Origin of the sequence: Pararhizobium sp. IMCC3301 (genome assembly GCF_030758315.1) — a bacterium.
Lineage (GTDB): Bacteria > Pseudomonadota > Alphaproteobacteria > Rhizobiales.
In genome coordinates this window covers 749137-1671882 of the sequence record NZ_CP132336.1, presented here as the reverse complement: position 1 = coordinate 1671882, position 922746 = coordinate 749137, and the positions used below count along the sequence as shown (strand labels likewise).

Below are 922746 nucleotides of genomic sequence, written 5' to 3'. Positions count from 1 at the left end.
GATGACCCCGCCAATGGCGGCGTCAGTCAGCAAATTCAGTGCTCCGATCAGAAGGATGCCAACGATGATGACGCTGACCGATCCTCCGGTGTTGCGCTCATTCATGATCATGTAGCCAAGCCCGCGGTCGGCAGCGATCAACTCGGCCGCGACCAGAATCCCGAAGCTGAGACCCCAGCCGATGCGAATGCCGGTTGCCAGATCGGGCGACGCTGCGGGCACGATGACGCGCAGTAACAACCGCCAGCCGGACAGGCCAAATGTCTGTGCGGCCCGGATCAGGACCGGGTCGACCGACCGCACCCCCTGATAGGCCGCTGTCACCACCGGAAAGAATGCTCCCAGAAAGATGATGAACAATTTTGAAGGTTCTCCGAGGCCAAACCAGATGATGGCTAACGGGATCCAGGCCAGCGGCGGGATAGGACGCAGCAGCTCGATTATCGGGCGCACGATCAGACCGAAGCCGCGCGACCAACCGGCCATGATGCCGATGACGACGCCAGCGAACGCGCCTAACAGGAAACCCAGAAAGACACGCATCAGGCTCCAACCGATATGTTCGGCCACGCGATCGGCGGACATCAGCTTGATCGCCTGCGCAATCGCCATTGTCGGGCTGGGAAAAATTGTCGGATCAATGGCACCGCTGCGCGAAGCAAACTCCCAGGCGGAGATGACAAGCGCACTTCCGATCAGACCCAGCAGGACATTGCTTTGGCTCAGCTGTTTCATCGCTTCACCTCGTCAATGCTGGATGCCCAGGGCAGCATCACTCGCTCAAGTGCGGCCAGACCGGTTGAGATGAGGAAGCCAAGCACACCAATGACCAGCATGCCGACGATGGTGATCTCGCTTTTGTAAAAGGTGCGCGCTTCCATGATCAGGGCACCCAGCCCTTCGATGGTGCCGATCATTTCGGCCCCGACGATCACCATGAACCCGACGCCCAGTGCCATGCGGGCTCCTGCAAAGATGCGGGGCAGGGCCGCCGGCAGAACGACACTGCGGTAGAGTTCTATGCCGCTCAGACCAAAGGACCGGCCAGCGCGTATCAAAACAGGATCAACATATTTGACGCCCGCAATGACGTTCGACAGCATGACCCAGAAACACCCGTAGCCAATCAATACGATCTTGGTCAGTTCACCGGCGCCGAACCAGACGATGACAAGGGGCAGCAGGCTGAGCGTTGCAATCGAGCGGAAAAAGACGATGGCTGGAGCCAGCATTTTGTCCAGCACCGGAAAGGCCGCGATCACCAGCCCAGCCGGAATGGCCAGCGCGATGGCGGCGGTATAGCCCTGCACTATACGCCACACCGTTGTGAGAGTATGCGACCACAGGGTCACGCCTGTTGGGAAGCCAATTGTGGATATTTCAACAAACCCGCGGGCTATCTTGCTGGCAGGCGGAAACTGATATTCCTTCAGGTAGCCATACCGTACGCCCAATTCCCACAGCAGGATCAGGGCGGCGATGACCGCAAATGCGCTGACATATGGGAATACCCGGCGGATCATGATGACAGACCGCTCCAGACGTCCTGATACAATTCGTTAAAGCCGACACTGGTGCGCTGGCGGGGCCGGGACAGCTCGACGGTCAGATCCCGGGCGATCCGTCCGGGATGAGGTGCCAACAGGACCACGCGATCAGACAGGATCAGTGCCTCGTTGATCGAATGGGTGACGAAGACAACGGTCTTCTTGCGCACCTCCCAGATGCGCAGCAGCTCTTGCTGCATCTCGATCCTTGTCAGCTCATCCAATGCGCCGAACGGCTCGTCCATCAAGAGGATGTCGGGATCCAGTGCCAGCGCCCGTGCAATCGCGACGCGTTGCTGCATGCCACCGGACAGCTCGCGGGGGTATCTGTTTGATGCCTGCTCCAGACCGACCAGACTGAGCAGCTCTTCGGCCTGATCGCGCTGTTCCGCTTTGGACATGCGAGCGGTGCGAAAGCCGAATTCAACATTGGCCTGCGCGGTAAGCCAGGGAAACAGGGCATGCTGCTGAAACACGACGCCCTGCCCCTGCCCGGGACCTTTCACATCGCGGCCATTGATCTGAACAATCCCCGTCGACGGCGCTTCAAGCCCGGCGATGATATTCAGCAGGGTGGTTTTGCCGCAGCCGCTTCTGCCAACGAGCGAGACGAATTGATTTTCCGCAATATCCAGATCAATGCCTTCAAGCACTGTCACTCCGTCCGCTGCGGGTTCGCCAAATATCTTGGACAGTGAGCCGATGTGAATCACGGGCAGGGCACTTGCTGCACCTTCAGCCTCCGCGTTCAGAGTTGGCGCGGTCATAAAAGCGGGTCCTCCCGAACGCGATTTCAAGGTCTTTAAATACAATACTGATATATATTGTATTGTAAACTCATTTTGTATTTTTCCAGTGCTGAAAATTCAATTTGGCCGCTGTCCGCCGTAAAACAGCACTTGTCATATTGTATCTGGGAATGTATCTAAGGGAGAGAAAGAAGTGTCAATATGCAGTCCACAATTTCCAAGAACCTGTTGAACTCGCTGGAAGATTTGATTGAACGATCTGATCACGGCACACGCCTGCCAACTGTCAGGGAACTGATGCGCCAATATGGCGTGGGTCAGTCAACGGTGCAGGATGTGTTTTCGCTGCTCAAGGAAAAGGGTCAGATCTCGGCCCAGGTCGGGCGCGGTTCATATGTGGTGAAAGACGGCTCCGGCAAGGTGCCAGGCATATATGGCAGCCTCAATAATTCTGCATCTGACAGTTCAAGGAACATATTGATTCTTTCGAACTCAAGCATGAATGAAAGATGCGCGCGGGTGCAAAACGCGATCATGGCGCAAGTCAAAGCAAAACATGGTCATGTGATGCAGATCTCCTATCATGACACGGATCATCTGCTCGACATCCTCAAGTCGATTCCATCGTTTGACGGCGCCATTCTGCAATCTCATTACGAAGTCATTCCGGTGCGGCTCTTGGCGATGCTGCAAGCAAAGACCCGCGCTTTGGTCGTCGACGGACACACGGTTTCCGGTGTCGATGTGGATCGTATGGGCATCGACTGGGAAGAGGCTTTGTCACTGTCGCTGGATCATCTGGTTGATGCTGGCCGTCGGCGCATTGCACTGGTCTCGCTTGACAGTTCATCACAGCCGATCCTGAGCGTGCGTCGGTTTTTTCAACGGCAGCGAAACTGGGGCTCCGTACAAATCGAAACTGAACTGGTGACCCTCAAAGGCCTTCAGCATCCGACCCAGAACGTCAGCAGTGCGCTGCACAGTGCGCTTGATGATCTGACAGATGACACGGGCAGGCTGAAGGTCGAAGCGCTGATCTGCGTGGGAATTTCCGATGGCATGGGCATTGCGGAAGTTCTTCGTGAACGTGCGCTCATGCAGACCAATGAACTTGATGTCGTTGTGCTTGGCCATGTCGATGTGCCGACAGAGCATCTGGATCAATTCACAATTGCCGGCGGGCGCTATTCAGATGGCGCTGAAGCCCTTGTTGAAATCATCGAAAACAGGCTGGCAAAACCCGGTCTTGCGCCGCAGATCGTGTATCTGGATTGCGAAATCAACGTCAAATCAGCTGCTAAAACTCAAAGTCCGGCAGGCTGACAAACGCCTCGCGAAGGGCATCGCTCCAATTGTCGGAAATTGCCTTGTAATGCGGGTTCGTTTCGGTGATGCGGATCTGATGACCAATGACAAAGGAATCGGTTTCATACGTCATGACATCCAGTGGCAAACCAACCGAGAGATTCGATTTGATGGTGCTGTCATAGGATACCAGCAGCAGCTTGATGACCTCTTCAAAACCCATATCAGGATCATAGGCGCGCACCAGGATCGGCTTGCCGTATTTGGTTTCACCGATCTGAAAGAATGGTGTGTCCTCGCTGGCTTCGACAAAATTGCCTTCCGGATAGACCATAAAAATCCTTGGAGGCATGCCCTTGATCTGGCCGCCGACAATCAAGGTTGCATTGAAGGAGCTGTCGCTCTTCTGTCCGACATTGGCATTGGCCAGAATCGTATCTTTCAAGACCTCGCCGACAATGCCCGCAATCTGAAACATCGATGGCGCTTCGAGGACCGACGGATTGCGGTCTTCGGGCGCCTTGCGGCGTTCATCGAGCAGACTGATGACGGCCTGTGTGGTTGCCAGATTGCCCGCTGTCAGCAAGGTGATCACACGATCGCCGGGAACTTCCCAAGTGTGCATCTTCTTGAATGATGCAATATTATCGAGGCCCGCATTCGTGCGGGTATCTGACATAAAGACCAGGCCCCTATTCAGTTTCATACCGACGCAATAAGTCATTGCACTGACATTCTTTCATTGGCAGGAGAATCAAGGAGAGGAACTCTACTGTTCTACCCGAATGGAGACAACCAGAGTTTCATCAAGTTCACTCCCCAGGGGGCCGAAACGCACACCCTTTATGGGGGCGACTTCCTGGTAATCAAGACCGGTTGCAACACGCACATAACGTTCATCCGGTGAGATACCATTGGACACATCAAAGCCGACCCAGCCCAGATCGGGCAGATGGGCTTCGGCCCAGGCGTGGCTTGCGGTCTGGTCTGTCTGGCCGTCCATCATCAGATAGCCGCTGACGTAGCGGGCCGGTATACCGCTCAGCCGGCAGACCGAAATGAAGATATGCGTGTGGTCCTGACAGACGCCGGTCCTCAGTTTCATCGCCTGTTCGGCGGTGGTCGCAGAATGGGTTGTTTCGGTGACATATTCCACATTGTCGAGAATGGCCGCGGACAGCGCGTGCATCCCTGTAATGGTATTTTCCGGTCTGGAATCCTGCGCAAGTTTGCGGATCTGCGGTCCTGCCAAGGTGAGATCGGTGCTGCGCTCAAACATCCACAGCGGTGAGAAGCCGCCGTGGACACCGATAATGCCGGACGTATCGGAGGTTTCTACCTGTCCGGTGGAGCGAACTTCAACCCGGCTCACATCGGGCTCGATTTCCACCAGTTGGACGTGATTATTGTTCTGATCTTCATAAGACAGTTGCACCGCGCCGCCGCTGATCTGGGTGTCCCAGCTTTTGACGGTCTGGCCACCACGGGATTTAGGCGTCACCCGCAATTGCTGGAGCGCATAGGAAACCGGATCGCTGTACAGATATTCTGTCACATGAGAAATGGTAAGGAGCATGGCCTTCTAACTGCTGGTTGGCATCAGTGCCCGAAATCAGGCATCAACTGTTGAAACGATAGGCCTCGTCGATCAGATGACCGAGGCGGTTATTGTCGCGAATAAAATCCTGAATAAACTGGTGCAGGCCCTGATCGAAAATCTCCTGCACGTGCTTGCCTTTCAAACGTTCGCGAATGGCTTCGGCGTGGTCATGGCAGGGATGACGGGCACCGTAGTCAGATACCAGATAGCCCAGATTGGAGACAATCTTGTTGTAGCAGAATGCCAGGGACCGGGGCATGCGGGAATTCAGAATCATGAAATCCGCAATGGTCGCGGCATGGTAATCATCAGCATAAGCCCAGCGATACGAGCGGTGAGCCGAGACGGATCGCAGGATCGACTCCCACTGCACATTGTCCAACGACGAGCCGACATAGGCCAGTGATGGCAGCAGCACATAATATTTTACATCAAGAATGCGGGCGGTTGCGTCGGCGCGCTCCACAAAGGTGCCGAGCCGGCAGAAATTATACATGTCATTGCGCAGCATGGTGCCGTGCAGAGCGCCGCGCATGCGGGCACTTTGCTGGCGGATCGATTCCAGCAGTGCAGGCAGTTCACGGTCCCTGATTGCAGGCTTCAGTGTTGCATCCAGTTCCATCCACGCCTCGTTGACGGATTCCCAGACTTCCCGGGTCAGAGCGGTGCGCACTGTTCGGGCATTGTTGCGGGCACTTTCCAGCACAGAAATCACACTGGCGGGATTGGTCTTGTCGCGGAGCAGAAAATCGATCACTGAACTGCCCGACACTTTGTCATGTTTCAGATCATAACTGGCCTGGGCACCGGCGGTTGCCAGCACGGAAATCCATTCCTCTTCATTGCCTGACGACCGGGTCAATGCGATGCGCAGCCCGGTGTCGAGCAGCCGCGCGGTGTTTTCCGTGCGTTCAATATTGCGGAACAGCCAGAACAGGCCGTTTGCGGTTTTCCCCAGCATAGCTCTATTCCTGCAGCACCCAGGTATCCTTGGTGCCGCCTCCCTGACTTGAATTGACTACCAGGGACCCCGGTTTCAGCGCCACCCGGGTGAGGCCGCCGGGGATGATGTCGATCTTGTCCTTGGAGACCAGAACAAAGGGCCGCAAATCCACGTGGCGCGGTGCAAGACCCTTCTTGGTCAGGATCGGCACAGTGGACAGGGACAGAGTGGGCTGGGCGATATAATTCGAAGGTTTGGCACGCAATTTGGCTTCAAATAATGACAGTTCCTTGCGGCTGGCGGCGGGGCCGACAAGCATGCCATAGCCGCCGGACCCGTGAACCTCTTTGACCACCAGTTCCGGCAGATGTTCCAGAACATATTGCAGCGAGTCCGGTTCCGAGCAGCGCCATGTCGGCACATTCTTCAAAATGGCCGTTTCGCCGGTGTAGAACTCCACAATATCCGGCATGTAGGAATAGATCGCCTTGTCATCGGCCACGCCGGTTCCCGGCGCATTGGCAATCGTAACATTGCCGGCGCGATAGACATCCATGATACCGGGCACGCCGAGCATGGAATCGGGTCGGAATGTCAGCGGATCCAGATAGGAATCATCGATCCTGCGGTAAATGACATCAAGCGCCTTGTAGCCGGTGGTGGTGCGCATCTTGATTTTGCCGTCCATCACCCGCAGGTCATGCCCCTCTACCAGCTCGACTCCCATCTGGTCGGCCAGGAATGAATGTTCGAAATAGGCGGAATTGAATATGCCGGGTGTCAGCACGCCAACGGTCGGACGGTCGTCACAGCCCGGCGGGGCAACGCTGGCCAGACTGCGCCGCAGAAGCCGGGGATAATCGCTGACACTGCGTACCCGGTTGCGTGAAAACAGCTCCGGAAACATCTGCATCATGGTTTCCCGGTTTTCCAGCATGTAGGAAACGCCGGAGGGCGTTCGGGCATTATCCTCGAGCACATAAAACTCGTTGTCTCCGGTGCGCACAATGTCGGTCCCGACAATATGGGTATAGACATTGCCGGGCGGCGACATGCCGATCATGCTTGGCTCAAATGCATCATTGCGGGCAATCAGATGGGTGGGAACCCGGCCGGCTTTGAGAATTTCCTGACGATGATAGATATCATGCAGGAATGCATTGATGGCACGGACCCGCTGATCAATGCCGCGCGCTAGCCGGTTCCATTCCTGGGCCGATATGATGCGGGGAATAATATCAAACGGGATCAACCGTTCTGCGGCAGCATCGTCACCATAGACGTTGAAAGTGATGCCGGTCCGGCGGAACATGGTTTCCGCCTCGGTGGCCTTTGCATTGAGACGTTTGAGATCTTCATCACAAAACCAGGCGTTGAATGTTTCGTAAGGGGGGCGGCATGTATCGCCTGTCTGATCCGGATTTATAGCGTCGCTGTTCTGAATTTGGCCCTGACCTTGGCTTTGGCCCTGACTTTGCCCCTGTCTCTGTGCTCCAGCGCCGGCTTGACGGTGACCGAACATCTCGTCAAAGATCGTTTTTTCAGTGTTGTTCATGCTGTCAGCTTAAAGATCGTTTCGGTTAATGCAAGCGTGCATGGTGCACCGCATCACGCTGACGCAGCTTCAACTACGGGCTGTCAGAGGACGGATTTTTCCGTTTCGGTCGATATTTGTCGGCCGCAGGTGCTTGATGATAGCGGCAATGCGCCGTATGTATTTTTCATGTTTGACACCCTGAAAACCTTCCTGAACTCGCTCACCGGTGACGATGAGCAGCATTATTCCCAGACCGACCCGCGTCTGGCCGCGGCGGCTCTGCTGGTCCACACGATTTCGATCGATGGCGTTATCGCCGAAGAGGAGAAAACCGTGCTGCGCACAGTGCTCCAGAGCAAATATGCGCTGAGTGCGGAAGAAACCGACGAGTTGATCGAGGAAGCCGGGGCCGCAGACAAGGAAGCTGTCGATCTGTATGGCTTTACCAGCGTTCTGAAGCGCAGCCTCGACGAAGAAGAACGGCTCGATATCCTGGCAATGATCTGGGATCTTGTCTATGCCGACGGTGTCGTCCACGAGTTTGAGGACAATCTGGTGTGGCGGATCGCTGAACTGATGGGCATATCGTCGCGGGACCGGATGATTTTGAAAAAACGCGCCGGAAAGCTTGCCGAATGAACTCCGCGGCCGGGACCGAATCAGGCCGCAATCCGAATCATGGGCCGGGCGATAGTGCGGGCAGCATTGTCATAGTCCTGCATCAGGCCGGCTCCAGCGCGGGCCGTGTCGGACAATGGCTGGTGCGCCATGGTTACCGGCTGGATATCCGCAAACCGCCGCTCGGCGATCCTCTGCCCAAAGACCTGTCCGGATATGCGGGCGCCGTGGTGTTTGGTGGCCCGATGAGCGCCAATGATGACGAGCCTTATGTGCATCGGGAAATTGACTGGTGCGGCCATTGCCTGCAACAGGGCGTGCCGTTTCTGGGCATTTGTCTTGGTGCCCAGATGCTGGTGCGGGCGCTCGGCGGTATGGTGAATTCTCACCCAAAATGCCACGCTGAGATTGGCTATTACCCGCTATATGCCACCGAACAGGGCAATGCCCTGCTGCCGGGCTGGCCGGCAATGATCTATCAGTGGCACCGCGAGGGGTTCACCCTGCCCAACGGAGCGCAAATGCTTGCGACCGGCGATTTGTTCACTGAACAGGCGTTCAGTGTCGGGCCGTCCGCCTTCGGGGTGCAGTTTCATACCGAACTGACCGAGGTGATGATGCGGCGCTGGCTGGTGCGCGGACGGGAAAGGCTGGGACTGCCCAGCGCTCAACAAAGGCAGGCCCATATCGAAGGCCGGATGATGTATGACGCGCCGATCCGTGACTGGCTGGACCGGTTTTTAAAAGTGTGGTTAGCCAGCGATCAACGCCGGATGATGGATCTGAACGAGCGGAAAACTGCCTGAAGCGGCATGCCGGTCGGGTCTTGCAAATTGCAATTTTCAGCCAAAGTGCCTTGCAATTTGCACGATCTGTAAAATTAATTAATCGTAAATATTTCAATATCTTGATGGGATTCTTCCGGGACTGGCCATATGTGGAAATTCTCTCACTTGGCCGGACAATTGCACCTGAACCAGCAGGTTGGTATCAAGTATTGCGTTCCAACCAAATAATGACCGCGCCTGCACGCCGTATGCGTTGCAGGCGCGTTTCTTTGTGTTTTGCGCTTGCGGGCTCGCAATTCGGGCGCTACATCCCCAGTGATCCAACCAGTCAACGGGCAGAACAATGCGGGCTATTCTTGATGTAATCCTAGTGGTGCTTCAACTCTACGTATGGATTCTGATCATATCAGCCGTGTTCTCATGGCTGTTTGCGTTTAACGTGATCAACGGCAGAAACCAGTTTGTCGCCACCATCGGCAATGCCTTGCATCAGTTGACCGAGCCGGTGCTGTCGCGGGTGCGGCGGTTTGTTCCAACCTTCGGAACCATCGATGTTTCGCCGATTATCGTCATCCTGATTATCTTTCTGCTGCAGAACGTCATCAGATATTACATCTATCCGAACGTATTTTAGCGGCAAGAGCGGCGTGCCGGCCCTGACAGCGCAAGGCGGTGTTCGGCTGAAACGCCTGCTGCAAGGTTGCGCTGTATGGCTTTGTCTCGGTGCCGCCCCTGTGTATGGCCAGGATGCCATTATCTCCAGCTATATCCCGGATGAGGATTGTGTGGTCGCCACGGAGAGCGATGCACTGATCGAGTTTCGCTGCCCTGGGGTCTTCGGCGTCGATGTCTGGTTTTCCATCGGTGACGCGCGCTGGACCGTGTCATTTCATAAAGACCGCCCCACCGGTCTGGTGCTCAATCAGGGTTTCAACAGGGCGTATCATCCTGATCTGGAGGTGGAGTGGCGGTTTGACGGCAATCGCCCTATGGCCGCCCTGCAGCGCTGGCGGTTCTATGACGAAGATGGCGCGTTGGATGAGGGAGCCTGGGTTATCACCAGAATCGCCGGTGACGAAGTGTGTCACATGGGCTTTGTCGATGTTGTTGCCAATGACGAGCCTCTGGCCCTGGCGCGGCGGTTTGCAGATGCCAATGCCAAATCCTATTCCTGCGCGGATGATCCGCAATGGATCGGTAATCCAAGCGCGATTCCGGGTCATACTCACCGCAGTTTGCGCTGACCCGCCGCAGTTTTCGCCGAAAAGTCGCGCCTGCGGGCTGTGTCCGTCGCAACTGTAATTGACGCGCGGCGTGGTGAAGGCTACTCAACAGCCATATGAAATGTGTCCCGGCAGGGGCTGAAAGCGATCGTCGGTGCGGTTGACCCAATTGCGGAACCAAAACCGGCCATTTCAACACGGTGATGACCCTTCAACGGATCTCGCCATCCTGCCATGACACCTGATGGACAAGGCGGGAATATGAGCAAAGCAAGCCCAGACAAATTCGGTGTAATGGTGTGCGGACATGGCAGCCGCAACCGCAATGCGGTTGGCCAGTTTTCCGTGCTGGCCGAACGGCTGCGGCCGCATTTCCCTGACTGGCCGGTTGAGTATGGCTATCTGGAATTTGCCAATCCGATCATCGGTGATGGTCTGGACAGACTGCGCGATCAGGGCTGCAACCGCATTCTGGCGGTGCCCGGCATGCTGTTTGCCGCAGGCCATGCCAAGAATGATATTCCCTCGGTTCTGAATACCTATCAGGCGCAGCATCCGGGTGTCAGAATTGAGTATGGCAGAGAATTGGGGATCGATCCCAAAATGCTGAAAGCAGCTGGCGAGCGCATTCAGCAGTGTATCGACGGTGCTGCCGGCAGTGCGGAAAATCATGAAACCCTGCTGCTGGTGGTGGGACGCGGGGCGTCTGACCCTGATGCAAACGCAAATATCGCTAAAATCATGCGGCTGTTATGGGAAGGCTTCGGCTTCGGCTGGGGTGAAGTGGCTTATTCCGGTGTGACATTTCCGCTGGTTGAACCGGCGCTGGGGAATATCTCGAAAATGGGTTTCAAACGCGTCATCGTGTTTCCCTATTTCCTGTTCACCGGCGTTCTGGTGCGGCGGATTTACGATGGTGTCGACGCTGTCGCGGCAAGCCAGCCGGAGACGGAATTTCTGAAGGCCGGATTCTTGAACGATCATCCCCTGGTGATCGAGACTTTTGCTGAGCGTGTGCGCGAAATCATCGGCGGTGAAAATCTGATGAATTGTCAGATGTGCAAATACCGCACGCAGGTGCTGGGCTTTGAAAATCAGGTGGGGCTGGCGCAGGAAAGCCATCATCATCATGTCGAGGGCAAGAATGAACCCTGCAATCTATGTGATGCCAATGGCGAGTGCACCGGTGCCTGCGAACAGGAAATCCGGGCGCATATGGCAGATCATCACGCACATGACCATAGCCATGAGACTGGACACGGGCATGCCCACGATCATGCTCATGACCACGCCCATAATGGCGGACACAGCCATCACCCCTATCCTCATGCTGATCATCCCATGGGGCCGAAAACCCTGCTGGAGGACTAGAACAAATTTTATCAATGTCGAGCTTTCTGATCCGGATTCCCCGAGGGCGGGCAGACCCGGACAAATCGTTCAATGCAAACAGGAAACGGCCCAGGCGTCATGACCAGCTATCAGTATATCAGGGACCCGGCTGAGATTTACCGGCGGTCCTTTGAAATCATCGCCGGGGAAGTTGATTTTGCAGCTTTGCCTGTGGCTCTGCATCCTGTTGCGCGGCGGCTGATTCACACTGGCGGGATGGTGGATGTACTGGATGATCTGGTTTTTTCCCAAGGTGCTGCCGAGGCCGGAACAGCGGCGCTTGCGGCGGGTGCGCCGATTATCTGCGATGTCACCATGGTGGTGGCCGGCATTACCAAGCGGCTGCTGCCGGCCGCCAATGCGGTGCTGTGCGCCCTGGATGACACCAGAACCAATGTCATAGCTGCCAATCAACTGACCACCCGTTCCGCCGCTGCAATGGAGGTTCTGGCTGACAGATTTGATGGTGCCATCATTGCAATCGGCAATGCACCGACAGCTTTGTTCCGCGTGCTCGAGCTTGTCGCTGGCGGCGCGCCGAAACCTGCTATGGTGCTGGGCTTTCCGGTTGGCTTTGTCGGTGCCGTGGAATCAAAACTGGCGCTTTGCGGCAACTTGCTGGATCTGCCGTATATTGCCCTGAATGGCCGCAGGGGCGGATCGGCCTATGCCGCCGCTGCAGTGAATGCGCTGGCCCTGGGGGAGAAAACACATGGCTGAGCGAGGACCGGCTGAGCGAGGACTGGCTGATCCGTGGTTGTCTGTCATCGGCATGGGCGCTGACGGGCCGGACAGCCTGTCAGCAAAAGCAAAACAGAAACTCGATGAAGCCGAAATTCTGGTGTCTTCTCCGCGCCTGTTCGCGATGATTGCGCAGGATGATCGGCCGCGCATCACCTGGCAAAGCCCGTTTGCGGACACATTGAAGGCAATTGCAGCACAGCGCCCCCGAAAAGTCGCGGTGATTGCCACCGGTGACCCGCTTTGCTACGGCGTCGGCAACTGGCTGCTGGCCAGATTTTCGCTGGAGGAAATGGTGATTATTCCCGGCGTTTCCGCCTTTGCGCTGGCCTGTGCCCGCATGGGCTGGCCGCAACACAAGGTGACGCTGCACACGCTGCATGGCCGCGATGATACAAGCATTCGCAGCATATTTGCGCCGCAGCGGAAAATCATTGTCCTGTCGGAAGATGCCACGACACCGGGAACCGTCTGCGCTCATTTGGTGGAACTGGGTTACGAGGGCTCAAAAGTCAGTGTTCTGACGCATCTCGACGGCCAGCGGGAAAACCGGTTTGATGTGATCGCCAGCGATGGTGCAGAATTTTTCGATACCGAGTTTGAAGCCAATGAGGATTTCAACCTCAACACCCTGGCCATAGACTGTATTGCCAGCAGCAGTGCAAAAGTGGTTTCCCGCGCGCCCGGCCTGCCGGATGAGCTGTTTTCGCAATTCAGAAAAATGACCAAGCGGGAATTGCGGGCGCTGGCAATTTCAAGGCTGGCGCCGCTGCCCGATGACATCATGTGGGATGTTGGTGCAGGCTCGGCTTCCGTCGCCGTTGAATTTTTGCGGCTTGCACCGGGAGGCGCAGCCTATACATTCGATATTGATGCTGAAGCGCAGGCGCATCAGCGGGAAAATGCCAATCGCTTCGGGCTTTCCGGCCTTCATGCAGGATATCAGAGCGAAATGCCGCTGCAGCTTGGCGGTCTTGATTGTCCTCGCCCCAATGCAATTTTCATGGGCGGCGGCATCAGCCGCGACAAAATCGATGCAGCGCTGCAATTTCTGTTACCCGGAGGCCGGTTTGTCTGTCATGCAGTGACGATCGAATCGGAAGCTGATCTGTTTGCAGCGCAACGCCAGCATGGTGGCAGCCTATCCCGGATCAGCGTTGCCAGATTGCAATCGCTTGGCTCCGTGCACGGGTTCAAACCGGCTATGACCATTACCCAATGGGCGTGGCAGAAGGAAGATGAAGCATGAGTGGAACATTGTATGGCGTTGGCGTCGGGCCGGGTGACCCGGAACTGATGACCCTGAAGGCGGCCCGCCTGATCGGCAGTGCCGGGCTGATCGCCTATCCCGCACCTGAAAGCGGCGAAAGCTTTGCCCGGACAATTGCCGCAGCACACTTCATGCAGGGGGTCGATGAACTTGCCATTGAAGTGCCGATGCTGCCGGACAGTTTTCCCCATGAGATATATCAGGGCGCGGCCGCTAATATTGCCCGGCATCTGAAGGCCGGGAAAGATGTCGTGGTGCTGTGTGAAGGGGATCCGTTCTTCTATGGCTCCTTCATGTATCTGTATGATCTTCTGGCCGCCGATTTTTCCTGTGTGGTGGTTCCCGGCGTATCGTCGCTGACCGCCTGTGCGGCGGCTGCAGGACGCCCGCTTGCCGGCCGGAACAGCGTGTTGACGGTGATTCCCGGACCGCTGGATGATGCGGCCATCGCGGCGCAACTGCGGGCTTGCGATGCGGCGTCGATCATCAAGGTGGGGCGTCATTTCGGCCGCTTGCGCAAGCTGATTGAGGCAGAGGGGCTGACGCAGGCGGCAATCTATGTCGAGCGCGCCACGCTGGAACAGCAGCGCGTGTTGCCGCTGGCTGACGTGCCGGAAAATCGCGCGCCGTATTTCTCGATGATTCTGATTGATAAGGGCAGCCGTCCCGGGCCGGGGGCCGACTGATGAGCGATGGAGCGGTCATTGTGGTTCTGACGCAAGCGGGGCTGCCGCTCGCGCAATCGCTTGCGGGCCTTCTGCAGGCCGAGATTCACGGGGCTGCCGCTCGCCTGCAGGGCGTGACAGGTATTGCTGTGCTGTTTGACGACGCGCTGCCGCATATTGGCGGGCTTTTCAATTCCGGCAGACCGATTATCGGTGTCTGCGCCTCCGGGATCCTGATCCGCGCCGTCGCGCCTCATCTGTCTGACAAGCACCGGGAACCGCCAGTGCTTGCGATCAGCGACGACGGGCAGAGTATCGTACCGTTGCTGGGCGGGCATCATGGCGGCAATGCCATGGCGCGGGAGATTGCCAAATATCTGTCCGGTCATGCGGCGATTACCACGGCTGGAGATGTGCAATATGGAGTTGCTCTGGACGAGCCGCCAACGGGCTGGACGCTGGCTAACAGGGATGATGCCAAACCCTTCATGGCGGCTCTGCTGAATGGCGGTAAAATCAGGATTATCGGCGAATCGCCGTTTCCCGACGGCGATCTGCCGCTGGCGGAAGACGGCGATCTGGTTCTGGAAAGTACGTTGCAAACCCAGGCCGGAGCGAGTGATCATTTGGTGTATCACCCAAAGCGTCTCGTCATGGGCCTCGGGGCCATCCGCAATGCCGACCCCGACCGGCTGATCGAACTGGCCGAACAAAGCCTTGCCGAAGCGCATCTCAGCGGTATGGCCGTATCCTGCGTGTGTTCCCATGTGGTGAAGGCCGATGAAGCGGCGATCCATGCTGTCGCCGCGCATTTTGGCGTGCCAGCGCGGTTTCTGGACGCCGAAACACTGGAGGCGGAAACGCCGCGCCTCAAAAACCCGTCGGAAATCGTCTTTGCCGAAGTCGGCTGTCATGGCGTTGCTGAAGCGGCGGCGCTGGCCGCTGCCGGGGCGCAGGGCGAGTTGCTGGTCGAGAAAAGAAAATCGGATCAGGGCACTTGCGCCATAAGCGCAGCAGCGGAGATCGTCGACCCAGACCGGATTGGCCGCGCCCGTGGCCGCCTCGCCGTGGTGGGAACGGGGCCTGGGCAGAGCGACTGGCAGACCCCAGAAGCGACACGGCTGGTGGCGGAGGCCGATCATCTGGTCGGCTATACGCTGTATCTTGATCTGCTCGGCTCACAGGCCTGCGGGAAGATACGGCATGATTTTCCGCTGGGTGCAGAAGAAGACCGGGTGCGGCACGCGCTGTTGCTGGCGGGGCAGGGCCATTCAGTTGCATTGGTCTGCTCGGGTGATCCGGGGATTTACGCCATGGCGACGCTGGTCTGGGAGTGTCTGGATCAGACGGATGTGCCCGATGGCGCAAGGCGGGCAGAGATCATCACAACGCCCGGCATTTCGGCGCTGCAGGCCGCTTCCGCCCGCATAGGCGCGGTTCTGGGGCATGATTTCTGCACGATTTCCCTGTCTGATCTTCTGACGCCATGGCAGGCTATTCAGGCCCGTGTCGAGGCCGCTGCAGAAGCGGATTTCGTCATTGCATTCTACAATCCGGTCTCCAGACGCCGCCGCACCCAGCTGGCCTGGGCCAGAGACAGGCTGCTGCAACATCGTCCGGCGGATACGCCTGTTGTGCTGGGATCAAATCTTGGCCGCGCCGAAGAACATTTGCGGGTGGTCGATCTGCAGGATCTGGATGTCGATGATGTTGATATGCTGACTGTTGTGCTGGTTGGCTCCAGCGCGACACGCAAACTGTCATTTGATGGCGGAACACGGGTATACACGCCGCGCGGATATGCCAGAAAACGCGCGCAAGATAATCAGGAAGCAGCAGAATGACCGTTCATTTTATCGGGGCAGGCCCCGGCGATCCGGAACTCATTACGGTGCGCGGCCTGCGCCTCATCAAATCCTGTTCGCTTTGTCTTTATGCCGGATCGCTGGTGCCTCAGGCAGTGGTCGCCGAAGCGCCGGGCAGGGTGGTGGACACAGCCTCCATGACCCTCAATCAGATCATGGAAGAAATTACCAGCGCACATGGGCGCGGCGAGGATGTGGCGCGTGTGCATTCCGGCGATCCGTCGCTTTATGGTGCCATCGCCGAGCAGGTGCGGCGACTGCAGGCGGCTGATATTGCCTATGAAATCACCCCCGGTGTGCCGGCCTATGCGGCGGCGGCTGCAAAACTCGGCCGTGAACTGACAGTGCCCGAAATCAATCAGACGGTGATTCTGACGCGCACTGCAATGAAATCCTCAACGATGCCTCCTGGTGAGGATCTGGAGGTTCTGGGCCGCTCCGGAGCGACGCTGGTAATTCATCTGTCAGTGCGCAATCTGCGCGATATCGAACGCAAGCTGATCCCGCTTTACGGCGCGGATTGTCCGGTCATCATTGCCTATCGGGTGGGCTGGCCGGATGAGGCGTTTCTGCACGGCACTTTGAGCGATATTCGCGAACAGGCCCGGCAGGCGAAAATCACCCGCACCGCCCTGATTTTTGTTGGCCGTGCCCTCGCCGAACAGGGCGGGTTTCGCGACAGCGCACTTTATGACGGTGCCCACGCCCATATTCTGCGGCCCAAACGCAGCGCCTGAACTGAACCGGGACCACAATTCAACAGGACTGCTCAGATCAGGTGGATGAAGGAACCCATCACATTGCCACGGCGCTGGCCCGTGTTGCCGAAGGCATTGCCGGCAGCATCTTCCACCTCGAACAGGGGGTCGGCATCGCCGCTGCGGATGGTTGTTGCATAGTGGAATTCATGGCCGCGCAAGGGTGAGGCGAAGGGCGCGGGTTGAAGCGGTGTCAGTTTGCGGTAGCCCAGATGCAGCCGGCGTTCGGCGAAACTGGTTTGCAGCGGCAGCAGGCCAAGCATTTTGTGGCAGTATTTTTGATCGCAGATCAGCCAGTCGCCCAAAACCATGTAGCCGCCGCATTCGCCGTAAATGAGGGCGTTTGCAGCAGCGGCATTTTCCAGCCCTGCGCGGAAATTGTCGGCGTGGGCAAGGTGTCCGGCATGAAGTTCAGGATAGCCGCCGGGCAGAAACACAGCGTCGGCATCGGCAGCCGGTGCTTCGTCCTTTAAAGGTGAAAAGAAACTCAGGCTGGCGCCGGCATTCTGCCAGCCTGCCAGTTGGTGCGGATAGCAAAACGCAAAGGCTTCGTCGCGGGCAATGGCCATCGACTGGCCAAGCGGTTGCATTGCCGGCGGCATGGCCTGATCGGATTGCACGGGTGCGGCAGCACTGACAAGGCCGTGCAGATCAATATGGCGCGTGACGTGTTCTGCCGCCTGGTTCAGAAAGCTGTCGAGGGCGGCATGTTCTTGCGCCTGTACCAGACCGAGATGACGCGCCGGGAGCGCCAGTTGCGCGCTGGATCTGACATGGCCGAACACCGCCAGTCCGATTTCATCAAAACCACTTTTCAAAATATCAAAATGGCGTGGTGAGCTGACGCGATTGAGAATGACACCGGCGAGCCGCGTCGTGCTGCGGAAACCGGCAAAGCCGCTGGCAAGCGCTGCAACTGACTGGCCGACGCCGCGGCAATCGATAATCAGCACCACCGGCAGGCCGAGACTGCCGGCAATATCAGCCGTCGACGCCTCGCCGTTTGCTGCGCCGTCAAACAGACCCATGGCGCCTTCAACCAGCAGCAGATCAGCGTTGCGGGCAGCAATTGCGGCCCAATGCTGCAAATCCGGCGCCGTCATGGCAAATCCGTCGAGATTATAGCTGGGATGGCCACAGGCGGCTTCGTGAAAACGCGGGTCGATATAATCCGGACCGCTCTTTGCACCGGCGACATCCAGACCCTGATTTTTCAGGGCGCGCAGCAGCGCCAGAGTGATCAGGGTTTTGCCGCAACCGGAGCCGGGTGCGGACAGAACCAGACCACGCGGGGCCTTTTGCCCGGCCATCATCCGGCCTGGCTTTGACTGCGGCTGTTGAGTGGGTCTTTTTCCAGAATGCGCCCCTGTAGCGCCCCCAGCCAGTCCAGCGCGGCGCGCAAGCGAACCACCTCGCCCAGAACCACCATGGCAGGCGGCTCCATCTGCTGCGCTTCAGCGTCACGGACCGCCTCGCCCAGTGTGGTTTCCAGAACGCTTTGATGCGGCAGTGAGGCGTTACAGATAATTGCCATCGGTTCGCCTGGCTTGCGGCCCGCTTTGATGAGATTTTGGGTAATGGACCCCAGATGCTTCATCGCCATATACATTACAATCACCGGAGCGCCTTTGGCGACGCCGTTCCAGTCGATTGCAGCGGGTGTCAGGCCGGTCTGATCATGACCTGTCAAAAAGGTTACCGCCTGGTTAATGTCCCGGTGGGTCACCGGAATACCCGCATAGGCCAGACCGCCAATGCCTGCCGAGATACCGGGAATAATGCGAAACGGTACACTGGCTTCCACCAGCGCCAGGGCTTCTTCGCCGCCGCGGCCAAACACGAATGGATCGCCGCCCTTGAGGCGGCAGACGCGTTTGTCCTCACGGGCCAGTTCAATCAGACGCAGCGAAATATCACGTTGGCTGGGTGAGGGTTTGCCGCCGCGCTTGCCGGCATACTCCTTGATCGCGGAAGGCTTCGCATGGTCCAGAACCTGCTCGCCGACAAGGGCGTCATAAATGATGACATCGGCCTGTTGCAGGGCGTTCAGGGCGTGCAGCGTTAATAAGCCCGGGTCGCCGGGACCGGCACCCACAAGCCAGACCCAGCCAGGCTCGAAACGCGGCAGATTGAAGAGGGGAGTCGGATCAGATTCTCGGTTCATGGGTGTAAATTAGAGGAAAGCGAGACTGTTTGAAACCATGAAACGGTCTATAGATGAAGCATGAATGCTCGCAAGCCCACAGACCGGAATTTGCGCAGGGGCTGGACAACAGGTGCCTGTGCCACTGCTGCCACCAAAGCGGCGCTGACTGCGTTGTTCTCGGGCGGGTTTCCCGATCCGGTTGAAATCACCCTGCCGAAAGGCGAAAAGCCTTCATTTGCCTTGTGCCGTGAGCAGCTCGGCACGGATTATGCCATGGCCAGCATCATCAAGGATGCCGGTGATGATCCGGATGTCACCCATGGGGCGGAGATCATCGTGACACTGCGCCGTGGCGTGCCAGGCTGCGGCATCGTGTTCAGCGCCGGTCCTGGCGTTGGCATGGTGACACGGGCCGGTCTGCCGGTTCCACCGGGCGAGCCGGCGATCAATCCGGTGCCACGCAAGCTGATGCGTGAAGTGGTTGAAACCCTGTGCGACCAGTTTGCCCAGCGGCACGATATAATCATCGAAATTTCAGTAAAGGGAGGCGCAGAACTGGCATTGAAAACCTGGAATCCGCGCCTCGGCATTGTTGGTGGACTTTCCATTCTGGGCACGACCGGCATTGTCCACCCGTTTTCCTGCGCGGCGTGGATACACTCCATTCACCGCGGGGTGGATGTGGCGCGGGCTGCCGGACTTAGCCATATTGCGGGCTCCACCGGCTCGACTTCTGAAGCGGCGGTTCAGGCGCTTTACGATTTGCCGGATATCGGCCTGTTGGATATGGGCGATTTTGCCGGAGGGGTGCTGAAATATGTCCGCAGCCACCCGGTGCCGCGTCTCACCATTGCCGGAGGTTTCGCTAAATTGGTGAAACTGGCACAGGGCGCGCTGGATTTGCATTCCGGCCGCTCGCAGGTCGATTTCGACTGGTTGGCGCTGCGAATCGAGGCTCTGGGCGGGTCTCCCGGCCTTGTGGAAAAATCCCGGATTGCCAACACGGCTGCGGAAGTGCTTTCATTAGCCGTTGAGGAAGCGGGCACCATGGCTGATGCACTAACGCTGGACGTGGCTCGACAGGCGGAACAGACGGGCCGTGCGGCTCTGGAAAAGGGCGGTGCCGGCAGCGGAGTTGTGCTGGACATACTGATTGTGGGGCGCGATGGCCGGATACTGGCCAACACCGCTGATGATCAAGGGGCGATAGGAATTGGCAATCTTGGAAACGGAGCCAGTACGGATAATTGAGGGCGATGCGCCATCTGCAATGGCGCATTCGGTTTTGTTGTTGGGCGGCACAACCGAGGCTTTTCGTCTGGCACAGCTGTTTGCCAGCGAACCGGAACTCGACATCATCAGCTCGCTGGCAGGCCGGACCAGTTCACCGCGCCGCCCGGCCGGGCGGCTGCGCATTGGCGGCTTTGGCGGCGTTGAAGGGCTGACGCAATTCATTGCCAGCCAGAAGATTGAAGCGGTGATCGATGCAACGCACCCGTTTGCCGCGACCATCACCGATCATGCGGTCAGTGCCGCAAAGCAACTGGGTGTGCCGTATTTGCTGCTGGGCCGTTCGCCCTGGGAAAAGACCGAGCAGGATCACTGGCTGGAAGTGTCCGATATTGCTTCGGCAGTGGAGCAGGTGCCACGCCGAGCCCGCGTGCTTCTGGCGGTCGGCCGCCAGGAAGCGCCGGCCTTCGCCAGACGCATGGATTGCTGGTTTTTGAGCCGGATGATGGAAGAACCGGACCCCCCGATACCGCCCGGCAAGGTCATTCTGGAACGCCCGCGCGACACTGCCGATGATGAATGTGCGCTGATGTCGGATCACCGCATCAATTGCGTGGTGGCGAAAAATTCCGGCGGCCCCGGCTACGCTAAGATTGAAGCTGCGAGCTGGATGGGCCTGCCGGTGGTGATGGTGCAGCAACCGGCCAGGCCCGAGGCAAAATGTGTATCGATCGTTGGCGACGCCGCTGTCTGGTTGCGGCGCTTGTTCAGCCTTTGACAGCAGGTGTGCGTCGCTGCAGAGCCAGCACCGCAATCCCGGCCAGCAATCCCCAAAACGCGCCCGAAATTCCCAACAGGCTGATGCCGGAAGCGGTTGTCAGGAACGTCACCGCGGCAGCCTGTCGGGTTTCGCCTTGCTGGAAGGCGGCAAGGGCAGAGGCGCTGAAAGCACCGATCAGCGCCAGCCCGGCAACGGCCTCGATCAGAATGCCGGGGGCCAGACTGATAAAGGATGTCGCCACACCTGCCAGCAGCCCGAAGAAGATATAGACCGCGCCTGCAGTAATCGCTGACCAGTAGCGCCGCGCCGGGTCGGGATGGGCATCTTCGCTGGCGCACATTGCAGCGGTGATCGCCGCCAGATTGACCGCGTGGCCGCCAAACGGCGCGGACAGGAACGAAAATACGCCGCTGACCGCAAACAGCGGGCCGGGCTGCGGTTTGTAACCATGAACGCTGAGAACCGCAGCGCCGGGGATATTCTGGCTTGCCATGGTGACGATGAACAGCGGGATGGCAATGCCGATCAGGGCGGACAGTTTGAAGTTCGGCCAGATGAAAATCCAGGCCGGCACCAGCGCTTCGCCGAGTTCTGAACGCATATTGTCCGGCAGATCGACGGCAAACAGCAGCACGACAAAGAACGCTGCCAGGGCTGCCGGCACAGCGAGAAAGCGGTGAATCCGACCTCCGATCAGCCAGGCGATCAGGATCGGCAGGCCGAGAAGCGGATCAAATGCCACGGCCTTGAAGGGCGCAAAACAAAGCCCGATCAGAATGCCCGCGAGCATGGCATTCGCCAACGGTGCCGGAATAGCCTGAACGGCGCGGCCAAGCGGTTTCCAGATGCCGGCAAAAGCCAGCAGAACACCGGCGATGAGAAAGGCACCGACGGCCGTGGCAAAGCCGCCTTCCGGTACTGCAGCTGTCGCCAGCAAAGCTGCGCCCGGCGTCGACCAGGCGGCGCTGACCGGCATTTTGGTCCAGACGCTGAGGATAATTCCACAAATCCCCATGGAGATGGAAAGTGCCATGAGACCGGATGCGGCCTGCTGCTGGGTGGCACCGACAGCGTTCAAGCCTTGCAGGATGACAGCGAAGGAACTGGCGAATCCGACAAAGGCGACCAGCCAGCCCATGAAGAAGGCTTGCAGGGAGAAATCTTTCAACATGGTGGGATGCGACCTTGGATGCTGATAGCAGAGCCCTGTTTCTAGGCGACCTGACAGCCGTGCACAACATGGCGGAGAGAGGAATTAACACAGCCAGCGGCAAAGGAAGCTTTGCGAATTTGTGCGCTGCACGGTAAAAGAGCTCAGACGTTCTTCCAAACGGTTTTCAATCAGGACTTTCGACATCTATGGCCATTTCCAAAATTCTTGTCGCCAACCGCTCTGAAATTGCAATCCGGGTGTTTCGCGCCGCCAATGAGCTGGGTTTGAAAACCGTTGCCGTGTTTGCCGAAGAGGACAAGCTGGCGCTGCACCGTTTCAAATCCGATGAAGCCTACCAGATTGGCAAGGGACCCCATCTGGAGACCCAGATGGGGCCGATTGAGGCGTATCTTTCCATCGAGGAAATTTTGCGTGTGGCGAAGGAATCCGGCGCCGATGCAATTCATCCCGGCTATGGGTTCTTGTCCGAAAGCCCCGAATTTGTCGATGCCTGCAGTGCTGCCGGTGTGACCTTCATCGGGCCGACTGCGGACACAATGCGCTCGCTTGGCAACAAGGTTTCGGCGCGCAATCTTGCGGTTGAGGCCGGTGTGCCGGTTGTACCTGCCACAGAGCCGCTGCCCGATGATATGGATGCAGTGCACCGGCTTGCCGAAGAAGTCGGTTATCCTGTGATGCTGAAAGCCTCGTGGGGCGGCGGTGGCCGTGGCATGCGCTCGATCCGCTCGGCTGATGATTTGTCGCGTGAAGTGCTGGAAGGCAAGCGCGAGGCGCGGGCGGCCTTTGGCAAGGATGAGGTCTATCTGGAAAAACTGGTTGAGCGCGCGCGTCATGTAGAGGTTCAGTTGCTCGGCGATTCTCATGGCAATCTGGTGCATCTTTTTGAGCGCGACTGCTCGGTTCAGCGCCGCAATCAGAAGGTCGTGGAGCGAGCTCCCGCGCCCTATCTGTCGCAGAAACAAAGAGACGAATTGTGCGACTATGCCCTGAAAATCGGTCATGCAGCGTCGTATTGCGGTGCCGGAACCGTCGAATTTCTGATGGATGTGGACAGCGATAAATTCTACTTTATCGAAGTCAATCCACGGGTGCAGGTGGAACACACGGTTACAGAAGAAGTCACCGGAGTCGATATCGTCAAAGCGCAGATTCACATTGCTGAAGGGGCGATCATCGGCGAGGCGGCGTCCGGCGTTCCGGCGCAGGCGGATATGCGCCTCAACGGCCATGCGGTACAATGCCGCATCACCACGGAAGATCCGGAGCAGAATTTCATTCCCGATTATGGCCGCATCACCGCCTATCGCGGTGCGACCGGGTTCGGAATCCGGCTGGATGGTGGAACCGCCTATTCAGGCGCTGTGATCACCAGGTTCTACGATCCGCTGCTGGAAAAAGTCACTGCATGGGCGCCGACCGCGCTGGAGGCGATCCAGCGCATGCACCGGGCGTTGCGGGAATTCCGGATTCGCGGCGTGGCGACCAATCTGCTGTTTCTGGAAAACATCATTTCGCATCCCGACTTTCAGGAAAACCGCTATACGACACGGTTCATCGATACAACGCCAGAGCTGTTCAACACCTCGTCGCGCAAGGACCGGGCGACAAAGCTGCTGACCTACATTGCCGATGTCACGGTAAACGGCCATCCGGAAGCCAAGAACCGCCGCCGGCCCGACCCGGAGGCAGCAAAACCGGTGGTGCCGCGCTTTGAAGGCAGTCCGCGGCCAGGCACGAAACAGCGGCTTGATATGGACGGGCCGGAACAATTTGCCAAATGGATGCGGGCGGAAACACGTGCGTTGGTAACAGACACGACCATGCGTGACGGGCATCAGAGCCTTCTGGCGACACGGATGCGAACCTTTGACATGGTCAATGTGGCTGATGCCTATGCCACGGCCCTGCCCAATCTGCTGTCACTTGAATGCTGGGGTGGCGCAACCTTTGATGTGGCGATGCGGTTTCTTCAGGAAGATCCCTGGGAGCGACTTGCGAAAATTCGTGAGCGTGTGCCGAACCTGCTGCTGCAAATGCTGCTGCGCGGGTCGAACGGGGTCGGATACACCAATTACCCTGACAATGTAGTGCAGGATTTCGTCGCCAAGGCGGCATCGGGCGGGATTGATCTGTTTCGGGTATTTGACTGCCTCAACTGGGTTGAAAATATGCGCGTCTCAATGGACGCAGTGTGCGAAGCAAATAAACTGTGCGAAGGCGTGATTTGCTATACCGGCGATATTCTGGACCCGGACCGGGCCAAATACAGCCTCAAATACTATGTCAATCTGGCCAGGGAACTGGAAGCCGCCGGGGCCCATATTATAGGCCTGAAAGATATGGCAGGGCTGCTGAAACCGAATGCCGCCCGCGTCCTGATCAAGGCGCTGCGCGAGGAAACCGAGCTGCCGGTGCACTTCCACACCCATGATACGTCCGGCATTTCTGCGGCCTCAGTGCTGGCGGCCGTTGAAACCGGCGTTGATGCGGTGGATGCCGCCATGGACGCCTTCTCCGGCCTGACCTCGCAGCCTTGCCTTGGCTCTATCGTCGAGGCGCTGAAAGGATCGGAGCGCGATACCGGGCTTGATCCGAAGGCAATTCGCCGGATTTCATTCTACTGGGAGGCCGTGCGCAACAAATATGCCGCCTTTGAACCGGATTTGAAAGCCGGTGCGTCAGAAGTCTATCTGCACGAAATGCCGGGCGGCCAGTTTACCAATCTGAAAGAACAGGCGCGCTCGCTGGGACTGGAAAGCCGCTGGCATGAAGTGGCTCAGACCTATGCGGATGTAAACCAGATGTTCGGCGATATCGTAAAGGTCACGCCGTCCTCCAAAGTGGTTGGAGACATGGCGCTGATGATGGTGTCTTCAGGACTGTCGGTGGCCGATGTCGAAGACCCGGACAAGGATATCGCCTTCCCTGAGTCAGTTGTTCAACTCATGCATGGGGACCTCGGTCAACCGCCCAATGGCTGGCCAAAAGCGCTGCAGAAAAAGGTTCTGAAAGGGGAAAAGCCGATTGAAGTCGTGCCCGGTTCGCTGCTGCCGCCAACGGATATGCAGAAGGAACGCGAAACCATCGAGGCGGCGATTGAGCGTCCGGTCAGCGAGTACGAACTGGCTTCCTATCTGATGTATCCGAAAGTCTTTACCGATTATGCCAGAGCGCAGGCGGTGTACGGTCCGGTCAGCGTGTTGCCGACGCCGGTCTATTTCTATGGACTTGAAGCAGGTGACGAAATTCTGATCACGCTGGAAAAGGGAAAAACCCTTGTAGTGCGCTGTCAGGCGATCGGCGATGCGGATGAAAAAGGCATGGTGCGGGTATTTTTCGAGTTGAACGGGCAACCGCGTATCATCAAGGTGCCCGACCGCAACCGCGCTGATGCGGTAGTGGCGCGGCAGAAGGCGGATGCCGGCAATGCGTCTCATGTGGCTGCTCCGATGCCGGGTGTCATCTCGCAGATCAATGTCAAGGCCGGGCAAGATGTCACCGCAGGCGATGTGCTGCTGTCGATTGAAGCGATGAAAATGGAAACCGCGATTCATGCCGAGAGCGATGGTCAGGTGGCCGAGGTTCTGGTCAAGGCTGGCGACCAGATCGACGCCAAAGATTTGCTGGTGGTGCTGGAAGCTGGCTCGTAGCAGCCTTGCGGGAAGCGGCCACTGGGTCCTCGGGACGAGCCCAAGGACGACGGCATTTGCGGGCATGCGGCTGCTGGTTTGAAGATCAGCGCGGCTTTTCCGGATGATATGAATTCTTGAAACCGTCGTCCTCGGGCTTGTCCCGAGGATCCAGATCTGGCGCGGCGAAGGCTGGAAATGCTGGCGCTTCCGTGGACCGGTTCAGAACCCGGTCAGTTCGCCGCGCATGGTGTAGGCAATTTCCTCATTCAGCCGCAGGGTGGATGTCTTGCCGACATGCTGTTCGTTTTCATCGCACCATTCATGGGCGGCGTCGCGGCCCATATCCCGCAGATAGGTGAGGAATTTCCATTCCGCATTGACCTTGGAAGAAGCGGATAAGGGAGAGTCATCGTCCTCCAGCGCTATTCTGTGCATCCTTATGTCGGAATATTCATCCGGGGACAAAACGCCTTCTTTCAGCTTGCGCGAGACAAATTCGATGGCCCGCAATTCACGCAGCAGCGATGCATTGAAGGTGATTTCATTGACCCGGTTGAGGATTTCCCGCGCGGTTTTGGGGGTCTCACGGCGTTCAATCGGATTGATCTGAACCAGCAGAATATCATCGCTCAAGGTTTTTCTAAAAAACGGAAACAGCACCGGATTGCCCATATAGCCGCCATCCCAATAGGGAATGCCGTCAATTTCAACCGCCTGAAACATATAGGGCAGACAGGCCGAGGCCATCACGCTGTCGGCTGTAATCTCGGGAGTTTCAAAAACCCGCACCTTGCCGTTGAACACATTGGTGGCACCCAGAAACAAATTCATACCCTTGCAGCGTCGAACCCGTTCGAAATCGACAAGATCTTCCAAAATCTCGCGCAGGGGATTGAGATTGAGGGGATTGTAATCATAGGGCGAATAAAACCGGCTGATGATATCGCTCATCACATAGCCTGGCGACTTGTCCATCGACCAACTGCCGAACAGCATACCCAGAAGCGTGCGCTGGATTGGGGAAAAGCTTGAAGCCTTGCTGACCGAGCGCCAGAAATGCTCCAGATGCTGGCGAGCCCCGTCGATGCCGCCTTCCTCAAAGCCGTCAGCCAGCACCACCGCATTCATGGCCCCGGCGCTGGTGCCGGAAACGCCCTCAATGTTCAGCGTGCCGCGCTCCAGCAGCGCATCGAGGACACCCCAGGTGAAGGCGCCGTGAGACCCGCCGCCCTGAAGCGCCAGATTGATCGGCTTTCCGGTTGGATTTGGCATGATTACAGCGCCGTCCATCCGCCATCGACCGAAAGCGGCGTGCCGGTGATTTGAGTTGCTGCCTCGCTGCACAGAAAGGCAACAATATCCCCGATCTGCTCGACGGTTGCGAATTCCCTGGTGGGCTGGCGATCCAGCATGACCTCGCGAATGACGGTTTCTCGGTCCATGTTGTGGGCCTTCATCTGATCGGGTATCTGCGCTTCAACAAGCGGTGTCATGACGTAGCCCGGACAGACGGCATTGCAGGTGATATTCTGTTCCGCCAGTTCCAGCGCGACCGATTTGGTGAAGCCGACAAGACCGTGCTTTGCCGCCACATAGGCTGATTTAAAGGGAGAGGCGGTCAGGCCGTGCGCTGATGAAATATTGATGATGCGGCCCCAGCCAAATGCCTTCATGCCCGGAACTGCTGTTCTGGTGGTGTGAAACGCCGATGACAGGTTGATCGCCATAATGGCATCCCATTTTTCGGGCGGGAAGTCTTCAACCGGCGCGACAAACTGAATGCCGGCATTGTTGACAAGAATGGAGATAGGCCCGAGCTTTTCGGTCGCTCCTTCAACCAGAGCCACACAGGCGTCCGCATCCGACATGTCGGCGCTGAAATAGGCTGCCTTCACTTTATGGTCCTGCGCCAGTTTGTCGGCAATGGCATAGTCGTCCTCCCGATCCGTGAAAGAATTGATCACCACATTCACGCCCGCCTTTGCAAGCTGGGTGGCAATGCCAAGGCCAATTCCGGATGTGGAACCGGTGATGACTGCGTTTTTGCCCTGCAACATGAGATGTTCCTCTATTTCTGGAAAGTGAGCGACGTCAGGAATTGGGTGTGATTTCGCTGGTTGGACCCTATATAAGGATCGCACATTTTATTTTGCAATGCACAATTGACTTATTTGGCTGGTCTGGCTTTTTTCTGCCGGATAGCCAAAGCGTTGCCAGAAACGGATTTTCTGAATGGAATATCTTTCCAAACCCCTGTCACGGCGCGAAAGTGTCGGCGTCCGTGTTGGCGGTGTCATCGTTGGCGGTGGTGCGCCGATAGTCGTGCAGTCAATGACCAATACGGATACCGCCGATATTGACGCAACGGTGCAGCAGGTCGCAGCGCTGGCGCGCGCCGGGTCTGAGCTGGTGCGCATTACGGTCGACAGGGACGAGGCGGCGGCGGCGGTCCCGCACATTCGTGAACGGCTTGATGTGCTGGGTCTCGATGTCCCTCTGATCGGGGATTTTCACTATATCGGACACACTTTGCTGGCCGATCATCCGGCATGTGCCGAGGCACTGGCAAAATACCGCATCAATCCGGGAAATGTCGGCTTCGGCAACAAGAAGGACCGGCAATTCGGCCAGATCATCGAGACCGCAATCAAACGCAACAAGCCGGTGCGCATCGGCGTTAACTGGGGCTCGCTGGATCAGGGACTGCTGACCCGGCTGATGGATGAAAATGCGAAGTCCGACAGGCCGCTATCTGCTTCGCAGGTGATGTATGAGGCCATCATCCAGTCGGGATTGATTTCCGGCAAACTGGCAGAGGATATCGGCCTGCCGAGAGACAAGATCATCCTCTCGGCGAAGGTCAGTCAGGTACAGGATCTGATTGCGGTTTACACAAGGCTGGCGGATCGCTGCGACTACGCCCTGCATCTTGGCCTGACGGAAGCCGGCATGGGCTCAAAGGGCATCGTCGCTTCATCGGCTGCTCTCGGCATTCTGCTGCAACAGGGCATCGGAGATACGATCCGCATTTCCCTGACCCCGCCTCCCGGCGGCGACCGTACCCGCGAAGTACAGGTGGCACAGGAACTTCTGCAGACTATGGGATTCCGTTCATTCGTGCCGATTGTCGCGGCCTGTCCGGGCTGCGGGCGGACCACGTCGACCGTGTTTCAGGTACTGGCTGAGCGCATCCAGAGTGATCTTCGCAACAACATGCCGGTGTGGCGCGACAAATATCCCGGTGTCGAGGCTTTGCAGGTGGCGGTGATGGGCTGCATCGTCAACGGACCTGGCGAGAGCAAACACGCCGATATCGGAATTTCCCTGCCTGGCACCGGAGAAAGCCCGGCTGCGCCGGTGTTCATCGACGGCAAAAAAGCCGCTACACTGCGCGGTTCGTCGATTGCGGATGAGTTTCAGATCATGGTCGCTGACTATATCGAAAAGCGGTTTGGCGCCAGCAGCTGAAAATCATCACATGCGTCGTTTGCCACCCGCGACTTGCGGATATTCAGGCCGCTCCTGCATCACCAGTCTGATCTCCTCGAAGGAGACTGGACGATATGTCTGGCTGTCGACGCCGACATCGAGACTTTTGGAACGTGGTTGATGATCCAGTCTTCCATGGACATGGCCGAACAGATGCCATGATCCCCGCCAGGCCCTGTTCCATTCGCGCAACGGATAGTGGCACAAAAAGATCTGCTGGCTGTCCACTGAAATGGATTTCATCATATCAATCGAAGCAAAACTGGCGGCGCTGTCGCGTACAGTCCTGTCGTCGTGATTGCCCTGGATCAAATGGATGGTGCCGTTCAGCCGGGCGGCGAACGTGCTGGCGGGCTCGTCAGAACCGATGCTGAAATCCCCCAGATGCCAGACAGTATCGTGTTCGCGGACAACAGCGTTCCAATTGGCAATCAGAGCCTCATTCATGTCCGTCACCGTCTGAAATGGCCGTTTCGACAGACGAATGATGGATTCGTGGTCGAAATGAGTGTCTGAGGTGAAAAAAATATCTGGCATCAAACGTGTCAGGATGTCCGGTTGGCAATGAAACTGGCAGTCTGTTTCAAAGTCTCTGCAGCGCTTCCGTATTCCGCCAGAAGGGCATGAGCCTCTTCAATCTGGCGGTTCAGATGAATTTTTGCCGCATCCAGTCCCATGAAATCCACCAAAGTGGCCTTGCCTGCGGCGGCATCTTTGCCTGCACCCTTGCCGAGTGTGGCGGTGTCTGCGGTGCGGTCGAGAATATCGTCGGCCAGTTGAAAGGCCAGCCCGATGATATCGCCAAAACGGGCCAGAACACTCCTATCGCTTTCAGAACAATCCGCCAGATCGGCCCCGGCGATGCAGGCATAGCGCAACAGGGCTCCGGTTTTCATGGATTGCATGGATTTGATGCTGTGTTCGGTGGGTTGCGGCGGGGTGGCCCCGCGGCGGCCTTCAGCGCAAAGATCGAGCATCTGGCCGCCCACCATGCCACTGGCCCCTGCTGCTTTGGCGAGGCCGGACACCAGCTTCAGGCGGACCGCAGCATCGCGGTGAACCCGGTCATCGGCGATGAGTTCAAAAGCCAGTGTCTGCAGGGCGTCCCCGACCAGAATGGCGGTTTCCTCGTCAAAGGCAATGTGAGTGGTCTTCCGGCCGCGGCGCAAGTCATCATTATCAAGTGCCGGCAGATCATCATGGACAAGACTGTAGCTGTGAATACATTCCAGTGCGGCCCCGGCAAACAGAACGCCGTCATCGCGGCGGCCAAACAGGGCTGCTGTCTCGACCAGCAGAAAAGGCCGCAACCGCTTGCCACCGCCCAAAGCGGCATAGGCCATTGCGTCGAGCAGACGCTGCGGGGCGCCAGATGAAGCCTGGGCCGCCAGAATGGCTTCCAGCAAGGCGCTGATGCGCTGACCGTGTTGTGTCAATTTCTCGATCAGCTCGTGTGGCATCTGGTCTTGGGTCCTACCGGGGCAGCTTCCTTGAACCACATCGACGCATTTGAGGGCAAGAGCTAGATGACGCTGCGACTGATCCAACAAGAAGCCCGCAAACAGTGAATGACTTGCCTGCCTATTGATCAACTCAAGAACTATTGCCGGACAGAAAAAGCAATCCAGTGCCAGCGCGCATGTTGTAAGGATTTGCGCGCTATGGCAAACACAGCGGATCAGCTGTGGACGCGAATTTGGCCAGATCCGACAAATCATCAGACCAGAGTTCCGCGCGTCCTGCCGGGCGCGAGCGGACACGCTTGCGTAAATGGATGCGCAGGCTGCTGGTGGTGCTGGTCATTGTGCTGTTGGCACCGTTTATTCTGGTGCCTGCCTATATGGTGGTTCCGCCACCGATCTCCAGCCTGATGGTATGGCGGATGGCGCAGGGCTATGGAATCAACCGTTACTGGACACCAATTGAGCAGTTTTCGCCAAATCTTATCGATGCAGTCCTGTCCAGCGAAGACGGACGGTTCTGCCTGCATCAGGGTGTGGACTGGCAAGCGGTGGAAATTGTCCTGGACGATCTGATCGATGGGGGAAACCCGCGCGGTGCCAGCACGCTGACCATGCAGACCGTGAAAAATCTGTTTCTCTGGCCCAGCCGGTCCTATTTGCGCAAAGCCCTTGAAATACCGCTGGCGCTTTACGCGGATCTGTTCTGGTCAAAACGGCGGATCGTGGAAATCTATCTCAATGTGGCGGAGTGGGGGCCGGGTCTATACGGCGCTGAAGCCGCCGCGCGGCGCTATTTCGGCAAAACCGCTGCCCGGTTGTCGATGCGCGAGGCAAGTCTGCTGGCGACAGCACTGCCCAATCCACTGGCGCGCAATCCCCGACAACCCGGTGCGGCACATACCCGCCTTGCGCGGATATTGGAAGCCAGAGCGCGCAAATCCGCAGGCCTGTTTTCCTGCGTCGGCAATCGTTGAAAGCCGGCTCCACGGATTATGCGAAGATGCTTCAGCTACTCGCCGATGACAATACCTTCGCGGCGCGGATCAGCCCCGCCCCGCAGCTTGTCACCATCTATCAGAATTCCCTGCAATCCTGAATTCAGATCCCTGGCATCCACTTTGTAACCCAGCGCTTCCAGTGCCGGGCCAAGAGATTCTGCAGCCGTTCCCAGTTCCAGATCGTAAGTGCCGAACCGGTTGACGAGATTCGGCAGATTGATCGCCGCCTGCAGGCTGAGACCCCAGTCAATGTGGGCAATCAGCGTCTTCGCCACATAGCCGATGATACGGCTGCCGCCGGGGCTGCCAACGGCCAAATAGGGCACGCCGCTTTTCATCACGATTGTCGGTGACATGGAAGAGCGCGGCCGTTTACCGGGTTCCACACGGTTTGCAATCGGGTAGCCGTTTTGATGGGTCTTAAAGGAAAAATCGGTCAATTCATTGTTCAGCAGAAATCCACCGGCCATCAGTCTCGAGCCAAAACCGTTTTCAATGGTGGTCGTCATGGACACCACATTGCCGGCGCTGTCGCGGATCACGAAGTGGCTGGTTGACGGTAACTCAATCGATGCATCATCGGCCTGGTACAGCGCATGATCGAATGCAGGCTCGCCCGGAGTAACGTCTTCGAGCCGGTTTTCACGCAGCAGAACGCCGCGATTGGCAAGATAGCCGTCGGCTATCAGACCCTTGGTCGGCATGGGCACAAAATCGCTATCCGCCATATAGCGCCCGCGATCGGCAAAGGCCAACCGGGATGCATCACCGATCAAACGCCATGCCTGAGGGCTGTTCGGACCAAGCCCTTTGAGATCATAGGCCCGCAAGGTGCCGAGAATCTGCCCGACTGTCAGTGCGCCGGACGAGGGTGGCCCCATGCCGCAAACATCATACCCACGATAGTCAACGCAGACCGGTGCGCGTTCTTTAAGCCGGTAGGAAGCCAGATCACTCATCGACAGCACGCCGGGATTGCCCGGAGCGGACTGCACAACGTTGATAATTTCCTCGGCTATGCTGCCCTTATAGAAAATATCGGTTCCCTGTGTGGAAAGCATCCGCAGAGTTTCGGCATAGGCAGCATTTGTCCGGGCATCACCTGCCTGCAGTGGCATGCCGTCGTTACGGAAAAAATAGGCTTTGGTATCTTCAAATCGGGCAAGCCGCTCCTGATCGGCTGCAATCGAGGCGGCGAGGCGCGGCGACACTTTGAAACCGGCTTCGGCCAATGAGATGACGCTGTCGAAAAGCGTTGCCCATGGCAGAGAGCCATAGCGCCCATGCACCGCTTCGAGCAGAAGCGGGGTCCCCGGAACCCCCACGGAGCGACCGCCAACCACCGCATCAAAAAATTTCAAAGGCTGGCCGGTTTCATCCTGAAACAGGGTCGGGGTTGCGGCCATGGGTGCCGTTTCACGGCCATCAAACGTGGTCAGGCGCTTATTGGCGGCATCCCAGTAGAGCAGAAACGCACCACCACCCAACCCGGAGGATTGTGGTTCGACAAGCCCGAGCATCAGCTGAACCGCGACCATCGCGTCAATCGCATTGCCACCGCCGCGCAGAACCGCAGCACCCGCTTCGCTGGCCACCGGATTGGCAGTGGAAATCATCCAGTTACTGGATCTGATTTCCTCGACCTCTTCTGCGACAAGATTGACTTCCAGCGGCACCTGTGTGGTGGGCTCGGTGCCGGATTCCGGTGCTACACTATCTGCAGCCTGCTGGGCATTGGCCGGCAATGCCGCGACGTAAAGAGGCAGGACGGCCGCCAACACCAGAATGCGAAGAAAGCCAGCATGTTTCATAAATCAATCCATTTGATCATGTCGCAGGCCTCGATGAGAGCGAAACCAGAATCAGGTTCAGGACCCAGATCAATTGAAGCCTGCCCGCGAATTGCATGAAAGTCCATTCAATTGCCTCTATACAGCTGCGCAAGGATTGCCGCAAATGCCGTCCCGAGCCAGCTTGCAGCCTACCTCCAAAATTTTTGCGTCCCTTGTAGAATCAACCGCCTTATCAGGCTTTCAGTGTGCAGTTTCCACGGCCCGCTTTGCCATGACTTTTACCAGATTGGCGCGGTAGGCCGACGAGCCGTGGATATCGGACAGCATCTGTCCCGCATCGACAGAAATGCCGCTGATGGCATCGACAGACCAGTTGGCGGACAGGGCGGATTCCATCTCTTCATGGCGAAACACTCCGTCAGAGCCGGCTCCTGTGACTGCGACGCGGATGCTGTTGTCAGCGTGCCTGGCGATAAAGACGCCGGCCATGGCGTAGCGTGAGGCAGGGTTGGCAAATTTTGCGTAAGCGGCCTTTTGCGGAACCGTGAAACTGATTCGGGTGATCAATTCGCCGTCCTGAAGCGCAGTGTCAAACAGGCCGGTGAAAAAGTCCGAGGCCGACAGGGAGCGGGCATTGGTGTGGATTGTCGCCTCAAGTGCTACCACTGCTGCAGGATAATCTGCCGCAGGATCATTGTTGGCAACCGATCCGCCCAGCGTTCCCATCTGGCGCACATGCGGGTCGCCGATATGCGAAGCCAGTTCTGCCAAAGCCGGTATCGCCTGTCTGACATCGGTTGATGCGGCAACATCCGCGTGGGTCACCGCGGCACCGATGGACAGCTGGCCATCCGCCAGGCTGATTCCGGCCAGGGCTGCAATGTGCCGCAGGTCAATCACGTCGGAGGGAGCGGCCAGTCTTTGTTTCATGGTTGGCAGCAATGTCTGTCCGCCGGAGAGAAACTTTGCGTCCTGCGCCGTGCTGAACAACTGAATGGCATGTTCCACACTGGTGGGGCGATGATAGATGGTTTCGTACATGAAATGTCCCCTGACTATACCACAGCTTGCGCAGGCTCGGCTGCCCGGCTTGCCGGGCTTGCAGCGCTTGCCATCTCATCAGCAGCTGCTTTAATGGCTTTGACAATGTTGTGGTAACCGGTGCAACGGCAGATATTGCCCTCAAGTTCGGCACGAATGGTTGGTTCATCAAGCTTTGCGCCGTGACGGCGGATCATGTCGGCTGCTGCCATGATCATGCCCGGCGTGCAAAACCCGCATTGCAGGCCGTGATGTTCCTTAAACGCAGCCTGGACAGGGTGTAATACACCGTCTGCCGCCAGACCTTCGATGGTGGTGATGTCAGCGCCGTCCGCCTGTGCAGCGAGCATTGTACAGCTCTTGACCGCCTTGCCGTCAACATGAACCACGCAGGCCCCGCATTGTGACGTATCGCAGCCAATATGGGTGCCGGTCAGATTGAGATGATCGCGGATATAGGTCACCAGCAATGTCCGGTCTTCAACGTCGCGGGACACGCTGTGCCCATTCACATTCATCGATATTTTTGTCATATGTCTCTTCCGAATTCACAAAGCTGTTCTAGTTTGCAGAAACGCCTGTCCGGGCCTCTTGTGCGCCTTCAACGCCGCGATCTGTCTGATCTTGCAAATGCGCCTGATCCGGCAAATGCGCCTGATCCGGGCTTTCCTCACCAGTCTTCATCAGATTTCATTATTGTGGTGGCGAAATTACGGAGGGCGGCCCTGTCTGCTTCGCCTTTCGGATCTTGTCCACTTCAATATCAAAAAAGAGATGCTGGATTCCGGGTTGCCAGAGTTCAGGACAGCAGCAGCAGACCGGCAATGAGGATAGCCAGAGCGATGAAGCCCCACATCATTGGCCCGCCAAGAGTGCCTTTGCCAGCCTCCACTTCAAGGGTCTCTTCCGCGTCGTGAACGGCTTCGCCGATTTCCCTGGCAACATCGGAAATATTATCGTCGTGGCCCAGATCCCGGTCATCAATCGTGGCTTTGTCAGTGGTCTTTTTGACTGCAGGAGCGGGGATTTCAGCGGCCTGACTGACACTGACTGTCTCGGCCGCAGGACTGATACTGGCGGTTTCCACAACCGGTTTCACAGGAGCCGCCTCGGTGCCTGCGCCCAGTTTGGCAGAAAAATTGCCGAAAAACTCGTCTGCCATCTTCTTGGCAGTGCTGTCGATCAGGCGGGACCCCAATTGCGCCAGTTTGCCACCGACCTGTGCAGTGGCAGTATAGCGCAGAATTGTATCGGTACCATCCTCTTCCAGATTGACTTCTGCGCCACCCTTGGCGAAGCCCGCAACGCCGCCCTTGCCCTCGCCGGAAATTCTGTAGCCCTTGGGCGGATCAATGTCGGACAGTGTAACCGACCCCTTGAATTTGGCTTTGACCGGGCCGACTTTTGTCGTGACGGCCGCTGTCATTTCCGTATCGGAAGTCATTTCAAGGCTCTCGCAGCCGGGAATGCATTGTTTCAGAATTTCAGGATCGTTGAGGGCCGCCCAAACTGTTTCGCGCGGCGCTGGAATACGGTATTCGCCAGACATGTCCATGATGTGGGCTCCCTGTTAAGTGATTTTGGTGAAACTTGCACAGAGCGTGACCGTTCAGCAAGTGGCAGCAACGGATAGCAGCGAAATCTTTTCACGACATTTGATCAGTGCCACGGCTGAAACAGCCGCAGCCAATCATTGCTTGGGTCGGCAAGCGGTATTTGCTATAGCGCGCGCAACGTTTTTGCGGAGCCTGAATGACACACGACATCAAAATGCTCGAATCCTCAGGCTGGGCCGATTATGCACTGCTTGACAGCGGCGAGGGGCGCAAGCTGGAGCGCTACGGAGCTGTGATCGTCGACCGGCCTGATGCCCAGGCAATCTGGAAACGGTCCAGCCCGGATTTGTGGCTGGATGCCCAGGCGGTGTTCTCAGCAGATAAGGATGAAGAGGGTGCGGGACGCTGGAAACGCGCGCCTGGCCTTGACGATGACTGGACCATGTCATTTGACGACGTGCGCTTCATCTGCCGGTTTTCGGCTTTTCGTCATGTCGGCGTGTTTCCCGAACAGGCAGCGCATTGGGCCTGGTTTGCAAAGCGTATCAAAAATGCCGGAGCGGGCGGGCGCAGGCTGAAAATTCTCAATCTGTTCGGCTATACCGGAATTGCCTCTCTGGTGGCGGCTGCCTGCGGCGCCGAAGTCACCCATGTTGATGCTTCAAAAAAAGCCATCGCCTGGGCGCGGGAAAACCAGACTCTGTCGGGGCTTGATACAAAACCGATTCGCTGGATTTGCGACGACGCCGCCAAATTTGTTGCGCGGGAGGGCCGCCGCGGCAATTTCTATGACGGAATTATTCTTGATCCGCCGAAATACGGCCGGGGACCGAAAGGCGAGGTCTGGCAGGTGATGGAGGATCTGCCTGGTCTGATGGATGATTGCCATGCCATTCTGTCGCCCGATGCTGATTTCATGATTCTGACAGCCTATGCCATCCGCGCCAGTTTTTTCATGACTCATGAGCTGATGCGGGACCGGTTTGGCGGCAGGAGAGGCACCCTGACCAGCGGAGAACTGGTGCTGATGGAAAGTGGCGATCGGAATCCGGGGGATGTCCGGTCTGGTCTTGCCCCCGCCGTTTCCGCCGGTAGCACAGATGACAGTCGCAGGCTGTCGACGTCACTTTACAGCCGCTGGGAGGCGCAATCATGACACAAGACAATTCATCCGATGACAAATTGTCGGGAGACAAACTTTCGAAAGACCGGCCTGTCGCTGAAAAGCGGATTTCCGGCCAGGTTAAACAGATCACCAGCGTGTCGAACCCGATCATCAAGGATATTCGCGGGCTGGCTTTGCGCAAGAACCGCAACAAATCGAATCTGTTTCTTGGGGAAGGCCTGAAACTTGTCACCGATGCGCTGCAGAAAAAATGGCCTATTGCCGATATTATCTATGGCAAATCCTTCGCCGATCAGGACGCCGTTGCCCAGGCTGCGGCGAGGGTCCGCGCTGCTGGCGGCTCGGTGCTGGAAGTCTCCAACCAGGTGCTGGAAAAAATCTCCAGGAAAGACAATCCGCAGATGGTTCTGGGGGTCTTTGAACAGCGTTACCAGGCCTTGTCCAGCGTCCGCCCGGGGCGCGGCGATCTGTGGGTGGCGCTCGACCGGGTGCGCGATCCGGGAAATTTGGGCACCAGCCTGCGCACTGCGGATTGCGCCGGAGCGAAGGGCGTCATTCTTGTGGGAGACTGTACCGACCCTTATTCCGTGGAAGCGGTCCGTGCTTCGATGGGGTCGATTTTTCACGTGCCTCTTGCCAAGGCCTCGGAAGGCGAGTTTCTGCAATGGAAAGAGCGCAACCATGTTGCCGTGATCGGAACCCATCTTGCCGGTGCGGTGGATTACCGGACGGTTGACTACAGTGCTGCAGGTGTGATTTTGATGGGCAATGAGCAGCAGGGCCTGACGGATCAGCTGGCTGCGGCTTGTGATCAACTGGTGCTGATTCCAATGGCCGGAGAGGCCGACAGCCTCAATCTGGCGGTCTCGACCGGAATTGTTCTGTTTGAAGCCCGCAAGCCGGTGCTGACGCCGTGATTGACGCCGCCGCAATGCGTCGATCGTCTCTGTTATCGCTCAGGCTCTGACCAGTCGCTCGCGATCTGATTTCTCTGGCGAAGTTTCAGGGCCAGTCCAATGGCAACACCGGTTCCGATAGCAACCGTCAGATCAACCAGCACGGTGAGCACCAGGGTAATCAGAAGGAGCACACGGTCGCTTGCCGGTGCATTGACATGCGCCTTCCATTTGTGCGGTTCGGACATATTCCAGGCGGCAATAATCAACAGTGCCGCCAGTGACGGCATGGCCAGCAACCCGACAAGTGGTCCGGCCAGCATCATGACGAGGAGCACAGTCAGCGCATGAACGATGCCGGCGACGGGGGTTTTGCCGCCAGCGCTGATGTTGGCAGCGGTTCGCGCGATAGCCCCTGTCGCTGGCAGGCCGCCAAACAGGGCTGATCCAAAATTGGCAATACCCTGTGCTATCAATTCCGCATTGGGCCGGTGTTTCGATCCGATCATCCGGTCTGCAACCATTGCGGACAAAAGCGATTCAATACCTGCAAGAAATGCAATGATGATTGCCGAGGGCAGCAACTCGCTCAAGCGGGTGAATGAGATTTGCGGAATGACCGGATAGGGGAGCGTGTTGGACAAGGCCCCGAACCGCGAAAAAATAGTGTCGACCGGTGCTTGCATGTAAATCGCAACGAATGAACCGATTGCGACGGCCAGGATCAGGCCCGGCAATCGCGGGGCGAGACGCCGAAACAGCACAATCAGAACAAGCGTCAACAGGGCAACGGCAAGTGCCGAGATATTCAAACTGTCCTGTGCGGCCCACAGAGCAGATATTTTTTCAAGAAAATCCGCCGGCAGAGCGTCAATCGTCAGACCAAGGAAATCCTTGATCTGGCTGGTTGCGATGATCACTCCGATGCCGATGGTGAAACCCTGCACTACAGCTTCGGGTACCAGGGCGATCAGCCGTCCGGCTCTGAAATATCCTGCGACCAGCAGAATAATGCCAGCCATAAAGGTTGCCAACACGAGACCGTCATAGCCGTGTTCGGCAATGACACTGAAAACAACAACAATAAAGGCACCTGTCGGACCACCAATCTGAACGCGACTGCCACCGAACAGCGATATCAGAAATCCGCCGACAATGGCGGTAATCAGACCTTTTTCAGGGCCGGCACCAGAGGCAATCGCAATTGCCAGACTGAGCGGCAGCGCCACCATCGCAACTGAAATCCCTGCGATCAGATCAGCCATGAATGTCTGTCTGTCATACTCCTTCAGAGTTGTTAGAATTTTCGGTTGCCGCATATGCTAGAGCACGTTTCCGAAGAAAGATAATCTGTGATCCGGGCCGGTTTCTATCTGGGCTCGCAGATCGCAACTGTGATTGATCCGCATATGCTGGTGCCTGCCTATGTGCTGTCCGGTCGCTTTGCCGGTCATGCAATGCGCGCTACGGCCATGTCGCGCAGCACATTTATTTCCATTTCATCGTTTTCATGGATTTTTGCCAGAAGTGCGCGGATCCCAATCACGGCCACGGGGCGGCCATTCTCCATCGCAACCAGATGGCGGATTTTGTGCCGGCCCATCAGATAAATTGCGTGGCTCAGTTTGCAGTCAGACTCGCAGGTGATGACTTTTTCTGACATCCACCGGGAGATATTTTCCTCGCCGAGCTGACCGTCATTGTGTGCCAGCGCGCGCATGACGTCATGGTCTGTCAGGATGCCGGCCAATTCGGATTCCGAATTCAATGCCACCATAGCATTCTGTTGTTTGGCAACCATCAGTTTCACTGCTTGTTTGAGAAGCATTTCCGGCGTTCCACTCAACAATTGATGGGTTCCGGTATTGATCATTGATTGGACTGACATGGGATTCCCCTCCGGTCAAAGAAGCGCGCCCGCAGACGCATAAAGCTCAGATTCAAATTTTTGCAGAGTTAGAAGGGCTGTGGTGATGGTCAGAACAGCGCCGTGTTTGAGATTGGCTTTGAGTTTTCCAAGGACGGCATTCAATTGTCCGATCTGCTCCTCCTCGACATCGTGCAGCAGATCGTGCCGTAGCCGGGTTGCCGTTTCCTCAAGCTGGTCGAGCAGAAGCAGTGCGTCCGTGGTCACCATGAGGCGATAGGCGCGCCGGTCTTGCGGATTGTTTTCGCGTACCACAAAGCCGCGCTCGCCAAGCCGGTCTATCAACCGTCCGACAGCTGCATTTCCAAGCTCCATTTCCTCGGCGAGTTCAGCCTGGGTGAGATGCGGTCTTTTGGAAATAATGCCCAGGGCAAGCCATTTGACACGGGTCAGATTGTGCATTTTCAACCTGCGATCAATCTCATGGCGCAACAGATGTGCCACATCGTGGATCAGGGTGCCTAACAGGTCGTCTTGCTTGGTAATCATCGGTAAGCCTCAAAGCAGTGACAGCTAGTATATATGTCAGCATAAGATATGTATACATACTATTTACAGTGAAAGGTGCAGGCTACGCGCCAAAGAGGCGCGCGCTGGGCCAAAGCGGAAGTTTAAAACATGCTGTGTCTGCCGTAACCGCTCTCGGGCGGTATCCACTGACGCTGGGGTTCCGCGAACCTGAAATGCGAAAGCCGTCTGATCATAGGATCAGACGGCTTTTGTTGAACCAAGCGGCGGTATCATACCGGATACCAAGATACCGGATACCAAGGTCTCGCGGATATTCAGGGCCTTACGTAGCTGTAGCCCTGCTCCTGCAGTTCCATCAGCCGAACAACGCCGGACTGGACCATAGTGGCTTCGGAAAGAAGTTCGACCTTCTTGCCAGCCTTTTTTTCCATGCCTGCCAGCGTGTTACCGCAGGCCGCAAAAGTGAGGTTCTCGTGCTCCATTGACATCACCGAGATTCGGTCCTTGACCGGGCTGTCGGCGGTGTACATCTTCAGGCCAGGACCATACGCAACAATCTCGATCGTAACCGTCTCGCCCTTTTCGTCGTAGTAGGACTGCACATTCTTGGCATTGTTGAGCGCCAGATTCATCACCGCCGGATCATTCTGGTCAACGTGGATTGCAAGCCTATGGGCCTTTTCGTCCGCTAAAGCCGAACCGGCCAAAATGAGGCTGAGCGCAACGGCACTCAGAATTCTGGTAAAAAACGTCATGGTGTCCTCCCAAACATTTGAATTTATGAATGTGACAATACAGCAATCCGGGTACGGTGCAAGCTTTGGCAGGTCCCATTAATTGGCAGTGGTGCCATGCCGTCAACTTACGCGGCCACGCAATCAGTGAAGTAGCGCATCACCCCAACAGCACCAGCCTCCTGCACCACTCCATGGTCGTCGGTTTCTTTGAAGCCACATTCCATGATATCGCTCTGACGCAACGACACTGAAAATAATGCCTCCGAAAACACCGATACTGAAGGCTCCGGTCGGGCCGCCAATCTGGATACACCTACTCAAGATACAGAAGAGCGCACATCAATATGACACAAACGGCAGCAGAACTTTTCGTAAAATGTCTGGAGACGGAAGGCGTTGAGCGCATCTATGGCGTTCCCGGCGAGGAAAATGCCGATTTTGTTCTGGCACTCGACAAATCCTCGATAGATCTGATCCTCACCCGGCACGAACAGGGCGCGGCCTTCATGGCATCCACCTATGGCCGGCTTACCGGAAAGGTCGGCGTCTGCCTTGGCACACTGGGACCGGGTGCAACGAACCTGATGACCGGGGTCGCCGACGGAAATATGGACCGCGCGCCGCTGCTGGTGATCACCGGTCAGGGCGCGACGACGCGGCAGCACAAGGAAAGCCATCAGGTGATGAATGTGGTGGATATGTTCCGCCCCGTCACGAAATGGTCCCAGGCGGTTCAAAGCGCCGACAGCGTTCCCGAAATAGTCGCCAAAGCAATGAAACTGGCGCGCACCGAAAAACCCGGCGCCGTCCATATTGAACTTGCGGAAAACATCGCGGCTGAAAAAACCGGTGCCACTCCGTTGCGCCCTGCCAATCCACGCCGCGCTGTGCCTGATGAAACGATCATGGATCAGGTCTGGGAGCGTATCCGCCGTGCCAGATCGCCCCTCATCATTGCCGGCAACGGCACCATACGGACACGGGCCAGTCAGCAGCTGCGGCACTTCTGCGATGCGACCAATATCGGCGTGCTGATGTCGTTCATGGGCAAGGGCGCGGTTGATCTGGACGCGGAGTATTGCCTTTTTACCATCGGCATGGGGCAACGGGACTATCCGCTGCTGGCCGTTGAAGCCGCTGATCTGATCATCACACTGGGCTTTGATATGGTGGAGTATCCGCCCTCAAGCTGGAACGGAAATGGTGACACGGACATCATCCATATCGACTTTCTGCCAGCCGAGGTTGATGCGGATTATATGCCTGAGATCGAAGTGGTCGGCGATTTGGCACATGCGCTGTGGATGCTGAACCAGCGCATCAAAAGCGATGGAGCGCCGCAATTCGAACTGGCCAAACAAGCCTCGTTGCGGCAGACAATGCTGGCGGAATTTGCCGAACATGCGGATGATGATACGCACGGCTTGATACGGCCGCAAAAGGCAGTGGCCGACATCCGCAAAGTTCTGGGACCCGATGACATTCTTCTGTCCGGCGTTGGTGCCCATAAAATGTGGATCGCACGCCATTACCATTGTCACGAGCCGGGCACCTGTATCATATCCAACGGGTTTGCCTCAATGGGCATGCCATTGCCCGGTGCGATAGCTGCAGCCATCGCCTGTCCGGAGCGAAAAATTCTTGGGGTGGCCGGAGATGGCGATTTCCTGATGAATGTGCAGGAGATGGAGACAGCAAGACGGCTGAACAGCAACATCACCATGCTGATCTGGGAAGATGAATCCTATGGCCTGATCGAATGGAAGCAGCAACAGGAGTTCGGCACTCACACTGATCTCGGTTTCGGCAATCCGGACTGGATGCTGCTGGCGCAAAGTTTCGGCTGGCAGGGCGCGCGGTGCGAGAATGCAGCCGATCTGCTGCCAACGCTGCAAACAGCGCTGGATCACAAGGGCCCGTCACTGGTGGTTATCCCGATTGATTATCGCGAAAACATGAAGCTGAGCCAGCGGCTTGGCGAGATTGATTTCAGTTCCTGACGCTGCCCTGATCGACAGTTTCAAGGGCGTGTCCTGAGGACTTACAATTCCCGCGTCTTCTTGAACAGGATTTCCGGATATTCCTTGACCACCCGGTCGAGTTCCCACTGGCTTCTGGCCAGATAGACCGGGGCGCCATCGCGGTCTTCGGCAAAGGCCGTCTGGTTGATGCTGCGAAAGTCTTCAATCGCGGATTTGTCAGCGCTGGTCACCCAGCGCGCGGTGACGAAGGGGGCCGGTTCAAAGCTGATTTCCGCACCATATTCACCGCCGATGCGATCCACCATCACATCAAGCTGCAAAATGCCGACCACGCCGACAATCCATTGCGAGCCGAGAAATGGAATAAAAACCTGGGCGAGGCCCTCTTCGGCCAGATCCTGCAGGCCCTGTCGCAATTGCTTCGTCTTGCTGGTGTTCGACAATCTGACGCGGCGCAGGATTTCAGGAGCAAAGGCGGGAAGGCCGGTAAAACGCACCCCGTCCTTTTCGCTCAAAGTATCGCCGACCCGCAAGGTGCCATGATTGGGAATCCCGATCACGTCTCCCGGCCAGGCATCATCGGCCACCTGCCGGTCCTGGGCAAAGAACATCAGCGGCGAGTGAATATTGATGGCCTTGCCAGAACGCGCGTGTTTCAGCTTCATGCCGCGCTTGAAATGGCCAGACACCAGACGCAGAAAAGCAATCCGGTCACGGTGATTGGGGTCCATATTGGCCTGGACCTTGAAGACGAAGCCGGACACATGATCATCTGTCGGTCCGATCTCTCCGCCCTCGATGGTCAGCGGTCGGGGCGGCGGCGCGAATTCGGCAATGACATCAAGCAGTTCTTCCACCGCAAAACCACGCAGGGCACTGCCGAACAGGACAGGGCTCAAATGCCCTTCCAGAAAGCTGGCGGGATCAAATGCGCTGTAGCCGGCAGCAGCCAGTTCCACATTGTCGCGCGCTTCTGCCAGAACATTCGGATCGACCAGACCATCAAGCTTTTCATCCATAATACCGCTGGTCTGGATGCGTTCTGCCGGCTTTCCGGGGCCGGCATTATAAAGGAACAGGCCGCTCTTCAGATGAATACAGCCCTGAAAGGTCGAACCGGAGCCGAGCGGCCACATCAATGGTGAGGCGTCGAGCGCCAGCTCTTCCTGGACTTCATCAATCAGTTCAAACGGATCGCGGGCTTCGCGGTCGATCTTGTTCATGAAAGTCAGAATAGGAATGTCGCGCAGGCGGCAGACTTCGAACAGTTTACGGGTCTGCGGCTCGATGCCCTTTGCCGTGTCAATCACCATCACCGCTGCATCGACCGCCGTCAGGGTGCGGTAGGTATCTTCCGAAAAATCCTCGTGGCCCGGCGTGTCGAGCAGATTGAATGTCATGTCGCCGCGTTCAAAGGTCATGACGGTGGAAGATACTGAAATGCCGCGGTCCTGCTCGATTTTCATCCAATCGGAGCGGGTCCGGCGCCGCTCGCCGCGGGCGCGCACCTGTCCGGCCATGCGGATGGCACCGCCGCACAGCAGCAGCTTTTCAGTCAATGTGGTTTTACCGGCATCGGGATGCGAAATGATGGCGAAAGTTCTGCGGCGCAGATATTCGGGGCCGGTTGCGGCTTGCGGATCAGTTAGGCTCATATATTTGGTTCTTTACCCTGAAAGGCTTTCGTAAAACGACACCGGGATGCTGTCTGATTGCGTGGCCGGTTCGCTCTGCCAGATTTGGAGGCTATCCTGTCATTTTCAATGGAAGCCATGATTTGCGGTCCTGTGGACAATTCCAGCCTTGGCCAATGTGAAGCTTGTACTCAGCTTGTACGTTGGGCTTTGCCCCGATTTGACAGCTATTACCAGCCAAAGTGAAGTGACACGCAGATGCGCAGGAAACCGTTCGGTTTTCAAGCCTTTGTAACGGCGTGTGGCGCAAATAGCGTCTGGCCGCGAGATTGCCAAAGAGAAAGCCGGGCAGACGCGGTGCGGTTTTGCGCCGACCACCGGTCCAAGCCGGAAAGCGCCAGTTCAGCCCGGCCTTCCGTGAACTGCTCCGGATCACCAAATGCATCAACACAGTTGAAATCAGCACTGGTCGCGGTCTTTACGGCATGGCAAGTGTCGTGCATTGATTCATTTAAAAATGGGTTCGTCATCATGTCTGTTTTTGCAATACGCGTTGAAAACCGGGCCTTGCTGCATGTCGGCGGAGCAGAGGCGGAATCCTTTCTTCAGGGCCTGATTACGTTTGACATGGACCGGCTTAAAACGCGCAGCAGCGGGTTCGGTGCGTTGCTGACGCCGCAGGGCAAGGTTCTGTTCGACTTTTTCATTGTGCCCATGAATGATGGATTTCTGCTCGACACGCTGGCAGATGCGGGCGCGGATCTGCTGAAGCGGCTGTCGATGTACAAGCTGCGCGCGGATGTCGTTGTGGCAGACATCACCGGGGATCTGAGTGTCGTGGCGTTGATTGAGAGCGGTGATGGGAACGATCAACCGCATCTGCCGGGTGCCGTGGTGCCGGACCCACGTCATGTCAGCATGGGTCAGCGCGCCTACATTCCGAATGCCGGGGTCGGTGCGGCTCTGGCGGATAGTGCTCTGGTGCTCGATGAAACCGATGCCTATCTGGCACGGCGTATCGAACTTGGCGTTGCGGAGGCTCCAGTGGATTATGCATATGGCGAGGTGTTTCCCCATGATATCAATCTCGACCAGATCAATGCGGTCGGGTTTGAAAAAGGCTGTTTTGTCGGCCAGGAGGTTGTCTCGCGCATGCGGCACAGAGGCACGGCCCGGCGGCGGATTGTGCTGGTGTCTTCCACCGACGATCTGCCGGAACCGGGGACCGACATAAGTGTGGACAAAAAATCAATTGGAACGCTGGGCAGTGTCAGCACCCATGTCGGTCTTGCACAAGTCCGTCTTGACCGGGCCAATGAGGCGATGGAACAGGGCCATTTCATCAAAGCCGGCACCATCCAGGTGACCCTGGCGATACCGGACTGGGTTTCTTTCAAATGGGCTTAGGCGCGTCGCAAAAAGCAGAACGGCCGGCGCGCGCCTGGCAGCGCATGTTGTCGGGACGCCGGCTCGACCTGCTGGATCCATCGCCGCTGGATATCGAGATCGAGGATATCGCCCACGGGCTGGCACGGGTGGCGCGCTGGAACGGGCAGACGGTTGGCGAACACGCATTTTCCGTGGCGCAGCACTCGCTTCTGGTCGCACGGATCGGTGAAAAGCTGTTCGCCAAGTCCAAACCGCACTGGTATATGGCGCTGCTGCTTCACGACGCGCCGGAATATGTTGTGGGAGATATGATCTCGCCGTTCAAAGCAGTGATCGGCGGTGACTATAAAAGCTTGGAAAACCGTCTTCAGCAGGCAATTCATCTGCGGTTTTCATTGCCGCCGGAACTCAGCAAAGCGGAGTTGCGCGCCATCAAGTCCTGCGACCGCATGGCCGCTTTTTTTGAAGCAACGCGGCTGGCGGGTTTTTCCGATGCGGAAGCCGCCAGGTTTTTCAGCCGTCCGCGTGGTGTCACGGGGCAGGATGTGTCAGATTTACTCAAACCGCTGCCGGCGCATCAGGCGCAAGGCGCGTTTCTGGATGCATTTGGGCATTTGGCCAGCCGGCTGGCAATGGAGCCATAAGGAAGTTTAATGAGCGCCATATATGTTTGCTCTCTCGATAAGCTGGAAAATACCGCCCGTGAAAGCCGCGCCAGCCATGTGGCAACACTGATCAATAGCGATACCCTTGTTACGCGGCCGCCTTTGGTGCGGGCGGATGATCACTTATTTCTGGGGTTCAATGATATAATCGAACCTTTGTCAGGTATGACACTGGCCGGAGAAGATCACATCCGAAGCTTTATCCGCTTTGTTGAAAGATGGGACCAGAGGGCTCCGCTGATCGTGCATTGCTGGGCCGGGGTCAGCCGCTCCACGGCCGGTGCCATGATTGCGACCTGCCTGCTGCGGCCAGATATGGATGAAACCTCAATTGCAAAGACCATCCGGCAGCGCTCACCAGAGGCCACCCCGAACAAGCGACTTGTGGCACTTGCCGATGATATTCTGGGGCGCAACGGTCGGATGCTGGATGCGGTTACCGGCATTGGTCGTGGGGTCGATTGCTATGAAGGCAGCGTATTTCATCTGAAAATCAACGGTGCTGATGATGGCGCGCTCTGAGATTGCCCCCATTGCCATCGGTCTCAGTGCCGCAGTGGTGGGCCTGAAAGACCAGACCCCTCTCATTCTCACCTTGCGCGAAGTGGAAGGAACCGAGGGCAAGGATATGCTGCCGTCCGGTCCGTTTGATCCCTTGCGGCATCGCACGTTTGAATTGGGATTGCGGGCGTTTGTGGAAGCCCAGGCCGGGCTCCAGATCGGCCATGTCGAGCAACTTTACACCTTTGGTGACCGGGGGCGTCATGCGCGGCCCGATGATGAAGGTGACCATGTGGTGTCAGTGGGCTATCTGGCGCTGAGCCGGGGTGCCGCCCCGGAGGATGCAATCAGTGCACAGGCATTGAAACTGTCCGGAGCCTCGTTTCAGCCCTGGTATGTGTATTTTCCGTGGGAGGACTGGCGCACCGGACGTCCGGTTGTGCTCGACAGATATCTGCTGCCGGCGCTGTCGGAGTGGGCCGCTCAAGGTGATCCGACACAGGCGGAACGCCTGAAACTGGCCTTCGCGCTGGATGGTCTGGTCTGGGATGATGAGCGCGTGCTGGACCGCTATGAGCTGTTATACGAAGCCGGACTGATTGAAGAGGCTGCTGATGGCCGCGATACTGTTGTTGTCAGCGATCTGTTCGAACACACCGGGCGTGCCATGCGGTTCGATCATCGCCGCATTCTGGCTACCGCAATTTCGCGGCTGCGCGCCAAGCTGAAATACCGGCCGCTGGTGTTCGAACTGATGGGCGATGAATTCACCCTGACCGATCTGCAGAAAACCGTTGAGGCGCTGGCCGGTCGGCATCTGCACAAGCAGAATTTCCGCCGTCTGGTGGAAGCCAATGCACTGGTGGAACCGACCGGAACAAGCAGTGCGCAAACCGGCGGGCGTCCGGCGCAATTATTTCGCTTCCGCCGAGAGGTTCTGCTGGAACGTCCGGCATCGGGATTGCGCGTGTAAACCGAAGGGGTCGGGTTAAGCGGTGCCGGACTGAAGCCGCTGCACCGGTTTTTCCTGAATTGGCCAGTGCACAAGTGCGGCAAACCCGCTGAGCGCGATGGCGATGTACCAGACGCTGTCATAGGAGCCGGTGGCATCATACAGCCTGCCGCCAAGCCAGACACCGAAAAACGCACCCACCTGATGCGAGAAAAACACAAATCCGAACAGGGTTGCCATATAGCGCGGCCCGAACATGGTTGCCACCAGAGCAGAGGTTGGCGGCACGGTTGATAACCATAGCAGACCCATGGCGGCCGAGAAGAGGATGACGGTGACGGGCGTGACAGGAAAGGTGAGGAACAGGGCAATCGCGACACCGCGCGCCAGATAGATAAATGTCAGCAGGACGGGTTTGGACATGCGGCCGCCAATGACACCGGATGCCAGCGACCCGACAATGTTGAACAGCCCGATCAGAGCGATGGCCCAGCCGCCCCAGCGCGTTGCGATGCCCATATCAGACAGGAAGGGCGGCAGGTGAACCGTGATAAAGGCAACATGAAATCCACAGACAAAAAAACCGACTACCAGAAGATTATAACTGCGGTGGCCGAAAGCTTCCTTGAGAGCCTGCGTGATTGATTGCTGCGGCATGGAGAGCGGCCCTGTGTCGCCGATGGCTGTGCCGCGCAGAAAAACCGCCAACACCGGCGTGATCAGGACGATAAGACCAAGCGCAACAAGCGCATTCTGCCATCCGAACTGATTGATCAACTGGATTCCGCCGAGGCCGAAAACAAACTGGCCGAATGAACCTGCCGCAGTGCCGATGCCAAAAGCGATTGAACGTTTCTGCGGCGTCACGATACGGCCGAATGCCGAAAGCACCAGCGAGAACGATGCCGCTGACATGCCAAGCCCCACCATCACCCCGCCTGTCAGATGCAGCGCGAACGGTCCTTCAGCATAGGCCATCAGCACCAGGCCGAGCGCGTAGACAATGCCCCCGGCGGCTATGACTTTTGCTGTGCCGAAGCGATCGGCAACGGCCCCCGCCACTGGCTGACCGGCACCCCACATCAGATTCTGAAGCGCCAGAGCCAGGGCAAAAGTCTCTCTCGACCAGCCATTGGCACTGGTCATCGGTTCCAGAAACAATCCCAGAATGGAACGGGGGCCGAAGGATGCGATGACAATCAGGCAGCCGATAGCAATGACAAATGGAACGGAATTCCAGAAGGATGGGACGGATCTGATCCGGGACGTCATCACAATTCTCCCTGCAGGCTCCGCAACCTATCCTGTTGAGCAGCGTTGCGACAGAGGTTTCACAATACAGAGCGAACGACCGGTCCGAACGCCGGCTGACGAATATTCAGGCTTGCAAATCGTCTGTCTGCCTATATATACTCAAAGTGAGTATAAGTATGAAAGACCGTGATGATGCTCTGGCGGACCCTCTGTCCGGCGCATTTTTGAGGTCCTGACCAGTGGAGGGCGACATGTCCACAATACCTGCAGCACTCGGTGGCGATGATTCACAGCGATTATCTCCCCGGACCGGTTATAGCGCGACAGCACAGAGCGCGGCTGAGCGCTTCGGCATTCTGCCGATGCCGGACCTGACCTATACGGATGCCATAGCGAAGGCGACGGCACCGATTTATGACAAGGTCAAGGATCAGATTCCGGCGATCGAATGGCCGGTCTTTGCGCCGCTGATCTATCATATCAACAGACTGAAAAAGCAGCGCAACGCGGTGATTCTGGCGCATAATTATCAGACTCCCGAAATTTTCCACGGCGTTGCCGATTTTGTCGGCGACAGTCTGCAGCTGGCCATTGAGGCGGGCAAGGTGGATGCCGATATCATCGTCCAGTGCGGTGTGCATTTCATGGCGGAAACGTCCAAAATGCTGAACCCGCAGAAAACTGTTCTGATACCCGACAGCCGTGCCGGATGTTCGCTGGCATCGTCCATCAACGGGGCGGATGTGAGATTGCTGCGCGAGGCCTATCCGGGCGTTCCGGTGGTTGCCTATGTCAACACTACTGCCGAAGTGAAGGCCGAGGTGGACATCTGCTGCACCTCCTCCAATGCGGTGCAGATTGTGGAAAGCCTGGGTGTGCCCAAGGTGATTTTTCTGCCGGACCAGTATCTCGCCAGTTATGTTGCCAGCCAGACCGATGTTGAAATCATCTCGTGGAAGGGCGCTTGTGAAGTGCATGAGCGGTTCACCGGCGAAGAGCTGCGCAAATATCGCGAAAATGATCCTTCCATCAAAATTATCGCCCATCCGGAATGTCCACCCGATGTGATCGCGGAAGCGGATTTCACCGGATCAACGGCTCATATGATCAATTGGGTCAAAGACAAGCGCCCGGACAAGGTTGTGATGGTCACCGAGTGCTCGATGGCCAGCAATGTGGCGGCGGAAGTGCCGGAAGTGAATTTCATCAAACCCTGCAATCTGTGTCCACATATGAAGCGCATTACGCTGGCCAATATTCTGGATTGCCTGTTGACCATGGAAGAAGAGGTTCTGATTGATCCGGCAGTTGCGGAACGGGCCCGCAATTCTGTTGAGCGCATGATCAACTGGAAGAATTAATACATCATGGTTGAAGTTCTGACGCCTCATTCCAGTGACGGCATTGATGATGTGGTGATTGTCGGTGGTGGTCTTGCCGGACTGTTCTGCGCGCTTAAGCTGGCGCCCAGACCGGTCACTGTTCTGACATCGGCACCGATCGGCGAGGGTGCTTCATCGGCATGGGCACAGGGCGGAATTGCCGCTGCGATGTCGCCTGGTGACAGCGCCGAGGCCCATGTGGCCGATACGATTGCCGCCGGAGCGGGGCTGGTGGATGAGAAAATCGCCAGAGTGATGGCGTCGGAAGCTTCGGACCGGATTCACGATCTGCTGGCGTATGGCGTGCCGTTCGACACCGATCTGGAGGGCCATCTGAAACTGTCGCGTGAAGCGGCTCATTCACAACGCCGCATTGTCCGCGTGCGTGGTGATATGGCAGGTGCCGCGATCATGAGCGCGCTGATAGCGGCGGTGCGCAAACTGCCGTCGATCCGGGTGCTGGAAGGGTTTGTCGGCGAGCGTCTGCGCATGAATGGCAAGCAGGTCAGCGGTATTGTGGCGCAGGATCTGCGCGGCGGACTGACCAATCGCTTGCTGTTGCCGGCTCGCGCTGTGGTGCTGTCATCCGGCGGTGTCGGCGGGCTCTACGCGGTGACAACCAACCCGCAGCAGGCGCGCGGCGGTGGCATAGCCATGGCGGCCCACGCCGGCGCAATTCTGGCGGATCTGGAATTTGTCCAGTTTCATCCGACCGCGATCAATATCGGCCGCGATCCGGCTCCGCTTGCCACCGAAGCATTGCGCGGCGAAGGCGCCTATCTGATCGACAATGCCGGAAAGCGTTTCATGCTCGAGATTCATGAAGATGCGGAACTAGCCCCCCGGGATATCGTCGCCCGAGCGATTCATGCCCAGGTTCTGTCCGGGGAAGGCGCTTTTCTGGATTGCCGGCAAAGTGTCGGTGCCAAATTTCCCGAGCAGTTTCCAACGGTTTATGCCTCCTGCATGTCGGCAGGCATTGATCCAGTAACAGATCCGATCCCGGTGATTCCGGCCGAGCATTATCATATGGGCGGGGTGCATGTTGATGTAAGGGGCCGCACGTCGGTCGACGGGCTGTGGGCCTGCGGCGAGACCGCTTCAACCGGGGCCCATGGTGCCAACCGGCTGGCCTCCAACTCGCTGTTGGAAGCGGTGGTGTTTGCCACACGCATCGCCCAGGATCTTCAGGGCTCTTTGCCATCGCCACAACGCCATCGCTGGCCGGATGAGCCAATGCCTGAACTGACAGATCTCACGGAGGTGGATGAGGACGTTGTCGCGCTGATCCGCAAAACCATGTCCGATCACGTCGGCGTGGCGCGGGATGGCCCGGGTTTGCGCAAGGCGCTGGAAATCTTTGAGGGACTGAACAACCGGCCTTTAATGCCCCGACTGGCCAATATGGCCCTGGTTGCACGCTGCATCGCTGCGGCGGCCTTCGCCCGGGAGGAAAGCCGCGGCGGCCATATGCGGCTGGATTTCCCGGAGACTTCCGAGGTGTGGCATCACCGCACATTTCTCACCCTTGAAGATGTTGACGCGATTGTCGCATCGGCGCTGCTACGGGCCGCCTGACGGAGTGTTATGAGCGAACAGCAAACCTATAAGCCGGAATTGCCGCGCGTGATGGTGGATGATGCAGTGCGCGCGGCGCTGCAGGAAGATCTCGGCCGGGCTGGAGATATTACGACGCTGGCGACGATACCGCCGGATGCCATGGCGGATGTGGTCATCGCATCGCGCCAGCCTGGAGTGATCGCCGGTCTGCCGCTTGCCCGCGCTGCGTTCCGGGCGATCAATCCGCAGATCCGGTTTGAAACCCTGATTGATGACGGCGATCCGGTCACACCCGGAGCCGTTGTAGCGCAAATCAGCGGGCGCGCCCGCGATGTTCTGTCGGCGGAACGCGTGGCGCTGAATTATCTTGGCCATCTCAGCGGAATCGCAACCGCCACGGCCCAATTTGCTGCACAAATTGCCCATACCAAAGCCCGTGTCTGCTGTACCCGCAAGACCACTCCCGGTTTGCGCGCCTTTGAAAAATATGCGGTGCGCTGTGGCGGTGGCTCCAACCACCGTTTCGGACTTGATGATGCGGTGCTGATCAAGGACAACCACATAGCGGTTGTGGGCAGTGTTGCGGCAACAATCGAAGCGGCGCGCGCCTATGTTGGTCATCTTGTCAAGATTGAAGTCGAGGTTGATACGCTTGAGCAACTGGAGGAGGCGCTGTCTGCAAAGCCCGATGTTGTGTTGTTGGACAATATGAATGCAGCAATGCTGAAAAAAGCAGTGGCAATGGTGTTAAAAATGAGTCCCGTCACAAAAACAGAAGCTTCCGGTGGTGTAAAATTGGACACAATTGCCAGGATTGCTGAAGCTGGAGTTGACTATATTTCCACCGGCTGGATCACACATTCATCGCCCGTATTGGATTTAGGGCTGGATGCGCAAATTGGGTGAGGAAATATCGCGTTGGAGTTAGAGATATGATCAGGCGGCTGATCCCGGTTGGAGTTCGGAAAAACAAGATATTTTTTGTCGGTTTTAGCCATTGTGGAACAACTGCGCTGCATCATTTCTTGAAGAAGAATAGCGTTAGATCAATTCATTCTCATGACAATGGCCTATATGCTGCAACAATTATTGAGCAAAATGTAATTCGGCAACGGGACCCCTTGAGGTATCTTACGAAGTTTGAAGCCTTTTCAGACCTGCTGATTGCCTCCGACACGGCCTATACGGAAGCTAACAAGTATTACGAAGAATTTTACGAATATTACCCGGATTCATACTTTGTCTATAATGACAGGCCTTTGGATGACTGGATCAAATCCCGTTTCAATCATAGTGATTTTGCAGACCGCCAGGCGCGTTATTTCAAAGTCGACAAGAGTGAACTGGCTGATGTATGGCGGCAGATCAATGAAGCCCACAAGCGGGAAACGATGGAGTTTTTCCGCGACAAGCCGAGATTTATCCATTTCAATATCGACACGGATGACATCAGGAAACTGACGACATTTCTGAAGCCGGATTATCACTTCAGAAATTTCGATTTCAAGAAAGTCAATGTTACCAGGTAGCGGCTGTCTGATTTGTTGCAGGTTTCTGCCGCGGTCGGCTTATTGAACTCTCCCGGCGCGCCGGGAGATGGGCCAAGCCTGGCGAGCGAGGGATTTGCTGTCCAACAGGCGGTTCCAGGCGGCGATGCCGAAATCGTCCGACCCTCCGGCCAGAAGATAACGCGACAGAGACTTCCATTTTCCGGCATGGAGAAAGTGCCAGGCCGTCATGCGCTGAAAATAGCGTCTCAGCAGAGTTTTTCGGTCAATGACGCTGACATAGGTGCCCATGATAGGGGCGGCTTTCTGCAATCCATCGATGAAATCGCTGATCTTCTGCAATTGAACCGGGTCGTTCAATTTGTTGGTGGCAAATTCGACAATCACTGTTCCCTCGCGGAAGTGTTTTGCTTCCAAAGATTTCCAGTCAGTGCGGTGAAAAGGCAGCGGACAGGATGCTGGAAGCTCGAATTGGCCAGGTGCGTCAACAATGGTTTGGGCAATTGTTGTCTTGCCGCAACCAGCAGGTCCGCCAACCAGCAGCAGGGCCTCGACGCCATCCAGTGACTGCTCTAACATGGTTGCACGCTCCTTTTCAGATCATCCCCTTTTTGCATAAACAGCCACATGAGTCGTGCCCCGTGAGTCCTACCCGATGAAGCCTGTTGAAACCATCATGCTGGCACAGGCCATTGTCGGCGAGGCGCATGGTGGCGCGGAGCGGTTTTTTGTCAAGCTGGCAATCGCCCTGCATGAGGCCGGGTTGCGGCAGTCCCTGTTTATCGGGCGCGACCGGGAGCGATTTGAAGAATTGTCCGATGCTGGCCTTACCGTGCAGCAATTTGATTTCGGCAAGGGTATTTTGGGCTGGCAGGCCACCAGAACTTTTCGAAAGGCGCTGGCAGCAAAGCAGCCCGATGTCGTGCTGGCCTGGATGAACCGCGCTGCGCGGAGAATTCCAGCTGGGTCCTACAAGCGGGTTGCCAGGTTTGGTGGCTATTATCCATTGAAATATTATGCCGGTTTCGACTGGATCATCTGCAACACGCCAGATCTGGAACGGCATGTGATAGAACAGGGCTGGAATGAAACCAGGACCAGTACAATTTCCAATTTTGGCGAGTTGCCAGCGGCGCCACCGGTGCGCCGGGCGGATTTCGATACGGCCGAAGATGCATTTGTGGTTCTGGCCTGCGGCCGGCTGCATCCCTCAAAAGGATTTGATACCTTGATCCGGGCGATGGAAACCGTTCCGGATGCGGTGCTCTGGCTGGCCGGTGCCGGTGAGGAGGAAGGAGCGTTGCGGCAATTGGCCGGACAACTTGATGTTGCCTCGCGAATCCGTTTTCTGGGCTGGCGGCACGACCAGTCTTCGCTGCTGGAGCAGGCCGACCTTTGCGCGGTACCATCGCGCCATGAGCCCTTGTCGAATGTGGTGATTGAGGCGTGGTCGAAGAATGTGGCGGTGGTGGCCACCGCATCGGAAGGGCCAAGCTGGCTTTTGGGCGAGACGCATTCAGTCGGAACTCTTGTCGCGATAGACGATCATCAGGCTCTGGCCGCAGCCATCAGTGCGTTGGCGCAAGATGATGAGCGGCGCGCTGCAGTGGCCAAGGCCGGTTTCCTGAAATGGCAAAGCGGGTTTTCCAAACAGGCGATCATCAATCAGTATATAAGCTTTCTGCAGACCATCTGAAGCGCATCAGAACACATAATTGAACTGTTCGATTTCCCTTTGGCGGATGCGTGCAACAATGGCTCTGGTCTCATCTGTATAGTGAGCGCGATAATTGTCCGCAGCCTCCAGCCCGGCCTCTTGGGCGGTTGATTTGGCGTTTGGCGTCCAGCCATCCCAGTCAATGCTGAGCCAGGCAAAGGTGTCTGCCATATCCTGGCTCAGGTTCTCATAATAAAGGATCCTGTCAACGCTAACCGTGTTGTCGATGGTGTAGATATCCCAGTTCAAATTATATCGGTCGCTGTGTCCCACCTGCTCCTGGCGTTTTACAAAGTCGTCAAAGCCGGACTTGAAGGCTTTGCGTTTGAAACGCCATTTATATTCGCTCCACAACTGATCCCAGGGATTGCGGACAATGCAGATTTTTTTGTAGCGCTGCCATTCTTCCGGAAAGGCGGCCTTTACCGCTGCGGCGGAAGCATGTTCGGGTATAGCGCCCAGGCTTGAAACATAGTGTTGCTTGATACTGTCAGAGACAAAACTCCAATACGATCCGCGTGCCAGTTTAAACATTACCGAGGGCCAGTGAGGGTGACGATAGGCGGTCCGGACCATGCCTCGCGGCGGGCGGATACCATGCTGCAAACCGTCTTTCAGTCCGCCAATCACAAGATCGTCGGGTCCCAGATAACGCGAAGTGCTGATCTTGAAGGAACTGCCGGCGGATTTGCGGCAGTGAAGGAAGATGAATTTATGTCTGTGCGATATGATCATGTCATTTGCTGTGCGAGCGGACATAGGCATCCAGAAAGCCAAAGGCCTGCTGCCAGCGTTCGCTGCTGTAATTTGAGCGCCAGTTCAGCTTGTGAACAGGTGAGCCGGCCGATTGGATAAAGTCCTCGATTTCCGCCATATCTGTGCCGCCGCTGACAGCTTTGCGCAGATAGCTTGAGCAGGAGCGGAAATAGACCGGCGTGCGCTGCCATATCTGATCAGCTTCACCGCGCCTGTAGATGATCTTGTTGAAGGTGAAATGCATGTGAAAATATGGATACATCTTGAACGTCCGGCGAAGCCAGGGATGCACCCAGAATTGAGACAGATAGGTGTTGCGGTTGAGAACCAGTGAGAGCAGCTTGATGACAGGTTTATAGTAGGGTTTGTCCTGATTGGTATAAATCGTTTCTTCAAAATTCCGTCTGTATTCCGTCAGAAATGCTGCAGTCAAAGCATTCTCTGGCTGCGAAGCAAGAAACCATGTGCAGACATCCCGCGCTTTCTTTTCGTTCCGGAAGGCAAAAAATCCGCTGGTCAAATAGTCCGGAAGCCATTCATCCAGAGCCTGGTTGCAGAACAGCGTGGCGTCAGCCCAGATACCGCCATGCTCGTGAAGCACTGCGAGACGGATGAGATTCGCCCGCTTGACAACCGTAATATCGTCGCGAAACAGATCCAGCGAGCGCAATGCCGAAGTATGCTGCGCAAAGCTGTTTTTGTCCAATATACGGATGTCATAGCCGCTGTTCAGCTTTTTCCAGGAGGCAAAGCATGTTTTGACGACGTCAGGCGCACTGTCGGCCCCATCTTCCCAGTAACTCCAGATGATCTTGGGAATATTCATGAAACGTCCAATGCGGATGGTCTGTCTGATCTGCCCCGGATCGGATCGTGTGCCGGTTTCGAGGTTGCGCGCCCGGTCGTGAGAGGTTCATGCAACAGCCGGATAGCGCCGCAGATATAGCTTGGCATTGCCCGGAAGATCAATCAGAAAGGACGCGCTGACAGGCGCGGGTCTTCATACCGGATGCGCCAGATTTTGCTTGATGGGAATGGGTCCGCAACCTAATAAGGCGCCTGATCGCCGCCGCTGCAACCTATGAGGCCGGTCCGAGCGTTTTGATATCAATGCCCTGCAACCCGGGACCGGAATATTTTGAAACAGCATATTTTTTCATATTGGGACGGGCCGGTATCCTGGCTGGAGCGCCTCTCGGTTGCCTCCATCCTGGCTCATGGCCACAGTCTGACAGTGTATTCCTATTTTCCGGAGGAATTGGCAAAGCTTGATCTGCATATCGACATTCGCGACGCCCGTGAAATCATTCCCGAAAGCGACAATTCGTACCGTTACATTCCGGCCAAACGCTATACGCTGTTCACCAATATCTTCCGCCTCGTCGGGCAGATGCAATCGATCGGTCTATGGGTCGATCTGGATTGTATTTTCCTTAAACCCTACGAGTTGCAAGACGATTATGTGTTCGGCTGGCTGAGCGATGTGAAACTCAATGGGGCGGTGCTGAAGCTGCCGGCCGATGCAGACATGACACAGGATTATTACAACGGAATTTCGGCAGATCCGCTGAGAACACCGTGGTCGACATTGCGCCGCCGCGTCTATCGCGAATATGAAATTCGCATCGGACGCACAGAGCCGAGCCTGACGACCAGAACCAATATCGGGCCGCGCGCGCTGACTTACTATGCCACGCGCCACAATAAAATGTCCTGCGCCCAGGACAAGGCGGTTTTCTATCCGCTGCGCTCGGGAGAAGCACCGCATCTGACAACACGCGATGACAGTGTGGCAAAAGCATCGGTGCGGGAAAACACGATTTTGATGCATGCCTGGCAGGGAAAACTGAAGCGCGAGAATTGCCTTGTCAGTAAACCTGTGGCGTCGAGCTATCTGGGCCAGTTCTGCAAGATTTACGATATTTAGGTGTTGGTAGCCGGATTGTTATGGTTCAGAATTCTTAAAATGTGCACCGGGTCCTGAGGGGGAGGGCGGCTGATGGGCCAGATCATTGATGCGGCAGATATCGCACCGGATGCTCCGGCAATTGAGGCTGCAGAAGTTATCATCATCGGCAGCGGACCTGCCGGCGCTTTCACTGCCCTTCGATTGCTTGAGCGCGGACACAATGTGCTTTTGATTGAAGCCGGCAGAGACCTGCCTGATGTCGATGCATCACCCTATTTCCAGTTTCAAAGCCGGGGCAAGCAGGTCCCGGTCGAATTCGGTCTCAGCTGGCAGATTGGCGGTACTTCGAATCTGTGGTCAGGGCGTTGCGCACCGCTGGAAGAAACCGATATCACCGCCGCAAAGGGCTGGCCGTTTGAATATGAAGCGATTGCCGCTCATTACGAGGAAGCGGCGAGTATTCTGGGCCTGCTTCCAATTGCGGATCTTAAGAAAACTGAAACCGGCATAGCGGACGATGACGCTTGGGCTGCGCTTGAGTCATCGGGACAGATTTCGATCAAACGGTTCCAGTGGAACACGCCGCCATTCAACACCGGCACCTATTTGAAAGATAGCCTCCCGGATCATTCCAGCTTCAACATGCTGAGCGGCTGCCGGCTGCTTTCCTTTGAACGGCAGGACAGCACAGGGCAGGCCATATCCGCACGGTTCGCATGCGGCAACAACAAGACACTGGACATTTCCGGCAAGGTATTTGTGCTGTGTACCGGCGGCATTGAAACGCCGAGAATTCTTTTGAACTCGGATCAGGGTAGGGGGATTGGCAACGCTTCGGGACTGCTCGGCAGGTTCTTTTCAACCCACCCGAAAGGGACGCTGGGACGTCTTGCGCTGAACAGGCCGGTTTTGCTGGCTTCGCCGATGTTCTCGGATGCAAAGCTTAAAAATGCGAATCTGCGGCTTGGTCTCGGCCTGGCGCAATCGTCTGCCGGGAGTGGGCCCTTAAACCACTATGTGCAGTTCAGCGGAAAATTCGAGCGGATCGGAACTTACTTTCTTGAACAGGCACAAGCGGCTTTTGCCGCATTGCCCTCAGACCAAGCCTCGGGCCTGGCAAAACGCTTCCATCAAAGGCTCAACAAATTCGGTATCGCCTCGGGACGGGCCTTATTCAATTTTCTCGGGAAGGCGGGTCTGTGGAAGCACCGGGCCAACACGCTTTCGGTCAAGGCCTTTCTGGACCAGTATCCCAGCCGCGATTGCAAAGTCAGCCTGACCGGCGAACCGGACCTGTACGGAATGTCCTCAGCCAGGGTCGAGTGGCGTTTTTCCGACCAGGATATTGCCTCGATCAGAGAGTTGGCCGATGCGCTGAAAGACCTGTTTGAAACCTACGGCATCGGCAAATTCACATCTGCACTGAGCGCCAATCCGGAGGAATGGGATTTCACCGCAGTCCATTCGCATTTCCTGGGAACTGCGCGTATGGGTGCTGATCCGAAAAAATCGGTGGTCGATCAGTATGGCCGCCTGCACGACGCCAACATGATATATGTCTGTGGTTCGGCGGTCTTTCCATCATATGGCAATGCCAATCCGTTCTTGTCGATCGCCGCTTTTTCTCTGCGCACAGCGGAAAAAATTTCAGCGGATTTGAAGAATGGCAATCGGGAGACCCAAAATTATGACTGAGGAGATTTTGATTGCTGGTGGTGGCTGGCGAGTTCAAAGGTTCATTCTACCTGCACTGGAATTGGTTGGACTAACAGCAGCACACACAACAATTCTTCGCCGCAATGGTGAAGAGATACCGGATTTCAAAGATGTCAGCGTCATTTCAGATCTAGACAAATATGACAAGCAGCCGAACCGTGTGATCAACTGTTTGCCCGCTGATGTTATGTTGGCAAAGGGGACGGATTTGCTCAGTCTATTTCCAAATGCCATTCATTTTTGGGATACACCTACTTCCGCTTCTTTTACAAATCTCCTCAAGTCCTTACGAAACCCCGACTATGATAAAATCATTTCATTGGAAGATTTTGTGAAATTGCCGAATTTGGACTGCATGACGAAAGCAACCGGCGACAATACGTTCAAGCAGCTACATCATTTTGGAATTCCGGTTCACTTTTTGTCGGTTGTACGCATGTCATTGCGCAATGCAGGACGAAACACTGCTTTGGTTCGCAGGAAAGGGGCAAAAATTGTCGCGGGTCACGGTATCGGCATGAAGCCCAAAAAAAATCCCAAAAAGGCTGAAATTATCATCAAGGGCAGCAACGGGAGATGTTTGGATATTTTCGATTTGAAGACGCATAATGACACCCAAGTGAGGGATCAACTGACGCGAATTGTGTCTGACGGACAGTTGATCTACCAACTGAACGATGAAAACTTGAGCTCGTATGATCTGTCCCCGAGATTGGTCGCCGAGTTTTCAAAGCCTGTGACACGAACACAAGTCCATGAATTGGACAAGATACTGGCTCTGACCCGCATTCTCGGTGAATCAGGAAATCAATACCGCTTCAAGGACTCCATTGCAGATTGCCTCGGGCAGAAAATGATTAAAAAGGTGGGGTTTTTCATTCTGCGAAATTGACAGCCCCCAAGGCGGAAATCTTCCAAATAATGGAATTCTGTATTGCGCTGCAGCAATTTGCGCGTTAGGCCCTTGTGACGCAGCGTTAGGTGGGGGCAGGTGCCGCGGTGCTATGCCGATTTGCGTAACGGGCTTATTTCAGGGAGAGCATTGTGCACAAGTGGGTTTATCAATTTGGTGATGGCCGTGCTGAAGGCGCGGCGGAGATGCGTGATCTGCTGGGCGGCAAGGGTGCAAATCTGGCGGAAATGTCGTCACTCGGGCTGCCTGTGCCGCCGGGGTTTACGGTTAGCACCGAGGTCTGTTCGCATTATTATGGAAATGGCAAATGTTTCCCTGGTTCGCTGCAGCAGCAGGTGGAGGATGCCCTTGCCCGCATTGCAGAGCTGACCGGCCGCCAATTCGGCGATGATGCCAATCCATTGTTGATGTCGGTGCGCTCGGGAGCGCGCAGTTCCATGCCCGGCATGATGGATACTGTTCTCAATCTTGGTCTGAATGACAATTCGGTTGAGACCATTGCCAGGCAATCCGGCGATGCCCGCTTTGCCTATGACAGCTACCGGCGCTTCATCCAGATGTATGGCGATGTGGTGATGGGTCTCGACCATCATGCCTTTGAAGAGATTCTGGAAAATTTCAAAAATCGTGCCGGCTATGTGCTGGATACGGATCTGACAGCCGATGACTGGAAGCAGATCGTTTCGGACTACAAACATCTGGTCGAGCGTGAGCTGGAAACACCATTTCCGCAGGACCCGAAAGATCAGCTCTGGGGTGGGATCGGGGCGGTGTTTCAGTCCTGGATGGCACCGCGTGCCATCACCTACCGTGCCATCAACAACATTCCCTCCGACTGGGGAACGGCGGTCAATGTACAGGCCATGGTGTTCGGTAATATGGGCCGTAATTCAGCCACCGGCGTTGCCTTTACGCGCAATCCTTCGACCGGCGAGAAAGCGCTTTATGGCGAGTTTCTCATCAATGCCCAGGGCGAAGATGTCGTGGCTGGCATCCGCACGCCGCAAAACCTGACCGAAGCGGCACGTCTGGAGGCGGGCACGCAGGAGCCATCGCTTGAGGCGGAAATGCCGGAAGCCTTTGCGGAATTCTGCACAATCTGTAACCAGCTTGAAGCGCATTACAGCGATATGCAGGATCTGGAATTCACCATCCAGGAAGGCAAATTGTGGATGCTGCAAACCCGGTCCGGCAAGCGCACCACCAAGGCGGCTTTGAAGATTGCTACGGAGATGGCGGCCGAAGGCCTGATCAGCCGGAACGAAGCTGTGCTGCGCATTGAGCCGGCGGCGCTTGACCAGTTGCTGCATCCGACGATTGATCCGGCTGCAAAGCGAAACATTTTGACGAAAGGTCTGCCCGCTTCCCCAGGTGCTGCCAGTGGCGGGATCGTGTTCACATCCGATGATGCCCAGGATGCCAAGGCTCAGGGGCGCAACGTGATTCTGGTCAGGGTTGAAACCAGTCCGGAAGATATTCATGGCATGCATGCGGCCGAAGGTATTCTGACCGCCCGCGGTGGCATGACCAGCCATGCAGCAGTGGTCGCAAGAGGGATGGGCAAGCCCTGTGTATCGGGCGCCAGCAGCATCCGTATTGATCTGCGCAATGAAACTCTGAGTGTGGCCGGCAAGGTGTTTCAGCGCGGTGATGTCATCACCGTGGACGGGACCAGTGGTCAGGTGCTGGAAGGCGAAATTGCCATGCTGCAGCCTGAACTTTCGGAGGATTTTGCGACGCTGATGCAATGGGCCGATGAAGCCAGGACAATGGCAGTGCGGACCAATGCGGAAACCCCGGCCGATGCACGGATGGCGCTTAGTTTCGGCGCAGAAGGGATCGGTCTTTGCCGTACTGAACACATGTTCTTCGATGGCAGCCGGATCATGGCGATGCGCGAAATGATCCTGGCGGAAGATGCCGCCGGGCGGCGCCAGGCGCTTGATAAATTGCTGCCGATGCAGACGGCCGACTTTACCGAACTGTTCGACATTATGCGCGGCAAGCCGGTAACGATACGGTTGCTCGATCCGCCGCTGCATGAGTTTTTACCGCAATCAGAAGCCGATATGGAGGACGTTGCGAAGGCACTCGGCCTGCCGATGGACAAAGTCCGGCAGCGTACCCGTGCGCTGCATGAGTTTAACCCCATGCTGGGGCATCGCGGTTGCCGTCTGGCTGTGTCCTATCCGGAAATCGCGGATATGCAGGCCCGGGCCATTTTCGAGGCCGCAATTGAAGCAGCGCAGAAAACCGGTGCCCCGGTCACGCCTGAAATCATGGTGCCGCTGGTTTCCGTCAAACCCGAATTTGATCTCATCAAGGCGCGCATTGATGCGGTTGCCGAGATGGTCATGAAAGAGCGGAACATCCAGATCAGTTATCAGGTCGGAACCATGGTGGAGTTGCCTCGCGCGGCGCTGCAGGCTCACCGGATCGCAGAGACGGCGGAGTTTTTCTCCTTCGGGACCAATGATTTGACGCAAACAACTTTTGGAATCAGCCGCGATGATGCGGCCTCTTTCCTGGGGACTTATACGGCTCAGGGTCTGATCCAGCAGGACCCATTTGTCAGCCTTGATCAGGACGGTGTCGGCGAGTTGGTGCGTATTGGAACAGAGCGCGGGCGCGCGACGCGTCCCAATATCAAGCTGGGAATCTGCGGTGAACATGGTGGTGATCCGGCATCCATCAGTTTCTGCCAGTCGATCGGTCTCGATTATATTTCGTGTTCCCCCTACCGCGTGCCGATTGCACGGCTGGCTGCCGCACAGGCCGCGCTGAGACAGGAAAAATGAAGCTGAAAGCTGATCCAGACGAACTGTAACACATTGAAATATGACGTGCATCAAGGGTTGCGAGGAGGTTGAAACTCTGTATAAACTTATCATCACTACCGGTTAGGGCAGACGTTTGAATTTAATCAGGGGCAAGCCTTCTCAACGCCACATTTAAATAGTTTTACAGCGCGGTCGGCGCCTGTCTGTGACAATTTTGGTTTGACCAGCTGGATGTGTTGCTGAGTCCAGATGATAAGTTTCGGCACTCTTGGATAAGGTTCTCAGAAATTAAATTTATGGTTAACCAAATCCAAACACTTAGCTGCAATATTTTTGTGAAACGTTAACCGAAACTCAAGGTTAATCACTCCTAATGATAAATGATCGGTCCTTGAGGCCAAAAAGTTTGCACCAGGTTTCAGTCCTGTCTTCGGCTGTTGAGCCGGGCGATGCGCTAGAACCATCGGATTTCTTGATGGATGGCGATGACGCCGATGGCCAGGATTACGGTGCAAAAGGGCTCGCGTTGCGTTGGAGTACCCTTTGGATGGTTGTGTCACGTAAAGCCGCGCATGTTGCTGGGGGTCTCCCTGTGCCAGCATTGCGTCTTGATGAAAGCACTCTTTCGCCAGTGGCGAGGAAGCGCGCCGCAAGGCAAAGAAGGGTCATGCTGCTGGCCCGCGCCCGAGCCAACGAACGTGCCATAGTGGCCCGACGCCAGGCCCGGATGGCTGGGTTGGCTGTCTCGACTGCCCTTGGTGCCTTGTTGTTATTTGCAACGCCCTCTCAATCCAGTCTGCCTGAATTTATCGAATTGGCGGATGCGGATTCCTATATACTTCTGACGCCGATGCAACGGTCTGCCGTCCGTGCCACCAGTTCGCAAACCAACCAACAGATAGAATCGTCCGGCGTTCTGACTGCAAGCGTCGAAACCGGGTCGCCACCCAAAGTGTCGGCCAAAGATCCGGCCAATACGCCTTCGCAAAATGTCAACCGTGACGCAAAAGAAGATTTGCAGATGACACGCAGCCGTGCCATCGCCATTGAACCCAATACCGACCTGCCGCATTCTGGCAATCTGTTCGAATTGCGCGATCTGTTTTCAGCGGTCGATGAAGAAATGCTGCCGCGTTCTGCACTGGCGGCACCTGGCTGGCCAAGCAAAGACCAGATTGCTCTTGCAACCAATCAATTCAGCGTGCCGGGCACGTTGCGCCAGCGCTCGCGCAGCATGGTTGCCAATGCTCAAAAAGCAAAACCGGCTATTGCTGATACAACCGGAAAAGCTGATCCCCTGCAGGTGGCACTGGCCTATGCACCGGTTGACAATATGGAAGAGTTCAAGTCTCCGTTTTCCGCGATTCTGAACATGCCGAAACCGCCTGCTGTACGCACCCTGCCGGGTAGAGCCGCCGTTCCGCTTGGAACTCCGAAGATCAAACGGGGGGGGACGATACAAAGCGCTTCCCTGGCAGCAGCATCTCTGGATAAAGAAAAACGAACGGTTGCGCCTGAACCACAGATTTCCATTGCAGGCCGAATTCCCACTATCAGACCGGATATTTCCGAGATTGCGAAAAGCGACGGCATTGAAAATGTGGCTGTTGTCCGGCCGGAGATCGGTACGAAGGATCATGTCTGGGCTGCGAATAAACTGCCGCGGGCCTCATACTCTCGCCGCGAGCAGCGCTGCCTGGCAGCCGCGGTGTATTTTGAGGCGCGGGGCGAGCCGGTTTCAGGGCAGGCAGCTGTGGCTCAGGTTGTGCTCAACCGGGTGAAAGCACCAGCCTATCCGGCAAGCATTTGCGGCGTTGTCTATCAGAACAAGAAATGGCGTAACCGCTGCCAGTTCTCATTTGCTTGCGATGGTGCCCGCGACAAGGTGACAGATAAGAAATCCTACGCTCAGGCGCAAAAGGTGGCAAAAGAAGTGACCAATGGCAAACAATGGTCCCGTGCGGTCGGATCCGCCACCCATTATCATGCGACTTATGTGAGTCCACGCTGGGCCAAGAGCATGAAACGCATGACCAAGATCGGTCGTCATATATTTTATCAGACCTACAATGGCGGCTGGAGTTAAGACCTTCTCCTAACGGGCTGATGTGTCAGCAAGTGATGTTTTATCGTGACGCGCGCTCGTTTGCTGTTTCTGTTCCCCGCACTTTTTGTGCTGCTCTGGTCAACCGGCTGGATTGTTGCGAAATATGCCAGTCCCTACGCTGAACCGCTCAGTTTCCTGACCATCCGCTACGCGCTCGCCGGCCTGCTGCTGGCGGCGTTCTGCTTTGCCCTTCGCGCCACCTGGCCACGCCGGCAATTGCTGGTCCATGCGATCTTCTCCGGCGTATTTCTGCATGCAATATATCTTGGTGGCATCTGGTGGGTGCTGGATCAGCAAATGCCGTCCACCCTGTCCGGCATGATGGCCGCGCTGCAACCTCTGATAACCGCCGTTCTGGCGGGGATGATCGTCGGCGAGCAGATTAGCACCCGGCAATGGACTGGCTTTGCACTGGGATTTGCCGGACTGATGGTGGCACTGGCTCCCAGGCTTGCTGCCGATCTTTCTGGCGATCTTGCTGGCGATCTTGCGGGCACCGACGGCGTGCACGATGGTTGGATATTGCTCATCGGAGTGAATTTCGTTTCCATGATTTCTGTCGTGATCGGCACGCTGTATCAAAAGAAATTCCTGCAGAAAGGTGATTTGCGGACCATCACCACGCTGCAATATCTGGGTGCCTTTCTGGCGACATTGCCCGCCGCCCTGCTGCTGGAAGAGTTTCAGTTTTCCTGGACGCTGCAGCTTTATGGTGCCATGGCATGGTCGGTTCTTGGTCTGTCACTCGGCGCAGTCGGCCTTTTTGTCATTCTGATCCGCGAAGGCGAAGTCTCCAGAGCTGCCGCCCTGATTTATCTCATCCCTCCGACAATTGCGGTCCAGGCCTTTCTGGTGTTCGGGGAGCGCCTGACCCCACTGGAACTGGGAGGAATGGTGCTGACCGTATTTGGCGTCTATCTGGTATCGGGTAAGTGGCAGAAACTGCCCCGCACTCATTTGTAAGGTTTGGGTTATGGCCACACGACACAAAAGCATTCTGATCACCGGTTGCTCGTCCGGTATAGGGTATCACTGTGCTCACGCCATGCAGCAGCGCGGCTGGCAGGTCTTTGCCTGCGTGCGCAAGGCTGCCGATCAACAGCGGCTGGCAGATGAAGGTCTGCAGGTGCTGTATCTGGATTATACTGATCATGACAGTATCACCAAGTGTGTCGATGATGTTCTGGACAGCACCGATGGCAGACTTGAAGCGGTGTTCAACAATGGCGGCTACGGGCAGAGCGGTGCCCTGGAAGACTTGTCGGTTCATGCATTGCGTGACCAGTTCGAGACGAATGTCTTCGGCTGGCATGAATTGACGCGGTTGCTGATCCCGTCGATGCGACACAACAAATCCGGCCGAATTGTGCAGTGCTCATCCGTGCTTGGCCTGGTGTCAATGAAGTATCGCGGAGCATATTGTGCCTCCAAACATGCCGTTGAATCCCTGTCCGATACAATGCGTATGGAATTGATGGGAAGCGGGGTTCATGTCAGCCTGATTGAACCGGGGCCGATCGCGAGCCGTTTTGTCGAACACTCCCTTGAGGCGTTTCACCGTGAAATCAGGATTGATGCCTCTGTTCACAAGGAGGTTTACCACAAGCGGCTGGCGCGGATGCAGCGCGGCGGCGCGTCACGGTTCAAGCTGGGGCCGGAGGCTGTGCAAAAACGTCTTGTCCATGCACTGGAAAGTGACAGGCCGCGCCCCAGATATTATGTCACCGCCCCGAGCTATGCGATGGGGTTCCTGAAACGTGTGCTTAGCCATCGCGCGCTCAGCGCCTTGCTGGCGCGGAGCGCTGACCGAGAAACCTGACATATGACCAATTCTGTGTTCCTGCTTCCGCGAACTGCCAGATCCGCATTCGTGCTGGCAGGGTTCATTCTTCTTTGCCTGGCGGCCGGTGCCCTTGGGTCAGTGCTGACAACGCCTGGACTTGAGCCATGGTATGCCGGGCTTGCAAAGCCGTCTTTCAATCCACCCAACTGGATTTTCGCCCCGGTCTGGACCACGCTTTATGTTCTGATGGGTTACGCGCTGTGGCGAATATGGGCACAACCGGACTGGTCTGGCCAGCCGGCTCGGCGCAGAGCCTATCTGTTTTTTGCCGCTCAACTGGTGTTGAATGTGATTTGGTCAGCGGCCTTTTTCTTTCTGCAGAGCCCGGGTCTCGGACTGGCGGTCATTCTGGCGCTGCTAGTCGCAATCGTCGCGACGATGATTGTCTTTGCAAGACAGGACCGGTTGGCCGGTCTGTTATTGGTTCCCTATGTGGCCTGGGTTGGCTTTGCAGCGGTGCTGAATCTGTCGATTGCCCGGATGAATTAGATTGTTTCGAAGTGACCTTGAACCCTGCGGTGAGACAGAAGCCGCCGTGGAATGGGGGTGCACCGGCAGAGGCACGAACCCTGTGAAAAGATTGATTGCAACCATAAAAACTGCTTTAGGTGAAAAATGGAATTCTTGTCCAAGGGACTGATCGGTCTGGCGCTGGCTGCCGTGGCCATTGTGCTTCTGCTGGGCCTTTACAATATGATGCGGGGCGGTGATGCAAATCTGTCGCAAAAGCTGATGCGCTGGCGGGTGATCCTGCAATTCCTGGCAGTTGTGGTGCTGATGACTGTTCTGTATTTTACCTCGCGCTGAAACGTGTTTCATAGCTGTGAAACGTTTAAAATCAATCGTCAGGCGGCGCGCTGAATTGGGCAAGACACTCCAGACATAATCCAGAAAGGTGCTGTGATGGTTATTCTGAATAAAATCTATACCAAGACCGGTGACAACGGCACTACAGCGCTTGGCAATGGCGAACGCCGGGCCAAATATGATTTGCGGGTGGCTGCCTATGGAACTGTCGATGAAGCCAATGCAGCAATTGGCATTGCGCGCCTGCATACCAAAAACGCCTATGGTGATCTGGACCAGATGCTGAACCGGATCCAGAATGATTGTTTCGATCTGGGGGCCGATCTGGCGACGCCGGATACGGGCGAGGATTTGGGCTATGAGCCGCTGCGTATCATCGAAAGCCAGGTGCAGCGTCTTGAGCGCGACATTGACACATTGAATGCCGATCTGGAGCCGTTGCGCTCCTTTGTACTGCCGGCCGGCAGCGCCGCCTCTGCACATCTGCATCTTGCCCGTACCATTGCGCGGCGAGCCGAACGGGTGATGGTGGAACTGGCGGCTGATGAGGCTGAACCGGTCAATCCCTATGGCATCCAGTTTCTGAACCGCCTGTCGGATTTCCTGTTTGTTGCGGCGCGCTGGGTCAATGACAAGGGCCAGGCGGATGTGTTGTGGGTTCCGGGAAAAAACCGCTAGAACACGTTTTATGAATATTGAACGTTCCGGTTGAACCTTCGGATCCTTCGCGCAGCAAATGGTTCAACAATCGCAGAATGTACTTTAGGGTCGGAGCCGGTCCTTCAAATCCAGGTCGACGACCCCCATGTTTCTTCCTCTTTATGACAGCAATCCTCTGACCTACGTGACGCGGCCATATGTCAATTGGGCGCTGATCAGTATCACGATTTTAGTGTTTGTGGTGTTCCAGCTGCCCGCAGCAGAAGGCCAGCCGGACGTTCTGGCGGCGGCATTCGGCATCATTCCATCGGTTCTGTTCGAAACCCGCGTTCTACCGCCGGATCTGGCCTTCATTCCCGCGGATTTGACCCTGGTATCCTACGCCTTCTTTCATGGCAGCTGGATGCACCTGCTTGGCAACATGCTGTTTTTGTGGGTCTTCGGAGACAATATTGAAGATGCCCTTGGCCATATCAGATATTTGGTTTTCTATCTTCTCAGCGCTGCAGGTGGTGGCTACGCCCATGCGTTGTTCAATGCCACATCCGAAGCACCGCTGATTGGTGCCTCGGGCGCTGTGGCCGGTGTCGTGGCGGCTTATCTGATCCTGCATCCGCGCGTCAAAATCTGGATTCTGGCACTGGGCCGCATTCCGTTACGGCTATCGGCGATGTGGGTTCTGGGTGCCTGGGTCTTGATGCAGATCTACAATCTTGTAGTTGCCGTTGACAGTGAAGTTGCGTGGATGGCGCATATTGGTGGTCTCATCTCCGGTGCGGTTTTGGTGCTTCTCCTGAAGCGCCGGGACGTGGCTTTATTCGACCGGGGTCTGGACCTTTCCTGACGAGTGAATTTGCTACAAAATTGTGTTGTTCCCTGTCGTTGACAGGGTAAGAGGGCACCGATAGGTTCGCTACAAATTTTGCACATAAGCGCGCAATCTGGAGACAATCATGAAAATACTGGTGCCCGTTAAGCGGGTGGTTGACTACAATGTCAAAATCCGGGTTAGAACGGATGGATCGGGCGTTGAACTGGCCAATGTAAAAATGGCGATGAACCCGTTTGATGAAATTTCCGTCGAGGAAGCATTGCGGTTGCGCGAAGCCGGCAAAGCCAGTGAAATCGTTGTGGTTTCAATCGGTCCGCAGCAGGCTCAGGAAACCATCCGCACGGCACTGGCGATGGGGGCTGATCGCGGCATTCTGGTGCAGCATGACGACCTGGTCGAACCGCTGGCGGTGGCAAAAATTCTGCAAAAAATTGTCGATGAGGAAAAGCCCGATCTGGTGATTGCCGGAAAACAGGCGATTGATGATGATTGCAACCAGACCGGCCAGATGCTGGCAGCTCTTCTGGGCTGGTCCCAGGGCACTTTCGCCTCTGTGCTGTCGCTGGGCGAAGGGGATATGAATGTGACCCGCGAAGTTGATGGCGGGCTGCAGACAATCAAACTGAAACTTCCGGCGGTGGTGACCACCGATCTGCGTCTCAATGAACCGCGCTACGCGTCGCTGCCGAATATCATGAAGGCCAAGAAAAAGCCGATCGATATGAAAACGGCAGCGGATTACGGAGTTGATATGACGCCGCGCCTGAACGTTCTGAAGACCGTCGAGCCGCAGAAGCGGGAAGCCGGTGTCAAGGTTGCCAATGTGGCCGAACTGGTTGACAAATTACGCAACGAAGCCAACGTACTTTAAGGAAAGGCAGAGCCATGACAACTTTGCTGATAGCAGATCACGACGGAACTGTGCTCAACGACCCGACATTGCGCGCTATCACCGCGGCGGCAGATTTGGACGCACCCCTGCATGTGCTGGTTGCAGGCAGTGGCAGTGCCGAGGCGGCAGCGCATGCGGCCAGGATCAGCGGTGTGGAAAAGGTGCTGCATTGTGATGCCGCCGCCTATGACCATCTGCTGGCAGAGCCGATGGCGGCGCTGGTTGTCTCACTTGCCGGAGATTATACAGCACTTGTGGCTGCCAATACCACCAATGGAAAGAACATCATGCCGCGCGCGGCAGCGCTGCTGGATGTCATGCAGGTGTCTGACATCACTGCAATTATCAGCGCTGATACATTCGAGCGGCCGATCTATGCCGGCAATGCGATCCAGACGGTTCAGTCCCGCGATGCCATCAAGGTCATCACCATCCGGACGGCGGCCTTTGCCGTCGCTGAAGAGGGTGGCTCAGCTTCTGTCGAAAGCGTATCCGGTGATGAGGGGCCTGGCCTGTCATCCTATGTCGGAGAAGATGTGTCGAAGTCGGAACGTCCGGAATTGACGTCCGCCAGAATCATCATTTCCGGGGGCCGTGCCCTGGGTTCGTCAGAAAAATTCCAGGAGGTGATCATGCCGGTCGCCGACAAGCTTGGAGCGGCTGTCGGAGCCTCGCGGGCTGCGGTTGACGCCGGTTACGCGCCGAATGACTGGCAGGTCGGACAGACCGGCAAGGTGGTTGCGCCGGATCTTTATATAGCATGCGGCATATCGGGCGCGATTCAGCACCTGGCCGGCATGAAGGACAGCAAGGTCATCGTCGCCATCAACAAGGATGATGAAGCACCGATTTTTCAGGTTGCGGATTATGGGCTGGTCGCCGATCTGTTTGAAGTGCTTCCACAGCTGGTAGCAGAACTCGACAAGACCTCCTGAGCGCAATTTCGTCAGGCAAGTGGCCGATTCCTCAGGTGTGGCTCCGGCGGTTTGCGTTGGTCTGGTTGCCGCCACATGGCATGGCTTCCCGTAGCACACGCTTTTGGGTATCATGCTGCTGGAGCCGATAAAAAACCGATTGCAAATTCTGCTGCGGTGCAACACAGTCCTGTCCCTAGCTCCCACAAGACTAAGACCGGAAAGAACTATGACTGAAATAAAATCCATAGGCATTATCGGCGCAGGCCAGATGGGTTCGGGAATTGCCCATGTCAGTGCTCTGTCCGGTTATGATGTCTACATGTATGACGTCTCCGAAGACCGCATTGAAGAAGGCCTTGCGACCATCACGGGGAATCTGGGGCGGCAATTAAGCAAGGGGCAGATCAGCGAAAAAGAACGGGATACCGCAGTGGCAAAGCTGCATGCCTCGAAAGGCATGGAAGGTCTGGCCGAAGTCGATCTGGCGATTGAAGCTGCGACCGAAGATGAAACCGTCAAACGGAAAATCTTTGCGGCGCTCTGTCCGGTGCTGAAACCCGAAGCGATGATTGCATCCAATACATCATCCATTTCGATCACCCGGCTTGCGGCCGCAACGGACCGTCCGGAACGCTTCATGGGAATCCATTTCATGAATCCTGTTCCGATCATGAAGCTGGTGGAACTGGTGCGCGGCATTGCGACTGAAGACGAAACCTTTGAGGCAGCTAAAAAATATGTTCAGGGGATGGGGAAAACCATCACTGTGGCCGAAGATTTTCCGGCCTTTATCGTCAACCGCATTCTGATGCCGATGATCAATGAAGCGATTTATACGCTGTATGAAGGTGTGGGCTCCGTCGAGGCAATTGACACGGCTTTGAAGCTGGGTGCCAACCACCCCATGGGCCCGCTGCAACTGGCTGATTTCATTGGCCTTGATACCTGTCTGTCGATCATGCAGGTGCTTTATGAAGGCCTGGCAGACAGCAAATACCGGCCTTGTCCGCTGCTGGTGAAATATGTTGAGGCCGGTTGGCTTGGCCGAAAGACCAATCGCGGATTTTACGATTATCGCGGCGACGAACCTGTTCCGACGCGCTGACCGGTGATGAATCCCGATACTGCCTTATGCTTGACACAAACCGCGCCATCAATGGACCGGTCCGGCCTGTTAACCGGGCAGCGGGCGATCCGAAGCATCGCAGACTGTCGTGGAGCGATTTTTGGAGCCTGCTGACGAAACCCCCGAACGGTTCAACATAGCCGCATATGCACTTGGACGCATGGCCGCGTCCAAACCGGATAATGTCGCGCTGATGGTGTTCGACGGCACCAGCCGGGAACCATCTGATGTGTGGACCTACGCCTCATTGGAAGATGCGGTGCTGAGGACGACCACTGGCCTGCAATCGCTCGGCATCAAAATGGGGGATCGGGTGTTGTTGCGGATGGGAAACAGTGTCTGGTTTCCGATCATGTTTTTTGCCTGTTTGGCCGGAGGGTTTGTGCCGGTGCCGACATCTGACCGGCTGGGCACGCGCGAGCTTGACCATATTGCCAAGGACTGCAAACCCATCCTCATCGCTCATGACGGAGCCACCAGGCTGCCAACACCGGCCACAGACGTAAAAATTTTTGGGCCGGAAGATCTGCAGTTTCTGTCGCAAAGTCCGCTTGGCCTTTACGGGCGGACCTATTCCTATGACCCGGCCTATCTGGTTTATACCGATGGCACCTCTGCCGCGCCACGCGGGGTGCTGCACGCCCACAGGGCGTTGTGGGGCAGGCGGCAGTTGCAGACCGAGTGGCTTGGCCTGACCCAGAAAGACCGTATGCTGCATACCGGAGCGGATAATTGGGCACGCAGCATCGGGTACGGGCTGATGGATCCCTTGTGCCGCGGCGCAGCGGTGATCCTGCTTTCACCGCCGAAATTGCGCCGCGTGTTTGATCAGGCCCTGCCGATCCTGGTGGAACTGACCGGGGCCACTGTGGTTGCGGCCATGCCGGGGCAATACAGCACCGCCTTGAAAAGCGGGACAGTGAAAGCCGCCGCGATGCCGAGCCTGACCAGAGCTGTATCCAGTGGTGCAATTCTGCCAGCACATGTGTCGGAGGAATGGCTAAGTACGACCGGTCGGCCAATTTATGACGGCTATGAGCTGGCGGAAATTGCCAGCCCAATTTACAGCGGCGCGGACTGTGCGGTGAAGCCGGGTAAAATCGGAAAGCCAGCACCTGGCCGAAAACTGGCGATATTGGCACCGGATGCCGGTCTGAAGAATGTCTCCGTCAATCAGATCGGTGTTATTGCGACGCACCGCTCAGATCCAGCCCTGATGCTGGGTTATTGGAATGATGCTGCAACAACCAAGGCGGCGGTCCGCGGAGCATGGTTTTTGACCGGAGATCTGGCGCTGCGCGATCAGGATGGTTACATCCAGTATGAAGGCCGTTTGGCCTCTCTGGTCAATGTGGAAGGCTATCGGGCCAATCCGGAAGAGATCGAGACGATTATCGCCGCGCTTCCGAGCATCCGGGAAGTTGCTGTGGCCGAGGGGGTCGTTCCCGGGCGCGGCCGGGGCCTTGTGGCCTATGTTGTGCCACAAGCCGGAGAAACGCTGGCACCGAACGAGTTGAATCGAAGCCTGGCGCCACTGCTGGTGGATTACAAGCGGCCCAAAAAATGGATCGAGGTCGATGGCCTGCCAAAAACCGCGAGCGGCAAACTAGCCCGGTTTGCACTGGCAGAAGCGCTTGCCGTGTAAAGCAATCGGCTGAAACCAAAGCGTGGGCCCCAAGTTCTGGCAGCCGCGAAGAACACCCTCAAAGGAATCGAAACACTCGACGCCATCAAGCAGGGCCGCTTGGCAAACAACGAACCTGCCGGTCAGCTGCATGAACGCAACGGATACGCTCTCGGACCGAATGCCCGAGAGGTTGAATTGATGCGGTGGACGGCCCCGGGTTCACCCGCATCATAACGACACATTGCGGTAGTTTGGGGGTAGAGGCATCCATATTTCACTTCAGCGTAAAACGCACTGGCTGTGCCCCCTTCCACAGTACCCGTTCGCCAAGTGCGCGGAGATTTTCCAGCCCCGTATGGATGGTGATGAAGTGATTACCCGCCAGTTGCCCCATCTTCGATGAGAAATCCATGCCGCCGTAGCATAGAATGATTTCAGTCTCGCTGATGCCGCCTGGATAAAGCAGAAACTGACCTGGGGCGGGATGGCTTGTGTGGTTCTCATAGCCGACGCCGAAATCGTAGTCGCCAAGGGGCACCCAGACCCCTTCTCCCGACCAGCGGACATGCACCAATTCAGCCTCATAAGGCATCCGTGCCATGAAGGCGCGGCAGGTTTCGGGCGCGTCCTTTGTTTCAAACCGTGCGCCGAAAGTGAAGGGGCCTGCCTCGATGATAACTTCTGTCATGCTGTGTCCTGTCTTGTTAGCTGGTTTTAAATCGTTCTAGTGTGAAGGGGTGCAGTCGCGTCGGTAGGTCTCGACCAAGCGCCAGTGCTGCGGCCTCGCGGCCCATCAGCGGGCCCAGAGTATAGCCATTGGCCGTGGCCGCAACGACGACACGCGGATGCCCCGGTATTGCAGACAACAAAGGCGCGCCATCGATATCGATGTTCATGGCAGCCCAACTGCGCACCAGCTTGAAAGTGCTCAGTGCCGGCAGAGTATGCTGGGCCACCCAAAGGTTGCCTTCAATACTATCGGGCAGCACCCGCGCCTGTCCGGCGGGACCGGTTTCCGCAGGCCACGCCCCGCCAATGATAATGGTGCCGCTGTGGGATTGTTTCATCGTCAGATGCCGGTCTGCATGGGCCAGAAGGCATGGAACCAGTGGCGGCGCGGGCTCCGTCACCAGCATCTGGAGCGGTGCGCCCCGGATTGGCAGAGCAACGCCAAGATGACGCCCGATCTGAGCCGACCAGCCACCCGCAGCGATCACCAGCCGACGCGTGCGGATCTGACCGCGCCCGGTCTCGATCACATAGCCATTGCCGTCCTGCACGATGCCCGTCACCGAGGCCAGCTCTTCGATCAACGCGCCTGCTGCGCGGGCCGCAGCGGCGAGGCTTGCAGAGGCGGGCAGGGGGTTGATCTTGCCTTCACCCGGACACCATGCGGCCGCTACGATGCGGTCCGATAAATGAGGCGCGATCGCGCGGATGCGATCAGGACCGATTACTTCGGAATGGATATCAACGCTGGCCTCTGCGGAAACCTTGGCTTCCAGAAAGGCGATCTGGTCAGGGCTTTCCGCCACCATCATACCGCCAGTCACCGCCATCTCGAAATTGCCGCCAAGTTCGTCTTGCAGCTGAGACCAGAGCGCAATGCTTTCTTGTTGCAACGGTAACGTGCGCAGCGCAGCGGAGCCGCCGGCAAAGGCCTTGCTGCCAAAATCCCATGAAAGAAGCTGCAGATGTAGGCTTCCGGCATTGCCGCCCGAGGCCTCTGCATTCAGGCGTCCCTGGTCAAGACAGATAACCGAAGCTCCGGCCTGAGCGCCAAACAGTGCCGCTGCCAAACCAGTGACACCTGCACCGATGACCACCAGATCAGCGGTTTCACGGCCCAGCGGTGCTTTGTCCTTTGGCGCGGGGCGCGCGACGGGGCTGCTTTCACGGTGACCGGCCCATTCGGGTTTTTCAAGTGCCACTGCGCAAATGGACAGAGGACGTACGGGCAGTTGTGGTGCAAAGAGCGTATCTGCCCGGACCTCTGGACCGACATTCTGCAAAAGTGCGACCAAGGGCCGTGTGCAGTAACGCCCCTGGCAACGCCCCATGCCCAGGCGGGTCGCGCGCTTGACCGCACCCGCGTCTCGCGCCCCTGCGTCGATTGCTTGGCGCACCTGCCCCAACGATACGGATTCGCAACGGCAGATCAGTAAGTCGCCAGGGGCAGAGGTGATATCGGGTGACGGCGCCTTGTAAAGCTGCCAAAGCGCGGATTGAAACCTGCCAATCCGGGCCACGCGTGCCGTCATATTCGGGTCGATCATGACCGATTGCCCCAGCCGGGTCAATGCGGCCTGCGCGGCGGTTTTCCCTTGTTGCAGCGCTAGTTGTGCGCCACCGAGCCCTCCGGCATCGCCTGCCACAAAAAGGCCCGGAATGTCGGTTTCACATTGTGTGTCCCGGACTGGCCGTGGCACGCCGTCCCGCATTTCGAAGCTGCAGCCCAGAAGCCGCAACAGTTCGGCTTGGGGGGCAAAACCATCGCCCATACAGACTGCGTCGGCGCGCACCCGGCGCATACCGGATGCACCAATCTGTGACAGATCAACGTCGAGGGCGTCGCCGCTCGCGGCGATCCCGGTCACTTCCCAGCCATTCAACAGCGGCACCCGGTCGCGCCGCAGACGCAGCTGATAACCGACACCAGTAGCGACCAGACGGGGTGCTGCCAGCGCCGCCCGCAACATCGCGCCTCCCGGCCGCAACTGCGACCGCTCGGCAACCGCGACGACCTTTCCACCGATGGTCGTAAGTTCTGCCGCCAGTTGCAGGCCAAGCGGTCCATTGCCCGCGATCAGAGTCCGCGAACCTGGCGCCACACCATAGCGGCGTACCAGCGTTTGGCCTGCGCCGATCGTCATCACCCCCGGCAGCGTCCAGCCAGGCACTATGGCCGGCAGCTCATAGGCCCCAGTGGCCACAATCAGTGTCTTGCCGGAAAGGCGGCACCGCCCGCCGGTGCCGGTGGTGCGCAGCTCAAAACCGCCCATGTCCTTGGCAGCCTTGTCGTGGCGTGCATACCATACGGTATGGTGCTGCAATATGCGCACTCCAGCGGCGGTTGCCGCTGCCCTCAGCGCATTGCCTGCCCGGTGCTGGACATCTTGCGCATCTACATGCCGTGCACCCTCGCTGCGGGGTTTGAAATACTGCCCACCGGCAGCATCGCGCTCGTCCACCACGATCACGGTTGCCTCCATCCGGCAACACTCAAGCGCAGCCGTCAATCCTGCCGGCCCCGCCCCGACGATCAAGACATCCGCCGTCTCAAGCTGTTCGGGCAGGGCGGGCAGCGCTTCACGCAGCGCTCCCAAACGGGTGTCATCCTGACTGGAAACTTCCATCCCCTGTTCGACCTGCGTCATGCAGGCGCGGCGCGATCTCACGCCGTCCACTTCGACCAGACAATCGTTGCAGACGCCCATGCCACAGAACAGGCCCCGCTGCTCTCCTGATATCGTGCGGCGGAACCGGGCGATGCCCGATGCGGTCAAGGCCGCGGCAATACTATCTCCCTTGCGCGCGTCTATCTTTTGTCCATCGAAACGAAACCCGAAGCCGTCCATGTTGCTGGCTGCCGGGTCCGCTTCGGGGTGGTTATTTTGTGGCAAGATCAGACCGTCTGCTGTGGCGTGATCCCCGCCGCAATCAGCGCTGCGCGGACATTGTCAATCTCGGCATCGGGCGTAGGCAGTCGCGGCGCACGCGGCTTGCCGACCGCATGACCCAGCATCCCCAGCCCCGACTTGGTTGCGGCGACGTAGCGGTGACCGCCGACCAACCGGATCACCGGCAGGATCTGCCGATAAAGCGCACGCGCGGCGTCGATATCCTGTTCATCCACCGACAGTTCAAACAGGCGCGAGAATTCGCGCGGCATCAAATTCGAGCCGACGGCGATCCAACCCTCTGCCCCGTTCATGAAAGATTCATAGCCCATGATACCGCCAAACACCGTCATCCGGTCGCCGCACAGATCAAGGATGTCGCGCACGCGGGTCACATCCATCGTCGATTCCTTGATGTAATCGACCCTGGGAATGGTCGAAAGCCGAGCCACGATGGCGGGTGTCAAATCAATATTGGCCGTCGCGGGATTGTTGTAAAGCATGACAGGAATCGTGATTGCTTCGGCAATGCGGCGGAAATGTTCGAACAGTTCGTCCTCGGTCGGAGTTGAGTAGAAGGGTGGAATGATCATCACGCCATCGGCACCCAGCGCCTCGGCCTGCTGGGAATAGCGGATCACGTCATCGGTATATTCCGCGCCCGTGCCGATGAACACCGGCACCCGATCATTGACCGTATCAATCACGCATTTGGCGACATCGTGACGCTCGGCATCCGTCATCGACAGGAATTCGCCGGTCGAGCCCAGCGGTATCAACCCGTGGATGCCTTCTGCGACTTGCCATTCGGTAAAGGCCGCCATCGCTTTTAGATCGACGGCACCATTGCCATCGAATGCCGTCACCATCACTGAAAACGTGCCCCGGATCCTTTTGGTCATTAAATCACTCCTTGAGGGTAAGCAGTCGCAACGCCGTGTCGCGTACAAGATTTTGTATTGTCGCCGGATCGAATCCGAGGCGGCGCATGAGCGGCACGACATTGGTCAGAACATGCCCATAGCCATGCCCGCCCCAGTGCCGCAGCCTGGTGCGGGTACAGATGTCGTGGGAAATGACGATGCGGTCCCCATGACCCGCCGCGACCATCGCGTCGATCAGGCGCAGACGGCATCTGTCGGTAGGCAGTTCCACATCCCCCATCCAGTAATGGGACTGTTCGATGCCGAAAAAATCCCACTCCACGCAGATGCCCTGATCCAGAAGGGCGGCGACGCCAGTGCCATCGGGATAGGTGCGATCCATGTGGCACAGGACGACGCGTGACAGGTCTGCCCCAGCGGTGCCCAGAATGTCGATGATCTGCAGGCAGGCACCGGGGTCGCGGCCAGGATGAACGCTGATCGATGCGCCTGTCCTGTGCTGCGCGTCCACAGCCGCCAGAAGGGCGCGGTGTTCGACCGGCTCAAGCGGCCAGGAACAGCCGATCTCACCGATCAGGCCGGCGCGGACCTTTGTGTCATCCAGTCCGGTTTTGATCTCTGCTGTAAAGAGATCGGCCATCTCGGCGGTGGTCATAGCGATCTGTGCTGCGTCAAGAAAGGGCGCGGTATAGGTGCCCGCCGCGGCTACCACATGCACGCCGCTGGCGCGGGATGCTTCCGCCAGTCCGGCGGCATCGCGCGCCAGACCGGCAACCGACTGATCGACGATCAGGCTTCCGCCTGCAGCGGCAAAGGCACGCAGTTCCGCCGCCGCAATGGTCACATCGGTCTGATGTGCATTGGCCGGATTGACGTTCGAAAGATAGTCGGTCTGGAAGCGGTCCCATGGCAGGATTTCCGCCGCAGTGTCGCCGTTCGCACCAGGCGGCACGATATCGAAAAGGACATGCTCGTGAAACTGGATCAGTCCGACATCCCCGGCTGCCACATCCCCCAAGACTGTGCGTATCAATCCCACGTATCTGCCTCAATGCTGAAGTATCTTGGACAGGAAAAGCTGCGTGTGCTCGCTCTTGGGATTGTTGAAGAAAGTCTCGGGGTCTGCTTCCTCGACGATCTTGCCGGCATGCATCAACACGACGCGATCTGCGGCAGCCCGTGCAAAACCCATTTCATGGGTGACGACGATCATGGTCATGCCCTGCCGCGACAGGTCGACCATCACGTCCAGAACTTCTGAAATCATCTCGGGATCAAGCGCGGACGTCGGCTCGTCAAAGAGCATCACCTTGGGCTTCATGGCCAGAGCCCGCGCGATTGCGACACGTTGCTGTTGCCCACCGGAAAGCTGCGACGGATAGGCGTTGCCTTTCTCGGGCAACCCGACGCGGGCCAAAAGCTCTTTGGCTTCACGGACAGCGATGGCGCGATCCACCCCCATGATCTTCACCGGCCCCACGGTGATATTGTCCTGCACGCTGAGATGTGGAAACAGGTTGAAGCTTTGGAATACCATGCCTAAATCGCGGCGTTGGATCGCGATCTGCTTGTCTGACAGCGGCACCAGCTTGCCGCCCGGACCCTTGCGAAAGCCGATCAGATGCTCGCAGGCGACGATCGACCCGCCGTCGATCGTTTCAAGATGGTCGATGCAGCGCAGGAGCGTCGACTTGCCCGAACCCGAGCGTCCGGCGATCACGATGACTTCGCCCTGGCGGACCGTTAGAGATATGTCCTTCAACACCTCGATACCGTGAAAGGCCTTGGCCAGGTTCTTGATCTCTACGATCGGCTCTCCCAACTGGCGCGGTTTCTCGACGGGGGTGATCGTTGGCGTGTCGGCCATGTCAGTTCTCCTTAGAGGCGGCAGTAGAAGGCGGTGGTCAGATCTGGTCCGCGACGGGGTTTTTCAGCGGGTTCTTCAACGGCGAGTCCTCGCCACCATCTTTTGGATCTTCCGGTTTTCCGGCCGGACCGAAGGGTTTGTCGTAATGGTTTTCGAGTCGCTGTTGGATCTGTCCCCAGATCGTCGTCAGCAGAATGTACCAGCAGGCAGCAACCAGATAGACTTCGAGTACACGGAACTCGATCTGCGCAAGCTGCTGGGCGTGGCGCAACAGCTCTTCCATCGAGATGACCGAGGCCAGCGACGTGGTTTTAAGCATCAGGTTGAACTGGTTGCCCAAAGGGGGAATGATAACGCGGGTCGCCTGGGGAAGAATGACGATTCGCATACGTTGTGCCCATTTCATTCCCAGCGCACGTGAGGCGTCTTCTTGCCCCTTGTTTACCGACATGATGCCCGAGCGGACAATTTCAGCAAAATAGGCGCCCTCGTGCAGTGACAGGGCCAGAATTGCGGATTCGACCACCCCCAGCCTGATCCCCACCTGCGGCAGACCAGTATAGATGATGACCATCTGCACCAGCAGCGGTGTGCCGCGCCAGAGCCAGATATAGGTGTTGGCGATTGCGCGCAGGACGCGCGTCTGTGACATTTTCATAAAAGCCAGTACGACGCCCAGCGTGACGCCGATGATCATCGACACCACAGCCAGCCAAACCGTCGTCCAGACCCCTTCGACCATGTAGCCGCTGAAGAGATATTGGAAGAAGTATTCCCAGCTCCATTGCATTGTACACAGTCCTTATGTTGAGTTTGCCTTGCTTTGGGGAAGGCAATGGCTTGAAGTGGGCAGGGGGCCGATTGCCCTCCTGCCCACAGGGAGAAAACGGATTAGGAGTCGGGGTTGTAGTGATACTCGAACTTGCCTGACCACTTTGACCAAGCATCGACCTTGGTCGCGCCCGAATTTTCCATCAGCCGATCATAGGTGCCGTCCTCGAGCATCTCGTTAAGCGCGTCGACGATCGCCTGCGCCGTTGCCTCTTCGTCCACGGCCATCGTGGTTGCGGTGCCGGCCAAAAGACCAGTGGCCGCCATGGTGAACTGACCGCGTTTCTGGTAATAGGCGCCGGTGCTGTCGGCCGCGAAGATCGCGTCAACCTGGCCCGCGCTAAGCGCAAGGAAGGCATCGCCGTAGTTGTTGAACACGCGAATATCCATTGGCTCCATGCCGTTTGCGACCTGTTTGTCGTTCAGTGCGCGCAACTGCTTTTCCTCGGCACCGGCAATTTCGACACCGACGACGCGTCCCGCTAGATCCTCGGGGCTCTTCAGATTAAGCGGATTTCCACCCTGCGCGATCATCGCAAGCGCCACCACACGGACCGGAATAAGATGCATGATCTTGGTGCGGTCCTCTGTGTAGAACAACCCGGTGTTGATCATGTCCCAACGGTCTGAGGCAAGGCCGGGAATTTGGACCTCAAAGCTGACGTTGATATATTTGGGCTCGAGGCACATGCGCTTGGCGATCTCGTCACCCATGTCGCGATTGAGACCGACCAGTTCGCCGTTGTTGTCGATGTACTGAATTGGGGGCAGCGTGGCGTTGATTGACATGGTCAACTTGCCCGGCTCGATCAGCGGCAGGTTCTCGGGGCATTCCATTGCCATTAGTGGTTGGGCAAAAAAAGCCGCAAATGCGGCAGCCACCAGTGAAACTTGGGTTCTGGGGATGTTCATTTTCTTTCTACTCCTGTTGGTTGATTGCTTACCTGTTTTTCAGGCTCTCTTATTTGCCGCACCCGGCGTTGCGGGAACGTGCGCACCAGTTGGTGACGACTTCGGTGGTGGCCCTGACCATGCGATGGAAATCGGCCACGTCGACCCATTCGTCGCGTTTGTCATTCTGGGTCAGATCACCACAAAGACCGCCGAAGGCGACGGTCGGAATACCCTTTTCAACGGCCGGGTTGCGAATGTCGCTGGCCGCGTGAAGCGGGTTGACGAAGGGGATTTTACCGGTCACGTGCTGGACCGCGTTGCTGGCCACGCAGAAAAGCGGATGGTCATGCGGCACTTCGGCCCCGGTCGAACCCGACAGCCATTCCAGCGTGGGACTATGTTCCGCCAACCATGGATCGGCGTCGAAACAAGCCTTCAGCGCAGCCTCGATCTCGTCCTGAACCTCGCGCATTGTCTCATGGGGCGGGAATGAGATGGCGACACCCAGTTCGCACAGTTCGGGTACGCGGGAGAATCTGGCCGCGTTGCCGCTTTTGACATATGACACAAGAATATTGGTCGACCGGCCGACAAAGGCATCGATCATCGGATGGCTGATCTGCGCCACCCGAGCCTCGGCCAAAGTCTGCAACGCGGCAATGATCAATATCGCCTTGTCCACCGGATTGACCGCGCGGTGCGAAAACGCGGTGTGACTGGGTTCGTTCGTGTCCGGCAGACGACCGGGCACCACGATCTTCAGATCCAGATGGCCCGGCGTTACCGCCTTGATCTCCTGCATGCCAACGCCAGATTCGGCAGGGTGCAGGTAAAGGCTGGCGTCGGCCGAAAGGCCTTCGTGTAGCAGGGCCGCAACGCCACGGGCATTTTTCTTGCTCGGCGTACTGGCAAAGACGACGGTGCCCAGCGATGTGCCGACGCGCGCAGCCTCTTCGATGGCGAGAACGGCGGCTGCGCATCCGGCCAGATCGTCGGCCACGCCCCAGCCGTAGATGCGCCCCTTGTCGATGGTGCCGGCAAAGGGATCGCGCTCCCAACCGTGATCGGTCTGGAGTTTCTCGCCGTCAGGATGTGCAAAGACCAGCAGGCTGCATTTGCCCGGATCGCCTTTATAGGTGCCGACGACAGCCGTTCGCGCGCCCGACGCCTGTTTGGCACCGGTTCCAAAATCCCCGATCGCTGGAACAGTTGACGGGTCATAGGTGAGTTCGGAAATTTCGCAGCCCGCTGCGGTCAACCGCTCAACGATCACTTTCTGGACCGCAGATTCACCGTCAGCCTGCGCCGCGATCAAATCCCGCAGGAAAGAAATGGCACGTGCATCTGCGGCTTTGTCGGGGCTCTCGGCGGTCATTGAAATTACCTTTTGGGACACCGTTGGTATACGAAACATGCCAGTTTCTATTTTCAATGCAACTTTTTTCTGGAGGGATGTACGGCTTTTTTTCATGCTGCGTTGCAATATTTTGTCACGCGCAAAACCGTTTTTTTCTTGCATTCTGCGCCTCTCGGCGGGCATTGCATAGGTGGGGCATGTGATTTGACGATATACATACAGCGAAGAATTCCCTTATAAAATGTCAAAAAACGGTACGCATATATTCAGTGATTCCCGCATTTGGCGGGCGCAATCCGATAGGAACGGCTCGGTGAATCATCAAATTTCCAAGGCGAAACCCACCACGATTCTACACCGCCCGGCAGTCCGAAAACTGTCGGACATGGCGTATGAAACTCTGGCCGTGATGATACGCGAACGTAAGCTGAAAAGCGGCGAGGCCATTGTGGAGCAGCATCTCGCAGAGCACCTGGGGCTGTCCCGCACGCCCTTGCGTCAGGCGTTGCAGCGGCTTGAGATCGAGGGGCTTCTGGTCAAATCGGGCGGGCGGTCCTATCTCGTGCGAAAAGTCAATGTTGCTGAATATCTGCAAAGCCTGCGCGTGCGCGAGATCCTCGAACCCGAAGCCGCGTTTCTGTCGACCGACCGCGTTAGCCCCAGAGAGCTGCACGATGCGCGCACCGCACTCGACAGCCTCCGGGCGACACAACCCTATGATTATCTTGAACATTTGAAATGCGACGATCTGGTTCATGAACTCTTTATCCGCAATTGCAGCAACGAGGTGATGCAAGACACGCTCCGATCGCTGCGGATTACCACGCAATTGTTCGAAATCGACCGACTGACCGATCGACTGGATCCGGATTCACGCGAACATGATGCCATTCTTGACGCGCTGGAGCAGAAGGACGGCAAGCTGGTCCGCCGCACTGTGGTCGCTCACATCCGATCGTTGATCAGATCCGCCATTGCCGCCATTGCGTGACAACGGGATTAAATCGTACTGAATTGGTAGCTTTCAGTTCAGGTTCCCAAGACGGGACAGCCGTCGGGAGCAATTGTCAGATGAACTGGTTATTTTGGTGCTCCAGAATACAAAGGTCCGTTCGCTGAAACCAGCGGTTTGCATCTCTCGCTGGCGGCAAAGTTTAAACCCGGAATATCCCGGTGGGGGAGGCGGCCATACGCCTACCGAGGCAATTGCCTTTAACACCGGTGCCTGAGCGGTTTTGGAGGGGTTTGGTGCCCGAGCCAAATGGACACCGTCACCCGGCACTCCCTCAAGGTGGCTATCCCGCACCATGACCTTGCCGCGCAACATCACAGTGACCGGCCAACCGCGCAGCGTCAGCCCTTTATAAGGCGAATAATCTGCACCAACATGCTAACCCTTATGGCGCACCGTCAGCTCAAGTTCCGGATCCCAGATCGCATGCTTTGCTTCACTTGACACGATCGCTTCAGCATTTACCGGGATTGAACGTTCTAGCGCCGGTTGTGAATGCGGTAGTGCAGTTTGCAGATGATGTTTCCTGCGGTTTTCTCAAACAGACCAGGGATCAGCGCGTGAATCAGTGCAGCACAACCTGCGAGGCAGAGTTGTGCCGAAAACCCGCCGGCAAAGCGCATATGTTCAAAATAGGATTCATCGACCGAAGCAGGGTGATCGACAAAAAGGCGTCTGACGATTTGCATGTATTTTTCTCCGGTTCGGGTCAGGCAAAACCTACTGAATCCGGCGGAGGATGAAATCCCAAAATTCTTCCTAATTGGTATAAAAATGGGAAAATATCCCAAAAAATATCTATTAAATAAACTTAATATTCCAGATTTTCAGATTCCTTCACATCTACTGGTCCGGCGGGGCCAAGGGTCTATCTGGAGTTCAACCCGTGCAGCACCAGATCGATATGGGCAGCGAGAAAGTCGTCAACCGATAGCGGGTCCTGATTGTCGAAGGTCAGCCGCCACAGCGCTGCCATGAGCGCCGGCGCCATGATCAGTCTTGGTTCCCGGGCGGCAGCGCTGTCACGGAATTCACCGCGTTCCAGTCCGCGCTGGATGATATGGGTCAACATCGAGACGCCGCTGGAGATCACCTCATTGTAATACAGATCAACCAGGCCCGGAAAGCGCTGCCCTTCGGATATCAAAATGCGCATCAGCGCTGCAATATCGGTTCCGACAAATTCCTTGTAAATGCCGGTCAGAACCAGACGCAGCAAAGCGTCTGTCGGTCCTGGAAACTGCGTGATCATCCGGTTGAAATCATCCAGCGACAAAACGATGCGTGACCGAATCACGGCAATGAACAATTCTTCCTTGCTGTCGAAATAGCGGTAGATCGTTCCCTTGGCGATCCCGGCGCGGCGGGCAATATCTTCCAGGCGGGTCGCAGACAGGCCGTTTGTGGCAAATTCCTGTAGTGCGGCCTCCAGGATTTCCGACGGGCGGTCGGCTTTACGGCGCCGTCTCCTTGGTTCAGGCGTTTCATGGGTGGCCATGGGACGGTTTCCAGACGTGCCAGAAAATTAATGACTTTATAGTCATTATCTGATTTAACAGTGCCATGTCAATTTTGCACGCCTTTGTGTTGGGCAGGGTGCCAAAAATACAGCCGCCGGGGTCAGCATGAGTGTGGTGAAGATAGAAAATCCGGAACCGAAACCTGCCGATGAACCTTCCCGCCTGCCTTTGTGGGTGGTGGATCATAGCGCTGATGCGCGGATCACACGTCGCCGAAGCCGGTTCAGATTGCCTTCAAAGCTGTTTTTGCTGCCGCTGTTCCTGATTACGCTGTTTAGCGGCGGCATCATCGGCCTTTATTTTCAGCCTCCGGGGCTGAAAGCCTTCTTTCAATTCGTCGGTTTGCAGCCGGGTGCCGGCAGTAATTCCCCGATCGCCGTGCCGGTGTCGGTGCCAGACCGGTCAGTTGCGGCACCGCAGATCGTGGCCGGGCTTGGGCGGCTGTTACCAAAAGGCGATGTCGTCACAATAGCATTGCCGTTTGGCGCAGGTGATGCGCGGATCAGCGAAGTTCTGGTGAGCAACGGGCAGATTGTCGACAAGGGCGACACGATTGCCGTGCTCGACAGTCTTGGCCAACTCAAGGCCTCTCTGGAAACAGCGCAGGCCAATGTCGACGTGCGCGAGGCGAACCTGAACCAGACCCGTGAAGCTGTGCGTGCCAGCATTGCGGAAGCAGAAGCCACGCTGCAGCGTAGCCAGGCTGCTGCGGACGCCGCCCGGCAGGAGTTTGAGCGGGCAAAATCGCTGTTTGACCGCCGGGTGGTTGCCCGGGCAGCGCTTGATCAGGCCGTGTCGCTGAAACTCCAGAGCGAGCGTGATGTGGCGCGCGCTGCCGCGACTTTGTCACGTTTTACCAGCGATGGGATTGATGCGCAGGTTGATGTGGTGGTTGCGGCGCGCAATCTGGATGTGGCCAGAGCGGAACTGCGGCGCGCCGGCAATGATATTGCGAAGGCAATGGTGATGGCACCGATCAACGGCACAATCCTGAAGGTGCATGTGCGGGCCGGAGAAAAGCCGGGGCCGGATGGCGTTGCCGATATCGGCGATATTGAAAACATGACCGCCGAAGTGGATATTTTTCAAAACCAGATAGCCCTGATCCGGACCGGCCAGAGCGTTGAAATTGTCGCTGATGCCTTGCAGCAGAGCCTGAGGGGGGTGGTGTCAGAGATTGGGCTGGAAGTCGGGCGACAGACGGTCACCGCCGATGATCCGGCCGCCAATACGGATGCTCGCGTTATCAAAGTGACAGTGCTGCTTGACGAGCCCTCTTCTGCGCTGGCCGCGCGCTTTACCAATCTGGAAGTCGTGGCACGCATTGCGGTGGGAGAGGCGGGTTGACGGCGCTGCTGACGCGCCTTCTTGGCAGGCTGCCGATCGGCTGGCTGCAACTGGTGCACAATAAACCGCGGTTGGCCGCAGCTGTGGCCGGTATCGCCTTTGCCAATATTCTGGTGTTTGTCCAGCTTGGCATCATGTTCGCGCTGAATACAACGATCCTGCTGCCCTACAGTCTGTTTGAAGCCGATATCATTATTTCGGCCGCTGATACCAATACGCTGACAGATGGCAGCAATGTTCCGCGCCAGCGCGGCTTTGAAGCGCTGGCGGTACCAGAGGTGGAAAGCGCGCTGCCGCTGTTTGTCGGCACTGTTGACTGGACGCGGGAAGACAGCAATGCGCGGAGCCTGCAAGTGCTGGCAATAGACCCGTCGCAGGGTCGCTATGTCATACCGGAAATCCGCAATAATATTGCCAATCTGCTGTTAATCGACACAGCCTTGATCGATCGGAACACCCGTGGCGCTGATACAAAACAATTATCGCTGATAACGTCGGATGACCCGTTCAGATTTGAAACCAGGGGCCGCACCCTGACCGTGCCTGGTACAATCAACATTGGCGGCGGATTTGCTGCCGATGGCTATCTGATCACCTCCGACCAGACCTTCCTGCGCCTCTTCAATGCGCGCATCGCCGGCGCGCCGAACCATCTTCTGCTGAAAACCAGGGCCGGTTCCGATGTTAATGCTGTGATCGAGGAATTGCGCCAGCTGCTGCCTCAAGACAAGGTCAAAATCCGAACTCTGGCTGATGCTGCCAGAGCCGATCAGATCTATCAGACGACAGAGCGCCCGACGGGGCTGATCTTCGGTTTCGGCGTGGTGATGGGGATCATTGTCGGACTGGTGATTGTGTATCAGCTCCTGTCCACAGATGTGGCCGACCATCTGAAGGAATATGCCACCTTCAAAGCGATGGGCTACAGCCAGTCTTTCTTTCTCGGAATTATTTTTGAAGAAGCTCTGATACTGGCGGTGTTCGGCTTCATTCCCGGCTTTATCATTGCCAGTATTCTCTATCAGTTTCTCAATCAGGCAACCGGCCTTCCGGTGATGATGGATGCGGCCCGTCCAATTGCCGTGTTCCTCGGTACGATCGCCAGTTGTTCGCTTTCCGGTGCCATTGCCACCCGACGTCTTGCCAGCGCCGACCCGGCCGATTTGTTCTAGATCGTCTCATGGTAGATCAGCTCCCATACCCAATTGTGACACGGGGCCTGAATCACTGGTTTGGTGAAGGAGAGGCGCGCAAACAGGCGATATTTGATGTCAGCCTGTCGATTGAAGCGGGAAAGCTGACAATTCTGATGGGGCCTTCCGGATCCGGGAAAACCACATTGCTGACCCTGATCGGCTGTCTGCGCAATGTGCAGGATGGCAGTGCCAGACTGCTGGGTCAGGAACTCAACGGGGCAGCGGAAGATATTCTGGTGCAGGCCCGCAGGAGGTTGGGATTTATCTTTCAGGCGCACAATCTTCATGAAAGTCTGACGGCTATGCAGAATGTGCGTGTCGGACTGGAAGTCCATGATTTGCCGGCCGCTCGCCGCAGTGGCGAATTTGACCGGGCGGCGGCTCATCTGCTTGATCTGCTGGGACTGGGCGAGCGTCTGCACTATTTGCCGAGAAACCTGTCCGGCGGCCAGAAACAACGCGTCGCCATTGCCCGGGCGCTGGTTGGCAATCCGGAAATTGTCTTTGCAGATGAGCCGACTGCAGCTCTGGACAAGGACTCCGGGATGAATGTAGTGCGGCTCTTGAAGCAACTTGGCCAGCAGCGAGGAACAACGACGGTAATGGTCACTCACGATAACCGCATCCTTGACATGGCTGACCGGATTATCACTCTGGAAGAAGGCCGCGTCGTGGCTGACCGGACGTCTCGACATTGACAGAAGGCACCGGATGCGCTTCAGCAAATCCGCTCGCGAACTGAGACCGCCGGACTTTTGACGCCACCACTTTTGTAACCTCTGCTAATGAGATATAGCCGCAGTCATGACCGAAAAAATCGACCCTATCGACCGGGCCATCCTGCGTATCCTGCAAAGGGATGCCACAGTGGGCGTTGATGCCCTGGCTGAACAGGTGCATCTGTCGCGCAATGCCTGCTGGCGCCGGGTCAAACAATTGGAGGCGCGGAAAATCATCCGTGACCGGGTGGTGCTGCTCGACCCGGATAGCGTCGATCTGGGCCTGTCGGTGATTGTCCTGATCAAGACCAATTCGCACGATGCAGACTGGCTGAGAACATTTCGTGAGGCTGTTCTGGCCATGCCGGAGATTCTGGGCGCGCATCGCATGACAGGGGAACTGGATTATGTGCTCCGCGTCCGGGTTTCCAGCGTCAAAGCCTATGACCGGTTCTATCAAGAACTGATCCGGCGCATTGATATTTCCGATGTTTCAGCAAGCTTTGTCATGGAAGACATCAAGGATACCACGATCCTGCCGGTTTAGAGTTTCACTGCAAGCAGAAACGGGTTGAATGTCCTGTCCGCTCTGCGATCTGTGCGGGCGGCGGCGTGCCGGTTTACCTGATTTCGCCAAACCGGTGCGATTTTGGATCAGCCTGTCCCATCAGGCGGGCGATATTGGCGATAGCGTCGGTGCTGCCCGCAGGTTCCTTGCCGGGAGCGGTCACCATGATGATGAGACCACCAACCTCGCCTGAAGCCGTGTGCCAGGGGAAAACGACAGAGCCGAATATGGTGGAACTGGTTTTTCGTCCAGCCTGAAGTGCACTGGTGCGATGGATGACCTCACCCGTCAGGGCACGCTGATGCTCTGCCCGCCAGTCCTGGGGAATTTCCGGCAATGTTTCATAGTGTGATTTGCCGATAAATGACTTGGGATTGTCCAGATTGTGAAACTCGGCCCAGGCCGGGCTGATCTGGAGATAGCGCAGATTACGGTCCAGAATGACGATCGGAGAGGGGGAATTGGCAATAATCGAATTCACCAACTGGGCCCGGGTTTTGGAAATATTTTTTTGCGAAATTCGTTCGGTCACGTCACGGAAAATTCCGTATACAGTTTCTACGCTGCCGTCCTCATGGAGTTTGACAGAGGCAACGGACTGAACATATCGCATCTTGCCATCAATGCGGTTGAGCCGCAGCACGAAATTGAACCCCTTTTTATTGGTGATGGCATCGTTGACCAGGAATTCAACGGTCTGGGCATCTTTGGGATGGTATCTGGAAACCGCCTTGCCGATGTTGACCGAGCCGTCACCCGGTTCCATTCCGTGAATGTGATATACATTTTCCGACCACCAGACCTGTCCGGTTTGCACATCCAAACTCCAGAACCCGAACGCTTCCACCTGGAGCACCAACTGCATCAGCAAGTCGGGGTCCATCTTCAGATGTTGGGTTTTGAGACTTTTCGGATCAAACTGGTCAGACGTGATTGGATTCTTCAAGCGGTTCACCTGCTTAAATGGACTATTAGCCAGCATAATGATGTGCGAGGTTTAATATCGTGTAAAAATGGTAGTAGTTATAAAATAATACGCCCTAAAGTCTGCGCCCGGTTTCGGCGTTTTGGCTGTCAGGCGCATCCGTTTTGTTTATCATTACTCATATTGTGCCTGATGTACGTTGCCGAAATTCAGTTATAGTTGTGTAAAAGCACCTCTATAACCTAAGGATGTAGCCATTAATGCCGGTTTTCAGCTCTGTTTGCGGTCCATCAATACAGCGACAAGGGCCTTGGCATCGTCACTGTCCCACTCGGCCGGACCAGACAAATGGGCCACCTGGCAGCCATCCTTGTCGACAATCAGGGTCGTCGGCATGCCGAAGGCAAGCCCCTTTTGTTTTAGCGTGGTGAATATGTCGGTGCTCTGATCTGAATAAAGCGGCAGGTTTGCGACTTCTATATCGCTCAGAAAGGCGAGCGGTCGATCGGCTCCACTGGTGTCGATGTTAACGGCCACAACTTCAAAATCCTCGCCGCTGAACGCTGCCTGCAGGTTGGACAGGGCAGGCATCTCGGCGCGGCAGGGTGCGCACCAGGTGGCCCACAGGTTGAAAACCACTATCTTGCCGTTCCAGTCAGATAATGAGGCATCGTTGCCTTCCGGTGATTTGAAGGAGAGGTCTCCCATATAGGAGGGAGGGTCTGCCAGTTGCACGGCCGCCATTTCACCGCGGATGAAAGGGTCCAGCGCTGCAGCAACATCATTTCTGGCGCTGCAGGCCACTCCGGCATTGGCTACAACCGCCTCTCCATCATAGACATCACCACCCAGTTTCCCGTATAGGAGCAGCGATCCTGCGATCGCGCCCGCAGCAGCAGCAAGTAGCAGCACTTTCATGACAACATCCCGTTGTTGGTTCGCTCAACCCCGCACAGGGCCCGTACAGGAATTGTGCAGAATTCACGAAGGTCCTAATTCATGTCCAATGGTCCACATAAGCCGCAAGGCGAATCAGAACAAATTGATGGCTCATCCAACACCATGTGGGGTGGGCGCTTTTCTTCGGCGCCGGATGCCATCATGGAGGAAATTAACGCCTCAATCGATTTTGACAAGGCCATGTTCCGCCAGGATATTGCGGGTTCCAAGGCCCATGCGGCTATGCTGGAGGCCAAGGGCATCTTATCCCATGAAGATGTGGCAAAAATCGATCACGGTCTAGACACGATTTTGCGAGAAATTGAGACCGGCCAATTCGCCTTTTCCCGGCAGCTGGAAGATATTCACATGAATGTCGAAGCCCGGCTGCGGGATTTGATTGGCGATGCAGCCGGCCGGCTGCACACCGGACGCTCGCGCAATGATCAGGTTGCGACCGATTTCAAACTGTGGATGCGGGACACAATTGATGCTCTGGACGGCGCCCTGGCCGGCCTGCAGAAAACCCTGGCCCGGAAAGCTCTGGAGCATGCCGCCGTCATCATGCCCGGATTCACCCATCTGCAATCGGCACAACCGGTCACATTCGGCCACCATCTGATGGCCTATGTGGAAATGCTGGGCCGCGACAGGGGGCGGTTTGCAGATGCCCGCAAACGGTTGAATGAAAGCCCGTTGGGCGCTGCCGCTCTGGCCGGAACCTCATTCCCGATCGACCGGGAAATGACGGCAAAGGCGCTTGGCTTCGACCGGCCGACAGCCAATTCGCTCGACAGCGTGTCAGACCGCGATTTCGTGCTCGAAGCCCTGTCTGCGGCGACTATTTCCGCCATGCATCTGTCGCGGTTCGCCGAAGAACTGGTGATCTGGTCTTCGGCCCAGTTCCGCTTTGTGCATCTGTCCGACAAATTTACCACCGGCTCATCGATCATGCCGCAAAAACGCAATCCGGATGCCGCCGAACTGGTGCGCGCCAAGATCGGCCGTATTGCCGGGGCCTTCCAGGCACTGGTGATCGTCATGAAGGGTCTGCCGCTGGCCTATTCCAAAGATATGCAGGAAGACAAGGAACAGGCTTTTGACGCCTTCAACGCATTTTCTCTGGTGGTTGCAGCAACCGCCGGCATGGTGGCGGATCTGAAGCCTAATGAAAAAGTTCTGCTGAAGGCCGCCGGCAGCGGATTTTCCACGGCCACGGATCTGGCAGACTGGCTGGTACGTGTGCCCGGCCTGCCATTCCGCGATGCCCATCATGTCACCGGGCGCATTGTGGCTCGTGCCGAGGAGCTGAATTGCGAACTGCATAAAGTTCCGCTGGCCGACATGCAGGCGATAGAGCCGCGCATCAGCGAAGATGTGCTGGGCGTTCTGAGCGTGCGAAAATCGGTGATGAGCCGCGTCAGCTATGGCGGCACCGCTCCGGCCAATGTGCGCCGACAGGCCAAACGCTGGCTGCGGGCGCTGGAACGCTAGAGAGCCTGTCGAACTTCATATGTCGGGATGAACCACCTGGCCCGCTGTTGCAATCACCCGGCACTTGCGGCAAAGTTCTGTTAATTGTATTTGTGTATCCGATGCCAATGTGATTTCCGCTCAAAGGAGCCTTTCGTGACACCCAAACAGAAAATTGTCGCCAGCGTGATTGGCGTTTTGACCGTGAGCCTTGTGCTGGGCGCCTGTGGCCGTCGTGGGCCGCTGGAGGCACCTGATGCCAGTTATAGTGGCAGCAGTAGCGGCGGCAGCGGCAGCAGCGGCAGCAGCCCTGCCTATCGCGGCGGAGGCAGCGGTTCTCTGGAAGATGCGGTGATCGGCTATGATAGCAAAAAGCCTCAGCGTAAATTTATTCTCGATGGCCTCATCTAAGCTTTAACAGCAATGCCTGCAGGACGCTCCCGGCAGGCCCGGGAGACAGTCTTGCATCATTTTGCCTATCAGGGCGGGGTTCTCCACGCCGAAGACGTGTCTGTGGCGGCGATCGCTGCCGCAGTGGGCACGCCCTTTTACGTCTATTCCACAGCCACACTGACACGGCATCTGAAAGTGTTCAGCGAAGCGTTTGGCGCGCTGCAGCCTCTGGTGTGTTATGCCATGAAGGCGAATTCCAATCAGGCCGTTCTGACAACGCTGGCACAGGCCGGCTCAGGTGCCGATGTGGTGTCGGAGGGCGAGCTACGGCGGGCGTTGGCAGCGGGCATTCCGGCCCAAAAAATCATGTTTTCCGGAGTCGGCAAGACAGCGGCGGAAATGCGATTTGCTCTGGAAGCCGGTATTCTGTGTTTCAATGTGGAAAGCGAGCCGGAAATGGAGCGCCTCAACGAGGTGGCTCAGTCAATGGGAATGGTGGCACCGGTATCGCTGCGCATCAACCCGGATGTGGATGCCAGAACCCATGCGAAAATTTCGACCGGCAAAGCGGAAAACAAATTCGGAATAGCCTGGCAGCATGCACGTGCGGTGTATCAGCGGGCTGGAGCCCTGCCGTGTATCAAAGCCATCGGCATTGATATGCATATCGGGTCGCAGATTACCGAGCTGGCGCCGTTTGATGCGGCTTTCGCGCGTCTCGCCGAATTGATCGGCTTGCTGCGCGCCGACGGTCATGCCATCGAGCATGTCGATCTTGGGGGCGGGCTTGGCATTCCCTATCGCAATGACAACAATCCGCCGCCCCTGCCTGATGCCTATGCGGAAGTGGTGAAGAAACATGTCAGCGGACTGGATTGCCAGATCATTTTCGAACCGGGCCGGCTGATTGCCGGAAATGCCGGAATTCTTGTGACCGAAGTGATTTATCTGAAAGAGGGCGACGCCAAGAATTTCATCATCGCAGATGCTGCCATGAATGATCTGATCCGGCCGACTCTCTATGACGCTTATCACGAAATCTGGCCTGTGGTGGAGCCGGAAGAGGGCCGCCCGGAAATCACCGCCGATGTGGTTGGACCGGTGTGCGAAACCGGTGATTATCTGGCTCTGGGCAGAAAGCTGCCAAAGCCGGTTGCAGGCGATCTGCTGGCCCTGCTGTCAGCCGGTGCCTATGGTGCCGTGCAGGCTGGCACCTATAATTCCCGGCTGCTGATTCCCGAGGTTCTGGTCCATGGCGAGCGGTTTCATGTCATCCGTCCGCGCCGCACTTATGAGGAATTGCTTGGCCTCGACAGTGTCCCGGACTGGCTGGCCTAGAGTTTTTCGCAACCGCCGGCCTCAAAATGACCTTGCCAATTTGTCATGCAGTGTGATGGTTCCAGGGCTGGTCAAGCGCGCGGGCTGTGATAAACTTTGGCTGGACAGGATTTGAGTGCTCTTGCTTCAGGAATGCCATGCTGAAATTGACCATGAAATTCAGTGTCTTATGCCGTCCATTCCGATTCTGGAAAGGGTCGTAACCGCATGGCTGGTGAGCAAAACCCGTATCTGAGCAACAGGCCTGTCGCGGTGCCCGATGGATTTGCACGCCGGATTGCGGGCCTTGTTCTGCGCGCTCGGCTGGTGCTGTTCTGGGAAATATTGTGGCCGGCCATATTGCCGGCTCTCGGTGTTCTGGCGTTGTTTCTCATCGTTTCCTGGTTTGGTGTCTGGCTGGTTTTTCCGCCAATCGGACGCATGATCGGCCTCGCGATGTTTGTTCTGGCCGGGGTGATTGCACTGTGGCCGCTGGTGCGGCTGTCGTTCCCCGATAAAGACCAGGCTTTGAAGCGTATCGAACGGGTTTCCGGCACACGGCACCGTCCGCTTTCCAGTTTTGACGATCAACCTGCGGCGATGGCGGCAGATAATGTGCTTGGACAGCAATTGTGGCGGGCGCATCAGGCGCGCAATCTGGCGGCGCTGAAAGCGCTGCGAACCGGTGCCCCGCATCCGGCTGCGGAGCGGGTTGATCCTTATCAGTTGCGGGCTTTGATGGTGTTGCTGCTGGTGGTGGCATTCGCCTATGCCGGATCGGACAGAACCCGCCGTCTGGCTGCGCTGACAGACCCGGCAATCGCAGTCACACCGGCGCTGGCGCGGATAGATGCCTGGGTCACACCGCCTGATTACACACGGCGTGCACCGATTTTTCTGACCCGTGCCGCCGAACTGCAAAGCGCCACTTCCGTGACGGTCCCGACCGGCAGCATATTTTCGCTGCAAAGCGATGCCGCAGACGCTCTCACTGTGACGCTGCGACAGAATGGCAGGGAAGAAATTCTGGCCGCCGGAGAAGATGAGAGCCACGCGGAAATTGGTGGTGCGGCCTCGGCGCTGAGCCAGTTTCAGGCGACGCTGGAAGCGGATGCCGAGATTTCTGTCTCCAGCGGCTTTGGCGCGCCGCGAAGCTGGCAGTTTTCCGTAATTCCGGATGAGGTGCCGGAAATCGCGTTTGACGGGCCGCCGCAGATTGCGCGCAGTGGAGCGCTGGAACTGCGCTATACGCTGAAAGACGATTACGGAATTGTGTCCGCTGCCACACAATTTACGCCGGCAAAGGAGCAGAATCCCGAGGCAGAGCCGCTTTATGGCGCGCCTTTGATGGCGCTGTCGTTGCCGCGTTCGCGCATCCGTGAAGGCAGTGGACACACCATCAAAAACCTGACGGAACATCCCTGGGCCGGACTTGACGTGACAATGGTGCTGGTGGCTGTGGATGAAGCTACGCAGCAGGGATTGTCCTTGCCGGTTGACATGGTGTTGCCAATCCGGCCGTTTCGCGAACCTTTGGCCCGTGCTCTGGTCGAGCAGCGGCAGAATCTGGCACTTGATGCAAACCAGGCGGCGAAAGTGACCGTGGCAATGGATGCGCTGTTGTTCGCTCCGGAAAAATTCATCGACAATGTTTCGGTCTATCTGGCGCTGAATACCGCCAGACGCAGGCTCCTCATCGCTGCGGATCATGATGCCCTGCGCGCTGTTGCGGATTTGCTCTGGGACATTGCGCTGGCCATTGAAGATGGCGATCTGTCAGCCGTGGAGCGGGAGTTGCGAGCCGCCCAGGAAGCTTTGCGCGAGGCGCTGGAAAATGGCGCATCTGATGAAGAAATCGCGAGGCTGACACAGGAATTGCGCGATGCCATGAACCAGTACCTGGAGGCGCTTGCGCGCCAGATGCAGCAAAACCCTTCGGCTCAGCAGCAATTGCCGTTTGACCAGAACATGCAGATGGTGACGCCTCAGGATCTCGATCAGATGCTCGACCAGATCGAGAATCTGGCGCGCAGTGGTTCGCGCGATGCCGCCCGCGAGATGCTGGCGGAAATGCAGCGCATGCTGGAAAGCCTGCAAAATGGCCAGCCGCAAATGTCGCAGCAGCAACAGCAGATGCAACAGATGTTGCGCGACCTGGGTGATCTGATCGAGCGTCAGCAAAGTCTGATGGACCAGACGTTCCAGCAACAGCAACAGCAGTTGCGCCAGCAGCAATTGCAGGGTCAGGACGGCCAGCAGGGCCAGCAGGGCGAGATGTCTGATGCAGAGCGTGAGCGGGCGCTGGAAGAATTGCAGCGCGGCCAGGCGGCTTTGCAGGAAGGCCTGCAGCAACTGATGGAGCAGATGCAGCAAAACGGCCTTCAGCCCGGCGAGCAGATGGGCGAAGCCGATGGCGCCATGGGTGACGCGGAACAGGCTCTGGGAGAAGGTCAGAGCGGACCGGCCCTTGGTTCGCAGTCACAAGCGCTTCAGGCGCTGCGCGACGGTGCGCAGGAGTTGATGCAGCAATTTGCCCAGCAGGGCCAACCGGGTCAGCCCGGCGGCCAGCAGCAGGGACCGGGTCAGCAAGGCGCTCAAGGCCAGCAGCAGGGACGGCCTGGCGGCTTTCAAACCGGAACCGACCCGCTGGGACGGCCGCAGCGCAGCCGTGGCACTGATGATGGTGACAGTGTCAAAGTACCCGGCGAGATCGACATCCAGCGCGCACGCGAGATTCTGGATGCAATCCGCAAGCGTCTTGGCGATATGGAGCGTCCCGATCTGGAACTGGATTATCTGGAGCGCCTGCTGCCGCAGTAGATCGTTTCATGCCCGGATGGAATTACACTATTCTCACAACCGAAGGCGTGGCTGAACGTTCGGGTGCAAGGCAAGGTTTTGCCGATCTTCGTCAGTCGATGACTGCGTAGCGGTCGGCTTCCTCGAATACATCGATAACACGTGTCCCTGCCTTGATTCTCGCGCCATGTTCGACGCCAGAGGGAATAGTGTAGCTATCGCCAACACCATAAATCCTGGTTTCTCCGCCAATGGTAAATTCGATTTCGCCTTCGATCACTGTGCCCCATTGAGCCCCGTGCGAATGCGCGGGAAGTTCCATATCCTTGAGGAAGGTGAAGAAAGCCACCAAGCCCGCATCTGATCTCACCACGGCTGTTTGCACGACATCCTTTGGAAAAGGCACATCAATGCTGGGAAACGCTGTGATAAAGTTTGGGTAGGGCATAATGGCATCCTCTGTATCGCGGTCTGATTGCATCTGGTCGATTACGGGCAGCGGCAAGCCGGGTTGAGCTTTGCCGACGCCTGCGGGTCGTCTGGTGGATAATTGGATTCATTTGCTGCGCGTGTTGTGCCGGAAACTGTTACCTGTCACGCTGCCATCTTGTCGGCCAGGGCACCGCTGACGGCCGAGCGGATATCCGCCAGGGAGAACGGTTTGGTGACAATGTTAAGGACAATTGCCTCCAGCCCTCTGGCGCGTTCGCGCTGATCGGCATAGCCGGTCATAATCAGAATCGGCAGTGTCGGCCAATCCCGTGCGGCATGATGGGTCAAGGCGATGCCGTCCATAATCGGCATTTTCACATCGGTCAGAAGCAGATCAAATTCACCGCCTTCATTTTTCAGCACATTGAGCGCTTCTTCTCCGTCTTCGGCGGTTGTAACGTCATGGCCATCGAGTTGCAGAGCGCGGCTGACGAAAGTGCGCACGGCTGCGTCATCTTCTGTGAGTAAAATTCTTGCCATCAGTGTTTCTCCAAACGCACTACACTTAGAAACTGATAAGATCAGCAAAAGTTGCCTTGCCAGGTCAGTCGTCGGCAACCACCCCGACAAAGGGTAATTCACGAAACGCGTGGGCCACGTCCATACCGTAGCCCACAACAAAGTAATCCGGGCATTCAAAGCCCACATAATCAGCGTTGATGTCAGCCACCCGCTTGCCGGTCTTGTCCAGCAGAACCGCAATTTCGGCGGTGGCGGCACCGCGCTCCAGCATCAGTTTTCTGGCAAAGGAAATGGTGCGGCCGGATTCCAGAATGTCATCAATGAGCAGGACATTGCGGCCGCGCACATCGGATTCAATATCGCGCACAACACGGACAGTGCCGCTGGATGTTGTGTCGGTGCCATAGCTTGACAGCGTGATGAATTCGATCTCCGGCGCCAGCCCGGCCTTGTGCAGCGAGCGCACCAGATCTGCTGCGAAAATGAAGCTGCCTTTCAGGACGGCAATCACGAGCAGATTGTCATTTCCCCGCTGGGCGATCTCTTGCGCCAGAGCGTCATTGCGCTGTGCCAGGGTGTCTGCGTCGAACAGGGTGTTGATATTGCGGTTACGAATGAGGGCCAATGTTACGATCTTTCAAATTCTGGAAGTCTATAGTCGGTTGAGGCGCGGGTCACTGTTGAAAAAGCGGACATGCAACTCGTCGGCGACATCCGGCGGTGCCGCGAGAACGGTGCGGAACCTCACAGTACTTCCAGGCTCCAGCGGAGCCGGTGTGGCTTCATCCTGCCATGAATAGACTTCCCGCTCGCGGCCGCTGAGAATAAAGTGCAGACGTGGCACATCTTTAGATTGTTGGGATATGTTTCGCACCGCGCCCTCGACGATCAGCACGGCAACGCCATTTTCGGGTCGTCTGACAGTGCGTACATCTTCAAAAGCCAGACCATACAGATTTACCTCAACTCCGATGAGCCGGTACAGTCCGGCCAGATCCGGAACCTGCCGCACGACAAACTCCCGGCCCGCATAAAGCCCGGCCAGCATGTAAACGGGAATGGCCAGTGCGGACAAAACGATCAATTTCTCGCGAAAGCGCAAATGTGTCATCCAGGTTCCGAGCCGTGAAATCATCTGCCAGCTCGCGACAATGCTGCCGAAGGCTTTTGCACTTGTGCGACGCAGGCCGGACTTTCTTTTCTGCTTGTCGGCGATCTGATGCGATTGTGCTTTTGCAGCGGGCTTTTCCGGCACTTCCGCAGATCTGCTATTTTGAGCACTCCGCTCTTGCGCCAGATCCTCTTCCCAGCGCTCCGCATCGCTGGGGCCGATAGAGTGCGGCGGAGTGGCCGGATCAATGTCGATCTGCGTGCGCGGTTGGACTGCTGCCTGCTGCGAAGGGCGCAGAGCCTGTAATGACTGTCGTGCGGTGAGAGCGGGTGTCTCCGGCAAGGCCAGCCAGACAGCGGCACATTTGGCGCATTTCATCTTGCGGCCCTGGTCACCCAATGCTTCTTCACTGAGCGCATATCTGGTGTCACATCTGGGGCATGCAATTTTCATCTTGGCTTAACGGGTCCTGACCGCAATATGTTCAGTTGTAAGTATTCCTTTTTGCGCCAAGGGTGTTAACGGTGTGACAATGGGGTCTTGAAATTGGCCCGTCCTGTATGTTTTTTTGCGCTGAATCGCAAACAACGTTAATGAAGTGAAAAGCGAAGCGAGAGAGTGTGACTTCGTATCCAATGTACCCTGAAAGCCCGATGGAGCCTGAAAGCCCGATGGAGCCTGAAAGCAATGAGGCGGTCAATTGATCCGGTTTGAAAATGTCGGCCTGCGCTATGGTATGGGGCCGGAGGTCCTGCGCGACATCAGTTTCCAGATCGCACCGCGTTCGTTTCAGTTTCTGACCGGACCGTCCGGGGCGGGCAAGACTTCGCTGCTGCGCCTGCTGTTTCTGTCGATGCGCCCGTCGCGGGGGCTGATTTCCATCTTCGGCAAAGATGCGGTCAAGGTCGGCAATGACGAACTTCCGGAAATTCGGCGGCGCATCGGCATTGTCTTTCAGGATTTCCGCCTGCTTGACCATATGACAACCTATGAGAATGTTGCCCTGCCCCTGCGCGTCCAGGGCATGGACGAATCACGCTACCGCTCAGATGTGGTGGAACTGCTTGATTGGGTCGGACTGGGAGAGCGGATGCATGTATTGCCGCCGATCCTGTCCGGCGGCGAGAAGCAACGCGCCGCGATTGCCCGTGCCTTGATCGGCCGGCCGGATATTCTGCTGGCGGATGAACCGACCGGTAATGTGGACCCGCCGCTGGCCCGCCGGTTGCTGCGGTTGTTCATTGAGCTTAACAAGCTGGGGACAACTGTGGTCATCGCCACCCATGATCTGAACCTGATCGACCAGTTTGATACCAGACGATTTGTCTTGAAAGACGGGCGGTTGCAGATTTATGACTGAACGAAGTGCAGATCCGCAATTCAAGCCCGGATATATTGCCATGAACAGCGCCCGTACCGGAATTCGTGTGGTGTTCGCACCGATCCGCTATGCAGCACGCTGGATCGGCGGGCATCGCGAAATGAGACAGACACCGATTGTGCCACCGCAGTCTGTTGCCGGTACTGCGCTGGTTGCGGTGATCGCAATCATGAGTTTTCTCGCTTGTCTGACACTGGCTGCGGTGACAATGGTGTTCGAACAGGCACAGCTTTGGGAAAGCGATGTCAGCAGCGAACTGACCGTCCAGATACGGCCGACCGACGGGGTCGATATGGATTTCGAAATTGAGCGCGCCATCCGCATTACCGAACGCGAACCGGGTATCGGCCGGGTCAAGGCTCTGGAAGAATCCGAAGGCGCGGTTCTGCTGGAGCCATGGCTTGGTGCCGGGCTGGATCTTTCAGAACTGCCTGTTCCGCGACTGATTGTAGTTGATATCGACAATCCGGCGATGCTGGATGTGGGGCGGCTGCGGGCCAATCTGAGCGACAGCATCGCCGGGGTCAGTGTTGATGATCACGGCATCTGGATCGATCAGTTGAAGCGCATCGCCAATGTCACCATTGCCACCGGCATCGGTATTTTTCTACTGGTGCTCGTTGCCACCTGTCTCAGCGTTGTGTTTGCCACGCGTGGAGCAATGGCTGGCAATCAGGTGGTGATTTCAGTGCTGCATTTTGTCGGGGCACTGAACCGCTATATAGCGAGGGAATTCCAGGGCCGGTTTTTGTTTATCGGCCTGAAGGGCGGGTTGATCGGCTGCAGCGCCGCGGCTGCTTTTTTTATTGTCGGAGGCAGTGTCCTGGGCTTTCTGGAAGGCCCGTCCGGGGGCAGCCCGTTTCAAGCCCTGTTTGGTGGTTTCTCGCTGACACCGCTGGTCTTCACAGGATTTATATTTGTGCTAATTCTGGTCAGTGCGCTGACGGCGATGACAACGCGGATGACAGTGGAACGATATCTGGCCACTGTTCAGTAACCGTGCAAAGGATTTTGAGTGATCTATTTTCGTTCTCTGGTTTTCAACATCGCGTTTTACAGTTTCCTGATTCTGTTGATGGTTTTTGCGCTGCCGATCTTCCTGCTGCCGTGGAAATGGGTGTGGTGGGTGCCGACCACCTGGGCCAAAGCGTCACTGTGGATGCTGAGGGTGCTGGCAGGGATCAAGTTCGAACTCAGAGGCATTGAAAACAAACCTGAAGGCGGAAGCCTGATCGCCTCCAAACATCAGTCGCTGTGGGAAACATTTGTCCTTTTATACGTTGCTGAACGTCCGGCCTATCTGGCCAAACGGCAATTGTTTCTGATCCCGTTTTTTGGCTGGTATCTGTCACGCTTTCGACAGATTTCGGTTGACCGGTCACGCGGGTCCAGCGCCCTGAAATCTCTCATTCCGCAGGCCAGGGCTGCTGTGAAGGATGGCCGTGATGTGGTTGTTTTCCCGGAAGGCACGCGGCGCGCTCCGGGCGCACCACCGTCATACAAATTCGGCGTCACTGCGCTGTACCGCTCCGTGAAAGCGCCGGTTGTGCCGGTTGCTCTCAATGCCGGCGTATTCTGGCCGCGGCGCACATTTCTGCGCTATCCGGGTACCATTGTGATGGAAATTCTGCCACCCATCGAACCCGGTCTGAGCGATCAGGTGTTCAAGGCAACATTGATCGACAGAATCGAGACCGCCTCGGACCGGCTGGTGGCGGAAGCGAGAGCGGAACAGAAATTGCAAGGTTCCGCAATGTAGTTGACAATTGTCCGATTTGTTCTATGTTTGTTCCTATGAAGAATCATCGACCCATACCACGATTTGTCAGTTTAAAAAGCGGCGCAATCAGTTCGCGCTTCGCCAAATTGTGCGGCCGTTCAGGGCGCAGCTATATTGTCACCGAAGTGCCGGCCTCGGTTCTGATGGCCTATCATGACTGTATTGCCATAGCCGTGGTGCGAGAGCGCATTGCCGGGGTCTGGCTGGCTGGTGAAGGCTGGCAGCCGGATCAGGCGTTGTACGCTTCGCAGCAGAATGAGGGTTTTCCACGCAGCCATGTGCGGTGGTTTCTGCATTTCCTGTCGGGCTCAGACCCGCAGGCGGTTGAGGATTTGCGGCCGGTGCTGCCCGGTTCCGGCCTGGGCGATGGGATTCGTCACGAATGTCAAGAGCAACGCGCGGCCTGAGCAGAGTTTGCTGCCCGGCCTGCGGCAAGGTGTTTCATGAACCGCTTTGCAATTGCCGGGTCAGCCAGGACAGCGCCGGATCGTGGGTTCCGGTTTCCTTCAGATGAGCCTGGGTATTCATCACATAATCGGTGTTCGGCCCTGATTGTCCGTGACTGGCCTGGACCAGAGCGAGTTGCTCCTGCAGATCAAGCTTGCCGGCATATTGTTCGTGGTCACGATCGACCAGGTAGCTGAGGGCGGAAACTGATTCGCCACTTGCCAGCCGCACTGTCCGCGTGGCCTCCTTATAGACCATGGTTGCCTGCTCGCGTTTGCGCAGATAGGCCAGCGTTGCCTGCCAGTTCTCCGGTTCGACCGCAAACGCCAGTCCTTTGCAGGTGCCCCCCCGGTCAAGGCCCAGAACCAGGCCCGGCCGTTCCGGCGTGCCGCGATGAACATAGGAATAAACGCACAGGCTGCGATGTGCGCCATACAAAAGCGCGGTTTCACATCTTGCATAGGCAAAACCCGGGCGCCACATCAAAGAGCCGTAGCCAAAAACCCAAAAATGACGCATATGCTCTCCGCGTTTCCTGATGTCCTGTGGAACAGCTTGCAGATGCGTCGCTGACATGCGGGTTAAGGTACAGGATGGATGAGGCCCGTTGCAAGGTTATCCGGTGCAAGATTATCCGGTGGCAAGATTGTCCAGTTGGAAGGTTCTATGGCTCGTAAAGTTAAATGGCTGATTGGCGTAATTGTGGCCGTTATAGCGCTGTGGTCGGTGCTTTGGTATGGTGCCAGTGTGGCAGCCGGAAAGGTGCTCGACCGGGTTGAACGGCGCAGTGTGGAAATGGGCCGAGATGTCAGCTGTGAAAATCGCACTGTCTCGGGGTTTCCATTCCATATCGAAGTGAGCTGTGGCCAGGCTGGCCTTGACGCGCAGGATCAGGGCATCGCAGCCGATATTGATGCGGTGCGCAGCGTTGCTCTGCTGTATAATCCCGGTCTGGTGATTACCGAAGCCGATGGCCCGCTGACGATTAAATTATCTCCAGCGGCAGGTCTGACCGGCGAACTCACCGGGCGTTGGAAGACGGCGCGTTCCAGTGTTGCAGCTGGTCTGTCCGGGCTAAAGCGGGCTTCATTTGTGGCAGAGGACGTGACCCTCAGCACGACCGCCCGCTCCGGCATGGCCGGGTTGGAACAGGTAGCGCTGAAAGATGCGCAATTGCATCTGCGGCCGAATCCCGACGTGCCGGCGGATTTTGATGTCGCCCTGACGGTCAGCGATGTTCTGACCACACGTTTCGGCGGTGAGTTGCCGGCCATGGATCTGCGCCTGCTGGCGACTGCCGGAAATGTCGGGGAAGCACTTGGGTTTGACCCGGAAATGCTGATCCGCACCTGGCTTGACAATGGCGGTGCACTCGACGTTGCGTCAGCCCGTTTCAGCAGTCTTGGATTTTCCGCCAATGCATCAGGCCCGGTGACGATTTCCCAGGACGGGCTGGTCTCCGGCAAGGTCAGGCTGGAGATTTCCGGTATGGAGAAATTCCCTGAACTGGTGGCAGCGCTGGCGCCGCAGTATCGCGAAAACGCAGAACAGATTGCCGCAACGTTCAAAAATCTTTCGACCGACAATGCGGATGGCAATGTGGTGATTTCGCTGTTTCTGAGAAACGGCGTCGTCAGTGCCGGATTGCTGCCAGTCGGGCGGATTCCGAACCTATTTTAGGGCGTCGCGCTTTTCATCGCTGCCCGGCTTACCAGCCTGGCGTCCGAAATCCGGCAGATCGACTTCCTGTCCGGCATCGATAATGGCGCGGCGAATGCCTCTGGTATGGGTGAACAGGTCAAAAAGCTCATCGCCCTTGCTCCAGCGAATCGCCCGCTGAAGCGCTGACAAATCCTCGGAAAAGCGTGCCAGCATCTCCAGCAGCGCATCCTTGTTGTGCAGGCAGACATCGCGCCACATGGTCGGGTCGGATGCGGCCAGCCGAGTAAAATCGCGAAAGCCACCGGCGGAATATTTCATCACTTCCGACTGGGTCACGGTTTCCAGATCATTGGCCGTGCCGACGATATTATAGGCGATCAGATGCGGCAGATGGCTGGTGATAGCCAGCACCAGATCATGATGATCCGCATCCATCTGCTCCATATTGGCACCGCAGGCGGACCAGAAACGCGACAGTGTTTCAATCGCCTGCTGATCGGTTTCAGGCAGCGGGGTCAGAATACACCAGCGGTTGTCGAACAGGGTTTCAAAACCGGCATCAGGGCCGGATTTTTCAGTGCCGGCCACCGGATGGGCGGGTATGAAATGCACATTGTCGGGCAGATGCGGCTGAATCTGCTCGATCACGGCGCGTTTGACCGACCCGACATCGGAAACGATGGCGCCGGGTTTTAAATGCGGTGCAATCGCTCTGGCAATCTGCGTGCTGGCTCCGACCGGCACACAGATGATGATGCAATCCGCGTCGCGCGCAGCCTCCGCCGGATCTGTCGAATAGCTGTCGCCCAGCTGCAACTCCCCGGCACGGGCGATCGTTTCCGCGCTGCGCGAATAGATCGCAATGTGGCCAGCCAGATTTCTGGCGCGGGCGACGCGGGCAATCGACGAGCCGATCAGGCCAATGCCGATCAGAGCCAGTCTGCCAAAGACAGGGGTTTGCAGAGACTTCGTCATGCGGAGGTCAACTCACTTACTCAAAAATTCCTTGAAGGCGGCCAGAACTGCGAGATTGGCCTGCTCTGTGCCGATGGTAATGCGCAGCGCATTGGGCAGGCCGTAAGCGCTGACCCGGCGCACCACGCAGCCGCGCGCCTGGAGAAAATTATCAGCCTGTTCCGCCGAGTGTTGCGCGGTCTGCGGGAAATGCACCAGCACGAAATTTCCCACACTGGGTGTGACTTTCAAACCGAGTGCCTCGCAGCCCTTCGTCATCCGTTTGAGCCAGTCCTCATTGTGAATGACCGATCTGGCGACGTGGTCGGTATCGGTAATAGCGGCTTCACCGGCGGCCAGAGCAGCGCCATTGACATTGAACGGTCCGCGAATGCGGTTGATTGCGTCAATCACGCCTTCAGGGCCAAAGCACCAGCCGAGGCGCAGATTGGCCAGGCCGAAAATCTTCGAAAACGTCCGCGTCATCACGACATTTGCCGAGTTGGCGACCAGTTCCAGACCGGATTCGTAATCATTGCGCCGGACGTATTCCGCATAGGCGGCATCCAGCACCAGAAGAATGTCCGGGCGCAATGCCGCGTGCAGCCGTTTAACCTCGTCAAACGGGATGTAGGTGCCGGTTGGATTATTGGGGTTGGCGAGGAACACCACTTTGGTTTTCGCGGTAACGGCGGCAACAATGGCATCCACCTCGGCGGTATAGTCGCGCTCGGGCACCACAACCGGCTCGGCCCCTGCCGCCAGAATCGCAATCTTGTAGACCAGAAAGCCGTGCTCGCTGTAAATCGCTTCATCGCCCGGACCAAGATAGGCATAGGCCAGAAGCGAGAGAATCTCATCCGATCCGGAGCCGCAGACAATCCGCGCCGGGTTGAGACCATGTGCATTTGCTATGGCCTGACGCAGCCTGGTGGAACTGCCATCGGGATAGTCTTCCAGACGGGGGGCGTCCTGCAGCGCGGCAAGGGCGCGCGGACTTGGCCCCAGCGGATTTTCATTGGAGGACAGTTTGAAAACCTTGCCGCTTTTCGGATCGACACCGCTGGCCTGGCTTTTGCCCGGAACATAAGGCGCGATCTTCATCACGGACGCACGCGGTACCGGGCCTCTGTGAGACGTGTCTGGCATTGTTGCTTCCTCTTTGTCACCGCCGGATGGCGGGTCCCATCGATCCTGGTTACAGCCATTGCAATTGCATTGTCCAAGACGGGTCTTCATATGCGTGGTCGGGGCGAAAATCAAAGAAAACATTGACAGTCCACAAGTGCTGCCCGTAGCTATCCGGCGATCTCAAGCAAATATGAGCCTCCACCAGCACCATGTCGCAATCCAGTATCAGCAATGACCATCTTCCGGCGGCGTTGAAAGAAGCGCGCACGCCCAGTGGTCTGGTGGTGCGCTTTGGAACAGACGACGGCCTGCAGATGGCCGCAGGGGCGGAGCTGGCCCCGTTGCAGATCGCTTACCAGACCTATGGCACACTGAATGCCGACAAAACCAATGCGGTTCTGGTCTGCCATGCCCTGACTGGCGACCAGCATGTTGCCACGCAAAATCCGATTACCGGCAAGTCAGGCTGGTGGGATTCCCTGGTCGGTCCGGGCAAGCCTATCGACACCAACCGGTTTTATGTGATCTGCAGCAATGTCATTGGCGGCTGCATGGGATCAAGCGGCCCGGCCAGTGAGACAGCAGACGGCACCCCATACGGGCTTGGATTCCCGGTGGTGACGATCCGCGATATGGTCAATGCGCAGGCAAAACTGATAGATTATCTCGGCATTGACCGCCTGTTCGCCGTGATCGGCGGCTCGATGGGCGGCATGCAGGTGCTGCAATGGGCGGCGAGCTATCCGGAACGTGTGTTTGCCGCGGTACCCATCGCCACCGCGGCTCGCCACACCTCGCAGAATATCGCGTTTCATGAAGTCGGGCGGCAAGCGGTGATGGCCGATCCGAACTGGCATGGCGGCGATTATTACAGTTTCGGCATACGCCCGACAAAAGGGCTGGCTGTGGCGCGTATGGCCGCGCATATCACCTATTTGTCAGAAGGCGCTCTGCACCGTAAATTCGGCCGCAACCTGCAGGAACGTGAGGACGTCACTTTCGGTTTTGAAGCCGATTTTCAAATTGAATCCTATCTGCGCCACCAGGGCATGAGCTTCGTTGACCGGTTCGATGCCAACAGCTACCTCTATATGACGCGGGCGATGGATTATTTCGATCTGGCAGCGGAATTCGGCGGCAAGCTGGCGCATGCTTTCGATCAGACCCCGACCCGGTTCTGCTGTGTCTCCTTCACCAGCGACTGGTTGTTTCCGACCTCTGAAAACCGCGCTATTGTTCATGCCCTGAACGCGGCGGGGGCCAATGTCTCCTTTGTCGAGGTTGAAACCGACAAGGGGCATGATGCCTTCCTGCTGGAGCTGCCCGAATTGTTCGATACGGTTGGCGGCTTTATCCGGGCGGGGGCGGAAGAACTGGGGCTGGCGGCCGCAACATGAGCGATGACAAGGCCGGTCCAAGCATTGATCTGACAATGACGGCTGACCCGAACCGGGCCGACTACCGGATCATCACGCAACTGATACCCGATGGTGCGAAAGTGCTGGATGTCGGCAGCGGCGACGGAGCGCTGATCGCGCTGTTGAAGCAGCAGAAAAACATCAATGCCCGTGGCATTGAAATCAGCCAGAAGGGCGTCAGCGTGGCGGTGTCGAAGGGCATTGCCGTGGTCCAGGGTGATGCCGATACGGACCTTTTCCATTATCCTGACAAGGGTTTTGATTTTGTGGTTCTGTCGCAGACCATTCAGGCGACCCGCAGGCCGGAAGTCGTGTTGCGCGAGTTGCTGCGGATCGGCCGGCACGCCATCGTGTCATTTCCAAATTTCGGCTTCTGGCGCATGCGCGCGCATTTGCTGCTGAAAGGCGAAATGCCGGTGACCGAGGATCTGCCCTACACCTGGTATGACAGCCCCAACATTCATTTCTGCACGATCCGCGATTTTTTCGATCTGTGTGCGCAGGCCGATGCGCGCATCGACAAGTTTGTCGCGCTGGGCGGCGGCCGCCGGCCGCTGCCGGACAGCTGGCCGCTGGCGGTGAAAAACGTGATCGGCGAACAGGCGGTGTTTCTGCTGTCGCAGAAGGACGGGGCGTAGCGGGGGAGGCATCTGAGGCAAAACTGGCGGTATTTTTGTCTTCTCCCGCCTCACGCAGCCATAGCCATCCCTTCAAGCCGCCGGGTTTTGCGGAACAGGCTGCTGACGATGATCAGGTTGAGAATGCCGGCGAGGGCAGCGACGGCGTAGGCGGCGGTGTAGTTGCCGGTCAGATCGTAAAGCAAACCGCCCTGATAACCGCCAATGGCATGGCCGAACCAGCCGAACATGATGACGATGCCAATGGCTGAAGCGCGCCGGGAGGGCGGGGTCAGCATGCGGATCGAGACCAGCACGCCGGTCATGACGCCGGCATAGCCAAATCCGTAAATCACCGCATAGGCGTAGAATGATCCGATGTTCTGGACGTAAATGAAGCCAAATACCATCAGCGTCATCCAGGCTGTCGCAGTCATATAGGCGGGCAATGCGCCAATCCGGTCGGCCAGCATGCCGAAGGAGAGGCGGCCGATGATGGCCACCAGCAACATCACGAAAATTACGCTGCCGGCCTGTTCTGCGGAAAATCCGCGATCCTGAATGAGCGGCACGAGGTGCATCAGCGGGACGGACATGCAGATGCAGCACAAAGTTATGGCAGCGCTCATGCGCATGACAACGGTTCTGGTGGGAAGTCTGTTTTCTTCCTCGGCAGCATCACTTTGTTGCATCGCGGCGCTGCGCTGAGGCGGGTTTCGCAGCAGACAGGCCAGCGGCACAAGGGCCGCCAGCATGACTGCGCCGGTGATGCCAAAAGCGCCGCTGATGCCAAATGAGCCGATCAGGAGGGATGACACAAATGGCACGCCACCCTGGCCCAGCGCCTGCCCGGCCGAGGCAATGCCGATGGCCGTGCCGACACCGACTTGAAACCAGTTGCCAACGGCAGCCATCACCGGCGGGAAAATTGCGCCTGCGCCAAAAAAACCGCCAATGAAGAACAGAAGATAGAACTGCCACAGGGAGGTCACGACAGAGGCGGCCAGATAGCACAGGCCAAGCACAATGACACCGCCAAGCACGACAGGCCGCGTGCCCTTGCGGTCGGCCAGTGGCCCCATCACCAGTCCGCCGAACGCCAGGCCCATAATCCCGGAGAAATTGATCAGCGTAATGTCGCCGCGTTGCCAGCCGAAAGCATCCTGCATCGGCACAATAAAAGCCGACAGGCCGTTGACGGTGGCTCCCATCGAGACAGCCAGAATCAGCGCTGAGGCCGTCACAATCACCCAGCGATAGGTCGGTTGCCGGTCTGATTTATCCATGTCTGCGCTCTCTCCGTCTCAAGCGTCGTGGCATTGAGATGCCTGGATGCTGCGCCAGGCTGTGCCGGGCTTTGTAGCACAATTTGGCCCTTGCCGCGCACAAACAGAGAGCATTTGGTGTATAGCCGTCCAATGCGTTCTACGTGGCGACATTTTTGGAAGGACATATCATGAGCAAAATCATTCTCATCACCGGCGCTTCTTCGGGCATCGGAGCGGCCTGTGCGCGCCATTCGGCAAAGGCCGGGCACAAAGTCATTCTGGCAGCACGCTCTGCCGACAAGCTGGAAGGACTGGTCGCTGAACTGGGGGCGGAAAATGCCCTGGCGGTGACCTGCGATGTCACCGATGCGGATCAGCAGAAGGCGATGTTTGCTGCGGCCACCGACAGGTTCGGACGGCTGGATGTGGTGTTGGCCAATGCCGGTCTGGGCGCCAGCGCAATGGGCACAGAAAATGGCGATATCGACAATTTCAAAGAGATGGTGCTGGTGAATAATTTTGGTGTTGCCGTCACCGCAAAATTGGCCATTCCGCATCTGAAGGCCTCCAAAGGCCATCTGGTATTTGTCGGTTCGCGCGCAGGGCACGCGACCTTGCCGGGATCGGTTTACGGTGCGACGAAGTGGTTCATAAGGGGCTATGCGGAGAATGTCGCGGCCGAGTTGTCAGGCACTGGCGCAAGGGTCACCAATATCAATCCGGGCATGGTCGATACGCCGTTCTTCGATGAACCCAAACCCAACGCGCTGCGCCCCGATGATATTGCCCGCGCCTTCATCTATGCCATCGAGCAGCCCGAACATGTCATGATCCCGTCACTGCAAATCTATCCGCAGCCGCAATAATCCTGTCTCAACGCGGGAAATGCTGGGGCAAATGCAGCATGGTTCTTCTTTCACCGCATTGCAGGCTCGTGAGGGAGAAATCTCAGATCATTCGGCGGTCTGCATGCCGAAGCGGTGCAGGATGCGGCGTTCGGCGAGGACGACGAGCTGGTAAAGGATCACCGATACCAGCACCGATACGGCGGCGACACTCCAGATCATGCCGTAGTCGAGATAGCCACGGGACTGGTTGAGCAGATTGCCAAGGCCCTTTCCGGTGGCCAGCCATTCGGCAATCATGACCCCCAAAAGCGCGCGCGGGACGGTCAGGCGGGTGGCGGCGAACAGATAGGGCAGGGAGGCGGGTATGGTGACCATGCGCATTTCCAGCCACGGACTTGCGCCATAGGCGCGCGGCAGCTCCTGTGTGCCGCGCGGCACCAGCGCAATACCTTGGGCGAGCGTGACAAAAGCCGGAAAAAAGGTCACGGAAATCGTGACCCACAAGGTCAACGTTGTGCCGCGCCCGAAAATCAGCACCAGAAGCGGCGTCAAGGCCACCAGCGGCATCGTCTGGGTGACCAGAGCAACCGGCATGAAGGCGCGGATGGCCTGGGGAAACAGCCGTGAGCAGATCGCCAGCAGAAAGGCGAAACCGAGCCCCATCGCCATGCCGACAAAGGTGATGGGCAGGGTTTCCCCCAGTGCCTGAAGCAGCTTGGTCTGGGCCACCGGTGCGGTTTTGGCAAGGAACAGATAATCGATCACGCCCCATGGGGTTTTCGATATCAGCCCCGGCACACCGGACAGCTCGATATAGGCCCACCACAACAGCAATGGCAGTGCGATTGCGCCGATGGTCAGAAGCCCACGGCCGGTGGCAGAAGAGGCCGGTGCCGCTACATCAGGCGTTGCGGCATTCAAGGTTACCGCGCGGGTCGATCCGAGAAAGCGATCGGACAGGATGGCAAAGCCCAGATAGCTCAGCCCGGCAATGGCGGTTGCCGTCAGGCCGATGCCCCACAGCCGGTCAGGTTTGCCGCGGCCCAGCGAGCCGAGCAGATAGGAGCCCAGCCCCCAGCGGCCGCCCCCGCCGAACTCCGCCAGAATGGCGCCCAGCACCGCATTGGGTGCGGCGATGCGGAAGGCAGAGACGATGGTTGGCAACGCACCGCGAAACTGCACCAGACGCAGCACTGTCCAGCTGGAGCCGCCATAGGCCCTGATCAGATCGGTCGTGCGTTTGTCGGTCTGCGACAGGCCGATCACGGTGGCAGTCATGGTGACGAAATAGACACCTAGCGTGGCCAGCACGACGCGCGGGGCCATACCTGACAGAGTGAGCACCAGAATCGGCGCAATGGCGATGGGCGGCAGCGCAAAAATGGCAATGTTGACTCCGCGAAACAGCCGCAGCGTGGTGGGAGACAGGGCAAACACGACACCTGCGAAAATGCCAATCGCGTTGCCGATGATAAAGCCAAGCCCGGAGGCATACAGTGTCGCCAGAACATGCGGCGGATAGTCGGCGCGGTCGACCCAGAGACGCAGCAGAATTTCCGACAAGGATGGCAAAGCGCCGCCTGCTATCAGGTCCAGACGCCCGACAATTTCCCACACAGTGAGCAGCAGGGCAGCGTTGCGCAGGCCGGTGCCCGGTTTGCTGGCCGCTTCATCCGCCATGCAGAACCTCGGCAATATGGTCGCTGAGTTCATGAAAGGCGGGCGCGGAGAACAGCGAAGGCAGGCGCGGGCGGGCAAATGGCACTTCGATGACATCCACGATCTGGCCGGGATCTGCGTGCATCACCACGATCCGGTCAGCCAGAAACACCGCCTCGTCTATGCCATGGGTTACCAGCAGCGCGGTGGAGCCGATTTCCTGCCAGATGCGCTGCAATTCGACGTTCATCTGGCGGCGCAGGATCTGGTCAAGCGCGCCGAAAGGCTCGTCCATGAACAGCACCCTGGGTTCGGTCACCAGAGAGCGAGCGATTGCGACGCGCTGGCGCATGCCGCCGGACAACTCGCCGGGAAGCGAGTTTTCAAATCCTTTCAGGCCAACCAGATCAATCATCTCCTGAACGCGGTGCCTGTGGGCAGAAAGCTGGCGGCCGATGACCTCCAGCGGCACTTCGATGTTGCGGCTGACGTTGCGCCAGGGCAGCAATGCGGCATCCTGAAACGCGACGCCCGTATGACCGGTCCTGGTCGCAACAGCCGGGGTTTCACCATTAATGAGGACCGTGCCGCTGTCGGCGGTTTCCAGACCCAGGGCAATGCGCATGATGGTTGATTTACCACAGCCCGACGGACCGATGATAGCGGTGAACGATCCGGCAGGACAATTGAGGCTAACATCACGCAGCGCCTCAACCGTCTTGCCGCGTCCCTGAAAGGTCTTGTCGATCCCGAGAAGAGAAATTCCTTCGGGGGTAATCCCGGCAAGAGATATTCCGTCGGGAGAAATCCCGTCGGGGGATATCCCTTCCGGGGCAGGCATCAAATTTCTTCAAGAAGTGTGGTATCGAACATATCACGGTTGCCGACAATGCCGACTTCGCCAAGAGCACTCAGATTGGCCTCGATATCGTCTTCCGTCATGGAGAATATTCCAGCCGGGGTCTCGATAAGGGGCTTCTGGGCGGTGTTGAAGAAGACTTCATTGTCGATGGTGCGGCCTGTGCCCTTGAAATGCGTGTCGGCCCATTTGGCCGGCCACAGCGCAGGATCGGCCAGGTTTTCCTCCCAGCCCTTGCGGCTGGCGCGCAGCCAGGCAACCAGTTCAGGCCGCTTGGTCTTCAACACCTCTTCGGTCACGACCACTGTGTCATTGTAAATGGTGTAGCCGAAATCATACAGCAGAAACGAGGTAGCCTCGGCCCCTTGCTGGCTGATCGTGTAGGGCACGTTGGTGGTGAAATCCATGCTGGCATCAACCTCGCCGCGGATCAGCGGTGTTGGATCATAGGCATAGGGCACAATGTTCACAGAGCCGGGCTCAATGCCGTTGATCTTGAGCATTGCTTCAACCGAAATCACATTGACCGGCGGTACGGCGAGGGTTTTTCCCACCAGATCTGCCGGAGAATTAATGCCGCTGGCGACCAGAGAGACAATTCCGATCGGGTTCTTCTGATATTGCGCGCCGATGATCTTGAACGGCGCACCCTGATCGGCAATCGCTTTCAGTGTCGTATCGGGCGTGGTCAGCGCCAGATCGGCGCGTCCGGCGATGATGGTGCTTTCGGGAATGACGTCGGGACCGCCGGACAGATAGGTCAGATCGAGCTCCTCGGCAGCGTAATAGCCCTTGTCCATGGCAAGAAAATAGCCGGCAAATTCAGCATCGTTGATCCAGGCCGCCTGCATGGTCAGCGGCGTTGCCGCAAATGCGCTGCGCGGTACAAATGATGCTGCTGCAGCAGCAGCGGTTGCGGTGTAAAGAAAGTGACGGCGGCTCAGTGTGAGGGTCATGTGCATATCTCCCGTTTGGTTTTCAGGCAACGCCCTGAATGCGTTGAAGTTCTTGCAATGGCGGCGTTTGTTCAATCTGTTTGGGATCGAGCAGGGGCCATTTCACGCCGCTGGGCCGTTTTGCCCGGCGTTCGACGGTGTATAATTGTGTCGGGGTGGCGATCTTGTCGACCAGAATATCCGTTTCCGAAGGCTGCAACTGATCTTCAACCAGCTGCACATCATGCACCACCGCAATGACCGGGGTGGTTTCATCGACAAGTCCCAGATCGGTGAACATGCCCCATTCCAGATCGAAAAATCCGTGGCCCTTGCCAAACCGCACGCCGTTTACCGACACCGCAGAGGCACCGGTGACCATCAGATCGAACCGGCCGCGCCGGGCAATCTCGTCCAGCGTAGTTGGTCGGCCGAAATGTTCCATGCCGTCGAGCCATGATGCATAGAGCGCGGCGCCCTTTGGCACCATGTCGGGCTCCAGCAGGATAAAGCCGCGATAAATGCCATAGGTCGACATCACGAAGGTCTTGCCATCCTCAATCATGCGGCGGCGCAGCCCGGCCAGACAATTATCCGGCGTAATGAAGGCGAATTCAGACTGCTGATAGGCGGGTTCTGAAACGAGACGTTCGGTGGCCTCTTCCGAGCCCTCAAAATCCGGTATGACTTCGGCAAAATTGAGGTGGAACCTGGTGTCAGGTTTGGCCACGTCGCGGAGCTTTGTCCAAATTCTCTCGCGGATAATTTTTGAGGTCGACATGCACCCACCCTGTTCGGTTTCATTGTTTCATAGTATTGAAACTAATGTTTCATCGGTCAAGTTGAATCTGGATGAAAAAGCGGCTATTCGGTCATTATGGCTTCCAGACTCATCCTCAGAATTCACGAAAAACAGGCGCGTCTGACCGAAAGTGAGCGCAAGATTGCCCAGGTTCTGCTGGAGCATCAGGGCATTATTGAAACCCACAGCGCCACCGAACTGGCACGACTCGCCGGCGTTTCCAAGGCCACAGCAGCGCGGTTTTTCCGCAGTCTGGGCTATTCGGATTTTGAGGAGGTGCGGCTGCAGGCTCGCGAGGAGCGCAACCGGACACAGCCTTACCGCCAGGCCGAAACCTTCGCTGAACAGACCGTTCTGGGCCGCTCGATTGGCGATCATCTGGATCTGGAACTGCGCAATCTGACCCGGACATTTGAAGAGCTGCGCTCCGACCGCCTGTCGGAAAGTGCAAAAATCCTGTCAGCCGCGCCGCGCGTCTGGTTTCTCGGATTTGGCACTGAAGACGGGGTGGCTCGGGTCGGACGGTCGCTTTTTTCAAAGCTGCGCCATGGCGTGCATTATCTGAGCGGCACCGGGCAGGACTGGTCCGGGGATCTGGCAATGACCGGGCCGCATGATGCGCTGATTCTGCTCACGCTTGATCCGCGTCCGAAGCTATTGCGGTCAATCCTGGCCTATGCACGAACCTCGCGGATGCGCATCATCACGCTGACCGATCACGGCTTTCAGGCCCAGGCCGAACGATTTTCAGAAAGTGTTCTGCCGTGCCATGTGGCCAGCTACAGCGCTCTGCCCACCCATGCAACGCTGGTTTCCATGCTGCGGCTGCTGGCCATCACCTATATCGGCCAGAATTCAGAAGCTGTGAAACAGCGCTCCGAAAACCTCGACGCAATAGTTGAGGAACTGGATTTGCTTGAGTAACGTTCTGCCTGTTCAGACAAGCAAACACCAGATTCTCCGGCAGTCATGCGGCACTGCGTGTGCCGGGCTTTGGATTGAGGCAGGGCAATTTTGACAAAAACCGGCGCAAGCAGGCTGAGCCGATGGGGCTACCGTGCCGAAAGTTTCATTGACCGGTTCCGGCCGGCCAGGTCGTCCGATGACCTGATTGTAGATACCTATACCGGCTATGCGACGCCTGAGGGCGTCGTTGTGCGTGGCCGGGTGCTGACCCGGCGCCAGTTGCGGGCGACGCCGCTGAAACCCGGCCTGCTGACAAATCTTCGCGCCATGGTGGCGCTGTTTCTGACCCGGGAAGTCAGCGATGTGGAAGTTGATGTGGAGGGCATCATCGGGCACAGCGACGAAGAGGGCTATTTTTCAATTCGCGTGCCGGTGGCCGATCCGGCAACAACCTTTTTAAAGGTCACTTTGCCAAAATATGGCTATGAATGCCAGGCTCCAGTTGTGGTGCCCCTCCCGCAGGCGCGGATCTGCATCATCTCCGATATTGACGATACGGTTCTTCAGACCGGGGCCTGGAGCATTCTGCGAAATTTATGGACAACTCTGACAGGCGCAGTGGAAAGCCGGCAGATTTTCGCTGATACGGTCGCGCTTATCCAGCGCCGGCAAAATGGTGTAAATCCGGTGTTTTATGTCAGTTCCTCACCGTGGAATCTGCACAGTTTTCTCGATGCCGTGTTTCACCACAATGATGTGCCGTTCGGGCCGAAATTTCTGCGCGATCTCGGCATCAGCGAAACCCAGTTTATCAAAAGCTCTCACGGGTCCCATAAGGGGGATGCCATTGATTCCATTGTTGCGGCCAATCCGACGCTCAAATTTGTTCTGATTGGCGACACAGGCCAGCATGATGGAAAGGTTTATCTGGATGCCATTGCACGCCATGAGGGCCGGATAATCGAGGTGTGCCTGCGCGGTGCGGGGCCGCTGGACATAGTTGACGATCAATGGGCAGATGAAATCCGTGCCACCGGGGTAGCGTTTTTCTCGGGTCCGACCTTTGAACCGTTGCTGACAGAGAGACGCTGACGCCAGATCATCAGACCGCATCGTAAAACGCTGCATGGCCGAGCTCGGTTGGTCGCGATGGGTTCCTACAAGGCTGCGAACGGTCTTATCTTGTCCCAAAGGTTCGGGCCGGAGGCGAACAGGGGTGCTCCATTGGCATAGGCTTTTGCCGTCATATCTGTTGAAATTCGCCCGCCTGCCTCGCTCACGATCAGGGCCCCGGCGGCGTAGTCCCAGGGGTGGACGCGCTCTTCATAATAGGCATGGCAACACCCTTCCGCGATCTGGCTCAGATTAAAAATGCAGCAGTTGAACGCATAGATCACAGCCCCGCCGTCGAGAACACCGGTGGCAAAGGCAAGAGGATTGTCGGGCGCCATATCAGGCGAGCGTCCAAATATAACGCGGGAGCGGTCGAGAGAACTGATTTGTGATGCCGCAATAGGCTGACCATCGCGAAAGGCACCGGCATTCTTTGTCGCCTGATAGAAACTATCCAGCACGGGAAAAGCCAGAAAACCGATCCGGGTTTCGCCGTTTTGTACAAACGCCAAAGAAACCCCCCACAAAGGCAGGCCGGCGACGAAGTTTGATGTGCCGTCAATGGGATCTGCGACCCAGAGATTTTGGCTGGCATCGCCGCCGCTTTCTTCTCCCCAGAACCCGTCATCGGGAAATGCTGCTGCAAGCTCCGCCTTGATCTGCTGTTCGACGGCCCGGTCCGCTTCTGTCACCAGATCAAGCGGTGCAGCCTTGCTGCCCTGATCGAGGCTGTCGCGGCGCTGGAAATAGTCCAGTGCCAGCGCGGCCGCGCGTTTGACAATCTCACAGCCGACACGCTGGCGTTCTGCCAAATCACTCATCCACTTGCCTTACTGGTTGTGCCGTTTAAAGCATAGTCAACAGCTTGTTCGATATTGCGGGTCAGATCCGTTAACTCGGAACTGTTTTCAATTCGGTATTCGGCCATCTCGATCAAAATACCGTTCTGCTGAAACCCGGCTGTTGCGCTGCCCCTTGCACGTGCATCATCGGCATCAAATTTCGAGCGATCCAGCGGATCACCGGCGCGGCCGCGATTGACCACACGGGCAAACCGGTTGTCATCACTTGTAACAACCGCCATGAGGAAGAAATCCCGGCCGGATTTCCTGGTGGCTTCGGTGACGTAAGTCAGTTCGGCGCGATTTCGCAGCCCGTCAACAACAACGTTGCCCGGCGCATGGAAGGCCGGGTCATCAACCGCCACGCGGGCATAGTAATCATCACCCTCGACCACCTGGGTTTCCCGGGCAAGGTTTTGCACCTGGGACCTCGTCGGGACGCCAAATTTGGCAATGGCCGTGTCGCGTAGATGTTTGGACAGGGCGACCGGGGCAAAGCCCATTGTTTTCAGTATTGCGGTTGTGGTCGTTTTGCCCGCACCGGATTCCCCCACCAGTGCGAGGACCAAGCCTTTGTTGTTTACCGATTTACCCACCAGGGACTCCAAAATTGAATAAATGTGAAAGCGCTTTCAATTAATAACGACGAAAAAATTATTGGCAAGTATTTTCTTCAAAAACCATAATATCTGTTTAATAACAGAGCTATAAAGTGAAAATGAGGAATAATATCTGCACTTGACAGAGTTGGAAATTTGCGGAAATATGAAAGCGGTTTCATAATATGCTTATTCACTATTTCCCGGGAGGAAGTCATGACTGGATGTAATTCGTTCTTGCGATTAATCAGGGGGAGTGTCGCATGGGCCGCACTGGCGACCAGCCTGTCTGTGCCTTATGCGCTGGCTCAGCCGACAGAGGGTGAGCTGGTTGTGGCGGTCAGCCAGGAACCGCAAGATCTGGCGGCGCAGGGCGCTTACAAGGAAATCAATGCGGTCGGCATTCGCAATGTGCTTGAAACCCTGATCGCGCAAGATCCGGTGGCTGGCGAAATGCGCGGCGTGCTGGCACGCAATTGGGAGCGCATTGATGACAGCACACTGCGTTTTCAGCTGCGTGAAGGGGTGATGTTTCATGACGGTTCCGCCATGGATGCAGCGGCAGTTGCGGCATCCATAAACTGGGTCTGGAGCCTGGAAAATTCATTCACAATTCAGGAATATGCAGGGCCGGGAGAGATCACCGCCACGGCAGTCAGTGACGGAGTTGTCGAAGTGCGGTCCAGCAAGCCCGATCCGCTTCTGGAATTCCGCCTGTCATTGAACGGCATCTCGTCCGCAAAGCAATTGGAGGACGATCCCAAGGCACATTTTTCCGCGCCAGTGGGCACCGGACCCTACAAATTCAATGAATGGGCAGCGGGCCAATACTGGACCGCAGATTACAATCCTGAATGGTGGGGTCTGACAGCTGAGGATGCCTACGGCACCTCAAAGCCAATCTGGCAGAGCTTGCGGTTTGTGTTCCGTCCGGAAGACGCAGCGCGTGTCGCCATGATCCAGAGCGGCGAAGCGCAGATCGGGATGTTCCCGTCCGCCGATGAATGTGAGCGCGCAGAAGGCACTTCAGGATATTACTGTGTGACTGGTCCATCCACCACCTATCTTTATGGCAGGCTTGATCATTCACTTTATGGCGATGAACGGCTGAAGGATACTCGCATCCGCGAAGCCATTTTCAAGGCGGTCGACATTGAAGGTCTGGTGGATCTTTATGGCCTGGCGTCCGTGCCACCAGGACAGTTGGCACCCAAAGGAACCGTCGGTTACAATGCCGATGTCAGCGCCTATGAATACGACCCGGCAGGAGCAATGGCGCTTTTGGAAGAGGCCAAAGCTGATGGTGTCGATGTGGATAGTCTCTCTATAGAGATCGTGGGCCGCAGTTCAACGCCCCGGATCAAGCCAACCGTAGAGGCACTCGGTGCCATGCTGAATTCGGTCGGTATCGGCACTGAGGTTAAAGTGCAGACCCCGCAGGAATTCAATCCACGGGTCCGGATTGCCGGCTATGCCAACGAGCCTGGCCGACAGATGATGCAGGTTCACGTCAAGCAGAACCCGTCAAACGATTTCGGGCTTCTGCTGCTTTCCAACTACGCCTGCCCGAGTATGGATGATCCAACAGGTGCGTCCCGGTCATCGGTCTATTGCGACGAGGCTTTCGATGCAGAATTGGCGATAGCGCTGGCAAGCACCGGTGCAGAACGTGCCGAAAAGCTGAAACAGCTTGTCAAGACTGTGCATGATCGTCACCTGATCCTGCCATTGGCCCTGCTGGACCGCGCCTATCTCGTGAAAGATGGTATCGATTTCAAATTTGGCACCGACCACCGGTTTCAAGCGGTCTATGTGACAAAAAGCGATTGATGAGCTCCCAGAAGGCTGGTCCGCGCAAGCGCGGGCCGGCTTCCGGCCCGGTTTTCCAAAAGTGAAGGCAGCACTGCCATGGCCTATTTCACGAGGCGCATTTTTAATTCGCTGATTCTGCTTATTCTCACCATCAGTTTTGTTTTCTTTGCCGGGCGCGTGATTGGTGATCCGGCATTGAACATGCTTGGTCCTGGCGCAACGCCTGACGCGATTGAGAAATTGCGGGTGGTCGCCGGATTGAATGACCCGCTCTGGCTGCAATATCTGCGTTATCTTGCGGGTCTCTTCACGGGCGATTTCGGCGTCAGCTATCGCTTCGGTTTCTCTGTCCTGCCATCGCTCGATCTGGAGCAGATTGGCCAGCCTGTCATTGATATTGTGCTGGAAAGATTACCCGCGACCTTCCTTCTGGCAGGTGCGGCACTGGTGATTGCGGTGCCTTTGGGCGTGTTCATGGGTGTCACTGCCGCAGCGCGGCCGCGCTCCATCGCCGACCGCATTGTCACGGTTCTGTCGCTGGCGGGAATTTCGGTGGTACAATTCTGGCTGGGCCTGATGCTGATCGTGTTTTTTGCGGTGCAGCTGGGCTGGCTTCCGACCGGCGGGTATGGCGGCATTGAATATGTCATTTTACCGGCGATGACCCTGGCCGCGCGTCCTATCGGGCGAATTGCCCAGGTCACACGCAGCGCCATGCTGGATGAGCTGGAGAAGCCCTATGTGACGACGGCCCGTGCCAAGGGCGTTGAGGAATATCGGGTGATCTACCACCATGCGCTGAAAAACGCCTCGATCCCGATCATCACGATGATTGGTGACGAAACCTCGGCGCTGCTGACGGGTGCCATTCTGGTTGAAAAGATTTTTGCGTGGCCCGGCATAGGCCTGCTGATTATCGATTCCCTGTCGCGCAGCGACCTGCCGCTGATTCAGGCCAGCATTGCTGTTGTCGCGGCGCTGGTGATTACCGTCAATCTGCTTGTGGATTTCAGCTACCGCTTCTTCAAGCCCGAAATCGCCCTGGGACGGAAATGACGATGATGCGCGATGATGTTGCACTTGTTTCTGCCGACGATGGCGAAGAAAGCCGAAGTGCCCGGATCGGAATTGGCGATTATGTCCATGCAATCCTGCGGGATCACATCACCCTTGTGGCGATGATTTTCCTGCTGATTCTGGTGATCTTCACTCTTGGGGCCGAGTTTCTGGCACCGTATGAGCCGGTCGGACTGAACTTGCGTGACCGCTTGTTGCCACCCGGCACAACCGGTCGCAATGGTGATTTCTATCTTTTCGGCACCGATGAACTGGGACGCGATCTTTTCACCCGGTTGATCTACGGCGCACGGGTCTCGGTTTCCGTGGGTGTTCTGGGAGCGTTGCTTTCAAGTCTGGTTGGGGTCTCGGCGGGACTAATGGCCGGTTATCACGGCGGCCTGTTTGAAGATATCGTGATGCGCCTGGTTGATGGAATGCTGTCTTTGCCGTCGCTTTTGATCGCCTTGTTTGTGCTGTTTATTCTGGGCGGCGGATTTGGCAATCTCATTCTGGTTTTTCTGGTGCTTCACTGGATGGTGTTTGCGCGCATGGCGCGAGGCTTGGCGCTGAATGCCCGCAACGCAACCTATGTACAGGCCGCCCGGGCTCAGGGTTGCAAAAGCGGCCGCATCATCTTCCGGCATATTCTGCCAAATGTAATGGCACCCATTCTGGTGCTTTTCACACTGGAAATTGCAGTCCTGATCCTCTCTGAGGCATCGCTCAGCTTTCTGGGCTTTGGTGTGCAGCCGCCCGATGCATCCTGGGGCCTGATGATCGCAGATGGCCGCGCGCATATCCGCTCTGCCTGGTGGCTGGTGCTGTTTCCCGGGCTTGCCATTTTCCTGACTGCTCTCAGTCTCAACCTGATTGCCGGTTGGGCCCGCGCGGTGACCGATCCGGTGCAGCGCTGGCGCTGGCTTGCAAAACGCCCCAAAGCGGGAGCCACCACATGAGCCAGGACATCACAACACTACCCGGCTATGACGCTGCAGCGCCGCTGCTGGAGGTCCGCGATCTGTGCGTGACATTCGGGACGCATGAAGGCGACGTTCCGGCGGTGAGACATGTCAGTTTTACACTCCGACCCGGCGAGACCCTGTGTGTGCTGGGCGAGTCCGGATCGGGCAAAAGCGTCACACAGATGGCAGTGATGGGCCTGATCCCGACCCCGCCGGGCCGCGTCACCGGCAAGGCAAGTTTTCGCGGCATCAAGATGACCACAGCGTCAAAATCGACACAGCTGGCGTTGCGCGGCAGCGGGCTGGCGATGATCTTTCAGGATGCGATTGCGGCCTTGAACCCCGCTCTGACAGTTGGTTACCAGATCGCCGAAGTGTTTTGTGCCCGCAGTGGAGCCTCGCGTTCGGCCGGCCGCAAACGGGCAATTGAACTGATGGAGCAGGTCGCAATCCCGGCCGCAAAAGAACGTGTGGATGATTATCCGTTTCAATTTTCAGGAGGGATGTGCCAGCGAATCGTTATTGCCATGGCACTGGCGCTCGATCCAAAAGTGCTGATTGCCGACGAGCCGACAACTGCGCTTGACGTGACAGTGCAGCGCCAGGTGATGGCTTTGCTGAAGCGGCTCGGCAAGGAACTGGATCTGGCGCTGCTGCTGATCACCCATGATCTGGGCGTTGCCGCCGAGCAGGCTGACAGAATATTGGTGATGTATGCCGGCCAGGTTGTGGAAGAAGGGCCGACGGAACGGATTTTTGCCGCTCCGCACCATCCCTATACCGAGGCACTGCTGGCTTCCATGCCGGATATTGCCGGGGTTTCAGACAGGCTGGGCGTTATTGACGGATCGCCGCCGGTGCTGTCACGGCTGCCCGCAGGCTGCGCCTTTCATCCCAGATGCCGCTACGCCAAGGAGCAGTGCAAGGCCGAAAAGCCAGTGCTACAGGAAGCTGGTGATAACCGAACCTCAGCCTGTTTGAGAATGGCCGAAATATTCAGACCGGAGGCTGTCCATGTCTGAGCCGCTTCTTTCGGTCAGAGATCTGGCCAAGACCTTTCATGTGGCAGACAGAAGCAGCTTCTGGTCCCGCTCCCGCGAATTGCAGGCTGTGGCGGGCGTCAGTCTTGATGTTGCCGAGGGTGAAACCATTGGCATCGTCGGCGAGTCGGGCTGCGGTAAGTCGACGCTTGCCAAATGTCTTGCACGTCTGATCGAGCCCACCAGCGGATCGATTGATTTCCTGGGCCGGGATTTTCTGGCGCTGGCGGGTGAAGATTTGCGTCTGGCGCGGCGCGACATGCAATTTGTCTTTCAGGATCCCTATTCCTCGCTCAATCCGCGCATGACTGTCGGGCAGATCATAAGTGAAACCTGGCGGGTGCTGCCCGGCATTCTGCCACGGGCAAAATGGCGCGCCCGGGCCACGGAACTTGTCAGACTTGTCGGCCTCAATGCCGGTGATCTTGACCGTCATCCGCATCAGTTTTCGGGCGGTCAGAGACAGCGTATCGGTATCGCAAGGGCCCTTGCCAGTGAACCGCGTCTGTTGATCTGCGATGAAGCCGTTTCAGCCCTGGATGTCTCGGTGCAGGCTCAGGTGGTCAATCTGTTTCAGGACATTCAGGACAAAACCGGCGTCGCTCTGGTGTTCATCGCCCATGATCTGTCCGTCGTTCGCCACATCGCCGACCGCACGTTGGTCATGTATCTGGGCGAACTGGTGGAAGAAGGCCCCTCGGAGCAGCTATTCAATGCGCCGGCTCATCCCTATTCGCAGGCGTTGATTTCCGCCGTGCCGGTGGTTGATCCTGCGGTCCGGGCTGCGCGCAAGACCATCGAGGTTCCGGGAGAGCCGCCAAGTCCGCTGGATCGCCCGTCGGGTTGCCCGTTTCGCACAAGATGCTGGAAAGCCAGTGAAGTATGTGGCATTCGAAACCCGGAGTTGCAAAGTTTTGCCAAGGATCGCAAAACAGCTTGCCACCATGCCGAAGTGCAATTTGTGATGGGCAATTGATGAGGGATAATGAAAACTAGGAATTCGCGTCGTCCGACACATGGCAGGGTTACCGCACAGGACGTGGCGGACCGGGCGGGCGTGTCTCTGACAACTGTATCGCGTGCTTTCCGGCCTGACCTTCCGGTTTCCGAAAAAACCCGCGCGCTTGTTCAAAATGCCGCATCGGAACTGCAATATGCGCCGAATATGGCCGCCCGGGCGCTTGCCGGCCGGCGCTCGCATCTGATCGGCCTGCTGGTCAACAATTTTGATGACCCTGAAAATCTTGAACTGTTTCGCTTCGTCAGTGCTGAGGCCCAGAAGCGTGGCTATCACGCATTGCTCCTGAACATCGCACAGGAAGGTCAACAGGTTGAATCGGTCGATGCAGCTTTGCAATATCAGGTAGACGGCTTGCTGGTTTCGGCCTCGCGTCTGCCTGAATCTCTGGTGCAGCGCAGTGCTGAACTGGAAAAACCGATTGTAATCGTCGGGCGTCGTACGCGCCGAACGGAATACAGCGCTATCTATTGCGACAATTTCGCCGGCGCTGCCGCCGTGGCGGATTATCTGCATCAGGAAAATTACCTCCGCCCTGCATTCATCGGCGGCCGGGCCGATGCAACAGTAGTGAAGGAACGCGCCGCGGGGTTTGTCCGACAGATTGAAAAGCTTTATGGCTTTCAACCGCTTACACGTATGGCAGGCGCCAATGATTACGAAAACGGTCTGCGGGTGGTGAGTGAGCTTCTGGAACTGCCGAAGGCTCCGGACAGTTTTTTCTGTTCAAGCGATCTTCTGGCGATTGCCGCGAGCGATGCGATTTCACGTCACAGTTTTGAAGTTGTGCCGAAAGTTGTGGGATTTGGCGGCACGCTTCTGTCGCGGCTGGCGGCCTATAATTTTCCCACTGTGCGGATGCCGTTTGAAACAATGGTCAGCACTGCAACCTCACATCTTGTCGATCTTGTGGAGAATATCGAGACAGGGCCCAGAGAAATGGTGTTTCCCTGTGAGCTGGTGTTTGGCTTGAACAGGTGAGGGCCTGGAGCAGCTCATGTCAGTTCGGAAATGCTCTATCGCGTCTGCCGGGTGGATGCGGGAACCATTGTGGGGCGGAGCTGGCGTCCGGATTTTGATTTGCTGGTAACCGGCAGGCCCTGATACAGACGTTTGGTGGCTTCAGCCAGAATAACGCCGCAGAAGGCGGGCCAGAATTTCTGTCCTGCCTTTTCCAGGGCGACAGCGGAGCGCAACAGCACTTTTGAGTTTGATGGCGGCATATACAGTGCGCCGTGCCATTTTTCCGGTGAAAACAAAGCCTCGCGCAGCAGTTTTTGCAACTGGCCGCGGCTGAACGGACGGCCAAAGCCAAAGGGCGATGCGTCAAGGCGGGCCCACAGCCCGCCCCGCGAGGGAACCACGACGATGATGCGACCGCCCGGAGCCAGCACCCGCCAGGCTTCCTGAAGCGTGGCCAGTGGATCGTTGACCATTTCCAGCGTATGTACCATCAGCAGCCGGTCAATAGAGGAATCCGGCAATGGCAAAGCGGTTTCATCAACCAGCACAGCTGACCGGTTGCCCTCTTTCGGCCAGGCAAAAATGCCCTGGCCAGCAGGCATGAACGCAAACACCCGATCGCTGGCCGGTAAAAACGGTCCCAGAAAGGGTGTCGGAAAGCCAAGACCCAGAACCCGGTCCTGCTTGGTGTCGGGCCACATCATGGATAATTGACGGGACAGCACAGCCGCCGCCGCCTGGCCAAGCGGTGTTCGGTAAAAGTCCAGAAGGTCGACAACGTCCAATTGCATTGATTAGCGCACTTTTTGTTTATGTCGAACCATCTGGCAAGGCCTGACTGTCGCCTATCCGCCACCTGTCCCTCTGCCGGACCCGGTTCCATCCATTCGGGTTGATTCCAGCCGGTTTCAACACACTGTGGTGTTTACGGTCACAACTGGCGTATAGATTTCCCACGGGCTTACAAACCCGGTCAATTGCTTCAACAACAGTAAAAAGTGCTCTACATATATCTCACCCTGTCCACAAAGCGAACAAGAATGAGGAATTTATGTCCGATCTGGAGATTGAGCAATTCATGTGCCGAAGCGACAATTTTGGGGTTCTGGTGCATGATCCGGAAACCGGATTGACGGCCGCAATCGATGCGCCTGACGGCCAGCCCATTCTCGATGTACTGGCCCGCCGTGGCTGGAGCCTCAGCCATGTGTTTCTGACCCACCATCACGCCGACCACACTGCCGGCCTTGCGGTGCTGCAGGACAAGTTCCAACCACGCCTGATTGGCCCCAGACTGTCGATGGACAAGGTTCCCGGCATCGATCTTCCCGTGTCAGAAGGCAATGTCATCGAATGGTCGGGCCGTGACATCAATGTGCTGGAAACACCGGGACATACGCTGGATCATGTCGTCTACTGGTTCAGTGATGACCAGATTGTGTTTGCCGGCGACACCCTGTTTGCCCTTGGCTGCGGCCGGGTGTTCGAAGGTGATTATGCAATGATGTGGGAATCGCTGGAAAAACTCGGCGCCCTGCCTGATGCAACGCGGCTTTATTGCGGCCATGAATACACTTTGGCGAATGCGCGCTTTGCGCTGTCTGTCGATCCGGATAATGCGCAACTGAAACAGCGTGCTGAAGACGTCGCAAGGCTGCGCCGCGACGATCTGCCGACGTTGCCCAGCACAATCGGGCTTGAACGTCAGACAAATCCGTTTCTGCGTGCTTCGGAACAGGATCTGAAACAGGCCCTTGGCATGGAAAGCGAGAGCGCTGAAAGCGTCTTTACGCACTTGCGAAAAGCCAAAGACAAAGCCTGATTTACTGAGACCAGTCTGGCTGTGTCCCTGACGAAATTTGCCGCGAATCAGTCAGTCGAAAAACGCCGGGTTTTAAACCCGGCGTTGTCTGACTGGTATGTAGCTAATTGAGAAGCGGTTCGGTTCGAAGGCGCTCGATCTCCTCTTTCAGAAGAAGTTTTCGTCGCTTCATCTCTGAAAGTTCAAGGGAATCAAACGATGGATGCTGGTTTGCCTCGGATATTTTCTGTTCGAGTGTTGCATGACGTTCCTGCAATTTGGACAAATGTGCATCCATACTCATAGTCAATCTCCTCGGGTTTCTATTAACACGTGTATTGTTGCATAATGCGATGGTAGTGTCGAACCTGACATTTTGTGCGTTGCAATATCCTACGGGCATCTGCGAACCATCAAAATCAGGCTATTAGACCTCGCCATAGTGGCGCTGAATCAGATATGGTGACGCTGGTGTAAAAGACAACAGGTCTGCCGGGCGATGAGTGAAGAACAACACGATCTTGAGGAAATTCCGCAGCTGGAACAGCGCAGCCGGCTTGCACTTTTCCGCCAGGAACACCGTGATCTGGACGCTGCCATCGATGCGCTGTTGCAAAGCGGCCGCGGGGACGCGCTCCAGTTGCAGCGTCTGAAGAAAAAGAAACTGCTTCTGAAAGACCAGATTTCCCGGCTTGAAGACATTCTGCTGCCGGATATCATAGCCTGAGTTATGGTTTTTCAACGGCCACTAATCCTGAGGTCGAGCTGTCGAGAGGATGCCTTTCGCGCAAGGTAAACTTGCATTTCGGGCATTTGCCAGTTAGGCAGCGGGTTTTCAGGGGCAGGGCCCCGACCACGTTAAATTTACGGGTGATTTAGAATGGCAGCTTCTCCGCCAGAAACGCAGAATGGCGAACCGGATGTCATTCAACTGGAGGCCGCTCAGTCGGGCTCCTGTCCGGTGGCACTGATCATGGGCAGCCAGTCGGATTGGCCGACGATGAAATGCGCTGCCGAAATTCTGACCAAACTGGGCATTGGATACAAGGCCCTGATTGTTTCGGCCCATCGCACGCCCGACCGTTTGGTGGCTTTCTCGAAATCTGCTCGTGAACAAGGATATAAAGTAATCATCGCCGGAGCCGGCGGGGCGGCCCATCTGCCGGGTATGTGCGCTGCCATGACACCGCTTCCAGTGCTCGGAGTGCCGGTCAAATCGAGCACTCTGTCGGGTCAGGACAGTCTGCTGTCGATCGTTCAGATGCCTGCCGGTGTGCCGGTAGGAACTCTCGCCATCGGCGAGGCGGGGGCCAGGAATGCGGCGCTTCTTGCCGCTGGTATACTGGCACTGGCAGATGAAAGCCTGGCGGCACGGCTGGATGAGTGGCGGGCGCGGCAAACGGAAGAAGTCGGCGATGAACCGGTCGATACCATCTGATATGGCGGACCCGGTCAGTCCCTTGATCCCTTTGGCACCCGGCAGTCGGATTGGTATTCTGGGGGGCGGGCAATTGGGCGCAATGCTGGCAGGAGCAGCCAGCGAAATGGGCTTCGAGCCGCATATCTATGCGCCGGAAAGCGGCAGTCCGGCGTTTCAGCGCGCCGGGAATTACAGCTGCAAGGCTTATGAGGATCATGAGGCACTCAGCGATTTCGCCAAAGCAGTGGATATCGTCACTTATGAGTTTGAAAATGTACCGATTGAGCCGCTGCGCCGGATCGAACATCTTGTGCCGGTTCGGCCAGGGCTCATGGCACTGGAGACCGCGCAGGACCGTTTGAATGAAAAGCGCTTCCTGCAAGGCGTTGGTGTGCCTCTGGCGCGGTTCGAGGCGGTAAACTCGACGGAGGAACTAGCTGAAGCCGTTGAAAAAATTGGATTTCCCTGCGTTTTAAAAACGCGGCGCTTTGGCTATGACGGCAAAGGCCAGATCATTCTGCGCAATGAAGGTGATCAGCACACAGCCTTTGCAGATTTGGGTAATCAGCCCTGTGTGCTGGAAGCGTTTGTGGCTTTTTTTGCCGAAACTTCCCAGATTGCCGCCCGCAGCCTTGCTGGTGACGTGTCGTCCTATGAAATGGCGCTGAATACCCATCAAGACCATATATTGAAAACCACTGTGCTGCCGTCCGGCCTGCCACAACCGGTTCTGGCGCAAGCCTCGGCGGCTGCGGCAGCAATTCTGCACCAGCTAGACTATGTTGGCGTCATGGGCATTGAATTCTTCATCTCCGGTACGCCGGATCAACCGGCTCTGCTGGTCAATGAAATTGCGCCGCGGGTGCATAATTCCGGCCACTGGACCCAGGATGGGGCGCTGATCGATCAGTTCGAGCAGCATATCCGCGCGATTGCCGGCTGGCCGCTGGGCGATGGATCGCATCACAGCAACGTCACGATGACCAATCTCATCGGCGACGACGTCGACAATTGGCTACTTTTTGCGCGCGATCCGGCCTGCAGAGTGCATCTTTACGGCAAGGGCGAAACCCGTGCGGGCCGGAAAATGGGCCATATCAATACGGTTTCGGCGAAGTCCTAGGCCGTGTTTTATGAATGGCGATAGCCCATGGGTAAAACGGGGGTGAAACCGCCAGGACCTGCGTTTGTGCAGTGGACAAGGCGGGGAGGGTCTGCTATGGAGCCGGTTCATTCTGAACAGTCTCGGAATTTGTCATAAAGTGCTCGGCCGGTACTCAGGCTGCAGCTTTTTGTAATTTGACGGATTGCCGGTCGACGTTCGCCCGACTAAAAGCGGCTCAAATCATCCAGAGCCAACCGGAAACAGAAAGAGAGACGAGCTACGTGCTAGTATCCGTTCGTGACAACAATGTTGATCAGGCGCTGAAAGCGCTGAAGAAAAAGCTGCAGCGCGAAGGTGTGTTTCGTGAAATGAAGCTGCGCAGCCACTTTGAGAAACCATCGGAAAAGCGTGCACGCGAAAAGGCCGAAGCTGTGCGCCGTTCGCGCAAGCTGGCACGCAAGCGCGCCCAGCGCGAAGGCATTCTGCCCAAGAAAGCCCGCCGCTAAATCCAACGCTTGGCGTTTACATCGAAATTTGAGAAGCGGGCGGCACTTGCCGTGTCCGCTTCTTTTGCGTTTTGATTTGAGTTTGACCCGACCGGCTGCATCAAGCGACTTTCCAATATCAGGCCAATATCAGGCCAATATCAGGATTTCGGTGAGCCGGGCTGCTGTGGGTGCGGCATGTCCCAGCGGCGCAGTGCTGTTTCATCGCTTTCCTTGGCATCAACCCACGTGCCGGTGCGGCCACCCGCAAGATGTTCCTTTTTCCAGAACGGGGCTCTGGATTTCAGAAAATCCATGATGAAACCGGCACCGTCAAAAGCGGCATGGCGATGTGCGCTGGTGACAGCAACTAGGACGATGGTCTCACCGACGGGAATTTTCCCGGTCCGGTGAATGACAAGGGCACCAAACAGCGGCCATTTGGCAAAGGCTTCATCGACAATCCTGCCAATTTGAGCTTCCGCCATGCCCGGATAATGTTCCAGCTCCAGTGCTTCCAGCGTGTCATCGCTGCGGCAAATGCCGGAGAAGGAAACCAGCGCGCCGACGTCATCGCGCCCCCGGCTGAGCGCGTCTGTTTCCGCCTGAATGTCGAACTGTCCGCTCTGGATGGCGATTTTTACGAAACGTTCGGACATGGGGTCTAGCCGCCGGACATGGGCGGAAAGATTGCAATCTCGCGGGCTCCATTGAGCGGTGCCGTGGCCTCGACATGAGTCTGATCCAGCGCCACACGCAGGCAAGCGGCATCAGCCAGCGCATGTTCATAATGCTCGCCCCGGCTCGACAGCCATGTCAACATTTGTTCGACAGATGTCACTGAAGTTGGAATTTCCAGATCTTCACCGGCTGTGCCGATACGCTCGCGAACCCATGAAAAATAGAGAACTCTGGTCATTGTGAATCCGTATCTGCCCTAATGATCGCTTTCAATCAGATGGCGTATGCCTGCGCGGAAATAATCATATCCGGTATATAGGGTCAAAAGCGCGGCAACCCAAAGCAGTCCGATGCCGATTTCCGTATTGTATGGCAAAACCTTGTCACCGGCAGGGGCGGCCAGAAGAAACCCCAGAGCCACCATCTGGAAAGTGGTTTTCCATTTCGCAAGGTTCGTAACCGGCACACTGACCCGCAGTTCCGCCAGAAATTCGCGCAGGCCGGAGACGGAAATTTCCCGCATCAGAATAATGGCTGCGGGCCATAGCGAAAGCCCGGAAATCACCTGATTGGCGGTCAGCACAATCAGACAGGCCGATATCAGCAATTTGTCGGCAATCGGGTCGAGCATGCGGCCAAGGGCCGATTGCATGTGCCAGGCGCGCGCCAGATAGCCATCAAAGAAATCCGTGATGCTGGCGGCAATGAAAATCCCGAGACTGAGCCAGCGACCGAAATCGCCTGTCACAAACGCTGTCGCAACCACAGCGGGCACAGCAAGGATGCGGCCATAGGTGAGAATATTCGGCAGGCTGAGAACCGTGCTGCGGCCGTTTCTTTTCTGTGGGCTTTGTCTGGTTGTCATTTTTGCACTGCACCACGGGGTACTGTGTCCGTCAATGCAAAACAGTCCGACGCTGCTGCAAAAATGCCAAGTGGGTAAACCGATGATTGGAAGGCCAGCAGTTCCGCTGTTGCTGTGTCAATGCTGCTGTGAATTGACGCTTGTTTCCCTGAGCCTGGCAAAACTGGGCGCTGAAAACACAGATTGCTATCAGTGGGGCTTATCGATGGCGCATAAAAGATCATTTGAGTGTCGCGCCGGCACGTTATAAGGGGGCACCCCGTCCCTCACACTGAATGAACCTCCGTGACCCTGCCGTTTCAAACTTGGCGCACCCATATGATCCAGACTCTGAGCCTGGCTGTGCCGCTGGTCGGCATTCAGGTGGCGCAGGCTGCTATCGGCATTACCGACACCGTGATGGTTGGCCAACTGGGTGCAGAGGAACTGGCCGCGCTGGTCCTGGCGACTTCTTTCTATTTCGTGCTGTTTATCGTTGGTCTGGGATTGTGTCAGGCCGTGTTGCCGCTGGCAGCCCAGGCGCAGGGCGCCAACGACCATGTCCTGCTGCGCCGGACCATTCGCATGGGGTTCTGGGTGGCGACGGGCTATTCCGGCGCTGCGGTGATCATCCTGTTCAACACCGAAGCGATCCTGCTTCTGCTAGGCCAGAAGCCGCTGACGGCGGCCTATGCCGGTCGCTATATCACCATCGCGCAATGGGCGCTTTGGCCAATGCTGCTGTTCATGAATTTGCGGGCGTTTTATACGGTTCTGGACCGGGCCAACATCATGTTCGCCATCAACATTGTCGGTGTTTTGGCAAATATCGTGCTGAACTACGTCTTCATATTCGGCCATTTCGGATTTCCGGCGATGGGAATCGAGGGGGCTGCGGTGGCTACTGTTGGCACCAGCTTGCTGACCCTTGCGGGAATGGTGCTTCTATCCGTGCGGGACGCCAGAATGCGGACTTTCGATATTTACCGCAGGTTTTGGCGGGCTGACGGTGAAATTCTGCGAATCATCATCCGTCTCGGCGTGCCGATCAGCATGACGCTGCTGGCCGAAGTCGGTCTGTTTACCGCTGCCTCCATCATGATGGGTTGGATCGGCACGCTGGAGTTGGCAGCCCATGGCATCGTCATGCAACTGGCGTCGCTGACCTTCATGGTTCCGCTCGGCCTGTCCAATGTGGCAACGACACGCGTCGCATTGGCTTATGGCCGCAAAAATTCGGAAGATTTGCGGCGCGCGGCCTATACAAGTCTGGTTCTGGCGGTTGGCTTCATGGCCAGCGCAGCGCTGATATTCCTGATCTTCCCACAGCCGCTGATAGCGCTGTTTCTCGACGGCGCCGACGCGGATACTGCAGCTGTCGTCGCGCTGGCTGTGCCCTATCTGTTTCTGGCAGCGTTGTTCCAGCTGGCAGACGGTACCCAGGCAGTGGCGGTTGGGTCTTTGCGCGGGATGCAGGATACCCGCATGCCGATGGTCATCGCTGTATTCAGCTATTGGATTGCCGGGCTTGGCACCGGTTATCTGCTGGCCTTTCCGGCCGGTCTGGGCGGCGTTGGCATCTGGACCGGTCTGGCGGCCGGGCTGGCGCTGGCGGCGGTGCTGCTGCTGTCGCGCTTTATGATGCGCCAGCGGCTGCGCATCGGTCTGCTGGCTGCTTGACGATGATCTTACGAGCTACTCGCCGGTAGGTCGTTCCGTTTCATGGAAGAAATCGAAAATAATCCGCGCCATCTGTGCGGAAACGCCCGGCACTTTTTCCAGATCCGACAATCCCGCCTTGCTGGCTGCTTTTGCCGTGCCGAAATGATGCAGCAATGCTCGCTTGCGGGTCGGGCCAATTCCGGCAATCTCGTCGAGCGGGTTTTTGGTGATGTCGCGTTTTCGCCGCGCCCGGTGCGAGCCGATGGCAAAACGGTGGGCTTCATCGCGCAGGCGCTGGATGAAATACAGCACCGGATCACGCTCCGGCAGCATGAAGGGTTGGCGTCCCGGCACAATGAATTTCTCGCGGCCTGCATCCCGATCAGGTCCCTTGGCAATTCCGGCAATCGGCATGTCACCAAGGCCAAGCTCTTCCAGTACGCCGCGCACCGCATTGATCTGGCCGATGCCACCGTCGATGAGCAGCAGATCGGGCCAGGTCCCGGCATCGACCGTGTCATCGCTTTCAGCGTGTCTGGGGCCGTCGGTTTCCCGCAGAAGCCGGGAGAAGCGCCGCATCAGAACCTCGCGCATCATGCCATAATCATCGCCGGGCGTGATGTCTTCGGACTTGATGTTGAATTTGCGATACTGATTTTTCAAAAATCCGTCGACACCGGCGACGATCATGCCGCCAACCGCATTGGTGCCCATAATGTGGCTGTTGTCATAGACTTCGATGCGGGTTGGCATCTCCGGCAGATCAAATACCTGCTGCACACCGCGCAGCAGTTTTTGCTGCGAACCGGTTTCCGCCTGTTTGCGCCCCAACGCCTCACGGGCATTGGTCATGGCATGGTTCACCAGATCGCGTTTTTCGCCGCGTTGCGGTTTTGACAGCTGAACCTTGTGGCTCATGCGCTCACTCAGCGCCGCAGAAAGCAATTCATGCTCTTCGCCAAGATGGGACACCAGAATAAGTGACGGGGTGGGCTTGTCGTCATAAAACTGGGTGATGAACGCTTCCAGCACAAAACCCGGCTCAAGGCTTTCATCGGCCTTTGGAAAATACGCCCGGTTGCCCCAGTTCTGCCCGGTGCGAAAGAAGAATACCTGAATACAGGTCTGGCCGTCCTGCTGGTGCAGGGCAAACACGTCAGCTTCCCTGACGGTTTGCGGGTTGATGCCCTGCTGTGACTGAATGTGCGACAGGGCCGCCAGACGGTCGCGGTAGATCGCTGCCGTTTCAAAATCGAGGGCTGCAGAGGCGGTTTCCATTTTTGCCGCCAGTTCCTGCTGCACTTTCTGGCTTTTTCCCGACAGGAAGGCCTTCGCCTCACGCACCAGTTCGGCGTAATTCTGCGGCGAAATCTCGCCGGTGCAGGGCCCCGAACAGCGCTTGATCTGGAATTGCAGACAAGGGCGTGTCCGGTTTTCGTAAAAGGAATCGCTGCAATTGCGCAGCAAAAATGCCTTCTGCAATGCCGTGATGGTGCGATTGACAGCGCCGGCCGAGGCAAAGGGGCCGAAATAACTGCCTTTACCCTTGCGCGCACCGCGATGCTTCAGCAGTTGCGGTGCCTCATGGTCTTCGGCAATGTGGATATAGGGAAAGCTCTTATCATCGCGCAGCAGCACGTTATATTTTGGCCGGAACCGCTTGATGAGGTTGGCTTCCAGCAGCAGCGCCTCGGTTTCCGTGCGGGTGCTGACAAATTCCATGCCTGCGGTTTCGCTGATCATGCGGGCGATGCGGTTGGTCTGGCCCATCATGCGGGTATAATTGGTAACGCGCTTTTTCAGGCTGCGGGCTTTGCCGACATACAGAACGTCGCCCTTGGCGCCATACATGCGATAGACACCGGGGCTGTTCGGCAGCTTTTTGGCAAAATTCTGAATGATTTGCGGGCCGGTTGGCGCGGCGGGCTGCTTCACAGCTTCGTCAGGTACGGGGTCAGTGGGTACGGGGTCAGCGGGCTGGTCGGTCATTCAAAGCAGCCCACCACATCCGGCGTTTGCCATGCCAGATGCTGACCGCTGTCGAGCGCGATCATCTGGCCGGTCATTGATGGGGCCTGGCGGATAAAGTCGATGGCGGCGGCAAATTCCGACAATTGCGGCTGAACCTGCAGAATTGTGGCCTCAATCTGTGCCTGAAAATCGCCATCGGACTGGCGTGAGTTCGACAGGGTCGGGCCCGGCCCGATAGCATTGACGCGAATATCGGGCGCGAGTGCCTGTGCCAGTGTCTGGGTGGCACTCCAAAGTGCAGCTTTCGACAATGTATAGGACATGAAGCGCGGGGTCAGAGCCCAGACCCGCTGATCAATCAAATTGATAATCAGGCCTTTCTGTCCGGCAGGCAGACGTTTTGCAACCGCCTGGGAAAGAAATATGGGTGCCTGAAGATTGGGCTTCAAATGATGATCCCAGCTTTCCTGGGTGATCGACCCGATCTCGTCCATTTCAAAGGTCGAGGCGTTGTTGACCAGCAATGTCACCGGACCAAAGGCCGCTGCTGCCGCAGCCTCCAGAGCGGCAACGGCCTGCATGTCCGCCAGATCGGCCTGGATGGCGACCGCCTTGCCACCCATTTGGGTGATGTCGGCAACAACCTGCCGGGCTTCCGCTTCCGAGGTTTTGTAATGCACGCTGACGCAACAGCCACGCTTTGCCAGATGCAGAGCCAGAGCCTTGCCGATGCGCTTTGCCGCGCCTGTTACCAGTGCATGTTCAGTCATATCAATTCGTCAATCTGCATCAGAATCCATGGGTGTACAACACGCCGACCACATAGACGCTAAACAGCAGCACCATGAACGCCCCTATCGGCCGGGTAATGGGTTTGCAGAAGAATATAAAGGGCAGCAGGGCCAAAGATGTCAGTACCATGATCCACATATCGGGTACAAAAATTTCATCAGGCACTGCGAGGGGGAAAACCAGACTGGTTGTTCCCATAATGGCAAGCAGATTGAAAATGTTCGAGCCGATGACATTGCCAACAGCAACGGCACTTTGCCGCTGACAGGCTGCCATAATGGATGCCACCAGTTCAGGTAACGACGTTCCGATGGCGACAATCGTCAGGCCGATAGCTGTTTCGGACACACCCCAGCTTCTGGCAATTTCGGTGGCGCCAAAAATGGTCAGGTTAGCGCCAAGCGGCAGGCCGATCAGGCCAATAGCCAGGAATGCGCCCAGCAGGGCAGGCGGCTTGGTGCCGATATCGCCGAATTCGTCTTCCAGCGCGTCGCGTGCCTGCTGGCGGTGACGACGGGCGCTGCGGTAATTGTCATACAGAAAGACGCCGAGCAGGGAGATCATCACCACACCGTCAAGACGGCCCAGTTCACCGTCGCTTGCCAGAGCGATGAAACCAAGGGTGACGGCAACCATGAAGAGGGCGTTGCGCCGCGTGCCCGGACCGCTGCAGGCGGTTGCGAAGATCAGCGATGGCGCGCCCAAAACCAGCAGGATGTTGGCAATATTGGAGCCAACCACATTGCCGATTGCCAGCCCGAACGCGCCTGAGGCCGCTGCTTCCATGGAAACCACCAGTTCGGGCGCAGAGGTTCCGAAAGCCACAACGGTCAGACCGATAATCAGAGCCGGGATACCGAGACGTTCGGCTAGGCCAACAGCGCCGCGTACCAACAGATCACCAGCGACAACCAATATGACAAGACCGGCGATAAGAGCCAGATAGGTGATCATTACGAGGGAGCGTCCTTGATTTGCGGAGAGCACCCGGAATTGCGCCCGGCACCTGATTTTTTAGCGCGCACAGAGGCATGCCGGATCGGCAACCGCCAACCCCATGAGCCCCCTGTGCTGCTAGCCTATATAAGACAGAAAATCCGGATTTGAAGCGTCGGGCCCGAAATCGAGGCCAGTTGGCAGGGCCATAGACTGAGGTTATGAAGGCGTTTGTGTGTGGCGCAAAAACCATCAATTATGCCTGTGGCTGGAAGCTTCAAGCAACTAAGTGGAAATTGGCAAGAAGCGGCAATGCCGGACGAGGCTAGGATTTGATTATGAGCGATGAAGAAGATTTCAAATTTTTTGAGATGCGGAAGGAAGGGAAAACATATATTTCAAGGGTTTTTTCTTACGATGCGCACTCCACCGAACGACGTCGCCAAGTGCGTATAGTGCTTGAAGGTTCGGATAAGTTGCATCTTGGCGAGATTGAGGGGGCGATGTGTCTTCGACTAACTGGGAAGACACGGAAAACGCAAATTACGGCGTACGTGAGTCAAGACGACAAGCAGATCAAACGAGTCACGTTGCAGTCCTTCAAAAATCGGGCAGGTGATTGGATACAGTCTGTTGAAAAGGATGAATTCACGTTCCGAAGTGACGAATTTGAACGGTTGGTGTGCTTTCTAAAACAGATTGAATTCATCAACTTATCAAATGAGCAGAATTTTCAAATCGAGGATATTTCAACGCAAGCAGGCAAAAAGTCCATAGTCGATGCGTCCGATAGTGCGATCATCAAGCAATTTAAGGAAATGGAAGCAGGTGAGCGAGAGCAAATCATACGGGCGCTTCAAGGGGCTCTGACGAGCGAAGAAATCAACATTCTCTTGGGTAGGCGTAAAGGGTTGGAGGAGTTTGAAAAGCATATTTGCTTGGGTGACTGGGCTGAACCTGAATGGCAGGATTTCTTCGATCGTCAGCAATGGGTTTTTGGCTATGGGTTAGACTACCGCATAATGCGTCAGTTTGATCGTGAGATGGCAGTAGGCAGTGGTGGTTCTGATAACCAGAACAAGCCGTTTGTCGACTTCCTTATGAACTTCACGGATTACACCGTTCTCGTGGAGATCAAGCGTCCTGACACTCCAATATTTAGGTCAAGCCGAGGTGGTAGGGCTGGCACCTGGGAATTCAGCCCAGATTTCTTGAGCGCCGTTTCTCAAGTCATTGAACAAAAAGCAAGATGGTTGTCTTTCGCGCAGGTTGGCGACCATTTCAACAAAACTGGAACTCGCAAAATTGAAGCGAGAACGAGGAACGCCAAGACAGTCTTGGTAGTGGGCTTACGGAGCGAATTTAGTAGAGCGGACGATGAGAGGGCAGCTCAAATTAAGCATGACACATTTGAACTTTTTCGCCGAGAGAACCGGACCATAGAGATCGTGACGTTTGACGAGTTGCTTGAGCGGGCGCAATTCATCACTCGCGACGAGTGAGATCAATGTCTAAATTGTGTCGCAGAAACGAAGGTTTTTGCAACGGGTTTTCGCAGCCTGTGAATTCAACAGCTTAGGTGTCGTAAAACTTTGTCGCAAAAGTCTAGCGAGAATCTACTGCGCAAAGCGGTCATATGGGGAAGCTATTGCCCCTTCCGCCACATTCTACGCCGCTGCTTTACGCCTGACAGCGAAATATCAAATTTGTGAGCAATTTGCGTATTCGTGAGTTCTGATTGGGCGAATTCGGCATATAGCGCCGCGATTCCCGCCTCTGACATGCGTCCATCATTACGCTTGAGGCCATCTTCTGTTGCAGAAGGAGTGTCAGTTAATAAATGTGCCTTTAGCTCACTAAGGGCACGAAGACCTGCTGCCAAGTGTTGTTCGAGTTCGGTGATGGTTGCAATGGGATTGCTCATTTTCAGACCTTTCCAGCCAAAGAGTGCATATCGATAACCCAGGATTACACACGTGTCCTTTGATGTCAACATCAATCGTAACCATGGTGTAGATGCGTATCCTTTGTTTGGCATTCTAGGAATTGAGTGGAAATTTGTTGCCGTTGCAAAAAGGCGCGATTTTGCAACAGGCGGACGACAACTTGAATTTCTCAACGGACGTGCAAGTCCGGCAACCCGGACCTGCCGCGCATGCCAGTTGGCGCTACTGTATCTCACGGCATGGCCGGCTCATTGTCCATTTGCTTGCGAGCATATCTGCACCGGCTCGCAAGCGACCGTTGGCGTATTGCTGCTATTCCGGTCTGCGCGCAATGACAAACGCTGCGGCATCTTTGGCGGGTTGCCAGAAATGTTCGACGGTCAGACCCTGAGCGGTCATGGCTTGTGTCAGCATGTCGGGCGTCAGCATGAGAATTTTTGGTAATATGCCAATGGCGCCGAGGGGCGGCAGGATGGACCGGAGCAATGCACTCTGACTGCCAATGCACGCGGTTGAAGAAAACAACAGTCCGCCGGGTTTCAACGCCTGATACACCCGGCCGAGTGTGGCGTCCAGATCGGTGACGAGGTGCAGGATCGACATTGCCAGCACTGCATCATAGCCGTCGCCGTCCTCTGGTATGGGCCAGTCCTCGAGTTCAGCCACTTCGAACCTGACATTGGTGACATTTTGCTCGACGACTTTTTCGCGCGCGATCGCGATCATTTCGGACGAAAAGTCGATTGCGTCGATATGGGACACGCGCGCGGCATGGATCAGCGCTGTGGTTCCGGTGCCGCAGCCAAATTCCAGCAGCCGATCCTGAGGGGACAGGTATCGGGCGGTCATATCAAGCTTGTGTTGATAGGCTTCGAGGTTTTTGATCGGACTGCGGGCATAGCGACGGGCCATGAGGTTCCAGAAGGTTGTGGGTTGAAAAAGCATGTCAGGTTCCTTTTTTGTGACAGAAACACGAAGGGGCGGGAGGCTGTGCCGAACCGCGTCATTTTCGCCGGATCAGCCACTCGGCGAGGGTTATAAGGATGGGTCAGGCCAGACCATGGGTCGCTTCCATAAATTTTCGCCTTCCGGCTCAATTAGCTGCGCTAACTGGCGTCTTCGATGTTGAACACCTCTTCAAGCGGTTTGCCGAAAACACGGGAGATGAGAATCGCCAGTTCCAGCGTCGGCGAGTATTTGGCATTCTCAATGGCGACGATGGTCTGGCGTGTCACGCTGACTTTTTCGGCCAGGTCTTTTTGCGTCATTTCACCGGCGTCAAATCGCAGGCGTCTGATGTTGTTGGAAATTTTCAATTTCCCCATGGCTTAATAGCCCCGCCGGTAACTGATGAATTTGATGATATCGGCGGATAGTGAGCCAAGTGCCATGGCGAAAAAGATGATGTTGAATCCAATCAATGCCGACCAGCCATAGGCCAGCCCGACCAGCGCCAGCATGAAGCCAGCACCCGCACAGACCACGACAGCCGTGCTGCTGCGCCGGTCAAACAGGTGATCACGCTCATCGACCAGAAAGCTCGGTTTCGGGTTGCCGGTGACGATTGCGTAGCCAATGTTGAACAGGATTGTGCCGACGATGGTGACGCCAATCGAAATCGGGATCACCCAAACCACCATCCGCGCCCAGACATTGACGGCATCGGGCCCGTCGAACAGGCTCGCCTGGTTCATGTCGAACAGCCGAAACACGATGTAGAAATTCACGATCAGGGCCGTGATGATCGACACCACATTGTTGCGGTCCTTGTAAATCATGATGGTCTTCCTGTGTGGCGCAGCCGTTCGGCGCGAGTGGTCAAAATAACTGGACACGGAGTATGATATTTAATTCTCTATGTCAAATATATTTTACACGCACTGAATTGCCTCAGGTCAATGTTGGAAAACAGGGGCTACGCGAGACCACCGTGAGAACAGCACTGCCTTGGAGACGATGGATCAACTTTTATCAACCAAAAGCACAGCTCTGCGAGGCAGACAGCCTCGCCGCAAAATCCAAGGACAAACTTTTGACGTGAAATGAGCACAATTCGTCACAAAATCAACTGAATTTGCCCAATGCCAAGCCGCAATTGTCGCTGATAATGTGCCGATAAACTATTCCGTCATGTTGGTTACAAATGCTGGAAAGCGTCCGATATGGCGGTTGGCTTGAACCTGTAAGGAGTACATATAGCATGCACAAACTGCCCAAAAGTTTTTATCCGAAGAAACCAAAACACAGTCTCAGGGTCGCTGGAACGGCAGGCGTTGCCGTGCTGGCACTGACACTTGCTGCCAGCGCTGCCGATCCGGTGCAGGAACAGGTTTATGAGCCTCTGCCGGTTCAGGACACTTTGTATGACTGGTCAGGTGCCTATCTTGGCGCGATGCTGGGATATACCTGGGGCGAATACGAACCTGAATCGATGAGCAGCGTTGACGATGATGGCTATATTGCCGGCGGCTATGCGGGCCTGAATTTTCAGTCAGGTAGTCTGGTCTTCGGTATTGAAGGTGATTTTGCCGCGGCCGGTCTGGAAAAGAGCTACAGCGGTGGATCAGTTGAGACGGACATGATCGGCAATGTGCGTGGTCGCATAGGTTATGCATTCGATCGCGTACTTGCATATGGTGCCGGTGGTGCTGCCTTTGCCAATGTGAAGGCCAGCGATGGAGCGGTCAGCGATGAAAACTGGCAGACCGGTTATACGGTCGGTGCCGGTGTGGAAGCGGCGATGACCGACAATCTTCTCGCCCGAGTGGAATATATGTACACTGACTTTGGCAAAGAAACCTACGCTCTGACCACAGATACAGATATCGAGCTGAAGACACACACTGTGCGTGCAGGCCTGGCCTACAAATTCTGATTGCTGCCGCTACAAAGCTCAACACTGACTAAATTCAGCCGGGGTGACGTTTTGTCGCCCCGGCTGTTTTGCATGAAATGGCAGAAAACCGATAGATTTCAAATTATTAACCATGTCCCTTAAGCGTTGATTGTGGTTTCCAAGAGATAAACGACACAAGCCGGATTTTACCGGAATGTGTAATATTATCTGGAGTAAAAACCATGGTTTTGCGTTTGGCACTTCTTGCGGCCGGCTCCGCCGGTGCGCTTATTCTATCGTTTAATGCCGCAATGGCAGCGGATCCTTCCGACAATGGCATGTATCAGCAACCTGTCTACAATTCGGCACCTCCCGCCGACTGGACCGGATTGTATATGGGTCCAATGCTGGGTTATATCTGGGGAAATCTCGATCCCAATACGGGTGCAAAAGTCGATACTGACGGCCTGCTTCTAGGCGGGTTCGTGGGCTACAATTTCCAGATGGGCGCGCTGGTGTTCGGTGCCGAGGCCGATATTGCAATGACAAGTATGGATGGCAGTGAAAACGGAACCGATGGTGACGTTGACTGGACCGGAAGTGCGCGCGGCCGTCTTGGCTATACTTGGGACCGCCACATGATTTACGGAACCGCCGGCCTTGGATTCCTCAGCGCGGATATCGATCTTGGCGGTGCCAGTGACGAAAACACCCATGTCGGCCTTGTTGTAGGCGCCGGTTTGGAAACAATGGTCAATCAATCCTTCAGCGCCCGCGGAGAATATCTTTATTCCGGTTATGGTGAGAAGGATTACGGAGCCTTTGACGCGGATGCCAGCACCCATGCCATCCGGGCGGGCCTTGCCTATCAATTCTGATTGTCAGTCTATCAGCTTTATTACAGAAGGCCTCACACCCTGTGTGGGGCCTTTTTTGTCGAGCCGGCAGATGTAACCATAAAACGTTCGCTAAATCGGGAATGATCTGCTGCAGGGACATCACGCGAGGGACCCGGATCAGTTCAAGGTTGCAGCCGGGGATCCAACGCAAAGCGTTCCTGCCAGACATCATCATAGTCTGTGACGGTTTTGTCAGCATTGAAAATCAGGTTCCAGCTGTGGCGTGACACGGCGCTGGGGATGAGCACGAAGCGGTGTTCCTTGAGTAATTCGTCTCCGTATAATTGCTGGTTGGTGTTCGGAGTTCCGGGGGTCAGCCAGTTAGGGTTTGGAATATCGTCAGGTGTTACAACTGTGATCAGGGCAGGATCGTTTATTCTGCCGCAGATCAGGATGTGCGGCTGTGTATCAAGCACATTGAAACCTTTGTGAACCGCGACTTCAAGCACCGCTGTTGCCGGATCAAGGGACGCATAGATAGTGCGAACGCCGGATGAGTTCCAGCGTCCGCCGACCCTGAAGCTGCCTTCACCGCTCTGCCAGGTTGCAGCATGTCGTTGCGCATCGAGGCGCCAGAAACGGAGTTCTCCGGTTCCCAAAGGTGGCGGAAGCGGGGTCACGCATAGACCCCATATTCAATACGAGTGAGATAGTCCTCCACCGCTTCCAGTCCGATTGAGGTTGCAAGCAAGTCGATGGGTTTGCGTTGGTTCAATCCGATCGCAGGTCGGTTCATCCATGCCTCAGCGTCTTCTCTGGACCCGAAAATCTGTGTGGCACGGCCAAGTATCTCCGCGAATTTCCACGTGCGGTTACTTTGGTCAACGTCAAGCAGGGATCTATTGGCGGCCGCCTTTCGGCGTTGAAGCGTTCTTACGCTAATCCCGACCGCCTTTTCCAAAATCCCTCGGGAAGATGTCAGGAAACCAACCTCTTTCGTCAGATGCAGTAGCGCCGACGCAGGCAGCCCGGCGATGAGCAGGTCGTGGGCTTCCAGATTGTTTCTGACTGGTCTGCCGATGGTGGCCTGACCGCCCAGAAGCGCAATGGTGCGGGCAATATCGTCATGCTCTGCCAGTGTTGCTCCAGCCATGGGAACCTCCATTTTGTGACAGGTGTCACTTAAATATATGTCATCTGTCGTATCTGTTTTCAAGATCAGTGGCAAAATCGCATTTGGCAGACTGAGCTGTCCGGCCACAGGCTGGACAGAAACGCTTTTGTGCAAAACGTGCTCTAACAGCGTTCGATCCGGCGCTTAGGGGTCAATCCGTGTGGCGGAAAAGGAGGGAACGAATGCGCTGAAACCATCCAGCCATGCGACCAATGCGGGATAGGTGTCGCGCCACTTTCCAGCAAAGCGAAAATCCAGATAACCAAGTGCGCAGGCGAGCGCGACGTGGCCGATATGGATGTCATCGATGGTTTCCATGGTTGGCGGGCTGGTTTCAAGCGCCTGCAGGCCCCGCATCACTTTTTCGGCCTGATAGGACAACCAGTTTTCGGATTGCGATTGTTCGGGACGAAACCGTTTTTCATAGACCTGGATCAGTGCTGCTTCGATGATGCCATTGGCCAGCGCCTGAAGCGTGTAGGCTGGAAATCGAGCCTCACCCGAGGGCACCAGTTTCCCGCCTCCGGCCAACTCGTCGAGATAGTCCAGAATGACACGACTGTCATACAGCGCCGTGCCTTGCGTGGTGATCAGAATGGGAATCTTGCCAAGCGGGTTTTGCTGGCGCAGCGAGTCGTGCGGATCCGTGGTATCAGCTGCCTCAACGGTGATCTGATCCATCACGCCTAACAGATTTGCTGCAATCTTGATCTGGCGGCCAAAGGGTGATGGCGGGGAACTGCGCAAAATCATCATCAGACGGTCTCCTGTTTCAAACCGCAACATAGGGGCTATGTCGGTGCGATATTCAATTCAATTTTTCGATGAATCGCGAGGCGGCCTTTCTCGATCGGCATTGTCCTTCGAGCGGTAACATCACATGGTCTTGGCAGTGGTCGATTCCGCCAGCTTTCTTGTTTTCGCCGAGCGAAGCTGCAGCATAATGACCGGGGCCAGCAGAACCAGTCCGGCCGTCATTGTTTGCAATCCAGGTGCAATAAACAGGAATGACAGCAGCGCGGTCCACCATCTTTGCCAGGCCGGCAGCGGGGCGAGCATAAAGCCGGAAAACGCGGCACCCAGACAGGCAATTCCCAGCATAGCACCAACCAGGGTGACGGTGAAGGCAGCCCAGGTAAAGCCATCGGCAACCAGCAGCAATGCTGGAGAATAGACAAATACGAAAGGCACCAGCGCCTTGGCAATGCCAAGCCGGAACGCGGTGTTGCCGGTTTTGAATGGATTGCTGCCGGCAATTCCGGCCGCCGCATAAGCCGCCAGTGCTACCGGGGGCGTGATATCGGCCAGCACACCATAATAAAACACGAAGAAATGAGCCACCAACGGCTCGACCTGAAGCTGGGCCAGTGCCGGCGCGGCAACTGCAACCAGAATGATATAAGTTGCAGTTGTCGGAATGCCGGCCCCCATGATGATGCAGGCAATGGCAATCAGCAGCAACGAGAAAAACAGCGCCCACTGAGTGATGGTGAACACGGAAAGCGGCCAGATGGCACTGACAAAGCCGCCCAGATCGGTGGCGGTCTGAACCACCACATAGCCGAGCCGAAAGCCGACGCCTGTCAGCGTTACAACGCCAACCACGACACCGACCGATGCCGCGGCCGCGCCGACCGCCAGCGTATTCCTGGCACCGTCAGCCAGTGCGTTCCACAGATCCCTGATGGTCAGCCGGTTCACCGGGTTGAGAAAGCCGACGACGACACAGGCAATGATGCCGTAAACGGCGGCAAAATCCGGCGTGCGGCCGCTCAGGATCAGATAGACCAGGATTGCCAGCGGTATGATTGACAGCCAGTGCTGGCGCAGCACAATCCCGGCCTTCGGCAGTTCTTCGGGACGCAGGCCGCGCAGTCCCAGCTTTTTGGCTTCAAGATGAACCATGATGAAAATGCCGAAATAATGCAGCAGGGCGGGAAACAGAGCTGCCGCCAGAATATCACGCAGCGGAATTTCCAGATATTCGACCATGATAAAGGCCGCCGCACCAAGGATGGGCGGGGTGATCTGACCACCTGTGGAGGCCGTCGCCTCCACCGCACCGGCAAAATGGGCAGGATAGCCAACCCGTTTCATGGCGGGAATCGTCAGGGCGCCGGTGGTGACGGTGTTGGCAATCGATGAGCCGGAGATCGTGCCCATAAAGGCGGATGAGAAAATCGCGACCTTGGCAGGGCCGCCTGAATAGCGCCCGGCAATGACCATCGCCAGATCGATGAACAACTGGCCAAGGCCGATGCGGGTTGCCAATACGCCAAACAGAATGAACAGAAACACATATTGCGCCATCACTCCAATGGCGACGCCGTAAATGCCCTGATTGGTCATGTAGAGATGGTTGATGAGACCAAGCCAGCTGGTGCCACCATGTTTCAGCGCGCCGGGGGCCCAAGGGCCGAACAGGGCGAATAAAATAAACACGATGGCGATGCAGGGCAGGGTGGGACCGACCGACCGCCGGGTTGCTTCCAGTGTCAGGACCAGCAGGACCGTTCCCATAAACACGTCGAATTGAGATGGATTGCCAACGCGTTCGGAGAGGATTTCGGGCGGCAGGAGCGGCAGATACAACGCTGCGGCAACTGCCAGAACTGCGAAAATAATGTCGGGTATTGCAACCCGGTCAAACCGGAACCAGCTTTTTGATGGCAACTCAGCGGCGGTGGTCTTGCGTATGCCGAACAGCAGAAACACCAGTCCCAGCACAAAAGACAGATAAATACCGCGATGCAACAGCTCGCGGATCAGGCCGAAGCCGGAGGCGTAAAAATGATAAAGCGACATTGCCACAAGCGCGACGGAGACAATGGCGGCGATGATGGGGCCAGTGGGGCGGAAGGCCATTTCCGGGTCGTATTTGCGCTCGATCTCCTCAAGCATATCCGCGTTCAGCTGTTCTCCCGCCATCAGGTGATCCCCGCAATAGAAAGCAAAGCCCGGGCGCAATTGCGCCCGGGTTCAAAGTGTCGAAGCGGAATATTTATTCCTTCAGCAAACCGGCCTCTTTATAAAAGCGCTCGGCACCGGGATGAAGTGGCACACCAACCCCGTCGAGAGCTGTTTCCATGGTAATCGCCTTGCCCTTGGCATGGCCGACATTCAGCAATTCACGGGATTCCTCATTCCACAAGGCTTTGGTGATCTGGTAGATCAGTTCTTCATCTTCCTTGGCGGATGTGAACCATTGAGCACCGACAGCGACGGTTGCAGTGGCGTCGACACCCTCATAGGTGCCGGCAGGGATTTCACTGCGCGAGAAGAAGCCGTATTTGTCGGACAGCGCTTGTGCGCCTTCACCATCAATCGGCACCAGCTTGATGTCGGCCGCAGAGGCCAGTTCAACCAGCGAGCCGGTCGGGTAACCTGCGACAACAAAGAAAGCATCGATCTTGCCATTGCGCAGTGCTTCTGATGCCGCGCCGCCTTTCAGGGCCTCTGCGGTGACATCGTCGGAGCTTAGGCCATTGGCTTCCAGGATCAGTTTGGCATCGACAAAGGTGCCTGATCCAGGTTCATCGAGCGATACGCGCTTGCCTTTCAGATCGGCCACAGAATTGATGCCGCTGTCTTTCAGCGCGACAAGGTGAATATCCTCCTGGAATAGCGCGGCAATGGTGCGCAGACCTTCGGCAGGCTCCTTGCCTTCCATGGTTCCCGTGCCGGTATAGGCCCAGAAAGCGACGTCAGATTGGGCGAAGCCGGAATTGCGCAGGCCGGACATGATCGCATTGACATTGTCGACCGAACCGCGCGAGGACACGGCGGAGGCAATCAGATTGTCTACGCCGCAACTGCCGCCTTCACCGCATTCACGCGATCCGGGCGGTTTGGAAATGGCATTGGCGATGACGCCGCCAACCGGATAATAGGTATAGGAGGTGCCGCCGGTTCCAATGGTGAAAAACTTCAACTCCTGGGCAAAGGCTGACGCTGCAAAACTGCCGGTGACAATCGCGCCAATTGCGATGGTTTTTACAAGATTGTTAAATATGCTCATTCGGTAAGATCTCCCTGATCTAGACATTCATTAAGATGATCGATTGCGTTCTGTTATTGCCTTTTCGGCAAGAAATCGGATGGTTGCAGACGTAAATGGATTAAACAAGACGGAGCGGATGAATTTTTGGTCAGCTTGAGCACACCATTGCCTCGCCCGTGGCGAGTAGAGAGGACGGTGCCGCTTGAAGCGTTTGAGGCGCGCTTGCGCCTGGCCGGTTGATGCCGGACAACCAGTGATTGTCGATTTCCAGAAGATATTGCGGATTGAGTGTATCGGGTTCTGCCCAATAGGCACCGCCGGGCACAAACTGCTCGTAGGACAGCTCCAGAAATTTGGCCCGCTCGGTCGACAGTTTGTCCTGTCTTCGGCGGATTCTGTGCAGGCCTTCAGCATGGCTATGGTGATTGGTGGCGGCCAGCCCGGCAGCGGTGATGCGCGGAAATGTAAGACGGCTGTGCGGTAGCTCGGTTATGTTGACGCACAGGCAATCCTGCTCCGCTGCCAGCAGCAGGATGCGGTTGGATTTAGCTTCCAGGGATTGCAGAGTCGGATCTGCCCGCAGCGGATCGGCGGTGCCGGGTCCGTAAAAATGCGAAGGGCCGTTGGTCTGATCGTAAATCATGTCGCAGCCGCAAAACACCAGAAGGTCGGGTTTGAGCACGTGCAAAGCCCAATAGGCGGTCGAGAACGCCATTGTTCCACCTGCATAGACTATGCCACCATAGGCATTATTGGCTGGCACATAGGCTTCGTGAGACAGGCAGGTCTGACCGAGGGAGGGGACCGGCTTGCGGTTGTCGGGAAAATCTCCGGCATGGACCAGATGGGTCCAGTCATCGCGGATACGCCAGGCATTGTTGATCGCAACAATGGCGTTGAACTGTGTGCGGTTGAATATACGTGCCTGAACTGCGTTTGCGGCGCTGCCCAAAATCAGGACGGTTCTCAAATCTTCACTGCTCTTCTATACGTCAACGCCGTAAATGTGGCTATGGTCTGGCAAGTATGGCGCACATATCATTCGTCAAGGGCAATAATATTACGACACAGCTCTGTGCAGGGCATCATCGCACTGGCGGCATGATCAGCCGGCCGCGCTTGCAGCCGTTCAGATCGACATTCGGGCAATCGCGAAAACCCAGTTCAGGCGTCATGCACAGGCGGATTTCCATAATTTTGTTATCGGCGCAGGAGATAGCCATTTCCTCCGGATCGAGCCCGTCATTGAATTTTGCGAAAGCGGCCTCCAGCGCCAACGGATCGACCGCTACCTTGCGGTCGAGCGTGCGCAGCACCGGCGGAATGACAATCTTGTCGCGGGCCTGGCGCGCCAGTTCAAAATAGGATTGCTGATCCAGCCCCGAACAGACGCCATGCTTGCGCCATTGATTTCCGATGAGGCTGAAACCCGGCATGATGTCCAGCATCTGGCGGGCCAGTTGATCGGGCACACGCTGCGGCTTGTCACTGGCACAAAAGGCCGGCCAGTCGCCGCCCTTGAATTGTGGCCACAGACCATGAACAATAAAATTGAAGGATTTTCCGGCACCACATTGCTGGCGGTTTTGCGAAGCGGTCTGCTGATCCTCGCAAAAACTTGGCGACCATGACAGCGCCAACACATAGAAATCAAAGTCGCCGGATCGGGCACCACGTATTTCGCGGGCAAATCCCGGCGACAGCAACATGCCGGCAGCAAGAACAGCAATCAATGCAGCGGCCAATTGACGATAAACCATCTAGCGCAGCGTACGGCAACTGGCTCCGTAGACCCGCCAACGGTCATAGCCGGCGACACAGAACTGCACTTTCCAGGAAATCCCGGCAAATCCCATGCGTTCCTGGATCAGATAGTAGAGGCGGGGCTGTTTGCCGTTGGACAGGGTTGCGGTGCCGTCACAGTGGCGGTGGGTAATCAGCGATTTCGTCTGATTGAGCGAATAGCGCTGTTTGATGTTGCGAATTGAATTGATGCCGATTGCGGATTTGCGGTTGGAAATCTCTGACCATGTATTGCGGTCGGCCCATGCAAACTTACTCTGGACCTGACGCAGAACGCGCGGATCATCGCACAATGGAACGGCGCCGCGGCCGAATATCGCGGTGCGCGGATCGCGCCCCATTTCCGCCCTGCTGTCGTGGGCTGCAGCACCTGTAACGACAAAAGGACCCGCACCGGCCAGCAGAGGCAGTGCCAGCACCAGTGCCAAAATCATGCGGATGCCAAAATGGTTGGTGATCATCGGATGCGATTCCCTGTCTCAACAAACAACAGTCAGTTTGCGGTAGCTGCCCCGCATAGGCAAGCGCTATCAGGCTGGCCTTTACAGTAATTCAACCAGGGTTTTATGAAAGCGTTGGGTTGGTGCGGCCTGTTGAAGGACACGCTGCAGCACCGGCAGGCTGTCTTCCAGCGTGCGTTGCAGCGTGTAGGGCGGATTGATGATGTGCAGGCCGGTGCCGTTCAACTGATCGGCATTATCCGGTGGCCGCACATACAATTCGGCCCGCAAAATGGTTTCGACGCCAAGCAGTGGTTTGCGCTTTGCCATGGATTTCGCCCAGCGGTCTGCCAGATAGCGCGCCTTGATCGGGTACCACAGCATATAGATGCCCATCGGGAACCGCCTGACAGCCGTGCTGATAGCATCCAGAGCGCGTTCAAATTCATGGGGCTGTTCATAGGGCGGGTCCATGACAATCAGGCCGCGCTTCAGATCGGGTGGCACCAGGCCTTTCAATCCCGTCCAGCTGTCAATGTGACGGGTCAGAACCTGACGGTCTCCGGCAAACAGCTTTTCCAGCCGGGCAAATTCAGTGTCGCGCAATTCACAGGCGGTCAACCGGTCAGTGGGGCGCAGCAAATGTCTGGCGAGCAGGGGCGAGCCGGGAAAAACATCCAGCGCGGTGCCCGGATTCAACCGGCTGATAACCGACAGATAAGGCTGTAGCAGTTGGTCGAGATCGGGGCTGAGTGACACCGGCTTCAGCGGATTGCCATCCTCAAACAGACGGTTGATACCAGCTTCCGCCTCTCCGGTTGCCCGGGCTTCCCGGCCGGTCAGACTATATCGGCCGGAGCCGGCATGCATATCGATGATGCGGAACGGTGTTTCCTTGCGCTGCAGATAGGTGATGATCGCCACCATGGTGACATGTTTCACCACATCAGCGAAATTTCCGGCGTGATAGGCGTGAAGATAATTCATGGAGGCTGTCTACGTGCTGAACCGCCCCTGCGCAAGCCAGAGATATCAGCGGCTTCGGCCTTGACAGAACAGCTGAATTACAATGTTGCTTCCGCAGCATTGCAATTGAGGATTTTATGAACGGCGCGGAAACACTGGTGAAAACCCTGCTCGGCAATGGGGTGGATGTCTGTTTTGCCAATCCCGGCACATCGGAAATGCATTTTGTCGCGGCGCTGGATAAACATCCGCAAATGCGCTGCGTGCTGTGCCTGTTTGAAGGCGGCGCGACTGGAGCGGCTGACGGCTATTACCGGATGAAGCAGGATGTTGCCACGACATTGCTGCATCTTGGACCCGGACTGGGGAACGGTCTGGCCAATCTGCATAATGCCCGCAAGGCAGGCAGCGGTATTATCAACATTGTCGGGGATCATGCGGATTATCACCTGAAATATGACAGCCCGCTAAAGGGCAATCTGGATGGCATCAGCGAAGCGATTTCCCACTGGACGCGCAGGGCGGCGGATGCTGCGTCCGTTGCCATGGATGGTGCGGCAGCGGTGCAGGCGGCGCGCGCCAGCGGCGGACAGATTGCCACGCTGATTCTGCCGGCCAATACAGCCTGGGACGCGGCCGGTGAAGCCGTCGCTGCATTGCCACCCAAGCCGCTGAGGCGACCGGACAAGGACCAGATCGTCACTGCCGCAGGCACGCTCCGCGTGCCCGGCGCGACGCTGTTTATCGGCCAGACCGCGCTGCATGGCAGGCTTTCACGCCTGGCCGGCAGCATTGCCGCCAGAACCGGTTGCGAGTTGATGGCGGATTTTCTGGTGCCGAGAATTGAGCGCGGCGCGGGAGCAGTGGCCCTGACCCGGCTGAAATATCCGATTGATGACAATGTCGTTCTGCTCAAAAACACCAGACATCTGGTGCTGTGCGGGGCCAACCGGCCGGTGGCGTTTTTTGCCTATCCGGGCAAACCCGGAACGCCGGAGCCGGAGGGTTGCCGGATCACCGATTTATGCGCGCCGGATATGGATTATGGCTGGACCCTTGAGGCGCTTGCAGATGAGCTGGGTGTCAGCCCGGCAGACCATCCTTCGGTTGTGACCGCGGCTCTTCCCAATGTCCCGACCGGTAGCCTGACTCTTGAGAAAACCGGCGCGGCGCTGGCCGCGTTGTTGCCGGACAATGCGATCATCGTCGATGAATCGGTGACCAGCAGCAGCCCGATTGTGGCGGCGACACATTCCGGGCGGCGGCAGGAATGGCTGCATGTTGCAGGTGGTGCCATCGGCTACGGGCTTCCCTGTGCCGTGGGTGCTGCACTTGCCTGTCCCGACCGAATAACCGTCTGCCTGACCGGCGACGGCTCGGCGATGTATACGGTGCAGTCATTGTGGACGATGGCACGGGAAAATCTGGATGTCGTGACAATCGTGTTTGCCAATCGCGGCTATCAGATCTTGCATCTGGAACTGGCCAATGTCGGCGTCGATCAGGCCGGGCGCAATGCCGGCCGGATGTTCGATGTCGACAATCCGGCGCTGGATTGGGTTTCTCTGGCAAAAGGCCACGGCGTCGCCGCCGAGCGCGTCACTGACATGGACGGCTTTGTCGCCGCCCTGCGCAAAGGGCTGGCAACCCGCGATCCCTATCTGATCGAAGTCGTTTGCTAAAGTACGTCAAACGCCCGCTAAGGTTGCAGAACGTATAGACCCGGGGCTTCACAGATTTCGCCTGATCCTGCACGCGCCGTGCCCATCGCGGGCGCCGGCCTTGTACCGCTGCCTTTCGACACCAGCCATTGCACCCATTGCGGCCACCAGGACCCGTCCTTCACGTCCTGCTGCCGATGCCAGGCATCGGGGCCGACATAGAGTGCCCCGGCCGGGCGGTGCGCGATGCGGTAGTGCCGCCGCAGATGGCCGGGTTCGCTGAGGATGCCACCATTGTGGCCGCCTTTGCTCAGCACGAAGGTCAGGTCGCAATCGGTAAAGAGCTGGGTCTTGTAGACCGATCTCCAGGGCGCGACGTGATCGGTTTCCGTGCCGATCACGAACATCGGTGCGGCAATGTCCTTCAATGCGATGACCCGTCCCTCGACCGCAAAACGCCCGGCGGTCAGCCGGTTTTCCAAAAACAGGCCGCGCAGATATTCCGAATGCATCAGCGCAGGCATCCGGGTGGTGTCTGCGTTCCAGACGCCGATATCGAATGGCAAGTCCTCACGGCCAAGAAAATAGCGCCTTACCGCGCGGGTATATATCAGATCTTCCGACCGGATTGCGGCAAAGGCGCGCGCCATCTGCGGGCGATCGAGATAGCCCTGATCCCACATCAGATCCTCGATGAAGGCGATCTGGCTTTCATCGAGAAACAACAGCAACTCGCCGGCTTCAGCGAAATCGACCTGGGCCGCCATCAGCGTGATCGACGCCAGCCGCGTGTCGCCTTCGCGCGCCATCGTGGCTGCCGTGATCGCCAGCATTGTGCCGCCAAGACAGTAGCCCACGGCGTGCACCTGTTGCGCGACAACAATCGTGTTGATCTCATCCAGCGCGGCCATGACGCCTTTCTTGCGATAATCCTCCAGCGACAGCCCAGCTTGAGCCGCAGTCGGGTTGCACCACGAGATCATGAAGACGGTAAAGCCCTGTCCGACGAGGTAGTTTACCATCGAGTTGTGCGGCGAAAGATCAAGGATGTAGTATTTCATGATCCATGCCGGAACGATCAGAACCGGCTCGGCCTGTACCTCCTCGGATTGCGGTGCATACTGGATCAACTCGAACAGATCATTGCGAAACACGACCTTGCCCGGAGTGCAGGCCAGATCCTTGCCGATCTGATAGCCTTCGGGCGCCGGTTCATGCGCCTGCGTCGCGGTTTTCAGCCAGTCATGCCAAAAATGCGCGGCCCCTTCGCCCAGATTGCTGCCGCCGGTTTTTAGCGTCTCTTCAATGATTTCAGGATTTAGCCAGGGAAAATTCGACGGCGAGATGACATCGAGCATCTGCCGGGTCATGAACCGGGTCCGGTCGGCATCCTCCTGGCGCAGCCCACGCAACGGGTCAGTGGCGTAGTCCCACCAGTCCTGTGCTGCCAGAAATCCCTGCTGCCAAAGTTGAAAAGGCGACTTCTGCCATCCGGGATGGTTAAACCGTGTGTCATAGCTCTTCGGTGCAAAAGGCGGAGTTGCACTGGTTTTTTTTGTATCTGTCGCAAGATCTGTCAGCTTCAGCGCATTCGCCTGTGCATGTTCCGCCAGCTCAAGCATCCGCCCCGGGGAGCGAGCGAGATGCAGTGCCCAATCGTTCCAGGCCTCGATAAATGCATGCGGCGACACGCCACCGGACAGCCGCGCGATGCCGGCACGTGCAGCGCGGTCGATGTTCTGGTGCGGATGATTTTCCTTCGGCTTGACCACTGCCGGAAGTTGTGGCTTTGCAACCGCCGACATTGCGATTTTGGCCCTGGACGCCGGCCTGGGCGCGGATTTGTTCATTTTGACTGATCCAGGTCAAGGGTTTTGCTGCCCTTGCGCATCTTCACGAAAGGACGGATTATCTCGTTGGGTTCGAGGCAGCTTCTGATATCGTCAAGATCCAGTGCTTCCTCGTCCTCCAGCCGCGCCACCAACAGCATGACTTGTTCGCGATGTTGCTCGATCAACTGAGTCGCCTGCTTTTCGGCGGCGTGCAGCAGGTCCATCACAGCCTGGTCGACCCGCGCTGCTGTCTGGTCGGCAAAGGTGCGGGGCTGGGCGATCTGCTGGCCAAGGAACGGGTGATCCTCACTTTCGCGCAGATCGACCGGACCGATCTCCGGGTCCATCCCCCAGCGTGCCACCATCGAGCGCGCAAGCGCAGTGGCGCGCCTGATATCATCATCGGCTCCGGAACTGACCGAACCGAGCAGAAGCTTTTCCGCAGCGCGCCCGGCCAAATAGGTCGTCAGTTGCACCTGAAGATAAGCCTCGGGCAGTGTGTGACGCTCGTTTTCCGGCAGCATGTGCGTGCTGCCAAGGCTGTGGCCGCGCGGGATGATCGTCACCTTATAAAGTGGATCGGCACCGGGGCTGTAGTAGGCGGCCGCCGTATGCCCGGCCTCATGCACTGCCAGGCGGTGCTTTTCATCGGGCTGGATTGCCAGCGTGCGCACGGTGCCCATGATCACCTTGTCGCGCGCCTCGTCCAGATCGGCTGGTGTGATATCGCTGGCCGACCGACGCGCGGCGGTGATTGCCGCCTCATTCAGAAGGTTCTTCAGATCGGCCCCCGAAAAGCCCGGCGTCCCGGCCGCGACCTGATCGAGATCGGCATTGTGGCGTAGCGGCAGCCCTTTGACATGGACATCCAGGATCGCCCGGCGTGCAATCTTGTCCGGCAGCGACAGCGTGACGTGGCGGTCAAACCGGCCAGGGCGCAGCAAGGCCGGATCCAGCACATCGGGCCGGTTGGTCGCGGCCAACACCACCACTGCTTCGCGTGCGGTGAACCCATCCAATTCGGCGAGGATCTGGTTCAGCGTCTGTTCACGTTCGTCATGGCCACCGCCCAGGCCGGTGCCACGGGTGCGCCCGATGCTGTCCAGTTCGTCGATGAAAATGATCGCGGGTGCCTGTTTGCGCGCCTCCTCAAACATCTTGCGCACCCGGCCTGCTCCGACGCCGACAAATACTTCGATAAATTCGGACCCCGATGTGGAAAAGAACGGGACATCGGCCTCGCCCGCCAAGGCGCGTGCCAGCAGCGTCTTGCCGGTGCCCGGCGGGCCCATCAGCAAGACACCATGCGGCACCGTGGCGCCGACCTTTTTGAACCGTTCAGGGTCGCGCAGGAATTCGACCAGCTCGGAGACCTCGCGTTTGGCCGCGTCCTGGCCTGCGACATCCGCGAATGTGATCTTGCGTTCCGGTTTCGTGGGTTTGGAGGAACGGCCGCCCAAAAACTTACCGATTCCGCCCGGCAGCCCACCACTGACGCCACCGCCCATCATCCGACGGCTGATCCAGAGATAGAAGGCAAGGATCAGAATCCACGGCAGGAACGATAGCAGGATCGACGGGCTCGCGGGCTCTTCAGCCGTGATGATGACGCCCCTTTGTTCGAGCAGAGGCAGCAGGTCGGGATCGGCCTGCTGAGGGGTAATGGCACGAACCCGTTCAGCGCCATCCTCTGCCGAACTGCGCAACACGGCCACGACCGCATTGGCTTCAAGTGTTGCTTCGGTGACCTGGCCCTGACGGATCAGGTCCTTGATTTCGCTGTAGGTCACGACACGCGGCACGGATGGGTCGGTTGGAAACTGCAAAGAGAAAAGCGCGAAGACCATCAGCCCCACCATCAGCGGCCACACCAGCCACCTGGGTGACTGCGGGTCGGATGGCCGAGGCGGTGTGCTGTGATTTCCCATAAACAGTCTCCTCTGGGAGCAAAGGTCTGCCCCTGGGTTGGAACCCGCAGCCGGACAGACATCTCCGTAGTTCAGGTTGTATCGGATGGCGCCCTGGCGCCTTGATGCAGATCAACGATCCTGGAGCATCAAATCCAGCGCTAGGTATGAAACCTGCTGCAGGTCGGTAAATCATGTGGCCGCCTGTTATGCCGATATCTGCCATGCCAATATCTGCCATGCCGGTATCAGCCGGTTGACAGGTATGCTGTTTTATATAACTATATAGTTATGGAACAAAATGGTTATACAGAGGCGGCGACCGATCTTGATGCGTTGTTTGCTGCGCTGGCGGATCCGACCCGGCGGGCTATTCTGTCGCGGCTTGCACAGGGACAGGCCTCGGTCAATGAGATCGCAGCCCCGTTCAACATAAGCCAGCCGGCAGTGTCGCGGCATTTGAAGGTGCTGCAGCGCGCCGGGTTGATTGAACGGGACGTGGAACAGCAGCGCCGGCCGGCGCGGCTGAAAGCGCAAACCATGACGGCGGCTGTCGGCTGGCTTGCGGAGTTCAAAGCTTTCTGGGGCGGCAGCTTCGACCAGCTTGATGACATTTTGATGCAGATGAAACACACCGAGGGGAAGGATAGCAGAAATGATTGATGTACCTGAATACAGGCTGGAGCGGATCTTCAATGCCCCGCGCGCCCTGGTCTGGCGGAGCTGGACGGAGCCGGAATTGCTGGCACGCTGGTATGGCCCGGGGGTGGAAACGATCATCCATCGGTTTGATCTGAAACCCGGCGGGGAATGGCGCAACGAAATGAAGTGGGGCGAGAAATCCGATCTCAGCAAAATGGTGTTTCAGGAAGTTGTGCCGCCGGAAAGGCTGGTCTGGCAGCATTCGTCTGCGGATGCGGACTGGAACATCATTTCCAGTCAGATGATGCCGGGCTGGCCGCGGATTTTGCTGACCACCGTGACCTTTGAGGAGACCGGCGCGAAAACCAGGGTTTGCCTGACAATGGTGCCGCTCGATTCAACCGAAGCAGAAAACGCCTGTTTCGCTGCGGCGATGGCCGGCATGGATAATGGCTGGGGCAAAGGCTACGCTGTTCTCGATGAGTTGATTGACCAACTCAAAGTCGAATAACAAGGTAATCAAATCCACTTTCAGGCCCCGGTTTTATCCGGAGCCTGTCAGTTTTATTCAGCGGCCTCTTCCTGATCGATGCCACCCAGAAAGCCGCCCGACTGGCGTTGCCACAGGCTGGCGTAAAGCCCGTCATTGGCAATCAGCTCCTCATGCGGGCCGGTCTCCACGATACGGCCATCATCCATCACCACCAGACGATCCATGGTGGCAATCGTTGACAGGCGGTGGGCAATGGCAATCACCGTCTTGTCTTTCATCAAATTGAACAATTGCTCCTGGATCGCGGCCTCGACCTCGGAATCCAGCGCCGAGGTTGCCTCGTCCAGAATCAGGATCGGTGCATCTTTCAAAAGCACCCGCGCTATGGCGACGCGCTGGCGCTGGCCGCCGGACAGTTTCACCCCACGCTCGCCGACATGAGCATCAAAGCCATGGCGGCCTCTGGGGTCGGTCAACTCGGCAATGAATTCCATGGCCTCGGCCTGACGGGCGGCGCGGATCATATCCGCCTCGCTGGCATCGGGCCGGCCATACAGAATATTGTCGCGCACCGAGCGGTGCAGCAGGGAAGTGTCCTGTGTCACCATGGAAATCTGGCCGCGCAGCGAGTTCTGGGTGACCTTTGCAATATCATGCCCGTCAATGGTGATGCGGCCGCTTTCCACATCGTAGAGCCGCAGCAGCAGATTGACGAGGGTCGACTTGCCGGCACCGGAGCGCCCAACCAGGCCGATTTTCTCACCCGGTGCAATGTTCAAAGTGATGTCGTGCAAAACGCCCTTGGTCCAGCGGCGGCCTGCATCCGGCCCGGTTGTATCGCCATCTGCGGGCATGCTCATTGCCTTGTCAGGATTGTTGCCGGCAGGGCCGAACTTGCCATAGTGAAAACCGATATGATCAAAGCAGACCGCTCCGGCAACCGGCGGCAAAGAAGGGGCGGAAGGTGAATCCAGCAGATCCGGCACCTGTGACACAGTTTCCATGGAATCCTGAATGGTGCCGAGATCGCGAAACAGGCCGGAAATCTGGAACATCATCCAGCCCGACATGGTGTTGAGCCGCAGCACCAGCCCCAGCGCCACGGCAATGCCGCCGACGGTAATGCCGTCGGCCTGCCACATGATCAGACATAGATAGCCGGCAGCGGCCATGAAAAAACCGTTCAGCAAGGCAAGGGAAAAGCGCACCCGGGTGATGGCGCGGGTCAGTTCGCGGACGCTTGTCAGCATCCACAAAAGACCCTCCTCGGCAAAATCATCTTCCCGGCCACGGGTATCGAACAGTTTGATCGTATAGATGTTGGAATAGGCATCGACGATACGACCGTTGAATACAGAGCGCATATCGGTGGATTTTTTGGCGGCGCGGCGAATCGGCGGAACCAGCCACGCAGCGAGGCCGAAATAACTCACAAACCAGAGAAGGACGAGGCTGGCCAGACGCCAGTCGAGGCCGGAAAATACCCCGATGGTCGAAACGCCGATAATGATGAAGAACCAGATTCCCTGCATGATGTTAATGAGGAAATCGCCAACTGCCTGACCAGACTGCAACACTTTGGTGGCAATGCGGCCGGCAAAATCATTCTGGAAATATGTCAGCGACTGGCGGATGACCGAACGGTGGGCCTGCCAGCGCACCAGATTGAAGAAACCCGGAACAATGATCTGCTGTTCCAGCACGGCTGCCAGCATGAGAATGGCAAACCGCCCGACAATCACAATTGCGGCCATCATCAGAAAGGTTCCGCCATAGTCGGCAAACAGGGTTTCCCGGCTCGACTGTATCTGCGGGTCATTGAGCAGATCGATGATCCGGCCGATAAACTGGAACAGCAGCACTTCAACTCCGGCGACCAGAATGCCGGCGAACAGAAACAGAAGGAACGGCCATTTGGCCTGCCGCGCAAAATACCAGATAAAGCCGATGACGCTGTGGCGTGGTAGATTTTGCGCCGGGGAGGGGGCCAGCGGATCTATGATACGTTCAAACCGGCGCAGAATATGCTTTAACATAAGGCAGAACTCTCTGACGCCGGAACAGTGGAATTTCAGGTTGCATAAAAGGCAATAACTCTAAATGGCGCTCTCTCTTGTACTTTACCAGCCTGATATTGCACAGAACACCGCCACGCTGCTGCGCACAGGTGCCTGTCTGAATGTAGCGGTGCACGTGATTCTGCCGGCCGGGTTTGTGCTGAGCGACCGGAATTTCCGCCGCGCCGGGATGGATTATCTTGACCGGGCAACACTGGTTCAACATGCCGACTGGGCGGCGTTTCAGGATTATTGTCGCGGCTACAAAAGCCGCATTGTGCTGCTATCAACCAAAGCGGCAACACGGTATACGGATTTTTCCTTCCGCGATGATGACATGCTGATGCTGGGCCGGGAATCGGCCGGGGTGCCGGATGATGTGCATGCCGCCGCTACCGCCCGCATTGTAATCCCGATGCACAACGGAGCGCGGTCGCTGAATGTGGCCGTATCCGGTGCCATGGTTCTGGGCGAGGCTTTGCGGCAAGTCGGATCCCAGAACATTTCATAGCCAGATTTATCTGGATTCGGCGGGTGAAAATCTGCAAGACAGGCGGCAACAGGCGAAGCAGGCGATGGACACAGCAGTGACAGACAAAACAGCAGCACAGGCAAAACCAACTCCCGGCCCCGTACCAGCGGGAATCGAAGACAAGAAGCAGACCGCATCCGACTGGTTCCGCCAATTGCGCGACGATATCTGCGCCTCGTTTGAAGCGCTGGAAGACGCGTTGGAAGGTCCGCTGTCAGAGCGCGCACCCGGCCGCTTTGAACGCACCAAATGGGCGCGAACCGATCATAGCGGTGCCAAAGGCGGCGGCGGTGAAATGTCGCTGATGAGCGGACGCGTGTTCGAAAAGGTCGGGGTGCATATCTCCGCGGTTCATGGCGAGTTTGCACCGGAATTTCGCGGCCAGATACCGGGGGCTGATGCAGATCCGGCGTTCTGGGCGAGTGGAATTTCCCTCATCGCCCATCCGCAGAACCCCAATGTGCCGGCGGTGCACATGAACACCCGAATGGTGGTCACCTCAAAACAATGGTTTGGCGGCGGCGCCGATCTGACGCCGGTTCTGGAGGTAAGGCGCAGCCAGGACGACCCTGACACACAGGCCTTTCACGCGGCGATGCGCGCTCCCTGCGAGGCGCATGAAGTGGCGGATTATCCGCGCTACAAGGAGTGGTGCGACAGCTATTTCTATCTGCCGCACCGTCAGGAAATGCGCGGTGTCGGCGGTATTTTTTATGATTATCTGAATTCCGGCGACTGGGATGCGGATTTCGCCTTCACCCGCGATGTCGGTCGCGCTTTCCGCGATATCTATCCGCAACTGGTGCGCGCCAATATGCAGCAGAGCTGGGATGCTGCGGCGCGCGAGGAACAATTGATCCGCCGTGGCCGCTATGTGGAGTTCAACCTGCTCTATGACCGGGGCACGATTTTCGGGTTGAGAACCGGGGGGAATGTGGATTCAATCCTGTCCTCGATGCCTCCTGTGGTGAAATGGCCGTAGCGGTATTTCAGGACAAACAGAAGGGTTTGGGTGTCTTCCCGGCGGGAATGCCGTCAGGCGACGAGTTTCTTCTGTTTGGCAAACGGGCTCAGCCCCAGCCAGAGATGCATCGTTGAGGCGATGTCCCGCGAGCCAATCAGTTCCAGCTTGTCACTCTGGCTCTCAATTGTGCTCAACCCCATCCAGATAGCGGTCATCGTGCGAAGGTCTGTGGTGATGTAAAGATCAATCTCGAATCCGGGATCGGACCAGCACAGATCGACTTCACCATCGGGTTCAATGACAAGCCACCACTGGCTTTTCGAGACTGGAAGATCGGAATACAGAAACTGAACTACCGTGCGAGCTCTGGGCAATGGTGTGGGGTTGAGGTTTCGTCGCATGTCCCACATCAAAAGTGAGGGGTCCAGATTCTTCAGGGAAAGCGAGGATTCGATCCATTTCTGTCCCCACATTCCAAGGGCTTCGATAACCGGATACAAGTCCTTGCCCGCATTTGTGAGGTGATATTCGAAGACGCCCTTCTCGGAGCGCAGCGGTTTTCGTTCAAGAACTCCGGCCTCTTCAAGCTCCTTCAGTCGGGTCGACAACAACGCCGGAGACATCCTTGGGACGCCGCGTCGCAGATCGTTGAAACGGGTTGTCCCGACAACCATTTCGCGCAACAGGACCATGGTCCAGCGCGTGCACAATATTTCCGCGGCCATCGCGACCGGGCAGAATTGTTTATATCCAGCTTGTGCCATGCGATCCTCCAGGGTGTGGCCCCCACATTAGGTTTCCGCCTGGCGCGCGGCTAGTTCAGAAACTGAATCTTCCGGTTCAGTTTGGTGACTGGATGTGGAGCCTCAATGCGGCGCAGCTTCGATGGACGAACCCGGGAGATGGCTTCCGGGAAACCCAAGGAGAAATGCTGTGAGCGTCTTTCTAATAGCAGATATCAAGGTCACTGACGATGGCTGGGTTCCGGAATACGCCGCGAATGTTCATAATCTGATAGAGAAGCATGGTGGCAGATATCTGTCGCGTAGTGGCAATATCGAAACGCTGGAAGGGTCCGACAAGGACAGCACGCTGATCGCGATTATCGAATTTCCGACGCGGGCTGCGCTGCAGGGTATTCTGGAAGACCCCGAATATGCGCCATACGGCCAGGCCCGTCAGGCCGGCAGCGTAAGCAATTTTCACGTGATTGACGATACGGATATCGCCGGAGCGATCCCGTATCTGAAGGCGGGTTGAACGCAAAATCTGTTTGAAGAAAAGCCCGGAGGTTTGCTCCGGGCTTGGGTGTTTATAGTCTGAAACAATGAACTTGTGAGACCATCTGCATTGGCGAGCCGGTCGAGCTACGCCACGCCTTCCAGCTTGCGCGAGGCCTGCACCGAAGGGCGCTTTTTCATCCGTTCAAAATGCGCCTGGACGTTGGCAGGCACAGGCCAACCGGCGACTTCCACGGCCCAGTTTTCGACATAATAAAGCGCCGCATCGGCAATCGAGAAATCTCCAACCAGATAGTCCCGGTCCGCCAGTTGGGCATCGACCAGATCCAGTCCGGCAAGAACTGCCGATTTGCCGCGCTCGCGCAGTTGATCATGTTCGGCAGGGTTTTCGGAATACGCGTCCGGCCGGCGGAAAAGGCGCCAGGACAGCATGTGCAAGGTGCCAACCGCGAAATCCAGGGCTTCCAGCGTGCGTGCTATGCCTTCCGGGTCGGTGGGCAACAGCTTCTTGTCGGGATTGGTCATGGCCAGCCATGTTGCGATGGCTGCAAATTCGGTCAGAACCGAGCCATCATCACGCACCAGTGCCGGCACTTTACCCTTTGGATTCATCTTCTTGTATTCGGGTGTTTTCTGCTCGGCTTTCGAAAAATCGACGACCTTCACTTCATATGGTTTGCCGATTTCTTCAAGAATGACGTGAATGCCGATAGCACAGGTTTTCTTAGCGTAAAAAAGCGTGGTCATTGATGGTCTCCATTGGCCCGCATGCCGGACAATCCGGCGCGCCGGGCGGGAAGGTATGTGATTCAGCAGATATGAAACTGCTCTACCACACCTACCCGGCACGTCAACGTCCGGGCGCAATCGCCCACCCTCACAGGCTACGGAGATCTGGAAAGCTATTTGCCGACGCGCCCGGGAAGTTGGCACTGCCAGGGCCGGATGACGCAGAGGCGGTTCATTAAAATTTGATTCAAATTGCAACATCCGAATTTTCGAATGCGGGACAGCTTTATGTCAAATTGCGCCCGAAGATGATCGAACAATCAGGTGTAAAATTGAAAAATTCTTCCGCGACTGAATCCTCGGAGCCAAAGCCTGCGACCACGCGGCAGCGCCGCGCTGCGTCGCGTTTGGCGGACCCTCGAAACAGGGCAGGCCGGTCTGGCGGGCTGTGGACCACCATGGCCGGTCCCTTCCACAGATCAATCCATATCCGATTTCAATATGTATTCGGCGCTGCTATTTTTGGTCTGGTGTTCATGGCTCTGATTGCAGTCATTTCAAGCCGCACCCTGTTGAAGACCTATGAAGGCAGCGTGCAAGAGATGAGCCACGAGTTGTCGGCGATCGAACATCTGCAAACCTCGCTGCGCCAGGCCAATCAGCTGGTGTTTCTATATGCTTTTGAGGGTGATCAGTCGGCACTTGGGCGCTTCGATGCGATTGCTGAGGAAGTGCACACTCAACTCCACCTGCTGTCGCAAGCCGACGAACGGTTTCCATTGGTGAGTAAAAGCATTTCTGTGCCGGCCAGCCAGGGATTTACGACTGGGTGGCACGAGGCAGAAACGGCAGTGCGGGACGTTTTTCAGCGGACGCCGGGCACGGTGGAGATAATCAGCGCCGTGGCGCGGGTGGAAGCGTTGATTGAGCCGATTCACGACAAGTTTGCCGAATTCCGCAATCTCTCCTTGCTGGAAATGCAAACCCACCTGAACGAGGCTCAGTCGGCTGGTGTACAGGCCATACTCACTATTTTCGGCGGCATTTTTGCCGGGCTGGTTCTTCTGATTGTTCTGGGGATCGTCGTTGGGCGGTCCGTTCTTCAACCCATTGCGGAGTTGCAACTGGCGGCCGGCAAACTTGGCAGGAAAGACTTCTCGCACAGGGTCAATCTGGAAAACACCAGAGATGAGCTGGGACAACTCGGAAGAGCGTTCAATGTCGCGGCCACCGCTCTGCAGCGGCTTTACCGGGAGCTTGAACGGCGCTCAACGCATGATGGATTGACGGATGTGCTCAACCGGGCCGGTTTTGACGAGCGGTTGGCAGCGGAATGTGAAAGCGCTGTAGAGTTTGATCTGCCGCTGGCCTTGCTGCTGGTCGATGTCGACTTCTTTAAACAGGTGAATGACACTCACGGGCATCAGGTCGGTGACCGGGTCCTGCAGATCGTTGCCGGCCTGCTGGGCGAGACCATCAGGCCGGATGACGTCGTCGCCCGGTATGGCGGAGAAGAGTTTGCAATCATCCTTCCCGAAACAGATGAGCACAGCGCAATGGCGATTGCACAGCGGCTGCGCAGCAGCGTTGAGAATGCATCTATCAAGCAAGCGGACGGCGAGGACATCAGAGTGACCGTCAGTATCGGTTGTGTCAGCCATCAGGAACAAGGGATGTCACCGGAAGACTTCATCAAGAGTGCAGATGAAGCGCTTTACGAGGCGAAACAGACTGGACGGAACCGGGTTGTCTCGGAAGGTGATCGGCCAGAGCCGGATTATGCAAACTGGCACACTGATGCGGCCTGAAGGTGTCTTGAACGCGTCCTGAAACACAATCGCAGGATTTAATCCCGAGACGGTCTGACTTTGCAAAGCCGGGAGCAATTCTCCGGGCTTTGCAGCTTGATGAGTTTTGTGGGCAGTCTCAGGAAAAGAACTGTCCACCATTAGCGGAAATCGTCGATCCGGTGATGAAACCGGCATCATCGCTGGCCAGAAACACCACACAGCGGGCAATTTCTTCCGGCTCGCCCAGACGTCCGACGGGAATTTGCGGAATGATGCGCTTGTCCAGCACTTCCTGGGGGATGGCGCGGACCATTTCTGTGCCAATATAACCGGGGCAGATGGCGTTGACGGTAATCCCCTTGGCAGCGCCTTCCTGAGCCAATGCACGGGTAAAGCCGATATCGCCTGCCTTGGACGCAGAATAATTCACCTGGCCCATCTGACCCTTCTGGCCGTTGATCGATGAGATATTGATGACGCGGCCGAAGCCACGCTCGCGCATGCCTTCCCAGATCGGGCGGGTCATGTTGAAAAGACCGTTGAGATTGGTGTTGATGACGGCCTGCCACTGCTCATGTGACATTTTGTGGAACATGCCATCGCGGGTAATGCCAGCATTGTTGACAAGAACATCAATCGGCCCCAGATCCGCTTCAACCGTGTTGATGCCTTCAACACAGGAATCGTAATCGGACACATCCCATTTATAGACCGGGATGCCGGTTTTTTCCTTGAATTTACCGGCGGCATCATCATTGCCTGCATAGCATGCGGCCACTGTGTAGCCCGCCGCTTTCAGGGCGACGGAAATGGCGGCTCCGATGCCACGGCTTCCCCCGGTTACCAATGCTGTTTTACTCATATTCTTCCCCTCCTGATGCTTTGTTTTTTTGTATTATTGCGGGGTCCGGCCGGGGCCATTCCCGAATTGTAGTGGAACCGGGACGCGCTGCCCCGGCTCCGGTCGATGTCAGCGTTCGACAGTGAGAGCTACGCCCATGCCGCCGCCGATGCACAAGGTGGCAAGACCTTTTCTGGCGTCGCGTTTCTGCATTTCATGGAGCAGGGTCACCAGAATGCGGCAACCGGAAGCGCCGATCGGATGGCCGATGGCAATGGCGCCGCCATTGACATTCACAATTTTCGGGTCCCAGCCCATGTCCTTGTTGACGGCACAGGCCTGGGCGGCAAACGCCTCATTGGCTTCCACCAGATCCAGATCACCAACAGACCAGCCGGCACGTTCCAGTGCCTTGCGCGAGGCCGGGATCGGGCCACTGCCCATGATCGCCGGGTCAACGCCTGCAGTTGCCGAACTGGCAATGTGGGCCAGTGGCGTGAGGCCGCGCTTTTCGGCTTCCGCCGCGCTCATCAGCATGACGGCTGCCGCACCATCATTGAGGCCGGAAGCATTGGCGGCGGTGACCGTACCGTCCTTTTGAAATGCCGGGCGCACTTTGGTTACACTCTCCAGTGTTGCGCCGTGACGAATATATTCATCATCTTCGACAATGGTCTCGCCCTTGCGGGATTTCACAGTGAAGGGAATAATTTCGTCCTTGAATTTACCCGCCTTTTGCGCGGCTTCCGCCTTATTCTGCGAAGCAACTGCAAATTCATCCTGCTGGCTGCGGCTGATCTGCCATTTGCCGGCAACATTTTCTGCGGTGGTGCCCATGTGATAACCGTTAAAGGCGTCCCAGAGGCCGTCTTTGATCATGGTGTCGATCATGGTGTAGTCACCCATTTTGACGCCATTGCGCAAATGCTGCGCATGCGGCGACAGCGACATGTTTTCCTGACCGCCGGCAATGACAATGCTGGCATCACCAGATCTGATCTGCTGGGCACCCAGAGACACGGCACGCAATCCCGAACCGCAGACCTGATTGAGGCCCCATGCGGTGGTCTCATTTGGAAGGCCGGCATTGATCGACGCCTGGCGGGCCGGATTCTGGCCCTGGGCTGCCGTCAGAACCTGGCCGAGGATGACTTCGTTGATGTCTTCTGCACTCAGCCCGGCGCGGGACAGCAATCCCTGAATGACGGCGGCGCCCAGATCGTGGGCGGGGGTGTTAGCGAATGCACCACTGAATGATCCGACAGCAGTACGACCTGCGGCAACAATGACAATATCTTCTGATTTGGACATAAAGGCTCCCTTTTTAAACTCAACCTGTGTGTTGTTTCTACTATAGCGCTTTTCCGCTAAATGCTATCAACCCCTTTTTTGCAATTGCCGAAAGCATGGCAGAGCAGATGAGATTCTGCTTCGGAGTGCGGAATCGCACAAATGTGCGCCGTTGGACATGGTCTTTGCCGGCTCAATTGCAACAATCAACGAAAACTTGAGGGCCGTTTGTTGCAGATCGGACCGGGTGCGAAAAACCCAGGTTTGGCTCGCACGTGCAAAAAAGATGGATGTGCGCTGCAAAATTACATAGGGTGATTTAAAGATACGCCTATCGCCCGGCGTTGACCGCCGGGGCAGGTGTTTGCGACGAAAACAGGACGGGTCCGCCATGGCTAAAACCGACGAGCCGACGATCATCAAGAAATATGCCAATCGACGACTCTACAACACGGGTACTTCAACCTACGTGACACTGGAAGATCTTGCGGTCATGGTCAAAAAGGAAGAGGATTTCGTGGTTGTTGATGCCAAGTCCGGCGATGAGATAACCCGGTCCGTTCTGACCCAGATTATCTTCGACGAAGAGAACAAGGGCACCAATCTGCTGCCGATTTCGTTTCTGCGCCAGTTGATCCGGTTTTATGGTGATCAGATACAGGCGATTGTTCCCAGTTTTCTTGATGCCTCGATTTCCTCGCTGACCAGAGATCAGGACAAATTGCGCGAGCAGATGAGCGGCGGATTTGGAGTGCCCGGCTTTGAAATTGTGGAGGAACATACACGGCGCAACATGGAAATGTTCGAACAGGCGCTGAAAATGTTCAATCCGTTCGGTTTGCCGACAAAACCCGGCGGTTCTGCGGCATCGGCGGCAGAAGCACCAGCGGCCACCAAACAGGGCTCCGCACCCGGATCGGACGATCTGTCTGCATTGAAAGATCAAATTGCTGACATGCAACGCAAAGTCGAAGCCCTGTCTGTCAAAAAAAAATGACAGGGTAGCCTGACCCTCTTCAGGCAGAAGGTTTTGACCGGTTGAGGGGCGGCTGGATTTTTTTCACTCTGACCACTGGTCAAAAGCCATCCATATCTGTATAAGGCCGCATCTTAATTCCCGAATTTGCTGACTTCAGCTGGCTCGGTTGGGTTGTCCCGGCGGTGCGGTTATGATGTTTGCAGTACCAGACCCCTGTGTCCAGCCGTGAATTAGCCGGCTGGCGCGTTGATTGAATAATGGAAGGTTAGGCCAATGGCTGTACCAAAGAGTAAAATCTCCCGCATGAAACGCGGCTTTCGCCGTTCAGCGGACGCTTTGAAACAAAATGCATATGTCGAAGACAAGGATTCAGGCGAGTTGCGCCGTCCGCATCACATCGATCTGAAGACCGGCATGTATCGTGGTCGCCAGATTCTGGCCGCCAAGGACACCGCCTGATTTCGATTTCAGTTTCGTCTTGACAGATATTGCAAAAGGCCGGTTTTACCGGCCTTTTTTATATGGCAAAACTGTATATAAAGGAGTTGCTGAAGTGTTTTCAGCAAGTCCGACCGATCTGGAGGAACATGGCCGTGTTGAGCTTTCCGCTGATGTTAGTGCCTCTGGTGGTTTATAATCTGTTCGCGTTCGATCTTCTGGCAAATTATATGTCCGCGCGCTGGGACGCCGTGCTTTTCAGCCCGACGATGATTTCGGGCGCAGTTTTCGCTTTCACGCTGTCCGATCTGTTTATCGTGTCGGCACTGTTGCTGCTGTGTATCGAGGTTCTCAAGGCAACCCGCATCGGCAATTTATCAATTGTCGATCATATGCTGTCAATGGTGGTCTTTATCGCATTTCTGGTGGAGTTTCTGCTGGTTCGCGAGGCGGCAACGACGCTGTTTTTCATATTGATGGTGATTACCCTGATTGATGTGGTGGCCGGCTTTGCCATTTCGATCCGTTCGGCAACGCGCGATGTTGCTGTCGGTGGTTATTAGGGTGTTTCAATGATGGCCATGCAGGTTGGCTTCAGCCCGGGTCGGCGGTGAATTCGGCCGCTTCGATGCCGGCTACAGCGCAAATTTCATCATTGTCCGAGGTGTCGCCGGAAATGCCGACTGCGCCGATGATGTCGCCATCCTGATCGCGCACCAGCACACCGCCTGGCACAGGGATAATCCTGCCACCGGCAACACCATTCAAGCCTTCCAGAAAATGCGGTCGCTCGGCGGCCTGGGCGTTGAGCCATCGCGATCCGGCACCCACTGCCAGTGCGCCATAGGCTTTTCCGGCTGAAATCTGTGGCCGCAACATGGATGTTCCGTCCTGGGCCAGATAGGCGCGCAGATGGCCGCCTGCATCCAGAACCGAAATGCCAAGCGGTTTCAAACCAAGTTCAGAGGCTTTGGCAATGGCCGCATCGATCATGGTGCGTGCCTGCTGCATATTGATCTTCGTCATAAATTCTCCTTGCGCTCAGTGTTCCTGCAAACATGCCCGGATCGGGACGCATGTGGAAACTTATGCGTCACTGTCCTGCAGGTGCGACCTTTTTGCGCGGTATCCGCGCTGATCCGGGTCGTGTCCGCACAGGCTGGGACTTGTGCCAAAGAACCAGTTCTGTCAACACAATGTCAGAACAATGGCAGAAATTTTGGCACACTCCGTCTCCCGAGGATTTTAAAAATATGCGCAATTTCAGTCAGGCCGGGCGCTCGCCGGTTTACGCCGAAAACGGCATGGTCGCCACGTCTCACCCACTGGCCAGCGCCGCAGCGCTGGAGACGCTTAAATCCGGCGGCAATGCGGTTGATGCGGCGGTCACAGCTTCTGCGGTGCTGGCGGTGGTCGAGCCGCACATGACCGGTATTGGCGGTGACTGTTTCGCAATTGTGGCGCAGCCTGATGGCGTGTTGCACGGGTTTAACGGCTCGGGACGCAGCGCTGCGGGTGCTGAATTTGACTGGTATGCCGCGCAGGGCTGGAGCGAACTTGCCGACACGTCGCCCCATACAGTGACAGTCCCCGGCGCGATTGACGCCTGGGAACAATTGTTGTCCCGGCTCGGGCGCAAAGGTCTGGATGCAGCGCTGTTGCCGGCGATCAATTATGCGAAAAACGGTTTCCCTTTGGCGCCGCGAGTGGCTTTCGATCTGGCAGCGCTGACTGACAAGCTGAAACGAAACGAGGCAGCATCGCAGGCTTATCTGAACGCCGGCGCGGCGTATGCGGTGGGTGACCGCATCGTCTCGCCTGCTCTTGCTCAAAGCCTGGAAACAATTGCAGCCAAAGGCGGGCGGGCATTTTATGAAGGCGAAATCGCTGCCGATATTGCCACTACGGTGCAGGCTCTGGGCGGCTTTCTCGGCGAGGCGGATCTAGCCGCTCACAGGGGGTTTTTCAGCGCCCCGGTGTCAACCCAGTATCAGGGGCACGACATCTGTGAATTGCCGCCCAACGGTCAGGGCATTACAGCCTTGATCATCTTGAATATTCTCATGGCGCAGAGGCGCATCGCCGATCCGAAGTCGGCGGAACGCGTGCACAAGCAAATCGAGGCTGCCAAGCTTGGCTACAGTGTTCGCGACGCCTTCATCACCGATCCGGCCGCGATGACGAGCGCCGTCGCAGACCTGATCGATCCGGCCTATGGACGCCTTTTATCAGAACGAATCAGTTCGGCCGAAGTTCTGGACAAACCGGTCGTCGCGGTTCCCGGCGGAGATACGATTTATCTGAGCGTGGTTGACCGCGATGGCATGGCCTGCTCTTTGATCAATTCCCTGTATGGCGGATTTGGCAGCGGCATCATGACGCAAAATACCGGCATCATGCTGCAAAATCGTGGCGGGTGTTTCTCGCTGGAGGCAGGGCATCCCAATGCAATCGGTCCCGGCAAGCTGCCACTGCATACCATCATCCCCGGCATGGCCATGAAAGCGGGCAAACCATCGATCAGCTTTGGTGTGATGGGGGGGCATTATCAGGCCTGCGGGCACGCTCATGTGTTGCAGAATATGCTGGATTACGGTCTTGATCCGCAAGCTGCGCTGGATTTCCCACGCGCCTTCTGGGACGCAACTGGTGCGCTGGCACTGGAAGAGGGCTGGTCTCAGGCGGTTGCCAAGGCTCTGGCGGACAAAGGCCACCGGATTGTGCGCTCGGGGAAACCCCTGGGCGGCGGTCAGATCATAGTGATCGATCAGGAACGCGGTGTTCTTATCGGCGGATCAGACCCGCGCAAGGATGGTCTGGCGATCGGTTATTAGGCCCGGGGCAGGTAATTCCAGGGCATCGAACTGTATCAATCGGCTGAAATATCCGTCTGAAGCGGTTACGAGAAGATATTTTGATGAGTGAATCGTCGCAAATCGACGAATCTCGGGCGCGCGGGCGTTGACGTTTTGACGCTGCTGCGGGATATAACCCTCACACTGGGTGGTCTTGCGCGCTGTTGTTTCAAACAAAGCGCAGATCGCGTATAAAGATGTGAATCGACGCACCGCAGCGAATATTGCGGCGCGGCTTTGCTGCAAAGGATAAGGCCTTGTCGGATACGGCTCTTCAACACGAATCTTCAGCCTCCGGGGATGATGGCAATCGTCGGGATTTTCTTTACGTTGCAACCGGCGCATTTGGCGTTGTAGCGGCGGGTGCTGCTATCTGGCCTCTGGTGGATCAGATGAACCCGGATGCCTCGGCGCTGGCACTGGCGTCCACAGAAGTGGATATAGGTGCCGTCGAACTGGGCCAGAGCATCACCATCAAATGGCGTGGCAAGCCGATTTTCATCCGCAACCGCACAGATGCCGAAGTGGAAGCTGCCAAAGCGGTTCCCATGGATCAGTTGAAGGATCCGGCGCAGGACGTGGAACGTGCTGTTCCGGGCCGTGAAAACCTGTTGGTGATGATTGGCATCTGCACGCATCTTGGTTGCGTGCCGCTTGGAGATGCCGGCGATTTCGGTGGCTGGTTCTGCCCTTGTCACGGATCTCACTACGACACTGCCGGCCGCATTCGCAAAGGTCCGGCACCGCTGAATCTTGTCATCCCACCTTATGAATTCATGTCCGAAACGAAGCTCCGCATTGGCTAAGCGCTTTCATCGGTTTTTGAGAAATACGGAGACTTCGCAATGAGTGGACCTTCCTCCTACGATCCCCAGAATGGTGCGATGAAGTGGCTCGACAAACGTCTGCCGCTGCCGCGCCTGATGCACGATTCCTTCGTGTCCTATCCGGTGCCGCGCAATCTGAATTATTCCTATACATTTGGTGGCATGCTGTCGATCATGCTGGTGATTCAGATTATCACCGGCGTGGTACTGGCGATGCACTATATTGCCAGCACGGACGTTGCGTTCAACTCGGTTGAGAGCATCATGCGCAACGTGAATTATGGCTGGCTGCTGCGCTATGTGCATACCAACGGCGCGTCGATGTTCTTTGTTGCGGTCTATGTGCATATTTTCCGGGGACTGTATTACGGGTCCTACAAGGAGCCACGTGAAGTTCTGTGGATTCTCGGAGTTGTCATCTTCCTGCTGATGATGGCGACAGCGTTCATGGGATATGTGCTGCCCTGGGGACAGATGTCATTCTGGGGTGCGACTGTCATTACCAATCTTTTCTCTGCCATTCCTCTGGTCGGCGAAAGCGTTGTGACCTGGCTTTGGGGCGGGTTCTCGGTGGATCAGCCCACCTTGAACCGCTTCTTCTCGCTGCATTATCTTCTGCCATTCATGATTGTCGGTGTGGTTATCCTGCATGTCTGGGCGCTTCATGTTACCGGGCAGACCAACCCGACCGGCGTTGAAGTGAAACAGAAAAGCGACACGTTGCCGTTCACACCCTATGCCACCATCAAGGATGCTTTCGCCCTGGTGGTTTTCTTCGTGATCTTTGCCTGGTTCGTGTTCTATCTGCCGAACTATCTGGGTCATCCGGACAATTACATTCCGGCCAATCCGCTGGTGACGCCGGCCCACATTGTGCCTGAATGGTACTTCCTGCCATTCTACGCCATTCTGCGCGCCGTGCCTGACAAGCTGGGCGGTGTTGTGCTGATGTTCGGCTCAATTGCAGTGCTGTTTGTTCTGCCATGGCTCGATACATCGAAGGTGCGCTCAGCCTCTTTCCGACCAGCATATAGAGTGTTCTTCTGGCTGTTTGTGATTGTTGCCATCTTGCTTGGCTGGCTTGGTTCAAAGCCTGCTGAAGGCGGCTACGTGCTTGCGGCGCGGATATGCACTGCCTACTATTTCGCACATTTCCTCATCCTGATGCCGCTGCTGGGGATGTTTGAGAAAACCAAACCGCTGCCAAGTTCGATTACCGAATCGGTGCTGGGTGATGGCTCCGGAAAAGGTGGCTCCGGATTGCCGACCGGCGCTGCTGCATCGCCCGAGACCAAAGGTTGATCGGGGTCAGGTAATGAGGTTCAAGGACAACACAATGACGACTTTCCTTACGAAAACAATTGCTGCAGCCGTCATTCTCGGCATGGCATTTACCGGAGCAGCGACTGCTGAAGAAAAACAGCTTGAGGAACAGGATTGGAGTTTTGCCGGGCCGTTCGGCAAATTTGACCAGGCGCAACTGCAGCGCGGATTTCAGATTTACACCGAAAACTGCGCATCCTGCCACAGTCTGAACCTGGTATCTTTCCGCAACTTGATGCAATCCGGCGGACCGGGCTTCTCGGAAGCTGAGGTGCGGGCCATTGCCGCTGAAGTTTCAGTGATGGATGGCCCTGATGCGGATGGGGAAATGTTTGATCGTCCGGGCCGGCTGTCCGACCGGTTCCCTTCACCCTGGGCCAATGACGAACAGGCGCGTGCGTCAAACAATGGTGCTTTGCCACCCGATTTTTCGGTGCTTGCAAAAGCCCGCGGAGTGACACGCGGATTTCCGACCTTCGTATTTGATATTTTTACCCAATATCAGGAATCCGGGCCCGATTATATTTACAATCTGCTGACCGGTTATGAAGAGGATGTGCCGGAAGATATCGAAATGGGTTCGGGCATGTATTACAATCCGGTTTTCAAATCGGGTGTCCAGATTGCCATGGCACCGCCGCTTAGCGATGAACAGCATGAATTCTCCGATGGCTCGCCGGAAACCCAGGAACAGTATGCACGGGATGTTACATCCTTCATGATGTGGGCAGCGGAGCCGCATCTGGTTGAGCGCAAGACCATGGGGTTCCGGGTGATTATCTTCCTTCTGATTTTCGCCGGATTGCTGTATTTCTCCAAACGCAAAGTGTGGGCCGGTACAAAGCATTGATTGTGTTTTGCTGACCGATTCAGACATGCAGGCATGAACGATAAAAAAGAGTCCCTAAGGGGGCTCTTTTCGTTTATGGACAATGCTTTATCAGCGCCATCTGGAGCTCAAGAATATGTCTGATTCCGCTACGGGCCATCCAAAGCTGCTGGCTGCCATCCGCTCCATTCCCGACTATCCCAAGCCGGGTATCATGTTCCGCGATATCACCACATTACTGTCCGATGCGCGTGCCTTCCGCAAAGCTATTGACGAGTTGGTTCAGCCTTTCGCAGGCGAAAAAATAGATCAGGTCGCCGGGATCGAGGCACGTGGTTTCATTCTCGGTGGAGCTGTTGCTCATCAATTGTCATCGGGCTTCGTGCCGATCCGCAAAAAGGGTAAGCTGCCTCATGAAACGGTCAGCATCGCTTACTCGCTGGAATACGGTCTTGACGAGATGGAAATTCACAAGGACGCGGTGAAAGCCGGTGAAAAAGTTATTCTGGTGGATGATCTGATCGCAACGGGAGGTACTGCTGAAGGGGCGATCAAACTGTTGCAAGGGCTGGGTGCAAATGTAGTGGCAGCGTGCTTCATTGTTGATCTGCCGGACCTTGGCGGTGCCGATAAAATCAGAGCGCTGGACGTCCCGGTTCAGGCGTTGGTGTCCTATCCCGGGCATTAGAGCGGTTTACGATCAAACCTATTTCAGGAGTGCGGTGGTGCGATCTGCAATGTCTCGCTTAACGTGTCGAGAATTTCTGCCAGTTTTCTGTCGACTTCGTGCAGATAACGGGTCCAGTCGTCATAGTGGTCCAGATCTTCCCGTCCATCGGAAATTCCGCGCAGGCCAAGCAGTGGCAGATTGAACATCTTGCAGGCCCGCAACACCGCAAATGTCTCCATATCCACCATATCGGCATCAATTTGATCATAGGCTGCGCCGGAAACGACATTGCCCCCGGTGGACAGGCGCGCTTCTGCTACACCCTTAATGCGGGCTGGCAGCAGCACTTCTACCGCATGATCGACAAATGGCGTGACGCCCTTTTCAAAGCCGAGCGGGGAGGCATCCATGTCCCGGTAAGAAACCGAAACAGCCTGATAGATTTCCGTCTGCTCCAGGCGGGCGGACCCGGCCGAGCCGAGAGAAATGACCAGATCCGGCAGCGCATTGCAGGCGGCAAGGCCGCAGAGAATACGGGTGGTGTTGATGGCAGCCTCCACCGGGCCGACGCCAATGAACTGCGGATCTATGCGGGTTTTCAGAGCCTCGCCATATTCCGCCGGGGCGGCCATCAGAAACAGGATATCTTTGCCGAAATCCGTCTTTGTCGGCTGTTGATGGCTCATGGCGCGCGCGCCTCAGGTGTTGAACTTGAACAGCATCACATCGCCATCATGGGCGACATAATCCTTGCCTTCATCCCGGGCCTTGCCGGCTTCCTTGGCGCCGCTTTCGCCGCCAAGCGCCACATAATCATCATAGGCAATGGTCTGGGCGCGGATGAAACCGCGTTCAAAATCGGTATGAATAACGCCGGCAGCCTGCGGAGCCCTTGTGCCTCTGGTGATGGTCCAGGCCCGGGTTTCCTTGGGGCCGACAGTGAAGAAGGTGATGAGATCCAGCAACTGATAGCCGGCGCGGATGAGGCGGTCGAGACCGGGTTCTTCAAGCCCCATGCTTTCCAGATATTCAGCGGCTTCGGCTGCATCCAGCTGGGCGATCTCGGCCTCGATATTCGCCGAAATGACGACGGATTGCGTGCCTTCGCGTTGCGCCATCTGCGCGACCGCATCTGAATAGGCATTGCCCTTGTCGGCATCTTCTTCCAGCACGTTGCAGACATAAAGAACCGGTTTGGACGTGAGCAGGTTCAGCCCCTTGAATGCTTTATCGTCGTCGCGGTCGACATCCAGCATTCTGGCGGGTTTTCCATCTGTCAAAAGCGCGATTGCGCCCTCGACCAGCGGCAGCAACTGCCTGGCTTCCTTGTCATTGCCAGTGGCACGCTTGCGCAGATTGACGATGCGTTTTTCAAGGCTTTCCAGATCGGCCAGCATCAGTTCCGTCTCGACGGTTTCGGCATCTGCAACAGGATCAATGCGGCCATCCACATGGGTGATGTCCTCATCTTCAAAACAGCGCAGAACATGGGCGATAGCGTCGACTTCGCGAATGTTTGCAAGGAACTGGTTGCCAAGGCCTTCACCCTTTGAGGCGCCCCGCACAAGGCCTGCAATATCAACAAAGGTCAGCCGTGTTGCAATGATGTTGGCGGATTTTCCGGCAGTCGCCAGGATGCCCAGCCGGGTGTCGGGAACCGCAACATCGCCGGTATTTGGCTCGATGGTACAGAAGGGGTAATTGGCCGCCTGTGCCGCTGCCGTCCTGGTCAATGCATTGAACAGGGTGGATTTTCCGACATTCGGCAAGCCGACGATCCCGCATTTGAAACCCATAGGGTCAGTCCTTTCTGGTTTTGGGCAGGAGCGCTTTCAGAGCAGCTGCCATGGGCCCAACAGGTTTTTTTCCGGCATTCGTTCCGGTTTTTTTAACCAAAGCTGCAGCTTCGGTGGTCGCCTTGCTGGATTTTTTCTGAGCTGATTTCAGCCGGTCAGGTCTTTCGGTTTCCGGCTTTTGCCGCAGGACCAATTCATTCAAGAATCCGGCTGAACCGTCTTTCAGCAGTGTCGGCACCGCATCGGCGATGCTGCCGATCAGCAATTCCAGCCACTCCGCATCGGCTTTCGCAAAATCCGACAACACATAGCGGGACACCAGATTCTTGTGGCCGGGGTGGCCAATGCCGATACGTACGCGCTGATACTCGTTTCCTATATGGGCATCAATTGATCTGATGCCGTTATGGCCACCGGCACCACCGCCGGTCTTGACCCGGACCTTGGCTGGAGCCAGATCGAGTTCGTCGTAAAACACAATGAGATCATCGAGCGGTATCTTGAAATAACGCATTGCTTCGCCAACGGAGCGGCCGGATTCATTCATGTAGGTCGCCGGTTTCAGCAAAGTGGCTTTTTCGTCATTCAAAGTGCCGGTTGCAACCCACCCCTGAAAACGATCCCGCCACGGCGTGAAGCCGTGGCGGGACTGAATTTCGTCGACCGTGTGAAAGCCGATATTATGCCGGTTGCGGGCATATTGCAGTCCGGGGTTTCCCAGTCCAACGAGAAGTTTCATGGGTCGACCCGTTCGGCTTGTCTCGGTTTACTCTTCGGTGCTGTCGCCGTCTTCTGCAGCAGCGTCTTCGCTTTCGCCTTCGGCTGCTTCTTCAGCTGCCGCAGCTTCAGCTTCCTCGTCTTCTTCACTCTTAAGCGAAGCCGGCGCCGCGATCGTGGCGATCGTGAAATCACGATCGGTGATGGTGGGAACAACGCCCGGCGGAAGCTTGATTGCAGAAATATGCAGGCCATCGCCGATATCAAGACCGGTCAGATCACCTTCGAGGAATTCAGGAACCGCATTGCCCGGAACATCGCATTCCACTTCGTGGCGCACAATGTTCAGCACGCCGCCGCGTTCCAGACCCGGTGCAGCCTCTTCATTGATGAAGTGGACAGGCACGTTAACGGTCAGGATACTGCCCTTGCCAACGCGCAGAAAGTCGACATGGATGACGAAATCCTTGACAGGATCGCGTTGCACATCCTTGGCGATGACCGAATGGGTCTTGCCATCGACATCAAGGTTGATAACGCGGGCCATGAAGCTGTCGCTGTTGGCAGCAAGGGCTGTTTCTTTGGCAGGCAGGGCGATAGACAGTGGTGGTTTTTTGTCGCCATAAATGACGCCAGGTACAAGACCTTCACGACGCGTTGCCCGAGCGGCCCCCTTGCCAACTCGTTCCCGCGCCACCGCTTTGAGTTCATCACTCATTGGGAGCACTCCGATTTTCTCTGATGAGGGCGGGCCGCGTGATATGTGTTGCGAAAACCGCCCAGGTTATGCGGTCCCTCCAAGGGTGTGACCGCGTGGGGTGGCTTTTAGGTGACAGATGACAGAAACGCAAGGGGTTTATGGTGCTTTTGCCAGCACAGGCTGTTGTAATTTCCGCTCAGTCAAACAGGCTGGAAACCGATTTTTCCAGACTAGTCCGCGAGATCGCTTCACCGATCAGTGTCGAAATCGGTATGGCGCGGATATTGGAGGCTGATTCCACCGCACCGGTCGGCTGAATGGAATCGGTGATCACCAGTTCCTTCAGCTTGGAGGCGGTCACCCTGGCCACGGCACCTCCCGACAAAACCCCATGGGTTATATAGGCTCTGACCGAGGTTGCCCCCTGGTCAAGCAGCGCATCTGCGGCGTTGCACAATGTGCCGCCGGAATCGACAATGTCGTCGACCAGAATGCAGTCATGGCCTTCCACATCGCCGATAATGTTCATAACTTCCGACTCGCCTGGACGGTCACGCCGTTTGTCGACGATGGACAAAGGCGCATCGACGCGTTTTGCCACTGCGCGTGCCCGGACCACACCACCGACATCCGGTGAGACCACCATGATTTTCTCGCCGGGCATGCGTGCTTTGATGTCCCTGGCAAACAGGGGGGCGGAAAACAGATTGTCAGTGGGAATGTCAAAAAAGCCCTGAATCTGGCCGGCATGCAGATCCAGCGTCAAAACGCGGTCTGCGCCAGCTTCGGTGATCAGATTGGCCACCAGCTTTGCGGAAATCGGGGTTCTGGCCGAGGGTTTGCGATCCTGACGGGCGTAGCCGAAATAGGGCACCACCGCGGTGATGCGCCTGGCTGAGGAGCGGCGCGCCGCATCCATCAGTATAAGCAGTTCCATCAGATGGTCATTGGCCGGGTAGCTTGTCGATTGAAGGACGAAAACATCCTCGCCGCGAATGTTTTCCTGAATCTCGACGAAAATTTCCTGATCGGCAAAGCGCCGGACAGAACAATGTGCAAGTGGAATATCCAGATACGCCGCCACCGACTTTGCGAGGGCAGGATTGGAATTACCGGCAATAAGTTTCATTGGAAAGCATCCTGGGGCGTGGCCGAGATCGCGTATGGCGCTGCTTCTAACAAGCTGCAGCGCCCGGTGTAAAGCTGCCAAAAGGGCTAATTCAATGGTTTTGGCGGAATATGCAGGCAGATCGCCCACTACTTGAACGGGACGATGTTCCGATCATCAGGTCTGGGGCGACCCAACTGGTTGTTGAGCCAGGAAATTATCGCCTCCATTGACTGAACAGCCAGAATATCGAGCGCCTCGGAATCGATGCTGCTCCAGCTGGCACGGGCATTGGGTGCCAGCACCTGTCCGCTGATGCGGTGCGGCGGCGACCCGTTATTTGCGCTGATGTCCCAGATATAGACAATCACAGCACCAAGGGAATTGGAAGCCAGCGACAGATAACCGCGCACCAGGTGGCTTTGGGTCGAATCTCCATTGGGGACCAGAAACATATTGCGCCGGAAGGCGGTGCGGCGCAGAGATTCCGACAGCCGGGATTCAATATCCGGTGGAATGCCGTCAATCGGTGCAAATCCGAGCCGTGCCAAAGAAGCCAGGCCAGAGGCGCGTATGGTCGGCGCACCATCAATCGGCGCAATCTCTTCGCGGGTCACCGGCGGGTCATAGACCTGACCCTGGGCTTCGGTCTCGGCTTTATCCAGATTTTCTTCAATCGTACCAAGACAGGCGCTCAGGATGAGGCAGAGCAGCGCAACCAGAATTGCGCGGAATGGCAAGGGCACGAGATTCATCCCGGCCTACTAGCTCTTCACGGTTACAAGTTCAATCGGCAGGCGCGACAGGGGTTCCGGAGACCCCTCGGTAGTCAGATAGGTGCGGCCGAGCGTCATGGCGGTCTCGGTTTCACTGTCCATGATGATGATGTGCAGGAACAGGCTCATATTGGGCCGAATCTGGAAGGGATTCTTGCGGTAGAACATCGGTGTGTCCATCCACGATGGCGCAAAGCGGGCACCGAGTGAATAGCCGCAGGCATTGAGGCGGTGAGCGTGAAGGCCGCGTTCATCCAGAACACTGGCATGGGCTTCAAACACTTCGCCAAATGTATGGCCGGGCGTCATCAGTTCTTCGCAGGCCTGAAGTGCGGTCTGGGCAGCGTCGAACAGTTCGATATGACGCGGTGTCGGCTCCCCCAGGATGACTGTGCGCATTAATGCGCTGTGGTAATTTTTCGAGGTTCCGGCAAACTCCAGAGTTATCTGATCCTGTTCTTCCAGCGTGCGGCGCCCGGATTTGGTCCTGCACAACAGGGCATCCTTGCCCGACCCGATGATGAAGCCATTACCCGGATAACTGCCTCCGGCAGCGAATACCGAACCCTGCATGGCGGCCAGAATATCGGCGTCATTGGCTCCTGGCCGGATGACCGCAAGCCCCGCTTCAAAGGCATCATCGGCCATCTCCGCAGCTTCACGGATATAGGCGATCTCGGCAAAGCTCTTTTGCACGCGCAGGGCCGGAATGAGGGTCGATGCATCGGTCAGATTGCCGAAGCTTTTCAGCTTGTCGTCAATCTGTCGGCCATAAAAGGCGGTCAGTCCCTGGGTATCATATTCAACGCCGATATTGTTGCCGAGCATATCCAGATTGTCCATCAGATCGCGCAACTGATTGACCGGCCCGGCTTCTCCCCAATCCATCCAGACATGGATATCTTCAATGATGGACGTATGTCTGGCCTGGCGCAGATCCGGCATCCGCGTCAACAGGGACATCTCGCCGTTGGAGCGCACGATAAGACACTGGAAAAAACAAAATCCAAATGAGTCAAATCCGGTCAGCCAGTACATGCTTTCCTGGGAAAACAGCAGCATCGCATCCAGATTGTTTTCTTCCATTACCGCCAGCAAACGCTCGCGTCGATGATCATATTCCTCGCGGGAAAAATGCAGGGTCATGAGCTTTCTCGCTGTTGATCAGGTGATTGAAATTGCAGCCAATTGGCGGCCGTAATCCGGCTCTTTGCGGTGTGTTGTCCGGCGATAGCTGAAAAACGCCGTCTCCTCAAGATAGGTACATTGACCGGTCCATTCGGCGTTGGCAAGTCCGCAGCCGCGTAATCTGTTGACGATATAGGACGGAAGATCGAACTGAAAGTGTCCTTCGCGCGCGCCTTCGGTGAAACAAGCCGCATTGGAAGGGTCATGGTTCAAGAATGTCTCTTTGAACTCGGCACCGACTTCATAGGAGACCCGGGAAATCGCAGGTCCCAGCACCGCTGTAATGCGGTTGCGCCGGGCGCCGAGACCTTCCATCTGCGCAATCGTGCTTTCCAGCACGCCGCCAAGGGCACCTTTCCAGCCGGCGTGGGCCGCGCCAATAACGCCGCCTTCCGCGTCAGCAAACAGAACCGGACCGCAATCGGCAGATCCCACAGCCAACACTATTCCTGGCGTTGCCGTGACCACAGCATCGCATTTTTCAGGGGTCTCTGCCGGCCATGGCCCGGTGACAGCAACGCAGCGGCTGCTGTGAATCTGATAGGGCGTGATGAGCGGCACGTCCGAGTTGACAAGCGTGCGCGTCAGCAAGCGGCGATTATGCAGGACGTTTTCCCGCACATCGTCCGATCCCACCCCGCAATTCAAAGTGCTGTAGATGCCGCTAGAAACACCGCCCTTTCGGCCGAAGAAACCATGACGGATGCCCGGCCCGCCAAGGGCTGGATGGGTCGTGAACGGAACGGGTGCGAATGGCTTGTTCATGGCGACAAGTGACCGGATTGATGGAATAAAATCAAGCAGGATTATGAAATCCGGGCAGGGAAACTTCAAAACTGCTTGCTGCAAGCACCTTGAACAGGACACCCATTTCATCCGGTGAAACCAACCGGTTGACATCCTGTTGCAGCGTCTCGCGGGCCTCCTGATCGCGCTCCGCGCCCAAATGAGCCGCCCGCTGCACGAGGCCGAGATCAAGCAGAAAGTCCATCTGGCTGACCGGCCCACAGACATGCATGCCCTGTGAGCGGAACCCGTTTGCCAATGCGGTAAAATCCACCAGTGCGGTCAAATCCGCCTGACCTGGCTGGTCCAGCGGGTCAACCGGCTGATGCCGGACAAGAGCCTGAAAGGTTGCGCCGGTCCTGGGTTGAACAAAGCCATAATCAATCAGCAGTGCGGCCCCGCCATGTGCCGAGAGTTGCTTTGCCATTGCCGTCGCCATGTCGTTGCGCTGGGGAGACAGTTCGAACACCGTGCCTGGGGGGAGTTTTTCGGTCTGGGCAATGCGGACCGACTGGCTGGTTGGCAAATCTGCGAAGGCCAGCTGACCCTGGCTGCCTGCCACTATGTGGCGCTCGGCAAGGCCATCTGCAGTTTTGACCAGAATATGCACCGGTAAAGCATCGAAAAATTCATTTGCCACAATGAGAGTAGGCAAGGCGCTGTCCTGCAGTTCATCATGCCAGTGGATCGGGCAGGGGGCATGCATCAGGGTGCTTTGCTGGGCAGCTTTCAACACCGGGCTGATGTCGATCATCTCAACTTCAAGGCCCCGCAGCAGCGCGGGTTGCAGCGCCAGACTGCGCAGGCAGTCGGCCATCAGGGTGCCACGGCCCGGGCCGAATTCAACGAGCCGGGTCCGTGGCGGGCTGCCCAGAGCCTTCCAGGCTGACACAAGCCAGACGCCGATCAACTCGCCAAACATCTGGCTGATTTCCGGCGCCGTGGTAAAGTCGCCTTCTGCGCCAAACGGATCGCGGCGCATATAATAGCCGGCTTCCGGATCTCCCAGGCACAGGCTCATGTAACGTGGCAACGGCATTGGCCCGGTCAGCGCAATGTCTTCCAGAATGCGGTTTTTCAGGTCCGGCATCTGTCCCTACTGGTCAAAGCGTTCGCTTGCGCGATCCGGCAATATACCACAGTCCGATAACGATCATCGGCAGAGACAACAGCATACCCATGGTCAAGCCGCCGCTGAGAAATCCAATCTGGGCGTCGGGTTCGCGGAAAAATTCAACAATGAAGCGTGACACGCCGTATCCCGCCGCGAAGGTTCCGGCAATCAGGCCCGGCCTTTTGAAAGCATCAAACCGGTGCGCCAGTATCCATAATACTGTAAACAGAACGATGCCTTCCAGGGCGGCCTCGTATAACTGGCTGGGATGGCGTGGCTCGGGACCGGCGCCAGGAAACACCATGGCCCAAGGAACGTCGCTCGGGCGGCCCCACAATTCGGCGTTTATGAAGTTCGCAAGGCGGCCAAAAAACAGGCCGAATGGTGTGCACAGGGCACTGATATCGAGCAGCGACAACAGGCGTATTCCGCGGCGCCGGGCGAACAGAATAACCGCCAGGACAGAGCCTATGAAACCGCCGTGAAAGGACATGCCGCCCTGCCACAGTTTCAAAGCCTCGAGCGGGTTTTGCAGATAGACGTCAAAATTGTAGAACAGCACATAGCCGATGCGGCCGCCCAGAATGATGCCGAACGTTATCCACAACACGAAATCATCAACATCCTCAGGGGTCATCGCTGGCGAGCCCGGTGCCCAGAGGGCTTCCTTCGACACCAGCCGCCGGGCGTACCACCAGCCCAATAAAATGCCGGCAATATAGCCGAGCGCATACCATCTGATTGCAAGTGGGCCGATTTCGATCAGCACCGGGTCGATCATCGGGAAAGGCAGGACAAAAGTGGGCACGATTCAGCCAGTTCTGTTGCGGGTTTCATAGCTCTCAGGGCGCGGCTTATGACAAATCAGAAGTTTTGTCACCTTATCTTGAGTTTAGATTTGGAACACCGCATATAGAGGCAATAGCAAAGGAATAACCCATGACCAAACCATCTGGACGTCTGTTTGACGAAATTGCGAAACTGGCAACCGATGCAGCCGGTGTTGCACAGGGAATGCGGCGCGAAGTTGAAACGGCAGTGAAAGGCCAGTTTGAGCGCTTGTTATCTGACATGGATCTGGTGCAGCGCGAAGATTTCGAGGCGGTGCGCGATATGGCGGCCAAAGCCCGTGATGAAAACGACGCTTTGCGGGCGGATTTGAATGCGCTGCGCGAGGAAATGCAGAGCTCGAAAAGCAGCCGCCGCCCGGCTGCCCGCAAAACTGCGGCGAAAAAGCCGGCGGGCAGCTGATCAAGCCCTGTGATCGCAAGGCGTTTACGCCCGATTCGTCCACAGGAAACGGCCGGTCCCGGTATAAATGGTGTCGTCACAGGCTAACCACACTATATAGTGGGTTGAGAGGCGATTCTTGACCCTCACGTAATAGTAAGCAGCAGCGGGAGTATCCCATGAGCATGCTCGATGTCGAATTGGACCGCGACGCTAATCCGGTGGACTTCATAGAGCAACTGGCCGGCCTTAATGATTGGGTGTTTGAACGCTCAGGTGAAGATGAAATCACCATCACGGTTGTGGGCAGCTGGTGCGATTATCATGTGTCTTTTTCCTGGATGGAAGAGGTTGAAGCGCTGCATCTGGCCTGTGCTTTCGATGCCAAGGTTTCTGACAAACACCGCAACGAGATTATCCGTCTTCTCGCTCTCGTCAATGAACAGCTCTGGATGGGGCATTTTGACCTTTGGGCCGAGGAGGGTGTCGTGATGTTCCGCCAGGCGCTGCTTCTGTCCGGGGGTGCCGAGCCGACCCAGCAGCAGTTGGAGGCTTTGCTGTCCGGCGCAGTAGAGGCGTGTGAGCGCTACTATCAGGCTTTCCAGTTTATACTGTGGGCCGGTAAATCTGCACCCGACGCGCTGGCCGGAACCCTGTTTGAAACTGTTGGTGAGGCTTAAACTGGCTGATGTTTGCATTGACCCGTTTGACGATCAAAACTTATACCAATAGCCAACAGATGTGAAACCCCACCCAAATATTCCAGTCAAACCAAGAAGCGAGCCGAGCCGTTATGAGTGTCAATGTTAGCAAAGAGCGTCCACTGGTCCTGGTGGGAGCTGGCAAGATGGGCGGAGCGATGCTGCAGGGCTGGCTTGCAAAGGGTCTGCCGGATGGTGCCGTCCACGTCATTGATCCTGGTCTCGACGCAGCGCAGAGCGAGGCATTGCGCGGTCAGGGCGTTTCCGTCCATGGCGTGCCGGATGAGGTGCCAACCCCGGCGCTGCTGATGCTGGCAATCAAGCCGCAAATGATGGGAAAAGTGTTGCCGGGTCTGGCAGCGTTTGCAGCGCGTCCCGACGCTGCGGACATGATTGTCCTGTCCGTCGCTGCGGGAACCACCATCGAGACATTGTCCAGCACCTTCGGCAGCGATGCGCTGGTAATCCGCGCCATGCCCAACACGCCGGCTCTGGTCGGGCGTGGTGTCACAGCATTGTTTCCCGCACATCCGCTGTCTGACGAGCGCAAAAGCTTTATCGCCGATCTGATGGCAGCAATCGGGACAGTTGTCTGGGTTGACAGCGAAGCTGCGATCAATGCGGTCACAGCGGTTTCAGGAAGTGGTCCGGCCTATGTATTTCATCTGGTGGAAGCGATGGCGGCAGCCGGCCGAAAACTGGGTCTGCCCGACGATGTGGCGATGATTCTGGCGCGTGAAACCGTGTCCGGTGCTGGAGAATTGCTGCATCAATCCTCAGACAGCGCCGAAACATTGCGGGTGAATGTGACCTCGCCGAAAGGCACCACTGCCGCTGGTCTGGACGTGCTGATGGCGGAAGACGGGTTGCCTGCGCTGATCGAAAAGACAATTCGGGCGGCGCACCGCCGTGCAATCAAATTGGGTATGGAGAGCTGAGCGCAGGCCAGTTTTAAAAATCCGCCGCGGCAATGAGTGAATGGGAACGGCAGAATGCAGCGTAAGGACGAGATCAGTTTTGATGATTTTCTCAAGGTCGATATTCGCACAGGAACCATCATCGAAGCTGAACCCTATCCAGAAGCGCGTAAACCATCGATCAAAATGAAGATCGATTTTGGCGATATCATCGGCATCAAAAAGTCATCCGCGCAGATCACGGTTCATTATACAGCGCAGACGCTGGTCGGCCGCCGGGTGCTGGCCGTGGTCAATTTTCCACCACGCCAGATTGGCAAGTTCATGTCTGAAGTTCTGACCCTCGGATTTGAGGATGAAGCCGGCGCGATCGTGCTTGCCTCGGTGGACAGGGACGACGTGCATAATGGTCAGCCATTGATGTAGTGACGCCAGTCTGACGTTGGACCAGGCAGTCAGCCAAGAAGATTGAGAAATGTCTCGACCTCTGCCGGTTGCGTGGCAAAGCTGCAGACCAGCCGCATCAAATGTCTGTCCGGGTCCCGCAAATTCTCCGGAATGTCCTCATCCGGCCAGGGATAGAAGCTGGCGCCGGCCTGCTGCAGAGTGTCGATGTCAGCCTTGCTGAAATAGGCGAAAACCTCATTGGACTGCGGCAACAGGGGAATAGAGACCCTGTCGCTGGCTGCAAAAGCAGTGGCCAGAATTGCCGCCTGCTGATTGGCATGAGCCGCGTTTTTAAGCCACGTATCATCCTGCAACATAGCCAGTATCTGTGCCGCCATGAAGCGGGGTTTTGAAAAATAGTGGCCCATCTGCTTGCGGATATAGTCGGTTTCGTCGACGCCATCGCCGCCGAAAAAAACCAACAGATCCGCCGCCCAGGCGCCGTTTTTCGTAAAACCAAGGGACAGGCAATCGATGCCCGCTTTCCAGGTCAGATCTGCTGGCGGGCATTCCAGATGGGCCAGCGCATTGGCGAAACGCGCGCCATCCATATGAACACCTACGCCGATGTTCTTCACCGCGCCGCTGAGTTGGGCGATCTCCCTAGACGTATAGGCCTGACCCAGCTCGCTCGCCTGGGTGAGGGTGAGGCAGCTCAATCGGCCCTGGCGCGAGACACCACCGGGAAACGCTGCCAGAACGCCGGATAGCTCTTGCAGTGTAAGCTTGCTGGCATGGCCTTTCAGGCCAAGAATTTTCAGGCCGGGGCTGACGCGTTGCGGGCCGTTATATTCATCCACATTCACATGGGCATTTCTGTGGGCAAGGGTGATGCCTGCGGGTTTTGCGAAATGGGCAAGCCCGAGCGCATTGGCGGCCGATCCGGTTGCCACCATCAGGCTCTTCACCGGTGTTTGGAAAATCTCCGACAGTTTCTCATCGACAGCAGCTGTCAGATCATCTGCGCCATAGGCCGGCGCAGCTTCGGGGCCAAGCCGGGCAAGGGCCTGTTGAACCTGCGGACATGCACCTGCCCAATTGTCGCTTGCAAACATCATGGGGCAGGTCCGGTCAAATGATCCAATACAGAGCGTGCTGTAGCGGCTGGCAGCCGTCTTTTCAAGTCAGCGTGGCTCAGCGGCTGCGCACACGCATCAGGAGTTGGTCCAGTGACAGCGTGCCACCGCCCTTGATGACCAGAACGAGAAGCAAAAATACCCACAGCACCCGCTGATCGGAGATCAGAGAGGAAGGATTGCCGTCAAACCAGGCGCCGATCGTTGCCGGATCAACCGCGTGGCCAAAAATATCGACGAAGGTCATGACTGCGACAAAGCCGATAAAGGCCAGACTGGCAAGCCGGGTAAACAGGCCGGCGACAATCAACGCCGGGAGAATGAATTCCGCCCACATTCCCAATATGGCAATCAGCTGATGGTGCGCGCCCAGAGCGGAACTGGCATAGCCGGCGCTTTCAAAAGCTTTCGGGAAAATCTGGATATAGGCCCCATCTGAAGGGGAGAGAAAACCGAACACTCCATCGCCAAGTTTGGTTGCCGCGGATTTCCAGAAATAGATCAGCAAGGTGGCGGCAAACACCAGGCGTGCCGCAAGGCCGAGCAGCCAGTCCTGTGTCGCCGTTTCAATGGCGTTAAAGCCACGCAAGTGCATTTGTGTCAGCGAATTGATGAAATTGTTCATGTCAGCCCCTGATTGATTGTGCCAGTTTGAAATCCGTAAAGACGCCCGCCGATAAAGCGCCGGATAAAGTGGCGGCCAGGTCGAAGGCGGGACTGGATAACAGGCCAGCCTGCGCCGCAGCGCCCAGCATCTCACCGCTTTGAAGAGCCGTGAGAAAGTCGAATGCTCCTTCCGGCAGGCCGCGAACCTCAACTTCCATTGCCGGACGGCAGATCATGATTATTTGCGGTGTATCGACCGGCACGTCCAGTCCGATGCCCTGACTGTTGGCCTGCCAGATTGACAGGATGGCATAGTCGGAGGCGATCAGGGCCAGCGAAGCATGAGTGCTGAACGTCAGCCGTTCAAGCAGGTTTGGGGGGACCTGCTCAAGCCGTGTGGGGTCAAGAACCGGATCGTCGGCGGCATGGTAGGCAGACCGCCGGGCGCTCTCCAGCCGTGCAACATCGCCAAGATACGGCACTGAAGCGGCGGGGGGAAAAGTATCAAGAAAACCTGGAAATGCGGTGCCATAGGCCAGCATGACAGGTGATTGCGGTGGGTGATGGATAACAAATTCACGGGCGGCGGCCTGAAAAAACTCATCGCCGACCAAGGTTTTGATAACCGGATAGCGACTTGCCAGGGCATCGACAAGGCTGACAATCACATTGTTGCGGTAGACATCGAAACGTTTGGTTGCAGGAACGCCATCAGGATTGATGATGCCATCGGGTACCGGCGCGCCGGGCTGCAGAAGAGCCTCGGCGAACGAACCCAGACTGTTGCTAACCATGCCGGCTGCCAAGCAGCGGATTGCGTGCCATGATCGCCTCAGCCTGCCGGGCCTCGCCAAGAAGCGTCGCGAACACCGGCACATCATTGTCCCATTCAATCAGAGTGGGACGCGGTCCGCCCAGCATGATGGTGCGTTCATACAACGCCCATACCGCATTATCGACAGCCCGGTCATGGGCATCGATCAGCAGCGGAGCGCCGGTTTCATCCTGGTCCGGAGCATGGCCGCCCAGATGAATTTCGCCGACCATGTGCAGCGGAAACCGGGCGATGTATTTTGACGGATCATATTGCTGATTGGTAGCGCTTACATAGACATTGTTGACATCAAGCAGCAGCCCGCACCGGGTTTGATCGGCGACACGGGTGAGAAACTCGATTTCACCCATGGTGGACTGGTCGAAAGCCACATAGAGCGATGGATTTTCCAGCAGCATCTGGCGGCCGATGACCTGCTGCACTTGGTCTATATGCGCGACCACTCTGGCAAGCGTCTGTTCGGTGTAGGGGACCGGTAAAAGGTCATTGAGAAAATGACTCTCATGGCTTGACCATGCCAGATGCTCAGAAAAAAGCCCGGGCTGATAACGCTCATTCAGCTCTTTCAGACGGCGCAGGTGATCTGGATTGAGTTCGGCCTCTCCACCGATTGATAGACCGACCCCGTGCAAGGACAGCGGATAATTTTCGCGAATGCGTTCAAGATAATGATGCGGCGGCCCTCCGGCCCCCATATAGTTTTCGGGGTGAATCTCGAACCAGCCAAGATCCGGTTTCTGTTCCAGAATGTCTGCGTAATGCTGACCTTTCAGACCCACACCGGAGCGGTCCGGAACGCGCGCCTCGACCGGCGGTGCCATTGGTGCTGGAGCGTCGGCGTGGAGCATTTCAGATCTCAAATCTAGCAATTGGAAAGGCCAGCGGCCCGGACCGCTTGTACCACGATCCGGGCCGAAAGTGCTATTTTCAAAAAAATCAGGAGGGGATGTCGCGGGTCAACGCTGCCAGAGAGCCTTTGCGGGCGCCGTCAATTTCCATGGTTTCGCAAGTGCCTGCCGGAACCAGTTTCCAGGAATTTCCCTGGTAATCGACTTTCGATGTGCCTGCGCATGTTGTGCCGGGTCCGGCTGCACAATCATTCTTGCCTGCCAGTGCGATGCCGAAGCATTTTTCCTTGCTGTCTGATGCGGCTTCAGCGTTGCTGGAAATCGTGACAGAGGACAGTGCGGTTGCCATTGCGCCAGCGACCAGAGCGGCAGAAAGGGCGGTTTTTGTGAAAGCGGACATGAAGTTCTCCGTGAATTGACCGGTTAATTATTGACTGCAGACTTGCGGGCCATAAACGCCGTTTCTGTCTGACAGGGAGCAGATTGACCGAGTTTGAAGTCAATTGAAAATCAAACAGACGTGACAAACGCTCACATTTACATCACGGAGCTGTGAGCGGCCTTTGCTCACTGATGCGCAAGTTTTGCAAATTTATCGATGGAATAAAGGTGTTTCCTTTCAAGAACGGGCAGAAAAATGAAACTTGCGCGTATTTGCTGTGTGATTATGGGCTTGCTCTTTGTTATCATTTCTGGCATTTTCTGGAGTAATTGGACAGCATTGCTGTCCTAAATTGCCGGTGACGTCACTTAAGCGGGCGTCGTCGGTTGTCGGGCAGGATTCTCATTGACGAGCCGGGGGGCACTCGGTGGGGCCCTGCACAGTTTGGTAGCGACCAACCTGTTTGTCGGTGTATGTATCACCCTCGGACGGGTTCGCGTGCCAGAAGCGGCGGTGACCGCCGCGTGACCCAGAACATGAGCATCGGCGTCTGCCGGCCCGCTCGCCCGAGCCGCGTTCCCGACGACCGGGGAAGCGCGACCCGAATGAAGGCGTGCCGCTGGTTCGGGTTAGAAGTGACTATGACGGGACGCCTGCAGATGCAGTCCCCAATGTTGGAGTGTTGTCTATGACGCAAAGAAGGTTCTCTCTGCTCAACACCGTCGGCCTGGCCGGTACGGATGCGCGCACCCCTGCAACCAGGCGGCTGAAAGCCGGGTCTCGCCACAATGGCATTCCGGCAGCCCAGGGTCTGTATGACCCGGCCAAAGAACATGACGCCTGTGGCGTCGGCTTCATCGCCAATATGAAGAGCGGTGCCAGCCACAAAATCATTCAGGATGGTATCCAGATTCTGGAAAATCTGGAACATCGCGGCGCCGTTGGTGCCGATCCCCTGATGGGCGACGGGGCTGGTCTGCTCAGCCAGATGCCGCATGGCCTGTTCAAAGAAGTCTGTGATTTCGATCTGCCTGAACCAGGTGATTATGCCGTCGGCTTTCTGTTCATGCCGCAGGACGAGGTGACACGCGCGGATTTTGAACGCATCGTTGAAACTATCGTGACGAGTTGCCACCAGGTGGTGCTTGGCTGGCGGGATGTGCCGGTGAACAATGACGGTCTGTCTAGGCAGGTGCTTGCAACAGAACCATTTTCGAGACAGGTTTTCATTGGACGCGGGCCGGAAATTACCGATCAGGCCGCTTTTGAGCGCAAGCTGTTTTTGCTGCGTAAAATGATTTCAAACCAGATTTATGACGCGAATAACGGAGCTGAAGACACCGACTTCTATATTGTGTCCCTGTCATCGCGCACCATTGTCTATAAGGGCATGTTCCTGGCGGATCAGCTTGGCGCCTATTATCGGGATCTGAAAGACGAGCGCTTTGAATCGGCGCTGGCTCTGGTGCATCAGCGCTTTTCAACCAACACATTTCCGTCCTGGCGTCTTGCCCATCCCTACCGGATGGTGGCGCATAATGGCGAAATCAATACGTTGCGCGGCAATGTCAACTGGATGGCGGCGCGGCAGGCCTCTGTGGAATCGCCGCTGTTCGGTGACTCAATGCCGAAATTGTGGCCGATTTCCTATGAAGGCCAATCCGACACGGCTTGTTTTGACAATGCTTTGGAATTCCTCACCATGGGGGGGTATGAGCTTTCCCATGCGGCGATGATGCTGGTGCCGGAAGCCTGGGCGGGCAATCCGCTGATGGGTGAGGACCGCCGTGCATTTTACGAATATCACGCGGCCATGATGGAGCCCTGGGACGGTCCGGCGGCGATTGCCTTTACCGATGGACGGCAGATCGCCGCAACACTGGACCGTAACGGACTGCGCCCTGCGCGCTATGTGGTGACCGATGATGGCTGTGTCATCATGGCGTCCGAGGTGGGGGTTCTGCCAATCGAAGAGTCGAGAATTGTGCAGAAATGGCGGTTGCAGCCAGGTAAAATGCTGCTGATCGATCTTGAGGAAGGCCGCATTGTATCTGATGACGAGTTGAAAGCCCGCATTGCCAATGCAAATCCTTACCGCGAATGGCTTGCACGCACGCAGATTGTTCTGGAAGATCTGCCGCAAGTCGGCGCAAGGGCACCGCGCTCTCATGCCAGCCTTCTGGACCGGCAACAGGCCTTTGGCTACACGCAGGAAGATCTGAAGCTGTTGATGTCTCCGATGGCAACCACCGGGCAGGAAGCCCTGGGGTCAATGGGAACCGATACGCCGATTTCGGCGCTCAGCGCAAAATCCAAATTGCTCTACACTTATTTCAAGCAGAACTTCGCTCAGGTCACCAATCCGCCGATTGATCCGATTCGTGAAGAAATTGTCATGAGCCTGGTCTCCTTTATCGGACCCCGGCCAAATCTGTTTGATCTGGAAGGCCAGTCGGAGCGCAAACGGTTGGAAGTGCGCCAGCCAATTCTGGCCAATGATGATCTGGAGAAAATCCGCGCGATCGGCGATATCGGCGATAATCAGTTTCAAACCCAGACCCTCGACATAACTTATGGAGCCGAAAAGGGTGCCATCGGCATGGAAGCGGCGCTGGACCGGCTTGGCGAACGCGCCGAGCGGGCGGTGCAGACCGGCTATAATATCATCATCCTGTCGGATCGTCTGATCGGCGAGGAGCGGATTGCGATTCCGGCTTTGCTGGCTACGGCGGCGGTGCATCACCATCTCATCCGCAAAGGGCTTCGCACTTCGGTCGGCCTTGTGGTGGAAACCGGTGAAGCGCGCGAAGTGCATCATTTCTGCGTGCTGGCAGGCTATGGCGCTGAGGCGATCAACCCCTATCTGGCATTTGAAACTCTGTCGGATATGCATACACGCGGAGACTTTCCAGACGTTGTTGATGCCGGGGAAGTGGTCGCGCGCTATATCAAATCGATCGACAAGGGAATTTTGAAAGTGATGTCCAAAATGGGCATCTCAACCTATCAGTCCTATTGCGGCGCACAGATTTTCGATGCGGTCGGTCTGAGATCGACATTCGTCAAGCGGTTCTTCTTTGGCACTGCCACCCAGATCGAGGGGGTCGGGCTGAAAGAGGTTTCGGAAGAGACCATTTCCCGGCATCAGGGCGCCTTCAGTGATGATCCTGTGCTGCGCAGTTCGCTGGATGTCGGCGGTGAGTATATGTATCGCGTGCGCGGCGAGGCCCATGTCTGGACGCCGGACGCGGTGGCCAGACTGCAACATGCGGTGCGCGGCGAAAGCTGGGCTGACTACCAGGACTATGCGGCGACCGTGAATGATCAGTCCGAGGCCTTGATGACGTTGCGCGGCCTGTTCGATATCAAGCTGGCCGACGAGGCGATTTCAATTGACGAAGTGGAACCGGCTGCACAGATTGTGAAGCGCTTTTCCACAGGTGCCATGTCCTTTGGCTCAATCAGCGCTGAAGCCCATTCGACTCTGGCTATTGCAATGAACCGGATTGGCGGCAAGTCGAACACCGGCGAAGGCGGTGAAGAGCCGGAGCGCTTCAATCCGCTTCCCGATGGGCGGCCGAATCCGAAACGCTCTGCGATCAAGCAGGTTGCATCAGGCCGGTTTGGCGTCACAACGGAATATCTGGTGAACTCCGACATGATGCAGATCAAGGTCGCGCAGGGAGCCAAGCCGGGCGAAGGCGGACAGCTTCCCGGCCACAAGGTCGATGCCGTGATTGCCAAGGTGCGGCATTCCACTCCCGGTGTCGGACTGATTTCGCCGCCGCCGCATCATGATATCTACTCCATCGAGGATCTGGCACAGCTGATTTTCGATCTGAAGAATGTCAATCCGGCGGCTGATGTCTCTGTCAAGCTGGTCTCCGAAGTGGGCGTTGGCACGGTTGCTGCCGGCGTCGCCAAGGCGCGGGCTGATCACATCACCATTTCCGGGTTTGAAGGCGGTACCGGTGCGTCTCCGCTGACCTCGCTGAAACATGCCGGCAGCCCGTGGGAACTGGGGCTTGCGGAAACCCAACAAACGCTTGTCCTGAACGGTTTGCGTTCGCGAATTGCGCTGCAGGTCGATGGCGGTTTGCGAACCGGCCGCGATGTTGTGGTCGGCGCGCTGTTGGGGGCCGATGAGTTTGGTTTTGCCACCGCACCGCTGATTGCGGCCGGTTGTCTGATGATGCGCAAATGCCATCTCAACACCTGTCCTGTCGGCGTCGCCACGCAGGACCCGGTTCTGCGCAAGCGGTTCCGCGGCACACCTGAGCATGTGATCAATTTCTTCTTCTATGTGGCTGAAGAAGTGCGCCACCTTATGGCTTCCATGGGCCTGCGCAGGTTTGATGAACTGGTCGGACAGACTCAATGGCTGGAGCAGGACCGTGTTATCGCCCATGGCAAAAGTGAGGGACTGGAATTTGCCGGCCTGTTCTTCAAACCCGAGGCCGGGGCCGATGACATTCGCCACACCCAGCTGCAGAACCATCCGATCAATGATGTCCTGGACAGAAAACTGATTGCCGAAGCCATGCCCGCGCTGGAAAACAAGACACCGGTGACGATTACCTCGGAAATACGCAGTCTCAACCGGTCTGTTGGCGCGATGCTGAGCGGCGAAGTCGCCAAGCGTTACGGCATGAAGGGTCTCCCGGACGATACGATCTCGATCCGTTTTAAAGGGACGGCCGGCCAGTCTTTCGGGGCGTTTGTCTCGCGTGGTGTCTCTCTGGATCTGCAAGGGGACGCTAATGATTATGTCGGCAAAGGGTTGTGTGGAGGACGCATTGTCGTGCGGCCGTCTGAAAATGCCAGGATTGTTCCTGAGGAATCGATCATTGTCGGAAATACCGTGCTGTATGGCGCGGTGGAAGGGGAAGCCTATTTCCGCGGCATTGCCGGTGAGCGCTTTGCGGTGCGCAATTCCGGGGCGGTCGCGGTTGTTGAAGGCGTTGGTGATCACGGCTGTGAGTATATGACAGGCGGCGTGGTGGCAGTGCTGGGTCCGACAGGCCGCAATTTTGCTGCCGGTATGTCCGGCGGTGTTGCCTATGTGCTGGACGAGGACGGGACGTTTGCCGAGCGCTGCAATCTGTCGATGGTTGATCTTGAGCCAGTGCCGGAAGAAGACGATCTGTTGGAACAGTTGCACCATCATGGTGGCGATATTGAACATCATGGCCGGGTCGACGTGTCTTCAAACATGACCGTTCATGATGAAGAGCGGCTCTACACTCTGATTTCAAGCCATGTTCACTATACTGATTCCGGCCTTGGCCATAAAATACTGGCCGATTGGGACGCGTTCCGGCCGAAATTCGTAAAAGTGATGCCGGTTGATTACCGGCGTGCCTTGCTGGACATGGAAGAAAAGCGCAATTGCGGAATCATAAGAGCCCCGGTCTGAGGCCGGCAGAGGAGCCATCCGGCCTGCGGTTTGAGTTTGATCGCGCCGGCCAGCGAAACAAACCTGCTTCGGTTCTGACGGACCGGATAATAAAAACACAAGCCGACGACTCGCGCCAATCAGGCCGCGGCACGGCATGATGAGAATGGTGAGTTAATGGGAAAAGTAACAGGTTTTCTGGAAATCGACCGGCAGCAGCAGAAATTTCAGCCAGCGTCGGACCGGATCAGGCATTTTCGTGAATTCACCATTCCGCTTCCCGATCAGGAAGTGGTGCGTCAGGCGGCGCGCTGCATGGATTGCGGCATCCCTTATTGCCATGGATCGATGGGTTGCCCGGTTAACAACCAGATCCCCGACTGGAACGATCTGGTGTATAATAATGATTGGGAAGAAGCGGTGCGCAATTTGCACTCGACCAATAATTTCCCCGAATTCACCGGACGGATTTGTCCTGCCCCATGCGAGGAAGCCTGTACGCTGAACCTTGAAGATTCGCCGGTCAGTATCAAGACCATTGAGCAGGCGCTTGCCGACAAGGCCTATGAACTGGGTCTGATCGTTCCGGAAATCTATTCCGAAAAAACCGATAAAAAAATCGCTGTTGTCGGGTCGGGACCTGCCGGCATGGCGGCAGCGCAGCAATTGGCCCGCGTCGGCCATGATGTGCATCTGTTCGAGCGTTACGCTCATGCAGGAGGCCTGCTGCGCTATGGCATTCCTGATTTCAAAATGGAAAAACACTATATCGACCGCCGGGTTGAGCAGATGGAGGCGGAAGGCGTAACTTTCCATTTCAATGTCGATATTGGCGGCAACAAGCTGTTCGCTGATCTTCAAGACGCGTTTGATGCGATCCTGCTGACAGGCGGCGCGGAAACGCCAAGGGATCCGGGGCTGGAACGGCTGGATATGGAAGGTGTGCATTACGCCATGCCCTATCTGGTGCAGCAGAACAAACGCGTGGGCGGGGAAAGCCTTGCCGGCGAGCAGGAAATCTGGGCAGGCGGCAAACATGTCGTGGTTGTCGGCGGCGGTGATACGGCGTCTGACTGTGTGGGAACAGCATTCCGCCAGGGAGCGCTGGCGGTTACCCAACTGGATATTCGCCCGGTTCCGCCAATCCGGGAAGACAAATTGCTGGTATGGCCCTATTGGCCAACCAAGTTCCGCACGTCATCCTCGCAAGCCGAAGGTGCGGAACGGGAATTCCAGGCGGCAACACTTGGCTTTGTCGAGGAGGATGGTGTTCTCAGCCATGTGAAATGTATCCGCGTTGACGAGAAGCGGGAGCCGATCGCCGGAGAAGAATTCTTCATCAAAGCCGATCTCGCCTTTATCGCAATTGGCTTTTCCGGTCCCAAGGGGGAAGGTCTGCTGAGCGAAGCCGGAGAGGCTATCGCCCGTGATGCGCGGACAAATGTGCTGGCCGATGACAAAACCTACAAGACGTCGATGGATAAGGTCTACGCCGCTGGCGATATCCGCCGCGGACAATCGCTGGTGGTTTGGGCCATTCGCGAGGGCCGGCAGGCTGCTCACTCAATTGACAAGGATTTGATGGGCGACACCATTTTACCAAGATAAGACCGGATCGGTCCGGGATGGTTAACCCATTCCGGCCGCTCAATCGGGCTTTGGCGGGGCCTCAATCGGGTTGTGGCTGAGGCCATGAAAAATTGTCCGCGCGGGTTTCCGGCGCATCCAGGGCAACACCCCGGATCAGAACATTATACGCGTTTGACACCTCTTCCCACGGTCTGCCGGGATCCATTGGCGGGCCGATCAGCGGCACGCCGCCCTTTAATGAAATGGCATCTTCAAGGGCAAAGCCAGCGAGCGGAATGACGGGTCCATCCTCGGAGAAGACCACTCCGCCCGGCGTGCCTGCAACCGCGCCACTTCCGGCCAGATAACGGTCCAACTGGCGTTTGACGAAGAATGTGAGTTTCTCGCGGCCCGCTGTTGTCAGCCCGAAGCCGTCGCCACGACGCAGTTGGGTCTGCTGGCCGTTGATGTCAGGGCCGTTTTCATCATAGACACCTTTTTCATCGGCAAATGCATCCCAGATATCGACATAGCGGGCTCCGATTTCTTCAGCTTCCGATTTGAAGATGCCGGTCAGAACTGCCAGATGTGCAGAGGTTTTAGGTCCACGTACCGGAGGCATACCGACCCAGATCACAGGCAATCTTGTTTCGGCGAGCTTTTCGGCGAACGCATCCACATTGGCTTCATATTGTGAAAGCCAGGCCTTTGTGTCGAGGCCTATGCGCTCAGGTGCGCGAAAGAACTGGCGATCATTACCCCCCATCATCACAACGATCAGATCGGCTCTGCCGCCCAGATCCGAATCTGCCAGAACAGTCCTGAGATGAGCTTCCCAGTTGAAAGTATCGTAGCGAACAAAGCCGGAGGCGGCATTCGTCGATGAGTCGACAGCGACGGTCCGGTCCTGAGCAAAGCTTTCTGCCAGGCCTTGGGCCAGACTGATCGCAAAAAAATCTCCCAGCACCAGTATTCGCCGCGCATCGGTGTTTTTTTCCACCTGTTTGATTTCTGGTGCGGACTGTTCTGGTTGCGGTGTTTGCCTTTGTGGTTGCTGCGGCTGGCGCTGTGTACGGCGCGGCTGTGAGCGCTTCACCTGTGGAGCTGGCGCCGCGCGGTCAGGATTGCGCCTGAGCAGCCGTTGTGGCTGACGCTGGTTGCGGTTGCCGCGGAAAAGCCGCTGCAGAAAGCCGCCCTCCTGAATTTTCGTAACCGGCAGACTGCTGCCATAGGACAAGGCAGGTCTGGCAGCCGGTATGGCATCCACCGGCAGCGCTGTCAGATTGACTGCAAACATGACAAGCGCTGCAACGATAGGCCTGCTGACATGTTTCAATCCGTGAACTAGAGGCCGACCCTGCATTTGCTGACACTCATCCAGTGATATGCTGCGGTAGATTTTCACCCTGTATAGCATTTGCCCGGGCAAGCCAAAAGAGCCTGCGGGTGTTTTATCAGCAGGATGGAACAGGGATAAACCACTCCGGTAACGTCCGGTCTGGAGAGTTGGCTATTGCGCGCAGATTGGGGTGGCGGGGGTTACTTGTGAGGCTTCGCCATGCATGCCCGGTCTCAGCCGCCCTGCAGGCGACTGAGAATTTCTGTTGAGGCATAGCCATCGGGGATATGGCCGATCCGGTTTTGATATTTGCGGATTGCCGCCCGTGACCCGGCACCGATCTTGCCATCAATCTTGCCGGTGTAAAAACCTTTGGCCTGAAGCAGTTGCTGCAGCGCTTTGCGGTCCGTTGTGGTCAGCGGTTTTGCATTTCTTGGCCAGGTCTGGACAAATGTCTCACCGCCACGCAACCGGTCCGCCAGATGGCCCACTGCCAGAGCGTAGGCATCGGCATTGTTATAGCGTTTGATCACTTTGAAATTCTTCAGCAGCAGAAACGCTGGTCCCCGTGCGCCGCTAGGCATGAACAGCACGGCCTTGTCCTCTGGTCTCGGGAAGGTCCGACCGGTGGTGCGCCCGACGCCGAGGTTCTTCCACTGCGTCAGGCTTCTCTCGGTTTTTGCATCGGCATATTCAAAGTCAAAATTGCGCGGCAGGACAACTTCATAGCCCCAGGTTTCTCCGCCGCGCCAGCCCATTTTATTCAGATAGGCTGCCGTTGAACCAAGCGCGTCGGGAATTGACGTCCAGATGTTGCGGCGGCCATCGCCATCAAAATCGACCGCATAGGCCTGATAGGTGGTTGGAATAAACTGGGTGTGGCCCATTGCGCCGGCCCAGGAACCGGTCAATCCGGCGGGATCAATGTCCCCGCGCTCCAGAATTTTCAGGGCCGCGAGCAATTGCTGGCGGCCGAACTTTTTGCGCCTGCGATCCGCATAGGCAAGCGTTGCGAGGGACCGGATAACGCTTTTTACGATCTTGGGATTGTTCAGCACTTCACCGTAGGAGGATTCCATGCCCCAGATAGCCACGACAATATGCCGGTCAACGCCATAGCGTGCTTCAACGGCATCGAGAGTCTGACGATAGTCGATAAGTTTCTGTTGGCCGTTCGCCAGGCGCTTTTCAGAAATGGCACTGTCCAGATAACTCCAGATCGGCCGCACGAATTCGGCCTGGCTGCCTGCGCTTTTCAGGATGCTCTTGTCGGGAGTCACCCCGGCGAAAGCAGCCTTGTAGGTGCTGGAAGATATGCCTTCCGCGCGCGCCGTGGGCCAGAAATCGCGGACCCAGTCGTCAAAACTGTCAGCCTGGGCAATTGCCGGAAAGAACACCGCCAACGCAAAAAGCGCGCAGAGGAAACGTCGAAGGATATTGTCTGTAAAACGCGTCATAAGCTGGACCGTTGCTCGCAATCTGTTTAACACATTCGTAAGGTTAATGCTTTGTTACCAATAAAAGGTTAACGCATGTTTGATAACGTGATGGTCTTATTGCTAAGATCAACATGTGAAACAGGAGTTTGGCAATAAAATGTCGCAACGCATACGAAAAGCTGTTTTTCCGGTCGCCGGGCTTGGCACACGTTTTCTGCCTGCAACCAAGGCGATGCCAAAGGAAATGCTGACCGTGGTCGACCGGCCCGTCATCCAATATGCGGTGGACGAGGCGCGAGCAGCGGGCATCGAGCATTTCATATTCGTCACAGGCCGCAACAAGGGCGTGATCGAAGATCATTTCGACGTTCAGGTTGAACTTGAAGCGACGCTGCGCGAGCGTGGCAAGTTCGATATTCTCAATGAGCTTCAAAAAGACCTGCCTCCTGCGGGATCTTCCAGTTTCACCAGGCAGCAATCGCCGCTGGGACTGGGCCATGCGGTGTGGTGTGCCAGAGAGCTGGTTGGGAATGAACCGTTTGCCCTGCTGCTGCCCGATATGGTGATGAAAGCCGCAGTGCCCTGTCTTGCCAGCATGAGCAGCCTTTATGAACGCACCGGCGGAAATATTCTGTCGGTGGAGCAATGTGCGCCTGAAATGACGCACCGCTATGGCATTGTCGGTGTTGGAGAAGATGTTCCGGACGGCGAGGGCAGCGCATTCCAGATTTCGCAGATGGTGGAAAAGCCGGAGCCGGATGTGGCTCCCTCGAACCTGTTCATCAACGGGCGCTATATTCTGCAACCGGAAATTTTTGACATCCTGTCACGTCAGAAAGCCGGTGCCGGCGGCGAAATTCAGATTACCGATGCGATGGTTGAACTGATGCAAACCCAGTCGTTTTTCGGCCAGGAATTCCACGGCCAGACCTTCGACTGCGGTTCCAAGATAGGTTTCCTTGCCGCCAATGTGGCGTTTGCACTGGAGCGCGAAGATATCGAAGGCGATTTCCGCGCCGAATTGGAAATGATTCTGGGTCTCTAAAACTGAGCTCTTCCTGATTCCACCGGAAAAAAATGCGCTAGCGGCGCACCTGCAGGCGTACGGCGACACCATTGCTGCGCTCATCATCTTCGGCCTGATCCGCTCCGCTGCTGCGCGAACGTTCATGGGTAAAGCTGGCAAACAGGCTGCTTTGCGGCGTCAGTGCGTAGGTCAGACCGGTTTCGAACAGCATCGTCTGATCGGCACGGTCAATGCCGCTGTATGAGCCGTAACTGTAGCTCGCTCGGGCAAAACCATCGAGCCGGTAATTGAAATTTCGCTCTGCACGCAGTGCGATTCTGGTGTTGCGGATGCCGTTTGTCATGGTGCTGTCCGTCAGATCAGTCGTTTCGCTGAACTGCAAGCCGCCGGACGCATCAAGGGTGATTGTGGTCAGTCGCACGGGCGACCATGTCAGAGACGCCGCCCAGAGCAGGCCGTTTAAAGTATCGCGCCGCGAATCGCGCGTTCTGATCTGCCCGATGCCGGCGGAAACTTCTCCGGAAAACTTTTCACCGCGGTCGATCTGCACGCCGCCCCGCAGTTCCCACAGCGTGGCATCGCCGTCAAAACCGGTTACAGTTCCGGTCTTGCGGTCGGTCAGGACTGCCTGGACAAAGGGCGCCAGTATTGCACCCCTGTCATAGGCCAGGCGAAGTTCCGCTGCAGTTTCGCGATAGTCATTGCCGCTTTCAGATCCGGCAACCGGGTCACCAACCATCTGGTAGTCCAATGATCCGCGCAGCTTTACTTCCAGCGGACCCGGAGTGACCAGCACAGCGGCGGTTGCGCCATAATTGGTCTGGTCCTGTTCTTCCTCATCAGCAGTCATGGAATAGCGCAACTCGCCGGTTGCAGCCAGTCTTGCAGTGATATCCAGGCGGCCGTTGAGCACCGCGGCTGCGGTCCATTGTTCGACGTTCAGTCCGCGCCGGCTTGCAGTGTCGAATTTTGTTTCGAGCCGCAAATCGTTGCGGTTCCACTGGGACTGGACCACGACTTTGGCTCCCAGAGTTTTGTTGGTTTCGCCGCTTTTATGTGACACACCGATTTCCAGGGACGGGTCGATTTGAAAGCTGCCAAGACGCAGGCCGGCCTGTCGGGCAGCCGGAGCTGGCTCGGCAGCCACGCCGCGCAATCCCAGGGTCTCTGCGTCCGTGCCGGGCTGCTCCTGTGCCGAGGCAAAGGCCATCATCCACAAAGTGATCATTCCAGCATTGAAAATCGCACGGGTCAGCAGACGCGCCACATATCATCCCCTTCTGAGATACACATGTTTTGCGATTTTATGGTTAAGAAGCTCTTACCATCGGGCGGCCAATGGGAGATTTCTGAGGTCCATTCCGATCTTTTCAGGGGGCTAAAACATGCTACAAGCGGCGCCAATGAACCGATTTGACGGGATTGCCAGTGTCCAGTGTGATTGTCAGTGCGACCGAGCCTCGCGACCCGATAATTTCGGTTCGCAATAGTCTGCGGACCGGAGTGTGCGGTGTCGAAGCCGTCATCAGTGCCCTTGAGGGGCCGCTGGCCGGTGCCATTTTCGATGCCGTCAAGCTGATGCTCGGCATCAAGGGCCGTGTAATTGTTACCGGAATGGGCAAAAGTGGCCATGTCGGGGGCAAGCTGGCTGCTACCTTTGCCTCAACCGGAACACCGTCATTCTTTGTTCATCCTGCTGAAGCCAGCCATGGTGATCTGGGGATGATCACCGAACAGGATGCTGTGCTGGCCCTGTCCTGGTCCGGCGAAACCCCTGAACTGAGCAATCTGATCCAGTATTCCAGACGCTACAATGTGCCCCTGATCGCGATTACCTGCGGTGCGGACAGTGCCCTTGCCAGGGCGGCTGACATTGCGCTGGTACTGCCGCGGATTGAAGAGGCCTGTCCTCATGGTCTGGCGCCAACCACGTCGACCCTTTTGCAAATGGCAATCGGTGACGCGCTTGCGGTCGCACTGCTGGAAGCGCGCGGGTTCAGCGCCAATGATTTCGGCGTCTTTCACCCTGGCGGAAAACTTGGCGCGACATTGCGTTACGTCCGGGAAATCATGCATCAGGGCGATGCCATGCCGCTGATTGCAAGCCGGACATCGATGCGCGAAGCGCTGGTCCTGATGACAGCCAAGGGCTTCGGTGCGCTTGGGATTGAAGACGGCGAAGGCCGATTGATCGGGATCATCACCGATGGTGACCTGCGGCGTCATCTGGATGGTGATCTGCTGGCGCTGAGTGTCGATGATGTGATGACGCACAGCCCAAAATCGATTTCATCTGACATGCTGGCGGCGAAAGCACTTGAAGTGCTGAATGCATCTGCAATTACTGCTGTTTTCGTGGTCGATGATGGCAGGACCGTCGGTATCCTTCACCTGCATGATTTGCTGCGCATCGGCACCGCCTGATCTGAAGCTTCGACTGGCCCTGCGTTTACGGAACATCTCTGATCCGGCTGACATTATCAGTTTTTTAGCTTCATTCCCTTAAGCACATTGTGTCGAGTATCAGTAATTTTCAGACCGGAGCACCAGTCATATGGATCTGGCTTCCATTTTAGGCATCGTTTTCAGTTTTTCTGTTGTCGTTGTCGCGATGTTTCTGGGGGGCAATCTTTCCCAATTCGTAGACCTTCCCTCTGTGCTCATCGTGATCGGCGGCGGGCTTGCGGCAACGCTGATCCGGTTTCCGCTGGCCGGTCTGCTCGCAGCATTTGGAACCGGCGGCAAAGTTGCTTTCAAACACAAGAAATCAGACGCCCGCAGCATCATCGAAAAGATCGCCGAACTTGCAGACATCGTGCGCCGCAACGGACCGCTGGGACTTGAAGAGGTAGAACTGTCAGACCCCACTCTTGCCAAGGGCGTGCAATATGTGACCGATGGTTACGAAGCCGCCTTTATCCGCGACGCCATGGAGCGCGAGCGCGACCTTTATCTTGAACGACTTGAAGAAGGGCAGAGGGTTTTCAAGGCATTGGGCGATTCAGCGCCTGCCTTTGGAATGATCGGCACGCTGGTCGGGCTGGTTCAATTGCTGTCAAATATGGATGACCCCTCGGCGATCGGTCCGGCCATGGCAACCGCGTTGCTGACGACCCTGTATGGAGCGCTCATTGCCAACGTCATATGTATGCCCATTGCCGACAAGCTTGGTTCGAAATTCAAGACCGAGGAACTCAATCAGAGCCTGATTATCGATGGTGTGATGCAACTGCGGCAGAACAAGAGCCCTGATTCTGTCAAGGAGGCGCTCATTTCGTATCTGCCGGAACATGCGCGGGCCGGTTTCCAACCCGGTGAGGCCGCTTAAAATGGGCCGCAGAGCGCCGAAACCCGGCAATAGCGGAGCTCCGGAGTGGCTCGTTACATTCGCCGATCTGATGTCGCTGCTGGTGTGTTTCTTTGTACTGATCATCTCGTTTTCCATTCAGGACAAGGAAAAGTTGCAGGTTGTCGCCGGCTCGATGCGCGAGGCCTTCGGTGTGAGGAGTGACTCCCGCAAGTCCGGTATGATTGAAATTGAAGGCACTCCCGTGCGTGACTATGCACGACGTGTTGCTGCAGTGGAGCGCGATACCGATACAGATTATGCAGATATCCGGCATGATGAGAAGCGCAGTCAGGGGCCGGAAGCCAACACTCGGGATCTTGAAAAGGCAGACATTGACATTCCCAGACAGTTTGCGACAGCCGCCGCATCGTTGCGTCAGGCATGGCAGGAAATGCCGGAAATCGCAGAATTGTCCAAAAACATCATCATGGTCGAGACAGAAGACGGGCTGAACATTCAACTGGTTGACCAGGACGGGCGGGCGATGTTCGGCGAAGGGTCGAAATTTCCAGAGGAAACAGCGCGAAAACTGATCCGGGCCATGGCTCCTGTCATCCGCGATTTGCCGAACCGTGTCTCGATTACCGGACACACCACCGCATCAAGCGCGCTGTCCACTTCGTATTATACAACCTGGGAACTCTCGGCCGACCGGGCGAATGCGGTGCGCGGTCTTCTTGCGGAATACGGCATTCCCAATGACCGGTTTCATTCCGTCACCGGAAAGGCGGATCAGGAGCCGCTGTTTCCCAATGATCCCTTCCTTGCCGCCAACCGGCGCGTCAGCATTCTACTGATGGCGGAAAAGCCGCCATTGCCGGCAGGTTTCAAACCCTGACACAGCCAGCTTTTGACACTTCATATCAGCCCGCATCGGGATCGGTGAAAAGCTGAGGCGATGACGCCAGCGCCAGCGGAGAGAAAATCTCGCCGCCGGATCGTCAGCATCGGTTACATTTGGTTTTGGTTAACGATTGCTTGCTATTGTTGGTGTACATTTGGTTATCTTACGAACAAGCCCGTTGTGACGACACTGATCCCACCCTGGCTGTCTGCAAATCGAAGGAAGTTTTGTTGTGTTGAGCGTTATTAATTCATTTCAGAATCTCATTGTCAAAATGTTGACCAATCTGGCTTTCATCCTGGTTGCTCTCAGCTTGACTGTTTCGGCCAGCACCGCCAGCGAAGTGGAAACGGATTTCCTGGCACAGTTACAGGGTAACTGGAGTGGAACCGGCCGGGTCCTGGCCGGCCCTGACAAGGGCACCAGCTTCAAATGCTCTCTGAGTGGCACACCCAGCCGGACCGGCGTCAAGATTGCAATGGATGGGAAATGCTCCATTGGCCGGTTTTCGGCCCGAATGGGAGCCAGCATCAAATATTCAGAAGGTGTGCAGAAATATGTTGGACGTTTCATGGGCGGCGCCAAGGGCAATGGCCTGGACATTTACGGTGATCGCAACGGCGATGCGCTGAAATTGCGCCTCACCCGCGGCCGCACTCAGGGCAATATGGATCTGCTGCTGCAGCGGCAGGATCTGATGCGCGTCATCATTTCGATTACCGATACGGAACGCAACCGGGACATACCTGTTATTGCGATGGACCTGAACAAAACCCGCAATGCCGCCGGGCTCGAGCATTGAAAAATCTTTCCCGGCTATGATCCGGCCGGTCACATTTATGTGACGGCCCGCAGCAAAAACCTTCACGAAAAGGTTTCTTGATCACAAGCGCCCAAGTCCTGATACTGAGCAGATCGGTACACTGACTTGGGGGCACACGTGAAAAAAATTCTCCTGACTGCTTTCCTCGCCGGTTCCATTGGATTCGTCGTGGGCAACGCGTTCTGGTATCTGGCATCGCCATTGTGGATCGACACAGTGGTCTCCGAAGAGCTGCCAGCGGCGCTGCAGATGGATCAGGTGGCGCAGGGAAGCTTCCGTGATGCTGACAGCTCTCACAAGGGCGCAGGCAACGCTGCCATATTCAGAATAGCGACTGGAGCAAATGTGCTTCGTCTGACAGAATTTGAAACCACCAATGGTCCGGATCTTGTAGTCTGGCTGGTGAAAGCTTCCGATATTCAGTCCTCATCAGATGTCAGTGCCAGCGAATGGCTGTCTCTAGAGCGCTTCACGGTTACATTGAATCATTTGACCGGATTTGCTCGTTTGCCGGCTAGGCACACTTCGCGCCGTGGTCTTCATGACCACAAGGGGAGTGTAACGACGTCCGGCAGGCGTGCAAATCTGGCCTTCGGTGCTCCATATCAGCCCATCGGACAGCGTTAGCCAACTTGCCCGATGCCCTGCATCGCACTGCGTTGACTGCCTTGCCAATGAACTGATCTGGAGCATCAAATGGTTCAATGTAACCGTGAAACGCTCTAGGGTCGCTGAAAGGCAACATTGGCGATCAGACTTATATTATTCCGCAAGGTACAGATGTTTCAGCGTATAAATCGGTGGTGATATGGTGCGAACAGTTCGGCGTGCTTTTTTCTCCGGCAGATCTGTCCAGCTAAGGCTATCCGGCAAAACACTGATTTAACTTTTGCTTGCGCTTCCCAATTACCAGACCCATAGTAATGAGGCTCGGGTGGCAGCCATGCCCGAGGGATGATAGAGACGACCCGGCTTTTGCCTCGGGACAATAATAAGAACGGCAATACTTGGAGATAATCCTGAACTCATTGGGGGGAGAGAGGGATTACCGACAATGCGCCGTGAAAACATGATCCAGTTCCCTTTGAAACCATGCTGCTGAACGTGCGTTAAAGCCTATGCCACACCGGCATACGCAGTGTTAGACTAAGGGAAAAGGATTCCTCCCATGCGCCAAAGCGGCACAGTTAAGTTTTTCAACGGCTCCAAAGGATTCGGCTTCATCACACCTGATGATGGCGGCACCGATGTGTTCGTGCATATTTCAGCAGTCCAGGCGTCTGGTCTGCCGGAATTGCAGGACAATATGCGTGTTTCTTTTGAAACAGAACCTGACAAGCGCGGCAAAGGCCCGAAAGCTGTCGATCTGCAGATGGAAGGGTAATTCCCGGCCTTTGAAAGTTTTAGCCCGCCTCAATATTCTGGGGCGGGCTTTTCGTTGGCTTTATTCCGCCGCGATGTCGAGATTAGGCCGACCATTGACCAGCTTTTCGTAATCTTCCATCAGGGTGCGGGCGATTTCGCCGACCGTGAACTGGTAAGGCCCGATCTGCGAAACGGGCGTTACTTCCGCAGCCGTTCCCGTCAGGAAACATTGCTCGAACTCGGCCATTTCATCAGGCAGTATGGCGCGCTCGATAATCTGAAGCCCGCGGCGCTTTGCCAGGTCGATCACAGTGCGCCGTGTTATGCCATCGAGAAAACAATCCGGGGTTGGCGTATGAATGACGCCGTCCTTGACGAAAAACACATTCGCTCCTGTGGCTTCAGCAACCTGGCCGCGCCAGTCCAGCATCAAAGCGTCAGCGAAGCCCTTTTGCTCGGCGGCATGTTTTGAAAGGGTGCAGATCATGTAAAGCCCTGCCGCCTTGGAGCGGCACGGCGCCGTTCTTGGATCCGGTCTGCGATATTCCGCCATATCCAGGCGGATGCCCTTGAGGCGTTGCTCGGGATCAAAATAGGATGGCCATGGCCACGCAGCTATGGCCACATTTATGGTGTTGTTCTGCGCCGAAACACCCATCATTTCACTGCCGCGCCAGGCAATCGGGCGAATGTAAGCATCGACAAGATCTTGCCGCTGCAGCAATTCCACTGTCACCGCATTCAAGGTGTCGTCAGTGTACGGGATCTCAAAGCCGAGAATATGTGCCGAAGTGCGAAGGCGCGCGGTATGCTCTTCCAGTTTGAAGACCTTGCCGGAATAGGAGCGCTGGCCCTCGAACACCGCGCTGGCATAATGCAAACCATGGGTCAAAACGTGCAGCGTGGCATCTGCCCAGGGGACAAAACTGCCATTGTACCAGATTTCTCCCTGCAGTTGGTCAAACGGAACGCCAGCCATTTTCACTTATCCTGTTTGTTGTTACTCGGTGTCATGCAAAGTGTCATGCAAACTTGTTTCCACGCATCCTGGCCATACTATCGGCTGCAATTTGCGAAACACGCGAATTAGACCCTATAAAGCAATGGCAGCAGCTGTGCTGCCGAATCCGGTTTTGCAGTTTCATTGCCGTATTGTGCCACGTTACGCATAAATCTGTCTCAGGACGCTGGAATTCGGTAACAAACGAAAAGAAATATGTCAATAAGGCTGACATAAATTTATGAGTGAGATCGTGAAAAACCGTTTCGACGACCCCGACGCGGATGTCACTGTGTTCATCGAACTTCTGTTCTTTGCCTATCGCGATTTTGTCAGTGACCCAGATGCTTTGCTGCAGGAATACGGCTTTGGCAGAGCGCATCACCGGGTGGTGCATTTTGTGGCCCGCAATCCGGGAATTTCAGTGGCTGAGCTGCTGGAAATTCTGCAGATCACCAAGCAGAGTCTGGCACGGGTGCTGAAGCAGCTTGTGGAAACCGGCTTCATCCAGCAGCAACAGGGTGCGCTGGACCGGCGCCAGAGGTTGCTGTTTACAACTGAAAAGGGAGCAGCGCTGTTTAACCGGCTGCGTGAGCCACAGTCTCGCCGTATCCGCCATGCATTAGAAAGTCTGGATGCGCGGGATCGAGCTGGAGCGGAGCGCTTTCTGTCATATCTGATTAATGAAGATGAGCGGTCCCTGGCTCTGCGCATGTCCAATGCGGCGGAACTGTAGTGGGAAAATCGCAGCGAGGATTGCAGGATACCGGTTGGAAACAAAATCATGACTGCTACTGATATGGCTGACAAACCTGCTGCAAGCCAGGCACTTGAAGATGATGCACCGCATTTGCTGGTGGTGGATGACGACAGTCGCATCCGCTCCTTGTTGCTGCGATTTCTGTCGGAACACGGATTTCGGGTAACTCTGGCGGAGAATGCAGCATCGGCGCGCAATTACCTCAATAATTTCCACTTTGATCTGATGATTCTGGACGTGATGATGCCGGGTGAAAGTGGCATTGAACTGACAACATCGCTGCGCGAAACCAACAACATTGCTATTTTGATGCTGACGGCCCGAGCAGAAACACCGCACAGAATTTCGGGCCTGTCAGCCGGAGTTGACGATTATCTGCCGAAGCCGTTCGATCCCACGGAATTGCTGTTGCGGATCAACAGCATCCTGCGGCGCAGTGCTGTCCCGGCCACGCCGCTGGTCGAGTTTGTCTGTTTCGGACCCTATACATTTCACCTTGCCAGGGGCGAGTTGAAACGGGGGGAAACGATTGTGCGGCTGACAGATCGCGAAAAAGACATGTTGCGCAGTTTTGCTGAACGTGCCGGTGAGACGGTCCCGCGCCTTGAATTGTTGGGGAGCGAGGCTGACGCCAGTGAGCGCACCGTTGATGTGCAGATCAACCGGCTGCGCCGGAAAATAGAGGTGGATCCGTCAAATCCGCTATTCCTGCAAACCGTGCGTGGTATCGGCTACCGTCTCATGTCAGAATAGGGCTTAGAGGCCGCAATTCAGGAACAATTGTGACAGAGCGAACACTGAAGCCAAGGCTTCCTGAACTGACATCTCCGCCCGATGATGAGGCAAAGCCACGCGGCTTGTTCCGCGGTGTCAAACGTCTTTTGCCCACCAGCCTGTTCGGACGATCGCTGATTATTGTCGTTGCGCCCATGGTGCTGTTGCAATCGGTCGTTGCCTTTGTGTTTCTGGAGCGGCACTGGACGCTTGTGACGCAACGCATGTCGGAAGCCGTTGCCGGCGAGATTGCAGCTGTGGTGGATTTGCTGGAGACATATCCTGAACAGGATTTCGACAGGTTGATCAGAATTGCGTCTGAAAATCTGGGTCTTCGGGTCACAGTGCTGCCGGAAGCCCGGCTCCCGTCCCCTTCCAGAAAGCCGTTTTTCAATCTGCTTGATCGTACTCTGGCCCGGGAGATCAGCGAGGCCGTGGGCAAACCTTTCTGGATTGATACTGTGGGCAACACAGATGTCATCGAAGCCCGCATTCTGCTGGATAACAAGGTGGTGCGCATCTTCGCCCGGCGCAGCCAGGCCTATGCGACCAATTCGCATATCTTTCTGGTTTGGATGGTGGGCACGTCTCTTGTACTTATCTTCATTGCCGTGATCTTTCTGCGCAATCAGATCCGGCCGATACAGCGGCTTGCCAACGCCGCCGACAGGTTCGGCCGGGGTCAATCCATTTCCGATCTGTCGCATTCAGGTGCCAGAGAAGTGCGGCAGGCCTCGCTTGCTCTGGTGCAGATGAGCGAACGGATCGCGCGCCAGGTGGAACAACGTGCCACCATGCTGGCTGGCGTCAGTCATGATCTGCGGACAATTCTGACCCGATTTCGGCTGCAACTGGCGATGATGGATGCATCGGAAGACAATCGGGCTCTGATCCATGATGTGGACGACATGGAAAGCATGTTGAACGATTATATGTCTTTTGCCAGTGACAATACCCAGGAAGCTACGGCCGCAGTGGATTTGAATGAGGTGCTGACATCACTGTGTGAACATGCACGGCTCCACGATGTGCCTTGCACATTTACGATTGAAGGGGAGGCGGCGATTGATATCCGGCCAACTGCGTTCAAGCGTTGCCTGGGCAATCTGGTGAGCAATGCCTGCCGCTACGGCAGCCTGCTCGACATTTATGTCCACCATGGTGACGGCCAATTGTCGATTGCAGTGGAGGACAACGGCCCCGGCATTCCGGAAAGTGCAAGGGAAGATGTCTTCAAACCGTTTTTTCGTCTCGACGAGGCGCGCAATCAGGATGAAACCGGTACCGGACTTGGGCTGGCGATTGCGCGTGACATTGCTTTGGCCCATGGCGGAGACATCACGCTTGGCGACAGCAGATATGGCGGATTGCGGGCAGTCCTTCTGCTGCCTGTCTAAAGCGTCGAATGACTGGGGCCTTGCCGCCCGGAAACGCACACCGGACCGTCGTCCTTTGTGATGGGACGAGGGAAACGGTCTAGATCGCTTCATGGTTACATTGAATCATTTGACCGGTTTTGCTCGTTTGCTGGCGAGGCACACTTCGCGCCGTGGTCTTCATGACCACAAGTGGAGTGTAACGATGTCCGGCGGGCGTGCAAATCCGGCCTTCGGTGCTCCATATCAGCCCACCGGACATCGTTAGCCAACTTGCCCGATGCGCAGCATCGCGCCGCGTTGACTGCCTTGCCGATGAACTGATCTGGAGCATCAAATGGTTCAATGTAATCATGAAACGATCTAACGCTTGGGCCTGGCAAAACACCTGACCGGCCCAAGGCAAGCCAGGTGTTCCAGACCGGATGCGCGCCTGAACGTCCCGAGACGGACGATCAGGCGCGCCATGCGACCTTATCAGGCGGCGTTTGCTTCGATTTGTCTGGACGATGGATTGCTGTTTGCAATTTCAATCTTGCGCGGTTTCATGGCTTCGGGAAGCTCACGAACCAGATCGATATGGAGCAAGCCGTTTTCCAGCTTTGCACCGGTCACATTGACATAGTCAGCCAACTGAAAGCGACGCTCAAAACTGCGACCGGCGATTCCGCGATACAGCACATCTGCATTGTCTTCGTCGGAAACGCTTTTGTCACCTTTGACAGTCAGGCCGTTTTCGCGGCTTTCAATGCTGAGTTCTTCATCGCTGAAGCCAGCCACTGCCATGCTGATACGATAGGCATTGTCGCCCGTGCGTTCGATATTATAGGGCGGGTAGGTTGATCCGGGCGTGTCGGTGGTGGCCATGCCGTCCAGCAGTTTGAACAGGCGGTCGAAACCAACCGTGGATCGATATAGGGGGCTTACGTCGAAAGTACGCATATCTATTCTCCATTGAGCAACAGTTATGTTTGTCAGATCAGCAAATTGGACCCGTTTTACCGTATGATGCCGGTAATCAGAGGCGTCCGTTCTGCTGCGCAGACCCGTTATTGGCGTCTGCAGAAATTATGTAGGTACGCAATTTTTGCGATTCAAGAAGATTTTTTTTCGCAATCTGCGCGGGGAAAACGGCTGTTTTCTGCAATTCAAAAGATGCCTTCAGCAATATGAACCGAACCTGAATGAGACCTTCCGGTTTCGTTCAGCATAGCTCTGGCAATTTCGGCGTCATCGAAGTCCGGTCGCCAATTTAGTCGTCATCCGGATTCAGGAAACAGGAGAGATACCATGCTGAAGAAAACACTAATCGCAGTCTCCGCTTTGACAATGGCAACCTTTGCTGTTGCACCTGCTGCTCAGGCGGATGGATTCTATTTCGGCTTCTATGGAAATAGCGGCGGCAGCTATTCAAGCGGCGGCCACTACTCAGGCGGAAGCGGAAGTTATTACACCCCTCGTCACCAGCACGCGGCACCGCACCAGGTTCAACGCGCTATGACGCGTCAACAGATTCGTCAGGAGTTACGGCAACGCGGCTTCCGTGATTTCCGCAGGATCGAGCGGCGTGGCAGTTACTATGTTGTGGTTGCCGAGGCTCGTCGCGGGCAGGTTGTCCGGCTGCGTGTCAACGCCTTTAACGGGCGAATCGAGCGTCGCACCCGTATCAGCTAAGCCATTATCAGTTTGCAGGGTCGTTTAACGGCACCCCCCGATGGTTGTGGCAGCTCTAACCGGATGCCACACCAAGCCCTGCAAAGCCGGCGGCGCAAGAGCGTCGCCGGTTTTTTTTCTTGCCTTATCCGCCCATACCGGTACCAGTTTGAGCACATGTTTCGGGGTGGTTAATTGGGTCAGGCATTCGTTTTGGAAACTGCAGAACCGGCAGCGGGATTGGAGCCGGAAAATTCTCGTCCCGGTCTTGTCTCTGTCGCCGGCAATCCCACGCCTGCCGGCGCTACGCTGCAGTGGCTGGACAGTGCCGGCGTGCAATTGCGCTGTGCGCGGTGGCCGGCCTCGACAAAGGAAGTCAGAGGCACGGTCTGTCTTATCCAGGGTCGCACTGAGTATATTGAAAAATATTATGAGGTTATCACCGATCTGCGCGGACGCGGCTTTGCAGTCCTAGCTTTCGATTTTCGTGGCCAGGGCGGTTCAGACCGCCTGTTGCACCAGCCCGAACGCGGACATGTCGACACGCTTTCAGATTATGTATCGGATCTGGAAGCCGTGATGTCGGAAATTCTGCTGCCCGAATGTCCCGCTCCTTTCTATGCACTGGCCCATTCCATGGGCGCAGCTGTCATGCTGCACAGTCTGGACAAGGGCAGGCTGGTGTTTGACCGGGTTGTTCTCACTGCACCCATGATCGGGCTGGGGTTTAGACGACCCAGACAGAAAGTGGTGGCGCGAATGGCCCGGTTTCTGAATAGTTTTGGCCTGGGAGAACGGCGAATGCCGTTTGCCAGCCAGACCAATTACGAGACATTGAATATGGAGAGGAACATTCTGACGAGTGATCCGGACCGGTTTCAGAATTCTGTGAGGCTGTTGCGAAAGGCGCCGTTTCTGAAGATTGGCGCTCCTACCGTGGGCTGGGTCCATGCAGCCTGTCAGGCCATGGCGGAATTTCGCAATCCCGAATTCGCCTTTAACAACCGCACACCGGTGCTTGTGGTCGCATCCGGCAGTGATGAGGTCGTCTCACTTGAGGCAATCGAGAAACTTGCCTCCGTCATGCGTTCGCTGTGGCATATCGTGGTGCCGGGGGCACGACACGAGATACTGCAGGAGCGGGATATGTTTCGCGATCAGTTCTGGGCGGCATTTGATGCGTTTATTCCCGGCACCGATATCTGATGTGGTTGCGATCAGGATGTGGCCAGACCGCCACTGCCTAGCCCAGTATGGCAAGCGCTTCGTTGTGAAGCTGTGAATTTGCCGAGGCCAGAATCTGAAGACGGGAATGCTGCTCCAGACCCTCAACCGGTTTGCCCTGCCAGTTTGTCACCACGCCACCCGCCGCCTCGATCAGTGGAATCAGCGCAGCGATATCATAAATCTGCAAGCCTGCCTCCACAGTGAGATCGCCGAAGCCGGCGCTGACCATGGCATAGCCATAACAGTCGAGACCAAAACGGCGTATGCGGCAGCGCTGTTCCAGCGTGTCGTAACGCAGCCGTTCCGCCTCGGTGAAAAATCCAGGGTCGGTCGTGAACAAGGTGGCGTCGTTGAGCCGACCGTCCTGCCGGGCTTTGAGACTGCGGAGCGGGTGCGCGCCGCTGGTTGACGCGAACCAGGCTTTCTGCCCGGCACCAACATAAATTTCCGCCAGAAAAGGCTGGATCATTGCCCCCAGAACCGGGCGGCCCTGATGGCAAAGCGCAATCAGGGTGCCCCACAATGGCAGCCCTGAAACGAACGATCTGGTGCCGTCAATCGGGTCCAGCACCCAGACATACTCTGCCTGCAGATTTTCTGCGCCGTATTCCTCACCGAGAATGCCATGCCCGGGAAACCGCTGGTTAATCAGCCGCCGCAGAGCGGCTTCTGCGTTTTTGTCGGCGATTGTCACCGGATCAAATGCGCCATCTGCTTCGGCCTGTCCCTGCGCCAGTTTGTTTTCGACTTCCAGAGGGGTGCGAAAATGCGGAAGAATCGCATCAGCAGCCAAACCGGCCATCTCGAAAATAATGTCCGGGACGCCGAATTCCGTCGAAAATTCATGACGCATAGCTGATATGCATTCCTTGCATGGCTAAAGAGTAAGGTCTTCAGGATCGACAACGAGGTACAGATAAACGCTTGATGATACAACAAAAAATCATGAGCGGCGGGGCAGGTGCGTCATCGACAAGCGTAGCCGTTGCACCGAATGAGTAGAAAACCAATGAAAATTTTATAGAAAAAACGGCGGCTAACCTTGACTTTTGTGCGTCGCAACCTCATCTTCGCTGCATAGCAACATTCACTCCTCCCGAGTGTTGCTTCCGCCCCTAGTGGGCGTTTCCTCCCTAGACTTTAGGCCGCAGCTTCGTGCTGCGGCTTTTTTTTATGTCCAGATGGCGCGCAGCGGAGCGTTTCGGATCACTCCGCTGCGAGCGGTTTGACCATGCTGAAATCATCACAGCGAAGTGCGGGATGCTGCATCAGATTTCGCACAAAGATGTTGAGGTCCTGCTGCAGTTCATCGAAACCGGCATGGCATTTCAAAGTGGCTTCATCCATATACAGCCGCCGGTTAATCTCGATCTGGAAGGCATTGAGATGCTGTTGTGGGCGTCCGTAATGCTCGGTAATGAACCCGCCTGCATAAGGCCGGTTCTTGACCACCACATAGCCGGCCTGGCGAAGCAGAAACATCGCGTAATCAATCACATCATTTCGGCAGCTGGTGCCATATCGGTCTCCCAGGATCATATCAGGTCGCGCTTCGGTCTCGACGCCCGAACGGGGCGCGCCGTATTGTGAAGGCATGGAGTGGCAATCAATCAGCAATGCCTGGCCAAAACGGCCATGGGTGCGGGCCAGCAAATGCCGCAAACTGTCGTGATAGGGCCGGTAAATCAATTCGATCCGGGCCAGAGCATCGTCCGGATCGAGTTTGCTGGCATAAATGTCGCGGTTCTCAGCAACGATGCGCGCAACTGTTCCAAGGCCACCATTGACGCGCAGCGACCGCGTGTTCGCATAAGGCGGCAGGGGGGCAGAAAACATGCCCGAATCCAGTTCATAGGGCTCGCGATTCACATCCAGATAGGCCCGCGGGAAATTGGCGCGCTGCAGAACGGCACCAAATTCGGTGACACTCTGGAAAAGCTTGTGAACATCCATGTCTTCGGAGGCGCGTATGGTGTGTGGATCCAGCCGTGACAGGTCCAAAAACCGCTCCGGATAGATCGAGCCGCTATGGGGAGAGTTGAAAATCACCGGCATTGTCTGAGTGGGTTCGCCGAATACCTCGAAGGCGGGCGTCTCCATAAAATCACGGTAGGGTGTATTTGTTGGCAGGTCAGCCGATGCCCCGGACGTTGCGCTCTTGCCGTCGGGGCCGCCAGAATTTCTAATCCGGTTTGTAATCTGCTCTGTCATCAGTTCCATCGTGTCAGGATTTTGTGGTTCCGTCCAATGATGACACAAACATTTTGTGCCACAGATTCAATTTGGCCGTGCGCCCATGCATGGAGTTATAATTTTAGCTCTGATTCGAATTCTTTGCCATCAAGCGCATTGATATTCCGGCCCGCTGCCATACAATCCGGTTACGGGTCGTGTGCTGCTGGGGAAGTTGTGATCAACTTTTGCTTCAAACGTTTACCATATCATAGGCTTTTTGCCCGAGTAAGCTTATATGGGCGCTAGCAGTTCGCGTCAGGAGGGTAACCTCCGGCAGATTTTAGAAGTTCCGCAGACGAGCGTCCGACCGTCTGGTGTTCTGTCCGGACAGGCCCGCAAAGGCCGGCGACAAGGAAGAGAATGACATGGCCCATATTCTGCTGGCTGAAGATGATGACGACATGCGGCGGTTTCTGACAAAGGCGTTGCAGACCGCCGGTCATACGGTGGTGGATTTCGACAATGGCAGAAGCGCCTATGAGCGCATGCGGGAAGAGCCGTTTACTGTTCTGCTGACCGATATTGTCATGCCGGAAATGGACGGTATAGAGCTGGCCAGGAAGGCGACTGAACTCGACCCTGATCTGAAGGTGATGTTCATAACCGGCTTTGCAGCCGTGGCGCTGAACCCGGATTCCAACGCGCCAAAGGATGCCAGAGTGCTATCAAAGCCGTTTCATCTGCGTGAACTTGTCAGCGAAGTGGACCGGCTTTTGGCGGCCTGAACCCATCGTGGCGCGTTTTTCCTGATATCAGCCCTTGCGCCCGCGGCCTGGCTTTTGTATATCGCTTCATCTTCTCACGTCAGATCTGTGACGACGGTGTGACAGCGGGGCGCGTAGCTCAGCGGTAGAGCACTACATTGACATTGTAGGGGTCACTGGTTCAATCCCAGTCGTGCCCACCATTGTCTCACAGTGGATCAGACATTCGGCGTGGTAATATAGACTGGCAGTCACTCTCTTCAATTCGGCGCGACATATTGGCGCGGCAGTGGTTGAAGATAAAGCGTAACTTAATAGAGAATTTTTAGAGCAAACCGATGAAGATCAGAAATTCACTGCGTTCCCTTAAAGGCCGAGACCGCGACAATCGTCTCGTACGGCGGAAGGGTCGCGTCTATGTGATCAATAAGGTAAAGCGCCGTTTCAAGGCCCGTCAGGGCTAATTCAACGTGCCTGGCATCCGGCCCGGCAGATGAATACGGTTTGGGGCACGTGACATCGATCACGGGCCCTTTTTGTGTTTCCGACGTGACGCTTTCGTCATTTGCTTTTGCGGATTTGTATACTAGACTTCTGCCATGAAGTTTTCCGGGATCATCATCAGTCAGCTGCGATCTGTCAGCCTCGCCATTGTGCTGGCGGCGGCGACCGGCTCATCCGGCTTTGGCAAGGAAATTCCCCTCTCAGACCGGCTGGACCGGCTGTTCAGCGAACTGCAATCCTCACAAAGTGAACTGGAGGCGCGGCATCTGGCGGGACAAATCGATGATTTGTGGCGCGGCGCGCGCGGCGAAACGGCCCGGCTGTTGCTGTCCAGAGCTGATGACGCCATTGCTGATGATGATTTTGCTCTTGCGATTGATGTGCTGGATCAGCTGATCGCCCTGGAGCCGGACTTTGCGGAAGCGTGGAACCGGCGCGCGACTGTGTATTACCTGAAAGAAAATTACGGGCGGTCTCTTGCCGATATTGCAGTGACGTTGGCGCTGGAGCCACGCCACTTTGGAGCGCTGACCGGCCTTGGTCTTATGCTGGAGGACCTTGGCGAAGACAAGAAGGCCTATGATGCCCTGAAACGGGCACTGGAACTGAATCCCTTTCAGGAGGAAGTCCGGCAGGAACTTGAATCGCTGGAGCGCAGCGCTTTGGGTCAGCCGATTTAAAGCACGTTTTATCCCTGTCGAGACAAGAGAGTATCCGGGCCAAGAGACGATCAGGGTCAGGGCATCCGGCAAGGCAGGCAATGCTGCGCGATGCAAGGCATCAGATTTTTCATCAGCGATGCACCGCGAAGTTGCGTTGCTCAACCGGCTGCTACAGAGTCTTCAGCTGTTCGGTTAATAATAAAATTCCTCGCGTATGATTTTGCCGTTTGACACGGTGTAAACCGCAACCTCTTTCATGGATACGCGTTCGGAGGAATCCTTGTTGGTGGCGTCAATGCTGAAGATGACGGAAAATCTGTCATCGCCGTGCAGGAACGGCCCCTCGACTTCGCTGGAATGAACTTCAAACGTGTTTTTCCACCCTGCATGTTTAGCACGAATGCCATCGACGCCGGAGGTCTTCGGGCTGTCGCTACCGGGCATGGCGATGGCTTCAATTGACTCAGCATCAGGCGCATAAAGCTCTGTCAGGCCTTTTTCCTCGGTGCCGTTACGGCAGTGGCTGACCAACTGCTCGGCGGTTTCTTTCAATGTTTCACGGGACATGGTTTTTCTCCTGTTCATCGATGTGTGGCATCTTCGCAGACGGAATTTTTCAACTCCGCATTGGGCGCTCGTCAACCAGGACGAAACTATGGATGATGCTCATGACAGCATCCTGTCAGCATGATGCTACGGATTCCCGGTTTTTGCCTTTTCGCAACTGCCGGCATCCACATTGTGGCGCGAAAGAAAGACCTGCCTGATTGCCGATGGGTTCTGCCGATTGGCAGTTTCTCCAGCTTGGACGGCGTGCGCCTGCATATTCTATAGGGGGAAGTGACAAGCTTGCCGAACCGTCAGAGACCGCTGACGCCATCGCTGCCGACAAATGCAATGCGCAGCAGATTGGTCGCACCCGGGGTTCCGAAGGGCACGCCGGCAGAAATGATGAGACGTTCACCAGGTTTGGCGAAACCTTCCTCATAGGCGATCTGGCAGGCGCGATCCACCATGCTTCCCTCATCTTTGACATCATCGCTGACAACACAGTGCAGCCCCCAGACAATCGTCAGCCGGCGGGCCGTTTGTTTGATGGGTGACAAGGCAATGATGGGAGTTTCGGGGCGCTCGCGGGATGCTCTGATGCCGGTTGCACCGGAGGAGGTGTAACACACGATCACAGACAGTTTCAGAGTTTCCGCGATCTGACGAGAGGCAGCGGAAATGGCATCCGCGCCGGTTGGTTCCGGTTCTGCGCGTTGCGCATAAAGAACTTTTCTGTAATTCGGATCGCGTTCCACTTCTTCGGCAATGCGGTCCATGGTGGCAACGGCTTCCACCGGATAATCTCCAGCAGCTGATTCCGCTGACAGCATCACCGCGTCAGCGCCTTCAAACACAGCTGTTGCAACATCAGACACTTCCGCACGTGTCGGGACAGGCGCGGTAATCATCGATTCCAGCATCTGGGTCGCGACCACCACCGGTTTACCGGCGCGGCGGCCAGCGCGAATAAGCTGTTTTTGGATGCCGGGAACCTTTTCCACCGGCAATTCAACGCCCAGATCACCGCGCGCCACCATTATGGCATCCGACAATTCAATGATCTCGTCGATCTTTACCAGCGCCTGCGGTTTTTCGATCTTGGCCATAATGGCCACCTTGCCGCGTGAGATTTTGCGTACTTCAGCAATATCTTCCGGGCGCTGCACAAATGACAGGGCGATCCAGTCAATGTCTTCTTTCAGCGCAGCGTCAAGGTCAGACCGGTCCTTCGGCGTCAGAGCACTGGAGGCAATCAGAGTATCGGGCAGGCTGACGCCCTTCTTGTTCGACAGTTTGGTGCCGGAAATGACCTTTGTGACCGCGCTTTTGCCATCGACCGAAACGGTCTCCAGGCGCAGGCGCCCATCATCAAGCAAAATCGCATCGCCTGCTTTCAGCGCTTCCAGAATCTCAGGATGCGGCAGTTGGACGCGCTTTTGATTTCCGGGCGTGGGATCACTGTCGAGGGTAAAGCTCTGACCTTCTTTCAGAGTAACCGCGTCATTTTCAAACATGCCGACGCGCAGTTTCGGTCCTTGCAGATCAACCAGAATTGCGATCGGCCGTCCGACGTCCTCTTCGACACTCCGGATCGTGGCCACAAGCTCGCGCATGTGATCGTGGGACGCATGACTCATATTGATACGAAAAATATCAGCTCCGGCAGTGTGGAGCTTTTTGATCATTTCGGAATTTGATGAGGCTGGACCCAGGGTGGCGAGAATTTTTACTTTGCGATTACGCCTCATTTACCACCGGTTCCTCGTTGTGTCGGTTCTGTCAACTGAACTGTCCAACTTGTTTGTGTGCCGGTGTCAATTTCAAAAAAACCCGTGCGTTGAAACCCACGGGTCAGACAGTCTTCGATACCGTTAATTGTAAAAATCTTGTCAGCGGTGCACATGAAGGCGCTGCCAGCCCATTCACCGCCTTCGTCATAATCTACGGCGAACATATAATAATACTGAGACTTCAGAGCGCCAGGCAGAATAACTTCGCAGGATGTCGCCTCCAGGTTCCACCAGCCTTCGGTGGTCCAGCCCTTGTCATTGCGGTATCCGACAGAAATGCCCACACGGCTTCCGCTCTTGTTGCAGATGCGCAATTCGGCAGATGCCTGATCAGAACTGATGAAGCTCAAACCGCCATACATCGACAGCGAAAGCGCAAACAGAATTACGGCTTTCGTGACACGAGCCGAAAATGGTGCGAGAAAATGAGTCAGAGGCAAAATGCGCCTTGCGCTGGAGGACTGACTTTCAAAGCCACTGCCAGAATATCCGGATACCTGAATTTCGCTTTTTTTGCTCATGGTGAACGAACGCATCAAACCTGAGTAAACGCCGAATTAGTGGCGAGCTGAAACGATTTCATTATAATTTGTTTTGCGCAATCGTGGCCGTTTTGTCAATCAAACGCTTCCGAAACAATGCAATTTTGCGCATCTCTGGGGGCTTATAAACCTGTTTCGCCAGAAATCAACATCGCTGTCCCGTTGCGGCAAACCGGATTTGGCATGGGAGGCATGGACAATCGCGATTCAGATGCTTTTATGTGGGAAAACCGGATTAGGTGCCAATCCATATGGTATCAGCAGCCGGTGCGCACTATGTTTCATCTTCGCCGCTTTGCCAATCCGTGCAGAAATATTGCAAATCCCATGACCACTTCCGCCGCCACGGCCACCGCTGTTTCCAGTCCCGATCTGCCCGAAGGCGAGCGCGTGGCCTATGAAATTGTTGAAGGCAATTGGAATGGCGGGATTTTGCTGTTGTGTGATCACGCCAGAAACGCCATCCCGCCGCATTACGACAATCTGGGTCTGCCGGCGTGCGAGTTGAAACGGCACATTGCCTATGACATCGGGATGGACGCGCTCACACACCGGCTGGCAAGGCTGCTGGAGGCCCCTGCGGTGCTGTCGAGCTATTCGCGGCTGCTGATCGATCCCAATCGGGGGGAGGACGACCCGACCGTTCTGATGCGTCTGTCTGACGGGGCGGTTGTTCCGGGAAACCGCTTTGCGAATGAGGCTGAAAAAGAGCACCGTCTGGCGCTGTATCACCGGCCTTATCATAAGGCCATTGCCGCATCAATCGTGCACATGATGGCGACCGGACAGTCGCCTGTGCTGATTTCTCTGCACAGTTTTACGCCTATCTGGCGCGGATTCGCGCGTCCCTGGCACGCAGGCGTGTTGTGGGACAAAGATGACCGCGCCGCGAAACCACTGATCGCCGCCCTGAAGGAGGGCGGTGATCTGATCGTAGGTGACAACGAGCCGTATACGGGTGCGTTGACGGGCGACACCTTGAACCGGCACGGAACCCAGCGCGGTCTCAGTCATGCTCTTCTGGAACTGCGCCAGGATCTGGTGGACAGTGAGGCAGACATCGAACTTTGGGCTCAGCGGCTGGCTCCGATCCTTGAGCAACTTTTGACGGTGGAAGGTATTTGCGATGTCTTGCCTCCCCATAAACGCTGAATTGCGAGGAAGAACCTCATGACCGAAAACAATCAACAGACCGAAACCATGTCTGACAACCAGCGCGAGGCGCTGGAGGCTGCGGCTTTCCGCAAATTGGTGTCGCATCTCAGAGACCGGACTGATGTGCAGAATATCGATCTGATGAATCTGGCGGGCTTCTGCCGCAATTGTCTGTCCAACTGGTATCGCGAAGCCGCTGAGGAACGTGACCTGCCACTGTCGAAAGAACAAAGCCGCGAACTGATCTACGGAATCCCCTATGAAGAGTGGCGTTCGCGCCATCAGACCGAGGCGACAGCGGACCAGAAAGCCATGTTTGAGCAATCCAAACCGGATCATGAACAGCTCTAAACCGTTCAGTGATTCGCTAAAACCACAAAACGCTCCAACCAACCCATCGTGAGGAAGACTATTTATGAGTGACGTGTCCAGCGCGACAACCAGCATTGCCAAGGATCAACTGCGTTCAATTATCGAACGGATCGAGCGGCTGGAAGAAGAAAAGAAGACAATTGCCGACGACATCAAGGAAGTTTACGGCGAGGCTAAAGGCAACGGTTTCGATGTGAAAACTCTGAGGCAGGTTGTGCGGTTGCGCAAGCAGGACCGGGAAGAGCGCGCTGAACAGGAAGCCATGCTTGATTTGTACCTGCATGCGCTGGGTATGGCGATCGAGCCTGCAGAAGACCAGCAATAAGGTATCGCTGGATTAGAGCGTTTCATGGTTACATTGAACCATTTGATGCTCCAGATCAGTTCATCGGCAAGGCAGTCAACGCCGCTCCCATTACGACTTGGGGCGGCGCATCGGGCAAGTTGGCTAACGCTGTCCGGTGGGCTGATATGGAGCACCGAAGGCCGGATTTGCACGCCTGCCGGACGTCGTTACACTCCGCTTGTGGTCATGAAGACCACGGCGCGAAGTGTGCCTCGCCGGCAAACGAGCAACACCGGTCAAATGATTCAATGTAACCATGAACCGCTCTAGCGTCGCGTCAGAAGCGCTACTTTGGTGGCGACAATGGCGCGACCTGAAAATTTATCGGTCCTCAATGTGGTGCTGCTGGTTGAAAAGCCGTTGGCCACGATGCTTTGCGGGATCTGGAACACACCGCGAATTGCATAAGGATTCGGCAATTCAAGCCGGACAAATGCATTCGACCTTGTGGTCTGGGGAGTTGTCATCTTCGCCAGCACTGCCGCATCAGCTCCGTTAAACACCAATTGGCTGCCAGTCGGCTGTACGGCACCAGGCGGGACGCGTCCGCCTAGAGTTGTCGGCAGGGCGCTTGCGGTTGCCTGCCAGCTGCTATCCGGCGATTGTGCCGGGTTTACCGGCTCCCGGCGGGCAGGCTGTTCGGGCGAGGGCACGGCAGGTGTTACAGCGGCCAATTGCGTCCGTTCCGGGCGGATGCGCGGTGGAATTGCGGCAATGACCGGTTCATGAAAGGCTCTGGCACGGCGCACCGGCGGCAGATCTTCCGGCGTGGTGACGTGTGGTAAACGCGTGCTGTTTTTGGCGGTTCCCTGACCGTCAAGACCCATTGCTGCGTCGAAGTCCGCACGCGATCTGGGCGACGGATCTGAGGGCGCATACGCGGAAATGATAGTGTCATCAAACATACTGCGCTGGCTTGGGTCCGGTGTGCGACCCTGGGGCGACAGAATGGCCGCTGCAATGCTTGCGGCAGCAGAGGTGTGAGGGGTGGCAGCCTCCAAGGTGCGCGTATCAAGCGGCTGCAGAGCTGGTTTGTTACGGGTGTCGTCAAGCGCTGCCATCACAGCTTGTGCAACATCGGGCGCGCCTGCCCGAACCGGGCCGGCCGCCTTGGCGATGATAATTTCGGAAACATCTGTAGACCGGCTGTCGCCAACCCGGGCCCAGGTATCCTGAACAGACTTCTGCGTTTCAGCAGGAGTGGCCGGCTCTTTCGATACTATGGTCAAAGGCACGGGTTTGTCAGCCAAAGCTGCAGCACGCTGAGCGAACACATCCGCCGGCATCGGTCGCGGCGCGGGGATATCCGAAAGCGCCAGTTGCACGCTATTCTCCACCACAGGTTCAGGCAGTAATTGAGTGGGTACGCCGTCAGGTCTGAAGCGTGGCACAATTTTCAGGGCGGGCGCACTGGCACGCGTTTGCGCCTGAACCTGGGCAACCGTGGTCGAATCATTGCCGCTTGTCAGAGTCTGACCGGTGGTGGGAATTGTTGCCGGTTCCTGATTGCGCTTGAATACTTTTGCAAACAGGCCGCCGCCCCGCTGGTTGGGCGGTGAAATTTCGGCTGACGCTATGCGTTTCTGACGCGCTGCTGATTCTTCGTATCGCTTCTGCCGTTTGCCGTTGGAGGAAATCTGGGTGGTGTCACCGCGCGGAAATACCTTTGCCAGTTGCGCATCTGTCATTCGCGGCCAGTGGCGCACGCCACCGGTGTCCATATGAACGAAAGGGGAGCCGGAGGACGGATAGAAGCCGACGCCGCCCACTTCCATGCGTAGGCCCACTGCACGCAATTCCGCGAGATTTGTCCCGGGAATGAAAAAATCCATTGCTTTGCCACGTGTGTGCTGGCTGTTTTTGGCAACACCGCTGCTGCGGCTGCGCAGCAATGAATTGGTTTTTGGCGAACGGAACGCGGACACCACATTGATCGCTTCTCTGGTGTCCATCTGCTGATACACCGACCAGACCAGATCCAACAGGCGCGGATCAATCGTGGTAGATTGCTCGCGACGCCAGTCCCGGAGGAACCAGTTCAGTTTCTTCAGCGCCGCCGGAACATAACGGCCATTGCGCTTATAGACGATCTCAATGCGCTCTTTGGTATTCACAAAATATAGCTTCAGGCTGCGCTCTTCAGCGGCCTGGGCGGGCAATGCCATGGAAAGCAGCATCGTCAATGCGGTAAACAGCGCCGTGATCTTGCGCGTTACGCCGTGCTGAGCGGCAGATGGCTTTTTGTTTCGAAAGTTTCGCAAAGCGGTTCCGATACCTGGCCGTGAAGGGCCATTCCCAACGAAAAGTGTAATGAGTTTACTGTGTGGCTTCAGCGTATTGTACCCGTCACATTGCCCGATACCCAAAATCTTTTAAAGACATCAGGCCGGGTGATCAAGCAGTCCTGATTAAAAGTTTAACCAATCAAGGTTAAGACGATCTTGCCGAAATTGGTTAATTTGACAGTATTTTCAATCATTGATCAATTTTCAATTTCTGTCGTGAAATTGTGTCGCAAAAAAGCCGCCCAGCATATTTCAGCGGGGCGGCTTGCGCAGAAATTTTGAGTTGCGGCTCGATCAGAGACCGAGAAGCTTCACCATATTGCGGTCATGGCCGTATACATCTGGCAGATAACCCACCGCACCTTCATCGTTCTGAATCGCGGTGAAATAAACCAGATGTACCGGAATTTTCTTGTCCAGTTTCACCGTCACCTCTTTGCCACCGACCAATTTCTTGATGCGTGTAGAATTCCAGTCTTTCTGCTGTTCAAGGATCGCATCAGCAAATTCCATCGGATTCTGAATGCGGACACAGCCATGACTGTAGGCACGTGCATCCTTGTTGAAGAGGCTCTTGGATGGTGTGTCATGCATATAGATTGCATGCTTGTTGGGGAACATGAACTTGATCCGACCGAGAGCGTTGCTGTTCCCCGGCGGCTGGCGCACCGAAATCTGTGATGCAGTTACGCGTCTCCAATTGACCCGGGACGGGTCGACCTGGCGGGTGCGGCCGCGAATCTGTGCAAAGACCTGATACCCTTTGCGGGTGAAATAGCCTGGGCTTGAGCGGGCTGACGGCAGCATTTCATTTTTGATAATGGATTGCGGCACGCCCCAGGACGGGTTCACCACGAAGTGTTCCATCTCATCGGAAAAGGCCACGGTTTTGAATTCAGGCTTGCCGACGACAACCCTGGTGGTGTGAGTGACCTTGCCATCGCTTTTGACATAAACACGGTATTCGGGAATGTTCGCCATGATGTGGAACGCACCCAGTTCTTTAGGCATCCAGCGCCAGCGCTCCAGATTGACGATCAACTGGGCTTTGCGTTCAATCCCGGTCTCGCCATTGAGAACGCGCAATGTTGCCGGACCGATAATTCCATCCTGAGTCAGACGGCTTTTCTTCTGAAAGTCTTTCACGGCCGTGACGAGAGTTTCATCATAGAGATTTTCATCGACCGGCGTTGCCGCCACATCTTCACTCGCCGGCGTTGCCGCCACATCTTCACTCGCTGGCGTTGCCGCCACATCTTCACTCGCTGGCGTTGCCGCCACATCTTCACTCGCTGGCGTTGCCGCCACATCTTCACTCGCCGGTGTTGCCGCCGGGAGTTCCACTTTCAGGCGCGCGCGCAATTGCAGCACCCGTGGATCGCTCATGCCGGGGCGCAGCAATCTGCCGGCATCAACCACAATCGGTTTTTCGGCCTTGTTCTGCTCGATCGCCTGCAATTCCTTCAACAATGCCAGGTAGGCCTGGTGCTTTGGCTGATACTCATTGGCTTTTGCAACCGGATCGCCGGCATCGTTCAACTCCGTAAGCACGGCTTTTGCATCAGGGCGCTCCGGATTGATATCCAGTGACGCGCTGACAGACCGTGGCACCAGGCGTCCCGAGGCCAGGTGCCGGACATAGCGCACAGCAGCGAGGCTCATCTGAAGATCGATTTCAAATGCCGCAGTCTCCGACAAGACAGTTCCGTCAGCATCGTCCGACATTGGTAATGAATAATCAGCTGGATTCAGTCCAATCCGGTCTGCCTGTCTGATTTCAGCTATCAGCGCCTTTGCTTCCGGCCGCAATGCACCCTCTTTCATCCAGAGAGATTTGTACCCCCGGTCTTCATACAGCGCGGCAATGCCGGACCGGTCAGCGGCATCCAGCTTGTCGGCTGAGGCTCTGGCAAATGTCCGGATGGCTTCAGAGCGTGCTTCAGCTGCCGCATGCAACACTGGAGTTGCGGACTGCGATACAATGGCGGCCTCATCTGCCTGAGGCAGGTCGGTTGCATCAACAGAGGCAACATTGACGGTTTTTTCCTCAGAGACTGTCGCTTCTACAGCGATTGTCTTTTCTTCATTGATGGTCTGGCCAACAGCAAAGGATGACAGCAGCAGGCTTGGCAATACGATTGCCGACAACAGACAATGGCTTCTGAACAGTTTCGACCGGCTGGCATTTTTAGCATATTTCACGGGGAATGATCTCCGAATTGTGGGCAATACTTGCAATTTAATATAGAACTAAAGATGACTTTGTGTAGCAAAGGATTGGTTAATATCAAACCAATGCGGCAACCAGGCAGTGGCATTTTCCTGCAATGTGACATATTCATCCCGCATCGGCAGATATCACGCCGCGTGTTTACCCAATTCGACAGACGCTTCCCCGCCATCGTGTGGATTTTCGTGGACGAATGTGCCGGATTGTTCAGTGCGGCCTGCTGCCGCTGGCTCCGACAGACCAAGTTCCAGCAATTTACGGTAGAGCGTTGTGCGGCCAAGTTTCAGCGCTTTGGCAATTCGGCCGACACGTCCACCAAAATGCTCATAGGCAAACCGAAGAGCTTCGCTCTCCATTGCTTTCAGCGGGCGCAACTGTCCATGCCCGTCGAGCAGAGGCACCATGGCAAAATGCGGCTGAACTGCCAGTTCCTTGCGATTCTGATGGGCCGTTGCCGTGGCATCTGCTGGGCCAGAGCAGACAAAGGCCGGAGACAAGGGCGAATCATGATCCGCGACGGCGCTGAAAATGGCGCGCTTGAAACCAGTGAGATTATCGTAATATCGCGGCGGTACGGTCTTTGGCGTCCGTGTGAAATCGATGTGCTGAACGCTGGTGCCGAATGCCCCATTGGCCTGCTGCATCATCAGCGCAGTAAGGCGATCGCGGGCATGAGTGCGTTCATGCAAAGGCGCCAGCCACACCGGTACCGGACTGAGCAAATTATACAGCGCTGCGTCGATGCCACCGTCCCTGGCGTGATCCAGCAGCCTGCCGCGGGTCGTGCAGATGAGAGCGTGCGGTGTGGCACGAAAAAATTTCACCAATGCCTGTTGGGTTTCCAGTCCAGCTGCTTCGACCCGCCGCACAAGAATGCTGCAGTTTGATTTTTGCCGCGCGTCCTGCGTCAACACAGGGTTGTGTCGCCACTCTTCAAAATCATCCGTGCTGGCGTCAAATTCCACAAGGCTCTGGCCGGGCGCATAATGCGTGGCGAAGTGTCTGGCGAGGGTTGCTTTACCGGTGCCGGGTTCACCTTCAATGAGAAACGGAATCTGCATTTGCGCTGCTTTCTCAAATCGGCTTCTGGCAACCCGGTAGGCACCCGGGTCCGAATTGAAGAATACCTCCGGCACATAATCAGGCCCGTTGGTCCCGGCGTCTGCGCTGCTGTGGCGTGGTTGCAAACTGCTCAAAACGCAGGCCAGGCGCAGTTCGTGGACCGGCTTTTCGAGAAAATCACTTGCCCCCCAGCTGAGAGCTTCGCGGATGGAGGGATCGGCACCTTGTCTGGTCATCACTACAAGTCTGGACTGAGGCGCCCGGTCACGAAGGAGCTGAATGAATTGTCTCGTATCGCTGTCGGGCAATAAAAGATCCATCAGGATAATATCGGGAAAACTGCTTTGCAGAATTTTAAGGGCGCTGTCAGCGGTTTCAGCGACCCGGCAATTGTGGCCCAGACCCTGGATCATCCGGGTTAGATCGGGCCGCGTATCCGCATTGGTATCGATAATCAGTACATGCACGCTGACGCTGGTCTTTCATTTGTTGCAGGCGAATCAGACGCTGGAAGGTCTGGAACCGGAACTGTGTGACAGCAGGCATTAACAAGATGTTAGCCATGAAATCGCGCCTGGCCGGGAAACAGCGCTTGATCGGCGAGGGGAAAGCCCTCTATCTGTAGCCACTCCGCTGTTTGACAGGAAAATACATGACTCAGTTCCGCAACCTATCGGCTTCGACGATCCGGTGTTTGAATGATGCCAACAAGGATCAGGGAGCAGCTGAAGCGCTCGGACCGCTGCCGCAATGGGACCTGAGCGATCTCTACAGCGCGATGGATGGAGAGGACCTTGCGGCTGATCTGAAAAAAGGCGACCAGATGTGCCGGAGCTTTTCGCAGACCTACAAATCCCATCTGGCGGGACTGGCGAAATCAGACACTGGGAAACTGGCGTCCTGTCTTGTTGAATACGAACAGATTGAAGACCTTCTGGGCCGGATCATCTCTTATGCCGGACTTGTGTATGCCGGTGATACGACCGACGCCAAACGCGCTAAATTCTATGGCGATATTCAGGAAAAAATCACCAATGCCAGCACGCATTTACTGTTTTTCGGGCTGGAGCTGAACAAGATCGGTGACGCGGATTTTTCCGAGTTGCTGACATCGCCTGCCATTGCCCATTACCGGCCCTGGCTGGAAGATCTTCGCAAGGACAAGCCGTACCAGCTGGAGGACCGGGTTGAAGAATTGTTTCACGAAAAATCGATCACCGGGCGGGGTGCCTGGAACCGGTTGTTTGATGAGACAATGGCTGGGCTGCGGTTTGAAGTCGGTGACGATACGCTGCCGCTGGAGCCGACCCTCAACCGCTTGGTCGACAAAGATGGCGCGGTGCGCAAAGCCGCATCACAGGCGCTGGCCTCAACCTTCCGGGAAAATATTCGCACCTTCACGCTGATCACCAACACACTTGCCAAGGACAAGGAGATTTCTGATCGCTGGCGCGGTTTCAAGGATGTTGCCGACAGCCGCCATCTGGCCAACCGGGTTGAGGGCGAGGTGGTCAACGCGCTGGTGGAAACCGTGCAGGCCGCCTATCCACGGCTGTCGCACCGTTATTATGCTCTGAAAGCCAAATGGTTCGGTCAGGATGTTCTGGATTTCTGGGATCGCAATGCGCCTTTGCCGGAAAGTGCTGCCGACCCGATAGGCTGGGATGAGGCGCGCAGCATCGTACTCGATGCCTATGCCGGTTTTTCGCCGAAAATGGCCGATATCGCCCGCGATTTTTTCGACCGGAACTGGATTGACGCGCCAACCCGCCCCGGCAAGGCCCCCGGCGCGTTTGCCCATCCGACGGTACCCAGCGCGCATCCTTACGTGTTGTTGAATTATCAGGGCAAAACCCGCGACGTGATGACGCTCGCCCATGAACTGGGCCACGGTGTGCATCAGGTGCTGGCCGCCGGGCAGGGCGCTTTGATGGCGCCGACACCCCTGACACTTGCGGAAACAGCCAGCGTGTTCGGCGAAATGCTGACCTTCCGCTCTTTGCTGGAGCGCACCTCCACCAAGGCCGAGCGCAAGATCCTGCTGGCCGGCAAGGTGGAGGACATGATCAATACGGTGGTGCGCCAGATTGCGTTTTATGCCTATGAGCGCAAAGTCCATCTGGCCCGCAAGGACGGCGAACTGACATCCGAGCAATTATGCGATATCTGGATGAGTGTTCAGGCGGACAGTTTGGGGCCTGCCATTCGCCTGGGCGATGGCTATGAGACTTACTGGAGCTATATTCCGCATTTTATTCATTCGCCATTCTACGTGTATGCCTATGCGTTTGGTGATTGTCTGGTGAACTCGCTTTATGCGGTTTACCAGAATGGCAGCGCCGGTTTTGACGAAAAATATTTCGACATGCTGCGTGCCGGCGGCACCAAACACCACAGCGAGCTGCTGGCACCTTTCGGCCTTGACGCCAGCGATCCCGGGTTTTGGGAAAAGGGTGTTTCGGTGATTGAAGGTCTGATTGCTGAACTGGAAGCGCTGGAAACCGACGGTTGACCGGTGCGGTCAATTGCTTTCTGCTGCAACACGGCATTGCCGTGGGGAAAGCTGTGTTGTAACAGTGGGCACGAATTTGCTGGCCTTTTAAGGGGCGGGCGCATGATTGATGACTACAGGGGGCTCCAGAATGGCCGAGAAGACCGAAAATGCGATGGATTATGCGGAGCATGAATCCACCTATGATCTGTTTATCAAAATGACCAAATACGGCACCGTGGCGGCCGTCATTGTGCTGATTTTGATGGCTATATTCCTGTTGTAGGACAGACTCATCAACAATTCAGATCCAGAGCCGAGAGGCTGCAAACCGGCTGAAGCGGGTGTGCTTCAATTCAGGCGAGAAGCTGACAGGCTTCGATGTGGGGGACAAAATTTATGAAAATTGCCGTGTTGAGCGAAGCCAGCGCAGACGAATCTCGCGTTGCTGTCTCTGCCGCCATGATCAAACGCCTTGTTGATCGCGGTGCCAGCGTAGCGGTACAGGCTGGGGCAGGTGCAGGCTCGCGTGTTCCCGACAATATCTTCAAGGATGCCGGAGCAACCATCGGCAAGACCGCTCCGGCAACGCTGAAGGGCAGCGATGTGGTGCTGTGCGTTCGCAGGCCGAATGCAACACAGCTGAAAAGTATCCCCAAAGGTGCACTGGTGCTGGGCATGCTGGAGCCTTATGGCGACAAGTCGGATCTGGAAGCCATGGCAAATGCCGGTGTTTCGGCGTTTTCGATGGAATTGATGCCGCGCATCACCCGGGCACAAGTTATGGACGTGTTGTCGTCCCAGGCCAATCTGGCTGGCTATCAGGCCGTGATTGATGCCGCCGGGGAATTTGACCGCGCAATGCCGATGATGATGACTGCGGCGGGCACCATTCCAGCTGCCAGGGTGTTCGTGATGGGCGCTGGCGTGGCGGGGCTTCAGGCAATCGCGACGGCACGGCGTCTGGGAGCTGTGGTTTCAGCCACCGATGTGCGCCCGGCAGCGAAAGAACAGGTTGAGTCTCTGGGCGGCAAATTCATTGCTGTTGAAAATGACGAGTTCAAACAGGCCGAAACCGCCGGCGGCTACGCCAAAGAAATGTCCGACGATTACAAGAAGCAACAGGCTGAGCTTGTTCTGGCACATATGGCGAAACAGGACATTGTCATCACCACCGCTCTCATTCCGGGACGGCCAGCACCGCGCCTGATCACCAAGCAGATGATTGCCGCGATGCGTCCCGGCTCCGTTCTGATCGATCTTGCGGTGGAGCGCGGCGGCAATGTGGAAGGCTCGAAAGCCGGCCAGACAGTGGAAGTGGATGGCAAGAAAATCGTCGGCCACAAGAATGTTCCCGGCCGGATCGCTGCCACAGCCTCCGAACTTTATGCAAAAAATCTGGCATCGTTTCTGGAAACCATGATGGACAAGGAAAGCGGTGAGCTTGCTGTAAACTGGGACGACGAACTGGTGACAGCCACATTGCTGACGCGCGACGGCAAGGTCGTGCACCCGAATTTCACCGATAAAGCCTGAGCTTGAGCGAGGTCTGATATGACAACCCACGTTAACCAACTGGCAGAACGGGCCAAAGCGGCAGCCGAAGCTGCGCGCGCTGCGGCTGCCGAGGCCGATCAGGCAGCACAGGCGGCCTTTTCTGCGCTGGAGCAGGCCGGAGATGCCATTGGCGTCGCGGTTCAGGGCGCAACCGGCGGCGCCGTTGATCCCTTCGTCTTCCGGCTCGCGGTTTTCGTACTGGCAATTTTTGTCGGCTATTATGTTGTCTGGTCCGTGACCCCGGCCCTGCACACTCCGCTGATGTCGGTCACCAACGCTATTTCCTCGGTCATTGTGGTCGGCGCGCTGCTGGCGGTGGGGGTTGATCTGGCCTCCAGCGACGGTGCCGGACTGGCCCGGACATTCGGTTTCATCGCGCTGATACTGGCCAGCGTAAATATTTTTGGCGGCTTTCTTGTCACCCAGCGCATGCTGGCGATGTACAAAAAGAAGCAGCGGTAAGGGGCCGAACACATGTCAGCGAGTATTTCCGCACTTCTTTATCTTGTCGCAGCTGTGCTGTTCATTCTGGCTCTGCGTGGACTTTCCAACCCTGAATCGGCCCGTCAAGGCAACCGTTACGGCATGATCGGCATGGCGATCGCCATCATCACGACGCTGTTTCTGGCCGGTACATCCTTCGGCAGTATCGTGCTGATCGTGCTGGGTCTTGGCATTGGCGGCGGTGCCGGAGCGGTGATTGCCAAGCGCATACCGATGACGGCAATGCCGCAACTGGTGGCAGCGTTTCACTCTCTGGTCGGCCTTGCAGCGGTGTTTGTGGCAGCGGCGGCGCTGTATGCGCCCAGTGCCTTCGGCATCGGTGCAGTTGGCGAGATTCCGGGCTATGTGCTGATTGAAATGAGCTTTGGCGTTGCCATCGGCGCAATCACCTTTACCGGCTCTATCATCGCCTTTTTGAAGCTCGATGGACGCATGAGCGGCAAGCCGATCATTCTGCCGGGACGGCATCTCATCAATATCGCGATTGCCGCAGGCATCGTCATTCTGCTGATGGTGCTGATCGGCACGGAAAGCCATTTCGTGTTCTGGATGATTGTGCTGCTGTCGCTGGCGCTTGGCGTTCTCATCATCGTTCCTATTGGCGGCGCGGATATGCCCGTGGTGGTGTCGATGCTGAACTCCTATTCGGGCTGGGCCGCTGCCGGTATCGGCTTTACCCTGGGCAATCTGGCATTGATTATCGTTGGTGCTCTGGTCGGGTCCTCTGGTGCGATCCTGTCCTACATCATGTGCAAGGGTATGAACCGGTCTTTCATCTCGGTCATTCTTGGCGGCTTTGGCGGCGAATCCGCTGTTCCTGTCGGGGACGATGGTATTGAGCGGACGGTCAAGCAGGGCTCGGCGGAAGATGCAGCCTTCATCATGAAGAATGCTTCCAAGGTCATCATTGTGCCGGGTTACGGCATGGCCGTTGCCCAGGCGCAGCATGCTTTGCGGGAAATGGGCGACAAGCTGAAGGAGGAAGGCGTCGAGGTCAAATACGCCATCCATCCGGTCGCGGGCCGTATGCCGGGGCATATGAATGTGCTGCTGGCGGAAGCCAATGTGCCGTATGATGATGTGTTCGAACTGGAAGATATCAATTCCGAATTCGCCCAGGCCGATGTTGCCTTTGTCATCGGTGCCAATGATGTCACCAATCCGGCGGCGCGCGACGACAAAGCCTCACCGATTTACGGTATGCCAATTCTGGATGTGGACAAGGCCGGCACCTGCCTGTTCGTCAAACGCTCTCTGGGATCGGGCTATGCCGGCATCGACAACTCGCTGTTCTACAAGGACAACACGATGATGCTGCTGGCCGACGCCAAGAAAATGGTCGAGAGCATCGTCAAGTCGCTTGACTGAGGTTGCGCTGGCATAACGAGTGAAACGACCTAGCCAGGTTGTCTGGCACATTGCCAGTTGATCTCGTCCAGCGCCACGAACCGGGCGAAGCGGCTGAGTTCGGCGTCCAGCTTGGCGGCGCGGGCGGCGGTCCACCGGGTTTTTGGCTCCGACCATAAATTAAGCACGGTCAACTGGCCTTTGGCGCGGTCAGCTCTTGCTTCAATGCGGCCGACAAAGCGGTCGCCTTCAAGCAGCGGGAATACATAATAACCCCATTTACGGCTGGCTGCAGGGACGAATATCTCGATGCGGTAGTCAAAGCCGAACAGGCGTTTCAGCCGGGCGCGGTCGCGGATGACAGGGTCAAACGGATTGAGAATGCGCAGCCGCGACGTCGGCGCCGGAGCCGCCGCAAGACGATTTTCAATGTCGGGGAGCGCGAGTGCGGTGCTCCAGCTGCCATCTGCAGCCTGCAATTCAACCTGCAGCAATTCGCTGCTGTTTTGTGTGGCCCAGTGCCTGACTTCAGCGGCATCGGTGGCATCCCAGAAGCGCTGAATTTCCCCGGATGTTCCAAATCCAAGACGCTGCAAGGCGGCCTCGCAAAGCCAGTTGATCTGGGTCTCGTCAGTGTGGTTTGCGCCGCGAAACTGCGGCGGGATGACCTGATGGCTCAAATCATAGAATTTCTTGAAATTCTCGCGGTGCGAGGTCGCCAGCTCGCCGCAATACCACATATAATCCAGCGCCAGTTTGTGCGGCGGGCGGACCCACATCCCCTTTTGGCCTTCGACCCTGGTATCGAAGGCATGGGTCGACAAAGGCCCTTCCTGCGCAATGCGTTGCCGGATTGCGGCGCGGCCGTCTTCATCCGGCATGCTGGCATAATATCCGTTGCGGTCAATGCGCCGTTTCATGCGGGTGAACTGACGCTGCCACATGGGATAGAATTCCATCGGCAGAACCGAAGCATCATGGGTGAAATGCTCAAACAGCTGGCGTTGCCCTGCCAGTAATTCGTTCAGTATCGGTTCGCGGTAGTGCTGATTGCGGTTCCAGAGGATGTGATGGTGAGCGCGTGACACCACGCGGATAGTATCGAGCTGGACAAAGCCGAGCTGGCGGATGATCGACAGTGTATCTAACGGCCCGGTTGGTGCGCTGGACAGTCCCTGCGCTGCGAGCCAGAGGCGGCGGGCGTCACGATTTTCTATCCTGAATAAATTTGATGACGCCATACGATTTCAAGACTCAGCTGTGGTCAGGTTTGAGATGCTTGAACATATAGGTTGTGGCGTCAAATTTTTCGGCAAACGGGTCGCGGGCAAAGCCGGGCACGACTCCGGCAATCTCAAATCCGAGCGAGCCATAGAGCGGCTCGGCAGAATCCCCGGTTCTTGTATCCAGCACCAGCAGCGTGCGGTCGCGCCGAACAGCCTGATGTTCGAGCTCTGCCATCAACACTCTGGCAATGCCGCGGCGCCGGAACGCAGGATGCACAAGGAGCTTGGAGACATCGGCGCGGTGGTCCTGATTTGGCATCAAACCGCAATCAAGCTGTACGGTTCCGGCAAGCTTGTGGTCAATACGGGCAATCATCACGACGCGTTTGCCGGCGGCAAGCGACGGACGGATCCGCTTCAGCCAGAACCCTTCGGCATCGTCCGGGCTGAAGGGCAACACGAAGCCGATACTGGCACCGTCATGGACGCAGGCATGGAGCAATTCCGCCAGTTGCGGGAGGCAATTATCAAACTGCTGGAGCGAAAGGCACTGAACAGGGTGTGTCGCCAAAGGGGGTGTCATCCGGCGCATCACTCCTCACAGAATAAAAAAATAGTTGCTGCGCTCATTGTTCCAGCGATCAGTTCTGCTGGTGGCGCAGCTGTTTGAGCCAGACTGCAAGCGCCAAGGCAGCATTTTCGGGAGACGGCGTATATTCCATGTCAGAGAAAATATTTCAATTATGAGAAATTGCAAGACCAACAGAAAGACCGGTCGAGGGTCCGGGCCATGTTTTGCTTGATTGTTACGCTGGCAACCGCGACAAGTTCGTTTTTTGACGAGACCGGGGCCTGGAGAGAATGAGCGAAGTGACAGATGAAGCCGGGATATTCAGTGCGCAGTTGAACCGCACGGTAATGGGAGCCTGGTTGGCGGCAACACTGGTCTCGGTGTCGTTGGAGGCACTGGCGCTGATCATGGGTGTGGGCAGCAACATCGATTGGCTTTTGCTGATTGCGTTTGCCGGAATTTCCGCAGTGATTGCCATGCATGTGTTTGACAAGCGGCCGGTTCTGATTGTCTCGCCGCAGGGCGTTCATGACCGGCGCATTTCCAGCCGAATGATCCCGTGGGACGATATGCTCTGGCACCGGCTGGAGGTGCATGGCACGGCTCCGGTTCTCGGGGTCGGACTGACCGATAAAACCGCCAAAGAAGTGGGCGTGCATCCATGGGCGCTGTTGTTCAAAAACCAGCAGGCGCCGCTCGGCAAGACCAAAGGTTACCGGATCTGGGCTGTTCGCACCCGTGGTGAGAGCCACGACTTTGTTCGCGCGGTTCAGCGCTTTGCTCCCAACCGTCATGACAGTTAGGCAGGCTGATGGCGGTTGACCACAGTGCGCGCGCGGAAAAACCGCTCAGCACGGTTGAATTCATCGCCCTGTTCTCGCTCATCACTTCACTGACAGCTGCGGCGACTGACGCGATGTTGCCGGCCTTGGGCGAAATTGGCCGGACGCTCGCTGTGTCTGACGCGAAAAACACCCAATTGGTGATCTCACTGTTCGTTTTTGGAATGGTGTTTGGCGAGTTGCTGTTCGGTCCGCTGTCCGATGCCATCGGCCGCCGCAAGACCATTTTGCTGGGTCTGGCGATTTTCTGTGCCGGGACGATTCTGGCCATGACTGCATCGTCAATGGAGCAGATGCTGCTTGGACGGATCATTCAGGGTTTTGGCGTGTCCGGTCCCAAAATCGGCTCACGGGCGCTGATTCGGGACAAGTTCTCCGGCGATGAGATGGCCCGCATCATGTCGTATATCTACATGGTGTTTGTGCTGGTGCCGATGTTGGCACCTGCCTTCGGACAATTGGTGATGTCGGTCGCAGACTGGCGGGCGATATTTCTGGTCTATCTGGCCCTGGGGCTGATCGTGTCGCTGTGGCTGATGACGCGGCAACGTGAAACGCTTGCGGTTGAACGCCGGATTCCCCTGTCGCTGCGATTGCTGGCACGCAATAGCTGGCTGATTGTCAGACACCGGCGGGTGATGGCCTATGTCGTGGCGCTTGGCGCGGTTTTTGGCGGTAAACTGCTCTATCTGAGCACTGCACAATCGGTGTTTCAGGATATATATGGCGCGGGTAACATGTTTCCGCTTTATTTCGCCATGCTGGCCTCCGGTATCGGATTTGCGTCGTTTTTCAACAGTCTGCTGGTGATACGTTTCGGCATGGAGCGTCTGGCAGTGTTGGCGCTTGCGGCCATGGCCGGGCTGAGCGCTGGTCTGCTGGCGGTATCCCTGCTCTATGACGGTCAGCCGCCGTTTCTGCTGTTCATGCTGATCTGCGCAGCAGAGTTTTTCTGTTTTGCAATTCTGTTCAGCAATCTGAATGCGATGGCGATGCAGTTTCTGGGCCGGGTGGCCGGTCTGGGGGCCTCTTTGACCTCGGGTCTTTCCAGTCTGATTGCTGTCATCATCGCGGTGGTGCTGGGCCGGTTTTATGATCTGAGCGTGGTGCCCCTGTCCGTCGCCTTTCTGTTTGCCGGAATTGCCGGCTTCGCCCTTGTCCTGCTGGTCAGAAGCAGCAGTAGCGAGCTGGTCTAATAATGCCTTATTGCGAGAATCGGGTTGCTGCCAGTTGGCGCATCTGGTCCGCCCGCTCCGGCAGGGGAACCGCCTTGCGCAGATCAAGGTCCATCATCAGGCTGACAAGCTCACCATAGGCGACAATCCGCCCTGAACTGGTGAGCGTGTGGCGCAGCGTAAAAGTTGTGTTGCCGACTGCCAGAAATGCCGTTTCCAACGACACGATCGCGCCCGGCTTTGGCACAGCGCCATAAGTCAATTTCATTTCAACGGCGACCCGGCCGAACTTATTTTGCTGCAACCAGGCCGGTTCAATGCCGCCTGCCGCCCAGGCATGAGGTGCAGCATCGGTAAAACAGGAGATGACGGCACGGTCGAGCAGGTGTCCATCGGCAGCAAAATCCCGCGGATGCAACACACCGTGATAGGTTGCAATCCCGGACCGCGTTGAGGTGTCGCTGTCCTCGCCGGACGGGGCGATGTCCAGTCCGCGGGGCAGGGCGTTGGATATGTCGTCCCAATCGACTGTCGGCACTTGCAGCCTGGCGGATATCTGCGCAAGCGCATCGGGCTGATAGGTATCAAGCGCCGTCGCAATGACCGCATGGCCGGGCTCGCTGGTCATCTGATGACGCACCGCTGCCGGTTTGCCGTCGCGCTGCACTATGGCGGAGCGAACTTCGATCATGGCCGCCGCCGCCGCTTCCCGGTGATAGCGCACATGGCGGGTGAGGCGCATTGCGCGGCTCAGCGAGGGCAGGGCAAACCGGTCGCGGAATACGCGGTCGGCATCGTCAAATTTCGCAAAATAGAACTGCACATTCATATGCGCATTCTCATCGCACTGCCATGTGTTCACAGTGGAGCGAAGTGTAACCTCATTCACCTGTCGATTATCCTGTATGAAAGAGTTGAGCTTTAATCCGGCTCATCGTGTTGGCGGGATGCGGTTTTTGTCAATTCGCTGAAGATGCTTTTCAGGCTGGGTGGCTTGCCGGCCAGAAACGGCAGCGGCCTGCAGACGGTCATGGCCGCGCGTCCGACCCGCGCCGTCAGCATGCCATTGATGACGCCTTCACCAAGGCGGGCGGAGACTTTTGCAGCAAGGCCGTGGCCGAGCGCATTCTGGATGAGGCTGTCACCCGCCGATAAGCCGCCGGTAAGAGCCAGGTGGCCGATGACTTCGCGGGCCAGACGCCAGGAGCTGAAAAATCCCGGACGGCCGCCATAGAGTTGTGACAGGCGGCGGATCAGCCGCACGTTTTCGACAACGACGAACAGCACATCAATCAGCGCACGCGGACTGATGGCGGTGACGATGCTCGTCCGTTTCGCCGAGTTGAGAATGATGGCATTGGCTCTGGCGTCCATTGCACCAAGCAGATCCCGTTCAGCCAGTTTGACAAGATCGCGGCCATCCATGACATCATCCAACTGGTTTTTCAGTTGCCCACGGCTGCGCGCGGTGTCGGCGCGACCCTGATACAGCGACAGCAAATCGCCTACAACGATCCGTGTTTTTGGCAGGTCGTTTTCGGAATAGGCCGAGGCTGCGCGTTGCTGCAAGCGGTGCATGGTCTTGAGGCGGGCCAGCGCCGACAATTCGCGCAAAGCCAGCGCCAGCAGGGCAACGACCAGCAGCAGCGACAGCGCCATGGCTGCATAGCCAAGCCAGTCGGCGCGAGAGAACAGATCTGCAATCAACCCGTCCAGCCACAGGCCGAAGGCCAGACCTAGAAGGCCTGTCAGGCTGGTCCAGAACAGTTTTCCCAATGAAAATCTGCGCGCTTTAGGCTTAACTGGTGGTGCGGCCGCATTCGGCTCGGAGACGGCAGGCAACGAGGCTGGCGGCTCTACGAGCCGGGCTTCGCTGAGCAGTTGTGCACTTGGTTTGCGGGTCCGGGTCGGGCCGGTGTTGTCTGTCGGTCGGGTCATGCCAGTTTGTCTCCCAACAGAAATTCAAGAGCGCGATCCAGCCTTATGTGAGGCAGCGACAGGGTCAGACCTTCAGCCGTTTCCTCCAGTTTTGGCGGCTTGAAGCGCAGATAGCGCAGCGGATCTTCGTCCGGCGTGGTTCGAATTGCATAAATGGCTTGCGGATCATCCGGCAGATCGCCTGGAAACAGGGCAATCTCCTGGGTGCCGTCATAGGTGTCGCCATGAGCGGTTTCTCCGGCAAGCGGCGTGCCGAGAATGGCCGGGACGCGATCTCCGTCAACTTCCAGATGGGCTTCTCTGGTGGCCCGAACCGCAGAAATGGCAATGGTTTTTGTCTCGGCACCGGAGAATTTGACGCGTTTGGCTGCGTCCTGCAGCAAATGGTCGAGAATAGCTTCCAGCCGATCATGGTCACTGTGATGCACATGATCGGCCTTGGTGGCAGCAAACAACACCCGGTCGATCCGCTTGCCCAGAATGCCAGCCAGCCAGGAATTGCGGCCGGGCCGGAATGCGCGCAGCACATCTGCCAGGGTTTCTTCCAGATCGTGAATTGCATCCGGTCCTGCATTGAGGGCATTGAGCACGTCGACCAGAACAATCTGCCGGTCGAGCCGGGCAAAATGGTCTTTGAAGAACGGTTTTACAACCAGGCTCTTATAGGCCTCAAAGCGGCGCTCAAGCAGCGCATAGAGTTGTGGCGCGCCGGCTTTTGAGGCCACAGGCAGCGGGCAGAAGGTCAGTGCCGGTGAGCCTGCCATGTCGCCCGGCATCAAAAAGCGCCCCGGCGGCAGCATCGACAGGGCGCGATCCCCGGCGCGGCAGTCAGCGAGGTATTTTGTGAACAGCGCCGCACCGATCTGTGCGCTGGCTTCGGCATCGTCCGGTTCCTGGCTCAGAGTATTGAGATAAATCAGCCAGTCCTGAGCCAGATCCTGCCGGTCGGGTTTTTGTGTCAACCGCAATGCGCTCTTGGACCATGTGGCGAAATCCTTGTCGATCAGGGTCAGATCGAGAAGCCACTCGCCGGGATAGTCGACAATATCCAGATGTATCTGGCTGGCCTTGAAGATTCGCGTCCACAGGCTTTCGGATTCAAAAATCAGGGTCAGCCGGATTTCACTGATCTGCCGGGTCGAGGATGGCCAAAGGCGCTTGCTGACAAGGTCACGGACATGAGCGCGATAGTCGAATGTCGGTACACCATCATCGGGCTGTGGCCGCAGTGAGGCACTGGCGATGCGGCCTCTGGCCTGCGCGTCGAACAGCGCCAGCCGGCCGCCTTCGAGCAGATTGTGCAGAAGCGCTGTGATAAAGACGGTTTTTCCGGCTCGCGACAGGCCGGTGACACCCAGACGCACGGTCGGAGTTGTATAGTCATTCTTCAGCGTTTCTGCCTGGTCGCGGGTGGCGCGGGCAGCCTCATCCAGAATATCCAAAAGACTCAAGCTTGTTACTCCTGTGCGGGCTCTTTGGTCTGGACTTAAACGGGATTGCAGATTTGCGCTGCAGAGGCTTGAAAACCTGGCGATTTCCACAGCCATCGCGCTTTTACGCGGGGCAATATCATAGTCACCAATACACAGTCCTGATTAAGTCCAGACCCTACAGCATTTAGGCACGCGATGCGGCGGTTGCAAAATTGTTATGTGACTTATAGATCGCGGGGACGCAGAAACGCAGACAAAGTGCCGCTGCCCGGGGTGCAGTTTGCAAGACCTCGGGCGAAGTCCAGCACAGCGGCTGCTCCCGTGGGAAATTTTGATTTCAGATTTTTGTATTGCGGCGTATCGCAGTTTCCTGCCAGTGCCAGCGCAACATCCTGAATGGCAAAATTATGGCCGATCAGCATCAGAGTGCCTGGTGTGGTATCAGGCTGTCCGGCGCTTGCGCCAGCTGCCATAATGAGGCCCGGATAATGTTCTGATTGTGCCTCATAAAGAGCGCGCGACATGGTGAGGTGGACCGAGCCATTGAGCATTTGCAGCAGGGGCGCCAGTGTCTGGCGGGCACGCAGCGCGGTTGAACAGATGATTGCATCGGGGACATAGCCGCGCCGGACAAGTTCATCTGCCATTTGTTGCGCAGCGTGACGTCCGCGTTGATTGAGCGGCCGGTCATGATCGGGCAGGGACGGATCGCTCGAGGAGGATTTGGCGTGGCGCATCAGAATCAAACGGGTCATGCGAGTATATAGAGCGCAGAATACGATAGTTTCATGAAGGGTTCGAGCCTTTTGCATTGCCGACTTCGAATTCTACGCTGGTCGCCAGCTTCAGTTCCTCCAATTCATGCGCCGTCAACACATAAAGCTGATCCTTCGGTGTCTCCATGGCCTTGATCCAGAGCGCCGGATCGACGCCGAAATCGAGCAGAGCCTGCTGGGTCTGGGCGCTGATCCTCTGCGCATCATCCATGCCCTGCTGGATACTGCCGAAGGTGCTTGGCGGCGCATAGACCTGGTGCACGCCAATCCAAGCGGTTTCGTGGGCTTCGCGTTTTACGCCGCCGGCAAACACCAGAGGGCATGAGCTGGCGCAATAGCCATTGGCAATAATTCGTGTGTTCAACTCCTTGTCGCGGATCAGCCGCGCCATGCTCAGGGCATCCTGAACCGAGCCACCGGGGGAATGCAGCACAATCTCCGTGACGGGCTCCTTGAGGTCAAGCAGCGCGCGTTCGAAGATTTCAGCCGTGCCTGGCGTAATGGTGCCGAATGCCAGCAAAACGCCATTGCCATCGCGCCTGAACACCATCGGCTCTCTTTCCGGCATATCAGGTGAAATTTCGAACGGGCTGAGATCGGGTGCCTCCCGGCTGGGCCCGACCGGGCGCGAGCCGGGCACATAGGGCCGGATCTGATCGCTGGGACTGACCGGCATCATCGGCACTGGTTCGCGCGTGTCTTCAATACCGGCCAGGCGGTCTTCATATTGCAGGTAGCGGTAATCCAGCATCAGCACATAGCCAGCAGCAGAGATCATGGCGAGAAACACAAGCCAGAGCAGACCGTCCTGAATCCGTTCTGACGCGGTTTTGACGTGCGCATCGCTGGCCGGGTCTGTCTCGGTGTAACTCATCAATCAGCGCCGCCTTGGTCCGCGTTCATCAATCGGCTTGATCTGCGCGATCTTTGGATCATCGGGCTGCACCTCATCGGGGACAGGGTCTTCGCGGCTGCGATCACGGTCAAATTCAGAGCGCAGGCGATCGCGGCGGTGATCCTGCAGACGATCATACAGCGATAGTGCCTGCACCATATCCGCTGCGGTCATGGTATTTTCAAACGCATCCGGGTCTTCTTCGCGGCGAATTGCGGCGTGGACGATACACAGAATGAAAATCAACACGGCGGGCAAAAGATCGATCGAGATGGCACCGGCCCAACTGGGCAGGAAATCCCCGGCATAGCGCAGCACTGCTTCGGGTGCGGAGAGCGGCACAAAGCGCTTGGGCTTGACTGTTTCGCGGCTCAGAATTTCGTTGGCAGCCTGGGACAGCGCTTCGCCCTGACCGGCCACCGCATTTTGCACGCGGTCCACCACCTCATTCTGGCGCAGGGCCAGATCACGGGATCGGCCATCTGCCACAGGCGCAATAAAGGTGCGGGTCAGATCGTCAGCGGCTCGTCTGACCGCCGGTGCAATCGAAGTTTCCTGAAGCGCGGATATAACACCGGTCAGCGTAACCACTTCCTCCGAAAAGGCATCGCTGCGCGGGGCAATGGGTCCGGCGGCCGAGACCAGCCGGCGCATCCGGTTGAGCTGCTCGCCGCCCTGCTCGAACAATTGTTTTACCGGCGTGCGGGAAGCTTCAATCTCTCTGGCAAGACCCTCAAGCTGGGTCGACATCTGCCGCAGCAACTGCACCACGGTGCCGGAGCCGGATGTGCCGGTGAGCGCTCCTGACGCCTCTTCCTCGCGCGAGAGACGCTGAAATCGATCTGCCGCCAATTGGATATCCGGTAACAGGCTTTGTGCCGCCAGCGCATTATTATGCGCCTCGGTCAGATCCTGCTGGTAATCCTCGATGGTTACTGCCAGATGCTGTTCCAGCGCTGCACTGCCAGCAAGGGCGGCGGCATTCAGCCAGGATGACATGGCGATGATCATGACACTGCCAAGGCCAATGGCCGCGAACAGCAGGCCACGCCCGGAGGAGGTGCGCAGGTGAGGTGCAAAGCGAATAAGATAGGACCAGAAGGCATAAATCCCAACGGAGACCGCAACGGAATAAATCACCGCGCCGAAAAATACCAGATTGGCCGTGCCATCCAGCAAACCGCGCACACCAAGATAGGTGTAGATACCACTGGCCAACGCCAGAATGGCCAATGTGACCTTCGTCGTTGCCTCCAGCGCCGTTACGCCATTGCGCAGTGCTCTTGCCATTATTGCCTCTCAAAACCGGATCGTTACCATTCGTCCTTGCGATTAAGCCAAATTCGTGGCGAGTTGTCCTTAATTTTTATGCAACATGGCTAATTCGATGACTTATCCGGTGAGCTATTATTCAGAGCGTCTGCAGCCAAAGCCCGTACCGCTGCCGGCTTTGGAGGAGACTATAGAGAGCGACACCTGCATTATTGGCGCAGGGCTTGCCGGCCTCACTCTGGCGCTGCGCTTGGGCGAGCAGGGGCAAACTTGCGTCCTCGTGGAAGCTGAGCAAGCCGGCTGGGGCGCGTCCGGGCGCAATGGCGGATTTGTCTCGCCGGGATTTGCCCAATCGCTGGGTGTCCTGGACCGGAAGCTTGGCAGGGATCATGCCAAGGCGTTGTATGCAGAAAGCGTCAAGGGTGCCGAGTTCGTACGGGCACGGGCGACGGCGATGGACGGCGTCATTCAGGGCGAGGGCCGCCTGCAAGTGTTGCGCTACAACGCGCCGGACCAGCTGCAACGCCTGACCGAGTATATGAATAAGGTTCACGACAGGCGATATTTTGTGCTCTCTGGCGAACAACTTGCAGCAGAGTTGACCAGTGATACCTATCATCATGCATTGTTTGATCCTGATACGTTCACGATTGATCCGCTGGCCTATGCGCAGGGGCTGAAACAGCTGTTGGCGACGCAAGGCGATGTCACCCTGTTTGAAGAGACGCCAGCAGTTAAGCTGGAAAAATCCGGTGCCGGCTGGCTGGTTACTACGCCGCAGGGCAGCGTTGCCGCAAAGCAGGTGGTGCTGACCGGATCGGCCTATCTGGGACCGCTCTATCGACCGCTCGCCAGCGCCATTCTGCCGGTTGCAACCTATGTGGTCAGCAGCGTCGGGCTTGGTGCAGCGCTTGATGAGGCAATCCGGTTTCGTGGTGCCATATCCGACACAAGGCTGGCCAGCGATTATTATCGGCGTATCGAACAGGATTGCCTGCTTTGGGGCGGCCGCATCACCACGCAACAATCCCAGCCGCACCGGTTGGCAGAACTGCTGAAACGCCAGATCGTCGAGATTTATCCGCAATTGTCGCATCTGGAAATTCGCCACGCCTGGTCAGGGCTGATGGGTTATGCGGTTCACAAGATGCCGATTATCGGCGAGTTGGAACCTGGCCTGTGGTCCTGCACTGCGTTTGGCGGTCATGGCCTCAGCACGACCGCCATGGGGGCCGATATGGTTGCTGCTGCGTTGACCCATGGCGATGACCGCTGGCGGTTGTTTGAACCGTTCAAGGCGCGCTGGGGCGGTGGCCCGGCCGGACGGGCCGGAACGCAATTGATTTATTGGGGAATGCAGCTGAAAGATCGCTGGCAGGAACGCCGTGCGAAGTGAGCTGATGCGGTCTGCAGCCTCATGCAAATGACCGCAGCCACTGGCTTCAGCCTCCGGGCAAGCGGCAAAAATTGCAGGCCTGTGCGCAAAAATTGCAGGGTGATTTTTACCGTTTCATTGACCGGGTATATTTAAGGCATTGATTTAATAGACTAAAAAACTGGCACGACACTTGAAATACAAAAAGGATCAGCAGCCGATTGTCATCTTCGACATTCGTTGGAGGGCTGCCATCCATTTGGGTAAAGTAGAGGAACTGTCATGGGTATTTTTGGGGCTTTGAATACTGCGGTAAGCGGTTTGCGGGCACAGTCGTTTGCGCTGGAAAATATTTCGGGAAATATTGCGAATTCCCAGACCACGGCCTTCAAACGTCAGGATACGGCGTTTTCCGATCTGGTGACTGGTGGCTCAAACAGTCCGAAATACCAAACCGCCGGGTCGGTCTCGATGTTTTCGCGCTCCACGGCAACGGTGCAGGGCGATATTTCCGCCTCCTCGATCAACACTCACATGGCAATCGCCGGCGATGGTTATTTCCTGGTTCAGGAAAAGGTCAGCACCAGTGACAACAGAGCGTTGTTTTCAGGAACTGATGTCTATACCCGGCGCGGAGACTTTACGATCGATGCAGAAGGATATCTGGTCAATGGATCAGGTTACTATCTGAAAGGGCTGGAACTGGATCCAGCCACCGGGAATCCGGTCGGCAGCGTGCCTGATCTCATCCAGTTGTCGAACGACTTCCTGCCGGCCCGTGCCACCCAGGAAATCGAGTACCGCGCCAACCTTGCAAGTTTTCCGCTGACCGGCAATGCCAATGCGGATATTCCAAACAGCGAATTGCTGAATCCGATCAATTTTTCCGCTGATCCGAGAGCCTCCTCAACGGCGGCGAGCACGGTTACCGGAAACGGCGCCTTGCTGGCGCCAGATGCACAGGCTGCCGCGTCCGGCACAACGGATATTTCGGCCCTGTCTTCCAGCGGAGGCACGCTGGAATTGAACGGCAGCAGCATAACCATCAATTCGACCGACGATGCCGCGACCGTGCAGGCCTCGATCAATCTTCTCACTGGCACGACAGGCATCACGGCCAGCCTGGGCACGTCCGATGAACTCGTTCTTACTTCGGCGGATGCGGATACGAACATTGATATCGGCAGTGGGTCGACGACGGCGATCCTCAACGAACTCGGCCTTACGGCGGGTAGTACAGGAGCCACCAACCTGTTGTCACAAAATGCTGTGTCGCAGGGGCAGACACTGACAGTTGAAGTTGCCCAGGCCGGGGCGCAAACCATTACTTTTGGAACCGGTCCCGGCGAAGTCTCGACGCTGGACGAATTGAATTCCGCTCTTGCAGCCCTGTCCGGTGTGTCCGCAAGCGTTGACACTTTGACAGGGAATATTTCCATTGTCGCAATTTCGTCGACAGCATCGCTGGCCGTGGGTGGTACAGCGAATGCGAGTAAATTCGGCGTTGCAGCCGGTGATTATCTTCCGGCCGCCGGCGTGGTTGTAGCCAATGACAATTCTACCTTTATCAGCAGTTCGGTCAGTGGCGGGGCGATTACCGTATTTGATGAAAACGGATCCCCGGTGAATATGCAATTCCGCTGGGCAAAGGTGGACAGCAAGGATAATGGCGGAACCGAAACCTGGAACATGTTCTATCTGGAAAATCCGGCTGCCACGGGGACAGAGACCCAGTGGCGCAATATCGGCCAGGACTACACATTCGGTTCCAACGGAACTCTGGATCCCATCATCAGCCAGATTACACTCAGTGGCCTGGTGGTCGATGGCAACACCCTGGGCGACATCAATCTGGTTCACGGTGTCGGCGGACTGACCCAGTATGATGATCCGAACGGCAATGTGCAGGTCAATGATTTTTCACAGGATGGCCTGTCATCCGGCGAGCTGGTTGGCGTTCAGGTGGCCGATGGCGGCACAATTGTTGCGAATTATTCCAATGGTCTCAGCCTCAATATTGTGGATATCCCGCTGGTCTCATTCAATGCGGATAACGGTCTGCTGCGGCTGGATGGTGGTGCCTTTGAGGCAACTTCGGAATCCGGTCAGGCGATACTCGGTTCGACAGGCGCAATTGTCGGCCAGTCGGTGGAAAATTCAAACACCGATATTGCTGATGAATTTTCCAAGCTGATTGTCACCCAACAGGCCTACTCGGCAAATTCCCGGATCGTTTCAACTGCGGATGAAATGCTTCAGGAAGCGCTGAATATGGTGCGGTAGCAACAAATCGGAGCGGTGAAGGTGTGGACATGATCCCCATCAGGAGGCAATAGAAATGGGTCTGTCGTCAGCGCTTTCCATGGCCCTTTCCGGGCTGAACGCGAATCAGCGCGGACTTCAGCTTGCGGCAACCAATGTTGCCAATGCCGATACACCAGGCTACACCGCAAAGACGCTTGATCAGTCATCAATCGTTCAGAACGGCCGGGTTATCGGCCTTGAATCGACCCGTATACAGCGCTCTCTTGATGAGGCGATACAGGCACAGCTGCGCACGCAAAGTGCCAGCAGCACATATGCAGACCGGATCAGTTCCTACCAGTCACGGCTTGATGAACTGCTGGGAACACCGGGCAGCAGCAACGGGATTGATGCCCTGTTGAGCAATTTTACCGGTGCGTTGGAAGGACTATCCACAACTCCGGAGAGCTATGTGACCCGGGCGGAGGCTCTGACGTCCGGCCGGGTGCTTGCAAGCCAGCTCAACAGTCTGAGTGCCGATATCCAGGCGATGCGCCAGGAAAATGAGACTTTCATGCGCAATGGTGTGGATGAAATGAACGCTGCACTGCAGAATATCAAACGCATCAACGACCAGATCCTGACCAACTCCACCAGCGCGAGCGGCACTGCGGATCTTCAGGACCAGCGGGATATCTATATCGATCAGTTGTCGCACTATATGGATGTGCGCGTTGCGGAAAATGACCGGGGGGGCGTGCGGATCACCACGTCAGGAGGAGCCAGCCTGTTTGACGGTATACCTGTTGTCCTGGAATTTGACGGACGCAGCCAGATGACGCCGCAGGCCGGATACAGCATCAATCCGGATGAACGCAGCGTTGGCACAATCAGCATGACCAGCATCAGCGGATCCAAGGTGGATCTGTTGCAGCCGGGCCTGCTGCGCGGTGGCGCGATTGCCGCCGCACGCGATCTCAGAGATGGTATTCTGGTCGAAGCACAGGCACAACTGGATCAGTTTGCATCGGCGATGGCTTCGGCGATGGGCAACCGCAGCGAGCCGGGGAACGCAGTCACATCGGGAACACAAGCCGGATTCGATCTGGACCTGAGTGGGCTGCAGCCGGGAAATGTCGCAAGCTTCAGCTACACTGATGCTACCAGCGGCAAGACCAGTACGGTGAGCTTTGTGCGGGTCGATGACCCCGCGTCTCTGCCCCTGTCCGGCAGTTTCACCGGACGAACTGATGACAGCGTTGTCGGGCTGGATTTTTCTGGTGGCATGGGGTCTGTCGCAGCGCAGATGCAATCGGTGCTCGGAGGCCGGTTTCAGGTTTCCGATGAGGGTGGCAATACCATCAGAATACTTGATGACGGCGTGGTTAATGCGGTTGATATTGTCAGCGTTAATGCTGAAATCAGTACTGCATCCCTGACCGGTGAAGGGGTAGCGCTGCCGTTCTTTGTTGACAGCGGGGGCAAACCCTTCTCCAATTCCGTTGACGGGAGAGTGCAATTTACCGGATTTGCAAGCCGCATCACGGTGAACGCAAACCTGATCGAAGACAATTCACGGCTTGTCGTCTATGACACCAGCCCGGCGACGCTGGATGGCGATTCCACGCGCCCGCTGTTTATGTTCGATGCGCTCACCAGTTCTGTAAATTCCTTTACCGCTGATGGCGGTATAGGCACTACCTCCGCGCCGTTCACCGGAACGCTTGGATCATTCGTCAATCAGATCATTTCGGTTCGTGGTGCTGAGGCTGCGCAGGCTACGAGCAATGCGAACAGCCAGCGCAGCGTCGTCAATATTCTGGAAAACCGTTTCGCAGAGGGAACCGAAGTCTCAATTGATGCCGAGATGGCCCGACTGGTCGAATTGCAGACGTCCTATGCAGCAAATGCCCGTGTCATGCAGGTGGTTCAGGAACTGCTGGCCGCGGTCTTGAGGATATAACATGGTTGATCCACTTGTCGGTTCGCGCTCGTCCGGTGTTGTCCGGGAAATTATCCAGTTGCGCCGGGGCATGCAGGGGCTGGAGCAGCAGCTTGCAACGGGGCGGAAATCGCAAACTTATGCCGGCCTTGGCACGCAACGCAGCCTGTCTGTCGCGTTTCGCGGTGATCTGGCGCGGTTTGAATCCTATCACTCGAGCATAACGCTGGTGGAACTGCGGTTGAGCATTACCGACCAAGTCCTGACCCGTCTGGATGGCGTCGCCACCGAGGCGCGCGGCAGCATGGATCCCAATATTTACCAGCTACTGGGTGACGGCCGGACTCAGGGCCAGGCCACAGCCTATAATCTTCTTGGCGAAACCTTGTCGATGCTCAATTCCGAAGCCGGCGGGCGGCATCTGTTTGCCGGCAAGGATGTTACCGGCAAGCCGGTTGAAACCATCAATGCAATTATGGATGGTGAGGGCAATCGTGCCGGCTTTGTACAGCACCGCAATGAAAGATTGCTGGCCGATAGCGGTGACAGCGGCACCGGGCGACTTGACATCAGCCAGCCGGCAGCAAACCAGGTGCGACTGGCTGAAGATGGCGTGCATCCGTTCGGGTTGAAGATCGGCAGCGTCAACAATGGTCTCAGCAGTACGGTGGTTGCCGGGCCATCGGGAACACCATCCACATTCGACATCGATTTTACAGCTCAGCCTGGTGCGGGTCAGACATTGAAAATCAATCTGATCCTGCCGGACGGCACTTCCAAGAGCGTCGAGTTGGTCGCAGCCGGAGCGGGGCAGGGCGGCGATGGCAAATTTGAAATCGGAGCGAGCGCGGATGAGACGGCAGCGAATTTAGCAGCCGCACTGACGGACAGCCTGCGGAAAGTCAGCAGAATCGAGCTGGGTGCCGCCTCGGCGATGGCAGCGGGCACCGACTTTTTTGACACTGCAAATGGCGGCGCACCGCAACGCATCGACGGACCGCCTTTCGCGACAGCAACGGCGCTGCGCGCGGGCACCGAAAGCGATACGGTGTTCTGGTACAAGGGTGACAATGGGACCGATCCGGCGCGCAATACTGCAACCGCGCGGATTGATGACGGGCTGACCATATCCTATGGCGCGCGGGCAAATGAGGAAGCTTTCCGGGTGCTGGTGCAGAATCTGGCGGTGTTTTCCAGCGGCACCTATACGGAAGGTAACCAGGATGATGAAAACCGGTACAGCATTCTGGCGGGGAAAACGCTGCAAAGTACCTCCTATCCGGCGGGTGTGCAGAAGCTGGAGCAGATTGCCGGAGAGCTGGGTGCGGCGCGCAGTGCGGCGAACAATGCCAGCAATCGCCATACCGTGAAATCGGGAACGCTGCAGACCCTGATCGACGGCATTGAAAGCGCGGATCTGAGTGAAGTCTCGGTCAGTCTGCTGACCCAGCAAACCAGGCTGGAAGCCAGCTATCGCGCGACTTCAATTCTGTTCAACATGTCTCTGGTGAACTATATTTAGCCGGCCGCTGACCAAGCGAGGCAGGCCTGGCCATAGCTGCAATGGCCGTCATATCGCTGCAGTTCGATAGAGTTGAACCGGCTTGCTCGGGGCGCGCTTGATGACGCCTTTCGCCTCCAGATCGAGTTGAACCGCCTTCAGCCACCATCCAGCTGTTTCTCCCATCGGAAAAAGGTTCTCCGGCAAGTGGGGCAGAAGCGCGGATTTCGCGTCAGGTACTTTCAGTCCAGGCGTCTGGTCCGGAAGAACAGCTAAAAGCGCGTCACGCATTGCTGAGTATTTGGCGCGGTTGACATTCACTGTTCGTCCCGGTGTGTTGACGTTTTCAATTTCAATCTTGGCGTCAAGCATCACCTGTCTCCTCGATTTGGAACTTCGGTGGTCCGGTAAAACGGCGGGGAATGCGCGTCGCTGCGGAACGCGCAAACCCGGTGAAATGACCCGTTAAACAGGAAACGGTCTAGCTGCGCAAACCGCCAGCTATTTCGCGATTTATGGAAATCAGAGTGCTCAGAGCCAAGGTATCGGACCGGGCTTCGGCGACGCGGGTCTGCTTGAAAACGAAAATACCAAGATTGGCAATATTTTCGCGGATATTCTTTGGCAGGGGGCTGTCTTCCTCGGTGACTGCGGTGACAAACAGGGTCCAGATTTTTTTGTTGTAGGCGAGTGCCTCGCGCATGGTGTCGCGATCCAGTATTTCATTATTCTTCAGGTCTTCAAGCCGGTGTGCCGCCTTCAGCAAAAGGCGCGCCTCCAACTGGCGCGGGCTAACGGTTGCCTGCTGTGTCTTCTGGTAAATCTGCGCTGCCTGTTGCATATGCCAGCAACTCCCCCTCATACGCTATCAGAGCTTTAGTTGCCCTGATTGCTTTGTACAATTCATTGGTTAATATGAGGTTATTTATTGTCTCTATGTAGCCGATAGTGCTGGGTGCGGCAGCTACTATCTCATTGATTAGTTTAAAATAATCAGAGTGATGCTGTTCAGGTGTGTCAGACAGATACATGGTCTGCACAACAAGCGAGACGCATTTTGCCGGCGTATCGGCGTGTTCCGGCAGGACGATGTCCTTGGCCCTCAAAATGGGCGTGTTTCCGTCGATTGTCAGTTTGGTGCGCTGCTCGCCATTGGTGATGACGCTTTTGCCGATAATCATCTTTTCAAAAGGCTTTAATTCAACACGTAGTGACATTGACCGGTCCTTTCGCGCCTGTTTACAGCAAAATGGAACGCATACCAAAAAGGCAGGTGCCTGGGCACCTGCCTTTTCAATGTTAGCCGATTTGCGGAGTTTAGAGCAACCGCAACACGTTCTGATCAGCCTGCGAGGCCAGTGACAGCGCTGTGGATGACAGGGACTGACGGGTCTGAAGCGACAACAGGTTCGCGCCTTCTTCGTTCAGATCTGCCAGTGTCAGATTGGCAGCACCTGTTTCCAGAGTGTTGATGGTCTCTTTGGTGAAGTTTTCACGGGTTTCCACCACAGACAGGTTCGAACCGAATTTGGAGGCCTGGGTCCGCAAGGTTGAGGTTGCCGTGTCCAGAGAGGCCAGTGTCGCTTCGATTGCACTGTCTGCATCGAATGCACCGGTTGCCACCGCGCTCAATCCAAGTCCGGCGCTGTCGAAAGACACACCGCCGATGGTCATGGAACTGGAGCCATCTTCGTTGAAGATAACTTTCAGATCATCGCCATCCAGGAGGTTCTTACCGTTGAAGCCGGCATCGTTTTTCAACTGGTCAATCTGGACCAGGAGTTCGTTGAAATCGTTTTCCAGTGACTCACGGCGGTTTGTGCCGCCGGTGACAGTTGCAGCTGTGGTGCCATCCGTAGTGCCGAGAAGTGAGGAGTCCGATGTACCGCCCACAACGATCGAATCGCTGGCTGCTGCCGAAGCGGCCGTCAGGGACAGATTTCCGGAGCTATCAACACTTGCCGTAACATCCGTCAGAGCACCAAGAGCCGTGTCCAGTTCAGCAAGGGTCGACACCTCACCGATACCGGTACCAAACACGATGGACTGGGTTGAGCCGCTGCCGATTGTTATATCGAGTGTTTGGTTTTGGCTGAAGCCCTGAGATAGCAGATTTGTGGCCGATGTGGTCGCATCAGACGTTCCCAACAGTGCCGAGTTGGACGTACCGCCGATTGTGATGCTGTCTTCCGTGTTGGAACCCAGAACCGAGAGGTTGCCGTTGGCGTCGATGCTGGCAGTCGCACCGGTAATTCCGCCGAGAGCTGCAGTCAGTTCGGCCAGAGTTGATACTTCACCGGAACCACCATCGGTTCCGAAAGTGATTGTCTGGACGCTGCCGCTACCAACCGTGATTTGCAGTGTTTCGCCTTGCGCGAAACCCTGAGATAGAAGGTTGGTGGCTGTTGTGGTTGCATCCGTTGTGCCCAGCAATGCCGAGTTGGACGTGCCACCGACTGTGATGCTGTCTTCGTTGTTTGAGCCGACGACAGACAGGTTGCCGCTGGAATCAACGCTGGCTGTTGCGCCGGTAACGCTGCCCAGTGCTGTGTTGAGTTCGGCCAGTGTGGAAACTTGCCCGGCACCATTGCCGAATGTAATTGTCTGAAGGCTGCCGCTTCCAACAGTGAGTTCCAGTGTCTCGTTAGCCGAGAAACCCTGGGACAGAAGGTTGGTGGCAGCATTGTTGCCAGCTGACAGCCCGAGTTCTGTCAGGGTGCCGCCCGTGGAACCTGCGCCAATATCAACGTCCGTATCAGCGTCAGCCCCGGTCAGAACCAACTGGTTTGATCCATCGACTGTGGCCGTCACACCTGTGGTGCCGGTCTCGGCATTAATCGCCGACAGGATGGCAGCCTGATTCTCGGTGCCAGCGAAGGTGATTGTGGTGCCGTTGATGACCAGATCACCTGCCGTGGCAGTCAGAGCGGAGGTGTCAGCAGTGCCGGTTACAGTACCGGCAGCGTCAGGCAGCAAGGTTGCGCCCGTTCCAGCGACCGTAGCCGGTGCGTCTGCCAGAAGGGCTGCACCTGACCCGGCCACCGATGCCGCTGCATCCGCCAGAAGCGATGCACCAGTTCCGGCGAGGCTCGCAGCGACATCTGTACCGCCAGTGATGCCAGAGGCAGTCTGCAATGCCTGACGAGCGGTCGCCTGAGCTGCTTCAACCAGATCGGTAATGGCAGAAATACCATTGTCAGCTGCTTCCAGTGTCTGTGTTGCGTTACCAACAGAGTCCAGAAGACGGCTCAAATCACTTGCGCGGCTGTTCAAAGATGAAGCCGTGAAAAAGTTTGTCGGATTATCCAAAGCCGAATTCACCTTGAGGCCCGTGGAGAGGCGCTCCTGTGTCTTCGTCAATAGATCTGATGTGCTCTGCAGGGAAAGCAGGTTGCCGCGTACGGCTCTGGAGAGGGTAATATCTGACCCCATGGTAGTGTCCTTTCTTGGAACTCAACAAAAGCAGCCCGCTTCTGGGGCGCGGTGGAAAGATGCCAAGAAAGGTTCTAATGCCAAGTTAACGGGGTGCAAAAATGCCGCACTCTGGTTCTAATGCTTCACAAAATGCAACCGATAGAGTGTGTTCAGATCAGATTGTAACCCACCAGGCCGTCCCAGATGAGTTTCAGTGAAACCAGCAGCAGCGCCGTATAGACAATGCGGTAGAACGCCGTTTGGCTGACTACTTTCACCAGCCATATACCAAGCAGCGTTGAGACAAAGGCCAGAGGCATCAGTACAGCGGAGGTGGTCAGATTGGTTGTATCCAACTGACCAAGGGCAAAATAGGGGATCAGTTTTATCGCGTTCATTACTGCGAAAAACATGACCGCGGTGCCGGCGAACAGGCGTCGATCCATCTTCAGCGGCAGGGTATAAAGCTGATAGGGCGGCGAGCCGGCATGGCTGACAAAGCTGGTATAGCCGGCGGCGAACCCGGCGGCGACTGCTTTCACCGGATTTCTTGGCTGGGGCTTTCCGTCATCGCTCCAGAAAAAATATTTTGCTGTAAACAGAAGTGTAATGACGCCAAGTAAAAATCGCAGCATAGCGTCATCAACATAAAGTGCTGTCGCCCAGCCCACAGTGATCCCGGCGATGCCGGCCGGCAGCATGTCGATCAGCAACTGGCGGTCAAATACGCCCCAATATGAGCGGATCGCGACCACATCCATGACCAAAAGGATTGGCAGCATGATAGCTGCAGACTGAACCGGCGAAATGACGAGGGACATGATCGGCACGCCGAATAATGCAATTGCGCCAAGGCCGCCTTTTGAGATGCCCACAAACAGAACTGCCGGAATCGCAGCCAGGTAAAAAATCGGATCGGAAATCATTTGCCTTTCATGCCCGCAGACGAAATTGCGCGCAAGCCCTGAGATGCTGTTCAGGTTGAATTTTCACATCAATTTCAAAACTGATACGAATTGTATCAGCGCCAATGCGGACAGGACATGATGCGGTCCGGTTATGCGTGGCTGAACCGGGGACAGAATTGATAAACCAATCAGGCCAATGCCCTCCGGCAACCTGCACTTAAGCAGTGAGAAAATCGAATTAATCTGTTTTGAGTTAATTTTCATATTATAGGGTTATTGATGGTGGGTTAACTGAAATAGAGTTAAACTAAATTTTTATCAACTTTGCATGGCAGATCGATCGCAATCAGCCGGCATTTCGACATCGATCCATCCGGGTGCGTTTCCACCAAGGTTGAGTAGACAGGCGGCGGTTGCCCTCTTAGTGTCTCTGTCATATCGGACGCGCCGATACGGAGCCAATACGGGGGAGGGTTGAGCCTGTGAGCAGCCGCTATTTTGATGTCTATGACGCCTGGAAAACAGACCCGGAAGCTTTCTGGCTAGAGGCGGCGGAGGAGATCGACTGGTTCACTGCGCCCCGCACAGCTTTCGATAACACACTTGGTGTTTATGGCCACTGGTACCCTGATGCCGTGGCAAACACCTGTTATAATTGTGTTGACCGGCATGCAGATGGGGGAAGGTCCGGCCAGGCAGCGATCATCTATGACAGTGCAGTAACGAACAGCAAACGTGTCATCAGTTTTGCCGAATTGAAACAGGAAGTTTCGGCATTGGGAGCGGTTCTGCAGGAGCAGGGTGTTGCGCCAGGCGACCGTGTGGTGATCTACATGCCGATGGTTCCCGAAGCCGTGATTGCGATGCTGGCCTGCGCCCGGATTGGTGCCGTTCACTCGGTGGTGTTTGGCGGATTTGCTGCCAGCGAACTGGCAAAACGCATCAATGATTGCCAACCCAAAATCATCATCAGTGCATCTTGCGGGATCGAACCCAGCAGGATCATCGCCTATAAGCCGCTGCTCGATGAAGCCGTGGCGATGGCCGATCACAAGCCTGGCTGTTGCCTGATCCTGCAACGCGAGCAGCAGACTGCAAGCCTGATTGAGGGACGCGATCTGGATTATGACAGGGCGGTAACGGCGGCGAAAGCGCAAAACAAGACCAGCGACTGCGTCGCGCTGAAGGCGACAGATCCACTTTACATACTCTACACCTCCGGCACCACCGGCCAGCCGAAAGGTGTGGTCCGCGACAATGGCGGCCACATGGTTGCGATGAACTGGTCGATGTCGGCGATCTACGACATGGCCCCTGGTGATGTCTTCTGGGCAGCGTCGGATGTGGGCTGGGTGGTCGGGCATTCCTATATTGTCTATGCCCCGCTGCTGCGCGGCTGCACCACATTGCTGTTTGAGGGAAAGCCGGTTGGCACGCCCGATGCCGGGACATTCTGGCGCGTCATTGAAGAGCACAAGGTGGCGGCGCTGTTTACGGCTCCGACAGCATTCCGGGCCATCAAGAAGGAAGATCCGAAAGGCTTGCACCTGGAGCGTTATGACATTTCCAGCCTGCGCACCTTGTTCCTTGCCGGAGAACGCGCAGACCCGGATACGATCCAGTGGGCGCAGGATCATCTCGGTGTGCCTGTGATTGACCACTGGTGGCAGACGGAAACCGGTTGGGCGATAGCGGGTAATCCGGTTGGCCTCGGGGCGCTCCCGGTGAAGAAAGGCTCACCTTCAGTGCCGATGCCGGGCTATGATGTGCGGGTTCTGGACGATGAAGGCCATCCGGTCGAATGCGGGGTTCTGGGCAATATCGTGGTGAAGCTGCCGTTGCCTCCTTCCTGCCTGCCGACATTGTGGCACGCTGAAGAACGTTTCAGGCAGGCCTATCTGGATGATTTTCCGGGCTTTTATAAAACCGCCGATGCCGGTTTTGTCGATGAAGATGGCTACCTTTTCATCATGTCCCGAACCGACGACATCATCAATGTCGCAGGGCACAGATTGTCCACCGGCGGAATGGAAGAAGCCGTTGCCAACCATCCCGACGTTGCCGAATGCGCTGTGGTCGGCGTGAAGGACGCGTTGAAAGGCCAGTTGCCGATGGGGTTCCTGATCCTGAATTCCGGCGTCGACCGGCCAAGCGCTGACATCGAGGCGGAAGTGGTAAAACTGGTGCGGGACACAATCGGTCCGGTGGCTGCCTTCAAGAATGTGGTGACGGTCTCGCGGCTGCCGAAAACCCGGTCGGGCAAAATTCTGCGGGCGATTATGCAGAAACTTGCCGAGGGGGAGCCCTTTACCATTCCTGCGACCATTGACGACCCGGCCATCGTCGACGAAATCGCCGCCGTTCTTGCAAAAAGCTGAATGCGGACCGGCAAACCCGGTTCTTGAATTTACAAGCGGAAAACGGCATGGTCGCGCTTTGCTGTGCAGATATAGGATTTTTCATGATCTTGGATGACAAGACAGCCATCATAACCGGCGGCGCCAAAGGTATCGGGCGGGCCTGCGCCCGCCGCTTTCTGGAAATGGGTGCCTGTGTGGTCATCGCAGATGTCGATGAAAAGGCTGGCAATGCCGCCGAAAAGGCCATGTCGGAACTGGGTGATGTGCAATTTATCCTTTGTGATGTGGGAGACCGGCTGTCGGTGCGCAATCTGATGGCCGCTACGCTGGACAGGTTCAACGCTGTTGATATTCTGGTCAACAATGCCGGAATCATCCATGGCGACGATTTTCTGGATATTTCCGAAGAAGATTTCGACCGGGTGATGCGGGTCAATCTGAAAGGTGCCTTTCTGTGCGGGCAGGCAGCTGCTCGGCAGATGGTGGATCAGATTGAACAGGGCCGGGTGCCGGGTTCAATCATCAATATGTCCAGCATCAACGCACAGGTGGCGATCGCGACTCAGGTGCCATACTCGATTTCCAAAGGTGGCATTCAGCAACTGACAAAGGTGATGGCGCTATCGCTGGCTGCACACGGGATTCGCGTCAATGCGATTGGTCCAGGGTCCATCAACACCGATATACTGGCGGCCGTAAACGATGATGCCGCGGCGAAAACGCGTATCCTGTCACGAACTCCAATGGGGCGGATTGGGGAGGCGTCGGAAATCGCTTCCATCGCAGCCTTTCTGGCCTCCGATGATGCAAGTTATATCACCGGTCAAACGATTTACGCCGATGGTGGCCGGCTGGCGCTGAATTACACTGTCGAAGTGGACGAGACATAATCCGGCCACCCGGCTGGGCGCTGGATCGATATCCGCTCAACCTCCGTTTCAGGCTGCTGCGTGGCCGGGGGACCATATGTCAGTCTCCAAATTTGGAAATCTGAAAAGCGATCAACCTTGCATCAGGCGCGCTGGACCACGACACGACATCCACAGCGATTGTCCGGTCACGCTTCGGTCTAGGGTCTGTGCAGGTTCATTTGCCTATCTCATCATGCCGATTGTGAAAACAGTCGCGGCTGCCATTCAGACCGCTTGCGATTGTGCAGTGCAATATGCCATAGTGGCATTACTCAGTTTTGAAAGGCATATGCCATGACGGGAACCATCATTACCATTGCCCAGCAAAAGGGTGGCTCGGGAAAAACCACCCTGACGGCGCATATGGCTGCGGCCGCGCTGCTGTCAAAAAAAGGCGCTTCCGTTGCGCTGCTTGATATTGATCCGCAGGGCAGTCTGGGAGAATGGTTTGAAGCCCGCGAGGAAGCCCTGGGTGAACAGGGGGCCGGGTTCAGTTTCCGCACAGCCAGTGGCTGGGGCGCGCGGCGTGAAGCCCGGGCCATGGCGCGGGACCACGACTTTGTTTTTGCCGATACGCCGCCAAAATCGGACCGCGAGGCACAGCCTGCAATCGAGGCCGCATCTCTGGTTCTGGTTCCCATGCAACCCTCTCCGGTCGACCTTTGGGCCACTCAGCTGACACTCGATCTTGCCGCAAAAGAGCGGGTTCCGGCGCTGGTTGTTGTCAACCGGGTGCCGCCACGCGCAAAACTCACCGGCGAGGTTCTGGAGGTGCTGAACGGCTACGGTCCGACTGTCGCAAAGACGATGCTCGGTAACCGTACTGCCTATGCGGCGGCCATGGGAAAGGGTAGTTCTGTTCTGGAAAGCGGCAGTAACAAACTTGCCATTGAGGAAATTTGGGCCCTGTTCAAGGAAATCCAAAAAGCCTTGAAGGAATAAGCCGGAAGCCAGAAGCCAGAAGCTCCTCTTCGTTCGAAGAGGAGCGATCAAGGTGGCAGAGAGACCTACTTGCTGTCGTCGTCGCTTTTCAGGTTTTTCAACTTGGCAAAAACCGCATCGGCGTCAAGTTCTTTTTCCTCATCCGCAGCAGCTGGCATGGGCGCACCGCCGAACAGGGCGGCACCGGCTCTTTCCAAAGCGTCCAGCGAAGTGGTTTCTTCCGGAGACAACAATGTTGCGCCTTGTTCTTCCTCCGGTTTGGCCGGTGCGTCCTTGGAGGATTTGGTGACTTCCATATCCAGATCAATCTGGCTGCTCAGCCCGAGCGTTACCGGATCCATTGGCGTCAGATTGGCCGAATTCCAGTGGCTGCGGTCACGGATGGCTGCGATGGTGGGTTTGGTTGTGCCGACAAGCCGGATGATCTGGGAATCTTTCAATTCCGGATGGTTGCGCACCAGCCACAAGATGGCATTCGGCCGGTCCTGGCGGCGCGATACAGGTGTATAGCGCGGCGCGCGGCGCTTGCTTTCCGGCACGCGCACCTTTGGTGCGGACAAGACCAGCCGATAGGCCGGATCGTTCTGCGCCTTTTCAATTTCCTCGCGGGTCAGCTGGCCGGTCTGAATCGGATCCAGTCCCTTGATTCCCTGAGCGAATTCGCCATCGGCAATCGATTTTACTTCCAGCGGATGCAGCTTGCAGAACGCAGAAATCTGATCGAAAGAGAGTGCTGTATTGTCAACCAGCCAGACGGCGGTGGCTTTGGGCATCAAAAGAGTGTTGGCCATGGCATTTCCTCAGTTTTGTGATCGGTATAGCGGACAGGTTTATCCGCTCGCCGCCCCTCCCTTTCCAGGACCGGGGGCACCGCATCGAACAATCATGTTGATGGGAATTTTGCCCTGTATACGGCGGTTTTGCCTCGGGCGCAATGAGCCTGTGCCACCGGCAGCGGATTTTGTCACCCGCTGCCGGTTTCATTCCTGTTTGCCAATCATCCGGCTGCGGAGACGATCAGAACAATTTTTCCGATGTGATCGCCAGCTTCCATATGGGCATGGGCGGCGGCCGCTTCCTGCAATGCAAATGTTGCATCGATCTGTGGCATCACCCTGCCGCTGGCTATCAGTGGCCAGACTTCGCGTTCCAGTTCTTCCGCAATGCGGGTCTTCGCCTCAATCGATTGCGGCCGCAGTGTCGAGCCGGTATGTGTCAGGCGCTTGATCATGAGGCGGCGGAAATCAACTTCCGCAATCGCCCCGTTCAGAAAGGCGATCTGGACGATGCGGCCCTCAATGGCCGCAGCTTTGTAATTGCGGTCAATATAATCGCCGCCGACCATATCGAGAATGACATTGGCGCCGGAACCGCCGGTGATACTGTCAACGGCATCGACATAATCGGTGGTCTGATAATTGATCGCGTGGTCCGCACCAAGTGCCTTGCAGGCGGCGCATTTTTCGTCCGATCCGGCGGTGGCGATGACGCTCGCTCCGCGTGCCTTGGCAATCTGGATAGCGGTGGTTCCGATCCCGGAACTGCCGCCGTGAACCAGCAGGGTTTCGCCGCTTTGCAGATCGCCGCGTTTAAAGACATTGGTCCAGACGGTAAAAAATGTTTCCGGCAGGGCGGCGGCTTGCGTAAACCCCAGGCCCTGCGGAACAGGCAAGACATGGCCTTCGGCAACGGCGACATATTCGGCATAGCCACCGCCCGGACACAGCGCGCAGACCTTGTCGCCAATTGCGTAGCGGCTGGTGCCGCGGCCCAGTTTGACGATGGTGCCGGAGACTTCCAGGCCCGGCAGATCAGAGGCGCCTTTCGGGGCGGGATAGGCACCCTGGCGCTGCAGCACATCAGGCCGGTTCACGCCGGCTGCCGCGACTTTGATGAGAACTTCGCCCTCATGGGGTACTTCTATTCGCCGTTGTTCGGGTTTCAAAACTTCCGGCGGGCCGGGTTCCGAGATGGCGATGACGGTCATGATTTCCGGCAGAGCATCGGGCACAGATGATGACATTTCAGAATTCCTCGTTTTATGATGCGCCACAGTGTCAAAGCGATATCGGTGTGGTCAAGCGGGGAGAGGAATATGGCGCGTTATGATGAAGAGGGCCGCAGGATTAAAGCTCCGGTCCATGCAGTCGGCGAGGATCTGGCCGATTTGTCGGTGGAGGAATTGCAGGACCGCATTGCCGCGCTGAAACAGGAAATCGTCAGGACGGAAGAACTGATCAAGGGCAAGAGCGGCTCGATTGCCGCTGCCGAGGCGTTTTTCAAAAGTTGACTGCAGTCGGTCATCGCCGTTGTAACGCCGGTTCTGTATTCAGTTGCGGCGTCGCTTCGCGCTGCGTTGCTCCGAATCAGGGTTTGCCGCATAACAGGCAGCGCAACGAGAATTCAGGATGCAGATCATGATCGGCAAGCTTAAAGGCAGCATTGATTCCTATGGCGACGACTGGGTCATTATTGATGTCCACGGAGTCGGCTATCAGGTGCATGCTTCAACAACCACGCTCCAGGCGCTGCCGCAGGTTGGGGAGGCGGCTGTGCTGTTTATCGAAACCCATGTGCGTGAGACGGAAATCAAGCTGTTCGGATTTGCCAGCGGCACCGAGCGTGAGTGGTTTCGCCTGTTGATGACGGTGCAGGGGGTTGGTGCCAAGGTCGCGCTGGCGGTGCTCAGCACCTTGAGTGCCAGTGATCTGGCGTCGGCCATCGCCCTGCAGGACAAGGCGATGGTTTCACGGGCTCCGGGCGTCGGCCCGAAAGTGGCGCAACGTATTGTCGCCGAATTGAAAGACAAATCGCCGGCGCTGACAGGCGCGGTATCAGCCGAATTAAGTCTACAGAGCGATTTGGGAAAGGGTGTCGCCGCGGCTCCGGTTGCAGATGCCGTCTCTGCCCTGGTGAATCTGGGATATGCCCAGGCCCAGGCCAGCGCTGCGCTGGCGCGCATCGTGGCACGCGAGGGAGCGGCTGTGGATGCCCAGACTCTGATCCGGCTCGGGCTGAAGGAACTCAGTGGCGGATAGAGCTTCAGGTTGAGCGCACTGCTTTGCGTCCATCGTGCTTTGTATCTCGATCATCAAATAGTTCAGAATTGATGGAATGTGCTCTAAAAGCATTGCATGACTGATTCCTCCTCTTCAACAGACCGGGTCATCGCTCCTGATCCTCAAAACATGGACGATGCGGATTCCACCTTGCGGCCGCAGCGGCTGGCCGATTTTGTCGGTCAGGCTCAGGCGCGGTCAAACATGCAGGTGTTCATCGAGGCGGCGAAAACCCGCAATGAGCCGCTGGACCATGTGCTGTTTGTCGGACCACCCGGACTGGGCAAAACCACGCTGGCTCAGATTGTTTCCAGGGAATTGGGAGTGAATTTCCGGGCGACATCCGGCCCGGTGATCACCAAAGCCGGTGATCTGGCGGCGTTGCTGACTAATCTGGAAGAGCGCGACGTGCTGTTTATCGACGAAATCCATCGTCTCAGTCCGGCCGTGGAGGAAATTCTCTATCCGGCGATGGAGGATTTCCAACTGGATCTGATTATCGGGGAAGGGCCTGCCGCCCGTTCGGTACGGATTGATCTGGCGAAGTTTACGCTGGTTGCTGCGACGACGCGCATCGGTTTGCTGACAACACCCTTGCGCGACCGGTTCGGAATTCCGATCCGGCTGAATTTTTATACCGATGAAGAGCTGGAATATATTGTCACCCGTGGGGCGCGGCTGATGCAGGTTGCCATTTCCAAAGATGGCGCCGAGGAAATTGCCCGCCGCTCGCGCGGCACGCCGCGGATTGCTGGACGGCTGCTGCGCAGAGTGCGGGATTTTGCCATCGTGCAATCCGGCGGTGATATCACCCGGCAGGTTGCGGATGCGGCATTGCTGCAGCTGGAAGTTGATGCCGCCGGGATGGATGCGCTGGACCGGCGCTATATTGGAACCATTGCGGAAAATTTCGGCGGTGGGCCTGTCGGGATTGAGACGATCGCGGCCTCCCTGTCGGAACCGCGTGATGCAATTGAGGAAATCATCGAGCCTTATCTTATCCAGCAGGGCTATATTCAGCGCACGCCGCGCGGGCGGATGCTGACGCCAAAGGCCTTCCGGCATCTGGGCATGGCTGCGCCGCGGGAATTTGGCACACAACAGGCGGGCCTGTTTGAAGAGGGCAGATAAGTTTCTTGGCCAGCGAAATTCAAAATGAATTGAACCGTTGGAGCACCATTGATGGCACGATTGCCGACGGCGTGCATGAACGCGCAGTGCGAATTTATTTTGAGGACACAGATTTTTCCGGCGTGGTGTATCATGCCGCCTACCTGAAATTCATGGAGCGCGGGCGCAGCGATTTCATGCGCTGCCTCAAGCTCAGTCATGGCGCACTGGCGGAAAATGGCATGGCATTCGGGGTCGCCCATATGGACATCCGGTTTCGCGCCGGGGCCAGCATTGACGATCTGTTGCTTGTGCGCAGCGTAATCGTTGAGTTTTCCGGGGCACGGGCGGTGTTTCAACAATCCGTCCTGCGCGATGACATAACTCTTGTCGAGGCCAAAGTCACTGTGGCTCTGATCCGCGACGGCAGGCCACAAAGGCTGCCTGCGGACATTCAAACGCTTTTCAGAACTGTCTGCAGATCACAGTAATTTGGAACGGTGAACGGACCGGCGATGCTGTTCTTGGTCCGGTCGTTACGATAAATTAACCTTGATAAAGTCTTAATCAGCTTTGACCGGATGCGGAATCCTGTCGGAAGCGGTGCAGGCTTTTGTTGGCTTCCGGCGGTATTCGCGCCCTTATATTGACACAGTTTTTGAAGACACACGCTGGCTACGAATGCCCGACATTTGGAAGGCATCTGTTTGCCCGGTTGGAACGGCTTCTCAAGCACGCACTGAAGGAATACATAATCATGGAAGATCTTGGCCAGTCCGCGCTGAGTGCAGGGGCGAACATTTCGCTGTGGTCTCTGTTTATTCAGGCGCACCTGATCGTGAAAATTGTCATGATCGGGCTGATACTGGCATCGGTCTGGTGCTGGGCGATCATGATTGACAAAACAATCCTGTATCGCCGCGCAAAGGGCCAGATGGACAGGTTTGAACAGATTTTCTGGTCGGGCCAGTCGCTGGAAGAATTATACCGCACACTTTCGCAACGCAACAATACCGGGTCGGCAGCGCTGTTTGTCACCGCCATGCGCGAATGGAAACGCACTTATGAAGGCGGCGCACGGTCGATTGGCGGCCTGCAGATGCGTCTCGACAAGGTCATGGATGTTGCGATTGCGCAGCAGACCGAACGCTGGGAACAGCGATTGCTGATTTTGGCGACGGTCGGTTCGGCTGGCCCGTTCATCGGTCTGTTCGGTACCGTCTGGGGCATCATGACCAGTTTTCAGGCCATTGCCGCGGCGCAGACCACCAATCTGGCCGTAGTGGCACCGGGAATTGCCGAGGCGCTCCTGGCCACGGCACTTGGCCTGCTGGCAGCGATTCCAGCGGTTATCGCCTACAATAAATTCAGCAGCCAGCTAGGTCGCCTGACCACAAGGCTGGAAGGTTTTGCAGACGAATTCTCCGCCATTTTGTCGCGGCAAATGGATGAGAGGGCCTGATCGATGGGTGTCAACGTAAGTGGTGGCAGGCGATCAGGTGGGCGACGCCGGAACGGGCGTGGCCATCAGCCGCCGATGAGCGAAATCAACGTCACACCGATGGTCGATGTGATGCTGGTGCTGCTGATCATCTTCATGGTCGCAGCGCCGCTTCTGACCGTTGGTGTTCCGATTGATCTGCCGGAAACCAGGGCGCGGCAATTAAGTGGTGACACCGAACCGATCAGCATCTCGATCAATGCCGAGGGCGTTGTATTTCTTCAGGAAACTGAAATTCCGATTGACGAGATCGTCGAAAAGCTGACCGCGATTGCGAAGAACGGTTACGAGGAACGCATTTATGTGCGTGGCGACAGAAACACGGATTACGGTACAATCATGCAGTTAATGGGGACGATCAGCGCAGCCGGATTTACCCGGCTTGGCCTGGTCACCACTGAACGACAAGCGGGCAAGTAAGGCGATTTATACACTCTGATGAGAACCGGTCTGATCATTTCCAGTTTTGCCCATGTGGCCGTCCTGACCTGGGGGATGTTTGCCATGCCAGCGCCTGCGCGTCTGGAAGCACCGGATATTGACGCCCTGCCGATTGAAATTGTGCCGTTTGAAGAATTGTCACAAAAACGGGCAGGCGATCTGAAAGCCAAACCGGAAACGCCGCCGCCGGTCAAACCTGAACCGGTACCGCCGAAACCGGTAAAAACCGACAAGCCGGTGGAAAAACCGCAAGACCAGCCTGCGCCAAAGGTGGTTGAAGCAACGCCGCCACCAGCGCCAGCCCCTCCAGCGCCAGAGCCGGACCCTGTTGCTGAACCTGTTGAGCCGGAGCCTGCGCCGCCCGAACCGGTGGAAACCAAGCAGCCGGAAGTAGAGCCGGAACCTGCCAAGCAGTTGGCAAAAGCGCCGCCGCCGCGCAAAAAGCCCAAACCGCCGGCGCAGCCAACGCCTCCCAAACAGGAGGATTTCAGCAGTGACAAGATTGCTGCTCTGCTCAACAAACAGAAGCCGCAAGGCGCTGCACCGGAACCTGTACAACAGCAGCTTGGTGTCCAGGGTGGTGATAATTCAAATCAGCTCAGCCAGAATGAAATCGACTTTTTGCGCCGTCAGCTGGAAAGCTGCTGGAGTCTGCAGGCCGGTATGGAAGCGGCGGAAAGCATTGCAGTGCAGGTTCAGATGGTCCTCAATATTGACGGAAGCCTTGCCGGCGCGCCCCGGGTTATGAATTCCGGTCCGGGACTTTCGTTTCAGATCGCTGCGGAACGCGCCTTGCGTGCCGTCCAGGCCTGTGCACCCTATTCGTATATGCCACAGGAAAAATATGACACTTGGAGTGTGATCGAGTTCAACTTCGATCCTTCAAAAATGTTTCAGGGATGATGTTTATGCGCCACCAATATAAAGCCGTGATCGACTGCATTTTTGCCATGCCAATGCGGGCAATTCTGTTTGCCTTTGCACTTGCTTTTGCCTTTTCCACTTCGGCATCAGCGCAGCTCAAACTGGATATTACACGCGGTAATATCCAGCCGCTGCCGATTGCAGTTCCCAGCTTTGTCGGCGCATCGGGGCAGGCCGATCAACTCAGCCAGAATGTTTCTCAGGTGATTATCGATGATCTGGAACGATCTGCCCTGTTCCGGGCAATCGATCCTGCAACTTTTATCGACCAGACTGCGAGTCCCGATGCGGTGCCGCGCTTTCCCGACTGGCGGGTTCTGGACGCCCAGGCACTGGCAGTGGGGCGCATTACCCAGGAAGCCGATGGCCGGATCAGCGCTGAGTTCCGGCTTTGGGACGTGTTTGCCGGTAAACAGATTGCCGGCCAGCGCTTCTTTACGCAGCCCGACAATTGGCGACGCGTGGCTCATATCATTGCAGATGCTATCTATGAGCGCCTGACCGGTGAGAAAGGCTATTTTGACACACGCATCGTGTTCGTTGACGAGACCGGCCCCAAGGACAATCGCACCAAGCGTCTGGCGATCATGGATCAAGATGGCGCTTCTCTACAATATCTGACCAGTGGCGGCGAGCTGGTGCTGACACCGCGCTTCAGCCCAAGCCGTCAGGAAATCACCTACATGTCCTATGCGACAGGCAATCCGCAGGTGTTTTTGTTGAATATCGATACAGGCCAGCGCGAAGTGGTGGGCAATTTTCCCGGCATGACGTTTGCGCCGCGCTTCTCACCGGACGGTCAGCGAGTGGTGATGAGCCTGCAACAGGACGGCAACGCCAACATCTATGTCATGGATCTGCGCTCCAAGCGGACAACGCGGCTGACGAATTCGCCTTCGATCGACACATCGCCTTCCTTCTCACCGGATGGCGCGCGCATTGTGTTTGAATCGGACCGGGGCGGCTCACAACAGCTCTATGTGATGGGTGCCAATGGTGGTGAAGCAACGCGAATCAGTTTCGGTGAAGGGTCATATTCAACCCCTGTATGGTCTCCGCGTGGTGATCTGATTGCGTTTACGAAGCTCTATCAGGGACAGTTTCTGATTGGCGTGATGCAGACCGACGGTTCAGGCGAACGCATTCTGACGGCGGGATTTCACAATGAAGGACCGACCTGGGCTCCCAATGGCCGTGTTCTGATGTTCTTCCGCGAACAGCAGGGCGGAAATGCCGGGCCTGCATTGTGGTCCATTGACCTGACCGGCTATAATGAACGGAAGGTGCCGACACCGAATTTTGCTTCAGATCCCGCCTGGTCACCATTGCTGAATTAGGCCGGAAGGGGCGCGTTCGCGGATGACCGGGCAGAATGATTGATTTAACCATCTGTTTACCATGCTTGCGAACGGTGGCTTAACCATGGATAAACTAGACTGCGTTCTAACAGAAATGTTAAATTTGTCCGTAATTCAGTCGTAATCTGAATGAAGACAGGCGGAATGGCACAGTTTGAGGGTCCGGACGGATGAGTCGTCCTGAACTGACAAACGATTTTGAATTTAGGAGTTACCGGACATGTTCGCACAACAAGTGCTTCGTCCAATGGCACACACAATCCGTGCCAGCGTCGCAGTCAAAATGTTGGCTGTATTATTACTTGGCCTTGCCGTTGCAGGCTGTGCTGGAAAAAAATATGATGTGAATGCTTCCGGTGGGGCAAATGCAACACCTGGATCGGCGCAGGACTTTGCTGTCAATGTGGGGGACCGCGTGTTCTTTGAAACGGACAGCACTGATCTGACCGCCCGTGCCAGAACCACTCTGGATTTGCAGTCACAGTGGCTGGCAAGATATCCAACCTACAATTTCGTAGTTGAAGGTCACGCCGATGAACGCGGCACCAGGGAATACAATATTGCCCTTGGCGCACGGCGTGCCGCTGCGGTGCGTGCTTATCTGATTGCCCGCGGCGTGAATTCCGGCCGGATGAGTACAATTTCCTACGGCAAGGAGCGCCCCGTTGCCGTGTGTAACGATATTTCCTGCTGGTCTCAGAACCGCCGTTCAGTGACATCGCTGAAAGGCGCCGGCAGCTAGCCGGTCGCAGGCAAATGATGAAGGCCCGAACCTTGGTTCGGGCCTTTTTTTTGGCTAGGGTCTGGACTCAGTTGGGAGGTTGAATTGGTGAGTTTGATTTTGGTCAGAGTTAGGAGCGAAGGCGCAGGAAACCGTTTGGTTTTCAAGCCTTTGCGACGACATCCTGGCCAAAAGCAAGCTCATCGCAAAAGGACGCTGCCAGGAAAGCCCAACTGTTGTTTCACAGATTTTGGAAAGGCAACCAGCCTTACCTGCAATCCGTTCATAGCATTTGGGCTTTTCTGGCAGCGCCAATTCAATCTCCTAACTGAGTTCAGACCCTAATTGCCGCGTTGTCGCCGTCTTAATATTGTCGTAGTTGGGGGGCGAAACTTATGCCCACTGACCGCCTTTTCCAGGATTTAAAAGATGCCACTGGTAGCAAAACCCCTTTCCGTTCTTACGACGATGGCGCTGCTTGTTCTGTTTGCCCTGCCGGTAGCTGCGCAAAGCTCCAGGGATATGGCAGAGCTGTCCATGCGTGTGGACCGTCTTGAGGCACAAATTCGCGACCTGACTGGCCAGATTGAGAGGCTGACATATTCGCTTCAGAACGGCTCGTCTGGCGCTGTTGGCGGCGCTCAGCCACAAAACCAGACACGTGATGCTGTGCCCAGCCCCTCCGCACCGCTGGGTTCGGCAGTGCAACCGCAATCCAATTCCGGCCTTGGAGCACCACCGCGGAATCTCGGGACATTGTCTACCGCAGAGGGCGCTCCACTCGATCTGTCCGCTCTGATCGGCGCGACTGGCGGGCTTGGCGTTGAGCCTGTGCCGCCATCGTCCACACAAGGCGCACCGGCAACGGGTGCGTCGTTCGGAAATTCGCCGCGCGATGAATATGAACTTGCCTATGGCTATATTCTGCGCGGCGACTATGAGACGGCGGAAGCTTCTTTGCGGCAGTTCCTGATTGACAATCCCTCCGATCCGCTTGCCAGTGATGCTCGTTTCTGGCTTGGCGAAAGCCTGTTCGTGCGCGGCAATTACCGGGGCGCTGCAAATGAATTTCTCGAAGCCTATTCCAAATTTCCGGGCAGTGCGAAAGCACCTGACAGCCTCCTGAAACTTGGGATGTCGTTGCGTGAGCTGGGGGAAAAGGAAGCCGCCTGTGCCACCTTCGCTGAACTGGTGCGCAAATATCCAGCGGCCTCAACACCGGTGAAGGAACGTGTGCGGGATGAGCGAAGATCGGCCAGATGCATCTGAGGGAAGAGTTTCCCGACACTTTGCTTTCCGCATTCTCTGACTTTGTGCCGTGTCTGACGCTGCTGGACTGGCACCAGCGCGTCGCTGTGGCGGTTTCGGGCGGTGGCGACAGTATGGCTTTGCTGGCGAGTGTCCTTGAGGCCCGGCGGGTCAATGCCGTCTCGCAGCCTCTTCAGGTTTTGACCGTGGATCACAAATTGCGGGCCGCCTCGGCAGATGAAGCAGCTGGTGTGGCCAGTTTCTGCGCGCAACATAACGCAGGCCACACGATTCTGACCTGGACTGGCGACAGGCCGGCCTCCGGGATTGCCGAACGGGCCCGCATCATCCGCCGTGATTTGCTGCTGGCGGAATGCAGCAGACTGGGGATCCGGCAATTGCTGCTCGCGCATACAATGGATGATGTCGCTGAGACGCTTTTGATGCGTGTCCGGCGCGGCGGTCTGCGTGGCCATGCCTCCATCGCACCGCAGACCCGGTATTCGCAGATCAGAGTGCTGCGACCGTTTTTGTCGTTGCGCCGGGATGTCCTGCGCAAAGCGCTTGCTGACGCCGGCATCAGTTGGGTCGAGGACCCGAGCAACAGCAATTTGCGCTTCGAGCGGCCGCGGGTGCGCAGGACGCTGCAGATGTTGGATGAAGGAAGCTTCACCACAGAGCGAATCGTCGCCTATGCCGCCTTGATGGGCCGCTGGCGCACAATCATGGCGCGGCAAATAGCGGTGACGATTGAATCAGGATGCCGGCTGGATGGTGCGGATGTGCAACTGCAATCGCGGTCCCTGCGCTGCATTCCCAGATTAATTGCCGTGGAAACCCTGCGGGAGTTGGTCCGGTTTACCGGAGGCGATGCCTATATGATTGATTTTGCCCAGGCGACACAGGCGGTTGACAGAATTTTGAACACTGCAGGCAGTGTCAGGAGCTTTTCTGCCGGACGCTGTGTTATGTCCCGTGGATCAGACGGGGTCTGGACCTTGTCACGGGCGCTTCGTGATCTGCCGACAGTGTCGATTGCCGCAGGGCAGACACTCTGCTGGGATGGCAGGTTTGTCATCAAATTGTCCGAATCTGCGGATGAACCGGGCGAAATCCGACCGCACCGGACTGTGCCGGTTGGTTGCCCCGAGCATTTGCCATATGCGGTGAATTTCCGGCCACGCGTGCTGGACGGACCGGTTGCATGTACGGACGAGCCTGTTTTCGCGGCCCTTTCGGCACTTGTGCAGGCCTGATCGATATATGGCTGAGGTGCTCAAAACTGTTCAAACAGCCGGGAAAAGCATCGTTTTGCCCGATTTTGCATTCACCTTATCGAAAGAAAGCTGATTTCTTGCCGGAATGCGCCTTGGCATATGCCACCCATCTCCCTATTTTGTTGGCAGAGACAACTCCAGTCGCGCGTTTTAGAGCCGCTTCAACGGCCAAAGCAACTTTTAAGGACATAGAATGAACGGAAACTTCCGCAATTTTGCGCTTTGGATCATTATCGGCCTGCTGCTGATCGCGCTGTTTAACCTGTTTCAAAATCCAGGTCAGCAAAATCGCGGTGACTCGGTGCCGTACTCACAGTTCATCAGTGAAGTGGAGCAGGGGTCCGTGCGTAGTGTCACTATTGCAGGCTCTGAAATCAGTGGCGTTTACAACAATAATGGCCGTTTTCTGACCCGTGCGCCGGACAATGCCGACTTTGTCGACAAGCTGACCGAGCGTGGCGTAGCCGTAACGGCAGAGCCGCCGAACACTGAAGGCTTCAGCCTGATCGGCCTGCTGATCTCCTGGCTACCGATGATCCTCATTCTCGGTGTGTGGATATTCTTCATGCGCCAGATGCAGGGCGGTGGCCGTGGTGGAGCAATGGGTTTTGGCAAATCGAAAGCGAAACTTCTGACCGAAGAACATGGCCGAGTGACCTTTGACGATGTTGCCGGTGTGGACGAAGCCAAGGAAGATCTGGAAGAAATCGTCGAATTTCTGCGCGAACCGCAGAAGTTCCAGCGGCTCGGCGGACGCATTCCGCGCGGCGTGCTGCTGGTTGGACCTCCGGGCACCGGTAAAACCTTGCTGGCGCGGTCTGTTGCCGGGGAAGCCAACGTGCCGTTCTTCACGATTTCCGGATCTGACTTTGTGGAAATGTTTGTCGGCGTGGGTGCAAGCCGTGTGCGCGACATGTTCGAGCAGGCCAAGAAAAGTGCGCCCTGCATCATCTTCATCGATGAGATTGACGCTGTGGGACGGCACCGCGGTGCCGGTCTTGGTGGCGGCAATGACGAGCGCGAGCAGACGCTGAACCAGCTGCTGGTGGAAATGGACGGCTTTGAAGCCAATGAAGGCGTGATCATCATTGCTGCCACCAACCGGCCTGACGTGCTTGATCCTGCGCTGCTGCGCCCGGGCCGTTTTGACCGCGAAGTGGTGGTGCCGAATCCTGACGTGACGGGCCGAGAAAAAATCCTGAAGGTGCATGTGCGCAACGTGCCGCTGGCACCGGATGTCAATTTGAAAACGGTTGCGCGTGGAACACCGGGCTTTTCCGGAGCGGATCTGATGAACCTCGTCAACGAGTCTGCCTTGCTGGCGGCACGGCGCTCCAAGCGCATCGTCACCATGAATGAGTTTGAAGATGCCAAGGACAAAGTGATGATGGGCGCGGAACGACGTACCCTGGTGATGACTGAAGACGAGAAAAAACTCACGGCCTATCATGAAGCGGGCCATGCCATCGTGGCGATGAATGTGGCGAAGACTGATCCTGTTCACAAGGCAACTATCATTCCGCGCGGACGGGCGCTCGGTATGGTCATGCAATTGCCTGAGCGCGACCAGATTTCCATGAGCCTGACTGAAATGACGAGCCGTTTGGCTATCATGATGGGTGGCCGGGTTGCTGAAGAGCAGACCTTTGGCCCGGAGAATGTTACCTCCGGTGCATCTTCCGATATCGAGCAGGCCACACGACTGGCGCGTGCCATGGTGACCCGCTGGGGCTTTTCCGACAAGCTCGGCAAGGTTGCCTATGGCGACAATCAGGAAGAGGTTTTCCTGGGACATTCTGTGGCCCGGACCCAGAATGTATCGGAGGACACAGCGCAGATTATTGATGCGGAAGTGCGCCGGATTGTCGAAGATGGCTTTGATGAGGCGGAGAAAATTCTGACCGACAAGAAGAATGATCTTGAAATGCTGGCTCAGGCGTTGCTGGAATATGAAACTCTCAGCGGTGAGGAAATCAAGGAATTGCTGAAGGGTAATCCGCCGGTGCGTGAGGATGATGATACTCCATCGACACCACGTGGTTCGGCCGTGCCGAATGCAGGGGCGCCCAAGTCAAAGCCCTCCGAGCCGGACCCCGGCATGGAGCCACAACCGTCCTGACATGTGTCAAATGAATCAAAACCCGGCCTTTGTGCCGGGTTTTTTATTGCCTGCCGTTGCCGCGGCACCCCGAAACCTTTGCGCGTTTTGCATTTAAGCCGGATTTCGTTCCAACGCTCTGCTGATATGACAGGGCCATGGACACATGGCCTGACGCGGAAATTCAGGATCTGAATTCCGCATTGAGTGAACCGGCTTTCCTGCATTTAAAAATTCGGTACTGACAGCCAAATTGTCGGCAAAACAGATGAAAATTTCTACGGCCGGGAAGCTGGTGCGGCATTCTTATCACAGTGAAAATAATTTAATTGTTCAGAGCTTTATCGCAATTGATAGTTGATGAGAATTCATGCAACTTTAAATTTGAAGATGGTCATACGAAGAGTGTCTATCGGTTGCGCATAATCAGATTTGGATCTTTTTATTGTGTGAACTTTGATCTTTGAAAATGTAACTTTTGCATGGGAAATAACGAGAATGCTTTTCAAGAAAATATGTTTTGCGGGAACAGCGCTGATATTCTCAAGCGGTATGGCAATAGGCGCGGATTTCGCCCAGCCAGTGTATATTGAACCATTTGAGCCCGCACCGCTTCCGCCTGCCGGATTTTACGCCAGCCTTCATGCCGGCTATGTGATGCCGGAAGATGTAGATGGCGAGATCGAGCTTGGCGGCACGACCGGTATTGATGTCGAAGTTGAAGATGGCTACCGCATCGGTGGTTCGGTTGGCTATGATTTCAACAGCATGATCGGCGTTGAGGCAGAGGTCAGCTATTCTGCCACTGATGTTGATTCAATTTCCGGAGGAGGCGTTACTTTCAATACGAGTGGCGATGCCCGCATTCTGACCCTCATGGGTAATGTGATCGTTGGTAATCAATATGATCGCTGGCGCCCATATGTGGGTATTGGCGCAGGTGCGGCTCACGTAAATATTGATGTTACAGTACCTGTGATCGATGATCTCGACGACAGCGATTGGGCTTTTGCGGCCCAGGCCATGGCCGGAGTGGATTTCAGCTTGACTGATACTGTGTCACTGGGTGCCAGATATCGATATATCCATATCGGTTCAACCGATTATACGGATGGTGGCGATGATCCTGTTTCCATTGATTCATTCGGCACTCACAATATTGAAGCGGTGCTGAAGGTTAAATTTGGCGAATATTGAGACACGGCTTTTCTTCGAACAGGCAAGTTTGAGCCGCTTTCGAAAAAGATCTGTAAAATTGAAAAACCCGGCCTTGTGCCGGGTTTTTTATTGCATGGGATTGTGGTTTTTATCACCAGATAGGTTTGCGCTACATGCTCATCTGGCCACGGCAGAAAGGTCGTGCTACCGGCAAGACCAGCGTATAAGGGCGGGTTGCCGTGCCAAACATTCGTTCCATCATCATCGATACAGATCCGGGGCAGGATGACGCTCTGGCGATCCTGCTGGCGCTGGCAAGCCCGGAACTGAATGTGTTGGGCATTGTCGCAGTTGCCGGCAATGTGCCGCTTGCGCTGACGACCCGCAATATCCGTATAGTTTGTGAGCTGGCGGGGCGGCAGGACGTCCCGGTCTATGCCGGTGCTGACCGGCCGCTGAAGCGGGCGCTGGTAACGGCGGAACATGTCCATGGCAAGACCGGACTTGACGGGGTCGAGCTGCCGGAACCGACCATGGCGCTGCAGCGCCAGCGTGGCGCGGATTTCATTGTCGAGACGGTCATGAAACAACCGGAAGCCAGTGTCACGCTTTGCACGCTGGGACCTTTGACGAATGTCGCCATGGCGCTGCAGAAAGAACCGCGCATCGCCGCACGCCTGAAAGGTCTTGTGATGATTGGGGGAGGGTTTTTTGAAGGTGGCAACATCACTCCGGCGGCGGAATTCAATATTTTTGTCGATCCGGAAGCAGCTGCGATTGTGCTGGAGAGCGGTATTGCCACCACAATGATCCCGCTTGACTGTACCCATCAGGCACTGACCAGCGGCACGCGAATTGGCGGTTTTCGAACTCTTCGGTCCCGGGTCGGTGATGCCTGTGCCGGCTGGATGGAGTTCTTTGAACGCTTCGATGAGGATAAATACGGCACGGATGGCGGTCCTCTGCATGATCCGAATGTCATTGCCTATCTGCTGGAACCGGAAATCTATGCCTCCCGTTTCATCAATGTCACGGTGGAAACCGGGTCGGAACTGACACTGGGAATGACTGTCGCAGACTGGTGGCAGGTGTCCGCCCGACCGCCGAATGTCACCTATGTCCGTAATCTTGATGATGATGCATTTTACCGGTTGCTGCTGCAGCGCATTGCCCGGCTTTGAGGTGGCGTGACTTCGACGGGCGGACGCTGGATCTGGGTGAATGAGCTGCCATTGCCGCATTGCTGCCATGCTGGTCGGCAACCGTGTCATACGGCCTGCCCCATCAAGCAGAGTGTTTCTTTGTAATGAATTGTGTCTCCCCTGATCTCTTTGTTGGCCTTTATAACCCTGACAAATGACGCATGGGGCAAGGCTATTCAGTCTTTCTTGAGGCATTGGTAGTAAAGCTCTTAGTTGAACAGAATTTGAGGATAATCGCATGGGCGGTCGTTATTTTGGCACGGATGGCATTCGGGGCAAATCCAACAGTTTTCCGATGACCCCGGATATTGCCATGAAGGTTGGAATGGCTGCCGGCCTGACCTTTATGCGCGGCGACCATCGCCATCGGGTGGTGATCGGCAAGGATACAAGGTTATCCGGCTACATGATCGAGACCGCGCTGGTGGCCGGTTTTACCTCTGTCGGCATGGATGTGTTCCTGACCGGTCCAGTGCCAACTCCGGCGGTCGCACTGCTGACACGCTCGTTGCGGGCGGATATCGGTGTGATGATTTCCGCCAGCCACAACCCCTATTACGATAATGGCATCAAGCTGTTCGGCCCTGACGGCTACAAGCTGTCGGATGAAAAAGAGCAGGAAATCGAAGCCCTTCTGGACGCAGATCTTTCCGGAAGTCTGGCGATGCCCGATGAATTGGGCCGCGCCAAACGGGTGGACGGAGTGCTGGACCGCTATATCGAAACCGCCAAGCGAACTCTGCCGCGCAGCATGACGCTTGATGGGCTGCGGATCGTGGTTGATGGGGCCAATGGTGCCGCCTATAAAGCCGCTCCCGAAGCCCTGTGGGAACTGGGCGCAGAAGTTGTGCGCATTGGTGTCGAGCCGGACGGGTTCAACATCAATCGCGGCTGTGGGTCCACCGCGCCGCAATTGCTGATCGACAAGGTGCGTGAAGTGCGTGCCGATGTGGGGATTGCCCTGGATGGCGATGCCGACCGCGTGCTGATTGTCGATGAAAAAGGTGCCATTATCGATGGTGACCAGCTGATGGCAGTGGTCGCGGAATCCTGGAAAGAGCAAAACCGCCTGTCCGAGCCGGGCATTGTTGCCACCGTCATGTCGAACCTGGGTCTTGAGCGCTATCTGGCGTCACAGGATCTGACGCTGGCGCGCACCAATGTTGGTGACCGCTATGTGGTCGAACATATGCGTGCCCATGGCTACAATGTCGGTGGCGAGCAATCCGGTCACATGGTGTTATCGGATTATTCGACAACGGGCGATGGTCTGATCGCGGCATTGCAGATTTTGGCGGTGGTGCAGCAGAAGGGACAGCCGGTCAGTGAGGTCTGCCATCGGTTTGATCCGGTGCCGCAAGTACTGAAAAACGTGCGTTTTTCCGGACAATCGCCGCTCGACCGATCGGATGTTAAAGGTGCAATTCTGGATGCGGAAGCCTTGCTCGGCAAGAGCGGGCGGTTGCTGATCCGACCTTCCGGAACCGAACCGGTGATCCGGGTGATGGCGGAATCGGATGATTCAAGCCAAGTGACCAAAGTTGTCGATCAACTGGTTGATCTGATCTCGCATCCAGCGCCCTGAATGGCACACCATTCTTGAACCGTGTGTTCAGGGCATGGGCTGCACAACCGGTCTGCTGCGGCGTTCGGTGATGAAAATGCCGCCCAGAACCAGCGCCAGCCCGAGCCAGTCGCTCCATTGCAGCGATTCACCAAGCAGCATGACTCCGACCATCACCGCAAACACCGGCACCAGATAATTCGACAGCGCCAGAAACGAGGCGCCGGCTTCTTTCAGCAGGACAAACAGCAGGATTGTTGCAAAGGCTGTCGGAAAGATACCGAGTGTCAGAACAGCGACAAGGCTGGCCGGACTGGCCTGGTCGAGCCCCTCTGGCGACAGGATCATTGCCAGCGGCAGCGCTATGATGGCGCCGACCAGTAAAACCCCCGCGGATTTTGAAGCATTCGTCATATCAGGCATCAACCGGGCGGTGGTGCCGTTCAGCGCGTAGCACATCGCCGCGCCGGTAACGCCCAAAAGCGCCCAGAATTGAAGCGGGCCGTTGTCAAGCGCCAGACTGCCACCGACTCCGACCAGAATCGAAACGCCGATAAAACCCACCAGAAATCCGGCTGCCTTGCGCCGGGTCAATTGCTCATCGGCGAGCAAAAAATGCGCCAGAACGATAACTCCCAGCGGCACCGCTGCCATCAGAATTCCCGCCACACCGGAAGGGATATGCCTGACGCCCCAGGAAATCAGGGTGAAGGGCAGCACGGTGCCCAAAACAGCGAGCCAGAGAAACCACAGCCAATGCTGCAGCCTGCTGCTCAACCGATCGCGGCGATAGGCCAGATAGGCGAGCATCAGAACCGCGCCGATGCTGATTCGCAATGCAACAACCCACAGCGGGGAGATGGTTTCTACAGCGATTTTACTCGACGCAAACGAGGTGCCCCAAAGCACGACCAGCAGAGCCAGAATGTACCAGTGCCTGGGCATACGGGCTGTCAGAGCAACGACGGGCGGTGCGCGCATATTCCATTCCTGTATTTACTTATTATTAACCTTAAGTAAGCGTAAAGTTAATACATAAAATTATCTAATTAAGCACTTCTTAACCTTAACGAGTGAATATCGTTTCAGCTTTATATAACGATTTCATTGGGCAAGCTTTCTGGAGTGAGTATTGACATGATTACCACAGGCAACAGGGTTGTTAAAACATTCGCCGCAATTGCGGCGGTTACGACCATTCTGGCAGGGCCAGCCTTCGCGGCGGATCCGCAGCAATATTTTTATGATGAACCGGTCTATGACAAAGCCGGTGCCTGGTATCTGCGAGGCGACATCGGCTATGTCGTCACCAATGATTACGAAGTCACCTATAGCGGTTCGGCCGGCTCTCAAGAATTCCTTAATGAGGATTTCGACGATACCTGGCTGATTGGTGTTGGTATCGGTTACAAGTTCAACAGCTTCTTCCGCGCCGATCTGACGCTGGATTACCGCGCAACCTGGGAATTTGAGGCCAACACGGTCTGTATCGGGACCTGTGCGACGACCTATAATGAGGAATTTGGTTCCGCATCAATGACCGCCTTGCTGGCCAATATCTATCTGGATTGGGAAAACAGCTCTTCCTTCACGCCTTATGTCGGCGGTGGACTTGGCGTTGCCTACGTCAATCTGGGCAAGCATTTTGCACGAAATGTGAACGGGTCCTATTCCGGATTTGACGGCAATGGCAACTGGAATTTCGCCGCCGCAGCGACGGCCGGTGTGACCTTTGATGTGACCAAGAATTTCTCGATCGATGCCAATTACCGCTATCTCTGGGTTGGAGATGTCGAAAGCGGCGAATCGAACACACCGGGATTGACTGGCACGCTGACGTATAATGACATGGATCTGCATGAAATACGCCTTGGCGGACGCTACACCTTCTATTGAACGATCCCGCCAGACAAAGAGTTTGGCTTCAGCCTAAGCTGATCTGACTACCCAAACCCGCAGCAACGCCAAATTGGTCTTGCTGCGGGTTTTGCGTTTGTGGTTCCGTAGACCAGATTTCAGCTTGCAGAATTCCGCGCTTTCCCTTAATGCCGCAGGTGGGCCACCTCTCCCCACCGAGAGGCTATCTATCTGAGAGGGTAGCATGACACATGCAGATACTGGCCATTCGGCCGGGTTGCGCACACCTGACGTGCGTCCAGAAAACCCCCATTTTTCCTCCGGACCTTGCGCGAAACGACCTGACTGGTCGCTGAACGTGCTGTCTGATGCCGCGCTGGGGCGCTCGCACCGGGCCAAAATCGGCAAGGCCAAGCTGAAGCGGGCAATCGATCTGACCCGCGAGGTGCTGCAGGTGCCCGATGATTATCTCATCGGCATTGTGCCGGCCTCCGATACTGGCGCCTTTGAAATGGCGATGTGGTCGCTGCTGGGCGCACGCGGCGTCGATCTGCTGGCCTGGGAAAGCTTCGGCTCGGGCTGGGTGACAGATGCGGTCAAACAGCTCAAGCTCGACAATCAGCGCACACTGACTGCGGATTACGGCGCGCTTCCGGATCTGGCTTCGGTAAATTTCGCCAATGATGTGGTGTTCACCTGGAACGGCACAACATCGGGTGTCAGGGTGCCTGATGGCGCCTGGATTGCCTCCGACCGCGAGGGCCTGACCCTGTGCGATGCAACCTCTGCCGCCTTCGCTCAGGATCTGGCCTGGGACAAGCTCGATGTCGTAACCTATTCCTGGCAGAAAGTGCTGGGCGGGGAAGCGGCCCACGGCATGCTTATCCTGTCGCCACGCGCGGTAGAACGGCTGGAAAGCTATACGCCGTCCTGGCCGCTACCGAAGATTTTCCGTCTTACCAAGGGCGGCAAGCTGATCCGTGATATTTTCGACGGAGCAACCATCAACACGCCCTCCATGCTGTGTGTCGAAGACTATCTGGACGCGCTGGAATGGGCTCAGTCTGTTGGCGGACTGGACGGTCTGAAAGGCCGGGCGGATGCCAATGCCGGGGCTATCGCCGAATGGGTAGCCGCTACGCCCTGGGTGGATTTTCTGGCGCTCGATCCGGCGACGCGCTCCAATACATCAGTGTGCCTGAAAATCACCGATTCGGCTGTCACGGCCTTGTCCGACAGCGAGCAGGCGGCGTTTGCCAAAGCCATGGTGTCGGCCCTGGAAAAGCAAGGCGTTGCGTTTGATATCGGCGCTTATCGCGATGCTCCTCCGGGATTGCGCATCTGGGCCGGTGCGACGGTTGAGCATTCCGACATAGCGGCGCTTCTGCCGTGGCTGGATTGGGCATTTGCTGCCAGCAAAGCCGAACTGTCACAAGCCGCCTGAACCAACACTTTTCTGTTTTTTGGCCCGGTGCCCGCTGATGCGCACCGTTGATGCCTTCTGGAGACGAATATGACCAAGACAATGCCACGCGTTCTGATTTCCGATAAACTGTCGGCCACCGCTGTCCAGATTTTCAAGGATCGGGGCCTTGATGTCGATTTCCAGCCCGACCTTGGCAAGGACAAGGACAAGCTTGCCGCGATCATCGGCAATTACGAAGGGCTTGCGATCCGCTCTGCAACCAAGGTGACCGAAAAGATCATCGCTGCTGCCGGCAATCTGAAAGTCATCGGCCGCGCCGGTATCGGCGTCGACAATGTCGATATCGCTGCTGCCACGCAAAAGGGTATCATTGTGATGAATACGCCTTTCGGCAATTCCATCACCACCGCTGAACATGCCATTGCGATGATGTTTGCCGTGGCCCGTCAATTGCCTGAAGCCAATGCCTCGACCCAGGCAGGCAAGTGGGAAAAATCGAAATTCATGGGCGTTGAGCTGACGGCAAAAACCCTTGGTGTGATCGGCTGCGGAAATATCGGTTCAATTGCTGCGGATCGCGGCATCGGGCTGAAAATGCGGGTCATCGCATTTGATCCGTTCCTGTCGCCGGAACGCGCAATGGAACTGGGCGTGGAAAAAGTTGAACTGGATGAGTTGCTGAAGCGGGCGGATTTCATCACCCTGCACACGCCGCTGACCGACAAGACCCGCAACATCATCAATGCAGATGCCATTGCAAAAATGAAAAAGGGTGTGCGCATTATCAATTGCGCCCGCGGCGGACTGATTGATGAAGACGCTTTGGCAGCGGGTCTGAAATCGGGACAAGTCGGCGGTGCGGGCATTGATGTGTTTGCCACCGAACCTGCCAAGGACAGTGTGCTGTTTGATCTGCCGAATGTGGTGTGTACGCCACATCTGGGCGCGTCGACGACTGAGGCACAGGAAAATGTTGCCATTCAGGTGGCAGAACAAATGTCGGATTATTTGCTCAAGGGCGCTGTCACAAACGCCCTCAACATGCCCTCGATTTCGGCGGAAGAAGCGCCGCGTCTGACGCCTTTCGTCAAACTGGCGGAACTGCTGGGCTCGTTTGCCGGCCAACTCACCGAAACCGGGATTTCAGGTATTCGCCTCGAATATGAAGGCGATGTGGCGGAGATGAATGTGCGGGCACTGACGGCGGCAGCACTGACCGGGGTGCTGCAGCCGCAATTGCAGACCGTCAATATGGTTTCGGCACCGGCGATCGCCAAGGAACGCGGCATCCGGGTGGAAGAAGTGCGCCGCGCGCAGGAAGGCGTTTATGAAAACTATATCCGCCTGACGGTGATCACCGAGCGTCAGGAACGGTCCGTGGCCGGCACCGTGTTTGCCGATGGCAAGCCGCGTATCATTCAGATCAAAGGCATCAATATGGAGGCTGAACTGAAGCCGCGCATGCTGTATGTCACCAATAATGACAAGCCCGGCTTCATTGGCAAGATCGGAACCGTGCTCGGCGAGGCGGGTGTCAATATTGCCCATATGCAATTCGGCCGGGATTCAGAAGGCGGCAATGCCATTGCGCTGGTTGCGATCGATCAGGAGGTCAGCAAGGCGGCTATGGCCACCATCAATGCACTGGAGAATGTCCAGCAGGTCAAGCCGCTGAATTTCACGCTTTGACGGCATCGCCCCGGTAGCGCAGATTGACTGCATTGCCGGGGCGCAATATGCAACATGCAATTGCCTGAGCATTCATGGGGGGACTAATGAACGCTGCAGATACAGCCTGGATTCTAATGAGCACGGCCCTGGTCCTGCTCATGACATTGCCGGGCCTGGCGCTGTTTTACGGCGGCCTGGTTCAATCGAGAAACATCCTGTCGGTGCTGATGCAATGTATGGCGATTGCCTGCCTTGCCTCGGTACTCTGGCTGGCGGTGGCGTATTCTCTGGCCTTTGCAGAGGGCTCCAGCTGGCTTGGGGGGCTGCAGAAGGCGTTCCTCACCGGGATTGGCCGGGATACTGTGTTTCCCGGAACCGGACTGCCGGAAACTGTTTTCTTCAGCTTTCAGATGACCTTTGCCGTGATCACGCCAGCGCTGATGGTCGGTGCCTTTGTCGAGCGCATCAAGTTTTCCGCCGTCTTGCTGATCAGCGCAGCTTGGCTGCTGCTCGTCTATGCGCCGGTGGTGCACTGGGTCTGGGGTGGCGGCTGGCTGGCTGATCTGGGTGTCATGGATTTTGCCGGTGGCATTGTGGTTCATGTTACAGCCGGCTCGTCGGCAGCAGTGATTGCCGTCATTCTGGGTGCACGCGGCGGTTTTCCGAAAACCGTTCAGCCGCCTCATGCGCCATGGATGGTGATGGTTGGAGCGGCCCTGTTGTGGGTCGGCTGGTACGGCTTCAACGCAGGCAGTGCGCTGGGCGCAAATGCGGATGCCGGCATGGCCCTGCTGGTGACGCATATGTCTGCTGCAACGGCATCACTGGTCTGGATCGTGATTGAATGGATACGGTTCGGCAAACCATCCCTTGTCGGTATGGTGACAGGTACAATCGCCGGGCTTGCCACCGTCACGCCGGCATCCGGATTTGTCGGTCCGATGGCGGGTGTGTTACTGGGGCTTGTCGGCGGCGTGGTATGTTATATCGCTGTGGATCTGGTGAAGCACAGGTGGAAGATTGATGACTCGCTGGATGTTCTTGCCGTCCATGGTGTGGGCGGTGCGCTGGGCAGCCTGCTGGTGGCGTTTCTGGCCGGACTGCCGGGCGGCACCGGCCTTGGGGAAGCCAGTGCAGGCAGCCAGTTCGGCGTCCAGCTGCTGGGCGTTGGATCAGTGCTTGTCTGGTCGGTTATTGCGACTATCATCATTGTTTTGATCGTCAGGGCACTGGTAGGTCTGCGGGTCAACAAGGACGAAGAGATCGAAGGGCTTGATTTTTCCACCCATGGCGAAAGTGGATACAGGTTCTGAAGGCACAAGATCAGGAGTTTTTATGAAGTATGTCATTGCTATCATTCAGCCGCACAGGTTGGATCCTGTGCGTGAAGCGCTTTCGGAAATCGGGGTCAGCGGTCTGACCGTGACCGAGGTCAAGGGCTATGGACGTCAAAAGGGTCATACCGAGATCTATCGCGGTGCGGAATATGCGGTGCATTATCTGCCCAAGGTGAAGCTTGAGATTGCCGTGTCTGACGTGCACTGCGAGCGGGTCATGGAAGTGCTGGCCAATGAAGCGCGCACCGGCAATATTGGCGATGGCAAGATTTTTGTGCTGCCGCTGGAAAGCGCCTTGCGTATCCGCACCGGAGAAACCGGAGACAATGCGGTTTAAAAGATCGTCCGGTGCGGTTAAACCGCATCAGGCAGTAGTTTTCGTGGCGGCATTTCTCAATCCGGCCACATAAGTTGCAATGTCGTGCGGGTTGATTGCAGCCCGGCGGATCAAATCGTCAAAGTGACGAGTAAGGGCACGAATGTGCTCCGTGCTGTTGATCACCACATACATGTCGCCAATGTAAATCGCCGCCCGTTTCGGACCAAACACCGTATAGGGTGCCGAATATGCCATTCTCTGATCAAACAGAAACAGCCGGAAGGTGGGATAAAGCTCCTGCGCCAGTGTCTCGATCCGGAGCAATTGTTCCTCGCGGTCAAATTCGGTGAGATCAGCCCACATGCCGGTTCCCTGGGCCAGCGCCTCGAGGCGCTGAAATGGCATGCAGGCCTCCATATCGGTTTCCGGCATGCGGTTGTAATTCAGCCGGTTGATGGATTCCTTCAGCTGTTCGGCAATGCTCGGACCGGGGCGCATTCCCGAATACATCGCAATGGTCGCCGGAGTGCGTAGCACGTCGGGTATGGTGGCCGGCACATAGCGTATCTTGTAACCGGCAGCTTCCTTGTGCCAGCGGGCAAGACGGCTGTCATTTTCCTCATCGGCAATGCCTTCAATGGCAGTGGTATTCTCGATTTCCGTAGCAAGCGTTTCCGACTGGCTGAGGCCGAGCAGCCAGTCCAGGCTGACCTGATGGATTTCGGCGATGGCGCGCAGCGTTTCGGCGCGTGGCAGGCGGACAATGCGCGCCGACAAAAGCTGGCTGAGCGCGGAACGGTCAATTCCGATACCTCGCGCAAATTCCGCATGATTGCCTTCAAAACGCTGAATCAGCGTCAGCAGTCTTTCGCGGAAAATCTGCTCTAATGCGCGCTTGTCCATGTAAACTCTCAATCAATGTTGTTTAAACACAATCATAAATCTATTTGGTGCGCAAAAACAACATTTGCTGTGCATGGCCTCGTTGAGCAGGGGAAATAGTGCTGACACACTGCTGACATCCGACCGCTTCCCTCCACGACAGGATGTTTTGTGACTTCATTTTCAGACGCTATACTGTCCCGTGCATCAACAAGACGCAGCCGGAGCGTTGCCGAATGGCCGACCCTGGGATTACTGGCTCTGGTCTATTGTGGCTGGCTCGCGGCAGTGATGCTATTTGCCGTGGTGCCGGTATGGCTGCTGTTGCCCGCGCTGGTGTACCTGACCACTTTGCATGCCTCACTGCAGCACGAAGCGCTGCACGGCCATCCAACCCGTCATGCTCCGAGCAATGAAATTCTGGCAGGCTTGCCACTTGGGTTGTTTATACCTTACCGGCGCTTCAAACGGCTGCATTTGCGGCATCACTGCAATGAAAATCTGACCGACCCCTATGATGATCCGGAAAGCTTTTATCTGGCTCGTGGCGACTGGTCCCGGTTGACCGGCCCAATGCGCGTTCTGTTGCGTTTCAACAATACGCTGCTCGGACGCCTGATCATTGGGCCGGCGCTTGCCGTGACGGCATTTTACCGCAGTGAATGGGCGCGGCTTCACCGCGGGCGGGGCCAGGCGCGACGTATATTCTTGGCATGGGCGCTGCATTTTGCGGGTTTGGCAGTGGTCGTCGCAGCGTTGGTGTATTCGGGGTTTCCGCTCTGGCTTTATGGTCTTGGCGTTGCCTATCCGGCGATGTCGCTGCTGATGCTGCGTACTTATGCCGAACACCAGGCTTCGGAAACCGCCGATGCCCGGAGCGTTATAATTGAAGCCTCGCCGTTTTTTGCGTTGCTGTTTCTCAACAACAATCTGCATTTCGTGCATCATAAATTCCCGGCAGCCGCCTGGTACCAGCTTCCGGCGCTTTACCGCAGCGGTTTTGCGGGTGTTGGCGAACACGAAGGCTGCTACCGGATTTTCGGCTATGGCACGCTTTTCAGGCGGTATTTTTTGCGGCAGAAAGAAGCCGTTCCCCACCCTTACCGGCGCATTGCAGACACAGCACCTTATGCCGCGCCGAAGGTGCCAGGCTCAGCTCAGTACAGACCTGCGGTTGCGCTGGGCGGCGATCACTCCGATTACAATCAGGGCATAGCCGAAAGCGTGAAAAAGCGCCGGTTTTTCACCCAGAAACACAATTGCCATGATCGATCCGAACAACGGCATGAGGTGGAAAAACGGGCCGGCCCGATTGGCGCCGATCAACTCCACTCCGCGATTGAAACAGATGTATGCCAGCAGGCTTGCGAATAAAATGACATAGGCAAAGGCAGCCAGGTTCTGCAGTGACAGATCGGCCCGTGCACCGCTTTGCAGTTCCAGAAAAAAAGCCGGCAGCAACAGAACTGCGCCAAATACAATTGCAAACCAGAGAAAGCTGAGCCAGTGGATATCAGGCTTCTTTCGCAACATGGCGGAGTAAAATCCGTAAAACAGAAATGCCAGAAAAAACAGGATATCGCCGGCATTGAAGGCGAGTGACAGCAATGCCTGCAGTTGGCCGCGCGTGAGAATGGTCAACACTCCCAGCATGGAAACAAGTGTGCCGGCCAATTGGCGCCGGGTCAGAGCATCGCGAAACAGGACGAGTGACCAGAATCCGATGATCAGAGGTGCGGCAGACTGGATCAGCAGGCCGTTGATCGCCGTGGTGTATTGCAGACCCAGATAGGCAAGTGTGTTGTAGCTGGTGATCCCGGTGAAGGCCAACAGCAGCATCAGCGGCAAATGTCCCCGGACCCGGCCCCAGTCGCGCCGGACATGATGCCAGGCAAATGGCGTCAGCAGGAGGGCGGCTCCCATCCAGCGAATCTGCGCCAGCATCACCGGCGGGATTTCGCCGGCAACTGCCCGGCCGAGAACCACATTCCCCGACCAGCACAGCATGGTGATTGCCAGCAACAGAAAGGGTTGATTGAACCCCCAGTTGAGCGCCTTAGACAATCGTGACACAAGCAGACCTTCCATTGCGAACGAATTGGCATTCAGCCTCAATAGGGCCATAAAACACGCTAGCATTCACTCCAGTATTTTGAGTGGCAGTTTTGTGCAAGCCGCACAACCGGCCCTGCCGGAATCGGCAACCAAACCTGGATGTGCGCGCCGGACCTGCAACAAGTCAGGCGCGGTGGAGGAAAGTTGAAAGAATTTTGCTCTGAACAGGTGTTTCGCTGTCGGAAAATTTGCCAAGGCGCTTGGAATTGCGTATGCGCTGGAGCGCTGGGGCGCTGACTCCGGAAATTTTCAGATTTTAGAACGGGGCTTCAAATATGGCCAATGTGGTTGTCGTCGGCTCGCAATGGGGTGACGAAGGCAAGGGCAAAATTGTGGACTGGCTGTCGGAGCGTGCTGATCTGGTCGTGCGTTTCCAGGGCGGCCATAATGCCGGTCATACACTTGTCATAAACGGGGTCACCTACAAGCTCAGCCTGCTGCCCTCGGGCCTGGTTCGGGGCAAATTGTCGGTGATCGGAAATGGTGTGGTGATTGATCCGCACGCGCTAGTCGCCGAGATTGAACGGTTGCGGGCACAGGGTATTGTCATTGATCGCACTGTGTTGCGGATTGCCGATAATGCGACCTTGATCCTGTCGCTGCATCGCGAGCTTGATGCCGTGCGCGAAAATTCCAACACCGGAACCAAAATCGGCACCACCAAGCGGGGCATCGGCCCGGCCTATGAAGACAAGGTTGGCCGCCGTGCGATCCGGGTGATGGATCTGGCCAATCTGAAAACGCTGCCGGAAAAAATCGAGCGTCTGCTGAGCCATCACAATCCGTTGCGGCGCGGGCTGGGATATGATGAAATCGATCCGAAGACCTTGTTCGATGAACTGGATGCAGTTGCCGATCAGGTCCTGCCCTATATGGATACGGTTTGGAAGCTGCTGGATGATGAACGCCGCGCCGGCAAGCGAATCCTGTTTGAGGGCGCTCAGGGTGCGCTGCTGGATATTGACCACGGCACGTATCCCTTTGTGACATCCTCCAATACGACCGCCGGGCAGGCTGCCACTGGAAGTGGTCTTGGACCTGGTGCGATCGGTTATGTTCTGGGCATCACCAAAGCCTATACAACGCGGGTCGGCGAGGGGCCTTTTCCCACAGAGCAGTTGAATGAAACCGGCGAATATCTGGGAGAGCATGGCCATGAATGGGGCACCGTAACGGGCCGCAAACGGCGCTGCGGCTGGTTCGATGCGGTGCTGGTACGGCAGACTGTGTGTACCAGCGGCATGAATGGCATTGCGCTGACCAAGCTTGATGTTCTGGACGGGCTGGAAGAAATCAAGATATGTACCGGTTACAGACTTGATGGAGAAATGATCGACCATCTGCCCGCATCGCAGGGCGGGCAACGCCGCATCGAACCGATCTATGAGAGTTTTGAGGGCTGGAACGCCACGACAGCGGGTGCAACCAGCTGGGCTGAACTGCCGGCCCAGGCAATAAAATATGTTCGCAGGGTCGAGGAATTAATTGGCGCGCCGGTGGCACTGCTGTCAACCAGTCCGGAACGGGATCACACAATTCTTGTGCACGACCCGTTTCATGATTAATGTTCTGACAACTGCCGGGCGAGAACTATTGGATAAAGTGTAAGCGTATGGCTGATTTTTATAAAGTGTTGAGAAAAACGATTGAAGCACTTCCCGTGGCAACGGGTCAGGCGCGACGATCTGTCTATGATCGTGCCAGGACCGCGATAAGCCGGCAACTTGATGCCATGGACCCGGCTCTGCCGCCATCAGAAGTGTCGCGTCAGCGGCTTGAACTGGAAGACAGTATCCGTGTCGTTGAAGAGGATTATGTTTCCGGGAAGATCATCACCAACTCCGAGCGTGAAAACACGGCACGGCTGGCGCATCAGGAGGAGGAAGAGGCAAGCTTCCGGGCTCATCGTTCCTCGCGCCAAGTTCAGGATGAAGCCGAGAATATGCGGCGCTCGGCCAGCACGCCGGTTGCTGCCGATTTGCCTAATCCGTCCGAAGTTGCTCCTCAGCCGCGGCTGAGGTCCGAGCCAGTAGCTGCTCCGGTTGCTGGGGCTGAACCGGCTGCGGCGTCTGTGGCAGCGTTTGATGCTGCAGTTGCTTCCGCGCGTTCGCTGGGCGATGCTCCTTCCAGAGCAACATCCGCCCTGCGCGAGCCGGTGCGGCCGAAAGCAGAGTCGGCAATGCGCGAAACGGCACGCGCTCAGTCCGCCGAACCGGCACCTGAACGGGGCCAGCGCCCCGGACTTTCCCGGCGCAGCAGCCGCGACGAGTATTATGATGCCCCGGCGCTGGATGATCCATATATGGATGACGTTGCAGATGTCGCGGATGATCAGGACGATTATTTCGATGAAGAGCAAATGCAGCGCGAGCGTGCACAACCGCGCAATAACCGTTCTGGTCGTAGCGGGCGCAATGGACGCCGTGGAGAAGAAAGCGGCCGTGGTGGGGGCGGGCGCGAACGCGCTTACTCAGATGATTACTATGACGACGATCAGGACCGGGTGGTTGTCCGTCGGCGGCGCCGGGTCTGGCCATGGCTGCTGTTGATTTTCCTTATTGGACTGGGAGCCGCTGGCTGGTGGGCCTATCAAAACCAGGACACGGTGATGGCCAATTTCGAGAGCTGGCTCGACTATGGCAATGATGATGTCAATCCGCTGAAGCCGGCGATTGGCGAAAGTTCATCGGGCGATGGGCCACGACGGGTCAATGCCAATGATGCGGCAAATGGTGCAGCGCCGACAGTGGCTGCACCGGCCGAGTCGGTCAAAAATGACGGCCGCATCATCGATGATTCGGGGCAGATGAACCCGAATATCGAACGCGGCGACGTCAGCGCTGCAGTTGGCGAAGGTGTGCTGCCACAACGCGCCATCCTGTATGAAGAAGGGGCTACTGCGGATGAATCCCAGGCTGTCGGAGGCGGCACGACGTGGAGCTTGCGGGAAGAAGGCGGATCGCCTGTGATCGTGGGCCGTGTTGAAGTGCCGCAACGCAGACTGACCCTTGATATCATTATCCGCAAGAATGACGATCCATCGATGTCATCAGCCAGCCACCTCGTTGAAATTTCATATCAGGCTCCGCCCAGACAGGTTGGCGGTGGAATCGATGATATTCCGGCACTGTTGTTGAAATCCAGCGAAGAGGCGCAGGGCGAATTGCTGGCATCGGCCGGTGTCAAAGTGTCTGATACCCTGTTCTGGCTGGCGCTCTCTGCGACACCTGAGAATATTGCCAAAAACCTTGATCTGCTGCGCAAAGGCTCGTGGTTTGATCTGCCGGTTCGTTACAAAAATAACAAGCGGGCCATCATCACGCTGGAAAAAGGCCGCGAGGGTGACGTTGTATTTTCCCAGGCGCTGGACGCCTGGGAACAGGGCAACTAGACCCTATAATATGTGCCGTGCCTGCGGTTATGCCAACGCGGTCAAATGACTGGACATTGATAAGATGTCCATTAGACTGAATTTGTTTCGAGGGGTGTCCCGGCGTTAACGGGGCTGAGATGGAAGCAGGCTGTTGTTCCAAAGATGGAACGGGAGCACGCGTTTCCGGACCCTTTGAACCTGATCCGGATCATGCCGGCGAAGGGACGAAAAGCGCTGATGTCTGTTATGCGCACCTTTCCGCATGGTCCTCAACCTTGATGGGCCGAGCCGCGTGACGCGCCAGTTTTTCAATTTCAAAGTGAGGCAGACCGGCGTAAAGACCGGCGTGCAGGCTTGGGCTCAAAATGCCTTCGCGCGGCTGCTACGGGCCATCGCAATTGCAATTGTGCTGGTGGCGGCGTGGCAGGCAATCGTGTCTGTGTTTGATCTGCCGCCGTTTGTGCTGCCCGGGCCGTTCCAGGTCATGGCAAGTCTTTACAACAATTTTTCCTATCTGCTTGGCCACGCCGCCATTACGGCAAGTGAAATTCTCATAGGTCTAGTGCTCGGCCTTGTGCTGGGCGTTGTGACCGGTCTTGGCATGGCACTGTCTGCTTCCGCTGCGCGGCTGGTATTTCCGGTAGTGCTGGCAACCCAGGCGTTGCCGGTATTTGCCATCGCTCCGCTGCTGGTGCTGTGGTTCGGTTTTGGCCTGGCCTCCAAGATCATCATGGCAACACTGATTATCTATTTTCCCATCACCTCAGCGTTTTTCGATGGTCTGCGGCGCACGGACCCCGATTTGCTGGATCTGGGGCGAATTGCCGGGGCAAGCCCGCTGCAGAGCCTGCTCCATTTGCGGCTGCCATCCGCGTTGCCCTCGCTGTCCTCGGGCCTGCGTGTTGGTGCCAGTCTGGCGCCAATCGGCGCCGTTGTTGGCGAGTGGGTCGGGTCTTCCGCCGGTCTTGGATTTGTCATGCTGCACGCCAATGGGCGGATGCAGACAGATCTGATGTTTGCGGCGCTTTTCATACTTGCGGTGTTCGTTGTGGTGTTGCGCATCGGAACCGATCAACTGACACGGCGGCTGGTTTTCTGGATGCCGGAAAATCAACCAGGCGTTTTTACCTCCACCTGAACAGGATATGTCTCATGCGTTTTTTTCTCAGTGTTTTTATTGTTCTTGCCGGCATTGCCAGTGCGCAGGCTCAGGAAAAGTTGACCGTACTGCTCGACTGGTTCGTCAATCCGGATCATGCACCGCTGATCATTGCCCAGGAACTCGGACTGTTTGCGCGCGAAGGGCTGGATGTGACTTTAGTCGCCCCGGCTGATCCCTCAGCGCCGCCAAGGCTGGTGGCGGCCGGGCAGGGCGATATTGCAATTTCCTATCAGCCCAGCCTGCATCTGCAGATCAAGGAAGGACTGCCGGTGGCCTGGATCGGGACATTGGTGGAAACACCGCTGAATGCCCTGGTGGTGCTGGCAGACGGTCCCATCCAGTCGCTGTCGGATCTGAAGGGCAAAAAGGTCGGCTTTTCGGTCGGTGGCTTTGAAGATGCACTGCTCGGGGCGATGCTTCAGGGTGTCGGGCTCAGCCTTGATGATGTGGAATTGGTGAATGTGAATTTCTCCCTGTCACCTTCGCTGATCAGCGGCAATGTCGATGCGGTCATCGGTGCGTTTCGCAATTTTGAACTGAATCAAATGGATCTGGTTGAGCGGCCGGGCAGAGCGTTTTATCCCGAAGAACACGGTGTGCCGGTCTATGATGAACTGATCCTGATTGCCCATATGGACAAGACTGGCGATCCGCGTTTCCGCAAATTTATGAATGCTGTGGAGGCGGCCACGATCTATCTGACCAACCATCCGGAGGAGGCGCTGGCGCTGTTCGTCAAGGCCTATCCCGAGTTGGATGATGAGCTGAACCGCAGGGCCTGGTTCGATACGCTGCCGCGCTTTGCCAAGCGTCCGCTTGCGTTCGACAAGGCACGCTATGAACGCTTTGCAGCCTTCATGAAAGAGCGCGGCCTGATTGATGAAGTGCCGGATATGGCACGCATTGCCAGACCGCTGAACTGATCAGCGCCATTTGATGGAACACCCCATCGATGGCATTTGCTGCTGCGGCCCGTTGCCGGTCTTTGCAATCTGACGCATGGCGTTCAGCAATTCCGGCGTGCGGTTGCCGGAGTTGCCCATGCCGGTATCATCAAGGCGGCCGCGATATTGCAGTTCCGACTTGTTGTTGAAGCCGAAGAAATCCGGTGTGCAGACAGCGTCATAAGCGCGGCCGACGCTCTGGTCCTGATCCACCAGATAGGGAAATGTGAAATTGTGTTTTTCTGCAAACAGCTTCATTTGGGCCGGGCTGTCGGCGGGAACATGGCGATAGTCATTTGACATGATCGCGAGCACGCCGACGCTCTCCTGTTGCAGGGTCCGCGCATCTGCAACAAGCCGGTCGATCACGGCAAGGACATAAGGGCAATGATTGCAAATGAAGGCAATCAACAGCCCGTTTCCGCCCATCGCATTCGTCAATGAGTGGCTCTTGCCATCAGGGTCGGAAAGCGTGAAGTCGGGTGCCTTCCAGCCGAAATCGCATAGTGGTGTATCCAGCAGCATCTCATCGCTCCATTGGCAGTCTGATTCAGTGACAGGTGGCGGGCGCACAGGTACAAGCGCCCGCCATCCGAGCTGTAGCGTTTACAAGGGCGTCGTGTCTCAAATCAGCTGTACCAGCCGCCCAGTCTGACCTCTGCCGCAGCGCCGACGAGTTTGGCAAAATTCTCCGGATTCTGTGTGCCGCCGTCGCGTCCGCGATAATGGTAGGGATAGACATATTTTGGCTTGAATTCGGCAACTGCCGATGCTGCGGCCTCTGCATCCATGGTGAAGGGAAGATTCATGCAGACGAAAGCCACATCAATGTTTTCCAGTGCCCGCATTTCCGGGATATCCTCGGTATCACCGGAAATATAGATCCGGAACCCTTCAAATCCGAGAACATAACCATTGTCGCGTCCCTTGGGATGAAACTGAAGCCGATCTTGCGTGGTGTTATAGGCCGGAATCGCGTCAATGCTGAGGCTTTCGTAAGTTGTCGCCTCGCCATTCGCGATCTGAGTGGCTCTGCCCTTCAGATCATCGCTCAGCATGGCATAGACCGCCGGGTTGGTTATCAACTTCGTGTCGTCGCCGGTGAGGGCGGCCAGCGTGTCCGGCTTGTAATGGTCACCATGTTCATGGGTCAGCAGAATGAGATCGGCCGGCAGCAAATCGGCATAGATGGACGGCTCGCCGACAGGGTCGCAATAGATCACACCGACCGGCGTTTCCATGACAAAGGAAGCGTGATTGACGGGATGCACAGTAATATCACCTGCATCGGTGGCAAAAGCATCACTGGAGTGGCTTGCAGCGCGTGCGGCGTATGGCAGCAAAGTAATACCTGCCACGACTATTGCCGAGCTGGACAGAAATTCACGACGGGTTTGGGTCACTTGGTTCTCCTTTGTACCTGACTAGATGGTAGCGCTTATGGGCACAACTTCAAGAGGAGAGCGGCATCGTACAACCGGGTTACAAATGAGCTTGCAATTCTGACAAGTGCTTCACCACGATCACCGCATCGGGCAGGGGCGGCGTTTCTGCATCGGGAAAATAGGCGAAGACCTGCATACCGGCGGCCAGTCCACCATGAATTCCCGGCAGGCTGTCCTCTACAACAGCACAATCAGCCGGATGCACGCCCAGTGTTCTGGCGGCGCTGAGAAAAAGCTCCGGATCAGGCTTCCAGGCCTGAACGTCATAGGCGCTGAACAGACGGTCGCCAAAATAGGGTTGCAGACCGGTCAGGGAAAGGCTGAGACGGATTTTCTCAGGCGGCCCATTGGAGGCGATGCAGATTTGTGAACTGACGGAGCGTACCAGATCGACAGCACCATCAATCGGCTGGAGCTTTTCCTGAAATGCGAGCGCGGTTTTCTGCCGCAAATCGGGAATAAAATTGTCTGGCAGTTTGCAGGCGAAATAGGCCTCGACCTCGGCAATGCTCTCAGCCATTTTTCCGCCGCGGAACCGCTCAACCGCTTGCTGAAGCGAGAAGATCAGGCCGTGTTCGGCGAGTACCTCCACCAGCACCTGATTGGCCAGAACCTCGCTGTCCACAAGCGTTCCGTCAAGGTCGAAGAGTGTGAGTTTGGGCAAAGTCATGTTCCGGGAATTACAGATTTGTCTTGTTGGGGCAGCGTCGTTGTAGCGGGCTCAAACAAAACCCGCGCAAGGAATCCGGCGCGGGTCAGTTATTCCATTTCAGCCAGGCGCTAGATCAGAGAGGCGCTAGCTGGTATGCGCTTCAAGCTGTGCAGTGCGCCCACGAGCCGCTTCAAGGGCTGCCGTCTGCATCGACTTTTGAACTTTTTCGAAAGCGCGAACCTCGATCTGGCGCACCCGCTCACGGCTGACACCAAATTCGACGGACAGATCTTCAAGCGTGATCGGGTCTTCCGACAGGCGGCGCGCCTGAAAGATGCGGCGCTCACGGTCGTTGAGTGTTTCCATGGCTGATTTCAGCATGACGCGGCGCTGTTCCAGTTCCTGCTGGTCGGCAACGATGGATTCCTGACTGTCACTCTCATCGACGAGCCAATCCTGCCATTCGCCGGTTCCGTCATCCGCGCGCAGCGGCGAGTTCAGCGAAGCATCGCCCGACAGACGCCGGTTCATGGAATGGACTTCCTCAACCGACACGCCAAGCTTGGTGGCTATCTTCTGCACCTGTTCGTGGTTGAGATCGCCATCTTCCAGAGCCTGAATCTGGCTCTTCATCTTGCGCAGATTGAAAAACAGCCGTTTCTGATTGGCAGTGGTTCCCATCTTGACGAGGGACCAGGACCGCAAGACATATTCCTGGATTGAGGCTTTGATCCACCACATCGCATAGGTCGCAAGGCGGAAGCCGCGTTCGGGATCGAACTTCTTGACGGCTTGCATCAAGCCAACATTGCCTTCGGAAATCACTTCGCCAATCGGCAGGCCGTAACCGCGATAACCCATGGCGATTTTGGCAACCAGACGCAAATGGCTGGTGACCAGTTGCTCGGCCGCATCACGATCATCATGCTCCAGAAAGCGTTTCGCGAGCATGTATTCCTGATTAGGTTCCAGCATCGGGTATTTGCGGATATCCGCGAGATAACGCGACAATCCGCCTTCCGATGATGGTACAGACGGGACATTTCCTGTCGCTACAACAGCCCGGGCCATAAAGCACCCCTTTGTTTTCTTGTCTTCTTCTTTTGTCTTCCGGTTTCCGGCAAGACGTTGTGCGCTGCCCGGCAGTCCACCGTTAAGCACAGCGCTCCTTATGACTATATAGTCACATTAAGGCGAGAAAACATAACCTTTATCGTTAAATTACGATAAAGTCATGTTCGCGCTCGTGCCGGTGTTGACTCAAACTGGTTGAACGCCTTGATGAGGGCGGCAAAATCATTTGGCAGATCCGTCTCAAAGCGCAGAATCTCGCCGGTGACCGGGTGTTCAAATTGCAGCATCGCGGCAAACAGTGCCTGTCGGCGGAATCTATGAACAGCCTTTTCGGCGGCGTCCCCCAAAATGGCGGACTTGGTCTTGAAGCCTGATCCATACACATCATCCCCGACCAGCGGATGACCGATATGGGCCATGTGGACCCGGATCTGGTGGGTTCGCCCGGTTTCCAGACGGCATTCAACCAGGCAGGCTGTCGGGGCGCCATCCTGGGTGAAATAGCGTTTCATCACCTGGAAATGTGTAATCGCATCCTTGCCGCGTTCATCCGTTTCATCGCGACGTTTGACCACACCCATCTTGAGCCGGTTATTGTCGGAGCGTGCAATCGGGGCATCGACTGTCCCCTTGGCCGGCTCAAGAGCGCCCCAGACCAGCGCCTGATAGGCACGTTCCAGCTGGTTGGTGCGCCCGTGATCGGCGAATTGCCGGGTCAGGCCGAGATGCGCATCATCGGTTTTCGCCACCACCATAACGCCACTTGTGTCCTTGTCGAGCCGGTGAACAATTCCCGGTCGGCGCACACCGCCGATGCCGGAAAGACTGTCGCCGCAAAGATGGATCAGCGCATTGACGAGCGTTCCGTTCCAGTTTCCAGGGCCGGGGTGAACCACCAGTCCGGCGGGTTTGTCGATGACAATCAGATGATCATCTTCGAACAGGATTGACAGTGGAATATCCTCGCCCTTGGGCTCAGGGTCCTCGACCTGGGGCATGGCGATGGACAGAACGTCGCCTGCGTTGACACGGGCATTCGGCGCGTCTACCACTTGCCCGCTCACGCGCACGCAGCCTTGCTTGATCAGGGTCTTGAAGCGGCTTCGGGACAGGCGTCCCGCTTTCGCAGCAATGATCGCATCCAGCCTCTGTCCGGTTTCTGGCGCTTCAACTGTAAACTCAAGCCGCTCAGACGGTGCATTGGACATTTCTTCGGCCATGGCTCAAAACGATTCTTTTGACAGTGATGATGAGAAACCACTCGACCCGGCGGTCGAAAGGGTGCAGCGGAAGCTGCGGCGATTGCTGATGGGGTCCAGTCTCATAATGTTGCTTGGCTTTGTCGCTGTGATGGGAGCGCTGTATTACCGCATCACACAGACAAGCGAAAGCAATGATGCTGACCGGGCTGAAATCAGTACCGCGCTGCCGGATGTGGCAGCCAGTCTGGCGTTGCCGTCGGACCTCGGCGTGCTGATTGATGTCAGCCTGTCCCGCGGACAATTGGTAGCCAGTTTTGAAAACGGACCAGACAGCTACACTGTTCTGGTCATCAACCGGGCAGACGGCAGTATTGCCGAGCGGTTTGAAATGACGCGGACTGCAAATTAGACGACGTGTCGGTCAGTCGACCGGCAGTCCACTTGGGACGGCTTGCGGAATACCCAGACGCCCGGCCACTGACGCGGGATCTGTCAGGCTTTCAAGAAATGCGACCAGCGCGCCGATCTGCGCCTCATCGAGCCGGACCGGCTTCAGCACATTGGCCTTGAGAATGCGGCGGCGCTCGCGCCTGTCCTGCATGATGAAACCGTCTTCCCGGGACAGTTTGGGATGCGCTGGCAGGGAGATCAAACCGAGAGAATACTGGTTAAAACTGGCCGTCGGATCCAGATGGTGCCGGACAATGCCACCCAGCGTGGCAAATGCCCCGGAGTGGCCATAGGGAGCGGTCAGGGCGACATTGCGCAGGCTCGGAGTGCGAAATTTGTAACGATCCTCAATCCGGTTGGTCGCACCGGCGCGGCCCCGGTCATAGCGCAGGGCCTGTAGTCTGGGCACCTTTCCCGGTCCGATCTGCGGCATCGCAATGGCGTAGAACTTCTGATCAGTGAGAAACGGCCCGCTGTGACAGGCCGCGCAATTTGCGGTCCCGTAAAACAGCTCCAGTCCCTGTTGCTGCTGTGCTGACAGGGCTGAAGTCTGACCCGCCAGATAGCGGTCAAACGGACTTTCAACGCTGCGCCATTCCGCATTGACAAAATCCCCCACCGCATTGGCGTAATGCACAATGGAAATGTCTGCGGCCGTTTTGATGTCAGGATAGGCCGCCTGAAACAGGGGCAGATAGGTATCGATGCTGCGCAAGCGGTCCTCTACTTTTGCCCAGACGCTGTTCCACGGATTGCCGTAAATATCCTCCATTGCCCGACCGATATCATTTTCGGTGGCCTGTCCCGCCATTTCCGTTTGCGACGTCAGAGGAAACAGAGCCTGTGCGGCCAGGATGCCGTTCAGACCGAGCGGCGTATCCTCATCTGCCGGCGTGTCGAAGCCGGATGGGTCTTTGCTGTCCGCTTCCAAACGTCCATCGTAAAACAGAGCCGTGAATTCCGTTGCGCCCAGATTGAACAGTGCCGGCGAATTTCTTGGGACCCGGCGTCGGATCAGGTTGCCCCCGGTGCCGACGGTTCGCTTTGATCCGATACCCGAACCGCCCTCTCCGATCCCAAGGGGCAGGCCGTCGCCGCCCGCAGCCTCGGGGTTATGGCAGGTCGCGCAGGAAATATTGCGGTTGCCGGAGATAATCGGATCATAGAACAGCATCCGACCCAGCAAGGCCCGGGCCGGATCAAAAGGCCGAAACATGGTCTCAGTCACGGGAACCGGAAGTCGGGCGGTGGAATGCTCTTCCGCACCAGCGGAGACTATGGCGGCCAGAACACTCCCGATACCAAGCAGAAACACACAGAGACAGGAGGCGCATTTGTCGCTCATGTGGCCAACCCTTAGCGCTGAGGTCTTGCGCGGAATGCTCTTAAGAGGAGACAACCCTGGCTTTCACGTCACGGGCTTTTTCGTCGTGTTTAACGGTTTTTCTGGGATTTTGCGGTGCCTTGTCGGATTGTTGCGCTGTGGTCTCAGCCGCCAGCGTTGCCGCAGCAGGCAAGGCAGGCTCCGGTTTGCTGCCATTGGCATTTGTGCCAGGTTTGTTTTTTTCAGGGTTGGTTTTTTCCGGGCTGTTTTTACCGGAACTATCCGCGCCGGTATCCGCTGTGACGGGCTGGCCGGTGGTGGGCTTTTCTACCGCAGTTTGTGCATCGGGCTGTGGACCCGGTTTCAATTCCGCATTGTTTTTGGATTGAGGAGCAAACACCTGTTTGTTGTTTCCGGTAACGGCCGCGATGACACCTGAAGGCACTGGCTTTGCGGTGTTTTCAGACGGCGCGGCGGGGCGACTTTTGCTGTCGCCGTTGCCCATGTCTTTCTTGAAGGCTGCCTGCTGCGGTGCTGGTTTCACCTCAGGGATTTTATCAAGCGCATTGGTGACCGTCGTCTCCGACTTGGTCACACTTGATGCGGTGAGCGATTGCGGCTTTGCCGCCGTGCCACTTGGCGCTGCTCGCTGCGGGGCAGGGACAGCCGGACCACCTGTTTCCGTTTTGCTGCCGCTATACGCGCCCGCGCCCGGAATAGCAGGTGTCATCAGAGGAAATTTGGGCGGCGCCTTTACCAGCAGTGCTGAATCCGGACGGTCCGGCTTTGCTGCTGGCGAATTCGCGGAAGGTTGCTGTGATACGGGTTGAGCAGATACGGGCTTTGCCGGCACTGCAGCAGGGGGCGGTGCGCTGCGTATATATTGACTGACGTCCTCGGCAAGCGCCTTCAGCTCTTTGCGCAGGCTGAGTTCCTCCAGCGATGGCATATGCCGTTCCATTCCGGAAATTCTGGACTGCGCATTACTGAGTTCGGTCTGCAGGGACACGACGCGGACACTTGCTGTGCTTTTTTCGGCGCGCAACTGGTCGACTTCCTCTTCCAGAGCAAACAGCCGCTTTTTCTCCTGCCCGGTCATGGTTTTGAGGGCCGATTTTGCAATTTCCTTCTGCTTTTGCAAATTGAGCTCCGCGCCGCTGATCTTCTTCTTCACAGCGGCGTAGTCACGGGTCAGTTTTTCAAAATCAAGCTCGATGCGTTCCGCATAGGCCCGCCATTTTTCGGCATCGATAAGGTGTAGATGGGTTTCCGCCTGTAACTGGTCGCCGCGTTTTTCCTGGCGGTTCAGTTCAACCGCAAATCGGGCCCGCATCTGGTCTTTCTGGGCCGTGATTTCAGACAGCGAAACCGGGGCCTGGCGTTCCAGCTCATGAATCGCCAGACGCCGGGCCCGGCCGGAAACAATTGGCAGAATGGCAAACAGAAGCAGGCTGATGCTGAGCGCACCCAAAGCAAAATACAGCGCTGCCTCAATCATAATATGGTCCTAATAGATCAGATTCAAAACGCGCATGACTAAAACGGATTCCATGTCGCCTGGGGTGTGAATTTCAAATAGCCGATATTCAGCCCGAGCCGGGCGCCTATGCCCGCTCTCACTGGCACAATGATAATATTGTTATTGGCCAGCACGGTCATGCCAACGCCGCCAACAATATAGGCTGAACCGTTAACGCCCCCAAATCGCTGATAGGCATAATCCACCGTCGGCAAATTATACACCAGCATCATGACGCGGGAGGCATTGCCGCCAAAGTCCCAGCCTATGGAAGGGCCCTGAAAGAAGACTTTGTGGTTGCCGGCGCCCTTGGTGTACATCAGCCCTTCGCCATAGACGAGACCGCCAATTATGGCACCTGATCCTTCCTCGCCCAGAATATAGGCGTTTGGCAGGCCGTAATTCTGAAAGGCCCGTTCCACAACACTGGCCAGACCGCCTGACACGTCACCGAAAAACTGGTGACCGGCATTGACGATCTCGTTGGACGAATAGGTTTCCGACAATGGTGTGTTAGTTTGGGGCGTATTGGTCTGGGGCATATTGGTTTGGGCTTGTGCGGAAGACCCGCCCAGAGCCGCCGGCAGGAGGTAAAACGCTGATGCACTCAGAATTATGGCAGCCCAGACAGTTTGCAGAGCTTGCCTGGAGGGGAATTGAAAGCGCAGTTTCATGCGATGATCTCCGTTTTCGTTGACTTATTTATAAAACGATATGACGGGCCGCGATAGCCCAATGAATTCAGTCTTTGTGCGAAACTTTAAAATCCGCAGCTTGCGGCGTCTGATGATGTTGGAATCAACTTCCTGAATGGCTCTGTTTAACCACGAAAATTTTACCACGGACATGTGGCGAGCGTGGGGCGCAGTCATTGGCCGGATCCGCGGTTGTGAGCAGGGCACCAGGTCTGATCTGCAGGCTCCGTCATGCGGCAAAAAGAAGCGTCAGGTGCGCAGCTTCAGGCTCGTCTTAATATCCTGTTATGTGTCCCCCAATAGACTGTAAAAATGTTTAAAAGCCGGAAATCCGATTTTTGTCTTCAATTTTTGCCAGCCATCGCTCTGCTGGCCGGGCTTATTTTTTCCGTCCCGTCATTTTTCGGACGGGCCGCTGCACAGGAGGCGCTGCCATCCGGTCTGAATCGTGATTTTGGCTCGGCCGGATTTCTCTCCGATGTTATTGTGAAAGACCAGTTTACCGGACTGGCGCTTGGCGGTATCGATCCTCTGAGCTATTTCATCGATGGTGCTCCGGGTTTGGGCAAGCCGAAATATGATCTGACATTTGCAGGCGCCCTGTGGTGGTTTGCCAATATCGGCAACAGAGCGGCTTTTCTGGATGCGCCGGATATTTATAGGCCACAATTCGGTGGCTATGGAGCGATGGCGGTGGCCAGAGGACATCTGGCAGAAGGCCGCCCACAAATCTGGCTGTTGCAGGATGATCAAGTGTTTCTGTTTTACAGCCATGCCAATCGTGTCGCATGGCAGCAAAATCCGAAAGAGCTGGCTGAAGCAGCGCGGCGGCAATGGCCCCTGTTGAGCCGGCAGCTGGTCCCATGAAACGCGCTGTTGTTGATCTGCGGACTGCGGAAGCGCAAGTCTGACCTTCCTATCTGCCGGGGTATTGGCGCTTGCCCTGCGATGTCGCCCGTTTATAAATAACTCTATACAAATAACGGGAATCAATCAGCCCGATTGTCCTAACCAACAGCGAGTTCAGTTATGACCAACCTATCAGCTCTAGATCTGGCAGCCTTGCTGTGCAGCCGTGTTTGTCATGATGTGGTTGGTTCTGTCGGCGCAATCTCGAACGGGCTGGAGGTGCTGGATGAGGAAAAAGATGCGGAAATGCGGGAGATTGCAGGCAATCTGGTGCGCAAAAGCGCGGCACAGGCCTCAGCCAAACTGACCTTTTCGCGCATTGCATTCGGAGCTGCCGGATCGGCTGGCGCGGAAATCGATCTCGACGATGCCCGTGACAAGGCGGAATTGTTGCTGAGCTTCGAAAAGGCCAATCTGATCTGGGATATGCCGCGGGCCATGCGTCCGAAAAATGAAGTCAAGTTGTTGTTGAACCTTATCCTGGTGGGACTATCCGTCATTCCAAGGGGGGGCGACATGACCGTGACCGCGGAGGGCGAAAGGGGCCTCAAGCTTGTGTGCAACGGACGCGGCGCGCGCATTCCAGGTCATGCGGAATGGTTTGAAAACCTGCCGCAGACCCTCGACGATGTGGATGCGCATTCCGTACAGCCGATTTATGCAGCCCTGCTTGCCGATGCCTGCAACATGCAGGTGACCTTTTCCCTGGATGGAGAACGTGTCGATATAGTTGCGCAGTGATCTTTGAGACTGGCGTTCTCAAACAACGCCACTAATGGCTCTGCATGACAGAGACCTGCGATGCGTGCGCTTCCCGGAAATCTGAATCGATCAGAACCTTTAGCAGATATTAAGATTTTTACTGTCAATTATAGCCATGGTTCACGGACAAATTGTTCTGGAAAGTGGGATGGATGATCTCATTGCCGAATTCTTGACGGAAAGCAATGAAAGCCTCGATATGATCGATGCAGGGCTGGTCAAATTCGAGCACAATCCCGACAATGCGGAGTTGTTGCACAACATTTTCCGCCTTGTCCATACCCTAAAGGGAACCTGCGGATTTCTCGATTTGCCGAGACTGGAGGCGTTGAGTCACGCCGCCGAAACCCTGATGGAGGGACTGCGGGACGACATGCCCCCGGCCGCAGATCTGGTGACACTGATCCTGAAATCGGTTGATCGCATCAAGCTTTTGCTGGCACAGATCGAAGCCTCGGATGGCACCGAACCGGCCGGTGACGACAGTACGCTGATCGCCGAACTGGAACATAGGGCAGGGCGAAACGACCACGTTTCCGAAGGAGCTGACTGGTCTGAAGCCACCAGACAGGGCGAGGGCGGTGAGAGGCCCGCGACAGCGCTTGTCACGGCACCGCCGCATGCGCAAGCAAATGAGCGCCCATCGCCCCGCACAGTCAGAGTGAACGCTGAAACGCTCGAACATTTGAGACAGAGCACAGCGGAATTGTTCGCCTCGCGGGCCCAACTTCTGGAGATTGCGCGCAGATCCGATGATTATGAACTGAAACTGGCAGTTCAGCGTCTGGCTGATCTGGCCACCGGATTGCAGAAAACAGTTGTCGACACATTGATGCAGCCAGTTCGCACTGCATGGCAGTCATTGCCCCGGCTTGTTCGAGATCTGGAACTGAGGCTGGACAAGGACATTGAACTGGTTCTGCAGGGCGGAGACATGGAAGTGGACCGCCGGATTGTAGACCTGATCAGGGATCCCTTGCTCCACATGGTCCGGAACTGTGCAGATCACGGTCTGGAAACACGGGAAAACCGTATTGCCGCAGGAAAAGCGCCACTGGGTACAATCTGCCTGTCTGCCCGATGCGACGATGGCAATCTCGTTATTGAGGTTCTGGACGATGGTCAGGGTCTGAATTCAGCCAAAATCAGGCAGAAGACTGTTGGCGCGGGTCTGACAGCAGATGCAGAATTCAACGATATGACTGTAGCAGAGCGGGCCAATCTCATATTCCATTCCGGCTTTTCGACCGCGGATAGCGTTTCATCTGTTTCCGGCCGGGGCATCGGCCTGGATGTGGTGAGGCATGCCATTGAATCCGCAGGCGGCAGCATAGAGGTCCAATCGGCTCCTGGCGAAGGCACCATGTTCGTTATGCGCGTTCCGCTTCAACCAACAGCGTTTCAACCGGGCCCAATGACGCGTGAACACGGACCCGGCGAGAACAAAAACGAATTTCGTGATCGCTCAGGTAACAGCGTTCGCCCGCAAAGCAGCCATGTTCACACGTCCAGGGCGATGAACCTGTTGTTTGTTGGAGACAGCCGGTTTTTCAGCGACATGCTGGTTCCTGTCATGGAAGCGGCTGGCTATAACGTCACTGTCGCGCGAAACATTCCCCAGGCCGTGGCAAATCTGCGCGACGGTGTGCATTACCGGGGGATCGTTATGGACCTCAATATCCCGGAGAATGACAGAATTCAGTTTACGAAGATGGTGCAGGGCAGGCCGCACGCTGCCGGAATTGCCTGCATAGCGGTGTCGTCACTGGCAACACCCGAGATTGTCGCTGCGGCCCGCGCATCGGGGTTCGATGCATGCCTTGCCAAATCAGATCGCAAAGGCCTGCTGTCATGTCTTGACAGGATTGTAAAGGGGGCGGGCATCGCCGCCTGAAGCCAGCGGGATCGTCTGATTTTTTACATCAAACGATCCGAACGGTCGTGCTGTGGATCAGGCGCTTTCGCGGAGTTCTTCAACATCGGGTTCACGCAGCACGTAGCCACGACCCCAGACGGTCTCGATATAGTTTGCACCGCCTGTTGCGACGGACAATTTCTTGCGCAATTTACAGATGAACACGTCGATAATTTTCAGCTCCGGCTCATCCATGCCGCCATAAAGATGGTTGAGGAACATTTCCTTGGTCAGTGTGGTGCCCTTGCGCAGAGAGAGCAACTCGAGCATCTGGTATTCTTTTCCGGTGAGATGAACACGCTGACCGCCAGCTTCCACGGTCTTGGTGTCGAGATTGACCTTCAGTTCACCCGTTGTAATGATTGACTGGGCATGGCCTTTGGAGCGGCGGATGATGGCATGAATACGGGCGACCAATTCGTCCTTGTGAAAGGGTTTGGTCATATAATCATCGGCACCAAAGCCAAGCCCGCGGACCTTATCCTCAATTCCGGCCAGTCCGGAGAGTATCAAAATAGGTGTCTTGACCTTGGAGACCCGCAGCGTGCGAAGCACTTCATATCCGCTCATATCGGGAAGATTGAGGTCCAGCATGATCAGATCATAATCATACAGTTTGCCGAGATCGATGCCCTCTTCGCCCAGATCAGTTGTGTATACATTGAAGCTCTCCGATTTGAGCATCAATTCGATGCTTTGAGCGGTGGAACTATCATCTTCAATTAACAGAACGCGCATCGTGCACCCCTTCTAGGAACCCTGAAACCGCAATATCGCCACTGGCGGTTAAAAGTTTCGTTTCTCTTCCAAAACAGTGACGCCCTTCTGGACGCCTCGCATACCTGGATGATGTCACTCATCCGCTTTCGTCAGGCTCGGTTTTCCGGTTCAGGGGGTTGTGCCCCTCATCGTGCAATCCAGCCGCTTCTCAATTGTTAATGAACATACTAGTTCACAATGGTTAACAGAATCTGATTCTCCGAGGCAACCCTGTTGCGACAAACCAGAAAAATAAAGTCTAACTATGTTGTTTTTTAACACTTTTTTGACCGTAAATTAATTAATAAATTACTTTAGGAAAACGATTTAAGCGATTCAAATGAATCTGCTTTGCGGTCTCGCTTCGCAGGGTTCGGCCATAAGTGCCCCGACTTAAATGCCACTGGCTAATTTTTTTGGCAGATGTTTTCATGAGTTCTATTGTTAAGCGTTTTCGTAAATGATTCGTTACGATCGGCTTTTTTTGATGTGGTTTATTAAGGCCCTTTTCATCTTGTGCCTTCGCAATTTGCAACAAATGGGAATGGCAATCGCTTGCAATCGTTAATCCGGCAGCTGGAAAAACTGAAAATGACCCGCGCTTTCGGCCGGGTCGCATCGATCCGTGGACTGGTTGTCGAAGTGTCCGGTCCCATCAGCCATCTTGCGATCGGCGCCCAATTGGCGATCACAATGAAAGGCCAGGGCGACCAGCAGCTGATGTGCGAGGTGGTTGGTTTCAGGGACAGATATGCAGTGTGCCTGGCCTATGGCGCATTGACCGGTTTGAAACCGGGGGATGTTGCGGAATTCCTGGAAACCGAACCTGTGCTGCATCCCAGTGACGGATGGATCGGCCGGGTTCTCGATGGACTGGGCAATCCGATTGATGGCAAGGGCGCTTTGCCGCTGGGACCTGTGGCGCAGAGGCTGGCCGAACCGCCGCCGCCGCCGCATGAGCGCAATCTGGTCGAAATGCCGCTTGATCTGGGCGTCCGTGCATTCAACACCTTTCTGCCGTGTTGCGCCGGTCAGCGCATGGGCATTTTTGCCGGATCAGGTGTCGGTAAATCGATGCTGATGTCGATGCTGGCGAGAAACGGCAAGGCGGATGTTTCCGTGATCGGGCTGATCGGCGAACGCGGCCGCGAAGTTCAGGAATTTCTGGTGAAAACTCTCGGCAGCGAAGGGTTGAAAAATTCAGTGCTTGTGGTGGCGACGTCAGACGCCCCGGCTCTGATGCGCCGCCAGGCCGCGCACACCACTCTGGCGCTGGCCCAATATTTCAGCGCCCGTGGTCGCGAGGTTCTGTGTCTGATGGACAATCTGACCCGGTTCGCCCAGGCGCAGCGAGAAATTGGCCTGTCGGCCGGAGAGCCGCCGACCACAAGAGGCTATCCGCCCAGTGTGTTCAGTGAATTGCCGCGCCTGCTGGAACGGGCAGGGCCGGGCCGGCAGGGCCAGGGCAATATTACCGGGCTGTTCGCAGTGCTGGTGGAAGGTGACAACACCAATGAGCCGGTCTCCGACACGGTGCGCGGTATACTGGATGGTCATGTGGTTCTATCACGTGCCATTGCAGAGCGTGGCCGTTTCCCGGCGATAGACGTGCTGGCTTCGGTTTCGCGTACCTTCACCGAGGCGCTGAATGCTGAACAACAGGCGGTGGTGGCGCAGGCAAAACTTCTGATGGCGCGTTATCGTGACATGGAAGAGCTGATCAGGCTCGGAGCCTATAGAAGCGGCAGTGATGCTTTAACAGACGAAGCTGTCAATTTTATCCCCTATATTGAGAAATTCTTAAGTCAAAGCCAGCAAGATAGCAGTTCAATAGACGAAAGTTTTGCTGTGCTGCGGGATATCCTGTCCCAGGCGACGGTCAGCGCTGCAGAATTAGGTGCAGCCGGGACCGGGGCAGCAGATTAGGGCGCGACCTTGTAAAGTGTCGTGAGACTTTTAAGGGGTATTGAGTATGAAGTCTCGGGAAAGCTTGATTAAACTGAAACGTTTTCAGGTTGATGAAAAGCGCAAGCAGTTGAGCCAAATTGAAAGCATGATTACTGACTTTCAAGTGATGGCGGATGAGCTTGACGCGCAGGTGATTTCTGAACAGCAGCGCACTGGCATCGAAGACGTCACGCATTACGCCTATTCGACCTTTGCCAGAGCTGCCACTCAGCGCCGCGCCAATCTGATCACATCCATAGAAGACCTCGATAAGCAGCGTTCGGTGGCCCATGATGTTCTGTCGGAAGCGGTTGAAGATCTGAAAAAGGTCGAGCTACTGGCCGAGCGTGATCTTGCCAAGTCCAAACTGGAAGCCGAATGGGCGGACCAGGAAGATATGGACGAGATTGCCAATCAGCGTCATCGCGGCGGTTAATCACCCAGCCGGGTTTCGGCAAATTGCTTCGCAGATCCGCGCAGGCGGTCGGCGTTCGGGGCCGAAACCCAAAACATCCTTGAATCTTTCCGTTAAAGAGCGCATCTGGAACCCATGTTTGTGTGGTTGCTGGCTTTTTTTCTGATGTCGGGTGCCCTGTCCTTTGCGGCAGGCATTCTTTTGCCGCTTCTGGTTCTGGAAAAACTTTATTTTTTTTCCGAAACGCCATCCCTGATCCAGATTATTGGTGGCCTCTGGCAAAATAACGATATGTTTCTGGCGCTCCTCGTTGGGGCTTTTTCGCTGATATTTCCGGTGGCGAAACTGTTTGTGCTTTTTCTTGAAGCCATCGGCCAGTTTTCAAGAAACGGACATGCCTCCACTGCGTTCCGTCATATGTCGATGATCGGACGGTGGTCGATGATGGATGTGCTGCTGGTGGCGATTGTGATATTTGCTGCCAAGACCAGCGGATTTGCCACCGCAACCACCCAGCCCGGGCTCTGGTTTTACGCCTATGCCGTGCTGGCCAGCGCTGCATCTGCCGCTCTGATCCGGAAATCGGCGCAGCCCGTCTCCCCCTGATCCGGTTGCGAACATTTTTTCCTGAAGCTGTGCTGGCCGCCAAGCCTTGCCAGCCCGGACAGGTCCCCTGTGTCACTCCAGCAGTGGGATATGGGGCCCTGCGGTTTTTGGCAGAAGACCGGTCAGCCGTGGATCATCCATGATCTCCACGGCAAAGCCGGAGGGCTGGAAGCCGCATCGCTGGTAAAATTTCAATGCTGCCGGATGATCGAAGGTGCAGGTATGAAGCCATAATTTCTGCGTTGCCGGGGTCCAGGCCTGCTGCAGTGTCAGGTGCATCAGATCGCGGCCGATGCTACGGCCGGTGAAGTCCGGTTTCAGGCCGAAAAACGCCAGTTCAACAGTCTGCGGCGTGTTGCGGCGCAATTCCACCATCCCGGCAATTTGATCCTCGACAACCACTTCGAACAATTCCGTATCGGCATCATGAATGCGACGGCTCAGTTCGGCATCATCATATTTCAATCTGGAGCTCCACAGCCATTGATCGCCAATGGCGCGAAACAAGGCGCGATAGCGGTTCAGATCAAATTGATCGTCGCGCCGCAGTGTCAGCCCGTTTTGGCGGTCATGGGACTCAATCCAGTCCGGTCTGGCAACCATCTCAAGAAAGGTCACAACATTGGCTATTTTGCCCGGCGGGAGATTGATAAAGCCATCGTCAGCCATAAAGCACCTTTCTTACACTTGTAATCATGAAACGAACTGAAGACCAAGGTGCCCAGTCTGCCGGGCCGGCAGACATGATCAAATGCTTCAAGATAAATGAAATCTGCTTTAGCCGGAATGCCCTGTGGCAGTCAAACGGTGGAGCCCGATCAACTGCGGCGGACAATCACTGATCTGTTGTCATCCAGATCAATGGTTTTATTGCGCGCGATATAGTTTTCCACCACATCCCAGATAGCCGGACCTTCGGTGCCCTCATTGACACTGGCCCAGCCGGAAACCGTATAGATTTTTGACGGCTCGATTGCCGCACCGGTTTTCAGCATGGTCATATCGGAAATTCGATTGCCGATCGGCTTGTCGATGTCGATGGTGTAGCCCATGCCGCCAACACGGACCATATCGCCGCCCTGCTGATAATAGGGGTCCGGATTGAACAAATTGTCGGCAACGTCTTCCAGGATGTCCTTGAGCAGCTTGCCGTCCATCTCGCTGCGATAGGCGGCCGGGTAGGTCATGGCGGTGGCATTGTGAATATCCTCGACGGTGATGTCCTGTCCCGGCAACAGGCTTGGCCCCCAGCGGAAGCCGGGGGACAGCGCGATATCGGCTTCGCGCTCATCCAGAAGCGCCTGGCAGATGAGATCATCGAAGGTGCCGTTGAAATTGCCGCGCCTGTAAAGCAGGGATTGTGTTCTGCCAACCACGCGCGAGAGTTCCGGCTGGTAGGGCGCTCGGGTCTCGGCAATTTTTGCGGCCATGGCCGGATCGGCATCCAGAACATCGGAGAATATCGGAATCAACTTGTAGCGAAAGCCTTTGACCGCGCCATCGCTGACATCGAGATCAAGCCGGGAGACAAATTTTCCATTGGATCCGGAGGCCACCAGCAAAGTATCGCCGACCAGCACCGGCTCGGGCAGGGCGTCATGAGTATGGCCGGTGAGAATGACATCAATGCCGCTGACACGACCCGCCAGCTTCCTGTCGACGTCAAATCCATTATGGGACAGCAAAACCACAAGGTCCGCGCCTGCAGCGCGTGCGGCATCAACATTTTCCTGCAGCACTTCCTCGCGGATGCCGAAGGAAAGGGAGGGAAACAACCATCCCGGATTGGCAATCGGAAGATAGGGAAATGCCTGACCAACTACGGCGATCTTTATGCCGCCGCGTTCGCAGAATTTGGTGTGTTCATAGGCCGGTTCATCCCATTCCTTGTCGAAGATATTGGAGCCCAGCAGCGGGAAGGGCAGATTATCGACAATCTCCTTGACCCGGTCCTCGCCATAGGTGAATTCCCAATGGGCGGTCATCGCGTCAGGCTGAAGGACATTCATGATATCGACCATATCCTGGCCCGCTGTCTGGTTGGAGACATAAGAGCCCTGCCAGGTGTCGCCGCCATCCAGCAGCAGCATGTTGGCCTCACGTGCCGAGCGGATGGAATTGACCACCGTTGCGACCCGGTCGAGGCCGCCCATGCGGCCATAGGCTCTGGCAAGAGCGGTAAAATCCTCTGAGGTCAGCGCATAGGCCGAGGCGCTGCCGGCATCCACACCGAAACTTTTCAGGAAATCGGCACCGGTGATATGGGGCGGCAGGCCGGTAACGGCTCCGACGCCGATATTGGTGGAGGGTTCGCGAAAGAAGACCGGCATGGCCTGGGCGTGAATATCGGTGATGTGAACCAGAGTGACATTACCGAAATCGTCAAAATCGAGCAACTGTTCCTGGGTCAGGGCCTGAGTGGCTGCCAGTGCCGAAAAACGTCCAAAACCGGCGGGTCCCAAAAGCGCTGAGGCGGCCATTCCGGCCTGGAGAAAGTGACGGCGGGAAATCATGGCCATTTGACCTCACTTGTTTAAAATTGGGCTATCATCACTTATGCTCAACAGGGCGCATCTGCGATAACGCAGCCGTTGGAAACACAGTGCAACACGGCACAAATCAGGCAGCGCCGCGTTATGGGAATCAGGGAGCCGACTTTAAGGGTCGCCCCGGCATTTGAAGCCCAGGCGACCCTGTATTATCCTGATAAGCAGACGTCCGATCAGTTACGCACAGATGGCGCTTCCACAGACAACCCGTTTCCACGGGAGCCGACATACAGCTCCAGCGCGATAAATTCCGGTGAGCCTTCATTGAAGGTCTCCGCGCGCGTATCCCGAATACAGCCCTTGAAGCGGTTATGCGGTGTGATCAGATTGGCCTGTTTCAGGCGGTAGACCGGAAATCCGTTGATCTGACCCTGGGACAAATGATCGGCGCGAATATAATTGTCATAATTCTGTTCATGACAATTTGCACAGGACAATTCCAGCTGGCCATAACGGGTATAGTACATTTCCTTGCCCTTTTCCCATGTAGACTGGGCTGGGCCATCGATTTTGATGTTTACCGGCATTCCCCGCGACTGCAGGGCAATAAGCGCAGTCATATTCAGCATCGGCTGAGACTTCCAGCCCCAGGGCTTTGCCTGCATGCGCTCTTCGCGGCATTCATTGACATACATTTGCATGGTCCAGACGGCGCCGGCGTCCTCGTTCCACTTTGGCATTTCGGCCCGAAGACCTTTCATGCTTTCCGGACCATCGTGGCAGGAGGCGCAGGATTTTCCGGCTTCTCCTTCGACGGTTTCCCACGTATCGAGCGCCTGATCGATGAAAATCATGCCGGGATTTTCAAAATCATCCATTTGCAGGGACTGGGTTTCCTTGGTGCGGAATGTCCAGCCCGAGCGGACTTCATCCATATTTTCCAGATGGGCTGGTGCCTGGGTCCGGGTGACCATTTCCAGGTCTCCATTGATGACCAGTTCCGGCAGTTCTTCAGCGGTAGCGGCTACAATTCCAAATGCAGCGATTGCTGCAATGGAAGCTATAGCCCTAAGTGAAATCGATCGCATATGTTTCCTCCCCGTCATTCAATAGGTCGCGTCAGCCCACCGCGATGGCTTTGGTTTCTTCGTAGACTGAGCCGTCATCATCATACCAGGTGAATTTGAACTCACCTGCTTCAGGGACCTGTGCATCAAATTCGAAATACGGGTTTGTTGAAATCGCTGACTCAAGCTTAACGTCGATCACATTCTGACCGTTAAAATCGCAGGTAAAGCGATTGATGATTGATCTCGGGATCGGATTACCATCCGAATCCTTGCGTTGTCCTGACTCCATAATGTGACTGATGAGAGTCTTGATTGTGATCGTGTCGCCTGCTGAAGCAGATTTCGGCACTTTCACACGTGGTTTTACACCTTCTGCCATGGACCTGTCTCCTCGTCCTAGCCGCCGCAGCCGCCGATTGTTACTTTAACCTGATTGGATGCGCGCACGAATGTGCCATCCTGCATTTTTGCGATTGCCACAACATCCTGTGTCCCGGCCAGCCGCATTCTTGTAGAGGCACTTTGGGATGCCGCCAGCGGGCCGAAATTGAATGTGACAACTTCAGGATTCGGGTTGCCAGCGGCAAGAACCGTAATGGCCACGGCTCCGGGCGCATCAACTGAAATCGGCACAGTATTGCCGTTTTCCGCAATTTCCGGTGTGGTCAGTGTGAGGCCACCTTCGCCGACATCCGCTCCGCCTGTGAACGCTGCAATTGCGTCTTCAACGGCTGCGCTGGCCTGAGTGAAAGGCATAAATGCAAAAGCTGTTGCTCCAGCTCCCAGCATCAAAGCCCTGCGTCTTGTGAGTTCCATGAATCTATCTCCTAAATTACAGGCAGTTCTGCGGCCGGTTTATTCTTTGAGGGTTAAAAGATAGGCCACCACATCCTCGATCTGCTGTGCAGTCAGAAGCGGTGGCAGTTCCGGTGTTTTTGCCGCTTTCCCTGAGAAGGCGTCACCTGGCCGAATATAGCCATCCACCTTGTAGAAGGACGGCATCACGGAGCCTTCAAACGTCATTTTCGAGTTGGCGACGATGCCCCGCAATTGTGCTTCGCTCCAGCGGTCCGCTGCACCATCAAGCGTGGGGCCGACCTCGCCGTGAAATGCCACATCCTCAAGCGCAGTCACAGCATGGCAGGCGATGCAATTACCGAGGCCCCGGCTCGTCATTACCTTGCGACCGGCTTCAACATTTCCTGGCTGATCCGTCAGGGGTTCAGATACCATCCCGTCTGAATAAACCACCTGCTTTGGCGCAACTTCCGCTGCCGAAGCAAAACCGGTTAGTGCCGGGCTCAGCCCGATGGCCATCATCGTCAAGACAGTGGCGCGCAGATTCGCATTTCTCATAAAGTCCTCCCCTTAGCAGCCCTTACTGCTGCCTGCCAGATTGCATGACCGCTTTGAAAAAAGCAATCACAAATTCAAACTTATGAATAGGTTATTGTGCTGCATTGCAACAGTTTAGAGGCAAAATAGTACTTCGATTTATCTGTTCTCTTACTCGGCCAACTGACCGGCTGCGCGGGCCTCTTCGAGTTTTCGGGCATGATATTTCTGGAAATGCTCCTCGCCCTCATAACCTTTTTCCACGACCCATTTGAACATGTTGAGCGAGGTCCATTTGCCAAATGCGCCCGGCATTATTGATACGGCGGCATCTGCAGCGGTGCCTTCTTGCGGAACATCCTCCGGCAGGAACATGATGGTCGGCGTATAGACAATACGCCATTTGCGCGCAGCAGTCTTCTCGGTCAGTTGATCGCCATTGAGATCAATGACCTCTTCATCGCCGAACATGTTGTATTGCACCATAATATAGTTTTCCTGAATATAGGCAGCGACCTCAGGATCGGACAGAACCTCCTCATGGAGGCGCTTGCAATATATGCAGCCGCGCTGCTCAAAGATCAGAACCAGGCGCTTGCCTGCCGCTGTGGCCGTCTCGATATCTTCGGCGATATCGCGGAATGTTGTGGTGAACCATGGCTGTTTATGCAGTCCGTCGTCACCAAGTTTCACGGCTGTGGCCGGGCTGGCCAAAGCGAGAAATGCAGCTGTCAGAAGTCCTAAAAACGCTTTCATGATATCCTCCGTGGATGAAGTGCCGCTCTAGCCGATCTGCCCGAAGGCAGGGAACCATTCAAGCAGCAGGTAAGACAATGTTTGCATGGAGCCGGTGAGAAACAGCAATCCGGTGGCCACCAGCACGCCGCCCATGATTTTCTCGATCAGCGCCATGTGACTGCGAAAACGGCTCATGAAGCGCATGAAAGGGCCAGCAAAGAAAGCCGCCAGAATGAATGGGATACCAATACCGAGCGCATAGGCAAACAGCAATAGCGCACCGTCCCAGGCATTGCCGCCAGAGGCCGCGATCAGCAGTATTGTCGCCAGTACCGGACCGACACAGGGCGTCCAGCCGAATGCAAAGGCAAGGCCGATCACATAGGCGCCCAGAAACCCAAGCGGTTTGTTGCGGGGTTGAAAGCGGGCTTCGCGAAACAACAGGCCGATGCGGAACACGCCCAGAAAATGCAGTCCGAGAACGATGATGATGGCTCCGGCGACATAGCTCAGGATTGTCAGGTATTCGGTGACAAAAGCGCCGATCAGCGAGGCGCTGGCACCAAGGGCGACAAACACTGTGGCAAATCCGAACACAAAAAACAGCGAGGCAATGATGATCCGGCTGGCAAGCACCGGCGGGCGCTGCTCATCGGTCAATTCGTCGAGACTGACCCCGGCCAGAAAACACAAATAGGGCGGCACCAGCGGTAGCACGCAAGGCGATACGAAAGACAGCAGTCCGGCAGCCGCAGCTCCACTCAGCGATACTGTAAGCTCCATATTGCGTGTCCCGTGACATCCGGACCAGCCCGCAACGGGTCGGTTTTCCGATCATTCATATTCAGATATTACAATTTGTTTTTGTTTTCAGCAATCCGGAAAGCTGCTATGAAGAACCATATCAACGTCTTGGCACAGTTTGAGGGTGATAAGACCGGCCATGAAGATCAACACTATCACGCCGATGAAACTTGTTCTGGCCGTGCTGGCGGGTTTATGGGCTTTGCCTGTAAACGCCGCTGAACTGATCATGATGGAGCAGGATGGCTGCGTGTGGTGTCAACGCTGGCGCGCGGAACTTGGACCGATTTATCCCAAAACTGAAGAAGGCAAGCGCGCTCCCCTGCGCGTGATCAATATTTTCGATCCGGTCCCCGACGATCTGAGCCAGATCAGCATTGACCGCTTCACACCGACTTTTGTGCTAATTGACGGTGGTGTGGAACTTGGCCGCATTCGCGGTTATCCGGGTGAGGAGTTGTTTTGGTGGGTGTTGTCGGATCTTGTCAAGAAGCTTCCTGAACCCGCTGAAAGTCCGGCGGGCGAAACCGTACCGAAAACCTGACTGTTAGGCTTGAATATGTCTGTACCTGAATCCAGATCACAGTCCACCGGCACCGCGCTGGTCTTTGGCGATGTAAACTCGATGGACGCCATGATGGACAGCGCCAAGGCTGCCACCGACTTTCTGAAGGCGCTGGGCCATGAAGGCCGTCTGATGATCCTGTGCCGCTTGGTTGAGAGCGAGTGCTCGGTAACCGAGTTGGAAGATTTGTTGTCCGCGCGCCAGGCTGCCGTCTCGCAGCAACTCGCCCGGCTGCGGCTTGAAGGCCTGGTCAAGACCCGGCGCGAAGGCAAAGTGATGTATTATTCCCTTGCCGATGAACGCGTGGAGCGGATGATCGGCCTTGTCTACGATTTGTTCTGCAAAGAAGGCTGTTGAGGGTTGTGGTATGACTGGAGCCTTTACGGGTTCTAAGCCGGAATAATCGGAGGATTGGTTTGATTTGATTGCGAAACGATTGCATCTGTTTTATATTCAAAAAAACTAATATGTCGGGATGCTTGCAGCATGGAGGAGCTGTCACCAGGCGCGATTGCAGCCATTTGCGGGCTGCTGGGCGGTGCTGTTCTGGGTTTTTCAGCACGCTGGGGCCGATTTTGCACTCTGGGTGCGATTGAGGACAATGTGCTGGCCGGCAATACTCTGCGATTGCGGATGTGGGGACTGGCTATTGCTATTGGCACCATGGCGAGCTTCGCGCTTCATGGTGCCGGACTGATTGATCTGACCCGGACCTTCTATATTGCCACGCCAACCACACTCATTGCGACTTTTGTCGGCAGTGTCATTTTCGGACTTGGCATGTCGCTCGCCGGAACCTGCGGCTTCGGCACGCTGGCGCGCATTGGCGGCGGTGATCTGAAATCGATTGTCACATTTCTGGTGATGGGCATCACTGCCTATGCGACGTTGCGCGGCGCTGGCGCCTATCTGCGCCTTGGCCTGGGTGTTCCGGAGCGCACTGCAGAGCGTGAAGATGCCGGATTTGCCTTTGTGATTGAACGGATGACCGGCCTGTCAGCGACCGCAGCCGGGCTGATGATCGCTGTGGTTCTCGCTGTCTTCTGCCTGTCATCACACGCATTCCGGCGCAGTGGACGATTGCTGCTGACCGCGGCCGTCGTGGGGCTGACCATAGCTTTTGGCTGGTACGCCACCGGCGTGCTGGCGGCTGATCCGTTCGATCCCTATCCGCTGGAATCCTTCACCTTTTCAGCTCCTTTGGGGGAAGCCATCATCTATGTCATGACGATGACCGGAGCGAGCCTGAAATTCGGCATTGGTGCTGTGGCCGGTGTCATTCTCGGCGCGGCCGCGACAACGCTGGTGCAACGCCATTTTCGCTGGGAGGCCTGTGACGATGCGCGCGAGATGCGGCGCCAGATGCTGGGCGGACTGCTGATGGGCTTCGGCGGCGTGACCGCATTCGGCTGCACCGTGGGGCAGGGTCTGACGGCTGCCTCGGCGCTGGCATATTCGGCACCACTGGCCTTGTTGGGGATCTATGCCGGGGCATGGATCGGATTGCATGCGCTGGTGCATGGTTCGGTGATTGAACCGCTGAAGCAATTGTGGCCTTTGGGAAATCGGCCATGAATGCTTTGATCGCGGCGCTTGTCTGCCTCGTTTCTATCTCCGGGAGTATCGCCAGTGAAGGTGATGTCGCGTACGGGGCTTATCTGGCGGCTGAATGCGTCAGCTGTCACCGCTCCGGCGCTGATGCGGACGGGCCGATACCATTGATTGAAGGCTGGGATGAAGCGGCATTTGTTGCAGTGATGCAGTCGTTCAGGCGGCGCGCGCGCGACAATGTGACAATGCAGACCATTGCGGCTGCTCTGGATGATGAGCAGCTGGCAGCTTTGGCCGCCTATTTTGCGGCCCAAAAAACTGAATAGAGGGCAAACCGAATAGAGGGGGATCTTATGTCAAACCTGTCGAGACGCACATTCAACACGCTTCTGGGTGGCGCTTCAATGATGTCGCTGGCGGTGCCGAACATTGCCTTCGGGGCCAAGCCGAAAGCCGTGATCATTGGCGGCGGCGCCGGCGGCGCCACTGCTGCGCGCTATATTGCCAAGGATTCCAATGGCGAGATCGAGGTCACGCTGGTGGAGCCGAACAAGCGCTATTACACCTGCTTTTTTTCCAATCTCTATCTTGGCGGTCTGCGTGACTTTGCCTCCCTGGGACACGGTTATGACCGGCTCGTGACGCAACACGGGATCAATGTCATTCATGACTGGGCCATCGGCGTTGATGGTGCTGCCAAAACTGTAACCCTGGGATCGGGGGTGACACTTCCTTATGACAGGCTGGTCCTGTCACCTGGCATCGATATGAAATATGACAGTTTGCCAGGCTATTCGATTGCGGCGCAAAGCCGGGCTCCCCATGGCTGGAAGTCCGGCACTCAGGTGCAGATCATCAAGGCTCAGGTGGAAGGGCTGCGTCAGGGTGGAACGTTCATCATGGTGCCGCCGCCCGACCCATTTCGCTGCCCGCCGGGTCCCTATGAGCGGGTCTCGATGATTGCGCATATCCTGAAACAGATAAATCCTTCGGCGCGGATCATCATTCTGGATACCAAGCCCAAATTCTCCAAGCAGGGGCTGTTTGCCGAAGGCTGGGAAATTCATTATCCGGGGATGATTGAATGGATCGGGCCGGATATCCATGGCGGCATTCTCAACGTCAACACAGACGAAATGTCCGTGGAAACCGATTTTGACACGTTCAAGGCGGATGCCATGAGCATCATTCCAGCGCAAAAAGCGGGAGCCATTGCCATGCGTGCCGGTGTGACCGACGGCGACTGGGCACCGATCGTGCCAGCCACAATGCAGGCAAAAGCTGATGACAATATCTACGTGCTGGGAGATGCGTCGGCTGCCTCCGAGATGCCGAAATCAGGCTTTTCGGCCAACAGTCAAGCCAAGGTTGCAGCCAATCATGTTCGCGCCGAACTGACCGGCAGCCGTCTGTTTGAACCACGCTTCGTCAACACCTGCTGGAGCCTGATCGCGCCTGATGACGGGGTCAAGGTGGGAGCCCGCTACACGGCAGGGACGGACAAGATTGAAAGCGTTGAAAGCTTTATTTCGCAACCCGATGAAAGCGCCGATATGCGGCGCGCAACCTATCTGGAATCCGAAAGCTGGTATGCGGCCATGACCGATGATCTGTTTGGATGAAATGTGATCGGGCTATTCAGCGGGAATAAGCATCGCCGGCTCTGCCTCGGCCTCGCGTGAGGCCTGAAATTTCATGGTTGCAAAGCCACCGACCAGTATGGCTCCAAGCGCAATCAGCGAAGAGGGCGCTGCGGTGGACAGGCCGGACAGGCCCTGGCCCACTGTGCAGCCAAGCGCCGTGACACCGCCAAAGCCCATCAGCACGCCACCGGACAGATAGCGCAGGATCGAAATCTCGCTGACAAAGCCCTGAAAGCGGAAACGACCGGATAGCAGCGCACTGAAAAAAGCACCGGCCAGCACGCCGCCAACCATGGCAATGGAAAAGCGCACGGTGTCACCAGTGAAGATCATCAGATATTGCACGCTTTCGGCGACTGGAGCGACGAAGCTCAGCGAGGCCAGTTGCGTCGGTTCAAATTCATCATTGCCGACCACGCCGGTGATCACCCAGCCGAGCACAACCAGCGCACCAATGGCGAGGCCGGGCAGAATTGCGCGGCGAAGCCCATGGCGCCGGGCTGTCAACACGGCCGCAGCGGCCAGAACGGCAATGCCGACCGCGACAATTGCCGCCAGATTTGCATTGGCTTCGAACAGGTCGGCCGGGGTGATTTCGCTGGCGAACAGGTTTTCCAACTCAATCCGCGGCAGCGCCAGAATGCCGCGCAATGTGGCGTAGGCTGCAATTCCCGTTACCACAATGGTGACGAGGGCGCGGAAATTGCCGGAAGCAGCGAGAACCAGAAGGCGGCTGACGCAGCCGCCGGCCAGAACCATGCCGATGCCGAACAGCAGGCCGCCAACCAGCAGGGGCAGCGGACGGATGGCAACTGACCAGTAAATGCTGCCAGACAAATCAATCAGACCGGCATATTGCAACGCCTGCGTGCCGATAAGAGCGGCGAGAACTGCAAATCCGACCTGGGCTGTGCGGTTTCTGGACGCGGGTCCCGGCTGGCCCGGTGTCGCCCATTCTGCAATCGCGGCACGGGTACAGTAGCGGCTGATTTCTGCGATAACGCCGAACAGAATGCCAAGCCCGAAAGCCGCCACTACCACGAGGGTTGCGGTGTCGTAAGTTTCGCGCAGATTTTCCAGAAGCTCGAACATCCAAGACCCCAATTCTAAACAGAACTGGGTGGTACACGCGGAAATCCGGTTGGCACAGGCATGGCGTTGCGAAAGGCTCCGACAAAAGAAAATATATCTCTTTGAGTCGGCCGATCAGCGCAAAATGTCTATTTTGTCACGAAACGATAGGCTGTGTCGTTGCGTTCGGCGCGGCCAAAGCCGGGATAAGGAAGATGATAGCCCATCAGATCCATCTGCCTGGATGAGACAAAATCCAGCAGGCGCTTGCGCGTGATTATGGCGTGCTCAGCATCGACATCCTGTGCGAAAGGCCATTCGGGATGTTCAAAGGTGATGAAAGGATGGGCCAGCGCATCGCCAAGCACGAGTAACTGGTCTGTGCCGTTATTGAGTTCAAACGAACAATGGCCCGGCGTGTGGCCGGAGGTGTCATGGGCGTAAATGCCGCTGAGAATTTCACTTTCCGGCTGAAACAGCGTGATCCGGTCAGCCAGTGCTTCAAGCCTGCGTTTGCTGCCCACTGCCAGTCCCTGCTGGTCGTCACGGACATTGTTGACAGTTTCCGGGTCGGTCCAGAACTGCCATTCCGGCTCGGAAATATAATAATTCGCGTCGCTGAAAAACAACTCGTCAAAATCATCCAGCAGACCCCATAAATGGTCCGGATGGGCATGGGTGAAGATGATGTCGGTGACATCCTGCGGGGCAAGATCGATAGCGTCCAGCGCCTCGGGCAACTTTCCCGTCGTGGGGAGGAACTGGCTGCCGCCGCCGACGTCGAACAGCACGGTGCGCTCGCCACTCCTGAAAAGGGTCAGATTGCAGGGCGGCTCCATCCGGTCTGTCGGCAGATTGTGGCGGGCCAGCAAGGCGTCCAGTGTTTCATCAGCAACTGCCGGATACATGAAATTCGGCGGGAAACTCATATATCCGTCACTGAGGGCGGTAACACTGCCATCGCCCAGCGGTTTTTGCACTGCGGCAAATGCCGACCGGCCGGCACCGAATATGGAGCCCGCGGCCAATGCACAGGTTCCGGCCAGAAATTCGCGACGGTCGATGCTCATGTGGTGCTCCTGACATATCTATTTTTATGAATGTAACAGATCGCGTTTCACATCGCCAGCGCCTTGCGGGTGGCTGCCGCAAGGATCATGCTGTCTGACGCATGACATTTGCTGCTTGACCAATGGGTGCGGGATTTACAATCTGCCAGGAACAGGAAATGAGGCGTCGCAGGAGTTACAATGGCCGTTGTGAACAGGGACCTGGAGGAGGTGCAAAACTCCGGCAGGAAACATGTCGTCATCATTGGTGCCGGCATTGTTGGCGTATCGAGCGCTGTGTGGCTGCAGCGGGCCGGGCATGAAGTGACGCTGATTGACAAAGGCGGGCCTGCCAGCGGAACTTCCTATGGCAATGGCGGGGTGCTGACGACTATCGGAGTTGTGCCGGTCACCGTACCTGGGCTGCTCGGCAAAGTGCCGAAAATGCTGCTTGATCCGGATCAGCCGCTGTTTCTGCGCTGGTCCTATCTGCCCAGACTGCTGCCATGGCTGTTGCGTTACCTCTCCCATGCCACTGCTGGCGAAGTGGAGCGAATCTCGAAGGCGTTGGCACCTTTACTGCAGGACAGTGTGGAGCAGCACAAGGCCCTCTCAGCGCGCACAAAGGCGGCGCGCTTTGTGCATGACTGCGATTATGTCTACGCCTATGACAGCGCTGCCGCAGCCCGGGCCGATGCGTTTGGCTGGAACGTCAGATCCCGGCGTGGCTGCCGTTGGAGTGAGATGGATGCTGCTGCGTTCCAGGACTACGATCCGGTGTTTGCCGGGCAGGTCGGCTATGCTCATGTCTCGCCCGACAATGGACGGATTTCAGATCCGGGGGCCTATGTCGTTGCACTGGCGGATCATGTCGTCGAGCAGGGTGGCAGAGTGCTGCAAGCCGAAGCACTGGATCTGGAGATTTCCGGCGAGGCGGTGACAGCCGTCGAAACCTCCCAGGGCAGGATCGCCTGCGATGAATTGCTGCTCGCCGCCGGCGTCTGGTCAGGCCCGCTTGCGCGTAAACTCGGCGTCCAGCCGGATCTGGAAAGTGAGCGCGGCTACCATGTGGAGTTCATCAATCCCTCTGTCATGCCACGAGCGGCGATGATGATGGCGGCGGAAAAATTCGTCATCACGCCAATGGAGGGGCGATTGCGGGCGGCTGGCATCGTCGAGTTTGGCGGGCTGGAAAAGCCGCCGCAGCAGGCTGGATTCGATCTGCTGATCCGGCAGGTGAAACAGAAAATGCCGGGTCTGACCTGGGACCGGATTGATACCTGGATGGGACACCGGCCGGCAACCAGCGATTCCATTCCGCTGATCGGCAAGGGCGGGCCCTGCCGCAATGCCTGGTTCGGCTTTGGTCATCACCATGTCGGATTGACAGCCGGGCCAAAAACTGGTCGCATCCTTGCAGATTGCATATCCGGTGTGCCAACAAATGTTGATCTCGGCGTATACAACCCCGATCGGTTTTCGGGGAAGCCGGATCGGTTTTCGGGGAAGCCGGATCAGTTTTCGGGGAAGAAAGAATCATAACAGGGGATTACGGTCATGAGCTTAAAATCAAGATTAACTGTAAGCGCGGCTGCAATTGCGCTTGTTGGCGCATCGACAGCCGGCGCTTTTGCAGAAAAATGGGATATGCCGCTGGCCTATTCCGCTACAAATTATCATTCTGAAAACGGTGCCGTCTTTGCGGCCTGCGTAACAGATGCCACCGGCGGCGATCTGGAAATTGTCACGCATCCGGGCGGCTCCCTATACAAGGGTGACGAAATCAAGCGTGCAGTGCAGACCGGGCAGGCCCAGATTGGCGAACGGCTGTTGTCAGCGCATGCCAATGAAGATCCGCTGTTCGGGGTCGATTCGATTCCGTTCCTGGCAACTTCCTTTGAGGATTCCGCAGCGCTGTGGAAAGCCGCATCCGGTGCGGTGGAAGAAGCTCTTGCCAAGCAGAACCTGGTCTATGTCTATGCTGTTCCCTGGCCCCCGCAAGGGCTGTACTTCAACAAGGAAGTCAACAGCGTTGCCGATATGAAGGGCCTCAAATTCCGGGCCTATAATGCGGCAACTGCGCGGATCGCAGAACTTGCCGGCATGGTACCGGTGCAGATTGAAGCTGCGGAATTGTCACAGGCTCTTGCGACCGGCGTTGCAGAGGCCTTTATCTCCTCCGGTTCCACGGGCTATGACCGCAAAGTGTGGGAACAATTGACGCATTTTTATGATGTGCAGGCCTGGCTGCCGCGCAACACGGTGTTTGTCAACAAGGACGCCTGGGACGGTCTCAGCGATGCCAACAAGAGCGCAATCACACAGTGCGGCGCCAAAGCCGAAGCGGATGGCCTGGCAAAAGCCAAGGAACTCACCCAGTTCTATATTGACGGGTTGGCGGAAAACGGCATGATTGTTGCTGCACCCGGCGACGGGATAAAAGCCGAATTGCAGGAATTCGGTCAAACCATGACCCAGGAATGGCTGGATTCAGCTGGTGAGGCCGGAAAGGCTGCAGTTGAAGCCTACAAAGCAATGTAACAAGTCTGATCTGGAAACAGCGCCAGCTTATAACTCCCGGCGCAATGGTGCCGGGAGGGTGTCAGATTCCGGAATTGCAGGGAACCGATGGTTGCTTGGTAAATCTGCATGATTGATCAAACCCCACAGAGCAAGAGCCCCATCCGGGAAACCGATGATGGCGCGCGCGCACTTGGCAAAAGCCTTCTGGCCAATGCCAGATTTGCGGCGCTGGCCACGGTAGAACCGGAGACCGGCGATCCGCTGGCAAGTCGCATCGCATTTGGTCTTGATGCTGACGCTCAGCCGGTATCGCTGATGTCGAGGCTGGCGTTTCATACCAAGGCGTTGTTGAGCCAGCCGAGATGCTCTTTGCTGGTCGGCGAGCCGGGCAAGGGAGACCCGCTGGCCCATCCGCGCATCAGCCTGCAGGCCATTGCGTTGCCGATCGTGCGGACCTCGCCGGATCACGCTGCAATCCGGGCGCATTATCTGAAGCAGCATCCCAAGGCAGCGCTATATGTCGATTTCGGTGATTTCCTGTTTGTCCGCTTCCAGATCCGCTCGGCCTATCTGAATGGCGGGTTCGGAAAAGCCTATGTTCTGGAGGCGTCGGATCTGGCTGCCGGATGATTTGTGGCACCGAATCTGACGCCAGGGACCGGGGAATTGAGCTCGTCATATCAGCAAGTGCTGGCCCCCCCGGGACAAGCGCCGGCTGAAACAGAGACCTTTTCAGCAACCTGCTAAATCCTCGGCAAGTCTTGACGTCCCATAATCCGGATATTGCCGGACAGCAGATGTTGGAGACCGAAATTGAGACTGGAGACCGGATCGCAACTTCATTATAGGGTAGAGGCCGGCGAGAAAATTTGCCAAGAGAGGTATTCCTGTTTGTGGGCACTGGAGTTGATATGCAGATACTGACTGCGGAGATGCTGGAAAAGTCTGTTGACTGGCAAGCGTTGATGGATGGGCTGATCGCAGGCCACAAAATGCCGAAAGCCCATATCGGCGATACGCTTCTGGAGCAGGGCGGGCGCAAATTTCTGGCGCGGTCAGCCTGGATTGAAGGATTGGGTGCCTGCACCAAGGCGGTAACTATCTATCCGGACAATTCGCAGCAAAAGCCGGCGCTGCCTTCGGTACAGGGGCATCTGATCATGTTTGACGAGGCCACTGGCGCACCGCTGGCGCTGCTCGACGGCCCGGCCGAGACCCGGTTGAAAACCGCTGCTGACAGTGCCCTTGGCAGCGCTCTGCTGTCACGGCAGGATGCCGAATTGCTGCTGATGGTGGGAGCGGGCAATATGGCAGGCCCGCTGATAGAAGCGCATCTGGCGGCGCGTCCCTCGCTGCAGAAAGTTCTGATCTGGAACCGCACAGAAAAACGTGCGGCGCAGCTGGCCGCGGACATAAAACGCCTGACCGGAATTGATGCGGAAGCCATATCCGAGTTGGATGAGGCGATTCCCGAAGCCGACATCATTTGCAGTGCAACAATGAGCGAGAAGCCGGTCATCAAGGGTGCCCTGTTGTCAAAAGGGACACATCTTGATCTCGTCGGAGCCTATACGCCGACCATGCGCGAAGTGGATAACAAGGCGCTGGCGCGGGCGCGGCTGTTCGCCGACAGTTTCGACACAACGCTGGATCATATTGGCGAGTACAAAATTCCGCTGCAGCGCGGTGCTATTCAGCGCAGCGATGTTCTGGCAGACTTTTACGGCCTGGTCGACGGTGCCAAGGGGCGTCTTGATGACGACGACATTACCTTGTTTAAGAACGGTGGCGGCGCGCATCTTGATTTGATGATCGCACATCATTTTGCCAATCAGTAGGACAGGCTCATGAGTTTGAGACACGGCGGCCGGATTCTGGTCGATCAATTGCGTATTCAGGGTGTGGAGCGCATTTTCTGCATTCCCGGCGAGAGTTTTCTGGCCGCACTGGACGGGCTGCATGACAGCGATATTGAAACCATTGTCTGCCGCCAGGAAGGTGGTGTGGCGATGATGGCCGATGCCACGGCGCGACTGACCGGCAGACCCGGCATAGCATTTGTGACCCGAGGCCCCGGTGCGACAAATGCCTCTGCCGGCGTGCATATTGCGTTTCAGGATTCCGTGCCGATGATCCTGTTTATCGGCCAGGTTGCAAGTGATCAGAAGGACCGTGAGGCGTTTCAGGAAGTTGATTACCGGCAGATGTTCGGCCCCCTTGCCAAATGGGTCGCCGAGATTGAAAGCACGGACCGTATTCCGGAATATGTCTCGCACGCCTTTCATGTGGCCAGCAGCGGGCGGCCAGGACCGGTGGTTCTGGCACTGCCAGAGGATATGCTGTCAGCCAGTGCGGATGTCGCAGATGCGCCAGCAGCGACGGTGCAGGGCAACGGATTATCATTGCAGGCGGTGCAGCAGATACATGAAGCGCTGCAAAAGTCTGAAAAGCCGCTGATTATTGCCGGCGGCGGGGGATGGTCCACAAAGGCGGCGACAGATATTGCCCGGCTGGCCGAGCAGACCGGTGTGCCGGTGGCCACCAGTTTCCGCTGTCAGGACTATATGGACAACAGCCATGACCATTATGTCGGTGATGTCGGGATCAGCATCAATCCGGCATTGGCGGACCATATAAGGGCAAGCGATTGCCTGCTGGTGATTGGCGCCCGGCTGGGGGAAATGACCACCAGCGGCTATACGCTGCTGTCGATTCCAAAACCGGCACAGAGCCTGGTTCATATCTATCCTGATGCGGATGAACTGGGGCGGGTATACCGCCCGGATATGGGGTTCGTCGCCGGTTCGGCGGAAGCGTTGTCGGCGCTGGCTGGCTTCAAGGGGGAACCGGTAACGCGGCCCCGCCAGGTGACAATGGATTTGCGGGCCTCCTATGAGGATTGGCAGATCCCGGAAGAAACCCCGGGTGATCTGAAGCTGGAGCAGGTGATCAGCCACTTGCGGCAGGCCTTGCCGGAAGACGCCATCATCACCAACGGCGCGGGCAACTATGCCGGCTGGCTGCACCGCTACTACCGGTTTCGCCGCTACCGCACCCAGTTGGCACCTACGTCAGGCTCGATGGGGTTCGGCCTGCCAGCTTCTGTCGCTGCCAAACTGCAGTTCCCTGAGCGCACTGTGATCTGCTATGCGGGAGACGGCGATTTTCAGATGCATTGCCAGGAATTCGGCACGGCCTGCCAATATGGCGCGAATATTGTGGTGCTGATCTCCAATAATGGGCTTTACGGTACGATCCGCATGCATCAGGAGAAACATTATCCAGGTCGTGTCAGCGGGACAGGGCTGACCAACCCGGATTTCGCCAAATGGGCGGAAAGCTATGGTGGCTATGGCGAAACCGTTACCCGCGACGTGGATTTCCCGGCGGCGCTGGAGCGCGCCAGACAAGCTGGCAAACCGGCAATCCTCAACCTTCAAATCGATCCCCGCGCCCTCGCAACGCGAATGGTCCTGAAAGAAGTCTGAAACGGTTCAATTTTATTTGAAATCCATGAAGGGTGCTTCACTGCTTGTGGCGGAGTGCTTCATTAGTACAGAATCACTTTTCTGCAGGCTGTCCTGTCTATTGCGTTTCAACAACAGGCGCTCCTCACAGCCCGGCAATGACGAGCGTCGGTGGTATATCCGTAATCAGCGTGTTGCCGTGCGCTTGCTCCCACTCCACTTCGAGGGCGGAGTCACGGCCGTAGCCGTAGCCGCCAACCGGTTCGAAAAAGCCCAGTTCGCGATGATTCAGCATCTGATTCGGAGTTGCGCCGCTGAACCCCGGCTGGTTCTGCCAAGGTGTCGTCACCTCGGGCATTTCCTCGTCCGCTCCCACATATGGGGCCAACGGAGCCCTAGCGTCACTTTCAATCACGGTCGTATCATCATATTGCGATTTGCCTGCGTTGTTAATCTGCCAAATAGCCCAGAGCCGATCAATGTTGCAGTGGTGCAGGTAGAACAGCGGGTCACGGGGTGAATCGCCAACGCTCATAGTTCCCCCGACCCAGACGTGGGCATGTACGTGGCTGCCCATTCGGCTGCCATTGGCACCTTCCACCTTGCGATATTCCGCAAAAGTTGCGGCACTCAGTTCGGCCACCACATGAGAAAGGCTCGGAAGGTTCCAGCCGTCGCCGTCGCCGTTACGCAAATAGCTCCAACCGGAATCGAACTTGCCGCCGATATTGTCGCGACCGCCAAAGATGCTTTCCCAAGCGTTAACGTCGATGTCGTCGGAATCGCTCCTTGTCCAGTTCCAGTAGGGCAGCATCACAGAGCCGTCGAATTCTTGCAGCGCCAGCTCAAGTTTGCGCAGGAAATACCGATGCCATGGGAGAAATTGTGATCGCCAATGAATACCACTGTAGAAGTAGTTTTCGTGCGTGACGGCGTGGGTGTCGATGAGCCCGGTCGAGTTGACATGATTAAATGCTGCAGCAAACGTCTCGCGTTCGGCGGTGCTCAAATCGAGGAAGTTGCGGCGGATCATTGCGACTTCTCCGGCTGCGTGTCGACAAATTTGCGGGCCGCCTCCAGAAGCGTGTTCTCCGTGGGCATGTAATAAATGTTATATCCGTTGGAGTTCATGGTGAACGGCACCGGCTTGCCGTCGATAGTCAGCATCTGCCCAGCCGTCTCGCGAGCAGCCATGACGGACTCTTCGAACCAACTCTCTGGTGCAATTTCGTTGAAAGCGCTGGACGTAAAGTTTTCCTCAGAAATTACCTCAATCACATAGCCGCGACGGATTTCAGCCTGCGCCATAGTTGCAGTCCTCCTAAAAACCGCTTTTCGGAAATATTACCTTTTGTTGAAATTATACCATCTTGGGTTGTTTTTGCAATCAGAAAATCGTTTTTTGAAAGCATGTCTACCGTTCGTAACGCGGGCGAAGCGTAATTTGAACACTGGATGGCCACCGGATGCCGAGTGCGCAAATTTTCCTGTTGGCCGAGTGCAAGTCCTTCGAAGGACTGGTTCCGGTCCGAATGAATGTAGTGAAAACTATTGAGATTTTCGTAGAAATACACTGCCAATCAAGTACTCACGGTCCCCGCACTGCAGCGACCGAACTTGGTCGACAGTTCGACATGGTAAAGACAGGATGTAATTCCTGTCGCTTTAGTATGGGGGTCGTCTGCCATCAAATCTGTTTGGTGGTGGCTCGTCACACCGATAAAATCGAACTGACGGGTTTATTTGCCCAGCTTCAGCAGCATCTTGCGTAACTCGTCTCTGGAGACCGGTTTGCGCATCACGCGATCATCAGTTCCCACAAAGTCAATCTGATCCGGCTCATAGGCCGTGATATAGACATAGGGAATGTTTCGATCACTCAGAATCTTCGCGATCGGCGCAGAGGTCTTTCCGCGCCCCAGATTGACGTCCAGGCAGGCAACGTCAAAGTCCCCGACCTCTGCTAAAGTCAGTGCGTGTTCCAGATGCGTTGAGGGGCCGACAACTTCGAATCCCAGGTCCTCCAGTGCATCCGCCATCTCAAATGCGATGATGGTCTCATCCTCTACGATGAAAATTCTTTTTGGTTGATTTGGCATAAGTTCAACTCTCTTGCATTAACGGCACCTCTAGGCGCCATGTGAAACCGGTCTCCGGAAATTCCATCAAAACGCTGCCCGACGTTTCAGCTACCAATACGCGGTCGATAATTTTCGATCCAAAACCCTTACTCTGTACTTTAACGGGCGGGGGCCCACCTAGTTCCTTCCAATCTACCACCAGCGACTCTTTGTCGCCTTTCACTTCTTTCCAGGTCAAAATCACCGTGCCCTCCGGTACAGACAGGCTGCCATGCTTCACCGCATTTGTAGCCAGTTCATAAAACGCCATCGACAACGCCAATGCGTTCTTGGACGGCAATTGCACTGCAGGACCCTCCATCGAAATTCTGCCCTCGGCGATTCGCCCGATTGTATCATGAGCGATATCTGCCACCAGTGCCTGATCCCATCTGCTGCCGATCAATTGGGAATGAGCTGTGGCGTAAGCCTCAAGCCGGGCGTCGATGGTATCTCTGACATCGGACGTTGCTTCGGAACCACGCAGGGATTGGCTGACGATGGATTTCACCACGGTGAAAGCGTTCTTCACCCGGTGGTTGAGCTCCCCGATCAGAATTTCCTGCTGGCTCAAAAGATGGCGTTCATTATCGATGTCCAGCAGAGCAACCGCTGCCCCGATCCTTTTGCCCTCGTCGTCCAATACAGGTCTGCCGACAATGCGCATCCAGAATGTGCTGCCATCTCCGCGTTGATAATGAACGTCGAGCGCGGAATAGTCCTTGCCGTCGCGGATAATCTGCGAGAGCGGATATTCATGGCTCTCAACCCGCGTGCCGTCTTCATGATGAGAAATCCATTCACCATAGGAATCAACGTCGTTAGATTCCAGAATCGGATGACGCACCATTTCCACTGCACGTTCATTGCCCATGAGGATGCGGCCTGTCGGAGATTGTGCAATCACCACTCCGATAGGCATGGTTTCCAGCATCGCTTCGAGAAAGTTGGAGTGCCGCTTTGCCGCTCCTGCAGTCCGGGCATCTGCTGCTCTTGCTGCAATGGCTTCCGCGAGTTCACGCTTCAGGCGTTCGTTATCTGCACGGATTTCCGTGTTTGAAATGTCCACCAAAACATCCTTCTGTTTTAGATGATCGCCGCTATTGAGACGGCCTCATAATCCTGTATTTCAAACGACACCCGGCCCCCCTATAGCAGGAAGTTTCGGGGCGTGTCAGCAAAATGCAGTAATTTTTTCAGCTTTGTAAAACCGGATTATGTACTGACGGCATATTGCTTCATATGCGCGTAGATCGGCATCGCCGCATCGACAATCGATCGGTGGATATCCGGCACATCGGGCTCAGCTGGTTCCGGCGGGGCAAATCCGGTGGACTTAATGACACTGTCATACCAGTGTGATGCCCAGATACCATCGCTGCCTCGTGGTCCGGCGGGCCAGGACAGCATGTTTTGCGAAAACTCAAGGCTGAGCGCGGTGCACAGTGACCTCAATGCGGCTTCCGGGGTGCGACGGATATCCGTGGCATCCAGCACCGGTGGTGCCTTGCCGGTCAGATCGCAGACCAGATCAAACAGCGCTGCCTGCTCGGCAAAGCCGATATCGGCCAGAGTTATATCTCCGTGTTTGCGGCCGTAGCTGGCGACCACACGGGCCGGATCTCTGATCAGGAATGCATTGGAGAGCTGGCCAATCCATTTGCGGTCATAGGCCGGCAGCATGTGATGGGTCATGTGTTTTTGATACAGCACCGGAGCAGCAGTGTCTGGCTGAAGACAGGCCTTCACAACACTTGACCAGCTAGTATTACCGGCAGCCATGACCTGCGCCGCCATCGGATGCGGCAGGCCGGTGTCTTTCAGATAGGCCGGGTAAAACGGTTCGTCCCAGACTTGCGTGTCAGCCCGGTTTTCGAAGCTGCGCATCATTGCCGTTGACAGATTGCGCGGGCCGGACCACATGGCAATTATACGTGTTTCCGGTATACGTGTTTGTGGCATAGATCGGTTCCGGTTTCCTTTGAAGCATCTGACCGGATATGACGGCAAGGCACACTGTGCGCCTTGGTCATCGTGGCCTCATCTTGAGTGTAGCGATGCCCAAAAGGTGCGCAAGCCGGTTTTCGGTCTGCGCTGCAGTGATCGGCGTCATCAAATGCTTCAATGTGGGCGAGAAAGCATCTAGGGTAGCTTCACACCCGGCTGGCAATGCCGTCGTATCGGCCGAACAGACAGAACGTGCCGGACAGAGAAAATCAGACGATGAACGGAGTGGACATGGCAGGATTCTTTAAAAAACTGTTTGGCGGCGGTGAGGGCGGATCCGTTGCCCATGAAGCAGAACCCTATGAGGGCTGCATGATTGCACCGGCACCACAGAATGCCGGTGGCAGCTGGCGTGTGGCTGGAACGATTACAAAGGAACTTGATGGTGAGACTTATGAGCGGAGCTTCGTGCGTGCCGACACATTTACCGGCCAGGATGAGGCGGTCAAATTCACCCTGGTGAAGGGCCGTCAGATCATCGATCAGAACGGCAAGAGCCTGTTTTCCGATGGCGTAAAATCGCGTCCCGCCTGATGCGATTCACCTGACAGGGATGTCAGAACATGCGCTGGCGTCAGCGCTGACGCATGTTTTCCGGCAGCCATGTTGCAATGTCCGGGAAGAAAATCAGCACAAACACCATCACCACCATAATGCCGAACATCGGCAGGGCGGCTTTTGCAATATAGTTCATTTCGTGATGGGTCATGCCCTGCAGCACAAACAGGTTGAAGCCGATCGGCGGCGTGATCTGCGCCATTTCCACGACGACGACGATAAATATGCCGAACCAGATGACATCAATTCCGGCCTGGCGGATCATCGGTTCAACGACGGCAATGGTCAGCACCACGCTGGAAATGCCATCCAGAAAACAGCCGATGATAATGTAGAACACCAGTAGCGCCATCAGCAGTTCAAAGCGTGACAAATCCAGCGATGCGATGAAACTGGCAAGTGCGCGGGGCAGGCCGGTGAACCCCATCGATAGCGACAAAAAGGCAGCGCCGGCCAGAATCAGCGCGATCATCGCCGAGGTGCGGGTGGCACCCAGCAGGCTTTGGGTGAAACTCGTCCAGGTCAGCGAGCGCTGCAATGCAGCCAGTGCCATGGAGCCGACGACACCGAAAGCGGCCGCTTCCGTCGCGGTGGCGTAACCCAGATACATGGAGCCGATGACAATCAGAATAAGAACGATGACCGGGATCAGAAACCGCGAATTCTTGACCCGCTCCAACAAGCTCATCTCCGGCTCCGGCGTGGGCTTGTAATCTTTGGAAAATATGCCGTAAAGGCTGGCATAGGCCATGAACATCAGCGCCAGAACGAGGCCGGGCAGAATGCCGGCGATGAACAGTTTGGTGATCGATTCATTGATCGTGACGCCATAAACGATGAGGGTCAGTGAAGGCGGGATCATCAGACCCAGCGTGGCAGCGCCGGCCAGGGTGCCGATGATCATTTTTTCCGGGTAGTTACGGGCGCGCAACTCCGGGATCGACATCTTGCCGACGGTGGTCAGGGTGGCGGCGGATGAGCCGGACACGGCGGCAAACACAGTGCAGCCGACAATATTGGTGTGCAGCAGGCCGCCGGGCAGTTTCGCCATCCACGGTGACAGACCCTTGAACATGTCTTCTGAAAGGCGGGTGCGGAACAGGATTTCCCCCATCCAGATAAACATCGGTAATGCGGTCAGCGTCCAGGAAGATGAGGCCGACCAGATGGTGGTCATCATGGCATCGCCGGCGGGGCGGGAGGTGAACAGTTCCATGCCGACGAAGGCGACGCCAAGCAGGGCCAGACCAACCCAGACGCCGCTGCCGAGCAGCAAAAACAGAACAAACAGAAAAACGCCGGTTGCTGCAAATTCCATCAGATCTCATCACCAACCAGCGCTTCGGCACTTATATTATCGTTCCGCGTGAGGATCAGCGTCACCAGATTGTCAAGGAAGCAGACCGCCAGCAGGACGGCGCCCAGGGCGACTACGCTTTGCGGTATCCAAAGTGGCGTGGCATCCTGGCCCTGGCTGATATCGCTGAATTTGAGCGACAGGGTAACGCCTCGAATGGCGTAAAACGCCAGATAGGATGTGGTGGCGCTGGCAATCACCATGCACCATAATTCACCCCAGAAGCGATAGCGCCCAAGGGCGCCGAGAAACAGGCTGACGCGAATATGAGCCCCCCTGTTGAGGGCATAGGCAAAGGCCAGAAAGGAAGAGGCGGCCATAAAATAACCGGCATATTGCGACGAGCCGGGAAACGGGGTGCCGGTCCAGCGTGCAATCATCTGAGCGACAATGATCAGCAGGATCATCAACAGACAGAGCGCGGCAACAATGCCGGCCCCGGTATACAGGCTGTCGAGTACGCGCCGGATTGCCCGTGGCTTGTGTGTCATGTTGCCCCCCGTCCCCTGATCTGCATTGCCATCATGACGTTGTTTCAGTGTGTTTCGCAAGGGCCGGTAACGGCCTGGCCGCGCGCGATGGCGGGCGGATAGCGAAGAAGCCTCTTCACAGGCTTTGGATTTGTGGACTATGGTTTTGTCATAAAGCTTTGCTGATGCTGTGGCACAAGGTTGTGGTATCGGGGGCTGTGGTATCCGGGAGCCGATACAATTGCCGGTCTGATTTTCGGTCGATCTTGATTCTGTCCCATTGAAGGAGTGATTTGATGAAAACCCTATTCAGTCTCACAGCGGCCAGCGTGCTGGCCCTTAGCGGCATGGCGCAGGCGGAATTTTCCCTGACCGTGTTGCACACCAATGATATGCACTCCCGCGTTGAATCGATCAGCAAATATGATTCCGGCTGCAGCGCGGAAGACAATGATGAAGGTAAATGCTTTGGCAGCTATTCGCGCCTTGTAACTGCAGTGGAAAAAGCCCGCGGCATGAGTAACAACACCATTCTGGTGGATGGCGGTGACCAGTTCCAAGGCTCGCTGTTCTATACCTATTACAAGGGCAAAGTTGCCGCCGAAATGATGAACAAGCTCGGCTATGACGGCATGACTGTCGGCAACCACGAGTTTGATGACGGGCCGGAAACTTTGGCCGGTTTCATGGCAACAGTGGGATTTCCGGTCCTGATGTCGAATGCCGATGTCTCGGCTGAACCGGAATTGGCCGGCAAGCTGATGCCATCTACGGTAATTGAGCGCGGTGGCGAGAAAATCGGCCTGATCGGCCTGACGCCGGTTGATGCAGGCGAACTGTCCTCTCCGGGCAAGAATGTGAAGTTTGCCGATCCGGCCGCATCCGTCGCCCGCGAAGTGGCCGCGCTGGAAGCGCAGGGGGTGAACAAGATCATTGTCCTGTCCCATTCCGGTTATCTGGTGGATCAGGATGTGGCCAGCAAGGTGGCCGGAATTGACGTGATTGTTGGCGGTCATTCCCATACCTACCTGTCCAGCAGCTCAGATAAGGCCTCCGGCCCGTATCCGACCATGGTCACCGGTCCGGATGGCTCGCTGACAGCCGTGGTTCAGGCCTATGCCTATGGCAAATATCTTGGCGCACTGGATGTGACATTCGATGACAATGGCGTTGTCACAAAAGCCAGTGGCGAGCCAATTGTCATGGATGGTGAAGTTGTCGAGGACAGCGCTACCAAGCAGCGCATCGCAGAGCTTGCCAAGCCGCTGGAGGAAATCCGCAACAAGGTGGTGTCTGAAACCGTCGGCCTGATTGAAGGCGACCGGGCGGTGTGCCGTGTTGAAGAATGCGAGATGGGCAATCTGGTGGCCGATGCGATGCTTGGCCGGGTTGCCGATCAGGGCATTCAGATTGCGATTACCAATTCCGGCGGCCTGCGCGCGTCGATTGATGGTGGACCGGTAACGATGGGCGAAGTGCTGACCGTGCTGCCGTTCCAGAACACGCTGTCCACCTTCCAGCTGAAAGGCGCCGATGTGCTGGCGGCGCTGGAAAACGGTGTCAGTCAGGTGGAAGAAGTGAAAGGCCGCTTTCCTCAGGTGGCAGGTCTGAAATTCAGCTGGGATCCGTCCACGGCCCCGAATGAAGGCCGCATCAAATCGGTTGAAGTCATGGAAAACGGTGCGTGGACTGCGCTTGACCCGGACAAGACCTATGGCGTCGTGTCGAACAATTTCATGCGCAGCGGCGGTGACGGCTACAGCATTTTTGAAACTGCCGGCATGAAAGCCTATGATTTCGGCCCCGGCCTTGAAGATGTTCTGGCGGATTACCTGGCGGATAATCAGCCCTATACGCCCTACAAGGATGGCCGCATCAGCAAGGTGGCGACGAATTGAGGCATTGACGCATTCGCGTGACACAGCCGGTGGCCGGGGTGACCTGGCCATTGGCCTTTTGGGCTGGGCGATCATTCTTCATAGGTTTATTTACATTGCAGGGGAAGCGCCTTATTTTTCTCCCGGTGCCACTGATGGCGGATACCGATCCGCATTCTGACACCTGTTTTGACAATTGTGATTGTGCATGTCGGTGCTGCTTAAACTCATTCTGAGGCCTGCCGGTCCGGGCGATCTCTTACGTCTGGCTGAGATTGAATCCGGCGGTTTTGCTACGGACCGTATTTCCAACCGCTCGTTTCGTGCGCTGATTGCCAGCGAGACGGCTTATGTCATTGTCGCGGAGGCTGACGGTGAAATCCTCGGCTATGCCCTGGTTCTTTTCAGACGTAAAACCAGGGTTGCGCGGTTATATTCACTCGCCGTCGATCAGACCGCTATCGGCCTTGGACTGGGAAAAAGACTTCTGGCGGAAGCCGAAACTGAAACCCTGCGGCGGGGGCGCGTGATTTTACGTCTCGAAGTTCACGAAAAAAACGTTTTTGCGATAGCACTTTACAAAAATTGCGGATATCAGCCGATTGGCAGATACGAGCGTTATTATGGCGATGGCGGAACAGCACTGAGATTTGAAAAAAACATCCGGACAAATCCGCTGGCTGCACCGGTTCTGCCGTTGGTGGATGATACAAGCTCTGCAGCTTTGTGATTTCAAAACACTACAAAAAGCGAATCTGAGCGCGGAAATACCGCGTTTTTCCAGAAAGGAACTCGAGATTTAAATGTCCATCTGGGTTATTCTCGTCGGTCAGCATACCCACATTTCCAACACGGAAACTCCGCACAAGGTCATTACCACAAAGGAATATCTGGCGGCCCCGGATCTGTTCAGGAATACCAGACCGAACATCATCAATCTGTCGGCTTCATATGCCTATAAAAAGCGCGGCTATTACGCCTCACTGCTGGCCAATGCACGTGCGCACCGCATCATTCCCTCAGTCGAAACCATGATCGATCTGTCGGAGCGCCAGCTCTATGATCACGCCCTTCCTGAACTGGAAGATATGTTGAACAAGTGTCTGAGCGGCACGCAGGACCTGTCGGAAGACAGTCTCAGTTTTTTCTTTGGCGGTTCGAGCGATGAGCGTCTCGCGCGGTTCGGCAAATTGCTGTTCGACTGGTTTCGCGCCCCCATATTAAAGCTTGCAGTGAAACCCGGTAACCGGGTCTCGATTGCAAAAATCCAGATGGTGCCGTTTCACAAGCTGACGCCGCAGGAGCGGCCCCGCTTTCTGGCGGCGATGGATACTCACACTTCGCGCAACTGGAACGAAAGCAAACCGAAAACAGCCGCCAAATATTCAATTGCCACCCTGTGCGATCCTGATGAAGTTCTGCCGCCTTCTTCCATTGCCTCGCTGAAACACTGGGCGCGGATTGCTGCGAAAATGGGGGTTGAAGTGGAGCCGGTTTCGCGGCGCGATCTGCCTAAACTGGCGAATTACGATGCCCTGTTCATTCGCGAAACCACTTCCATCTCCAACCACACTTACCGGTTTGCGCGGCGTGCGCTTCAGGAGGGCATGCCGGTGATCGATGATCCGGTTTCGATGATCCGCTGCACCAACAAAGTGTATCTGCACGAATTGCTGGATGCAGCGTCGATTGCCATGCCGCAATCGATTATCGTATCGAGTTTTGATGAATGTCAGCGGGCCGCCGAGGTGATCGGCTTTCCCATGGTTGTGAAAATACCAGATGGTTCGTTTTCAAAAGGCGTTGAGAAGGCGGTCGACATAGCCGGGCTTCGCAAGCTGGCGACCAACTGGCTGAAGGATAGCGATCTTCTGATCTGCCAGACCTACATGCCGACCGATTTTGACTGGCGGGTCGGTGTGCTGGGTGGCCAACCACTGTTCGTGACACAGTATCTCATGGCGCCCAAACACTGGCAGATCGTCAAACATAATGGCAGCCATGCGCCGCTTGAAGGCGGCTACCGGCCGGTCTCGCTTGCATCGGCGCCATCGGAGTTGCTGGATGTAGCGACCAGGGCAACTCGGCTCATCGGCGATGGCTTCTATGGCGTGGATATCAAACAGGTTAAAGACCAGTTTTTCGTCATCGAAATCAATGATAATCCGAACCTCAATCATGGCTGTGAAGATGCCGATGAAAAGGACGAGGTCTGGATCAGACTGACCAACTGGTTCATCGAACGTATCGACGCGTGATGCATAGGGCGCAGGCGGAGCCGCATTGCAGTGACGTTTGCATTGAACAGCGCATCCGCACAGGGTGAACCTGCAATCCAACAAGCCAGACGGCTCTCTCCATCCCACTCACCGCGTCCTGTCCTGGAAGGTGCCGAACTCTCGCGAGCGGTGTAACCCGTCTGAGTAACGGCCGTAACCGGTCTGATCGGCGTAAAGTTTTGCGGCTTGATCTGGGTCAATGCCCCCTTGGCGTTTGCCGCTAGGGTGCACATCGTCGTAAGGTTCCGGCCGCAGAGCAGCCGGCGCGCAAAGCAATAATCCGGCCGATATCCCGGCCAGAATCTGATTGCGGACATCTTCCTGACCGCCTGACGGTCGAGCGAATGAGGAGATATTATGGGTATCATCGGTTTTACGAAGAGCCTGTCACTGGCTTCGGCCCTTGTGCTGACGGGCAGTGTGGCTTTTGCACAAACGGTTTTTGTGCCGGAAGGAAGCGCGAATTCCATCCTGATGGTGAATGCCACCACGGGTGACATGATCAACCGGATTGAGGGATTGGAAGCGGTACACGGTCTTGCCGGCGCGCCGGGCGTGCCTGTGCTGGTCGCGGGCAGCTATGCGGAGGTTGATCGTGAAGATATTGCCGAAACATCGCTACCCGAAGGCGTGACGGCGGATGAACATGCCGGGCATCATGCTCCGGCTGCCAAGCCAATGGGACCGGCAGGGGCTGGCTTGAGCCTGCTCAGCATTCTCGATGCCGAAACCGGCGAAATTCTGCGCCGCATCGAGGTGCCAGGTGCCGTGCACCACACTGCGGTGTCTCCGGATGGCCGGTTCGCAGTGGCGACGCATCCATCGGGTGATGGAATTTCTGTGATCGATCTGAAGACGATGGCGATGACCGGGTGGGTTGCGACCGGTTCAATGCCCAACTATGCTGTATTCGGCACAGATCCGGGCATAGTTTATGTCTCGAACGCAGGTAATGGCACCGTCAGCGAGGTTGATCTGGAACGGCAAATCGTGCGTCGTAATCTGTTCGCCGGCCTGGCACCGGAGCATCTGGTTCTCGATTCCGTGTCGGGAACGCTTTACGTCGCGGATTCCGATGACGGGCAGGTGCTTGAACTGGCGCTGGAAAGTGGTGAAACGAGCCGCAGTTTCGAGATTGGCGGCGAGATCCACGGGATCGAGCTGACAGAAGACCGCACTCAGCTGATTGTAGCTGGACGCGGCGAAGACAAGGTTGTGGTGATTGACCTTGCGGGGAGTTCCATTTCAACTGTCTCGCTTGCTCCGGAGCCCTATCACCTCACCAATGTGCCTGGAACAGGACGTCTGTTCGTCTCGTCGCGGGCGGAACCGAAAGTCTGGATTCTCGATGCATCAGACCTGAGTGTAATTGGCGAATTTGCCGTTGAAAGTGTAGGCCATCAGATGGTTGTCATGAACTGAAGCCGGACCGCCATAACCCTGCATATCACCACAACCCATATGGTGAGTGGCGATATGCAGCAAGCGAAGCAGTGCGGCGACCATCGTAGCGGGTGGAGATTTGACGCAAGGCACTCCAAATCCAAACCGAATACACATTAGGAGACCCCGATGAAAATACCGATGAAACTGATGATCTCTGCGCTCTTTGTTACAGTGGCAGTGCCGGTACTCGCACAGCAGCACAGTTCAGGGATGGGTGCGGACGACGCGATGATGGCCGAAGGTCTGATGATGCCGGAGATGGATGCTGCCAAAGGACGACAGCTGTTCGCATCCAAGGGCTGTGTTGTCTGTCATGCGATCAACGGTGTGGGTGGCGAGGACGCACCGAGCCTGGATGCCGAGCTTATGGATATGCCGATGAACCCGTTCGATTTTGCCGCACGTATGTGGCGCGGGGCCGGAGCCATGGTGGCCCTGCAGGAGGATGAAATGGGCGGGCAGATCGAGCTGGATGGCGAGGAACTGGCCGCTATTATCGCTTTCGTTCATGATGCTGATGAGCAAGCGAAATTCTCTGACGCGGATGTCCCAGATGCGATCAAGGGCATGATGCATCACGAAAGTGAGGAAGAGCATCATGAAGAAGGTGAGGATGATGATCACGGTTGACGGGCGGCGGGTTGGCTGTTCCGGTTGAGTGCCGACTTGCAAAGCTCCGCGATCTCAGTGTTGCGGGGTTTTGGTTTCAGGTATGGTCACAATGTCAGGCAAACGCCACAGTCTTGCCGTAGGATATATCGAATCCGGCATTGAATTTGCGCTTCGGACCCACAGTCACGTGCTTGTGAGAACTGTAAAGGAGAATGAATATGAACGGATTTGATATGGGATTTGGAATGGGATTTGGAGGGATCTGGATGATCCTGATCCTCGTGCTGGTTATTTTAGGAATCGCTGTGTTGTTCAAAACCCTGATGAAATAACGCAATAAAGAAGGATATCTGCCGATGAGTTACTCAATTGACCGAACTTTCAAAGATGCCACATTGGACGCCATCGAGGCCCGGACCCGCAGTGCTTTGGCCGACGCCGGCTTTGGCGTGCTGACGGAGATCGACGTCAAGGCAACGATGAAGAAGAAAATCGACAAGGACATGCCGGGATATCTCATCCTGGGCGCCTGTAATCCAAAGATGGCATGGGAGGCTATTGGCCTGGAGCCGAAAGTAGGCGCAATGTTGCCGTGCAATGTCATTCTGCGCGAGATTGACGCTGGCGTAGAAGTTTCCGCTATTGATCCGCAAGCCTCGATGATGGCGATTGACAATGCGGAACTGAAACGTGTTGCGGGCGAAGTTCGTGATCTGCTGCGCAAGGCCGTAGAAGCCATATGATCAGTGAGAGCGGTCGAAAGCGCCGCAACCTGATTGTTGCCGGAAGCGTCGCTTTGGGCCTCGTCGCACTGTTGAGCCTCGAGTTCTCGCTGACACCGAGGACCGACCGAGGCGATTGGCCGACGCAATTCCGAAGCAACGGCGAACAATTGTACTTCACCGGCATGAATTCAAACGGGGAGGCGATTCGCGCCACAGGCGGGGGCCATATGCAGATGATGGGTGGTGGCTCCTGCGCTGCCTGTCATGGAGTTGACCGTCAGGGCGGTCGATTGCGCCCGACTTACTGGACAGTGGCTCCGGCGATTACCGAAGCCGCCTTGACGGGTGAGCATGGCGATAGTGATGGTCACGACCATTCCTCATACACCCGCGAAAGTTTGGCTGAAGCAATCACCAAAGGGGTAAGGCCGGACGGCAGCGAAATTGGTTCGCGCATGCCACGCTGGCTAATGTCGGACGAAGATCTGTCCGATCTGGTCGCGTTTCTCTTGCCGGATGAAGGCAGTTAAATTTGCACTTGCAACGGTTTTCGAATTGTTCCGCGCCATTAAAACCAAGGCCATTGCGATACATGAAACCCTCTAAAGAGGCAGTTGCGAAACCGGAACTGTGATCTGGCCCTCCTGCCATTGTTCCGCGCAGGTCAGCCTGCCCTCTGAGATCTGCCGCACCAGATCAAGGATGGCCTGGGCAGTGTCACCATAGTCAGACTGGCCCGAAATAATCCCTGACACATCCAGATCTATACTGTCAGACCAGTCTGACAGGGTCTTCGGGTTGCCACAGATTTTCACTGTCGGCGCCAGGGGCAGGCCGGACGGATTGAAAACTCCGACAGCAAAAAGAGTGATTTGCGCGCCTGCCAGCACCATTCCGGTCAGCGATGTCGGGCTGAAAAATGGTGTGTGCATGAAGTAAAGCCCGGGCTCACCCGGCTTTTCGCCGAATTGTAATGCCCCGGAAAATTTGCTGGTGCCGATTTTGCAAATTGCCCCCATGGTTTTTTCTGTCAGCGTGCTCAGTCCGGCTTCAATGTTTTCCTGCGTTGGATTGACGCCGCGATAGTCAGTTCCATCGGCGTGCATCATTGCATCTTCGGCGCTCAGATGTGCCAGAATGGCCTGCGCAATCGCCGGGCTGTGAGACTGCGCGCGGATGACATCCTCACCGCCCAGGAATTCGGCGGTTTCCGATACGATCGCAGTGCCGCCTGCGGCAATCAGCTGATCCACGAAACGGCCGATTGACGGATTGGCACAAAGTGCGGAAGTTGCGTCGGAGCCGCCGCATTCCAGGGCGACCGTCAGATCGGACAGCTGCAGATCTGTTTTGGGACTTCCAGCCATGGCAGTCATCAGATCTTGCAGATGCAAGACCATGACATCCTGCGCCGCCTGCATGCCGCGCTGTGCCATGAGCGAAAGAACAACCACAGGCTTTTGCAATTCTGCACAGGCCGCGTGCAAGTGTGCAGCGGCCGCGCGGTCGTGGGTTACAACAAGGGCGGCACCGACATTGGGATGGGCGATGATTGCCTCAATCATGTCAGCCTGAAGCGTTGCATCGCAGCCGCGCACGCCACGCTGAAACCCGGGAGTAACCGGCAGAACGCCAGGCACCCGGGCTGCGGCCAGTGCGGTCACGCGGTCGGTGAGGGCGATGGTCGACAATGCAATCACATGGTTGCGTAGCCCGATGCGGCCATCCGGGCGTCGCCAGCCCATGCCGATCGTCTCATGCGATGTTGTGGACATGGACGTGTTCTCCCTGAAGAATGGCCGTTTTTGCATGTCCGATTACCACGCCGTATTTGACCACTTCGGCTCCTGCCGCAATGTCGCTCAGCGCCACTTTGTGACCGAAGGGAACGCCCTCGACAATCTCCATGCCGCTAACGATCCGGGTGCAATCCAGCCTGTCATCCAGCATGGTCGCCACATTATCCCCCGGATGGGTTTTCAGAGACAGGCGCGTACTGGATTTGCCTGCTTGTTCGGTGCCGCTCATGCCTGGGCTTTGCGATAAACCATGTGTTCCTGGGTGTAAAAATGCAGGGTCGAGTTGCCGTTTGAACCGCCGACGCCGAGTGAGGAGTTTTTGACACCGACGAAGGGTGTGTGATCTTCGGGAAAACTGCCGCAATTGACGTGGATCATGCCGCTTTCAGCCTCGGCAATGAAGCGATCCACCAGCGGTGTCTGCTCTGAATAGAGACACGCCGAGAGGCCGAACTCCACGTCATTGCAGATCGCAAGCGCCTCATCAGGCGTATCATAGGGGATCACGGCGAGCACCGGACCAAACACCTCGTCACGGGCGACTTCCATGTCTGGTGTCACGTTGGAAAGGATCGTCGGGGCGTAAAAATAGCCGCCATTCTGCTCAATGGTGGTACCGCCTGCGGCGGCGTGAGCGCCAGCCGCGAGACTGCGCTCGACAAAGCCAGCGACATCGTCCCGCGCCTTTTCACCCATCAGCGGACCGATGGTTGTGCCAGCGTCCAACCCGTCACCGATTTGCGCCGCCTTGGCGCGGCTGGCCAGTCCTTCGACCACTGCGGCCTCAAGCTCGCGGCGCACAAGAACCCGGCTGATAGCGGTGCAGCGCTGACCGCAAACGGCAAAGGCAGCGGCATAAATCTGGTTGAGGACGGCCTCAAGATCGCTGGCGTCATTCACAATTACCGGGTTCTTGCCACCCAGTTCAAGGCTGATCTCGGCCAGATTGGCCGCTGCCGCCTGCGCAACAATGCGGCCAATTTCAACCGAGCCGGTAAAGCTGATTGCGTCGACTCCGTCTGCAGATGTCAGGGCGCTGCCCAGACTTCCTGAGCCGTAAGCGATCTGAAACAGCCCTTCCGGCAGGGTCGCATCCGCCACTTCCTGCATGAGGAAAGCGGCACCCGGTGTGCTGATCGATGGTTTCAGCACCATTGCATTGCCGTAGAGCAGCGCCGGAATGGTTTTGCGGATTGGTGTGCTGAAGGGGAAATTCCAGGGGTTGATGCCGACGATCACACCGCGTGGGCGGCGGGTGGAATAACTCACCGTGTCAGGTCTTTGCGAGGGCAGAACTTCTCCGATAGCGGCAGAGGCACGGCATGTGGTAGCGCGGCCTTCGCCCAAAGCCTTGTTCACTTCGCCACGTGATTCACCGATAATCTTGCCCATTTCGCGGGTAATGGCAGTGGCGATGTCTTCGCGGCGCGCTTCAAGTCCGTCGAGAAAATTATTGACGATCCTGCCACGCTCAGGCTGCGGTATCTTTGCCCATGCCTGCTGGGCCGTGCGGGCAGTGGCCATCATGGCCGGCACATCATCGGGCGTTATGGTTGGAAAGGATGCAACCACTTCGCTCGGGTTCGCAGGATTACGGATTTCGACAGACATGGGATTACCTCAGGCTTCGCAGGGTTTCAGGCAGCCATAGGCTGAGCTGGGGGAAAAAGATCACGATCAGCATGGCGAACATCAAAGTGGCGACAAACGGCAGAATCGCAACGGCGACTTTCTCGAATTTTATATTGGCAATCTGACTGGCCACAAACAGATTTACGCCAAGTGGCGGCGTCAGAAATGCGATTTCAATTGTGACGATCAGAATGATGCCGAAGTGAACCGGATCAACGCCATAACTTTTCACCAATGGCACAAGAATCGGAGCCAGAATGATGATGGCGCTGATGGTTTCCATGAAGGTACCGATGACCACCAGAAGGGCGCAGATAATCAACAGGATGATGATGGCGCTGTCGGTGATTCCACTGAAGGCGGCGACAACATTCTGCGGGATGCGTTCCAGTGTGATGACTGTGGCAAAGAGCGTCGAGACGGCGACGATGATCATCAATGCGCCACCGAGTTTCACAGCATTCTCAAAGGCCGCCAACAGGCTGGCCCTGGTCAATTGGCGATAGACGGTGACACTGATGACAAGGGCATAGACGACGGCGCAGACCGAGGCTTCGACCGGGGTGAAGATACCTGAATAAATCCCGCCCAGAATGAGGATTGGTAGGAACAGGGCGAACTTGGCTTTCCAGATCAGCTTCCAGATACTTTGCCGCGGCGCGCCTGTGTCCTCTGTCATCACCGCACCGGCGCGGCGGGCAATGACATAGGCCACACCGGCCAGAAGGAACGCTGTCAGAATGCCGGGCACCATGCCGGCTGCAAACAAATCGGCAATCGATACATTGGCTATGATGCCATAGATGATTAGCGGGTTGCTTGGCGGGATCATGACACCCAGAGTACCGCCCGTGGCGGAAACCGATGCCGCATAGGCAGCCGGATAGCCGTATTTGATCATCGCCGGAATCATGATTGCGCCGATTGCTGCAACCGTGCCGGGACCGGAGCCGGAAATCGCTGCAAAAAACATGCAGGAGAAAATTGTCACCAGCCCGAGGCTGCCGGGGATATGGCCAAAGGCATGGCGGAAAATGCTGATGATATCTTCGGTGATGCCGCCCTTTTCCATGATGTTGCCGGCCAGAATAAAAGCGGGGATGGCGAGCAGCGGGAACTGGTCCAGACCGTTCAGGACATTCTGGGTGGCAAACACCATCGGCGCGTCGGTGATGTAACTGATGGTCAGCCCGACAATGCCGAGGCAGACATAGATCGGCAGTCCGAGGATCAGCAGCAGCGGAAAAACAACCGTGAGAACGAGAATGACCTCATTCATCGATCATGCCTCCGCGTATGAGAGTGAGCAGGTCCTGAAGATGCAACAGGAAAATCATGACAAAGCCGGCGCACATGGCGGCGAACAGGAAATTCTGGTTGAATCCAAGCGCCGGAGAGATGTTGGGATAGCGCAGGCCATCGGTAAAATTAAATGCGGAAAACACAACCATCACGGCGGCAAAGCCAAGCACGACAATGGTGTGAAAAAAGGCCATTGGCCGGGCGCCGATCCTGCTTGCAATCGCGTCGGAAAACACGGACACGCGAAGATGCGAACGGGTGAGCGTGCCGTAGGCTGCCGCGATAAAGACCATTGTGATGAAACTGAAACGGCCGGTTTCTTCGGTCCAGTCTACTGACCAGCGAAACTCACGCGCAATCACCTGCAGAAAAAGCGATGCAACCATAAAGGCCAACAGCGCGGAAGCGAGCAGCAAAAGCGATTTGCGCAGGGCGTTATGCATTATCGTTTCCTTCAGTGACGGCCCGCCCGCAGCACCCTGGCTGCGGGCGGGACTGGCATTATTTATCGCCAGGAAAGGCGGCCAGAATTTCCAGTGCCTTGTTGGCGACCATTTCACCATCTGGTCCGATGGCGTCGTAATAGTCTGGCCAGATGGCGCGGGCTTTTTCAAGCCATTCGGTTTCGTCTTCGATCGCGGTGATCTCGACTCCGGCCTCGCGGGCCTTATCCCACCAATTGGCTTCATCCAGCGGCTGCCACCAGCGAATGTAATCCGTGGCTTCTTTGCCAGCACGCAGGATCGCCGCCTGATGCTCTTCTGACAGGCCCTGGAACCAGCGCTCCGACACGACAATCGGGTGAGTCAGGATCGTATAATGGAACGTGGTCATGCGGTTGATGACCTCGTTAAACTTCATGCCGATCACGTCCGTGACCGGATTGTCACCACCTTCAACAACGCCCTGCTGCAAAGCGCTGTAAAGTTCGGCCCATGCGATGGGAGTCGGGTTGCCGCCCCATGCCTCGTATGAAGCAATCATGATTGGATTGGGTGGCACGCGCATTTTCAGCCCGGCCAAATCCGCAGGTTTCTCGATGGGTTTGTCAGATTTATAGAAAAACGCCCGCCATCCGGAGTTTTCCCAGCCAACGATGCGCACGCCGGCTTCCTCGATCACACGGGGCACCAGAAATGGGGTGATCTGATCCTGAAGATAATTGACCTGTTCGGTAGAGGTAGCCAGATACGGCAGGATGAAAACGTTCAAAGATGGCGCCAAGGCCGCAATGTTGTTGGTAGCGGGCAAGGTCACCTGAAGCGCGCCCTGGCGGGCCTGCTGAACCATCTCGCGTTCGCCGCCAAGCTGCGCTCCGGGGAAGATTTCCGGGCGGATTTCATTGCGTGTATAAATCGCCACCAACTCGGCAAAGCGTTTTAGCGTCGCCGTGTGTGAGGACCATTCCATATTGACTGAATGGCCGATTTTCATGGTGATCTGCCCGTCCATCTCAGGAACGGATTCCCAGCCGAGTGGATTCGGCTCCTGGGCTGTCGCCATGACCGGACCCAGGGCGAGTGCCCCGGCCAGCATTGCGATTTTCGTTATATGTTTCATGTCTGTTTCCTCCTTGTTGATGAATGTTCTCAGTGGCTGCTCTGGATGATGGAGGCAGCCTTTTCCGCAATCATGTAGGTTGCGGAATTCGTATTGGCGGATGTGATGCTTGGCATGATTGAGGCGTCGACGATGCGCAGTCCCTCGACCCCCTGGACGCGCAATTGCGGGTCAACGACAGCGCCGGCGTCGCTGCCCATGCGGCAGGTGCCAACCAGATGGTAGACCGTAGTCGCATTGCTGCGGATCGCATTCAGCATCTCTTCGTCAGTCCTGCAATCATCCCCGGGAATGACTTCGCGAGACCACAGGTCACGGAACGCTGGCTGGCGGTAAATGTCGCGCACAATTTTCAATCCCTCCAGCGTGACGTCCCGATCGCGCTGGGTGTTTAAGTAATTCATCCGGATCTTCGGGTCCCGGGCCGGGTCGGCTGAATCAATGTGAATGCTGCCGCGGCTTTCAGGATGGCACTGCCAGAATGACGTGGTGAATCCGGAATAGCGATGCAGCGGTTTGCCGGGCTTGTCGACCGACAAAGGCATGACAAACAGCTGAAGGTCAGGGCGGTTGTCCTCAGCGTATTTTGTGCACATGGCGCCGCCCACCTGGCCGGCACCCACCGAAAGCGGGCCAGCTCCATTGATGAGCCAATCCAGTCCCATCTGTGCCAGACGCAATGGGTTGCGGATGTGATCATTCAGCGACAGGCCGCGCCGCGACAATTCAACGATTGTGCGCATCTGAATGTGGTCCTGGAGGTTTTCACCGACCTCGGGTGCGTCGTGACGAACCTTGATACCATGCTGGCGCAGCAGGCTGGCGGGTCCGATGCCTGAAAGCTGCAAAAGCTGCGGGGTTTGAACCGAGCCGCCGCACAGGATCACTTCGCTTGCGCAGTTGACCTGGCAGTCCTGCCCGTTGTGGCGATAAGAGACGCCGCGCGCGCGCTTTCCGTCAAAAATCAGGCCGAATACCTGGGCATGAAGTTTTACTGTGAGATTTGGCCGGCCCATAGCCGGTTTCAGGAAAGCCGTTGCCGCGCTGTCACGCCAGCGCCCGCGAAGTGTCAGTTGATAAGAACCAACGCCATAACTCGACGCGCCGTTGAAGTCGGGATTGCGAGGCAATCCGGCTTCGCCGGCGGCTTCCATCCAGGCATCACATGCGGCATTTTTATTGCGCAGATCGCTGACCTGAAGCGGACCCTGCGCACCCCTGTATTGCGACGGCGTACCGGACGAGGTTTCAAGTTTGCGAAAGTAGGGCAGGACGCTGTTATAATCCCAGCCATCCGCTCCGCGCCGGGCCCAATCGTCAAAGTCTCCGTGCTGGCCGCGAATGAAGATCAATCCGTTGATCGAACTGGAGCCGCCGATGACACGTCCGCGCGGACAATCAATCTGCCGCCCGTTGATGCCATCATCAGGCTCCGAACGGTACAAATGTGAATAACTTGGATTGTAGATGGATTTGTAATATCCGACCGGCAGTTTCAGCCAGAAATTACGGTCGGATCCACCACCTTCGAGCACCAGAACCCGGCAATCCGGGTCCTCGGTCAGACGCGCAGCCAGTGTAGCTCCTGCGGTTCCCGATCCCACGATGATGTAGTCGTAATCTGGCATGCTGATCCGTTAAAAAACCTAAAGTCCTATATTTAGGTATAATCCAGATGCAGTATGTGAGCAAGCCAGTAATCCTAAAAATAGGACTTTAGAATTTTTCTAGCTAAACCTGTGAAAGCCGGATATTAACACACGTATGAAGAGTGAGAAATTTCGCCGCGACGGGACACCTTTATACCTCAAGGTTGCCGAGGTCATGCGCCAGAGAATCCTGCGTGACGTCTGGAAGACCGGGGATTTCCTTCCGACAATTGATGCGTTGATGGCGGAATTTCAGGTCGCGCGCATCACCGTTCGCGAGGCTGTCAAGATTCTCGAATCAGAGGGGTTGGTCGAGCCGAGGCGCGGCCGTGGCACCACGATTCTGCCGCATCTGCCTCCCAAACGCCCGCTGAGTGTTGTCACAAGTCTGTCGGAGCTTGTCGATCTGTATCGTGGCGATGTCCCCGACCTGGTCAGTCTGAATGATGCTGAAACCGATCTGCCGGATGGCGTGACAATCGGAAAACCGGCCGCTAAATATCATATGCTGAGACGTATTCATTCGCGGGACGGAGAGCGCTACTGTGTGATCACTCTCTATCTGGCCAAGGACATATTTGACAAACATGAAGCGGCTCTGCGGTCCCGTCTGGCCTTGCCGGTGCTGTTTGATGATCCGGATCTGCATGTCAGGATTGCGCGCCAGAGTCTGATTGTCAGCAAATGCGATATGGAGACAGCCACTCTTCTTGATCTGGTTGTCGGGGAACCCATGGCCGAAGTGCGCCGGGTGATGTGCGATGAAAATGATACAATCATCTACCTTGCCGATGTGATTTATCGCGGCGATTATATCCGGCTGGACATGGATCTTCTGGCATGACGCAGACAGTCCGTATCACGCGCATTGAAGGTTTTGCCTTCCGCAGTCCGCTCGCAAAGCCGGTGATGACGTCATTCGGCGTGATGCGTGACCGGCCCGCCGCGTTTCTGCGCATTGAGGATGAAGATGGCGCATTCGGCTGGGGGGAAATCTTCGCCAACTGGCCAGCCGCTGCTGCCGAGCACCGCATCAATCTGTTGGCCCAGGACATCGGGCCACTGGTTTTTGATCATCCAGTATCACAACCGGGCGCGCTGTTCGAAAGACTTACCCGGCAGACTCGCATTGTCGCGCTGCAAAGCGGCGAATGGGGTCCGTTCCGTCAGGTCATAGCCGGTCTGGACATCGCGCTTTGGGACCTGTTTTCGCGCAAATCCGGCCAGACCCTGCGGCACTTCATGAACAAGACGGCCGCCGACCATGTGCCCGCCTATGCCAGCGGCATCCATATCAAGGATGCCGAGAGCATGATCGGCGAGGCGCGGCTGATCGGGTTTACTGATTTCAAAGTGAAGGTCGGCTTTGATATGGATGATGACCTGACCCGATTATTTCAGATTTTTGAACGCAAATTGGCGGCCGAGACCATTGCTGCCGACGCCAATCAGGCCTGGGACCCTGAAACCGCACGAAGTTTCCTGGCGCAGACCGCACAAGTTCCGCTGACGTGGCTGGAAGAGCCTATTTGCGCAGATGCATCTGCGGCGGATTGGGCGGCGCTTCATGATGCAAGCCCCTATCCACTGGCCGGCGGCGAAAATCTGGTTGGTTACGATCAATTCGATGCGGCGATCACAGCGGCACATCTGGGTGTTTTTCAACCGGATATCATCAAATGGGGTGGATTGACCGGATGTCTTACGGTCGGCCGCAACGTGCTTGCTGCGGGCCTGCGCTATTGTCCGCATTTTCTTGGCGGCGGTGTCGGGCTGCAGGCGTCGGCAAATCTGCTGGCGGCCGTCGGTGGTGACGGACTGCTTGAGGTCGATGTCAATCCCAACCCGCTGCGCGATGTCTTCGGCCCGGTTGCATCGCGCATCTCGGAAAGGGGATGGGGCTGTAATGACGAGCCGGGCCTTGGTATCGATATGTTACCCGACGAACTGGCTCCATTTCAGACCCACAAGGCCGAAATTTTCTCGCAAGCACACCGGTAACCCGCCACTGGAGCGGGTCGGAAGAAGGGCCGCAGCGCACTGGTTTGGCACTCACCGCGCTGTGCCCGCCACTCTCATACTTTAGTTCCAATTCAGGTCATGCCGAGCGTGGGTTTCCAGATACGCGCCATCTGAAAAATGCGTATCATAAAAGTCGGTGTCCAACTGGTGGGCTTGCAGATACATCAGTGTGAAGATGGCCGGGACTGTCGCCGGAAAGCGGCCGAACGTGTAGAACACATAGTCTGCCATGGCGGAGACACAGTCGATGAATTCAGCGTCAATTGGAGCGGCCTTGCTGCGGATAGCTCCGGTTTCCTTGTAAGGGCCTTTGGTTTTGGCGTTGAAAGGACCGCCTTTGCCGAATTTGCGGGTAATGACAGCCTCCACAGCCGCGCGCATATTTGCAAAATGCGGCGGACAGTGACCTTCAAATACGCCTTCAAGCCCGGTGACATGAGGCAGCGGCTGGTCCTTGATCATATCAAAGCGGAAGCCGAGACCGGGTACGTCCGGGTCGCCGCTGGCACCCAGGATGCTGAAGGGGTTGATGCCCTCATACATCCAGCCGCCGAGGCCCATGGCCTGCAGCATCAGAGTTCCGGCATAGCAGGCACAGGACAGTTCCACCGTGACTTCGGTCAGGCTGAGTTGCTCGATATAGGACAGCGGAAACGGGTTTTCGATGTCGACCCGGTTTTTGAACTTCTCAAGGCCGGGAATCGGCCGGTTGTTGACATCATCATAAAGGCAGGCTCCGTTCTGGACGAGGTAGCACAGCGCCAGAATCATGTGCTGGGCAAGATCGGCGACGGGAATGATGAGCGTGCTGCCCGGCACATTGGCGCACCATTCATTGTGCATTTCCATATGTTCGGGTCTGGCCGGTGTGTGCAGTCTGCCATCGGCCAGTTTGACGATGCGCGATTTATGCTCGTCAAAACAGGCTTTCAGATCGGTGCTGCCATCGGGCTGTTTAGCCTGTGTTGCCGGCATGTCGCGGGTCTTGAACGCATAGACGCCATTGTCGTCAGTGAAGAAGAATTCACTGGTGTGGAACCCTGCAGCGGAGGGAAAGCTGCGGCCGCCTGCCGCGCCGGCATAATTGGGCATGTTCGGCAGATAATAGCGGTTATAGGGAATAAGGTTCGACCAGCCAGTATTGCCGGCCACTGTCGTCAGCAGCAGCATCTGCTCCAGCTCCGACAGGGCTGCAGGCTGGCGTTCTGAAGTGTAGGCCAGCGGACCATTGGGAATACTGGCACCCTTGGCAAAGCGGCGTGAACGACGGCCGTGAATGGCGTCGATCAGGGGAAAGGAAGCGGCTTCAATCAGTCCTTTGGGAAGGTCGGGAATGCGGTCGAGCATGATGTTTCCTCTGGTATTAAGAGCGGCGGCTTTTGCACCCGCGCCCAGTCCGTTCATAACAGCTCCGGCACCCAGCATGGATGCGCCAAGCAGTTTGCGTCGTGATGTGTCAAACATGGTTTTCTCCTGAATAAGCTTGAATTTGGTTGTGCGGGTCAGAGCGGCTGGTGGATCTGATCGTAGGCCCCGCTGCGGCAGCGCAGCGCCGCTACTTCAGCGCGGCTGAGGCCGATATCTGTCAGCATGCGGTCATCGAGCCGGTGCAGCCGGTGCCAGGCGAGGCGGTTTTCGCTGATCTGTACAAACGGGCCGAAGCCGTATTTTTTGAACAATCGGAGCACAATGCTCTCCTTTCTGAGGTTTGGCCGGGCCATGGACGGCCCCGTGAGCCTGCTCTTGCCAGATTTTAAAGCGCTGCAGTAAGTGATGGAATGGACAAAAACGGGTCAAATATGCCAGAATGGTAAAATGCCGTTATCGACTCATTCCAACCATCTTTCCGTCAGCCTTGTGGCGGTTCCCGAGACCTCGGCTTCGGTCCTGTACGGGCTGCATGAGGTGTTCTCCTGTGTTGGCACGGTGTGGGAAGGTCTGACCGGGGAGAAAACAGAAAGCCGACGCGTCATGCCGCGCATTGTCGGCAGCACAACAAAGCCTTTTCGCACCACCCTGGGGGCAACGTTGGTGGCGGATCATACTTTTGAAGAGGCGCTGCGGTCCGATGTGGTGATTGTCAGCGATCTGATGCTGGCACCGGAGACAGGACCGGTGGGGCGCTGGCCGGAAGCCACCAACTGGCTGGCGGAGCAGTACCACCGCGGTGCGATTGTGTGTTCGGTCTGTACCGGCTCGATGATGCTGGCCGAAGCCGGGCTGCTGGACAATCGCGAGGCAACAACCCATTGGGCGGCGCGTTCGGTATTCAGAGAATGCTATCCGCTGGTGCTGCTGCGGCCGGAGCGTTTGCTGGTGCCCTCCGGGCTGGAACACCGCATTGTCACCAGTGGCGGCTCGGCCTCTTGGTCTGAGCTTGCGCTCTATCTTGTGGCGCGGTTTTGCGGCAATGCCGAGGCGCGGCGCATCATCAAGATTTTCGTCTTTGGCGACAAGAGCGCGGGCCAGTTGCCGTTTTCAGCCATGGTGCGGCCAAAACAGCATGAGGATGCGGCGATTGCGTTATGCCAGGAGTGGATCGCGGAGCATTATGCGACGCCCAATCCGGTGATGGAAATGGCGGCGCGCTCCGGCCTTGCGCCGCGCACCTTCAAACGCCGCTTTGCCGCCGCCACGGGCTATGCGCCGCTGGATTATGTGCAGTCTCTGCGCATAGAAGAGGCCAAGCAAATGCTGGAAACCAGCGATGATGCCATCGACGATATCGCCGCGCAGGCAGGCTACGAAGACCCCAATTCCTTCCGCCGCCTGTTCAAACGCACAACCGGCATTACACCGCATCAATACCGGGTGCGATTTCAGACGGTCGGGGCGATTTGAGTTTTTTTCGTTATCCCGAGCGCACCAGAACCCTACTGCTTGACCTGATAGCCGGTTTTGAAAATCCACCAGACGATCGTGATGCATGCCGCCAGAAACAGGGCAATGACGCTGAGGCTGATGGTGACGTTGACGTCGGCGACTTCGTAAAAGCTCCAGCGAAAGCCGCTGACAAGATAGAGCACCGGGTTGAACAGGGTCACGGTCTGCCACACAGGGGGCAGCATGTTGACCGAATAGAAACTGCCGCCGAGAAACACCAGCGGGGTGATGACCAGAAGGGGCACGATCTGGAGTTTTTCAAAACTGTCCGCCCAGATGCCGATGATGAAGCCGAGCAGGCTGAAGGTGAGGGCGGTGAGTACCAGGAACAACAGCATGATGAGCGGATGGGCGATCTGCAGATCAACGAACAAATTGGCGGTTGCCAGAATGATCAGGCCGAGTATCAGTGATTTGGTCGCCGCTGCGCCGACATAACCCAGCACAATTTCAAATGAGGAAACCGGTGCGGACAGCAATTCGTAAATCGTGCCGGTGAATTTTGGGAAATAAATTCCGAAAGCGGCATTGGAGAGCGATTGGGTCAGCAGCGACAGCATGATAAGGCCCGGCACAATAAATGCGCCGTAGCTGATGCCATCGATTTCCTGAATGCGCGAGCCGATGGCCGAGCCGAAAACGACAAAATACAGCGATGTCGACAGAACCGGCGAGACGATGCTCTGGAACAGGGTGCGCCACATGCGGTTCATCTCAAAACTGTAAATGGCTTTGACAGCAAGATAATTCATTGTGTGTTTCCTGTCGTGCCGGACGCAGCCTGTTCAGTATCTACATCAGAGTTTTCCGCATCGGACCGGGCTGTGTCCTGATGTACCAGGGTGACGAAGATTTCTTCCAGCGAACTCTGTTTGGTGTTGAGATCCTTGAAACGGATGCCGGCATCAGACAGATCCCGCAGCAGTGACGTGATACCGGTGCGCTCGCGCTGGGTGTTGTAGGTGTAGACCAGCTGTTCGCCGTCGGCCGATTTTTCGAGGCCGTCGCGCTGAATGCTGTCCGGTATGGCATCAAGCGGTTCCTGCAAATCAAGCATCAGGGTCTTTTTGCCAAGTTTGGTCATCAGCTCGGATTTGTCTTCCACCAGAATGATCTCGCCATGGGCGATGACGCCAACCCGGTCGGCGATTTCCTCCGCTTCTTCAATGTAATGGGTGGTGAGAATAATGGTCACGCCACTGTCGCGCAATTCGCGCACGACCTGCCACATATCCTTGCGCAATTCGACATCCACCCCGGCAGTGGGCTCATCCAGAAACAGAATTTGCGGCTCATGGGCGAGCGCCTTGGCAATCAGCACCCGGCGCTTCATGCCGCCGGATAATTGCATGATCTTGTTGTCTTTCTTATCCCACAGCGACAGGCTTTTCAGCGTCTTTTCGACCAGAGCATCATCGCGCTTCTTGCCAAACAGACCCCTTGAAAAACTGACCGTCGCCCAGACGGTTTCAAAGGCATCAGTGGTCAGTTCCTGGGGCACCAATCCAATCAGGGCGCGGGTTTTGCGGTAGTCCTTGATGATGTCATGGCCAGCCACTGAAACACTGCCACTGGTGGGTGTGACAAGACCGCAAATAACGGAAATAAGCGTGGTCTTGCCGGCTCCATTGGGCCCGAGCAGGGCCAAAATCTCGCCCTGCCTTATGTCCAGTGAAACATTTTTCAGAGCCTGAAAACCGCTGTCATAGGTCTTTTCCAGGTTGGAGACGGAAATCAGCGGTGGGGCAACTGCAAGCATGGATTGTGAGCCGAAAATAGGAGGAAACGCATTGCGCTGGAAAGGCTTGTTTTGCGGCGGATATATGTCATAGGCTGTCACCATACAACCGCATGACCCTATCAGAGTTTTCAGGAGACATATCGATGAAACTATTCACAAGCCTGGCGCTGGCCGCCAGTGTCATGGCAGCAACCGCTTTTGCCGGCCATGCGGAAACCCGCGTGACCTACAAATCGGCTTCCTCCAGTTCGTCCTATTTCCAGATGGCGGTGCAGATTGCCGAAGCCATGAAGGCGGGTACGAATGGCGACATCATTGTCACTGTCGAGGAAAGCCAGGGTTCGGTGCAAAATGTCATGGAAGCGGCGGTGCGTCCGGGCAATTACGTGTTTACAACGCCGCCGGCGCTGGTCGCTTTGGCCCAGGGCGGCAAGGCGATGTTCGATGGCAAGGGCAACCCTAAATTCGATGACATCAGAGCGCTGTTTCCAATTCCCTCGCTGACCATGCATTTCGTTGTGCGCGATGATGCCGGAATTGCCAATTTCGCCGATATGAAAGGCAAGACGATCCTGATCGGCAAAGGCTCTTTCGGGGCCACTGAGGGCGAAAAATATCTGGGCCTGTTCGGGCTTGAAGGGCAGGTCAAACTGCCGGATGTGGAACTCTCCAATGCGGTTGCGGCGCTGAAAAACGGCCAGATTGACGGGTTTGTCACAGCTGGTTCCTGGCCCGCGCCGAATGTCATTGAAGCTGCGGCCAGTCTGGGCGTAACAGTGCTGTCGTTGGATGATGAGCAGATCGCTGCCACCAAACGCACAAGGCTGGTCATTCCTGCCGGCACCTATGCCGGCCAGGATGCCGATATCGTAACGACCTCATTGCCGGTGGTCGCCTATACCACCACCAATATGGATGACGACACAGCCTATGAGCTGACCAAAACCTACTGGCAGGAAAAGGCCAGGATGGGCGACGATGCCGCCTGGTGGAATGGAGTTGACAAGGGGCTCATGGAAAACATCACGGGTGCTATCCATCCCGGTGCACTGCGTTACTACACCGAAATGGATTTTCCGCTGACTGACGCGCAGAAGTGACAACTGGCTCTATTCTGACCACTTCGCAGGAAGGCGCGCTGCCGGTAACGGCGCGCCTTTTCTGGTGCACACTTGGCGCTGTCTCGATCAGCTTTCATATCTGGCTGATTTTCTCCGGCCTGGTGCCGAATCTGGTCAGCCGGCCGCTGCACATGGCGCTGGCGCTGCCCTGGGTACTGGTGTTCATGGCGAAAAGCCGGCAGCAGCGCATCAGTGGCACAGTTCTGTGCATTGTCGGCGTAGCCGCGACGCTCTGGGTTGCCCTCAATCAGGACGCTCTGGGCGATCAATACGGTTATTTGTCCGGTGGGTTTCAGACTTTTACGGCTATCCTGCTGCTGTTGGTGACACTTGAAATGGCACGCCGTGCCATTGGTTGGCCACTGCCGAGCGTCGCTGCGCTGGCGCTGGCCTATGGCCTGTTCGGCCAGTATATTCCCGGCGAATTCGGCTATGCCGGCATTCCTTTGCAGAGCTTTCTTGGCACGCTGACCATAGCCGAGGGAGGGCTGTGGGGCACTTTGACCGGTGTTTCGGTGAGCATTGTCGCGATTTTTGTCATTTTCGGAGCGATCCTGAATGCTGGCGAAGCCGGGCAGGGTTTCATGAATGTGGCCTCCGCTGCAGCCGGGCGTCTGCGCGGTGGTGCGGCCAAGGTGTCGGTGCTGTCGTCGGCGCTGTTCGGCTCGATTTCCGGCTCTGCCTCGGCCAATGTTGCCTCAACCGGTGCCATCACCCTGCCGGCGATGACACGCCTTGGTTATCCCAAACGCCTGGCCGCTGCCGTTGAAGCAGTGGCGTCTTCCGGGGGCCAGATCATGCCACCGCTGATGGGAGCCGGGGCGTTTGTGATGGTCGAGCTGACGGGCACACCCTATGAGCAGATCATCCTGGCGGCGCTGCTGCCGGCGCTGCTGTATTTCGCAGCGGTCTGGATTGGCATCGACATGTTTTCGCTGCGCTTTCCGCTGCGCGGCGTGCCGAAGGACGAGCAGCCTTCACTGCGCCAGGTTGCCATTACATCGGCGTTTTTCCTGGTGCCCTTCGCGGTGCTGCTGTGGGGCATGTTCGGCGCGAGGGTCACGCCGCAATATGCCGCGACGCTGGCGATGTTGGCCGGAGCCGTGCTGCTGCTGATCGATGGCCGTCTGTCATTTGATCTTGCCAGAACGCTGGCGCGTGTTGAAGCCGTGCTGATGAGCGCCGGGCGTCAGGTGGCCCTGATCGCCTCGATCATCCTGTGCGCATCAATCATTATCGGCGTGCTTGGCATGACCGGGCTGGGGGTCAAGATCACGTCGCTGATTTTGTCGGGCTCTGGCGGGCAATTATGGCCGGCGTTGCTGCTGACGGCGTTTGCCTGTCTTGTGCTGGGCATGGAGGTGCCGACGACAGCGGCTTATGTGATCAGTATTTCCGTGGCCGGTCCGGCGCTTATGGAACTGGGACTGGCACCGCTGCAGGCGCATTTGTTCGTGTTCTGGTTCGCCTTGTTGTCGACCATCACACCGCCGGTCTGTGGCGCAGTTTTCATTGCCGCCGGAATGGTGGAGGAAAACTGGTTGAAAGTGGCAACTTCGGCAATGGCGCTCGGCCTCGGGCTGTATTTCATTCCGCTGGGGATGATTGCAAACCCAAATCTCATCGCTCTTGGCACATCGCCGTTTCTGGCTCTGTTGGCGGCAGCCAAAGTTCTGGTGGCCCTGGCAGCCTTGTCATTTGCCGTTATTGCCCCGCGATCTATTTTGTGGCGACTGGCCGCTTTTGCAGTTGGACTTGTTGTGCTTTTTGTCTAAATCCAAATGTCCGAAACGATCTGAAGCTGATTGATTATATGTCTGAGTATTTCAAAAAACTTGCGGTGAAAAGCTGGGTGACCTTTGTCGATCTGTCAAAGGTGATGATCCCTGTTGTGATTCTGGTGCGCATTGCCGAAGTCTACGGGCTGGTCGATGCAATGGGTCCCGCTCTGGAACCGGTGATGGGGCTGATGGGGCTGCCTGCGGAAACCGGTATCGTCTGGGGCAGCGCGCTGCTTGTCGGTATCTATGCCGGCTTCGGGGCTCTGCCGGTTCTGGCCGGAGTGGACATGAACCTTGCCCAGCTCAGCATACTGGCATCGATCATGTTGATCGCCCATGCCCTGCCGATCGAACAGGCAATCGTTAAGCGCACCGGCGTGACCTTTATCGGAACCGTATTGTTGCGGTTTTTCGGCGCGGTGGTCTATGGCGCAATCGTGTTTTGGATCTGCGACTGGTTTTCACTGCTGCAGCAACCTGTGGATCTGTCGTTGTTTACCGCGGCAGGCGACAAGGACGCCACGCACTGGGAGTTTGCGGTTGCATCGGCCAAGACCATGCTGGTGGTTCTGGTGATCATTGTGGTGCTGTTTGTGGCGCTTGATATCAGCGAGAAAACCGGTTTCACCGACCTCTTCACCAGAGCCACCATTCCGCTGATCCGGCTGTCCGGACTGAACCGGGAAATCGCACCGCTGACGACCATTGGTGTGCTGCTTGGGCTGATGTATGGTGGCGGACTGATTATTGGCGAATCGCGCGAAAAGAATTTCTCGCTGCGGGCCAAGACATTGGCGCTGTGCTGGCTGTCGCTGTCGCACGGGCTGATTGAGGATACCGGGATCATGCTGGCGCTTGGTGCCAATATCTGGATCATTCTGGTGGGGCGGCTGATTTTTACCCTGATCGTGGTCAGGATTCTGGCGACCCTTTGGCCGCGCTCCGCTGAAGCCATTGCAAAAGAGGCCTCATCACGAGCGGGGTGAGATACATCGGCACCTGAAAGCAGCCGATAAATAACAGCCAGGGGGCTGTCACGCCGATGGGGAGCGCTGCCAGAAACAAAGCCATATTGCGGTTTCCCGATGGTATCGCGGGTGTCAGTTCCGAAGGGGTTGGTGCAACCCCTTTGGCCCGCGCCCGCAGGGTAATCAGGCCCGCATGGGCGATTTGCGCGCCCAGATTGGCAATACATGCAATGATCAGAACACCGAGCAGGCGCAGCGGATCACTCAGCAACACAGGCTGAATGGCATCCATCAGAGCGAGCACGAAAATCGCCAGAGCCAGCGTGTTAAGCCCGTTGAGAATCTGCGGTGCCCTGGCGCCGAGCGCAAACATCACCGGGCGTCTCAAGGTGAGGGCAGCAATGCCCGCCACGACAATCAGCACCAGTAGTTTCAGGGATACCAGCCAGAGCGCGGTCTGCGCTGCGACATTGGGCAGAAGCGACAGGATCGGGAACGAAGTCAGCGGCAGCAGCGCAGTGCCGAGGATCAGCAGGCGCATCGCCCGTGCACCGTCGAGCCCCATCAGAAAGGCAAAGGCAGGTGCGCCGGAAATCGATGCCCCGGCATAGACGACCGTCAGAACATCGCGCCAGACTTCCGGTACTGGCAGCGCGGTGAGAATCACATAGGCGAACAGCGGAACAGCGAGCTGCAGAACCAGCACCACGGTCAGATCGGCGGCAGCCTGGCGCCTTGTGACACGCAGTGCGGAAAGTTCAATGCGCAGTGCCGACACAAACAGAATTAACGCCACCATTTCAGGTATATAGGGACGCAGAACGCCGGCGGCGGCAGGGAAAGCGATGCCGGCGACCAACCCGGAGACCAGAACCCACTGGGCGTGTCGGGCAATAAACAAAAATGGCGTGGCAAGAAATCCAGGCACAAAACCCTATGATGCTGATGGCAAACTGACTGTGACGATGAGACCGCCTTCGTCCGCGTTTTGCAAGCTGATATCGCCGCCATGGCGGTGAATGATCGAACGGGCAATCGACAGCCCAAGTCCGGTGCCGCCAGTCTCGCGGTTGCGCGAGGTTTCGATCCGGGAAAACGGTTTGAACATTTCTTCCATGCGCTCTGGCGGAATGCCGGGGCCATGATCGCGGATTTCGAACGATACAGTCTGATCTGCTGACGCGACGCTGACATTGGCATGATCACCATAAAGGATGGCGTTTTCCATAAGATTGCTGATCGCCCGTTTCAGCGCCAGCGGACGCCCTCTCAGGACCGGGCTGGAAGTCGAGTTGATGTCAAATTCAATTTGTGCGCCCTGAGCTTTGTATATCGCAGCGCATTCCTCCAGCAGAGCCAGCAGGTCGACCTGCGAAATCGGTTCGCTGTCCGCATCGTCTCGGGCAAAGGCAAGCACGCTTTCGGTCATGCTCTGCATGTCATCAAGTGTGCGCACGATATTGGCTTTGGCGGTTTCATCATCCAGCAATTCCGCACGCAGCCGCAAGCTGGTGATGGGGGTGCGCAGATCATGGGAAATGGCGGCCAGCATCTGTGTGCGGTCCTTGACAAACCGTGTCAGCCGATCCTGCATGGCATTGAAAGCCGCCGTGGCGCGACGGATTTCCTGAGGCCCGGTTTCGGCGAGCATCGGGACATGCTCACCGCGCCCCAGCGCATCGGCTGCGCCTGCCAGATCCTTGATCGGACGGGTGACGCGGCGCAAAAACCAGATGGCAAGTCCACTGAGCGCCAGCGCCAGCGCCAGGTTGTAAAGCAGACTGGTGCGCAGCCAGCTCAGGTCCCGGCCCGGAAGCCGCAGGACAATATTCAGCCAGCGCTGCGGAGACAACTCCAGTGAGACCACAAGACGGTCGACAAGCCGGTTTCGGGACCGGCTCATTGCTTCATCCATGTCCCGATCCATCGGCATGGCATGTCTCGTATCGGAATCCCTGTCACGCCGGCGCGAAGCGGTCTGCTCCCTATCGTCGGAAATGTGCTGAAACCGCCTTTCAACGAAGCGCGCCTCCACCCGTGCGGTAAGACCGGATTCCGCCTGCAGCCGGGCGGCCAGCATATTTGTCATTGCCGAACGGTCAGAGGTGCCCGCGAGCGGTTCGGCATCTATGGTGACGCGGCGCTCGCGACTGCTCAGCACCCGAAGCAGGCGCTGTTCTGTCGGGCCATCACTGGTCTGCAGCAATTCCGCGGCGATGATGGTCTGTCCGATCAGGGGCCCGGCTGCGCCGCGCCGGAATGCATCAGCGCGTTCGCCGGCCACAAGCACAATATTGATGGCCTGCGAAATCAGGATGGTCAGAACAATGAGCAGAATGATCTGCCCGGTCAGGCCGCTTGGCCAGGCAAGGCGCCACCAGGGATTTCGGGGAGCGGTGTTCATGATTGCTCAACGGTTCCAGCGAATTTATAACCGCCGCCCCAGACGGTCTGGATGAGCAGGGGGTTCTTCGGATCTTCCTCGATTTTCTTGCGCAGACGACTGACCTGATTGTCTATGGCGCGATCAAAAGGTCCGGCATTGCGGCCACGGGTCAGATCGATCAGCTGATCGCGGGAGAGCACGATGTTGGGCCGGTCTACCAGAATCGACAGCAGGGAAAACTCTCCACTGCTAAGTCCGATATCGGGTCCATCGCCGTTGCGTAATTGCCGTGTCGTGGTGTCGAAGACCCAACCATTAAAGGTGTATCGGGTACCGTGACGCGGCTCGCGTTGTGGCGGCAGGCTTTGGGAGCGGCGCAGCACTGCCTTGATGCGGGCGAGCAATTCACGCGGGTTGAATGGTTTGGTGACATAGTCATCCGCACCCATTTCCAGGCCGACGATCTTGTCGGTTTCCTCACTGACGGCGGTCAGCAGAATAACTGGTGTGTGCGTTGTTTCACGCAGGAAGCGGCACAGGGTCAGCCCGTCCTCTCCCGGCATCATGATATCAAGAATGATAAGGTCAAAGGCATAGGCTTTGACCGCCTGGCGCAGCGCAGGCCCGCCATCGGCCGTCATCGCGCGAAAGCCGTTTTTCTTTAGATATTGTGCCAGCGGATCGCGAATATCGCGATGGTCATCGACAACCAGAATATGTGACGTCTGTGCTTCCATGGTTCTGTTCTAGACCGGATTCCGACCGTGAGGAAACGCTAGTTGTCGCAAAATGTATCACGTCACCAAGGCCACACACTTTGATGCAATCGAGCCCGCATCGCCGGATAGTTCTGCGACATTTCCTCCCCATGTAGAGCAGGTCACGATGAGACGTGGCATCTACACCCCAATACAAGTGGAGCTGAAAAATGACGAAGACAACAAACAAGAGAATGCTGAAAACAACCATCGCCGCAAGTGCCATAGTCCTGATTGGCGCTGTTGGCCTTACAGCTGGAGCACAGGCCACAGGTTCACACCGCGATGGCGGCAACCGTGGTGGCGGAATGGGTGGTTTCCCCCAGGAAATGATGCAGGGCCTGGATCAGGATGGCAATGGCACAGTGTCCGAAACGGAAGCTGAAGCACAATTGCTGAAACTGTTCGGCACGGTTGATGCTGACAGCAGTGGCGGCGTCACCAAGGAAGAAATGAAGGCAGCCCAGGATGCGCGCCGCGAAGCCCGCAATGATGACAGCGAAAACGCCCGGGACGGCAACACCGGAATGCGTGGCGAACGCCATGCTGACCGGGGCGACCGGGGCGACCGGGGTGAGCGCGGTGAGCGTGGCGGACACCGCAAAGGTGGCATGATGGGCAAAGGCATGGGCATGGGCGGCATGATGGGGCAGGGCATGGACCGCATGTTCGATCGTGCTGATGCAGACAGTGATGGCACCGTGACCGAAGCGGAATTCAAGTCGGCAATCGCGATCTTTACTGACAATATTGCGGCTCACGCCAACACTGCGCTTGAGCGTCAGGCGGAACGGTTCTCCGATCTTGACAGCAATAATGACGGCCAGATTTCCAAAGAGGAATTTCAGGCAGGCCGGGGCTCCAAACGAGGCGGTAACCGCTGAATCAGGTAACTGAATCAGGTCACTGAACCGGGGGTGCACAGACGCCGGGCAGGGTTTATCCTTGCCCGGCTTTGCTGTTTCAAAAGCGAATTGCTAATCGATTGATGCACCCGGACCCGGGGTCGCTCCGGGAGGACATTTTCCAAGAATAATCATGCCGAGCACTTCATCCTTGCTGACATCCTTGGTCGAAGCCGAGCCGACGACTTGACCGTTTTTCATCACCGACACCCTGTCCGCCAGATCAAACACGTCATGAATGTCATGGCTGATCAGAAAGATACCAATCCCGTCTTTTTTCAACTGTTTGATCAACTGGCCGACCTGCTCTGTTTCCTGAGGGCCGAGTGCCGCCGTCGGCTCGTCCATGATCAGGATGCGGGCATTGAAATGAATCGCCCGAGCAATCGCCACGGACTGGCGCTGACCACCCGACAGGGATTTCACCGGATCCTTGAACTTCTTGAAGTTCGGGTTGAGCCGTCCCATAACCCTGCGGGTTTCATCCTCCATGGCCGCATCATCCAGCGTGCCCCATCTTGTCAGCAGTTCACGGCCGAGAAACAGGTTTGCCGCAGCGTCCACATTATCCGCCAGAGCAAGGGTCTGGTAGATGGTCTCAATGCCATAATCCTTGGCATGACGCGGATTGGAAATGTTGGCTTCTTCGCCACGCACGAAGATCTGACCGGTATCGCGGCCATAGGCACCGGACAGAATTTTGATCAGAGTGGACTTGCCGGCTCCATTGTGGCCCAGGAGCCCGACGACTTCGCCGGGATACAGATCAATGGAGGCGTGATCCACCGCCTTGACGCCGCCAAAGGCAATGGAAATGTCACGCATTTCCACCAAAGGCGGGGCGGAGCGATCGGCTGGGTTGACTTGTGTTGTATCAGACATGATTTCTCCTCCCTCAGACCGAGCGTCTGCGGTAAATCGTATCCAGCCAGACGGCAAAGATCAGAACGCTTCCGACCACCATTTGCTGGACCGCCGAGTCAAAGCCGACAAGGACCATGCCAGATTGCAGCGACTGCATGACAAGAGCTCCGAGCATGGCACCGTAAATCGTGCCGATGCCGCCTGCAAAGGATGTGCCGCCAATCACTGCGGCCGCGATGACATATAATTCATCCAACTGGCCCAGAGAGTTGGTGGCCGCATTCAGTCGTGCGCTCGCGATCACTGCAGAAATGCCCACCAGGCCACCCATCAGCGAAAAGATCATCAGTGTCATGCGTTTGGTATTGATACCGGCCAGTTCAGCAGCTTCCGGGTTGCCGCCGATTGCGAACACATAGCGGCCAAACCGGGTGCGGGTGACGAGGAATGTCATGAAGATACCGACTGCAATGGCAATCAGAACCGGGATGGCAAAACCATGTGATATGGCTAATCCGCCCTCGGGAACGACAATGTTGTTGGCTTCGGCATAGCGTCTCACCACACCCGTCGGCCACAGATAGGAGTTCATGACCAGGACTGTGGCCAGCACCAGACCGGAACCGACCAGGCCCAGTGTCCATTCGGCCCACATCGGGCGCAACGGAAAGCCGAAACGGACCCGCTGCCTGCGGCCCAGCACCAGCATGGCGAAAATGCCGGCAATGGCGAGAATACCGACGATCCAGCTGCCGGTGGCACCGATGGTGCCAAATGGCCCGCCACCGAGCAGCGCAAAAGTGCTGTCAACCGGCGCAATCGTTTCGCCGCGGGCAACCCACCAGGCAGATCCGCGCCAGATCAGCAGACCGCCAAGGGTGACGATGAAGGCAGGTATGCCCATATAGGCGATGAGAAATCCGTGCAAAGCGCCGATCATTGCACCAAAGCAGATGCCGACCACGACGGTGATGATCCAGATCAGGGGATGGTTGAGACCAAGGATATCCGGTAGAACCCAGACCTGAACAACCCCCATTACCATGGCGGTGACACCAAGCAGGGAGCCGGCGGACAGATCGATATGGCGGGTGACAATGATCAACACCATTCCGGTTGCCATCACCGCAATCGATGACGTTTGAACAGACAGGTTCCACAGATTTCGCGATGTCAGAAAGGCACCAAATCCATTGAAAATCTGGCCGTAAAAATGAAAGCCGATCCAGATCAGCACCAGTGCGCCGATCATGCCGAGCATGCGTGTATCAACTTCGGTGGCGCGCAAAAAGCGGACAATCGCGCTGTCCTGTTTGTCGGCGCTGACCCCGGTTGTAAGTGTGTTATCTGACATGTTTCCCCCCAAGTCGTCGTCCGGCTGGCCTGCACTGATCTGTGTCAGCCATGCAAGTGACAACGGACATGATCAATAGCAGAAATTCCGGTACTTTGAAAAAGGCCGCACTGCCAATCCGGAAGTGCGGCCCAAATTCGGTCAGGTCACAGATGGACCTGGCAGACGGCTTAACAGCCGTTGATGGAACCCATGGTTACGCCGTTACAAGCTGTTTCCTTGTCGATCCAGCCTGCATCGATCACAACGTTGATATTGTCTTTTGTGATTGGTGTTGGTTCAAGCAGAATGGAATTCACCGTGACGCCACGCTTGCCACCAGAGAAGGGAGCAACGTTGGGAATATCGGTCATGGCTTTGCCATCGGCCAGCATCAGGGCTGCTTCAGCGGCGATTTTACCAAGCGCGCGGGAGTCTTTCCAAACCGATACCAGCTGGGTGCCGAGAGCAACCCGGTTGATTGCGGCAAGATCGCCATCCTGCCCGGTAACCGGAACCGAACCGGCCAGGCCCTGGGCTGCCAGGGCAGCAACAACGCCGCCTGCCATGCCGTCATTTTCAGAAATAACCGCATCGATCTTGTTGTCGTTTGCAGTCAGCATCTGTTCCATGTTGCGCTGAGCATTTTCCGGCTTCCAGCCATCGGTAAACGCTTCGCCGACATTCTTGATCTTGCCGGCATCGATGTTCGGTTTCAGCACTTCCATGATGCCTTCGAACAGGAAGGTCGCATTTGGATCGCCCTGGTCACCTTTGATGAAGGCAAAATTGCCGGAGTCTTTGACTTTCAGCATTTCCTGCGCCATCAGGCGGCCAACACCGACATTGTCGAAGGTGATGTAAAGTGAATCCGGATGTTCGATCTGAACGTCATAGGCGATCAGAGGAATGCCTTCATCAGCTGCCTTTTGCACGGCTGGCAGAATGGCTTCGCTGTCGAAAGGAACGATCAGCAGAACATCTGCACCCTGAGATATGAGCGACTCCACATCAGTCAGCTGCTTTCCGGCAGACCCTTGAGCGTCAGATGAAATGTAGGTATCGCCATTTGCTTCAACGATGCCTTTGATAACAGCTTCATCGCGCTTCCAGCGTTCTTCCTGGAAAATCTTCCAGGACACGCCAATCGTCTTGCCTTCTGCCATTGCGTTGCCGGCAAAGCCAGCAACAAGGGCAGCGCCCATAAGGGCGGCTGTAAATTTCTTCATGATTTTCTCCTCCACGTGCTGACCCATTAGCTGGGCCTGGCACAAAATTAACGGGCTGCTTCCCAAAGCCGCCCCGAACCCATATTTAATTCGAGGGTCGAAAAAAATAGTGACTTAAACGTTAAGCTGTGTCAACTTCAAAATTGCGGCGCTGAAAAAAACCAGCTTAAAACACATTGCACCGCTGATTTTATGGTGAAATGCAGCCGGTCAAGGAGCTGCGATCACAGGGTGGAACGCAAATCGTGACAATCGTTATACGCTCCAATGAGGTGCGTCGCAGAAACCGTGGTCTGGTCCTATCGGCCGTCCGCCGGGGCGGGCTGGTATCGCGCACCGATATCGGCCGGCAAACCGGGCTAAGCGCAGCGACGGTCTCGGCCATTACATCGGATCTGATTGCCGACGGGTTCCTGATCCAGCCGTCGCAGGTCCTGTCGAGCGGATTGGGACGCGGGCGTCCCAAGGTTGCGCTGACGGTCAATCCGACGGCCGCCCTGATCGGTGTCGTGATCTTTCAGTTGAATCTGGTGTCCGCTGCGATCGTCGATTATTCCGGCGCGACCATTTCGGAAAGTTCGCGTCAACTGACCAGTGCGGAGCTGACACCACAGGATATAAGGGACGCGCTGGTCGGGTGTCTGAAAGATGCGATCGTGCGGTCCGGGCATGAAAGCCGTATGCTGTTGCGCATTGCTGTCAGTGTTCAGGGTGTGACCGATGTTGCGGGCAGCGTATTGCTGTGGTCGCCGATAACCGAACATCGAAATTTGCCGCTGGCAGGCTGGATGCAGCGGGCGTTCAGCGTTCCCGCATCTGTTTCCAATGATTGTGACCTGATTGCGCGGGCGCTGAACCGCCGTGAACCGAAACGCTACAGCACCAGTTTTGCCTGCATCATGCTGTCCTATGGTGTTGGTATGGGGCTGTTTCTGCGCGGTACAATTGTCAACGGACTGAACACTTCAGGTACCGAGTTCGGTCATATGGTGTTTGAGCCGGGAGGGGCGTTGTGCCGCTGCGGACGGCGCGGATGCATCGAGGCCTATGCGGGGGATTATGCCATTCGCCGCGCTGCCCGTGGCGAGCCGGAAGATACAATGCCGCCTGCACCGGCAGATCACATTGACTTTCAGCAGATTGCCGATCTGGCTCATGCAGGAGACGCCAGGGCCATCCATGCGATTGAAGAGGCCGGCCGGGCAATTGGCACCGGTCTGTGCAGTCTGTTTGCGCTGGTCGATGCTTTTCCGATTGCCCTGATCGGTCGCGGCACAATGGTGTTTGATATTATGGAAGGGGCGCTCCGCAAAGCGTTGAAGGGTACGGTCGGGGGCGGGCATGCATGCGCCATAGATATTGACTGTTTTGCCGATGAAAGGCCGCTGGTGGCGGAAGGATGCGCCATGACCGCGCTGCTGGTGCTGGATGAGGAGATTGCCGATGCCTCGGTTGTTTAAAAACCGGCCGGCTGCCATTGCGCTGTATGCCGGTTTTGCCTGGCTGAGCCTGGCGCTGGCCGCCGCGGCGCAGGTAACAGCGGAGCTGGCAGCCGTGGAACCATGGGCTGAACGCGCGATTTTTCAGCATGTCGATCAATCGCGCTATCAGGGCCTTCTCAGCAAGCAAGAGCTGGAGGCGTTGATTGGTTTCGGCAGCACTTTGTTTGATGCGCCCTTTACTGCGCTTGACGGAGCGGGACGGCCAATGGCGACCCAGGCCATTATTCCCACCAAGCGCAAGCGGGCGGCACCCGATACCTTTCAGCGCCTGGCCGGGCTTGACGCGAATTCCTGCTCCAGTTGCCATAATGAACCGGTGATGGGCGGCGCTGGGGATTTTACCGTCAATGTGTTTGTCTCGGAAGGCTTTAACAATGCCGACTTTGACACTTCTGACCCGCAATTTTCCAATGAGCGCAACACCAACCATTTGTTTGGCATTGGCCTGGTGGAACTGCTGGCCCGGGAGATGAGTGCCGATCTGCAGAAAATCCGCCGGGAAGCGCTGAAAACAGCCCGCCGGAGCGGACAGGATTACCGCGTCTTGCTGGTGACCAAGGGCATCCGTTTTGGCTGGATTACGGCAAAACCGGATGGTCTGCTGGAGTTGAAGGAAATCGACGGAGTGGACACCGATCTGGTGATCCGGCCATTCAGTCAGAAGGGGGTGATGACCTCGCTGCGGCAATTCACCGTGAATGCCCTCAACCATCACACCGGCATGCAGTCTGCGGAGCGCTTCGGTGTCCGCTGGACCGGCGAGGCGGATTTCGACGAGGACGCCGCCGTTGACGAGCTGAGCGAGGGGGATGTGTCCGCTCTGGTTGCCTGGCAGGCCGCATTGCCGCCGCCTGGAACCAAAATTCCGGACAATGCGGAGTGGCAGGAGGCGGCGCAAAGCGGCGCACGGATTTTCCAGAGCATCGGCTGCGCCTCCTGTCACGTCCCGGCGCTGCCGCTCGACAGTCTGCTGTTTCAGGATCCCGGCCCGCTGGATGCAGCGGGAACTTTGCGCAGCACGGATTTGGAAAATCCGGCAGTTTATGATCTGGGTTTGCTGGATTGGGCCAAATCCCTCGTTCGAAATCAACAGGGGCAGGTCCTGGTACCGCTATTCGGCGATCTGAAACGTCATAAAATGACCGACCGCCAGATTGCCGGCTTCGGCAATGAGCTGCTGTCGCAGCGTTTCGTGGAACGTGATGTGTTCCAGACCACCGAATTGTGGGGCATCGGATCAACCGCACCCTATGGCCATCGCGGCGACATGACGACGCTGAATGAGGTGATTAGCGCCCATGGCGGGGCCGGCCGCGACGCGCGCGATGCCTATCTTGAACTTGAAGAGGCCGACCGCTCCGCCCTGATTGCCTATCTCAAAACTCTGGTGATTGAACCATGAAAACGATTGGCGGAACCCTGTTGATGCTGGGGCTATTCGGTGCTGTGTCGGGCGATCTGGAGGCGCAGGACAGGGCGCTTCCCGCGATGGATGTGCCGGTGATGCAAGAAATCGCGTTGGCGGCCGGAATCGACCATCAATATGCCGGTCCCTGGGAGTATTTTGTCGGGGGCGGTGTTGCCGTTTTCGATTGCAATGGTGACCGGTTGCCCGATGTGGCGATTGCCGGCGGCACCAACCCGGCGCAATTGTTCGTCAATACAAGCACGGCAGGGGGCGAACTGGCCTTCCGATCGGTTGAAAACGGCTTTCCTGACGGAAGCGCCACGGAAGTAACCGGGCTTTATCCGCTGGATATCGATAATGACGGCCAGACCGATCTGGCGGTGTTGCGGGTTGGCGAAAATGTGCTGTTGAAGGGTGGACCGGATTGCAGTTTTACCAAAGCCAACCGCGCATTTTCATTCGATGGTGGTCGGGCATGGACGACGGCTTTTGCCGCAACTTTCGAGCCGGGGCAGCCATTCCCCACCCTGGCATTCGGCAATTATGTCGACCGCGCGGCGCCAGGCTCGCCCTGGGGCACCTGCGAAAATAATGTATTGTTGCGTCCAGGTGCAGGCGACGTGCCGATCTATGCCGAGCCGGAAACCCTGACGCCGGGCTTTTGCGCCCTGTCGATGATTTTTACCGACTGGAACCGCTCTGGTGAACCGGCGCTGCGGATCACCAATGACCGGCAATATTACCGCGATGGCGAGGAGCAGCTTTGGCGCATCAGCCCCGGACGCCCAGCCAGAGCCTATCGCAAGGCCGATGGCTGGAAGACGGTGCGGATCTGGGGTATGGGCATTGCCGAGGCGGATCTGGATGCCGACGGACTGCCGGAATATGCCCTGACTTCGATGGGCGACACCAAGCTGCAGACCCTTGATGAGGAGGCCGATGAAGCCAGTCCAGTATACCGCGATGTGGCGGTGGCCAAAGGCGCCACTGCCCACCGGCCCTATAGAGGTGAGGATTTGAAACCTTCAACCGGCTGGCATGCCGAGTTTGACGACATCAATAATGACGGGCGGCTGGATTTGTTCATTGCCAAGGGCAATGTGGAATCGATGCCGGACTTTGCCGCCTATGATCCGGATAATCTACTGCTCGGCACATTTGACGGCAAATTTCTTGAGGCTGGCGATCTGGCCGGTATTGCGCTGGACCGACGCGGCCGCGGCGGTGCGGTGGCTGATCTGAACATGGATGGCATGCTGGATCTGATTGTGGTCAACCGGGAAGCGCCAGTCAGTGTGTTTCGCAATCGCGGTGCGCGAACGGATTTCGGGTCAAGGCCGATGGGTAACTGGCTGCAGATTGAATTGCAGCAGCGCGGCGCGAACCGCAATGCGGTTGGGGCAACGATCAATGTCAAATCCGGCAATGACACACGGGTGCGCAAGGTTCAGATCGGTGGTGGCCATGCCTCCGGGCAATCCGGCTTCATCCATGTCGGAACCGGGGTGGCAGAGCGGGCGGAAATCCGCATCAAATGGCCGGATGGGGAGTGGAGCGCGCCCTACCGCGTGTTTGCCAATAACTTTGTCGTCATTCAGAAAGGCTCGGAGATCGTGCAATACTGGTATCCGCCTGAATCGGAAGACAACAAGGGACTGAAATGATCCCAAATCGTCCACTGTTAACGGGATTCAACTTATGATCCTGCGATTTCGCAAAGCCCTATCGTTCGCAGAAGGGTTGCGGTAACACTGAGCCATCCGTACCACAACCGGTCCAGGCGAATTCTGATTGTATGACCCAGAAGCAAGACAGCTCATTTCTGTCTCATGTGCGAGCCACATTGCCGAAAATGCACCCTGCGGAAAGACGTCTTGGCGAATTCGTCTGCGACTTCCCGGGCGAACTTGCAAGTTATGACGCCCAGGAACTGGCAAAGCTGGCCAATGTTTCCAAGGCCACGGTTTCGCGATTTGTGCGGCGGCTTGGTTATGAAAATTATGACGAGGCGCGCAAACATGCGCGCGAGGAGCAGCAAACCGGCTCGCGCCTGTTTCTCAACATGCCAAAGATGGATGATGTCGAAGGCTCTTTGGCGGCAAACATCGTGCAGGGCAAAGCCAATCTGGACAGAACCTTTGCAGCCATCAATCAATCGGAGATTGATGCAGTTGCATCCTGTATCCTGGCTGCGCGCAAAACCTGGGTTATCGGGTTTCGGGCCGGGCACCCGATAGCCGATTATCTGCGTTGGCAGTTGCTTCAGGTCACCGAAAATATCGTTTCAGTTCCGGGCGCGGGCGAGACGCTGGGCGAGTCCACCGCCAGCATCCAGAAAGATGATTGTGTCATCATGATCGGTCTGCGCCGCCGCGTTGCTGTTATCGATACTTTGCTGACCCAGTTGACCGGCAAGAAAGCCAAGCTGCTTTATATCACCGATGAAGGTGTGGCGGCGGATTCAAGGCCGAGCTGGCATTTCAGGTGCTATACGGCCGCGAGCGGCCCCCTGTTCAACCACGTGTCGGTGATGGCGCTGTGCCATATGATCGTGCTGCGCGCGATCGAAATTTCCGGGGGCAGGGCGCGGGCCCGGCTGCGTTCAATTGAGCTTGCTAATGATCAGATGGACGAGCTTTAGGCTGGTTCACAGCTTTATCGACCGGTTGAACTGCCTGTATGCGTTGCATCTTCCGCCCCTCGCATTTTGTGGCCGTGAACACCACAATCATCAAACATGAATTGTCGTGGGGGTAGAGCGGCAACCACTCCATCTATTCAATCCGAAGTCGAGAGATAGTCTTTTTGATCATCGGCCCTAACAAAGCGAGGGCCGCCATGACGAAGAAAACGACCGCCAACGGTGAGGAGAATAACAACAACGCGTTGCCGTCGTAAATGACAAGCGATTGGCGCAGGGTCGTTTCAACCAGACCACCAAGAACAAGCCCAATAGCGAGTGCAATGGGCGAAAATCCATACCGCTTCATGAAAAATCCGATCACACCCGCTCCAAGCATGACCGCAACGTCGAACATCGACTGGCCAAAGGAGTAGATTCCGACGACAGAGATCACTGCGATGATCGGCCAAAGGATCGCCGCTGGGATCAATGTCACTTTCGCGAAGTGCCTTGCAAGGTAAAGGCCAAGGACGAAGAAACAGATATTGGCAAGCGCCATGGTGATGCCGATGCCGTAGAAGAACTCCGCCTGTTCAAGAAACAGCTGTGGACCGGGCCGCAGGCCGTGCATGACTAACGCGGCGAGAATGACCGCCGTCGTCCCGCCGCCCGGAATGCCGAGAGCCAGAGTGGGCACCATCGCGCCAGCCGTGGCCGCATTATTGGCGCTTTCAGCGGCGGCGATGCCGTTGATAGAGCCTTTCCCGAAATCCTCAGGCGTTTTTGACCAGCGGCGTTCTTCATTGTAGGACATGATCGCCGCTACGGTTCCGCCCTCAGCGGGCAGGATACCGACAAAGGTCCCTATGCCGGTGCCGCGCAAGATCGTTTTCCAGATTTGGCGGTAGTCGTCACGCGACGGTAGACGAATAGCGTCGAGTTTGATGGTCTCGCGCTTAATGCCGTGACGGGTGGACTGCAGCAGGAACTCGCTGATGGCGAATAGACCAACGAGCACCGGGACGAAGCTAAGTCCATCAGCGATGTGCGCGTTATTGAAAGTGAAACGCGCCACTCCTGTCATAATATCCAGACCTATGGTGGCGAGAAGGATACCGAACAAGCCCGAGATCATGCTTTTCAGCGGGTCACCGCCAATGGTCGTGAGCATACAAAGACCGAACACAGTCAGAGCGAAATATTCCGCCGGTCCGAACTGATAAGCTACTTTTGCCAGCGCTGGAGCTGACAGGATGAAAATCACCACTGCGACAAGCCCCCCGATGGCGCTTGAGACAGTTGCAATGCCAAGGGCCCGCCCGGCCTGTCCCTTCTGAGCCAGTGGATAACCGTCAAGCGCCGTGGCAACTGAGGCCGGTGTGCCAGGCGTGTTGATCAAGATTGCTGAGACAGACCCGCCATAGGTGCCCGCGCAATATATCGCCACGAGAAGAGTGATTGCGTCGAGCGGTTCCATACCTGCTGTAAACGGCAAAACAACAGCACAGGCGACCGTCGGCCCCATACCGGGGAGGACACCTATAACAATTCCAAAAAGCGTGCCAAGCACAACCAAAAACAGAGTCATCGGATCCAGGGTCGATGTCAAGATTTCTAGAAATTCCATGTCTCTACCCGTAAATGAGGTTGACGATCAGGCCGCGTGGAAATCGGATTCCCAAGACTTCGCTGAACAAGACAAACAAGACGATCGGCACAATTATTGCAGTCGCACCAATGAACACTGGTCGTCGTTCCCCCCAAAGCCACATGACAACGGCGATAAAGAAGAAAATAGAAAGCAATAAGTCGACACTCACACCGATCAGGAGCAAGCCTAGAAGGCAGGATACGCTAAAAGCAAACACTGGTGGAATTGTTTGCATCTTGCTGGCGTTGGTGGTTTTCGTCTCGCGCAAGAAAGAAAAAAGTGTCAGGATCGCGATCAACGCAAGGATAATGCGCGGGAAGGTTTCAGGTGACATCCCGCGGCGCAAGGGCGGCGGAACTGGCGCAAAGCTAAGTGTCAGCACAAATGCAGTGACACATACTCCCAGAATCAGCAGGTGAAAAACCGCCATCCCGGAAAGTATGCCGGCGGAGCGGGCACCAGGTGCCCGCTCCAGTCCGGTTTCATTGCTGTCTTGAGGCATCACAGCGCTTACTGGATGTAGCCAAGGGCCGTCATCGCGGCGCGCATGTCGCTAACCATCGTAGTGAACTCTTTCTCCCATTCAGCAGCCGTGCCGACGCTGGTGTCATAATCCAGCCCTTGGCTATCAAGGAATGCCCGGTATTCCTCTGAATCCATTGCTTCTGCAACGGCCTTTTCCAGAATCGCCACAATCTCAGGATCAGTGCCAGCCTTTACGGCAAAGCCGCGCACAGTGGACAGGGCCGCGTTGATACCAATATCGCGAGCTGTTGGCACATCAGGATAGCCAGAGAACCGTGCGGGTGCTACGACAACCGTTGGGCAAATCTCGCCGGTTCCAACCTGAACGGATGCCTCACCAGGGTTCAGGACGGCTACATCCACGTTCCCCGCGATTAAATTGGTGACCACCTCACCACCACTTTCAAACGGGACGGCACGGGGCGGCTGCATCCCGCCGCGCTCGGTGAACAGGAATGCAGTGATGTCATCTACACCGCCTACACTGGTGATGCCGTAGATGAGCGACTCATCTTTTTGCGCAGCGACGAAATCGGCGGCTGTATCAAAGCGACCACAGCTGGTATAGAGCACCTGCGGTTCAGAGGTTCCGCGCCCTAGATACACAAAGTCTGAGGTATCCATAGCAGCGGCGCCGCGTGCAATGGTTCCGGCATGGCCAATGGTGATCATGGACAATGTGTAACCATCGGCCTCAGTATCGGCCAGATATTCCATTGCCACTGCCCCCGCGCCGCCTTTACGGCTGATGACTGCGGTGTTGACTCCCAGAATCTTGCCCAACGGGGCAGCAAGAGCTCTGGCGTTCATATCCGTACCGCCGCCAGCGCCCGAATGAATCAAAACTTCAATCGTGCGCGAAGGATACTCCTGCGCCAGCGTTGGTCCAGCGATGAGGCCTAGCGTAGCGGCCATGACCAAAGTGAAATTTTTCATTTTCTTCTCCTCCTAGGGTTAATTATGTGGATTGCCCGACCCGAACTCCTCGGGTTTTGGCGGCATATCCATTTGGGGCGTTAACTGAATTCAGGAACTAACCTCTCGAGCATGTTCTGAAAGCAACCGGGGCGTAGAAAACGCCGGATGGACAGGGTGCCGACGGATGTGGCACCGTAATTGGTTGAGGCCGGGTAGGGGCCGCCATGGATCATCGCATCAGACACTACGAAGACGGTGGGGAAGCCTTTGACGAGAACACGACCAGCCTTACGCTCTAAGATATGCAGCAGCGCGCGCAGCTTGCTCGCAGCACGAGCGCCGCGCTGCCAAAGGTGCTGATGGCCAACCAAGGTGATATCGGCCGCGTCTAATATACCCGGTTCGTTCAACAGTTTCGCAGTCAGTTCAGGACCGATTCCAGCGAGACCGCCTGGTATGATCGCTATGCTTGGCTTGTCAGTCATATCAAGCATTCCTTCGGTTATCTTGGTCAGGCTCAACCAGGGTGCCACTGGGTTTTGTCTGCTGCCTGGACGAGGTAACTTTCCATCGCGCATAAAGTTCGGGCGGTGCATCATGCAGGTCCATCTCTCGGGCAATCAGCTGGCAAAAGCGCTCCTCGGTCCCTACATCGCGGAACGGCGCGGACTGCTCCCGATCTGTGGCCAGATCGAACAGCCGTGTTTCTGTGTCGTAGAACCCGCCTTGCCGCGGTGAGCGTTTGGCGTCAGGAACCGCCGGTATCTTCAGGACAGGCACATTTTTGGTAAAGCGGAAACCCGGGTGCAACTCGGCCGCCTCCAACTCACGCGGCTCGAACATATTGTAGTTGTGGACAGGCATAAGCGTGTATTCGTACATGCCCGTCGTTTCCATGTGATCTGGATAGCGGAAATAGGTGTGCTGCCCGTCAGTCGCATTCACGGCCCCCCCATAGATACCAAATATTGCGACATCCCGGATATTGTCAGTCTCGCCGCGCATGAGTGGCAGAATGGACCGCCCGGTAACGTCAGTGGGGATTGGCTGATCAAAGATCTCAAGCAGGGTCGGCATAATGTCGATGGTCTGCGTCAGCGCCGTTATCCGCGTCCCGGCACGATGTGCGGCATCGGGGTGGTAGATAATCAGCGGAATGTTTGCGATGTCGTTGAAGAACGGCATCTGGTTTTTACCCCACCAGCCATGCTCACCCAGCATGAAGCCGTGATCTGTGGTCATTACGATGGCGGTATCATCCCAGCGGTCATTGACGTCGAATTCGTCTAGAAGGCGACCAAGCTGTTCGTCGCAAAGCAGAATCAAGGCCGCATAATTGGCGCGAATCTCGTCGGTTTCTTCGGGCGTGGTGTCAGCGGCCTTGTAGCGCGGCCAATCCAGGATTGGGCCCTGGTATGAGGTTGGGAATTTGCTGCGATGCCGGGCGGGGGCCAAGAAAGGTTCATGCGGATCGAAAGTTTCCAGCTGCAGGAGCCAGTTTTTCTCGGCACCGTTGCCGCGCAAAAAGTTCAGTCCCGCATCGAATGTCCTGACACAGGGGAAATCTTCTTCTTTGACAATGCGCTCGCGGTTGATCAAGCCCTGCAGGCGATGGCCCTTTCGGGTTTCTTCAAACTGTAGGGCGTGGTAGTTATTGCGATATTCGGCTATTGGGGGTGCGACTTTGGGGACCCAAGCGTCACCTTCTTGCCCACGGATGAAATCATAAGTGGTATAGCGATTGTGGTAGGTCGATCCACCATCCTCGAAATAGTGATAATGGTCAGTTGACAGATGCGAATAAACGCCGCCCTTGGTCAGCAGCTCCGGAAAGCTGTCATCAAAAGGCTCTAACGGGCCCCAGCTGCGGTGCATAAATCCGAGTCGCCCGGTTTGCAGATCCCGCCGCGCGGGCATACAAGGCAAAGAACCAACATAGTGGGAGTCAAATGTTACCCCTTTGGCCGCCAACCTATCGAAGTTCGGTGTCGGGATCCTGCCACCATAACAGCCAAGGGCATCGCGGCAGAGGCTGTCAAAAAGTAAAAAAACCGCCTTCATTGCGTGGCCGTTACCAATGCGAGGATCGGAAGGCACCCTGCTACCGCGAAAGATGCGTCAGTTGCGCTTCCTATAGTGCTATAATCACAATAGAGCATCATCGGTTCTCAGCGTCTCGAAACAGCGGCCGCCGAAACTTGCACTTCGCGGGCTAATTTGGCATGCCATATGTTAATCTATGCGCTACCATTGTTTGGAATACCATCTACTGTCAACGCCTTTATGCAATAATACGGCACGCAATACGGGCCCAGAATTGGATGTTGTCAGAATGCAGTCCAGTAATGTATTGTAAAATAGAGATAAAAATATTATTCTGCCAACGCCGTTAGAAATAAGAATTGAGGGAACAATGCTCGTACGCATTAACCGTGAAGGAGTGAAAGCATATATGGTTTACCAAATTTTGGCATGCCATCCAAATTTGTCAGGTGCAAAATGACCATCGAGCACACGAACAAATCGCTCACCGGATGCGTCGCGGACCGCCTGCGTCAGATGATCGTGCTGGATGAAATACCTCCTGGCGAACGACTCAGAGAGCGCCATCTAGCTGCAGTCCTAAATGTATCTCGCACGCCGCTGAGCAAGGCATTCGCGATTCTGGCCGCCGAAGGGTTGGTTGATCTGTCACCTAATCGCGGCGCAACTGTATCCGGGTTCAGCAGCGAAGACGTGATCGAAAAATTGATGGTTCTGGCTGCGCTTGAGCGGCTGGCGGGGGAATTGGCCTGCGACAACGCCACCGATGACGAAATCGCGGAGATCCGTGCGCTGCACCATGAGATGTTAGCTGCCTTTAGTCGCAGCGATCGCAAGGCCTATTTTCAAGCGAACCAGGCAATCCACCTGGCCATAGCTGAGGCCAGTGGAAACAGCGCTCTCGTCGAGACCCATGGCCGCCTGAATACTCAGCTCTACCGAGTACGATACGTCTCGAACCTTAATAACGCCCTATGGCCGACAGCCGTGGAAGAACATGAACATATTCTTGAAGCGTTGGCCGCGCGCAACCGCGAAAAGCTTGGTGCGTTGTTGTTCGCACATCTTGGCAGCACGTCGATTAAATTCGAAGCAATCAAAGACCGCCTCGAGGTGCTGCCTGTGCCCGAAGACGGGATCGACTAACCTTACCGCGAAATCAAAGGATCCGGCCCCGGCCCCAATGACTGAGAATGGATAATACACTTGGGAATCCAAATGGATCAGGAGGGGTGAAATCTGCTGCGGCGTCGGCGCAAATGCAGCGTTCAGGCAAGAAGAGTTAAATCATCTAACCAGCACTATGAATGTGAATTGGACAATTGCCATCACATGCCCATGGATATCTATGTCCAATGCGGTTGGAGGACAGGGCCATGAAGGCGGAAATTAAACAGCCGCATCGCGATCTCCGGGTCGAACTTGCGCACACAGCGGTGGATCGCCAGCGCATCCCTTGTACAACTTCTCATTGATTGATCCAGAAGATGATCGTGCCGCGATGAATATGGTGGTCATGAAGGTGTGTGCGCATCGATCGTAGCGGGTGCGGCCGCGAGCGGTCCGCTGTTCAACCACGTGTCGGTGATGGCGCTGTGCCATATGATCGTGCTGCGCGCGATCGAAATTTCCAGGGGCAAGGCGCGGGCCCGGCTGCGTTCAATTGAGCTTGCTAATGATCAGATGGACGAGCTTTAGGCTGGTTCACTGCTTTATCGACCGGTTGAACTGCCTGTATGCGTTGCATCTGCTGTTCTTTGCTGCCCATCAATCGGGCGTGAATTCTCATCTATTTTTTTGAAACATTCTTCAAAAAATCATTTAAGTATTTGATACATAATTGGAATTACAGTTTCATGTACATATAACATGAAATCTGTATATCATTCAGTGCTGCTAGTTCTGCATTCAAGTGAACTATCTCAACGAAACCTGTCGCGTCATGTGGCGCATATATGGAAGGTAAACCAGATGTCATATCGAGTCCTGACTGCAACGTTGACAACCGCACTGCTGTTTTCCTCAGCTGCCTTGGCAGAGCCGACGACTTTCAAAGTGCTCGGGCAACCGGCCGGCTCCGGATTGATCGCGCAGAACAAGGAGAAACCGTTTTTTGAAGCCATGGGCGAGAGCACGGGTCTTGATGCCACAGCACAATATATTCCGGTGGATGTGGCTGGTGTCCCGGACTCCGACGGTCTGCGCGTCCTGAAATCCGGCTTGTTCGATATTGTCTCTATCCGTGGCCCACAGGTCAGCAGAGACGAGCCGAGCATTCTTGGTCTCGATCTGATAGGTCTGAACACCAGTTTTGAAGCCGGCAGGAAGCATATGGATGCGTTCGTTGGCACAGTGGATGCGCGGCTGCAGAAACAATTCAATGCAAAGCTTCTGGGCGTATGGCCAGCGGGTCCGCAGGTCGTGTTCTGCAAACCGGAAATCAACGGGCTTGAGGATCTGAAGGGCTTGAAAGTCCGTGTTGGTGACCAGAGCGCGGCAAATTTTGTATCCGGCCTTGGTGCAACAGGCGTGCCGATGCCGTTCGGAGAGGTTCAGCAATCCCTGACACGCGGTGTGGTTGATTGCGCAATCACCGGGCCGGCCTCTGCCAATTCTGCGGGCTGGCCGGAAGCGACTACCACGGTTCTGCCGATTGCGCTCCAGCTTGCCGTCAACGGATACGCCATCAATCTGGACAAATGGGAGACGCTGTCTTCTGAGGATCAGGAGAAACTGCAGGCATCCATCACCACTTTGACAGATGATATCTGGGCCTATTCGGAAGAACTTTTCATTGATGCGATGAATTGCAATACCGGTCAGGAACCTTGCGAGCTGGGTAAACCCTATAATCTGAAAGCTGCGCCAGTCACCGATGCTGACATTGCAACCGTGGCTGCAGCTGTCGGCAAGGTATCGCTGCCTGTCTGGGCCGAACAGTGCAATGCAGTGTTCCCGGAATGTGAAAAAATCTGGCGCGAGACCATCGGCGTACAGCTCGGTCTTTAGCGCGGCGGATCAGGGGGAAAGGCGATGGAAAGACTGTCACGGTTTTCAGGTATTGTGTTTGGCGTGAGCATGTTGCTGCTCTCGGTCCTCATATGTGCCGAAGTGCTGCTCAGAAAATTCTTTGCCTTTTCCCTTGGTGGGGTGGATGAACTTGGCGGCTATGCAGTCGCCATTGTCGCCCCTCTGGCCTTTGTGGTCGCAGCTGCAGACAGCGCTCATATCCGCATCAACCTGTTGCACACGCAGCTTCCCGTGCAGTTGCGTGCGCTTTTGAACCTGCTCGCCTTTGCCTCTCTGGCATTGCTGGCACTGTTTCTTCTGTATTTCACTGTGACGACTGTTCAGGACACGCTGAACTATCGCTCCATAGCGCAAACACCGTGGGCGACACCGTTGATTTATCCGCAATCGGTTTGGCTGCTCGCCATGGCCATTTTCGCGGCGGCAGCCCTCATCATGTTTCTTCGCGCGCTGAAGCTGGCAGTTGAGCGGGACTGGACCACGCTGGATCGGAAATATGGTCCCGGATCAGCTGACGAGGAAGTTGTCGCCGAGTTGGAAGATCTGAAAAAACGGCAGGAGATCTCACGATGAATATTGGGGTTGTCGGGCTGGGGTTCCTAGCCATGCTCTCGCTGATGTTTCTCAGCTTTCCCGTCGCCGTCGCCATCGTCGGGGTCGGCGCTTTTGGCGGATATCTCTTTTTCGGCACGCCGATGGTCGACATGATGGGCGGTGTTATCTGGACCAGTCTCAACAGTCCATCGATCCTGGCTATTCCACTGTTCATGATGCTTGGCGAGCTGATGCTGCGCGGCGGCATTGCGGACCGCATGTATGATGCTCTTGCAGTCTGGCTGAACCGTTTGCCGGGGGGACTGTTACACACCAATATTGCCACCTGCGCGCTGTTTTCCGCAACATCCGGATCGTCTGTTGCAACAGCTGCCACAGTGGGCACCATTGCGCTGCCGGCGCTGGAAGCGCGCGGGTATCGACCGGGACCTTCGCTGGGGTCGCTGGCGGCGGGTGGAACGCTGGGTATTCTTATTCCGCCGAGCATCAATCTGCTGGTCTACGGGTCTCTGGCAAATGTGTCGGTGGGTCAGCTTTTCGCAGCGGGTCTGGTTCCCGGTATTCTGCTGGCGTCGCTGTTTTCCGTCTACATCCTGCTGTTTCAGGGCCACAACAGTCAGGTCGAGAGCGATCCGGTGCCGCTGCGCGTCAAGCTCGCTTATTTGCGTTTTCTGTTTCCTCCGCTGCTGATTTTCGGCATCGTCATGGGTTCGATTTATGGCGGCTATGCAACGCCGACAGAATCTGCTGCCATCGGCGTTGTCGTTGCGCTGCTGATTATTGCCGCTAACCGGCGGCTGTCGCTTCAACTGTTGATCAATTGCTCAATGCAGGCGGCACGAACGACCGGAATGACGGTCATCGTGCTGGCCTGCGCGCTGCTGCTGAATGTCACAATTTCAATGCTTGGCGCGACCCAGGCTGTCACCCAGTGGGTCGCCACCTTTGATCTTGGCCAGGTCGGACTGATATGTGTCCTGATCATTTTCTATCTGTTACTCGGGATGTTCATGGATGCAATGTCGATGCTGGTGCTGACGGTTCCGATCACCGTGCCGCTGGTGGCGTCTGTCGGCGTCGATCCGATCTGGTTCGGCATTTTCATTGTACTGATGTGCGAACTGGCACTCATCACCCCGCCCGTGGGCATGAACTTGTTTGTCGTTCAGGGAATCCGGACAGATGGCGGCAATTTTTCCGATGTGATCAATGGCGCGTTTCCTTATGTGCTGATCATGATCGCGTTCACAATCCTGCTGTTGTTTGTCCCCCAGATCGCGTTGTGGCTGCCCCAGGCACTGACAGGCAACCCTTAGAATGAATTCGGAAAACACAGGCAGCCAGAGGCAGCGCGTGCTGGTGATCAACCCCAACACCAATGCGCAGATCACGCAGGAAATGAGTTTGCAAATTGCGGCGGAAACGGCCGGTAATCTGTGCGTGGAAGCGACCAATCCAGCCAATGGTCCATTTTCGGTCGAGACTGCGGCAGATCGCGCCTGGGCCGTTGAAACCGTCATGGAGCTGATCGCAGATTATCCGGATATGGACGCCTATGTTCTGGCGTGTTTTGACGACATTGCAGTTGATGAAGCGCGCAATCTGGTGACCGGACAGGTGTTCAGCATTGCCCAGTCCGCCATCCAGACAGCGGTTGAGACCGCTCGGCCCTATAGTGTTGTAACGACGGTGGAGGGCCAGATCCCGACCATCCGGAAGCTTTTGGCCAAATATGATCCTGCCGGGAGGGGAACTGTGAGGGCCTGCGGTGTGGGTGTGGCCGATGCATTTCAGCGGACGGACCATGCAGAGGCCCAGCTTGAATTGCAGATCACTTGCGCCATCAATGGGGATGGTGCGGAATGCATTATTCTGGGCTCTGGTGCCTATGCCGGACGGGGCCGGGAATTGAGCGATCGATATGGCGTGCGTTTCGTTGACGGGATGAGTTCGGCCCTGGCGTTTCTCTCCAGTCCCTGAGTGCTGCTCAAATATCCGTGGAAAAAAAGCGCCGGGTCTGTAACTGATTAGTCCGTGATTTTCAGTTGCGGGAGGCCAAATTATGCAGACCATCACCGAGCCGGAGCGCCGGACAGACGTCGTTCACAGAACCGAGGTTGTGGTGGTTGGCTCAGGCCCAGGTGGCCTGTCTGCCGCGCTGGCATCGGCCCGCGCCGGAGCACAGACCACGCTGGTCGAGCGCTTTGGCTGTTTTGGCGGCAACATCACCGTGGTCGGCGTTGAAGGCATGCACTGGTACCGCCACGAGCAGACAGTGGAAAGCAACGGCATCGTCCGCGAATTTGAGGACAGCGCCAAAGCCCATGGCGCCGCAGTGCCTGAAAGCCAGTCTCTCAGCTATGAAATCGACAGCGAAGGCTTCAAGCTGGTGGCCGACCGGCTGGTGGAGGAGGCTGGCATTTTTCCCATGCTGCACCGTCAATTCGTTGCCCCCATCATGGATGGCGCACGCATTACCGGCATCATCACCGAAAGCAAGGCAGGGCGCGAAGCGATCCTGGCCGACCGGGTAATCGATGCCACCGGTGATGCTGATGTGGCAGCGCGCGCTGGTGCGCCAACCACCAAACCGCCGCGGGAGCAGCTGATGGCGGCGTCGGTGATGTTTCATGTCGCCGGCATTGACAAACGTAAATTTCTCGAGGGCGTGAAAGCCGATCCACAGACCTATGCCGACTGGGCTGGCGGCGGCGAATGGAACCTTGAAACCTCCGGCAAAGAGGACGCAATGTTCTCGCCTTTTCTGAAAAAACCGTTTGACCTTGCCATCAAGGCCGGCCTGATCCCGCCCCATCTCAACACCATTGCCGGCACCTGGGGCGCGGTGCATGATACCGGCGAGATGACCTATATGAACCTTGTGCATCTGGACGGGGTGGATGGCACTGACCCGCATTCCCTGACCTGTTCCGAGATGGAAGGCCGCAAGCAGGCGATGCTGGCAATAGAGGCGTTGCGCGCCTATTCGCCGGGTTGTGAAGGCATAAGGCTGCGTAATTTCGGTATGTCGATCGGTATTCGCGACACCCGCAAGGTGGACTGCCTTTACAATATGCGCGAAGCGGATGTGCGCGAGGAAGCCCGCTTTGACGACAGTATTGGAATTTTCCCGGAATTCATCGATGGTTACGGACTGTTGATCCTGCCGACCACAGGGCGCTATTTTCACATCCCCTACCGCAATTTGTTGCCCAAAAGAATACAGAACCTGCTGATTGCAGGACGCTGCACTGGCGGCGACCGGATCAGTCATGCCGCCACCCGCAACATGGCCTGTTGCGCCGTTGGCGGGCAGGGCGCGGGAATTGCCGCCGCTCTGTCAGTGCGGAAGAATTGCGCGCCGGCCGATCTGCCGGTCGGCGCGATTCAAGCCGAATTGACACGTCAGGGTGCGCGCTGGCAGTGATTTCACGGTCCGAAATTGATGGCTCTGAATTGCCCTCTTGCCAATTGCAGCGGTTCTTGCATAGGTATTCAACATGTAGGTGAATCCGCAGGGCGGATGGTTCAGTTTCAGGTATCAGCAGGATAATATGGCACAGAACGGCGCGCGCCCAATTTCCCAATCCGGCAATCTTGCCAACAAGATGGCTATTCGCGATTTTCAGACGGCGATTGCCACCAGCAGCAAAACCGACGTTCTGCAGGCGCTGGGCAAGGCCTATCATGATGATGCCATCTGGCGCGGCTCGCATCCTTTGAATGAGATGCAGGGGCCGCAGGCGATGGCGGAAACCGTCTGGCAGCCGCTGCTGCACAGTTTTCCCGATCTGGAGCGGCGCGACGAAATTATCGTCGGCGGGCGCTACTGCGACCGTCATGGTGCTGAAAAGGATCTGGTTGCCTGTCTGGGCCATTATTGCGCGACCTTCCGGCAGGACTGGCTGGATATTCCCGCGACGGGCCAGCCGGTCTGGCTGCGCTATGGCGAAGTCCATGAAATTACCGATGGCCGGATTACCCGCTCGACCTGCCTGTGGGATATTCTCGATCTGATCCGCCAGGCCGGGTATTGGCCGCTGGCGCCAAGCCGTGGCAGGGAAGGGCGCTGGATGGGGCCGATCACATGTGACGGGCTGGTGTTCAGCGAACAGGATATGGAAGAGGGGCTTGGTTCAATTGCCCAGACCCTGGCGATGCACAAAACGCTGGCGGACTACAACGACCATGAGCACAAAGGCCGTGAAGGGCTGCTGGCGATGCCGCAGAAACAGCACTGGCACGAGAAGATGATGTGGTATGGCCCGTCCGGCATCGGCACCACGCGCGGCCTCGCCGGATTTGTCGATTTTCACCAATTGCCGTTCCGCCTTGCATTTCCCGGCCGCAAGGGCGGCCAGACTCTGACCCGGCTGGACGCCTATCCGGATGCCGGTCATTACATCCAGATCGGCGACGGCGCCTATTCCGTCACCGGCGGCTGGCCGAGCGTGGTGGCGACCCACAGCGGCGGCACTCTGTTCGGCACCGGCCCTACGGGCCGCGAAGTTGGCATGCGGGTGATGGATTTCTACCTCCACCATGAAGGCCGCATCCGCGAGAACTGGGTGCCGCTGGATGTGATCGATCTGCTGAAGCAGATGGGGGTGGATGTGATGGCACGGCTGCGCGAACAGGTTGGACGGAGTTAGCCGGCAGGCCGTGGCGCGGCGGTAGGGGGGAACTGAAAGCAGGCAGACAGTCCCATCCAGCATGAAAAATTGTAGAAATTAGCATTCGATCTATATAAGTATATCAATAACTCACAGGTACTTGGTTCTCCGGGTTTGATATGAAACAGAAAACAAAAACCACGCCGGTACATGGCGGCACCATAAAGCGAGAAGCTTCAACAGGCCGTTTCGTGGAAGTGACCACCTCAAATGGCGTTTCCAAAGCCAGCAACATGTCGCAATCTGCGGTGAAGAAAGCTTCAATCAAACGCAGCGCGGCATTGGAAAGGCTGGCCTATCGCTAGGCGGCACTATCGGGTGACACTTGCTGATGCGCTCACCGCTCACGATGAGGCTTTGAAATATGGTGGACGGGAGGGCGTCGCGAGCCTGCACCTTATTGAGTCTGCATTGGCCCGGCCATACTCTGGATATCATAGACCGATAGCTAACAAAGTTGCCGCGATCCTGCACAGCATGGTTGGCAATCACGGATTTGTTGATGGGAACAAACGGACTGCATGGCTTCTCGCAGAAATCCTGATTGAACGCAGCGGATACTATCTATGTGTTGATGATGATGAACCTGTAGACGATCTGGTGGTTGGAGTTGCTACGGCAGAAATCATTTTTGAAGATCTTGTAGTGTGGTTTGAGGACCGATTACTCTTCCAGCACGCTTAGAGTAAATTCATAAACCGTGCTCTAAATTCAACTTGCCGCGATCAGAAGATTGCTTCGACTCTAAAACTCAGACCCCAGACTGACTGTGTTGCGCTGTTCCAAACAGTCGAGAGCATCAGGCGGTCCTGACTCCAGTCGGTGGGTTTCTGGATGGCGAAGGCCATCAGGCCCGAGAAAGTGAACAGCACCGTGGCGACAGCCGTCACAGTGACGCGGGACTGGCGCTTGACATTGCCATCGAGCGCGGAGCGCACGCGGTTTGCAAGCAAGCGGACTTCTTGCTCAGCAGGCAAAGCGCTTATTCGGGAACCGCGCCGGCTATGTTCTGATCATAATCGACAATCGAGCCGGTCATGACGCCGGATTCCGGGCTGAGCATATAGGCCACCAGGGCCGCGAGTTGATCCGGCTTTACAAGCTGGCCCATGGGCAGGCTGGCTTCAGCTTTCTGCAACCAGTCTTTTTCCGCATCGTGCCAGATTTTCTGGATTTCCGCCTCGCCCGGTGTATCCATCCAGCCGGCATTGATACCGTTGCAGCGGATGCGGTTTGTCACATGCGCATTGGCGACGTTTTTCGTCAGGGTGGTGAGCGCCCCTTTGGAGGCGGAGTAGGGCGCAAGAAAACTCTGCCCGGCATAGCCGGACATGGACAGGATATTGACGATACTGCCGGGACGCTTTTCGGCGAGCAGATGATTGATGATGCCCTGCATAATGAAAAACGGCCCGCGCACATTGGTGTTGAAATGACTTTCAAACACATCGGGTGTTGTGTCGGTGATCGAACCCCGGCCGGTATTGGCGGCCGAGTTGACCAGTGCATTGACATGACCCAATGCCGCGATGCTCTGCTCAACCAGCTTGAAGCAATCTTCCAGCTTTGACACGTCCGCAGGGATGAAAATACACTGTGCACCCAGTTTGCAAAGCGCCTCGGCGGCGCGCTCGCCGCGTGCCATGTTGCGGCCGCTGATGACCAGCCGGTCGGCACCTTCTTCAATAAGGCGGCAGGCAATGGCATAGCCCAGACCCTGGGTGCCACCCGTGATCACTGCTCTGGTGTCCGCGTTGCGATGCTCCATCATGACGGCGTGTCCCATGTTGGTTTGCCGCTGACATCCAGTTCAATTGACCGGCCGGTCTGGCATGACAGGGTGGCAGCTTCGGCCAGATAACTGGCCATGAATCCGTCGACCGCATTGACCGGCGATTTACCGCCGCTCTGGATCATGTCAACGAAGGCTTCAATTTCGGCACGGTAGCTGCCGGTATAGCGGTCCATGAAGAAGGTCGCATAGGCATCCGGGGCGGCGAAATGACTGGCGTCGAAGCGTTTGACACTGGTCTCTGACGGGTTGTCGGAAATCAGCATTCCGGTGGCACCGAAAGCTTCGATGCGCTGATCATAGCCATATACCGCGCGGCGCGAATTGAGAATGACGATCTGTTTGCCGCTTGCGCTGACCATAGTCACAATAGCGGTATCAACATCGCCCAGCCGGCCGATTTCCGGGTCGACGGCGACACCGCCTTCCGCGCTGATTTTCACAATCTCTTCGCCCAGCATCCAGCGGGCAATATCGAAATCATGGATCATCATGTCGCGAAACAGGCCGCCTGAAACCGGGATATACTCAAGGGGCGGCGGATAGGGATCACGGCTGGTGATGGTCAATTGCTCAAGCGATCCGATTTCACCGCCTCTGACAGCGGCATTGAGCTTTGCATGAGAGCGGTCAAAACGCCGGTTGAAACCGATAAACACCTTGTCGACCCTGTCACCAAGCGTATCGATGCAGCGCCGCGCTTCGGCAAGACTTGGGGCGATCGGCTTTTCACACATGACCATCTTACCGGCATCTGCCGCGGCCAGTATGAGATCGACATGGGTGTCGGTGGAGGTTGCCACCAGCACACCGTCAACGCCGGGATGATTGATCGCCGCCTGGGCGCTGTCGCAGACAGTTGCGCCGGTCTTCTCGCCGAACGCTCTGGCCGCTTTTGGCATGACATCAAACACGCTGACCAGTTTTGCACCGGCTTGTGCGATGGCCTTTGCGTGAACCTGCCCGATACGACCTGCGCCAAGAAGCGCTATGCCGGTCATGAGGTCACCGCCAGGCCGAAATAACAGGTATCCATTGCTTGCAAATCCCAAAGCATAATCTGCAAAATCCTTTCGAAATTCATTGTAAAAAAATCTTATGCGAGAAGATCATTGACATAACCGGTGAACTTGATGGAAACCCATCAAATCCAGACAGTTTGCGCCGGATCGCAGCCAGTGCGCAGGAAACGTGAAAATGGGACAAAAACCGACATTGCAGCAGGTGGCAAAAGCCTGCGGGCTGAGCATAGCTACTGTTGACCGGGTGCTGAATCATCGTGGCGGGGTCAATCCGGAAAAAGAGCGCATGGTCATGGATTGGGCCCGCAAGCTGAAACTGGATCGCAATCTGGACCGCCGGCCAACCCGCATTTTGCGGGTGGCAGTGGTGACGCAGAATCCCAGCAATCCATTTTTTGAACGGGTGCGGCAAGGGGTTCTGCGGGCGAACCAGATTTTCTCGGTACACAATATTCAACTGTCCCTGCATTATTTCGATATTCTGACACCCAACAAGACTGCGGCACAAATCCGCAGACTGTGTGGCCAGGCCGATGCCCTTCTGATTTCCGTCAACGAGCATCCGCTGGTCAGGGAAGCGATTGACGTGGCTGCCGCCGCAGTGCCGGTGCTCAGTTTTGTAAGTGATGTCTCGACCAGCAAGCGGCTCGCCTATGTGGGCCCGGATAATTTTGCTGCCGGACGGGTGGCCGGCGACCTGATGGGACGCTTTCTGGGTGCTCGAGGCGGTGACATCGTTATTGTCGCAGGCAGCTATCAATTGATGGACCATCACGCCCGTCGCAATGGATTTTACGAGTTATTGAAGGAACGATATCCGGCCTGCCGCATTATAGAAGAGATACAGACTCAGGAAAAAATCGAGTCCCTTGCGACAGAAGTTGCACTGCTGCTGAGTGACAGGCCAGACATTCGCGGCATTTACAGCGTATCAGCAGGGAATCAGGGGATTGCGAAGGCTTTGGTGATGCAGAATTGCGAGCAGGATGTCACCTTCATCACTCATGAGATCACGCCAGAGCGGCGGGCCTTGCTGAGCAAGGGCATCATTGATGTCATTATCGATCAGGATCCTGAAGGAGAAATACTGGTTGCGGTTGAATTGCTTGCGGAAAAGTTCGGACGCTGGAACGGACCAGCAAGAGGGCCTTCGACACAATTTAATCTGTTTTTCAGAGAATCCGTATAGCTAATGAATTCTTATTTGTGCCACGTCTGATTTTGGATATATAGGCGGGCATGTTTGCGGGAAGGACCGTTTGGTGATTGACGAAGTAAAACATTACGCTTTTCAAAAAAGTGCGCCTGGTAAAACCACACGCAGAGCGTTTTTGCTCGGAGCTGCCGCTTTCGGGCTGGCCGGGTGTTCCGCGTCTGCCGGTCGGATGGCCAGCATTGAAGACAGCTCCCCGTCTTATATCAGCGCCTATGGGCCGATGCCGGACGAGATGTTTCCACTGCCTGGGATCGACATGAAACAGGTGCCGCCGCAATTCCAGCGCCAGATGGTAGCCTATAATGGTTCGGAGCCGGCGGGCACTCTTGTAGTGGATCCACAGAACAAGTTTTTGTACCTGGTTCGTGGCGATGGCGAGGCCCTGCGCTACGGTATCGGTGTCGGACGCCAGGGGTTTTCCTGGAACGGCAATGCCAAGATTGGTGCAAAAAAACAGTGGCCGACATGGACACCGCCAAGTGAGATGATCGAGCGCCAGCCGGAGCTGGAGCAGTATCGCAACGGTATGGAACCGGGCCTGCACAATCCGCTCGGCGCACGCGCGCTTTACCTCTACGATAATGGCCGCGACACGCTTTACCGGATTCACGGTACAAGTGAGCCATGGAGCATTGGCAAAGCGGTCTCCTCCGGGTGTATCCGCATGTTCAACCAGGATGTGGTTGACTTGTACAATCGGGTTAACACTGGCTCGAACGTCGTTGTTCTTTAACGTCTATTCGCAGTCAGAAGCACCTTGGCCAAAATCCGGGCCTGCTGCTTTCAGTCCAGTTGGCCTTTGCTATCGCGCTTGTCGCTCATAAACTGTGCTCCAGTCTGATAGTGACCATTCGCACACTTGTGTGGGTTGAAAACATTCACGACCAATGGCACGCGCCCATGGTGTTGCGTTTGCGCAAATTCCCGGTACCGAGCCGGTACCGAGATTGTCGCGGCGGTCGAGTGCAACCCGAACAATCTGCAGCGTTTCTGCACTGAATTCGGCGTCGAAAGCCGGTTTTCCAAATTTGCTGACGCATCGCCTGGCGCGATTGCTGATGCCGGCATGATCGGCATGATAAATCAGTCCTGTTGTTCACTCTGACCTGTCGCGAAACCGGTGCCAACCTTCACAGACAGGCATGGCAGCACATCCGGGCACCCCAGGTGAAGAACAGCCATTATGTCCGTTCTATCATGTTGCCAGAGCAGGGATCGGACCGATTCCGGACTTTGAGACAGGTGCACGTCTGCAACAGGTTTTGGACCTGTGGGCGAAATCGGATGCCGAGGGCCGCAGACTGTCTGTGTGATGCAGCGCCGCCCTGATGAAGAGAATTGGTTAATTGTTCATATTTTCAGGATAATTTAAACAAATCAGCACTGAATTCCGCGGAAGGCAGTACACCCATTTGAAAAGAAACAGTCCTTGCCATGGCGCAAAGTGATGCCGGGCTCATCAGCGGCAAAATACGCGAACTGACACGACTGATCCGCGAAACTCGTTTGGCGGAAACCCTATCTGCCGACCCTGAGCGGATGGAGTCTTCGCCAGAACATGCATCCGGCCCGGACGAGATGCTGGTGCATAAAATGCGCGCCCAGACACGTTTGGAAGCGCTGGCACAGAGCCTGCGCAGCGTTCATGCGGACATACCGAAGGTCGCACAAGCCCGGCAGGACGCTTTCACTTTTGCGCTTCTGCCCGGAAATCCGCCGCGTTTCTGGGTGGATCTCAGCAGTTTTGTGGTGATGAGTGATGGCGGCAAGACTTTCCACTTTCTGAAAGACACACAGAATGGCCGTATCAGCCTTTTCCGCAGCAACAGTCTTGAGGACACCGTTGATGCGGTGACTGATTATGTCGCCGAACGAATTGTGCGGCATCGGTCCGCTGCGCCAACGGATCAGCAGCAAAAGCCCGTGGCTTCAAAATCAACTGTGCCAGCAGATAAAGCCGAGAAGGAAACTCCGGCCGTTTCCCCCGTTGCCCGGCCGGCGGGACCCGAAGTTGCAATACAGCAGCCTGTTTTGCCGCCACCCATTATCATCCAGCCAGCCCCGCCGACAAATGACTGGGTAAAACTGTTTCTGGCCTTCACGCTTGGCCTGTTCGTGGGAGCGGTGTTGCTGTTCATCGCCGCATGGTTGCAGACACCGGCCGCGACTTAGAGCTTATTTTACGGTTACAGAACCAACGGTTCGCCAACCGGGCCGATTGTCCCCTGAGCGTCCAGAACACCACGTTTTTGCCAGTTTATCTGCCAATGGCCGGGCTCGCCTTTGATCGCAAACAGATTATAACAGCCCGCAGGGCTTTTATGGCCTGGTCCGTTGGAGGCGGATGGCACGCCGATGACCGGAATGTCGCCGCCGGGTCCGGCAATCTCGTTGTAACTGTGAATATGAGTGTGACCATGCAGCACAAGTTCGGCGCCGCAATCGGCGATCATTTCGCGAAATTTGGAAGCCCCGATCAACCGCTTGTGGAAGGGTGTTGCATTTGGAAATGGGGGGTGATGAATCAGAACAACCCGGAAGCTGTCCTGCGTTTGATGCAACAGCTGCGCTGTGGCTTCGGCTTGTGCTGCCAGAAACATGCCCGTCGCCATGAAAGGCAGTGTGGCGATTGCACTGGAACAGCCGATGATGGCCAGAGGGCCGCGGCGGCGCAGATAGGGAAATTCAGGATCGCCTGTTCCGCCGTCACTCAGCATATATGGCCGCCATTCATGCAGAGCCCGTTTTAAACCTGCACCGGTATAAGCGTCATGATTGCCCGGCACGAGGCTGATTTGCTCTGCCTTTCCAATGCGGCGCAACCAGACACCGGCAAGATGGGTCTCCTCGGGCAGAGCGATGTTCACCAGATCTCCGGTCAGTGCGACATGATCCGCCTGTTGCTCGTGAAGGTCGTGCATCAGCGCGTTTAAGAACAGATCCGAGAAGGTTTTGCCGCGGTTTCGCCGCCAGTTGACATAGCCGGTGATCCGCTTCGACATTAATTGCCAAGGCGAGGGTCTCGGAAGCGGTCCCAGATGAGGGTCGGAAAAATGTGCAAGACGATACATCGGTCCCGACTATCAATTTGCCGGACTAAAATCCAGTGGTCAGGTGCTGCCGGACCAAAAAATCGACGCTGCGGCGAAGGAAGTTCGGCTTCAACACAAATTTCAGCACATCCGCTATACACCGCCTGCTTATATGCTAGTCAGGAAAAGCATATCCGGTGAACCGTGAATGGAGCGATGGGCCGGAGCAATACGGGTTTACAGACCGGCTAATCCGGTCAATCGGGTACAAGACAGATTGCCGGCGGCCCGGATATCAGACCGGGCCTGAAGGCGGAGACGGATTTCATGAAGCTGACACGGCGTCAAAAATTTATGCAGACAGCATTTCTGACAGTATCACGCTTCAGCCGCGGCATGACGATGGGCGTAAGGGCGCTGGTGGTTGATGACAGCCAGAAGGTTCTTCTGGTGCGCCATACCTATGTCAATGGCTGGTATTTTCCGGGCGGGGCAATTGATCCCGGTGAGCATGCATTTGCTGCCGTGGAGCGGGAGTTGAGCGAAGAAGCCGGAATTGGCCTCACCGGGCCGCCGAGGCTTCTGAGCGTGTTTCAGAATGCTCATGCATCAGTGCGCGACCACGTCGTGCTGTTTCATTGTCCCGACTGGACACAGAAACGCGCCCCGGATGTTCCCAACAGGGAGATAGCCGAATTGGGCTTCTTTGCGCAGGATGATCTGCCGGCAGATATTTCTCCGGGTACGACACGACGGCTGGAGGAATGGCGCAGCCAGATTGATGTCCTGCCCGTGTGGTAACGGCGGAGAGGCCGGATTTATTGACGCGACGTTGTTTTACGCCGCGAACCGGCTATGCAACCTCACATTCGTTAATGAGAGGCGTCAGTGCGAAAGCTGTTGCCTCAGTCGAATCCGCCAGAGCCGCAGGCGGCGAGCAAGATGCTGAGGGAAGTGAGCAAAAGAAATATGCGTAATTTCATGATATGTGCCCCGGTTTAGAAGTGATAGTTGATGCCGATACGTCCGACATGATTACTGGACCCGCCGACCACTGTGGTGCTTCCAGCTGAAAAGCTGTCATCGGGCACGTCAACGTAAAGATATTCCAGTTTTGCCGACCAGCGATCGTTGAATTTTCCTTCAACACCGACACCGCCGGTGAAACCGGCAACAATATCGTCACCGCTTCCAAAGCCGGAAACAGATGCGTCGCGGCGGGTAAAGGCCACGCCTGCGGTGGCATAGACGAAGTAACGGCTGAACGTATAACCACCACGCAGGCGCACAGTAGACATCCAGTCTTCCTCAAAGCTGCCACTGGATGACTTGGCTTTGATATCCTGATATGAAATGTCGGCTTCAACACCGGCGGCCCAGCTTGAATTCAACTGGTAGTTATAACCGACCTGCGCACCAATGGTGAACCCGCCGGCATCACCGGTCGGGCCCGGATTGGCAGGGAGATTGTTGTCAAAATCAGCGGTCACGCCGCCGATGAGGCCACCAACATAGAAACCTGTCCAATTATAGACTGGCGCAGGATTGTACAGAACCGGTGCCGGATAGGCTATCGGATCGGCTGCAAAGCCTGCACCCGCAACGGCCACTAACAGCGTGGAACTCAGGAAAATCTGCTTAAACATGGTGGTCTCCAAAAAATATTGGCAAATTCTATGCGCAGACTGATTTGAGAGTCAAACAGCATGTGCAGACAGGCCGAAAACAATCACAAGCTGTTGCAAATAGATCATTACGAAGTTGTCCCGATCAGCAACAGAATTCCAGCCGTGATCAACAGAATGCCGATAATTTCATATGGCCGGAAGGTTTCCCTGAAAAACAGCAGACTGGCGGCAAATGAAAACACAACTTCAATCTGTCCGACCGCCTTCACCAGCACCGCCTTCTGCAGCGTCATTGCAGCGAACCAGCCGAAGGAGGCCAGGCCGCCGGCTATGCCGGCCAAAGCGCTGATCCGCCATGCGCTGAACAGGCGGCGGAGTTGTCCGGGCTCCCTCAGCGCCAGAAAGACACACATCAGCAAAGCCTGAAACAGAGTGACAAAGGACAGGGTGACGGCGGCCCGCATCAGGAAATCGCCGCCGGGCAGAGACAATGAGGCTGCCCGGTACGACACGGCTGCAATGGCAAAACAGGCTCCCGATGCAAGGCCCAGAAATGCAGTTTTGTCGATCCAGTTGCGGCGGCTGATGGCACCTGCCGGCAAAGATAAAAGGATCAACCCGATCAGGCTGACGCCGATGGCGAAGATGGCCCGGCCGGAAATCGTTTCGCTGAGCAGCACAAAGCCAAGTATTGCGCTTTGAACAGTTTCGGTTTTGGACAGGATTGTGCCAACAGCAAAATTTCGGAAGGAAAACAGATGCAGCAGCAGGGCAGTTGCGGCAATCTGAGCCAGTCCGCCGAGGCAGGCATAAGTGAAGAATATGAAATCCGGCGTGGGCGGAGCCGCGCCGCGCAGCACGCTGAGCCCGGCAACAATCAACGCCGCAAGCGGAGCCGCGAAGACAAAGCGTGCGGAGGTCGCGCCCCAGTTGCTCAACCGGGCCTTGAGATGTTTTTGCAGGACCGACCGCAGATTCTGCAGAAACGCAGCGGCGATTGATAGAATGACCCATAGCTCCATCAGCGTCATTCAGCACGCGGCATTCGCCTCGTCAAATCGATTTGGTGATGACACGTCCCGAACACATGCACGGAATGTGCGTCTGGCGCTTGCGTGGATCGACGGCCACTGCTATAGCCGCGCAGCTTTTGAACGAATTCGAGTGTCATGACACATCATTGCGTCACTGCCGGAAACCGACGACGACTGCTCGCATGCGCGTTGCGTGCATGCCTGATTGTGCGTCCTGCCGGTAATGGATCTTAAGGCCTGATCGGCCAACATCAAACCGCAGGGCATCTACCTGACTGATATGACAGCGGTTTGAATTATGCTTTCCACTCCTGATTATACAATCCACCTGCAGAGCCCGGCCGATGAGGCTGCAATTCTGACCCTTCATGAGCGCACATTCGGACCTGGCCGGTTTGCGCGCACCGCCTTTCGCATCCGGGAAACGGCGGGCACAGCCAGCGAGTTGTGTTTCATTGCCCGCAGCACGGCGAGCGGAAAAATGGTCGGCTCCGTCATTTTGAGCCATATCACCATTGGCGCCACACCGAGCCTGTTGCTGGGACCACTGACCGTAACACCGGAATACAAGAGCAGGGGCGCGGGGAAACTGTTGATGCGGCAGGCCGTCGACAGCGCCCGCGCCGGCGGATATCTATCGATTGTTCTGGTGGGTGACGAGCCCTATTACGGGCCCTTCGGCTTTCGCGTCATTCCCCATGGACAGGTAAAGTTGCCCGGTCCGGTGGACCCGGCCAGGTTGCTGGCCTGTGTGCTGACTGACGATGCGGAACTGTTGGCACGGGGCGATGTCAAAGGGGCACATCCCGGATAGAGCGTTTCACCGGCCTTCGCGGTACCACATGAGGGATAACAGGCCGAGCAGCAGCGCCAGGCCGAGCAGCCCGGCGAACAGTGGCAGCCGGTCAAGGCCGATCAGCCGGCTGGCATCATTCATCTGCAATCCCATCCAGCCGCTGCCGGACAATGCGCCGCCGCTGCGCACCGGCAACAGCCGGGGCAGGGCAACACTGTCGCTTCCGGCAGAGGCGAGCCGCACCACAGCGCCGCCAGTTAACGCGGCCAGCGGGGCCAGCGCCTGCGTTGTACTGAGCACGTCGCGAAATTCCCGTGGATTGTCCGGTCCGACCTGGACAAGCGTTTCCCGTGTGCCATCGCTGATGCGATACAGACCCAGATCCTCGACGGGAACGGCGGTTTGCCAGATTCCCGGTTCCTGAAGTGCAAGCTGAGTGCGCTGTAAGTCGCCACGCGGAGATTCGATCTCGATGGTGAGATCGGGGCTAGTATCTGACAATTCCTCCAATGTCTGACGTTCGATCACCAGACGGCCATTGTCGGCAATTGCGGTCAATCGCTCTTCTTCCAGATCAGGCTCTTTCATGAGCCAGTGGGCGAGGCGGCGCAAGAGCTGGACATGGGGCCCGCCGCCCTCAAATCCCCGAGCCCAGAGCCAGGCGTGATCTGACAACATCAGGGCCAGACGCCCTTCACCATAGCGCGACAGCATCAGCAAAGGCCGTTCGCCGGCGCCGGTCATGATGGTGTTGGTGCTGCCTTCAAACTCCGATGGTGTTACATCGACCAGCCGGAACCAACGACTCCAGGCGGGTGGCTCCTGTTCCGCGCCGGGAAGGCCGCGGGTGACAGGGTGCCGCTTGCCAATATCGCTGACGCGGGCATAGAACGGTTCTTCGACAACCGCACCGGTGGGCTGCGCCGCCAAAATGGATGAGAGCGGGGTCTGAAACAGCGAATCTTCGCTGGAATAGCCGGGGCCGGCGGCGAACATAACCGCGCCGCCACGGGCGACATACCCGGCAATATTGAAAAAATACACCTGGGACAGGACGCCGAGACGTTCGTAGCGATCAAAGATAATCAGATCAAACTCGTCAATGCGCTCGGAAAACAGTTCCCGTGTCGGAAAGGCGATCAGCGACAATTCATTGATCGGCGTGCCGTCCTGTTTTTCCGGTGGCCGCAAAATCGTGAAATGAACCAGATCCACCGAAGCATCAGACTTCAGCAGATTGCGCCAGGTGCGTTCGCCGGCATGGGGTTTTCCGGAAATCAGCAGCACACGCAGATTTTCCCGGATGCCCTCAACCTGCAGCAATGCGGTGTTGTTGATCTCGGTCAGTTCTCCCGGAATCGGTGCCAGCTGAAACTGAAACAGGTTCAACCCGCCATGGGTAATATCAATGGTCAACGGCACGGTAACGCCAACCGGGACAGAATAAGTGTCGATGATTTCGCCATCGCGGCTGACGATCAGCGGCATTTCCGGGCGTGGCCCAGAGCCTCCGGGTGCCCTGGTATCCTCAATGCGCAGACGCACGGTCTGGGTTTCATCGACAATGCCGAAACGCGGTGCGCTTTCCAGCACCACCCTTATGTCTCGCTCATTTTCGGTGCCAGTCACAAGGCCGTGGACCGGGCCGGACAGGCCAAGTGCGTTGGCATCGGCCGGAATATCGTGGATCTGGCCGTCGGTGATGAAGAATGTTCCGGCCAGACGTTCTGGCGGGACATCTCCCAATGCCTGTGTGAGGTTGGCAAACAAGGCCGTGCCGTCACTGCCGGCAGCGCGATGCTCGCCTGCTTCGACAACGCGCACTTCAACATTATCGAGAGCGGACAGTCGTTGCTTCAGATCCTGAAGAGCGGTTTCGGACTGTTCCGTACGATCATCAAGGCTCTGGCTTTCGCTGCGGTCGACGACAATGGCAGCGACATTGGTGAGACGCTCGCGTTCTTCGCGCTCCACCACAGGATTTGCCAGAGCCAGAACCAGGGCTACAAGTGCAAGGGCGCGAAGCGGTGCACCACGCAGCCGGAAAGCCAGAGCGGGCAGCGCCAGAACCAGCGCTGCGAGACTTGCAGCCAGCAGCGCCCAGAGCGGGATCATAGGTTCAAAGGCAAGCGACCAACTCATACTTATTGCCCGAGCCTTTCGAGCAGAGCAGGCAGATGCACCTGATCGGCTTTATAGTTTCCGGTCAGCGTATACATGGCAATGTTGACACCGGTGCGGAACGCCAATTCGCGCTGGCGTGGATCGTTCGGCACTGTCGGCAGCAAAGGCCGGCCATCCACGGATACTGCCCAGGCCGAGGCAAAATCATTGGCGGTTATAAGTATCGAGGAAACACCGTCTGCGGCGCGGCTTTCTGTGCTGCCATCCTGATTGCGTGCTTCCACCCAGAGCGGGCTACCAAGATAACGGCCGGGAAAGACCGACAGCAGAAAGAAGGATTTGGTCAGGACATGCCCCACCGGTACCGGCTCAAGAGGCGGTACATCCAGACTGGCCAGCATGCTGCGCAGTTTGAGGCTGGCCGGAGTTGCGCCAAAGCCGGTGCTGCCCGCAGCTGACAATTGATCGCGGGTGTCGAACAGCACCGAGCCGCCCTGTTTCATGAAGGCATCTATGCGCGCCATGGTTTCTTCACCAGGCAGTTCAGAGCCCGGGTCTATGGGCCAGTAAATCAGTGGATAGAAGGACAGCTCATCGGTTTCCGGGTTGAGGCCGCGCGGATAGGCCGGCTCCAGAGAGGTGCGGCTGGCCAGAAACTGGCTGAGGCCTGACAGACCCTGGCGGGAAATATCGTCAATCTCGGCATTGCCGGTGATGATGTAGGCCAGACGGGTTTCGTTGGCGTCTTCCATTGCGCGCTGCAGGGCGGCAGTTTCATCGGCCGGCACAGCATCCTGGGCGTAACCACGTTCGGCGGAGAGCAGACCGGCGATTGTCATGGCAACCAGCAATCCGCCTGCTGCATTGCGCATGCCGGGTTTGCCCCGGAACAGACGGCCCAATACGCCCTGCATCAGCAGCACCGCCAGCGCATCTGCCAGCAACAGCACCAGGGCAATGGTGAAGATGGCGGGCTTCAGATTGATGGTGCTGGCTGGTGCAAAATCCATCCGGGCCACGGTGGTAAGGTCGGTGGTATCAAACTCGGTCAGAGTGACGTCGCCTTCAAATACATTCAGGGCGCGGTATCGTTCCGGGACACCATAAAAGCCCGGCGGATTATCCGGTGTTGCCATGACAGCAGCGGATGCCGGTATGGCTTTTACCGAATTTCCGGGCGTGACGAGCAGGCCAGCGGCGCTCAGGGTCTGGAACGGCATGAATTGGGCATTCTGGGTCGCGTTGGACAATTCGACACTGCTGGCGGTCTCCTGAACCCGCGCCAGCGGAAGTGTCGCGCGGAGCATATCCACAAACAGACCAGACAATGGAAGATCCGACCAGTTTGTATCCGCCGTGACATGGAACAGCACCAGCCAGCCATTGCCCATTTTTTTGGCCGTTACAAGTGGCGTGCCGTCTTCCAGATAGGCCCAGGTACGGTCTGACAGGCCAGCATCCGGTTCGGCCAGAACCTGCTGGCGGACAGTGGTTTCGCCCTGTATCTGCTTGTTCAATGAAATGTCGGCAAACGGACTTTGTTCAGAAAAGCCGGCGAGTTGCTGCGGTGTTTCCCATGACAGGCTGCCACCGAGTATCCGGCCGCCGGAGCGTAATTCAACCGGCACAAGGCTGTCTTCAGCAGAGGCAAGGCGCGGGCCGGCAAAGCGGATCACCAGGCCACCGGAATTGATGAAACTTTGCAGTTGTTGTCCCGCATCGCCCAGCAAGGTTCCGACATCGGTCATGACAATGACCGAAACGCCCTCATTGATGAAAGCCTCGATCGAAGTGGCAATATTGGCTCCTGCTTCGGCCCGCAGATCAGCATAGGGGCCAAGGGCGCGACGCACATAATAGGCAGGCGACAGCAAGTGCTGGGCGGCTTCCGCACCTTCGCCGGAGAGTATGCCAACCACTTTTCGGCGAAATCTGTCATCGAGCAATTGAACGCCGGCAGCGGTGCCGCTGCCCGAAACTTCGATGCGCGCAATATCGTTGCGCAATTCCGTCGGCAAATCGAGAATTGCCTCAGCGCTCGCGCTGTCTTCCTCGAAGGTCAGTTCGGAGGTTGCAATGAGCCGGTTCTGCAGATCAAACGCCTGCACCAGTCTGCTGTCCTGGCCGGTGATATCCAAGCGGTTGGCAGAAACCGTCATATCGTCAACACCATTGACCGGCGGATTCAGCGCCAGCAACGGTTTGCTCTGCTGTAACAGGATCACCGGAAGATTGCTGTCGTTTAATGTGGTCAGGAATAATTGATCGCCCGGCGCGGCCAATCCGCTCTGCTGTGCTGTTGCCAACTTGTCGGAAATCCAGACAATCTGCGCTATATCGGCACCGGCCCTGCTGGCAAGAAAGGCATTGATATGGTCGGCCAGCCGCACTCTGTCCAACGGCAAAGCCTGTGGCTCCAGAGCCTGGGCCAGACTGCGGGCCTCGGCGGCGGAGCGCAGTTGCGGCGGCGGCGCGGTGGTGGCACCAATATAATCTCCTGCTGTTGCAATGGCAGGGACCAGGGCAATGAGGAAATCATTTTCAGCAGCGGCATCGATCAGCCGGTTCACCGCCGCCATGCGCGCTGTCCAGTCCGGCGCGGAGGCAAAGCCATTATCGACAATAATCAAACTGTGGCCTGCAAGCGGGGCGCGGTTTTCATCGGGCTGCCATAGCGGGCCTGCCAGTGCGACAATGATTGCGGCGGCCAGGGCAAGTCGAATGGCCGTCATCCACCAGGGACTATAAGCCGGCGTTTCATCTGGCTTGATAATATCCAGCAACAGACGGGTGGGTGGAAACCGCACATTGCGGGGTTTGGGCGGTGTCAGGCGCAAAAGCCACCAGATTGCGGGCAACAGCAGCAGCGCGGTGAGGATCAATGGGGTTGCAAAAGCAAGTGGCATTCAGATCCCCCCGCCGATCTGTTCCGCCGGCAGCGCATCAGCGGTGCCGTCATCGGTCAGGCGCGTGTAAAGCGCCATCAACGCCTCGCTGACGGGCCGGTCGGTGTGGTGAATGGCAAAGGTCCAGCCCATTTTTCGGCAGAATGCCTGCAAACGGGCGCGGCGTTCTGCCAGGCGTGCCTGATAGGCCGCGCGATAGACTTCTGCGCGCCCGGCCGTGAGTTTCAGACCGCTTTCCGCTTCGCTGAACTGAACGCGTCCGGTGAAGGGAAAGCTTTCTTCAATTGGATCGTTGATCTGCACCAGATGGCCACGCGCGCCCAGCGCTGCAAGCCGGGCAATGCCTGCACTGACATCCTCAACAGCATCCAGAAAATCACTGAACACGACCACATCGGTAAACCGTTTGGGCGCGGCGCCGACGGGCAGGGCGGTCGGATCTTTGAGGGTGCCGAGAATATCGGCAATGGCTTCCGCTGCCTTGCGGTCGGCGCGTGCCGGCATGGCCCCGAGCAGGCCGACCCGTTCCCCGCTGCGGGTCAGAACAATCGCGAGAGCCATGGTCAGCAACAGTGCCCGATCGCGTTTGGCAGTGTCGGACAGATGCGAGCAATAGGCCATTGATCCGGTCAAATCCGGCCACAGCCAGACGGTATGTGCAGCTTCCCACTCGCGCTCTCGTATTTGCAATTCTTCCTGACTGGCGGAGCGGCGCCAGTCAATCCGGGTTGCCGGCTCGCCATAAGTGTAAGGCCGGAACTGCCAGAAATCCTCGCCCGGACCCGATTTGCGCCGTCCGTGCAGCCCCAGCGCTATAGTGTTGGCAATGCGCTCGGCGGCGACCAGAATATCCGGCAGGACATCCGCAACCTGGCGCGCGGCGTGAATCTGCAAGTCAGCATCGGGTGGCGCGCCGGCTGGATCAGCTTGTCGGGATGTCGGCCACAACATGGGTCAGCACTCACCTGTCCTGATGGAAGAGCGAGCCTTTGCAAATACCTTGCCATGATGATGCAGCGCTCTCAAAGATGTGTCTCTACGAGATCTGCGATCAATTTGCGAACAGTAATGCCGTCCGCCCGTGCGGCAAAGGTTACCGCCATACGGTGCTGCAGAACCGGCCCGGCCAGTGCAACAATATCGTCCATCGAGGGCGCAAGGCGGCCATCAAGCAGGGCGCGGGCGCGGCAGGTCAGCATCAGCGCCTGTCCGGCGCGCGGTCCAGGGCCCCAGGCGATATGCCGGGTCAGGCCGTCTTCATCATTGCCCTCGGGGCGCGCGGCCCGCACCAGCGCCAGGATGGCGTCGACAATTTTTTCGCCAACCGGAATGCTGCGCACCAGCGCCTGCATGTCAAGCAGGCTTTCGGGCGATAGCACGGTCTCCGGCGTCGCGTCCTGTGAACCGGTGGTTTCAAGCAGGATCTGACGCTCGGCATCAAGTTCCGGATAGAGCACGTCAATCTGCATCAAAAACCGGTCAAGCTGTGCCTCCGGCAACGGATAGGTGCCCTCCTGCTCCAGCGGATTCTGGGTTGCCAATACATGAAACGGCGCGGGCAGATCGAACCGCTCTCCGGCGATGGTGACGTGATATTCCTGCATCGCCTGCAGCAATGCCGATTGCGTGCGCGGGCTGGCACGGTTGATTTCGTCAGCCATCAGCAACTGGCCGAAAATGGGCCCTTTGATAAAGCGGAAGTTGCGGCTGCCATCATTGCCCTGTTCCAGCACTTCAGAGCCAAGAATGTCGGACGGCATCAGATCGGGAGTGAATTGTATGCGCCTTGCATCGAGGCCGAGAACAATGCTCATTGTGTCGACGAGCTTGGTTTTGGCAAGGCCGGGCACGCCGACCAGCAGACCGTGGCCGCCGGCCAGAACCGTGGTCAATGCCTGCTCGACCACATCAGCCTGTCCGTAGATCACTTTGCCGATGGCGGTTTTGACCTGTTGCAGAAGTTCTGTTGCCTCGTCGGCCCGCACTACAATGTCCGATTGTCCGGCATCAGCCGGCGCTGTCGCTGTTTCGCTCATGGCATCCCCGTTGGCGCGCAGTATTGGCCTGCAATATTGGCCTTTATCTTGGGCGAAACCAAGACAGGCGTCGAGGCCTTAAATATTACAAATTGGCAGGAAATATGTTGCCTGTTTTGCATGTTTAGCCAAGGCTGCATAGATTGAGAGTGCTCAACAGGCGCGAAAGAGGATGCAGTGGCAGAAACAGGGAACATGGGGCAGGAAAAGTCCGAACGGCAGGCACGCTATGACAATATTCTGCGGGCGGCCAATCATCATGGCAAACGCGGCATGCCGCCAGTGGACAGTTGGAATCCGCCTTTTTGTGGTGATCTGGATATGAGCATTGCGCGCGATGGTACCTGGTTTTACATGGGCACGCCAATTGGACGGATGCCTCTGGTGAAACTGTTTTCATCGGTGTTGCGACATGATGAAGATGGCCGCTACCTGCTGGTCACACCGGTGGAAAAGGTTGGTCTTCAGGTTGAGGATGTTCCCTTCATCGGTGTTGAACTGGACAGGATAAGTCAGGATGACGGCACCGATGCGCTGGTTCTGCGCACAAATGTTGATGATGTGGTGGTGATTTCACAAGACCATCCGCTGCGCTTCGCGATTGATGCGGAAACCGGAGGGCTGACGCCTTATTGCCTGATCCGCGGACGGCTGGAAGCGCGGCTTGGCAGGCCATTACTGTATCAGTTGGCCGATTTTGGCGAAGAGGCCGAGATTGACGGGGAGTCCTGGTTTGGCGTTGCAAGTTGTGGCCGGTTTTTTGCCATGATGGCAATGGCGGATCTGGCCCGCGCTATGGAAAACAGCCCCTCGTGAGGGATAGGGCAACGCCATCCGCAGGCAACATGACGGACCCCGTGCTGGCGGAGTTTCGCAGGCGGTTCTCAGCGGCTTTCGGTCCCGGCAAGCCGCGGCTGGAAACCGGAGACCACATGCTTGATCTGCAGCGGCCACAGCCGCCGAAACTGCTCAAGCCCGCAGCCGTTCTGATTCCCATCGTGCAGCATGTGGACGGGGCGACAGTGCTGCTGACCCACCGCACCGAAACCCTGTCATCCCATGCCGGGCAGATCGCCTTTCCAGGTGGCAGAACGGATGCGACAGACGCATTCTCACCGATGACTGCGCTGCGTGAAGCGCAGGAGGAAATTGGGCTGGCACCACAAAGTGTTCATCTGCTGGGTAAAATGCACCCCTATGCAACCGGCAGTGGCTATGACATCACACCTGTGGTCGGTCTGGTAAAGCCGCCTTTGAAACTGTTTGCCAATCCTGATGAGGTGAATGCAATATTCGAAGTTCCGCTGGCTTTCCTGATGAGCGGCAGCAATTATCAAAAGCTGGAACTGGAATGGAAGGGGGCAATGCGACAGACTTATGCAATACCCTATGAGACACACTATATCTGGGGCGTTACCGCCGGAATTCTGAAAACTCTTTACGAGACCCTGTATCCATCATGACTCGATTTTATCTGACTTATGCAATTTTGTTCCTGGTGCCATTCGCGCTTTACGTATCCTATATTTATTTCAGCATGGGCCGGACGGCGATCCGTGAAAGCCTGACGGTCAAGGCACTTGGCTGGCTGTCAGTGATAGGGGCCGGTTTGACTGTGGTGGTTATTGTGGTGCTGACCAATTATACCGGCTTTTCCGCTGACGGGGTCTATCAGCCGGCCCGCTTTGAAGATGGCCAATTGCTGCCGGGCAATATCGTCGAACCGGAACCAACCACCCCGGAGTAGGTTGTGACCAGGTGTGACACCCACAAAGCCTTGTTCCAGGAAACATTTCTGCACGAAAAGCAGCTTTGCAGATTGATGCGGGCGCTGGGTGGCGGAGCGGATCAGGTGCGGGTTGTTGGCGGGGCGGTGCGCAACGCGCTGCGCGGCCTTGCCGTGAGTGATCTGGATCTGGCCTGTGTGCATCCCCCGAATGAGGTGATGAAGCGGGCCGCAGCGGCCGGTTTCAAGACCGTGCCGACCGGGATTGATCATGGGACTGTCACCGTCGTCGGCAATGGCACAAAATATGAAGTCACGACTTTGCGCGAGGACATCGAAACCGATGGCCGCCGCGCCATTGTGCGCTTTGGCACCGACTGGCAGCATGACATGGAGCGCCGGGATTTCACCATGAATGCGCTGAGCGTGGATCGTGACGGCGTGTTGTATGATCTGGTGGCGGGATTGGATGATTGTCTGCGCGGCCGAGTGCGTTTTATTGGAACCGCGCGTCAGCGCATTGCAGAAGATGCCCTGCGGATTTTGCGGTTTTTCCGCTTCTCCGCGCATTATGGAGAAGGCATGCCGGATGCAGAGGGGCTTGCCGCATCGCTGAACAATTTGCAATTGCTGGACCAGTTGTCGGCGGAGCGCATTCAGCGCGAGATCAAAAAACTGCTGTCTGCACCGCGGCCGGCGCAACTCAGCACGGTGATGAAAGCGGCAAATGCTGTGCTGACGCAGCTTCATCTGGGCGTAGAGGGTGCGGATTTTGCTGCTCTGGCAAAGTGTGACCGTGTCGACTGGTCCTTGCGTGCTGTAGTGTTGTGGAAACAGCAGAGGGACCGACTGTTGCAAACTGTCCGGGATTTGAAGTTCTCCAAAGCCGAGATTGGCAGGCTTGAAACCTTATTCGCAGCTCTGGAATTTCTGGAAAAATGCGGCTTTGACGATGCTTTTCAGATCCGGCTTGCGGCCTATCATTTCGGGCCGGATGTGGCCGATGAAGTGGCCTATCTGGCGAGCCGGCCGGTCGCTAATTGTGATGAGCAATATTCGGCCTGGGCAAAGCCGTTGAAAGACTGGCAGGTGCCGTTGTTTCCTGTGAAAGCCGCCGATCTGAAGCAACAGGGCCTGAAGCCCGGCCCAGAAATGGGCCGCTGCCTGAAGGCCCTGGAAACAATCTGGATCGAGGGTCTATTTGTGCCCTCGCGCGCCGCTTTGCTGGAGAAAATGGCGTTATCAATGAAAAAGGAGAGCCGTGATGGCTGATTTTGAAATTGTGTTCAGTGAGGGTGACAGTAAAGGAGTTTTCTCACTCTACGCGCCGAAGGACGGCCATGACGGACCAGTGAAATCCGGTGAAATGACCGTCTCCAAAGCCGGTGAAACGACCTGGATCATTGATCATACTGGCGTCGATGATGCGATGAAGGGGACCGGCGCTGCCGTTGCGCTGGTGAAGCGCGGTGTGGAACTGGCGCGCGAACGCGGGCTGAAAATCATTCCTCTCTGCTCCTATGCAAAAGTTCAGTTTCAAAGATACAGCGAATATCAGGATGTACTGAAGAGATGATCTGCGCTGCGGCAAAGGTTGCCTGCGGCTCTCGCCAATTAGCAAAGGGCAAAGTTGCATGATTGTTCGCGCGCCGCTTCTGGCGGAATGCGAAGCCCTTTTCGATTTGTGCCTACGCTCCAAAGCTCATTGGGGGTATGATGACGCCTTTCTTGCAGCTTGCCGGGAAGAGCTGACCGTCACCGGGGCGATGATGCAAAGCTCCGCGATGGCGGTGGCTGAATGTGATGGTGTGGTGTACGGGCTGGTCCAGTTGGACCTGACACCGTCCGAGGCGGTTCTGGAAAAAATATTTGTGGTGCCGGAGGCAATTGGCACGGGCATCGGCAAGGCCTTGTTTCGGTGGGCCGTGATGGCGGCGAAAGATACCGGTGCGGGTAGTTTTACCATTGACAGCGACCCAAATGCGGTTGCGTTTTACCGGCATATGGGGGCGGTTCTGATTGGCTCCTCGCCGTCCGGTTCAATAGCGGGACGCCTGTTGCCGAAATTGCGATATGTGATTGATCTGACGATCTGACACGGCCTGCGATTGCCGTCCTGTCGAAACGATCATTCAGGCAAAGGGCTATGGCCCTCATTAAGCGGCAACAGGGTTTCCGCGATCAGCTCGCGCAGCCATTTATGGGCCGGGTTGGCTGTCGAGCGTTTGTGCCAGATCATGTGAATCAGAGGCGGATCAATCGGCATTGGCGGCCGGTAAATCTGCAACCCCGCCTTTGGAGCAATGTAACTCGCCAGCTGTTCGGGGATGAGAGCGATCAGGTCGGATTCGCTGACGGCGCGGTAGACGCCTGAAAATACCGGCATGGTCATCTTCACCTGCCGGGTGCGGCCAACCCGGGCAAGGGCCTGATCTCCGAGTGCTGTCAATTTGCCTTCAGGCGAGAACAGCACATGACCAAGATCGCAGAAAAGATCGATCGGCACCACATCCCCCGGCGCCAGCCCAGCGCGGGCAATGCGCGGATTGGCGCTGCGTGCAACGACAGAAAAGTTGGACGAAAACACCGGCTGGTGCGCCACCCAGTCGGGGAATGGCGTGGCAGGTATAAGGGCGATGTCGACCTCATAGTGCTCCAGTGTTTCAACATAATTGTCGGGCACCAGATCAACCAGTTGCACCCGAATGCCCGGCGCTCGTTTCGACAGTTGATCGGCAAGTTTGGGCATCAGCATTTCGGCAAAAAAGTCACTGCCCGACAGTTTGAACGTATCTGTGGATAGGGCGGGGTCGAACGCTTCTGGACCCGATAGCAGATATTCGATCCGGTCGAGCGCCTCGCGCAGCGGGATGGCCAGCGTGCGGGCATAGTCGGTTGGCTCCAGTCCCTGTCCGCGGCGGATGAATAACTCATCGCGCAGTGCCAGCCGAAGCCGTCCCAAAGCGGCAGACACAGCTGGTTGCGACAGGCCGATCCGTGCGCCGGCCCTGACCGTGGACCCTTCGTGCAACAGAGCATCGAGGACGCGCAACAGATTCATGTCGAAGGATTTTATATTCACCACACGAATACCTCTCATCCAGATATACGATTTTTTATATTCGTAGCTTTAATCCATACTTATTCCGATCCAAAGCGCGCATTTGGTTGGCAGCGGGGCATGCCTATTTTCCAAGCGTACATCCGGAGCGGGCTGAATTGTCTGGCCATCGCCGGCGGATTGCAAAGGTTTACGGTATTGAGAAAGGAACGCGGGGGTGTTCCCTTGTGCCACGGGTCTCACTACGCCAGAAAAATGCCCAACTGATCTTTGATGATCTGGAAACATGGCTGCACGCGCAGCTGCCCAAAATCGCCGACAAGTCGCTGTCGGCTAAAGCCATCCGTCATGCGCTGAGCTGGATGCCAAAGACCCGGGCTTGTCTCGACAATGGCTTTCTGAAATTGGACAACACCAGTGCGGAATGCGCAATGAAACCTGCTAGGCTCGTCTGACGCCTTGCGAATGGAACCCTATTGAGTTCCCGCCTTCGAATTTGTTCCATTCCCGGTCGGCTAATAGTTCGGAAATAGACGCCGAGGGCAGTGGTTTGCTGAAGTAGAAACCCTGGACTTCCTTGCAGCCATGATTTCGCAAGAAGTTCGCTTGTTCGATGGTTTCCACACCTTCGGCATTGGAGGTCATTCCCATTGAGGCTCCAATTGCGATGATCGCTTCAATAATGCTGTCAGCCTCGAGAGACGATCCCAAATCTTTTGTGAATGATCGGTCGATCTTGATCTTGTCGAAGGGAAAACGACGCAGGTAGCTGAGGCTTGAATATCCGGTGCCAAAATCATCCATCGCAATCTTCACGCCCATTGCCTGCAAATCTGAGAGCACCGATATGGCTTCATCGGTGTGGCTCAACAGAACCCCTTCGGTGATTTCAATTTCCAAACGGGCAGGGTCAATACCCTCAACCTCAAGCGCGTTTCGGACCGTGTCAACCAAATTACCCTGCCGGAATTGAACAGGAGACACATTCACCGCGAAGGTCAATTCGGGCCATTCCTTGGCCTGACGGCACGCTTGACGTATGACCCAGTCGCCGATGGGGATAATAAGACCACACTCTTCTGCTATCGGGATGAATTCGTCGGGAGTGATCGGTCCGCCGGTGGTGCGGTTCCATCTCAGCAGCGCCTCCACGCTTTTGATCGAATTCGTCGCCAGATCTATCTGCGGCTGGTAAAACAGTTCGAGTTCATTTTTCTGGATTGCCGTCCTCAGGCCTGTCTCAATCTCTCTACGAGCGACCAGAGCTTGATTCATCTCTTCCTGAAAATATCGATAAGTACCTCGCCTTTCCCTTTTGGCTCCGTACAAGGCCATATCTGCCTGGCGCAACATCGCTTGCCCGTCGATTTCGTCGCTTTGGGTCCGTATCGATATGCCGACGCTGGCACCAATGATGATTTCATTGCCTTCCAAATCGAACGGTTCGGAGACTGCTGCGATCAACCGTTCGGCAAGGATTAATGATCCAGCGGGCTGGTCGACGTGCTTCTGGATAATTGCAAATTCATCGCCGCCGATACGTGCAAGAACATCATTGCTACGCAAAGAAGATGTCATTCGCTCTGTGGCTTGTTGCAATAACTCATCGCCAGCGGCGTGACCGAGAATATCATTGACCTCCTTAAATTTATCCAGATCGATGCAAAGAACAGCAAGAGCGGTTTTTTGGCGACCAACATCTTCAATGGAATGCAGAAGCCACTCGTTAAAAAGCGACCGGTTGGGCAAATTGGTCAGAGGATCGTGGCTTGCAAGAAACGATGCGCGTTCGCTTGCACGCCTGAGAAGGGTCAACGGAAATGTCCGCAGGAAGAAAAATGCCCCAAAGGCGACAATCGACGTCGCCAACAGCAGCAACACTGAAGTTTTTGCCACATCAAAAACACTGTGCGTAACAATGAGTGTGCCAACTTCGCGCCCGGCATCATGCAGCGGTTGACTGGTCGATACAAGCGGTGCGCGGAGATTATCGGGACCTGTCTGAGTGACTGTTTCAGCGTCAGCGTTCCTGACTTCTATTTTTTGTGGCAGCTTGTTAACAGCGATCAATTCATTGATGCGAAGGGTTTCAAACTCCCACATTGTCGGGTTGCGCCCGATGATCTGTGACAGGTTTCTGGCATGCAATTGCGATTCCGTTTCGGTATGGCCTTTTTCAATTTTTGCACCGTAGTAATAGTGCAGCAGAGGTGGAAAAATCGCGATGAATATTGCAATTGACAGTGCCATCAACGTGGAAAATCGAACCACTCCCGGCGCTATCGGCGATGTTATCTTCGGTGTTGGGTGTTTCATCTACGGGTCACCGCGCCGGCGTATGGTCGGTGGCGGCCAGGACGGATTGCGCTTCTTCGGAAAAAATAAATTCGAAAAATTGGGAAGCCATGTTTGACGGGTTCTGCGTTTTCACGATGTACAGGCTCTTGCTGAACGTCGCGTCCTGAGGGGCAACACCACCAGCTTCTGGCAGGACGCCATTGAGGATCAGAACCTTCAGGCGTCTGTTCTCGGTCGCAATCTGGCCCAAAGCTACGGCGCCGATGGAGCCTTCCAGTCGTTCGAGTGTTTCCGCGTTTTCCTGATCGTTTGTGGCTTTCAACAAGCCCGCTCTTTCATGCGCTGCTACGATTGCTTGCGACACCGCATCAGACAGGCTGCTCAAAATTTGTGTGTCTGTTTCGGAAACAGGACGCAGCACCAATCGTACTGGCTGACCGGATGGCCAATGAGTCATTTCCCCCGAGTACATCTGTGCGAGTTGTTGCGTTGTCACCGCATCCGCATCTGTGTCCAACGACGTGACAACAGCGAGCGGCGTTGTGGCGTAAAGTCTTGCCTGAGCCCCCTTTTCTTGTTCGGCCTCTTTCAACTCGCGCGATGCAACCGACAGATCAACGGCGCCGGCGAGCAAGGCTTTGATGCCTCCCGAACTTCCAAGGCTGGGAAGCACCTCCACCATTGTGCCCGGATGTTGTTTTTCAAAGGCAGAGCCAAGCAGAATCATACCGCCCAGCGCGACACCTGTTCCACCTATACGCAAGGTTTCCGCATGAGCCATACCGCTGGCGCTGACTATCAGGGATGAAACAATTCCGGCAACTAAGAATGGCAAACGCATTTTGAGCAAGGTGCTCCCATTGTCTGAATGTAACTGCTGCAGATATTGTCGATACAGGCGTAAAAATTTAGACAACAACGCAGAAGTTATTTGATGGAATGCAATCTCTGGTTTCCATTTTAACTTATGTCATGTGGTTTATTCGCAAATTGGACTACTCGCCAAATGCTGGAGGGGTTCGGGCATAAATTAAGCTGCTCCTGTCACATGTGCCGGGTTGGTCGGTCGGCTCCAGGCCCTGGCTGTGGCGAATGAACAAGTCATTGCGCTGCGCCAGCCGAAGCTGAACCAGAGCGGCAGACACAGCTGGTTGCGTCAGCCCGATCCGTGCGCCGGCCCTGACCGTGGACCCTTCGTGCAACTGAGCATCGAGGACGCGCAGCAGATTCATGTCGAAGGATTTTATATTCACCACACGAATACCTTTCATACAGATATACGATTTTTTATATTCGGAGCTTTAATCCATACTTATTCCGAACCAAAGCGCCTTGGTTTACCTGTTTTGTCCGATCTATGGAGGATGCGATGACGGATTCACTGCTTGGTGCTGATGCTGTTGAATGGCTCGGCACCCATTATACAACCCTGCTCAGTGCGGCCCAGAGCGACGGAAGCCTGTCGGTGATCGATAGCGTTGCACCGCCCAATTCAGGCCCACCCCGGCATATTCATCATGACGCTGACGAGACCTTTGTGACGCTCACAGGCGATGCTGAATTCTGGATCGAAGGCGATATTTTATCTGCGGCCCGGTGCCGCAGCCTTTGTGCCACGCGGCAAATCTTACACATTTCGCATCGTCAGCAATACGCCATCGCGCCATCTGGTGATTCTGACACCGGGTGGTTTTGAGGGATTTTTTGCGGAAAATGACCGCAGGTCAATTCCGCATACCGCAAGATATGGCGGCCATCGATGAAAGCGCGTCGCGATTCAATCTCAGCTTTACCGGACCGCCTCTGGCTGCGCACTAGAAAACAGGATTTGAGGAGAGATCTGATGAAGAATATCGCAACCTGGTTTTTCGTCACTGGTGCCAGTTTTGCCCTTATCGGCATGGCATGGGGAATCCAGATGTCAGCCACACAGAACCATACATTGTCGCCGGCCCATGGCCATCTCAATCTGATCGGCTTTGTGGCGATGTCGGTGTTCGGCACCTATTATGCCCTGACGCCGCAGGCCGCAGCTTCCAGGCTGGCAAAAATCCACTTTGCTCTCACTGTTGCGGCAGTGGTGATCTTGGTCCCCGGAATTGCCATGGCGATCAGCGGCAGCGGCGAGAGCCTAGCCAAAGGCGGGTCAGTTCTGGCGGTGCTGGCAATGGCGCTGTTCGTTTATACAGCGGCACGCAATGGCGTGGGGCAGGCGGAGAGGGCGGCCCTTGCACCGGGCAAGATCCATATGGAGCCAGCGGAGTAGCCCGACAGGCATTTTACAGCCGGGCAGGGCAGCGAGATTAGTTTCGCGGCCCTGTCATTTTGCTCCATTTCAGGAATTCGCAGAGTTTCCCGCCGCTATTTCCAGACACGGTTTTATCACGGGACTACACACAATGGTGAGGCTGATTGGCATTTCCGTGAGCTGGGAAATCGGCATCCGCAGAAGTCCGCCATTGTGTCGGAGCGCTCTCACGGCGCTGTGAATGTTCAGTCTGAGCGAACGGATTGTCCCTGTTTAAATTGCAAATACAGCGCCCTAAATCATCGTCATCGAGAGGCATTCACCACTCGCAACAAACCAAAATAACGAAAACCAATAACAAGGAATAAGAAAATGACTTTTCGTAAAATCGCAGCTCCTATCTTGATCCTCAGCTCTATCGTTCTTGGCGCTTCTGCTGCCAGTGCCGGTGTTTACAACCCGGCCAATGACAGCTCACCAGATGCCATGACCCCCGGCTTTACCGGCCTGGCCCTGGACCTGTCCGGCAAATAAGCGGATCAGCTGATCCCTTCCCCGAACCGGATGCCGATGGCTCTCGCCAGCTCTCCTCCCAAAGCTCTCCTCCCAAAGCTGATGAAGCCAGCGGCACCCGGTTCAAACCAGATTAAATGTCGACCAAAAACAAGGAATAAAACAATGACATTCTCAAAGATCGCAGCACCTATCCTGATCCTCAGTTCAATCGTTCTTGGCGCGTCTGCTGCCAGTGCCGGTGTTTACAACCCGGCCAATGACAGCTCGCCAGATGCCATGACACCCGGCTTTACCGGCCTGGCTCTGGACCTGTCCGGCAAATAAGCCGGAACAGCTGATCCCGTCCCCGAACCGGATGCCGGCGGCTCTCACCAGCTCTCCTCCCAAAGCTGATGAAGCCAGCGGCACCCGGTTCAAACCAGATTAAATGTCGACCAAAAACAAGGAATAAAACAATGACATTCTCAAAGATCGCAGCACCTATCCTGATCCTCAGTTCAATCGTTCTTGGCGCGTCTGCTGCCAGTGCCGGTGTTTACAACCCGGCCAATGACAGCTCGCCAGATGCCATGACCCCCGGCTTTACCGGCCTGGCCTTGGATCTGTCCGGCAAATAAGCCGGAACAGCGCAACAGCACGCTTGTTGCGGCAAGGATCTCGCCGCCCTCACATTGTTCGCCCCTAGAGTTTGCTCTTGGGCCGGGCGGCGGGATCTGAGCACCAAAACTGAATACGCAGTTGAGCAATCAGACGGACCAAGCCGCCAAGAACAATAATAATAATCGCGACATGCCAGAGCTGACCAGAGCTGACCAGAGCTGACCAGAACTGATCAGAGCTGATGCTCCACCTTTCAAAGCCCTCCGATCCAGTCGGCGGGCTTTCCTGTTTTGGACAGCCAGTCGCAGGTGTCAGGGGCCGAAATATTCCTTATGTGGGAAGACCGGACTCAACCACTGATTTGCAGGTCGTCTTCCATCAATTGCTCATCGATGGCGACCGCTGCAGCAGACAGATGCAGCCTCATTTTTTCCGCTGCCACTTCAGGCTTGCGGTTTTCCAGGGCCTCAATGATCTGCCGGTGCTCTACTTGTGAAGCTGCTCGGCGGTCGGCGGATTTGAATGGAACTCTCTGGAAAGGTGCAATTCGGACTCTGCAGAACTCGACAGAATCCTGGAGATCGGGATTGTGAGTGGCTGCGATAATCGCGCCATGGAACTTGCGATTTTCCAGAGCATAAGCGTCCGGGTCCTGCGCAATATGACTGGCCTCGCAAGCCTCATGAATTTTGTTCAGGCGCCCCAGTTCGACAGCTGTGATGCGACTGGCTGCTATGCGCGCGCAAAGAGTTTCCAACTCGATTGAAGCCTCGCAAAGCGAGCCCAGCCGTTGCCTGTCAATTTCCTGAACAATGGTCCCGGCATGGGGCTTGTTGGAGACAAGGCCGGCTGAAATCAGCTGTTTCAAAGCCTCACGGACCGGTGTGCGCGACACGCCATATTGTTCTGCCAGCCGACGCTCATCCAGACGGGTGCCGGGCTTGATGGCGTTCGCCAGAATCTCATCGGCAATCTTCCTGCGAAGGACGTTTGCCATGGTATCCCCTTTGTCGACTTTTAGCTGATGCGGGAGCTTCACGACACCTCCTGATTGGTTTCATCAATCTTTTTGGCATGGAACAATGAGGCAGACCAGTGCGCAAATTCAGGGTTGTACTCTGAATACAGTTTTGGTATGCCATATATGGTAATTGCATGCAAACTGGATCTTCCAGCCATTCTTCAAACTGTGGCTGAGATGTTTTTGCTATAACAAGGGAGGACACGTGATGAAACATACCAAATTCCAGATTTCTATCAGATCCGTCTGGGCTCTGATGCTTGCTCTGGGCATGATGACTACAATTTCGCAGGCCTGGGCAGCAGGATTTCCGGACAAACCGGTCACCCTGGTAGTCGGTTCGACACCGGGCTCGGCACCGGACACTATTGCCCGTATCGTCGCAAACAGAATGAGTGAATCTCTGGGCCAGCCGGTTGTTGTAGAAAACCGGCCCGGCGCGGCAGGGAGCATTGGCGCAAGTTCAGTGGCGCGGGCTGAGCCGGATGGCTACACGTTGATGATGATGACGGCAGTGCACTCGATTTCTCCATCCGTCAGAGATGATCTCACCTACAGTTTTGCCGATGATTTCCAGGCCGTTGGAATGGTGGCATCCGTGCCGCTGCTGTTTGTCGTCAATAATGACCTTGGCACAAAGGATATGGCGGCCTTTATCGAGCGGGCAAAGCAGGGCGACATTTTCTATTCCACGCCGGGAATCGGCACGATTCAACATCTGGCGACTGAGGACTTCGCAAAATCCGCAGGAATTAAGATGACGATCGTTCCCTATAAGGGAGGCGGCGCGGCAACCAAGGCCGTTATTGCCAATGAGGTGCAGCTGTTCTTTGCCGGAATTCCGCCAGCTCTGCCGCATGTGAAAAACGGTGCCCTGACTGCGCTGGGCATTTCAACACCGAAGCGATCGGCGGCAGCGCCGGATGTTCCGACCTTTCAGGAGCTGGGCTTTGAAGGATACGATGTCGACAACTGGCATGCGCTTTATGTCCCCGCCGGAACGCCTGCAGATGTGATCGGAAAATTGTCCAAAGCTCTGAATGATGCAATCGCATTGCCCGACACAGCTGAGAAGTTCCTCAGTGTCGGTGCGTCTCCGAACCCGAATACGCCGGAAATTCAGGATGCGTTCGGGATCAGTGAAATTGCACGGTGGAAAAATGTGATCGAGACCAATCAGATCGAACTCGGAAAGTAAGCGGTTCGCCATGAAGCCTGAGAATTTTCTGATTATCATGGTCGATGAAATGGCGGCAAAGGCAGTCGGGTGCTTCGGGCACCCGACTGTCAAGACGCCCAATATCGACCTTCTGGCTTCCCGTGGCGTGACATTTACCAACGCTTACGCAACCTCGCCGATCTGCATTCCGGCACGCGCAGCGATGGCAACCGGACAATATCCTCATAAGACCGGATACTGGGATAATGTGTTTGCCTATGACGGACGGGTCAAAAGCTGGGGGCACCGTCTCCAGGAAAACGGCCACCGCTTCACGACGATTGGCAAACTGCATTTCGAAGATGAAAATCTGCCGACCGGTATCGATGAACAAATCCTGCCGATGCATGTCTTTGGCGGCGGCGATATATTCGGGCTGGAAAGGGAAAACCCGCCAGAGCGGCCGCAAAGCGGCACTTTGGCGGCAGAGATCCGGGCAGGTGACAGCGGATACACCATATATGACCGGAAAATTACAACTTTGACACAAGACTGGTTTCGCAACAAAGCAGACCATCAGGGCAGCAAACCATGGGTGCTGTTCACGTCTTTCATCGCGCCGCATTTCCCGCTGACGGTGCCGCAGAAATATCTGGATCTGTATCGCGATGCGGACATCCAATTGTTGGGCAAGTCACTGGATATGGATGGCCCGCTTGCAGGCTGGTGGCGGAAATTCCGCAGCGGCTATAATTTCGATGATTATTTTGAAAATGACGATCACCGGCGCCAGGCGTTGCTGCATTATTTCGCTCTGTGCAGTTTTGCTGACGAAAATGTCGGCCAGGTGATCGAAGCGCTGGATCAGAGCGGGCAGGCTGACCATACCAGGATTCTGTTTCTGGCCGATCACGGCGATAATATGGGTGCGCGGGGGCTGTGGGGCAAATCGACGATGCATGAAGAATCCGCCAATGTGCCGATGATACTGGTCGGCTCCGGCATCCCGGCCGGAACTATATGCGACACTCCGGTCTCGCTTGTGGATGTCTTTCCAACCGTGCTGGACGCTGTTGGTGTTGAAGCGTCTGGTGAGGATCAGGAACTGCCCGGCACTTCGCTGTTTGATATTGCCGCAGCACCTTATGACAATACCCGCCAGGTGTTCTGCGAATATCATGGGTCTTGCGCACCGACCGGGCTGATGATGTTGCGAAAAGGCCGTTACAAATTTGTCTTTTACACCGATTACGGTGTGGAGCTTTTTGATCTGGAGGAAGATCCAGAAGAGATTTCAAATCTGGCGAGCGATGCAAGCCATGCCGGGATCGTGGCTGAATTCCAGTCTGCTCTGGCACGGCTGGTTGACCCGGACGCGACGGATGCACATGCGAAGCGCGATCAGCGCAAAAGACTGGCAGAACTTGGCGGCATGGATGCGATCATTGCACAGGGCGGCGTTCCGCATACACCCGCGCCGGGCGAAACCCCGAGTTTCATCGGATCATGAAACGATCTAGGGTGTGTGTTCCAAGGATGAGCGCGGTGAGATGATCTGCATGGACAAAGACCCAATCTCCATTGAGCCAAGTGCCCTTGAGCCGAGTGCCGCTGCTGAAAACACCGGCGCAATGACGTCGCGGAATCGCATCAGCGGCGGGGTGCTGGTGGTCGTCGGCCTATATGTGGTGATCGAAAGCCTGAGCTATGATCTGGGCACGCTGGCGCGTATGGGCCCGGGCTTTCTGCCTTTGGTTCTGGGAATCCTGATCCTTGTGTTCGGCTTGCTGATTGCATTGGTCAATGAAGACGGGGATGAACTGGCTTCCGGCATCGTCTGGCGACCGGTTGTTCTTGTACTTTCGGCGATGCTGGCGTTTGCTCTTCTTTTGGAGCCGGCCGGCCTGGCCGCGGCAACAGCCGCACTGGTTTTTGTATCCGGCATTTCCGACCCTGATCACAATTGGCGCAGCCTGCTGATGCTGTTTGTCGTACTGCTCGCTGCGGTCTGGGTGATTTTTGGCGTGGTTCTAGGCATACCTTTCCAGCTCATCACAGGAATTCTGTGATGGAAATCATCTCAAATCTCGCATTGGGTTTTGGCGAAATCCTTTCGATTCAAACACTGACGTACTGTTTTGTCGGAGTCACGGTGGGCATGCTGATTGGCGTCCTGCCCGGTATCGGCTCGATGGCTGCAATTTCCATGCTGCTGCCGGTGACTTATTATCTGGAGCCGACCCAGGCGCTGATCATGCTGTCCGGCATCTATTATGGGGCTCAATATGGTGGATCAATTGCGTCAATCCTGATGAATGTCCCGGGGACGCCGTCCGGCGCTGTGATCTGTCTTGACGGTTATCCGATGGCACAACAGGGTCGTGCCGGCCCGGCAATTTTCATCACAACCATTGCATCCTTTTTCGGGAGTTGTTTCGCCATTCTCAGCCTGGCCGCTTTCACCCCGGTGATTGCACAGTTTGCGCTGGATTTCGGGTCAGCGGAGTATTTCGCCCTGATGGTTTTCGGCCTAATCGCGGCCTCCGCAGTTGCACCCGGCTCGCAATTGAAGGGCCTAGCTATGGTGGTGGTTGGCCTCATCATCGGTCTGGTCGGGACAGATGTCACATCAGGCACGATGCGCTTTACATTTGGTCAGATCAATCTTGGCGACGGTCTCAGCCTTGTGGCCATAGCAATGGGCGTATTCGGCACAGCTGAGGTGATCGCAAATCTCAGCCGCAAGGGACATAATCGGGTTGTGACAAAGTCGGTGTCGTTTCGCGATTTAATGCCGACCCGCGCGGATATGAAGCGCACAATATTGCCGATGTTGCGCGGCGCACCGATCGGCACAATTCTGGGCGTCCTGCCCGGCGCGGGGGCGACAATCGCTTCTTTCGTGGCTTATGGCGTGGAAACCCGCGTCACCAACGATCGGGACAAATTCGGCAAAGGCGCGATTGAGGGCATTACCGCTCCCGAAGCGGCCAATAATGCAGCGGCGCAGGCAGGGTTCATTCCAACGCTGGCGCTTGGCATTCCCGGTGATGCCGTGATGGCTTTGATGCTGGGCGCATTGCTGATCCACGGTGTTGAACCGGGCCCGCAACTGATCAGCGAACGGCCCGAAATGTTCTGGGGTCTTCTCGCCAGTTTCTGGATCGGCAATCTGATGCTGCTGATCATGAACATTCCGCTGATCGGCATTTGGGTGAGAATACTGACCATTCCCTATAAATATCTGTATCCAGGCGTGTTGTTGCTGGTCAGTGTGGGCGTCTACAGTGTCAGCAACAACGCATTTGATCTGCTGATCGTTGTGGTGTTTTCTGCCATTGGTTACGCCATGTCGGTGGCCAAATTCTCGCCCGCACCGATGTTGCTCGGCATTGTGCTGGGACCGATGATGGAAGAAAATTTTCGCCGGGCACTGCTGTTGTCGCGGGGCGATCTGGGCGTGTTTTTTTACAGGCCAATCTGCATTGTACTGATCGCTGCCAGCGTGCTGCTGCTGTTTGCACCGGTTCTGATGCGGTTTTTGCGCAAGGCCGCAAAGCCTGCGCCGCAGAGCGACAGTGAAGTGAGGTCTTGATGAGCGATCCTGTGCAAAATCCCAATGTCCTGCTGATCATGGCCGATCAATGGTCCGGCAGCCGGCTTGGCCTGGAAGGGCATCCGACGGTGGAGACACCGACTTTGGATCAACTGGCACGCAATGGTGTCTGCTATTCCAAAGCCTATTCGGAAAGTCCGGCGTGTATACCGGCGCGCCGGTCGATCTATACCGGAACCACCGCACGCACTCATGGCGACCGGGTTTTCAGGAAATCCGGACGCATGCCGAAATTACCGACCCTGGCCCAGACCTTTCGCGATGCGGGCTATCAGGCCCATTGCGTCGGCAAGCTTCATGTCTATCCCGAGCGCGACCGGATCGGCTATGATGATGTGCTGCTGTCAGAGGAGGGCCGTCCTCATCTGGCGGTTGACGACCACTCGCTTTATCTCTCGGACCACGGTTTTACCGGTCAGGGATTCAGCCACGGAATGTCCAACAATAATTACATGCACCGGCCCTGGCATTTGCCGGAACACTGTCACGGCACCAATTGGGCGACGGCGCAAATGTGCCGCACAATCAAACGCAGAGATCCAACCCGGCCGGCATTCTGGACCCTGTCTTATGAAGCGCCGCACCCACCCCTGACACCGCTTTCCGCCTATATGAACCACTACCGGGGACGCGATGTGGAGCCTGCCCTGACCTGCGACTGGATGAGCGATGACCGGAATTTGCCGCACGCGCTTCGTTCCGTCAGAAATTACTGGCGTGATCTGCCTGAAACTGTGCTGGCTGATATGCGCCGGGCCTATTACGCGATGTGTACCCATGTCGACCACCAGATCAGAGTGGTGCTGGGCACGCTGCGCGAAGAACGTCAGCTCGACAATACCATCATAGTGTTTACCAGCGACCACGGTGATATGCTGGGTGATTTCGGCTTGTATGCCAAGCGCATGTTCTATGAGGGCTCTGCAAGAATTCCGCTGATCGTGATGGGGCTTGAGAGCGATCAGCGCCTGGAAAAGGGTGCAAGGGATCCAAGGCTGGTTGGGCTGCAGGATATCATGCCGACCCTGCTCGATCTGGCCGGCATTGCGATCCCTGTGTCCTGCGATGGCCTGTCGGCAGTGGGGCCTGAAAAGCGCGGATTTCTCTATGGCGAGATTCTGGAAAACAACGCGGCCACGCGGATGCTGCATGACGGGCGGCATAAGTTGATCTGGTATCCTGCCGGAAACTACATTCAGTTGTTCGATCTGCAGACGGATTCAGATGAGCAAACCGATCTTGCATCGCATCCGGACTATCAGTCGATACGGCAGACGCTGGAGGCAGAACTGGCATCGCGCTGCTACGGGATTGACGTTGAGAATGGCTGGGTACGCGAGGGAGCCCTGATCGGGTATGATCCGGGGCCTTACGTGGCCCGTCCCGATCGGAATTTTTCCGCTCAAAGAGGAATGCATTATCCTCAACCACCTGCCGGGGCGGTGGCCGATTCTGTTGGCTTTCCTGATTAGACTGGTTCCCAGATGATGGAATGGCTTTTTTCGCCGATTGACCCGTCCCGTGCACATTTAATCAGTGCCGGAATTTCCTGGCACGCACGCCTGATGCTGCTGGCATGGGGTATTCTCGCCCCCGCCGCGATCCTGGGTGCGCGGTTTTTCAAAATCACACCACGTCAGGACTGGCCCCGTGTTCTGGACAATCCGTTCTGGTGGCGTACCCATTGGATGACACAAAGCCTTGTGATCTTTCTGTCAGTTATCGGCCTGGCCATTATTATTCTCACAGCGCTGGCGCAGAGCGAGGCAGGTCTGCATCAGTGGCTGGGCTATACCGTGCTGGTGAGTGGAGTATTTCAAGGTCTGTCGGGCTATTTTCGAGGCAGCAAGGGCGGTCCGGCAAACCGCATTTCCGATGATGTCCGGTCCGGTGATCACTACAATATGACGCCATGGCGTCTGGCCTTCGAAACCGTTCACAAATCCATCGGCTATCTGGTTTTGCCGGTCGCTGCAGTGGCAATCATTTCCGGCCTCTGGTCGGTCAATGGCGCTGTCTGGATGTGGGTGACAATTTTCGGCTGGTGGGTGTTTCTGATCGTTGTATCGCTCCATCTGCAGGCCAGAGGCTATGCCGTTGACACCTACCAGGCGATTTGGGGTCCTGACCCACACCATCCGGGCAATCAGATGAAACCGCAGGGCTGGAAAGCCCGCCGCCGGAATGCACCGCCGCCGCGCGGTGGCGGCCAGGGTTCTTAGTTCGTTTGCGGAATCACCACAGCGTGGTGAATTTCATGATCGCCGGCGGTGTGAAAATCAGGCTTATGTCTCGCTCGGGGAGCGGGCATGGCTGTTGACAGCGGTTTACGCACAGGTTTTTGCAGGGCATTGCGCATTTCCGCCGATGTTTTGCGACGTTTGGTCATGGTTCTCTCCGTTTTCATCGACCATAATGGGTCATCAGCTGCTGCCAGCTGACAGGATGCCAATTAATCGCGGAGACATATGATGAGCACCATGAAACGATTTGAGGGACGCAACGCTGTGGTGACAGGGGGCGCGGCCGGAATTGGCTTTGCCGTCGCCCAGCGGCTGGCCAGCGAAGGCGCATCTGTGATGATCTGGGATGTCGATGCTGACAGCATCTCCAAGGTGAAAAAGGCGCATGATTCAATTGACGGCGTGGTTCTGGACCTGACCGACAATGACGCCGTTGAAAGGGCTGCGGCTGAAACTGCTGAAAAGCTTGGCGGCATCGATGTTCTGGTGTGCAGCGCCGGCATAACCGGCCCCAATACAAACACCTGGGAATATCCTGTTGATGCCTGGCGTGCGGTCTTCGACGTCAATGTCCATGGCCTGTTTTACTGCAATCGCGCCTGTGTGCCGCAGATGCTGAAAGGTGGTTACGGCCGAATCGTCAATATTGCCTCGGTTGCCGGCAAGGAAGGCAATCCCAACGCGTCGGCCTACAGTGCTTCGAAGGCGGCGGTGATCGGCCTCACCAAATCGCTTGGCAAGGAACTCGCCAAACACCCGGTGACGGTCAATTGCGTCACCCCGGCAGCTGTACGCACTGCAATTTTTGATCAGATGACCCAGGAACATATTGATTTCATGCTCTCCAAGATCCCCATCGGCCGTTTCGGCACAGTGGAAGAAGTGGCCGCTCTGGTCTGCTGGCTGGCAAGCGATGAATGTTCCTTCACCACCGGCGGCGTATTCGACGTTTCCGGCGGGCGGGCAACTTACTGAGTGCATTCATAAAAGTATTCCAGCGCTGAGGATCGCTACGGTAACTGCGCAGCGATGCCGGAACCAACAGCCCGATGCTGCTTGTTCGGAGCTGCTTTTGTTACTGCCCTTTCCCTGATCTGCGGCCTGCTCTATATAAACTCAGACATTTTGGAAATATCAGAAAGCGCTAAATGAACCTCCCTTCGATAGTGCAATCCCTTGTGCTGCATTTTGGTGAAATGGGCAGCTGCCGGGGCATCACAGCATGAGTGCGCTTGATCCGTTTGTTCTGGCGCGCATTCAGTTTGCCGCCAATATCTCGTTTCACATTCTGTTTCCCACCATCACCATCGCGCTGGGCTGGGTGCTGCTGTATCTGCGGCTGCGCTACAATCGCAGCGGTGACATGAAATGGATGGATATCTACCATTTCTGGGTCAAGGTGTTCGCCCTGTCTTTCGGCATGGGCGTGGTGTCCGGCATTACGATGAGCTTCCAGTTCGGCACCAACTGGCCCGGCTACATGGAACGTGTTGGCAATATTGCCGGTCCGTTGCTGGCCTATGAGGTGCTGACCGCGTTCTTTCTGGAAGCGGTGTTTCTGGGCATCATGCTGTTCGGCTTCAGCAAGGTCTCGGCCCGTGTTCATACGCTGGCGACTTTTCTGGTCACTGTCGGAACCAGTGTGTCAGCTTTCTGGATTATCGCACTGAATTCATGGATGCAAACGCCGCAGGGTTTCGAGTTGCGTGATGGTGTGGCCTTTGCAACGGACTGGTTTGCTATCGTTTTCAATCCCTCGATGCCCTACCGGCTCAGCCATATGCTGATCGCCTCCGGTCTGACCGTTGCGTTCCTGATCGCCGGGGTTTCGGCGCTGCGCTGGTTGCTGGGTCAGCGCACAGACGCGGTGAAAACCGCTTTGCGCCTGGGTGTCGCGGTTGCCGCTGTGCTGATCCCGGTTCAGATTGTGGTTGGCGATCTGCACGGCATCAATACGCTGAACTATCAGCCGGCGAAAGTTGCGGCCATGGAAGGCAATTGGGAAACCGGGGCCAATACGCCGCTGTTGCTGTTCGCCTGGCCTGACGAGACCGCACGCGAAAACCGGTTTGAAATCGGCATACCATCAGGTGCCAGTGTGATCCTGGAACACAGTCCGGATGGTATTGTGCCCGGCCTCAATGAGTTTGTCAGCGCCGATGGGGAGATTCTGCATCCGCCGGTGGCCCCGTTGTTTTTCGGTTTTCGCATCATGGTCGGCATCGGGATGCTGATGCTGCTGGTGGCCTGGGCCGCGGCGTGGCAGATGCGCAAAGGGCGCGAATTGAAGAAACCGATGGCGTTTGTGCTGGTGGGCATGATGTTCTCCGGTTGGGTGGCGACACTGGCCGGGTGGTATGTGACGGAAATCGGTCGCCAGCCCTGGCTTGTTACAGGGGTGCTGAAGACGCGCGAAGCGGTTGGCCCGATCGGGTCCGGCATGATCGCCTCCTCGCTGGCGGCCTATCTGATTGTCTACGCATTGCTGCTGACCGCCTATATCAGCGTCATCATTCATCTGGCGCGCAAGGGGGATGAAACGGAACGCAAGGATGAGGCAGATCTGGCAGGCGGCGGGTCGCTGCCGGCGGTTGATCCGGCGATGAGAGCGGAGTGACAACATGGACATGATAGACTGGACACATATTTTGCCTGTGGTGTTTGCCGGGCTGATGGGGTTGTCGATCCTGATCTATGTGGTGCTGGATGGCTATGACCTTGGAGTGGGCGTGCTGTCCGTCTTTGCCGAACCGGACGAAAAAGACCGGATGATCGCATCGATCGGCCCGTTCTGGGATGCCAATGAAACCTGGCTGGTGCTGGCCGTGGGGCTGTTGCTGGTGGCCTTTCCGGCGGCTCATGGCGTTATTCTGACGGCGCTTTATCTGCCGGTCGCGGCGATGCTGATCGGGCTGATTTTCCGCGGTGTGGCCTTTGAGTTCCGCGCCAAGGTGAAGCCGGGGCACAAGCGCTGGTGGAATTTGTCGTTTTTCTGCGGCTCGCTTATCACGACATTGTCGCAAGGCTATATGCTTGGCATTTATGTGCTGGGTCTCGACCAGTCCTGGACGTCGATGCTGTTTGCAGCCGGGGTCGCCGTCGCGCTGAGCGCAACTTATGCGTTTCTGGGGGCAGCCTGGCTGATTTACAAAACCGAAGGGGCGCTGCAGAAGAAGGCCGTGGCCTGGGCGCAGAGTCTGCTGGTTCTGATGGCCCTTGGCATGGGCGCGATTTCACTGGTAACGCCGCTGGCCAGCGAGCGGATCTTCGGCAAATGGTTCTCGTTTCCGGAAATTCTGCTGCTCGCACCTTTGCCTTTGTTGGCCGCTGCCCTGTTTGCCGGTCTGTGGCTGATGCTGCGCAGGATGCCGTTTCCCGGCGACCGGTATGCCTGGGCGCCGCTGGTAATGGCGGCCGCTACCATGGTCACCGGCTTTGCCGGGCTGGCCTATTCGTTCTATCCCTATGTGGTGCCGGACAGGCTGACGATCTATGAGGCGGCGAGTGCGACGGAGAGCCTTGGCATCATTCTGGTCGGGACCCTGTTCGTGCTGCCGATCATTCTGGGCTATACAATCTTTGCCTATACGGTGTTCCGCGGCAAGGCGACGGCGCTGTCCTACAAGTAAAGCTTCGCGCAACATTCTGTCCGTCGAGGGCCGCGAAAATTTTCTTGAACAGGCGGAAGAATTGACGGTGCCGTGCCTTGCGCGCCTTGCGTGGCGGGACTACTGTCGCCGCGTTTTGATTTCCCGTAATTCTGGAGCCGAATCCATGGCCTTGATCGCCGATGCCTTATCCCGTGTACAACCATCTGCCACAATCGCCGTGACCAACAAGGCACGGGAGTTGAAGGCGGCCGGCCGAGATGTCATTGGCCTGGGGGCAGGGGAGCCGGATTTCGATACGCCGGATAACATCAAACAGGCCGCCATTGACGCGATTAATCGCGGCGAGACCAAATACACCGCTGTCGATGGCATCCCGGAACTGAAGCAGGCCATTGCCGACAAGTTCAAGCGTGAAAATGGCCTCGACTACGAGCCGAGCCAGTGTTTCGTCGCGCCCGGCGGCAAGCCGATCATCTACAATGCCATGATTGCAACCCTGAATCCCGGTGATGAGGTGATCATTCCGGCTCCCTATTGGGTCAGCTATCCGGACATCGTGCTGCTCGCCGGCGGAACCCCGGTTTTTGTCGAGGCCAAGGCGGAAACAAACTACAAGATTACCGGTAAACAGCTTGAAGGGGCGATTACATCGCGGACCAAATGGGTGGTTTTCAACTCGCCTTCAAACCCGACCGGCGCAGCCTATTCGCGCGACGAATTGAAACAGCTGACCGATGTTCTGGTGAAGCACCCCCATGTCTGGATACTGACGGATGATATGTATGAACATCTCGTCTATGACGATTTTGAGTTCGTCACTCCGGTGCAGATCGAGCCTTCTTTGAAGGATCGCACTTTGACCATGAACGGGGTGTCAAAAGCCTATGCCATGACCGGCTGGCGCATTGGCTATGCGGCCGGTCCGCAGGAGCTGATGGCGGCGATGCGCAAGGTTCAGTCGCAGTCGACTTCCAATCCGACATCGATCTCGCAATGGGCGGCTGTCGAAGCCCTGAACGGCACTCAGGATTTTATTCCCGAACGCGCCGCAGTGTTCAAGGACCGCCGCGATCTGGTGGTGTCAATGCTGAATCAGTCCAAGGGCCTGTCCTGTCCCACACCGGAGGGCGCGTTTTACGTCTATCCCTCCTGTGCCGGTTGTATCGGCAAGACAAGTACAGGTGGACAGAAGATCGACAATGACGAAGACTTTGCCACGGCGCTTCTGGAAGAAGAAGGTGTTGCGGTGGTGCATGGTGCAGCCTTTGGCGGCTCTCCGGCATTTCGCATTTCCTATGCCACTTCGACGGATGCACTGACTGAGGCCTGTCAGCGTATCCAGCGCTTTTGCGCCGGTCTGCGCTGACAAATCACGCTCGCAGACAGGGTAGCCCACGGCAAGCATGGTTGATCGGCACTGGAGGAACTATAGCGGCAATGAGGGGGCTGATCAGCATCGGGTGCCTGCGGTGATCGATCTGACCTGCGACAGTTTGACCTGCGCCATAATACAATCTGTGGTATTTTTGCGACTATTTTCATCTTAGGCAGAAATGTGGCACGCAGCGGTTGGTTTTCTAAAAAACCGTATGATACAGGATTCAGGTAATTTCTTTCCCAACCTGTGAGTCGTCTATGCCCAATCGTAACTTGTTTCTCATGACAACAGCGCTCGTCAGCAGCGTTGGCCTGACTACTGCAGCACTGGCTGCCGATCCTGTCGTTGTGACAGGTTATCCGGTTGAACCGGTCGTTCTGCCGGCAGTTTCCGGAATTAATGGCAAGATTGCCTTTGAAGGCGGCATGTTCGATGAGGAAGAATTTGGTGTAGCTGCCTTTTCGCTGTCACTTCCGGTCGGCACCCGCTTCGGTTTCCAGGTGGATGGCATGGCTGGCATGCGTGACGAAGAATTCATTGGCGGCGGCGGCGGTCATCTGTTCTGGCGTAACCCGGCCTATGGCCTGTTGGGGGTTTACGGCTCCTATACCCAGCGTGACGATTTTGACGGCTCTGTCAGCCGGGTTGGTGTGGAAGGCGAATATTACTGGAGCAACTGGACCGCAAAAGCGCTGGTAGGCTGGGAATTCCTTGAAGCCGACACCAGCACTATCGTGCTTGATTCAGACGATAATTTCTTCGCCTTCAGCGACATTTCCTACTATGCGGCTGATAATCTGCAATTGTCGGTCGGCCATCGCTACACCAGTGAGCGCAATGCCCTGGCACTGGGCGTTGAATACCAGCTTGACCAGCAGGTTCTGGCCAGCGGCGTAGCGCTGTTTGCCGAGGGACGCATTGGCGAGGATGATTATCAGGCGGCCTGGGGCGGTGTGAAATTCTATCTGGGTGAAGATAAAAGCCTGATCAGGCGCCATCGCGAGGATGATCCGGATTTTATGCTTGATGAGGATCTGTTCGCATTTCAGGGATGTGTGCCGGACGCAAGGAGGCTGTCTGATGACGGTATCAACACTTGCACCGACAAGCCAAAATAATACAGAGACTGCAATCTGCTTTATGTCTTCGGATTGCCGGTTATGTGCGACCGGCTTGCTCAGACATCGACGTGGCTGATCCAGGTTTCGAATTTTCCCGACGCGGCCCGTGACAATTCGCTCACCCGCGTCAGCTCTACAATAATGTCACGGTGCAAGGTGTCCTGCAGCAGCGCGGTAAAGCCGGCCAGATCAACCGGACGCGAAACATCTTCAGCCACATAGCGCACTTCAAGGCGCGTCGGTGTGTGCTGGATCACCTGAAACTGTTTGGCCGACAGAAACGGCTCGTATTCTGCGCGGATCATGTTCGGCCATTTCCGGCTGCCGTCGGAGAAGGTGAACATGTTGCGTTCGCGGCCAAGGATGCGCTCGATTCTCGGGAGCGTTCGGCCACACGGACAAGGCAGAGCGGACAGATCAACCTGATCGCCGTTTCGGTAGCGTATCAATGGCATGGCATAATTATAGAACGGCGTGACAACTAGCTGGCCAAGACCTGATTCTATCACTCTCTCGCTATCTGGAGCCAATACCTCCATCAATGCGACTTCGCTGTATTGATGATGCCACGGACCTTCCGGACACTGCGCCGATATGGGCCCGACTTCCACACTGCCAAAGCGGTTGATCAGTTTCAGGCCGGCCGCCTCGATGACGTGGCGGGTATCGGGCTCCAGCACTTCACCATGAACAAGCACAGTGTGAAACGGGATGGACATCTCCTGCTGCAAAAACGCTTCTACTATGGCTTCGGCATTTCGGGGGTAGGTGCAGAGCAGGCCGGGTTGCCTGCGCATAAGCCATTCCACCTGTTGAGCCACGGTAGCGCCAACTGACAAATTATAACCCGGGGCCTCCGGATTTTTCAGGTTCCAGTTGTCTCCCGCTTGACCTTCCGGATAGGGAAACCTCAGTTTTTCATCAACGATGAAACAGATCGACGCATCAGGATCGATTGCATGCCAATCGAAAAACCGCTCATTGATAGACAGACCCATCAGGCCCATGAGGGCACTGCGGCGTGTGCGCAGCGGCATGCCGGTGGAACCCGATGTGGTCTCTTCACTATAAGCGCCGGTCTGTGCCGGGGTGTTTTTGGCAAACAGCGCGTTGCCTGCCTGCTGGGCGTCAGACCGGGTAAAGGCGGGGATATCGGACCATGCCTCCCAGCGAATTGTGTCATCGGCACCAAACAGCGGGTCCAGTCGTGTTGCGTAAAATGGAACTTCGGCTTTGGCGTGACGAACCAGCCGTTCCAGAAGTCGACGCTGGTAGGCCTGCATTTTTGCCGCCGGATAGGTTTCGGTATTGTGCAGTATCTCCGCAAAGCGGACAGCGTTGCGCAAGGTTGCATCGTCCAGTGCCATGAAAGCGTCTCCATTTTGCTCAAACCGCCAGTCTGATGGTCTTGGGCCTGATTGTCTTGGGCCAGATTGTGTGCCGCAAATCGGCCGCTGTGGTATTTCGGCGACAGATTTTTTCTTCGGCGGAAATGTGGCGAGATGTGGTTGTTTTTGCGGAAAGCCGTATGATACTGTTTTAAAACAAATTCCTTCCAACGCGCGAGTCCTCTATGCATAAACGTAACACTTTCCTCATCACAACTGCCCTGGTCAGCAGCATGGCACTTTCTTCGGTGGCACTTGCTGCAGATTTGTATGTGGAAGGTGAGCCGATCTTTCCGACGGTCCTGCCTGCTGTTTCCGGTATCAACGGCAAGATTGCCTTTCAAGGCGGCGAATTTGAAGATGAAGGGTTCAGAATTGTAACCGGATCGCTGTCGATTCCCATCGGCACGCGGTACGGATTTCAGGCTGACGGCCTGGCCGGCATGCGGGATGAAGATTTTGTCGGCGGCGGTGCCGGCCATCTGTTCTGGCGCGACCCATCCCTGGGTCTGCTCGGCATCTATGGATCCTACACTTTGCGGGAAGACATTGGTGGCGATGTGGCCCGGGTTGGCGTGGAAGGCGAATATTACTGGAATAACTGGACCGTGCGTTCTGTTGCGGGCGCGGAATTCCTGGATGCCGGAAATGCATTTGTCGAGCCTGATGACGGATTTTTCGCTTTCTCGGATATATCCTATTATATCGACGAAAATCTGGAATTGTCCGTTGGTCACCGCTACACCAATGAGCGCAATGCGCTGGCACTGGGCGCAGAATATCAATTGAGCCAGACGGTGTTTTCCAGTGGCGTATCGCTGTTTGCGGAAGGCCGCATCGGCGAAGATGATTACAATGCTGTCTGGGGCGGCGTACGGTTCTATCTGGGCGATGACAAAAGCCTGATGCGCAGGCACCGCGAAGACGATCCGACCCAATGGGGTGATGAGGATTTGTTTGACCTGGAGGCGAAAGCCGAAGGCGACGGCGGCTGCGAATTCTGCCAATAGAATTTTTGCATCAACGAATTTTGCGTCAAATAGTCGGAGCCGTATCAGAAACCTCTGGTATGGCTCTAAATTTTTGATACGAAATCTTCGAACTTTCCCCCCGACGAGCGGCTGATTTCTTCGCAGCGCCGGATTGTGATGCTCAGCGACGGATGCAGGGATTTTCGGAATACCGCCTGCAAGGCGTCGTGATCAATGTCACAGCCGGCAACACTTTCTACCATGTGAACCGTTAGATGATCGATCCGGTCCTGAACCACCTGCATCTGCCGGAACGGGTAGATTGATCGCAAATCCTTCATTTTCATATCCGGCCATTTCGTTGTGCCATCGATGAACCGGAACAGGTTTCTCTGGCGACCGGCAACGAATTTGAGCGTCCGGCTGGAGCGGCCGCAAAGACAGGGTGCTTCGGAAATCGCACCAAAATCGCCGAGGGCGTAGCGGATCAGAGGCATGGCGAAATTGTAAAACGATGTGGTCAGAATTCGGCCGGTCTGCCCAGGCGGCAGTGCGCGACCCTGCTCGTCAACCACTTCCAGAAAGCTGATCTCTTCATGAAGGTGAAGCCCGTCATGCTCCGGGCAGGTTGCGGCCAGTCGACCGGATTCGCTGGCCCCATACAAATTAATCACTGCACCGCCAAACGCCTGCGCAATGACCTCCCGGGTTTCAGCTTCCAGCACTTCGCCGCTCAGCATGATGGCCTCCAGAGGCGGCAATGCCTTTCCGGATTCTGCAGCTGTTTCGATCAATGCGCGGGCATTGTTGGGCGCGGTGGTGAGATAGGACACATCCTGTCGGCAAAGCCATTCCAACTGCTGGTCTGTGGTCGCAGTCATGATGTCCAATTGGAACGACTGGCCGTCTTCGCAACCGTGCCGCCATTGGCTGGCGGCAGACCCTTGCGGGTAAGGGGCCGGGTTGTTGTACGCTGTCGCGAGCACCGCCAGAGCTTTATTGCCGTCAATATCATGCTAGTTGTAAAGCCGGTCCAGAACCGCCTGATTGGCCGCATGCTGAAGGCGGCTACGGTGGTGAATGAGTGGCGTTCCGGTGGAGCCAGACGTGTGTTTGGTCTGCGCGGCACCCGCCTGTCGCGGTACGCTTGCAGCTCGCAATTCGCGTGATTCAAGCTGCACTTGCCCCCGGGTCAGCACAGGCACCTCTTCCCATCGGGAAAAATCGGGGTCAGCGCCGGTTTCGAACAGTGGCGACAATCGCTCGCGGTAGGCGGGCACATGATCGCGTGCGTGCTGGAGAAAGCGGTTCAGACCGCGCATCTGGAGAGCTTTCAGACGCGCGGCGGGAAAATGCTGGCTCTGACTGAGCAAAGACACATAGCGGTCGTAGCCGTCGTTCATTGGAGGTTCCAGCCTGGCATTGACGTCAAATTCCTGAATTGTATGAGCGCAAAACCCGATTACGGGTGTTTGTGCAATATGTGCTGCCTACCAGTCTACATGCTGCACGCCATCAATGTTGAAACGAAAAGGTTCCGTGACCGAGAAAGTGCCGTCAGGAGCTCAGTCCCGGCGTTGTCAGCAAGACTCAGACGAAGTTTTAATGCGGCAATATGACGCATAGTTGCAGATAAGTGACAACAGAGTAAAATTAATCAAGTCTACCTCAGGTAACTTGCAAGTTACCGGCAGACAGAAGAGTGTGGATGTTCATCTGATTTCTTGAGCAGGAAAGTTTTTATGTTTCGTATTGTCTGCCTTTCGTCCACCGCGCTGATCAGCTGCGTTGCCCTTTCCACCGCTTCGTTTGCAGCCGATCTTTATGTTGTCGGCGAGCCGGTTTATCCAACTGTTCTGCCAGCGGTCTCTGCGCTCAATGGCAAGATTTCGATTGAAGGCGGCGCTTTTGATGCAGAAGGTTTCGGCGCTGTGACAGGCTCTGTGTCCGTGCCGTTGGGGCAACGCTTCGGTCTGCAGCTGGATGGTACGGTCGGCGTGCTGGACGATGATTTCTACGGCGGCGTTGGCGGCCATCTGTTCTGGCGTGATCCGGCTTATGCGTTGCTGGGCATCTATGGCTCTTATACCTCAATCGAAGATATCGACGGCGAAATCTCGCGGATCGGTGTTGAGGGTGAATATTACTGGAACCAGTTCACAGTCAAAACAGTTCTTGGTGCCGAGTTTATCGATATTGATCCACCGGTAGATTTTGACGACACCAATTTCTTCGCCTTCACGGATCTGTCCTATTACGCGATGGATGATCTGGAACTGTCGGTCGGCCACCGCTATACCGGCGAGAAGCATGCGCTGGCGCTGGGCGTTGAATATCAGCTCAACCAGCAGGTCTTCTCCAGCGGCGTTGCGCTGTATGCGGAAGGCCGCATTGGCGAGGATGATTACAAAGGCGCCTGGGCCGGTGTGCGGATGTATCTGGGCGACAATAAATCCCTGATCCGCCGTCACCGTGAAGATGATCCGACGGATTGGTCGGAAGATAATCTGTTCGGTATCCTCAACAGCAATTCAGGCGGCTGTGTTCCCGACAAGGATAAATTAGAGGGCGATTATAATTCATTTGATTTTCCAGTTGAGGGCTTCAATACTTGCACTATGAAGCCTTTAGGTTCCTGGTCAGAAGAGGATTCAAAAGAGCCGAGCTGATCATCCGCGATCACTCTGTTTTTTTCAGCGACAGAGTTATGAAGATTGCTGTTCATGAACTATGCCCAGCATCCGCCAATCACAGACCGGAACAATGGATCACCGCACAAGCGTGATCCATTGTTCATATTTGCCTGATGCACTGCGCGGGATTTCCGGTGTTTCGAAGATGTCAATCGTGATCGACGGGTGCAGGCGCGTGCGCAGATATGTCTGCAGTCCTGGCTGATCGACCTGCTGTGAGCTGGCCTCATCGCGCACGAAACGGATTTCGACGTCGCGCAGGCTTTTCTGAATGCCCTGAATCTGTCGTGATGGTAGAAATGGTTGATATTCACCTTCCAGCATGGAAGGCCACGACCGGCTGCCATCGGCATAGGTAAAGACGTTTCTTTCGCGGCCGAGAATCTGTTGGATAGAGGGCAGTGTGCGGCCACAGATGCAGGCTTGTGATGTCAATTCAACCTGATCCTGATTTTCATAGCGGATGAGGGGCATCGCGTAATTGTAGAAGGGTGTCAGAATCAGCCGTCCGCGGCCATCAGTGATGGATTTGCCATCGTCGAAATCCAGCACTTCCATCAGGCCCGCTTCACAGAATTGATGGTGCAGGCTGCCGGCCGGGCATTGCGCCGCAATGGCGCCCAGTTCCGATGCGCCATAACGGTCAATGAGTTTCAAACCGTGCGTCCCGGCAAGATAGGTCTTGGCCGCATCGCTGAAGACTTCTCCCTGACCGACGAAAGTGTGAAACGGCAGAGCAATGCCGCGTTGTTCGGCAAGCTCGCCCAGGGCAACCGCAATCGAGGGATAACTGGTCACTGCTCCCGGCCGGGTTTTCAGTATCCATTCCAACTGGTTTTCAATGGTCTCGGTGACGGATAGCTGGCAGGCAGGTGCTTCTGGCTTGGTGATGTTCCATTGCCGGCCTGGCGCTCCGTCGGGAGCGGGATATCGGCCGCGAGAATCGGCAATGATAGCCATTTTCGCGGAGCAATCCACCGCGTGCCAATCGAAAATCCGTTGCGATGCAGCTGTGGCCATCAGCTGAGCCATGCCAGTGGTACGGAATTTCAACGGAGTTCCTGTCGAGCCGGAGGTCTGGCCTTCGGAAAAAGGTCCCATTTGCTCCGGATATGATTTTGCAAACAGCGCATCTCCGGCCTGTTGTGCGTCAGCTCGGGTGAACGTTGGAATATCATTCCAGGCCTCCCAGCGGATTGACTGGTCTGGAGCGAATAGCGGGTCCAGCCGTGTGGCATAGAACGGCACCTCGCGCCGGGCATGGTGCAGCAGCGGCTGCAGCAGCCGGCGCTGATAGGCCTGCATCCGATCGGGTGGATAATATTGGGTTTTCTCAAGCACCGTCACGAATTTCCGCGACGCTTCGAGTGAGACTGACATTAACGCTCCGGGCTTCATTTGAACTGGTTTGCGAACTGACAGAACACGCTCACCTCACCAACAGTTTATTTGATTTTCATGTGAGTTGTTCCAATTGTATCGGCAATGACAGCAAAAAGGGAACACCATGTTCATTAAACGCCCCAAAAGTTGGGAAATCCCGGAAAACAAGGCTTCAAGCGAAGCCACCTTTCTCAACCGCCGCACCCTGATCAAGGCCGCAGGCTTCAGCGGCATTGGCGTTGCGGCCGGATTGTCGTGGCCATCAGGAACGATGCAGGCGGCCGAAAATGACCCGACTGCTGATCTGTATCCGGCGACTGTGAACCCGGCCTATGCGGATGCCGGCAAGCCGATTACCCCGGAAGATGTAAATTCAAAATATAATAATTTCTACGAGTTCGGCTCCCATAAACGGATTTTCAATGAGGCGCAAAAGCTCAAGACCCGGCCCTGGTCCGTGACGTTTGATGGTCTCGTGGATAAGGAAATGACGGTGGACTTTGATACTCTGGTGCGCGCCATGCCACTGGAAGACCGGGTCTACCGTCATCGTTGCGTGGAAGCCTGGTCGATGGTGATTCCCTGGTCCGGCTTTCCCCTTAAAGCACTGGTGGACTACGCCCAGCCGCTGTCCTCGGCAAAATATGTCCGCTTCGAGACATTCAACGATTCCAAAATGGCCTCAGGTCAGCGTCAGATCTGGTATCCTTGGCCCTATATTGAAGGCCTGACGATGGCAGAGGCGACCAATGATCTGGCTTTCATTGCAACCGGTGCCTATGGCAAGCCCCTGGCTAAACAATTCGGCGCGCCATTGCGGTTGCACACACCCTGGAAATACGGCTTCAAATCCATCAAATCGATTGTCCGTGTCAGCTTTACCGAAGAGCGGCCGGTTTCGTTCTGGGAAGAAGTGAACAGCAAAGAATACGGATTTTACGCAAATGTGAATCCGAAGGTGCCGCATAAACGCTGGAGCCAGGCAACAGAAGAAGTTCTGGGCACTGGTGGTGAACGGGTGCCCACACAGCTTTATAATGGCTATGGCGAACAGGTCGCGAATCTTTACAGCGATGTCCCGGAAGAGCAGTTGTATTTCTAGCCGGAATTGTGGCGGCTTGAACTGGCAGCTCAGAGGCAAACACTGCTGAACCTCATCGCGCAGAACATGAGCGATTCTGGCATCAGAAAAAAATAAAACCGGGCATTGCCAAAAGCAACAGCCCGGTTTTTAAAATTCTGTTTCTGGGGGAGGAATCGAAACAGAAATTTTGAGGAAGTTACATGGGAAGCAATCGAGGGAGGAGAACGATTGCTTCGTAACTTACACAGTGAATGTACGCCGTTTCAGTGAATCTTCAAGCGCTGCATTTGCGTGGCTGCCATGCAAAGTCTGCATAGCTCCGGAACATCAAATGAATTCTGACTGTGCTGAAACGGATTAAAACCGCCAGCGCTGCGCCTGATCTATCAGGAAATCGCGAAATGCCTGAACCCGTGCTGATGAGCGCAATTCTGCGGGATAGGCAAAATAGGTGTCCAGAGAGGGCACATCCTCTTCGGGGAACAGCTGGATCAACTGGTTGTTCTCATCGAGCAGATAATCCGGCACCATGGCGATACCGGCGCCATTTTCCGCAGCTTCCTTGATGGCCACCACACTGTTGACCGTGAGTGTCGGCTTTCTGGGATCGTTAGGAGGACGCCCGGCGGTTCGCAGCCAGTTGATATCGCGCAGAAAATGCGGCACCGGCTCGCCGAATACGATGATTTGATGATTGTCGAGATCGGCCAGATTCTTCGGATGGCCGTATGTCTTGAGGTATTTGGCCGAGGCATAGACGTGAAAATGAACTGTGAACAGTTTGCGCTGAATGAGATCCGGCTCGGTGGGACGATGCAGGCGGATCGCAACGTCGGCCTCACGCATAGTGAGGTTCAAATCATTGTCCTCAAGACGGATCTGTAACTCAATTTCGGGGTAGAGTTCGACAAACCGGCGTATGCGGGCGGCCAGCCAAGTGGAGCCGAGGCCAACCGTGGTTGTGACCCGCAGAGTTCCGCTTGGTTTTTCCTTGCTGTCCTTCAGCCGGGTCTGAACCGCTTCAAGCTTCATCAGAACATCATGCGCAGTGCGAAACAGCAACTCACCCTGTTCGGTCAGAACCAGACCACGCGCATGGCGGTGGAACAATGAAATGCCGAGGTCCTGCTCAAGAGCGCTGATCTGGCGGCTGGCTGCCGACTGGCTGAGATGCAACACTTCTCCGGCATGGGTGAAGGACCCGGCCTGTGCGACCGCGTGAAATACTCTGAGTTTGTCCCAATCCATGAGCCGCTTTCAAATGTTGCCGTGTTTTTGTGGCGTCTTATTCGGCTGCTTCTCTGGCAAGTGCAAGCTCAGCAATGTATTTTTCCGCTTCCAGAGCCGCCATGCAGCCCATTCCCGCGGCAGTCACGGCCTGACGGTAAATATCGTCGGTGACGTCACCGGCGGCGAAGACGCCGGGAATACTGGTTCTGCTGCTGTCCGGTTCAGTCCAGACATAGCCATTGTTCTTCATCTTGACCTGTGTCTTGACGAGGTCTGCGGCGGGCGCATGACCAATGGCGACAAATATGCCGTCGACCGGAAAATCCGTCACATCGCCGGTTGTCATATGTTTCAGCCGAACGCCCTCTGCGGAGGGTGGAAAACCGTCCTTTCCGGTAATCTCGTCGACAAAGCTGTCCCAGATGACTTCGATATTCGGTTTGGCAAATAACCGCTTTTGCAGAATCTGCTCCGCACGGAAATGGTCGCGGCGATGAACCACGGTCACTTTTTTTGCGATATTCGCCAGATAAAGCGCCTCTTCGACGGCAGTGTTGCCACCGCCGACCACCAGCACATGTTTGTCACGATAGAAAAATCCATCGCAGGTGGCACAGGCGGAAACGCCGAAGCCCATAAATTTTTCTTCTGATGGCAGTCCAAGCCATTTGGCCTGTGCGCCTGTCGCCAGAACCAGTGCGTCGCAGGTGTAAAGCGTGCCGCCGTCGCCGGTCAGTTCAATGGGGTGTTTGGACAGATCAACCGATGTGATGTGATCGGAAACGATAGTGGTGCCGACATGCTCTGCCTGCGCCTTCATCTGTTCCATCAGCCAGGGCCCCTGAATGGTGTCGGCAAACCCCGGGTAGTTTTCCACATCTGTTGTTATGGTCAACTGTCCACCGGGCTGGATACCTGAAATGAGCATCGGCTCAAGCATGGCGCGGGCCGCATAAATGGCAGCAGTGTATCCTGCAGGACCTGAGCCGATAATGATCAGTTTTGCGTGCTGGGTCGACATTCTGTTTCCATTCATTGCGCATTTGGCGCGGCTTGGCGTGTTTTCAGGCGTTTGCGAATCTCTTCTGCAATGATTGCAGAGGAGTCTATCGGCTTCTGCGGCGTTAGTTCAAGCCTGTGCCGCGCCGTTTTGCCCATCGGCACCGCCAGATTATCTGCAAAAACCGATGTCACAAACGCTGCGAGCTTGGGCGACAGTTTTTCGGGGGCAAAAACATGAACGGGAACACCGGTGGCCAGCGCTTCACTGACCATATTGTGACTGTCGGCGGTGACAACAAGGGCATCGGCATGGCTGAGAAAGTCGAGATAGGGATTGGGTGTTGCTTTTTGCGGTGTCCAGACAAGGCCAGGCCGCCCGATCATGATTTTGTCGATGATCTCCATCCAGATCTCAGGCGTGCGCCTGGAGCCGGTCACCAGCAGGCTTGCGGCCTGATCGGCGAGCTGAGACAGGGCTGAGGCAAAGACTGCCAGATCGTTCTGCGAATAGACGGTCTTGCGCGCCGGGCCCCCCAGCACAACAGTAAGTCGCGGCTTTGGCAGATTTGAGATGTGCGCTGGCGGGTGGCCCCGCCGTTCTGCCAGTAATTGCGGGCTGATACGGTGAGGGGCCAGAGCCGAGACCAGCACATTGTCACCCCTCAGCCGGTCGTGGCCGGGTACCCAGACAAGATCGGCACCGTGACGGCTGGTTTTCGGATCCTTCAGGAATACGGTCAGGCAGCCGGGCGCGCGGTGTTTCAAGGCTCGCAGATAGGCGACTGCGCGCCGGCCGGAGGCAATCGCCACATCAGGAAAAGGCGGTCGCAGCGGATCATCCTGGGAGCCGCGCTTTGCAAATGGGCTGACCGGGCCATGGGGCATCAGCCACAGCCACGGAGGTTTGGGATCGACAACGCGCTGTTCGATGGTCACAGAGCCGGCATCAGCGGTCCAGATTGCACCAAGCCGTTCGGCCACGCCCAGACAGGATTGCAGATCGCCGGCTTTGCCATCGGTGAGCACCCAGATGTGCATAATGAACCTTTTTGTTGTCCGGCAGGACTGATTTGCTGTCTGCCCCTTGTCGAATCTTTCCAATCAGGGCAGTGAACTGTCAGATCATAACTCAGGTGCGTGCCGACCGATGGAAGGCCGAACAGTCCTGTTTGTAGCTATGAAACGGTGTGCATGAAAGACCGGCTGGACGTTATTGACTGGAAAATTCTGGCGGAGTTGCAGCGCGACGGCCGGATGACGAATGTTGAACTGGCGAAACGCGTCGGTATTTCAGCGCCGCCATGCCTGCGCCGGGTGCGTGCGTTGGAAGATAGTGGCATTATCGAAGGTTATAGAACCCTGCTCAATGAGCGCAGCCTTGGCTATCAGCTGACCGCCTTTGCTCTGGTTGGCCTGTCCGCACAGGGCGAGGCCGAATTACAGGCTTTTCAGCGGGCTGTCGGAAACTGGGATATTGTCCGCGAATGCTACATGCTGTCGGGAGACGTGGATTTCATCCTGAAATGCGTTGCCGTCGATCTGGATGCGTTCCAGAGCTTCATTGTCAATGATCTCACTGCGGCACCGCATGTGGAAAGCGTGCGGACCTCGCTGACAATCGGCAAGGTGAAGAATGACCCCACCGTGCCCCTCGACCCGCAGGCGGGCGTCGCCGCCAACTGACGGCGCAGTGGGTCTGTGACCTAGGGCATTGGGATGTCCGGCTGATTGCCGGGAACGTTGTACCCCTTTTGCACTGCCTCGCGGTCGGCAAGGCGCAGGTACCACGCCTTGACGGCCGGGTATTTGTTCAGATCCACCTCCTGCCATTCGAAGCGCGCCGCCCAGGGCCAGATGGCGATATCGGCAATGCTGTAATTTCCGACCAGATAATCTGCTTGTGAAAGCTGTTTTTCCAGAACGCTGTAGAGCCGCCTGGCTTCATTCCTGAACCGTTCTTCCGCGTATGGCGCCTTGCCCGAATTGTACCGCAGAAAATGATGAGCCTGACCGAGAATGGGTCCGAAACCGCCCATCTGCCACATCAGCCACTGTATCGTCTGCCAACGGATATTATCCTTTTTGCTTAGCAATTTTCCGGTTTTTTCAGCCAGATACAGCAAAATGGCACCGGATTCCATCATGCTGATGCCGGCTTCCTGATCGACAATGGCCGGTATTTTGTTGTTCGGTGAAATTTTCAGAAAATGCGGCTGAAACTGGTCATCTTCTCCGATATTGATCGGATGAACTGTATAGTCGAGGCCGAGTTCTTCCAACGCAATGGAGACTTTTCTGCCGTTTGGCGTGCTCCAAGTATAGAGATCGATCATGCATCTTGTCCTTCTTGTCAGCTCCGCACCGAACCGGGCAGGGCACGAAATGGTGGCGCTCAATCAATGCCGCCGGGTTATTTAGTCCAGTTCAGCGTCACAACAACCGGACGATGGTCTGAGCCAAGTTCCGGACCGGTTGTTACATCGCGCAGCGTTGCCTCCTCAGGCAGCAGAATCTGGTCAATGGGTAGAAACACCGGAAGTTTCAATGGTGATTTAAATCCCAAAATGGTGAAACGAAACCCTGGTACAACCCTGGAGCCGGTGATGTCCTCCATGGTTCTGACCGCATTGCTCCAAGGCGCCGCATTGAAATCACCGCCCAATATGATGGGGCGCTTTGAATCCAAGCCCGCCACTTCGCTGCGTATATTGTCAATCTGCCGCCACTGCAGCAAAGGCCATGGCCAGTGCAGATGAACTGATGCTACGCGCACAGGTTTTCCACTCAAAATCAGATCGATCCAGGCCACTTGACTCCTCGGCAGGCAACCTTGTGCCGAAGGTTTGGTCTTTGTCAGGACCATAGTGGCCATCGTCTGGTTCAGCGAGCAACTCTGGCGATAGGGATATTGCGGCAGCAAATCGAGCAGGGGTCTGTTTATCGGGGAAAGTTCCTGAAACATCAAAATATCCGGATCCTGCCGGGTGACATAGTCCGCAATGCGGTCGATCTGGTCATTGTGGTAGAGGAGATTGAAGGTGATGATTTTCACCCCATTGCCGGGTGCCGCCTGCAAAGCTGTCTGACCGGAAAGCGCAAACGGTCGGGCAGGACCCAGCAGCCAGACTGCAAACAGCAGCGAGACAAGAGCAATTGCAGCGGTCTTCCGCAGCTTCAAAAATCCGGCAACAATGGCCACAATGATGAAAGCAAGAACATAATAGTGCAGAAAATGCGAAAAACTGTCCAGCGGGCGGAGCCAGCGGCCACCGAATGCCAGTGCAGTGAACAATGCGGGAAAAACCAACCCGCCATAGACCGCCAGAACAGCGATCTTGCCAATCCAGCGCCGATTTTCAAACTTTTTTTTCATGGTGTCGAAGCTGATTGCCTGTTTTTAAATCGTAGCGCCAATCCGCATGGCGTGCCCTGGTTGGTTTCCAGCTCTCGGTCGATTTCGATGTAACCATGAAACGAATCGGGCTGCACGATGAAATTCTCACGAAAATTATCACAAATAGCGGCCTTCAGTCTAACACGCGGATCGGATCGTTCACCTCGATGCGGCCGCCGGAGATGATCTTGCACAACACTCCGAAATCACGGTGCCCGTAAGTCTTGAACAAATGAGATGGCATGTCGATGTCGCGCACGCCCGAGCATGTATTGGCGCTCGGCGCGGCGCAGCGCTCTATGCGTTCTGTCACCGCAAAGCGTGCAGAGCCGATGCTGATTTCCCGGCCAATCCAGGAGAATTCTCCCCAGGGGGCAACGCCGTCGCACCACAGATTGCTGCGCCAGCGCCGCGGCGAAAGGTCAAGTCCGCTGCTGGCTGATACGGCGTCGTGGGAGGCCCTGCTGTGCAGTGACAGAGTAGGAGTGTTGCGGTCGGCAAGGTTGCCGCCAGGGATATGAGCCAGTTCATAGGGGCCAGGTTGCATGCCACCGCCACAGGCTTCGACCAAGGCAGCAAAGCGGATGACATCGGCAGGGTTGGACAGATCGAACTGATGGTCAGTACCGGCTTCATTGCGCAGCGTGACGATGCCGCTGGTGTCATCATAGCTGGATGCAATGGTGGCCAGCTTCGGACTGAGCGCAACCACGACAAAATTGCTGCGCTTCAGCCAGACGGGATTGGCAGGGTCGTAGTTTGAAGCCCTGTGAGCAAGGGCGAATTTCCGGTCACCGGCGAGCGGCCGGTCCGGTATCATCTCCGCAGAAGGGAGTGATTCCGGCGCAAGCCCCTTTACCGGATAACGCAGAATACCGCTCAGCCGCACGGCGAAACAACCTGTCTGTGAGGGCCGCCCCTAAATGAATTTGACTTCCAGAATTTCATAACCGCGGGCTCCGCCAGGGGCTGCTACTTCGATGGAGTCGCCCACTGATTTGCCGATAAGCGCACGGGAGATGGGTGAGGAGATGGAAATCTTGCCTGCCTTCACATCAGACTCGGCGTCGCCGACAACCTGATAGGTGATTTCCTCGTCCGTATCCTCATCTGCCAGTTTCACCGTGGCCCCGAACTTGACCGTATCGCCGGACAATTTGGAAATGTCGATGATTTCGGCACGGGCGAGTTGATCTTCCAACTCCGCAATACGGCCCTCATTGTGGCTCTGGGCCTCTTTGGCGGCATGATATTCGGCATTTTCCGACAGATCGCCATGGGCGCGGGCTTCGGAAATGGCTGCAATAATGCGTGGACGCTGTTCCTGAGTTCGTCTTCTGAATTCGTCCTGCAGCGCATTGTTGCCACTGGCGGTCATAGGGATCTTATCCATCGATGTCCCTCTCTCCAAAAATTGGGTTCCTGCTGGTGCCATCGGCGTCAGTGCAAAGAGCCCGGACAAAAAGAAAAGCTGACCGCCCATTCCGGTAAGAATGGGCGGTCCAGCTCAAATACTTACATCAGCTAAAGTACGACTGAAGTGCACGAACTTCAAGCGTCCCGCGTGTAAAGGCTTCAATTCCATTGGTGGCAGCCATCGCTCCAGCCAGAGTGGTGTAATATGGAACCTTGTGAATCAGCGCCGCCTGGCGCAGAGAACGGCTGTCCGTCAGGGCCTGTGCGCCTTCCGTGGTGTTGAAAACCAATGCAATTTCATGGTTCTTGATGGCGTCAACAATGTGCGGACGGCCTTCCAGAACTTTGTTGATTTTGGTGCTGGGCACGCCTTGCTCATTCAGAAAACGCGCCGTACCGCCAGTTGCGACGATTGAAAACCCAAGATGCTCAAGCTTGCGAATCGTGTCGAGAATGCGTGGCTTGTCCTTGTCACGCACCGAAACGAAGACGGTGCCGCCGGTGGGAATTCTGGTTCCTGATCCAAGCTGACTTTTGGCAAAGGCAACAGGAAAGCTGGTGTCCAGTCCCATAACTTCGCCGGTGGACCGCATTTCCGGTCCAAGGACGGTATCGACGCCCGGGAAGCGGCCGAAGGGAAACACCGCTTCCTTGACAGCGATGTGATCGAAAACCGGTTTCTCCAGCTTCATTGAGGCAAGGCTTTCACCGGCCATCACCCGGGACGCAAGCTTGGCGACCGGCAACCCGATGGTCTTGGCGACAAACGGCACGGTGCGGCTGGCACGCGGGTTGACTTCCAGCACATAGATGGCATCGCCCTTGATGGCGTACTGCATGTTCATCAGGCCGACTACGCCGATCGCCAGGGCCATTTCCCGGGTCTGCTGTTCCAGCCGCTCGAGGATATCAGGACCGAGCGAGAATGGCGGCAGGGAACAGGCACTGTCGCCGGAATGAATGCCGGCTTCCTCGATATGTTCCATGATGCCGCAGACAAACACATCCGTGCCGTCGCACACGGCATCAACATCGACTTCAATGGCATCCGACAGATAGCTGTCGATGAGCACGGGAGAGGACCCGGAGACGACCACTGCTTCGGTGATATAACGCTCCAGATGGGCGGTATCACGGACGATTTCCATAGCCCGGCCACCCAGCACATAGGAGGGCCGGATAACCACCGGATAACCGATCCGTTCGGCTATCTTGCGGGCTTCTTCGCCGGAGCGGGCAATGCCGTTTTCCGGTTGCTTCTGTTTGACCTTGTCGAGCAATGCCTTGAAGCGGTCGCGGTCTTCGGCCAGATCGATGGCATCAGGCGGAGTGCCAAGAATCGGCACGCCTGCATCTTCCAGTGCCTGCGCCAGATTGAGTGGCGTCTGACCACCGAACTGAACAATCACACCATGCAATGTGCCGTTGGAGGTTTCGGTATGGACAATTTCCAGCACATCTTCCGCCGTCAGCGGTTCAAAATACAGCCGGTCCGATGTGTCATAATCGGTTGATACAGTTTCCGGGTTGCAATTCACCATGATGGTTTCATAGCCCGCATCATGCAGGGCAAAGGCGGCATGGCAGCAGCAATAATCGAACTCGATGCCCTGACCGATGCGGTTGGGCCCGCCACCCAGAATGATGATTTTCCTGGCATCTGTCGGCTCTGCCTCATCGACAGGCGCGTTGCCGAAAGGCGCTTCGTAAGTGGAATACATATAGGGTGTCGGCGAGGCGAATTCTGCGGCACAGGTGTCGATCTTCTTGAAGACCGGACGCACATTCAGCCGGTGGCGCAGGGCCGAGACATCAGCTTCTTCCAGAGCGGTCAGTTCGGCCAGCCGTTTATCTGAAAAGCCGGACGCTTTCAGCGCCCGCAATGCGCCGGGGGTCTGCGGCAGGCCATGGGCGCGCACACGCTGTTCCAGATTGATCAGGCCGCGCAACTGCTCGAGAAACCAGGGGTCAATTTTACAGGCGGCAAAAATCTCTTCGTCGCTGAGACCAAGCCGCATCGCCTGCGCTGCTTTCAAAAGACGGTCCGGAGTCGGCGTGCCAAGGGATGCCCGAATGGCATTTTTGTCATCATCCTGTCCAAGGCCTGGAATGTCGACTTCATTGAGGCCGGTGAGACCGGTTTCCAGTCCACGCAAAGCCTTCTGCAGGGATTCCTGGAAGGTCCGGCCAATCGCCATGACTTCGCCGACTGATTTCATGGCCGTGCCCAGAATCGGCTCAGCACCGGCGAATTTTTCAAAGGCAAAACGTGGGATCTTGGTCACGACATAATCGATTGTCGGTTCAAATGCCGCCGGTGTGGCTCCACCGGTGATGTCATTATCCAACTCGTCCAGAGTATAACCGACAGCCAGTTTTGCCGCGATCCTGGCAATCGGAAAACCGGTGGCTTTTGACGCCAGGGCCGATGAGCGCGAGACGCGCGGGTTCATTTCAATGACCACCAGCCGTCCATCATCGGGATTGACAGCAAACTGAACATTGGAGCCGCCGGTTTCAACACCGATTTCGCGCAACACCGCAATCGATGCGTTGCGCATGATCTGGTATTCCTTGTCGCTCAGCGTCAGGGCAGGGGCCACGGTGATGCTGTCACCGGTGTGCACGCCCATTGGATCGACATTCTCGATGGAGCAGATGATGATACAATTGTCATCCTTGTCGCGGACAACTTCCATTTCATATTCTTTCCAGCCGACAATGGATTCCTCGATGAGGATTTCCGACGTTGGCGAGGCATCCAGACCGCTTTCCACAATGGTCAGGAATTCTTCGCGGTTATAGGCAATGCCGCCGCCGGTGCCGCCCATTGTAAAGCTGGGCCGAATGATGGTCGGAAGACCAATTGCCTCGAGCGCGTCGATCGCCTCGGCGACCGTATGGGCAAGCCGCGAGCGGGGGCTTTCCAGACCAATCTTATCCATCGCCTTGCGAAACAGATCGCGGTCTTCCGCCTTGTCGATGGCCTCCGGCGTTGCGCCGATCATTTCCACACCGAATTTTTCGAGCACACCCATTTTGCGCAAGGACAGCGAACAGTTCAGCGCGGTCTGGCCACCCATCGTGGGCAGCAGCGCATCGGGGCGCTCCTTCTCGATGATCTTGGCGACAATCTCCGGCGTGATCGGCTCGATATAGGTGGCGTCGGCCAGGTCCGGGTCGGTCATGATGGTGGCCGGGTTGGAATTCACCAGAATGACGCGGTAACCCTCTTCCTTCAACGCCTTGCAGGCCTGGGTTCCGGAATAGTCAAACTCGCAGGCCTGGCCGATGATGATGGGCCCGGCTCCGATGATGAGAATGGACTGGATATCTGTGCGTTTTGGCATGGTTGATCTTCTGGACGTCTGTGGTTGCGGATGGCCGGATGCGACCTGTGCTGAAGCTGTCGGGATGTTTGACGCTGCTATAGGCGATTAGCCCGTGCTGTGGAAGGGCATCGCCCAAGATTTCTTGGTTGTCGAAGCGCCATGTTTGGGCCAATGTTGCGTTTCAAACTGCGCGTCACACGAACCAAGGATTGCCCATGCGCTGGAAAGGCCGCCGTAAAAGTTCAAATGTAGATGACCGGCGCGGATCGGGCGGGGGCGGCTTCCGCTTCCCAAGAGGCCGGACCTCATCACCCCGCTTGCGGTTTCCCTCCGGCAGGTCCAGCCGTGGCTTGCTCGGGTCGGGGAAAGGCATTCTGACACTGGTGGTGATCGGCGGCATCGCCTGGTTTGTGTTCGGCATCAACCCGATGCAGCTTCTTGGAAGTCTGACCGGCGGGGGCAGTGGCGGGGGAGTGCCGTTTGAACAAACTACGCCTGCCGGACCATCCGGAAGTTCGGCGCGCAATGATGAAATGACAGCCTTTATCTCCACGGTTCTGGCTGAAACGGAAGATACCTGGAACGCCATTTTTGCAGCCAGTGGCCGCGATTATGAAGAGCCGCGCCTGCAACTTTTTACCGGCCAGGTGCGCTCTGCCTGCGGCTTTGCCTCGGCAGCGTCGGGCCCGTTCTACTGTCCCGGCGACAAGCAGATTTATATCGATCTGTCGTTTTATGATGAATTGCGCAAACGTTTCGACGCGCCGGGCGATTTTGCCCAGGCCTATGTTCTGGCTCATGAAGTGGGTCACCATGTGCAAAATCTTCTCGGCGTATTGCCGCAGTTCAATGAAGCACGGCGCACAATGAGCGAAGCAGACGCCAATGCCATGTCGGTCAGAGTGGAACTGCAGGCCGATTGCTATGCCGGCGTGTGGGGGTTCAATGCAGCGAAGCAGGACCTTCTGGAAGAGGGCGATCTGGATGAGGCGCTGAATGCGGCCAGGCAGATCGGCGATGATGCCATCCAGAAACGCACCCAGGGTTATGTCGTCCCGGAAAGTTTCAATCACGGCACATCGGAGCAGCGCAAATACTGGTTCCGCCGCGGCTTTGAAGCCGGTGATACGTCGCAATGCAATACGTTTGAGAGTACGCGAATTTAAGCTCAGCGATGCGCGGAGTGCACTGATTGAGAAATTTGCTGCAAACCCGCTGGATACGTCCGGCTTGGCCGCTGGGCAGCTGCTGGTAATGAGACCGACTAAACGTCATTTCATCAGGTTTCCAAGGCGGGCATTGTGCCCGCCTTTTTTGTACCCTCACGTGATATCCGTCTGCACAGTCGCTGCTGCCGAAATTTCAACACACGCTTCAATTGGAATTCGCCTGCCAGTAAAGCGTTACTGACGCCAGCAGATGAAAGGTGATGCTTTTCAGCAACAGTAGCGGATTCTTACTGAAACCTTACATGGCGGTAATTGTTGAAACCGATTTCCCCGGTTAGACTTCAGACGGTAAAAAATAGTTCACTGGCAATGCGGTGGCCTGTTTTCCTGGTTTGGAGTGGCAACAGACATGATCGCGCAAACCGCGGTGCTTGATATTCGTTTTTTATTGGGCAGAGGCGCACACAGAAACTCATATCTGCATCCGCAGGATGCTTCGAAACTGGTCAAAATCGTGCATGAGCACGGCCAGATGCGCGCCCGTGACCGCAAGCGTTTCTGGGCTCTGGGTCGCCGGCTGAATATGGACGGCAATCAACGGGAATTGCGTTCTATCGAGTTGCTAAAGCGTATCGGCCTCTATGATACGCGATTTTTCCCAGCGTTTTTCGGCACCATCGAAACCAATCTCGGCCCTGGTCTGGTGTTTGAAAAACTCGGATCAGGTCCGCAGGATCAGATTTATGAGTTGCGCCGCCTAGAGGATAAGAAACTGGCATTGCAATTGCTGCCAAGAGAGCGGATTTTGCAACAATATGACGAATTGCAGCAATTTTTCGTCATGGCCGGCTTTCCCAGTGTTGGCCTCAGCATTGAAAATCTTGCAGTGCTGCAACGCGCAGGTGATGCTCCGCAACTTGTCTGTTTCGACATGAAATTCCTTGAAGATCGGCGTTTTCTCTCTGCGGCTGACTGGATTTCTCTGCTGTACCGGCGGCGCGTCAAACGCCTGCTGGCACGCAAGAAAATCAAATTCACCATCAAACTTGACCGCGACCTTTAATACGCTGACAGTCAGCCCGACGGATAGACCCCAATCGGCATGACGCCAGCACTTTGTCCCAGGCTTTTAAAAAAAGCCAGAATATCGCGGATATTATTTCATGACGAAAATCATTCTGGCTGGTGTTGCGCTGGTCTTGAGCGCGTCTGTCTCACTGGCCCAGGAGGTGACGCCGCAGACTGGCGACCGCTGGTATCAGGATGGCCAGAATACGCTGACAGAGAAACTGGCGCGGCAGCCGAACACCGGCAGAGCCAGAAACATCATCCTGATGATCTCGGACGGCAATGGTATCGCCACCAATTATGCGACGCGGCTTTTTCTGGGGCAGAAGAATGGCGGCTTTGGTGATGAAGCGGTTCTGCCACAGGAAAAGTTTCCTTATCTCGCTTTGGTCAAAACCTACAATGTCAACGCGCAGACTGCCGGTTCGGCAGGCTCGGGCACGGCGCTGCATTCCGGCGTCAAAACGTCGCTAGGTGTGGTCGGTGTCGGCGAGGGATTGAGGCGGGGAGATTGCAGCCAGGTTGAAGCCAACAAGGTGAAATCGATCGTTTCCATTCTGGACGAAATGGGAAAATCTGTGGGCGTCATTTCGACAGCCCGACTGACCGACGCGACGCCGGCCACTGCCTATGCCCATTCTGCAAACCGGACCTTTGAAGATGATTCAAAACTGCCGGAGAAGTGTGGCGTCAAGGATATAGCCGATCAACTGCTCGACGCGCTAAAAGCGGGTACTGTTGATATCGCGATGGGTGGCGGCCGCCGGCACTTCCTGCCGAAAGAGGTCACTGATTTTGAAGGCGAAGCCGGCCGACGGACGGATGGTCGCAATTTGATGGACGAGGCACGGGCTGCAGGTGCCAGGGTCGTGAGGGATGATGTGGAATTTGCAGCTTTGAGCGTGAGCGATTCAGCGCCGGTCCTCGGCCTGTTTGAATCGGATCATATGAAATATGAATATGACCGCAGGGCAGAGCCCTCATTGGCCGAAATGGTGGGCGCCTCGATCAAACGCCTGCAGGGCAACGAAAACGGTTTCTTTCTGTCGGTGGAATCCGGCCGTATCGACCATGCCAACCATGATGGCAATCTGTACCGGGCCCTGACCGACGGCGTGGCATTTGCCGATGCAGTCAGCAAAGCTGTCGAGCTGACCAGTGCGCAGGACACGCTGATCATCGTCACCGCAGATCACAGCAGTGCATTGGCCTTTAACGGCTATTGCGGGCGCGGCAGCCCAATTACAGGCCTGTGCTACAAGATCAACAAGACCGGCGTGAAGCATCTTGATACGCCCGCAAGGGCAAAAGACGGCAAGCCTTATACGGTGGCTGGATATCTGAACGGCAAAAGCTCGGTGCTGACAAAAGACGAGAATTTCAGCGGCTCGCGACCGGTCGTGACACAGCAACAGGCGAGCGATCCCGATTATCTGCAGCAGGCACTGATTCCGCTGTCAGCAGAAACCCATTCCGGTGCGGATGTGGCGGTTTATGCAAGAGGCCCATGGGCGCATTTGCTTGATGGCACAATTGAACAGAATTTTATTTTTCACGTAATGAAATATGCCGCTGAAGTGGAGTGATGCTGCATCGTGGCGGCAAGCCCAAGCTGTTCCCGGCAAAGGGCTCGACATTCCCGGAACGTGGTTTAAACTGAGGCAGTTGATATCGCTGCAGACTCACGCTCCCGATGCGATGCGATTTCAGCCAACAACAACCAAGAGCATATCTTATCATTGCCGGGTCAAATGACTCGACCTTAAATAAATCATGCTCTGACCTGACCACCGGACGTGCCGGCAGGATGAGCCCCGACAAGGAGACACGGTCATGTCTAATGACCCGATTGCAACTGGCGTGCCGACGCCGGATGTAAGAGAGGGCGACAGCGCGCTTGGTCTTGCCTATATGGCCGGCGGTATGTTCCTGTTTTCTGCGGTTGATACGCAGGCCAAATTTCTGACCGAAACGTTGCATCCGATCCAGATCGTCTGGTCGCGTCAATTCGGCCTGCTGCTCGGGGTGTTTGTGCTGCTGGCAATCCGCGGTCTGAAGGTTCTGCACACAACGCATCCGCGCCTGCAGATAGCGCGCGGTGCAGTGGCGGCGGTCTCGGCGACCTTGTTCGTGGTCGCTGTCAGCTATGTGCCGCTGGCGGATGCCGTGGCGGTAAGTTTTGTGGCGCCCTTCATTGTGACAATTCTGGGGGCGCTGGTTCTGAAGGAGCCGGTCGGCATCCGCCGCTGGAGTGCGGTTATTATCGGGTTTGCCGGTACGCTGATTGTTATCCGCCCGGGCCTGGGCGTCGTCCACCCGGCGGTGTTGCTGGTACTGGTTGCGGCGGTCTGCTTTGCCCTGCGCCAGGTAATGTCGCGGGCGCTGAGCCGGTCTGATCGTACTGAGACGACCGTCGCTTATACGGCGCTGGTCGGCAGTCTTGTTCTCACTGTGCCGCTGCCATTTGTCTGGCAATGGCCGACGGGAGGGCTGGAAATCACGCTGCTCGTCAGTATTGCGATCATGGCGGCGTTTGCCGAGTTACTGGTGATCAAGGCGCTGGAAGTGGCGCAGGCCGTGGTCGTGGCTCCGGTGCAATATACGCTGCTGATCTGGGGAACCATGTATGGCTATCTGGTGTTCGGACAATTGCCGGATGGCTGGACATGGGTCGGCACGGCGATCATTGTCGCAACAGGAATTTATACAGTGCACCGGGACAGCAAGGCGGCCCGTGCCCGGCGACGGTTGGCAGGCAAGATTTCCGCATCGTAAACCGGCCGTTCGTTCGCTGCTGTAAATCAACCTTATGTTGGGTGCCATGATGCGACGCAAATTTCCCAAATATCTGTCTCTATCCGGTGTTGCCGCGTTCTGGAACGGTGCTGCGCGGTTGGCTTCGGGCAAATCTGCAAACCCGTATTATTCCGGTCCGCCAGAGCGTAATTTCGACGGAACTTTGTTCTTCAATCCGGACGGGCAAGCACCGCGCGCTTTTGCCGACTTTCTGAAATGGCAGTTGTTTGAGCGCAGGGCGCGATGGCCCGAGACTTTTCCAAGTCCGTTTGAAGGCACTAAACCGGAGCACAGGCAGGAACAGCTGACGATCACGATGATCGGTCACGCTACACTTCTGATTCAGGTGTCGGGGCTCAATTTTCTGACAGACCCGGTGTTTTCAGACCGGGCCAGCCCGCTGTCGTTTGCCGGGCCAAAGCGGATTACAAAGCCGGGTGTGGCCTTGCAGGACCTGCCGCCGATTGATTTTGTTTTGTTGTCACACAATCACTATGACCATCTTGATCTTGCCTCGCTGCGGGCGCTGGTCGACGCGCATGATCCGCTGATCATAACACCGCACGGCAATGATACGATTGTCCGTAAAGCGATTCCCGATGCACATTTGGAAACCGGCAACTGGGACGATATTGTTGCAGTCAATGCCACTACGAGTGTGCATTTTGAGCCGGTGCATCACTGGTCGGCGCGCGGCACGCGCGACCGGCGTATGGCGTTGTGGGCGGGGTTTGTGATCGAGGCGCGTGCAGGCAAGATCTATGTGGTCGGCGATACCGGATTTCACGAGGGCATCAATTATCGCGCTGCCGCGCAAAAACATGGGGGGTTCGACGCCGCAATTCTACCGATTGGAGCTTATGATCCGAGCTGGTTCATGGAAGCACAACACCAGAACCCGGAAGAAGCGGTGAAGGGGCATCTATTGTGCCGGGCGAAGGTGTCGATTGCCCACCATTGGGGCACGTTTCAGCTGACCAATGAACCGCTGCAAGAACCGGTTGAGCGGCTCGCCAAAGCGCGCTCTGCCAACAATGTTGCGGAACATGCCTTCATAATCCTGCGCCCCGGCGAGGCCTGGAGCGATAAAACGCCTTCTAGGCCGCTTTCATCAACTCGACAAAGCGCTTGAACAGATAATGGCTGTCCTGTGGCCCGGGAGAGGCTTCCGGATGATGCTGGACCGAGAAAATCGGTCTGCCAGTGACCTGAATGCCGCTGTTTGAGCCATCAAACAGCGACGTGTGGGTCGGCTCAACGCCCTCGGGAAGGGTGGCTCCATCGACAGCAAAGCCGTGATTCATACTGGTGATTTCCACCTTGTCGGTGGTGTGATCCAGAACCGGGTGATTGGCGCCATGATGGCCCTGATGCATTTTGCTGGTTTTCGCCCCAAGCGCCAGAGCCAGCATCTGGTGACCCAGACAAATGCCAAAAATCGGCAGGCCGCTGGCAATCAACTCCTGAATGACGGGAACTGCATAGTGAGCGGTCGCGGCCGGATCTCCCGGACCATTCGACAGGAAGATGCCGTCGGGCTGATGGCCCAGAATGATCTCGGCAGTGGCTGTGCCAGGAACCACTGTCACCCTGCAGCCAAGACCGGCGAGAAGCCGTAAAATGTTGCGTTTTACGCCATAATCCACCGCGACGACGTGCAAATCGGGGTTGATCTGCTGGCCAAAACCCTTTTCCCAGGTCCAGGGTGTCTCGTCCCAGCGCACCATCTGCAAAGTGGTTACGTCTTTCGCCAGGTCGACACCTTCCATTGAGGGCAGGGCGGCGGCCATGGATTTCATCGCGGATTCGTCAAATTCGCCGGTCGAATTGTGCACGATCAGGCCGTTAATCAGGCCGCCCTCACGGATTTTTGTTGTCAGTGCGCGGGTGTCGATACCGCAGATGCCGACAATGCCCCGAGCCTTCAGCCAATGGTCAAAATGCTGTCCGGCGCGATAATTCGCCGGATCTGTAATCTCCGCCCGCATAACACAGCCGCGCGCGCCGTTGACCGAGGCCAGATTAAGGCTTTCAATATCCTCATCATTGCTGCCGACATTGCCGATATGAGGGAATGTAAAAGTTATGATCTGACCGGAGTAGGATGGATCGGTCAGGATTTCCTGATAGCCGGTCATAGAAGTGTTAAAGCACAATTCGCCAGCTGCTTCGCCTGTTGCGCCACAAGCCTTGCCGTACAGAACCTTGCCATCAGCCAGCACAAGAGCGGCTGTCGGGACCGGTTCCTGCCATGCCGGCAGGTCCGCACTGTTTGCGGTCTGGCTGATGGTTTGCATGAAAACACTCCGATATGTCAGCGGGGACGCTGCGGATGCGGCAAATCGTCGTTGGCCGCTTCTCGACAGAATTACATATGATTACGCCCGGATCGCACGTCTTTAGCGGAATTTCAAGCCTGTCCTGCACAGATCGCATAGGCTGAGCCTTGTCAAACCGTCACAAAAACTACACATAAAGGACATGATGAACGTCAGGGTTGCTTCAAATTCTGGCAAAAACTGGTATAGAGGTCGTCCCGGCAGGTTCTTGAAACAAAGAATCAGTTGGCAGGACCGACAGCGCCGTTGTGATATTGAGTGCAAAAAAGGGTCATAGATCTACATGCGCGAACAAATTGCTGAAGCTTTGAATGAAGCTGTGAAGGCGCAGGATAAAAAGCAGGTGTGTACCCTGCGGCTTATCAACGCTGCCATTAAAGATCGTGACATTGCGTTGCGCGGAACTGGTAAAGACAAGGTCAGCGACGAAGAAGTGCTGAATCTGCTGGGTAAAATGATCAAGCAGCGTGAGGATTCCTCGCGTCAATACGAGAACGCCGGACGGCTTGATCTGGCCGAGCAGGAGCGCAAGGAGATGGAAATCATCCGAACCTTCCTGCCTGCCCAGTTGCCGGATGACGAAGTGCGCAAGGCGGTCAAGGATGTCGTATCCGATATTGGTGCCAACAGCCTGCGCGACATGGGCAAGTGTATCAATACGCTGAAAAAGCGCTATCCGGGACAGATGGATTTCTGCCAAGCCAGTGGCGTAGTGAAAGAGCTGTTGCGGTAAGCCGCAACACGGCCGGGTTTTCCACAGACAGTTGCCATGGTCTGAGCACAATTTTTCAATTGTGTCCTGACCATGGAGATTTTTGCCAAGTGCCGGGTTATGCTGCCTGATATTTTTCGGTAGCCGTGTTCTTCCGCAGACATGTCCTTCCGCAACCGTGTTCTTCCGCAGCCGTGTTCTTCCGCAGCCATGTCCTATTGAACCTGAACAGAGCTCATGCGTTTTGATGACAGATTTCTCGATGACATCCGCGCCCGCCTGAATATTTCAGATGTGGTGGGCAGGCGGGTGACGTGGGACCGCAAGAAATCGCAGCCATCCAAGGGCGATTACTGGGCCTGCTGTCCGTTTCACAACGAAAAATCTCCCAGCTTTCATGCCGATGACCGCCGCGGCCGGTATCATTGTTTCGGATGTGGCCAGTCGGGTGATGTGTTTCGCTTTTTGAGCGAAACCGAAGGCGTTTCCTTTCCTGAAGCTGTGGAACGGCTGGCTGGAGAAGCCGGGCTGGCACTGCCGGAACGCAATCCGGAAGCGGAAAAGCGCGCCGAACGGCGCAGTTCGCTTTACGAGATCATGGAATTGGCCAGCGGATTTTTTCAGCAGGCATTGCAAAGCGCTGATGGCGCGGATGCGCGGCGGTATTTGCGTGACCGGGGCCTGTCGCTGGCCATCCAGCAGGAGTTCGGCATCGGCCATGCGCCGGACAGCCGTAACGCACTGAAACAACATCTCACGGCCAAAGGCGTTTCCCAGGATGATATGGTCGAGGCCGGGCTGTTGATTGCCGGGCCGGATATCGCGGTTTCCTATGACCGGTTTCGCAACCGGGTGATGTTTCCCATTGCCGACGCCAGGGGGCGTATCATTGCCTTTGGCGGACGCGCGCTTTCGGCAGATGTGCCGGCCAAATACCTCAACTCGCCGGAAACCCCGCTGTTTTCCAAAAGCTACCTTCTGTATAATCATCATCGCGCCCGGGAGCCGGTGCATCATGGTGCGCAGTTACTGGTGGTGGAAGGCTATATGGATGTCATTGCCTGCGCGGCCCATGGGCTGGACGGGTCGGTGGCTCCGATGGGTACGGCGCTGACGGAAGAACAATTGCAACTGCTGTGGCGGATGAATGACAGTCCTGTGCTGTGCTTTGACGGCGACAGCGCCGGCTTCAAGGCAGCTGGCCGTGCTGCAGATCTGGCGTTGACTCATCTGAAACCCGGCAAGACGGTGCGCTTTGCGCTGCTGCCTGACGGGCAGGACCCGGACGATCTGTTGCGCAGCGCCGGACGCGATGCGATGGACCGGTTCATCCGAAACGCCAGGCCACTGAGCGATATGGTGTGGTCGCGTGAGACTGAAGGCGCTGTGTTTGATACGCCGGAGCGCCGGGCCGAACTGGAAAACCGGATGCGCAGCCTGACGCGGATCATGACCAACGACACCATTCGCCGCCATTATGAACAAGAGTTCCGCGAACGGCTTCAGGCGTTTTTCGGCCAGTCCGGGGGAAAATCGTCGTCAAAGCGATCCGGCGGCTTTTCCGGCAAGGCCGGGAAAGGCCGGGCTGGTGGCCGTCATGCAGCTTTTTCCGTCAGTCGCAGCCTGTCCCAGAGCCCGCTGGTCTCCAGTTTCGCCGCTGGCGGCGGTGCCACCGCGATCTCGCCACGCAATGCGGTGCTGCTGATGACAATGATCAACCATCCGGTGCTGCTGGACCGCCACGATGAGGCCTTCTCGGCGCTGCAATTCAACCAGGGCGAGTTGAACCGGCTGCATCAGGCGCTGATCGGTATTCTGGCAGAGGATCCGGAGCAAACTGCGAGCGCCATCAAGGATGCACTGATACGGCGCGGCCATGAAACGCTGGTGCGGCGTCTGGAACATACGCTGGCCTCTGTCGGGCTGTGGCAGACCCGTGAGCAGGCCGATCCGATGGATGCAGAGGAGGGCTGGAGGCAGGCACTGGCGCTGCATGAAAAGGGGGCTGTGCTGCGCGATGAGCTGCGCGCCGCAGAGCGGGCGCTCAATGACGATGCGACCGAAGCCAATTTTGCCAGACTTGTCGAAATTCAGCATGATCTTGAAAGCAACGAGCATATTCATGCGCTGATTGAAGGGTTTGGAGCCTTGTCCGGGCAATAAGGCTCTAACGCGCCTCCATTGGCTGATCAAACACCATGGTTGTAATGCCGATCAGGCCGGAATTTCCTGCCAGTTCGGTCGAATCGACCAGGAGATCGCGGAATGGCCGCCGAGCACGGAACGCTGAATTGCCTGCCTCGCCCGCACGTTGGCCAAGAACCCCATTTGCAAGCAGCAGGTGTTACCAGACCCCGATCATGATACCCGATGAGCCTTCGCCGGCGCGGGTTTGCAAAACCTGTTCGTCCGTCATCGTGACCCGGTTCTTGCGGTCCGTAAGGCGTTCCAGCAGCAGGGTCTGCATTGTGGCCCGAATTTCGGCATGGTCCGGTGATGTGCCAAGATCATCAAATTCATCCGGGTCCGTCTGAAGGTCGAATAATTGCGGCGGGAAGCCTTTGTAATAAATGTATTTCCAGCGCTCGGTGCGCATCATGTAGGCTCTTGCCTTGCTGGCCGGCAGGTTCAGAGTTTCCCGTGCTGAGTAGAACGCATAATCAATTTCGCTGAATACGGCTTCGCGCCAATCGCCCGGGTTTTCGCCATGCAGCAGCGGTAGCAGCGAACGGCCTTCAAGCCGGTGATCCGCCACCTTCATGCCCAACGTGTCCATGAAGGTGGGCAACAGATCAATCGCCTCCACGAGACGTGTTTCAACCTCGCCGCGGGTGCTGTCAGCCGCTTCACTGGGGTCGTAAATGATCAGCGGCACGCGCACGCTGGCTTCATGAAACAATTCCTTTTCACCCATCCAGTGATCGCCAAGATAATCGCCGTGGTCGGAGGTGAAGACAATCATGGTGTCGTCCATGCGGCCGGTTTCCTCAAGATGGTCGAAGAGGCGGCCAAGATGATCATCGATCTGTTTGACGAGGCCCATATAACCGGCCATTACCCGTTCGCGGACCTCGCGCCTGGAGAAGGTTTCCGAAACATCCATCTTCACGAAGGCATCCAGTACCGGATGGGCGTTGTCGCGCTCGCGTTCCGAGCGGTGCACCGGCAGGAACTGGTTGTGATCATACATCGCATGATAGGGCGCTGGGGCGATATAGGGCCAATGCGGCTTGATGTAGGACAGATGCAGGCACCAGGGCTGATCGCCGGTTTCGGTGATGAAGTCGATCGCCCGGTCAGTCATGTAGGCGGTTTCTGAATGCGGCTCGGCTACGCGAGCGGGCAGATGTGAATTGCGCAAATGCCAGCCGCTGAGAATTTCTCCGTCCGGGCCCTCGGCGGAATTGGCCCAGGTGTGCCAGGGGTTTTCACCGTCATAACCCTTTTCACGCAGCCAGTCATTATAGGCCAGCTTGCCGCCGCGCGCGCGCAGCCCGGCATCCGGATGCAGGCCGTCATCGCGCTCATAAGGCTCAAAACCGGGTTCCGAGACAATCATGCCGAGTTCGGTGTCGGGCGTCAGGCCAAAGCGCTCCATTCCGTCCTTGTCCGGCGTCATGTGGGTTTTGCCGACAACGGCAGTGCGCAGGCCGGCCGGTGACAGATAATCGCTCATGGTCCATTCGCCGATCGGCAGCGGTACCCGGTTCCAGGTCGAGCCGTGGCTGAAAGTGGTGCGGCCGGTATAGGTGGAGGCACGCGAGGGGCCGCAGACCGGCGATTGCACATAGGCGCGGTCGAAGCGCACACCTTTTGCGGCAAGGCGGTCGATATTGGGGGTGTGCAAATTGGGATGGCCAGCGCAGGACAGATAGTCCCAGCGCAACTGGTCCGCCATGATGAAAAGGATGTTTTTGACTTTAGCCATTACTTTGTACCTGAAACATTGGACCCGGATTTATTGCATCAGCCGCTAACGCATCAGCCATCATCGCATAAGACTGGGCAGGATTGTGGCAATTGCCGGTATCAGCAGCACCAGTATAAGGGCCAGCACATCGGCAAAAATGAAGGGAGTGACGCCGCGGAAGATATCGCCGAGGCGGATATCCGGCATCACCGATTTGACGACAAAGACATTCATGCCAATGGGCGGGGTAATGAGGCCAAGCTCGGTGACCAGAACCACGACAATGCCGAACCACACCATATCGACGCCGGACTGCACCAAAGTGGGCAAAAAGACCGGCACCAGCAGCAGCAGAATACCGATGGACTCAAACACCATGCCCATGAACACGGCAATGATCGCGACCGCGATCACAAGACCGAGTGGCGAGAGGTCCAGTTCCTCGACGAAAAACACGATATCATAAGGCATGCCCGACAGATTGATGAATTGGGCAAAGACAAGCGCGCCGAAAATGACGATGAACAGCGAGGCCGTGGTTTTGGCCGCCTCGCCGAGCACGTCGATCCATTCCCTCGGCGTGCGCAGATGGCCGCGCATGACAGCAATGACCGCTGCACCGAATGCACCGATGCCGGAGGCTTCCGTCGGTGTGAAGATGCGCCCATAGATGCCACCCAGCACCAGCACAAACAGGCCGATAATCGGCCAGACCGCCTTGAAGGCGCGCTTTTTGTCCTGTTCTGACAGAGGCTCGCCTGCCGGCCCGGCGTCGGGATTGTAGCGCACCGTAATGGCAACGGCACCCATGAACAGCGAGACCAGCAGAATGCCCGGAAGAACACCGGCAATGAACAATTCGCCGATATCCTGCTCGGCCACCACTGCGTAAATCACCAGCGGCACGGAGGGCGGAATCATGATGCCAAGGGTGCCGCCGGCGGCAATGGTGCCGGAGGCCAGCGAATCGGAATAGCCATATTTGCGCATCGGCGGCATGGCGACTTTTGTCATGGTGGCGGCGGTCGCCAGAGACGAGCCGCAGACGGCGGAAAAGCCGGCGCAGGCGGCCACTGTCGACAGCGCGAGGCCGCCGCGGAAGCGGCCAAGTCCGGCATAGGCGGCATCATACAGATCGCGGCTGATTTCAGCGCGGTAGATGAAAACACCCATGAGAATGAACAGGGGAATGACGCTGAGATTGTAGCTCATGGCGTCTTCGATGACCTGTTGCCCGGTCATGGCGAAGGCAGCGGTCCAGCCGCGTTGTGTGGCAAAGCCGACCAGGCCGACAAGCAGCGTGGCATAGCCGACGCGGAAGCCAAAGAAACACAAAGCCAGCAATATGGCAAAGCCGATCAGAGCTGTTGTCATAGATCACCTGCGATGTCTTCGCCCGGCCCATGACGGGGCCGCTCGATCAGACCCAGAACCTGGGCGATAAGACTGAGGGCGGACAGGCCGGCAATGATGGCGGCAAGATAGGCCAGCGGCCATTCCAGAACGACGGTTATGCGGTTGTTCTGGGCCGCTTCGCCAGCGAATACGGCCAGCTGCCAGGCGATCACCGACATGCCGATCAGCGAGAATAGCTGGATGATGAAAGGCCTAAATCTGGGCAGCCAAGCCTGCAGCGGACCGTCAAACAGTTCTACGGAAATGTGCTCATCATAGGCATTGACAAGGCCCAGGCCGGCAAAGATCGACATGGCCAGAAGAAATTGGATCATTTCCGCCGCGCCAAAAATGGGCGCGCTGAACACATAGCGGCCAACCACGTCGAAGAAGGTCAGCATCATCATGATGAACAGCAGAGCGGCGGCGATGAAATTCATTGCCGGCAGCAGGAGCGCAAGCGCCCCTGCTGCCAGTTTTTTCACACCGGAAACCGGCTGTTGGTTCACTGAGACAGTTCCTTGACCCGTTTGACATAATAGTCATAGGCACCCTGACCATCGATGCCGGCCTCATTGGCCTTGGCAATCCAGTTTTCCGCGACGAAGGCTGAAGCTTCGTGCAAAGCCGCTTCAAAGGCCGGATCGGCATCGACGGTTTCAATGCCGGCTTCCTTGAACTCTTCCAATGCCGTCTTGTCGGCATCGACCCAGTGCTGCGCTGCCATGCGGGCAAATTTGACGCCGCTGATATTGGTGATGGCTTCGCGGTCCGCTTCGGAAATCTCGTTCCATTTATCCTTGTTGATGATCAGCGAGAAGCTGGTCGAATAAATGGAATCCTTGAAGCGGGTCATGGATTTGGTATAGGGGATGACGCGGAAATCGCGCACCGCTGTCGGGCTGAGGCCGATATGAGCATCGACCACACCGCGGGAGATGATTTCATTGGCCTGCACTGCCGGACCGGAGACAACGCCGGCGCCGATTTTCTTCATGGTAGCGGCCAGTGCGCCGGGCAGGGCCCAGATCTTGCGCGAGACCAGATCTTCCATGGAATTCAGCGGCGTATCGGTCTGGCTGAACAATTCCGCCGGGGTGATGACCCAGAGCGACAGCAAATGCACGGAGTCCATTTCATCGGGGAAGAATTTGTTGCGGGTTTCCCAAAGGGCTTCCGACATGGCGGGCGCATCCGTTGTGGCGATGAACGGGTTCATGGCCACCAGCGGGCCAGTGACACGGCCCTGAATGAGGCCGTTGAACTGAACCGCAACATCGGTAATGCCTTTTTCAACAGAGTTGAGCTGTTCGGGCGGGGCGGCGACCGATTTGGGCGGGATGATGCCGGTGACCCGGCCCTCGGTGACTTGTTTGACTTCTTCAATCCATTTGGGCAGGACCGACTGGCAGACATAATGTTGCGGTGCCCAGAAGCAATTGACCAGCAGCCGGGTTTGGGCGTTGGCAACGCCGGCAAGGCTGCTGAGCAGGCCTGCCAGAAGCAGTGTTCTGATTGTAAGACGCATAAGTTTCCTCCACATGCGTAACCGGCTGGTTAGGGCCATCTGCCGTTACGCGTTCTCCCTGAATTGGCCCCGTTCCAGTTCCAGACCGTGGGTTTGCACGGCCGTTTTCAGTTTGACGATCATCTGCATCAGCTGCTCGACTTCGTTGGGCGAAAACTCTGAAAAATAAGCGTCAAACAAGCTCATAATATCCGGTGCCGCCAGCGCGATCATGTCTCTGCCGGCGGGTGTCAGGCTGACGGCGGAGCGGCGGCGGTCAGCCCGGTCAACCCTGCGGGCAACAAAGCCGCGTTCCTCGGTTGTGTCAACAATCTTGCTCAGTGTCGAGCGGTCAAACCCGCCATAGGCGGCCAAATCATGGACCGATTGCGGCCCCTGTTCCTGAAGCATCACCAGAACGCGCCAGATGCGATGATCAATGCCATGACGGCGCAGCACGCGGGAAGAATTCAGCCGGTGTTGCCGTTCCAGCAAATTGAGATGGAACATCGGCAGTTTTGAAACCTGAAAATCGGCACCGCGCATATCAGCCAAGACTGTTAAAGGGTCATAGTCTGTGAATATTCACATAGTTTGCACTTTTATGCAATGGGGGTTTTTGAAAAGGCGAATTGTTTCGAAAATTGAGTGGCACTACGACGGCGTGCCTGAAACGCTTGGCGGCATTGTGACAGATCGCCGGGCGAGGGGAGTCATCGGGAGAGCACAACTTTTTCCGCGGGCGGATCAGCCCACGCCCCAGGTATCGTTGAGCCGGTAGCCCTGGGGCCAGGGGTCGTCCGGGTCGAGCATGTGCTGGTGGGTGCCGGTGATCCAGGCGCGGCCGGTGATCTGCGGGATGATCGCGGCGTGGGGGCCGATTTCGGTGAGGCCGACGATGCGCCCGTCAAAGCGGGAGTTGAGAATCGAGCGGGCCTCAAAAGTCTGGCCCTGCTGCATCTCGCCACGGGCATGCAGCACCGCCATGCGCGCTGACACGGCGGTGCCGGTGGGTGAGCGGTCGATCTTGCCGGGGGCGATGGAGACAGCGGAGCGGGCGGCAAAGCCGGTATCCGTGCGGCGCAAGGGGCCGGCAAACAGGCAGAAGGAAAACGAAGTCCAGTCGGGGTTTTCCGGATGGCTGAAGGTCAGCCGGGCGTTGGCGGCATCCAGTATGCGAATGCCGGTGCGGGCAATTTCTCTGGCCTCACCGGCGACAATCTCAAAGCCGAGGGCAGCGGCATCGACCATGACGAAACTGTCGCCGCCATAGGCGGTGTCAACGGTGAGGGTGCCGAGGCCCTCGACCGGCAGCGCAGCATCCAGCAGCTGAGCGAAGGAGGGAACATTCTGCACGCAGATGCGCTCGGCCTTGCCGTCTTTGCAATGGGCCTCAACGCGCACCAGCCCGCCGGGCGCTTCCAGCGTGAGATGTGTGACCGGCTCGCGCATCGGCAGAATGCCGCTGTCGAGCAGCACCGTGGCGACGCAAATCGAATTGGAGCCGGACATGGGCGGCGAAGCTTCCGGTTCCATGATGATGAAAGCGGCATCGGCTTCCGGGTGTTTGGGCGGCACCAGCAGATTGACATGGCGGAATACGCCGCCGCGCGGCTCGTTGAGGACGAAATTGCGCAAGGACTGATCGCGCTCCAGAAAGCTGCGCTGCTGCCATAAAGTCTCGCCGGGCGGCGGAGCCACACCGCCGACAATGACGTCGCCGACTTCGCCTTCGGCATGGCAGGAGATAATATGAATGGTTCTGGTGCTGCGCATTTACCGGCTCCAACTGGTTGTGCCACGACCATGCGATGGAAGCCGGGAAGGCGTCAATTGGTGGCAGATGCGGCTGGCGGCAGATGCGGCTGGCGGCAGATGCGGCGTCCCGGTTACATTTTCGCGGTGATAAACTGGCCCGGCCGGATTTCAAGTTCCGGGATGATGGCCGTAGCTCCGGTATCAAGCTCTGTGGTGGTCAGCCAGAACTCGCCGTCCATAGCTGCCAGTATTAAGGTATCTCTATTCCGCCCGGCGGTACCAGATGCAGACCGGTCCTGATATCCGGATATATCCATTGTGCCGCGTTGTGCCGGGTCGGTCGCCTGCCGATGAGCTGATCTGCGGTATCAAACGACTCGACATTCATTGAATGTACTCTAGGTTTTGCAACAGAACTGCAGTGCGGGAGTATTTCATTGTTAAGCAGCCGACTTGAATTTCTGGTCCGCCGTCTGCGCGAACGGCTCTGGGTCAAGCCGCTGGGCTATTGCCTGCTGGCGGTTCTGGGCGCTCTTGTCGCCCATGCGGCTGATTTCACCGAAATGGCGTCCTATATTCCGGAAATTACCACGGACACGGTCTCGACCTTGCTGTCGATCATTTCCAGCACCATGCTGGCCGTTGCCACTTTCGCGGTTGCGTCGATGATTTCGGCCTATGCCTCCGCCAGCGGTTCGGCGACACCGCGTGCCTTCACCCTGGTGGTTGCAGACGACATGTCGCAGGTGGCTCTGTCGGTTTTTGTCGGAGCTTTCATCTTCAGCATCGTTGCCACTATCGCGCTTCGCACCGGTTATTACGGCAAATCCGGCCGTTTCGTCTTATTCCTGCTGACCCTGCTGATATTTGCTGCCGTCATCCTGACCTTTGTGCGATGGGTCGACAGCATTGCCCGGCTGGGCCGGATGGGAACGACGATTGAAACGGTTGAAACTGCCGCAAGGGAGGCGTTGCAGAGACGGCGGTTGAACCCGACGCTTGGCGGCCGCACGGCGCATGAGCCGGGAACAGAGGGAACTCCGATTTATGCCAGCGATATCGGATACGTTCAGCACATAGATATGGAATCATTGCAGGGAATTGCCGAAGCTGTTGACGCCAGAATCACCGTTTTCTGCCTGCCAGGCGCATTCACCAGCCCTGGCAAACCGGTGGCCTTTCTGAACGGCGAAAGCGATGAGCTGACGGAAGAAGTGTGTAACAAGATATCCCATGCGTTCCTGATTGCAGATCAGCGCTCATTCGACGAGGATCCAAGGTTTGGCCTGATCGTGCTGTCGGAAATTGCCGCGCGTGCGCTGTCGCCCGGGGTCAATGATCCGGGTACTGCAATCGCCATCATCGGTACAATTGTGCGCCTGTTCGCCGGCTGGATATCACCTTTGAGCGATGAGGAACGCCCGGAAATCAAATTTGACAATGTCTATGTGCCGGAGCTCGCGCTGGAAGAATTGTTCACCGATGCCTTTACATCCATCGCCCGTGATGGGGCCGGTAATGTGGAAGTCGGCGTGCGGCTGCAAAAGGCTTTTGTTGGTCTGACACATCTGGAAAACAGAAGCTTGACCGACATCGCCCGGGCGCACTCAAAAACCGCACTTGCGCGCGCAAAGCAGACGCTGACACTTGATGCAGATTTTGAAGTTGTGGAGGCGATTGCGGCAAGGGTAGCGGCGCAGCGATGACATAAAGGGCTTAATTTGACCGAATCACCTGAGATTTGATGCGAATCGCAAAATAATGATTCTCCTTGAATCCTGACGTGATTCGCTGCAGTTACCGTCTGACCCGCGACATAATGGCTGAAAAATGCGGAGCCGGGCCACGAAACGCGACATATTTGTTGTGCAAGGCTTCAAAATGCTGGCTTTGTGCCTATCTTGTTAGGACGCTGCAGAAGTGTCTCAAACATGTCGGTAAAGCCGACAAAGGATTTTAGGGTTAATCGGCGATTAATATCCAAAATCTATGACTGGGATATGAAGGCGGAATTGGCCACCGGTTGGCCAAGCTCCCGTCTTTCAATTGTAGAATAGGGGAATTTCCGGCCGCAACGGGATGACGAAGTCTGCTGAAAGGTTTCGAAGTGCCAGGACCGGTAATACGTGAGTTAATGATTTTCGAAGTGGTGTCATCATAAGCTTGTCGCAGGCGCGCGTTTTTTTCGCTGCTGTGGCTCATAATTGATCCGCTTCATTCAATATATAACCGAGCAGCCGGGTCCGGGCCTCAGCCGACCCGGCGTTTCGTTTGGAGAGTTTGCATGTCCTTGGCAGGAAAAACAGCAGAAACCGCGCCTAAAAAAACCACACCGCCGCCAGCGGGCGGTGAAGGCAGCGATGGTCCATTGCTGGATCTGAACGACGCCGCCGTCAAAAAGATGATCAAGCTGGCGAAGAAACGCGGCTATGTGACCTATGAAGAGCTCAACGCTGTTCTGCCGTCTGCCGAAGTGACTTCCGAGCAGATCGAAGACACTATGTCGATGCTGTCTGATATGGGCATCAATGTGGTTGAGCAGGAAGAGGTCGACGAAGCCGAAGAGAGTGAAGGCGGCGATCTGGCTCAGGTGGAAAACAGCAATAAATCGGTTGCCAAAGCCACCACCGCCAAAGAACCGACCGACCGCACCGATGATCCGGTGCGCATGTATCTGCGCGAAATGGGTTCGGTCGAACTGTTGTCCCGCGAGGGCGAAATTGCCATTGCCAAACGCATTGAGGCCGGCCGCGAGGCGATGATTTCTGGCCTGTGCGAAAGCCCGTTGACATTCCAGGCGATTATCATCTGGCGCGATGAACTGGCCGAAGGCAATATTCTGCTGCGCGATATTATCGATCTGGAAGCCACCTATGCGGGCCCGGATGCAAAGAAATTGCAGGAAGATCACAGCGCCAAAACTCCCGAAGAACGCAAGGCTGAGGAAGAGCGCAAGGCCGCTGCAGCCAAAGAGGCAGAAGACCGGGCCGCCGAAGAGGATGATGACGAGGAAGACGAGGGCAATCTGTCACTCGCTGCCATGGAAGCAGAACTGAAGCCGCAAGTTGTCGAAATGTTCGACAAGATTGCCACCACCTATCAGGAAATGCGCAAGCTGCACGACAAATCGGTGGAGCTGCAACTGAAAAACAAGGCACTCTCCGACAAGGAAGAGCAAGCCTATGGTGAACTGACCCATTCGGTGATTGAAGATGTTAAATCGCTGGCACTCAACAATAACCGGATCGAGAGCCTGGTCGAACAACTCTACGATATCAACAAGCAGTTGATTTCGCGGGAAGGCCGGCTGATGCGCCTGGCGGTCAGTTATCGGGTGAAGCGCGATGAATTTCTGTCTGAATATCAGGGCCGCGAACTGGATCCGAAATGGGTCGAGCATATTTCCGGCCTGAAGAGCAAGCACTGGCACGCCTTCGCCGAAAAGGAAGAGCAAACCATCGGCCGCCTTCGCGAAGAAATTCAGGAATTGGCGACGGTTACCGGCCTCGATATCGGGGAATATCGCCGCATCGTATCCGGTGTGCAGAAGGGCGAGCGGGAAGCTGCTCTTGCCAAGAAGGAAATGGTGGAAGCCAATCTGCGCCTGGTGATTTCGATTGCCAAGAAATACACCAATCGCGGCCTGCAATTTCTCGACCTTATTCAGGAAGGCAATATCGGCTTGATGAAGGCGGTGGATAAATTTGAATACCGCCGCGGTTATAAATTCTCGACTTATGCGACATGGTGGATTCGACAGGCGATTACACGGTCGATTGCCGATCAGGCCCGCACCATTCGTATTCCGGTACATATGATCGAAACGATCAACAAGATTGTCCGCACATCACGCCAGATGCTGCACGAAATCGGCCGCGAGCCGACCCCGGAAGAATTGGCTGACAAGCTGCAGATGCCGCTGGAAAAAGTGCGCAAGGTTCTGAAAATCGCCAAAGAGCCGATTTCTCTGGAAACACCGATCGGTGATGAGGAAGACAGCCATCTGGGTGATTTCATCGAGGACAAGAACGCGATCCTGCCAATTGATGCGGCGATCCAGTCCAATCTGCGGGAAACCACCACACGTGTGCTGGCCTCACTGACACCGCGTGAAGAACGTGTGCTGCGTATGCGTTTCGGTATCGGTATGAACACTGACCACACTCTGGAGGAAGTCGGCCAGCAGTTCAGCGTCACCCGCGAACGTATCCGCCAGATCGAAGCAAAAGCTTTGCGCAAGCTGAAACATCCAAGCCGCTCGCGTAAACTGCGCAGTTTTCTGGACAGTTAGAGCGGTTCTTCTTTCCCGCGAAGCCGTGAAAAACGGGGCGTCCGGACAAGGCGTTCCCCGGATTTGATGGCCGGATTGCTGCTTGGCGCTGCAATATTTTGACCAAATCCATCGCCTTCACGAATTGTGTAGAAGCTGCCCAGTGCGGCGCACAACCTGTTGGTTCGAAATCATGGATGGCCCGCAAGACCGGCAATCAGGACGGGTCATCAGAGGCCGCAGTAACGACCTGATCTTAAAAAAATCCAACTATTACATTAACTTGACTGGCCTGCTTGATAGTCTGATTCAATGTTTGCTGCTGCATGCCAAGTGCCGTGGCGAGCCGCAAGAAACGCCTCACCAGCCAAGATCGCAATGCTCCCTCAGCCGGGAACGTTTTTCGCACTGCAGCGTTCACTCCCTGACTGCGGCGACCAATCCCTCTTGAAAGGACATATCATGACACTCAAAAAAGCGATCCTCTCGACGACCACTGCCGCCCTGTTGGCTGCATCAAGCTATATTCCCTCCGCGCTGGCCGATGAACACGGCGTTCAACTGGGTCAGTTGACCTGTGAAGTTGAAGGCGGTGTCGGCTTCATTTTCGGATCATCCAAAGATCTGATCTGCACATTCAATCCTGCCAATGATAGTTTGCCGGAAGAAATCTATACCGGTACCATCAACAAATACGGCATCGATATCGGCATTACCGGTGAATCGGTCATTCTGTGGACCGTTGTGGCGGCTGAAGACGACGTATATGCGCCGCGCGCTCTTGCCGGAACCTATACCGGTGCGACCGCATCGGCGGCATTTGCCGTGGGTCTGGGCGCCAATGTACTGGTGGGTGGCTCCTCTGAGTCATTTGCCCTGCAGCCGGTCAGCGTGTCCGGTTCAACCGGCATAAATGTTGCCGTCGGACTGGCACAGATCGAACTGTACTGATCGCGAAGCAAACCTGAGCAGCCCTGATCGGCGGCGCAAGCCGGAAGATCGGTAGCTGACTGACAAAACGATGGCCGCAGACCGGTTCCCAAGACGGTCTGCGGCCATCATTCGTTTTCGGCTTGGATATGGGCGTTTGGGACGGCACGGACTGCGAACCAGAGTGGCGGGTCAGCGGGCTGCCATTTTTGGTATTTCCCCATAATCGCGGCAAACCGGGCAGAAGAGGTAAACTGGTTCAACGCGCTGAGCAGGTGAAGCCAGGGTCCGGCATCGAACCAGGCTCTGTCGACATTGGCAAATTGCCGGATGAATGGCAGGATGGCAAAATCCGCAAGCGATGGCCGGCTGCCATAGAAAAACCCGACCTGTGGTGCCAGCAGATCATCCAGCCGGTGCAGAAACATTGCTGCCTTATCGCGCTGGTTGAGCGGATCAGCATCGTCATACCGATTGGCATATTTGTAGCGGTCGAGCGCGGTCTTGAACGGTCCGTCAAACTCGGCAATGAGCGCCAGCATATCCTCCTGCGTGGCATGCGGGGGTCGCAACAAATGTTCCGGGTCGTGCTGACCCAGCACATGCAGCATGATGTCGAGACTTTCCTCAATCACCGTGCCATCAGGCAGTACCAGCACCGGCACGGTTGCCTTGGGTGAGGCCGTGACAAAGTCTGCGGCCTTGTCGCGCAGCACAATCTCGCGCAGTTCAACGGTGAAGCCTGCGGAGGCGAGCGCCAGCCGCGCCCGCATCGCATAGGGACAGCGGCGGAAGGAATAGAGGATGGGATGACCGGAAGATACCATGCCACAGGAATAAGCACGCGTAGCCAAGTTGCAAGGGGCAGGTGGGCAAGCGTGCCGCCAAATTACCTCTGCCAGGATGGTCTCTGGTTTGCCGATGGGTCAAAATGGTGAGTCTGCAGAGAGGTTTACTGATGAATACTGAGGACCTGATTCAATGATTCAAGAGAGGTAGGGGGACCCCAAGAGAAGTCGGGGCGGCAAAGCAGGTGGCAGGGTCCGGGAAGTGGTACGGCTGAAGGCCATTTGGTTGTGTTTTGTTTTCACGTCCGAGAAGCCCGGCTATGGTGATGTAAAATCACAACCGGCGATCATATGACCCAGACTATTCTGACCCAGACCATTCTGATCCTGCCGACCGACGGGCCCGGCCTTTATGAGTTTACTGCTGCTGCGGAGGCTTTTGTGCGGGAAGCTGGCGTTGCGAGCGGCCTGTTAACATTGTTCTGCCAGCACACATCGTGCTCGCTGACGGTTCAGGAAAATGCCGATCCGGATGTTCAAGTTGATCTGCAGAACTTCTTCGCCCGGCTGGTCCCGGACGGGGATGCCGCCTCAATGCGCTGGATGATCCACACTGCCGAGGGACCAGATGACATGCCGGCGCATATCAAAACCGCATTGACGCAGACGCATCTGAGTGTGCCGGTGATGAAAAGCCGCTTGGCATTGGGTACATGGCAGGGCATCTATCTGTTTGAACACCGTACCCGTCCGCATCAAAGACGGGTGGTGCTGCATCTGAGCTGATGTCACTTCGAGCCTGAAAGGCGCTGCATGACCGAGATTTCCGCCGAGCCGCGCGGCACGCTGACCGTGCGCACCATGGCAATGCCAGCCGATACCAATGCCAATGGCGATATTTTTGGCGGCTGGGTGATGTCGCGAATGGATCAGGCTGGCGGCATTGCCGGTGTGGAACGCGCAATGGGCCGGGTGGTGACCGTAGCGGTGGAAAGCATGACCTTCATTCAGCCGGTCAGGGTGGGGGACGTGTTGTGCGTCTATTGCGAGATTGAGCAGGTCGGGCGCAGCTCGATGAAAATTCACGTCGAGGCTTTTGCCAAACGCTTCCTCACCGGCGAGCGTCACAAGGTGACGGATGCGACCTTTACCTTTGTCGCCATCGATGAAGACGGCAAGCCGCGTCCAGTACCGGATATAAGTGCGGCAGGCTGAGTATCCGACCAAGCCGATGTGACCGTGATATAGACTGAATATCCATGGTTTACAGGTGTTTGCATTGGCTGGTTCGGAAAGTGATTCCTCCGCACTCTTGGGTCCGTTAGAACGCGATTGAGAAAAAGCCAATCGCGGCAGCGGCTTCAACCGGGAATTTGAGTTATCGATTCATCTGTAGCGCCGGGATGCGCCTTTGACGGCGCTGACCAATCCTATTGCTGCAGCGCCCATTCCACCGCTACGGTCGCGCTGTAGCTGACCTCACCAGCTTCCACCGGCACCATTGCACTGTCAGCTGATTTGCGGCTCATCATGATGGCTTCCGGCCGCGGCTGGAAGCTGCCCTGTTCGGTGATCTGACGGATGGCACCGAGACTGATTCCTGCCGCGCCGGCATAATCCTCTGCCTTGGCAATGGCATCTGCCATCGCCATGCGCCGGGCCTCGGCTTCAAGGGCCGAGGGATCATCAACGGAAAATTGCGGCCCGCTGATGGAATTTGCGCCCAGGGTGACAGCCTCGTTCAAAACGCTGCCGATCAGTTTCAGATCACGCACGCGGACAGTGACCATATTGCGCACTGTATACCCGACAATGTTGGGGGTATTCGGCTGAGAGCCGGATTTGCTGGTTGGATAGACAAATTTCGGCTCAACCGAGAAATTGCTGGTCTGCAAATCCTGCGCGGCAATGCCGGCACTCTTGAGCGCGTTGATAAAGCCTGTTGTGCTGGCGGTATTCTTCTCCAGCGCGGTGACAGCATCCTCCGCTTCGCTGACCGTACCAATGGTGATGACCGCCATATCCGGATTGCCGGAAACCGTGCCGGTGCCGCTGAGCGACAGGGTTGGTGGTTTGATCTCATCCGCCCTGGCGGTGAGGGGTGCAAAGGCCAATATGGCAACAAGTGTGAGGGAGGCGAAAACCGGAACAGGACGCATGGACAGTCTCCATTTTTTTCATGATCTGCCAAATGGCTAATCGGCAATTGTGGTGGCATTTGGCCGATGCTCGTGGAAAGCGCTCTGCCGGCACGCCAAAGTCAGAAAGATGGCTCAAAACCAACTTGCCCAATGCGCCAAGATGCGATAGCCAAGCAGCGTGACGGCGCATCGCCATTTTGCGGCGTGCCCTGTAGGCCTGTAGCTCAATTGGTTAGAGCCAGCGGCTCATAACCGCTTGGTTGGGGGTTCGAGTCCCTCCAGGCCTACCAGTCACTCTTTGTCCGACCCGGAGACATAGGTAACAGTTTGTACCTAAGAGCCTGACCGAAAATTAAATTGAGTGATTTCAGTGGATTGTGATTCTCTGTGGTTTGCGAAGACTACGGAGGATCGGATGTCCTGGACTGAAATCACTCGGCGCCATTATGACAGGCGCGAACTGCGTTATGCAAGCGACTGCAGCGGTGGCGAATGGGAGGTCATAGCGCCCTTTGTGGAGCGTTCCGGCAAGGTGGGGCGGCCAAGCGTGCACGATTTGCGCGAAATATGGAATGCAATTCAGTATGTTGCGGCGGCGGGCTGTCAGTGGCGGCTTTTACCCAAGGATTTTCCGCCCTTCACGACGGTGCAATACCATTTCTACCGCTGGCGCGACGGTGGGCTGTTTACCCTGATCAACGAGGCGCTGGTCGTGGCAAGCCGCCTCATTGCGGGCCGAGAAGCGGAACCGACGGCCGCCATCATTGACAGCCAGTCAGTGAAGACGACCGAAAGCGGTGGCCCTCGTGGCTATGATGCGGGCAAGAAGATCAAGGGACGCAAGCGCCACATCATAACCGATACTGCAGGCAACATGCTGGAAGGGATCGTGCATGAAGCCAGTATTCAGGACCGCGACGGTGCTCCCGGCCTCATCGAAATCGTCGCAGAAGGGCATCCCACGCTGACAAGGCTGTTTGCCGATGGCGGATACGCAGGTGAGAAGCTGGAAACGGCTCTCGCTCACATTGAGGGCCTGGTTGTTGAAATCGTCAAGCGTTCCGATCAGGCCAAGGGGTTTGTAGTCTTGCCCAAACGCTGGATTGTGGAGCGGACTTTTGCATGGCTTTGCCGCTGCCGCCGTCTTGCCAAGGACTGGGAAGCTTCAATCGCCTCATCCGAAGCTTGGCTGTTCATTGCATCAATCCGCCGAATGGCGCGTTCAATCGCCCGGGCTTGAATATGTGAGGTATTAATTATGAGTCAGGCTCTCAGCTCGACTTTGTACATTATGCGGCGAAGCAGAGAGCCTCTGCCATACGCACGAGACGGTCGGGAGGGATTTTGTGTCTTTCCCGGTGCGGCGGGGAGTGTTGATAAATGTCTCCGACCCATAAGGCGAGCCTTACGGCGCCGATGGCATCGGTGAAGGTGAGATGGGTCTTACGATACCAGGCTGCGGCATAAGGAATGCTCGACTTGGACAACAGATCGCACGCCCACAAAGAGATAAGGCTGTAGAGACCAAGCAGCGCCGGCGTGGTGCGGGCGATAGCTTTGTCGGACCATTGCCGTTGGGTTTCGACGCCAAGATGGGCGCGGGTTTCGGCGAAGGTGACCTCGACCTGCCAGCGGCGGACGAACAGGGCGATGATGTCGGCAGGATCGAGCGTTGTATCGGTGCTGAAGAAAGCTTGCGGAGCGCGCCGGCCGTCAGGATCCCTGACGAGGACCCAGCGAATTGGCTTGGGCGGCGTACCAGGTCGGTACCACAATGCGGTGCTCGAGGTAATTTCGAGTGCCTTATGGTGCTTGCGCCCATACCAGGAGGACGCGGTGATCCTTTTCCAGGGCGTGGTCGGGTTTGAAAGCAGCGTTTTCAGCTTGGGCAAGGGTGGCCCCTTCTGCGCCGGGCGTCCGAGGGTGTGGCCGTCACGTTTTGGAGGGGCCGCGTAGAGATTGGCGTCGAGCCGCAGTCGGCTGATGAGGGTTGCTCGGCCGCCGATGGCGTACGCCAGTTCATGGACAGCGAAGCCGCTATCGCCCACGAAGACGATGTCGCGCTCTGGCATCCAGCGACAGAGCTGGAGCGCCCCTTGGCGGGCCCAGTCGGTCAGCAGCTTGTGCCTGCGTCCGCGCTGGTGGTCGGAGCGCTCCGAGGGGGCCAACAGGGTGAGCACCGGGAGGGCCTTCACAACACCTGCCCAAGGGACCGGCGTCAGCACCATGAAGCTCAACCAGCGCAGCCCGCTGGCTTTGACGAAGTGGCCATGGCTGGAGCGGACAGGATCGCGATAGATGCCGCGCGCAGTGATTTTGCGCCCCCATCGGCGCTCGATTGTATCGTCCATCCCGATGACCACGGGACCCTCCGGCACGAGGCGGTCGATGATCATGGCCAGCAGGCGCCGAGACATATCGCGAGACTCCCAGCGGGCGCGGTTAAGGAGCTGATGGTAGCTCGAAAAGTTTTTCGCCTCGGCGCGCCCGGTCATCCGCAGGCAGGCGCTGACGGTGCGCTTGCCCGGGGCCAGCACGGCCCCCATGACCAGGACGAGCATGTGCTCCCAACTGGGCGCCGTGAAGCACGGGCGCAGCGCCTGCAGCCAATCGCGCAGGATCTGGGGAACGGGATCGCCCGGAGACGGCGGCAAGAAGGGGGCATGATGTTTCATCCCATGTTTCGAATCCCTTGTCGCTGACCATGCAAGCAGGCAAACCTGCGGCAAAGTGAATCACGTGCCCTGAGGTGTTCCTATGTATGATCGGCACATGCAGCATGACGAAATCGCCGTTCGCATCGAAGCCTTCGACGACGCCAATGGTGGTGGCGTCGGTTTTTACAAAGACAAGGGTGCCTACCATCTCTACCTGCTGGAGACGGAGGCGCCGATTGCCCGGCTGAAGCCGACCGGCAACGGCAACGAAGTCCGGCTCGGATACTGGTCACACCGGCGCAAATGGGAGGATGTCGATGACATCGGCGGCGTCGTCATACCCCTCGACGAGGCGCTCGAGTTCATAGCGAACGAGGGCATCTTCTGGCTCTGGACCTGACCACAAAAACGTACAAAGTCGAGCTAAGACATGGGTGACATTTTCGTGCCGAACGGGTTGTCGATAGTTTGCAATGTTTTTTGCTCCAGGTCGATATATCCCAGATCATAGTGCATGAAGCTGATTAACCAGATTCCATCGTCCACCTCCTTGATGCCCAGCCTCTGATCGGCCCAGTGAGGTGACAGGTTAGCTATCCGTTGGTCGAGTGACGGCGTGTCGTATTGTAGAAGTGTTCGATATAGTCAAAGACGTCTGCGCGGGACTGAAGGGATGGTTTATGAAACTGAACCTTCGCAGGTTCCATTTGCGGACAAAAAACATTAATCGATAGAGGAAGAATGATTTTTCCAGCCCTGCGAGACACCCACATGCACATGCTGATAACGGTGAACGCGGCATGGAACATTTGGAATTTCCGCCAACGGCTTGTTGCAACGCTCCTTACAGATGGCCACCGTGTCACCATCCTGGCTCCTGCTGACGCCAGTGTTCCCGACCTGGAGAGATTGGGATGCCAGTTTGTGGATCTCGACATGAATGCGAAGGGGCTGGGTCCGCTTCAAAACCTCAGATTGATGCTGCGCTTTAGGCAACACTTCACCGCTCTGCGTCCCGACGTAATCCTGAGTTACACGGTCAAGAACAACATTTTTGGAGCAATAGCGGCGCGGCCCCTGAGGATTCCGTTCCTCCCCAATGTCACCGGACTTGGGACCGCGTTCCTGTCCGGCGGCCCGCTTCAGGCTTTGGCGGTGTTGCTTTACCGCCATTCCTTCCGGCCACTGAAGGTAATCTTTTTCCAGAATTCCGATGATCTTCAACTCTTTTTGAACCGCCGCATTGTGCACTCAGCTCAGGCGCGCCTGTTGCCCGGATCGGGGATCGACCTGAAACGTTTTGAAACAGCAGAATTTTCACCCCTGCCGGACCAACCTGTTTTCCTGATGATCGCGCGGCTTCTGCGCGACAAGGGCGTGCTGGAATTCGTTGAAGCTGCACGGAAGGTAAAGGCGCAGATTCCCGGAGCGCGGTTCAGCTTCTGGGTGCCACCGGGTCTGAGAGCCGCACAGCCATTGATGCCAGGACCGTAAAAACATGGAGCGACGAAGGTGTCATCGAGTATCTCGGCGCCACATTGGATGTGCGCCCGTTCATTGCGGCAGCAGATTGTGTCGTGCTGCCCTCCTACCGCGAAGGCGCACCGCGCACCTTGATTGAGGCAGCCGCCATGGCGCGACCGTTGATTGCGACAGATGTGCCGGGCTGCCGGTCCATCATCGATGATGGCGTGACTGGGTTTTTGTGCAAGGTCCGTGATGCCGACGCTCTGGCAAGCGCGTGTTTGCGTTTCCGGGACCTTTCACGGGACACGCAAATTGCGATGGGGCTGGCGGGACGCGCAAAGATGGAACGGGAATTCGGCGAGGCAATTGTCATCGCTGCCTATCGTGATGCTCTGGCCCAAGTGACAGCAGGAAATTGAGTCTTTACCGGAACCTTGATCATGTGGAGTGCCCCCTATTCAGCGGCATAATCAAACAGCGCGCAATTGTTCCGGATCGACGGCAACACGGGTTTTGCGCCCCATCAAATCCAGCAACAACCAGACCCGTTGATCAGGTGCAAGCCGTTCGATTGATGCCGCAAAGTCGGCGAATGGGCCATTGATCACCGTCACCCGGTCACCCGGCTGCAGGGTACGGGCCGGCAGCAATTTACCATCCGGGTCACAGCGCAGCATAAGATCAGAAACCAGACGTGCCGGCACTATGACCGGCGTTTCACCAACGCTGACAAGCCGCGTGACACCGAGTGTGGAGTTTACTGCACGCCAGCCGCCCTTCACACTATCAATGGCAACGAACAGATAACCGGGGAATAACGGACGCAATTTGGTCAAAAATTTTCCGCGCACACGCCGTGTTTCTTCCTGCATGGGAAGGAATATAGCGAATTCCTGCCGGCGCAAATTGCGTTCGGCGATACGATAGCTATTCGGCCTGATTTGTGCCAGCAGCCAGATTATTCCACTATCATTTTGCACCGCGATCTATTACAGCGGGTTAAGCTGCATCCTTGCAACCAGATAAAATTAAAGCCTTAAGGCAAAGTCAGCGTTAATAACAGCAGAAGTTTGACGGTTGGATGAAAGTTTGCGGGTCATCTTACCGGTGGCGCGCGCCGGGCAGTCAGAGCGCGCCCATTGCCCGCCCATGCAAATGCCCATGCGGTGACCCAAAAACCGGCGAGCGGCACTTTTGTGGGTTTCCCATAGAATCTCTGTGTGATAACGTTCAAATGTGAACGAATGTGATTTTCGACTGCAACAGTCCTATCTCCTGAGACCTCCGGAACGACATTGTGTCGCTTCTGGTGCGGTAGCCTGCAAATTTTACGCTCCGGACCAACGGGCGAACTGATGGCCGGACGCCGTAGCGAGTTGCAGGAGGATGTGCGGTTTCGAGTGCTGCGCCTTCTGAAGGAAAATCCTGAAATGTCGCAGCGTGACCTTGCAGACAGTGTCGGAATCAGCCTTGGCTCCATGCATTACTGTCTCAATGCGCTGGTTGACAAGGGGCTGGTGAAGCTTGGAAACTTCACAGCGGCTCAGGACAAGCGGCGCTATGCCTACATTTTGACACCAAAGGGAATTTCCGAAAAGGCCGCCCTGACGCGGCGCTTTCTGGGACGCAAGATGGCGGAATATGAATCGCTGAAGACCGAGATTGAGTCCTTGCAGCAGGAAATGCAGTCTGGTAGCGGGGATGAAACCCGGCCGGACCATGCGGGCAAACCCTGAGTGGCGCGATACGCTTTGATCATAGTGTGCCGGTTTGAGCGCTTGGAGGACTGCCATCGCGCAACAAAACTCAAATGAGAAACTTATTCCCATGAAGCGTGCCTTCATTACCGGCACTGCCGGATTTATCGGCTTTCATCTGGCTGAGATGCTGCTGCAGGCGGGCTGGCAGGTCGCTGGATTTGACGGGATGACTGATTACTACGATGTCAGCCTGAAGCAACGCCGTCACCAGATGTTGCGCCAGCATTCTGATTTTTCAGCTACCGAGGCGATGCTTGAAGACACAGAGGCACTGGACCGGGCAGTGGCGAATTTTGCCCCCGACGTGATCATTCATCTCGCCGCTCAGGCCGGTGTGCGCTACAGCCTTGAAAACCCCCGTGCCTATGTCGAGGCCAATATCGTCGGCACGTTCAATGTCATGGAATGCGCGCGCATCGCACAGGTTAAACACCTGCTGATGGCCTCGACCAGTTCCGTCTACGGCGCCAACACCCGGATGCCCTTTGACGAGCGGCAAAAGGCCGACACGCCTCTGACGATCTATGCCGCAACCAAGAAAGCAGGCGAATCGATGGGCCATTCCTATGCCCATATCTACGGCCTGCCGACCACAATGTTCCGTTTCTTCACCGTCTACGGACCCTGGGGCCGCCCCGACATGGCGCTTTTCAAATTCACCAAGGGGATTTTGGAGGGCACGCCGATCGACATCTACAATCATGGCGATATGTGGCGTGACTTCACCTATGTCACGGATCTGGTGCGCGGCATTTGCGGCCTGATCGATGCCGTTCCCGGCGCGCCTGGCACAGCTGTCGACGGCGATAATCTGTCGCTGGCGGCACCCTTCCGGGTGGTCAATATAGGCAATTCCGAAAAGGTGCGGCTGATGGATTTCATCGAGGCTATTGAGGACGAGCTGGGCAAAAAAGCTGTGCGCAACTATATGCCGATGCAGACCGGCGACGTACCCGCCACCTGGGCCAATGCGGACCTGTTGCAGCGCCTGACCGGCTACAAACCGCAGACCGGCTTTCGCGACGGCATCGCGCAGTTTGTCGGATGGTATAGAGACTATTACCAGAAATGACCGCTCAGCGCACAACGCTTCACGATGAAGGCGGCACCATTGCGGTGATCGGCCTTGGCTATGTCGGGCTTCCGCTGGCCGTGGAGTTTGGCAAGCACCGCCCGGTGATCGGCTTTGATATCAAGCCGGAGCGGATTGCCGACCTGCGGCAAGGGCTGGACCACACGGGCGAGGTTGAACCGGCTGAACTGAAGCTTGCTCAACACCTGAGCTTCACCGCTGATCCTGCCGATCTGGCTGCAGCTTCGATCTATATCGTGACGGTGCCAACCCCGATTGACGGGCACAAGCGACCGGATTTGACGCCATTGCTGAAGGCCTCGGAAACCGTAGGGCGGGTATTGCAGCGCGGCAATTTGGTGATCTACGAATCCACCGTTTATCACGGCGCGACCGAGGAAGATTGCGTTCCGGTGCTGGAACGGGTTTCGGGCCTTCGCTTCAATGAGGATTTCTTCTGCGGTTACAGCCCGGAACGCATTCGGGATCAGCGGCGGTGGGGCGCACTACGTGTTGAACGCATTGATTGAGAAAGGTTTCGTCAAGCTCGGCAACTTCACCGCCGCCGAAGACAAGCGGCGGTATGCCTTCGTCCTGACGCCAAAGGGTATTTAGGAAAAGGTGGCTATCACTCAGCGGTTTCTAGTGCGGAAAATGGAAAAGTACGAGGCTTTGACAGCCGAAATCGATGAACGCCAACACGAAGTGGAGCTTGAGAAGGGCCTGTCGCCCTCGCCAGTGCTCAGTCGATAGCTTGTCTTATTGGACCTCTGCGTCGCCAGGGCGCGATTATGCAACTCGGCGCAAGTCAACCTTTTACGTTATCGGGCGTTTGGCAACTGTGGTTTGCTAAATCGGTCAATCGCTGCGCGCGCTGGTCTGCGAACCTTCACCAACTGCAAGTTGGTGTTGAGCAGTCCGTTCCAAAGAGGCACTTGTACTCAATCTTGGAAAACCTGCAGTATCCGCGGGAAGTCGCGCAGAGGGCATGAAACGCGCCTTGGTTGCGAGCACGGCGGTCTTGTTGCCAAGTCCCTTCTCGGCGACGGTTTCTCCGAGCATGACTGAACTCCTCTGCGCAGAGTACCGCGCAGTTGAAACAGGCGGACAACAATCAAATTGTGAATTCCGTTTTTGAGCAATAACGCTATCTGGAAAGAAAGATAAAATGTCCGGCAATAATTCTGTCCTTGATAATTTGTTGAAAAAATTCTCAGACAAATCGGCGGCGATAGGCATTGTCGGAATGGGGTATGTGGGACAGCCTTTAACCCTGCGGTATAATGAAGCAGGCTTTAGAGTGGTAGGCTTCGACATCGACCACACCAAAGTGGTGGAGCTCAATGATGGTCATAGCAAAATCGAACACATCGATGATGCCAGGATTGCAGCGGCAAGGAACACTGGGTTCGAAGCCACGTCTGATTTTTCGCGTATCGCCGAGGTGGACGCAGTGCTGATTTGCGTGCCGACGCCTCTTAACCGTCACCGCGAACCCGATCTTAGTTTTGTTAAGATTACCTGTGACCAGATTGCGCCGCATTTACGGGCAGGCCAAGTTGTCGTGCTGGAAAGCACAACTTATCCAGGAACTACACGGGAAGTGGTTATCCCGCGGCTCGAAACTGGCGGGTTGAAGGTGGGCGAAACAATCTTTGCAGTATATTCGCCCGAACGCGAAGATCCCGCGAACCCGGATTTCAGCACCCAGACCATTCCCAAAGTTGTCGGTGGCCACACTGAAGCTTGCCTAAAGGCGGGTTTAGCCCTCTATGAAGGTGTAATAGACCAGCTGGTGCCGGTTAGCTCAACTGATACAGCAGAAATGACAAAGCTGCTAGAGAATATCCACCGTGCCGTGAATATTGGCTTGGTAAACGAAATGAAAATCGTGGCAGATCGGATGGGGATCGATATTTTTGAGGTCATCGACGCGGCCGCGACCAAGCCCTTTGGTTTTACCGCATACTACCCGGGGCCAGGCCTAGGCGGTCACTGCATTCCGATCGACCCTTTCTATCTCACCTGGAAGGCGCGGGAATATGGCCTTCACACCCGTTTAATCGAACTTGCTGGAGAGGTTAACCGGGCGATGCCCGACTACGTTTTTGGCAAGCTCGTAAACGCGCTGAATGCTGCAGGTAAGCCTGTGCAGGGCAGCAAGATTATGGTTTTGGGCATTGCCTACAAGAAGAATGTAGACGACATGCGGGAATCTCCTGCTGTGGAAATAATGGAAATGATCCGAGCTCATGGTGGGGTTCTATCCTACGCCGATCCACACGTTCCGGTCTTCCCCAAGATGCGCGAGCACAGTTTTGATCTAGCCGCGACTGAACTCACAACCGAGACGCTGACCTCGCAGGATGCGGTCGTCCTCGTAACGGACCACACCGCTTTTAACTACGAATTTATCAGAGAACATTCCCAGCTTATCGTGGATACTCGAGGGGTCTATCGCGACCCGGCGGAGAATATTGTTCGAGCCTAAGGAGATACTCCAAAATGAAACGTTTCGCGTTGATTGGTGCAGCTGGTTACATCGCACCGCGCCATATGAAAGCCATCAAGGAGACCGGCAACGATCTTGTCGCCGCATTGGACCCAAACGATTCCGTCGGGATAATCGATAGTCACTTCCCTGAAGCGAATTTTTTCACTGAATTTGAGCGCTTCGATCGACATCTCGACAAGTTGCATCGGAAAGCGGCCGGCAAGGTAGACTTCGTTTCCATCTGTTCTCCTAATTATCTGCATGACAGCCACATGCGGTTTGCTTTGCGCTCGGATGCAGATGCAATTTGCGAGAAACCGCTGGTTCTGAACCCATGGAACATCGACGGTCTTGCCGAGATGGAACAGTCGACAGGCCGCAAAATTAACACGGTTCTCCAGCTTCGAGTGCATCCTTCAATCATAGCCCTGCGCGAGAAGGTGCAGGCAGGACTGAAAGATCGCAAATACGAGGTCGACCTGTCCTATATCACATCGCGCGGGCGCTGGTACCTGCAAAGCTGGAAGGGCAACGAGAAAAAATCTGGCGGGATCGCCACAAATATCGGTGTTCATTTTTTTGATATGCTGCACTTCCTGTTCGGTCGCTTGCAAGACAATGTTGTGCATCTGCGCGAGGATACCAAAGCTGCCGGCTATCTGGAATACGAACATGCCCGCTGTCGCTGGTTCATGTCCCTGGATGTCAACGACGTACCAGAAAATGCACGCGCACAGGGTCAGCGAACGCACCGTTCAATAACTGTGGACGGCACAGAGATAGAGTTTTCTGGGGGGTTCTTTGACCTGCACACGCGCAGCTACGAGGAAATCCTAGCTGGGCGAGGGTTTGGTGTTGAGGAAAACCGTATGGCCATCGAGACAGTTGCAGCAATCCGCGAAGCTGGGCTTTCTACGTTAGGACAAGACGTCCATCCTTTTGCCTCATGAGCGGCTTCACTGTTCATCCTAGCGCAATTGTCGATGATGGCGCTGAAATTGGCGAAGGTTCACGTGTCTGGCATTTCGTTCATGTATGTAGCGGGGCCCGGATTGGTCGGAACGTTTCGCTTGGACAGGGTGTGTTTGTCGGCAACCGCGTGACTATCGGAGATAACTGCAAAATCCAGAACAATGTTTCCGTGTACGATAACGTTGCGTTGGAAGAGGGCGTATTTTGCGGGCCGAGCATGGTATTCACAAATGTTATCAATCCTCGCGCTCTGGTGGAGCGAAAAAGTGAATACCGCCATACTGTGGTGCGCAGGGGGGCGACTCTGGGTGCAAACTGCACGATTGTTTGCGGCGTAGAAATTGGAGAGTTTGCCTTTGTCGCAGCGGGTGCCGTTATCACGAAAGCCGTGCCAGACTTTGCTTTGATGGCAGGCGTTCCGGCGCAGCAGATAGGTTGGATGAGCGCCCATGGCGACCGATTAGACCTGCCGCTGTCTGGGAACGGCGAGATCGTTTGTGCGGCTACTGGCGACAATTACGTGCTTAATGGTTCGAGTATCACAAGGGAGACAGCACCTTGATTCCTTTCGTCGACCTTGCGGCCCAGCAGGCCCGAATCCGCGACCGTATTGATGTCGGGATAGCCCGTGTGCTGGCCCATGGTTCGTACGTCCTCGGCCCTGAAGTCTCCGAGCTCGAAGAGCGATTGGTCATCTATACAGAGGCTGCACACTGCATCACCTGCGCCAACGGCACTGACGCCCTTCAGATCGCACTGATGGGGCTCAACATCGGCCCAGGCGACGAGGTGATTATGCCGGGCTTTTCTTACATCGCAACGGCAGAGGCAGTGGCGGTGCTCGGCGCGCGGCCCGTATATGTAGATATCGATCCAATTACCTACAATGTGGCACCAGCTCTAATCGAGGCTGCGATCGGACCCGCGACCCGCGCTATCATCCCCGTCTCGCTCTACGGCCAGCCGGCGGATATTGCTGCTATCAATACCATCGCCGCCGGACACGGCCTGCCGGTAATCGAGGACGGCGCGCAGAGCTTTGGCGCTACGCTGGGAGGTAATCGCTCGGGCAACCTGTCGACAGTAGGGTGCACCAGTTTCTTTCCATCCAAGCCACTGGGCTGCTACGGTGACGGAGGCGCGATCTTCACCTCTGACGACGATCTGGCATTGCGCATGCGCCAAATCGCGCGGCATGGACAGGACCGGCGCTACCATCATGTCCGCTTAGGTGTGAATAGCCGTTTGGATACGCTGCAGGCGGCGGTTCTATTGGCCAAACTCGACGTTTTTGACGACGAGATCGCTGCACGTGATGCCGCCGCTGCGCGTTACGCCGATTTGCTTGCGCCGGCCGGCATCGCCGCTCCGGTTGTGGCCGCAGGTGCAACCAGCGTCTGGGCGCAATATACCGTGCGGGTACGCGACCGCGACGCGGTGCAGGCCCGCATGAAGGAGGCCGGTGTGCCCACCGCAGTGCATTATCCCGTAACGCTCAACCGCCAGCCGGCGGTGGCTGATCCGGCGGCCGATCTACCAGTCGGCGAGGCGGCAGCGGCCGAGGTTTTAAGCTTGCCGATGCATCCCTATTTGGACGCAGCCACACAGGAGAGAGTCGTGACTTCTCTGGCCAAAGCAGTAGCGCCGCAACACCTCTTCGAAACCTGAGGATACCGCAACATGCAGATCTATGCGTTTGTCTCCGACGCCTTCGGCGGTCACGGCGGGATCGCGGTCTTCAGCCGGGATATCCTTACGGCTTTCACGCTACATCCGAAGGTAGATCGGGTCATCGCGCTGCCCCGCGTCGTTAGCCGGGAACTGGGACCGCTGCCGGATAAGCTGGTCTATCGCGCCCAGGCTGCAAACAGTGCATTCGCCTATGGGGCAGCCCTCTTGAAAGACCTGCCTGGGATCGCCCGTAGCGATCTACTGTATTGCGGTCATCTGAATTTAGCACCCCTCGTCAAGGCGTTTGGCAGGGTCTTCAACATTCCCGTCCTAGGAGCGCTTTACGGGATCGAGGCATGGACCCCCAGCACCAATTCGCGGCGCAGCAGTGCTGCTGCGACGCTTGATCACTACTATTCGATCAGCGCCTACACGCGGGATCGGTTCTTGGACTGGTCCGGGGTGACCAAGGACCGGATTTCGATGTTGCCAAATGCGATCCATCTGGACCAGTACGCACCAGCTGAAGGATCTGCCGAGCTGGCCGCGCGCTACAGCGTCACGAATTGCAGGGTGCTGTTGACCTTCGGTCGACTGGTCTCGCGCGAACGTGCCAAGGGCTTCGACGAGGTGCTAGACGTCTTGCCTGCGCTGCTGCTGATACATCCCGATATCAAATACATCATCGCTGGCGACGGCCCCGACCGTCACCGGCTGGAAGAGCGGGTCGCGGTTGCCGGCTTGCAGGACCATGTGGTGTTCACCGGCTTCGTGGATGAGGCGGAAAAGTCCGCGCTTTATGGTCTGGCCGACCTCTACGTCATGCCCAGCCGTGGCGAGGGCTTCGGCTTCGTTTTTCTCGAGGCGATGGCTTGCGGTGTGCCGGTGGTCGCCAGTACGGTGGACGGCAGCCGGGATGCGGTGCGCGATGGTCTACTGGGTGCAATGGTTGATCCCGATGATCCTGGGGCCCTAGAATCTGCGATTATCGCGGGTCTCGACGCGCCAAAGACCGTACCGGAGGGACTTGCCTACTTCAGCTTTCCGAAGTTCGTGCAGCGCGTTCATGATATCGTAGATAGAGTGGTGAAACAGTGACCAATACCGCGCTCATTTGTGGTGTTTCTGGGCAGGACGGGGCTTACCTGGCTAAGCTATTGCTATCGAAAGGCTATTCGGTTGTAGGCACCTCACGGGACGCTACTACCCAACGCTTCGACAATCTTGTCCGGCTGGGAATTGCGGGCCAGTTCGAAACGCTGTCGATGGTGCAAACCGATTTCCGCAGCGTGGTACAAACGCTCAGCAGCGTGAAACCTGACGAGATTTACAACTTGTCCGGTCAGAGTTCGGTCGGCCTGTCCTTTCAGCAACCGCTCGAAACGATGGAAAGCATCGCGATCGGAGTCATCAATATGCTCGAGGCAATGCGGTTTCTCGAATTGCCAGCCCGGTTCTACAACGCAGGCTCGAGCGAGTGTTTCGGTGACACAAATGGGCAGGGGGCCGATGAAAAGACGCCGATCCACTCCAAAAGCCCCTATGCGACGGCCAAGGCGGCGGCGTTTTGGAGCGTGTCGAACTATCGTGAAGCCTATGGCCTGAAAGCCTGTACCGGGATCCTGTTCAATCATGAGTCACCGCTACGCCCGCGCCGGTTCGTGACGCAGAAGATTATTTCAAGCGCCGTCGCAATAGCGCGCGCGAAGAGTGGCGAACTGGAGCTCGGCAATCGAGACATCAGCCGCGACTGGGGCTGGGCACCGGAATATGTCGATGCCATGTGGCGCATGCTACAGCAGGAGACCGTTGACGATTTTGTCATCGCCACGGGAGAGAGCCACACGCTACGCGAGTTCTGCGATTTGGCCTTCGCAGCGGTGAACCTGAAGGCCCAGGACCACGTCCACTCCTCGAAAGCCTTTGAGCGCCCTTCGGACATTTCCTTTAGCCTCGGCAATCCATCTAAAGCTGCACGCTATCTGGGGTGGACGCCCAGCTACCGTTTGGCACAGGTGGTCGAGGCGATGATTAAAGCGGAATGGGATTTGAGTATTGCCTAGCTCTCTAGCACACCTAACGAACCATTTCGCCGCGTTGTCCAGCCTTGTGTTTCCTGCAGGTCTCAAAGCTGGGGATCCGTCGCACCCTCCGGGCGCCTTGACGGAGGTTGTTGAATGAAGGCCCCAGGTCGATCGCTGCGCGTGCTGATCCCGTATTTTGCGGGGGAGGACACTTTTCAGGATAATGTCGCCTACACTCTGCGGAAGATGGGGCACAACGTTATGACGGCGCCCCACCGCTTCAGGCGCAACAGGGGAAAGGTGCAGCGAATCGTGTCCGACTTGGCCGCATCGATCTATCCCCAACGCTGGGAAGAGTACGAAACATACACGGTGGCCACAGCCCGCAGCTTTAACCCTGACATGGTGTTGTGCCTGACGCAGGCGTTGCGCAGCGAGGTCCTTGACGAATTGCACCGTCTGGGCGTGGCGCGCTGCGTGGCCTGGTGGGGGGACTCCCCGGCCAACATGCGCGGCATGGGGCTGTTGGCCGATGGCTGGGACGCCATATTCATCAAAGATGCGGCGGCGGTCCATAAGATGCAGGCGGTGGGACTGAACGCCGCGCTTCTGCACGAGGCCATGAATCCAGATTGGCACGCCCCGCAAGGCGTCGCGCGTGACGGCACGCTCGCGGTTATTGGCAACTATTACGGTTATCGGCAGTTCCTGATCAAACGCCTGCTGGATGCGGGGGTCGAGCTTGGCCTTTACGGATATTCCCCGCCGCGATGGGGCGATCCGCGCATCAAGGCAATTCATAACGGCCGATATGTGACCCGTGCAGAGAAGAGCGCCGCGTTCGAAGGCGCTCTGGCTAGCCTCAACTGTACGGCCATGTCGGAAAATGATTCCCTAAACTGCCGCGCCTTCGAGATCTGCGGAGCCGGCGGGCTGCAATTGATTGAGGACAAGCCATCAATCGCGCAGTGCTTCGAGCCCGGTTCGGAGGTGCTGACTTACAGTTCGGTTGAAGATATTCTTGGCTATCTGGATAAGGCGAGCAACAATCCCGACTGGGCCAATGGCATCCGTGACGCAGGGCGACGTCGCGCTCATGCCGAGCATACCTATGCGCATCGTCTGACGCATATCCTGAAGGAGGTCGAGATCGAATGACGCAGAACGCACCTTTGCCTGTCCGATCGCAATGCGACGCGCTGGTCCGGGCGATTGTGAAGCGCGACGCCGCAGCAGTCCGCGCGGAGCTACAGCGGTTTATGGAGGACGTGTTGGTTGGCGGTCGACTGTTCGCGGCCGGGCTGCGTTACGTCCACCGATTTTTCTCGGCTAATGACAAAGGTACGGCAATTCTAGCAGAAGCGCGCTCATGAGCACTGACCTTTCCTTCTATTTCCTGCTACTCGGCATCGCTTGGGTTTTGCTCGTAGTGCGAACCATCCGCCATGTTCACGCTGTCGGCGGAGGGAGTGTCGGGTTGCCAGCGGCGATGCTGATGGCCATGAGTTTTCTCTACGGCGGCAGCTTCGTCTACGCAGTCCCAGGATACACCCATTTACGTGCCGGTGGTTCCTCCTACTTGCAAGGGTACAATTTTAGTGAATGGCTTGTGATGCAAGGGACATTTGCGTCACTGCTGGCCATTCTGGGTTTCGCCATCGGTTGTGGTGTCCTTATGCCGCGAAAACGTCGTGCAGCCATGGTGACAGGGCAACACCAGGTGCCACCTCGGGCCTATGAGCAGAAAATGGTGATCCTTCTGGGCAGCATTGGCTTGGTGAGTTTTGGTCTGCACTTTTTTCAGGTCAGCTTCCCAATGTCAGACTCACTAATCGAGGCCGGCCGCAACGTGGCGGTGGTAGCGTTGTGCCTTGGCGCTTACCTGGCAAAGCGCGACGGCAGGTCGATCATAATATGGGTCTCGCTTGCAGTGCTCGTACCGCTTTACTACCTACTTATTTTCGGATTCGTTTCTTATGGGTTCATATTTAGTACAATATTAGCCGCCTTTTGGATGGCTCAAATACGGCAAAAGAGAGTGGGGTTGGGCCGTTTTCGCATGGCGCTGCTGAGCGTTGGGGTGGTCTACCTTCTTTTGACGATGTTCGTCGGCTGGATGTCTTTCCGCGACGAGATCAGACTGTCCGCATGGGAGAATGTCGGCGGATCGGTGCTTTCAATTGTGCAGGACGCCATTTTGAATACCGAGCTGTTCTCACCTTGGAATTTTCAGGCTCTCGATCAGGTAAACACGCGTCTTAATCTTCCTATTTTCATAGGAAAGATGATCGAGCGCCACACACTTCATCCCGAACTCCAACAGTATGGGGCAACATTAATTATACTGCCGTTGGTTCTGTTGCCACGCTTTATCTGGTCTGGAAAGCCCGTTCGTGGCGGCAGTGATTTCATGGAAGAGCAAACCGGAATGATGCTTTCCGACTCCACTACATTCGGTACCGGCAGCGTTATGGAATTCTATTTAAATTTTGGCTATATCGGGGTTTTCTTGGGCTTCGTGGTGTTGGGCTGGATCATCCGGCGGATCGACCGGATGGCTGCCCGCTATTTGGTACAAGGAGATTATTTCAAATTCGCTCGGTTGTTCCTCGTTGGAATTGTCGCAATTGATCCTCTGTTGCGGCCTTTTTTCATTGTAAATGGGGCCGTCTTTGCCTGGATTTTCATGACCATTGTGGGACTTGCGATGAGCGGAAGGTTCAGGCGCGTAAAATACAAAAGCCGAAACGAGATAAGCGATTCCGTTCCTCGGCAGCGCTCACCTGGTAAGTCGCGATGAATCCTTCAACATTTATCCTTGTGTCGCCGGGTGCAGTTGATGGTTATCCCCCGGTGCAGTACCAGGCCCGCCTCCTAGCTGAGGCAGGCCATTCGGTCACGCTGGTCACCACTCCACGGCGGCAGGAACAGACAAGGCCAGCCTTTTGCCATCCCGGCGTCGCGATTCGCTGCATCTCCGGCCGCGCTGCCTTTGGCGGGCGCCTTTCGCGGATGTGGCAATTCGGCTGGGCTCTTCTGGCAGCCCGCCGCGCGGCGCCCCAAAACGTAATCGAGATCGCCTACGACCCGATTGGCCTATTCTACAGTGACCGCATTCCGCTGCGGCCGCGTCGGCGCATGGCGCATCTGCACGAGTTACTGCAATATCCTGAAAGTTTCCTGGAAAAGCGGCTACAGAACGCCATCCATTCCTATGATGCTGTGATCGTCCCAGATACCGATCGTGCGGCGCATACCCAAAGAATGCTGCGGCTGGCACAGTCGCCGCTGGTGATTGAAAATTACCCGCTGCGCGCACCTAAACCCCTGGTGGCATCGAAAGAGCCGGGCTCCCGGTTCGAGGTTATTTATTGCGGCTCTCTGGGGTTGCAACAGAAACTCGACACAGTGATCCGGAGCATCCCTGACTGGCCTGGCCATGCCAATCTGGTCCTGATTGGCAACGATGAGACCCGCACTGCGATTTTTCTGCGCAACTTGGTCGTCGACCTGGGGCTGCAGGATCGAGTGCAATTTTTGGGCTGGATGGAGACGCCCGAGGCTGAGCGCCGACTGGCGCAAGCAGATATCGGAATCGCGATTTTTGAGACGGATATCGAACAGTTGAGCACGGCACTTGGTGCCAGCAACAAGCGTTTTCAGTACATGAAGGCAGGCTTGCCGCAGATCGGCGACGGCAATCCCGGTATTGTGGCACTGATCGAGGGCAACAAGATCGGGAGTTGCGTCGCTATGGACGAACCCACCGAAATCGCGGCGTTGGTGTGCGCATATTCCGGCGATCATCAACGGTGTTGTGAAGAGGGTAAGCGCGCCTTTGCTCTGCACCAATCTCAGTTCAACTATGAGCGCGTATTTGCGCGCCTTCTCAAACAAATAGAGTGTTGGTGATGGAACCAATATTCGCGAAACAGACTCTGATGATCGTCGACCCAGGGCTCAGGCTCTGGGGCTCCGAACGGGCGCTGGCGGCAACATTGAAAGCGCTGACTGTGTCATGGGCGAGGGTAGTGCTGGTGGTGCCACGGGGGGCGGAACTGGCCGGGGAGATACGGGGTGACCCCGACACCTACGGCCCGGTCGAGATTGTCCACGCCCACATAGGCAATCTGCACAAGCGTGGCCGCGCGGCGCAGATTCACGCCCTCTTCGCGCTAGCCGTGTTGACGTGGAAGTTGCGGCCTGGACGGATCTACCTGAACCAGGCTGGCCTAGGCCGACTGCTCCTGCCTGTCGCGCGTTTGCTGGGCGTGCCATTGGCGTTGCATGTGCGCATTCTCGAGGATGTGCCCCGCGTCACTGCCTTGCGCGGTACAGCCCGCGCTCCGCTGGATCTCATATTTATCAGTGACGCCATGGAGGAGGCCGCAGGAGACGCGCCACTTCCAGCCCATACCCACCGACACAAGGCTTACGATGTATACCTATTGGCACCTCAGCCCGCACCCCTGCCCGAAGAGGCCCCTTTTGCCAGTGTAGGGCGACTGTCGCATGGAAAGGGGATGCATTTGTTGGTCGAGGCGCTCGGGCAAGCCGTGCTCATAGATTCGAGCGCGCATTTCTATGGCGCCGGAGTTGAAGGAGACGATTATGCAGTTCAGCTGAAGCAGCAGGCGCAGCCACTGGGAGACCGCATCCGTTTTATGGGCTTTCGCCGTGACGTGTCGCAGCGCTTGCCGGCCTACCGGTTTATGGTCTCGACTTCGCGCTACGAGTCGTTGGGCCGGGTAGTAATGGAAGCTTGGGAGGCCGGACTGGTTCCGATCGTCTATGGCGCCAGCGGCGGTGCGGTCGAGATCGTGCGCAAATCCGGAGGCGGGCTGATATTTGACGATTGGAGCGCCGAGGGGCTGGCTCGAACCTTGTATGCAGCGTTGAAGATGAGCGACGACGACCGCCGCGCCATGTCCGCGGCAGGCCGCACCTGGACTGAACGAAGGCTTGGTCTCAATGAATACAGGGCAGCTCTGTCGGGAGTTCTATTTTGAACGAATTTCACAGGAGTAATCAGATGCTACGATCAAAGACTGAGGTCCGAAGCGTTGCACGCAAGGTATTGCGGATACTGCCAAAACCTATGGCTGAACTTCTGCGCAGCGCCAAGCGCTGGGTTCTGAACCAGCGCTCGTGTCAAACTGTGTTCCGCCAGATTGCCCGGAACAACACCTGGGACGGCACCGAAAGCGTATCGGGGCCAGGTTCGACGATGGAGGCCACCTCGCTGCTGCGCGCCGCTCTACCAGATTTGCTGGAGAAATATGAAATCCGCAGCTTTCTCGACATCCCTTGTGGCGATGCCTACTGGATCAGCCAGGCACTGCCAGCGGGCATTGAATATGTGGGCGCCGACATCGTATCGGGACTGATTGAGCGCAACCGGGCGGAAAAGGGTGACTTTGGCCAGTTCAAGGTGCTGGATCTCGTAAACTCTGAGTTGCCGACCTGCGATCTAGTGATGGTGCGGGACTGCCTGATCCATCTCCCCAACAAGGCAGTCATACAGGCTTTGCAGAACATAAGGCGTTCCGGTGCACGCTATCTGCTGACGACTACCTACCCGGATTGGGCTCAGAACATCGACATCGAGTTCGGTGGCTTCCGTCCCGTCGATCTGGAGAAGGCCCCCTTCTGTCTGCCTCAACCGTTGGTGATGATCCTGGAAACGGAACACTCACAGAGCGGCAAGACCATGTGCCTCTGGACGGTGGCCGATCTTCCGGAATGTTTTTTGCCAACGTCAGCGGGTCGCAGGTCCGTCATGCGGCACGATTCAAAGGGACAGGTATTGCTCACAGGGCCCCCAGTCTTCGCATAATACGCTTCCAACAGGAGGGAAACTCAGATGAATCTTGCCACAAGATGCGCCCGCAACTTACGCTTCCTCTCCAACCTCCGCGGATGGCGGAGAGTAGCTCAGAAGCTGGCACCACGCGATCCACATAGCAGCTTTCGAGTGAAGAACCGGCATGGAGTCCATTCCGGCCGTATGTCTGATTACATCCAGCGGCAACTCTATTTGTTTGGCGGATACGAGCAGGATGAGATCGATGCCTTTCTTTCCAATATTCCACTGGAGCGTCACGGCGTGCTTCTTGACATCGGCGCCAATATCGGTGTCCATAGCATAGCTTTTTCCCGACATTTTGACAGGGTGATCGCGTTCGAACCCAATCCGACCCTTTGGGCGGATTTCGTACGTATGCGTGCGGACAACGAGGCGGACAACCTGGCGCTCGTAAAATGCGCGCTGGGATCGGAGAATGGTGAACTGCCATTCTTCTTGGTGGATAACTTCAACTTGGGCCTAGGCACACTGGTTCAGGATGAACAGTATGACCGTCCCTTGAAGAAGGCCCATGATGTACCGGTACGCATCGGAACGGAGGTCTTGGCGGAACAGGGCATCGGCAAGGTCGATGTGATCAAGATCGATGTGCAGGGCTTCGAACTGGAAGTCATGCGTGGCTTGGCTGACATTGTGGAGCGTAACAGGCCGATCATCTGGATGGAGTTCGCCGAGGCGCTGCACAATACGCCGAAAGATCAGCAGTTAATGCAGTTCCTTTTGCAGGGGCGCAATCTGTACCAGTTTCTCGTCAGAGGTTCGGTTCTCCGTCGCATCGAGCTCCGCAAGATCGACGGCATGCCCGTAACTACTGGGGACTACGTTATTATCTGATGCGTGTTCTCATTTTCGCTCCCAATTATCTGCCTGCCACGCGCTATGGTGGGCCGGTCCGTTCCACTCACGGGCTGGCGCGAGCGCTTGCGGCGTTGGGTTGCGAAGTCGAGGTTCTCACCACAGATGTAGACGGTCCAGATCGGCTTGACGTGCCGTTGGATCGGCCGGTCGAGATGGACGGGGTAGAGGTGCATTACTGCCCGATCACAACGCCGCGGCGACTCTATTTCAGCCCGGCTATGGCGCGGCTGGCCCATCGGCTGGTGCCGAAAGTGGATGCGGTACATGTTAACGGCATGTTCCTTTGGCCTGGCCCGCTCATCTCACGCGCGGCACTGCGTGCCGACGTGCCTCTCGTAATTTCGCCACGAGGGATGCTTATGCCCGAGATGGTAGCGGGAAAGTCGCGACTAGCCAAAACCGGCTGGATCCGCTTGCTAGAACGCGCGAACCTGGCCGCCGCACAGGCGATACACGTAACCTCTGAGAGCGAGGCCGCGGGGCTGCGCGCTATGGGGCTGGACCTTGCACCGTTAGCGGTGATCGGCAACGGCGTGGACGGGCCCGGCTTGGCCCCGACGCAGGCCGCGATCGACGCGGTCTGGGGCGACGTAGCGCCGGGGCGACGGGTTGCCTTCCTGGCGCGACTGGACTGGACAAAGGGGGTTGAGATGGCGATCTCCGCCGCGCGCGCGCATCCTGATGCAGTGATCCGCATCGCCGGGCACGACCAGATCGGACTGCGAGCCCAGCTAGAGCCGCAACTTATCCGCGACGACGGCAGTTCCTGTGGTGCCTTCCTGGGGCCGCTCGACGGCGAGGCTAAATGGGCTTTTCTGGCTGGGGCGGATGTGTTGCTCGTACCTTCGGTGCGCGAAAGCTTTGGCATGTCCGTAGCCGAGGCTTTGGCCGTGGGTGTCCCGGTCATCGCCACCGAGGGCGTGGGCGCGGCCGGTCTGTTGCGCCGGCTTGATCCGTCCTTGGTGGTGCCGCGCGACCAGAAGGCGCTTGACGCCGCGCTGACGGCGCTGCTGGCTGATGGCAACCGCCGCACTCGGATCGGGCTGGCGGCTCGCGAACTTGCAAAGACTGCTTTGTCCTGGAAAGGCATCGCGACAAAGATGGCGGCACTTTATGCCAACCAGACGACGGCGGATTGACTGGGCTTAGGATGATACTGAACGGTTACGTACGCTCGCCTTTCCTGCGCGCCGTCGCGACGCTTAGCAGCGGAAATGCGTTGGTGATGGCGGTGCCGATCCTGGCGGCGCCGCTGCTTGGGCGGCTCTATGTGCCAGCCGATTATGGCGCGCTCGCACAATACATGGCGCCAGCGGCGATCCTAGGAGTGCTGGTCAGCCTCCAGTTTCAGCACGCCATAATTGCCGAACGGAAGGAGCGTTCGGCAGGAGCCGCAGCATGGCTTTGTGGCTGTGCCACTGACTGTGGCCGGGCCGAGTCCCAAGACGGAGAATCACATCCTGATCTTTGCGCCCAACTATTTGCCAGCCACTGACTATGCTGGTTCGGAGCGTTCGGCTCTATGTCTTAATCTCGATCACTTGTGAAACGCCGCGCAAAACTTTTATCTAGCCATTGAAGTGTTTTTCGGAAAATTAATCATTGTTTTCATTGAGTACAATTATGAATATGGGGCGGACCCAGATAACTCAAAAAGGGAGTCATGCTGAGATCTCATACAGTTTTTTACGTTTTCGCAAGAGGTCACATGCGTAATATTCTACTAATTGCGGGTACTCGTCCCGAGGCAATTAAAATTGCCCCAATTGCGCTCGAAGCCGCCGAAAGGGACGGTATCAAATGCCTTATTGTTGATACCGGCCAGCACAAAGATTTACTTGGTCCCGCGCTTGGCGCATTTGGCCTCCAATCGCAAATCCGACTCGATCTCAAGCGTAGCACCGGCACTCTGTCCGAACTTGCATCTAGGCTTTTTGCCTCCTTCGAGAAGACATTTTCTGACCACGAAACTGATGCTGTAATCGTTCAGGGGGATACGCTTTCCGTAGGTGTTGCGGCCCAAGCTGCATTTCTCATGCAGTTATCTGTGTTTCACGTGGAAGCCGGGTTGCGTAGCCACGATCTCGAAAACCCGTTTCCGGAAGAAGGTATTCGACGGATCATTAGCCAAGTGGCCACGCGTCACTATTGTCCAACTAATCTGGCGCGAGAAAACCTTCTGACAGAGGGCATTGAAGATAATAAGATCCTCGTGACTGGCAACACGATCGTCGATTCAGTGCGGCTCCTAGCAAATACTTCAGACAAGATCGAGTTTCGCGATATTGAGGGATTAAAAGACCTGCCGCGTGAAACGGATGGTTTCACAATTCTTGTGACATGCCATCGTCGGGAAAATCTAGGCGATCCGCTCCGCAGGATTATGCGTGCTATCGAAACGATCCACAGTGAAATTAAAGAAGCGCAAATAATTTTTCCGTTGCACCCTAACCCGAAAGTGAGGTTATTTGTGGAGGAGCGTCTCAACCACTTAGACCGAGTGTATTTGACACCGCCACTCCCTTACCTACAAATGCTCAAAATTATTAAAAATACTCAGGTTATTCTTACAGACTCTGGCGGCATCCAGGAAGAGGCTCCATCTTTTGGGCCTGATCTATTAATTTTGAGAAAAAATACTGAACGGCCTGAAGTGTTGAACTATCCACTGGCTAAGCTGATTGGCACGAAAACTGATGATATTGTAAATGCGGTTTTCGAGTCTTTCAGTCGACGTCGGCTCGGTGTAATTTCCAAAACAATCGTCAACCCTTTCGGTGACGGATTCGCATCGAAGTACATTCTTGATGATCTTGAAGATTTCTTTCGTGCCTGACCGGAAGGTAAATATTTGAAAATCCTGTTATTTGTAGATGACTACCCGGACGAAACGAACCTGCCCGGAGACATGTTCGCGCATACTCGGGCTCGCCTCTACTCGGAAAGGGCCCAAGTTCTCGTTTTGCGACGAGCAAAAAAAAGTCGCCGACTCGCATACGAAAAAATTGCAATAAGGGATTACGTCACCAGTGATGAGGCGCTCGCCCAAGTCGTGGAATATCAACCCGACATTGCAGCAGTGCATTTTGCAAGCGAGCCATTCATTTCAGAGTTGAGCCCGTTTCTGGCATGTCCTCTAATTGTTTGGGTGCACGGTTTCGAAGCGCTCGCTTGGCACAGGCGCAGGTTTGACATGCAACTAAGCGATTGGTTGCCCAATCGTGTTTTGTTTCGGCACATGCGAAGTAGGCAGCGGTTAGGCAGTTTTGCGAAATTAATCGACCGCTCAAATGCTGGCAACCCTATTCATTTCGTTTTCGTATCAAACTGGATGAAAAAAGTGTGCGAGGCAGATACGCAACGACAGGTACGCTGTCACTCGACTATTCCAAACCCAATTGATGTCACCCGTTTTGTCAATTCCCCTTTTGGGCCTCGCAGGAGAAACCTACTCGTCATTCGATCTAGCAGAACGTTAAAGTATGCTCCGGACATTGTGGCTAATGTTGTGAGCAATGTCATCAAACAGGGTAACGGGAATTTTTCTTGCCGGATATTTAGCGATGGCGCCCTATTTGACAAGTATTTTGCGCCTTTATCGCGTATCGACCGTATCGAAGTACATCGGGGGTTTCTGTCGCAAGAAGAAATCATTGAACAACACAAATGGGGAGGTTTCTTCATTTGCCCGACCAGACAAGATGCACAGGGAGTGTCAATGTGCGAGGCAATGGCGAGTGGACTTATTGTAGCCACAATACCTGTGACCGCGATACCAGAATTTATTTCAGATGAAATAGCCGTCCTTTCCAAATCGGCTGCGGGTTTAGTGAAAGGCATCTTGGAAGTCGCCAAAGATGCCCAATTGGAGGCGAATATGAGCCAAGCTGCGGCGGCCCACATTTCTGCGACGCTGGACGCATCCACTATTGTTGAGCGAGAGCTTCGATTGATGAGACGTTATGCGTTCAACACGGCTGTATAAGCGCCTTTCCCACCACATTTGGCCTATGGCACAATTGTCAGGAAGTGCCAGCTTTGCAGCGCTGTTGCCGTTATTCTCTGCGCCGGTCAATACTCGTCTTTATACTCCGGGTTCATTTGGCCAACTGGCTATGGTGATGGCTATTACAAGCCTTTTGGTAATCCCATATGTAGCCGGGTTTTCGCGCGTAATCTTGTTGGCTAAAAGTGCCACTGATGCAGATAATAATTTTCGATCCTTGGTTTCAACTTTAACTCTCCCCTGCTTTTTGCTGACCGTTTTGGCTCCGATGAGCGCAATTTTTGGCAAAGAAATTCTGCTTCTTTCGGTCTTCTCGGTGATTTCCTTTGCATTGGCCTCCTTCTTGTCCCTGGGTACCTCGTGGCTCATCTTCAACTCGCGTTTCAAAGAGCTGTCGTCAATTCGTATTTCACAAGCGTTTTCAGCGGCTTTTTTTAGTATTACTCTAGGTTTCTTGGGCATGGGCGGACTTGGCATCCTATTCGGTCATATTCTTGGCCAATTCTTCGGTGTCGTTCTTCTTTGGAGGTTTGTTCCATCCTTCAATTTTCGTCTTAGAAGTGCGTTTCAGACGATTGCGTCCACAGTAAATTCGAATAAGTTATTTTTTGTCACTTCACTTCCTGCAGAAATTCTGAACACGGTTACACGAGTGATGCCAGCGTTCATGTTTTCAATATTTCTAGGGCCGACTTTCCTCGGTCATTTCAATATGGCAAGCCGATTACTGGATTTACCAGCAAGCTTGATCAGTTCTGCCTTCTCCCAGTACTTCCAAGGTCTTGCAATAAATCGCAACACGGCCGGTAAACCTCTATTGCCGCTCGTTCTGAGTTACTCCTTTGTGGTGTTTGTAGTCGGCGCACCTTTCTTCGTACTCGGGACGTCCTATGCCCCTAATCTGGCGGATTGGGTCTTGGGCGATGACTGGCGGGTGTCGGGAGAGATCGCCCAATATCTGAGTATTTATGTGTTTTTACGAATGGTCGTAAGCCCAGTGACATTTGTAATATTTCTAAATAAAGCGTTCATTGTTTCTCTGATAATGGATATTGTACTCGCTGTTGCAGTTTTTATAGGGCTTTTCGTGAGTCTCTACTTTTTCGAAAATTCTTGGTTAGCGGTATTGTGTTTCAGCGTCATTTATTCATTAAGTTATCTGGTTTCTTTCGGGCTAGTTTGTTATTTTGCCAATAAGCCAGCAATTCGTAAATAGGTTAAAAAGGCAGATCAGAACTTGGATTCTAGTGGATTGGATGAGACAAAAGCGTTCGAATTGGGATTCCATTTTGCGCTGTTATATGAGATTGTTTTTGAATGCGTACAAGAATTTTATTTACCGTTCTACGACCGATTGAAAACGGCTTGAGCTGATCATCAAGAACCCACAATCGCCGCAAAAGCATGTTTGGCGTTGTCTGATCATTCTTCGGAGGGTGTTGGTATCTCAGCCATCATGTCTGCTACAGGCAAAAACAAAAGCACGGTGTGGCGTTGGCAGGAGCGGTTCATGCAGGAAGGTGTTGACGGCCTTTTGCATGACAAGACACGCCCGCCGGGTACACCGCCGATCGCACCTCATCGTGTCGAGGAGATCATCGCGCTGACGCTCAAGCCGCCACCGCATGAAGCAACGCACTGGACGGTGCGGGCGATGGCCAGGGTGGCAGGTATTGCAGCCTCGAGGGTGCAGACGATCTGGAAGGCCCACGGTCTTGCTCCACACCGGTTTCGCCAGTTCAAACTGTCCAACGACCCGCGGTTTGTCGAAAAACTGCATGATATTGTTGGGCTTTACGTCTCCCCACCGGCCCATGCGGTGGTGCTGTCAATCGATGAGAAGTCGCAGATACAGGCTCTTGATCGCACCCAACCGGGATTGCCGATGAAGAAGGGGCGAGGTGCAACGATGACGCACGATTACAAACGCAATGGCACAACGACCCTGTTCGCCGCCCTCAACGTTTTGGATGGAACCATCATCGGGCAGAACATGCAGCGCCACCGGCATCAGGAGTTCATTCGGTTTCTCAACCAGATCGAACGGTCTGTCCCAAAGCAAAAGGAAATTCACGCCATCGTGGACAATTATGCGGCCCACAAGAAAGACAAGGTGCACCAATGGCTGCAACGCCATCCACGCTGGACCCTGCACTTCACCCCGACATCAAGCTCATGGCTCAACGCAGTTGAAGGTTTCTTTGCAAAGCTGACCCGCCGAAGGCTCAAGCATGGCGTGTTCTACACACTCGTCGACCTGCAAGCCGCGATCAACCGCTTCATCAAGGAATACAACGCCAACGACGCCAAACCATTCATATGGAAAGCAGACCCTGACAAGATCATCGCCGCTCGAAACCGAGGGTTCCAAACATTGGAATCAATCCACTAGGTGGTAATGCGGATTGTAAAAAACGGGCCATTTACCATGGTCGGTCACGGCGTGGTCGTGGCCAAATCCTTTCCCGAGAGCTATTGCGTTCTGGTCGGCGCGCCGGCCAGCTTCATGAGGACGCTCTATCCTGGCAATTACCCCAGACACAAAAGCCAAAACGAATGCCACGGATTCATCCCAAATCCCAAATTCCGAATTCGAGGCGTTTCGGCCAGCTGAAGGTCTAATACCATGATCGCAATCATCGACTACGGTGCAGGAAACGTCCGCTCAGTGATGAACATGCTCAGAGCGCTGAACGCAGAGGCGCGGATCGTTACCTCTGGCGATGAACTCGGAGGGGCGTCGCGCATCATCCTACCCGGTGTGGGCCATTTCGATCATGGCATGGCACTGTTGGCTGAACGTGGCTTCATCGAACCGCTAAACCACCTTGTTCTCAAGCAGCGCCTGCCTTTTTTGGGTATTTGTTTGGGTGCGCAGCTAATTGCACGCGGCAGCGAAGAGGGCGACCGGCCCGGGCTGGGTTGGGTGAACGCCGATGTGGTCGCCTTCGATCGGTCTAGGCTGCCTGCCAATTTGCGGGTGCCGCATATGGGTTGGGCCGAGACTTGGGCACCGGAGGCGGTAATCGCTGAAGGCACGCTGCCGCGGTGTTTCGCAGACACGTTCAACGCCAAAACGCGATTTTACTACGTTCATAGCTATCATCTACTGTGCGACGACCAGCACCAGGCGGCGCTGCGCTCATGGCACGGCTATGAGTTCGCGGCTGGCATCGTGGCGGACAACATATTGGGCATGCAGTTCCACCCCGAAAAAAGCCATGAGCATGGCAAGAAGATCTTTTCGGCATTCCTGACATGGCAGCCAGTGGCGTGAGCGAGTCCAAGATACCTCAACTTGGCCCGACCCCGGGCCGCCCTGCGCCTGGTCGGCGCGTGCGCGTGATCCCAACCCTACTTATCGACCGTGACGGACGGCTGGTGAAAACAGTAAAATTCGGTAAGCGCACCTATATCGGCGACCCAATCAACGCGGTACGTATCTTCAACACGAAGCAAGTTGACGAGTTGGTGCTGATCGACATCGATGCCAGCGCCGAAGGCCGCCCGCCAGCCTATGATTTGATCGCAGACATCGCCAGCGAAGCCTTTATGCCTGTGGCATATGGCGGGGGCCTCCAGACCGAGGACCAGTTGGCCCGGGCTTTCGATTGCGGTGTCGAGAAGGTGATCCTATCGGGTGCGCTGGCGCAGGGTACCGGCATGATCGAGGCGGGTGCGCGTCGCTGGGGGGGGCAATCAATCTCTGTCTGCCTGCCGGTGGCGCGCAACTGGCTGGGCAGAGAGCAGGTGCGGCTGAAACGAGGGCGCAAGGCGCTCAAGTCCGATCTGAACGCGATCGTGCGCCAGATAACCGAAGCAGGTGCCGGCGAAATCATCGTCTATTCTATCGACCGCGACGGAACTTGGGAGGGTTATGACACGGCGCTGCTGCGGAAGGTCGCTGATGCGACAACGTTGCCGGTCGTGGCTTGCGGCGGTGCCGGCAGCGCCGCCGATTTTCGTCCCGCCATTCTCGAGGCCGGCTGTGCTGCCGTCGCGGCCGGCAGCTTGTTTGTTTTCCAGCGTAAGGGCCGCGGCGTCCTGATAAGCTATCCTCAGCAAGACAAGCTTATGGCAGAGCTCTTTGTACACCTTAACTGATAGGACAGCTATGAACCAGCATCCGCCCCTGCACCACCAGGTCTGCAAGATAACTGTGATGGACACCACTGACCCAGACATCCGGTTCGACGAGAACGGCGTCTGCAACTATGTGGCCGAATTTGAGGCCTTTTCTCAAGCACAGCCAGATTCAAAGGAGCGACAGCGGCGGCTAAACGCGCTGATCAATAGTATCAAGTCCCAAGGACAGGGCCAGCAATACGACTGCCTATTGGGCGTGTCAGGCGGCGTCGATAGTTCCTACTTGGCCTATTTGGCCCATGAATGGGGGCTACGGCCGCTGATCGTGCATTTCGACAACGGCTGGAACTCGGAACTAGCGGTTAAGAACATCGAGGAGATGGTCACTCGGTTGGGGTTCGACCTCGAGACCTTCGTTGTCGACTGGGATGCCTTCCGTGAGTTACAGGCGGCTTACTTCCGTGCCTCAGTAGTCGATATCGAAATTCCCACCGACCACCTGATCTTTGCAGCGTTGAACCAGATCGCCGCGAAGCGAAACATCCGGGTGCTGCTGTCAGGCCACAACAACGCCACCGAATGGCTGCTGCCCAAACCTTGGTATTACAGCAAGTTCGACCTGCGCAATATGGTCGACATCAACCGCCAATACGGCCGCGGCAGCCTAGCCAAGCTGCCTAAGCTGGGGGTCTGGCAGCAGTTTTACTACTACCATTTCAAGAGAATCCGCATGGTCCAGCCGCTGCAGCTGATCGACTTCAATAAGGCGCGCGCCAAACGGTTCCTTATCGACGAGATGGGATGGCGCGATTATGGTGGCAAACACCATGAATCGATCTTTACTCGCTTCTACCAAGGTTACATGCTGCCTAATAAGTTTGGTATCGACAAACGCAAAGCACACTTATCGAACCTGATTCTGACGGGGCAAATCACCCGGCACGAAGCGTTGCGGGAACTTCAAATGCCTCCCTATGACGAAGATCAGCAGTTGGAGGATAAGCGCTATGTCGCTAAGAAACTAGGTTTCAGTGAGGAGGAGTTTGACCAAATCATGGTCGAGCCGGTGCGCGATCACCGCGAGTTCAGGACCGATGAAAAGGACCGTGAACTATATTTCAAGATTGCACGTGCTTATGGCCGCGTGCGCGCCGGTCTTCAGATAAAAAAACGCCCCTACCACTTTTGCTAAACGGTCAATGTAACATGGCTAAACTCAACATCGTCTCTGTCATCGGTGCGCGACCCCAATTTGTCAAAGCGGCTATCGTCTCTAAAGCGTTGCGAGAGGCTGGCATGCATGAGATTGTTGTGCATTCAGGACAGCATTACGACCATGCAATGAGCGGTCAATTTCTCGAGGATCTCGGGATCGAGATTGACGCTAATCTTGAGGTGGGCTCAGGGAGTCACGCCGTGCAGACCGCGCAAGTTATGACCAAGTTTGAGGCCTATCTCGAGGGCCTCGAGACGCCTGCCGATGCGGTAATAGTCTATGGCGACACCAATTCGACGATCGCCACGGCGCTGGTGGCAGCCAAAGTTCATATCCCCATTGTGCATGTCGAGGCAGGCTTGCGCAGCTATAACAAGGCGATGCCAGAAGAAGTGAATCGTGTGGTGACTGACCACCTGTCTCAAATCCTGTTCTGCTCATCCCAAGAAGGGCGCGCCAATCTCGCAAAGGAGGGTGTGACCGAAGGCGTGTTCGTCACCGGCGATGTAATGCTAGACGCTTTCCAGCACTTCTCGGGGCGGATACAGTACGGGGCTATAGCGGAGCGTGTCTTGGGCGCCCCGAGGACCGGCTTCATCCTGATGACGCTGCACCGACCGTCCAACACCGACGATCCTCGTGTCCTGCCTAGGCTTAAGATGTTTCTGGAGCGGGTCGACCACCCAGTGATCTGGCCAGTACATCCGCGTTTCCGCAAGGCGGTTGATGCGGCGGGTCTGCCGGAACATGTGCACCTGATCGACCCGGTGGGCTATTTCCAGATGCTGGACCTGCTGAACGGCTGCGATCACGTAATCACTGATTCTGGCGGGTTGCAAAAAGAGGCCTATTGGGCACGGCGCTCCTGCATAACGCTGCGTGAGGAGACTGAATGGGTCGAGACGCTTCAGGGCAACTGGAACGTGTTAGCCAATCTCGACGATGATGTGCCGGGCCTGCTGGAACGCACGCCCAGTACTAACTGGATTCCGCTGTACGGCCACGGCACTGCCTGCGCGACGATCACGAAGTTGCTGCTGGAAAATGTGAAGAGTCGGGCATGATCGACGTCCTGATGATCGCGCTACAATTCGCGCCAGTGCAATCGACCGGAGCGTTCCGCAGCATCGAGTTCGCCCGGCGTCTATCGGCCTTGGGTATTCGACCCACCGTGATCACGATCCACCCCGATCAGGCCGCTCGAATCTTTGGCGGCAAGGTAAACCCGGACCTGTCCGAAGGCTTGGTCGGGGTGGACATCCGCTACATTCGTGAAGACCAACTGCTTACAGACGAATCCCCGCTGAGGCAGCTGTGGAGGATGCTGACTACGCTAAACGACACGTTCGAGCGCCGCTTCGCCCCGGACCTTGCGCGCGTGCTGGCTCGACTGAAGACTGAACGCTCCTTCGCCGCGGTCTATGCCAGCGCGCCACCATTCGGCGCCACCGGACTTGGCGCCACTGCGGCGCGGGTGTTGGGGGCGCCCTATATTCTGGACATGCGCGACGCTTGGGCGCAGTGGTCACCAGCACCGCAGATCACACGTCTCCATTACGCGCGCAAGTTCCGGGACGAGGCCCAGGCGTTTGCTGCGGCAGATGCAATAGTTGGGGTCACGCGAGAATTGACCAATTTGTTCGCCAAGACCCATGCTGGTCTGCCCACCGATAAACTACACGTCATTCCCAACGGTATTGGTGGAGTAGAGGCGTTTCCCGACCACGCGGCTTGGTACGACACCGGTGACACCGTCGATATCGGCTACGTGGGCAGTTTTTATTATACTCCTCCCAAGCCGGCTTCGCTGAAGGCCCCGCACCGCTTCTTGCACTATGAACCCGGCACCGAGGACTGGAGTTACCGGTCACCGCTTTATTTCTTCAAAGCCTGGCAGGCACTTGAGCAGCGTGCGCCCGATTTTGCCCAGCGCATGCGCTTTCACCATGTCGGCCACACCCCCGACTGGCTTCCCAACATGGCGGCGACGTACTGCTTGGAGGATAAGTGCATTTTTCACGGCCCGCTCCCGCGGCAGGAGATGCCGGTTTTCCTCAAGGATATGTCGGGCCTTCTGGCCACCTCGATGAAACGGTTTGGGGGGCGGGACTACTGCCTAGCTTCGAAATCCTTCGAATATCTTGCTTCTGGAAAGCCGATCATTGCCTTTGTGTGCGAGGGTGCTCAAAAAAGCTTCTTTGAGCGCGTGGGCGGCGCATTGGTCTTCGATCCAGAAGATGCTCATGGCTCAGCCCAAAAGTTACAGGCCTTAGCCGGTCAGGGGCTGATGCTGCCAATCAACAAAGAACACTTGCAGGCCTACGACCTTGATCGTAACGCTGAGCAATTGGCAGCGCTGCTAAAGAAAACAGCGGACCGTCAAAGTGCTCTTTAACCTAAAGAGAATCAAAATTTGCCTTGACACTTTTCCTCGTGAAGGTCCGACTGCGTCGTCGGGGGGCTTCTAAGAGGCACTATTGCTGGCGGTCAACGTCACACTGCAGTCCTCTTGGTTGTCTGTGCCGATCTGGCAGCGCACACCTACGGTTGGGACAAAGCTTCAAGAGGCACTGCAGAAGATCTATCAATACCTGAAGGCAAGCAGGAAAAGGATTTGGCGATGGCTAAGCGTATTGATACTTCAGCGCATCGTAAAAACAGAAATTATGGCCCGTCAGTTTTTTTGCGCAGGGTACTTTGGGCGAGTGCTGCCGTGCTGTTTCGCCTGTCACACCGCCGCACCGGACCGCCACAAATTGGATATGTTGGAAATTTGGCTGCTGAATGGATCGACTGGCTCAACATTCGTGAAATGGTTCAGCGTCAACCGAGCGCCGAGTTTACCTTTTGGGGCCCTTTGCCGAAGGAGTATCAGTCGAAACCAAATTTGGCAGCCATTCTTGAAATGCCGAATTGCGTGTTTCCCGGGCTGACCTCTCCATCGGATATCATAGAAGCCTGCGCAGATATCGATGTCTGGCTGTTGTGTTTCAAAGCTAAGAGGGTCCTGGGCAGGCCCGTTAATTCTCCTAAAATGCTGGAATATCTTGCCACTGGCAAAACCGTGGTTGGAAGCTGGTTAGAGGCGTATCAAGACAGCGAATTGGTATCGCTGGCGGACGAGGGCAGGGCAGATAAAACTCCCGCACTCCTTGATCATGTTCTCGGACAACTCGACAAATTCAACTCGGTAGACTTAATGCGCAGGCGCAGGGAATTCGCCCTGGCACACAGCTATGATCGACATCTTGATCAAATTCTTTCCCTGATTGGATCTGCCCCGGGAAGAGACCCACTTCCCTAACACAGCAACAACTCGGCAATAGGTAGGTAACATGACCGCAATCTTGGGCTTGAACGCCTTTCACCCAGACTCCTCGGCTTGCCTTGTACTCGACGGCAAGCTTGTCGGTGCCGTCACCGAAGAGCGCCTGGGCGACCGGCGCAAGCACACGATGGAGTTTCCGGCGAACGCGATCCGTTGGCTATTGAAAGACGCAGGGCTGCGACTTCGAGACATAACGCACGTTGCTCTTGCGCGGCAGCCAGATGCCAATATTGCAGCAAAGGCAAAGTATGTCCTTTTCAATCCGTCTGTTGGTTTGGAGGCCGTGTCTCGGTTCACATCACGCCAGAGAGGGACAGCCAAGACACTGGATAATCTCTCAGAAATTTGCGGGGAAGACCCTAGCCAAGTGAGCTACAAACTCCACACTGTGGAGCACCATTTGGCGCACATCGCTAGTGCATATTTCATGTCCCCATTTGAAAAATTGACGGCAGGGTTCTCTTATGATGGGTCCGGAGATTTCGTTAGTGCAATGGCGGCGCGCTGCGAGGGCAACACGATTGAAGTTCTCGATAAGGTTGCGGTACCAAACAGTCTTGGGCATTTCTATACCGCGATGTGCCAATTCATCGGATTTGATTTATTTGGCGAAGAGTACAAGGTCATGGGGCTGGCTCCATACGGCGAGGATAAGTACGCCGAAGAGATGGAAAAAATCGTGAAATTGGAAGCCGGGAAATGGTTTCAACTCAACTCCAAGTACTTTTCGATCAGTCGGGGTCTCAGTGAAGCCCAGCTGTCCGACGATCGTCAGATGAAACTGGGACGTATCTTCTCTGACAAACTCATAGAACTGCTTGGTGATCCGAGAGAACGCACCTCCGAAATAACGCAACGCGAAATGGACATTGCTCGTTCAACGCAAGTGCGCTTCGAGCAGGCGGCGGCGCATTGCTTGAATACCCTGGCAACCTACGTTCCGATAGAGCGCCTCGCGATGGCAGGTGGATGCGCGCTGAATGGTGTCATGAATGCATGTATCTATCGCGATTTCCCGGTAGACAGAATGTATCTGCAATCTGCAGCATCAGACGACGGAACTGCCATTGGTGCGGCATATCATTGCTGGCATATGGGTTTGGGGCAGACGGAGCGTTTTGAAATGAAACATTCCTTCTGGGGCCCTGAATATCCCGAATCGCATGTACGCCATGCTGCGGAGGCGTCCGGCTATCCGGTCCATGAATGTCGACAAGAGGACGAAGTGATCAAGCTCGCCGCACAGCATATTGCCGACGGCGCCGTGGTGGGTTGGTATCAGGGCCGCAGCGAATGGGGTCCAAGGGCGCTGGGGAATAGGTCCATTCTGGCCAATCCAGCCATTAAAGACATGAAAGAAACGATCAACAAAAAGATCAAAAAGCGGGAATCCTTCCGCCCCTTTGCGCCATCCGTGCTTCGCGAGGAGATCGGTCGCTTTTTTGAACAGGACATCGAAAGCCCGTTCATGATGCATGTCGTTAAATTCAAACCGGAATGGCGTGACGTATTTCCGGCTGTGACGCACGTAGATGGAACAGGCCGTTTACAGAGCGTGGATGAGGAAAACAACCCTCGGTACTACAAATTGATAAAAGCTCTCAAAGAACGCACTGGGTATGGCATCGTTCTGAATACAAGCTTCAACGAAAATGAACCTGTCGTGGATACGCCGGAACAGGCGATTGCGTGTTTTGAGCGTACGGATATGGATGTTCTGATGCTTGGAAACTTTGTTCTTCTGAAGCCAGCCTAAAGGTCAATCCGCTTCAGGCCCGCCGCTTTGCGCAGGCTCAAGGCATACGGGTAAAAACCGATGCAGTGGATGCCCGGATGTTGGCTCGGATGGGCTCGGCTTTGGAACTGGTTCCCGACGCGCCTGCGGCTGAAGATCAAAATAATCTCAAAGAGTTGCAGATAGCCCGCACCGCGTTGGTAAAGGATCGCACCCGCCTCAAGAACCGTCTCAAGACACAAACCCTGGCCTTCACACGGCGTCAGATGCAAGCCCGCCTTGCCCAGATCGAGCGTCAACTCACCGCACTTCAAGGCGAAATGGAAAGACTGATCAATACGTGTCCAAAACGCACACGGGCCTATGCCATTCTGCGCTCAATTGGTGGAATAGACCAGGTGGCCGCTGCAGCGATTCTCATCGAGTGTCCTGAAATAGGCGCGCTGGGCAAAAAGCAGATCGCTCCCCTTGCCGGTCTGGCGCCAATGACCCGCCAATCCGGGACGTGGAAAGGCAAGGCCTTCATCCAGGGCGGACGCAAACATCTGCGCGATGCACTCTATATGCCCGCCCTCGTGGAATCCAGGTTCAATCCCGACATGCGAGACAAATACCTAGCCATGATCAAGGCGGGAAAACCTGCAAAGTTCGCACTCACCGCCATCATGCGAAAGCTCATTGAACTCGCAAACGCTTTGATCAAAGCCGATAGAAAATGGAAACCAAAACTCGCTTGACCAAGACGGATACTCTAAGTGAAGCAAACACCCGATGTCCACCGTTATCGGGTACTTGGGTCACGCCCAGACATTATGCTCGGCCACCTCCAGATACCGCCCCAGAATATTAATCGACTTCCATCCTCCTGCGCGCATGATTGCCGCTGCGTCATACCCCGCGCAGAGTAAATCCTGTGCCGCACCGACCCGCAACGAATGTCCGCTGAATGTGTCGATGATCTCTTGTTCGAGACCAGCGGCTTTGGCAGCAGATTTCACCAAACGTTTGACTGTCGTCGTACTCAAGTCCCGATCGACCGCCTTGCCCTGATAGATCGGACAGAACAGGTACGTGATGTCCGGACCTCGCCACGCCAGCCAGTCGAGCACAGCTTTTGAGGTAATCTTGGATGTAAACGCGATCCTGCCCTGACCGAAGGGGTCCGCCTTGCTACGCCTGATGATGACGCGTGATGTGCCGTCGCTTAAAAATTCCAGATCGCTTGTTGTCAGGGCAACAAGTTCAGAGCGCCGTGCGAGTAACTCATAGCCCAGAGACAACATGGCCCGGTTGCGTAGTCCCCATGGATTGTCGGGCTGGACGTCGAGGAACCTTTCCAGATACTCCCGCGTTAGGCCCTTTGCCTGTTTTGGACGCGTGTGCTTTGCGCGCCGGATACGGCGGAATGTCAGGTTGATGTCTTCGTCATAAGTGGGGTCCTCTAATTGCAGGAGTCGATGTACTTTCCGGATGGCGTAAAGTCGTCGCCGTACCGTCGACGGCGCTTTATTTGCACCCTGCTCTTGCAGGAAGCGACATACCGTATCCACAGATGCAGGAAAGGCGTCGCATTTATTTTCCTGACACCAAGTCTCGAACGCCTCGACATCCGCACGGTAACTGCGCATTGTTGCAGGTGCATAGGCGCCCTCTAGGCGCTGGAATTGGGAGCGCCAGTCGATAGCTGAATGAGGCACTTTATGGACCATAAATGGAACTTTATAGATCACTTTGGCTGGCGTCAATGATCATACCGCAGCAAATACGCATGGCTAGAGCTGGATTGCGCTGGACGATAGATGACCTCAGCCGAAAAAGTGGTGTCGGGTCGAGCACAATAAAACGCCTCGAAAGCGTAGATGATATTGTTTCGGCGAACATTAGCACTCTGTTCAGAATAGAAGCGTGCCTCGAAGCGGCCGGCATCGAATTCATCGGTGCGCCAGATGACGCCCCCGGCATTCGCATTCATCCCGGCAAAAACTGATCGCAGAGAGAAGATCCATTGGACACGGTCTTTCTTATCGCCAGCAAGACTGCCTGGCTGCTGATCCGGCCGGAGACACTGCTTGTATTTCTCTTTGCCCTGCCACTCGTATGTCTATGGCGCGGGCGCAATGTGGCAGCGACTAGGTCTCTTGTTTTTGCGTTGAGCATTACTATTGCTATCGGCGTGTTTCCCGTTGGCAATCTCGTCCTCAATCCCCTGGAGCGGTCATACCCCGCGAACCCAAAGATCGAGCAAGCAACCGGCATACTCGTTCTCGGCGGTGCAGAAGGTGATGCCCCGGAACACGCACCCAGCATGGCGCAGGTGAACCAAGCCGGGGACCGTCTGATTGCTGCCATGCACCTGGCACGGCGGTTTCCCGAAGCGCTTGTGCTTTATTCGGGCGGCAAAGTTGCGATCACGCCAGCCGCACAAGGCACTTTCGAAGTGGGTCCGGACATCCTGCGACAACTGGGGCTCCCGGAGGACAGGCTGATTGTCGAGGGACGCTCGCGAACGACGGCAGAGAACGCCGTCCTGTCCCGTGTCATGGCACCAGACGCCGCGGGCGCGTGGGTACTGGTCACCAGCGCTTATCACATGCCACGGGCGCTGGGGAGTTTCTGCGCTGCTGGGTGGCGTAACTTGCTTCCTTTCCCGACAGACTACCGCGTCCGTTGTTAAGAAGCCCACTTGCGCGCTGAGAACGGGTTGATTGTCACCAATATTGCGGCGATGATTTTGCACAATAGTTTCCTCAACCACTTGAGGATGATGCGCAGGTTGTAGCCTACGGCGCTCATGACGGCATTGATCTGATCGCCAAGGCGGCCCTTGAGGAAGTTGCGGCCGAGATGTCCGTCGGTTTTGCAATGACCGATGACGGCTTCGATGGCGGATCGCCGCCGGAGTTCCTTCTTGATCTGGCCGTGAACGCCGCGCTTTTGGCCCGATCTGAAGACCCGTCCCGGCTTGGGCGCATCGTGACCGACATAACCCTTATCAACATAGGCCCGCTCAATCTGGCGGCCGGTGAGCGTTTCGGTTTCCTCAATCACCTCCCTCAGGGTGTGACCATCATAGGGATTACCGGGCAGAGCTTTGGCGTGCAGGATGAACTGGCCGCCCTTGCAGCGTTTGTTGGTGGTGGTGAGCGAGACCTTGACGCCGAACTCGTAAGGGGCCCGCGCCTTGCCCTTGCCGATGCACTCAGTCTCCGGAGCGTGCCAGGAATAAAGCTTCCAACCGCGCTGGCGCTGCTTCTGCCCGCGGATTTGCATGGCTCTGGATAATGGCACAGCGAAGGTCTCTTGCAGCCTTTCGTCCCGGTCGATCTTGCGCCGGATGTCTGGGATGATCCGACCCAGCCGGGTGCGCAGGAACTTGATCTGCCGGTTCATGCGCTTGAACTGTTTGGCGTGGGCGTAGCGCCCGGCCATCATGGCCGCCCGTTTGGCAAGCCGGACGTAAGATTGTCTCAAATCAAAGCCGTGCTCCTTTGCCAGCTTGCCCAACTGGCAGATCGCCGTCTCCAGAAGCTTGGAATCAGTGGGAAAGGCAATGTTCTTGGGCTGCACCGTGGTGTCCACTGTGACCCGGGCCAGGTCACGCTTGTTCAAGGCACCGGTCTCATCGGCAATCCTCAGGCTCTCGGCCAACAAAATGTCCAGCCTGTCACCGATACGCTTGCGCCAGTGGCTCATGCCCGAGCGCTCATGCGGCAGTTCGTGCTGGAAGAATTCCTCGCCGGTGAAGTACTGGAAATAGGGATCGTGCACCCAGCGCTCCCAGACCTGCTCATCAGAAAGCGTATAGGTGTGCTTCAACAAAAGCATCCCGATCATGAAGCGCACCGGCTCCGCTGGCCGGCCTTGGTCGGAGAAACAATCCGCCAATTGCGCATCGAGCCAGGCCCAGTCGATCTTGTCCGCAAGGACGACAAGTTCATGCTTCATGTTGATGATCTGATCGAGGCGAGCACGGAACAGATCATCGTGCCGTGCCTTTTGCTGCTGTTTTGGTCGCATCCGATCCTCCAGGAATCATTCCCCTGAGAGAATCACAAACGGCCCAGAAAATGAATCCCAAAACGCAAGAAAACAACCGACAAAACCGGCCTTTCTTGCGAAAAACGTTGCTTCAAATCAGAGAAAAAACCATGCATATCAACAACATTCAGGTTCTTCACGGGGAACTACCGCGGCGGGACATTCCGGGATCAGATCGGCTGGGACCTCGCCGGAAACCTCGACGCGTTGAACATTTGGTTTCGACCGGATATTTGAAGCAATGCCCGACTTGGAGGATTCATCATGTCACGTAGTCCGTTCAAACATCATAGGTTTCCACCCAAAGTTATTCTGTGTGCGGTGCGCTGGTATTGCCGTTACGCGCTGTCATGCCGAGATGTACGAGATCTGTTGGCAGAGCGCGGCATCGCGGTCGACGCATCTACAATTCATCGTTGGGTACGCAAATTTGGCCCAGAGATCGCGAATCGCTCCTTCAAACACCGATCTTGGCGGGGTTTGAGCTGGCATGTGGACGAGACCTACATTCGGGTTGGTGGCAAGTGGCGTTACCTTTGGCGTGCGGTGGATCAGTGCGGCCAGCTCGTTGATTTTCGCATCACGGCGCGTCGAAATGCCAAAGCAGCAAGGGCCTTTCTGAAACAAACCTGCGAAAATGCCCGACTTTACCAGCCGCGTTCAATCACTACCGACAAGGCGCATAGCTATGCACTTGTGATAGGCGAAATGAACAGGTTTGAACTGCCAGGAGAGGGGATCATGCACATCAGTCGCAAGTGGGAAAACAACCGAATAGAAAGTGACCACGCTGCCCTCAAAAAGCTGATCACGCCAATGCGCGGTTTCAAATCCTTGTCATCAGCCAAAGCCACGCTTCGCGGCATCGAGACCATTCGTACAATCAAACACGGGCATGTCCATGGTAAGCAACCGGGAGTCACAGGCGAAATCCGTTTTGTTGAAGATCTCTTCGGTTTGGCCGCTTGATAGGCGACAGAAATAGGGGGTATTTCCGGACTTCGCAGACTAATGCATCAGACCCTTTAGGATGTAAGGTGAATACAGAGGACTTTTAGCGCATCGCGCTTTGAAGATGCAGGCCGAGGAAACAAAAGGCTTGCAATTATAGCGAAATGTATATACAATTGACTTTATATTCGAGAGCGGTTTTTGATGAAAATAGACGGATTTGAGTGGGATGACGGAAATTGGCCTAAATGCGCCAAACATGGCGTAGCGAAGGCCGAGATCGAGTTTGTGTTGATGAATACGCCAATGGTCATGCCAGACCGTTCGCCAGTGACGCAAGAAACCCGTTTTAACGCGGTCGGCGTCACGGAGCAGGGCAGGCACTTGTTTGTTGTCTTTACCCTGCGCCAGAGCACCACAGGCATGCTTCTAAGACCCATCAGCGCCCGATACATGCATGACAAGGAGGTCAAACGCTATGAGCAACGATAAAACCAAAGAGGCGGGCAAACAGTTCCCGCTTTTCAACACAGATGCCGAGGCCGAGCGCTTCGTCGATAAGGCCGACCTGTCAGAATATGATTTTTCAGGCTTCAAGCCGATGCGCTTTGAGTTCGAGAAAAAGACCAAGCAGATCAACCTGCGCATGCCCGAGAGCCTTGTCGATGCCCTCAAAGCCCGCGCCAAGCAGCGCAACATTCCCTATCAGCGGCTCATTCGCGAGGCGATCGAGAACGCGCTGCGGTAGCACGAACAGAAAGGCGTATTCCGTTTGATGGCTGCATAATGTCCATTATGGAACTATTTCCGCTTGCTCGCGGATGCCTTTGGAGTCGCGTCAATTACAATGATGTCAGAAGCGTTTTCGCCGAGGTCTAGCCGTAATTTCTGGATTGCCTTTATTTGAGCGAGCTTGTCACCGAGATCGCCATAATCCATGACGACAAAAATACCATATTGTGTCCGAGAGGCGTCTTTATAGATTTCGAGTTGTTTCTCGTATCCGTGGCGCACGGTGCCACTGGACCTTTTCATTTCGACCAAAACTCTGGCTTGGCCACATCCAGGGTGGGTCACTTTTAAATGCTGATGCCGGGTCGGCTTTAAACGCTCATTGACAGCCCTGTCCGCAGCACGATCTCCTTGACCGGAACGCCATCAGCGGCGAGGCCTGTGACGATAACGTTCGTTTCCTCGCGCCGCAGATAGCCCTCATATTGCAGGCGCTCGGCCGACGTTAGGAGTTTCGGATCGACGACAGTGGCGCCGAGAGCGATACGCATCGGCTTCATCGACTTCTTCACGGCATCGAGGAACGCAGCGCTGGCGTTTTCCATCAGATGCCAGCGATCGGCGACCTGAATGGCATTCGGCAGGGCCCGTGCCGTCGCCTCTCCATAGCCGCCACCGCGGTCGCGAGAAACAACGGTGATCTCAGGATGATCCGACAGCCAGGCCGCGACAGTCGCGATCTCCCGATCCGGCAAGAGCTTCACGATCTGTCGCCGCTCGAGATCGCAGACGATCGATCCGTAGCGGTGATTCCGGCGGCAGGCGAAGTCGTCGATGCCGACGACATTCAGGGGATCCCAACGAGGCTGTGCCCGTCGCCGGACCACGCGGAGCAGCGTGTCGTTGCCGACAGGCATCATCAGCCGTTTGGCAAAGCACGCCGCGGGTCGCCCGCCGAGAGCTGGTGGATCGAATCTAACGCTTGGTGCCCACGTCTGACTGCGGCGATGATTTTGTCGGGGTCTTTGGTCCAAACGAATGGTTTTGGGTTTTCATTGGTTTCCTTGATGAACCGGTTGATGGCGGCCTGGAGGTCAACGACCGAGTGGAAGACGCCGCGTTTGAGGCGGCGTTTGGTGAGCTTGGCGAAATATCCCTCCACAAGATTGAGCCAGGAACTGATGGACTTCCCCGTAAAAAGTGGAGAGGTTTTCTGATAGTTTTTTCAACTACAGGAGGGTCCCATGACCAAACAAGAACGACGAGTATTTACGGAAGAATTTAAGCTTGAGGCAGTTCGCTTGCTTGAAACAAGTGGCCGTACAATTGTGCAGATTGCGGATGATTTGGGCGTTGGATTATCGTCGCTCACCCGATGGAAACGCATTTATCGAGAGGCCAGCTCATCGTCAGAGCCACACGATGATGTCGCGAAAGAGCTGGCACGTTTGCGCAAGGAAAATTCCATTCTTCGCCAAGAACGTGAGATTTTGAAGCGTGCCGCAACTTTTTTCGCCAAGGAGGGAAATCAGTGAGATTCAAACTCATCGATCAGGCGAAGAAACAATTCCCCATCCATCGCCTTTGTCGTGTTCTCGGTGTTAGCGAAAGCGGATATTATGCCTGGAAACAGCGCGGTCCCAGCCAACGGCAGTTGGATGATATGGTGCTGCTGGCTCACATTCGATCTCAGTTTGAACTTTCTCATGAGACTTATGGCTCGCCGCGTATGCATGTTGAATTGAACGAAGACGGTGTGCCCGTTGGGCGGCGGCGCGTGGCCCGGCTGATGCGTGATAATGGGATCAAAGCCCTGCAGAAACGTCGTTACAAGAAAACAACGGATAGCGATCATGGTGGGCTCGTTGCTCCCAACCTTCTCGATCAGGACTTCTCATGTGATGGCTCCGACCAGAAGTGGGGCGTAGACATCAGTTATGTTTGGACCCGTGAAGGGTGGTTGTATCTCGCCATTGTTCTGGACCTATATTCCCGGCGTATTGTCGGATGGGAAACGAGTGATCGGTTGAAGAAGGATCTGGCCATCACAGCCCTGAAACGGGCCATTGTCACACGCCAACCACCACGGGGGTTGATCCATCATTCAGACCGCGGCAGTCAATATTGTTCCCATGACTACCACAAACTATTGATCGCCCATGGCATGCATTCATCGATGAGCGGCAAGGGAAATTGCTACGACAATTCCATGGTCGAAACCGTCTTCAAGACCATCAAATCGGAACTGGTGTGGAGAACCAGCTTCCAAACCCGACGGCAAGCCACGAATGCACTTGGTCGATATATCGAAGGGTTCTACAATCCCATTCGGCGACATTCGGCTTTAGCCTACAAATCGCCGACCAAATTCGAAGCCGCAGTGGCCGAGGTAGAGTGAAAACCTCTCTACTTTATCGGGGCAAATCCATGGTGCCACTTCGGCTTAAACTGTGGCTGGACAAGGTGTTGGCGCTGGGGCGCAACATCACCAACTTTGCCACCAGCACGCTGAAGGCCAAAAAGCGTACGCTTGAAAATACACTGGCTGACATACTGGCCACCAGTCCCGAATGCGAGATTGCTAAAACAATCCGCGCCAAACTGGCCAGAGCCAGTCCACGATTGCTGACCTTTCTTGATTATCCAGGTGAAGTTGAAATAACCAACAATGCTTGCGAACGCGCGCTACGACCGGCAGTCATCCAGCGCAAGGTAACCAACGGCTTCCGCTCAATGTGGGCAGCACAAGGTGATTGCGCCGTCAGAACTGTGGTCGACACCGGCAAACTCAGCGGACAAACGCCGTTCCAAACCCTGTTGACAACAATATCCTGAAATCAGGTCGAAAAATGTCCGATTGTTGGGCGTGAGTAATTACTATTTACCGAAACAAAGCCATTTGCTACCTATAGGTGAATATCACACAAATAACATCTAACCTACTGTTTTTATTTAATTTAATTGCGTCTATATTTTACTATTTAAAACGCACCCTATCCAAATGCCCTGTACCGCCTCAAAACCAACACCCGATATTGCATGTTATCGGGCATTTTATTTTCTGACTTTTGTAGGGCTTGCGGTTATTGTGGATTTTTGTGGCCTCTCCTCCACCAAAATCGGGCAAAGACCTGATCACTATTTGAAGACCTAAATCATTTGAAAATCAGCATCATCACAGCCGTCTTCAATCGCTACGAGACGATTGGTCAGGCCATGCAAAGCATACAAGGCCAGGGCTATCGGAGCGTCGAGCATATAGTCCAGGACGGTGGTTCGACGGACGGAACGCTGGATGTAGTGAGCGCTCTTTCCAACCCGCAAACACATATCGTAAGCGCGTCAGACAAGGGTATCTATGACGCAATAAACAAAGGCATTGCGCGCGCGTCTGGAGACGTCATCGGATTGATGCATTCAGATGATTATTTTGCAGGCCGTGACGTCCTCGAAAAAGTGGCGCAGGCTTTTTCCGACCCGCAAACGCAAGGCGTATACGGTGACCTGGATTATGTTTCGGCAGCAGACACCAGTCGTGTCGTGCGTCACTGGAAGTCGGGCGACTTCAACCCCGCCAAACTCAAGCGCGGCTGGATGCCGCCACATCCGACGCTCTACCTGCGCCGATCCGTTTTCGAGAACTTTGGCAACTACGATACGAGCTATACCATTTCCGCCGATTACGATGCGATCTTGCGGTGGCTCTGGACGGAGCAAATCAGACTGGCCTATATACCCGAAGTTCTCGTCAAGATGCGGGTTGGCGGTGAAAGTAATCAATCTTTGGAGCGTATTCTCAAGAAAAGTAGAGAAGATTACCGGGCTCTGCGCAGCAATCGGGTCGGGGGGCTGGGAACGTTACTTTTTAAGAATGCCGGCAAGATCGGACAGTTCATGCCGAACAGAAAGAAAGAAATATGACCAAACGCGCGCTTATCACCGGGATCACGGGTCAGGACGGATCTTATCTGGCCGAATTTCTACTGGATAAGGGGTACGAGGTGCACGGGATCAAGCGGCGCGCCTCGTCACTAAATACCCAGCGGATCGACCATATCTATCAGGATCTGCATGTCACCAACCCGCAGTTGCGGCTCCATTATGGCGATTTGACGGACTCCTCGAACCTCACGCGGATCATTCAGGAGGTGCAGCCCGACGAAGTCTACAACCTCGGTGCTCAAAGCCATGTCGCGGTGAGCTTTGAGGCACCCGAATATACCGCGGATGTGGACGCCATGGGAACGCTGCGCCTGCTGGAAGCGATCCGCTTTCTGGGCCTCGAGAAGACCTGCCGGTTCTATCAGGCTTCAACTTCCGAGCTTTACGGCTTGGTGCAGGAAACGCCCCAGCGCGAGACGACGCCCTTCCACCCCCGCTCACCCTACGCCGTGGCCAAGATGTATGCCTACTGGATCACCGTGAACTACCGCGAGGCCTTCGGCATGTATGCCTGCAACGGCATCCTCTTTAACCACGAGAGCGCGCGGCGCGGCGAGACCTTTGTCACCCGCAAAATCACCCGTGGTCTGGCCAATATCGCCCAAGGCCTCGAAGATTGCATCTATATGGGCAACATCGACGCCCTGCGCGACTGGGGCCATGCCAAGGATTACGTCCGCATGCAGTGGATGATGCTGCAACAAGAGGCACCTGACGACTTTGTCATCGCCACTGGCAAACAGTATTCCGTGCGCGAGTTCATCAAATGGTCGGCGGCAGAATTGGGCATCGCCCTGCGCTTTGCGGGCGAGGGTTTGCAGGAGACAGCCATCGTCGAGGCCGTTACCGGCGACGCGGCCCCTGCGATCAAACCGGGTGGCACGATCATGCGCATCGACCCGCGCTACTTCCGCCCCGCCGAGGTCGAGACCCTCCTGGGCGACTCCACAAAAGCCAAAGACCGCCTCGGCTGGGTGCCGCAGATCACCGCCCAGGAGATGTGTGCCGAGATGGTTGCAGAAGACCTCCGCGCGGCCAAACGCACGACCCTCTTACGCACGCACGGGCTGGAACTGCCCATGGCGCTGGAAAGCTGAAGAGATGAATATCTACCTCACAGGGCATCGCGGCATGGTCGGCGGCGCCATCGCGCGGCAGCTGGCCGCACGCGGTGCCGAGGTTATCACACGCAGCCACGTAGAACTGGATCTGACCGAGCAGGCTGCAGTGCGTGATTTCATGCAAAGCGAACGCCCTGATGTGGTGATCCTCGCCGCCGCGCGCGTCGGTGGCATCCATGCCAACAACACTTATCCGGCGGACTTTATCTACGACAACCTGATGATCGAGGCCAACGTCATTCATCAGGCCCATGCGGCGGATGTGCAGCGCCTTCTGTTCCTCGGCTCGTCCTGCATCTACCCCCGCCTCGCGCCACAACCAATGGCCGAAGACGCGCTTTTGACCGGCACGCTAGAGCCCACGAACGAGCCCTATGCCATCGCCAAGATCGCCGGCATCAAGCTGTGCGAGAGTTACAACCGTCAGCACGGTCGTGATTACCGCTCGGTCATGCCCACCAACCTTTACGGCCCCGGCGACAACTTTCACCCCGACAACAGCCACGTCCTGCCGGCCCTGATCCGGCGCTTTCACGAGGCGGCGCGGGACGGCGCGCCAGAGGTCGTGGTCTGGGGCACCGGCACACCACGGCGCGAGTTTCTGCATGTGGATGACATGGCTGCGGCATCGCTCTTTGTACTTGACCTGCCCAAAGACAAATATGATGCGCATACGCTTCCAATGCTGAGCCATATCAATGTGGGTTCGGGCACGGAAATCTCAATCCTTAAACTTGCGCAGATTGTAGCGCGCGTAACGGGCTTTCAGGGCAGGATCGCCACAGACCCAACCAAGCCTGACGGAACCATGCGCAAACTGATGGATGGGTCACGCCTGACAGCGATGGGCTGGCAAGCTGAGATCGGCCTGGAAGACGGGGTCGCCGGGATATATCGTTGGTTCCTCGATAACAAAGAGACCATCAGAGCTTAGAGAGATTTTCATGACAAATACGATCCACCCGGTTCTTCTTTGCGGCGGCTCGGGCACACGGCTTTGGCCGCTCTCGCGCAAATCCTACCCTAAGCAATTTGTCAAGCTTATCGGTGAGGAAAGCCTTTTCCAGGTCTCGGCGCGTCGCGTTGCAGGTGACGGTTTCGCAGCACCGACCTTGGTAACAACGTCTGATTTCCGCTTTGTCGTGATCGAGCAACTGGCTGCGTTGGAGATCGCCCCTGCCGACATCCTGATTGAGCCAACAGCGAAAAACACTGCTGCCGCGATCTGCGCCGCCGCTTTGGCGCTCGAGACCCGCGCGCCCGGTACCTTGATGCTCGTCGCGCCGTCCGACCATGTGATCCCCGACGCAGTCCGTTTTCGCGCCGCGGTGAAGGCGTCGATCCCCGCCGCTAAGGCTGGGCAGCTCGTGACCTTCGGCATCCGCCCCGACCGGCCTGAGACCGGCTATGGCTGGCTCGAACTCTCGCAGGCCCCGACCACCGACTTCGCGCCCGTCCTGCAGCCGCTGCGGAGCTTTGTTGAAAAACCGGACCTTGCCACCGCAGAACGCCTCTTGGCCGGCAATATGCACCTGTGGAACGCAGGCATCTTCCTCTATTCGACAACCGCGATTCTCGAGGCCTTCGCGACGCATGCGCCAGAGACGCTCGAGGTGACCCGCGCGGCCCTTACGTCGGTAGAGCAGGACCTCGCATTCACGCGCCTTGGGCCAGAGGCATGGGAGCGGCTGCCCAATATCTCTATCGACTATGCGGTAATGGAGCGGGCTGAGAATCTTGCGGTGATGCCATATGGCGGCGTCTGGTCGGATCTGGGCGACTGGCAGGCCGTCTGGCGCGAGAACACTCCTGATGCGACAGGTGTCGTAAGAGAGGGACAAGCCACCGCCATCGGCTGCATCGACACGTTGCTGCAGGCCACGAGTGAGGCACAGGTACTCGTGGGTATCGGCCTCAAAGACATCGTCGTCGTCGCCATGCCCGATGCTGTGCTTGTCGCGCACAAAGACCGCTCGCAAGAGGTCAAACAGGCAGTCACCGAACTCAAGGCACGCGGCGCAGTACAGGCAGAGACACTGCCTCGCGACTACCGCCCTTGGGGCTGGTACGAAAGCCTTGTGATCGGCGCCCGTTTTCAGGTGAAGCGTATAGTCGTGCATCCGGGCGCAGCACTCAGCCTGCAAAGCCACCACCACCGTTCCGAACACTGGATCGTCGTCGAAGGCACCGCCAAGGTAACGATCGACGATACCGTGACACTCGTGTCTGAGAACCAGTCCGTCTATATCCCCCTCGGCGCAGTGCACCGAATGGAAAATCCAGGAAGGGTGCCACTAACCCTCATCGAGGTGCAAACAGGCGCTTACCTCGGCGAAGATGACATCATCCGATTCGAGGATGTGTATGCCCGCGGTCAGGGAGCAAAGGGATGAGCCACCTTACCTGCTTCAAGACCTATGATATCCGTGGTCGCCTCGGCATCGATCTTGATGAGGGGATTGCCTATCGCATCGGCCGCGCTTTTGCGCAGGTTTTGGGAGCCAAAGTCGTTATGCTCGGACGAGATGTTCGAGCGTCTTCGGAAGCATTGGCTGCCAGTGTTGCGCGAGGCCTCGAGGATGAAGGGTGTGAGGTTCTGGATCTTGGGCTTTCCGGCACCGAAGAGATGTATTTCGCAACGACGCATTTTATGGCAGACGGTGGGATCTGTGTGACGGCGTCCCACAATCCGATGGACTACAACGGGATGAAGATGGTCGGAGCCGGCTCCGCTCCACTTGATACAAAAGCGGGCCTGGCCAAAATTAAGGAATTAGCCGAACGGGACGATTTCCGGGCATCTAGCAAAGTGGGCAAGACGAGCCATGTGGCGCAAGACGCACGCGCGGCTTATGTCGACAAAGTCGTCAATTTCGTCGATGTCGCAGCCATGAAATCACTGAAAATACTGGTCAACGCTGGTCATGGTACCGCTGGACCAACCTTCGACGCAATCGCTGAACGCCTCAAAGCAATTGGCGCCCCGCTGCAGTTCGAGACGCTCTTTCACGAACCTGATGGCACTTTTCCGCAGGGCATCCCAAACCCGCTTTTGTCCAAAAATAGAACCTCAACTTCCGAAGCAATCCAAACCACGGGTGCCGATTTCGGTGTGGCATGGGATGGTGATTTTGATCGGTGTTTCTTCTTTGACCACACAGGTGCGTTCATTGATGGCGAATATGTGGTCAGCCTTCTGGCGGAGGCTTTTTTGGCAAAAAATCCCTACGCAACTATCATTCACGATCCCCGCATCATTTGGAGCACACAAGACATCGTTTCAAAGGCTGGCGGTCGGGCGGTCCAAGCTCGCACCGGGCACGCCTTCATCAAGCAAGCAATGCGGGACGAAAATGCTGTCTACGGCGGTGAAATGTCGGCTCACCACTATTTTCGCGACTTCGTCTACTGCGACAGTGGCATGATCCCCTGGCTTCTCGTGGCCGAACTCGTCAGCCTCCATGGCCCGCTTGCTGAACTAGTCGCCAGTCGCAAGACAGCGTACCCATCTTCTGGTGAGATCAATTTTACATTGGACGATCCCAAAGCTGCAATCGCGCGCGTGGTTAAAGTTTTCAAGCAAGAAGCGAAAGCAATCGATACACTGGATGGCCTTGGGGTCGACCTCGGTGACTGGCGCTTTAATCTGCGGAGTTCCAACACAGAACCTCTGGTTCGCTTGAACGTGGAGGCCCGCGGCGACGCCGAACTCGTCGCTCAAGGTGTTGCATGCATCAAATCGCTATTGATGGGATGATGGTCGATTTCTCAGCGATCAAAAAAGATTCCATCACGGACAGCTCGCTCCGCGCAAACGGCACTGTCAAAACAAATTTGGTTGAAGCGGGCAGAGTGGCGAAGCAGCATTTTCGAATGCACGCCGCAGATCACGAAGGCGAGGTCCTGGAAACCTATGAAACCAAGCGCCGTGATCGCAAAGTGGCATTGAAATTCCCAAGAAAAACAATGAAACGCTTTGTAAATCCGAAAGTTATCGTGACGGACAGGCTGCGCTCCTACGGTGCCGCGATGAAGGTCATTGGTAACGCCGACAGACAAGAAACGGGCCGCTGGCTGAACAACCGGGCCAGCAATCCGAGTGAACCTGCCTTCGCCACAATCAGGCATCAAACCAAACCTTCAAAAGGCCTCCTGTTACACGATGGCATGCTGCACATGATGTTCAAGCCGGGGCAGAGTGGCGAAAAAAATTGGCGAAGGTTGCGCGGCTTTGACAATCGGGTCAAAGTCATCACAGGTGTGAAATTCAAAGACGGAATTGAAACCAAACACAACGACCAGATCGCAGCATGTTCCAAAAACTTCAAACACCAGATTTGACAATAGCTCCACTGTTCGATGTGCACATTAGATGAGACCTCAACAACAGGATAGATTGAGACCACCACAATTTTTCCTGCAGAGCAGATTTCAATTGATCGGCGCGCTCTTGCTATGTGTATTTTTACCCACAGTGATCAGGGATCATTCAATTCTGTTCGGGAGATATTCCGAAAGCACTGTGAATACAAGTTTTGCGGCAGCTTTTGCGGTGACCATCGCCTATGGCATCCTGCGCAGGATGAACAATTTTCCAGGCCTTCAATCAGGCTCGCGTATTCTGTTTATTGTGAGCGCTACATTTGCAGCGATGCTGATTGTATTTCTCCTAACACGTTTGAACTACAGCCGGTTCCTGTTTGCCTCCAGCTATTTGCTATCTGTTTTCTGGTTTGGCGGATATCATTTAATTTCCAAGAAATTTGAAAAGTTGAAGCTGGCATTGGTGCCCGGCGGACAGATTGATGAATTGACGAGGCTTGGTGGTGTCGAGTGCAGCTATTTGCAAGATCCCGACGATTCAATTTTGGAGTATTCAAGCGTTATCGCCGACTTGCGCAGCGATTTGCCAGACGAGTGGGAACGGTTTCTGGCTGATTGTACCTTGGCGGGAAAACCTGTCTATCATTTCAAGCAGGTTTTTGAATCACTTACGGGTCGGGTTCAAATCGAACACCTATCGGAAAATAATCTGGGTGCGTTGCTGCCGGGCATTGGCTCTTTGAAAATCAAGCATATGCTGGACTGGGTGGTTGCACTTCTTCTTTTTCCGTTTTTCATTCTACTATGCGCCGTCATTGCACCTGTGATCAAACTGACTTCCAAAGGGCCGGTTTTCTTCAGGCAGGTGCGAACGGGCTACCGAGGCAGATGTTTTGAGGTCTGGAAGTTCAGGACAATGGTGCACCGGGGGGCGCAGCCGGGTCCAAAAGGGCAGCAGGAACCCGAGCGAGAAGGCTTCATGACGAAGCATGATGACATGAGAATTACATCAATCGGACGGGTGTTACGCCGATACCGAATTGATGAGTTGCCGCAGATATTGAATATACTGTCAGGCGACATGAGCTGGATCGGGCCGCGCCCCGAGGCACTTAGCCTGTCGCAATGGTATGAGGCTGAACTGCCGTTTTACCGCTATCGTCATGTGGTGCGCCCTGGAATTTCCGGCTGGGCACAGATCAACCAAGGCCATGTGGCGGACCCAAAAGAGGTGCATGTAAAATTACAATATGACTTTTTCTACGTGAAATATCTCTCGCCCTGGCTGGATTTTCTGATCGCGCTGAGAACAATCCGTATCATATTGAGCGGCTTCGGCTCAAAATAGTCCCGATTTGATTTGGGGACATGACTCATTGGCATGATGCGCTTTATTGATCACCCAAGCCGACGCGACACGTCCTGATTTTGAAGAATAGCTTGTGGCGTATGAACCGTCATTTCGACGGCCTCTTTCTCACTCATTCGTAACGAAATACTGTCTCGCGCTTTTGAAAGCAGGGGAGGGCGCCTGATTGGGTGGTGCGTATCAGACGCAACAACATCAACAAGCCTGTCATCGAGCATACGCTCCGACCAATACTGGGCTCTGGAGCCAAATTTTCCGACGATAGACGCCGCCGTCAACTGTATCAGCGCGCCAGCGTTGCGCATATCAATCACAAGCTTGTACTGTTTTTCAATCCAGCGCAATCGTTCCGGATGAGTGACGATTGGGAAAAACCCTTTGCCAATCAGATTCTTGACCAGATTAAGCAATCCTGGTGGTGCGACGTCATGAGAGGGTTCAAAAAGGAAATAGCGCGACCCGTTCAGCGTCGGCAATTCACCTGCACTCAGCCGCATGGTAATATCGGGAGTTGCATGAATATCTGCCCCGACAAACAGTTGAAGAGGTATGTCTTCCTGCAAAAAACTTTCTTGAAGCGCCTCTACGGCTTGTGAAATTCCGGCAGTCGTATTGTTGTAGAGACCGGGCGTTACATGCGGTGTGCACGCCATTTGCTGAATACCATCCGCGACAGCAAGCCGAGCAATTTTCAGCGCAACCTCCAGATTGGCAGCACCGTCATCCAATCCGGGAAGAATATGGCTGTGAATATCTATCATGCAATGGGGCCAACGAGCGTTCCGAACAACCGGAACGCGCCCTAGATCGCACCAAATCGCGCAGTGTCGGGTCAGGCAGCGAATCCGAAAATCAAATTAAAAAAATCAAAGATTGAAGTTGTGCAAGGACTGTCGCCAAAATAGTCAGGGGCTAACGGGAACGGTGCCACCACCCAAAGCAAAACCACCGTCTCCGCCGCTACTGGCCAAAGCCGCGATACCGAGTGCTCCCGCAATACCAATTCCACCAAACACGAAAGGGTTGATCGAATCATCAGGTCTTAATGCCTGACGGCCGGTGCCCTCAACCTGGAGACAAATATCCGCGCCTGTATCAATCACAGTCAGCTCTGAGTTTGGGCCAACGCTCAGATTACAACTTCCAAAGACGACAATTGCAGAGGAATTCGGCCCAACTAGCACCTGAGAGCCGGACGCCAGGCCCGCACCAGTCTGTGCCGGTGTCAATCCCACCGGTTGCGATACAAGGACTTGTCCACTCACAGTCGTGAGCTGGCCCGTTGAACCGCCAAATGCAGGATATGGCGTCGTGCAAGCGCAACCCGCCGACTGCGCAAAGGCAGGGGCAGTACTGAACCCAACCGCCAAAATCAAAACAAATTTTGCCAAGTGAGAGAGCTGTTGCATATTCATCCTTTCCGAGTAATTCCTGTTAGCATACGCGTCAAACTTGAAGCAACTATAAATTATTGTAATATCGGTGAAATAAATTTGTGTTAAATGTGTGGCCCTTCCGTTTCGCACTTGGAAACAAATCCGGGGTTCAAACCCACTCCTGACCGGGTGAGCAATGATGAGCCAAAACAAGCCTTTTGGCCCAATACCCGTTTTATTGCGGCCTTGCTACCGTTGTGTGACAAAGCGCATCCTTTGTTTAGCGCGGGATCGGCTTGATCGCCAGGCCGGAAATCATTGTAAGTTCGCTTATCAAGAGTTGTATTTCCGCCATCATTGATCAATAATGAGAGCTTGCTTTATATAGTTTTGATAAATGTGTTCCACACTCCCCTAAGATGTGGGGCTTTGAGATTAAACACTTCTGTCGGGCATCTTCGAATTGCGCTTGGCTCATCCGGAATTTCGAACAGAACAGGTTGATACATTGAAGCGCATATTCTTTCCAGGATTGCTGATTCTGTTTCTCGCAGGCTGCTCGACGGCCGGGTTGGACTCCTCCTCCTCAGATTTTTCCAGTGGCCAGCAAACCAAAGATGGCAATCTCAGGCTTGTGTCTGCGCTGCCGCCTCCCAAGAATACGAATGAAGGAGCGGAACAGCCTTTGGCCGAGAATGATCTGCTGGAAGTCGATGTGTTTGAAGTTGATGAACTGGACCGCGAAGTCCGCATCGATCCAAATGGAAGAATATCATTGTCCCTGATCGGGTCAGTTCAGGCCAGTAAAAAAACCATTTCGCAGTTGGAAACTGATATCGAGCGGGCTTATGGCGAGAAGTACCTGCAGAACCCCGAAGTTTCAGTTTTCGTAAAAGAATCTGCAGGACAGAGGGTAACGGTGGATGGTGCCATTCAAAAACCCGGCATTTATCCTGTCTCCAGCACCTCCAGCCTGTTGCAGGTAGTGGCACAGGCAGGTGGCTTTAAGGAAATTGCGGATACTACCAAATTATACGTCTTTCGTGATTTTGACGGCGAAAAACTGGTGGCCAACTACAATGTCAAGGAAATCCGAAACGGTAAAAAAGCGGACCCCCGAATATTTGGTGGAGATGTCATCGTGTCATTTTCGTCCGGTTCCAAAATTGCTATGCGAGGCCTGCGCGAGGCGCTCGGACTTGCGGGAAGTGCGACGAGATTGGCGGTTTTTTGATTTGTCTTATCAATGAATGCAAACGGGTTACCATATGATCCGCTTATCCTGAGACACAACTGGACGTGAGACACAACTGGACCTGATTTGAACAAACACGAACCCAATCGCAATATCCAGGGAATAGAGGCAATTCCCGAGGGCCGGATGGTTTACAATCCGCAGACTGCTTATGGATATTATGCGCCGCCGGCCGAGGAGGAGGACAGTCTCGATCCTCTGAAACTGATATGGTACGCAATCCACTATCGGTGGCTTATTGCGGCTTTATTGACGGCTGGTCTGGTGATCGGCGTTCTTCACACCTATCTGCAAACGCCGTTTTACAGGGCATCAACAAAGGTTGAGATCGAGGCGCAAGGTGCCCGCGTCATTCAAGACCTTGAAGTCATGACGCAGTCAAGTGGCCTCAGAGCTTTTGAAACAGCGCGCGAAAAAATGCAAAGCCGCGATTTGGCAAGGCGGGTCGCCTTTGCGTTAAACCTGCCGCTGGATCAGCGATTTCTCGCTCCAACCCCCTCCTTCTCCCTGATCAATCTTGTCAACAGGGTAACCGGAGCAAGGCCAACGGCTGAACTTGAAAAGCTGAGTGCCGAGCAACGTGAAGCGCTTGCAATTTCCAAGATCAGAAGTGGATTGTCGGTTGAGCTTTTGAGAAACACATCAATCCTGTCGGTGTCCTACAGTCACGCCAATCCGATATATGCTGCCAAGGTTGCCAATCAGGTGGTGCGCAGCTTCACGGATCAGAATGTCGACAAAACTAGCGAGACTTCGGATCTGGCCCGCCAATTCATCCAGGAGCAGGTGCAGGAAACAAAGCAGCGCCTGCAGATATCGGAAAAGAGTCTGGTTGATTACGCCAAACAGGCTGGCATTACGCTTACCGGCAGCGACGCCTCCCTGATTTCCGAAAACATTTCGGAACTCAACCGTGCTCTCAGCGATGCGATGCAGGAACGCCTGGAAGCCAATCGCTATTTTGATCAGGTGCAAGCAGGCAATGCGGAGATTTTGCCAGATGTTTTTGCAAGCGAGTCAATCCAAAGCACCAAGCGAAAAATAATTGAATTAAATGCAACATACAAGGAAAAGCTGGGCACGCTGAAGCCGGACTTCCCGGAAATGAAGCGGATGCAAGCGCAGATCAACGAGTTGCAGAGAGAAATACAGAACGAAATCGGTGCCATCGCGCTATCAACCAAAATCAAGAATGAACAGGCGGAAGAAAAAGTCGCAGCGCTCAAACGGGAATTGGCGCTGCTTGAGGCGGCTCAGTCCGATTTCCAGGATAAAAACATTCAGTACACTATTTTAAAGCGCGAAGTTGATTCCAATCGCACCCAATATGAAACGCTGATTTCAAAATTGAATGAGGTCGGAGTAGGATCCGAACTCAAAACCGCCAATGCTTATATCATTGAAACTGCGGTGGCGCCGGGAGCCCCCTATTCGCCCAATTTGAAAAAAAGTCTTGCCTTTTCGCTTGCCCTGTTTGCAGCCGTCGCGGCAATGCTGATCTATGTGCTCGAACTGATGCGCAACACATTCACAAATCCGGATCAGATCAAGGATGAGTTGAACCTTCCGGTTCTCGGGATTCTTCCAAGTCAACCTGATGATGAGCAGTTGACCATAGCGATGGAGGACCCCAAATCCCCACTGTCAGAGGCTTACCGGTCACTCAGAACCTCTTTGCAGTTTACCGGGACAGGCGATGCCATGCAGACCCTCGTGGTCACGTCTTCTCAACAAGGTGAGGGCAAATCCACAACTGTCTATAAGCTCAGCCAGGATTTCGCCGCCCTTGGTCGCCGTGTCCTTGTTGTGGATGCGGATCTGCGCAAACCGCGCATGCATCATTTATTCAAGACCAACAATGCCGCTGGTTTGAGCAATATTTTGTCGAATGTGCTGCGTCAGGGTGACGTGTCTTCCATCCTGCAGAAAACTAAAAATCCGCTGATCACGCTGCTTCCAGCGGGAACCATACCGCCCAATCCGGTAGAGCTTTTGATGTCGCAGAAAATGGCCGACGCTCTGCGCCACATGGCCAACACCTATGACATTGTAATCATCGATTCTGCTCCGGTGCTTGGTCTGGCAGATGCCCCTGTTCTGTGCCGAATGGCCGACGCCACGCTGCTGGTTGTTGCCGCAAAGCAGGTAACCCGAAAAAGCGCAAAAAACGCTGTTGCAAGACTGCGTCATGCTGGCGGGAACGTGGTTGGCGCGGCCCTGAACAAATTCCTGATCGATAAATTCGACTATAATTACTCATACCGCTATATGGACTATAATTATTATGGCTATGAAAACGCCTCAATTGAGATAGAAAACCATGCAAGCTCAGAGCGCGGCAAAAAGAAAACCCTCACCTCTCGGCTGGCTCGTGGCGGTTCCGATATCGCTGATCATTTCCGCCGCCGTCTTGGTTAATGGGCTGAGCAGCCTCGCCGCATCCTCTGCACCACGTCTTGCTCTTCGTTTCAATCCGCTGCTGGCGGATGCGCGCGTTACTGAGGTGGTTGAACAACTTCAATCACAAAATGAATCCGAAACGCTTAAACCATTCATCCGCACCGGTTTAGAGCTTGCGCCTCTTGATGCGCGGTTTTATAGCCTGCTCGGAATTGCCGAGGAACGGTCTGGAAATCAGGACGTCGCCGAACGCCTCTACAGCCGTGCCCTGACCCTGCTGCCCACCGAGATACACGCGCTGACGCGAATGGCTTTTTTAGACGTACTGCAAACACGCCCTGTGGATGCTGCAAAAAGACTTGAAATTATTGCCCGTCGCTGGCCGAACCGCTGGAAAACTGTTGAACCTCTTCTGCCAGCCATCCTGTCCGACCCGCAAGCCTATGCGCTGCTAGTGGACCGTTTTGCCACGGAGAAATCGCTTCGCAACTTCCTGATTGCCAGCCTGATACAACAAAAGGAATGGATGGCGAGCGCATACACCGTTTTGCTGGAATGGCACGAAAGGGGCGTGCCCGAACTTGCAGATCTGATCAACCGGCTGACCACTGCCTTTATTGGCCAGCAGCTCTATGCCAACGCTTATCTGCTGTTTCTGCTGACCCGGGGCCAGGATACCGGTGCGGAAGTTGGTTATATCTACAATGGAGGTTTTCAACTTCCTTTATCGGGCAACCCGTTCGACTGGCGGATTCGCCCTCAGACTGGCGTCAGTTTCGAGTTGAACACCCTGGCCAATATTGCTGGAGAGAGCCTGGCGTCCACCCCGGAGCAGAGCCTGTCGATCAGATTTCTCGACACACCCATTCAGTTTAACAATATTGAACAACTCATCCGGCTTGCCCCGGGAAAGTACAATTTTACGGTTGATTATTCCGCACTCGATTTGAAGACGCCGAAACCACTGCAACTCGTCATGCGCTGTGTCGGCGATAATCGGTCACTTGCTTCAATGTCCTTTGAACAAGGGTCAATCGAAGAGCGGACTGACAGCATTCCGGTGCAGGTTCCAACCCAGGACTGTGCGTTGCAACGCATATTGGTCTTCAACGCCCAAATGGCGATGAGCTGGCGAAATCGCTACTCGGGAACGCTTCGACTCAAACAGGTGGCCGTGACGCGGGCGGTGGACTGAATGACCCGGCACCTGAACCGCTCCATGCCGGTTTACTACGCCGGTTTCGTTATTCTGACGGCGCTCATCATTGGCGGCGGAACGGACCAAGGACTTTGGACTGACCATCTTGTTGAATTCCTCTCACTGCCCGCTCTGATAGTCGGTGTTGCGGGATTCAGCAGCAATCGGCTAACGCTAACGGGACGTTTCATCGCAATTGCGGCCTTCGTTCTGGTCCTTATGCAGTTTATTCCAGTCCTGCGTTCGATACCGTACCCACTGGAACCCAGTGGCGCATCATCATGGTCCTTCTTCTCACCAGCGCCGCACCGAAGTCTGGAGTCCGGGCTGTTTGCACTCTGCGCAGTGGGGTTCTTCCTGTTTCTGGCCCGATTTTCCGATCATGATCTGAGACGGTGCCTGCCGGTTTTCTATATCGGCTTATTTGTCAACATGCTGGTGGGAATAGTTCAGCTTTCTTATGGAAAACAGATCGCAATTGACGGTCTGCTTCCGTTCACAATCCGCTCAGGTCTCTTTGCCAATGAAAATCACCTCTCCAGCCTGGTATTCATGATGATTCCACTCCTGGCCTTCACTCTGTTGGTGCGCCACCGCCACATTGTCCTCTTTGTATTTTTGGCGGTCCTGATTGTGGCGTTCCTTTTTGCAGTCGGATCGCGCGCCGGAATGGCTTTCGTGACGATTTTGAGCCTGGTTTCACTGCTCTGGTTCATGCGGCGCAAGCGGACGCGAGGCACTGCGGCGGGCGCCCTTGCGGCCGGCCTGTTGGGACTTGTCGCAGCAGCAGCCGGTTTTGGGGTCGATTCATCGCTCGACAGCGAGTTGCGTCCGGCGATATTTGCGACCACATGGAGTGCGATTAAAGACGTCTGGGTGACGGGCTCCGGACTCGGCACATTTCCACTTGTCTATCCGGCCTATGAGCAAACCTCGGATATCATAAACTCATACATCAACCATGCTCATAATGATTATCTGGAGTTTGTCCTTGAAACGGGAGTTGCAGGTGCCCTGTTGATCGCCGCTGTTCTGATCACTTGTGCCCGCCATATGACGCGCTCACCCCTGGCGGAAGCCGCATTCCTGTCGATGCTCGGAATCGCTCTGCACAGTCTGGTCGACTATCCACTTCGTACTATGGCTATTGCGGTTTCCCTCGCCTATCTGGCAGCCATTTTGTTGTCAAAATCCGACCCTGAAAACGATGGCCATGCGATAGGCCAATCGCAAAGGAAGGACAATGGCGATGCCCAGCACGTCGACGCTACCCGTCACCCACCGCGACGGTATAATTCAGCGCCAGGCGGCCGCAATCGGCATAAATGGTCTGGCCGGTGATATAGCTTGCATCATCCATACAGCCGAGCCTCAGGTCTCTTTAGTGGTTTTGCACAAACCACACTGCAAAGGAGACCGACAATGACCGATATCCTAATTGCACGGACCGCTCCCGTTCTGGTCGCCATTGATATTTCCAAGGAGCGCCACGAGGTGCTGATTGTTGAAAACAACCGTGACGCTGAAGACCACTGTGTGACAGATAGCGTTGATTGGTATTCCAACTTTAATCGGAGATAGGCGTCAGGCATCGTGTCTGATCCCGTCAAATCGGTTCCCTGATTCAATTCCTAAATGTCAAAATCGTACAGAATGGAGACAGGCATTCGCTGCTCTAACGATTTGTTGCCAGCCACCGCAATGGTTTCGGCCACAAGGCCATCGATCAAGCTGGGGAATTCGCCCTTTCCCTCTACCGCGTCGACCAGGGCATCGAGCTGGGCGGGGTAGGTACCCTGGATGCGTGAATACCAATCTGGATGCAGGCCACATTGTGTGATCTTGTCGCCATGGAAATGATGCACGTTAATCGGGATAGGAGGGCAGGCCTGCATCATGCCAGTTGATCCTGCAATCTCGACCCGCTCGTCATATCCATAGGCGGTGCGGCGGCTGAAATTCATTTGGCAAAGGGCACCGCTCTCCATTTCAATCGATATTGTCGCTGTATCCACGTCTCCATGTTCAGCAAATCGCTTGTCAATAAGGCAGCTGCCATGCACAAAAATCTCCTTTGGACGTTCACGCGTTAGCCAGCAAAGCATATCGAACCAGTGCGCGCCCTTGTCGCGAAGTTGCCCGCCCGATTTGGCGATATATTCCATTGGTGGAAGAGACTGGGTACGCGATGTCATCAGGATGATCTCGACCTTTCCCAGATCACCGCTGCCGATTGCCTCATGAAGTGCTTGATACTGGCCATCGAATCTGCGGTTCAATCCCATTCCAGCGAACACACCTGCCTCTGCGGCCAACCGGGCAGTGAGCATTGCGGATTGCAAATCAATATCGAGCGGCTTCTCGCAAAGGAATGGCGTCTTTTTCTTGATGCAGAGCCGAGCGATATCGCCATGGGTGTTCGTTGGCGTGCCGATGATGACCAAGTCAGCGTCGGCGATGGCGTCATCCAGTGACGTGGCATGCCTGGCTGAATATTTAACCGCGAGCAGCCCAGAGGCTTCTGCATTGGTGTCGAAAACGGCGGAAATGCGTGTGCGTGGATTTTCGTGGGTGCATTTTGAATGCACGTTTCCAATAAAACCCGCGCCGACCACAGCGATGCCCAAACCGTCACTCATAGTCAATCTCCTTGAATTTTGGTCCAGGCCGCGCCATTGCTGGAGGATGCGACTGCTGCCTCGATGAACGCCATGCCGAAGACTCCATCACGGGCATCGGGAATGACCGGCAGGGCATCCATACAGGCTGTGCTCTGGGTATCCAGGTGGCGGGCCACGTTACGATAAAGATTTGCGAAAGCGTCGACAAAGCCCTCTGGCTGCCCTGGCCGTCGACGTGCCATCGTGGCAGACACTGAATTGGTCACAATAGCGCGTCGACGCAATTCGGCGGTTCCATCCACATGCCGAATGGTCAGAATGTCTGGTGTTTCTTGCTCCCACGCTATCTGACCACTCTCTCCGAAAACTTTTATACCAAGTTCGTTTCCATTGCCGGCAGCGGCCATAGTGACCCACATCATTCCGCATGCGCCATTGTCGAACCGCAACAGGATTTCGGCCGTATCGTCGACGGTGCGGCCAGGAACTATCGAGGTCAGTTCGGCCGCGACTTCCGTGATCTCAAGTCCGGTAATGAATCGGGTAAGATGGTGGACATGGGTGCCAAGATCGCCAAGCACGCTTGACGGGCCGGCTTGTGCCGGGTCAGTCCGCCAGAGCGCTCCACGCTTTGCATCCTTGCCAATGGGAAGACTGGCCCATCCGGACGCATATTGAGCCTGGAGCATGACGACCCGACCGATGGCACCTTGTGCGACCAGCGCGCGAGCCTCGTGCACCATCGCATAGCCCGAATATGCATGTGCCAGTGCAAACACCAATCCCCGTTGGCCTGCAATTGAGCGAAGCTCCACAGCCTCGGCGCGAGATATGGCCATTGGTTTTTCGCACATGACATGGATTCCGCCCTCCATGAGCGTTCGCGCGGCAGGGGCGTGCAGGGCGTTAGGAGTAACGATCGTTGCGAGGCGGACCCCGTCCTTCCTGCCGGATTCGTGTTGCACCAGCTCCTGGACGGTTGCATAGCATCGCTGTGAAGCGACACCGACTGTTTCGCCAAACTCACGGCCGCGCTTTGGGTCTGACGAGAACACGCCTGCCTGAAGCTCGAAGACACCTCCCATCTGGGCCGCATCACGGTGACTGACACCGACTGCCGAACCAAAGCCGCCGCCGATCATAGCAAAAGGTATTCTGTGTGCTTTTCCGGCATAGTACTGGGTCATGGGAGATTGCCGCTTATTTTGAGGAAAGCCGAGTAAGCAGTTCCTGGACAATTGTTGTTGCAAACTGCGCCAGCGAGCCTGTCATTTTCGGCTCACCCAATTCATCATTTGGTGCGTCAAAGTTGAGCAGCGGTTTGTCTCGAGCGCTCCGCGAAAGGGTTTTTTGGCATCCTCAATCCAACCAGTCGCTGATTGCATTTATATCAAGATGTTGAAGCGCGTTTTCTCGTGTGATGACGTGTGTGGCGACTGCATGCCGACTGATCGGATTGCCGGACAATATCTCAGCGAGTGCCCGGTCCGCGATTTCCTGCATGCTCTGGTGGATGACGATATCGATCTCGGAGGCAAGCAGATGGGCACGGGTAACGTGGGTGAGATTGTGCGCGAAGATTTTTATTCGGTTGATTTGGTTGGCTGCCTTCACGGCTTCAACAATCGCTGACGGACCTGCACCGACGCAGTAGATGCCGGCCACAGATTTGTCACTCTCCAGTAGCTCCTGAATCAGACGGAAGTTTTCTTCAGGCTGGTCGTTGCCGCTGTTGATGTCTTTCACCATCATAGCAGGGAATTCGGCACGCATAAGGGCGCGAAATCCGGATTCCCGCTCCTCGTGAGCGCGCGAGAGCTGGCCACTCCAAACGATGGCGACTGAGCCGCTGCCGATGCAATAGTTGCCCATCAGAAGCGCCGCGGTACGCCCGGCCGCTCGGTTGTCCATGCCCACATAACCTACACCCTCGCCAGTCAAGTCGGAGACAATTGTCGTCAGCCGCATGCCTTCCGAGCGCAGCTTGGCAACTGCTTCGTGTACCAGCGGATGGTCCAGTGCCTGGAACGCAACGCCCTGTGGGCGGCGCTCCAAAGCCCCAAGCAGGGCTGCGCTTAACGCCGCTGGGTTCATCCGATCAACCCAGTTTACTTTTATCGCTACACCGCTTCGGTGGCCTGCAAGGCGAAAAAAGGCCCCTAGATAGCGCGTGGAATTGCCTGCATTTTCCGGAAGAATTACTTCGATCAAGTCAGTCAATGAAGAAACCGGGCTGACTTGTTGCTCGAGATCCGATCTGGCTTCCATTACCAACCGAACCGCCTTCGTACTTACGCGCCCGCGCCCATTAAGCACCCGATCCACTGTGGATGTGCTGAGCCCGGCTTTTAGCGCGATGTCAAGTGCGCGAGGTCTGTTGTTTTGTCCCATCAAAGAGCCTTCAAATCGGCGATCTGCAAGTGATTTTTATTTGTCACGACAAGGCATCAAGGACCGGTGAACTCCTGTAATTCAAGCGACCCTCCAGTTATCCCCTCCTGCGCGCAGGCAACAAATCGCTCTAGCAAGATGGAGGAATGATGTCAATGACGTGTATAAATAGTGCTCATTTGATGATAAATTGACAATATGATGAATCATAATTATACCCAAATCATCAAATAGGGCATTATTATAATTGGCAACGGAGATTTGCATGAAAAGAGTAGGCGTGGTGGGGCTCGGTGACATGGGCAGCGGTCTTGCAAAGAATCTGATCAAGAATGGTTTTGAGACAACGGGTCTGGATCTGGATGCTGCACGAATGGCAGCATTTATAGAGATGGGCGGCAAACCAGCGAACAGCGTTGCTCAGCTTGGTGCCGACAGCGAAGCGGTCTTCGTTATGGTCATGAATGGCAGTCAGGCCAAGGCTGTTATCCTTGGTCCGGAAGGGCTCGTCAGCCACATGCCAAGCGGCGGCGCGGTGATTCTGACCGCAACCATCAAGCCAAGTGAAGCGCGTGAACTAGGCGATGCAATCGAAGGTTCGGGCATCATATTGATCGACAGCCCTGTCTCGGGAGGGTTTCCTGGTGCACAGAACGGCTCGCTGACCATGATGGCGGCGGGCAAATCTGATGCCCTCGACGAGTTCAGACCGGTCATGGAAGCGGTCTCCAAGACTATCCATCGTGTGGGTGAACGCGCCGGCGATGGGCAGGTCATGAAGTCCTGCCTGCAATCCCTAATCGGCTCAATTTTTGGTGCAACATTCGAGGCTGCAGCACTGGCTGCAAAGGCGGGGGTCTCCGGTCAGAAACTGTTTGACGTGTTTTCCACCAGTGGCGCCGGATGCGGCGTTGCCAACACTGCACTGGCCAACATCATTGACCGCAAATTCGAGGGCACTGGTTCGGGCATCGGTACGATGCACAAGGACCTGACAATTTCACTTGGAATGGCTGAAGAACTTGGTGTGCCGATGTTCATGGCATCAACCGCAATGCAGATATTCCACCAGGGAAAGACCCGATATCCCCAGGGCGACAATTGGGTATGCACCAGGATCATGGAAGAAATCGTCGGCGCAGAACTGCACCGCTAAAGAGGAATATCGGAATGAAACTTGGCCTGATCTGCGACGGTGTAAGCCGCGATCTTTCCCATGCACTTAATGTGATGGATGAGTTTGGACTGGAATATGCCGAACTGCAATTTGTGGGCGACAAGGAGGTAGGCGATCACTCCAAGCAGGAGATATCCGACATAAAGTCCCTGCTCGAAAAGCATGACAAGCCGGTTTCCTGTCTATCACGCCATGTCTTTGCCGGCATGACTACAACGAACCGGCCCGGCGACGAACTTCACGTCAAACATATGGACGCCCTCAAACGGGTCATGGACATGGCGCATGAGTTAGGCTCGCCGCTAGTCCGGATCATGACCCAGAAAAAAGAGCAAATTCTTTGGGGCAGCAACGGAGCCGAAAAATGGAACATAGCTCACGGTGCCTGGGATACAATGCCGCCAATGATCGCACCTGCCGTCGAGTTGGCGCGGAGCGAAGGCTTGACGCTGGTTGTCGAGACCGGCAACGGCACAATGGTGAATTCCAACTACACTGCGCGCAAACTGATTGACGATCTGGATGCCAAAGACACGCTGAAAGTCCTCTGGGACCCGGCGAACAACTGCTGGTGTCACGAACGCGCCTTCCCCGATGGCTACGAAGAAGTAAGGGACGGATATCTGGGGCACATCCACATAAAGGATGTGAAGGTCGATACCCCGCGAGCGACCCTGGAAGTGCGGCGCATGGGCGAGGGACAGTTGGCAAACCAGTTCCAACCGTTGGCCAACGCATTGCGGTCCGACAACTACGACGGCGTCATTTCCTTCGAGAGTGTCTACCATCCTGGCAACGGAAATTTTGAGGATGGCTTCCGTCAGTCCATAGGCCTGTTCAAGCAGCTGTTTGAATGAACCGATGATGTCTCATCCGATTGCCAACAGCGAAAGCTCAGCTTCGGCCAACGAAGCAACGTACCGAGCAGATGACAACAGTTCATCGAAAGGACAAAGCGTTGTACAAACTGGACTTTAGCGTCGTCCTGACTCGCTGGACCGATCTGATGTATGGCGTCGGCTTCACGCTCGCATTGTCTACGGCAGCGATCTTTCTGGCGCTGTGTATCGGCATAGCCGGCGCGGCGCTGCAGCGCTCGTCACGACCTGTGTTTCGCGTGCCGGTTCGCATCTTCGTGGAGGCCATTCGCAACACACCATTTCTGGTGCAGATTTTCTTCTTGTTCTTTGCGCTGCCATTGCTTGGTTTTCGCATGAGCCCGACGACAACTGCACTCATCGCTCTTTCTATCAATGGCGGTGCGTACTCAATAGAAATTATCAGAGGCGGAGTGGAGTCGATTCCGCGCGGCCAGATTGAGGCCGGAGCGGCACTGGGTCTGTCCCAGCTTCAGATATTGCGCGATATCGTGATGATACCGGCGCTCCGCGCAATCTACCCGGCGCTGTCGTCGCAATTCATTCTGCTCACGCTAACGTCGTCGGTTTGCTCATCGATCTCAGCAAACGAGCTGACATATTATGCGCAAAGGATCGAGTCTGAAACCTTTCGAAGTTTCGAAGTGTATTTCACCATCACTGGCCTCTACCTGCTGATTTCCTGGCTGATCATGAGCATGCTCTCGATGCTGGGCCAGCGTCTTTTCAACTATCCCAATCAGTAAGGGGAAGCGATGCGCGAATTTGCCCTCCCCGAAATGTTTTTTCTGCTCCAGGGGCTGAAGTGGACGGTTCTGCTGACGCTCATCAGCTTTGTTGGCGGCGGTATCATTGGACTTGCCATCGCCCTTGCCCGGGTCAGCCCGATTGCCATCGTGCGACGGATCGCTGGGGCCTACATAGCCCTCTTCCAGGGCACGCCTTTGCTGATGCAACTCTTCGTTGTCTATTATGGCCTGGCATTGATGCAATTCAACATCGACGCGTGGGTGGCCGTATCTCTTGCCTATACCGCTCATGCCAGTGCCTTTCTGGGGGATATTTGGCGTGGGACGATCCAGTCAATTCCGCCAGGTCAGACCGAAGCCTCGAACGCGCTTGCCATTGGTTATGTTTCGCGCATGCGGGACGTCATTCTTCCGCAGGCGCTCAAGATCTCGCTGCCGGCGACGATTGGGTTTGCCGTGCAGCTGACCAAAGGAACGTCACTGGCTGCAATCGTGGGCTTCGTAGAACTGGCGCGTGCCGGGCAGATCGTTTCGAACCTGCTTTTTCAGCCGCTGCTGGTCTACGGCATCGTCGGTATCATCTACTTTTTCATTTGTTGGCCCATGTCGCTTTTTGGGAGCGCTATGGAGAGAAAACTAGCACTGGCTTCCAGAGCGACGGACTGAGAAACCGCGCTACACCCGATCCTGTTTGGGCTCCAAACAGTGAAACGCAGCAAAGGCTGCAGTCGATAACAAAACAGAGGAGACTAAAATGAGAATGTTCAATCTTTCGCGCCGTGCATTCGGCGCTTCGATGGCCACTTTAGCCATGTTGGGGCTGCTCGGGACAAGTCTGGCAAACGCCGACACGCTCGACAACGTCAAGGCCCGCGGCAAAATCATCATCGGCATCCAGGGAGACAATCCACCTTTCGGCTTCCTTGATTCCACCGGAAAGAACGATGGCTATGACGCCGATTTAGCACGTCTGTTTGCCAAACATCTTGGTGTTGATCTTGAACTGGTTGTCGTTACCAATCAGAACCGGATCGCCGGCTTGCAAACAGGCAAAGTCGACGCATTGTTTGCGACCCTTGGCATTAGTGCGGAACGCGCAAAGTCGTTGCAATACAGCATCCCTTACGCCGAAGACAGCATGCCTGTCATAGCGCCAATCGGAACAAGCATTGCGAGCTTCAAAGATCTCGAGGGATTGACTGTTGGCGTTCCCAAAGGCAGCACCCAGGAAAACACGCTGCCGAATGTTGCCGCCGGTGCCAACATGTTGAGTTTTGACGATGATTCGTCGACGATCCAGGCGCTGCTATCAGGCCAGGTCGACGCGATCGGAACCACCCAGTTCGCCATAGGTCGCATCGAAGAAACATCACCGGGCAAGTTCGAAGAAAAGATCGTACTGGCTACAAACTACAAGGGCGTTGGCACCATTCTTGGCGACAAGGAAATCAACGCTACGGTCAACGCCTTTCTGGAGGGCCTGAAAGCCGACGGTACAATAGAAGAGCTGTATCAGAAGTGGTTCAAACTGGGCCAGCCGAAGTTCGAGGCACCGGTCGAAGGCGTGTCCTTCACCGTCGAATAGCTCCGAACAGCAATAAATTGGAAGCCGCCATGTCCGCAAAATCTGACTTGCCTGTGTTCGAAGGCGAAGCGCTCATCGAACTCAAGAACATAGATAAATGGTATGGCAGCTTCCACGCGCTCAAGGACATAAGCCTTTCGGTCCGCAGCGGCGAAAGGATCGTCCTGTGCGGACCGTCCGGTTCAGGCAAATCGACGCTGATCCGCTGTATCAACCACCTTGAGAAGGCACAAGGCGGCACAGTCATCGTTGATGGCCGCGTCATAGACAACGCGGCCAGATCCGTCGAGGCAGTGCGTCGCGATGTCGGCATGGTATTCCAGAGCTTTAATTTGTTTCCACACCTGCGCATTATCGACAATTGTACGCTGGCGCTGCGCCGCGTCAAAAAAATGCCGCGGGTGGAAGCAGAGAAAATCGCGCGAAAATATCTCGACAGAGTCCACATACTCGAACAGGCAGAAAAATACCCAGCGCAGCTTTCCGGCGGCCAACAACAGCGCGTCGCCATTGCCCGTGCCTTGTGCATGGAACCAAAGGTTATGCTCTTTGATGAACCGACATCTGCCCTTGATCCTGAAATGGTAAAGGAAGTTCTCGACACAATGATCGAACTTGCGAAAGACGGAATGACGATGATCTGCGTTACCCACGAGATGGGATTTGCGCGCAAGGTTGCAGACCGTGTGTTGTTCATGGCCGACGGGGAAATCCTTGAGGAGGCGACGCCGCACGAGTTTTTCAGCAAGCCGAAACACAGCCGCGCCAAAGCGTTCCTGGGAGAGATTCTCGGGCATCAATAGCCACTCTCGAATTCCAACTCGCGTCAGGTTTGGTAAACTGAACAGCCCTCGGGATTGTGAAAAACTTGTTGCGTAAATGAGAACCGGAGTGATGATCGGCCCTGGCAAATCGGATGGTTTAAAGCTGGAATTCTTCCGTTAAATTCCCTTTGAATTGGGAAGCAGAGTTCCATCAAAGTATCGATGTTTCCCCAGGCGCGAGCCCTGGTTTGCGGGATGAATAACCGGGGCGGAACTGCAGAGACTGGTACGTTCCAGATTGCTGCCACTACCAGTCACTGATTTGTCCGACCCGTGTCCGGCTTGGTCCCTCAATCCAGTTCAGGAAATCCCGGATACCAGCCGGCATGATCGCCGGAATGGTTTGGCATGCCCGGTTTGGTCAGGCAGCCCTTCGGTTCGACATAGCTGTTGATGCTTGTTTTTGGATGTTCGTGCCAGGAAATATTGAAGGCGGCTTTGCGCGGGAAGAAATACAGCTGAGAGTAGGGAAGCCTGTCGTGAATCCACCAGGCGAGGGCGCGCCAATCTTCGCCGTTTTCGTATCGTTCGGCAAACCATGGGATAACGATGCAGGCCGTTGCCCCGGCATGGCCGTGCGCATCGCGCCTGTCCCAAATATGGCCGGCAAAACTGGCCTCGTTTGAGGCACATGTGTAGCCTTTCTTTTTGGCTTTTTGCTGTTGGTTGCAGAAGCCGTTGACTTCGCAAGAGCGCAATGCCGAGCGAATGACAATTTTACCGAAGGTGGCCTGCAGTGGCTCCAACAGCTCTTCGCAGAGATGCATGCCAACCTTGATTGCAAGGTCGGGATCGTCCGGGATGTTGGGAATACCGTGAAAGTTTGCGACCTCGCTATAAAGAAACTCCCGCATGATGAAGGACTTTGAAAGTTGGACCCGGCCAAGTTCGTCGAGCATGGATACGCTTGTTGGTGGCCTCATTTGCATTGTCTCCTCTCAGTGTTGCTGGAGTTTGGGTATTGTTTTCCTTCCATCTTTACAGCAGATCAGCGCAACGCATTGGCGTGAATTTTGTATTCCCGGACTTGTTCTGGGAATCCAGAAAGTAGATGGCCGCCATCTGATCGGTCCGGCCGGAATTGTCTCAAACCTGTCAGCGCGCAACAGTGATCAGACTGGCGGCCTTTTCAAAATTGTGCCGGGGCCGATGCGGTGGCGAGGCCTCTGTGGCGCGTGTTGACGAAGACCGACCGGCTCTGATCGTCCACCCGACGTCATGGGCGCCGAGACTTCCGGTGACATGCACAATGCGGGGTGCGATACAGGCATGTTGGCAGACCATGATTTACCAAGACAGAGACTCCAGCATTGAAAGGCAAATCAAGTCTTTCTGGCGGCTGTATCGGGGCCGTTTCGGGGCAGTGCATTTTTTGCTTGCGCCGCGGAAATTTAAGGATTATCGGCGATGTCGGAACAGATCGGGGGCTACTGCCGATAGCCTGTTCTGACCTTTTGGAGAATTTCAAAATGCATAAGCTGCTTGTGTCCCTAGCTGCTGCAGGCTTCAGCCTTGCCGCAAATTTCGCCTATGCTGAAACCACAGTGGGTGTTGTCGATTTCTACGACATAGAAGCTGGTATACTGGTTTTGCTCGATGGCGCCGAATTCGTGGTTCCAGCGGGCCTTGACCTGCCGGAAATGGAATATGAAGACGAAGTCACCATCGAATTCAGTGTGAATGAAGAAGAAAATGTCATCTCACGCGTGGTTGTCAAAAACTGAGACGTCAGCGGCCGGTCAACGAAACCGGCAGCTGTGACACCTGGCGCAAGATGGCAGAGGCGTTCGGCCGGTGCGTAACCCGGTTTATGCTGGCTCGCCTCCCCGTCTGGCTGCATTTCCGACAATGTCTATCAGACGCATGATGATCGGAAACTGCCGGGATGAATGCCTCAGATAGGCGCCCGCCACCTTGCGGCTGATCGGAGGATCGGGAATGACGATCCTGACCTTCGAAGTGTCCAGTATGGGTTTCAGCTGGACCGGCAGGATCATCGCATAATCGCTTTGCGCAACCACCTGAATTCCGAGCGAGAACGTGGATGTCTTCAGGACAATTTCAGGGGGCGGCAAGCCTTGCGCCTCCAAATAGCTGCGCATCATTTCCTCATTGTCCAGCCCGTCGCTGTAAAACACCCATTTTATAGCTGTCAGTTGCTCCGGATGCAGCGGACCATCGTGCAATGCGGGGTGGCCGACGCGTAGCAACAGGCCCTGTTCAACCGTGGTCAAAGGATGAAACATCACCTGATCGTCATCGGCAAGATGTTCAGTGGTGCCGAACATCACGTCCTGGCTTGCCTCCCTTATTCTTGGCAGATTCTGCGTGTTCAGATCAGCTGTCAGGCTGATGCGTGTGCTGGAAAATTCATGCATCAGCTGGCACAGCGCCGGTCCCAGATAACGCAGATGAAACAGGGGCCCCGCACCAATGCGCAATTCATCAAGATGACCTGATTCAAGCGAACGGATGGCTTCGCCGGCCTGGAGGAATTCGTGCTGGATGCGTCTGGCATAGGGCAGGAGCTGATCACCGGCCGGGGTCAACCGGACACCGCGCGGCAGCCGTTCCAGCAAACGGCAATCGTGCTGGGCTTCGAGTTGCTGCAGACGCTTGGTCAGCGTTGGCTGGGTGATGTGCAAGCGATCTGCAGCAGCCGTCATATTGCCGGTTTCGGCGATGGTCAGAAAGGTCAGTAAATTTCTATCCATTCAATTCTTCTATGGCGCGTTGTATAAATTTTCATTTTTTGAATTTCTCTGAATTGTCTAGTGTTTGCAAGCGGCATTTGCAATTGGGAGGACAAGTGGCCTATGCGGACAGTTTTTGTTCTGTTTGATTCCTTGAACAGGGCGGCGCTCGGCGCCTATGGCGGCAGCGCCATTGCGACGCCCAATTTTGATCGCTTCGCCAAACGTTCGATGACTTTTGACCGGCATTATACCGGTTCGCTTCCCTGTATGCCGGCGCGCCGTGACATGCATACCGGACGTCTTAATTTCATGCATCGTCCGTGGGGTCCGCTTGAGCCTTTCGACAATTCCTTTGCGCAATTGCTGAGCCAGAACGGTGTGTACAGCCATATTGTCTCCGATCATCTGCACTATTTTGAAAATGGCGGCACCGGCTATGTCAACGCGTTTGACAGTTGGGATTTCATCCGCGGTCAAGAATACGATCCGATCAAGGTGATGACCCAGCCGCCGGTGGAGCGTCTGCGCGAAAAATTTGACCAGCGGCACTATCCGATGGGCGATTTGCCGAGCGAAGGCAATGTGACCAGAGGCAATTCCGACGCGCAAGCATGGCGCCGCTCACGCCACGCCATCAACACACTGTTCATGGAAGATGAGCAGGACTACCCGACCGCCAAATGCTTCAAAAAAGCGTTTGAATTTCTCGATATCAACAACAACTCCGATGACTGGTTTCTACAACTGGAATGCTTTGATCCGCACGAACCATTTACAGCGCCTGCGCGGTTCCGGGCCGCTTATGACAGCGGTTACAACGGTAAAATTCTGGATTGGCCGATTTACGAAAAGGTTACGAATTCTGCTGAGGAAGTTGCAGAAATTCGCGCTAATTATGCCGCTCTTGTAGCGATGTGCGATGAGTATTTCGGGCAGTTGCTGGACTGGTTTGACCGGGAAGACGCATGGGCCGATACCGCACTGATCCTGACCACTGATCATGGCTATCTGCTGGGCGAGCATGAGTGGTGGGCAAAGAACAAGATGCCTTATTATGAGGAAATCTCACATATTCCCATGATGATCTGGCATCCTGGGATGGATGACAAGGCCGGCACACACTGCCAGAGCCTGACCCAGACACCGGATCTGATGCCGACGATCCTGGATTTTTATAATGTGGAGATTCCGAAGGAAGTTACAGCGCATTCGCTGAAACCGCTTTTGAATGGCGATAAGAACGGGCGCGAATCCGCGATACTGGGGATGTTTGCCGGTCCGATCTGCGCGACCGATGGCCGCTATACCTATTACCGGTTCCCTGATGAGCTGAATGGTGCACCGTTGCCTGCCTATACGGTGATGCCATCACATCTGGCGAGCGCGTTTTCGATCGAGGAATTGAAATCGGCAGAACTGGTGGCACCGTTTGATTTTACCAAGGGCGCGCCAGTGATGCGTTACACGCTGAACCCGGATATCGGCGAAACCGGCGTGGCGTGTGTTGCCAATTGGGGTGAGGGGTCCTGTCTGTTCGATCTGGAATCCGACCCGAAACAGGAAACTCCAATTGATGATCCGGCAATCATCGACCGGCTCAATCAATGCATCATCGACCATCTGACACAACACAATGCGCCGGAAGAGGTGTTTGCCCATTACGGGCTGGAGAAACTGCGTCTGGCGGCTTCGGCCTGAGACGCAGAAGAGACAGGAATACAACTGAAACGGCCGCAGATTGCGCGGCCATATTGAATGGGAGGACTACATGTTAAAGAAACTACTTATTGCCGGGGCCATCCTGGCCACGACGTTTGCTGCACAATCCGCCAGCGCGCAATTTCCGGAACGGACCGTGGAGAACATTTTTCCATGGTCGGCCGGGACAGCGCTTTCGGTCAGCCAGATCATCGCCAAGGCGATGGGAGAGGAACTGGGGGTTTCCATTCCGGTGATCTCCACGCCAGGTGCCGCGGGAACCAAAGCTTTCATTACCGCCATGAACCGGCCTGCGGATGGATACACCATCATGGACGGCTATGTGGCACCGTTGGTGCTGCAGCCGGTTCTGGGTAATGCGGACTGGACTTACAAGGATTTCAAACCGTTGCATTCTGCAGTGTCCAACGCGTTCTCAATCGGCAGCAAAAAGGGCGAAACCCGCTGGTCCAATTTTGAAGAAATGATGGCCTATGGCAAGGCCAATCCCGGTAAATTGCGTTACTCTTCGGGCTCGCGCAATAATCTGCCACACATGGTGATTGCCAAAGTCCTGCAGTCCTATGATGTGGTAGCGCAGAACATCCCCTACAAGACCGATGGCGATGCGCGCAAGGATCTGAAGTCCGGCGTGCTGGATTTCGTATTTGTCAATGTGGGTGCCTATCTTCAGGACAAAGAGGGGTTTGACATTCTTCTGGTGCTGTCGGAACTGCCAGGCGCCAAAGCCTCCTATGGTGGTGCGCCAAGCATTGACGATCTGAACATAGATCTTGGCCTTTCGGGGCTGGCGCCAATGGGCTGGACGTGGTGGCTTGTGCACAAGGACACGCCGGATGAGGTTGCCGATGTTTTGCGCGCGGCCATGAAAAAGGCTATGAATCGCGATGACGTGAAAGAGCAGATTGCCCGGGTCGGATTTGTGCCGCTGGAATGGGATCATACCCAGTATGACGAGATTGTCGGTCCGGTCGCAGGCCAGCTTGGTTCAATGACCAATGCGCTGGCCTGGGAAGAAGAGCAATTGAAGAAATTGCGCTAGAGGGCAACGACCGCAATGTTGGACAGAAAACTGATGAACTGGCTGGCCATCGTGTTCTTTGCCGCCGTGATTGCGGTCGTCTTCCAGCAGATTTATACGTCCATGACAGAACAGGGGATCGCCAGCGGCGGTCCCTATGACAATGCGGCCGCCTATCCGCGTGCCGTTGCACTGATCATCGCTCTGCTGCTGGCCATACAGGCGGCAATTATCTGGTTCAGGAAAATGCCACAAGTGTCAAAGGCTTCGGTCTCGCTTAGTGCGCTGTACCGGCCCGCAGCGCTGCTTGGTATTTTTGCGCTTTATCTCGGCCTTCTGGGCGTATTTGGCTATCATCTGACTACTACACCGATGATTGTTGCGCTGCTGGTGGTGTGCGGGCTGTCTTTATCGGTGCGCCCGGTGCTGATCGCGCTGGTGATTTCCTTTGGGCTGGCCTATTTTTTCGAAGCGCATTTGAAGGTTGTTTTGCCCGGCGGCATTTACGGCCTCAATATACCTTGGTGAACACGCCATGCTGGTAGAGTCGCTTGTATCCGGTTTCGGATTATTCATGAACCCGCTGGCGCTTGGGCTGACACTGCTGGGCGTCCTGTTCGGTCTGCTGGTGGGTGCGCTGCCCGGCCTTGGACCGTTGATGGGCATCATATTGCTGTTGCCTGTCGCCATTGGCCTGCCGCCTGTGGCGGCGATGGGGTTTCTGATCGCGATTTTTGTCGGAGGGTCTTGCGGCGGCTCCATTTCAGCCATTCTGCTGCGCATACCGGGGACGCCGCTGGCGGCTGCGACACTGTTTGACGGCTATCCGATGGCGCAAAAAGGGCGGGCGTCAGATGCCATCGGCATTGCCATTTCAGCCTCGGCCCTGGGGGGCCTGTTCGGCGGGCTGGTGCTGATTTTCGCGGCACCGGCGCTGGCCGGGGTGGCGAGCAATTTCGCGCCCCCCGAATATACTGCGCTGGCTCTGACAGGCCTTATTGCGATTGCAGTGATTTCCGATGGATCATTGCTGAAAGGGCTTATTTCCGGCGCTTTCGGATTGCTGCTGGCGACCATCGGCACGGATGAATTCTCCACCGGGTACCGCTTTACCTTCGGGTCCTACAATATGCTGAACGGCTTTCATATTGTAGCGGTTGTGGTGGGGTTGTTTGCAATTTCCGAAATGGCCTATCAGGCGATGGGCAATGACCTTCTGAACAAGCCGAAAATCGACATTGCGCGGCCCGGCTTCAAGTCAGTGCTGCTGACATTGCGGCACTGGAAAAACCTGCTGCGCTCGTCAACCATCGGTGCCTTTTTCGGGGCGCTGCCAGGTGCGGGCGGTGTGATCAGCTCATTTACCGCCTATGCGGTTGCCAAGGCGATGGCGCGGCCTGAAGAAAAATATGGTGAAGGCGCAGAAGGCGGTGTTGTGGCGACAGAAAGTTCCAATAACGCGACCGTCGGCGGGACACTGGTGCCGTCTCTGGCACTGGGCATTCCCGGCGATGCCTCCTCGGCGGTGCTGATCGGCGCGCTGCTGATTCTGGGCTATTTTCCGGGTCCGACTTTGTTTGAACAGCAGCCGGAGATCGTTGGCGGTATCTTTCTGGTCTATCTTGCTTCCAATGTGTTTCTGCTGATCGCTGGAATTCTGGCAACACCTCTATTTGTCTATGTGTTGCGGGTGCCGAAAGTCTATCTGATCCCGACAGTGCTGCTGCTGTGTTCAATTGGTACGTTTGCGCTGCAGGCGTCGGTGTTTGACCTGATGGTGATGCTGGGCTTCGGCTTTGTCGGCATCGTGCTGCGTGCCGCATCCTATCCGCTGGCCCCGGTGGTTATCGGCATTATTCTGGGACCATTGCTGGAGAACAATCTGCGCCGCTCCCTGCTGATTTCGCAGGACGGCTATTGGATATTCCTTGACCGGCCGGTTTCCGCACTGCTGCTGGGGATCAATATCCTGCTGATCGCAGGTGCGATCTGGTTTACGATTCGAAAGAGACCGCAGCCTGAAAAGGCAGCTGAAGAGTTAATCTAGGAATATGTCTGGCTAGGCTCAGGACCCATTAAATTGCTTGCGGGTTGGGCTGTGGACTGATTCACTTGTGTCAGGAGGATACTGGCATGAGTGATTTGATTTGGCTTACTGACAGGCAGATGAAACGAATTGAGCCGTATTTCCCGCTCTCTCACGGGATCCCGCGGGTTGATGACAGGCGGGTTCTCAGCGGCATCATCTTTGTCATCCGCAACGGCTTGCGCTGGCGAGATGCGCCATCCGATTACGGCCCGCACAAGACGATCTACAACCGGTTCATCCGGTGGAGCCGGCTTGGCGTGTTCAACAGGATACTCGCCGAGCTTTCTGGCATGGCCGGGACGCCCGATCAGGTGATGATTGATGCAACCCACCTCAAAGCGCATCGCACTGCTGCGAGCCTTTTAAAAAAGGGCCTGTTCCCCGACGTATCGGGCGCACCAAAGGCGGTTTGAATTCCAAGCTGCATGCGGTTTGCGATGGTGCGGGTCGTCCGCTGGTTTTGCTGCTCTCGGAGGGGCAAATGAGCGATTTCAAGGGCGCAGCTCTGATGTTTGACGCCATTCCGGATGCAAAAACCCTGCTGGGTGACAAGGGTTACGACGCAGACTGGTTCCGCCAAGCGCTCAAGGCGCGCGGCATAGAGCCCTGCATTCCGCCCAAATCAAATCGTAAAACCGAAATCCCGTTCGACAGGACACTCTACAAAAGCCGCCACAAAATCGAGAACATGTTCGGAAAACTCAAGGACTGGCGACGCATCCACACCCGCTACGACCGTTGCGCCCACGCCTTCATGTCAGCAATCACAATCGCGGTAACCGTCATTTTTTGGATCAATCAATGAGTCCTGAGCCTAGGAATAGCGCCGGCCAATGGCACGCAATTGCTGTTTCAGAAGTCGGGGATGCAACCCGGAACCGACGTTTTTCAGATACCAGTCCTCATGCACGCCGCTGATCGCCAAAGGGACCGGCTTTATGCCAAGGACCCGAGCAAAATAAAACCTGTGATCTCCTGACGCGGATTTATGGATGGATCCGTCTTTGCCGATCAGGGCAGTTCCATAGTCCTTGCCTTTGCCAACATCATAGCCTTCCTGCTCCAGGCTGGTTATGAGGCGCAGCACATAATACCAACATCAGCAAATTCTGACTCAGGTGGGATTCCCAAGGCTCTGATTTTGTGATTCATCATGGCAAAGGAGATTTGCCATGCCTACTGCCATACCGCTTCGCTGTGATTTTGATGCTCCTACTCTGCGCCGGCTTGCGCGTCGATGTCGTGACAACCGTCAGATACGCCGGTTGCTTGCGTTGGCCGCTGTGTACGAAGGTATGAACCGGACAGATGCGGCGCGGATTGGCGGGATGGATCGTCAAACGCTGCGCGATTGGGTGCATCGCTTCAACGAAGATGGCCCTGATGGATTGACCAACCGCTCAGGAGCCGGACGCCCTCGTTTGCTGAGCGATGAGCAAATGCTGGAACTGGCGCAGATTGTCGAAACGGGACCAGAGCGAAAGATAAATGGTGTTGTGCGGTGGCGGCGCATTGATCTGGTTCGGATGATCAGCGAACGGTTCGGGGTAATGTGCTCTCAAAGCGTCGTCTCCGATTATCTGGCTGAGCTCGGCTTTTCCCATATCTCAGGCCGTCCGCAGCATCCTGCTCAAAATCCGCAGGTGATCGAGGCTTTCAAAAAAACTTCGCCAATACGCTCGCAGCCCACATAGCCGACCTGCCGGAGGGCACTCCAGTTGAGGTGTGGTTCCAGGACGAAGCTCGTATTGGACAAAAGAACGGACGCGTCCGTATCTGGGCGAAGAAAGGAACTCGACCACGCCTGCCTGCCGACCAGCGTTACCAGAACACCTACCTGTTCGGTGCCATTTGTCCCAAGCGCGGAACAGGTGCGGCTTTGGTCCTGCCCTCCGCCAATACCGAAGCGATGCAATTGCACCTCGATGAGATCAGCAAATATGTCGCCCGCAAGGCCCATGCAGTGGTGCTGATGGATCGCGCAGGCTGGCACACGACAAGCAAACTCAACGTACCCAAAAACATCACCATCATCTTGCTGCCGTCAAAGTCGCCAGAGCTGAACCCGGTCGAAAACATCTGGCAATACCTTCGGGCAAACTGGCTCTCAAACTGCGTCTTCAAAGACTACACCGCTATCGTCGATGCAGCATGCGATGCATGGAACAATCTCATCCATCATCCAGAAGTCATCACATCAATCGGAATGAGAAACTGGGCTCATGTGGGTCAGTGATTTCTGACTTTGGTATAAGAAGTCATGAAATGATCGATTTCGCTTTCACTGCGCATGTAAATTTTCTTAGCTCGACTTTGTACGTTTTTGTGGTCAGGTCCAGAGCCAGAAGATGCCCTCGTTCGCTATGAACTCGAGCGCCTCGTCGAGGGGTATGACGACGCCGCCGATGTCATCGACATCCTCCCATTTGCGCCGGTGTGACCAGTATCCGAGCCGGACTTCGTTGCCGTTGCCGGTCGGCTTCAGCCGGGCAATCGGCGCCTCCGTCTCCAGCAGGTAGAGATGGTAGGCACCCTTGTCTTTGTAAAAACCGACGCCACCACCATTGGCGTCGTCGAAGGCTTCGATGCGAACGGCGATTTCGTCATGCTGCATGTGCCGATCATACATAGGAACACCTCAGGGCACGTGATTCACTTTGCCGCAGGTTTGCCTGCTTGCATGGTCAGCGACAAGGGATTCGAAACATGGGATGAAACATCATGCCCCCTTCTTGCCGCCGTCTCCGGGCGATCCCGTTCCCCAGATCCTGCGCGATTGGCTGCAGGCGCTGCGCCCGTGCTTCACGGCGCCCAGTTGGGAGCACATGCTCGTCCTGGTCATGGGGGCCGTGCTGGCCCCGGGCAAGCGCACCGTCAGCGCCTGCCTGCGGATGACCGGGCGCGCCGAGGCGAAAAACTTTTCGAGCTACCATCAGCTCCTTAACCGCGCCCGCTGGGAGTCTCGCGATATGTCTCGGCGCCTGCTGGCCATGATCATCGACCGCCTCGTGCCGGAGGGTCCCGTGGTCATCGGGATGGACGATACAATCGAGCGCCGATGGGGGCGCAAAATCACTGCGCGCGGCATCTATCGCGATCCTGTCCGCTCCAGCCATGGCCACTTCGTCAAAGCCAGCGGGCTGCGCTGGTTGAGCTTCATGGTGCTGACGCCGGTCCCTTGGGCAGGTGTTGTGAAGGCCCTCCCGGTGCTCACCCTGTTGGCCCCCTCGGAGCGCTCCGACCACCAGCGCGGACGCAGGCACAAGCTGCTGACCGACTGGGCCCGCCAAGGGGCGCTCCAGCTCTGTCGCTGGATGCCAGAGCGCGACATCGTCTTCGTGGGCGATAGCGGCTTCGCTGTCCATGAACTGGCGTACGCCATCGGCGGCCGAGCAACCCTCATCAGCCGACTGCGGCTCGACGCCAATCTCTACGCGGCCCCTCCAAAACGTGACGGCCACACCCTCGGACGCCCGGCGCAGAAGGGGCCACCCTTGCCCAAGCTGAAAACGCTGCTTTCAAACCCGACCACGCCCTGGAAAAGGATCACCGCGTCCTCCTGGTATGGGCGCAAGCACCATAAGGCACTCGAAATTACCTCGAGCACCGCATTGTGGTACCGACCTGGTACGCCGCCCAAGCCAATTCGCTGGGTCCTCGTCAGGGATCCTGACGGCCGGCGCGCTCCGCAAGCTTTCTTCAGCACCGATACAACGCTCGATCCTGCCGACATCATCGCCCTGTTCGTCCGCCGCTGGCAGGTCGAGGTCACCTTCGCCGAAACCCGCGCCCATCTTGGCGTCGAAACCCAACGGCAATGGTCCGACAAAGCTATCGCCCGCACCACGCCGGCGCTGCTTGGTCTCTACAGCCTTATCTCTTTGTGGGCGTGCGATCTGTTGTCCAAGTCGAGCATTCCTTATGCCGCAGCCTGGTATCGTAAGACCCATCTCACCTTCACCGATGCCATCGGCGCCGTAAGGCTCGCCTTATGGGTCGGAGACATTTATCAACACTCCCCGCCGCACCGGGAAAGACACAAAATCCCTCCCGACCGTCTCGTGCGTATGGCAGAGGCTCTCTGCTTCGCCGCATAATGTACAAAGTCGAGCTGAGAGCCTGACTCATAATTAATACCTCACATATTCAAGCCCGGGCGATTGAACGCGCCATTCGGCGGATTGATGCAATGAACAGCCAAGCTTCGGATGAGGCGATTGAAGCTTCCCAGTCCTTGGCAAGACGGCGGCAGCGGCAAAGCCATGCAAAAGTCCGCTCCACAATCCAGCGTTTGGGCAAGACTACAAACCCCTTGGCCTGATCGGAACGCTTGACGATTTCAACAACCAGGCCCTCAATGTGAGCGAGAGCCGTTTCCAGCTTCTCACCTGCGTATCCGCCATCGGCAAACAGCCTTGTCAGCGTGGGATGCCCTTCTGCGACGATTTCGATGAGGCCGGGAGCACCGTCGCGGTCCTGAATACTGGCTTCATGCACGATCCCTTCCAGCATGTTGCCTGCAGTATCGGTTATGATGTGGCGCTTGCGTCCCTTGATCTTCTTGCCCGCATCATAGCCACGAGGGCCACCGCTTTCGGTCGTCTTCACTGACTGGCTGTCAATGATGGCGGCCGTCGGTTCCGCTTCTCGGCCCGCAATGAGGCGGCTTGCCACGACCAGCGCCTCGTTGATCAGGGTAAACAGCCCACCGTCGCGCCAGCGGTAGAAATGGTATTGCACCGTCGTGAAGGGCGGAAAATCCTTGGGTAAAAGCCGCCACTGACAGCCCGCCGCCGCAACATACTGAATTGCATTCCATATTTCGCGCAAATCGTGCACGCTTGGCCGCCCCACCTTGCCGGAACGCTCCACAAAGGGCGCTATGACCTCCCATTCGCCACCGCTGCAGTCGCTTGCATAACGCAGTTCGCGCCTGTCATAATGGCGCCGAGTGATTTCAGTCCAGGACATCCGATCCTCCGTAGTCTTCGCAAACCACAGAGAATCACAATCCACTGAAATCACTCAATTTAATTTTCGGTCAGGCTCTTATGTTTCGCAAAGCCCTTTTCCTGCAGACTGGACACCAGATCCGAGTACCATATAGAATTTTTGAAATTGTTTCGATTTTGAACAATATCACTGACTTTTTTATACTTCCTTTCGGACGACAATGATTTTAAATTCTGATAAGTTTCGTCTTCAATAGTGAATGGTTCCAGGGCGTTGGTTAAACGCAAAACCGGTCGGCGGATCAGATCGGCGATTTTCTGGTTTGATTTCAAACCCCGGATATATTCCTTTACTTTAATATTGTTAGGTCTTCTGCTTCCGACGTGATGATTGATTTTTTCCGGGTCGATCCATAAAACAAGATCATCTTTTATCAATAGTTGTATAATTCTTTTTGATATATACATGAAGTAATTTACAAAACCTATATACTTATTATAACGTGTTTTCAGCAGAAACAATGTAATTACTCACCCCCTTGCCAACGGTCATAATCTGTGAATCCATGTGTGCATGGATCGAGATGATTTGGAAAAGCTGAGCAAGCAGGCGCTCGTTGATATGGTGCTGAAATTGCAGCGCCCTACAAAGACGTCTCGCACGTCCTCCAAACCGCCCTCTACCGATCGTAAAGCCCGCCGGGCGCATGCCAAACCGGGCGGTGCGAAGCCCGGTCATCAGGGCCATTCGCGTAGTTTGCATGAGAGCCCGGATGAGATTGTCGACCATCGGCCTGATGCGTGCCCACAATGCCATGGCCAACTTGGCGATGATCTGACGGGGAATGTGGTTGGTGAATATGATGCTATCGAGGTTCCCCCGATTGCACCGTTTGTTGTGCGCCACCGTCGGTTATGCGTGTCTTGCCCACATTGTTCATCGCGGGTGAAAGCGCCCTTGCCGGAAGCAGCGTGTAGTTCGCCGTTTGGGCTCCGGCTGCATGGGTTGGCGCTTTATCTGAAGACATTCCACGCGGTGTCCTTTGCCCGCCTTGAAGGTATGCTGGCTGATCTGTTCGGGGTCAAAGTCAGTCAGGGCGCACTGGCCAACATGCTGAAACGCTCCCATGTGCCGTTTGCAGCCCGCAAGACCGACATTGTCGCCGACCTGCGCCGCGCCGATGTGGTGGCCAGTGACGAGACAGGAATACGTATTGAGGGATTGAACGGCTATCATTGGGTGTTCATGAGCAGGCAAGCCATTGTGCATGAAGCCCAATTGTCACGGGCGGCTCAGGTCGTGCGTGATGTGATGGGCGACCATCGGCCCAAAGTCTGGTTGTCGGATGGCTATTCGGCTCAACGGGGTCATGGCGAACACCATCAGACCTGCCTCGCCCATCTAGCCCGCGATATCGCATATGCGGTGGAGGCAAGCGATGACATGGTTCCACTTCGCCTCAAGATGTGGCTGGACCGGGTGTTTCAATTGGCGTCCAATCTCACCAGCTTTGCGGCGAGCACGGTGAGAACCAAAAAACGGGTACTGGAAAATACTCTGGCCGACATTCTCGCCAGTAATCCCCAATGTGAGATTGCCGAAACCATCCGCGCCAAACTTGCCAGAGCCAGCCCACGTTTGTTGACGTTTCTCGATCATCCAGGTGTTGTCGAAGTCACCAACAACGGTTGTGAACGGGCGCTGCGACCGGCGGTGATACAACGCAAAGTCACCAACGGTTTCCGCTCCATGTGGGCAGCAGAAGGAGATTGCGCCGTAAGAACCGTCGTCGATACCCAAAAACTCAACGGATCATCCCCATTTAAAACCATTTTGACTTCGCTGGCTTGAAATCAGAACGTCATATCCGAAAAAGGTAGGGGTGAGTAATTACGAAACGATGCGATCGATTACATCATCCTGATTCCGCAGTCCAGTTCAAAAGCAGTTTGTAATGGGTGTGTTGTGTTTGCCAATGCGCCGGTTGGAGGCGCCGCTGGCTGAGACGATAGCGCGTTAAAACAGCGTCTCGATCACGAGCGGGTTTTTCCGTCACATGGATGATGTACTCCGGTCCCGCCGGACTGTTCGCTTCCCGGTGCTTGCAGAATGGTGCAATCGTCAATCGTGTGGCCAGAACCCGGACAGGCGGCTACAACCCGTTCAAGTCTGTCACTGATGCGTGCGAGTTCGCTGATTTTCGCGTTGATCTGCTTGATCTTCGCCACCGCCTGGTTCCGAACGTCACCGCAATCGGCGCTGTCCTGCGCCGATAGCGCCAACAGGTCCTGAATTTCACGAAGCGAGAAGCCCAGCGCCTGTGTTTTGCGGATAAATCGGATGCGCGCAATGGTCTCCGTGTTGTAGCGTCGATAGGCCTGGCCAGCGGATTTGTCTGGCCGCTCAATCAGGCCGCGCCGCTGGTAATAGCGGATGGTCTCGATATTCACGCCAGCAAGGCGGGCTGCCTGTCCGATCATTGGGTCCATGGGACATGATGATCGTGGATTGCGGCGCGAAGTCAAGAACCGAGTGGGTCGGAACGGGCACGCCAAGGCGCGCCGGCTACAATTCCGACTTCATGCCGCTACATGGAGCCAGTGTGCCATGCCTGCCGCATCGGCCAGTTCGCAGAGTTGCTGCCGGATGGCCGGCTCATGTTCGAGAAAAGTGCGCAATTCCAGTTCCAGCACTATCTGTGCGGCGGTGTCGGTTCTGGCGGGGAAAAATCCGTCCGTGCCTTCCGGGCTGGTCTGCTGGGTGTAAATCTGGCGGACGTAAAAGGCGTAAGAATCATCATCGGCTTCGACTTGAAAATCGGCTTCGCACCACAGAATGGTACCGAGATCCGGCACCATGATGTCTTCAAACGCCACCCGCTCCAGATAACCGATTGCGTCGAGGTGGTTCATGCGCAGTCTCCCACTTCCTGTCAACAGGATCAAGATAGGAATAATCCTATCAATTAGTCAATAGGCTAAAACCTATATGAAAGATGGGAACTGGATTTGAAAGCAGATCGCAGTGTGGCGGCGTCGTGTTGCAGATTAAAGTCGTTTGGCGGCCCATACGACGCGGCCAACTATCTGAACATCGTCGCCGGAAACTTCGTAACGTGTGTGCAGCGGATTGTCGGAAATCAGCACCAGCGTATCCTGTCCGGGGATCTTTTCCACTCGTTTGATGACGGTGCCGCCGCCATCATAAAGAATGAAGATGCCCGGTTGGGATGCCTGCCTGTCAGTCATGTGCACCATAACCCGGTCGCCGCTGGACAGGGTGGGCTCCATACTGTCGCCGCGCACTTCGATAATGGCGAGTTCACTGGTGGGAAGGCCGAGAAAATCACTGATATAGGCTGGATCGAAAGGCCATTCTGACCGGATATTCTCTTCCGATGTCAGGGCGCCACCGCCGGCGGAAGCGCGAATATCATATTCCGTGACAGTCTTGAACCGGGTCGAGGTATCGGAGGCCTGCGGCTGGGCGACAGGGCCACCCAGTTCACTTTCGGGAATGTCCAGCAGTTCGGCCAGCTTGCGCCGGTCATCCTCCTTCAACCGGGCGGGAATGCCGCGCGTTAAAAATTGCTGGACATAGGCGTGGTTCTTGCCGAGCGCCAGAGACAGCTGCTTCATATCCATCTGATGAGCTTCAATTTCGCGCAGCAGGCGTTTTCTGATTTTATCCATAGTTTTTTCATCACAATGGTTGACTTGCAACTAATAGGCAAACACCTATTGATAATAGGAAACGGACTATAGGATGCATATGACACATCTAGATCACTTCAACTTCCATGTCGAGGAATTTCTTTGCCTGGTTGGCTGCCGGATCGGGTGTGGCAGGGCATTGACGAGCAGGGAGAGTGCCGCGCCAAGCCCTCCGGAAGCCAGTTATGGCAGCGCAGATGCACAGCCATTGGCAGTGCGGTCTGCAGCACCGGGTCTTGCAGCGGGGAATGGGTCCCCGGGCGCATGATCGCTCTCCCGGCCTGACCTGTCCTCCCGGGTCAGGCCACGCAGCCGGTGCGGGTTATGCTTTTCCCGCACCGGCTTTTCAATCCGCAGAGCGGCATTGGCCGCACAATACCGAAAGGTTGGTCATGGCCGTTTCAGCCGTACAGCATTGCGCCTCGCGCGCCTTTACCGACAATGTCCTGTATTACTGGGCCTTTGGCATGGACAGCGCCGAGATTGCCGAAACTCTGTGCTGTTCCGAGGCGCTGATATACAATGTGCTGGCACTGTTGCGCGATGCCCGCCAGGGGCAAGTGCAATGAGCGGGCTGACAGAGCTGAGCTATGCCCGTCTTCTGCAACAGGCCCACAAGCAGCGGCTCTACCGTATGGGTGGCATGCCCTATGCCCGCAAGGCCGATGGCGCGCTGCATCTGCCTGATGGGGCGACTGGCGCAAAGTTGAAGCTGAAACCTGCGAAAATCCGCGCAAGGCGAGTCTATCATCGCGAGCCGGGGCCGAAAATGAAGGCCATCCTGTTTCCGGTCAGTATTGCAAGCCATCCAAAGGTGGCGCCAAAGAGTTTTGCGGGCGACCCGCGTGACGCGCTGAGTCTCGCGAAGATTATGGACGAGATCTGCGTTCGCTACGGGCTGGCGGCCGACGAGATACGTCAGGTCAAGGGCCGGCGCTATGTCAAGTTGGCCAAACATGAATTCTGCTGGCGGGCCTGGCACGAAACCGGCTGTGTGGTGACACGCATTGCCAAATTTCTTCGTTCAGAGAACCACGCTTTGGTGTCGCGCGGCATCTGCAGCCATCAGGCACGCCGTGACAGGGGCCTGTTGTGAGGGGTGTCACACTCGTGGTCCGCAGAGTTGCGGCCAATATTCTCGCGATAGTTTCTTTTAAAATCTCATAAACAGAACAGGCGGAGCTATGAAAACCAAAGCTGTAAAACGTGCCGGGCGCAAGCGCATTGTCCATATCCAGCGACAGCCCAATGGCCAGCCCTCCCGGGCGGGACAGGCGGACCGGGTGCGCCAGGTCGCGCTGGAAGCGCGTCAGCGCATGCACGGGGCCAGAAAGGCCAATGCGCAACGCCCGGAATGGGGGTTTGCCCTGGGCCGGGCACTGATGCGCGGCGAGTTGAGCCAGTTGCAGTTTCAGGCCGGTCTGATCGCCGCCGATGTCATTACCTTCTATTACCGGATGAAGGGCTATAAACGCCCGACACCTCAGGCATTCGACATGTTCCGCGTGGTCGGCCTGAGCCACGCAATTGCCAGGCCCGAAACAGTGGCCGCCGCCGAAACTGATTATATGCGCCTGCAAAAGGCCATGCGCGCTGCCGCCGAGAAAAGCCGCCATCCCTATGCCAGTGCCAGCAATACAATCCATATGGCCTGTGTCGAGGATAGTGAAATGGGTGTCTGGCCAGGCCACATGCTGCGCTATCTGAAAAACACACTCGACGCCATTGCGTTGGAATTTTCCGAACGAATGGTGGAATTACGGTGAGGGAGAAATGGTTTGCGGCGTCGGCGTCAGTTGCTCAATCCGGCCATCTTCGCAAAGTCGCAGCCGGGTGCCGCTGATGAAGGGTGGGGCGGAGAGGGTGGCGATGGGGATGGTGGGCCAGCCCATCTGCCGCGCGACCACCACTCCAACCGGCAGGATGGCATCGCGGCCTCCCAGTATCAGCGCCTTTGGGGCAATGCCATTATACAGCAGCTCCAGCAGCACGGCGGAAGAAGACGAAGAGCCAATCAGGCGCGGGATCACCAGTATTTTGCCTGCAATTATCTCGCCAAGCTGCGGGTGACCGGCCAGAGTGACTTCGGAGGTTTGCGGGCTGATGCCGCCCCAAAAGCTGACCGGCGCGTCAAACCGCAACACTTCGCCTTCCGCTGTTCCGGCGCACAGCATGTCTGCCTGCCAGCTCATCCCCATAGCCCGGCATCCCATACGACATGGCCGGTCCGGGCGCTGGCGACACAATCCGGAAGTGTGCCGAAAACCGGCGCATAGCCGGTGTTGCCGGAGGCATAATGGGCGAATTTGGCGGAGTTGGTCATCATCACGCCTGGCGTGGCGGGCAGAATCGGCGTGACCACAACGCAGGTATCCACCACCAAAGTTACGCCCAGGGCACGCAAAGCGTCGTCGGCACCATCAGTTTGTAACTGCGCCAAAGTGTGGCGTCCGAGACAGATATAGACCGGTACACGAAATGGTTGTCCTTCTGCCAGTTGCAGAAACCGCCGGCATTCGGCATTGGAAAAATGCGGGCTGCCGAGTGCCACACAGTCAATAGGGCCGGGTTTTGCCAGGCTGAGGCTGTTGCGGGCGGCGAGCACCATGGCCTGATCGACCGGAATTATCTCTTGCGGCGGCAGGCCGCCGAGAGCGGTTTCAGCGTCCGGCGCTTCCGGGGTGATGCCAGCCAGATGCACAAGCGCTACAGAACCGGTGGAAGCCGCCCCGGCGCACAGCGCCTTGAGCTGGTCATCGGTCGCGCCCGGCAGCAGGCCGTCCACCACCGCTATTGCCTCGCCAGCAAGACGGCCGATCATCGCGCCCAGAACCGGGAAAAATGCATCTTCCTGCAATAAGGGCCGCGCCAGACCGGACAGGTCAATCAACAGGCTGGCACGGCGGTTTTCGCCAAGATGGAGACCGTAATTGGGCGCGCGAGCGGAGACCGCACAGGCAATATCAAGAAAATCACCGTAACGATTGCTGCGCGCGCCAAGTACCGTATTGACGAAAGCCACTGCGTTGGATTCGCCCCAGGCGACCTGATCCCCGGGCTGCGGGCGCATGCCCGCCTGATAGGGCGCACAGGTCCAGCTTGAGGCGCAGCCCATCCTCTGGTGGGCGGTCATCAGCCGCAGAGCCATTTTGCGTTGCGCCGGGGGCAGGCGGGTCTGATTCGGGTTGAGCAGGTTTAGCGCGCCGACATTGGTGCTGGTCGGCACTTTGACGCGTGCGTCCCTGCGGGCCAGTTCCTCGCAGAACAGCGCGCCGGAATCGCCATGATAAAGGCAGCCGTCAATATGGCTGGATATAACCGGCACGAGGCTTTGCGCGCCCAGCATGGTGGCCGCCTCAACGACAATTTCCATGGCCATGCGGTCGCCTGTGGTGCCGGTTGTCCCGGCCAGAACGGCCTGTTCTTCAGCACTGAGCGACAGCATGAATATGTCCTGCAATTCCGGGAGGTGGTTTGGAATGACAGTGTTACTTCAGGAATGACAGCGGGTCTACAGGCTGGTAGATGAGAGCCGCAGCAAATCCGCATTTGCACTGCAACAGGCAGAGTTACGATCATCGCGATGATGACTGAACTGTCTATAACACCAAGCTACAGGTCACAGATATGCGGCTAAAGCACTTCCACATTGCCGCAAACGCTGATGGGCTGGCCGGATATGTTGGCGCCGAGCGGCGAGGCGAGATAGAGCGCCTGATTGGCGATGTCCTGCGCAGTGACCATGCGGCGCAGGGATATTTTCGAGATATATTCCTGTTCCATCTGCTGATGCGGCACGCCGGCGACTTCCGCCCGTGCAGCGATGACTTTGTCGATACGAGGGCCTTCCACAACGCCAGGCAGTATGGCGTTGACGCGAATGCCTTGCGGTCCCAGTTCAATGGCCAGACTTTTGACCATGCCGATAATCGCCCATTTGCTGGCGGCGTAGGGCGTGCGGAACGCATAACCAAGCCGACCGGCGACTGAGGAAAGACAGATAATGGAGGGATTTTCAGATTGCTGAAGCAGCGGCACAGCCAGCTTTGTGCAGTAGAACTGGCTGTTGAGATTGACATCAATGGTGCGCCGCCATTCCGGCCCGTCCATGGTGTGAATGCTGCCGGTTGGTCCGGCAATGCCAGCATTGTTGACCAGCACGTCGAGCCCGCCTAGATGGGCTTCGGCTTCCTGAAACAGACGTTCCACTTCAGCCTCGTCGGATACATCGCAAAGGCTTGTGCCCCAGTCCGGATGGGCAGCGGCACAGGCATCCAGCGTGGTTTTGTCAATATCGCAAACATGGAGCTTTGCGCCCGCTGCAGCAAAACTTGTGGCAATCGCATAGCCAATGCCGCTTGCCCCGGCCGTGACGAGGACTCTGGTTCCGGGCGGAAGGCCCATTGTTTCGCTCATGCTAAACTTCCGTATTGGTTCAAAACGCGACCTGATCGCCGCCCTTCAACTGTAACAGCTCGCGGGCTTCATCAGGAGTGGCGATTTCCAGCGACAGGCCCTCCAGTATTTGGCGGATTTTTGTAACCTGCTGGGCGTTGGACCGTGCCAGCTCGCCGGGCGCTATCCACAGCGAATCCTCCAGCCCGACACGCACATGGGCCCCTTGAGCAGCACCCATGCTAGCCAGTGGCATCTGGTTGCGACCGGCACCGAGTATGGACCATTGATAGCTCTCGCCGAACAGCCGGTCGGCGGTGCGTTTCATATGCATCAGATCTTCCGGATGGCCACCAATGCCGCCCAGCAGGCCGAATACCGACTGGATGAAAAGCGGCGTTTTCGCAAGGCCGCGATCAACGAAATGCGCCAGATTGTACAGATGGGAAATGTCGTAGCACTCAAACTCGAAACGGGTGCCGTTATCATTGCCGGCGCGCAGAATGTCCTCAATGTCCTGAAACGTGTTCTTGAACACCAGATCGCGCGAGGCTTCCAGATGGGTGCGTTCCCATTCATGCTGGAATTCGGAAAAACGGCCGAGCATCGGGTAGAGGCCGAAATTCATCGATCCCATATTCAGCGAGGCGACTTCAGGCTTGAATGTTGTGGCCGGAGCCATGCGCTCGGCAACGCTCATGAACGGACTGCCGCCGGTGGTGAGATTGATCACCGCATTGCAGCTTTGCTTGATGCGCGGCAGAAACTGCGCAAACACTGCCGGGTCCTGGGTGGGTTTGCCAGTGCCGGGATCGCGCGCATGAAGATGCAGGATCGACGCACCGGCTTCGGCAGCTTCAACGGCACTGGCGGCAATTTCACTGGGTGTCACCGGCAGATGCGGCGACATGGTGGGTGTGTGTATGGCACCGGTCACGGCACAGGTTATGATGACTTTACGTGGCGGCTTTGCCATTGGTGCTGTCTCCCGATGCCGGCATTATGCGAGCGTGTTTTCACGGGCACCTTAGCCAATGGCATGGGAGAGAGACAGAGCTTTGTTTTTGGCGAGTAACCCGCCAAACGAAAAACCCGCCCGGGGAGCGTAAATTCCTGTGACACAGAAAATTACGGTCCCGGAGCGGGTCTCGATCAGTTCAGATCAGACTGACCGCTTTGCGGTTAGACTCGGCCCATCAAAACAAGGACCAAAACGATCAGCAATACCAAGCCCAGTCCGCCGGAAGGAAAATATCCCCAGCTCCGGCTGTAGCCCCAGGATGGCAGCGCTCCGATGAGGAGAATTACCAGAATTATTACAAGTATTGTACCAAGACCCATGATTTATGCCCCTATTCAGTTGGCTGGTTCTACTTTGGGAACGTCTACGTTCACATCAATTGTTTTGTTGCCACCGCCAAAGAAGTCGCCACCTGTATAAAAGTAGCCGCCGATGATCAGTGCGACCACAACTGCACCAATGAGGAACCAGACAGCACCGCCGCCGCCTCCATCAGTAACTACAGTCGTCGTTTCGCGTTCTGTATGCGTAGGTCGGTCGGGATTAGACATTGCCGCTCTCCATGATTGTTACGTGCATAAAACGCGGTGGATCGGGATTGGTTCCAATGAGATTTACAGTTGAGCAAAATTAATTGAAGCCAACACTCCACCAAAACGCAAAAAGGCACCCGGTTTCGCCGGGTGCCTTTTAAATTCAGACGGATTTCGCCTATTTTGCCGTGCGGCGTCTCAGTGCGAGCGGGACCACCTCATGCACGGACAGGCCCTGGTCTCTGTGTTCTCCGCCTAACGTTGCGGAGAACCATGCAGCCGCCGCGCCAAGCAGAGCTCCGGCTGCACTGGCGAATGAAAATATCGCCGAGACATTTGCAGTCAAGCGCAACGTATTCTCAGGAATATCAGTTGCAGCTGCTGCCGCAGCAGCACCCAACGCCGATATTGCAGTCAGTGCGCCCATCACAACAGCCACACCAAGCGTTGCTACCGCCCAGACGACCAAACCATGTGCACCATCGCGAAATTCAACTTCCTCCACAGTGGAGTCTGCCCATTTCGATCTCATCCGCCCTGCGATATAGCCGCCGGCGGACGAACTTGCGATTGCGACGATGACGACGTAGAGACCCGCGACAAGTACGTTCCAGGACGCAGAGCCATCGGCAAGCGTTGCAGAGCCCATCGCAAGTCCTGTGCCGGCACCAAATTGCAGAAGGACAACAGAAATCCCCCCTGCAAGCACCGCACCACCCATGATGGCACCCCATTCCAGATAAGAAGACGAAGGCGCAACCGTGGCTGGACCTGTGTCGGTTAAAATTTGTTTTGCTGTGTTTGGCATGATGCGATCCTACCGCAATCCGAGAAGTGACAGGATAAACATGATGACAACAACGAGTCCGACGAGATAGACGATGGCGTTCATTGGAAAAGCTCCCCTTTTTTGCTGGATATGCCCGATAACGCACAGACCTGCCGAAAGGTTCCGGATTTTTGTGAACTGCAGGTTAGCCCCCCTTTTTACCTTTAGCCGGCCCTGGGAAGGACTGGATTGAATTCTGAGTCGCCCGGAACTCCTCAGCCTGTTGGCAGTTACCGTCGTGAGGCGGGGAAAATATTGTAGCGCTGGAAACGCGATGTTTCTCTGTGTAGATGTGTCTCTCTGTATAATACAGTGAACGAGATCCTAAATCGAAAGGGCGCGCGGCTCACAAAAGCTGCGAGCCGGACCAACGGCGGAAGGAATACGTGCAGTGGAAGGTTTGGCGCTTATCAATGGCGAAAGCGGGACTTTAAAGACCTGCGACATGGCATCTCTTGAATCTCATGTCAGATCGGAATTTGAAAAGGCCGGTCATAGAGTTACCATCATCCGAATTGACCAGACCGGGATGGCGGATGCGCTCGAACAGGCGAGAGCTTCACAGGCAGAACTGCTCATTGCTGCCGGTGGCGATGGTACCGTCTCGGCGCTCGCGGAGCTCGCCTGGCGAACCAACAGACTTCTCGGTGTGCTCCCTGGCGGCACCATGAATCTTTATGCCAGCACTCTCAGATCACCGGCAGATATTTTTGAGGCGGTTTCTGCACTGGCAAAGGGTAGGGAAGTGTTGGCCGACATTGCAACAGCCAATGGCGAACCCTTCATCAACCAATATTCGGTTGGTTTTCACCCGCGGGCCGTGAAATTGCGCAACAAGATGGATTATGCGTCTCGATTGGGGAAAATCACGGCGACCTTGCGGGCAATGTTCAGTGTCATAACTGATCCGCCTTCCTTTCCGGCGCATTTCACCGTGAACGCGACAAAGCCACACACTGAACGGATTACGGCTCTGTCTGTGTCGAACAATCTTCTGGGGGCCGGACACAATTTATTTGCTGACACATATAACGGGCACTGCCTGGGCGTTTACCGCACTCCAAAAGTGAATCCATTGGAAGCGGTAAAACTGATCCTGGATTTGATCGTCGGTACGTGGACGGAAAACAGGAATGTTACCATTGAAGAGACACAGAAGATGTCTGTTTCGTTCCCTCGCAAACGGAAGAATTCAAGCGCGTTGAAAGATGGGGAACTTGTGGATTTGCCTTCCCGGGTTGATTTCAAGATCGAAAAAGATGCTTTACGGGTATTGCTTCCGCATACTGGAGTTGCACAATGATGAGCCAGAGGACGTCCTCTAAAGCTATGCGCCGTGCCGCATATTCGACTTTGTCAATCGGGATCGTGGCATTTGCCGTTTTGGTGGCGGCGGTCCAACTCGGTCTGACGGAGAGTTTTGATCGCATTGTTGTCCTCTCCTTGCGCAATCCGGAAGATCTTTCCGACGCCTGGGGCCCAGTCTGGTTCCAGAAGACCGCCGCCGAGCTGACCGCCCTTGGCGGCTACCCAATAGTGGTCCTGGCGGTGGTGATTGTGCTGAGCGCTTTGCTGATTGCACGGAAAAACGCTGCAGCAGTGTTTCTCGCCCTGACCCTGATTTCCGGGAGTGTTGTATCTTCACTGCTGAAACTGTTTTTCAACCGCGCCCGGCCAGACCTTGTAGACCGTCTCGACCAGACCTTTACTTCCAGCTTTCCCAGTGCGCACGCGATGCTTTCGATGATCGCCTGGCTCACGCTTGCCGCGATAGCGATACGGTTTATCGAGATGCGCCGGCTCAGGATCTATGTTCTGGTCGCTGCGATGACGCTCGCACTGATCATCGGCAGCACACGCGTATATCTGGGTGTCCACTGGCCGAGTGACGTGATTGCGGGCTGGGCCATCGGTCTGGCATGGGCATCGGGCAGTTGGCTGGTTGCTGACAAAATTGCCCGCCGTCTGACAGGCGGTGCGGAACGAAACGAGGAGTTGGGGCGTTCCGGCTGAGGGAACACAATTCAAACAGTCTGGCAACACCATGAAATCTTCTCACACCTGGATCATTCCGCTTGCGCGCGCCGGCTATGCAGCACGCGGACTGGTTTACCTCATAATCGGTATATTCACAGTGCTGGCATCGTTTGGTGCCGGGGACGAAAAAGACAGCAAAGACGCGTTGAGAACACTTCTTGAGCAGCCCCTGGGGGACTTCATGGTGGGCTTGATGATTATCGGACTGGGCGGCTACGTCGTGTGGCGGTTGATCCAGTCCCTGCTTGACACGGACGATCATGGCTGGTCAGCGAAGGGTCTTGTTGTTCGGGCAGGACTGCTGGCCAGCGCTTTCACTTATGCTGCGCTTGCACTCTACGCGCTCTCCTTATTGGGATTGGTGTGGGGGTCCGGCAGCAGTGGCAGTTCAGGTGGATTTGCAGAATCTCTTTCCCGTTTCGTGAGCACGCAGTATATTTCGCTTGGGCTTGCCATCATCTTTTTTGGTGTGGCGGCTGCGCACTGGCGAAAGGCGGCTTTGCGAAAATACGAAGACCATCTGAAGGCCACTGAGGCTCAGATGACATACATTCATCCAATTTCAATTGCGGGTCTCATCGCTAGAGGGCTGGATTTTGCTCTGCTTGGCGTTCTGCTGACCTATCGATTTCTGAATGCAGGCGAGGACGCCAGCAAAGCTCCAACTACAGAAGATGCTCTGGAATTCCTGCAGGGGCTTCCTTTCGGACAATGGTTGCTGCTTGCGATGGGGGTAGGGCTTATTCTGTTTGCCGCCTATTCATTCACGGAAGCGATATGGCGTAACATTAATGTTGAGGATGCAAGCGTCAAAGAGCAGGTGTAGTGCCGGCTTATTGTGTCGCCCCCACCGGGTGGGTCGCTAAGTGCTTATCGGGGACACTTAGTATCCAGGATACTTTTTTTTTGGGGACATGCCGGAACCAATATCGCCGCTCGCCGTTAATACCCCAGAGACCAGGAAAGAGGCCCTCAAAATGGAAACTGCGCTTTATGTATTCGGCGTTCTTTTTGTTACGGGAGCCATCATGTCCTACGCAGGGCTTATCTGAGTCTAAGATTGATCTGCAGTTTGAAGTTTGAACTATACCAGCGGTGACCTCCAAAATACCCGCCAGAAACAACACCTCCGCTACTCGCGGGGGTGTTGTTGTATCAGGCCGAAGCAGCCAGATAGGTGCGCTCCAGAAAATCGAAGTTGAATGGTTTTGGTATAATTGGAGCATCGGGTGCGGACGCATCGTCGACAACAGCCTGGGGGCGTCCGGTTAGGTAGATGAACGGAATTTTTGCATCTACCAGAGCGTTGGCGATCGGGACGCTGGTTTCTTTTCCCAGATTATAATCCAGAATGGCAAAATCCGGCACCACCTGGGTGAGGGCGCGCGCGCCACTGGCCGGATCTGAAGCGATGATAACCTTGTAACCGCGGTCAGAAAATTCCCACTCCATGTCCATGGCGATAAAGGGATCATCTTCGACAATCAGCAATGTCCGTTGTTGTGCCATTTTTTTTCTTTCAGTTTGAATCAAATTTATCATGAATGGTCTTGGTGGCACGACAACGAACAAACTTTCACAACGGTTCCGGGGCGTCTTCAAAGATGGGTAATAAAGTGTGAACTCAAAAGCCAAGGCGAAAACGGTTTCAGATCAGCAATCGCCAATTAGCGCTCGGAGGAGTTTCGGGAAAAACCGACATGCGCGAACCGGCACTGCGTTCGAACTGCCTGTTTCATTTCCGGTTTGGATTCAAAGCTGTGGATTTGCCGGCATATTCAAAGATAATGCCTGGTTCAAAGACACTGCCTGGCCAGAGGCAAATTGCGCTCTGCGGTGGAAGGTTGTTCGCGCGCTGCCCAATAGAATGCACAGCCACTGCCTCCGAACCTCATTTGATATGCAGCCATACCACCGTTCAGACCCATGAACTCTACCAGTTCTTTTCTCGCTGTTCCGAAAACAGCAAATAAGCCCAAAACTTGCAAATGCTTTGGAACTTATTCGCGAGTCGTTTGTTCTGTTGGTAACGCCACGCACGATGTCGAACCCGGCGTGTAGTTATACAAAACGATACAACAAATGGAGAATGCCTCATGAAACGCATTATCGCAACAACTGCAATGACGCTCATGCTGTCCACATCAGCCTTTGCTGCAGCTCACACAACAGCACTGCAGCCTTATTCGGTTGAGCAGCAGGGCGATATTTACGCTTCTGAATTCATCGGAATGCGTGTCTATGCGGCTGAAAAAGATTTTGACAGCTTCAATGCCGAAACAATGCTGGAAGCAGATGCTGAACAGGAATGGGATGACATCGGCGAAATCAATGATGTGATCCTCAGCCGTGACGGCCAGGTGAAAGCTGTGATTATCGGTGTTGGTGGATTTATCGGCATCGGCGAAAAAGATGTTGCCGTGGAAATGTCCAGCATCAAGATGGTCAGCGAAAAAGATGACCCAGACGATTTCTTTTTGGTCGTAAACACCAACAAGCAGGGTCTGACCGATATGGAAACCTATGCCCGCGTTGCCGTGACGGACCGCGAGCAGGAAGTTGAAACCGACGTCGACGTCAAGAAAGAGCGGGTGATGTCTGAAGAAAAAACAGACGCCGATCGCATGATGGACGGCGAGCGTCGGATGCTTATGGCACCCGAAGTTACCCGTGAAGGCTACGGTGTTTCTTCGTTCGAAGAACTGACCACGGAAGATCTGACCGGCGCACGCGTTTACGGCGCGAAAGATGAAGATGTCGGCGAAATCGACAAACTGATCGTTGACGACAGCGGCCAGATCACGAAAGCGATCCTGGGTATCGGTGGCTTCCTTGGTATTGGCGAACGCAAGATTGCTGTCACGCTTGATGAATTGAGCATCCTGCGCGAAACCGATGGCTCGGCGTTCCGTGTCTATATCGATGCCAGCAAAGAACAGCTCGAAGCTCAGCCTGAATATGAAGGCTAATTCGACCTAAATTTGTCGTGTATGACGGCCGCTCCTCGGAGCGGCCGTTCTGCGTTCGGGGAGTGGCCCCACCCCTTTACTGGAAATCATTCGTCAAATCTGGATTCAATAACTCGCCACATGAAATCGATTTAACATTTGTGCATCGGCACAACGGCAATCCGGGTCGCGCAAAATCCTGATCGCGTCGGCGGTGGCGTCAAGATTATTATGGCCCGTTCCAAATTCATGCCGCCGGGGCCAAGGCGTCGGGGACCTCGAATTGAGATAACATGCTGAGCGGGCACAGGGTCTCTTGGAACTCGCGACATGAGTCTGCAGGCGATCCGGGCGCATTAATACCCTTTCAGGTTTGCCATCCGGTGTTTATTTCGCTTGGGGGCGCGCGGCAGCAAGATTGAATGGATGAGGCTATTTCCCACACGGTGCTCACTTGATGTGCCTCAGCTTGCACTGGCCTTGTGAAACACGCCAGTCCTGGCTGCTGAGGCAGCCTTCTCTATTGCGCTGTCAACGCGCAAATGCGCTGTATTGGTGGCGCCGGGTCACAGTGAAGCAAACTGAGGGTGTGGATCCGCGGCTCATTTTTATGAGAAAGGTATGGCAGTACGAGACGTTGTGAAGCTGTGACTTGTGCGCACGGGCTCGCGCGCCGAGGTCCTCTTCAATGCTAACGATACGATGCGGTGATGCGTATATGTTTGGCCGATGCTGTCCGGTGGGCCTGTAGGGGGAGGGGCACAACCGAAGGCCGTGTTTGCGCGCACGCCACATATGTCCGTTGAACTCCTCTCTTGTGGTTATCAGGACAGCGGCGCTAAGTTTGCCTCTGTGACCCACACGTAACCCCGGACTAAAAATTCTATCTACTCATGAAGTGCTGAAGGATATGGGCTTTGCTGAAATCTGCCCGATGCGCGTCACGAGGTGGGAAGCTGCCGCTTGGTTGCCCGGATTACCTGATCTTAATTGGGATCGTCAGGGATACTCTTGGACAAATAATTCCCAGGGAAATTTGTGCATGCACAAAAAAACCCCCGCCATGGCGGGGGTTTTTTTGTGGCTCGTAGGATCTGCTGCGTTGTGCGCAGGAAACGTGCCTGCGGTTCGGTATCAGCCTTTGTCCGGGCTCAGCATAGCCTGCTGAGAATTGGCAGCGTTCTGCTGGGCAGCGGGCGCAACTGCTTCGACAAAAAGGTTGCCGTCGTTGGCAAAGAACCATTTGAAATCAGGGTTGGCCAAGGCCATATCGGGTTGCACTTTGACGCATTTGCCGACTGCTACAGGAAGGGATTTCTCAAATTTCGAAACGGCATCGTCAAGGCGAGTATAAAGGCGTTCTTCGCATGTATTATAGTTAGCGAAAACCTGAACCGGCTCAGGAGACTCCTTGCACACGCCAAGCATATGAGAGCAACTTACAAGAAAGATGGCAAACAATTCGGTCATGGCAGTTCTCCAAAATGGCGTTTCATGGTGTTGTTGCAATGTTAACGGACGCAGCGCGCATTCGTTCCATGAATTGATAAAAAAATGAGGTCGGGAATAATTCCTCCTTTCAACTATCTTTATAGGTAGCAGCAGTGGAACTTTTCTCGATCAACCACGTTTCTATCTCCAAGAGCGCGCATATTTCGGCGCTGTGACTGCATTCCGCAGTCATTAAGAAAGGGACGTAATGAAAAAATCATTGTTCATCACAGGCATGCTGACCTCCTGTGCATATGTCCTTCTGGCGATGTCGCTGGCTATGGGTCAAACCCCCCTGACCCAGGATGCCATTGAAGCAGCAACGCCAGGACAAACTCTTCTGCTCAAACAAGAAGAGGGGTCAGCACCCAATTCAGAAACAGGGTCAGAAACAGGGTCAGAAGCAGGGCCAAAAGCAGAGCATGAAGGACCTTCAGCGCTGGTTGCCCGTGTGCAGATCGCATTGGACCGGGCCGGATTTTCGGTCGGTGTGATTGACGGTTTCGCAGGCGATAATTATGCGAGCGCGCTGGTCGGCTTTCAATCTGTCAATCAGCTTGAGGTAACCGGAACCGTCACACCAGAAACCTGGGAGTTGCTCGTTGCGAGTTTTGGCGACGCGGTGATGCAGACCTACACACTCACAGCGGAAGATCTGGCTATGGATTATATTGCCGAGGTGCCAAGTGATTACAGTGAGAAGGCGAAACTGAAGGCGCTCAGCTATACAAGTCCAGTCGAGATGCTGTCAGAGCGGTTCCATATGGATGAAAATTTCCTGCGCGCGCTCAATCCCTCGGCTACTTTTGCAAATGTCGGCGAGGTCCTGCTCGTCGCAAGTCCGATGCGGCCGATCGAGAACGCAAGCGTCAAACGCATTATTGTCGATGGGAAGAATGGCCGGGTTCAAGCCTATGATGCAGAAGGGCTGCTGGTAGCCATGTATCCGGCCACTGTGGGAAGCGAGAGTACCCCTAGCCCGTCGGGAACCCACGAGGTTGTCGCAGTCGCGGAAAACCCGACCTATACCTATAATCCGAAAATCAATTTCACCCAGGGTGATAATAAAGAGGTCCTGACCATTGCAGCAGGCCCGAATGGCCCGGTCGGCTCGATATGGATTGATCTGTCGAAACCGACCTATGGAATTCACGGCACGCCCGATCCGTCAAAGATTGCCAAAACACAGAGCAATGGTTGTGTGCGGCTGACGAACTGGGATGCCGCAGAACTGGCCAAACTCGTCTCTACCGGTACGATTGTAGAGTTTCTCGAAGGTTCCTGATGCGAAATGATCGCCTCAGTACACTTGTTCTGGTCGCGTTGCTGGTGGTTGCACCAATGCCCCTTGCTGCAACCGAAGCGGTGCCGCTCCCAACCAGCAAACCGCTAGCCGGCAACGCGCCAGACACCCTTCAGCCTCCAGTTTCAGTTGGCTCCATGAAACCGGTTTCCAAACCGCAGGTGGAGACAGATACAGAGCCAGAAGCAGAGACCGAGGCAGAAGCAGAGACCGAGGCAGAGGCAGAGGCAGAGGCAGAAACTGGATCAGAGGCAGAGACTGTGCCATCGGTTCAGGAGGAGAAACTGCCCTCAAATGCCCTGACACCGGCCTCAATTCTTGAGGCTGTGAAGACCGAAGCTGCCACCGCATCCGCCTGTCAAGCGGATCTGAAAGCATTGGGCGTGCAATTCACAGCGCTCGATCCGATCATTGCAGAAGGCGGTTGCGGAATTGCATATCCGGTCACCCTGACAGCGTTGCCTGGAGGCGTCACACTCAGCGAAACAGCGACCTTGTCCTGCCCGATGGCAGTCGCCCTTGCCAAATGGGTGAAACAGAGTGTTGCCCCGCTTTCAAAGCTCTATCTGCAGGAACCCTTGTCCGGGATCGGCATCAGCACGTCGTATCAGTGCCGCATGCGCAATGGAGTGACAGATTCCAAGCTCAGCGAACATGCGTTTGCCAATGGGCTGGACGTGCATTTCTTCGAAGCCGGAAAGGCCGGCCGCATTGCGGTGGTGGAACGCAATATCAATTACGACAAATCAGCTTCTTTTCAAGCCGCGATACGCGGGGCGGCCTGCGCTTATTTCACGACGGTTCTGGGGCCGATGACGAATGCTGCCCATGCCAATCACTTTCACCTCGACATGCGCGCGCGTAAAGGTGGCTTCCGGCTGTGTGAATAAAGCCCGAGGGTGCTTATCGCAGTACTCCGTTGGCGCGCATTTTCAAGGCGTAGAGCCACAGCACCAGTGCAATGACAAATATGAAGGCGGAAAAATAGATCGCTTCGGCTCCGACAACCTCCTGCATTTTTACCTCTGCCAGAACAAAATTGTGGAACGAAGTTACCATCATGGCAAAAAATGACAGTCCGAGCACCGGCGCTGCCCATCTGGTGCGAAACAGCAACAGCACTGAGCCAGCGACGCCGAACCATACTGCTACAGCCCAGCTGCCCTGTACCCAAACAGGAAAGCTCTGAAAATAAGTCAGCTGCTCCGGCGTAAACTGGGTGAGGTAGTCTGCATTTTTTGTCTGCGTCATAAAATAGTCAAACGCGCCCATCGCGTTCCATAGCAGGGTGGCGAGGCCGACAATCCATAAATGCCAAGGGGTCTTCATGGTGATGCTCCTTCGTGCGGCTGTTCTGCGTTGCAATCCGTTCGACGGGGATTTTTCAGCATAGCGGAACCCGGATCTGCTGAAATTATCAGCCGAATTTTTGATCCGATTCTATTTCTGCGCGCATTATAGCAAGCTCGGCGGTGAAATAAACGGGCCAAAGTTCACGGCCGGGCTGATCGGGGGCCTCGACACCAGCAAGAGGCCGGGGGAAGGAAGTTTTAAATCTCCAATTCAGCAACAAGGGCCGCCCAACTGGCACCGTGCATGTCGCGGTCATGAATCGAGCCCTGGACCTGGGGCCGGTCGAGGCTGAATTTTATGACATTCAGGGAGGGAATGTCGAAGCGTTGCAGCTTTGAGGGATCGGTCCGCAGCAGGGTGGCAATGCGTTCGGTGGACAGAGCCGATCCGACATGAGTGTATGCATCGCTCGAGCCGCAGAAAATATCGATGGTAAGCTTGAACGGTCCGGCGTTCTTGGAGCGGACTTTTTCCACTAAGTGTCCCAGTTCAGCCACGGCCAACCTCAAGCGTTTCCAGAGCAAATGCATCCATCGGATGATCAAGTTCCATGACATGGTTGAGACAGAATTCATAGACAGGCCCAACCGGAACTTCCGCCGGGGAAAACTGGAACGCAAAGGTGGGCTGTTCTTCTTCCCGTGTCAGCGGATGATGCAGCAGATAGGGATTGAGGATCTTGCCGATTTCCTGGGCCATTGCCATGGTGCTGGCAGTGACAAAGCCCATCACGCCAATTTCTGTGGGCCGGTAATTGGTGTTTTCCGGCTCCAGCGCGCCAAAGGTCGCGTTCTTGCCGATGAGGCGTAGTTCGATGGTAAAATCTTCCTCTGCAAGTCCCAGTCGGTCGATGGCCTTCTCCCGGCTTTTCTGAACGATATCATCAGCCCATTGTTGAGCCTGATCGACATAGCGTTTGTCGCGCAACAGGGCAAAAGCCATGATCTGATAGCCGGCGATGCGCGCACCTTCCAGCTTTACCGTATAGCGTTGTGAGGGAACCCATTGTGCCCCGGTGGCGCGCACGCTTTTGGTGTCAATTGCCTCGTAGTGCGCATTGGTGACATCGAGATGGCCACCTGGCTCATAAAGAATAAAGGGATCGGCATTTTCGTAGAGCATGTGGGCAGACACGGTGTGCGGGCTGGCATTCGCTCCGTCAGCGGTGGGCGTGATGGTAAAGCCATCGGTGTCGAAATCGATCAGCACTACGCCGGATTGCGGATTGCTGGCGCAGAGCGCGCCGCATTCGCCGATCTTGGCGCCGTGCCAGGCAGCGCCGGGATGACAGCCCTGCATCAGCGGCAAGGCGGCAATGATGGCGGTGTCGGTTGTGCGTCCTGCAATGATGATATCCGCGCCGGTGTTGATGGCGGCCTGGATCTGCTCCGCGCCGGCCAGTGCGACGATGTTGGTGAAGTTTTCAATGGCATCGGCCGACAGGTCGGGCGCCGGGCTGAGCGGATGCAGCTTTCCACTGTTAAAGGCGGTTGTCACAATGGCGGCCTGTTGCGAGGAGCGCAGAACCGCGATTTTCAAGCTCTGTCCCAGCTCCGCAGCAATATCTCTGGTGATTTCCAGCAGCCAGTCCACGGCACTGTCGGTGCCGCAGGTTCCCGCTGTGCCGATAACCAGCGGCACGCCCGCCTCGGCGCGCGCTTCCATGAGGCCCTTCCATTCCAGCCGTGTCGAGGCGCGGGAATATTTCGAGACGCCGCGGCCCAGATAGGATGGGCCGGAATCTGTCGAGCCGCCGTCGATGGCAATGAGGTCCGGCTTTGCGGCAATGGCCCGGGCCATCGCCTCCTTGTCATAGCCAAGACCAAGTGCACCGGAGGGGATGAGAATGCGTGTCATTTTTTCAATCCGTAATAGCCTGTGGTTTCTTCAATACTTTGCGCAGGAACATGGGAGCAACGAAGCCACCAATGGCTGCAACCCAGAGCCCGATTGCGATGGGCGTGGAAAACAGGAAACTCCAGTCGCCGTCTGACAACACCATCGCCCGGCGCAGGGAATCTTCCATCTGATTGCCCAGCAGAATGCCCAGAATCACCGGAACTGTCGGGATGTCCAGCTTGCGCAGAAAATAACCCAGAATACCAAAGCCGACCATCAGCAGCAAATCGAAATAGCTGCCGGACAAAGAGTAGATACCAACAAAGGAAATCATGGTGACACCTGGCAGCAGCACCCAGGCCGGCACCTGTAACACATAGACGAAGATCTTGACCAGCGGCACATTCATGACGAGCAGCACAACATTGGAGATGAGCAGTGAGGCGATCAGCCCCCAGACAACTTCCGGCCGGTCGGCAAACAGGGTTGGGCCGGGCGTGATGTTGAGGGTCATCAGCAGGGCCAGCAGCACTGCTGTTGTGCCGGAACCAGGGACGCCAAGCGTCAGCATCGGCACAAGAGCACCGCCTGCCGCGGCATTGTTGCCGGCTTCAGGCGCGGCAACACCGCGTGGATTGCCCTTGCCAAAAGAATCCGGGTCCTTGGAAACCGCCTTTTCCGCCATATAGGCCATGAAGCTGCCAAGCGAGGCACCGGCACCGGGCAGAACACCTGCGAAAAAACCGATAAAGGTGGAGCGGATCATGGTCCAGAAACTGTCCAGAATCATTTTGACGGGTATCGTCACCTTTTCAAGTTTGACGCCAATAGCTGTGTCCCTGCCGTGGCTTTCGATGAAAAAGAACACTTCGGCAATCGCAAACAGGCCGACAATGGCGACCAGAAAATCCACGCCATCCATAAGGTGGAGATTGCCATAGGTAAAGCGCGGCATGCCGGACGTATTGTCGAGGCCGATCATGGCAATGCCAAGCCCGAGACAGGCGGCAATTGCGGATTTCGCCTGATTGTTGGAGGCCATGCCGCCAAGTGTGCAAAAGGCGAGCAGATAAAGCGCGAAATACTCCGCCGGCCCAAACAGATAGGCGACGCGGGCAAGCAGCGGAGCAAGAATGATGAGGCCGATGGTTGCCAGAAATGCACCAACGAAAGAGGATACACCAGACAGTACAAGCGCATCCCCGGCCTTACCCTGCCTGGCCATCGGATAGCCATCCAGCGTTGTCATCAGCGCGGGCTCATCGCCGGGAATGTTGAGCAGGATCGAGGAAATACGCCCGCCATACATGGCGCCGTAATAGACGCTTGTCATCAGCACCAGCGCCGATGTGGCGTCCAGCCCCAGGGTGAAGGTGATGGGGATCAGAATGGCCACACCGTTAGACGGCCCCAGACCGGGCAGGGCACCGATAATGGTGCCCAGAAAGCAGCCGATAATGGCGAGCATCAGCGTAAAGGGCGTGAAGGCAACACTGAAACCCAGTGCAAGATTGGCGAGTGTTTCCATGAAAATTTATCCGAGAAAGCCTTTGGGAAAGGCAAACAGCCCGAGACCCAGCGCGTATTTGAACAGTATGAACAGACCAATCGACAAGCCAGCCCCGGTGAGCAGTGCAGGCACTGCGCGTGGGCTGATCTGATAGCTGAGAATGGCCGCGGCGATGAAAGTCGGGGCGATGAAACCCAGCGGCTTAAGCGCATAGGCATAGAAGATGAGGGTGAGAACCGCGATGCCGAGCAGAACAAAGGTGCGCGATGCCGGCCAATCGGGGTCCGGGTCGGGTTTTACAATCAGCACCAGGGCGCTGATCATTGTGACGGCGCCGATCAGGATCGGGAAAGATTTGGACCCGACCGGATCGGACAGAAAACTGGCCTGAATCTGAAAGGCGCTCGCAATATATGCGAGCGCCACTCCGAATATGACCAGACCAAAAATCCGGTCAGATGCCATTACTGAATGACCCCAATGTCTTTCGACAATTGCGCAACCTCAGAGACCAGGCCATCGACATAGCTCTGGAAGTCACCGCCGACTTTGGTGAAAGGTGCCAGGCCATTGTCAACCATCGCCTGCTTCCACTGATCGGATGCGGCCACCTTGGCCAGGCGGTCAGCCCAGGTATCGAAAACCTCGTCGCTGACGCCTTTGGGAATATAAAGGCCGCGCCAGTTGACGGCGACCACATCAAATCCCTGCTCCTTGGCTGTCGGAATATCCTCAAAGCCGGGCACACGTTCTTCGGTGAGAACGGCCAGTACACGCACTTCACCGGATTTCAGAAAGCCAACAATTTCCGACATATCGCCGGTCATCGCCTGAGTGAAACCGCCAATGGTCTGGGTGATGGCGTCTGCACCACCGTCAACACCGATATATTTGATTTTGGTGATGTCTGTGAAACCGGCACGCTGCAGGATCATAAGCGGTTTGAGATGATCAAAGCCGCCCACTGCCGAACCACCGGCAAAAGCAACGGAACCCGGATCTGCCTTGATGGCATCAACCAGATCACCAAGGCTTTGGAATTTTGAATCCGCGCTGACAACAATCACACCCGGATCAGCGCCAATGGCACCGACAAAACGGACCTGATCGGCGGTCGCGCCGCCATAGGCATTCTGTGCCAGCCGTGTGGTTGTCGCAGAGGATGCAGCGATAATCAGATCGGGATCGGTATTGCGCTCATTGACTACGGTGCTGTAGGCGAGGCCGCCACCGGCACCGGCCATGTTTGTCACCTGAATAGGTTCATCCACAGCCTTGATATCATACATGATTTTGCCGATCTGTCGGCAGGTGAAGTCCCAGCCGCCGCCGGGGTTGGCCGGAGCAATACATTCAGCCGCGAAAGCGGATGTAAGCATCCCGATGCTGAGGAATGCTCCTACAGCGGTTGATTTGATTATTTTCATAGTTCTCTCCCTGTTTCGACAAAACACCTGTTTTGTTGAACGGGGACCATGCCAGCACACCCAACGGACTTCAAGCAGGTTGTGAAAAGTTTTGCCGGGTGGAAATGCGTAGACGTTGCTGTATCCGTGGCTTTGAGAGGGTCGTGCCAACTGTCTCATGTGAATGGGCGGCCGCAATTGCATTGACCGTAGTGAAAGGCCGTTGGCAGGGAAATCTGTTGGGTATAGGACTTGGCGGAACAGATGTCGGGCGGTGCAAGTTTCCATGGAATTTTTCTATATTTTTCTCAGCTTCGCACTGGGCGGAATTCTGAAAGGGGCGACCGGGGCAGGGGCACCGATCGTGGCTGTGCCGATCATCACCCTGTTTTACGATGTGCCTACGGCGGTGACGATTTTCGTGATCCCAAACCTTCTGTCCAATCTGTGGCAGGTCTGGGCTTATCGCCGCGACCAGTTGCCGCCGGCGCTGAGTTACCGGCTTGCCGGAACCGGGCTGGTAGGCGCCGCTATCGGTACCGTTATGCTGGCCTATCTGCCGACAGATTTTCTGACCATGATGGTCGGGGTTCTGGTGGTCGCCTATATCGGATTCCGCCTCGCAAAACCGGACTGGAAGCTGGAATATGCCGCCGCCTTGCGGATTGTCCTGCCGGTTGGCACGGTGGCCGGCGTGTTGCAGGGCGCGGTGGGTATTTCCGCACCTGTTTCCCTGACGTTTTTGAATGCCATGAAGCCGGAGCGCAGGCAGTTCATCGCCACGATTTCGTTGTTTTTCATCTCCATGGCGGCGGCACAACTGCCGGTGATGATCGGTTTCGGGCTGATGACCATGGAACGGTTCTGGATCAGTTGTCTGGCGCTTGTTCCGCTGATGGCGTTCATGCCGCTTGGCGCGCTGATCGCGCGCTATGTTCCACGCGGTGTGTTTGACAAGATTATTCTGGTGATGCTGGGGTTTATTGCTGTGCAATTGATTGCAGATGTGATTGCCGGCGGCTGATCGCGTTTTAAAGGCCTAACGAATTTCATGAACACTCCCTTTCTGAAAGAGATTGTGTTGGCATTTCCCGGCACAGAAGCATGGCTGGATACTGAACTTCTGTCGGTCAGAGAGAGCGATCCACTGGCGGCGTGGTTTGCGGTTTCGGATCTGGCGGCGGCCAGTGTCGGCATGGCCGGATTGATGGTGGCTGGCCTGACAGGCACGCGCGGCGCGGTGCGGGTGGACCGGTTTCTGGCTTCCCTCTGGTTCGGCATGACGTTGCGGCCGCTGGGCTGGGACCTGCCGCCGGTGTGGGACCCGATTGCCGGCGATTATCAAACATCGGATGGCTGGATCAGGCTGCACACCAATGCGCCGCATCACAGGCGGGCAGCCCTTTCGGTGCTCGGCGAGGTGGAGAACCGGACCGCGCTTGCACCGCTTGTCGCCGAATGGAATGCAGAGGAACTGGAGGCTGCGGTGGTAGCTGCCGATGGTTGCGCTGCCACGATGCGCAGTATCGAGGCCTGGGCGAACCACCGGCAAGGGCAGGCTGTTGCCACAGAGTCGCTGGTGCACTGGCAGCAGAGTGGCGAGAGCGTGCCGAAGCCAGCTCCACTGGCCGGGCTTAAAGTGCTGGATCTGACCCGGGTTCTGGCAGGCCCCGTGGCAACGCGGTTTCTGGCCGGATACGGTGCCCGGGTGCTGCGCCTGGATCCGCCATTCTGGGAGGAAGGGGCCGTGGTGCCGGAGGTGACGCTTGGCAAACATTGCGCCGGACTGGACCTTGGTTCGGCCACAGACCGTGCAGTGTTTGATGCGCTGGTCAAATCCGCAGATGTGCTGGTGCATGGCTACCGGCCAGGGGCGCTGGAAGGGCTGGGCTATGAAAGTGAACGGCTGCGCACGCTCAATCCCGGTCTGATCGATGTTTCGCTGAATGCATATGGCTGGACCGGTCCATGGGCCGGCCGGCGCGGATTTGACAGTCTGGTGCAGATGAGCAGCGGCATTGCCGAATACGGCATGGCGCAAAGCGGTGCTGAAAAGCCGGTGCCTCTGCCGGTGCAGGCGCTGGATCACGCCACCGGTTATCTGATGGCGGCAAGTGTGCTTTATGCCCTGCAGGCGCGCAACACCACGGGCAGGGTTCTGTCAGCGCGCCTCTCGCTGGCGCGCACCGCGCATTTGCTGGCGCAAAGCAAACGCACAGAGCCCGGCGCGCCAGCGAGAGGCGAAGCGGACAGCGATCTGGCCGACGCGGTTGAACACACCGGATGGGGCTTGGCACGGCGGGTGCGTTTTCCGCTTTCCATTGACAGGCTGCCAGTGGCGTGGCGCATTCCCGCCGGTCAGTTGCGCCGTTCACCGCCGCAATGGGGATAGGCTTGGCGCTATCCAGAAGAGGGAACATGCCGCAGTATTTCAATGAATTCGGTCAACCGATAGGTGCGGAGATTGCTGGCTGGGCCGGCTGCAAGCCGCCGTCAGAAGTGGCGATGGAGGGGCGGTTCTGCCGCCTTGAGGCCCTGAATGCAGCGCGCCATGGCGGTGATCTGTTCAAAGCCTACCAGCAGGACAGCAATGGCAGTCTTTGGACCTATATGGCGTCAGGCCCGTTCGACACTGAAGTTGCGCTGACAGAATGGATTGCAGCACAGGCCCAAGGCAGAGACCCGCTGTTTTATGCCATCATCGAGCGCGCTAACGGCAAGGCGGTGGGCATGGCGAGCTACATGCGCATGATGCCGCGATCCGGTGTGATTGAAGTGGGTAACATTGCTTATTCACCGTTGCTGCAACGCACGGCGCTTGCCACAGAAGCCATGTTTTTGATGATGGTTCATATTTTTGATGACCTTGGATACCGCCGCTATGAGTGGAAATGCGACAGTCTGAACGGGCCTTCACGCCGTGCGGCTGAGCGTTATGGCTTTACCCATGAAGGGATATTCCGTCAGGCCCTGGTCTATAAGGGCCGCAACCGGGATACTGCCTGGTTCTCGGTTCTCGACCGGGAATGGCCGACACTCAAAAAGGCCTATACTTCCTGGCTTGACCCGGAGAATTTTAGCAGCAGCGGACAGCAGAAGAACAGGCTTGCCGATCTGATCGCTGCTCTGCGCCATAATGAGACGCCGGAGCGCTGAGCGGTAATGTTAACAGTGCCTGGTTTCGCTGTTGCGCAGGCGTTCCAGCCGTTGTGCATTGGGGCAAAAGGATGGTGGCCTTGCATCAATGTGGTCTGCGGCCAGCCATTTTCTGCAGTCAGATGTGGCCTGACAGCCAAGGCAGGCAGACATGGCGGCGCGCAAATCCTGTTCAGCGGCACGGGCGATATCCCCGCCGATGCCGACCGAAGTGCGTTCCATCATCTGTTCCAGCAATTCAAGCTTTTCTCCGGTTTTCCTGAAAAAATCCATTGTCTCCATCCCATTCGATTATGGGGTGCAGCTTACCTCGCTGAAGCGGGCGCGCCTTGACTTCGATCAATAGAAAATTAGCGGTAAGGTGGCGACATATCGGCCATGTTGTGGCGGCTGGTAAACAAGACAGCGGACGTTGTTTTCCACAAACCTTAAGGTGCATTTCCGATAAATTGACAGATTGTCGACAATCGACAATAGTTGAAATGTTCAATTTTACCCCTGTTACCTTTGACACGGAGACCTTCATGCTCAAATCAATCACAACAAAACTGGCCGCCTTTCTGGTTGCCGTTACTGCGCTGTTTGCCGCCGCTGGCGCTGGAACGGCTCAGGAAACATCCACATGGGACGCCATCAAGGAGCGCGGTAGCCTGCGCATTGGCGTCACTCAGGCACCGCCCTGGTTTTACAAGGAACTTGGCGCTGATGAATGGACCGGCCTTGGCTCGTCTGTCGGCAAGGCGATGGCCGCTGAACTGGGTGTCGAATTCGAACCGGTTGAAGTGACTTGGGGCACGGCAATTGCCGCATTGCAAGCCAACAAGATCGACATCATGTTCGTACTGGACGCGACCCCGACGCGGGCGCTTGCGATCGACTTTCCGGCCCAGCCACTGCTGTATTATGCGCTGGCGGTTCTGGCCGATGATGACATGAAAATCGAAACCTGGGCTGATCTCAACACGGACGACATGAAACTGGCCGTCACCCAGGGCACAACCATGGACACCTACGTCACCAAATATCTCGACAAGGCGGAGATTCTGCGCTTTCCCTCAAATGGGGAATCTGTTGCAGCGTTCCAGTCGGGCCGGGTGAAAGCAGTTTCGCTGTTCCATCCGCCGTTGATTGCAATGCGCAAGCAGATCGGCCGGGGCCAGATTGTGCTGCCATCGCCAGTGCGCCAGTCAGCCTCATCTGCCGGTGTACGCCGCGAAGCTGACAAGACATTTCGCGACTGGGTCAGCACTGCAATCGCGTATTACTACTCAACGGGCCAGACTCAAGTCTGGTACGAGGACTTCCTCACCGAATTCGGTGTTGATCCTTCGTCCGTGCCTGCCGTGCGCCGCGAAGAATGGTAAACCTGTAACCAACTGCAAGTCTGTCACCGGCAGGCGGAGCACGCTTCGCCTGCCGCTTTTCAACCCGAATATCAGGACCTGAACTTTGGGATATGAATGGGATTTTGGCATCGTCTTCAGGGATTTTGACCTGTTGATGCTGGGCCTCTTGAATACGCTCAAAGTCACCGGACTGGCGCTGCTGTTCGGTGTGCCCCTGGGCCTGTTTCTGGCGCTGTGCCGGCTTTATGGCGCAAAGCTGGTCAGTGTGCCTGTCGGGATACTGATCGAGTTTCTGCGCTCGACGCCGCCGATTGCACAATTGTTCTGGTTCTTCTTTGCGATGCCGATTCTGTTCGGTGTTGAAATCGATCCGTTCGAGGCGTCGGTGCTGACTTTCTCGCTGCAATCCTCAGCGTTTTTTGCCGAAGTGTTCCGCGGCGGCATCGTGTCGATCGATGACGGCCAGTGGGAAGCAGCGAAGGCCATCGGCATGGATCGCAACGCATCGCTGCGCCGCATCATTCTGCCGCAGGCGGTGAAGCGCATGATCCCGGCCTTTCTGGAACGCGCCATCGAATTGATGAAAACCACCACCCTGGTCAGCACCATCTCCTATGCGGATCTGCTGTATCAGGCGAATAGTATTGCCCAGTCCACCTACCGCTCGCTGGAGGTGTTCACGATTGCCGCCGGGATTTATTTCATCGTCATTTTTGCCTGTTCGATGGGCGTGCGCGTGCTTGAACACCGTCTTGGCAAAACCGGCGAAATGACGCAGGGATGAGGGCGGCCTGATGGAATATAATTGGGATTTCTCAGCGGTTTACACCAACTGGTATCTGTTGCTGATCGGTTTGAAGAACACCATTATTCTGGCCATTGTCTGCCTGGGTCTGGGGCTGTTTTTCGGTCTGTTTGTGGGGGCAGCGCGCTATTCGTCAAAGCGCATCTTCAACTGGCCTGCCACGGCCTTTGTCGAGGTTTTCCGCAACACGCCGGTGTTGGTCCAGATCATGTGGTTCTTCTTTGCGTTCCCCATTATCGCGCCGTTTGATATCAATGCCTTCACCGCTGCCGCACTTGGGCTGACACTGAACACGATTGCGTTTTCATCGGAGATTTACCGGGCGGGCATCCAGTCGATTCACAAGGGTCAGTGGGAGGCTGCAAAAGCGCTGGGAATGAATTATCTGCAGCAGATGCGGCGCGTCATTCTGCCGCAGGCAATCCGGCGCATGGTGCCGGCATTCATGAACCGGGCGGTGGAACTGATCAAGATGACGTCGCTGGCCTCGGTGATTGCCTATGGCGAGTTGATGCATCAGGCCAAGACGATTTCAACAATCGCCTTCAACCCGATTGAAATGTACACCAGCGTTGCCCTTATTTTCTTTGTCATGATCTATCCGCTGGCGCTTCTGGTGCGGCGCCTGGAAGTCAAGACAAAGGTCCGGAGTTAAGCCATGACCGAAGTGCTGAAGATTGAAAATCTGCAGAAGAATTTTGACGGTGTGACAGTGCTGGATGGCATCGATCTGAGCGTCAACAAGGGCGAGACCATTGTTGTGATAGGTGCCTCGGGTTCCGGAAAATCCACGATGCTGCGCTGTGTGAATTTCATGGAAATTCCGAGCGGCGGGCAGATCAGCCTGAATGGAACGCCTGTCGGCAAATCTTCAGGTGAGAGCGTCGCCTATTCGGAAAAAGAGCTGACCGGGCTGCGCGCCCGGGTCGGCATGGTGTTTCAGCATTTCAATCTGTTTCCGCATATGAGCGTTCGGGAAAATGTCATGGAAGGCCCGAAAACGGTGCTGAAATGCAGTGCCGAAGAATGCGCGCGGCGCGCCGACCAAAATCTTGAAAAGGTGGGGCTGGCGTGGAAAGCGGATGCTTATCCTTCGCAATTGTCCGGTGGACAGCAGCAGCGCGTCGCCATTGCCCGGGCGCTGGCCATGGAGCCGGAAATCATGCTGTTCGACGAGGCCACATCGGCGCTTGATCCCGAACTTGTCGGCGAAGTTTTGCAAACCATGAAAGAACTCGCCGATGACGGCATGACGATGCTGATTGTCACCCATGAGCTGGGCTTTGCCTACACCGTTGCCGACCGGGTGCTGTTCTTGTCGGGTGGCAAAATACTGGAACAGGGGGCACCGGAAGCGGTTCTCATCAATCCGACACAGGAAGGCACCAAAAACTTCCTGCGTGGTCATGGATCTTTTCGCCTGCCCGAACCGAATTTGGATTAGGAACAAACCTATGGATACTGCTTTGCCAATGTCTGAAAAACCGTCTGCTACAACTCACGATGCCGATGATGATGTGCGCAACCAGGACATCATGATATACATCAATGGCAACATCCTGCATCGCAGTGAGGCGAAGGTGTCGGTGTATGATGCCGGCTTCATGCTGGGCGATGGCATGTGGGAGGGTATGCGGCTCTATAACGGCACATGGGCGTTTTTCGATGAGCATATGGATCGCCTGTTCAACAGCTGCAAAGCGGTGTCGATCGACATTGGCATGGACCGGGCAGGCATCGCGGATGCGATGCGCCGCACGGCCGAGGCAAATAATATGCACACTGACGTGCATTGCCGGCTGATGGTGACGCGCGGGTTGAAGGCCAAGCCGTTTCAGCACCCCGGACTGTCGCGCTCCGGGCCAACCGTAGTGATTGTCATGGAGCATTCCAAACCGGTTGACCGCTTGCAAAGCCGGGGCATTCGTCTGGCCAGTGTTGCCCAGGTGCGCGGTCTGCCGCATTCGCAGGACGCCAAATTCAACTCCCACTCGAAGTTGAACTGCGTGATTGCCTGTCTGCAGGCCGAAGCTGCCGGAGCTGATGAGGCGCTGATGCTGGACCCGCATGGCTTCGTTAACACGACGAATGCCTGTAATTTCTTCATTGTCCGCAATGGACAGGTCTGGACCTCGACCGGAGACTATTGCATGAACGGCGTGACGCGCCAGAAGGTGATTGATCTGTGCCGTGCCAATGACATTCCGGTTTTTGAAAAAAACTATTCACTCTACGAGACCTATAGTGCGGACGAGGCATTTCTGACCGGTACGTTCGGTGCCCAAACGCCAGTTCGCGAAATTGACTGCAAGCGGATCGGCCGTGACGGGCAGGCCGAGGGTGCCGGGCCCATGACCCGCCGCATTCGTGATCTATATAAGCAACTGATTGCTGACCACACAGGATAAAACAGTGTCGGCCCTAGGGAATTTGGAACCAGTTGCTGATGAAACCAGACGCGGCCAGATTGTGCGTCGGCTGCGCCAGTTGATTGTCAATGGCAATGTTTCTCCCGGTGAACGGCTGACGGAAACCAGGCTGGCGACGCAGCTGGGGGTCAGCCGCGCGCCCCTGCGCGAGGCCATTCGCGAATTGGTGGAAAGCGGGCTGGTAGAAAGCACACCCTATAAGGGTCTGTTTGTCCGCAGCGTCACCCGGCGCGATCTGGAGGAATTATATTCCCTGCGTACTACTTTGGAGCAATTCGCAATCCAGCAATGCTGGACAAAACGTACGCCGCAGGCCCTGGCCGAACTGCAGCGACGCAACTTGGCGCTGCAGACGGAGATAGACCGCAATCGCAATAAGGGATGCGCGATTGAACTGGAACTTGCGCTGCACAGCTGGTGCTACGAATTATCGAACCATATGCTGTTGCAAAAGACCTGGGAGCAGATGAAGCCCAATCTGCAATTCTATTTCATGCTGCATCAAAAGGCACATAACCGACCGGGTCCTCAGCGTGGAGCCCATGATGTCTATGTGCGCTGCGCTACAGGCGACAACATGCAGGACATGCTGGACCATCTGGAAACCCATATGCGCCAAGGCATGGAAGTGACCAAGAAATATCTCCCGGTTGAGTGACACAGAGCGTATGTTCCGGCGGTCTGTCCAGTTCGGATCCTGGAATGCTGTTTTGTGACGCCGAACGTGTCCTGCAACCGGGTAGCTGTCAATCAGCAACGGAGCATTTCGAACAGGATGTGCTGGCAGCCTTGCAGCCGCCGAAGTGAAAAATACAATTTTTTTCGCGGCGATGTCGATTGCGGGCAGGTCTGTTCGTCTGTTCAATACAGGGGCAAGGTGTTTCTGTTTCGAACAAAGGAAAGATCCAATGCAATATATGTGTCTCATTTATTCCACCGAAGGGGCCGGGCCTCAGCCTGGAACAGCTGAATTCGGACCCTTTATGCAAGCCTATATGGATTTTACCGAGAAGGTGAAATCGGACGGAAAGTTTGTTGCCGGTGATGCGTTGCAGCCCACAGCGACGGCGACGACCGTCGCCATCCGCAATGGCAAGACAGAAACCATGGACGGCCCTTTTGCTGAAACCAAGGAGCAGTTGGGCGGATATTATCTTCTGGAATGCGCAGACCTGGATGAAGCGCTCAGCTATGCGGCGATGATCCCGAGCGCGGAAAACGGACGTATCGAGGTTCGGCCGCTGGTGGTCTGGGACAGTTAGCCAAATGCACGTTGCATGAATATCGAGCCATTTGATTTTCATAAAACGTGTTCTAGGCTGAGGTCCGTACTGCAGGAATGACCCCTATAGGCGAATGCCGCCCGCAACTCGAACCTGAGCCGAAGATGCTGCCTCCCCAGACGCTCCAGCAGACTATCGATACGACCGTCCGCGAGGAGTGGGGGCGCATACTGGCAGCTCTTGTAAAAACACTGGGCGATTTTCAACTGGCCGAGGACTGTCTGCAGGACGCCATTATCTCCGCCATGCAGCACTGGGGAAAAAACGGCCTGCCTGACAGTCCTGCAGCCTGGCTGATCACTGCGGCCCGGCGCAAAGCCATCGACCGGCTGCGCAGGGACAAGAATTTTGCCAGAAAACAAGCGGAAATCTCATTTCTGCTGGATCTGGACCTTCAGGGAGACGCTCGCAGCGAAGTTGACATGATCCCTGACAAGCGTCTGGAAATGATCTTTACGTGCTGCCATCCGGCCCTTGCGAAAAAAACCAGAATGGCGCTGACTTTGCGCACGCTGGGCGGATTGACGACCGAGGAAATTGCCGCCAGCTTTCTCGACAAGCCGGATGCCATGGCCCAGCGTCTGGTGCGCGCCAGGAAAAAAATCGCGCTTGCGGGAATACCCTATCAGGTGCCGGATGCGGCAGTGCTGCCGGAGCGGCTTTCATCGGTTCTCGGCGTCATCTATCTGATTTTCAACGCAGGCTATTCCGGTGTGCCGGGAGACGCGCTGATACGGACGGATTTGACAGAAGAAGCGCTGCGTCTTGCCCGTATTGTGCGTCATTTAATGCTGCAAGAGCCGGAAACGGGCGGTTTGCTGGCGCTTCTGCTGCTGCATGATTCCCGGCGCTTTGCCCGGACCGATGCAAATGGCGATATGGTTCCGCTTGAATTGCAGAACCGCAGCCGCTGGGATCGGGCCAAAATCGCCGAAGGAGCGGCTCTTCTGAAAACTGTTTTGCCACAACAACGCGTCGGCCCCTATCAGGTGCAGGCTGCCATCAGTGCGATCCATGCGCAAAGTCCATCGTGGAGCGCAACTGACTGGCCGCAGATTGAGGCGTTTTACCAATTGCTTTATGCCATGCAGCCATCGCCGGTGGTCGCTATCAACCGGGCCATTGCGATTTCCTATGCAAGCTCAGCCAAAGCCGCACTGGCGATGCTTGACGCGGCGGCATCCGAGGGGACGCTCGACCAGTACCAGCCTTATTATGCCGCCAGGGCCGATGTGCTGACCCGCGCCGGAAACAGAAGCGGTGCAAAAAACTGTTTTGAGACGGCCATCCGACTGTCGCAGAATGTCCGGGAGAAAAGATTTCTGGAAGGCAAGATGCGGCTTCTGGAACTGGATAGCTGAACCGTCAAGGCGCACAGCGAGCGCTACATGACGGGTTCGACCAGAGAACCCGATTTGTTGAGTGATATCAGTGGGACGTGATTCCGTCGGATTGTCAAAGATTCCATGGAGGCCACGATGCCCTGGACTGATATCACCCGTGTTGAACAAAACCGCAGTTTGGAGCGCTATCCAAGCCATATGACGGATGCCGAATGGATAGTGGTTGCACCGCTGGTTCCATCGGCCCGTACCGGCGGGCGAGCTAGAACTACCGATTTGCGCGAGGTTTGAACGCCATTCTCTATGTGGCCGGCGGCGGTATCCCATGACGGATGCCGCCGAAGGACTTCCCGCCGCTGTCCACGGTGCATGGCTACCTTTACGGCTGGCGTAACGATGGAACGCTTTCGCTGATGAACTATGCGCTGGTGCAGGTGGCGCGGGAACTGGAAGGCAAGGAACCCGTGCCATAGCGCCGGGATCATCGATAGCCAAAGCGTGAAGACCACCGAAAGGAGGGGAGTTTGCGAGTATGATGCAGGCAAGAAGATAAAGGGCCGCAAGCGTCATATCATCACCCACACCAATGGTTTCATGGTCGGTCTCGTCTTTCACAGCGCTGAGGTTCAGGACCGGGGTGGAGCCGCACCAACCCTGCAATCGATCCGCCGCTTTTACCCCTTCCTGCGCTACATCTATTCCGACGATGGCTACGCTAGAGACGAACTCAAGCACTCGCTCAATGGAAAGGGAGGCTGGACAATCGAGGTGATCCGGCGATGTGACATCATCAAAGGCTTCAAGGTACTGCCCCATCCTGGGTGGTCGAGCATACCTTTGCATGGCTTGGAAAATGCCACAGACTGTCGAAGGATTGGGAAACCTCGATCACTAGTTCAACCGCATGGATACTGATCGCCCATATCCGCATCATGATCAGCAGGCTGGCAAGACGGTGCTGTATCTGACAGAATATTGAATCAGACATTAAGTTGCGAATTCAAACGTTTCTTAAATGGGTATAAGTAGCGGGTAGAAATAATAACTCACAAATTGTGGTTAATTTTAAACAGCTTAGAATACTTGATATGATAAAATTTGAGCCTATTAGCAATGGGAAATTTTGGTCGGGAACAGACTGGTCAATCACTGATGAGGATGAACTGGCGAGGCTAATTGCGCGCGTAGCGATCGGGCAATATCGACACGTCTTGAAGGTTCTAAATGAAACGGATTGCATCGCCTATGCCCCCACAAGAAATGCGCTGGAGGGGGCAATTCGCGCGCTGACTGCTGAGAATGTGGAGCAGCCGTGGCATCGGGACGGATGGCTTTTTCAGGTAATTTCCTGGATTGCTGCCAATATCCAAAACCCTGAATCTCTCAAGTCGCCACCCCACATGATCCATGCAAACAAGGGATTTGACGGGCTTCATATCTGTCTGGATGAAACCGATGAGAATGTGGTGTCAGTTGTTATCTGTGAAGAAAAAGCGACAGATGGTCCACGCGGCAAAATTACCAGCCAGGTCTGGCCAGAGTTCAAGTCGTTGGAAGCCGGGTCGCGCGACAATGAGTTGGTTTCCGAAACAACCACACTACTAGCTCAAAACGACCACTTGGATCCAGATAAAGCAGTTCACGAAATTCTCTGGAAGCGGGCTCGTGCTTACCGCGTCTCAATCACCATAGGAGATAAGGAGCGCTCCCAAGACGGACGGAAGGCGCTCTTCAAGGGATACAAGAAAATAACGCCGGGCGACGTTGTAGGAAAGAGAAGGGCCGAAACCTTCCATCAAAGCAACCTACGTGACTGGATGAGCAGAATGGCGAATAAAGCCCTCGACGCTGCAAAAGAAATGGAGGCTGAGAATGTATGATCAGGATACAGCCGATTTAATTCGTGCAACACCTTCTCTGGTTGGCCTCGATCGCGAGGCTTTGCCTGATCTTCTAACCGAAACGTTTGCGCAGATCGCGGCAGCACGAATCCGGTTAAGAGAGCCGAACGCTGAAGAGCTAGATGAACTGGTGGCGCTTGTCGGAACAATACGTCGGCTTGCCTTCACCAATGAAGCTTTGGTTTCTATCTTGCCCGAACGTGAGGACAGAAGCGCCGCCGCATTTGTAGCCGCAACAGCACATCAGCTATGCCTCAATGCCGACCGCCTATTCAGCTCCGACCACCAGCAAACGTTCATAGATAGTAGGGCGATATCAAGCGATCTCGCTGCGATGCTGCTGTTTATTGTCGCCGAGGCAACAGCGGACGCAGGAGAAGTCTCAAAGGTTTTGAACTGGAAAACCGATGATCCAATTGAAAATTCTCTTATCCTGGCTCTTCGGGATTTGGCCTGTGGCCGACTTGTCTTGCTAACCGGGCGCGCTATCCCTGATCGAGAAACTGTGGCGTCTGCTGAGCCCGCACTATGCGCAACACGCGCGCTTTATCGCGCCATTCTTGAAGGTGTTCATGTTCTAGCCAATCTGATTCTATTAGGAGACGCGGCGGATGACCCTCGCGATCCAGTTCAGGTTTTCCGTCGTGTTTGTCAACTTAGTATAGGATCAAAACAACATGTAAGTGACGAATGGGAGGATTCCCCAACAAGCGCCTTTTCCGGCCCTCATCATCTGGCGTCGTTACTTGTTGCGGTTTCCAAAGACCTTTCTGATAGCGCTGTCACGAGAATTTCCGCACCACCGAATGTCGACCCGGTAAAGTGGGGCGGCAGCATGCAGCGCCTCGCAAAATCGCGCCCATTTCTCTGGCGCAATCATCGCGAGGCGATTGACCAAGGATATCTGCAACGGGGCACGTCAGCTGCAGTTGGGTTCCCTACCGGTGCTGGAAAATCCACACTAGCTGAACTAAAAATCAACACCGCACTCTTGGCTGAGAAAACAGTTATTTTTCTAGCGCCAACGCACGCACTGGTCGACCAGACGACACGCTCATTGGCGAGTTCATTTCCGACAGCATCCGTTCAGCGTGAGCGGCAAGATGAATTTGGAATCGTTACTGGTGACGAGGAACTACCCGAAATCCTCGTGATGACTCCTGAAGCCTGTTTGACACAGATGAGCATCGACGCCAGTGTTTTCGAGGATGTGGGGCTGTTTGTATTCGATGAGTGCCATTTGCTCCACGCAAGCGACAAACCTAATGATCGACGGGCAGTCGATGCTATGCTCTGTGTGCTGAACTTAGCAAATATTGCAGGTGAAGCCGATTTCCTTTTGCTCTCCGCAATGATGAAAAATACCGATGACATTGCAGGGTGGATCGCGGACTTGACTGATCGTCCTTGCCTCTCGCTTGCGCTGTCATGGAAACCAACGCGACAATTACGAGGAAGTGTCGTCTATCAACAAAACACGGTCACGGCCTTACAAAAGCGGCTGACATTTGCCCGGCAAACAAGAAAAACGAAATTCCCACCGGACGCCCTTAAAAGGATGCTTGATGTGACCCCCATGGCACTGTTCAGCATGAAACAGACCTGGGCCACCAATAAACGAACTGACTATGCGCTGCTGGGCTTGCTAGATGAACCGGTTCAGCTAGCAGCCAGCAAGTATTGGAAGCTGACGCCCAATGCTGTCAAAGTTTCGTCGGCCATCTCCGCTGCTGCTGTCGAGACCAATCTTAAGACGCTTGTGTTCTTTCAGACAATCAAAAACGCTGCGAGCGCTGCGAATGAAATCTCCAATCTCTTGGAACCGGTATCTATCAAGCTGAGGGATGATGAGGCCGGATGGCTTGAGATTGCCACATTGGAAATGGGTGCCGCCGCGCATCTATATCTTGAGGTGGATATGGGAAAAGTCGTGAAACCGGCGACGGTTCATCATGGATTGCTATTGCCTGAAGAACGGCACCTTTGCGAATCCCTGTACAAACGCGCCAACGGAATAAAGGTACTGACTGCAACTTCGACACTTGCGCAAGGGATGAACTTGCCAAGTGAATTGGTTATCATAGGAGAGGACAGCCGTTTCGATCAGGCCAAAGACAAGCGCGAGATCCTTGAGGCTCAAGAGTTACTCAACGCCGCTGGACGCGCTGGTCGTGCTGGCGAGAATGCCAGCGGCATTGTACTAGTTGTACCGGGCAAAGTCGTCGGTATTGACGTTGATGCATCAACAATCGGCGCGCACTGGACCGATCTGCGCGCAATTTTTGGGCAATCTGATCAATGCCTTGAAATTGATGACCCCCTCACAGCGGTCCTAGATCGTGTTCATGCCGGAACTGACCATACGGGTGAGATAGAGCGATATGCTATCGTGCGGCTCGTATCCGGTGCAAAGGGAGATACAGAGACAGAGGCACTTTCGAGCGCAATTAAGTCTTCCTTTGGCGCGTACCTTGCCAAAAAGAGGCAAGACGACGACTGGTTGCAAAGCCGAGTTGATACGGCAATTGCGTTCTTCAAGGGGCAGTCTCCGGAATCCAAACGTGAGTTGGTCGAAACGCAGGTAGCTGCGAGTCTTGGCCTTTCGCTTGAATTGGTTTCGCGGCTTTCAGCAGCTTTAGAGGAAAATGGCCCCGGAGCGGACGCGAAGGTACCCGAATGGCGGAGGTGGTTTTTCCGCTGGCTCTCGGAAAACCCCGAACTCCTCGAACAAGTATGTAGGCGGCAAAGCCTCATAGAGTTGTTCGGCAAGAAGCGATACGAAGCACTGAGAACCGATGACGAAAGAGCGGCTTTCGCGCTTCCGATTCTCAGTAAGCTCATTTGGCGCTGGATGCGGGGAGACCCGTTGAGTGAGCTCGAAATGGCATTGGGAACTGACCCCAAGAAACTTAAAACTTGCGATAAAGCACGAAGGTTCGCCCTCAGGATAATTCCGGAACTATCCTATCTGTTTGGCTTACCAGCCCTACTTCATGAACGCGGACAGGTAAATGCGGAAAACCCCATTCCCTTGTCTGCTGTTCTATCCCAACTGGGTCGCTGCGTGAGATTGGGTTTCAATTTTCATGAGAAAGCAGCTCTCCATCAAATCATGCGCAAAGCGCGATTTTCTCGTCGGCAACTTCATCAGCACTATGCGCTAATTAAGCCATATCTGGCGGGTGCAGCATCTAGTGAGACTTGGGAGCAGACGATCGCCAGAGTAGAACTGGCCTCGGACAAGGAATTAAATGCACGTGGCTTGGATTAATAGGCAGAGAATTGAACCTGCACAATAGCATTCAGCAAAATTGGAAAGGGCACAGTGTGTTAGGTGAAAAGTGGTGACGGGATTAATATCGATCTTATGCGATCAAGAAATTATTGAATATTGCTTGTTCCGACGTGATATCTGCTGGAGTTGGTGATGGCGAAGAATATTATAATTTGCTGCGATGGGACTGGAAATGAGATCAAGGAACATCAGTCCAACGTATTGAAATTCTATCGTATCCTGAAAAAGGATGCTTCTCAGATTGCCTTTTACGACCCCGGAATTGGAACCATAAGCGACAGCGGTGCATGGGCCGCCTTCAAGAACAAAGCAAAAGGTGTGTTTGGTCTTGCGACCGGTTATGGGATGGATTCCAATGTTCTGGATGCCTACAGGTTTTTGGTGCGGCAGTACCGACGCGGTGACAATGTCTACCTCTTCGGCTTCAGCAGAGGGGCCCACACCGCCAGAATTCTGGCAGGCTTTATTCATATGGTGGGGCTGTTAAAGCCGCATCAGGAACATTTGAGCGATTACGCATTCACGGCCTACAAGAAAACCGGTGTTGCAGATGATTTTGGAATTGCTTGGCGTGTTCAGGAGGTTCTGGAAACAGAAAGAATTATCATCAAATTTATGGGGTGCTGGGATACGGTCAATTCGGTGATCGTTCCACGCCCGGACCGATTTTACATACCTTCGCTGGAAAGCCTGCCATACACGAATGAAAATCCCAGCGTACAGGTGTTTTGCCATGCAATGGCTGTCGATGAACGCCGGCGGATGTTCAGAGTCAGCAAATGGCGGGAGCCGCAAAAATTCAAGACCAACCCCTTTGTCAAAGACGAGGATGCTCAGGGACAGTATATCAAGCAGGTCTGGTTTGCAGGGGTGCATTCGGATATTGGCGGTGGTTACGCCGAGCCGGAAAGCGGAGCCGCGAAAATTCCGCTGGCCTGGATGGTGGACGAGGCGGGCAAACACGGCCTGGTCTATCGCAAGGTCATGGCGAAGCGTCTTGTGATGGGGAAGAATCCCAAAAACAGCACCCGCAATTATGTTGAACCCAGTTCAACAGCAAAATTGCACGACTCAATGGGCTTTTTCTGGCGTCTGCTGGAGTGGATCCCCAAGCTAGTGCATCTGAAAGAGTGGCCTGATCGCAAATCATTTGCCGGTCTTTATCTGCCGAATTCGGAACCGCGCTACATTTCTGAAAGTGAAGCGGTTCACCCGTCCGTCTGGGAGCGCAGAGAGCAATCGGCGCATCCGGACGGCTACGATCCGGTCAATCTGCGTGGTCTCGGGCCATCCTATCAGACCGTCTCATAGTTGTATTGCACCATTCCACTGACCCTGCAACTTATCCCAGCGCTTCAATTTCCGTCAGAGCTGTTTCAACTTTTGCAATTGCGGCGTCGACATCGTGGAGTTTGTCGAGGCCGAAAAGGCCAAGGCGGAATGTGGAGAAATCGGCGGGCTCGTCGCACATCAGCGGTACGCCGGCTGCAATCTGCATGCCCTGCGCGGCAAATTTCTTGCCGTTTTGAATGGCCGGATCGCTGGTGTAGCTGACCACCACGCCGGGCGCTTCAAAGCCGGGCGCGGCAACGCTTTTGTAGCCATGGTCGGCAAGAACACGGCGCACACCGGTACCCAGTGCCAATTGCTCTTCACGCAGTTTTTCAAGACCATAGTCGCGGCTTTCCAGCATGGTGTCGCGAAAGCCGGTGAGCGCATCGGTCGGCATGGTGGAATGGTAGGCGTGGCCGCCGTTTTCATAGGCCTGCATGATCTGGTGCCATTTCGCCAGATCCACTGCGAAGCTGGAGCTTTTGCTGCCGGGCAGCACCTCCAGCGCGCGTTCGCTGAGCATCACCAGGCCGGAGGAGGGCGATGAACTCCAGCCCTTTTGCGGCGCGCTGATGAGCACATCGACGCCGCAGGCTTTCATATCCACCCACAAAGCGCCGGAGGCGATGCAGTCGAGCACAAACAGGGCGCCGACAGCGTGGGCGGCGTCGGTGACCGATTTAATGTAATCATCCGGCAGCAGGATGCCGGATGAGGTTTCCACATGGGGAGCAAAGATGACATCCGGTTTTTCTTCATGGATGGCCTTGACCACATCCTCAACCGGGTGGGGCGCGAAGGGAGCCGGATGTTGATTGCCGGTCTGGCGCGCTTTCAGCACCACCTGTTCAGCGGGAATGTCACCAGCCTCAAAAATCTGTGTCCAGCGATAGGAGAACCAGCCATTGCGCAGCACCATGGTTTTTTTGCCGCCAGCGAACTGCCGGGCCACTGCTTCCATGGCAAAGGTTCCGCCGCCGGGCACAATGATAGCAGCCTCGGCGTTGTAGACCTGTTTCAGTCCGGCTGAAATGTCTGTCATGACCTTTTGAAAGGTGCGCGACATATGGTTCAAAGAGCGGTCGGTAAAGACGACGGAAAATTCCATCAGGCCATCCGGGTCCACGGCAGAAGATGTGTTGCTCATTGGGTCAGGTCCTTTGACAGATCAGGGTGTTGAAACCAGCAGGTGAAGCGGTGCTTCAACGGGCTGGTTATCAGTAAGTGGTGTCGCACGGCAGTGCAATATGTTTGCGCCGGGTTCGGCCGGCGCGGGGCCTTTTTTTCAATGCTGTCACACTGTTACGGGAAACGTCGTTTTGATGCCAGCATTTCGTTTCTGCGCGGCAGAATTGATGATATGCATGCCAGGCGGTTACAATTGGTGCTGACTCGTTGCAGCGAATCCTCCAGAGCTACGATCATCCTTGTACCGAGCTATAGTGAGTTTTTATGCGCCTGAAAGACTGCCACAATTTTCATGATTTCCGCAGGCTTGCCGAAAAACGTCTGCCGGGACCGATCTTCAATTATATCGATGGGGCGGCTGACGACGAGACAACCTATCAGCGCAATACGGACGCCTTTGATGGGTGTGATCTGGTGCCGAATGTTCTGGCCGGTGTCAAAGATGTCGACATGTCTGTCACCGTCATGGGGCAGAAGCTGGCAATGCCTATTTACTGTTCGCCAACGGCATTGCAGCGCCTGTTTCACCATGATGGCGAGCTTGCGGTTGCGGCAGCAGCGGAAAAGTTCGGCACCATGTTCGGCGTGTCCTCGCTGGGGACCGTGAGCCTTGCTGAGGTGCGAAAGAAGCACAGCAATCCGCAGTGCTATCAGTTTTATTTCCACAAGGATCGCGGCTTGAACAAGGCGATGATGCAGTCGGCCAAAGAGGCGGGTGTGGAGGTGATGATGCTGACGGTGGATTCGATCACCGGCGGCAATCGTGAACGGGATTTGCGCACAGGATTCTCTATCCCGTTCCGGCTGTCCCTTAAGGGCATGGCACAATTTGCCCTGAAACCGATGTGGGGCATCAATTATGTCACCCATGAGAAATTTGCACTGCCGCAGCTGGATGATCATGTCGATATGAGCGCAGGGGCGCTTTCTATCGGACGCTATTTCACCGAAATGCTGGACCCTTCGATGACATGGGATGATGTAGCAAAAATGGTGCAGGAGTGGGATGGCCAGTTCTGCCTGAAAGGCGTGATGAGTGTGGCCGACGCCAAACGGGCTGTGGATATCGGCTGCACCGGCATTGTGCTGTCAAACCATGGCGGCCGGCAACTGGATGGATCACGGGCACCGTTCGACCAACTGGCCGAGATTGTGGATGCGGTGGGTGACAGGATTGACGTCATCATGGATAGCGGAGTGCAGCGCGGCACCCATGTGCTGAAAGCTCTGTCGCTGGGCGCAAAGGCGGTGGGTGGCGGACGGTTCTACCTTTATCCGCTTGCAGCAGCAGGGCAGGCGGGTGTGGAACGGGCATTGGGTCTGATGCGCAGCGAAATAGAACGTGATATGCGGCTGATGGGCTGCAAGTCGGTGTCCGAGTTGAACCGGGATAATTTGCGGTTCAGGACGTAGCACAAAGCTTAGAAAATGGAGACACAGACATGACAAATTCCGCCGAGCGGATGCGGGCCTGGCAAGGTCCCGCTATCCTGAGTTTTGGCTTCCGGCCGTTCTTTCTGATCGGTGCGCTATGGGCAGCTCTGGCGATGCTTTTGTGGACTTTCATGCTGACCGGACGCGAAATCCTGCCGACAGCTTTTGATGCTGTGTCCTGGCACGCCCATGAGATGCTGTTCGGCTATCTGGGAGCGGTGATGGCAGGGTTTTTGCTGACGGCAGTGCCAAACTGGACCGGACGATTGCCTGTCACCGGCTGGCCGCTGTTGGGGCTGGCGACACTGTGGGTTGTTGGCCGTGGCGCTGTGGCTGTGTCGGCCCTTCTGCCCTGGACGGTGGTGGCGCTAGCCGACCTTGCGCTGCCGCTGGCGCTGGCGGGATTTTTGGCGCGCGAGATCATCGCAGGGCGAAACTGGCGCAACCTGCCGGTGCTGGGACTGCTGACGCTGTGGACGCTGGCCAATGCAATTTATCATCTGGAGGCAGCACGTGGCGGCTATCCGGCAGGCGGGTTCGGGCTTCGGACCGGTCTGGCGACGGCAGTCATGATGATCGCACTGATCGGAGGGCGCGTGGTGCCGAGTTTCACCCGCAACTGGCTTGCAAAACGCGGCGCGGTTCGGCTGCCGACGCCTTTTGGCCGGGCCGACGGCCTGGTTCTGGCGCTGACATTCGCCGCTTTATCACTCTGGGTAATCTGGCCGGACCAGGGAGTGACTGCAATTGTCTGTGGCCTGGCAGGACTTGCAAATTTCTGGCGGATGGCACGCTGGCAGGGCATGCAGACCGGGGCTGAGGCGCTGGTCTGGGTGCTGCATGCAGGGTATGCGTTCGTGCCGCTGGGCTTTCTGGCAGTGATAGCAGGGTGGCTGTTTCCCGACATGGCAACTGCGGCACGGCATATCTGGCTGGCAGGTGCAACGGGGTTGATGACGCTGGCGATGATGACAAGGGCAAGCCTCGGCCATGCGGGGCGGCCACTCCATGCCGGGCCAAGCATAACAACACTCTATGTCGCGCTGATTGTCGCGGTTGCGGCACGGTTCGCCGCCGGGCTATGGCCTGACTGGAGTTGGCTTTTGCATCTGGCAGCGGCGGCATGGATTGTGGCCTTCGCGGGCTTTGCAATTCTCTACTGGCCGATGCTGGTGCGGCCGCGCGGGGCACTCCGTTCTGCAGATACAGGGCGGTGATGAGATGAATGGCTGGGGTGAATATATCGCGGCGTTCGGCTTGTTTCTGGCTAGCCATGCCATCCCGGTGCGGCCGCCGGTCAAGCCATGGCTTGTGGCACGGATCGGTAAAACCGCATTCGCGATGGCCTATTCGGTGCTTTCAGTCGCGGTTCTGGTCTGGCTGATTGTCGCCGCAGGACGGGCGCCCTATGTGGAACTGTGGCCGCGTGCGGAATGGCAGAATCTGGTTACACTTGCGGCTCTGGCAGTTGCCTGCCTGATCGTTGCACTGGCGGCGTTGCGGCCAAATCCGTTCTCCTTCGGCGGTTGGCGCGATGATACTTTCAATCCGGCCCGGCCCGGCATCATCGGTCTGGTCCGGCATCCCTATCTCGCGGCCATCGGGCTGTGGGCGCTGGGCCATCTGGCACCCAACGGAGATCTGGCACATGCGCTGCTGTTCGGCGGTTTTGCGGTGCTTGCTGTGGTGGGCATGCGGCTCATTGACCGCCGCCGCCGAAACGAGATCGGCCCGGCAGTCTGGCAGGCGCTGCTGGATGAATCCACCAAGGCGCGCGCGCTGCAACCATCATTGGATCTGGTTGTCAGACTTGTAGCGGGACTTGGTCTGCTGCTCCTTCTGATCCTGTTGCATCCCGCCGTAATCGGATTTGAAGCTGTGGATTTGCAGTATCTTTGGCGACGTTAGCGCAGGATTTCTGATGGCGGCAATCCTGCAGAAAGTGCTCTATGCGAGCACGACATCAAGGTTGGCCAGTTTCATTTTCTCAATGGCGGTTTTGCCAACCAGATCTGTCGTGATGACGCCGTCAATCTGATCGAAGGTCGCTGTGCTGACAAATGCCCCGGTGCGGAATTTTGTATGATCCGCCACAACGTATTTTTGGCGGGACACGCCGATAACCTCCTTTTGCACCTGGCTATAAGCATCAAGACCAATGCTGACCTGCTGGCGCTCAACGTCAACCGAGGAAACGCACAGAAAGGCAATGTCAAAAGATAGCGAGCGGACAGTTGAAATGGCAATCGAACCTGTAAAGGAGTCGTTGAGTTCCAGATAAGCTCCGCCAATGACGTAGAGGTAGGGAACTGAGCGCTTTTTCAGCTCATTGGCGATGCCGAGCGAACTGGTTACGTATCGGCAGCGGGTGTTTTCCTGGGCTTCGCAGGCAATCTGAAGTGCCGTCGTCCCGGCATCAAGAAACACGGTTTTCTCACCCGTAATGAGTTGTGCGGCGGCGATGCCAATCCTGACTTTTTCGTCGACGTTGGAAACCGCACGGCTCTCATTCGGCTCAACCTGAGACACCAGTAAATTCGTGACAGCACCGCCATGAGTGCGGACAATAACGCCTCTGGATTCCAGTGCTGCCAGGTCGCGTCGTATGGTTGCCTCCGAGACACCAAAATTTGCCCTCAGCTCAGCCAGCTTGGCAGACTGATTGCGGTTTATCAGATCTACGATCTGTTGCTGCCTGACGGCAGCAAGTTGAGTGTCTTCCGACATGAAATCACTCCGGGGGTTCCTGAACTTCTGTTGCAAAACTTGGGCATTGATCGTGTCGAAGTCAATCATTATCACTCAAAACCGCTCATTGGGACAGGAGATAACGCATCCTTTGCGCTCTCTGTCAGCAATTTATGCGGGAGAAACTGTTCGTCTCTCTGAGCGGTATGAATGAGAATGGAGCTATTATGGATTAATCGCTCAAAAACACGCATATGTTGCAGCTGTGCAAGTAAATGTGGCCACAAAGCGGAAGTCCGGAAGTCGCCATATTTGGAAGCTGGATTTTGCGGGTGCCATGTGTGGACAGATCGAATGCTTAGCTGAACGTGCCGGGCGCGTACTGCCTGCCAATATCGTTTAAAAATCCAATGAACACTTTGATTCTGGCTGTTTTCAGGAGAGGTATTGAGATTGTTGGCCAGCAAAAGTGGTCGACATTACTTTATATTTGGATGCGCGTATCGTCGCTGATTAAGTCAATAAAACAATGTGTTCCGGCCCTGTTATCGCACCTCTTTTAGTGAGTCATGATGAACGTTTTCGATTGTATATGAGCGTTTATGATTGACGTTTACCTTAAAGCCGCGTAAATTCATCAAACTATTGTCGGAGGGAGCGAATGCGAGACCATTTTCAATTGGTAGCAACGCGACAGAGTGAGTTGCTTGAATTGATAAATGCCAACGCTGCTGTTGATGTGAATGATTTATCCAACCTGTTCGGAGTTTCCGTCGCGACAATCAGGCGTGACCTGAGCGCTATGGAAACAAAGGGGCTGCTCGCGAGAACACATGGCGGAGCAGTCAGCATTGCGCTGGCGAACCGGAAATTGCCCAAAGAAGTGGGCGCGACCGTAAATATTGCGGAAAAGAACCGGATCGCTTCCGTCGCGTCCGGCATGTTGATGGGCAATGAAACAGTTTTCCTGGATGCGGGAACGACCGCTGTCCAACTGGCCGTCGCGCTTGCCAAAAGACAGGACTGCACCTTTGTCACCAGCAGCTTGAGCATCGCAAATGTTTTTGCCGCTCAAAAACACCAGAAATTCTACCTGACGGGTGGAAATTTCCTGAGGGTCAACGAAGCCTTCGGAGGCCGATTGGCGGCAAATGCACTGGGTGGGCTGACATTTGACATCGCTTTTTTATGCGCCTCGGCGATCGATGTTGATCGTCGCGCAATAAGCATGGTGCTGGAGCCTTACAGCGAGATTCAGCGGATGGCTCTGTCAGTGTCCCGCCGCGCTTATGTGATCGCGGATTATACCAAATTCAAAAGCAGTGCTTTTTCGATTACCGCCAATTTTGACGAGATCGACGGGGTCATCACAAACAGGGAATTAGACGCAGCAATGTTGGCAAAATGTTCAAACGCCGGCCTGGAGGTGATCCTGTCATGACAAAAACAGGCGTTGACCTTCAACTGATCAATCTCAAGAAAAGCTGGGGATCTGTCCAGGTTCTGCATGACATCAGCTTCAAGGTCGAGGCCGGTACGTTTCTGACGCTTCTGGGGCCTTCCGGCTGCGGGAAAAGCACAGCTTTGCGGCTTATGGCGGGCCTGGATACGGTGTCGGGCGGGCAAATTCTGATTGATGGAGTTGACGTTACCAAATTGCCGCCTGCCGAGCGCAATATTGGTATGGTGTTCCAGAATTATGCGCTGTTTCCGCATATGACGGTGCGCCAGAATATCCTCTACGGACTGCGCGTGCGGCGCACCCCGGTGGCGGAGCAAAATGCCAATTTGGAACGGGTAACCGAACTTATGGGCCTTGACCAGTTGCTGCAGCGCCATCCGGCCCAGCTGTCCGGGGGACAACAGCAGCGCGTCGCGCTGGCCAGAGTGCTTGTCGCAAATCGTCCACTGGTTTTGATGGATGAACCGCTGTCAAATCTCGACGCCAAATTACGGGTCGAAATACGCAGCGAAATTCGCGAGTTAAACCAGAAGCTTGGCATCACAATTGTGTATGTGACCCATGATCAAAGCGAAGCTTTGTCGATGTCTGACAAAGTCATGCTGATGGATGGCGGCAGAGCGTCGCAATTCGGCACACCTGAAGAAATCTATGTCCAGCCGAATAATATTTTCGCAGCCAGTTTTATCGGCACACCCCCGATGAACCTGATCAATGGCTCCGCTGTTGCGCCGGAAATTCTGGGAACCCATGCGGCAAGCGCAAGGGACTTCCTGATTGGAATTCGACCAGAGGATCTGGTGCTTTGCAGCCAACCTTCTGCGCTTGGCCTGAACGGAAAGATTGTCGGCGCGGAATATGAGGGCGTCCATACACTTGTCACCATCGAAATCGCCGACAAGGCACGAATTATCACGATCATCCCCAAAGCCGAGAGCTTTAGTCTGGGTCGTGAAGTGTTCCTGGACGCCGATCAGAATGCATTGCACCTGTTCAGGCATTCGGACGGGCAAAATGTACCGTTCCAGCCTGATGTTGAAGTGAACACCCGCTCGCAGGCAAATTAATAATAAACACCCAAGGAGGAGACTGACATGAGAATTTCTACAACACTGATGACATCCACAGCAGCAATGGTGCTGTATGCAGGTGCCGCGTTTTCTGCCGAACTGGAATTCTATTTTCCGGTTGGCGTGAATGCGCCAGCTGTTGCCACTATCCAGGAATTGACAGATGCTTGGGCAGCCAAGAATCCGCAACACAATGTGAAAGCGGTTTACGCCGGCAATTATGAAGAAACCACAACGAAAGCGCTGACGGCAGCAACTGCGGGCCAACCGCCGCATGTCGCTGTTTTGCTGGCCACTGATATCTTCACGCTGGTTGAAGAAGACGTTGTCATTCCGATCACCGATGTTGCCAGTTCAGCGGAAGACCAGGTCTGGCTTGACGGCTTCTACAAGGGTTTCATGAGAGACGCGATGCTGGACGGAAAAATCTACGGCGTTCCATTTCAGCGCTCAACGCCGGTTCTGTACTACAACAAAAAGGCATTTAAAGAGGCAGGTCTCGATCCGGAAACGCCCCCCAAGACCTGGGATGAAATGATCGAGATGGGCAAAAAACTCGTCAAAAAAGATTCCAATGGCAACGTGACCCAATGGGGCACACGTATCCCAACGCTCGGCCTTGGCGGGGCGTGGCTATATGGCGGACTGGTGATTTCGAACGGCAGTCAATTGTCAGCAGACAATGGCGTTGATGTTGCCATCGATACGCCCGAAGCGGTGGGTGCGCTGAAATTCCTGACCAGACTGTCTGAGGAGGGTGTCATGGCACCCGGCGGAATCAGCTGGGGCGACACGCCTAAGGCCTTTGTCGAGCAAAATGCTGCCACGATCTGGACTTCAACGGGCAATCTGGCATTCGTAAACGACAATGCTGAATTCGACTGGGGTGTCGGATTCCTGCCCGGCGGTAAAGGTCCGGGTGCTCCTGTCGGCGGCGGCAACTTCTACATCTTCAAAGAGACAACGAATGAGGAGCGGGAAGCCGCGCTTGATTTCATCAAGTTCATGACCGCACCTGAAAATGCAGCCAAATGGTCCATCGCTACCGGGTACATCGCACCGCGGGCTGATACGTGGGAAACTCCGGTGATGAAAGAATATGCCGCCAAACTTCCTCAGGCTCTGGTTGCACGTGACCAGATTCAATATGCCAATCGCGAATTCGCGACATTTCAGCGTGGCCGGGTGACTCAATTCCTGGTCGAGGCGATTGAATCGACGATTGACGGCAAGGCGGATCCTGCCGAGGCCCTCGCAGAAGCGCAGAAGAAGGCTGATGCGGTTCTGGATGCTTACAAATAAGCATCGTTCAAACTATCAAATGTGCATGCCGTGAAAGCGGCATGCACAAACAGGCGGGCATCAGATGAAACCACTCACATTCCGACTAGCGCTCATTCTTCTGGTGGTGCCCTGCAGCCTTCTGGCCGCGTTTACACACTATCCGGCGGTAAAATCCCTTCTTAATTCGTTCTGGAGTATGGGAACAATCCGCCGGCCGTCACAGTTCATCGGCCTTGGAAATTATGAGACGCTGCTCGCGGATGAAACGTTTCAACAGATTCTCTGGAACAGTGCGCTTTATGCTCTGTTCACAATACCAGCCGCAATTGCACTTTCCATCGGCATGGCGCTGCTGGTCAACGCGAAGCTGCCCGGCACAGCGCTGATGCGGTTGTCATTCTTCATGCCCACCATGCTGCCAATGATTGCGGTGGCAAACATCTGGTTGTTTTTCTATGCACCAGGCATTGGTCTGGCATCGCAGATTCTATCCGTTTTCGGACTCCCTCCGATTAATTTTCTTGGCAGTTCAAGCACCTCGCTGGGTTCGATGATGGTGGTTGCCATCTGGAAAGAATCCGGACTTTTCATGATTTTCTACCTTGCAGCGCTGCAAGCCGTTCCGACCAATCTGAAAGAGGCCGCACGATTGGAAGGTGCCGGCTCAACACGGATATTCTTCGATATCGTTCTGCCGCTTCTCAAACCAACGACCGTGTTTGTGGCGGTCAATGCGCTGATCAATTCCTTCAGACTGATCGACCACGTTGTCGTTATGACAAGGGGCGGGCCGAACAATTCCAGTTCGCTTCTGCTCTACTATATTTACGAAGTCACATTCCGCTACAGAGATTTTGCGTATGGCGCGACTCTGACGGTTTTCATGGTTTTTCTCCTCGGCCTGATTGCACTGGTCCAATTCAAAATTCTTGACAGAAGGACGCATTACCAATGAGAGCCGGTATCAACAGGATCGCGATCAGCACTCTGGCAATCGTGCTTGCGCTGATTTGGGGTGTTCCGTTCATTTATTCAGTCTGGACTGCCATCCATCCGGAGAAATATTCGGCAACCATTCAACTGGATGCGCCGATGACGCTGCAAAATTTCGTTGAAGCCTGGCAGGCAGCGCCGTTTGCGCTGTATTTCGCCAACACAGTTATTCTCACACTTATCATTCTGGTCGCTAATTTAATCCTGTGCACCCTGGTTGCCTACGCCTTTGTGCGTTACCGGTTTCCAGGTGCCGGATTGCTGTTCGCCTTGATTATGGTTCAACTGCTTATCACTCCCGAAATTCTGATCGTTGAGAACTACACAACACTGACCAAATTGGGTTTGACCGACACGATTTTCGGTATCGCTTTGCCCTATCTGACGTCTGCGTTCGGAATTTTCCTATTGCGACAGACTTTCAAGTCTGTTCCGATTTCGCTTGATGAAGCAGCTCAGGTTGAAGGTGCTTCAACCTGGCGCGTGCTCTGGAATGTCTATGTGCCTTTGGCCAAGCCAACCTATCTGGCCTATGCGCTGGTTTCCATCAGCTTTCACTGGAACAACTTCCTTTGGCCGTTGATCGTTACAAACTCCCCGGAGGCCCGGCCGGTGACAGTTGGCCTGAGCGTATTTGCGACGGTTGAAAGCGGCGTTGAATGGGCACTGGTGAATGCTGCCACGCTTCTTACGACCGCACCTTTGGTCGTTGGGTTCCTGATCTTCCAAAGGCAATTCGTCGCCAACTTCATGCGCGCTGGAATCAAGTAGGACAGAGACGATTTTGCCTGGTCATTGTGTGGCTCAGAATAATTTCTGTTGAAGAAATAGAGACTTTTAACCTGGAGCCATCATGCGATTTGCTCACATATCTGATTTACATCTGGCTGATGCCCCCCAGGATCACCCATTACTCAGAAATAATTTATACGACGCCCTGGAAATCCTGTTCGGTGATCTTCGCGAAATTCAAACCAATCTGGATTTTGTCGCGGTCACTGGTGACCTAGCAGAGAACGGCGATATCGGGTCCTATCTCAAAATAAAACAGTTTATGGATATGCTGGATATTCCGGTATTTGTCGTCCCCGGGAATCATGATTTGAGAGAACCGTTTCGAAGCGTGTTCGGATCATCGGGTCCTCTGCCAGAAGCCGGGCCACTTGATTTTTATGTCAATTCCGCTGAAGCGCAGATTATTGGATTGGACAGCCTTATTGAAGGCACCATGACAGGCCGGCTGACGGACAGGCAATTGGACCGTTTACAGACCAATCTGTTGTCGGCAACGGCTCCGCACACGATTATATTGTTGCACCACTCGCCATTTTCCACAGGTCTGGCCGAGTTTGATGAAATCACCACAATTGAAGGCGATCAAGTATTCGGTGAGTTGATCAGAAATGCCCGATCCAAGGTAACCCTTTTGTGCGGACATATTCATCGACCCTACCACGCGGTCTGGATGGGGGCGCAGTGTTACGTTGCCGGAAGTCCGGCATTTCAATTCGGCGGTGAGAGCCCTTTTGGGGATTGTGAACTGGGACTGGTCGATGAGCCTTTTGCCTATTTCATACACAGTCTGCGTCCCGCTGGAGATCATGTTGTCAGCACGCGCTATGTGGAGCTGGATAGTACCGGAGGCGAAAGCGCTTTGCGCCGGGACCGGTTGTCATGACAGCCGACAGTTTGAATATTGCAGGAACGCACGAGATAAAGCGCAAACAACAATTTGCGGAAGATCTGGCAGCTGAAGCTGCGGAGCTGGCGGTCACATATTTTCAGCAGTCGGAAACTTTGCGAATTGAGTCGAAAAATCCCAGAGATTTTGTGTCCGAAGCAGATCGCAACGTCGAAGACATGATCCGGCAGCGAATACGTGCACAATACCCTGAAGATGATATTGTCGGAGAAGAGGGCGGGGGTGTCGAAAGCGGTGCCTATTGGTGCGTTGATCCGATTGACGGAACTTCGAATTTTCTCGCAGGCATACCATTCTGGGGTGTCTCGATCGGCTATTGTGAGAACAGGTTACCCGTGATGGGGGCCATCTGTATTCCGCTGCTTGATATTCTGGTTTCGGCAAACAGTGCGACGCCGGGAATCCGGTACAACAGATCTGAAAAATCGGAATTTCAGCGATCAGAAATACCTTCGGTGGTCCTGGGGCAAAGCCCTTACTGGGGAACATCGTCTTTCAGACAGGCGCAGGATATTTTTCTGAATGCCGATCTGGAATGCATGAATCTTCGATGTTCAGTGGTTGGGACAGCATTTGCGGCACTTGGCATGACGCAGGGATATTACGAAGAGCAGACAAATATGTGGGATGTTGCCGCCGGCTACGTTGTTGCCGCGCAAGCCGGCCTTCACGCATCCATCCGGCGCAACGATCTGAACAACAAACTGACAATCTCTGTCTTGAGCCCGAACGTGTTTGAGCAGATTGGCGCGCAGCTTGCAGAGAGAAATCTTGAGCCTGCAGCCATGCAATGAGAGCGCTGCAGTGCCGGCGTTTATCTGATCCGGTTTGCGGTGCCGAAATGCTCGTCAGATCAGTGGATTATGCCAATTCGCATATGGCGCGATGCTGGCTGAGGAAGACTTTTCCTGAGAGGTGCTGCAGGAAATCTGTTCGCTGCAGGCGATCCATGACCGGGCCTTTAACTTCGCTCAAATGGAATTTAACACCCATGTCAGCAAGGCGCTGATTGATGGCTTCAAGGGATTCAAGTGCGCTCATATCAACGTCATTGACTGCCGTGCACATGAGAATGACATGTCGGAGTTCGGGTCGGTCCGTCACCATGGCGTACATGGCATCTTCCAAAAACCGTGCGTTGGCGAAATACAGGCTTTCATCCACGCGGAGCGTCAGGATGGTGTCATGAGTGATGACCTTGTGGCGCAGAATATTACGGTAATGTTCGCTTCCGGGAACCTGTCCGACGATTGCCATATGCGGACGGGACGACTTGTAAAGGTGGATCAGAAGCGACGTCAGGACACCGGCAACAACACCCCATTCCACGCCGAGAGCGAGGGTGATGAGCAAAGTGGTGAGAACAGCGGCAAAATCAGCTTTGGAATATATCCAGGTTTTCCGGAGGATTGAAAAGTCCACCAGCGACAGCACAGCCACGATGATGGTGGCCGCCAGAGTTGCTTTCGGCAGATGGTAAATCAGCGGTGTCAAAAACAGGGCCGCAAGGCCGAGGCCGATCGCTGTGTAGGCACCTGCTGCCGGCGTGCGGGCACCAGCGTCGAAATTGACGATTGATCGGGAAAATCCTCCTGTCACAGGAAAGCCGCCGGTGAACGCGGCCCCAAGATTTGCCGCGCCAAGGCCGATAAGTTCCTGATTGGGATCGACGCGTTGCCGTCGCTTGGCGGCGAGGGTCTGAGCCACCGAGATCGATTCAACGAAACCGATAATGGAAATCAGTATGGCGGATCCTGCAAGGTCGCGCCAAAGTTTGATCGAAAAAGAGGGCAGGGTCAGTGGTGGAAGTCCCTGAGGCACGTCGCCGACAAGGGCGACTCCTCTGGCACCCAGATCCAGGCCCCATGCCAAAAGAATGGTCCCAAGAATTGCGGCGACCGGGCCTGTTTTTGCAGCCATATCTGCCAGCCGCGAAGACACACCAATTCCTATCAGACGCTGCTTCAGTCCCTTGCGTATCCAGAACAACAACACGGTCACAGTCACACCAATTGCGAATGTGTAGGGATTGACGCTGCCGGCAGTGCGGCTGAGTGAGACAGCGAGCTCATACAGGGTGTCTCCCTCCGCGGATACGCCCAGGATATGCCTGAACTGGCTGGCGGCAATGAGAATTCCAGATGCAGTGATGAAGCCGGAGATCACCGGATGGGACAAAAAGTTGGCGAGAAATCCGAGGCGCAGGACGCCCAGCAGAACAAGGAACGCACCTGACAGAAATGCCAGCGTTATGGCGGCGGCCACAAATTCGGCGGAATCGGGTTGTGCGACTTTGGCGATTGCTGCCGCAGTCATCAAAGACACCACGGCAACCGGACCGACCGCCAGAGTACTGCTGGTGCCGAATACAGCATAGAGAATGATCGGGGCCATAGAGGCATAAATGCCCATTTGTGCCGGAAGGCCGGCCAGCAGAGCATAGGCAAGCGATTGTGGAATCAGCATGATGGTCACAATCACGGCGGCAATCATATCATCGGCAAATGTTTCCCGATTATAGGTTCTGCTCCATGTGAAAACAGGCAGATAGCGCTGCGCGAGCCCGGCCGCCTGCCGGAAGGAAGGTGCCCTCATTTGCATTTTCTAAGTCCTGGCGTTGGCCAGAAATGTGCGACCCGGCGCATCTCTTCCTGCCTTTTACGAGGGAGTTTTATTGCGATTTTCATGGAGTGAGCACAACATGGCTGAGCGCGTGCCTGTGCGGCAATAGGCCAAAACAGGCGCTGGTAAATCGCGCAGGGCAGCGCTGAATTCTGCAATGTCCTGATCTTGCAGCTGGCCGGATATGACGGGAAGGTAACGGATTTCCAGCCCGGCAGCATCTGCAGCCGCGGCAATTTCGGAAAAGCCTGGCTGATTGTCCGCTTCACCGTCCGGACGGTTGCAAATGATGGAGCAAAAGCCCTTTGCAGCGATAATTTCAATATCGTCTGTCGAAATCTGTGGACAGACAGACAGACTGTCATCGATTTTCCTGATGTTCACGGCTGGCCCTTCCTTCTGAGTTTGAAACGCTGCGCTGTCGAGCGCTAAATACGATTGAGTGGAACCTTCAGCATAAGACTGCCTTCGCTGTCCCGAGGCACTTCGCCTGCCCGCATATTAACCTGAAGTGAAGGCAGTATGAGCCGGGGCATGCCGAGGCTGGCATCGCGCGCGGTGCGGAATTTGATGAAATCTTCGCGGGTTTTGCCCTCGCCTGCGTGGATGTTGTGCAGCTTTTCCTCGCCGACGGTTGTTTCCCACTTGATATCCCGGCCGTTGGGGCCGTAATCGTGGCACATGAACAGGCGCATATCATCGGGAAGAGCCAAAACTTTTTGAATGCTGTCGTAAAGTGTTGCGGCATCTCCGCCTGGAAAGTCGGCGCGGGCGGAACCACCATCGGGCATGAATAATGTATCGCCGACAAAGGCCGCGTCACCGATGACGTGGACCATGCAGGCGGGGGTGTGACCCGGCGTAAAGATGGCAACGGCCTGCATGTTGCCGATCGTGTAGATATCTCCTTCTTTGAAAAGTGCATCAAACTGCGATCCGTCGCGCTGAAATTCGGTGCCTTCATTGAAGATTTTGCCGAACGTGTCCTGAACGACCATGATCTGATCACCGATGCCGATCCTGCCGCCAAGCTTTTGCTGAATATAGGGGGCCGCAGACAAGTGGTCCGCATGAACATGGGTTTCGATGATCCATTCAAGTGTGAGGCTGTTGTCGGTGATGAACGAGATGATTTTATCGGCATGATCGTAAGTCAGGCGTCCGGCCGCGTAGTCGATATCCATAACAGAATCGATCACTGCACAGGCGTTAGAGCCGGGGTCGTTGACCACATAGCTGATGGTATTGGTGGCATCATCAAAGAAAGCGGTCACTTCGGGACGAACTGACATATCGAGAGGATAAGAATTCATCGCATTCTCCTATTCATATTATTGAATATTATATTGATCGGATGGCCTGTCATTGCCTGCCTGCGCGGCCCGGTATCCGGTCGGGTTAAAAAAATCAGGCGATAATGGCGGTTCTTCGGAGCCAGTTATTTGCGGCGCGGGCAGTGGCAATACCAATGAGCATGGCTGCAACGAAGATGAGTGGTTCAGAAAACCCCAGGCCAAGTGCGGGGATGGCACCGCCAGGACAGAAGCCGGCAATGCCCCAACCAACACCAAAGGCTGCCGATCCGGCAACCAGCCGGGTATCGATTGTGCGGTTTTTCGGCACATCGAATGCGGAACCAAGAACCGGTTTTTGCTGGCGGGCAAAGACAATGCGATAGCCAATGGCGGTGGTGAGCAGGGCACCGCCCATGACAAGGGCAAGGCTTGGATCCCAGGTGCCGAACAGATCGAAGAAATTCAGAACCTTTGCCGGGTTTGCCATACCGGAAATCGCGATTCCAAGACCGAAAACGGCGCCGATAATCGCGGAAGATAATAGCCGGATCATACTACAGCCCCGGACCATGTCGGATAATGAAAACAGTGATGAATGTTGCGAGCATAAATATGCCGGTCGCGACAATTGAACGCGGTGACAGACGCGCCATGCCACATACACCATGGCCGCTGGTACAGCCCGAGCCGAAAAACACGCCAACGCCGACGATCAGTCCACCAATCACCAACGCAGTGTTACTTACAGGAACCGCAAAAGGCACAACGCCCCCCGATGCCAGGTAAATCAGCGGAGCAATAATTGCACCGACCAGGAATGCCAGTCGCCAGGCCCAGTCATTTCCCAAGGGCGGAATGACGCCGGAGAGGATTGCTGTCATCCCGGCAATGCGTCCGTGAACAGCCATCAGCAAGATGGCGGCTATGCCGATAAGGACACCGCCGCCAAGCGAAGCCCAGGGCGTGAATTGGGTGGCAGTTTCCATTTATAATTCAGCCTGTTTTGCAGGTGTTCATGCCAAGGATGCGATACAGCGGACAAAAGCGGAAAAGTGCCGTTGCAATCAGGACGATACCGATAAGCGGCACGAGCCAGCTCAGGACGGGGCCAGACCACAATGCAGATGCGAACACAAAGGGTCCGATAACCAGAATCGCTCCGACAACCAGCCGAATGATGCGATCTACAGAGCCGACATTTGCAGTTTTAAACATTGTGTTGATCCTCGCTTGAGTTTGTATCTATCGATATTTATATAAGCGTTTACCGATATACAAGGGTGAAATTTTTGATGGACATCAAAATTCAGGATCTGGAACCGAATATCAGGGAAGCGGCAGCGCTGATGGACATGCTATCGCAACCGGCGCGGCTGCGGATTCTGTGCATTCTGCTGGACGGCGAGCAAAGTGTGCTGTCACTGGCTGGTCTTGTTGATATGTCCCAACCCGCGATGTCGCATCACCTGAAAAAATTGCGCTCCGCAGGTCTGGTGCAAACACGGCGAGATGCGCAGACGATCTATTATTCGCTTAAAGGCAACGAGGTAGCTGTCGTATTGAAGACCCTGCATGGATTGTATTGCGCTTGACGGGGGGCGGTCAGCAGGCAAATGACGCACCAATGGGGCAGGGTCAGGCTGTCGCCCGCGTGGCAATACTTGCGCCCGCGTGGCAGTACTTGGCTATGGCGGCATTTCGCTGGGTCCGCCGAAGATCGGTTTTGCTGCGGAGGCCACATCAATTCACATGGATTTAAATTATTGGCTGTACCGGCGCTGACCATTGTCGCCTTGCCGGCATATTGAGGGGGCGCAATTCCAGCCAATGCTGTGCTCGGGCGCTGCAAGGACGTTAATTGCCACCGGAATGTCGTAATCAGACATCTGCGGGGCGCAGTATTCTTTTGAGACTGTTGCCAACCATGTTAGCGTTGCTGGCAAGCGTGGGGCTGAAACCAAATTCCACAACAAAACACTATTTCTTTGATACGGGGAGCGCAGTAATGACTGAGGCAACTGAGAGTTCAGACGATGCGGCACCGCATCCGGTCGATACCGATTTCGAAATCGGCCAGCACAATATCAATCCGTTCGGACTGGATATTCACAATCCGGTATTTTTGATCTCGGGTTTGGGTATCGTCGGATTTGTGCTGATCACACTGATGTTTCAGGAAGGCGCGACAGATTTTTTCGGCTGGCTGAGGCCATTCCTGACGTCGACGTTTGACTGGTTTTTTCTATCTGCGGCAAATATTTTCGTCATTTTAAGCCTGGTCCTGATGATCACGCCCCTGGGCGCTATTCGACTGGGTGGAGATGATGCCATACCAGATTATGGATATCTGGGTTGGTTCGCCATGTTGTTTGCAGCCGGAATGGGCATTGGCCTGATGTTTTTCGGCGTTTCGGAGCCGATGTCGCATTTTGCCTCGTCACTGGGCGGTGTTGCAGGTGAGGCTGGCGCGCGGACTGACTGGGCACCCCTGGGAGCGGCAGCTGGTGACATTGCGGCCGCCCGTGATCTGGGAATGGCAGCGACGGTTTTCCACTGGGCCCTTCATCCCTGGGCGATTTACGCTGTGGTAGGATTATCACTGGCGTTCTTTACCTATAATCGTGGCCTGCCTTTAACCCTGCGCTCGGCATTCTATCCGCTGTTAGGTGAGCGGGTCTGGGGCTGGTGGGGACACATCATCGATATCCTGGCGGTATTTGCCACTTTGTTCGGACTGGCCACATCACTTGGATTTGGCACAGAACAGGCACTTGCCGGTTTGAATTATCTATTCGGATGGGACACGGGCAACGGTGCCAAAGTCATCCTGATTGCGGTCATTACCGCTGTCGCACTGCTGTCGGTCCTGCGCGGTCTGGACGGTGGAGTGAAAATCCTGTCAGAAGTCAATATTGGGCTGGCAGCACTGTTGCTGGTGTTTGTATTGCTGGTAGGACCCACCGGAGATATTTTTGCCGCCATCGTTTCTGGCGGAACGGCCTATGTCACCAATCTGATTCCGCTGTCGATGCCATTCGGACGCGAGGATGTGAACTTTTCCCAAGGCTGGACCTCATTCTACTGGGCCTGGTGGATTTCCTGGTCACCTTTCGTCGGCATGTTCATTGCCCGTGTCTCAAGAGGCAGGACAGTACGCGAGTTCATCTTCTGTGTGATTGTCATTCCGACGCTTGTCAGCGTCGTCTGGATGGGCGTATTTGGCGGCACTGCGATTTCGCAAGTTGTTGCAGATGCTGCGGCTCCGGTGAAAGATGCCGCGCTGGAACTGAAACTCTTTGAAATGCTGAAACCGCTGCCATTCGCAGGGATCTCGTCATTTCTGGGGATTATTCTGGTGTTGATATTCTTTATCACCTCATCGGATTCAGGTTCTCTGGTGATTGATACAATTACCGCTGGCGGCAAGACAGATGCACCGGTTGCCCAGCGTGTGTTCTGGTGCACTTTTGAAGGTGTGGTCGCAGCAACCCTGTTGCTGGTTGGCGGATCGGGTGCGTTAACCGCGCTTCAGGCGATGGCGGTCAGTACCGGATTCCCGTTCACGATTGTGCTGCTCGCCATGTGTGTCAGTCTGGTGATCGGATTGAACCAGAGCCGAAAACTTTCAAAATAGCCGGCACATCCTATTTCCCCGCAGTCTGTGTGACTGCGGGGTTGTTGGGCGGCGCCGCCAAAGCATACGGCAAATCGGCAGGCATATTTCCAAATTGTAATGCGATCAGTCGGCCTGTTTGGTGGTCCAAGTGACATTCTGACGCGTATGATCTGTACAATTTGATCATATGGAAGTGGCCATGCGTGTTTTTCTGAAGGGCCTGGCAACCGCTGTACCGGCTTATGAGTTGCCGCAAAATCTTGTGCTTGAGAATGCCCGGCGCATTCTGGGCCCGCGTTATTCTCAATTCGAGCGCATGGCGAGCACATTTCAGACCTCAGGCGTGGAAAAACGCTATTCCTTTGCACCATTCGACTGGTTTGAAGAACCGAAAAACTGGCCAGAGCGCAACAGCCTGTTTCTGAAGGGTGCTAAACAACTTTTCACGGAAGCGGCGACAGCGGCACTGGACGATGCAAGGTTATCCGCAAGGCAGATTGACACGATTGTGACAATTTCTTCCACCGGTATTGCCACACCCACGATTGAGGCTCTGGCATGGAAGGATATGGGCTTTCGCACTGATGTTCGACGGATTCCGGTGTTTGGACTTGGGTGCGCCGGCGGCGTTTCGGGCCTTGCAATCGCCCAGGCTCAGGCGGCAGCGCAGCTCGGTTCGCATGTGCTGATAGTGGCGCTGGAGGCCTGTACCCTGTCGTTTCGGTCCGACCGACTGCAAAAGGCGGATATTATCGCGACCGTTCTTTTCGGCGATGGTGCGGCGGCTTGTGTGCTGTCGACGGAACCGGGAAAAGCGGGCGGGACCAGCGTTTCGCTTGGTATTGGCCAGGAAGAGCTCTGGCCCGATACTTTGTCGATAATGGGATGGGATGTGGACGAGGCGGGGCTCGGAGTGGTGTTTGACCGCTCGATACCTGTTTTTGCAGAAACCTATTTTGCCGAAGCCTGTGACAAGGCATTATCGCGCAGCGGACTGGCGAGGGACGACATCGTGCGCTTTGTCTGCCATCCCGGTGGTGCCAAAGTTGTGGAGGCGATTGAAACCGCACTGGACCTTGAGGCCGGATCGCTTGACGCCGAACGGTCGGTACTGCGCGATTATGGCAATATGTCTGCACCCACCGCATTGTTTGTATTGAAGCGGATTCTGGAGGCGAAAACGGAAGGGCAGATGATGATGTGTGCCCTGGGTCCGGGCTTTACGGCATCCTTCCTGCCCCTGGCTGTCGAACGCTGATGCCTGACTTTTCACTGCCAGCAGCCCTGTTTTTGAGCTTCATTGCGGTGCAGCGCCTCAGTGAATTGCTGATTGCAAGGCGCAATACCACGAAGCTTCTGCGACAGGGAGCCAGGGAAATTGGCGCAGGTCACTATTCGGTGATGGTTGTGCTGCATGCTGCATGGCTTCTGGCGCTGATCGGGTTTGGCTACAACCAGCCGGTTTCAACTGGCTGGCTGCTGGTGTTTGCCGGTCTGCAAATGTTCCGAATCTGGATCCTCGTCAGTTTGGGGGAACGCTGGACAACGCGCATTATCATACTCGATCAGCCCCTGGTGAAATCTGGTCCATTTGCCTATCTGAAGCACCCGAATTACTGCCTTGTCGTTGCTGAAATCCTTGTCGCACCGATGGTGCTGGACCTGTTCCAGGTGGCCGTCCTGTTCTCGGTGCTGAATGCAGCAATGCTGTATGTCCGCATCAGGGTTGAGGAACGTGGCCTGACACATCTGCGGAAATGATGATGGTGTTCGGCTTTTTGGGGATTGCCCGACTACGCTCCTATTTCAGAAACGGGAGAAAAGCGCTGGCAAGGCTGAGGACGAGAAAAAAACCCGCCATATCGGTGATGGTGGTGAGCAGAGGGCCACTGGCAACAGCCGGGTCCTGGCCGAAGCGACGTAACAGCAGCGGCACAACGCCGCCGATGGACACGGCGATGATGGTATTCAGGCACAACGCCAGACCGATCACCAGACCGAGATATATATTTCCTTTCCACGCCCAGGCGACGATGCCAATAAGAATGCCCAGAACGGTTCCATTGATCAGACCTACGGAGGCTTCCTTGAGCCAGACCCGCATTGCATCGACGGGTTTTACCAGACCGAGCGATAATTCGCGCATGGTGACCGCGACCGCTTGATTGCCGGAACAGCCGCTCATGTCCGAGACCATCGGCAGGAACACTGCGATGGCAATGACAGCGGTCAGCGTCTCTTCATATGCGGAAATGACACTGGCTGCGATGATGTTGAGGACGATATTGGTGGACAGCCATGCCAACCGTCGCCGCGAGCGGATGCCAAGAGGCATGGAACGGATTTCCTCTCCGACAACACCCTGCAATTTCAGGCTTTCAGTTTCCGCGCGCTCAAGTGCCGCCATGTCGACTGCCGAACGTGAGACCACACCGGCCAAGCGGCCGTTCTGCGCAACGACGGGGATGCCGAGGAAGGCATGCTTGTCGAAAATATCGCGCAGATCGTCGAGCGGGGTTTCAACCGTGACATACATCGGCTTGACCATGATCTCGGTCAGAGGCTCTGATTTCTTTGCTGTCAGAAGACTGCGCAGGGACACGACGCCAACAGGCCGTTTTCGGGAATCCAGCACATAAGGATGCTGACCGCGATAACGCTCAAAATCGGAATCCTCATCGACAAATTGTTTGAGCACCTGTCCGACAGTATTTTTCTTCGAGAAGGTGAACACTTCGGAAATCATCAGGCCACCGGCCGTGTCGTCATCATAAGCGGCCAGACGCCGCAGGTCCGCGGCTTCGCGCGCGCTCATTTCGCCAAGAATTGCGTCGGCATGTTCCTGGTCAAATTCACCGATGATATCAGCCTGAACATCGGAGGAAAGTTCACGCAGAATGAGGCTGGCCCGTTCCGCCTCGTGATTTTCCAGCAATTCAACCGCGATTTCGGTGGGGGCTTCCTCAATCAGGCTTGCCGCAAGCTCAACGGGGAGCAGAGCCAGAACGCTTTCGCGATCGGGTGCATTGAGATTGAGGATCTCGCGCAGTGCATCGCTCAGTGACATGGCCTCCAGGTGTGCGGCCAGCCCTTCGGAATCGCCAGCTTCGAGCAATTCCTGTGTGAGGCCGTGATCCGGCTCGTCAGCAGGCTGGACAATTTCTAGCTGGGCTTTGGACATGGTGGTTCCTTCCGGCGAAATGCTGTCAGAAATTATTAAAGGCTTGACAAGAAATTACAATAGGTAAAAAATAATTGCTATGGACAATAATAATTATACGATTTACCAATGACCGTACCGAAAAATGTTATGGTGCAGGTGGCCGATAAACTGGCTGATCTGTATACGCAGCCGTTTGGCGGGAAACCGAAGGGCAGATTTCGCATCGCAGCAAAGCTGGTGCGTCAACTTGCTGGCCGTCGACGGCTTTATGACGATGATGTTCGCGAATTGACCCGCGCGATGACCGAGCGTGGGTATGTGATGATTGATATGGACGGGTTTTTTGTCGTGATGAGTTCCAACACGTTCGTAAATTACCGCCGCGCCAATGAGGACTGCCTGAGGTGAAACTGGATCAAGCTACCCAGGCTCTGAAGTCTGACAAGGTGATCGGCTGGCGCGAACATGTCGGGCTGCCGGATCTGGGTATTGCGCTGCTGCAGGCCAAGATAGACACCGGCGCACGGACATCCGCTTTGCATGCGATTGATCTGCAGACTTTCAACAAGGAAGGCGAGCGCTGGATTTCGTTTCATGTGCCGCATCGCGGCCATCGCAAAGACCAGCGCCAGAGTGCGAAAGTTCTGGACGAGCGTGAAATCCGGAACACGAGCGGCGTTCCTGAAATGCGTTACGTGATCGCCACGAAACTGGCTCTGGGTCGCAGACACTGGCGCATTGAAGTGTCGTTGGCTGATCGTGAGCAGATGAAATTCGACCTGATTCTGGGACGGACCGCAATCAGACGACACAACATGCTGGTCGCGCCGGGCAAATCCTTTCTTGTCGGCATGCCTAAAAACTGATGGCGGATCTTTGGCCGCGAAAAGCCGAGACGAGCGCAAACAGCGTACGCGCCTGAATCTTATCAAGGAGAAATTGCATGAAAATCTGTATGATGGCCAGAAATCCGGGCTTGTATTCCCACAAACGGCTGAAAGAAGCTGCCGAGGCGCGTGGACATACACTGAACATCGTCAACACCTTGCGGTGTTACATGAACATCGCCTCGCGGCGTCCTGAAATCTATTATAATGGCGAGAAACTGACCGGATATGATGCCGTTATTCCGCGTATTGGTGCGTCTGTCACATTCTACGGGATGGCTGTGCTGCGGCAATTCGAGATGATGGGGGTCTATCCGCTGAATGAATCTGTTGCCATTGGCCGCTCACGTGACAAGTTGCGCTCCATGCAGTTGCTGGCGCGCGACGGGCTGGGTCTGCCAGTGACGACATTTGCTCATGATCCAAGTCAGACCGAGGAAGTGATCAAGCTCGCCGGAGGCGCCCCGCTGGTGATAAAATTGCTGGAAGGCACTCAGGGCGTGGGCGTGGTTCTGGCGGATACGGACCGGTCAGCCAAATCGGTCGTTGAAGCCTTCCGGGGCGCGAAAGTGAATATTCTGGTACAGGAGTTCATCAAAGAGGCGAATGGCAGTGATATTCGCGCGCTGGTGGTTGGCGGCAAAGTGATTGCGGCGATGCAACGCAAGGGAGCAGAAGGCGAGTTCCGGTCCAATCTGCACCGTGGCGGCAGCGCTGTTTCGGTCAAGATTTCTGCGCAGGAACGCCAAACGGCGACCCGTGCCGCCAAGGCGATGGGTTTGAATGTCTGCGGTGTCGACATGTTGCGTTCCGCGCGCGGGCCGGTGGTGATGGAAGTCAATTCCTCGCCAGGTCTGGAGGGCGTGGAAAAGGCCACGGGGATAGACATTGCCAGCCAGATTATCGAGTTTCTGGAAAAACGCGCAAAGCCAAACAAAACCAATACCAAAGGCAAAGGATAATGTCCGTTCAAACTGTGGAGAAAGTTGGCGCAAGACCAGCGTTTCACATCGGCACATTCAGGATTGAGCCGGGGGCACGCAAGACTGTCGATCTACCGGTCAGTGTGCTGTCTGATCACACGCCGGCGGCACTTTCGGTGCATGTGGTGCACGGCCGCAAGAATGGATCGACCCTGTTTGTCAGTGCCGCGATCCATGGCGATGAAGTTATCGGTGTGGAAATCGTGCGACGGTTGTTGCGCAGCTCCAGCCTGAAAAACATGAAGGGAACGCTGCTGGCAGTCCCGATTGTCAACTCTTTCGGGTTCATGAACCATTCGCGCTACCTTCCTGACAGACGCGATCTGAACCGGTCGTTTCCTGGCAGTGCAACCGGCTCGCTGGCGTCGCGCCTGGCTCATATTTTCATGAGTGAAGTAGTGAAGCGCGCCGATGTAGGTATCGACCTGCACTCGGCTGCAATTCACCGCACCAATCTGCCACAAATCAGATTGACGCCCTCCAAGCCGGAGACGCTGGAACTGGCGGAAGCATTTGCGGCACCGGTGACGCTGATCTCGAAAATCCGGCCCGGATCATTGCGGGAAGCCGCCCAGGAAAACGGAATTGACATTCTGCTTTACGAAGCAGGCGAGGGTTTGCGCTTCGATGAATTTGCTGTCCGCGCCGGGGTTTCTGGTGTGCTGCGTGTCATGCGACACTTGCAGATGATTCCACCCAAAGGGGTGAGCAATCCAAAATCGCGCACCATTCATGCCAGATCAAGCACCTGGCTGCGCGCACCTGCAGGTGGTTTGCTGCGCACCCACAAGGATATTGGAGAAGAGGTGGCCACAGGCGATCTGCTTGGTGTTATCTCAGATCCGTTCGGCGAGATTGAAACAGAGGTTCTGGCAGAGCAGAGCGGACTGCTGATCGGACGGACCCATCTGCCGATCGTGAATGAAGGAGACGGGTTGTTTCACATCGCTCATATTGATCGGAAAGTGGACGCTGCGGCCAGAATTGATGCCCTGACCGCAGATATGGAAGAAGATGCGTTGCTCGACGAAGACGAAATTATCTGACGTCCTGTGGTGAGGTTTATTCCGCGGCCTCAAGCTTGTCCTGTGTTCGGGTTTCAAAGTCGCTGGCATCGTGACGCTCATGCAGCTGTTCATCTTCTGGCCCCTGAAACCGGTTTACCATTCTGCCCCGTTTAACCGCTGCTCTCGCGCCTACCAATTCAGTCCATTTGCTGACATTTTTGTAAGATGCCGTGTCGAGGAATTCGGCCGCATCATAGAGTTTGTTGCGCATCAGGGCACCGTACCACGGCCAGATTGCAATATCGGCAATGGTGTAGTCATCGCCACACATATATTGTTTGTCGGCAAGATGGCGGTCCAGCACATCCAGCTGGCGCTTTACCTCCATGGCAAAACGGTCGATGCAGTATTCGATTTTGGTTGGGGCATAGACGTAAAAGTGGCCAAAGCCACCGCCAAGATAGGGCGCGCTGCCCATCTGCCAGAACAGCCATGACAGGCATTCTGTTCTGGCGGCATGTTCGGTGGGCAGAAACGCCCCGAATTTTTCTGCCAGATAGAGGAGAATTGCACCGGACTCAAACACGCGAGTTGGCGTTGGTGTGCCATGGTCCATGAGGGCCGGAATTTTCGAATTTGGATTAATATCAACAAAGCCGCTACCAAACTGGTCGCCGTCACCGATGCGGATGAGATGTGCGTCATATTCCGCGCCCTGACGTCCAAGAGCCAGTAGTTCCTCCAGCATGATGGTTACCTTGACGCCATTTGGCGTTGCCATTGAATAAAGCTGTAAGGGATGTTTCCCGACTGGCAGCCGTTTTTCGTGCGTTGGGCCTGCTATGGGGCGATTTGTCTTGGAGAATTCACCTCCATTTTCCGATTGCCATTTCCAGACTTTGGGAGGGATATAGTTCGATGAATCGGTCATATTTGATGTTCCAGTAATCAGGTTGGTACGAGCAGTGCAAAAGTGCCTGTGGTTTTGTCACACGGAGCACAATCGAAGCACCGGATGCGGGCGATGGATCAACTTCAAAACAGCGCCGATCTATGCAACACAGAGACATCAGGACGAGGCTGGCAAAGCAAATCCCGGTGAAGTGGCGTGAGAGGATTTATATGGGGCGGATTTTGGAAAAACCAAGGCAAGGCCGGTATGATGTGGTGATTGTCGGGGGGGCAATGTTAGGGTCGTCAGTTGCCTGGTTCCTGAGCGACAATCCGGACTTTGACGGGTCGATTCTGGTGGTTGAACGAGACCCAACTTATGAATTCTCCTCCACTGCCCACACAAATAGTTGTATGCGCCAGCAATTTTCAGCGAAGATCAACGTACGCATTTCCCAGTTTGCTGCTGATTTTGTGAAGAACTTTCAGAGCTATATGGGCGATGATCCGAGAGTACCCGAGCTTGTGCTGCAAAGTTACGGCTATATGTATCTGGCTGACAATCAGGCCTTTGCCGACCAATTGAAAGAGTTGCAGAAAATTCAGGCCGCCTGTGGTGCTGGAACAAAATATATGAGCCGGGCAGACATCGCACGCGATTATCCGTTTTACAGGCTCGATGATATTGTCGGTGCCAATCATAATCTTGTCGATGAAGGCTATTTTGACGGCAATTCGCTGTTTGACTGGTGGAAGCGGATGGCGCGGGAACGGGGTGCTGACTATGTCAGCAATGAAGTGGTTGCGATGACGCGGAATTCCGCCGGCAGCCGGGTCGAAAGCGTTACCCTGAAATCCGGTGAGGAGATTTCCTGCGGTACGGTGGTCAACGCTTCCGGGCCTCGGGCGGTGCTGACTTCGCGCATGGCAGGCATCGAAATACCCGTTGAGCCGCGCAAGCGATATACCTTCATTTTTGACGCTGCAAAACCGCTGGACAGGGATCTGCCGTTGACGATTGATCCGACAGGAATTCACATGCGCACTGACGGCACTTATTATCTGGCTGGCTGTGCGCCGGATGAGGATATGGCTGTCGACTATGAAGATTTCGTACAGGATCATTCGATATGGGAAGACAAGGTCTGGCCGGTCATCGCCAACCGCATTCCCCAGTTTGAGGCGATCAAGCTGATCAATTCCTGGGCAGGGCATTATGCCTATAATTCATTCGACCAGAATGCCATTTTGGGACCGCACACACAGGTTGAAAATTTCATTTTCGTTAACGGGTTTTCGGGTCATGGCTTCCAGCAGTCACCCGCCATGGGGCGAGGCACAGCCGAGCTGATTACCTATGGCGAGTTCCGGACACTTGACCTGTCGCCGTTTAATTATGAGCGGATTGAGAAAAACCAACCCTTTGTTGAAAAGGCCGTGATCTAGAATTGAGCCCAGTTGCGGGCCTTTTTGGAACCGTTCCGACACAGACCTGAAACAGTGAGAGAAATTTATGAACAAACTGGTTCTGACCGGCGCTGCCGGACGCCTCGGCTCGTATCTGCGTGAACCATTGAGCAGGCTGGCGGATCAATTGGTGTCCACAGACATAGTCGATGAAATCGGCAAGCTTTATGATGGTGAGCAGTATGTGCGGGCCGATCTTGCCAGCCTGGACGATATGATTTCCGTGCTGGAAGGGGCGGAAATGGTTGTCCATTTCGGCGCCTATGGCGATGAAGGGACATTTGACCAGATTCTGGGGCCCAATATCATTGGCGCCTATAATGTCTGGGAAGCGGCATACCGCAATAAAGTGCGGCGGGTGATTTATGCCAGTTCCATCCATGCTGTGGGCATGCATCCGCGAAATGTCTGCATCGGAACCGATGTGGCGCATAAGCCGGACACGTTTTACGGGCTTGCCAAGTGCTTTTCTGAAGATCTGGCCAGCCTGTACTGGGACAAGCGGCAGGTGGAATCGGTCTGTCTGCGCATTCTTTCCTGCGCGCAGGTGACAAATGCCCGCGCCCTTGGATCGTGGCTGTCATATGAGGATCTCATCCAACTTGTGGAGCGATCAATTGATACACCTACCACCGGCTTCAGCGTGGTTTACGGAGTGTCTGACAATGATCGCAGGCCGGTTGACAACAGCAATGCCGCATATCTTGGCTACCGGCCAAAGGACAATGCGGAGCAATTTGCAGCACAGATCCTTGCAACTGAGCCGGTGCAGGATCTGTCTGATCCGAAAAACCTGTATCATGGCGGCCCGTTTGCCGCTGTGTCACTGGGCGAAAGCGGCGTTGCAAGCATGAACATTATCGACGATACCAAAAAAATTGATGATTAAACCGTCAGGCGAATTGTGAGCCTAATGGCAGGACAGGAAAAACACCTTGCTATGGCTTTAGTCGCGCCATAATGCTGCCGCGGTTGCCGTTCAAACCCTGCGCCAATGTCGGAAGATCAAAATACGATGGGTTTCGTTGCTTCGACGCAGATTTAAGTCAGACCATTGTTACTCAATGGGACTGATGAAAACCTAATATTATCCTGAAGGATATTTAGCATCTTAAAGCGCTGGTGAGCGCAAAGATGCGCAGGTATCAGGTGGAATTTTCCGCCTGATTTGCTGCAAGGCTGCGCTTTGTGAACAGGTCCTGTTGTTGAAGATCGCCCGACTGACGAGAACCTTACTCTGTCTTTTGGTGTAGGACGATTTATGAGAATTCAGTTTCTGATACTACTTGCCTCTCTTGTGTTTGGTCCAACGGCAGCTTTTGCGCAACCGCAACTGCCGATGAAATGGATTGAAGCGATTTCCGAAATTTCCGGGTCGTTTGAAAGTGGTGGCAAAGACAAGGATGAGAAATTTGCTGCGGTTACGCGCGATTTTGATTGCCAGGGTCTTTCGCTGGGATATCTCAACTGGCCATTGGGGACCGGGTCTTTTTTCGAACTCCTGAGCGATGTTGACGATGCGCAGATCAAGGCAATCAGTGCCGCGGTGATGCCGACCTACGGATCGGCGTGGGTGAAGATGATTCAGCTTGGCAAACAGGGTGATGTTTCACAGGCCGTGTCGCTGGCAAGAGGCTGGCAGAAACCGGCTTTCTCGGCCGGAGAGTGCAGAGATGACAAAAGGGGAGGTGTTCGTTTTGCTGATCCGGCCCTTGTCACCGAAATCAAAGCATTTCTTCTCCATGACACAATCCGCGATGCGCAAATGCGCGGCCTGGAAGGACTGGCACAAGAGGCATTTGACAAGGCCGTGAAATGGGCTGAGATGCAACGTGGCACCAATTCCAGCCCACAATTCAACGAGTTTGCGGTGTTCTTTGATCTGCGCACCCAGAACGGGTTGAAATATGCCGACAGTCTGATGGCGCTGGTGAGTGAAACCAATGAATCCCAGAAGTGGAAACGGGCCTATAATCGCGCTGCCACGTCCTGGATACAGATCGATTGGGATCAGGTGAATCCAAAACATGTTGAGGACGGAAAGCAGAACGCCGAGCAGTGGCGCCTTGCTTTTGACAAAGGCGAAGTTTCAACCAGCGACAACCAGCTTCTGCTGCTGATTGCGATGCGCGGTATGCTGACCAAACAGCCATATACAACAGACACAATGAACCGCAAAGGTGTGATGGCCACCGGGTTCGGATGGGCACACACAACCTTCTTTGACAACCGCCCTGTTTACCGGAAAATGGACAGGCTGATCCGGTCCCTGGCAATGAAAGGCTCTTAAACGAGACCGCTTTACTGCGTTTGCCGGCTGGAGGCCGGTAAAATTGAGACCATCCGGATTGGCCGGTATAGAACGCTGGCTGCTATGGGGTTATCCGCTCTGGCGGAACCGCTGGCAATTCTTCCCGGTCCGTCTGTCTGTCGCCGGTGCCGGGTCAAATGTCTCGACATTCACTCAACGTCCTTTAGATTGATCGGCAAGTGCTGTCGGGATGGTTGGTGCCATGAGTTCGGAGGCCAGGATCACGTTGCGCGAAAATGGCGAGACGAAAGCTGAACGGTCCAGCGGCGGTTTGGGAGTTTATGGGCCTGATTCAGAATCACAGATCAGTGTGGAATCTTGTCCTGCTGCTGGTTGGCGTGCTGTCGAACTCGGCGATTGTCCCGTTCATGGGGGTCTATATTGTCGAGGGGCTTGGTAAAGAGCCGTGGATGATCAGCGTCTATTCTTCACTGACACTGTTGGTGGCGGTGACGATCAACCGCCGATTTGGCGAATGGATTGACGAGGGCCGGACGATTGCGCCGCTCGTGCTGCTATGTATCGCCGCCTTTGTGATAGCAAATTCCGCGATACTGATTGTGCAATCCTACTGGATCGTGGTGAGTGTCGCGAGCCTGTGTTTCGGAGTGTCGTCTGCCGCTCTTTCGGCGATGTACAGCTATGGCCGGCTCTATGCCGAGCGTGAAAGGCTGAACATTCAACGCTACAATTCATATTTGCGCTCCATGACGTCCTTGGGCTGGATGCTGTCTCCGGCGCTGGCGTTTTTCATTGCAGGGCAATTCGGCCATCTCGCGGTCTTCAAAATGGCGCTCATCGCTGCAGGTTTCTGGGCGCTGTTGTGGTATTTTGTGATGCCAAAAGATTTCACCGCAGCTGCACGGCCGGCGTTGCAGAACAAGGCATCGAACGGGCAGGAGAGTATTAACCGGCCACTGTGGCATGCTGGCCTGGCATGCTTCTTCTTTTCATTCGCGCATATTTTATGCAGCAGCGCGTTGCCGCTGTTTTACATACAGGAAGTGGGGCTTCCAACCTTTGCGCCCGGTCTGTCGTTTTCGGTCAAGACATTTGTTGAAATCGGCGCAATTTTGAGTGCGCCCTGGTTGATTGGGCGTGTCGGGGCACGCAATGCGCTGCTTGGCGCAGCACTTCTTGGAATCGTTGCCTTCATGGTTTTGGCGGCAGTTTCGAGCTTGCCGCAGATGATTGTCGGATCAGCTCTGGAGGGGCTTTATTATGGTATTTTTGCCGGGGTTGGTATCACCTTTGTGCAAAGCTTTGCTGCCGGCAGAATGGCGCGGGCAACTTCGCTTTACATGAATGGCCTGTTTCTGGGCGGTCTCATCGCCGGTTCGTCAATGGGCCTGATTGCCCAGATATTTGATTTCAGAACGGCGATCCAACTGGCTTCGCTGGGGGCAATTGCAGCCTTCGTCGTTTTAGTCGCGACCAGACGATCCGACGCCGCCAGTGTGCCGGTGTAGAACTGACCGGGCGTCGAAATCCGGTGCTGTTGATCGGCAGATTTTCCGGTGCGGATAGCGGCGTTGGCTGACCGGAATGACTTGTGCTGGAGCCAGGGCTGAGTGGTGAGTGTGTTCAAACTCACCCAGAGGAGCGAAAGCTGTATGGCGAAGACGCCATGGGACGTCATTATTGTAGGGCAGGGGCTGGCGGGAACGACGCTGGGTCTGCACTTGCGGGCAGCGGGACAAAAGGTGCTGCTGCTGGACCCGGGCAAACCGGTCAGCGCGTCGCGAATTGCTGCCGGTCTGATGACACCGATCACTGGCCAGAGGCTGACGGTGAGCTGGCGGGTGGATGAATTTCTGCCCTATGCAAGAGCGTTTTATTCCGGGGTTGAGCAACAGACCGGGCATTCATTCTTTCATGAGCGCACGGCGCTGCGCCTGTTCACCAGTTTAGCGGAGCGTGAGGTGTGGCAGAAGCGAGCGGGAGACCTGCAATTTTGCGCGCATCTTGACGAAGGGCCGGTAGAGCAATTTCTGCCCGCCGCTGTCGCTGATACCAGTGGCGGCGGGTTTGCCATGAAAGCCGCGCAGCTGGATGTGGCGGCGTTTCTGGATGCGGCCGCTGCATTGCTGACAATTGAGCCGGTGACGCTTGACTGGGCTAAAGATGTGTCTTTTGGCGATGCCACGGTGTCGGTGGCCGGCCATTCTGCCCGTTATGTGATTTCATGCGAGGGCTATGCCGCAGCGCAAAACCCGCATTTTGCATTTGTGCCATTCAATGCGGCAAAGGGCGATATTCTGACTTTGCGCTTTGAAGCCCCGTTACCTGCCCATAGTCTGCATCGGGGAATCTGGCTGGCACCGAGCGCAGACCCGATGGAGTTTCGTCTTGGAGCGAGTTATGATTGGGCAAATCTTGATGAAGTGCCGAATCCGGAGGCGCGGGCTGTACTGGAAGACAAGCTGAAGGCTTTCCTTCATGTGCCCTATCAAATTGTAGGGCACAGCGCGGCCGTACGGCCGATCATCAGAGAAAGCAAGGCTGTGATCGGCTTTCACCCGGTGCATCGCAGGCTTGGATTTTTCAACGGACTGGGGTCGAAAGGGTCTTTGCACGGGCCCTGGTTTGCAAAACAATTCAGTACCTGTCTGGTGGTCGGAACGGCTGTTCCGGCAGAGTTTGATGTGCAGCAATATGCCAATCGCAAGGCGGGTGTGTGATGTGGCGTGCCACTGAAATGGCGCATTTGATGCTGCGTCAAATATTGCAGCCGGGAGATGTGGTCGTTGATGCAACCGTCGGAAACGGTCATGACACATTGTTTCTCGCAGACGAAGTTGGCCCGACCGGGCGGGTGTTCGGGTTTGATGTGCAGGAAAGCGCGCTGCAACATGCTGCTGACAGACTGGGCGCCAGGCCCGAGGTAACGCTGCTGCATGCCGGGCATGAGACGCTGGCAAAATGCCTTGCAGATTGCGATGAGCCATCCGTTGCGGCCGTGGTGTTCAATCTGGGATATCTGCCTGGTGCCGACAAGACAATTATGACTCGCTCCGAGACGACACTGGCGGCCTTGCAGCAGGCGTTGGCACTGCTGAAACGAGGCGGGGCGGTGACCATGGTGCTGTATCCCGGACATACAGGTGGCGGACAGGAAGCCGTTGATCTGTTTGACTTTGCGCAGGCTCTGGCAGGTGATTTTTCGGTGAGCCACTATCAGCGATTGAATGCGTTGGGAGTTGCCCCGGAATTGCTCGTATTTGGAAAAACAAATTAATGTCTGCAACGGGGCGATACCGGCAGAATGCTTTGTTTTGTTTGCGCCGGAACAAAGAGCAGACCACACCCCCGTCCTAGGTTTCGTCATCGGAATAAACCAAGACCGTTGAAGGAGACGAACATGATCACACGCCGTACAGCCCTTATGGGAGCAGCATTTGCCGCCGCAGCGCCCAGCCTGGTGGCAACCCAAGTGGCGGCCTCTTCAGAAAGCATGACCCCGGTCGGGGCGAATGTGGATCTGAACAACATGCCACGCAGAAAAGTAAAACTCGTTGCGCCGCCCTTCGTGCATGAGCACGAACAGGTTGCAACGCTTCCGCCAAGCATTGTCGAATTCGAGATGACAATCGTTGAAAAGGAAATGGAGATCGATCAGGACGGCACCATGATGCAGGCGATGACCTTTGAAGGGTCCGTTCCTGGCCCGCTGATGGTGGTCCATGAAGGCGATTACGTCGAACTGACACTGATCAATCCAGAGGAAAGCTCCCTGCAGCACAATATCGATTTTCACGCAGCGACGGGTGGGCTGGGCGGCGGTGCGCTGACGCTGGTCAATCCAGGTGAATTGACGGTTTTGCGCTTCAAGGCGACTCGCCCTGGTACGTTTGTCTATCATTGCGCACCGGGCGGACCGATGATTCCGTGGCATGTCGTGTCGGGCATGAGCGGTGCCATCATGATCCTGCCGCGCGACGGGTTGAAAGATGACAAAAACCAGGCCGTTCGTTATGACAAGGTGTTCTATATCGGTGAGAATGACTTTTACGTGCCCAAAGATACTGACGGAGACTATCTCCGCTTTGAAGATCTGGGCAGTTCCTATGCCGATACGCTTGAAGTAATGAATGGTCTCGTTCCGTCCCATGTCGTGTTCAACGGCAAGGCAGGATCGCTGACCAATGACAACGCCTTGACTGCTACTGTCGGTGAAACTGTGTTGTTTGTGCATTCACAGGCCAACCGGGATACGCGCCCGCATCTGATCGGCGGACATGGCGATATTGTCTGGGAAACCGGAAGTTTCAACACACCTCCTGCCAGAGATCTGGAAACCTGGTTCATTCGGGGCGGCTCTGCAGGTGCGGCGATGTACAAGTTCCGTCAGCCCGGTGTCTACGCCTATGTGAACCACAACCTCATCGAAGCGGTGAATCTTGGAGCGACGGCCCATGTGGTTGTCGAAGGCGAATGGGATAATGATCTGATGGCGCAGGTGCAAGCACCAACCGCCTACGGCCAGGCCTACACCGGAAGGAAAGCCCTGCCATAAAGGTACTGACCAAGCCCGGTAAAAGCCAAAAAACAGGCCGCGACCTGCGGCCTGTCAGATTACTGACAAACCCCGTCTTTTTGAGGCGGGGTTTTGTTTTGGGGTGTGGCTGTTGACGGTTTTGGCTCAGGCACGATGAGGCAATTGGCTGATGAGAGCGTGGTTTGGACCTTCAAGCCATTGGATTTGCAATTTTCCTGATATTCAGTTCCGTTGCTTATTGATGGCTTTGCCCCACGGTCTTCAAAAATGCCCGGCTGTGGATTCTCGGATGTGACCCGCACATGGCAGGCAACTGCGCGTTGCGCCTTGACGTTTGTAGTGCAGGAAGCAAGTAGCCGACGGGTTTTGCAGATGGCCGGGCTGGATGTGTCATGACTATAGCCATTCCGGTCGGTGGTGGCATTGCCGGCATCAGGATCGGTGCGTGAGACGCTGGTTATCTTTAGGCCGCGCGCTTCTTCAGCGGCTACTCGCCCTGGGCCGCTTGATGTTGTCTGATGGTTGTAGCCAGATCATCGCATTGATGTGAGGCAGAAGATGATCTTCGGGATCAAGGCATCCAGCGTCATCATCAGCGCAATAGCGGCTGGTAGTGAAATCGGATTATTTCCATGATTCAATGAATCAAAAACCTCCGGCAGAAGCCGGAGGCCGGTCAGAGTCTGACAGGCCGCAACTTGCGGCCTGTCTTCATTTTAATACCTGATATCAATTTGTTGCGTCGTATTCCTCAAAGATTGAGTCAAAGCGCTTCTTGGCTTTGCCGCGATGCTTGACGGCGCGGGCAGTATCCTCGTTTTCTGAAGCACCCACGGCGATGACGGCCACCATGCCAAGTCCGTAATGGGGGGTGCATTTGACGCCGTAAAGTCCCTCTTCATCAACCGTCAGCTCGAAATCCTTGCTGATTTTGCTTTTGAATGGTTCGACACCTTCAGGAAGCATTCCCTCGATTGCTTCGGCGTTGTGACCCTTGTCGGATGACAGAAATTTAATGGTGTCACCTGGCATTGCCCTGATAAAATCGGGCTGGAATACCATGCCGCCTTTTTCGCCCTTGTTGAGCATCTGAATTTCGAATTCGGCAGCATTTGTCAGACCGGTGGTCAGCCCGAATGCCAGTCCGGCTCCGAAAAGTGTTGCTATGATGTGTGCTTTGCGCATTGTGTGCCCTTTCTGTTGCACTGGTTCGATGCCAGTGTGGTAACAGTGCCGGGCGCGGCCTACATTGCGCTGCATCAAACTCAGAAAGGTTTTCTGCAACGTGCTGGATGTTTCGCTGATTGCCAATTTGCCGCCCTTTGCGGATATTGCAAAGGACGCCCTGCAGGACCTATTAAAACAGGCCAAGCCGGTTCGCTTTAACCGCAATGATTACATATTTTCGGCCGGTGAACCGGCTGATTCGTTTTTTCTTCTGCTGGATGGATATATTCGTGTTGTACGGGTGACCCCTGACGGCGAGCAGGTGATTGCACGTTATATTTCGGCCGGTGAATTGTTCGGCGTTGCCCAGGCGCTGGGCCGCGATACTTACCCCGCCAATGCCGTCGCGGCGGCTGATTGCGTGGTGTTGCGATGGCCCGGAGATATCTGGCCTGAAGTGATTTCGCGATCTCCAACCTTTGCGACCAACACCTATCACATGGTGGGTGAACGTCTGCAGGATGCTCAAGACCGGATTGTGGAAATGGCCACGGAACGCGTGGAGCAGCGGGTTGCTCATGCGATTGTCAAGCTGGCCGATCAGACCGGGCGCAAAACCGACGATGGCATTGTGATTGATTTTCCGCTGTCGCGTCAGGATATCTCGGAGATGACTGGCACAACATTGCACACAGTCTCGCGACTGATGAGTGCCTGGGAACAGGCCGGCATGGTGAAAAGCGGGCGGCAGAAAATCACGGTGACGGAACATGACCGCCTGGTGACACTGGCCAACCATCCCAAGGAGTGACCGGCAGGCGCGGGCCGTTGTGCTGGGGCGCGAAAAAAACCGGATAAAACTGCTATCGGCCGGCGAAACAAATTGCGATACCGGAGTGCCTCTGCAATAAATAGAGCATCAGACGAGTTGATGATCGGAGCCGGTCATCCAATGCAGTTGGTACTTACAAATCAATATTCAGACCGTTGAATAAACATGCGACGGCGTGACCAGCCCGCGTGAAGTGCGGCTGCATTGTTTTTCCAGGCGGTGCAGGAGCGGCAGTTGGGGGCGCACAAAAAGCCGGAAAAAGCTGCCAGACAATGTTTCAAAAATCTTGTTGCTGTGAATGGAATATGCAAGAAATAGAGCATCGGGCGATGTGACGCTGTTGGCTTGTCCCGCCTGGTTTTCAGACATTTTTCCAGACACCAGTTTGATGTGATGTGAGGCAAGTGGCGTTTGCCGGTTGTGTCGCATTGTCGGGCAATTACTGGCAGGCCGCCCCCACTTGGAAATGTTCGGCCATATGTATCAGTAACACCAAATGACACATAGCAGATTCACCGCGTTTCAGCCAGTCTTACGGCATGGCAAATGGATACGAACTCACCCTTTCAGGGTTAATCAGAAAGCGCGCCGAACTGGCTGGCGATATAGAGCGCCTGCACAAAGAATTGCGCCAGATGGTATCGGATCTGGAAAATTTCGATGGAACGATTTTGTTGTTTTATCCGTCCTATGAAGATCGGATCATAAAGCCCAAGGCATTCCGCCCGCCTAATGATTGGGCCAACAGAGGCCAAATGGCCCACGCTGTATTGAGATATATTCAGACAAGCCACAGAACCGCTCACATCGCAGGATATAGCCTTGCAGATGATGAAAATGCGGGCATTGAACACAGACGACACAAAGCTGGTGAGGACTATGACAAAACGTTGCGGCGTTGCGTTAAGAGGCAAACGTGACAGAGGCGCTGCGCGGTTACAGCAGGGGCCGGCGCAGTACATGATTTGGGAACTAAGCAAATGACCTATGACCCGCCGCTAGATGCTGGAATTGTCGCCGCTGTGGCGGTATTGCAGAAGGCTGGAATAGAAACATTTGAATCGTGTGAGGGCGGCGACGGACATGCATACCCAGAACCTACAGTGCGATTTTATGGCGAGCGCGAGACAGGATTCAGGGCGCTCGCAGCGGCGATGGTAAATCAGCTCCCCGTCACTGCAATACGGAGGACATGGCCAGTGAATGACGGAGAGCCTACAGGTCCGTGGTGGGAGATTACATTTTCACCCAAATAGAAATTAGCTCAGTCGAGCGCATTCCTTACAAAGCGGCTTGCCGCCTGCGCCCTGCCTGAGATTTTCTTTTTCAATGTTGTTTCCCGTGTTGCATTCGGTGTTGTTATGATGAACCTGTTGTTTGGTTGAATGCCAAGGTGATTTTTTAGCCATGATAATCAATCCTTTCGTGATTGCAGCCGATACGGAATCTCTATGGTTGTAGTGATTCGGCTTTACTATAATAGGGCGAGTCATCCATGCGGGCAAATAAGGCTGGGCAGTATATGGTTTGGGAAGTGGTGCGCTAAGCCATTGATTGAATCTAATTTTTTCTTTTGAATCAATAACTTGCTGAATCAAAACCTTTCTGTTAACATTATAGCGCACTATATACGTCTACTAATTAGGAACTTAGTCATGCAATTCGATAGGGCAAAATATAAAACCATAATTTTGTACGTGTCCTCCAATTGTGACAGATCGCAGTTAGGGGCCGTCAAACTCCATAAGGTGCTTTATTTTCTCGACATGATGCACTACGCGCTTATTGGCGCGCCGGTGACAGGCTCGACATATAGAAAGCGCCCTCACGGGCCGACTTCTGACGAGTTACTGGTGACACTTCGGGATATGGAGTCAGAAGGAATTCTTAAAATTGAGGAGGGTGACTATTTCGGGTTTCGAAAGAAGGAGTATATCCCATTAGTCGAGCCAGAGATTGATCGCCTGAATAAGGTCGAGCGCCTAATGTTGGATGAAATGATTGAATTTGTGTGTCGCAACAACACGGCAAAGACAATTAGCCAGTTTAGCCATAATCGCGCTTGGGAAATAGCTGATTTTGGAGAAGAATTGCCCTATCATAGCGCTCTCCACATTTTTCCCAGTGAGGTATCGCCGGATGCCCTTGATTGGGCAGCAGGCGAGGCAGAGGAAATTGAGGCTGAGAGATCGAAAGCAGACTCCTTGGGTTTTACGGATTATGCCACTTTTCGAGCGCGCGTTTTACAAGAGAGCCACGCATAACGAAGGGCTTTGGGACGTCCTTGATAGTTTCGAAGCAGCAGTTTGCAAGGATCCTCGGATGGTGGGCGAGCCACATCTTGGTTTCCCCGGCGGAAAGGTTTGGGTTTATCAGTCGCCCTCACTGATCAGAATACCAGCAGTGAATATCTTGTATGAGATCAACGACAATGATGGTGTCGTGTTGTGTTGGAGTCTTCGTTTGGCAGTCTAACTAAGCCGCCCGTTGCCAATATCCAGCCCAATTCCGGCTGACCGGTTGATGCAAAGCCAACCCAAAAAGCCCAAAAGCATTTCCGCCATTTGAACGCCTGCGAATATCTTCACTCCATGCCGCGTGATGTGCGTACTGGTGCAGATATTGCGGTGACACACCATGATGTTGGCCCTGAACCATACGGCGAAGGCGCGAGAAATAGCTTTCAACCTGATTTGTGCAGATGCCTTCGAGCGAGTATGCCTCACTGTGATTGATGCGGCCAGTCTCCCAACCGTCGCGGAGCGCATCCCAATGGCTGGCTTCCTCGCGTTCTTCGCATCCATATTGCTGGCGCTGGACGTTGGCCAGGCCGCAAAGTCATGGGGTCTTTTTTCGACGGTCTTTTCGCAGCAGTATTTTTACATCTGGCATACGGTCTCAGTGGCAATCTGTGCGGTGCCGGTTATCAGCGTGTTCTCGGGCCGGTACGTGGTCAAAAGCGCAAAGGATTGCGCGAAGCATTGCCACAGCCAACTCACAACGGCAATGCAAGATCAAACTGCAGACGTGAAAGTCCCAGCCTAATAATCTTGGTGCGCGTGCTACATAAGGCCGGAAATGTGTCCAGCAGACAGACCGGGAATTCTATGACCGAAACAGGGCTGTGCAGCGCGCGCTTTGAACAGGCTTTTGCGCTGACGTCCGAGCAGGAAGCGTTTGCCGCTGCCTATGTAGCAAGCGGACATGCGCCGCAGGCCTTCCGGTTTGCATTCGCTGTGCCGAACGAGGTGGCGGATGAGATTGTCTGGCATGACGCCAGCGCAGCGCTGGCCAATCACGATGTGGTGCTGCGCATTATGGCGTTGCAGGAAGCCGGCAGCGATGACGTGCGTGGAGAGGCAATTTCCGCCTCACAAAGTGCGCACCGCACACAAGACGCCGATATTCGTGCTCTGACATGGGAACTGGAAAACGCCCGCGCCAAGGCGATGGCCGATGACAAGGGTGCCAGTACAGCCGTTTCGGCGACACTGGGCAAAGCCAGATTGCTGGGGCTGATGGCCGACAAGCGCGAACCGGCAGCCACGCTGAGTGTGGCGATAATCGATTTTGCAAAGATGAATGATGAGCCAGATAATCCTGCCGAATAACTGGACACCGCGCAGCTACCAGATACCGGTGATGGCCTATCTGGATGGTGGCGGCAAACGCGCCGTTTCGCTTTGGCACAGACGCGCCGGCAAGGATTCCGCCGGACTGAACTATGCCGCCAAGGAAATGTTCCGCCGCCCTGGAGTGTACTGGCATTTGCTGCCCTCGCAGCGCCAGGCGCGCAAGGTGGTGTGGAACAATGTCGACCGCGAGGGGCGGCGCATGATCGATCAGGCTTTTCCGGACGCATTACGTGCCCGCAAGCTGAGCGATGAAATGCTGATTGAATTCAAAAACGGTGCAGTGTGGCAACTCGCCGGAGCCGACAATTACGATGCGCTGGTGGGTGCCAACCCGGTAGGCGTGGTGTTTTCCGAATGGGCTCTGACAAACCCGCAATCATGGGATTTCATTCGTCCGATCCTGATGGAAAATGGCGGCTGGGCCTGGTTCAACACCACGCCGCGCGGGCGCAACCATGCTTACCGGATGGCCATCATGGCACAGAAAAATCCGGCCTGGTTTTTCGAGCGGCTGACCATTGAGGACACGCAGGTTCTGACGGCGGCGCATATACAGGAAGAACGTCTGTCGGGCATGTCGGAAGAAAAGATTCAGCAGGAATATTACTGCTCCTTTGAGGCCGCGGAGTCCGTGCAGTTCATCAGCTATGAACATATCGACCAGGCATTGGAGCGGACAATGGAAGACCCGCAGCGCCCGGTTATCCTGGGGCTGGATGTGGCGCGGTTTGGCGATGACCGGTCAGCGCTGGCCATCCGCCACGGCGACAAGTTGATGAAAATCATCACATGGCAGGGACTGGACACGATGCAGACTGCCTCCAAGGTGGCGGAAATCGCCGAGCGCGAGAGTCCGGACCGTATTTTTGTCGATGGTGTGGGCGTTGGCGGCGGTGTGGTGGACCGGCTGCGGCAATTGGGACTGAGGGCGGTGGATGTCAATGCGGGTGGTCGCGCCACAGAGCACACCAGATATTTCAACAAGCGTGCCGAATGCTGGGGGCGCATGCGCGACTGGTTGAAAAACCGTGGTGCCCTGACACCAAATCCCGAGCTGGAACTCGATCTGCAAGGCCCGGAATACAGTTATGACGCGAACAACCGCATTCAACTTGAGAAGAAAGACGACATGAAGAAACGCGGTATTCCATCGCCTGATCTGGGGGACGCGCTGGCACTGACATTTGCCGAACGAGTTGCAACGGCGATGGTTTCGGCTGCGGATTATGCCGATCAAACCTGCCATGCAGGGATGGCTGATCCGCTGGCAGGGTATTGAGGGTTCAGCATACCGCCCGCCGCGCGCAGATGCGATATATTATGGGCAGGTTGCCGTGTTCTGTACATGATGCGAAAAGGCAGATGTCCGATAATCCAGTCTGTTGCAGTGAACCTCCAATGGAAGATTGCGGGCAGGCCGGTGCCTTGCGAATGTCCGATCTGAAGGAGTGCTTTGATGACCGATAAAAGCATGTTTACTGAACTGGACCAGTATCAGTGGTTCAACGATATTGACGAGCTGGCAGATGCTTCCAATCTGGACCTGTCCACACGCTGTCTGGCCGACATTCCACCGGCGCCTTTAAGCCTTGTGCTGGCAATCATGCAGGAGACAGTCAGCCGGCCGGAGGTCGTTGCCGCCTGGAGCAGTGCGCCGCTGGATGGACAGATCGGGCCGGAAGAAAGCTTCCTGCTAAGGTGGTACAATGACTATCTGGATTACAAATACGGCAACGAGACAATGGCTGTCGATGAGGCCCGAGGCCATATGAGGCGCCTGGTACACGGTGTCTACAGCAGCGTGGACGACCCGAAGCTGCGGGCGGCGCTGCTGGCTGATGATGACATCTATGATGATGGGGAGACACCCGCCTAGGGCATTGCTGCCTGATGCACATGTGTATTTCATGAAGGAGCTCTGCCGTGACCGACAAAACCATGTTTACCGAAATGGACCAGTATCAGTGGTTCAATGATATTGACGAATTGAGTAAAGTTGCGAAACTTAACACGTCACGTCGTCTGATGTCTGAAATTCCACCGGCGCCACTGAGCCTTGTGCTGACTATCATCAAAGATATGACCAGCCGACCGGAGATCATGGCTGCTTACGGCAGCGCGCCGGTTAAAGGGCAGATCGAGCCGGAAGAAGGTTATCTCCTGATGTGGTTCAGTGACTATCTGACCTACAAATATGGCAATGAGACCCAAGCCGTCGATGAGGCGAAAAGCTATATGAGAGAGTTGGCAAATGGCGTCTATATCGGTCCGGACGATCCGAAGCTGCGGGCCGTGCTGATTGCCGATGACGACATTTACGATGATGGCGTGACACCCGCCTAGGGCTCTGCTGCCTGATGCAGATGTGTATGTCATGAAGGAGCTTTGCCATGACCGACAAAAGCATGTTTACTGAAATGGACCAGTATCAGTGGTTCAACGATATTGACGATCTGGAAAAGGTTGCGAAGGTCGATTATTCGGTTCGTCCGTGGACTGATATTCCACCGGCTCCACTGAGCCTCGTGCTGACCATCATCAAAGATATGACCAGCCGCCCGGAGATCATGGCGGCTTACGGCAGCGCGCCGGTCAATGGGCAGATCGAGCCGGAAGAAAGCTATCTCCTGTCTTGGTTCAGTGATTATCTGACCTACAAATATGGCAATGAGACCCGGGCCGTCGATGAGGCCAGAAGCTATATGAGAGAGTTGGCAAATGGTGTCTATAGCGGCCCGGACGATCCGAAGCTGCGGGCTGCTCTGATTGCCGATGACGACATTTACGATGATGGAGAGATACCCGCTCAGGGCGCGTAGCTTTCTTCCAGTTTCTCACAGATTTATTTTTATCCACACTTTTAGCCAAGTGAGTGCATTTCCATGGCCAATCGGAAACTGGCAACAAACGGCAGACTCTATGTTTATGCCGATACTAATTTTCTGCAGCAATTTTACGTCGCCGGCGGCAGAAAAGCCTGGGACCGGCTTATAAGCCGGGGTGAGCGTTTAATCGTCACGTCCGTAATTCTGGAGGAAATGGAAAAATCTAATTTCGGTAAGGAATTCGAGATTTGGATGAAGAAAAACAGATCTCAGATGGAGCCGTCGAAGATTACGTTCAAACAGCTCAATGACGCTGATCCGGATCGACAGACACCCTATACACGGGCCGGGGCTGGAGATGGGGCAGGTGATGCTTCTATCCGTTTAAGCGTGAAGAACATGCTGGAAAAACATCCTGACCGACAGGTCCAGCTCGTTTCCGGTGACCAAAGTTTGGTAAACTACTTCCGGCAAGAGAGCATGCGCCCCGGCAATAATATACTGCTGCCGCATCGGGGAATTTTCGGGTTTTTACGAACAGAACTGTTTGAAGGCCGCATCAAGAATGAGATTTATGATGCGTATACAAGCCGAATTCGCGCAAACTTCAAAGTCCTGGACTCTATTTCGCCTGATTTTCGAGACCAGGGAGAAACGGCGCAACAACTGAAGGCGTCTTCTCCAGAATGGCAGACCGGTGACTATCCTGATCCGCGCAACGAAGATCCGGAGTTCGCAAAAGAAAATCGCTCCAGAGTAGAAGCTGAAAAAGAAAAACGCCGGTTGAGTGATGCCGAGCGAGGTACGGGTGGGAAATCCAGTGGCAGCCCGGACGGATCGCTTAATCTGCTTGGCAGAACAAATGCGCGCAAGGTGCTGCGTGGTCTGGGCGTGGTTGGCGATGTTGCAGAATTTGTGCTTGTGGTCGAAGAGGCCGCTAATCTGATTCAGCAGGATAACTTGCCTGAGGCCGAACGCGTGCTGGGCAGTTTTATTGGTGGCCTTGGCGGTTCGGCAGTTGGTGCTGCCGCAGCGGGTTTAACTGCCGGGGCAGTTTTGTCGATGACCGGCGCAGGTAGCTTTGTTGGTGTGCCTGTGATGGTTGTCAGTGTCCTGGTTGGCGGATTTCTGGGAGACGTTGCAGGAAGGGAATTTGCCGGCTTTCTGGTTGAAGAGATTCAGTTACGGCAAGCCAAAGGTGAATCCCTTCTCTTGGATGATATTATTGAACTTTTTAAGGGATATTCGGAAAAGAACGGAATGGATGTCGAGGGATTGAACATTCCGTCGGCTGATACCGATGACCGGGCAATGTCAATTGACATCCCCGACGGCAGGGATGCTCAGGTGCTGATTGAGCGGAGCTGGGACATTGTGCAGCAAAGTGCTGACCGGGAGGCCGCGCAGAAATCGTTCGATACAGGGTTGAGCCAGGCCGATCTGGAGCTGATGCCGGAAGGTGTGAAGCAGGCAATGGAAATGCAGACTCTCAAGCGTGAAGTCACAGCCGCAGCTGCAGAGTTCGCAGCCGCCTCCGGGGCTGCCGGAGAGAATGCGGGTGCAATTGAAAACGGTGCGGTTAATGGAACAAACAATGAACAGGAACCGGTTGTGGTGCCAACGCCGCGGCCACGCCCGCAACTGACGCCGGTGAGGCAAGGTGTGTTGAAGGGCATGGCCGATGATGAGCGGCTGGTGCTGGCGGCGGAGTTTGTGGCGCACAAGGGGCGCACGGAGACGGATGCGGCCGAAGCATCGATGATCGAGCGCATGGAGGTGCAGCGCAAGATGGCGCAGGACCTCGCCGATCTGAAAGCGGGCAAGCTGTCGAGTGTGTGGAAAGAGGCGGGCTATCCCAAAGCTGTGCGTGATGTGCTTGGCGAAGAGGCCTATCAGAGTTTTGTCGATGAGCGGCTGGAAGCAGGCCTGCTTTCTAATGCAACAGCCGGTCTGCATCTGATGCAAAATGCCGATCTGCAGGGAATTGCTGATGGAACGGCAGAAATTAAAGCGCCACATGAGAAACTTGCAGAGTTGATGACGCCCAAAGTGCTGGCGGCAGCCGCCGCACGCGCTACAGATATTTTGCAGATGCGCCGGGCCAAGCCGTCTGACGCTGTGTTGCTGTCTGCCGACCTGGCGAAACGCAAAGCACAGTTTGATGCCAGCTTTGATACCGGGGCTGCTGTTGACGGGGAAGAGATGGCTGCGTTTCTGTTTTATCTGGACGCGGCGCAGCGCGAGATTGGCACGGCAGAAGCAAACATTGAACCGATCCCGCAAAGCTGGGCGAAACAGGTGGCGGCGCGGTTTGAAACGCCGCTTGCCAGCGGAGCCGCCACGCCGGACCGGCGCAGCCGTGAAACTGAGATCAAGCAGCATTATGCAGAGCTGCAGCAAAGCTTCGGGCCACGCACCGACGATGTGATTGCCTATAGTCTGGGCCGGTTTGCAAGTGATGCAAAACCGCCGGAAAGACAGGGCTTCGCCCGTTGAAATCCGGTTTACCTGGCTTGCGGGAATGGTTGGTATTTCCGGCAAATCGCGAGTTCAATGCACCCATAAAATCCAATCCAGCATGACGGATTTTTGACCTTTTTCTGACAGGACATAAAATGGCAAGACTACCGGATTACCGCGCGCAACGAGGACTGGATACCGGTTCGGCGCAACAGCTTTCCGTTGATACATCCGGTTTGCAGCGGCTTGATCAGTTCGGCCGGACGGTCGAGAAGGCCGGTCTGGCTGCGGCTCAATACGCGCAGCGAAATGCAGATTTGCAGAACAAACGGGAAAGCGTTGACGCGGAACAGCAATATAACCAGCTCAAACCGAAGCTCGAACAGGATCTGGCAACGGTGGTGGCACAGGTGCCGGAAAGCGGTAGCGGACTTCATGACCGCTTTATGGCCGTGGCCTTTGACGCCCGCGCCACAGAGCTGATCGATCTTGTGCCGGAGAACCAGCAGGCGCTGTTTGAGAAACGGCTCACGCAGGACCGGGAGCTGTGGTCGCAGCAGGTGGCGCGGCGCGAGCGTGACCAGACCTATGCGTATGCGACACAGGTGATCGCGGACAGCCAGAGCCAGATGCTGAACGACATCAGTTCTGCGGCGTTCGATGATCGCATGGAGCAATTGTTCGCGGTGGTTGAGGCAGCCCCCTTGCCGAAGGTGATGCAGGTTCAGATGAGACGTGAGATGGAGCAGTCATCGCGCTTTCAGACAGCCCGCAAGGAAGCTGATGCTGAAGCGGCCGACTGGTTGGGAGCCATACTGGAATAGAGCCCGGCCGAACGATCCGCTCAACTGAAAATGTCTACTCAATCGAAGGGTATATTCATGATTGATGACACGATTCCGGCTGTCCTGCCGGTGGCTGCCGCCGCACTGATTGCGCTGGCTCTGATTGTTCGGGACCATGCGGCGGCGTTCCGGCTTGTGCTGCCCCGATCTGGTGCGGACCGGCGGCGCCCTGCGTCCGCTGATGCCGACCGGAAGAGGGATTATCTGTGGTCTGCGACATCTTTGGCCTTTCCGCTGGCGGCGGTTACTGCGCTTGTCCGGTAAATTTGAGGTCGGGCCTGCCAATGTGCGCGATGTGTCGTACATAGCGGGCAATTTGCGAGCATGTGACCGGCAGGAGATTTTCTGCCAGTTGCCTGCGGGCACCAGGGCCGGGGATATCGGCTTTATCTGCACCCGACCCGGCACCAGTTTTGTCGCCTATCTGGATGGCAGGCCGGTGATGGTGTTTGGGTTTGACCCCATTACGCTTGCCGGAAACGCGCTGAATGCCTGGGCCTTTGGCACAGGGAACAGCCGCCATGTGGTGCGCCATGTGACCGGATGGGTGAAGGATAATCTGCTGCGCGAGTGGATCTGCAACGGGGTCACGCGGATTGAGGCGCGGTCCATTGCGCAGCATACATCCGCCCATCGCTGGCTGAAGGCGATTGGCGCAGTGGAAGAGGGGCCGATTGGCGGCCTTGGCCGGGACGGCGAGAATTTCATTTTATTTGCATGGCACCGCAACAGGTTGAAGCCGACGCTTCGCCTGCTGAGCCGCTTTATGGAGACCAGGAAACATGTGCATGTCGAAACCGAAAATTGCAACGCCGAAACCGCTGCCGACACCGCCAAAGCGCGATGAAGACGCAACATTGCTGCAGGATGCCCGCCGCCGGGCGCGCAATGCCCGAGGTGCTGCCGGATCGGTGTTCACCTCTGCGCTTGGGGATGCCGGTTTCGGGCGCTCTGTCAGCAGGGCGACGCTGCTGGGACAGAGCGCCTAGATGGGCGTCGTGGAAGACCTGCTGGACAGGCAGGCAGCGCTGGCAAAAGACCGTTACCAATGGGAACAACACTGGCTGGATGTTGCCAATTATGCGCTGCCCAATGTGGACCGGTTTGACAGGCTGTTCAACAATGGCACCAGCCAGATGGACAGTTGGGCGAGCGGCCCGAAAGGCGCGGACCGGGCGCGGGCGATATACGATACTACCAGCCTTTGGGCGGTGGACCGGGGCGTTGCCGGCTTCATGTCGCTGATCACGCCGCAATCGGAGACCTGGCACGGCATTGCCAGCCAGGATGCGCTGACAGACAGCAGTGACCAGGAAACCGATGAATGGTCGGAGAAGTTCGCAAACTATCTGCACAAGATGCGCAACAATCCGCAGACCGGATTCTGGATTTCACACAAATCGGCCCTGCGGGCGATGTGGGCGCTGGGCACCGGCATTCAGTTTGTCAGCGAAAACCTGCAGCGCGGCGCCGATGCGCCGATGTCGTATCGCTATGTGCAATTGTCGGAAAGCTACCTGGCAACCAATTATGAGGGCATTGTCGATACCAATTTCCGCTGTTTCACCAAGACGGCGGCGCAGTGCCTGGCCAAATGGGGCGATAAATGCTCCGCCGATGTACGCGCCAAAGCGGTTGATGCCAAGAGCAAGGACCAGATGGTGGACCTGGTTCATGCAGTGCTGCCGCGCGCGAAACGCGGTTCCGGGCTGAACACACGGCGCAACGCGCCCTGGGCGGAATTCTACTTTGAGCGCAAGACCAAACATGTGCTGCATGAAGGCGGCTATAACGCATTTCCCTATGTGGTCTACCACTGGAACCAGATGGGCAATGATGCCTATTCGGAAGGCCCGATGGCGCTGGCACTGGCGGAAGTCAAAAGCCTGAATGCCTTGTCGAAGGATGCGCTCAGGGCCTCACAGCAGGCAGTCAATCCGCCTACGGCCAGCATTGATGATGGGTTCGGGCGGGTGAACCTCAACCCCGGCAAGAACAATCCCGGCCTGGTGTCGGCAGACGGCCGGCTGCTGGTGCAGCCGATTGTCACGGCGCCGCGTCCGGATTTCGCCGAAAGCGTTCTGAATATCAAACGTGAGCAGATCAAGGAAAGCCTCTACGTCAATCTCTGGCAATTGCTGATCAATTCGCCGAACATGACCGCGACAGAGGCGCTGATCCGGGCAGAGGAAAAAGGGCAGCTGCTCGGGCCTGCCGCCGCTTCGCTTTATACGGGCATTGCCCGGCTGGTGGATGTGGAAACGCAATATCTGGTGGAACGCGGGGCGTTTGAGCCTGACCAGCCGCTGGCGCTGCCCCAAGCGATGCAGGGCAAAGAAATCGCTGTGCAGATGGACACACCGCTGGACAGGATGCGCCGCGCCAGCCAGGTGACCGGCATGCAGCGCACGCTGGAATTCGGTGCGACCCTTGCGCAGCTGAAACAGGACCCGGCGATTTTGAACAAATTCGATGAGGACACCATGCTGGATACGGCGCGCAAAGTGTTCGGAGCTCCTGCCAGTATGTTCAAGACGGCCGAAGAAGTGCAGCAAGCACGCGCCGAAACGGCGCAGATGGAACAGATGATGCAGGCCATTTCGATTGCCAAGGCCGGCGGCGCGGCCGCCAAGGCGGTCGGCGAGGGCGCACAGGCTGTGGAAAGCTCTCCGGCTTTGACCGGATTGGCCGCCGGGGCGGTGCCAATCCAGGGCCAGTGATTTGCTCATTCCAGAGCGTGCGGTAGATGTCAGGTGTTCAGGTCGTATTCAAACTGCATGCATATCTGAAAACCGACGCCATTTTGAACCGCGCCATTTTGTGGATGTGGTATCCATTCCGCGCTGCCTGATGCAGATTGTGTATTTCATGAAGGAGTTCTGCCATGACCGACAAAACCATGTTTACCGAACTGGACCAGTATCAGTGGTTCAACGATATTGACGAGCTGGCAGATGCTTCAAATCTGGACCTGTCCACACGCTGTCTGGCCGACATTCCACCGGCGCCTTTAAGTCTTGTGCTGACAATCATGCAGGAGACAGTCAGCCGGCCGGAGGTCGTTGCCGCCTGGAGCAGCGCACCGCTGGACGGACAGATCGGGCCGGAAGAAAGCTTCCTGTTAAGGTGGTACAATGACTATCTGGATTACAAATATGGCAACGAGACAATGGCCGTCGATGAGGCCCGAGGCCATATGAGACGCTTGGTACACGGTGTCTATAGCGGTGTGGACGACCCGAAGCTTCGGGCGGCGCTGCTTGCTGATATTGACGTCTATGATGACGGCGTGACATCGGCCTAAGGAATTGCTGCCTGATGCAGATGTGTATTTGACGAAGGGGTTCTGCCATGACCGACAAAAGCATGTTTACTGAAATGGACCAGTATCAGTGGTTCAACGATATTGACGATCTGGAAAAGGTTGCGAAGGTCGATTATTCGGTTCGTCCGTGGACTGATATTCCACCGGCTCCACTGAGCCTCGTGCTGACCATCATCAAAGATATGACCAGCCGCCCGGAGATCATGGCGGCTTACGGCAGCGCGCCGGTCAATGGGCAGATCGAGCCGGAAGAAAGCTATCTCCTGTCTTGGTTCAGTGATTATCTGACCTACAAATATGGCAATGAGACCCAAGCCGTCGATGAGGCCAAAAGCCGTATGAGAAAGCTGGCAAACGGTGTCTTTAGTGGCCCTGACGATCCGAAGTTGCGGGCTGCTCTGATTGCCGATGACGACATTTACGATGATGGAGAGCCAGCCGCCTAAGGCTCTGCTGCCTGATGCAGATCTGTATGTCATGAAGGAGCTTTGCCATGACCGATAAAACCATGTTTACCGAACTGGACCAGTATCAGTGGTTCAACCAGATTGATGATCTGGCAGATGCTTCCAATCTGGACCTGTCCACACGCTGTCTGGCCGACATTCCACCGGCACCTTTAAGTCTTGTGCTGACAATCATGCAGGAGATAGTCACCCGGCCGGAGGTCGTTGCCGCCTGGAGCAGCGCACCGCTGGACGGGCAGATCGGGCCGGAAGAAAGCTTCCTGTTAAGGTGGTACAATGACTATCTGGATTACAAATACGGCAACGAGACAATGGCCGTGGATGAAGCTACAAGCCATATGAGGCTCCTGGTAAATGGTGTCTATAGCGGTGTGGACGACCCGAAGCTTCGGGCGGCGCTGCTTGCTGATATTGACGTCTATGATGACGGCGTGACATCGGCCTAAGGAATTGCTGCCTGATGCAGATGTGTATTTGACGAAGGGGTTCTGCCATGACCGACAAAAGCATGTTTACCGAACTGGACCAGTATCAGTGGTTCAACGATATTGACGCGTTGGAAGAAGCTTCCAATCTGGACCTGTCCTCCCGCTTGCTGTCGGATACTCCACCGGCACCATTAAGCCTTGTGTTGACAATCATGCAGGAAATAGTCAGCCGGCCGGAGGTCGTTGCCGCCTGGAGCAGTGCGCCGATGGACGGGCAGATCGGGCCGGAAGAAAGCTTCCTGTTGATGTGGTACAGCAACTATCTGGATTACAAATACGGCAACGAGACAACGGCGGTCGATGAAGCCACAGGCCATATGAGACGCTTGGTACACGGTGTCTATAGCGGTGTCGATGACCCGAAGCTTCGAGCGGCGCTGCTTACTGAAGGCATCGTCTATGACGACGGGGAGACAGCCGCCTAGGTCGCATTCTTTCCCGATTTCCGCAAAATTCCGTTCTGTCCACACTTGACGACAAGTGAGCGCATTTTCATGGCCAATCACATCCCGGTGACGAGACGCAAAACCTATATTTATGCCGATACGAATTTTCTTCAGCAGATTTATGCCGGCGGCGGCCAAAGGGCGTGGGACCGACTTATCAGCCGGGGCGATACCTTGATCGTAACCACAATTATCCTGGAGGAAATGAAGAATTCGAAGTACGGCAATGAATTCAGGGCATGGAGGAAGAAAAACAGGTCTCGCATAGATACTCCCAAAATTACGGCTAGGGACCTAAATAAAGCGTACCCCAACAGGGATACGCCCTATACGAAAGCCGGAACCGGGGACGGGATTGGCGACGCGTCAATCAGGCTGCATCTGAAAAACATGTTGAAGCAGCATCCGGATCGTCAGGTTCAGCTTGCCTCCGGCGACCGTGGTCTGGTGAATTATTTCAGGGACGAGAGCATGCGCGCCGGTAACAACATTCTGTTGCCACATCGCGGTGTGTTCGGGTTCTTGCGAGCGGAATTGCTGGAAGGCCGCATCACCAACGAAAACTATAATGCTTATACATCGCGCATTCGGGCAAACCTTGATGTGATGGATTCTATTTCGGCTGAGTTTCGCGATAGAGGAGAAACCGCCCGTCAAGTGAAAGAATCCACCATTGTGTGGAAGACTGGAGATTATCCGGATCCGCGTAATGAGGATCCCGTTTTCCGAGAGGAAAATAAGGACCGGGTGAATGCGGAACGAGAGGCACGAAGAGCATCAAAAGCCGGGCAATCCGGACAAGCAGGCAATGGCCCGGATTCCGGGTCCGGTGGCCGCCAGAATTTTCTCGCCAGGCCAAATGCCGGTAATGTGTTGCGTGGAATCGGCATTATCGGCGATGTGGCAGAATTTACTCAAGTTGTCGAAAAAGCTGTTGATCTGATCAAGAACCACAAGGCCGATAAAGCCGAACTGCTGCTTGGCGAGTATATTGGCGGCATTGGTGGCTCCTCCGTGGGTGGTGCCGCAGCCGGACTGGCGGCCGGCGCAGCGATTTCCGCCACCGGAATTGGTGCTGTGATCGGGGTGCCGCTGGCAATAGTCAGCGTTTTTGTCGGCAGTTATCTGGGAGATGCGGCGGGCAGGGAATTCGCGTCCTATCTTGTCAGGGAAATCCAATCCCGGCAGGCAAATGGCGAAACGATTATCATCGACGATATCATTGAGTTCTTTGAAGACTATTCCGACGCAAATGACCTGAATGTTGAAGGTTTGGCCATTCCAAAAAGCAAGCTGGATTTAAGCCGGCTCAATTCGCAGACAGGGCCGTGGGGCTTTGTTGACAGGAATGGTGACTTTCAAGCCTTCGATATGGGCTCCTATTATGGGCAGACGAATGATGCGCCTCAGGCTGGGAGCGGGGCAGAGGATGGGTCTGATCAGATAAGGACCGGTTTGCAGGGGAGAACCGCATATGATCGCGTGAATGGAGCGCACACGCTGGTTGCAGCCCGCCACCGGAGTGCCGGCTTTGACAACACGTTAGGTCCGGACACAGACCTGCTGCCTGACGGTGTGCGCAGAAAACTGGAGGCGCAATCGTGGCTGGTTGAGCCCGTTATCGCTGGATCGATTGGAACGGCAAGTACAGGCGATGAAACCGTCATTGTTCAAAATGATAAGGTTAATGGAACAAACAACGAACAGGAACCTGTTGTAGTGCCGGTACCGCGGCCGCGGCCGCAGCTGACGCCGGTGAGGCAAGGTGTGTTGAAGGGTATGGCCGATGATGAGCGGCTGGTGCTGGCGGCGGAGTTTGTGGCGCACAAGGGCCGCAAGGAGACGGATGCGGCCGAAGCAGCGATGATCGAGCGCATGGAGGTGCAGCGCAAGATGGCGCAGGACCTTGCCGATCTGAAAGCGGGCAAGCTGTCGAGTGTGTGGAAAGAGGCGGGCTATCCCAAAGCTGTGCGTGATGTGCTTGGCGAAGAGGCCTATCAGAGTTTTGTCGATGAGCGGCTGGAAGCAGGCCTGCTTTCCCATGCAACAACCGGTCTGCATCTGATGCAAAATGCCGATCTGCAGGGGATTGCTGATGGAACGGCAGAAATTAAAGCGCCGCATGAGAAACTTGCAGAGTTGATAACGCCCAAAGTGCTGGCGGCCGCCGCCGCACGCGCCAGAGACATTTTGCAGATGCGCCGGACCAAGCCGTCTGACGCTGTGTTGCTGTCTGCCGACCTGGCGAAACGCAAAGCACAGTTTGATGCCAGCTTTGATACCAGCTTTGATGCCGGGGCTGCTGTTGACGGGGAAGAGATGGCTGCGTTTCTGTTTTATCTGGAGGCGGCGCAGCGCGAGATCGGCACGGCAGAAGCAAACATTGAGCCGATCCCGCAAAGCTGGGCGAAACAAGTAGCGGCGCGGTTTGAAACGCCGCTTGCCAGCGGAGCCGCCACGCCGGACCGGCGCAGCCGTGAAGCTGAAATCAGGCAGCATTATGCAGAGCTGCAGCAAAGCTTCGGGCCGCGCGCCGATGATGTGATTGCCTATAGTCTGGGCCGGTTCGGCGGCAGTCAGGTGACACCTTCAGGGCACAACAGGGCTGACTGACTTCAGGTTTGGCCGTATTTTTGCAATTTTTCCGACGGGATAAATCATGATCAGATTGCGTGCACTTTTTGCATGCGGCCTGCGCAGAAGCGCGGCTGCGCGGCTGTTGTTGGCCGGTGCCTATAAACGGGTTCTGGTGGCAGGCGGCGCGACCCAGATGGACCGGGATCTGGTTCTCACGGATCTGGCGAATTCGACAGGATATTACCGTGTTTCTCCGGCTGATACGCCGGAGGCGGAATTGAGATTTGCAGAGGGCAAGCGGTTCGTCATGGCGCGAATTCTGCACCATCTGCGGATGCCCCGTGAACTTCAGCAACAGCTGGAGGATGCGGCAAGGCAGGAACAACTCACCAACACAGAAGAGGGTGACTTATGATGGACGAAACAGCTTCCGGCGCGGCCGGGCAGGGCAGTTCTCCAAACAGCACAAGCGGTGACAACGGATCTGCGACCGCTGCAGGTGCTGCGCATCCATTCGACGGTCTTCACGATGAAGGCAGCCGCGAATGGATTGAAACAGCAGGAGTGAAAGATGTTGAAAGCCTGGTGAAGATGGCACGACATTCCGAAAGTATGATCGGGAAATCGTTTCAAAAACCCGGGCCGGACGCAAGTGAGACTGAACGGGACGCTTATTTTGAGCGTCTTGGCCGCCCGCAGGATGTGTCGGGCTATGAACTGACACCGCCAACCGACATGCCCGACGATCTGCCCTATGATGCAGCGTTTGCGGATGAATTCAAAGGCGTCGCGCATAAATACGGCATTACGGCTGAACAGGCCAAAGGTCTTCATGACTTTTATGTCGGCAAGACGGTTGATGGTTATCAGTCCGGACTGGACAGCCATATTGCCCAATTGGAAGAGCGCACAAGTGCTGCAACATCTCAGCTTGAAAAAGACTGGGGTGCCAAGCAGGGAACGCCACAATTCAATGAACAGGTGGCCCTGGCCGACAGGGCTATTCGCGAATTGGGTGGTGACACGCTTCTGGAAGGCTTTGAAACGGCCGGCATGCTGGGGCCGCAGGGCATTATTCTCAACCCGGCCATTGCCAAGGCGATGGCCAATGTGGGGCGGGAACTGTTCAACTCATCGGGCGGTCTGACAACAGGGGGGAGCGGCGCTGCCGATAACCCCTTTGCCAGGGAAAGCCAGAATCTCACAACACAATCTGAACTTCAGCGCAACGATCCAAGACGCGCAAAGGCTCTCATTCTGGCGGCGGGCAGAGACCCGGCCAATTGGGGCCTTTAATTGTGGAGACTTAAGACATGGCACAAACACAAATTGCCGACCTCATCACGCCTGAGGTCTATCTCAACTACATGCAGGAAGATTACCCGGAGCGAAATCGTTTGCTCCGCTCCGGTATTGTCGTCCCGCCCCCTGAGAATGTGCAGAGCCAGATGAATGCCGGTGGCACCATCATCAATATGCCGTTCTGGGATGATCTGGGACGCGGTGAGCCGGATATCATGTCCGACAATCCCGCCGTCAGCGCTACGCCGGACAAGGTGACGGCCGACAAGGATCAGGCCGTCAAGCACTTCTGGCACAAATCCTGGTCCAGCATGGATGTCGCCGGCATGATGGCGACCGGACGGGCGAAAGACCCGGTCCAGCAGATTCTGAGCCGGATGGCGACATGGTGGGAATCTGCCGAGCAGGGTGCCCTGATCGCTTCGACAAAGGGTGTGTTTGCCGACAATCTGACGAATGATGCCGATGATATGAGCTATCGCATCTATTCTGACGTGGTGGCCGGGTCCCTGACACCTGCCAACCGCATCTCCGGTGCGGCTGTGCGCCGGGCACGGGTGACGATGGGCGATTACATGGATGAATTTGCCGCGATTGCAGTTCATTCGGCGGTCTATGTGAATATGGCGGACAATGATGAGATTGATTTCATCAAGCCTTCCGAGTCGACGGAAATTGCCATGTTCCAGGGCATGGAAGTAATTGTTGATGACCGTATGCCGGTGACAGTGGGGGTCAATTCCCCGGCCTATACCTGCTATCTGTTCGGTCGGGGCGCGTTTGCCTTCACCGATGGTGCCGGAGCCGATCTGGTGGCGTTTGAAACCGACCGCGAACCGGCTGTCGGCAATGGCGGCGGACAGGACACAGTGCATACACGGCGTCACGCCCTGCTGCATCCGCGCGGGGTGAAATTCACCAATGTGGGCGTTGCTGCCCTGTCGCCAAGCTGGAGCGAACTGGAAGATGCGGCCAATTGGGACCGGGTCTACAACCGCAAGAACATCCGTATGGCGCAACTGGTTGTCAACGCCTGACGTCCATATACCAGCAGCCAGATGGCTGCGCCCGATTGATCGGGACCATCGGGGCCGGCACTTTTGCCGGCCCCTTTTTCATGGAGAAACGAAAATGGCCAAATCATCCACCTCCGGCCTTCCAAAAGCGGAGTTGACGAGCCTGATCGCGCGCGAAACCGATACCGCCCGCGCTGCCCATTTCCGACGCGTGGCTGAGGGCACCGCTGCGTTGCAGGACCTGACCGGCAAGACCGATTGGAAACGCGACCGACGCAACGCGCTGATCGCTGCCTTGCCGCCGATCAGAGCGGTGCTTGATGACGCTGCCGGTCCGAACCAACCGGCGCAGACCGGTTTTGCCGCTCTGCAGGCGCAGATCGACGATCTGCAGGGGCTGATTGCCGGAAAGGATGGCTAGCAGATGCCTACAAGTGTAGCTGAAATCGACATCTGGAACATGGCTCTGGACCTGCTTCACGAAGCACCTGTTTCCTCGCCTGTCGAGGATACAAGTGTGCGGTTGTGGTTCTCGCGCAATTTCGCACAGGTCCGGGACAGCGAATTGCGCAAATTCGCCTGGAACTTTGCGCTTGCGCGGGCGCAGATTGCGGCCAGCGCCCAGGCTCCGGCCTGGCGATGGGCGCATAAATACGAGTTGCCGGGTGATTGCCTGCGGATGCTGGCGCTGCGCCAGAACGGCGCGCTGAACGGCGCGCTGATTGCCTATGAGCTGGAAGCAGATGCCATTCTGTCGGATGCGGGCGCGCCTTTGAAATTGCGCTATATCAAACGGGTGACGACCACCGGCCTGTGGGATCCGCTGTTCGTTGACGTAGTGGTGGCCAGGCTGGCAGCAAAACTGGCGCACTGGCTGACCGGCAAGAGCTCACATGCCGAGATAGCGGACCGGATGTATCAGCAGACACTGCGCGAGGCGCGGCGGATCGATGCGCTTGAGCAATTCCAGGAAGATCTGGATCAGAACAATGTTATTCGGGTGCGCGGCTGATGATTAAGCCAAATCACACCGTCGGCGGATCGAGAAAAGCAAAAGTCCCTTTTCTACACGATCGGCCAGTGGAGGCTACATCCACCCGCCGTCATCTTTATAGCCGACATTGGGCCGACTAAATGGCTTCGCCACACCTATGCGTTGCTCATAACTACAATTATCACATTTAATAATTTCACCGCCAGAAGCTGAGGGTTTCCTATGGAGCAGAGATTTCTTTCTATCGTTATAGCAATTGGGGCATATATAATGTTCCGGCTCGCCGCCTTGCACAGGTTTCTTGAGCGCGTAAACAAGAACAGTCGGGGGGATTTGTTTAAGCTGATAGCGTGCCGCCTCTCGTTTCCAGTTTTCCACTTGCATACGCGCCTTTTCAAGTTCCTCTACCTGTGCCAAGAGCGCTCTGCGTTCCTCATATGCGGTAAGCATGATGCCTTGCGTTGCGAGTAATTTGGCGTTGATATCTTGAAGTGCTGCGTCGATTTTTGCCTTGTCCCTCAGCCCAATTACAGCTTTGACAGCCTCCGTAGTGGCTTTTATTGACGTAATAGCCAGATCAATACCGGCAACCATAACAAACTCCCAAAGATGATTGGGACGCAGGCTATTGCAGATTTTCGGTGAAGGGGAGTCCTGTGAATAAAACTTTCGAGGATCGCAATGACCGCATTTCGGAACGCCAAACATATTTGCCTCCATCACTGATTGAGTGCGGGCAAGATACGCGCAGCGCGCATTCCAAGGTGGAAACTCGTTTCCAACAAAAACTAAATACCCTATGTTCCTTCAGGGGGGGGGTGATTCATGGATTATAAAATAGTGCGCCTGCTAGACAGCGGCGACGGCCTGGTGCGCATCATGTCCGACTATCCAAAACACTCCCCCTATGAACGCAATCGGGAAGATCTGTTTGTGTTCGGCCGCTACCTTGCCCGCTGGACATCGTGACAGAACCGCGAAAGATTATGTCGCAGCGCCCTGTATCGGCTCGCCAGCAAGCGTCGCCCGCAGCGTATTACCTGAAATTAACCTTTTCTCAGTGTTAAGTTGACATATATGTCAATTAAGGATGTGATAAAGAGCGAGGTCAGACAAGGTCGTTTGGTGGTGTTCTGTCCGGAAGATCATTCAAAACGCACCCAGCGGCACATGTTTGTCCACGAAGAAATCGACAGGCGGCTGCGCGAGTCGCTCGACACGGATGATGCTGAAGGGCTCCGCTTCGGGTACTTGCGCGCCATCCTCGAAAACTACGTTCACGGCGGTTTAATCACAGTGGCCATGAACCCGTACCGGAAAAACAGGAGTGCCTTATGGGCAAAGACAGATCCCGCAGAAGACGAGATTTGGGACATCCGCGTCGTCGACCCCAATGCCAGCCTGCGCGTGCTTGGCGGCTTTGCCATGCCTGACGTGTTCATCGCCCTAGAATACGAATTCAGGGAGAATCTGGACACCGGCATCGACATGCCCTTGTGGAAGAAATTCATACAACGTGCCAAAACCAAGTGGCGCCTGTCATTCGACAGCTATTTAAGACATTCAGGAGAGCGTTCCAGTGACTACATTACCGAAAACACAGTTGATGTTTAACGAAAAGGGCCGGGTCAAACTTGGTCTCTTGGGCTACGCTCGCCAGAATCTGCGCAACCGGGCATTTAATCTGCTGCACAAGGAAATCCGCGCGGCGGAACTCTCGCAGGTTGAAATCTGCCGCCGCACCGGCAAGGACAAGTCGCAACTCTCTCGCATATTGGGCGCGCCAAACAACATCACCCTCGACACTCTGAGTGATCTGTTTCTGGCCATCACCGGAAAACAGCTCGATATACGCTTGTTCAGTGAGGACGAGGACCAAAAGGCAAATTTTGACACTCAAGCCTGGTTGCATGATGATGCCGAAACCAAATTCGTGTCGCACATGCTCGTCGAAGGGTTGCCGCAGCCCGGACACCACGAACCCCCGCGCCATTCACCCTCCACATCATCCGATCCGGCGCCAGCCCTGCACCGTCAGAGAGTGGAATTGGTGTCGGAGGGAACATAAATGGACTTTGGCGAAGGATACGCGGTGTTCTGTGATGAAGTCCGCCGCGAGGCCAATGGCAAGGATTTCTATATTGGGGTCTACACCGGAGGCGATTATATCATCCACAAAAAACCGGAAGATTTTCAGACTCCGTATTTTACCATCATTGCGACCGCCATGTTCGACCCCATCGACCCGCCGGACAAGGTCAGGGAACTACAGATATATTTTCCCGGTAAGGATGAGCCTGTTGTCACGTTTGATTTTGAGGTGCCGGAAGAAGCTTTCGGTAAAGCCGAGAAAGCCGACGACATGTCCCAGTTCCCCCATGCGCCGATGGTGGCAAGGGCTTCCATTGGGCTCTCGGATGTCAGGTTTAAAGAATCCGGCTTCGTCCGCGCTGTCATGCAATACGGCGACAAAAAATTCCTGCTAGGACGCCTGAAAATCAGCTTCACGCCACCGGAAGACGCCAGATCCGCAGTAGGCCACTCCGTCGCCGAACCCTGATCCTCACAACCGAAAACCAAACAGTTCACACTGTTCGAAGTTCGTTTTACCAAAACCAGCAATTGAATAGACGTAATTTACCAGGAAAAATTGACCATTAAGGCTCGCTTCGGCGGGCCTTTTTCTTTCATACATATTTCAAGGAAATACAGGCTGATGAGTGTTTATCCTATTCAGGCCAATTTCACCCGCGGCGAGCTTGGCCCCAGGCTACATGGCCGCACGGATCTGGATCACTATCGGGCCGGGCTTGTCCGTGCGCTGAACTGGCAGGTGTTGAAACAGGGCGGATTGCGGCGGCGCGTGGGCACGCTGTTTGCCGGGGCGGTCAAGGATCACAACAAACGGGTCCGCCTGCTGCCATTCGAGTTTTCCACCTCGCAAAGCTATGTTCTCGAGTTCGGCGAAACCTATATCCGGTTCTGGACCAATGGTGGACGGGTTGAAGTTGCAACGGTTCCTGTGGAGGTCGCGACACCCTATCTTGAGGCCGATCTGGCGAAAATCAGAGGTGTCAGCGCCGGAGATGAGCTTTATCTGGTGTGTGACGGCTATGCGCCGAAAATACTGCAACGCATGTCGGAGACGAACTGGGCTTTTGCGGACTATGTGGCGAAGGACGGTCCCTATCTTGATGCCCATGACGGCCAGACGGTGCTGACACCAAGCGGCCGAAATGTGTTATCCGCCGGAACCTACAGCTCGAGCGGGGCCGGTGAAAACAATCTGTTTGATCTTGATCCGAAGACGAAATGGAGCCAGGCCGGCGGCACGGTTTCAACCATCAAAATCGACCTGGGTATTGGCAATGCTGAAGTCAGCGATTCCTACAGCATTCAATCCACGGACGGAGCGCCGCAAAAGACGCCCAGCGAGTTCAAGCTGCACGGTTCAAACAATAATACAACATGGGTTGCGCTGGACAGCCGCTCGAATGAGACCGGATGGGGCCGCCATGAAATCCGGCATTATGATTTCGATAATTCGATTGCCTTCCGCTATTACCGAATAACGATTGTGGCGGCGGAGGCGGCCACCGACAAGGAATTTGCCGAATGGTTCATCAACCGGGCGGGTGACGACCAGACGCCGTTTGCAATTACCGCGTCCTCGGTGGACGGGATAAATGATGATACCGGATTTCAATCCAGCGATGCCGGGCGCACCCTTCAGGTGACCGGATCGGACGGGCTGAAACGCTGGTGCCGAATAACTTCCGTCGTGTCCACAACACAAATTCTGGTGCGCATGTATGGCCGTTGTCTGCCTGATACGGATTCCTTCAGCCGCTGGCGCTTGTCGCAATGGTCTGATGAATTGGGCTGGCCGCAGCAGATCGCGTTTTTCGAGGACCGGCTGACCTTTGCCGCATCATCGTCATTTCCGCGCACGCTTTGGTCCACCCAGATCGGCGACTATGACAATATGGGGGTAAGCTTCCCGGCGGAAGACACTGATGCGCTGAACATGACCATGAATGGCGGGCAGTTGAACCAGATCCAATGGGTCGCCGAAGGGTTTGATCTGCTGGTTGGTACCACCGGTGCGACACGCTCGATCCGCGCGAATGACGGCAACAGCGCGATTACCAATGAAAACAAGCGCCAGCGCCGTGAAACCCAGGAAAAATGTGCCAGTGTGGAGCCGGTCTTTGTGGGTGAGACGGCTTTTTTTGTCGAAGCGGCGCGAAAATCCATCCACGAGTTCTTCTATGATTTCAACGTCAATGGCTACCGCACGCCGGAACTGTCGATCCTGTCCAATCATCTGCTGAAATCCAAGATCAGCGAGATGAGTTGGCAGGCATCCCCGGAAGGTCTGCTTTATGCGTTGACCGAGGATGGTCAGCTTGCTGTCACAACCCTTGAAAAAGCGCAACAGGTAGCGGGCATGACCCCGTTCCGGATCGCCGGGGGTACGGCTGATGAATTTGGCGTGGTGGAATCTATCCAGACCATTTCGACCGAAACGGAGGATAAGACCTGGCTGGTGGTGCGCCGGACAATTGACGGCAATCCGGTGCGCTACATTGAATATTTCAGTAGCTGGGATGATGGCGACGCGGTGGAGACCGGGGTGTTTGCGGACAGTGCGCTGCGCTACAGCGGACCGGCCGTTTCGTCGGTTTCCGGACTTGATCATCTGGAGGGCGAGAGAATTGGGGTTCTTGCTGACGGGATTGATGTTGGCGACATTGCAGTGAGCGGAGGAACCCTGGTTCTGCCCGGCAGCGTGACAGCCTCCACAATTACTGCCGGCCTGCGCTACCGCTCTTCTGGGAAAACACTGCGAATGCCGCAGGCCGGCAATCAGGATGGCAGCGCACTTGGCCGACGCAAGACAATCAGTTCAGTAGGGCTGGATGTGTTTGAATCTGCGGCTTTGCGCGCTGGCACCGAAAGCCGCCTGGAAGATGTAACCGCGCGGACGATGACCACCAATCTGGACAGCGCGCAGCCGCTTAGCAGCGGGATTTTCGCCGTGCCCAGCCAGGACAGCTGGCGCAATGGCGGCGCCTGTCTTTTTGAAACGAATGCAATGTATCCGGCGACCATACGTGCTGTGTTGCTGGGTGTGGAAGGAGAACCTTAATGTGCGGACCTTTAGCAGCCATCGGCGCTGTGGCAACGCTGGCCGGGGGTGTCATGCAGGGTGTCTCAGGATACCAGCAGCAGCGCGCCATGGCGGCGCAATCCAGAGCCAATGCCGATTTGCTGAAACGGCAGGCGATGCTGGAACGTGACAAGACTTCATATGAAGGCATCCGGCATCAGCAACAAGCCGGGCGGCTTGCGGCCAAGCAGGTTGCATCTGCAAGCGCCAGCGGTTTTCAGCTGGGCGGATCGACTCTCGATTTTATTGAGGATACGGCGGCAGAAGAAGATCTGGATTTGCAGGCGATCCGCTATAGCGGACAGATTCAGGCCAATAATCTGGAATTGCAGGCGCGGCAGCAGCGGTATAATGCAAGAACCCAGTCAAGCGGCGCCGGGCTGGCATTGTTTTCGCCAATCATCGGATCCGCTGCCAGCCTTGGACGGGGATTTTCATGATGGCGGGTCAGCTTCAACTGACATGCGCAGCCCAAGGGCTTTCAAAACGCCGGTAAGTGTGGACATTCTAGGATCGCCTTTGCCTGATAGCGCTTTATATAGCGTATCACGGCTTACGCCCGCGCTCTGGGCAATGCTGGTCATACCACGGGCACGGGCGACAACGTTAAGGGCGTTTTTGATATATTCAGGGTCGCCGGTTGCCATGGCATCAGAGATTAGTTCGATCTGATCTGCATGCTCGCCAAGATGTTTTGCGGCATCAAATGGGACTGTTTCAATTGCCATCTTCAAGCTCCTTTGCCATTTCCCTGGCTTTGGTGATGTCCCGTTTCTGAGACTTCTTGTCGCCACCATTCAGCAAGACGATTATGAGGCTGCCCTGCTTAACGAAATAAACCCGGTATCCAGGGCCGTAATCTATTTTGAGTTCACCGATACCATCAAAGAATTTCACATCGCCTACAAGGCCGGACTGAACCCGAACAAGACGCTGAGAGATTTTTGCAGCGCCGCGTTTGTCTTTCAGACCGTCATGCCACTTGGCGAATGTCTTTGTTTGGACTATCTCGATCATTCGTATAATTTAATATACATAACGGGAATTGCAATAGTAAATTGAAAGAAATGCAATAGCGAATACAAGCAGAACCAGGCAGCCTATGGCGAGCCCGGATGGTGGAGGATTTGCAGGCGATCCGCTATAGCGGGCAGATTCCGGCCAACAATCTGGAACTGCAGTCGCGGCAGCAGCGATTCAATGCAAGAAGTCAGTCAAGCGGTGCCGGGCTGGCCTTGTTTTCACCAATTATCGGATCCGCTGCCAGCCTTGGACGCGGATTTTCATGATGGTTGCAGAAACCTATCAGCATCGTTGAAGGAGGCGCGGTGTTTCTGCTGAAACGCCTGCACATAGATCTGCAAACCATGGCTCGCTTGGACGGGCCTTTTTTTATGGGAAAGCCAATGACAGAGAATGTAGCCAAGAATTTTCAACAATGGGTCGGGGACGCGGTTTCGGTTGCCTTTGCCATGTCAAATGTGAATGTGCTGAATGCAGCCGATCTGGCGGTGTATCTGGATGACACGCCGCAGACCATTGCCACCGACTATTCGGTCTCGATTGCCGCACAGATTGCCACAGTGACCTTTCTGGCGGCACCTGCCGCCGGAGTTCGCGTGACCATCGTCCGCGAAGAACCGCTGGCGCAGAACACGGACCTGACCACCATCAACACCTTCAGGGCTGAGGGGTTTGAAGGCGCGCTCGATACGATTGTGCGGCAGATTTACCGGATCTGGCACAAGCTGACGCGCGCTCTGACCTTGCCCGACAGCGCTCTTGACGACTCCGGCCAGTTTGATGCCAGGTCAAACCGCATCGGCAATGTGGCTGATCCCACAGCAGCACAGGACGCGGTGACAAAGACCTATGCGGATGCAAGCTATATTGCGTCGGGAGCGAGCGTCGGCGACATGCTGAAATCCGCCTATGACAGCAATGCGGATGGCAAGGTGAATGCGGCAGACGCTGCCGACGTGGCGCCATGGACTGGCCTGACCGGTGTTCCAGCGTCTTTCCCGCCTTCTGTGCATACCCATACGGCCTCTGATGTCACGGATTTTGCCAGCGCAGCCGATGCCAGGATGACAGCATCGGCGCAATCGACAGGCGTTTGGGAAGCCGGTGTTGGCACAGCTGAAAGCGCGGTGAGCCCGGCAAAAGTCGCCGCGGCCGTTGCGGCGCTTGCATCGGGTGGCGGTGATATGCTGACGGTGACCTATGACCCGACATCTGTTGCCGGTAACGCCTTCGCTATGGACAATATGGTTGAGGGGGCAACCACCAGGATACTGACAGCCGCAGAGCGTACCAAGCTGACTGGCATTGAAACCGGTGCAACGGCTGACCAGACAGGGGCCCAGATAAAGGCGGCTTACGAAGCCGAAGCCAATGCGTTCACCGATGTGCAGTTTACCAAATTGGCCGGGATAGAAACGGCGGCAACTGCGGATCAGACAGGGGCGGAAATCAAAGCGTCCTATGAGGCAGAAGCAAACGCTTTCACGGATGCTCAATTTACGAAATTGTCGGGCGTTGCCAGCGGTGCTACGGCCAATTCCTCAGATGCTGCACTTGTTGCAAGGGCCAACCATACTGGCACGCAGGCCGCCTCAACGGTGTCAGATTTCAGCACGGCGGCTGATGCAAGGATCACAACGGCAGTCGGGGTTTCGGTGCAGGCCTATGATGCCGACACTGCAAAGACGGATATCGCTCAAACCTACTCCGCCCTGCAGTCGTCGAGCGTTGAAACACTGACAGATGGCGTAACGATCACCCCGACCGGCACGAAGAACGCCATGCAGGTGACGCTGGGCGGAAATCGGACGATCGCCAATATGACGACGATCACAGCCGGTGCGGCCTATCTGTTCGAGCTCAAGCAGGATGCCACAGGCGGACGTACCGCCGCTTGGGGGACGGCCTATCAGTTTGCCGGCGGCACAGCTCCCACGCTTTCGACTGCTGCGAACGCCGTGGATGTGATTTCCGGCTTCTCCTTCGATGGCACCACGATCAGAATGTTTGCACCAGGACAGGGGTACAGCTGATGTTTGCGGCGATTGGAGTGATGACGCAGCCAGTTGTAGGCGGCGTTACGGCTGTGAGCCTTGAAGTTAAATCAAAAACAGAAAACGCGTCAGACCTAGCAAACTATACGATTTCGTCGGCGGATATTGGTTCACCGTCCGCCAACCGATGGGTCGCTGTTGCTTATGCGTCTCACAGGAACGTTGCCACAACAACAGCGTTTACACTCGGAGGCGTTACTTACGACTATTTAACTGAAATTTCGACGCCTGACGCTAACGGCAATTCGTCTGGCGTCGGGTTTTGGAAGGTTCCTACCGGCTCAACTGCGAATGTATCGATTACATTTTCTACGTCAAGGCGCGGGTGCGCTTTGCAGGTTTTTGTCTTCCAGAGTTCTGCTGTAGACCCAAGGTCAGACACAAAAACCAGCAGCACAGGCTCCAGCGCATCCGTAGATGTACCATCGGGCGGCGGGGCCATGGCCGCAGCAGTAGCTAACGATGCAGGCGGGGCCGCATGGTCTGGTCTTACAGAAAGGGCGGCAGTGGATGCTAACACAAACGAATGGTGTTCAACCGCCGGCGATAATCTGACAGAAGAAACGGCACGCGCTATCTCATTCTTCACTGGGAATGGGCAATGCATAGCCGCAGTCGCGATCAAACCTAACTGATGCCAAACATATTTGCCTGTGTGATACCGGATGAGTAATCTTGTAGACAGCGCAATCAGGAATAGTAAAATGAGGCATGACAAATATCCTGCTTAAACTTCCAAATCGTTTGAAGGTCTACTCCGCGCATTATCGGGCAAAGAAAAGCCTTGATGGCCGTGTGGCGAATAGGCGGGCACTTCGGAAAATCGTCGTGAATACAGAGTTTGGGCTTTGCTATAACCGCATCCAGAAGAACGCCAATTCTACCACTGTTCTTTTGATGGATAGCATCAGCGGCGGCAATCACGATGCCAAGCAGGCGAAAAAGGCCGTGGCGTCAATCAGCGATCTTGGCCGGGTGGATATTGCCAGGTTGAACGATTTCTGGTTTTTCGTGGTCGTTCGCAATCCTTATTCGCGGACACTTTCAGCATTTCTGCAAAAGTTTGCGAATGAGGAGAACCGGCAACAGTATGGTGATTTTCCGCTAAACCCTGATGGCTTCCGGGACTTCGTTCGATGGCTCGACAATGGCGGGATGGCCAAAAACAGTCATTGGGATCTACAGCAAAAGCAGATGTGCTTTGAGGCCAGTGATTACGACACTGTTATCAGATTTGAGAACTACAACGCTGAAATGCGGGCCTTTCTAGAGCGCTCTGGTGTGCCGGCAAGTCGGATATATCTTGACGATTCCGCAGCTAAGGGGACGCATCACAAAACCGGTGCGTCTGACCGGCTGCGCCAGTTCTATGACGCTGAAACACAAAGCATCGTTCAGCGCCGCTTCATGAACGACTTTCTAAGCCTTGGATACGATCCAGACCGGCTCGACTAATACGAATTAAACCACCCTAAAATTTATGGATGCCCATATGATTGACCTTTTCAAAGGCGACACCCGCCTAATCATTGACGCGTGCCGGAAGCGGGATTTGTTGCGCAATCAGGTGGCCTATGTGCTGGCCACGGTCCAATGGGAAACCGCCTGGACGATGCAGCCAATCAATGAGGCTGGCGGGCCGGCCTATTTCAAACGGATGTATGACAAGGACGGCAACAGGCCGCACGTTGCAAGGCGGCTCGGCAATACAGTCAAGGGCGATGGCGTGCGCTTTCATGGCCGGGGCTACGTGCAGATTACCGGGCGCAGCAACTACCGCCGCGCTGGTGAGGAAATCGGTGTTGATCTTGTCGCACGTCCAGAGGATGCGCTGCAGCCGGAATATGCTGCCCCGATCCTTGTCACGGGCATGGTGGAAGGCTGGTTCACCGGCAGAAAGCTTTCGGACTATATCACGCTGAACCGCTCGGATTTCAAGGGCGCGCGCAGAATCATAAACGGGGCTGACCGTGATGACGAGATTGCTGCCATTGCCGCCGATTTTGATAAAACCCTGAAAGCCAAAGGATACGGCGTGAGCGCCAAAACACTGCCTCGTGCGCAGCCGCCCGGGAAGCCGCCAGGCGCCCCACCGGGCGTGGATCAATCATTCTGGCATTCATACCGGCAATCATTCTGGACCACCATAGCCGCCTTCATCGGGCGGCTTTTTCACAGGAGATAGACTATGAAATTCATGCCCAAGGGATTTCGCACGCTGATCGCCAATTCAGTAGTGATCGCACTGCCGGTGATCGGTGAAACGCTGGCCTTTCTGGATGTGTTCGACTGGAAGTCGGTCCTGCCACCCGACTATGCCGGCTGGTTCATTCTGGCTGTCGGCCTGCTGAACATCTGGCTGCGGTTCAACACTACCACACCGGTGGGAGAGAAATATTGATCGCCCGGATTATAGGCTGGATTACCGGCGGTGCACTGGAGCGCATCGGCGGTCAGCTAAAAGACGCCTATCTGGCAAAGAAGCAAGCGCAGACCGACGAACAGCGCCTTGAAGCCGATCTGCGCATCCGACAGTTCGAGGCGCAGCGGGATATCATCCTGGCCGAACAGCAGAGTGGCATCACACGCTGGATCAGACCGGCGATTGCCTTTCCCTTCGTCGCCTATCTCTGGAAGGTGGTGCTGTGGGACAAGGTGCTTGCACTTGGCACAACAGATCCGCTGTCGGCAGAACTGGGTGAAATCATGATGGTGATGATCGGGGCCTATTTCCTGACACGGCCATTTGAGAAACTGGTGCGGTCCCGGTCGCGCTAGCCGCGCACAAACCGGGGAGTCGTTATGGAACACAATAGACATGCGATTGATGGCGGTGCGCACGGATGACAGAGCAATCGATTGAAGTGCAATTGGCCCTGCTGTGCCAACAAATGCAAGCCATGATAGATGAGAGCCGGAGTTCCCGGGCGGATATGCGGGCAGAGATCAGAAGTCTGAAATCCGATATGGCTGACATCAAGACGCAGGCTGCAAAGTGGAAGGGTGCTTTTGGCGTGATGCTGGGTGCCGCTGCTTTTATCATTGGTCTGGTCACGGTGTGGGAAAAGATTGGCGCGGCTTTCAAGGGCTGATCGTAAGCGCTCATAAGAGCGCAATTTCTCTGCTGCTTATTCCGAAGGTGTATGCGGCCTGCGCGAGTTGCCGGGTGTTAGCACCGGCCGGATAAACCTAAAAACCTGTCCCATGCCGGTGCTGTCTGCTGGATCAACTGATACAGACGGACCCACTGAAGGCCAGTTTCTGCTGCGCCCGGCTGCCGGAGGATCACTTATCCTGGCAACGACCGGGCCAGTCCCGCCGGACTGGCACTTTCCCCAAACTAATCACGTATTGTGTTGCATCAATTCGCCTGGGAGCCGCTGCTCTGGAACAGCTTTGTCAGGATTTGCGCCGGTTTTCCTGAGCCTGCAACGCCTTGTTATAGCGTGCCACAGTCCAGCCCGCCTCAAGGGCTTGCAGGGTCAGCGCCTTTTGCGATTGCGGAGCAAGTCCGCCAACGGGAGGATCACTGTCCAAACTGGTTGGAAAGGAATAGCCATCGGCTGCAGACGTCACTGCATATTCAATTTCTTCAGCAGACAGGTGTTTGTTTTTGCGCGCTTTCTGCAAGACCGGATAAATGCGTTTGCACATTTCGGTCCGGTCGATGGTTTCCATCGGCTGGCCAAATGCCGAGGACACCTGCAACAAGTTGGCCATGCGCTCTGTATCGGTGGTTCTGTTCGCTCCGGCCGCATGATAAAGCGCAGGACTGAAAAACAGCAAATCTCCCTTATTCAAAGGAAGTTGCACGAATCTCTTCTCAAACTCGGCGCGGAAATCAGGGCGCGTATAAGCCACGTAGCCGGCGCCGTAACGCTGGGAGAATGGCAGAAGCTTTGTCGGACCGCTTTCAATCGACATATCACAATGGGCAACCGCTCCCTGCAGGGTCAAAGCTGCAGACATATGATGCAAATGCGGTGGATATTGCGCGGCGCGTTCGGAAGTCAGAAAGCCGAGATGATAATCCCGGTGGGCTTCCTGAGCATCTCCGCCCGGATGCACGAGATTGACCTGCGATGCCATTTTGTAGTTTGGCCCCAACCAGGCTTCACAGCCAAGGGCGATCATGTCATTGCCGTAATAACGGACAAACAGCGCCGGGTCTTCCTCGCAAAGTTTCTGCATCGAATTCCAGACGCGGTCATTTGCGCCTGCTTTTGCAAAGTGATCGCCACCACCACCGGAGTTTTTCTCACGCGCTATGATGCGGTTGAAGATGTCGCTTGCCGCATCAATCACGCTGGTATCGCGATAAGCGTTTTGAATTACGAATGTCCCGGCACCGTTCAGCAACACGCCGGCCATTTCAGCCAGTACGGATTTTCGTCCATCCTGCACCGCGAAGACTTCGCGAATGTCACTGGCGCGATAGATCGGGATGTTGTTCTGGATGTCGAAGGCATGTGGCACATCATCCGTGCGGGTTTCACCGTCAAGGGACTGCAGAAATTCCTCCGAATTGGCGTCCTGCTTGGTGTACCAGGCCGTCGGCCGGGGGGCATAGAAGTGTTTGGTGCGGTGGTCCGTCATCGTGTTCTCCCTTATCACAAGCTTTACACCTTACAGAATTTGCGCCATGTCATATTCATCAAAAGCCATCAAAAAACCATCAAAACGGATCGGCTTCGGGTGTGGACTCTCATAGATTGAAAGCCCGTGATCTGCCGGAAATCAAGAGCGCGATTCTGGCCCTGCGGCAGCACAATGGTCCAACGGTAGCTCTGGTCACCGATATTCCCGACAGTGGCCGCATTGATTATGCCGGCCTGGACAACGCTCAGGCCGGAGAAACAGCCTCCTATTTGAAGTCGCGATTTGTCGCTGCCAGAACCGGCACCATTCTTGTGACTGCCAGTCATGACGGTTTTCGCGGCGAGGAACTCTTCCCGATGGTAATTGAGCTTGCATTTGGCTCCCAAACACCTTGCCATTGCGACAAGCGCTAGCTGTACTATCCTGACAGCAACTATCGGGGATTCCTATGCATCCTGCTTTCGCACTTACTCTGAGCCTTGTTCTGACCGGCATTCTGGCGCCAGCCGCTGGCCAGGAGCCGGTCGATCTGCAACTGGTGCTGTCGGTCGATGCCTCGGGCAGCGTGGATGCAGATGAATATCTTTTGCAGCTTGGCGGGATTGCAGCGGGCTTTCGCGATCCGGTTGTTCAGCGGGCCATATCAGATGGCACGTTGGGACGTATCGCCGTGTCACTGGTGGTCTGGGCGGATGCCCTGCGGCCCAAGTCCGAGACCGCCTGGTTTGGGATTGCATCGCCGCAGGATGCAGAATTGTTTGCCCGCACAGTGGAAGCAATGCCGCGCACGGTTGTCGGGGCGACCGGCATCGGGGCAGGGCTTGCCTGGAGCATTCGCAAGTTCGAGCGCAATGGTTACGTCAGCGACAGAGTGGTTGTTGATGTGTCCGGAGACGGCCGCGAGACGGCACCGCGAGATTATACGGTGCTGATTGAACAGGCCACCGCGATGGCTGCCGCGCGAAATGTTGTGGTCAATGGGCTGGCTATTCTGTCGGACGAAAAAGATCTGGATCGCTGGTACGAGGAAAATGTCCGCGTAGGTCCCGGGAGCTTTGTCGTGGTCGCAGCCGATTTTGCCGCTTTTGCAAAGGCAATGCGACTGAAGCTTATCCGGGAAATCAGTCCATTGGAGAATTTGGCGCTGAGTGCGGGACTTGCCGAAATTGACCCCTGACGGCTTAATTCGACCATGGATTGAAGTGCTGTTTATGGCCTGAGATGCACGGATTCTGCAATGTTCGGGTTTTACCAAAGCGCTGTGAATGCGCGCCATTGTCGCATCATTATTTATGAAAAACGACAGATTTCATTGCATCATGTCGCAATCCAGATAGGGTGATGTCGTCGGCCTGGACCCGTACATAACTGCTAATCTGTTGAATTTGTTTTGTAAAATGGAAATATCTACCGATTCAGGGGCCGCTTAAAGTTTGCGCGGCTGGCTGTTGACTTTGTCTGGCAGGGTTGCACTTAATAGGGAGCAGGGGCGAGTGAACTGCCGAAAGAGTTTGAATCGAACCGCACCACTCCAGAGCCGGATCTGTTTGATCGGGCCATGAGTTTTGCTCAGAGGGATTTCTCGACAATCCTGTTTCGACATTTTTACGTGAGTCCGCCTGCCAGCGGTCTCTTTTTTTTGATCTATACGAAATCCGGAGAATATCTATGAGCGATACACATCTGCATCCAAAAGTAATGGAAGCGCAACACATGATGGAAGACGGTCGCATGGACCGTCGAGAATTTCTGCGCATTGCAACCCTGCTTGGCGTTTCGGCTGGTACGGCCTATGCAATGGCCGGGCTGCCAGATCCGGCAGAGGCTGCAACCGACGGCAATCTGCCGTTTCCCGCAGATGATCCGACTGCCAAGTCGGGAGGCATTCTGAAGGTCGCCATGGAAGTCCAGAAAATGGAAGATCCAGCAACCTTTTCCTGGGTGGAAATGTCTAACCAGGCGCGTCACATTGTTGAACATCTGTCCATGACCGGGCCGGATAATATCACTCGGCCGATGCTCGCTGAAAGCTGGGAAGCATCCGATGATCTGACAACATGGACATTCAACATTCGCAAAGGCGTCAAGTGGCACAATGGGGATGAGCTTGTTGCAGACCACATCAAGTTCAACTTCGAACGCTGGATGAACCCTGACCTTGGATCCTCCAATGTAGGACTGTCGTCTATTTCAGGCATGCTGGAAGAAGTCGACGGCAAGAAAAAGATGGTTGAGGGTTCCATCGAAGTGATCGACAGCCACACGATCCGCTTCAATCTGCAAAAGCCTGTGCTGTCGTTTCCAGAGGACATGTACAATTATCCGACAGCGATTGTGCATCCAAGCTTCAAGGCACCGTTTTCAGATAATGCAATCGGCACCGGCCCTTTCATGCTGTCAGAACTGGTTGTCGGCGAGAAATGCATTCTGAAGCGCGCTGATGGGGATTATTGGGGTGGCAAAGTCTATCTCGATGAAATTCACTATTATAATTTCTCCGACGAAAACGCTCTGCTTGCCTTCTCAAGTGGAGAAGTGGATACGATTTATGAATTCGGCGTGGAGCAGCTTGAATTTGCAAAAGCGGTCGAGGGCAACATTATTTCCGCACGCACAGCCCAGATGCTCGCCCTGCGAATGCAGGTTGATCAGGCGCCGTATGATGATATCCGCGTGCGCCGAGCCTTCCTGATGGCGATCGACAATGCTGCCGTAATGCCCTTTGTCTATCCGGAAGGTGGTGATGTGGGGGCGAATTTCCATGTTGCGCCGGTTCACCCGGAGTATTTTGAACTCCCAGCTCTGGTCCGTGATGTGGAAGGTGCGAAAACGCTTCTGGCAGAGGCCGGTCATGCTGACGGAATTGAGCTGACTATTGATGTCGGCAATACAGACGGACCTTGGCACCAGACGGTTGTTGAAGTTGTTCGCGATCAGGTCAAGGACGCAGGCATCGATCTGAAAATCAACGTCATGCCGGCTTCAAAATATTGGGAAATCTGGGACAAGACGCCTTTTGGCGCCACGGCCTGGACACATCGTCCTCTGGGCACGATGGTGTTGTCGCTGGGGTACCGTTCCGGTGTTCCCTGGAATGAAACGCACTTTTCCGATCCTGAATTTGATGCTGCCCTGGACGACGCGGAAGCAACGCTGGACGTGGCGGAACGGCGCAAAAAAATGGAAAAAGTGGAACAGATCATGCAGGATGCGGCGATCGCCTGCATTCCGTTTTACCGGCCGCTTTATTCCATCGTCAATGACAGCGTGAACGGACTGGAGCTGCATCCGACGAACTATCATCAGTTCAACAAGGTGTGGAAAGTCTAATATTGCTGTTACAATTGGGCCGCAAGCTTCTGCTTGCGGCCCTGTTTTTTTCGCAGCGCTCAGCAACGAACTATATCCGGGGCCAATATGATAAACCTGTTACTGAGACGCGTTCTGCAGATGATCCTCATCATGCTGACGGCGTCGCTTATTCTGTTTGTCATATTTGACACGCCGGAATTCAAGAAACGACTGGCAGTGCAGGAGCTTGGCGGTTTTGCCGTGAGTGCTTTGACAGAGGCAAGTTATCAGGACTGGCTGGAAAACAAGGGCCTCAATGTTCCGTTCTATGAGCGCTACGGAAACTGGATCGGGTCGGTGGTGCAGGGCGATCTTGGGTTTTCCTATGAGAAGAACCGGCCGGTCGGTCCCTTGCTGTTGGAGAAACTGAAGAATACGGGGATTCTGGCGTTCTGGGTGTTCGCCCTGATGGTGCCACTATCGCTTGTTCTGGGCGTCCTGGCGGGCATGAAGGAGGGGTCGGTGCAGGACCGGACGGTTTCCTTTATCTCAGTGTTTTTCACCAGTATTCCCGAAATTGCGACCGCAATCTTTCTGACGGTCTTCCTGGCCCTGGGCCTTGGACTGGTGCCGGCCAAATCATCCATGATCTCTGGCTTTGACTGGAGAGCCCTTGTTCTGCCGGTGCTCACCCTTGTGATTTACGATTTTGGCTATGTGGCCCGCATGACACGGGCATCCATGGCGGAGGTGATGACCTCGCAATATATCAGAACCGCTGTTCTGAAAGGGTTGCCCTACAGGCGTGTGATCATGAAACATGCGCTGAGAAATGCCCTGATCGCTCCTTTTACCATTATTGTGCTGCAGCTCAATTGGCTGCTGTCGGGCGTGGTCGTCGTTGAAGTGTTCTTTGAATATGACGGGTTTGGCAAACTGCTGCTGGAAGCCGCGCTGTTTCCTGATGTGGAAGTGGTACAGGCCTGTACCCTTGTTGCCGTTCTTGTGGCGGTCCTGTCGCAGATCATTTCAGATGTCGGCTACACGTTTTTGAACCCACGCATACGGTTTAGCTAGGAGCGCGATGATGGCTGTTACAGCGATACAACTCCCCCGCACAACGCTGATCGAAAGACTGGCGAAGCCCAAACCCATGCTGGTCCTGTTTGCAATCATGTGGGTTCCACTCACTCTTTATGTCATGTTCGATCTGAGTGATCTGATATTGTTGCCAGCGATCCCGGCGACTATTGCGCTGTATGTGGTCTGTCTGTGGGCGTTCCGAGAATCCACTGTTGCGCTGATCGGGCTGACGCTGGTGTTCTTCTGGCTGATCCTGGCTGTTTCTGCTCCCTATCTGCCATTGCTGGATCCTAACAAGCCAATTGCGCCCTTTGCTGCGCCCTGGTCTGAGAAAAAAGATACATTCTTCGTTCTTGGCAGTGATTTCAAAGGCCGGGACATGCTCTCCCGGGTGATCTGGGGTTGTCAGAGGGTTCTCATCTGGGGCGTGTCCGCAACAGCGGTTGCCTATGTGATCGGCACGTTGCTTGGCTTGATAGCGGGCTATTTATCGGGATGGTGGGATGAAGCCATTTCCTTCATCGGCAATGTGTTTCTGTCGTTTCCGGTGATGGTGCTGTTCATCGTCATCCTGAATTATCTTGGACCATCCGGCTTCAACATAGTGATTGCAGTGACGTTTGCTTCTGCGCCCGCCATCATGCGTATTGTCCGGGGACTGACACTTGACGTTAAGACCCGCGACTACGTCTATGCCGCGCAAACCAGAGGCGAACATCCGCTGTATATTATGGTTGTCGAATTGCTGCCCAATGTGCGCGGGCCGCTTATTGTCGATGCCTGCCTGCGGCTTGGATATACGACAGTTGCCATCACCACGCTGACCTTTCTCGGCCTTGGCCTTCAGCCGCCCGATCCGGACTGGGGGCTGATGATCCGGGAATCCGCGCGCGTCGCAATGCTGTGGAAATTTTCATACATGTTGCTGGTACCGGCCCTGTCAGTGTCGTCACTGATCCTCGGTTTCAATTTGATGGCCGACGGGCTGCGCGACATCAGTCTGAAAGACTAGGTTCAGGGACAGGATAAGATTATGAGTGACATTACTCCCGTCCTTGAATGCAAGGACCTTTCGATTTCCTATACGACACGGGCCGGTGAGATCCCCGCTGTCATCAATTTCAACCTCAAGCTGATGCCCAGTGAAGCGCATGGAATCGTCGGGGAATCCGGCTGTGGCAAGTCGACTGTTGCCCTCGCGATCATGCAATATATGGGCAACAATGGTTATATCAAAAGCGGAGAAATCCTCTTTAACGGCCGCGATATGACCACCATGAGTGAGGAGGAATTGCGCGACATTCGGGGCTCGCAGATCGCGATGGTTTATCAGGAGCCGATGGCGTCTCTGAACCCATCCATGAAAATCGCCGATCAACTGGCTGAAGTGCCGATGTATCATGATGGATTGAACGAAAAGGATGCCAAGGTAAAAGCCTTGCAGATGCTGGAAAAGGTGAAACTGCCGGATCCGCCACGTATCATGGACGCCTATCCGCATCAGATTTCCGGCGGGCAGCAACAGCGCGTCGTGATTGCCATGGCGCTGTTATCCAACCCCAAACTGCTGTTGCTTGATGAACCGACCACCGCACTTGATGTGACTGTGGAAGCCGGCATTGTGGAACTCATCCGAGAGATTGCCGATGAGTTTGGAACGTCACTGATTTTCATTTCTCATAATCTGGGTCTGATTCTGGAAACATGCGACCGCATCACTGTGATGTATTCCGGCCAGGCAGTTGAAATCGGCGATATTGGCGATGTATTCGATGAAATGCGCCATCCCTATACGCGTGGATTGTTCAACTCCATTCCGTTGCCGGGTGCAGACAAGACTACGAAGCCGCTTGTGCCTATTCGCGGACAATTGCCGCTGCCGCATGAACGCCCGGATGGTTGTTATTTCGGACCGCGCTGCGATTATTTTGAAGCGGGCCGATGTGATCAGGGCCTTGTTCCGCTTGAAGAAATTGCCGAGGACGCAAATCATTTCGCGCGCTGCGTCAAATTCCGCGAAATTGACTGGGAAGCCGAAAAAGCGGCGGTGGTCGTGCGTGAGGCTGTGCTCCCGGGCGATGTGGTTCTGGATATTCAGGATCTGCAGAAACATTACGAAGTCGATCGTGGCGGATTATTGTTTTTCGGCGGCGAAACAACCACTATCAAAGCCAATGAGGGCATTAATTTTCATGCCCGTGAAGCTGAGACCGTAGCGATTGTCGGAGAGTCCGGCTGCGGAAAATCCACCTTTGCAAAGGTTCTGATGGGGCTGGAGGAAGCGACCGCCGGAAAGGTGCAGTTTGGCGACGTTGAACTTGGTGATCTGAATGTCCAAGATCGCACGGCAGATACGATTGCCAATTTACAAATGGTATTCCAGAATCCTTTTGATACGTTGAACCCAAGTCACACGGTCGGCAGTCAGATCGCGCGTGTGATCCGCAAATTCGGTGTCGAAAGCGAGCCTGAGAAAATCCAGGCGCGGGTTCTTGAGCTTCTGGATATCGTCAAGCTTCCACGTGATTTCGCCAAACGCAGGCCACGGCAATTGTCAGGCGGACAGAAACAGCGCGTCGGTATTGCCCGCGCTTTCGCCGGCAACCCATCAATGGTGATTGCTGATGAACCGGTGTCAGCTCTGGACGTTTCGGTGCAGGCGGCGGTGACAGAACTGCTGATGGATATTCAGCGCGAACACCGCACCACCCTTTTGTTCATCAGTCACGATTTATCGGTTGTGCGCTATCTGGCCGACCGCATTGTTGTCATGTATCTCGGACAAATCATGGAGCAGGGCCGTACCGAGGAGATATTCGCTCCGCCTTATCATCCCTATACAGAGGCTCTTTTGTCGGCGGTGCCGATAGCGGACACATCCATTGAGAAGCGCAAGATTGTTCTGGACGGGGAAATGCCGTCCTCGCTCAATCCGCCGAAAGGGTGCCCGTTCTCAACGCGTTGTCAGCACAAGATCGAGGGTCTGTGTGAGACGGTGGTTCCACCCGTGCGGGTTTTCTCCGGAGAAGCTGGCAAACATGGCGGACATGAAATCATGTGTCATCTGAGCGAAGAAACGCTGACTGACATGCTTCCTGTTTTCCGTCAGAAAACTGCTGAGGAAATGGAACCGGCAGAATAAATCGTTCCGAACAGATCAAGCTGCAGCAGCGCTGCCGCGACAGATGCTGCTGCAGTTCAGCGGTCTGAATTCTCGTGATTGCGGCTCGATTTGGTTGCCAGTTTGAGGAATTGCGGTGACGTTCTGATGAGTGCGACAAACCGCCGGTCAGGCCGCGGCGACAATCCGGGCCGGGACAGGGAGCGGATGATTGTGAACACAACCAGCATGCCATGCATCAGACTTGTGTACATGAACATGGCCGGAGTGCCGAACTGCTCGGCGAAAACCGCTGCGAAGAATGGACCGCCAATCGCGCCTGCGGAAAAAAAGAACATAAGCCCGGCTGCAACCAACACATATTGGTCATCCTTGGCCTGATCATTGGCATGAGCTGCTGACAGTGCATAGAGCGGCATGGCAAAGGCACCGAATGCAAATATGCCGATCAGGCTTGCCGTCTGTGAATTGCCGCCCAGCAGGGACAGAGCAATCCCGGCCCCCATCGCGCCGATGGTGGCGATCAACAGTGAAACACGGCGGTTAAACCTGTCTGACAGCCAGCCCAATGGATATTGCGACAGGATGCCGCCGGCAATTCCAACACTCATGAACCATGCAATTCCGGTTTCGTCAAAGCCGATATCCTGGGCGTATAACGGGCCGATCATTCGAAATGCCGAATTGGTAAGCCCGATGGTGAAACATCCAAAACAGGCAAGTGGCGATATTGACCAGATCGCTTTGAGGTCAAACCGGAAATTTTCAGGCGGTTTCGGACTGGACCGGTCGGAAAGCGAAATGGGAACGATCGACAAACAATAGAGCATCGCCGCGACCGAAAAAATGGCAAAGCTCATGACGCCGAAAGCGGGAATCAGAAACTGACTGCTGGTAACGGCGAGCAAATCGATCATCCGGTACAGGGATAAAACGCGGCCGCGATTTTGTTTTTTGGCTTTGGAATTGATCCAGCTTTCAATTGTCGTGAACAGGCCGGAAAAGCAGAAGCCCATGATAAACCGCATCAAAATCCAGAAATTGGAATCGACCAGCATGACCATCAACAATGTGCTGACCGCAGAGACGGCCGCCAGTGCGGCAAAGGTTCTGATATGGCCAACAGACTGCAGCAGCCGCGGTGCGTAGACACAGGCCACCAGAAAGCCTGCCGAATAGCCGGCACCGATCAGCCCGATATCAAGCGGCGAGAATCCCTCTGCGGTGCCCCGCAAGGTGATCAGTGTGCCTTGAAGGCCGTTGCCTGCCAGCAGAATGCCGGCCGCGATAAGAAGGGGAATTAGGGCAAGGGGCATGGGTGCCGGAGACTCATCTGGCTTTTCTGGCATCAAGCGCCCGAAATGCCTGATTGTCCAGAGCAATAGGCAGTAAATTTCGGCGGTTCTGCAGCCTTTTTTTCAGATTGCCGGTAATCCTGGACCGCGTGGATTCAGGCCAGTATTGTGCGTTCCAGAAACCAGAATGCACCAATCGCGGCGATGATCAACGATCCGGGAATAATAATAAAAGGGCGGTACCAGGGCTTGTTGCGAAACCAGAAACCGACAGCCATAAAACACAGAAATATGACGCTGATCTGGCCAAGCTCGACGCCCACATTGAATGAAATCAGGCCGGTGATGAAATAAGACCGTGAAAGTCCGATCTCTGTCAGCACGCTGGCAAAGCCAAGTCCGTGCAACAGGCCGAAGCCGAAAATCACTATGGGCCGCCATTTTGTAAGATGGTCCAAGAACAGATTTTCAACGCAGATATAGACAATTGAGGCGGCAATCAGAGGTTCAACAATGGCGGCGGGAACGCTCACCAAACCCAACATGCCAAGGGCAAGTGTGATCGTGTGGGCCAAAGTGAAAGCCGTGACCTGCCACAACAGCGGTGACAGTTTTGTGCTCAGCAGGAACAGGCCGACCACAAACAGAATGTGGTCGAGCCCTTTGGGAATAATATGAGTAAAGCCGACCGTGACATAGTCGGAAATCACCTGCCAGACGCTTTGAGTGGTCTGACCCTGAATGGAAACCGGATCGCTTACAGTTCCGTTCTGCAAATAAGCTGAGTAGCCTTCTCCTGCCTCACTCAAGGGCCCACGCAGCACGACCGCTCCGAAAGAAGGTGCCCAGGAAAATGTCATGTTTTGTGCATCGGGGGGCAGATTGCCGCGCAGCACGATCCTCGATGCCCGTGCCACAGACAAATCACCGACATCCGGTATCGAGACGTTTTCAATGGTTTTCTCGAGGGCCACATCGTCGGCTGATATGAATATCTGAGACAAAAAGTTCTGTTGTACCTGGTACAGTCTGTCCCGTAGCTGTGCAGCCGAGAGGGCGCGCAGGGCATCGTATTCCTCGGCTTTAGGTGACTGGTCGGTATCCGCGTGCTCAGAACCCACACCGGCAAGGGCGGCTTCCAGATTCAACGCAATCTCAAGCTGGTAACCGGATTGATCTGGCGAAAAGACCAGATCTGCAATGGCTGGCTGAATTTCGTGAGCGCGGGCGGTAAAGCTCCATCCGATCAGTGAGGCAATTGTAATCAGGAAAACCAGTGGTAACGACCCTGCAGTGAATCCCGTCAGCGGTCTTTGACTGAAAATGCGTGCCAATATAAACCTCGATTTATGTCTCAATAGTCTTGTAGCGTGTTGGATCTGGAGACGTTATTGTCCCCGAATAGAAAATTATTGCTGAGCGCCATTGGAGTCAAAGTCATATGTCTTTCGTATCTCTTGTTGCAACCAAATTTCGATGTTTGACCTTATTCGGCGCGCTCGCGGCCCTGGCGCTCGCTATAACGGATACGAAAGCGCACGAGTTCTGGATCGAACCGAATGTGTCGCAGATAGAGACTGGAGATAAATTTTCAGCCACATTGAATGTGGGGCAGGACCTTGCTGGCAGTACCTATCCGTATCTGCCGCCGCGATTTGACAGATTCACAATGACAATTGGCGGCAACACCAAACCGGTTGAAGGCCGTATCGGTGATAATCCGGCGCTTCAGATGGAGGCAGCGCAAGAGGGCCTTCACATCATCGCCTATCAGTCGCGGGGAGACGTGCTGACTTATGTAGACCCAGCGAAGTTTCAGCAATTCCTTGATTATGAGGGATTGGACTGGGTGCTGGAAGCCCATCAAAAGCGCGGCTTGCCGACAGCGTATTTCAAGGAAATCTATACACGCTTCGCCAAATCTCTGGTGCAGGTTGGTCCCTATCAGGAGGACGATGCCGGGCAAAACCAGGCCGTTGGCCTGCCGATAGAGCTGGTGGCGCTGCAATCTCCCTATGCACCGCAAACCAGCCGTGTTGACGTTCTGCTGTTGCGCGAGGGAAAGCCGCTGGAAAATATTCAGGTTGCAACGTTTCAGCGCATGAACGACAGCACTGTCGCAAGGCGATTGACCCGCAGTAATGCTGAAGGCGTGGCCAACATCACTCTCGATGGCGGTGGGTTCTACCTCATCAGTGCTGTACAAATGGAGGAGACAGATCCTGCAAAATTCAAGGAAGACACAGCCGGGCGCAAACCGGTATGGCACAGTCTCTGGGCATCTTTGAGTTTCCGTCTTGAGGCTGACTGAGCGGGTCTACCACCGGCCCTGATCGCCAATGATATTTACTCTGTTACAGCCGGGCAAAACCTTCAATCCGGATTGAGTGTTGAATAAAAAGTGAAGCCGCCAGCGTTTTGAAACGCTGGCGGCATTTTTTGTTGTCCGGCGTTTGGTATTGCCGAACTGGTCTGTACGAGAGATGTAAGCCGGCGCGGCCTGAAGATGCCGCGTTTATTGCCAATGCGCCGAGAAAACTTCACAAATTGAGCTATCGGCAATTGCGAGCGGACCTTGATCTGTCGTAGAAGGTGCTGAATTTTCAAATGACATTGAAGGAATGACCAGCCCTATGGCGCGGCAATTTATCTATCATATGAGCGGGCTTTCAAAGACCTATTCCGGCGGCAAAAAGGTGCTCGATAATATTCATCTGTCGTTCTACCCGGACGCGAAAATCGGCGTGCTGGGTCCCAATGGAGCGGGTAAATCCACACTACTGCGCATTATGGCTGATCTCGACAAGGATTTTACCGGCGAAGCCTGGGCGGCAGATGGAGCCAGGATCGGATATCTGCCTCAGGAACCGCAATTGGACGGGTCGAAGGATGTGCTCGGCAATGTCATGGACGGTGTTGCTGAAAAGCAGGCGATCCTTGACCGCTATAATGAATTGATGATGAATTATTCTGACGAAACGGCCGAAGAGGGCGCTCAGCTCCAGGATGTTATCGATGCCCAGGATCTCTGGGATCTGGACAGCAAGGTTGAAATGGCGATGGAAGCGCTGCGCTGCCCGCCGGGAGATGCTTCGGTGGAAAATCTGTCCGGCGGCGAAAAGCGCCGGGTTGCGCTGTGTAAGTTGCTGTTGTCAGAGCCCGACCTGCTGTTGCTTGATGAGCCCACCAATCATCTTGACGCGGAGACGGTTGCCTGGCTGGAAAAGCATCTGGTTGCCTTCAAAGGCTCCGTTCTCATCATCACTCATGACCGCTATTTCCTCGATAATGTTACGGGGTGGATTCTGGAACTCGATCGGGGCAGCGGGATTCCCTATGAGGGCAATTATTCGGCCTATCTGGAAGCAAAATCCAAGCGGATGGCCCAGGAAGGCCGTGAGGATCAGGCTCGCCAACGGGCGCTGGACCGGGAGCGGGAATGGATTGCTGCCAGCCCGAGGGCGCGGCAGACCAAATCCAAAGCGCGTATCAACGCCTATGACGAACTGGTCGAGCGCAGCGCAGCGCGCAAGCCCGGGCAGGCGCAGATCCTGATTCCGCCCGGCGAACGGCTTGGCCAGGTGGTGATCGAAATGGAGGATGTCTCGAAAGGCTATGGCGAGCAACTGCTGATCGATGATCTGTCCTTCAAGCTGCCGCCCGGCGGCATTGTCGGTGTTATCGGGCCCAACGGAGCCGGCAAGACGACGCTGTTTCGCATGTTGACCGGCCAGGAGGAACCAGACGCCGGCTCGGTGCGTCTGGGAGAGACGGTCAAGCTTGGCTATGTCGATCAGTCCCGCGATTCACTGGATGCAAACAAGAATGTCTGGGAAGAAATTTCCGGAGGCGACGAGATCATCAAGCTCGGCAAGCATGAAATGAACAGCCGGGCTTATGTCGGCGCTTTCAACTTCAAAGGTGGGGATCAGCAACAGAAAGTCGGCTCGTTGTCAGGTGGCCAGCGCAACCGGGTTCATCTGGCAAAAATGCTGAAATCCGGCTCGAATGTCCTGCTGCTTGATGAACCGACCAACGATCTTGATACGGAAACTCTGGGTGCTCTGGAAGATGCGCTGGAGGATTTTGCCGGGTGTGCCGTGGTGATCTCCCATGACCGGATGTTTCTGGATCGCCTTGCCACACATATGCTGGCCTTCGAAGGGGACAGCCATGTGGAGTGGTTCGAGGGCAATTATGCCGATTATGAAGAAGACAAGAAACGCCGGCTTGGTGCGGATGCGGTGGAAAACCCGCGGCGGATCAAATACAAGCCGTTTACGCGTTAGGCCGGTTTGTCATCTGGCCGCTCCCGGGCGGCCAGATACAGCACCAGGACGAGACTGAGCACAACGACATAAAACCAGAACAATGTCTGAAACGCTACAATTGGCGTCTGCAGGATTGTCTCGTCACGAATGAGAGCCGCCGTTATCCACTGCATGACACCGACGCCGCCGACGGAAAAGAAATTCATCAGCGTGACGCCGCGCCCGACCAGGCGGGGCGGGAAAAACTGCCGCGCATGTGCCATCAGAATCGGGTAGTTCATCCCGGCGAAGCCGCACAGGACAAGCATGGCTGTTGTCAGGCCCAGGCTCGACGAAGGCCAGATGGCAAGCACCAGCATTGAACTGACAACAACAATACCACCGCCGAAATTAAGCCATTTGCGCGAAGGCACCAGCCGGTCCAGTGGGCCGTAGACAATGCTGCCGGCAATCATCGCTAAAGCCATCCAGAGAGTTGCGGTCCCGATGGCAGGCGTGTCAGCTCCGAAAACCTCAGACAGATAGGGTGCGGCCCAATAGCCGCGTATCCCGGCAGGCACAGCATAGGCCACAGCCATTAGTGGAAAAATCGGCCACAGCTGTTTCATTTTCAAAAGTGTCAGAAATGAACCGCCAGGAATGGCGTGGTCCTGTGCATTATCGTCAGTGGGCGGGTCTTTGACAAACAGCAGGATCGCCAGCCCGATGGCCAGTGTCATTACGAACAGCCCCAACATCACCGGCCGCCAGCCAAATTCAGTCGCCAGCACCGCAAGCGGTTTGGCACCAGCGACATTTCCCATGGTTCCAAATGCGACAATCCATGCAGAATACAGGCCGAAGCGAGCCGGCGGAAAGGCTTTGGCAAATATGAAAAATGACGCCATCAATACCGGAGCGCAGCCTATTCCGATCAGGCCCATGGCGATAATCAGATGCAGCGGTGTCGTGGCGAAGGCCATCAGCATGACACCGCCGCCAGCGCCGAACGTAAACAGCGCGGCTGTCATGCGTCTTGGCCCGTAGCGATCAAGCCACAGACCCACTGGAAACTGTGCCAGGGCGAATATGACAAACCAGGTGCCCGAAGCAATCGACAATTCTGTCGGAGTGGCGCCCAGATCCGTGGTTAAATCACCAGACAAGACTGCCAGAAATGCACGGTAAAACTGGCTCATCATGTAGCCAAGGGCGAGGACGGCAATGCCGGGAATCATCGAATGCTCGGATGTTGAGGTCAGGAACCCAGCTTATGGCACTGGCCGGACCTGCAAAGCAATTTCATAAATTGATGGCAGCAAGAGGTGGTCTGAAGCTGCGTCAGCCTGGTCTGGAATTTCGGAATCGGTCCAAACAGTTGGGCGTTCTTGCTGAGATTAAGATTCAAGGGGTGGGTGGCCGGAAAGCCGCGCCATTTCATGTCTGGTTGATGGTCGGACTATTTGCATATCCGATAGGTGCCACTCTTACCGTGCCTGGCAAGATCCAGATGAAAATGGTCCTGATGGTAGCGATCTGCTTTTGGCCCCAGAACGGTGGTAAAATAGCGGCAGGCGCCGGCATTGACGGCTCGCAGAAACTGGCGCTGGGCACCTGGCCCGTTCCAGCCCTTGGCCACAGTGACGGTTTTGCCGTTGGCAAGAGTGAAAGCACTGATGTCGATTGCATTGCCGTAGCCATGTTCGGAAAGTTTCGCGCCTTTAACACCGTTGCGCGCACGGCAGGCGAATGATGCAGCCACGCGCAGAGAGACAATGTCACTGCCAAAGACCTTTCTGGCTGAAGGTTGCACAACAGTTTCCACCCATTTGGCAGCGGCAAGACCAAGCGGTCTTTGAACGTTGGCCTGGGGCGATAATTTGACTGTTTGCGGTGTGCGCAGGCCGGTGAGGCCGACCAACTGGCGTTTCGGGCAGGAACTGCGTAGCGCCTTGCCTGAAACCTTTGCCAGTATCAGCGGGGCCGCTACGCGCTGCCTGTCGACGGATTTTGGCAACACAGGCCTTATGGCGGTAATTGCAGTGAGCGGTTTGCCAGGTCTGACCTGAGGCGGGGTCGGGACTGCGGCAACAGACGGTGCCGGCTTTCCAGCCAACGGCTGTGGGGCGCGCGGCTGGGCAAAGGCGAATATCGAAGTGCGCTCTGCGCTGCTGCCTGCTGCTGCATTGCTTTGCGCAACAAGGCGGGGGCGCGGACGCGGAACTGGTCCGGCTGCCCGAGCAATCGCCGGGCTGGCCGGTTTTGTCCTTGTCTGACGCTTTGTTCGGGTTTGAGGCGCTGTTTGCGGTGTCGTAGAGGGCTGCCCGCGAGCGCGGCGAATATCATTCTTCAAGCGGTTGAAAATCGTGACAACCGAGTTCCTCCGCTCGCCGGATTGCTGCGCTGAAGCGGTATTTATGCCGGTTATGGAATAACTTGACAGGGCCAGGGCTACGGTCAGAAAAATTTGTGGCCAAACAGACTTTTCAATCATACCTGCGTCATCCGCCTTCTCGCGTCTATCTACCGGCTCCCTGTGGCTTGTATTTGTGGCAAAAAGGCGTCTTGTTAGCGATAAATGAGTCCCTGTCGCAATCGTCAAATCAATAAGACGGCAACACCGAAACTCACAAAATTTCAGCCCAACAAAATCATTTCACTGGCGGCTCTTCTTTGAAAGCGTGGCGCGGAGGGTGTGTTTGCATCCGATATCCGTGAAATGATCGCCGCTGGCGAGGTGGCGTCAACCGAGATAAACGCTGGTAGCGTCACGTGCGTGGGTTGATTTTGCTGAATTGCGGGCCAGCGTTGATGTGATGGTCACGCGGTCTGCGCCTGGCACCGCACCGGCAACCCTGAAAAACACGGGCACTTCCATTTTCAACCGTTTTTGACGCTGATGCATGTGCCCTGCATTCACCTTCCAGCCTTTCAGAACGAATCAGGCTTGCCTATCGAGGTTCAGCTTGTTGGCAGGTAGGAGCAGGACAATAGGCTCCTGAGCCTGGCAAACCACCTCTGGACTGAGCTGTGATTCGGTTTTTCCGGCGTCTTATATAAGACGTAAGATGGTTTTCCCGGTTCGGAAAAATCCAAACAGGACAGAGCAATAGAGCTGACGGCCGGTATTGACGGGCTGCCTGTCTTGCGCTGCACCATGTTTTTTTCTTTCCAATACCACCTACATGGAAAAGACTCTGACTTACGCTTTATAGCGGAGGATTGAAAAATGATGAAAATGAATGCGTTGAGAGCGACGAATTTTGCTCTTCTTTGTGCTGCGTTTTTGTTTATCGGAGCTATTGTGCTGGGTGCCGTTTAGGCAACAATAGCTGCTCCGCAATGGGCCACTGTTAGGGTGGTGGCCGACCGTCTGGGTCAAGAAGGCCGGGCTTAAAGCCCGGCCTTTTCTATGAAAAATTCTTCGATTCAGACTGGTTTCAGCGTCAGGCAGCCAGATTTTCAATCGTATCACGGACGGCTGACAGCTTTTCCTCGCCCTGAAACAGCAACTGATCCGCGGCAATGATCTGGACATCGTCAATGCCGATGAAACCGAGGACATGCTTCATATAATTGGTGGCAAAATCCACATCTGAGCCGCTCTCCACACCACCTGAAGTGATAACCAAATAAGCGCGTTTTCCGGTCAAAAGACCCACCGGTCCGTGTTCCGTGTAGGAGAAAGTTTCACCGGCGCGACAGATCTGGTCAATCCAGGCCTTGAGACTGGCGGGAATGGCGAAATTGTAGATCGGAACGCCAATGACCAGCGTATCTGCCTGACGCACTTCCTCGATCAGAATGTCCGACATGCCAAGTGCCTTTGTGTGCCGGGCGGTACGGTCTGGTTTCGGTGTCTGGTTTGCTGACACCCAATCTTCGCTGACGAGTTCTATGCCGCTTGCCGTGTCACGACGGATGATCCGTGCTGTCGTATCGGCGCTTAGAGACTGCACCAGTTCAGTGACCAATTGCCTGCTGACAGACCCGGATTGACGGGCCGATGCATTAACTTCCAGAATTGTGCTGTTCATTGTTCTACTTTCATCGGTGAATTGCGATAAAAGCAAACTGGCGTCAGGCGGTCGGATTCGGAAGGCCTGTTATGGACAACAAACTGTCGTCTGTCATTGAACAATAATTTACTACTGTTTATGAAATAGCTTGTCCGGATTGACTTATTCGGGGGCGGCCGACGACCGGTCAGGCCGCGCGGTGATCGGTTTCGACCGTCTGCAGTTCAGGGCCGAGGCCCATCAGATGACAAACTGCAAAGACAATTTCAGATCTGTTCAGCGTGTAAAAATGCACATCTTCAAAACCGCGTTCCGCCAGATCGAACACCTGTTCGGCGAGAATGGCTGTGGAAACCAGCCTTTGGGTGTCCAGATCATCGTCCAGCCCGTTAAAAGCAAGCTCCAGCCAATATGGCACATCCGCGCCACAGCGTTTGGCAAAGGATCGGGTCTGGGCAAATTTATAAACAGGCAGCACACCGGGAATGATCGGAATTGAAATTCCGGTAGCACGGGCGCGCTCGACAAAGGCTTCAAACAGATCATTGTCAAAGAAGAACTGGGTGATGGCGCGGCTCGCACCGGCATCAACCTTGCGCTTCAGATTGTCCAGCTCATGGTCCCAGCTCGGACTGTCGGGATGGCGTTCCGGGTAGGCGGCAACAGATATGTCAAAACTGCCCCTGCGGGTAATTCCGGCAACCAGATCGGCCGCGTTCTGATAGCCCTGCGGATGAGGCGCAAATTGGGTTTCACCATTTTGAGCATCGCCGCGCAGGGCGACAATGTGTTTTACGCCAGCGGCAGCATAGCCATCCACAACCGCATCAACTTCATCTTTTGAGGCATCGACACAGGTCAGATGCGCAGCCGGCCGCATTGAGGCATTTTTCGCCAGTTCGGCGACGGTGCGGTGGGTACGCTCCCGTGTGCTGCCACCGGCGCCGTAGGTGACGGAAACAAAAGAGGGACCGAACAGGCTGAGACGGTTGATCGCAGACCAGACCTGTTGCTCACCGGCATCTGATTTGGGCGGAAAAAATTCGAACGAAATGCGCTTCGTGCGTTTCTGATGTTCCCGTAGATTGGCGATAATTGACATCACACTGTTTCCGAAGTGACGGTTGATCGGGTCTGCATCGTGTCGGCTGCAATCAGGATGCGCGGGTCCTGTGCCAGCCAGATATTGACGGTCAGCGCATCGGGCCGTGGTTTTTCAGGGGTCAGATGCGTAGTGGACAGAAGATCGAGCCCGGCGTCGTCGATCCAGCTGGCCATTTGGGCCTCATCAAATCCGAGCCGGCGATGGGCATGCTCATTGCGCAGAAATTCCAGCTGATGCGGTGCAAAATCGACAATCAGCAAACGTCCGCCGGGCCGCAGCGCCTGTGCCGTTTCCTTTATCGCACGTGCCGGGTCATCAAGGAAGTGCAGCACCTGATGAACCACTGCCACATCAAATGTGTTGCGTGCGACGGGCAGGTTGAATATATCGCCGAACCGTACCTGGGCATGGGTGGTTTTGCTGGCATCCAGATTGGCTCTGGCGAGCGCCAGCATTTCCAGGCTGGAATCGATGCCGACGGCGTCGGCATAATGGCCCTGCAACAATTCCAGCATGCGCCCGGTTCCGGTGCCGACATCCAGAAGTGTGCCGAACGGCTTGTCGCCGACCAATTCGAGCAGGGCCTTTTCGACAGCACGCTCGGAAATATGGTGGCTTCTGATCCGGTCCCAGTGCTGGGCGCTCTGGGCAAAGTAGCGGGCTGCGGTTTCGGCATTACGGGATTTTACTTCCGCAAGCCGCTCCTGATCGCGCTGCAGGATGCTGTCAGAGGGGTTGAGAGTGTTCAGCAAGGCCTGTGCTGTCAGGCCGACCGGGCTTTTTGACGGGCGGTAATACACCCATGATCCTTCCGGAAACCGCTCAATCAGCGCGGCTTCAACAAGCAGCTTCAAATGGCGTGACACGCGGGGCTGGGACTGGCCCAGAATCTGCGTCAGATCCTTGACCGTCAGATCGCCGCTCTGCAGTAAAGCGAGCAGGCGCAGACGCGTGGTTTCACCGGCGCCGCGCAAGGCTTCAACCAGCTGTTCCAGACCGATGGTCTTTTGTTCCCGCATTAAATTCCCGCATGATATAACAATATCTTTATATCTTTAGGTGATTTCAAATTCAGGCGCAAGCGGATTATTTGCTGTTTGATGCGGCAAACAGGCCAGAGTTGTTGAGATGTTGGATTTCCCTGAATCGGAGGCGTTTCAGCGCTGCCAGCGATCAGGTGCTAACGCTCGGCAGGGCGGCCGAATTGTTTCATGCCAGTGAATAATGGTTATCTATTCACATTCACAGTCACAGTCACGAGGGCGAGAGCGGTTGCTTCTGTCTATCGACCACGCGCGAGTGGTACGAAGGATGGGCATTCGACCCTGTTTGTCACACACCATTAAAGTGGTTTTCGCGCCACGAGGTCGATCAGTGCCGACATCCCGGAATGGCCCCGGCCTTCGTCAACCACTCGGTCGTAGGCTGCAAGAGTGAGAATCTCCATGTCGCTGAAGGCTGTGCGCAGCAGGTCCTCGCTGTACATGTTCTCGGCATGCGGTGGGCCACCGGTGCCGTATTCGATCTGTTCGGGCCGATAGCCATGCAGCAGGAGGGTGCCACCCGGTTTCAGGGTTTTCTTGATGCCTTCAAAGACCGCTTTCCGATCATCTGGAGGGGAGAACTGGATGAAGATCCCTGCCACAAGGTCGTAGACATTGGGTATCCAGTCCCAGTCCAGAATGTCGGCCACGTGGAAATCGACAGAGACGCCTTGCTCGGTAGCGAGCGCGCGGGCTTTTTCAACGGCCACAGGCGAGGCGTCCATGGCGGTTACCTGCAGGCCACATGCGGCGAGGAAGACGGAGTTGCGCCCTTCGCCGTCAGCGAGAGCCAGTGTCTGCGCACCTGGGACAAGGCAATCCCGGTGGTCATTCAGGAATTGACTCGGCGCAGTGCCGAACAAGTATCCTGGAGCGCCATAGCGCTCGTCCCACATGGACGGACGCACTGGCTGCGTATGGCCACTCCCACCGGTGTCTGCCTTGATATCGTCTTGAGCCATTTGCCTGCCTTTGAGAGTGGCTGCCGAAATTGAGCCGCGTCAGCCGCCTGCCGGATGTTTTTGCTTTGGCATGTCCATCATCTGGCACCGGTGTTCGAGTATGTGCCTTCTTGTCCGCTGCATTAAACATAGACGATCCTGCATTCGTGTCATCATCCCCTACAAAGCTCGTGAAGCCAATGACAAAGGTTCAACAAGCCGATCTATGCCCGGGAGTGTGGATTGTATGCGTCTCGGGGTGCCGATGCGGAAGGCCTTCACCTCAGCGCACTCCCCTTATTGACTCTATATTTATGAATGCATATATAAGCAAGTACGAATATAATCTAAGGAGACTTATCGTGACTTTAGATCGTGCCGTAATGCTATTCGCTGGCAGTGTCATACTGATCAGCCTCGGGCTCTCGCAGTTGCACCATCCGGCCTGGTTATGGCTAACTGCCTTTGTGGGCGCAAATCTGGCACAGGCGTCGTTCACCGGATTCTGTCCGCTGGCAATGTTCCTGAAGCGCCTCGGGGTCGCACCAGGAACGGCATTCAACTGAACCGGTGGTTCTGGTTAGTATCAAAACCGGGCCGCGATGACGATGTTGCCATTGTCGACCAGTTGGCCTAATGCGGCGTGGTGGTGGCCGCTGCGCCTGGTCAGAGATTAAAAAGTTGGGGATGCCATGAAATTCAGTCGTAGAGGAATCCTGGTCGGGGCGGCCGCCACTGGTGTTGGAGCGCTTGCGGTCAGCAGTATCTGGAATACTTCAGATGCTGCAGCCGAGCCGCAACCGCTCCGGATTCCACCGCTTCTGGATGCACGCAAACACGGAAACTCCGTCGCTCTTGACGTGCGCGCAGGCCAAACCGAATTCTATTCCGGACGCGCCAGCAACACTCTGGGATATAATGGCAGCTACCTGGGTCCGACGCTGCGTCTCTATCGTGGCGATGATGTCGAGCTCGCCGTCACCAATCAATTGCGCGAGGATACCACCGTCCACTGGCACGGGCTGCTCATTCCGGCGGAACTTGATGGTGGCCCGCACCAGAGAATTCCGCCCAATGCCACATGGCGACCGGTGCTGCCAGTTCGGCAGGCTGGAGCGACACTGTTCTATCACTCGCACGCTCACGGACAGACAGGAGCCCAGGTCTATTCCGGCTTGGCGGGTCTTCTGCTGATTGCTGACGATCAGGAAGAATCCCTTGGTCTTCCCACAGAATATGGTGTGGACGATCTTCCACTCGTCCTTCAGGATCGGCAATTCGAAAACGGTTATATGGTCGCGCCCGGTGGGATGATGTCGCGCATGGCGGGGTGGCGCGGCGACACCATTGTGGTGAACGGAACGCCGAATGCCGTGACGCGCGTGCCTGGCCAGCGGGTACGATTGCGGCTTTTGAACGGTTCGAACGCGCGCATCTTCAATCTCTCATTCTCCGACCGCAGAAGCTTCCACTGGATCGCCAGCGAGGGCGGTCTTCTCAATGCGCCTGTGTCGCTCAAATCAATCAGTCTTGCTCCCGGCGAACGCGCAGAAATTCTGGTTGATTTTTCGGATCGTAAAGTGGTGGCATTACAGACCGCGCCCGACACAAATCTGCCTATGATGATGGGCCCCTTGTCGCGAATACGGGAGTTCGGCGACGATCTGTTCGGTTCGAACGGAGAACGGATCTTGCAGTTCGAGCCGTTCCTGGGGGAAGAACCGTCAACCCCCCTTCCTGAACGCCTTGCATCGCGCCCACCGTTGAACACCTCGCGGATTGAGCGCCGTCGGCGGTTTGTTTTAGGCATGGGAGGCATGGGGGGAGGGATGATGGGTGGAATGGGCTCGACCGGCGGCATGACCATAAATGGTCGTGCTTTCGCCATGGATCGTGTTGATGAGCGGATAGAACTTGGTAGTACTGAAATTTGGGAAGTTTCCAGTGATATGATGTCCCATCCGTTCCACATTCATGGCGTACAGTTCGAAGTGATGAGCCGGAACGGAGGCAAGCCACTGGAACGGGATGCCGGGTCAAGAGACACTGTCGTGGTGCGCGAACCAGTGGAGCTGCTTGTCAGGTTCGAACAACCGGCCGTCGAGGCGCCGTTCATGTATCACTGTCACATTCTCGAGCATGAGGATGATGGCATGATGGGTCAGTTTGCGACTGTCTGACCCTGCGCGAGGGCTGCGGGCGCGCTGGTTTGGGCCCGGCAACACATCAAAGGTGGCCAGCAGTACCAGCAACGTTCCGGACGGCCGAATTTCTCAAGATCACTGAAGACACTCCAGACACTCCACGCCATCCATTGTTCGCCATGAACCGTTCTAGTTCTTGCCGAATCCCCCGCCTGTCGGCGTGACAATGGTTACGGTTTCTCCGGCTTTCAGAATGGTCTGGTCGCAACCTTTCAGCGTCTCGATCCGGCCATCAAGGCGGCGCACGAAGGTTTCGCCAAGTTCTCCGGGCTGGCCGCCTTCCAGGCCATGGGGCGGAACACTGCGGTGCGAGGAGAGTATGGCGCAGTCCATTTCCTGAAGAAAGCGAATGGTCCGTCTGGTGCCATCGCCTGCGGTCCATTTGCCTTTGCCGCCCGATCCCTTGCGGATGTGAAAATCTTCCAGCAGAACCGGAAATCTGAATTCCAGAATCTCCGGATCCGTAAGCCGTGAATTGGTCATATGGGTGTGCACGCCTGCCGTGCCGTTGAAGCCGCGCCCAGCCGGGGAGCCGGAGCAGATGGTTTCGTAATACTGGTAGGTATTGTTGCCAAAGGTGAGGTTGTTCATGGTGCCCTGCGAAGCGGCCATCACGCCAAGTGCGCCAAACAGCGCGTTTGTCACATGCTGGCTGGTTTCCACATTGCCGGCGACAACGGCTGCCGGATAGCTTGGCCGCAGCATGCAATCATCGGGAATGATAATGTTGATCGGCTTCAAACAACCGGCATTCATCGGAATGTCGCCATCCACCATGACGCGGAAGCAATACAGAACGGCGGCCCGCGTCACCGGTTCAGGGGCATTGAAATTGGTGTTCTGCACCGGGCTTGTACCAGTGAAATCCACTGTCGCTTCACGCTTTTCGCGATCAACAGTGATCTTCACCTTGATCACAGCGCCTTGATCCGTCGGATATTCAAAGCTGGAATCCTTCAGAACTTCGATGACACGGCGCACGCTTTCTTCAGCATTGTCCTGGACATGGCGCATATAGGCCTCAACCACTGGAAGGGTGAATTGCTCGACCATTCTGGCGAGTTCCTGCACGCCCTTTTCATTTGCCGCAATCTGGGCCTTCAGATCGGCAACATTTTGCACCACATTGCGCACCGGAAACGGGTGGTCCGTCATCAGCCTGACAAGGGCGTCTTCCTGAAACCGGCCCTGATCGACTAGTTTGAAATTGTCAAACAGCACGCCTTCTTCGTCGACATTGGTGGCCAAAGGGGTCATCGACCCCGGCGCCGAACCGCCGACATCTGCATGATGGCCACGGCTCGCCACCCAGAAGCGGATGAAACTGTCAGTTTCATCAAACACCGGTGTGCACACGGTGATATCCGGCAAATGGGTGCCGCCATTATAGGGCGCATTCAGCGCGAACACGTCACCAGGCTTGATGACGCCTTCATTCAACCGGATGATGGTTTCCACAGAGCGGTCCATGGAGCCAAGATGCACCGGCATGTGCGGCGCATTGGCGATCAGGCTGCCTGCACCGCTGAAAACGGCGCATGAGAAATCAAGCCGCTCCTTGATGTTGACGGAATAGGCGGTGTTCTGCAGCGTCACACCCATCTGTTCGGCGATTGACATGAAGAGATTGTTGAAAATTTCCAGCAGAACCGGGTCCGCGCCGCCATCGGCCGCTTCCGTGCCTATTGCATAGCCGCGATCAAGGGGTTCTGTGCGCGTCAGAATGACATGGTTCTTGATGTTGATTTCGGCTGTCCAGCCCGGCTCAACCATGATGGTCTGATGCGGTTCTATGATAAGCGCGGGTCCGGCGATCCGCTGCCCGTGACCAAGCTGGTCGCGCGGATAGATGCCGGTGCTGCGGCCCTCGCCGCCGCTAAAGACGTCAACCTGCCGGTCAGGCAGCGCCGGTTGATCGGTCGCGGTCATGTCGGCTTCATCGATCTCAGCACCGCCGCCGACGCCTTCAACTTCCAGAGATTCAACCACCAGCGCCTTGTCGTCAAAGATAAAGCCGAACTGCTTCTTGTGTGCGGTTTCAAATTCGCCGCGCATTGTATCTGTTGCGGTCAGCCGAATGGGGAGGGTGCTGTCGGTGCCATCGTAGCGGATATGGGCAAAGCTGTTGATGACGGTGTCCGCAGTTTCCACGCCCTGTTGCAGCAGTTCCTCACGGACCTGTTTTTCCAGTGCATTCTGTGCTGTCTCAAGTTCTGATTCAGAATCCACCGCCAGCTTCAAGGCAATGGTTTTATTGCGGTTTGTGCGAATGTCAGCGAGCCCCATTCCATAGGCGGACAGAATCCCGGAAAAGGGGTGCACAATGACGGTTTCCATACCCAGCGTGTCGGCGATGGCGCAGGCATGCTGGCCGCCGGCCCCGCCAAAACAGGTCAGCGCATAATCGGACACATCATAGCCGCGCTGCACCGAGATTTTCTTGATTGCATTGGCCATGTTCTCCACAGCGATCTGCAAGAACCCTTCGGCAATTTCCTCGCCACTGCGGCCATCGCCAATCTCGCCCGCCAGTGCGGCAAAGCCGCTGCGCACAGCATCGATATCCAGAGGCTGATCTGCTGTTTCGCCAAAGATGGCGGGAAAGAATTCCGGGCGCAATTTGCCGAGCATCACATTGGCATCGGTGACTGTCAGAGGGCCGCCGCGACGGTAGCAGGCCGGTCCGGGATTGGCGCCGGCACTGTCCGGGCCGACCTGAAAGCGGCCTTTGTCGAAATGCAGAATGGAGCCGCCACCGGCAGCGACCGTGTGAATCATCATCATCGGCGCGCGCATGCGCACGCCGGCCACTTCGGTTTCGAATGCCCGTTCCAACTGGCCGTCATAATGCGACACGTCGGTCGATGTGCCGCCCATGTCAAAGCCGATTACCTTGTGGTGTCCGGCAAGGGCAGAGGTTTCCACTGCGCCGACAACGCCGCCAGCGGGGCCGGATAGAATGGCATCCTTGCCCTGAAACAGATCAGCTGCAGTCAGTCCGCCTGAGGACTGCATGAACATCAGCCTCGTGTCACCGTCACCAACATTAAGTTCTTCAGCAATGCGTTCAACATAACGCCGCAGAATGGGCGACAGATAGGCGTCGACGACGGTCGTATCGCCGCGCCCGACCAGTTTCATCAGCGGTGAGACGTCGTGGCTGACTGATATTTGTGAAAACCCGATCTCAGCAGCGATGGCGGCCAGTTGCTTTTCATGCTCTGCAGCGCGCCAGGAATGCATCAGGACGATGGCGACCGAGCGGATGCCGGTCTCAAATGCGGCCTGCAGATCATTTCTGGCCTTGGCTTGGTCCAGCGGTGTTTCTACCGAACCGTCGGCATGAATGCGCTCATCGACCTCGACCACGGTTTCGTAAAGCAATTCCGGTTTGATGATCTCTCTGGCGAAAATCTTCGGACGGGCCTGATAGCCGATCTCCAGCGCGTCGCGAAAGCCCTTTGTTATCACCAGCAGGGTGCGTTCGCCCTTGCGCTCCAGCAGCGCGTTGGTGGCAACAGTGGTGCCCATCTTGACGGTTGCGATCCGGTCGGACGGAATGGGGTCGGATTTGGCAACACCCATCAATTCGCGAATGCCGTGGATCGCGGCATCTTTGTATTGCTCGGGATTTTCAGAGAGTAATTTGTAAGCCTGTAATGTAGCATCGGGCTTGCGGGCTACAATGTCGGTGAAGGTGCCTCCGCGATCAATCCAGAAATCCCATTTTCCAACTGTAATGTCGCTCATCACTGCCTCTTGCCGGTCTTGTTGCCTGCTATCGATTAGGCTTTTTCAGACGCGGCGGCAAGTATGGCCGGGCGTGGATCGTCTCCTGGTGAGTGAGGGGAATTTGCGCTTTGCGCAAACAGCCAGGAAATTATTCCTTGACCGCATCAATCAGGACGAAAGCAATCAGACATGGTTCGGTGCCGCGGTTCGACCAGGCATGATTGGTGCCCTGCTGGACCACCGTATCGCCGGCCTTCAACAGATATTCCTCTTCATCCATCATCATGTAGATCTCGCCGCTGAGCACGACGGTGTAGTCCAGCGAGTCGGTGCGGTGCATGAAGGGATGGCGGGCATTTTCGACAATATTTGCACCGGCACCCATTTCGGCAAAGGCGGATTTTCCATCAAGTTTCGCCAGAACCTCCGGATCTTCCGGGTCGAATTGCACAATCCGGAAAACAGAGCCGTTTTTCGGCGGATGCAGGATCAGCGGGCCGGTGACCGGATCGTCTGAGCGCTCCATGGCGGCAGGCGTTTTGTCGTTCAGCCACAGATTTGTCAGGGTGACGCCGGGCCTGTTGGGACGGCTTAATATGCAGCTGGCCTGTTCATCGGAGAGGATGGTGGCAACGCCGTTCACATCATGACCGGTCACAACGCGCCTGAATTTCCGGGACATAATCGGGATCCTTTCTAAGTGCTCAAAATTCTAGCCGGCCTGTTGAGTTTCCAGACCAGTGCAAAACCGGCAAGGCCGATGGCATCGGTGGCAAGGCCCTGATGCAGTGATGCAATTCCAGCCAGGCCGACAACAATCCGCATTGGCCAGGGCAGCGGCGCATGGAACTGTCCGACGACAAAAGCGGCGATACAGAACACGCCGATCCCACCGGAAATGACGGCCAGCGCAATCTCTGGCCAGGCTCCCTGCATCAGCAATGCCGGCCCGTAAAAGAACATGAAAGGCAGGATGTAGCAGGTTATGCCATAGGCAAAGGCCGTCCATCCCACCTTGTTGATATCTGCTTTGGCAATGCCCGCCGCCACATAGGATGCCAGCGCAACCGGCGGTGTGATGGTGGAGACGCAGCCGTAGAAAAACACGAACATATGGGCCGTCAGCAGGGGAACACCCATTTTCGAGAGGGCAGGGGCCACGACGGTCGCCAGTATGAGATAGGCGGCGGTGGTCGGCAGACCCATGCCCAGAATAATCGCCGTCACCATAGTAAACAGCAGGGCCAGGAAGGTGATGCCGCCGGAGGCGGTGATGATCAGCCCTGAAATTTTCGAGCCCAGGCCGGTTATGCCAAGTGTGCCGGCAATAATGCCGGCCGCAGCGCAGGCAATGGCAATGGGGATGACGCTTTTTGCCCCTTCAGTAATCGCAACCACCGATTTTTTGAAGATGCCCGTTGAGATGCGGCGCTGCCAGATAACATCAGCCGCCAGCAGAACCAGAATGGAATAAAACGACGCCTTGAACGGCGAATAACCATTCAGCATCATCGCAATCAATGTACCGAAGGGAATGATGTACTGGCCGCCCTTGAGAAGAATAAGCCAGATGGATTCATTATCATCAAGCGGTTGCTGGAGCGGCTGAATGTTGCTCTTGGCACCCCTCAGATGCACCACAAAGAACAGCGATGTGAAGAACAGCAGGGCAGGGATCAGGGCGACCTTCATGACATTGGCGTAAGGTGTGCCGACAATTTCCGCCATGATGAAAGCTGCCGCGCCCATTACCGGCGGCATGATCTGCCCGCCTGTGGAAACAACCGCTTCAATGGCACCGGCCTGATGCGGAGCGTATCCCTCCTTCTTCATCATCGGAATGGTCAGGGTTCCGGTTACGGCGACATTTCCTGCAGCAGATCCGGAGATCATGCCAAGCAGAGTGCTGAAAATTACTGCGGTTTTGGCTCCGGCAGCGCGCATGTTTTTCGTCAGTCGGTTGGCAATGCGGAAGAAGAAATCTCCGGCGCCGAACTCGCTGAGAAAGGCGCCGTAAATGGAAAACAGGATGATATAGGTTGCCGATACGCCAAGCGGGATGCCGTAGATACCCTGTGACGTGGTGGTCAGAAACTCCGAAATGCGGGTGACACTGTAACCGCGGCTGCTCAACGCGCCGGGCAGAAGTTCGCTGTAAAACGGATAGGTGAAGAAGGCGAGGCTGATAAGAGCCAGAACAAGGCCGACCCCGCGCCGTGCCCCTTCCAGCACCAGAGCAATCAGCAGCAGCCCGACCCAGGCGTCGAGCGCATCGGTCTCCCCGCCGCTCATGGCAATGTCTTTCCAGCGGGACATGATGTAAAGGCTTACCGCTGTGGCCAGCGCCACCAGAGCCAGACGCGTGATCCGGTCGGTCAGGGTATCCGCAATGCGCTGCAGGGTCGGCTTGGTCAGAAACAGCAGGACCAGCATCATCATCAGATGAAAAACCCGGATATCCCGTGTCGACAGCACGACAATGCCGGAGACATTCAGCAGATGAAATAATCCGACGATGAACGCCACGATGGCAACCGAGTGTCTGAACAGTCTGTCCATGGGGTGCTGCCTAAATCATCAGGAAATTCGGGGCATTGCGGAGGAAATTGAACGCCTCCGGCAATGCCCGTATTAGTCATTTCAGCTTTAGATCACTTTCCGAAGTATTTCGCCGCTCCCGGATGCAGTGGAATTTTCAAATCCAGTGAGGCTTCCGGGATGATCTGTTTGGCGTAGGCGTTTTCCGCCTGGAATTCGTCCAGATGGTCATAAATCGCCTGGGTGATCTTGAATGCCACATCGTCACTCATACCGGCGTCGACGATCAGCATATTATTGACACCGAGGACGATACCGTCCTGGTCGGTGCCATAGGTCGCTTTCGGCACGACGACCTTGTTGTAGTTGGGATATGTCGCCAGTGCTTCGGCCAACTGCTCATCGGTGATGGGTATGTATTTCAGCTTCTTGTTGGCCTGGGCCTGCATGACCGCTCCGGCTGGATAGCCGCTCAGCGCAAAGGCTGCATCAACATTGCCGTCGGCCAGCTGGCTGAATCCGTCACCATAGGACAGAAAGCTAGGGGTGATGTCATCCATTGACAGGCCGGCGATACCCAGCACCTGGCCGAGAAACGGAATGGTGCCGCCTCCGGCCGGACCAACGGCCACGCGTTTGCCCTTCAGATCTGCAATGCTGGCGATGTCAGACCCGTCGAGCGTCATCATATGCAGAATGCTGAAATGCAGAGAGCCGATGGCGCGCAGGTTCATTGCGCCGCTTTTGGCGTAAGGGCCGACACCCTTATTGGCCAGAACGGACAGATTATTATTGGTAATGGCAATATCAACTTCGCCATTATTGACAAGGCGGGGATTTTCGACTGATCCGGCCGTAACAATCGGCACCATGGTAAGATCATCAGCATAATTGTTGACCAGTGACGAGATGGCCTGACCGACCGGATAGAACGCGCCGCCCTGACTTGCGGTTCCGATACGCAGCTCAGCTGCCTGAGTTGCAGTCACAGCCACGGTCAGGCCGGCAGCGACAGTTACGATACGCAGAATTGATCCGAATTGCATAATTCATCCTCCCATTTGATGCGTCCACTACGTCGCTAAACTGCCGGGGGTGCAACCTGTAAAACTGAATGCAGAAGCAACGGTGCTGATTTTAGGGTATCTGCAGCCACCATGGGAATCAAGAAAAATCGACAATTTTATGATTTTACGAAAAATACCGTTTATTTACGAGGAGCTGAAGTCCCGCATCAGCGTCGCAGTCCCAGTGCCGTCATGATGGGGGCGAGTTCAAAATAGGGAGGGATGGCGGTGCTGAATGGAGTTCCAATTCAGGATTCGATTCAAATATCTAACGCGTTTTTTTCAGAAAGAAGATGATAAACACAATCACCGTCGCAACTCCCCATGCCTCGGCCCCGACTGTCTCGCCCAGCATGACTTGCGAAACCGCAAGTGTCACGAATATCTGCAACAATTGGGTCTGGCCGACCAGCGCGACGCCGCCGAGCGCCAGACCTGCATTCCAGAACACAAATGCGATAAACATTGAAAACAGGCTGACATAAGCAAACCCGATCCAGGCGGAAACGGATATCGTTTCCAGGCTGTCGGGAAAGGTCAGCCAACTGCCTATCAATGTAAGCGGCAGACACAGAACCAGCCCGCGACTGATCACTTCCCAACCGGGCATGATCCGTGACAGGCGGCCGGAAATTGCATAGCCGAGCGAGGCAAACAGTGCAGCCAGCAACAGCCAAAGGTCACCAAGTTCAAATCCGCTTGCGCCATCGCGCATCGCAAAGGCGACAATCAGGCCGCATCCGGCCAAACTCAAGAGCCAGAACATCCTGCCGGGTCGTTCGCCGTTCAGAACAGCGGAACATAAAGCGGTTGTCACCGGCAGAATACCCAGCACGATTCCGCCATGCGAGGCCGGTACGCTCTGCATCGCCAGCGCCGCGAACAGGGGAAAGCCGATGACAAGACACAGAGCAGCCAGGAAGAGAGGCAGTATTTCGGCCTTCAGTACGGGCTTGCGTCCCATGGCAAATAGAAGAATCAGCGCGCAGGCCGCTGCCACAACCGCCCGGCCATACGTTACGAAAGCGGGCGACATGTCGGCCACCGCCAGACGGGTAAAAGGCAGCGTTCCGCCAAAGAAAACAACGCCGATCACGCCAAGCAACAGGCCGAGACCCAGATTCTCGGTGGACTTTGTGGAGCGCATAGGAAGGCCGTTTTCGTTTGGAGGAAAATACTTTACATGGTGGGTATGGGTATTTTTCAAACACTGCAAGAGTGGCTGGAAAGCGGCGTCGATGTTGGCGGCGCATTTCTGGACCGCATCACAAAAGCAATTTCAGGTCTGACGGACCCGACAGCGCGCCGGCAGGCGGCATTCTCGATTGCAATGATCGCGCTCTCGGCAAAAATGGCCAAGGCTGACGGTATTGTCACGCTTGATGAGATCCACGCCTTTCGCGATCTGTTCGAGATACCTCAGGCGGAACAGACCAATGTTGCCCGGTTGTTCGACCTTGCCAAGCGGGACACGGCAGGCTTTGAAGCCTATGCCGCCCGCATTGCGCGGCTTCAAGAGGACGATATGCAAACTCTCGAAGATATCATGGACGGGTTGTTTCATATTGCCAAAGCGGATGGTGTCCTGCATGAAGGCGAACGCGCTTTCCTGTTGCAGGTCGCGCAGATTTTCGGCTTCACCGATACTGCCTATGAAGCCATCGAACTGCGCCATGTTGATCGTGGCAAAGCTGATCCCTATCGGATTCTCGGCCTGTCTCCTGATATGGATATGGAGGAAATGAAGCAGAATTATCGCAAAAAGGTTTCGGAATTTCATCCCGACCGTATGATCGCCCGCGGTGTGCCGCCGGAATTCATTGCCATTGCAAATGACCGGATGGCCGCAATTAATCATGCTTGGGAGCAGATCACCCGGATGCACAGATTGTGAGCAGAGCCGTCATTACCCGAGCCGACTATCCAGCGGCGGTTCTGGCACCATCGCCGAATTTCGGACCAAGGCCGGAGGATCAGCCAGTAGACATGCTGATCCTTCACTACACGGGCATGCCCGATGATGATCAGGCGCTGGCCTGGCTGCAAAATCCGAAATCACAGGTATCGAGTCATTATTTCGTGCATCAGGACGGCAAGGTGCTGCAACTCGTGGCGGAATTTGCGCGCGCCTGGCATGCCGGTGCGTCGAGCTGGCAAGGGGTGAGCGACAACAATTCCCGTTCCGTTGGTATCGAGCTTGCCAATCCGGGCCACAATCACGGCTATCACGCCTTTGCTGACGCGCAGCTTGATGCCGTCACCGATCTGTGTCGACACATCATCAAGCGGCACAGGATTATTCCCGAAAGAGTGCTGGCCCACTCCGATATTGCGCCGGAGCGCAAGGAGGATCCGGGAGAATTATTTCCCTGGGCGGATATGGCAGAAAAGGGAATTGGCCATTACGTTCGCCCGGAACCATTGGGAGACGGGCGGTTTTTCCAGGCTGGGGATCAGGGAGAGCCGGTGGCAGCTTTGCAGGCCATGTTCGGGCTATATGGCTATGGATGCCCGCAAAACGGACATTATTGTGATGTCACAGCGGCTGTGGTGCGTGCTTTCCAGCGTCACTTCAGACCAGCCCGTGTGGACGGTATTGCAGATCAGTCGACTATTGCCACCCTACATCGCCTGCTGGCGGTGCTGAAACCGCAAGCCTGACGTTTTGCCTCAGGCAATGCGGTTCACCGGCTGATGGATATTCTCCAGCTTATGGTCCGATCTATATCCCCGGTGCAGCACTAGCCGCAGAGCGAAATCGAAGTTTTAGTCTGCGGTTGTGCGCCATCATGCGACCCGCAATTCCATCTTTACACCCACTGGCTGACGAGGGATTTCTTATGCGCTCGAAGCCTGGGGGCAAATGGCGGATTCAGCTCCGTTGAGAACCAAAACAAAGCCTACAGGAACGGCGTTCACAATCGGCGGGGTGGAGATACCGAGGCGGGACAGGCCAGAGGAATCGACCGGAGGAGCCGGTCGAAGGAGCCGGGCCGCAGCAAAATGTCTCACCGGGCGCGTTGCTGTCGCCGCAATCCTCAGAGCATGACACAGTAGAGCGGTGAGCCACGCGGAAAGGTCAATCACCTGATGATCTGTCAGAGCTGCAATCCGCGCTTTGGGCAGCCATGAATGAACAGAGCTTCTGATGCGGCTCAAAGGACGTCTGCCGGAGCTGCAAGGCACAGGCGATGTCTGGCTCGATCCGATTCTCCGCAAAATCGATTCGCGGCTCCGCGTCGAACTCGCAATGTGTGGGCTTTAATCGATGGCCCGGCTTGATTAGACCTATAAATCCAATATAAATCAATACTTTAATAGAGAAAAAACTTAACGGGATTGTAAGCGTCAATCCTGTTGTTTCCGATAGGACCTGTAGGTATAGTCCGCCCAATCGGGGATTAGATTAAGGTCAAGCGAATGTCTGCAGTTGCTGATATTGATTATCGTCCGTCCGAGGACGAACCCTTCATGAATGAACGCCAGAAGGCGTATTTCCGACGCAAACTCCATGGCTGGAAGGAAGATATTCTTCGTGAAAGTCAGCTGACTCTGGAAACATTGCAGCAGGAAAACTCCAATCATCCAGACCTGGCGGACCGGGCATCTTCCGAAACCGACCGGGCTGTTGAATTGCGGGCCCGTGATCGCCAGAGGAAGCTGATTTCCAAGATCGATGCCGCGCTGATGCGAATCGAAGACGGCACCTACGGGTTTTGTGAAGAGACCGGCGAACCGATTTCTCTCAAGCGTCTGGATGCGCGTCCGATTGCGACGATGTCGCTGGAGGCCCAGGAACGCCACGAAAGGCGGGAACGGGTCTACCGCGACGATTGATTCAGGCCGCTTTTCAAAGCAGCAAGTGCCGTCGTGGCAAACCTCTCCATTTGCAAAGGTTTTTTGTAAGTGCCGGTGTCGGGGGCAATCACTTTCGGGCACGGGATTGCTTCTGCTCCACAAGCGGGGTGGTCAGGGATGGCATCATACTTCTGTGCATCGGAAAACCACGCTCCCAAACCTGCTGGCAGCAGCCGGTAGCGGTTTAATTTCGGACAGGACTATTCTGCTGCTATGCCTTTGTGATTCAGGCCGAATTTCAATGCAGCGGTCAATTCCTTTGCGGCACCGGTCAGAACATTCCTGTACATCTGAAAATTGGCCCTGGCGTCCTGTTTGGGGGCAATCAGGCACAGGGTGCTGAGACAGGTGCCGGAGCCGTCATAGACCGGAGCGGCGAAGCATTGCGTATAGGTATCGGCCAGACTGTCGAAGGAAAAAAACCCTTCTGCATGGGCTGATCGGATGCTGGCAATAAAAGCCTGTTTTTCCAGTCGCGATCCATCCGGCAGAACAAAATCCGCATCAGGAATGAAATCAAGAATCTCTGCATCCGTCATATGGCCCAGCAGCAATCGGCCTGAGGCCGTCCAGGGCAACGGGATGCTCTCTCCGATATCTGCACTGATGCGAAATTGCCGGTTGCCCTCATTCATCATCACAACGGCATATCTGTTGCCCTCCAGCATGCATAATTGTGAGGTTTCACGGGTCCGCTCGGTGATGAATTCAAGCATCGGCTGAGCCAACCTGGTCAGATCGAAATTCTCCAGATAACTCAACCCCCAATAGTGCAACTTTCGGCCCAGAAATACGCGCCCTTCGTCATCTGCCCGTTCCAGCACACCAAGTGCGGTCAGCAGTCCGACCAGTTCATAGACAGATGATTTGGGAGCATCCATGCCGACGGCAATCTCGATCGGGCGCTTCGGTTCTTTGCACAAATGAAGGAAGTCAATAATTGCGAAAGCACGCTCCAGACCTCTTGCCCGAGTTTTTTTAGGCACTGTTTCCGGGGCCTGCATCTGATGTCCTTGTCCGCCAAAATTTCACACAGTATAGGGTGTCAGTGTTAGCTTGTCTTGCGGTAAGCAATGCAATCCACCTCGACCTTGCAATCCACCACCATCGCTGACTGAACACAGGCGCGGGCCGGTGGGTGATCGCCAAAAAACTCTGCGAACACCTTGTTGAAACTCCAGAAATCCCGCGGATCATCGAGCCAGACCCCAATACGGACAACATCGGCAGTGGTGTACCCGGCATCCTCCAGAATGGTGACCATGTTGCTGATAGCCTGGGTCGCCTGTGGGACGATGCCGCCATCAATTATCTCGCCATCGACCATCGGCGTCTGCCCGGACACATAAAGCCATCCGTCTGCTTCTGTGGCCTTTGCAAATGGCAGCGGCTGCTGGCCGGCGGCTTTGGCCTCATTGATACCGTGTCTCTTGATCGTCATTATTGTCTCCTTGTCAGAATTTTGAATTTTTGAGGAATGCCGCGAGGCGTTCCGATTTGGGTTGCCGGAAGAGCTGTTCGGGCGCGCCTTCTTCAGCAATGGTTCCATCATGCATGAATATGACTTTGCTGGAGACATCATGGGCAAATTGCATCTCATGCGTCACCAGCAGCATGGTCATGCCATCTGTGGCAAGGTCCTTCACGACCGAGAGGACCTCGTTCACCAGCTCCGGGTCCAGCGCGGATGTGACTTCGTCAAACAGCATCAATTGCGGATTCATGGCAATCGCGCGGGCGATTGCCACCCTTTGCTGCTGGCCGCCGGATAATTGAGCTGGGTAATGGTCGCTCCAGGCAAGCAGGCCGACCCGTTCCAGCCACTTGCCGGCAACAGATCGAGCCTCATCCTTGTTCATGCCACGGGTTTTGACGAGCCCGAGCATGACATTGCGTATGGCTGACATATGCGGAAACAGGTTGAAATGCTGGAAGACCATGCCAGTCATGGCTCTCTGACGCGCTATATCCTTCTCCGTGCGCAGCACCGTTTTGCCGTTCTTCACGGTATAACCGATCTGTTCGCCTGCGACTGCGACGCTGCCTTCCTCATATAGTTCCAGCAGATTTACACAGCGCAACAGCGTGGTTTTGCCCGATCCGCTGGAACCGATGAGACTGACCACGTCGCCTTTGTGCATCGTCAGATCAATGCCCTTCAACACTTCCAACTGGCCGAAGCGTTTGTGCAGATTGGTGATTTCCAGGACCGGCGCCGTCATGTGAATACCTCAGATCGGAATGGCGACCTTGCGTTCGAAAAAACGGCCGGTTTTTTCGATTGCAAAGTTGATCAGGAAAAAGACAAACCCGGCAAAGAAATAAAGCTCGAGGCTGAAATAGGTGCGGGAAATCACCTGCTGCACCGACAGCAGCAGTTCGACAACGCCGATAATCGACAACAGCGTCGAAGCTTTGACGATTTCGGTCGCTGTGTTGACCCATGTGGGCAGAATCTGGCGCAGGGCCTGGGGCAGCAACACCGAGAAAAACGTCGTCGGAAATGTCAATCCGATTGATTTTGCCGCTTCGCTCTGCCCGTGTGGAATGGCGAGCAGGGCTCCGCGCACGATTTCTCCGACGTGAGAGCTGCAGAACAGGGTGAGGGCAAAAATGCCCGCTTCAAAAGCTGACAGTTGAATGCCGACCACCGACAGGATGTAGAAACACGCCAGAATCAGCACAAAGACCGGCGTGCCGCGCAGGAAATCGGTATAAATTCGAATGAAGAATATGACGATGCGGTTGCCGTAGGTTAGCAGCAACCCGACACCGACGCCCAAAAGTGTGCCGAACAAAATGGAAAGCGCCGAAATGAAAAGCGTATTTCCAATACCTTCCAGGATCGGCCAGCGCGCCGCCCAGATGGCTTCCAGAGCTTGAATTATTTCCATACTCTCAACCCTAACGCGGAATCGCCAGCTGTGCTTCGACCCGTCGCAACACGGCGGCAATGACATAACAGGCTGTGACATACAGCAAACTGGCCACCAGCCATGTTTCAATGACGCGAAACGTCTCCACATTGATTTTGCGCGCATAGAAAGTCAGTTCAGGAACAGCAATTGCCGAAGCCAGAGAGGTGTCCTTGAAAAGCGAGATGAAATTGTTGCTGAGCGAGGGCAAAACCGACCGGAACATCACGGGTATGACGAGGTAGAATCTGGTGCGCAGTTCGGTCAGGCCAATCGACAATCCGGCCTCCCGCAAGCCTGAGGGCAGGGAGACAAGACCGGAGCGGAACACCTCGGTCAGATAGGCACCGGAATAGACTGACAGGGTGATAATAAAGGATTCGATCTTGCCGAAGCGGATACCAAGTTGCGGCAGGGCGAAGAAGGTAAACAGGATCAACACCAGAATGGGCGTATTCCTGATGGCCGACACATAGGCTGTCGAAGCCCACCGTATCGGCCTGTTTTTCGATAACATTCCAAAGGCTGCCACCAAACCAATCAGACATCCGATTGCAATTGATATGACGGCGAGGACCAGTCCCAGGCCAAGGCCGGACATCAGCAGATCAAAGTCGCGCCATACTGCCGCAAAATTGAAATCATAGTCCATTGGCGGCCCTCGGAATGTTACTCGGTTGTTATTTGAATTCGACCGGGAATCCGATCTGCGGCGGTGATAATTCGGCACCGAACCACTGTTTGAAGGAAGCTGCATACGTGTTGAATTCAACCCCGGTCATGGCTTCGTGCAGAACCGAATTGACGAAGTTCAGCCAGCGCTGATCGCCGGGTTTGACGGCACAACTGTAGCTTTGCGGATTCCAGCCATATCCTGCATCGGAATACCGACCGGGATTTTGTGCCATGAACCAGCTCAGTGAGGACTGATCGGTCGCCGCTGCGTCCGAGCGTCCGGAATTCAGCGCCTGATAGATCAGGTCAACGCTGTCATATTGATCGACGGTTGCCTGCGGCAAAGCGGCGTGAACCATTTCTTCAGCGTAGACATTCTGCAGAACCGATATGGTGACATCACTGCCTGCGGCGGCAAGCTCATCATAATTGGCGTATTTGCCGTCGGCCATCAGCATAAGCCCAACGCCTTCGCGGTAATAGGGTACAGTGAATTCAACCTGCTGGGCGCGGCCTGCTGTGACCGTCATGAACTGGCAGGCGACATCCACCTTGTCAGTGGCAAGGTTGGGAATGCGCGCATCGCCCGACTGATTGACAAACTCGATCTTCGTCGGGTCATCGAACAGTCCTTTGGCAATCAGACGCAGCATGTCGATGTCAAAACCGACCAGTTCGTTGTTCTCGTCTTTGAAGTGCCACGGTGCGTTGGTGCTGCCGGAACCGGCAATCAGATAACCGCGGTCCAGAACGTCCTGCAGTTTGTCTGCAAGGGCGATACTGCCCGAAGTGCAAAGTATGGCCGCAGCCATTCCGTAAGTTGACAGGTGTTTCAGCATAACTTCCTCCTCGCTGTATATTCCAATATAATGGAATTAATATCTTTATTGTGGAATTGAAATTGACGATTCAAGATGCTTTTGTCAATACTAATTCAGGTTCTGGATAGCCTGCGGACACGCGCAAATCGCGCGTCACGGTCCTGCAGCTCAGATAAGGCAGGACGATTGCGGCAGCCGGACGGGTCTTCGCATCGGGCGGAAGGAAGCACAACATGACGAAATTATCGGTTGAGACGCCGGCTGTTCTGGTGGATATGGATGTCGCTGAAAGAAACATCCGCACCTATCAGGATTATTGCGACCGTCACAGCCTCAGGTTGCGACCCCATATCAAGACCCACAAGCTGCCGTTTCTGGCGGAATATCAGCTCGCACAGGGCGCCATCGGCATCACATGCCAGAAAATCAGCGAAGCCGAGGCAATGGTTGCCGGCGGTGACATGCGGGATATCCTCATTACATATAACATTCTGGGCACTGCAAAAATTTCCCGGCTGCGCGCGCTTTCCCAGCGCATTCCACTCTCGGTGGTTGCAGACAGCATTGCCGTTGTCGATGGCTTGAGCGACGGTTTCAAAAGCGCGAAAAAGCCTCTCCCGGTGCTGGTCGAATGCAACACCGGTGCCGACAGATGCGGTGTTTCCACACCGGCCGCAGCGGCCGAGCTGGCCGCTGTGCTGAATGCATCACCGGGCCTGCGATTTGCCGGTCTGATGAGCTATCCACCTGTTTCTTCCGCAGCAAAGGTGGCGGCGTGGCTGTCTGAAGCCAGGGACCTGATTGTGGCCGCCGGTACGAAGGTTCCGATCATTTCCTCCGGTGGCTCGCCGGACATGTGGCGCGCGCATGAAATGCCTCTGGCGACAGAATACAGAATCGGCACTTATGTCTATAATGACCGGTCGCTCGTCGCTCGGGAAACCTGCGCTTTTTCCGACTGCGCCTTGAGTGTCCTGGCGACTGTGGTTTCGGTGCCGTCCGGCAACAGAGCAATAATTGACGCGGGCTCCAAGGTTCTGACCTCCGATCTGCTGGGCTTGGACGGTTATGGTCATGTGCTTGGACGCCCGGATATCGTCATCGATCAACTCAGCGAAGAGCACGGTCGTCTTATCTGCGATGGGCCTGTGAATCTGGCCGTCGGCCAGCAGGTGCGGATCATTCCCAACCATGCCTGCGTGGTGTCAAACATGCTCGACGAGGTGATCCTGATGCGCGGCGACAGGATTGAAAATCCCGTCTGCGTGGCGGCGCGTGGCAAAGTTTGGTGAGGAAACGCACTTACGGCACAGGGATCTGAAAGCTCTCAACCAGAGAACCGGCCAGCAGGCTCCAGCCATCAACAAGCACGAAAAAAATCAGTTTGAACGGCAGCGAAATCACAACGGGCGGCAGCATCATCATGCCCATTGCCATCAGCACAGAGGCCACAACCAGATCAATAATGATGAACGGCATGTAGATCAGAAATCCAATTTCGAAAGCCCGCCTCAACTCACTGATCATGAAGGCGGGGACCAGAACCCGCAGGCTGATATCTTCGGGTGTTTCAGGCTGCTCTCCCTTGGTTAGATCGAGGAACAATTGCAGGTCCTTCTCGCGCACATGTGCCAGCATGAAGCTGCGGAACGGGGCAGCCGTCGCCTCAAACGCTTCGGGAAACTCCATTTGACCCTGAATAAGCGGATCAAGCCCATTATTATAGGCCGTTTCAAAAGTCGACGTCATAATGAAGGCAGTCAGAAACAGGGCAAGGCTGATCATGACCGCATTGGGAGGCGCAGTCTGCAATCCGATGGCGGACCGCAATAACGACAATACCACAACAATGCGGGTGAAGCTGGTGACCATGACAAGTATGGATGGAGCCAGGCTGAGGACGGTGATCAGCGCAACGATCTGAACGGCGCGTTCGCTGACCCCTGTTCCGTCACCAAATCCGATAGAGATTTCCTGCGCATAAGCACTGCCGGTCAGCATGCTCAGCACAACTGCCAGCGACCAGAGCGTTAAAACCCTGGCCGCACTGGAGAAGAACTGGCGATTGGTTATGCGCGGTTCGGTACCGCCAGTTCCTGAAGCAATCGGCTCATCTCGTCATCAACCCGGCCCGGATGCGTCGTATCGACAGGCCGTTCAGTGCCATCTGGGACTGATTCTGATGGTGTATATACGCTACTTTCAGTGCTGTCAGAAGCGTCTATATTCGGTTGCTCATCGTTCAGCATGCCGGCAATCGCATCTTCGAGGGCCAGATTGTCACGCTCCCGCTGAACCTCTGTATAGGCTGGCTGCTGCGGCGTTTCCGCTTCCTGGCTCATGACAGCAGCAAAGGCCGCTGTATTGTCGTCCTGTTGCTGTTCGGATGAATTCTGCCGCCCCCTGGGAGCGTCGTTATCCGGCCGTTGCGCGGAGTCCCGGTTGGCGGGAACAGACGTTTGTGGCTCCCGATCCGAATGCTGAGAATGAGTTGCCTGCAGCCGCTGTTGCATAGCAGGAGTTTGCTGATCGGAGTTATCTGCTTCCTGCATCTCCTGCCACAAGGCGTTCTCGAAGTCTGCTGCAAGATCGTATTGCGGAGCGTCCTCCGCCGGCGCTTCGTGCATTTCGATGTCGCGGCTGACGGTCTCGGATTTGGGCTGCGGACGAATCTCGGGCATGGAGGCGTGAACCGGCGCAGATATGTTGTGTTGCGGCACGACCGGCTGAACCGGACGAATCGGCGCCACTGATTCGGCCGATAGGGCCACCTTGGCCGGTCCTGTTTCTTGCCATTCGGCAGGCGCGGGTTCGGCTGCAACCGGGTTTGGCCGAATTTCTGCAGGTTCAATTTTATCGCTTATACGGTCCGGTTCCGCGGCAGCCTGGCGAGGCGGAGGTGGAGGCGGAGCAAGCGTGGCCTCAGGTCTGCTGACGGCTGTCAGACCGATGCTTTCTGCGACTTTGGCTGCCGATCCGCTGAGTGACATTGTGCGCAGCGGGCGTTGTGCGATAACCCGGCGTGCGATCTGATGGCCAGGCTTTTCACTGGATTCGGCTTCATCTTCCTCGTCATACGGATCGATATTGGCCTCTACAACGACGTCGCTGGGACCGCCGATCATAACCAGATGTTCCACATCGTCGCGGCGCACCAGCAACAGACTGCGGGTCTCGTCGATCTGTGCCCTGTCAAGAATCGCCAGCCGGTTCTGACGCTGCGGCGGGTTGCTCCGGCGCTTTCCGGTAATAAGGCGCAGAAACCATACGAACACGCCAAACAGAATCAATACAACAAGCAGTGCCAGAAGAAACTGTACGCCCATGGCTGCTTCTTCACTCATAAACTGCAACAAATACTCACGCATTCCGCTACCCTAACTCAAAAAATTCGTTCAATTGGTGGATTTGGTTCATATCAGGAACCTTTGCACCGACCTTCGAATCCAATTGCGGCAGAATGCAGCCATCATAGTTAGGAAATTGTTAAAGGGGTTAAGGTTTTGTTAACCAAATCACCGCCATTAATAATTAATCAACTATTTCAAGATTCTGACTTGGGTAATGCGCTGTGGGGGCCGGACGTGGGAATTGGTGATGCTGGCCTTCTGTCAGCGCTCAAATCTAAAATGTTCTGGCATGAATCCCGGCAGCGACTGCTGGCTGAAAATGTCGCGAACGCCGATACGCCGGGCTTTCGGGCGCGTGAGCTGGCAAAGCCCGATTTCGCGCAACTGGCCCGTGCCGCTTCGACGCGGGGACTGCAACTCACTCCAACAGCAATGACCACCAATTCCGCCTATATCTCCACAGCGCTGGCTCCGGCCCGGCGCGCGGAGATTAATGGATCGGAGGCTGGATATGAAGTGACGCCACAAGGCAATGCGGTGGTCCTTGAAGAAGAAATGATGAAAGTGACAGCCAATCAACTTGATTATCAGGCTGCCACATCGCTTTACAGCAAGACACTGGGCCTGTTCCGGATTGCCATAGGGCGATGATCACATCTGAAAGGACAACGCGATGGATTTCCTGACATCCATGAAACTGGCCGCCTCAGGATTGCGGGCGCAAAGTGGACGCATGCGTATCATTGCGGAAAACATTGCCAATGCAGACAGCACCGGAACAACAAAAGGTGCTGATCCATACCGACGGAAGATGCCGAGTTTTCAGGCGACACTGGATCGCGAAACAGGGGCGTCGGTTGTTGAACTGGGCCCGGTCAGAACAGACCGTTCTGATTTCAAGTCCCGCTTTGAGCCCGGCCATCCGGCTGCCGATGCAAACGGTTATGTCAAGCTTCCAAACGTCAACGCCTTGATCGAAACTGTCGATATGCGGCAGGCCCAGCGCAGCTATGAGGCCAATCTCAATGTCATACAGAGCACACGCACGATGATGCAGCGCACCCTCGATATCCTGAGAGGATAATCCGCCATGGCAATCAACACTGCTCTGGGTGCCTCAAACGCCTATTCAGCCATATCAAAAGCCACCAGCCAGTTGCCGGCAAAACCGGCGCAACAGGCGCAAGAACCCAACGCCAGCTTCGCATCAATGGTGTCCCAGGTGGCGACAGATGCTGTGGCAACCGGTCAGGGCGGCGAACAGGCGAGCATGGCTTTCGCAACCGGTCAGCCTACCGCCAATATGGTTGAAATGGTGACAGCTGTTGCGGAAACCGAGCTTGCATTGCAGACCATGGTCTCGGTGCGGGATCGCGTCATTTCGGCCTATGAAGAAATCATGCGAATGCCGATCTAGACCATCAAATGGTTCACTGTAATATGGTTCACTGTAATCATGAATCACTCTACGCTCCCGGAATGAGGATGGATTCGGGACGATTCTGCAAGCCAGTTGAGGGGATGACATGACTGGCCCGGAAGTGCTTGACTTTGCCCGGGACGGCATCACGACCTTGCTGGCCATCAGTGCACCGGTGATGCTGGTTGGTCTGGGCGTTGGTGTTCTCATTGCACTGCTTCAGGCTCTGACCCAGATTCAGGAGATGACACTGGTTTTCGTGCCCAAGATCATCGCCATTTTTGTCGCGATTCTGATTACGATGCCGTTCATGGGGCAAACGCTCAACAGCTTCATGGATCGCGTCGCCGATCACATCGTATCGGGGCGTTAGGTGGAAATCACGCTGGCACCGGATCTGGCGTATCGCTTCATGCTGGTATTCGCCCGGGTTGGTGTGCTCGTCATGCTGTTGCCGGGCTTCGGCCAGAACGGAATTCCAACCCGTGTGCGCCTTGCTTTCGCTTTATTGATGACGCTGCTGATGGTGCCTCTGGTGGAATTGCCGGCCTTCGCTTCGGTTTCATGGCCGCTGGGAGCTCTGCTGCCATTGATCAAGGAAATACTGATCGGCCTGTTTATCGGTCTGACCGTGCGCATGGTGCTGATGGCGACATCCGTTGCCGGCAGCACCATCGCTAATCAGATGGGGCTCGGACTGGCGCAGAGCGTCGATCCGACCCAGGGCATTCAGGGCGCGCTGTTTTCCAACTTTCTGGGTGTTCTTGCGCTCACTTTGGTGTTTGCCAATGATCTGCATCACCTCGTTATTGCGGCAATTCACGACAGTTACACATTGTTTGAGCCTGGCACGATTCCGGCCACCAGTGAAATGGCGATGGCTGCCGTCTTGTCGATGGCGGAAGCCTTTGCCCTGGGAGTTCGCATGTCAGCGCCATTTCTGGTGTTCGGCCTGATTTTCTATGTCGGCGTCGGCGTTCTCAGCCGCCTGATGCCGCAAGTTCAGATTTTCTTTATCGCGATGCCCGCCTCTATTCTGCTTGGCTTTGTCCTTCTGGCATTACTTCTGACAACGATCATGATGGTTTACCACGAGTACCTCTCAGGCCTTCTCGGCCGGTTTCTGGCATAGGGATAACAGGCTGTGGCTGACCAACCGGACAAGGCGGAAAAAACTGAAGACCCCACGGCGAAAAAGCTGGCCGACGCCCATAAACGGGGCGAGGTTGCCAAGAGCCAGGAAGTCAGTACCTGGTTTGTGCTGATGATGGTGACATTGCTGTTCGCCTTTCTCGCACCGCCCAGCGCGGCCGCATTGGGCGGCCTGTTGCGCGGATATCTGGCAAATGCGCATGCCCTGTCGCTGGATCGCGGTGCAATGGGTGCATTGTGGATGCAGACAGGTCGCGATCTTGCCGGCGCGCTGGCCATCCCATTTTTGCTTCTGGTGCTTGCGGCGGCTGCCGGAAATCTCATCCAGCACAAGCTGGTGCTGTCTGCCGATCCGCTCAAACCCAAACTGTCCAAGATTTCGCCGCTGGCCGGTGCAAAGCGGCTGTTTTCGACTGAGGCTCTGGTGAACTTTGTCAAGGGTATTGCCAAGCTCGGCCTCGTCGCTGCTCTTATCATGGCGGCGCTGTGGCCGGAACGCGACCGTCTTGAGGCGGTGCTGGTCAGTCCGCCAGGCGCCATTTTGCCATTGTTTCACGAAATGGCCGTCAAGTTGCTGATGACAACATTGGCGCTGATGACGATCATCGCCGGTCTGGATTTTCTGTGGCAGAAGCACCGTTTCTTTGAACGTCAGAAAATGACGCTGAAAGAGGTGCGCGATGAACACAAGGATTCAGATGGCGATCCGGCGGTTAAGGCCAAAATCCGCCAGATCCGGATGGAGCGCGGTCGTGCCCGTATGATGTCGCGTGTTCCCGATGCAACTGTGGTGATTGCGAACCCGACCCACTTTGCCGTGGCGCTGTCTTACGAAGAGGGTATGAATGCGCCGGTCTGTGTTGCCAAGGGCGTGGATGCGGTGGCCCTGAAAATCCGTGAAGTTGCCGAACACACCAAGGTTCCGGTGGTTGAGAATCCACCTTTGGCGCGTGCCCTTTACGCGACGGTGGAAATTGATGACCAGGTTCCTGAAGATCATTACAAGGCCGTTGCCGAGGTGATTGGTTTCGTGATGCGGCTGAAACGGCATTAAATCCCCGGCAATGCCAGCCAAACGCACAATTTTCGTGACAGGAAGGGCATCTGCAAATAAGTCTCTTAAGGGTTGCGATTCATTGCAAGCAGCCAATGAGCCTGGATAAATGCCTGCAAGACATATGAAGCCCGGATTGTTGTGACACCCACTCGCGTAAATAACCAACCTGACCACAAGCGCCAGGATGCCGCCTCAAACAGCGCCGGCAGCGGTTCTACACGTCTCATGCGCCTGGCAACAGTTGTTGTCGTGCTCATTGTCAGTGTGGGCGCTCTGCTTTACGCACCGCCGGCCTATGCCGACCAGCTGGTCATGGGCTTTCTTGGATTGTTCGCCACGATAGGCATTCTGTGCCTGTTTCTCTGGGCTCTTGGCGTCTTGAACGACACCGCCGACAGCAGTGACAACAAACTCTCCAGATTGTTTGTCGATACTTTGGCAGAGGGCATCTGTGTCACCGATCATGCCGGGCGCATCATCTATGCAAATCCGGCTTACAAGCGGCTGACAGGCGCCGATAACGACGCCGCTTTGCGCAGTGTGGAAACGATTTTCAGCCGCGACCCGGATGCCGCAGACGCGATTTTCCGGCTCGGGCAGATCATTCAGGCCAATCAGGCTGCTGATGAAGAGGTGCGTCTGCCGGTATCCCTGAGCGCAGCAAACGGCATGAATGACCGCCAGACATTGCCCGGAAGTTCAAATGGCTACTGGTATAATGTGCAGGTCCGGCCGCTTCCTGTCGATGATGCGGCCCTGCCGCTGCAGGTCTGGCGCGTCTCGGACATCAGCCAGAACCGCAAGACCCAGGAGCATATTTTCCAGGAGTTGCAAACCGCAATTGATTATCTTGATCATGCGCCGGTCGGTTTTCTGTCAATCAATCCCGACGGACGGCTGGCCTATCTCAATGCGACCCTGGCTGAATGGCTGCAACTTGATATTGCCGAAGTTCGACCCTCTGATCTGCATCTGTTTGATCTTGTCGACAATCAGGCCGCCGGACATCTGCTGGCGGCGAATGGAACTTTGATCAAACCGGCCAGCGAGACCATTGATCTGGACTTCATGGATTCCAGCGGTAAAAGCGTGCCGGTACGGCTGGTGCATCACGTGCCGCAGGATGCCGACGGAGAGATCGGTGCCTCGCGCAGCGTGGTCATCAACCGCGCCCGCAGCGGTGATGCGTCGGACGCCCTGCGCGCTGCCGAAGTACGGTTCTCGCGGTTTTTCAACAAAACGCCAATCGCCATTGCGTCCGTCACCAGGGACCGCCGTCTTGGCCGCTGCAATGCGCGGTTTGTCAGACTGTTCGGGCCTGATTTTGTCGAAGGCCGTCAGGTCGATCTGGTCAACAGTGTGGTTGAACGGGACCGGCCGAACCTGCGTGCTGCGCTGACCGCCGCCATTAATGGCCGCTCCGGAATTGAGCCGATCGATGTCACGCTGGAGGGCGATGAGGAGTATTCCGCGAAAATTTATGTCAGCGGTGTGGAAGCCAATGATGACAATGAAGCGGCGATTATCTTCGCGCTGGAAACGACCGAACAACGCACCCTTGAAGAGCAGTTTGCCCAAAGCCAGAAAATGCAGGCCATCGGCCAGCTGGCTGGCGGTGTCGCCCATGATTTCAACAATGTGCTGACCGCAATTATCGGCTTTTCCGATCTCCTTCTGAACACTCACAAACCCTCCGATCCGTCCTTCCAGGACATCATGAATATCAAGCAGAATGCCAACAGGGCTGCCGGCCTGGTGCGCCAGCTGCTGGCATTTTCGCGCCGCCAGACATTGCGCCCGCAAGTGCTGCAGCTCAGCGATGTGATGAGCGAAGTTTCGGTGATGCTGGATCGGCTGCTCGGTGAGAAGGTATCGCTGGAAGTGCGTCATGGCCGCGATTTGTGGCCGGTCAAGGCCGATCTGAACCAGTTTGAACAGGTCATCATGAACCTGGCAGTGAACGCCAGGGATGCCATGCCGGAAGGCGGAACGGTGAAGGTCAAAACCCGCAATATGTCAGCGGAAGAAGCCGCTGCTTTGTCGCGTGCCGAGGTTCCAGCGGCTGAATTTGTTCTTATCGAAGTCTCTGATACCGGCACCGGCATGCCGGTTGAGGTTCTGTCAAAGGTGTTCGAACCGTTCTTCACCACCAAGGATGTGGGGCAGGGCACCGGGCTTGGTTTGTCGACCGTGTATGGCATCATCAAGCAGACTGACGGCTTCATTTATGTCGACAGCGAGGTTGGAAAAGGAACGACATTCCGCATCATGCTGCCGCGCCATGTTGAAAAAGAGGGCGAAGAACAGGTTGCAGAAATCAAGAAAACGCCGGAACATACCGATCTGACGGGCTCCGCCCGAATTCTGCTGGTGGAAGACGAAGAGGCGGTGCGGGCATTTGCTGCACGGGCGCTGGCATCGCGCGGCTACAAGGTTCATGAGGCCTCGACCGGCACTGAGGCACTGGAACTGATCGATGAAATAGACGAGCAGATTGACCTGGTTATTTCCGATGTGATGATGCCCGAAATGGACGGCCCGACCCTGTTGAAGAAACTCCGGGAGACCCAGCCGGATCTGAAGATCATTTTTGTCTCGGGCTATGCAGAAGACGCATTTGCAAAAAATCTGGGTGAGAATGATAAATTCTCATTCCTGCCCAAGCCCTTCTCGCTGAAACAGTTGGCCACTGCCGTGAAGGAAGTGCTGGACGACACTTGAGCGGTTAGAGCGCTTCACGGTTACATTGAAGCATTTGACCGGATTTGCGCGTTTGCTGGCGAGGCACACTTCGCGCCGTGGTCTTCATGACCACAAGCGGAGTGTAACGACGTCCGGCGGGCGTGCAAACCCGGCCTTCGGTGCTCCATATCAGCCCACCGGACAGCGTTAGCCAACTTGCCCGATGCCCTGCATCGCACTGCGTTGACTGCCTTGCCGATGAACTGATCTGGAGCATCAAATGGTTCAATGTAACCGTGAAACGCTCTCTAGAGTTCGGCGGCGATCCTGGCCGCCAGAACTGCATTATTCAGGACCAGCGCGATATTCGTTTCCAGGCTGCGGCCTTCGGTCAACTCGAAAATCCGCTGCAGCAGAAAGGGTGTCACCGCCTTGCCGCCGATACCGGCCGCGCGGGCCTCTTTCAGAGCGCGGGAAATCAAAGGCTCCAAAATCTGTTTGTCTATTTCGGCTGCTTCTGGCACCGGGTTGGCGACAATCACCCCACCGCTCTGTCCGAGCTGTTTTCTGATGCGCATGAAATCGGCGATCTGCTGCGGATGATCGAGCCGCAACGGTGATGCCAGACCGCTGTCGCGTGACCAGAAAGCGGGAAATCTGTCCGTGCCATAAGACAACACCGGAATGCCGAGCGTTTCCAGCACTTCCAGAGTTTTCGGAATATCAAGTATGGCCTTGGCACCGGCGCAGACAACCACAATTTCGGATTTCTGAAATTCACCAAGATCGGCGGATATGTCCATGCTCTCGGTTGCGCCGCGATGAACGCCGCCAAGCCCGCCGGTGGCGAAAACCTGAATACCGGCAAGCTGAGCGCAGATCATGGTTGCCGCCACGGTTGTTGATCCGGCTTCGCCCAGAACAAGCGCGTGGGCAAGGTCTGCCCGCGACAGTTTACGCACCTGTTTCAGATGCGCCAGTCGGTCAAGTTCTTCTGCCGACAGGCCGATCCGTATCGCGCCATCGAGAACGGCAATCGTCGCAGGTACGGCTCCGGCGTCCATTACGGTCTGCTCCACGGCATGTGCGGTCTCAAGATTTTGAGGCCAGGGCATGCCGTGGGTTATGATGGTCGATTCCAGAGCCACAACCGGCTGGCCTGCCGCCAGAGCTGTGGCAACCGGCCTGGATATTTTCAGGAGTCCTGACAGGGTCTGTTTCGGTGTGGACATGGACGTGATCTAGCTTTCTGCTGCTGTTTCATCAATGCTCTGCCAACTCAGCGCCGGACAGGTGTCTTCGGCTGCGATTGCAAGGCGGGCGGCGGCGTGGCCATAGTTCAAAATGTCGTCAGCGCTGGTATCCGGCCAGGTGCAGAGCGCGTAGAGGCAGGCGGCGGCATAGCTGTCGCCGGCCCCAGTCAAGCGCACCGCATGCCGGTCTGATCCGCCAGAGCTGCCAGAACTGCCAGAGCTGCCAGAATAGGGCAGCGGTTTTTGTCGCACAATCTGCAGGTTCTGGTCCGCCTTGCGCCGGGCCAGCGCGCTGCTGTTTGCGCCATCACTGATGATACAGAGCCGTAAGCCGGCATGGGCAAGTCCGGCAGCGGCATCCGGCGCGTCAGCATAGGCTGTTCCAGTCAGCGCCTGCGCCTCTTGCCTGTTGCAGATCAGGCCATCAATTTCTGGCAAAAGATCGGCAATTTTTGCCATTTTAGCGGGCGATACAGCCACGATATAAAGCGGGTTGCCTTGTTTCAATTCTGTCAGAAGTGTCAGCGCCTCCGGCGGTAAATTCGTGTCGGCAACCCAGTGCGAGCTGTACGCTGCCGCTGCCGCCATTTTCCGCACCCAACTGGCGTTCATATGCTCATGAAGTGCCATGTCGGCGAGGCCGGCAATGACATTGCCACCGGTGTCATGCATGACTGTATAAGTCGGGGTCACGCCATCTGGAATGACACTGCCGGAAATGATCGACAGGCCGTCCTGTGTCAGCCGCTGCCGCACGGTTTCAGCAGCGGCATCCTGAGCGAAGACAGATGCGAATTTTACACTTGCGCCGAAGGCGGCAAGATGCCGCGCGACATTTGATGCCACGCCGCCGACAGTCTGCTGCCAGTCGCCTGGATGAGACTGGCCTGGGTGAAACTGCGTCCTGAAGGTTCCGACACGGTCTATCAGGGCGCCGCCGAATACACAGAATGAAGCCGACAACGGGGCTTTTCCTGGATTGTTGGAAGTGGCCATGAACGGTTTCTAGCGCCAGCCGGAGCCCTTCAGCCGTTTCAGCCGGCGTTCCAGTATCGTCACATTTTCTTCCGCAGACCCGTTTGCAGACAAGGTGTTGTGAACTGCAGTCCAGAATTCATTGATGACCTCGTTGTAATTCTGCATGGTTGTGGCCGATGGCAACGGCACTGCATTTTCCAGAATGCTTTTCCAACGCCGGATGCCGGGTTGCACCGTGGTCACGTCAGGATCATTATACAGGGCAGTAATGGTTGGCAGCTTGCCCTGCTGGATTGCAAGTTGCTCCTGAACATCACTTGACGCAAGGAACAGGGCCAGTTCGGTCGCTTCTTGCGGATGCGGTGTATAGCGTGACACCGCCACATTCCAGCCGCCAAGGGTTGCAGCCGGGCTTGAACCGCCTTCGCCGATCGGCAGACTGGTCATTTCAACACGGTCCTTCAGCGCGGAATCATCGGCTCTACTGCGGCTGAATTCATCTGAATCTGCCCGCAGGAACACAGCATTTCCCGCATCCCAGACCTGTCTTGCTGCAGCTTCATCATAGTCAACAACTTCCAGAGGCACGACATCGCCAATCCAGGCCAGCACTTTCTTCAATGCTTCCGCTGCGCGTGTATTATTGATGGAGATGGTTCCGTCCGGTTCAACAATCTGGCCGCCGCCATGAGATTTGATCCACTCCAGGGCATTTGCCGCCAGGTCTTCTCCCGGGGCTCCGGCAAATACAAAGCCGACCATGTTCCTGTTGCCGCCGGCCCGCTCGGCTTCCTGGATGTTTCTGGCTGTGTCCACCATTTCCGTCCAACTGGCCGGCACGAAGGCGACGTGCTTTTCCAGAAGGTCCTTGCGATAATACAGCGCAGCCGCCTTGGCGAACATCGGCAGCGCGACCAACCTGCCATTGGCGGTTTGGGATTCGATGGTGGCTGGAAAATGCAATTGTATGATGTCTGCTGCTGGCTCGGCCAGATCAAGAAAATGCTCTGCCAGTTGCGGTGCCCAAGTAGTATCCGTCAGATAGACATCAATGTCCTCATTCTGGGCTGTCAGCCACAATGAATAGCGCTCGAACTGATCGTTGGTGTAGCGCGGCAGGGGAACGATGGTAACCGTATTGCCGGTGCGGTCTTCGAAAACTGCCAAATTGGACTTCAGGATTTGAAGATCACGGTCCTCAAACCCGGTCACAATCGACAGTTCAGCTGCCTGAGCCGACACGGATGCCAAGGTAAACGCGGATGCCAGGGTAAAAACAGATGCCAGGGTCAACACGGGGGCTGTAACAGTGGCAAAAACATAGGTGGCCGCCTGCATTGCAATGCGTAATCTCATCCACATTTCCTCTCGATTGTAGCTCTGCGGCTGCATGATTGCGTGTCCACTGGTATTTGCCAGGTCTCGTTGGCGTTCTCTATACAATGGTCTTCAGCCAATTGGGAGATTGTATTGCAGCTTTCTTTGCGCAAGGAGCCGGAGGTGGCCGTTGCATCATTGCTGGTGACAAGCCGAATATCTGCAAAATTGAGGCCACTGCTTTTAAAGCGCTTTGGCCATACTGTGGCATTTGCTGCCATTTTGCAGTATAACGGCTGGATTGCAGACAACCTCTTGTCCGTAAAACAAGCTGCGGATATTGCTCCGCAGTACATTTTGGCTGTTGATGGATTGCTCCAGGTCTTTTTCACTGGTAAATTGAAAGCGCTTTGGGCGATTATTACCGGCAGTCGGCGAGTCCGCCTGCACAAGCCCATCAGAACCTGAATATGTGAGCCCATGAATCTACGCGAATTGGCCGATCATCTAGGTCTGTCCCAGACGACAGTCAGCCGGGCCCTGAATGGCTATCCCGAGGTCAAGGAAGCCACACGTCTGCGGGTGGCAAAGGCCGCGAGCGACTTTGGCTACAGCGCCAACGCCAGTGCCAGACGGCTGGCAACCGGCCGCGCAGGCACCATTGGAATGCTGCTTACGGCCGATCAGAATTTGTTGCTGGATCCGCATTTTGTTGAATTTCTCGCCGGGGTGGGGCAGCATCTGGGCACCATGGATATCGATCTTCTGATTTCGGTCACGACCCAGGAAAAGGAACGGGAAGCCTATCGCCGGATTGTCCGGGACGGGCGGGTGGACGGCATCATTCTGTCGTCGCCGCGGATCCAGGATCACAGAGTGCAGGATCTGCTGGAAATGCAGTTTCCCTTTGTGCTGCATGGCCGTTCAGATGTGGAAGGGACTTATGGCTTTCTCGATATCGACAATGAGGGTGCATTTACCAGGGCGACAGGCTATCTGCTCGATCTTGGCCACCGCCGTATCGCTTTGCTGAACTACAGCCCCAAAGCCATGATGTTCGCCCGCCATCGCGAGCATGGCTACCGCAGGGCGCTGTCTGACCGGGGCGTGGAATTTGATGCTGCTCTGCTCTGTGACGGCCATATGAGCGAGGAAAACGGTTTCAGTTTCACCCGCGCCTTGCTCGATCTGCCCGAGCCGCCAACCGCGATTTTGTGTTCCAGCACCCTGATGGCGCTCGGCGCATCCCGCGCGGTTGAAAGCAGGGATATGCGGGTCGGCGAGGATGTGTCGCTGATTGCCCATGATGATGTGCTGCCGTTTCTCAAGGCGGACCACATGCGCCCGGCGCTGACCACGACACGATCCTCGATCCGTCTGGCCGGAACTGAAATCAGCAAAATGCTGTTGCAGCATGTGCGAAAACCGCAGGACAGACCGCAGCGCACAGTCTGGCCGGTGGAACTGGTGGTGCGGGATTCAACCGGACCGGCCCGGGGACTTGGGCACACCCGCTGACAGCGCAGTGGCCTGCCGTTTCGCCCGACAGGGCTGATTCCCTGTTCACAATCGAATTGAACCAGCGTTCGCACAACCGGAATGGGCAAAACCATTTTGGACAAAAATAGAACAAATCTGGAAAGTCAGTGTTTTGCCAATAAGATAATTGATTGTTGCCAAACCGGAACAAAACGTGTACGTATTTCAGAATTGCAACAACAGCGCGCGCATGAAACAAAGAAGGTTCCTATGATTAATTCGCTTAGAGTCGTCGACGGAGACGGAATGGAAAGTAAGACAAAAGCATTGGATGCCGCGCTCGGCCAGATAGAACGCGCATTCGGCAAAGGCTCAATCATGCGGTTGGGGCAGGATAATGTGGTGGAGATTGAAACAATCTCGACAGGCTGCTTGGGGCTGGATATTGCGCTGGGTGTCGGTGGTTTGCCGCGCGGACGTATCGTCGAGATTTATGGTCCGGAATCCTCGGGCAAAACTACCATGGCGCTTCATACCATTGCAGAAGCTCAGAAAATCGGCGGCGTCTGTGCCTTTATCGATGCCGAGCATGCTCTTGATCCTATCTATGCGCGCAAGCTGGGGATCAATCTGGACGATCTGCTGATCTCCCAGCCCGATGCCGGGGAGCAGGCACTGGAAATTGCCGATACGCTGGTGCGGTCTGGTGCGGTTGACGTGCTGGTGATCGATTCCGTTGCCGCTCTTACACCGCGCGCCGAACTGGAAGGCGAAATGGGCGATTCGCTGCCCGGCCTGCAGGCCCGCCTGATGAGCCAGGCATTGCGCAAGCTGACAGCCTCCATCTCCAAATCGAACACAATGGTTATCTTTATCAACCAGATCCGCATGAAGATCGGGGTGATGTTCGGCAGTCCGGAAACCACGACCGGCGGTAATGCACTGAAGTTTTATGCCTCGGTTCGCCTGGATATCCGCCGCATCGGAGCGATCAAGGACCGCGATGAGGTTGTCGGCAATCAGACACGTATCAAAGTGGTCAAGAACAAGCTCGCGCCGCCCTTCAAGCAGGTCGAATTTGACATCATGTATGGGTCCGGCGTGTCAAAAACCGGAGAATTGCTCGATCTCGGGGTGAAAGCGGGCATTGTCGAGAAATCCGGTGCCTGGTTCTCCTATGACAGCCAGCGTCTGGGGCAGGGTCGCGAAAACTCAAAACAGTTTCTTGCCGAAAATCCGGATATGGCCCAGGAAATTGAAACCGCAATCCGGCAGAATGCCGGGCTGATAGCGGGAAAGCTTCTGGATGATAAATCAGCCGACGATGATGAGGATGACAAGGGCGGTGCGTTAAGCGCTTAGCTTCCGGATTCAGTCTTCCAGTGAGGCTGGCAAAGCGGCGTGATGCGGTGCAGCAGGCGCGCTAACCCGGTCAACTAATCAGAATCATCATGAAACGATCTGAACGCCGCCCTTGAGGGGCGGCGTTTTCGTATTTTGCGCACCGCTCTGGCTGTCAGTCATCGCCTATGGACACATATTCACCTGATCGCTAAAACACCCGTCGATCTGAACTATCCTTGATCATGAGAAGGATGTGCCGAACCGGGCACGGTGCCGCAAGGCTGATCCGGCCGGTTTGCGCGCATCTTCGCAGTAAATGAAAGAAGTCCCATGGCTGGCGTCAATGAAATCCGCTCGGCATTCCTCAATTTTTTTGAGAAAAACGGTCATAAGATATTGCCGTCAAGTCCACTTGTGCCGCTCAACGACCCGACCCTGATGTTCACCAATGCGGGCATGGTTCAGTTCAAGGATTATTTTACCGGTGCTGCGAAATCTGATGTGCCACGGGCTGTTACCTCACAGAAATGCGTGCGCGCAGGCGGCAAGCACAATGATCTGGACAATGTTGGCTATACCGCACGCCACCACACATTTTTCGAGATGCTGGGCAATTTTTCATTCGGCGACTATTTCAAGGAAAAGGCGATCCATTATGCCTGGACGCTGATCACCGAGGAGTTCGGCCTGCCCAAGGACAAATTGCTGGTCACCGTCTATCACGAGGATGATGAGGCGTTCGATCTGTGGAAGAAGATCGCCGGGCTGCCCGATGACAGGATCATCCGAATTGCCACCCATGACAATTTCTGGGCCATGGGCGATACCGGACCCTGCGGCCCGTGTTCGGAAATCTTCTATGATCATGGCGAGGAGATCTGGGGCGGACCTCCCGGCAGCCCCGATGAAAACGGCGACCGGTTTATCGAGATCTGGAACCTGGTGTTCATGCAGTATGAACAGACAACTGCGGAGCAGCGCGTCGATCTTCCCAAACCCTCGATCGATACCGGGATGGGACTGGAGCGCATTGCCGCAGTATTGCAGGGTGTGCACAACAATTATGATATTGACCTGTTCAAAGCCCTGATTGCCGCCAGCGTTGAAGCAACGGGCGTTGCGGCGGATGACGCCCATCAATCCAGTCACCGGGTGATTGCAGACCATTTGCGGGCCACCAGTTTCCTGCTGGCCGACGGGGTCATGCCCTCCAATGAAGGACGCGGCTATGTGCTGCGCCGGATCATGCGGCGGGCCATGCGTCATGCCAGTCTGCTGGGGGCAGAAGACCCGTTGATTTACAAGCTGGTTCCGACCCTGGTGCGGGAAATGGGTCAGGCATTTCCCGAATTGCGGCGCGCCGAAGCGATGATTACCGAAACTCTGCGCATGGAAGAAGTGCGGTTCCGCACAACCCTGTCGCGCGGCCTGTCACTGCTGGATGATGCCAGCCGCACTCTCACTGCCGGCGACACATTTGACGGGCGCACCGCCTTTACGCTTTATGACACCTTCGGCTTTCCACTTGATCTGACCCAGGATGCGTTGCGGGCGCGGGAAATCAGCGTCGATACGGATGCATTCGATACCGCGATGGCGGAACAGAAAAGCCTCGCCCGGGCGAACTGGGCAGGCTCAGGGGATGCGGCCACCGAAAAGGTCTGGCTGGAGCTGGCGGATGAGCTGCCGCCGACCGAGTTTTTAGGCTATGAACAGGAAAAGGCCGAGGGGCAGCTGCTGGCGATTGTCAAGGATGGCCAGCGCGTCCAGAGCGCTGGCAGTGGCGACACGGTTCAGCTTGTGTTCAACCAGACACCATTTTACGCCGAATCAGGTGGTCAGGTCGGCGATCAGGGCGAAATCCTGATGGAAGGCCATAGCCGGATTCGCGTCAGCGATGTGCAGAAGAAGGCCGGCGGTCTGTTTGTCCATGAAGGCCGGATTAGCGATGGCGATCTGATTTCAACCGGCGACACCGGAGCGCTGCGCGTCGACACGGGGCGGCGTGCCGATATCCGCAAGAACCATTCTGCGACCCATCTGGTGCATGAAGCCCTGCGGCGCGTACTTGGGCCCCATGTCGCCCAGAAAGGGTCTCGTGTTGCCCCGGACGGTCTGCGGTTCGATTTTTCCCACCAAAAGGGTGTGTCGAAGCAGGAAATGTCAGAAATTGAGGCAATTGCGAATGACATTATTTTGCAAAGTGCACCGGTCTCGACACGGCTGATGGCGGTTGACGATGCCATTGCTGCCGGCGCAATGGCGCTGTTCGGAGAAAAATACGGCGATGAAGTGCGCGTCGTATCGATGGGCCGCAACACCGATCCCCAGGCAGATCAGGATATCTATTCTCAGGAACTGTGCGGTGGCACCCATGTTGCCAATACCGGCGAAATCGGGCTGGTGGTCGTAACTTCCGAAGGAGCCGTGGCTTCCGGTATAAGGCGCGTTGAAGCACTCACCGGAGCGGCAGCGCGGACCCATTTGAAACAGCAGGAACAGCGTCTGCAGGAGGTGGCCGAGGTCTTGAAATCGACCCCAGCCGACGCAGCCGCACGGGTTGAAGCTCTGATGGCAGAGCGCAAGCGGCTGGAAAAGGAACTGGCCGACGCTCGCGCCAAGCTTGCTTTGACCGGCCTGTCGGAAGCTGCGATCAACAAGGATGGTTTCAAATATGTCGGCCGGGTTGTCGATGGCGTCTCGCCCAAGGATTTGCGCGGCCTGGTCGATCAGGCGCGCCACAAGCTTGGCAGTTCGGTTGTTGTTCTGATCGCGCTGGCGGAGGATGGCAAGGCGGCAGCTGCGGTCGGCGTCTCGAAGGACATGACCGAGCGCTACAGCGCGGTGAATCTCGTCAAAATTGTGGCAGGTGCGCTGGGCGGACAGGGCGGCGGCGGTAAATCCGATCTTGCCCAGGCGGGCGGTCCGAACGGTTCTGATGCCCCTCAGGCTCTCGCGGCCGTTGAAGCCGCATTGGGTTAAGCTGGGTTAAAACTGTCAGTCTGCTCCGGTACCAGAACGGTGCAAACCGATAGAGAAGGGCAGATTTCCGGCACATTCAGATGATTGCTGATGTCGGCAGTGCAGTCATCCGGCCGCATTGTTTATAGCCGAGAAGAGCCGATGCGAGTGGGTTTGGTCGAGTATTCAGATCTCAGACTATCGCTCGTTAACTGTGCTTGACCGGAAAAACACTTTAAACAAAAATCAACTTTCAATTTTGTTCAATCTAAGTTTGAATGTGGGCCAGATGAGACATTTGTCTTTATCTTTCAAGGGAAGATTTTGTTCCTAAAGGAGTCTTGGAATGAAGAAATCATTTTTGACGGGCGTAGCGCTCGTTGCCGGTTTGTCTTTGGCCTCTGCGGTAAATGCACAGATTACAATCGCCACTGCCGGTCCGATGACGGGGCAATATGCATCCTTCGGTGAGCAGATGCGTACCGGTGCCGAGCAGGCCGTTGCTGATATCAACGCAGCAGGCGGTGTTCTTGGAGAACAGCTGGTTCTGGAAATCGGCGATGACGCCTGCGATCCGAAGCAGGCTGTGGCCGTTGCCAACCAGATGGCAGGCTCTGGCGTGGTGTTCATGGCAGGCCATTTCTGCTCAGGTTCGTCAATACCAGCCTCCGCGGTTTATTCTGAAGAAAGCATCATCCAGATTTCGCCAGCTTCGACAAATCCGAAGCTGACCGATGAGCGCCCCGGTGGTGCTGATGGCGGCATATATCGCGTGTGCGGCCGTGATGACCAGCAGGGTGCAACGGCCGGTGCCTATCTGAATGCCAACTTTGCTGGCAAGAAAGTGGCGTTTGTTCACGACAAGACCGCTTATGGCAAAGGTCTGGCCGATGCCACCAAAGCTGCGTATGAAGCCGGTGGCGGAACATCTGCACTTTACGAAGCCTATACTGCAGGAGAAAAGGACTACACAGCTCTGGTCACCAAGCTGAAACAGGAAGGCGTTGATGTGCTTTATGTCGGCGGCTACCACACGGAAGCCGGTCTGATGGTGCGTCAGATGCGCGATCAGGGCATGGATACGGTTCTGATGTCCGGCGACGCACTGGTCACAAACGAGTATTGGGCAATCACCGGTGATGCCGGCGAAGGCACTTTGATGACCTTCTCGCCAAATCCTGAAAACAATCCTGAAGCTGTCGAAGTTGTGAAATCGCTCAAAGATGCGGGCAAAACAACTGAAGGCTATGTGCTGTACACCTATGCTGCGATTCAGTCTTGGGCTCAGGCTGTCGAAACTGCCGGTTCAACAGATTACGACGCTGTCCGTGAAGCTCTGAATGCGGGAGATTTCAATACGGTTCTGGGCAGCTTGGCATTCGATGGAAAAGGCGACGTTTCCCTGCCGGGTTACGTGTTCTACGAATGGTCGAATGGTGAATACAATCAGATCAACTAATTCTGATCTGAATGTTTGAGAAAGGCCCGGTTGCAAAACCGGGCCTTTTTTGTGATTGAATGACTTTATGAAATCAGCTCTCGACACACTTCTGATCGGACACGCGGATGACAGTGCCATCCGCAGCGGTGTAACAGTCCTGCTGTGCCAGCGGCCAATGCTGGCCGCTGTCCATGTCATGGGTGCCGCGCCAGGCACGCGTGAAACCGAATTACTTGCGCCGGAAAATACTGTCAGCCACATAGATGCGATTGTGTTGTCGGGCGGTTCGGCATTCGGGCTGGACGCGGCCGGCGGTGTGGTCGAAGTGTTGCGCCAGCAAGGGCGGGGTTTCCGAGCGGGCGATCAGACCATCCCGATTGTCCCGGCAGCCATTCTGTTTGATCTTGGTAATGGCGGCAAAAAGGACTGGCACGGTCCGTCTCCCTATACAGCGCTGGGACGCGCGGCGATCAACTCGGCGGCAGAGACGTTTCAGATCGGCGGTGTCGGAGCCGGATTTGGTGCCACCACGGCTAATCTGCGCGGCGGGTTCGGCTATACTGAAACCCGCCTTGCCGACGGCGTCTTGGTATGCGCCTTTGTTGCAGTCAATGCTGTCGGTCAGGTCACGATGGGAGAGGGGCCGCATTTCTGGGCAGCGCCGTTTGAGCGTGACAGTGAATTTGGTGGTCGGGGCGCGCCAAATTTGACTCCGGACATCGCGAACGTCCGGGTCAAGACGCTACAAAAACGTGCACTCACCGCAGTTGAAAATACCACAATTGGGGTAATTGCCACAAACGCGACACTTACCAAAGGGCAGGCCAAGCGCCTCGCCATCAGTGCCCATGACGGCTATGCTCGCGCCATCTGGCCCTGCCACACGCCGATGGACGGTGATGTGGTGTTCGCTCTGTCGAGTGAGGAGCGGCCCGCGACGGACCAGTTGCTCCTCAACGCGGCTTCCGCCAGCACCATGGCGCGCGCCATCGCCATTGCCGTATACGCAACGGCTCCCCGCAAAGACGACACATTGCCAAGCTGGCAGGCAAAGTTTGGGGCCTGAGATGGCATCACATTGTCTGTTGCGAGTTGCTGTGTTACGCCGCCTCCATGCTGTTTTCGACACAATGTCACCCAGGATTGCCTCATGCCCCGTCCCGTATTGATTGCGCCTTCCATTCTTGCTGCTGATTTTTCCCGATTGGGCGAGGAGGTACGGGCCATTGACGAGGCGGGCTGCGACTGGGTGCATGTCGATGTGATGGATGGTCATTTTGTGCCGAACATTTCGTTTGGCGCGATTGCGGTTGAGGCTGTCCGGCCGGTCACCAAAAAAGTGCTGGATGTGCATCTCATGATCGCACCGTGCGATCCCTATCTGGAACAGTTTGCAAAAGCGGGCGCCGATATCATCACCGTTCATGCCGAAGCCGGGCCGCATCTTGACCGGTCCTTGCAGGCAATTCGCGATCTTGGAAAAAAGGCCGGCGTATCACTCAATCCGGGCACACCGGAAAGTGTGCTGGACTATGTGCTGGACCGGCTCGACCTCATACTGGTGATGAGCGTCAATCCAGGCTTTGGCGGGCAGGCCTTTATCCCAGCGGTGGCCGACAAGGTGCGTCGCATAAAAGCCATGATTGGAGACCGGAATATTGATCTGGAGGTGGACGGTGGAATGACGCCGCAAACCGCCCCGCTGATGGCTGCCGCCGGTGCCAATGTATTCGTTGCCGGTTCCGCAGTTTACACGGGAGAGGGAGTTGCTGGCTATCGCAGCAACATCACTGCCATCCGCGACGCTGCGGAGGCTGCACAAAAGGACTGACTGCATGAGTTCCATCAAGAGTTTGTTCAATAGTGTTCTTGCCATTGTGGCCGCATCGTTTGTTTCTGCCGCATATGCAGGCACGTTGGCGGAACTCGGATCCACCGGTTTTTCCGATGATGGCGCCTATTTTGCGTTCGAGCAGTATGGCATTCAGGATGGCTCCGGCTTTGCCTTCGCCAGCATCACCATAGTGGATGTGAAAACCGATTCCTGGGTACCAGGGACACCGGTCAAGGTCCGGCTCGATGATGAAACCCTGTCGCCCGGTCAGGCGCGCAGCGCCGTGCAGAAACAGGCATCTGGTCTGTTGGCGAAATATGGCGTGAAATCTTCCAATGGCGTTCTTGTCGTGCATAATCCGGCGAGCGAATTGTCGGCGGATCCGGAAAATGTTCGGTTTCTGCCGGTGAAATCCACCATGCAAAGCGGAGCGCCGATTGAGGTTCAGCTGGATACATTCAAAATGTCTGCCGGCGCGGACTGCGAGGTTCACGGACAGACTTTCGGCTTCCGGCTGCTATTGTCGGTCCCCGGCAAAGTTCGGATACTGCATGAAGATTCCAGAATTCCGAAAAGCCGTGGCTGTCCGCTGGCCTATCGCATCGACCAGGTCTATACGCACAGGCTTCAGAATGGAGATTTTGTTCTCGCCATTATGCTGGTCATGAACACACCGGGTTTTGAAGGGCCGGATGGCAATTATCTTGCCTTCACCACACCGATGAGCTGGTAAATACTGGCATCCGGATTGATATCGGCTTTTCAGGCAAGCCGACAGCCGCCCGGCGGAGTCGAATTGCCTGAAGAAGCTATTTTATAGCATTGGTCGTAAACAGATAATCGTCTTCTGCGGCATGGCAGGCAATACAGCCGGCTGTGTCGTTGCCTTTGACCACACGGCCTGCCAGTTGCATGCCCGCTGGATTTTTGTCGAGTGATCCGTCCGGCAGATATTTCGCCCAGAACCAGTTCTTGTTTTCTGCATCATAGCCATCTTCACGTTTGAACATCACGGTGATCGCGGCCAGATGTTCGACGCCGTTTTCCTGGGCCTGTTCAACCGATACGCCTTCGGGGCCATAATTGCGCTTGATCACGAGGTCGCCGGTGTGACCGTCGATGGTGGCTTTCGTATAGAAGGTTTCAAGAACAAATCCGTGGGGCTCGATACCCTTATAGGGAAGCGTGCGAATGGCGCCATCGCCCGCCATATTGGCATCCACCATTGCGGTCCAGAGTGAGGCAGCATAGCTGGTGTCTTCCTCATTGCCAAACGGTGCCATCTGACCGACAGAAAGGGTCGCCGTTAAGCCCACGCCCAATGCAAGGGCAATTCCGGTGGCGGTCATTCCAAATGTCTTCAGCTTCATGTTCTTTCTCCCTATTGCGGCGGAATACGCCATGGTGAGACACTAGCGATCAAGCGAACACGGTATAATTCAAACATTCTCACATTCGTGTGTTGTGCCGCCCGTTGCATTGAAAACAGCGGATGTTCAACGCATGCTTGGGTCAGCAAAACAGGTTTTCAGGAATTGTTGTCATGCGCTGGTTGCTCTTGTTCATCGCCGCTCTTATTGCCGGTCCGGCTATGTATCTTCTGTATCTGTATGTTTTTCCGCTGCAGGGGGCCACTTTCTCCGCGTCGCGGATCTGCGTCACGAATCAGAGCGGGCAGGCTCTGATTGTCTCGGCCGGGGCAGATGCCGGTGCCGAAAATTCCGCCCGACTGGAAGATGGCGAGCGGCTCTGCGCGCCGTCGACGACTGAAAACGACACGGGCACTGTCAGGGTGTTTGAAAGCGAAGATGCTGTGGAAGGCTGCTCCCGGCTTGCCAAGGCCGGACAGGAGGAGCGCCTGCTACGCTACAGCTCTTTTGATAATTGTGAATGGGCCGATGGCTGAAAGACTCCTGTGTTTAGGAATTGAGGCGGACCGCAGGCTCTGTTAGGAAACTCCGAGACTTTGCTAATGACAGGACCTTTCCATGATTCCCCGCTATTCCCGACCTGAAATGGTTGCAATCTGGTCGCCGGAAACCAAATTCCGCATCTGGTTTGAAATTGAAGCGCATGCTTGCGACGCGCTGGCCGGGTTGGGAGTGATCCCGCAAAGCGCCGCCCGCACGATTTGGGAAAAGGGCGGTTCGGCGACGTTTGACGTTGCAAGGATTGACGAGATCGAGCGGGAAACCAAGCATGACGTTATCGCATTCCTGACCCATCTGGCGGAAATTATCGGCCCAGATGCGCGCTTTGTCCATCAGGGCATGACGTCTTCCGATGTGCTGGACACCTGCTTCAGTGTGCAACTGACACGGGCAGCCGATCTGCTGCTGGCGGATATGGACGGCCTGCTGGATGCTCTCAAGAAGCGTGCCTTCGAGCACAGGATGACGGTCTGCATCGGTCGCTCTCATGGCATTCACGCGGAACCTGTGACCTTCGGGCTGAAGCTGGCCGGCGCTTATGCCGAGTTTGCCCGCTGCCGGGACCGGCTGGTGGCAGCCCGGGCGGAGATTGCGACATGTGCCATTTCCGGAGCCGTTGGAACCTTTGCTCATATTGAACCGGCGGTCGAAGAACATGTGGCGCAGGCCATGGGTCTGACGCCAGAGCCGGTCTCAACCCAGGTGATCCCGCGTGACCGCCATGCCATGTTCTTTGCTACGCTTGGAGTGATCGCCTCGTCGGTTGAACGGCTGTCCACGGAAATCCGGCATCTGCAGCGCACCGAAGTTCTGGAAGCCGAGGAGTTCTTTGCACCGGGCCAGAAGGGCTCATCCGCGATGCCGCATAAACGGAACCCGGTCCTGACCGAGAACCTCACCGGGCTTGCCCGCATGGTACGAAGCTATGCCCTGCCGGCCATGGAAAATGTGGCGCTCTGGCATGAGCGCGATATCTCGCATTCTTCGGTGGAACGGATGATCGGTCCCGACGCGACCATTACTCTGGACTTTGCGCTTGCCCGCCTCACCGGCGTTGTCAACAAGCTGCTGGTCTATCCGGAACGCATGCTGGCCAATGCGGAAGCTATGGGAGGCCTGATCTTTTCACAACGCATCCTGCTGGCGCTGACACAGGCCGGCATGTCGCGGGAGGATTCTTATCGCCTGGTGCAGCGAAATGCGATGAAGGTCTGGGATACCTATCAAGCCCGCAAACCGGTCGCCGCCGATCAGTTTATGCAGGAATTGAAACGAGATGAAGAAGTGCGCCAGGCGCTCAGTGCGGATCAGATTGAAAGCGAATTCAACATGCAGACCCACACCCGCCATGTCGATACGATTTTCGGCCGTGTCTTCGGGCAGGGCGCATGAAAACCAGTGATCTCGATATTCTGATCCTTCCAGGTCTTGGTGGCGGGACCGAAAATCACTGGTATCACCGCTGGAACGGCAAACTTAAAACAGCGCGCATTGTCGACCAGAGCGAGTGGCACAAGCCAGACAAGGACCGCTGGGTCGACACCATAGTCAGCGCGACAAAGTCAGCCGACAGGCCGGTGTTCATCATCGCTCATGGCCTTGGCGCAATTGCGCTTGCCCATGCGACTACCCAATTGTCCAAGGCGAATGTGGTCGGGGCATTTCTGGTGGCGGTTCCGGACCTTATATCGGTGCAGCATCTGATCCCTGAAACGTCTCAATTTCTGCCGGTTCCAAACGCGCCATTGCCATTTCCCTCGCTGATGGTAGCGAGCCGGAATGACCCCTACAGCACATATGAGAAGGCGGAAGGCACGGCGCTGGATCTTGGTTCGTTGCTGGTTGATGCGGGCGAACATGGCCATATCAATGACGAGAGTGGTCACGGACCATGGCCAGAGGGCCTTATGGCGCTGTCAAAATTCCTCAACCGGATTTGAAGGCTGATCAGTCGGCAATCTCGGCAAGCAACGCTGTCGCGCCGCGTGCAATGATGTTGCTGTCCATATTCAGCGCGAACATGCGGTAACCCATGGACCGGGCCAGCTTCAGCTGTTCCGGCAGAAAAGTGAAAATACAGGGAATTTTACCGGCGGCAATCGTGCGCTCGGCAATCTCCTTGATGACATCGATGGTCCTGTCGCCAAACTGTCTGATCTCTTCTCCGTTGGTGAAGGTTACCGACACATCGGATGGCCCGACAAAGATGCCGTCAATCCCGTCGACAGCAAGAATGGCGTCCAGATTGTCAAGGGCTTCGCGGGTTTCGATCATGGCGATCGCGAGGGATTCATTATTTGCCTTTGGCAGGTAGCTGTCCGGGCCGGAGTGGCCTGAAATCAGTATGGCCCGTGCAGGCCCCCAGCTGCGTCCACCCACCGGCGGGAATTTCGTGGCAGCGGCGAAGGCCTTGGCATCTTCTGGCGTATTGATCATGGGGGCGATCACAGCGGCAGCGCCCATATCCATCACCCGGCTGGCAGTACCCCATTCTCCGACGGGAATGCGAACTATGGCGCGTTTGCCCAGCATCTTGCAGGCTGTCACCGTGGCCAGAATACTGGCAATGTCGTGGAACCCGTGCTGCATATCCAATGTCACGGTCGGATAGCCGGCATTCAGCAGTGCTTCGCTCACGAGGGGATGGGGAATACCGCTCCACGCTGTGATGATTTCCTTGCCGGATTTAAGATCAGATACGAAATCATGTGTCATAAATAACATGCCAATGCTTTAATGTGTCGATACTTCTGATTTTGAGCGAGTGTTATTTGGCATCTTCGATCTGTTTGATAGCTTCGCCCATAAGCATCAGCATTTTCTCCCGCAGTTCCTGGTCCGACAGGGTCACTCCGGCTTCATCGAAATCAGCCCGTACTTTGCGGAAAACGTCCTCGTCGCCCGGCTCGTCAAAATCCGACGCGACAACTGCATTGGCGTATTGAGCGGCCTTTTCTTCGGCAAACCCGAGTTTTTCTGCAGCCCAAAGGCCAAGCAGCTTGTTTCTGCGCGCTTCTGATCTGAATCGAAGCTCTTCATCGTGGGCAAATTTGTTTTCATATGCGTCTTTGCGACGGTCAAAAGTGGTCATATCGATTCTCTCCGCGGCAGTAATTCCGGTGCGATCGCTGAATTATCTGTCCTGCATATCGTTGCCGGACCGTTGTCCGCAAGAGACAATGATCGAATTCCCAGCAAAAGTTTGAAAATACTGCCTCTTCGCATCGGCCATTTGCGGCTCGGCGATTGTCACTGGCCGGTGTTTCCTCTAGTGTCGCGGCAAATCATTGAAGCGGATATCGTTGCGATGGCCGCCCTTTTTTCCTTACAGGCTACAATCATATGAACCGTCGACGCCGTATTTACGAAGGCAAGGCAAAAATCCTCTATGAGGGCCCGGAACCGGGAACTCTGATTCAGCATTTCAAAGATGATGCGACCGCGTTCAATGCCAAAAAACACGAAGTGATTGATGGCAAAGGTGTGCTGAACAACCGGATTTCCGAGCATATTTTCGAAAACCTCAACCAGATTGGCATTCCGACGCATTTTATCAAACGGCTCAATATGCGCGAGCAACTGATACGTGAAGTGGAAATCATTCCGCTGGAAGTTGTGGTGCGCAATGTGGCGGCCGGTTCAATCGCCACCCGTCTGGGTCTGGAAGAGGGCACGGCGCTGCCGCGTTCGATCATTGAGTTTTATTACAAGAATGATGAGTTGAATGACCCTTTGGTCTCAGAGGAGCATATCACCGCCTTCGGCTGGGCGGCGCCGCCTGAAATCGATGACATCATGTCGATGGCCATCCGCATTAATGATTTTCTGGCCGGCCTGTTCATGGGCGCCGGTATCCAGTTGATTGATTTCAAGATTGAATTCGGCCGGCTATGGGAAGGCGAGATGATGCGTATCATTCTGGCCGACGAGATTTCGCCCGATTCCTGTCGCCTTTGGGATGCAAAAACCAAAGACAAGATGGACAAGGACCGGTTTCGCCGCGATATGGGCGGCATGCTGGAAGCCTATCAGACCGTGGCCCGCAGGCTTGGAATCCTCAATGATAATGAACGTCCCCATGGCTCCGGCCCGGTTCTGGTGAAATAGGTCGGATTTATGAAAGCTCGCATTTTTGTCACGCTGAAAAATGGCGTGCTGGATCCCCAGGGCCACGCTATTGAGGGCGCACTTGATGCACTGTCGTTTCAGGGCGTCCGCTCGGTGCGCCAGGGCAAGGTGTTTGATGTCGAACTCGACACTGACAATGCTGATGCAGCCCGTGCCGAACTGACTGCGATTTGTGAAAAGCTGCTCGCCAACCCTGTTATCGAGGACTTCGAAATCAACCTATGAAATCAGCGGTTATTATATTCCCCGGGTCCAATCGTGACCGGGATATGATCAAGGCACTGGAAGATATCAGCGGGCAGAAGCCAGCATGGGTGTGGCATCAGGAAACCACTATTCCGGATGTCGACCTGATTGTCTTGCCGGGCGGATTTTCCTATGGCGATTACCTGCGGGCCGGTGCAATTGCCGCCCGTGCGCCGGTGTTGCGGGATTTGCAGCGGCACGCTGCACGCGGAACCCGGATTCTGGGGGTCTGCAATGGTTTTCAGATTCTGACCGAGGCCGGATTTCTGCCTGGCGCGCTGATGCGCAATGCCGGGCTCAATTTTGTCTGCCGAACCGTTCAACTGGTGGCAACCAACACCGCCACGGTGTTTTCGCAACACTATCGGCAGGGCGAGAGTTTTCCCTGTCCGGTGGCCCATCATGACGGAAATTATTTTGCCGATGCGCGCACGCTGGACGAACTGGAAAGCAATAATCGGGTGGTTTTCCGCTATGCGGACGGAACCAATCCGAACGGATCACTGAACGATATTGCCGGCATCATCAATGCAGATGGCACGGTCATGGGCCTGATGCCCCACCCGGAAAATCTGATTGAAAATCTTCATGGCGGCGTCTCCGGACGCGGCATTTTCACCAGCCTGCTGGAGGCAGCATGACACGAGTAGCGTTTTCCCTGTCCGCCCCGTTATTGGCCCTGTTGCTGGGGGGATGCATTCAAACGCAGACCTCTCAACCGGAATCGGGACCCAAATATGAACTTGCGACGCTGGTAAGCGGACAGATCCGTAAATGCTGGTTTGGTGCCGGCGGTTCCGGCTTCTCCGCCTATGCGGCCGAGAGTGATATCAATCCGCAATTCAAGCGCGCCAGAATTCTGCTGCTGCCAAAGGACGATCTGGAGGCAAAACCACTTCTCGTCATTGAAGCTGTCAACAAGAATGCCAGCCGCGCCACCATTTCCGCCTACGGTCCCATGATGCAGGGCGCTCAGGGCAACCGGATTACTGCGGATTTGAATCGTTGGACCAGCGGATCACAGGCCTGCAGCTGATGTCGAAATCATTTGACAACAACGCTCCCATCTCATCGGAGCTGGTGGAGAGCCATGGCCTGAATTCAGAGGAATATGACCGTATTCTGGAACTCACCGGCCGCACGCCGACACTGACGGAACTGGGCATTTTTTCGGCGATGTGGAATGAGCACTGCTCTTACAAATCTTCGAAAAAATGGCTGAAAACCCTGCCGACGACCGGGCCTTGCGTGGTGTATGGCCCTGGTGAAAACGCCGGTGTGGTCGATATCGGTGACGGTCAGGTTGCGGTGTTCAAGATGGAAAGCCACAATCATCCCTCATTCATTGAGCCCTATCAAGGTGCGGCCACTGGTGTGGGCGGCATTCTGCGCGATGTCTTTACCATGGGTGCGCGGCCGATTGCTGCGATGAATGCCTTGCGGTTTGGTGCGCCGGAACACGCAAAAACACGCCATCTTGTGGCCGGTGTGGTGTCCGGAATTGGCGGCTACGGGAATTGCTTCGGTGTTCCGACCGTGGGTGGGGAAGTGAATTTCCATGCGCGCTATAATGGCAATATTCTGGTCAACGCCTTTGCTCTGGGCGTTGCCCGCCGCGATGGGATATTCACCTCGCAGGCGGAAGGGGTCGGTCTGCCGGTGGTTTATCTGGGAGCAAAAACCGGACGCGATGGCGTTGGCGGCGCGACCATGGCATCCGCTGAATTCGATGACCAGATCGACGAAAAACGGCCGACTGTGCAGGTTGGCGATCCGTTCACCGAAAAATGTCTCCTGGAAGCCTGCCTTGAGTTGATGGCGAGCGGCGCGGTGATTGCCATTCAGGACATGGGTGCCGCCGGTCTGACCTGTTCTGCGGTTGAAATGGGTGCCAGTGGCAATCTCGGCATTTCGCTCGATCTCGACAAAGTTCCCTGCCGCGAAGAGCACATGAGCGCTTATGAGATGATGCTGTCGGAAAGCCAGGAACGCATGTTGATGGTTCTGGAACCCGACAAACAGGCGGTAGCCGAAGCTATTTTCACCAAATGGGGTCTGGATTTCGCAATTGTCGGCCAGACCACCGATGATCTGCGCTTCAAAATCCACCATCACGGGGAATTGGTCGCCGATCTGCCGATCAAGCAACTCGGCGACGAGGCACCGGAATATGACCGGCCCTGGGTTGTGCCGCGGGTCCAGGCGCCTTTGTCGGTGATACCCGTTCTGGAAGATCCGATTGCAGCCCTGTTAACGATGATCGGCTCGCCGGATATGGCGTCCAAACGCTGGATCATAGAACAATATGACTGCCTCATTCAGGCCAACACCGCCCAATTGCCGGGCGGAGATGCCGGTGTGGTCCGGGTGGAGGGCACCCGCAAAGCTCTGGCCATGACCAGTGACGTGACACCGCGCTATTGCGAAGCAGACCCCTATGAGGGCGGAAAACAGGCTGTCGCTGAAGCCTGGCGCAATTTGACCGCAGTGGGGGCAACGCCGCTGGCGATTACCGACAATCTCAACTTCGGCAATCCCCAGCGCCCGGAAATCATGGGCCAGTTCGTGCGTGCGATCGAAGGTATCGGCGAGGCCTGCAGAGTACTGGAGTTCCCGGTGGTTTCGGGTAATGTGTCGTTGTATAATGAGACCAACGGACAAGGCATTCTACCAACACCGACCATTGGCGGTGTCGGTCTTCTGGCGGACTGGACGAGTATGGCGCGGCTTGCCTTTGCCGGTGATGGGGATGCCATTTTGCTGATCGGTAAAACGGGCGGCCATCTGGGTCAGTCGATCTATCTGCGCGAAGTGCACGGCCTTGAACTGGGTCCGGCTCCAACGGTCGATCTGGAGTGCGAACGCCGGAACGGCGATTTTGTCCGCTCGCAAATTCAGCAGGGCCAGATTTCTGCATGTCATGATATTTCCGATGGCGGTCTGCTGGTTGCACTGGCGGAAATGGCCATGGCTGGTGGCAAAGGGGCGGCCCTCACGGGTCTGGAAGCTGACAGCGCCGATATGCTGTTCAGTGAAGATCAGGCGCGCTATATCATGACTGCCCGCCCGGAGCATGTGGAGACTATCCTTTCGGGCGCGGCTAAAGCGGGCGTTCCAGCCATTCAGATCGGGATTGTCGGCGGGAATGAATTGAAACTCGACGACAAGCACTCCATATCTGTACAATCGCTGAAGCAGACACATGAAAGCTGGTTGCCGGATTATATGTCTGGAACAGGAGTTTGATGTTTTGCATCACGGGTGAAAGGTGTCCTGCAAATGCCAATGAATGCCAATGATATTGAAGTCATGATCAAGGCCGCGTTACCGGATGCGGCAATCACGATCCGGGATCTCGCCGGCGATGGTGATCATTATGCCGCCGAAATTGTATCAGAGAGTTTTCGCGGCAAAACCCGGGTACAACAACATCAGATGGTTTATCAGGCCCTGCAGGGAAATATGGGCGGCGCATTGCATGCGCTGGCGCTGCAGACCAGTGCGCCAGAATAAAAACAGAAATCAGGAGCTTTTCAATGAGTGATATAAACAGCTGGATAGACAGCGAAGTGAAATCCAGCGATGTGGTGCTCTTCATGAAGGGCACTCCGAATTTTCCGCAATGCGGTTTTTCCGGCCAGCTTGTGCAAATTTTGGATTATCTGGGGGTCGACTACAAGGGCATCAATGTTCTGGAAAACGAAGATCTGCGTCAGGGCATCAAGGATTATGCCCAGTGGCCGACCATTCCCCAGCTCTATGTCAAGGGCGAATTTGTCGGCGGCTGCGACATTGTCCGGGAAATGTTTCAGGCCAAGGAACTTCAGACCCATATGAAAGATGCCGGAATCGTGGTGCGCGAAAGCGCATAAGCGGATTCAGTGCAGTTCTATAAATCTGAAGGCCGCAGTCAGGTACGATCCGGGCTGCGGTTTTTCGTATTCTCTGAAAGGCGCGAAACTAAAAACCCCGCCGCAAGACAGAATCTTACGACGGGGCTTTGAGAATTCAGTGCAACAGATGCTTAGCGTGAGTAAAACTCGACCACCAGGTTTGGCTCCATGACAACCGGGAACGGAACATCAGCGAGCTGCGGAATGCGGGTATACTGCGCGGCCATCTTGCCGTAATCCACAGTCAGATATTCAGGTACGTCACGTTCTGCCAGATCAGTTGCTTCCAGCACCATCACCATTTCGCGTGACTTTTCGCGAATCTCCACAACATCACCTGTTTTGACACGATAGCTTGGAATGTTGACGCGCTGGCCGTTAACCTTGATATGGCCGTGATTGATGAACTGACGGGCAGCAAATACGGTCGGCACAAACTTGGCACGGTAAACAATCGCATCAAGGCGGCTTTCCAGAAGACCAATCAGATTTTCCGACGTATCACCGCGCAGACGTGTCGCTTCAGCATAGATGCGGCGGAACTGCTTCTCTGTGATATTGCCGTAATAGCCTTTCAGCTTCTGCTTGGCGCGCAGCTGGATACCGAAATCGGACGGTTTGCCCTTACGGCGCTGACCGTGCTGTCCGGGGCCATAATCGCGGCGGTTTACCGGGCTCTTCGGACGACCCCAGATGTTTTCGCCCATGCGGCGATCAATTTTATATTTAGACGAATTGCGCTTGCTCATCGTGTTTCCCAATAAAAGTGTTTCAAGGAAACGCGCCTTCCTTTGCAGGGTTTTGGCCGTGCCGACAGGGAGAAACAGCGAAGCGCTCACTTCTCCCACAGGTGCGTAACAAAAATACGGGGCCGAAGACCCCGCATTTGCAGGCGTTGTGTAGTCATTCAGCCCGGAGCTGTCAAGGCGGAACTCAGCCTGCCGAGTGCAGCTTTTTCCAGACTGTGTCGACACGCTCTGCCCCAAGCGGCGCAGAACTGATTATGTCAAACCTTCCCGGTGTGGCGGCGTTGGCTTTTGCGCCCAGAACATGGCCGGCCTGCCGGGCAATGGCGGGGCTGGGGTCTATCCAGCTCACCGGCCATGGCGCAAGCTCTTGCAGAACATCTTTCAGAAGCGGAAAATGCGTGCAGGCAAGCACAACACAATCTGTCTGCTTGCCATTGGGTTCGCGCTGGAAGCAGGGCTCTAACTCGGCTCTGATGGCATCGCGTAAATCCGGCGAAGGACCGCTGACAAACCATTGTTCCACCAGTGCGGCCAGATTTGCGCTGCCGATCAGCGCCACATTCATATCGGAAGCGAATTCGGTCAGAAGTGCGCGGGTGTAGTCCCGCGCCACCGTCCCCGGTGTTGCCAGAACACTGACCAGCCTGCTGCGGCTGAGGGAAGCTGCCGGTTTGATAGCCGGAACCGTGCCGACAACAGGAATGTCGAAAGCGGCCCGCAGGCGTGGCAATATCAGCGTTGAAGCAGTGTTGCAGGCGATGACCACCGCATCGGGCTGATGGGCACCGATCCAGTCTGAAATCTGCGTGAACAGATGATCCTGCAAGGCGCTTTCGGCCCAGTCTCCATAGGGAAAAGCGGCATAGTCGGCGGCGTAAATCATCGACACAAAGGGCAGTTCATGCCGGATGGCACGGGCCACTGACAGACCGCCCAGACCGGAATCCACCACAAGCAGACGGGCATTGCTCATTCTGGCGGGGCCGCTTTGGCTTCGGCGGCCTGGCGGCGCGGCGTATTGCGGGTTCTGCGTCCTTCCAGAGCCCCGACCACACCGCGCAGAATGGTAATGTCACGCTGGCTGTAGCCGCCCTTGTGAAACAGCGCCCGCAAAGTGCTGACCATGTGGTTTTTCTTTTCCGGCGGACGGAAGAAATTGGCGGCCTGCAATGCGCCTTCCAGATGCTGGAACAGCCCGATCAGTTCTTCCTTGCGGGCAGGGGGCTCCTGCGGTGTCTGAAAGTGGGCAGTGTCGGTTTCACTGTTGGCTCGCATCCATTCGTAGGACATTAACAGCACCGCCTGGGCGATGTTCAGCGAGGCAAAGGCGGGATTGACCGGAAAGGTCACGATTTCGCCGGCCAGCGCAATTTCCTCATTGGTCAGCCCGGTGCGCTCGCGGCCGAACAGCACACCGCAAGACTGCCCGGTGGCAATATGCGCCCTGGCTTTTTGCATGGCTGCCTGCGGCCCGTGGACGGGAACAAACATATCGCGCGGGCGCGCCGTGGTGGCATAGACCAGATTGAGGCCGCTCAGCGCTTCCTCAAGCGTGGCGAAGAGCCGGGCGTTGTCGATGACATGATCCGCTTTTGCCGAAGCATTCTTTGCCCGTTGATTTGGCCATCCGTCCCTGGGATTGACCAGGCGCAGTTCGGACAGGCCGAAATTGGCCATTGCCCGCGCCGCAGTGCCGATGTTTTCGCCAAGCTGCGGCTCGACAAGAATGATTGCCGGCCCGCCCGTGATCAGTTCGGCTTTCGAATTCGTGCCAGCCATTTGTGTTTCCGTCGTTCCGGGGGTGAGGAGTTTGGATTTGCTAGCTGTAAGCAGCATTTTTGGCAAGAGGATGAGTGAATAACGAATTCCACTTTCGCGGCCCTTTCGGCCAGAGAAAGACGATGCTATAGCAACCCGAGCATTCACACATTCTATGATGCAAGACCGTTTTTTCCGAATGACGGCTCTGGCATTTGGCCCAAAAGCTGAGGAAAATCACATATGGCTAAAATCAAAGTTGCCAATCCGGTCGTTGAACTGGATGGGGACGAGATGACCCGTATCATCTGGCAGTTCATCAAAGACAAACTCATACATCCTTATCTGGACATCGATCTGAAATATTTTGATCTGGGTATGGAGTATCGCGATGAAACCGATGACCAGGTTACCATAGATGCGGCGAATGCCATCAGGGAATACGGCGTTGGTGTGAAATGCGCGACGATCACGCCTGATGAAGATCGTGTCGAGGAATTCGGCCTGAAAAAAATGTGGCGTTCGCCAAATGGCACAATCCGCAATATTCTCGGCGGTGTTGTGTTCCGTGAGCCGATCATCTGTGAAAATGTGCCACGTCTGGTGCCGGGCTGGACTCAGCCATTGGTCATCGGCCGTCATGCCTTTGGCGATCAATACCGTGCAACTGACTTTCAGGTGCCCGGCAAAGGCAAGCTTTCGATGAAGTTTGAAGGCGAAGATGGCAAAATTATCGAACATGAAGTGTTCAACTTTCCATCTGCCGGCATTGCCATGGGGATGTACAATCTGGATGATTCGATCCGCGATTTTGCCCGCGCTTCCCTGAATTACGGTCTGACCCGCGGATGGCCGGTTTATCTGTCGACCAAGAATACAATTCTCAAAGTCTATGACGGGCGCTTCAAGGATCTGTTCGAAGAAGTGTTCCAAGCGGAATTTGCCGAGGCATTTGCCGAAAAGAAAATCACCTATGAACACCGTCTCATCGACGACATGGTGGCCTCAGCACTGAAATGGTCGGGTGGCTTTGTCTGGGCCTGTAAAAACTATGATGGTGACGTTCAGTCCGACACAGTGGCCCAGGGCTTTGGATCACTCGGTCTGATGACGTCCGTGCTGATGTCCCCGGACGGCAAAACCGTAGAATCGGAAGCTGCCCATGGTACTGTTACGCGCCATTACCGCCTGCATCAGCAGGGCAAGGAAACCTCGACCAATTCCATCGCATCGATTTTCGCATGGACACGCGGTCTGGCGCATCGCGCCAAGCTGGACGACAATCAGGCATTGGCCGATTTTGCCCTGACGCTGGAAAAGGTCTGTGTGGACACCGTGGAAAGCGGCTTCATGACCAAGGATCTGGCCTTGCTGGTGGGACCGGAACAAAAATGGCTCTCGACCACCGGCTTCCTCGACAAGATTGACGAAAATCTGCAGAAAGCCATGAGCTGATCCCAACCGGTGTTGTGGTGCTGCATCGCGGAAAATGATGCCCAGAAACTGGATCCCCGGACACCAGTGGACTTTTTCCGGAGATCTATCACCTGACCGAAATACCAACAAAAAGCCGCGGTCTCCAAGAGCCGCGGCTTTTTTGTGTAACAGCACTCGCGCTGACTATCAGGCTTTTTCGCGCCACGAAAATGGCCCGGCCTTTTTGTAGATCCAGCTGTATTGCGTGACCATCTGGTTGGTACGGGTGACGCGGAACCCGATATAGGTCATCGCCAGCAACACCACAAAATCGACGATGAAGTATTGCAAGGTAAGCAATGTGCCGTCGAACAGCGCAAAGTGGATGAAGCGGATGAATAATGTCAGCAGAAATGTGAACCATACCAAGGTCCAGAGCGGGCGCCAGGTTATGGCAATGGCGCGTCCGGTCAGATAGGCACCAAGTCCACCGAGAATGAGGGTGACAAAAATAAAGACCGACAGGGAAACTTCATAGAAAATACCCATCAGTGAGCTCCTCCTTCCAGATAGGCCGCGCGGACCTCCTCCTTTTGCAGCAGTTCCTTGCCGGTGCCCGACATGGTAATGTTGCCATTCACCATGACATAGCCCCGATGGGCAAGTTTCAGAGCGTGATAGGCATTCTGTTCGACCAGAAATACAGTCAGGCCTTCATTGCGGTTCAGTTCCTTGATGACTTCGAAAATCTGCCTCACGATCAGCGGGGCAAGGCCCAGTGATGGTTCGTCAAGCAACAGCAGGTCCGGCCGGCTCATCAGTGCGCGGGCGATTGCCAGCATCTGTTGCTCGCCGCCCGACAGTGTTCCGCCCCGCTGGCTCTGCCGCTTCTGCAGAATTGGAAACAGCTCGAAGGCTTTTTTCAGATCCTCATCGAAATGGGAATAATCGGTGATGGCAGCGCCCATCTGCAGGTTTTCCAGAACCGTCATGCGCGGGAAAATCCGCCTGCCTTCGGGAGATTGAGCAATATTCTTGGCCATGATCTCATGGGTCGGCATACGGGTAATGTCTTCGCCGCGGAAAATAATCTGGCCTTCACTGGCCTGCGGCGAGCCGCAAATGGTCATCATCAGCGTTGATTTACCGGCACCGTTCGCACCGATCAGAGTAACAATTTCGCCGTCATTGACTTCGACGTCGACGCCACGCAAAGCAACGATTTTGCCGTAATGAGTGACCACGTTTTTGATCGACAGCATGTGGGTCGAAGAGTTCGCAGCATCGCTCACAGGCCCACCTCCGCTTCGACCAGTTCAACTTCTGTATCCTCAACGCCAAGATAGGCTGCGATCACCTTGGGATCGTTGCGCACTTCCTCTGCGGTGCCATCAGAAATCTTCACGCCATAGTCGAGCACGATAATATGGTCAGAAATCTCCATCACCACGCCCATATCGTGTTCGATCAGCAGAACCGATGTTCTGTGTTCGCTGCGGATTCGTTGCAGCAATTTATTCAAATCACCGGTTTCTCTAGGGTTCAGGCCGGCTGCCGGTTCATCCAGACACAACAGATCCGGGTCGGTGCACATGGCCCGCGCGATTTCCAACCTGCGCTGGTCGCCATAGGGCAGATCGGCTGCCGGATCATCTGCACGGTCCAGAAGGTCGATTACCTCAAGCCATTTGACCGCCTTATCGATAGCCATTTTATGAGCTTTCGTATAACCGGGCAGGGCAAACAGACCGCCGATGGTGAAATTGGAAGCCAGCATCAGTCTGTTGTGCTGCGCGACGAGAAGATTCTCAAGAACCGTCATGCCGCCGAACAGGCGAATGTTCTGGAAGGTGCGGGCGACACCGGCCAGTTCCGAGATTTTAAAGTCCGGCATGCGTTCCAGCAGATATTCGCTGCCGGATTTCCGCTTCATTGTCAGCCGGCCTTCAGTGGGCTTGTAAAAGCCGGTGGCGCAATTGAAAACAGTGGTTTTGCCAGCGCCATTCGGGCCTATCAGCGCGGTAATATCGCCGCGACCAACAGAGAATGACAGATCATCCACCGCCACAAGGCCGCCAAAGCGCATCGTCAGATGTTCAACACTGAGAACCGGATTTTCATCCCAGGCGCGTGAGGTCTTATCCATCAGTGACCCTCCCCCTGGGCTACCATATCCGCGCCGATTGCTTTTCGCTTGCTGTAGACCGCCGAAGGGTTGCGGGTGGTGATCAGGCCGCGCGGTTTCCAGACCATGATGACTACCATCGCAAGACCGAAAATCAGCATGCGGTAGTCAGAGAATTCGCGGAACACCTCAAACCCTCCGATCAGCACCACCGCGGCGATGACCACGCCGATCTGGCTGCCCAGTCCACCCAGCACGACAATGGCAAGAATGATGGCGGATTCGATGAAGGTGAAACTCTCGGGAGAAATGAAGCCTTGCCGGGTGGCGAAGAACGAACCGGCAAATCCGGCAAACATCGCCCCGATGGCAAAAGCCGTCAGCTTGGTGTTGGTGGTGTTTATGCCAAGGGAGCGGCAGGCTATTTCATCTTCGCGCAGTGCCTCCCAGGCTCGCCCGATCGGTAGCCGCCGCAGCCGCATGGTGACAAAGTTGGTCAGCAACGCCAGCGCCAGAATGACATAATATAGAAAGATGATGCGGTGGATTGGCGAATAGTCCAAACCGAATGTCTCGGCAAACCCGCCTTCGCCGCGGGTAAAATCAATTCCAAAAAAAGTCGGTCGGGGAATGCCGGAAATTCCATCCGGACCGCCAGTAAACTGATACCAGTTCAACAGCACGACGCGAACGATTTCACCGAACGCCAGAGTGACAATCGCCAGGTAATCACCGCGCAGGCGCAATACTGGAAAGCCCAGGATAATGCCCCAGAAAGCTGCCAGAATGCCGGCCAGCGGCAGACAAATCCAGAACCCCAGATCAAATGTCTGGGCGAGCAGTGCGAAGGAATAGGCCCCGACAGCGTAAAACGCCACATAACCAAGATCGAGCAGTCCGGCAAGGCCGACCACAATGTTCAGCCCCCAGCCGAGCATGACGTAGGTCGTGATCAGGACTGCCAGATCGAGATATTGCCGAGAGCCGCTCGCGCCTTTCAGTTCGAGCAGCGCGAAAGGCAAGGCAACGGCAGCCGCAAACAGCAGTGGGCCAATGATTTTCGCCGACGGCATTGGCACTTTGGGCATGGTGAAAGACCGCCCGCGACCCTGACCGGCTCCCGGCCGCCGCCAAACAAAATAATTCAGCAGGAACCGTCCGGCAAACACCACTGCCACAGCAACTGCAACGGCGAGCCAGCGCTGTTCAAGCACGAGGCCACCCGGCGCGATGCTGGTTTTAATCCCTATCAGGAAAAAGGACAGGGCCAGCGTCAGAACACCGGCCACAAGGGAATCTTTCAGCGAGGCCGCGAGCCGGCTGTCTTGATCTGCTAATGGTGCCATTGATCAGACCTTCTCTACTTCGGGTTTGCCAAGCAAGCCGGAAGGCAGGAAGATCAGGACAATCGCCAGGATCGAAAACGCGGCCACATCCTTGTACTCAACGCTGAAATAACCCGACCAGAAGACTTCGATCAGGCCGATCAGCAGACCGCCCAGCATGGCACCTGGCAGCGAACCGATGCCGCCGAGAACCGCTGCCGTGAAGGCTTTAACGCCGGCCACGAAGCCAATGTAAAAATCAATCACACCGTAATACAGCAGGAACAGAAGCCCTGCGACCGCCGCCAACGCGGCACCCATCACGAAAGTCAGGGAAATCGTCCGGTCAACATTGATCCCCAGCAATGATGCCATTTTACGGTCTTGCTCGCAGGCGCGCTGCGAGCGGCCAAGCGAGGTTTTGGAAATCAGCAGGGAAAAACCGATCATGAGAATGATTGTGGTCAGCACAATCAGGATTTGCATGTTGGAGAGCTGAACGGCAAATGTGCCGTTTGCGGTTTCCGCTTCCATCAATGTGTAGCCGCCCGGTACAAGCGGCTCGAGCGGTTTCACCCGTGCGCCTTGTGAAATCTGGACGAAATTCTGCAGCGCGATGGACATGCCAATGGCTGTAATCAGCGGAGCCAGCCGGAACGATCCGCGCAATGGCCGATATGCAAGTCGCTCCACGGTCCAGCCCCAGATTGACGTGAAAACCATGGAGACCAGCAAAACGAGGATCAGGGCCAGGATCAGGACCCAGAAGCCGGTTGCCGCCGTTAGCCCGAGCACGATGATGCAGATCAGCGAAATGAAAGCGCCGATCATGAAAATATCACCATGGGCAAAGTTGATCATGCCGATGATGCCATACACCATGGTGTATCCAATGGCGATCAGGCCATAGATCGAGCCGAGTGTGACGCCGTTAATCAATTGCTGCAGAAAATATTCCACGTCAGCCAATCTCCCTGTCTGTGTCGGCTGTATTGACAACCTGTGATCCGTCTGGTGCGGATTTACTAGCATCGTGCCATATCAGTGCCATAACGGCAAAACAACTGCCAGCGCATTCTGCAGCCGATTTTTGTACATTTTGCTGAGGTCAGTCAGCCTTTGCGGTTCCGCAGCAACAATGGTGTCTGGCAGTTGTCAAATGGTCGCAGGCCGAAACGCCACTACAGGGCACCGCTGATAGAAGTATGGTGTTTAGAGTAATTCTGCCATACATGCAGGGAGCAACATTTCCGAGGCTGCCTTGACTGTTTCCACGCAAATCCGCTCTTCGCAGAGCGACAGTGTTTCCAAAGACCAGTTTCGCGATGCCATGAGCCGCGTCGGTTCTGCGGTTCATATTGTCACGTCGGGCGGGATTGCCGGCCAGGCCGGTCTGACAGTCACGGCATTCAGCGCAGTGTCCGATGCACCGCCGATTGTGCTGGTCTGCGTCAACCGGGCGTCGCGCAGCAACGAGATCATCAAAAAGAACGGCATCTTCTGCGTCAACATTCTATCCGCCGGAGAGCGCCATATGGCGGATTTGTTTGCCGGCCGGAATGTCGCTCATCCGGAAGCCAACCGGTTTGAAGGTCTGCAGATCAGCAAAACTGTTTCCGGCGCGCCGGTGCTGCCGGGATGTCTGGCATCGATGGATTGCGCACTGGAACGGATTGTCGAAATGGGCACTCATTCGGTGTTGTTTGGCCATGTGCAGGCAATTGTGCCGGGGCAACTTGGCCCAGGACTGATCTACCGCGACCGGGATTATCACGCTTTATAGGCGCAGATCCGAGCGTCGCGGGCGCCGGCAGCGCGGCTGTCGATTGCCGGATGCGTGCCGATCAGCCATAACACAGCCTGCTGGTACGACAAGGATTTGTTGAGTCATGAATCACCCCTATCCGCGCTCGATTGATGACACCCATGCTTTGCTGGGGCGGGCGGGCTATGTTGCGGACCGCTCACTTGCAACCGTGCTGTATCTGTCGCTGAAAATGCAACGCCCGCTGTTTCTGGAAGGCGAGGCGGGGGTGGGAAAAACCGAGATCGCAAAGGTTCTGTCCGCGCAATTGGGGCGGCCGCTGATACGGCTGCAATGCTATGAAGGTCTCGACATCGCCTCTGCCGTCTATGAGTGGAATTATGCGGCCCAGATGCTGGAAATCCGCATGGCGGAAGCGCTCGGAAGTTCCGACAAGACGGGCCTGGCAAAAAGCGTGTTCGATGAAAAATTTCTGTTGAAACGTCCGCTCCTGCAGGCACTGGATGCGCCGGATGGCGCAGCGCCGGTGCTGCTGATCGATGAGTTGGACCGTGCAGACGAGGCGTTTGAAGCGTATTTGCTGGAAGTACTGTCTGAGTTTCAGATCACCATCCCTGAATTGGGCACGATCAAAGCCAAACAGCCGCCGATTGTCATTATTACCACAAACCGCACCCGGGAAATCCATGATGCGCTGAAGCGGCGCTGCCTGTATCACTGGGTGGATTACCCGAACGCGGAGCGGGAATTGCAGATTGTCGCCAACAAGGTGCCGGGTGCCAGCGCCCGGCTGTCTGCGGAGATTGTCGGTTTCGTGCAGAAATTGCGCAGCGACGCGGATTTGTTCAAAAATCCCGGCGTCGCAGAAACCATCGACTGGGCCACTGCGCTGACCGAACTTGACCGCACTGCGCTTGATCCGCAAACCGTGTTGGAGACACTTGGTGTGCTGCTGAAATATCAGGATGACATTCAGGCGGTTCAGGGCGGGCGTGCCGATCAGGTTCTGAGCGCTATCAAAGTGGAACTGACGGGTGCCGGACATGGCGAATGAAGACGGGCCAGGGCATTTCGCCGATAATATTGTGCATTTCGCCCGTGTGCTGCGCGCCGCAGGCCTGCCGGTACGCCCGTCACGGGTCGTCGATGCAGTGCGCGCCGTCGAGGTGGCAGGACTTCAAAGCCGGGATGATCTGTATTGGACGCTGAGCTCGGTGTTTATCAGCAAACGCGAGCACCACGCTGTTTTTACAGCCGGTTTTGACATGTTCTGGCGACCGGCACACCGTCTGGAAACAATGCTGGCAGCCGTATCTGCGCAGGCAAATGCGCCTTTGGCAGGTGAGAAGCCAAAAGCGGCTGCGGCCCGGGTGGCGCAGGCGATGCTGCAGCAGATTGCGCAACGGCCCCACGACATGCAGCCTGACATGGACATCGAGGCGGCAGATACGGTTTCCGGCCAGGAGATCCTGCAAGCGAAGGATTTTGCACAGATGAACGCAGAGGAACTGGCCGAGGCCAAGCGCGCCATGCAAACCTTGGCCCTGCCGGTCGCCAGGGTCAGGACACGGCGCTTTCAATCCGGTCATTCCGGGTCCCGGCTGGATATGCGCCGCACCATGCGCGCCAGTCTGGCGACCGGTGGCGAATGGGTGTCGCCGGTGTTGCGGCGGCGGCGTGAAATGGCGCCGCCGATTGTCGCGCTTTGCGATATTTCCGGCTCGATGAGCCAGTATTCCCGGTTGTTTCTGCATTTTCTCCATGCGCTGGCGGAAAGCCGGAGCCGGGTGCACAGTTTCGTCTTCGGCACCCGACTTACCAATATCAGCCGCGCTTTGGCGCGCAAGGACCCGGACGAGGCTCTGGATGCCTGTGCTGCCCTGGTGGCCGACTGGTCCGGCGGCACCCGTATCGCAACTGCGCTGCATGATTTCAACAAGCACTGGTCGCGCCGGGTTCTGGGGCAGGGCGCCATTGTCCTGCTGATGACCGATGGGCTGGAGCGTGACAGTGATGAGGATCTGGGGTTTGAAATGGAACGACTGCAAAAATCCTGCCGCCAGTTGATTTGGCTCAATCCGCTTCTCAGATATGATGGGTTCGAGGCGCGGGCCAGCGGCGTGCGCGCCATGTTGCCATTTGTCGATCAGTTTCGGGCCGTGCATTCGCTTGATGCAATATCGGATTTGTGTCTGTCTCTGACGCAGCCGGTGACGCGCGTTGCGGATCTATCAGGGTACCGGCGGACACAGGCTGCATAGGAGTCATATTATGAATCGTGATATTCTGCAGACTGCCGAGAGCTGGATTTCACAAGGCCGCCGCATCGCGCTGGCTACAGTGGTGGATACATGGGGATCTGCGCCGCGAGCGGCGGGCAGTCATCTGGTGATTGACGCGGAGGGGAATTTTGAAGGGTCGGTCTCGGGCGGCTGCGTTGAAGGCGAGGTGATTGCGGAAGCGCTGGATGTGATTGAGAGCGGGCAGCCGAAAATGCTGGAATTCGGTGTTGCCGATGAAACCGCGTGGCGGGTCGGTCTGTCCTGCGGCGGCAAAATCCGCATTTTTGTTGATCGGGTGCTGTAGACATGAAAAAGGTTCTGTTGCCGAAACTCAATGCCGCCCGCGCCAACAGGCGCGCTGTCATTCTCGTGCGCCATCTGGGCAGCGGTGAAGGCCGGCTGATTTTTCGTGATACCCTGACTGAGGACGATCCGCTTGCTGATGCTTCGAAAGCCCGGTTTCGGTCCGGTAAATCCGGGCGCGAAACAATTGGCGGGGAAGACTTCTTTCTTAATGTGGAACTGCCGGCACCGCGCATCGTGGTTATCGGTGCAGTGCATATATCTCAGGCGCTGGTGCCAATGGTGCGGGAATGCGGGTTTGATCTGATGATCATCGATCCGCGTACCGCCTTTGCTACAGCGGAGCGGTTTCCTTCGGTCAATCTGCTGGCTGAGTGGCCCCAGGATGTGCTGAATGATGCTCTGGTCGACGGCTACACGGCGCTTGCGGCCGTCACCCATGATCCCAAAATCGACGATTTTGCCCTGGAAATCGCGCTGAAAAACCAGTGTTTCTATATTGGCGCTCTGGGCAGCCGCAAAACCCACAGCGCCCGGCTGGAGCGGTTACGGGCCGGTGGCTTTTCAGACGCTCAACTGGCCCGGATCGATGCGCCGATCGGGCTTGATATCGGGGCAGCCACTCCGGCCGAAATTGCTGTCGCCATTCTGGGACAGATCATCGCCGCATTGCGCAAGGACCGGCCTGTTGAAACTGCTTGATCTTCCGCCAGCCGATGCAACCGGCACCCTGCTGGCCCATTCCCAGGATGGCGAGCTGGACGGCAAGAAAGTGCGTCTGAAAAAAGGCACTCTGCTGTCGGCGCAGGACATTGCCGCCTTGCAGGCGAGGGGCCATGCCAGCATCACAGTGGCGCAACTGGATGCGCAGGACGTTCATGAAGATGAAGCCGCGCTGCGTCTGGCGCGGGCGGTGTGCGGACCGCATATGCGGGTCGATCAGCCCTTTACCGGCCGGGCCAATCTGTTTGCGCAAAAAGCCGGGCTGTTTCTGGCGGACGCTGATCTGGTGGACCGGATCAACCGCTGTGACCCTTCAATGACCCTGGCAACCCTGCCGCCCTATACAGCGGTCGAGGCCGGGCGCATGGTGGCCACGGTGAAAATCATTCCCTTTGCGGTGCCCGGTGCCGTGCTGCAGTCCTGCATCGGGGCCGCCTCTGATGGCGCGCTGTCAGTTGCCGGATTTCGGGCGGCCAGGGTTGGTCTGGTTGCAACCCGTCTGCCGACGCTGCGGGAAAAAATCATGGACAAGACCCGCAAGGTTCTGGCCGGCCGTCTGGAAGCCAGCGGCTCTACTGTGTTCGAGGAAATCCGCACGCCACACGAAACCGCGGCGGTGGCGAATGCCATAAGCCTGCTGGCCGACAAGAACGCTGATCTTATTGTACTGGTCGGCGCATCGGCGATGATTGATGCAGATGACGTGCTGCCACAGGCTTTGCGGCGCGCCGGCGGCACAGTGCTCCATGTCGGCATGCCGGTGGACCCTGGAAACCTGTTGTTTCTGGGCGAGTTGGCAGGTCGGCCCGTGATCGGCGCTCCGGGCTGTGCCCGCTCGCCGGTGGAAAACGGGTTTGACTGGGTGCTGAACCGAATTCTGGCCGGTATACCGGTCAGGGCAGAGGATATTTCGGCGATGGGTGTCGGGGGGCTGCTGATGGAAATCGTCAGCCGGCCGCAGCCCCGTGAACTGGAGCTGAGCCAGTATACTGGATCACCCAGAATCGCCGCGCTGCTGCTCGCCGCAGGCCAGAGCAAGCGCATGGGCGCCAATAACAAGCTGATTGCCGAGCTGGATGGAATGCCGCTGGTACGCCACGTTGCCGAAGCGGTGCGCAACGCGCTTGGTGCCGATCTGACCGTCGTCACCGGGGCGCAACCAGAGCAGATTGAGGCGGCGCTTGAGGGCATCGAAAAGCAGATCGTGTTCAATCCGGAGTTCGACCGGGGCCTGTCGACATCTTTGCGCACCGGCATACAGGCTTTGGCAAGCCGGACATCGCCGCCGGATGGCGTTGTCGTTCTGCTCGGCGACATGCCGCTTATATCGCAGGATGTCATTTTGAAACTGATCGCCGGTTTTGATCCGGCGCAGGGCCGGGAAATCATCGTCCCGACCGATCGCGGTAAACGCGGCAATCCGGTACTCTGGTCAGCGCGGTTTCTGAATGCCCTGTCCGGTATACAGGGCGATACGGGCGGGCGTCATCTGATCGGCGAATTCGCTGAATTCGTCCACGAGGTTGAAATTGGTCCGGCGGCCTCGTTTGATCTGGATACGCCTGAACAGATGCAGCGCGTCGGGGGCCGGTTTCAGGATTAAACGGCTTCATTCGCCGGCCGCATGGCATCCATGCAATCATTGCACGTCTCTTTGCGCTTGCGTGATCTATATAGAAGGTCATGAAAGGAGAGCAAACATGTCTCTTAGAACATCTTTAGCGCGTATTGGATCGGCCTTCCGGCCTGTCGACCGGCAGACCGTGATCCGCAACTATCTCAACGATTCTGTCTCGATCCATGATCTGGAACGGCGTCAGCACGAAATTGAAACCGGAAAATTCAAAACGTTCTGAGGCGCATCTGCGCCTCAGGCCCCCTTGGCATCACACCGGCTACAAGCCGGTCCCCTTGACGCCACACCGGATGGCCGCATCCGAGATCCCCAAACCCAGCCCTGCAGCGGATTTTCAGTCGGAATTCTGGATCCCCGGAACAAGTCCGAGGAAGACGGGTTGGGATGAATTCGCCTTTCCGGTTTGGGCCGCTGGTCTCCAATCGAAATCTCCCGTTATGACGAGAGTGGCGTAAATTCGCCGCTCCGGTTTCCCCAACCTTCCTCCCATCGTCGTCCCCGGACTTGTTCCAGGGATCCAGAAAGACCTGGTCGCTTGACGTTTACCGGGCGTCACGCGATGCCACGTCTCCGCGTGCCGAATTCCCGGAAACGTACAGGGATGACGGATCGGAGTGAATCCGGCTTCCTGTGTTTTGCCCGTCATCTTCGTCTCCCGAGCCTGTCCAGTTGAGTTCATTTTGGAGCTCGAATGTTATGATTTCTCCGGTCTATCAGAGCCGCCGGCAGGCCTTGGGTGTGACCTCGGCAAAAATTGATTGACTCTGCGCATAGCTGTATACACTACTGTCTTCAGATCGTGCAGGCGAAGACAATTGCAGCAGGTTTCAGGAAGGCGAGTGACGATGTTGACCCAAAAAGGTGGCAAGACAATTTACGGTGCAAGCCTTGGAATTTTAATGCTCGAAACACAGTTTCCGCGCATTCCAGGTGACATCGGCAACGCAACGACATGGCCTTTTCCAGTCCAGTATCGCGTTGTGCGGAGTGCGACGCCTGAACTGGTCGTGCGCAATGACGCCCGCCTGCTGGTTGACAAATTCATCGATGCTGCCAGGGACCTTGTTGCAAGCGGTTGCGATGGAATCACCACCAATTGCGGGTTCCTGTCGATTGTACAAGATCAATTGGCAGAAGCTGTAGCGGTACCGGTTGCCACCTCTTCGCTGATGCAGATGCAGATGGTGCAAGCGATGCTGCCAGCAGGCAAACGCGCAGGCATTCTGACCATTTCGAAAGAAACGCTGACGGCAGCACATTTGACGGCAGCCAATGTGCCTTTGGATACGCCCATCGTCGGCACCGAAAATGGCCGGGTGTTTACGCGCGACATCCTTGGAGACGCGGCTGAAATTGATTTCGAGGCTTGCCGGCAGGACATGTGTGACGCCGCAAGGCAATTGGTGACGGAACACGCGGACTTAGGTGCCATCATTCTGGAATGCACCAACATGACACCTTATGCGGCAGAGGTTCGCAAGCTGACCGGATTGCCGGTGTTCTCGATTTACAGCTTTATTCATTGGTTTCAGCAAGCCCTGGTCCCGGATCGGTTTTCCGTGCATCTGGACGACCCTTTGCTCGGCCTTGCCGGCAGACCCGCAAATCCGGTCAAATGATTTGATCTGACGATGAAACGCACTAGGCGCCGGGAACGTAGAGCTGAGAATATGCCATGCGGACCAGTTCCACCGTCTGCTCGCTGCGACGTTCTATATGATCTCTCATAGCTGTAATCGCGCGATCCGTGTCGCGAGCCTTGACCGCACTAAGAATAACGCGATGGGCGGACAGCGACGTTTCATCATCTGCTGAAATCCCCCTTCGGTCACGCAACTGGCGAAGGTTGATGATCCTGACATACCGGATCCGTTCGTTGATATTGCTCAGGAATTTCAGGAGTTCCTGGTTGCCTGAAAGCGCAGCGAGCTTCATGTGGAACTCCTCGTCCATTCTCAAAAGCTCATTCAGATCGGTACAAACCGCATATGATTTTTCGACCTCGTCCAGATATGTGACGACATGGTGGATCTCGTTGTCGCTCGCTGTTTCGATGGTCCGGATTACCGCTTCGGTTTCAAGGGCGCACCGCAACTGATAGAGCTCCAGAATTTTTTCAGGACTCAGCGGCCTGCAGAAAAAACCCTTGCCCAGAACGAATGTCAGGAAACCTTCTGCCACCAGACGGTTGAGCGCCTCGCGAAGTGGCGTGCGGCTGACCATCAGCGTGCTCGTCAGCGCTGTCTCGTTCAAACGCTCGCCAGGTTTGAATTCGAAGTCCGTGGCCTTCTGGCGAAGTGTCAAATAGGCCCGGTCGACGCTGCTCTCTGACTTGCTCATTCGTTCCTCAATGCTCCTGTTTCAAGCATTGTTATCCAAAAAAACAGCATAAGGAAACATTTGTCTTTAACTCTGCATACAGTTCTGTATATATATTGGCATGCGGATTATCTGGCTGAACCATTTTGTGGATTGGGCGCACCATGTCAAAACCTGACCCTCAACATGTGGTCGTTGTCGGCGCCGGCATTGTCGGCGTGTCGGCGGCGATCTGGTTGTTGCGGAAGGGCGTTGACGTCACCATTGTCGATGCCCAGGCACCAGGCAGCGAAAAAGCCGCATCTTTCGGAAATGCCGGAATCCTTGCGGCATGTTCAGTGGCTCCGGTGACAGCTCCGGGAATGGTCAGAAAAAGCCCGAAGATGCTGCTCGACCCCAACTTCCCGCTGTTCTTGCGCTGGTCCTATCTGCCACGTCTTGCACCATGGCTGTTGAAATACCTTTCAAATGCCAACGACAACGACACCCGTCGGATCGCGCGCGGGATCGCGCCAATTACGTATGACTCCATGGAACAGCACCGAGCCCTGACAAAGGGAACAGCTGCGGCGCAATGGTTGACGTCTTCTGATTACAGTTTTGTCTACCCAAATCGGGCGGCATTCGAGGCGGATCAGTACACCTGGATGTTGCGGAAATCCGCAGGATTTGAACCGGAATTGATCGAAGGATCTGCTGTTCGGGAATTTGAGCCCAACCTTTCCCCGGACCTGAAGCTTTTGGCCGTCATGCGGGATCACGGCTATATCCGGGACCCGGGTTCATACATCGCCGCACTGGCGCGCGCGGCGGAAGATCTCGGCGCAAAGTTCCTCAAGGCCGATGTGTCCGATTTTACGTTTGAAGATGGCCGTGTCAGCGCGGTGGTCACCAGGGACGAAACGCTGAGCTGTTCCCACGTGATCCTCGCGGCCGGTGTCTGGTCGGGGGCTTTGGCAAAAAAGCTTGGCCTCTCGGTGCCTCTGGAAACCGAGCGGGGCTATCACATCGAGTTCAGCGCGCCGGTCAACGGGCCGCGCACACCGCTGATGCTGACGACCGGAAAATTCGTCGCCACTCCCATGGAAAACGGTCTGCGGTGTGCCGGGATCGTCGAATTCGGCGGCCTGCAGGCCGGTTCGTCGAAGGCACCACTGGCGCTGTTGCGACGCAAAGTGAAAGAGAGCTTTCCTGCCTTTTCATTTGAGGGCGAGAAACCATGGCTCGGTCACCGACCCGCGCCATCCGACAGCTTGCCGTTGATCGGCGAAATCAACAACACAGGTATAATTGCGGGCTTTGGTCATCACCATATCGGTTTGACCGCCGGCCCCAAAACCGGTCGAATTCTGGCCGGTATTGTCACTGGGCAATGGGAGAATATCGATCTGGCCGCTTATGACCCAATGCGGTTCCAGACCCATTTCCAGAACCGAATTCCTGCACGCAGGGATAACCACCAAGCTAAAAAGGGAGCCTGAAAAATGTCAAAAACCACCATAACGGTGGCGACCAGTTTTGCTGTCGCCGCCATGTCCGCCTCGGATGCGCGACAGTATGGCGATGAGCTTCTCGATTGCCAATCCCGACTTTGACGCAGACCTTAATGACATTGCGGCAATGTGGGAAGACGGTGTTCGAATCTTCAAGTTCAAGACCGGATTTGCCGGGCACCGCTTTGACCTGATGCGGTGTGCAAAACTGCGCAAAATCTATGGTGACGAGGTCGACATTCGCATCGACTACAATCAGGGTTTGCCAGCCTATGACGCTGTGCGGTGCATCCGCGATATCGAGGCGTTTCGCCCTACCTTCATTGAGCAACCTGTGAAGATGCATGAGCGCGAGGCGCTGGCACATATTACCCATGTCATCGATACGCCGATTATGGCCGACGAAAGCGTTTTTGACCCGAAAGGCGCATTGTATGGCGTGCAAAATCGCATCGCCGACATCTTTTCGCTGAAAATAATGAAATCAGGCGGAATTCGCCGGGCGCTGGAGGTTGCTGCGATTGCCCGTGCTGGCGGGATCGAGGTTTATGGCGGGTGCATGTTCGAGACCGGATTGGCCCACGCCGCAGGGGCGCATCTCATGGCTGCTGTTCCCGATTTGCTGCTGCAATGCGAATTCTACATGGCGAATTATTATGCGCAGGAGGATATTCTGACGCAGCCTTTCCCTGTCAGGAACGGACGGGTGCATGTGCCCACCGGACCTGGCCTGGGCGTCGAGGTTGATCCGGCCATGCTGGCGAAATACGCCGTGGAAGATCCGCTGCTCTAGCAGCTGCACTAAAGTAAACTCAAAAATTTCTGCATGCAGTTCTGCATGCAAGTGAAGTGTTTCGGAAAGGGACCGTAAAGTGAGCAATTCAGAATCCAAACGGATGAACGGGGCGCAGATCATTCTGAAAATGCTGGAGCTGCATGGCGTCAAGCATGTGTTCGGGCTGCCGGGCGAGACGACAATCGGCTGGTACAAGGAGTGGCGCAAACACAGTGACATTGAATTTGTTCTGACCCGTGACGAGAGGACCGCGTCTTATGCGGCCGAGGCTTATGCCAAGATCACGGGCCGTCCCTCTGTGCTCGAGGCCCCAAGCCCAGGCGTGACGCATTGCACACCGGGAATGGCCGAAGCTTATCTCAGTTCGGTTCCGATCATCTATTTCAGCTCGGACATTCCAATCAACCAGGACAAGAAGCATGGTCTGACTGGCATTGATCAGACGAAATTGTATGACAGTATTTCAAAGGAATCCTTCGTCCTGACGAATGCAAAGGAAATTCCGTTTCTGATGCGCCGCGCGTTCCGCGTGGCAACGTCCGGGCGTCCGGCGCCAGTCCATATCCGGGTCCCCATCAACATCTATGGTGAAGAAGCGGAGATAAACGATCTGTATGCGGAACCCGAATACAGTGCATATCCCGCGCATCGCCCGGTTGCGGATCACAGCAAGATCCGCGCTGCCATTGAGGTTCTCCTGAAGGCGAAGAAACCGGTGATTGTTTGCGGGCAAGGGGGCCTTATTTCAAAGGCTTCCGATATTATACTCGAACTTGCCGAACTGCTTCAGATTCCGGTTGGCACGACCACGCCGGGCAAAGGCACCATTGCCGAAAATCATCCTCTTGCGCTGCGTGTCATCGGCGGCCGCGGCGGTATGGAATATTCCAACCAGTATGTCTTCGATGCGGATACCATTTTCTTTGTCGGCTCCAACACGGACAGCGCGGCGACGGATCACTGGAGCCTTTATGGAGATCCCAATTCCAAGACCTTCCTGCACCTGGATATTGCCGAAGCTCATGTTGGCAACAACTTCCCGCTCAAGGTCGGGATGGTTGGAGACGCCCGCGCCAGCCTGGAATACATGGTCGAACTGATCAAGGCCGAGCACCCTAATTTGAAAAGACCGCCGGTTGACCTCAATCCGGTCAAGAAAACCGCTCTCGACAGAGTGTTCAACTCCAATATCCCCATGCCCGAGGGAACGATTTCTCCTGTCAAGCTGTCTCAGGCACTGGACAAAATCCTGCCAGCGAATGCCATCGTCACCTCCGAACCTGGCGTAAGCGCCATTTACCCGTCTGCGCTTCTGACAATCAAAGAGCCCGGCCGGCGCTATATCACCAACTATTCCATGGGTGCGTTGGGATACTCCGTTCCCGCTGCCATCGGAGCCTCCTATGCCTCTGATGGCCCGGTTATTTCGTTCACAGGTGACGGTTCGTTCGGTTTTGTCATTGGCGACATGGAAACCATCAAACGCAGCAACAAGAATGTCACCATCATCCTGACGCGCAATGACACATTTGGCTGGATTCGCGGTGAAGCCATCCTGCTGGATGATGTGGACGAACCCTGGTCAACAGATTTTGGCAGCGTTGACTACGTGAAGGTCGCAGAAGCCTTTGGTTTCAAGACCGCGCGGATTACAACTGAAGATGAAATCGAAGCGGTTTTGTCCGAAGCAATTCAAAATCCAGGCGCAAATTTCATCGAAATCATGGTGCCGTCTCAGGACAAGATTGTACCCTTTGTGCCGTCATGGGTGAGAGCTGCCAAGGCAAAAAACCTGCCATATTTTTACTGATGCGGGGATCCAGCAACCAGCGGGCACTACAGCAGGTTCATCGCCTTGAAACTGGCATGGCCGTGTTTGCCGATGATGATGTGATCGTGCAGCAGAATGTTGAGCGGGGTCAGGATCTCCGCAATTCTGCCGGTCATATCGATATCGGCCTGTGAGGGGGCCGGGTCGCCCGAGGGGTGATTGTGCACCAGAATCAGCGCTGTGGCGGACAGCTCCAGCGCACGTTTTACCACTTCCCTTGGATAGACCGGCGTGTGATCCACCGTGCCCTGCTGCTGCACCTCATCGGCGATCAGCCGGTTTTTGCGGTCGAGAAACAGCACGCGGAACTGTTCGCGTTCCTCATAGGCCATGGTGGTGCGGCAGTAATCCAGCACCGAATTCCACGATGACAGCAACGGTTTTTGCTGCAATTCATGCTTGCCGAGCCGCGCCGCCAGTGCCTGAAACAGTTTCAGCTCGCTGGCAACGCTCTGTCCGATGCCGTCAATTTCAGTGAGGCGTTTTGCTGATGCGCCGAACACGCCGCTGAGCGAGCCGAACCGTGTCAGCAGAGCTTTGGCAACTGGTTTGGTGTCGCGCCGGGGCAGGGCGCGAAACAGCAGCAATTCGAGAATTTCATAATCCGCCAGTGCCTCCGGCCCGGCCTCGCGAAAGCGCGCACGCAGGCGGTCGCGATGCCCGGCATAATGCGGCTTCCCGGCTTGTTTGCGGGTCGTGTCCCCGGATATATCCTGATGCTCCGACGGCTCTGTCATGCCGTCACTGTGCTATGCAAATACCGGTTTGTGAAGGCCCGAAGGCGAGGTTGTGAAAATCTCACAGCCGCTTTCCGTAATGCCGACACTGTGCTCGAACTGGGCACTGAGAGAGCGATCGCGGGTAACGGCAGTCCAGCCATCGGACAGGACTTTGACATGGGGGCGGCCAAGATTGATCATCGGCTCGATGGTGAACAGCATGCCGGGCCGCAATTCAACGCCTTCGCCGGGCCGGCCATAATGCAGAATATTCGGCTCGTCATGGAACAACTGCCCCAGGCCATGGCCGCAAAAATCGCGCACAACCGAACAGCGCTGGCCCTCGGCATAGGCCTGAATGGCGTGGCCGATATCGCCGGTGGTGTTGCCGGGCAGAGCAGCGGAAATGCCGCGCATCAATGATTCATAGGTCACATCGATCAGCCGTTCGGCGGCACGCTTGGAGTTTCCGGCAACATACATGCGGCTGGAATCGCCGTGCCAGCCATCGACAATCAGCGTTACATCGATGTTGAGAATATCACCGTCTTTCAGCGCCTTGCCGCCGGGAATGCCGTGACAGACCACATGGTTGAGCGAGATACAGCTGGAATGAGTATAGCCGCGATAGTTCAGCGTTGCCGCAATGGAGCCATTATCCAGCGCAAACTGGAAAATGAAATCATCCAGCTCCTGGGTGGTGACACCGGGCTTGACCAACTCGCCGACACGGTCAAGGCATTGCGCGGTCAACTGGCCGGCGGCGCGCATCCCGGCAAATCCGCTTTCATCATAAAGCCGGATCTGGCCGCTTTTGCGCAGCGGCACTTCATTGGCATCTACATAGATCGTCATCGTCTCGCTCTGCTTTCAGGCTGGTCTGCTGTTAGCTGTTCCATGGCATAAAATTCGCGACGCTGCAAAATTGCAGGTCAATGGAAACATGCCAAAAATGTATATGATGGCGGCGCAATTCAAGCCTCGGGCACATCCACCGGCACCTGCCGGTAGGCTTCGATGCTGTCCGGGGTAAGTCTGCAGACATAGGCCAAAGCTTCGACGCCAGCCCGGTGCGCGCTGGCTAAGGCGGCAGCATAGGCCGGGTCGATCTCGCCGGCAAAGCGCAGCCGGTCGCCATCATCGCGCTGGATCAGATAGAGCATCACCGCGCGGTGCCCTTCTGCCGCCATATCGGCGAGTTCGGCCAGATGTTTGGTTCCGCGCGCGGTGACCGAATCGGGAAATTCATAAAGCCGCTTCGTGCGCAGCATGTGGACATTCTTGACTTCGACATAACAGTTGGCTCGGGCGCTGCCGGACAGCAGAATATCGATGCGGCTGTTCTTTCCGTATCTGACTTCCCGTTTCAAGGTGTCATAGCCCTGCAATTCGCTGATCGTGCCATTATGAATGGCCTCTTCCACCAGGGCGTTCGGCCGCGCCGTGTTGATGCCGACAATCGTATTGTCAGCCTCGGTCAGCTCCCAGGAATAGGCCAGCTTGCGCTTTGGATTATCGGATTTCGACAGCCACACCTTTTGTCCCGGCTGTTTGAGCCCAAGCATCGCCCCCGGATTGGCGCAATGGGCGGTGATCTCGGTGCCGTCCGGCAGCCTTATATCGGCGAGGAAGCGTTTGTAACGCCGGATCAGAATGCCTTCTGTCAGCGGGCTGTCAAATTTCATACTTAGCAAAACCTTGTCCGAATTTCCTCTGTGAGATAGACAGCGCCAGCACATATTGTCAAAGCCGCAGCAAAACAGGTACCCCATGGCCGAAGGCGAGATTTCCACTGCAGCAGTTCTGGTGATTGGCGACGAAATTCTGTCGGGCCGCACCAAGGACCGTAATATCGGCTATATCGCCGACCGGCTGACAGACGCCGGGATTGATCTGAAGGAAGTGCGCATTGTCAGCGATGTGCGGGCCGACATTGTCGACGCGCTCAATGCGTTGCGCGCGCGCTATACCTATGTTTTTACCACCGGCGGCATCGGCCCGACCCATGATGACATCACCGCCGACAGTGTCGCCGCCGCTTTCGATGTGCCGATTGATGTCGATGAGCGCGCTGTCAAAACCATGCTGGAGCGCTATGAAAAGGCCGATCTGACCGAAGCCCGGCTGCGCATGGCGCGGATTCCGCAAGGCGCGGAGCTGATTGCCAATCCGGTGTCCAAGGCACCGGGTTTCCATATCGGCAATGTGTTCGTCATGGCCGGTGTGCCGGCGATCATGCAGGCGATGATGGATGATGTGGTACCGCACCTCAAAGGTGGCCAGACCATGCATTTGCAGAGCATTGAGGCAGGCATGGGCGAGGGCGCGGTGGCGCAGCCGCTTTCAGCGCTGCAGGATGCCTTCCCGGATGTCTCGATCGGCAGTTACCCCTATCAGCGCGACGGCAAATTTCACACCAGCCTTGTGCTGCGCAGCCGCGATACGGTGCGCCTCGACGAGGCGGCACGCCAGCTTCACACCATTCTTGCCGATATCCGCAACGGCAAACCCGACTAAAGGACCAGACTATGAGCAGCCCGCATTCCGACAAGGCCTTCCCGGTTTCCTGGGACCAGTTTCACCGCGATGCCCGCGCCCTGGCGTGGCGGCTGGCGGCCAAGGGGGAGTGGAAAGCCATTGTCTGCATCACCCGTGGCGGCCTGGTGCCGGCGGCGATCATCTGCCGCGAGCTGGATATCAGGATGATCGAAACCGTCTGCGTTGCCTCCTATCACGACTACAGGAACCAGTCGGATCTGCAGGTGCTGAAAGGCGTTTCCCAAACGGTGATCGATCTGGAGGCGGGCGATGGCTCAAGCGTTCTGGTGATCGACGATCTGACCGATACCGGCAAAACGGCGCAGGTGGTGCGCGGCATGCTGCCCAAGGCGCATTTCGCCACCGTCTATGCCAAGCCCGCCGGACGTCCGCTGATCGATACCTTTGTTACCGAGGTTTCGCAGGACACCTGGATCTATTTCCCCTGGGACATGGGCTATACTTTCCAGCCGCCGATTGCCACAGGGCCGGTTGGATAATGGGGTTCAACCTAAGACTCTTGAATTGCAGCGTCAGCCGGTTTACGGCTTGCGCCATGCGGGCGTGATGGAATGGTAGACATACCGGACTTAAAATCCGGAGGCCCTAGGCCGTGGGGGTTCGACTCCCCCCGCCCGCACCATCGAAATATATAGATGATACTTATAAAACAGTGCTTTAAGTATAATTATTAAATCGGCATCCCCCAATTTGTCACATCGTGCAGCATTTTGTTTCCCAGATGACCGCAGTACGAAAGATTTGGACTTTTGGTTTTGGTTGGCCCAATGGGACGCCTAGCCCAATTTTGCCCTTGGTATGAGGCCTGGCGATAGGCTGCTCAGTCGAGTTACTGGCTGTTGCCAAGGAGCCTATCTCTTGCTTCGGTAATCTGGGCCGCAAGGGCGGCTGAACCACCTATGTCAGGATGAACCCGCTTGATGAGTCGGTGATATGCCTTTCGAATATCCTCTTCACTGCATCCCGCCTCAAGACCCAGCAACTGGTACGCTTCATCCCGGCTCAACTGTCTCGAAAGCGGCGATTTCTCCTCGCCGTGAGCTGCGTTCTCGTCCTCTTGATCGCGCCAGTCCGGATGGGCGCTGTCAAGGAAAGTTTCGAAAAGCTTTACCGATTCCTCATCTATCTGAATTTCGGCGTGATACTTTAGCAGTTCGTGCAGCGCGAGATTTGACAGGATATGACCTTGGCGTGTCCCGGTTATTATCCGTCCGTCAATAGTTCCGGTCTCGTGGTCGAGGGTCATTTCCAGATGTGCTGAACGCACCTTGGATGTTTGCGTCGTCGATCCTCTGGGCTTTCCTCCATTGTTCCGCAAAAGCAATACAGTGCCAAGGATCATCAGTGGAATTGCAACCGTGACCGCGCGGAAAAATAACAGCAAGATACCGGCTGCGATCAGCACAGCACCCAGTGAATTCTGAGCTTTTGTGCGAAAAATTGAGCGCAGAACGCTGCGAACAGCCCAAAGAGCAATTGCAAAACTGACAGCACTTGCGACGACAATCAGTATCGGTTGCATCAGCGCATATCCGCAAGTAACCGCCTCGCCGTCGCGTTGTCGGCCGCTTCCAGTGCCTTTCGACCGCCTGCCGCATACGTAGCTACAGCAACGAGCAGCGCCTTCAATTCCGCGGCCGAGTTTCTGTCAAATGGCAAATAGGCGCCGCCTGTCAACCGCGCGATCTCGCGAAATGCAGTTTCAGCATGCTTGTCCCGGCCATCGTGGAATACAAACGCCTTGACGCCGCGCAGGCCCAGTTCACCGGCGAGTTTGCACAATTCATCAATGTTTTCTTCCATTGAATCCCCGACGTAGACCAAAGCCGCCAAAGGTTGTTTCTCGGATTCCCGCTTGGCATGCGAAAGGACTCTTGCGATTTGCGTCAGCCCGCCCCTGCATTCGATTTTTTCCATCAGAACGCGTAGGCTTTCTGCGTTGTTTACCCAGCGAGACGTCCGGGATTCCCGCAGGCCGCGGAAGTAAACCAACTTCACCGAGAGGTCGCCCACGGATGCAGCAGCCGAGAACATCTCACCTTGAAGAGCACAAGCCATGTCCCATGTCGGCTGTCGGCTCATGGTCGCATCAAGGGCAAACATCATCCGCCCACGTGCGGCATCCGGCACCGGCGCAAGCTGTTTGGCCCGCTTCAAAAATGCATCAATTTCTGATCCGCTTGATTTCGGGCGAGCCGAAAGATCGGATTTGCCTTGTCGTAAAAGTTCGGTCTTTTTCATAGCGATACGATACTTTCATTGAGAGAGACGGGCGCTGTCATCGGAAATCAGCCGAACCATTCGCACGATTTAAATCGACGCCGCGTAAGGTAGCAAGCCCCGTCCGACCGGCCATCTGTCTTGATTTTGGCGCAGTCTGCACTTTAGCGGCAACATGAACGTTCCTGAAATCTGAATTTTTCAACCGACATTCCCCAAGCGGAATGCCTTTTCCTGCATCTTGTTGCTGTTTTGTGCCCCAATTAAGTCTATTGGACCCGCTTCGCCGTGATACGGGCATCTGACGCGCGCCCTCAACGCGAATTCTGGTCTCAAAGGCGGGATTGATCGGGGTTTGGGTCTGATCAGGGCCCGTTTGGGCGAAACTGGCCTGTCGCTTTTGTTCAGATTTCATCGCTAACGCGGTCGTGCGGCAGCAGGGCTGCGAGCGAGGCGAGGGCGGTGAAACAGGCCGAATAGGCCGACAGGGGGTCATCGGGCAAGTGACGGGTACTCTGAAAGCCACAGCAGCGTTGAGATGGACTGTCCAAGGATTGCGGACCCGGCGATCTCAACGGCAAACTCTGTTTGCAGCATCAGCTGGTCATTACGAAGCTTTGGATTTACCGTTCCGGGATCAGGCCTTTTGGCGCAAAGCGCAGGGCGAGTATCAATATAAGGCCCATGAGAACGGGACGAAGATGAGGTGCTGCTTCAACAAGCCTGCCACGCATGGGACTGTCTTCTGCAAACAGGCCGGACAAACCATCCATCAGGGCAAAGCCTGCGGATTCGGACTGAACCCAGACGAACCAGATGAGGAAGCCACCGAGGACCGACCCCATATTGTTTCCCGATCCGCCAACAATCACCATCACCCAGATGAGGAAAGTGAAGCGCAGTGGCAGATAGGAACCGGGCGTAAACTGGCCATCGAGCGTAACCAGCATCGCCCCTGCAATACCGCAAATGGCTGAGCCAAGAATAAAGACCTGCAAGTGCTGAAAGGCGTTTCCCAGGCGGTGATCGATCTGGAGGCGGGCGATGGCTCAAGCGTTCTGGTGATTGACGATCTGACCGATACGGGCAAGACGGCGCAGGTGGTGCGCGGCATGCTGCCCAAGGCGCATTTCGCCACCGTCTATGCAAAGCCCGCCGGGCGGCCTCTGGTCGATACCTTTGTCACCGAGGTCTCGCAGGGCACCTGGATCTATTTCCCCTGGGACATGGGCTATTCTTTCCAGCCGCCGATTGCCACAGGGCCGGTTGGATAGATCCGAGACTCCTGAATTGCTGCGTCAGCCGGTTTACGGCTTGCGCCATGCGGGCGTGATGGAATGGTAGACATACCGGACTTAAAATCCGGAGGCCCCAGGCCGTGGGGGTTCGACTCCCCCCGCCCGCACCAGATTCGACCTCCCGGCAGTTTGCTGCGCGCATGGCTCCGATGGGGCGGCGCATAAGCGCAGGACGCTTGGTCGAGCGCCCCGGCTGAAATTTGAATCCGGGCCTCTCAACTGCGCCAGTTCTCTCCTTTTGAACCACCCAAACCCTCGTGTCCGGCGACGCTTTTTCCACGGCTCCAGCTACGGCGGCGGATGGTTCAATCTGGCTTCATTTTGGCAGTGGTTTCTCCTCCCAATGAGCAAGAAATGGACCAAATGGAGGTGCAGTCTGCCTTCATTTTGGCAGTGGTCTCTCCTGATGTGAGCATAAAAGACTGATAAACAGAAGCTTTTTCACAGTTATCGCTGTAAAATCCGATTGAAAATCTTAAAAATAGCCCTTGACGCTCTACTTTTTCACCCTCCAGGTCCACTGTTCTTTGTCAACGCCGAGCCACCGAACAGTACAGTAGTGATGTCCTTCAATTCGGGCGTGACGGTCGGTTCCACATTCCGGCTGGAGCTTAACAAGTCTCGAATTCGCTTGGCTCGTTTGATCTGTTTTTTCTCTCTCTTATTGTAATATTTGATGATCTCGTGAGGTTTGAGTTCCTTGTGCCCCACGGTCTCGAGATGACGAATGGTCTTTTTATCTATTTGAGTCAGTTTCAGGCCGTGAACACTGCATTCGGAGCGATCTTGCCCGTTGTTGGCGTCGATCTCCCAGGTCAGATAAAGACCCTCGCGCTGTACCAGATCGGCAATTGCTTTTGAGACAGCATTTTTCAGTTTGCGGTCATAGCGCATCAGATGCCGTGTTTCATTGATCCGTTGCGTCAGATCAATAGGGATGTCCGGTTTCAGAAAGTTGAAATGGGCAATATTGTTGCGGATATTTCTTGTTTCTCTATCGCAAGGGAAATAGGTCAAGAGTTCTTCCCGAAAATTCGCCTTGAGACGACGCGTCGCAACTCTGCCTTGGGAAAAGCCGTCAATCGCCCGTGCGTTATCCCCATCTGTCAGAATTTCCCCAAATGTTTGTTGTTTTTCCTCCAGCATGGCCAGGGTGATAAAATAAAGGTCCCGCTCCCAGGTCCCGGCAAAATCCACCAGCCGTCCTGACACTCGCATCAGGATGGCGTGAGCCCTGGTGAAATTTGTCAGGCGGACACTGGCGGCACAGCGGCGATGCGCAGCAATCTTCCTGACAAGATCCAGATAAAGCTCCACCTCATCACTGGAAAGTGAGCCATTTCCGGTGGCCTTCTCATGCAGGTCTTCGCGCTGTTTCTGTTGTTCTGCAATCGTCGAGAGACCCTGCGCAGTCAACTTTTCTGCTTCCAGAAATGCTTTCACATCCGCGTTGCAGATTTTATGCTTCCGGAAAACCGGTTGCAGCACTGTCATGTCGCCGAAACGGAGAATTTCACGCAGGCCCCGCCGGGTGGATTGCATCGCTGCATCGTCCGCACCGAACATAACGTCAAAATCATCGGTATTTTCAAACAACGCCCGGACATCGTCCGTCTTGAGCAGGGTTTTCGCGCCGTCCATCTTGTCGCTCTGCATGTCGATACACAGCGAAAGCAGATAGCGCATTCTGTCTTCATCTGTCGTCGCAGCCTTGGTCCTGTTTGCCACAGGCGCTTTGCTGGCACTGGACAGCATATGCCATTTGCGGAACTGCTGCATCAGCAGGGACAGATCATCGACCGGTATCAGATGCAGCAGAAAGTAGAAGACCGGCTCCCAGGGCTGAAAATCGCTCTGCATTTCGCCTGGCACCGGCAGCTCTGAAAGCGGGCGGTCCGGAAGCGGTGTCTGCGGCTCGATTGCGGTGACCCAGCCCAGGCCTTCATCGCTGAGATAGCCGAGAAACAGGGAGCAGATGAGTTCGCGCTGGAAATTGACGATATATTCCGATTTTTGCCGAGCGGCTTCCGGGTCCGGATTGTAGCCTTTCTGGACCCGCATAACAGTCGCCATTTCCGCATCGAGACGGTCAAAATAGCTGGCGATGCCATCCCCGTTCGGACGCGGCAAACCGCCTGCCTTGGATTCGATCAGATCCTTGTGAACCCGGCTGGCATTGGCCTTTCTGGCCCGCGCGGCACCGCGCTTTAATATCTCCTTGATGCAGGCATCAATCCGCTTTGCAGTGGCAGTCTGAAGATGGCGCCGGAACGGCCCTTCAAACAGATATTTCAATGTCGCGTAGCGGCACAGCGTCGCCGGATCTTCCAGCGCTCTTGCGTTGGGCTTTGGCGGCAGTGCCAGATCCCGGAACTGCCCGCACTGGATGAATTTGCCCGTCCTGCCCAGATTCTCCATGTGCCCCAACACATTATGGAACTTCGGCAGCACGATATCGGTGTCAGTCTCCTGGTTGAGTTGCGACCAGATTTTGCTCATCTGCTGTGGCCCGGCAAAGCAGTGCAGATGCACAGCTTCCAGATTGTCGATCAGTCTGCGTGCGCGGTTGCGGACATCATTGTTCAACACTTTGCGGAAAATCTCTGCGATCTGGTCCGGCATATTTTCGGAAGGATCGCCATCTTTGCTACCGCTCGCGATCAATTGATTTTTCAGAACATCGACGAAGCCCTGCCGGGTGCTGAAATGAAAAGTGCCATGGCGGCATTGTGCGAAGGACCGCATCGTCTGCTCCAGCAGCTCTGCCAGTTGATCGGGGTTACTCTGCGGCTGCGGGAAGCTGTCGGCCGCCCGGCCGAAAATCAGGCGGAATTTTGCAAAAGTGTGACGGGAATCGAAATAGGGAACTTTCCGGCCGCCGCGCTCGTTTCGAAGACTTTCTATGGAGGATTGGTCGGTGATATCTTTGATATAATCCGGGGCCTTTGCCAGCGAGCGCAAGGTGCGCGCGCCTTGCGAAATGGCCGACCGCCAGACCCGGACAAAGGCCTCGGAACGTTTGATCTCCGCCTGTCCGGCGCTGCTTTTCCAGTAGTTCAGCCGGCCGGGGTCAACCCTGCCGGCACCGCCCCGGTAATTGCAATAATATAGCAGGCGGCCCTTGCGTATCATCCGGTTGGTGTTGCTGTTGTCGTGTCGCTGCTTCAGTAACGCGAACAGCTGTTTCGTTGTCTGCGGCAAGGCCGCTGACAGAAGTTGACGACGCGATCCGGCGTTCTTGCGAATTCTGGCGCTCTCGCTGTCCTTGGGAATTTGAGTGCCCTTCAAGCTCATCTTGATCTTGCGCTTGTAAAACGCCTGCACTGCGCGGTGAAGCGCCAGCAAACCGGCATTACCTTTCTGCGCTTCCAGTTCAAGGCGCGGCGGCGGGCGGTGGCCATCACCGAAAATGCTGGCATATCCGTCAAACAGAATTATCCCGGCATCCCGCGGCTTCAACCTCGCCGGGCGTTTGTTTGCCCTGCGATCCTCGCGTTCCGCCTCTTTTGCCGCCTTGATAATGGCTTCGGCTGGCCGAAATTTGCAGAGATAGCGCTCTTCATCCTCTGCGCTCCAGTCAACGCTGCGTGTGCCGGTTGCGTCGAGCGGCAGGCTTTTTTCAATGGAATCCGCCTGATAGGCGATCAGGCCCTGGTTACGTGCTCCGCCGGCCTCATTGTCCCACCGCGCGGCATGCTCGAACAAGTGACGGTCAATGGCCGCAGCGCAGCCGCTATGATCAGGCAGGCCCTTATCATCAACCGGCATCAGCGTTTCGTACCAGTTTCCCTTTACGTTTTCATGCTCTCGAGGTTTGGCGAAATTTAGCTTTTTGGATCGCCCGCCGCGCTCTGATTGATATTCCGCATAGGGATGCAGCCGTTCGCGCCACCTGTTGAGAAATTCATCAGCGTTGTTTCCGGCTTGCCCGATACGCTGCCTGACAAGGGGCCAGCACGCATTTCCGAGCCCGTCGCGCAGATCAAAAAGCTTTTTGGTGGCCGGGCCGTTGCCGGGCTTGCGGTAGATTTTATCAATGGTGGATATGAAGGCTGCGATCAGCGCGCGGGGATCGCGATTGAGAAAATCGGCATATTCATAGCCATCTGCAGAGGGATAGGTTTTCGATCTGGGATTGAGTTTTCGTTTCTGTGCCGGATAGTCCGTAAAACTTCTGCCGAATGAATTTGATTTCATCTCAGTTCAACCTGGCTCGTCCATCAATCGTTCCTACCACAACAGGTTGTTGTGAGGAAGGCCGGTTTCCTTCTGAAAGTTGCAGTAATCCAGCCCTGAAACGGCACTGGAAAAACGAGGCGCAGGCGGATCATGATGCGGTTCCTTCTAGGCGGGCGATGCGGCGCAGCAGGATGATCTGGCACAGGGCGGCAATGAGGGCGGCGATGAACACCGCCTCAATCGATATCAGCGAGATCAGGCCGGCACCGGCCAGCGGCAGCAGTGCTGCAGGTGAGGCGAGGGCGTTGAAATAGGCCGAATAGGCCGGTCGCCGGTCATCGGGCGAGATTTCCATCAGATAGCCGAGATAGCCGATGGTGACACCATTCATCATCGCTCCGATGACGAAAAACAGCGCGGCAAAGCCGAACAGTCCGGCCCCGGCGGGCAACAGCGCCAGAACCGCCAGCGGCGGTGCCATCCTTGTGATTGCAACGGCCTGCAAAAGCCGTAATTTGCCCGCCCGGTCGCCGATCCGGCCCCATAGCGGGTTCGATGCCAGTGCGCCGATGGTCTGCGCCCCCAGCAGCACGCCGACATCGCTGGTGGCAACGCCATTCTGCCCGGCTGCAACGATATAGAAGGGCAGGGCCATCAGCGTTGCGCCGCCGAGCCATTGCGAGCCGAGAAACAGCCGGAAGCGGCCATCCTGCCGCAAAGTGTCAAACCCGCCGCGCAGAAAGCTTGCCATGGGCTGGCGCTGCGCTGCCGGTGGCACGCTGAGCGGCGGTTCCCCGGCTGACACGAACAAAGATGAGGAGGCCAGCATCAGCACCGAGGCAAGTGCAAACACTGCGGCATAGGCCAGCAGAACCGGCATCACATCCAGCGCCCAACCGATGAACAGTGCGACGAGCAGAGCAATCAGCCCGCCGCCGAAAAACCGCCAGGCCAGCATGGTGCTGCGCGATTGCGACGGGATCGAACGCCCGACAATATCGTTGTAAGGCACGGCGACAACGCCGCTGACGAAGGCATACAATGTCCATAGCAGCAGAAAACCGGCGGCCAGCGGCACGGGCTGCCAGCCGGATTGCAACAAGTCAGATTTCACTAAGTCCGGCCCCCACCACAACAGCAGGGCAATCAGCATAAGGCAGAGCGCCCGCCCGTAAGCGCCGAACACATAGTAAGGCATCCGGCGCTGCGCACGCTGGGCGAGATAGCCGACAATCAGTTGCGGCAGCAGCCAGCCGAGCCGCAATATGGCGCTGGCGGCACCGACAGCAAACGCGCTGCCGGTGAGATAATAAACCAGGCTGGCCACCACGGTGGCGGAATCCACCGCCGCCGCGCCGCCCTGAAAGGCGGCCCCGGCCCCGGCGATGCGCCAGAAGCGGGCACGCTGGCCGGGTAGCTCTGCCATGTCAGGAGCGGACATCAGGTGTCTCCGCTGCGTGGCGGGCACGGCGGATGTCGATGCCGGATTGCCACAGCACAATCAGCCCGCCGCCGACCACGACGATGATCGACATCACAAAGTTGAACAGGATCATCGCCAGCGCCTGTTCCTCAGGCACGCCGAGCAGCCTGAAGGCAAAAGCCGAGCCGATGACAAAGCCGCCCGGCACCCTCACAAACCGCGACAGCACCAGCGAGAAGCCGGCGAACACCATCAGGAACAGATAATCGAACGGTGCCAGCACCACACCGACGGCCAGTCCGGCCCAAAGATAATGCGTGGCGGCGATGAGTTTCGCCGCGATGGCGCCGAGCAGCACATAGAGCCGGTGCCGCCGCGCCCGTGGCCAGACCACGCCATCGCACAGCGACCCGCGCAGTATCGCGCCATTGGCGCGGAACCATTTTGCCACCCAGTCAAACAGGCGGCAGATCAGCGGGCCATCCTGCGAGAACAGAATGCGGAAACGGAACAGCGCCCAGAGCGCGGTCGCGAACAGCACAAAGTTCAACGCCCCGGCAATGATCAGGCCGATTTCCAGATTACCCTCGACCTGCGGCACCTGGCCGGCCATTGCAACCAGGCCGGCAAACAGCGCGAAGATCACACCGTCGATGAAACGGGCAATGATGGTGGTGGTCAGAACTGTGGCCATCTTCAGATCTTCCATCCGGGCGATGAGCCAGGACCGCACCAGCGGGCTGATGCCCAGCGGCACCAGCACATTGGCGCCATATCCGGCCAGCAGCGCGCCGGTCAGCCGCAGGGTCGGCACCGGTTTCAGATCATGCAGGATCTGACGCCATTTCCAGCCATTGGCGAGTTGTTCCAGCAGGATGGTTACGGCCAGAACCGCAATCCAGGCCGCATTGGCAGACATCAGAGCCGTGCTGAAACGGGCGAAATCGAGATCGCGATAGAGGTAGAAGATCAGGGTGATGGCCAGGGCGGCACCTGCCAGCGGCGGCAGCCAGCGGCGGACGAGCCGACCGTATGAGTGGTTTGAGGGCATAGGGTTGATACTGCACTCCGCTTGTGGCCGACAGGGCAGCCGGCATTCTGTTGCGTTCCATCTGTGACGCAAATGATAGCCTGCGTACCATGGTACGGTGTCAACAGACGAGAAAGGCAAATCTGCGCCAGCTGGCCAGAGAGGCCGATTCAGTCCGTGCAACCGAACATTACTGTCCCCGGAAAATGCACTTTTACTGATTAGCATTGTTCAAACAGGCATTTGCTGCTATAGATCGAACAAATGCCCATTTAAAGAGCAATTATTCAATATCATCTGCGGAGGCGGATACGACATCAGCAGCGGGCTGGCCTTGTAAACCCCGGGTTTCATCAGAAACTGTGGGCGTTTTTCTGCGGCTGCGCTATATGACCTGATCCAGAGTTGCCTTTTGCCCGGTGCGCAGAGCCGTGCCACAGGAGTTCCGGTCAGCCATTTCTGACGATCCAGATTTTCATCCCTTTTCCGCTGCCAACCGGCGCAGACATTCGAGTACATCCATGAACATTAAAAATACCATGCCTCTTGATGCCACGATCTTTCGCGCAGAAATCCTGCGCCATCTCAAATATTCCCTTGGCAAGGATGAAAGCCACGCTTCGCTGTATGACTGGCGCATGTCGCTGTCGCTGGCGTTGCGCGATCTGGTGGTCGATCCGTGGTTTGAAAGCACGCGCACAACCTATGAAGCCAAGGGCAAGCGGGTCTATTACCTGTCGATGGAGTTTCTGATCGGACGCCTCATCGAAGACGTCGCGGTCAATCTGAGGGTCGATGAATGCGCCGAAGAGGCAATGCAATCGCTGGGCCAGAACTACAGTTCCGTCGTCGCTGATGAACCGGATGCAGCGCTTGGCAATGGCGGGCTTGGCCGGCTGGCGGCGTGTTTTCTCGACAGTCTGTCAACGCTCGGTATCCCGGCCTATGGCTATGGTATCCGCTATGAGCACGGTCTGTTTGAACAGCATTTTGAAGATGGCAGGCAGATTGAAACCGCCGAAGGCTGGCTTGCCCAGCGCCACGCCTGGGAATTCGAGCGCCCCGAAGTCAGTTATCCGATCGGGTTTTCCGGAACTGTCAGCGAGAGCGGCGGACAGGTGGTGTGGAGCCCCGGTGAAACCGTGCTGGCCTCCGCCTATGATACGCCGGTCGTCGGCTGGAAGGGCAAATGGGCCAACACGCTGCGGCTATGGGCGGCCAAGCCGACGCGTCTGTTCGATCTGGAAAGCTTCAATCAGGGCGAATATCTGGCGGCAACCGAGCCGGAAGCTCTGGCGCGCACCATTTCGCGGGTGCTGTATCCCGATGACACCACGGAAACCGGCAAGGAACTGCGTCTGAAGCAGGAATATTTCTTCACCGCTGCCTCAATCCAGGATCTGCTGCGCCGCTTTCTGTCGGAAGGCCATGATCTGCGCCAATTGGCCAACAAGGTGGCGATCCAGCTCAATGATACGCATCCGGCTGTGGCAGGGGCCGAACTGGTGCGGTTGCTGGTTGACGAAAATGGCTTGGCCATGGCCGACGCCATCGAGATTGCGCGCAATTGTCTGGGTTATACCAATCACACCCTGCTTCCCGAAGCGCTGGAGCGCTGGGATGAAGAGCTGTTCGCCCGCGTGCTGCCGCGGCATCACCGGATTATCCAGCTGATTGAAGAGGCGCATCTGAATGCCACAGACGGCACGGTGCGGATCATCGAGGATGGCGCTGTCAAAATGGGCGAACTGGCCTTCATCATGGCGCACAAGGTCAATGGGGTTTCGGCGCTGCACAGCGAATTGGTCAAACAAACCGTGTTTTCCGATCTGCATCAAGCCTATCCGGACCGTATCACCAACATGACCAATGGCGTGACGCCACGGCGCTGGCTGTATTCCTGCAATCCGCCTTTGCGCGCGCTGATCAATCGCAGCATCGGCACGGAATGGCCCGATGATCTGGAGCGCTTGCAGGGCCTGGAGAAATTTGCCGGTGATGCCGGCTTTCAGGCCGATTTCAGAGCGGCCAAAATGCACAACAAGGAGCGCTTGTCCGACTGGCTGAAGCAGCGCGACGGGCTGTCGATAGACCCGGCGGCAATGTTCGATGTGCAGATCAAACGGATTCACGAATATAAGCGGCAATTGATGAACCTGCTGGAAACCGTGGCACTGTGGAATGACATTCGCGATAATCCCGATATGAGCTGGACGCCCCGGATCAAGATTTTCGGCGGCAAGGCCGCGCCGGGCTATGTGGTTGCCAAGGAAATCATTCATCTCATCAATAATGTCGCCGCCACCATCAACAAGGATCCGGTGAACCGCGAATTTCTGCAGATCGTCTATCCGGAAAATTACAACGTCACGATGGCGGAAGTTCTGATCCCGGCAACGGATGTGTCTGAGCAGATATCGACTGCGGGCAAGGAAGCCTCGGGCACAGGTAATATGAAGTTTGCTCTCAATGGCGCGCTGACCATCGGAACGCTGGACGGAGCCAACGTGGAAATCCGCGAACGGGTCGGGGCAGAGAACTTCTATCTGTTCGGCCTGACGGCGGCAGAAGTCGTGGCACGGCGTGAAGAGGACGGCTTTGCCCGCAGCGCAATCGAAGCCAGCCCGCGCCTTGCCCGTGTCCTCGAGCAGATTGCCACCGGGCGGTTCTCACCGGATGAGCCGGACCGCTTTGCCGCGCTGGTCAGCCGGCTTTATGAGCACGACTACTTCCTGGTGAGCTGTGATTTCGACAGTTATTTTGCCACCCAGCGGCAGATTGACACCGATTTCAACGACACGGCTGTCTGGACGCAGAAGGCAATCCTCAACACGGCCCGGATGGGATGGTTCTCGTCAGACAGGACAATATCGGGTTATGCTGATGAAATATGGGATGTGCATTCCGCAATGCGGACCTGAATATGGCCGTACATGGATGCTTATTTTGGGGGGGGTATGACTGAATTAAGCTCTGAAACAGCACACGCGATCACCATGGGAACCCATGGTGATCTGTTCTCGGTTCTCGGGCTGCACAAAAGCGGCGAAACGCTGGTTATCCGTGTGTTCATGCCCGGCCTGGACGGTGTCGATCTGCTGGATGCCAAAACCGGCAAGAAGATCGTATCGCTGACGCCAAGAGACGATACCGAAGGCGTATTCACAGCTGTGGTGCCAAAACGCAAGAAAGCCTTCCCCTATCGCTTGCGTATCCGCAATTCAGATGATGACTGGGTCATAGACGACCCGTACCGCTTCAGCCCGGTTCTGGGCGAACAGGATGCCTATTTCATCAATGAGGGCAGCCATAAAAGGCTGTGGCAGGTGCTGGGCGCGCATGTTCTCACCCATGAAAAGGTCGAGGGGACCCATTTTGCCGTCTGGGCTCCGAATGCAAGCCGGGTTTCGGTGGTCGGCAATTTCAACGGATGGAATGGCAGGACACACGTTCTGCGGCGCTGCGGAAACAGCGGTGTCTGGGAAATCTTCGTACCCGGCATCCGTGAGGGCGAGCCCTATAAATATGAACTGCTGGACAGCGATGGCCAGCTTTTACCGCAAAAGTCCGATCCGTTCGGATTTGGCGCTGAACATCCGCCGAAAACCGCCTCGGTTGTGCGCAAGCTGGACGGCTATGACTGGGGTGACAAAGCATGGATCTCAAAACGTGCCTTGCGGCATGCAATCGATCAGCCGATTTCGATCTATGAAGTCCATCTGGGCTCGTGGCGGCGGGTTCCGGAAGACGGCAACAGGCCGCTGTCCTATCTGGAGCACGCCGAGCAGCTGGTCGACTACGTCAAAACCATGGGCTTCAGCCATATCGAGCTGATGCCGATCACCGAATTTCCATTTGACGGTTCGTGGGGTTATCAGCCGGTCGGGCTTTATGCGCCCACCATTCGCCACGGCACGCTGGCAGAATTCCGCGCCTTCGTTGACGCCTGCCACCGCGCCGATATCGGGCTGATCCTGGATTGGGTGCCGGGACATTTCCCCGAAGATGAGCACGGGCTTGGCCAGTTCGACGGCACGCCGCTGTTCGAACATGGCGACCGCCGTGAGGGGTTTCATCCGGACTGGAACACGCTGTTGTTCAATTACGGACGGCTTGAGGTCAGAAATTATCTCGTCGCCAATGCTGTCTACTGGCTGCGGGAGCATCATATCGACGGCTTGCGGGTCGATGCGGTGGCCTCGATGCTGTACCGCGATTATTCCCGCAATGATGGCGAATGGGTGCCAAATGTCCATGGCGGCCGCGAAAACCTTGAAGCTATCGACTTTCTCAAAGTGATGAACGAAACCGCTTATGGCGAGATGCCCGGCATCATGACCATAGCCGAAGAATCAACCGCGTTTCCGGGGGTCAGTGCGCCGACCAGTTATGGCGGGCTCGGCTTTGGCTTCAAATGGAATATGGGATGGATGAATGACACTCTGACTTACATGTCAGAGGACCCGATCCACCGCAAATATCATCATCATAAAATGACTTTTGGCCTGCACTACGCCTTCAGTGAGAATTTTGTGCTGCCGCTGAGCCATGACGAAGTTGTGCATGGCAAGGGATCGATCCTGTCGAAAATGCCCGGTAGTCTGGATGAGCGATTTGCAAATCTGAGGGCCTATTACGGCTTCATGTGGGGCCATCCCGGTAAAAAGCTGCTGTTTATGGGCAATGAATTCGCCCAGAATCAGGAGTGGAACCACAATTCCAGTCTCGACTGGCACCTGCTGGACGATCCGGCCCACCAGGGCATGCAGAGCCTGATCCGGGACCTCAATACACTCTACGCCGCCACACCGGCTCTGTATCAGCTGGATTGCAAGCCGGAGGGATTTGATTGGATGGAGGGCGATGCGGCGGAGGAGTCGGTTTTTGTCTGGGTGCGGCGCGGAACAGATGGCGCGCCCCCTGTTGTTGTGGTCTCTAATTTTACGCCTGTGGAACGCAGCGCGCGCCGCGTCGGGGTGCCGCAATCCGGGCGATGGGTTGAACGGCTGAACACTGATTCCAGACATTATGGCGGCGGCGACAGGGGAAATCTCGGCGGTGTGAATTCAGCGCCGGTGGCGGTCGCCGGGCAGGCGCATTCGATCCGCATCACCATTCCGCCGCTGGCGACGATATTCTTTGAATTTGAACAGGAATAAAAAAGCCGGGAAGGGCGCATTCAAGTGGAGGAAAACAAAATGGACACCGAATCTCAACGACTTGCCCAGCAAACCATGGCGTTTGTGCTGGCTGGCGGACGCGGCAGCCGATTGCAGGAACTGACCGAAAGGCGGGCCAAACCCGCTGTCTATTTTGGCGGCAAGGGCCGGATCATCGATTTTGCACTTTCCAATGCGGTCAATTCCGGCATGCGGCACCTTGGCGTTGCCACCCAGTACAAGGCGCACAGCCTGATCCGGCATCTGCAGCGCGGCTGGAGTTTTTTCCGGGCTGAACGCAATGAATCTCTGGATATCCTGCCGGCCTCGCAGCGGCTGGACGAGGAAAACTGGTACAAGGGCACAGCCGATGCGGTGACCCAGAACCTCGATATCATCGAAAGCTACGACCCCAAATACATCATTATTCTGGCAGGTGACCACATCTACAAGCAGGACTACTCGCTGATGGTCAAACATCACGTGGAAAGCGGTGCCGATGTCACTGTTGGCTGCGTTGAAGTGCCGCGCATGGAGGCCAGTGGATTTGGCGTCATGCATGTGGGCGAGGATGACCGCATCATCGATTTCATCGAAAAGCCTGCCGATCCGCCCGCCATGCCCGGCCACCCGGACCTGGCACTTGCGAGTATGGGAATCTACGTTTTTGAGACGGAGTTTCTGTTTGACCAATTGCGCCAGGATTCGGAGAAACCGGGTTCCAGCAATGATTTTGGCAAGGATATCATTCCTGCAATTGTTAAAAACGGCAAGGCGATCGCTCATCCGTTCAGCCGCTCCTGTGTGCGCAGCCCGAACCAGTCCTCGCCTTACTGGCGTGATGTGGGAACTGTCGATGCGTTCTGGCAGGCCAATATCGATCTGACGGATTTCACCCCGGAACTTGATTTGTACGACAATTCGTGGCCGATCTGGACCTATTCTGAACTGGTTCCCTCAGCCAAATTCATCCATAATGAAGAAGGCAGAAAAGGCTTTGCCCTGTCCTCCATGGTGTCGGGTGGTTGTATCGTGTCCGGCTCTCAGCTCAACCGGTGTTTATTGTTCACCGGAGTAAAGACCCATTCATTTTCCAAGATGGATGGTGTGGTGGCTTTGCCTTATGCTGATATTGGCCGCAACGCGCGGCTGACAAATGTGGTGGTCGACCGGGGCGTCTCGATTCCGGACGGTCTGGTGGTGGGGGAAGATCCGGAACTGGACGCAAAACGGTTCCGCCGTTCAGAAGGCGGCATATGCCTGATTACGAAACCGATGATTGATAAGCTTGAATTGTAACATGAAAGTCCTGTTCGTAGCCTCGGAATGCGCGCCATTTATCAAAACCGGCGGGCTGGCAGATGTGATAGGTGCTGTTCCGAAAGTCCTGGGTGAACTGGGTGTCGGAGTGAAGGTGTTGTTGCCGGCCTATCCGGCGCTTCGCAATCTGGTGCAGGCCGGAAAGGTCGTCGACCATCAGGACAAGCTGTTCGGTGGCCCTGCCAGGCTTGTCGCAGTGCGTGCCGAGGGCCTCGATATGCTGCTGCTTGATGCGCCGCATCTGTATGATCGGCCGGGCAGTATCTATCTGGACGGACACGGACATGACTGGGCGGATAATTATCTGCGGTTTGGTGCCCTGTCATTGACGGCAGCGCGGATCGGTGTTGACGGGGCAGGCGGCTGGAAACCTGATGTCATCAACGCTCATGACTGGCAGGCGGGCCTAGTGCCTGCCTACCTGAAACAAGCCAATGCCAGCGTGCCGCGTTGCGTCATGACGATTCACAACATTGCCTTTCAGGGCCTGTTCGACAGTTCGGTGCGTCACGAGTTGGGTCTTTCGGATGCGCTGTTTCATCACGAAGCGATTGAATATTATGGCAAACTGGGATTTATGAAGGCGGGAATTGCGCTCGCTGACAAGATTACAACCGTCAGTCCGACATATGCGCGTGAATTGCTTTCAGCGGAATTCGGTATGGGTCTGGAGGGGTTGCTTCAAGCCCGCCGGGATGATCTTTGCGGCATATTGAACGGTATTGATCGTGATGTATGGAACCCGCAAACCGATCCCAATCTTGCTGCGACCTATTCCTCCCGCAGTCTGACACGGCGCGCCAAAAACCGCGAAGTGATTGAAGAATGGTTCGGTCTGGAATCGAAACCTGACTCACCATTGTTCTGCGTTATCAGCCGTCTGACCTCGCAGAAAGGTCTTGATCTGCTGCTTGAAACACTGCCCGTTCTGATCGAGCGCGGTGCGCAACTGGCACTGCTCGGATCAGGCGACAGGCAACTTGAAGATGGTTTCAGAAAAGCCGCAGACGAGTATGCCGGTTCGGTGGGATGCATCATCGGATATGATGAAAGACTGTCGCATCTGCTGCAGGGCGGCAGTGATGCCATTCTGGTGCCATCGCGGTTCGAACCTTGCGGGCTGACCCAGCTATATGGCTTGCGCTATGGCACGCTGCCGGTTGTCGCAAAGACAGGGGGGCTGGCTGATACGGTTGTCAATGCCGATGCCGCCAGTCTGAAATCCAAACGGGCAACCGGACTTACCTTTTCGCCGGTGAATGCTGACAATCTGTGCGTCGCGATCCACCGGGCTTGCGATTTGTTTGCACTCCCCGATACCTGGCACCGGATGATGCTCAGTGCAATGAAATACCCGGTTGGCTGGGATAGCTCGGCTGCAGCCTACAAGACGCTTTATGAAACTCTGGCTCCCGGCATCTCCGGCACTGGTAAAGAAATCCAACCATGACTCTTCAACTTCTCCCGGGAACGCCGAACCATCTTGGCGCCCGTCATGATGGCAATGGAACGAATTTTGCCGTGTTTTCAGCACATGCGACACAGATCGATTTGTGCATTTTTTCCGATAGTGGTGTGGTGGAAACCGATCGTGTGCCGCTGCCGGAGCGCACCGGCCATGTCTGGCACGGATATGCACCGGGTCTGGCACCTGGAACCCTGTACGGGTTTCGCGCTCACGGCACTTATGCACCCGACCAGGGCCATCGCTTCAATCCCAACAAACTGCTGATGGACCCTTATACAAGGGAATTGCGCGGAACCTGGCCGAACTCTGATCTGATTCTGGGATACGACAGAAAATCCGACAAACTGGATCTGTCATTCGACGAGCGCGACAGCGCTTCTGTGGTGCCCAAATCAGTCATATCCGACCCGGAGCTGTTTTCGAGAATTGAGGAACGTCCCGATTGCGACTGGCACGATGCATTGATCTATGAGGCCCACGTCAAGGGCCTCACCCAGGAGCATCCATCCGTGCCCGAGGCGGTCAAAGGTACCTATGAAGGGCTGGCTTCGGACGCCATGCTGGAGCATTTGCAGAAGCTTGGTGTGACCGCTGTCGAACTGCTTCCGGTCCATTCATTCATCGATGACGGGTTTCTGGTGGACCGGGGCCTGCGCAATTATTGGGGCTACAACACAATCGGCTTCTTTGCTCCGGAGCCGCGCTACTACGGGCCGCAGGGCCTGCTGGGCTTTCGCAACATGGTGCGCAAGTTTCACGCTCATAACATCAAGGTCATTCTGGATGTGGTCTACAACCACACTGCGGAAGGCGATCACCGCGGCCCGACCCTGAGTTACCGCGGCCTTGACAATGCGTCCTATTACCGACTGATTTCCGGCCAGCCGCGTTACTATGTCAATGATACCGGCTGTGGCAACACGTTGAATGTGGCACACCCTCAGGTGCTGCGGATGGTGATGGACAGTCTGCGCTTCTGGGTGCAGCAGATGGGCGTTGACGGGTTTCGCTTTGATCTTGCCACTACACTTGCCCGGGAAGATCATGGTTTTGATCGCTATGGCGGTTTCTTCGACGCCTTACGCCAGGATCCGGTGCTGTCCGATGTCCGCCTGATTGCCGAACCCTGGGATGTAGGTCCCGGCGGCTACCGTCTCGGCGAATTTCCGTCTGAATTTTCCGAATGGAATGATGGCTTTCGGGACACGGTGCGGCGTTACTGGCGCGGGGACAGTCACAGTGCCCAGGAACTCGGGGCACGGCTTCTGGGCTCTGCCGGTCAATTCGACAAGGATGGCCGCCGGGCCTGGTCGTCTGTCAATTTCGTGACGTCTCATGATGGCTTCACCTTGGCTGATGTGACGCGCTACAATGAGCGCCACAATGAAGCCAATGGCGAGAACGGCGCTGACGGGCATCATTCAAACCTCAGCGACAATGGCGGCGTTGAGGGCGAAACCGACGATCCTGAAATCCGCAGACGCCGCTCAAAGCGCCAGAGAAACATCCTGGCAACGCTGTTCCTGTCCCAGGGCACTCCGATGTTGCTGGCCGGCGACGAAATTGGCAATTCGCAACAGGGCAACAACAACGCCTATTGCCAGGATAATCCGATTGGCTGGGTGAACTGGGAGAATCCGGATGAGGAATTGCTGGAATTCGTCCACCAGCTGTCGCAATTCCGCCGTGACCATAAATCACTGCGGCAAAGCCGGTTTCTGCATGGTGCGGAGCGGCCTGCCGACGGCCACCCGGATGTGGAGTGGACTGATTTTCGCGGTGGGCCGATGCAATGGCGTGATCCGGGGTTATCCCGGTTCTGCCTGACCCTGCGCTGTTCGGCAGAAGCCGCCCCCGGAGAGAGTGACGGGGATGTTGTGTTTCTGATTTTCAATCGCGACGAGGAAACCGCCGAAGTCAAACTGCCGGACACGCCCCAAGGTCAGCACTGGGTCTGTGCGTTTGATACGGCCGCAACCGATGTTTTCCCGTTCTGCAAGACGGGCGGTGACACGATTACCTCGCAGGGACGGTCGGTCATCGGACTGGTTGCGAAGTCCGACGAGCAAACCACTTGACTGCGCAGGAAGCACTGGGCGAGCTTGCCGGCCGTTTTGGGATTCTGCCGGATTTCCATGATTTGGCCGGACAGCGGCAGAGCATTCGCCCTGAGACACAACTTGCCCTGCTGCGGGCGAACGGGCTGCACCTCGACAATGACGCAATGATTTTGGCGGAACTGGCGGAACTTAAGCACCTTGAAAGCCGCCGTAAATATCCGCGCGAGATCATCGTCACTTCGGCCCGGCACGCCAGTCTGGACTTGTCACCGGAAACTGATTGGCACTTGCAGCTGGAAGGTGAGTCCGATGTCCGGTTTGAGGGGCGGACAGGACCGCTGTTCACTCTTCCGCCGCTGCCATCGGGCGTGCACAGGCTTACGGTCGGCAGCGGCGCGGCCAGCGAAACGATCCGGCTTATCGCGGCGCCGCAGCGCGCGCCATCGCTTCAGGACGTGACCGGCCGCGCACGCATCTGGGGGGTCAACACCGCGCTTTACGGACTGCACTCTGGCCGCACTGCCGGAATTGGTGATTTTGCGGATCTGGCTGGGGTGGCCGCCGCAACCGGAGCCATGGGCGCTTCGTTTCTTGGTATCAATCCGGTGCACAATATCGGTTGGGCCGAGCATGACACGATCAGCCCGTATTCGCCTTCGCATCGCGGATTTTTGAATACCGCGCATATTGCCACAGATCAAATTCGCGGGCTGGAACGCTCTGCCGCCGCACGCGTTGTCGGACAGGAATTGCGCCAGGCATCGGCCGACAACAGCGCTTCGGACCTTATCGACTACCGGCGTCACTATCAGAACCATAGCGTTGCACTGCGGGCTTTATACGACATCTTCGTCCGCGAGGCGGATACCGGCGCAAAGCAGGAGCTTGACGAGTTTTGCCGCGAGCAGGGTGCGCCATTGCAGAAGTTTGCCCTGTTTGAAGCGCTGAGTGTGTTGCATGGCCCCGATTGGCGTCATTGGCCGCAGCCGCTGCAAACAGTCGCGGGCGGTGAAACGCAAGTGCGGGACACTGCTGAGGACAGCAAACGGTTTCACAGCTGGCTGCAATGGGTTGCAACCCGGCAGCTGGCCACTGCCCAGCAGCAAGCCACAAACAGTGGCATGGCTCTTGGGCTGTATCTCGATCTTGCGGTCGGGCCACGGCGCGGGGGCGCGGAAACCTGGTGTGAACAGGACATCGTTGCCGAAGGTGTCTCCATCGGTGCGCCGCCTGATTTTCTCAGCCCGGCTGGCCAGAAATGGGATCTGGCAGGATTTGCACCGGCAAAACTGGCGGAAACCGGATACCAGGCATTCCGGGACATTCTGGCGCAGACCATGCGCCATTGTGGCGTGCTACGCATTGACCACGTGCTGGGGATGAACCGAAGCTATTGGATTCCGGACAATGGCAGTCCGGGTGGATATATAAGGCAGCCCTTCCAGTCGCTGCTGGCGATGGTGGCGATTGAGGCGGAACGTGCCGGGACTGTGATAATCGGCGAGGATCTGGGGCTGGTTCCAGATGGGTTCCGTGAAGCGATGAAAACACGAGGCCTCTACAGCTATTCTGTGCTGCAGTATGAAAAAACTGCTGATGGTGCGATTTCCGACCCGGAGCATCTTCGGCCAGCCAGCTTGGCCTGTTTCGGCACGCACGACACCCCCACGCTGAAGGGGTTTTATCGCGGCCATGACATTGACTGGTGGCAAAAACTCCACTGGATTGACGCAGATGGAGCGCTCCAGGCAAGGGCTAACCGGCAGGCCGAAATCGCCGGTATCTGTGCCTGGCAACAGGCGTCCTGCGATGCAGACTCAGATGACCAATCCTTTGCCCATCTGAATATGTGCGTCCACAGCGCGCTGGCAAATTCCGACGTTGCCATGGTTTCTGTCCAGCTCGATGACGTGCTGGGAGAGCTTGAAGCGCAAAATCTTCCCGGTACAATAAATCAACACCCGAATTGGCGCCGCCGCTGCAAATTGCCGGTTGAGGCTTTTGCTGACAACGACAATCTGTTGAAGATTGCAGACCTGATGCGCCAGGGCGCACGCGATGCATCTGACGCAAAGAGGGAGAATTCCAGTGACCATTGATGTTGTTTCCACAAATCCGATTGAGGGCCAGAAACCTGGTACTTCCGGACTGCGCAAGAAAACCCGGGTGTTCATGGAACCGAATTATCTGGAGAATTTTGTCCAGTCGATTTTCAACGCAATCGGTGGAGCTGAGGGCAAGACATTCGTGGTCGGCGGGGACGGGCGCTATTTCAACAAACAGGCGATCCAGACCATACTGAAGATGGCGGTAGCCAACGGGGTTGCCAGAACCATTGTCGGCCGCAACGGATTGCTGTCAACGCCTGCAGCCTCCCATCTCATTCGTCTCAACAACACCGATGGCGGTCTGATTCTGTCGGCAAGCCATAATCCGGGCGGAGTGGACGAGGATTTCGGCCTGAAATTCAACACGCCAAATGGGGGGCCTGCGCCGGAAAGCGTAACCGACGCGATGTTTGAGCAGACAAAAAAACTGCAATCCTACTCGATTATGTCGGCACCCGATGTGGCACTGGAAACAATTGGCAGGCAGGCACTGGGCGCCATGCAGATCGACATCGTCGATCCGGTCCTGGACTATCAGGCGCTGATGCAGCAGCTGTTCGACTTTGACAAGATCCGGGCCCTGTTCGCGTCCGGCTTTACCATGCGGTTCGATGCGATGCATGCAGTGACCGGTCCCTATGCGAGTGCAATTCTGGAAGGCGAACTGGGCGCGCCGGATGGCACTGTGGTCAATAGTGTTCCGCTGGAGGATTTCGGTGGCGGGCATCCGGACCCGAATCCGGTGTGGGCCAAATCGCTGATGGATCTGATGATGTCGGATGCCGCACCGGATTTTGGAGCAGCTTCCGATGGCGATGGTGACCGCAACATGGTGGTTGCCCGCGGCGTCTATATCACCCCGTCGGACAGTCTGGCCGTGCTTGCAGCCAATGCCCATCTGGCGCCGGGATATAAATCCGGCCTGAAAGGCGTCGCCCGTTCAATGCCGACCAGCGCGGCGAGTGACAGGGTGGCAGAGAAACTCGGGATCGGCAGCTATGAAACGCCAACCGGCTGGAAATTTTTCGGCAATCTGCTGGATGCCGGCATGGCAACGATTTGCGGCGAGGAAAGCGCTGGCACCGGGTCGGATCATGTGCGTGAGAAAGATGGCCTCTGGGCCATCCTGCTGTGGCTCAACACCATCGCAGAACGGCAATTGTCTGCCGCTGAAATTCTGCACGATCATTGGAGCACCTATGGCCGAGACTATTATTCCCGGCATGATTACGAGGCGGTCCCGGCTGATGCTGCCGCCGGTCTGATGAAGGCGCTTCAATCAAAGTTGGCAGATTTACCGGGGAAATCCTTTGCCGGCCAGACTGTGAAACAAGCTGATGAATTTTCCTATCATGACCCGGTTGACGGGTCTGTCAGCGAAAATCAGGGCGTGCGGATCGTGTTTGAAAATGCCGCGCGCGCTGTGTTCCGCCTGTCTGGCACCGGGACCGAAGGCGCGACACTGCGGCTGTATCTTGAACAATATGCGCCCCGGGGCACAGATCATTTGAAGGACACCCAGATAGCACTGCAGTCAGTTAAAGATGCCGCCGTGGAGATCTCCGGTCTTGAAGCGCGACTTGGCAGAACAGAACCGGATGTGATGACCTAGATTTGCCGGCGGTATATGAGAAGGAGTGAGCTTGCCATCGGCGTGGTAAAACACCATCTTCATTGTCAGGATAAACGGCTTTTTGAGACTCTGAATGATTGAATTATGAAAAAGCCAAAAGCGATGTCTGTGCTGGCGCCGGTAACCAAACAAAGTCCGGCGACGGCCTATGTCACGCTGGATTCTGCGGCCTGGAATAAAACTCTGTTTGAAGCTCTGCTGGATGCGCGTGATCGCTGGGGTGGCGAGCGCATTGTGGTGGAGGACAGCGACCGCGTGCCGGTGAGCTATGATCGGCTGATTCTGGAAGCAACTATTCTTGGCAGCAAACTGGAAAAGCTTTCCGCCCCGGGCGAGCGGTTCGGGCTGATGTTGCCGAATGTTGCTGGCTTGGCTGCGGTTTTTTTCGGGCTCCAGTGCAGTGGCCGGGTTCCGGCCATGCTGAATTTTTCAAGCGGTCTGAAAAACCTGCTGGCGGCGTGCAGGACGACGCGCATGGAAACCATGGTAACGTCGCGAAAATTCATTGAGCAGGCCGGGTTGGAGGATCTTATTGAAGGTCTGAAAGACCAGGTTCAAGTTGTGTGGACTGAAGATCTGCGCGACAGCATCGGCACATTCGACAAGCTGCGCGGAGCGTGGCATGCGAAACGGGCCAGACAGCGTTTTGAACGCCGCCGCGTTGTGCCAAGCGATACTGCGGTGATGCTGTTTACCTCTGGCTCCGAGGGTGTGCCAAAAGGTGTCGCGCTCAGCCATATGGGGGTGCTGGCGAATTGCGAACAGTTCCTGAAAACTGAAAAGATTGATGAAACCCGGGCGATCTTCAATCCGCTGCCGGTGTTTCATTCCTTCGGCCTGACTGTGGGATTTATTGCGCCGGTTGTGGCCGGGTTGCGGACCTATCTCTATCCTTCACCGCTGCACTACAAACAAATTCCGGCGGAAGTGAAGGCGTCCGGCTGCGATATTCTGGTTGGAACGGATACATTTGCCGCAGGGTGGGGACGCGTGGCGAGCCAGGATGACTTTGCCAATCTGACGCTGGTTGTGCTGGGTGCGGAGCGGGTCAAGGAAGCGACCCGGAAACTCTGGATGGATAAATTCGGCCTCTGGCTGCTGGAAGGCTACGGCGCTACGGAATGCGCGCCGGTGATTTCCGCCAATACCGAAGAGCACCACAAGGATGGCTCAGTCGGGCGTTTGATGCCCGGCATGAAATATCGCATCGAGCCGATCCCCGGCCTGAAATCGGGAGGGCGGCTGCATGTCAAGGGCCCCAATATCATGCGCGGCTATATGCGCCACGAGGCACCGGGCCTGCTGGAGCCGACGACAGCCGGTTGGCATGACACAGGCGACATTGTTGATTTCGATGAAGACGGCTTTATCACCATACAGGGACGGGCGAAGCGCTTTGCCAAAATCGGTGGAGAGATGATCTCCCTGGGTGCTGTGGAAGCCAATATTGCGCAGGTCTGGCCCGAGCACAATCACGCGGTGGTGGCGATTGATCACACCTCGAAAGGCGAGGCACTGGTTCTTGTCACTGATAAGACCGATCCGGATATGAAACGGCTTGTCAAATGGGCGAAGATCAACGGTGTCCCGGAATTGATGATGCCAAAAAAATTCATCATCGTGAAGGAATTGCCGGTGCTTGGGACAGGAAAACTGGATTATGCCGGTATCCAGCAGTTGGTTATCGAGTGAGATAATAGGCTGTTGATGCCATGCCGAATAAAATCGGCTGATGGATCAGATAGATAATCAGGCTGTAGCGACCCATCCAGCCGAGCGGCACGAGCCATCGTGGATTAGCGGCGAGCAGATTTTGCAGCCAGACCTGGCTTAATATCATATGGCCGAGGGGAATACCGAGCAGCACCACGGCAAACCATGGAATGATCGGCACATAATCATTGGCCGGCGGGACAAACCGGCTGATCCCGATCCAGGCAAGCCAGCGCGTATCGGCAAATTCAAGCGCGACCGTCTGGTTGATGATGACAATTCCCAGCGCAAGGCCGAAAACGACAAGCCAGTGCAGACGCAACAGCGGCCAGGCCAGCAGGCCCGACAGCGCAATGAGATGCAATATGCCGAAATACACGAACGTTTCGGGGAAAATGAAATAGGTGGCGATGGTGACGAGCAGAGCGGCTATTGCGACCTTGCCGATGCGCCAAAGCTTGAGGTTTGCGTCGTGCCCGGCGGCATCTGCCAGCACCAGCGACACGCCCGAAAGCATCACGAAACTGCCGGCGATGAGCCTGGCAAATCCAATCCAGCCTGGTGCGCTGGTGACGCCGAGTTCGGTAAACTGGAAGGTATCCAGGTTCCAGCCGGCATGATAGACGATCATTCCGATCAGCGCAGCACCGCGCAACGCATCAATCATGGGCAAGCGGTGTTTGAGAGCCGGGTACATCACGATCTGAACTGCCTTTGCTGCGCCATCAATTCGGCTTTACAATCAAGCCGGTTTCTTCAAGCTGTCTGACATCCACAAACCGCTCTGACTGAGGTCCCAGAAACGATCCGTTGCCGATTTCCATTGCTTTCAACAGTTTTGAGTAGGACACGTATTTGGTTGCTCCGCGAGCATGAGATTTCCAGGCCAGAGAATTTGCGATTTTTGCCGGCAGATTAGACGTGAACACAAAATGCGCCATAGCAACGGAAACTTTGGCACTGGCTGGTACATTGGCATAGTGCGAGCCTGCCATTTTGGAGTCTTTATCTCTGAATGCAATTGGCGTCTTGATGACATGACTCTGGGCGGTTTTGAGAGGAAGCCGCTTCAGCAGAAATTGCGGAATATCCGCCCATGGCAATCTCAGATCCTTGATTGATTCCCGTTCAAACAATCGGCTGGATGCTGATTGTCCTGTAATTTTGGCGACGTCACGATGATTTGCTGATGAGCGCAGTTCCAGCAGCTTCGTGTTGTCAAAGAACGGGCAGTGGTTCAAAATCTCGGCAAAGGTTTGCGGAGCAAGATCGCTGTTGATTGCACTGATATGTTCGGGAAAAAATTCGATGGAGCTGGCGTGTATCGACTTGATGTCGTTGGTTTTCAGATAATCGACCAAATCTGAAATGACTTTGAACCGGTTTGGTAAAATCAGGAATTCATCCGCATCGACGTGGGTTATGTATTGCTCCTCGAACAGCATCGTCTGGATCAGATATTTCAGATAAATCCCGGCGCGGTTGAGTTTGCCTTTTTTGAAATGGTCGGTCTTGATCGGTTCGCCATATCTGTAACTGCTTCTCAACACGACACAGTCGCGCTGATCGAGCAGATATTCAAAGGTTCCATCTTCTGAAAAATCATCGAGAAATACGAACTGATCATATCCCAGGCCTCGGTAGTGATCGAGAAATGCGGGCAGAAAATACATCTCATCTCTGACAACCGCGAACACGCTTGTGTCATTTCGACGCGGCTGCCCGGAAACAATCTCAAACGCTTTGTCGATTTCAAATGTTTTCATGCTGATGCGGATTTCTTTCAGTCATGGAGCTGTAAACGAATGGCCCAAGCGGCGGAAATTGAGGGTTTATCCCTGCCAGTCATAAATCCAGTTGTATCGGCTTTTCAAAAAACGCCCACCGGTTTGCATCACAGCGTTGCGGCAGAGGCGCAGGGTGCCGTCGAGGTGATAGATCTTGCCCTGCTGCATAGAGGTATCCCAAACTCTTGTCACCCGGTCCTGACGGCCCGTTTGATATTTTTGCAGCGCTCCGCCGACTTCCTGCGGCGTTGTGCGGCCGAGTTGCTGCGCCAGCACCCAGGCATCTTCAATGCTCATGCCAGCGCCCTGCGCCATGAAGGGCACCATGGCGTGGGCCGCATCACCGAGCAGAGCAATGCGGCCCTTGGTCCAACTCATACCAGGGTCAATGGTGCAGAGTGCCCATTTGAGCCAGTTCCCGGTCGACTGCACCAGCTGCTGGACAGGGCTGTGCCATCGGGCGAAAGCAAGTGCCAGATCCGTCATCGCTCCGGGCTGCGACCAGCCCTCTGCCTGCCAGTCCCCTTGAGTGATAGCGACCGCATTGAATGCAGCACCTTTATCAATCGGATAGGTAACAAGATGGGCGCCGGGTGCAAGCCACAAAGTGACAGTGTGGCGGCTGATATCCGATGGAACTGCAGACAGCGGCATGACCGTGCGCCAGGCGATACGCCCCGAGTAATCCGGCCTTGCGGTATTGACAAACCTGCGTGTCTGCGACCAGGCGCCGTCGGCACCGATCAGCGCGTCGCCCGATCTCATGGTGCCGTCGGCCAGGGTCAGGGAAACAAGTTTCTTGCCGTCCAGAATGTCGACCATTTGTGCCCCGGTGTGCAGCTCGATCGCTGCATCCGCTGCCACCGCCGCCAGCAGCCTGGCCTGCAATTCTGCGCGGGACAGGACAATTGTGTGGCGATTTTCCGGAGTTGCAATGCGCGTGATCAGCCGGCCGGTAATGCCGTCGCGCACTTCGGTCTTTTCGATTTCTATGCCGTTCTGCCGCCCCATGGGCAGACCAATCCGTTCCAGCACCGAAAGTGCGTTGGACGATAATTGCAGGCCGGCTCCGACAGGACGGAAGGCTTTCGCCTGCTCATAGACAGAAACGCGGCAGCCTTGACGCGACAGCGCCAGAGCCGACGTCAGGCCGCCAATGCCGCCGCCGACAACCAGTACTGAAAGCGGATCATCCAAGGCGGTCTTCTTTCTACATCCCGATCAGCATGCCGTCCGGCCGGGTTTGCGTTGCGGTCAGATCAGCGCTGTATCTGTACAGGGTCGAGCAGTAGGGACAGACCATTTCAGACTCATCTCCCATATCCAGAAACACATGCGGATGGTCCTGCGGCGGCCTGGCACCGATGCACATGAACTCTTTCACGCCAATGAAAATGGTGTCCACACCATCTGTATTGTGGAAGTGAGGGGTAATCGCGTCTGCCATAACGACAAAACTCCGTCCGGGTGGTTCGCCAAGTGATTTGCCGGACCATAAAAGGTTCCGGGTGGAAAGGGTAGGGGGAAATCGCTATGCAGATGCCACGGGACATTCCAACACAGCAGGGACCGGCACGATGAATTTGAATACATTGCCGATGACACAATTCGATCATTCCGGGGTGCAGATCTGCTATTTCGATCTGCCACCGGCGGCTGGGGTGGCTGTGCGTGAATTACCGGTGCTGCTGATCCATGGATTTGCTTCGAATGCCCATGTCAACTGGGTCTATCCATCTTGGGCGACCACGCTGACCGGAGCGGGATACCGCGTCATTGCGATGGACAATCGCGGCCATGGCAGCAGCGAAAAACTGTACGATCCGGAGGCCTATTTCGCCGCAACGATGGCGGAGGATGCAAAAGGGTTGCTGGATCATCTGGCGCTTGATGAAGCCCTGGTCATGGGCTATTCCATGGGCGCGCGGCTGTCGGCTTTTCTGGCACTGGCCCACCCCGAGCGCGTTCGCGCTGTGGTGTTCGGCGGTCTGGGCATGGGCATGGTCACCGGCGTTGGTGCCTCGCAACCGATTGTCGATGCGCTGCTGGCAGACGATCCCGAGCAGATCAGCGATGATGTCGGCAAGCGTTTCCGGCTGTTTGCCGATGCCACCAAAAGCGACCGCAAAGCGCTGGCCGCCTGCATGGTCTCAACCCGTCAGGTTCTGTTGGAAAGCGAGATTGCCAGACTGCAGCCACCCTGTCTGATTGCGGTCGGCTCAAAAGACGATATTTCCGGTTCCGGCGCGGGCCTTTCAGCCCTGATTCCGGGCGCGCAATATCTTGAGATTCCGGGCCGCGATCACCAGCTTGCAGTCGGCGACAAGGTGTTCAAAGCAGGCGTGCTGAAATTCTGGGAGACGCTTTAGGATTTTTCTCGGTCAGTCCCGCGTCGCTGCAATGTGTGGCGATGTCTGGCGCTGGTCTTATAAAATGTCGGTCATAAAGCTGTCGCGAAGTGCGGGAAACACGTCACCGAGCATTGAATTTGGCCAGGGAACATTCACCAGCAGGTGAAACAATCCGTATGAGAACAGAAAAACGGCACCTGCAATGCAGAACGCCATCCAAGGTTTTTCCCTGGATTCAGAGGACAATAAAATGAGCGTCAGCAAAAACACCGATATCAGGACGCCGGTCATTTGCGCCAGGATAACAAATCCGAAACAGTAGAGAAAAAACCGCAAACCGCGCATGGCGCTTTTTGTCAGATATGTTTCCCGTAAGTTACTGAAACCGAATACCAGAAAATTTGTGGCAACTCCGGCACCGGAGGTCTCTTTTCGCTGGTTGCTGTTGCTCAGCGCCACGCCGAATACCACCCAGATGGCAAACAGGATACCGGCACCGGCAAAAACGTTTGGCATCAACCGTGCTTTCAGGGGCCAGTCCTCCTGAGTGAAAAATGCACTCAGAAACACAATGACAATAAGTGCCGCGAAAATCAGGTCTTCGTTGACGACCAGGGTAAAACCGCCGCGGTTTTCCTGTTTTGGACCGCGCCACCTTCCAATTATACTTTTGAAAAGCGGGATGACGATCCCTAAAATCGTCATCCCAATGATGATCGCGACAATTGGCCTTAACAGAAATCCGGCACCGGCAAGTGAATATGAAATAACCAGATAGCGTTCAATCAAACTGCCCAGCACAAAGCCCAGAACCAGCGCGGGACGCGACCAGCCGAAGATTTTCATGATCATGCCAAGCAGCCCGAAGCCGATCACAGCATAGACATCCTCAATCGAAGCGCTGTTCTGGAACGCGCCGAGCAACGTGACGGCCAGAACCACCGGGACCAGAATTCCGACGCGCACAAGGGCCAGACGCGCCAGTTGATTTGCGAACAGAAAACAGATGCCGGCACCCAGAACATTGGCCAGTGCAATGCTCCAGACCATGGCATAGGTCAGATCAAGTTTCTCCGTCAGCATGGTCTGGCCGGGGACAATGCCATGGATCTGGAAAGCCCCGAGCAAAATTGCCATTGAGGCCGTTCCGGGAACTCCGAAGGCTATGGTCGGGATCAGCGATCCGCCTTCCTTGGCATTGTTGGAACTTTCAGAGGCAATGACACCCCGAACATCGCCGTGTCCGAAGGTTGTCTCTGCGCCTTTCTCAGTCTTGGCCGCCACCCCGTAGGCAATCCAGTCGATGATTGACGCGCCAAGGCCGGGAATGGCGCCCAGGCCAGCGCCCAGAACTGAACTGCGGAAAACCAGACCGAGATTTGCAAATGTATCCCGAATGCCCTGCCATTGGCCGGCAATGGCGGCACCACGGCCCTTGCGTGAAATCGTGCCTCCGCGCATCATCAAGCCGGCCAATTCCGGCAGCGCAAACATACCCAGTGCCAGGGGCACAAGCGGCACACCATCGAACAGATAAAGCGTATCGAAAGTCCAACGCGGGGTCGCTGTGTTGGGATCATCGCCAATCGCCGACAGCAGCAGGCCAAGACACGCTGCCGCCAAGCCTTTGAGACGATTGGACCCGCTGAGCAGGGCCACGAGGGAAATTCCGAACAGGCACAGCGCGAACAGTTCCGGGGGGCCGATAAGCAGCACCAGCGGCCTGAGCACCGGTATGCTGACAAACAGCATCATGGCCCCGAACAGCCCGCCAAGCAGGGATGCTGAAAAGGCCGCTCCAAAGGCACGACCTGCTTCACCCTTTTGCGCCATGGGGTAGCCATCGACCACCGTGGCAGCCGAGCCCACTGTACCGGGCACCCCGAACAAAACGGCGGGGATGGTGTCGCCGGTCGCAACCACCGATGACAGCGCAAGCAGCATGGCAATTGCGGCATAGGGGTCCAGCGCATATGTAAAAGGCAGCAGGATTGAAAGACCCACCAGACCACCAAGACCGGGGACAATGCCGACCGCCAGCCCGATCACCACGCCAATCGCCAGAAACCCGAACCGAGCTGGATCCAGAATGATAAAAATTGCGTCAATTGCGGCTTCAAGCATGGCTTATCCTAGCGATCATTCGGGGCAGGATCGTTGAAGGCAAACATCAAACGCTTTAAAGCTGGAACACTTTTTTCTCGGTTTTATGAAGGCAGTCAGACACGCCATTCGCTTCAACCATGTAGTTGTCACACACCCAGGCATAGGTGGTATCAGTCTGAAAAGTCGGATGGACGACAATGCTCATATGTTCGGCGATTTTCATCGGATCGTCATCGCGCAATGAGGGTCGTTCGACCAGATCGTAGCCCTGTCCATGGGCGTAAAGCCGCCGTTCTTCCGGGCGGTTCGCGTCGCGCATGTACGCATTGTGCGCGTCCCATAGCGCTGCCGGATCAGCGCCGGGTTTGAGACGGTCCAATGTTGCGCGCTGTGCCCGGTGCGCCAGATCGAATTCACTCAGCATTTCCTGGCTGGCTTTGCCCAGCACAATGGTTCTGCCGATTTCCGTGTAAAAACCGCCCGGTCCGTTCGTCTCGATCAAAATGGTGAACTGATCCCCGTCCTCGATCCGCCGGTTCTGAAAGTGGCGCAGGCCCTTCGTGGCAGGCGTGCCCATCGGAGCGGACCCGGTCAGAACAAAACCTTGCGTACTTCCCAGACGCTGGGTTTGGTAATAGGCAAAGGCAGCAACTTCGAACTCGCGCATGCCTGGTTCAATAAACCCAACTACATCGGCAAAAACCTGATCCTGGAGATGCGCGGTCTGGCGGATGAGAGTTATCTCTTCGGCGCTTTTGATAGCCTTTATTTCATCAACTTCATTTGAAAAATCAATGAAATCAGCATCTTCCAACTGCCCGGAGAGATGGGCTCCAAAACTGTGCCGGATCGCTCCCATGCCGACCCAGCCAATCTTGCGCGCGCCCATGCCGGCAAGTTCCGCAGCCGCCAGTTTGGCATCGTTGATATTGGTGGTGCATTCCGCCGTGGTGTAGGGGGCTGTCAGAACCTTGTTGACACCGCGCCATGGCCAATCCATCCGGCCGTTATCCTGCAGGTTTCCGCCGCGTGGTCCTGCACGCACCACGATCATCTCGCTGTCCAGCGGAAAGATAACGCTTATCGGCACGCCCTGCCGGGCCGGGATGTCTGTAAACCATTTCACATAGCCGCCGACAAACTCATTGCTGTTCTGCATGACCAGAACGTCGACCCCGGCACGCTGCATGGCTTTGCGGGTCAACGCCCAGCGCCGTTCCAATTCGCTGTCCGAGATTCGTGAAACAAGTTTTTCAGACATGGTTGGCATATCAGTGGGTGCTCCCGGTGATTGGTTTGACGGGGTCGATGCGATTGATCATCTGGTCAATTCGTCCGGCCAGAAAGTGGGCCATGTTGGTTTTGACAATGGGATAGACCTGCTCGGGATACTCTTCGATCATTCCCGAGATATGTGGTGTCAGGATGGTGTTCGGCATATCCCACAGGGGGTTTTCCGGCGGCAGGGGTTCGGCACTTGCAACGTCAAGCGCAGCGCCGGCGATTGATCCGGTCTTCAGAGCGGCGATCAAATCCGGCTCGACAACCAGACTGCCGCGGCCAACATTGATGAGATAGCTGTCAGGCCGCATCGCCTGAAAGATGTCTGCGTTGAGCCGACCGACATTTTCCGCTGTGGCCGGGGCGACAGCGAGCAGAAAATCGGCGACCGATGCCGCTTCTGCCAGATCGCCCGGCAAATAATAGCGATCAATGAAGGGATGATCCCGCGGTGTGCGTGTCACTGCAGAAACCGTCATCCCGAAGGCGTGGCAGATGCGCGCGATTTCTTCGCCAATTGTTCCAAGCCCCCAGATAGTAATGCTGCGCCCCTGCAGCTTTCGTCCGGGAAAGCGCCGCCAATTTTTAGCGTCCTGCTGGCGGACGAGCGCTGGAAAATCCCTGAGCAGAGAAATCATGTACAGAATTGTCATCTCGGCAATCTGAGGTCCGTGAATGCCCTTGGCATTTGTCAGAAGTTCCAGGTTATCGAGCGCTGCCAGTGACTGAAATTTATCGACGCCAGCACCAAGCGATTGCACCCATTTCAGGTTTCTGGCCTGTGCGAAAAGTGTTTCGTCAGCATTCATACCCAGAGACATAATAACATCGCATGCCGCTACTTCGCCCTGGGCTGATTGGCTGTCCAACGCAGTGACGACGTCAATGTTCGGAAAATCTGCGCGTAATCGGGAGCCAATTTCGTCGGCGAACAGATGATCAATCACCAGAACTTTCATGTTAGTCAGGCCTCTTTGATCCGGTGAAGGGGGATGAAACGCGGGTTCCCGCGTTTCATCGAGATTTGAAATGGATGAGCTGTCGTGCCCGGATCACTTAAGTCCCAGAGTTTCCTTGACGAGTGCAATCACCGAAGCGTCGACGCCGAGGGTCTGCGAAATCACTGCATCCAGCTCCTCATAGCCGGAGCTTGCGACCAGTTCCATATTTCTGGTTTTGGCATCGTTAATGAATGCGGGGTCTGCAAGCATGGCAACGAAGGCTTCGCGCAATGCTTCAAGACGGTCCTGGGGCACATCCGGGTGCGCGGCTATTGACCGCCCGATTTCCGAGCTTGAGGCAATGAAGCGCATGGCGGTTTTGTTGGCTTCGCCTTGGGCAAGATCAACAATCGTTGGCACTTCCGGCAAATCCGGGTGAGGTGTCGCGGTTCCCTGAAACAGAACGATCAACTCGCCCTTTTCCAACAGCTCGTTGTTGGATGATTTCAGTCCTGCCCAGCCGAGCACCAGTCCGTCGACCTCTTTCTGGAGCATGGCAAGAAATGTCTGTCGGGTGTCATCGAAACCGGAGACGATTTTCATTTTCGTGCCGGCCAGAACATTCAACGCTGTTGGAAAAACAATCGCCGGTGACCTGGCCGAGGTTCCGGCAAAAACCACCTCGCGCTCTTTGAGTTCCTGCGCGCTTGTCACGCCGGAAGCCGAAGACACTACGCCAACCGGGACGTTGGTGGTAAAGCGGCCAATCCAGTTGAAGCTGGCCACATCGACCGTGTCTCCAAGCAGACCGAGGGCTTCATCTGTGCCAATGGTCTGCGGGCTCAGCAGCAGCTCTGTTCCGTCAGTTTTGCCGACTGTAGAAAAGTAGCGTGCAGCTTTAACACCGCCGGCACCCGGCATATTCTGCACGATAACGGTAGGATTTCCGGGCATGTGCTTCGTGAAATGTTCGGACATGAGCCTGGCGTAGATATCATAGCCGCTGGCCGGGCCCGCTGGCACGATGATGTTGATTGTCTTGCCTTTGTAGAAATCGGAAACATCATTTGCCAGCGCAGTGCCGGCCGTGAAAAGTCCTGTCATCAGGATCGAAATAAAACGGAATTTGCGTGAATTTGTCATGATAGTCCTCCCTGCAATTATTGAAAGCAGACTGGCGGCAATCCCGCAATTTCAATTTATCAATGTTTCATTCAGTGAAATCATGAAGTGATTCTGGAAGCGTTTTTTCCCGCTCAAGCCTCTGGAAATCAGCCGCTATCGCTGCTGCCAGTTCTATCTGGCCCGCCAGGTAGCGTGACGAGAAACCCGCCTCATCATAAGCCTTCGCATTCCATTGGGTGTTGAGGACGGCGATGAGATCCGGTCCGTTCAAAACCGGTACGGCCAGGGCGAGCAGTCCGTCATTTTCAATTCTCATCTCAAGGTAGTCACCGCCCCTGAAAAAATTCGCCCGTGTTCCATAACCTTTCTGCCGCACCACATTGAGATCCTCTTCAAGGTGCTCAAGGTTTATGTGGGGTGATTGCAGGAAATAACCGAGACGTTCGGCTTTGCGCAGCAAATGGTCACGCCGGCTTTTTTTCATGAACGCCAGATAGGCCCGTCCGGCGGCAGAAGGGACCAGGGGAATGGTGTGCCTGATGCGGTTTGGCTTGACCGGGAACGGGCTGCCCGGCCGGTTGGTCTCGGCGACAACGAGACAAGGTTGCGTGGCATGCAGATGGAGCACGTCTGTCGGCCATCTGACGAGCGAGCTGTAGCTTTGCAAATGTTCGGAGGCAGCTTCTGCCAGCAAATCGGTCTTTGAAATTTTGCGACCTAGAAGTTTAACGCAGTGTTTCAAATGATAGGTGTCACCTCCGACCGCCCGTCGGACCATTCCCTCCTGAATCAGAGCGTCGAGGATGCGCAACAGGGTGGCGCGGTGCAAATCGGTCTGCTCGTGCAAACTGTTCAGGTTTGCGGGGCCCTCATTCAGAGCGCGCAGAACCGCAAATGCGCGATGGACAAGCCTAGCCATCTAAAACAGATCCTCACGAAGGTTGGATTACAAATTTGAGTCCCATTTTCTAACTATATTCGCTTGCGGAACAAGGGTCATTTTTGCAGCTCAGTGTCGTCGAAGACAGATGGTACCGATTTGATAGGTCTGTATTGCAGCCCGATGCGCTGCTTATGTCTCAATCAGTCAATCGCTGTGTTGACCTTGTTATTGTTGTATCGGTAACCCACTTTGTCTAAAACAGAATGCGCCTGCAAACAGGTAGTCCTATCAATCAGGGGTTTTGGCCGATACTTTGGCCGGGGTTTTGGAAAGCGTTATGGCGGAAGCAACACAGCAGCAGCTGGCAAGCATCGACCCGGTTTGGAACACTTTGCGCCAGGAAGCGGAAGCAATCGTTGCTCACGAGCCGGATATGGCACCGTTCATTTACAGCACGATTCTCAATCACACCACGCTGGAAGAAGCGATCAGTTGGCGGATCGCCGACCGGCTGGATCACCAGGCGGTTCCGGATGATCTGATCCGCAAAGCGTTTCAGCAGGCGTTTGCTGACGAGCCGGAGCTGGCCGACATCATCCGTGTTGATCTGGGCGCAGTGTTTGATCGCGATCCTGCCTGTGACCGGTTTATCGAACCGGTGCTGTATTTCAAAGGCTTTCATGCCCTCCAGACGCACCGCCTGGCAAATTGGCTGTTGCGGCACGGACGGCGCGATTTTGCGCTTTATCTGCAAAGCCGCTCCTCTGCCGTGTTCCAGACCGATATCAACCCGGCTGTCAAAATGGGCAAGGGTATTTTTCTCGACCACGCCACAGGACTGGTCGTCGGGGAAACCGCCACGATCGGCGACGATGTTTCGATTCTGCAGGACGTCACACTCGGTGGAACCGGGAAAAAGGGTGGTGACCGCCATCCGAAGATCGAAAGCGGTGTGCTGATCGGTGCCGGGGCCAAGATTCTGGGAAATTTCAAAATTGGCCATTGCTCGCGCATCGCCGCCGGATCGGTGGTGTTGAGCGAAGTGCCTCCCAACACCACTGTCGCAGGTGTGCCGGCAAAAGTTGTCGGGTCCGCAGGCTGCTCCGAACCGTCAAGGTCGATGGACCAGATTCTGGCAGAGAGACAGCACTGATACGCTCCAGCCGTTGTGCAATCCCCATTGAAAAGCGGCGGTAAAAGCCGCTATCCCCTTTATTTTGTGCGGACGATATGCCATCAACTGCGCGAATTGAACCCACATCTCGACGCAGAGAAAACCGGAAAGAGGCGCGCCATGAACGCCAGCGAACTGCAAAAACTTGATGCTTATTTCAAGGCGAAATTCGCCAATCCGAACCTTCAGGTTCGCGCCCGCCCGCGCAAGACGGATTCAGCGGAATTGTACCTTTCAGATGAATTTCTCGGTGTGATCTATCTTGACGATGAAGATGGCGACCGTTCCTACAATTTCTCCATGGCTGTGCTTGATATCGATCTGGCATAATTTGTGACGGGTCCGGCCTGACTGCATTTACCCGACTGCCGACCGCAAAGGACAGGTTATGATCCACGGAGAGTTTCAGCAACCCGGTTCGATTACGGATCTGGAAGAGGGGGCGGTTTTTGCCCCGAAATTTTCTGCGGACGGCCTGATTGCATGTGTCGTCAGCGATCATGCAACGGGCCGGGTGGTGATGGTCGCGCATATGAATGAGGAAGCCCTCGCCAGAACCATCGCATCCCGCAAGGCAACCTATTGGAGCCGCTCGCGCCAGGCACTTTGGGTGAAGGGTGAAACCAGCGGCCACTCCCAATATGTTGAACGCATGCAGGTAGATTGCGATCAGGATGTGATCCTTCTCAGCGTCACCACAGCGGGTAGCGGTGCGAATTGTCACACCGGCCGCATCTCATGTTTTTACCGCGACGTCGATCTGTCCGGCGATGGTACGGCGCCAAAGCTGGTCACGACGGACGACACAAGGCACTTCAATCCGACCGAGATTTATAAAACCGACTGATTTCCTTGCCGGAACTCACACCAGGTGGGTGTTGAAAAACGCAATCGTCCGGCTCCAGGCAAGTTCCGCTGCATCCCTGTCATAGCGCGGCGTTGTGTCGTTGTGGAAACCATGATTGACCGCCGGATAGATATGCGCCGTGTAGCTCTTGTCATGTTGCTGCAAGGCGGCTTCATAGGCCGGCCATCCCTCATTGATACGGGTATCCAGTTCAGCATATTGCAGAAGCAAGGGTGCCTGGATGCGCGGCACATCCGCCGCTGATGGCTGGCGGCCATAGAACGGAACGGAAGCTGACAGTTCCTCATAGGCGACTGCCAGTGCATTGCAGACGCCACCGCCGTAACAAAAGCCGACTGCGCCGACTTTGCCGGTGCTGTCATCGCGTCCGGCAAGATGCTCATAGCCGGCGAAGAAATCGTTCATCAGCTTTGTGCCATCCACGCTGCTTTGCAACTCGCGGCCCGCATCATCATTGCCGGGATAACCGCCAACCGATGTCAGCCCATCGGGCGCAAGCGCCATGAATCCGGCCTTTGCCACCCTTCGGGCAACATCTTCGATATAGGGGTTGAGGCCCCGGTTCTCATGCACCACCAGAACCGCGGGAAGCGGCAGCGCCTTGTCCGCAGGCTTCACCAGATAGCCGCGTACGGTGCCGTGGCCATTGGGGGAGGGATACTCGATATATTCTGCACTGATGTCGCTGTCGTTGGGTGCCACCTGTTGTGCCAGAGCATATTGCGGGCTGAGAATTCCCAGCAGAGCGGCTGCAGTGATGCCGCCTACGGCAAATTTCCCGGCACGATCCAGAAATTCACGTTTTGTAATTTTGCCATGGGCATAAAAGTCATACAGATCAAGCAGTTCCTGATCAAAGTCTTTCGCGGTCAGACGATTCATATCAGTCTCCAATCCATAAATTGCAATCTGACGGTATGGCAATTTTGGCGAAGGTCAATTCACATCTGCGTTGATTTCAGCGCGGAACAGTCTGGCTGCCGGCCGCAGATCCATCAAATCAGCCAGAGCGGCAGTTTCGGTTCCCTTCGTGCCGTTCCTGACGCCATCGGCTGCAGCGCTGCGTATTGCATCGGGTTTGTTCTGAGACAGTTTGAAAGTGCCCTGGATAGAATCGACTGTCATGGCAATGGACACAATCTGGCGCTGCATTCGCTGGAAAATTTCGGCATCCATCTTGTCAATTGTCCAGGGCGGTTTGGGTGCCAGCCGCGCTTCCATGGAAGCCGACAATCGCTCCAGAATACCGCGTAGTTCACTCTCGTCGAGCTTGCGCAGTTTGCCGCAGATGTGAACGGCGACGTGATTCCAGATCGGCACCTGATTGTCCACGCCGTACCAGTCCGGCGAAATATAGCCATCGGGTCCGGTTGTGGCGATGACAGCATCGGCGGCCTCATCTAGCAGCTGCAACATCGGGTTGGAGCGGACCGGATGGGCTTCCAGATAGGTGCCGTCCTGCGACAGTTGAAACGGAATATGGCTGATCAGAGGACCGTTTTCATAACTCAGAGCAAGACTGCCAAAGCTGCGTTGACGGGCGAATGCGACAAGCAGGTCTTGCGGGGTTTTTCTGAAGGCCTGGTTGGGATGTATCGGGGGTGTCTTTCGGTGGGCACTGTTTTGTCTGAAAAATAATCTGGCCACTGCCGGAAATTTTCACTAAATCTGCTGTGCCCGCGTAATGCGGGCGTTCTCAGGGCGGGGTGTAATTCCCCACCGGCGGTGATCTGTAGACTGTTACAGCAGTATGCAGCAGCCCGCGAGCGGCTTTCTGCAGGATATCAAATCCCGGCAGGAAGTGACAGCAGACCCGGTGTGATTCCGGGGCCGACGGTCAGAGTCCGGATGGAAGAGAACAGTGTGCCATAGCCGCCGGGATGCAATAATTGCAGGCCGGCTGCAAAGCATTCTATCGCGCCCTGATTCATATGTCGAAACAGGAGATGATCGCGATGAATCAGTATCTTTTAAAAAATCAATCTTCGCCGGCTGTTGCCGGTGCAGCCTATATGGTTGTGGCCGGCAGTCTGTTTGCGCTGGTCAATATTTCAGTTCAGGCTGCAGCCATGCATTTTGGCATGCCGTCATCATCGGTCGCATTCTGGCAATATGCAATTGCGCTGGTCATCGGCGGATCTTGGTTATTGAGGCAGGGGCCAGCCGCCTTCAAAACCCATCATTTCGGCCAGCACCTGCTACGGGTGTTCTTGGCTTCTTTCGGTGTGCAATTGTGGGTGCTGGGTCTGAAATATGTTCCGATCTGGCAGGCCATTGCCCTGATCATGACATCACCTTTCTTTGTCACCATTGGTGCTTCGCTGTTTTTGCGCGAAACTGTCAGCGCGCAGCGCTGGGCGGCGACCATCATCGGCTTTGCCGGGGGCATGATCATTCTGTCACCATGGTCCGATAGCTTCAGCCTTGCAGCGCTGCTTCCAATGGCCGCTGCAATCTTCTGGGCGATGTCTTCTGTGATGACCAAACAGCTTACGCGGGAAGAAGCGCCCGATAGCGTGACGGCCTATCTGCTGGTGCTGCTGACGCCGATCAACGCTGTGTTTGCTGGGATGGAGGGCTTTGTGTTTCCAACCGGTCCGGCATTCTGGTTGATTTTATGTGCCGGAATCCTCACTGCTCTGGCGCAACTGGCATTGACGCGGGCTTATGCGGTGGCCGATGCGTCCTATGTGCAGCCATTCGATCATCTGAAGCTGCCCTTGAATGTCCTGTTCGGCTGGTTGGCTTTTCAATTTACTCCAGATGGCAATCTGTGGATCGGGGCACTGCTCATCATCGGAGCGAGCATGTATATTCTCCAGCTTGAGACCGGAGAACCGGAGCGCTGACAGCATGCGTGATGTTTAAAAAAGGTCCGTGGATATCAGTGGATACAGTGTAAAAGGGGCAACCGTCATTGTGACCGGCCCTCAGCAACCAGTCCTTATCCTGGAACAGGAAATGCGCGCGCATGACAAAGAGCCAACGCCGCCAGTTGAATGCAACAGCGCCTTGCGCCGTTTGCGGCAAGATGTTTGCCGTATCGGAGATGCGTCCGTGGATATCCGTCAGGCCGGGTCTCTCGGCCCTGATCTTGCAGGATGTGCCCGACTGGGGCGAAGGGAAATTCATCTGCCGTGATGATCTGGCCGGGTATCGCCGGCGCTATGTTGAAAATCTGCTGCAGGATGAAAGCGGGCAGCTCAATGCGCTTGACCTTGAAGTTGTCGAAGCCATTGAAACCGGTCAAATTCTGTCGAAGACACCATCATACGCCACCGATGAAAATGCGTCTTTCGGAGAGAAAATGGCAGACAGGGTTGCCAGATTTGGCGGCTCCTGGACCTTCATCCTGGCCTTCTGTGCGATTCTGCTGACGTGGATGGTGGTCAATCTGGGTATCTTTCTGTCAAAGCCGTTTGATCCCTATCCGTTCATTCTGCTGAACCTGGTTTTGTCGTCAATGGCCGCGTTGCAGGCGCCAATCATCATGATGAGCCAGCGCAGGCAAGGCGTGAAAGACCGTGAAACGGCTATGGAGGATTACAAGACCAATCTGAAGGCTGAACTTGAAATCCGACAATTGCACGAAAAACTTGATCACCAGTTGGTGCGGCAATGGGAAAAACTTGTCGAAATGCAGCAGATCCAGTTGGAGTTGCTCGAGGAAACAGTTTCCAACAGGACCTGACCGGCGGCAGAGGCGCAATTGCGGCTTCCGCCGCGCAGGCACTGTTATGTGCTCCGGCGCAGGGGTGTCCATTTTATCACAGCAGTTTAACTTGCGTACAAATAGTTCTTGAGATCTTCCGCTTCGCGTTCCGCATCCGCTATCCGGCGCTTGACGAGATCGCCGATTGAAACCATTCCCACCAGGTCGCCATTTTCGACAACCGGTATGTGGCGGAAACGTCCCTCACTCATGCGGGCCATGGCAGCCTGAATGGTTTCCTCAGGCCCGCAAGTGACCACAGAAGAGGTCATGCAGTCCGATGCGTCGGCCTTCAATGCGTCGGGACCGTCTGTCGCTATGCGGCGTACAATGTCGCGCTCGGAGAGTATACCGGCAACCTTGCCCGCATCATCGACAATCAGAATGGCGCCAATGCGGTGCTCGCGCAAAGTGGCGCAGATATCCAGCAGTGTTTTGGGCAGTTTGATGGTGAAAACATCATGGCCCTTTTCGTGCAATATGGAAGCTATGTTCATATTGTCCTCCCGTTCCTCATAGTGTCGCCAGAAGCGAGTTGAACGCGAAGTGTGCGACGAAATGTCGAAATGAGCAAGTCACGCAGCTTTTCGTGGTATTAAAGCGGTGCGCTCAACTTTTGCGCGCGACAGGATCAAGCAACGGAAACAGCAGCAATCCGGCCAGAAAACCGCCCAGATGCGCTTCCCAGGCAATGCGGACATCCTGACCGCCAAAGCCGGCTCCGGTCAGGCCGAAAAGCAGATTTACCGCAAACCAGATTCCAATGAATATCAAAGCCGAGCGGTTGCGCAGCAGGACGGATATCGGCTCGGCGGGCTGCATGAAATCCGATGGTTTGCGCTGCAGCGGGGAGCGGGTCAGAGGCCCGCCGGAGCTGAATGCAAACCGGCCGACGGCTGCCATGTGTCCCGAAATGGCCGCTGACGCGCCGATGGTCGGGGCCACGGAACCGGGATTTGCCAGAAAATGAGCGCCAGCTCCTGCAATTGCACACAGCACTGAAAACAGCAAAAACCTTGCAGTGCCGAACCGCCAAGCCAGCGCACTGCCGAATGCGAGCATCCAGATGGAGTTGGTCAGCACATGGACCCAGTCACCATGCAACAGGGCGTAACTCACCGGACTGATCCATTCTGAATAGGGCGATCCTGGCAAGTTCAGATCTGTGCTGTAACGCGCCGGTATGAATGAAAACCGCACAAAAAGGTCGAAAAATGCCTGTTCCGAGAGCAGGCCGAGACCAGCATGAATGCCAATGATCAGAGCGATCAGCGCAATGATGATATTTGGCGCATTGATTGCGCGGGTGTTGCCTTCCGGCGGCTCAGTGTTGAATTGATCCATAGCCGAGTGATAGCGCTTCAATTCAGCAAATACAAAGCCCGCTTTGTCATTCCAATGGGAAAACTGCAGTGTAATCCACAGGCGCGCCGGGATATTAACCATGTTGTCCATTGGCCCGTGCAGCTTCCGGCAAAGCTGTTAATACTTCGTTAGGTATTACAAAATTCAGGTACGCAGCGGTTTTTTATGGATCACCCGACGATTCACGCATTGTTCAATTACTGGAATCAAAAGCGCGAAAATAATTCTGCACCAGCGCGTTCGGATATCCATCCCGGCGACATCAGCAGCATTCTTCCCGAAGTCTTTCTGCTTGAACGCAACAACAATGGGCGGTTTTACTACCGTCTTGCCGGAACCCTGCTGTGTCAGAATGCGCGCCGCGAGTTGAAAGGCCAGCGTCCACTGGCGCATTTTGCCGATATGGACCGCCGCAGGATGCAGATTGCGCTGACCCAGGTCGCCGAGAAGGGGGCTATCTTCAAGGCAGATATTCTTGGAACCAGCGCAAATGGGCGCACCATTGAACAACAGTGGATTGTACTTCCGCTGAGAAATGCCACCGGCGGATTTACCAGGCTCATCGGAGCCTGCGTTACGGTTGAAGACCCGGTCTGGCTGGGCCGCGACCCGATCGTGCGTAACAGTATTCTGTCAGCCAGAATGATCAGCTCTTCAAATCAGGAGGCCATGCAAGAGCTGTCCGGGCGGCCGGACCCGGATTCGCCATTTGAAAACCTGCGCTCGTCTACCGCTATTTCGCTTTACGCTCTTGCCAGACAAGCCGAGCCGAAAATACCGCATGGCATTGCTGATCTTCAGGCCCGAATCGAAAAACAATTTGGCCGGCGCCAGGTCAGGTCCAATCCGGCATATCCGCTGCGCCATACTGACCATTTGTCGCGGCACGGTGTGCGGACGCCGAATTTTAACGTGGTGCCGCTGGCAAATTCGGAAAAACGTGTGCAGCATCTTACTGTTTTCGATGGCGGCCTGGAGGGTTGATAGGTGAAATTCCTGGTTAATGAATTATTACAAATTTATATAAATTTTTATATAAATTCGATTTAAAAGTAGTTATGATTTTTTTCATCACGTAAAATTGTCACATGTATTATGTGCTCATTCAATTGGTGAGTTCTATGTTATGAAATACTTCAAACGATCTATTTTCTTTGGTTTCATTATAGCTTTCTTCGTGATTAGCCAACCGGAAGCGCGGGAAATCAATTCCGCTTTCATGCCGATTACCGGCAAGGCACGTCCTCCCGTCGGCCACGTGACATTTTGTGACAGCAATCCCGAGGAATGCAAATTACAGGATAATCAGGAAGGTCTCGTGACGCTGACCCAAGAGCGCTGGGATGAATTGATCCGGATCAATCATCTCGTCAACCAGTCGGTTACGGCGGTGACGGACATGGAACTCTATGCGCGTCCTGAAGTCTGGGCGTTTCCTGGAAAATATGGCGATTGCGAAGATTTTGCGCTGCTGAAGCGGCATTTTCTGATGCAGGCCGGCTGGCCCGCCGGCAGCCTGCTGATCACGGTTGCGCTGGACATTGACGGGGGCGGGCATGCGGTTCTGACGGTCAAAACAGACCGCGGCGATTTCATCCTCGATAATCTCGAAGCGCTGGTCAAAAACTGGGCCGAGACGCCATATACTTATCTGAAGCGGCAATCCAGCAAGCATCCTGCGAAATGGGAAGCGGTGGACAATACCCGCCACGTCGCACCGACCTTGACCGCCAGCACAGAATAGCAAAAGTCCCGGCGAAGGACGTCGGCATTACCGGACCGGTTTTGACCCGGTCCGCTCAAAGCGGTCTCAGGCCTGCCGCGAATCGCTTTGCATTTCGCTGATAATTCAGGGCCGATGCAGTCAGTTTTGCGGCATCATGCGGCGTCAGCGTGCGGATGATCTTGCCGGGCATGCCCACCACCAGGGAATTGTCGGGGATGACTTTGCCTTCGGGGATGAGTGCCCCGGCACCGATCAGGCAATTGCTGCCGATCCTGGCCCCATTCAGAACGATGGCACCCATACCGATCAGGGTATTATCCGCGATTGTACAGCCGTGAATGATGGCGCGGTGGCCGATGGTGCAGTTGTGACCGATTGTGGCAGGAAACCCCGGGTCGGTATGGACCATGGTGTGTTCCTGAATGTTTGTCCCATCGCCAATTGAGATGCGCTCATTATCACCGCGCAAGACGGCGCCGAACCAGATGCCGACCTGTTTGCCAAGATGCACCTGTCCAATGATATGGGCGTCCGGCGCGATCCAAATACTGGAGTTTTCCGCGTAGTCCGGTGCAATACCATCAAGTTCGTAGCTCGGCATAACAGCCTCCATCTGGATGAAAGGCATTTATGCGATATGCATTGCGGCAATGCAAACGCCTGTGTCTTGCAAACGGCTCAGTTGTTTATGCTGACTCGCCGCGCACCAGAGCCAGAAACCGGATCTGCTCGTTGGGATCGTCGCGGAACACGCCCTTGAACTGGGTGGTGATGGTGGAGACGCCGTGCTTCTGCACGCCGCGCAATGACATGCACATATGCTCGGCTTCGAGAAACACCGCAACACCACGAGGCTGCAGCGCCTCGTCAATAGCGTCGGCAATCTGGGCGGTCAGATGTTCCTGGGTCTGCATGCGGCGGGCGAAGACATCGGTAACCCGTGCCAGTTTGGACAGACCGACAACGCCTTCAATCGGATAATATGCTATATGGGCCTTGCCTGTGAAGGGCACCATGTGGTGCTCGCAGTGGGAATAAAACGGAATGTTGCGGACCACAACAATGTCATCATAGCCGCCGACATCTTCAAATGTGCGGGCCAGCGCTTCCTGCGCGTTTTCATCATACCCACGATAAAATTCCTCATAGGCTTTCACCACCCGTTTAGGCGTATCAAGCAAACCTTCGCGCGCCGGATCATCTCCTGTCCAGGCAATCAGTGTGCGCACCGCAGCTTCCGCCTCTTCGCGAGAAGGGCGGGCGGTTTTTATGTCTGGTGCTGAACCGGTCTTTTTGAACGGATCAAGAATTGCATCCATGTTAAACTCCTGAAGGGCAGGCTGGATTGGTGCGCTGTTTATAAGCCGATTTTGCCGCATAGCGCCAGCCGGGGGCTGGCCGGCTGCCACACGCAGACATAAGGCTGATCTTGTATGAGGCAAGCTGCAGCCCTGACAATTTCCGCAAACGTGATTATATACTGACAGAAATTGTCATGAATTGTGACGTAAAACTCTGGACAGCAGGCATTATCCGCCATGATCGACGATGTCTACAATGCGAAGATTCTGGAATTTGCCGGAAATATTCCGCGACTGGGAAAACTGGATGCCCCTGATGCATCCGCCAAAGCGCATTCCAAGCTGTGTGGCTCAACCATCACTGTCGATCTGAAGGTCAGCGATGGCATTGTTACCGACTATGCGCATGAGGTGAAAGCCTGTGCGCTCGGCCAGTCGTCAGCCTCGATTGTGGCATCTCATATTGTCGGCGCACATGCAGATGAACTGCGCGCCCTGAAGACCACTATGTATGCCATGCTGAAACAGGCTGGCCCTGCGCCGGAGGGGCGGTTTTCCGCCCTGAAATTTCTGCAACCGGTGCGCGATTACCGGGCGCGCCATGCCTCAACCCTGCTGGTATTCGATGCGGTGGTGGACGCACTGGACCAGATCGAAGCAGCGCAAAAAATCCAGGCGACTGCCTGTTGAGGGTGCGTTCAAGGAGCTTTATTTCGAACTAGAAGCGACCTGAAATCTCGTAATAAGCGCTCAGATAGATTTCCGGCGGAATTCTGTTCTGAATGCCTTCGATCATCTCGGAAAATGCCTCTTCCGGCACGGCACCCAAAGCCACATAGGTCTGCTCATCAGCAGCAGATTCGGCATTTTGCGGATTGGCGAATACGCGCAGATTCAGGGTTTTCAATTCGCGGATCAGAAGGTCCGCCGCCGAAATCATCAATCGTTCGTCGGAGACATCATTGTAGATGCGGAAGACATGGATGATATCATTGCGATCAACGCCGATCACTGACGGCCGTAAAGGCGGATCTTCGGTGATCTGACTGGATGCCAGCGTGGTCAGCTCGCGGGTCAAACTGTCTATGGAAACGGCAAATCCAGCCGGTTCGGCCGCAATCGCAGACAGACCCGCAATGCTGACACCTGTGATCCGGCCAACGTCGCCGGAGGTTTTGAGATTGTCTTTCATTGGCCCGGTGACAAGTTGTTCAACCCGGACGGGGTCTTCCAGATCCGTGGGCGTGAGGACATAGATGATCTTGCCGGTGTTGCCGGCCAGCCAGCCCCAGACAATGCCCATGAGAATGGCAATGCTTACCACTGGAATCAGTATATTAAGTTGGCGACGTGTCATGTGATAAGAATGCCGTGAAATGATGTGTCAGACAAGCACGCAATAACGCTGAAACCTTGAGGTGAAAAATTCCAGATTTTCCATTCCTTCGCAAATGGCCGGCATATTTCGGTCTGGCGTTGATCCGGATATATCAGAAGGTGATATCGCCACTTCTGGGTTCATCGTGCCGCTATGCGCCGACATGCTCGAGCTATGGTGCCGAATCGATTTCCCGGTTTGGCCTGTGGGCCGGGGGGTGGATGACACTGGCGCGGTTCAGCAGGTGCAATCCTCTCGGGGCCTCAGGATATGATCCGGCACCTGAAACGCTGCCGGAAAATGCCTGCTGGTACCGGCCATGGCGCTATGGGCGCTGGACGGGCGGGCATATCGACCCGGCAACCCGGCTGGACTGATCCTTGTCTTCAGCCCCCGTCCGCAACTCCCGTCCGCAACTCCCGTCCGCAACAGGGCGCGCAGACGTCCCGGTCAATCCGGCGCCGGCCACTTGCATCAGCAATGCTGCCGCGTTAAACCCGCGCCCGTATTCAACACAAAAGCTTACCTGCATTCGTTGGCAGAGAGTGAGCAGGAGACAGACTGATGATTTCCATTAAATTACCGGACGGTTCAGAGCGATCCCTGGAGAACGGCTCCAGCGGCAAGGATCTGGCCGAGAACATTTCAAAATCACTGGCAAAAAAATCCGTCGCCATGGTGCTCGATGGCGCGCTGACCGATCTTGCTGATCCGCTGCATGATGGTGCGCAGGTCGAGATTGTCACACGGGATGATGAGCGGGCGCTGGAGTTGATCCGCCATGACACGGCTCATGTGATGGCCCAAGCGGTGCAGGAATTGTATCCCGGCACCCAGGTGACGATCGGGCCGGTCATTGAAGACGGATTTTTCTACGATTTTGCCCGCGATGAGCCATTCACACTGGACGATCTGCCGAAGATCGAAGCCAAGATGAAGGAAATCATTCAGCGCAATGCGCCGTTCACCCGCGAGGTCTGGTCGCGGGACAAGGCTGCCAGCGTATTTTCCGAGTTGGGCGAAGGCTACAAGGTTGAATTGCTGGACGCGATTCCCGAAGGCGAAGACGTCAAGATTTACTATCAGGGTGACTGGTTCGATCTGTGCCGCGGGCCGCATATGGTGTCCACAGGGCAGGTCGGGCAGGCCTTCAAACTGATGAAGGTGGCCGGAGCCTATTGGCGCGGCGACAGCGACAACGCCATGCTGACCCGTATTTACGGAACTGCATGGTCCAATGAAAAAGATCTGCAAACCTATCTGACACGGCTTGAAGAAGCTGAAAAACGCGATCACCGCAAACTCGGGCGCGAAATGGATCTGTTCCACTTCCAGGATGAAGGCCCGGGTTCGGTGTTCTGGCATGAAAAGGGCTGGGCCCTGTTTCAAAACCTTATCAATTACATGCGCCGCCGCAATGACGGCGCGGATTATGATGAGGTGAACACGCCGGACATGCTCGACCGCTCGCTCTGGGAGGCTTCCGGCCACTGGGAGAAATTCGGCGAAAACATGTTCACCACAACCACGCCTGATGAACGCGTGTTTGCGCTGAAACCGATGAATTGCCCCGGCCATGTTCAAGTGTTCAAGAATGGTCTGAAATCCTATCGGGATCTGCCTGCCAAGATCAGCGAATTCGGCAAAGTGCACCGCTACGAACCGTCCGGCGCTCTACATGGCCTGATGCGGGTTCGCTCCTTTACCCAGGACGATGCTCATGTGTTTGTGACCGAAGAGCAGATCACCGAACAATGCCTGGCGATCCACAATCTGCTGCTGTCGATCTATGCCGATTTCGGATTTACTGACATCCGCATCAAGTTTTCCGATCGACCGGAAAAACGGGTCGGTTCAGATGAAGTCTGGGACGAGGCGGAGGCAGCACTGATAACTGCGGTGGAAGCTGCCGGAGATGCCTATACGCTGAACCCCGGCGAGGGCGCTTTCTATGGTCCGAAACTGGAATATGTGCTGCGTGACGCCATTGGACGTGACTGGCAATGCGGCACGCTGCAAGTGGATTTGAACCTGCCGGAAAGGCTGGGCGCGTTCTATATCGGCTCTGATGGCGAGAAGCACCTTCCGGTGATGCTGCATCGCGCAATCTTCGGATCTCTGGAACGGTTCACCGGCATTCTGATTGAGCATCATGCGGGCCATTTTCCGCTGTGGCTGGCACCCCTGCAGATCATGATCGCGACCATCACTTCGGAAGCCGATGAATATGCTGTGAAAGTGCGTGATGCGATGCGCGCTGCGGGCCTCAGGGTTGAGGCGGATCTGCGCAATGAAAAGATCAACTACAAGGTTCGCGAACACAGTCTCGGCAAAGTCCCGGCCATCATAGCGGTCGGGTCCAGGGAATCGGAAGACGGCTCTGTGTCAATCCGCCGCATCGGCTCCAAACATCAGACAGTGATGAGCCTGGACGAAGCCATAAAAAGTCTGGTTGAGGAAGCTCTGCCGCCCGATCTTGCCCGTCTGCAGGCGCAATAAAGTTGTTGCCGCGCGGTGCCGCCCTGTGCAGGGATTGGTACCGCGCGTTGATTTGCCGGCCCGATGGTGAAAATCCAGTCGTGAAACCCTGGCGGGCCTATTGACCTTGCAGCAGAACTTCGACATCGCGGTTGCGGCCGGCTTCGACTGAAAAATTGCGGTTGTAAGGCGTGTCCTCGTGGGTTGCGACCACCGCATAATCGCCTTCTTCCAGAACATATTCGGGAAACGCACCGACGGTTTCAGCAATCACTTCTCCATTGGGATAGAGCAATGTCCATTTTGTGTTGGCAATTGCTTCGCCGCCCGGTTCGTTGACCAGCTTCAGGGTGACTTCCGCAGCTCTGTGATACAGGGTTGCATCGGTCAGTTTGCCTTCTTCCACGGTAATATCGGCACTGACGGTGGCATTGGCATTGCCATATTTGCTTTCAACCCGGTATGTGCCGGCATTCAACGGCAGAATCAGGCCCGGGCGGGCGCCGTCCACAATCAGGGTTTCATCGGTGGTTTCCGAATTGCTTTCGGAGACGCGAAACTTCACCTTGTCGGCAGGGATGGTGACATCTCCAGTCAGTTGGGCCTGAAGGCGCAGTCCACCGGCACCCAGGATAATGGTTTCGGTGACCGGATCCCCGGCCATGCGCAACACGGCGGTTGAGGATGCCTTGCCGTAAGAGGCGTGAACCAGATAATTGCCGGGCTGCAGGGTCTGGCTCCAGTCACCACCGCGTCCGCTGGCAACCAGCGGATAGGTGCCGCTCTCCTCTGGCACCTGGTCGTAAATGCGCCACACAACACCGAACGGAATGGGTTCGCCGTCTTCAATCAGTTTGGCAACGAGTACAGCCTTGGCCGGTCCGGCATTGGCATCGACAGGCGGCAGGTCCTGAGCGCTGCCGGCTGGCGGCGCCCCGAGAATTTGCGGCAGAACATCGAGAAGGTTCTGCGCCGGGTTGATGGCGTTCTCACCGGCGCCGGGTTTTGCCCTTGGCAATGGCGCGCTTTGGGCAGAAACTGCTGTGGCGGTGACACCCAGCAGCAGGAGCGCACCCACAATCCGAAACAATGCCGCTGTTATAGCGTGTGTCAAAAATTTCATGAATTCGTTGCTGACCTTCGTATTGATGCGCTGTCCCGCTCATAGTCCGAGCACACCTTGTTACAGGTTTGGATGGAACGATAGATTGGCCTTTTGATGGCCGGATCATTCCGCAAACCTGATTGTCTGAATACAGCGTCCAACAGGCGTTTAAAAGTGCCAACGCGCCGAATTGACATTCTGTGCACGCAAAGGAACTGGGTGGAAAGTCGCCCGCTCGGTTGATTTCTATTGTTTCAAAGGTTTTAAGCTCTATTGCGATACCTAGCGATGAGCCTTCGGCCAATGAAAACACTCAGGAGAATATATGGACTTGAAGACCTATCTGTCTTCGCGGCGAACGATTCCCTCCGCCCAATTGAGCGGTCCGGGACCTGACAGACAGCAATGTTCCGAGCTGCTGACATTGGCGTCGCGCAGCCCGGATCATGGCAAGCTGGTGCCGTGGCGGTTTATCGTCATCTACGTCGAGGGGCTTCAGAAACTGGGTGAGTTCTGTGTCGAGCGCGAAAAATCCCGAGCGCTGGATGAAGGACGCGTACTCAGCGAAGCGGAAATCAACAAGACCGCAACTGTATTCAGCAATGCGCCGCTGGTGGTGGTGCTGGTCTCCACGGCCCAGGGTCACCAGAAAATTCCACTGTGGGAACAGGAACTCGCGGTCGGGGCGGTCGGAATGAACCTGCTGCACGCCAGCAAGGCGCTGGGCTTTTCTGCGCAATGGCTGACCGGCTGGATGGCCTATGATGACAAAGTAATTGGATTACTCGGCGTCAGTGAGCCGGAACGGATCGCCGGGTTTTTTCACATCGGCACGGCGCAGCAGGCACCGGTCGAGCGTGCCCGGCCGGACATAACAGCAATCACGACAGACTGGCCGGCCTGAGTGGCCTAATTTGCCTGAGCGGCACGATTCTGCAAACGGAGATCAGACGTTGTTTTACGACGCTATCAAGAAGAACCACGGATTGCCCCATGACCCGTTCAAGGCGATTGTTACACCACGTCCGATTGGCTGGGTGTCAACCCAGGACGCCGCCGGCCGGCACAATCTGGCGCCATACAGCTTTTTCAATGCGCTGAGTGACAGACCGCCAATCGTCTTTTTCTCGTCAGACGGGATGAAGGACAGCGCCAGCAATGCCCGTGAGAGCGGCGTGTTTGCCTGCAATCTGGCCACCTTTGCGCTGAAAGACGCGATGAATGCCTCGTCTGCGCCTCTTGCTCATGGGGTCAGTGAATTTGACCGTGCCGGTCTGACGCCGGTTCCGTGCACATTGATCAATGCACCTCGGGTGGCAGAGGCGGCTGTGGTGCTGGAATGTGAAACCCTGGAAGTGAAGCCACTGGTCGACCGGTCCGGTCAGGCGGCGGATTACACAATGGTCATCGGTCAGGTTCTCGGCATTCACATAGACGATGCCTGTCTGGTTGACGGGTTGCTGGACATCACACTGTTAAAACCCATCGCACGGCTGGGTTACCGGGATTATGCGGTGATCGATGAAGTATTCCAGCTGACACGGCCGGGAAGCTGAAAATGGCGGCTGGACAGAGCGGATATTTTCCCTTAGGAAGCGCTTCGTCAGCGCAAACTGCGCCTGTGTCGCCGGTATAGCTCAGCTGGTAGAGCAACTGATTTGTAATCAGTAGGTCCCGGGTTCGAATCCTGGTGCCGGCACCATTTTTCCCAAAATTTTTGTTGTCTCAGTTGCAGATCTGTTCGCGGAACAAGTCTGCATACCGCTGTCTATGGTGTTGCATCCCCCGGCGGGAAGGCGGTGTGTGCAGTCGATGCACCGTCTTCCCGCCGGGAATGATTTTGTGTTTGTTCAGCTGGTTAAAGCGAGACAATGACCTGACATACGGTGACCGTGTCGGCGGGATAATTACCGGGAGCTGCCAGAATAGCGTCGCAATTCATGCGCAGTTTGGTGACCGCCGAGGAATCAAGTCCGGCGAGAACCGCTGTGAGTTCCTGACTGGACATGCTGGAAAGCGAACCGATCTGGTTGGCATCCTGCAATGACACATTCAGATTGGCGTTGGCACCATTGCCAGCTGCGGCAGTTCCGGTGGCAGTGGCGCTGCCGGTGCCGATGCTGACATTGCCTGCCGCGCCATCGCCGCCTGCACCAAGAGTTGCAGTGCCCGTTGTGTCACCGGTTCCGATTTGGACATTGGCCGCAGTGCCATCGTCCCCGGAGCCAATCGTTGCCGTTCCGGTTGTACCACCGGTACTGACACTTGCGGATGCATCCGTGTCACTGCCGCCGCCGACACTGGCTGATCCGCTGCCGCTGGTGCCGCCGGTGCTGACACTGACGGATGCATCTGCTCCGCCGCCGTCTGTCGATGCATTTGCGTCAACCGATTGGGCAATGGCGCTGCTGCTCACGCTGGCCAGAAGAGCCATGCCAAAAACAGAAGCCAAAACAGGCATGCTGATTGTTCGTGTGTGAATGCTCATGATATTCCCTTTCTTCATGGTGCTAAACTTGCGATTACAATTTAGAAATGCATCAAAACTCAATTGGTTCACTGCGAGTTTGGAAACTGGATAAGCCGGATTTAAGGGAATTCGGACGATTTGATTAAATTTTATGACTGGAAAAGTCGTTGTCAGAAATGCAATCTAACAATGCATTTCTGATTAGGTGGACCCTGAGCCCGACCCGACTGCACAGCAGCTCTGCGACGATTGGATCTGGATCGTTTCGTCCGCCCGCGTCGCCTGATTCCAAGGTGTATTCTCTGCCGCAGATGCAGATGATTTACTCACGATGCCTGCGCGGGTTCGATGCGCGCTTTTGGTGCGGCCGGCTGACATTCGGTGTCAATCAGATCGCTTGGATGACGTGTGAATTTGCGGGTATGTTCGGCGCGGGTGACATCGGCTAGGGCATCGTGGTCTCTTGAAGACATTTTCAGCCATCCGAAGGTAGGTTGCTGCTTTCACCGGAGGCTGCATCGGTCACACCAGTGCAAACGCAAACGGCAGGCAATCCTGGTCGGCGCACTCTGAACACAACGCGGATAGGACCAGACCCAAGAGGCGCAGCAGAACGCGGTGTTGCATCGGGAATGACGGCGCTGATTATATCCAAGCCATCCTTGCAGACAGTCAATGCAGGCTCAAAAACCTGCTGCGCCCCTGGACTTTGAAGCAATCAGTCCTGGTCAGCCATCTGCACTGTAAAGAATGCCAGAGCTGAAGTGCTATCCCAATCCGCTGGTCCAGGCTTGCGACCTAATTCTCGCCCATCCGGACCTATCAGGAGAGTTGTTGGCATCGCAAATACGCCAAGTTTACGCATAGCAGTACCAGATTCATCAATGAATATGGCACGTTCATCCAGACCAAGCTGTTGGTAAAGCCGCTGAACATTTGTAAGTCGACCCGCATCTGTCGATAAGGCAATGACCTGAAATTGATCCCCACCAAGTTCCTGTTGCAAGCCCTGCAGGTCGGGTAGTTCTTTGCGGCAAGGTGGACACCAGGTCGCCCAGATATTCAAAAGAACATATTTGCCCTTGAAGTCTTCGAGCATAAATTGATTGCCTGCGGCGTCACTGAACTCGATCCTTGGCAACTCTTTGGATGCTGAATGAATGCCAAAGGAGAACTTTCCCTCTTCTGCGACGGCAGCTCCTGAATGCATCGAAAACAACACCAACGAAGGAAATATCCAGCGTATCAACTGCTTCATTTTACTTCACCTGTCCTGGCCAAAATCGTGCGGATTGTTGTCCCGCCTTCGGGATGCGTTGTCGCTTCTTGCGAGGGTTCTGTCCATGCTATGAAAACGCCTTGCTCACCCAATGCCATGCGCGGGAAACCAACCGTTCTTCCAACTGAACTGACAGCGACAACTCTGGGATGCTCGCAGCCGGCCTTCGGGTCGACGGCGCAAATCAAGACAACCTCACCTTGCGCCGTTTGTTCGACCCAAGTAACCAGTGCCGATCCCTTTGCCTGCTGAATGACATCAACCCTTCCAGATGGTGCACCATTATCGATCTCAAAAGCCTTCCCAAAGGTCACACCGTCATCGCTCGAAAACGCAACTTTAACTTTGGGAACGTCATTGGCTGCTGTGAACCAGGCAACGACTGTCTGGCCATCATCCGCATCGATTGCGGGACCGTTCACGGGACAGCCTTCTATGTGCCAGCCGTCCGGGCTGACCGGGGTTGGGGCAGACCATCCCTGCGGCGTATAACGCACGATTGAAATATCGCGAATTTCTTCGAGCGACCGGTCGCGATAGACCGCAACAATATCTCCATTGTCAGCGACAACAGCCGATGTCTGGCAGCATGTGCAGGTCCTTGCATCAATCAATGCATCGTCGCTCATCTCCCAGTTCCCGGTGATCGAGCGTGCACGCAATTGCATGGCGTTCTCCTCAATCTCTTGAGAAGCATAGATGTCGTAGTTGCGTCCATCCAACCAGATCGCCATGAAGTCGTCGCTCTGTGTCGGTAGTAGGGTCACAAACCCATGTTCGCGCTGTGAACGGTCATCATGGGGTACAAAGGATTTTGACCATGTCTTGCCTTCGTCATCCGACCGCGCAATTCTGACGTCGTATTGATAAGATGCATCGCCATTAATCTGAAGCCAATGGGCGACAAGCGTGCCGTCTGCCAATGCAATGGCGGAAGGGAAGTCCGCCCAGTTCACAAAGAGATCATCCCTTTCAACGACTGTCTGCGGCTTTGACCAGCCGGACCCATCAAAAATCGCGACCTTCACTGCAAAACCTTGTCCTTGCGGTTCGGTCCAACTCATCAGCACACGACCATCGATCATGGTAGAAAGTGACGGTTCACGCGCGCCATCAGCTACAGGCGCGGACAGATCTGTGACCGAAGTAAAGAGCGCATCGTCAGCAAAGGCAATTGGGGCGTTGGTTACAAGAACCGCCATAACTGCCAGCAGGCCTATCAATGGGTTGACTGAAAGTTTCGTTTTCAAGAGCACTGATTTACCTCACTAACTTACTGTAAGCGGTATCAGGTGTTTCCGTCACGCCTGTTTTTCAAAGCATTGTGATTAAAATTTAGAAAAGCTCGTGTCGGGAATGCAATCTAACAATACATTGCTGATCAGGCTTACCCGGTGGGCGAGCTGACTGGAAAGCAACCCTGCTACGACCGGTTTCGGGGAGTTTGGCAGCCAGCGCCGCCGCGGGTTTCTCAATCACTGCGAACAACCGTTTGAACAGGGAACTTGCACCAGCCTAATAATTAGTATACTAACTGTTAGCATGAAAACTGATGCCTCCTTGCTGCATTTCCTTCTGCACTCCGCCGATCTCGTGGAAGAACATTTGCGTCGGCGTCTCACCCGGATCGAGTTGCGACCACGGCAGGCACGCGTGCTCGACGCACTTGCCCGCATGGAACCTGCTTCGCAAGTCAGCCTTGCCCGCGCATTCGATGTAACTCCGGCCAGCATGAGCACGATGACGACCCGGCTGATAGAGGCTGGTTTCATCACGCGCGAGATCGATCCGTCCGAGGCACGCAGCAATCTTTTGCGCCTGACTGATCGCGGGCGCGGCCTGTTGTCGGAGATCCACACAGCCTGGCGCGAGATCGATGCGATGATCGCCGAGCAGATCGGCGCTGAAAAAGCCGCTGACCTCGGGAGCTTGACTCGCGACCTGCGCGATGGTTTGGGCGGTCATGCGCCTGGTCGCCGCGCATCTGAATCAGTCATCTCACACGAACACATTGATGACGAAAACCGTAATGACGAAAACCGTAAATTTAATAACTTGCCCGAGAGGTAAAGCATCATGAAACACAGACGTTTAGATAGAACGCCAATATATAGAATGGCAGCAGCTTTGGTAATGGTTGCTGTCCTTGCACTGACAGCTACGTCAGTTCTGACGTAGCTGTCTGCGAACGCGCAAGAAGCCGATGGATCAACTACGGGTCTGGTTGACACGGGATCGGCTGTTGCGGCCGCAAACTGGAGCGACAATGTTACAATTACTGTCGACGAGGCGGCGAACACGTTTCGCTTTGAATCGAACGGTATCCCAAGCCACGGGTTCGCAGAGCAGTATCTGATCCCCAAAAATCCGAATGAGCAGCCGTTTCAGGACAAATCGGCGGATGCATTTACGGTCGTCAATTCGGCCGATTACTTTACCGAAATTCCGCTCGACACCACCATCACCACACTGCCAATTTATGTCGACGAGGTGACGGACACATCACTGGGCCGCATCGGTGTCGCCCTTAGTGGCGCGCAGATTTTCAACGATTATGAAAATCCCGAACGTTCTGTTGTGGCCATGGATGACAATGTCATCCACGATCACGTGCCGTTCGTGGACGAATGCAACGGGCATACTTTGGTCAACGGAACCAATTACCACTACCACGGTATTCCGGTCTGCATCAGCGACAGCCTGGATCAATCAGGCGAACATTCGATCATGATTGGTGTGCTTGAAGACGGCTTTCCGGTCTACGGCAACAAAGGTCAGGCCGGAGCGATCGTTACAGATGATGTTCTGGACGAATGCAGCGGTCATGTCGACGTCACGCCGGAGTTTCCAGATGGGATTTATCACTACCATCTGACAGCAGATGAAGCGCCCTATATGATTGATTGTTACCATGGTGAGGTCGAGATTGTTTCATCCCAAGGTGGCCCCGGTGGCGGTGGGCTGGATTTTGCAGCGCTCGCAGAAGAACTGGGAGTGAGTCAAAACGAATTGATTGATGCGCTTGGCACGTCAATGCCACCCAATTTTGAGGCTGCCGCAGAAAGCCTTGGCATCAGTGTCGAGGATCTTCGGGCCGCCATGCCTGGGCCTCCCCAGCAGTAACCTGCGCGTCACCAGACATGCAAAATCTCCGGGTGAGTTCCCTTGTTGGCTATAAAGCAGCCATGGGCTGGATGCTTGGCGCTGGATGCGCGCTTGTCGGGCAGCCCGATGACATCCGCCTCACATCCATTTGATTTTCAATTGACCGGCAGGCTGGCTAAGGTCTCATCAACACCAAATGGAGGTTTACCCCATGAACTGCCTTGAATCTGCCACCTGCTTTGATCGTCGTTATGCACTCGGATTTGGTTTTGCAGTTGCACTTTGGGGTGCGATGACGCTGTCCGTTGTGTTGCTTTAACGTTCATCCGTAACGGAATGATTGACAAATAGTTCTGCACTTTGTGACATGCCGCCTACCGAAGCTTAGCAAACAAGGTAGGCGGCATGAAATTCGCATTTGAAGCGAGCGACGCGGAGGACGCCCAGCAGGCTCTTTCCGAACTTCGCTCGCACTACAGCACCGTGGCCTCCCAGGATGCAGATGTCATTGTCGTGCTTGGCGGCGATGGCAGCATGTTGCGGGCGCTGCACACCTATATGAATTCAGGAAAAATGCTGTACGGCCTGAATCGCGGTTCAATCGGCTTTCTGATGAATGAATTTGCGGTTGAACTCTTGGAACAGCGCATTCTGAATGCAGTGTCTACGATAATTCATCCGTTGGTCATGGAAGTCACATTGGCGGGCGGAAAGGCCGAGCGCGCCTATGCGCTGAACGAAGTTTCACTGCTGCGGCAATCCTATCAGGCCGCCAAGCTGCAGATTTCAGTAGATGACCGGGTTCGCATGCGGGAATTGATCTGTGACGGGATTTTGCTGGCGACGCCGCAGGGCAGCACAGCTTACAATCTGTCGGCACATGGCCCGATTCTGCCGATCAATGCGCCACTGCTGGCTCTCACGCCGATCAGTCCGTTCCGGCCCAGGCGATGGCGCGGAGCGTTGTTGCCCAACAGGGCCAAATTGACCATTGATGTGCTGGATGCAGACAAGCGGCCGGTCAATGCGGTGGCGGACCACACGGAATTCAAAACTGTCGAAAGGGTCGTTGCCTGGGAGGACCCCGAAAGCCAGTGCGGCCTGCTGTTTGATCCGGATCATTCGTGGGATGAAAGAATACTGGCCGAACAATTTCAATATTAGTGAAATTGATGGTCATGGCGACTTGTTGGACCCGGCTTCAAACCGTGAGGAAGGCGGGCAATTGTTCTGCCATGAAATTGTCCAGGCGGGCAATATCCGCTTCATCCTGTATCACCAGCCCGCGTTTCGTCCGGCGCCATAAAACATCCTGGGCGGTGCGGGCCCATTCCTCGCGCATCAGATAACGCACTTCCGATTCGGTCAGATCAGACCCGAAATTCTCTCCAAGATCCGCAATGCTCGTTGCATCCTTGACGATTGTCCGGGCGCGCGTGCCGTAAAGCCGGAACAGGCGCCAGGCATGATCCGGTTGCAGGAAAGGGAATTCGGCCTCAAAGCGCATCAGTTCGCTGTCAAAGGCAAGCGCATCAAAACCGCCGCCGGGCAGGGTGGCACCCTCTGTCCAGGGTTTGCCTTTGGAGCCGATTGCATCTTCAATCTTCTCAAGCATCGATTCAGCTAACCTGCGGTAAGTGGTTATTTTTCCACCAAAAATGTTGATCAGTTTGGGCTCTTCCGGTTTGCCTTCGCTCTTCAGGACATAATCCCGTGTTGCCTCCTGGGCCTTCGATGCGCCGTCGTCATAGAGCGGGCGGACACCGGAATAGGTCCAGACAATATCCGACCTCTGAACCGGTTCGCTGAAATATTCTGCCGCAGCGTTGATCAGATAGTCAGTTTCCTCATCGCTGATCGTGACATTTTTCGGATCGCCCTGATAATCCCGGTCGGTGGTGCCGATCAGGGTAAAATCCCGTTCATAGGGAATTGCGAAAAAGATGCGGCCATCATTGTTCTGAAAGAAATAGGCGCGCGGATCGTCGAATTTCCGCTTGATGACGATATGGCTGCCCTGGACCAGACGGACATTGTGGGTATCTTTTCGGCCAAGAGCATCTTTCAGAATGTGATCGACCCAGGGTCCGGCCGCGTTGACAAGGCAGCGGGCCTCGACCTGCCGGGATTTGCCGGTCAGCCTGTCCTCAAGTCCGATCTGCCATAATTGGCCCGCCCGCCGGATCAAGACAACTTTAGTGGCCGTATCGATTTGTGCGCCCCGGTCCGCCGCATCGCGCGCATTCAGGACCACCAGTCGGGCATCATTGACCCAACAGTCGGAATATTCGAAAGCCTTTCTGAAATGCGGTTTTAGCGGCAGTCCCGCAGGATCATTTGCAAGATCAAGCGTTGTCGTGCCGGGCAGCTTTTTGCGGCCACCAATATGATCGTAAAGAAACAGGCCGATACGGATCAGCCAGGCCGGCCGGGTATCCTTGTGATGCGGCAGGACAAATCGCAGTGGCCAGATGATGTGCGGGGCCATGGCCCAGAGTGTTTCGCGTTCCATAAGCGCTTCGCGGACAAGGCGGAATTCATAATGTTCCAGATAGCGCAGTCCGCCATGGATGAGTTTGGTCGAGCATGAAGATGTGCCGGAGGCCAGATCATTGATTTCCGCAAGAGCCACCGTGTAGCCGCGTCCAACTGCATCGCGCGCGATGCCAACCCCATTTATGCCACCGCCAATGATGAACACATCATAGGGAGTCTGGTCGGGATAGGGTGTCTGATCGGGCCCGGGTGAATCGCCGCCCTGCGCATTGGAACTATCGGAGGCGCGGGATGTGGGCTGGCTCATCGAGGGGCTCTCAGGGATGGTTCTCTCGAGGATGGTTCTCTCGGGGGCGGATCTCTGGAGACGGGTTTTTCGGGGGCGCGTCTCCTGCCGTTTGGTTTGTCATAAAACGAAGATATATGAGTGTCAAACGAAGAAATACGAAAGAGGCTGCTCTGTCCGTCTCTGCCAGTTGTGCTGAAACAGACTGTCAGCCCGGTTAAATCCCGTGCCCGGTGTAAAACCCTGTGTACCAATCCGGCCTGGCAGGAAACGGACTATTAAGACCTCACCGGCTAATTTTGTGGTTCGGCTGAAGTTACAGGGAATGAAAGTTTCTCACCCTATGAGACCAGTTAATTTATCGGCGCTGAGATGTCTTGTCGTCGATGACAATGCGCATATGAGGCGAATTGTTCGCATGTTGCTTCAAGGATTTGGCATCCGGGAAGTGATCGAGGCCGAGGATGGCGCCTCTGGTCTGGAGCTGTTTCAATCCAGCTCACCGGATTTCATTATTCTTGACTGGTCAATGCCAATTTTCAACGGGCTTGAACTGACCCGCATGCTGCGCAACAAGGAAACCAGCATTTACCCGTATGTGCCGATTATCATGATCACCGGCCATTCTGACAAGAAGCGGGTTATTGAAGCGCGGGATGCGGGCGTGACGGAATTTGTCTGCAAACCCCTGTCTGCAAAGGCGCTCTATCAGCGCATTGTTCTGTCGGTCGTGTCGCCCCGGCCGTTTATCAGAACCAAGACTTTTTTCGGCCCTGACCGCAGGCGCGTCATCACTCCAATGGCCTATGGCGGAGAAGAACGTCGTGGCAATGAAGACAGCATTGGTCAGGTAACCGAAGTCGCGGGCCTGATTCAACATCCCAAGGAACAATCGGTGGCATGATATGACAGATCCAGACGTTCCGACCCGTATGGTGGGCTCCGGCAGTTCCGCTCATGAGCTCATCGAGCCGCCGAACAAGTTGAAAGACAAGGTAAAGCCGATTCTGCAAGCCCAAGGCCAGCCTCTTGAAGATCCGGTGGCAAGGGCCGAGCGCGAATTGAAAAAACTGGAACCGCAGTTTGACGAGTGGATTAAGAGCGATATCTCCCGCCTGAAACAAGCCTGGGAGGACTACATCACTGCGAGCGAACCGGTCGATCAGGACGCGGAAGGGGCGATCGCCCCGCTGTTTCGCGCCGCTCATGATCTTAAGGGCCAGGCTGCGACTTACGGCAAACCTTATATCGCAACTGTGGCGGCCAGCCTGTGCATGATTCTTGAAGATCCGGAAACACTGGCGGTCGTGCCTCCAGCCCTGATTGAACAACATGTCAATGCGATAGCGGCAATGCACCGTGAAAGCTCGGAACCAAGTGCAGATGACCTGGCTTCGAGGCTGAGCGAGGAGTTGACGAAAATCGCCCAGTCCTTCGTCGCTGCAGACAGAGGTAAGCGGTTGAAGGTCTCCTAGATTTCAGGTCTGTCGAGCGTGACAGAATTAATCGGCAGAGCCGGCCTGAGCATCCAGCGACTGGCGGCAGACAAACAGAGACAAGGCGGCGGCATTCGAGACATTCAGGCTCTTGATCGGACCCGGCATGTCGAGACGGGCCAGAGCATCGCACAGATCGCGCGTCAGACGTCTCAGGCCGCGGCCCTCAGCCCCCAGAATCAGTGCAATTTTTTCACCGCCATGATCGGCAAGGCTCTTGATCAGATCGCTGGGGCCTTCGCTGTCGAGACCTATCGCGGAAAATTGCAACGCCCTGATTTCCTCCACAGCGCGTGCCAGGTTTGTCACCTGAATATAGGGGACATGTTCAAACGCTCCGGACGCAGTCTTGGCCAGAAGGCCGTTTTCATGCGGCGCGTTGCGCAGGGTTGTCACCACCGCGCCGGCCCCAAGGGCACAGGCTGAACGGATGATCGCCCCGACATTGTGCGGATCGGTCACCTGGTCAAGCACAACCACCAGATCATGATGCCGTACATCTTCCAGAGTTGGTTGGGAAAGCCGTTCCGCCTCCAGAACGATGCCCTGATGGACCGCGTCGCGTTCGACCAACTGGTCAAGGTCCCTGGGACGCACTTCGCGCCAGCCTTCCGGCAAGGCAACGGCTTCCGCAATCAACCTGTCAGCCAGGTTCCGGGTGATGCTGGCCTGAATGATGCGCCTGTTGGCGTTGCGCAGCGCCGCTTCGCAAGCATGGTAACCGTAAAGCTTGACGGTTTCGTCCAGATCACGGGGCTTGCCGAAACTTTGACCCTTGTCCTGATGCTCGCGCTTGCGGTCATTTTTGTGGCCGGATTTGTGGCCGGTTTTGTGGTTGTGTTTGCTCATGTTATCCCAGTGGTCAGCTTATCCCGGTGGTCAGCCCTCAACATCGCTGGAATGTCATCGCCGGAGTGAAGGTATCGCGAATTTCTGATGCTCTGTAAATGGAGCTACGGTAAAAACCGGCCTGATGGGCTGCAACTGGGGACTGCAATTGGGGGCTGCAACAATTTTACCGCTCGACCAATTGCTGTGGTGGCGACTTTGAAATCGCACCGGTAATCCCCATCTCAGTGTTAGTCCGAAACACACTGGTTGTGGTGGCGGAATGCCTGCCGCAGCACGGTGCAAGGGGCAGATTCCGGGTCTTGGGCGCAATTGGGCCAAAAAAGCCGTGGCGACGTTGAATCCTGCGTTGACATGTTGCATCAGCATCTGCATAACCACGGCCACCGAAGCACCTGCGAGAAATTGCGGGCGTTTTTGTTTGGGCAGGTGTGCCGACCCAGACAGGGTTTGATTTCGGAGGGATGCCTGAGCGGTTAAAAGGGGCGGACTGTAAATCCGTTGGCTATGCCTACGCTGGTTCAAATCCAGCTCCCTCCACCATCAAATTCGAACGACGGGCCAAATTCGAACTACAGGCGGGTATAGCTCAGAGGTAGAGCAACAGCCTTCCAAGCTGAAGACGCGGGTTCGATTCCCGCTACCCGCTCCAACTGCCGGGCTGCAGAAAAGCAGACCGGGCGCGAGATACAGGCTGATAGCCAGCCTGAAACAGGAATTCGGTGGCGCCGCCACCTGATAGTTGCAAGGAAATCCGGTCCGATGGCCAAGGAAAAGTTTAAACGCAATAAGCCGCATGCGAACATTGGCACGATTGGTCATGTTGACCACGGCAAGACGACATTGACGGCAGCGATTACGAAATATTTTGGTGAATTCAAGGCTTATGACGAGATTGATGGTGCACCGGAAGAAAAGGCACGCGGCATTACGATTTCCACTGCTCACGTTGAGTATGAAACGGATGCGCGCCACTACGCCCATGTCGATTGTCCGGGCCACGCGGATTATGTGAAGAACATGATCACCGGTGCGGCTCAGATGGATGGTGCGATTCTGGTTGTGTCCGCGACTGATGGCCCGATGCCACAGACCCGCGAGCACATTTTGCTGGCGCGTCAGGTTGGTGTTCCCTCGCTTGTGGTTTTCATGAACAAGGTTGACCAGGTTGACGATGAGGAACTGCTTGAGCTTGTCGAGATGGAAATCCGCGAGTTGCTGGTAGCCTATGAGTATCCTGGCGATGATATTCCGGTAACGATGGGGTCCGCGCTTGCGGCGCTTGAGGGCCGTGATGAGAAGATCGGTGAAGAAGCGATCCGCGCGCTGATGAAGACGGTTGACGAGTATATTCCGCAGCCCGAGCGTCCGATTGACCAGGCGTTCCTGATGCCGATCGAAGATGTGTTTTCGATTTCGGGGCGCGGTACGGTTGTGACCGGTCGTGTTGAGCGTGGCGTCATCAAGGTTGGCGACGAGATTGAGATTGTCGGCATTCGCGATACGCAGAAATCGACCTGTACCGGTGTTGAGATGTTCCGCAAGCTGCTGGACAGCGGCCAGGCGGGTGACAATATCGGCGCACTGCTGCGCGGTGTTCAGCGTGAAGATGTTGAGCGCGGCCAGGTTCTGTGCAAGCCGGGTACTGTGAAGCCCCACACTAAGTTCAAGGCGGAAGCCTATATTCTGACGAAGGAAGAGGGCGGGCGTCATACGCCATTCCTGACCAATTACCGTCCCCAGTTCTACTTCCGGACAACGGATGTGACCGGTATTGTTCATCTTCCCGAAGGCACGGAAATGGTGATGCCGGGTGATAATGTCGAGATGGATGTCGAACTGATCGTTCCGATCGCCATGGAAGAGCGGCTGCGCTTTGCCATTCGTGAAGGCGGACGTACCGTCGGGGCCGGCATCGTCGCAAGCATCATCGAGTAATCGAAGCTTAGGGGTATAGCTCAGTTGGTAGAGCGACGGTCTCCAAAACCGTAGGTCGCGGGTTCGAATCCTGCTGCCCCTGCCAAAATTGGATACAAGCGGACCTTGCCGGCCCGGTTCCCGGCATTATTCGCTTGTATCTTTCTGGCTGCTGTCTTATATGGCGGCTATCAACGTTGACCTTAGTCATGACCGAAGCGCGCCAGCCTGATGCTAGTGCGCTCGGCCCATTTGAGCGCGCTTTATGGCAAAAACAAATCCTTTCACATTTATTCAGCAGGTCCGCGCTGAAGTGTCCAAAGTTACATGGCCTTCACGCCGTGAAACCCTCGTTACGACTGTGATGGTTCTGATCATGGTGTTTTTGGCCGCGATTTTCTTCTTTTTGGCAGATCAACTTCTGGGTTGGGGCGTTGGACAGCTTCTGACTTTGGGCCGCTAGGGAAGGTACAATACATGGCGAAACGCTGGTATATCGTTCAGGCATATTCGAACTTTGAGAACAAGGTTGCCGCTTCCATTATGGAACGCGTTGCATCTGCCGGCCTTGAAGATCAGTTCGAACAGGTCGTGGTACCAACCGAAAAAGTGGTTGAAGTGCGCCGTGGCCGCAAGGTCGATACAGAGCGTAAATTCTTTCCCGGATATATTCTGGCGAAGGTGGATCTGACGGATGAAGCATTTCATCTCATCAAGAATACACCGAAAGTGACCGGATTTCTGGGCTCTGAAAACAAACCGATGCCTATTCCCGAAGCAGAGGCGATGCGCATTCTGCAACAGGTTCAGGAAGGTGTTGAGCGTCCGAAACCCTCGATCAGTTTTGAAATCGGTGAGCAGGTACGCGTATCGGATGGGCCGCTGGCCTCGTTCAATGGCCATATCGAAGAGGTCGATGAAGAGCGTGCAAGGCTCAAGGTAGCAGTTTCCATTTTCGGCCGGCCGACGCCGGTTGAACTGGAGTATAATCAGGTCGAAAAACTTTAAGTTGATCTGATGTTTGAATCGTGGAAGGCAGGTCGGGTGCGCCACACCCGAACTTTCCGGACCACGGACACCCAACGCCGGCGGTGCCGGCATGACACGGAGTGAACTATGGCGAAGAAAATTGCCGGGTATCTGAAGCTTCAGGTACCAGCCGGCGCAGCCAATCCGTCCCCGCCTATCGGGCCGGCCCTTGGTCAGCGCGGCGTTAATATCATGGAATTCTGCAAGGCATTCAATGCCAAGACGCAGGAAATGGAAAAAGGCCAGCCGATTCCGGTAATCCTGACCATTTACCAGGATAAATCTTTTACATTTGTGATGAAAACCCCGCCGGTTTCATTTCTTTTGAAAAAGGCTGCAAAACTGAAAAAAGGTTCCGAGACACCCGGGAAAACCTCTGCCGGATCTGTTTCCAGCGCTGCGGTGCGGGAGATTGCTGAAGCCAAGATGCAGGACCTGAATGCAAATGATCTGGAAGCTGCCATGCGGATGGTTGCCGGGTCTGCGCGTTCGATGGGTCTTAAGGTTGCGGGGTAAAGACAATGTCAAAATCAGGTAAAAGAGTTCGCAACAACGGTGAAGCCATCGATCGGCACAAGCTGTATGATTTGTCCGAAGCGGTCAATCTGCTGAAACAACACGCCAATGCAAAATTTGACGAGACTATCGAAGTTGCAATGAATCTGGGCGTGGACCCGCGTCACGCTGACCAGATGGTGCGCGGCGTGTGCAATCTGCCCAACGGTTCGGGCCGCAATGTTCGTGTCGCCGTATTTGCAAAAGATGCCAAAGCCGATGAAGCCCGAAAGGCCGGCGCCGATGTTGTCGGTGCTGAAGATCTGATGGAAGAAGTTCAGAAGGGCAACATCGATTTCGACCGATGTATCGCAACTCCGGATATGATGCCGCTGGTCGGTCGCCTGGGTAAGGTGCTCGGCCCCCGTGGCATGATGCCGAACCCGAAGGTTGGCACCGTCACCATGGATATTGCCGCTGCCGTAGCTGCCGCCAAAGGCGGTGCCGTAGAGTTTCGCGTTGAAAAGGCCGGCGTTCTGCATGCCGGCGTCGGCAAAGCATCATTCACAAAGGATGCGATTGTCGAGAATATCCAGGCCTTTGCAGACGCGGTGTCCAAATCGCGTCCAACCGGTGCCAAGGGTACTTTTGTGAAGCGTTTTGCCATCACCTCGACAATGGGTCCTGGCATTCACGTTGATCCGACAAGCGTTTCAAACGCTTAACAAAAAGAGAATTCCCCGCCGGTTCGCTGGCGGGGTGGTCATCTGAAAAGATGGCAAACCTGTCCGAGACTGCTGGCACCGGATCGTTCTAAACAACGAGATGGTTTAAAAATCGCCCGCACAGATAGGGAATAACCAGCTTGCGGTTCCGCAGGGAACCTTGCTGGTTTGAACCAACGGACCTGGCAGTGCGCGCGTAGGCACATTGCAAGGGGGCAGGGTATCGCGCCGCAGCAGCATCTTTCAAGAGGCTGACGCGGCATTCGTAAACCGGCCCCTTAGGCGATTTTCGCCCGAGAGGTCAAATGGAGAAGAGACGCAGTGGATAGAGCGGAAAAAACCGAAATGGTATCCATACTGGGTGATGTATTCAATGCATCAGGCAGTGTGGTTGTTGCTCATTATGCCGGTCTCACCGTGGCCCAGATGACTGCTTTACGCAATCAGATGCGCGACCAGGGTGCGTCCGTCAAAGTTGCAAAAAACCGCCTTGCCAAGCTCGCTCTTAAAGGTACCGACGCTGAATCAATGTCGGATCTGTTTCAGGGGCCTACCCTGATCGCTTATGCGGAAGATCCGGTAGCAGCGCCAAAAGTGGCCTCCGATTTTGCCAAGACGAATGACAAGCTTGTCATTCTCGGCGGCACGATGGGAGCCACAGCCCTTGATGCTTCCGGTGTGAAAGAACTTGCTTCCATGCCGTCGCTTGATGAATTGCGCGCGAAACTTGTGGGTATGATCAATACACCTGCAACCCGTATCGCTCAGCTCATCAATGCACCCGCCGGCCAGCTGGCGCGTGTGTTTGGGGCATATGCCAAAAAGGACGAAGCGGCGTAAGGCCGAATGCAACTCAACTCTATTGGTTCAAACCAAAGCAAACTTGAAAGAAATGAAAATGGCTGATCTTGAAAAAATCGTAGATGACCTGTCGAATCTCAGTGTTCTGGAAGCCGCCGAGCTGTCCAAGATGCTGGAAGAAAAATGGGGCGTTTCGGCCTCTGCTGCTGTTGCTGTTGCTGCAGCTCCAGGTGGCGGCGGCGAAGCTGCTGCTGAAGAAGAAAAAGACGAATTCGACGTTATGCTGATGGCTGCCGGCGAAAAGAAAATCAACGTGATCAAAGAAGTCCGTGCCATTACCGGCCTGGGCCTCAAAGAAGCAAAAGATCTGGTTGAATCTGCTCCCAAGGCCGTCAAGGAAGCTGCCTCAAAAGGTGAAGCAGAAGATATCAAAGCCAAGCTCGAAGCAGCTGGCGCGACTGTCGAACTCAAATAAGTTCGAAGACATCCTTGAATCCGGGCCGCCTGGCGGCCCGGATTTGACCTGTTGAAAGCGCTTTTTTTTAAAGCGCTTTTACGCGTCTCTGGCGCACGGTTTCGCAGGGCGGAATAGTGTGCAGGAGAGACACTTGTTTTGAAGGCCCGCGCTGCAGCGTAATCGAGCGGGATTTTTGAACAAATGTCTGAAATGACATATGTTTTTAGGACGACATGAGGTGCCAAATGGCTGAGACATATACCGGTCGCAAACAAGTTCGTAAATTTTTTGGTTCCATTCGAGAAGTGGCAAGCATGCCGAACCTGATCGAGGTCCAGAAGGCTTCTTATGATCAGTTTCTTCAGGCTGACAAGTTGCCAGGCGAGCGGCCTGAGGAAGGGCTTCAGGCAGTTTTCAAATCAGTATTCCCGATTTCCGACTTCGCCGGCTCTTCGCTTCTGGAATTTGTTGAGTATGAATTTGAAGCCCCGAAATATGATGTCGAGGAGTGCCGTCAGCGTGGCATCACCTTTGCTGCGCCGCTGAAAGTACGCCTGCGTCTGATCGTGTTTGATATTGATGAGGACACCGGTGCCAAATCGGTCAAGGATATCAAGGAGCAGGACGTCTATATGGGCGACATGCCGCTGATGACCGGCAATGGCACCTTTGTGGTCAATGGCACGGAACGGGTGATTGTCTCGCAGATGCACCGCTCTCCCGGCGTGTTTTTCGACCATGACAAGGGCAAAACCCATTCGTCCGGCAAGCTGCTTTTCGCCTCACGCATTATTCCCTATCGCGGTTCCTGGCTCGACATCGAGTTCGACGCGAAGGATATCGTTCACGCGCGCATCGATCGCCGCCGCAAAATTCCAGTGACGACACTGCTGTTCGCGCTTGGCCTGGACAGTGAGGAAATCCTCGACACCTTCTTCAATATCATCACCTTCAGCCGCATCAAGGATGGCTGGCGCAAGCCTTTCGAAGCGTCCAAGATGCGCGGAACCAAAGCTGTTGTTGATCTGATCGACGCGGATAGCGGTGAAGTGATTGTTGAAGCAGGCAAGAAACTGACAGCCCGCTCTGCACGCGATCTGGAAGAAAAAGGTGTCAAGGCGCTCAAAGTCAGCAATGAAGATCTGATCGGTGAATTCATCGCAGAGGAAATCGTCTCCACGGAAACCGGTGAGATTTTCATGGAAGCCGGTGATGAGATCACCGAGGACAATCTCGTGCTGCTTGAGGAAATGGGTTATAATGATGTGCCGGTTCTGGACATCGATTATGCCAATGCCGGTCCTTACATCCGCAACACGCTGGCGGCTGACAAGAATGAAAGCCGCGAAACCGCTCTGTTCGACATTTACCGCGTCATGCGTCCGGGCGAGCCGCCCACCATGGAAAGCGCGGAAGCGATGTTCACCTCGCTGTTCTTTGATTCCGAGCGCTATGATCTGTCGGCTGTTGGCCGGGTGAAGATGAATATGCGTCTGGATCTGGATGTCGAAGATACAGTTCGCGTGCTGCGCAAGGATGACATTCTGGAAGTCGTCAAGACCCTTGTAGGTCTGCGCGACGGCAGGGGCGAGATTGACGATATTGACAATCTCGGCAACCGCCGTCTGCGCTCGGTCGGCGAGTTGATGGAAAACCAGTACCGGGTTGGCCTTCTGCGTATGGAGCGGGCCATCAAGGAACGCATGTCATCGGTGGAAATCGACACGGTGATGCCGCAGGATCTGATCAACGCCAAGCCGGCTGCCGCCGCAGTGCGTGAATTCTTCGGCTCATCGCAATTGTCGCAGTTCATGGATCAGACCAATCCGCTTTCGGAAATCACCCACAAGCGCCGTCTTTCGGCACTTGGACCAGGTGGTCTGACCCGTGAGCGCGCCGGTTTTGAGGTGCGCGATGTGCATCCGACCCATTATGGCCGCATCTGCCCGATTGAAACGCCGGAAGGTCCGAATATCGGCCTGATCAACTCGCTGGCGACCTTCGCACGCGTCAATAAATATGGCTTTATCGAAAGCCCTTACCGCACCGTGGAAGACGGCAAGGTGACCGATAATGTGGTCTATCTGTCAGCCATGGAAGAGGCCAAGCACGTGGTGGCCCAGGCCAATGCGCTTCTGGGCGATGATAACAGCTTCCTGAATGAAATGGTGACCTGCCGCAAATCAGGCGATGTGCTGTCAATGCCGGCAGACGCCGTGACACTGATGGATGTGTCGCCAAAGCAGCTGGTCTCGGTTGCCGCGGCTCTGATTCCGTTTTTGGAAAACGATGATGCGAACCGGGCTCTGATGGGCTCCAATATGATGCGTCAGGCAGTGCCGCTGCTGAAGGCAGAGGCTCCTTTTGTCGGAACCGGTATGGAATCCGTTGTCGCGCGTGATTCCGGTGCTGCCATTACCACCCGCCGCACCGGTGTGGTGGATCAGGTCGATGCGACCCGTATCGTGATCCGTGCAACCGAAGAGTTGGACCCGTCAAAATCCGGCGTTGATATTTACCGCCTGATGAAATTCCAACGCTCCAATCAGGATACCTGCATCAACCAGCGGCCGCTGGTCGAGGTTGGCGAGCAGGTCAAGAAGGGTGACATCATCGCTGATGGCCCATCGACCGAATTGGGTGATCTGGCGCTTGGCAAGAACGTGCTGGTCGCATTCATGCCCTGGAATGGCTACAATTTCGAGGATTCGATCCTGATTTCCGAGCGCATCGTGCGCGATGACGTGTTCACGTCCATTCACCTTGAAGAATTTGAGGTGATGGCGCGTGACACCAAGCTTGGGCCTGAGGAAATCACCCGCGATATTCCGAATGTCTCTGAAGAGGCTCTGAAAAACCTCGATGAGGCCGGCATTGTCTATATCGGTGCCGAGGTTGATCCTGGCGACATTCTGGTCGGCAAGATCACGCCGAAGGGTGAAAGCCCGATGACTCCGGAAGAAAAGCTTCTGCGGGCCATTTTCGGCGAGAAAGCCTCGGACGTGCGCGACACGTCCCTGCGCCTGCCGCCAGGTGTTACCGGAACGGTTGTCGAAGTACGGGTGTTCAACCGTCACGGCATCGAAAAAGATGAGCGGGCCATGGCGATCGAGCGCGAGCAGATCGAAACTCTGGCGAAGGACCGCGACGACGAACAGGCCATTCTTGACCGCAACGTGTATAGCCGACTGTCGGATATGATCCGTGGCAAGAAGGCTGTGGCCGGTCCCAAGAACTTCAAGAAGGGCACCGAGGTGACCGACGAGGTTCTGGAAGAGTATCCGAGGTCACAGTGGTGGCTGCTGGCGGTCGAAGACGACAAGTTGATGGGCGAGCTGGAAGCTCTGAAAGAGCAGTATGATGACAGCCGCAAGGAGCTTGAAACGCGCTTCCTCGACAAAATCGACAAGCTGCAACGTGGTGATGAGCTGCCGCCCGGCGTGATGAAGATGGTAAAAGTGTTTGTCGCCGTGAAGCGCAAGCTTCAACCGGGTGACAAAATGGCCGGACGTCACGGCAATAAGGGTGTGGTTTCGCGTATTGTTCCGATTGAAGACATGCCCTATCTGGAAGATGGCACCCAGGTGGACATCGTTCTCAATCCGCTTGGCGTGCCAAGCCGGATGAATGTCGGCCAGATCCTGGAAACCCATCTCGGCTGGGCCTGTGCAGGGCTTGGATTGCAGATCGGCAAACAGGTTCGCGATTTCGAAAAATCCAGAGATATCAAACCGTTGCGGGCAATTCTGGAAGATATTTACGGGCAGAATGCACAGAATGACAATATTGTCGATCTGGATGATGATTCCGTGGTCAGGCTTGCCAACAACCTGAAACGCGGTGTGCCGATGGCAACACCGGTGTTTGACGGTGCGCGGGAACCTGATGTGGTTACCATGCTTGAGAAGGCCAAGCTGGACGGCTCTGGACAAAGCACGCTGTATGATGGACGGACAGGAACCCAGTTCGACCGTCAGGTCACGGTGGGCTACATCTATATGCTGAAACTGCATCACCTTGTCGATGACAAGATCCACGCCCGTTCGATAGGACCATACTCCCTCGTCACTCAGCAGCCGCTGGGTGGTAAGGCGCAGTTCGGCGGCCAGCGGTTCGGTGAAATGGAAGTGTGGGCTCTTGAGGCTTATGGCGCTGCCTACACATTGCAGGAAATGCTGACCGTCAAATCCGATGACGTGGCCGGACGCACCAAAGTCTATGAAGCGATCGTCCGCGGCGACGATACGTTCGAAGCCGGCATTCCGGAAAGCTTCAATGTGCTGGTCAAGGAAATGCGGTCACTTGGTCTGAATGTGGAGTTGGAAAACACCCTGGAAGACCTCAAGGCCGAGAATGACGAACAACCACAGATCGACGCGGCGGAATAAACCCACCGCGCGAACTGAGACTGCTGGACATACCGTTTTTTAGGCCGATCGGAATTGCACCGACTGGCCGCTCTAAAGGAGAAATCCATGAATCAGGATGTGATGAACGTTTTTGGCACCCAGGCGCCGGCACAGACGTTTGACCAGATCAAGATTTCTATCGCCAGCCCGGAAAAAATCCTTTCCTGGTCATTCGGCGAGATCAAGAAACCAGAAACCATCAACTACCGGACCTTCAAACCGGAACGCGATGGCCTGTTCTGCGCACGTATCTTTGGCCCGATCAAGGACTATGAGTGTCTTTGTGGCAAATATAAACGCATGAAATACAAAGGTATTATCTGCGAGAAATGCGGTGTCGAAGTTACCTTGTCCCGGGTTCGGCGCGAGCGTATGGGCCATATCGAACTGGCGGCACCGGTCGCTCATATCTGGTTCCTGAAATCATTGCCATCGCGCATCGGCCTGCTGATGGACATGACGCTGAAGGATCTGGAACGGATTCTTTATTTTGAAAATTATGTTGTCATCGAGCCTGGCCTGACCGCTCTTAAAGAGCGTCAGCTTCTGTCAGAGACCGAAATCGTTGAAGCTCAGGACCAGTACGGACCTGATGCGTTTACCGCGATGATCGGCGCCGAGGCGATCCGCGAAATGCTGATGTCTCTCGATCTGCAGCGCCTCAGTGAGGAAATCCGCGTTGAAATCGCGGAGGCCACGACCGAGTTGAAGCCGAAGAAACTGGCGAAACGTCTGAAAGTCATCGAGGCCTTCATCGACTCCGGCAACCGGCCGGAATGGATGATCATGACTGTTGTTCCTGTGATTCCACCGGATCTGCGTCCGCTGGTGCCACTGGATGGCGGCCGCTTTGCAACGTCCGATCTGAATGATCTGTACCGCCGTGTGATCAACCGCAACAACCGTTTGAAGCGGTTGATGGAATTGCGCGCGCCGGACATCATCATCCGCAATGAAAAGCGCATGCTGCAGGAAGCGGTTGACGCGCTGTTCGACAATGGCCGCCGTGGCCGTGTCATCACCGGCACCAACAAACGTCCGCTGAAATCCCTGTCAGACATGTTGAAGGGCAAGCAGGGCCGATTCCGCCAGAATCTGCTCGGCAAGCGCGTCGATTATTCAGGCCGCTCGGTGATCGTGGTGGGTCCTGAATTGAAGCTGCATCAGTGCGGATTGCCGAAGAAAATGGCGCTGGAGCTGTTCAAGCCGTTTATCTATTCGCGGCTTGACGCAAAAGGCTATTCCTCGACGGTCAAACAGGCCAAGAAACTGGTTGAAAAAGAACGGCCCGAAGTCTGGGATATTCTGGATGAAGTGATCCGTGAACATCCGATTATGCTGAACCGGGCACCGACGCTGCACCGGCTTGGTATTCAGGCATTTGAGCCCGTGCTGATTGAAGGCAAGGCCATTCAGCTGCACCCTCTGGTCTGCGCAGCGTTCAATGCCGACTTTGATGGCGATCAGATGGCCGTCCACGTGCCGCTGTCGCTGGAAGCTCAGCTCGAAGCCCGCGTGCTGATGATGTCGACCAACAATGTTCTGCATCCGGCCAATGGTCAGCCGATCATTGTTCCTTCGCAGGATATTGTTCTGGGTCTGTATTATCTGTCACTGCAGTCGGATAACGAGCCTGGTGAAGGCATGGCGTTCGGCGATATTGCCGAGGTTCAGCACGCGCTCGACAATGGCGTGGTGACACTGCACTCCAAGATCAGGGGCCGTTTTGTCACGGCCGATGAAGATGGCAACAAGGTTACCGGCATTCATGAAACCTCACCGGGCCGCATGTTGATCGGCGATCTTCTGCCGAAACATCACAATGTGCCCTATGACACTTGCAACCGCCTGATGACCAAGAAGGAAATCTCCGGCATGATCGACGTGGTATACCGCCACTGTGGTCAGAAGGAGAGTGTGATCTTCTGTGACCGCATCATGCAGCTTGGGTTCAGCAACGCGTTCAAAGCCGGCATTTCGTTCGGCAAGGACGACATGGTTATTCCTGATACCAAAAAGGGTCTGGTGGAAGAAACCCGCACGCTGACCAAGGAATATGAGCAGCAGTACAATGACGGCCTGATCACGCAGGGCGAAAAGTACAACAAGGTTGTGGATGCCTGGGCGAAATGTACCGACAAGGTTGCCGATGAGATGATGAAACGCATCTCTTCGGTTCAGGTGGACGAGGAAACCGGACGCCAGAAACCGATGAACTCGGTTTATATGATGTCCCATTCCGGCGCGCGCGGATCGCCCGCACAGATGAAACAGCTGGCCGGTATGCGTGGCCTTATGGCGCGTCCCGACGGGTCGATCATCGAATCTCCGATCATCGCCAACTTCAAGGAAGGCCTGACGGTGATGGAATATTTCAGTTCCACCCACGGTGCCCGTAAGGGTCTCGCGGATACGGCACTGAAAACCGCCAACTCCGGTTATCTGACCCGCCGTCTGGTCGATGTTGCACAGGATTGCATCATCACCAAAGAGGATTGCGGAACCGATGACGGTCTGACCGTTCAGGCTGTGGTGGATTCCGGACAGGTTGTCGCGACCCTGGGCATGCGTACCCTTGGCCGTACAACTGCGGCTGATGTGATCAACGCCGATGGTGAAGTTGTCGTTGCGCAGAACATACTGATCCAGGAAAAGGAAGTCGATGCCATTGAAACGGCCGGCATTCAGTCCGTCAAAATCCGCTCGGTTCTGACCTGCAAGAACAAGGTTGGCGTCTGCGGCGCCTGTTATGGGCGCGATCTGGCCCGTGGCACAACTGTCAATATGGGCGAAGCTGTCGGCGTCATCGCGGCTCAGTCGATCGGCGAGCCGGGCACACAATTGACCATGCGGACCTTCCACATCGGCGGGGCCGCTCAAGTGGTGGACAGTTCCTTCATCGAAAGTAATTTCGACGGGAATGTAAGCCTGCGCAATCGCAATGTGGTGCGGGACTCCGATGGCAAGCTGATTGCCATGGGCCGCAACATGTCGGTGGTCATCAATGATGAGCTTGGCGTCGAAGTTTCGGTTCACCGCATCAATTATGGTGCCCGTGTGCATGTGGATGACGGCGACAAGATCAAATCCGGCCAGCGTATTGCCGAATGGGATCCTTATACACGTCCGGTCCTCACCGAAGTAGAGGGTGTGGTCGAGTATGAAGATCTGGTCGATGGCGTGTCGGTTTCGGAAAATGCTGATGAGGCAACCGGCATCACCAAGCGTGTGGTCACCGACTGGCGCAGCAACGCCAAGGCTGGTGATCTGAAACCCGCCTTGGCGGTGAAAGACAAAAAGGGCGAAGTTTACAAACTCGATCGTGGCCGTGAAGCGCGCTACCAATTGTCTGTGGACTCGGTGCTGTCGGTCGATCCGGGATCAACCGTGAAAGCCGGTGATGTTCTGGCACGTATTCCGCTGGAAAGCGCCAAGACCCGTGATATTACCGGTGGTCTGCCGCGTGTGGCTGAATTGTTCGAGGCCCGTCGTCCAAAGGACCACGCCATCATTGCTGAAATCGGTGGCACAATCCGTTTTGGGCGCGACTACAAGAACAAACGCCGGATTGTCATCGAGCCGCTTGATGAAACCATGGAGCCGATGGAATATCTCATTCCAAAAGGCAAGCCGTTCCATCTGCAGGATGGCGATGTGGTGGAAAAGGGCGACTACATCATGGACGGCCTGCCGGCACCGCATGATATTCTGGCCATTAAAGGGGTGGAGGAGCTTGCTTCCTATCTCGTCAATGAAATCCAGGATGTCTATCGCCTGCAGGGTGTTGTGATCAACGACAAGCATATTGAAGTGATCGTGCGTCAGATGCTGCAGAAGGTCGAAGTCACCGAGGTCAATGATGGCGATTATCTGAATGCCGAACAGGTCGACCGGATCGACTTTGAAACGGCAAATGAAAAGCTGGTGGCAGAAGGCAAGACACCTGCGAAAGCGACACCGGTTCTGCTCGGCATCACAAAGGCAAGCTTGCAGACCAAGTCGTTCATCTCGGCAGCGTCTTTCCAGGAAACCACACGTGTCCTGACTGAGGCGGCTGTTAACGGCAAGGCGGATACGCTTGAAGGCCTCATGGAGAACGTGATTGTGGGTCGTCTGATCCCGGCTGGCACCGGTGGTGCCATGAGCCGGATGAAGACTATTGCCGGTCGTCGCGATGATCTCATTCTGGATGAGCGCAAGAAAACATCGCTAGCCTCGGCAGCTGACGTTGCATTTGAAGGCGTAAAGGAAGCCTCTTAGGGCCCCAGACTGCCAACGCATTGAGAGCCGCCGGGCGCATACCCCGGCGGCTTTGCTTTTGCAAGTGAGAGACCATGGCTAAAGAAGTTTATGTTGTGATAGGCGAGGGCGGTGTTCACCAGACCCTCATCGGAGAAGCCGGTCCCAGGGACCAGCCGGAATACGGTTTTCAGGTTTTTCTGCAGGCTGAAGATCTGGAGCAGGCGGTTGCCGTTGCAGCCGAGTATCTGGAACAGGAAGGCTGGCAGGGAATCGATTGGCAAAAAGGCGGCGCCGTTGCCGAATCCATAATCGATGAAGAGCTCGAAGAAGCCTATGAGAGGGCGCTGGCCGGGGATGTTGCAGCGATCATCTATGCCTCTTCAGGCACAGAAGAGGACTGATTCTCGAAATTGTGGCGAAGGACACTCCTGCGACGCAATTATTGCAAAGCCTGATCAGGTTTTGCGCAGGATTCAGCAATGTCTGCGGCAATTGCGGGACCTGAAAAAAGTCATGAATATAGGGTTGACGCGTGACGGGGATAGCCATATGTTCCGCGCCATCACAAGACAGGTCGTGAAACAGGCATTCTGCGGCGACGCGCCAAAGATATAAGTTTCAAACACTGTCTTATGTAAGCGACTGAAAATACGGGTTCATGACCGCGGCTATGCTGTGGTCCTCTGGTTAGCCGGCTCCCCCATCTTTGCCGATGGAGTGGGGCTTTTGCGTATGCTTATACGCAAGCCGGTGAACGGGTTCGATATCCAGTCATTTGTTAGAGATTTTAAGCCCACCGGCTGAGAGAGACGGCATGCCAACGATTAACCAGTTGATCCGGAAGCCACGCAAGGCGCCAGTCAAGCGGAACAAGGTTCCAGCGCTTGAGGCAAACCCTCAGAAACAGGGTTCATGTACTCGCGTGTACACAACCACTCCCAAAAAGCCGAACTCGGCTTTGCGTAAAGTTGCCAAGATTCGCTTGCGCAACGGTTTTGAAGTCATTGGATATATTCCAGGTGAGGGTCACAACCTTCAGGAATTCTCCGTGGTGCTGATCCGTGGCGGCCGCGTGAAGGATTTGCCGGGTGTGCGCTACCACGTCATTCGCGGCGTTCTGGATACGCAGGGCGTTAAAGACCGTAAGCAGCGTCGTTCCAAATATGGCGCTAAGCGTCCGAAATAAGAGGGCATAGACATGTCTCGTCGTCACAGAGCTGAAAAACGCGATATCATTCCTGATCCGAAATTTGGCGATATCATCGTTTCCAAATTCATGAACAGCGTCATGAAGGATGGCAAAAAATCTGCCGCGGAAAATATCGTTTACGGTGCCATGGATATCATGAGTGCAAAGACCAGCCAGGATCCGGTTGTTCTGTTCCATCAGGCCCTTGAAAACGTCATGCCTTCGGTCGAGGTTCGCTCCCGCCGTGTGGGCGGTGCGACTTACCAGGTTCCGGTCGAAGTGCGTAATGAGCGCCGTCAGGCGCTGGCCATTCGCTGGTTGATCATCGCAGCGCGCAAGCGCAACGAAACAACCATGGTTGACCGTCTGTCGGGCGAACTTCTGGACGCTGCCAATAATCGCGGCTCTGCTGTCAAGAAGCGCGAAGACACCCATAAAATGGCAGACGCGAATAAAGCATTCTCGCATTATCGCTGGTAATTTTTGAGAGACTATAAGCCATGACTCGCAGTCACAAAATCGAAGACTACCGCAATTTCGGCATTATGGCCCATATTGACGCGGGCAAGACAACCACCACCGAGCGGGTGTTGTTCTATTCCGGCAAAAGCCACAAGATTGGTGAAGTCCATGACGGCGCTGCCACAATGGACTGGATGGCGCAGGAGCAGGAGCGTGGGATCACCATTACTTCCGCTGCGACGACCACGTTCTGGAAAGACAAACGTCTGAACATCATTGACACGCCAGGTCACGTTGATTTCACGATTGAAGTTGAACGTTCCCTGCGGGTACTGGATGGTGCTGTTGCTCTGCTGGATGCCAATGCCGGCGTTGAGCCGCAGACCGAGACTGTCTGGCGCCAGGCCGACAAATATAAAGTGCCGCGGATGATGTTCATCAACAAGATGGACAAGCTGGGTGCGGATTTCTACCGCTCCGTCGACATGGTGCGTACCCGTCTTGGTGCCAACCCGCTGGTGATCCAGCTGCCGATTGGCGCTGAAAATGATTTTGCCGGTGTGGTTGATCTGGTCGAAATGCGCGGCATCATCTGGGAAACTGAAGATCTTGGTGCGAAGTTCAACTATGTTGATATTCCTGCTGATCTGCAGGAGCGCGCAGAAGAATATCGCGAGAAGCTGGTTGAAGCGGCCGTCGAAGTCGACGAAGATGCGCTGGAAGCCTATCTGGAAGGCAATGAGCCTGACATTGCGACCCTCAAGAGCCTGATCCGCCGTGGAACGATTTCCAATACATTTGTTCCGATCCTGGCCGGTTCTGCATTCAAGAACAAAGGCGTGCAGCCTCTTCTTGATGCGGTGGTTGATTATCTTCCAAACCCGACAGAAGTTCCTCCGATCAAGGGTATCGACCCGAAAACCGATGGCGAACTGACCCGTGCTGCAAGTGACGACGCGCCACTGTCGATGCTGGCATTCAAATTGATGGATGATCAATACGGTTCCCTGACCTTCTGCCGGATTTATTCCGGCAAGCTGGAAACCGGCACAACGCTGCTGAATTCAGTCAAGGACAAGCGCGAGCGTGTTGGCCGCATGGTTCAGATGCACTCCAATTCCCGCGAAGAGATCAAAGAAGCCTATGCCGGTGATATTGTTGCCATCGTTGGTCTGAAGGACACGACAACCGGCGATACGCTGTGTGATCCTCTGAAACCCGCCATTCTGGAGCGGATGGAGTTTCCCGAGCCTGTTATCGAAATTGCGATTGAGCCGAAGACAAAGGCTGATCAGGAGAAAATGGGCGTTGCCCTGCATCGTCTGGCTGCCGAAGACCCTTCTTTCCGGGTCAAGCTGGACGAAGAATCCGGTCAGACGATTATTGCCGGTATGGGCGAATTGCACCTCGACATCATCGTTGACCGCATGAAGCGTGAATTCAAGGTTGAAGCGAATATCGGCGCGCCTCAGGTTGCCTATCGTGAAACCATCACTCGTGTGGCCGAAATCGACTATACCCACAAGAAGCAGTCTGGTGGTTCCGGTCAGTTTGCCCGCATCAAGATCATTTTCGAGCCTGGTGAAGTCGGGTCCGGTTATGTGTTTGAAAGCAAGATTGTCGGCGGAAACATTCCGAAGGAATATATCCCCGGCGTTGAAAAAGGTGTTGGCAGTGTCATGTCGTCCGGTCCTGTTGCAGGGTTCCCGATGCTTGATATCAAGGCAACGCTGATTGACGGCGCCTACCATGATGTTGACTCCAGCGTTCTCGCCTTCGAGATTGCAGCCCGCGCTGCGTTCCGTGAAGGCGCCGAGAAGGCCGGTGCGGTTCTACTGGAACCGATCATGGCTGTCGAAGTGGTTACGCCGGAAGATTATATGGGCGATATCATTGGCGATCTGAATTCGCGGCGCGGTCAGATTACCGGCTCTGAGAGCCGCGGAATTGCGACTGTCATAGGTGCCATGGTGCCACTGGCGAACATGTTTGGTTATGTGAACAATCTGCGCTCTATGAGCCAGGGCCGGGCACAATACACCATGCAGTTTGACCATTACGAGCAGGTGCCTCAGCAGGTCGCTAAAGAAGTCCAGGAAAAATACGCGTAAATCTACGCGGTTGACATAAACGAAGATCAGATGTTGCCACTGCGGTGGCACGAAAGACGGAGAAGTTCCGATGGCCAAGGAAAAGTTTAAACGCAATAAGCCGCATGCGAACATTGGCACGATTGGTCATGTTGACCACGGCAAGACGACATTGACGGCAGCGATTACGAAATATTTTGGTGAATTCAAGGCTTATGACGAGATTGATGGTGCACCGGAAGAAAAGGCACGCGGCATTACGATTTCCACTGCTCACGTTGAGTATGAAACGGATGCGCGCCACTACGCCCATGTCGATTGTCCGGGCCACGCGGATTATGTGAAGAACATGATCACCGGTGCGGCTCAGATGGATGGTGCGATTCTGGTTGTGTCCGCGACTGATGGCCCGATGCCACAGACCCGCGAGCACATTTTGCTGGCGCGTCAGGTTGGTGTTCCCTCGCTTGTGGTTTTCATGAACAAGGTTGACCAGGTTGACGATGAGGAACTGCTTGAGCTTGTCGAGATGGAAATCCGCGAGTTGCTGGTAGCCTATGAGTATCCTGGCGATGATATTCCGGTAACGATGGGGTCCGCGCTTGCGGCGCTTGAGGGCCGTGATGAGAAGATCGGTGAAGAAGCGATCCGCGCGCTGATGAAGACGGTTGACGAGTATATTCCGCAGCCCGAGCGTCCGATTGACCAGGCGTTCCTGATGCCGATCGAAGATGTGTTCTCGATTTCCGGTCGCGGTACGGTTGTGACCGGTCGTGTTGAGCGTGGCGTCATCAAGGTTGGCGACGAGATTGAGATTGTCGGCATTCGCGATACGCAGAAATCGACCTGTACCGGTGTTGAGATGTTCCGCAAGCTGCTGGACAGCGGCCAGGCGGGTGACAATATCGGCGCACTGCTGCGCGGTGTTCAGCGTGAAGATGTTGAGCGCGGCCAGGTTCTGTGCAAGCCGGGTACTGTGAAGCCCCACACCAAGTTCAAGGCGGAAGCCTATATTCTGACGAAGGAAGAGGGCGGGCGTCATACGCCATTCCTGACCAATTACCGTCCCCAGTTCTACTTCCGGACAACGGATGTGACCGGTATTGTTCATCTTCCCGAAGGCACGGAAATGGTGATGCCGGGTGATAATGTCGAGATGGATGTCGAACTGATCGTTCCGATCGCCATGGAAGAGCGGCTGCGCTTTGCCATTCGTGAAGGCGGACGTACCGTCGGGGCCGGCATCGTCGCAAGCATCATCGAGTAACCCTTAAGAGCCATCCGGACCTGCCTGGCAATCATGTCGAGGCAGGTCTTCAAAGGACAGATCCATGAACGGTCAAAACATCCGCATTCGCCTCAAGGCGTTCGACCACCGCGTGCTGGACGTGTCGACGAAAGAAATCGTCTCCACAGCCAAGCGCACGGGTGCTCAGGTGCGTGGGCCAGTACCACTGCCGACGCGCATAGAAAAATTCACGGTGAACCGTTCACCTCATATCGACAAAAAAAGTCGCGAACAGTTCGAAATTCGGACACATAAGCGTCTTCTCGACATTATCGACCCTACTCCGCAGACAGTGGACGCGCTCATGAAGCTCGACCTTGCGGCCGGTGTCGATGTCGAGATCAAGCTTTAAAGCGGCGGAGGAATGAAGATGACCAGGCGTTCTGGTGTAATCGCACAAAAAGTGGGTATGACCCGTGTCTATAGTGACGCAGGTGAACACATCCCGGTAACGGTCCTGAAACTGGACAATTGCCAGGTGGTAGCTCAACGCACGACTGAGTCGAATGGCTACACAGCCCTTCAGCTTGGTGTGGGTACCCGTAAAGTCAAAAACACGCCAAAAGCTCTGCGTGGCCATTTCGCGGCTGCCAAGGTTGAGCCGAAGCGTCGTGTTGCCGAATTCCGCGTCAGCGAAGACAATCTGGTCGATGTCGGTGCGGAAATCACCGCTGATCATTTTGTTTCCGGTCAGTATGTGGACGTTGTGGGGACTTCCATCGGTAAAGGTTTTGCCGGTGCGATAAAGCGCCACAATTTTGGCGGCATGCGTGCCTCTCACGGCGTGTCCGTCTCCCACCGCGCACACGGGTCAACCGGCCAGTGTCAGGATCCGGGCAAGGTTTTCAAAGGCAAGAAGATGGCTGGCCATATGGGTGCTGAACGGGTGACCACCCAGAACCTTGTTGTCGTCAAGACCGATGCCGACCGTGGACTGATCCTGGTGAAGGGCTCTGTTCCTGGTGCCAAGGGTGGTTGGATCATGATTTCTGACGCTGTAAAGCGCAGTCTTCCTGCTGAGGCTCCGTTTCCGGCTGCCATTCGTGCATCCGCTGGCGCGCCTGCCGCTGAAGAAGCGCCTGCCGAAGCGCCAGCTAGTGAAGAGAGTGCAGAATAATGAAACTCGCTGTTAAAACACTTGATGGCGCCGATGCAGGGTCTGTATCCGTGGCAGATGAAGTATTCGGCCTGGAGCCGCGTGCCGACATTCTGCACCGCATGGTCCGCTATCAGCTCGCCAAACGCCGCGCCGGAACACATGCGGTCAAAAACCGCGCCGACGTGACCGGTTCGACAAAGAAATTTGTCAAACAGAAGGGCTCCGGCGGCGCTCGTCACGGCAATAAGAAAGCGCCTCAGTTCCGCAGTGGTGGCCGGGCCTTCGGTCCTGTCGTTCGTGACCATGCGACGGCGCTTCCCAAGAAAGTCAGGGCCCTGGCGCTGAAACATGCTTTATCGAGCAAGGCGAAAGCTTCGGAGTTGATCGTTCTGGAAGATGCAAATCTGTCAGATGCGAAAACAAAGATCCTGCTCGCCAAACTGAAAGAGCTTGGGCTCAGCAACGCTCTGGTGATTGACGGCGCGGAGGTGAATGAAAACTTCGCACGCGCTGCCGGTAACATTGCTCAGCTTGATGTGCTGCCGGTTCAGGGCATCAATGTTTATGACATTCTGCGCCGCGATGTTCTGGTTTTGACCAAAGCCGCTCTGGGCGCGCTTGAGGAGCGTTTCAAATGATCAAATTGTCAGCATATGATGTGATCGTCAGCCCGGTTATCACCGAGAAATCAACCAACGCTTCGGAGCATAATCAGGTTGTTTTCAATGTGGCGCCGACAGCAACCAAGCCAGAAATCAAATCTGCGGTTGAAACGCTTTTTGGGGTGAAGGTCGACCACGTCAATACACTTGTACGCAAGGGTAAGACAAAGCGCTTTCGCGGTATCAAAGGTCGCCAGTCCGACGTGAAGAAAGCAATCGTCACGTTGAAAGACGGTGAGACCATCGACGTGACAACTGGCCTTTAGGCCGGGTTGCGACAAGGGAATAGGCAAGAACAATGGCATTGAAAAAGTTCAAACCGAATACACCGGGCCAGCGCCAGCTGGTGATTGTGGATCGGTCCGGCCTTTGGAAGGGCAAACCGGTCAAGAGCCTGACCGAGGGCCTTTCCAAGTCCGGTGGTCGTAACAATAGCGGCCGCATTACCTCACGCCGTCGCGGCGGCGGGCATAAGCGGACCTATCGTGTGATTGATTTCAAACGCACGAAGCTGAATGTGGAAGCCAGGGTCGAGCGTTTGGAATATGATCCGAACCGGACCGCCTTTATCGCCCTGATCCAGTATACGGATGGCGAGCAGGCTTATATTCTGGCACCGCAGCGTCTGCAGGTTGGTGACAAGGTGATTGCCAGCGAACGCGCTGACGTGAAACCAGGTAACTCCATGCCATTGAGCGCGATGCCGGTTGGGACCATCATCCACAATGTGGAAATGAAGCCAGGCAAAGGCGGCCAGATTGCCCGCTCCGCCGGTGCTTACGCCCAACTCGTGGGCCGGGATTCCGACTATGCGGTTATCCGGTTGAATTCCGGCGAGCAGCGCCGCGTTCCTGCTGCATGTATTGCCTCTGTCGGTGCGGTTTCAAACCCGGATCACAGCAATATCAGCCTTGGCAAAGCCGGACGTTCGCGCTGGATGGGCCGCCGTCCAAGTGTTCGTGGTGTTGCCATGAACCCGGTTGATCACCCGCATGGTGGTGGTGAAGGCCGGACCTCAGGTGGCCGTCATCCGGTAACCCCATGGGGCAAGCCGACAAAAGGCAAAAAGACACGTCGCAACAAAGCGACTGACAAATTCATTCTGCGCTCGCGTCATGCGCGCAAAGGTCGTTAGAGGTTAATTGTGGCACGTTCTATTTGGAAAGGTCCGTTTGTCGACGGATACATGTTGAAAAAGGCCGAGAAAGCTCAGGCTTCCGGTCGCAATGACGTGATCAAGATCTGGAGCCGTCGCTCCACTGTCTTGCCGCAGTTCGTTGGTCTGACCTTTGGCGTTTACAACGGTCATAAGCACATTCCGGTGCAGGTTTCGGAAGATATGATTGGCCATAAATTTGGCGAATTTGCTCCGTCCCGCACCTATTACGGTCACGGCGCCGATAAGAAGGCGAAGAGGAAGTAACCATGGGTAAGGCAAAACGCGAACGCGTATTGAAGGACAGTGAGGCGAAAGCTGTAGTTCGCAATCTGCGCGTCAGCCCTCAGAAACTGAACCTGGTCGCTGCAACGATCCGCGGCAAGAAAGTTGAGAAGGCTCTGGCCGATCTGACTTTCTCACCCCGTCGTATCGCGAGCAGTGTCAAGGCCGGGCTGGAATCTGCAATTGCAAACGCTGAAAACAATCATGATCTGGATGTTGATGCGTTGGTGGTGGCAGAAGCCTATGTCGGCAAGAGCATCGTCATGAAGCGCTGGCAGCCTCGCGCACGTGGCCGTGTCGGTCGCATTGTAAAGCCATTTTCAAATCTGACAATCGTCGTGCGTGAAGTTGAGGAGACAGCTTAATGGGAAATAAAGTCAGCCCGATCGGCCTGCGCCTCGGTATCAACCGCACCTGGGATTCACGCTGGTTCGCCAACACCGGCGAATATGGTGTGTTGCTGCATGAAGATATGCGCATCCGCAAATTCCTGGAAGACGAGTTGAAACAGGCAGCGGTGTCGAAGATCGTCATCGAGCGCCCACACAAGAAATGCCGTGTCACGATTTACAGCGCCCGTCCGGGCATTGTTATCGGCAAGAAGGGCGCGGACATCGAGAAGCTTCGCAGGAAGATCGGTTCGATGACCACATCCGAAGTGCATCTCAACATCGTTGAAGTGCGCAAGCCGGAAATCGACGCCAATCTGATTGCCCAGTCGATTGCTCAGCAGCTGGAGCGCCGTGCATCGTTCCGCCGGGTGATGAAGCGTGCGGTTCAAAATGCCATGCGCCTGGGTGCCGAAGGCATCCGGATCAATTGCGGCGGACGCCTCGGCGGTGCCGAGATTGCCCGGGTCGAATGGTATCGCGAAGGTCGCGTGCCGCTTCACACTTTGCGCGCTGACATCGATTATGGCACCTACGAAGCCACAACGGCCTACGGTATCATTGGAATTAAGGTTTGGGTCTTCAAGGGCGAAATCATGGAACACGATCCCATGGCATCCGAGCGCCGTATGAGCGAAGGTCCTGATGCAAATCGTCGTCGTTCAGCAGCCTAAGCGCTGAGCGGACGCCATAGAAATAAGAACGAGGGCAGGCAACCATGCTGCAACCGAAGCGAACAAAATTCCGCAAGGCGCATAAAGGCCGTATTCACGGTATCGCCAAAGGCGGAACAGATTTGAATTTTGGTGCTTTTGGCTTGAAAGCATTGGAACCAGAGCGTATTACAGCGCGACAGATCGAAGCTGCTCGCCGTGCGATGACACGTCATATGAAGCGTGCAGGCCGTGTCTGGATCCGTATTTTTCCGGATGTCCCGGTTTCCAGCAAGCCTACCGAAGTCCGTATGGGTAAAGGTAAGGGTTCGCCGGACTTTTGGGCCGCTCGCGTAAAACCGGGCCGGATCATGTTCGAGATTGACGGTGTAACCCCGGAAGTTGCGCGTGAAGCGTTTCGTTTGGCGGCAGCTAAACTGCCGATCAAGACCCGTTTTGTGCAACGTATCGGCGAATAGCCGAGATTAGAGAATTTGGTGAAGGTTTGAGCCATGAAGGCAGATGATTTGGCAACGATGACCGTTGATCAGCTCGACGACGAGCTGGTTAAGTTGAAAAAAGAGCAGTTCAATCTGCGGTTTCAGCGTGCAACGGGTCAGTTGGAGAACACAGCGCGATTTCGGCAGTTACGTCGGGATATTGCGCGGATTAATACAGTAGCGGTGCAAAAGCGCACAGCTGCTGCGGCAGGCTAAGGAGGCCTCGATGCCAAAACGTATTTTGCAGGGCGTCGTTGTCAGCGACAAGAGCGACAAGACAATCGTGGTGAAAGTGGAACGGCGTTTTACGCATCCGCTTTTGAAAAAGACTGTGCGCCGGTCGAAAAAGTATAAAGCGCATGATGAGAACAATCAGCGCAAGGTCGGAGAACTGGTGTCCATTGAGGAAACCAAACCGATTTCGAAGGATAAAACCTGGATCGTGGTCGAAAACGCCTGAACCGGCGGATTTGATTTCTCCAGGATCAAACAACTGGAACGTTCAGCAGTCGGAAATTGCTGTTCAACAACATAAAGGCAGCCAGTTATGATTCAGATGCAAACCAACCTCGAAGTGGCCGATAATTCCGGCGCACGACGTGTGCAGTGCATCAAGGTGCTTGGTGGTTCCAAGCGCAAATATGCATCGGTTGGCGACATTATTGTCGTCAGCGTGAAAGAAGCTATTCCCCGTGGCCGTGTGAAAAAGGGCGACGTGCTGAAAGCGGTTGTTGTGCGGACCCGCAAGGATCTGCGCCGCGCTGATGGCAGCGTCATCCGGTTCGACGGCAATGCAGCGGTGATCGTGAATAATAACAAGGAGCCGATCGGCACCCGTGTTTTTGGTCCGATCCCGCGTGAATTGCGCGCCAAGAACCACATGAAGATCATCCAGCTTGCGCCAGAGGTGCTGTAATGGCTGCTAAATTGAAAAAAGGCGACCGCGTTGTCGTGCTGACAGGCAAGGATAAGGGCCGTAATGGCGAAATTATCCGGGTCATGCCGAAAGAGGGCCGCGCCATGGTCAGCGGTATCAACATGGTCAAGCGCCACCAGCGCCAGAGCGCCGATGTTGAAGGCGGTATCGTGAACAAGGAAGCCGCTATCCAATTGTCCAATCTGGCATTGGAAGATCCCAAGGATGGCAAGCCGACCCGTGTTGGTTTCAAGGTAAATGATGAAGGCAAGAAGGTTCGCTTTGCGAAGCGTTCCGGAGAAATGATCGATGGCTGATGTTGCAGTGCAAGCCCGGCTTAAAGGGCAGTATGAAGAGGTTATTCGCGCCAAACTGATTGAACAGTTTGGTTACAAGAACCCGATGCAGGTTCCGGCCCTCGACAAGGTTGTGATCAATATGGGCATCGGCGAAGGCGTTGGTGACCAGAAGAAGGTGAAGGCAGCTGCCGAAGATCTTTCGCTGATCGCAGGTCAGCGTGCCGTCATTACGACAGCGCGCAAATCGATCGCGGGCTTCAAGGTGCGCGATGGAATGGCACTTGGTGCGAAGGTTACACTTCGCAAGATCAGAATGTATGAATTTGTGGATCGTCTGGTGACGATTGCATTGCCACGCGTTCGTGACTTTCGTGGTCTGAACCCGAAGAGCTTTGATGGCAATGGCAATTTCGCCATGGGTATCAAGGAACATATCGTGTTCCCCGAAATCGAATATGACAAAGTGGAACAGGTCTGGGGCATGGACGTGATTGTCTGCACAACCGCAGACAATGATGATGAAGCACGGGCATTGCTCAAGGCATTGAACTTTCCGTTCCGTCAGTAACGGATCTGGAAACGAGTCGCTAAGGACTAGGACGCATGGCTAAAAAAAGCGCTGTTGAAAAGAATAATGATCGCCGCAAATTGGTGGAAAAGTATGCTGCAAAGCGTGCGGCCCTGAAGGCGAAGACACGGGATCAAAGTGTTCCTGCCGAGGAACGCTTTCTGGCTCAGCTGGAACTGGCTGAACTGCCCCGGAATTCGTCGAAAACCCGTGTGCGGAACCGGTGCGAAGTCTCCGGACGTCCACGCGGTTTTTATCGCAAATTGAGAATGTCGCGTATTGCGCTGCGTGAACTTGGTTCCGCCGGCAAAGTGCCTGGCCTCGTCAAGTCCAGCTGGTAAGGAGAAACAGTCATGTCAATGTCTGATCCACTCGGCGATATGCTGACACGTATCCGTAACGCTTTGATGCGCGGCAAGAGCTCATGCTCGACACCGGCATCCAAGTTGCGCGCACGCGTTCTGGATGTGCTCCAGTCCGAAGGCTACATTCGCGGATATAGTGAAGTTGAGTATGAAAAGGGCAAGTCGGAATTTCAGATCGAACTGAAATATTTTGACGGCGATCCCGTGATTCAGAAAATCGAGCGGGTGTCGAAGCCCGGCCGGCGTGTTTACGCCGGTGCGGACGGTATTCCGCGTGTGGCCAATGGGCTGGGTGTTTCGATTGTGTCCACGCCACGCGGTGTGATGGCAGATCACGAAGCGCGGACCCAGAATATTGGTGGTGAGGTATTGTGCCGCGTCTTCTAGGACGTGTGCATGGTCGTGAAGTTTAACGAGAATTGGACAGGTAAGTCAGATGTCTCGGATTGGTAAAAAAGCAGTGGCGGTTCCTTCGGGAGTAACAGCCACGATTGATGGCCAACAGGTCAATGTCAAAGGCCCCAAGGGGGAACTGTCAGCTGTTCTGGTTGATAAGGTTCTGGCCTCCATGGGGGATAGCGGCATTGAAGTGAAGCCGGTTGATGGATCAAATGAGGCGCGTGCCATGTGGGGCATGTCCCGCACCATCGTGGAAAATCTGGTTCTCGGTGTCACCGAGGGCTTCAAAAAAGATCTTCAGATCAATGGGGTTGGTTATCGTGCCGCCGTTCAGGGTAAGAACCTGCAACTGGCGCTGGGTTTCAGCCACGAAGTTCTGTACGAAATTCCGGAAGGCATTCAGATTGCGTGTGCCAAGCCGACGGAAATCTCTGTGTCCGGTATCGACAAACAGAAAGTCGGTCAGGTTGCGGCTGAAATTCGCAAATATCGTCCGCCCGAGCCCTATAAGGGCAAAGGCGTCAAATATGCGGACGAATACATCTTCCGCAAAGAAGGCAAGAAGAAGTAACGGCTGATATCATGGCAAAGAATTTGACACTTTTCGAACGTCGTCGCGCCCGTGTTCGCCGTTCGCTTCACAAGACATCCACCGGTCGCCCGCGTTTGAGCGTGCACCGGTCGTCAAAAAATATCTATGCGCAGATCATCGATGATGTCGCAGGCAAGACTCTTGCTGCTGCGTCCTCATTGGACAAGGAATTGCGTTCAGATTTGAAAACAGGCGCTGACAGGGACGCAGCTGCGGCCGTTGGCAAGCTGGTTGCGGAACGTGCGGTTAACGCCGGCGTCAAGCAGGTCGTATTTGACCGTGGCGGCTTTATCTATCATGGCCGCGTCAAGGCGCTTGGTGATGCTGCCCGCGAAGGCGGTCTGGAATTCTAGGTTCAGGTGCAACCTGATCGATACTAATTGGGACAGGGTCCCATAAAATTGGAAAGAGTGAACATGGCTGGCAGAGATCGTGAAGAGCGCGACAGCGAATTCGTCGATAAGCTTGTACACATCAACCGTGTGGCAAAAGTGGTCAAGGGTGGCCGCCGTTTCGGATTTGCAGCCCTGGTGGTTGTTGGCGACCAGAAAGGCCGTGTCGGCTTTGGTCACGGCAAGGCCCGTGAGGTTCCTGAAGCGATTCGCAAGGCAACTGAAGCGGCCAAACGCGGCATGATCCGTGTGCCACTGCGTGAAGGCCGGACGTTGCATCACGATGCTTCAGGCCGCCATGGTGCCGGACGCGTGACGATGCGCTCCGCACCTGCGGGTACCGGAATTATTGCTGGTGGCCCAATGCGCGCGATTTTTGAAACGCTGGGCGTTCAGGATGTGGTTGCCAAATCTGTCGGCACATCAAATCCTTACAATATGATCCGCGCTACTTTTGAAGCGCTGAAAAATGAGAACAGCCCGCGCAGTGTGGCCTCTCGCCGTGGTATTAAAGTGTCAACGTTGCAGTCACGCCGGACCCCGGCTGAGGGCGGCGAAGTGGCAGAAGCATAAGCATTTATTCGCTGTTGCTTTTCAAAGAATTGAGTGGAGGCCATCATGGCTGATAGCAAGAAGAATACTGTTACAGTTGTGCAGACGGGAAGCCCATTGCGCCGTCCGCAGGAACAGCGCGCAACTCTGGTCGGCCTGGGGCTGAACAAGATGCAGCGCAGCGCCACGCTGGAAGATACGCCTGCCGTTCGCGGCATGATCCGCAAGGTCAGTCACCTGGTGCGTGTGGTCGAATAGACCAGCCACTGAGAAAACTTTCATCATGGCTGCCTTGAAATTGGCGGTCGTAACCGCGATATTTGGCTCTATGACTGCGTTACATTCGCGGCAAGTCTGGAATTGAAACAATGAAACTCAACGAACTTCAGGACAATGATGGTGCTGTAAAGGACCGGATGCGTGTTTCGCGCGGGATCGGGTCCGGCAAGGGCAAGACCGGTGGCCGTGGCGTCAAGGGTCAGAAGTCCCGCAGCGGTGTGTCCATCAAGGGATTTGAGGGTGGCCAGATGCCGCTTCACCGTCGCCTGCCAAAGCGCGGTTTCAACAATATTTTTGCCAAGAAGTTCACGGAAGTGTCTTTGGGCCGGCTGCAGATCGCGATTGATGCGGGCAAGCTGGACGCTGGTAAATCGATTGATGTCGAGGCGCTGATCGCGGCCGGCGTTGTGCGCAAGGCGAAAGACGGTGTGCGGCTTGTCGGTGGCGGCGAACTGAAAAGCAAGATTTCACTCGCTGTCGCAGGCGGTTCAAAGCCGGCTCTTGCCGCGGTGGAAAAAGTTGGCGGGTCTGTGACGATTATCGAGAACGGACCGGACGCCCAGGAAGCAGGCAGCAAAGCCTGATTAGACCCCGTTTGGAAGCCAGGCCAGAGGCAACGTTTTCTTCTCGTCGCCAGCCGGGTTTCAACAAGCCGGTGTGGAGAGAAATGAATGGCTTCTGCAGCTGAACAACTAGCGTCAAATATCAATTTTGGCGCTTTTTCCAAAGCGACCGAGCTCAAAAAGCGCATCTGGTTCACACTGGGTGCGCTGCTTGTTTATCGGCTCGGCACATATATTCCCTTGCCCGGCATCAACCCCGATGCGTTTGCGCTGGCCTTTGGTCAGGCGCAGCAGGGTGTTATCGGCCTGTTCAACATGTTCTCCGGCGGTGCGGTTGAGCGCATGGCGATATTTGCGCTCGGGATCATGCCTTACATTTCCGCCTCGATTATCATCCAGTTGATGACCACAGTGGTTCCCACTCTGGAACAACTGAAGAAAGAGGGCGAACAAGGCCGCAAGAAGATCAATCAGTACACACGTTACGGTACTGTTCTGCTGGCGGTGTTGCAATCCTACGGTATTGCGGCAGGTCTGGAAGGCGGCACAAACATTGTCTCCGATCCGGGCTGGTTCTTCAAACTGTCAACCATCATCTCGCTGACCGGAGGAACGATGTTCCTGATGTGGCTCGGCGAACAGATTACCGCCCGTGGCATCGGGAACGGCATTTCGCTGATTATCTTTGCTGGGATCGTGGCCGGTCTGCCGGGGGCCATTGCCGGTACTCTTGAACTTGGCCGGCAGGGTGCGATGTCGACCCTGCTGATTCTTGCCCTTCTCGTTCTGGCGATTGGCACAATCATGCTGATTGTCTTCGTTGAGCGGGCTCAGCGCAGATTGCTGATCCAGTATCCCAAGCGCCAGATGGGCAATCGGATGTTCCAGGGCGATTCCTCGCACCTGCCGTTAAAGCTGAACACGGCTGGCGTCATTCCGACAATCTTTGCGTCTTCGCTGTTGCTGCTGCCGACCACAGTGGCGACCTTTGCCAGTGGCACCGGCCCGGAATGGCTGAATGTTGTCGCCGCATGGCTGGGTCACGGCCAGCCGCTTTACATGTTGTTTTTCGCATCGATGATCGTATTTTTCTGTTTCTTCTACACAGCGATTGTGTTCAATCCGGCGGATACGGCCGACAATCTGAAACGCCATGGCGGGTTCATTCCCGGCATTCGTCCCGGTGATCGTACCGCGACCTATATCGATTATGTGCTGACACGCATTACTGTCGTTGGCGCAATATTCCTGGTGGTGGTCAGTCTGCTGCCGGAATTCCTGATTTCCGCAACCGGTGTTCCGTTCTACCTTGGTGGCACTTCCCTTTTGATCGTGGTCAGCGTAACCATGGATACAGTTTCTCAGGTGCAAGGCCATCTTCTGGCGCATCAATATGAGGGGCTTGTCAAAAAGTCGAAGTTGCGCGGGGGAAAACGTAGATGAGGTTGATATTGCTGGGGCCTCCAGGGGCAGGTAAGGGGACCCAGGCGAAATTCTTGACTGAACGGCATGGTTTTGCCCAGCTGTCCACCGGGGATATGCTCAGAGCGGCAGTTGCGGCGCGCTCGCCGATCGGTCTTCAGGTTAAAGAAATCATGGACCGGGGCGATCTGGTCTCCGATGATGTGGTTGTCAGAATCGTATCAGAGCGGGTGGACCAGCCGGATTGCGCGAAGGGGTTTATTCTCGACGGATTTCCCCGAACAGTTGCCCAGGCAGAAGCGCTGGACCAGATGCTGGAACGCAAGGGCCTGAAACTCGATGCGGTGATCGAAATTGCCGTTGATGAAGGAATACTTCTTGACCGTATCATCAAACGGGCAGAGGAAACGGAAGGAGGTCCGCGCGCGGATGACAATGCGGATGCACTTGCAAAACGCCTGTCAGTCTATCGTGAGCAGACCCAGCCATTGATTGATTATTACCACGGAACCGGCTTGTTGCGCTCGGTCGACGGGATGCAATCGATGGGTGAAGTGAGGTCGTCAGTCGAGATGACCTTGAAAGAGGTGGCCTAGAGCGTTGCATGATTAGATTGAACCATTTGATGCTCCAGATCAGTTCATCGGCAAGGCAGGCAACGCCGCTCGATGCGGCGCATCGGGCAAGTTGGCTAACGCTGTCCGGTGGGCTGATCTGGAGCACCGAAGGCCGGGCCTGTACGCCCGGCGGACGTCGTTACACTCCGCTTGTGGTCATGAAGACCACGGCGCGAAGTGTGCCTCGCCGGCAGACGCACAAACCCGGTCAAATGATTCAATCTAGTCATGAAACGCTCTAGCGGACCATCTGTATGGAATTGGCGGTTGACGAGTCGGCTACAACTCCTATAGATACCCGCAAACACATGGAATGACTGACCACATTGGGGCCGGGAGAATCCGGGGCCGAGGTGGTCATGTTTGTTCTGATGGATGCAGATTTACTTCATTGGCGTTGGTGCCGGTGATCTACCAAGGAGAGACGGTTTTGGCACGTATTGCTGGCGTCAACATTCCGACCAACAAACGCGTGGTCATTGCCCTACAGTATATTCACGGCATTGGTGCCGCGAAAGCTCGGGAAATCACGACAAAGGTCAATATTCCGGCAGAACGCCGGGTGAACGAGCTGTCCGATTCGGAAGTGTTGCAGATTCGCGAATCCATCGACCAGGACTATATGGTTGAAGGTGATCTGCGCCGCGAGCGGGCGATGAACATCAAACGTCTGATGGATCTGGGCTGCTATCGCGGTCTGCGCCATCGGCGTGGCTTGCCGACACGTGGGCAACGCACCCACACCAATGCCCGTACCCGCAAGGGTCCGGCACGGGCAATTGCCGGCAAGAAGAAATAATCAACAACTGACATTCCCCGGATTGTTCGGTGGAGCCGCTGGCTTGACGGCGGTGCTGAGATCGAAAGGACTATACGATGGCAAAAGAAAGCTCCCGCGTGCGTCGCCGCGAGAAAAAGAATATTATTTCCGGCGTGGCTCACATTAATTCCACGTTCAACAACACCATGATCACCATTACCGACGCCCAGGGCAACACGATTGCGTGGTCCTCCGCCGGAACAATGGGGTTCAAGGGATCCCGTAAATCGACCCCTTACGCTGCACAGGTTGCCAGTGAAGACGCCGCAAAAAAGGCGCAGGAACATGGCATGAAGACACTTGAAGTTGAAGTTCGTGGACCCGGTTCAGGCCGCGAGTCGGCATTGCGTGCGCTGCAGGCTGCAGGCTTTACGGTCACCACCATCCGGGATGTAACCTCTATTCCGCACAATGGTTGCCGTCCTCCGAAACGGCGTCGCGTTTAGGTTCATCAGAGTTTTGACTGCAGGGCATTTCCCTGCAGTCTTTTGGCGTTTTCAGGCTGGCCTGCCCACATCTCCAAGATCCGGGCCTGTTGCTGTAACCGAGAAACGAATTTGCCGGAATTGATCCACTGACAGGGATTGACAACCCGGCGCTGAACAAAGCCTTTGAAAAGGCCGAGAAAGGATTAGCACATGATCCAGAAAAATTGGCAGGAACTGATCAAGCCAACCAAGCTTGAGGTAAAGCCGGGCGATGAGCCGCACCGGATTGCAACGATTGTCGCTGAGCCGCTGGAACGCGGATTCGGCATGACACTCGGCAATGCGCTGCGCCGTATTCTGCTGTCATCGCTGCAGGGTGCTGCAGTGACCGCGGTCCAGATCGATGGCGTGCTTCACGAGTTTTCCTCCATTCCTGGCGTTCGTGAGGACGTGACTGATATCGTGCTCAACGTGAAAGCGATTGCTGTCAAGATGGAAGGCGATGGCCCGAAACGCATGACCGTGCGCAAGCAGGGTCCAGGAGCCGTTACCGCAGCTGATATTCAGACTGTTGGCGATGTTGAAATTCTCAACCCAGACCTGGTGCTGTGCACATTGGATGAAGATGCGGAAATGCGCATTGAATTCACTGTCAATACCGGCAAGGGCTATGTGTCCGCTGAACGCAACCGCCCGGAAGATGCGCCGATTGGCCTGATTCCGGTCGACAGCCTGTATTCGCCGGTCCGCAAAGTGTCCTACAAGGTGGAAAACACCCGTGAGGGCCAGGTTCTGGATTATGACAAACTGCTGATGACGGTCGAAACCGACGGTTCGATTTCCCCGGAAGACTCGGTCGCTTTCGCTGCCCGTATTCTGCAGGATCAATTGTCGATCTTCGTGAACTTCGAAGAACCTCAGAAAGAGGTTGTCGAAGATCAGGCCCCTGAACTGGCATTCAATCCGGCGCTGCTGAAGAAGGTGGACGAACTGGAATTGTCGGTGCGTTCGGCAAACTGCCTGAAGAACGACAACATTGTCTATATTGGTGATCTGATCCAGAAAACCGAAAGCGAAATGCTGCGCACACCGAATTTCGGTCGCAAATCGCTGAACGAGATCAAGGAAGTTCTGGCGGGCATGGGCCTCCATCTTGGCATGGAAGTCGAAAACTGGCCGCCGGAAAATATCGACGATCTGGCGAAGCGTTTCGAAGATCAGTACTGACTAACAGATGCGGTGCAAGCCGCTTAATTTGAGAAAGCCCCCGGATACACCGTGGATATCCACACCGTCCGGGGCATCATAGAAAGAGGAGAGGGCCATGCGCCACCGCAAATCAGGCCGCAAGCTCAACCGTACATCGAGTCACCGCAAGGCGATGTTTGCGAACATGTCGGCGTCGCTCATTACCCATGAGCAGATCGTCACTACCCTGCCAAAGGCGAAAGAATTGCGCCCGGTTGTCGAAAAGCTGATCACATTGGCGAAACGCGGTGACCTGCATGCCCGACGTCAGGCGATTTCGCAGATTCGCGATATTGCGGCGGTGGGCAAACTGTTTGATACGCTTGCCGCGCGTTATAAGGACCGTCAGGGCGGTTACACACGGGTGCTGAAGGCCGGGTTCCGTTTCGGCGACAATGCGCCGGTTGGCGTCATTGAACTGGTTGACCGCGATGTCGACGCGAAAGGTGCTGCCGATCATGCCCGCACCGAAAGCGAAGAAGCCGCCGAAACCGTCGCTGCCTGATCTGCCGCAATAAAAGTGTGAGCCCCATGCGTTTTGGGGCGTCTGCTGATCGTGTAACTGCCGGAATGTGTTTCACTTGCGCTCCGGCGAATCGTTTAAAACCGAAGCCGCTCAACGCAGGTTCGGAAGCCGTATTTGATTCCGGCAAAACTGTGTAAAGGCGGCCTTCGTGCCGCCTTTTTCTTTGCCTTGTCTGTTCTCAGAGCACATCATTCACAGCACTTGATCCACAGTTGGGAAATCAGCATGTCTTTTCTTCATCGCTATACCGGAACGCTCCGGATTCTTGCCGCCTTCTGTCTTATTGCCCTGTCGGCAGCACAGCCTGCTGCCGGCCAGCGCGTGCCGGACAACCAGGCACAGATGCGGTTCAGCTTTTCCCCCATCGTCAAGCGTGTCGCGCCAGCAGTGGTGAATGTCTACGCCACGCGCATGGTCAGCCAGCGGCCGCAGACGCCCTTCGGCAATGATCCCTTCTTCCGTCGTTTCTTCGGTGATCAGGTCCCGGGCTCGCGCCCACAACGCAGCCGGCAGACCAGTTCTCTGGGCTCGGGCGTCATCGTCGATCCGAGCGGTATTGTGGTGACCGCCAATCATGTCATCCAGGATGCCAGCAGCATCAAGGTCGTCCTCGCCGACAAGCGTGAATTTGAAGCTGAAATAGTTCTGAAGGATGAACGCACCGATCTTGCCATTCTGCGTATCAATCTGGATGGCCGCCGCGAAACATTTCCCTATCTGGATTTCGCCGACAGTGATGCATTGGAGGTTGGCGATCTTGTGCTGGCAATCGGAAACCCCTTCGGTGTCGGTCAGACTGTGACCAGCGGCATTGTTTCGGCGCTGGCACGCACCAGGGTCGGCGTCACCGACTACCAGTTCTTCATTCAGACGGATGCGGCGATCAATCCGGGAAATTCCGGCGGCGCACTGGTGGACACAAGGGGATTTCTGGTCGGTATCAATACAGCGATTTTCTCGCGCTCCGGCGGATCGAACGGCGTTGGTTTTGCCATTCCGGCCAACATGGTCAGTGTCGTCGTGGCGGCGTCGGATATGGGCGATATCGTCCAGCGGCCCTGGCTTGGCGCGACTTTCCAGCCAGTCTCTTCAGATATTGCAGACAGCCTCGGGCTTGATCGCCCGCGTGGTGCTCTGGTCACCGGTGTGGAGAAGAACGGTCCCTTTGACCTTGCCGGAATTCGCGTTGGCGATCTGGTTGTGCGGATGGAAGGCAACCGGCTCGATGACCCGGATGAGTTGGGATACAGGCTGGCAACAAGGCAGCTTGGCGATGAGGTCTCGTTCCTGATACGCCGTGGCAAAAAACGGATGCGCATATCCCTGACCATGCAACCGCCCCCCGAGACAGTGCCGCGGGATGAGCAGTTGCTGACCGGCAGATCGCCTCTCGCCGGGGCAACCATTGCCAATCTGTCTCCGGCCCTGGCGCAGGAAATCGGCGCACTCAAGAATTCCGGTGTGGTCATTCTGTCGGTCGAGCCAGGCTCGCCCGCTGCGCGGTACAGATTCCGCCCAGGCGACATGATTCTCGAACTCAACGGCCGTGACATGGATGATACGAAACAGCTTGCCAGACGGATTGATCGCGGTAGCCAGATGTGGCGCTTCAAACTGGACCGCGCTGGCAGAATCATTCGATTTGCGGTGGGTGGATAGAACGTGCCTTCGCTGTTTGATGCAGCCAATATGGGTGCAGATGCGCCACGACCACTGGCTGACCGGCTGAGACCGGCTGCGCTTGCAGATGTGGTCGGACAGGATCATATCGTCGGCGCAGAAGGAACGCTGACGCGCATGTTGCGCAGCGGCCGTGTCGGCTCTCTGGTGTTCTGGGGTCCGCCCGGCACCGGGAAAACCACAGTCGCCAGATTGCTCGCGAATGAAACTGATCTTCATTTTGAGCAATTGTCGGCGATTTTCTCGGGTGTGGCGGATCTGAAAAAAATCTTCGAAACCGCACGCCACCGGCGCAGCACCGGGCAGGGCACGTTGCTGTTTGTCGACGAGATCCACCGCTTCAACCGGGCGCAACAGGACGCCTTTTTGCCGGTCATGGAAGACGGCACGGTCACACTGGTCGGTGCGACCACGGAAAATCCGTCATTCGAGCTGAATTCGGCGGTGCTGTCTCGCGCGCAGGTGCTGGTGTTCAAAGCGCTTGATGACACCGCTATCGGGGCGATGTTGACCCGTGCCGAAACATTTATGGAGCACAAACTACCGCTGGATTCTGAAGCCAGATCTTCGCTCATCCGGATGGCAGATGGAGATGGCCGTGCGGCGCTGAGCCTTGCCGAAGAGGTTTGGCGCGCTGCCGGCAAAGACGAATTGTTTGATGCGGCGATGTTGCAGACCGTGCTGCAGCGGCGGGCGCCGATTTACGACAAGAGTGAAGACGGGCATTACAATCTCATATCCGCGCTGCACAAATCGGTGCGCGGCTCCGATCCGCAGGCCTCTCTGTATTATCTGTGCCGTATGCTGGATGCCGGTGAAGACCCGCTCTATCTGGCGCGCCGGCTGGTGCGCATGGCATCGGAAGATATCGGGCTGGCTGACCCGCAAGCGCTGGCGCAATGTATCGCTGCGCGGGATTCGTTTGAGTTTCTGGGCAGTCCGGAGGGCGAATTGGCGTTGGCTCAGGCCGTGGTGTATCTTGCCACCGCGCCCAAATCCAATGCGCTCTACACCGCTTACAAACAGGCCATGAATGCGGCCAGATCCAATGGCTCTCTGATGCCGCCGAAACAGATTCTGAACGCGCCGACCAAACTGATGAAACAGGAAGGGTATGGCGGCGGCTATCTGTATGATCATGATCAGCCCGAAGCCTTTTCCGGACAGCGTTACCTGCCTGATGAACTGGGTGATGCGCAGTTTTACTATCCTGTCCCGCGCGGATTTGAACGTGACCTTCAAAAACGGCTGGACTACTGGGACAAACTGCGGCAGGACCGCACTCGACACCTAAAGAATGAGGACTGAATGAACCGGTTTGACAGGTTTTTGGCGATCGACTGGTCCGGCGCCATGGGCGAGCGGCAACGTGGCATTCAGATCGCCTATCTCGATATTGAGGCGGGTACTGGCCCTGTTCTCATGCGTCTGCCGGATGCCAAGAACTGGGGCCGGGTAGTCATCAAGAATCTTTTGATGAAACTGGCGAGAGCGGATCGACGGACCCTTGTGGGCCTGGATTTCTGTTTTTCGGTGCCGTGGCCGGAAGAGGGCCCGCTGCCGGAAGGCGAAGCGCCGCTGGACCGGGTGGAAGAGCTGTGGGATCTGGTGGAAAATATCTGTTCGGGAGAGGCGCATTACTACGCAGGCCCTGCCATTCGCAGTATGGAGTCAGCGTTCGCGCCTTATATTCTGTGTGATCGGTACCGGGGCGACGAGTTTCGCTTTGACCGGTTTCGTGAAACCGAGAGTCAGTTGTCGCCAAAGCCGGCCAGCATTTATCACTGTATGGGAGCCAAGCAGATCGGGCCCGGTTCATTTGCCGGCATGAGAATGTTTCACGCCTTACGAGCGGTCAACGACCACCGCATTGCGATCTGGCCGTTTGACCCGATCGAGGATGCCAATGTGGTTCTGTGCGAAATGTATCCGAGCCTGTTTTATCAAATGGCTGGTCTAAAGCGTGCTTATGATCACGAAACCATCCAGAATACGCTGGCTTATTTTCACTCCGGCAGCCCCCCGCGGATGAGTATCCAGGACGAGGCTGACGCGGTGATTTCTGTGGCGGCGTTGCGCGCGTTGGCGGCGGACCCGACCCTGTTTTCTGATCCGCGCAGGGTTGCCGCAGCGCAAAGGGAAGGCTGGATTTTCGGCCTTGCGCCTTCATGACCGGATTGCTGGCTGTTGCTGTTGGGGGTGCATTGGGAGCCTGCTTGCGTTATGGATCGGGACTGCTGATCCTGCGCCTGGCTGGTGGTGCCTATCCTCTGGGAACGCTGTTTGTAAACGTAGTCGGGTCATTTTTGATGGGAGCAGTGGCCGGTCATTTCGTGCTGAAAGGTGGCTCTGATGAGTTGCGTCTGTTTGTGATGACGGGATTGCTGGGCGGTTTCACAACCTTCTCCGCCTTCTCCCTGGAGTCGCTTATGCTATGGCAACGTGGCGAGGGCGGGATTGCTGCGCTGTATGTTGCCGGCCAGGTGGCGCTGTGTCTGGCCGCCATCGTTGCCGGGGCAAAGCTGATAAGGGCATTTGCATGAACGCGGTTCAAATGAAGAAAGTCGATGTGGATGAAGCTGATATGCGGCTTGACCGCTGGTTCAAGGCGCATTTTCCGGGCCTCGGCTTCGGCCAGTTGCAAAAACTTATACGCTCCGGGCAGATCCGGGTGGAAGGCGGCCGGGTCAAGACGTCGACACGGCTTCTGGCCGGCCAGATGGTCCGCGTTCCGCCGATAACCGGCGCTGCGGCGCCCGATCAGGCCCTGGGTCAGTCAAAAGCGGCCTGGCGCGAAGACGATGCCACATTTCTGCGCTCGCTTATCCTGCATGACGACAAACATGTGATGGTTCTGAACAAGCCTTTTGGATTGGCTGTTCAGGGCGGCTCCGGCATCAACCGGCATGTCGATGGCATGCTGGAAGCGTTCCGCGACCGCAAGGGGCAGAAACCGCGTCTTGTGCATCGGCTCGACCGGGACACAACCGGCGTTATGCTGATTGCCAAGACCCGCAGCGCTGCCAAGGCGATGGCTGAATCGTTCCGTCACCGCGATACGCGAAAAACCTATTGGGCTGTGGTCAAAGGCGTACCGCGGCCGAATGAAGGGCGGATTTCAACTCATCTGCTGAAAGAATCGACGGATGATGGCGATCGCATGCGCATCGCGCGTCACGGCGAGCCGGATGCCGACCACGCAGTTACCAATTACCGGGTCATCGAAAAAGCCGGAGACCGGTTATCCTGGCTTGAATTGAAGCCGGTCACCGGGCGAACTCACCAGTTGCGGATACACACCCAGTACATCGGAACTCCGATCATCGGCGATCCGAAATATTTCGATATCGAGAACTGGGAACTGCCCAACGGAATTCAAAAGCGGCTGCATCTGCATGCCCAGCGCATTGTCATTCCGCATCCGGCACCGCATCTTGGTATTCCGGTTCTGGATATCTCAGCGCCCTTGTCACCGCATATCAAGCAGACTTTCAATCTGCTTGGCTTTGATGAGGAAAACGGCATGTCTGACGAGGAAGAATTCTAGTCCATGCGCCTGATATTGTTTGATTGCGACGGCACTTTGATTGACAGTCAGCACATGATCGTAGCGGCGATGGACAGAGCTTTCACGGCGCTTGAGCTGGAGCCGCCCTCCCGTGAGCGCACTCTTGCGATCATCGGCCGTTCGCTGCATGAAGCCATGACTGATCTGACCGATGCGGATCACCCCATCGAAAAGCTGGTGACGACCTACCGCAAGAGTTTCTTTGAGTTGCGCAGTGATCCGGATTATCACGAGCCGCTCTATGAGGGCGCCAAAGCCTGTCTTGACGCACTTGCCGCACAGGACGACGTGTTGCTGGGTCTTGCAACAGGCAAGTCGCGGCGCGGTGTCGACGCTATTTTAGATCTGCATTCGCTGCAGAACCGGTTCGTCACCATTCAGACATCGGATAATGCACCTTCCAAGCCGGACCCCGCCATGGTGCAGCAGGCTTTGCGGGAAACAGGCGCTTCTGCCGCTGAGACGGTCCTGATCGGCGATACCAGTTTTGACATGATGATGGCGCGAAACGCCTCGATTGAGGCATTGGGCGTGACCTGGGGCTATCACCAGCCGGCAGCGCTGATGCAGGCCGGTGCCGGCGCATTGTTCGATAGCTTTGCCGAGCTTCAGAGCCACCTGCTGTTAGATCAGAGTGGCCAGAGATCGTGACTCCATTGGATACGGACCCGGTCAAACGGGCGCAAAAACACTTGGCTCCGGAATTGCCGAAACGTTTCTATAAGGAAGCCAGCCTTGCCGAACGCGATGGGGCCTGTCAGCTGCTGCTTGACGGTCGTCCTGCCCGCACACCGGCCAAGCATCCGCTGGCCATCCGCCATACCGCTTTCGCCGATGAACTGGTCAAAGAATGGGCGAACCAGAAACAGCATATCAACCCGGTGCAGATGCCGTTTACACGGTTGGCCAATTCGGCGATTGACGGCGTTGCATCAGCGCTGGACGCAGTGGCGGTGGAAACCTCTGCCTATGCGCAAAGCGATCTTCTGTTCTACCGGGCCGGGCAGCCGGATGATCTGGTGGCTTTGCAAAGCCAGCACTGGGATCCGGTTCTGGACTTTTTCAAGGTCCAGTATGAGACGCGGTTTCTGCTCGCCGAAGGCATGATGTATCTGGACCAGCCGGCTGAGAGCGTCGCCCGAATTTCCGCTCTGGTAGCAAATTACAAGACTGATCCGCTCTGTCTGGCCGGTCTTCAGGTCATGACGTCACTGACCGGATCGGTCCTGATTGCCCTGGCAGCAGCCGAAGGTGCGCTTACAGGTCATTCAGCCTGGGCAGCGGCTCATGTCGATGAAGACTGGAACATCTCGCATTGGGGTGCCGATGCAGAAGCACAGGCGAGGCGCGCCTTCCGGCGCCGCGAGTTCGACGTCGCGCTTTTGGCCGCCGCCCATCTGTCAGACCAATGATTATCTTCTCGTTGTCTTGTTTTGCGTGGTAATCCTGTTCAGTATTGCTGCAGGCACGATACCAGACTGGGAATTCTATGACATCTGTACTGGCTGAACTGGAAGCCCGCCGCGCCGATGCGCGGCTTGGTGGTGGCAAGCGGCGCATCGAAGCCCAGCATGCCAAGGGTAAGCTGACCGCCCGCGAACGGCTGAAGATTCTGCTCGATGAAGACTCATTTGAAGAATACGACATGTTCGTACAGCATCGCTGTACCGATTTCGGCATGGAAGACACCAGGATTGCCGGGGATGGCGTGGTTACCGGCTGGGGTACGATCAACGGCCGTCCGGTGTTTGTGTTTGCCAAGGATTTTACGGTTTTCGGCGGTTCGCTTTCCGAAACGCATGCTCTGAAAATCAGCAAGATTCAGGATATGGCGCTGAAAAACCGCACGCCGATCATCGGACTGTTCGATGCGGGCGGAGCACGTATTCAGGAAGGCGTGGCGGCTCTTGGCGGCTATGGCGAAGTGTTTCAGCGCAATGTGCTGGCCTCCGGCGTGATTCCGCAGATTTCCGTAATCATGGGACCATGCGCCGGTGGCGATGTGTATTCGCCGGCCATGACCGATTTCATCTATATGGTACGTGATACCAGCTACATGTTTGTAACCGGTCCAGATGTTGTGAAAACGGTGACCAATGAGACTGTCACTGCCGAGCAGTTGGGTGGGGCCTCGATTCACACCACCCGATCATCAATTGCCGATGGCGCATACGACAATGATGTGGAGGCCCTGCTGGAAATCCGGCGGTTGGTGGATTTTCTGCCGGCCAGCAATATTTCCGACCTTCCCGAACTTGCACAGCAGGATGATCCGGAGCGAATCGAACCATCGCTCGACACGATCATTCCCGACAGCGCCAACAAACCCTATGATGTGAAGGAACTGATCGTCAAAACGCTGGATGACGGCGATTTCTTTGAAATTCAGGAAAAACACGCGGCCAATATCGTTATTGGTTTTGGCCGTATGGAGGGCCGCACGGTCGGGGTCGTGGCCAATCAGCCAATGGTGCTGGCAGGTGTACTGGACAGCGATGCGAGCCGGAAGGCGGCCCGGTTCGTGCGGTTTTGCGATTGTTTCAACATTCCAATCATCACCTTTGTCGATGTCCCGGGCTTTCTGCCAGGGACGGCGCAGGAATATGGCGGTCTGATCAAGCACGGTGCCAAACTTCTGTTTGCCTATGCCGAGGCAACCGTTCCAAAAATCACGATCATTACGCGAAAAGCCTATGGCGGCGCTTACGATGTGATGGCGTCAAAACATCTGCGCGGCGATGTGAATTACGCCTGGCCAAGTGCCGAAATTGCGGTGATGGGTGCCAGGGGTGCGGTGGAAATCATTTTCCGCAAGGATATCGAGAATTCCGAACGCATCGCAGAACACACAAAGGGCTATGAGAAGCGCTTTCTGTCGCCTTTCGTTGCAGCTGAACGCGGCTATATCGATGATGTCATAATGCCGCACTCGACACGGCGGCGGGTGTCGCGGGCGCTGCGGCTTTTACGCAACAAACAGTTGGAAAACCCCTGGAAAAAGCACGATAACATCCCTTTGTAATCATCCAACGATCTATCTGTATTTCATCCTGAAGCTGGAGACCTGGATGCGCGCTACTCGACCAGCCGCTCCGCATGCCATGCAATATGGTCAGCCATAAAGCTGGAAATGAAATAATAGGAGTGGTCATAGCCTTCGTGGCGCCGGAGCGTCAGGGCGATGCCAGCCGAGCGGCAGGCAGCTTCCAGCGCATCCGGTTTCAGATTGTCCTGCAAAAATTCATCGGCGAGGCCCTGATCCACCAGGATGTCATCGACCTGGTGGCCATCCTCGATCAGAGCAACGGCATCTGCCGACCGCCAGGCCGTGTCATCGTCGCCCAAATATCGCGGCAACGCATACTTGCCCCATGCGCTGGTGGCTGGGTTGGCAATCGGCGCAAAGGCGGAAACAGAGCGGTAAAGGCCGGAATGTTTCAGCGCCAGTGTCAAGGCGCCATGGCCCCCCATTGAATGGCCGAAAATAGAGTCTCTTGAGTCGCTTACAGAAAAATTCTGAGAGATGAGATGCGGCAGTTCCGCGGTGATGTAGCGTTCCATATTGAAATGGGTGGCATAAGGCGGTTGTGTCGCATTCAGATAAAAGCCGGCGCCCTGTCCGAAATAGTAGACTTCCTCATTGGCAACGTCGTCGCCGCGCGGACTGGTGTCCGGGCAAATGACAATCAGGCCGTGCCGGGCCGCGGCTGCGCGGTATTCGCCTTTTTCCATGACATTTGCATGACTGCAGGTGAGGCCCGATAAATAGGTCAGGGTCGGGCAGGGGCCTTCAGCTGCCTGCGGCGGCAGAAATATTGCGAATGTCATGGTGCATTGGCAGGCTTCGCTCCAATGGCTGTAGACCCGCTGGGAGCCGCCGTGAGAGCGCCGTTCCTCAATCAGTTTCAACTCTGGCATTACCGCTCCCGGATCATGTGCTGTTCATATCGAAGCGTTCTAATACAGAACAACGCTGCGGATGGATTCCCCGGAATGCATCAGATCAAAACCCTTGTTGATGTCGTCCAGCGGCATGGTGTGGGTGATCATCGGATCGATCTGAATTTTGCCGTTCATATACCAGTCGACGATTTTGGGCACGTCGGTGCGGCCCCGGGCACCGCCAAAGGCGGAGCCGCGCCAGGAGCGGCCGGTGACAAGCTGGAACGGCCGGGTGGAAATTTCCTGGCCGGAACCGGCAACGCCGATGATAATGGATTCGCCCCAGCCCTTGTGGCAGCATTCCAGCGCCTGGCGCATGACATTTGTATTGCCGATACATTCAAACGAATAATCCGCGCCGCCGCCGGTCAGATCGACCAGATAGGACACCAGATCATCGCCCGCTTCTTTGGGGTTGACGAAATGGGTCATGCCGAACTTCTCGCCCCATTCCTTCTTGTTGTCGTTGAGATCAACGCCAACAATCATGTTGGCTCCGGCGAGTTTACAGCCCTGAATGACGTTCAGGCCGATGCCGCCCAGACCAAACACCACACAGTTCGAGCCGGGCTCGACTTTGGCGGTGTTGATGACAGCGCCGATGCCGGTTGTGACGCCGCAGCCGATGTAGCAGATTGTCTCGAACGGCGCGTCTTTGCGGACTTTTGCCAGCGCGATTTCCGGCAACACCGTATAGTTGGCAAAGGTGGATGTGCCCATATAATGCATGATCGGCTTGCCTTCGATGGAAAACCGCGATGTGCCGTCCGGCATCAGGCCCTGTCCCTGGGTTGTGCGGATGGACTGGCAGAGATTTGTCTTGGGATGCAGGCAATATTCGCATTCGCGGCATTCCGGCGTGTAAAGCGGAATGACATGATCGCCCGGCTTGAGAGAGGTCACACCGGAGCCGATTTCGACAACCACACCAGCGCCTTCATGGCCCAGAATGGCAGGAAAAATTCCCTCAGGGTCATCACCTGAGCGGGTAAACTCATCAGTGTGACAAATCCCGGTTGCCTTGATTTCGACCAGAACTTCGCCAGCCTTGGGTCCGCCCAATTGAACCGTGGTGACTTCCAAAGGTTTGCCTGCTTCAAAAGCGACAGCCGCTCTTACATCCATTGTTTCATCCTCAGCGTTTCCTTGTGCCAAACTACACGGCTGGTGTGCAGGTGCAACGGTTTTGTAACCCGTGCCTGCAGTTCCGGTAAACATGCAGCGATCCGGCTTATGTGTGATCTTTCACTTGTTTCGCATCAGCCCAAGTGCCATATCGGAACAACGAAATTCCCGCCTCATTTACGGAACCATTCCATGACCCACGCTGATATGCCCGCTCTGTTTGAAGACGATGACGACATCAAGTCCAAGGATGAGGACAAGGAAAAATCGCCTTCCGTCGATAAATATCTGTTTGATGCGCGGACGGTGTTGATAACTGGTCAGGTTTCCCAGGATATGGCGCGGGATGTCTCGGCGCGGCTGCTGGCTCTTGCGCAGGCGTCGGATGATCCGATCCTGGTGGTTGTGTCTTCACCGGGCGGCCACGTTGAATCCGGCGATATGATCCACGACATGATCCGCTTCATCAAACCGACCGTGAATATTCTGGGAACCGGCTGGGTGGCCAGCGCTGGCGCTCTGATTTATGTATCGGTGCCGAAAAAGCACCGTTTTGCGACCACCAACACCCGTTTCCTGTTGCATCAGCCATCCGGTGGTGCGGGCGGTGCAGCCAGCGACATTGAAATTCAGGCCCGCGAAATCATCAAGATGCGCGACCGTTTGAACAAGATTTTTGCCGATGCGACCGGGCAGAAGATCGAGCAGATCGAAAAAGATACTGATCGCGATTACTGGATGAGCGCCAAAGAAGCGATTGATTACGGTCTGGCCGGTAAGGTTGTCGCATCTTCTGCCGAGATCAAATAGGCAGCCTCAGTTTCGCGCAATCTGGCCAGGCGGGTCAGGTGCGGACCGCACACCAAACTGGAGACGATCATCTTTCGGGCTCTTCCTTGGCGTTGCCGAGCCGGTAAATCCCTTTGAAACCTTCGCTGGGATCGACGGGCTTTCCCTTGCGTTTGATCACAAGCCGGTCGGCCCGGGCCAGCGCAATGGCGCGGGTCCGGATCGGCCTCATCAACAGCCGCCATTGTTTTTCATCGGAACCGGCCAGAGCACGGGCAATTTGGGATGGGCAGATGGTCTTGTGTGCAGCGCAAGATGCGAGGTGTTCGAAAATGGCTGTGTCGATCTGGTGCTCCAGGTCACTCACGCGTCAGGACCCACTTCAAGGCTGTGCAGCGCGGCGCGCCGCGACGCGGAAAAGAACTGACGTCTTATCAGTACCAGAAGCACATAGGTCGTTGTCACCATGAAAACTACCGGGCCGAGAAACCATCCCAGAAAACCCATGGCAAAAAAGAATGCCCGCAATCCCCGATTAAAGTGAATTCCCGCCAGAATCGTCATTTCCGTTGCGCTGAGAAGGGCGGACTTTGCCAAAGCGCTATCGTGTTCATCCCTGGCCGGAACAGCGCCGATCAGCATCGAAGCGTAGTTGAACAGGCGATAGGCCCAGCCGAATTTGAAAAACGCATAAGCGTAGACCAGCAGCATGCCCAGCACCTTGGTTTCCCATTCCGCCCGTGTCATTTCAATGGAGTAGGGCAACTGGCTGAACACCGCCAGAACCTCTTCGGTCGAGCTCAACAGGGCAAATGTCCCGCCAATGGCAAAGATTGAAGTTGAAGCGAAGAAAGCAGTACCCTGTTGCAGACCGGCCATGATCGAGGTGTCAACTATGCGCAAGTCGCGCTTCGCCATGGTCTGCATCCACTGCGCGCGCTGCTTGTCCATGGCAGTGGACAGTGATCTTTCCCTGATCCTGGAATGATCCAGAAGATAGGAATAGATGGCCCAACTGGTGATAAACCAGAGCACCGCAATGACGTCCATTGGCGCTAGTTCAGCAAATATATTCATTTGATGAAAATGCAGTCCAGAGCGTCAAAACACAAGTCAGTTCGGCAGATTTCTGCATTGGCAAATTCGCCCTTGCACAAAGTGTTAAAAAAGTCTAAATGGCACGCTGCATTGCAGCAATCACTGTCCCGAAGGGCTGGTGCAAGGCTGCAGAATTGTCGTAATCAACAGAAGATCAAAATATGTATCAACAAAATGGAGCCTCCTGTTGGGGCGCGGCACGCTGGACTTTATATGCTTCCGCATGCGTGCTATTGATATTCTTCCTGGTCAGCAACTCTGAATCGGAATCAGTTTCGGCACCGGTTGCTGCCGTCGCCCAGTAGGCTTTCCCCGGCGGTGAGATAAATTGCAGAAAATCATCAGAACTGCTGCTGATCTCGTTACCGAAGCCGAAGCCGAAATTGTTGCCTTGACTCCAATCGACGTGAAAACGCGCCTGGCCGGGGAAAACCCGCCTGTGCTGATTGATATCCGCGACATTCGGGAATTGGCAAAATCCGGCAGGATCAGCGGCGCTGTGCATGCACCCCGCGGTATGCTGGAATTCTGGGTGGACCCGGCAAGCCCCTATCACCGCGCTGTTTTCAGTCAGAATGACAGTTTCATTCTGTTTTGTGCATCTGGCTGGCGGTCTGCGCTTGCCACAAAAACCCTGCAGGATATGGGGATGACAGGGCTGGCTCATATGGCGGGCGGCTTTAACGCCTGGGCAGCAGCGGAGTTGCCTATTGAGATTGAACCGTCAGAATCCTGACAGCAGTTGTATTGCAAATGCGCCTTCCGTTCCGGGTTACGCACAGCCCGGCCAGTTCTCTTCATTGCCACAGCCGTGATAGGGTGGCTCGGTCAGAGATTCTGACACAGCAACAAATGTGCTCTTCAAACCGGTAGTTGATCGCTTCATGCCACTCAATCTCATCAAATTGTGCGTTGGTGCGGAATCGCTCGATGATCTCGAGCAGTGGATTGCGCAGCGCACCGCCCGGGCGAAACAAGCTGGTGTCGAGCCGGAACATGCTCACACAACCAGAATGATGCCGAAGCGACGCGATGAATTGCTCGATGGCGGATCGCTGTACTGGGTCATCAAGGGCAATGTGCAGGCGCGCCAGAGGCTGCTGGATGTCCGGCCCTTTACGGATTCGGCCGGGATCAGCCGGTGTGATCTGGTGATGGAACAAATTGTCAGGCCGACCCAGTGGCAGCCGAAGCGGCCGTTTCAGGGATGGCGCTATTTCAGGACAGAAGATGTGCCTGCCGATTTGACGGAAGATGCCCAGGCACTGAAAGATATGCCTGATGCGATGCGCACCGAACTTCTGGAACTTGGTCTGCTTTAAATCGTGGCGGCCATCAGGCGATAGACAATCTGGGCAGCGGTAAAATCCCAGGCCGAATTGCCGTCCGGCGCCAGTTCAACCACATCCAGCCCGACGCAATTTCGGCCCTGAAGCGCGTGCTCTACCAGATGCAGCGCCTGGTAAAAGCCAAGTCCGCCGGGCACCGGTGTACCTGTCGCCGGCATCACTGATGGATCGAGACCATCGACATCGAATGAAACATAAATATCCTGTGGAAAATCCTCCGGCAGGTCCATTTGATGAATGTTGCCGGTGACCAGTGTTTCGCTGTCGACATGGAACACATTATTGTCCCGGCGGCTCTGCATTTCCGCTCGGCACAGGGCACGGACGCCGAATTGCGCCAGACGGACGCCTTCTTCGGCCAGCAGATGCATGACGGAAGCATGAGAATGCCGATTGCCCTGATAGGCCACCCGCAAATCCGCATGGGCATCTATCTGGACCAGCCCGAGCGGGCGGCCAAGGGCTTTTTGCACGCCCATCACGGCGCCATAAGACAGGGAATGTTCGCCACCCAGCACCACCGGCAGCTTGTTGTTCGACACCGCGTCGAAAGTCCGTTTGCTGATGGCTTCCATTACCTGCGGCATCGGAGCGCTGCAATCCACCGGCTGTTGTGTGGCGATGCCAAACCGGCACGGCTCCAGAACCAACTCGCCGATCTGGCAGATGCGCTCCAGTTCATTGCTGGCTTGCAGAATCGCTGCGGGTCCGCCAGCTGTGCCCGAACCGTAGGAAACCGTGCGTTCCAGCGGAACCGGGATAATTGTAAACCGTGATTTGGCCGGATCACGTTCAGCGCCGCTCAATTCACTGTCGAGAAAGTCGGTCACGAGAGGCGCTCCAGAAAATCGTTGTAGCCAAATTGCTTGACGATGCGCAACGCATCGCTATCGGAGTTCCAGACCGCAATCGACGGCAGCGGCACTCCGTTGAAGGTGTTTGTCTTGACCATCGAATAATGCGCCTGATCGAGAAAGGCGATGCGCGAGCCAATCTGGAACGGGACCGCAGGCGTGTAATCGCCAATGACATCGCCGGCCAGACAGGAAGGGCCGCCTATGCGGTATACCGGTCCGGTCCCGGGGGCTCGTTCTCCCAGAAGGGCGGGACGGTAGGGCGCCTCGATAACATCCGGCATATGGCAGGTGGCAGACAGATCGCTGATCGCCAGATTCATGCCGTTTTGCGGCAGGTCGAGAATTTCTCCCACTAGTATACCGGCATCAAGCGCGACCGCTTCGCCCGGCTCCAGATAGATATCGAGACCATAGCGCGCGCGTATCCCACGGATGAAGGCCACCAGACCTTCGCGGTCATAATCGGCCCGCGTGATATGATGGCCGCCGCCAAAATTTATCCATTTCAAACGCTTTAGCCACGGGCTGAGCGTCTGTTCAATTGCATCCCAGGTGCGTTGTAATGGCTCAAAACCCTGCTCGCAGAGCGTATGCATGTGCAGACCGTCAATGCCCGCCAGAACGGCGTCATTCAGTTGGGAAACCGGTGTGCCGAGCCGGGAGCAGGGGGCACAGGGATCATATTTGGCAATCTCACCTTCAGAATGCTCAGGATTGATGCGCAACCCGATCTGAACAGGTTTCCCGGATGCCTCGATCTGTGGCAGAAACCGGGCTTTCTGGGCCGGCGAATTGAAAATGATGTGGTCTGAACAGGCAATGATGCTGTCAAAATCGGCAGGCTTGTAACCGGCACAGAATGTGGCGACCTCACCGTGATACTTGTCATGCGCCAGGCGCGCTTCATGAACGCCCGAAGCGCAGGTGCCGGACAGATAGCGCCCGACAAGAGGCGCCAGTTCGAACATTGAAAAAGCCTTCAGCGCCAGAAAAATCCTGGCCTGCGAGCGCTCTGCAATATCGGCCAGAATCGCAAGATTGCGTTCAATCGCAACTTCATCGACAACAAAACAGGGGCTGGGAACGCGGGACAGATCGAACCGGGCGAAGCTGCCCGGATCGCCGGCCTTTGTCTGCATGATCGGGATATCGCCGGCCATCTTCAAAAATCGACCGGAGCGTCCAGTTCATGCACTTGCCAGGGCAGCCCTTGGGTGTTGAGCATCTCCATGAAGTTATCTGGATCGAGCTGTTCCATGTTCCATACGCCGGGTTTCAGCCACACACCGGTGATGATCTGGGCCGCGCCGATCATCGCCGGCACGCCGGTCGTGTAACTCACCGCCTGGCTGCCCACTTCCGCATAACATTCTTCATGATCGCAGATATTGTAAATGTAATAGGTCTGTTCCTTGCCGTCTTTTTCCCCGGTGACAATGTCACCGATGCAGGTCTTTCCCTTGGTCAACTCGCCCAATTCAGAGGGGTCCGGCAAAACGCTTTTCAGAAACTGCAGCGGTACGATTTCGACACCCTCATGCATGACCGGCTTGATCGAGGTCATGCCGATATTCTGCAGCACCGTGACATGGTTGATGTAGGCATCGCCAAACGTCATCCAGAAGCGGGCGCGTTGCGTTTCCGGGAAATGGGTTTTCAGACTTTCCAGCTCCTCATGATACATCAGATACATATTGCGTGTGCCGACACCGGGGAAATCAAACGCCACCTTGTGGGTCATGGCCGGGGAGGTGACCCAGTTGCCGTTTTCCCAGTGCCGGGCATCGGCGGTGACTTCACGAATATTGATTTCGGGGTTGAAATTGGTGGCGAAGGCCTTGCCATTGTCGCCGCCATTGCAATCCAGCACATCGATCTGCCGGACCGTATCCAGCTTGTGCTTCTTCAGCCATGTGGCAAAGACGGATGTCACGCCGGGATCGAAGCCGGAGCCGAGAATTGCTGTCAGGCCGGCCTTTTCAAAGCGCTCGTGGTAGGCCCACTGCCAGTGATATTCGAATTTTGCCTCGTCTTCGGGCTCATAATTGGCGGTGTCGAGATAGTGGATACCCGCTTCCAGGCAGGCATCCATCAATTTCAGGTCCTGATAGGGCAGAGCCAGATTGACCAGCAGGTCGGCACCGCTGCTGCGGATCAGTCCGACGACAGCAGCAATGTCCATGGCATCCACTTGTGCAGTTTCGATAGTGACGCCGGTGCGCTGTTTGACCGCGTCCGCTATCGCATCGCATTTGAATTTGCGGCGACTTGCCAGAGTGATTTTCGTAAAAATCTGCGGGTTCATTGCCATTTTGTGGACAGCAGCCGACGAGACGCCACCTGCACCAATGACCAAAGTGTTTCCGGTCAATTTCGTCATCTTGTGCCCTTTCAATGCGGGATTATTCGAAATAGGTATAGCTGTTGATAGCTTCACGGTAGGTGGCGATGAGCAGCTTGCGTTCGGACGACTTCAGCCGCTTGTCCGAAGTCGCAAGGTCAAGCAGCTTGCGGAAATCGTCGACACAGTCTTTTGGATCAAACTCTACATAAGACATAACTTCGGCAATTGTATCCCCCTCGACTTCCTGCAGCAGATCGAAGTGGCCGTCCTCACGCAACTCAATGGTAACGACATTGGTATCGCCAAACAGATTATGCAGATCGCCCAGGGTCTCCTGATAGGCACCGACGAAAAACACGCCGAGATAATAAGGCCGCTCGTCCGTCACGTCATGCACTGGCAGCGATGGGGACAGGCCGTCCGCCAGAATGAATTCATCAATCTTGCCATCTGAATCGCAGGTGATATCCGATAAAATGGCCCGGCGCATCGGCTCTTCATTCAGTTGCTGCAACGGTGCGATCGGATGAAGCTGATTGATCGCCCAGACATCGGGAAGTGACTGAAACAGTGAGAAATTGCAGTGATAGATATCGGCAAGCGCATCAAGCTGCTCATCGATCTCGGTGGAATGTTCGGCTTCATGAGCCATCAATTTGATGCGCGACATCAAATACAGATAAATCCGTTCAGCGCGGGCCATTTGCCGCAGGTTGATGACGTTGCGCAGAAACAGATTTCGCAACTCATTGCGGTAGAAGCTGGCATCGTTGATGCACTCCTGCAGACGTTTGGGCTCGAGATAGGTCTCAATCGCCGCCAGATCCTTGACATAATGATAGTCGGAGGGTTCCGGCTTGCTGGCGACGCCGCTGTCATAAAGAGTAGTTTCCAGAACGTTGAATATCAGCATCGATGAAGTCGCGACAATTGCACGGCCGCTTTCGGTGGTCAGGGTGGGGTGTTCCAGACCCGCCTCATCCATGGCGTAACGGACTGTCTCGACCACATTCTCGCAATATTCCATGATGGAATAGTTGATCGAACTCTTGGAAGCTTTTTTCTCACCGGTATAATCGACGCCCAGACCGCCGCCCAGATCGAGATGGGTCAGCGGTGCTCCTTCTTTTGTCAGATCGACAAAATAGCGGCATGCTTCGACAGAGGCCCGGCGCACATCATTGACGTCGGGAATTTGACTGCCCAGATGCGAATGCTGAAATTTCAGGCAATGCAGCAGTCCGACATCGCGCAGTCGATCAATCACCGACACCAGCTGGTCGGTGTTCATACCGAATGTGGAGCGGTCGCCAGAGCTTTCGGCCCAGTCTCCGCCGATGCGGTTGAAGAGTTTTACACGCACGCCCAAAAGTGGCTCCACACCCAATTCCTGATAGGCCTCGATGACTGTTTCCAGCTCTTTCGGACTTTCCAGAACAATCGCGGTGTTGAATCCGAGCTTGCGTGACAGGATTGCCAGTCGGATGAATTTCAGATCCTTGACGCCATTGCACATCACAAGTGCGTCCCGCTCCAGCGACTGCGCAAGGGCAATGACAAGTTCCGGCTTTGAGCCTGCTTCAAGGCCAAATGAATAGGGCCGTCCGAAATCAACGATCTGCCTGATGACCTGTGCCTGTTGATTGACCTTGATGGGAAACACGCCGCGATAAACGCCGCGATAGCCTGCCTGTTTTATGGCGGTTTCAAACGCGTTATTGATGGAGCGGATTTCATTTTCAAGGAATGAACTGACCCGCAACAACAATGGAGCATGGATGCCGCGTTGTTCCAGATCGCGGATGATGGAGGGCAGGCTGATGGGAACCGTGTCAGGTTTCAAGGGGTTTTTCAGGCCGACATCGCCATTTTTCAGCACAGTCAGAAGATCGCGGCCCCATCGCTCGAACCCGTAAATCGCGTGCGGCTCCTGGTCGGTGGAATCGTCGGTCGTGCCTTTGGCGGCGATGGATGACATATACGGGTTCTCACAGCAGATGAAGGTGTCGGCAAGCGGGTTCGCAAACCATGAAATGATCTAAGGACATCCACAAGCCAGTGCCAGCTTTTTCTTAGCGAAACGATGCGCATATATTGTGGCGCATCAGGAGGGGGCCGGGCGACCGGCGGAACTGTCCGCGAGCCAGATGCAGAAAGCCCGGCCGGAGCCGGGCTTCAGAAGTAAACCGCAGTGGGAGCGCATCATGCCTCGTGCCGGGACTCTCCAAAAGAAATCTCGACCGCCATCGCCCCGTCTGGGGCGTAGCACTCGATGACCAGTTTTCGTCTGGGAAGCGTGTGGCGGCGGGCGCGGGCGCTGTGGCAGCGCACGAAATTCAACAATTCGCCTGGTTTGTGTCTCAATCCGGCTAATTTGAACCTTGGGCCATCAGGCGCTGTCGCCTGATCATAAGCCTTTTCAATCCGGGCGCTGAAGGAATGCGCTGTCGGGTGTTGATGTCGGGTTGCTAACGGATAGGTCTCGTCGAGAAGCATGTTTTAATCCCAGTACACAATACACTTAAAGGGAAGCTGCCAGTACTAACGCAGCGCGATTACCGCAGTGCGAGGCAGGGGAAGTCTTTCGTTTCAAGATACACACAGGCTTTGCGCGCAGATGCCTGGTCGGAAAATCCGGCAATGCGGGCACGATGCAGGGTCTTGCCACGGCTGATAACGGGTTCCGTGAAGGGAACCTTGCCGCGCAAGTGGCTTGTGCCGACATTCATGGCACTGCCCAGCAAAATATTGGCGGCTTCTTCGCTCGGCACTGCGCCGATCTGTATTTTCCAGCCATCGGGAAGGTCAGGTGTGTCATAGTCATCGCGGCTGCCCATTTCGGGTTCTTCAGATGCAGCGCTTGCCGAAATGCTTGCCGTTATAATGTCCTCGACAGCGACCTGCGGAACAAAGTCTTCTTCCACAGACAGGGCGGCTTCGGCAGCGACTTTGCGGGCGCGGGGCACCGGCGCGGGCTGAGCCGCCAGCTGTGCTGTCACACGGGCTCCGGTAGATGCGGATTTCAAATGGCGTCCGATCAGGACTTTCATATGTGCATCACGGGACTTGCCGGTGCGTCCGCCCATCACAACGGCAACGATCTGACGTCCATCCCGCTTGACCGATGTCACCAGATTGAACCCTGATGCCCGGATATAGCCGGTCTTGATACCGTCAACACCCTCAACGGTTCCAAGCAAACGATTGTAGTTGCGATAGTTCTTGCCGGCGTAGGAAAAAGTCCGGGTTGAAAAATATTTGTAGTAGGTCGGAAAGCGATCCTGGATCGCGATGCCCAGCGTTGACATGTCGCGGGCAGTGGTACGTTGGCCGCCATTTGGGAGGCCCGATGCATTTTTAAAAGTTGTTTTTTTCATGCCGATCGAGCGTGCAGTATCCGTCATCATGGAGGCGAATTTGATTTCAGTTCCACCAACATGTTCAGCAATCACCACCGCGACGTCGTTTGCAGACTTTGTAATCAGAGCCCTGATCGCATCTTTGACGAGGATCGTGCTGCCCGCCTTGAGGCCAAGTTTTGAAGGTGCCTGACCAGCGGCCCTGTTTGACACCTTCATTTTGCTATCGAGACTGACCCGTCCGGCCTCGAGTTCTCCAAACAACACGTAAAGCGTCATGATCTTGGTCAGTGAGGCAGGGTAACGCATACTGTCGGCATTGTCGGAATACAGGATCTTGCCTGTTTTCACATCGATCACAATGCCGGCATATTTTGCATTGGCATTTGCAGTGGCTGTCAACGAGACAGAAGCAACCACAGCAACCATCACTGTTATGAAGGCAGTTTTAATAAGGTTCTCAGCTGTATTTTTCAGCTTGGAGTACACATACATCAGCACGATTTGCACCCATTTGTTTGCGAGCGGAAATTTGTTTGCTTCGAGCAACCCAGTGTTGCACCGATCAAAATGGCCCAATCATGGCGACATGGGCAGTCCGCAGCGCGTTCATTCAAATTTTCATCAATTTACAAAAAACAGAGTTACGAAACCGTAAAGCCGGGACGTATTTTTTTGAATTCCGCCAAAAATATTTTTTGTGCAGTGCACAAAAATTGCTGGACAAACCATGTTGCACTGCATATATATCGATCAGGCAAACAGATTAACTGCGCAAATGAAGGAACCCAGATCATGATGCAGAACATTGAAGACATCCAGAAGCAGGCCAAAGAAAACATGGACCTGGCAACTGAAAACCTGTCAACCGTCTCAAAGTCGGTTCAGGCTATTGCAACTGAAACTGCTGATTATGCCAAAAAGTCTTTTGAAGACGGCACTCAGGCTGCAGAAAAAGTTTTTGGCGCAAAAAGCTTTGACAAATTTGTCGAAGCTCAGACCGAATATGCCAAAAACGCTTATGAGGCCCATGTCAGTGAAATGAACAAGCTGGGCGAAATGTTCGTGGATCTGTCCAAGACCGTTTACAGCCCTGTTGAAACGGCTTTTGCACGTTTCAGCAAGTAAGGCTCGCAAAGCTTTACCGACGATTGGCAGCTCTTACGATCTGCCCCGCGAAGCCAGCCCGCAAGGGTTGGCTTTTTGCGTTCCGGGGACTTTTAATCGCAGTGCCTGCGCCTATATTAAGTCTCTTGCGCAGCCGGGCGAAGCGCCGTTGACATGGGACCTGAACGGTCCTTGGGGTGTGTTCATGAAAACACATAGGCCTTTTGCGGTGAAACTTTCGGGGTGTTGCGTTTTTGAATCAGACACGACGAACGACTGGTGGTATGCTGGTCGGGAAATCTCGGAGCCGACCCTGGCCGGTCCGGCACAGTTAAAGGCAGACAGCAGCGATTGTTTATGACCAACCCTGATCGCGGCAGCTCAGATGATGATGGTGACAGTGACTCCGGCACAGTCGTTGTCACCAAGACGAAACCGAAGGTTAAAAAGCCGAGCCTTTACAGGGTTTTGCTTTTGAACGACGATTTTACGCCGATGGAATTCGTCGTGCATGTGTTGCAGCGCTTCTTCAGCAAGACTCAGGAAGAAGCAACCCGGATCATGCTTCATGTGCATCAAAATGGCGTCGGTGAGTGCGGTGTGTTCACCTTTGAGGTGGCGGAAACCAAGGTCACACAGGTGATGGACCTTGCAGTCAAGCATCAGCACCCTTTGCAATGTGTAATGGAAAAGAAGTGAGGATTTAACTTGCCGTCCTTTTCAAGAAGTCTGGAAAAAGCCCTGCACAACGCCCTGGCACAGGCCAATGAGCGGCGACAGGAATATGCCACGCTGGAGCATCTGCTTCATGCGTTGACAAATGACGCCGATGCGGCCGCCGTGATGCGTGCCTGCGGAGTGGATCTGGATTTGCTGCGCCGCAACCTGATGGAATATATCGATACGGAGTTGAGCAATCTGATTGCCGATGCCGATGTCGATACCAAGCCGACTTCGGGCTTCCAGCGCGTCATTCAGCGGGCGGTTATTCATGTCCAGTCTTCCGGTCGGGAGGAAGTGACGGGCGCAAATGTTCTGGTTGCGATTTTTGCCGAACGGGAAAGCCATGCGGCTTACTTTCTTCAGGAACAGGATATGACCCGCTACGACGCGGTAAATTATATCAGCCATGGAATTGCCAAACGGCCTGGCATGTCGGAACCGCGTCCGGTCAGTGGCGCGGAAGACGAAGATGCCACAACGGTGGAATCCGAAGAGGCCGAGGACAAGAAAACGCCGGATGCTCTGTCGGCCTATTGTGTTGACCTCAATGAAAAGGCAGCCAAGGGCAAGGTGGACCCATTGATCGGCCGCGACAGTGAAGTGCAGCGAGTGGTCCAGGTGTTGTGCCGCAGGCAGAAGAACAATCCGCTTCTGGTTGGTGACCCCGGTGTCGGCAAAACCGCCATCGCCGAGGGACTGGCGAAACGCATCGTCGAAGGCGATGTGCCGGAAGTCCTGCTGGCCGCGACCGTGTTTTCTCTGGATATGGGAACACTTCTGGCCGGCACACGCTATCGCGGCGATTTTGAAGAACGTCTGAAGCAGGTGATGAAAGAGATCGAAAACTATGAGGGTGCGATTCTCTTCATTGATGAAATTCACACTGTGATCGGTGCTGGCGCCACGTCCGGTGGCGCTATGGATGCTTCTAATCTGTTGAAACCGGCTTTGGCAGCCGGAGCCATGCGCTGCATCGGCTCGACCACCTATAAGGAATATCGTCAATTCTTTGAAAAGGACCGGGCCCTGGTGCGCCGTTTCCAGAAGATCGATATCAACGAACCGAGTATCCCGGACGCGATTAACATTCTGAAAGGGCTAAAGTCACGCTACGAAGATCATCACAAGGTGCGCTATACCAATGATGCTCTGAAAGCTGCGGTGGAATTGTCTGCGCGCTATATCAATGACCGCAAATTGCCGGACAAGGCTATTGACGTGATTGATGAAACCGGCGCGTCACAGATGCTGGTTCCGCTGAGCCGCCGCAAGAAGACGATCAATGTCAAACAGATCGAAGATACCATTGCGACCATGGCGCGGATTCCGCCGAAATCCGTCTCGAAAGACGATTCCGAGGTCTTGAGGGCGCTCGATACAAATCTGAAGCGGGTTGTTTATGGTCAGGATGCGGCACTTGAAGCCCTGTCATCGGCTATCAAGCTGTCCCGCGCCGGGCTGCGTGATCCTGAAAAGCCGATCGGTAATTATCTGTTCTCGGGGCCGACCGGCGTCGGCAAGACCGAGGCTGCCCGCCAACTAGCGTCGCTGATGGGTGTTGAGTTGCTGCGGTTCGACATGTCCGAATATATGGAGCGCCATACGGTATCACGGCTGATCGGGGCTCCTCCCGGATATGTCGGTTTCGATCAGGGCGGCCTGCTGACCGATGGCGTCGATCAGAATCCGCATTGTGTTCTCCTGCTTGATGAAGTTGAAAAAGCCCATCCCGATCTGTTCAATATTCTGTTGCAGGTGATGGATCACGGCAAGCTGACCGACCATAATGGCAAGCAGATCGATTTCCGCAATGTGGTGATCATCATGACCACCAATGCAGGTGCTTCGGAAGCCGCCAGAAACGCAATCGGCTTTGGTTCCACCAAGCGCGAGGGCGACGATGAAGAGGCGATCAACCGGTTGTTTTCTCCCGAATTCCGCAACCGGCTGGATGCAATCATTCCGTTCGGCAGTCTGCCCCGGGAAGTTGTCTACAAGGTTGTGGATAAATTTGTCATGCAGCTGGAAGCGCAGCTGGAAGATCGCGGCGTTACGTTTGAACTGTCGGAAGCTGCCACAGCATGGCTGGCTGATGCCGGTTATGATGAGCTGATGGGGGCTCGTCCGCTGGCACGGATCATTCAGGAGAATATCAAACGTCCGCTGGCCGAGGAAATTCTGTTCGGCGATCTGCAAAAGGGCGGCACCGTCAAGGTTGATACCAAGGTGAATGCCGACGGTAAGACGGGTCTTGAGCTGAAGGTCGTCGAAAATGCTCCGGTGAAGCCGAAGAAAGAACAAACGCCCGCCAGGACGAAAAAGCGCAGCACGGCGAAATCCAAAACCGCCGGAAAAAAACCGAGCGGTGGTGCGGGTTCAGTGCCGAAAGTTCCGCTTCCGGCCAAATAGCACGCCTCATGCTGCCTCTGATAAAAAGCCGCGTCCGCAACGCGGCTTTTTTGTGTGACTTTGGGATGGTCATGCTATCCAGACAAAATGGATTCCCCGTCAGCAAACCTCTCACCCGATAATCGCCCATCAGTCCCGACCGCCAGTCGGATGACATGGTATTTCCGCGGCATGAGCGGCATTGTCTCGGTGCCAGCCTTCATTTTGATGATGAGTTATGTCGGTTTTGGCGCTTTTGCCAGGGAGGCGGGCATGACATTGCCGCAGGCCGCCTTCACGACAGCGACTGTATGGGCGCTTCCCAGCCAGGTGGTGCTGGCCGGATCGCTTGCTGCGGGAACCAGCATCGGGCTGGTCGCCCTGGCGGTGGCTCTGGCATCGGTTCGCCTGACGCCGATGGTCGCAGCCTGGGTGCCGGTGGTGCGCGGACCGGCAAGCACCCGGCTCTCGCTGGTTCTGATGTCGCAATTTGTCGCGATTACAGCATGGATCGTTTCGATGAACCGGCTGCCTGATCTGCCAAGAGAGGGGCGCGGTGCCTATTTTATCGGATTTGCCTCCAGTCTGACGGTCGGCAACACGATCGTTACCGTGGCAAGTTTTATTCTGGCAGGCGAGTTGTCGGATGCCTGGCGCGGTGCGCTGCTGTTTCTGACGCCGATTTATTTTCTGACTTCGCTGACCGCCGCTGCCAGATTGCCATCGGACAAGTTGGCCCTGTTGTTCGGTCTGATCTTCGGCCCGCTGATTTACATGACCGGCGTTCAACTCGATTTGTTGTGGTCAGGTCTGCTGGCTGGAACATTGGCGTTTTTCATCGACAGGCTGATCCGCAACAAGGCAGAATCTGCATGAATCTGACTTTTGCCAGTCTGGAGGCATGGTGGTGGCCCTATGCCTTTATTTTGCTGGCCGGATCGCTGCCAACCAATATATGGCGGTGGCTGGGGGTGTTTGTCGGCGGCGCGCTGCACAATGATTCCGAGCTGTTGCTGTGGGTCAAGGCTGTTGCATCCGCGCTGATTGCCGCGGTGATCTCCAAACTTATTCTGTTTCCGACCGGTCCGCTGGCTGACACATCAGTGTTGCTGCGCGTGGGGGCTGCAGCTTTCGGAATGATTGCTTTCTGGCTGTGCAAAAAGAATATTCTCGTCGGTGTCGTGGCGGCAGAGGCGGTTCTGCTGGCGGCACTGTTTCTGTAAAGCGGTGCGCCGGGGAACAGAAATTTTGCGGCGCCCGGTCAGGCGAGTGCAGCACGGATTTGTTCAGCCTGATTTGCCAGAAGATCAGGGTCGGCCATGTCGACGGTGTGGGGCCGCAGGGCGACGCCGTTGTGGCGTGGTATGACATGGAAATGGGTATGAAACACCACTTGGCCGCCGGCATTCTCGGAAAATTGCTGCAGGGTAATGCCGTCAGCATCAAAGGCTTTCTTGAGTGCTTTGGCCAGCTTTTGTGCGGTGATCGTGAGGGCGCTCAGATCGGCGCTATCGATATCCAGCAGGTTACGGGACGGAGCCTTGGGCAAGATCAGAACATGTCCGTCTCCGCGCGGCATGACATCCATGATGGCAACGGTTTTTTCGTCTTCGAAGACTTTGTGGCTGGGCAGTTCGCCACGCAGAATTTTGGCAAAGATGTTATTCGGGTCGTAAGCGGTCATGCAATTCCTCAATCGGTTTTCCTGAACGGCGTATGAGACGTCAGAGCCTGTTGCTCCAGTTTCACATGAAGGCGTTCCTGTTCCAAATAATTTTCCACCGCGCTGCGAAATCCGGAATTCGGAATCCAGTGTGCCGAGTAGGTGGTGGTCGGTATATAGCCGCGGGCGAGTTTGTGTGCACCCTGGGCACCGGCTTCAACGGTCTGATAGCCATTGGCGATGGCCCAATCGATGGCCTGATGGTAGCACAGCTCAAAATGCAGGAATGGATGATCTTCCAGACAGCCCCAGTTCCGACCGTAGATGGTGTCAGATCCGATGAAATTCAGGGCCCCGGCGATGTAGCGGCCCTGGCGTTTGGCCATGATCAGCAGTACCCGGTCGGCCATGCGCTCACCGATCAGGGAAAAGAAACGCCGTGTAAGGTAGGGCGAGCCCCATTTGCGGTTGCCGGTGTCGATGTAAAAATCGAAAAAGATATCCCAGTGCTGTTCGGTCAGATCGTTTCCCGTCAGCCACTCGATCTCGATGTCATTTTCCAGAGCCTTGCGGCGTTCCTTGCGCAACGCCTTGCGCTTTGACGAAGACAGAGCGGCGAGAAACTCCTCATAGGAGCCATAGCCATTGTTCTGCCAGTGGAACTGTTGATCGGTGCGGCGCAGAAACTGGTGATCCGACAGGGCGTTCCATTCATTTTCAGTGAGAAAGGTGAGATGCGCTGAAGAGGCTTCATACTGCACCGTTATCTGTTGAATGGCTGCGGCCAGCAAGGTTTCAATCTGCTTTTGCCGAGACCGGTCCGCTATCAGCATCCGCCGGCCGGTGACAGGTGTGAACGGGATCGAAATCTGCAATTTGGGATAATATTCCCCGCCGGCGCGCTGATAGGCGTCGGCCCAGCCATGGTCGAAGACATATTCTCCCTGGCTGTGGGTTTTCAAATAGGCCGGAACAACGGCCAGCGGCGCGCAGCCAGGCGTCTCCAGCACCAGATGACGGGCATACCAGCCGGCCTTGGCTACTGCCGAGCCGGATTCTTCCAGCGACCACAGATAATCATGCGACAGGAAGGGGTTATAGGCGGTTTCCTGAGGTTTTGAACCAAGCGGTCTTTTGCCGGTCCAGCCGGGATTTGCACATGCGTCCCACGCCTCGCGGCCAATCTCGGACAGGCTGGAGAGGACTCGCACAGTGTTGGGCAGATCAGCGGTTTTTTGGTTAGATGCCATCGCTTCTATTTATGACGCAGATCCGGGATCAAAACCCTCAAATGTGATCTGATCACAAAATTTTTGCGCCTTGGCGGCTTGCTGCGGCGTGCGCACGGTCCAGCAGATGACCGGAACACTCATCAGATTTTCAAACATCGCGACCGCCGGATGCGGCAGATCGTCGATGTTGTAGGAGATAAAGTCCGGTCTTGTCCAAGGCCAGTGCAGCATTTTGGAGAGCCTGAAGCGTTCAAACCGGCTGAGGAACTTCCAGTGCTCGATGTCGCGATAATGCTCCGACACAATGCCATTGGGCAGATGCGGCAGCCAGCGCTGGGCCGCTGCCACCAGAACTGGGTCGAATGACATGGTCGCTACCGGGCCGAAATAGGTGCCGATGGTTTCGGCGACGCGCAGCGCCAGCCCCTCATCCTTGTCCCATTTGCTTTTCAGCTCAATGATCAGCGGGACTTTACCATCAATCTGGTCGAGCAATTCCTGAAGGGTCTGAATCCGGTCCGGACCATCGTTGAAAACGATGTCCTTCAATTCGGCAACCGACAGCTCCCGCACCACAGCCTTGCTTTTGGTGATGCGGCCGAGCGTGTCATCGTGAAACACCACGACCTGATTGTCCCGCGACAGGCGGACATCGCATTCGATGGCAAAGCCTGCGCCAATAGCGGCCTGAAACGAACTTTCGCAGTTTTCCACGCGGCCTTGCGTTTTGTCATGCAAACCGCGGTGGGCGATGGGACCTGCAAACAGGGAAGCGGTGTCGGTCACGGATTGCTATATCTCAAATATGGCTTCAATTTCGACGGCAACCCCAAAAGGAAGCGCGGCGACGCCAACTGCGGAACGCGCATGGCGGCCCTTTTCACCCATCACCTCGACCATGAAATCGGAAGCGCCATTGATCACCTTCGGCTGGTCAGTAAAGTCCGGCGCCGAGTTGACAAATCCGACGAGTTTTACCAGGCGTTTGATGTTTTCAAGTTCGCCCAGAGCGGCCTTCGCCTGAGCCAGAAGGTTGACCGCACACAGTTTGGCGGCAGCCTGGCCTTCCTCGACACTGGTATTTTCGCCAAGCTTACCGATATATTCAAGACCGCTGGCTCCCATCGGAACCTGGCCTGAGACGTAAAGATAAGCGCCGCTTTTGACAAAAGGAACATAATTTGCGGCGGGTGCAGCCGCCTTGGGTAATGTGATATTCATTTCTTTCAGGCGATCTTCGATTGACATAAATTATTTCCTTGATTGTCAGTGGTAAAGTGAATCGGATTGCGGCGGTGCAAATGCCATCGGCACGTTGCATTTAACTTGTCATAGGGTGGCAATGCGATCCACAGTTAATTAGTGTCTGGTCCGGATCGAAATAGCCTGATTGACGCGTCGCCCTTTTGAAACAATACGGGATTTCTTTCGTGATGAAACTGAATTTCTTGCGGCCGGCAATCGTTCTGGTGCTGTCTGGCATCGGTCTTTCCTCTGCCGGCGCGGTGTCGCTGGTGCCGCACCGTGCGGTCTATGATATCTCCTTGCTGACGGTGGATGAATCCGCGTCCATAGGCGATGTCAACGGCCGCATGGTGTTCGAACTTACCGGCTCAAAATGTGACGGATATGCGGTGAACTACCGCTTTGTGACGCGGCTCGGCGACAAGGACGGAACCGCCGCAGTGACAGATTTTCGTGTGGCAACATTTGAAGATGCCGACGGCAGTTCATTCAGTTTCACGTCTTCCAATTTCATCAACAACAACAAGGTGGATGAGGTGCAGGGCTTTGCCAACCGGGATGATGATAAAATCTCCGTCGGTCTGACCAAGCCGGAGGAAGAGGTTCTGACCTTTCCCGGGAATGCCATTTTCCCCACCCAGCAGTTCGAAAAGCTGATTGCGGCCGCGATCGACGGTCAAAAGATAGTGCAGCAGGTGATTTTTGATGGCTCGGAGCAGGGCAGGAAGATCTTTGACGCGACCAGCCTCATTGGCGCGAAGCACTCCTTGGCGGATGCAGACCAGACAGGCATTTTATCGGTTGCCGAAGTGGCCAAAACACCATTTTGGCCGGTTACGGTGAGTTATTTCGATCAGGGAACGGGCGGTGAGCCGCTACCGAATTACGTCACCAGCTTTGATATGCATGACAATGGCATCAGCCGGAATATCACGATGGATTATGGTGACATGATTCTGAAAGCCGAGCTGGAAAAACTTGAGGTTCTTGAGGCCGATCCGTGCAACTGAAGGGATCGGATGGAATGCGCGCCGCTCTAGGTGTCGGCAGGTGCTACAGAGCCGCCAACCCGGTTGCTTAACGCAATCAATCTGGTTTTCAGATGGTGGATAAACTGTTCGATCAGCGGGCTGGAAGAGAAGTTGCGTCTTCGGACGATCCCGACATTGCGTCTGAATGCGAAGTCGACCGGGTAAAACCGGGCGAGACCATCATATTCTGCCTCATTATGACTGCCTTGCGGCATGACGCTGAGCAGATGTGTCTGCCGCAGGCATTGATAAATCACGTCATCTGAGTTGGTCACGATCTTGAAAGTCGGTTTCGGCTTCCTTTGAAGTGAGAAATATGCCTCCAGGGCGGTTCGGCCTGCTTCCTCTATTTCGGGCACGACCCAATTGTAAAGGAGCAGGTCATCGACAGAAACGGATTTTCCGGCAAAGGGATGATCGGCGTTGCACAGGCCGACATATTTGTCAGAAAAAATAGTTTCGACTAGACAGGTCTCGTCATGCAGCACCCGGTTTGTCATGCCGACGTAAAGATCAACCCGGTTGCCCAGCAGAGCCTGGTGGAGCCTGTCGGCGTGATCCGTCATGACAGAATAGTCGATGCCTTCGTGAAGCCCATGAAGATCCAGAATGGCATCGTTGACGCTGCGGATAAATGATCGTCCAACGCCAACCCGCACCAGCCCAAGTGACCCTTGTGCCATGATCGACATTTCATGGTTGGAGCGTTCGAAATCCAACAGGATGCGGCGGGCGTGTTGTTCCAGAGCAATCGCGAATGTCGTCGGTTCAACGCCTCGCGGAAGGCGTTTGAACAATGTCACGCCGTAATGGTGTTCCAGAGACAGAATGCTTTTGCTGATGGCAGGTTGGCTGATATTCGCGGTGCGTGAAGCCTGAAGAAAGCTGCCATGGTCAAAAACCGCCAGGAAATGCCTGAGTTGCCGTAAATGTATCACTCTGATCCTCCGCGGAATTCTGATATTCCAGAAAGTTATAGAAATCAAACATAAAGAAGCTTGTTTTTCTATCGCTTGATGGAATGATGTCCGGGTGAAAACAGTTTTTTGGGAGGAAAACGAGAATGGATATCGGACACGTCTTCAGCAGATCATTTTTTGTAGCGTCCTCGACGGCGATTGCCGTTTCGATGGGTGTTCTGGCCGCTACGGCGCAAACGCAGCCGCCGATCAGTGTGGTCATCAATCAGTCGCCATGGCTGGAGGGTTTTGCATCCATCGTTGAGGCCTATGAGGTTGAAACCGGCAACAAAGTCACCCTCGACATCAATCCCTATGCCGGCAGTCTGGAAAAGCAGCGCAATGCTGTACGCTCCCAGACCAGCGAATTTGATGTGCTGATTATCAATGGCATTTTTTATCCCGAGATGTATCACGGCGGATTTCTGGAGCCGCTGAAAAACATCGATCCGGACTTCGATCTGGATCCCCAGATCTACACCTATGGCGACACGCCCTGGTTTGACGCTGAAAACAAGACGGTGAACCAGGAAACCGGCGATCTTCTGACAGTCCCGATCAATCCCAACATCACGCTTTTGTTCTACCGAAAAGATCTCTACGACGAAAAAGGCCTGACCGTACCGGAAACATTCGAGGATCTGCTTGCCAATGCAAAGGCGCTGCACAATCCTCCGGAGATGTACGGCATTGTCCAGCGCGCCAGTCGCGGAACGGTTTCCGTCACATGGGATTTCTTCCCGTATCTGGAGGGCCATGGCGGGTCGTTCTTCCGCGATGAGCCGAATGGCGATTTTTTTGTGACGCTGAACAGCGAAGCCGGACGCAAAGCACTGGAAACCTATATCCAGTTGGCCAAGGAAGCGGGTCCGGAAAATACTGCCAGCCTGACACAGGGCGATCTGATCCAGTTTCTGGTCACGGGCAAAGCAGCTCATTCGGTGCTGCCGGTCGCCGCCTGGTCGCAAATGGATGATCCCAATAAATCCATAGTTCCCGGCAAGATCGATTTTGCGACATTGCCCCATGCGGAAGGGTTCAACTCCACACCGGCTCTTGGCCACTGGCTGGCTGGAATTCCCAAGAATCTGGCGGAAGAGCAGAAGGTCGCAGCGCTGGAATTCCTGAAGTGGTTCCAGCGCCCTGAGACACAGATTGCCTATGCTGAAATGGGCGGTGCACCGGTCAGTGCCGCTGCATATGAATCCGACTTTGCAGAAAAGCCGGAAAATCGCTACATGCTGGCCATGCGCACTGCGTCGCCGCAAGCCAAAGGTCTGTGGACCATTCCTGAGGGCGCAGAACTTGCCGCTGTCATGGAGCTTGGCCTCAACCGGACAGTGGCTGGAGAGATCACCGTTGTGGAGGCACTCAACTCAATGGCCAAAGATTTGGAGAAAATCCTCTCTGACGCCGGCTATAAAACGGGTCGTCTTGAGCTCGACTTTGTACATTATGCGGCGAAGCAGAGAGCCTCTGCCATACGCACGAGACGGTCGGGAGGGATTTTGTGTCTTTCCCGGTGCGGCGGGGAGTGTTGATAAATGTCTCCGACCCATAAGGCGAGCCTTACGGCGCCGATGGCATCGGTGAAGGTGAGATGGGTCTTACGATACCAGGCTGCGGCATAAGGAATGCTCGACTTGGACAACAGATCGCACGCCCACAAAGAGATAAGGCTGTAGAGACCAAGCAGCGCCGGCGTGGTGCGGGCGATAGCTTTGTCGGACCATTGCCGTTGGGTTTCGACGCCAAGATGGGCGCGGGTTTCGGCGAAGGTGACCTCGACCTGCCAGCGGCGGACGAACAGGGCGATGATGTCGGCAGGATCGAGCGTTGTATCGGTGCTGAAGAAAGCTTGCGGAGCGCGCCGGCCGTCAGGATCCCTGACGAGGACCCAGCGAATTGGCTTGGGCGGCGTACCAGGTCGGTACCACAATGCGGTGCTCGAGGTAATTTCGAGTGCCTTATGGTGCTTGCGCCCATACCAGGAGGACGCGGTGATCCTTTTCCAGGGCGTGGTCGGGTTTGAAAGCAGCGTTTTCAGCTTGGGCAAGGGTGGCCCCTTCTGCGCCGGGCGTCCGAGGGTGTGGCCGTCACGTTTTGGAGGGGCCGCGTAGAGATTGGCGTCGAGCCGCAGTCGGCTGATGAGGGTTGCTCGGCCGCCGATGGCGTACGCCAGTTCATGGACAGCGAAGCCGCTATCGCCCACGAAGACGATGTCGCGCTCTGGCATCCAGCGACAGAGCTGGAGCGCCCCTTGGCGGGCCCAGTCGGTCAGCAGCTTGTGCCTGCGTCCGCGCTGGTGGTCGGAGCGCTCCGAGGGGGCCAACAGGGTGAGCACCGGGAGGGCCTTCACAACACCTGCCCAAGGGACCGGCGTCAGCACCATGAAGCTCAACCAGCGCAGCCCGCTGGCTTTGACGAAGTGGCCATGGCTGGAGCGGACAGGATCGCGATAGATGCCGCGCGCAGTGATTTTGCGCCCCCATCGGCGCTCGATTGTATCGTCCATCCCGATGACCACGGGACCCTCCGGCACGAGGCGGTCGATGATCATGGCCAGCAGGCGCCGAGACATATCGCGAGACTCCCAGCGGGCGCGGTTAAGGAGCTGATGGTAGCTCGAAAAGTTTTTCGCCTCGGCGCGCCCGGTCATCCGCAGGCAGGCGCTGACGGTGCGCTTGCCCGGGGCCAGCACGGCCCCCATGACCAGGACGAGCATGTGCTCCCAACTGGGCGCCGTGAAGCACGGGCGCAGCGCCTGCAGCCAATCGCGCAGGATCTGGGGAACGGGATCGCCCGGAGACGGCGGCAAGAAGGGGGCATGATGTTTCATCCCATGTTTCGAATCCCTTGTCGCTGACCATGCAAGCAGGCAAACCTGCGGCAAAGTGAATCACGTGCCCTGAGGTGTTCCTATGTATGATCGGCACATGCAGCATGACGAAATCGCCGTTCGCATCGAAGCCTTCGACGACGCCAATGGTGGTGGCGTCGGTTTTTACAAAGACAAGGGTGCCTACCATCTCTACCTGCTGGAGACGGAGGCGCCGATTGCCCGGCTGAAGCCGACCGGCAACGGCAACGAAGTCCGGCTCGGATACTGGTCACACCGGCGCAAATGGGAGGATGTCGATGACATCGGCGGCGTCGTCATACCCCTCGACGAGGCGCTCGAGTTCATAGCGAACGAGGGCATCTTCTGGCTCTGGACCTGACCACAAAAACGTACAAAGTCGAGTTGAGGATTTGAAGTAAAAGCTCTCCTCCCGGGGCCTCGTCCGTTGCAGCATTTTCGGACGGGGCTCGAACTTTTTCCGGCCAGCAACCCTGTGCAGCGGGCTCGGCGCTAGATCAGTTGGTGTGAACGCTTCTTAACCGAAAGCCAGATTGCTATGAGTTCAGTAAGTTTAGGGTGGGGCCCCAAATACGGTTCCATTCTACCAGCGGTGGCCTTTTTTCTGGCCCTGGCCGTATTGCCGGTGGCAAATCTCTTATTCCTCAGTTTCATGGAAATTTCCTGGACCGGGGGCGTTATGCAACGTGAGTTTGTGGGCACCGAAAATTACAGGGCGCTCGCAGATGATCCTCTGCTGAAGGCGGGAATTGTCAACACGCTGATTCTGGTTGTTGTTGCGACAAGCTGTCAGGTTGCTCTGGGCCTTGCTCTGGCGCTGGGTTGCTCGTCGCTGGGCACCAGTTCCCGCACCTACCGGACGCTGTTCATCCTGCCCATTCTGATACCCGGCATCATTATCGGTGCGATCTGGCGGTTGATGTATAATTTTCAATTTGGAATTATCAATCAGGCACTGGATGTCGTGGGAATTCCCGCCATTGACTGGCTCGGCTCGCCACATCTTGCTCTGGCATCTGTCATAGTGGTCGACATATGGCACTGGACGCCGTTTTCGTTCCTGCTGCTGCTGGCAGCAGTGGAGGGCCTTCCCAAGGATGTCTCCGAGGCCGCCAAGGTGGACGGGGCGACCGCATGGCAGGAATTCCGCCGCGTCAGCCTGCCGCTGTTATGGCCGGCGATATTCATGACTTTTGTTTTCCGGGCGGTGATTGCGTTCAAGGTGTTCGATGAAATATTCCTGCTGACATCAGGCGGCCCTGGCACCGCGACGGAAGTCATCAGTTTTACCATCTATCAGCGATTTTTTCTGCAGGATAATCCCGGATATGGCTCTGCCATTTCAGTCACAGTGATATTTTCCGTTGCTCTGGTCATTGCGATTGCCCTGCAGTTTCGAAGCAGACAGGATGTGGCAAGATGACGACACATGCGAACAACGCACCGCGTCTGAGAACTGACAAGATGCTTTTGCATGGCGCCATGATACTCGCCGTTATCATAACCCTCGGGCCATTTGTCTGGATCGCTCTTTCGGCGTTCAAGACCCAAATCGTTCTGCTGATGGGGGATATCCGATTTTCGCCTGTGTCTTATAATTTCGACGAGGTTCTGTTTGATCGCACGTCAAGCTATCCGCAAAATTTTCTCAACAGTCTGATTGTCGCCGGTGTCAGCACTGCTCTGGTCATCGTCATCTCGTTCCTGGCCGGCTATTCCCTGCTGTGAATGCACTGGCCAAGATGGGTTCTAAATGCCTTTCTGGTCTGGGCGATGCTGTTCAACCTGGTGCCGGCCGTATCGCTGGCCAGTGCCTGGTATGAGCTGTTCAGGACCATCAATCTGAGTGTCGATCTGATTGCCCTTACTCTGGCCCACACCACTTTGAACCTGCCTATGGCGTTGTGGCTGCTGATTGCTTTTTTTCGTGAGGTGCCGCGCGAGCTGGAAGAGGCCGCTTTCGTTGACGGTGCGAAATTTCTGACACTGCTGCGGCGTGTGATTGTGCCGATCATGATGCCCGGCATCGTCGCAACTGCGGTTCTGGTGTTCATTTTCAGCTGGAACGAATTTCCGGTAGCCCTTGCCCTGACCAACAACAGAACCGCCACAGTGCCGGTGGCGATTGCGAAATATGTTCAGGAGGAAGAGATCAAATATACCCAGATGGCGGCAGCTTCGGTGCTGTCGGCAATTCCAGCGTTGCTGGCCCTGATTTTCGGCCAGCGCTTCATCGTCAAAGGTCTGACCGCAGGGGCTGTCAAATGAGTCAGGACAGCTCTCTGCAAAGTCCGCCTGATATTGCCGCTTTGCGCAGATTTTATCCGGATCTGGCAGGGTATGGCGACATTCGTCTGGTGACACTGGGCGATGGCGCTGAGCGTGGCGTCCGGGTGCTGGAAATCCGCTCTGGCGGTGGACTTGAACTGGAAGTGATTGTCGATCGGGGTTTCGATCTTGGAAGACTTGCACTGAACGGGATCACGGTTTCCTGGCATTGCCAGAATGGCTACAGGGCACCGTGGCTGTTGAACCCGTTTTCCGACAAGGGACAGGGTTTTCTGCGGGCCAATAACGGTTTCCTCAGCACCTGCGGATTTGATCATATCCGTCAGCCGGAAACGGACGCACTGGACGACCGGAGTTCTTTCCCGAATGAGGCATTTGATTATCCCCTGCATGGCTCCGGTGCCCATCAGCCAGCCCGGCTGATCTCTTACGGATTTGAGGAAGATGCCGACATTCCCTATTTCTGGTGCGAAGGGGAAATTGTTCAGACCATGCAGTTTCACGGCAGTCTAAGGCTGCGGCGCAGACTGGAAGTGCCGATTGGCGGACAACAGATTTCAATGCGCGACAGGGTGGTCAATAGCGGCCCGACAGTCATGAGCCATATGATGCTGTATCATTTCAATATCGGCCATCCTCTGGTGGCCGAGGCCACGGAAATCGATGTCTGCAATGGACGACAGATCTGGGGGCAGGGCGATCCGCTGTCGGCGTTTCCCGCGCCGCAATCCGAGCAGCACAACAGCCTCTCGGTATTCGCCATGGACAGCGAAGCGGAGAACGGGCTTTGCACAATTTCCAACCCTCACAACGGGCTTCAGCTGGAGCTGGAATTTGAACGGCAATCGCTTCCGTTCCTCCAGCTTTTGCGGATGACCGGCCAAGGCACCTACGGAATTGGGATTGAACCATGTACCACCGGTCAGCGAAGCCGGTCGGACGCGCGCACGGCCAGCGAAATGGTTTTTCTCAAACCCGGAGACCATCGCACCTACAACTTTAACATCCGGCTCAATGCGACACAGCCGGGCCGAAGCGGGACAGTGTCATGAGGACAATTTTTATTCTGTTTGATTCCCTGAACCGGCATTTTCTGGAATGCTATGGCTCAGAGCTGCTTCAAACCCCGAATTTTCGCCGTCTGGCGGAAAAGGCGGTCACCTTTGACCAGCATCATGTCGGCAGCCTGCCGTGTATGCCCGCGCGCCGGGATCTGCAAACCGGCAAGCTGAGTTTCATGCACAGAAGCTGGGGGCCACTTGAGCCGTTCGACCAGTCTGTGTTCGACCAGCTCCGCACAGCCGGGGTGTATTCCCATCTGATTACCGATCACTATCATTATTTTGAAGAAGGGGCGGGCAATTATCATACCAAATATTCCAGCTATGAATTTGTCCGTGGCCAGGAAGGCGACAAGTGGCAAGCGCCCATCGATGCGCCACTGGCGGACTGGCAGGCGCGATATCATGCTGATCAGTTTGACGGGAAAACCGGGTCACTGCCATTTCATTACATGGCCAACCGGTCTCATCTGGAAGAAACAGGACAGTTTCCCTCGACCCAGTGTTTCAATGCGGCCTGCACATTCCTGAACGCGAACAAGGCCGCTGATGACTGGTTTCTGCAGATTGAAACCTTCGATCCTCACGAGCCGTTTTTTGCCCCTGAAAACCATCGCCAGAAATTCAAATCCGACTATGACGGCAAGATCAGAGACTGGCCACCATATGCGCCCCATTCAGGCCGATCTCCTGAAAACGATGAGATGAAACGCAATTATATGGCGCTGATGTCACATTGTGATGACCAGCTTGGCCGAATCCTCGACCTTATGGACGAAAACGGGATGTGGGACGATACCATGCTGGTGGTCTCTACCGATCATGGCTTTCTGCTGGGAGAGCATCAATGGTGGGCCAAAAACAGAATGCCCTGCTATTCTGAAATCGCCCGCATTCCGTTGTTGGTGTACCATCCGGACCATGCAAATTGCGCTGGAGAACGGCGGACCGCACTTACCCAAACACCTGATCTTGCGGCAACATTCTGCGAGGCGCATAATGCGCCTGTGCCGGAAGCGGCGACGGGAAAATCGGTGTTTCCACTGCTGCAGAACCCCGATGCGGCGAACCATGAAGCGCTGTTGTTCGGCTATTTCGGCGGTGCAATCAATCTGACCGATGGCAAGCACAGCTATTTCCGCTATCCGGAAAACATGCTGGATCAGCCGCTGTATCAATATACCTTGATGCCGAACCACATGCTGTGTTCGTTTTCCGAAGACGAGTTCCGGGAAACCGAATTAATCGATGATCTGGACTTTGCCCAAGGCTGGCCGGTGCTGCGTATAAAGGTTGCGGACAGTGCGGGCTGGTATCATTCACACGGACCGGGCGCGATGACGGATTGCCGCACCGCGCTTTACGATCTGACGAACGATCCCGGGCAGACCCGCCCGATCGTAAACGCCGGTCTGGAAAGCCAGCTTGTTGATGTCATGCGGCGTCTGATGCAGGTCTCCCTGGCTCCGGACGAAGCTTTTGAGCGGTTGGATATCCACTCCGGACAAGGCACATAGAATGGCAACTTTAGACCTGGTGAATATCCGAAAATCTTTTGGTGATGTGGAAGTGCTGCACGGCATTGATGCCGCCATCAAAGACAGCGAGTTCGTGGCTGTTCTCGGCGAAAGCGGATGCGGAAAGTCGACGCTTCTGCGCATTATTGCCGGTCTGGAATCGGCCACTGCCGGGCAGATCCTGATCGACGGCCAGGAAGTGGGAAACCGCACGCCGCGCGAACGAGACATTGCAATGGTGTTCCAGAGCTATGCGCTTTATCCGCACATGACCGTCATTGAAAATATCCGCTTTCCGCTTGAGTTGGCGAAATGGAACCGCCGCGACATTGAAGAGGCGACCGACACCGCCATTGCCATGCTCAATCTGGGGGCCGTGGCAAAGCGCAAGCCGCGTGAATTATCCGGCGGCCAGAGGCAACGGGTTGCCATGGGCCGGGCGCTGGTGCGACAGCCAAAAGTTTTCCTGTTTGACGAACCGCTTTCAAATCTGGATGCCAAACTTCGCGTCCAGATGCGCGCCGAGATTCGCGATCTGCAGCGCAATCTCGGCACTACCTCTGTCTATGTCACCCATGACCAGATTGAAGCCATGACAATGGCCGATCGGGTGATCGTGATGAACAATGGCAAGGTGGAGCAGTTTGGCGCGCCGTTGGAGTTGTATGACGCGCCGCAAAACAGGTTCGTGGCGTCCTTCATCGGCTCGCCGTCGATGAACTTCCTGGAAGGTGTCGTGACACAGGGAAGCGCCGGGCTGGAATTCGCCTATCAGGGTGTTGCAATGGAACTGGGTCCCGCTGACCTGCGCACTGGTCCGGTTACGCTGGGAATCCGTCCGGAGCATATTACGGTCTCCGGTTCCAATAAAGATGGCTTGCATGGGATTGTGACGTCACAAGAAAACACCGGCGACAGAACATTCCTGGTGGTCGACATCAACGGCAATTCCATGGGTGTTATTTCAAGCCTGCGCCTCGGCGTCGCGATTGGCGAGACAGTGGCGTTGAACCTGGACACGACCAAATTGCACTTCTTTGATCCGGATACCAACACGCGTCTCTAAGGTATGGCCGGCCGGCTGTACGCCGGGCCAATTCAGGATTTGTCCTTGGGCTTGCGGTCCTTGGCCTGGAATGTCAGGCCCAGATCCACGCCGTCCCTGCCAAAGCGGGCGCGGATCTGGTCCATAGCGAATTCAGCGGCGCGGCGTTTTTTGGCACCATGGTCAACCAGATCCAACGGGTCGGCAAAGCGGCCGTCAACCAGATCGGACACACCAATGCCGATCAGGCGAAACCTGGTTCCATCCAGTTCCGCTTTCAGCAGCGATACGCCTTCACTGTAAATCCGGTCGGCCAATTGGGTAGGATCACCGAGGGCGCGGTTTCGCGTTCTCTGCCTGAAATCGGCAGTTTTCAGTTTCAGCACCAGCGTGGCCCCGGCAATGCTCTTCTGTTTCAGCCGTGTTGAGACTCTCTCAGCCAGACGGCGCAGGATCGGCTGCAACTCTTCGGCAGTCGCCAGATCAGTGTTGAAAGTGGTTTCCGAACTTACGCTTTTGGCGGCGCTGCGGGATTCGATCTTGCGGCTGTCCTGGCCTCGCGCCAGCCGCGCCAGCCTCAGGCCGATGGAGCCGTAGCGTTTGCCAAGCACGGCTTCCTCCATGGTCTGCAATTGTGCGATTGTGTGGATGCCGTCTGCGGCGAGTTTCTTCTGCATGGCTTTGCCCACACCCCAGATCAGACTGACATTCTGGCGCGCCAGAAACGCCAGAGTTTCAGCTTCACCGATCACCGCAAAGCCGCGTGGCTTGTCGAGATCCGAGGCGATTTTGGCAAGAAATTTATTGTGGCTCAAACCAACCGATATGGTGATGCCGATATCCTGCTCGACCTTATGGGCAAATCGCGCCAGGGTTTCTGCCGCGCTGGCATGATGCAGACGTTGCGTACCGGTCAAATCGAGGAAGGCTTCGTCAATCGAGATCGGCTGAACTGCCGGTGTCAGATCGTCCATAAGGGCGCGGATCTGGCCGCTGACGCGGACATATTTCTCCATGTCGCCGCGAATGATCACCGCGTGCGGACATAATTTTGTTGCCTTGAACATCGGCATTGCCGAGCGCACGCCAAAGGTGCGGGCAATATAGCAGCAGGTTGCGACAACGCCGCGCCGGCCACCGCCAATGATCACCGGCTGGTCGCGGACCTCCGGTCGGTCACGCTTTTCCACAGAGGCGTAGAAGGCGTCGCAATCGACATGCGCAATTGTCAGATCAAGAAGTTCGGTATGAGCAACGACCCGTGGGCTGCCGCAAGCGGAACAGCGCGGCTTTGTGCTGGACTGCACAAACCGTTCAACCGCAAAACAGTTCCGACAGATGCCTTTCATTGTCATCGTTCGACCGGACCCAGCAATTGTTGCGCCTTCGGGGCTGCCTGAAAGGCCAAAGCATATGGATGACTGTTCAGTTCGACACCGCTTGCACCAGTTCAGTATGGATCAAGCCATGGGTTTCGGTCCAGCACCGCGTGCGCAGTCGCGCAGTCGGGACCTGATCCGCCAGTTCCAAAAACACCGGATCTGCGACGAAATGAACCAGTTGCACCTGCGGCGCATCTGCCGCCACCGAGACCAGATTAAGCGGGCTGTCGTCGAGAAACCAGACCGGGCCTGATGCTCTTTCGCAAAGATATGCCAAAGCCGGGCCTTTAGGTCCGGTATTGGTCACCACCGGATAGTTCAGGGCATGTGCGGAGAGGCATTTCTGCCGGTCTTCGCGGTATTCTGACGGCATATTTGTCAGAAACAGAATGTCGGCAATTTTCGCCAGACCATTCAGCGCGGCGACCGCACCTTCGACCGGAAGCTGTTTGTGGGCATCCACGGCAAAATAGCTGTGGATCATGGCAAACACGGTTTCATCGGGCGCGTCCGGGCCGCCGTCCAACGCGCGGATATTGCCGGTCAGCTTGAAAATCTGATCCTTGAAGCCGTAGCCGTGATTGCCAAAATGAGTTTCCAGTGGGCGCACAAAGTGCAGCACCACTTCATCGACATCGCAGACCAGCAGCGGGCGATCAGAAAAATTGATTTCTTCCAGTTGGTTACGCGTATTATCAGACAGAATGATTCAAGTCTCCTGTGATCGTCCTATTCGGAATTTGGTCCGCACAGACATCTGTGAGCAGCGACGATGGTCTCAGCATCAACGTTATGATTGGCAGAAAATGTCAGCAGCAACGATTCGTTCTGCATAATATAGTCGAGGACGCCGGCCAGAAAACCCGGTGTGGCGGCGGCTTGCCGAACCCTGTCCGGGGCTATCCCGGTGACCGACAGAAAACGTTCCAAAACGAACTTGTCCTGCGCCAGAAACCCGAGTGCCTGAACAGCCGTGGCTTCAGCACTTTCGCGGTTAGTGCGCTCAAAGTTGGCTTTATGTTTCATAATATCCGGGTTTTGTAAGGAAATGTCTGATATTTGGAAGAATGCCAGTCGCCGGTTTGAGTCTGAGGCGGATTCCTATCATGATCCGCTGCCCTGACAAGAATTTAACCCGGTGTTTAGGTAACCTTAGGGAATTATTCGGATAGTCCATGACACAGAGCATACTCATTGTAGAAGACAACGAACTGAACATGAAGCTGTTCAATGATCTTCTTGAAGCCCATGGCTACAATACGTTGCAAAGCCGCAACGGAATCGAGGCATTTGAACTTGTAAGGCAGCACAGGCCGGATCTGGTTCTGATGGATATCCAGCTTCCCGAGGTCTCGGGGCTGGAGGTGATCAAATGGCTGAAAGAAGACGAGGATCTGCGTGAAATTCCGGTGATTGCTATCACCGCTTTTGCCATGAAGGGAGACGAGGACCGAATTCGTGAAGCTGGCTGTGAGGCATATCTTTCCAAGCCTATCTCAGTCGCAAATTTTTTGGATGTGGTAACCCAGTATCTGCCTGCTGCGACCGGTTAGAAGGCTGGTATTGGCCGGCCGTCTGGTTGAAGAGAAACAGAAACGACTATGTCGATACGCGTTTTGGCAGTGGATGATATTCAGGCAAACCTGAAGCTTTTGTCAGCTCGGCTGACAGCAGAATATTATTCGGTAAAATCTCTGACCAACGGGTTGGAGGCACTGGATTATTGCCGCAACAACCAGGTTGATGTGGTGTTGCTGGATGTGGTTATGCCCGGCCTTGACGGTTTTGAAACCTGCCGCGCCCTGAAATCCGATCCTGCAACCCGGGATATTCCGATCATTCTGTTGACGGCGTTGAAGGATGATGCATCGCGGATCAAGGGCCTGAATGCCGGGGCCGACGATTTTCTTTCCAAGCCGGTCAATGATGTTGCGCTGATCAGCCGGATTCGCAATCTGGCCTCGCAGAAACAGGCGCTGGAAGACATGCGCACCCACAGCATAAATGCGCTTCGCCGTGTCTCGAACCAAGACGAGAATATTGACGGTTTTACCGAGGACGCTGAATCTTTTGATGATGGCCGCAACGGCCAGATTCTGGTGTTTGATGATGATCCGATAACGGCTGAAAAAATCACCAGAAGCCTGGCGGCGGAGCAGGCCATAAAGACGGTCCTGGCCGAGGAGGACGCTTCTGCGGCGTTGCATTCATGTGACTGGGATGCTGTCATTATCGGGCTTTCCAACACCTCATCGGACCCGCTTGCGTTTCTGTCCCGACTGAAGGCCCCTCTGGAGTTTCGCCACCTGCCCACTCTTGTTGTGGCGAAACCGGAGGATGAAAAACGGCTGCAACGCAGTTTTGAACTGGGGGCGACGAATTATGTTGTGACGCCCTATCAGGAGCGTGAGTTGGCAGCCCGCATGCGCCGCGAAGTCTGGCGTCACCGGATGCTGCGCGAATTGCGCCTGGAAATGGAAAACACATTGGAGCTTGCGGTCATCGACCCGTTGACCGGGCTGCAGAACAGGCGTTTTCTGGAACGCCAGATGGCGACGCTGATTGACCAGTCGCTACGCTATCAGCGCGATCTGTCCGTGATGATCATGGATATCGATAAATTCAAGACCATCAACGACATTCACGGCCATGCCGTTGGCGATGTTGTTCTGAAAGAGGTTTCGCATCGCATCCGGCGCAGTCTGCGCGGATCGGATCTGGCCTGCCGGTTTGGCGGCGAGGAATTTGTCTGCGTGCTGGCGGAAACCGAACTGGATGTGGCGGTGCTGGCGGCCGAGCGTCTGCGCCGGGAAATTGAGTCGGTGCCTTTCATCATTAATGATGACGGATCGCAGGTTAAAGTAACAGCAAGTTTCGGCATCACCCAGTTCACCGGGCGCCATGATTCCTCTGTAGCCATGCTGAAGCGCGCCGATGAAGCTTTGTACCGCGCCAAAGAGGCCGGCCGCAATCAGGTGATCTCAAAAGCCGCCTGACGCACTTGGCGGTTTTATTCATGAAAATACCGGGTTTGCAGACCTGCCGGTAAGACATGACATCTGTCCTGTTTTGCCAATCCCACTATGGAGCGCACTAAAGTGCGGAAAACTCTCATACCGGATCGCACATCCTGATTGCATGATGTGGCTTGCCCGGTTATCGTTTGGAAAATACGGAGCGTCATGCCATGGCCGGTTTGGGTGGTGCTTTTATGAAATTGTCATGCGATCAGGCAGGCGGCCAGCGCCAATCGCGATAACTTTATCGAATTCACAATGGAGTTGCATATGCTGAGTCGTCGTCAATTGCTGGCAGCAGGGGCTGCGCTGGCAGCGGGTTCCGCAGGGCTGAGGTCTGCCGAAGCACATAAGGCGGGAGAAAAATACGTTCTGCCGGAAAAATTCATGCCCCGTCTGGTGTCCATGCGCCAACGTTTTGAACCCGGCACGATTGATGTTTTCCCTGACCAATACTGGTTGTTTCTGCATCTGAGCGGCCGCAAAGCGCTGCGTTACAGCGTCGGCGTCGGGCGCGGAAACCTGTATCACTCAGGCGCTTTCTTTGTCGGCGCCAAAAAAGAGTGGCCGGAGTGGACACCAACACCCGACATGATTCGACGCGATCCGGATCAATACGCCAAACATGCAGATGGTATGGCGGGTGGTATCAACAATCCGCTGGGTGCCCGGGCGCTCTATCTGTTCACGAAGGAAAAGGGCGATACGTTTCTGCGGATTCACGGAACCAACGATCCGCGAACCATCGGTGTTGCGGTTTCCAACGGGTGTGCGCGGCTGGTCAACGACCAGGTCGTCGAGCTTTATGATAAGGTCCCCGAGGGTACGCGGGTCGTGCTCCATCCGAAATCCGGAATGGGTCCTGTCCATTCGTGATCGGCGGAGATTGCGGTTGCGCGGTCTGCGTGGCGCGTATCCCTGACAGGTAAACTGCCGGGGACCGCTGGCAGCCGCGCCGGTATATCCAGTGCTGCGGGTAAAACCATCCAGACAACAAAAAACACCGCAAGACCCAGTCATGCGGTGTTTGCCATGCGGTTTTTGTCGTGCGGTGTTTGCTAAGTCTGGGACCTGCCGTGAGGCAGAGCAAGTTATTTGATTTTGGCTTCCTTGAAGTCCACATGCTTGCGAACCACGGGATCGTATTTCCGCTGGGTCAGCTTCTCGGTCATGGTGCGCGAGTTCTTCTTCGCAACGTAGAAATAGCCGGTGTCGGCGGTGCTGACGAGACGAACTTTTATGGTGGTGGCCTTTGCCATTTTCTCATTCCTTGGAAATGCTGTCTATCGGGCGCAGAACCGCCGCTTTGAGCGCGCAAACTACGCATAACGCGCAGAAAGTCAAGCCGTGCATGGGGCACGAAGGCGGTAAAATGATAAAACTGTGCAGGGCCGGCGAATTATAGCGTTTACGGCGTGTCGAAGCTCTAGATAAGGAGACGCCTGCGCTTGCCATATCGCATGGAATAGACCGGCACGGCCACGTTATCCGACAAATCCAGCGTTCCTTCGCGGGCAAGGCGTTCTCTGACATCCTGGAGAATCATCCCTGTGATCCTCGGGATATTGAATTGGTCGACCCGGTCAAACGGAACCCAGGTCAGATCTGACAGCTCATTGGTCGGGCTGTCCGGCAATTGCGCGCTGATGGCGGCACGGCTGACTGTGAAAAACCGTGTATCGTAGCGCCGCACCAGGCCGGGCGGTGTGACGGCCCGCGCCACATAGCGCAACGCAGCCAGATCAGGCAGTTGCCCGTGGCCGAGAAACGGCTGCCACAGGGTATTTGACGTCGCTATCGGCGCACTCGCTGACCGGCCGATCAACATGCCGACCTCTTCATAGGTCTCACGAATGGCCGCCAGTGCGAAAGCTCGGGCACGCCGGTCTGTCGCCAGACTGGCTTGTCCTGACGCCATCAGACGCGCCATCGTCGCATCCGTCAGATCGGCGTGATAGGGGGCATGATTGTCAGGCCGATCAACACGGCCGCCGGGAAACACGAAGACGCCCGGCATGAAAGTATGTGCCTTGTGGCGTCGTCCCATCAAAACATGAGGCCGCCCATTCTGCTCATCCAGAATCAGCAGCGTTCCCGCCGGTCTGGGTTTCAGGACGGGATGCGAACGCTCGTGATCTTTTGTCTCGGCGACCGAATCGGCAGGCGCATCGCCGGGGCTGGCATTATTGCTGCGGGATGGCATCACTGTCGGTTTCTGCGCCAAAGCCATGCATCCGGTTGGCCCATTGCAGGCCAATGGTTGCGCCTTTCAGAGGCTGCAACATCCACAGACTCAGCGCTATCGTCAAAGGCACCCAGAGCGCCATGTGTATCCATAATTCAGGGCGATATGTTTTCTCCACAATCAGCATCGCTGCGACCACGATATGGCCGACGATGAAAATCGTCAAATAGGGTGGCGCGTCATCGGCCCTTTCATGAAACAATTCCTCTTGGCAATGGCCGCAGTGATCATTGACTTTGAGATATCTGTAAAACAGCTTTCCGGTCCCGCATTTCGGGCACTTGCCCGCCAGCCCTTTTCTCATTGCAGGCCAGATGGCGCGCTTGTCCAGCTGTGCATGGTGAAGCGGTGTGGTGATGTTCAAACTGCTCATGCGGCGTCCTTTGCTCTAGCTGCGAGATGGTGCTGTGCCGGGCTTTTGACGGCGCGATTTGCGATTTTTGCCAGTTTTAACAGCTGTTTTGCGACCCGGTTTTCGGTCTGTGTTGCGGTTTGGCTTGCCGTCAGTTTTGGTGCCTTCGGTGAGCATTTCAAACCGCAGGGCACCAGCGATTGGAGCCGCCTCCACAAGTTTTACCTCAACCTTGTCGCCAATGCGATAGCGTTCCCGGCTCTTTTCACCAATCAGCGCGTGCCGGGCTTCGTCGTAGAAGAAATAATCCTTGCCGAGTTTCGAAATCGGAATGAAGCCGTCCGCGCCGGTTTCATCGAGTTTGACAAACAGGCCGACCTTGGTGACACCGGAAATCTGGCCGTGGAAACGTGCACCGATCTGGTCTGCCAGATGGGCGGCAATGAGACGGTCGGTGGTGTCTCGCTCCGCCAGCATGGCGCGGCGTTCGGCGGCGGAAATATCGGCTGCGATCTCTTCCAGACGGGATTCAAAGCCTGCCAGCATACCACCTTCGTCGAGGCCCAGCGCGCTGACCAGGGCGCGATGCACAATGAGATCGGCGTAGCGTCTGATCGGTGAGGTGAAATGGGCGTAGCGCCGCAGGTTGAGGCCAAAATGACCGAGATTGGCCGGGCTGTAGGCGGCCTGGCTCTGGGATCTCAACACCACCTGATTGACAACGATTTCATGTTCGGTGTCGGCGACACGGGCAAGAATATCGTTGAAATGATGCGGCCGCAGATTGCCGCTTCTGCTGAGCGTGATTTCCAGTGAGCGCAGAAATTCACGCAGAGATTCAAGCTTGTCCATTGAGGGGGATTCGTGAACCCGGTAGACCAGCGCTGATTTTTTGGCTTCAAGACTTTCCGCTGCCGCAACATTGGCCTGAATCATGAATTCTTCAATGAGCTTGTGGGCCTCCAGCCGGTCCGGTACCAATACCCTGTCCACAGTGCCGTCGGGCTTGAGCAGAATTTTGCGTTCCGGCAGGTTCAAATCCAGCGGACCGCGCGCATCACGGCCTTTCAGAGCAATTGAATAGGCCTGCCAGAGTGGTTGCAGGATGGTCTCCAGAATGGGCGCGGTTTTCGCATCGGTCTGACCATCAATTGCGCTTTGCGCCTGCTGGTAGGACAACCGCGCCGCAGAGCGCATCATGATCCGGTGAAAGCTGTGAGTTTTCTTGTGGCCAGCCGCATCGAACACCATTTTCACCGCAAGGGCGGGCCTGTCGACACCTTCGCGCAGCGAACACAGATCATTGGAGATGCGCTCCGGCAACATCGGCACGACGCGGTCGGGGAAATACACCGAATTGCCGCGCAGCAGGGCTTCGCTGTCAAGCGCCGTGTCAGGCCGGACATACCAGGACACATCGGCGATGGCGACGGTTACAATGCAGCCGTCGGGATTGGCCGGGTCGGTGTCGGCTTCGGCGAAGACCGCATCATCGTGATCCTTGGCATCTGCCGGATCGATGGTGACGAGCGGAACATTGCGCCAGTCCTCGCGGCCTTTCAAAGGCGCGGCTTTGGCAGCTTCCGCTTCGTCCAGAACGCGCTGCGGGAAGACGTGCGGGATATTGTGTGCATGCAGCGCTATGGCGCTGACAGCTTTCTCATTGGTCATGTCGCCAATGACGTCCAGAATGCGGGCAACAGGCGTACCATGGCGGCCGGGTCGGTCAATCCGCACGGAAATCAAATCGCCCTTTTTCGCCTTTACCGCATCGTCGGCATGGATGAGCGTTTCCTTCTGCTTCTTGTCGATCGGGATCAGCCGGAAATTTCCGTCACTGTCGGTGCCAAGAATGCCCAGGATGGGACCGCGTTCCTTTTCCAGAACGCGGATGACTTTGCCGGTATGGCTCGGCTGATCAGGCCGGGCATCGCTTTCTGCGGTCAGTTTTGTCAGCACCCGGTCGCCGACGCCCGGTGCCGGGCCTTTGTCGCGGGAACTGCGGACCAGCAGCACCAGCGGGGTAGGGCCATCCTCGGACTCGTCCCAACTGGCGGGTCTGGCGAGCAATTCGCCATCAGCATCGCGGCCGAATATCTGCAAGACGGTTACAGCAGGTACTTCACCGGGACGGTTGAGCTTTTTGCGGCGCCGGACCAGCGTGCCATCGTCAGCCATTTCGGCAAGCAGCCGTTTGAGGCCGATCCGGTTGGCGCCCTTGACGCCGAAAGCCTTTGCAATTTCCCGCTTTCCAGACCGGCCGGGATTGTCTGCGACAAAGCGCAGAATATCATCCTTGCCGGGCAGGTGATCGAAATCCGTGCTGTGCTTTTTCGCCAATGATCAGTCTTTCGTGTCCGCTGTTTTCTTTTTCGCCGCTGGTTTTTTCTTTGCAGCGGGTTTTTTGGCAGTCGTTTTTTTGGCTGCAGGTTTTTTGGCGGCTGGCTTCTTTTTGGCAGCCGGTTTCTTCTTGCCTTTGGCAGCCCGCTCATTGACCAGTTCAATGGCTTCTTCCAGGGATACCGCTTCAGGCTCCTTGCCCTTGGGCAGGGTAGCATTGACTTTGCCCCATTTGGCATAGGGGCCGTATCGTCCCGCATGAACCGTGATCTTGCCGCCTTCGGGATGCTCGCCCAGTTCCTTCAATGCGGCAGCGGCACCGCGCCGGCCGGGTCCTTTGGCTGCCTTGTCGGCAATCGCTGCAACGGCGCGGTTAAGCCCGACGGAGAAAACTTCATCCTCGCTTTCAAGATTGGCATAGGCCCCGTCATGCAGGACGAAGGGTCCATAGCGGCCAATCCCGGCGACAATCGGCTTGCCGGTTTCCGGATGATCGCCGACCGGGCGCGGCAGGGACAGCAGCGCCAGGGCCTTTTCCAGATCCATCGCCTGGAGTGACCAGGTTTTCGGCAGGCTTGCACGCTTCGGCTTGGCTTCCTCGCCAAGCTGAACATAAGGGCCGAAGCGACCGGTGCGGGCGGTGATCATCTGACCGGTTTCCGGATCCTCGCCCAGCTCGATAATGCTGTTTTCGGCTTCGCCATCATTCTGACCGGCCTGACCCAATTGCTTGGTGAAACGGCATTCGGGATAATTCGAGCAACCGATAAAGGCGCCGAACTTTCCGACTTTGAGACTGATGCGGCCTTCTTGGCAGGTCGGACACAGACGCGGATCGGAACCGTCTTCCTTCTGCGGGAAAATATGCGGTCCCAGAAGGTCGTTGAGCGCATCCAGTACCTCGGTTATGCGCAGTTCCTTGATGTCCTCAACGCTGGCTGAAAACTGGCCCCAGAACTCGTTCAGAACTTGGCGCCAGTCGAGTTTTCCGTCTGACACACGGTCGAGCTGTTCTTCCAGCTGGGCGGTGAAATCATACTCAACATAGCGCTTGAAGAAGCCTTCCAGAAACGCCGTGACAATGCGGCCCTTATCCTGGGGAACAAGGCGTTTTTGATCCATTTCCACATAGTCGCGTTCGCGCAGAACCGCCAGGGTCGAGGCATAGGTCGAGGGGCGGCCAATGCCCAGTTCTTCCATTTTGCGGATCAGGGTTGCTTCGGTGTAGCGCGGGGGAGGCTCGGTGAAATGCTGGTTTGCCTCAATGGCCTCCCGCGTCAGGTCTTCACCAACCTTGACCGCAGGCAGACGGCCTTCAGCCTCTTCGTCGTCATCGTCGCGGCCTTCCTGATAGAGCTTCAGGAAACCGTCAAAACGGACGACCGATCCGGTGGCGCGTACGGTCGCGCTCTTGCCGGCGCCCTGCGCCATGATGTCGACAGTGGTACGCTCCATTTCCGCGGACAGCATCTGACTGGCCATGGTGCGCTTCCAGATCAGCTCATAGAGCCGTGCCTGATCTGATTCCAGCCGCTTGGCCAGATCCGCCGGATTGCGGGCCAGCGATGTCGGCCGTATCGCCTCATGAGCTTCCTGGGCGTTTTTCGCCTTGGTGAAATATTTGCGGGGTACTTGCGGCAGATAGTTCTTGCCGAATTGAGAACCGATCTGCGAGCGCACTTCGGCAACCGCTTCGGGAGCCATGTCGACGCCATCGGTTCGCATATAGGTGATCAGACCGGTGGTTTCGCCGCCGATATCGACACCCTCATAGAGCCGCTGGGCAACCTGCATGGTGCGTGAGGCGGAAAAGCCCAGCTTGCGGGAGGCTTCCTGCTGCAAAGTAGAAGTGGTGAATGGCGGCTGCGGATTGCGCTTGTGCGGTTTGGCTTCGACACTCGAAATTGTAAAACTTGCCGATTCCAGCATGGCTTTCATGGCCATCGCATCATCGCCGTTGTCGACGGTCAGCCGCTGGATCTTGCGGCCTTCAAATTCCACCAGCCGCGCTTTCAGATCTTCGCGAAAGCTGGTTTTGAGGGCAGCCAGGATGGACCAGTATTCCTGCGGCTTGAAAACTTCGATTTGCATTTCCCGATCACACACCAGACGCAGTGCGACCGATTGCACCCGGCCCGCCGAGCGGGCGCCCGGCAGTTTTCGCCACAACACCGGAGACAGCGTAAAACCGACCAGATAGTCCAGTGCGCGCCGCGCCAGATAGGCTTCGACCAGATCAGCATCGATCTCCCGCGGATTTGCCATGGCTTCCAGAATGGCGCTCTTGGTAATGGCGTTGAAGACAACCCGTTGCACCGGCTTGTCTTTTAGAACCTTCTTGTCTCGCAGGATTTGCAGCACATGCCATGAAATTGCCTCGCCCTCCCGATCCGGGTCGGTCGCGAGGATGAGGCGGTCGGATGTTTTCAGGGCGGCTGATATTTCGTTGATGCGCTTCTTCGCCTTCGCATCAATTTCCCAACTCATGGCAAATTCTTCATCCGGACGCACCGAGCCATCTTTCGCGGGAAGGTCGCGAACATGGCCATAGGATGCCAGAACCTGATAATTCGAGCCGAGATATTTGTTGATGGTCTTCGCCTTTGCGGGCGATTCAACGATGACCAGATCCATAAAGGTGCCTGTCTGTTGCATGCGGATTTGAAGGCCGGACGGGAAGGATGTCCGCCTCGTCAAACATGTGTTCGGTTGTCAAATGGTCGGAAGCGGGCGGTTGGTCAAGCCCCAACTGACATATGGCTCGACAAAGTTGCTGTTTTAAGGCGCTGCAACTCGTTAGATTTCCATGGCCGGGCAGCCCGGATTCTATCACCGGGTCTGAAGTGTCCGGGACACCTGCAACATTATTATTCGCTCATTCCTGTGTGCCGTTCAGAGATACTTTGTTGCCGGGATGTCGTGTCAGCCGGCCGGCGAGGTCGAGCTCCAGCAGCGCCAGATAGATGGTGCCGCCATCAAGGCCGGTAACGCGGATCAACTCGTCGGTATCCACCGGCGCGGTGCTTAACGCATCGACGATCCCGATGCGTTCATTATCGGACAAATCGCTGACCTTTGCCGGGGCTGCTTCCTGTAGCGCTACGGCTGGAGGATCGGGAAAGGCATCGCCATGGATCGGCCGCAATGCATCAATCACATCTTTTGCCGAGGTTACAAGGGTGGCTCCCTGTTTGATAAGCTGGTTCGGTCCGGCGGCGCGCGGGTCCAGCGGCGAGCCGGGAACGGCAAAGATCTCGCGATTTTGTTTCAATGCCAGATCCGCAGTGATCAACGAGCCGGAACGCCTCGCGGCTTCCACTACAATGGTTGCCAGAGACAGGCCGGAAACGATGCGGTTGCGGCGCGGAAAGTCCTGTGCCCGCGCGGTCCAGCCCAGCGGTTTTTCGCTGACGAGACAGCCCTTTAGGGTGATTTGCTCTGCAAGTGATTCATGTTCCGGCGGGTATATCCTGTCGAGGCCGCCTGCCATAACCGCAACTGTGCCGGTTTGCAGTGCGGCCTCATGGGCCACACCGTCAATGCCGCGGGCCAGGCCGGAGGCGATGCAGTAACCGGCTTCGCCCAGATCACGCGCCAGTCTGACCGTCATTTTACGGCCGATGACCGAACAATTGCGCGCCCCGACAATGGCGATCATCGGCATTTTCAGAGCGGCGAGATGGCCTTTTGCCAGAATGACGGGCGGAGCGCTGTCGATGGAGCGCAGCCATGGTGGATAATCCGGTTCGCCCATGGCGATGAATTTGGCACCAAGCCGTGCTGCCTGGTCCAGTTCCGCTTCGATATCGCTGAGCGGGGCAATCCGGATTCTGCGGGCAGCGCCGCCCCGTCTGGCCAGCTCGGGCAGGGTCTCCAGGGCCTGTTCTGCGGTGCCGAAGTGATTGATCAGTTCGCGGAAAGTGGCGGGCCCGACCTGTTCGCTGCGAATGAGGCGTAGCCAGTGCAGTCGCTGGCTTTCGCTGAGCGCAATACCCTCACGATAGGGGTCGTCAAACAGGCTCACGCCTTGTCTGCCGCCTTGGAGCCGCCGATTTTGCTTTCCTTACCCTTCAGCAGCCGGCGGATATTCTGGTGGTGCTTGAGCCACAACAGGATTGTCAGCACGGCATATAGTTCGGCGAATTGCCAGTAGTTCAGAAAGGCGGTGAAAATGACGACGATGACTGAACTGATGAGGGCGGAAAGCGAGGAGTATCGCGACACGAAAGCCAGCACCAGCCAGGAACCGGCGAACACAAGAGCAGAGGGCCAGTAAAGCCCAAGCGTGATGCCAATAAAGGTGGCAACGCCTTTGCCGCCCTTGAATTTCAGCCAGATCGGAAAGAGATGGCCGAGAAAGGCGCCAAGGCCTGCCATAACCGCCGTATCCAGCCCATAGCTGAGGGCCAGTTGAACGGCGGCGGTGCCTTTCAGAAGATCGCCTAACAAGGTCAGGGCGGCGAGGGGCTTGTTGCCGGTGCGCAGCACATTGGTGGCGCCGATATTGCCGGAGCCGATTGAGCGGACATCGCCCAGTCCGGCAAAGCGGGTCAGCAGATAGCCGAATGGAATGCTGCCAAGCAGATAGCCGAACACCAGTGCGGTCAACAGATACGGCCAGGACAGAGACCAGTTGATGGGATCAGGCATGGAGCGGCTTACCGGTGAGTTTGGACATGGGCCGATCATGCCCGCATTTTCGGGTTTTGGGCAAGAGACAGAATTTCGCCACGTCAAGCCTTACATTTTGAGGCCGCCGGAAATCGCAGAGAAGCCGCATCGCGCCACTTGTTTCGGCCCGCCGCATCCGTTAGATCGTGTTCTAGTTCCGAAACCAATATACAGCCCATGCAAGTGAGCCCGACAAATGAGCCTGATCGACACCCGCACTCCTGATCCAAAAAAATTCATTCCCGGTGCCACCGGCGACTGGGAAGTCGTGCTTGGGCTGGAAGTCCATGCTCAGGTGCAGTCGAAATCAAAATTGTTCTCGGGGGCGGCAACCGCCTTTGGTGGCGAACAGAATGACCATGTCAGCTTCGTCGATGCCGCCATGCCCGGAATGCTGCCGGTGATCAACGAGGAATGTGTACGTCAGGCGGTTCGCACCGGCCTTGGGTTGAAAGCCCAGATCAACAAGCGGTCGGTGTTTGCGCGCAAGAATTATTTCTATCCCGATCTGCCGCAGGGCTATCAGATTTCGCAGTTCGACCAGCCAATTGTCGGAGAGGGCATTATCCATCTGGATATGCCGGACGGCCCGGTTGAAATCGGCGTGGAACGGCTGCATCTGGAACAGGATGCGGGCAAGAGCCTGCACGACCAGCACCCGTCAATGAGTTATGTCGATCTCAATCGCTCGGGCGTAGCGCTGATGGAAATCGTGTCGAAGCCGGATCTGCGGTCTTCCGAGGAAGCCAAGGCCTATATCGCCAAGCTGCGGTCGATCCTGCGCTATCTCGGCACCTCTGATGCGGATATGGAAAAGGGCAATCTGCGCGCTGATGTGAATGTCTCGGTGCGCCGCCCCGGTGGCGAGTTCGGCACGCGCTGCGAAATCAAAAACGTCAATTCCATCCGCTTTGCCGGGCAGGCGATTGAGTATGAAGCGCGCCGCCAGATCGCAATTCTGGAAGATGGCGGCACTATCGATCAGGAAACCAGGCTGTTTGACTCGGTGAAGGGTGAAACCCGGTCGATGCGCTCCAAGGAAGAAGCCCATGATTACCGGTATTTCCCCGATCCTGATCTGCTGCCGCTGGAATTCGATCAGGCCTATATCGATGCGCTCGCCGCCGATCTGCCGGAGCTGCCGGATGAGAAAAAGGCGCGTTTCATCAATGATTATGGCCTGACGCCGTATGATGCCGACATTCTGGTGGTGGAGCGCCAGTCCTGCGATTATTTTGAAGACGTGGCGAAAGGGCGCGATGCCAAGATTGCGGCCAACTGGGTGATCAATGAATTGTTCGGCCGCCTCAATAAAGAGGCCATCTCGATTGATAACAGTCCGATTTCCAGTGACCAGCTGGGCGGCATGATCGATCTGATGGCCGATGACACGATTTCGGGCAAGATTGCCAAGGATGTGTTCGAAATTCTCTGGACCGAAGGCGGCGATCCGGCCGCTATCGTCGAAAGCCGGGGCATGAAGCAGGTCACCGATCTGGGCGCGATTGAAACGGAAATTGATGCGATAATTGCCGCCAATCCGGACAAGGTTGAGCAGGCCAGAGACAAGCCCGGCCTGCTTGGCTGGTTCGTCGGCCAGGTCATGAAAGCCACTGGCGGCAAAGCCAATCCGAAAGCCGTCAATGATCTGTTGCGCCAGAAAATCGGGATTGAGTGAGAGCACCTGACCATTAGGGGGCTGCCATGACCGCGCCGCACTGGTCTAAGACCATCGGCAATCCGTTTGCCGTGCGGGTCACACCAAAAGCCTCTGCCAATCGCATCACAGCGGAGATTCAGCAGGACGGCTCCATGCTGGTCAAAATCTATGTCACCACCGTGCCGGAAGATGGCAAGGCCAACCGGGCGGTGCTCAAACTTCTGGCGAAAGAACTGGGTGTCGCGAAATCATCACTGACGATTATCCGCGGTGCGACAGAGCGCAATAAATGGGTGCAGATCGACAGATCGTCCTGAACCTGTCCTGATACCGTCGCCGTTCGTCCAGGGCGGCCATTGGCCGGAAGTCTCAGCAGTCCGTTAAAGTCACGCCGTCATTGGCATTCCGATGCTGCGAAGCAATTCAGTCATCAACAAAGTCGCCACGGGCCTAATTTTGCGCGAGAGATCAATCTTGGCAGTGATGCGGTTGCGGAAATGGATGCGCTGCCGGGGACAGCCGGCCGACATGTCGGGCAGTTGTCGGAGTTTTAATGCGCGCACTGAATATAATAATCATTATTGGGTTATTTGATTCAGATCAATGAAAACTTCCAGATTAAAGTCATAATCAGCATCGGAGATAACTTTCTTCGTCTAATACCAATACCGGGAAGGAATTGGATATGAATAATGTTGGACGACTTTTATATGCAGGCGCTTTAACACTGGTTACATTCGGGGCTGCGTATGCCGATGGCGACCTCAGTCGCGCAAATGTCATTGACGTTACTATCGAAATGGGGACCGATGGCGACGCCATGTATCTCAAGCCGGATAATTTCGAATTCAGGACGGGCCAGGCTTATAAACTGATCTTGACCAACGTCGATGAAATCAAACACGAGCTGGCACTCAACGAAATGGGCGAACGCATATTCACCCGGAAGGTTGAGATAGCCGATGCTGATGGAAATCTGGTTGCCGAGATCAAGGGCAATATTCGAGAAGTCGAAGTCGGGCCTGGCAAAACCGTCGAATGGTTTATTGTGCCGGTTCAAACGACGGATGAGCCAGTCGAAATAACCTGCGAAATTGAAGGCCATCTTGAGGCAGGCATGCGCGCGAGCGTGATGATCAACTAGCGTTCGAGGCGCTCCTTCGTGCAACCGAAAATAATCGAGCCCGCTCGCCATCGTTGGCGGATGGGCTTGGTGCGTTTGTGCAGCCAGGCCCGCCAGCCGATGCATTGCGGGTGGCAAAATGCCACCCTTTGCGCGCTATCGGGGCAGATTGGGCCGTGTTAAATTGGTCCGAGATCTCAGCGGACCTTTGTCAACATGCCATCATTCGAAATCCTGATGCCATTCTTTATTGCGACAGCGATTTTTGCCTGCATTCCCGGCCCAGGCATGCTTTATGCCGCCGCGCGAACCCTTTCGGGAGGCAGACAGGCGGGTTGGCTGGCGGCAATCGGACTTCACATTGGCGGCTACGGGCATATTGTTGCCACGGCCTTCGGGCTGGCAGTGGTGCTGAGCGCAGTGCCGGTGCTGTATGGCGCGGTCAAACTGGCAGGTGCGGCATATCTGGTCTGGCTGGGGTGCCGCATGTTTGTTGCAAGAGACCTGCCCGGCGGCACCGGATCGGTTCGTCGCAGTACCGGGCCGCGCAAAGCCATGTCCCAAAGCATCGTTGTTGAACTTCTGAACCCGAAGACTGCCTTGTTCTACCTGTCATATCTGCCGCAATTCACTGCGCTGGATGCCGCTTTCCCGGTCTGGCTTCAAATCCTGATCCTCGGCACCATCGTCAATCTGCTGTTCTCGGTGACCGATATATTGTGTGTGCTTCTGTCGGAAAAAGCGATGCGGTTGATGGCAGCGTCACAGGCCACCAATCGGCTGGCGCGCCGCTTTGGCGGCAGTGTGCTGATTGCACTTGGGGTCAATCTGGCTGTCTCACGCCAGTGAGGGCTCTGCTGGAAGGCGTTGCGGCCGCGCAGAAAGGCGCGTCCGAAGGAATCCGATACGGTTTCAATGATGTGCCGACCGTGTTTTCTATCAATGGTTTGCAGATGATCGCTTGCAGTTTCCGGATTGTCCGGGTCATGGCGGTCCGGGACAGATGCAGCCTCCCTGCGGTGCAGCTGATGCTGATTTGCCGGGCGACCTCGACAAAGGTTTCAAGATGCCTCAATTTCAGTCGACGCAGATTATTCATACAATTTTCGATATGATTTTCATTACAAAAAGCATTTTTCATGATGATTTTAATATGTAAGATTCGACCAGGTAAACATTGAACCGCCGACAGGTATATTGAGGACGCAAAATGGCATCATCTCGTTACGAAACCGGTATGAAAACCCGCAGAGCGGTGCTGGGCGATGCTCATGTCGCGCGCGCCGAGGCTGGCAAGACCGCGTTCGATGCGCCGTTTCAGGATCTGATTACCGAAGCTGCCTGGGGCCATGTCTGGTCGCGGCCGCAGTGGAGCACCAGAGAGCGCTCAGTGGTGACCATCGCCCTGCTGGCAGCGCTTGGGCATGATGAGGAAGTGGCGATGCATGTACGGGCAACGGCCAATACCGGGGCAAGCCGCGAGGATGTTTGCGAAGCTCTGCTGCATGTAGCAATCTATGCCGGTGTGCCGGCGGCCAACCGCGCCATCAAAATCGCCAAACAGACATTTGCCAGTATGGACGCTGCCGATAATGGTTCCGGATCAGGTAAGGACAAATAAATGTCAAACGGTCAGGAACAACCCGTACCATTTGCCAAGCGCGACCGCGACTGGCATCCAAAGGCCCTGACGCCGGGCTATAAAAGCAGCATTCTGCGCGCACCAAGGCAGAAACTGCTGATGCTTGCCCAATCCCTTTCGGAAACCACCGGGCCGGTGTTCGGCGATGACGATATCGGCCCGCTGGACCATGATCTGATCCGCAATTTCGCCAGAGCGGATGAAGGTCCGATTGGCGAGCGCATCATCGTCCATGGCCGCATACTGGATGAAAACGGCAGAGGTGTCGCCGGAGCTCTGCTGGAGGTCTGGCAGGCCAATGCAGGCGGGCGCTACCGCCACAGGAATGACGGCTATCTGGCACCGCTCGACCCGAATTTTGGCGGTTGCGGGCGGGTTATTTCCGATGACAAGGGCCATTACAGTTTCAGAACCATCAAGCCCGGTCCCTATCCCTGGCCGAATGGCGGCAATGACTGGCGACCCGCGCATATTCATTACTCGGTGTTTGGCAGCGGTTTTGCCCAGCGCCTGATTACCCAGATCTATTTTGAGGGCGATCCGCATATCGCCCTGTGCCCGATCGTCAACTCGATCAACGACCCGAAAGCGATTGATCAGCTGACCGCGCGGCTGGATATGGCGCATACGGTGCCGATGGATATCCGCGCCTACCGCCTTGATGTGATTTTGCGCGGCCGCGATTCAACCCTGTTTGAAAACCGGATGGAGGGCAATTGATGGCAGACTCACCTGCATTGAAGGAAAGCCCGTCACAGACCGCCGGGCCTTATGTTCATATCGGCTGTACGCCGAATTTCGTTGGTATTTCCGGTGTTTATCCGCAGGATGCCGGCCGACGGATGCTCAATGAAAGGACAAAGGGCGAGCGCATTTGCGTCAACGGCTGTGTGTTTGACGGGGCAGGTAAGCCATTGACCGACGCTTTGATTGAAATCTGGCAGGCGGACGCCGATGGTCTTTACAACAGCCCGTCCGAGCCGCGCGGCAAAGCCGATCCGGAATTTACCGGCTGGGGCCGCCAGCCGGTCGATCTGGCAACAGGCCGCTTCAGCTTCGACACGATCAGGCCGGGGCCGGTGCCTTTTGCTGACGGTCGCATGCAGGCGCCGCATATTTCGCTCTGGATCGTGGCTCGCGGCATTAACCTGGGTCTCTCGACACGGCTTTATTTCGATGATGAGAGCGAAGCCAATGCAGCCGATCCGGTGCTCGCAAGCATTCCCGACCCGGCGCGTCGAAACACCCTTTTGGCACACCGTGAGGGCGATGCGTTTTTGTTTGATATCCACCTGCAGGGCCCGGATGAAACAGTGTTTTTTGATGTCTAGATCGCTACAAGCGCCGGTTGGCATCCGTGTTTGAAGACAAATTGCTCGGAGCGCTGCTTGGAGATGACGCGGTTTCGGCGGCGTTTTCCAGCGCTGCAACACTCAGCCATTTTCGCGACTTCGAGATCGCCTTGACCGACGCCCTTGCCGGCAACTGCCTGCTGACATCCGATACCGCAGCCGCAATCATTGCAGGCTGCCGCTCATTTGTGCCGGACACAGAGCGTCTCCGGCTCGACACCATGACAGACGGCCTGCCGGTTCCGGCCTATATCCGCCAGCTAAAAGCCCATATCGGCACACCTCATGCAGACAATGTCCATCTGGGTGCAACCAGTCAGGATCTGATCGACACCGCGCTGGCGTTGGCACTGACCGAAATAAACGCGGAGTTCAGGAGTAAGATCAGCAGTTTGCAGGAAAATCTGCAGATTCTGAATCACTCCTTCGGCGGCAACACTCTGATGGGCCGCACCCGCATGCAGGCGGCCCTGCCAATCAATGTTTCGCAGCGCATCAAGGCGTGGCTTGCACCGTTGCAGCGGCATCTGGAGCGGTTGCAGATAGTGGGACCGGCGGTCAGTGTTCTTCAGCTTGGCGGTGCGGTCGGCAGGCGCCATGCCTATGGTGACAAGGCGGACGCCATCGCCGGACAGATGGCCGAGGCGCTGGGGCTGCACAATCCCCCGGCAGCGTGGCACACGGAACGCGACAATCTGGCCAATTACGCCAACTGGCTGTCTCTGGTCACCGGGTCATTGGGCAAGATGGGACAGGATGTCTGCCTGATGGCGCAGCAGGGCATTGAAGAGATTACACTCAGCGGCGGCGGCGGTTCGTCAGCGATGCCGCACAAACACAACCCCATAGCGGCGGAAACGCTGGTGACACTGGCGCGCTACAATGCAGTGCAGCTCTCCGCCATGCATCACGCCCTGATCCACGAACAGGAACGCTCCGGCAGCGCATGGGCGCTGGAATGGATGATCCTGCCGCAGATGTGCGAAGCCACCGCCTGCGCCCTGACCACCGCATTGCGCTTGACGGGGCAGGTCTCGGGGATGGGGAAACGGGCAGATCAGGCCGGATTATGAGCGATGCGGATCGCGTTCTGCAATGCTACCGGTGTATTGGCGGCGTCTCAGTTTGAATTTACGTTTGGCGTACCAAGCGATTTTGGGCGCTTGATTGAAGCCGGTCAGGTGCTGGCCGGAAGCTGGCGAAAGAAACTCTGCGCTAATGGCTGCTTTGTGCTCGCTTGTGACGTTCGCGCTATCCAATCGAATTGGCACTTCCGACTCATTGCCGACGTTCGCCCAGGCCCGTGCGCCTCATTGCGGATTTCCCGAACTGGCTGTTCATTCTTATTGGAACATTTTCGTCCTCTCGGTAGCCCGGACCCTAATCAACGGTGGAGCAACAATCCCGTGGCGGGTCTCGCGCTGTATTACCGAGGCAGTGCATCATCTTGCCAACAACCTCTATTCAGGCGAGGTTGTCTCATGATAGCGAGTATCAGAGTGAAATGCACTTATAGGAAGAATTCTCTCAGTCTTACAAAGAATGACAGGATTTGAGTGATTGAAGAAAATAGCGACGCAGATTAATAAGAGGTTACAAGTCCGCGTTCGATTGTTGCGGAGACGCATGAACAGGAGCGCTGGACGCGTGTTAACGGGATTAGCCCGGCGCAAAGCCTTGCTTTGGGAGTGGCTGTATCTCGCCCGTTACAGATATATAGTCTGGCAACAACGGCATGGTCCGATAGCGGCGGCGATCATGCTGCTGTCGTTGATCGCTTTAAGTGCATTCTATGTTCCGGAACTTCAAGAATTGCTGGAACCGATCTTCGCGACCGAAGCACAGCTCGCATTGCTACGATCCCTTTTCCTGACCCTTGGCGGAGCGTTAATTGGGGCAGCAGCAATCGTGTCGTCGCTCGTGTTGTTTGCAATGCAGGTCAATATCGAGCGAATGCCCCACGGCATGTTTCACAGGCTAAGTGCCGACAGACGCCTTCTCTGCGCGTTCGCGGCGACATTCGTTTTCGCGGTAGCAATCGCCGGGCTATCTCTTGTGCCAGGGACCCAGCGCGTGGGCGTAATCGTGCTCATGGCTTTCTGGGGTACCGCAATCATCCTTGGATTGTTTCTTTACGGCTACCGCCGTGCGTTGATTCTGGTGAACCCGCTACGACAACTCGGCATGGTCGTTCGGCGGACGCAGCGCGAGCTTCGAGCATGGGAGAGGCGAGCAAAACGGGCGGCACCACTATTATCGCACAGTATAGGACAGCCACAGCCGAAGTCCGCCCCCCGCTCGCCCCAACAAGACACGACGCGCACGGCATATTTTCAGATCAATCCAGGCTGGACGGAAGGCGCGCAGCAGGGCGTGCGCTATGCGGTGTCGTTCGCGCGCCGCTACGCGGAGGAAGGCGACCATGAGGTCAGCGCTGTGGCGATGAACGCGATCATAGCGATCAACGCCACCTATATCGAAACGAAGGGAAAGACCTTCTTCGCCGAACAACTCATGCTTGATAATCCGCTCACCTCGGACGGGTTCATCAACGACACACTTGAGCATATGCGGCAGACGGCGCGTATAGGAGTCGCGCGGGGCGATGAACCACAGATCGAACAAACGCTGCGGGCCATGGCTAAGCTCGTGCAAGTGTATCTGGCAATTGATTACGCGAGCCCCTTTGCTTCCAAGACTCACGCGCATCGGGCGGCCGGATACCTGACGGGCGAAGTTGAGCGGATCGTGCCGCACAATATGCCCGACGTTCTGATGGAGGGATTGCGGCTAATGGGGCGATGCGCCGACATGTTTCTCGCAGCGGAAGGCCCGCAGGGCATCACGACCCTGGTGCAAAAGATCGGCATGATCTCATGCGCAGGGGCTGCGCGCGAAGACTACCGGCTTGTTACGTTCACCGGGGTTGAACAGCTCGCGCGCCTCAGCTTCAACCTATTGCGGACAGAGTCTCGGGATGTCCAATTTGCGGCGCAGGGAATTCGCAGGAGCATAAAGCTGATTGCCGAGCTGTTCATGGCTCTGCCGGATACGCCGTTGATGAGCGTCCACAGCACCTATCTTGGACCCTATTACTCAGCCACAAGCGCGCAAGGGCTCACGGTGCGGCTCTGCCAACTCTTCAACGCGGTCGCGGATGCCTCGGCGGACGATGTGAATGCCAAACAGGTTATCGGCAATTTCGAGGAGTGGGCGGACGGGATGTATGAGACCGAGAAGAACCTTCTCCTTCTCGCCATAAAAAAACGATCGCAATTTACGTTCGATATTATGAACTGGATCACGGCGGTTACCACGATGCTGATCGCTGTGTCGAACGCCGCCGCTTGTGACCCCCATAGACAGCAGGAACTGCGCAAACACGCTGCCCGGCTAATCGCGGTTCTGTCGTGTGTGCCTGACGACGAAGAAACCATTCGATTTGTTGAGAATTTCAGGATGACCGAAACGCTATTCGAAGCTGCGTTAGATGCGCGCAGGCGTGATTGTCCGGAACTTGCCGACGACATAGGCGATATACTGCTGTCTTGGACCTTCAAGGCGGGCCGATACCAGACCGGCTGGGCGATTCTAAAACCGTCAGTCTATGGGCTCGCGACGCTCGTCCTTTTCGCCGAAGATGCCGCTGCGGTGACCCGGCTAAAGGAAGAAATCAACTCTCGCATGACTGCAGGAGGCCTGCCAGACAAAGAGCTTCGTGACCATGCGGCCTTGGAGATTCGTGGGCGGGCCGCCTCGCTGTACCGCAACGGCCATTGGTCGTCGGTGATCGAACATGGCATGACGCAGTCCGACCACGGCAAATTGCAGCCACTTCTTGAAGAAATCGCAGACCTGATCTCGCCCGAGACTAAAGGCAAAGCCGCAACGCAAACCTTGATCTGAAATAGTGCTGAGTGTGACTGCGTATACCAGTAAAGGCTGCCCCACTTTGCCCGCTTTGCAGACAATTTTGGGGATTATTGCTGCGAAAAGCACGAATGGTCGGTTCGGGAGAGCGGCTTTCGTAAATTGAATGATGGCAACGGGCTACCCGCCGATCTTGGTACAGCCCGCTTTATGCCGAATCCTGTCCTTTGTGTCCGCCCCAGAGAAAGTCCGCTCCCGCCCAAACCGGCTAAGAACGGTGATCAAATGAAGGTCTGAAAAGTCCGCAAAGCGGAAACTCGTGCACACAGGCCGTTGCCGAATGTTGCCACAAAGCTGTCGCTCAAACCTCTCCTATGAATGTCCGTATAATGCTCTGCGACGTAAATTCAAACCGGGGCTCGATCAGTGTCTGCAAGGCAATCCTCGTGAAAATTTGCGCGCCATTCAACGTCTGCCAGAATCCGCAAGTCGGTGGTCTGATCGAACAGATGCTCGGTGCCGGGTTTCAGGTGGACGGTTTCGCCGGGCCGGACATTGAGCCGCTTCCGGAAGGTTGCGGCCAACTCGTGTTTGCTTTTGTGCAATGCCAGCTCGGTCTGCGAGCCGGTGGGTTCGACGACCACGACTTCGGCGTGAATGCTGTCGCCTGAGGATGTGGACCAGCACTCACATGGCAATTTCACTGTAGGCGCATCGCCTGCAGAGCTTGTGGGAGTTCACAAAACCTGATCTGGTGTTCTATTGGCACAGTGCAGTTCGGGTTTGTCCGCCACGAGAAGCGCGCGTTATGCCTTGTGGTGTCGTTGTGCGCTTCGCGGGTCGGTTTCGGCCAGCACGTCGATCAAATACCGCTTCATGGCGCGCCGTTTTGCGCGGTGTTCGGGCAGGTCATACAGATTCTCAAGCTCATGCGGATCGGCAGCAAGGTTATAAAGCTCACCCTCGCCGGGCCGGGATGTCGCTGGTTCGCCATGCCAGAGAACGAGCTTCCAGTCTTCTGTTCGGAACATGGTGGTGTGAATCGCAGGGGCCTCGGCAATGCCTGAGTCCCTGTATTCGCACAATGCCCAATCCCGCCAGTCGATGGCCTGGCCCAGGGCCAGCGGCATCAGCGAGGCGCCCTGCTGCTGATCCATTGGACGTGCGCCGGCGACATCAAGACATGTCGCCGACAGGTCTATCCATTGCACCAGATCGCCAATCACTTGGCCCGGGGCGATGCGATCCGGCCAACGCATCAACAGGGGAACCCGGATGGCCGCATCATACATCATCGGCCCCTTCATCAGCTGCGCGTGATCGCCCAGAATCTCGCCGTGATCCGAGGTGAAGATAACGAGGGTATTGTCTGCCTGTCCGCTGGCTTCAAGCGCGTCCAGAATGCGCCCGACCTCGTCATCGATGAAAGTGATCATGGCGTAATACACAGCCCGGATCTCGGCGATCTCTTCGGCTGTGTAATCCTGAAAACCCGGTGCCTCACCGCCATAGGAGGTCTGCGAATAGGTACGGTGCGGGGCCGGTTTGGACTCAAATTCGCTCGGCGCGATTTGCGGCGGCGGAATTTTCGCGGCGTCGATCCTGTCTCGATAGGCCTGTGGCACGCCAAATGGATGATGCGGGTCAAAGAAATTTGCGACCAGGCAAAAGGGTTCGTCTGCCTTACGGGGCGTGGTGATGAAATCGATTGAGCGTTCCGCGATCCAATGGGTGTAATGGCACTCTGGAGGCACCTCGTCGATCGGGGTGCCGGTGCGCGACATGTTCGCTATATGGGTGTTCTCGTTTGCCCCTTTGTCGGGAAATGTTTGCGCGAATACCTGCGGATATTGTTGCCGCAACCAGGTGTGATAGGCGTTCTGAACGGACCGGTGGTTCTTGCCGTGCGACCATTCCCAGACACGATAACCGTCATCGCGCCGGGGTTCGGTCTGCCAGCTGTCGCAGGGCGCGAGGTGCTGTTTGCCCACCATTCCGCAATCATATCCAGTGTCGGCCAGAACGCGGGTGAACATCTTGCGGTCCTGGGGCAGCGCAACGCCATTGGCCCATTCGCCGTGATTTCGGACATACATTCCGGTGAAGAGCGATGCGCGCGAGGGTCCGCAAATCGGATTCTGCACATAACAGTTTTCAAACCGCGCACCTTGCGCCGCCAGCCTGTCAAGGTTTGGCGTGCTGGCACCAATAGCGCCGTAGCATGTCAGGCTGTTCCAGCGTTGCTGATCTGTACAGAGAAACAGAATATTCGGACGGTCGGACATCAGATTACCTCAAAAGCCGCCAAGACGCGGCTGACTGCGATCTTCGCGGGCACAAAGCGCGGCAAGCAGGCGGTCGGTCATGGCCTCGATCAGGTCGCAATGCGCCGGGTCGGCTGCAATGTTATCGCGCTCGTCCGGGTCCTGTTCCAGATCGTACAGGGCGGTTTCGCCGGCCGCATCGCCATGGCCGAGGACCAGCCGGTATTTGCCCAGGGTGATTGCCGTTGTTCCGCGTGTCAGGCGCGCACGGGTACCTTCGCGGAAGGTCGTGATGCTTTCGTGGCCGCTCGCAACGTGATCGTCCAGAAGCGAGCGCCCTTGATGGCGGGGGCGCGGTGGAAGACCGGCCGCGGCGCAAAAGCTAGGGGCGATATCAACCGGGCTGGCATTGGTCGCGGGGCCATCGGGCAAACGACCCGGCCAATTCAGGATGAGGGGCACCTGAAGATCGGAAGAGGTTCGGCCGCCAGCGCTCGCAGTATCCGCGGTCAGAACGATCAACGTGTCGCCGCTCAATTGGCGATCTTCGAGCGCGGACACTAGGTGCCCTACGCCTGTGTCCAGCTTTGCCAGAGCGTCCGCGTTGCGATTTCCAACGATTTGAAATCCAGCGACCAGCAACCAGGGCTGACCCGCCGGGCGCTGCGTATCGATGAAGTCGATTGAACTGTCCGAAACCCAATTGTTGAAGCCAGAACCTTCGGGAAGGGCCGCCAATGCGGCGACCAGAGACGGATCGGGTTGTTGCTCATCAGGGTTGCCCTGGGTCGGGAAAAGGCGGTCATGGGTATCGGGGTCACGGGATTTCAACGACGCGATATAGGCGTTCTGCCGGGCACGATGCGCCGGACCGTGCGCCCAGTTCCAGACCCGGAAGCCGTCCGCATCGCGTCGTGCTTCGGTACGCCACCCGGCGACCGGGGCAAGATGGCTTGAACCGACCAGACCGCAATCATATCCCGCATTGGCCAGAACCTGGGAAACCAGTTCTTCGCGCAACGGCAAGACTGCCCCATCCGCCCAAAGTCCGTGGGATTGGGGCCAGCGCCCCGTCATCAGCGTCGCACGGACCGGGCCAGAGCGCGGATCGGGTAAATCGCAGTCGAAGCTGCGGCCCGTTGCAGCAAGGGCCGACAGCGCAGGGGTTACCGCCCCGAACTCTGTCAGGTCCTGCGCGTTCAGTCCGCGACAGACGATCAGCAACAGGTTCGGACGGTTAATCGTCGGCATCTCGGCCCCTTGAAATCATCTGTCGGAAGCGGTTCAGTTCCTGGCCGATCAGGCGCGCCTGCTTTCGGTGCCTGAAAGCGCGTTGCGAAAGGTTTGCGTCTTGATATCGCTTTCAATCCGCCAGGTCAGTAATCGTCCCACAAGTTGGTTTTTCTTGTCCACGCATTCAGGGTCGTCCCATCGATTGCGCCGCTCACCGGGGTCGCTCGAAAGATCGAAGAGCTGTCCTTCGTCGCTGTCGATAAAATGGACCAACTTCCAATCTCCGACGAGGACCATGGAAATAAAGGCGGTGCCGGTCAGGATGGCGTCGCTCGCATGCTCTGCAAATACACAGTCACGCCGTGGTGGCGGCGTGTCCCGGAAATAGGGGCACAAGGATTGCGCTTCCATCCAGCTGGGAGGTTCGACACCGCCTAACTCGAGGATTGTCGGTCCGAGATCCATCAGCGACACAAGATCGCTGATTCTGCGCCCGGCCGGAATGCCTGGACCCCAGAGAATGGCAGGCACATGCACCGATTGCTCATACATGTTCCACTTCTGGGAATGGCCGTGATCGTTCAGACAATCGCCGTGGTCCGATGAAAAGATGATAATCGTGTTTTCCAGAACGCCGCGCCGCTCCAGCGCTTCGACAATCTGTCCGACCTGCTCATCGATCATAGTGACGTTTGCATAATAATGCGCCCTCTGGCGCCGCATCTGCTCGTCTGTCGGATTTTCAAGATGGACCACCGCATCATGGTCATTGTCAAGGTGGTTGCGGCGGAGTTCCCTGATCGGCTTTGGCTGGCTGTCCAGATCGTAGTCGCGGATCGGCATCGGCAGTTCCCGGTCTTCGTAGCGATCAAGATAGGATTGCAACGGGTCATACGGGGGATGAGGACCGGGTATTCCGACTTGCAGGAAGAACGGCTCTTCGCCTGTATAGCGGTCCAACCACATGCAGGCCGTCTGCGGTACAAAAACATCAGGGTGCAGGTTCTTGGGCAACTCCCAGATAAAGGATCCAAGGCGTTCTGAGTAATCCGGGAGATGTCTGTAGGTTTGCCGGCTGGGTTTTTCATAGCCTTGCGACCAGATCGCCTTGTCCCAGTTGTCCAGATAGAATGGCAGGTTGGGATGCGCCCGATCCTTGTTTTCGGTGACATGGCGTTCGTGAAACCCGAAAGCGCCCTCAACCGGCCAGGTATGCATTTTGCCGACATTGACGCAGTGATAACCGGTCGAGTTCAGGGACTGCACCCAACAGTAATTCCAGGCCTCGTCGTTGCGAAAGACGCCATTGGTGTGCGGATACGTTCCCGAGAACAGGGATGCGCGCGATGGGCTGCATGATGGTGCGGTGACATATGTACGATCAAAACTCGTGCCTTCATTGACCAACCGGTCCAGATTGGGCGTATCGACATGCGGAAAGCCAAGAGCGCGGATTGAATCGTAGCGCTGTTGATCGGTCAGAATGAAGACGATGTTCGGGCGATCACTCATGTTCGGACTATCCTTTAACGGCACCACTCAGAGAGTGCACGATGTAACGGTTGGCTACAATCATCACGGGGATCGTCGGCAATGTGACGCAGATTGACGCTACGGCGATGGAACCCCAGTCGACGCTGTCGAATGAAATGAAATTCATGATCGACACAGGTGCCGTCACCGTATCGCGCCGGGTAATGACAAGTGCGTAGAAGAAGTCATTCCAGGCAATCAGAAAGCTCAGAATTGCAGCCGCTACCGCGCCGGGCCGGGCCGCGGGCAGGGCCACGAAAAACAGCGCCTTGCCAAGCGATGCCCCATCCATCAGCGCGCTTTCGATCAATTCGTCCGGGATCTGGGAAAAGGTCGTCCACATTGACCAGACCACCAGTGGCATCGTCAGCGTCATGTAAGCGATGGTCAGACCGGTATAGGTGTCGATCAGGCCCGTGTTTACATAGACCAGGAACATGGGGATGACGAAGCCGACCGGCGGTGCCATCCTCAGTAGCAGAAGCATCCAGGAGGCACCGAACTTTC

The 922746-nt window shown here is 55.9% G+C and carries 921 protein-coding genes, 8 tRNA genes, 13 pseudogenes and 2 riboswitches (2 of these 944 cut by a window edge); of the genes and pseudogenes, 566 read left to right on the top strand and 376 right to left on the bottom strand.

The window, feature by feature from the left end; all coding sequences use genetic code 11:
* The 3 genes in view from RAL88_RS08070 to RAL88_RS08060 are tightly spaced (each overlapping or abutting the next) and all read right to left on the bottom strand, a layout consistent with a single transcriptional unit that may run on beyond the window.
* Positions 1-735: the 5' portion of an ABC transporter permease gene (locus RAL88_RS08070; protein ID WP_306268566.1), read on the bottom strand. It extends 36 nt beyond the left edge of the window; the window shows 735 of its 771 coding nt (coding positions 1-735); it begins with the start codon at positions 733-735; the stop codon falls past the left edge of the window.
* Positions 732-1523 carry an ABC transporter permease gene (locus tag RAL88_RS08065; protein WP_306268565.1) on the bottom strand — a complete coding sequence of 264 codons (792 nt, stop codon included), beginning with the start codon at positions 1521-1523 and terminating at the stop codon, positions 732-734. The genes RAL88_RS08070 and RAL88_RS08065 overlap by 4 nt, the downstream gene beginning before the upstream one ends.
* Entirely contained in the window at positions 1520-2314 is a 795-nt protein-coding gene (locus RAL88_RS08060) for an ABC transporter ATP-binding protein (RefSeq protein WP_306268564.1), read from the bottom strand. The genes RAL88_RS08065 and RAL88_RS08060 overlap by 4 nt, the downstream gene beginning before the upstream one ends.
* Before the next feature lie 183 nt (positions 2315-2497).
* Between RAL88_RS08060 and RAL88_RS08055 the strand changes: the two genes are divergently transcribed.
* A complete protein-coding gene (locus RAL88_RS08055) occupies positions 2498-3619 on the top strand; it encodes a GntR family transcriptional regulator (RefSeq protein WP_306268562.1) in 1122 nt (373 codons plus the stop codon).
* Here the strand turns inward: RAL88_RS08055 and RAL88_RS08050 are convergent.
* Genes RAL88_RS08050 through RAL88_RS08035 form a run of 4 tightly spaced genes read right to left on the bottom strand, consistent with a single transcriptional unit; the run spans position 3594 to position 7699 of the window.
* The gene (locus RAL88_RS08050) at positions 3594-4325 is read right to left on the bottom strand and encodes a proteasome-type protease (protein WP_306268560.1); all 732 of its coding nucleotides are present in this window, start codon (positions 4323-4325) and stop codon (positions 3594-3596) included. The genes RAL88_RS08055 and RAL88_RS08050 overlap by 26 nt on opposite strands.
* 45 nt (positions 4326-4370) lie before the next feature.
* Positions 4371-5177, bottom strand: a complete 807-nt coding sequence (locus RAL88_RS08045; protein WP_306268559.1) for a transglutaminase family protein — start codon at positions 5175-5177, stop codon at positions 4371-4373.
* Positions 5178-5220: 43 nt separating this feature from the next.
* Entirely contained in the window at positions 5221-6162 is a 942-nt protein-coding gene (locus tag RAL88_RS08040) for an alpha-E domain-containing protein (RefSeq protein WP_306268558.1), read from the bottom strand.
* Positions 6163-6166: 4 nt separating this feature from the next.
* Entirely contained in the window at positions 6167-7699 is a 1533-nt protein-coding gene (locus RAL88_RS08035; protein WP_306268556.1) for a circularly permuted type 2 ATP-grasp protein, read from the bottom strand.
* A 168-nt stretch (positions 7700-7867) separates the two neighbouring features.
* On the opposite strand from RAL88_RS08035, the gene RAL88_RS08030 reads away from it, so the two are divergent.
* The 10 genes from RAL88_RS08030 (at position 7868) to cobM (ending at position 16980) form a co-directional block, all read left to right on the top strand.
* Positions 7868-8320, top strand: a complete 453-nt coding sequence (locus RAL88_RS08030) for a TerB family tellurite resistance protein (protein WP_306268554.1) — start codon at positions 7868-7870, stop codon at positions 8318-8320.
* Positions 8317-9105, top strand: coding sequence for a glutamine amidotransferase (locus RAL88_RS08025; protein ID WP_306268552.1), 789 nt, complete (start codon positions 8317-8319; stop codon positions 9103-9105). The genes RAL88_RS08030 and RAL88_RS08025 overlap by 4 nt, the downstream gene beginning before the upstream one ends.
* A 325-nt stretch (positions 9106-9430) precedes the next feature.
* Positions 9431-9721 (top strand): YggT family protein, encoded by a 291-nt coding sequence (locus RAL88_RS08020; RefSeq protein ID WP_306268550.1) that lies wholly within the window; start codon positions 9431-9433, stop codon positions 9719-9721.
* A gap of 13 nt (positions 9722-9734) precedes the next feature.
* Positions 9735-10331: a hypothetical protein gene (locus RAL88_RS08015; RefSeq protein WP_306268549.1), complete on the top strand. Its 597-nt coding sequence runs from the start codon at positions 9735-9737 to the stop codon at positions 10329-10331.
* 240 nt (positions 10332-10571) lie between these two features.
* Positions 10572-11681 (top strand): sirohydrochlorin chelatase, encoded by a 1110-nt coding sequence (locus RAL88_RS08010; protein ID WP_306268547.1) that lies wholly within the window; start codon positions 10572-10574, stop codon positions 11679-11681.
* Positions 11682-11780: 99 nt separating this feature from the next.
* Positions 11781-12422 (top strand): precorrin-8X methylmutase, encoded by a 642-nt coding sequence (locus tag RAL88_RS08005; protein WP_306268545.1) that lies wholly within the window; start codon positions 11781-11783, stop codon positions 12420-12422.
* Entirely contained in the window at positions 12415-13692 is a 1278-nt protein-coding gene (gene cbiE, locus RAL88_RS08000; RefSeq protein WP_306268544.1) for a precorrin-6y C5,15-methyltransferase (decarboxylating) subunit CbiE, read from the top strand. The genes RAL88_RS08005 and cbiE overlap by 8 nt, the downstream gene beginning before the upstream one ends.
* On the top strand, positions 13689-14399 hold the full coding sequence (gene cobI, locus RAL88_RS07995; protein ID WP_306268542.1) for a precorrin-2 C(20)-methyltransferase: 711 nt from the start codon (positions 13689-13691) through the stop codon (positions 14397-14399). The genes cbiE and cobI overlap by 4 nt, the downstream gene beginning before the upstream one ends.
* Entirely contained in the window at positions 14399-16222 is a 1824-nt protein-coding gene (cobJ, locus tag RAL88_RS07990; RefSeq protein ID WP_306268540.1) for a precorrin-3B C(17)-methyltransferase, read from the top strand. The genes cobI and cobJ overlap by 1 nt, the downstream gene beginning before the upstream one ends.
* A complete protein-coding gene (gene cobM, locus RAL88_RS07985; protein ID WP_306268538.1) occupies positions 16219-16980 on the top strand; it encodes a precorrin-4 C(11)-methyltransferase in 762 nt (253 codons plus the stop codon). The genes cobJ and cobM overlap by 4 nt, the downstream gene beginning before the upstream one ends.
* 32 nt (positions 16981-17012) lie before the next feature.
* Here the strand turns inward: cobM and RAL88_RS07980 are convergent, their stop codons facing one another.
* Positions 17013-18314, bottom strand: a complete 1302-nt coding sequence (locus RAL88_RS07980) for a cobyrinate a,c-diamide synthase (protein ID WP_306268537.1) — start codon at positions 18312-18314, stop codon at positions 17013-17015.
* Positions 18311-19165 (bottom strand): uroporphyrinogen-III C-methyltransferase, encoded by an 855-nt coding sequence (gene cobA / locus RAL88_RS07975; RefSeq protein WP_306268535.1) that lies wholly within the window; start codon positions 19163-19165, stop codon positions 18311-18313. The genes RAL88_RS07980 and cobA overlap by 4 nt, the downstream gene beginning before the upstream one ends.
* A 60-nt stretch (positions 19166-19225) precedes the next feature.
* On the opposite strand from cobA, the gene RAL88_RS07970 reads away from it, so the two are divergent.
* Entirely contained in the window at positions 19226-20398 is a 1173-nt protein-coding gene (locus RAL88_RS07970; RefSeq protein ID WP_306268533.1) for a cobalt-precorrin-5B (C(1))-methyltransferase, read from the top strand.
* Positions 20370-21155: a cobalt-precorrin-6A reductase gene (locus RAL88_RS07965; protein ID WP_306268531.1), complete on the top strand. Its 786-nt coding sequence runs from the start codon at positions 20370-20372 to the stop codon at positions 21153-21155. Before RAL88_RS07970 ends, RAL88_RS07965 begins: the two co-directional genes overlap by 29 nt.
* Here the strand turns inward: RAL88_RS07965 and RAL88_RS07960 are convergent.
* On the bottom strand, positions 21145-22329 hold the full coding sequence (locus RAL88_RS07960) for a benzoate/H(+) symporter BenE family transporter (protein WP_306268529.1): 1185 nt from the start codon (positions 22327-22329) through the stop codon (positions 21145-21147). The genes RAL88_RS07965 and RAL88_RS07960 overlap by 11 nt on opposite strands.
* Positions 22330-22517: 188 nt before the next feature.
* Here RAL88_RS07960 and pyc point away from each other — a divergent pair, with 188 nt between their 5' ends.
* Positions 22518-25982: a pyruvate carboxylase gene (pyc, locus tag RAL88_RS07955; protein WP_306268527.1), complete on the top strand. Its 3465-nt coding sequence runs from the start codon at positions 22518-22520 to the stop codon at positions 25980-25982.
* A gap of 201 nt (positions 25983-26183) precedes the next feature.
* Here the strand turns inward: pyc and RAL88_RS07950 are convergent, their stop codons facing one another.
* Positions 26184-27236 (bottom strand): patatin-like phospholipase family protein, encoded by a 1053-nt coding sequence (locus tag RAL88_RS07950; RefSeq protein ID WP_306268525.1) that lies wholly within the window; start codon positions 27234-27236, stop codon positions 26184-26186.
* A 2-nt stretch (positions 27237-27238) separates the two neighbouring features.
* The gene (locus RAL88_RS07945; protein WP_306268524.1) at positions 27239-28021 is read right to left on the bottom strand and encodes a 3-hydroxybutyrate dehydrogenase; all 783 of its coding nucleotides are present in this window, start codon (positions 28019-28021) and stop codon (positions 27239-27241) included.
* A 175-nt stretch (positions 28022-28196) separates the two neighbouring features.
* On the opposite strand from RAL88_RS07945, the gene ispG reads away from it, so the two are divergent.
* Positions 28197-29432 (top strand): flavodoxin-dependent (E)-4-hydroxy-3-methylbut-2-enyl-diphosphate synthase, encoded by a 1236-nt coding sequence (gene ispG / locus RAL88_RS07940; protein ID WP_306268523.1) that lies wholly within the window; start codon positions 28197-28199, stop codon positions 29430-29432.
* A gap of 6 nt (positions 29433-29438) precedes the next feature.
* Here ispG and RAL88_RS07935 read toward each other — a convergent pair whose 3' ends face one another.
* Positions 29439-29990, bottom strand: a complete 552-nt coding sequence (locus tag RAL88_RS07935) for a metallophosphoesterase family protein (protein ID WP_306268521.1) — start codon at positions 29988-29990, stop codon at positions 29439-29441.
* A gap of 8 nt (positions 29991-29998) precedes the next feature.
* Positions 29999-30913, bottom strand: a complete 915-nt coding sequence (locus RAL88_RS07930; RefSeq protein ID WP_306268519.1) for a polyprenyl synthetase family protein — start codon at positions 30911-30913, stop codon at positions 29999-30001.
* A 236-nt stretch (positions 30914-31149) separates the two neighbouring features.
* Between RAL88_RS07930 and mtgA the strand changes: the two genes are divergently transcribed.
* Positions 31150-31890 carry a monofunctional biosynthetic peptidoglycan transglycosylase gene (gene mtgA, locus RAL88_RS07925; RefSeq protein ID WP_306268517.1) on the top strand — a complete coding sequence of 247 codons (741 nt, stop codon included), beginning with the start codon at positions 31150-31152 and terminating at the stop codon, positions 31888-31890.
* Between the two features lie 35 nt (positions 31891-31925).
* On the opposite strand, the gene ggt (RAL88_RS07920) is transcribed toward mtgA, so the two are convergent.
* From ggt (RAL88_RS07920) to RAL88_RS07900, 5 genes are all read right to left on the bottom strand, one after another.
* The gene (gene ggt / locus RAL88_RS07920) at positions 31926-33725 is read right to left on the bottom strand and encodes a gamma-glutamyltransferase (RefSeq protein WP_306268516.1); all 1800 of its coding nucleotides are present in this window, start codon (positions 33723-33725) and stop codon (positions 31926-31928) included.
* 222 nt (positions 33726-33947) lie between these two features.
* Positions 33948-34748: a xanthine dehydrogenase family protein subunit M gene (locus RAL88_RS07915; RefSeq protein WP_306268515.1), complete on the bottom strand. Its 801-nt coding sequence runs from the start codon at positions 34746-34748 to the stop codon at positions 33948-33950.
* A 14-nt stretch (positions 34749-34762) separates the two neighbouring features.
* Complete coding sequence (locus RAL88_RS07910; RefSeq protein ID WP_306268513.1) at positions 34763-35281, bottom strand: (2Fe-2S)-binding protein; 519 nt, start codon at positions 35279-35281, stop codon at positions 34763-34765.
* Positions 35282-35309: 28 nt separating this feature from the next.
* The gene (locus RAL88_RS07905) at positions 35310-35432 is read right to left on the bottom strand and encodes a hypothetical protein (RefSeq protein ID WP_306268511.1); all 123 of its coding nucleotides are present in this window, start codon (positions 35430-35432) and stop codon (positions 35310-35312) included.
* A gap of 115 nt (positions 35433-35547) precedes the next feature.
* Positions 35548-36303 (bottom strand): carbon monoxide dehydrogenase subunit G, encoded by a 756-nt coding sequence (locus RAL88_RS07900; protein WP_306268510.1) that lies wholly within the window; start codon positions 36301-36303, stop codon positions 35548-35550.
* 197 nt (positions 36304-36500) lie between these two features.
* Here RAL88_RS07900 and RAL88_RS07895 point away from each other — a divergent pair, with 197 nt between their 5' ends.
* Together RAL88_RS07895 and RAL88_RS07890 are read left to right on the top strand one after the other, a co-directional pair.
* On the top strand, positions 36501-37460 hold the full coding sequence (locus RAL88_RS07895; protein ID WP_306268508.1) for a class I SAM-dependent methyltransferase: 960 nt from the start codon (positions 36501-36503) through the stop codon (positions 37458-37460).
* Positions 37457-38347: an RNA methyltransferase gene (locus RAL88_RS07890; protein WP_306268507.1), complete on the top strand. Its 891-nt coding sequence runs from the start codon at positions 37457-37459 to the stop codon at positions 38345-38347. The genes RAL88_RS07895 and RAL88_RS07890 overlap by 4 nt, the downstream gene beginning before the upstream one ends.
* 32 nt (positions 38348-38379) lie before the next feature.
* Here the strand turns inward: RAL88_RS07890 and RAL88_RS07885 are convergent, their stop codons facing one another.
* The 4 genes from RAL88_RS07885 to RAL88_RS07870 form a co-directional block, all read right to left on the bottom strand.
* A complete protein-coding gene (locus RAL88_RS07885; protein ID WP_306268506.1) occupies positions 38380-39591 on the bottom strand; it encodes a SulP family inorganic anion transporter in 1212 nt (403 codons plus the stop codon).
* A gap of 185 nt (positions 39592-39776) precedes the next feature.
* Positions 39777-40214 carry a cyclic nucleotide-binding/CBS domain-containing protein gene (locus tag RAL88_RS07880; RefSeq protein WP_306268505.1) on the bottom strand — a complete coding sequence of 146 codons (438 nt, stop codon included), beginning with the start codon at positions 40212-40214 and terminating at the stop codon, positions 39777-39779.
* Positions 40215-40229: 15 nt separating this feature from the next.
* Complete coding sequence (locus tag RAL88_RS07875; RefSeq protein ID WP_306268503.1) at positions 40230-40742, bottom strand: MarR family winged helix-turn-helix transcriptional regulator; 513 nt, start codon at positions 40740-40742, stop codon at positions 40230-40232.
* A 296-nt stretch (positions 40743-41038) separates the two neighbouring features.
* Positions 41039-41479 carry a DsrE family protein gene (locus RAL88_RS07870; protein WP_306268501.1) on the bottom strand — a complete coding sequence of 147 codons (441 nt, stop codon included), beginning with the start codon at positions 41477-41479 and terminating at the stop codon, positions 41039-41041.
* Positions 41480-41805: 326 nt separating this feature from the next.
* Here RAL88_RS07870 and RAL88_RS07865 point away from each other — a divergent pair, with 326 nt between their 5' ends.
* On the top strand, positions 41806-43461 hold the full coding sequence (locus tag RAL88_RS07865; protein ID WP_306268499.1) for an acetolactate synthase large subunit: 1656 nt from the start codon (positions 41806-41808) through the stop codon (positions 43459-43461).
* Positions 43462-43502: 41 nt separating this feature from the next.
* On the opposite strand, the gene RAL88_RS07860 is transcribed toward RAL88_RS07865, so the two are convergent.
* Both RAL88_RS07860 and RAL88_RS07855 read right to left on the bottom strand, forming a co-directional pair.
* Positions 43503-45098, bottom strand: coding sequence for a peptide chain release factor 3 (locus RAL88_RS07860; RefSeq protein WP_306268498.1), 1596 nt, complete (start codon positions 45096-45098; stop codon positions 43503-43505).
* A gap of 260 nt (positions 45099-45358) precedes the next feature.
* A complete protein-coding gene (locus RAL88_RS07855; RefSeq protein WP_306268496.1) occupies positions 45359-45607 on the bottom strand; it encodes a hypothetical protein in 249 nt (82 codons plus the stop codon).
* A gap of 1 nt (position 45608) precedes the next feature.
* Between RAL88_RS07855 and RAL88_RS07850 the strand changes: the two genes are divergently transcribed.
* The 4 genes from RAL88_RS07850 to RAL88_RS07835 are packed head-to-tail and all read left to right on the top strand — an operon-like array spanning position 45609 to position 48605.
* Positions 45609-46484: a folate-binding protein YgfZ gene (locus RAL88_RS07850; protein WP_306268494.1), complete on the top strand. Its 876-nt coding sequence runs from the start codon at positions 45609-45611 to the stop codon at positions 46482-46484.
* Positions 46475-47110 (top strand): HD family hydrolase, encoded by a 636-nt coding sequence (locus RAL88_RS07845; RefSeq protein WP_306268493.1) that lies wholly within the window; start codon positions 46475-46477, stop codon positions 47108-47110. The genes RAL88_RS07850 and RAL88_RS07845 overlap by 10 nt, the downstream gene beginning before the upstream one ends.
* 9 nt (positions 47111-47119) lie before the next feature.
* Entirely contained in the window at positions 47120-47653 is a 534-nt protein-coding gene (locus RAL88_RS07840) for a tyrosine phosphatase family protein (protein ID WP_306268491.1), read from the top strand.
* Positions 47640-48605, top strand: coding sequence for an NAD regulator (locus tag RAL88_RS07835; RefSeq protein WP_306268489.1), 966 nt, complete (start codon positions 47640-47642; stop codon positions 48603-48605). The genes RAL88_RS07840 and RAL88_RS07835 overlap by 14 nt, the downstream gene beginning before the upstream one ends.
* A gap of 15 nt (positions 48606-48620) precedes the next feature.
* On the opposite strand, the gene RAL88_RS07830 is transcribed toward RAL88_RS07835, so the two are convergent.
* On the bottom strand, positions 48621-49856 hold the full coding sequence (locus RAL88_RS07830; protein WP_306268487.1) for an MFS transporter: 1236 nt from the start codon (positions 49854-49856) through the stop codon (positions 48621-48623).
* A 242-nt stretch (positions 49857-50098) separates the two neighbouring features.
* Between RAL88_RS07830 and nadA the strand changes: the two genes are divergently transcribed.
* From nadA to RAL88_RS07810, 4 genes are read left to right on the top strand one after another with little or no spacing between them, the layout of a single operon-like run.
* A complete protein-coding gene (gene nadA / locus RAL88_RS07825) occupies positions 50099-51199 on the top strand; it encodes a quinolinate synthase NadA (protein ID WP_371932168.1) in 1101 nt (366 codons plus the stop codon).
* Positions 51200-51202: 3 nt separating this feature from the next.
* Positions 51203-52798 carry an L-aspartate oxidase gene (locus tag RAL88_RS07820; protein WP_371932167.1) on the top strand — a complete coding sequence of 532 codons (1596 nt, stop codon included), beginning with the start codon at positions 51203-51205 and terminating at the stop codon, positions 52796-52798.
* A gap of 9 nt (positions 52799-52807) precedes the next feature.
* Complete coding sequence (nadC, locus tag RAL88_RS07815) at positions 52808-53686, top strand: carboxylating nicotinate-nucleotide diphosphorylase (RefSeq protein ID WP_306268482.1); 879 nt, start codon at positions 52808-52810, stop codon at positions 53684-53686.
* A gap of 26 nt (positions 53687-53712) precedes the next feature.
* The gene (locus tag RAL88_RS07810) at positions 53713-54309 is read left to right on the top strand and encodes a sulfotransferase (RefSeq protein WP_306268480.1); all 597 of its coding nucleotides are present in this window, start codon (positions 53713-53715) and stop codon (positions 54307-54309) included.
* Between the two features lie 39 nt (positions 54310-54348).
* Here RAL88_RS07810 and RAL88_RS07805 read toward each other — a convergent pair whose 3' ends face one another.
* Positions 54349-54867: a hypothetical protein gene (locus RAL88_RS07805; protein ID WP_306268478.1), complete on the bottom strand. Its 519-nt coding sequence runs from the start codon at positions 54865-54867 to the stop codon at positions 54349-54351.
* Between the two features lie 55 nt (positions 54868-54922).
* On the opposite strand from RAL88_RS07805, the gene RAL88_RS07800 reads away from it, so the two are divergent.
* Complete coding sequence (locus RAL88_RS07800; protein WP_306268476.1) at positions 54923-55984, top strand: glycosyltransferase; 1062 nt, start codon at positions 54923-54925, stop codon at positions 55982-55984.
* 6 nt (positions 55985-55990) lie between these two features.
* Here the strand turns inward: RAL88_RS07800 and RAL88_RS07795 are convergent, their stop codons facing one another.
* Entirely contained in the window at positions 55991-56740 is a 750-nt protein-coding gene (locus RAL88_RS07795; protein WP_306268474.1) for a sulfotransferase family 2 domain-containing protein, read from the bottom strand.
* Between the two features lies 1 nt (position 56741).
* Entirely contained in the window at positions 56742-57587 is an 846-nt protein-coding gene (locus RAL88_RS07790) for a glycosyltransferase family 32 protein (RefSeq protein WP_306268473.1), read from the bottom strand.
* A gap of 312 nt (positions 57588-57899) precedes the next feature.
* On the opposite strand from RAL88_RS07790, the gene RAL88_RS07785 reads away from it, so the two are divergent.
* The 15 genes from RAL88_RS07785 to RAL88_RS07715 all read left to right on the top strand — a co-directional run bounded on the left by RAL88_RS07785 (position 57900) and on the right by RAL88_RS07715 (position 74908).
* Positions 57900-58688, top strand: coding sequence for a hypothetical protein (locus tag RAL88_RS07785; RefSeq protein ID WP_306268471.1), 789 nt, complete (start codon positions 57900-57902; stop codon positions 58686-58688).
* Between the two features lie 72 nt (positions 58689-58760).
* On the top strand, positions 58761-60365 hold the full coding sequence (locus RAL88_RS07780) for an FAD-dependent oxidoreductase (protein WP_306268469.1): 1605 nt from the start codon (positions 58761-58763) through the stop codon (positions 60363-60365).
* The gene (locus RAL88_RS07775) at positions 60358-61278 is read left to right on the top strand and encodes a hypothetical protein (protein ID WP_306268468.1); all 921 of its coding nucleotides are present in this window, start codon (positions 60358-60360) and stop codon (positions 61276-61278) included. Before RAL88_RS07780 ends, RAL88_RS07775 begins: the two co-directional genes overlap by 8 nt.
* A 152-nt stretch (positions 61279-61430) precedes the next feature.
* Positions 61431-64097, top strand: coding sequence for a pyruvate, phosphate dikinase (ppdK, locus tag RAL88_RS07770; protein WP_306268467.1), 2667 nt, complete (start codon positions 61431-61433; stop codon positions 64095-64097).
* Positions 64098-64746: 649 nt separating this feature from the next.
* Positions 64747-66165 carry a cell wall hydrolase gene (locus RAL88_RS07765; RefSeq protein WP_306268465.1) on the top strand — a complete coding sequence of 473 codons (1419 nt, stop codon included), beginning with the start codon at positions 64747-64749 and terminating at the stop codon, positions 66163-66165.
* 45 nt (positions 66166-66210) lie between these two features.
* Positions 66211-67149 carry a DMT family transporter gene (locus RAL88_RS07760; protein WP_306268464.1) on the top strand — a complete coding sequence of 313 codons (939 nt, stop codon included), beginning with the start codon at positions 66211-66213 and terminating at the stop codon, positions 67147-67149.
* A gap of 10 nt (positions 67150-67159) precedes the next feature.
* On the top strand, positions 67160-68005 hold the full coding sequence (locus RAL88_RS07755) for an SDR family oxidoreductase (RefSeq protein ID WP_306268462.1): 846 nt from the start codon (positions 67160-67162) through the stop codon (positions 68003-68005).
* Positions 68006-68008: 3 nt separating this feature from the next.
* Positions 68009-68518, top strand: coding sequence for a TspO/MBR family protein (locus RAL88_RS07750; RefSeq protein WP_306268460.1), 510 nt, complete (start codon positions 68009-68011; stop codon positions 68516-68518).
* A gap of 126 nt (positions 68519-68644) precedes the next feature.
* Positions 68645-68836 carry a twin transmembrane helix small protein gene (locus RAL88_RS07745; RefSeq protein ID WP_306268458.1) on the top strand — a complete coding sequence of 64 codons (192 nt, stop codon included), beginning with the start codon at positions 68645-68647 and terminating at the stop codon, positions 68834-68836.
* Between the two features lie 96 nt (positions 68837-68932).
* Positions 68933-69514 carry a cob(I)yrinic acid a,c-diamide adenosyltransferase gene (locus RAL88_RS07740; RefSeq protein WP_306268457.1) on the top strand — a complete coding sequence of 194 codons (582 nt, stop codon included), beginning with the start codon at positions 68933-68935 and terminating at the stop codon, positions 69512-69514.
* Between the two features lie 127 nt (positions 69515-69641).
* On the top strand, positions 69642-70340 hold the full coding sequence (locus RAL88_RS07735) for a rhomboid family intramembrane serine protease (RefSeq protein ID WP_306268455.1): 699 nt from the start codon (positions 69642-69644) through the stop codon (positions 70338-70340).
* A 109-nt stretch (positions 70341-70449) separates the two neighbouring features.
* Positions 70450-71199: an electron transfer flavoprotein subunit beta/FixA family protein gene (locus RAL88_RS07730; protein ID WP_306268453.1), complete on the top strand. Its 750-nt coding sequence runs from the start codon at positions 70450-70452 to the stop codon at positions 71197-71199.
* Positions 71200-71213: 14 nt separating this feature from the next.
* Positions 71214-72155 (top strand): electron transfer flavoprotein subunit alpha/FixB family protein, encoded by a 942-nt coding sequence (locus tag RAL88_RS07725; protein WP_306268451.1) that lies wholly within the window; start codon positions 71214-71216, stop codon positions 72153-72155.
* Positions 72156-72363: 208 nt separating this feature from the next.
* Entirely contained in the window at positions 72364-73242 is an 879-nt protein-coding gene (locus RAL88_RS07720; RefSeq protein ID WP_306268449.1) for a 3-hydroxybutyryl-CoA dehydrogenase, read from the top strand.
* Positions 73243-73351: 109 nt separating this feature from the next.
* Entirely contained in the window at positions 73352-74908 is a 1557-nt protein-coding gene (locus RAL88_RS07715; RefSeq protein ID WP_306268447.1) for a class I adenylate-forming enzyme family protein, read from the top strand.
* A gap of 256 nt (positions 74909-75164) precedes the next feature.
* Here the strand turns inward: RAL88_RS07715 and RAL88_RS07710 are convergent, their stop codons facing one another.
* The 8 genes from RAL88_RS07710 to RAL88_RS07675 all read right to left on the bottom strand — a co-directional run bounded on the left by RAL88_RS07710 (position 75165) and on the right by RAL88_RS07675 (position 84361).
* Positions 75165-75578, bottom strand: coding sequence for a DUF3830 family protein (locus tag RAL88_RS07710; protein ID WP_306268446.1), 414 nt, complete (start codon positions 75576-75578; stop codon positions 75165-75167).
* Positions 75579-75594: 16 nt separating this feature from the next.
* Positions 75595-78513 (bottom strand): FAD-dependent oxidoreductase, encoded by a 2919-nt coding sequence (locus RAL88_RS07705; RefSeq protein ID WP_306268445.1) that lies wholly within the window; start codon positions 78511-78513, stop codon positions 75595-75597.
* Between the two features lie 2 nt (positions 78514-78515).
* Positions 78516-79412, bottom strand: coding sequence for a dihydrodipicolinate synthase family protein (locus RAL88_RS07700; RefSeq protein WP_306268443.1), 897 nt, complete (start codon positions 79410-79412; stop codon positions 78516-78518).
* Between the two features lie 4 nt (positions 79413-79416).
* Positions 79417-80433: a phosphotriesterase gene (locus tag RAL88_RS07695; protein ID WP_306268441.1), complete on the bottom strand. Its 1017-nt coding sequence runs from the start codon at positions 80431-80433 to the stop codon at positions 79417-79419.
* Between the two features lie 9 nt (positions 80434-80442).
* Positions 80443-81261 (bottom strand): amino acid ABC transporter ATP-binding protein, encoded by an 819-nt coding sequence (locus RAL88_RS07690; protein ID WP_306268439.1) that lies wholly within the window; start codon positions 81259-81261, stop codon positions 80443-80445.
* Positions 81262-81298: 37 nt separating this feature from the next.
* Positions 81299-82051: an amino acid ABC transporter permease gene (locus tag RAL88_RS07685; RefSeq protein ID WP_306268438.1), complete on the bottom strand. Its 753-nt coding sequence runs from the start codon at positions 82049-82051 to the stop codon at positions 81299-81301.
* Between the two features lie 101 nt (positions 82052-82152).
* Positions 82153-83004, bottom strand: a complete 852-nt coding sequence (locus RAL88_RS07680; RefSeq protein ID WP_306268437.1) for an ABC transporter substrate-binding protein — start codon at positions 83002-83004, stop codon at positions 82153-82155.
* 49 nt (positions 83005-83053) lie between these two features.
* Positions 83054-84361, bottom strand: coding sequence for a M20 family metallopeptidase (locus RAL88_RS07675; protein WP_306268435.1), 1308 nt, complete (start codon positions 84359-84361; stop codon positions 83054-83056).
* A 295-nt stretch (positions 84362-84656) separates the two neighbouring features.
* On the opposite strand from RAL88_RS07675, the gene RAL88_RS07670 reads away from it, so the two are divergent.
* Complete coding sequence (locus RAL88_RS07670) at positions 84657-85334, top strand: GntR family transcriptional regulator (RefSeq protein ID WP_306268433.1); 678 nt, start codon at positions 84657-84659, stop codon at positions 85332-85334.
* Between the two features lie 500 nt (positions 85335-85834).
* Here RAL88_RS07670 and RAL88_RS07665 read toward each other — a convergent pair whose 3' ends face one another.
* Both RAL88_RS07665 and RAL88_RS07660 read right to left on the bottom strand, forming a co-directional pair.
* Positions 85835-86044 (bottom strand): DUF6356 family protein, encoded by a 210-nt coding sequence (locus RAL88_RS07665; RefSeq protein WP_306268431.1) that lies wholly within the window; start codon positions 86042-86044, stop codon positions 85835-85837.
* A gap of 179 nt (positions 86045-86223) precedes the next feature.
* Positions 86224-86853 carry a TetR/AcrR family transcriptional regulator gene (locus RAL88_RS07660; RefSeq protein WP_306268430.1) on the bottom strand — a complete coding sequence of 210 codons (630 nt, stop codon included), beginning with the start codon at positions 86851-86853 and terminating at the stop codon, positions 86224-86226.
* 127 nt (positions 86854-86980) lie between these two features.
* Here RAL88_RS07660 and RAL88_RS07655 point away from each other — a divergent pair, with 127 nt between their 5' ends.
* The 4 genes from RAL88_RS07655 to RAL88_RS07640 all read left to right on the top strand — a co-directional run bounded on the left by RAL88_RS07655 (position 86981) and on the right by RAL88_RS07640 (position 90684).
* Positions 86981-88222 (top strand): HlyD family efflux transporter periplasmic adaptor subunit, encoded by a 1242-nt coding sequence (locus RAL88_RS07655; protein WP_306268428.1) that lies wholly within the window; start codon positions 86981-86983, stop codon positions 88220-88222.
* Positions 88219-89394, top strand: a complete 1176-nt coding sequence (devC, locus tag RAL88_RS07650) for an ABC transporter permease DevC (protein WP_306268426.1) — start codon at positions 88219-88221, stop codon at positions 89392-89394. Before RAL88_RS07655 ends, devC begins: the two co-directional genes overlap by 4 nt.
* A gap of 8 nt (positions 89395-89402) precedes the next feature.
* Entirely contained in the window at positions 89403-90116 is a 714-nt protein-coding gene (locus RAL88_RS07645; protein ID WP_306268424.1) for an ATP-binding cassette domain-containing protein, read from the top strand.
* 106 nt (positions 90117-90222) lie between these two features.
* Positions 90223-90684: an Lrp/AsnC family transcriptional regulator gene (locus tag RAL88_RS07640; RefSeq protein ID WP_306268422.1), complete on the top strand. Its 462-nt coding sequence runs from the start codon at positions 90223-90225 to the stop codon at positions 90682-90684.
* Positions 90685-90757: 73 nt separating this feature from the next.
* Here the strand turns inward: RAL88_RS07640 and RAL88_RS07635 are convergent, their stop codons facing one another.
* Together RAL88_RS07635 and RAL88_RS07630 are read right to left on the bottom strand one after the other, a co-directional pair.
* A complete protein-coding gene (locus RAL88_RS07635) occupies positions 90758-91651 on the bottom strand; it encodes a PAS domain-containing protein (protein ID WP_306268420.1) in 894 nt (297 codons plus the stop codon).
* Positions 91652-91900: 249 nt separating this feature from the next.
* Entirely contained in the window at positions 91901-92548 is a 648-nt protein-coding gene (locus RAL88_RS07630; protein WP_306268418.1) for a TlpA disulfide reductase family protein, read from the bottom strand.
* 81 nt (positions 92549-92629) lie between these two features.
* Here RAL88_RS07630 and argH point away from each other — a divergent pair, with 81 nt between their 5' ends.
* The 4 genes from argH to RAL88_RS07610 all read left to right on the top strand — a co-directional run bounded on the left by argH (position 92630) and on the right by RAL88_RS07610 (position 98572).
* A complete protein-coding gene (argH, locus tag RAL88_RS07625; RefSeq protein WP_306268417.1) occupies positions 92630-94063 on the top strand; it encodes an argininosuccinate lyase in 1434 nt (477 codons plus the stop codon).
* 135 nt (positions 94064-94198) lie between these two features.
* Positions 94199-94453 carry a lipoprotein gene (locus RAL88_RS07620; protein WP_306268415.1) on the top strand — a complete coding sequence of 85 codons (255 nt, stop codon included), beginning with the start codon at positions 94199-94201 and terminating at the stop codon, positions 94451-94453.
* A gap of 51 nt (positions 94454-94504) precedes the next feature.
* A complete protein-coding gene (lysA, locus tag RAL88_RS07615) occupies positions 94505-95773 on the top strand; it encodes a diaminopimelate decarboxylase (protein WP_306268413.1) in 1269 nt (422 codons plus the stop codon).
* Positions 95774-95980: 207 nt separating this feature from the next.
* On the top strand, positions 95981-98572 hold the full coding sequence (locus tag RAL88_RS07610; protein WP_306268411.1) for a TIGR02302 family protein: 2592 nt from the start codon (positions 95981-95983) through the stop codon (positions 98570-98572).
* Positions 98573-98663: 91 nt separating this feature from the next.
* Here RAL88_RS07610 and RAL88_RS07605 read toward each other — a convergent pair whose 3' ends face one another.
* From RAL88_RS07605 to RAL88_RS07590, 4 genes are all read right to left on the bottom strand, one after another.
* Positions 98664-98999, bottom strand: coding sequence for a cupin domain-containing protein (locus RAL88_RS07605; protein ID WP_306268410.1), 336 nt, complete (start codon positions 98997-98999; stop codon positions 98664-98666).
* Positions 99000-99145: 146 nt separating this feature from the next.
* Positions 99146-99523 (bottom strand): response regulator, encoded by a 378-nt coding sequence (locus RAL88_RS07600; RefSeq protein ID WP_306268408.1) that lies wholly within the window; start codon positions 99521-99523, stop codon positions 99146-99148.
* Positions 99524-99587: 64 nt separating this feature from the next.
* On the bottom strand, positions 99588-100130 hold the full coding sequence (gene hpt / locus RAL88_RS07595) for a hypoxanthine phosphoribosyltransferase (protein ID WP_306268407.1): 543 nt from the start codon (positions 100128-100130) through the stop codon (positions 99588-99590).
* Positions 100131-100157: 27 nt separating this feature from the next.
* Positions 100158-101069 carry a zinc-ribbon domain-containing protein gene (locus tag RAL88_RS07590; RefSeq protein ID WP_306268405.1) on the bottom strand — a complete coding sequence of 304 codons (912 nt, stop codon included), beginning with the start codon at positions 101067-101069 and terminating at the stop codon, positions 100158-100160.
* Positions 101070-101316: 247 nt separating this feature from the next.
* On the opposite strand from RAL88_RS07590, the gene ftsE reads away from it, so the two are divergent.
* From ftsE to RAL88_RS07570, 4 genes are read left to right on the top strand one after another with little or no spacing between them, the layout of a single operon-like run.
* Positions 101317-101976, top strand: a complete 660-nt coding sequence (gene ftsE, locus RAL88_RS07585; protein WP_306268403.1) for a cell division ATP-binding protein FtsE — start codon at positions 101317-101319, stop codon at positions 101974-101976.
* Positions 101969-102994, top strand: coding sequence for an ABC transporter permease (locus RAL88_RS07580; RefSeq protein WP_306268401.1), 1026 nt, complete (start codon positions 101969-101971; stop codon positions 102992-102994). The genes ftsE and RAL88_RS07580 overlap by 8 nt, the downstream gene beginning before the upstream one ends.
* Positions 102995-103012: 18 nt before the next feature.
* Positions 103013-103756: a 1-acyl-sn-glycerol-3-phosphate acyltransferase gene (locus RAL88_RS07575; RefSeq protein ID WP_306268400.1), complete on the top strand. Its 744-nt coding sequence runs from the start codon at positions 103013-103015 to the stop codon at positions 103754-103756.
* Between the two features lie 35 nt (positions 103757-103791).
* Complete coding sequence (locus RAL88_RS07570) at positions 103792-104184, top strand: hypothetical protein (protein WP_306268398.1); 393 nt, start codon at positions 103792-103794, stop codon at positions 104182-104184.
* A 34-nt stretch (positions 104185-104218) separates the two neighbouring features.
* Here RAL88_RS07570 and RAL88_RS07565 read toward each other — a convergent pair whose 3' ends face one another.
* Positions 104219-104743 carry a gamma-glutamylcyclotransferase gene (locus RAL88_RS07565; RefSeq protein WP_306268397.1) on the bottom strand — a complete coding sequence of 175 codons (525 nt, stop codon included), beginning with the start codon at positions 104741-104743 and terminating at the stop codon, positions 104219-104221.
* 147 nt (positions 104744-104890) lie between these two features.
* On the opposite strand from RAL88_RS07565, the gene RAL88_RS07560 reads away from it, so the two are divergent.
* Positions 104891-105904 (top strand): DUF2125 domain-containing protein, encoded by a 1014-nt coding sequence (locus RAL88_RS07560; RefSeq protein ID WP_306268395.1) that lies wholly within the window; start codon positions 104891-104893, stop codon positions 105902-105904.
* Here RAL88_RS07560 and RAL88_RS07555 read toward each other — a convergent pair.
* Both RAL88_RS07555 and hisC read right to left on the bottom strand, forming a co-directional pair.
* Entirely contained in the window at positions 105896-106861 is a 966-nt protein-coding gene (locus RAL88_RS07555) for a prephenate/arogenate dehydrogenase family protein (protein ID WP_371932150.1), read from the bottom strand. The genes RAL88_RS07560 and RAL88_RS07555 overlap by 9 nt on opposite strands.
* A 12-nt stretch (positions 106862-106873) precedes the next feature.
* The gene (gene hisC, locus RAL88_RS07550) at positions 106874-107989 is read right to left on the bottom strand and encodes a histidinol-phosphate transaminase (protein ID WP_306268393.1); all 1116 of its coding nucleotides are present in this window, start codon (positions 107987-107989) and stop codon (positions 106874-106876) included.
* Positions 107990-108180: 191 nt separating this feature from the next.
* On the opposite strand from hisC, the gene RAL88_RS07545 reads away from it, so the two are divergent.
* Positions 108181-109368, top strand: a complete 1188-nt coding sequence (locus tag RAL88_RS07545) for a homoserine O-acetyltransferase (protein ID WP_306268391.1) — start codon at positions 108181-108183, stop codon at positions 109366-109368.
* Positions 109365-110027: a methionine biosynthesis protein MetW gene (gene metW, locus RAL88_RS07540; protein WP_371932149.1), complete on the top strand. Its 663-nt coding sequence runs from the start codon at positions 109365-109367 to the stop codon at positions 110025-110027. Before RAL88_RS07545 ends, metW begins: the two co-directional genes overlap by 4 nt.
* 50 nt (positions 110028-110077) lie before the next feature.
* Here the strand turns inward: metW and RAL88_RS07535 are convergent, their stop codons facing one another.
* Entirely contained in the window at positions 110078-111292 is a 1215-nt protein-coding gene (locus RAL88_RS07535; RefSeq protein ID WP_306268389.1) for an MFS transporter, read from the bottom strand.
* A 170-nt stretch (positions 111293-111462) separates the two neighbouring features.
* On the opposite strand from RAL88_RS07535, the gene RAL88_RS07530 reads away from it, so the two are divergent.
* Positions 111463-112140 (top strand): SDR family oxidoreductase, encoded by a 678-nt coding sequence (locus RAL88_RS07530; protein WP_306268387.1) that lies wholly within the window; start codon positions 111463-111465, stop codon positions 112138-112140.
* Between the two features lie 87 nt (positions 112141-112227).
* On the opposite strand, the gene RAL88_RS07525 is transcribed toward RAL88_RS07530, so the two are convergent.
* The 4 genes from RAL88_RS07525 to RAL88_RS07510 are packed head-to-tail and all read right to left on the bottom strand — an operon-like array spanning position 112228 to position 116356.
* Positions 112228-113802, bottom strand: coding sequence for an ABC transporter permease (locus RAL88_RS07525; RefSeq protein ID WP_306268385.1), 1575 nt, complete (start codon positions 113800-113802; stop codon positions 112228-112230).
* On the bottom strand, positions 113792-114622 hold the full coding sequence (locus RAL88_RS07520; protein ID WP_306268384.1) for an ABC transporter ATP-binding protein: 831 nt from the start codon (positions 114620-114622) through the stop codon (positions 113792-113794). The genes RAL88_RS07525 and RAL88_RS07520 overlap by 11 nt, the downstream gene beginning before the upstream one ends.
* A complete protein-coding gene (locus RAL88_RS07515) occupies positions 114622-115596 on the bottom strand; it encodes an ABC transporter substrate-binding protein (RefSeq protein WP_306268383.1) in 975 nt (324 codons plus the stop codon). Before RAL88_RS07515 ends, RAL88_RS07520 begins: the two co-directional genes overlap by 1 nt.
* A 22-nt stretch (positions 115597-115618) precedes the next feature.
* Positions 115619-116356, bottom strand: a complete 738-nt coding sequence (locus RAL88_RS07510) for a 5-formyltetrahydrofolate cyclo-ligase (RefSeq protein ID WP_306268382.1) — start codon at positions 116354-116356, stop codon at positions 115619-115621.
* Positions 116357-116452: 96 nt separating this feature from the next.
* Between RAL88_RS07510 and RAL88_RS07505 the strand changes: the two genes are divergently transcribed.
* Positions 116453-117301: a MurR/RpiR family transcriptional regulator gene (locus RAL88_RS07505; RefSeq protein ID WP_306268380.1), complete on the top strand. Its 849-nt coding sequence runs from the start codon at positions 116453-116455 to the stop codon at positions 117299-117301.
* 90 nt (positions 117302-117391) lie between these two features.
* The gene (locus RAL88_RS07500) at positions 117392-118375 is read left to right on the top strand and encodes a phosphatase domain-containing protein (RefSeq protein ID WP_306268378.1); all 984 of its coding nucleotides are present in this window, start codon (positions 117392-117394) and stop codon (positions 118373-118375) included.
* A gap of 65 nt (positions 118376-118440) precedes the next feature.
* On the opposite strand, the gene RAL88_RS07495 is transcribed toward RAL88_RS07500, so the two are convergent.
* Positions 118441-119217, bottom strand: coding sequence for an inositol monophosphatase (locus tag RAL88_RS07495; protein ID WP_306268376.1), 777 nt, complete (start codon positions 119215-119217; stop codon positions 118441-118443).
* A complete protein-coding gene (locus RAL88_RS07490) occupies positions 119214-119834 on the bottom strand; it encodes an AAA family ATPase (protein WP_306268375.1) in 621 nt (206 codons plus the stop codon). Before RAL88_RS07490 ends, RAL88_RS07495 begins: the two co-directional genes overlap by 4 nt.
* A 219-nt stretch (positions 119835-120053) precedes the next feature.
* Between RAL88_RS07490 and RAL88_RS07485 the strand changes: the two genes are divergently transcribed.
* From RAL88_RS07485 to RAL88_RS07460, 6 genes are all read left to right on the top strand, one after another.
* Positions 120054-121667, top strand: a complete 1614-nt coding sequence (locus RAL88_RS07485; protein ID WP_306268374.1) for an ABC transporter substrate-binding protein — start codon at positions 120054-120056, stop codon at positions 121665-121667.
* A 78-nt stretch (positions 121668-121745) separates the two neighbouring features.
* Positions 121746-122705 (top strand): ABC transporter permease, encoded by a 960-nt coding sequence (locus RAL88_RS07480; protein WP_306268372.1) that lies wholly within the window; start codon positions 121746-121748, stop codon positions 122703-122705.
* 2 nt (positions 122706-122707) lie between these two features.
* Complete coding sequence (locus tag RAL88_RS07475) at positions 122708-123664, top strand: ABC transporter permease (RefSeq protein WP_306268371.1); 957 nt, start codon at positions 122708-122710, stop codon at positions 123662-123664.
* Positions 123661-124692, top strand: a complete 1032-nt coding sequence (locus RAL88_RS07470) for an ABC transporter ATP-binding protein (protein ID WP_306268369.1) — start codon at positions 123661-123663, stop codon at positions 124690-124692. The genes RAL88_RS07475 and RAL88_RS07470 overlap by 4 nt, the downstream gene beginning before the upstream one ends.
* Positions 124685-125686 carry an ABC transporter ATP-binding protein gene (locus tag RAL88_RS07465; protein WP_306268367.1) on the top strand — a complete coding sequence of 334 codons (1002 nt, stop codon included), beginning with the start codon at positions 124685-124687 and terminating at the stop codon, positions 125684-125686. Before RAL88_RS07470 ends, RAL88_RS07465 begins: the two co-directional genes overlap by 8 nt.
* A gap of 9 nt (positions 125687-125695) precedes the next feature.
* A complete protein-coding gene (locus tag RAL88_RS07460; RefSeq protein WP_306268365.1) occupies positions 125696-126709 on the top strand; it encodes a LacI family DNA-binding transcriptional regulator in 1014 nt (337 codons plus the stop codon).
* A gap of 35 nt (positions 126710-126744) precedes the next feature.
* Here the strand turns inward: RAL88_RS07460 and RAL88_RS07455 are convergent, their stop codons facing one another.
* Positions 126745-127482: a class I SAM-dependent methyltransferase gene (locus RAL88_RS07455; RefSeq protein ID WP_306268364.1), complete on the bottom strand. Its 738-nt coding sequence runs from the start codon at positions 127480-127482 to the stop codon at positions 126745-126747.
* A 260-nt stretch (positions 127483-127742) separates the two neighbouring features.
* Between RAL88_RS07455 and gloB the strand changes: the two genes are divergently transcribed.
* On the top strand, positions 127743-128513 hold the full coding sequence (gloB, locus tag RAL88_RS07450; RefSeq protein WP_306268363.1) for a hydroxyacylglutathione hydrolase: 771 nt from the start codon (positions 127743-127745) through the stop codon (positions 128511-128513).
* Between the two features lie 103 nt (positions 128514-128616).
* On the opposite strand, the gene RAL88_RS07445 is transcribed toward gloB, so the two are convergent.
* Positions 128617-128796, bottom strand: a complete 180-nt coding sequence (locus RAL88_RS07445; RefSeq protein WP_306268361.1) for a YdcH family protein — start codon at positions 128794-128796, stop codon at positions 128617-128619.
* 195 nt (positions 128797-128991) lie between these two features.
* On the opposite strand from RAL88_RS07445, the gene RAL88_RS07440 reads away from it, so the two are divergent.
* The 4 genes from RAL88_RS07440 to rpsU all read left to right on the top strand — a co-directional run bounded on the left by RAL88_RS07440 (position 128992) and on the right by rpsU (position 131523).
* Complete coding sequence (locus RAL88_RS07440) at positions 128992-129219, top strand: YdcH family protein (protein ID WP_306268360.1); 228 nt, start codon at positions 128992-128994, stop codon at positions 129217-129219.
* Positions 129220-129465: 246 nt separating this feature from the next.
* A complete protein-coding gene (gene purE / locus RAL88_RS07435; RefSeq protein ID WP_306269611.1) occupies positions 129466-129930 on the top strand; it encodes a 5-(carboxyamino)imidazole ribonucleotide mutase in 465 nt (154 codons plus the stop codon).
* The gene (locus RAL88_RS07430) at positions 129908-131035 is read left to right on the top strand and encodes a 5-(carboxyamino)imidazole ribonucleotide synthase (RefSeq protein ID WP_306268358.1); all 1128 of its coding nucleotides are present in this window, start codon (positions 129908-129910) and stop codon (positions 131033-131035) included. The genes purE and RAL88_RS07430 overlap by 23 nt, the downstream gene beginning before the upstream one ends.
* A 263-nt stretch (positions 131036-131298) precedes the next feature.
* A complete protein-coding gene (rpsU, locus tag RAL88_RS07425; protein ID WP_306258220.1) occupies positions 131299-131523 on the top strand; it encodes a 30S ribosomal protein S21 in 225 nt (74 codons plus the stop codon).
* 140 nt (positions 131524-131663) lie between these two features.
* On the opposite strand, the gene RAL88_RS07420 is transcribed toward rpsU, so the two are convergent.
* From RAL88_RS07420 to pgsA, 3 genes are read right to left on the bottom strand one after another with little or no spacing between them, the layout of a single operon-like run.
* The gene (locus RAL88_RS07420; protein WP_306268356.1) at positions 131664-132161 is read right to left on the bottom strand and encodes a molybdenum cofactor biosynthesis protein MoaE; all 498 of its coding nucleotides are present in this window, start codon (positions 132159-132161) and stop codon (positions 131664-131666) included.
* 5 nt (positions 132162-132166) lie between these two features.
* Complete coding sequence (gene moaD / locus RAL88_RS07415; protein WP_306268354.1) at positions 132167-132421, bottom strand: molybdopterin converting factor subunit 1; 255 nt, start codon at positions 132419-132421, stop codon at positions 132167-132169.
* A gap of 18 nt (positions 132422-132439) precedes the next feature.
* A complete protein-coding gene (gene pgsA, locus RAL88_RS07410) occupies positions 132440-133048 on the bottom strand; it encodes a CDP-diacylglycerol--glycerol-3-phosphate 3-phosphatidyltransferase (protein WP_306268353.1) in 609 nt (202 codons plus the stop codon).
* A gap of 318 nt (positions 133049-133366) precedes the next feature.
* Between pgsA and RAL88_RS07405 the strand changes: the two genes are divergently transcribed.
* Entirely contained in the window at positions 133367-134707 is a 1341-nt protein-coding gene (locus RAL88_RS07405; protein WP_306268351.1) for an MATE family efflux transporter, read from the top strand.
* A 15-nt stretch (positions 134708-134722) separates the two neighbouring features.
* Here RAL88_RS07405 and uvrC read toward each other — a convergent pair whose 3' ends face one another.
* The 3 genes from uvrC to RAL88_RS07390 are packed head-to-tail and all read right to left on the bottom strand — an operon-like array spanning position 134723 to position 138406.
* Entirely contained in the window at positions 134723-136678 is a 1956-nt protein-coding gene (gene uvrC, locus RAL88_RS07400) for an excinuclease ABC subunit UvrC (protein WP_306268350.1), read from the bottom strand.
* On the bottom strand, positions 136675-137430 hold the full coding sequence (locus RAL88_RS07395; protein ID WP_306268349.1) for an SDR family oxidoreductase: 756 nt from the start codon (positions 137428-137430) through the stop codon (positions 136675-136677). Before RAL88_RS07395 ends, uvrC begins: the two co-directional genes overlap by 4 nt.
* 19 nt (positions 137431-137449) lie before the next feature.
* On the bottom strand, positions 137450-138406 hold the full coding sequence (locus RAL88_RS07390; RefSeq protein ID WP_306268348.1) for a calcium/sodium antiporter: 957 nt from the start codon (positions 138404-138406) through the stop codon (positions 137450-137452).
* 320 nt (positions 138407-138726) lie between these two features.
* On the opposite strand from RAL88_RS07390, the gene RAL88_RS07385 reads away from it, so the two are divergent.
* Positions 138727-139890: a Shedu immune nuclease family protein gene (locus RAL88_RS07385; RefSeq protein WP_306268347.1), complete on the top strand. Its 1164-nt coding sequence runs from the start codon at positions 138727-138729 to the stop codon at positions 139888-139890.
* Positions 139891-140033: 143 nt separating this feature from the next.
* On the opposite strand, the gene RAL88_RS07380 is transcribed toward RAL88_RS07385, so the two are convergent.
* The 4 genes from RAL88_RS07380 to RAL88_RS07365 all read right to left on the bottom strand — a co-directional run bounded on the left by RAL88_RS07380 (position 140034) and on the right by RAL88_RS07365 (position 142112).
* Entirely contained in the window at positions 140034-140312 is a 279-nt protein-coding gene (locus RAL88_RS07380) for a hypothetical protein (RefSeq protein ID WP_306268345.1), read from the bottom strand.
* Positions 140313-140646: 334 nt separating this feature from the next.
* Entirely contained in the window at positions 140647-141279 is a 633-nt protein-coding gene (locus tag RAL88_RS07375; protein WP_306268344.1) for a bifunctional 2-polyprenyl-6-hydroxyphenol methylase/3-demethylubiquinol 3-O-methyltransferase UbiG, read from the bottom strand.
* Positions 141280-141440: 161 nt separating this feature from the next.
* Complete coding sequence (locus tag RAL88_RS07370; protein WP_306268343.1) at positions 141441-141659, bottom strand: helix-turn-helix transcriptional regulator; 219 nt, start codon at positions 141657-141659, stop codon at positions 141441-141443.
* Positions 141660-141662: 3 nt separating this feature from the next.
* Entirely contained in the window at positions 141663-142112 is a 450-nt protein-coding gene (locus RAL88_RS07365; RefSeq protein ID WP_306268342.1) for a hypothetical protein, read from the bottom strand.
* A 422-nt stretch (positions 142113-142534) separates the two neighbouring features.
* On the opposite strand from RAL88_RS07365, the gene RAL88_RS07360 reads away from it, so the two are divergent.
* Positions 142535-143209, top strand: a complete 675-nt coding sequence (locus RAL88_RS07360) for an outer membrane protein (RefSeq protein ID WP_306268341.1) — start codon at positions 142535-142537, stop codon at positions 143207-143209.
* Between the two features lie 203 nt (positions 143210-143412).
* Positions 143413-144048, top strand: coding sequence for an outer membrane protein (locus RAL88_RS07355; protein ID WP_306268340.1), 636 nt, complete (start codon positions 143413-143415; stop codon positions 144046-144048).
* Between the two features lie 143 nt (positions 144049-144191).
* On the opposite strand, the gene RAL88_RS07350 is transcribed toward RAL88_RS07355, so the two are convergent.
* The 9 genes from RAL88_RS07350 to RAL88_RS07310 all read right to left on the bottom strand — a co-directional run bounded on the left by RAL88_RS07350 (position 144192) and on the right by RAL88_RS07310 (position 152413).
* Positions 144192-144689 carry an RES family NAD+ phosphorylase gene (locus RAL88_RS07350; RefSeq protein WP_306268339.1) on the bottom strand — a complete coding sequence of 166 codons (498 nt, stop codon included), beginning with the start codon at positions 144687-144689 and terminating at the stop codon, positions 144192-144194.
* The gene (locus RAL88_RS07345) at positions 144686-145162 is read right to left on the bottom strand and encodes an antitoxin Xre/MbcA/ParS toxin-binding domain-containing protein (RefSeq protein WP_306268338.1); all 477 of its coding nucleotides are present in this window, start codon (positions 145160-145162) and stop codon (positions 144686-144688) included. The genes RAL88_RS07350 and RAL88_RS07345 overlap by 4 nt, the downstream gene beginning before the upstream one ends.
* Positions 145163-145327: 165 nt before the next feature.
* Positions 145328-145939 (bottom strand): glutathione S-transferase N-terminal domain-containing protein, encoded by a 612-nt coding sequence (locus RAL88_RS07340; RefSeq protein ID WP_306268335.1) that lies wholly within the window; start codon positions 145937-145939, stop codon positions 145328-145330.
* Between the two features lie 120 nt (positions 145940-146059).
* The gene (locus RAL88_RS07335; protein WP_306268334.1) at positions 146060-148111 is read right to left on the bottom strand and encodes a TRAP transporter fused permease subunit; all 2052 of its coding nucleotides are present in this window, start codon (positions 148109-148111) and stop codon (positions 146060-146062) included.
* 73 nt (positions 148112-148184) lie between these two features.
* Positions 148185-149201 carry a TAXI family TRAP transporter solute-binding subunit gene (locus tag RAL88_RS07330; RefSeq protein ID WP_306268333.1) on the bottom strand — a complete coding sequence of 339 codons (1017 nt, stop codon included), beginning with the start codon at positions 149199-149201 and terminating at the stop codon, positions 148185-148187.
* 130 nt (positions 149202-149331) lie between these two features.
* A complete protein-coding gene (locus RAL88_RS07325) occupies positions 149332-150153 on the bottom strand; it encodes a hypothetical protein (RefSeq protein WP_306268332.1) in 822 nt (273 codons plus the stop codon).
* Positions 150154-150268: 115 nt separating this feature from the next.
* The gene (locus RAL88_RS07320) at positions 150269-150943 is read right to left on the bottom strand and encodes a ribonuclease (protein WP_306268331.1); all 675 of its coding nucleotides are present in this window, start codon (positions 150941-150943) and stop codon (positions 150269-150271) included.
* Complete coding sequence (locus tag RAL88_RS07315) at positions 150944-151447, bottom strand: hypothetical protein (RefSeq protein WP_306268330.1); 504 nt, start codon at positions 151445-151447, stop codon at positions 150944-150946. It lies immediately after the preceding gene.
* Positions 151448-151528: 81 nt separating this feature from the next.
* Positions 151529-152413, bottom strand: a complete 885-nt coding sequence (locus RAL88_RS07310; RefSeq protein WP_306268329.1) for a 23S rRNA (adenine(2030)-N(6))-methyltransferase RlmJ — start codon at positions 152411-152413, stop codon at positions 151529-151531.
* 116 nt (positions 152414-152529) lie between these two features.
* Between RAL88_RS07310 and RAL88_RS07305 the strand changes: the two genes are divergently transcribed.
* Positions 152530-154074: an acetolactate synthase large subunit gene (locus tag RAL88_RS07305; RefSeq protein WP_306268328.1), complete on the top strand. Its 1545-nt coding sequence runs from the start codon at positions 152530-152532 to the stop codon at positions 154072-154074.
* A 17-nt stretch (positions 154075-154091) separates the two neighbouring features.
* Here RAL88_RS07305 and RAL88_RS07300 read toward each other — a convergent pair whose 3' ends face one another.
* Together RAL88_RS07300 and ftsH (RAL88_RS07295) are read right to left on the bottom strand one after the other, a co-directional pair.
* A complete protein-coding gene (locus RAL88_RS07300; protein WP_306268327.1) occupies positions 154092-155903 on the bottom strand; it encodes an alpha/beta hydrolase in 1812 nt (603 codons plus the stop codon).
* Entirely contained in the window at positions 155900-157813 is a 1914-nt protein-coding gene (gene ftsH / locus RAL88_RS07295; protein ID WP_306268326.1) for an ATP-dependent zinc metalloprotease FtsH, read from the bottom strand. Before ftsH (RAL88_RS07295) ends, RAL88_RS07300 begins: the two co-directional genes overlap by 4 nt.
* A gap of 270 nt (positions 157814-158083) precedes the next feature.
* Between ftsH (RAL88_RS07295) and RAL88_RS07290 the strand changes: the two genes are divergently transcribed.
* Together RAL88_RS07290 and RAL88_RS07285 are read left to right on the top strand one after the other, a co-directional pair.
* Entirely contained in the window at positions 158084-158455 is a 372-nt protein-coding gene (locus RAL88_RS07290; protein WP_306268324.1) for a helix-turn-helix transcriptional regulator, read from the top strand.
* Positions 158448-158945, top strand: coding sequence for an SRPBCC domain-containing protein (locus tag RAL88_RS07285; RefSeq protein WP_306268323.1), 498 nt, complete (start codon positions 158448-158450; stop codon positions 158943-158945). The genes RAL88_RS07290 and RAL88_RS07285 overlap by 8 nt, the downstream gene beginning before the upstream one ends.
* A gap of 53 nt (positions 158946-158998) precedes the next feature.
* Here RAL88_RS07285 and RAL88_RS07280 read toward each other — a convergent pair whose 3' ends face one another.
* A complete protein-coding gene (locus RAL88_RS07280; RefSeq protein WP_306268322.1) occupies positions 158999-160963 on the bottom strand; it encodes an ABC transporter ATP-binding protein in 1965 nt (654 codons plus the stop codon).
* A gap of 64 nt (positions 160964-161027) precedes the next feature.
* Here RAL88_RS07280 and RAL88_RS07275 point away from each other — a divergent pair, with 64 nt between their 5' ends.
* Together RAL88_RS07275 and hemF are read left to right on the top strand one after the other, a co-directional pair.
* Positions 161028-161495 carry a tRNA (cytidine(34)-2'-O)-methyltransferase gene (locus tag RAL88_RS07275; protein ID WP_306268321.1) on the top strand — a complete coding sequence of 156 codons (468 nt, stop codon included), beginning with the start codon at positions 161028-161030 and terminating at the stop codon, positions 161493-161495.
* Positions 161496-161571: 76 nt separating this feature from the next.
* On the top strand, positions 161572-162498 hold the full coding sequence (hemF, locus tag RAL88_RS07270) for an oxygen-dependent coproporphyrinogen oxidase (RefSeq protein WP_306268320.1): 927 nt from the start codon (positions 161572-161574) through the stop codon (positions 162496-162498).
* Positions 162499-162551: 53 nt separating this feature from the next.
* On the opposite strand, the gene RAL88_RS07265 is transcribed toward hemF, so the two are convergent.
* On the bottom strand, positions 162552-163244 hold the full coding sequence (locus tag RAL88_RS07265; protein WP_306268319.1) for a helix-turn-helix domain-containing protein: 693 nt from the start codon (positions 163242-163244) through the stop codon (positions 162552-162554).
* A 169-nt stretch (positions 163245-163413) separates the two neighbouring features.
* Here RAL88_RS07265 and RAL88_RS07260 point away from each other — a divergent pair, with 169 nt between their 5' ends.
* Entirely contained in the window at positions 163414-163740 is a 327-nt protein-coding gene (locus tag RAL88_RS07260; protein WP_306268318.1) for a DUF1330 domain-containing protein, read from the top strand.
* A gap of 107 nt (positions 163741-163847) precedes the next feature.
* Here RAL88_RS07260 and RAL88_RS07255 read toward each other — a convergent pair whose 3' ends face one another.
* Positions 163848-164468, bottom strand: a complete 621-nt coding sequence (locus RAL88_RS07255) for a glutathione S-transferase family protein (RefSeq protein WP_306268317.1) — start codon at positions 164466-164468, stop codon at positions 163848-163850.
* Between the two features lie 314 nt (positions 164469-164782).
* On the opposite strand from RAL88_RS07255, the gene RAL88_RS07250 reads away from it, so the two are divergent.
* Positions 164783-166258, top strand: a complete 1476-nt coding sequence (locus tag RAL88_RS07250) for a diguanylate cyclase (protein WP_306268316.1) — start codon at positions 164783-164785, stop codon at positions 166256-166258.
* 118 nt (positions 166259-166376) lie between these two features.
* On the opposite strand, the gene RAL88_RS07245 is transcribed toward RAL88_RS07250, so the two are convergent.
* Together RAL88_RS07245 and RAL88_RS07240 are read right to left on the bottom strand one after the other, a co-directional pair.
* On the bottom strand, positions 166377-167102 hold the full coding sequence (locus RAL88_RS07245; protein ID WP_306268315.1) for a beta-ketoacyl-ACP reductase: 726 nt from the start codon (positions 167100-167102) through the stop codon (positions 166377-166379).
* Positions 167103-167210: 108 nt separating this feature from the next.
* Positions 167211-168392, bottom strand: coding sequence for an acetyl-CoA C-acetyltransferase (locus RAL88_RS07240; protein ID WP_306268314.1), 1182 nt, complete (start codon positions 168390-168392; stop codon positions 167211-167213).
* A gap of 370 nt (positions 168393-168762) precedes the next feature.
* Here RAL88_RS07240 and phaR point away from each other — a divergent pair, with 370 nt between their 5' ends.
* The 3 genes from phaR (at position 168763) to RAL88_RS07225 (ending at position 170351) form a co-directional block, all read left to right on the top strand.
* Positions 168763-169368 carry a polyhydroxyalkanoate synthesis repressor PhaR gene (gene phaR, locus RAL88_RS07235; RefSeq protein ID WP_306268313.1) on the top strand — a complete coding sequence of 202 codons (606 nt, stop codon included), beginning with the start codon at positions 168763-168765 and terminating at the stop codon, positions 169366-169368.
* A 255-nt stretch (positions 169369-169623) separates the two neighbouring features.
* On the top strand, positions 169624-169809 hold the full coding sequence (gene rpmF, locus RAL88_RS07230; protein WP_306268312.1) for a 50S ribosomal protein L32: 186 nt from the start codon (positions 169624-169626) through the stop codon (positions 169807-169809).
* Positions 169810-169937: 128 nt separating this feature from the next.
* Positions 169938-170351 carry a hypothetical protein gene (locus tag RAL88_RS07225; RefSeq protein WP_306268311.1) on the top strand — a complete coding sequence of 138 codons (414 nt, stop codon included), beginning with the start codon at positions 169938-169940 and terminating at the stop codon, positions 170349-170351.
* Positions 170352-170382: 31 nt separating this feature from the next.
* Here the strand turns inward: RAL88_RS07225 and RAL88_RS07220 are convergent, their stop codons facing one another.
* The gene (locus RAL88_RS07220) at positions 170383-170814 is read right to left on the bottom strand and encodes a heme-binding protein (protein ID WP_306268310.1); all 432 of its coding nucleotides are present in this window, start codon (positions 170812-170814) and stop codon (positions 170383-170385) included.
* 227 nt (positions 170815-171041) lie between these two features.
* Between RAL88_RS07220 and ggt (RAL88_RS07215) the strand changes: the two genes are divergently transcribed.
* Positions 171042-172622, top strand: a complete 1581-nt coding sequence (gene ggt, locus RAL88_RS07215) for a gamma-glutamyltransferase (RefSeq protein ID WP_306268309.1) — start codon at positions 171042-171044, stop codon at positions 172620-172622.
* Here the strand turns inward: ggt (RAL88_RS07215) and RAL88_RS07210 are convergent.
* Entirely contained in the window at positions 172584-172889 is a 306-nt protein-coding gene (locus tag RAL88_RS07210) for a hypothetical protein (protein ID WP_306268308.1), read from the bottom strand. The genes ggt (RAL88_RS07215) and RAL88_RS07210 overlap by 39 nt on opposite strands.
* An 11-nt stretch (positions 172890-172900) precedes the next feature.
* Here RAL88_RS07210 and petA point away from each other — a divergent pair, with 11 nt between their 5' ends.
* The 4 genes from petA to RAL88_RS07190 all read left to right on the top strand — a co-directional run bounded on the left by petA (position 172901) and on the right by RAL88_RS07190 (position 176310).
* Positions 172901-173449, top strand: coding sequence for a ubiquinol-cytochrome c reductase iron-sulfur subunit (petA, locus tag RAL88_RS07205; RefSeq protein WP_306268307.1), 549 nt, complete (start codon positions 172901-172903; stop codon positions 173447-173449).
* Between the two features lie 39 nt (positions 173450-173488).
* Positions 173489-174772 carry a cytochrome b/b6 gene (locus RAL88_RS07200; RefSeq protein WP_306268306.1) on the top strand — a complete coding sequence of 428 codons (1284 nt, stop codon included), beginning with the start codon at positions 173489-173491 and terminating at the stop codon, positions 174770-174772.
* Between the two features lie 34 nt (positions 174773-174806).
* Complete coding sequence (locus RAL88_RS07195) at positions 174807-175643, top strand: cytochrome c1 (protein WP_306268305.1); 837 nt, start codon at positions 174807-174809, stop codon at positions 175641-175643.
* Between the two features lie 115 nt (positions 175644-175758).
* Entirely contained in the window at positions 175759-176310 is a 552-nt protein-coding gene (locus RAL88_RS07190; RefSeq protein ID WP_306268304.1) for an adenine phosphoribosyltransferase, read from the top strand.
* Between the two features lie 23 nt (positions 176311-176333).
* Here the strand turns inward: RAL88_RS07190 and RAL88_RS07185 are convergent, their stop codons facing one another.
* The 10 genes from RAL88_RS07185 to lgt all read right to left on the bottom strand — a co-directional run bounded on the left by RAL88_RS07185 (position 176334) and on the right by lgt (position 185285).
* Positions 176334-176978: a 5'-methylthioadenosine/S-adenosylhomocysteine nucleosidase gene (locus RAL88_RS07185; RefSeq protein ID WP_306268303.1), complete on the bottom strand. Its 645-nt coding sequence runs from the start codon at positions 176976-176978 to the stop codon at positions 176334-176336.
* Positions 176979-176990: 12 nt separating this feature from the next.
* Complete coding sequence (gene ychF / locus RAL88_RS07180; RefSeq protein WP_306268302.1) at positions 176991-178088, bottom strand: redox-regulated ATPase YchF; 1098 nt, start codon at positions 178086-178088, stop codon at positions 176991-176993.
* 4 nt (positions 178089-178092) lie between these two features.
* Positions 178093-178827 carry an aminoacyl-tRNA hydrolase gene (gene pth / locus RAL88_RS07175; protein WP_306268301.1) on the bottom strand — a complete coding sequence of 245 codons (735 nt, stop codon included), beginning with the start codon at positions 178825-178827 and terminating at the stop codon, positions 178093-178095.
* Between the two features lie 27 nt (positions 178828-178854).
* Entirely contained in the window at positions 178855-179523 is a 669-nt protein-coding gene (locus tag RAL88_RS07170) for a 50S ribosomal protein L25/general stress protein Ctc (protein ID WP_306268300.1), read from the bottom strand.
* Between the two features lie 178 nt (positions 179524-179701).
* Positions 179702-180634 (bottom strand): ribose-phosphate pyrophosphokinase, encoded by a 933-nt coding sequence (locus RAL88_RS07165; RefSeq protein WP_306268299.1) that lies wholly within the window; start codon positions 180632-180634, stop codon positions 179702-179704.
* A 128-nt stretch (positions 180635-180762) separates the two neighbouring features.
* Complete coding sequence (locus RAL88_RS07160) at positions 180763-181368, bottom strand: hypothetical protein (protein WP_306268298.1); 606 nt, start codon at positions 181366-181368, stop codon at positions 180763-180765.
* Positions 181369-181377: 9 nt separating this feature from the next.
* Positions 181378-182535: a Xaa-Pro peptidase family protein gene (locus RAL88_RS07155; protein ID WP_306268297.1), complete on the bottom strand. Its 1158-nt coding sequence runs from the start codon at positions 182533-182535 to the stop codon at positions 181378-181380.
* Positions 182536-182553: 18 nt separating this feature from the next.
* Positions 182554-183342, bottom strand: coding sequence for a peptidoglycan editing factor PgeF (pgeF, locus tag RAL88_RS07150; RefSeq protein WP_306268296.1), 789 nt, complete (start codon positions 183340-183342; stop codon positions 182554-182556).
* Positions 183343-183373: 31 nt separating this feature from the next.
* A complete protein-coding gene (locus RAL88_RS07145) occupies positions 183374-184453 on the bottom strand; it encodes a class I SAM-dependent methyltransferase (protein WP_306268295.1) in 1080 nt (359 codons plus the stop codon).
* Positions 184454-184466: 13 nt separating this feature from the next.
* Positions 184467-185285: a prolipoprotein diacylglyceryl transferase gene (gene lgt, locus RAL88_RS07140; RefSeq protein ID WP_306268294.1), complete on the bottom strand. Its 819-nt coding sequence runs from the start codon at positions 185283-185285 to the stop codon at positions 184467-184469.
* Positions 185286-185416: 131 nt separating this feature from the next.
* On the opposite strand from lgt, the gene RAL88_RS07135 reads away from it, so the two are divergent.
* From RAL88_RS07135 to RAL88_RS07120, 4 genes are all read left to right on the top strand, one after another.
* A complete protein-coding gene (locus RAL88_RS07135; RefSeq protein WP_306268293.1) occupies positions 185417-185728 on the top strand; it encodes an accessory factor UbiK family protein in 312 nt (103 codons plus the stop codon).
* Positions 185729-185886: 158 nt separating this feature from the next.
* Positions 185887-186387 carry a YbjN domain-containing protein gene (locus RAL88_RS07130; protein ID WP_306268292.1) on the top strand — a complete coding sequence of 167 codons (501 nt, stop codon included), beginning with the start codon at positions 185887-185889 and terminating at the stop codon, positions 186385-186387.
* A gap of 113 nt (positions 186388-186500) precedes the next feature.
* On the top strand, positions 186501-187346 hold the full coding sequence (gene proC, locus RAL88_RS07125; RefSeq protein WP_306268291.1) for a pyrroline-5-carboxylate reductase: 846 nt from the start codon (positions 186501-186503) through the stop codon (positions 187344-187346).
* Positions 187347-187400: 54 nt separating this feature from the next.
* On the top strand, positions 187401-187751 hold the full coding sequence (locus tag RAL88_RS07120) for a tRNA-binding protein (RefSeq protein WP_306268290.1): 351 nt from the start codon (positions 187401-187403) through the stop codon (positions 187749-187751).
* Positions 187752-187780: 29 nt separating this feature from the next.
* On the opposite strand, the gene RAL88_RS07115 is transcribed toward RAL88_RS07120, so the two are convergent.
* From RAL88_RS07115 to RAL88_RS07095, 5 genes are all read right to left on the bottom strand, one after another.
* Positions 187781-188830 (bottom strand): low specificity L-threonine aldolase, encoded by a 1050-nt coding sequence (locus RAL88_RS07115; protein WP_306268289.1) that lies wholly within the window; start codon positions 188828-188830, stop codon positions 187781-187783.
* A gap of 76 nt (positions 188831-188906) precedes the next feature.
* Positions 188907-189473: a DoxX family protein gene (locus RAL88_RS07110; protein ID WP_306268288.1), complete on the bottom strand. Its 567-nt coding sequence runs from the start codon at positions 189471-189473 to the stop codon at positions 188907-188909.
* Position 189474: 1 nt separating this feature from the next.
* A complete protein-coding gene (locus tag RAL88_RS07105) occupies positions 189475-190248 on the bottom strand; it encodes a DUF2063 domain-containing protein (RefSeq protein ID WP_306268287.1) in 774 nt (257 codons plus the stop codon).
* A complete protein-coding gene (locus RAL88_RS07100; protein ID WP_306268286.1) occupies positions 190241-191137 on the bottom strand; it encodes a DUF692 domain-containing protein in 897 nt (298 codons plus the stop codon). The genes RAL88_RS07105 and RAL88_RS07100 overlap by 8 nt, the downstream gene beginning before the upstream one ends.
* A gap of 88 nt (positions 191138-191225) precedes the next feature.
* Positions 191226-191537: a DUF2282 domain-containing protein gene (locus RAL88_RS07095; RefSeq protein ID WP_306268285.1), complete on the bottom strand. Its 312-nt coding sequence runs from the start codon at positions 191535-191537 to the stop codon at positions 191226-191228.
* 670 nt (positions 191538-192207) lie between these two features.
* Here RAL88_RS07095 and gltB point away from each other — a divergent pair.
* Positions 192208-196935, top strand: a complete 4728-nt coding sequence (gene gltB / locus RAL88_RS07090; RefSeq protein ID WP_371932148.1) for a glutamate synthase large subunit — start codon at positions 192208-192210, stop codon at positions 196933-196935.
* Positions 196936-197091: 156 nt separating this feature from the next.
* Positions 197092-198522, top strand: coding sequence for a glutamate synthase subunit beta (locus RAL88_RS07085; RefSeq protein ID WP_306268284.1), 1431 nt, complete (start codon positions 197092-197094; stop codon positions 198520-198522).
* A gap of 61 nt (positions 198523-198583) precedes the next feature.
* On the opposite strand, the gene RAL88_RS07080 is transcribed toward RAL88_RS07085, so the two are convergent.
* Both RAL88_RS07080 and RAL88_RS07075 read right to left on the bottom strand, forming a co-directional pair.
* Complete coding sequence (locus RAL88_RS07080; protein ID WP_306268283.1) at positions 198584-199780, bottom strand: DUF459 domain-containing protein; 1197 nt, start codon at positions 199778-199780, stop codon at positions 198584-198586.
* A 275-nt stretch (positions 199781-200055) separates the two neighbouring features.
* Positions 200056-201279 (bottom strand): lytic murein transglycosylase, encoded by a 1224-nt coding sequence (locus tag RAL88_RS07075; RefSeq protein WP_306268282.1) that lies wholly within the window; start codon positions 201277-201279, stop codon positions 200056-200058.
* A 139-nt stretch (positions 201280-201418) separates the two neighbouring features.
* On the opposite strand from RAL88_RS07075, the gene galU reads away from it, so the two are divergent.
* Entirely contained in the window at positions 201419-202306 is an 888-nt protein-coding gene (gene galU, locus RAL88_RS07070) for a UTP--glucose-1-phosphate uridylyltransferase GalU (RefSeq protein ID WP_306268281.1), read from the top strand.
* Positions 202307-202343: 37 nt separating this feature from the next.
* Here the strand turns inward: galU and RAL88_RS07065 are convergent, their stop codons facing one another.
* The gene (locus RAL88_RS07065) at positions 202344-203555 is read right to left on the bottom strand and encodes an outer membrane beta-barrel protein (RefSeq protein WP_306268280.1); all 1212 of its coding nucleotides are present in this window, start codon (positions 203553-203555) and stop codon (positions 202344-202346) included.
* 161 nt (positions 203556-203716) lie between these two features.
* Between RAL88_RS07065 and RAL88_RS07060 the strand changes: the two genes are divergently transcribed.
* The 7 genes from RAL88_RS07060 to RAL88_RS07030 all read left to right on the top strand — a co-directional run bounded on the left by RAL88_RS07060 (position 203717) and on the right by RAL88_RS07030 (position 208688).
* Positions 203717-204712: an SIS domain-containing protein gene (locus RAL88_RS07060; RefSeq protein ID WP_371932147.1), complete on the top strand. Its 996-nt coding sequence runs from the start codon at positions 203717-203719 to the stop codon at positions 204710-204712.
* 130 nt (positions 204713-204842) lie between these two features.
* The gene (locus RAL88_RS07055; RefSeq protein ID WP_306268279.1) at positions 204843-205616 is read left to right on the top strand and encodes a motility protein A; all 774 of its coding nucleotides are present in this window, start codon (positions 204843-204845) and stop codon (positions 205614-205616) included.
* Position 205617: 1 nt separating this feature from the next.
* Entirely contained in the window at positions 205618-206475 is an 858-nt protein-coding gene (locus RAL88_RS07050; protein ID WP_306268278.1) for a flagellar motor protein MotB, read from the top strand.
* Between the two features lie 241 nt (positions 206476-206716).
* Positions 206717-207283 carry a hypothetical protein gene (locus tag RAL88_RS07045; RefSeq protein WP_306268277.1) on the top strand — a complete coding sequence of 189 codons (567 nt, stop codon included), beginning with the start codon at positions 206717-206719 and terminating at the stop codon, positions 207281-207283.
* 138 nt (positions 207284-207421) lie between these two features.
* Positions 207422-207931 carry a DM13 domain-containing protein gene (locus RAL88_RS07040; protein ID WP_306268276.1) on the top strand — a complete coding sequence of 170 codons (510 nt, stop codon included), beginning with the start codon at positions 207422-207424 and terminating at the stop codon, positions 207929-207931.
* 104 nt (positions 207932-208035) lie between these two features.
* On the top strand, positions 208036-208164 hold the full coding sequence (locus RAL88_RS07035) for a DM13 domain-containing protein (protein ID WP_306269607.1): 129 nt from the start codon (positions 208036-208038) through the stop codon (positions 208162-208164).
* A 308-nt stretch (positions 208165-208472) separates the two neighbouring features.
* A complete protein-coding gene (locus tag RAL88_RS07030) occupies positions 208473-208688 on the top strand; it encodes a cold-shock protein (protein ID WP_306268275.1) in 216 nt (71 codons plus the stop codon).
* Between the two features lie 60 nt (positions 208689-208748).
* Here RAL88_RS07030 and RAL88_RS07025 read toward each other — a convergent pair whose 3' ends face one another.
* Positions 208749-209648, bottom strand: a complete 900-nt coding sequence (locus RAL88_RS07025) for a branched-chain amino acid aminotransferase (RefSeq protein WP_306268274.1) — start codon at positions 209646-209648, stop codon at positions 208749-208751.
* A gap of 262 nt (positions 209649-209910) precedes the next feature.
* On the opposite strand from RAL88_RS07025, the gene RAL88_RS07020 reads away from it, so the two are divergent.
* The 3 genes from RAL88_RS07020 to RAL88_RS07010 all read left to right on the top strand — a co-directional run bounded on the left by RAL88_RS07020 (position 209911) and on the right by RAL88_RS07010 (position 212600).
* Positions 209911-210405 (top strand): MarR family winged helix-turn-helix transcriptional regulator, encoded by a 495-nt coding sequence (locus RAL88_RS07020; protein WP_306268273.1) that lies wholly within the window; start codon positions 209911-209913, stop codon positions 210403-210405.
* Between the two features lie 48 nt (positions 210406-210453).
* The gene (locus RAL88_RS07015) at positions 210454-211182 is read left to right on the top strand and encodes a response regulator (protein WP_371932146.1); all 729 of its coding nucleotides are present in this window, start codon (positions 210454-210456) and stop codon (positions 211180-211182) included.
* A gap of 65 nt (positions 211183-211247) precedes the next feature.
* Positions 211248-212600 (top strand): ATP-binding protein, encoded by a 1353-nt coding sequence (locus tag RAL88_RS07010; protein WP_371932166.1) that lies wholly within the window; start codon positions 211248-211250, stop codon positions 212598-212600.
* A 456-nt stretch (positions 212601-213056) separates the two neighbouring features.
* Here the strand turns inward: RAL88_RS07010 and RAL88_RS07005 are convergent, their stop codons facing one another.
* Positions 213057-213521 (bottom strand): Hsp20 family protein, encoded by a 465-nt coding sequence (locus RAL88_RS07005; protein WP_306268272.1) that lies wholly within the window; start codon positions 213519-213521, stop codon positions 213057-213059.
* A 348-nt stretch (positions 213522-213869) separates the two neighbouring features.
* Between RAL88_RS07005 and RAL88_RS07000 the strand changes: the two genes are divergently transcribed.
* Together RAL88_RS07000 and RAL88_RS06995 are read left to right on the top strand one after the other, a co-directional pair.
* Complete coding sequence (locus tag RAL88_RS07000) at positions 213870-214253, top strand: hypothetical protein (protein WP_306268271.1); 384 nt, start codon at positions 213870-213872, stop codon at positions 214251-214253.
* Positions 214254-214445: 192 nt separating this feature from the next.
* Positions 214446-215438, top strand: a complete 993-nt coding sequence (locus RAL88_RS06995; RefSeq protein WP_306268270.1) for an alpha/beta fold hydrolase — start codon at positions 214446-214448, stop codon at positions 215436-215438.
* A gap of 37 nt (positions 215439-215475) precedes the next feature.
* Here RAL88_RS06995 and hisN read toward each other — a convergent pair whose 3' ends face one another.
* On the bottom strand, positions 215476-216312 hold the full coding sequence (gene hisN, locus RAL88_RS06990; RefSeq protein WP_306268269.1) for a histidinol-phosphatase: 837 nt from the start codon (positions 216310-216312) through the stop codon (positions 215476-215478).
* Positions 216313-216665: 353 nt separating this feature from the next.
* Entirely contained in the window at positions 216666-217559 is an 894-nt protein-coding gene (locus RAL88_RS06985) for an N-formylglutamate amidohydrolase (RefSeq protein ID WP_306269602.1), read from the bottom strand.
* Positions 217560-218059: 500 nt separating this feature from the next.
* Between RAL88_RS06985 and cpdR the strand changes: the two genes are divergently transcribed.
* From cpdR to RAL88_RS06965, 4 genes are all read left to right on the top strand, one after another.
* A complete protein-coding gene (cpdR, locus tag RAL88_RS06980; protein ID WP_306268268.1) occupies positions 218060-218419 on the top strand; it encodes a cell cycle two-component system response regulator CpdR in 360 nt (119 codons plus the stop codon).
* Positions 218420-218526: 107 nt separating this feature from the next.
* Positions 218527-218601, top strand: a tRNA-Val gene (locus tag RAL88_RS06975).
* 135 nt (positions 218602-218736) lie between these two features.
* A complete protein-coding gene (ykgO, locus tag RAL88_RS06970) occupies positions 218737-218862 on the top strand; it encodes a type B 50S ribosomal protein L36 (RefSeq protein ID WP_306268267.1) in 126 nt (41 codons plus the stop codon).
* 135 nt (positions 218863-218997) lie between these two features.
* Positions 218998-219582, top strand: coding sequence for a tetratricopeptide repeat protein (locus RAL88_RS06965; RefSeq protein ID WP_306268266.1), 585 nt, complete (start codon positions 218998-219000; stop codon positions 219580-219582).
* A gap of 174 nt (positions 219583-219756) precedes the next feature.
* Here the strand turns inward: RAL88_RS06965 and RAL88_RS06960 are convergent, their stop codons facing one another.
* From RAL88_RS06960 to RAL88_RS06950, 3 genes are all read right to left on the bottom strand, one after another.
* Positions 219757-220131, bottom strand: coding sequence for a nuclear transport factor 2 family protein (locus tag RAL88_RS06960; protein ID WP_306268265.1), 375 nt, complete (start codon positions 220129-220131; stop codon positions 219757-219759).
* Positions 220132-220424: 293 nt separating this feature from the next.
* Positions 220425-221861 (bottom strand): pyruvate kinase, encoded by a 1437-nt coding sequence (gene pyk / locus RAL88_RS06955; RefSeq protein ID WP_306268264.1) that lies wholly within the window; start codon positions 221859-221861, stop codon positions 220425-220427.
* The gene (locus RAL88_RS06950) at positions 221858-222424 is read right to left on the bottom strand and encodes a DUF1036 domain-containing protein (RefSeq protein WP_306268263.1); all 567 of its coding nucleotides are present in this window, start codon (positions 222422-222424) and stop codon (positions 221858-221860) included. Before RAL88_RS06950 ends, pyk begins: the two co-directional genes overlap by 4 nt.
* 348 nt (positions 222425-222772) lie before the next feature.
* Between RAL88_RS06950 and RAL88_RS06945 the strand changes: the two genes are divergently transcribed.
* From RAL88_RS06945 to RAL88_RS06935, 3 genes are all read left to right on the top strand, one after another.
* A complete protein-coding gene (locus tag RAL88_RS06945) occupies positions 222773-223597 on the top strand; it encodes an N-formylglutamate amidohydrolase (RefSeq protein WP_306268262.1) in 825 nt (274 codons plus the stop codon).
* 18 nt (positions 223598-223615) lie between these two features.
* Positions 223616-223951, top strand: coding sequence for a DUF1244 domain-containing protein (locus RAL88_RS06940; protein WP_306268261.1), 336 nt, complete (start codon positions 223616-223618; stop codon positions 223949-223951).
* A 64-nt stretch (positions 223952-224015) separates the two neighbouring features.
* Entirely contained in the window at positions 224016-224297 is a 282-nt protein-coding gene (locus RAL88_RS06935) for a DUF2312 domain-containing protein (RefSeq protein WP_306268260.1), read from the top strand.
* A 287-nt stretch (positions 224298-224584) separates the two neighbouring features.
* Here the strand turns inward: RAL88_RS06935 and RAL88_RS06930 are convergent, their stop codons facing one another.
* The 3 genes from RAL88_RS06930 to RAL88_RS06920 all read right to left on the bottom strand — a co-directional run bounded on the left by RAL88_RS06930 (position 224585) and on the right by RAL88_RS06920 (position 230362).
* Positions 224585-226579, bottom strand: a complete 1995-nt coding sequence (locus tag RAL88_RS06930) for a DUF882 domain-containing protein (protein WP_306268258.1) — start codon at positions 226577-226579, stop codon at positions 224585-224587.
* 318 nt (positions 226580-226897) lie between these two features.
* Positions 226898-228805, bottom strand: a complete 1908-nt coding sequence (locus RAL88_RS06925; RefSeq protein WP_306268257.1) for a murein L,D-transpeptidase — start codon at positions 228803-228805, stop codon at positions 226898-226900.
* A 156-nt stretch (positions 228806-228961) separates the two neighbouring features.
* Complete coding sequence (locus tag RAL88_RS06920; protein ID WP_306268256.1) at positions 228962-230362, bottom strand: response regulator; 1401 nt, start codon at positions 230360-230362, stop codon at positions 228962-228964.
* Between the two features lie 185 nt (positions 230363-230547).
* Between RAL88_RS06920 and RAL88_RS06915 the strand changes: the two genes are divergently transcribed.
* The 5 genes from RAL88_RS06915 (at position 230548) to RAL88_RS06895 (ending at position 235815) form a co-directional block, all read left to right on the top strand.
* Positions 230548-232407, top strand: a complete 1860-nt coding sequence (locus RAL88_RS06915; protein WP_306268253.1) for a M3 family oligoendopeptidase — start codon at positions 230548-230550, stop codon at positions 232405-232407.
* 130 nt (positions 232408-232537) lie between these two features.
* Positions 232538-232672: an aa3-type cytochrome c oxidase subunit IV gene (locus tag RAL88_RS06910; RefSeq protein WP_306268251.1), complete on the top strand. Its 135-nt coding sequence runs from the start codon at positions 232538-232540 to the stop codon at positions 232670-232672.
* A gap of 113 nt (positions 232673-232785) precedes the next feature.
* Positions 232786-233922 carry a Re/Si-specific NAD(P)(+) transhydrogenase subunit alpha gene (locus RAL88_RS06905; RefSeq protein WP_306268249.1) on the top strand — a complete coding sequence of 379 codons (1137 nt, stop codon included), beginning with the start codon at positions 232786-232788 and terminating at the stop codon, positions 233920-233922.
* 18 nt (positions 233923-233940) lie between these two features.
* Positions 233941-234405, top strand: coding sequence for a proton-translocating transhydrogenase family protein (locus RAL88_RS06900; protein WP_306268248.1), 465 nt, complete (start codon positions 233941-233943; stop codon positions 234403-234405).
* Positions 234406-234417: 12 nt separating this feature from the next.
* Positions 234418-235815, top strand: a complete 1398-nt coding sequence (locus RAL88_RS06895) for an NAD(P)(+) transhydrogenase (Re/Si-specific) subunit beta (protein WP_306268246.1) — start codon at positions 234418-234420, stop codon at positions 235813-235815.
* Between the two features lie 29 nt (positions 235816-235844).
* Here RAL88_RS06895 and RAL88_RS06890 read toward each other — a convergent pair whose 3' ends face one another.
* Together RAL88_RS06890 and RAL88_RS06885 are read right to left on the bottom strand one after the other, a co-directional pair.
* A complete protein-coding gene (locus RAL88_RS06890; RefSeq protein WP_306268245.1) occupies positions 235845-237035 on the bottom strand; it encodes a winged helix-turn-helix domain-containing protein in 1191 nt (396 codons plus the stop codon).
* Positions 237036-237048: 13 nt separating this feature from the next.
* Positions 237049-237603, bottom strand: coding sequence for a GNAT family N-acetyltransferase (locus RAL88_RS06885; RefSeq protein ID WP_306268243.1), 555 nt, complete (start codon positions 237601-237603; stop codon positions 237049-237051).
* Between the two features lie 278 nt (positions 237604-237881).
* Here RAL88_RS06885 and RAL88_RS06880 point away from each other — a divergent pair, with 278 nt between their 5' ends.
* Together RAL88_RS06880 and RAL88_RS06875 are read left to right on the top strand one after the other, a co-directional pair.
* On the top strand, positions 237882-238394 hold the full coding sequence (locus RAL88_RS06880; protein WP_306268241.1) for a hypothetical protein: 513 nt from the start codon (positions 237882-237884) through the stop codon (positions 238392-238394).
* 8 nt (positions 238395-238402) lie between these two features.
* A complete protein-coding gene (locus RAL88_RS06875; protein ID WP_306268239.1) occupies positions 238403-239629 on the top strand; it encodes a multidrug effflux MFS transporter in 1227 nt (408 codons plus the stop codon).
* Positions 239630-239636: 7 nt separating this feature from the next.
* Here the strand turns inward: RAL88_RS06875 and RAL88_RS06870 are convergent, their stop codons facing one another.
* The 6 genes from RAL88_RS06870 to RAL88_RS06845 form a co-directional block, all read right to left on the bottom strand.
* The gene (locus tag RAL88_RS06870; RefSeq protein WP_306268237.1) at positions 239637-240497 is read right to left on the bottom strand and encodes an acyl-ACP thioesterase; all 861 of its coding nucleotides are present in this window, start codon (positions 240495-240497) and stop codon (positions 239637-239639) included.
* A 32-nt stretch (positions 240498-240529) separates the two neighbouring features.
* Positions 240530-241546 carry a YcjF family protein gene (locus tag RAL88_RS06865; RefSeq protein ID WP_306268235.1) on the bottom strand — a complete coding sequence of 339 codons (1017 nt, stop codon included), beginning with the start codon at positions 241544-241546 and terminating at the stop codon, positions 240530-240532.
* Positions 241543-242997: a YcjX family protein gene (locus tag RAL88_RS06860; RefSeq protein WP_306268233.1), complete on the bottom strand. Its 1455-nt coding sequence runs from the start codon at positions 242995-242997 to the stop codon at positions 241543-241545. The genes RAL88_RS06865 and RAL88_RS06860 overlap by 4 nt, the downstream gene beginning before the upstream one ends.
* A gap of 206 nt (positions 242998-243203) precedes the next feature.
* Entirely contained in the window at positions 243204-243734 is a 531-nt protein-coding gene (locus RAL88_RS06855; protein WP_306268231.1) for a histidine phosphatase family protein, read from the bottom strand.
* Positions 243735-243765: 31 nt separating this feature from the next.
* Positions 243766-244629 (bottom strand): ATP-dependent Clp protease proteolytic subunit, encoded by an 864-nt coding sequence (locus RAL88_RS06850; protein ID WP_306268230.1) that lies wholly within the window; start codon positions 244627-244629, stop codon positions 243766-243768.
* Between the two features lie 3 nt (positions 244630-244632).
* Positions 244633-245940: a hypothetical protein gene (locus RAL88_RS06845; RefSeq protein ID WP_306268228.1), complete on the bottom strand. Its 1308-nt coding sequence runs from the start codon at positions 245938-245940 to the stop codon at positions 244633-244635.
* Positions 245941-246037: 97 nt separating this feature from the next.
* Here RAL88_RS06845 and RAL88_RS06840 point away from each other — a divergent pair, with 97 nt between their 5' ends.
* The 4 genes from RAL88_RS06840 (at position 246038) to RAL88_RS06825 (ending at position 253005) form a co-directional block, all read left to right on the top strand.
* Positions 246038-247318 (top strand): FAD-binding oxidoreductase, encoded by a 1281-nt coding sequence (locus tag RAL88_RS06840; RefSeq protein WP_306268227.1) that lies wholly within the window; start codon positions 246038-246040, stop codon positions 247316-247318.
* A gap of 261 nt (positions 247319-247579) precedes the next feature.
* Positions 247580-249580 carry a flagellar hook-basal body complex protein gene (locus RAL88_RS06835; protein ID WP_306268226.1) on the top strand — a complete coding sequence of 667 codons (2001 nt, stop codon included), beginning with the start codon at positions 247580-247582 and terminating at the stop codon, positions 249578-249580.
* Between the two features lie 55 nt (positions 249581-249635).
* Complete coding sequence (gene flgK / locus RAL88_RS06830) at positions 249636-251504, top strand: flagellar hook-associated protein FlgK (protein ID WP_306268225.1); 1869 nt, start codon at positions 249636-249638, stop codon at positions 251502-251504.
* A gap of 1 nt (position 251505) precedes the next feature.
* On the top strand, positions 251506-253005 hold the full coding sequence (locus tag RAL88_RS06825; RefSeq protein WP_306268224.1) for a flagellin: 1500 nt from the start codon (positions 251506-251508) through the stop codon (positions 253003-253005).
* Between the two features lie 48 nt (positions 253006-253053).
* On the opposite strand, the gene RAL88_RS06820 is transcribed toward RAL88_RS06825, so the two are convergent.
* The 5 genes from RAL88_RS06820 to RAL88_RS06800 form a co-directional block, all read right to left on the bottom strand.
* Positions 253054-253356: a hypothetical protein gene (locus tag RAL88_RS06820; protein WP_306268222.1), complete on the bottom strand. Its 303-nt coding sequence runs from the start codon at positions 253354-253356 to the stop codon at positions 253054-253056.
* Between the two features lie 109 nt (positions 253357-253465).
* Positions 253466-253825, bottom strand: coding sequence for a flagellar biosynthesis regulator FlaF (gene flaF, locus RAL88_RS06815; protein ID WP_306268221.1), 360 nt, complete (start codon positions 253823-253825; stop codon positions 253466-253468).
* The gene (flbT, locus tag RAL88_RS06810; protein ID WP_306268220.1) at positions 253776-254201 is read right to left on the bottom strand and encodes a flagellar biosynthesis repressor FlbT; all 426 of its coding nucleotides are present in this window, start codon (positions 254199-254201) and stop codon (positions 253776-253778) included. The genes flaF and flbT overlap by 50 nt, the downstream gene beginning before the upstream one ends.
* Positions 254202-254301: 100 nt before the next feature.
* Positions 254302-256416 (bottom strand): flagellin, encoded by a 2115-nt coding sequence (locus RAL88_RS06805; protein WP_306268218.1) that lies wholly within the window; start codon positions 256414-256416, stop codon positions 254302-254304.
* Positions 256417-256568: 152 nt separating this feature from the next.
* The gene (locus RAL88_RS06800; RefSeq protein ID WP_306268217.1) at positions 256569-257324 is read right to left on the bottom strand and encodes a sulfite exporter TauE/SafE family protein; all 756 of its coding nucleotides are present in this window, start codon (positions 257322-257324) and stop codon (positions 256569-256571) included.
* A gap of 464 nt (positions 257325-257788) precedes the next feature.
* On the opposite strand from RAL88_RS06800, the gene RAL88_RS06795 reads away from it, so the two are divergent.
* From RAL88_RS06795 to parA, 3 genes are all read left to right on the top strand, one after another.
* Positions 257789-259684: a propionyl-CoA synthetase gene (locus RAL88_RS06795; RefSeq protein ID WP_306268215.1), complete on the top strand. Its 1896-nt coding sequence runs from the start codon at positions 257789-257791 to the stop codon at positions 259682-259684.
* A gap of 83 nt (positions 259685-259767) precedes the next feature.
* Positions 259768-260556, top strand: a complete 789-nt coding sequence (locus tag RAL88_RS06790; protein WP_306268213.1) for an SDR family NAD(P)-dependent oxidoreductase — start codon at positions 259768-259770, stop codon at positions 260554-260556.
* A 315-nt stretch (positions 260557-260871) separates the two neighbouring features.
* The gene (gene parA / locus RAL88_RS06785; protein WP_306268212.1) at positions 260872-261519 is read left to right on the top strand and encodes a ParA family partition ATPase; all 648 of its coding nucleotides are present in this window, start codon (positions 260872-260874) and stop codon (positions 261517-261519) included.
* 65 nt (positions 261520-261584) lie between these two features.
* Here the strand turns inward: parA and RAL88_RS06780 are convergent, their stop codons facing one another.
* Both RAL88_RS06780 and RAL88_RS06775 read right to left on the bottom strand, forming a co-directional pair.
* Positions 261585-262310: a DUF1013 domain-containing protein gene (locus RAL88_RS06780; protein ID WP_306268209.1), complete on the bottom strand. Its 726-nt coding sequence runs from the start codon at positions 262308-262310 to the stop codon at positions 261585-261587.
* Between the two features lie 206 nt (positions 262311-262516).
* Complete coding sequence (locus RAL88_RS06775; RefSeq protein ID WP_306268208.1) at positions 262517-263542, bottom strand: NAD(P)H-quinone oxidoreductase; 1026 nt, start codon at positions 263540-263542, stop codon at positions 262517-262519.
* Positions 263543-263614: 72 nt separating this feature from the next.
* On the opposite strand from RAL88_RS06775, the gene RAL88_RS06770 reads away from it, so the two are divergent.
* The 15 genes from RAL88_RS06770 to glmM all read left to right on the top strand — a co-directional run bounded on the left by RAL88_RS06770 (position 263615) and on the right by glmM (position 279201).
* Positions 263615-263809, top strand: a complete 195-nt coding sequence (locus RAL88_RS06770) for a DUF1192 domain-containing protein (RefSeq protein ID WP_306268206.1) — start codon at positions 263615-263617, stop codon at positions 263807-263809.
* Positions 263810-263936: 127 nt separating this feature from the next.
* Entirely contained in the window at positions 263937-264557 is a 621-nt protein-coding gene (gene ruvA, locus RAL88_RS06765) for a Holliday junction branch migration protein RuvA (protein WP_306268204.1), read from the top strand.
* A 96-nt stretch (positions 264558-264653) separates the two neighbouring features.
* Complete coding sequence (gene ruvB / locus RAL88_RS06760; protein WP_306268202.1) at positions 264654-265709, top strand: Holliday junction branch migration DNA helicase RuvB; 1056 nt, start codon at positions 264654-264656, stop codon at positions 265707-265709.
* A gap of 5 nt (positions 265710-265714) precedes the next feature.
* A complete protein-coding gene (locus RAL88_RS06755) occupies positions 265715-266179 on the top strand; it encodes a YbgC/FadM family acyl-CoA thioesterase (RefSeq protein WP_306268200.1) in 465 nt (154 codons plus the stop codon).
* Between the two features lie 266 nt (positions 266180-266445).
* On the top strand, positions 266446-267150 hold the full coding sequence (gene tolQ / locus RAL88_RS06750) for a protein TolQ (protein WP_306268198.1): 705 nt from the start codon (positions 266446-266448) through the stop codon (positions 267148-267150).
* Positions 267151-267153: 3 nt separating this feature from the next.
* On the top strand, positions 267154-267609 hold the full coding sequence (gene tolR, locus RAL88_RS06745; RefSeq protein WP_306268196.1) for a protein TolR: 456 nt from the start codon (positions 267154-267156) through the stop codon (positions 267607-267609).
* Positions 267610-267627: 18 nt separating this feature from the next.
* The gene (locus RAL88_RS06740) at positions 267628-268533 is read left to right on the top strand and encodes a cell envelope biogenesis protein TolA (RefSeq protein ID WP_306268194.1); all 906 of its coding nucleotides are present in this window, start codon (positions 267628-267630) and stop codon (positions 268531-268533) included.
* Between the two features lie 47 nt (positions 268534-268580).
* On the top strand, positions 268581-269891 hold the full coding sequence (gene tolB / locus RAL88_RS06735; RefSeq protein WP_306269600.1) for a Tol-Pal system beta propeller repeat protein TolB: 1311 nt from the start codon (positions 268581-268583) through the stop codon (positions 269889-269891).
* Positions 269892-270159: 268 nt separating this feature from the next.
* Positions 270160-270654 carry a peptidoglycan-associated lipoprotein Pal gene (pal, locus tag RAL88_RS06730; RefSeq protein ID WP_306268192.1) on the top strand — a complete coding sequence of 165 codons (495 nt, stop codon included), beginning with the start codon at positions 270160-270162 and terminating at the stop codon, positions 270652-270654.
* A gap of 408 nt (positions 270655-271062) precedes the next feature.
* Positions 271063-271902, top strand: coding sequence for a tol-pal system protein YbgF (gene ybgF / locus RAL88_RS06725; RefSeq protein ID WP_306268190.1), 840 nt, complete (start codon positions 271063-271065; stop codon positions 271900-271902).
* Positions 271893-273137 (top strand): tRNA lysidine(34) synthetase TilS, encoded by a 1245-nt coding sequence (gene tilS, locus RAL88_RS06720; RefSeq protein WP_306268188.1) that lies wholly within the window; start codon positions 271893-271895, stop codon positions 273135-273137. The genes ybgF and tilS overlap by 10 nt, the downstream gene beginning before the upstream one ends.
* Before the next feature lie 214 nt (positions 273138-273351).
* Positions 273352-275277 (top strand): ATP-dependent zinc metalloprotease FtsH, encoded by a 1926-nt coding sequence (ftsH, locus tag RAL88_RS06715; RefSeq protein WP_306268186.1) that lies wholly within the window; start codon positions 273352-273354, stop codon positions 275275-275277.
* 477 nt (positions 275278-275754) lie between these two features.
* On the top strand, positions 275755-276453 hold the full coding sequence (locus RAL88_RS06710; RefSeq protein ID WP_306268185.1) for an outer membrane protein: 699 nt from the start codon (positions 275755-275757) through the stop codon (positions 276451-276453).
* Between the two features lie 200 nt (positions 276454-276653).
* On the top strand, positions 276654-277595 hold the full coding sequence (locus tag RAL88_RS06705) for a nucleoside hydrolase (protein WP_306268184.1): 942 nt from the start codon (positions 276654-276656) through the stop codon (positions 277593-277595).
* Between the two features lie 259 nt (positions 277596-277854).
* A complete protein-coding gene (gene glmM / locus RAL88_RS06700; protein ID WP_306268183.1) occupies positions 277855-279201 on the top strand; it encodes a phosphoglucosamine mutase in 1347 nt (448 codons plus the stop codon).
* A gap of 27 nt (positions 279202-279228) precedes the next feature.
* On the opposite strand, the gene RAL88_RS06695 is transcribed toward glmM, so the two are convergent.
* Complete coding sequence (locus RAL88_RS06695) at positions 279229-280161, bottom strand: DMT family transporter (protein ID WP_306268182.1); 933 nt, start codon at positions 280159-280161, stop codon at positions 279229-279231.
* 156 nt (positions 280162-280317) lie between these two features.
* Here RAL88_RS06695 and RAL88_RS06690 point away from each other — a divergent pair, with 156 nt between their 5' ends.
* The 5 genes from RAL88_RS06690 (at position 280318) to RAL88_RS06670 (ending at position 285808) form a co-directional block, all read left to right on the top strand.
* Complete coding sequence (locus RAL88_RS06690) at positions 280318-281076, top strand: outer membrane protein (RefSeq protein ID WP_306268181.1); 759 nt, start codon at positions 280318-280320, stop codon at positions 281074-281076.
* A 205-nt stretch (positions 281077-281281) separates the two neighbouring features.
* Complete coding sequence (locus tag RAL88_RS06685; protein ID WP_306268179.1) at positions 281282-282481, top strand: phosphoserine transaminase; 1200 nt, start codon at positions 281282-281284, stop codon at positions 282479-282481.
* Between the two features lie 69 nt (positions 282482-282550).
* Entirely contained in the window at positions 282551-284152 is a 1602-nt protein-coding gene (gene serA, locus RAL88_RS06680; protein WP_306268178.1) for a phosphoglycerate dehydrogenase, read from the top strand.
* A gap of 74 nt (positions 284153-284226) precedes the next feature.
* Positions 284227-285447: an ammonium transporter gene (locus RAL88_RS06675; RefSeq protein WP_306268177.1), complete on the top strand. Its 1221-nt coding sequence runs from the start codon at positions 284227-284229 to the stop codon at positions 285445-285447.
* 22 nt (positions 285448-285469) lie between these two features.
* Positions 285470-285808 (top strand): P-II family nitrogen regulator, encoded by a 339-nt coding sequence (locus RAL88_RS06670; RefSeq protein ID WP_306268176.1) that lies wholly within the window; start codon positions 285470-285472, stop codon positions 285806-285808.
* Between the two features lie 27 nt (positions 285809-285835).
* Here the strand turns inward: RAL88_RS06670 and RAL88_RS06665 are convergent, their stop codons facing one another.
* Positions 285836-286693: a helix-turn-helix domain-containing protein gene (locus RAL88_RS06665; protein WP_306268175.1), complete on the bottom strand. Its 858-nt coding sequence runs from the start codon at positions 286691-286693 to the stop codon at positions 285836-285838.
* A 270-nt stretch (positions 286694-286963) separates the two neighbouring features.
* Between RAL88_RS06665 and RAL88_RS21695 the strand changes: the two are divergent.
* A pseudogene (locus tag RAL88_RS21695) lies at positions 286964-287611 on the top strand (fatty acid desaturase); the annotation flags it as partial.
* A gap of 213 nt (positions 287612-287824) precedes the next feature.
* Here RAL88_RS21695 and RAL88_RS06655 read toward each other — a convergent pair.
* Positions 287825-288745, bottom strand: coding sequence for a DMT family transporter (locus tag RAL88_RS06655; protein ID WP_306268173.1), 921 nt, complete (start codon positions 288743-288745; stop codon positions 287825-287827).
* A 317-nt stretch (positions 288746-289062) separates the two neighbouring features.
* Here RAL88_RS06655 and RAL88_RS06650 point away from each other — a divergent pair, with 317 nt between their 5' ends.
* The 4 genes from RAL88_RS06650 to RAL88_RS06635 all read left to right on the top strand — a co-directional run bounded on the left by RAL88_RS06650 (position 289063) and on the right by RAL88_RS06635 (position 294245).
* Positions 289063-290352, top strand: coding sequence for an adenylosuccinate synthase (locus RAL88_RS06650; protein ID WP_306268172.1), 1290 nt, complete (start codon positions 289063-289065; stop codon positions 290350-290352).
* A 47-nt stretch (positions 290353-290399) separates the two neighbouring features.
* Positions 290400-292178 (top strand): hypothetical protein, encoded by a 1779-nt coding sequence (locus tag RAL88_RS06645; RefSeq protein WP_306268170.1) that lies wholly within the window; start codon positions 290400-290402, stop codon positions 292176-292178.
* Between the two features lie 80 nt (positions 292179-292258).
* Positions 292259-292402: riboswitch (TPP riboswitch) on the top strand.
* 20 nt (positions 292403-292422) lie between these two features.
* On the top strand, positions 292423-293298 hold the full coding sequence (locus RAL88_RS06640; RefSeq protein WP_306268168.1) for an ABC transporter permease: 876 nt from the start codon (positions 292423-292425) through the stop codon (positions 293296-293298).
* A 14-nt stretch (positions 293299-293312) separates the two neighbouring features.
* On the top strand, positions 293313-294245 hold the full coding sequence (locus RAL88_RS06635; protein WP_306268166.1) for an ABC transporter substrate-binding protein: 933 nt from the start codon (positions 293313-293315) through the stop codon (positions 294243-294245).
* On the opposite strand, the gene RAL88_RS06630 is transcribed toward RAL88_RS06635, so the two are convergent.
* The 5 genes from RAL88_RS06630 to RAL88_RS06610 form a co-directional block, all read right to left on the bottom strand.
* Positions 294246-294791, bottom strand: a complete 546-nt coding sequence (locus tag RAL88_RS06630) for a thioredoxin family protein (RefSeq protein ID WP_306268164.1) — start codon at positions 294789-294791, stop codon at positions 294246-294248.
* A 104-nt stretch (positions 294792-294895) separates the two neighbouring features.
* Positions 294896-295669, bottom strand: coding sequence for an MBL fold metallo-hydrolase (locus RAL88_RS06625; protein WP_306268162.1), 774 nt, complete (start codon positions 295667-295669; stop codon positions 294896-294898).
* Between the two features lie 79 nt (positions 295670-295748).
* A complete protein-coding gene (locus RAL88_RS06620; RefSeq protein ID WP_306268160.1) occupies positions 295749-296375 on the bottom strand; it encodes an HAD-IA family hydrolase in 627 nt (208 codons plus the stop codon).
* A gap of 132 nt (positions 296376-296507) precedes the next feature.
* Complete coding sequence (gene rpoH / locus RAL88_RS06615) at positions 296508-297434, bottom strand: RNA polymerase sigma factor RpoH (protein WP_306268158.1); 927 nt, start codon at positions 297432-297434, stop codon at positions 296508-296510.
* Between the two features lie 161 nt (positions 297435-297595).
* Positions 297596-298645 (bottom strand): RluA family pseudouridine synthase, encoded by a 1050-nt coding sequence (locus tag RAL88_RS06610; protein WP_306268157.1) that lies wholly within the window; start codon positions 298643-298645, stop codon positions 297596-297598.
* Positions 298646-298655: 10 nt separating this feature from the next.
* On the opposite strand from RAL88_RS06610, the gene RAL88_RS06605 reads away from it, so the two are divergent.
* Complete coding sequence (locus RAL88_RS06605) at positions 298656-299048, top strand: hypothetical protein (RefSeq protein WP_306268155.1); 393 nt, start codon at positions 298656-298658, stop codon at positions 299046-299048.
* Positions 299049-299060: 12 nt separating this feature from the next.
* On the opposite strand, the gene RAL88_RS06600 is transcribed toward RAL88_RS06605, so the two are convergent.
* Genes RAL88_RS06600 through RAL88_RS06590 form a run of 3 tightly spaced genes read right to left on the bottom strand, consistent with a single transcriptional unit; the run spans position 299061 to position 302474 of the window.
* Positions 299061-300434 (bottom strand): cytochrome-c peroxidase, encoded by a 1374-nt coding sequence (locus RAL88_RS06600; RefSeq protein ID WP_306268154.1) that lies wholly within the window; start codon positions 300432-300434, stop codon positions 299061-299063.
* A 40-nt stretch (positions 300435-300474) separates the two neighbouring features.
* The gene (locus tag RAL88_RS06595; RefSeq protein ID WP_306268153.1) at positions 300475-301911 is read right to left on the bottom strand and encodes a hypothetical protein; all 1437 of its coding nucleotides are present in this window, start codon (positions 301909-301911) and stop codon (positions 300475-300477) included.
* A 38-nt stretch (positions 301912-301949) separates the two neighbouring features.
* Positions 301950-302474 (bottom strand): DUF1134 domain-containing protein, encoded by a 525-nt coding sequence (locus RAL88_RS06590; RefSeq protein ID WP_306269599.1) that lies wholly within the window; start codon positions 302472-302474, stop codon positions 301950-301952.
* Between the two features lie 504 nt (positions 302475-302978).
* On the opposite strand from RAL88_RS06590, the gene RAL88_RS06585 reads away from it, so the two are divergent.
* From RAL88_RS06585 to RAL88_RS06575, 3 genes are all read left to right on the top strand, one after another.
* Positions 302979-303494, top strand: a complete 516-nt coding sequence (locus RAL88_RS06585; RefSeq protein ID WP_306268152.1) for a YHS domain-containing (seleno)protein — start codon at positions 302979-302981, stop codon at positions 303492-303494.
* Positions 303495-303656: 162 nt separating this feature from the next.
* A complete protein-coding gene (chpT, locus tag RAL88_RS06580) occupies positions 303657-304277 on the top strand; it encodes a histidine phosphotransferase ChpT (protein WP_306268150.1) in 621 nt (206 codons plus the stop codon).
* A 169-nt stretch (positions 304278-304446) separates the two neighbouring features.
* Positions 304447-306192, top strand: a complete 1746-nt coding sequence (locus RAL88_RS06575) for an ATP-binding protein (protein WP_306268148.1) — start codon at positions 304447-304449, stop codon at positions 306190-306192.
* Positions 306193-306249: 57 nt separating this feature from the next.
* On the opposite strand, the gene ctrA is transcribed toward RAL88_RS06575, so the two are convergent.
* Entirely contained in the window at positions 306250-306951 is a 702-nt protein-coding gene (gene ctrA, locus RAL88_RS06570; protein ID WP_306268147.1) for a response regulator transcription factor CtrA, read from the bottom strand.
* A gap of 576 nt (positions 306952-307527) precedes the next feature.
* On the opposite strand from ctrA, the gene RAL88_RS06565 reads away from it, so the two are divergent.
* The 3 genes from RAL88_RS06565 (at position 307528) to RAL88_RS06555 (ending at position 309940) form a co-directional block, all read left to right on the top strand.
* Positions 307528-308898 (top strand): FliI/YscN family ATPase, encoded by a 1371-nt coding sequence (locus RAL88_RS06565; RefSeq protein WP_306268146.1) that lies wholly within the window; start codon positions 307528-307530, stop codon positions 308896-308898.
* A gap of 46 nt (positions 308899-308944) precedes the next feature.
* Positions 308945-309355, top strand: coding sequence for a flagellar FliJ family protein (locus RAL88_RS06560; protein WP_306268145.1), 411 nt, complete (start codon positions 308945-308947; stop codon positions 309353-309355).
* A gap of 114 nt (positions 309356-309469) precedes the next feature.
* Entirely contained in the window at positions 309470-309940 is a 471-nt protein-coding gene (locus RAL88_RS06555; RefSeq protein ID WP_306268144.1) for a paraquat-inducible protein A, read from the top strand.
* 72 nt (positions 309941-310012) lie between these two features.
* Here the strand turns inward: RAL88_RS06555 and RAL88_RS06550 are convergent, their stop codons facing one another.
* The 8 genes from RAL88_RS06550 to RAL88_RS06515 form a co-directional block, all read right to left on the bottom strand.
* Complete coding sequence (locus RAL88_RS06550) at positions 310013-310609, bottom strand: GNAT family N-acetyltransferase (protein WP_306268143.1); 597 nt, start codon at positions 310607-310609, stop codon at positions 310013-310015.
* A gap of 149 nt (positions 310610-310758) precedes the next feature.
* Positions 310759-312453: a thiosulfohydrolase SoxB gene (gene soxB, locus RAL88_RS06545; protein WP_306269598.1), complete on the bottom strand. Its 1695-nt coding sequence runs from the start codon at positions 312451-312453 to the stop codon at positions 310759-310761.
* A gap of 209 nt (positions 312454-312662) precedes the next feature.
* Entirely contained in the window at positions 312663-313517 is an 855-nt protein-coding gene (gene soxA / locus RAL88_RS06540; protein WP_306268142.1) for a sulfur oxidation c-type cytochrome SoxA, read from the bottom strand.
* Positions 313518-313548: 31 nt separating this feature from the next.
* Entirely contained in the window at positions 313549-313878 is a 330-nt protein-coding gene (soxZ, locus tag RAL88_RS06535) for a thiosulfate oxidation carrier complex protein SoxZ (RefSeq protein ID WP_306268141.1), read from the bottom strand.
* 17 nt (positions 313879-313895) lie between these two features.
* Entirely contained in the window at positions 313896-314315 is a 420-nt protein-coding gene (soxY, locus tag RAL88_RS06530) for a thiosulfate oxidation carrier protein SoxY (RefSeq protein WP_306268140.1), read from the bottom strand.
* 39 nt (positions 314316-314354) lie between these two features.
* Positions 314355-314855, bottom strand: a complete 501-nt coding sequence (soxX, locus tag RAL88_RS06525) for a sulfur oxidation c-type cytochrome SoxX (RefSeq protein ID WP_306268139.1) — start codon at positions 314853-314855, stop codon at positions 314355-314357.
* A gap of 150 nt (positions 314856-315005) precedes the next feature.
* Positions 315006-315590 (bottom strand): thioredoxin family protein, encoded by a 585-nt coding sequence (locus RAL88_RS06520; protein ID WP_306268137.1) that lies wholly within the window; start codon positions 315588-315590, stop codon positions 315006-315008.
* Between the two features lie 27 nt (positions 315591-315617).
* On the bottom strand, positions 315618-316355 hold the full coding sequence (locus RAL88_RS06515; protein WP_306268135.1) for a cytochrome c biogenesis CcdA family protein: 738 nt from the start codon (positions 316353-316355) through the stop codon (positions 315618-315620).
* A gap of 160 nt (positions 316356-316515) precedes the next feature.
* Here RAL88_RS06515 and RAL88_RS06510 point away from each other — a divergent pair, with 160 nt between their 5' ends.
* From RAL88_RS06510 to RAL88_RS06490, 5 genes are all read left to right on the top strand, one after another.
* Positions 316516-316920, top strand: coding sequence for a transcriptional regulator (locus RAL88_RS06510; protein ID WP_306268133.1), 405 nt, complete (start codon positions 316516-316518; stop codon positions 316918-316920).
* An 81-nt stretch (positions 316921-317001) separates the two neighbouring features.
* A complete protein-coding gene (locus tag RAL88_RS06505) occupies positions 317002-317298 on the top strand; it encodes a helix-turn-helix transcriptional regulator (RefSeq protein ID WP_306269596.1) in 297 nt (98 codons plus the stop codon).
* A 129-nt stretch (positions 317299-317427) separates the two neighbouring features.
* Positions 317428-318516 (top strand): YeeE/YedE family protein, encoded by a 1089-nt coding sequence (locus RAL88_RS06500; RefSeq protein ID WP_306268131.1) that lies wholly within the window; start codon positions 317428-317430, stop codon positions 318514-318516.
* On the top strand, positions 318513-318818 hold the full coding sequence (locus RAL88_RS06495; RefSeq protein ID WP_306268130.1) for a c-type cytochrome: 306 nt from the start codon (positions 318513-318515) through the stop codon (positions 318816-318818). The genes RAL88_RS06500 and RAL88_RS06495 overlap by 4 nt, the downstream gene beginning before the upstream one ends.
* Positions 318819-318845: 27 nt before the next feature.
* The gene (locus RAL88_RS06490; protein ID WP_306268128.1) at positions 318846-320114 is read left to right on the top strand and encodes an NAD(P)/FAD-dependent oxidoreductase; all 1269 of its coding nucleotides are present in this window, start codon (positions 318846-318848) and stop codon (positions 320112-320114) included.
* A gap of 12 nt (positions 320115-320126) precedes the next feature.
* On the opposite strand, the gene RAL88_RS06485 is transcribed toward RAL88_RS06490, so the two are convergent.
* Both RAL88_RS06485 and RAL88_RS06480 read right to left on the bottom strand, forming a co-directional pair.
* The gene (locus RAL88_RS06485) at positions 320127-321227 is read right to left on the bottom strand and encodes a YeeE/YedE family protein (protein ID WP_306268127.1); all 1101 of its coding nucleotides are present in this window, start codon (positions 321225-321227) and stop codon (positions 320127-320129) included.
* Between the two features lie 128 nt (positions 321228-321355).
* Positions 321356-322276, bottom strand: coding sequence for an MBL fold metallo-hydrolase (locus tag RAL88_RS06480; RefSeq protein WP_306268126.1), 921 nt, complete (start codon positions 322274-322276; stop codon positions 321356-321358).
* 180 nt (positions 322277-322456) lie between these two features.
* Between RAL88_RS06480 and RAL88_RS06475 the strand changes: the two genes are divergently transcribed.
* The 5 genes from RAL88_RS06475 to RAL88_RS06455 all read left to right on the top strand — a co-directional run bounded on the left by RAL88_RS06475 (position 322457) and on the right by RAL88_RS06455 (position 328266).
* Entirely contained in the window at positions 322457-323797 is a 1341-nt protein-coding gene (locus RAL88_RS06475) for an FAD-binding oxidoreductase (RefSeq protein WP_306268125.1), read from the top strand.
* A 15-nt stretch (positions 323798-323812) separates the two neighbouring features.
* Positions 323813-324796 carry a TRAP transporter substrate-binding protein gene (locus tag RAL88_RS06470; protein WP_306268124.1) on the top strand — a complete coding sequence of 328 codons (984 nt, stop codon included), beginning with the start codon at positions 323813-323815 and terminating at the stop codon, positions 324794-324796.
* A gap of 108 nt (positions 324797-324904) precedes the next feature.
* Positions 324905-325408, top strand: coding sequence for a HugZ family protein (locus tag RAL88_RS06465; protein WP_306268123.1), 504 nt, complete (start codon positions 324905-324907; stop codon positions 325406-325408).
* Between the two features lie 281 nt (positions 325409-325689).
* Positions 325690-326616 carry an ornithine cyclodeaminase family protein gene (locus tag RAL88_RS06460; protein ID WP_306268121.1) on the top strand — a complete coding sequence of 309 codons (927 nt, stop codon included), beginning with the start codon at positions 325690-325692 and terminating at the stop codon, positions 326614-326616.
* A gap of 9 nt (positions 326617-326625) precedes the next feature.
* The gene (locus tag RAL88_RS06455) at positions 326626-328266 is read left to right on the top strand and encodes a thiamine pyrophosphate-binding protein (RefSeq protein WP_306268119.1); all 1641 of its coding nucleotides are present in this window, start codon (positions 326626-326628) and stop codon (positions 328264-328266) included.
* Between the two features lie 124 nt (positions 328267-328390).
* Here the strand turns inward: RAL88_RS06455 and RAL88_RS06450 are convergent, their stop codons facing one another.
* The 5 genes from RAL88_RS06450 to RAL88_RS06430 all read right to left on the bottom strand — a co-directional run bounded on the left by RAL88_RS06450 (position 328391) and on the right by RAL88_RS06430 (position 332327).
* On the bottom strand, positions 328391-329278 hold the full coding sequence (locus RAL88_RS06450) for a tyrosinase family protein (protein ID WP_306268118.1): 888 nt from the start codon (positions 329276-329278) through the stop codon (positions 328391-328393).
* Positions 329275-329553, bottom strand: coding sequence for a hypothetical protein (locus RAL88_RS06445; RefSeq protein ID WP_306268117.1), 279 nt, complete (start codon positions 329551-329553; stop codon positions 329275-329277). Before RAL88_RS06445 ends, RAL88_RS06450 begins: the two co-directional genes overlap by 4 nt.
* A 431-nt stretch (positions 329554-329984) precedes the next feature.
* On the bottom strand, positions 329985-330344 hold the full coding sequence (locus tag RAL88_RS06440; protein WP_306268115.1) for a response regulator: 360 nt from the start codon (positions 330342-330344) through the stop codon (positions 329985-329987).
* Positions 330345-330348: 4 nt separating this feature from the next.
* Positions 330349-331434, bottom strand: coding sequence for an HWE histidine kinase domain-containing protein (locus RAL88_RS06435; RefSeq protein ID WP_306268114.1), 1086 nt, complete (start codon positions 331432-331434; stop codon positions 330349-330351).
* 146 nt (positions 331435-331580) lie between these two features.
* The gene (locus tag RAL88_RS06430; RefSeq protein ID WP_306268112.1) at positions 331581-332327 is read right to left on the bottom strand and encodes a hypothetical protein; all 747 of its coding nucleotides are present in this window, start codon (positions 332325-332327) and stop codon (positions 331581-331583) included.
* A 276-nt stretch (positions 332328-332603) separates the two neighbouring features.
* Here RAL88_RS06430 and RAL88_RS06425 point away from each other — a divergent pair, with 276 nt between their 5' ends.
* Positions 332604-332906: an HlyU family transcriptional regulator gene (locus RAL88_RS06425; RefSeq protein WP_306268110.1), complete on the top strand. Its 303-nt coding sequence runs from the start codon at positions 332604-332606 to the stop codon at positions 332904-332906.
* A 40-nt stretch (positions 332907-332946) separates the two neighbouring features.
* Here the strand turns inward: RAL88_RS06425 and RAL88_RS06420 are convergent, their stop codons facing one another.
* Positions 332947-334248: a TRAP transporter large permease gene (locus tag RAL88_RS06420; protein ID WP_306268108.1), complete on the bottom strand. Its 1302-nt coding sequence runs from the start codon at positions 334246-334248 to the stop codon at positions 332947-332949.
* On the bottom strand, positions 334248-334778 hold the full coding sequence (locus RAL88_RS06415) for a TRAP transporter small permease (protein WP_306268106.1): 531 nt from the start codon (positions 334776-334778) through the stop codon (positions 334248-334250). Before RAL88_RS06415 ends, RAL88_RS06420 begins: the two co-directional genes overlap by 1 nt.
* A 275-nt stretch (positions 334779-335053) precedes the next feature.
* Between RAL88_RS06415 and RAL88_RS06410 the strand changes: the two genes are divergently transcribed.
* From RAL88_RS06410 to RAL88_RS06380, 7 genes are all read left to right on the top strand, one after another.
* Positions 335054-336655, top strand: a complete 1602-nt coding sequence (locus tag RAL88_RS06410) for a bifunctional UDP-sugar hydrolase/5'-nucleotidase (RefSeq protein ID WP_306268104.1) — start codon at positions 335054-335056, stop codon at positions 336653-336655.
* A 187-nt stretch (positions 336656-336842) separates the two neighbouring features.
* Positions 336843-337364, top strand: coding sequence for a GNAT family N-acetyltransferase (locus RAL88_RS06405; RefSeq protein ID WP_306268102.1), 522 nt, complete (start codon positions 336843-336845; stop codon positions 337362-337364).
* 73 nt (positions 337365-337437) lie between these two features.
* Complete coding sequence (locus RAL88_RS06400; protein WP_306268100.1) at positions 337438-338892, top strand: RimK family protein; 1455 nt, start codon at positions 337438-337440, stop codon at positions 338890-338892.
* A gap of 378 nt (positions 338893-339270) precedes the next feature.
* The gene (locus RAL88_RS06395) at positions 339271-340335 is read left to right on the top strand and encodes a YncE family protein (protein WP_306268098.1); all 1065 of its coding nucleotides are present in this window, start codon (positions 339271-339273) and stop codon (positions 340333-340335) included.
* 150 nt (positions 340336-340485) lie between these two features.
* A complete protein-coding gene (locus RAL88_RS06390; protein WP_306268096.1) occupies positions 340486-340989 on the top strand; it encodes a cytochrome c in 504 nt (167 codons plus the stop codon).
* A 338-nt stretch (positions 340990-341327) separates the two neighbouring features.
* Positions 341328-341714, top strand: coding sequence for a DUF302 domain-containing protein (locus RAL88_RS06385; protein WP_306268094.1), 387 nt, complete (start codon positions 341328-341330; stop codon positions 341712-341714).
* Positions 341711-342226 carry a cytochrome c gene (locus RAL88_RS06380; RefSeq protein WP_306268093.1) on the top strand — a complete coding sequence of 172 codons (516 nt, stop codon included), beginning with the start codon at positions 341711-341713 and terminating at the stop codon, positions 342224-342226. The genes RAL88_RS06385 and RAL88_RS06380 overlap by 4 nt, the downstream gene beginning before the upstream one ends.
* 72 nt (positions 342227-342298) lie before the next feature.
* Here the strand turns inward: RAL88_RS06380 and RAL88_RS06375 are convergent, their stop codons facing one another.
* From RAL88_RS06375 to RAL88_RS06345, 7 genes are read right to left on the bottom strand one after another with little or no spacing between them, the layout of a single operon-like run.
* Complete coding sequence (locus RAL88_RS06375; RefSeq protein WP_306268091.1) at positions 342299-343471, bottom strand: UxaA family hydrolase; 1173 nt, start codon at positions 343469-343471, stop codon at positions 342299-342301.
* Entirely contained in the window at positions 343452-343724 is a 273-nt protein-coding gene (locus tag RAL88_RS06370) for a UxaA family hydrolase (RefSeq protein ID WP_306268088.1), read from the bottom strand. The genes RAL88_RS06375 and RAL88_RS06370 overlap by 20 nt, the downstream gene beginning before the upstream one ends.
* Positions 343721-345106: an aldehyde dehydrogenase gene (locus tag RAL88_RS06365; protein ID WP_306268086.1), complete on the bottom strand. Its 1386-nt coding sequence runs from the start codon at positions 345104-345106 to the stop codon at positions 343721-343723. Before RAL88_RS06365 ends, RAL88_RS06370 begins: the two co-directional genes overlap by 4 nt.
* A gap of 4 nt (positions 345107-345110) precedes the next feature.
* Entirely contained in the window at positions 345111-346406 is a 1296-nt protein-coding gene (locus RAL88_RS06360; protein ID WP_306268085.1) for a TRAP transporter large permease, read from the bottom strand.
* Complete coding sequence (locus RAL88_RS06355; RefSeq protein ID WP_306268083.1) at positions 346399-346872, bottom strand: TRAP transporter small permease; 474 nt, start codon at positions 346870-346872, stop codon at positions 346399-346401. Before RAL88_RS06355 ends, RAL88_RS06360 begins: the two co-directional genes overlap by 8 nt.
* 58 nt (positions 346873-346930) lie before the next feature.
* Positions 346931-347989 (bottom strand): TRAP transporter substrate-binding protein, encoded by a 1059-nt coding sequence (locus RAL88_RS06350; protein ID WP_306268081.1) that lies wholly within the window; start codon positions 347987-347989, stop codon positions 346931-346933.
* A gap of 29 nt (positions 347990-348018) precedes the next feature.
* Positions 348019-349617, bottom strand: a complete 1599-nt coding sequence (locus RAL88_RS06345) for a GMC family oxidoreductase (protein WP_306268080.1) — start codon at positions 349615-349617, stop codon at positions 348019-348021.
* Positions 349618-349753: 136 nt separating this feature from the next.
* On the opposite strand from RAL88_RS06345, the gene RAL88_RS06340 reads away from it, so the two are divergent.
* Both RAL88_RS06340 and RAL88_RS06335 read left to right on the top strand, forming a co-directional pair.
* Positions 349754-350482, top strand: coding sequence for a GntR family transcriptional regulator (locus RAL88_RS06340; protein WP_306268078.1), 729 nt, complete (start codon positions 349754-349756; stop codon positions 350480-350482).
* On the top strand, positions 350479-351639 hold the full coding sequence (locus tag RAL88_RS06335; RefSeq protein WP_306268076.1) for a mandelate racemase/muconate lactonizing enzyme family protein: 1161 nt from the start codon (positions 350479-350481) through the stop codon (positions 351637-351639). Before RAL88_RS06340 ends, RAL88_RS06335 begins: the two co-directional genes overlap by 4 nt.
* 81 nt (positions 351640-351720) lie before the next feature.
* Here the strand turns inward: RAL88_RS06335 and RAL88_RS06330 are convergent, their stop codons facing one another.
* Positions 351721-353124 carry a hypothetical protein gene (locus tag RAL88_RS06330; protein WP_306268074.1) on the bottom strand — a complete coding sequence of 468 codons (1404 nt, stop codon included), beginning with the start codon at positions 353122-353124 and terminating at the stop codon, positions 351721-351723.
* Between the two features lie 38 nt (positions 353125-353162).
* On the bottom strand, positions 353163-353348 hold the full coding sequence (locus RAL88_RS06325; protein ID WP_306268072.1) for a DUF1127 domain-containing protein: 186 nt from the start codon (positions 353346-353348) through the stop codon (positions 353163-353165).
* A gap of 127 nt (positions 353349-353475) precedes the next feature.
* Between RAL88_RS06325 and RAL88_RS06320 the strand changes: the two genes are divergently transcribed.
* Positions 353476-354501, top strand: coding sequence for a GlxA family transcriptional regulator (locus RAL88_RS06320; protein ID WP_306268070.1), 1026 nt, complete (start codon positions 353476-353478; stop codon positions 354499-354501).
* 32 nt (positions 354502-354533) lie between these two features.
* Here the strand turns inward: RAL88_RS06320 and RAL88_RS06315 are convergent, their stop codons facing one another.
* Complete coding sequence (locus tag RAL88_RS06315; RefSeq protein ID WP_306268068.1) at positions 354534-355295, bottom strand: ABC transporter permease; 762 nt, start codon at positions 355293-355295, stop codon at positions 354534-354536.
* Positions 355292-356302: an ABC transporter ATP-binding protein gene (locus tag RAL88_RS06310; RefSeq protein WP_306268067.1), complete on the bottom strand. Its 1011-nt coding sequence runs from the start codon at positions 356300-356302 to the stop codon at positions 355292-355294. The genes RAL88_RS06315 and RAL88_RS06310 overlap by 4 nt, the downstream gene beginning before the upstream one ends.
* Before the next feature lie 125 nt (positions 356303-356427).
* Between RAL88_RS06310 and RAL88_RS06305 the strand changes: the two genes are divergently transcribed.
* The 3 genes from RAL88_RS06305 to RAL88_RS06295 are packed head-to-tail and all read left to right on the top strand — an operon-like array spanning position 356428 to position 360172.
* Positions 356428-357384: a TAXI family TRAP transporter solute-binding subunit gene (locus tag RAL88_RS06305; protein WP_306268066.1), complete on the top strand. Its 957-nt coding sequence runs from the start codon at positions 356428-356430 to the stop codon at positions 357382-357384.
* Between the two features lie 38 nt (positions 357385-357422).
* Entirely contained in the window at positions 357423-359180 is a 1758-nt protein-coding gene (locus RAL88_RS06300) for a TRAP transporter fused permease subunit (RefSeq protein ID WP_306269594.1), read from the top strand.
* A 38-nt stretch (positions 359181-359218) separates the two neighbouring features.
* Entirely contained in the window at positions 359219-360172 is a 954-nt protein-coding gene (locus RAL88_RS06295) for a nucleoside recognition domain-containing protein (RefSeq protein ID WP_306268064.1), read from the top strand.
* Here RAL88_RS06295 and RAL88_RS06290 read toward each other — a convergent pair.
* Genes RAL88_RS06290 through RAL88_RS06280 form a run of 3 tightly spaced genes read right to left on the bottom strand, consistent with a single transcriptional unit; the run spans position 360099 to position 363277 of the window.
* The gene (locus tag RAL88_RS06290) at positions 360099-361082 is read right to left on the bottom strand and encodes a hypothetical protein (protein ID WP_306268062.1); all 984 of its coding nucleotides are present in this window, start codon (positions 361080-361082) and stop codon (positions 360099-360101) included. The genes RAL88_RS06295 and RAL88_RS06290 overlap by 74 nt on opposite strands.
* Positions 361083-361088: 6 nt before the next feature.
* Positions 361089-362558, bottom strand: a complete 1470-nt coding sequence (locus tag RAL88_RS06285) for an ATP-binding protein (protein WP_306268061.1) — start codon at positions 362556-362558, stop codon at positions 361089-361091.
* Positions 362555-363277 (bottom strand): response regulator, encoded by a 723-nt coding sequence (locus RAL88_RS06280; protein ID WP_306268060.1) that lies wholly within the window; start codon positions 363275-363277, stop codon positions 362555-362557. The genes RAL88_RS06285 and RAL88_RS06280 overlap by 4 nt, the downstream gene beginning before the upstream one ends.
* A 191-nt stretch (positions 363278-363468) precedes the next feature.
* On the opposite strand from RAL88_RS06280, the gene RAL88_RS06275 reads away from it, so the two are divergent.
* Positions 363469-364182, top strand: coding sequence for an EF-hand domain-containing protein (locus tag RAL88_RS06275; protein ID WP_306268058.1), 714 nt, complete (start codon positions 363469-363471; stop codon positions 364180-364182).
* Between the two features lie 93 nt (positions 364183-364275).
* Here RAL88_RS06275 and RAL88_RS06270 read toward each other — a convergent pair whose 3' ends face one another.
* The 3 genes from RAL88_RS06270 to RAL88_RS06260 form a co-directional block, all read right to left on the bottom strand.
* Positions 364276-365085: an ATP-binding cassette domain-containing protein gene (locus RAL88_RS06270; protein ID WP_306268057.1), complete on the bottom strand. Its 810-nt coding sequence runs from the start codon at positions 365083-365085 to the stop codon at positions 364276-364278.
* 13 nt (positions 365086-365098) lie between these two features.
* A complete protein-coding gene (locus RAL88_RS06265; RefSeq protein ID WP_306268056.1) occupies positions 365099-366421 on the bottom strand; it encodes a sugar ABC transporter permease in 1323 nt (440 codons plus the stop codon).
* A gap of 170 nt (positions 366422-366591) precedes the next feature.
* The gene (locus tag RAL88_RS06260) at positions 366592-367629 is read right to left on the bottom strand and encodes a substrate-binding domain-containing protein (protein ID WP_306268054.1); all 1038 of its coding nucleotides are present in this window, start codon (positions 367627-367629) and stop codon (positions 366592-366594) included.
* Positions 367630-367874: 245 nt separating this feature from the next.
* Between RAL88_RS06260 and RAL88_RS06255 the strand changes: the two genes are divergently transcribed.
* From RAL88_RS06255 to RAL88_RS06240, 4 genes are all read left to right on the top strand, one after another.
* Complete coding sequence (locus tag RAL88_RS06255) at positions 367875-369089, top strand: ROK family transcriptional regulator (RefSeq protein ID WP_306268052.1); 1215 nt, start codon at positions 367875-367877, stop codon at positions 369087-369089.
* Positions 369073-370533: a di-heme oxidoredictase family protein gene (locus RAL88_RS06250; RefSeq protein WP_306268050.1), complete on the top strand. Its 1461-nt coding sequence runs from the start codon at positions 369073-369075 to the stop codon at positions 370531-370533. Before RAL88_RS06255 ends, RAL88_RS06250 begins: the two co-directional genes overlap by 17 nt.
* Positions 370530-372203, top strand: coding sequence for a CRTAC1 family protein (locus tag RAL88_RS06245; protein ID WP_306268049.1), 1674 nt, complete (start codon positions 370530-370532; stop codon positions 372201-372203). Before RAL88_RS06250 ends, RAL88_RS06245 begins: the two co-directional genes overlap by 4 nt.
* 131 nt (positions 372204-372334) lie before the next feature.
* Positions 372335-373180 (top strand): MurR/RpiR family transcriptional regulator, encoded by an 846-nt coding sequence (locus RAL88_RS06240; RefSeq protein WP_306268048.1) that lies wholly within the window; start codon positions 372335-372337, stop codon positions 373178-373180.
* Positions 373181-373313: 133 nt separating this feature from the next.
* Here the strand turns inward: RAL88_RS06240 and RAL88_RS06235 are convergent, their stop codons facing one another.
* The 5 genes and pseudogenes from RAL88_RS06235 to RAL88_RS06215 form a co-directional block, all read right to left on the bottom strand.
* Entirely contained in the window at positions 373314-374789 is a 1476-nt protein-coding gene (locus tag RAL88_RS06235; protein ID WP_306268046.1) for a tripartite tricarboxylate transporter permease, read from the bottom strand.
* Positions 374790-374793: 4 nt separating this feature from the next.
* Positions 374794-375315, bottom strand: coding sequence for a tripartite tricarboxylate transporter TctB family protein (locus RAL88_RS06230; RefSeq protein WP_306268044.1), 522 nt, complete (start codon positions 375313-375315; stop codon positions 374794-374796).
* 8 nt (positions 375316-375323) lie between these two features.
* Positions 375324-376274, bottom strand: a complete 951-nt coding sequence (locus tag RAL88_RS06225; protein ID WP_306268042.1) for a tripartite tricarboxylate transporter substrate binding protein — start codon at positions 376272-376274, stop codon at positions 375324-375326.
* Positions 376275-376354: 80 nt separating this feature from the next.
* Positions 376355-376573, bottom strand: a pseudogene (locus tag RAL88_RS06220) (aldehyde dehydrogenase (NADP(+))); the annotation flags it as partial.
* A gap of 169 nt (positions 376574-376742) precedes the next feature.
* Entirely contained in the window at positions 376743-378317 is a 1575-nt protein-coding gene (locus RAL88_RS06215) for a sulfatase (protein WP_306268040.1), read from the bottom strand.
* 438 nt (positions 378318-378755) lie between these two features.
* Between RAL88_RS06215 and RAL88_RS06210 the strand changes: the two genes are divergently transcribed.
* The 10 genes from RAL88_RS06210 (at position 378756) to RAL88_RS06165 (ending at position 387241) form a co-directional block, all read left to right on the top strand.
* On the top strand, positions 378756-379445 hold the full coding sequence (locus RAL88_RS06210; RefSeq protein ID WP_306268039.1) for a GntR family transcriptional regulator: 690 nt from the start codon (positions 378756-378758) through the stop codon (positions 379443-379445).
* A 378-nt stretch (positions 379446-379823) separates the two neighbouring features.
* Positions 379824-379997, top strand: a complete 174-nt coding sequence (locus RAL88_RS06205; protein ID WP_306268037.1) for a hypothetical protein — start codon at positions 379824-379826, stop codon at positions 379995-379997.
* Positions 379998-380270: 273 nt separating this feature from the next.
* Positions 380271-381308: a TRAP transporter substrate-binding protein gene (locus RAL88_RS06200; protein WP_306268036.1), complete on the top strand. Its 1038-nt coding sequence runs from the start codon at positions 380271-380273 to the stop codon at positions 381306-381308.
* Between the two features lie 24 nt (positions 381309-381332).
* Positions 381333-381902, top strand: coding sequence for a TRAP transporter small permease (locus RAL88_RS06195; protein WP_306268034.1), 570 nt, complete (start codon positions 381333-381335; stop codon positions 381900-381902).
* Positions 381899-383200: a TRAP transporter large permease gene (locus tag RAL88_RS06190; protein ID WP_306268032.1), complete on the top strand. Its 1302-nt coding sequence runs from the start codon at positions 381899-381901 to the stop codon at positions 383198-383200. The genes RAL88_RS06195 and RAL88_RS06190 overlap by 4 nt, the downstream gene beginning before the upstream one ends.
* Before the next feature lies 1 nt (position 383201).
* On the top strand, positions 383202-383864 hold the full coding sequence (locus RAL88_RS06185) for an aspartate/glutamate racemase family protein (protein WP_306268031.1): 663 nt from the start codon (positions 383202-383204) through the stop codon (positions 383862-383864).
* An 82-nt stretch (positions 383865-383946) separates the two neighbouring features.
* Positions 383947-385311, top strand: a complete 1365-nt coding sequence (locus RAL88_RS06180) for an FAD-dependent oxidoreductase (RefSeq protein WP_306268030.1) — start codon at positions 383947-383949, stop codon at positions 385309-385311.
* 127 nt (positions 385312-385438) lie between these two features.
* Positions 385439-386536, top strand: coding sequence for an ester cyclase (locus RAL88_RS06175; protein ID WP_306268029.1), 1098 nt, complete (start codon positions 385439-385441; stop codon positions 386534-386536).
* 140 nt (positions 386537-386676) lie between these two features.
* On the top strand, positions 386677-386862 hold the full coding sequence (locus tag RAL88_RS06170; protein ID WP_306268028.1) for a hypothetical protein: 186 nt from the start codon (positions 386677-386679) through the stop codon (positions 386860-386862).
* Positions 386863-386875: 13 nt separating this feature from the next.
* Positions 386876-387241: a type II toxin-antitoxin system death-on-curing family toxin gene (locus tag RAL88_RS06165; protein WP_306268027.1), complete on the top strand. Its 366-nt coding sequence runs from the start codon at positions 386876-386878 to the stop codon at positions 387239-387241.
* Positions 387242-387282: 41 nt separating this feature from the next.
* On the opposite strand, the gene RAL88_RS06160 is transcribed toward RAL88_RS06165, so the two are convergent.
* Genes RAL88_RS06160 through iolG form a run of 3 tightly spaced genes read right to left on the bottom strand, consistent with a single transcriptional unit; the run spans position 387283 to position 389350 of the window.
* Positions 387283-387510, bottom strand: coding sequence for a hypothetical protein (locus RAL88_RS06160; protein WP_306268026.1), 228 nt, complete (start codon positions 387508-387510; stop codon positions 387283-387285).
* 29 nt (positions 387511-387539) lie between these two features.
* The gene (locus RAL88_RS06155) at positions 387540-388343 is read right to left on the bottom strand and encodes an SDR family oxidoreductase (protein WP_306268024.1); all 804 of its coding nucleotides are present in this window, start codon (positions 388341-388343) and stop codon (positions 387540-387542) included.
* On the bottom strand, positions 388325-389350 hold the full coding sequence (gene iolG, locus RAL88_RS06150) for an inositol 2-dehydrogenase (protein WP_306268022.1): 1026 nt from the start codon (positions 389348-389350) through the stop codon (positions 388325-388327). Before iolG ends, RAL88_RS06155 begins: the two co-directional genes overlap by 19 nt.
* A 196-nt stretch (positions 389351-389546) precedes the next feature.
* Between iolG and RAL88_RS06145 the strand changes: the two genes are divergently transcribed.
* The 3 genes from RAL88_RS06145 (at position 389547) to RAL88_RS06135 (ending at position 392759) form a co-directional block, all read left to right on the top strand.
* Positions 389547-390560: a LacI family DNA-binding transcriptional regulator gene (locus tag RAL88_RS06145; RefSeq protein WP_306268020.1), complete on the top strand. Its 1014-nt coding sequence runs from the start codon at positions 389547-389549 to the stop codon at positions 390558-390560.
* Positions 390561-390633: 73 nt separating this feature from the next.
* A complete protein-coding gene (locus RAL88_RS06140; RefSeq protein WP_306268019.1) occupies positions 390634-391320 on the top strand; it encodes a L,D-transpeptidase in 687 nt (228 codons plus the stop codon).
* A 701-nt stretch (positions 391321-392021) separates the two neighbouring features.
* On the top strand, positions 392022-392759 hold the full coding sequence (locus RAL88_RS06135) for a hypothetical protein (protein WP_306268017.1): 738 nt from the start codon (positions 392022-392024) through the stop codon (positions 392757-392759).
* A gap of 14 nt (positions 392760-392773) precedes the next feature.
* Here RAL88_RS06135 and RAL88_RS06130 read toward each other — a convergent pair whose 3' ends face one another.
* Positions 392774-393658 (bottom strand): metallophosphoesterase, encoded by an 885-nt coding sequence (locus tag RAL88_RS06130; protein WP_306268016.1) that lies wholly within the window; start codon positions 393656-393658, stop codon positions 392774-392776.
* Between the two features lie 288 nt (positions 393659-393946).
* Between RAL88_RS06130 and RAL88_RS06125 the strand changes: the two genes are divergently transcribed.
* Positions 393947-394420: an NUDIX domain-containing protein gene (locus tag RAL88_RS06125; protein ID WP_306268014.1), complete on the top strand. Its 474-nt coding sequence runs from the start codon at positions 393947-393949 to the stop codon at positions 394418-394420.
* A 197-nt stretch (positions 394421-394617) separates the two neighbouring features.
* Here RAL88_RS06125 and RAL88_RS06120 read toward each other — a convergent pair whose 3' ends face one another.
* Both RAL88_RS06120 and RAL88_RS06115 read right to left on the bottom strand, forming a co-directional pair.
* Positions 394618-395265: an outer membrane protein gene (locus RAL88_RS06120; RefSeq protein WP_306268013.1), complete on the bottom strand. Its 648-nt coding sequence runs from the start codon at positions 395263-395265 to the stop codon at positions 394618-394620.
* A gap of 107 nt (positions 395266-395372) precedes the next feature.
* A complete protein-coding gene (locus RAL88_RS06115) occupies positions 395373-396278 on the bottom strand; it encodes a DMT family transporter (RefSeq protein WP_306268012.1) in 906 nt (301 codons plus the stop codon).
* A gap of 301 nt (positions 396279-396579) precedes the next feature.
* Between RAL88_RS06115 and RAL88_RS06110 the strand changes: the two genes are divergently transcribed.
* Complete coding sequence (locus tag RAL88_RS06110) at positions 396580-397095, top strand: GNAT family N-acetyltransferase (protein WP_306268010.1); 516 nt, start codon at positions 396580-396582, stop codon at positions 397093-397095.
* A gap of 6 nt (positions 397096-397101) precedes the next feature.
* On the opposite strand, the gene RAL88_RS06105 is transcribed toward RAL88_RS06110, so the two are convergent.
* From RAL88_RS06105 to RAL88_RS06090, 4 genes are all read right to left on the bottom strand, one after another.
* Complete coding sequence (locus tag RAL88_RS06105) at positions 397102-399219, bottom strand: hypothetical protein (protein ID WP_306268008.1); 2118 nt, start codon at positions 399217-399219, stop codon at positions 397102-397104.
* Between the two features lie 2 nt (positions 399220-399221).
* Positions 399222-402107 carry a DUF4159 domain-containing protein gene (locus RAL88_RS06100; protein WP_306268006.1) on the bottom strand — a complete coding sequence of 962 codons (2886 nt, stop codon included), beginning with the start codon at positions 402105-402107 and terminating at the stop codon, positions 399222-399224.
* Positions 402108-403058, bottom strand: a complete 951-nt coding sequence (locus RAL88_RS06095) for a DUF58 domain-containing protein (protein ID WP_306268005.1) — start codon at positions 403056-403058, stop codon at positions 402108-402110. It abuts the gene before it with no gap.
* Positions 403059-403129: 71 nt separating this feature from the next.
* Positions 403130-404143 carry a MoxR family ATPase gene (locus RAL88_RS06090; protein WP_306268003.1) on the bottom strand — a complete coding sequence of 338 codons (1014 nt, stop codon included), beginning with the start codon at positions 404141-404143 and terminating at the stop codon, positions 403130-403132.
* A gap of 195 nt (positions 404144-404338) precedes the next feature.
* On the opposite strand from RAL88_RS06090, the gene RAL88_RS06085 reads away from it, so the two are divergent.
* The 6 genes from RAL88_RS06085 to RAL88_RS06060 are packed head-to-tail and all read left to right on the top strand — an operon-like array spanning position 404339 to position 407965.
* Positions 404339-404959, top strand: a complete 621-nt coding sequence (locus RAL88_RS06085; RefSeq protein WP_371932165.1) for a DUF1285 domain-containing protein — start codon at positions 404339-404341, stop codon at positions 404957-404959.
* Between the two features lie 29 nt (positions 404960-404988).
* Positions 404989-405606, top strand: a complete 618-nt coding sequence (locus tag RAL88_RS06080) for a CoA pyrophosphatase (protein ID WP_306268001.1) — start codon at positions 404989-404991, stop codon at positions 405604-405606.
* Positions 405603-405890, top strand: coding sequence for a DUF6111 family protein (locus tag RAL88_RS06075; protein ID WP_306267999.1), 288 nt, complete (start codon positions 405603-405605; stop codon positions 405888-405890). Before RAL88_RS06080 ends, RAL88_RS06075 begins: the two co-directional genes overlap by 4 nt.
* A 3-nt stretch (positions 405891-405893) precedes the next feature.
* Positions 405894-407141 (top strand): CCA tRNA nucleotidyltransferase, encoded by a 1248-nt coding sequence (locus RAL88_RS06070; RefSeq protein ID WP_306267998.1) that lies wholly within the window; start codon positions 405894-405896, stop codon positions 407139-407141.
* The gene (locus RAL88_RS06065) at positions 407134-407445 is read left to right on the top strand and encodes a GNAT family N-acetyltransferase (RefSeq protein WP_306267996.1); all 312 of its coding nucleotides are present in this window, start codon (positions 407134-407136) and stop codon (positions 407443-407445) included. Before RAL88_RS06070 ends, RAL88_RS06065 begins: the two co-directional genes overlap by 8 nt.
* A 58-nt stretch (positions 407446-407503) precedes the next feature.
* Entirely contained in the window at positions 407504-407965 is a 462-nt protein-coding gene (locus RAL88_RS06060; protein WP_306267995.1) for a GNAT family N-acetyltransferase, read from the top strand.
* Positions 407966-407997: 32 nt separating this feature from the next.
* On the opposite strand, the gene RAL88_RS06055 is transcribed toward RAL88_RS06060, so the two are convergent.
* On the bottom strand, positions 407998-408951 hold the full coding sequence (locus tag RAL88_RS06055) for a LysR family transcriptional regulator (protein WP_306267994.1): 954 nt from the start codon (positions 408949-408951) through the stop codon (positions 407998-408000).
* A gap of 206 nt (positions 408952-409157) precedes the next feature.
* Between RAL88_RS06055 and RAL88_RS06050 the strand changes: the two genes are divergently transcribed.
* Complete coding sequence (locus RAL88_RS06050) at positions 409158-409385, top strand: transposase (protein ID WP_306267993.1); 228 nt, start codon at positions 409158-409160, stop codon at positions 409383-409385.
* On the opposite strand, the gene RAL88_RS06045 is transcribed toward RAL88_RS06050, so the two are convergent.
* The 3 genes from RAL88_RS06045 to RAL88_RS06035 form a co-directional block, all read right to left on the bottom strand.
* Positions 409372-411246, bottom strand: a complete 1875-nt coding sequence (locus RAL88_RS06045) for a bifunctional diguanylate cyclase/phosphodiesterase (protein WP_306267992.1) — start codon at positions 411244-411246, stop codon at positions 409372-409374. The two genes, RAL88_RS06050 and RAL88_RS06045, sit on opposite strands and share 14 nt — an antisense overlap.
* Positions 411247-411253: 7 nt before the next feature.
* Positions 411254-412147: a PstS family phosphate ABC transporter substrate-binding protein gene (locus tag RAL88_RS06040; protein ID WP_306267991.1), complete on the bottom strand. Its 894-nt coding sequence runs from the start codon at positions 412145-412147 to the stop codon at positions 411254-411256.
* Between the two features lie 76 nt (positions 412148-412223).
* The gene (locus tag RAL88_RS06035) at positions 412224-412481 is read right to left on the bottom strand and encodes a LysR family transcriptional regulator (RefSeq protein WP_306267989.1); all 258 of its coding nucleotides are present in this window, start codon (positions 412479-412481) and stop codon (positions 412224-412226) included.
* Positions 412482-412597: 116 nt separating this feature from the next.
* Here RAL88_RS06035 and RAL88_RS06030 point away from each other — a divergent pair, with 116 nt between their 5' ends.
* The 5 genes from RAL88_RS06030 to RAL88_RS06010 all read left to right on the top strand — a co-directional run bounded on the left by RAL88_RS06030 (position 412598) and on the right by RAL88_RS06010 (position 414609).
* Positions 412598-412924 carry a hypothetical protein gene (locus tag RAL88_RS06030; RefSeq protein ID WP_306267988.1) on the top strand — a complete coding sequence of 109 codons (327 nt, stop codon included), beginning with the start codon at positions 412598-412600 and terminating at the stop codon, positions 412922-412924.
* A gap of 147 nt (positions 412925-413071) precedes the next feature.
* Entirely contained in the window at positions 413072-413494 is a 423-nt protein-coding gene (locus tag RAL88_RS06025; protein WP_306267986.1) for a hypothetical protein, read from the top strand.
* 354 nt (positions 413495-413848) lie between these two features.
* The gene (locus RAL88_RS06020) at positions 413849-414010 is read left to right on the top strand and encodes a hypothetical protein (RefSeq protein ID WP_306267984.1); all 162 of its coding nucleotides are present in this window, start codon (positions 413849-413851) and stop codon (positions 414008-414010) included.
* Positions 414011-414154: 144 nt separating this feature from the next.
* Positions 414155-414316, top strand: a complete 162-nt coding sequence (locus tag RAL88_RS06015) for a hypothetical protein (protein ID WP_306267982.1) — start codon at positions 414155-414157, stop codon at positions 414314-414316.
* Positions 414317-414447: 131 nt separating this feature from the next.
* A complete protein-coding gene (locus RAL88_RS06010) occupies positions 414448-414609 on the top strand; it encodes a hypothetical protein (protein WP_306267982.1) in 162 nt (53 codons plus the stop codon).
* A 332-nt stretch (positions 414610-414941) separates the two neighbouring features.
* Here the strand turns inward: RAL88_RS06010 and RAL88_RS06005 are convergent, their stop codons facing one another.
* Positions 414942-415589 carry a GntR family transcriptional regulator gene (locus tag RAL88_RS06005; RefSeq protein WP_306267980.1) on the bottom strand — a complete coding sequence of 216 codons (648 nt, stop codon included), beginning with the start codon at positions 415587-415589 and terminating at the stop codon, positions 414942-414944.
* A 232-nt stretch (positions 415590-415821) separates the two neighbouring features.
* On the opposite strand from RAL88_RS06005, the gene RAL88_RS06000 reads away from it, so the two are divergent.
* From RAL88_RS06000 to RAL88_RS05975, 6 genes are read left to right on the top strand one after another with little or no spacing between them, the layout of a single operon-like run.
* On the top strand, positions 415822-416811 hold the full coding sequence (locus tag RAL88_RS06000) for a tripartite tricarboxylate transporter substrate binding protein (protein ID WP_306267978.1): 990 nt from the start codon (positions 415822-415824) through the stop codon (positions 416809-416811).
* Between the two features lie 10 nt (positions 416812-416821).
* Positions 416822-418282 carry a sulfatase-like hydrolase/transferase gene (locus RAL88_RS05995; RefSeq protein ID WP_306267976.1) on the top strand — a complete coding sequence of 487 codons (1461 nt, stop codon included), beginning with the start codon at positions 416822-416824 and terminating at the stop codon, positions 418280-418282.
* 49 nt (positions 418283-418331) lie between these two features.
* Positions 418332-418841, top strand: a complete 510-nt coding sequence (locus RAL88_RS05990) for a tripartite tricarboxylate transporter TctB family protein (protein WP_306267975.1) — start codon at positions 418332-418334, stop codon at positions 418839-418841.
* The gene (locus tag RAL88_RS05985) at positions 418841-420367 is read left to right on the top strand and encodes a tripartite tricarboxylate transporter permease (protein WP_306267973.1); all 1527 of its coding nucleotides are present in this window, start codon (positions 418841-418843) and stop codon (positions 420365-420367) included. Before RAL88_RS05990 ends, RAL88_RS05985 begins: the two co-directional genes overlap by 1 nt.
* Positions 420367-421860, top strand: a complete 1494-nt coding sequence (locus RAL88_RS05980) for a sulfatase-like hydrolase/transferase (protein WP_306267972.1) — start codon at positions 420367-420369, stop codon at positions 421858-421860. Before RAL88_RS05985 ends, RAL88_RS05980 begins: the two co-directional genes overlap by 1 nt.
* 15 nt (positions 421861-421875) lie before the next feature.
* The gene (locus tag RAL88_RS05975) at positions 421876-422610 is read left to right on the top strand and encodes a cytochrome b561 domain-containing protein (protein ID WP_306267970.1); all 735 of its coding nucleotides are present in this window, start codon (positions 421876-421878) and stop codon (positions 422608-422610) included.
* Here the strand turns inward: RAL88_RS05975 and RAL88_RS05970 are convergent.
* Complete coding sequence (locus RAL88_RS05970) at positions 422607-422777, bottom strand: hypothetical protein (RefSeq protein WP_306267968.1); 171 nt, start codon at positions 422775-422777, stop codon at positions 422607-422609. The genes RAL88_RS05975 and RAL88_RS05970 overlap by 4 nt on opposite strands.
* 82 nt (positions 422778-422859) lie before the next feature.
* Between RAL88_RS05970 and RAL88_RS05965 the strand changes: the two genes are divergently transcribed.
* From RAL88_RS05965 to RAL88_RS05945, 5 genes are all read left to right on the top strand, one after another.
* On the top strand, positions 422860-423606 hold the full coding sequence (locus RAL88_RS05965; protein ID WP_306267966.1) for an SDR family NAD(P)-dependent oxidoreductase: 747 nt from the start codon (positions 422860-422862) through the stop codon (positions 423604-423606).
* A gap of 247 nt (positions 423607-423853) precedes the next feature.
* Entirely contained in the window at positions 423854-425248 is a 1395-nt protein-coding gene (locus RAL88_RS05960; RefSeq protein WP_306267964.1) for a cytochrome ubiquinol oxidase subunit I, read from the top strand.
* Between the two features lie 4 nt (positions 425249-425252).
* Positions 425253-426260: a cytochrome d ubiquinol oxidase subunit II gene (locus tag RAL88_RS05955; protein WP_306267963.1), complete on the top strand. Its 1008-nt coding sequence runs from the start codon at positions 425253-425255 to the stop codon at positions 426258-426260.
* A gap of 145 nt (positions 426261-426405) precedes the next feature.
* Positions 426406-427608 carry a pyridoxal phosphate-dependent aminotransferase gene (locus tag RAL88_RS05950; protein WP_306267962.1) on the top strand — a complete coding sequence of 401 codons (1203 nt, stop codon included), beginning with the start codon at positions 426406-426408 and terminating at the stop codon, positions 427606-427608.
* A gap of 269 nt (positions 427609-427877) precedes the next feature.
* On the top strand, positions 427878-428738 hold the full coding sequence (locus RAL88_RS05945) for a hypothetical protein (protein ID WP_306267961.1): 861 nt from the start codon (positions 427878-427880) through the stop codon (positions 428736-428738).
* Positions 428739-428797: 59 nt separating this feature from the next.
* Here the strand turns inward: RAL88_RS05945 and RAL88_RS05940 are convergent, their stop codons facing one another.
* A complete protein-coding gene (locus tag RAL88_RS05940; protein WP_306267959.1) occupies positions 428798-430108 on the bottom strand; it encodes a phenylacetate--CoA ligase family protein in 1311 nt (436 codons plus the stop codon).
* A gap of 254 nt (positions 430109-430362) precedes the next feature.
* On the opposite strand from RAL88_RS05940, the gene RAL88_RS05935 reads away from it, so the two are divergent.
* Positions 430363-431139, top strand: a complete 777-nt coding sequence (locus RAL88_RS05935; RefSeq protein WP_306267958.1) for a hypothetical protein — start codon at positions 430363-430365, stop codon at positions 431137-431139.
* Between the two features lie 65 nt (positions 431140-431204).
* Here the strand turns inward: RAL88_RS05935 and RAL88_RS05930 are convergent, their stop codons facing one another.
* Both RAL88_RS05930 and RAL88_RS05925 read right to left on the bottom strand, forming a co-directional pair.
* Positions 431205-431981: a phenylacetate--CoA ligase family protein gene (locus tag RAL88_RS05930; protein ID WP_306267956.1), complete on the bottom strand. Its 777-nt coding sequence runs from the start codon at positions 431979-431981 to the stop codon at positions 431205-431207.
* Between the two features lie 135 nt (positions 431982-432116).
* Positions 432117-432503, bottom strand: coding sequence for a hypothetical protein (locus RAL88_RS05925; RefSeq protein ID WP_306267954.1), 387 nt, complete (start codon positions 432501-432503; stop codon positions 432117-432119).
* A gap of 339 nt (positions 432504-432842) precedes the next feature.
* Between RAL88_RS05925 and RAL88_RS05920 the strand changes: the two genes are divergently transcribed.
* A complete protein-coding gene (locus tag RAL88_RS05920; RefSeq protein WP_306267953.1) occupies positions 432843-433769 on the top strand; it encodes a hypothetical protein in 927 nt (308 codons plus the stop codon).
* A 99-nt stretch (positions 433770-433868) separates the two neighbouring features.
* Here RAL88_RS05920 and RAL88_RS05915 read toward each other — a convergent pair whose 3' ends face one another.
* A complete protein-coding gene (locus RAL88_RS05915) occupies positions 433869-435173 on the bottom strand; it encodes a phenylacetate--CoA ligase family protein (RefSeq protein ID WP_306267951.1) in 1305 nt (434 codons plus the stop codon).
* A 127-nt stretch (positions 435174-435300) separates the two neighbouring features.
* On the opposite strand from RAL88_RS05915, the gene msrP reads away from it, so the two are divergent.
* Positions 435301-436278, top strand: a complete 978-nt coding sequence (msrP, locus tag RAL88_RS05910; RefSeq protein ID WP_306267950.1) for a protein-methionine-sulfoxide reductase catalytic subunit MsrP — start codon at positions 435301-435303, stop codon at positions 436276-436278.
* 339 nt (positions 436279-436617) lie between these two features.
* On the opposite strand, the gene RAL88_RS05905 is transcribed toward msrP, so the two are convergent.
* Genes RAL88_RS05905 through RAL88_RS05895 form a run of 3 tightly spaced genes read right to left on the bottom strand, consistent with a single transcriptional unit; the run spans position 436618 to position 439530 of the window.
* A complete protein-coding gene (locus RAL88_RS05905) occupies positions 436618-437508 on the bottom strand; it encodes a LysR family transcriptional regulator (protein ID WP_306267948.1) in 891 nt (296 codons plus the stop codon).
* A 37-nt stretch (positions 437509-437545) separates the two neighbouring features.
* Positions 437546-438511 (bottom strand): thioredoxin-disulfide reductase, encoded by a 966-nt coding sequence (gene trxB / locus RAL88_RS05900; protein WP_306267946.1) that lies wholly within the window; start codon positions 438509-438511, stop codon positions 437546-437548.
* Between the two features lie 11 nt (positions 438512-438522).
* The gene (locus RAL88_RS05895; RefSeq protein ID WP_306267945.1) at positions 438523-439530 is read right to left on the bottom strand and encodes a mitochondrial fission ELM1 family protein; all 1008 of its coding nucleotides are present in this window, start codon (positions 439528-439530) and stop codon (positions 438523-438525) included.
* Positions 439531-439683: 153 nt separating this feature from the next.
* Here RAL88_RS05895 and RAL88_RS05890 point away from each other — a divergent pair, with 153 nt between their 5' ends.
* The gene (locus RAL88_RS05890) at positions 439684-440175 is read left to right on the top strand and encodes an Lrp/AsnC family transcriptional regulator (protein WP_306267944.1); all 492 of its coding nucleotides are present in this window, start codon (positions 439684-439686) and stop codon (positions 440173-440175) included.
* Between the two features lie 20 nt (positions 440176-440195).
* Here RAL88_RS05890 and RAL88_RS05885 read toward each other — a convergent pair whose 3' ends face one another.
* The 5 genes from RAL88_RS05885 to carB form a co-directional block, all read right to left on the bottom strand.
* A complete protein-coding gene (locus RAL88_RS05885; protein WP_306267942.1) occupies positions 440196-440825 on the bottom strand; it encodes a glutathione S-transferase family protein in 630 nt (209 codons plus the stop codon).
* 77 nt (positions 440826-440902) lie between these two features.
* A complete protein-coding gene (locus RAL88_RS05880; RefSeq protein ID WP_306267940.1) occupies positions 440903-441865 on the bottom strand; it encodes an endonuclease/exonuclease/phosphatase family protein in 963 nt (320 codons plus the stop codon).
* Positions 441866-442019: 154 nt separating this feature from the next.
* Positions 442020-442775, bottom strand: coding sequence for an MOSC domain-containing protein (locus RAL88_RS05875; RefSeq protein ID WP_306267938.1), 756 nt, complete (start codon positions 442773-442775; stop codon positions 442020-442022).
* Between the two features lie 30 nt (positions 442776-442805).
* Positions 442806-443279: a transcription elongation factor GreA gene (gene greA / locus RAL88_RS05870; protein WP_306267936.1), complete on the bottom strand. Its 474-nt coding sequence runs from the start codon at positions 443277-443279 to the stop codon at positions 442806-442808.
* Positions 443280-443406: 127 nt separating this feature from the next.
* The gene (gene carB / locus RAL88_RS05865; protein ID WP_306267935.1) at positions 443407-446652 is read right to left on the bottom strand and encodes a carbamoyl-phosphate synthase large subunit; all 3246 of its coding nucleotides are present in this window, start codon (positions 446650-446652) and stop codon (positions 443407-443409) included.
* Positions 446653-446849: 197 nt separating this feature from the next.
* Here carB and RAL88_RS05860 point away from each other — a divergent pair, with 197 nt between their 5' ends.
* The 5 genes from RAL88_RS05860 (at position 446850) to RAL88_RS05840 (ending at position 452799) form a co-directional block, all read left to right on the top strand.
* Entirely contained in the window at positions 446850-447800 is a 951-nt protein-coding gene (locus RAL88_RS05860) for a neutral zinc metallopeptidase (RefSeq protein WP_306267934.1), read from the top strand.
* 412 nt (positions 447801-448212) lie between these two features.
* Positions 448213-448866 carry a YrbL family protein gene (locus RAL88_RS05855; RefSeq protein WP_306267933.1) on the top strand — a complete coding sequence of 218 codons (654 nt, stop codon included), beginning with the start codon at positions 448213-448215 and terminating at the stop codon, positions 448864-448866.
* Positions 448867-448966: 100 nt separating this feature from the next.
* Entirely contained in the window at positions 448967-450457 is a 1491-nt protein-coding gene (locus tag RAL88_RS05850; protein WP_306267932.1) for an alkaline phosphatase, read from the top strand.
* A gap of 247 nt (positions 450458-450704) precedes the next feature.
* Complete coding sequence (locus tag RAL88_RS05845; RefSeq protein ID WP_306267931.1) at positions 450705-451646, top strand: DMT family transporter; 942 nt, start codon at positions 450705-450707, stop codon at positions 451644-451646.
* 46 nt (positions 451647-451692) lie between these two features.
* The gene (locus tag RAL88_RS05840; protein WP_306267929.1) at positions 451693-452799 is read left to right on the top strand and encodes an MBL fold metallo-hydrolase; all 1107 of its coding nucleotides are present in this window, start codon (positions 451693-451695) and stop codon (positions 452797-452799) included.
* Here RAL88_RS05840 and carA read toward each other — a convergent pair.
* The gene (gene carA / locus RAL88_RS05835; RefSeq protein WP_306267927.1) at positions 452765-453964 is read right to left on the bottom strand and encodes a glutamine-hydrolyzing carbamoyl-phosphate synthase small subunit; all 1200 of its coding nucleotides are present in this window, start codon (positions 453962-453964) and stop codon (positions 452765-452767) included. The genes RAL88_RS05840 and carA overlap by 35 nt on opposite strands.
* 325 nt (positions 453965-454289) lie before the next feature.
* On the opposite strand from carA, the gene RAL88_RS05830 reads away from it, so the two are divergent.
* Positions 454290-454739: a GatB/YqeY domain-containing protein gene (locus tag RAL88_RS05830; protein WP_306267925.1), complete on the top strand. Its 450-nt coding sequence runs from the start codon at positions 454290-454292 to the stop codon at positions 454737-454739.
* A 216-nt stretch (positions 454740-454955) separates the two neighbouring features.
* Complete coding sequence (gene dnaG / locus RAL88_RS05825; protein ID WP_306267924.1) at positions 454956-456881, top strand: DNA primase; 1926 nt, start codon at positions 454956-454958, stop codon at positions 456879-456881.
* A 181-nt stretch (positions 456882-457062) separates the two neighbouring features.
* Here the strand turns inward: dnaG and RAL88_RS05820 are convergent, their stop codons facing one another.
* The 7 genes from RAL88_RS05820 to RAL88_RS05790 all read right to left on the bottom strand — a co-directional run bounded on the left by RAL88_RS05820 (position 457063) and on the right by RAL88_RS05790 (position 463605).
* On the bottom strand, positions 457063-458646 hold the full coding sequence (locus RAL88_RS05820; protein WP_306267922.1) for an alkaline phosphatase family protein: 1584 nt from the start codon (positions 458644-458646) through the stop codon (positions 457063-457065).
* A gap of 60 nt (positions 458647-458706) precedes the next feature.
* Positions 458707-460002: a TRAP transporter large permease gene (locus RAL88_RS05815; RefSeq protein WP_306267920.1), complete on the bottom strand. Its 1296-nt coding sequence runs from the start codon at positions 460000-460002 to the stop codon at positions 458707-458709.
* A complete protein-coding gene (locus RAL88_RS05810; RefSeq protein WP_306267918.1) occupies positions 459999-460532 on the bottom strand; it encodes a TRAP transporter small permease in 534 nt (177 codons plus the stop codon). Before RAL88_RS05810 ends, RAL88_RS05815 begins: the two co-directional genes overlap by 4 nt.
* Positions 460529-461551 carry a TRAP transporter substrate-binding protein DctP gene (dctP, locus tag RAL88_RS05805; RefSeq protein WP_306267916.1) on the bottom strand — a complete coding sequence of 341 codons (1023 nt, stop codon included), beginning with the start codon at positions 461549-461551 and terminating at the stop codon, positions 460529-460531. The genes RAL88_RS05810 and dctP overlap by 4 nt, the downstream gene beginning before the upstream one ends.
* 45 nt (positions 461552-461596) lie before the next feature.
* Complete coding sequence (locus RAL88_RS05800; RefSeq protein ID WP_306267914.1) at positions 461597-462076, bottom strand: MarR family winged helix-turn-helix transcriptional regulator; 480 nt, start codon at positions 462074-462076, stop codon at positions 461597-461599.
* A gap of 201 nt (positions 462077-462277) precedes the next feature.
* Positions 462278-463306 (bottom strand): proline racemase family protein, encoded by a 1029-nt coding sequence (locus tag RAL88_RS05795; RefSeq protein WP_306267913.1) that lies wholly within the window; start codon positions 463304-463306, stop codon positions 462278-462280.
* Between the two features lie 113 nt (positions 463307-463419).
* The gene (locus tag RAL88_RS05790) at positions 463420-463605 is read right to left on the bottom strand and encodes a hypothetical protein (protein ID WP_306267911.1); all 186 of its coding nucleotides are present in this window, start codon (positions 463603-463605) and stop codon (positions 463420-463422) included.
* 120 nt (positions 463606-463725) lie between these two features.
* Here RAL88_RS05790 and RAL88_RS05785 point away from each other — a divergent pair, with 120 nt between their 5' ends.
* The 3 genes from RAL88_RS05785 (at position 463726) to RAL88_RS05775 (ending at position 468509) form a co-directional block, all read left to right on the top strand.
* Entirely contained in the window at positions 463726-464994 is a 1269-nt protein-coding gene (locus RAL88_RS05785; RefSeq protein WP_306267909.1) for a DUF2254 domain-containing protein, read from the top strand.
* A gap of 578 nt (positions 464995-465572) precedes the next feature.
* Entirely contained in the window at positions 465573-467579 is a 2007-nt protein-coding gene (gene rpoD, locus RAL88_RS05780; RefSeq protein ID WP_306267907.1) for an RNA polymerase sigma factor RpoD, read from the top strand.
* A gap of 441 nt (positions 467580-468020) precedes the next feature.
* Positions 468021-468509 carry a DUF992 domain-containing protein gene (locus tag RAL88_RS05775; protein ID WP_306267906.1) on the top strand — a complete coding sequence of 163 codons (489 nt, stop codon included), beginning with the start codon at positions 468021-468023 and terminating at the stop codon, positions 468507-468509.
* 107 nt (positions 468510-468616) lie between these two features.
* On the opposite strand, the gene RAL88_RS05770 is transcribed toward RAL88_RS05775, so the two are convergent.
* The gene (locus RAL88_RS05770) at positions 468617-469342 is read right to left on the bottom strand and encodes a glutathione S-transferase (RefSeq protein ID WP_306267904.1); all 726 of its coding nucleotides are present in this window, start codon (positions 469340-469342) and stop codon (positions 468617-468619) included.
* 300 nt (positions 469343-469642) lie between these two features.
* Here RAL88_RS05770 and RAL88_RS05765 point away from each other — a divergent pair, with 300 nt between their 5' ends.
* Complete coding sequence (locus RAL88_RS05765; RefSeq protein ID WP_306269592.1) at positions 469643-470062, top strand: secondary thiamine-phosphate synthase enzyme YjbQ; 420 nt, start codon at positions 469643-469645, stop codon at positions 470060-470062.
* Between the two features lie 27 nt (positions 470063-470089).
* Complete coding sequence (locus tag RAL88_RS05760) at positions 470090-470491, top strand: acyl-CoA thioesterase (protein WP_306267903.1); 402 nt, start codon at positions 470090-470092, stop codon at positions 470489-470491.
* Positions 470492-470706: 215 nt separating this feature from the next.
* Here RAL88_RS05760 and RAL88_RS05755 read toward each other — a convergent pair whose 3' ends face one another.
* Complete coding sequence (locus tag RAL88_RS05755; RefSeq protein ID WP_306267901.1) at positions 470707-471435, bottom strand: SIMPL domain-containing protein; 729 nt, start codon at positions 471433-471435, stop codon at positions 470707-470709.
* A gap of 195 nt (positions 471436-471630) precedes the next feature.
* Between RAL88_RS05755 and RAL88_RS05750 the strand changes: the two genes are divergently transcribed.
* Positions 471631-471707 (top strand) — tRNA-Ile (locus RAL88_RS05750).
* A gap of 125 nt (positions 471708-471832) precedes the next feature.
* Complete coding sequence (locus tag RAL88_RS05745) at positions 471833-472657, top strand: IS5 family transposase (RefSeq protein WP_306267791.1); 825 nt, start codon at positions 471833-471835, stop codon at positions 472655-472657.
* Positions 472658-472706: 49 nt separating this feature from the next.
* On the opposite strand, the gene RAL88_RS05740 is transcribed toward RAL88_RS05745, so the two are convergent.
* On the bottom strand, positions 472707-474092 hold the full coding sequence (locus RAL88_RS05740) for a transposase (RefSeq protein WP_306265319.1): 1386 nt from the start codon (positions 474090-474092) through the stop codon (positions 472707-472709).
* An 82-nt stretch (positions 474093-474174) separates the two neighbouring features.
* On the opposite strand from RAL88_RS05740, the gene RAL88_RS05735 reads away from it, so the two are divergent.
* Positions 474175-474474, top strand: coding sequence for a hypothetical protein (locus tag RAL88_RS05735; RefSeq protein ID WP_306265320.1), 300 nt, complete (start codon positions 474175-474177; stop codon positions 474472-474474).
* Between the two features lie 23 nt (positions 474475-474497).
* Here RAL88_RS05735 and RAL88_RS21690 read toward each other — a convergent pair.
* Positions 474498-474647: pseudogene (locus RAL88_RS21690) on the bottom strand (IS481 family transposase); the annotation flags it as partial.
* 168 nt (positions 474648-474815) lie between these two features.
* Here RAL88_RS21690 and RAL88_RS05730 point away from each other — a divergent pair.
* Both RAL88_RS05730 and RAL88_RS05725 read left to right on the top strand, forming a co-directional pair.
* A complete protein-coding gene (locus RAL88_RS05730; RefSeq protein ID WP_306267900.1) occupies positions 474816-475568 on the top strand; it encodes a glycosyltransferase in 753 nt (250 codons plus the stop codon).
* The gene (locus RAL88_RS05725) at positions 475517-475960 is read left to right on the top strand and encodes a glycosyltransferase (RefSeq protein WP_306269590.1); all 444 of its coding nucleotides are present in this window, start codon (positions 475517-475519) and stop codon (positions 475958-475960) included. The genes RAL88_RS05730 and RAL88_RS05725 overlap by 52 nt, the downstream gene beginning before the upstream one ends.
* 51 nt (positions 475961-476011) lie before the next feature.
* On the opposite strand, the gene RAL88_RS05720 is transcribed toward RAL88_RS05725, so the two are convergent.
* Positions 476012-476521: a transcription termination/antitermination protein NusG gene (locus RAL88_RS05720; protein WP_306267899.1), complete on the bottom strand. Its 510-nt coding sequence runs from the start codon at positions 476519-476521 to the stop codon at positions 476012-476014.
* 375 nt (positions 476522-476896) lie between these two features.
* Here RAL88_RS05720 and RAL88_RS05715 point away from each other — a divergent pair, with 375 nt between their 5' ends.
* The 3 genes and pseudogenes from RAL88_RS05715 to RAL88_RS05705 form a co-directional block, all read left to right on the top strand.
* Positions 476897-477277 (top strand): MarR family EPS-associated transcriptional regulator, encoded by a 381-nt coding sequence (locus RAL88_RS05715; protein ID WP_306267897.1) that lies wholly within the window; start codon positions 476897-476899, stop codon positions 477275-477277.
* 91 nt (positions 477278-477368) lie between these two features.
* Positions 477369-478373 carry an NAD-dependent epimerase/dehydratase family protein gene (locus RAL88_RS05710; RefSeq protein ID WP_306267896.1) on the top strand — a complete coding sequence of 335 codons (1005 nt, stop codon included), beginning with the start codon at positions 477369-477371 and terminating at the stop codon, positions 478371-478373.
* A pseudogene (locus tag RAL88_RS05705) lies at positions 478370-478855 on the top strand (nucleotide sugar dehydrogenase); the annotation flags it as partial. The gene RAL88_RS05710 and the pseudogene RAL88_RS05705, both read left to right, overlap by 4 nt.
* A gap of 376 nt (positions 478856-479231) precedes the next feature.
* On the opposite strand, the gene RAL88_RS05700 reads toward RAL88_RS05705, so the two are convergent.
* Positions 479232-479435, bottom strand: a complete 204-nt coding sequence (locus tag RAL88_RS05700) for a hypothetical protein (RefSeq protein ID WP_306267894.1) — start codon at positions 479433-479435, stop codon at positions 479232-479234.
* A 106-nt stretch (positions 479436-479541) separates the two neighbouring features.
* Here RAL88_RS05700 and RAL88_RS05695 point away from each other — a divergent pair, with 106 nt between their 5' ends.
* The 26 genes and pseudogenes from RAL88_RS05695 to RAL88_RS05565 all read left to right on the top strand — a co-directional run bounded on the left by RAL88_RS05695 (position 479542) and on the right by RAL88_RS05565 (position 507366).
* The gene (locus RAL88_RS05695; RefSeq protein WP_306267893.1) at positions 479542-480864 is read left to right on the top strand and encodes a nucleotide sugar dehydrogenase; all 1323 of its coding nucleotides are present in this window, start codon (positions 479542-479544) and stop codon (positions 480862-480864) included.
* A 14-nt stretch (positions 480865-480878) separates the two neighbouring features.
* A complete protein-coding gene (locus RAL88_RS05690) occupies positions 480879-481817 on the top strand; it encodes a Gfo/Idh/MocA family protein (RefSeq protein WP_306267891.1) in 939 nt (312 codons plus the stop codon).
* Positions 481814-482401: an acyltransferase gene (locus RAL88_RS05685; protein ID WP_306267889.1), complete on the top strand. Its 588-nt coding sequence runs from the start codon at positions 481814-481816 to the stop codon at positions 482399-482401. The genes RAL88_RS05690 and RAL88_RS05685 overlap by 4 nt, the downstream gene beginning before the upstream one ends.
* Positions 482398-483507 carry a DegT/DnrJ/EryC1/StrS aminotransferase family protein gene (locus RAL88_RS05680; protein ID WP_306267887.1) on the top strand — a complete coding sequence of 370 codons (1110 nt, stop codon included), beginning with the start codon at positions 482398-482400 and terminating at the stop codon, positions 483505-483507. The genes RAL88_RS05685 and RAL88_RS05680 overlap by 4 nt, the downstream gene beginning before the upstream one ends.
* Positions 483508-483519: 12 nt before the next feature.
* A complete protein-coding gene (locus RAL88_RS05675; protein ID WP_306267885.1) occupies positions 483520-484608 on the top strand; it encodes a glycosyltransferase family 4 protein in 1089 nt (362 codons plus the stop codon).
* Entirely contained in the window at positions 484605-485573 is a 969-nt protein-coding gene (locus RAL88_RS05670) for a GDP-mannose 4,6-dehydratase (protein ID WP_306267883.1), read from the top strand. The genes RAL88_RS05675 and RAL88_RS05670 overlap by 4 nt, the downstream gene beginning before the upstream one ends.
* Before the next feature lie 114 nt (positions 485574-485687).
* Positions 485688-486692: a glycosyltransferase gene (locus RAL88_RS05665; RefSeq protein WP_306267882.1), complete on the top strand. Its 1005-nt coding sequence runs from the start codon at positions 485688-485690 to the stop codon at positions 486690-486692.
* Positions 486689-486907, top strand: a complete 219-nt coding sequence (locus tag RAL88_RS05660) for a hypothetical protein (RefSeq protein ID WP_306267880.1) — start codon at positions 486689-486691, stop codon at positions 486905-486907. Before RAL88_RS05665 ends, RAL88_RS05660 begins: the two co-directional genes overlap by 4 nt.
* A complete protein-coding gene (locus RAL88_RS05655; RefSeq protein ID WP_306267879.1) occupies positions 486904-488334 on the top strand; it encodes a hypothetical protein in 1431 nt (476 codons plus the stop codon). The genes RAL88_RS05660 and RAL88_RS05655 overlap by 4 nt, the downstream gene beginning before the upstream one ends.
* Complete coding sequence (locus tag RAL88_RS05650; protein ID WP_306267878.1) at positions 488331-489446, top strand: glycosyltransferase; 1116 nt, start codon at positions 488331-488333, stop codon at positions 489444-489446. Before RAL88_RS05655 ends, RAL88_RS05650 begins: the two co-directional genes overlap by 4 nt.
* Before the next feature lie 464 nt (positions 489447-489910).
* Positions 489911-490543 (top strand): glycosyltransferase family 4 protein, encoded by a 633-nt coding sequence (locus RAL88_RS21685; protein WP_371932144.1) that lies wholly within the window; start codon positions 489911-489913, stop codon positions 490541-490543.
* A gap of 23 nt (positions 490544-490566) precedes the next feature.
* The gene (locus RAL88_RS05640; protein ID WP_306267874.1) at positions 490567-491370 is read left to right on the top strand and encodes a class I SAM-dependent methyltransferase; all 804 of its coding nucleotides are present in this window, start codon (positions 490567-490569) and stop codon (positions 491368-491370) included.
* 27 nt (positions 491371-491397) lie between these two features.
* A complete protein-coding gene (locus RAL88_RS05635; RefSeq protein WP_306267873.1) occupies positions 491398-492234 on the top strand; it encodes an FkbM family methyltransferase in 837 nt (278 codons plus the stop codon).
* Positions 492234-493397: a glycosyltransferase gene (locus RAL88_RS05630; RefSeq protein ID WP_306267871.1), complete on the top strand. Its 1164-nt coding sequence runs from the start codon at positions 492234-492236 to the stop codon at positions 493395-493397. Before RAL88_RS05635 ends, RAL88_RS05630 begins: the two co-directional genes overlap by 1 nt.
* Positions 493398-493966: 569 nt before the next feature.
* Positions 493967-495094, top strand: a complete 1128-nt coding sequence (gene wecB / locus RAL88_RS05625) for a non-hydrolyzing UDP-N-acetylglucosamine 2-epimerase (RefSeq protein ID WP_306267869.1) — start codon at positions 493967-493969, stop codon at positions 495092-495094.
* A 15-nt stretch (positions 495095-495109) separates the two neighbouring features.
* Positions 495110-496243 carry a glycosyltransferase family 4 protein gene (locus tag RAL88_RS05620; protein WP_306267867.1) on the top strand — a complete coding sequence of 378 codons (1134 nt, stop codon included), beginning with the start codon at positions 495110-495112 and terminating at the stop codon, positions 496241-496243.
* A gap of 25 nt (positions 496244-496268) precedes the next feature.
* Positions 496269-497480, top strand: coding sequence for an oligosaccharide flippase family protein (locus tag RAL88_RS05615; protein ID WP_306267866.1), 1212 nt, complete (start codon positions 496269-496271; stop codon positions 497478-497480).
* Between the two features lie 101 nt (positions 497481-497581).
* Positions 497582-498656 (top strand): annotated as a pseudogene (locus RAL88_RS05610) (IS630 family transposase).
* Between the two features lie 234 nt (positions 498657-498890).
* Entirely contained in the window at positions 498891-499541 is a 651-nt protein-coding gene (hisH, locus tag RAL88_RS05605) for an imidazole glycerol phosphate synthase subunit HisH (protein ID WP_306267865.1), read from the top strand.
* Complete coding sequence (locus RAL88_RS05600; protein ID WP_306267864.1) at positions 499523-500368, top strand: HisA/HisF-related TIM barrel protein; 846 nt, start codon at positions 499523-499525, stop codon at positions 500366-500368. Before hisH ends, RAL88_RS05600 begins: the two co-directional genes overlap by 19 nt.
* A gap of 10 nt (positions 500369-500378) precedes the next feature.
* Complete coding sequence (locus RAL88_RS05595; protein ID WP_306267862.1) at positions 500379-501542, top strand: N-acetyl sugar amidotransferase; 1164 nt, start codon at positions 500379-500381, stop codon at positions 501540-501542.
* Between the two features lie 14 nt (positions 501543-501556).
* The gene (gene wecB / locus RAL88_RS05590; protein ID WP_306267860.1) at positions 501557-502630 is read left to right on the top strand and encodes a non-hydrolyzing UDP-N-acetylglucosamine 2-epimerase; all 1074 of its coding nucleotides are present in this window, start codon (positions 501557-501559) and stop codon (positions 502628-502630) included.
* A complete protein-coding gene (locus tag RAL88_RS05585) occupies positions 502627-503961 on the top strand; it encodes a glycosyltransferase (protein WP_306267859.1) in 1335 nt (444 codons plus the stop codon). The genes wecB (RAL88_RS05590) and RAL88_RS05585 overlap by 4 nt, the downstream gene beginning before the upstream one ends.
* 225 nt (positions 503962-504186) lie before the next feature.
* Positions 504187-504870 (top strand): hypothetical protein, encoded by a 684-nt coding sequence (locus RAL88_RS05580; RefSeq protein WP_306267858.1) that lies wholly within the window; start codon positions 504187-504189, stop codon positions 504868-504870.
* A 31-nt stretch (positions 504871-504901) separates the two neighbouring features.
* Positions 504902-506650 (top strand): carbamoyltransferase C-terminal domain-containing protein, encoded by a 1749-nt coding sequence (locus RAL88_RS05575; protein WP_306267856.1) that lies wholly within the window; start codon positions 504902-504904, stop codon positions 506648-506650.
* Positions 506651-506694: 44 nt separating this feature from the next.
* Entirely contained in the window at positions 506695-507366 is a 672-nt protein-coding gene (locus tag RAL88_RS05565) for an IS110 family transposase (RefSeq protein WP_371932164.1), read from the top strand.
* A gap of 60 nt (positions 507367-507426) precedes the next feature.
* On the opposite strand, the gene RAL88_RS05560 is transcribed toward RAL88_RS05565, so the two are convergent.
* The gene (locus RAL88_RS05560; protein WP_306267854.1) at positions 507427-508359 is read right to left on the bottom strand and encodes a tyrosine-type recombinase/integrase; all 933 of its coding nucleotides are present in this window, start codon (positions 508357-508359) and stop codon (positions 507427-507429) included.
* A gap of 14 nt (positions 508360-508373) precedes the next feature.
* Here RAL88_RS05560 and RAL88_RS05555 point away from each other — a divergent pair, with 14 nt between their 5' ends.
* Both RAL88_RS05555 and RAL88_RS05550 read left to right on the top strand, forming a co-directional pair.
* The gene (locus tag RAL88_RS05555; RefSeq protein ID WP_306267852.1) at positions 508374-508616 is read left to right on the top strand and encodes a helix-turn-helix domain-containing protein; all 243 of its coding nucleotides are present in this window, start codon (positions 508374-508376) and stop codon (positions 508614-508616) included.
* Between the two features lie 18 nt (positions 508617-508634).
* A complete protein-coding gene (locus RAL88_RS05550) occupies positions 508635-509303 on the top strand; it encodes a YdcF family protein (protein WP_306267851.1) in 669 nt (222 codons plus the stop codon).
* Here the strand turns inward: RAL88_RS05550 and RAL88_RS05545 are convergent.
* The gene (locus RAL88_RS05545; protein ID WP_306267850.1) at positions 509300-510646 is read right to left on the bottom strand and encodes an IS5 family transposase; all 1347 of its coding nucleotides are present in this window, start codon (positions 510644-510646) and stop codon (positions 509300-509302) included. The two genes, RAL88_RS05550 and RAL88_RS05545, sit on opposite strands and share 4 nt — an antisense overlap.
* Before the next feature lie 285 nt (positions 510647-510931).
* Between RAL88_RS05545 and RAL88_RS05540 the strand changes: the two genes are divergently transcribed.
* The 3 genes from RAL88_RS05540 (at position 510932) to RAL88_RS05530 (ending at position 512366) form a co-directional block, all read left to right on the top strand.
* Positions 510932-511636: an IS6 family transposase gene (locus RAL88_RS05540; protein WP_306267849.1), complete on the top strand. Its 705-nt coding sequence runs from the start codon at positions 510932-510934 to the stop codon at positions 511634-511636.
* Between the two features lie 186 nt (positions 511637-511822).
* The gene (locus tag RAL88_RS05535) at positions 511823-512110 is read left to right on the top strand and encodes a BrnT family toxin (protein WP_306267847.1); all 288 of its coding nucleotides are present in this window, start codon (positions 511823-511825) and stop codon (positions 512108-512110) included.
* The gene (locus RAL88_RS05530) at positions 512097-512366 is read left to right on the top strand and encodes a BrnA antitoxin family protein (RefSeq protein WP_306267846.1); all 270 of its coding nucleotides are present in this window, start codon (positions 512097-512099) and stop codon (positions 512364-512366) included. The genes RAL88_RS05535 and RAL88_RS05530 overlap by 14 nt, the downstream gene beginning before the upstream one ends.
* A 358-nt stretch (positions 512367-512724) precedes the next feature.
* Here the strand turns inward: RAL88_RS05530 and RAL88_RS05525 are convergent.
* Positions 512725-513312: pseudogene (locus tag RAL88_RS05525) on the bottom strand (transposase); the annotation flags it as partial.
* A pseudogene (locus tag RAL88_RS05520) lies at positions 513270-513524 on the bottom strand (hypothetical protein); the annotation flags it as partial. The pseudogenes RAL88_RS05520 and RAL88_RS05525, both read right to left, overlap by 43 nt.
* A gap of 70 nt (positions 513525-513594) precedes the next feature.
* On the opposite strand from RAL88_RS05520, the gene RAL88_RS05515 reads away from it, so the two are divergent.
* The 9 genes from RAL88_RS05515 to RAL88_RS05475 all read left to right on the top strand — a co-directional run bounded on the left by RAL88_RS05515 (position 513595) and on the right by RAL88_RS05475 (position 523084).
* Positions 513595-514748, top strand: a protein-coding gene (locus RAL88_RS05515) for an IS3 family transposase (RefSeq protein WP_306267845.1) whose coding sequence is annotated in 2 segments (ribosomal slippage) — positions 513595-513856 and positions 513856-514748 — 1155 coding nt in all. Because the reading frame shifts where the segments join, the coding sequence is not laid out codon by codon here.
* On the top strand, positions 514745-515185 hold the full coding sequence (locus tag RAL88_RS05510; RefSeq protein WP_306267844.1) for a transposase: 441 nt from the start codon (positions 514745-514747) through the stop codon (positions 515183-515185). Before RAL88_RS05515 ends, RAL88_RS05510 begins: the two co-directional genes overlap by 4 nt.
* Before the next feature lie 324 nt (positions 515186-515509).
* Positions 515510-516271 (top strand): glycosyltransferase family 2 protein, encoded by a 762-nt coding sequence (locus RAL88_RS05505; protein WP_306267843.1) that lies wholly within the window; start codon positions 515510-515512, stop codon positions 516269-516271.
* Complete coding sequence (gene gmd / locus RAL88_RS05500) at positions 516268-517389, top strand: GDP-mannose 4,6-dehydratase (protein ID WP_306267841.1); 1122 nt, start codon at positions 516268-516270, stop codon at positions 517387-517389. The genes RAL88_RS05505 and gmd overlap by 4 nt, the downstream gene beginning before the upstream one ends.
* Positions 517390-517393: 4 nt before the next feature.
* Positions 517394-518347 carry a GDP-L-fucose synthase gene (locus tag RAL88_RS05495; RefSeq protein ID WP_306267839.1) on the top strand — a complete coding sequence of 318 codons (954 nt, stop codon included), beginning with the start codon at positions 517394-517396 and terminating at the stop codon, positions 518345-518347.
* A 10-nt stretch (positions 518348-518357) separates the two neighbouring features.
* Positions 518358-519806, top strand: a complete 1449-nt coding sequence (locus RAL88_RS05490) for a mannose-1-phosphate guanylyltransferase/mannose-6-phosphate isomerase (RefSeq protein WP_306267837.1) — start codon at positions 518358-518360, stop codon at positions 519804-519806.
* Positions 519803-521170 carry a phosphomannomutase gene (locus RAL88_RS05485; RefSeq protein ID WP_306267835.1) on the top strand — a complete coding sequence of 456 codons (1368 nt, stop codon included), beginning with the start codon at positions 519803-519805 and terminating at the stop codon, positions 521168-521170. Before RAL88_RS05490 ends, RAL88_RS05485 begins: the two co-directional genes overlap by 4 nt.
* Positions 521143-521754: a DDE-type integrase/transposase/recombinase gene (locus tag RAL88_RS05480; RefSeq protein WP_306267833.1), complete on the top strand. Its 612-nt coding sequence runs from the start codon at positions 521143-521145 to the stop codon at positions 521752-521754. The genes RAL88_RS05485 and RAL88_RS05480 overlap by 28 nt, the downstream gene beginning before the upstream one ends.
* Positions 521755-521935: 181 nt before the next feature.
* On the top strand, positions 521936-523084 hold the full coding sequence (locus tag RAL88_RS05475; protein WP_306267831.1) for a sugar transferase: 1149 nt from the start codon (positions 521936-521938) through the stop codon (positions 523082-523084).
* A gap of 50 nt (positions 523085-523134) precedes the next feature.
* Here the strand turns inward: RAL88_RS05475 and RAL88_RS05470 are convergent, their stop codons facing one another.
* Together RAL88_RS05470 and RAL88_RS05465 are read right to left on the bottom strand one after the other, a co-directional pair.
* The gene (locus tag RAL88_RS05470) at positions 523135-523866 is read right to left on the bottom strand and encodes a tyrosine-protein phosphatase (protein ID WP_306267830.1); all 732 of its coding nucleotides are present in this window, start codon (positions 523864-523866) and stop codon (positions 523135-523137) included.
* Between the two features lie 144 nt (positions 523867-524010).
* Complete coding sequence (locus tag RAL88_RS05465) at positions 524011-524520, bottom strand: hypothetical protein (protein ID WP_306267828.1); 510 nt, start codon at positions 524518-524520, stop codon at positions 524011-524013.
* 646 nt (positions 524521-525166) lie between these two features.
* Between RAL88_RS05465 and RAL88_RS05460 the strand changes: the two genes are divergently transcribed.
* The 4 genes and pseudogenes from RAL88_RS05460 to RAL88_RS05445 all read left to right on the top strand — a co-directional run.
* Positions 525167-525715 carry a polysaccharide biosynthesis/export family protein gene (locus RAL88_RS05460; protein WP_306267827.1) on the top strand — a complete coding sequence of 183 codons (549 nt, stop codon included), beginning with the start codon at positions 525167-525169 and terminating at the stop codon, positions 525713-525715.
* 87 nt (positions 525716-525802) lie between these two features.
* Positions 525803-528154 carry a polysaccharide biosynthesis tyrosine autokinase gene (locus RAL88_RS05455; RefSeq protein WP_306267825.1) on the top strand — a complete coding sequence of 784 codons (2352 nt, stop codon included), beginning with the start codon at positions 525803-525805 and terminating at the stop codon, positions 528152-528154.
* Positions 528057-529331 carry a hypothetical protein gene (locus RAL88_RS05450; RefSeq protein WP_306267824.1) on the top strand — a complete coding sequence of 425 codons (1275 nt, stop codon included), beginning with the start codon at positions 528057-528059 and terminating at the stop codon, positions 529329-529331. Before RAL88_RS05455 ends, RAL88_RS05450 begins: the two co-directional genes overlap by 98 nt.
* Positions 529332-530345, top strand: a pseudogene (locus RAL88_RS05445) (O-antigen ligase family protein); the annotation flags it as partial.
* A 256-nt stretch (positions 530346-530601) separates the two neighbouring features.
* On the opposite strand, the pseudogene RAL88_RS05440 reads toward RAL88_RS05445, so the two are convergent.
* Positions 530602-530691: pseudogene (locus RAL88_RS05440) on the bottom strand (dehydrogenase); the annotation flags it as partial.
* Positions 530692-530756: 65 nt separating this feature from the next.
* Here RAL88_RS05440 and RAL88_RS05435 point away from each other — a divergent pair.
* On the top strand, positions 530757-530915 hold the full coding sequence (locus tag RAL88_RS05435) for a hypothetical protein (RefSeq protein WP_306267822.1): 159 nt from the start codon (positions 530757-530759) through the stop codon (positions 530913-530915).
* A 50-nt stretch (positions 530916-530965) separates the two neighbouring features.
* Here RAL88_RS05435 and RAL88_RS05430 read toward each other — a convergent pair whose 3' ends face one another.
* The 4 genes and pseudogenes from RAL88_RS05430 to RAL88_RS21680 all read right to left on the bottom strand — a co-directional run.
* Entirely contained in the window at positions 530966-531961 is a 996-nt protein-coding gene (locus RAL88_RS05430; protein ID WP_306267820.1) for a Gfo/Idh/MocA family oxidoreductase, read from the bottom strand.
* A gap of 14 nt (positions 531962-531975) precedes the next feature.
* Positions 531976-533142, bottom strand: a complete 1167-nt coding sequence (locus tag RAL88_RS05425; RefSeq protein ID WP_306267818.1) for a Gfo/Idh/MocA family protein — start codon at positions 533140-533142, stop codon at positions 531976-531978.
* Positions 533143-533314: 172 nt separating this feature from the next.
* The gene (locus tag RAL88_RS05420) at positions 533315-534223 is read right to left on the bottom strand and encodes a substrate-binding domain-containing protein (protein WP_306267817.1); all 909 of its coding nucleotides are present in this window, start codon (positions 534221-534223) and stop codon (positions 533315-533317) included.
* A pseudogene (locus RAL88_RS21680) lies at positions 534224-534346 on the bottom strand (LacI family DNA-binding transcriptional regulator); the annotation flags it as partial.
* Positions 534347-534611: 265 nt separating this feature from the next.
* Here RAL88_RS21680 and RAL88_RS05415 point away from each other — a divergent pair.
* The 6 genes from RAL88_RS05415 (at position 534612) to RAL88_RS05390 (ending at position 539538) form a co-directional block, all read left to right on the top strand.
* Positions 534612-535502 carry an NAD(P)-dependent oxidoreductase gene (locus RAL88_RS05415; RefSeq protein WP_306267815.1) on the top strand — a complete coding sequence of 297 codons (891 nt, stop codon included), beginning with the start codon at positions 534612-534614 and terminating at the stop codon, positions 535500-535502.
* A gap of 14 nt (positions 535503-535516) precedes the next feature.
* The gene (locus tag RAL88_RS05410) at positions 535517-536380 is read left to right on the top strand and encodes a sugar phosphate isomerase/epimerase (RefSeq protein ID WP_306267813.1); all 864 of its coding nucleotides are present in this window, start codon (positions 535517-535519) and stop codon (positions 536378-536380) included.
* A gap of 149 nt (positions 536381-536529) precedes the next feature.
* Positions 536530-537147 (top strand): amino acid ABC transporter permease, encoded by a 618-nt coding sequence (locus RAL88_RS05405; protein WP_306269586.1) that lies wholly within the window; start codon positions 536530-536532, stop codon positions 537145-537147.
* Positions 537148-537156: 9 nt separating this feature from the next.
* Positions 537157-537816, top strand: coding sequence for an amino acid ABC transporter permease (locus RAL88_RS05400; protein ID WP_306267812.1), 660 nt, complete (start codon positions 537157-537159; stop codon positions 537814-537816).
* Positions 537817-537904: 88 nt separating this feature from the next.
* Positions 537905-538735, top strand: a complete 831-nt coding sequence (locus RAL88_RS05395; RefSeq protein WP_306267810.1) for a transporter substrate-binding domain-containing protein — start codon at positions 537905-537907, stop codon at positions 538733-538735.
* Positions 538736-538764: 29 nt separating this feature from the next.
* The gene (locus RAL88_RS05390) at positions 538765-539538 is read left to right on the top strand and encodes an amino acid ABC transporter ATP-binding protein (RefSeq protein ID WP_306267808.1); all 774 of its coding nucleotides are present in this window, start codon (positions 538765-538767) and stop codon (positions 539536-539538) included.
* Positions 539539-539849: 311 nt separating this feature from the next.
* Here RAL88_RS05390 and RAL88_RS05385 read toward each other — a convergent pair whose 3' ends face one another.
* Positions 539850-540482, bottom strand: coding sequence for a hypothetical protein (locus tag RAL88_RS05385; protein ID WP_306267806.1), 633 nt, complete (start codon positions 540480-540482; stop codon positions 539850-539852).
* 546 nt (positions 540483-541028) lie between these two features.
* Between RAL88_RS05385 and RAL88_RS05380 the strand changes: the two genes are divergently transcribed.
* Positions 541029-541283, top strand: coding sequence for a hypothetical protein (locus RAL88_RS05380; protein WP_306267805.1), 255 nt, complete (start codon positions 541029-541031; stop codon positions 541281-541283).
* 84 nt (positions 541284-541367) lie between these two features.
* On the opposite strand, the gene RAL88_RS05375 is transcribed toward RAL88_RS05380, so the two are convergent.
* On the bottom strand, positions 541368-542273 hold the full coding sequence (locus RAL88_RS05375; RefSeq protein ID WP_306267804.1) for a LysR family transcriptional regulator: 906 nt from the start codon (positions 542271-542273) through the stop codon (positions 541368-541370).
* A 102-nt stretch (positions 542274-542375) separates the two neighbouring features.
* Here RAL88_RS05375 and RAL88_RS05370 point away from each other — a divergent pair, with 102 nt between their 5' ends.
* The 5 genes from RAL88_RS05370 to RAL88_RS05350 all read left to right on the top strand — a co-directional run bounded on the left by RAL88_RS05370 (position 542376) and on the right by RAL88_RS05350 (position 547889).
* On the top strand, positions 542376-543953 hold the full coding sequence (locus tag RAL88_RS05370) for a sulfatase (RefSeq protein ID WP_306267802.1): 1578 nt from the start codon (positions 542376-542378) through the stop codon (positions 543951-543953).
* Positions 543954-544023: 70 nt separating this feature from the next.
* Positions 544024-545016: a tripartite tricarboxylate transporter substrate binding protein gene (locus RAL88_RS05365; RefSeq protein WP_306267800.1), complete on the top strand. Its 993-nt coding sequence runs from the start codon at positions 544024-544026 to the stop codon at positions 545014-545016.
* Positions 545017-545031: 15 nt separating this feature from the next.
* Entirely contained in the window at positions 545032-545523 is a 492-nt protein-coding gene (locus RAL88_RS05360; RefSeq protein ID WP_306267798.1) for a tripartite tricarboxylate transporter TctB family protein, read from the top strand.
* Positions 545524-545530: 7 nt separating this feature from the next.
* Complete coding sequence (locus tag RAL88_RS05355) at positions 545531-547042, top strand: tripartite tricarboxylate transporter permease (RefSeq protein ID WP_306267797.1); 1512 nt, start codon at positions 545531-545533, stop codon at positions 547040-547042.
* Positions 547043-547128: 86 nt separating this feature from the next.
* Positions 547129-547889, top strand: a protein-coding gene (locus RAL88_RS05350; RefSeq protein WP_306267795.1) for an IS5 family transposase whose coding sequence is annotated in 2 segments (ribosomal slippage) — positions 547129-547462 and positions 547462-547889 — 762 coding nt in all. Because the reading frame shifts where the segments join, the coding sequence is not laid out codon by codon here.
* A 9-nt stretch (positions 547890-547898) separates the two neighbouring features.
* Here the strand turns inward: RAL88_RS05350 and RAL88_RS05345 are convergent.
* On the bottom strand, positions 547899-548171 hold the full coding sequence (locus tag RAL88_RS05345) for a hypothetical protein (RefSeq protein WP_306267793.1): 273 nt from the start codon (positions 548169-548171) through the stop codon (positions 547899-547901).
* An 85-nt stretch (positions 548172-548256) separates the two neighbouring features.
* On the opposite strand from RAL88_RS05345, the gene RAL88_RS05340 reads away from it, so the two are divergent.
* Positions 548257-549320, top strand: a protein-coding gene (locus tag RAL88_RS05340) for an IS630 family transposase (protein ID WP_371932098.1) whose coding sequence is annotated in 2 segments (ribosomal slippage) — positions 548257-548743 and positions 548743-549320 — 1065 coding nt in all. Because the reading frame shifts where the segments join, the coding sequence is not laid out codon by codon here.
* Between the two features lie 93 nt (positions 549321-549413).
* Here the strand turns inward: RAL88_RS05340 and RAL88_RS05335 are convergent.
* Positions 549414-549713: a hypothetical protein gene (locus RAL88_RS05335; protein ID WP_306265320.1), complete on the bottom strand. Its 300-nt coding sequence runs from the start codon at positions 549711-549713 to the stop codon at positions 549414-549416.
* An 82-nt stretch (positions 549714-549795) separates the two neighbouring features.
* Between RAL88_RS05335 and RAL88_RS05330 the strand changes: the two genes are divergently transcribed.
* Positions 549796-551181, top strand: coding sequence for a transposase (locus RAL88_RS05330; RefSeq protein ID WP_306265319.1), 1386 nt, complete (start codon positions 549796-549798; stop codon positions 551179-551181).
* A gap of 49 nt (positions 551182-551230) precedes the next feature.
* On the opposite strand, the gene RAL88_RS05325 is transcribed toward RAL88_RS05330, so the two are convergent.
* Positions 551231-552055, bottom strand: a complete 825-nt coding sequence (locus tag RAL88_RS05325; RefSeq protein WP_306267791.1) for an IS5 family transposase — start codon at positions 552053-552055, stop codon at positions 551231-551233.
* 59 nt (positions 552056-552114) lie between these two features.
* Positions 552115-552504, bottom strand: coding sequence for a hypothetical protein (locus tag RAL88_RS05320; protein WP_306267789.1), 390 nt, complete (start codon positions 552502-552504; stop codon positions 552115-552117).
* 106 nt (positions 552505-552610) lie between these two features.
* Here RAL88_RS05320 and RAL88_RS05315 point away from each other — a divergent pair, with 106 nt between their 5' ends.
* Positions 552611-553888: an IS66 family transposase gene (locus RAL88_RS05315; RefSeq protein ID WP_306267787.1), complete on the top strand. Its 1278-nt coding sequence runs from the start codon at positions 552611-552613 to the stop codon at positions 553886-553888.
* 182 nt (positions 553889-554070) lie between these two features.
* Here RAL88_RS05315 and RAL88_RS05310 read toward each other — a convergent pair whose 3' ends face one another.
* From RAL88_RS05310 to RAL88_RS05300, 3 genes are all read right to left on the bottom strand, one after another.
* Entirely contained in the window at positions 554071-554517 is a 447-nt protein-coding gene (locus RAL88_RS05310; protein ID WP_306267785.1) for a MerR family transcriptional regulator, read from the bottom strand.
* Between the two features lie 99 nt (positions 554518-554616).
* Positions 554617-554949 (bottom strand): hypothetical protein, encoded by a 333-nt coding sequence (locus RAL88_RS05305; protein WP_306267784.1) that lies wholly within the window; start codon positions 554947-554949, stop codon positions 554617-554619.
* A 135-nt stretch (positions 554950-555084) separates the two neighbouring features.
* On the bottom strand, positions 555085-555729 hold the full coding sequence (locus RAL88_RS05300; RefSeq protein ID WP_306267783.1) for a S24 family peptidase: 645 nt from the start codon (positions 555727-555729) through the stop codon (positions 555085-555087).
* A gap of 413 nt (positions 555730-556142) precedes the next feature.
* Here RAL88_RS05300 and RAL88_RS05295 point away from each other — a divergent pair, with 413 nt between their 5' ends.
* The 3 genes from RAL88_RS05295 to RAL88_RS05285 all read left to right on the top strand — a co-directional run bounded on the left by RAL88_RS05295 (position 556143) and on the right by RAL88_RS05285 (position 557516).
* On the top strand, positions 556143-556319 hold the full coding sequence (locus RAL88_RS05295) for a hypothetical protein (protein ID WP_306267781.1): 177 nt from the start codon (positions 556143-556145) through the stop codon (positions 556317-556319).
* Positions 556316-556846, top strand: coding sequence for a hypothetical protein (locus tag RAL88_RS05290; protein ID WP_306267779.1), 531 nt, complete (start codon positions 556316-556318; stop codon positions 556844-556846). Before RAL88_RS05295 ends, RAL88_RS05290 begins: the two co-directional genes overlap by 4 nt.
* 88 nt (positions 556847-556934) lie before the next feature.
* The gene (locus RAL88_RS05285; protein WP_306267777.1) at positions 556935-557516 is read left to right on the top strand and encodes a hypothetical protein; all 582 of its coding nucleotides are present in this window, start codon (positions 556935-556937) and stop codon (positions 557514-557516) included.
* Here RAL88_RS05285 and RAL88_RS05280 read toward each other — a convergent pair.
* The 7 genes from RAL88_RS05280 to RAL88_RS05250 all read right to left on the bottom strand — a co-directional run bounded on the left by RAL88_RS05280 (position 557508) and on the right by RAL88_RS05250 (position 562507).
* Positions 557508-557942 carry an aconitase X swivel domain-containing protein gene (locus tag RAL88_RS05280; RefSeq protein WP_306267776.1) on the bottom strand — a complete coding sequence of 145 codons (435 nt, stop codon included), beginning with the start codon at positions 557940-557942 and terminating at the stop codon, positions 557508-557510. The genes RAL88_RS05285 and RAL88_RS05280 overlap by 9 nt on opposite strands.
* Positions 557939-559195: an aconitase X catalytic domain-containing protein gene (locus RAL88_RS05275; RefSeq protein WP_306267775.1), complete on the bottom strand. Its 1257-nt coding sequence runs from the start codon at positions 559193-559195 to the stop codon at positions 557939-557941. Before RAL88_RS05275 ends, RAL88_RS05280 begins: the two co-directional genes overlap by 4 nt.
* Before the next feature lie 188 nt (positions 559196-559383).
* Positions 559384-560166 (bottom strand): SDR family oxidoreductase, encoded by a 783-nt coding sequence (locus RAL88_RS05270; RefSeq protein ID WP_306267774.1) that lies wholly within the window; start codon positions 560164-560166, stop codon positions 559384-559386.
* A 19-nt stretch (positions 560167-560185) separates the two neighbouring features.
* Positions 560186-561121 (bottom strand): 3-keto-5-aminohexanoate cleavage protein, encoded by a 936-nt coding sequence (locus RAL88_RS05265; protein WP_306267773.1) that lies wholly within the window; start codon positions 561119-561121, stop codon positions 560186-560188.
* A 206-nt stretch (positions 561122-561327) separates the two neighbouring features.
* Positions 561328-561486 (bottom strand): DUF3309 family protein, encoded by a 159-nt coding sequence (locus tag RAL88_RS05260; RefSeq protein ID WP_306267771.1) that lies wholly within the window; start codon positions 561484-561486, stop codon positions 561328-561330.
* A gap of 15 nt (positions 561487-561501) precedes the next feature.
* Positions 561502-561717 (bottom strand): hypothetical protein, encoded by a 216-nt coding sequence (locus RAL88_RS05255; protein WP_306267769.1) that lies wholly within the window; start codon positions 561715-561717, stop codon positions 561502-561504.
* Between the two features lie 160 nt (positions 561718-561877).
* Positions 561878-562507 carry a hypothetical protein gene (locus RAL88_RS05250; protein ID WP_306267767.1) on the bottom strand — a complete coding sequence of 210 codons (630 nt, stop codon included), beginning with the start codon at positions 562505-562507 and terminating at the stop codon, positions 561878-561880.
* A gap of 412 nt (positions 562508-562919) precedes the next feature.
* Between RAL88_RS05250 and RAL88_RS05245 the strand changes: the two genes are divergently transcribed.
* The 3 genes from RAL88_RS05245 to RAL88_RS05235 are packed head-to-tail and all read left to right on the top strand — an operon-like array spanning position 562920 to position 565391.
* Complete coding sequence (locus RAL88_RS05245) at positions 562920-563831, top strand: diacylglycerol kinase family protein (RefSeq protein ID WP_306267764.1); 912 nt, start codon at positions 562920-562922, stop codon at positions 563829-563831.
* The gene (locus tag RAL88_RS05240) at positions 563831-564541 is read left to right on the top strand and encodes a phosphatase PAP2 family protein (RefSeq protein WP_306267762.1); all 711 of its coding nucleotides are present in this window, start codon (positions 563831-563833) and stop codon (positions 564539-564541) included. Before RAL88_RS05245 ends, RAL88_RS05240 begins: the two co-directional genes overlap by 1 nt.
* 31 nt (positions 564542-564572) lie before the next feature.
* Positions 564573-565391, top strand: coding sequence for a DUF1206 domain-containing protein (locus tag RAL88_RS05235; RefSeq protein WP_306267761.1), 819 nt, complete (start codon positions 564573-564575; stop codon positions 565389-565391).
* 329 nt (positions 565392-565720) lie between these two features.
* Here the strand turns inward: RAL88_RS05235 and RAL88_RS05230 are convergent, their stop codons facing one another.
* Positions 565721-566074, bottom strand: a complete 354-nt coding sequence (locus RAL88_RS05230) for a response regulator (protein WP_306267759.1) — start codon at positions 566072-566074, stop codon at positions 565721-565723.
* Positions 566075-566661: 587 nt separating this feature from the next.
* On the opposite strand from RAL88_RS05230, the gene RAL88_RS05225 reads away from it, so the two are divergent.
* Positions 566662-567534, top strand: a complete 873-nt coding sequence (locus tag RAL88_RS05225) for a PRC-barrel domain-containing protein (protein WP_306267757.1) — start codon at positions 566662-566664, stop codon at positions 567532-567534.
* A 1113-nt stretch (positions 567535-568647) separates the two neighbouring features.
* On the opposite strand, the gene RAL88_RS05220 is transcribed toward RAL88_RS05225, so the two are convergent.
* Positions 568648-568983 carry a hypothetical protein gene (locus tag RAL88_RS05220; protein ID WP_306267755.1) on the bottom strand — a complete coding sequence of 112 codons (336 nt, stop codon included), beginning with the start codon at positions 568981-568983 and terminating at the stop codon, positions 568648-568650.
* 229 nt (positions 568984-569212) lie between these two features.
* Here RAL88_RS05220 and RAL88_RS05215 point away from each other — a divergent pair, with 229 nt between their 5' ends.
* Together RAL88_RS05215 and RAL88_RS05210 are read left to right on the top strand one after the other, a co-directional pair.
* Positions 569213-570289: a L,D-transpeptidase gene (locus tag RAL88_RS05215; protein WP_306267753.1), complete on the top strand. Its 1077-nt coding sequence runs from the start codon at positions 569213-569215 to the stop codon at positions 570287-570289.
* Positions 570289-571197 carry an extensin family protein gene (locus RAL88_RS05210; RefSeq protein ID WP_306267751.1) on the top strand — a complete coding sequence of 303 codons (909 nt, stop codon included), beginning with the start codon at positions 570289-570291 and terminating at the stop codon, positions 571195-571197. The genes RAL88_RS05215 and RAL88_RS05210 overlap by 1 nt, the downstream gene beginning before the upstream one ends.
* A gap of 13 nt (positions 571198-571210) precedes the next feature.
* Here RAL88_RS05210 and RAL88_RS05205 read toward each other — a convergent pair whose 3' ends face one another.
* The 6 genes from RAL88_RS05205 to RAL88_RS05180 all read right to left on the bottom strand — a co-directional run bounded on the left by RAL88_RS05205 (position 571211) and on the right by RAL88_RS05180 (position 576436).
* On the bottom strand, positions 571211-571636 hold the full coding sequence (locus RAL88_RS05205) for a hypothetical protein (RefSeq protein WP_306267749.1): 426 nt from the start codon (positions 571634-571636) through the stop codon (positions 571211-571213).
* Positions 571637-571857: 221 nt separating this feature from the next.
* On the bottom strand, positions 571858-572157 hold the full coding sequence (locus RAL88_RS05200) for a DUF4387 family protein (protein ID WP_306267747.1): 300 nt from the start codon (positions 572155-572157) through the stop codon (positions 571858-571860).
* Positions 572150-573517 (bottom strand): acyclic terpene utilization AtuA family protein, encoded by a 1368-nt coding sequence (locus tag RAL88_RS05195; RefSeq protein ID WP_306267745.1) that lies wholly within the window; start codon positions 573515-573517, stop codon positions 572150-572152. Before RAL88_RS05195 ends, RAL88_RS05200 begins: the two co-directional genes overlap by 8 nt.
* Before the next feature lie 4 nt (positions 573518-573521).
* Positions 573522-575027 carry a tripartite tricarboxylate transporter permease gene (locus RAL88_RS05190; RefSeq protein WP_306267743.1) on the bottom strand — a complete coding sequence of 502 codons (1506 nt, stop codon included), beginning with the start codon at positions 575025-575027 and terminating at the stop codon, positions 573522-573524.
* Positions 575028-575033: 6 nt separating this feature from the next.
* Positions 575034-575474 (bottom strand): tripartite tricarboxylate transporter TctB family protein, encoded by a 441-nt coding sequence (locus RAL88_RS05185; protein ID WP_306267741.1) that lies wholly within the window; start codon positions 575472-575474, stop codon positions 575034-575036.
* Positions 575474-576436 (bottom strand): tripartite tricarboxylate transporter substrate binding protein, encoded by a 963-nt coding sequence (locus RAL88_RS05180; RefSeq protein ID WP_306267739.1) that lies wholly within the window; start codon positions 576434-576436, stop codon positions 575474-575476. The genes RAL88_RS05185 and RAL88_RS05180 overlap by 1 nt, the downstream gene beginning before the upstream one ends.
* 265 nt (positions 576437-576701) lie before the next feature.
* On the opposite strand from RAL88_RS05180, the gene RAL88_RS05175 reads away from it, so the two are divergent.
* From RAL88_RS05175 to RAL88_RS05165, 3 genes are read left to right on the top strand one after another with little or no spacing between them, the layout of a single operon-like run.
* Entirely contained in the window at positions 576702-577439 is a 738-nt protein-coding gene (locus RAL88_RS05175; RefSeq protein ID WP_306267737.1) for a sulfite exporter TauE/SafE family protein, read from the top strand.
* A 27-nt stretch (positions 577440-577466) separates the two neighbouring features.
* On the top strand, positions 577467-578807 hold the full coding sequence (locus RAL88_RS05170) for a CoA transferase (RefSeq protein ID WP_306267735.1): 1341 nt from the start codon (positions 577467-577469) through the stop codon (positions 578805-578807).
* A gap of 26 nt (positions 578808-578833) precedes the next feature.
* A complete protein-coding gene (locus RAL88_RS05165; protein ID WP_306267734.1) occupies positions 578834-579571 on the top strand; it encodes a GNAT family N-acetyltransferase in 738 nt (245 codons plus the stop codon).
* Positions 579572-579580: 9 nt separating this feature from the next.
* Here the strand turns inward: RAL88_RS05165 and RAL88_RS05160 are convergent, their stop codons facing one another.
* A complete protein-coding gene (locus RAL88_RS05160) occupies positions 579581-579844 on the bottom strand; it encodes a DUF6455 family protein (RefSeq protein WP_306267732.1) in 264 nt (87 codons plus the stop codon).
* A 251-nt stretch (positions 579845-580095) separates the two neighbouring features.
* Here RAL88_RS05160 and RAL88_RS05155 point away from each other — a divergent pair, with 251 nt between their 5' ends.
* The 12 genes and pseudogenes from RAL88_RS05155 to RAL88_RS05100 all read left to right on the top strand — a co-directional run bounded on the left by RAL88_RS05155 (position 580096) and on the right by RAL88_RS05100 (position 593284).
* Entirely contained in the window at positions 580096-580935 is an 840-nt protein-coding gene (locus RAL88_RS05155) for a transporter substrate-binding domain-containing protein (protein WP_306267731.1), read from the top strand.
* Positions 580936-581020: 85 nt separating this feature from the next.
* A complete protein-coding gene (locus RAL88_RS05150; protein ID WP_306267730.1) occupies positions 581021-581701 on the top strand; it encodes an amino acid ABC transporter permease in 681 nt (226 codons plus the stop codon).
* A gap of 10 nt (positions 581702-581711) precedes the next feature.
* The gene (locus RAL88_RS05145) at positions 581712-582377 is read left to right on the top strand and encodes an amino acid ABC transporter permease (protein ID WP_306267728.1); all 666 of its coding nucleotides are present in this window, start codon (positions 581712-581714) and stop codon (positions 582375-582377) included.
* Between the two features lie 3 nt (positions 582378-582380).
* Positions 582381-583166, top strand: a complete 786-nt coding sequence (locus RAL88_RS05140) for an amino acid ABC transporter ATP-binding protein (protein ID WP_306267726.1) — start codon at positions 582381-582383, stop codon at positions 583164-583166.
* A 10-nt stretch (positions 583167-583176) separates the two neighbouring features.
* Positions 583177-584130 (top strand): aminotransferase class IV, encoded by a 954-nt coding sequence (locus RAL88_RS05135; protein WP_306267724.1) that lies wholly within the window; start codon positions 583177-583179, stop codon positions 584128-584130.
* A gap of 4 nt (positions 584131-584134) precedes the next feature.
* The gene (locus tag RAL88_RS05130; protein WP_306267722.1) at positions 584135-584809 is read left to right on the top strand and encodes a GntR family transcriptional regulator; all 675 of its coding nucleotides are present in this window, start codon (positions 584135-584137) and stop codon (positions 584807-584809) included.
* 250 nt (positions 584810-585059) lie between these two features.
* A complete protein-coding gene (locus tag RAL88_RS05125; protein ID WP_306267721.1) occupies positions 585060-585413 on the top strand; it encodes a YciI family protein in 354 nt (117 codons plus the stop codon).
* Positions 585414-585490: 77 nt separating this feature from the next.
* The gene (locus RAL88_RS05120; protein WP_306267720.1) at positions 585491-586795 is read left to right on the top strand and encodes an RNA polymerase sigma factor; all 1305 of its coding nucleotides are present in this window, start codon (positions 585491-585493) and stop codon (positions 586793-586795) included.
* 117 nt (positions 586796-586912) lie between these two features.
* A pseudogene (locus RAL88_RS05115) lies at positions 586913-587745 on the top strand (IS5 family transposase).
* A 120-nt stretch (positions 587746-587865) separates the two neighbouring features.
* Positions 587866-588657 carry a hypothetical protein gene (locus RAL88_RS05110; protein WP_306267719.1) on the top strand — a complete coding sequence of 264 codons (792 nt, stop codon included), beginning with the start codon at positions 587866-587868 and terminating at the stop codon, positions 588655-588657.
* Entirely contained in the window at positions 588650-591949 is a 3300-nt protein-coding gene (locus tag RAL88_RS05105) for a DEAD/DEAH box helicase (RefSeq protein WP_306267717.1), read from the top strand. The genes RAL88_RS05110 and RAL88_RS05105 overlap by 8 nt, the downstream gene beginning before the upstream one ends.
* A gap of 156 nt (positions 591950-592105) precedes the next feature.
* A complete protein-coding gene (locus tag RAL88_RS05100) occupies positions 592106-593284 on the top strand; it encodes a DUF2235 domain-containing protein (protein ID WP_306267715.1) in 1179 nt (392 codons plus the stop codon).
* Between the two features lie 31 nt (positions 593285-593315).
* Here RAL88_RS05100 and RAL88_RS05095 read toward each other — a convergent pair whose 3' ends face one another.
* Positions 593316-594452, bottom strand: coding sequence for an aminotransferase class V-fold PLP-dependent enzyme (locus RAL88_RS05095; protein ID WP_306267713.1), 1137 nt, complete (start codon positions 594450-594452; stop codon positions 593316-593318).
* A gap of 305 nt (positions 594453-594757) precedes the next feature.
* On the opposite strand from RAL88_RS05095, the gene RAL88_RS05090 reads away from it, so the two are divergent.
* Genes RAL88_RS05090 through RAL88_RS05080 form a run of 3 tightly spaced genes read left to right on the top strand, consistent with a single transcriptional unit; the run spans position 594758 to position 597835 of the window.
* The gene (locus RAL88_RS05090) at positions 594758-595906 is read left to right on the top strand and encodes an alpha-hydroxy acid oxidase (protein ID WP_306267712.1); all 1149 of its coding nucleotides are present in this window, start codon (positions 594758-594760) and stop codon (positions 595904-595906) included.
* 29 nt (positions 595907-595935) lie between these two features.
* A complete protein-coding gene (locus tag RAL88_RS05085; protein ID WP_306267710.1) occupies positions 595936-597144 on the top strand; it encodes an NnrS family protein in 1209 nt (402 codons plus the stop codon).
* 4 nt (positions 597145-597148) lie between these two features.
* Complete coding sequence (locus RAL88_RS05080) at positions 597149-597835, top strand: NnrU family protein (RefSeq protein ID WP_306267709.1); 687 nt, start codon at positions 597149-597151, stop codon at positions 597833-597835.
* Between the two features lie 39 nt (positions 597836-597874).
* Here RAL88_RS05080 and RAL88_RS05075 read toward each other — a convergent pair whose 3' ends face one another.
* Complete coding sequence (locus tag RAL88_RS05075; RefSeq protein ID WP_306267707.1) at positions 597875-598654, bottom strand: DeoR/GlpR family DNA-binding transcription regulator; 780 nt, start codon at positions 598652-598654, stop codon at positions 597875-597877.
* A 622-nt stretch (positions 598655-599276) separates the two neighbouring features.
* Between RAL88_RS05075 and RAL88_RS05070 the strand changes: the two genes are divergently transcribed.
* From RAL88_RS05070 to RAL88_RS05040, 7 genes are all read left to right on the top strand, one after another.
* Positions 599277-600056, top strand: a complete 780-nt coding sequence (locus RAL88_RS05070; RefSeq protein WP_306267706.1) for a DeoR/GlpR family DNA-binding transcription regulator — start codon at positions 599277-599279, stop codon at positions 600054-600056.
* On the top strand, positions 600053-601144 hold the full coding sequence (locus RAL88_RS05065) for an ABC transporter ATP-binding protein (RefSeq protein ID WP_306267705.1): 1092 nt from the start codon (positions 600053-600055) through the stop codon (positions 601142-601144). Before RAL88_RS05070 ends, RAL88_RS05065 begins: the two co-directional genes overlap by 4 nt.
* Positions 601145-601171: 27 nt before the next feature.
* Entirely contained in the window at positions 601172-602449 is a 1278-nt protein-coding gene (locus tag RAL88_RS05060) for an ABC transporter substrate-binding protein (protein ID WP_306267703.1), read from the top strand.
* A gap of 64 nt (positions 602450-602513) precedes the next feature.
* Positions 602514-603386: a carbohydrate ABC transporter permease gene (locus RAL88_RS05055; RefSeq protein WP_306267702.1), complete on the top strand. Its 873-nt coding sequence runs from the start codon at positions 602514-602516 to the stop codon at positions 603384-603386.
* Entirely contained in the window at positions 603383-604195 is an 813-nt protein-coding gene (locus tag RAL88_RS05050; RefSeq protein ID WP_306267701.1) for a carbohydrate ABC transporter permease, read from the top strand. Before RAL88_RS05055 ends, RAL88_RS05050 begins: the two co-directional genes overlap by 4 nt.
* 82 nt (positions 604196-604277) lie before the next feature.
* Positions 604278-605102: a metallophosphoesterase gene (locus RAL88_RS05045; RefSeq protein WP_306267700.1), complete on the top strand. Its 825-nt coding sequence runs from the start codon at positions 604278-604280 to the stop codon at positions 605100-605102.
* Positions 605099-605920: an inositol monophosphatase family protein gene (locus RAL88_RS05040; protein ID WP_306267699.1), complete on the top strand. Its 822-nt coding sequence runs from the start codon at positions 605099-605101 to the stop codon at positions 605918-605920. Before RAL88_RS05045 ends, RAL88_RS05040 begins: the two co-directional genes overlap by 4 nt.
* Before the next feature lie 67 nt (positions 605921-605987).
* Here RAL88_RS05040 and RAL88_RS05035 read toward each other — a convergent pair whose 3' ends face one another.
* From RAL88_RS05035 to RAL88_RS05010, 6 genes are all read right to left on the bottom strand, one after another.
* Positions 605988-607727, bottom strand: coding sequence for a SulP family inorganic anion transporter (locus tag RAL88_RS05035; RefSeq protein ID WP_306267698.1), 1740 nt, complete (start codon positions 607725-607727; stop codon positions 605988-605990).
* A 57-nt stretch (positions 607728-607784) separates the two neighbouring features.
* On the bottom strand, positions 607785-608132 hold the full coding sequence (locus tag RAL88_RS05030; RefSeq protein WP_306267697.1) for a TIGR01244 family sulfur transferase: 348 nt from the start codon (positions 608130-608132) through the stop codon (positions 607785-607787).
* A 44-nt stretch (positions 608133-608176) separates the two neighbouring features.
* Positions 608177-609061 (bottom strand): MBL fold metallo-hydrolase, encoded by an 885-nt coding sequence (locus tag RAL88_RS05025; protein WP_306267696.1) that lies wholly within the window; start codon positions 609059-609061, stop codon positions 608177-608179.
* A 94-nt stretch (positions 609062-609155) separates the two neighbouring features.
* Positions 609156-609596: a DUF6691 family protein gene (locus RAL88_RS05020; RefSeq protein ID WP_306267695.1), complete on the bottom strand. Its 441-nt coding sequence runs from the start codon at positions 609594-609596 to the stop codon at positions 609156-609158.
* 1 nt (position 609597) lies between these two features.
* The gene (locus RAL88_RS05015; RefSeq protein ID WP_306267694.1) at positions 609598-610029 is read right to left on the bottom strand and encodes a YeeE/YedE family protein; all 432 of its coding nucleotides are present in this window, start codon (positions 610027-610029) and stop codon (positions 609598-609600) included.
* Between the two features lie 7 nt (positions 610030-610036).
* Positions 610037-610258 carry a DUF2892 domain-containing protein gene (locus tag RAL88_RS05010; RefSeq protein WP_306267693.1) on the bottom strand — a complete coding sequence of 74 codons (222 nt, stop codon included), beginning with the start codon at positions 610256-610258 and terminating at the stop codon, positions 610037-610039.
* Positions 610259-610335: 77 nt separating this feature from the next.
* Here RAL88_RS05010 and RAL88_RS05005 point away from each other — a divergent pair, with 77 nt between their 5' ends.
* The 4 genes from RAL88_RS05005 to RAL88_RS04990 all read left to right on the top strand — a co-directional run bounded on the left by RAL88_RS05005 (position 610336) and on the right by RAL88_RS04990 (position 614420).
* Positions 610336-610635 (top strand): helix-turn-helix transcriptional regulator, encoded by a 300-nt coding sequence (locus tag RAL88_RS05005; protein WP_306269584.1) that lies wholly within the window; start codon positions 610336-610338, stop codon positions 610633-610635.
* Between the two features lie 413 nt (positions 610636-611048).
* Positions 611049-612677 (top strand): BCCT family transporter, encoded by a 1629-nt coding sequence (locus RAL88_RS05000; protein WP_306267691.1) that lies wholly within the window; start codon positions 611049-611051, stop codon positions 612675-612677.
* Positions 612678-612858: 181 nt separating this feature from the next.
* Positions 612859-613917 carry a type III polyketide synthase gene (locus RAL88_RS04995; RefSeq protein WP_306267689.1) on the top strand — a complete coding sequence of 353 codons (1059 nt, stop codon included), beginning with the start codon at positions 612859-612861 and terminating at the stop codon, positions 613915-613917.
* Positions 613917-614420, top strand: coding sequence for an isoprenylcysteine carboxyl methyltransferase family protein (locus RAL88_RS04990; protein WP_306267687.1), 504 nt, complete (start codon positions 613917-613919; stop codon positions 614418-614420). Before RAL88_RS04995 ends, RAL88_RS04990 begins: the two co-directional genes overlap by 1 nt.
* A gap of 40 nt (positions 614421-614460) precedes the next feature.
* On the opposite strand, the gene mgtE is transcribed toward RAL88_RS04990, so the two are convergent.
* A complete protein-coding gene (gene mgtE / locus RAL88_RS04985; RefSeq protein WP_306267686.1) occupies positions 614461-615840 on the bottom strand; it encodes a magnesium transporter in 1380 nt (459 codons plus the stop codon).
* Between the two features lie 108 nt (positions 615841-615948).
* Between mgtE and RAL88_RS04980 the strand changes: the two genes are divergently transcribed.
* From RAL88_RS04980 to RAL88_RS04965, 4 genes are all read left to right on the top strand, one after another.
* Positions 615949-616230, top strand: coding sequence for a hypothetical protein (locus tag RAL88_RS04980; protein WP_306267685.1), 282 nt, complete (start codon positions 615949-615951; stop codon positions 616228-616230).
* Positions 616227-616688, top strand: a complete 462-nt coding sequence (locus tag RAL88_RS04975) for a RimK/LysX family protein (protein ID WP_306267684.1) — start codon at positions 616227-616229, stop codon at positions 616686-616688. The genes RAL88_RS04980 and RAL88_RS04975 overlap by 4 nt, the downstream gene beginning before the upstream one ends.
* Positions 616689-616765: 77 nt before the next feature.
* Positions 616766-617671, top strand: coding sequence for a 30S ribosomal protein S6--L-glutamate ligase (gene rimK / locus RAL88_RS04970; protein WP_306267683.1), 906 nt, complete (start codon positions 616766-616768; stop codon positions 617669-617671).
* The gene (locus RAL88_RS04965) at positions 617671-618738 is read left to right on the top strand and encodes a succinylglutamate desuccinylase/aspartoacylase family protein (RefSeq protein ID WP_306267681.1); all 1068 of its coding nucleotides are present in this window, start codon (positions 617671-617673) and stop codon (positions 618736-618738) included. The genes rimK and RAL88_RS04965 overlap by 1 nt, the downstream gene beginning before the upstream one ends.
* Positions 618739-618754: 16 nt before the next feature.
* On the opposite strand, the gene yghU is transcribed toward RAL88_RS04965, so the two are convergent.
* Positions 618755-619630: a glutathione-dependent disulfide-bond oxidoreductase gene (yghU, locus tag RAL88_RS04960; RefSeq protein ID WP_306267679.1), complete on the bottom strand. Its 876-nt coding sequence runs from the start codon at positions 619628-619630 to the stop codon at positions 618755-618757.
* Positions 619631-619821: 191 nt separating this feature from the next.
* Between yghU and RAL88_RS04955 the strand changes: the two genes are divergently transcribed.
* The 7 genes from RAL88_RS04955 to nirK all read left to right on the top strand — a co-directional run bounded on the left by RAL88_RS04955 (position 619822) and on the right by nirK (position 627884).
* Positions 619822-621036 (top strand): FAD-binding oxidoreductase, encoded by a 1215-nt coding sequence (locus tag RAL88_RS04955; RefSeq protein WP_306267678.1) that lies wholly within the window; start codon positions 619822-619824, stop codon positions 621034-621036.
* A 67-nt stretch (positions 621037-621103) separates the two neighbouring features.
* Positions 621104-621946 (top strand): NAD(P)-dependent oxidoreductase, encoded by an 843-nt coding sequence (locus tag RAL88_RS04950; RefSeq protein WP_306267676.1) that lies wholly within the window; start codon positions 621104-621106, stop codon positions 621944-621946.
* Positions 621947-622318: 372 nt separating this feature from the next.
* A complete protein-coding gene (locus RAL88_RS04945) occupies positions 622319-623347 on the top strand; it encodes a hypothetical protein (RefSeq protein WP_306267674.1) in 1029 nt (342 codons plus the stop codon).
* Positions 623348-623604: 257 nt separating this feature from the next.
* On the top strand, positions 623605-624837 hold the full coding sequence (locus RAL88_RS04940) for an MFS transporter (protein WP_306267672.1): 1233 nt from the start codon (positions 623605-623607) through the stop codon (positions 624835-624837).
* 144 nt (positions 624838-624981) lie between these two features.
* The gene (locus RAL88_RS04935) at positions 624982-626049 is read left to right on the top strand and encodes an FAD-binding oxidoreductase (protein WP_306267670.1); all 1068 of its coding nucleotides are present in this window, start codon (positions 624982-624984) and stop codon (positions 626047-626049) included.
* Positions 626049-626606: a class I SAM-dependent methyltransferase gene (locus RAL88_RS04930; protein WP_306267668.1), complete on the top strand. Its 558-nt coding sequence runs from the start codon at positions 626049-626051 to the stop codon at positions 626604-626606. Before RAL88_RS04935 ends, RAL88_RS04930 begins: the two co-directional genes overlap by 1 nt.
* 123 nt (positions 626607-626729) lie before the next feature.
* Positions 626730-627884, top strand: coding sequence for a copper-containing nitrite reductase (nirK, locus tag RAL88_RS04925; RefSeq protein WP_306267667.1), 1155 nt, complete (start codon positions 626730-626732; stop codon positions 627882-627884).
* A 711-nt stretch (positions 627885-628595) separates the two neighbouring features.
* On the opposite strand, the gene RAL88_RS04920 is transcribed toward nirK, so the two are convergent.
* Entirely contained in the window at positions 628596-629051 is a 456-nt protein-coding gene (locus RAL88_RS04920) for a pseudoazurin (RefSeq protein WP_371932143.1), read from the bottom strand.
* Between the two features lie 100 nt (positions 629052-629151).
* Between RAL88_RS04920 and RAL88_RS04915 the strand changes: the two genes are divergently transcribed.
* Positions 629152-629844, top strand: coding sequence for a Crp/Fnr family transcriptional regulator (locus tag RAL88_RS04915; protein WP_306267665.1), 693 nt, complete (start codon positions 629152-629154; stop codon positions 629842-629844).
* A gap of 168 nt (positions 629845-630012) precedes the next feature.
* Here RAL88_RS04915 and RAL88_RS04910 read toward each other — a convergent pair whose 3' ends face one another.
* Positions 630013-630234: a hypothetical protein gene (locus RAL88_RS04910; protein ID WP_306267663.1), complete on the bottom strand. Its 222-nt coding sequence runs from the start codon at positions 630232-630234 to the stop codon at positions 630013-630015.
* A gap of 170 nt (positions 630235-630404) precedes the next feature.
* Between RAL88_RS04910 and RAL88_RS04905 the strand changes: the two genes are divergently transcribed.
* Positions 630405-630785: a hypothetical protein gene (locus RAL88_RS04905; RefSeq protein WP_306267661.1), complete on the top strand. Its 381-nt coding sequence runs from the start codon at positions 630405-630407 to the stop codon at positions 630783-630785.
* Positions 630786-631124: 339 nt separating this feature from the next.
* Here RAL88_RS04905 and RAL88_RS04900 read toward each other — a convergent pair whose 3' ends face one another.
* Positions 631125-631490: a hypothetical protein gene (locus RAL88_RS04900; protein WP_306267660.1), complete on the bottom strand. Its 366-nt coding sequence runs from the start codon at positions 631488-631490 to the stop codon at positions 631125-631127.
* A gap of 30 nt (positions 631491-631520) precedes the next feature.
* On the opposite strand from RAL88_RS04900, the gene RAL88_RS04895 reads away from it, so the two are divergent.
* On the top strand, positions 631521-632129 hold the full coding sequence (locus RAL88_RS04895) for a Panacea domain-containing protein (RefSeq protein ID WP_306267658.1): 609 nt from the start codon (positions 631521-631523) through the stop codon (positions 632127-632129).
* Positions 632130-632340: 211 nt separating this feature from the next.
* Here the strand turns inward: RAL88_RS04895 and RAL88_RS04890 are convergent.
* Positions 632341-632652: pseudogene (locus RAL88_RS04890) on the bottom strand (transposase); the annotation flags it as partial.
* 320 nt (positions 632653-632972) lie between these two features.
* Here RAL88_RS04890 and RAL88_RS04885 point away from each other — a divergent pair.
* The 21 genes from RAL88_RS04885 (at position 632973) to RAL88_RS04785 (ending at position 650263) form a co-directional block, all read left to right on the top strand.
* Complete coding sequence (locus RAL88_RS04885) at positions 632973-633476, top strand: hypothetical protein (RefSeq protein WP_306267656.1); 504 nt, start codon at positions 632973-632975, stop codon at positions 633474-633476.
* On the top strand, positions 633451-634779 hold the full coding sequence (locus RAL88_RS04880; protein ID WP_306267655.1) for a terminase large subunit domain-containing protein: 1329 nt from the start codon (positions 633451-633453) through the stop codon (positions 634777-634779). The genes RAL88_RS04885 and RAL88_RS04880 overlap by 26 nt, the downstream gene beginning before the upstream one ends.
* Positions 634780-634956: 177 nt before the next feature.
* Positions 634957-635376, top strand: coding sequence for a hypothetical protein (locus tag RAL88_RS04875; RefSeq protein WP_306267653.1), 420 nt, complete (start codon positions 634957-634959; stop codon positions 635374-635376).
* A 47-nt stretch (positions 635377-635423) separates the two neighbouring features.
* Positions 635424-635843 carry a hypothetical protein gene (locus RAL88_RS04870; RefSeq protein WP_306267651.1) on the top strand — a complete coding sequence of 140 codons (420 nt, stop codon included), beginning with the start codon at positions 635424-635426 and terminating at the stop codon, positions 635841-635843.
* A gap of 47 nt (positions 635844-635890) precedes the next feature.
* On the top strand, positions 635891-636319 hold the full coding sequence (locus RAL88_RS04865) for a hypothetical protein (protein ID WP_306267650.1): 429 nt from the start codon (positions 635891-635893) through the stop codon (positions 636317-636319).
* A 63-nt stretch (positions 636320-636382) separates the two neighbouring features.
* Positions 636383-638821, top strand: coding sequence for a hypothetical protein (locus RAL88_RS04860; RefSeq protein ID WP_306267649.1), 2439 nt, complete (start codon positions 636383-636385; stop codon positions 638819-638821).
* Between the two features lie 119 nt (positions 638822-638940).
* Positions 638941-639609 (top strand): hypothetical protein, encoded by a 669-nt coding sequence (locus tag RAL88_RS04855; RefSeq protein WP_306267648.1) that lies wholly within the window; start codon positions 638941-638943, stop codon positions 639607-639609.
* A gap of 57 nt (positions 639610-639666) precedes the next feature.
* Positions 639667-639894: a hypothetical protein gene (locus RAL88_RS04850; RefSeq protein WP_306267647.1), complete on the top strand. Its 228-nt coding sequence runs from the start codon at positions 639667-639669 to the stop codon at positions 639892-639894.
* Complete coding sequence (locus RAL88_RS04845) at positions 639884-640477, top strand: hypothetical protein (RefSeq protein ID WP_306267645.1); 594 nt, start codon at positions 639884-639886, stop codon at positions 640475-640477. The genes RAL88_RS04850 and RAL88_RS04845 overlap by 11 nt, the downstream gene beginning before the upstream one ends.
* Complete coding sequence (locus tag RAL88_RS04840) at positions 640419-640619, top strand: hypothetical protein (RefSeq protein ID WP_306267643.1); 201 nt, start codon at positions 640419-640421, stop codon at positions 640617-640619. The genes RAL88_RS04845 and RAL88_RS04840 overlap by 59 nt, the downstream gene beginning before the upstream one ends.
* On the top strand, positions 640620-642350 hold the full coding sequence (locus tag RAL88_RS04835; protein ID WP_306267641.1) for a portal protein: 1731 nt from the start codon (positions 640620-640622) through the stop codon (positions 642348-642350).
* 164 nt (positions 642351-642514) lie between these two features.
* Positions 642515-642934, top strand: a complete 420-nt coding sequence (locus RAL88_RS04830) for a hypothetical protein (protein WP_306267639.1) — start codon at positions 642515-642517, stop codon at positions 642932-642934.
* 47 nt (positions 642935-642981) lie between these two features.
* Complete coding sequence (locus RAL88_RS04825; RefSeq protein WP_306267637.1) at positions 642982-643401, top strand: hypothetical protein; 420 nt, start codon at positions 642982-642984, stop codon at positions 643399-643401.
* A 47-nt stretch (positions 643402-643448) separates the two neighbouring features.
* Positions 643449-643868 carry a hypothetical protein gene (locus RAL88_RS04820; RefSeq protein ID WP_306267635.1) on the top strand — a complete coding sequence of 140 codons (420 nt, stop codon included), beginning with the start codon at positions 643449-643451 and terminating at the stop codon, positions 643866-643868.
* 47 nt (positions 643869-643915) lie between these two features.
* Positions 643916-644335: a hypothetical protein gene (locus RAL88_RS04815; protein ID WP_306267633.1), complete on the top strand. Its 420-nt coding sequence runs from the start codon at positions 643916-643918 to the stop codon at positions 644333-644335.
* A gap of 69 nt (positions 644336-644404) precedes the next feature.
* Entirely contained in the window at positions 644405-646969 is a 2565-nt protein-coding gene (locus RAL88_RS04810; protein WP_306267631.1) for a hypothetical protein, read from the top strand.
* Positions 646970-647015: 46 nt separating this feature from the next.
* On the top strand, positions 647016-647348 hold the full coding sequence (locus RAL88_RS04805; protein ID WP_306267629.1) for a hypothetical protein: 333 nt from the start codon (positions 647016-647018) through the stop codon (positions 647346-647348).
* Positions 647345-648229, top strand: coding sequence for a hypothetical protein (locus RAL88_RS04800; protein ID WP_306267628.1), 885 nt, complete (start codon positions 647345-647347; stop codon positions 648227-648229). Before RAL88_RS04805 ends, RAL88_RS04800 begins: the two co-directional genes overlap by 4 nt.
* A 17-nt stretch (positions 648230-648246) precedes the next feature.
* Positions 648247-649272: a hypothetical protein gene (locus RAL88_RS04795; protein ID WP_306267626.1), complete on the top strand. Its 1026-nt coding sequence runs from the start codon at positions 648247-648249 to the stop codon at positions 649270-649272.
* A gap of 94 nt (positions 649273-649366) precedes the next feature.
* Positions 649367-649672, top strand: a complete 306-nt coding sequence (locus RAL88_RS04790) for a hypothetical protein (RefSeq protein ID WP_306267624.1) — start codon at positions 649367-649369, stop codon at positions 649670-649672.
* A 3-nt stretch (positions 649673-649675) separates the two neighbouring features.
* Positions 649676-650263, top strand: a complete 588-nt coding sequence (locus RAL88_RS04785) for a hypothetical protein (RefSeq protein WP_306267623.1) — start codon at positions 649676-649678, stop codon at positions 650261-650263.
* Between the two features lie 75 nt (positions 650264-650338).
* Here the strand turns inward: RAL88_RS04785 and RAL88_RS04780 are convergent, their stop codons facing one another.
* Positions 650339-650953, bottom strand: coding sequence for a hypothetical protein (locus RAL88_RS04780; protein WP_306267621.1), 615 nt, complete (start codon positions 650951-650953; stop codon positions 650339-650341).
* Positions 650954-651070: 117 nt separating this feature from the next.
* Between RAL88_RS04780 and RAL88_RS04775 the strand changes: the two genes are divergently transcribed.
* The 6 genes from RAL88_RS04775 to RAL88_RS04750 all read left to right on the top strand — a co-directional run bounded on the left by RAL88_RS04775 (position 651071) and on the right by RAL88_RS04750 (position 655858).
* Positions 651071-651214 carry a hypothetical protein gene (locus tag RAL88_RS04775; protein ID WP_306267619.1) on the top strand — a complete coding sequence of 48 codons (144 nt, stop codon included), beginning with the start codon at positions 651071-651073 and terminating at the stop codon, positions 651212-651214.
* A 108-nt stretch (positions 651215-651322) separates the two neighbouring features.
* Positions 651323-651859 (top strand): hypothetical protein, encoded by a 537-nt coding sequence (locus RAL88_RS04770; RefSeq protein ID WP_306267617.1) that lies wholly within the window; start codon positions 651323-651325, stop codon positions 651857-651859.
* A complete protein-coding gene (locus RAL88_RS04765; protein ID WP_306267616.1) occupies positions 651825-652313 on the top strand; it encodes a helix-turn-helix transcriptional regulator in 489 nt (162 codons plus the stop codon). The genes RAL88_RS04770 and RAL88_RS04765 overlap by 35 nt, the downstream gene beginning before the upstream one ends.
* Positions 652314-652805 (top strand): hypothetical protein, encoded by a 492-nt coding sequence (locus RAL88_RS04760; protein ID WP_306267614.1) that lies wholly within the window; start codon positions 652314-652316, stop codon positions 652803-652805.
* 156 nt (positions 652806-652961) lie between these two features.
* On the top strand, positions 652962-655397 hold the full coding sequence (locus RAL88_RS04755) for a discoidin domain-containing protein (protein ID WP_306267612.1): 2436 nt from the start codon (positions 652962-652964) through the stop codon (positions 655395-655397).
* Positions 655397-655858, top strand: a complete 462-nt coding sequence (locus tag RAL88_RS04750) for a hypothetical protein (RefSeq protein ID WP_306267611.1) — start codon at positions 655397-655399, stop codon at positions 655856-655858. The genes RAL88_RS04755 and RAL88_RS04750 overlap by 1 nt, the downstream gene beginning before the upstream one ends.
* Here the strand turns inward: RAL88_RS04750 and RAL88_RS04745 are convergent.
* Both RAL88_RS04745 and RAL88_RS04740 read right to left on the bottom strand, forming a co-directional pair.
* Positions 655853-656146, bottom strand: a complete 294-nt coding sequence (locus RAL88_RS04745) for an addiction module antidote protein (RefSeq protein ID WP_306267609.1) — start codon at positions 656144-656146, stop codon at positions 655853-655855. The genes RAL88_RS04750 and RAL88_RS04745 overlap by 6 nt on opposite strands.
* A complete protein-coding gene (locus tag RAL88_RS04740; protein ID WP_306267607.1) occupies positions 656136-656435 on the bottom strand; it encodes a type II toxin-antitoxin system RelE/ParE family toxin in 300 nt (99 codons plus the stop codon). Before RAL88_RS04740 ends, RAL88_RS04745 begins: the two co-directional genes overlap by 11 nt.
* 98 nt (positions 656436-656533) lie before the next feature.
* Here RAL88_RS04740 and RAL88_RS04735 point away from each other — a divergent pair, with 98 nt between their 5' ends.
* From RAL88_RS04735 to RAL88_RS04700, 8 genes are all read left to right on the top strand, one after another.
* Positions 656534-656707 (top strand): hypothetical protein, encoded by a 174-nt coding sequence (locus RAL88_RS04735; RefSeq protein WP_306267605.1) that lies wholly within the window; start codon positions 656534-656536, stop codon positions 656705-656707.
* A 117-nt stretch (positions 656708-656824) separates the two neighbouring features.
* A complete protein-coding gene (locus RAL88_RS04730; RefSeq protein ID WP_306267603.1) occupies positions 656825-658474 on the top strand; it encodes a phage tail fiber protein in 1650 nt (549 codons plus the stop codon).
* On the top strand, positions 658474-659130 hold the full coding sequence (locus tag RAL88_RS04725; protein WP_306267601.1) for a hypothetical protein: 657 nt from the start codon (positions 658474-658476) through the stop codon (positions 659128-659130). Before RAL88_RS04730 ends, RAL88_RS04725 begins: the two co-directional genes overlap by 1 nt.
* Positions 659131-659323: 193 nt before the next feature.
* Positions 659324-659950 carry a sulfotransferase family 2 domain-containing protein gene (locus RAL88_RS04720; protein WP_306267599.1) on the top strand — a complete coding sequence of 209 codons (627 nt, stop codon included), beginning with the start codon at positions 659324-659326 and terminating at the stop codon, positions 659948-659950.
* 37 nt (positions 659951-659987) lie between these two features.
* Entirely contained in the window at positions 659988-660680 is a 693-nt protein-coding gene (locus RAL88_RS04715; protein ID WP_306267597.1) for a glycoside hydrolase family 19 protein, read from the top strand.
* A 3-nt stretch (positions 660681-660683) separates the two neighbouring features.
* Positions 660684-660896 (top strand): hypothetical protein, encoded by a 213-nt coding sequence (locus RAL88_RS04710; protein ID WP_306267595.1) that lies wholly within the window; start codon positions 660684-660686, stop codon positions 660894-660896.
* Positions 660893-661273 (top strand): 3TM-type holin, encoded by a 381-nt coding sequence (locus tag RAL88_RS04705; protein ID WP_306267594.1) that lies wholly within the window; start codon positions 660893-660895, stop codon positions 661271-661273. The genes RAL88_RS04710 and RAL88_RS04705 overlap by 4 nt, the downstream gene beginning before the upstream one ends.
* A 65-nt stretch (positions 661274-661338) precedes the next feature.
* The gene (locus RAL88_RS04700; RefSeq protein ID WP_306267593.1) at positions 661339-661587 is read left to right on the top strand and encodes a hypothetical protein; all 249 of its coding nucleotides are present in this window, start codon (positions 661339-661341) and stop codon (positions 661585-661587) included.
* A gap of 307 nt (positions 661588-661894) precedes the next feature.
* Here the strand turns inward: RAL88_RS04700 and RAL88_RS04695 are convergent, their stop codons facing one another.
* The gene (locus tag RAL88_RS04695) at positions 661895-663091 is read right to left on the bottom strand and encodes a phytanoyl-CoA dioxygenase family protein (protein WP_306267591.1); all 1197 of its coding nucleotides are present in this window, start codon (positions 663089-663091) and stop codon (positions 661895-661897) included.
* A 116-nt stretch (positions 663092-663207) separates the two neighbouring features.
* On the opposite strand from RAL88_RS04695, the gene RAL88_RS04690 reads away from it, so the two are divergent.
* From RAL88_RS04690 to RAL88_RS04665, 6 genes are all read left to right on the top strand, one after another.
* A complete protein-coding gene (locus RAL88_RS04690) occupies positions 663208-663507 on the top strand; it encodes a hypothetical protein (RefSeq protein ID WP_306267589.1) in 300 nt (99 codons plus the stop codon).
* Between the two features lie 35 nt (positions 663508-663542).
* On the top strand, positions 663543-664271 hold the full coding sequence (locus RAL88_RS04685) for a DUF1194 domain-containing protein (RefSeq protein ID WP_306267587.1): 729 nt from the start codon (positions 663543-663545) through the stop codon (positions 664269-664271).
* 491 nt (positions 664272-664762) lie between these two features.
* Entirely contained in the window at positions 664763-666424 is a 1662-nt protein-coding gene (locus tag RAL88_RS04680; RefSeq protein ID WP_306267585.1) for an ABC transporter substrate-binding protein, read from the top strand.
* Between the two features lie 87 nt (positions 666425-666511).
* On the top strand, positions 666512-667462 hold the full coding sequence (locus RAL88_RS04675; protein WP_306267583.1) for an ABC transporter permease: 951 nt from the start codon (positions 666512-666514) through the stop codon (positions 667460-667462).
* A gap of 10 nt (positions 667463-667472) precedes the next feature.
* The gene (locus RAL88_RS04670; RefSeq protein WP_306267581.1) at positions 667473-668480 is read left to right on the top strand and encodes an ABC transporter permease; all 1008 of its coding nucleotides are present in this window, start codon (positions 667473-667475) and stop codon (positions 668478-668480) included.
* Positions 668481-668501: 21 nt separating this feature from the next.
* Positions 668502-670610, top strand: a complete 2109-nt coding sequence (locus RAL88_RS04665) for an ABC transporter ATP-binding protein (RefSeq protein ID WP_306267580.1) — start codon at positions 668502-668504, stop codon at positions 670608-670610.
* 56 nt (positions 670611-670666) lie between these two features.
* Here the strand turns inward: RAL88_RS04665 and RAL88_RS04660 are convergent, their stop codons facing one another.
* Complete coding sequence (locus RAL88_RS04660) at positions 670667-671905, bottom strand: MFS transporter (protein WP_306267579.1); 1239 nt, start codon at positions 671903-671905, stop codon at positions 670667-670669.
* A 134-nt stretch (positions 671906-672039) separates the two neighbouring features.
* Complete coding sequence (locus tag RAL88_RS04655) at positions 672040-673218, bottom strand: HupE/UreJ family protein (protein ID WP_306267578.1); 1179 nt, start codon at positions 673216-673218, stop codon at positions 672040-672042.
* 107 nt (positions 673219-673325) lie between these two features.
* Here RAL88_RS04655 and RAL88_RS04650 point away from each other — a divergent pair, with 107 nt between their 5' ends.
* Together RAL88_RS04650 and ettA are read left to right on the top strand one after the other, a co-directional pair.
* Positions 673326-674195 (top strand): DUF4198 domain-containing protein, encoded by an 870-nt coding sequence (locus RAL88_RS04650; RefSeq protein ID WP_306267577.1) that lies wholly within the window; start codon positions 673326-673328, stop codon positions 674193-674195.
* Positions 674196-674517: 322 nt separating this feature from the next.
* Positions 674518-676173: an energy-dependent translational throttle protein EttA gene (gene ettA / locus RAL88_RS04645; protein WP_306267576.1), complete on the top strand. Its 1656-nt coding sequence runs from the start codon at positions 674518-674520 to the stop codon at positions 676171-676173.
* Here the strand turns inward: ettA and RAL88_RS04640 are convergent.
* The 7 genes from RAL88_RS04640 to RAL88_RS04610 all read right to left on the bottom strand — a co-directional run bounded on the left by RAL88_RS04640 (position 676170) and on the right by RAL88_RS04610 (position 683263).
* Positions 676170-677372, bottom strand: a complete 1203-nt coding sequence (locus RAL88_RS04640; RefSeq protein WP_306267574.1) for a nitrate/nitrite transporter — start codon at positions 677370-677372, stop codon at positions 676170-676172. The genes ettA and RAL88_RS04640 overlap by 4 nt on opposite strands.
* Before the next feature lie 221 nt (positions 677373-677593).
* On the bottom strand, positions 677594-678628 hold the full coding sequence (locus RAL88_RS04635; RefSeq protein WP_306267572.1) for an extensin family protein: 1035 nt from the start codon (positions 678626-678628) through the stop codon (positions 677594-677596).
* A gap of 249 nt (positions 678629-678877) precedes the next feature.
* Positions 678878-679039 (bottom strand): hypothetical protein, encoded by a 162-nt coding sequence (locus RAL88_RS04630; protein ID WP_306267571.1) that lies wholly within the window; start codon positions 679037-679039, stop codon positions 678878-678880.
* 541 nt (positions 679040-679580) lie between these two features.
* Positions 679581-680171 (bottom strand): FMN-dependent NADH-azoreductase, encoded by a 591-nt coding sequence (locus RAL88_RS04625; protein WP_306267569.1) that lies wholly within the window; start codon positions 680169-680171, stop codon positions 679581-679583.
* A 169-nt stretch (positions 680172-680340) separates the two neighbouring features.
* On the bottom strand, positions 680341-681255 hold the full coding sequence (gene metF / locus RAL88_RS04620; protein WP_306267567.1) for a methylenetetrahydrofolate reductase [NAD(P)H]: 915 nt from the start codon (positions 681253-681255) through the stop codon (positions 680341-680343).
* Entirely contained in the window at positions 681255-682277 is a 1023-nt protein-coding gene (locus tag RAL88_RS04615) for a metalloregulator ArsR/SmtB family transcription factor (RefSeq protein WP_306267565.1), read from the bottom strand. Before RAL88_RS04615 ends, metF begins: the two co-directional genes overlap by 1 nt.
* Positions 682278-682600: 323 nt before the next feature.
* Complete coding sequence (locus tag RAL88_RS04610) at positions 682601-683263, bottom strand: class I SAM-dependent methyltransferase (RefSeq protein WP_306267563.1); 663 nt, start codon at positions 683261-683263, stop codon at positions 682601-682603.
* A gap of 341 nt (positions 683264-683604) precedes the next feature.
* Between RAL88_RS04610 and RAL88_RS04605 the strand changes: the two genes are divergently transcribed.
* On the top strand, positions 683605-683808 hold the full coding sequence (locus RAL88_RS04605; protein WP_306267562.1) for a DUF2892 domain-containing protein: 204 nt from the start codon (positions 683605-683607) through the stop codon (positions 683806-683808).
* 126 nt (positions 683809-683934) lie between these two features.
* A complete protein-coding gene (locus RAL88_RS04600) occupies positions 683935-685422 on the top strand; it encodes a multicopper oxidase family protein (protein WP_306267560.1) in 1488 nt (495 codons plus the stop codon).
* 153 nt (positions 685423-685575) lie between these two features.
* On the opposite strand, the gene RAL88_RS04595 is transcribed toward RAL88_RS04600, so the two are convergent.
* The 5 genes from RAL88_RS04595 to RAL88_RS04575 form a co-directional block, all read right to left on the bottom strand.
* The gene (locus tag RAL88_RS04595) at positions 685576-689196 is read right to left on the bottom strand and encodes a hydantoinase B/oxoprolinase family protein (RefSeq protein ID WP_306267558.1); all 3621 of its coding nucleotides are present in this window, start codon (positions 689194-689196) and stop codon (positions 685576-685578) included.
* A gap of 130 nt (positions 689197-689326) precedes the next feature.
* Positions 689327-689860, bottom strand: coding sequence for a cupin domain-containing protein (locus RAL88_RS04590; RefSeq protein WP_306267557.1), 534 nt, complete (start codon positions 689858-689860; stop codon positions 689327-689329).
* A 14-nt stretch (positions 689861-689874) separates the two neighbouring features.
* Positions 689875-691737: a TRAP transporter fused permease subunit gene (locus RAL88_RS04585; RefSeq protein ID WP_306267555.1), complete on the bottom strand. Its 1863-nt coding sequence runs from the start codon at positions 691735-691737 to the stop codon at positions 689875-689877.
* 92 nt (positions 691738-691829) lie between these two features.
* The gene (locus RAL88_RS04580; RefSeq protein WP_306267553.1) at positions 691830-692762 is read right to left on the bottom strand and encodes a TAXI family TRAP transporter solute-binding subunit; all 933 of its coding nucleotides are present in this window, start codon (positions 692760-692762) and stop codon (positions 691830-691832) included.
* A gap of 289 nt (positions 692763-693051) precedes the next feature.
* Complete coding sequence (locus RAL88_RS04575) at positions 693052-693930, bottom strand: DMT family transporter (protein ID WP_306267552.1); 879 nt, start codon at positions 693928-693930, stop codon at positions 693052-693054.
* A 45-nt stretch (positions 693931-693975) separates the two neighbouring features.
* On the opposite strand from RAL88_RS04575, the gene RAL88_RS04570 reads away from it, so the two are divergent.
* The 3 genes from RAL88_RS04570 (at position 693976) to dksA (ending at position 696620) form a co-directional block, all read left to right on the top strand.
* Positions 693976-694677, top strand: a complete 702-nt coding sequence (locus RAL88_RS04570) for a DnaJ family molecular chaperone (protein ID WP_306267551.1) — start codon at positions 693976-693978, stop codon at positions 694675-694677.
* Positions 694674-695444: an N-acetylmuramoyl-L-alanine amidase gene (locus tag RAL88_RS04565; protein ID WP_306267550.1), complete on the top strand. Its 771-nt coding sequence runs from the start codon at positions 694674-694676 to the stop codon at positions 695442-695444. The genes RAL88_RS04570 and RAL88_RS04565 overlap by 4 nt, the downstream gene beginning before the upstream one ends.
* 759 nt (positions 695445-696203) lie before the next feature.
* Positions 696204-696620, top strand: coding sequence for an RNA polymerase-binding protein DksA (gene dksA / locus RAL88_RS04560; protein ID WP_306267548.1), 417 nt, complete (start codon positions 696204-696206; stop codon positions 696618-696620).
* Between the two features lie 221 nt (positions 696621-696841).
* On the opposite strand, the gene RAL88_RS04555 is transcribed toward dksA, so the two are convergent.
* From RAL88_RS04555 to RAL88_RS04530, 6 genes are read right to left on the bottom strand one after another with little or no spacing between them, the layout of a single operon-like run.
* On the bottom strand, positions 696842-697645 hold the full coding sequence (locus tag RAL88_RS04555; RefSeq protein WP_306267546.1) for an IclR family transcriptional regulator: 804 nt from the start codon (positions 697643-697645) through the stop codon (positions 696842-696844).
* A gap of 47 nt (positions 697646-697692) precedes the next feature.
* Positions 697693-698082 carry a RidA family protein gene (locus tag RAL88_RS04550; protein WP_306267544.1) on the bottom strand — a complete coding sequence of 130 codons (390 nt, stop codon included), beginning with the start codon at positions 698080-698082 and terminating at the stop codon, positions 697693-697695.
* Between the two features lie 13 nt (positions 698083-698095).
* A complete protein-coding gene (locus RAL88_RS04545) occupies positions 698096-698863 on the bottom strand; it encodes an amino acid ABC transporter ATP-binding protein (RefSeq protein WP_306267542.1) in 768 nt (255 codons plus the stop codon).
* Between the two features lie 9 nt (positions 698864-698872).
* Positions 698873-699535 (bottom strand): amino acid ABC transporter permease, encoded by a 663-nt coding sequence (locus tag RAL88_RS04540; protein ID WP_306267541.1) that lies wholly within the window; start codon positions 699533-699535, stop codon positions 698873-698875.
* A 10-nt stretch (positions 699536-699545) separates the two neighbouring features.
* On the bottom strand, positions 699546-700208 hold the full coding sequence (locus tag RAL88_RS04535) for an amino acid ABC transporter permease (RefSeq protein WP_306267539.1): 663 nt from the start codon (positions 700206-700208) through the stop codon (positions 699546-699548).
* A gap of 28 nt (positions 700209-700236) precedes the next feature.
* Positions 700237-701043, bottom strand: coding sequence for a transporter substrate-binding domain-containing protein (locus RAL88_RS04530; protein ID WP_306269582.1), 807 nt, complete (start codon positions 701041-701043; stop codon positions 700237-700239).
* Positions 701044-701285: 242 nt separating this feature from the next.
* On the opposite strand from RAL88_RS04530, the gene RAL88_RS04525 reads away from it, so the two are divergent.
* Entirely contained in the window at positions 701286-702344 is a 1059-nt protein-coding gene (locus RAL88_RS04525; RefSeq protein ID WP_306267538.1) for an alanine racemase, read from the top strand.
* 10 nt (positions 702345-702354) lie between these two features.
* Here RAL88_RS04525 and fliP read toward each other — a convergent pair whose 3' ends face one another.
* A complete protein-coding gene (fliP, locus tag RAL88_RS04520) occupies positions 702355-703053 on the bottom strand; it encodes a flagellar type III secretion system pore protein FliP (protein ID WP_306267537.1) in 699 nt (232 codons plus the stop codon).
* A gap of 68 nt (positions 703054-703121) precedes the next feature.
* Positions 703122-704420 (bottom strand): flagellar biosynthetic protein FliO, encoded by a 1299-nt coding sequence (locus RAL88_RS04515; RefSeq protein WP_306267536.1) that lies wholly within the window; start codon positions 704418-704420, stop codon positions 703122-703124.
* A gap of 189 nt (positions 704421-704609) precedes the next feature.
* Here RAL88_RS04515 and flgB point away from each other — a divergent pair, with 189 nt between their 5' ends.
* The 7 genes from flgB to cckA all read left to right on the top strand — a co-directional run bounded on the left by flgB (position 704610) and on the right by cckA (position 710752).
* Positions 704610-705053 (top strand): flagellar basal body rod protein FlgB, encoded by a 444-nt coding sequence (flgB, locus tag RAL88_RS04510; RefSeq protein WP_306267535.1) that lies wholly within the window; start codon positions 704610-704612, stop codon positions 705051-705053.
* Positions 705054-705075: 22 nt separating this feature from the next.
* The gene (gene flgC, locus RAL88_RS04505) at positions 705076-705486 is read left to right on the top strand and encodes a flagellar basal body rod protein FlgC (RefSeq protein WP_306267534.1); all 411 of its coding nucleotides are present in this window, start codon (positions 705076-705078) and stop codon (positions 705484-705486) included.
* Between the two features lie 12 nt (positions 705487-705498).
* Entirely contained in the window at positions 705499-705819 is a 321-nt protein-coding gene (locus RAL88_RS04500) for a flagellar hook-basal body complex protein FliE (RefSeq protein ID WP_371932163.1), read from the top strand.
* Between the two features lie 109 nt (positions 705820-705928).
* Positions 705929-706195, top strand: a complete 267-nt coding sequence (gene fliQ, locus RAL88_RS04495) for a flagellar biosynthesis protein FliQ (protein WP_306267531.1) — start codon at positions 705929-705931, stop codon at positions 706193-706195.
* Positions 706196-706954 (top strand): flagellar biosynthetic protein FliR, encoded by a 759-nt coding sequence (gene fliR, locus RAL88_RS04490; protein WP_306267530.1) that lies wholly within the window; start codon positions 706196-706198, stop codon positions 706952-706954.
* 12 nt (positions 706955-706966) lie between these two features.
* On the top strand, positions 706967-708028 hold the full coding sequence (flhB, locus tag RAL88_RS04485; RefSeq protein WP_306267529.1) for a flagellar biosynthesis protein FlhB: 1062 nt from the start codon (positions 706967-706969) through the stop codon (positions 708026-708028).
* A gap of 141 nt (positions 708029-708169) precedes the next feature.
* Positions 708170-710752, top strand: a complete 2583-nt coding sequence (cckA, locus tag RAL88_RS04480; protein WP_371932142.1) for a cell cycle histidine kinase CckA — start codon at positions 708170-708172, stop codon at positions 710750-710752.
* A gap of 269 nt (positions 710753-711021) precedes the next feature.
* On the opposite strand, the gene RAL88_RS04475 is transcribed toward cckA, so the two are convergent.
* From RAL88_RS04475 to RAL88_RS04465, 3 genes are read right to left on the bottom strand one after another with little or no spacing between them, the layout of a single operon-like run.
* Complete coding sequence (locus tag RAL88_RS04475; protein WP_306267527.1) at positions 711022-711945, bottom strand: pseudouridine-5'-phosphate glycosidase; 924 nt, start codon at positions 711943-711945, stop codon at positions 711022-711024.
* Between the two features lie 9 nt (positions 711946-711954).
* Positions 711955-712962: a PfkB family carbohydrate kinase gene (locus RAL88_RS04470; protein WP_306267526.1), complete on the bottom strand. Its 1008-nt coding sequence runs from the start codon at positions 712960-712962 to the stop codon at positions 711955-711957.
* Positions 712963-712971: 9 nt separating this feature from the next.
* The gene (locus RAL88_RS04465; RefSeq protein ID WP_306267524.1) at positions 712972-714300 is read right to left on the bottom strand and encodes an extracellular solute-binding protein; all 1329 of its coding nucleotides are present in this window, start codon (positions 714298-714300) and stop codon (positions 712972-712974) included.
* Positions 714301-714414: 114 nt separating this feature from the next.
* Between RAL88_RS04465 and RAL88_RS04460 the strand changes: the two genes are divergently transcribed.
* From RAL88_RS04460 to RAL88_RS04425, 8 genes are all read left to right on the top strand, one after another.
* Positions 714415-714729 carry a hypothetical protein gene (locus RAL88_RS04460; RefSeq protein WP_306267523.1) on the top strand — a complete coding sequence of 105 codons (315 nt, stop codon included), beginning with the start codon at positions 714415-714417 and terminating at the stop codon, positions 714727-714729.
* 12 nt (positions 714730-714741) lie between these two features.
* Positions 714742-715779: a LacI family DNA-binding transcriptional regulator gene (locus RAL88_RS04455; RefSeq protein ID WP_306267522.1), complete on the top strand. Its 1038-nt coding sequence runs from the start codon at positions 714742-714744 to the stop codon at positions 715777-715779.
* A gap of 231 nt (positions 715780-716010) precedes the next feature.
* Positions 716011-717102 carry a recombinase RecA gene (gene recA / locus RAL88_RS04450; RefSeq protein WP_306267521.1) on the top strand — a complete coding sequence of 364 codons (1092 nt, stop codon included), beginning with the start codon at positions 716011-716013 and terminating at the stop codon, positions 717100-717102.
* 312 nt (positions 717103-717414) lie between these two features.
* Positions 717415-720066 carry an alanine--tRNA ligase gene (alaS, locus tag RAL88_RS04445; RefSeq protein ID WP_306267520.1) on the top strand — a complete coding sequence of 884 codons (2652 nt, stop codon included), beginning with the start codon at positions 717415-717417 and terminating at the stop codon, positions 720064-720066.
* A 325-nt stretch (positions 720067-720391) separates the two neighbouring features.
* Positions 720392-721504, top strand: a complete 1113-nt coding sequence (locus RAL88_RS04440; protein ID WP_306267519.1) for a branched-chain amino acid ABC transporter substrate-binding protein — start codon at positions 720392-720394, stop codon at positions 721502-721504.
* Between the two features lie 67 nt (positions 721505-721571).
* A complete protein-coding gene (locus RAL88_RS04435) occupies positions 721572-722552 on the top strand; it encodes a P1 family peptidase (protein WP_306267518.1) in 981 nt (326 codons plus the stop codon).
* A gap of 84 nt (positions 722553-722636) precedes the next feature.
* On the top strand, positions 722637-723317 hold the full coding sequence (gene rpe / locus RAL88_RS04430) for a ribulose-phosphate 3-epimerase (protein ID WP_306267517.1): 681 nt from the start codon (positions 722637-722639) through the stop codon (positions 723315-723317).
* A 4-nt stretch (positions 723318-723321) separates the two neighbouring features.
* On the top strand, positions 723322-724053 hold the full coding sequence (locus RAL88_RS04425; RefSeq protein WP_306267516.1) for a DUF2259 domain-containing protein: 732 nt from the start codon (positions 723322-723324) through the stop codon (positions 724051-724053).
* 76 nt (positions 724054-724129) lie between these two features.
* Here RAL88_RS04425 and RAL88_RS04420 read toward each other — a convergent pair whose 3' ends face one another.
* Positions 724130-724690: a cytochrome P460 family protein gene (locus tag RAL88_RS04420; protein WP_306267515.1), complete on the bottom strand. Its 561-nt coding sequence runs from the start codon at positions 724688-724690 to the stop codon at positions 724130-724132.
* 173 nt (positions 724691-724863) lie between these two features.
* Here RAL88_RS04420 and RAL88_RS04415 point away from each other — a divergent pair, with 173 nt between their 5' ends.
* The 3 genes from RAL88_RS04415 (at position 724864) to RAL88_RS04405 (ending at position 727191) form a co-directional block, all read left to right on the top strand.
* Positions 724864-725226 carry a hypothetical protein gene (locus tag RAL88_RS04415; RefSeq protein ID WP_306267514.1) on the top strand — a complete coding sequence of 121 codons (363 nt, stop codon included), beginning with the start codon at positions 724864-724866 and terminating at the stop codon, positions 725224-725226.
* 82 nt (positions 725227-725308) lie between these two features.
* Entirely contained in the window at positions 725309-726643 is a 1335-nt protein-coding gene (gene purB / locus RAL88_RS04410) for an adenylosuccinate lyase (RefSeq protein ID WP_306267513.1), read from the top strand.
* On the top strand, positions 726640-727191 hold the full coding sequence (locus tag RAL88_RS04405; protein ID WP_306267512.1) for an alpha/beta hydrolase: 552 nt from the start codon (positions 726640-726642) through the stop codon (positions 727189-727191). The genes purB and RAL88_RS04405 overlap by 4 nt, the downstream gene beginning before the upstream one ends.
* A 7-nt stretch (positions 727192-727198) precedes the next feature.
* On the opposite strand, the gene RAL88_RS04400 is transcribed toward RAL88_RS04405, so the two are convergent.
* Together RAL88_RS04400 and RAL88_RS04395 are read right to left on the bottom strand one after the other, a co-directional pair.
* On the bottom strand, positions 727199-727966 hold the full coding sequence (locus tag RAL88_RS04400) for an HpcH/HpaI aldolase/citrate lyase family protein (RefSeq protein WP_306267511.1): 768 nt from the start codon (positions 727964-727966) through the stop codon (positions 727199-727201).
* 52 nt (positions 727967-728018) lie between these two features.
* Positions 728019-728342, bottom strand: a complete 324-nt coding sequence (locus RAL88_RS04395) for a DUF1476 domain-containing protein (RefSeq protein ID WP_306267510.1) — start codon at positions 728340-728342, stop codon at positions 728019-728021.
* A gap of 251 nt (positions 728343-728593) precedes the next feature.
* Here RAL88_RS04395 and purC point away from each other — a divergent pair, with 251 nt between their 5' ends.
* The 7 genes from purC to grxD are packed head-to-tail and all read left to right on the top strand — an operon-like array spanning position 728594 to position 733497.
* A complete protein-coding gene (gene purC, locus RAL88_RS04390) occupies positions 728594-729358 on the top strand; it encodes a phosphoribosylaminoimidazolesuccinocarboxamide synthase (protein ID WP_306267509.1) in 765 nt (254 codons plus the stop codon).
* A gap of 9 nt (positions 729359-729367) precedes the next feature.
* Positions 729368-729604 carry a phosphoribosylformylglycinamidine synthase subunit PurS gene (gene purS / locus RAL88_RS04385; RefSeq protein ID WP_306267508.1) on the top strand — a complete coding sequence of 79 codons (237 nt, stop codon included), beginning with the start codon at positions 729368-729370 and terminating at the stop codon, positions 729602-729604.
* Positions 729601-730266, top strand: coding sequence for a phosphoribosylformylglycinamidine synthase subunit PurQ (gene purQ, locus RAL88_RS04380; protein ID WP_306267507.1), 666 nt, complete (start codon positions 729601-729603; stop codon positions 730264-730266). The genes purS and purQ overlap by 4 nt, the downstream gene beginning before the upstream one ends.
* Positions 730263-730661 (top strand): hypothetical protein, encoded by a 399-nt coding sequence (locus tag RAL88_RS04375; protein ID WP_306267506.1) that lies wholly within the window; start codon positions 730263-730265, stop codon positions 730659-730661. Before purQ ends, RAL88_RS04375 begins: the two co-directional genes overlap by 4 nt.
* The gene (purL, locus tag RAL88_RS04370) at positions 730661-732871 is read left to right on the top strand and encodes a phosphoribosylformylglycinamidine synthase subunit PurL (protein ID WP_306267505.1); all 2211 of its coding nucleotides are present in this window, start codon (positions 730661-730663) and stop codon (positions 732869-732871) included. The genes RAL88_RS04375 and purL overlap by 1 nt, the downstream gene beginning before the upstream one ends.
* 33 nt (positions 732872-732904) lie before the next feature.
* A complete protein-coding gene (locus RAL88_RS04365; RefSeq protein ID WP_306267504.1) occupies positions 732905-733138 on the top strand; it encodes a BolA family protein in 234 nt (77 codons plus the stop codon).
* Between the two features lie 23 nt (positions 733139-733161).
* Complete coding sequence (gene grxD, locus RAL88_RS04360) at positions 733162-733497, top strand: Grx4 family monothiol glutaredoxin (RefSeq protein ID WP_306267503.1); 336 nt, start codon at positions 733162-733164, stop codon at positions 733495-733497.
* A gap of 152 nt (positions 733498-733649) precedes the next feature.
* On the opposite strand, the gene rpsD is transcribed toward grxD, so the two are convergent.
* The 3 genes from rpsD to RAL88_RS04345 all read right to left on the bottom strand — a co-directional run bounded on the left by rpsD (position 733650) and on the right by RAL88_RS04345 (position 736046).
* On the bottom strand, positions 733650-734267 hold the full coding sequence (rpsD, locus tag RAL88_RS04355) for a 30S ribosomal protein S4 (protein WP_306267502.1): 618 nt from the start codon (positions 734265-734267) through the stop codon (positions 733650-733652).
* Between the two features lie 184 nt (positions 734268-734451).
* Positions 734452-735240, bottom strand: coding sequence for a glutamate racemase (gene murI, locus RAL88_RS04350; protein WP_306267501.1), 789 nt, complete (start codon positions 735238-735240; stop codon positions 734452-734454).
* Entirely contained in the window at positions 735237-736046 is an 810-nt protein-coding gene (locus tag RAL88_RS04345; RefSeq protein WP_306267500.1) for an RNA methyltransferase, read from the bottom strand. Before RAL88_RS04345 ends, murI begins: the two co-directional genes overlap by 4 nt.
* A 222-nt stretch (positions 736047-736268) precedes the next feature.
* Here RAL88_RS04345 and RAL88_RS04340 point away from each other — a divergent pair, with 222 nt between their 5' ends.
* On the top strand, positions 736269-737480 hold the full coding sequence (locus tag RAL88_RS04340; RefSeq protein WP_306267499.1) for an NADP-dependent isocitrate dehydrogenase: 1212 nt from the start codon (positions 736269-736271) through the stop codon (positions 737478-737480).
* Positions 737481-737648: 168 nt separating this feature from the next.
* On the opposite strand, the gene RAL88_RS04335 is transcribed toward RAL88_RS04340, so the two are convergent.
* Genes RAL88_RS04335 through RAL88_RS04315 form a run of 5 tightly spaced genes read right to left on the bottom strand, consistent with a single transcriptional unit; the run spans position 737649 to position 741851 of the window.
* Positions 737649-737990: a DUF6867 family protein gene (locus RAL88_RS04335; RefSeq protein WP_306267498.1), complete on the bottom strand. Its 342-nt coding sequence runs from the start codon at positions 737988-737990 to the stop codon at positions 737649-737651.
* On the bottom strand, positions 737990-738703 hold the full coding sequence (locus RAL88_RS04330) for an ABC transporter ATP-binding protein (RefSeq protein ID WP_306269581.1): 714 nt from the start codon (positions 738701-738703) through the stop codon (positions 737990-737992). Before RAL88_RS04330 ends, RAL88_RS04335 begins: the two co-directional genes overlap by 1 nt.
* A gap of 26 nt (positions 738704-738729) precedes the next feature.
* Complete coding sequence (locus RAL88_RS04325) at positions 738730-739587, bottom strand: ABC transporter ATP-binding protein (RefSeq protein WP_306267497.1); 858 nt, start codon at positions 739585-739587, stop codon at positions 738730-738732.
* Positions 739587-740912, bottom strand: a complete 1326-nt coding sequence (gene livM, locus RAL88_RS04320) for a high-affinity branched-chain amino acid ABC transporter permease LivM (RefSeq protein WP_306267496.1) — start codon at positions 740910-740912, stop codon at positions 739587-739589. Before livM ends, RAL88_RS04325 begins: the two co-directional genes overlap by 1 nt.
* Before the next feature lie 3 nt (positions 740913-740915).
* On the bottom strand, positions 740916-741851 hold the full coding sequence (locus RAL88_RS04315; RefSeq protein WP_306267495.1) for a branched-chain amino acid ABC transporter permease LivH: 936 nt from the start codon (positions 741849-741851) through the stop codon (positions 740916-740918).
* A gap of 301 nt (positions 741852-742152) precedes the next feature.
* Here RAL88_RS04315 and RAL88_RS04310 point away from each other — a divergent pair, with 301 nt between their 5' ends.
* The 8 genes from RAL88_RS04310 (at position 742153) to RAL88_RS04275 (ending at position 749219) form a co-directional block, all read left to right on the top strand.
* Positions 742153-742674 (top strand): flavin reductase family protein, encoded by a 522-nt coding sequence (locus RAL88_RS04310; protein ID WP_306267494.1) that lies wholly within the window; start codon positions 742153-742155, stop codon positions 742672-742674.
* Positions 742675-742780: 106 nt separating this feature from the next.
* Entirely contained in the window at positions 742781-743710 is a 930-nt protein-coding gene (locus RAL88_RS04305) for a MoxR family ATPase (RefSeq protein ID WP_306267493.1), read from the top strand.
* Positions 743700-744917, top strand: a complete 1218-nt coding sequence (locus RAL88_RS04300) for a VWA domain-containing protein (protein WP_306267492.1) — start codon at positions 743700-743702, stop codon at positions 744915-744917. The genes RAL88_RS04305 and RAL88_RS04300 overlap by 11 nt, the downstream gene beginning before the upstream one ends.
* Before the next feature lie 10 nt (positions 744918-744927).
* On the top strand, positions 744928-745242 hold the full coding sequence (locus RAL88_RS04295; protein WP_306267491.1) for an XdhC family protein: 315 nt from the start codon (positions 744928-744930) through the stop codon (positions 745240-745242).
* Positions 745243-745244: 2 nt separating this feature from the next.
* Positions 745245-745943: an XdhC family protein gene (locus tag RAL88_RS04290; RefSeq protein ID WP_306267490.1), complete on the top strand. Its 699-nt coding sequence runs from the start codon at positions 745245-745247 to the stop codon at positions 745941-745943.
* Positions 745930-747567 (top strand): molybdopterin-binding/glycosyltransferase family 2 protein, encoded by a 1638-nt coding sequence (locus RAL88_RS04285; RefSeq protein ID WP_306267489.1) that lies wholly within the window; start codon positions 745930-745932, stop codon positions 747565-747567. Before RAL88_RS04290 ends, RAL88_RS04285 begins: the two co-directional genes overlap by 14 nt.
* A gap of 97 nt (positions 747568-747664) precedes the next feature.
* Positions 747665-747820, top strand: coding sequence for a hypothetical protein (locus RAL88_RS04280; RefSeq protein ID WP_306267488.1), 156 nt, complete (start codon positions 747665-747667; stop codon positions 747818-747820).
* 625 nt (positions 747821-748445) lie between these two features.
* Positions 748446-749219 (top strand): aspartate/glutamate racemase family protein, encoded by a 774-nt coding sequence (locus tag RAL88_RS04275; RefSeq protein ID WP_306267487.1) that lies wholly within the window; start codon positions 748446-748448, stop codon positions 749217-749219.
* A 22-nt stretch (positions 749220-749241) separates the two neighbouring features.
* Here the strand turns inward: RAL88_RS04275 and RAL88_RS04270 are convergent, their stop codons facing one another.
* Complete coding sequence (locus RAL88_RS04270; RefSeq protein ID WP_306267486.1) at positions 749242-749940, bottom strand: GntR family transcriptional regulator; 699 nt, start codon at positions 749938-749940, stop codon at positions 749242-749244.
* A 143-nt stretch (positions 749941-750083) separates the two neighbouring features.
* On the opposite strand from RAL88_RS04270, the gene RAL88_RS04265 reads away from it, so the two are divergent.
* From RAL88_RS04265 to RAL88_RS04255, 3 genes are all read left to right on the top strand, one after another.
* Complete coding sequence (locus tag RAL88_RS04265; protein WP_306267485.1) at positions 750084-751400, top strand: FAD-binding oxidoreductase; 1317 nt, start codon at positions 750084-750086, stop codon at positions 751398-751400.
* Positions 751401-751476: 76 nt separating this feature from the next.
* On the top strand, positions 751477-752205 hold the full coding sequence (locus tag RAL88_RS04260; RefSeq protein WP_306267484.1) for an enolase C-terminal domain-like protein: 729 nt from the start codon (positions 751477-751479) through the stop codon (positions 752203-752205).
* Between the two features lie 79 nt (positions 752206-752284).
* Complete coding sequence (locus tag RAL88_RS04255; RefSeq protein WP_306267483.1) at positions 752285-754018, top strand: thiamine pyrophosphate-binding protein; 1734 nt, start codon at positions 752285-752287, stop codon at positions 754016-754018.
* A gap of 26 nt (positions 754019-754044) precedes the next feature.
* Here RAL88_RS04255 and radC read toward each other — a convergent pair whose 3' ends face one another.
* From radC to sfsA, 3 genes are all read right to left on the bottom strand, one after another.
* Positions 754045-754776 carry a DNA repair protein RadC gene (gene radC / locus RAL88_RS04250; RefSeq protein ID WP_306267482.1) on the bottom strand — a complete coding sequence of 244 codons (732 nt, stop codon included), beginning with the start codon at positions 754774-754776 and terminating at the stop codon, positions 754045-754047.
* A gap of 12 nt (positions 754777-754788) precedes the next feature.
* On the bottom strand, positions 754789-755613 hold the full coding sequence (map, locus tag RAL88_RS04245; protein ID WP_306267481.1) for a type I methionyl aminopeptidase: 825 nt from the start codon (positions 755611-755613) through the stop codon (positions 754789-754791).
* A 119-nt stretch (positions 755614-755732) separates the two neighbouring features.
* Positions 755733-756443: a DNA/RNA nuclease SfsA gene (sfsA, locus tag RAL88_RS04240; protein ID WP_306267480.1), complete on the bottom strand. Its 711-nt coding sequence runs from the start codon at positions 756441-756443 to the stop codon at positions 755733-755735.
* Between the two features lie 85 nt (positions 756444-756528).
* Between sfsA and RAL88_RS04235 the strand changes: the two genes are divergently transcribed.
* From RAL88_RS04235 to RAL88_RS04225, 3 genes are all read left to right on the top strand, one after another.
* A complete protein-coding gene (locus tag RAL88_RS04235; RefSeq protein WP_306267479.1) occupies positions 756529-757275 on the top strand; it encodes a molybdopterin-binding protein in 747 nt (248 codons plus the stop codon).
* An 11-nt stretch (positions 757276-757286) separates the two neighbouring features.
* Positions 757287-757796: a xanthine phosphoribosyltransferase gene (gene gpt / locus RAL88_RS04230; protein WP_306267478.1), complete on the top strand. Its 510-nt coding sequence runs from the start codon at positions 757287-757289 to the stop codon at positions 757794-757796.
* Between the two features lie 58 nt (positions 757797-757854).
* Positions 757855-757939, top strand: a tRNA-Leu gene (locus RAL88_RS04225).
* A gap of 207 nt (positions 757940-758146) precedes the next feature.
* On the opposite strand, the gene RAL88_RS04220 is transcribed toward RAL88_RS04225, so the two are convergent.
* The 3 genes from RAL88_RS04220 to RAL88_RS04210 all read right to left on the bottom strand — a co-directional run bounded on the left by RAL88_RS04220 (position 758147) and on the right by RAL88_RS04210 (position 760487).
* Entirely contained in the window at positions 758147-758722 is a 576-nt protein-coding gene (locus RAL88_RS04220) for a J domain-containing protein (RefSeq protein WP_306267477.1), read from the bottom strand.
* 116 nt (positions 758723-758838) lie between these two features.
* Positions 758839-759558 (bottom strand): VWA domain-containing protein, encoded by a 720-nt coding sequence (locus RAL88_RS04215; RefSeq protein ID WP_306267476.1) that lies wholly within the window; start codon positions 759556-759558, stop codon positions 758839-758841.
* A 602-nt stretch (positions 759559-760160) separates the two neighbouring features.
* Positions 760161-760487, bottom strand: coding sequence for a hypothetical protein (locus RAL88_RS04210; protein WP_306269579.1), 327 nt, complete (start codon positions 760485-760487; stop codon positions 760161-760163).
* Between the two features lie 42 nt (positions 760488-760529).
* Between RAL88_RS04210 and RAL88_RS04205 the strand changes: the two are divergent.
* Both RAL88_RS04205 and RAL88_RS04200 read left to right on the top strand, forming a co-directional pair.
* Positions 760530-760811: pseudogene (locus RAL88_RS04205) on the top strand (phosphoribosyltransferase family protein); the annotation flags it as partial.
* A 49-nt stretch (positions 760812-760860) separates the two neighbouring features.
* Positions 760861-760945 (top strand) — tRNA-Leu (locus RAL88_RS04200).
* Positions 760946-761339: 394 nt separating this feature from the next.
* Here the strand turns inward: RAL88_RS04200 and cas13a are convergent.
* From cas13a to RAL88_RS04185, 3 genes are all read right to left on the bottom strand, one after another.
* The gene (cas13a, locus tag RAL88_RS04195; protein ID WP_306267475.1) at positions 761340-765032 is read right to left on the bottom strand and encodes a type VI-A CRISPR-associated RNA-guided ribonuclease Cas13a; all 3693 of its coding nucleotides are present in this window, start codon (positions 765030-765032) and stop codon (positions 761340-761342) included.
* A 130-nt stretch (positions 765033-765162) separates the two neighbouring features.
* Positions 765163-766455, bottom strand: a complete 1293-nt coding sequence (locus RAL88_RS04190; RefSeq protein ID WP_306267474.1) for an MFS transporter — start codon at positions 766453-766455, stop codon at positions 765163-765165.
* Positions 766442-767488 (bottom strand): lysylphosphatidylglycerol synthase transmembrane domain-containing protein, encoded by a 1047-nt coding sequence (locus RAL88_RS04185; protein ID WP_306267473.1) that lies wholly within the window; start codon positions 767486-767488, stop codon positions 766442-766444. Before RAL88_RS04185 ends, RAL88_RS04190 begins: the two co-directional genes overlap by 14 nt.
* A gap of 500 nt (positions 767489-767988) precedes the next feature.
* Between RAL88_RS04185 and RAL88_RS04180 the strand changes: the two genes are divergently transcribed.
* From RAL88_RS04180 to RAL88_RS04145, 8 genes are all read left to right on the top strand, one after another.
* On the top strand, positions 767989-770388 hold the full coding sequence (locus RAL88_RS04180) for a glycogen/starch/alpha-glucan phosphorylase (protein ID WP_306267472.1): 2400 nt from the start codon (positions 767989-767991) through the stop codon (positions 770386-770388).
* Positions 770389-770424: 36 nt separating this feature from the next.
* Positions 770425-772626 (top strand): 1,4-alpha-glucan branching protein GlgB, encoded by a 2202-nt coding sequence (glgB, locus tag RAL88_RS04175; protein WP_306267471.1) that lies wholly within the window; start codon positions 770425-770427, stop codon positions 772624-772626.
* A gap of 39 nt (positions 772627-772665) precedes the next feature.
* The gene (glgC, locus tag RAL88_RS04170) at positions 772666-773925 is read left to right on the top strand and encodes a glucose-1-phosphate adenylyltransferase (protein ID WP_306267470.1); all 1260 of its coding nucleotides are present in this window, start codon (positions 772666-772668) and stop codon (positions 773923-773925) included.
* A 1-nt stretch (position 773926) separates the two neighbouring features.
* Entirely contained in the window at positions 773927-775396 is a 1470-nt protein-coding gene (gene glgA / locus RAL88_RS04165; protein WP_306267469.1) for a glycogen synthase GlgA, read from the top strand.
* Positions 775393-777492 (top strand): glycogen debranching protein GlgX, encoded by a 2100-nt coding sequence (glgX, locus tag RAL88_RS04160; RefSeq protein ID WP_306267468.1) that lies wholly within the window; start codon positions 775393-775395, stop codon positions 777490-777492. The genes glgA and glgX overlap by 4 nt, the downstream gene beginning before the upstream one ends.
* Positions 777489-779573 carry a 4-alpha-glucanotransferase gene (gene malQ / locus RAL88_RS04155; protein ID WP_306267467.1) on the top strand — a complete coding sequence of 695 codons (2085 nt, stop codon included), beginning with the start codon at positions 777489-777491 and terminating at the stop codon, positions 779571-779573. Before glgX ends, malQ begins: the two co-directional genes overlap by 4 nt.
* A complete protein-coding gene (locus RAL88_RS04150) occupies positions 779563-781194 on the top strand; it encodes an alpha-D-glucose phosphate-specific phosphoglucomutase (RefSeq protein WP_306267466.1) in 1632 nt (543 codons plus the stop codon). The genes malQ and RAL88_RS04150 overlap by 11 nt, the downstream gene beginning before the upstream one ends.
* Before the next feature lie 105 nt (positions 781195-781299).
* The gene (locus tag RAL88_RS04145) at positions 781300-782907 is read left to right on the top strand and encodes an AMP-binding protein (protein ID WP_306267465.1); all 1608 of its coding nucleotides are present in this window, start codon (positions 781300-781302) and stop codon (positions 782905-782907) included.
* On the opposite strand, the gene RAL88_RS04140 is transcribed toward RAL88_RS04145, so the two are convergent.
* The 4 genes from RAL88_RS04140 to RAL88_RS04125 all read right to left on the bottom strand — a co-directional run bounded on the left by RAL88_RS04140 (position 782897) and on the right by RAL88_RS04125 (position 786162).
* Positions 782897-783595 carry a heparan-alpha-glucosaminide N-acetyltransferase gene (locus RAL88_RS04140; RefSeq protein ID WP_306267464.1) on the bottom strand — a complete coding sequence of 233 codons (699 nt, stop codon included), beginning with the start codon at positions 783593-783595 and terminating at the stop codon, positions 782897-782899. The two genes, RAL88_RS04145 and RAL88_RS04140, sit on opposite strands and share 11 nt — an antisense overlap.
* A gap of 58 nt (positions 783596-783653) precedes the next feature.
* A complete protein-coding gene (locus tag RAL88_RS04135; RefSeq protein ID WP_306267463.1) occupies positions 783654-784694 on the bottom strand; it encodes a glycosyltransferase family 2 protein in 1041 nt (346 codons plus the stop codon).
* Positions 784695-784760: 66 nt separating this feature from the next.
* Complete coding sequence (locus RAL88_RS04130; RefSeq protein ID WP_306267462.1) at positions 784761-785912, bottom strand: FAD-dependent monooxygenase; 1152 nt, start codon at positions 785910-785912, stop codon at positions 784761-784763.
* A 13-nt stretch (positions 785913-785925) separates the two neighbouring features.
* A complete protein-coding gene (locus RAL88_RS04125) occupies positions 785926-786162 on the bottom strand; it encodes a zinc-finger domain-containing protein (protein WP_306267461.1) in 237 nt (78 codons plus the stop codon).
* A 130-nt stretch (positions 786163-786292) separates the two neighbouring features.
* On the opposite strand from RAL88_RS04125, the gene RAL88_RS04120 reads away from it, so the two are divergent.
* Positions 786293-787084, top strand: coding sequence for an alpha/beta fold hydrolase (locus RAL88_RS04120; protein ID WP_306267460.1), 792 nt, complete (start codon positions 786293-786295; stop codon positions 787082-787084).
* A 57-nt stretch (positions 787085-787141) separates the two neighbouring features.
* Here the strand turns inward: RAL88_RS04120 and RAL88_RS04115 are convergent, their stop codons facing one another.
* The 5 genes from RAL88_RS04115 to RAL88_RS04095 all read right to left on the bottom strand — a co-directional run bounded on the left by RAL88_RS04115 (position 787142) and on the right by RAL88_RS04095 (position 793438).
* Positions 787142-789190: a tripartite tricarboxylate transporter permease gene (locus tag RAL88_RS04115; RefSeq protein ID WP_306267459.1), complete on the bottom strand. Its 2049-nt coding sequence runs from the start codon at positions 789188-789190 to the stop codon at positions 787142-787144.
* Positions 789191-789245: 55 nt separating this feature from the next.
* Entirely contained in the window at positions 789246-790433 is a 1188-nt protein-coding gene (locus RAL88_RS04110; RefSeq protein ID WP_306267458.1) for a Xaa-Pro peptidase family protein, read from the bottom strand.
* 10 nt (positions 790434-790443) lie between these two features.
* On the bottom strand, positions 790444-791412 hold the full coding sequence (locus tag RAL88_RS04105; protein ID WP_306267457.1) for a D-2-hydroxyacid dehydrogenase: 969 nt from the start codon (positions 791410-791412) through the stop codon (positions 790444-790446).
* 93 nt (positions 791413-791505) lie between these two features.
* A complete protein-coding gene (locus RAL88_RS04100; RefSeq protein WP_306267456.1) occupies positions 791506-792537 on the bottom strand; it encodes a tripartite tricarboxylate transporter substrate binding protein in 1032 nt (343 codons plus the stop codon).
* A 67-nt stretch (positions 792538-792604) separates the two neighbouring features.
* Positions 792605-793438 carry a helix-turn-helix domain-containing protein gene (locus RAL88_RS04095; RefSeq protein WP_306267455.1) on the bottom strand — a complete coding sequence of 278 codons (834 nt, stop codon included), beginning with the start codon at positions 793436-793438 and terminating at the stop codon, positions 792605-792607.
* Between the two features lie 301 nt (positions 793439-793739).
* Between RAL88_RS04095 and cysE the strand changes: the two genes are divergently transcribed.
* From cysE to hisI, 3 genes are all read left to right on the top strand, one after another.
* Entirely contained in the window at positions 793740-794555 is an 816-nt protein-coding gene (cysE, locus tag RAL88_RS04090) for a serine O-acetyltransferase (protein ID WP_306267454.1), read from the top strand.
* A 141-nt stretch (positions 794556-794696) separates the two neighbouring features.
* Positions 794697-794906, top strand: a complete 210-nt coding sequence (locus tag RAL88_RS04085; RefSeq protein WP_306267453.1) for a DUF3126 family protein — start codon at positions 794697-794699, stop codon at positions 794904-794906.
* Between the two features lie 58 nt (positions 794907-794964).
* Positions 794965-795423 (top strand): phosphoribosyl-AMP cyclohydrolase, encoded by a 459-nt coding sequence (gene hisI / locus RAL88_RS04080; protein WP_306267452.1) that lies wholly within the window; start codon positions 794965-794967, stop codon positions 795421-795423.
* Between the two features lie 15 nt (positions 795424-795438).
* Here hisI and yghX read toward each other — a convergent pair whose 3' ends face one another.
* A complete protein-coding gene (gene yghX, locus RAL88_RS04075; protein ID WP_306267451.1) occupies positions 795439-796326 on the bottom strand; it encodes a YghX family hydrolase in 888 nt (295 codons plus the stop codon).
* Between the two features lie 54 nt (positions 796327-796380).
* Positions 796381-797091: an FMN-binding negative transcriptional regulator gene (locus tag RAL88_RS04070; RefSeq protein ID WP_306267450.1), complete on the bottom strand. Its 711-nt coding sequence runs from the start codon at positions 797089-797091 to the stop codon at positions 796381-796383.
* Positions 797092-797132: 41 nt separating this feature from the next.
* Positions 797133-797308, top strand: a riboswitch (FMN riboswitch).
* Between the two features lie 91 nt (positions 797309-797399).
* Here RAL88_RS04070 and RAL88_RS04065 point away from each other — a divergent pair.
* Both RAL88_RS04065 and RAL88_RS04060 read left to right on the top strand, forming a co-directional pair.
* Positions 797400-798293, top strand: coding sequence for a DMT family transporter (locus tag RAL88_RS04065; protein WP_306267449.1), 894 nt, complete (start codon positions 797400-797402; stop codon positions 798291-798293).
* A 122-nt stretch (positions 798294-798415) separates the two neighbouring features.
* On the top strand, positions 798416-799135 hold the full coding sequence (locus RAL88_RS04060) for a DUF1003 domain-containing protein (protein WP_306267448.1): 720 nt from the start codon (positions 798416-798418) through the stop codon (positions 799133-799135).
* Positions 799136-799221: 86 nt separating this feature from the next.
* On the opposite strand, the gene RAL88_RS04055 is transcribed toward RAL88_RS04060, so the two are convergent.
* Positions 799222-799653, bottom strand: a complete 432-nt coding sequence (locus RAL88_RS04055; RefSeq protein WP_306267447.1) for a CBS domain-containing protein — start codon at positions 799651-799653, stop codon at positions 799222-799224.
* A 112-nt stretch (positions 799654-799765) separates the two neighbouring features.
* Positions 799766-800611: a rhomboid family intramembrane serine protease gene (locus RAL88_RS04050; RefSeq protein WP_306267446.1), complete on the bottom strand. Its 846-nt coding sequence runs from the start codon at positions 800609-800611 to the stop codon at positions 799766-799768.
* A 75-nt stretch (positions 800612-800686) separates the two neighbouring features.
* On the opposite strand from RAL88_RS04050, the gene RAL88_RS04045 reads away from it, so the two are divergent.
* Together RAL88_RS04045 and RAL88_RS04040 are read left to right on the top strand one after the other, a co-directional pair.
* Positions 800687-801505: a PAS domain-containing protein gene (locus tag RAL88_RS04045; protein WP_306267445.1), complete on the top strand. Its 819-nt coding sequence runs from the start codon at positions 800687-800689 to the stop codon at positions 801503-801505.
* Between the two features lie 142 nt (positions 801506-801647).
* Complete coding sequence (locus RAL88_RS04040) at positions 801648-802265, top strand: transglutaminase-like cysteine peptidase (protein ID WP_306267444.1); 618 nt, start codon at positions 801648-801650, stop codon at positions 802263-802265.
* A 55-nt stretch (positions 802266-802320) separates the two neighbouring features.
* On the opposite strand, the gene RAL88_RS04035 is transcribed toward RAL88_RS04040, so the two are convergent.
* Entirely contained in the window at positions 802321-802848 is a 528-nt protein-coding gene (locus RAL88_RS04035; RefSeq protein ID WP_306267443.1) for a gamma carbonic anhydrase family protein, read from the bottom strand.
* 85 nt (positions 802849-802933) lie between these two features.
* Positions 802934-803566: a GTP cyclohydrolase I FolE gene (folE, locus tag RAL88_RS04030; protein WP_306267442.1), complete on the bottom strand. Its 633-nt coding sequence runs from the start codon at positions 803564-803566 to the stop codon at positions 802934-802936.
* Between the two features lie 219 nt (positions 803567-803785).
* Here folE and RAL88_RS04025 point away from each other — a divergent pair, with 219 nt between their 5' ends.
* A complete protein-coding gene (locus RAL88_RS04025) occupies positions 803786-804238 on the top strand; it encodes an iron-sulfur cluster assembly scaffold protein (protein WP_306267441.1) in 453 nt (150 codons plus the stop codon).
* A gap of 28 nt (positions 804239-804266) precedes the next feature.
* Here the strand turns inward: RAL88_RS04025 and RAL88_RS04020 are convergent, their stop codons facing one another.
* Positions 804267-804905, bottom strand: coding sequence for a hypothetical protein (locus tag RAL88_RS04020; protein WP_306267440.1), 639 nt, complete (start codon positions 804903-804905; stop codon positions 804267-804269).
* 68 nt (positions 804906-804973) lie between these two features.
* On the opposite strand from RAL88_RS04020, the gene yidD reads away from it, so the two are divergent.
* Together yidD and thrS are read left to right on the top strand one after the other, a co-directional pair.
* Positions 804974-805303, top strand: coding sequence for a membrane protein insertion efficiency factor YidD (gene yidD / locus RAL88_RS04015; RefSeq protein WP_306269577.1), 330 nt, complete (start codon positions 804974-804976; stop codon positions 805301-805303).
* 187 nt (positions 805304-805490) lie between these two features.
* Positions 805491-807425 (top strand): threonine--tRNA ligase, encoded by a 1935-nt coding sequence (gene thrS / locus RAL88_RS04010; protein ID WP_306267439.1) that lies wholly within the window; start codon positions 805491-805493, stop codon positions 807423-807425.
* A gap of 97 nt (positions 807426-807522) precedes the next feature.
* Here thrS and RAL88_RS04005 read toward each other — a convergent pair whose 3' ends face one another.
* Positions 807523-808527: a hypothetical protein gene (locus RAL88_RS04005; RefSeq protein ID WP_306267438.1), complete on the bottom strand. Its 1005-nt coding sequence runs from the start codon at positions 808525-808527 to the stop codon at positions 807523-807525.
* A gap of 307 nt (positions 808528-808834) precedes the next feature.
* Here RAL88_RS04005 and RAL88_RS04000 point away from each other — a divergent pair, with 307 nt between their 5' ends.
* From RAL88_RS04000 to RAL88_RS03990, 3 genes are all read left to right on the top strand, one after another.
* Positions 808835-809413, top strand: coding sequence for a nitroreductase (locus RAL88_RS04000; RefSeq protein ID WP_306267437.1), 579 nt, complete (start codon positions 808835-808837; stop codon positions 809411-809413).
* Positions 809414-809462: 49 nt separating this feature from the next.
* Complete coding sequence (locus RAL88_RS03995) at positions 809463-810065, top strand: flavin reductase family protein (protein WP_306267436.1); 603 nt, start codon at positions 809463-809465, stop codon at positions 810063-810065.
* 70 nt (positions 810066-810135) lie between these two features.
* A tRNA-Thr gene (locus RAL88_RS03990) sits at positions 810136-810211 on the top strand.
* Between the two features lie 156 nt (positions 810212-810367).
* On the opposite strand, the gene RAL88_RS03985 is transcribed toward RAL88_RS03990, so the two are convergent.
* The 4 genes from RAL88_RS03985 to RAL88_RS03970 all read right to left on the bottom strand — a co-directional run bounded on the left by RAL88_RS03985 (position 810368) and on the right by RAL88_RS03970 (position 813514).
* Complete coding sequence (locus RAL88_RS03985; protein WP_306267435.1) at positions 810368-810997, bottom strand: hypothetical protein; 630 nt, start codon at positions 810995-810997, stop codon at positions 810368-810370.
* A 308-nt stretch (positions 810998-811305) separates the two neighbouring features.
* On the bottom strand, positions 811306-811452 hold the full coding sequence (locus RAL88_RS03980; protein ID WP_306267434.1) for a hypothetical protein: 147 nt from the start codon (positions 811450-811452) through the stop codon (positions 811306-811308).
* A 245-nt stretch (positions 811453-811697) separates the two neighbouring features.
* Complete coding sequence (locus tag RAL88_RS03975) at positions 811698-812237, bottom strand: TlpA disulfide reductase family protein (protein WP_306267433.1); 540 nt, start codon at positions 812235-812237, stop codon at positions 811698-811700.
* Positions 812234-813514, bottom strand: a complete 1281-nt coding sequence (locus RAL88_RS03970) for a sialidase family protein (RefSeq protein WP_306267432.1) — start codon at positions 813512-813514, stop codon at positions 812234-812236. The genes RAL88_RS03975 and RAL88_RS03970 overlap by 4 nt, the downstream gene beginning before the upstream one ends.
* A gap of 286 nt (positions 813515-813800) precedes the next feature.
* Between RAL88_RS03970 and RAL88_RS03965 the strand changes: the two genes are divergently transcribed.
* The 3 genes from RAL88_RS03965 to RAL88_RS03955 all read left to right on the top strand — a co-directional run bounded on the left by RAL88_RS03965 (position 813801) and on the right by RAL88_RS03955 (position 816527).
* Positions 813801-814328, top strand: coding sequence for a MarR family winged helix-turn-helix transcriptional regulator (locus tag RAL88_RS03965; protein WP_306267431.1), 528 nt, complete (start codon positions 813801-813803; stop codon positions 814326-814328).
* Between the two features lie 420 nt (positions 814329-814748).
* A complete protein-coding gene (locus RAL88_RS03960) occupies positions 814749-815381 on the top strand; it encodes a YHYH protein (RefSeq protein ID WP_306267430.1) in 633 nt (210 codons plus the stop codon).
* Positions 815382-815768: 387 nt separating this feature from the next.
* Positions 815769-816527 (top strand): NAD kinase, encoded by a 759-nt coding sequence (locus tag RAL88_RS03955; protein WP_306267429.1) that lies wholly within the window; start codon positions 815769-815771, stop codon positions 816525-816527.
* 37 nt (positions 816528-816564) lie between these two features.
* Here the strand turns inward: RAL88_RS03955 and glpD are convergent, their stop codons facing one another.
* Entirely contained in the window at positions 816565-818166 is a 1602-nt protein-coding gene (glpD, locus tag RAL88_RS03950) for a glycerol-3-phosphate dehydrogenase (RefSeq protein WP_306267428.1), read from the bottom strand.
* A 322-nt stretch (positions 818167-818488) separates the two neighbouring features.
* On the opposite strand from glpD, the gene RAL88_RS03945 reads away from it, so the two are divergent.
* Both RAL88_RS03945 and RAL88_RS03940 read left to right on the top strand, forming a co-directional pair.
* Positions 818489-819049: a PleD family two-component system response regulator gene (locus tag RAL88_RS03945; RefSeq protein WP_306267427.1), complete on the top strand. Its 561-nt coding sequence runs from the start codon at positions 818489-818491 to the stop codon at positions 819047-819049.
* A gap of 1 nt (position 819050) precedes the next feature.
* Positions 819051-819620, top strand: coding sequence for an Hpt domain-containing protein (locus tag RAL88_RS03940; protein WP_306267426.1), 570 nt, complete (start codon positions 819051-819053; stop codon positions 819618-819620).
* A gap of 27 nt (positions 819621-819647) precedes the next feature.
* Here RAL88_RS03940 and RAL88_RS03935 read toward each other — a convergent pair whose 3' ends face one another.
* A complete protein-coding gene (locus tag RAL88_RS03935) occupies positions 819648-820490 on the bottom strand; it encodes an RNA methyltransferase (RefSeq protein WP_306267425.1) in 843 nt (280 codons plus the stop codon).
* 458 nt (positions 820491-820948) lie between these two features.
* Between RAL88_RS03935 and RAL88_RS03930 the strand changes: the two genes are divergently transcribed.
* The 52 genes from RAL88_RS03930 (at position 820949) to RAL88_RS03675 (ending at position 862594) form a co-directional block, all read left to right on the top strand.
* Positions 820949-821033: transfer RNA gene (locus RAL88_RS03930), tRNA-Tyr, on the top strand.
* Between the two features lie 35 nt (positions 821034-821068).
* Positions 821069-821142 (top strand) — tRNA-Gly (locus RAL88_RS03925).
* A gap of 110 nt (positions 821143-821252) precedes the next feature.
* Positions 821253-822428, top strand: a complete 1176-nt coding sequence (gene tuf, locus RAL88_RS03920) for an elongation factor Tu (RefSeq protein WP_306267412.1) — start codon at positions 821253-821255, stop codon at positions 822426-822428.
* A 9-nt stretch (positions 822429-822437) separates the two neighbouring features.
* Positions 822438-822513: transfer RNA gene (locus RAL88_RS03915), tRNA-Trp, on the top strand.
* Between the two features lie 159 nt (positions 822514-822672).
* Positions 822673-822870: a preprotein translocase subunit SecE gene (secE, locus tag RAL88_RS03910; protein WP_306267424.1), complete on the top strand. Its 198-nt coding sequence runs from the start codon at positions 822673-822675 to the stop codon at positions 822868-822870.
* A gap of 14 nt (positions 822871-822884) precedes the next feature.
* On the top strand, positions 822885-823415 hold the full coding sequence (gene nusG, locus RAL88_RS03905; protein ID WP_306267423.1) for a transcription termination/antitermination protein NusG: 531 nt from the start codon (positions 822885-822887) through the stop codon (positions 823413-823415).
* Positions 823416-823523: 108 nt separating this feature from the next.
* Positions 823524-823952: a 50S ribosomal protein L11 gene (rplK, locus tag RAL88_RS03900; RefSeq protein WP_306267422.1), complete on the top strand. Its 429-nt coding sequence runs from the start codon at positions 823524-823526 to the stop codon at positions 823950-823952.
* A gap of 5 nt (positions 823953-823957) precedes the next feature.
* On the top strand, positions 823958-824656 hold the full coding sequence (gene rplA, locus RAL88_RS03895) for a 50S ribosomal protein L1 (RefSeq protein ID WP_306267421.1): 699 nt from the start codon (positions 823958-823960) through the stop codon (positions 824654-824656).
* Between the two features lie 321 nt (positions 824657-824977).
* Positions 824978-825496 carry a 50S ribosomal protein L10 gene (gene rplJ, locus RAL88_RS03890; protein ID WP_306267420.1) on the top strand — a complete coding sequence of 173 codons (519 nt, stop codon included), beginning with the start codon at positions 824978-824980 and terminating at the stop codon, positions 825494-825496.
* A gap of 58 nt (positions 825497-825554) precedes the next feature.
* Positions 825555-825932 carry a 50S ribosomal protein L7/L12 gene (rplL, locus tag RAL88_RS03885; RefSeq protein ID WP_306267419.1) on the top strand — a complete coding sequence of 126 codons (378 nt, stop codon included), beginning with the start codon at positions 825555-825557 and terminating at the stop codon, positions 825930-825932.
* 227 nt (positions 825933-826159) lie between these two features.
* On the top strand, positions 826160-830302 hold the full coding sequence (gene rpoB / locus RAL88_RS03880; protein ID WP_306267418.1) for a DNA-directed RNA polymerase subunit beta: 4143 nt from the start codon (positions 826160-826162) through the stop codon (positions 830300-830302).
* Positions 830303-830389: 87 nt separating this feature from the next.
* Positions 830390-834583 carry a DNA-directed RNA polymerase subunit beta' gene (gene rpoC / locus RAL88_RS03875; RefSeq protein ID WP_306267417.1) on the top strand — a complete coding sequence of 1398 codons (4194 nt, stop codon included), beginning with the start codon at positions 830390-830392 and terminating at the stop codon, positions 834581-834583.
* 74 nt (positions 834584-834657) lie between these two features.
* Positions 834658-834966: a hypothetical protein gene (locus RAL88_RS03870; RefSeq protein WP_306267416.1), complete on the top strand. Its 309-nt coding sequence runs from the start codon at positions 834658-834660 to the stop codon at positions 834964-834966.
* A 413-nt stretch (positions 834967-835379) separates the two neighbouring features.
* A complete protein-coding gene (gene rpsL / locus RAL88_RS03865) occupies positions 835380-835751 on the top strand; it encodes a 30S ribosomal protein S12 (protein ID WP_306267415.1) in 372 nt (123 codons plus the stop codon).
* A gap of 12 nt (positions 835752-835763) precedes the next feature.
* Positions 835764-836234, top strand: a complete 471-nt coding sequence (gene rpsG, locus RAL88_RS03860; protein ID WP_306267414.1) for a 30S ribosomal protein S7 — start codon at positions 835764-835766, stop codon at positions 836232-836234.
* Between the two features lie 20 nt (positions 836235-836254).
* Complete coding sequence (gene fusA, locus RAL88_RS03855) at positions 836255-838327, top strand: elongation factor G (protein WP_306267413.1); 2073 nt, start codon at positions 836255-836257, stop codon at positions 838325-838327.
* A gap of 70 nt (positions 838328-838397) precedes the next feature.
* On the top strand, positions 838398-839573 hold the full coding sequence (gene tuf / locus RAL88_RS03850; protein WP_306267412.1) for an elongation factor Tu: 1176 nt from the start codon (positions 838398-838400) through the stop codon (positions 839571-839573).
* Positions 839574-839637: 64 nt separating this feature from the next.
* The gene (gene rpsJ / locus RAL88_RS03845; RefSeq protein ID WP_306257544.1) at positions 839638-839946 is read left to right on the top strand and encodes a 30S ribosomal protein S10; all 309 of its coding nucleotides are present in this window, start codon (positions 839638-839640) and stop codon (positions 839944-839946) included.
* A gap of 18 nt (positions 839947-839964) precedes the next feature.
* The gene (rplC, locus tag RAL88_RS03840; protein ID WP_306267411.1) at positions 839965-840711 is read left to right on the top strand and encodes a 50S ribosomal protein L3; all 747 of its coding nucleotides are present in this window, start codon (positions 839965-839967) and stop codon (positions 840709-840711) included.
* Positions 840711-841331: a 50S ribosomal protein L4 gene (gene rplD / locus RAL88_RS03835; protein ID WP_306267410.1), complete on the top strand. Its 621-nt coding sequence runs from the start codon at positions 840711-840713 to the stop codon at positions 841329-841331. Before rplC ends, rplD begins: the two co-directional genes overlap by 1 nt.
* Positions 841328-841621, top strand: a complete 294-nt coding sequence (locus RAL88_RS03830) for a 50S ribosomal protein L23 (protein ID WP_306267409.1) — start codon at positions 841328-841330, stop codon at positions 841619-841621. Before rplD ends, RAL88_RS03830 begins: the two co-directional genes overlap by 4 nt.
* Before the next feature lie 32 nt (positions 841622-841653).
* On the top strand, positions 841654-842490 hold the full coding sequence (gene rplB / locus RAL88_RS03825; protein WP_306267408.1) for a 50S ribosomal protein L2: 837 nt from the start codon (positions 841654-841656) through the stop codon (positions 842488-842490).
* A 9-nt stretch (positions 842491-842499) separates the two neighbouring features.
* On the top strand, positions 842500-842778 hold the full coding sequence (gene rpsS, locus RAL88_RS03820) for a 30S ribosomal protein S19 (protein WP_306267407.1): 279 nt from the start codon (positions 842500-842502) through the stop codon (positions 842776-842778).
* 2 nt (positions 842779-842780) lie between these two features.
* Positions 842781-843161 (top strand): 50S ribosomal protein L22, encoded by a 381-nt coding sequence (gene rplV, locus RAL88_RS03815; protein ID WP_306267406.1) that lies wholly within the window; start codon positions 842781-842783, stop codon positions 843159-843161.
* Positions 843161-843859, top strand: coding sequence for a 30S ribosomal protein S3 (gene rpsC, locus RAL88_RS03810; protein WP_306267405.1), 699 nt, complete (start codon positions 843161-843163; stop codon positions 843857-843859). The genes rplV and rpsC overlap by 1 nt, the downstream gene beginning before the upstream one ends.
* Before the next feature lie 44 nt (positions 843860-843903).
* Complete coding sequence (gene rplP / locus RAL88_RS03805; RefSeq protein WP_306267404.1) at positions 843904-844317, top strand: 50S ribosomal protein L16; 414 nt, start codon at positions 843904-843906, stop codon at positions 844315-844317.
* 33 nt (positions 844318-844350) lie between these two features.
* The gene (gene rpmC / locus RAL88_RS03800) at positions 844351-844554 is read left to right on the top strand and encodes a 50S ribosomal protein L29 (protein WP_306267403.1); all 204 of its coding nucleotides are present in this window, start codon (positions 844351-844353) and stop codon (positions 844552-844554) included.
* A gap of 10 nt (positions 844555-844564) precedes the next feature.
* Complete coding sequence (gene rpsQ, locus RAL88_RS03795) at positions 844565-844798, top strand: 30S ribosomal protein S17 (RefSeq protein WP_306267402.1); 234 nt, start codon at positions 844565-844567, stop codon at positions 844796-844798.
* 87 nt (positions 844799-844885) lie between these two features.
* Positions 844886-845254, top strand: coding sequence for a 50S ribosomal protein L14 (rplN, locus tag RAL88_RS03790; RefSeq protein WP_306257533.1), 369 nt, complete (start codon positions 844886-844888; stop codon positions 845252-845254).
* On the top strand, positions 845254-845571 hold the full coding sequence (rplX, locus tag RAL88_RS03785) for a 50S ribosomal protein L24 (protein ID WP_306267401.1): 318 nt from the start codon (positions 845254-845256) through the stop codon (positions 845569-845571). Before rplN ends, rplX begins: the two co-directional genes overlap by 1 nt.
* Positions 845564-846121 carry a 50S ribosomal protein L5 gene (gene rplE, locus RAL88_RS03780; protein WP_306267400.1) on the top strand — a complete coding sequence of 186 codons (558 nt, stop codon included), beginning with the start codon at positions 845564-845566 and terminating at the stop codon, positions 846119-846121. The genes rplX and rplE overlap by 8 nt, the downstream gene beginning before the upstream one ends.
* Before the next feature lie 35 nt (positions 846122-846156).
* The gene (gene rpsN / locus RAL88_RS03775) at positions 846157-846462 is read left to right on the top strand and encodes a 30S ribosomal protein S14 (RefSeq protein ID WP_306267399.1); all 306 of its coding nucleotides are present in this window, start codon (positions 846157-846159) and stop codon (positions 846460-846462) included.
* 12 nt (positions 846463-846474) lie between these two features.
* On the top strand, positions 846475-846873 hold the full coding sequence (gene rpsH / locus RAL88_RS03770) for a 30S ribosomal protein S8 (RefSeq protein ID WP_306267398.1): 399 nt from the start codon (positions 846475-846477) through the stop codon (positions 846871-846873).
* Positions 846874-846922: 49 nt separating this feature from the next.
* Complete coding sequence (gene rplF / locus RAL88_RS03765) at positions 846923-847456, top strand: 50S ribosomal protein L6 (RefSeq protein ID WP_306267397.1); 534 nt, start codon at positions 846923-846925, stop codon at positions 847454-847456.
* An 11-nt stretch (positions 847457-847467) separates the two neighbouring features.
* Positions 847468-847830 (top strand): 50S ribosomal protein L18, encoded by a 363-nt coding sequence (gene rplR / locus RAL88_RS03760; RefSeq protein WP_306267396.1) that lies wholly within the window; start codon positions 847468-847470, stop codon positions 847828-847830.
* A gap of 63 nt (positions 847831-847893) precedes the next feature.
* Positions 847894-848442, top strand: a complete 549-nt coding sequence (gene rpsE, locus RAL88_RS03755) for a 30S ribosomal protein S5 (RefSeq protein ID WP_306257526.1) — start codon at positions 847894-847896, stop codon at positions 848440-848442.
* 45 nt (positions 848443-848487) lie between these two features.
* Complete coding sequence (gene rpmD, locus RAL88_RS03750) at positions 848488-848679, top strand: 50S ribosomal protein L30 (protein ID WP_306267395.1); 192 nt, start codon at positions 848488-848490, stop codon at positions 848677-848679.
* Positions 848680-848789: 110 nt separating this feature from the next.
* The gene (rplO, locus tag RAL88_RS03745; protein ID WP_306267394.1) at positions 848790-849284 is read left to right on the top strand and encodes a 50S ribosomal protein L15; all 495 of its coding nucleotides are present in this window, start codon (positions 848790-848792) and stop codon (positions 849282-849284) included.
* 87 nt (positions 849285-849371) lie between these two features.
* Complete coding sequence (secY, locus tag RAL88_RS03740; RefSeq protein WP_306267393.1) at positions 849372-850706, top strand: preprotein translocase subunit SecY; 1335 nt, start codon at positions 849372-849374, stop codon at positions 850704-850706.
* Positions 850703-851281, top strand: coding sequence for an adenylate kinase (locus tag RAL88_RS03735; RefSeq protein WP_306267392.1), 579 nt, complete (start codon positions 850703-850705; stop codon positions 851279-851281). The genes secY and RAL88_RS03735 overlap by 4 nt, the downstream gene beginning before the upstream one ends.
* Positions 851282-851732: 451 nt before the next feature.
* Positions 851733-852101: a 30S ribosomal protein S13 gene (gene rpsM, locus RAL88_RS03730; RefSeq protein WP_306267391.1), complete on the top strand. Its 369-nt coding sequence runs from the start codon at positions 851733-851735 to the stop codon at positions 852099-852101.
* A gap of 77 nt (positions 852102-852178) precedes the next feature.
* Positions 852179-852568: a 30S ribosomal protein S11 gene (gene rpsK / locus RAL88_RS03725; protein ID WP_306267390.1), complete on the top strand. Its 390-nt coding sequence runs from the start codon at positions 852179-852181 to the stop codon at positions 852566-852568.
* Between the two features lie 192 nt (positions 852569-852760).
* Positions 852761-853777 (top strand): DNA-directed RNA polymerase subunit alpha, encoded by a 1017-nt coding sequence (locus tag RAL88_RS03720; protein WP_306267389.1) that lies wholly within the window; start codon positions 852761-852763, stop codon positions 853775-853777.
* A 97-nt stretch (positions 853778-853874) separates the two neighbouring features.
* On the top strand, positions 853875-854303 hold the full coding sequence (gene rplQ, locus RAL88_RS03715; RefSeq protein ID WP_306267388.1) for a 50S ribosomal protein L17: 429 nt from the start codon (positions 853875-853877) through the stop codon (positions 854301-854303).
* Positions 854304-854549: 246 nt separating this feature from the next.
* Positions 854550-855983: a DegQ family serine endoprotease gene (locus tag RAL88_RS03710; RefSeq protein ID WP_306267387.1), complete on the top strand. Its 1434-nt coding sequence runs from the start codon at positions 854550-854552 to the stop codon at positions 855981-855983.
* 30 nt (positions 855984-856013) lie between these two features.
* Entirely contained in the window at positions 856014-857312 is a 1299-nt protein-coding gene (locus RAL88_RS03705) for a replication-associated recombination protein A (protein ID WP_371932162.1), read from the top strand.
* On the top strand, positions 857313-858176 hold the full coding sequence (locus tag RAL88_RS03700; RefSeq protein WP_306267385.1) for a hypothetical protein: 864 nt from the start codon (positions 857313-857315) through the stop codon (positions 858174-858176). It abuts the gene before it with no gap.
* Between the two features lie 44 nt (positions 858177-858220).
* The gene (locus RAL88_RS03695; RefSeq protein WP_371932141.1) at positions 858221-858547 is read left to right on the top strand and encodes a CrcB family protein; all 327 of its coding nucleotides are present in this window, start codon (positions 858221-858223) and stop codon (positions 858545-858547) included.
* Complete coding sequence (locus RAL88_RS03690; RefSeq protein ID WP_306267383.1) at positions 858544-859551, top strand: RluA family pseudouridine synthase; 1008 nt, start codon at positions 858544-858546, stop codon at positions 859549-859551. The genes RAL88_RS03695 and RAL88_RS03690 overlap by 4 nt, the downstream gene beginning before the upstream one ends.
* 3 nt (positions 859552-859554) lie before the next feature.
* Complete coding sequence (locus RAL88_RS03685; protein WP_306267382.1) at positions 859555-860223, top strand: HAD-IA family hydrolase; 669 nt, start codon at positions 859555-859557, stop codon at positions 860221-860223.
* A complete protein-coding gene (locus RAL88_RS03680) occupies positions 860220-860984 on the top strand; it encodes an ATP12 family chaperone protein (RefSeq protein ID WP_306267381.1) in 765 nt (254 codons plus the stop codon). Before RAL88_RS03685 ends, RAL88_RS03680 begins: the two co-directional genes overlap by 4 nt.
* A 77-nt stretch (positions 860985-861061) precedes the next feature.
* Positions 861062-862594 (top strand): acyl-CoA carboxylase subunit beta, encoded by a 1533-nt coding sequence (locus tag RAL88_RS03675; protein WP_306267380.1) that lies wholly within the window; start codon positions 861062-861064, stop codon positions 862592-862594.
* A 53-nt stretch (positions 862595-862647) separates the two neighbouring features.
* Here RAL88_RS03675 and fghA read toward each other — a convergent pair whose 3' ends face one another.
* Positions 862648-863481, bottom strand: coding sequence for an S-formylglutathione hydrolase (gene fghA / locus RAL88_RS03670; protein ID WP_371932161.1), 834 nt, complete (start codon positions 863479-863481; stop codon positions 862648-862650).
* 48 nt (positions 863482-863529) lie between these two features.
* Positions 863530-864639, bottom strand: coding sequence for an S-(hydroxymethyl)glutathione dehydrogenase/class III alcohol dehydrogenase (locus RAL88_RS03665; RefSeq protein ID WP_306267378.1), 1110 nt, complete (start codon positions 864637-864639; stop codon positions 863530-863532).
* Between the two features lie 192 nt (positions 864640-864831).
* Between RAL88_RS03665 and RAL88_RS03660 the strand changes: the two genes are divergently transcribed.
* Positions 864832-865449, top strand: a complete 618-nt coding sequence (locus RAL88_RS03660; RefSeq protein ID WP_306267377.1) for an ATP-dependent Clp protease proteolytic subunit — start codon at positions 864832-864834, stop codon at positions 865447-865449.
* 67 nt (positions 865450-865516) lie between these two features.
* On the opposite strand, the gene RAL88_RS03655 is transcribed toward RAL88_RS03660, so the two are convergent.
* Together RAL88_RS03655 and RAL88_RS03650 are read right to left on the bottom strand one after the other, a co-directional pair.
* Positions 865517-865795: a DUF3253 domain-containing protein gene (locus RAL88_RS03655; RefSeq protein ID WP_306267376.1), complete on the bottom strand. Its 279-nt coding sequence runs from the start codon at positions 865793-865795 to the stop codon at positions 865517-865519.
* Positions 865792-866505, bottom strand: a complete 714-nt coding sequence (locus tag RAL88_RS03650; RefSeq protein ID WP_306267375.1) for a DUF599 domain-containing protein — start codon at positions 866503-866505, stop codon at positions 865792-865794. Before RAL88_RS03650 ends, RAL88_RS03655 begins: the two co-directional genes overlap by 4 nt.
* Before the next feature lie 349 nt (positions 866506-866854).
* Between RAL88_RS03650 and RAL88_RS03645 the strand changes: the two genes are divergently transcribed.
* Together RAL88_RS03645 and RAL88_RS03640 are read left to right on the top strand one after the other, a co-directional pair.
* Entirely contained in the window at positions 866855-867262 is a 408-nt protein-coding gene (locus RAL88_RS03645; protein WP_306267374.1) for a rhodanese-like domain-containing protein, read from the top strand.
* Positions 867263-867410: 148 nt separating this feature from the next.
* The gene (locus RAL88_RS03640) at positions 867411-867848 is read left to right on the top strand and encodes a DUF1489 family protein (protein ID WP_306267373.1); all 438 of its coding nucleotides are present in this window, start codon (positions 867411-867413) and stop codon (positions 867846-867848) included.
* Here RAL88_RS03640 and speB read toward each other — a convergent pair.
* From speB to RAL88_RS03610, 6 genes are all read right to left on the bottom strand, one after another.
* The gene (gene speB / locus RAL88_RS03635; RefSeq protein ID WP_306267372.1) at positions 867845-868705 is read right to left on the bottom strand and encodes an agmatinase; all 861 of its coding nucleotides are present in this window, start codon (positions 868703-868705) and stop codon (positions 867845-867847) included. The two genes, RAL88_RS03640 and speB, sit on opposite strands and share 4 nt — an antisense overlap.
* Complete coding sequence (locus RAL88_RS03630; RefSeq protein WP_306267371.1) at positions 868702-869892, bottom strand: carboxynorspermidine decarboxylase; 1191 nt, start codon at positions 869890-869892, stop codon at positions 868702-868704. The genes speB and RAL88_RS03630 overlap by 4 nt, the downstream gene beginning before the upstream one ends.
* 2 nt (positions 869893-869894) lie before the next feature.
* Complete coding sequence (locus RAL88_RS03625; RefSeq protein WP_306267370.1) at positions 869895-871112, bottom strand: saccharopine dehydrogenase family protein; 1218 nt, start codon at positions 871110-871112, stop codon at positions 869895-869897.
* 22 nt (positions 871113-871134) lie between these two features.
* Entirely contained in the window at positions 871135-873054 is a 1920-nt protein-coding gene (gene speA / locus RAL88_RS03620) for a biosynthetic arginine decarboxylase (protein WP_306267369.1), read from the bottom strand.
* A 224-nt stretch (positions 873055-873278) separates the two neighbouring features.
* Positions 873279-873572 (bottom strand): hypothetical protein, encoded by a 294-nt coding sequence (locus tag RAL88_RS03615; protein WP_306267368.1) that lies wholly within the window; start codon positions 873570-873572, stop codon positions 873279-873281.
* A gap of 59 nt (positions 873573-873631) precedes the next feature.
* The gene (locus RAL88_RS03610) at positions 873632-874864 is read right to left on the bottom strand and encodes a D-alanyl-D-alanine carboxypeptidase family protein (protein WP_306267367.1); all 1233 of its coding nucleotides are present in this window, start codon (positions 874862-874864) and stop codon (positions 873632-873634) included.
* A 141-nt stretch (positions 874865-875005) separates the two neighbouring features.
* On the opposite strand from RAL88_RS03610, the gene RAL88_RS03605 reads away from it, so the two are divergent.
* The 5 genes from RAL88_RS03605 to RAL88_RS03585 all read left to right on the top strand — a co-directional run bounded on the left by RAL88_RS03605 (position 875006) and on the right by RAL88_RS03585 (position 879876).
* On the top strand, positions 875006-875563 hold the full coding sequence (locus RAL88_RS03605; RefSeq protein WP_306267366.1) for a phasin family protein: 558 nt from the start codon (positions 875006-875008) through the stop codon (positions 875561-875563).
* 336 nt (positions 875564-875899) lie between these two features.
* Positions 875900-876241, top strand: coding sequence for an ATP-dependent Clp protease adapter ClpS (clpS, locus tag RAL88_RS03600; RefSeq protein WP_306267365.1), 342 nt, complete (start codon positions 875900-875902; stop codon positions 876239-876241).
* 9 nt (positions 876242-876250) lie between these two features.
* Complete coding sequence (clpA, locus tag RAL88_RS03595) at positions 876251-878674, top strand: ATP-dependent Clp protease ATP-binding subunit ClpA (protein WP_306267364.1); 2424 nt, start codon at positions 876251-876253, stop codon at positions 878672-878674.
* Between the two features lie 150 nt (positions 878675-878824).
* Complete coding sequence (locus RAL88_RS03590) at positions 878825-879529, top strand: AzlC family ABC transporter permease (protein WP_306267363.1); 705 nt, start codon at positions 878825-878827, stop codon at positions 879527-879529.
* Entirely contained in the window at positions 879526-879876 is a 351-nt protein-coding gene (locus RAL88_RS03585; protein ID WP_306267362.1) for an AzlD domain-containing protein, read from the top strand. The genes RAL88_RS03590 and RAL88_RS03585 overlap by 4 nt, the downstream gene beginning before the upstream one ends.
* Before the next feature lie 38 nt (positions 879877-879914).
* Here RAL88_RS03585 and RAL88_RS03580 read toward each other — a convergent pair whose 3' ends face one another.
* The 4 genes from RAL88_RS03580 to RAL88_RS03565 are packed head-to-tail and all read right to left on the bottom strand — an operon-like array spanning position 879915 to position 882796.
* A complete protein-coding gene (locus RAL88_RS03580; RefSeq protein WP_306267361.1) occupies positions 879915-880337 on the bottom strand; it encodes an HIT family protein in 423 nt (140 codons plus the stop codon).
* Between the two features lie 8 nt (positions 880338-880345).
* Positions 880346-881566 carry a GNAT family N-acetyltransferase gene (locus RAL88_RS03575; protein ID WP_306267360.1) on the bottom strand — a complete coding sequence of 407 codons (1221 nt, stop codon included), beginning with the start codon at positions 881564-881566 and terminating at the stop codon, positions 880346-880348.
* Positions 881567-881575: 9 nt separating this feature from the next.
* On the bottom strand, positions 881576-882334 hold the full coding sequence (locus tag RAL88_RS03570) for a glycerophosphodiester phosphodiesterase family protein (RefSeq protein ID WP_306267359.1): 759 nt from the start codon (positions 882332-882334) through the stop codon (positions 881576-881578).
* Positions 882335-882340: 6 nt separating this feature from the next.
* Positions 882341-882796: a RidA family protein gene (locus RAL88_RS03565; protein ID WP_306267358.1), complete on the bottom strand. Its 456-nt coding sequence runs from the start codon at positions 882794-882796 to the stop codon at positions 882341-882343.
* 185 nt (positions 882797-882981) lie between these two features.
* On the opposite strand from RAL88_RS03565, the gene RAL88_RS03560 reads away from it, so the two are divergent.
* Positions 882982-883803: a cell envelope integrity EipB family protein gene (locus tag RAL88_RS03560; RefSeq protein WP_306267357.1), complete on the top strand. Its 822-nt coding sequence runs from the start codon at positions 882982-882984 to the stop codon at positions 883801-883803.
* A gap of 26 nt (positions 883804-883829) precedes the next feature.
* Here the strand turns inward: RAL88_RS03560 and RAL88_RS03555 are convergent, their stop codons facing one another.
* Entirely contained in the window at positions 883830-884762 is a 933-nt protein-coding gene (locus RAL88_RS03555) for a LysR family transcriptional regulator (protein WP_306267356.1), read from the bottom strand.
* A 125-nt stretch (positions 884763-884887) separates the two neighbouring features.
* On the opposite strand from RAL88_RS03555, the gene RAL88_RS03550 reads away from it, so the two are divergent.
* The gene (locus RAL88_RS03550) at positions 884888-886324 is read left to right on the top strand and encodes an extracellular solute-binding protein (RefSeq protein ID WP_306267355.1); all 1437 of its coding nucleotides are present in this window, start codon (positions 884888-884890) and stop codon (positions 886322-886324) included.
* On the opposite strand, the gene RAL88_RS03545 is transcribed toward RAL88_RS03550, so the two are convergent.
* On the bottom strand, positions 886237-887622 hold the full coding sequence (locus RAL88_RS03545; RefSeq protein WP_306265319.1) for a transposase: 1386 nt from the start codon (positions 887620-887622) through the stop codon (positions 886237-886239). The two genes, RAL88_RS03550 and RAL88_RS03545, sit on opposite strands and share 88 nt — an antisense overlap.
* Positions 887623-887704: 82 nt before the next feature.
* Between RAL88_RS03545 and RAL88_RS03540 the strand changes: the two genes are divergently transcribed.
* From RAL88_RS03540 to RAL88_RS03510, 7 genes are all read left to right on the top strand, one after another.
* Positions 887705-888004, top strand: coding sequence for a hypothetical protein (locus tag RAL88_RS03540; protein WP_306265320.1), 300 nt, complete (start codon positions 887705-887707; stop codon positions 888002-888004).
* 177 nt (positions 888005-888181) lie between these two features.
* Positions 888182-889066, top strand: a complete 885-nt coding sequence (locus tag RAL88_RS03535; protein ID WP_306267354.1) for a carbohydrate ABC transporter permease — start codon at positions 888182-888184, stop codon at positions 889064-889066.
* Entirely contained in the window at positions 889063-889371 is a 309-nt protein-coding gene (locus tag RAL88_RS03530) for a hypothetical protein (protein WP_306267353.1), read from the top strand. Before RAL88_RS03535 ends, RAL88_RS03530 begins: the two co-directional genes overlap by 4 nt.
* Positions 889372-889911, top strand: a complete 540-nt coding sequence (locus tag RAL88_RS03525) for a carbohydrate ABC transporter permease (RefSeq protein ID WP_306267352.1) — start codon at positions 889372-889374, stop codon at positions 889909-889911.
* Entirely contained in the window at positions 889908-890984 is a 1077-nt protein-coding gene (locus tag RAL88_RS03520; RefSeq protein ID WP_306267351.1) for a DUF4432 family protein, read from the top strand. The genes RAL88_RS03525 and RAL88_RS03520 overlap by 4 nt, the downstream gene beginning before the upstream one ends.
* Positions 890981-892510: a sulfatase gene (locus RAL88_RS03515; RefSeq protein ID WP_306267350.1), complete on the top strand. Its 1530-nt coding sequence runs from the start codon at positions 890981-890983 to the stop codon at positions 892508-892510. Before RAL88_RS03520 ends, RAL88_RS03515 begins: the two co-directional genes overlap by 4 nt.
* 1 nt (position 892511) lies before the next feature.
* On the top strand, positions 892512-893576 hold the full coding sequence (locus RAL88_RS03510) for an ABC transporter ATP-binding protein (RefSeq protein WP_306267349.1): 1065 nt from the start codon (positions 892512-892514) through the stop codon (positions 893574-893576).
* Between the two features lie 32 nt (positions 893577-893608).
* Here the strand turns inward: RAL88_RS03510 and RAL88_RS03505 are convergent, their stop codons facing one another.
* The 3 genes from RAL88_RS03505 to RAL88_RS03495 form a co-directional block, all read right to left on the bottom strand.
* Complete coding sequence (locus RAL88_RS03505) at positions 893609-894910, bottom strand: DNA polymerase IV (RefSeq protein ID WP_306267348.1); 1302 nt, start codon at positions 894908-894910, stop codon at positions 893609-893611.
* 70 nt (positions 894911-894980) lie between these two features.
* Positions 894981-895547 (bottom strand): hypothetical protein, encoded by a 567-nt coding sequence (locus RAL88_RS03500; protein WP_306267346.1) that lies wholly within the window; start codon positions 895545-895547, stop codon positions 894981-894983.
* Between the two features lie 119 nt (positions 895548-895666).
* Complete coding sequence (locus tag RAL88_RS03495; protein WP_306267345.1) at positions 895667-895963, bottom strand: DUF3572 domain-containing protein; 297 nt, start codon at positions 895961-895963, stop codon at positions 895667-895669.
* A gap of 149 nt (positions 895964-896112) precedes the next feature.
* Here RAL88_RS03495 and RAL88_RS03490 point away from each other — a divergent pair, with 149 nt between their 5' ends.
* From RAL88_RS03490 to RAL88_RS03480, 3 genes are all read left to right on the top strand, one after another.
* Entirely contained in the window at positions 896113-896490 is a 378-nt protein-coding gene (locus RAL88_RS03490) for a response regulator (protein ID WP_306267344.1), read from the top strand.
* A gap of 48 nt (positions 896491-896538) precedes the next feature.
* Entirely contained in the window at positions 896539-897933 is a 1395-nt protein-coding gene (locus RAL88_RS03485) for a PleD family two-component system response regulator (RefSeq protein ID WP_306267342.1), read from the top strand.
* A 291-nt stretch (positions 897934-898224) separates the two neighbouring features.
* Positions 898225-898830, top strand: coding sequence for a L,D-transpeptidase (locus RAL88_RS03480; RefSeq protein ID WP_306267341.1), 606 nt, complete (start codon positions 898225-898227; stop codon positions 898828-898830).
* Between the two features lie 215 nt (positions 898831-899045).
* Here RAL88_RS03480 and rpmG read toward each other — a convergent pair whose 3' ends face one another.
* The 7 genes from rpmG to plsY form a co-directional block, all read right to left on the bottom strand.
* A complete protein-coding gene (rpmG, locus tag RAL88_RS03475; protein WP_306267339.1) occupies positions 899046-899213 on the bottom strand; it encodes a 50S ribosomal protein L33 in 168 nt (55 codons plus the stop codon).
* A gap of 167 nt (positions 899214-899380) precedes the next feature.
* Entirely contained in the window at positions 899381-900157 is a 777-nt protein-coding gene (locus RAL88_RS03470) for an NUDIX domain-containing protein (RefSeq protein WP_306267338.1), read from the bottom strand.
* Positions 900138-900572, bottom strand: a complete 435-nt coding sequence (locus RAL88_RS03465; protein ID WP_306267336.1) for a DUF983 domain-containing protein — start codon at positions 900570-900572, stop codon at positions 900138-900140. The genes RAL88_RS03470 and RAL88_RS03465 overlap by 20 nt, the downstream gene beginning before the upstream one ends.
* Positions 900573-900587: 15 nt before the next feature.
* Positions 900588-902891: a ribonuclease R gene (rnr, locus tag RAL88_RS03460; RefSeq protein WP_306267335.1), complete on the bottom strand. Its 2304-nt coding sequence runs from the start codon at positions 902889-902891 to the stop codon at positions 900588-900590.
* 3 nt (positions 902892-902894) lie between these two features.
* Positions 902895-905525: a type I DNA topoisomerase gene (gene topA / locus RAL88_RS03455; RefSeq protein WP_306267333.1), complete on the bottom strand. Its 2631-nt coding sequence runs from the start codon at positions 905523-905525 to the stop codon at positions 902895-902897.
* Between the two features lie 241 nt (positions 905526-905766).
* Positions 905767-906915, bottom strand: coding sequence for a DNA-processing protein DprA (gene dprA, locus RAL88_RS03450; RefSeq protein ID WP_306267332.1), 1149 nt, complete (start codon positions 906913-906915; stop codon positions 905767-905769).
* The gene (plsY, locus tag RAL88_RS03445) at positions 906912-907541 is read right to left on the bottom strand and encodes a glycerol-3-phosphate 1-O-acyltransferase PlsY (RefSeq protein ID WP_306267331.1); all 630 of its coding nucleotides are present in this window, start codon (positions 907539-907541) and stop codon (positions 906912-906914) included. The genes dprA and plsY overlap by 4 nt, the downstream gene beginning before the upstream one ends.
* Before the next feature lie 217 nt (positions 907542-907758).
* Here plsY and gatB point away from each other — a divergent pair, with 217 nt between their 5' ends.
* The 4 genes from gatB (at position 907759) to RAL88_RS03425 (ending at position 911194) form a co-directional block, all read left to right on the top strand.
* On the top strand, positions 907759-909240 hold the full coding sequence (gene gatB, locus RAL88_RS03440; RefSeq protein WP_306267329.1) for an Asp-tRNA(Asn)/Glu-tRNA(Gln) amidotransferase subunit GatB: 1482 nt from the start codon (positions 907759-907761) through the stop codon (positions 909238-909240).
* Between the two features lie 26 nt (positions 909241-909266).
* Positions 909267-909539: a DUF167 domain-containing protein gene (locus RAL88_RS03435; RefSeq protein WP_306267327.1), complete on the top strand. Its 273-nt coding sequence runs from the start codon at positions 909267-909269 to the stop codon at positions 909537-909539.
* A 362-nt stretch (positions 909540-909901) separates the two neighbouring features.
* The gene (locus RAL88_RS03430; RefSeq protein ID WP_306267326.1) at positions 909902-910366 is read left to right on the top strand and encodes a hypothetical protein; all 465 of its coding nucleotides are present in this window, start codon (positions 909902-909904) and stop codon (positions 910364-910366) included.
* 195 nt (positions 910367-910561) lie between these two features.
* A complete protein-coding gene (locus RAL88_RS03425; RefSeq protein ID WP_306267324.1) occupies positions 910562-911194 on the top strand; it encodes a LysE family translocator in 633 nt (210 codons plus the stop codon).
* On the opposite strand, the gene RAL88_RS03420 is transcribed toward RAL88_RS03425, so the two are convergent.
* Positions 911169-911444, bottom strand: coding sequence for a LysR family transcriptional regulator (locus RAL88_RS03420; RefSeq protein ID WP_306267322.1), 276 nt, complete (start codon positions 911442-911444; stop codon positions 911169-911171). The genes RAL88_RS03425 and RAL88_RS03420 overlap by 26 nt on opposite strands.
* Before the next feature lie 111 nt (positions 911445-911555).
* On the opposite strand from RAL88_RS03420, the gene pcaC reads away from it, so the two are divergent.
* From pcaC to RAL88_RS03395, 5 genes are all read left to right on the top strand, one after another.
* Complete coding sequence (gene pcaC / locus RAL88_RS03415) at positions 911556-911966, top strand: 4-carboxymuconolactone decarboxylase (RefSeq protein ID WP_306267321.1); 411 nt, start codon at positions 911556-911558, stop codon at positions 911964-911966.
* Positions 911967-912707 (top strand): protocatechuate 3,4-dioxygenase subunit beta, encoded by a 741-nt coding sequence (gene pcaH, locus RAL88_RS03410; protein ID WP_306267319.1) that lies wholly within the window; start codon positions 911967-911969, stop codon positions 912705-912707.
* Positions 912707-913318 carry a protocatechuate 3,4-dioxygenase subunit alpha gene (gene pcaG, locus RAL88_RS03405; RefSeq protein ID WP_306267318.1) on the top strand — a complete coding sequence of 204 codons (612 nt, stop codon included), beginning with the start codon at positions 912707-912709 and terminating at the stop codon, positions 913316-913318. The genes pcaH and pcaG overlap by 1 nt, the downstream gene beginning before the upstream one ends.
* Before the next feature lie 26 nt (positions 913319-913344).
* Positions 913345-914412, top strand: coding sequence for a 3-carboxy-cis,cis-muconate cycloisomerase (locus RAL88_RS03400; protein ID WP_306267316.1), 1068 nt, complete (start codon positions 913345-913347; stop codon positions 914410-914412).
* Positions 914413-914965: 553 nt separating this feature from the next.
* Positions 914966-917245 carry a hypothetical protein gene (locus tag RAL88_RS03395; RefSeq protein ID WP_306267314.1) on the top strand — a complete coding sequence of 760 codons (2280 nt, stop codon included), beginning with the start codon at positions 914966-914968 and terminating at the stop codon, positions 917243-917245.
* Positions 917246-917616: 371 nt separating this feature from the next.
* On the opposite strand, the gene RAL88_RS03390 is transcribed toward RAL88_RS03395, so the two are convergent.
* The 5 genes from RAL88_RS03390 to RAL88_RS03370 all read right to left on the bottom strand — a co-directional run.
* Positions 917617-917913, bottom strand: a complete 297-nt coding sequence (locus tag RAL88_RS03390; RefSeq protein WP_306267313.1) for a hypothetical protein — start codon at positions 917911-917913, stop codon at positions 917617-917619.
* A 102-nt stretch (positions 917914-918015) separates the two neighbouring features.
* Complete coding sequence (locus tag RAL88_RS03385) at positions 918016-919494, bottom strand: sulfatase (protein ID WP_306267311.1); 1479 nt, start codon at positions 919492-919494, stop codon at positions 918016-918018.
* A gap of 9 nt (positions 919495-919503) precedes the next feature.
* The gene (locus RAL88_RS03380; RefSeq protein ID WP_306267309.1) at positions 919504-920724 is read right to left on the bottom strand and encodes a sulfatase; all 1221 of its coding nucleotides are present in this window, start codon (positions 920722-920724) and stop codon (positions 919504-919506) included.
* Between the two features lie 48 nt (positions 920725-920772).
* Positions 920773-922218, bottom strand: a complete 1446-nt coding sequence (locus RAL88_RS03375; RefSeq protein ID WP_306267307.1) for a sulfatase — start codon at positions 922216-922218, stop codon at positions 920773-920775.
* A 7-nt stretch (positions 922219-922225) separates the two neighbouring features.
* Positions 922226-922746 carry the 3' portion of a carbohydrate ABC transporter permease gene (locus tag RAL88_RS03370; protein WP_306267305.1) on the bottom strand. 310 nt of this gene lie beyond the right edge of the window, so 521 of the gene's 831 nt are visible here — the last part of the coding sequence; its start codon lies beyond the right edge, outside the window; it ends in the stop codon at positions 922226-922228.

Coding starts and splice junctions, on each gene's coding strand:
- RAL88_RS03395 (WP_306267314.1), top strand. CDS start 914,966: ATGAACAGGAGCGCTGGACGCGTGTTAACGGGATTAGCCCGGCGCAAA.
- RAL88_RS04895 (WP_306267658.1), top strand. CDS start 631,521: ATGCAATTCGATAGGGCAAAATATAAAACCATAATTTTGTACGTGTCC.
- RAL88_RS07910 (WP_306268513.1), bottom strand. CDS start 35,281: ATGACAAAAATATCGATGAATGTGAATGGGCACAGCGTGTCCCGCGAC.
- RAL88_RS03940 (WP_306267426.1), top strand. CDS start 819,051: ATGACAGATCCAGACGTTCCGACCCGTATGGTGGGCTCCGGCAGTTCC.
- RAL88_RS05085 (WP_306267710.1), top strand. CDS start 595,936: ATGACAAATTCCGCCGAGCGGATGCGGGCCTGGCAAGGTCCCGCTATC.
- RAL88_RS07660 (WP_306268430.1), bottom strand. CDS start 86,853: ATGGCCACCCATGAAACGCCTGAACCAAGGAGACGGCGCCGTAAAGCC.
- RAL88_RS05800 (WP_306267914.1), bottom strand. CDS start 462,076: ATGCGCGGTGCCGATTTTCAGGTTTCAAAACTGCCGATGTTCCATCTC.
- RAL88_RS06265 (WP_306268056.1), bottom strand. CDS start 366,421: ATGTCAGATAACACACTTACAACCGGGGTCAGCGCCGACAAACAGGAC.
- RAL88_RS05545 (WP_306267850.1), bottom strand. CDS start 510,646: ATGCGACCAAAACAGCAGCAAAAGGCACGGCACGATGATCTGTTCCGT.
- RAL88_RS07245 (WP_306268315.1), bottom strand. CDS start 167,102: ATGAGTAAAACAGCATTGGTAACCGGGGGAAGCCGTGGCATCGGAGCC.
- RAL88_RS06490 (WP_306268128.1), top strand. CDS start 318,846: ATGTCAAACCTGTCGAGACGCACATTCAACACGCTTCTGGGTGGCGCT.
- RAL88_RS05025 (WP_306267696.1), bottom strand. CDS start 609,061: ATGAATTCTTATCCTCTCGATATGTCAGTTCGTCCCGAAGTGACCGCT.
- RAL88_RS04555 (WP_306267546.1), bottom strand. CDS start 697,645: ATGCAGGCCCCGGAAACAGTGCCTAAAAAAACTCGGGCAAGAGGTCTG.
- glgC (WP_306267470.1), top strand. CDS start 772,666: ATGGACACCGAATCTCAACGACTTGCCCAGCAAACCATGGCGTTTGTG.
- RAL88_RS05635 (WP_306267873.1), top strand. CDS start 491,398: ATGAATCTTGCCACAAGATGCGCCCGCAACTTACGCTTCCTCTCCAAC.
- RAL88_RS05425 (WP_306267818.1), bottom strand. CDS start 533,142: ATGACCCAGTACTATGCCGGAAAAGCACACAGAATACCTTTTGCTATG.
- RAL88_RS06425 (WP_306268110.1), top strand. CDS start 332,604: ATGGCAGGATTCTTTAAAAAACTGTTTGGCGGCGGTGAGGGCGGATCC.
- RAL88_RS05890 (WP_306267944.1), top strand. CDS start 439,684: ATGAAAGACCGGCTGGACGTTATTGACTGGAAAATTCTGGCGGAGTTG.
- RAL88_RS04785 (WP_306267623.1), top strand. CDS start 649,676: ATGCCTACAAGTGTAGCTGAAATCGACATCTGGAACATGGCTCTGGAC.
- RAL88_RS04650 (WP_306267577.1), top strand. CDS start 673,326: ATGTCTTTCGTATCTCTTGTTGCAACCAAATTTCGATGTTTGACCTTA.
- RAL88_RS04025 (WP_306267441.1), top strand. CDS start 803,786: ATGATCGACGATGTCTACAATGCGAAGATTCTGGAATTTGCCGGAAAT.
- RAL88_RS04665 (WP_306267580.1), top strand. CDS start 668,502: ATGAGTGACATTACTCCCGTCCTTGAATGCAAGGACCTTTCGATTTCC.
- RAL88_RS05250 (WP_306267767.1), bottom strand. CDS start 562,507: ATGCCAAACACAGCAAAACAAATTTTAACCGACACAGGTCCAGCCACG.
- rpe (WP_306267517.1), top strand. CDS start 722,637: ATGCCCCGTCCCGTATTGATTGCGCCTTCCATTCTTGCTGCTGATTTT.
- thrS (WP_306267439.1), top strand. CDS start 805,491: ATGATTTCCATTAAATTACCGGACGGTTCAGAGCGATCCCTGGAGAAC.
- tilS (WP_306268188.1), top strand. CDS start 271,893: ATGCATCTGAGGGAAGAGTTTCCCGACACTTTGCTTTCCGCATTCTCT.
- RAL88_RS07510 (WP_306268382.1), bottom strand. CDS start 116,356: ATGTCGACCTCAAAAATTATCCGCGAGAGAATTTGGACAAAGCTCCGC.
- RAL88_RS07200 (WP_306268306.1), top strand. CDS start 173,489: ATGAGTGGACCTTCCTCCTACGATCCCCAGAATGGTGCGATGAAGTGG.
- RAL88_RS05615 (WP_306267866.1), top strand. CDS start 496,269: ATGGCACAATTGTCAGGAAGTGCCAGCTTTGCAGCGCTGTTGCCGTTA.
- RAL88_RS04530 (WP_306269582.1), bottom strand. CDS start 701,043: ATGGCTGCGGCCATACTTTGCACTTCGGGCAGTATCGCCCTTGCAGAC.
- RAL88_RS04000 (WP_306267437.1), top strand. CDS start 808,835: ATGGACTTGAAGACCTATCTGTCTTCGCGGCGAACGATTCCCTCCGCC.
- RAL88_RS04955 (WP_306267678.1), top strand. CDS start 619,822: ATGGGGCGGATTTTGGAAAAACCAAGGCAAGGCCGGTATGATGTGGTG.
- RAL88_RS06455 (WP_306268119.1), top strand. CDS start 326,626: ATGAGTTTGAGACACGGCGGCCGGATTCTGGTCGATCAATTGCGTATT.
- RAL88_RS06520 (WP_306268137.1), bottom strand. CDS start 315,590: ATGAAAGCGTTTTTAGGACTTCTGACAGCTGCATTTCTCGCTTTGGCC.
- RAL88_RS07390 (WP_306268348.1), bottom strand. CDS start 138,406: ATGATCACCTATCTGGCTCTTATCGCCGGTCTTGTCATATTGGTTGTC.
- RAL88_RS06405 (WP_306268102.1), top strand. CDS start 336,843: ATGTCGGTGCTGCTTAAACTCATTCTGAGGCCTGCCGGTCCGGGCGAT.
- chpT (WP_306268150.1), top strand. CDS start 303,657: ATGACCAACCTATCAGCTCTAGATCTGGCAGCCTTGCTGTGCAGCCGT.
- RAL88_RS07645 (WP_306268424.1), top strand. CDS start 89,403: ATGGTAGATCAGCTCCCATACCCAATTGTGACACGGGGCCTGAATCAC.
- RAL88_RS04105 (WP_306267457.1), bottom strand. CDS start 791,412: ATGAAAGTTCTGGTGATTGATCATCTGTTCGCCGACGAAATTGGCTCC.
- RAL88_RS06145 (WP_306268020.1), top strand. CDS start 389,547: ATGGGACAAAAACCGACATTGCAGCAGGTGGCAAAAGCCTGCGGGCTG.
- RAL88_RS04110 (WP_306267458.1), bottom strand. CDS start 790,433: ATGTCTGAAAAACTTGTTTCACGAATCTCGGACAGCGAATTGGAACGG.
- rplR (WP_306267396.1), top strand. CDS start 847,468: ATGGCAAAGAATTTGACACTTTTCGAACGTCGTCGCGCCCGTGTTCGC.
- purQ (WP_306267507.1), top strand. CDS start 729,601: ATGAAATCAGCGGTTATTATATTCCCCGGGTCCAATCGTGACCGGGAT.
- grxD (WP_306267503.1), top strand. CDS start 733,162: ATGAGTGATATAAACAGCTGGATAGACAGCGAAGTGAAATCCAGCGAT.
- RAL88_RS04125 (WP_306267461.1), bottom strand. CDS start 786,162: ATGGCAGACGCGATTACCCCTCACTTCCACAATACAGATGGTGTGGAC.
- RAL88_RS07445 (WP_306268361.1), bottom strand. CDS start 128,796: ATGAGTATGGATGCACATTTGTCCAAATTGCAGGAACGTCATGCAACA.
- RAL88_RS06430 (WP_306268112.1), bottom strand. CDS start 332,327: ATGCCACAAACACGTATACCGGAAACACGTATAATTGCCATGTGGTCC.
- RAL88_RS04580 (WP_306267553.1), bottom strand. CDS start 692,762: ATGCAATTCGGATCAATTCTGCGTATCGTAACTGTCGCTGCCGGCCTG.
- rplV (WP_306267406.1), top strand. CDS start 842,781: ATGGGTAAGGCAAAACGCGAACGCGTATTGAAGGACAGTGAGGCGAAA.
- RAL88_RS04905 (WP_306267661.1), top strand. CDS start 630,405: ATGGCAAATGGATACGAACTCACCCTTTCAGGGTTAATCAGAAAGCGC.
- RAL88_RS06110 (WP_306268010.1), top strand. CDS start 396,580: ATGCTTTCCACTCCTGATTATACAATCCACCTGCAGAGCCCGGCCGAT.
- RAL88_RS03965 (WP_306267431.1), top strand. CDS start 813,801: ATGAAAACTGATGCCTCCTTGCTGCATTTCCTTCTGCACTCCGCCGAT.
- RAL88_RS05740 (WP_306265319.1), bottom strand. CDS start 474,092: ATGAAACATCATGCCCCCTTCTTGCCGCCGTCTCCGGGCGATCCCGTT.
- RAL88_RS03585 (WP_306267362.1), top strand. CDS start 879,526: ATGAATCTGACTTTTGCCAGTCTGGAGGCATGGTGGTGGCCCTATGCC.
- RAL88_RS03565 (WP_306267358.1), bottom strand. CDS start 882,796: ATGTCAATCGAAGATCGCCTGAAAGAAATGAATATCACATTACCCAAG.
- topA (WP_306267333.1), bottom strand. CDS start 905,525: ATGGATCTGGTCATCGTTGAATCGCCCGCAAAGGCGAAGACCATCAAC.
- RAL88_RS06105 (WP_306268008.1), bottom strand. CDS start 399,219: ATGAGTTGGTCGCTTGCCTTTGAACCTATGATCCCGCTCTGGGCGCTG.
- tolR (WP_306268196.1), top strand. CDS start 267,154: ATGGGTGTCAACGTAAGTGGTGGCAGGCGATCAGGTGGGCGACGCCGG.
- rpsN (WP_306267399.1), top strand. CDS start 846,157: ATGGCTAAAAAAAGCGCTGTTGAAAAGAATAATGATCGCCGCAAATTG.
- RAL88_RS03520 (WP_306267351.1), top strand. CDS start 889,908: ATGAGTCAGGACAGCTCTCTGCAAAGTCCGCCTGATATTGCCGCTTTG.
- RAL88_RS21685 (WP_371932144.1), top strand. CDS start 489,911: ATGGAGGAGGCCGCAGGAGACGCGCCACTTCCAGCCCATACCCACCGA.
- RAL88_RS04335 (WP_306267498.1), bottom strand. CDS start 737,990: ATGGGTATTTTCTATGAAGTTTCCCTGTCGGTCTTTATTTTTGTCACC.
- RAL88_RS06985 (WP_306269602.1), bottom strand. CDS start 217,559: ATGGAGACGCCCGCCTTCGAGGTATTCGGCGAACCCACTCAGACAATG.
- RAL88_RS04630 (WP_306267571.1), bottom strand. CDS start 679,039: ATGCATCAGCGTCAAAAACGGTTGAAAATGGAAGTGCCCGTGTTTTTC.
- RAL88_RS04865 (WP_306267650.1), top strand. CDS start 635,891: ATGACCGACAAAAGCATGTTTACTGAAATGGACCAGTATCAGTGGTTC.
- RAL88_RS03530 (WP_306267353.1), top strand. CDS start 889,063: ATGACGACACATGCGAACAACGCACCGCGTCTGAGAACTGACAAGATG.
- RAL88_RS05895 (WP_306267945.1), bottom strand. CDS start 439,530: ATGCACATCTGGGTGCTCACCGATGGCAAAGCCGGCGATCTGCAATCC.
- soxX (WP_306268139.1), bottom strand. CDS start 314,855: ATGAGAAATGCGAATCTGCGCGCCACTGTCTTGACGATGATGGCCATC.
- cas13a (WP_306267475.1), bottom strand. CDS start 765,032: ATGAAATCAAATTCATTCGGCAGAAGTTTTACGGACTATCCGGCACAG.
- RAL88_RS05710 (WP_306267896.1), top strand. CDS start 477,369: ATGAAGCGTGCCTTCATTACCGGCACTGCCGGATTTATCGGCTTTCAT.
- RAL88_RS05855 (WP_306267933.1), top strand. CDS start 448,213: ATGATCGCGCAAACCGCGGTGCTTGATATTCGTTTTTTATTGGGCAGA.
- RAL88_RS08025 (WP_306268552.1), top strand. CDS start 8,317: ATGAACTCCGCGGCCGGGACCGAATCAGGCCGCAATCCGAATCATGGG.
- RAL88_RS04810 (WP_306267631.1), top strand. CDS start 644,405: ATGGCCAATCACATCCCGGTGACGAGACGCAAAACCTATATTTATGCC.
- RAL88_RS07095 (WP_306268285.1), bottom strand. CDS start 191,537: ATGTCCGCTTTCACAAAAACCGCCCTTTCTGCCGCTCTGGTCGCTGGC.
- RAL88_RS03650 (WP_306267375.1), bottom strand. CDS start 866,505: ATGAATATATTTGCTGAACTAGCGCCAATGGACGTCATTGCGGTGCTC.
- RAL88_RS07475 (WP_306268371.1), top strand. CDS start 122,708: ATGATGCGCGATGATGTTGCACTTGTTTCTGCCGACGATGGCGAAGAA.
- RAL88_RS07665 (WP_306268431.1), bottom strand. CDS start 86,044: ATGCAAATCGTCAGACGCCTTTTTGTCGATCACCCTGCTTCGGTCGAT.
- galU (WP_306268281.1), top strand. CDS start 201,419: ATGTCGCAACGCATACGAAAAGCTGTTTTTCCGGTCGCCGGGCTTGGC.
- RAL88_RS05410 (WP_306267813.1), top strand. CDS start 535,517: ATGAAACTTGGCCTGATCTGCGACGGTGTAAGCCGCGATCTTTCCCAT.
- flgK (WP_306268225.1), top strand. CDS start 249,636: ATGGGTCTGTCGTCAGCGCTTTCCATGGCCCTTTCCGGGCTGAACGCG.
- RAL88_RS06805 (WP_306268218.1), bottom strand. CDS start 256,416: ATGGGGTCAGATATTACCCTCTCCAGAGCCGTACGCGGCAACCTGCTT.
- RAL88_RS07905 (WP_306268511.1), bottom strand. CDS start 35,432: ATGAAGACTGGTGAGGAAAGCCCGGATCAGGCGCATTTGCCGGATCAG.
- RAL88_RS07655 (WP_306268428.1), top strand. CDS start 86,981: ATGAGTGTGGTGAAGATAGAAAATCCGGAACCGAAACCTGCCGATGAA.
- RAL88_RS07970 (WP_306268533.1), top strand. CDS start 19,226: ATGAATGCTCGCAAGCCCACAGACCGGAATTTGCGCAGGGGCTGGACA.
- RAL88_RS06360 (WP_306268085.1), bottom strand. CDS start 346,406: ATGAATGAGGTCATTCTCGTTCTCACGGTTGTTTTTCCGCTGCTGCTG.
- RAL88_RS04280 (WP_306267488.1), top strand. CDS start 747,665: ATGTCTCTTAGAACATCTTTAGCGCGTATTGGATCGGCCTTCCGGCCT.
- RAL88_RS03380 (WP_306267309.1), bottom strand. CDS start 920,724: ATGCCGACGATTAACCGTCCGAACCTGTTGCTGATCGTCTGTCGCGGA.
- RAL88_RS03385 (WP_306267311.1), bottom strand. CDS start 919,494: ATGTCCGACCGTCCGAATATTCTGTTTCTCTGTACAGATCAGCAACGC.
- RAL88_RS06850 (WP_306268230.1), bottom strand. CDS start 244,629: ATGAGTTACACCGAGACAGACCCGGCCAGCGATGCGCACGTCAAAACC.
- ggt (WP_306268516.1), bottom strand. CDS start 33,725: ATGAAACATGCTGGCTTTCTTCGCATTCTGGTGTTGGCGGCCGTCCTG.
- RAL88_RS04710 (WP_306267595.1), top strand. CDS start 660,684: ATGAAATTCATGCCCAAGGGATTTCGCACGCTGATCGCCAATTCAGTA.
- RAL88_RS04020 (WP_306267440.1), bottom strand. CDS start 804,905: ATGACACGTCGCCAACTTAATATACTGATTCCAGTGGTAAGCATTGCC.
- RAL88_RS03955 (WP_306267429.1), top strand. CDS start 815,769: ATGAAATTCGCATTTGAAGCGAGCGACGCGGAGGACGCCCAGCAGGCT.
- RAL88_RS05495 (WP_306267839.1), top strand. CDS start 517,394: ATGAATATCTACCTCACAGGGCATCGCGGCATGGTCGGCGGCGCCATC.
- RAL88_RS06515 (WP_306268135.1), bottom strand. CDS start 316,355: ATGGAGCTTACAGTATCGCTGAGTGGAGCTGCGGCTGCCGGACTGCTG.
- RAL88_RS07155 (WP_306268297.1), bottom strand. CDS start 182,535: ATGACCCTGCATTTTTCCCGCGAGGAATATGATCATCGACGCGAGCGT.
- RAL88_RS07185 (WP_306268303.1), bottom strand. CDS start 176,978: ATGAGCCATCAACAGCCGACAAAGACGGATTTCGGCAAAGATATCCTG.
- RAL88_RS04695 (WP_306267591.1), bottom strand. CDS start 663,091: ATGACGGACCACCGCACCAAACACTTCTATGCCCCCCGGCCGACGGCC.
- RAL88_RS05050 (WP_306267701.1), top strand. CDS start 603,383: ATGAGAGCCGGTATCAACAGGATCGCGATCAGCACTCTGGCAATCGTG.
- RAL88_RS07160 (WP_306268298.1), bottom strand. CDS start 181,368: ATGAATCTCGTGCCCTTGCCATTCCGCGCAATTCTGGTTGCGCTGCTC.
- ftsH (WP_306268186.1), top strand. CDS start 273,352: ATGAACGGAAACTTCCGCAATTTTGCGCTTTGGATCATTATCGGCCTG.
- RAL88_RS03710 (WP_306267387.1), top strand. CDS start 854,550: ATGTCTTTTCTTCATCGCTATACCGGAACGCTCCGGATTCTTGCCGCC.
- RAL88_RS06895 (WP_306268246.1), top strand. CDS start 234,418: ATGTCAGCGAGTATTTCCGCACTTCTTTATCTTGTCGCAGCTGTGCTG.
- RAL88_RS04345 (WP_306267500.1), bottom strand. CDS start 736,046: ATGGCTGGCACGAATTCGAAAGCCGAACTGATCACGGGCGGGCCGGCA.
- RAL88_RS06600 (WP_306268154.1), bottom strand. CDS start 300,434: ATGAGCGACAAATGCGCCTCCTGTCTCTGTGTGTTTCTGCTTGGTATC.
- RAL88_RS05700 (WP_306267894.1), bottom strand. CDS start 479,435: ATGCTCGGAGAAACCGTCGCCGAGAAGGGACTTGGCAACAAGACCGCC.
- RAL88_RS07545 (WP_306268391.1), top strand. CDS start 108,181: ATGTCGCAATCCAGTATCAGCAATGACCATCTTCCGGCGGCGTTGAAA.
- RAL88_RS04675 (WP_306267583.1), top strand. CDS start 666,512: ATGATAAACCTGTTACTGAGACGCGTTCTGCAGATGATCCTCATCATG.
- RAL88_RS07675 (WP_306268435.1), bottom strand. CDS start 84,361: ATGACCGCCGAGAGCCCCGACAAAGCCGCAGATGCACGTGCCATTTCT.
- cobA (WP_306268535.1), bottom strand. CDS start 19,165: ATGAACCGAGAATCTGATCCGACTCCCCTCTTCAATCTGCCGCGTTTC.
- RAL88_RS05630 (WP_306267871.1), top strand. CDS start 492,234: ATGCGTGTTCTCATTTTCGCTCCCAATTATCTGCCTGCCACGCGCTAT.
- rplP (WP_306267404.1), top strand. CDS start 843,904: ATGCTGCAACCGAAGCGAACAAAATTCCGCAAGGCGCATAAAGGCCGT.
- RAL88_RS07220 (WP_306268310.1), bottom strand. CDS start 170,814: ATGACGAAGATCAATATGCAGCAGGCACGCACCATGATCGATGCGGCC.
- alaS (WP_306267520.1), top strand. CDS start 717,415: ATGGCTGGCGTCAATGAAATCCGCTCGGCATTCCTCAATTTTTTTGAG.
- RAL88_RS06855 (WP_306268231.1), bottom strand. CDS start 243,734: ATGACCCGTTTGATTCTGATGCGCCACGCCAAATCCTCCTCGAGCGAT.
- RAL88_RS05015 (WP_306267694.1), bottom strand. CDS start 610,029: ATGGAAACTGCCACCCAATTCACGCCCTGGGCTTCGCTTGGCGGCGGT.
- rplO (WP_306267394.1), top strand. CDS start 848,790: ATGAAACTCAACGAACTTCAGGACAATGATGGTGCTGTAAAGGACCGG.
- RAL88_RS06180 (WP_306268030.1), top strand. CDS start 383,947: ATGCAGACCATCACCGAGCCGGAGCGCCGGACAGACGTCGTTCACAGA.
- iolG (WP_306268022.1), bottom strand. CDS start 389,350: ATGACCGGCATAGCGCTTCTTGGCGCAGGTCGTATCGGGCAGGTTCAC.
- RAL88_RS07120 (WP_306268290.1), top strand. CDS start 187,401: ATGCAGCGTAAGGACGAGATCAGTTTTGATGATTTTCTCAAGGTCGAT.
- RAL88_RS06025 (WP_306267986.1), top strand. CDS start 413,072: ATGAAGAATATCGCAACCTGGTTTTTCGTCACTGGTGCCAGTTTTGCC.
- cysE (WP_306267454.1), top strand. CDS start 793,740: ATGGCGGAAGCAACACAGCAGCAGCTGGCAAGCATCGACCCGGTTTGG.
- RAL88_RS04990 (WP_306267687.1), top strand. CDS start 613,917: ATGCCTGACTTTTCACTGCCAGCAGCCCTGTTTTTGAGCTTCATTGCG.
- flbT (WP_306268220.1), bottom strand. CDS start 254,201: ATGTCACTACGTGTTGAATTAAAGCCTTTTGAAAAGATGATTATCGGC.
- RAL88_RS07630 (WP_306268418.1), bottom strand. CDS start 92,548: ATGAAAGTGCTGCTACTTGCTGCTGCTGCGGGCGCGATCGCAGGATCG.
- RAL88_RS06125 (WP_306268014.1), top strand. CDS start 393,947: ATGAAGCTGACACGGCGTCAAAAATTTATGCAGACAGCATTTCTGACA.
- ettA (WP_306267576.1), top strand. CDS start 674,518: ATGGCGCGGCAATTTATCTATCATATGAGCGGGCTTTCAAAGACCTAT.
- ybgF (WP_306268190.1), top strand. CDS start 271,063: ATGCCACTGGTAGCAAAACCCCTTTCCGTTCTTACGACGATGGCGCTG.
- RAL88_RS07590 (WP_306268405.1), bottom strand. CDS start 101,069: ATGAAAATTGCATGCCCCAGATGTGACACCAGATATGCGCTCAGTGAA.
- RAL88_RS05860 (WP_306267934.1), top strand. CDS start 446,850: ATGCGCTGGAAAGGCCGCCGTAAAAGTTCAAATGTAGATGACCGGCGC.
- RAL88_RS04265 (WP_306267485.1), top strand. CDS start 750,084: ATGTCAAAACCTGACCCTCAACATGTGGTCGTTGTCGGCGCCGGCATT.
- wecB (WP_306267860.1), top strand. CDS start 501,557: ATGGCTAAACTCAACATCGTCTCTGTCATCGGTGCGCGACCCCAATTT.
- RAL88_RS05745 (WP_306267791.1), top strand. CDS start 471,833: ATGTCCTGGACTGAAATCACTCGGCGCCATTATGACAGGCGCGAACTG.
- RAL88_RS07395 (WP_306268349.1), bottom strand. CDS start 137,430: ATGACTGAACATGCACTGGTAACAGGCGCGGCAAAGCGCATCGGCAAG.
- RAL88_RS06285 (WP_306268061.1), bottom strand. CDS start 362,558: ATGAACACCGCTCCCCGAAATCCCTGGTGGCGCCTTGCCTGGCCAAGC.
- rpsH (WP_306267398.1), top strand. CDS start 846,475: ATGTCAATGTCTGATCCACTCGGCGATATGCTGACACGTATCCGTAAC.
- RAL88_RS07735 (WP_306268455.1), top strand. CDS start 69,642: ATGTTTCTTCCTCTTTATGACAGCAATCCTCTGACCTACGTGACGCGG.
- serA (WP_306268178.1), top strand. CDS start 282,551: ATGACCAAGACAATGCCACGCGTTCTGATTTCCGATAAACTGTCGGCC.
- RAL88_RS04825 (WP_306267637.1), top strand. CDS start 642,982: ATGACCGACAAAAGCATGTTTACTGAAATGGACCAGTATCAGTGGTTC.
- ispG (WP_306268523.1), top strand. CDS start 28,197: ATGGAATATCTTTCCAAACCCCTGTCACGGCGCGAAAGTGTCGGCGTC.
- RAL88_RS06210 (WP_306268039.1), top strand. CDS start 378,756: ATGACCATCGAGCACACGAACAAATCGCTCACCGGATGCGTCGCGGAC.
- RAL88_RS06940 (WP_306268261.1), top strand. CDS start 223,616: ATGACCGAAAACAATCAACAGACCGAAACCATGTCTGACAACCAGCGC.
- fliP (WP_306267537.1), bottom strand. CDS start 703,053: ATGCTGACCGGCAGTGCTTATGCGCAGGAAATCTCTATCGGATTTGGT.
- RAL88_RS05290 (WP_306267779.1), top strand. CDS start 556,316: ATGAGCGGGCTGACAGAGCTGAGCTATGCCCGTCTTCTGCAACAGGCC.
- RAL88_RS06235 (WP_306268046.1), bottom strand. CDS start 374,789: ATGGAATTTCTAGAAATCTTGACATCGACCCTGGATCCGATGACTCTG.
- RAL88_RS07470 (WP_306268369.1), top strand. CDS start 123,661: ATGAGCCAGGACATCACAACACTACCCGGCTATGACGCTGCAGCGCCG.
- RAL88_RS04545 (WP_306267542.1), bottom strand. CDS start 698,863: ATGACGGCGCCGGTCCTGGAAATCACCAATCTGCACAAACGCTTCGGC.
- RAL88_RS06415 (WP_306268106.1), bottom strand. CDS start 334,778: ATGACACACAAGCCACGGGCAATCCGGCGCGTACTCGACAGCCTGTAT.
- RAL88_RS06240 (WP_306268048.1), top strand. CDS start 372,335: ATGACCCAGAAGCAAGACAGCTCATTTCTGTCTCATGTGCGAGCCACA.
- RAL88_RS05180 (WP_306267739.1), bottom strand. CDS start 576,436: ATGAAAATAATCAAATCAACCGCTGTAGGAGCATTCCTCAGCATCGGG.
- RAL88_RS04745 (WP_306267609.1), bottom strand. CDS start 656,146: ATGGCAATTGAAACAGTCCCATTTGATGCCGCAAAACATCTTGGCGAG.
- RAL88_RS06215 (WP_306268040.1), bottom strand. CDS start 378,317: ATGAAGGCGGTTTTTTTACTTTTTGACAGCCTCTGCCGCGATGCCCTT.
- RAL88_RS06450 (WP_306268118.1), bottom strand. CDS start 329,278: ATGATCCGCCGCAACTTCCTCGATTTGAGCACCGCCGAACGCGAGACG.
- RAL88_RS07240 (WP_306268314.1), bottom strand. CDS start 168,392: ATGTCCAAATCAGAAGATATTGTCATTGTTGCCGCAGGTCGTACTGCT.
- RAL88_RS05105 (WP_306267717.1), top strand. CDS start 588,650: ATGTATGATCAGGATACAGCCGATTTAATTCGTGCAACACCTTCTCTG.
- RAL88_RS05090 (WP_306267712.1), top strand. CDS start 594,758: ATGCGCCTGAAAGACTGCCACAATTTTCATGATTTCCGCAGGCTTGCC.
- RAL88_RS05265 (WP_306267773.1), bottom strand. CDS start 561,121: ATGGCAAAGCCGCCACGTAAAGTCATCATAACCTGTGCCGTGACCGGT.
- RAL88_RS07225 (WP_306268311.1), top strand. CDS start 169,938: ATGGCCGTGTTGAGCTTTCCGCTGATGTTAGTGCCTCTGGTGGTTTAT.
- rpsJ (WP_306257544.1), top strand. CDS start 839,638: ATGAACGGTCAAAACATCCGCATTCGCCTCAAGGCGTTCGACCACCGC.
- gloB (WP_306268363.1), top strand. CDS start 127,743: ATGTCCGATCTGGAGATTGAGCAATTCATGTGCCGAAGCGACAATTTT.
- RAL88_RS05950 (WP_306267962.1), top strand. CDS start 426,406: ATGGCCTTGATCGCCGATGCCTTATCCCGTGTACAACCATCTGCCACA.
- RAL88_RS08060 (WP_306268564.1), bottom strand. CDS start 2,314: ATGACCGCGCCAACTCTGAACGCGGAGGCTGAAGGTGCAGCAAGTGCC.
- RAL88_RS07485 (WP_306268374.1), top strand. CDS start 120,054: ATGACTGGATGTAATTCGTTCTTGCGATTAATCAGGGGGAGTGTCGCA.
- purS (WP_306267508.1), top strand. CDS start 729,368: ATGAAAGCTCGCATTTTTGTCACGCTGAAAAATGGCGTGCTGGATCCC.
- RAL88_RS05925 (WP_306267954.1), bottom strand. CDS start 432,503: ATGAACGACGGCTACGACCGCTATGTGTCTTTGCTCAGTCAGAGCCAG.
- RAL88_RS06195 (WP_306268034.1), top strand. CDS start 381,333: ATGGAAAGACTGTCACGGTTTTCAGGTATTGTGTTTGGCGTGAGCATG.
- moaD (WP_306268354.1), bottom strand. CDS start 132,421: ATGACCAGAGTTCTCTATTTTTCATGGGTTCGCGAGCGTATCGGCACA.
- RAL88_RS03605 (WP_306267366.1), top strand. CDS start 875,006: ATGGCCCAATCATGGCGACATGGGCAGTCCGCAGCGCGTTCATTCAAA.
- RAL88_RS07980 (WP_306268537.1), bottom strand. CDS start 18,314: ATGATGGCCGGGCAAAAGGCCCCGCGTGGTCTGGTTCTGTCCGCACCC.
- secY (WP_306267393.1), top strand. CDS start 849,372: ATGGCTTCTGCAGCTGAACAACTAGCGTCAAATATCAATTTTGGCGCT.
- RAL88_RS07530 (WP_306268387.1), top strand. CDS start 111,463: ATGAGCAAAATCATTCTCATCACCGGCGCTTCTTCGGGCATCGGAGCG.
- tolQ (WP_306268198.1), top strand. CDS start 266,446: ATGGAAGATCTTGGCCAGTCCGCGCTGAGTGCAGGGGCGAACATTTCG.
- RAL88_RS03550 (WP_306267355.1), top strand. CDS start 884,888: ATGGATATCGGACACGTCTTCAGCAGATCATTTTTTGTAGCGTCCTCG.
- trxB (WP_306267946.1), bottom strand. CDS start 438,511: ATGTCGACCCAGCACGCAAAACTGATCATTATCGGCTCAGGTCCTGCA.
- RAL88_RS04400 (WP_306267511.1), bottom strand. CDS start 727,966: ATGACACATGATTTCGTATCTGATCTTAAATCCGGCAAGGAAATCATC.
- RAL88_RS05055 (WP_306267702.1), top strand. CDS start 602,514: ATGAAACCACTCACATTCCGACTAGCGCTCATTCTTCTGGTGGTGCCC.
- RAL88_RS07105 (WP_306268287.1), bottom strand. CDS start 190,248: ATGGTTAGCAACAGTCTGGGTTCGTTCGCCGAGGCTCTTCTGCAGCCC.
- RAL88_RS04980 (WP_306267685.1), top strand. CDS start 615,949: ATGACCGTACCGAAAAATGTTATGGTGCAGGTGGCCGATAAACTGGCT.
- RAL88_RS05100 (WP_306267715.1), top strand. CDS start 592,106: ATGGCGAAGAATATTATAATTTGCTGCGATGGGACTGGAAATGAGATC.
- RAL88_RS05225 (WP_306267757.1), top strand. CDS start 566,662: ATGAAACGCATTATCGCAACAACTGCAATGACGCTCATGCTGTCCACA.
- RAL88_RS05420 (WP_306267817.1), bottom strand. CDS start 534,223: ATGGAAGCCAGATCGGATCTCGAGCAACAAGTCAGCCCGGTTTCTTCA.
- RAL88_RS06710 (WP_306268185.1), top strand. CDS start 275,755: ATGCTTTTCAAGAAAATATGTTTTGCGGGAACAGCGCTGATATTCTCA.
- RAL88_RS05985 (WP_306267973.1), top strand. CDS start 418,841: ATGGAAATCATCTCAAATCTCGCATTGGGTTTTGGCGAAATCCTTTCG.
- RAL88_RS06480 (WP_306268126.1), bottom strand. CDS start 322,276: ATGAGCATCGACCGTCGCGAATTTCTGGCCGGAACCTGTGCATTGGCC.
- RAL88_RS06770 (WP_306268206.1), top strand. CDS start 263,615: ATGGCGCGTTATGATGAAGAGGGCCGCAGGATTAAAGCTCCGGTCCAT.
- RAL88_RS03625 (WP_306267370.1), bottom strand. CDS start 871,112: ATGACGAAATTGACCGGAAACACTTTGGTCATTGGTGCAGGTGGCGTC.
- RAL88_RS07480 (WP_306268372.1), top strand. CDS start 121,746: ATGGCCTATTTCACGAGGCGCATTTTTAATTCGCTGATTCTGCTTATT.
- RAL88_RS05390 (WP_306267808.1), top strand. CDS start 538,765: ATGTCCGCAAAATCTGACTTGCCTGTGTTCGAAGGCGAAGCGCTCATC.
- glgB (WP_306267471.1), top strand. CDS start 770,425: ATGACTGAATTAAGCTCTGAAACAGCACACGCGATCACCATGGGAACC.
- RAL88_RS06800 (WP_306268217.1), bottom strand. CDS start 257,324: ATGATTTCCGATCCGATTTTTTACCTGGCTGCGATTCCGGCAGTTCTG.
- soxY (WP_306268140.1), bottom strand. CDS start 314,315: ATGGAACTCACAAGACGCAGGGCTTTGATGCTGGGAGCTGGAGCAACA.
- RAL88_RS07950 (WP_306268525.1), bottom strand. CDS start 27,236: ATGCCAAATCCAACCGGAAAGCCGATCAATCTGGCGCTTCAGGGCGGC.
- RAL88_RS04290 (WP_306267490.1), top strand. CDS start 745,245: ATGAAAAAGGTTCTGTTGCCGAAACTCAATGCCGCCCGCGCCAACAGG.
- RAL88_RS04395 (WP_306267510.1), bottom strand. CDS start 728,342: ATGACCACTTTTGACCGTCGCAAAGACGCATATGAAAACAAATTTGCC.
- RAL88_RS07080 (WP_306268283.1), bottom strand. CDS start 199,780: ATGTTTGCAGTCAATCTGACAGCGCTGCCGGTGGATGCCATACCGGCT.
- RAL88_RS04910 (WP_306267663.1), bottom strand. CDS start 630,234: ATGTCTGAAAACCAGGCGGGACAAGCCAACAGCGTCACATCGCCCGAT.
- RAL88_RS05530 (WP_306267846.1), top strand. CDS start 512,097: ATGAGCAACGATAAAACCAAAGAGGCGGGCAAACAGTTCCCGCTTTTC.
- hisC (WP_306268393.1), bottom strand. CDS start 107,989: ATGCCAGACACGTCTCACAGAGGCCCGGTACCGCGTGCGTCCGTGATG.
- RAL88_RS04725 (WP_306267601.1), top strand. CDS start 658,474: ATGTTTGCGGCGATTGGAGTGATGACGCAGCCAGTTGTAGGCGGCGTT.
- RAL88_RS07725 (WP_306268451.1), top strand. CDS start 71,214: ATGACAACTTTGCTGATAGCAGATCACGACGGAACTGTGCTCAACGAC.
- RAL88_RS04305 (WP_306267493.1), top strand. CDS start 742,781: ATGAATCACCCCTATCCGCGCTCGATTGATGACACCCATGCTTTGCTG.
- RAL88_RS05755 (WP_306267901.1), bottom strand. CDS start 471,435: ATGCGTCCTGTTCCGGTTTTCGCCTCCCTCACACTTGTTGCCATATTG.
- RAL88_RS04415 (WP_306267514.1), top strand. CDS start 724,864: ATGCGCTGGTTGCTCTTGTTCATCGCCGCTCTTATTGCCGGTCCGGCT.
- RAL88_RS04830 (WP_306267639.1), top strand. CDS start 642,515: ATGACCGACAAAACCATGTTTACCGAACTGGACCAGTATCAGTGGTTC.
- RAL88_RS07025 (WP_306268274.1), bottom strand. CDS start 209,648: ATGGCTGGCGTTCCGTTTGACCAACTGCAGGGAGAAATCTGGTACAAT.
- RAL88_RS07605 (WP_306268410.1), bottom strand. CDS start 98,999: ATGCCCTACCCAAACTTTATCACAGCGTTTCCCAGCATTGATGTGCCT.
- RAL88_RS05020 (WP_306267695.1), bottom strand. CDS start 609,596: ATGATCCGGCTATTATCTTCCGCGATTATCGGCGCCGTTTTCGGTCTT.
- RAL88_RS05595 (WP_306267862.1), top strand. CDS start 500,379: ATGAACCAGCATCCGCCCCTGCACCACCAGGTCTGCAAGATAACTGTG.
- rplL (WP_306267419.1), top strand. CDS start 825,555: ATGGCTGATCTTGAAAAAATCGTAGATGACCTGTCGAATCTCAGTGTT.
- RAL88_RS03535 (WP_306267354.1), top strand. CDS start 888,182: ATGAGTTCAGTAAGTTTAGGGTGGGGCCCCAAATACGGTTCCATTCTA.
- RAL88_RS05965 (WP_306267966.1), top strand. CDS start 422,860: ATGAGCACCATGAAACGATTTGAGGGACGCAACGCTGTGGTGACAGGG.
- RAL88_RS04930 (WP_306267668.1), top strand. CDS start 626,049: ATGTGGCGTGCCACTGAAATGGCGCATTTGATGCTGCGTCAAATATTG.
- RAL88_RS05165 (WP_306267734.1), top strand. CDS start 578,834: ATGCCGCAGTATTTCAATGAATTCGGTCAACCGATAGGTGCGGAGATT.
- RAL88_RS04700 (WP_306267593.1), top strand. CDS start 661,339: ATGACAGAGCAATCGATTGAAGTGCAATTGGCCCTGCTGTGCCAACAA.
- RAL88_RS07960 (WP_306268529.1), bottom strand. CDS start 22,329: ATGTTGAAAGATTTCTCCCTGCAAGCCTTCTTCATGGGCTGGCTGGTC.
- RAL88_RS07855 (WP_306268496.1), bottom strand. CDS start 45,607: ATGACGAACCCATTTTTAAATGAATCAATGCACGACACTTGCCATGCC.
- RAL88_RS04595 (WP_306267558.1), bottom strand. CDS start 689,196: ATGAGCGACATTACAGTTGGAAAATGGGATTTCTGGATTGATCGCGGA.
- RAL88_RS04835 (WP_306267641.1), top strand. CDS start 640,620: ATGGGCGTCGTGGAAGACCTGCTGGACAGGCAGGCAGCGCTGGCAAAA.
- RAL88_RS06910 (WP_306268251.1), top strand. CDS start 232,538: ATGGCCGAGAAGACCGAAAATGCGATGGATTATGCGGAGCATGAATCC.
- RAL88_RS07870 (WP_306268501.1), bottom strand. CDS start 41,479: ATGACGTTTTTTACCAGAATTCTGAGTGCCGTTGCGCTCAGCCTCATT.
- recA (WP_306267521.1), top strand. CDS start 716,011: ATGATTAATTCGCTTAGAGTCGTCGACGGAGACGGAATGGAAAGTAAG.
- RAL88_RS05485 (WP_306267835.1), top strand. CDS start 519,803: ATGAGCCACCTTACCTGCTTCAAGACCTATGATATCCGTGGTCGCCTC.
- RAL88_RS06840 (WP_306268227.1), top strand. CDS start 246,038: ATGACTTATCCGGTGAGCTATTATTCAGAGCGTCTGCAGCCAAAGCCC.
- rplC (WP_306267411.1), top strand. CDS start 839,965: ATGACCAGGCGTTCTGGTGTAATCGCACAAAAAGTGGGTATGACCCGT.
- RAL88_RS05735 (WP_306265320.1), top strand. CDS start 474,175: ATGTATGATCGGCACATGCAGCATGACGAAATCGCCGTTCGCATCGAA.
- RAL88_RS06445 (WP_306268117.1), bottom strand. CDS start 329,553: ATGGCGCAGGCTGAAATCCGTCGCGGCTATGTGATTGAGGTAATTTCT.
- RAL88_RS05650 (WP_306267878.1), top strand. CDS start 488,331: ATGAATCCTTCAACATTTATCCTTGTGTCGCCGGGTGCAGTTGATGGT.
- RAL88_RS07890 (WP_306268507.1), top strand. CDS start 37,457: ATGACACAAGACAATTCATCCGATGACAAATTGTCGGGAGACAAACTT.
- RAL88_RS03830 (WP_306267409.1), top strand. CDS start 841,328: ATGATCAAATTGTCAGCATATGATGTGATCGTCAGCCCGGTTATCACC.
- plsY (WP_306267331.1), bottom strand. CDS start 907,541: ATGCCTGATCCCATCAACTGGTCTCTGTCCTGGCCGTATCTGTTGACC.
- RAL88_RS03560 (WP_306267357.1), top strand. CDS start 882,982: ATGAAACTGAATTTCTTGCGGCCGGCAATCGTTCTGGTGCTGTCTGGC.
- RAL88_RS03705 (WP_371932162.1), top strand. CDS start 856,014: ATGGGTGCAGATGCGCCACGACCACTGGCTGACCGGCTGAGACCGGCT.
- RAL88_RS06555 (WP_306268144.1), top strand. CDS start 309,470: ATGTTTGTGTGGTTGCTGGCTTTTTTTCTGATGTCGGGTGCCCTGTCC.
- RAL88_RS05820 (WP_306267922.1), bottom strand. CDS start 458,646: ATGGCTAAAGTCAAAAACATCCTTTTCATCATGGCGGACCAGTTGCGC.
- RAL88_RS05995 (WP_306267976.1), top strand. CDS start 416,822: ATGAAGCCTGAGAATTTTCTGATTATCATGGTCGATGAAATGGCGGCA.
- RAL88_RS05915 (WP_306267951.1), bottom strand. CDS start 435,173: ATGTCAGTCTCACTCGAAGCGTCGCGGAAATTCGTGACGGTGCTTGAG.
- carA (WP_306267927.1), bottom strand. CDS start 453,964: ATGCAAACCATCAGCCAGACCGCAAACAGTGCGGACCTGCCGGCATGG.
- rpmF (WP_306268312.1), top strand. CDS start 169,624: ATGGCTGTACCAAAGAGTAAAATCTCCCGCATGAAACGCGGCTTTCGC.
- purL (WP_306267505.1), top strand. CDS start 730,661: ATGTCGAAATCATTTGACAACAACGCTCCCATCTCATCGGAGCTGGTG.
- tolB (WP_306269600.1), top strand. CDS start 268,581: ATGCCAATGCGGGCAATTCTGTTTGCCTTTGCACTTGCTTTTGCCTTT.
- rplN (WP_306257533.1), top strand. CDS start 844,886: ATGATTCAGATGCAAACCAACCTCGAAGTGGCCGATAATTCCGGCGCA.
- RAL88_RS05310 (WP_306267785.1), bottom strand. CDS start 554,517: ATGATCGGACAGGCAGCCCGCCTTGCTGGCGTGAATATCGAGACCATC.
- RAL88_RS03630 (WP_306267371.1), bottom strand. CDS start 869,892: ATGGCCGGCGATATCCCGATCATGCAGACAAAGGCCGGCGATCCGGGC.
- rpsD (WP_306267502.1), bottom strand. CDS start 734,267: ATGAGCAAGCGCAATTCGTCTAAATATAAAATTGATCGCCGCATGGGC.
- rpsC (WP_306267405.1), top strand. CDS start 843,161: ATGGGAAATAAAGTCAGCCCGATCGGCCTGCGCCTCGGTATCAACCGC.
- RAL88_RS04615 (WP_306267565.1), bottom strand. CDS start 682,277: ATGCGGGAACAAAAGACCATCGGTCTGGAACAGCTGGTTGAAGCCTTG.
- RAL88_RS03675 (WP_306267380.1), top strand. CDS start 861,062: ATGACATCTGTACTGGCTGAACTGGAAGCCCGCCGCGCCGATGCGCGG.
- pcaH (WP_306267319.1), top strand. CDS start 911,967: ATGTCAAACGGTCAGGAACAACCCGTACCATTTGCCAAGCGCGACCGC.
- RAL88_RS05555 (WP_306267852.1), top strand. CDS start 508,374: ATGATCATACCGCAGCAAATACGCATGGCTAGAGCTGGATTGCGCTGG.
- RAL88_RS05185 (WP_306267741.1), bottom strand. CDS start 575,474: ATGGCATCTGACCGGATTTTTGGTCTGGTCATATTCGGAGTGGCGCTC.
- RAL88_RS04525 (WP_306267538.1), top strand. CDS start 701,286: ATGACGAAATTATCGGTTGAGACGCCGGCTGTTCTGGTGGATATGGAT.
- RAL88_RS06845 (WP_306268228.1), bottom strand. CDS start 245,940: ATGGCAAGAGCACTGCGCAATGGCGTAACGGCGCTGGAGGCAACGACG.
- RAL88_RS07720 (WP_306268449.1), top strand. CDS start 72,364: ATGACTGAAATAAAATCCATAGGCATTATCGGCGCAGGCCAGATGGGT.
- RAL88_RS04600 (WP_306267560.1), top strand. CDS start 683,935: ATGAAATTCAGTCGTAGAGGAATCCTGGTCGGGGCGGCCGCCACTGGT.
- RAL88_RS05075 (WP_306267707.1), bottom strand. CDS start 598,654: ATGTCGGAAGACACTCAACTTGCTGCCGTCAGGCAGCAACAGATCGTA.
- ftsH (WP_306268326.1), bottom strand. CDS start 157,813: ATGGGAAATCACAGCACACCGCCTCGGCCATCCGACCCGCAGTCACCC.
- RAL88_RS06400 (WP_306268100.1), top strand. CDS start 337,438: ATGTCCATCTGGGTTATTCTCGTCGGTCAGCATACCCACATTTCCAAC.
- RAL88_RS06550 (WP_306268143.1), bottom strand. CDS start 310,609: ATGGCTGACGATGGCTTTATCAATCTCCCGCCGGGCAAAATAGCCAAT.
- RAL88_RS06095 (WP_306268005.1), bottom strand. CDS start 403,058: ATGTTGTGGCCGACATCCCGACAAGCTGATCCAGCCGGCGCGCCACCC.
- RAL88_RS05385 (WP_306267806.1), bottom strand. CDS start 540,482: ATGAGGCCACCAACAAGCGTATCCATGCTCGACGAACTTGGCCGGGTC.
- RAL88_RS04050 (WP_306267446.1), bottom strand. CDS start 800,611: ATGGACAACATGGTTAATATCCCGGCGCGCCTGTGGATTACACTGCAG.
- RAL88_RS05190 (WP_306267743.1), bottom strand. CDS start 575,027: ATGGAAACACTCGCCAATCTTGCACTGGGTTTCAGTGTTGCCTTCACG.
- RAL88_RS05045 (WP_306267700.1), top strand. CDS start 604,278: ATGCGATTTGCTCACATATCTGATTTACATCTGGCTGATGCCCCCCAG.
- RAL88_RS05155 (WP_306267731.1), top strand. CDS start 580,096: ATGCTCAAATCAATCACAACAAAACTGGCCGCCTTTCTGGTTGCCGTT.
- RAL88_RS07755 (WP_306268462.1), top strand. CDS start 67,160: ATGGCCACACGACACAAAAGCATTCTGATCACCGGTTGCTCGTCCGGT.
- RAL88_RS07875 (WP_306268503.1), bottom strand. CDS start 40,742: ATGATTACCAAGCAAGACGACCTGTTAGGCACCCTGATCCACGATGTG.
- RAL88_RS07555 (WP_371932150.1), bottom strand. CDS start 106,861: ATGACGAAGTCTCTGCAAACCCCTGTCTTTGGCAGACTGGCTCTGATC.
- RAL88_RS07740 (WP_306268457.1), top strand. CDS start 68,933: ATGGTTATTCTGAATAAAATCTATACCAAGACCGGTGACAACGGCACT.
- RAL88_RS03870 (WP_306267416.1), top strand. CDS start 834,658: ATGGCTAAAGAAGTTTATGTTGTGATAGGCGAGGGCGGTGTTCACCAG.
- RAL88_RS07345 (WP_306268338.1), bottom strand. CDS start 145,162: ATGGCTGGAGCAACACTGGCAGAGCATGACGATATTGCCCGCACCATT.
- RAL88_RS06395 (WP_306268098.1), top strand. CDS start 339,271: ATGGGTATCATCGGTTTTACGAAGAGCCTGTCACTGGCTTCGGCCCTT.
- RAL88_RS06295 (WP_306268064.1), top strand. CDS start 359,219: ATGTCTGAGTATTTCAAAAAACTTGCGGTGAAAAGCTGGGTGACCTTT.
- rpsK (WP_306267390.1), top strand. CDS start 852,179: ATGGCAAAAGAAAGCTCCCGCGTGCGTCGCCGCGAGAAAAAGAATATT.
- nusG (WP_306267423.1), top strand. CDS start 822,885: ATGGCGAAACGCTGGTATATCGTTCAGGCATATTCGAACTTTGAGAAC.
- murI (WP_306267501.1), bottom strand. CDS start 735,240: ATGAGCAATGCCCGTCTGCTTGTGGTGGATTCCGGTCTGGGCGGTCTG.
- RAL88_RS07805 (WP_306268478.1), bottom strand. CDS start 54,867: ATGTTAGAGCAGTCACTGGATGGCGTCGAGGCCCTGCTGCTGGTTGGC.
- RAL88_RS04330 (WP_306269581.1), bottom strand. CDS start 738,703: ATGCTGTCGATCAAAAACGTGGTCACTCATTACGGCAAAATCGTTGCT.
- RAL88_RS04755 (WP_306267612.1), top strand. CDS start 652,962: ATGAGTGTTTATCCTATTCAGGCCAATTTCACCCGCGGCGAGCTTGGC.
- RAL88_RS05880 (WP_306267940.1), bottom strand. CDS start 441,865: ATGAAAAAAAAGTTTGAAAATCGGCGCTGGATTGGCAAGATCGCTGTT.
- RAL88_RS06305 (WP_306268066.1), top strand. CDS start 356,428: ATGAAACTATTCACAAGCCTGGCGCTGGCCGCCAGTGTCATGGCAGCA.
- RAL88_RS06575 (WP_306268148.1), top strand. CDS start 304,447: ATGGATGATCTCATTGCCGAATTCTTGACGGAAAGCAATGAAAGCCTC.
- pal (WP_306268192.1), top strand. CDS start 270,160: ATGGCACACACAATCCGTGCCAGCGTCGCAGTCAAAATGTTGGCTGTA.
- RAL88_RS06775 (WP_306268208.1), bottom strand. CDS start 263,542: ATGTCATCATCTGTGCCCGATGCTCTGCCGGAAATCATGACCGTCATC.
- RAL88_RS05640 (WP_306267874.1), top strand. CDS start 490,567: ATGCTACGATCAAAGACTGAGGTCCGAAGCGTTGCACGCAAGGTATTG.
- RAL88_RS06865 (WP_306268235.1), bottom strand. CDS start 241,546: ATGACCCGACCGACAGACAACACCGGCCCGACCCGGACCCGCAAACCA.
- metW (WP_371932149.1), top strand. CDS start 109,365: ATGAGCGATGACAAGGCCGGTCCAAGCATTGATCTGACAATGACGGCT.
- RAL88_RS07465 (WP_306268367.1), top strand. CDS start 124,685: ATGTCTGAGCCGCTTCTTTCGGTCAGAGATCTGGCCAAGACCTTTCAT.
- secE (WP_306267424.1), top strand. CDS start 822,673: ATGGCAAAAACAAATCCTTTCACATTTATTCAGCAGGTCCGCGCTGAA.
- RAL88_RS05655 (WP_306267879.1), top strand. CDS start 486,904: ATGAGCACTGACCTTTCCTTCTATTTCCTGCTACTCGGCATCGCTTGG.
- RAL88_RS07730 (WP_306268453.1), top strand. CDS start 70,450: ATGAAAATACTGGTGCCCGTTAAGCGGGTGGTTGACTACAATGTCAAA.
- RAL88_RS05370 (WP_306267802.1), top strand. CDS start 542,376: ATGCGGACAGTTTTTGTTCTGTTTGATTCCTTGAACAGGGCGGCGCTC.
- RAL88_RS08010 (WP_306268547.1), top strand. CDS start 10,572: ATGAGCAAAGCAAGCCCAGACAAATTCGGTGTAATGGTGTGCGGACAT.
- RAL88_RS03735 (WP_306267392.1), top strand. CDS start 850,703: ATGAGGTTGATATTGCTGGGGCCTCCAGGGGCAGGTAAGGGGACCCAG.
- RAL88_RS05095 (WP_306267713.1), bottom strand. CDS start 594,452: ATGAGCAACACATCTTCTGCCGTGGACCCGGATGGCCTGATGGAATTT.
- rplA (WP_306267421.1), top strand. CDS start 823,958: ATGTCAAAATCAGGTAAAAGAGTTCGCAACAACGGTGAAGCCATCGAT.
- RAL88_RS07780 (WP_306268469.1), top strand. CDS start 58,761: ATGGGCCAGATCATTGATGCGGCAGATATCGCACCGGATGCTCCGGCA.
- RAL88_RS07570 (WP_306268398.1), top strand. CDS start 103,792: ATGAAGAATCATCGACCCATACCACGATTTGTCAGTTTAAAAAGCGGC.
- RAL88_RS04095 (WP_306267455.1), bottom strand. CDS start 793,438: ATGGCTAGGCTTGTCCATCGCGCATTTGCGGTTCTGCGCGCTCTGAAT.
- RAL88_RS05295 (WP_306267781.1), top strand. CDS start 556,143: ATGGCCGTTTCAGCCGTACAGCATTGCGCCTCGCGCGCCTTTACCGAC.
- speA (WP_306267369.1), bottom strand. CDS start 873,054: ATGTCATCCATCGCCGCCAAAGGCACGACCGACGATTCCACCGACCAG.
- RAL88_RS07765 (WP_306268465.1), top strand. CDS start 64,747: ATGCTGCTGGCCCGCGCCCGAGCCAACGAACGTGCCATAGTGGCCCGA.
- mgtE (WP_306267686.1), bottom strand. CDS start 615,840: ATGTCCAAAGCCCAGCTAGAAATTGTCCAGCCTGCTGACGAGCCGGAT.
- RAL88_RS04635 (WP_306267572.1), bottom strand. CDS start 678,628: ATGATTGAAAAGTCTGTTTGGCCACAAATTTTTCTGACCGTAGCCCTG.
- RAL88_RS05035 (WP_306267698.1), bottom strand. CDS start 607,727: ATGCAAATGAGGGCACCTTCCTTCCGGCAGGCGGCCGGGCTCGCGCAG.
- RAL88_RS04730 (WP_306267603.1), top strand. CDS start 656,825: ATGACAGAGAATGTAGCCAAGAATTTTCAACAATGGGTCGGGGACGCG.
- RAL88_RS06345 (WP_306268080.1), bottom strand. CDS start 349,617: ATGCCAGATTACGACTACATCATCGTGGGATCGGGAACCGCAGGAGCT.
- RAL88_RS03375 (WP_306267307.1), bottom strand. CDS start 922,218: ATGAGTGATCGCCCGAACATCGTCTTCATTCTGACCGATCAACAGCGC.
- RAL88_RS04115 (WP_306267459.1), bottom strand. CDS start 789,190: ATGCTTGAAGCCGCAATTGACGCAATTTTTATCATTCTGGATCCAGCT.
- RAL88_RS04780 (WP_306267621.1), bottom strand. CDS start 650,953: ATGTTTGGCGTTCCGAAATGCGGTCATTGCGATCCTCGAAAGTTTTAT.
- RAL88_RS03665 (WP_306267378.1), bottom strand. CDS start 864,639: ATGGATGTAAGAGCGGCTGTCGCTTTTGAAGCAGGCAAACCTTTGGAA.
- RAL88_RS04060 (WP_306267448.1), top strand. CDS start 798,416: ATGACAAAGAGCCAACGCCGCCAGTTGAATGCAACAGCGCCTTGCGCC.
- RAL88_RS06000 (WP_306267978.1), top strand. CDS start 415,822: ATGAAACATACCAAATTCCAGATTTCTATCAGATCCGTCTGGGCTCTG.
- RAL88_RS05360 (WP_306267798.1), top strand. CDS start 545,032: ATGTTGGACAGAAAACTGATGAACTGGCTGGCCATCGTGTTCTTTGCC.
- RAL88_RS05160 (WP_306267732.1), bottom strand. CDS start 579,844: ATGGATTTTTTCAGGAAAACCGGAGAAAAGCTTGAATTGCTGGAACAG.
- RAL88_RS07115 (WP_306268289.1), bottom strand. CDS start 188,830: ATGATGTTTGCAAGCGACAATTGGGCAGGTGCATGTCCGCAGGTTCAA.
- RAL88_RS05240 (WP_306267762.1), top strand. CDS start 563,831: ATGAGCCAGAGGACGTCCTCTAAAGCTATGCGCCGTGCCGCATATTCG.
- RAL88_RS05060 (WP_306267703.1), top strand. CDS start 601,172: ATGAGAATTTCTACAACACTGATGACATCCACAGCAGCAATGGTGCTG.
- RAL88_RS07520 (WP_306268384.1), bottom strand. CDS start 114,622: ATGCCTGCCCCGGAAGGGATATCCCCCGACGGGATTTCTCCCGACGGA.
- sfsA (WP_306267480.1), bottom strand. CDS start 756,443: ATGAAATTTGACAGCCCGCTGACAGAAGGCATTCTGATCCGGCGTTAC.
- RAL88_RS05450 (WP_306267824.1), top strand. CDS start 528,057: ATGCAAGCTCAGAGCGCGGCAAAAAGAAAACCCTCACCTCTCGGCTGG.
- RAL88_RS06155 (WP_306268024.1), bottom strand. CDS start 388,343: ATGGGACACGCCGTCATGATGGAGCATCGCAACGCGGACACCAGAGCA.
- soxZ (WP_306268141.1), bottom strand. CDS start 313,878: ATGGCAGAAGGTGTAAAACCACGTGTGAAAGTGCCGAAATCTGCTTCA.
- wecB (WP_306267869.1), top strand. CDS start 493,967: ATGCGTAATATTCTACTAATTGCGGGTACTCGTCCCGAGGCAATTAAA.
- cobM (WP_306268538.1), top strand. CDS start 16,219: ATGACCGTTCATTTTATCGGGGCAGGCCCCGGCGATCCGGAACTCATT.
- RAL88_RS07305 (WP_306268328.1), top strand. CDS start 152,530: ATGAACGGCGCGGAAACACTGGTGAAAACCCTGCTCGGCAATGGGGTG.
- RAL88_RS03590 (WP_306267363.1), top strand. CDS start 878,825: ATGACATGGTATTTCCGCGGCATGAGCGGCATTGTCTCGGTGCCAGCC.
- RAL88_RS05275 (WP_306267775.1), bottom strand. CDS start 559,195: ATGCTGTCGCTCAGTGCTGAAGAACAGGCCGTTCTGGCCGGGACAACC.
- RAL88_RS05355 (WP_306267797.1), top strand. CDS start 545,531: ATGCTGGTAGAGTCGCTTGTATCCGGTTTCGGATTATTCATGAACCCG.
- RAL88_RS07560 (WP_306268395.1), top strand. CDS start 104,891: ATGGCTCGTAAAGTTAAATGGCTGATTGGCGTAATTGTGGCCGTTATA.
- RAL88_RS07355 (WP_306268340.1), top strand. CDS start 143,413: ATGGTTTTGCGTTTGGCACTTCTTGCGGCCGGCTCCGCCGGTGCGCTT.
- RAL88_RS07935 (WP_306268521.1), bottom strand. CDS start 29,990: ATGCCAGATATTTTTTTCACCTCAGACACTCATTTCGACCACGAATCC.
- RAL88_RS06120 (WP_306268013.1), bottom strand. CDS start 395,265: ATGTTTAAGCAGATTTTCCTGAGTTCCACGCTGTTAGTGGCCGTTGCG.
- RAL88_RS04575 (WP_306267552.1), bottom strand. CDS start 693,930: ATGCGCTCCACAAAGTCCACCGAGAATCTGGGTCTCGGCCTGTTGCTT.
- rpsG (WP_306267414.1), top strand. CDS start 835,764: ATGTCTCGTCGTCACAGAGCTGAAAAACGCGATATCATTCCTGATCCG.
- RAL88_RS06190 (WP_306268032.1), top strand. CDS start 381,899: ATGAATATTGGGGTTGTCGGGCTGGGGTTCCTAGCCATGCTCTCGCTG.
- RAL88_RS06560 (WP_306268145.1), top strand. CDS start 308,945: ATGAAGTCTCGGGAAAGCTTGATTAAACTGAAACGTTTTCAGGTTGAT.
- ykgO (WP_306268267.1), top strand. CDS start 218,737: ATGAAGATCAGAAATTCACTGCGTTCCCTTAAAGGCCGAGACCGCGAC.
- fliQ (WP_306267531.1), top strand. CDS start 705,929: ATGACTGGCCCGGAAGTGCTTGACTTTGCCCGGGACGGCATCACGACC.
- soxB (WP_306269598.1), bottom strand. CDS start 312,453: ATGATTTCCCGCCGTCACTTTCTCCAGGCCGGAATGGCCGCCTCAGCG.
- RAL88_RS07020 (WP_306268273.1), top strand. CDS start 209,911: ATGAGTGAGATCGTGAAAAACCGTTTCGACGACCCCGACGCGGATGTC.
- RAL88_RS07300 (WP_306268327.1), bottom strand. CDS start 155,903: ATGAACAAATCCGCGCCCAGGCCGGCGTCCAGGGCCAAAATCGCAATG.
- RAL88_RS08020 (WP_306268550.1), top strand. CDS start 9,431: ATGCGGGCTATTCTTGATGTAATCCTAGTGGTGCTTCAACTCTACGTA.
- RAL88_RS06505 (WP_306269596.1), top strand. CDS start 317,002: ATGGACGCCATGATGGACAGCGCCAAGGCTGCCACCGACTTTCTGAAG.
- RAL88_RS06375 (WP_306268091.1), bottom strand. CDS start 343,471: ATGTCCACAACATCGCATGAGACGATCGGCATGGGCTGGCGACGCCCG.
- RAL88_RS07075 (WP_306268282.1), bottom strand. CDS start 201,279: ATGACGCGTTTTACAGACAATATCCTTCGACGTTTCCTCTGCGCGCTT.
- RAL88_RS07405 (WP_306268351.1), top strand. CDS start 133,367: ATGATCCAGACTCTGAGCCTGGCTGTGCCGCTGGTCGGCATTCAGGTG.
- RAL88_RS04180 (WP_306267472.1), top strand. CDS start 767,989: ATGAACATTAAAAATACCATGCCTCTTGATGCCACGATCTTTCGCGCA.
- tuf (WP_306267412.1), top strand. CDS start 838,398: ATGGCCAAGGAAAAGTTTAAACGCAATAAGCCGCATGCGAACATTGGC.
- rpoB (WP_306267418.1), top strand. CDS start 826,160: ATGGCTGAGACATATACCGGTCGCAAACAAGTTCGTAAATTTTTTGGT.
- RAL88_RS03525 (WP_306267352.1), top strand. CDS start 889,372: ATGCACTGGCCAAGATGGGTTCTAAATGCCTTTCTGGTCTGGGCGATG.
- RAL88_RS04670 (WP_306267581.1), top strand. CDS start 667,473: ATGGCTGTTACAGCGATACAACTCCCCCGCACAACGCTGATCGAAAGA.
- rpsE (WP_306257526.1), top strand. CDS start 847,894: ATGGCTGGCAGAGATCGTGAAGAGCGCGACAGCGAATTCGTCGATAAG.
- RAL88_RS07860 (WP_306268498.1), bottom strand. CDS start 45,098: ATGAGCCTAACTGATCCGCAAGCCGCAACCGGCCCCGAATATCTGCGC.
- RAL88_RS06245 (WP_306268049.1), top strand. CDS start 370,530: ATGAAAACGATTGGCGGAACCCTGTTGATGCTGGGGCTATTCGGTGCT.
- RAL88_RS05585 (WP_306267859.1), top strand. CDS start 502,627: ATGATCGACGTCCTGATGATCGCGCTACAATTCGCGCCAGTGCAATCG.
- RAL88_RS03515 (WP_306267350.1), top strand. CDS start 890,981: ATGAGGACAATTTTTATTCTGTTTGATTCCCTGAACCGGCATTTTCTG.
- RAL88_RS06495 (WP_306268130.1), top strand. CDS start 318,513: ATGAATGCTTTGATCGCGGCGCTTGTCTGCCTCGTTTCTATCTCCGGG.
- RAL88_RS05040 (WP_306267699.1), top strand. CDS start 605,099: ATGACAGCCGACAGTTTGAATATTGCAGGAACGCACGAGATAAAGCGC.
- RAL88_RS06470 (WP_306268124.1), top strand. CDS start 323,813: ATGAGCTTAAAATCAAGATTAACTGTAAGCGCGGCTGCAATTGCGCTT.
- RAL88_RS06385 (WP_306268094.1), top strand. CDS start 341,328: ATGAGTTACTCAATTGACCGAACTTTCAAAGATGCCACATTGGACGCC.
- RAL88_RS07830 (WP_306268487.1), bottom strand. CDS start 49,856: ATGACGTCCCGGATCAGATCCGTCCCATCCTTCTGGAATTCCGTTCCA.
- RAL88_RS05990 (WP_306267975.1), top strand. CDS start 418,332: ATGGACAAAGACCCAATCTCCATTGAGCCAAGTGCCCTTGAGCCGAGT.
- RAL88_RS06905 (WP_306268249.1), top strand. CDS start 232,786: ATGAAAATTGCCGTGTTGAGCGAAGCCAGCGCAGACGAATCTCGCGTT.
- ruvB (WP_306268202.1), top strand. CDS start 264,654: ATGACTGATTCCTCCTCTTCAACAGACCGGGTCATCGCTCCTGATCCT.
- RAL88_RS05730 (WP_306267900.1), top strand. CDS start 474,816: ATGATTTTTCCAGCCCTGCGAGACACCCACATGCACATGCTGATAACG.
- RAL88_RS04640 (WP_306267574.1), bottom strand. CDS start 677,372: ATGATTCCCGGCATTGCCGTCCTCGCCCTTGGCTACATGATGAGCCAG.
- RAL88_RS04065 (WP_306267449.1), top strand. CDS start 797,400: ATGAATCAGTATCTTTTAAAAAATCAATCTTCGCCGGCTGTTGCCGGT.
- RAL88_RS07945 (WP_306268524.1), bottom strand. CDS start 28,021: ATGTTGCAGGGCAAAAACGCAGTCATCACCGGTTCCACATCCGGAATT.
- RAL88_RS06270 (WP_306268057.1), bottom strand. CDS start 365,085: ATGTCTGATACAACACAAGTCAACCCAGCCGATCGCTCCGCCCCGCCT.
- RAL88_RS05235 (WP_306267761.1), top strand. CDS start 564,573: ATGAAATCTTCTCACACCTGGATCATTCCGCTTGCGCGCGCCGGCTAT.
- RAL88_RS03660 (WP_306267377.1), top strand. CDS start 864,832: ATGACCCACGCTGATATGCCCGCTCTGTTTGAAGACGATGACGACATC.
- RAL88_RS04340 (WP_306267499.1), top strand. CDS start 736,269: ATGGCTAAAATCAAAGTTGCCAATCCGGTCGTTGAACTGGATGGGGAC.
- RAL88_RS04850 (WP_306267647.1), top strand. CDS start 639,667: ATGATTGATGACACGATTCCGGCTGTCCTGCCGGTGGCTGCCGCCGCA.
- RAL88_RS04585 (WP_306267555.1), bottom strand. CDS start 691,737: ATGGACAGACTGTTCAGACACTCGGTTGCCATCGTGGCGTTCATCGTC.
- RAL88_RS05905 (WP_306267948.1), bottom strand. CDS start 437,508: ATGGATTGGGACAAACTCAGAGTATTTCACGCGGTCGCACAGGCCGGG.
- RAL88_RS03980 (WP_306267434.1), bottom strand. CDS start 811,452: ATGTCTTCAAGAGACCACGATGCCCTAGCCGATGTCACCCGCGCCGAA.
- RAL88_RS04005 (WP_306267438.1), bottom strand. CDS start 808,527: ATGAAATTTTTGACACACGCTATAACAGCGGCATTGTTTCGGATTGTG.
- RAL88_RS07005 (WP_306268272.1), bottom strand. CDS start 213,521: ATGCGTACTTTCGACGTAAGCCCCCTATATCGATCCACGGTTGGTTTC.
- RAL88_RS07535 (WP_306268389.1), bottom strand. CDS start 111,292: ATGGATAAATCAGACCGGCAACCGACCTATCGCTGGGTGATTGTGACG.
- RAL88_RS07915 (WP_306268515.1), bottom strand. CDS start 34,748: ATGTACGAAACCATCTATCATCGCCCCACCAGTGTGGAACATGCCATT.
- RAL88_RS05775 (WP_306267906.1), top strand. CDS start 468,021: ATGACACTCAAAAAAGCGATCCTCTCGACGACCACTGCCGCCCTGTTG.
- RAL88_RS07880 (WP_306268505.1), bottom strand. CDS start 40,214: ATGTCAGTCCAATCAATGATCAATACCGGAACCCATCAATTGTTGAGT.
- RAL88_RS04470 (WP_306267526.1), bottom strand. CDS start 712,962: ATGGCCACTTCCAACAATCCAGGAAAAGCCCCGTTGTCGGCTTCATTC.
- rplQ (WP_306267388.1), top strand. CDS start 853,875: ATGCGCCACCGCAAATCAGGCCGCAAGCTCAACCGTACATCGAGTCAC.
- RAL88_RS04100 (WP_306267456.1), bottom strand. CDS start 792,537: ATGACAAATTCACGCAAATTCCGTTTTATTTCGATCCTGATGACAGGA.
- RAL88_RS03470 (WP_306267338.1), bottom strand. CDS start 900,157: ATGCCATCCCGCAGCAATAATGCCAGCCCCGGCGATGCGCCTGCCGAT.
- RAL88_RS05280 (WP_306267776.1), bottom strand. CDS start 557,942: ATGAGCTGGCAGGCAGACATGCTGTGCGCCGGAACAGCGGAAGGCGAA.
- RAL88_RS04880 (WP_306267655.1), top strand. CDS start 633,451: ATGAGCCAGATAATCCTGCCGAATAACTGGACACCGCGCAGCTACCAG.
- RAL88_RS04215 (WP_306267476.1), bottom strand. CDS start 759,558: ATGAAAAAGACCGAACTTTTACGACAAGGCAAATCCGATCTTTCGGCT.
- RAL88_RS05975 (WP_306267970.1), top strand. CDS start 421,876: ATGGAATGGCTTTTTTCGCCGATTGACCCGTCCCGTGCACATTTAATC.
- RAL88_RS07265 (WP_306268319.1), bottom strand. CDS start 163,244: ATGGCACAAGCTGGATATAAACAATTCTGCCCGGTCGCGATGGCCGCG.
- RAL88_RS07690 (WP_306268439.1), bottom strand. CDS start 81,261: ATGGCCGACACGCCAACGATCACCCCCGTCGAGAAACCGCGCCAGTTG.
- livM (WP_306267496.1), bottom strand. CDS start 740,912: ATGGCACCATTAGCAGATCAAGACAGCCGGCTCGCGGCCTCGCTGAAA.
- RAL88_RS05955 (WP_306267963.1), top strand. CDS start 425,253: ATGGACATGATAGACTGGACACATATTTTGCCTGTGGTGTTTGCCGGG.
- RAL88_RS07680 (WP_306268437.1), bottom strand. CDS start 83,004: ATGAACATCCCCAGAACCCAAGTTTCACTGGTGGCTGCCGCATTTGCG.
- RAL88_RS03945 (WP_306267427.1), top strand. CDS start 818,489: ATGAGACCAGTTAATTTATCGGCGCTGAGATGTCTTGTCGTCGATGAC.
- RAL88_RS05845 (WP_306267931.1), top strand. CDS start 450,705: ATGTCTAATGACCCGATTGCAACTGGCGTGCCGACGCCGGATGTAAGA.
- RAL88_RS05935 (WP_306267958.1), top strand. CDS start 430,363: ATGGCACTTTCTTCGGTGGCACTTGCTGCAGATTTGTATGTGGAAGGT.
- RAL88_RS05535 (WP_306267847.1), top strand. CDS start 511,823: ATGAAAATAGACGGATTTGAGTGGGATGACGGAAATTGGCCTAAATGC.
- RAL88_RS06075 (WP_306267999.1), top strand. CDS start 405,603: ATGACTCGATTTTATCTGACTTATGCAATTTTGTTCCTGGTGCCATTC.
- RAL88_RS05435 (WP_306267822.1), top strand. CDS start 530,757: ATGACCGATATCCTAATTGCACGGACCGCTCCCGTTCTGGTCGCCATT.
- gatB (WP_306267329.1), top strand. CDS start 907,759: ATGAGCCTGATCGACACCCGCACTCCTGATCCAAAAAAATTCATTCCC.
- rpoH (WP_306268158.1), bottom strand. CDS start 297,434: ATGGCCCGGGCTGTTGTAGCGACAGGAAATGTCCCGTCTGTACCATCA.
- gltB (WP_371932148.1), top strand. CDS start 192,208: ATGACGCAAAGAAGGTTCTCTCTGCTCAACACCGTCGGCCTGGCCGGT.
- RAL88_RS04140 (WP_306267464.1), bottom strand. CDS start 783,595: ATGATTGATGCGTTGCGCGGTGCTGCGCTGATCGGAATGATCGTCTAT.
- RAL88_RS07810 (WP_306268480.1), top strand. CDS start 53,713: ATGATCAGGCGGCTGATCCCGGTTGGAGTTCGGAAAAACAAGATATTT.
- RAL88_RS07290 (WP_306268324.1), top strand. CDS start 158,084: ATGGAACAAAATGGTTATACAGAGGCGGCGACCGATCTTGATGCGTTG.
- RAL88_RS07320 (WP_306268331.1), bottom strand. CDS start 150,943: ATGGTTTATCGTCAATTGGCCGCTGCATTGATTGCTGTTCTTGCTGCC.
- RAL88_RS05145 (WP_306267728.1), top strand. CDS start 581,712: ATGGAATATAATTGGGATTTCTCAGCGGTTTACACCAACTGGTATCTG.
- RAL88_RS07135 (WP_306268293.1), top strand. CDS start 185,417: ATGACCAAACCATCTGGACGTCTGTTTGACGAAATTGCGAAACTGGCA.
- RAL88_RS04885 (WP_306267656.1), top strand. CDS start 632,973: ATGACCGAAACAGGGCTGTGCAGCGCGCGCTTTGAACAGGCTTTTGCG.
- RAL88_RS03495 (WP_306267345.1), bottom strand. CDS start 895,963: ATGAAACATAAAGCCAACTTTGAGCGCACTAACCGCGAAAGTGCTGAA.
- RAL88_RS05395 (WP_306267810.1), top strand. CDS start 537,905: ATGAGAATGTTCAATCTTTCGCGCCGTGCATTCGGCGCTTCGATGGCC.
- flaF (WP_306268221.1), bottom strand. CDS start 253,825: ATGCAACAGGCAGCGCAGATTTACCAGAAGACACAGCAGGCAACCGTT.
- RAL88_RS07275 (WP_306268321.1), top strand. CDS start 161,028: ATGGCGCTCTCTCTTGTACTTTACCAGCCTGATATTGCACAGAACACC.
- RAL88_RS04935 (WP_306267670.1), top strand. CDS start 624,982: ATGGCGAAGACGCCATGGGACGTCATTATTGTAGGGCAGGGGCTGGCG.
- RAL88_RS04940 (WP_306267672.1), top strand. CDS start 623,605: ATGGCGAGACGAAAGCTGAACGGTCCAGCGGCGGTTTGGGAGTTTATG.
- RAL88_RS07865 (WP_306268499.1), top strand. CDS start 41,806: ATGACACAAACGGCAGCAGAACTTTTCGTAAAATGTCTGGAGACGGAA.
- RAL88_RS05830 (WP_306267925.1), top strand. CDS start 454,290: ATGCGCGAACAAATTGCTGAAGCTTTGAATGAAGCTGTGAAGGCGCAG.
- RAL88_RS04945 (WP_306267674.1), top strand. CDS start 622,319: ATGAGAATTCAGTTTCTGATACTACTTGCCTCTCTTGTGTTTGGTCCA.
- RAL88_RS04375 (WP_306267506.1), top strand. CDS start 730,263: ATGACACGAGTAGCGTTTTCCCTGTCCGCCCCGTTATTGGCCCTGTTG.
- RAL88_RS04920 (WP_371932143.1), bottom strand. CDS start 629,051: ATGCGCAAAGCACACATCATAGCAACACTTTTCGGAGCCGGACTGGCA.
- RAL88_RS07795 (WP_306268474.1), bottom strand. CDS start 56,740: ATGATCATATCGCACAGACATAAATTCATCTTCCTTCACTGCCGCAAA.
- RAL88_RS04235 (WP_306267479.1), top strand. CDS start 756,529: ATGGCCGAAGGCGAGATTTCCACTGCAGCAGTTCTGGTGATTGGCGAC.
- RAL88_RS06200 (WP_306268036.1), top strand. CDS start 380,271: ATGTCATATCGAGTCCTGACTGCAACGTTGACAACCGCACTGCTGTTT.
- yghU (WP_306267679.1), bottom strand. CDS start 619,630: ATGACCGATTCATCGAACTATATCCCTCCCAAAGTCTGGAAATGGCAA.
- RAL88_RS06485 (WP_306268127.1), bottom strand. CDS start 321,227: ATGTTCGAGCTTCTGGAAAATCTGCGCGAAACTTACGACACCGCAACC.
- ggt (WP_306268309.1), top strand. CDS start 171,042: ATGCGCAATTTCAGTCAGGCCGGGCGCTCGCCGGTTTACGCCGAAAAC.
- RAL88_RS04790 (WP_306267624.1), top strand. CDS start 649,367: ATGGCCAAATCATCCACCTCCGGCCTTCCAAAAGCGGAGTTGACGAGC.
- RAL88_RS07790 (WP_306268473.1), bottom strand. CDS start 57,587: ATGAATATTCCCAAGATCATCTGGAGTTACTGGGAAGATGGGGCCGAC.
- RAL88_RS04540 (WP_306267541.1), bottom strand. CDS start 699,535: ATGGAAATAATTCAAGCTCTGGAAGCCATCTGGGCGGCGCGCTGGCCG.
- RAL88_RS04590 (WP_306267557.1), bottom strand. CDS start 689,860: ATGTCCCGGAAATTCAGGCGCGTTGTGACCGGTCATGATGTGAACGGC.
- RAL88_RS06630 (WP_306268164.1), bottom strand. CDS start 294,791: ATGCTGCTGGATACACCACTATGCGATTTCGGCTGGAAGGCACCCGAC.
- RAL88_RS05175 (WP_306267737.1), top strand. CDS start 576,702: ATGGAATTTTTCTATATTTTTCTCAGCTTCGCACTGGGCGGAATTCTG.
- RAL88_RS03690 (WP_306267383.1), top strand. CDS start 858,544: ATGAACGCGGTTCAAATGAAGAAAGTCGATGTGGATGAAGCTGATATG.
- RAL88_RS07110 (WP_306268288.1), bottom strand. CDS start 189,473: ATGAACAATTTCATCAATTCGCTGACACAAATGCACTTGCGTGGCTTT.
- RAL88_RS06500 (WP_306268131.1), top strand. CDS start 317,428: ATGGAGGAGCTGTCACCAGGCGCGATTGCAGCCATTTGCGGGCTGCTG.
- RAL88_RS05300 (WP_306267783.1), bottom strand. CDS start 555,729: ATGGATAAAATCAGAAAACGCCTGCTGCGCGAAATTGAAGCTCATCAG.
- RAL88_RS05270 (WP_306267774.1), bottom strand. CDS start 560,166: ATGAGCGAAACAATGGGCCTTCCGCCCGGAACCAGAGTCCTCGTCACG.
- RAL88_RS05715 (WP_306267897.1), top strand. CDS start 476,897: ATGGCCGGACGCCGTAGCGAGTTGCAGGAGGATGTGCGGTTTCGAGTG.
- RAL88_RS06675 (WP_306268177.1), top strand. CDS start 284,227: ATGGGGGGACTAATGAACGCTGCAGATACAGCCTGGATTCTAATGAGC.
- RAL88_RS07745 (WP_306268458.1), top strand. CDS start 68,645: ATGGAATTCTTGTCCAAGGGACTGATCGGTCTGGCGCTGGCTGCCGTG.
- RAL88_RS04570 (WP_306267551.1), top strand. CDS start 693,976: ATGGGTATTTTTCAAACACTGCAAGAGTGGCTGGAAAGCGGCGTCGAT.
- carB (WP_306267935.1), bottom strand. CDS start 446,652: ATGCCAAAACGCACAGATATCCAGTCCATTCTCATCATCGGAGCCGGG.
- RAL88_RS03640 (WP_306267373.1), top strand. CDS start 867,411: ATGCCACTCAATCTCATCAAATTGTGCGTTGGTGCGGAATCGCTCGAT.
- RAL88_RS07835 (WP_306268489.1), top strand. CDS start 47,640: ATGGCGCGCTCTGAGATTGCCCCCATTGCCATCGGTCTCAGTGCCGCA.
- RAL88_RS05945 (WP_306267961.1), top strand. CDS start 427,878: ATGCCCAATCGTAACTTGTTTCTCATGACAACAGCGCTCGTCAGCAGC.
- RAL88_RS05695 (WP_306267893.1), top strand. CDS start 479,542: ATGTCCGGCAATAATTCTGTCCTTGATAATTTGTTGAAAAAATTCTCA.
- RAL88_RS06690 (WP_306268181.1), top strand. CDS start 280,318: ATGATTACCACAGGCAACAGGGTTGTTAAAACATTCGCCGCAATTGCG.
- RAL88_RS06885 (WP_306268243.1), bottom strand. CDS start 237,603: ATGACACCCCCTTTGGCGACACACCCTGTTCAGTGCCTTTCGCTCCAG.
- RAL88_RS04135 (WP_306267463.1), bottom strand. CDS start 784,694: ATGAAAACATTTGAAATCGACAAAGCGTTTGAGATTGTTTCCGGGCAG.
- RAL88_RS07375 (WP_306268344.1), bottom strand. CDS start 141,279: ATGCTTTTTCAACCCACAACCTTCTGGAACCTCATGGCCCGTCGCTAT.
- RAL88_RS06685 (WP_306268179.1), top strand. CDS start 281,282: ATGACACATGCAGATACTGGCCATTCGGCCGGGTTGCGCACACCTGAC.
- RAL88_RS07385 (WP_306268347.1), top strand. CDS start 138,727: ATGAGCGATGAAGAAGATTTCAAATTTTTTGAGATGCGGAAGGAAGGG.
- rplE (WP_306267400.1), top strand. CDS start 845,564: ATGGCTGATGTTGCAGTGCAAGCCCGGCTTAAAGGGCAGTATGAAGAG.
- RAL88_RS03505 (WP_306267348.1), bottom strand. CDS start 894,910: ATGACAATGAAAGGCATCTGTCGGAACTGTTTTGCGGTTGAACGGTTT.
- gpt (WP_306267478.1), top strand. CDS start 757,287: ATGAGCAGCCCGCATTCCGACAAGGCCTTCCCGGTTTCCTGGGACCAG.
- RAL88_RS07845 (WP_306268493.1), top strand. CDS start 46,475: ATGGGCTTAGGCGCGTCGCAAAAAGCAGAACGGCCGGCGCGCGCCTGG.
- pgsA (WP_306268353.1), bottom strand. CDS start 133,048: ATGACAACCAGACAAAGCCCACAGAAAAGAAACGGCCGCAGCACGGTT.
- RAL88_RS05490 (WP_306267837.1), top strand. CDS start 518,358: ATGACAAATACGATCCACCCGGTTCTTCTTTGCGGCGGCTCGGGCACA.
- proC (WP_306268291.1), top strand. CDS start 186,501: ATGAGTGTCAATGTTAGCAAAGAGCGTCCACTGGTCCTGGTGGGAGCT.
- RAL88_RS07700 (WP_306268443.1), bottom strand. CDS start 79,412: ATGACCAAAAGGATCCGGGGCACGTTTTCAGTGATGGTGACGGCATTC.
- RAL88_RS06130 (WP_306268016.1), bottom strand. CDS start 393,658: ATGTATCGTCTTGCACATTTTTCCGACCCTCATCTGGGACCGCTTCCG.
- RAL88_RS05575 (WP_306267856.1), top strand. CDS start 504,902: ATGACCGCAATCTTGGGCTTGAACGCCTTTCACCCAGACTCCTCGGCT.
- RAL88_RS07710 (WP_306268446.1), bottom strand. CDS start 75,578: ATGACAGAAGTTATCATCGAGGCAGGCCCCTTCACTTTCGGCGCACGG.
- glpD (WP_306267428.1), bottom strand. CDS start 818,166: ATGAGCCAGCCCACATCCCGCGCCTCCGATAGTTCCAATGCGCAGGGC.
- RAL88_RS04550 (WP_306267544.1), bottom strand. CDS start 698,082: ATGACGATCAAGAGACACGGTATCAATGAGGCCAAAGCCGCCGGCCAG.
- RAL88_RS08040 (WP_306268558.1), bottom strand. CDS start 6,162: ATGCTGGGGAAAACCGCAAACGGCCTGTTCTGGCTGTTCCGCAATATT.
- RAL88_RS08055 (WP_306268562.1), top strand. CDS start 2,498: ATGCAGTCCACAATTTCCAAGAACCTGTTGAACTCGCTGGAAGATTTG.
- nadC (WP_306268482.1), top strand. CDS start 52,808: ATGAGCGAACAGCAAACCTATAAGCCGGAATTGCCGCGCGTGATGGTG.
- RAL88_RS06005 (WP_306267980.1), bottom strand. CDS start 415,589: ATGGCAAACGTCCTTCGCAGGAAGATTGCCGATGAGATTCTGGCGAAC.
- RAL88_RS07930 (WP_306268519.1), bottom strand. CDS start 30,913: ATGCCACACGAGCTGATCGAGAAATTGACACAACACGGTCAGCGCATC.
- RAL88_RS07610 (WP_306268411.1), top strand. CDS start 95,981: ATGGCTGGTGAGCAAAACCCGTATCTGAGCAACAGGCCTGTCGCGGTG.
- RAL88_RS06015 (WP_306267982.1), top strand. CDS start 414,155: ATGACATTCTCAAAGATCGCAGCACCTATCCTGATCCTCAGTTCAATC.
- RAL88_RS06610 (WP_306268157.1), bottom strand. CDS start 298,645: ATGTCCAATGCACCGTCTGAGCGGCTTGAGTTTACAGTTGAAGCGCCA.
- rpoD (WP_306267907.1), top strand. CDS start 465,573: ATGTCCTTGGCAGGAAAAACAGCAGAAACCGCGCCTAAAAAAACCACA.
- RAL88_RS07015 (WP_371932146.1), top strand. CDS start 210,454: ATGACTGCTACTGATATGGCTGACAAACCTGCTGCAAGCCAGGCACTT.
- RAL88_RS07130 (WP_306268292.1), top strand. CDS start 185,887: ATGAGCATGCTCGATGTCGAATTGGACCGCGACGCTAATCCGGTGGAC.
- RAL88_RS06250 (WP_306268050.1), top strand. CDS start 369,073: ATGCCTCGGTTGTTTAAAAACCGGCCGGCTGCCATTGCGCTGTATGCC.
- RAL88_RS05070 (WP_306267706.1), top strand. CDS start 599,277: ATGCGAGACCATTTTCAATTGGTAGCAACGCGACAGAGTGAGTTGCTT.
- pgeF (WP_306268296.1), bottom strand. CDS start 183,342: ATGAACAAGCCATTCGCACCCGTTCCGTTCACGACCCATCCAGCCCTT.
- RAL88_RS07315 (WP_306268330.1), bottom strand. CDS start 151,447: ATGATCACCAACCATTTTGGCATCCGCATGATTTTGGCACTGGTGCTG.
- RAL88_RS06365 (WP_306268086.1), bottom strand. CDS start 345,106: ATGTCTGTCGAAATCCGTAATCCTGCGAACCCGAGCGAAGTGGTTGCA.
- soxA (WP_306268142.1), bottom strand. CDS start 313,517: ATGCGATCGATTTCACTTAGGGCTATAGCTTCCATTGCAGCAATCGCT.
- ruvA (WP_306268204.1), top strand. CDS start 263,937: ATGATCGGCAAGCTTAAAGGCAGCATTGATTCCTATGGCGACGACTGG.
- RAL88_RS06510 (WP_306268133.1), top strand. CDS start 316,516: ATGAAGATCAACACTATCACGCCGATGAAACTTGTTCTGGCCGTGCTG.
- yghX (WP_306267451.1), bottom strand. CDS start 796,326: ATGAATCGTCTGACCGCGAAAGACTTTGATCAGGAACTGCTTGATCTG.
- RAL88_RS03485 (WP_306267342.1), top strand. CDS start 896,539: ATGTCGATACGCGTTTTGGCAGTGGATGATATTCAGGCAAACCTGAAG.
- RAL88_RS04775 (WP_306267619.1), top strand. CDS start 651,071: ATGGATTATAAAATAGTGCGCCTGCTAGACAGCGGCGACGGCCTGGTG.
- RAL88_RS04840 (WP_306267643.1), top strand. CDS start 640,419: ATGTCGAAACCGAAAATTGCAACGCCGAAACCGCTGCCGACACCGCCA.
- RAL88_RS04610 (WP_306267563.1), bottom strand. CDS start 683,263: ATGGCTCAAGACGATATCAAGGCAGACACCGGTGGGAGTGGCCATACG.
- RAL88_RS05120 (WP_306267720.1), top strand. CDS start 585,491: ATGACCCCTATAGGCGAATGCCGCCCGCAACTCGAACCTGAGCCGAAG.
- RAL88_RS05480 (WP_306267833.1), top strand. CDS start 521,143: ATGCATCAAATCGCTATTGATGGGATGATGGTCGATTTCTCAGCGATC.
- RAL88_RS04325 (WP_306267497.1), bottom strand. CDS start 739,587: ATGGATAAGACCTCACGCGCCTGGGATGAAAATCCGGTTCTCAGTGTT.
- RAL88_RS05215 (WP_306267753.1), top strand. CDS start 569,213: ATGAAAAAATCATTGTTCATCACAGGCATGCTGACCTCCTGTGCATAT.
- RAL88_RS07000 (WP_306268271.1), top strand. CDS start 213,870: ATGCTGAAGAAAACACTAATCGCAGTCTCCGCTTTGACAATGGCAACC.
- ychF (WP_306268302.1), bottom strand. CDS start 178,088: ATGGGTTTCAAATGCGGGATCGTCGGCTTGCCGAATGTCGGAAAATCC.
- rplK (WP_306267422.1), top strand. CDS start 823,524: ATGGCGAAGAAAATTGCCGGGTATCTGAAGCTTCAGGTACCAGCCGGC.
- RAL88_RS07685 (WP_306268438.1), bottom strand. CDS start 82,051: ATGCAATGGAGCTGGGAATACTTCTTCCAATATCTCTTCAGCGGCTAC.
- RAL88_RS07085 (WP_306268284.1), top strand. CDS start 197,092: ATGGGAAAAGTAACAGGTTTTCTGGAAATCGACCGGCAGCAGCAGAAA.
- RAL88_RS07580 (WP_306268401.1), top strand. CDS start 101,969: ATGACTGAACGAAGTGCAGATCCGCAATTCAAGCCCGGATATATTGCC.
- RAL88_RS05400 (WP_306267812.1), top strand. CDS start 537,157: ATGCGCGAATTTGCCCTCCCCGAAATGTTTTTTCTGCTCCAGGGGCTG.
- hisI (WP_306267452.1), top strand. CDS start 794,965: ATGATCCACGGAGAGTTTCAGCAACCCGGTTCGATTACGGATCTGGAA.
- RAL88_RS06225 (WP_306268042.1), bottom strand. CDS start 376,274: ATGAAAAATTTCACTTTGGTCATGGCCGCTACGCTAGGCCTCATCGCT.
- RAL88_RS05255 (WP_306267769.1), bottom strand. CDS start 561,717: ATGTCTAATCCCGACCGACCTACGCATACAGAACGCGAAACGACGACT.
- pyc (WP_306268527.1), top strand. CDS start 22,518: ATGGCCATTTCCAAAATTCTTGTCGCCAACCGCTCTGAAATTGCAATC.
- RAL88_RS07170 (WP_306268300.1), bottom strand. CDS start 179,523: ATGAGTGATGAACTCAAAGCGGTGGCGCGGGAACGAGTTGGCAAGGGG.
- RAL88_RS03935 (WP_306267425.1), bottom strand. CDS start 820,490: ATGAGCAAACACAACCACAAAACCGGCCACAAATCCGGCCACAAAAAT.
- RAL88_RS05065 (WP_306267705.1), top strand. CDS start 600,053: ATGACAAAAACAGGCGTTGACCTTCAACTGATCAATCTCAAGAAAAGC.
- RAL88_RS04770 (WP_306267617.1), top strand. CDS start 651,323: ATGTCAATTAAGGATGTGATAAAGAGCGAGGTCAGACAAGGTCGTTTG.
- RAL88_RS03435 (WP_306267327.1), top strand. CDS start 909,267: ATGACCGCGCCGCACTGGTCTAAGACCATCGGCAATCCGTTTGCCGTG.
- RAL88_RS04190 (WP_306267474.1), bottom strand. CDS start 766,455: ATGTCCGCTCCTGACATGGCAGAGCTACCCGGCCAGCGTGCCCGCTTC.
- RAL88_RS07190 (WP_306268304.1), top strand. CDS start 175,759: ATGTCTGATTCCGCTACGGGCCATCCAAAGCTGCTGGCTGCCATCCGC.
- RAL88_RS06835 (WP_306268226.1), top strand. CDS start 247,580: ATGGGTATTTTTGGGGCTTTGAATACTGCGGTAAGCGGTTTGCGGGCA.
- RAL88_RS07430 (WP_306268358.1), top strand. CDS start 129,908: ATGAACCGGTCGATACCATCTGATATGGCGGACCCGGTCAGTCCCTTG.
- RAL88_RS07440 (WP_306268360.1), top strand. CDS start 128,992: ATGAGTGAAGAACAACACGATCTTGAGGAAATTCCGCAGCTGGAACAG.
- RAL88_RS04685 (WP_306267587.1), top strand. CDS start 663,543: ATGCATCCTGCTTTCGCACTTACTCTGAGCCTTGTTCTGACCGGCATT.
- greA (WP_306267936.1), bottom strand. CDS start 443,279: ATGGATAAGATCCCTATGACCGCCAGTGGCAACAATGCGCTGCAGGAC.
- dksA (WP_306267548.1), top strand. CDS start 696,204: ATGTCTGCAGTTGCTGATATTGATTATCGTCCGTCCGAGGACGAACCC.
- RAL88_RS06060 (WP_306267995.1), top strand. CDS start 407,504: ATGATTGTTCGCGCGCCGCTTCTGGCGGAATGCGAAGCCCTTTTCGAT.
- RAL88_RS04365 (WP_306267504.1), top strand. CDS start 732,905: ATGCCAATGAATGCCAATGATATTGAAGTCATGATCAAGGCCGCGTTA.
- RAL88_RS07900 (WP_306268510.1), bottom strand. CDS start 36,303: ATGGACATGTCTGGCGAATACCGTATTCCAGCGCCGCGCGAAACAGTT.
- RAL88_RS05885 (WP_306267942.1), bottom strand. CDS start 440,825: ATGATCGATCTCTATACTTGGAGCACGCCAAACGGCAGAAAAGTCTCC.
- RAL88_RS04260 (WP_306267484.1), top strand. CDS start 751,477: ATGGCGATGAGCTTCTCGATTGCCAATCCCGACTTTGACGCAGACCTT.
- RAL88_RS04120 (WP_306267460.1), top strand. CDS start 786,293: ATGAATTTGAATACATTGCCGATGACACAATTCGATCATTCCGGGGTG.
- RAL88_RS05690 (WP_306267891.1), top strand. CDS start 480,879: ATGAAACGTTTCGCGTTGATTGGTGCAGCTGGTTACATCGCACCGCGC.
- RAL88_RS06640 (WP_306268168.1), top strand. CDS start 292,423: ATGGTCCTCAACCTTGATGGGCCGAGCCGCGTGACGCGCCAGTTTTTC.
- RAL88_RS05315 (WP_306267787.1), top strand. CDS start 552,611: ATGGATCGAGATGATTTGGAAAAGCTGAGCAAGCAGGCGCTCGTTGAT.
- RAL88_RS04455 (WP_306267522.1), top strand. CDS start 714,742: ATGAATCTACGCGAATTGGCCGATCATCTAGGTCTGTCCCAGACGACA.
- RAL88_RS04815 (WP_306267633.1), top strand. CDS start 643,916: ATGACCGACAAAAGCATGTTTACCGAACTGGACCAGTATCAGTGGTTC.
- RAL88_RS04270 (WP_306267486.1), bottom strand. CDS start 749,940: ATGAGCAAGTCAGAGAGCAGCGTCGACCGGGCCTATTTGACACTTCGC.
- RAL88_RS05205 (WP_306267749.1), bottom strand. CDS start 571,636: ATGAAGACCCCTTGGCATTTATGGATTGTCGGCCTCGCCACCCTGCTA.
- RAL88_RS06010 (WP_306267982.1), top strand. CDS start 414,448: ATGACATTCTCAAAGATCGCAGCACCTATCCTGATCCTCAGTTCAATC.
- rpmG (WP_306267339.1), bottom strand. CDS start 899,213: ATGGCAAAGGCCACCACCATAAAAGTTCGTCTCGTCAGCACCGCCGAC.
- hisH (WP_306267865.1), top strand. CDS start 498,891: ATGATCGCAATCATCGACTACGGTGCAGGAAACGTCCGCTCAGTGATG.
- RAL88_RS05760 (WP_306267903.1), top strand. CDS start 470,090: ATGACCGAGATTTCCGCCGAGCCGCGCGGCACGCTGACCGTGCGCACC.
- RAL88_RS05330 (WP_306265319.1), top strand. CDS start 549,796: ATGAAACATCATGCCCCCTTCTTGCCGCCGTCTCCGGGCGATCCCGTT.
- RAL88_RS03420 (WP_306267322.1), bottom strand. CDS start 911,444: ATGAATAATCTGCGTCGACTGAAATTGAGGCATCTTGAAACCTTTGTC.
- RAL88_RS03425 (WP_306267324.1), top strand. CDS start 910,562: ATGCCATCATTCGAAATCCTGATGCCATTCTTTATTGCGACAGCGATT.
- RAL88_RS07515 (WP_306268383.1), bottom strand. CDS start 115,596: ATGACCCTCACACTGAGCCGCCGTCACTTTCTTTACACCGCAACCGCT.
- RAL88_RS07885 (WP_306268506.1), bottom strand. CDS start 39,591: ATGGCTGATCTGATCGCAGGGATTTCAGTTGCGATGGTGGCGCTGCCG.
- RAL88_RS06595 (WP_306268153.1), bottom strand. CDS start 301,911: ATGATTGAGGCAGCGCTGTATTTTGCTTTGGGTGCGCTCAGCATCAGC.
- cobI (WP_306268542.1), top strand. CDS start 13,689: ATGAGTGGAACATTGTATGGCGTTGGCGTCGGGCCGGGTGACCCGGAA.
- RAL88_RS07420 (WP_306268356.1), bottom strand. CDS start 132,161: ATGTCCGAACGTTTCGTAAAAATCGCCATCCAGAGCGGACAGTTCGAC.
- RAL88_RS04660 (WP_306267579.1), bottom strand. CDS start 671,905: ATGCCCCTTGCCCTAATTCCCCTTCTTATCGCGGCCGGCATTCTGCTG.
- RAL88_RS06100 (WP_306268006.1), bottom strand. CDS start 402,107: ATGCCACTTGCTTTTGCAACCCCATTGATCCTCACCGCGCTGCTGCTG.
- RAL88_RS06875 (WP_306268239.1), top strand. CDS start 238,403: ATGGCGGTTGACCACAGTGCGCGCGCGGAAAAACCGCTCAGCACGGTT.
- folE (WP_306267442.1), bottom strand. CDS start 803,566: ATGGATGCAATTCTTGATCCGTTCAAAAAGACCGGTTCAGCACCAGAC.
- RAL88_RS06275 (WP_306268058.1), top strand. CDS start 363,469: ATGACGAAGACAACAAACAAGAGAATGCTGAAAACAACCATCGCCGCA.
- RAL88_RS05675 (WP_306267885.1), top strand. CDS start 483,520: ATGCAGATCTATGCGTTTGTCTCCGACGCCTTCGGCGGTCACGGCGGG.
- RAL88_RS04435 (WP_306267518.1), top strand. CDS start 721,572: ATGAAATCAGCTCTCGACACACTTCTGATCGGACACGCGGATGACAGT.
- RAL88_RS05540 (WP_306267849.1), top strand. CDS start 510,932: ATGTCACGTAGTCCGTTCAAACATCATAGGTTTCCACCCAAAGTTATT.
- RAL88_RS08005 (WP_306268545.1), top strand. CDS start 11,781: ATGACCAGCTATCAGTATATCAGGGACCCGGCTGAGATTTACCGGCGG.
- RAL88_RS05980 (WP_306267972.1), top strand. CDS start 420,367: ATGAGCGATCCTGTGCAAAATCCCAATGTCCTGCTGATCATGGCCGAT.
- RAL88_RS05815 (WP_306267920.1), bottom strand. CDS start 460,002: ATGACAACAGCTCTGATCGGCTTTGCCATATTGCTGGCTTTGTGTTTC.
- RAL88_RS08065 (WP_306268565.1), bottom strand. CDS start 1,523: ATGATCCGCCGGGTATTCCCATATGTCAGCGCATTTGCGGTCATCGCC.
- tuf (WP_306267412.1), top strand. CDS start 821,253: ATGGCCAAGGAAAAGTTTAAACGCAATAAGCCGCATGCGAACATTGGC.
- RAL88_RS06605 (WP_306268155.1), top strand. CDS start 298,656: ATGGCTCAAAACGATTCTTTTGACAGTGATGATGAGAAACCACTCGAC.
- RAL88_RS05380 (WP_306267805.1), top strand. CDS start 541,029: ATGCATAAGCTGCTTGTGTCCCTAGCTGCTGCAGGCTTCAGCCTTGCC.
- nirK (WP_306267667.1), top strand. CDS start 626,730: ATGATCACACGCCGTACAGCCCTTATGGGAGCAGCATTTGCCGCCGCA.
- RAL88_RS03490 (WP_306267344.1), top strand. CDS start 896,113: ATGACACAGAGCATACTCATTGTAGAAGACAACGAACTGAACATGAAG.
- RAL88_RS04045 (WP_306267445.1), top strand. CDS start 800,687: ATGGATCACCCGACGATTCACGCATTGTTCAATTACTGGAATCAAAAG.
- RAL88_RS05195 (WP_306267745.1), bottom strand. CDS start 573,517: ATGACACGCATTCTCATCCCCTCCGGTGCACTTGGTCTTGGCTATGAC.
- RAL88_RS07370 (WP_306268343.1), bottom strand. CDS start 141,659: ATGGGGAAATTGAAAATTTCCAACAACATCAGACGCCTGCGATTTGAC.
- RAL88_RS04055 (WP_306267447.1), bottom strand. CDS start 799,653: ATGAACATAGCTTCCATATTGCACGAAAAGGGCCATGATGTTTTCACC.
- RAL88_RS05210 (WP_306267751.1), top strand. CDS start 570,289: ATGCGAAATGATCGCCTCAGTACACTTGTTCTGGTCGCGTTGCTGGTG.
- pcaC (WP_306267321.1), top strand. CDS start 911,556: ATGGCATCATCTCGTTACGAAACCGGTATGAAAACCCGCAGAGCGGTG.
- RAL88_RS06635 (WP_306268166.1), top strand. CDS start 293,313: ATGCGTTTTTTTCTCAGTGTTTTTATTGTTCTTGCCGGCATTGCCAGT.
- RAL88_RS06230 (WP_306268044.1), bottom strand. CDS start 375,315: ATGCCTCAAGACAGCAATGAAACCGGACTGGAGCGGGCACCTGGTGCC.
- RAL88_RS06825 (WP_306268224.1), top strand. CDS start 251,506: ATGGTTGATCCACTTGTCGGTTCGCGCTCGTCCGGTGTTGTCCGGGAA.
- RAL88_RS04875 (WP_306267653.1), top strand. CDS start 634,957: ATGACCGATAAAAGCATGTTTACTGAACTGGACCAGTATCAGTGGTTC.
- RAL88_RS07050 (WP_306268278.1), top strand. CDS start 205,618: ATGGGCCGCAGAGCGCCGAAACCCGGCAATAGCGGAGCTCCGGAGTGG.
- RAL88_RS08030 (WP_306268554.1), top strand. CDS start 7,868: ATGTTTGACACCCTGAAAACCTTCCTGAACTCGCTCACCGGTGACGAT.
- metF (WP_306267567.1), bottom strand. CDS start 681,255: ATGTCAATTATCGCCAATCTACGGGAACATCAGAAACGCACGAAGCGC.
- RAL88_RS04425 (WP_306267516.1), top strand. CDS start 723,322: ATGAGTTCCATCAAGAGTTTGTTCAATAGTGTTCTTGCCATTGTGGCC.
- RAL88_RS04085 (WP_306267453.1), top strand. CDS start 794,697: ATGAACGCCAGCGAACTGCAAAAACTTGATGCTTATTTCAAGGCGAAA.
- RAL88_RS05285 (WP_306267777.1), top strand. CDS start 556,935: ATGAAAACCAAAGCTGTAAAACGTGCCGGGCGCAAGCGCATTGTCCAT.
- RAL88_RS03545 (WP_306265319.1), bottom strand. CDS start 887,622: ATGAAACATCATGCCCCCTTCTTGCCGCCGTCTCCGGGCGATCCCGTT.
- RAL88_RS05930 (WP_306267956.1), bottom strand. CDS start 431,981: ATGACTGCGACCACAGACCAGCAGTTGGAATGGCTTTGCCGACAGGAT.
- RAL88_RS06175 (WP_306268029.1), top strand. CDS start 385,439: ATGGCACAGAACGGCGCGCGCCCAATTTCCCAATCCGGCAATCTTGCC.
- RAL88_RS04740 (WP_306267607.1), bottom strand. CDS start 656,435: ATGATCGAGATAGTCCAAACAAAGACATTCGCCAAGTGGCATGACGGT.
- RAL88_RS06420 (WP_306268108.1), bottom strand. CDS start 334,248: ATGGAATTTGCAGCAACCGGCGTTTTTCTGTTTGTTCTGTTTTTGCTG.
- RAL88_RS04795 (WP_306267626.1), top strand. CDS start 648,247: ATGGCACAAACACAAATTGCCGACCTCATCACGCCTGAGGTCTATCTC.
- RAL88_RS04440 (WP_306267519.1), top strand. CDS start 720,392: ATGAAGAAATCATTTTTGACGGGCGTAGCGCTCGTTGCCGGTTTGTCT.
- RAL88_RS06335 (WP_306268076.1), top strand. CDS start 350,479: ATGACGCAGACAGTCCGTATCACGCGCATTGAAGGTTTTGCCTTCCGC.
- RAL88_RS04405 (WP_306267512.1), top strand. CDS start 726,640: ATGAAAACCAGTGATCTCGATATTCTGATCCTTCCAGGTCTTGGTGGC.
- RAL88_RS04860 (WP_306267649.1), top strand. CDS start 636,383: ATGGCCAATCGGAAACTGGCAACAAACGGCAGACTCTATGTTTATGCC.
- RAL88_RS05000 (WP_306267691.1), top strand. CDS start 611,049: ATGACTGAGGCAACTGAGAGTTCAGACGATGCGGCACCGCATCCGGTC.
- RAL88_RS06890 (WP_306268245.1), bottom strand. CDS start 237,035: ATGGCGTCATCAAATTTATTCAGGATAGAAAATCGTGACGCCCGCCGC.
- RAL88_RS04750 (WP_306267611.1), top strand. CDS start 655,397: ATGTGCGGACCTTTAGCAGCCATCGGCGCTGTGGCAACGCTGGCCGGG.
- RAL88_RS03975 (WP_306267433.1), bottom strand. CDS start 812,237: ATGAAGCAGTTGATACGCTGGATATTTCCTTCGTTGGTGTTGTTTTCG.
- RAL88_RS05940 (WP_306267959.1), bottom strand. CDS start 430,108: ATGGCACTGGACGATGCAACCTTGCGCAACGCTGTCCGCTTTGCGGAG.
- RAL88_RS06965 (WP_306268266.1), top strand. CDS start 218,998: ATGAAGTTTTCCGGGATCATCATCAGTCAGCTGCGATCTGTCAGCCTC.
- ctrA (WP_306268147.1), bottom strand. CDS start 306,951: ATGCGCGTTCTGTTAATTGAAGATGATAGTTCCACCGCTCAAAGCATC.
- RAL88_RS06645 (WP_306268170.1), top strand. CDS start 290,400: ATGGCTGATTTTTATAAAGTGTTGAGAAAAACGATTGAAGCACTTCCC.
- RAL88_RS06085 (WP_371932165.1), top strand. CDS start 404,339: ATGGGGCAGGAAAAGTCCGAACGGCAGGCACGCTATGACAATATTCTG.
- dctP (WP_306267916.1), bottom strand. CDS start 461,551: ATGCGTCTTACAATCAGAACACTGCTTCTGGCAGGCCTGCTCAGCAGC.
- RAL88_RS04715 (WP_306267597.1), top strand. CDS start 659,988: ATGATTGACCTTTTCAAAGGCGACACCCGCCTAATCATTGACGCGTGC.
- RAL88_RS05375 (WP_306267804.1), bottom strand. CDS start 542,273: ATGGATAGAAATTTACTGACCTTTCTGACCATCGCCGAAACCGGCAAT.
- RAL88_RS05405 (WP_306269586.1), top strand. CDS start 536,530: ATGTATGGCGTCGGCTTCACGCTCGCATTGTCTACGGCAGCGATCTTT.
- RAL88_RS05140 (WP_306267726.1), top strand. CDS start 582,381: ATGACCGAAGTGCTGAAGATTGAAAATCTGCAGAAGAATTTTGACGGT.
- RAL88_RS05325 (WP_306267791.1), bottom strand. CDS start 552,055: ATGTCCTGGACTGAAATCACTCGGCGCCATTATGACAGGCGCGAACTG.
- RAL88_RS07310 (WP_306268329.1), bottom strand. CDS start 152,413: ATGAATTATCTTCACGCCTATCACGCCGGAAATTTCGCTGATGTGGTG.
- RAL88_RS04300 (WP_306267492.1), top strand. CDS start 743,700: ATGGCGAATGAAGACGGGCCAGGGCATTTCGCCGATAATATTGTGCAT.
- RAL88_RS05010 (WP_306267693.1), bottom strand. CDS start 610,258: ATGTTTAAAACTGCAAATGTCGGCTCTGTAGATCGCATCATTCGGCTG.
- RAL88_RS07365 (WP_306268342.1), bottom strand. CDS start 142,112: ATGATTTACAAGGACCGCAACAATGTGGTGTCGATCATCACGGCCCTG.
- RAL88_RS07495 (WP_306268376.1), bottom strand. CDS start 119,217: ATGAGTGATTTGGCAGAACGCCAGCGTGTCGGCTGTGAGATTGTCAAA.
- RAL88_RS07455 (WP_306268364.1), bottom strand. CDS start 127,482: ATGCAATTGGACGTTGTCGACCTTCTGGACTTTTACCGAACACCGCTT.
- glgX (WP_306267468.1), top strand. CDS start 775,393: ATGACTCTTCAACTTCTCCCGGGAACGCCGAACCATCTTGGCGCCCGT.
- RAL88_RS06740 (WP_306268194.1), top strand. CDS start 267,628: ATGAGAACCGGTCTGATCATTTCCAGTTTTGCCCATGTGGCCGTCCTG.
- rplD (WP_306267410.1), top strand. CDS start 840,711: ATGAAACTCGCTGTTAAAACACTTGATGGCGCCGATGCAGGGTCTGTA.
- RAL88_RS07030 (WP_306268275.1), top strand. CDS start 208,473: ATGCGCCAAAGCGGCACAGTTAAGTTTTTCAACGGCTCCAAAGGATTC.
- RAL88_RS06465 (WP_306268123.1), top strand. CDS start 324,905: ATGATTGATCAAACCCCACAGAGCAAGAGCCCCATCCGGGAAACCGAT.
- RAL88_RS05600 (WP_306267864.1), top strand. CDS start 499,523: ATGGCAGCCAGTGGCGTGAGCGAGTCCAAGATACCTCAACTTGGCCCG.
- RAL88_RS06320 (WP_306268070.1), top strand. CDS start 353,476: ATGCCGTTATCGACTCATTCCAACCATCTTTCCGTCAGCCTTGTGGCG.
- cobJ (WP_306268540.1), top strand. CDS start 14,399: ATGAGCGATGGAGCGGTCATTGTGGTTCTGACGCAAGCGGGGCTGCCG.
- RAL88_RS04210 (WP_306269579.1), bottom strand. CDS start 760,487: ATGCTGGTTACGCTCGATGGCCAGTTTACGCCCGGTTCCTATCTGCCA.
- RAL88_RS03540 (WP_306265320.1), top strand. CDS start 887,705: ATGTATGATCGGCACATGCAGCATGACGAAATCGCCGTTCGCATCGAA.
- RAL88_RS03985 (WP_306267435.1), bottom strand. CDS start 810,997: ATGAGCATTCACACACGAACAATCAGCATGCCTGTTTTGGCTTCTGTT.
- RAL88_RS04800 (WP_306267628.1), top strand. CDS start 647,345: ATGATGGACGAAACAGCTTCCGGCGCGGCCGGGCAGGGCAGTTCTCCA.
- RAL88_RS05470 (WP_306267830.1), bottom strand. CDS start 523,866: ATGATAGATATTCACAGCCATATTCTTCCCGGATTGGATGACGGTGCT.
- RAL88_RS06945 (WP_306268262.1), top strand. CDS start 222,773: ATGACCACTTCCGCCGCCACGGCCACCGCTGTTTCCAGTCCCGATCTG.
- RAL88_RS06330 (WP_306268074.1), bottom strand. CDS start 353,124: ATGTTTGACACATCACGACGCAAACTGCTTGGCGCATCCATGCTGGGT.
- RAL88_RS07895 (WP_306268508.1), top strand. CDS start 36,501: ATGACACACGACATCAAAATGCTCGAATCCTCAGGCTGGGCCGATTAT.
- RAL88_RS07145 (WP_306268295.1), bottom strand. CDS start 184,453: ATGCCGGACCTGAAAAACCGCATTCTGGAAGACATTGCGCTGACCGGG.
- RAL88_RS05795 (WP_306267913.1), bottom strand. CDS start 463,306: ATGCGCAGCACCAGAACCATTCATATTATCTCCTGCCATGCCGAAGGC.
- RAL88_RS06880 (WP_306268241.1), top strand. CDS start 237,882: ATGAGCGAAGTGACAGATGAAGCCGGGATATTCAGTGCGCAGTTGAAC.
- RAL88_RS06820 (WP_306268222.1), bottom strand. CDS start 253,356: ATGCTTGACGCCAAGATTGAAATTGAAAACGTCAACACACCGGGACGA.
- RAL88_RS06460 (WP_306268121.1), top strand. CDS start 325,690: ATGCAGATACTGACTGCGGAGATGCTGGAAAAGTCTGTTGACTGGCAA.
- RAL88_RS05220 (WP_306267755.1), bottom strand. CDS start 568,983: ATGACCGAATTGTTTGCCATCTTTCTTGTAAGTTGCTCTCATATGCTT.
- RAL88_RS06475 (WP_306268125.1), top strand. CDS start 322,457: ATGGCCGTTGTGAACAGGGACCTGGAGGAGGTGCAAAACTCCGGCAGG.
- cbiE (WP_306268544.1), top strand. CDS start 12,415: ATGGCTGAGCGAGGACCGGCTGAGCGAGGACTGGCTGATCCGTGGTTG.
- RAL88_RS05230 (WP_306267759.1), bottom strand. CDS start 566,074: ATGGCACAACAACGGACATTGCTGATTGTCGAAGATGATCCCTTTATC.
- RAL88_RS04465 (WP_306267524.1), bottom strand. CDS start 714,300: ATGAGATTACGCATTGCAATGCAGGCGGCCACCTATGTTTTTGCCACT.
- RAL88_RS07340 (WP_306268335.1), bottom strand. CDS start 145,939: ATGATGATTTTGCGCAGTTCCCCGCCATCACCCTTTGGCCGCCAGATC.
- RAL88_RS04035 (WP_306267443.1), bottom strand. CDS start 802,848: ATGCCGAGCTACGAACTTGATGGTATTGCACCGGACTACGCGGAAAAC.
- purC (WP_306267509.1), top strand. CDS start 728,594: ATGAACCGTCGACGCCGTATTTACGAAGGCAAGGCAAAAATCCTCTAT.
- RAL88_RS06135 (WP_306268017.1), top strand. CDS start 392,022: ATGGCGCAAAGTGATGCCGGGCTCATCAGCGGCAAAATACGCGAACTG.
- RAL88_RS05415 (WP_306267815.1), top strand. CDS start 534,612: ATGAAAAGAGTAGGCGTGGTGGGGCTCGGTGACATGGGCAGCGGTCTT.
- RAL88_RS07360 (WP_306268341.1), top strand. CDS start 142,535: ATGCACAAACTGCCCAAAAGTTTTTATCCGAAGAAACCAAAACACAGT.
- RAL88_RS04680 (WP_306267585.1), top strand. CDS start 664,763: ATGAGCGATACACATCTGCATCCAAAAGTAATGGAAGCGCAACACATG.
- uvrC (WP_306268350.1), bottom strand. CDS start 136,678: ATGACCGACCAGCCCGCTGACCCCGTACCCACTGACCCCGTACCTGAC.
- glgA (WP_306267469.1), top strand. CDS start 773,927: ATGAAAGTCCTGTTCGTAGCCTCGGAATGCGCGCCATTTATCAAAACC.
- parA (WP_306268212.1), top strand. CDS start 260,872: ATGACGGGAACCATCATTACCATTGCCCAGCAAAAGGGTGGCTCGGGA.
- RAL88_RS06440 (WP_306268115.1), bottom strand. CDS start 330,344: ATGCCAAATCAACCAAAAAGAATTTTCATCGTAGAGGATGAGACCATC.
- RAL88_RS06020 (WP_306267984.1), top strand. CDS start 413,849: ATGACTTTTCGTAAAATCGCAGCTCCTATCTTGATCCTCAGCTCTATC.
- RAL88_RS04145 (WP_306267465.1), top strand. CDS start 781,300: ATGAAAAAGCCAAAAGCGATGTCTGTGCTGGCGCCGGTAACCAAACAA.
- RAL88_RS05685 (WP_306267889.1), top strand. CDS start 481,814: ATGAGCGGCTTCACTGTTCATCCTAGCGCAATTGTCGATGATGGCGCT.
- RAL88_RS03480 (WP_306267341.1), top strand. CDS start 898,225: ATGCTGAGTCGTCGTCAATTGCTGGCAGCAGGGGCTGCGCTGGCAGCG.
- RAL88_RS05660 (WP_306267880.1), top strand. CDS start 486,689: ATGACGCAGAACGCACCTTTGCCTGTCCGATCGCAATGCGACGCGCTG.
- rplB (WP_306267408.1), top strand. CDS start 841,654: ATGGCATTGAAAAAGTTCAAACCGAATACACCGGGCCAGCGCCAGCTG.
- RAL88_RS08035 (WP_306268556.1), bottom strand. CDS start 7,699: ATGAACAACACTGAAAAAACGATCTTTGACGAGATGTTCGGTCACCGT.
- RAL88_RS07380 (WP_306268345.1), bottom strand. CDS start 140,312: ATGAGCAATCCCATTGCAACCATCACCGAACTCGAACAACACTTGGCA.
- RAL88_RS04040 (WP_306267444.1), top strand. CDS start 801,648: ATGAAATACTTCAAACGATCTATTTTCTTTGGTTTCATTATAGCTTTC.
- RAL88_RS04275 (WP_306267487.1), top strand. CDS start 748,446: ATGTTGACCCAAAAAGGTGGCAAGACAATTTACGGTGCAAGCCTTGGA.
- msrP (WP_306267950.1), top strand. CDS start 435,301: ATGTTCATTAAACGCCCCAAAAGTTGGGAAATCCCGGAAAACAAGGCT.
- RAL88_RS07525 (WP_306268385.1), bottom strand. CDS start 113,802: ATGGCGGATGAAGCGGCCAGCAAACCGGGCACCGGCCTGCGCAACGCT.
- rplX (WP_306267401.1), top strand. CDS start 845,254: ATGGCTGCTAAATTGAAAAAAGGCGACCGCGTTGTCGTGCTGACAGGC.
- RAL88_RS04185 (WP_306267473.1), bottom strand. CDS start 767,488: ATGCCCTCAAACCACTCATACGGTCGGCTCGTCCGCCGCTGGCTGCCG.
- rplF (WP_306267397.1), top strand. CDS start 846,923: ATGTCTCGGATTGGTAAAAAAGCAGTGGCGGTTCCTTCGGGAGTAACA.
- RAL88_RS04760 (WP_306267614.1), top strand. CDS start 652,314: ATGGACTTTGGCGAAGGATACGCGGTGTTCTGTGATGAAGTCCGCCGC.
- RAL88_RS03510 (WP_306267349.1), top strand. CDS start 892,512: ATGGCAACTTTAGACCTGGTGAATATCCGAAAATCTTTTGGTGATGTG.
- pcaG (WP_306267318.1), top strand. CDS start 912,707: ATGGCAGACTCACCTGCATTGAAGGAAAGCCCGTCACAGACCGCCGGG.
- pth (WP_306268301.1), bottom strand. CDS start 178,827: ATGAAACTTCTCGTTGGACTGGGAAACCCCGGACTGCAATATGCCCGC.
- RAL88_RS05080 (WP_306267709.1), top strand. CDS start 597,149: ATGAATGGCTGGGGTGAATATATCGCGGCGTTCGGCTTGTTTCTGGCT.
- RAL88_RS04820 (WP_306267635.1), top strand. CDS start 643,449: ATGACCGATAAAACCATGTTTACCGAACTGGACCAGTATCAGTGGTTC.
- RAL88_RS04805 (WP_306267629.1), top strand. CDS start 647,016: ATGATCAGATTGCGTGCACTTTTTGCATGCGGCCTGCGCAGAAGCGCG.
- RAL88_RS07460 (WP_306268365.1), top strand. CDS start 125,696: ATGAAAACTAGGAATTCGCGTCGTCCGACACATGGCAGGGTTACCGCA.
- RAL88_RS06340 (WP_306268078.1), top strand. CDS start 349,754: ATGAAGAGTGAGAAATTTCGCCGCGACGGGACACCTTTATACCTCAAG.
- RAL88_RS04855 (WP_306267648.1), top strand. CDS start 638,941: ATGGCAAGACTACCGGATTACCGCGCGCAACGAGGACTGGATACCGGT.
- RAL88_RS06960 (WP_306268265.1), bottom strand. CDS start 220,131: ATGTCCCGTGAAACATTGAAAGAAACCGCCGAGCAGTTGGTCAGCCAC.
- RAL88_RS07285 (WP_306268323.1), top strand. CDS start 158,448: ATGATTGATGTACCTGAATACAGGCTGGAGCGGATCTTCAATGCCCCG.
- RAL88_RS06115 (WP_306268012.1), bottom strand. CDS start 396,278: ATGACGCTGATGGAGCTATGGGTCATTCTATCAATCGCCGCTGCGTTT.
- gmd (WP_306267841.1), top strand. CDS start 516,268: ATGACCAAACGCGCGCTTATCACCGGGATCACGGGTCAGGACGGATCT.
- RAL88_RS04535 (WP_306267539.1), bottom strand. CDS start 700,208: ATGGACTATGATTTCAATTTTGCGGCAGTATGGCGCGACTTTGATCTG.
- RAL88_RS06695 (WP_306268182.1), bottom strand. CDS start 280,161: ATGCGCGCACCGCCCGTCGTTGCTCTGACAGCCCGTATGCCCAGGCAC.
- RAL88_RS03685 (WP_306267382.1), top strand. CDS start 859,555: ATGCGCCTGATATTGTTTGATTGCGACGGCACTTTGATTGACAGTCAG.
- RAL88_RS04965 (WP_306267681.1), top strand. CDS start 617,671: ATGTCCGTTCAAACTGTGGAGAAAGTTGGCGCAAGACCAGCGTTTCAC.
- RAL88_RS05305 (WP_306267784.1), bottom strand. CDS start 554,949: ATGAACCACCTCGACGCAATCGGTTATCTGGAGCGGGTGGCGTTTGAA.
- RAL88_RS08050 (WP_306268560.1), bottom strand. CDS start 4,325: ATGACTTATTGCGTCGGTATGAAACTGAATAGGGGCCTGGTCTTTATG.
- RAL88_RS04625 (WP_306267569.1), bottom strand. CDS start 680,171: ATGAACAGCACAATTCTGGAAGTTAATGCATCGGCCCGTCAATCCGGG.
- pyk (WP_306268264.1), bottom strand. CDS start 221,861: ATGAGGCGTAATCGCAAAGTAAAAATTCTCGCCACCCTGGGTCCAGCC.
- RAL88_RS05580 (WP_306267858.1), top strand. CDS start 504,187: ATGGCTAAGCGTATTGATACTTCAGCGCATCGTAAAAACAGAAATTAT.
- RAL88_RS07565 (WP_306268397.1), bottom strand. CDS start 104,743: ATGCGTCATTTTTGGGTTTTTGGCTACGGCTCTTTGATGTGGCGCCCG.
- glmM (WP_306268183.1), top strand. CDS start 277,855: ATGGGCGGTCGTTATTTTGGCACGGATGGCATTCGGGGCAAATCCAAC.
- RAL88_RS08045 (WP_306268559.1), bottom strand. CDS start 5,177: ATGCTCCTTACCATTTCTCATGTGACAGAATATCTGTACAGCGATCCG.
- RAL88_RS07280 (WP_306268322.1), bottom strand. CDS start 160,963: ATGTTAAAGCATATTCTGCGCCGGTTTGAACGTATCATAGATCCGCTG.
- hisN (WP_306268269.1), bottom strand. CDS start 216,312: ATGCGTCATGAATTTTCGACGGAATTCGGCGTCCCGGACATTATTTTC.
- RAL88_RS05850 (WP_306267932.1), top strand. CDS start 448,967: ATGACGAAAATCATTCTGGCTGGTGTTGCGCTGGTCTTGAGCGCGTCT.
- RAL88_RS06900 (WP_306268248.1), top strand. CDS start 233,941: ATGACAACCCACGTTAACCAACTGGCAGAACGGGCCAAAGCGGCAGCC.
- RAL88_RS05320 (WP_306267789.1), bottom strand. CDS start 552,504: ATGTATATATCAAAAAGAATTATACAACTATTGATAAAAGATGATCTT.
- RAL88_RS04420 (WP_306267515.1), bottom strand. CDS start 724,690: ATGAAGCTGAAGACATTTGGAATGACCGCCACCGGAATTGCCCTTGCA.
- RAL88_RS06090 (WP_306268003.1), bottom strand. CDS start 404,143: ATGAGCGAAACAGCGACAGCGCCGGCTGATGCCGGACAATCGGACATT.
- phaR (WP_306268313.1), top strand. CDS start 168,763: ATGGCTAAAACCGACGAGCCGACGATCATCAAGAAATATGCCAATCGA.
- RAL88_RS07840 (WP_306268491.1), top strand. CDS start 47,120: ATGAGCGCCATATATGTTTGCTCTCTCGATAAGCTGGAAAATACCGCC.
- fusA (WP_306267413.1), top strand. CDS start 836,255: ATGACTCGCAGTCACAAAATCGAAGACTACCGCAATTTCGGCATTATG.
- RAL88_RS03580 (WP_306267361.1), bottom strand. CDS start 880,337: ATGACCGCTTACGACCCGAATAACATCTTTGCCAAAATTCTGCGTGGC.
- RAL88_RS06185 (WP_306268031.1), top strand. CDS start 383,202: ATGAATTCGGAAAACACAGGCAGCCAGAGGCAGCGCGTGCTGGTGATC.
- RAL88_RS06030 (WP_306267988.1), top strand. CDS start 412,598: ATGACGGATTCACTGCTTGGTGCTGATGCTGTTGAATGGCTCGGCACC.
- flgC (WP_306267534.1), top strand. CDS start 705,076: ATGGATTTCCTGACATCCATGAAACTGGCCGCCTCAGGATTGCGGGCG.
- RAL88_RS03465 (WP_306267336.1), bottom strand. CDS start 900,572: ATGAGCAGTTTGAACATCACCACACCGCTTCACCATGCACAGCTGGAC.
- RAL88_RS03575 (WP_306267360.1), bottom strand. CDS start 881,566: ATGGCATCTAACCAAAAAACCGCTGATCTGCCCAACACTGTGCGAGTC.
- RAL88_RS05170 (WP_306267735.1), top strand. CDS start 577,467: ATGAACACTCCCTTTCTGAAAGAGATTGTGTTGGCATTTCCCGGCACA.
- rpmD (WP_306267395.1), top strand. CDS start 848,488: ATGGCTGATAGCAAGAAGAATACTGTTACAGTTGTGCAGACGGGAAGC.
- purE (WP_306269611.1), top strand. CDS start 129,466: ATGGGCAGCCAGTCGGATTGGCCGACGATGAAATGCGCTGCCGAAATT.
- RAL88_RS07750 (WP_306268460.1), top strand. CDS start 68,009: ATGACCAATTCTGTGTTCCTGCTTCCGCGAACTGCCAGATCCGCATTC.
- RAL88_RS05260 (WP_306267771.1), bottom strand. CDS start 561,486: ATGGGTCTTGGTACAATACTTGTAATAATTCTGGTAATTCTCCTCATC.
- RAL88_RS05970 (WP_306267968.1), bottom strand. CDS start 422,777: ATGACCAAACGTCGCAAAACATCGGCGGAAATGCGCAATGCCCTGCAA.
- RAL88_RS06590 (WP_306269599.1), bottom strand. CDS start 302,474: ATGCCCCAGACCAATACGCCCCAAACTAACACACCATTGTCGGAAACC.
- RAL88_RS06950 (WP_306268263.1), bottom strand. CDS start 222,424: ATGAGCAAAAAAAGCGAAATTCAGGTATCCGGATATTCTGGCAGTGGC.
- RAL88_RS07195 (WP_306268305.1), top strand. CDS start 174,807: ATGACGACTTTCCTTACGAAAACAATTGCTGCAGCCGTCATTCTCGGC.
- rpsL (WP_306267415.1), top strand. CDS start 835,380: ATGCCAACGATTAACCAGTTGATCCGGAAGCCACGCAAGGCGCCAGTC.
- RAL88_RS04295 (WP_306267491.1), top strand. CDS start 744,928: ATGAATCGTGATATTCTGCAGACTGCCGAGAGCTGGATTTCACAAGGC.
- RAL88_RS06280 (WP_306268060.1), bottom strand. CDS start 363,277: ATGGAAGCACAGACGTCACATATTCTGGTTGTCGATGACCATCGCGAT.
- RAL88_RS05365 (WP_306267800.1), top strand. CDS start 544,024: ATGTTAAAGAAACTACTTATTGCCGGGGCCATCCTGGCCACGACGTTT.
- RAL88_RS03610 (WP_306267367.1), bottom strand. CDS start 874,864: ATGGTTGCTGTGGTTGCTTCTGTCTCGTTGACAGCCACTGCAAATGCC.
- purB (WP_306267513.1), top strand. CDS start 725,309: ATGATTCCCCGCTATTCCCGACCTGAAATGGTTGCAATCTGGTCGCCG.
- RAL88_RS07255 (WP_306268317.1), bottom strand. CDS start 164,468: ATGACCACGCTTTTTTACGCTAAGAAAACCTGTGCTATCGGCATTCAC.
- RAL88_RS03700 (WP_306267385.1), top strand. CDS start 857,313: ATGAACCGGTTTGACAGGTTTTTGGCGATCGACTGGTCCGGCGCCATG.
- RAL88_RS05135 (WP_306267724.1), top strand. CDS start 583,177: ATGGATACTGCTTTGCCAATGTCTGAAAAACCGTCTGCTACAACTCAC.
- RAL88_RS07505 (WP_306268380.1), top strand. CDS start 116,453: ATGGCTTCCAGACTCATCCTCAGAATTCACGAAAAACAGGCGCGTCTG.
- RAL88_RS04515 (WP_306267536.1), bottom strand. CDS start 704,420: ATGCGTGAGTATTTGTTGCAGTTTATGAGTGAAGAAGCAGCCATGGGC.
- RAL88_RS04735 (WP_306267605.1), top strand. CDS start 656,534: ATGGTGGAGGATTTGCAGGCGATCCGCTATAGCGGGCAGATTCCGGCC.
- RAL88_RS06260 (WP_306268054.1), bottom strand. CDS start 367,629: ATGAAGAAATTTACAGCCGCCCTTATGGGCGCTGCCCTTGTTGCTGGC.
- RAL88_RS07775 (WP_306268468.1), top strand. CDS start 60,358: ATGACTGAGGAGATTTTGATTGCTGGTGGTGGCTGGCGAGTTCAAAGG.
- RAL88_RS06065 (WP_306267996.1), top strand. CDS start 407,134: ATGGCTGATTTTGAAATTGTGTTCAGTGAGGGTGACAGTAAAGGAGTT.
- RAL88_RS06390 (WP_306268096.1), top strand. CDS start 340,486: ATGAAAATACCGATGAAACTGATGATCTCTGCGCTCTTTGTTACAGTG.
- RAL88_RS06370 (WP_306268088.1), bottom strand. CDS start 343,724: ATGAGCGGCACCGAACAAGCAGGCAAATCCAGTACGCGCCTGTCTCTG.
- RAL88_RS06310 (WP_306268067.1), bottom strand. CDS start 356,302: ATGCTTGCAGTTGCCCCACCGCTGATTTCCGTCTCCAACCTGGAAAAG.
- RAL88_RS04995 (WP_306267689.1), top strand. CDS start 612,859: ATGCGTGTTTTTCTGAAGGGCCTGGCAACCGCTGTACCGGCTTATGAG.
- RAL88_RS06315 (WP_306268068.1), bottom strand. CDS start 355,295: ATGAATTATCTTGCTGTCAAAGCCATTTACAGTTTTGAGATGAACCGC.
- RAL88_RS06355 (WP_306268083.1), bottom strand. CDS start 346,872: ATGCATAACGCCCTGCGCAAATCGCTTTTGCTGCTCGCTTCCGCGCTG.
- RAL88_RS07165 (WP_306268299.1), bottom strand. CDS start 180,634: ATGAAACTTATTGCCGGTAATTCCAATCCTGCCCTCGCAAAGTCGGTG.
- clpS (WP_306267365.1), top strand. CDS start 875,900: ATGACCAACCCTGATCGCGGCAGCTCAGATGATGATGGTGACAGTGAC.
- RAL88_RS07330 (WP_306268333.1), bottom strand. CDS start 149,201: ATGAGCATATTTAACAATCTTGTAAAAACCATCGCAATTGGCGCGATT.
- RAL88_RS06380 (WP_306268093.1), top strand. CDS start 341,711: ATGATCAGTGAGAGCGGTCGAAAGCGCCGCAACCTGATTGTTGCCGGA.
- RAL88_RS06915 (WP_306268253.1), top strand. CDS start 230,548: ATGACTCAGTTCCGCAACCTATCGGCTTCGACGATCCGGTGTTTGAAT.
- cpdR (WP_306268268.1), top strand. CDS start 218,060: ATGGCCCATATTCTGCTGGCTGAAGATGATGACGACATGCGGCGGTTT.
- RAL88_RS03720 (WP_306267389.1), top strand. CDS start 852,761: ATGATCCAGAAAAATTGGCAGGAACTGATCAAGCCAACCAAGCTTGAG.
- RAL88_RS07640 (WP_306268422.1), top strand. CDS start 90,223: ATGACCGAAAAAATCGACCCTATCGACCGGGCCATCCTGCGTATCCTG.
- radC (WP_306267482.1), bottom strand. CDS start 754,776: ATGACAGAGCCGTCGGAGCATCAGGATATATCCGGGGACACGACCCGC.
- RAL88_RS06665 (WP_306268175.1), bottom strand. CDS start 286,693: ATGGACAAGCGCGCATTAGAGCAGATTTTCCGCGAAAGACTGCTGACG.
- RAL88_RS07600 (WP_306268408.1), bottom strand. CDS start 99,523: ATGGCAAGAATTTTACTCACAGAAGATGACGCAGCCGTGCGCACTTTC.
- RAL88_RS06790 (WP_306268213.1), top strand. CDS start 259,768: ATGATCTTGGATGACAAGACAGCCATCATAACCGGCGGCGCCAAAGGT.
- RAL88_RS06935 (WP_306268260.1), top strand. CDS start 224,016: ATGAGTGACGTGTCCAGCGCGACAACCAGCATTGCCAAGGATCAACTG.
- RAL88_RS06045 (WP_306267992.1), bottom strand. CDS start 411,246: ATGAAACACCCAACACCGAAGATAACATCGCCGATAGCGCCGGGAGTG.
- RAL88_RS04475 (WP_306267527.1), bottom strand. CDS start 711,945: ATGTCCACACCGAAACAGACCCTGTCAGGACTCCTGAAAATATCCAGG.
- RAL88_RS05465 (WP_306267828.1), bottom strand. CDS start 524,520: ATGAATATGCAACAGCTCTCTCACTTGGCAAAATTTGTTTTGATTTTG.
- RAL88_RS06080 (WP_306268001.1), top strand. CDS start 404,989: ATGACGGACCCCGTGCTGGCGGAGTTTCGCAGGCGGTTCTCAGCGGCT.
- rpoC (WP_306267417.1), top strand. CDS start 830,390: ATGAATCAGGATGTGATGAACGTTTTTGGCACCCAGGCGCCGGCACAG.
- rimK (WP_306267683.1), top strand. CDS start 616,766: ATGAAAATCTGTATGATGGCCAGAAATCCGGGCTTGTATTCCCACAAA.
- RAL88_RS05335 (WP_306265320.1), bottom strand. CDS start 549,713: ATGTATGATCGGCACATGCAGCATGACGAAATCGCCGTTCGCATCGAA.
- RAL88_RS05110 (WP_306267719.1), top strand. CDS start 587,866: ATGATAAAATTTGAGCCTATTAGCAATGGGAAATTTTGGTCGGGAACA.
- RAL88_RS05840 (WP_306267929.1), top strand. CDS start 451,693: ATGATGCGACGCAAATTTCCCAAATATCTGTCTCTATCCGGTGTTGCC.
- RAL88_RS06650 (WP_306268172.1), top strand. CDS start 289,063: ATGGCCAATGTGGTTGTCGTCGGCTCGCAATGGGGTGACGAAGGCAAG.
- RAL88_RS05960 (WP_306267964.1), top strand. CDS start 423,854: ATGAGTGCGCTTGATCCGTTTGTTCTGGCGCGCATTCAGTTTGCCGCC.
- RAL88_RS06780 (WP_306268209.1), bottom strand. CDS start 262,310: ATGGCCAACACTCTTTTGATGCCCAAAGCCACCGCCGTCTGGCTGGTT.
- RAL88_RS05920 (WP_306267953.1), top strand. CDS start 432,843: ATGTTTCGTATTGTCTGCCTTTCGTCCACCGCGCTGATCAGCTGCGTT.
- rpmC (WP_306267403.1), top strand. CDS start 844,351: ATGAAGGCAGATGATTTGGCAACGATGACCGTTGATCAGCTCGACGAC.
- dnaG (WP_306267924.1), top strand. CDS start 454,956: ATGCGTTTTGATGACAGATTTCTCGATGACATCCGCGCCCGCCTGAAT.
- RAL88_RS04950 (WP_306267676.1), top strand. CDS start 621,104: ATGAACAAACTGGTTCTGACCGGCGCTGCCGGACGCCTCGGCTCGTAT.
- rpsQ (WP_306267402.1), top strand. CDS start 844,565: ATGCCAAAACGTATTTTGCAGGGCGTCGTTGTCAGCGACAAGAGCGAC.
- RAL88_RS07100 (WP_306268286.1), bottom strand. CDS start 191,137: ATGCTCCACGCCGACGCTCCAGCACCAATGGCACCGCCGGTCGAGGCG.
- RAL88_RS05125 (WP_306267721.1), top strand. CDS start 585,060: ATGCAATATATGTGTCTCATTTATTCCACCGAAGGGGCCGGGCCTCAG.
- RAL88_RS07055 (WP_306268279.1), top strand. CDS start 204,843: ATGGATCTGGCTTCCATTTTAGGCATCGTTTTCAGTTTTTCTGTTGTC.
- RAL88_RS06410 (WP_306268104.1), top strand. CDS start 335,054: ATGAAAACCCTATTCAGTCTCACAGCGGCCAGCGTGCTGGCCCTTAGC.
- RAL88_RS06350 (WP_306268081.1), bottom strand. CDS start 347,989: ATGAAACATATAACGAAAATCGCAATGCTGGCCGGGGCACTCGCCCTG.
- argH (WP_306268417.1), top strand. CDS start 92,630: ATGTCCAATGGTCCACATAAGCCGCAAGGCGAATCAGAACAAATTGAT.
- RAL88_RS07335 (WP_306268334.1), bottom strand. CDS start 148,111: ATGGCGGGAGAACAGCTGAACGCGGATATGCTTGAGGAGATCGAGCGC.
- RAL88_RS07850 (WP_306268494.1), top strand. CDS start 45,609: ATGTCTGTTTTTGCAATACGCGTTGAAAACCGGGCCTTGCTGCATGTC.
- RAL88_RS05005 (WP_306269584.1), top strand. CDS start 610,336: ATGGACATCAAAATTCAGGATCTGGAACCGAATATCAGGGAAGCGGCA.
- RAL88_RS03615 (WP_306267368.1), bottom strand. CDS start 873,572: ATGCTTCTCGACGAGACCTATCCGTTAGCAACCCGACATCAACACCCG.
- RAL88_RS06170 (WP_306268028.1), top strand. CDS start 386,677: ATGAAACAGAAAACAAAAACCACGCCGGTACATGGCGGCACCATAAAG.
- RAL88_RS05790 (WP_306267911.1), bottom strand. CDS start 463,605: ATGGATATATCCGGATATCAGGACCGGTCTGCATCTGGTACCGCCGGG.
- map (WP_306267481.1), bottom strand. CDS start 755,613: ATGACGATCTATGTAGATGCCAATGAAGTGCCGCTGCGCAAAAGCGGC.
- RAL88_RS06670 (WP_306268176.1), top strand. CDS start 285,470: ATGAAGTATGTCATTGCTATCATTCAGCCGCACAGGTTGGATCCTGTG.
- RAL88_RS05665 (WP_306267882.1), top strand. CDS start 485,688: ATGAAGGCCCCAGGTCGATCGCTGCGCGTGCTGATCCCGTATTTTGCG.